578 protein-coding genes, 5 tRNA genes, 2 rRNA genes, 34 pseudogenes and 3 riboswitches (1 of these 622 cut by a window edge) are annotated in these 678,253 nt (G+C 58.4%); of the genes and pseudogenes, 331 read left to right on the top strand and 288 right to left on the bottom strand.

All coding sequences use genetic code 11. The annotated features are described in order from the left end of the window. Both PSPTO_RS17765 and rrf read left to right on the top strand, forming a co-directional pair. Positions 1–2,787, top strand: a 23S ribosomal RNA gene (locus PSPTO_RS17765); it begins 107 nt to the left of the window's first position. Positions 2,788–2,945: 158 nt separating this feature from the next. After that, positions 2,946–3,061: ribosomal RNA gene (gene rrf / locus PSPTO_RS17760) — 5S ribosomal RNA — on the top strand. A gap of 226 nt (positions 3,062–3,287) precedes the next feature. Here rrf and PSPTO_RS17755 read toward each other — a convergent pair. Beyond that, a pseudogene (locus tag PSPTO_RS17755) lies at positions 3,288–3,701 on the bottom strand (transposase); the annotation flags it as partial. An 87-nt stretch (positions 3,702–3,788) separates the two neighbouring features. Between PSPTO_RS17755 and istA (PSPTO_RS17750) the strand changes: the two are divergent. Both istA (PSPTO_RS17750) and istB (PSPTO_RS17745) read left to right on the top strand, forming a co-directional pair. Further along, positions 3,789–4,811 carry an IS21-like element ISPsy4 family transposase gene (gene istA / locus PSPTO_RS17750; protein WP_002551322.1) on the top strand — a complete coding sequence of 341 codons (1,023 nt, stop codon included), beginning with the start codon at positions 3,789–3,791 and terminating at the stop codon, positions 4,809–4,811. Then, positions 4,808–5,617, top strand: coding sequence for an IS21-like element ISPsy4 family helper ATPase IstB (gene istB / locus PSPTO_RS17745; RefSeq protein ID WP_005741073.1), 810 nt, complete (start codon positions 4,808–4,810; stop codon positions 5,615–5,617). Before istA (PSPTO_RS17750) ends, istB (PSPTO_RS17745) begins: the two co-directional genes overlap by 4 nt. Before the next feature lie 49 nt (positions 5,618–5,666). Here istB (PSPTO_RS17745) and PSPTO_RS17740 read toward each other — a convergent pair. From PSPTO_RS17740 to PSPTO_RS29925, 12 genes and pseudogenes are all read right to left on the bottom strand, one after another. Continuing rightward, positions 5,667–6,680, bottom strand: a pseudogene (locus tag PSPTO_RS17740) (IS1182-like element ISPsy6 family transposase); the annotation flags it as partial. A gap of 110 nt (positions 6,681–6,790) precedes the next feature. Further along, positions 6,791–7,147, bottom strand: coding sequence for a 6-carboxytetrahydropterin synthase QueD (queD, locus tag PSPTO_RS17735; protein ID WP_005760695.1), 357 nt, complete (start codon positions 7,145–7,147; stop codon positions 6,791–6,793). Positions 7,148–7,222: 75 nt separating this feature from the next. After that, positions 7,223–7,423 carry a helix-turn-helix transcriptional regulator gene (locus tag PSPTO_RS17730; protein ID WP_005760693.1) on the bottom strand — a complete coding sequence of 67 codons (201 nt, stop codon included), beginning with the start codon at positions 7,421–7,423 and terminating at the stop codon, positions 7,223–7,225. A 38-nt stretch (positions 7,424–7,461) separates the two neighbouring features. Further along, entirely contained in the window at positions 7,462–7,920 is a 459-nt protein-coding gene (locus PSPTO_RS17725) for a hypothetical protein (protein WP_011104552.1), read from the bottom strand. Then, the gene (locus PSPTO_RS17720) at positions 7,917–9,701 is read right to left on the bottom strand and encodes a DNA cytosine methyltransferase (RefSeq protein WP_011104551.1); all 1,785 of its coding nucleotides are present in this window, start codon (positions 9,699–9,701) and stop codon (positions 7,917–7,919) included. The genes PSPTO_RS17725 and PSPTO_RS17720 overlap by 4 nt, the downstream gene beginning before the upstream one ends. Further along, complete coding sequence (locus PSPTO_RS17715) at positions 9,698–10,399, bottom strand: hypothetical protein (RefSeq protein ID WP_057443162.1); 702 nt, start codon at positions 10,397–10,399, stop codon at positions 9,698–9,700. The genes PSPTO_RS17720 and PSPTO_RS17715 overlap by 4 nt, the downstream gene beginning before the upstream one ends. Continuing rightward, a complete protein-coding gene (locus PSPTO_RS17710) occupies positions 10,396–10,818 on the bottom strand; it encodes a hypothetical protein (RefSeq protein WP_011104550.1) in 423 nt (140 codons plus the stop codon). The genes PSPTO_RS17715 and PSPTO_RS17710 overlap by 4 nt, the downstream gene beginning before the upstream one ends. A 50-nt stretch (positions 10,819–10,868) precedes the next feature. Beyond that, entirely contained in the window at positions 10,869–11,192 is a 324-nt protein-coding gene (locus tag PSPTO_RS17705; protein ID WP_011104549.1) for a pyocin activator PrtN family protein, read from the bottom strand. Further along, positions 11,189–11,563 (bottom strand): hypothetical protein, encoded by a 375-nt coding sequence (locus PSPTO_RS17700; protein ID WP_011104548.1) that lies wholly within the window; start codon positions 11,561–11,563, stop codon positions 11,189–11,191. The genes PSPTO_RS17705 and PSPTO_RS17700 overlap by 4 nt, the downstream gene beginning before the upstream one ends. Positions 11,564–11,703: 140 nt before the next feature. Next, on the bottom strand, positions 11,704–11,988 hold the full coding sequence (locus PSPTO_RS17695; RefSeq protein WP_011104547.1) for a phage antirepressor KilAC domain-containing protein: 285 nt from the start codon (positions 11,986–11,988) through the stop codon (positions 11,704–11,706). A gap of 8 nt (positions 11,989–11,996) precedes the next feature. After that, complete coding sequence (locus tag PSPTO_RS17690) at positions 11,997–12,572, bottom strand: hypothetical protein (RefSeq protein WP_011104546.1); 576 nt, start codon at positions 12,570–12,572, stop codon at positions 11,997–11,999. Then, a complete protein-coding gene (locus PSPTO_RS29925) occupies positions 12,569–12,745 on the bottom strand; it encodes a hypothetical protein (RefSeq protein ID WP_162839069.1) in 177 nt (58 codons plus the stop codon). The genes PSPTO_RS17690 and PSPTO_RS29925 overlap by 4 nt, the downstream gene beginning before the upstream one ends. 202 nt (positions 12,746–12,947) lie before the next feature. On the opposite strand from PSPTO_RS29925, the gene PSPTO_RS17685 reads away from it, so the two are divergent. Together PSPTO_RS17685 and PSPTO_RS17680 are read left to right on the top strand one after the other, a co-directional pair. Further along, entirely contained in the window at positions 12,948–13,400 is a 453-nt protein-coding gene (locus tag PSPTO_RS17685; RefSeq protein ID WP_057443161.1) for a hypothetical protein, read from the top strand. Further along, entirely contained in the window at positions 13,397–13,765 is a 369-nt protein-coding gene (locus PSPTO_RS17680) for a hypothetical protein (protein WP_057443160.1), read from the top strand. The genes PSPTO_RS17685 and PSPTO_RS17680 overlap by 4 nt, the downstream gene beginning before the upstream one ends. Positions 13,766–13,779: 14 nt before the next feature. Here the strand turns inward: PSPTO_RS17680 and PSPTO_RS17675 are convergent, their stop codons facing one another. Beyond that, positions 13,780–14,688 (bottom strand): LexA family protein, encoded by a 909-nt coding sequence (locus PSPTO_RS17675; protein WP_226992640.1) that lies wholly within the window; start codon positions 14,686–14,688, stop codon positions 13,780–13,782. 473 nt (positions 14,689–15,161) lie between these two features. On the opposite strand from PSPTO_RS17675, the gene PSPTO_RS17670 reads away from it, so the two are divergent. From PSPTO_RS17670 to PSPTO_RS17500, 36 genes are all read left to right on the top strand, one after another. Further along, entirely contained in the window at positions 15,162–15,680 is a 519-nt protein-coding gene (locus PSPTO_RS17670; RefSeq protein ID WP_005767964.1) for a phage regulatory CII family protein, read from the top strand. Further along, positions 15,673–15,900, top strand: coding sequence for a TraR/DksA family transcriptional regulator (locus tag PSPTO_RS17665; protein WP_011104543.1), 228 nt, complete (start codon positions 15,673–15,675; stop codon positions 15,898–15,900). The genes PSPTO_RS17670 and PSPTO_RS17665 overlap by 8 nt, the downstream gene beginning before the upstream one ends. Further along, complete coding sequence (locus PSPTO_RS17660) at positions 15,890–18,109, top strand: VapE domain-containing protein (RefSeq protein WP_011104542.1); 2,220 nt, start codon at positions 15,890–15,892, stop codon at positions 18,107–18,109. The genes PSPTO_RS17665 and PSPTO_RS17660 overlap by 11 nt, the downstream gene beginning before the upstream one ends. Then, on the top strand, positions 18,102–18,461 hold the full coding sequence (locus PSPTO_RS17655; RefSeq protein ID WP_011104541.1) for a hypothetical protein: 360 nt from the start codon (positions 18,102–18,104) through the stop codon (positions 18,459–18,461). Before PSPTO_RS17660 ends, PSPTO_RS17655 begins: the two co-directional genes overlap by 8 nt. 527 nt (positions 18,462–18,988) lie before the next feature. Further along, on the top strand, positions 18,989–19,312 hold the full coding sequence (locus PSPTO_RS17650) for a phage holin, lambda family (RefSeq protein WP_003377395.1): 324 nt from the start codon (positions 18,989–18,991) through the stop codon (positions 19,310–19,312). Further along, positions 19,309–19,695 (top strand): hypothetical protein, encoded by a 387-nt coding sequence (locus PSPTO_RS17645; protein ID WP_011104540.1) that lies wholly within the window; start codon positions 19,309–19,311, stop codon positions 19,693–19,695. The genes PSPTO_RS17650 and PSPTO_RS17645 overlap by 4 nt, the downstream gene beginning before the upstream one ends. Further along, on the top strand, positions 19,655–19,843 hold the full coding sequence (locus tag PSPTO_RS30270) for a hypothetical protein (RefSeq protein ID WP_235023099.1): 189 nt from the start codon (positions 19,655–19,657) through the stop codon (positions 19,841–19,843). The genes PSPTO_RS17645 and PSPTO_RS30270 overlap by 41 nt, the downstream gene beginning before the upstream one ends. A 224-nt stretch (positions 19,844–20,067) precedes the next feature. Continuing rightward, entirely contained in the window at positions 20,068–20,637 is a 570-nt protein-coding gene (locus tag PSPTO_RS17640; protein WP_011104538.1) for a hypothetical protein, read from the top strand. A gap of 4 nt (positions 20,638–20,641) precedes the next feature. After that, positions 20,642–22,666 carry a phage terminase large subunit family protein gene (locus tag PSPTO_RS17635; RefSeq protein WP_011104537.1) on the top strand — a complete coding sequence of 675 codons (2,025 nt, stop codon included), beginning with the start codon at positions 20,642–20,644 and terminating at the stop codon, positions 22,664–22,666. Between the two features lies 1 nt (position 22,667). Then, positions 22,668–22,874 (top strand): phage head-tail joining protein, encoded by a 207-nt coding sequence (locus PSPTO_RS17630; RefSeq protein WP_003377401.1) that lies wholly within the window; start codon positions 22,668–22,670, stop codon positions 22,872–22,874. Continuing rightward, complete coding sequence (locus PSPTO_RS17625; protein WP_011104536.1) at positions 22,871–24,352, top strand: phage portal protein; 1,482 nt, start codon at positions 22,871–22,873, stop codon at positions 24,350–24,352. Before PSPTO_RS17630 ends, PSPTO_RS17625 begins: the two co-directional genes overlap by 4 nt. After that, on the top strand, positions 24,349–25,494 hold the full coding sequence (locus PSPTO_RS17620) for a head maturation protease, ClpP-related (protein WP_011104535.1): 1,146 nt from the start codon (positions 24,349–24,351) through the stop codon (positions 25,492–25,494). Before PSPTO_RS17625 ends, PSPTO_RS17620 begins: the two co-directional genes overlap by 4 nt. Beyond that, positions 25,491–25,835, top strand: coding sequence for a head decoration protein (locus PSPTO_RS17615; RefSeq protein ID WP_011104534.1), 345 nt, complete (start codon positions 25,491–25,493; stop codon positions 25,833–25,835). Before PSPTO_RS17620 ends, PSPTO_RS17615 begins: the two co-directional genes overlap by 4 nt. 85 nt (positions 25,836–25,920) lie before the next feature. Further along, on the top strand, positions 25,921–26,916 hold the full coding sequence (locus PSPTO_RS17610) for a major capsid protein (protein WP_011104533.1): 996 nt from the start codon (positions 25,921–25,923) through the stop codon (positions 26,914–26,916). 2 nt (positions 26,917–26,918) lie between these two features. Beyond that, positions 26,919–27,233, top strand: coding sequence for a head-tail joining protein (locus PSPTO_RS17605; RefSeq protein ID WP_007244790.1), 315 nt, complete (start codon positions 26,919–26,921; stop codon positions 27,231–27,233). Beyond that, positions 27,230–27,886, top strand: coding sequence for a hypothetical protein (locus tag PSPTO_RS17600; RefSeq protein ID WP_007244789.1), 657 nt, complete (start codon positions 27,230–27,232; stop codon positions 27,884–27,886). Before PSPTO_RS17605 ends, PSPTO_RS17600 begins: the two co-directional genes overlap by 4 nt. Next, positions 27,879–28,406, top strand: coding sequence for a hypothetical protein (locus PSPTO_RS17595; protein ID WP_011104532.1), 528 nt, complete (start codon positions 27,879–27,881; stop codon positions 28,404–28,406). Before PSPTO_RS17600 ends, PSPTO_RS17595 begins: the two co-directional genes overlap by 8 nt. Beyond that, entirely contained in the window at positions 28,406–28,969 is a 564-nt protein-coding gene (locus PSPTO_RS17590) for a phage baseplate assembly protein V (RefSeq protein ID WP_007244787.1), read from the top strand. Before PSPTO_RS17595 ends, PSPTO_RS17590 begins: the two co-directional genes overlap by 1 nt. Positions 28,970–29,011: 42 nt before the next feature. Next, positions 29,012–29,290: a hypothetical protein gene (locus PSPTO_RS17585; protein WP_007244786.1), complete on the top strand. Its 279-nt coding sequence runs from the start codon at positions 29,012–29,014 to the stop codon at positions 29,288–29,290. Between the two features lie 3 nt (positions 29,291–29,293). Beyond that, positions 29,294–29,620 (top strand): GPW/gp25 family protein, encoded by a 327-nt coding sequence (locus tag PSPTO_RS17580; protein ID WP_007244785.1) that lies wholly within the window; start codon positions 29,294–29,296, stop codon positions 29,618–29,620. Next, the gene (locus PSPTO_RS17575; RefSeq protein WP_011104531.1) at positions 29,617–30,498 is read left to right on the top strand and encodes a baseplate assembly protein; all 882 of its coding nucleotides are present in this window, start codon (positions 29,617–29,619) and stop codon (positions 30,496–30,498) included. Before PSPTO_RS17580 ends, PSPTO_RS17575 begins: the two co-directional genes overlap by 4 nt. Position 30,499: 1 nt before the next feature. After that, positions 30,500–31,105 carry a phage tail protein I gene (locus PSPTO_RS17570; RefSeq protein ID WP_011104530.1) on the top strand — a complete coding sequence of 202 codons (606 nt, stop codon included), beginning with the start codon at positions 30,500–30,502 and terminating at the stop codon, positions 31,103–31,105. Beyond that, positions 31,102–33,171 carry a phage tail protein gene (locus PSPTO_RS17565; RefSeq protein ID WP_011104529.1) on the top strand — a complete coding sequence of 690 codons (2,070 nt, stop codon included), beginning with the start codon at positions 31,102–31,104 and terminating at the stop codon, positions 33,169–33,171. The genes PSPTO_RS17570 and PSPTO_RS17565 overlap by 4 nt, the downstream gene beginning before the upstream one ends. Before the next feature lie 8 nt (positions 33,172–33,179). Beyond that, a complete protein-coding gene (locus PSPTO_RS17560; RefSeq protein WP_004407132.1) occupies positions 33,180–33,722 on the top strand; it encodes a tail fiber assembly protein in 543 nt (180 codons plus the stop codon). A gap of 93 nt (positions 33,723–33,815) precedes the next feature. Then, positions 33,816–34,979: a phage tail sheath C-terminal domain-containing protein gene (locus tag PSPTO_RS17555; RefSeq protein ID WP_011104528.1), complete on the top strand. Its 1,164-nt coding sequence runs from the start codon at positions 33,816–33,818 to the stop codon at positions 34,977–34,979. 12 nt (positions 34,980–34,991) lie between these two features. Then, complete coding sequence (locus PSPTO_RS17550; RefSeq protein ID WP_007247634.1) at positions 34,992–35,501, top strand: phage major tail tube protein; 510 nt, start codon at positions 34,992–34,994, stop codon at positions 35,499–35,501. Positions 35,502–35,516: 15 nt separating this feature from the next. Continuing rightward, positions 35,517–35,819, top strand: coding sequence for a phage tail assembly protein (locus PSPTO_RS17545; protein WP_011104527.1), 303 nt, complete (start codon positions 35,517–35,519; stop codon positions 35,817–35,819). A 138-nt stretch (positions 35,820–35,957) separates the two neighbouring features. Beyond that, the gene (locus PSPTO_RS17540; RefSeq protein WP_011104526.1) at positions 35,958–38,708 is read left to right on the top strand and encodes a phage tail tape measure protein; all 2,751 of its coding nucleotides are present in this window, start codon (positions 35,958–35,960) and stop codon (positions 38,706–38,708) included. Positions 38,709–38,717: 9 nt separating this feature from the next. Continuing rightward, positions 38,718–39,563: a phage tail protein gene (locus PSPTO_RS17535; protein WP_057443159.1), complete on the top strand. Its 846-nt coding sequence runs from the start codon at positions 38,718–38,720 to the stop codon at positions 39,561–39,563. Beyond that, the gene (locus PSPTO_RS17530) at positions 39,538–39,744 is read left to right on the top strand and encodes a tail protein X (RefSeq protein WP_011104524.1); all 207 of its coding nucleotides are present in this window, start codon (positions 39,538–39,540) and stop codon (positions 39,742–39,744) included. Before PSPTO_RS17535 ends, PSPTO_RS17530 begins: the two co-directional genes overlap by 26 nt. A 91-nt stretch (positions 39,745–39,835) precedes the next feature. Further along, on the top strand, positions 39,836–40,879 hold the full coding sequence (locus PSPTO_RS17525) for a phage late control D family protein (protein ID WP_011104523.1): 1,044 nt from the start codon (positions 39,836–39,838) through the stop codon (positions 40,877–40,879). Positions 40,880–40,917: 38 nt separating this feature from the next. Continuing rightward, positions 40,918–41,463 carry a glycoside hydrolase family 19 protein gene (locus tag PSPTO_RS17520; protein WP_011104522.1) on the top strand — a complete coding sequence of 182 codons (546 nt, stop codon included), beginning with the start codon at positions 40,918–40,920 and terminating at the stop codon, positions 41,461–41,463. A 201-nt stretch (positions 41,464–41,664) separates the two neighbouring features. Then, positions 41,665–42,459, top strand: a complete 795-nt coding sequence (locus PSPTO_RS17515; RefSeq protein ID WP_011104521.1) for a DNA adenine methylase — start codon at positions 41,665–41,667, stop codon at positions 42,457–42,459. 261 nt (positions 42,460–42,720) lie between these two features. Then, positions 42,721–43,050: a DUF1778 domain-containing protein gene (locus PSPTO_RS17510; RefSeq protein ID WP_005767458.1), complete on the top strand. Its 330-nt coding sequence runs from the start codon at positions 42,721–42,723 to the stop codon at positions 43,048–43,050. Next, positions 43,007–43,579, top strand: coding sequence for a GNAT family N-acetyltransferase (locus tag PSPTO_RS17505; RefSeq protein WP_057443158.1), 573 nt, complete (start codon positions 43,007–43,009; stop codon positions 43,577–43,579). The genes PSPTO_RS17510 and PSPTO_RS17505 overlap by 44 nt, the downstream gene beginning before the upstream one ends. Before the next feature lie 637 nt (positions 43,580–44,216). Continuing rightward, a complete protein-coding gene (locus PSPTO_RS17500; protein ID WP_057443156.1) occupies positions 44,217–46,397 on the top strand; it encodes a KAP family NTPase in 2,181 nt (726 codons plus the stop codon). Positions 46,398–46,458: 61 nt separating this feature from the next. Here PSPTO_RS17500 and PSPTO_RS17495 read toward each other — a convergent pair whose 3' ends face one another. Beyond that, a complete protein-coding gene (locus PSPTO_RS17495) occupies positions 46,459–47,634 on the bottom strand; it encodes a tyrosine-type recombinase/integrase (protein ID WP_011104519.1) in 1,176 nt (391 codons plus the stop codon). 160 nt (positions 47,635–47,794) lie between these two features. Between PSPTO_RS17495 and PSPTO_RS17490 the strand changes: the two genes are divergently transcribed. The 7 genes from PSPTO_RS17490 (at position 47,795) to PSPTO_RS17460 (ending at position 53,645) form a co-directional block, all read left to right on the top strand. Further along, positions 47,795–47,968: a hypothetical protein gene (locus PSPTO_RS17490; protein WP_226992638.1), complete on the top strand. Its 174-nt coding sequence runs from the start codon at positions 47,795–47,797 to the stop codon at positions 47,966–47,968. A gap of 63 nt (positions 47,969–48,031) precedes the next feature. Then, positions 48,032–48,340, top strand: a complete 309-nt coding sequence (locus PSPTO_RS17485; RefSeq protein ID WP_005767449.1) for a PepSY domain-containing protein — start codon at positions 48,032–48,034, stop codon at positions 48,338–48,340. Then, positions 48,340–48,645, top strand: coding sequence for a PepSY domain-containing protein (locus PSPTO_RS17480; RefSeq protein ID WP_005767446.1), 306 nt, complete (start codon positions 48,340–48,342; stop codon positions 48,643–48,645). Before PSPTO_RS17485 ends, PSPTO_RS17480 begins: the two co-directional genes overlap by 1 nt. Next, entirely contained in the window at positions 48,645–49,313 is a 669-nt protein-coding gene (locus PSPTO_RS17475; protein WP_007246025.1) for a response regulator transcription factor, read from the top strand. The genes PSPTO_RS17480 and PSPTO_RS17475 overlap by 1 nt, the downstream gene beginning before the upstream one ends. Continuing rightward, positions 49,310–50,629, top strand: coding sequence for an ATP-binding protein (locus PSPTO_RS17470; protein ID WP_011104518.1), 1,320 nt, complete (start codon positions 49,310–49,312; stop codon positions 50,627–50,629). Before PSPTO_RS17475 ends, PSPTO_RS17470 begins: the two co-directional genes overlap by 4 nt. A gap of 126 nt (positions 50,630–50,755) precedes the next feature. Further along, entirely contained in the window at positions 50,756–52,435 is a 1,680-nt protein-coding gene (locus tag PSPTO_RS17465) for a methyl-accepting chemotaxis protein (RefSeq protein WP_011104517.1), read from the top strand. Between the two features lie 145 nt (positions 52,436–52,580). Then, the gene (locus PSPTO_RS17460; RefSeq protein WP_011104516.1) at positions 52,581–53,645 is read left to right on the top strand and encodes an AI-2E family transporter; all 1,065 of its coding nucleotides are present in this window, start codon (positions 52,581–52,583) and stop codon (positions 53,643–53,645) included. Between the two features lie 56 nt (positions 53,646–53,701). Here the strand turns inward: PSPTO_RS17460 and nuoN are convergent, their stop codons facing one another. The 23 genes from nuoN to cspD form a co-directional block, all read right to left on the bottom strand. Further along, the gene (gene nuoN, locus PSPTO_RS17455; RefSeq protein ID WP_011104515.1) at positions 53,702–55,171 is read right to left on the bottom strand and encodes an NADH-quinone oxidoreductase subunit NuoN; all 1,470 of its coding nucleotides are present in this window, start codon (positions 55,169–55,171) and stop codon (positions 53,702–53,704) included. Positions 55,172–55,178: 7 nt separating this feature from the next. Beyond that, the gene (nuoM, locus tag PSPTO_RS17450; RefSeq protein WP_005619067.1) at positions 55,179–56,711 is read right to left on the bottom strand and encodes an NADH-quinone oxidoreductase subunit M; all 1,533 of its coding nucleotides are present in this window, start codon (positions 56,709–56,711) and stop codon (positions 55,179–55,181) included. Between the two features lie 39 nt (positions 56,712–56,750). Then, positions 56,751–58,604, bottom strand: a complete 1,854-nt coding sequence (gene nuoL / locus PSPTO_RS17445; protein WP_007246027.1) for an NADH-quinone oxidoreductase subunit L — start codon at positions 58,602–58,604, stop codon at positions 56,751–56,753. Then, positions 58,601–58,909 (bottom strand): NADH-quinone oxidoreductase subunit NuoK, encoded by a 309-nt coding sequence (gene nuoK / locus PSPTO_RS17440; protein ID WP_003380111.1) that lies wholly within the window; start codon positions 58,907–58,909, stop codon positions 58,601–58,603. Before nuoK ends, nuoL begins: the two co-directional genes overlap by 4 nt. Then, on the bottom strand, positions 58,906–59,415 hold the full coding sequence (gene nuoJ, locus PSPTO_RS17435; RefSeq protein ID WP_003380113.1) for an NADH-quinone oxidoreductase subunit J: 510 nt from the start codon (positions 59,413–59,415) through the stop codon (positions 58,906–58,908). Before nuoJ ends, nuoK begins: the two co-directional genes overlap by 4 nt. 10 nt (positions 59,416–59,425) lie before the next feature. Further along, a complete protein-coding gene (nuoI, locus tag PSPTO_RS17430) occupies positions 59,426–59,974 on the bottom strand; it encodes an NADH-quinone oxidoreductase subunit NuoI (RefSeq protein ID WP_003380115.1) in 549 nt (182 codons plus the stop codon). Positions 59,975–59,985: 11 nt separating this feature from the next. After that, complete coding sequence (nuoH, locus tag PSPTO_RS17425; protein WP_003411662.1) at positions 59,986–60,993, bottom strand: NADH-quinone oxidoreductase subunit NuoH; 1,008 nt, start codon at positions 60,991–60,993, stop codon at positions 59,986–59,988. Beyond that, positions 60,990–63,707 carry an NADH-quinone oxidoreductase subunit NuoG gene (gene nuoG, locus PSPTO_RS17420; RefSeq protein WP_007246028.1) on the bottom strand — a complete coding sequence of 906 codons (2,718 nt, stop codon included), beginning with the start codon at positions 63,705–63,707 and terminating at the stop codon, positions 60,990–60,992. Before nuoG ends, nuoH begins: the two co-directional genes overlap by 4 nt. 137 nt (positions 63,708–63,844) lie before the next feature. After that, entirely contained in the window at positions 63,845–65,203 is a 1,359-nt protein-coding gene (nuoF, locus tag PSPTO_RS17415; protein ID WP_011104514.1) for an NADH-quinone oxidoreductase subunit NuoF, read from the bottom strand. Next, positions 65,200–65,697 (bottom strand): NADH-quinone oxidoreductase subunit NuoE, encoded by a 498-nt coding sequence (gene nuoE, locus PSPTO_RS17410; RefSeq protein WP_003380120.1) that lies wholly within the window; start codon positions 65,695–65,697, stop codon positions 65,200–65,202. The genes nuoF and nuoE overlap by 4 nt, the downstream gene beginning before the upstream one ends. A 2-nt stretch (positions 65,698–65,699) precedes the next feature. Beyond that, the gene (gene nuoC, locus PSPTO_RS17405; protein ID WP_005619059.1) at positions 65,700–67,481 is read right to left on the bottom strand and encodes an NADH-quinone oxidoreductase subunit C/D; all 1,782 of its coding nucleotides are present in this window, start codon (positions 67,479–67,481) and stop codon (positions 65,700–65,702) included. A gap of 74 nt (positions 67,482–67,555) precedes the next feature. Further along, positions 67,556–68,230 carry a NuoB/complex I 20 kDa subunit family protein gene (locus PSPTO_RS17400; RefSeq protein ID WP_002554012.1) on the bottom strand — a complete coding sequence of 225 codons (675 nt, stop codon included), beginning with the start codon at positions 68,228–68,230 and terminating at the stop codon, positions 67,556–67,558. 10 nt (positions 68,231–68,240) lie between these two features. After that, a complete protein-coding gene (locus PSPTO_RS17395) occupies positions 68,241–68,654 on the bottom strand; it encodes an NADH-quinone oxidoreductase subunit A (protein WP_002554011.1) in 414 nt (137 codons plus the stop codon). 474 nt (positions 68,655–69,128) lie between these two features. Continuing rightward, positions 69,129–70,454 (bottom strand): isocitrate lyase, encoded by a 1,326-nt coding sequence (aceA, locus tag PSPTO_RS17390; protein WP_011104513.1) that lies wholly within the window; start codon positions 70,452–70,454, stop codon positions 69,129–69,131. A gap of 276 nt (positions 70,455–70,730) precedes the next feature. Further along, entirely contained in the window at positions 70,731–71,477 is a 747-nt protein-coding gene (locus tag PSPTO_RS17385; protein WP_011104512.1) for a secretin N-terminal domain-containing protein, read from the bottom strand. A 177-nt stretch (positions 71,478–71,654) separates the two neighbouring features. Then, entirely contained in the window at positions 71,655–72,086 is a 432-nt protein-coding gene (locus tag PSPTO_RS17380) for a GNAT family N-acetyltransferase (RefSeq protein WP_005767420.1), read from the bottom strand. Further along, complete coding sequence (locus tag PSPTO_RS17375) at positions 72,079–73,245, bottom strand: cupin domain-containing protein (protein ID WP_007246030.1); 1,167 nt, start codon at positions 73,243–73,245, stop codon at positions 72,079–72,081. Before PSPTO_RS17375 ends, PSPTO_RS17380 begins: the two co-directional genes overlap by 8 nt. Before the next feature lie 60 nt (positions 73,246–73,305). Beyond that, complete coding sequence (gene purB, locus PSPTO_RS17370; protein WP_003380132.1) at positions 73,306–74,676, bottom strand: adenylosuccinate lyase; 1,371 nt, start codon at positions 74,674–74,676, stop codon at positions 73,306–73,308. A gap of 131 nt (positions 74,677–74,807) precedes the next feature. Next, positions 74,808–75,428 (bottom strand): high frequency lysogenization protein HflD, encoded by a 621-nt coding sequence (gene hflD, locus PSPTO_RS17365; protein ID WP_005767416.1) that lies wholly within the window; start codon positions 75,426–75,428, stop codon positions 74,808–74,810. Beyond that, positions 75,428–76,558, bottom strand: coding sequence for a tRNA 2-thiouridine(34) synthase MnmA (gene mnmA / locus PSPTO_RS17360; RefSeq protein WP_011104511.1), 1,131 nt, complete (start codon positions 76,556–76,558; stop codon positions 75,428–75,430). Before mnmA ends, hflD begins: the two co-directional genes overlap by 1 nt. Positions 76,559–76,618: 60 nt before the next feature. Continuing rightward, positions 76,619–77,065: an NUDIX hydrolase gene (locus PSPTO_RS17355; RefSeq protein ID WP_003380135.1), complete on the bottom strand. Its 447-nt coding sequence runs from the start codon at positions 77,063–77,065 to the stop codon at positions 76,619–76,621. 125 nt (positions 77,066–77,190) lie between these two features. Beyond that, positions 77,191–79,422: an NADP-dependent isocitrate dehydrogenase gene (locus PSPTO_RS17350; RefSeq protein ID WP_011104510.1), complete on the bottom strand. Its 2,232-nt coding sequence runs from the start codon at positions 79,420–79,422 to the stop codon at positions 77,191–77,193. Between the two features lie 633 nt (positions 79,423–80,055). Beyond that, a complete protein-coding gene (gene cspD, locus PSPTO_RS17345; protein ID WP_044392708.1) occupies positions 80,056–80,331 on the bottom strand; it encodes a cold shock domain-containing protein CspD in 276 nt (91 codons plus the stop codon). 214 nt (positions 80,332–80,545) lie between these two features. On the opposite strand from cspD, the gene clpS reads away from it, so the two are divergent. Further along, the gene (clpS, locus tag PSPTO_RS17340; RefSeq protein WP_003380148.1) at positions 80,546–80,908 is read left to right on the top strand and encodes an ATP-dependent Clp protease adapter ClpS; all 363 of its coding nucleotides are present in this window, start codon (positions 80,546–80,548) and stop codon (positions 80,906–80,908) included. A 30-nt stretch (positions 80,909–80,938) separates the two neighbouring features. Further along, the gene (gene clpA, locus PSPTO_RS17335) at positions 80,939–83,212 is read left to right on the top strand and encodes an ATP-dependent Clp protease ATP-binding subunit ClpA (RefSeq protein ID WP_011104508.1); all 2,274 of its coding nucleotides are present in this window, start codon (positions 80,939–80,941) and stop codon (positions 83,210–83,212) included. Between the two features lie 116 nt (positions 83,213–83,328). Here the strand turns inward: clpA and infA are convergent, their stop codons facing one another. The 3 genes from infA to aat all read right to left on the bottom strand — a co-directional run bounded on the left by infA (position 83,329) and on the right by aat (position 85,106). Further along, positions 83,329–83,547: a translation initiation factor IF-1 gene (infA, locus tag PSPTO_RS17330; RefSeq protein ID WP_003405083.1), complete on the bottom strand. Its 219-nt coding sequence runs from the start codon at positions 83,545–83,547 to the stop codon at positions 83,329–83,331. 101 nt (positions 83,548–83,648) lie between these two features. Beyond that, positions 83,649–84,356 carry an arginyltransferase gene (locus tag PSPTO_RS17325; protein WP_005767401.1) on the bottom strand — a complete coding sequence of 236 codons (708 nt, stop codon included), beginning with the start codon at positions 84,354–84,356 and terminating at the stop codon, positions 83,649–83,651. Between the two features lie 60 nt (positions 84,357–84,416). Further along, positions 84,417–85,106 carry a leucyl/phenylalanyl-tRNA--protein transferase gene (gene aat, locus PSPTO_RS17320; protein WP_005767399.1) on the bottom strand — a complete coding sequence of 230 codons (690 nt, stop codon included), beginning with the start codon at positions 85,104–85,106 and terminating at the stop codon, positions 84,417–84,419. A 477-nt stretch (positions 85,107–85,583) separates the two neighbouring features. On the opposite strand from aat, the gene ftsK reads away from it, so the two are divergent. The 6 genes from ftsK (at position 85,584) to cysG (ending at position 93,095) form a co-directional block, all read left to right on the top strand. Further along, positions 85,584–87,989 (top strand): DNA translocase FtsK, encoded by a 2,406-nt coding sequence (ftsK, locus tag PSPTO_RS17315; protein ID WP_010200894.1) that lies wholly within the window; start codon positions 85,584–85,586, stop codon positions 87,987–87,989. Positions 87,990–88,065: 76 nt separating this feature from the next. Beyond that, on the top strand, positions 88,066–88,689 hold the full coding sequence (lolA, locus tag PSPTO_RS17310) for an outer membrane lipoprotein chaperone LolA (RefSeq protein WP_005767395.1): 624 nt from the start codon (positions 88,066–88,068) through the stop codon (positions 88,687–88,689). A gap of 17 nt (positions 88,690–88,706) precedes the next feature. Then, positions 88,707–90,029 (top strand): replication-associated recombination protein A, encoded by a 1,323-nt coding sequence (locus tag PSPTO_RS17305; RefSeq protein WP_011104507.1) that lies wholly within the window; start codon positions 88,707–88,709, stop codon positions 90,027–90,029. After that, positions 90,029–90,403, top strand: coding sequence for a fluoride efflux transporter CrcB (gene crcB, locus PSPTO_RS17300; RefSeq protein ID WP_011104506.1), 375 nt, complete (start codon positions 90,029–90,031; stop codon positions 90,401–90,403). The genes PSPTO_RS17305 and crcB overlap by 1 nt, the downstream gene beginning before the upstream one ends. Before the next feature lie 16 nt (positions 90,404–90,419). Continuing rightward, the gene (serS, locus tag PSPTO_RS17295; protein WP_011104505.1) at positions 90,420–91,700 is read left to right on the top strand and encodes a serine--tRNA ligase; all 1,281 of its coding nucleotides are present in this window, start codon (positions 90,420–90,422) and stop codon (positions 91,698–91,700) included. After that, positions 91,701–93,095, top strand: a complete 1,395-nt coding sequence (gene cysG / locus PSPTO_RS17290) for a siroheme synthase CysG (protein WP_005618952.1) — start codon at positions 91,701–91,703, stop codon at positions 93,093–93,095. It abuts the gene before it with no gap. Positions 93,096–93,146: 51 nt separating this feature from the next. Here cysG and PSPTO_RS17285 read toward each other — a convergent pair whose 3' ends face one another. From PSPTO_RS17285 to PSPTO_RS17255, 7 genes are all read right to left on the bottom strand, one after another. Next, the gene (locus PSPTO_RS17285; protein ID WP_005767387.1) at positions 93,147–94,145 is read right to left on the bottom strand and encodes a glutathione S-transferase family protein; all 999 of its coding nucleotides are present in this window, start codon (positions 94,143–94,145) and stop codon (positions 93,147–93,149) included. Positions 94,146–94,253: 108 nt separating this feature from the next. Then, positions 94,254–95,255 (bottom strand): glycosyl transferase family protein, encoded by a 1,002-nt coding sequence (locus PSPTO_RS17280; RefSeq protein WP_011104504.1) that lies wholly within the window; start codon positions 95,253–95,255, stop codon positions 94,254–94,256. After that, a complete protein-coding gene (locus PSPTO_RS17275) occupies positions 95,252–95,587 on the bottom strand; it encodes a TusE/DsrC/DsvC family sulfur relay protein (RefSeq protein ID WP_005767383.1) in 336 nt (111 codons plus the stop codon). The genes PSPTO_RS17280 and PSPTO_RS17275 overlap by 4 nt, the downstream gene beginning before the upstream one ends. Then, entirely contained in the window at positions 95,584–95,883 is a 300-nt protein-coding gene (tusB, locus tag PSPTO_RS17270; protein ID WP_011104503.1) for a sulfurtransferase complex subunit TusB, read from the bottom strand. Before tusB ends, PSPTO_RS17275 begins: the two co-directional genes overlap by 4 nt. After that, positions 95,883–96,245: a sulfurtransferase complex subunit TusC gene (gene tusC, locus PSPTO_RS17265; RefSeq protein WP_011104502.1), complete on the bottom strand. Its 363-nt coding sequence runs from the start codon at positions 96,243–96,245 to the stop codon at positions 95,883–95,885. The genes tusB and tusC overlap by 1 nt, the downstream gene beginning before the upstream one ends. Before the next feature lies 1 nt (position 96,246). Beyond that, positions 96,247–96,639 carry a sulfurtransferase complex subunit TusD gene (gene tusD / locus PSPTO_RS17260; protein ID WP_005767378.1) on the bottom strand — a complete coding sequence of 131 codons (393 nt, stop codon included), beginning with the start codon at positions 96,637–96,639 and terminating at the stop codon, positions 96,247–96,249. Between the two features lie 122 nt (positions 96,640–96,761). Beyond that, the gene (locus tag PSPTO_RS17255; protein WP_007246043.1) at positions 96,762–97,349 is read right to left on the bottom strand and encodes a hypothetical protein; all 588 of its coding nucleotides are present in this window, start codon (positions 97,347–97,349) and stop codon (positions 96,762–96,764) included. A gap of 283 nt (positions 97,350–97,632) precedes the next feature. On the opposite strand from PSPTO_RS17255, the gene PSPTO_RS17250 reads away from it, so the two are divergent. Further along, positions 97,633–98,934, top strand: coding sequence for an MFS transporter (locus PSPTO_RS17250; protein WP_005767375.1), 1,302 nt, complete (start codon positions 97,633–97,635; stop codon positions 98,932–98,934). A 15-nt stretch (positions 98,935–98,949) separates the two neighbouring features. Next, complete coding sequence (locus PSPTO_RS17245; RefSeq protein WP_011104501.1) at positions 98,950–99,729, top strand: substrate-binding domain-containing protein; 780 nt, start codon at positions 98,950–98,952, stop codon at positions 99,727–99,729. Here the strand turns inward: PSPTO_RS17245 and PSPTO_RS17240 are convergent. After that, positions 99,715–100,623 carry a LysR family transcriptional regulator gene (locus PSPTO_RS17240; protein ID WP_007246046.1) on the bottom strand — a complete coding sequence of 303 codons (909 nt, stop codon included), beginning with the start codon at positions 100,621–100,623 and terminating at the stop codon, positions 99,715–99,717. The two genes, PSPTO_RS17245 and PSPTO_RS17240, sit on opposite strands and share 15 nt — an antisense overlap. A 156-nt stretch (positions 100,624–100,779) precedes the next feature. Further along, a tRNA-Ser gene (locus tag PSPTO_RS17235) sits at positions 100,780–100,867 on the bottom strand. A gap of 121 nt (positions 100,868–100,988) precedes the next feature. On the opposite strand from PSPTO_RS17235, the gene PSPTO_RS17230 reads away from it, so the two are divergent. From PSPTO_RS17230 to PSPTO_RS17205, 6 genes are all read left to right on the top strand, one after another. Then, a complete protein-coding gene (locus PSPTO_RS17230) occupies positions 100,989–101,660 on the top strand; it encodes a Bax inhibitor-1/YccA family protein (protein WP_002553978.1) in 672 nt (223 codons plus the stop codon). A gap of 476 nt (positions 101,661–102,136) precedes the next feature. Beyond that, on the top strand, positions 102,137–103,564 hold the full coding sequence (locus PSPTO_RS17225) for a serralysin family metalloprotease (protein WP_011104500.1): 1,428 nt from the start codon (positions 102,137–102,139) through the stop codon (positions 103,562–103,564). 59 nt (positions 103,565–103,623) lie between these two features. Beyond that, positions 103,624–104,007, top strand: a complete 384-nt coding sequence (locus PSPTO_RS17220) for a protease inhibitor Inh/omp19 family protein (protein WP_005767369.1) — start codon at positions 103,624–103,626, stop codon at positions 104,005–104,007. A gap of 80 nt (positions 104,008–104,087) precedes the next feature. Further along, complete coding sequence (locus PSPTO_RS17215; RefSeq protein ID WP_007246047.1) at positions 104,088–105,887, top strand: type I secretion system permease/ATPase; 1,800 nt, start codon at positions 104,088–104,090, stop codon at positions 105,885–105,887. Further along, positions 105,884–107,221, top strand: a complete 1,338-nt coding sequence (locus PSPTO_RS17210; RefSeq protein ID WP_005767365.1) for an HlyD family type I secretion periplasmic adaptor subunit — start codon at positions 105,884–105,886, stop codon at positions 107,219–107,221. Before PSPTO_RS17215 ends, PSPTO_RS17210 begins: the two co-directional genes overlap by 4 nt. Position 107,222: 1 nt before the next feature. Then, positions 107,223–108,593: a TolC family outer membrane protein gene (locus PSPTO_RS17205; protein WP_005767364.1), complete on the top strand. Its 1,371-nt coding sequence runs from the start codon at positions 107,223–107,225 to the stop codon at positions 108,591–108,593. Here the strand turns inward: PSPTO_RS17205 and solA are convergent, their stop codons facing one another. Then, positions 108,594–109,769: an N-methyl-L-tryptophan oxidase gene (solA, locus tag PSPTO_RS17200; RefSeq protein ID WP_011104498.1), complete on the bottom strand. Its 1,176-nt coding sequence runs from the start codon at positions 109,767–109,769 to the stop codon at positions 108,594–108,596. Between the two features lie 623 nt (positions 109,770–110,392). Here solA and ltrA point away from each other — a divergent pair. After that, positions 110,393–111,760: a group II intron reverse transcriptase/maturase gene (gene ltrA, locus PSPTO_RS17195; RefSeq protein ID WP_011103883.1), complete on the top strand. Its 1,368-nt coding sequence runs from the start codon at positions 110,393–110,395 to the stop codon at positions 111,758–111,760. Between the two features lie 351 nt (positions 111,761–112,111). Here the strand turns inward: ltrA and PSPTO_RS17190 are convergent, their stop codons facing one another. The 3 genes from PSPTO_RS17190 to PSPTO_RS17180 form a co-directional block, all read right to left on the bottom strand. Beyond that, complete coding sequence (locus tag PSPTO_RS17190; RefSeq protein ID WP_011103120.1) at positions 112,112–113,134, bottom strand: IS110-like element ISPsy7 family transposase; 1,023 nt, start codon at positions 113,132–113,134, stop codon at positions 112,112–112,114. A gap of 605 nt (positions 113,135–113,739) precedes the next feature. Next, on the bottom strand, positions 113,740–115,323 hold the full coding sequence (locus PSPTO_RS17185; protein ID WP_005767359.1) for an aldehyde dehydrogenase (NADP(+)): 1,584 nt from the start codon (positions 115,321–115,323) through the stop codon (positions 113,740–113,742). Positions 115,324–115,601: 278 nt separating this feature from the next. Then, on the bottom strand, positions 115,602–116,492 hold the full coding sequence (locus PSPTO_RS17180) for a LysR family transcriptional regulator (RefSeq protein ID WP_011104496.1): 891 nt from the start codon (positions 116,490–116,492) through the stop codon (positions 115,602–115,604). Positions 116,493–116,597: 105 nt separating this feature from the next. Between PSPTO_RS17180 and PSPTO_RS17175 the strand changes: the two genes are divergently transcribed. From PSPTO_RS17175 to PSPTO_RS17165, 3 genes and pseudogenes are all read left to right on the top strand, one after another. Continuing rightward, complete coding sequence (locus tag PSPTO_RS17175; protein WP_011104495.1) at positions 116,598–117,137, top strand: GNAT family N-acetyltransferase; 540 nt, start codon at positions 116,598–116,600, stop codon at positions 117,135–117,137. 37 nt (positions 117,138–117,174) lie between these two features. Further along, positions 117,175–117,633 (top strand): annotated as a pseudogene (locus PSPTO_RS17170) (hypothetical protein); the annotation flags it as partial. 58 nt (positions 117,634–117,691) lie between these two features. Next, positions 117,692–118,336, top strand: a complete 645-nt coding sequence (locus PSPTO_RS17165) for a TetR/AcrR family transcriptional regulator (protein ID WP_005767352.1) — start codon at positions 117,692–117,694, stop codon at positions 118,334–118,336. A gap of 39 nt (positions 118,337–118,375) precedes the next feature. Here the strand turns inward: PSPTO_RS17165 and PSPTO_RS17160 are convergent, their stop codons facing one another. After that, the gene (locus PSPTO_RS17160; RefSeq protein WP_005767351.1) at positions 118,376–121,117 is read right to left on the bottom strand and encodes a beta-glucosidase; all 2,742 of its coding nucleotides are present in this window, start codon (positions 121,115–121,117) and stop codon (positions 118,376–118,378) included. A 495-nt stretch (positions 121,118–121,612) separates the two neighbouring features. Between PSPTO_RS17160 and PSPTO_RS17155 the strand changes: the two genes are divergently transcribed. The 13 genes from PSPTO_RS17155 (at position 121,613) to PSPTO_RS17095 (ending at position 132,804) form a co-directional block, all read left to right on the top strand. Next, entirely contained in the window at positions 121,613–121,840 is a 228-nt protein-coding gene (locus PSPTO_RS17155; protein WP_005767349.1) for a hypothetical protein, read from the top strand. Positions 121,841–121,923: 83 nt separating this feature from the next. Further along, the gene (gene gspE, locus PSPTO_RS17150; RefSeq protein WP_024666356.1) at positions 121,924–123,648 is read left to right on the top strand and encodes a type II secretion system ATPase GspE; all 1,725 of its coding nucleotides are present in this window, start codon (positions 121,924–121,926) and stop codon (positions 123,646–123,648) included. Then, complete coding sequence (gspF, locus tag PSPTO_RS17145; protein WP_005767347.1) at positions 123,645–124,847, top strand: type II secretion system inner membrane protein GspF; 1,203 nt, start codon at positions 123,645–123,647, stop codon at positions 124,845–124,847. The genes gspE and gspF overlap by 4 nt, the downstream gene beginning before the upstream one ends. Before the next feature lie 25 nt (positions 124,848–124,872). Beyond that, positions 124,873–125,304: a type II secretion system major pseudopilin GspG gene (gspG, locus tag PSPTO_RS17140; RefSeq protein WP_005618920.1), complete on the top strand. Its 432-nt coding sequence runs from the start codon at positions 124,873–124,875 to the stop codon at positions 125,302–125,304. Positions 125,305–125,312: 8 nt separating this feature from the next. Further along, positions 125,313–125,747, top strand: a complete 435-nt coding sequence (locus PSPTO_RS17135) for a prepilin-type N-terminal cleavage/methylation domain-containing protein (RefSeq protein WP_007246056.1) — start codon at positions 125,313–125,315, stop codon at positions 125,745–125,747. Then, a complete protein-coding gene (locus tag PSPTO_RS17130) occupies positions 125,747–126,130 on the top strand; it encodes a type II secretion system protein (RefSeq protein ID WP_011104494.1) in 384 nt (127 codons plus the stop codon). Before PSPTO_RS17135 ends, PSPTO_RS17130 begins: the two co-directional genes overlap by 1 nt. Further along, the gene (locus PSPTO_RS17125) at positions 126,127–126,759 is read left to right on the top strand and encodes a prepilin-type N-terminal cleavage/methylation domain-containing protein (protein ID WP_011104493.1); all 633 of its coding nucleotides are present in this window, start codon (positions 126,127–126,129) and stop codon (positions 126,757–126,759) included. The genes PSPTO_RS17130 and PSPTO_RS17125 overlap by 4 nt, the downstream gene beginning before the upstream one ends. Further along, positions 126,756–127,490 (top strand): general secretion pathway protein GspK, encoded by a 735-nt coding sequence (locus PSPTO_RS17120; protein WP_007246058.1) that lies wholly within the window; start codon positions 126,756–126,758, stop codon positions 127,488–127,490. Before PSPTO_RS17125 ends, PSPTO_RS17120 begins: the two co-directional genes overlap by 4 nt. Next, complete coding sequence (locus PSPTO_RS17115) at positions 127,487–128,551, top strand: type II secretion system protein GspL (RefSeq protein ID WP_011104492.1); 1,065 nt, start codon at positions 127,487–127,489, stop codon at positions 128,549–128,551. The genes PSPTO_RS17120 and PSPTO_RS17115 overlap by 4 nt, the downstream gene beginning before the upstream one ends. Next, positions 128,532–129,143 carry a type II secretion system protein GspM gene (gene gspM / locus PSPTO_RS17110; RefSeq protein WP_003381177.1) on the top strand — a complete coding sequence of 204 codons (612 nt, stop codon included), beginning with the start codon at positions 128,532–128,534 and terminating at the stop codon, positions 129,141–129,143. The genes PSPTO_RS17115 and gspM overlap by 20 nt, the downstream gene beginning before the upstream one ends. Next, the gene (locus tag PSPTO_RS17105) at positions 129,140–129,667 is read left to right on the top strand and encodes a general secretion pathway protein GspN (RefSeq protein WP_007246060.1); all 528 of its coding nucleotides are present in this window, start codon (positions 129,140–129,142) and stop codon (positions 129,665–129,667) included. Before gspM ends, PSPTO_RS17105 begins: the two co-directional genes overlap by 4 nt. After that, a complete protein-coding gene (gspD, locus tag PSPTO_RS17100) occupies positions 129,667–132,006 on the top strand; it encodes a type II secretion system secretin GspD (protein ID WP_046463321.1) in 2,340 nt (779 codons plus the stop codon). Before PSPTO_RS17105 ends, gspD begins: the two co-directional genes overlap by 1 nt. Before the next feature lie 75 nt (positions 132,007–132,081). Beyond that, positions 132,082–132,804: an alpha/beta hydrolase gene (locus tag PSPTO_RS17095; protein WP_011104490.1), complete on the top strand. Its 723-nt coding sequence runs from the start codon at positions 132,082–132,084 to the stop codon at positions 132,802–132,804. A 50-nt stretch (positions 132,805–132,854) separates the two neighbouring features. Here PSPTO_RS17095 and PSPTO_RS17090 read toward each other — a convergent pair whose 3' ends face one another. From PSPTO_RS17090 to pncA, 10 genes and pseudogenes are all read right to left on the bottom strand, one after another. After that, on the bottom strand, positions 132,855–133,601 hold the full coding sequence (locus PSPTO_RS17090) for a hypothetical protein (protein ID WP_024666348.1): 747 nt from the start codon (positions 133,599–133,601) through the stop codon (positions 132,855–132,857). 224 nt (positions 133,602–133,825) lie between these two features. Beyond that, a complete protein-coding gene (locus PSPTO_RS17085) occupies positions 133,826–135,022 on the bottom strand; it encodes an MFS transporter (protein ID WP_011104489.1) in 1,197 nt (398 codons plus the stop codon). A gap of 346 nt (positions 135,023–135,368) precedes the next feature. Then, the gene (locus tag PSPTO_RS17080) at positions 135,369–138,404 is read right to left on the bottom strand and encodes an efflux RND transporter permease subunit (protein ID WP_011104487.1); all 3,036 of its coding nucleotides are present in this window, start codon (positions 138,402–138,404) and stop codon (positions 135,369–135,371) included. Then, on the bottom strand, positions 138,401–139,501 hold the full coding sequence (locus PSPTO_RS17075) for an efflux RND transporter periplasmic adaptor subunit (RefSeq protein ID WP_011104486.1): 1,101 nt from the start codon (positions 139,499–139,501) through the stop codon (positions 138,401–138,403). The genes PSPTO_RS17080 and PSPTO_RS17075 overlap by 4 nt, the downstream gene beginning before the upstream one ends. Beyond that, the gene (locus PSPTO_RS17070; protein ID WP_011104485.1) at positions 139,498–140,685 is read right to left on the bottom strand and encodes an efflux RND transporter periplasmic adaptor subunit; all 1,188 of its coding nucleotides are present in this window, start codon (positions 140,683–140,685) and stop codon (positions 139,498–139,500) included. The genes PSPTO_RS17075 and PSPTO_RS17070 overlap by 4 nt, the downstream gene beginning before the upstream one ends. 98 nt (positions 140,686–140,783) lie before the next feature. Then, a pseudogene (locus PSPTO_RS17065) lies at positions 140,784–141,710 on the bottom strand (alpha/beta fold hydrolase). 420 nt (positions 141,711–142,130) lie between these two features. Continuing rightward, a complete protein-coding gene (locus PSPTO_RS17060; RefSeq protein ID WP_007246072.1) occupies positions 142,131–143,528 on the bottom strand; it encodes a sensor histidine kinase in 1,398 nt (465 codons plus the stop codon). Then, positions 143,506–144,189 carry a response regulator transcription factor gene (locus tag PSPTO_RS17055; RefSeq protein ID WP_003381155.1) on the bottom strand — a complete coding sequence of 228 codons (684 nt, stop codon included), beginning with the start codon at positions 144,187–144,189 and terminating at the stop codon, positions 143,506–143,508. The genes PSPTO_RS17060 and PSPTO_RS17055 overlap by 23 nt, the downstream gene beginning before the upstream one ends. Positions 144,190–144,275: 86 nt before the next feature. Beyond that, positions 144,276–145,211: a formate/nitrite transporter family protein gene (locus PSPTO_RS17050; RefSeq protein ID WP_005767320.1), complete on the bottom strand. Its 936-nt coding sequence runs from the start codon at positions 145,209–145,211 to the stop codon at positions 144,276–144,278. A 134-nt stretch (positions 145,212–145,345) separates the two neighbouring features. Beyond that, positions 145,346–145,996: a bifunctional nicotinamidase/pyrazinamidase gene (gene pncA / locus PSPTO_RS17045; protein WP_011104483.1), complete on the bottom strand. Its 651-nt coding sequence runs from the start codon at positions 145,994–145,996 to the stop codon at positions 145,346–145,348. 196 nt (positions 145,997–146,192) lie between these two features. On the opposite strand from pncA, the gene PSPTO_RS17040 reads away from it, so the two are divergent. Next, entirely contained in the window at positions 146,193–148,328 is a 2,136-nt protein-coding gene (locus tag PSPTO_RS17040) for a TonB-dependent siderophore receptor (protein WP_011104482.1), read from the top strand. 104 nt (positions 148,329–148,432) lie between these two features. On the opposite strand, the gene PSPTO_RS17035 is transcribed toward PSPTO_RS17040, so the two are convergent. Together PSPTO_RS17035 and PSPTO_RS17030 are read right to left on the bottom strand one after the other, a co-directional pair. After that, a complete protein-coding gene (locus PSPTO_RS17035; protein WP_011104481.1) occupies positions 148,433–149,683 on the bottom strand; it encodes a cellulase family glycosylhydrolase in 1,251 nt (416 codons plus the stop codon). Between the two features lie 450 nt (positions 149,684–150,133). Further along, on the bottom strand, positions 150,134–151,348 hold the full coding sequence (locus tag PSPTO_RS17030; protein WP_011104480.1) for a cellulase family glycosylhydrolase: 1,215 nt from the start codon (positions 151,346–151,348) through the stop codon (positions 150,134–150,136). 600 nt (positions 151,349–151,948) lie between these two features. Between PSPTO_RS17030 and PSPTO_RS17025 the strand changes: the two genes are divergently transcribed. Further along, complete coding sequence (locus PSPTO_RS17025; RefSeq protein WP_011104479.1) at positions 151,949–153,577, top strand: methyl-accepting chemotaxis protein; 1,629 nt, start codon at positions 151,949–151,951, stop codon at positions 153,575–153,577. A gap of 294 nt (positions 153,578–153,871) precedes the next feature. On the opposite strand, the gene PSPTO_RS17020 is transcribed toward PSPTO_RS17025, so the two are convergent. Together PSPTO_RS17020 and PSPTO_RS17015 are read right to left on the bottom strand one after the other, a co-directional pair. After that, on the bottom strand, positions 153,872–155,197 hold the full coding sequence (locus PSPTO_RS17020; RefSeq protein ID WP_011104478.1) for an OprD family porin: 1,326 nt from the start codon (positions 155,195–155,197) through the stop codon (positions 153,872–153,874). 330 nt (positions 155,198–155,527) lie between these two features. Next, complete coding sequence (locus PSPTO_RS17015) at positions 155,528–155,752, bottom strand: hypothetical protein (RefSeq protein WP_046463324.1); 225 nt, start codon at positions 155,750–155,752, stop codon at positions 155,528–155,530. Between the two features lie 239 nt (positions 155,753–155,991). Between PSPTO_RS17015 and PSPTO_RS17010 the strand changes: the two genes are divergently transcribed. Next, a complete protein-coding gene (locus PSPTO_RS17010; protein WP_005767301.1) occupies positions 155,992–156,321 on the top strand; it encodes a DUF2790 domain-containing protein in 330 nt (109 codons plus the stop codon). 194 nt (positions 156,322–156,515) lie between these two features. On the opposite strand, the gene PSPTO_RS17005 is transcribed toward PSPTO_RS17010, so the two are convergent. The 4 genes from PSPTO_RS17005 to PSPTO_RS16990 form a co-directional block, all read right to left on the bottom strand. Further along, the gene (locus PSPTO_RS17005) at positions 156,516–157,472 is read right to left on the bottom strand and encodes a D-2-hydroxyacid dehydrogenase family protein (protein ID WP_011104476.1); all 957 of its coding nucleotides are present in this window, start codon (positions 157,470–157,472) and stop codon (positions 156,516–156,518) included. Positions 157,473–157,508: 36 nt separating this feature from the next. Beyond that, positions 157,509–158,162, bottom strand: a complete 654-nt coding sequence (locus PSPTO_RS17000; RefSeq protein ID WP_007246082.1) for a DUF1345 domain-containing protein — start codon at positions 158,160–158,162, stop codon at positions 157,509–157,511. A gap of 144 nt (positions 158,163–158,306) precedes the next feature. After that, positions 158,307–159,659 carry a glucarate dehydratase gene (gudD, locus tag PSPTO_RS16995; RefSeq protein ID WP_005767295.1) on the bottom strand — a complete coding sequence of 451 codons (1,353 nt, stop codon included), beginning with the start codon at positions 159,657–159,659 and terminating at the stop codon, positions 158,307–158,309. Between the two features lie 51 nt (positions 159,660–159,710). After that, positions 159,711–161,036 carry an MFS transporter gene (locus tag PSPTO_RS16990; RefSeq protein ID WP_007246084.1) on the bottom strand — a complete coding sequence of 442 codons (1,326 nt, stop codon included), beginning with the start codon at positions 161,034–161,036 and terminating at the stop codon, positions 159,711–159,713. Positions 161,037–161,505: 469 nt separating this feature from the next. Here PSPTO_RS16990 and PSPTO_RS16985 point away from each other — a divergent pair, with 469 nt between their 5' ends. Then, entirely contained in the window at positions 161,506–162,219 is a 714-nt protein-coding gene (locus tag PSPTO_RS16985; RefSeq protein WP_005767289.1) for a FadR/GntR family transcriptional regulator, read from the top strand. 11 nt (positions 162,220–162,230) lie between these two features. Here the strand turns inward: PSPTO_RS16985 and PSPTO_RS16980 are convergent, their stop codons facing one another. Next, entirely contained in the window at positions 162,231–163,322 is a 1,092-nt protein-coding gene (locus PSPTO_RS16980) for an alpha/beta hydrolase (RefSeq protein WP_046463327.1), read from the bottom strand. Positions 163,323–163,550: 228 nt separating this feature from the next. On the opposite strand from PSPTO_RS16980, the gene PSPTO_RS16975 reads away from it, so the two are divergent. The 4 genes from PSPTO_RS16975 (at position 163,551) to PSPTO_RS16960 (ending at position 169,066) form a co-directional block, all read left to right on the top strand. Next, a complete protein-coding gene (locus PSPTO_RS16975; protein WP_011104474.1) occupies positions 163,551–164,642 on the top strand; it encodes a sugar diacid recognition domain-containing protein in 1,092 nt (363 codons plus the stop codon). A gap of 110 nt (positions 164,643–164,752) precedes the next feature. Then, entirely contained in the window at positions 164,753–165,892 is a 1,140-nt protein-coding gene (locus PSPTO_RS16970) for a glycerate kinase (protein ID WP_011104473.1), read from the top strand. 180 nt (positions 165,893–166,072) lie between these two features. Beyond that, positions 166,073–167,698 (top strand): methyl-accepting chemotaxis protein, encoded by a 1,626-nt coding sequence (locus PSPTO_RS16965; protein WP_005767285.1) that lies wholly within the window; start codon positions 166,073–166,075, stop codon positions 167,696–167,698. A gap of 123 nt (positions 167,699–167,821) precedes the next feature. Further along, the gene (locus tag PSPTO_RS16960; RefSeq protein ID WP_011104472.1) at positions 167,822–169,066 is read left to right on the top strand and encodes an AGE family epimerase/isomerase; all 1,245 of its coding nucleotides are present in this window, start codon (positions 167,822–167,824) and stop codon (positions 169,064–169,066) included. Positions 169,067–169,093: 27 nt separating this feature from the next. Here the strand turns inward: PSPTO_RS16960 and PSPTO_RS16955 are convergent, their stop codons facing one another. Further along, the gene (locus PSPTO_RS16955; protein WP_046463326.1) at positions 169,094–170,179 is read right to left on the bottom strand and encodes an AbrB family transcriptional regulator; all 1,086 of its coding nucleotides are present in this window, start codon (positions 170,177–170,179) and stop codon (positions 169,094–169,096) included. Between the two features lie 106 nt (positions 170,180–170,285). On the opposite strand from PSPTO_RS16955, the gene PSPTO_RS16950 reads away from it, so the two are divergent. Together PSPTO_RS16950 and PSPTO_RS16945 are read left to right on the top strand one after the other, a co-directional pair. After that, positions 170,286–171,188 (top strand): LysR family transcriptional regulator, encoded by a 903-nt coding sequence (locus tag PSPTO_RS16950; protein ID WP_005767282.1) that lies wholly within the window; start codon positions 170,286–170,288, stop codon positions 171,186–171,188. A gap of 430 nt (positions 171,189–171,618) precedes the next feature. Further along, positions 171,619–172,641 carry an IS110-like element ISPsy7 family transposase gene (locus PSPTO_RS16945; protein WP_011104469.1) on the top strand — a complete coding sequence of 341 codons (1,023 nt, stop codon included), beginning with the start codon at positions 171,619–171,621 and terminating at the stop codon, positions 172,639–172,641. A 780-nt stretch (positions 172,642–173,421) separates the two neighbouring features. On the opposite strand, the gene PSPTO_RS16940 is transcribed toward PSPTO_RS16945, so the two are convergent. Beyond that, positions 173,422–173,922: a nucleoside 2-deoxyribosyltransferase gene (locus PSPTO_RS16940; RefSeq protein WP_011104468.1), complete on the bottom strand. Its 501-nt coding sequence runs from the start codon at positions 173,920–173,922 to the stop codon at positions 173,422–173,424. A 131-nt stretch (positions 173,923–174,053) separates the two neighbouring features. Between PSPTO_RS16940 and PSPTO_RS16935 the strand changes: the two genes are divergently transcribed. Then, the gene (locus PSPTO_RS16935) at positions 174,054–175,784 is read left to right on the top strand and encodes a VRR-NUC domain-containing protein (RefSeq protein WP_011104467.1); all 1,731 of its coding nucleotides are present in this window, start codon (positions 174,054–174,056) and stop codon (positions 175,782–175,784) included. On the opposite strand, the gene PSPTO_RS16930 is transcribed toward PSPTO_RS16935, so the two are convergent. Together PSPTO_RS16930 and PSPTO_RS16925 are read right to left on the bottom strand one after the other, a co-directional pair. After that, on the bottom strand, positions 175,760–176,056 hold the full coding sequence (locus tag PSPTO_RS16930) for a hypothetical protein (RefSeq protein ID WP_046463906.1): 297 nt from the start codon (positions 176,054–176,056) through the stop codon (positions 175,760–175,762). The genes PSPTO_RS16935 and PSPTO_RS16930 overlap by 25 nt on opposite strands. 121 nt (positions 176,057–176,177) lie before the next feature. Further along, positions 176,178–176,462 (bottom strand): hypothetical protein, encoded by a 285-nt coding sequence (locus tag PSPTO_RS16925; RefSeq protein WP_005770811.1) that lies wholly within the window; start codon positions 176,460–176,462, stop codon positions 176,178–176,180. A gap of 496 nt (positions 176,463–176,958) precedes the next feature. Here PSPTO_RS16925 and pstS point away from each other — a divergent pair, with 496 nt between their 5' ends. From pstS to pstB, 4 genes are all read left to right on the top strand, one after another. Then, positions 176,959–177,984 (top strand): phosphate ABC transporter substrate-binding protein PstS, encoded by a 1,026-nt coding sequence (gene pstS / locus PSPTO_RS16920; protein WP_005770813.1) that lies wholly within the window; start codon positions 176,959–176,961, stop codon positions 177,982–177,984. A gap of 81 nt (positions 177,985–178,065) precedes the next feature. Next, positions 178,066–179,061: a phosphate ABC transporter permease subunit PstC gene (gene pstC, locus PSPTO_RS16915; protein ID WP_005770815.1), complete on the top strand. Its 996-nt coding sequence runs from the start codon at positions 178,066–178,068 to the stop codon at positions 179,059–179,061. Then, positions 179,058–179,942, top strand: a complete 885-nt coding sequence (pstA, locus tag PSPTO_RS16910; RefSeq protein WP_005618859.1) for a phosphate ABC transporter permease PstA — start codon at positions 179,058–179,060, stop codon at positions 179,940–179,942. Before pstC ends, pstA begins: the two co-directional genes overlap by 4 nt. Next, positions 179,942–180,721 carry a phosphate ABC transporter ATP-binding protein PstB gene (gene pstB / locus PSPTO_RS16905; protein ID WP_002553918.1) on the top strand — a complete coding sequence of 260 codons (780 nt, stop codon included), beginning with the start codon at positions 179,942–179,944 and terminating at the stop codon, positions 180,719–180,721. Before pstA ends, pstB begins: the two co-directional genes overlap by 1 nt. Here the strand turns inward: pstB and PSPTO_RS16900 are convergent, their stop codons facing one another. Continuing rightward, positions 180,722–181,651 carry a LysR family transcriptional regulator gene (locus PSPTO_RS16900; RefSeq protein ID WP_005738213.1) on the bottom strand — a complete coding sequence of 310 codons (930 nt, stop codon included), beginning with the start codon at positions 181,649–181,651 and terminating at the stop codon, positions 180,722–180,724. It lies immediately after the preceding gene. 387 nt (positions 181,652–182,038) lie between these two features. On the opposite strand from PSPTO_RS16900, the gene PSPTO_RS16895 reads away from it, so the two are divergent. Beyond that, positions 182,039–183,037 (top strand): alpha/beta fold hydrolase, encoded by a 999-nt coding sequence (locus PSPTO_RS16895; protein ID WP_007245931.1) that lies wholly within the window; start codon positions 182,039–182,041, stop codon positions 183,035–183,037. Positions 183,038–183,094: 57 nt separating this feature from the next. On the opposite strand, the gene nirD is transcribed toward PSPTO_RS16895, so the two are convergent. After that, positions 183,095–183,481, bottom strand: a complete 387-nt coding sequence (nirD, locus tag PSPTO_RS16890) for a nitrite reductase small subunit NirD (protein ID WP_011104465.1) — start codon at positions 183,479–183,481, stop codon at positions 183,095–183,097. Next, positions 183,481–186,042: a nitrite reductase large subunit NirB gene (gene nirB, locus PSPTO_RS16885; protein ID WP_011104464.1), complete on the bottom strand. Its 2,562-nt coding sequence runs from the start codon at positions 186,040–186,042 to the stop codon at positions 183,481–183,483. The genes nirD and nirB overlap by 1 nt, the downstream gene beginning before the upstream one ends. Positions 186,043–186,773: 731 nt before the next feature. On the opposite strand from nirB, the gene PSPTO_RS16875 reads away from it, so the two are divergent. Then, positions 186,774–187,268, top strand: coding sequence for a GNAT family N-acetyltransferase (locus PSPTO_RS16875; protein ID WP_005770825.1), 495 nt, complete (start codon positions 186,774–186,776; stop codon positions 187,266–187,268). Positions 187,269–187,314: 46 nt separating this feature from the next. On the opposite strand, the gene PSPTO_RS16870 is transcribed toward PSPTO_RS16875, so the two are convergent. The 5 genes and pseudogenes from PSPTO_RS16870 to PSPTO_RS16850 form a co-directional block, all read right to left on the bottom strand. After that, on the bottom strand, positions 187,315–189,321 hold the full coding sequence (locus PSPTO_RS16870) for a peptidase U32 family protein (RefSeq protein ID WP_011104461.1): 2,007 nt from the start codon (positions 189,319–189,321) through the stop codon (positions 187,315–187,317). A 106-nt stretch (positions 189,322–189,427) separates the two neighbouring features. Beyond that, entirely contained in the window at positions 189,428–190,219 is a 792-nt protein-coding gene (locus PSPTO_RS16865) for an ABC transporter ATP-binding protein (RefSeq protein WP_005770829.1), read from the bottom strand. Next, on the bottom strand, positions 190,216–191,238 hold the full coding sequence (locus tag PSPTO_RS16860) for a FecCD family ABC transporter permease (RefSeq protein WP_032710978.1): 1,023 nt from the start codon (positions 191,236–191,238) through the stop codon (positions 190,216–190,218). The genes PSPTO_RS16865 and PSPTO_RS16860 overlap by 4 nt, the downstream gene beginning before the upstream one ends. After that, a complete protein-coding gene (locus PSPTO_RS16855; protein WP_010207498.1) occupies positions 191,235–192,248 on the bottom strand; it encodes an ABC transporter substrate-binding protein in 1,014 nt (337 codons plus the stop codon). The genes PSPTO_RS16860 and PSPTO_RS16855 overlap by 4 nt, the downstream gene beginning before the upstream one ends. A gap of 129 nt (positions 192,249–192,377) precedes the next feature. Beyond that, positions 192,378–192,576, bottom strand: a riboswitch (cobalamin riboswitch). A gap of 19 nt (positions 192,577–192,595) precedes the next feature. Further along, a pseudogene (locus PSPTO_RS16850) lies at positions 192,596–193,311 on the bottom strand (FadR/GntR family transcriptional regulator). A 108-nt stretch (positions 193,312–193,419) separates the two neighbouring features. On the opposite strand from PSPTO_RS16850, the gene PSPTO_RS16845 reads away from it, so the two are divergent. Next, positions 193,420–194,154, top strand: a complete 735-nt coding sequence (locus PSPTO_RS16845) for a FadR/GntR family transcriptional regulator (protein WP_005770837.1) — start codon at positions 193,420–193,422, stop codon at positions 194,152–194,154. A 361-nt stretch (positions 194,155–194,515) separates the two neighbouring features. Here the strand turns inward: PSPTO_RS16845 and PSPTO_RS16835 are convergent, their stop codons facing one another. From PSPTO_RS16835 to PSPTO_RS16805, 7 genes are all read right to left on the bottom strand, one after another. Beyond that, positions 194,516–195,238 (bottom strand): oligogalacturonate-specific porin KdgM family protein, encoded by a 723-nt coding sequence (locus tag PSPTO_RS16835; protein ID WP_005770839.1) that lies wholly within the window; start codon positions 195,236–195,238, stop codon positions 194,516–194,518. Positions 195,239–195,373: 135 nt separating this feature from the next. Then, on the bottom strand, positions 195,374–196,138 hold the full coding sequence (locus PSPTO_RS16830) for an ABC transporter ATP-binding protein (protein WP_011104460.1): 765 nt from the start codon (positions 196,136–196,138) through the stop codon (positions 195,374–195,376). Positions 196,139–196,148: 10 nt separating this feature from the next. Further along, positions 196,149–196,988, bottom strand: a complete 840-nt coding sequence (locus PSPTO_RS16825) for an ABC transporter ATP-binding protein (RefSeq protein ID WP_011104459.1) — start codon at positions 196,986–196,988, stop codon at positions 196,149–196,151. Positions 196,989–197,050: 62 nt separating this feature from the next. After that, the gene (locus PSPTO_RS16820) at positions 197,051–197,956 is read right to left on the bottom strand and encodes an ABC transporter permease (RefSeq protein ID WP_007245922.1); all 906 of its coding nucleotides are present in this window, start codon (positions 197,954–197,956) and stop codon (positions 197,051–197,053) included. Then, positions 197,956–198,993: an ABC transporter permease gene (locus tag PSPTO_RS16815; RefSeq protein WP_010220797.1), complete on the bottom strand. Its 1,038-nt coding sequence runs from the start codon at positions 198,991–198,993 to the stop codon at positions 197,956–197,958. The genes PSPTO_RS16820 and PSPTO_RS16815 overlap by 1 nt, the downstream gene beginning before the upstream one ends. A 40-nt stretch (positions 198,994–199,033) precedes the next feature. Beyond that, positions 199,034–200,656, bottom strand: coding sequence for an ABC transporter substrate-binding protein (locus PSPTO_RS16810; RefSeq protein WP_011104458.1), 1,623 nt, complete (start codon positions 200,654–200,656; stop codon positions 199,034–199,036). An 85-nt stretch (positions 200,657–200,741) separates the two neighbouring features. Further along, on the bottom strand, positions 200,742–201,896 hold the full coding sequence (locus tag PSPTO_RS16805) for a mandelate racemase family protein (protein WP_010210634.1): 1,155 nt from the start codon (positions 201,894–201,896) through the stop codon (positions 200,742–200,744). Between PSPTO_RS16805 and PSPTO_RS30680 the strand changes: the two are divergent. The 3 genes and pseudogenes from PSPTO_RS30680 (at position 201,895) to PSPTO_RS16795 (ending at position 203,949) form a co-directional block, all read left to right on the top strand. After that, a pseudogene (locus PSPTO_RS30680) lies at positions 201,895–202,094 on the top strand (hypothetical protein). The gene PSPTO_RS16805 and the pseudogene PSPTO_RS30680 overlap by 2 nt on opposite strands. Before the next feature lie 370 nt (positions 202,095–202,464). Continuing rightward, complete coding sequence (locus PSPTO_RS16800) at positions 202,465–203,163, top strand: histidine phosphatase family protein (protein ID WP_011104457.1); 699 nt, start codon at positions 202,465–202,467, stop codon at positions 203,161–203,163. A 111-nt stretch (positions 203,164–203,274) separates the two neighbouring features. Further along, positions 203,275–203,949 carry a response regulator transcription factor gene (locus tag PSPTO_RS16795; RefSeq protein WP_005770857.1) on the top strand — a complete coding sequence of 225 codons (675 nt, stop codon included), beginning with the start codon at positions 203,275–203,277 and terminating at the stop codon, positions 203,947–203,949. A gap of 7 nt (positions 203,950–203,956) precedes the next feature. Here PSPTO_RS16795 and PSPTO_RS16790 read toward each other — a convergent pair whose 3' ends face one another. Both PSPTO_RS16790 and PSPTO_RS16785 read right to left on the bottom strand, forming a co-directional pair. Beyond that, positions 203,957–204,994, bottom strand: a complete 1,038-nt coding sequence (locus PSPTO_RS16790) for an AraC family transcriptional regulator (RefSeq protein WP_011104456.1) — start codon at positions 204,992–204,994, stop codon at positions 203,957–203,959. A gap of 9 nt (positions 204,995–205,003) precedes the next feature. Further along, positions 205,004–205,918, bottom strand: coding sequence for a GGDEF domain-containing protein (locus PSPTO_RS16785; RefSeq protein WP_011104455.1), 915 nt, complete (start codon positions 205,916–205,918; stop codon positions 205,004–205,006). A gap of 479 nt (positions 205,919–206,397) precedes the next feature. Between PSPTO_RS16785 and PSPTO_RS16780 the strand changes: the two genes are divergently transcribed. From PSPTO_RS16780 to PSPTO_RS16760, 5 genes are read left to right on the top strand one after another with little or no spacing between them, the layout of a single operon-like run. Next, complete coding sequence (locus PSPTO_RS16780) at positions 206,398–208,914, top strand: TonB-dependent receptor (protein ID WP_011104454.1); 2,517 nt, start codon at positions 206,398–206,400, stop codon at positions 208,912–208,914. A 36-nt stretch (positions 208,915–208,950) separates the two neighbouring features. Next, entirely contained in the window at positions 208,951–210,873 is a 1,923-nt protein-coding gene (locus tag PSPTO_RS16775; RefSeq protein WP_011104453.1) for a phytase, read from the top strand. 54 nt (positions 210,874–210,927) lie between these two features. Continuing rightward, the gene (tolQ, locus tag PSPTO_RS16770; RefSeq protein WP_007245914.1) at positions 210,928–211,638 is read left to right on the top strand and encodes a protein TolQ; all 711 of its coding nucleotides are present in this window, start codon (positions 210,928–210,930) and stop codon (positions 211,636–211,638) included. Between the two features lie 9 nt (positions 211,639–211,647). Further along, a complete protein-coding gene (gene tolR, locus PSPTO_RS16765; RefSeq protein ID WP_005770871.1) occupies positions 211,648–212,094 on the top strand; it encodes a protein TolR in 447 nt (148 codons plus the stop codon). Then, positions 212,091–212,924: an energy transducer TonB gene (locus PSPTO_RS16760; protein WP_046463904.1), complete on the top strand. Its 834-nt coding sequence runs from the start codon at positions 212,091–212,093 to the stop codon at positions 212,922–212,924. Before tolR ends, PSPTO_RS16760 begins: the two co-directional genes overlap by 4 nt. Before the next feature lie 55 nt (positions 212,925–212,979). On the opposite strand, the gene PSPTO_RS16755 is transcribed toward PSPTO_RS16760, so the two are convergent. Then, on the bottom strand, positions 212,980–214,977 hold the full coding sequence (locus tag PSPTO_RS16755; protein WP_046463903.1) for a methyl-accepting chemotaxis protein: 1,998 nt from the start codon (positions 214,975–214,977) through the stop codon (positions 212,980–212,982). 386 nt (positions 214,978–215,363) lie between these two features. Between PSPTO_RS16755 and PSPTO_RS16750 the strand changes: the two genes are divergently transcribed. Continuing rightward, positions 215,364–215,439: transfer RNA gene (locus PSPTO_RS16750), tRNA-Asn, on the top strand. Between the two features lie 401 nt (positions 215,440–215,840). Here the strand turns inward: PSPTO_RS16750 and mapR are convergent. Continuing rightward, positions 215,841–217,249, bottom strand: a pseudogene (gene mapR, locus PSPTO_RS16745) (GntR family transcriptional regulator MpaR). A 422-nt stretch (positions 217,250–217,671) separates the two neighbouring features. Here mapR and PSPTO_RS16740 point away from each other — a divergent pair. The 3 genes from PSPTO_RS16740 to PSPTO_RS16730 all read left to right on the top strand — a co-directional run bounded on the left by PSPTO_RS16740 (position 217,672) and on the right by PSPTO_RS16730 (position 221,116). Next, on the top strand, positions 217,672–219,159 hold the full coding sequence (locus PSPTO_RS16740; protein ID WP_011104449.1) for a SulP family inorganic anion transporter: 1,488 nt from the start codon (positions 217,672–217,674) through the stop codon (positions 219,157–219,159). 84 nt (positions 219,160–219,243) lie between these two features. Continuing rightward, positions 219,244–220,485 carry a M20/M25/M40 family metallo-hydrolase gene (locus PSPTO_RS16735; protein WP_011104448.1) on the top strand — a complete coding sequence of 414 codons (1,242 nt, stop codon included), beginning with the start codon at positions 219,244–219,246 and terminating at the stop codon, positions 220,483–220,485. A gap of 205 nt (positions 220,486–220,690) precedes the next feature. Further along, positions 220,691–221,116 carry a VOC family protein gene (locus tag PSPTO_RS16730; RefSeq protein WP_005770885.1) on the top strand — a complete coding sequence of 142 codons (426 nt, stop codon included), beginning with the start codon at positions 220,691–220,693 and terminating at the stop codon, positions 221,114–221,116. A 37-nt stretch (positions 221,117–221,153) separates the two neighbouring features. Here the strand turns inward: PSPTO_RS16730 and PSPTO_RS16725 are convergent, their stop codons facing one another. Beyond that, positions 221,154–222,029: a LysR family transcriptional regulator gene (locus PSPTO_RS16725; protein ID WP_005770888.1), complete on the bottom strand. Its 876-nt coding sequence runs from the start codon at positions 222,027–222,029 to the stop codon at positions 221,154–221,156. Between the two features lie 221 nt (positions 222,030–222,250). Here PSPTO_RS16725 and PSPTO_RS16720 point away from each other — a divergent pair, with 221 nt between their 5' ends. From PSPTO_RS16720 to PSPTO_RS16695, 6 genes are all read left to right on the top strand, one after another. After that, positions 222,251–223,960, top strand: a complete 1,710-nt coding sequence (locus tag PSPTO_RS16720; RefSeq protein WP_011104447.1) for a ShlB/FhaC/HecB family hemolysin secretion/activation protein — start codon at positions 222,251–222,253, stop codon at positions 223,958–223,960. 39 nt (positions 223,961–223,999) lie between these two features. Beyond that, positions 224,000–242,824 carry a filamentous hemagglutinin N-terminal domain-containing protein gene (locus tag PSPTO_RS16715; RefSeq protein ID WP_011104446.1) on the top strand — a complete coding sequence of 6,275 codons (18,825 nt, stop codon included), beginning with the start codon at positions 224,000–224,002 and terminating at the stop codon, positions 242,822–242,824. A gap of 2 nt (positions 242,825–242,826) precedes the next feature. After that, complete coding sequence (locus PSPTO_RS16710) at positions 242,827–243,225, top strand: SMI1/KNR4 family protein (protein ID WP_005771801.1); 399 nt, start codon at positions 242,827–242,829, stop codon at positions 243,223–243,225. 845 nt (positions 243,226–244,070) lie between these two features. After that, entirely contained in the window at positions 244,071–244,199 is a 129-nt protein-coding gene (locus PSPTO_RS30505) for a hypothetical protein (protein ID WP_011104444.1), read from the top strand. Next, complete coding sequence (locus tag PSPTO_RS30675; protein ID WP_369403328.1) at positions 244,138–244,332, top strand: HNH/ENDO VII family nuclease; 195 nt, start codon at positions 244,138–244,140, stop codon at positions 244,330–244,332. Before PSPTO_RS30505 ends, PSPTO_RS30675 begins: the two co-directional genes overlap by 62 nt. A gap of 34 nt (positions 244,333–244,366) precedes the next feature. Beyond that, positions 244,367–244,786 (top strand): SMI1/KNR4 family protein, encoded by a 420-nt coding sequence (locus PSPTO_RS16695; protein WP_005760706.1) that lies wholly within the window; start codon positions 244,367–244,369, stop codon positions 244,784–244,786. A gap of 494 nt (positions 244,787–245,280) precedes the next feature. Here PSPTO_RS16695 and istB (PSPTO_RS16690) read toward each other — a convergent pair whose 3' ends face one another. The 3 genes from istB (PSPTO_RS16690) to PSPTO_RS16680 all read right to left on the bottom strand — a co-directional run bounded on the left by istB (PSPTO_RS16690) (position 245,281) and on the right by PSPTO_RS16680 (position 248,185). Beyond that, entirely contained in the window at positions 245,281–246,090 is an 810-nt protein-coding gene (istB, locus tag PSPTO_RS16690; RefSeq protein ID WP_005741073.1) for an IS21-like element ISPsy4 family helper ATPase IstB, read from the bottom strand. Then, positions 246,087–247,109, bottom strand: a complete 1,023-nt coding sequence (gene istA, locus PSPTO_RS16685; protein ID WP_002551322.1) for an IS21-like element ISPsy4 family transposase — start codon at positions 247,107–247,109, stop codon at positions 246,087–246,089. The genes istB (PSPTO_RS16690) and istA (PSPTO_RS16685) overlap by 4 nt, the downstream gene beginning before the upstream one ends. A 98-nt stretch (positions 247,110–247,207) precedes the next feature. Continuing rightward, the gene (locus PSPTO_RS16680) at positions 247,208–248,185 is read right to left on the bottom strand and encodes an IS5 family transposase (protein ID WP_010213957.1); all 978 of its coding nucleotides are present in this window, start codon (positions 248,183–248,185) and stop codon (positions 247,208–247,210) included. A 148-nt stretch (positions 248,186–248,333) separates the two neighbouring features. Between PSPTO_RS16680 and PSPTO_RS16675 the strand changes: the two are divergent. The 8 genes and pseudogenes from PSPTO_RS16675 to PSPTO_RS16640 form a co-directional block, all read left to right on the top strand. After that, a pseudogene (locus PSPTO_RS16675) lies at positions 248,334–248,524 on the top strand (transposase); the annotation flags it as partial. Between the two features lie 94 nt (positions 248,525–248,618). Further along, positions 248,619–248,978: an IS66 family insertion sequence element accessory protein TnpB gene (tnpB, locus tag PSPTO_RS16670; protein WP_004883347.1), complete on the top strand. Its 360-nt coding sequence runs from the start codon at positions 248,619–248,621 to the stop codon at positions 248,976–248,978. An 18-nt stretch (positions 248,979–248,996) separates the two neighbouring features. Continuing rightward, a complete protein-coding gene (locus PSPTO_RS16665; RefSeq protein ID WP_011104442.1) occupies positions 248,997–250,508 on the top strand; it encodes an IS66 family transposase in 1,512 nt (503 codons plus the stop codon). A 52-nt stretch (positions 250,509–250,560) separates the two neighbouring features. Beyond that, positions 250,561–250,838: pseudogene (locus PSPTO_RS16660) on the top strand (IS5/IS1182 family transposase); the annotation flags it as partial. Next, positions 250,837–252,033: a hypothetical protein gene (locus PSPTO_RS30265; protein ID WP_011104440.1), complete on the top strand. Its 1,197-nt coding sequence runs from the start codon at positions 250,837–250,839 to the stop codon at positions 252,031–252,033. The pseudogene PSPTO_RS16660 and the gene PSPTO_RS30265, both read left to right, overlap by 2 nt. Before the next feature lie 119 nt (positions 252,034–252,152). After that, a complete protein-coding gene (locus PSPTO_RS16650; protein WP_046463979.1) occupies positions 252,153–252,602 on the top strand; it encodes an SMI1/KNR4 family protein in 450 nt (149 codons plus the stop codon). 113 nt (positions 252,603–252,715) lie between these two features. Next, on the top strand, positions 252,716–253,162 hold the full coding sequence (locus tag PSPTO_RS16645) for a hypothetical protein (protein ID WP_226992637.1): 447 nt from the start codon (positions 252,716–252,718) through the stop codon (positions 253,160–253,162). Continuing rightward, positions 253,135–253,767, top strand: a pseudogene (locus PSPTO_RS16640) (hypothetical protein). The gene PSPTO_RS16645 and the pseudogene PSPTO_RS16640 overlap by 28 nt, the downstream one beginning before the upstream one ends. A gap of 390 nt (positions 253,768–254,157) precedes the next feature. Here PSPTO_RS16640 and PSPTO_RS16635 read toward each other — a convergent pair. Both PSPTO_RS16635 and tnpB (PSPTO_RS16630) read right to left on the bottom strand, forming a co-directional pair. Next, positions 254,158–255,711, bottom strand: coding sequence for an IS66-like element ISPsy5 family transposase (locus PSPTO_RS16635; protein ID WP_003409202.1), 1,554 nt, complete (start codon positions 255,709–255,711; stop codon positions 254,158–254,160). Positions 255,712–255,728: 17 nt separating this feature from the next. Next, positions 255,729–256,088 carry an IS66 family insertion sequence element accessory protein TnpB gene (gene tnpB, locus PSPTO_RS16630; protein WP_003409203.1) on the bottom strand — a complete coding sequence of 120 codons (360 nt, stop codon included), beginning with the start codon at positions 256,086–256,088 and terminating at the stop codon, positions 255,729–255,731. A gap of 84 nt (positions 256,089–256,172) precedes the next feature. Here tnpB (PSPTO_RS16630) and PSPTO_RS30070 point away from each other — a divergent pair. The 3 genes and pseudogenes from PSPTO_RS30070 to PSPTO_RS16620 all read left to right on the top strand — a co-directional run. Continuing rightward, positions 256,173–259,658: pseudogene (locus PSPTO_RS30070) on the top strand (hemagglutinin repeat-containing protein); the annotation flags it as partial. A 75-nt stretch (positions 259,659–259,733) separates the two neighbouring features. Continuing rightward, entirely contained in the window at positions 259,734–260,852 is a 1,119-nt protein-coding gene (locus PSPTO_RS30670; RefSeq protein ID WP_327191717.1) for a hypothetical protein, read from the top strand. A 13-nt stretch (positions 260,853–260,865) separates the two neighbouring features. Then, a complete protein-coding gene (locus tag PSPTO_RS16620) occupies positions 260,866–261,123 on the top strand; it encodes a hypothetical protein (RefSeq protein ID WP_226992636.1) in 258 nt (85 codons plus the stop codon). A gap of 375 nt (positions 261,124–261,498) precedes the next feature. On the opposite strand, the gene PSPTO_RS16615 is transcribed toward PSPTO_RS16620, so the two are convergent. Together PSPTO_RS16615 and tnpB (PSPTO_RS16610) are read right to left on the bottom strand one after the other, a co-directional pair. After that, positions 261,499–263,052: an IS66-like element ISPsy5 family transposase gene (locus tag PSPTO_RS16615; protein WP_003409202.1), complete on the bottom strand. Its 1,554-nt coding sequence runs from the start codon at positions 263,050–263,052 to the stop codon at positions 261,499–261,501. A gap of 17 nt (positions 263,053–263,069) precedes the next feature. Continuing rightward, on the bottom strand, positions 263,070–263,429 hold the full coding sequence (gene tnpB / locus PSPTO_RS16610) for an IS66 family insertion sequence element accessory protein TnpB (RefSeq protein ID WP_003409203.1): 360 nt from the start codon (positions 263,427–263,429) through the stop codon (positions 263,070–263,072). 84 nt (positions 263,430–263,513) lie between these two features. On the opposite strand from tnpB (PSPTO_RS16610), the gene PSPTO_RS16605 reads away from it, so the two are divergent. From PSPTO_RS16605 to PSPTO_RS16580, 6 genes and pseudogenes are all read left to right on the top strand, one after another. Next, positions 263,514–263,807: a hypothetical protein gene (locus PSPTO_RS16605; protein WP_044393845.1), complete on the top strand. Its 294-nt coding sequence runs from the start codon at positions 263,514–263,516 to the stop codon at positions 263,805–263,807. A 3-nt stretch (positions 263,808–263,810) separates the two neighbouring features. Beyond that, positions 263,811–264,365: a DUF2247 family protein gene (locus PSPTO_RS16600; protein ID WP_052507224.1), complete on the top strand. Its 555-nt coding sequence runs from the start codon at positions 263,811–263,813 to the stop codon at positions 264,363–264,365. A gap of 400 nt (positions 264,366–264,765) precedes the next feature. After that, positions 264,766–265,194, top strand: coding sequence for a hypothetical protein (locus PSPTO_RS16595; protein ID WP_044393844.1), 429 nt, complete (start codon positions 264,766–264,768; stop codon positions 265,192–265,194). Positions 265,195–265,491: 297 nt separating this feature from the next. Beyond that, a pseudogene (locus PSPTO_RS16590) lies at positions 265,492–268,491 on the top strand (DUF637 domain-containing protein); the annotation flags it as partial. A gap of 1 nt (position 268,492) precedes the next feature. After that, on the top strand, positions 268,493–268,846 hold the full coding sequence (locus tag PSPTO_RS16585) for a hypothetical protein (protein ID WP_052746242.1): 354 nt from the start codon (positions 268,493–268,495) through the stop codon (positions 268,844–268,846). A gap of 15 nt (positions 268,847–268,861) precedes the next feature. Next, complete coding sequence (locus PSPTO_RS16580) at positions 268,862–269,110, top strand: hypothetical protein (RefSeq protein ID WP_080269316.1); 249 nt, start codon at positions 268,862–268,864, stop codon at positions 269,108–269,110. 123 nt (positions 269,111–269,233) lie between these two features. Here the strand turns inward: PSPTO_RS16580 and PSPTO_RS16575 are convergent. Continuing rightward, a pseudogene (locus tag PSPTO_RS16575) lies at positions 269,234–269,434 on the bottom strand (transposase); the annotation flags it as partial. Positions 269,435–269,690: 256 nt separating this feature from the next. Further along, positions 269,691–270,668, bottom strand: a complete 978-nt coding sequence (locus PSPTO_RS16570; protein ID WP_007247571.1) for an IS5-like element ISPssy family transposase — start codon at positions 270,666–270,668, stop codon at positions 269,691–269,693. Positions 270,669–270,963: 295 nt separating this feature from the next. Here PSPTO_RS16570 and PSPTO_RS16565 point away from each other — a divergent pair, with 295 nt between their 5' ends. The 8 genes and pseudogenes from PSPTO_RS16565 (at position 270,964) to PSPTO_RS16530 (ending at position 278,205) form a co-directional block, all read left to right on the top strand. Further along, positions 270,964–271,788: a LysR family transcriptional regulator gene (locus PSPTO_RS16565; protein WP_046463420.1), complete on the top strand. Its 825-nt coding sequence runs from the start codon at positions 270,964–270,966 to the stop codon at positions 271,786–271,788. A gap of 274 nt (positions 271,789–272,062) precedes the next feature. Beyond that, positions 272,063–273,092: pseudogene (locus tag PSPTO_RS16560) on the top strand (aldolase catalytic domain-containing protein). Then, the gene (locus tag PSPTO_RS16555) at positions 273,089–274,279 is read left to right on the top strand and encodes an isocitrate/isopropylmalate dehydrogenase family protein (RefSeq protein ID WP_011104435.1); all 1,191 of its coding nucleotides are present in this window, start codon (positions 273,089–273,091) and stop codon (positions 274,277–274,279) included. The pseudogene PSPTO_RS16560 and the gene PSPTO_RS16555 overlap by 4 nt, the downstream one beginning before the upstream one ends. Then, on the top strand, positions 274,263–274,976 hold the full coding sequence (locus PSPTO_RS16550) for an RraA family protein (protein WP_011104434.1): 714 nt from the start codon (positions 274,263–274,265) through the stop codon (positions 274,974–274,976). The genes PSPTO_RS16555 and PSPTO_RS16550 overlap by 17 nt, the downstream gene beginning before the upstream one ends. A 73-nt stretch (positions 274,977–275,049) precedes the next feature. Next, positions 275,050–275,418 carry an antibiotic biosynthesis monooxygenase gene (locus tag PSPTO_RS16545; RefSeq protein ID WP_010204289.1) on the top strand — a complete coding sequence of 123 codons (369 nt, stop codon included), beginning with the start codon at positions 275,050–275,052 and terminating at the stop codon, positions 275,416–275,418. 80 nt (positions 275,419–275,498) lie between these two features. After that, positions 275,499–276,470: an NAD(P)H-dependent flavin oxidoreductase gene (locus PSPTO_RS16540; RefSeq protein WP_011104433.1), complete on the top strand. Its 972-nt coding sequence runs from the start codon at positions 275,499–275,501 to the stop codon at positions 276,468–276,470. Between the two features lie 86 nt (positions 276,471–276,556). After that, on the top strand, positions 276,557–277,336 hold the full coding sequence (locus PSPTO_RS16535) for a hypothetical protein (protein ID WP_011104432.1): 780 nt from the start codon (positions 276,557–276,559) through the stop codon (positions 277,334–277,336). Beyond that, positions 277,333–278,205: a DUF6282 family protein gene (locus tag PSPTO_RS16530; RefSeq protein WP_011104431.1), complete on the top strand. Its 873-nt coding sequence runs from the start codon at positions 277,333–277,335 to the stop codon at positions 278,203–278,205. Before PSPTO_RS16535 ends, PSPTO_RS16530 begins: the two co-directional genes overlap by 4 nt. 49 nt (positions 278,206–278,254) lie before the next feature. On the opposite strand, the gene PSPTO_RS16525 is transcribed toward PSPTO_RS16530, so the two are convergent. The 3 genes from PSPTO_RS16525 to PSPTO_RS16515 all read right to left on the bottom strand — a co-directional run bounded on the left by PSPTO_RS16525 (position 278,255) and on the right by PSPTO_RS16515 (position 282,081). Further along, the gene (locus tag PSPTO_RS16525; RefSeq protein WP_046463419.1) at positions 278,255–279,466 is read right to left on the bottom strand and encodes an LLM class flavin-dependent oxidoreductase; all 1,212 of its coding nucleotides are present in this window, start codon (positions 279,464–279,466) and stop codon (positions 278,255–278,257) included. 75 nt (positions 279,467–279,541) lie between these two features. Then, on the bottom strand, positions 279,542–280,528 hold the full coding sequence (locus PSPTO_RS16520) for an LLM class oxidoreductase (protein ID WP_005766375.1): 987 nt from the start codon (positions 280,526–280,528) through the stop codon (positions 279,542–279,544). Continuing rightward, complete coding sequence (locus PSPTO_RS16515) at positions 280,525–282,081, bottom strand: MFS transporter (RefSeq protein ID WP_011104429.1); 1,557 nt, start codon at positions 282,079–282,081, stop codon at positions 280,525–280,527. Before PSPTO_RS16515 ends, PSPTO_RS16520 begins: the two co-directional genes overlap by 4 nt. 160 nt (positions 282,082–282,241) lie before the next feature. Here PSPTO_RS16515 and PSPTO_RS16510 point away from each other — a divergent pair, with 160 nt between their 5' ends. Further along, entirely contained in the window at positions 282,242–283,156 is a 915-nt protein-coding gene (locus PSPTO_RS16510; protein WP_011104428.1) for a LysR family transcriptional regulator, read from the top strand. A gap of 196 nt (positions 283,157–283,352) precedes the next feature. Here PSPTO_RS16510 and PSPTO_RS16505 read toward each other — a convergent pair whose 3' ends face one another. Continuing rightward, complete coding sequence (locus PSPTO_RS16505) at positions 283,353–284,669, bottom strand: sensor histidine kinase (RefSeq protein ID WP_011104427.1); 1,317 nt, start codon at positions 284,667–284,669, stop codon at positions 283,353–283,355. Between the two features lie 485 nt (positions 284,670–285,154). Next, a complete protein-coding gene (locus PSPTO_RS16500; protein ID WP_007247571.1) occupies positions 285,155–286,132 on the bottom strand; it encodes an IS5-like element ISPssy family transposase in 978 nt (325 codons plus the stop codon). Between the two features lie 227 nt (positions 286,133–286,359). Between PSPTO_RS16500 and PSPTO_RS16495 the strand changes: the two genes are divergently transcribed. From PSPTO_RS16495 to PSPTO_RS16460, 8 genes are all read left to right on the top strand, one after another. Then, on the top strand, positions 286,360–287,967 hold the full coding sequence (locus PSPTO_RS16495; RefSeq protein ID WP_011104426.1) for a M10 family metallopeptidase: 1,608 nt from the start codon (positions 286,360–286,362) through the stop codon (positions 287,965–287,967). A gap of 318 nt (positions 287,968–288,285) precedes the next feature. Then, on the top strand, positions 288,286–289,689 hold the full coding sequence (locus PSPTO_RS16490; protein ID WP_046463318.1) for an amidase: 1,404 nt from the start codon (positions 288,286–288,288) through the stop codon (positions 289,687–289,689). Between the two features lie 68 nt (positions 289,690–289,757). Continuing rightward, positions 289,758–290,516 (top strand): DeoR/GlpR family DNA-binding transcription regulator, encoded by a 759-nt coding sequence (locus PSPTO_RS16485; RefSeq protein ID WP_011104424.1) that lies wholly within the window; start codon positions 289,758–289,760, stop codon positions 290,514–290,516. After that, the gene (locus PSPTO_RS16480) at positions 290,494–291,774 is read left to right on the top strand and encodes a M20 family metallo-hydrolase (RefSeq protein WP_011104423.1); all 1,281 of its coding nucleotides are present in this window, start codon (positions 290,494–290,496) and stop codon (positions 291,772–291,774) included. Before PSPTO_RS16485 ends, PSPTO_RS16480 begins: the two co-directional genes overlap by 23 nt. 9 nt (positions 291,775–291,783) lie before the next feature. Further along, positions 291,784–292,737 (top strand): aminoglycoside phosphotransferase family protein, encoded by a 954-nt coding sequence (locus PSPTO_RS16475; RefSeq protein ID WP_011104422.1) that lies wholly within the window; start codon positions 291,784–291,786, stop codon positions 292,735–292,737. Further along, positions 292,734–293,669: a choline kinase family protein gene (locus PSPTO_RS16470; protein WP_011104421.1), complete on the top strand. Its 936-nt coding sequence runs from the start codon at positions 292,734–292,736 to the stop codon at positions 293,667–293,669. The genes PSPTO_RS16475 and PSPTO_RS16470 overlap by 4 nt, the downstream gene beginning before the upstream one ends. Before the next feature lie 123 nt (positions 293,670–293,792). Then, on the top strand, positions 293,793–294,053 hold the full coding sequence (locus tag PSPTO_RS16465; RefSeq protein WP_005766345.1) for a hypothetical protein: 261 nt from the start codon (positions 293,793–293,795) through the stop codon (positions 294,051–294,053). Beyond that, entirely contained in the window at positions 294,050–295,579 is a 1,530-nt protein-coding gene (locus PSPTO_RS16460; RefSeq protein WP_011104420.1) for a sodium:solute symporter family protein, read from the top strand. Before PSPTO_RS16465 ends, PSPTO_RS16460 begins: the two co-directional genes overlap by 4 nt. Positions 295,580–295,602: 23 nt before the next feature. Here the strand turns inward: PSPTO_RS16460 and PSPTO_RS16455 are convergent. Next, positions 295,603–296,515: pseudogene (locus PSPTO_RS16455) on the bottom strand (LysR family transcriptional regulator). A 139-nt stretch (positions 296,516–296,654) separates the two neighbouring features. Between PSPTO_RS16455 and PSPTO_RS16450 the strand changes: the two are divergent. Further along, the gene (locus PSPTO_RS16450) at positions 296,655–297,518 is read left to right on the top strand and encodes an aldo/keto reductase family oxidoreductase (protein WP_007245876.1); all 864 of its coding nucleotides are present in this window, start codon (positions 296,655–296,657) and stop codon (positions 297,516–297,518) included. Between the two features lie 12 nt (positions 297,519–297,530). Here PSPTO_RS16450 and PSPTO_RS16445 read toward each other — a convergent pair whose 3' ends face one another. Further along, a complete protein-coding gene (locus PSPTO_RS16445) occupies positions 297,531–298,367 on the bottom strand; it encodes a pirin family protein (RefSeq protein ID WP_011104419.1) in 837 nt (278 codons plus the stop codon). Between the two features lie 111 nt (positions 298,368–298,478). Here PSPTO_RS16445 and PSPTO_RS16440 point away from each other — a divergent pair, with 111 nt between their 5' ends. After that, positions 298,479–299,390: a LysR family transcriptional regulator gene (locus tag PSPTO_RS16440; RefSeq protein WP_011104418.1), complete on the top strand. Its 912-nt coding sequence runs from the start codon at positions 298,479–298,481 to the stop codon at positions 299,388–299,390. 27 nt (positions 299,391–299,417) lie between these two features. Here PSPTO_RS16440 and PSPTO_RS16435 read toward each other — a convergent pair whose 3' ends face one another. The 7 genes from PSPTO_RS16435 to PSPTO_RS16405 all read right to left on the bottom strand — a co-directional run bounded on the left by PSPTO_RS16435 (position 299,418) and on the right by PSPTO_RS16405 (position 305,342). Next, positions 299,418–299,867: a helix-turn-helix domain-containing protein gene (locus tag PSPTO_RS16435; RefSeq protein WP_011104417.1), complete on the bottom strand. Its 450-nt coding sequence runs from the start codon at positions 299,865–299,867 to the stop codon at positions 299,418–299,420. A 278-nt stretch (positions 299,868–300,145) separates the two neighbouring features. Next, positions 300,146–300,769, bottom strand: coding sequence for a PqiC family protein (locus PSPTO_RS16430; RefSeq protein WP_005766332.1), 624 nt, complete (start codon positions 300,767–300,769; stop codon positions 300,146–300,148). Then, positions 300,766–302,445 (bottom strand): intermembrane transport protein PqiB, encoded by a 1,680-nt coding sequence (locus PSPTO_RS16425; protein WP_005766330.1) that lies wholly within the window; start codon positions 302,443–302,445, stop codon positions 300,766–300,768. The genes PSPTO_RS16430 and PSPTO_RS16425 overlap by 4 nt, the downstream gene beginning before the upstream one ends. After that, positions 302,438–303,052 (bottom strand): paraquat-inducible protein A, encoded by a 615-nt coding sequence (locus tag PSPTO_RS16420; RefSeq protein WP_005766329.1) that lies wholly within the window; start codon positions 303,050–303,052, stop codon positions 302,438–302,440. Before PSPTO_RS16420 ends, PSPTO_RS16425 begins: the two co-directional genes overlap by 8 nt. After that, on the bottom strand, positions 303,049–303,678 hold the full coding sequence (locus PSPTO_RS16415) for a paraquat-inducible protein A (RefSeq protein ID WP_005766327.1): 630 nt from the start codon (positions 303,676–303,678) through the stop codon (positions 303,049–303,051). The genes PSPTO_RS16420 and PSPTO_RS16415 overlap by 4 nt, the downstream gene beginning before the upstream one ends. 262 nt (positions 303,679–303,940) lie before the next feature. Next, positions 303,941–304,240 carry a protealysin inhibitor emfourin gene (locus PSPTO_RS16410; protein ID WP_007245872.1) on the bottom strand — a complete coding sequence of 100 codons (300 nt, stop codon included), beginning with the start codon at positions 304,238–304,240 and terminating at the stop codon, positions 303,941–303,943. Between the two features lie 31 nt (positions 304,241–304,271). Beyond that, on the bottom strand, positions 304,272–305,342 hold the full coding sequence (locus PSPTO_RS16405; protein ID WP_005766322.1) for a M4 family metallopeptidase: 1,071 nt from the start codon (positions 305,340–305,342) through the stop codon (positions 304,272–304,274). A gap of 269 nt (positions 305,343–305,611) precedes the next feature. On the opposite strand from PSPTO_RS16405, the gene PSPTO_RS16400 reads away from it, so the two are divergent. Further along, complete coding sequence (locus tag PSPTO_RS16400; RefSeq protein WP_005766320.1) at positions 305,612–305,962, top strand: hypothetical protein; 351 nt, start codon at positions 305,612–305,614, stop codon at positions 305,960–305,962. A 112-nt stretch (positions 305,963–306,074) separates the two neighbouring features. Here the strand turns inward: PSPTO_RS16400 and PSPTO_RS16395 are convergent, their stop codons facing one another. Continuing rightward, a complete protein-coding gene (locus PSPTO_RS16395) occupies positions 306,075–306,392 on the bottom strand; it encodes a DUF883 family protein (RefSeq protein WP_007245870.1) in 318 nt (105 codons plus the stop codon). Between the two features lie 153 nt (positions 306,393–306,545). On the opposite strand from PSPTO_RS16395, the gene PSPTO_RS16390 reads away from it, so the two are divergent. The 3 genes from PSPTO_RS16390 (at position 306,546) to PSPTO_RS16380 (ending at position 308,938) form a co-directional block, all read left to right on the top strand. After that, complete coding sequence (locus tag PSPTO_RS16390; protein ID WP_003380539.1) at positions 306,546–306,800, top strand: hypothetical protein; 255 nt, start codon at positions 306,546–306,548, stop codon at positions 306,798–306,800. Positions 306,801–306,903: 103 nt separating this feature from the next. Next, positions 306,904–308,265, top strand: a complete 1,362-nt coding sequence (locus tag PSPTO_RS16385) for an MATE family efflux transporter (RefSeq protein ID WP_005766318.1) — start codon at positions 306,904–306,906, stop codon at positions 308,263–308,265. A gap of 22 nt (positions 308,266–308,287) precedes the next feature. After that, complete coding sequence (locus PSPTO_RS16380; RefSeq protein WP_007245868.1) at positions 308,288–308,938, top strand: TetR/AcrR family transcriptional regulator; 651 nt, start codon at positions 308,288–308,290, stop codon at positions 308,936–308,938. A gap of 15 nt (positions 308,939–308,953) precedes the next feature. On the opposite strand, the gene PSPTO_RS16375 is transcribed toward PSPTO_RS16380, so the two are convergent. Together PSPTO_RS16375 and PSPTO_RS16370 are read right to left on the bottom strand one after the other, a co-directional pair. Then, entirely contained in the window at positions 308,954–311,695 is a 2,742-nt protein-coding gene (locus PSPTO_RS16375; RefSeq protein ID WP_046463317.1) for a beta-glucosidase, read from the bottom strand. Next, complete coding sequence (locus PSPTO_RS16370; RefSeq protein WP_010204398.1) at positions 311,692–311,934, bottom strand: hypothetical protein; 243 nt, start codon at positions 311,932–311,934, stop codon at positions 311,692–311,694. The genes PSPTO_RS16375 and PSPTO_RS16370 overlap by 4 nt, the downstream gene beginning before the upstream one ends. Positions 311,935–312,451: 517 nt before the next feature. Between PSPTO_RS16370 and PSPTO_RS16365 the strand changes: the two genes are divergently transcribed. Beyond that, entirely contained in the window at positions 312,452–312,808 is a 357-nt protein-coding gene (locus PSPTO_RS16365) for a hypothetical protein (RefSeq protein WP_005766308.1), read from the top strand. Between the two features lie 25 nt (positions 312,809–312,833). On the opposite strand, the gene PSPTO_RS16360 is transcribed toward PSPTO_RS16365, so the two are convergent. Both PSPTO_RS16360 and PSPTO_RS16355 read right to left on the bottom strand, forming a co-directional pair. Then, complete coding sequence (locus PSPTO_RS16360) at positions 312,834–313,733, bottom strand: glycoside hydrolase family protein (protein WP_046463316.1); 900 nt, start codon at positions 313,731–313,733, stop codon at positions 312,834–312,836. A gap of 148 nt (positions 313,734–313,881) precedes the next feature. After that, positions 313,882–314,361 (bottom strand): LEA type 2 family protein, encoded by a 480-nt coding sequence (locus PSPTO_RS16355; RefSeq protein ID WP_005766304.1) that lies wholly within the window; start codon positions 314,359–314,361, stop codon positions 313,882–313,884. Between the two features lie 175 nt (positions 314,362–314,536). Between PSPTO_RS16355 and PSPTO_RS16350 the strand changes: the two genes are divergently transcribed. The 3 genes from PSPTO_RS16350 to PSPTO_RS16340 all read left to right on the top strand — a co-directional run bounded on the left by PSPTO_RS16350 (position 314,537) and on the right by PSPTO_RS16340 (position 317,507). Continuing rightward, positions 314,537–315,745 (top strand): acetyl-CoA C-acyltransferase, encoded by a 1,209-nt coding sequence (locus tag PSPTO_RS16350; protein ID WP_011104413.1) that lies wholly within the window; start codon positions 314,537–314,539, stop codon positions 315,743–315,745. An 82-nt stretch (positions 315,746–315,827) separates the two neighbouring features. Next, positions 315,828–316,601, top strand: a complete 774-nt coding sequence (locus PSPTO_RS16345) for an enoyl-CoA hydratase (RefSeq protein WP_011104412.1) — start codon at positions 315,828–315,830, stop codon at positions 316,599–316,601. 201 nt (positions 316,602–316,802) lie between these two features. Next, positions 316,803–317,507 (top strand): YebC/PmpR family DNA-binding transcriptional regulator, encoded by a 705-nt coding sequence (locus tag PSPTO_RS16340; RefSeq protein WP_005766298.1) that lies wholly within the window; start codon positions 316,803–316,805, stop codon positions 317,505–317,507. 18 nt (positions 317,508–317,525) lie between these two features. Here PSPTO_RS16340 and PSPTO_RS16335 read toward each other — a convergent pair whose 3' ends face one another. Together PSPTO_RS16335 and PSPTO_RS16330 are read right to left on the bottom strand one after the other, a co-directional pair. Beyond that, positions 317,526–318,830 carry a leucine-rich repeat-containing protein kinase family protein gene (locus PSPTO_RS16335; RefSeq protein ID WP_275014309.1) on the bottom strand — a complete coding sequence of 435 codons (1,305 nt, stop codon included), beginning with the start codon at positions 318,828–318,830 and terminating at the stop codon, positions 317,526–317,528. A 76-nt stretch (positions 318,831–318,906) separates the two neighbouring features. After that, positions 318,907–319,452: a TetR/AcrR family transcriptional regulator gene (locus tag PSPTO_RS16330; RefSeq protein ID WP_005766294.1), complete on the bottom strand. Its 546-nt coding sequence runs from the start codon at positions 319,450–319,452 to the stop codon at positions 318,907–318,909. Between the two features lie 106 nt (positions 319,453–319,558). Here PSPTO_RS16330 and PSPTO_RS16325 point away from each other — a divergent pair, with 106 nt between their 5' ends. Continuing rightward, on the top strand, positions 319,559–320,803 hold the full coding sequence (locus PSPTO_RS16325) for an MFS transporter (protein WP_011104410.1): 1,245 nt from the start codon (positions 319,559–319,561) through the stop codon (positions 320,801–320,803). A 33-nt stretch (positions 320,804–320,836) separates the two neighbouring features. Here the strand turns inward: PSPTO_RS16325 and PSPTO_RS16320 are convergent, their stop codons facing one another. The 3 genes from PSPTO_RS16320 to PSPTO_RS16310 form a co-directional block, all read right to left on the bottom strand. Then, positions 320,837–321,973 (bottom strand): M14 family metallopeptidase, encoded by a 1,137-nt coding sequence (locus PSPTO_RS16320; RefSeq protein WP_046463314.1) that lies wholly within the window; start codon positions 321,971–321,973, stop codon positions 320,837–320,839. Positions 321,974–322,094: 121 nt separating this feature from the next. Next, on the bottom strand, positions 322,095–322,628 hold the full coding sequence (locus PSPTO_RS16315) for a sigma factor-like helix-turn-helix DNA-binding protein (protein ID WP_024666650.1): 534 nt from the start codon (positions 322,626–322,628) through the stop codon (positions 322,095–322,097). Positions 322,629–323,139: 511 nt separating this feature from the next. After that, a complete protein-coding gene (locus PSPTO_RS16310; RefSeq protein WP_003380560.1) occupies positions 323,140–323,607 on the bottom strand; it encodes an Lrp/AsnC family transcriptional regulator in 468 nt (155 codons plus the stop codon). Positions 323,608–323,792: 185 nt separating this feature from the next. Here PSPTO_RS16310 and PSPTO_RS16305 point away from each other — a divergent pair, with 185 nt between their 5' ends. After that, a complete protein-coding gene (locus PSPTO_RS16305; protein ID WP_011104408.1) occupies positions 323,793–327,275 on the top strand; it encodes an indolepyruvate ferredoxin oxidoreductase family protein in 3,483 nt (1,160 codons plus the stop codon). 169 nt (positions 327,276–327,444) lie between these two features. Here PSPTO_RS16305 and cobM read toward each other — a convergent pair whose 3' ends face one another. The 4 genes from cobM to PSPTO_RS16285 are packed head-to-tail and all read right to left on the bottom strand — an operon-like array spanning position 327,445 to position 329,597. After that, complete coding sequence (cobM, locus tag PSPTO_RS16300) at positions 327,445–328,194, bottom strand: precorrin-4 C(11)-methyltransferase (protein ID WP_011104407.1); 750 nt, start codon at positions 328,192–328,194, stop codon at positions 327,445–327,447. Between the two features lie 32 nt (positions 328,195–328,226). Then, complete coding sequence (locus PSPTO_RS16295) at positions 328,227–328,676, bottom strand: cobalamin biosynthesis protein (protein WP_046463313.1); 450 nt, start codon at positions 328,674–328,676, stop codon at positions 328,227–328,229. Then, entirely contained in the window at positions 328,669–329,391 is a 723-nt protein-coding gene (locus tag PSPTO_RS16290) for a CbtA family protein (RefSeq protein ID WP_011104406.1), read from the bottom strand. The genes PSPTO_RS16295 and PSPTO_RS16290 overlap by 8 nt, the downstream gene beginning before the upstream one ends. A 20-nt stretch (positions 329,392–329,411) precedes the next feature. Then, positions 329,412–329,597, bottom strand: coding sequence for a CbtB domain-containing protein (locus tag PSPTO_RS16285; RefSeq protein WP_005766274.1), 186 nt, complete (start codon positions 329,595–329,597; stop codon positions 329,412–329,414). A 95-nt stretch (positions 329,598–329,692) separates the two neighbouring features. After that, a riboswitch (cobalamin riboswitch) is annotated at positions 329,693–329,907 on the bottom strand. A gap of 58 nt (positions 329,908–329,965) precedes the next feature. Continuing rightward, a riboswitch (cobalamin riboswitch) is annotated at positions 329,966–330,190 on the top strand. A 113-nt stretch (positions 330,191–330,303) separates the two neighbouring features. On the opposite strand from PSPTO_RS16285, the gene cobW reads away from it, so the two are divergent. The 5 genes from cobW to PSPTO_RS16260 all read left to right on the top strand — a co-directional run bounded on the left by cobW (position 330,304) and on the right by PSPTO_RS16260 (position 338,268). Then, positions 330,304–331,368 (top strand): cobalamin biosynthesis protein CobW, encoded by a 1,065-nt coding sequence (cobW, locus tag PSPTO_RS16280; RefSeq protein WP_005766271.1) that lies wholly within the window; start codon positions 330,304–330,306, stop codon positions 331,366–331,368. 3 nt (positions 331,369–331,371) lie between these two features. Continuing rightward, complete coding sequence (gene cobN, locus PSPTO_RS16275; protein ID WP_011104405.1) at positions 331,372–335,136, top strand: cobaltochelatase subunit CobN; 3,765 nt, start codon at positions 331,372–331,374, stop codon at positions 335,134–335,136. After that, the gene (locus PSPTO_RS16270; RefSeq protein WP_011104404.1) at positions 335,136–336,164 is read left to right on the top strand and encodes an ATP-binding protein; all 1,029 of its coding nucleotides are present in this window, start codon (positions 335,136–335,138) and stop codon (positions 336,162–336,164) included. The genes cobN and PSPTO_RS16270 overlap by 1 nt, the downstream gene beginning before the upstream one ends. A 53-nt stretch (positions 336,165–336,217) precedes the next feature. Then, the gene (locus tag PSPTO_RS16265; RefSeq protein WP_007245851.1) at positions 336,218–336,829 is read left to right on the top strand and encodes a vWA domain-containing protein; all 612 of its coding nucleotides are present in this window, start codon (positions 336,218–336,220) and stop codon (positions 336,827–336,829) included. 416 nt (positions 336,830–337,245) lie between these two features. Beyond that, on the top strand, positions 337,246–338,268 hold the full coding sequence (locus PSPTO_RS16260; protein WP_011103120.1) for an IS110-like element ISPsy7 family transposase: 1,023 nt from the start codon (positions 337,246–337,248) through the stop codon (positions 338,266–338,268). Between the two features lie 661 nt (positions 338,269–338,929). Here the strand turns inward: PSPTO_RS16260 and PSPTO_RS16255 are convergent. Then, on the bottom strand, positions 338,930–339,196 hold the full coding sequence (locus PSPTO_RS16255) for a hypothetical protein (RefSeq protein WP_005766263.1): 267 nt from the start codon (positions 339,194–339,196) through the stop codon (positions 338,930–338,932). A gap of 328 nt (positions 339,197–339,524) precedes the next feature. On the opposite strand from PSPTO_RS16255, the gene PSPTO_RS16250 reads away from it, so the two are divergent. Then, entirely contained in the window at positions 339,525–340,829 is a 1,305-nt protein-coding gene (locus PSPTO_RS16250) for a sigma-54-dependent transcriptional regulator (RefSeq protein WP_011104402.1), read from the top strand. A gap of 49 nt (positions 340,830–340,878) precedes the next feature. Here PSPTO_RS16250 and PSPTO_RS16245 read toward each other — a convergent pair whose 3' ends face one another. Both PSPTO_RS16245 and pnuC read right to left on the bottom strand, forming a co-directional pair. Then, a complete protein-coding gene (locus PSPTO_RS16245) occupies positions 340,879–341,415 on the bottom strand; it encodes an AAA family ATPase (protein ID WP_007246313.1) in 537 nt (178 codons plus the stop codon). Next, the gene (gene pnuC, locus PSPTO_RS16240; RefSeq protein WP_005766257.1) at positions 341,412–341,975 is read right to left on the bottom strand and encodes a nicotinamide riboside transporter PnuC; all 564 of its coding nucleotides are present in this window, start codon (positions 341,973–341,975) and stop codon (positions 341,412–341,414) included. The genes PSPTO_RS16245 and pnuC overlap by 4 nt, the downstream gene beginning before the upstream one ends. Before the next feature lie 279 nt (positions 341,976–342,254). Between pnuC and PSPTO_RS16235 the strand changes: the two genes are divergently transcribed. Both PSPTO_RS16235 and PSPTO_RS16230 read left to right on the top strand, forming a co-directional pair. After that, positions 342,255–343,085: an undecaprenyl-diphosphate phosphatase gene (locus PSPTO_RS16235; RefSeq protein WP_005766254.1), complete on the top strand. Its 831-nt coding sequence runs from the start codon at positions 342,255–342,257 to the stop codon at positions 343,083–343,085. Next, positions 343,082–343,552 carry a DUF1294 domain-containing protein gene (locus PSPTO_RS16230; RefSeq protein WP_007246312.1) on the top strand — a complete coding sequence of 157 codons (471 nt, stop codon included), beginning with the start codon at positions 343,082–343,084 and terminating at the stop codon, positions 343,550–343,552. The genes PSPTO_RS16235 and PSPTO_RS16230 overlap by 4 nt, the downstream gene beginning before the upstream one ends. Here the strand turns inward: PSPTO_RS16230 and PSPTO_RS16225 are convergent. Further along, positions 343,547–343,891 (bottom strand): MmcQ/YjbR family DNA-binding protein, encoded by a 345-nt coding sequence (locus tag PSPTO_RS16225; RefSeq protein WP_007246311.1) that lies wholly within the window; start codon positions 343,889–343,891, stop codon positions 343,547–343,549. The two genes, PSPTO_RS16230 and PSPTO_RS16225, sit on opposite strands and share 6 nt — an antisense overlap. Positions 343,892–344,018: 127 nt before the next feature. Between PSPTO_RS16225 and pcaD the strand changes: the two genes are divergently transcribed. From pcaD to PSPTO_RS16205, 4 genes are all read left to right on the top strand, one after another. Beyond that, the gene (gene pcaD / locus PSPTO_RS16220) at positions 344,019–344,810 is read left to right on the top strand and encodes a 3-oxoadipate enol-lactonase (protein WP_011104401.1); all 792 of its coding nucleotides are present in this window, start codon (positions 344,019–344,021) and stop codon (positions 344,808–344,810) included. Positions 344,811–344,889: 79 nt separating this feature from the next. Next, positions 344,890–345,849: a LysR family transcriptional regulator gene (locus tag PSPTO_RS16215; RefSeq protein WP_005766247.1), complete on the top strand. Its 960-nt coding sequence runs from the start codon at positions 344,890–344,892 to the stop codon at positions 345,847–345,849. A gap of 74 nt (positions 345,850–345,923) precedes the next feature. After that, positions 345,924–346,532: an FMN-dependent NADH-azoreductase gene (locus PSPTO_RS16210; protein WP_007246309.1), complete on the top strand. Its 609-nt coding sequence runs from the start codon at positions 345,924–345,926 to the stop codon at positions 346,530–346,532. A gap of 347 nt (positions 346,533–346,879) precedes the next feature. Next, positions 346,880–347,920, top strand: coding sequence for an alpha/beta hydrolase family protein (locus PSPTO_RS16205; protein ID WP_046463775.1), 1,041 nt, complete (start codon positions 346,880–346,882; stop codon positions 347,918–347,920). 34 nt (positions 347,921–347,954) lie between these two features. On the opposite strand, the gene PSPTO_RS16200 is transcribed toward PSPTO_RS16205, so the two are convergent. From PSPTO_RS16200 to glgA, 10 genes are all read right to left on the bottom strand, one after another. After that, positions 347,955–348,608 (bottom strand): glycosyltransferase, encoded by a 654-nt coding sequence (locus tag PSPTO_RS16200; RefSeq protein ID WP_011104399.1) that lies wholly within the window; start codon positions 348,606–348,608, stop codon positions 347,955–347,957. Then, positions 348,577–349,203: an SAM-dependent methyltransferase gene (locus PSPTO_RS16195; RefSeq protein WP_007246306.1), complete on the bottom strand. Its 627-nt coding sequence runs from the start codon at positions 349,201–349,203 to the stop codon at positions 348,577–348,579. The genes PSPTO_RS16200 and PSPTO_RS16195 overlap by 32 nt, the downstream gene beginning before the upstream one ends. Beyond that, complete coding sequence (locus PSPTO_RS16190) at positions 349,200–349,973, bottom strand: PIG-L deacetylase family protein (RefSeq protein WP_005766237.1); 774 nt, start codon at positions 349,971–349,973, stop codon at positions 349,200–349,202. The genes PSPTO_RS16195 and PSPTO_RS16190 overlap by 4 nt, the downstream gene beginning before the upstream one ends. A gap of 26 nt (positions 349,974–349,999) precedes the next feature. Further along, the gene (locus PSPTO_RS16185) at positions 350,000–351,013 is read right to left on the bottom strand and encodes an acyl-CoA dehydrogenase family protein (protein WP_005766234.1); all 1,014 of its coding nucleotides are present in this window, start codon (positions 351,011–351,013) and stop codon (positions 350,000–350,002) included. After that, positions 351,010–353,193 (bottom strand): glycogen debranching protein GlgX, encoded by a 2,184-nt coding sequence (gene glgX / locus PSPTO_RS16180; protein WP_005766232.1) that lies wholly within the window; start codon positions 353,191–353,193, stop codon positions 351,010–351,012. Before glgX ends, PSPTO_RS16185 begins: the two co-directional genes overlap by 4 nt. A 159-nt stretch (positions 353,194–353,352) precedes the next feature. Further along, a complete protein-coding gene (locus tag PSPTO_RS16175; RefSeq protein ID WP_011104398.1) occupies positions 353,353–353,766 on the bottom strand; it encodes a DUF2934 domain-containing protein in 414 nt (137 codons plus the stop codon). A 17-nt stretch (positions 353,767–353,783) separates the two neighbouring features. Then, the gene (locus tag PSPTO_RS16170) at positions 353,784–356,567 is read right to left on the bottom strand and encodes a malto-oligosyltrehalose synthase (RefSeq protein WP_011104397.1); all 2,784 of its coding nucleotides are present in this window, start codon (positions 356,565–356,567) and stop codon (positions 353,784–353,786) included. Next, the gene (malQ, locus tag PSPTO_RS16165) at positions 356,564–358,642 is read right to left on the bottom strand and encodes a 4-alpha-glucanotransferase (protein WP_011104396.1); all 2,079 of its coding nucleotides are present in this window, start codon (positions 358,640–358,642) and stop codon (positions 356,564–356,566) included. Before malQ ends, PSPTO_RS16170 begins: the two co-directional genes overlap by 4 nt. Then, on the bottom strand, positions 358,632–360,446 hold the full coding sequence (treZ, locus tag PSPTO_RS16160; RefSeq protein ID WP_005766224.1) for a malto-oligosyltrehalose trehalohydrolase: 1,815 nt from the start codon (positions 360,444–360,446) through the stop codon (positions 358,632–358,634). Before treZ ends, malQ begins: the two co-directional genes overlap by 11 nt. A 19-nt stretch (positions 360,447–360,465) precedes the next feature. Next, positions 360,466–362,055: a glycogen synthase GlgA gene (gene glgA / locus PSPTO_RS16155; protein WP_005766223.1), complete on the bottom strand. Its 1,590-nt coding sequence runs from the start codon at positions 362,053–362,055 to the stop codon at positions 360,466–360,468. A 617-nt stretch (positions 362,056–362,672) separates the two neighbouring features. On the opposite strand from glgA, the gene PSPTO_RS16150 reads away from it, so the two are divergent. Next, positions 362,673–363,164 carry a GNAT family N-acetyltransferase gene (locus PSPTO_RS16150; RefSeq protein ID WP_005766220.1) on the top strand — a complete coding sequence of 164 codons (492 nt, stop codon included), beginning with the start codon at positions 362,673–362,675 and terminating at the stop codon, positions 363,162–363,164. Positions 363,165–363,300: 136 nt separating this feature from the next. Here PSPTO_RS16150 and PSPTO_RS29915 read toward each other — a convergent pair whose 3' ends face one another. After that, a complete protein-coding gene (locus PSPTO_RS29915) occupies positions 363,301–363,474 on the bottom strand; it encodes a DUF6026 family protein (protein ID WP_005766218.1) in 174 nt (57 codons plus the stop codon). A gap of 313 nt (positions 363,475–363,787) precedes the next feature. Between PSPTO_RS29915 and gnd the strand changes: the two genes are divergently transcribed. Genes gnd through PSPTO_RS16130 form a run of 4 tightly spaced genes read left to right on the top strand, consistent with a single transcriptional unit; the run spans position 363,788 to position 368,975 of the window. After that, a complete protein-coding gene (gene gnd, locus PSPTO_RS16145; RefSeq protein WP_005766216.1) occupies positions 363,788–364,762 on the top strand; it encodes a phosphogluconate dehydrogenase (NAD(+)-dependent, decarboxylating) in 975 nt (324 codons plus the stop codon). After that, positions 364,762–366,294: a glucose-6-phosphate dehydrogenase gene (gene zwf, locus PSPTO_RS16140; protein WP_011104394.1), complete on the top strand. Its 1,533-nt coding sequence runs from the start codon at positions 364,762–364,764 to the stop codon at positions 366,292–366,294. The genes gnd and zwf overlap by 1 nt, the downstream gene beginning before the upstream one ends. Next, positions 366,287–367,105, top strand: coding sequence for a Cof-type HAD-IIB family hydrolase (locus PSPTO_RS16135; protein WP_005766212.1), 819 nt, complete (start codon positions 366,287–366,289; stop codon positions 367,103–367,105). The genes zwf and PSPTO_RS16135 overlap by 8 nt, the downstream gene beginning before the upstream one ends. Positions 367,106–367,157: 52 nt before the next feature. Next, positions 367,158–368,975, top strand: a complete 1,818-nt coding sequence (locus tag PSPTO_RS16130) for a glycoside hydrolase family 15 protein (protein ID WP_005766210.1) — start codon at positions 367,158–367,160, stop codon at positions 368,973–368,975. A gap of 8 nt (positions 368,976–368,983) precedes the next feature. Here PSPTO_RS16130 and alkB read toward each other — a convergent pair whose 3' ends face one another. The 3 genes from alkB to PSPTO_RS16115 are packed head-to-tail and all read right to left on the bottom strand — an operon-like array spanning position 368,984 to position 370,230. Continuing rightward, positions 368,984–369,670: a DNA oxidative demethylase AlkB gene (gene alkB / locus PSPTO_RS16125; RefSeq protein WP_011104393.1), complete on the bottom strand. Its 687-nt coding sequence runs from the start codon at positions 369,668–369,670 to the stop codon at positions 368,984–368,986. Positions 369,671–369,727: 57 nt separating this feature from the next. Beyond that, positions 369,728–369,910, bottom strand: a complete 183-nt coding sequence (locus PSPTO_RS16120) for a hypothetical protein (protein WP_003380430.1) — start codon at positions 369,908–369,910, stop codon at positions 369,728–369,730. A gap of 14 nt (positions 369,911–369,924) precedes the next feature. After that, complete coding sequence (locus PSPTO_RS16115; RefSeq protein ID WP_003380432.1) at positions 369,925–370,230, bottom strand: DUF1883 domain-containing protein; 306 nt, start codon at positions 370,228–370,230, stop codon at positions 369,925–369,927. Between the two features lie 167 nt (positions 370,231–370,397). Between PSPTO_RS16115 and PSPTO_RS16110 the strand changes: the two genes are divergently transcribed. Further along, the gene (locus PSPTO_RS16110) at positions 370,398–370,751 is read left to right on the top strand and encodes a hypothetical protein (protein WP_005737860.1); all 354 of its coding nucleotides are present in this window, start codon (positions 370,398–370,400) and stop codon (positions 370,749–370,751) included. 72 nt (positions 370,752–370,823) lie between these two features. On the opposite strand, the gene PSPTO_RS16105 is transcribed toward PSPTO_RS16110, so the two are convergent. Then, the gene (locus tag PSPTO_RS16105; RefSeq protein ID WP_005766205.1) at positions 370,824–371,105 is read right to left on the bottom strand and encodes a lipoprotein; all 282 of its coding nucleotides are present in this window, start codon (positions 371,103–371,105) and stop codon (positions 370,824–370,826) included. Positions 371,106–371,435: 330 nt separating this feature from the next. Between PSPTO_RS16105 and galU the strand changes: the two genes are divergently transcribed. The 3 genes from galU (at position 371,436) to PSPTO_RS16090 (ending at position 375,099) form a co-directional block, all read left to right on the top strand. After that, positions 371,436–372,275 (top strand): UTP--glucose-1-phosphate uridylyltransferase GalU, encoded by an 840-nt coding sequence (gene galU / locus PSPTO_RS16100; RefSeq protein ID WP_003315315.1) that lies wholly within the window; start codon positions 371,436–371,438, stop codon positions 372,273–372,275. Positions 372,276–372,378: 103 nt separating this feature from the next. Next, the gene (gene gorA / locus PSPTO_RS16095) at positions 372,379–373,737 is read left to right on the top strand and encodes a glutathione-disulfide reductase (protein ID WP_005766202.1); all 1,359 of its coding nucleotides are present in this window, start codon (positions 372,379–372,381) and stop codon (positions 373,735–373,737) included. 63 nt (positions 373,738–373,800) lie between these two features. Then, a complete protein-coding gene (locus PSPTO_RS16090; RefSeq protein WP_032710559.1) occupies positions 373,801–375,099 on the top strand; it encodes a hybrid sensor histidine kinase/response regulator in 1,299 nt (432 codons plus the stop codon). A gap of 10 nt (positions 375,100–375,109) precedes the next feature. Here PSPTO_RS16090 and PSPTO_RS16085 read toward each other — a convergent pair whose 3' ends face one another. Further along, complete coding sequence (locus PSPTO_RS16085; protein WP_005766198.1) at positions 375,110–376,120, bottom strand: DNA-binding protein; 1,011 nt, start codon at positions 376,118–376,120, stop codon at positions 375,110–375,112. Positions 376,121–376,305: 185 nt separating this feature from the next. Between PSPTO_RS16085 and PSPTO_RS16080 the strand changes: the two genes are divergently transcribed. The 3 genes from PSPTO_RS16080 to ahpF all read left to right on the top strand — a co-directional run bounded on the left by PSPTO_RS16080 (position 376,306) and on the right by ahpF (position 379,626). Continuing rightward, positions 376,306–377,265, top strand: a complete 960-nt coding sequence (locus PSPTO_RS16080; protein WP_011104391.1) for a site-specific integrase — start codon at positions 376,306–376,308, stop codon at positions 377,263–377,265. Positions 377,266–377,375: 110 nt separating this feature from the next. Next, positions 377,376–377,939, top strand: coding sequence for an alkyl hydroperoxide reductase subunit C (ahpC, locus tag PSPTO_RS16075; protein ID WP_003380444.1), 564 nt, complete (start codon positions 377,376–377,378; stop codon positions 377,937–377,939). A 124-nt stretch (positions 377,940–378,063) separates the two neighbouring features. Beyond that, positions 378,064–379,626: an alkyl hydroperoxide reductase subunit F gene (gene ahpF / locus PSPTO_RS16070; protein ID WP_007246288.1), complete on the top strand. Its 1,563-nt coding sequence runs from the start codon at positions 378,064–378,066 to the stop codon at positions 379,624–379,626. Between the two features lie 88 nt (positions 379,627–379,714). Here the strand turns inward: ahpF and gloA are convergent, their stop codons facing one another. Continuing rightward, on the bottom strand, positions 379,715–380,236 hold the full coding sequence (gene gloA / locus PSPTO_RS16065; protein ID WP_005766190.1) for a lactoylglutathione lyase: 522 nt from the start codon (positions 380,234–380,236) through the stop codon (positions 379,715–379,717). A gap of 102 nt (positions 380,237–380,338) precedes the next feature. Here gloA and PSPTO_RS16060 point away from each other — a divergent pair, with 102 nt between their 5' ends. Continuing rightward, positions 380,339–380,941 carry a DUF4946 domain-containing protein gene (locus PSPTO_RS16060; RefSeq protein WP_046463773.1) on the top strand — a complete coding sequence of 201 codons (603 nt, stop codon included), beginning with the start codon at positions 380,339–380,341 and terminating at the stop codon, positions 380,939–380,941. Between the two features lie 476 nt (positions 380,942–381,417). On the opposite strand, the gene PSPTO_RS16055 is transcribed toward PSPTO_RS16060, so the two are convergent. From PSPTO_RS16055 to mexE, 5 genes are all read right to left on the bottom strand, one after another. Then, the gene (locus tag PSPTO_RS16055; RefSeq protein WP_003380449.1) at positions 381,418–381,780 is read right to left on the bottom strand and encodes a histone-like nucleoid-structuring protein, MvaT/MvaU family; all 363 of its coding nucleotides are present in this window, start codon (positions 381,778–381,780) and stop codon (positions 381,418–381,420) included. Between the two features lie 487 nt (positions 381,781–382,267). Further along, positions 382,268–383,362 (bottom strand): tetratricopeptide repeat protein, encoded by a 1,095-nt coding sequence (locus PSPTO_RS16050; protein ID WP_010201125.1) that lies wholly within the window; start codon positions 383,360–383,362, stop codon positions 382,268–382,270. Positions 383,363–383,519: 157 nt separating this feature from the next. Continuing rightward, on the bottom strand, positions 383,520–384,917 hold the full coding sequence (locus PSPTO_RS16045) for an efflux transporter outer membrane subunit (protein WP_010201131.1): 1,398 nt from the start codon (positions 384,915–384,917) through the stop codon (positions 383,520–383,522). Continuing rightward, the gene (locus PSPTO_RS16040) at positions 384,917–388,108 is read right to left on the bottom strand and encodes an efflux RND transporter permease subunit (protein ID WP_003380455.1); all 3,192 of its coding nucleotides are present in this window, start codon (positions 388,106–388,108) and stop codon (positions 384,917–384,919) included. The genes PSPTO_RS16045 and PSPTO_RS16040 overlap by 1 nt, the downstream gene beginning before the upstream one ends. Before the next feature lie 12 nt (positions 388,109–388,120). Continuing rightward, positions 388,121–389,365, bottom strand: coding sequence for a multidrug efflux RND transporter periplasmic adaptor subunit MexE (gene mexE / locus PSPTO_RS16035; protein ID WP_007246281.1), 1,245 nt, complete (start codon positions 389,363–389,365; stop codon positions 388,121–388,123). Between the two features lie 301 nt (positions 389,366–389,666). On the opposite strand from mexE, the gene PSPTO_RS16030 reads away from it, so the two are divergent. Beyond that, the gene (locus PSPTO_RS16030) at positions 389,667–391,595 is read left to right on the top strand and encodes a methyl-accepting chemotaxis protein (protein ID WP_011104387.1); all 1,929 of its coding nucleotides are present in this window, start codon (positions 389,667–389,669) and stop codon (positions 391,593–391,595) included. Positions 391,596–391,646: 51 nt separating this feature from the next. Here PSPTO_RS16030 and PSPTO_RS16025 read toward each other — a convergent pair. Then, positions 391,647–391,769 (bottom strand): annotated as a pseudogene (locus tag PSPTO_RS16025) (amino acid ABC transporter ATP-binding protein); the annotation flags it as partial. A gap of 28 nt (positions 391,770–391,797) precedes the next feature. Further along, positions 391,798–392,343, bottom strand: coding sequence for a BRO-N domain-containing protein (locus tag PSPTO_RS16020; protein WP_024668283.1), 546 nt, complete (start codon positions 392,341–392,343; stop codon positions 391,798–391,800). A gap of 532 nt (positions 392,344–392,875) precedes the next feature. Between PSPTO_RS16020 and PSPTO_RS16015 the strand changes: the two are divergent. The 3 genes and pseudogenes from PSPTO_RS16015 to PSPTO_RS16005 all read left to right on the top strand — a co-directional run bounded on the left by PSPTO_RS16015 (position 392,876) and on the right by PSPTO_RS16005 (position 394,389). Next, positions 392,876–393,369: pseudogene (locus PSPTO_RS16015) on the top strand (Hcp family type VI secretion system effector). Between the two features lie 67 nt (positions 393,370–393,436). After that, positions 393,437–394,081: a hypothetical protein gene (locus PSPTO_RS16010; RefSeq protein ID WP_046463771.1), complete on the top strand. Its 645-nt coding sequence runs from the start codon at positions 393,437–393,439 to the stop codon at positions 394,079–394,081. 38 nt (positions 394,082–394,119) lie between these two features. Beyond that, on the top strand, positions 394,120–394,389 hold the full coding sequence (locus tag PSPTO_RS16005) for a hypothetical protein (protein ID WP_226992635.1): 270 nt from the start codon (positions 394,120–394,122) through the stop codon (positions 394,387–394,389). 99 nt (positions 394,390–394,488) lie between these two features. Here PSPTO_RS16005 and PSPTO_RS16000 read toward each other — a convergent pair whose 3' ends face one another. The 7 genes from PSPTO_RS16000 to PSPTO_RS15970 all read right to left on the bottom strand — a co-directional run bounded on the left by PSPTO_RS16000 (position 394,489) and on the right by PSPTO_RS15970 (position 402,016). Further along, complete coding sequence (locus PSPTO_RS16000; RefSeq protein ID WP_011104385.1) at positions 394,489–394,950, bottom strand: DUF3574 domain-containing protein; 462 nt, start codon at positions 394,948–394,950, stop codon at positions 394,489–394,491. Positions 394,951–395,350: 400 nt separating this feature from the next. Beyond that, a complete protein-coding gene (locus tag PSPTO_RS30065; RefSeq protein ID WP_046463770.1) occupies positions 395,351–395,872 on the bottom strand; it encodes a hypothetical protein in 522 nt (173 codons plus the stop codon). A 128-nt stretch (positions 395,873–396,000) separates the two neighbouring features. Next, positions 396,001–396,837 carry a class I SAM-dependent methyltransferase gene (locus PSPTO_RS15990; RefSeq protein ID WP_007246274.1) on the bottom strand — a complete coding sequence of 279 codons (837 nt, stop codon included), beginning with the start codon at positions 396,835–396,837 and terminating at the stop codon, positions 396,001–396,003. Between the two features lie 38 nt (positions 396,838–396,875). Further along, the gene (locus PSPTO_RS15985; RefSeq protein WP_011104382.1) at positions 396,876–398,522 is read right to left on the bottom strand and encodes a dipeptide ABC transporter ATP-binding protein; all 1,647 of its coding nucleotides are present in this window, start codon (positions 398,520–398,522) and stop codon (positions 396,876–396,878) included. Continuing rightward, entirely contained in the window at positions 398,519–399,436 is a 918-nt protein-coding gene (locus PSPTO_RS15980) for an ABC transporter permease (RefSeq protein WP_011104381.1), read from the bottom strand. Before PSPTO_RS15980 ends, PSPTO_RS15985 begins: the two co-directional genes overlap by 4 nt. A gap of 4 nt (positions 399,437–399,440) precedes the next feature. Next, complete coding sequence (locus PSPTO_RS15975) at positions 399,441–400,391, bottom strand: ABC transporter permease (protein WP_011104380.1); 951 nt, start codon at positions 400,389–400,391, stop codon at positions 399,441–399,443. Beyond that, positions 400,388–402,016 (bottom strand): ABC transporter substrate-binding protein, encoded by a 1,629-nt coding sequence (locus tag PSPTO_RS15970; RefSeq protein ID WP_011104379.1) that lies wholly within the window; start codon positions 402,014–402,016, stop codon positions 400,388–400,390. The genes PSPTO_RS15975 and PSPTO_RS15970 overlap by 4 nt, the downstream gene beginning before the upstream one ends. Positions 402,017–402,369: 353 nt before the next feature. Between PSPTO_RS15970 and hopAB2 the strand changes: the two genes are divergently transcribed. Further along, positions 402,370–404,031, top strand: a complete 1,662-nt coding sequence (hopAB2, locus tag PSPTO_RS15965) for a type III secretion system effector E3 ubiquitin-protein ligase HopAB2 (protein WP_011104378.1) — start codon at positions 402,370–402,372, stop codon at positions 404,029–404,031. Positions 404,032–404,141: 110 nt separating this feature from the next. Here the strand turns inward: hopAB2 and PSPTO_RS15960 are convergent, their stop codons facing one another. Both PSPTO_RS15960 and PSPTO_RS29905 read right to left on the bottom strand, forming a co-directional pair. Continuing rightward, positions 404,142–404,780: a helix-turn-helix domain-containing protein gene (locus PSPTO_RS15960; protein WP_005766154.1), complete on the bottom strand. Its 639-nt coding sequence runs from the start codon at positions 404,778–404,780 to the stop codon at positions 404,142–404,144. 4 nt (positions 404,781–404,784) lie between these two features. Beyond that, positions 404,785–404,946, bottom strand: a complete 162-nt coding sequence (locus tag PSPTO_RS29905; protein WP_005766152.1) for a hypothetical protein — start codon at positions 404,944–404,946, stop codon at positions 404,785–404,787. A gap of 297 nt (positions 404,947–405,243) precedes the next feature. Here PSPTO_RS29905 and PSPTO_RS15955 point away from each other — a divergent pair, with 297 nt between their 5' ends. Genes PSPTO_RS15955 through PSPTO_RS15940 form a run of 4 tightly spaced genes read left to right on the top strand, consistent with a single transcriptional unit; the run spans position 405,244 to position 408,176 of the window. Then, complete coding sequence (locus PSPTO_RS15955; RefSeq protein WP_005766150.1) at positions 405,244–405,909, top strand: amino acid ABC transporter permease; 666 nt, start codon at positions 405,244–405,246, stop codon at positions 405,907–405,909. Further along, positions 405,890–406,549 carry an amino acid ABC transporter permease gene (locus PSPTO_RS15950; RefSeq protein ID WP_011104377.1) on the top strand — a complete coding sequence of 220 codons (660 nt, stop codon included), beginning with the start codon at positions 405,890–405,892 and terminating at the stop codon, positions 406,547–406,549. Before PSPTO_RS15955 ends, PSPTO_RS15950 begins: the two co-directional genes overlap by 20 nt. Continuing rightward, positions 406,546–407,307, top strand: a complete 762-nt coding sequence (locus tag PSPTO_RS15945) for an amino acid ABC transporter ATP-binding protein (protein ID WP_011104376.1) — start codon at positions 406,546–406,548, stop codon at positions 407,305–407,307. The genes PSPTO_RS15950 and PSPTO_RS15945 overlap by 4 nt, the downstream gene beginning before the upstream one ends. Then, positions 407,304–408,176, top strand: coding sequence for a transporter substrate-binding domain-containing protein (locus tag PSPTO_RS15940; protein ID WP_005766145.1), 873 nt, complete (start codon positions 407,304–407,306; stop codon positions 408,174–408,176). Before PSPTO_RS15945 ends, PSPTO_RS15940 begins: the two co-directional genes overlap by 4 nt. Positions 408,177–408,217: 41 nt before the next feature. On the opposite strand, the gene PSPTO_RS15935 is transcribed toward PSPTO_RS15940, so the two are convergent. Next, positions 408,218–409,141 (bottom strand): LysR family transcriptional regulator, encoded by a 924-nt coding sequence (locus PSPTO_RS15935; protein ID WP_011104375.1) that lies wholly within the window; start codon positions 409,139–409,141, stop codon positions 408,218–408,220. A 138-nt stretch (positions 409,142–409,279) separates the two neighbouring features. On the opposite strand from PSPTO_RS15935, the gene PSPTO_RS15930 reads away from it, so the two are divergent. After that, positions 409,280–410,377, top strand: coding sequence for an NADH:flavin oxidoreductase (locus PSPTO_RS15930; protein ID WP_011104374.1), 1,098 nt, complete (start codon positions 409,280–409,282; stop codon positions 410,375–410,377). A gap of 16 nt (positions 410,378–410,393) precedes the next feature. Here PSPTO_RS15930 and PSPTO_RS15925 read toward each other — a convergent pair whose 3' ends face one another. The 5 genes from PSPTO_RS15925 to PSPTO_RS15905 all read right to left on the bottom strand — a co-directional run bounded on the left by PSPTO_RS15925 (position 410,394) and on the right by PSPTO_RS15905 (position 414,612). Continuing rightward, positions 410,394–411,050, bottom strand: coding sequence for an NAD(P)H-binding protein (locus PSPTO_RS15925; protein ID WP_005766140.1), 657 nt, complete (start codon positions 411,048–411,050; stop codon positions 410,394–410,396). Positions 411,051–411,109: 59 nt separating this feature from the next. Beyond that, entirely contained in the window at positions 411,110–411,496 is a 387-nt protein-coding gene (locus PSPTO_RS15920) for a nuclear transport factor 2 family protein (RefSeq protein WP_011104373.1), read from the bottom strand. Positions 411,497–411,550: 54 nt separating this feature from the next. Next, positions 411,551–412,654 (bottom strand): alkene reductase, encoded by a 1,104-nt coding sequence (locus tag PSPTO_RS15915; RefSeq protein WP_011104372.1) that lies wholly within the window; start codon positions 412,652–412,654, stop codon positions 411,551–411,553. Between the two features lie 58 nt (positions 412,655–412,712). Next, complete coding sequence (locus tag PSPTO_RS15910; RefSeq protein WP_011104371.1) at positions 412,713–413,294, bottom strand: TetR/AcrR family transcriptional regulator; 582 nt, start codon at positions 413,292–413,294, stop codon at positions 412,713–412,715. 133 nt (positions 413,295–413,427) lie between these two features. After that, positions 413,428–414,612: an aldo/keto reductase gene (locus PSPTO_RS15905; protein WP_046463768.1), complete on the bottom strand. Its 1,185-nt coding sequence runs from the start codon at positions 414,610–414,612 to the stop codon at positions 413,428–413,430. Between the two features lie 190 nt (positions 414,613–414,802). Between PSPTO_RS15905 and PSPTO_RS15900 the strand changes: the two genes are divergently transcribed. Further along, positions 414,803–415,783: an AraC family transcriptional regulator gene (locus PSPTO_RS15900; RefSeq protein WP_005766129.1), complete on the top strand. Its 981-nt coding sequence runs from the start codon at positions 414,803–414,805 to the stop codon at positions 415,781–415,783. A 23-nt stretch (positions 415,784–415,806) separates the two neighbouring features. Here PSPTO_RS15900 and PSPTO_RS15895 read toward each other — a convergent pair whose 3' ends face one another. Further along, positions 415,807–416,565, bottom strand: a complete 759-nt coding sequence (locus tag PSPTO_RS15895) for an SDR family NAD(P)-dependent oxidoreductase (RefSeq protein WP_011104368.1) — start codon at positions 416,563–416,565, stop codon at positions 415,807–415,809. A gap of 159 nt (positions 416,566–416,724) precedes the next feature. Between PSPTO_RS15895 and PSPTO_RS15890 the strand changes: the two genes are divergently transcribed. Then, positions 416,725–417,624, top strand: a complete 900-nt coding sequence (locus PSPTO_RS15890) for an AraC family transcriptional regulator (protein ID WP_011104367.1) — start codon at positions 416,725–416,727, stop codon at positions 417,622–417,624. 14 nt (positions 417,625–417,638) lie between these two features. Here the strand turns inward: PSPTO_RS15890 and PSPTO_RS15885 are convergent, their stop codons facing one another. From PSPTO_RS15885 to PSPTO_RS15875, 3 genes are all read right to left on the bottom strand, one after another. After that, positions 417,639–419,498, bottom strand: coding sequence for an ABC transporter ATP-binding protein (locus PSPTO_RS15885; protein WP_011104366.1), 1,860 nt, complete (start codon positions 419,496–419,498; stop codon positions 417,639–417,641). A 74-nt stretch (positions 419,499–419,572) separates the two neighbouring features. Further along, positions 419,573–420,028, bottom strand: a complete 456-nt coding sequence (locus PSPTO_RS15880) for a GNAT family N-acetyltransferase (RefSeq protein ID WP_011104365.1) — start codon at positions 420,026–420,028, stop codon at positions 419,573–419,575. Between the two features lie 68 nt (positions 420,029–420,096). Continuing rightward, a complete protein-coding gene (locus PSPTO_RS15875) occupies positions 420,097–420,723 on the bottom strand; it encodes a TetR/AcrR family transcriptional regulator (protein WP_011104364.1) in 627 nt (208 codons plus the stop codon). A 125-nt stretch (positions 420,724–420,848) separates the two neighbouring features. On the opposite strand from PSPTO_RS15875, the gene PSPTO_RS15870 reads away from it, so the two are divergent. Continuing rightward, the gene (locus PSPTO_RS15870) at positions 420,849–422,036 is read left to right on the top strand and encodes an MFS transporter (protein WP_005766116.1); all 1,188 of its coding nucleotides are present in this window, start codon (positions 420,849–420,851) and stop codon (positions 422,034–422,036) included. Positions 422,037–422,132: 96 nt separating this feature from the next. Here PSPTO_RS15870 and PSPTO_RS15865 read toward each other — a convergent pair whose 3' ends face one another. From PSPTO_RS15865 to PSPTO_RS15835, 7 genes are all read right to left on the bottom strand, one after another. Continuing rightward, positions 422,133–422,825, bottom strand: coding sequence for a hypothetical protein (locus PSPTO_RS15865; RefSeq protein ID WP_005766113.1), 693 nt, complete (start codon positions 422,823–422,825; stop codon positions 422,133–422,135). Between the two features lie 218 nt (positions 422,826–423,043). Then, complete coding sequence (locus PSPTO_RS15860) at positions 423,044–423,604, bottom strand: DMT family transporter (protein WP_226992634.1); 561 nt, start codon at positions 423,602–423,604, stop codon at positions 423,044–423,046. A gap of 4 nt (positions 423,605–423,608) precedes the next feature. Further along, on the bottom strand, positions 423,609–424,955 hold the full coding sequence (locus PSPTO_RS15855) for an NAD(P)/FAD-dependent oxidoreductase (RefSeq protein WP_005766109.1): 1,347 nt from the start codon (positions 424,953–424,955) through the stop codon (positions 423,609–423,611). Then, entirely contained in the window at positions 424,952–426,469 is a 1,518-nt protein-coding gene (locus PSPTO_RS15850; RefSeq protein WP_011104361.1) for an aldehyde dehydrogenase, read from the bottom strand. The genes PSPTO_RS15855 and PSPTO_RS15850 overlap by 4 nt, the downstream gene beginning before the upstream one ends. After that, positions 426,462–427,373, bottom strand: coding sequence for a dihydrodipicolinate synthase family protein (locus PSPTO_RS15845; protein WP_007246249.1), 912 nt, complete (start codon positions 427,371–427,373; stop codon positions 426,462–426,464). The genes PSPTO_RS15850 and PSPTO_RS15845 overlap by 8 nt, the downstream gene beginning before the upstream one ends. A gap of 218 nt (positions 427,374–427,591) precedes the next feature. Beyond that, positions 427,592–428,842 (bottom strand): aromatic ring-hydroxylating oxygenase subunit alpha, encoded by a 1,251-nt coding sequence (locus tag PSPTO_RS15840; protein WP_011104360.1) that lies wholly within the window; start codon positions 428,840–428,842, stop codon positions 427,592–427,594. 402 nt (positions 428,843–429,244) lie between these two features. Then, positions 429,245–430,198 (bottom strand): LysR family transcriptional regulator, encoded by a 954-nt coding sequence (locus PSPTO_RS15835; RefSeq protein ID WP_005766100.1) that lies wholly within the window; start codon positions 430,196–430,198, stop codon positions 429,245–429,247. 424 nt (positions 430,199–430,622) lie between these two features. Between PSPTO_RS15835 and PSPTO_RS15830 the strand changes: the two genes are divergently transcribed. The 5 genes from PSPTO_RS15830 (at position 430,623) to PSPTO_RS15810 (ending at position 436,255) form a co-directional block, all read left to right on the top strand. Next, entirely contained in the window at positions 430,623–431,660 is a 1,038-nt protein-coding gene (locus PSPTO_RS15830) for a quaternary amine ABC transporter ATP-binding protein (RefSeq protein ID WP_011104358.1), read from the top strand. After that, complete coding sequence (gene proW, locus PSPTO_RS15825; protein ID WP_259638520.1) at positions 431,656–432,675, top strand: glycine betaine/L-proline ABC transporter permease ProW; 1,020 nt, start codon at positions 431,656–431,658, stop codon at positions 432,673–432,675. The genes PSPTO_RS15830 and proW overlap by 5 nt, the downstream gene beginning before the upstream one ends. A 109-nt stretch (positions 432,676–432,784) precedes the next feature. Continuing rightward, positions 432,785–433,762: a glycine betaine/L-proline ABC transporter substrate-binding protein ProX gene (gene proX / locus PSPTO_RS15820; protein WP_011104357.1), complete on the top strand. Its 978-nt coding sequence runs from the start codon at positions 432,785–432,787 to the stop codon at positions 433,760–433,762. Between the two features lie 76 nt (positions 433,763–433,838). After that, positions 433,839–435,191, top strand: a complete 1,353-nt coding sequence (locus PSPTO_RS15815) for an MmgE/PrpD family protein (protein WP_011104356.1) — start codon at positions 433,839–433,841, stop codon at positions 435,189–435,191. Positions 435,192–435,220: 29 nt separating this feature from the next. Further along, entirely contained in the window at positions 435,221–436,255 is a 1,035-nt protein-coding gene (locus tag PSPTO_RS15810; RefSeq protein WP_005764509.1) for a GlxA family transcriptional regulator, read from the top strand. Positions 436,256–436,506: 251 nt separating this feature from the next. Here the strand turns inward: PSPTO_RS15810 and PSPTO_RS15805 are convergent, their stop codons facing one another. The 4 genes and pseudogenes from PSPTO_RS15805 to PSPTO_RS15790 all read right to left on the bottom strand — a co-directional run bounded on the left by PSPTO_RS15805 (position 436,507) and on the right by PSPTO_RS15790 (position 439,888). Then, positions 436,507–437,238, bottom strand: a complete 732-nt coding sequence (locus PSPTO_RS15805; RefSeq protein ID WP_011104354.1) for an SDR family NAD(P)-dependent oxidoreductase — start codon at positions 437,236–437,238, stop codon at positions 436,507–436,509. 31 nt (positions 437,239–437,269) lie between these two features. Continuing rightward, positions 437,270–437,992, bottom strand: a pseudogene (locus PSPTO_RS15800) (carbohydrate porin); the annotation flags it as partial. 97 nt (positions 437,993–438,089) lie between these two features. Continuing rightward, positions 438,090–439,331 carry an MFS transporter gene (locus PSPTO_RS15795; RefSeq protein WP_011104352.1) on the bottom strand — a complete coding sequence of 414 codons (1,242 nt, stop codon included), beginning with the start codon at positions 439,329–439,331 and terminating at the stop codon, positions 438,090–438,092. Between the two features lie 23 nt (positions 439,332–439,354). After that, positions 439,355–439,888 (bottom strand): 2,4'-dihydroxyacetophenone dioxygenase family protein, encoded by a 534-nt coding sequence (locus tag PSPTO_RS15790; protein ID WP_005764499.1) that lies wholly within the window; start codon positions 439,886–439,888, stop codon positions 439,355–439,357. A gap of 241 nt (positions 439,889–440,129) precedes the next feature. On the opposite strand from PSPTO_RS15790, the gene PSPTO_RS15785 reads away from it, so the two are divergent. Then, complete coding sequence (locus tag PSPTO_RS15785) at positions 440,130–441,101, top strand: helix-turn-helix domain-containing protein (RefSeq protein ID WP_011104351.1); 972 nt, start codon at positions 440,130–440,132, stop codon at positions 441,099–441,101. A 492-nt stretch (positions 441,102–441,593) separates the two neighbouring features. Here PSPTO_RS15785 and PSPTO_RS15780 read toward each other — a convergent pair whose 3' ends face one another. The 3 genes from PSPTO_RS15780 to PSPTO_RS15770 form a co-directional block, all read right to left on the bottom strand. Then, the gene (locus tag PSPTO_RS15780; RefSeq protein WP_005764495.1) at positions 441,594–442,520 is read right to left on the bottom strand and encodes a sugar ABC transporter substrate-binding protein; all 927 of its coding nucleotides are present in this window, start codon (positions 442,518–442,520) and stop codon (positions 441,594–441,596) included. Positions 442,521–442,618: 98 nt separating this feature from the next. Beyond that, positions 442,619–443,407 carry a TIM barrel protein gene (locus PSPTO_RS15775; protein ID WP_005764492.1) on the bottom strand — a complete coding sequence of 263 codons (789 nt, stop codon included), beginning with the start codon at positions 443,405–443,407 and terminating at the stop codon, positions 442,619–442,621. Next, a complete protein-coding gene (locus PSPTO_RS15770) occupies positions 443,404–444,426 on the bottom strand; it encodes a Gfo/Idh/MocA family oxidoreductase (RefSeq protein WP_011104350.1) in 1,023 nt (340 codons plus the stop codon). The genes PSPTO_RS15775 and PSPTO_RS15770 overlap by 4 nt, the downstream gene beginning before the upstream one ends. Before the next feature lie 185 nt (positions 444,427–444,611). Between PSPTO_RS15770 and PSPTO_RS15765 the strand changes: the two genes are divergently transcribed. The 5 genes and pseudogenes from PSPTO_RS15765 (at position 444,612) to PSPTO_RS15745 (ending at position 450,560) form a co-directional block, all read left to right on the top strand. Then, on the top strand, positions 444,612–446,615 hold the full coding sequence (locus PSPTO_RS15765) for a sigma-54 interaction domain-containing protein (RefSeq protein ID WP_011104349.1): 2,004 nt from the start codon (positions 444,612–444,614) through the stop codon (positions 446,613–446,615). A gap of 158 nt (positions 446,616–446,773) precedes the next feature. Then, positions 446,774–447,840, top strand: a pseudogene (locus PSPTO_RS15760) (IS3 family transposase); the annotation flags it as partial. 9 nt (positions 447,841–447,849) lie between these two features. Beyond that, positions 447,850–448,809: a 5'-nucleotidase gene (locus PSPTO_RS15755; RefSeq protein ID WP_046463764.1), complete on the top strand. Its 960-nt coding sequence runs from the start codon at positions 447,850–447,852 to the stop codon at positions 448,807–448,809. Positions 448,810–448,917: 108 nt separating this feature from the next. Then, positions 448,918–449,217: pseudogene (locus tag PSPTO_RS15750) on the top strand (IS66 family transposase zinc-finger binding domain-containing protein); the annotation flags it as partial. Positions 449,218–449,606: 389 nt separating this feature from the next. Further along, on the top strand, positions 449,607–450,560 hold the full coding sequence (locus PSPTO_RS15745; protein ID WP_011104345.1) for a hypothetical protein: 954 nt from the start codon (positions 449,607–449,609) through the stop codon (positions 450,558–450,560). Between the two features lie 3 nt (positions 450,561–450,563). Here the strand turns inward: PSPTO_RS15745 and PSPTO_RS15740 are convergent, their stop codons facing one another. Further along, the gene (locus tag PSPTO_RS15740; RefSeq protein ID WP_156422789.1) at positions 450,564–450,722 is read right to left on the bottom strand and encodes a hypothetical protein; all 159 of its coding nucleotides are present in this window, start codon (positions 450,720–450,722) and stop codon (positions 450,564–450,566) included. Between the two features lie 285 nt (positions 450,723–451,007). Continuing rightward, entirely contained in the window at positions 451,008–451,922 is a 915-nt protein-coding gene (locus tag PSPTO_RS15735) for a LysR substrate-binding domain-containing protein (protein WP_005764458.1), read from the bottom strand. A gap of 310 nt (positions 451,923–452,232) precedes the next feature. Here PSPTO_RS15735 and PSPTO_RS15730 point away from each other — a divergent pair, with 310 nt between their 5' ends. The 5 genes from PSPTO_RS15730 to pgm all read left to right on the top strand — a co-directional run bounded on the left by PSPTO_RS15730 (position 452,233) and on the right by pgm (position 460,924). Continuing rightward, positions 452,233–453,255 carry a zinc-dependent alcohol dehydrogenase family protein gene (locus PSPTO_RS15730; RefSeq protein WP_011104344.1) on the top strand — a complete coding sequence of 341 codons (1,023 nt, stop codon included), beginning with the start codon at positions 452,233–452,235 and terminating at the stop codon, positions 453,253–453,255. A gap of 577 nt (positions 453,256–453,832) precedes the next feature. Beyond that, the gene (locus tag PSPTO_RS15725) at positions 453,833–455,335 is read left to right on the top strand and encodes a hypothetical protein (RefSeq protein ID WP_005764454.1); all 1,503 of its coding nucleotides are present in this window, start codon (positions 453,833–453,835) and stop codon (positions 455,333–455,335) included. Positions 455,336–455,337: 2 nt separating this feature from the next. Further along, positions 455,338–456,744, top strand: a complete 1,407-nt coding sequence (locus PSPTO_RS15720; RefSeq protein ID WP_011104343.1) for a PLP-dependent aminotransferase family protein — start codon at positions 455,338–455,340, stop codon at positions 456,742–456,744. Between the two features lie 105 nt (positions 456,745–456,849). Beyond that, positions 456,850–459,177 (top strand): ATP-dependent DNA helicase, encoded by a 2,328-nt coding sequence (locus PSPTO_RS15715; RefSeq protein WP_193383848.1) that lies wholly within the window; start codon positions 456,850–456,852, stop codon positions 459,175–459,177. 100 nt (positions 459,178–459,277) lie between these two features. Continuing rightward, positions 459,278–460,924: a phosphoglucomutase (alpha-D-glucose-1,6-bisphosphate-dependent) gene (gene pgm, locus PSPTO_RS15710; RefSeq protein ID WP_011104341.1), complete on the top strand. Its 1,647-nt coding sequence runs from the start codon at positions 459,278–459,280 to the stop codon at positions 460,922–460,924. A 75-nt stretch (positions 460,925–460,999) separates the two neighbouring features. On the opposite strand, the gene PSPTO_RS15705 is transcribed toward pgm, so the two are convergent. Further along, positions 461,000–461,275 (bottom strand): peptidylprolyl isomerase, encoded by a 276-nt coding sequence (locus PSPTO_RS15705; RefSeq protein ID WP_003373489.1) that lies wholly within the window; start codon positions 461,273–461,275, stop codon positions 461,000–461,002. A gap of 154 nt (positions 461,276–461,429) precedes the next feature. Between PSPTO_RS15705 and PSPTO_RS15700 the strand changes: the two genes are divergently transcribed. Then, entirely contained in the window at positions 461,430–462,599 is a 1,170-nt protein-coding gene (locus tag PSPTO_RS15700; RefSeq protein WP_044389985.1) for a PilT/PilU family type 4a pilus ATPase, read from the top strand. Positions 462,600–462,777: 178 nt separating this feature from the next. Here the strand turns inward: PSPTO_RS15700 and PSPTO_RS15695 are convergent, their stop codons facing one another. The 7 genes from PSPTO_RS15695 to PSPTO_RS15665 all read right to left on the bottom strand — a co-directional run bounded on the left by PSPTO_RS15695 (position 462,778) and on the right by PSPTO_RS15665 (position 470,931). Then, positions 462,778–464,355, bottom strand: a complete 1,578-nt coding sequence (locus tag PSPTO_RS15695) for an ABC transporter ATP-binding protein (protein ID WP_011104339.1) — start codon at positions 464,353–464,355, stop codon at positions 462,778–462,780. Position 464,356: 1 nt separating this feature from the next. Continuing rightward, entirely contained in the window at positions 464,357–465,379 is a 1,023-nt protein-coding gene (locus PSPTO_RS15690) for an ABC transporter permease (protein ID WP_005764441.1), read from the bottom strand. Beyond that, on the bottom strand, positions 465,379–466,443 hold the full coding sequence (locus PSPTO_RS15685; protein WP_011104338.1) for a microcin C ABC transporter permease YejB: 1,065 nt from the start codon (positions 466,441–466,443) through the stop codon (positions 465,379–465,381). The genes PSPTO_RS15690 and PSPTO_RS15685 overlap by 1 nt, the downstream gene beginning before the upstream one ends. Beyond that, positions 466,444–468,312 carry an extracellular solute-binding protein gene (locus tag PSPTO_RS15680; RefSeq protein ID WP_011104337.1) on the bottom strand — a complete coding sequence of 623 codons (1,869 nt, stop codon included), beginning with the start codon at positions 468,310–468,312 and terminating at the stop codon, positions 466,444–466,446. 227 nt (positions 468,313–468,539) lie between these two features. Next, positions 468,540–468,830, bottom strand: a complete 291-nt coding sequence (locus tag PSPTO_RS15675) for a peptidylprolyl isomerase (protein ID WP_264370961.1) — start codon at positions 468,828–468,830, stop codon at positions 468,540–468,542. Between the two features lie 71 nt (positions 468,831–468,901). Beyond that, entirely contained in the window at positions 468,902–469,984 is a 1,083-nt protein-coding gene (locus tag PSPTO_RS15670; protein WP_011104335.1) for a 3-deoxy-7-phosphoheptulonate synthase, read from the bottom strand. 701 nt (positions 469,985–470,685) lie between these two features. After that, positions 470,686–470,931: a DNA-binding protein gene (locus tag PSPTO_RS15665; protein ID WP_005764430.1), complete on the bottom strand. Its 246-nt coding sequence runs from the start codon at positions 470,929–470,931 to the stop codon at positions 470,686–470,688. A gap of 81 nt (positions 470,932–471,012) precedes the next feature. Here PSPTO_RS15665 and PSPTO_RS15660 point away from each other — a divergent pair, with 81 nt between their 5' ends. The 5 genes from PSPTO_RS15660 (at position 471,013) to PSPTO_RS15640 (ending at position 474,748) form a co-directional block, all read left to right on the top strand. After that, on the top strand, positions 471,013–471,375 hold the full coding sequence (locus PSPTO_RS15660; RefSeq protein WP_007246451.1) for a helix-turn-helix domain-containing protein: 363 nt from the start codon (positions 471,013–471,015) through the stop codon (positions 471,373–471,375). A gap of 167 nt (positions 471,376–471,542) precedes the next feature. Next, on the top strand, positions 471,543–472,187 hold the full coding sequence (gene uvrY / locus PSPTO_RS15655) for a response regulator transcription factor GacA (RefSeq protein WP_005737926.1): 645 nt from the start codon (positions 471,543–471,545) through the stop codon (positions 472,185–472,187). 2 nt (positions 472,188–472,189) lie between these two features. Next, positions 472,190–474,013: an excinuclease ABC subunit UvrC gene (gene uvrC, locus PSPTO_RS15650; protein WP_005764425.1), complete on the top strand. Its 1,824-nt coding sequence runs from the start codon at positions 472,190–472,192 to the stop codon at positions 474,011–474,013. Positions 474,014–474,045: 32 nt separating this feature from the next. Next, positions 474,046–474,606 (top strand): CDP-diacylglycerol--glycerol-3-phosphate 3-phosphatidyltransferase, encoded by a 561-nt coding sequence (pgsA, locus tag PSPTO_RS15645; RefSeq protein WP_005737927.1) that lies wholly within the window; start codon positions 474,046–474,048, stop codon positions 474,604–474,606. A 66-nt stretch (positions 474,607–474,672) separates the two neighbouring features. Continuing rightward, positions 474,673–474,748, top strand: a tRNA-Gly gene (locus PSPTO_RS15640). A 185-nt stretch (positions 474,749–474,933) separates the two neighbouring features. Here the strand turns inward: PSPTO_RS15640 and PSPTO_RS15635 are convergent. Continuing rightward, entirely contained in the window at positions 474,934–475,809 is an 876-nt protein-coding gene (locus PSPTO_RS15635) for a LysR family transcriptional regulator (protein WP_005764422.1), read from the bottom strand. Positions 475,810–476,093: 284 nt separating this feature from the next. Between PSPTO_RS15635 and PSPTO_RS15630 the strand changes: the two genes are divergently transcribed. Further along, a complete protein-coding gene (locus tag PSPTO_RS15630; RefSeq protein ID WP_005764420.1) occupies positions 476,094–476,963 on the top strand; it encodes an NmrA/HSCARG family protein in 870 nt (289 codons plus the stop codon). Positions 476,964–477,342: 379 nt separating this feature from the next. Here PSPTO_RS15630 and PSPTO_RS15625 read toward each other — a convergent pair whose 3' ends face one another. Together PSPTO_RS15625 and PSPTO_RS15620 are read right to left on the bottom strand one after the other, a co-directional pair. Then, positions 477,343–478,512 (bottom strand): Gfo/Idh/MocA family protein, encoded by a 1,170-nt coding sequence (locus tag PSPTO_RS15625; RefSeq protein ID WP_005764418.1) that lies wholly within the window; start codon positions 478,510–478,512, stop codon positions 477,343–477,345. Between the two features lie 19 nt (positions 478,513–478,531). Continuing rightward, the gene (locus PSPTO_RS15620; protein ID WP_005764417.1) at positions 478,532–479,455 is read right to left on the bottom strand and encodes a TIM barrel protein; all 924 of its coding nucleotides are present in this window, start codon (positions 479,453–479,455) and stop codon (positions 478,532–478,534) included. Between the two features lie 138 nt (positions 479,456–479,593). On the opposite strand from PSPTO_RS15620, the gene PSPTO_RS15615 reads away from it, so the two are divergent. Then, entirely contained in the window at positions 479,594–480,646 is a 1,053-nt protein-coding gene (locus PSPTO_RS15615; protein ID WP_011104333.1) for a LacI family DNA-binding transcriptional regulator, read from the top strand. Between the two features lie 76 nt (positions 480,647–480,722). On the opposite strand, the gene PSPTO_RS15610 is transcribed toward PSPTO_RS15615, so the two are convergent. After that, positions 480,723–481,076 carry an MmcQ/YjbR family DNA-binding protein gene (locus PSPTO_RS15610; RefSeq protein WP_011104332.1) on the bottom strand — a complete coding sequence of 118 codons (354 nt, stop codon included), beginning with the start codon at positions 481,074–481,076 and terminating at the stop codon, positions 480,723–480,725. 387 nt (positions 481,077–481,463) lie between these two features. On the opposite strand from PSPTO_RS15610, the pseudogene PSPTO_RS30260 reads away from it, so the two are divergent. After that, positions 481,464–481,589 (top strand): annotated as a pseudogene (locus PSPTO_RS30260) (DUF3313 domain-containing protein); the annotation flags it as partial. A 48-nt stretch (positions 481,590–481,637) separates the two neighbouring features. Here PSPTO_RS30260 and istB (PSPTO_RS15600) read toward each other — a convergent pair. After that, the gene (gene istB / locus PSPTO_RS15600; protein ID WP_005741073.1) at positions 481,638–482,447 is read right to left on the bottom strand and encodes an IS21-like element ISPsy4 family helper ATPase IstB; all 810 of its coding nucleotides are present in this window, start codon (positions 482,445–482,447) and stop codon (positions 481,638–481,640) included. Further along, positions 482,444–483,466, bottom strand: a complete 1,023-nt coding sequence (istA, locus tag PSPTO_RS15595) for an IS21-like element ISPsy4 family transposase (protein WP_002551322.1) — start codon at positions 483,464–483,466, stop codon at positions 482,444–482,446. The genes istB (PSPTO_RS15600) and istA (PSPTO_RS15595) overlap by 4 nt, the downstream gene beginning before the upstream one ends. A gap of 64 nt (positions 483,467–483,530) precedes the next feature. Here istA (PSPTO_RS15595) and PSPTO_RS15590 point away from each other — a divergent pair, with 64 nt between their 5' ends. The 7 genes from PSPTO_RS15590 to PSPTO_RS15560 all read left to right on the top strand — a co-directional run bounded on the left by PSPTO_RS15590 (position 483,531) and on the right by PSPTO_RS15560 (position 491,920). Then, the gene (locus tag PSPTO_RS15590; RefSeq protein ID WP_226992702.1) at positions 483,531–484,100 is read left to right on the top strand and encodes a DUF3313 domain-containing protein; all 570 of its coding nucleotides are present in this window, start codon (positions 483,531–483,533) and stop codon (positions 484,098–484,100) included. A gap of 533 nt (positions 484,101–484,633) precedes the next feature. Beyond that, positions 484,634–487,084, top strand: coding sequence for a TonB-dependent receptor plug domain-containing protein (locus PSPTO_RS15585; RefSeq protein WP_005764409.1), 2,451 nt, complete (start codon positions 484,634–484,636; stop codon positions 487,082–487,084). A gap of 43 nt (positions 487,085–487,127) precedes the next feature. After that, entirely contained in the window at positions 487,128–488,102 is a 975-nt protein-coding gene (locus PSPTO_RS15580; protein ID WP_011104330.1) for an amino acid ABC transporter permease, read from the top strand. Further along, positions 488,095–488,880 (top strand): amino acid ABC transporter ATP-binding protein, encoded by a 786-nt coding sequence (locus PSPTO_RS15575; RefSeq protein ID WP_011104329.1) that lies wholly within the window; start codon positions 488,095–488,097, stop codon positions 488,878–488,880. Before PSPTO_RS15580 ends, PSPTO_RS15575 begins: the two co-directional genes overlap by 8 nt. A gap of 28 nt (positions 488,881–488,908) precedes the next feature. Continuing rightward, positions 488,909–489,838, top strand: a complete 930-nt coding sequence (locus PSPTO_RS15570) for an ABC transporter substrate-binding protein (RefSeq protein WP_005764405.1) — start codon at positions 488,909–488,911, stop codon at positions 489,836–489,838. A 22-nt stretch (positions 489,839–489,860) separates the two neighbouring features. Then, positions 489,861–491,444, top strand: coding sequence for a flavin monoamine oxidase family protein (locus PSPTO_RS15565; protein WP_005764404.1), 1,584 nt, complete (start codon positions 489,861–489,863; stop codon positions 491,442–491,444). A gap of 41 nt (positions 491,445–491,485) precedes the next feature. Then, positions 491,486–491,920: a RidA family protein gene (locus tag PSPTO_RS15560; RefSeq protein ID WP_005764401.1), complete on the top strand. Its 435-nt coding sequence runs from the start codon at positions 491,486–491,488 to the stop codon at positions 491,918–491,920. Positions 491,921–491,942: 22 nt separating this feature from the next. Here PSPTO_RS15560 and PSPTO_RS15555 read toward each other — a convergent pair whose 3' ends face one another. The 4 genes from PSPTO_RS15555 to xylA form a co-directional block, all read right to left on the bottom strand. Further along, a complete protein-coding gene (locus tag PSPTO_RS15555) occupies positions 491,943–493,079 on the bottom strand; it encodes a sugar ABC transporter permease (RefSeq protein WP_005764399.1) in 1,137 nt (378 codons plus the stop codon). Further along, positions 493,080–494,690 carry a D-xylose ABC transporter ATP-binding protein gene (gene xylG / locus PSPTO_RS15550; RefSeq protein WP_161797778.1) on the bottom strand — a complete coding sequence of 537 codons (1,611 nt, stop codon included), beginning with the start codon at positions 494,688–494,690 and terminating at the stop codon, positions 493,080–493,082. Between the two features lie 84 nt (positions 494,691–494,774). Beyond that, positions 494,775–495,776, bottom strand: coding sequence for a D-xylose ABC transporter substrate-binding protein (xylF, locus tag PSPTO_RS15545; protein ID WP_005764395.1), 1,002 nt, complete (start codon positions 495,774–495,776; stop codon positions 494,775–494,777). A 140-nt stretch (positions 495,777–495,916) separates the two neighbouring features. Beyond that, positions 495,917–497,233, bottom strand: coding sequence for a xylose isomerase (xylA, locus tag PSPTO_RS15540; protein ID WP_005764393.1), 1,317 nt, complete (start codon positions 497,231–497,233; stop codon positions 495,917–495,919). A 178-nt stretch (positions 497,234–497,411) separates the two neighbouring features. Here xylA and PSPTO_RS15535 point away from each other — a divergent pair, with 178 nt between their 5' ends. Next, entirely contained in the window at positions 497,412–498,599 is a 1,188-nt protein-coding gene (locus PSPTO_RS15535; RefSeq protein ID WP_005764391.1) for a XylR family transcriptional regulator, read from the top strand. 17 nt (positions 498,600–498,616) lie between these two features. Here the strand turns inward: PSPTO_RS15535 and PSPTO_RS15530 are convergent, their stop codons facing one another. Beyond that, a complete protein-coding gene (locus PSPTO_RS15530) occupies positions 498,617–499,384 on the bottom strand; it encodes a C1 family peptidase (protein ID WP_011104327.1) in 768 nt (255 codons plus the stop codon). A 402-nt stretch (positions 499,385–499,786) separates the two neighbouring features. Between PSPTO_RS15530 and PSPTO_RS15525 the strand changes: the two genes are divergently transcribed. Continuing rightward, entirely contained in the window at positions 499,787–500,239 is a 453-nt protein-coding gene (locus PSPTO_RS15525; RefSeq protein ID WP_010205279.1) for a DUF3237 family protein, read from the top strand. 185 nt (positions 500,240–500,424) lie between these two features. Here PSPTO_RS15525 and PSPTO_RS15520 read toward each other — a convergent pair whose 3' ends face one another. Further along, a complete protein-coding gene (locus tag PSPTO_RS15520) occupies positions 500,425–500,853 on the bottom strand; it encodes a VirK family protein (protein ID WP_005764626.1) in 429 nt (142 codons plus the stop codon). Between the two features lie 206 nt (positions 500,854–501,059). Between PSPTO_RS15520 and PSPTO_RS15515 the strand changes: the two genes are divergently transcribed. Continuing rightward, positions 501,060–502,688, top strand: a complete 1,629-nt coding sequence (locus tag PSPTO_RS15515; RefSeq protein ID WP_005764624.1) for a methyl-accepting chemotaxis protein — start codon at positions 501,060–501,062, stop codon at positions 502,686–502,688. Here PSPTO_RS15515 and PSPTO_RS15510 read toward each other — a convergent pair. Next, positions 502,681–502,878 carry a hypothetical protein gene (locus tag PSPTO_RS15510; protein ID WP_080546396.1) on the bottom strand — a complete coding sequence of 66 codons (198 nt, stop codon included), beginning with the start codon at positions 502,876–502,878 and terminating at the stop codon, positions 502,681–502,683. The two genes, PSPTO_RS15515 and PSPTO_RS15510, sit on opposite strands and share 8 nt — an antisense overlap. Positions 502,879–502,912: 34 nt before the next feature. On the opposite strand from PSPTO_RS15510, the gene PSPTO_RS15505 reads away from it, so the two are divergent. Genes PSPTO_RS15505 through PSPTO_RS15490 form a run of 4 tightly spaced genes read left to right on the top strand, consistent with a single transcriptional unit; the run spans position 502,913 to position 507,476 of the window. Continuing rightward, the gene (locus PSPTO_RS15505) at positions 502,913–503,917 is read left to right on the top strand and encodes a sugar ABC transporter substrate-binding protein (protein ID WP_011104325.1); all 1,005 of its coding nucleotides are present in this window, start codon (positions 502,913–502,915) and stop codon (positions 503,915–503,917) included. A gap of 16 nt (positions 503,918–503,933) precedes the next feature. Next, positions 503,934–505,502, top strand: coding sequence for a sugar ABC transporter ATP-binding protein (locus PSPTO_RS15500; protein WP_005764620.1), 1,569 nt, complete (start codon positions 503,934–503,936; stop codon positions 505,500–505,502). After that, positions 505,489–506,493: an ABC transporter permease gene (locus PSPTO_RS15495; RefSeq protein WP_011104324.1), complete on the top strand. Its 1,005-nt coding sequence runs from the start codon at positions 505,489–505,491 to the stop codon at positions 506,491–506,493. The genes PSPTO_RS15500 and PSPTO_RS15495 overlap by 14 nt, the downstream gene beginning before the upstream one ends. After that, positions 506,490–507,476, top strand: coding sequence for an ABC transporter permease (locus PSPTO_RS15490; RefSeq protein WP_011104323.1), 987 nt, complete (start codon positions 506,490–506,492; stop codon positions 507,474–507,476). The genes PSPTO_RS15495 and PSPTO_RS15490 overlap by 4 nt, the downstream gene beginning before the upstream one ends. Before the next feature lie 12 nt (positions 507,477–507,488). On the opposite strand, the gene PSPTO_RS15485 is transcribed toward PSPTO_RS15490, so the two are convergent. Further along, entirely contained in the window at positions 507,489–508,727 is a 1,239-nt protein-coding gene (locus PSPTO_RS15485) for an acyl-CoA dehydrogenase family protein (protein ID WP_011104322.1), read from the bottom strand. Positions 508,728–509,007: 280 nt separating this feature from the next. On the opposite strand from PSPTO_RS15485, the gene PSPTO_RS15480 reads away from it, so the two are divergent. The 9 genes from PSPTO_RS15480 to PSPTO_RS15440 all read left to right on the top strand — a co-directional run bounded on the left by PSPTO_RS15480 (position 509,008) and on the right by PSPTO_RS15440 (position 518,290). Next, on the top strand, positions 509,008–510,099 hold the full coding sequence (locus PSPTO_RS15480; RefSeq protein ID WP_046463411.1) for an AMP-binding protein: 1,092 nt from the start codon (positions 509,008–509,010) through the stop codon (positions 510,097–510,099). Continuing rightward, the gene (locus PSPTO_RS15475) at positions 510,096–510,890 is read left to right on the top strand and encodes an ABC transporter ATP-binding protein (RefSeq protein WP_011104320.1); all 795 of its coding nucleotides are present in this window, start codon (positions 510,096–510,098) and stop codon (positions 510,888–510,890) included. Before PSPTO_RS15480 ends, PSPTO_RS15475 begins: the two co-directional genes overlap by 4 nt. Positions 510,891–510,893: 3 nt before the next feature. After that, on the top strand, positions 510,894–511,775 hold the full coding sequence (locus PSPTO_RS15470) for a branched-chain amino acid ABC transporter permease (protein WP_011104319.1): 882 nt from the start codon (positions 510,894–510,896) through the stop codon (positions 511,773–511,775). A 23-nt stretch (positions 511,776–511,798) separates the two neighbouring features. Beyond that, positions 511,799–512,866: a branched-chain amino acid ABC transporter permease gene (locus PSPTO_RS15465; RefSeq protein ID WP_007246481.1), complete on the top strand. Its 1,068-nt coding sequence runs from the start codon at positions 511,799–511,801 to the stop codon at positions 512,864–512,866. 50 nt (positions 512,867–512,916) lie between these two features. Continuing rightward, positions 512,917–514,248, top strand: coding sequence for an ABC transporter substrate-binding protein (locus tag PSPTO_RS15460; RefSeq protein ID WP_011104318.1), 1,332 nt, complete (start codon positions 512,917–512,919; stop codon positions 514,246–514,248). Positions 514,249–514,252: 4 nt separating this feature from the next. After that, positions 514,253–515,029 (top strand): ABC transporter ATP-binding protein, encoded by a 777-nt coding sequence (locus tag PSPTO_RS15455; RefSeq protein ID WP_011104317.1) that lies wholly within the window; start codon positions 514,253–514,255, stop codon positions 515,027–515,029. Between the two features lie 185 nt (positions 515,030–515,214). Then, complete coding sequence (locus PSPTO_RS15450; RefSeq protein ID WP_005764602.1) at positions 515,215–516,429, top strand: SfnB family sulfur acquisition oxidoreductase; 1,215 nt, start codon at positions 515,215–515,217, stop codon at positions 516,427–516,429. Positions 516,430–516,444: 15 nt separating this feature from the next. Next, positions 516,445–516,885 carry an acyl-CoA dehydrogenase family protein gene (locus PSPTO_RS15445; RefSeq protein ID WP_007246483.1) on the top strand — a complete coding sequence of 147 codons (441 nt, stop codon included), beginning with the start codon at positions 516,445–516,447 and terminating at the stop codon, positions 516,883–516,885. Positions 516,886–516,889: 4 nt separating this feature from the next. Next, on the top strand, positions 516,890–518,290 hold the full coding sequence (locus PSPTO_RS15440; protein WP_011104315.1) for an LLM class flavin-dependent oxidoreductase: 1,401 nt from the start codon (positions 516,890–516,892) through the stop codon (positions 518,288–518,290). Between the two features lie 7 nt (positions 518,291–518,297). Here the strand turns inward: PSPTO_RS15440 and PSPTO_RS15435 are convergent. Together PSPTO_RS15435 and PSPTO_RS15430 are read right to left on the bottom strand one after the other, a co-directional pair. Continuing rightward, positions 518,298–518,369 (bottom strand): annotated as a pseudogene (locus PSPTO_RS15435) (two-component system response regulator BaeR); the annotation flags it as partial. Positions 518,370–518,393: 24 nt separating this feature from the next. Then, positions 518,394–518,525, bottom strand: a pseudogene (locus tag PSPTO_RS15430) (histidine kinase dimerization/phospho-acceptor domain-containing protein); the annotation flags it as partial. Here PSPTO_RS15430 and PSPTO_RS15425 point away from each other — a divergent pair. The 9 genes and pseudogenes from PSPTO_RS15425 to PSPTO_RS15385 all read left to right on the top strand — a co-directional run. Further along, a pseudogene (locus tag PSPTO_RS15425) lies at positions 518,524–518,793 on the top strand (hypothetical protein); the annotation flags it as partial. The pseudogenes PSPTO_RS15430 and PSPTO_RS15425 overlap by 2 nt on opposite strands. 156 nt (positions 518,794–518,949) lie before the next feature. After that, positions 518,950–520,680 (top strand): tannase/feruloyl esterase family alpha/beta hydrolase, encoded by a 1,731-nt coding sequence (locus tag PSPTO_RS15420; protein WP_011104314.1) that lies wholly within the window; start codon positions 518,950–518,952, stop codon positions 520,678–520,680. 202 nt (positions 520,681–520,882) lie between these two features. Continuing rightward, positions 520,883–520,956: transfer RNA gene (locus PSPTO_RS15415), tRNA-Cys, on the top strand. 200 nt (positions 520,957–521,156) lie between these two features. Continuing rightward, positions 521,157–521,795, top strand: coding sequence for an isochorismatase family cysteine hydrolase (locus tag PSPTO_RS15410; RefSeq protein ID WP_005764591.1), 639 nt, complete (start codon positions 521,157–521,159; stop codon positions 521,793–521,795). Positions 521,796–522,020: 225 nt separating this feature from the next. Further along, positions 522,021–523,034 (top strand): isopenicillin N synthase family dioxygenase, encoded by a 1,014-nt coding sequence (locus tag PSPTO_RS15405; RefSeq protein ID WP_011104312.1) that lies wholly within the window; start codon positions 522,021–522,023, stop codon positions 523,032–523,034. A gap of 1 nt (position 523,035) precedes the next feature. Then, entirely contained in the window at positions 523,036–523,422 is a 387-nt protein-coding gene (locus PSPTO_RS15400; protein ID WP_011104311.1) for a VOC family protein, read from the top strand. Between the two features lie 142 nt (positions 523,423–523,564). Then, positions 523,565–524,338 carry a lytic polysaccharide monooxygenase auxiliary activity family 9 protein gene (locus PSPTO_RS15395; RefSeq protein WP_046463410.1) on the top strand — a complete coding sequence of 258 codons (774 nt, stop codon included), beginning with the start codon at positions 523,565–523,567 and terminating at the stop codon, positions 524,336–524,338. Positions 524,339–524,700: 362 nt separating this feature from the next. Then, positions 524,701–524,889: a hypothetical protein gene (locus PSPTO_RS15390; protein WP_005764582.1), complete on the top strand. Its 189-nt coding sequence runs from the start codon at positions 524,701–524,703 to the stop codon at positions 524,887–524,889. Between the two features lie 396 nt (positions 524,890–525,285). Next, entirely contained in the window at positions 525,286–525,921 is a 636-nt protein-coding gene (locus PSPTO_RS15385) for a DUF2625 domain-containing protein (protein ID WP_011104309.1), read from the top strand. 303 nt (positions 525,922–526,224) lie between these two features. Here the strand turns inward: PSPTO_RS15385 and PSPTO_RS15380 are convergent. The 6 genes from PSPTO_RS15380 to PSPTO_RS15355 all read right to left on the bottom strand — a co-directional run bounded on the left by PSPTO_RS15380 (position 526,225) and on the right by PSPTO_RS15355 (position 531,343). Beyond that, positions 526,225–526,310: transfer RNA gene (locus tag PSPTO_RS15380), tRNA-Leu, on the bottom strand. A 167-nt stretch (positions 526,311–526,477) separates the two neighbouring features. Then, a complete protein-coding gene (locus PSPTO_RS15375) occupies positions 526,478–527,533 on the bottom strand; it encodes a DNA topoisomerase IB (RefSeq protein WP_007247147.1) in 1,056 nt (351 codons plus the stop codon). A gap of 88 nt (positions 527,534–527,621) precedes the next feature. Next, positions 527,622–528,710 carry a molybdenum ABC transporter ATP-binding protein gene (gene modC, locus PSPTO_RS15370; RefSeq protein ID WP_011104308.1) on the bottom strand — a complete coding sequence of 363 codons (1,089 nt, stop codon included), beginning with the start codon at positions 528,708–528,710 and terminating at the stop codon, positions 527,622–527,624. Positions 528,711–528,713: 3 nt separating this feature from the next. Continuing rightward, complete coding sequence (modB, locus tag PSPTO_RS15365) at positions 528,714–529,394, bottom strand: molybdate ABC transporter permease subunit (protein WP_005739341.1); 681 nt, start codon at positions 529,392–529,394, stop codon at positions 528,714–528,716. Further along, a complete protein-coding gene (modA, locus tag PSPTO_RS15360) occupies positions 529,395–530,162 on the bottom strand; it encodes a molybdate ABC transporter substrate-binding protein (RefSeq protein ID WP_046463409.1) in 768 nt (255 codons plus the stop codon). It lies immediately after the preceding gene. A gap of 101 nt (positions 530,163–530,263) precedes the next feature. Then, complete coding sequence (locus tag PSPTO_RS15355; RefSeq protein WP_011104306.1) at positions 530,264–531,343, bottom strand: NAD(P)H-dependent flavin oxidoreductase; 1,080 nt, start codon at positions 531,341–531,343, stop codon at positions 530,264–530,266. 137 nt (positions 531,344–531,480) lie between these two features. On the opposite strand from PSPTO_RS15355, the pseudogene PSPTO_RS15350 reads away from it, so the two are divergent. Further along, a pseudogene (locus PSPTO_RS15350) lies at positions 531,481–531,663 on the top strand (TetR/AcrR family transcriptional regulator); the annotation flags it as partial. Between the two features lie 46 nt (positions 531,664–531,709). On the opposite strand, the gene PSPTO_RS15345 reads toward PSPTO_RS15350, so the two are convergent. Then, the gene (locus tag PSPTO_RS15345) at positions 531,710–533,263 is read right to left on the bottom strand and encodes an IS66-like element ISPsy5 family transposase (protein WP_003409202.1); all 1,554 of its coding nucleotides are present in this window, start codon (positions 533,261–533,263) and stop codon (positions 531,710–531,712) included. 17 nt (positions 533,264–533,280) lie between these two features. Beyond that, positions 533,281–533,640, bottom strand: a complete 360-nt coding sequence (gene tnpB / locus PSPTO_RS15340; protein WP_003409203.1) for an IS66 family insertion sequence element accessory protein TnpB — start codon at positions 533,638–533,640, stop codon at positions 533,281–533,283. A 54-nt stretch (positions 533,641–533,694) separates the two neighbouring features. Between tnpB (PSPTO_RS15340) and PSPTO_RS15335 the strand changes: the two genes are divergently transcribed. Further along, positions 533,695–534,183 (top strand): TetR family transcriptional regulator C-terminal domain-containing protein, encoded by a 489-nt coding sequence (locus PSPTO_RS15335; RefSeq protein ID WP_011104305.1) that lies wholly within the window; start codon positions 533,695–533,697, stop codon positions 534,181–534,183. Between the two features lie 62 nt (positions 534,184–534,245). After that, positions 534,246–535,229 (top strand): MDR family oxidoreductase, encoded by a 984-nt coding sequence (locus tag PSPTO_RS15330; RefSeq protein ID WP_011104304.1) that lies wholly within the window; start codon positions 534,246–534,248, stop codon positions 535,227–535,229. A gap of 25 nt (positions 535,230–535,254) precedes the next feature. On the opposite strand, the gene PSPTO_RS15325 is transcribed toward PSPTO_RS15330, so the two are convergent. After that, positions 535,255–535,698, bottom strand: a complete 444-nt coding sequence (locus PSPTO_RS15325; RefSeq protein ID WP_011104303.1) for an antitoxin Xre/MbcA/ParS toxin-binding domain-containing protein — start codon at positions 535,696–535,698, stop codon at positions 535,255–535,257. Between the two features lie 228 nt (positions 535,699–535,926). Between PSPTO_RS15325 and xerC the strand changes: the two genes are divergently transcribed. The 11 genes and pseudogenes from xerC to PSPTO_RS15270 all read left to right on the top strand — a co-directional run bounded on the left by xerC (position 535,927) and on the right by PSPTO_RS15270 (position 549,564). Beyond that, positions 535,927–536,892, top strand: coding sequence for a site-specific integrase (gene xerC, locus PSPTO_RS15320; RefSeq protein WP_003376717.1), 966 nt, complete (start codon positions 535,927–535,929; stop codon positions 536,890–536,892). 349 nt (positions 536,893–537,241) lie between these two features. After that, positions 537,242–537,634 carry a cupin domain-containing protein gene (locus PSPTO_RS15315; protein WP_005764558.1) on the top strand — a complete coding sequence of 131 codons (393 nt, stop codon included), beginning with the start codon at positions 537,242–537,244 and terminating at the stop codon, positions 537,632–537,634. Next, the gene (locus PSPTO_RS15310) at positions 537,627–539,126 is read left to right on the top strand and encodes a methionine--tRNA ligase (RefSeq protein ID WP_046463516.1); all 1,500 of its coding nucleotides are present in this window, start codon (positions 537,627–537,629) and stop codon (positions 539,124–539,126) included. The genes PSPTO_RS15315 and PSPTO_RS15310 overlap by 8 nt, the downstream gene beginning before the upstream one ends. Before the next feature lie 14 nt (positions 539,127–539,140). After that, positions 539,141–540,304: an NAD(P)/FAD-dependent oxidoreductase gene (locus tag PSPTO_RS15305; protein ID WP_046463517.1), complete on the top strand. Its 1,164-nt coding sequence runs from the start codon at positions 539,141–539,143 to the stop codon at positions 540,302–540,304. A gap of 17 nt (positions 540,305–540,321) precedes the next feature. After that, the gene (locus tag PSPTO_RS15300; protein ID WP_011104300.1) at positions 540,322–541,275 is read left to right on the top strand and encodes an ABC transporter substrate-binding protein; all 954 of its coding nucleotides are present in this window, start codon (positions 540,322–540,324) and stop codon (positions 541,273–541,275) included. Positions 541,276–541,329: 54 nt separating this feature from the next. Beyond that, positions 541,330–542,652, top strand: coding sequence for a lysine N(6)-hydroxylase/L-ornithine N(5)-oxygenase family protein (locus tag PSPTO_RS15295; protein ID WP_011104299.1), 1,323 nt, complete (start codon positions 541,330–541,332; stop codon positions 542,650–542,652). Between the two features lie 5 nt (positions 542,653–542,657). Further along, the gene (gene sbnA, locus PSPTO_RS15290) at positions 542,658–544,772 is read left to right on the top strand and encodes a 2,3-diaminopropionate biosynthesis protein SbnA (protein WP_161797781.1); all 2,115 of its coding nucleotides are present in this window, start codon (positions 542,658–542,660) and stop codon (positions 544,770–544,772) included. Beyond that, a pseudogene (locus PSPTO_RS15285) lies at positions 544,772–546,519 on the top strand (FAD/NAD(P)-binding protein). Before sbnA ends, PSPTO_RS15285 begins: the two are co-directional and overlap by 1 nt. Positions 546,520–546,546: 27 nt before the next feature. Further along, positions 546,547–547,191, top strand: coding sequence for a LysE family transporter (locus tag PSPTO_RS15280; RefSeq protein ID WP_005764543.1), 645 nt, complete (start codon positions 546,547–546,549; stop codon positions 547,189–547,191). A gap of 36 nt (positions 547,192–547,227) precedes the next feature. Next, a complete protein-coding gene (locus PSPTO_RS15275; protein WP_011104296.1) occupies positions 547,228–548,382 on the top strand; it encodes an iron-containing alcohol dehydrogenase in 1,155 nt (384 codons plus the stop codon). A gap of 3 nt (positions 548,383–548,385) precedes the next feature. After that, positions 548,386–549,564, top strand: coding sequence for a serine hydrolase domain-containing protein (locus PSPTO_RS15270; protein ID WP_046463519.1), 1,179 nt, complete (start codon positions 548,386–548,388; stop codon positions 549,562–549,564). On the opposite strand, the gene ftrA is transcribed toward PSPTO_RS15270, so the two are convergent. Further along, the gene (gene ftrA / locus PSPTO_RS15265; RefSeq protein ID WP_005764536.1) at positions 549,524–550,477 is read right to left on the bottom strand and encodes a transcriptional regulator FtrA; all 954 of its coding nucleotides are present in this window, start codon (positions 550,475–550,477) and stop codon (positions 549,524–549,526) included. The genes PSPTO_RS15270 and ftrA overlap by 41 nt on opposite strands. 121 nt (positions 550,478–550,598) lie before the next feature. Between ftrA and PSPTO_RS15260 the strand changes: the two genes are divergently transcribed. The 4 genes from PSPTO_RS15260 (at position 550,599) to treS (ending at position 554,522) form a co-directional block, all read left to right on the top strand. Next, a complete protein-coding gene (locus PSPTO_RS15260; RefSeq protein ID WP_005764534.1) occupies positions 550,599–551,204 on the top strand; it encodes a DJ-1/PfpI family protein in 606 nt (201 codons plus the stop codon). Positions 551,205–551,447: 243 nt separating this feature from the next. Continuing rightward, positions 551,448–551,708 carry a helix-turn-helix domain-containing protein gene (locus tag PSPTO_RS15255; RefSeq protein WP_003376691.1) on the top strand — a complete coding sequence of 87 codons (261 nt, stop codon included), beginning with the start codon at positions 551,448–551,450 and terminating at the stop codon, positions 551,706–551,708. Between the two features lie 35 nt (positions 551,709–551,743). Next, positions 551,744–552,313 carry a LysR substrate-binding domain-containing protein gene (locus tag PSPTO_RS15250; protein ID WP_230692275.1) on the top strand — a complete coding sequence of 190 codons (570 nt, stop codon included), beginning with the start codon at positions 551,744–551,746 and terminating at the stop codon, positions 552,311–552,313. Positions 552,314–552,458: 145 nt separating this feature from the next. Continuing rightward, on the top strand, positions 552,459–554,522 hold the full coding sequence (treS, locus tag PSPTO_RS15245) for a maltose alpha-D-glucosyltransferase (protein WP_011104294.1): 2,064 nt from the start codon (positions 552,459–552,461) through the stop codon (positions 554,520–554,522). Between the two features lie 49 nt (positions 554,523–554,571). Here treS and PSPTO_RS15240 read toward each other — a convergent pair whose 3' ends face one another. After that, positions 554,572–556,344 (bottom strand): sigma-54-dependent Fis family transcriptional regulator, encoded by a 1,773-nt coding sequence (locus tag PSPTO_RS15240; RefSeq protein ID WP_024666240.1) that lies wholly within the window; start codon positions 556,342–556,344, stop codon positions 554,572–554,574. A gap of 277 nt (positions 556,345–556,621) precedes the next feature. Between PSPTO_RS15240 and PSPTO_RS15235 the strand changes: the two genes are divergently transcribed. The 3 genes and pseudogenes from PSPTO_RS15235 (at position 556,622) to PSPTO_RS15225 (ending at position 559,990) form a co-directional block, all read left to right on the top strand. Further along, a complete protein-coding gene (locus PSPTO_RS15235) occupies positions 556,622–558,103 on the top strand; it encodes a benzaldehyde dehydrogenase (RefSeq protein ID WP_005764523.1) in 1,482 nt (493 codons plus the stop codon). A gap of 85 nt (positions 558,104–558,188) precedes the next feature. Then, a complete protein-coding gene (locus PSPTO_RS15230) occupies positions 558,189–558,956 on the top strand; it encodes a coniferyl-alcohol dehydrogenase (RefSeq protein WP_007247126.1) in 768 nt (255 codons plus the stop codon). Positions 558,957–559,043: 87 nt separating this feature from the next. Beyond that, positions 559,044–559,990: pseudogene (locus tag PSPTO_RS15225) on the top strand (transporter). A 474-nt stretch (positions 559,991–560,464) separates the two neighbouring features. On the opposite strand, the gene mhpT reads toward PSPTO_RS15225, so the two are convergent. Then, positions 560,465–561,679 (bottom strand): 3-(3-hydroxy-phenyl)propionate transporter MhpT, encoded by a 1,215-nt coding sequence (gene mhpT, locus PSPTO_RS15220; protein ID WP_011104292.1) that lies wholly within the window; start codon positions 561,677–561,679, stop codon positions 560,465–560,467. Between the two features lie 326 nt (positions 561,680–562,005). On the opposite strand from mhpT, the gene PSPTO_RS15215 reads away from it, so the two are divergent. Continuing rightward, complete coding sequence (locus PSPTO_RS15215) at positions 562,006–563,355, top strand: OprD family porin (RefSeq protein WP_046463479.1); 1,350 nt, start codon at positions 562,006–562,008, stop codon at positions 563,353–563,355. Positions 563,356–563,397: 42 nt separating this feature from the next. Here PSPTO_RS15215 and PSPTO_RS15210 read toward each other — a convergent pair whose 3' ends face one another. Continuing rightward, positions 563,398–563,886 (bottom strand): MarR family winged helix-turn-helix transcriptional regulator, encoded by a 489-nt coding sequence (locus tag PSPTO_RS15210; RefSeq protein ID WP_005764246.1) that lies wholly within the window; start codon positions 563,884–563,886, stop codon positions 563,398–563,400. Between the two features lie 211 nt (positions 563,887–564,097). On the opposite strand from PSPTO_RS15210, the gene PSPTO_RS15205 reads away from it, so the two are divergent. The 6 genes and pseudogenes from PSPTO_RS15205 to PSPTO_RS15180 form a co-directional block, all read left to right on the top strand. Next, entirely contained in the window at positions 564,098–564,928 is an 831-nt protein-coding gene (locus PSPTO_RS15205) for a p-hydroxycinnamoyl CoA hydratase/lyase (RefSeq protein WP_005739372.1), read from the top strand. A gap of 105 nt (positions 564,929–565,033) precedes the next feature. Next, a complete protein-coding gene (locus tag PSPTO_RS15200) occupies positions 565,034–566,482 on the top strand; it encodes an aldehyde dehydrogenase (protein WP_011104290.1) in 1,449 nt (482 codons plus the stop codon). 155 nt (positions 566,483–566,637) lie between these two features. Further along, positions 566,638–568,524, top strand: a pseudogene (locus tag PSPTO_RS15195) (feruloyl-CoA synthase). Beyond that, a complete protein-coding gene (locus tag PSPTO_RS15190; RefSeq protein ID WP_011104287.1) occupies positions 568,521–569,762 on the top strand; it encodes a thiolase family protein in 1,242 nt (413 codons plus the stop codon). Before PSPTO_RS15195 ends, PSPTO_RS15190 begins: the two are co-directional and overlap by 4 nt. Positions 569,763–569,926: 164 nt before the next feature. After that, complete coding sequence (locus PSPTO_RS15185; protein ID WP_005764255.1) at positions 569,927–570,271, top strand: hypothetical protein; 345 nt, start codon at positions 569,927–569,929, stop codon at positions 570,269–570,271. Between the two features lie 9 nt (positions 570,272–570,280). Further along, positions 570,281–570,604, top strand: a pseudogene (locus PSPTO_RS15180) (LysR substrate-binding domain-containing protein); the annotation flags it as partial. Positions 570,605–570,614: 10 nt separating this feature from the next. On the opposite strand, the gene PSPTO_RS15175 reads toward PSPTO_RS15180, so the two are convergent. Next, on the bottom strand, positions 570,615–571,532 hold the full coding sequence (locus PSPTO_RS15175; protein WP_011104284.1) for a LysR family transcriptional regulator: 918 nt from the start codon (positions 571,530–571,532) through the stop codon (positions 570,615–570,617). A 126-nt stretch (positions 571,533–571,658) separates the two neighbouring features. On the opposite strand from PSPTO_RS15175, the gene PSPTO_RS15170 reads away from it, so the two are divergent. The 3 genes from PSPTO_RS15170 (at position 571,659) to PSPTO_RS15160 (ending at position 574,346) form a co-directional block, all read left to right on the top strand. After that, on the top strand, positions 571,659–572,414 hold the full coding sequence (locus PSPTO_RS15170; RefSeq protein ID WP_011104283.1) for a 5-oxoprolinase subunit PxpA: 756 nt from the start codon (positions 571,659–571,661) through the stop codon (positions 572,412–572,414). A gap of 88 nt (positions 572,415–572,502) precedes the next feature. Beyond that, positions 572,503–573,375 (top strand): 5-oxoprolinase subunit B family protein, encoded by an 873-nt coding sequence (locus tag PSPTO_RS15165; RefSeq protein ID WP_005764266.1) that lies wholly within the window; start codon positions 572,503–572,505, stop codon positions 573,373–573,375. Continuing rightward, complete coding sequence (locus PSPTO_RS15160) at positions 573,372–574,346, top strand: biotin-dependent carboxyltransferase family protein (RefSeq protein WP_005764268.1); 975 nt, start codon at positions 573,372–573,374, stop codon at positions 574,344–574,346. The genes PSPTO_RS15165 and PSPTO_RS15160 overlap by 4 nt, the downstream gene beginning before the upstream one ends. Positions 574,347–574,351: 5 nt before the next feature. Here PSPTO_RS15160 and PSPTO_RS15155 read toward each other — a convergent pair whose 3' ends face one another. Beyond that, on the bottom strand, positions 574,352–574,933 hold the full coding sequence (locus PSPTO_RS15155; RefSeq protein WP_011104282.1) for a TetR/AcrR family transcriptional regulator: 582 nt from the start codon (positions 574,931–574,933) through the stop codon (positions 574,352–574,354). 175 nt (positions 574,934–575,108) lie between these two features. On the opposite strand from PSPTO_RS15155, the gene PSPTO_RS15150 reads away from it, so the two are divergent. The 3 genes from PSPTO_RS15150 (at position 575,109) to PSPTO_RS15140 (ending at position 577,876) form a co-directional block, all read left to right on the top strand. Further along, positions 575,109–576,116: an aldo/keto reductase gene (locus PSPTO_RS15150; RefSeq protein ID WP_011104281.1), complete on the top strand. Its 1,008-nt coding sequence runs from the start codon at positions 575,109–575,111 to the stop codon at positions 576,114–576,116. A 240-nt stretch (positions 576,117–576,356) separates the two neighbouring features. Beyond that, a complete protein-coding gene (locus PSPTO_RS15145) occupies positions 576,357–577,541 on the top strand; it encodes an L-dopachrome tautomerase-related protein (RefSeq protein WP_011104280.1) in 1,185 nt (394 codons plus the stop codon). A gap of 26 nt (positions 577,542–577,567) precedes the next feature. After that, the gene (locus tag PSPTO_RS15140) at positions 577,568–577,876 is read left to right on the top strand and encodes a putative quinol monooxygenase (protein WP_005764277.1); all 309 of its coding nucleotides are present in this window, start codon (positions 577,568–577,570) and stop codon (positions 577,874–577,876) included. Between the two features lie 161 nt (positions 577,877–578,037). Here the strand turns inward: PSPTO_RS15140 and PSPTO_RS15135 are convergent, their stop codons facing one another. From PSPTO_RS15135 to PSPTO_RS15115, 5 genes are all read right to left on the bottom strand, one after another. Next, positions 578,038–579,000: a YiiG family protein gene (locus PSPTO_RS15135; RefSeq protein WP_011104279.1), complete on the bottom strand. Its 963-nt coding sequence runs from the start codon at positions 578,998–579,000 to the stop codon at positions 578,038–578,040. Further along, a complete protein-coding gene (locus tag PSPTO_RS15130) occupies positions 578,990–580,663 on the bottom strand; it encodes a J domain-containing protein (protein WP_011104278.1) in 1,674 nt (557 codons plus the stop codon). Before PSPTO_RS15130 ends, PSPTO_RS15135 begins: the two co-directional genes overlap by 11 nt. Before the next feature lie 168 nt (positions 580,664–580,831). Further along, a complete protein-coding gene (locus PSPTO_RS15125; protein WP_011104277.1) occupies positions 580,832–582,163 on the bottom strand; it encodes an OprD family porin in 1,332 nt (443 codons plus the stop codon). A gap of 72 nt (positions 582,164–582,235) precedes the next feature. Continuing rightward, on the bottom strand, positions 582,236–583,834 hold the full coding sequence (locus PSPTO_RS15120) for an MFS transporter (RefSeq protein WP_046463481.1): 1,599 nt from the start codon (positions 583,832–583,834) through the stop codon (positions 582,236–582,238). Continuing rightward, positions 583,806–585,014, bottom strand: coding sequence for an aspartate transaminase (locus PSPTO_RS15115; protein ID WP_011104275.1), 1,209 nt, complete (start codon positions 585,012–585,014; stop codon positions 583,806–583,808). The genes PSPTO_RS15120 and PSPTO_RS15115 overlap by 29 nt, the downstream gene beginning before the upstream one ends. A gap of 287 nt (positions 585,015–585,301) precedes the next feature. Between PSPTO_RS15115 and nac the strand changes: the two genes are divergently transcribed. From nac to PSPTO_RS15055, 12 genes are all read left to right on the top strand, one after another. Then, the gene (gene nac, locus PSPTO_RS15110) at positions 585,302–586,210 is read left to right on the top strand and encodes a nitrogen assimilation transcriptional regulator NAC (RefSeq protein ID WP_005764287.1); all 909 of its coding nucleotides are present in this window, start codon (positions 585,302–585,304) and stop codon (positions 586,208–586,210) included. Positions 586,211–586,329: 119 nt separating this feature from the next. After that, positions 586,330–586,767 (top strand): acetyl-CoA carboxylase biotin carboxyl carrier protein, encoded by a 438-nt coding sequence (locus PSPTO_RS15105; RefSeq protein WP_005764289.1) that lies wholly within the window; start codon positions 586,330–586,332, stop codon positions 586,765–586,767. Between the two features lie 40 nt (positions 586,768–586,807). Beyond that, entirely contained in the window at positions 586,808–588,160 is a 1,353-nt protein-coding gene (accC, locus tag PSPTO_RS15100; RefSeq protein ID WP_011104273.1) for an acetyl-CoA carboxylase biotin carboxylase subunit, read from the top strand. Continuing rightward, positions 588,157–588,828 (top strand): 5-oxoprolinase subunit PxpB, encoded by a 672-nt coding sequence (pxpB, locus tag PSPTO_RS15095; protein ID WP_005764295.1) that lies wholly within the window; start codon positions 588,157–588,159, stop codon positions 588,826–588,828. The genes accC and pxpB overlap by 4 nt, the downstream gene beginning before the upstream one ends. Beyond that, positions 588,825–589,796 (top strand): biotin-dependent carboxyltransferase family protein, encoded by a 972-nt coding sequence (locus PSPTO_RS15090; RefSeq protein ID WP_005764297.1) that lies wholly within the window; start codon positions 588,825–588,827, stop codon positions 589,794–589,796. Before pxpB ends, PSPTO_RS15090 begins: the two co-directional genes overlap by 4 nt. Next, complete coding sequence (locus PSPTO_RS15085) at positions 589,796–590,203, top strand: acetyl-CoA carboxylase biotin carboxyl carrier protein (RefSeq protein ID WP_005764299.1); 408 nt, start codon at positions 589,796–589,798, stop codon at positions 590,201–590,203. The genes PSPTO_RS15090 and PSPTO_RS15085 overlap by 1 nt, the downstream gene beginning before the upstream one ends. Before the next feature lie 4 nt (positions 590,204–590,207). After that, a complete protein-coding gene (locus PSPTO_RS15080; protein WP_011104272.1) occupies positions 590,208–590,978 on the top strand; it encodes a LamB/YcsF family protein in 771 nt (256 codons plus the stop codon). A gap of 130 nt (positions 590,979–591,108) precedes the next feature. Then, complete coding sequence (locus PSPTO_RS15075; RefSeq protein WP_011104271.1) at positions 591,109–591,861, top strand: SDR family oxidoreductase; 753 nt, start codon at positions 591,109–591,111, stop codon at positions 591,859–591,861. 121 nt (positions 591,862–591,982) lie between these two features. Then, complete coding sequence (locus tag PSPTO_RS15070) at positions 591,983–592,684, top strand: amino acid ABC transporter permease (protein WP_011104270.1); 702 nt, start codon at positions 591,983–591,985, stop codon at positions 592,682–592,684. Positions 592,685–592,690: 6 nt separating this feature from the next. Next, positions 592,691–593,431, top strand: a complete 741-nt coding sequence (locus PSPTO_RS15065) for an amino acid ABC transporter permease (RefSeq protein WP_011104269.1) — start codon at positions 592,691–592,693, stop codon at positions 593,429–593,431. 19 nt (positions 593,432–593,450) lie between these two features. After that, complete coding sequence (locus PSPTO_RS15060) at positions 593,451–594,179, top strand: amino acid ABC transporter ATP-binding protein (protein ID WP_003379556.1); 729 nt, start codon at positions 593,451–593,453, stop codon at positions 594,177–594,179. A 63-nt stretch (positions 594,180–594,242) separates the two neighbouring features. Continuing rightward, a complete protein-coding gene (locus PSPTO_RS15055) occupies positions 594,243–595,076 on the top strand; it encodes an ABC transporter substrate-binding protein (RefSeq protein WP_003379555.1) in 834 nt (277 codons plus the stop codon). A 54-nt stretch (positions 595,077–595,130) separates the two neighbouring features. Here the strand turns inward: PSPTO_RS15055 and PSPTO_RS15050 are convergent, their stop codons facing one another. After that, a complete protein-coding gene (locus PSPTO_RS15050) occupies positions 595,131–596,405 on the bottom strand; it encodes a glucarate dehydratase family protein (protein WP_011104268.1) in 1,275 nt (424 codons plus the stop codon). Between the two features lie 19 nt (positions 596,406–596,424). Continuing rightward, complete coding sequence (locus tag PSPTO_RS15045) at positions 596,425–597,768, bottom strand: MFS transporter (protein WP_011104267.1); 1,344 nt, start codon at positions 597,766–597,768, stop codon at positions 596,425–596,427. Positions 597,769–597,912: 144 nt separating this feature from the next. Between PSPTO_RS15045 and PSPTO_RS15040 the strand changes: the two genes are divergently transcribed. The 4 genes from PSPTO_RS15040 (at position 597,913) to PSPTO_RS15025 (ending at position 602,704) form a co-directional block, all read left to right on the top strand. Next, positions 597,913–598,812: a LysR substrate-binding domain-containing protein gene (locus tag PSPTO_RS15040; RefSeq protein WP_005764318.1), complete on the top strand. Its 900-nt coding sequence runs from the start codon at positions 597,913–597,915 to the stop codon at positions 598,810–598,812. A 139-nt stretch (positions 598,813–598,951) separates the two neighbouring features. Further along, positions 598,952–599,644: a hypothetical protein gene (locus PSPTO_RS15035; protein ID WP_005764319.1), complete on the top strand. Its 693-nt coding sequence runs from the start codon at positions 598,952–598,954 to the stop codon at positions 599,642–599,644. A 303-nt stretch (positions 599,645–599,947) separates the two neighbouring features. Further along, complete coding sequence (locus tag PSPTO_RS15030; protein WP_011104266.1) at positions 599,948–601,918, top strand: putative bifunctional diguanylate cyclase/phosphodiesterase; 1,971 nt, start codon at positions 599,948–599,950, stop codon at positions 601,916–601,918. Between the two features lie 75 nt (positions 601,919–601,993). Then, on the top strand, positions 601,994–602,704 hold the full coding sequence (locus PSPTO_RS15025) for a GntR family transcriptional regulator (RefSeq protein ID WP_003379548.1): 711 nt from the start codon (positions 601,994–601,996) through the stop codon (positions 602,702–602,704). On the opposite strand, the gene PSPTO_RS15020 is transcribed toward PSPTO_RS15025, so the two are convergent. The 3 genes from PSPTO_RS15020 to PSPTO_RS15010 all read right to left on the bottom strand — a co-directional run bounded on the left by PSPTO_RS15020 (position 602,705) and on the right by PSPTO_RS15010 (position 605,839). Beyond that, positions 602,705–603,655 carry a PDR/VanB family oxidoreductase gene (locus PSPTO_RS15020; protein WP_007243875.1) on the bottom strand — a complete coding sequence of 317 codons (951 nt, stop codon included), beginning with the start codon at positions 603,653–603,655 and terminating at the stop codon, positions 602,705–602,707. Positions 603,656–603,724: 69 nt separating this feature from the next. Continuing rightward, a complete protein-coding gene (locus tag PSPTO_RS15015) occupies positions 603,725–604,789 on the bottom strand; it encodes an aromatic ring-hydroxylating oxygenase subunit alpha (RefSeq protein WP_005764325.1) in 1,065 nt (354 codons plus the stop codon). A 147-nt stretch (positions 604,790–604,936) separates the two neighbouring features. After that, a complete protein-coding gene (locus PSPTO_RS15010) occupies positions 604,937–605,839 on the bottom strand; it encodes a LysR family transcriptional regulator (protein WP_011104265.1) in 903 nt (300 codons plus the stop codon). Positions 605,840–605,966: 127 nt separating this feature from the next. Between PSPTO_RS15010 and PSPTO_RS15005 the strand changes: the two genes are divergently transcribed. Then, on the top strand, positions 605,967–606,731 hold the full coding sequence (locus tag PSPTO_RS15005; RefSeq protein ID WP_011104264.1) for a gamma-glutamyl-gamma-aminobutyrate hydrolase family protein: 765 nt from the start codon (positions 605,967–605,969) through the stop codon (positions 606,729–606,731). A 112-nt stretch (positions 606,732–606,843) separates the two neighbouring features. Continuing rightward, the gene (locus PSPTO_RS15000; RefSeq protein ID WP_005764330.1) at positions 606,844–607,392 is read left to right on the top strand and encodes a cupin domain-containing protein; all 549 of its coding nucleotides are present in this window, start codon (positions 606,844–606,846) and stop codon (positions 607,390–607,392) included. 20 nt (positions 607,393–607,412) lie between these two features. On the opposite strand, the gene galE is transcribed toward PSPTO_RS15000, so the two are convergent. Then, a complete protein-coding gene (gene galE / locus PSPTO_RS14995) occupies positions 607,413–608,441 on the bottom strand; it encodes a UDP-glucose 4-epimerase GalE (RefSeq protein WP_011104263.1) in 1,029 nt (342 codons plus the stop codon). Between the two features lie 399 nt (positions 608,442–608,840). Here galE and PSPTO_RS14990 point away from each other — a divergent pair, with 399 nt between their 5' ends. From PSPTO_RS14990 to PSPTO_RS14970, 5 genes are all read left to right on the top strand, one after another. Continuing rightward, entirely contained in the window at positions 608,841–610,025 is a 1,185-nt protein-coding gene (locus PSPTO_RS14990) for a glycosyltransferase family 1 protein (RefSeq protein ID WP_011104262.1), read from the top strand. Further along, positions 610,013–611,194 (top strand): UDP-galactopyranose mutase, encoded by a 1,182-nt coding sequence (gene glf, locus PSPTO_RS14985; RefSeq protein ID WP_007243881.1) that lies wholly within the window; start codon positions 610,013–610,015, stop codon positions 611,192–611,194. The genes PSPTO_RS14990 and glf overlap by 13 nt, the downstream gene beginning before the upstream one ends. Before the next feature lie 2 nt (positions 611,195–611,196). Next, a complete protein-coding gene (locus PSPTO_RS14980) occupies positions 611,197–612,339 on the top strand; it encodes a family 1 glycosylhydrolase (RefSeq protein WP_011104261.1) in 1,143 nt (380 codons plus the stop codon). A gap of 141 nt (positions 612,340–612,480) precedes the next feature. Further along, positions 612,481–614,085 carry a blue light-activated sensor histidine kinase gene (locus PSPTO_RS14975; protein WP_007243883.1) on the top strand — a complete coding sequence of 535 codons (1,605 nt, stop codon included), beginning with the start codon at positions 612,481–612,483 and terminating at the stop codon, positions 614,083–614,085. A 320-nt stretch (positions 614,086–614,405) separates the two neighbouring features. Beyond that, positions 614,406–615,425, top strand: a complete 1,020-nt coding sequence (locus PSPTO_RS14970) for a hypothetical protein (protein WP_005764344.1) — start codon at positions 614,406–614,408, stop codon at positions 615,423–615,425. Between the two features lie 225 nt (positions 615,426–615,650). Here the strand turns inward: PSPTO_RS14970 and PSPTO_RS14965 are convergent, their stop codons facing one another. The 7 genes and pseudogenes from PSPTO_RS14965 to PSPTO_RS14940 form a co-directional block, all read right to left on the bottom strand. After that, positions 615,651–618,056: a ricin-type beta-trefoil lectin domain protein gene (locus PSPTO_RS14965; protein ID WP_011104260.1), complete on the bottom strand. Its 2,406-nt coding sequence runs from the start codon at positions 618,054–618,056 to the stop codon at positions 615,651–615,653. Between the two features lie 250 nt (positions 618,057–618,306). Then, positions 618,307–619,137, bottom strand: a complete 831-nt coding sequence (locus PSPTO_RS14960) for a phosphatase PAP2 family protein (RefSeq protein WP_011104259.1) — start codon at positions 619,135–619,137, stop codon at positions 618,307–618,309. Between the two features lie 308 nt (positions 619,138–619,445). Then, a complete protein-coding gene (locus tag PSPTO_RS14955) occupies positions 619,446–620,840 on the bottom strand; it encodes a UDP-glucose dehydrogenase family protein (RefSeq protein ID WP_011104257.1) in 1,395 nt (464 codons plus the stop codon). After that, complete coding sequence (locus tag PSPTO_RS14950; RefSeq protein ID WP_024667101.1) at positions 620,818–621,033, bottom strand: hypothetical protein; 216 nt, start codon at positions 621,031–621,033, stop codon at positions 620,818–620,820. Before PSPTO_RS14950 ends, PSPTO_RS14955 begins: the two co-directional genes overlap by 23 nt. Positions 621,034–621,059: 26 nt before the next feature. Continuing rightward, a pseudogene (locus PSPTO_RS30255) lies at positions 621,060–621,161 on the bottom strand (4-amino-4-deoxy-L-arabinose-phospho-UDP flippase); the annotation flags it as partial. A gap of 270 nt (positions 621,162–621,431) precedes the next feature. Further along, a complete protein-coding gene (locus PSPTO_RS14945) occupies positions 621,432–621,578 on the bottom strand; it encodes a winged helix-turn-helix transcriptional regulator (RefSeq protein ID WP_011104254.1) in 147 nt (48 codons plus the stop codon). Between the two features lie 106 nt (positions 621,579–621,684). Next, complete coding sequence (locus PSPTO_RS14940; protein ID WP_007247571.1) at positions 621,685–622,662, bottom strand: IS5-like element ISPssy family transposase; 978 nt, start codon at positions 622,660–622,662, stop codon at positions 621,685–621,687. Positions 622,663–622,694: 32 nt separating this feature from the next. Here PSPTO_RS14940 and PSPTO_RS14935 point away from each other — a divergent pair, with 32 nt between their 5' ends. The 6 genes and pseudogenes from PSPTO_RS14935 to PSPTO_RS14910 all read left to right on the top strand — a co-directional run bounded on the left by PSPTO_RS14935 (position 622,695) and on the right by PSPTO_RS14910 (position 628,057). Next, positions 622,695–623,264 carry an SDR family oxidoreductase gene (locus PSPTO_RS14935; protein ID WP_226992633.1) on the top strand — a complete coding sequence of 190 codons (570 nt, stop codon included), beginning with the start codon at positions 622,695–622,697 and terminating at the stop codon, positions 623,262–623,264. A 248-nt stretch (positions 623,265–623,512) separates the two neighbouring features. Continuing rightward, positions 623,513–624,091 carry a hypothetical protein gene (locus tag PSPTO_RS14930; RefSeq protein WP_226992632.1) on the top strand — a complete coding sequence of 193 codons (579 nt, stop codon included), beginning with the start codon at positions 623,513–623,515 and terminating at the stop codon, positions 624,089–624,091. Positions 624,092–624,126: 35 nt separating this feature from the next. Continuing rightward, positions 624,127–624,486 carry an IS66 family insertion sequence element accessory protein TnpB gene (tnpB, locus tag PSPTO_RS14925; RefSeq protein WP_011104253.1) on the top strand — a complete coding sequence of 120 codons (360 nt, stop codon included), beginning with the start codon at positions 624,127–624,129 and terminating at the stop codon, positions 624,484–624,486. Between the two features lie 17 nt (positions 624,487–624,503). Next, positions 624,504–624,743 (top strand): annotated as a pseudogene (locus PSPTO_RS14920) (IS66 family transposase); the annotation flags it as partial. 201 nt (positions 624,744–624,944) lie between these two features. Then, positions 624,945–626,306, top strand: coding sequence for a methyl-accepting chemotaxis protein (locus PSPTO_RS14915; RefSeq protein ID WP_011104252.1), 1,362 nt, complete (start codon positions 624,945–624,947; stop codon positions 626,304–626,306). A 430-nt stretch (positions 626,307–626,736) separates the two neighbouring features. After that, positions 626,737–628,057 (top strand): annotated as a pseudogene (locus PSPTO_RS14910) (putative bifunctional diguanylate cyclase/phosphodiesterase). A gap of 250 nt (positions 628,058–628,307) precedes the next feature. On the opposite strand, the gene PSPTO_RS14905 reads toward PSPTO_RS14910, so the two are convergent. The 11 genes from PSPTO_RS14905 to PSPTO_RS14855 are packed head-to-tail and all read right to left on the bottom strand — an operon-like array spanning position 628,308 to position 644,595. Further along, positions 628,308–629,579 (bottom strand): VWA domain-containing protein, encoded by a 1,272-nt coding sequence (locus PSPTO_RS14905; RefSeq protein ID WP_007243908.1) that lies wholly within the window; start codon positions 629,577–629,579, stop codon positions 628,308–628,310. Positions 629,580–629,634: 55 nt separating this feature from the next. Continuing rightward, positions 629,635–630,135, bottom strand: coding sequence for a lipoprotein (locus tag PSPTO_RS14900; RefSeq protein WP_005771468.1), 501 nt, complete (start codon positions 630,133–630,135; stop codon positions 629,635–629,637). Positions 630,136–630,142: 7 nt separating this feature from the next. Continuing rightward, on the bottom strand, positions 630,143–630,883 hold the full coding sequence (locus PSPTO_RS14895) for a lipoprotein (RefSeq protein ID WP_005771467.1): 741 nt from the start codon (positions 630,881–630,883) through the stop codon (positions 630,143–630,145). 32 nt (positions 630,884–630,915) lie between these two features. Further along, positions 630,916–632,463 (bottom strand): SUMF1/EgtB/PvdO family nonheme iron enzyme, encoded by a 1,548-nt coding sequence (locus tag PSPTO_RS14890; protein WP_032711012.1) that lies wholly within the window; start codon positions 632,461–632,463, stop codon positions 630,916–630,918. Continuing rightward, entirely contained in the window at positions 632,453–633,676 is a 1,224-nt protein-coding gene (locus PSPTO_RS14885; RefSeq protein WP_005771463.1) for an FtsX-like permease family protein, read from the bottom strand. The genes PSPTO_RS14890 and PSPTO_RS14885 overlap by 11 nt, the downstream gene beginning before the upstream one ends. Further along, on the bottom strand, positions 633,660–634,352 hold the full coding sequence (locus PSPTO_RS14880) for an ABC transporter ATP-binding protein (protein ID WP_005771461.1): 693 nt from the start codon (positions 634,350–634,352) through the stop codon (positions 633,660–633,662). The genes PSPTO_RS14885 and PSPTO_RS14880 overlap by 17 nt, the downstream gene beginning before the upstream one ends. Position 634,353: 1 nt before the next feature. Continuing rightward, a complete protein-coding gene (locus PSPTO_RS14875; RefSeq protein ID WP_011104250.1) occupies positions 634,354–636,315 on the bottom strand; it encodes a vWA domain-containing protein in 1,962 nt (653 codons plus the stop codon). 26 nt (positions 636,316–636,341) lie between these two features. Then, positions 636,342–637,379 carry a hypothetical protein gene (locus tag PSPTO_RS14870; RefSeq protein ID WP_011104249.1) on the bottom strand — a complete coding sequence of 346 codons (1,038 nt, stop codon included), beginning with the start codon at positions 637,377–637,379 and terminating at the stop codon, positions 636,342–636,344. A 3-nt stretch (positions 637,380–637,382) separates the two neighbouring features. Beyond that, positions 637,383–640,082 carry a putative virulence factor gene (locus PSPTO_RS14865; protein WP_005771455.1) on the bottom strand — a complete coding sequence of 900 codons (2,700 nt, stop codon included), beginning with the start codon at positions 640,080–640,082 and terminating at the stop codon, positions 637,383–637,385. Next, positions 640,079–643,213 (bottom strand): virulence factor SrfB, encoded by a 3,135-nt coding sequence (locus PSPTO_RS14860; protein WP_011104248.1) that lies wholly within the window; start codon positions 643,211–643,213, stop codon positions 640,079–640,081. The genes PSPTO_RS14865 and PSPTO_RS14860 overlap by 4 nt, the downstream gene beginning before the upstream one ends. Before the next feature lie 11 nt (positions 643,214–643,224). Then, entirely contained in the window at positions 643,225–644,595 is a 1,371-nt protein-coding gene (locus PSPTO_RS14855) for an SrfA family protein (protein WP_005771451.1), read from the bottom strand. A 334-nt stretch (positions 644,596–644,929) separates the two neighbouring features. Between PSPTO_RS14855 and PSPTO_RS14850 the strand changes: the two genes are divergently transcribed. Then, the gene (locus tag PSPTO_RS14850) at positions 644,930–646,108 is read left to right on the top strand and encodes a DUF2252 domain-containing protein (protein ID WP_011104245.1); all 1,179 of its coding nucleotides are present in this window, start codon (positions 644,930–644,932) and stop codon (positions 646,106–646,108) included. A 17-nt stretch (positions 646,109–646,125) separates the two neighbouring features. Here the strand turns inward: PSPTO_RS14850 and PSPTO_RS14845 are convergent, their stop codons facing one another. Next, positions 646,126–646,566 carry a tryptophan-rich sensory protein TspO gene (locus tag PSPTO_RS14845; RefSeq protein ID WP_005740210.1) on the bottom strand — a complete coding sequence of 147 codons (441 nt, stop codon included), beginning with the start codon at positions 646,564–646,566 and terminating at the stop codon, positions 646,126–646,128. 35 nt (positions 646,567–646,601) lie between these two features. Here PSPTO_RS14845 and PSPTO_RS14840 point away from each other — a divergent pair, with 35 nt between their 5' ends. The 3 genes from PSPTO_RS14840 (at position 646,602) to PSPTO_RS14830 (ending at position 648,355) form a co-directional block, all read left to right on the top strand. Continuing rightward, positions 646,602–646,958, top strand: a complete 357-nt coding sequence (locus tag PSPTO_RS14840) for a hypothetical protein (protein WP_046463359.1) — start codon at positions 646,602–646,604, stop codon at positions 646,956–646,958. 120 nt (positions 646,959–647,078) lie between these two features. Next, positions 647,079–647,570: a (R)-mandelonitrile lyase gene (locus PSPTO_RS14835; protein ID WP_024667893.1), complete on the top strand. Its 492-nt coding sequence runs from the start codon at positions 647,079–647,081 to the stop codon at positions 647,568–647,570. Then, positions 647,567–648,355, top strand: a complete 789-nt coding sequence (locus PSPTO_RS14830) for a carboxymuconolactone decarboxylase family protein (protein WP_011104243.1) — start codon at positions 647,567–647,569, stop codon at positions 648,353–648,355. Before PSPTO_RS14835 ends, PSPTO_RS14830 begins: the two co-directional genes overlap by 4 nt. Before the next feature lie 5 nt (positions 648,356–648,360). Here PSPTO_RS14830 and PSPTO_RS14825 read toward each other — a convergent pair whose 3' ends face one another. From PSPTO_RS14825 to PSPTO_RS14785, 9 genes and pseudogenes are all read right to left on the bottom strand, one after another. After that, entirely contained in the window at positions 648,361–649,275 is a 915-nt protein-coding gene (locus PSPTO_RS14825) for a LysR family transcriptional regulator (RefSeq protein ID WP_011104242.1), read from the bottom strand. Positions 649,276–649,314: 39 nt separating this feature from the next. Further along, positions 649,315–651,525, bottom strand: coding sequence for an aldehyde oxidoreductase molybdenum-binding subunit PaoC (gene paoC, locus PSPTO_RS14820; RefSeq protein ID WP_011104241.1), 2,211 nt, complete (start codon positions 651,523–651,525; stop codon positions 649,315–649,317). Between the two features lie 5 nt (positions 651,526–651,530). Further along, positions 651,531–652,526 carry an FAD binding domain-containing protein gene (locus tag PSPTO_RS14815; protein ID WP_010218671.1) on the bottom strand — a complete coding sequence of 332 codons (996 nt, stop codon included), beginning with the start codon at positions 652,524–652,526 and terminating at the stop codon, positions 651,531–651,533. Next, positions 652,523–652,888 (bottom strand): annotated as a pseudogene (locus PSPTO_RS14810) (2Fe-2S iron-sulfur cluster-binding protein); the annotation flags it as partial. The pseudogene PSPTO_RS14810 and the gene PSPTO_RS14815, both read right to left, overlap by 4 nt. Then, a complete protein-coding gene (locus PSPTO_RS14805; RefSeq protein ID WP_057443257.1) occupies positions 652,882–654,204 on the bottom strand; it encodes a helicase C-terminal domain-containing protein in 1,323 nt (440 codons plus the stop codon). The pseudogene PSPTO_RS14810 and the gene PSPTO_RS14805, both read right to left, overlap by 7 nt. Then, positions 654,185–656,785, bottom strand: coding sequence for a TerB N-terminal domain-containing protein (locus PSPTO_RS14800; RefSeq protein ID WP_011104238.1), 2,601 nt, complete (start codon positions 656,783–656,785; stop codon positions 654,185–654,187). The genes PSPTO_RS14805 and PSPTO_RS14800 overlap by 20 nt, the downstream gene beginning before the upstream one ends. A gap of 246 nt (positions 656,786–657,031) precedes the next feature. Then, entirely contained in the window at positions 657,032–657,388 is a 357-nt protein-coding gene (locus PSPTO_RS14795; RefSeq protein ID WP_011104237.1) for a hypothetical protein, read from the bottom strand. 481 nt (positions 657,389–657,869) lie between these two features. Next, positions 657,870–659,204, bottom strand: a complete 1,335-nt coding sequence (locus PSPTO_RS14790) for a tyrosine-type recombinase/integrase (protein ID WP_011104236.1) — start codon at positions 659,202–659,204, stop codon at positions 657,870–657,872. A gap of 304 nt (positions 659,205–659,508) precedes the next feature. Beyond that, on the bottom strand, positions 659,509–659,823 hold the full coding sequence (locus tag PSPTO_RS14785; protein WP_149032215.1) for a hypothetical protein: 315 nt from the start codon (positions 659,821–659,823) through the stop codon (positions 659,509–659,511). Between the two features lie 2,128 nt (positions 659,824–661,951). On the opposite strand from PSPTO_RS14785, the gene PSPTO_RS14780 reads away from it, so the two are divergent. Further along, positions 661,952–663,256: a tyrosine-type recombinase/integrase gene (locus PSPTO_RS14780; RefSeq protein WP_011104235.1), complete on the top strand. Its 1,305-nt coding sequence runs from the start codon at positions 661,952–661,954 to the stop codon at positions 663,254–663,256. A gap of 609 nt (positions 663,257–663,865) precedes the next feature. Here the strand turns inward: PSPTO_RS14780 and PSPTO_RS14775 are convergent. From PSPTO_RS14775 to PSPTO_RS14745, 7 genes are all read right to left on the bottom strand, one after another. After that, the gene (locus PSPTO_RS14775) at positions 663,866–664,189 is read right to left on the bottom strand and encodes a helix-turn-helix domain-containing protein (RefSeq protein ID WP_011104234.1); all 324 of its coding nucleotides are present in this window, start codon (positions 664,187–664,189) and stop codon (positions 663,866–663,868) included. Between the two features lie 276 nt (positions 664,190–664,465). Then, positions 664,466–664,744, bottom strand: a complete 279-nt coding sequence (locus tag PSPTO_RS14770) for a hypothetical protein (RefSeq protein ID WP_162491843.1) — start codon at positions 664,742–664,744, stop codon at positions 664,466–664,468. After that, complete coding sequence (locus PSPTO_RS14765; protein WP_226992631.1) at positions 664,741–665,499, bottom strand: Plug domain-containing protein; 759 nt, start codon at positions 665,497–665,499, stop codon at positions 664,741–664,743. The genes PSPTO_RS14770 and PSPTO_RS14765 overlap by 4 nt, the downstream gene beginning before the upstream one ends. After that, positions 665,499–667,658, bottom strand: a complete 2,160-nt coding sequence (locus PSPTO_RS14760) for a TonB-dependent receptor (protein WP_046463781.1) — start codon at positions 667,656–667,658, stop codon at positions 665,499–665,501. Before PSPTO_RS14760 ends, PSPTO_RS14765 begins: the two co-directional genes overlap by 1 nt. A 71-nt stretch (positions 667,659–667,729) precedes the next feature. After that, a complete protein-coding gene (locus tag PSPTO_RS14755; RefSeq protein ID WP_007249562.1) occupies positions 667,730–668,119 on the bottom strand; it encodes a DUF2946 domain-containing protein in 390 nt (129 codons plus the stop codon). Between the two features lie 479 nt (positions 668,120–668,598). Continuing rightward, positions 668,599–669,180 carry a putative natural product biosynthesis protein gene (locus PSPTO_RS14750; protein ID WP_007249561.1) on the bottom strand — a complete coding sequence of 194 codons (582 nt, stop codon included), beginning with the start codon at positions 669,178–669,180 and terminating at the stop codon, positions 668,599–668,601. 231 nt (positions 669,181–669,411) lie between these two features. Next, complete coding sequence (locus PSPTO_RS14745; protein WP_080394021.1) at positions 669,412–669,795, bottom strand: DUF2946 domain-containing protein; 384 nt, start codon at positions 669,793–669,795, stop codon at positions 669,412–669,414. 707 nt (positions 669,796–670,502) lie between these two features. Between PSPTO_RS14745 and PSPTO_RS14740 the strand changes: the two genes are divergently transcribed. The 4 genes and pseudogenes from PSPTO_RS14740 (at position 670,503) to PSPTO_RS14725 (ending at position 673,082) form a co-directional block, all read left to right on the top strand. Continuing rightward, the gene (locus tag PSPTO_RS14740; RefSeq protein ID WP_007249559.1) at positions 670,503–671,108 is read left to right on the top strand and encodes an SCO family protein; all 606 of its coding nucleotides are present in this window, start codon (positions 670,503–670,505) and stop codon (positions 671,106–671,108) included. Further along, a complete protein-coding gene (locus tag PSPTO_RS14735; protein WP_007249558.1) occupies positions 671,108–671,596 on the top strand; it encodes a copper chaperone PCu(A)C in 489 nt (162 codons plus the stop codon). Before PSPTO_RS14740 ends, PSPTO_RS14735 begins: the two co-directional genes overlap by 1 nt. A 228-nt stretch (positions 671,597–671,824) precedes the next feature. Continuing rightward, on the top strand, positions 671,825–672,112 hold the full coding sequence (locus PSPTO_RS14730; protein WP_011104231.1) for a c-type cytochrome: 288 nt from the start codon (positions 671,825–671,827) through the stop codon (positions 672,110–672,112). A 370-nt stretch (positions 672,113–672,482) separates the two neighbouring features. Continuing rightward, positions 672,483–673,082: pseudogene (locus PSPTO_RS14725) on the top strand (FMN-dependent NADH-azoreductase). Positions 673,083–673,220: 138 nt separating this feature from the next. Here PSPTO_RS14725 and PSPTO_RS14720 read toward each other — a convergent pair. The 5 genes from PSPTO_RS14720 to PSPTO_RS14700 form a co-directional block, all read right to left on the bottom strand. Beyond that, a complete protein-coding gene (locus tag PSPTO_RS14720; protein ID WP_011104230.1) occupies positions 673,221–674,051 on the bottom strand; it encodes a DJ-1/PfpI family protein in 831 nt (276 codons plus the stop codon). Between the two features lie 10 nt (positions 674,052–674,061). Further along, positions 674,062–676,248, bottom strand: coding sequence for a TonB-dependent siderophore receptor (locus PSPTO_RS14715; RefSeq protein WP_011104229.1), 2,187 nt, complete (start codon positions 676,246–676,248; stop codon positions 674,062–674,064). Between the two features lie 120 nt (positions 676,249–676,368). After that, a complete protein-coding gene (locus PSPTO_RS14710; protein ID WP_230692291.1) occupies positions 676,369–676,707 on the bottom strand; it encodes a DUF2946 domain-containing protein in 339 nt (112 codons plus the stop codon). 62 nt (positions 676,708–676,769) lie between these two features. Further along, a complete protein-coding gene (locus PSPTO_RS14705) occupies positions 676,770–677,396 on the bottom strand; it encodes a putative natural product biosynthesis protein (protein WP_046463778.1) in 627 nt (208 codons plus the stop codon). A 230-nt stretch (positions 677,397–677,626) separates the two neighbouring features. Continuing rightward, a complete protein-coding gene (locus PSPTO_RS14700) occupies positions 677,627–678,010 on the bottom strand; it encodes a DUF2946 domain-containing protein (protein WP_011104226.1) in 384 nt (127 codons plus the stop codon). Positions 678,011–678,253 lie beyond the last annotated feature (243 nt).

Genomic DNA, 678,253 nt, shown 5'->3' with positions numbered 1-678,253 from the left:
GAGATGTCTGAATGGGGGAACCCAGCCATCATAAGATGGTTATCTTACACTGAATACATAGGTGTAAGAGGCGAACCAGGGGAACTGAAACATCTAAGTACCCTGAGGAAAAGAAATCAACCGAGATTCCCTTAGTAGTGGCGAGCGAACGTGGACCAGCCCTTAAGTTGTATTGAGATTAGCGGAACGCTCTGGAAAGGGCGGCCATAGTGGGTGATAGCCCTGTACGCGAAAATCCCTTTGCAATGAAATCGAGTAGGACGGGGCACGAGAAACCTTGTCTGAATATGGGGGGACCATCCTCCAAGGCTAAATACTACTGACTGACCGATAGTGAACCAGTACCGTGAGGGAAAGGCGAAAAGAACCGCGGAGAGCGGAGTGAAATAGATCCTGAAACCGTATGCGTACAAGCAGTGGGAGCCCACTTTGTTGGGTGACTGCGTACCTTTTGTATAATGGGTCAGCGACTTATTTTCAGTGGCGAGCTTAACCGAATAGGGGAGGCGTAGCGAAAGCGAGTCTTAATAGGGCGTCTAGTCGCTGGGAATAGACCCGAAACCGGGCGATCTATCCATGGGCAGGTTGAAGGTTGGGTAACACTAACTGGAGGACCGAACCGACTACCGTTGAAAAGTTAGCGGATGACCTGTGGATCGGAGTGAAAGGCTAATCAAGCTCGGAGATAGCTGGTTCTCCTCGAAAGCTATTTAGGTAGCGCCTCATGTATCACTGTAGGGGGTAGAGCACTGTTTCGGCTAGGGGGTCATCCCGACTTACCAAACCGATGCAAACTCCGAATACCTACAAGTGCCGAGCATGGGAGACACACGGCGGGTGCTAACGTCCGTCGTGAAAAGGGAAACAACCCAGACCGTCAGCTAAGGTCCCAAAGTCATGGTTAAGTGGGAAACGATGTGGGAAGGCTTAGACAGCTAGGAGGTTGGCTTAGAAGCAGCCACCCTTTAAAGAAAGCGTAATAGCTCACTAGTCGAGTCGGCCTGCGCGGAAGATGTAACGGGGCTCAAACCATGCACCGAAGCTACGGGTATCATCTTTTGATGATGCGGTAGAGGAGCGTTCTGTAAGCCTGTGAAGGTGAGTTGAGAAGCTTGCTGGAGGTATCAGAAGTGCGAATGCTGACATGAGTAACGACAATGGGTGTGAAAAACACCCACGCCGAAAGACCAAGGTTTCCTGCGCAACGTTAATCGACGCAGGGTTAGTCGGTCCCTAAGGCGAGGCTGAAAAGCGTAGTCGATGGAAAACAGGTTAATATTCCTGTACTTCTGGTTATTGCGATGGAGGGACGGAGAAGGCTAGGCCAGCCTGGCGTTGGTAGTCCAGGTTTAAGGTGGTAGGCTGAGATCTTAGGTAAATCCGGGATCTTAAGGCCGAGAGCTGATGACGAGTGTTCTTTTAGAACATGAAGTGGTTGATGCCATGCTTCCAAGAAAAGCTTCTAAGCTTCAGGTAACCAGGAACCGTACCCCAAACCGACACAGGTGGTTGGGTAGAGAATACCAAGGCGCTTGAGAGAACTCGGGTGAAGGAACTAGGCAAAATGGCACCGTAACTTCGGGAGAAGGTGCGCCGGTGAGGGTGAAGCATTTACTGCGTAAGCCCACGCCGGTCGAAGATACCAGGCCGCTGCGACTGTTTATTAAAAACACAGCACTCTGCAAACACGAAAGTGGACGTATAGGGTGTGACGCCTGCCCGGTGCCGGAAGGTTAATTGATGGGGTTAGCGCAAGCGAAGCTCTTGATCGAAGCCCCGGTAAACGGCGGCCGTAACTATAACGGTCCTAAGGTAGCGAAATTCCTTGTCGGGTAAGTTCCGACCTGCACGAATGGCGTAACGATGGCGGCGCTGTCTCCACCCGAGACTCAGTGAAATTGAAATCGCTGTGAAGATGCAGTGTATCCGCGGCTAGACGGAAAGACCCCGTGAACCTTTACTATAGCTTTGCACTGGACTTTGAATTTGCTTGTGTAGGATAGGTGGGAGGCTTTGAAGCGTGGACGCCAGTCTGCGTGGAGCCAACCTTGAAATACCACCCTGGCAACTTTGAGGTTCTAACTCAGGTCCGTTATCCGGATCGAGGACAGTGTATGGTGGGTAGTTTGACTGGGGCGGTCTCCTCCTAAAGAGTAACGGAGGAGTACGAAGGTGCGCTCAGACCGGTCGGAAATCGGTCGTAGAGTATAAAGGCAAAAGCGCGCTTGACTGCGAGACAGACACGTCGAGCAGGTACGAAAGTAGGTCTTAGTGATCCGGTGGTTCTGTATGGAAGGGCCATCGCTCAACGGATAAAAGGTACTCCGGGGATAACAGGCTGATACCGCCCAAGAGTTCATATCGACGGCGGTGTTTGGCACCTCGATGTCGGCTCATCACATCCTGGGGCTGAAGCCGGTCCCAAGGGTATGGCTGTTCGCCATTTAAAGTGGTACGCGAGCTGGGTTTAGAACGTCGTGAGACAGTTCGGTCCCTATCTGCCGTGGACGTTTGAGATTTGAGAGGGGCTGCTCCTAGTACGAGAGGACCGGAGTGGACGAACCTCTGGTGTTCCGGTTGTCACGCCAGTGGCATTGCCGGGTAGCTATGTTCGGAAAAGATAACCGCTGAAAGCATCTAAGCGGGAAACTTGCCTCAAGATGAGATCTCACTGGAACCTTGAGTTCCCTGAAGGGCCGTCGAAGACTACGACGTTGATAGGTTGGGTGTGTAAGCGCTGTGAGGCGTTGAGCTAACCAATACTAATTGCCCGTGAGGCTTGACCATATAACACCCAAGCAATTTGAGTCGAATGACCAGATTGCGGTGACTGTGGAGATGACACGAACCGAAGGTTTGCGTCACGAACGACACCTGCAACAGCTTGCTATCACATACCCGATTTGCTGAAGCGCGCCGTACGGCACGACTCGGTACCCGAATTTCTTGACGACCATAGAACATTGGAACCACCTGATCCCATCCCGAACTCAGCAGTGAAACGATGTATCGCCGATGGTAGTGTGGGGTTTCCCCATGTGAGAGTAGGTCATCGTCAAGATTAAATTCCAAAAACCCTCATCGCTTACGCGTCGAGGGTTTTTGTTTTTATGGTGTTTAAGAATCCGCTTCGCGACATTGGAAGACCGCAGGTCCTCCAGAATGCACGCATAAAAAAACCACCTTCGACAGACTGTGTGAAAACACACTGATGAAGGCCCAAGCAAACGCCCCGACTTGTTCGGGGCGTTTTGTTTTGTATTGGCAGCAGACGAAAAAATGACCGCTCAGCCCATCAAAGCCATCAGATGGCGCACACCGAGCACTTTAATCGCTCGTTTCAGGTTATAAGCATTCACCGCCAAGGCCATTTCAGCTTTTGTCCCCTCCAGTTGTCGCAGCAAGAAACGGCCATTACCAAATAGCCATTGCTTGAGGTTGCCGAAGGGGTGCTCAACGATGGATCTTCGGTTGGCCATCATCTCAGGATGCGCCTGCATTCTTTGCTCCATCCGCTCGAAAGCCTCTTCATGGGCATGTCGTGAGACATAACGGCGCTGGGCTCGAGTGCATTGCGTTTTCAGCGCGCAGTTGGCGCAGTCATCGACCTCAGCTTGATAGATCCGATCACCTTTGTTGTGCTGTTTTAGCGTTAACCATTTGCCTGCCGGACACTGGAAACGATCGTGTCCGGCCTCATAGATGTCACCGCCACTGTAAAAATGACCCCCTAACGCCAACCTAGAATTGACCCCCCTGGGTAAAACTGGCGGCTTTGAGCTGCCAATATGTTGACCCAGGAGCAGTCTGTGGAAATTAAAGTGTTGGCCCGTCAGGGCCATGGCATCAAATTCATCGCCCGTGAGCTGGGTATTTCGCGTAACACCGTGCGCAAGTACCTGCGAAAGGCCCGGTCGCTACCCAGTGACAAGGTGAGACCCGCACGTCCGTGCAAAATCGACCCCTTCAAGGACTACCTGCACGAGCGTATTGAGGCGGCGCGCCCACACTGGATTCCGGCGACCGTCCTGCTGCGTGAGATCACGGCATTGGGGTACAGCGGCGGCGTCAGTCGTCTGAAGGCTTATATTCGCCCCTTCAAACGTAAGGCAGAAGAGCCGGTGGTACGTTTCGAGACACTGCCCGGCAAGCAGATACAGGTGGACTTCACCACCATTCGACGAGGCCGTCAGCCGCTTAAGGCGTTCGTGGCGACACTTGGTTTTAGTCGAGCAAGCTTTGTCCGTTTCTCCGAGCGAGAGGACAGCGAAGCCTGGCTGACAGGGCTTCGGGAGGCGTTCGCTTACTTTGGCGGCGTGCCCGAGCAGGCATTGTTTGATAACGCCGGAACCATCATCACCGAGCGAGATGCTTTTGGGGAGGGCCAGCACCGTTGGCATCCCCGATTGGCTGCGCTGGCCGATGAGTTTGGTTTTATTCCCAAGGTCTGCCGCCCTTACCGTGCCCAGACCAAGGGCAAGGTTGAGCGCTTCAACGGGTATCTGAAGGGCAGTTTCATTACCCCGTTGGCCGCTACGCTCAAGAGTGCGGGTCTGACGCTGGATGTGGTGACGGCCAACGCACATATCGGCCAATGGCTCGACGAAGTCGCTCATCAGCGGATTCACGGCACGACGGGTGTTCAACCGGCGGTACGTCTGGCCCAAGAGCAGCAGGTACTATTACCACTGCCAACACAGAGCCTGCGCCCACAACCCGCCCAAGGCCTACGCCTGGGACGGGTCCTGCCGTACGAGAGCTTGCAGCATCCGCTGTCGGTTTATGAGCAACTGCTGGAGGTGAGAGCATGAACCTTCAACATGCTCGCCTGACAGAACTATGCAAGGGGCTAAAGCTTGAGCGCGTCGGGGTGGACTGGCCGCACCTGGCCCAACAAGCAGCAAGCGGCGAAGACAGCTTTGCCGACTTCCTCGAAAAGCTGCTGGCTGCCGAGACCGATGCCCGAAGTGAACGCTCTCGACAGGCCCTGCTGAAAACTGCCGCGCTGCCCGCTGTGAAAACGCTGGAGCAATACGACTTCGCGTTTGCCACCGGCGTCCCCCGGGCACAGCTCCAGGAGCTGGCAGCACTGAGTTTTGTTGGACGTGCCGAGAACATCGTGTTCCTGGGGCCTAGTGGTGTAGGCAAGAGCCACCTGGCTATCGCCCTGGCCTACCGGGCAGTGATGGCCGGTATCAAAACCCGCTTCGTCACGGCGGCTGACTTGATGCTGCAACTGACCGCTGCGCACCGCCAGGAACGGCTCAAGGAATACTTCAGTCGTGTGGTGATGGCCCCTGGGTTGTTGGTCATCGATGAAATCGGCTACCTGCCGTTTGGTCGTGATGAAGCCAACCTGTTCTTCAATGTTGTCGCCAAGCGCTACGAGCAAGGCAGCCTGATCCTCACGAGTAACTTGCCGTTTACCCAGTGGGCCGGAACCTTTGCGGATGATCAAACACTGACAGCGGCCATGCTGGACAGGCTGTTACATCATGCCCATATCGTGCAGATGACAGGTGAAAGCTATCGACTCAAGGACAAGCGCAAAGCAGGAACCAAATCTTCTCGGGCCGAACCGGCTCGAAAATATGAACCCGAGGGGGGTCAAAACTAAGTTGGCGATTTAGCACGGAAGGGGGTCACTTTTTAGTTGGCGTTGACACATAGATAAAGTCTTTTCGCTCAAAGAGCTGCTCTTCATGACTGCCAGGGTTTTTCGAACGATTGGGCGGTACATAGGCCGTAATCGAAGCATCCTCGCAGGCCTGAAACTGCTTGCCATTGGAGTAGCCGGCATCGGCAGTGACCGTCAGCTCATCTTGCTGTAACTCTGCTTTGGCGGCCTTGGCCATCGGCTCCAGTTGCTTTCGGTCATCGCCATCCTGGGTGACCTCATGATGCAAAATCAGGCAATGCTCGGCGTCCACGACGGTTTGCACGTTGTAGGCCACACGTGGCCCTTTGGCCGTGCGCATCATTCGGGCATCGCTTTCATGAGTGTTGAACTGCTCGATGCCCATCGAACGCATCAGTGCCTGGCAACTCTGATTATCCTGTTGTCGAGCCTCAAGCTGTGCCAGTGCTGCTTTGATTGCGCTGCGATCAATTGAATCTGTGGTTTCAGCCTTGTCGGCCTCATCCAGCTCGGCCAGATACTGAGCGATGCGCTTATCCAGTTTTTCTTCCTGGCGCTTGAGCTGCTTCAAATTCACATGACGCCGTGAGGAGGCGACCGCCTGAAACTTGCTGCCGTCGATGGCCACCAATTCACCGGCGATCAAGCCTGCTGTGCGACAAAATCGAACGAAAGCACGGCAGGTCGCGATGAAGGCGGGTTTATTGTTCTTGCGAAAGTCGGCGATGGTCTTGAAGTCGGGCTTGAGCCGGTTGATCAGCCACATCACTTCGATGTTGCGCTGACACTCGGCTTCAAGACGTCGCGATGAGCGAATCCGCTGAAAATAGCCGTAGAGGTAGAGTCTTAGCTGATCGGCGGGATCATAAGCAGGGCGCCCCGTGCTTTTTGGAATCGCTTTATCGAAGCCCAGTTGCACCAGATCGAGCTTGGCAACGTACAGGTCAATGACACGAACGAGGTGATCCTCGGGGATCAACTCTTCCAGCGAGACCGGGAATAGGCTGGTCTGGCTGCGGGACTCACCTTGGATGTAGGCCATAACGAAAAATGCTCTGTATCTTTCGATACGGAGCATTTTCTTTGAGCGCTGCGCAGATTGCTAGGTTTTCACACAGTCTGTTCGAGGTGGTTTTTTATTTACCGAGATCGTCAGTCCCCGCGGTATTCACATCCACTGGTGCAGGTTTCGTGAATCCGGATAGCCGATAGCTCAGGCAGCAATGGCTTCAACTCATTCCAGATCCATTTCGCCAGGTTTTCGCTGGTTGGATTCTCAAGACCTGGGATGTCATTCAGGTAGTTATGATCAAGACGCTCGTACAGCGGTTTGAAAATAGCTTTGATTTCCGAGAAGTCCCGGATCCAGCCTGTATGAGGATCGACCTTGCCAGCCAGATGAATGCCGACACGAAACGAATGCCCGTGCAGACGTCCACACTTATGCCCCGCCGGAACGTGGGGGAGAAGATGTGCTGACTCGAATGTAAATTCTTTGAAGATTTCCAATTTATGACCTGCAATGCTTGAATTACGCGGCCTATAGGCTAGGCCGCGTTTTAGATGTACTAATCAATGTACTGGTTAGTCGTTGCTGGGTGATAGATCTGTGATCCATCGAGCGATTTCTGACTGCCGCCAGGCAACTGAGTTAGGGCCTATTCTAACCTGTTTCGGAAAGGTGCCTTCCCTGATTCTGCGATAGACGGTATTCCGACCGAGGCCCGTAGTGTGAAGTACCTCGTCAAGGCGCAGAAGGCGATCTATGTTCTGGGCTGCTGCCATGATTTGTTTCCTCTGGCGTTGCTGGGATGCGTTGGGAGTCATTGATCTGAGCCCTGCCGAATTGCGGCGTAGGCCACAGTCAGCTCATGGGGATCGGCACCTCGTTGATGCAGCATCATTGCGAAGTTGGCTATGTCTTCAAAATTGCCAGAGTTACCCTTTGGCAAGTGCTTAACCAGATGTTCTGCGAGCTGCTGGTCTTTCACCCACGGCATGTCCCAGCTATCCCGGCCTTTGGCGCGACCCTCGGCAAGCTTCGTTTTCATCGCAGTAGCAAACCGGTCTACGGCCAGGTTGTCAGGGTGCTGGTTGGGATGTGTGGGCAACGGACAACTGCAAAATGATTCGATCATTGCCAAGCACTCAGCAGCATCTGTAGACCGCGACCGCTTGAGCACCACCCGCGATTTGCTCAGTAGTGAGACTGCCTGAGTCAATAAAGCCAGTGTCTCGGTAAGCTGTCTGCGCGCTTTGTCACGCGCTCCGGTGCGGCTCATGCTGCCTCCTTGCAGAGTTCGATCTGTCGCCACGGGTCGTTGGCTTTGGCAAGTGCGGCCATCGGAGGAGGGCTGACGCTGTTGCCGCACATATGCACCTGCTGGGTCTTGGTAAAGGGCTTACCGTCGGCGCCGTGGGTGATGACGTAGTCGGCCGGGAAGCCCTGAGCCTTGTACAGCTCGGACGGTTTGAGCATTCGAAGGCAGATATCGACGATCACGTAGGGCGTGCCCTTGACCATGACGGTGACCAGTGCTAAGCGATCCTTGGTTGTGATCGTGGGTGCTGGCTCGCCTGCGCCGCTGACGTTCTCAGTTCCGTAATAGCTGATCAGGAACGCTGCTACACGAAGAGCGCCTTTCTCATGCTCAGGGGACAGTCTGAGTGATACGACCGAGCTTTTGCCTCCACCGCCCGCCGTTACCGTGGGGGCTGGCTCGTCCAAGGGCTGGCCGACGCTGGCTCCGAACTGCCGCTCCATAAACGCCGTGACCAGTCCGTGGTGCTGGCCTCCTGCGCTGACTGTGTGCAGCGGATCGTTCACGTCTCGTGCATCACAGTTGCCGCGCAGATGCACCAGATTTGCGGCCATAAGGGCGTGGTGCTGACCCGTCGTCATTGTCGACACTGGATTGGCCAGGTCCGTCGGTCCGTGGCCCGTTGTGTTGTTGATCAGCGTCAGCTCACCACGGTTGGCGCAGGTGATCGTAGGCAATGGTTCCAACGGATCGTTGATGCGTTCCCTAACTTGATGGGTTGCTGGTGCGATGACCGGACTGACGACCGAGAATGCGCCGCCCTTTGGATATGACGTAACGGTACGCAGCGGCTCGTTTATAGATTGCACTGCCTCGCTCGACCAGTTCGCAATCGGGACAATGAACGGAGCCGGGTTGTCGATGACGAACTTCTTCATACCTTTCGCGACTCGGCGCAGAGTTGCTTGGGCCAAGTCCTTCTTGCGTTCGAAGATGCTTTTGCCGAGGTCGGAAAAGTCGATGCACTCGGCGGCGCTCTTCAAAGGTTGTTGGCCTTTGGAGGGGCGCTTGGCGTGTGTCGGCTCTGGCCATACGATTGACTGGCCGTCGCAACGGGCAATCATGAACAAACGTTCCCGGCTGGTAGGCGCGCCGAAGTCGCACGCTCGGACCACACGCCACTCGACGGCATAGCCCAAGCGCTCCAGCTCGGCCACGAACACCGCCCATGTCTGGCCACGCCGGGCAGGGTCTGGCACCAGAAACTGCTGATCGACCGGCACAACCTCACCAGGTGCTGCAATGCCGCCGCCAAGCTTCACGACCCGCCCGGTCGACTTGCAGCGCTTGGCCACCAGCGGCCCCCATTGCAGGATCTGCTTTACGTTCTCTAGGCTGACGACGCGGGGTTTCTTCTTGCCTGCCCACTTCAAGCCGATCCAAGACAGATTGCGGATCTCGCGCTTGCGTGGCTGCCCGCCAGCAGCCTGGCTGTGGTGGGTGCAATCCGGGCTCATGTGGAACCAGCCCACCGCCTTGCCACCGCATTCGGTATCCGGATCGCCGTCGAATACATCGGTTGTGAAGTGCTTCGCGCCGGGGTGGTTGGCTGTGTGCATGCTGATCGCTGCAGCGCTATGGTTCTTGGCCACGCTGACTTTTCGGCCGAGACCCATTTCCAGACCGGTACCCGCGCCGCCACCTCCGCAGAAGAAGTCGACAACAATCTCATCGTCTTGCGCGTTGAAGCCCAGGCTGTATTGGGTTTTGAAATCGAAGGGTGGGCGATTGAGTGAGGTCATGCTGTCACCTCATTCGCGACCGTCGCGCTAGCCTGCAGGCCACACTTCGTACATCTCAGTCCAACATGCGAGAGGCTGGGTTCATGATCGCTGGGGAAACGGTACAGCTCTTTCACGGGGCACTCTGGTTGGAATGGTTTATCACAGATCTGCGACAGTGCCTTACCCCCCACCACAGGCTGCGCGGGCGGGCGATTTTGAGCGATTAGCGTTGCATCATGAGTGGCTGCCTCGCGCAGCTTTTCGTGGGGTACAGGCGCTTCGGTGGTGCAGCTGGGAAGAGCAGTAATGCCTGCTGCTGTGCAGCAGAGACTATTTGTTTTTTGTGTGGTGCTCCAACTGCTGTTGCGGAGCAAAGCGGCTTGCGGCTGGTGGTTAGTCTGTGAGCGATCACTGCCGCTTTCCTCCGATGCTTGGTTGCAAGTTGATTCATCGGACGCTTCTGGTTTTGTGCCGACGACGTAAAGCACATGCGCCTGGTCATTCTCCTCGACCAGATCGGCCAGTAGCAGTGCGTTCTCGACGTCCTTTCGCAAGGTACGCAAAGCGTCAGGGCCAATCATCGACCTAAGTCGATTGTTCAGCTCTTTGTTGAAGCGGGTCGTAGCACGGAGTTCGGCAATGGCTTTGGTGTGCTGCCGGTGCAGGTCGCCAGCAGCTTGCGGGCTGAGCCGCAGCAGGGGGATAGATCGGTTCATGCTGCGTTCACCTGCTGGTCTGATACGCCGAGCGCTTCAGCCATTTGCAACGCCTGCTGCCGTAGCACCAAACAATCGCGTTCTAGTTTTTTGCCGGTACGAAACGCGCTGAAAGTCTCTGCAGCGATTCTCAGTTTCTCGGCTATATCGTTCAGCGCGACTCGTTCTTGCGCACCAAACGCCATACCTCGCTGGAGTCTTTCGCAGTGTCGCGCCAATTGCTCATTGTCTGTGCGGATCAGCCTCAATGATGCTTCAAGCTCATGGATCGCCAGAACGTCTTGTTCGCGCGGTACTTGTTCGCCGTTCGTGATGCCAACTTCGATGCCGTCGCTACGGCCCATCATGTAGCCAAAACATAAAAGCAGGCCGGCGGAAATGATGAGTCCGATCAACACGCAGATTTGAATCGTAGTCATGTGGTGTGCTCCTGGTGGGGTGGCTCGGCTGGTGGTGGCAGCCGTTTGGGTTATATCGGTGATTCTGATTCAGTTTGAGAATTGCCCATCTCTTCATCGGCCTTGTATGCACGGATGTCGATCAGAGCTGCGACGTGCCGAATGTGCGCGAACTTCGGTGCTTTGCGGCTTGTGTCCAAGGTGGTGATCGGGAGCGGGATTCGTCCGTTCTCAATCTCGGCAACAAACGACCGCTCGTTGAGGTTTCGGAAGTACTGCTCGCGCAGCTTGTCTAGGGGGATGAGTACATCTCCGAAGGTCCGATACAGCAGTTCGACGGTAGCCGCGTCCGGTGCTGGCATCAGACGTAGCGGATTCTGGCTGTGCTCCTTCATGCCGCAGCTTCTTTGGGTGGGGGAATGTAGTCGTACATGTCCATGAGCGCTTCTTGTGCTGTACGTCCGCGCCCAAATACGTAACCTCCGCAAGGTCGACGCATCGTGAGGGTGAGAGGGATCCATTGGGGTTGAGTGATGCTAAGGTCGAGCGTGACGTGGGCATCGACCATTTGAAGTTCGCATGCCAAAAACTCAGTGATGGCCAGCAACTTGAATTGCTCCTGCTGCAATGGCGTTGCCGCGACAGCTTCAAGTCGCGCGGCTGAGTTAATGCCAGCAATGACAGCAGCAACGTCGTTCTGAGTGCGCTGTTCTGGCGGAATGCGCAGCAAGTCAATCAGCAAACGGTCAATCGCTTCTTGGTTCATTCGGTTTTCTCCGCTTGGGGTGGTTCCAGCTGTTCAGGCAGTGTCGTTTGGTCAGCTCGCGCAGGTGTTCCGGAACTTCCAGAAGCGCTGCATTGCGTTCTTCCCGCGTATGCAGCGCGACGATCTGGCGAGCATATTCCCTAGGCCACGTCACGTTTGTCGGCCGGTATTTCAGGCGCAGCCAGCCCCAATTGTTCAGCGAGCCAGCGTATGCCGGGCTGCTTTACCCTGGTTGACTGGCTGTACTGCATGCCCAACTGGTGATGGAACCAGCTACTGTCCTTGACGCGCATGTACTCGCGATCCCGCGTGGGGTAGGCGGGAAGGTTTCGTTCATTGAGTAGTGCCTTTTCCCTCATCAGAGAGATGAGCTTGGGTCTGCTGATGCCAAGTTGTTTTGCGGTCTGAGCCAAGGTGCGTTCCATGCTTCCTCCTAAGCCGCTTGCATTGCTGGAGTCGCAATGCTGGCCAGGTGATTGATGGACTCGACAACCTTTTCATGGATTTCGGCATCTGGACCGGACAGCGTGAAGCACTTGGTCCGAGGCTGCCTGACTCCGATAGTCATAAGGGTCGTTGCTGCTGTACGGGTTTTGTTGCGATGAATCGAGACATGGATGGGCTGTTCAAGCCCAACGTCCAGGCTTAGCATGCCGCCCCTGCGTACCAGATCGAAGACTTGCAGACTCAGTTGCTCGTCGAGGAGGTTGTATTTTCCATCGATGCGCTTTGCTGCGGATGTGCCTAGATCGAGCGGACCGTTAGCTATCTCTTCGATAAAAGCTGCCAGCAGGAGGTGCATCTTTGGGGTGTTTGGCAGCGTCAGGGAGTGGCGTTGATTACCCACCTCGACCCTGAACTGGGTTTCCGCGGAGGCGTGTTCGACCTTGAGGCGAAAGGGCAGGGCACCACTTTTTGTGGAGCGAACGGTGTGGTTGAACGTTTCAGTGAGCTTGGCCTGCGCTTTGAGCAAGGCCAGTGTTTTGGCATCGAGTTTGTATCTGCTCATGCCGCGTGCCCTCCGTCGTTCGGATCGAAGGGCGCAGGATGACTACGGCTAGGCTTCTTGGGCTTGCTGGCGACGAAGGTACAGCCAGCCACGTTGGCTAGGTGACGCACCTCGAAGACGCGTAGCGGATCAGTGACCCTGGGATGGACGTGCAGGGTTGCTGTGGTGTGCATGGTGTTGCCTCGCTCTGTGGTGGAAGAGTGAGGCAAATATCAACCAGAAGGTGGGTCAAGTCAACCGCAGGTTGATATATTGCACTTGATCCATGTATGCGTATACCTTCAACGCCTGTGGAGATTGCCCACGGGTCAATGCTCGTGAATCCCAATTGATTGGTCGAAAAACGGCTGATAGCCAAAGCTTAGGAGGCAGTGAATGACATGGAAAGATTGGGTTGATTTAGTAAGTTTCGTTGCAGATGTTACCTCCTCAATAGCATCTGGCATTGCGATAGGGATTTTCGTATTTAAACGCAAGGAGATAGCTTCTGCATTTTCTTTGCTGTTTGGATATTCTCATCAGCTCACCCTTTCAGAAATAAAAGAAAAGTTAGAGCTTTTGAATAACTTCAATGCTGCAGAGTCTGGTAATGCACAAACTATATCGAATATTTTTCACGATCTTTTAGGCCAGATCAGAGGGAATGATAAGCTGCTCATTTTGATGGATGTTCAGATTAAGAAGTTAGAGCTTGTGTTCGATCCTCCCGTCGGAAAAGCTAAGCCGCTTACAGAGGAGAAGAAGCGCGCACTTATCAGCGAGCTTCGAGAGAAAGTTAGATCTCTCAATGTGCAGAACATAGATGATATATCAGGGAGTAGACCATGAGTAAAATTGTAGTCGCCGCGAACGCAATGATTGCCAATCAAAGCAAGATATCGGATGTATGGCCAGGGCATAACGATGGTGAAGTTTTTTTTATATTTGATAAAAAGTATAAGTGGTCTTCGGTTAAGAGAGGAGATGACCACTTTGCTTTATTTTACTACCCAGGCAGGCAAAGCATAGAATCCCTAGCTGGAATGCGGGACGAGGATTGGGTAGAGTTTAATCACATGGTGTCATACAATAGCAAAGACATGGGAACCAAGGAAAGTTATGATACTTTTCGTGACTTGTATATGTTGGTAAACGGTATGAAGTACGGAATGGATAAGGTACTTGATGATATCATTGAGTCTTTAGATTTCTAATACTAAAGCTAAGGTCATTCGGGGATAAATGAACCAATGACCTTGCCGCAAATATGCGTTTCTTCAGTTATCTTTATTATCGGGTACTGAGGATTTATAGGCTTTAAAAATTGCTGTCCTGCATCTTCTACAAAAACCTTGAATGTCGCTTCGTTAGTTCTATCCAATCTCGCTATAACTCTATCGCCTGTATGAACTTCTACTTCAGGATCGACGAAAATTATGCAGCCTGCGGGATAGCTTCTGCCAAGACCTGGATTGGTCATTGAGTCCCCTCGCACCTTGAGTGCATACCCGCTACTGCTTATTGGGACTGGGCATGATAGCCATGACTCTGCACTTTCAGACTCTACATTCGAATACGTCTCACACCAAGCTCCTGCTTGTACCCAAGAAATAAGCGGTACCTTGCCTGATGTGTTGGGGAGCGGAACGATGTTGCTCCCGGAGATGTTTTTAGGATCCGAGGAGTACACATGAATGTCATTAGTCTTCGGGCCTACCCCATATTCCAGCCATTCACGGCGTATTCCTAGCCAAGAGCAGAGCGCCTCCATGCTGTCAGCCTCAGCGATCGCCTCTGCGTTTAGCCATTTGCTTATGGCTTGAGTCGTTTTGAAAACGCCCATCACTTTGAGCTGTTTATGGACGTCCACGCCTCTGCCTCGCGTGCGAACCCCAGCATCGTTCAATGCTTCTCGCAGGCGTGAGCTAAATGCAACGCGCAATTCATTTTTATCAACCATAGGTTGATGGTTGCACGGGGCTTGCGCAAAAGTCAGTTGGCATTTAATATCAACCAGCAGTTGATTATCGAGGTCGTTATGTTGGATCCAGCGGAATATCCGAGCGCAATTGCTCTTGCTTTTGAGGCCGTAGGGGGAATCGGCGCAGCCGCTAAAATTTGTGATCGCAGCAGTCAAGCCCTTAACAAATGGCGACGTTCGGGTTGTCTACCTCGAACTGAGTACACGGGAGAAACCAGCTATTCGGTAAAACTTGCGATAGCTGCATCACAGAGAGGCCAACCCTTCGACGCGTCATGGTTACTCAACGCATCAGCACCACACAAAAACAATAAGTGAGAGAAAGGGCGACACTTTGATCGCCCTGATTCCCCCAGCACGCGCCACCACAGCGGAGCCGGGCCGCGATTAAGGTTGACGGGCACACCACATGCAATCCGTTGGTCTTCATCGCGTTTTCAAGGCACGGATGCCTTGAGTTGCTGCCTCTTCCACCACAGAGCGGGCAGCTGTTGCGCCAGGGGTAAACGACGGATCGTTTGCCTCGGCACGGTGCCGGTAAGACCGGCGTGTGGACCCTTTCAAGCCACGCGGCAAATGTATCACCACTACATGCTGCGCGGCACTGGCAACTTACAAGGATTAATGCCATGAGCCGAATTGCTCTGAGTTGTGTTGAACGGGCGCAGCGGGAGATCCTGCCGCTCGATCTGGCGCTTTACCATGCTGCAAGGGACTACCCTGGCGGCGCTGCTGCAATTGCTGTCACCACGGGCAGAAACCCCACCACCCTGCAACACAAGCTTTCACCGACTCACCCGAGCCACACAGTCAACATTCAAGAGTTCGGTGAGATCCTGGAGCTTACCAAGGACCGCCGTATTCTGGACGCAGTGCATGCCTTGGTCGGTGATACGACTTGGCAGGAGTTGGCAGAGGCTTATACCAACGACATGCCAGAGACGTTGACCACCGGCATTGCAGAATACTTCCATCAGGTCGCCAATCTTGCCGAGACGTGGGCGAAGAGTATCGGCGATGGTGTCGTGAGCGATCAGGAACTGGCTGAGATACGTCTGCAGGTGTTCCGAGGCATTCAAGGCTTGCTCGGGTTGTTCAACCGCGCCTCCTACGTCAATCAGACGACGCGGGGTACTGACCATGGCTGACATTGCCGATTTTGCTAATGACCTGGTGCAAGAGCGTATAGATCAAGCCCTAGCGGCTCGGCGTGCGGCCAAACCTTTACTCACGATTCACTCGTTTCTTTTTTGCGAAACCTGTGAAGAGGCTATTCCCGATGCACGACGGATGGCCTTGCCCGGTTGTACGCAATGCCTGACCTGCCAATCCCTGTTGGAGTTGCGTGAGGCCCGTCATGCTCGATGAGGTGCTGGGGCAATTCGCTGACTACGGCCTTGAGCCTGCTCAACCGTTGGTGTTCGGCAAGTTAACCCGTTGCAAGACATCCCAGGACAAGGGAAAGGAAAAGAATGGTTGGTACGTCATTCACGAGCATCGGACTGAAAAGAACGAGTCGCTGATCTTCGGTAGTTTTGGTGACTGGCGTTCGGGTGAGTCGCAGAAGATCAAGGTGAAAACTGGTCGAATGTCGCCTGAAGAGCGCGAGGTCATGCGCGTTCGCCAAGAGGACGCGAAGCGGCGCGCAGCCGAGATCGCCGCTAATGCTTCCCGTCGTGCGGCCAGTCGGGCGACGGGTATGTTCAAACGCATGCCTGATAAAGGCAAAAGCGCCTATTTGGATCGCAAGCAGATCGTGGGGTTTCGTGTTCGTTACGCGCCGCGTTCAGGTGCTGTGCTGGTCCCGATGAGCAATGCCCGCGATCAGATAGTCGGCCTGCAAGTGATCTACCCGGAAAAGCAACAGGATACCGGGCGTGACAAATCCTACTGGCCCTACGGCATGTCAAAGGAAGGTGCGTTTCATTTGATCGGCCCTGAGCCTGAGCCGGGTGAGCCGTTACTGATCTGTGAGGGATACGCCACTGGCGCTAGCCTGCACATGGCGACTTCATACGGAGTCGCCATTGCTTTTGATGCGGGCAACCTGCTCGCCGTCGCCAAGCTGATGCGTGACCGTCTTCCCGGTCGACCGATAATCATCTGCCGCGACGATGACTGGAAGACCAAACGCCCGAATGGGCAGCTTTGGAACCCGGGCGAGGAAAAGGCTACCAACGCCGCCCTGATCGTTGGTGGTCAGGTGGTTGCGCCTATCTTCTCGGTTGAGCGTCATGACAAATGGACTGACTTCAATGATCTACATGTCGCCGAGGGTTTAGAGGCCGTCCGCCGTCAGGTGTTAGCGGTCGTCAGGCCCCCTGCAGCAGGTGGTTGGAAAGACCAGTTGGCACGCAGTGAGAACGGCGCGCTCATTGCCCATATGCAGAATATCGAGCTGATACTCGGCAACGACGAACGCTGGGCTGGTGTCATCAGCTTCAGTGCCTTCAGTTCCAAGATCGTCAAGTTGCGGGCCGCGCCTTACGGCGGTGGTACTGGCGACTGGGCTGATATCGATGATATGCGGGTCATGAAGTGGCTTGCTCAGGTCTACAACCTTCGGGTCAAAGCTTCCAGCGTCATCGAGGCGGTGAGCATTGTTGCTCACGACCACGCCTTTCACCCAGTGCGTGAGTACCTGCAGAAGCTTGAGTGGGATCAAGTGCCGCGATTGGAACAATGGCTCATCGATGTCATGGGGGTAGAACCCTCTGAGTACGTCAAGAAGGTCGGTAAACGGTGGATGATCTCGGCGGTCGCGAGGGTGATGCGGCCTGGCTGTAAGGCTGACTCGGTCCTGATCCTTGAAGGCGCACAGGGCGCTGGTAAGTCAACCGCGATGAGCATCCTCGGGGGCGACTGGTTCATGGACACCCCCTTTGCGCTCGGCGACAAGGATGGCTTTCAGGCTATTCGTGGCAAGTGGATTGTCGAACTGGGCGAGCTGGACAGCTTCAACAAGGCCGAGAGTACCAAGGCCAAGCAGTTCTTCTCTGCTTCGACAGACACCTACCGAGAAAGCTATGGCCGGAGAACAAACGACGTGCCACGCCAGTGTGTTTTCGTGGGTACGACCAACCAAGAAGAATACCTTAAGGACGCGACCGGCAACCGACGCTACTGGCCTGTTGCTTGTACGAAGGTCGAACTTGAGCAACTACGTGAAATACGTGATCAGTTGTGGGCTGAGGCGATGTTTTGCTTCCAGGCAGGCGAGATCTGGTGGGTCAATCGTGACGAGTCGTCCATGTTTGCCGAGGCACAGGACGAGCGCTTCGTGGTCGACGAGTGGGAAGGGCTGATTCTGAATTGGCTGGAAGAGTCACAGATCGGCGAAACCACCAGCGGTAATGAGCTGTTGGGCACAGCGCTGAAGCTTGATGCTGGGCACTGGGGCAAGCCAGAGCAGATGCGCGTCGGCGCAATCATGCACCGCCTGGGGTGGAAGCGGGCGCGATCATCGGTGCTGTCGAAGAGTGGCTTACGACAGTGGGTATACAAAAAGCCCGCGAACTGGGGCCGGACGTCAGATCTGGTTGTCGAGAAGTTTGATGAGCCGTGCTTCGATGATTAAACGAATTGATGCGATGTTGAAACTTTGGGCTGAAGACCTGCATTCCCCTGCGTCGGGTGGAACCGCTGCAGGCGGGAATATGATCGCCATGCTGATGGAGTGCAAAGGGGAGCTGATACGCGGTACGCGGGGCAGCCGTGTTCTGCTGGATGAGTCTGCCGACATAGAGCTGATCGTCAACAAGCACCTGGCACCCGAGCTGGCGTTGGTCGTGCGTGAGCATTACTGCAACAGCGACAGTTTCCTGCATCAAAAAATCACCCACTGCGGCTGCAGTCGGCAGACCTACTATGACCGGCTGCATCAAGCACACCTGAGCATTCAAGGGCTGCTGTGGGGTAAGGCTGCTTGAGGGGGCTCGCTATTTCCCGCTTGTCCTACCTCGTCCCACTGCCTATCTACGCGGTGGGACGGGTTTTAGCCCCGTCTGCGTTGCTCCGTCCCACTGTCCCACCTTTAACCAGCATTCCCACATGTAGCGTAGCGGGCACCATCACGCGCTATGCGCGCGTCAGCGTGCGTTTAAATACTCTCTCTTTACACGGAGAAATAACAATAAAGGTAGGACAGTGGGACAACGCTTTGTTTTCGGGGGCTTCAAGCGTCCCACCTGTCTCTAGCCTAGTGGGACAGTGGGACAGGGGCAAAAAAAGCGAATGGCCGATTGAGGGTATTCGTCTACATTGCCGGGGCGTTGGTGCTGTGTTGCCTACATATTCGTCGGTGGCATTAATACTGGCTTGCTGCCACCGGAATCCACCTGTAAAAAGTAGTCATCTTCGATAGGTGCGACCGCATAGCGGCTAACGCACTAACAATCAAACCCGGCCAATGCGCCGGGTTTTTTGTTTTTCAGCTCACCCCTAAGGGGGTAACCGGATGCGCACCATGCCCGACAAACCAGATACGTGGGCCAGGATCGTGGCGGCCATTTCAAATCCACTGTGGCAGGGCATGATCATGGCCATCGTCGTTTCTCTACTGCGCATCCTCTACGACGCCAAAGAAACCAGTAAGCGCCGGATCTTGTTCGAAGCGCTGATCTGCGGTTCGTTGAGTCTGGTCGCGTCCAGCCTGATTGAGTGGATGACCTGGCCGCCCAGCTTATCGGTAGCGGCAGGTGGAACGATTGGCTTTCTTGGCGTTACGGCCATTCGCGAATTGGTGGCCCGTTTCATTGGCCGGAAGGTGGATTCCCTATGAAGGCTATCGCTGCTGCAATCATCATCGCGCTGGTGGGCGTACTGCTCGTCGGTATTCAGCAGTACCGGGTCGTCGCATTGCGCGGCGAAGTGGAAGTGGAAGCCACGGCCAAGAAGAAAGCGCTCGACGCCAACCTCGAAAGCGAGGCCACCATCACCACGTTGCGTGCCGAGGCCCAGCGTAATGCGGCCTACCTGAAGGACTTGAATCAACGGATCAAGGCCAGCGAAAACAAAGCCAAACAGGCGAGGAAAGAATTTGAAGACCTCAAGCGCAACAGCAAGCCCGTTCGTGATTGGGCTTCTCAGCCTTTGCCTGACGGCCTGCGCGGCAAAGCCGGTGGTGGTAACAAAAACATCAGCAGTCCGAATCGAACCCCCTGAATTGGTTCCTTGCGAACGCATCAACGCCGATGAGGCTGACCTTCGTTCGAACGGCGACGTCTGGGAGCTGAAGGATCAGGCCATCAAGCTGCTCGACACCTGCGCCGATCAGGTCGACGCGCAGATCCTGCGCAGCCAGAGCAAGTAGGTCGTGGATCTACACACGTCCACCCGCGCCTGGCTCGTCATCTCGGCGTTTCGGGCCGAATGACCTGTTTTGGTGCGCCCCGAGAGAGGGGGGACCCTAGGGGTATTCGGGGTACACGGGGCTGCGGACTCGCGGGATTTGGTTAGCGGACGGTTCACCAGCTTAGTGAACTACGGTGAACAGGTGAACACCCCATATTCATTGGGTGAACAGGACATTTCAGCATGACAGTGATCAGCAAGTCGGACTTCGCAGCACGGCGCGGCTGGGCCAAATCCTACGTTTCCAAACTGGCAAAGCAGGAACGCCTGGTTCTCACTCCGGACGGCAAGATCGATCTGGAAGCCACCGAAGCGCTGCTGGCCGAATCCGCTGATCCGAGCAAGGCCGCTGTCGCGGCTCGCCATGAAGAGGGGCGTGTTGATCGCGACGTTTACAGCCAAGTTCTGCCGAGCGCCGAAACACCTGCGGTGCAGCCCCCAAACAAAGGCCCGGACTTTCAGAAGTCCCGAGCGCACCGCGAGTTCTACCTCGGGCAGTTGGCCGAGGCTGAGTTCCACAAGGTTCAAGGCAATCTGGTTGTGCGGGAAGCGGTTTCAAAAGCCGCCTTCACCGCTGGCCGCACCGTGCGCGACCTGATGTTCGGCCTTTCTCCGCAACTGGCCCCGGAGCTGGCTGCAATGACTGACCCCTGGCAAATCGAAAAACACCTGACCGGCGCATTTCGCCGCATCTTTGAGGATGCCGCCCGCATGACCACCGCCGACCTTGAACACGCCATGACCGAGAAATAGACCTATGCCCACTGGATACGCAGACGGTGCCGAGGTGTACCGCGAGGCGTATTGCCGTGGGCTTGAGCCCGACCCGGAGCTTTGGGTCGATGAATGGGCCGATGAGTACATGCGCATCCCGCGTGACACTGGAGCCGCAGAGCCCGGCCAATATCGAACGGCCCGGACACCCTATGCCCGCGAGCCCATGCGGTGCCTGTCACCGGCTCACCCCTGCAAACGGGTCGTCACAATGGTGGCGTCGCAGTTGATGAAAACCCAGATCGCTTTGAACTGGATCGGCGCGCTGATTCACATGTCGCCTTCAAACATCCTGACATTGCTGCCCAGCCTGAGCCTGGCGAAGCGAGTGTCAGCGCGGATCAGCAAGACCATCAATGCCACTCCGGTCTTGCGCGAACGTGTGGCCTCACCGCGCTCGCGTGACGCACGCAACACGATGGACACCAAAGAGTTTGAAGGCGGGGCGTTGTTCGCCACCACAGCCGGTTCTGCGGCGAACCTTGCTGAGCTGTCTGCTCGGTTCGTCTACGGCGACGAGGTGGATCGCTGGGATGTGGACGTTGATGATGAGGGTGATCCGATAGAACTGGCCGAGACGCGGGGCAGTACCTTCGGCCGCAACGCCAAGTTTTACTTCTCCAGCTCGCCGACCATCAAGGGCGCATCGCGGATTGATGATCTGTTCTCCACCAGCGACCAGCGCTACTACTACGTGCCATGCCCATCGTGTGGGCACATGCAAACCCTGGAGTGGGAACGCCTGCTGTACTCGCCTGATTTCAGCACCGTACATTACCAGTGCGCCGGGCCTGACTGCGACGTACTGATCGAGGAGTTTCACAAGGGTGACATGCTCGCCCGTGGCGAATGGCGTTCACATGCCGACGGGGACGGTGAGACGGTGGGTTTCCACCTCAATGCGTTGTATGCCCCGCTGGGCTGGCAGAGTTGGTCATCACTGGCCAAGCAATATGAGAAGGCCAAAAAGGCTCAGGATCGCGGCGACCTTGAGCCCATGCAGGTGTTTTACAACACCCGCCTTGCCAAGGTATGGGACAGCGCACAAGAGCAAACAAAAGCCGCGGTGCTGCAAGCCAGAGCCCTGCTGGAAGACTACGTGTTGGGCACCATGCCCACTGGTGTTCTGTCGCTGGTGTCTGCAGTCGACGTGCAGGCTAACCGTCTTGAAATGATGGTCGTAGGTTGTGGCGAGGGCATGGAGCGCTGGATCGTCGACTTTCAGGTGATCATGGGCGACCCCGCCGATGATCGCACCTGGCTGGCACTGGACGAAAAACTCAAAGAGCGTTACCGCCATCCTTGTGGCGTCAGCTTGGCGATCCTGGCAACTGCTGTCGACTCCGGTGGACACCACACCCACGAGGTCTATCAGTTCTGTCGCGTTCGGCGTTGGCGCAATGTCTTCGCCATCAAAGGCGCAAGCAAACCCGGCAAGCCGGTTATCGCTCAACGTCCCTCACTGGTGGACGTGACGTGGAAAGGCCAGACCGAGCGCAACGGTGCGGAGCTTTGGATGGTGGGTACCGACACCGCAAAGGACTGGATCTACAACCGCTACCACTTGGAAAGCGGGCCGGGCGCGTTGCATTTCCCCAAGGATTTGCCCGATGACTTCTTTGCCCAATGCGTCGCCGAACGCAAGGTTACTCGCTACGTCAAAGGCTTCAAACGCATCGAGTGGGTGAAGGGCAAGGCAGAGCGCAACGAAGCGCTGGACTTGCTGGTGTACAGCCTGGCGATGGCGCATTACCTGGGGCTGCATCGATACGGCGAGCATGACTGGGGCAGGCTCAAAAATGCCTTGGCTCAAGCCGGTCTGTTCGACGACACCGGTCACGCAAAAGCCCCTGTGGCCGAGCGCCTGAGTGTCGAGCCTAGACCTGAACCGAAGCCGGAACCTCGACCCCAGCCTGTGGCTGCTGCTGCCGTTCAAGCACCGGCGCGTCCGGCCCCGCAACCCCCGCAACGCCGTGCTTCCACCAGCGGCTATCTGAAGAGACGTTGATATGGCTTACACCCAGAAGCACCTTGATGCCGTCGAGGCAGCGATAGGGCGTGGCGAGAAGATCGTGCGTTACGCAGATCGGACGGTCGAGTACCGCTCGGTTGATGAGCTGATCCAGGCTCGCGATCTGATCCGCACCAGCCTGACCAACGCTGCCGGTCCGCGCTCCCGCGTTGTCCGTCTTTACCATGGGGGCAAGGGCCTGTGAGTACTCGTTACCCCACCCTGACACGTTCCGGCTTCGTCCTGCCCGAGCGCATGAAGGCCAGTTACGAAGGCGCTGCCGACGGTCGCCGATCGGCCACATGGGACGCACCTGATACCGGCGTCAACAGCCTGATCATGCCCGCGCTGCGCAACTTGCGCTCCCGCTCCAGAGCCGCAGTGCGCAATGACCCTTACGCGGCCAACGCGATTGATCGCAGGGTCAGCAACCTGATCGGCACCGGCATCACCCCGCAGCCGAGGATCGCGGACAAGGAATTGCGCCGTATCTTTCAGGAGACGTGGGAAGACTGGGTAGACGAGTCTGATGCCGATCAGTTGACCGACTTCTACGGCCAGCAAGCCTTGATCGCGCGGACGGTCGAGCAGTCGGGCGAATGCTTCGTCCGGTTACGGCCCAGGCGGATGGATGACGGCTTAGCGGTGCCCTTGCAGTTGCAATGCCTGGCACCTGAGTTTGTTCCGCATGACAAGTTTGAGGTGACCAGCACCGGCAACATCATCCGCGCCGGGATCGAATTCAACGGATTCGGCAAGCGGGTGGCCTACTGGTGTTATCGCTCACATCCCAGTGACATGACCTCTATCAACGCCGGTTACAACATGCTGGTGCGTATCCCGGCCAGCCAGATGCTGCACATCTTTGAGCCGGTGGAGCCCGGTCAGCTTCGCGGTGTTCCTCGGCTTGCACCAGTGCTCAAGAGACTGCGCAGCCTGGACAACTTCGACGATGCTGTCCTGTTCCGTCAGGAGGTAGCCAACCTGTTCGCGGGCTTCATCCGCAAGCCTTCTGCTGACGGTCCGCCCATGCTCGACCCGTTGACGGGCGCGCCGATCAAGATCGGAGGCGACGGCTTCACGCCGATGGTCGCGCTGGAGCCAGGCACGATGCAGGAGCTGCTGCCGGGGGAGGAGGTCGAATTCTCGACACCGCCTGATGGCGGCAATAACTATCCCGACTTCATGCGGCAGCAGCTTATGGCGGCAGCCGCCGGTGCGGGGCTGCCCTATGAGTTGATGACCGGCGACATGCGCGGCGTCAACGACCGCACCATCCGGGTGGTGCTCAACGAGTTTCGTCGGCGTCTGGAGCAGCTGCAGTTCAGCGTGTATGTCCACCAACTGTGCCGTCCCGTCCGGGCGGCGTGGATGGACATGGCGGTGTTGTCGGGTGCTTTGCAACTGGACGACTACGCAGCACGCCGCCGTGAATACCTGCGCACGCGCTGGGTACCGCAAGGCTGGTCCTACATCCACCCGGTGCAGGACGTGCAATCAAGGACGATGGAAATCAACGCTGGCCTGGCCTCGCGCAGTGAGATGTGCCTGCGCACCGGCACCGATGCCGAGATCGTGGATGAAGAAAACGCCGCCGATGCGGCCCGAGCCCGTGGACTGGGCCTCAACTACAGCACCTTGTCGGCGTTCGATGAGGACCCCGACGAGAAGGAGAACCCATGAAACCGCTGTTACCGTTTCGCATTTTCAACAAGGCCCCAGTTGCCTTGGCGGTCGAGGACCAGAACTGGTACCGCATCAAGGCTGAAACCCAGGCCGAGCAGACCACCATCGAGATCTACATCTACGGTGAGATCGGCGGCTGGGGCATTACGGCCAATCAGTTCATTCAGGACCTGAAAGCCATTGATGACGGCGTGTCGCCCATCGTGGCTGCGTTCAACACCATCGGTGGCGACCTGTTCGACGGGCTGGCAATTCACAATGCGCTGAACCGGCTGGGTGAGCGCTGCACGGCGCGGATTGACGCGCTGGCGGCCAGTGCCGGGAGTGTTGCCGCGTGTGGCGCACACCGCATGGTCATGGCGTCCAACGCCATGTTGATGATCCACAACCCGTGGACCTACACAGCCGGTGATGCCGAGGACCTGCGCAAGGTCGCCGATGTGCTGGACCAGACGCTGGAAGCCATCATTGCGGCGTACAAGGCCAAGTCGCCGGACATCGACGAGGTCGAGCTGCGGCGCATGGTCAACGCTGAAACCTGGCTCACCGCGCCGGAAGCACTGGCGCTTGGCCTGGCCGACGAGATCGGGGCGGGAGTAGAGGTCAAAGCCTGCCTGGGGCAGGGGGCTGCCATACAGCGGTTCCGCCAGACGCCAAAGGCCTTGCTGGATCAGCTCAACGCCGTTGAGCCTGAGCCAGAGAAAACTGATCCACCAACTGATCCTGAACCGGCTGATGCATCCGCCTTGGCGCTGATGATTACGAAAGCTTGCGGCGCGGCGGGCATCAACAACCTGATCGAGCCTTTGATTGCGTCCACCAAGCTTGCCGATCAAGCAACGGTGCAGGCGGCTATCACCCAGGCCAAGGGCGTGCGCGACCTTTGTGTGGCGGCTCGCTTGCCGGAGCTGACCGCCGAATTCGTCAGCGCAGGTCTGGACAAGCAGGCCGTTCAGGCGCGTCTGTTTGAGACGCTGGTCAGCAGCGGCAAGGGCTTTGAAATCGATAACAGCCTGCCGCTGCAGGACGATCCACCGGCCAAGGTTCAGGCCAGACAACCCGATCACCACGACATCTACGCGGCCCGCAGGGCGGCGCAGGGTGGCAAGAAACCGACCTCTACAGGAGCACGTCCATGACCATCAAAATGGAGCCTATCCATGCCGGTGAATTCCTTCTCTCCGAAGGTGCCGGAAACATCTCGCGAGAGTCGATCAACGTGGCAGCCAGTGAGGCCCTGAATGCGGGCCAGCTGTTGGGCTTGGTGACCGCTTCGGGTGAGTTCGCCCCTTACGACCCAACCGCCGAAGACGGCAGCGAGATCGCCGCAGCGATTCTTTTCGCACCGCTTCCTGAGTCCGACATTGTTCGGCGTGGCCGAGCCGTCGTACGTCTGGCAGAGGTTGCTGAAACGCTGCTGACCGGTCTGGATCTGGACGCTGAGAAGGCGCTTGCCAAGCAGTTCATCATCCTTCGCTGATCGATCTATCGGCCACAAACCTGATTCATTTTCGTTTATCCGACCCCGCCATTTGCGGGGTTTCGTTTTTCTGGAGAATACCCTCATGGCCGATATCGCCATTTTCGACGACGAAGCATTCAGCGTCTCCACACTCACCGCTGCCATCAACGAACAACCGTACCTGCCCGGTCGCATCAGTGGCCTCGGTCTGTTTCAGGAAGAGGGCATCGCGACCCTGACGGTGCAGATCGAAAAGGACGGCGACACCCTGGCGCTGGTCCCGGCTGGTGAGCGTGGTAGCTCCGGTCTTGTGGTCACCGGTACCAAGCGTCAGATGATCCCGTTCAACACCGTCCACCTGCCGGAGCGCTTCACGATCCGGGCGGATGAGATTCAAGGCATTCGCGCATTCGGTTCCCGTACTGAACTGCAGGCTGTTCAGGACGTGATCAACACCCGGCTGGCCCGTGCACGCCGCCAGCTCGACGCCACGCACGAGTTCCAGCGCATGGGCGCACTCAATGGCAAAGTGCTGGATGCGGACGGCAAAACCGTGCTGCTGGACATCTACGCGGCCTTTGGTGTCCAGCGTCAGAGCCTGTCCATGGGCCTGAACGACGCAGGTACCGAGTTGCGCGTCAAAGCGGGCGAAGCGCTGGACATGCAAGAGGACGCACTCGGCAGCGTGACCAGCACCGGCTCGCGAGCGTTCTGCGGCAAGAACTTCTGGAACAAGCTGATCGTTCACAAGTCGGTCAAAGAAACCTACCTCAACTCGGCGCAGGCGTCGGAGCTGCGGGGTGATGCCCGAGAAAGTTTCGAGTTCGGTGGCATCGTCTGGGAGCGCTACCGTGGCAAGGTCGCCGGTATCGCTTTCGTGAATGACGACGAGGCGCTGCTCGTGCCTGAGGGCGTACCGGACTTGTACATCTCGGCCTTCGCTCCAGCGGACTACATGGAAACGGTCAACACTCAGGGCATCCCGTACTACAGCAAGCTGGAGACGCTGCCGTTCGGCAAGGGCGTGGCGGGCGAAGCTCAGTCCAACCCGCTGCACCTTTGCACCCGACCTCGGGCGCAGATCCGCCTGACGCTGTAGTCATGGCGTTCCGTGACTTGATCGGGACTCTCGATGACGCCGTGTTCGATGTACTGAGCGACACGGCGTTCATTGAGGGGCGCGAGGTGGCGGGCATGTTCTCGGCACCGTGGCTGCAACCCAAGCTGGGCCGGATCAATACCGGGCTGCGCGAGCCGCACCTGGTGATTCGGGTAGCCGACGCGCAGGGCGTTGTCGAGCGGCAGCAGGTGCGCATCGATCTGCCCGTGCAGGACGGTGGTGGCACGTACACGCTGATCCGCCAAGAGCCTGGTGGGGATGCGCTGGTGACGTTGATTTTGAGGATTAACCCATGAGCGTAGGCAGCTTCTACAAGCAATCGGCCAAGGACGGCATGATCACCTTGCAGCCATCCTCGGCGGATCTGGACGCGTTCAAGGACTTTGCAGCGGCGGTTCCCAAGGCGGCGATAGCGGCTCAGCGTCGTGCCATCAACAAGACGCTTCGTTGGTTGCGAACGCACATTGCCAGGACTGTCGGTCGGCAAGAGCGCATCGCGGTCGCAGCCGTTCGGCAACGCCTTCGGGCCTACCCGGTCAGCGGTGGCACGATGCGCGGTAAGCTTTGGTTCGGTCTGGATGCCATTTCTGCCAGTCGTATCGGCCGTGCGCGGCAGAGCCGTACCGGCGTATCCGTGGCCGGTCGCCGTTATCAGGGCGCGTTCTTTAAGACGGTTTACGGCGGCAGTCCTGATATCTGGATCCGTACCGCGAGCAAGCATTTCGACTCAGGTGCCTACGCCGAAACAAGACAAGGCAAACGTCGCTCCGGCTTCATAGAAGAAAACGGCAGCCGCTTTCCGTTGGCCAAAGCCAAAGTGTCTCTGGAAGAGGCCAGGCCCCACTTCGATAGCTGGGTGAAACAGGCCGACGAACGCCTGTTGGAGATCCTCAAGCAGGAATTCAACTACGAGCTGATGAAGTACCTGAAAGGAACTGCCCGTGCCTGATGAAGTTTTCAATCTTGACTCACTGTACGAAGCCATTGAACAACACATCAGGGCCTCGATTGCCGGGCTTGAATATGTCGGCACCATGCCGGATATGCTTCAGCAAGTCGCCGTCCCGGCTGTGTTGATCGAACTGGTGGAGTTTGAGCCAGGCATTGATCAGGGCACAGGAGAAACGGCCTTGATTGCCCGGTTTGAAGCACGGGTGATCGTGGGGTCCGAGCGCGAGCATTGCCAGCAGCAGGCAGCCTTTGCGGCCTCGCAACTGGCTGTTCTGCTGAGGTTGCAGACCTGGGGGCTTGAGGTCGAGCCCGCCGAGTTCGTCAGAGCCGCACAGGACTGGTCGAGGCCGGAACTGGACGGTTATGCGGTCTGGGTGGTCGAGTGGACCCAAGGCATCTACCTCGGCGAAGAGGAATGGCCTTGGCCAAATGAGCCGCCCGGCACTCTGGTGTTCGCGTTCAGTCCCGACACCGGGCGTGACAACGAAGGCCAGTATCAGTCGCCCGAGGACATGTGATGAGTTACGCCTCAGCTGAACATGACCGCATGCTGGCCGGTGTTGTGAAGGATTGCTATGTCGTTGCACTGGACCTGGCCGCGTCACCTCCGGTATGCCGCGTTTCGGATGGTGATTGGGTCAGCGCCTGGGTTCGCTGGCACAGCGTTGCGGCCGGCAAGGCAAGGCACTGGCGGGCACCGACCCTTGGTGAGCAGGGCACGTTGCTCAGTGCCAGCGGTGACGTGTCGCAAGGCACATTCATTCCTGGGCTGTATGGCAATGCCGGTGCCCAGCCTGATAACCGCGACCATGTCGAAGTCTGGCGCTTTGACGACGGCGGCTCCCTGATCTACGACTGGCAGGCCAAGACGTACACGATTGATCTGCCTGGCGGAACGGTGACGATCAAGGTCGGGGCCAGCTCGGCCGTCGTTACCGACAGTGCGATCACCGCAAAAGCCGCCACGATCACCTTGGATGGCAATGTCACGATCAGCGGAACGCTCGCCGTCGCCGGTGATATTCGCGGCGGGGGCCAGATCATCGATACCGGTGGCAACACTGCCAACCACAAGCACTGACCCGGCCCGCACTGCGGGCTTTTTAATGTCTGGAGATAACCCATGGCGACCGTAAAAATCGATAAGACTTCTGTTGATCAACCGGCAGCACCAACCGGCCAGGTCACACCTACGGCTGAATCAGTCCCGGACGCCGTGCCTCCTTCAGCGCTCGCTGTAGCGGGGCGGATGTATCGAGACACGCTGTTCACCTCGCGCACGCTGATTCTGCCGGATGCCCGCACCCTGGCTGTCGCCAAGGGCATTGCCACGGCGCAGGCAGATGACACCGTCGCGCTGGAGTACCTGCGTGCACACCCGGACCTTGAACCGCTGGAGTAATTCATGATCGGAATGGATCGCCGTACCGGTCAGCCTGTCTCCGGCCTGGCGCACCTGCGGCAGTCCATCGAAGACATTCTTGGCACTCCCGTCGGCAGCCGCCGAATGCGCCCGGAGTACGGCAGCAAGATCCGGCGCTTTGTCGACCTGCCTGTGAACGATGGCTGGAAAAGTGCGGTGCAGGCCGAGGTGGCCAGATCGCTCGGGCGCTGGGAACCTCGCCTGAGGCTTGAGCGTGTCAGGGTGATTGCGGTCCTGAACGGCCAGGTCACCTTGGAAGTGCAGGGGACGTATCTGGGTGACAATGCAGTGTTGGAGGTGACGGCGTGAGCTTGATTGAACTGTCGGCGCTGCCAGCGCCGCAAGTCCTTGAGGACCTGGACTTTGAAGAAGAGTATCAGGGCGAGCTATCCGCCTTTCGCGAATACATGGGTGACAACTGGAGCGCCTTGCTGGAAAGCGACCCGGTCACCAAATTGCTCGAGCTGGGGGCTTACAGGCGACTTCAGAACCGGGCGCGTGTCAACGATGCGGCAAAGTCTTTGATGCTGGCATACGCCCAGAAAGCCGACCTTGATCAGTTGGCAGCCAACGTCAATCTCAAACGTCTGGAGATACAGGCAGCGGACCCTGTTGCAGTGCCGCCTACTGCAGCTGTCATGGAAGAGGACGATGCGCTTCGGGAGCGGGTGCAGCTTGCTTACGAGGGGCTGACCACTGCTGGCCCGCGTAACAGTTACATCCTTCACGCGCGCAACGCCTCTGGTCAGGTGGCCGACGCTACAGCGGAAAGCCCAACCCCGGCAGTCGTGGTGGTTACGGTGCTCGCGTTGGAAGGCAGTGGTGTGGCGTCAGCGGATCTGCTGGAGACGGTTCGGCTCAACCTCAGTGACGAGGATGTGCGCCCCTTGGGGGATCGCCTGATTGTTCAGAGCGCTGAGATCCTGCCTTTCCGCATCAACGCTGTCATCCACATGGTGGGAAGCGGGCCTGAGACCGAGGCCACCCTGGCTGAATGCAAGAACCGGCTGGGAGCCTGGATCAACCCCAGGAGACGCCTGGGCCTTGAGGTGGCTCGATCTGGCATTGACGCGCAGCTGCACATCAGCGGTGTCAGTCGGGTGGATCTGCAGGGCTGGGCGGACATCCGCCCGACCAAGGCGCAGGCCGCCTGGTGCGAAGCGTTCACCGTGACGCGGGGTAGTTGAGATGACCAGCTTGCTCCCCCTCAACAGTTCCCCGCTTGAGCGTGCCATTGAGGTTGCCACGGATGAAGTCACAAAGATCCCTTTGCGCACGCTTTACAACCCACAGACCTGTCCCGCGCACTTGCTCTATCACCTTGCGTGGGCCTGGTCGGTAGACCGCTGGGATGAAGCCTGGTCTGAGCCGGTAAAGCGGGCAGCCATCGCCGCGTCGTTCTTCATCCATGAACGCAAAGGGACAATCGGTGCAATACGCCGAGTGGTTGAGCCGCTGGGCTACCTCATTGATGTCCTGGAGTGGTGGCAGACCGTACCTGAGGGAATCCCCGGTACTTTTGCGCTCAAGGTGGGGGTGCTGGACACCGGCATCACCGAGGAGATGTATCAGGAACTGACGGCCCTGATCGATGACGCCAAGCCTGTCAGCCGTCACATGCTGGAACTGGCCATCAGCCTTGAAACGACCGGCCGTTTCTACCTCGCCGCTTCGGTCTCTGAAGGCGACGAAATCGATGTTTACCCACCTGTGCCGCGTGACATTGAAGTCTCGGGGCATATGGGGCTGGGTGGGCGTGAAACCACTATCGATACTCTGGATGTCTTCGCATGATCGATCAGACTTCGCAATTCTTTGCCACCCTGACTAATGTCGGTGCGGCCAAGCAGGCCAACGCCGATGCCCTCGGCGTGCCTTGGAAAATAGCTCAAATGGGTGTGGGGGATGCCAATGGCACCGACCCTGTGCCCGATGCTTCACAGAAAAAACTGATCAACGAACGCCGCCGTGCACCGCTCAATCAGCTCAAGGTTGATCCAGCCAACAACGCGATCATCATCGCCGAGCAGGTTATCCCGGCAGAGGTGGGCGGCTTCTGGATTCGTGAAATTGGCCTGTACGACACGGACGGGGATCTGGTGGCGGTTGCGAACTGCGCGCCGTCCTTCAAACCTTTGCTGGCACAGGGATCTGGGCGCACGCAGATCGTGCGCATCAACCTGCTGGTCAGCAACACCAGCAACGTCGAGCTGCGTATTGACCCAACGGTTGTGCTGGCCACACGTTCCTTTGTGGACCTGCGGATTCAGGAAGAGCTTTCCAGGCTCGACAATAAACAATCGGTTCGTGCTGCCACGACCGGCCCGGTGGTCCTTGCTGGCATCCAGTCGGTCGACGGCGTTGCGCTTGTCGCAGGCGACCGGGTACTGGTGAAAAATCAGGCCAGCGGCAAAGATAATGGTTTGTACTCGGTCGTTGCGGGTGGTGCCTGGTTACGCGTTGTTGACGCGGATGTGAGCGTGGAGGTGACACCTAACCTGATGGTTAGCGTCGAGCAGGGTGACGCGTTGTTCGACACGCTCTGGCAGTTGACCACAAACGCGCCAATTACCTTGGGTACGACTGCGCTGGCGTTCGAGCAAGTGGCAGGTCCGACTGGCGTTTTACCCGGTACTTACAACAGGGTCACGGTAGACCGACGCGGCCTGGTGATGGCCGGTTTCAACCCGACCACCCTGGGCGGTTACGGTATCGCTGATGCTTACAGCAAGACGGAAATTGATGCGCGGGTGGCGGCGTTACAGCCCAAGCTCGGGTTTGTTCCTGTGCAGCAGGGCACTGGCGCGGGCCAACTGAACAATCAGGTCAGGCTCGGCTGGTCGGGTAGCGGGCTTAAGGCGGCGGTCGATAATACTGATTTAGGCAACCTCTGGTATTCGGGCAACTTTGATCCTGCCACCAAGGCCAACGTGGGCAGCACGTTGTTTGCTTACGGCATCACCGATGCCTACACCAAGGCGGAGGTTGACCAGCGAGTGTCCGAGCGGGCTTTAAGGACAGAGGTCTATGCCAAAGCCGATGTCTACACCAAGGCTGAAACCGATGCGCGGGATTCGCAACGACCGTTGGCGGACAGCATCACGAACATTGGGCTTGCGGCCAACGACCCTGCGTCGCCCTATATGCGCCGCGCCAGTGACAACACGACGTATTTTCTTCAGACAAAGCTTGGCTTTGTTCCTGTCCAGCAAGGCACGGGTGCAGGCCAGTTAAACAACCTGATCAAGATCGGATATACGTCCGCAGGTCAGGTTAAGTTGGCGGTCGATAACACCGACTTCGGGAATCTCTGGTATTCCGGCAACTTTGATCCGTCCAAAAAAGCCAACGTCGGCAGCACGTTGTTTGCTTACGGCATTACCGATGCCTACACCAAGAATGAAACAGATGCTCGTGATATGGAGCGGCCTCTAAAAACTGAGGTTTATGCCAAGGCCGATGTTTACACAAAGGCCGAAACTGACACGCGCGTTGCGACACGGCCTGTCGCTGACTCAATCACGCATGTGGGCTTTGCAGGAGATAATACAGCTGCGCCCTACATGCGGCGCGCTGCCGACAGTGCGGTTTACTATCTGGTCAGCGACCTGAATCTCGGGGCCAAAGTGGCGGCGCAGGGGCTTACCGGCATTGGGCAATACGCATTTGCGCGAGTCATTACCGCCTACGGAAATTCAATTAACCAGGGCACTTCAGTCCCCGGCTCTAACCTTATTTTCAGTTCCACTGCTGTGGGTGACGGCACAAGCAGCAACTCCGGCGCTATCGCAATAGGTGTTTGGCGCGCCCATGGTGCTTTCAACAATACAGAGCGCACGCTCTTTCAACGAATTCAGTAGGTCTAACTATGTCCAATGTATTAAATGCCCGCAATCCGTACTGGTCTTCTCAGGCCCGCGCTACCATCGAATTGATGGTGGTTTTCGAGGGGCTGGAGGAAACACATGGGGAGTTACCGTTCACGGCGTCTCCCCACGATCCTGAGCCCCACGGTGTAGAACTTTACGAACGAGCCCTGGCGGGTGAGTTTGGCCCGGTTCAAGACACGCCGATTGAGCTGGTGCGTGTGCAGGTCATGTGCGCTCGTGGCGACCGTTCGGCTGCGGCCACTGCCCGTATTGACGAGCTGGTCAATCAGTACGAGGAGTTGCAGGACGCCGTGTCACTGGATATGGCGACCGACGACCAGCGCAAAGCGCTGCCCGCTGTCAGGGCTGAGATTGATGCGTATCGTCTGTATCGCGTGCAGCTCGGCCAGCTCGATACGAAGCCTGGCTACCCGCTGGACTTTGAATGGCCTACGCCGCCTGCGAATCCGTTCGTATACGAGCCGCCCGAGCCGGAAGCCCCCGCGCAGGACGTCAGCGACGACGATCAGCAAAGCACCTAACGCCCCGCACTGACGGGGCGTTTTCTTACCCGCTACTCGCATTCCACCACCAACCCCGCTAATCGGGGTTTTTTAGTTTCTGGAGATCGTCTTATGAGTTTCTTCCACGGCGTGACGATGACGGCCGTCGACACGGGCGCACGTACCATTTCATTGCCCACGTCCTCGATCATCGGTCTGGTCGATACGTTTACCGAGGCTCCGTCCAACAGCGCCAAGGTCAACGACCTGGTGCTGATCACGTCCGAGCGCGAAGCCATTGCAGCGTTTGGTCCTGACTCGGCGATCACCAAAGCCTGTCAGGCGGTCTACGTGCGGGCCAAGGCGGTGATCGTTGCGTGCGGCGTTGCCAAACTGGACGATGCAGCCTTGCAGACCTCCGCCATCATCGGCGGTGTCAAAGCCGATGGCACACGTACCGGGCTCCAGGCACTGCTCGACGGCAAGAGCCGCTTCAATGCCCAGCCGCGACTGCTGATTGCGCCCAAGCACAGCTCGATCCTGGCGGTCGGCACCGCCATGGCTGCACTGGCAGATAAACTGCGGGCGCTGCCGATATTCGATGGCCCCAACACCACAGACGAAGCGGTCATGGCGTATGCCAAGAACTTCGGCGGCAAGCGCTCTTTCATGGTCGACCCCGGTGTCCAGTACTGGGATACAGCGGCCAGCAAGACAATAGATGCGCCGGGCTCCGCCTGGGTGGCAGGCTTGTTCGCCTGGACCGACGCGGAGTACGGCTTCTGGGCCTCGCCGTCCAACAAAGAGTTCGTGGGCATCACGGGCACCAAGCGGCCCATCGAGTTTCTGGACGGTGATGAAACTTGCCGGGCGAATCTGCTCAACAACGCGAACATCGCCACCATCATTCGCGACGACGGCTATCGCCTCTGGGGCAACCGCACGCTCAGCAGCGATCCCAAGTGGGCGTTCGTCACCCGCGTGCGCACCATGGACATCGTTATGGACGCGATTCTCTATGGGCACAAGTGGGCAGTAGACCGCTCGATCACCGCGACCTACATCAAGGATGTTACTGAGGGCCTGCAGGCGTTCATGCGTGACCTGAAAAATCAGGGTGCGATCATCAACTTTGAAGTGTTCGCGGACACCGAGCTGAACACGGCCAGCCAACTGGAGCAGGGCAAGGTGTTCTGGAACATTCGATTCACCGATGTGCCACCTGCCGAAAACCCCAACTTCCGCGTTGAAGTCACCAATCAATGGCTGACCGAAGTACTCGACTCTGCCGCTTAAGGAGCTGCAACGATGGCAATGATTCCCGAAACACTGAGCAACCTGAACCTGTTCGTGGACGGTGTCAGCTTCCAAGGCGACGTTTCCAGCCTGACCCTGCCCAAGCTGACGCTCAAGACTGAAGAACACCGTGCCGGTGGCATGGACTTGCCGGTCGAGCTGGACATGGGCATGGAAAAGCAGGAGGCCAACTTCACCACCACGGGCGTGCGCCGTGAGTCCTTGAAGTTTTTCGGCCTGGCAGATGGCACTGCGTTCAACGGCGTATTCCGTGGTGCGTTCAAGGGCCTGAAAGGCAAGGTCACCCCGGTCGTGGTCACACTGCGTGGTCGGCTCAAAGAGGTCGACATGGGGGACTGGAAGCCCGGTGACAAGTCCGAGATCAAACACGCGGTCGCGCTCACTTACTACAAGTTGGAAGTGGACGGCCGTCTGATCTACGAGATTGATGCACTGGGCATGAAACGGGTTATCGACGGTGTCGACCAGCTCGCTGCAGAACGTTCGGCCCTCGGCCTCTGATAGAAGGAAACTCCTGTGTCTCAAGCAAATACCAAACCGAGCTGGATGACTCTGACGGCCGACAGCGTTTCGGTGAAGCTGTCCAGGCCTGCCGAGGTCAACAGCGTTCAGGTGGACACCCTGACCCTGCGAGCCCCGACCGTGCGAGATGTGCGTGCTGCGCAAGCGGCGTCAAACGGTGATGCCGAACAGCGGGAGATCAACCTCTTCGCTTCGCTCGCCGAAGTGGGCGGCGGGGATCTGGAGCGGCTGCCGCTCAAGGACTACAACCGCCTGCAGGCGGGCTATTTTCGTCTGGTGCAAGACGACGAGCTTTGAGCCTGCACTTCAGAAGCTGGCGGCCAAGCGGCTTGCAAAAGAGCTGGGCTTCTCGTCGGCGGAAATCATGTCCATGTCTTTCTCGGACATGATCTGGTGGCTCACGGACTGAGCCCATCCCAACATCTGAGGTGAGTGATGGCGAACAATCTGGCATTAGGGCTGGTGATTGGCGGCTCTGTCAGTTCCACCCTGGGTTCCGCCTTCAGTACCGTCGAAGGCCGTATCAAGAAGCTGGAGCAACAGGGTAGTCAGGCCAAGGTGTTGAGAAACACCATCGGCGAAACCATGCGGCTGCGTGATGAGTGGAAGAAAGCGCATGACAGCGGTGCAGCGTCGGCATCCGGCTTACTGCGCAAGCTTGAAACCAACCTCGACGTCTTACGCAAGCAGGGCGTTCAGGTTGGCAAACTCAGGCAGGAATATCAGTCTCTGGACCGTGTTGCCAAGGGCATTGACCTTAAAGTCAAGGGACACCAACAGATCGAGCAGGGCAAGGCCGGGCTCAAGTCGGGCATCGGCACCGCCGTCGCGGGTGTCGGCGCATTGGCCGTACCGACCAAGATCAGTGCCGACTATCAGGCGATCATCCGGGACATCGCGATCAAGGCCGGTGTGGCCAACAAGCCGCAGGAAGCGGAGCTGACCACCTCGGTGATCAAGACTTCGCAAGACACGGGCATGGCGCGCAATGACGTGGCTGACCTGGTCAACAAGCTGGTCGGTGCAGGCATGAGCCTGGACAAGGCGCTGTCCTACGCGCCGGTGGCTGCGAAGTTTGCGGTCGGGCAGGGGGCTAGCGGCACCGATACGGCCAACATGATTCAGGCGCTGCAGCAGAACGCCAAAATCACCGACCCGAAAATGATGGAAAAAGCCCTTGAGGCCGTCGCCATGCAGGGCCAGGCGGGTAGTTTTGAAGCCAGCGACATGGCGAAGTGGTTTCCGCAACTGCTTGCAGGTATGGGCAAGCTCGGTGTTACGGGCATGGACTCGGTGAGCCAGCTCGGCGCGATGCTGCAGGTGCAGATGAAAACAGCCGGCGGCTCGGATGAAGCGGCCAACAACCTGAAAAACTGGATGGAGAAGATCGGCTCCACCGACGTGGTGAAGTCGTACAAGGACGTCGGTATCGATTATCAGGGCTCGCTGAACACGGGCATCCAAAAGGGCATGTCGACGCTTGAGTCCAGCTTTGCACTGGCTCAGCACTACATCGAAAAGACTGACCCTGAAAAAGCCAAAAAAATGAAGGAGGCCACGGCCAAGATCAGCAAGGAAGCTGATCCGAAAAAAGCGAAGGAAATGCTGGATTCGCTGGAGCAAGCACTGCGTACCGGCGATCTGTTCGCCGACATGCAGGTGAAGGCCGCGCTGACGGCTTACTCGCAGAACCGTGGCATGTACGAGCAACTGAAAAAGGACGCTCAGAATGCTTCAGGGATTCTCGACAAGAACCTGGCCGAGCGTCGTGGCACATCGTCGCAGATCTGGGCCGAGACGTTCCAGTCGGTCAACGACTCGATGCGCAGCATTGGTGACGCGATCCGACCTGTCACCGACGCCGTTGCGAAAGGGATCACAGCAACGGCCAAGGAATTTACAGCGCTCTCAGATACTTCCAAACCGGTAGTGCTGGCCATCGCCTCTATCGGTGGCGGGTTGTTGGCACTGAAGTCTGCTGCCGGGGTGTTCAAAATCGGCAAAGGGCTGCTCAACATTGGGCGTGGTTCGCTGGGCGGCAACCCGAACAAAGTCCAGAAAGTCTTTGTGACCAACTCTGGGGACACGGATGACAAACCAGAGGGCAAAGTCGGTGCGGTCAAAGGGCTGCTGGAGACGGGCCTCAAGGCCTTCAAGGGCAAGGATAAAGCCAAGGGCCAGGACAAAAGCAAGACTCAGGACGGCGACAAGGAAAAGCCAGACGGTGACGACGATGAGTCGGACGAGGGTGGCAAGACCGGGTTTGATCCTGTCGACACCGGCCTGAAGATCCTGGATCTGTTCGGCGAAGGCAGTAACGACGGCGATGGTGCAAAAGGTGGCGGCAGCAGCTCGGAGCCGCAGAAAGTCTTTGTCGTCAATGCCAATGCTTTTGGCGGTGGTTCAGATGCACCGGGTGATCAGCGTCGGTCTCGACGCGGCCGCCGCCGTGGCGGAGCGGGTGGCGCTGGTGGCCGTCGCGGTGGACCACCTATGCCACCAAGGCCACCTGTTCCTCCTCCGCCTCCCGTGCCCGCTGGTCGACTGGCGCGTATGGCTGGAGCTGCCGGGAAGTTGGGCGGTCTTGCCAAGGTGGTTCCGGGTGCCAAGTTTCTGGACGCGGGCATGCTGGCTCTGGACACGTACCAGAATGCCGAAACTCAGGACGAGAAGGCCGAGGGCTACGGCGGCGCGGCCGGAGGACTGGCCGGCGCGCTGGCGGGCGGTGCGGCGGGTGCGGCCATTGGCTCCATTGTGCCCGTTGTTGGCACCGCCATCGGCGGGTTGGTGGGCGCATTTCTCGGAGGCATGGGTGGTCAGGACGTCGGCGGCTTTCTGGGCAAAGCGCTGTTTGGCTCAGACGACAAAGCTGAGGCTGTTGCTGACAAGTCGGGTGATACCAAGCCGTCTGCTGCGCCTGGCGATGTGGTCAAGGCGATGGCGGCGGTTGGGCCACCCCAGGCGTTGCCTGCTGTCATCAAGGCCGCCGAGCAAAGCAAGGCCGAGCCCGCGAAGATAGATCAGCAATTCACCTTCTCGCCGAACATGCCCGTCAGCGTACAGGGTGATGTGAAGGATCCGGCGCAACTGGCACGAGAACTCGCGCCGTTTCTGCAGCGTCAATTTGAAGAGTTCAGTCGGCAGGCGTCAGCCCGTCAATTGTTTGATGACCCACACGTGGGGTGAGGAAAGGTCATGGCCTATGCAGAACAACTGCAGTCGTCGTTGAAGTACTTGGTTACCGCGGGGGAGGTAGGACGCCGGAGTCTGGATGACATGGTTGGCCCCTTGAATGGGGCCATCGGCGATATCACCGGGGCGGCTTCAGAGCTGGAGAACATCCCTTTCATCGGTCCGGCCATAGGCGCGAAGTTGCAGCGCACCATGCGTGGCATCAATGTCGCGCAGGCAAAGGTCGGTCAGGTGGTGGCGATGTACGGGCGTGCGACCAGCGCGGTTTCCCAGGTGCAAGAGCGTATTGGCACACTGAAAGAGCAAGCGTCCAAGGCAAGTGCGGCAATCAATCGGGTTGCCGGGAAGATCAGCCCGTCTCTGGGCAACATCGTGCCCACCGGCAGTTTTGCCTCGCAGGCCACACCGGCCCCGGAAGCGGTAAAGCCGTTTCCGCACCTGTTGATTATTCAGCCGCTCAAGCCCGAGGCGCAGCCTTACTACTTCAACCTGGACACGGCGGCATTTGACGAACTGCGCAGACAGACTGCGTTCCGCTGGGCCGGGCAAGAACGTCTGACACGCAGCATTGCGCAACAGGCGGTTGGGCTCGGCGACGACAAGCTGAGTTTGAAAGGGTCCATCTTTCCGGGCTTCAAAGGTGGGCTCAAGCAACTGAACACCCTGCGCAGCATGGGTCGCAATCTGCAACCGCTCAGCCTTACAACGGGCTATGGCGAGGTGCTGGGCAACTGGTGCCTGCTGAGTGTGGATGAAGAACAGAGCAACCTGCTGGCTGGGGGCATCCCTCGCAAGCAGGGCTTTTCATTGGAGTTTGTAAGCTATGGCGACGATCTGCAGAACGTCTGACGGGGATCTGCTCGACACTCTCTGTCAGCAGTATTACGGGCACCTTAGCGGCAGCGTCGAGGCGGTGCTGGACGCCAATCAAGGCTTGGCAGATGAGCCTCAACCTTACCGGGCTGGCGTGCAGATCCTGCTGCCGGATCTGCTCACCCAGACCAAGGAAGTCATTCAGCTCTGGGGCTAGCGACACCCGGTTCACATCCAACTTTTATCAACACTCGGCGGCGGATTCTAGTGAATCTGCCATGCCTTGCTATGGCTATTAAGAAGGTCTCATGAAGCCTGCATTCCGAATCGTTGCAGACCGCACCGACATCACGGCACTGATCAATGACCGTTTGTTGCTGCTTCGGACAAGTGACAAGCCAGGCATGGAGTCTGATGAGTTTGAGCTGCGCATCGACGACCGTGACGGCGCGGTCTCCCTGCCTTCACGCGGTGCAGACATCGAGATTTACCTGGGCTACGAAGGGCAGCCACTGACGCGGCTGGGGCTTTACACCGTGGATGACATTGAGTTGTCCGGGCCTCCCGATACTTTGGTCATTCGCGGCAAGGCCAGCGATATGCGTGGCAGCGGCAGGACCACTCGTTCTGGTAGTTGGGAAGACGTCTCGCTGCAGCAGATCGTGAATGACGTTGCGACACGAAATAGCTGGAAGCCTGTCTGTAACGTCGCAACGAAGGTGCCCCGCGCTGATCAGCTTGACGAGTCTGACTACAACTTCATTACCCGGCTGGCCAAGAAGCACGACTGCACCGCGAAAGTCGCAGACGGCAAGCTGTTGGTGCTGCCACGCCAAGGCGGTGAGAGCGCAAGTGGTAAGGCATTGGGCGTTGTGACGATTCAAAGGCATGACGTGGCGCGCTGGCAGTTTCGCCTGAGTGACAAGACCACGCAAAAAGCCGTACAGACCAAGCATCAGGACAAGAAAACGGGAAAGCTGAAGGTCGTTGAGCTGACCAACGATCAGTCACCTGACGGCCTTCCTCCCGTTCACACCGACCGCCACATCTACCCGAACAAATCTGCTGCAGAGCAGGCAGCGAAGGCGCGCCTTGCCGCATTCAATCGCAGCACCGCAGGCGTCCGGTTGGAAATGGCCGGGCGTATCGACCTGTTCGCCGAGCGGATGGTCGACGCTCAGGGCTTCAAGGTCGGTCTGGATGGTGAATACCTGGTCGACTCGGTTGAACAAGTATTTACCCAGTCCGGCTGGACCACCACGGTGGAGTGCAACGGCGGCAAGTCCGGGAAAGCCAAAGCGAAGGGCAAGAAAAAGAAAGAGAAGAAACCGGTCAAGGTTGTACAGCTTTAACCGGCCAGATCAGCACCTACTTATCAGGAGAACCACGCATGTCGATTACCACGCAGCAGATGCTGCAGATCCTTCCCAACGCCAGCTCCCGAGCTGGCGTTTTTGTTCCTGTCCTCAACACGGCCATGAGCAAGTACCAGATTGTCACGAGGTTGCGCATTGCCGCATTCATCGCCCAGATCGGCCATGAGTCTGGCCAGTTGCGCTACGTTCGCGAACTGGGCAGCGATGACTACCTCGACAAGTACGACACGGGGCGACTGGCCGAACGCTTGGGCAACTCGCCAGAGGACGATGATGATGGTCAGTTGTATCGGGGCAGGGGGCTTATTCAGGTCACCGGGCGAGATAACTACGCCGCATGCGCAGAGGCATTAGGGCTGGATCTGCTCAAACACCCCGAACTCCTGGAGCGACCAGAGCATGCAGCCATGTCGGCAGGTTGGTTCTGGCACCGAGCTGGACTCAATACCTTGGCGGATAAAGGCGAGTTCCTGGCGATCACCAGACGCATCAACGGCGGCATCAATGGCCAGGCAGATCGGCGAATACTCTACGAGCGTGCCTTGAAGGTTTTGGTCTGATCGAGCTATTGGCCATTCAGCCCTGAGCGGAAAGAGTCACTACAACAAATTGAAAAGAGCGACCAGTCGAGATGCGTCAACATCGCGTCTGGTCACTGTTCCCGCAGATTGCCCCTGCAAGTCCAGCCAAGGCTCTCGCTTCGTGCACAAAGCGCAGAGAGCCTAGCACCTGTTCATATATACAGTAAAGGTCTTGCTTTTATGTCCACACCCATCATCCCTTGGATGGGCGGCAAACGCCGCCTGGCCGACCGCCTCATCCCGCTGTTCCCACCCCACGAATGCTACGTCGAAGTGTTCGCTGGCGGTGCGGCCCTCTACTTCATGCGTCCCCAAGCAGCTCCCGTCGAGGTCTTGAACGACATCAACGGTGATTTGGTGACGCTATATCGCGTAGTCCAAAACCACCTTGAAGAATTCGTCCGCCAATTCAAATGGGCACTCAGCTCGCGCCAGGTATTTGAGTGGCAGAAGATGACCCGCCCTGAAACGCTCACCGACATCCAGCGCGCCGCCCGGTTCTTCTACCTGCAGCACCATGCCTTCGCCGGCAAGGTGAGTGGCCAGACGTTTGGTACTGCCACGACGGGGCCGGCGATCAATCTGCTGCGGATCGAGGAGAACCTGTCAGCGGCTTGGCAGCGTTTGTCAGGTACGTATGTGGAGAACCTGCCTTGGCTGGAGTGTGCCGAGCGCTATGACCGGCCTCACACATTTCACTACATGGATCCGCCTTACTGGCAGACGGCAGGGTATGGTGTGGATTTTCCGTTTGAGAATTACGAGGGGATGGCTGAGTTCATGCGCCGGTGCAAAGGCAAGGTGATGGTGAGCATCAATGATCACCTTGATATCCGGCGGGTGTTTGAGGGTTTTCATTTTGAGACGCTGGGTGTTCGGTACACCACTGGCAACCAACGACAGGGATCTGCAGATGTGACTGGAGAGCTTGTGGTCCTTAACTGGAAACCATCGGAGCTTGGCCTGCTTTTTTGAGACTTTTACCCTAGAGGGGGGGGTGGTAGCAGGCGTACGGCTAATGCCCGTACGCGCTTGACTTTCTTCCCCTGTACGGGTATCATCCGTACAGAAGTGAAAAAACTGAAGCAAAAAAATGGTAACCCAACCCTAAAATATGATGGAAGACAATGTCAGCTATGACGAACCCGTGCCGATGTGATGCGCTAAAGCGCTGTTGGAACAAGTCTTAAACAACCTGAGGGAAAAATCGTAGCACACGTTCAAAAAGGTGAAAATATGACCACTTTAGACGAAAAGTTGAAGCCCAGTAAAACTGCACGTTTGGAAATTAAAACTACTGACTTCGCTAAAGAGTTTATTCGTAAAGCAGCAACCGTTTCAGGTCTAGATATGACAGCTTTCATAATGGCTTCAGCGTTCGAAAAAGCTGAAGTCGTGATGGAAAACCACCGAAGAATTGAGCTTTCTGAGAAGGCTTTTTCTAGGTTACATGAAATCCTCAACGAGGAAGATACCGATGCAACCCCAACCCCAGAGCTACTAAAACTAATGAGAGGGCAACATGGACAACGAGAACACCGAAGTAAATCTAGAGTACAAGATTGACAGCGCGCTACTAGTCAATCTTGATAAGTATCGCTTCCGTAAGTCTTTCGACTGCGGGCTTCCCGTTATCAGCAAGTATTACCATGATAACTTGAAGCGTGCGCTCGTCTCTGAAAACGTAAGCTGCATTGGTGCGTGTTCAGAGTCTGCGGAGCTGATAGGTTTCTGCACGCTGACTTTTTCCGAGCTTGACAAAGCTCGTGTGAAAACCTTCCTCCCCGAAGGTAACATAATGCCGGTGGTGAAGGTCATCAAGCTGGCTATGTTGGGAGTCGACGTAGAATATCAGGGTCTTGGCATAGGTCGAGCCCTCTTGATGACGGCGTTCCAGCGCGTGTTTAAGGTGCATGGAGAGATTCCTGTGAAGGGGATTTTTCTCGACGCTGCTCCTAACGCAGTAGGTTTCTATAACGCATTGGGTTTTCAAGAGCTTGATGAACCTGATGAACACGGAAGCACGCCAATGTTCCTCCACATAAAGTATGTGAAGGCGGCGGTTCAAGCAGCAGCCATGGGCAGCTCTAAATAGCTGTCTAGCTACCTATGTCGCTATCAATGAGTTTTTGTACTAGAAACCCATTGATAGCGAAGCAAGGAAAATTAGATACGTCCCCAGTTTTATAGAACACAGCTAAGAGCTTTTGTATGTGCTGTGTTCATTCTCTCGAATTATAAATTGAATGCCAGTGAAGTGGGGCTGCGTTAGTTGCTGAAAGGCTTAATTAGATCTACTCCTTGGTTCTTTACGCTCCCTACAGCTTTTCCCACCGGATACCATTCAAAGTCATTTGCCGGCCGGCATGCTTTCCTGGCTATGTCCTCTGCTTTCTGAGCTGTTAGCCCAGGCTCGATCCGCTCCCGAGCATCATCCGGCGAAAACACCATCTCTATAACTCTGACGGTAATAAGTTTTTCCTGCAGGAAAGAAGTTTTCCCTTTAGAATTGCCGGTCTGAAGCACACGCCATCAGACATTGGCACGATTCGTGGAGCATGCCTGCTCCGTTGAAGCAGCTCAGCTGGTCTGTGGGGTGTCGGGAGATCGGGCGAAATTGCGCCATCAGCTTTATCGATGCCCTAGTCAATAGTTTGCTAGCTTTCCGGATTGCAAAAAGGCACACAAAGCTCGCGTCTGAATGCACTTGGTCCCAAGGAAGAATTGATTTTATGTCGGAAAATTTAAACCACACCGAGCGTCAAGACCGCGCTATTACAGCGCCTGAATTCGATGCGTTGGGGCGAGCCCCGTTCATATCCAGCCTAGTCAAGACGCTTGTTCACACCGACTACGACACGAGCACAGGTGAGGTGCGCTCGCGACGGGCGACTGGATTCGTGGTAGGTCTTACGGGAGAGTGGGGGTTAGGTAAGTCCAGTGTTTTAAATCTGCTTGAACATGACCTCAAGCAGATGGAGCACGTGGCTGTAGCGACTCTGAACCCTTGGCTCTTCAAAGGCCGAGATGAGGTTGTGGAAGCATATTTCAATGCTTTGCGTGAGGCCCTTGGCTTCAGTTCCAGTGAAAAAGCTCGAAAGCTATTAGTGCATTTGGCGCGGTACAAAGCCTCAATCGAATTTGTGGGCGCTACAACCGCGGTTGTCATTGACTTTGTAGTTGGAACAGGCTCTGCGACAGCGATCTGGAAAAAATGGGTTCTAAAGGTTGTTCGTTTCCTTAGCAAGTCAAGGGGGCTGTCGGCGAACGAAGAGCGGAAGAATCTCGAGGCAAAGCTGGCAGAAGCCAAGATAGCTATTGTGATGCTGATAGACGAACTAGATCGTGTCGAGGATGAGGAAGTCCGAGTAGTTGCCCAGCTTGTAAAAGCGGTAGGGGATATCAAGGGCATTTCTTACCTTGTAGCTTACGATCCCAGTCGTGTGGCTCAGGCATTGGGCAAAGGCAGTACGCCTGAAGAGAAGCAAAAAGCTGGTGAAAGCTATCTTGAGAAAATTATCCAGTTCCCCATCCCACTTCGCCCTTTGTTTATGGACGAGGCCCGCGACCTGCTGCTTCAAGCTATGCGTAATAACGATGTGACAATGCCCGCAGAAAGCCAGTCCTACCAAACTGAAATTCTCAATCAGCTGCTTAGGGTTATTCGTACACCTCGGGAGATCAAACGACTGATTGGAGCGTTTGCCGTGCTGGAGGAAATTGTACGTGGCGAGATCTGTCCGTTTGACGTGCTGGCGTATAGTTGGTTGGTTACCAAGGCTCCAAGTCTCCGAGAGCGTATTGCTGATAACATCGGCCAACTCGTGGATGATCCGAGCGGTGAAGAAATGCTCGCTCGTCAGCGCCAGCGAGCCCTGGCGACCGACAAGGAGCGCACTCTGACTGATATTCTCGGGAGTTCTGCAGTAAGCCATCTTGATATCTTGCAGTTGCTATTTACCCGGTTCAATGCACGGCGCGAGGGATCTGCGGAGTTTTTCAATGGCTATAGGCTTGCCTTGCGTCGAAATCTTATCCGGCTACTTTATCTCGGGAACCCTCCTGGGGATTTCTCAAGAAGGGATATCGAAGTGCTTTGGTCGCTCACCAACGTAGATGAGTTGGAAGCAGAACTAAGGCGTGTTAAAGAAACCGATCGACTTGGTCCTCTGTTAGATCGAGTCGGAGATTTTTCGGCAAGCTTTCCGGAAGCGGGTGATGGCATTTTCTGGTTAGCGCTTGGCCGTGCTCTTGTCAGAGAAAATGATTGGATTAGACGAGAAGAGGTCGAGCGGAGCTTGGTAGACGATGCATGCGCCACTCTCTGGCGAATTGCTCGAGACGGTTCTGAAGGATCCAGACGTTTAAGGCATATAGTGCATGTATTGATTGAAGGGGGAGATCTTTTGATCGTCCCTTGGCTGTTAAGGAAACATCTCTTCGCTCATGGGCTGACTAACCATGGTGATCGAGGTAGAGGGGATTGCATTTTTGAAAAAGACGAAACCATAGCGCTGCGTGATAAGGAACTGCCCAGGTACCACGATGCCGTGGCGGATGGTACTGCGCTGAAGAAACTCCCCGACACAGAACTGATTTTTTGTGTATTGAACAGTAACTACTGGGATTCGAAGCTTAAGGAAGACTTTACATTGCAGCTGGATAGCATAGAAGCGATTGTCTCGTTTGCAGCGTTGATAATGCCGCCTGGCATTATTTGTGATAAGAGCACTCTCGATCTAATGCTTGAGACAGACACCGTCTTGAAAAAGGCCAATGCGCTTCTGCGCCAGAGTGGTATGCCTGAATCTGACTGGTTGGCCTCCGCTGTCCGTCGGCTTCGCACAGTCCTTGCAGGTCGTGATATACATTCAGCAGATACGCTGCGAGATGACTTTGACCAAGAAGAGTGAGCATCCACTGCTGAAGGCGTTGATTGAGAACCTGAGTTGTTCTTTCCAAGTGCTGGAATAATCAGACCACTACGGTGACTAAGTCTGCCCAGTCCTGCATCATCTCGCGCCGCTGCTCTATATAGGTGGCATGGTTGTAGGTGTCTCGGATGATACTCGTATCGGAATGCGCTAGCTGCCGCTCAATCCAGTCGCGGTTGTAACCACGCCCATTCATCTCTGTAGAGAATAAATGCCTGAACCCGTGCGGAGACTGGATTCCGGTCAGGCCAGAAAGCTCTATTACGTTGTTGGCGTAGTTGGTGCTGACCGGCTTTGTCGGATCGCTGCGATGCACAAAAATGTACTCAAGGTGCCCGGTCAGCGGCAGCATGGTCTTCAGCAGTTCAATCGCTTGGTTGGGCAGTGGCACCACGTGGTCTCGGCGCATCTTCATTTTTCCGGCAGGAATCGTCCAGATGGCATTGTCGAAATCGATCTCCTTCCACATGGCGTGACGCACTTCTCCTGGGCGGGATGCGCAGTAGATCATCATCATGAAGGCGGATTTGTACTGCTGGCCAGCGGAGCAACCCAGAATAGTGGAGATCGTCTTCGGCAACTCGCTAAACGGCAAGAACGGAAAGTGGCGCTGGAGGGTGATGCGCTCTGTGACGGTATGCATTTCCAGCGTCGGATTGGTATCCACGATGCCCGTGGCGATTGCGTATCGGAATATCTGGCTCAGTCGCTGCCGAGTCTTTACGGCCGTTGTCACGGATCCTCGTTTTTCAATTCGGCGAATCACGCTGACAATTTCAGAGCGAGTGATAGAGTTCATCTGGCGATTACCGAAGGATGGAAGCCAGTCGAGCTCCATTGAATTACTGATAATCCGCAGTGACCCTGGTTTCAGGCTTCCTCTCCGGAATGCCAGCCATTCCTCGTAAACGCGGCGAAGGGTATGTCCCTGAGCATTTATAAGCAGTGCCTTCTTTTCTTTCCTTGATTCGCGGGGATCTATTCCACGCGCTACCTCTTCGCGCGCTTCATCACGCCTAATCCTCGCTTCTTTCAAGCCGATTTCTGGGTATGTGCCCAACGAAATACGAACCTGTTTACCTAGCCAGGTGAAACGGAAATGCCAGCTCTTAATGGCGGTAGGTGCCACGTATAGGCTCAGCCCAAGGGAGTCGGGCAACGTGTACGCTTTGTCTTTTGGCTTAGCTTGTCGTAATGCTGTGTCTGTCAGTGCCACCAGTACATCCTCGGACTGATCCTATGAAATGTACTGAATGATGTACTAATTCGCTTAGGCAGGGAAGGTTGGCAGTGGTACAAGATGGTACACGAAAGCCTTCAAAAGCAGGGGGTTCGGCTTTTTATTGGGATGGGGCGGTCGGGCGCGGGATCTGGCTGTGGAAATTTTGAAGATTTCCACTGTGTATTGCCCCGAAAAAATGGCGATCGCTGACGCGATAAATGCAGGCGTCGAGTCTAACAGCAAAGACCTGAAACGCCATGCAGGGCCTGGACCTAATGACCTTTTTGGCATGTTTTTGATGGCACTCGGCCAGACCGATTCAGCTTGAGTTAAGTTGCACCCGTTAAGGTAAACACCATAGAAGCATCGACCGCTATGGACCCTCCTAACAATGAAAACGCTGACAACCCTGCTTGCGGCCCTGACCATGGTCATGGCTACCTGTGTGACCCAGGCGCGTGGCATCGATCCGCAGGAGGTGTTGCGTCTCAGTGATGCAGGCACGCTGCAGACTAGTGAAAGGCTTGATGCCAAAGCACTGAGCAAGCACCCCGGCGCGAGCATCATCGGTACACAACTCAAGAACATATACGGCAGGTACGTTTACAATGTCGAGCTGCGTGATGCGCAGGATATTGAGTGGGTTCTCGAATTAGACGCCGCCACAGGCCAGGTCTACAGGAATCATCAGGATAACTAATGAAGGTCGACAAGCGTCTCTGTGCCATCCTTGGTCTGAGTCTGGGCTGCTCTTTTGCGTACGCCAGAGACTTGAATCAGGATGAAGCGCTCAGTTTGCGGCAGCGCGGTGTCATTCTTCCGCTCGAGCAGTTCATCGAGCGCGCGTTGAGGCTTCATCCGGGTGCCCGCTTGCTGGAAGCCGAGCTTGAAGAGAAAAACAACATGTACGTTTACGAGTTTGAATTGTTGACCCCGCAAGGCGTGGTCCGCGAGCTTAAATTCGATGCGAGCAGCAGCAAACTGCTGAAAGACGAGGATGATTGATGCGCCTGTTACTGGTTGAAGACCATGTTCCCCTGGCGGATGAGCTGCTGGCTGCGCTGGGACGACAAGGCTATGCGGTCGACTGGCTGGCTGATGGGCGTGATGCTGTCTATCAGGGCGCAAGCGAACCCTACGACCTTATTGTGCTCGACCTGGGCCTGCCAGGCATGCCGGGGCTCGAAGTTCTGCAGCAGTGGCGCGGTAAGGGTCTGGCGACACCGGTGCTGATTTTGACGGCGAGGGGCTCTTGGGCGGAGCGTATCGAAGGCCTGAAAGCCGGTGCCGATGACTACCTGACCAAACCTTTCCACCCTGAAGAGCTGCAATTGCGCATTCAGGCGCTGCTGCGCCGTTCGCATGGCATGGCCAACCAGCCTACGCTGGAGTCTGCCGGACTCAATCTGGACGAAGGGCGCCAGTGCGTCAGTCGCGATGGTACCGACATCCAGCTCACGTCTGCCGAGTTTCGTCTGCTGCGCTACTTCATGCTCCACCCTGGGCAGATCCTCTCCAAAAGCCATCTGTCCGAGCATTTGTACGACGGTGAAAACGAGCGTGACTCCAACGTCATCGAGGTTCACGTCAATCACCTGAGGCGCAAGCTGGGGCGTGCGGTGATCGAGACGCGCCGTGGCCAAGGTTATCTTTACGGTGGAGCCGGGGGTTGAAGTCCATACAAAGGCGGTTGAGCCTGGGCCTGATCGCGGTCATGGTGGTTGTCGGTCTGGTCATGGCGCAGACCAGTCTGTGGCTATTCGAGATGGGTTTGCAGCGCTACCTTGAGTCAGGTTTGCGCAATGAAAGCGAAAACCTGCTGGTCGCCCTGGTGCGGGGCCCTGCCGGACTGCAGCTGGATGACCATCGCTTGTCGGGTGCTTATCAACGCCCGCTGTCCGGCCACTATTTTCGGATGGACTTGCCACAGGGCCACTGGCGCTCCCGTTCGCTGTGGGATTTTGAGCTGCCTCAGCCCGGTGTGGGGTTGCATGCCAACCTTGAGCTCGGCAAGACCGTGCAGTCGCTGTTGATGCTGACCAGCGAGTACCGCAAGTTCGGCAAGCAGATTTCAATCACCGTCGCGCAGGATTACACGCCGGTCCGGGCAAGCTTTCGCCTTATGCAACAGATTGGCCTGGGGCTCGGGCTTGCCGCGTTGATTCTGGTGCTGGTCCTGCAGCGCATCACGGTGCGCAGGGCGCTTCGCCCTCTGGAAACCGTTCGCGAGCAGATTTTCCAGCTCCAGCAGGGCCAGCGTTCGCAACTGGATAATCAGGTACCGCTCGAGCTTGAGCCGCTGGTTGCCCAGATCAACCACTTGCTTGCGCACACCGAAGACAGCCTCAAGCGGTCACGTAATGCACTGGGTAATCTCGGGCACGCCCTGAAGACGCCACTTGCTGTCTTGCTCAGTCTCGCTCTCAGCGGGCAACTGGACGCCAACCCCGCGTTGCGCAAAACCTTGCAGGACCAGCTGGAAAACATTCGTCTGCGTCTGGAGAGAGAGCTCGATCGTGCTCGTCTTTCCGGCGATGCGTTACCCGGCGCCCGTTTTGACTGTGATACCGAACTGCCAGGGCTCTTCTCGACGCTGGGCATGATTCACGGTGCCCATCTCCAGTTGATCAATGATGTCGAGCCCGGTATGTACTTGCCCTGGGACCGTGAAGACATTCTTGAGCTGCTGGGCAACCTGCTGGACAACGCTTGCAAGTGGGCCGATAGCGAGGTGCGTTTGAACATCCTGCGCCAGGAGCAGGGGTTCTGCCTGTTGATTGACGACGACGGCCCCGGTATTCCTGAATCACAACGAGCAGAGGTCTTCAGCCGTGGCGCTCGTCTTGACGAGCAGATCACTGGCCACGGACTCGGTCTGGGGATCGTGCGCGACATCGTTGAGGCCTGGGGTGGTCAACTGCAATTGCTGGAAAGTCCCGTCAGTGGGCTTCGTGTGCGTATTGACCTGCCGGAACGTACCGCTCCTTAAGGTATTCTTTCTGTAATTCTCGGAGCTTTCATACAAAAAAGCAGGAAAGGTCTTAATGTCAGGCTGACGGTGCCGATAGCTTGACAGGCACCGCTGACTTATAAAAATAACCACAAGGCCAATCCTATGCGTCTGAGTCTGAAAGCCAAGGTTTTGTCACTGGCAGTCCTGCCGGTTCTGGTGTTTGCGCTGGTGATCAGCGCCACGACGGTATTCATGTTGCACAAGCAGGCCGAGCGTGAGGTCAGCGATACACGAGAGCGGCTGCTGTCCGAGGCCAAGGCAACTCTGCAGAACTACGTCGCAATTGCCATGACCGCTATCAAGCCACTCTACGATGCAGCAGCGCCCGGCGATGAAGCGGCGCGTGCCAACGCCATCAAGCTGCTCTCTGCTGTCAGTTACGGCAAGGACGGTTACCTCTTCGGCTACGACTCACAGGTCGTGCGCATCTTTCGAAGCACCAGTCCTGATGGCCTGGGTAAAAGCTTCGTCGATGCTCGGGATGCGAACGGGGTTTATATCAACCGTGAGTTGGTCGCAGTCGGTAAGGCCGGCACTCACTACGTGATGTATTCCTCGGCTTTGCCGGGCAAGACCGAACCTGTGCCCAAGATCGGTTACACCGATTACCTGCCTAAATGGGACCTGGTTATCGGTTCTGCCGTCAATCTCGACGGCATTGATGCTCAGGTTGCCGCAGTCAGGCAGAACGTTGAAGCACGCCTGCAAGAGATGCTCTACAGCATTCTGGGGATCACCGCGCTGGTGCTGGTCGTCATTGGCATCATAGGGATGTTGCTGACCGGTACTTTGCTACGGCCGCTCGGTTTGATGAAAAACAATCTGGATGACATCGCCGCAGGTGAGGGTGACCTCACCCGACGTCTGGCCATTAGCAGTAACGACGAGTTGGGCGATCTGGCCGGTTCGTTCAACCGCTTCGTCGACAAGATTCATGGCATGGTGCGCCAGATAACCGAGATGACCGGGCAACTAAACGGTCTGGTGGGTGAGGTCTCGGCGCAGGCGCAACGCTCGGAAACCGCCATGGACCGCCAGCGCCACGAAACCGATCAGGTGGCGACCGCGATCAACGAGATGTCGGCTGCTGCCCAGGAAGTTGCCAAGAGCGCTCAAGGCGCTTCGGTAGCCGCTCAACAGACCGATGAGCAGGGACGTGCCGCCAAGCGCGTGGTCGATGGCAGCATCAAGCAGATCCATGCGCTGGTGGACGATATTCGCAAAAGCGGCTCGTCACTTGATGTGCTGCAAAAGGACGTTTCTTCTATCGTCAGCGTACTGGGCGTCATTCGCTCGATTGCCGAACAGACCAATCTGCTTGCACTCAACGCGGCCATTGAGGCCGCCAGGGCGGGCGAAGCCGGTCGCGGGTTTGCCGTGGTTGCCGATGAGGTGAGGGCGCTGGCCAGCCGGACCCAGCAGAGCACCCAGGAAATCCAGGGCATGATCGATCGCTTGCAACAGGGCACTCAGGAAGCGGTCAGCGCAATGCGCCGTTCCAGCGAAGCGGGTGACGGCACCTCCGCGCAAGCCAACGAGGCGGGCACTTCGCTGGGGACCATTGGCGAGTTGATCGCGACGATCAATGCCATGAACGCCCAGATTGCCAGCGCAGCCGAAGAGCAGACTGCGGTAGCCGAAGAAATCAATCGCAGCGTTCATCAGATCGCCGGCGCAGTCGAAAGTGTGGCCGATGAAACCCGGCAGAGCGCGCAGACCTCGCGCAGTCTTGCCGAACTGGGCTCGCGCCTTGACCGGCTGGTCGGACAGTTCCGCGTTTGACGCGGTTTTGACTGGGGCGCAAAGCATTTCTGCCCCTTTTTTGCAGATGCCGTCACATTGCCTTCATCGGATGGCACTCGCACGTTGATGTGCTGACTAAGCTCTAGACCGGGCGCGATGCGCGGTCTACTGACATGGACAGGACATGAACGAAACCACGTTGCAATACAAAACCCTCATTCTGCTTTTAGTGCTGGTGAGCATCGCCTTCATATGGATTCTGTTGCCGTTTTACGGCGCAGTGTTCTGGGCAGTCATCCTTGGAATCATCTTTGCGCCGGTGCAGCGCAGGTTGCAGATCAAGTTCAACTGGCCACGCAATCTCACCTCGCTGTGCACCCTGACGATCTGTCTGGTCATCGCGATTCTGCCGGTGATCGTCATCAGTGCGTTACTGGTCCAGGAAGGCACCACGCTGTACAAGAACGTCGAAACCGGGCAACTGGACATCGCTGGTTATCTGGCCGAGTTCAAGAACCTGTTGCCACACTCCATTCAGGCGTTGCTTGACCGCTTGGGCATGGGTGACCTTGAAGGTCTGCGCGACAAGATCACCAAAGGGGCCATGCAGGGCAGCCAGTACCTGGCAACTCAAGCGTTCAGCTTCGGGCAGGGTACGTTCGATTTCGTGGTGAGCGTGTTCATCATGCTGTACCTGCTGTACTTCTTCCTGCGCGATGGGCAGGAGCTGGTGCGCAAGATCCGTACTGCTTTCCCGTTGGGCGAGCAGCAGAAGCGTCGTCTTCAGCTCAAGTTCACCCGAGTGGTGCGGGCCACCGTCAAAGGCAACGTAGTGGTTGCCGTGACGCAAGGTGCGCTGGGCGGCTTCATCTTCTGGGCGCTGGATATTCCAAGTGCTTTGCTCTGGGCGGTGATCATGGCTTTCCTGTCCCTGTTGCCGGCAGTCGGTGCAGGGATTGTCTGGGCGCCGGTGGCTCTTTACTTCCTGCTCAGCGGCATGATCTGGCAGGGCGTGGTACTGGGATTGTTCGGGGTGTTCGTGATCGGCCTGGTGGATAACGTGCTGCGTCCGATTCTGGTCGGCAAGGACACCAAGATGCCGGACTATCTGATCCTCATTTCCACCTTGGGCGGCATGTCGGTCTTTGGCCTGAACGGCTTTCTGATCGGCCCTCTGATCGCTGCACTGTTCATTTCCAGTTGGGGATTGTTCAGCGGCGCCAAGAAACCGGTGAAGCTGCCGGGCTAGTTTTCCAGAGGCAAAAAAAACCCTGCTCAATGGCAGGGTTTTTTGTTTCTGGATGATCAGCCTGCTGCGTGCAGACCGGCATTGACCACCAGATCGAGCAGCGGTTGTGGATACACACCCAGTACGAAGGTGAGGATCGCGACCGCCAGCAGCATGACGCCGCCAGTGCGCTGTGCCCAGTTGATCGCTGCGTCGTGACGCGGCAACTTGTTGTCGACCAGGTACATGGTGACCATGACGCGCAGGTAGTAGAAGACGCCAATGGCGCTGCCGATCACCAGGGCTCCGATCAGCCACCACAGTTGTGATTCAACGCCGGTGGCAATGATGTAGAACTTGCCGATGAAGCCTGCAGTGAGCGGAATACCGGCCAGCGACAGCATCATCAGGGTCATGACTGCGGTCAGGTACGGACGACGCCAGAACAGCCCGCGGTATTCGAACATCGCATCGGCATCACGTCCGCTGTAAGGCGAAGACATCATGGTAATCACGCCGAAGCTGCCCAGCGAGGTCAGCACGTAGGTCGCCAGATAGACGCCAATCGCCTCGACTGCCATGCCTTTGCTGGCCACCAGCGCAATCATCAGGTAACCGAAGTGTGCAATGGACGAATAACCCAGCAGACGCTTGAGGTTGGTCTGGGTCAGCGCCAGCAGGTTGCCGACCAGAATCGATGCCACGGCAATCACCGCCATCACGTCGTGCAATACACCACTGCTGGCCGCCGGAGAAATCTGGAACAGACGCACCAGTACCGCAAACACGGCCACCTTGCTCGCAGTGGCCAGGAACGCTGCGACCGGAGCAGGGGCGCCTTCGTAGACGTCTGGTGTCCACAGGTGGAACGGCACCAGCGACAATTTGAAGGCGAGGCCGACAACCATCATGCCCAGACCGACCGTGGCAATCGGGCTTGGCATGCCGGTAGCAGCGATGGCCTTGCCGATACCCTCAAAGCTCAGAGAACCTGCTTCTGCGTACAACAACGCCATGCCGAACAGCAGAAATGCCGAGCCAGCGGCCGACAGCACCATGTATTTGATGCCGCCTTCCAGAGAGCGCTTGTTGAAGAAAGCATAAGCCACCAGCCCGTAGACCGGCACCGACAGCAACTCCAGGCCAATGAACAGGCCAGCCAGATGCTGAGCGCTGACCAGCACCAGACCGCCGGCGGCGGCCAGCAGGATCAGCAGATAAAGCTCTTCGCGGTTGCCCGGATAGCCAACCTTGCCATCACCCAGGTAGGCGTGCGCCATGGTCACGCAGGCCAGCGTCGAGGCCAGAATGATCGCCATGTACAGGCAGGCGAAGTTGTCGATGTGCAGCAGCGGTGTCACCACCAGCGGTGCAACTTTGAGGGCCGGGTAAATCGACAGAAGAGCCAGGTTGAGGCCTGCTACTGAAAGCAGGAACGTTTGCGAGTGATTGCGGCGCCATGCAATCGCCAGCATCACCACAACAACGGTGAGGCTGGTAATCAGCAGTGGCGCAAGCGCAATAAAGTGTTGAATCGTCAGGTCCATAGCGCTCTTACCGGGCCGAAGCGAGTTGAGTGAAGGCAGTGCCTAGCCATTGCTGCACGCCGTGCATGGTCGCTGCCGAAGTGTCGAGGAACGGCTGCGGGAAAACCCCCAACACGACCAGCAACACGGCAAGGCCCAGCACCATGATCATTTCCCGTCCGTCCATGCCTTTCAGAACTTCGTCGGACTTTGCCGGGCCGAAGTAGGCGCGGTGGATCATGATCAGCGAGTAGACAGAACCGAACACCAGACCGGAGGTGGCAATCGCCGTGATCCAGGGCGCGCTGGCGAAGCTGCCCAGCAGAATCAGGAACTCGCCGACGAAGTTGCCGGTGCCCGGCAGACCCAGAGAGGCGGCTGCAAAGAACAGGCTGATGGCCGGGATGTAGGCAATGCGTGACCACAGGCCGCCCATTTCGCGCATGTCACGGGTATGCAGGCGCTCGTAGAGCTGGCCGCTGAGGATGAACAGTGCGGCGGCCGACAGACCGTGAGCAATCATCTGGATCAGCACGCCTTGCAGCGCTTGCTGGCTGCCGGAGTAGATACCGATCAGTACAAAGCCCATGTGCGACACGCTGGAGAACGCAATCAGACGCTTTATATCGGTCTGCGCGAAAGCCAGGAATGCACCATAGAAGATACCGACCAGACCCAGTGCCATCGCAATTGGCGCAAACTCGGCCGACGCGTTCGGGAACAACGGCAACGCGAAACGCAGCAGGCCGTAGGCAGCGGTCTTCAGCAGAATACCCGCAAGGTCAACGGAGCCGGCAGTAGGTGCCTGAGCATGCGCATCCGGCAGCCAGGAGTGCAGCGGTACGACCGGCAGCTTGACCGCGAAGGCAATGAAGAAGCCCAGCATCAGGATGTATTCAGTACCAGGCGCCAGTTTGGTCTTCAGCAGGTCGGCGTAGGCAAAGGTGATCACGCCGGTCTGGTTAAAGTGCACCAGTACCAGACCCAGAATCGCCACCAGCATGATCAGGCCGCTGGCCTGAGTGAAGATGAAGAACTTGGTCGCTGCGTAGATACGTGTCTTTTTGCCGTCCGAGGAGCTATGACCCCAGAGCGCGATGAGGAAATACATCGGCACCAGCATCATTTCCCAGAAGAAGAAGAACATGAACAGGTCGATGGCCAGGAACACGCCAACGACGCCACCCAGAATCCACATCAGGTTAAGGTGGAAAAAACCCACCTTGCGCTGGATTTCCTTCCACGAGCATAGCACCGACAACACGCCGAGCAGGCCGGTCAGCAGGATCATCAACAGCGACAGGCCATCGAGTGCCAGATGCACGTCGATACCGAAGCGGGTGATCCATGGGTGGTGAAATTCCAGCGCCCAGGTCGGATCGGCACCGGGCACCGGCGCGTAACCGAAATTACCGGTAGCCCACAGCCACAGGCCGAGGGCCAGTTCAAGGGTCATTGTCAGCAGCGCGATCCAGCGTGGCAGGGTAGAGCCGAAGCGCTCACCCAGCCAGCACAGCAGGCCGCCGATAAAGGGGATCAGGATTAGCCAAGGCAGAATCATGACGGGCTCAATTCCTTTCGCAAATTCGCAAGGTTCATGTCAGACCGCAACCAGAACGACGGCACCGAGTACCAGAACGGCACCCACGGTGATCGAGGCAGCATACCAACGCAGCTGGCCGGTCTCGGTACGGCTCATGGTGTCATGACCGCCTTTGACCAGACGTGGGATCAAGCCGATGGTGCGGTCGAACGGATCGCTACGCAGCACATGACTGATCGCCAGATAGGGTTTGACGAAAAGCTTGTCGTAGATCCAGTCGAAGCCCCAGGCCGCGAACCACCAGGCCGAGAGGAAACGGCCCGGACCGCTGTTGGCGATAGCCGTTGCCAGACGACGCTTGCCGAGAAACAGCAACGCGGCCAGCAGGATACCGGCCAGGGCAATGGCACCCGAGGCGATTTCCAGGCTGTGCTTGGCTTCGCCACCGGCGTGCCCGACGCTTTGTGGCAGAACACCGGCCAGTGGCGGGGTAATCAGCGCACCGATGAACGTCGACAGCACAATCAGCACCGACAGCGGCAACCAGTGGGCAATACCGTGACCGGCGTGCGCTTCGGTTTTGGCTTCACCGTGGAACGCAATGAAGATCAGGCGGAAGGTGTACAGCGAGGTCATGAATGCACCCGCCAGACCGGCATACAGCAAGCCGTTGTTACCGCTGGCAAACGCTTCCCAAAGGATCTCGTCCTTGGAGTAGAAACCTGCAGTCAGCAACGGCAGGGCGGACAGGGCAGCACCACCGACAATGAAGCTGGCGTAGGCCAGAGGCAGTTTCTTCCACAGGCCGCCCATCTTGAAGATGTTCTGCTCGTGGTGGCAGGCAACGATGACCGCACCGGATGCAAGGAACAACAGAGCCTTGAAGAAAGCGTGAGTCATCAGGTGGAAGATCGCGCCTTCCCAGGCACCGACGCCCAACGCCAGGAACATGTAACCGATCTGGCTCATGGTCGAGTAGGCGAGGATACGCTTGATATCGGTCTGTACCAGCGCTGCGAAACCTGCCAGCACCAGCGTGACGCCGCCCACGATGCCGACCAGGTGCAGAATGTCCGGTGCCAGCGCGAACAGGCCATGAGTCCGCGCGATCAGGTAGACGCCCGCGGTAACCATGGTTGCTGCGTGGATCAGTGCCGAAACCGGGGTCGGACCGGCCATTGCGTCTGCCAGCCAGGTTTGTAGCGGCAACTGTGCAGACTTGCCGACAGCACCACCAAGCAGCATCAGCGTTGCCAGTACGATCCAGAAATCGCCGACCTTGAAGTGTTCCGGTGCCTTGACCAGCAGTTCCTGCACGTTGAGTGTGCCCAACTGCTGGAACAGGATGAACAGGCCTATGGCCATGAACACGTCGCCGATTCGCGTCACGATAAATGCCTTGAGTGCTGCGTTACCGTTGTTGCGGTTGCTGTAATAGAAACCGATCAACAGGTAGCTGCACAGGCCCACGCCTTCCCAACCGAAGTACAGGAACAGCAGGTTGTCGCCCAGAATCAGGAACAGCATGCTGGCAATGAACAGGTTGGTGTAAGCGAAGAAGCGCGAGTAACCGGCCTCGCCGCGCATGTACCAGGACGCAAACAGGTGGATCAGAAAGCCCACGCCCACCACCACGCCCAGCATCGTGACGGACAAACCGTCCAGATACAGCGCAAAGTTGGGCTGGAAGCCATCAACGTCCATCCAGCGCCACAGCACTTGGGTGTAGTGACCACCTTCTGGCGGCGCGACATTGAATTGCCAGATGACCCAGGCCGTGACGATGGCTGACAGGCCGATAGAGCCGACGCCAATCAGCGCCGCAAGGTTTTCCGAAATGCGTCCGCGAGAGAACGACAGCAACAGAAAGCCGATGAGGGGGAATACGAAAGTCAGAAAGAGAAGATTCATCCGCGCATCTCGCTGGCAGCATCGATATCGAGAGTGTGGAAGCGGCGATACAGTTGCATCAGGATCGCCAGGCCGATACTGGCCTCGGCTGCCGCAAGGCTGATCACCAGGATGAACATGACCTGTCCATCCGGTTGCGCCCAGCGACTGCCGGCAACTACAAACGCCAGAGCAGCGGCGTTCATCATGATTTCCAGGCTCATCAACACAAAGAGAATGTTGCGGCGCACCATCAGGCCGACCAGACCCAGGCAGAACAGGACCCCGGCAACCGCCAGACCGTGTTCAAGAGGGATAGCATTCATTGGCTTGGCTCCTTGGCCTCGTTGCGGCCCAGATGGAATGCCGTGATGGCTGCAGCGAGCAGCAGCATCGAGGCGAGTTCCACCACCAGCAGATAAGGCCCGAACAGGCTGATGCCGACCGCCTTGGCGTCGACCGTGGTGTGACCGATGGCAGCGCCGGTCGGATTGGCGAACAGGACGTACAGCAGCTCGGCCAGCAACAGCGTGCCGAGAATCACCGGGCCAATCCATATGCCGGGTTTGAGCCAGGCGCGCTCCTGCTGAACCGAGGCCGGGCCCAGGTTCAGCATCATGACCACGAAGACGAACAGGACCATGATCGCGCCCGCATAGGCGATGACTTCCAGTACCCCGGCAAATGGCGCGCCGAGGCTGAAAAAGGTCATGGCTACAGCGATCAGCGAAATGATCAGGTAGAGCAGGGCATGCACCGGATTGGTGTTGGTGATCACCCGCAGGGTGGACACAACAGCGATTCCGGATGCGAAGTAGAAAGCGAATTCCATCTTTACTTCCTTAAGGCAGCAAGCTCTTGACGTTGATCGGCTCGGCTTCATTCTGTGCGGCGCCTTTGGGCTTGCCGCCGATGGCCATACCGGCCACGCGATAGAAGTTGTAGTCAGGGTTCTTGCCGGGACCGGAGATCAGCAGATCTTCCTTCTCGTAGACCAGATCCTGACGCTTGAAGTCGGCCATCTCGAAGTCCGGCGTAAGCTGGATTGCGGTAGTCGGGCAGGCTTCTTCGCACAGGCCACAGAAAATGCAGCGCGAGAAGTTGATACGGAAAAAGTCCGGATACCAGCGCCCGTCCTCTGTCTCGGCCTTTTGCAGTGAAATACAACCCACCGGGCAGGCCACGGCGCACAGGTTGCAGGCCACGCAGCGTTCTTCTCCGTCAGGGTCGCGAGTCAGAACGATACGGCCACGGTAACGCGGTGGCAGGTATACCTGTTCTTCGGGGTATTGCAGGGTGTCGCGTTTGCGGAAGCCGTGACCGAACACCATCACCATGCTGCGCAACTGGGTACCAGTACCCTTAACGATGTCGCCAATATATTTGAACATGGGTCAAATCCTCACTGAACCGAGCCTGCCGGTGTGTTCAACAACACAATCGCAGCAGTCACCAGCAAATTGATCAGGGTCAGCGGCAGACAGAACTTCCAGCTGAAATCCATGACCTGGTCATAGCGCGGGCGCGGAATGGAAGCGCGCAGCAAAATGAACAGCATGATGAAGAACGCGGTTTTCAAGGCGAACCAGAAGAACGCAAGCGATGGCAGAATATCGAACGGACCATGCCAGCCACCGAAGAACAGCGTGACCAGCAGCGCCGAGATCAGGATGATCCCGATGTACTCGCCCACGAAGAACATGCCCCATTTCATGCCGGCATATTCAATGTGGTAGCCATCAGCCAGTTCCTGCTCGGCTTCCGGTTGGTCGAACGGGTGACGGTGAGTCACCGCGACGCCTGCGATGAAGAAGGTACAGAAGCCGAAGAACTGCGGAATGATGAACCACAGGTTCTGCGCCTGATACTCAACGATGTCGCGCATGTTGAACGAGCCGACCTGAACCACAATGCCCATCAGCGCCAGGCCCATGAACACTTCGTAGGATACGGTTTGCGCCGAGGCGCGCAAGCTGCCCAGCAGGGCAAACTTGTTGTTGCTCGACCAGCCCGCGAACAGTACGGCATACACCGACAGACCGGCCATGGCGAAGAAGAACAGCAGGCCGATGTTCAGGTCCGCCACGCCCCAGGTCGGGGTGATCGGGATGACCGCAAAGGCGATCAACAAGGCGCTCATGGCAACCACCGGCGCCAGGGTGAAGATCACCTTGTCGGCGAACGGTGGGGTCCAGTCTTCCTTGAAGAACATCTTCAGCATGTCGGCTGCGATCTGGAACATGCCGAACGGACCGACGCGGTTCGGACCATAACGGTCCTGCCACCAGCCCAGCAGACGACGTTCCACAAAGCTCAACAGCGCACCGCAGACCACGACGGCCAGCAACACCACGATGGCCTTGACCACTGCAATGATTGCGTCGATCACATCAGGGGTAAACCAGGTCATTGCGCTGCCTCCTGCAGACCGTCAACGGATTTGCCGAACAGTGCTGGCGGAATGCCAGGCAGTCCTGCCGGCAATGCTACAAGGCCCGCGCCCAGTTCTTCACTGATGCGCAACGGCAAGGTCAGCGTTTCGCCGCCGATGCTCAAGGAGAGCAGGGCTCCGTCGTTGACGCCGAGACGATCGGCTTCGGATTTGGCCACTGCGACATAGGCCTGCGGAATGCGTTCCTGAACCGGCGCGGCCAAGGACGAGGTTTCGTCGCTGCCGAACAGGTGGAAGAACGGCACGACCTGCCAGGTACCGCGCTCTGGAGAGAAGGCGCGTGGCACGCTGGAGAACCACGAGAGGCCATCGCCTTGGCTTTCGATCAGGCGAGTACCCGGGTCGCCGGCACGCAGATGACCACCGACTTCGTCCTGAAACTTGTTCCAGGCCTGCGGCGAGTTCCAGCCCGGCGACCAGGCGAATGGCACTTGCTGACGAGGCTCGGCCGAGCCCGAGTAGCCTTCCATGGAGAACGAGAAAGCTGTGTCGATGTCTTGCGAGGTGCGCGGCTCATGCACGCTGATGTTGGCTCGCATCGCGGTACGGCCGCTATAACGCAGCGGTTCACGAGCCAGCTTCAGGCCCTTGATACGGAACGAGGCAGACGGCGCAGCGTTGACGATACCGGCCAGTTGCGCAGTGCTGCCGGCGCAGGCTTCGGTGACGTGATCGAGTTGCGTCCAGTCAACAGGCTTGTTCAGCAAGGTCGCGCGCAGGGCATGCAGCCAGCGCCAGCCTTCGTGAACCAGAATGCTGGCATCGAGGTAGGTCGGATCGAACACCTGGAAGAAGCGTTGGGCGCGGCCTTCCTGGCTGACCAGCGTGCCATCGCCTTCGGCGAAGCTGGCAGCCGGCAGAACCAGATGCGCACGATCACTGGTTGGGGTTTTCTGATGGTCGGCGACAATCACGACTTTCGCAGCGCTAAGCGCAGCGTCGACGATTTTGGCGTCTACACGGCGATACAGATCGTTTTCCAGCACCACGATGGCGTCGGCTTTGCCGGAAATCACTGCCTGCAGTGCGGCATCGACGGAATCGCCACCAAACATCGCCAGACCCATGCTGTTGGCTTCCGGCACGATCAGGCTGATAGAGCCTTGCTTGTCACGCAGCTTCAAGGCCTTGGCAATGTTTGCCGCCGCTTCGATCAGCGCTGTCGACCCCAGCGAACTGCCGGAAATGATCAGCGGACGTTTGGCAGCAAGCAGGGCATCGGCAATACGTTGCGCCAGTTCCAGCGCCTCGCTGTCCAGGCCTTCGACGGCCGGTGCGCTGGCATCCAGTGCGTGGGCAACCGCGAAGCCGATGCGCGCGAGGTCATCGGGCGCGGCGTGTACGCATTCTTCTGCGATGTCGTCGAGTCGGGTTTCAGCCAGGCTGGCGATGAACAGCGGGTTCAGTTCATGCTGACCGATGTTCTTCACAGCAGCATCGAGCCACGGCTGGACTTTCATCGCCGCCGCCATGTCTTCTGCCTTGCCCTTGACGGCCTGGCGCAAGCCCAGCGCCATGCGCGCGGCGGTCTGGGTCAGGTCTTCGCCGAGCACGAAAATGGCGTCGTGATCTTCGATGTCACGCAGGGTCGGAATCGGCAGCGGGCTGTCGTTGAGCACCTTGAGGATCAGGCGCACACGTTCCAGCTCACCGGCCTCGATGCCACTGTAAAAGTGTTCGGCCCCGACCAGTTCACGCAGTGCGTAGTTGCTTTCCAGGCTGGCGCGAGGCGAGCCGATGCCGACAATGTTACGACCGCGCAACAGGTCTGCGGCCTTGTCCAGGGCTTCATCCAGGCTCAGTTTGACCTGACCGTCGACCAGCAACGGCTGACGTGGACGGTCGGTGCGGTTGACATAGCCATAGCCAAAACGGCCACGGTCGCACAGGAAGTACTGGTTGACCGAACCGTTGTAGCGGTTTTCGATGCGGCGCAGTTCACCGTAACGTTCGCCCGGGCTGATGTTGCAACCGCTGGAGCAGCCGTGGCAGATGCTTGGCGAAAACTGCATGTCCCATTTGCGGTTGTAGCGCTCGGAGTGAGTCTTGTCGGTAAACACACCGGTCGGACAGACCTCGGTGAGGTTGCCGGAAAACTCGCTTTCCAGCGTGCCGTCCTCGACGCGGCCGAAGTACACGTTGTCGTGCGCGCCGTAAACGCCCAGATCGGTGCCGCCCGCGTAGTCTTTATAGAAGCGCACGCAGCGATAGCAGGCGATGCAGCGGTTCATCTCGTGCGCGATGAACGGCCCCAGTTCCTGATTCTGGTGGGTACGCTTGGTGAAACGATAACGGCGCTCGTTGTGGCCGGTCATCACGGTCATGTCTTGCAGATGGCAGTGACCGCCTTCCTCACAGACCGGGCAGTCGTGGGGGTGGTTGGTCATCAGCCATTCGACGACACTGGCACGGAAGGCCTTGGATTCATCATCTTCGATGGAGATCCAGGTGTTGTCGGTGGCTGGCGTCATGCAGGACATGACGATACGACCACGGGTGTCGTTCTCGTCGGTGTACTGCTTGACCGCGCATTGGCGACAGGCGCCAACGCTGCCAAGGGCGGGGTGCCAGCAGAAATAAGGGATGTCGAGGCCCAGCGACAGACATGCCTGTAACAGGTTGTCTGCGCCATCGACTTCGAGCGCTTTGCCGTCTACGTGGATAGTAGCCATGGTTCAAAGGTCTTCGTTGGCCCGTTGTCAGCGGGCGTGGCTAATGGAATCTCGGTAGTACCCGTATCGTTCAGCCCGCGAGGGCGTCAGCAGGTACGAGGACGGCGGCCCGAACAGCCGCCGACCGGTGTGTCTTGTTATGCGCCGACCACGGTCGGACTTTTACCCGGAACAAGCATGGCTGCGCTGGCGGGCGCAATACCGGCTTCGAACTCCGAACGGAAATACTTGATCGCACTGCCCAACGGTTCAACGGCACCTGGTGCATGAGCACAGAACGTCTTGCCAGGGCCGAGGAAGTTGACTAGGCCGAGCAGGGTTTCGATATCACCCGGCTGGCCGTGACCGTTCTCGATGGCACGCAGTATTTTCACGCTCCATGGCAGGCCATCGCGACATGGGGTGCAGAAGCCACAGGACTCCTGAGCGAAGAACTCTTCCATGTTGCGCAGCAGCGATACCATGTTGACCGAGTCGTCGACGGCCATTGCCAGGCCTGTGCCCATCCGGGTGCCAACCTTGGCGATACCGCCTGCGTACATCTGCGCGTCCAGGTGCTCCGGCAACAGGAAACCAGTCCCTGCACCACCGGGCTGCCAGCACTTGAGTGTGAAGCCGTCGCGCATGCCACCGGCGTAGTCTTCGAACAGTTCGCGGGCCTGAACACCAAACGGCAGCTCCCACAGGCCAGGGTTTTTCACCTTGCCGGAGAAGCCCATCAGCTTGGTGCCGTGATCTTCACTGCCTTCGCGAGCCAGCGACTTGTACCAGTCGTTGCCGTTGTTGACGATGGCCGGCACGTTGCACAGGGTTTCGACGTTGTTGACACAGGTCGGCTTGCCCCACACGCCTACCGCAGCAGGGAAGGGCGGCTTGGAGCGGGGGTTGGCGCGGCGACCTTCCAGCGAGTTGATCAGTGCGGTTTCTTCACCGCAGATGTAACGACCGGCGCCGGTGTGCACGAACAGCTCGAAATCGAAGCCGGTGCCAAGAATGTTCTTGCCCAGCAAACCGGCGGCCTTGGCTTCAGCCACGGCACGGTTCAAGTGCTTCGCTGCCGTCACGTATTCGCCACGCAGGAAGATATAGCCGCGATAGGCTTTCAGGGCGCGGGCACTGATCAGCATGCCCTCAATCAGCAGATGGGGCAGTTGCTCCATCAACATGCGGTCTTTCCAGGTGTTGGGCTCCATCTCGTCCGCGTTGCATAGCAGGTAGCGGATGTTCATGGATTCGTCTTTGGGCATCAGGCCCCACTTCACGCCGGTGGGGAAGCCCGCACCGCCGCGACCCTTGAGGCCGGAGTCCTTGACCGACTGGACGATATCGTCAGGGGCCTGCTGGGTCAGCGCCTTGCGCGCCGCCGCATAGCCGTCTTTGGTCTGATACTCGTCGAGCCAGACCGGCTCGCCGTCATCGCGCAAACGCCAGGTCAGCGGATGGGTTTCTGCCGTGCGCGCAATGCGGTTGGCAGGGCCGAAGGACGTGATGGTCATAGGTAACCCTCCAGCATTTTGGCAACGGTAGCAGGCTGTACATCGCCGAAAGTGTCGTCATCGACCATGACGGCCGGGGCTTTGTCGCAGTTGCCCAGGCAGCAGACCGGCAGCAACGTGAAACGACCGTCAGCGGTGGTTTGCCCCAGGCCGATGCCCAGTGAGGTCTTGATCTCGTCCACCACGTTTTCGTGGCCGCCGATGAAGCACACCATACTGTTGCAGACGCGAATGATGTGACGTCCCACTGGCTGGCGGAAAATCTGACTGTAGAACGTAGCAACGCCTTCGACGTCACTGGCAGGTATGCCCAGCAGATCGCCTATGGCGTAGATGGCACCGTCGGGCACCCAGCCACGTTCTTTCTGAACGATTTTCAGGGCTTCGATGGACGCCGCACGCGGGTCTTCGTAGTGGTGCAGCTCGTGCTCGATGGCCGAGCGCTCGGTTTCGCTCAAGACGAAACGGTCAGTCTGAATCAGCGGGCTATTCATGCTTAGCGGTCCACGTCGGCCATAACGAAATCGATACTACCCAGATACGCGATCAAGTCCGCGACCATGCTGCCCTGGATCACCGAAGGGATCTGCTGCAGGTGCGGGAAACTTGGGGTGCGGATCCGGGTACGGTAGCTCATGGTGCCGCCGTCGCTCGTCAGGTAATAGCTGTTGATACCCTTGGTCGCTTCGATCATCTGGAAGGATTCGTTAGCCGGCATGACCGGACCCCACGAAACCTGCAGGAAGTGCGTGATCAGGGTTTCGATGTGTTGCAGCGTGCGCTCTTTCGGCGGCGGGGTCGTCAGCGGGTGATCCGCCTTGTACGGGCCTTCCGGCATGTTGCGCATGCACTGGTCTATGATCTTGATGCTCTGGCGCATCTCCTCGACGCGGACCATGCAGCGGTCATAGGCATCGCCGTTCGCGGCCAGCGGGACTTCGAACTCGAAATTCTCGTAGCCCGAGTAAGGACGGGCCTTGCGCAGGTCGAAGTCGCAGCCGGTGGAACGCAGGCCAGCACCGGTGACGCCCCATTCCAGGGCCTCTTTGGTGTTGTAGGCAGCGACGCCGACGGTACGGCCTTTGAGAATGCTGTTCTGCAGGGCGGCCTTGGTGTATTCGTCGAGGCGCTTTGGCAGCCAGTCGACGAAGTCCTTGACCAGTTTTTCCCAGCCGCGTGGCAGGTCGTGAGCAACCCCGCCGATGCGATACCAGGCCGGATGCAGGCGGAAGCCGGTGATGGCCTCGATCACGGTGTAGGCTTTCTGGCGGTCGGTGAACGTGAAGAACACCGGCGTCATGGCGCCCACGTCCTGAATGTAGGTGCCCAGGAACAGCAGGTGGCTGGTGATACGGAAGAACTCGGCCATCATGATGCGGATGACGTCGACTTTCTCTGGCACCTTGATGCCCGCCAGCTTCTCGACCGAGAGCACGTACGGCAGGTTGTTCATCACGCCGCCGAGGTAATCGATACGGTCGGTGTACGGGATGAAGCTGTGCCAGGACTGACGCTCGGCCATTTTCTCGGCACCACGGTGGTGGTAACCAATGTCCGGAACGCAGTCGACGATTTCTTCGCCGTCCAGTTGCAGGATGATGCGGAATGCACCGTGAGCAGAAGGGTGGTTCGGCCCCAGGTTGAGGAACATATAGTCCTCGTTCTGGCCGGAGCGCTTCATGCCCCAGTCTTCCGGGCGAAAGCGCGCGGCTTCTTCTTCCAGTTGCTGTTTGGCGAGGGTCAGGCTGTAAGGGTCGAACTCGGTTGCGCGGGCAGGGAAGTCCTTGCGCAGCGGGTGACCTTCCCAGGTCGGCGGCATCATGATGCGGCTCAGGTGCGGGTGGCCCGGGAAGTCGATACCGAACATGTCCCAGACTTCGCGCTCGTACCAGTTGGCATTCGGCCAGATGCTGGTGATGGTCGGCACGCTCAGGTCGCTTTCGGACAGCGCCACCTTGATCATCACGTCGCTGTTTCGCTCGATCGACAGCAGGTGATAGAAAACGGTGAAGTCGGCACCCGGCAGGCCCCGGCGATTAGTGCGCAAACGCTCGTCAACGCCATGCAGGTCGTAGAGCATGGAGTAAGGCTTTGGCACGTTACGCAGGAACGTCAGGATTTCGAACAGTCGGGCGCGCTCGACCCACAGCACAGGCATGCCGGTGCGCGTCGGCTGGGCAGTGAAGGCCTCGGCGCCAAAACGGTTATTCAGTTCAACGACGACATCTTGGTCGTCAGCCTTGTAAGGCGGGATGTACAGAGCGTTGTCTGCAGTCATAGGTCTCAATCACTTCGGTCAACGTACAGAATCAACCCCGGTTCCTGTCTTTTTTATAAGAAGAACGGGCTGTATCAGACTTCGTCGGGGCTGCGCAGGTTGGTCACCTGAATACGCTGTTCGCGGCGCTGTTCCTTTTGCGATGGCATCTCGGCGCGGTATACGCCTTGATCGCCGACGACCCAGGAAAGAGGGCGACGCTCCTTGCCGATGGATTCCTGCAGCAGCATCAGGCCTTGCAGAAAAGCTTCGGGGCGGGGCGGGCAGCCGGGCACGTAGACATCCACGGGAAGGAATTTGTCCACCCCCTGGACCACTGAGTAGATGTCGTACATGCCACCGGAGTTGGCACACGAACCCATGGAAATGACCCACTTGGGTTCGAGCATTTGCTCGTAGAGACGCTGGATGATCGGCGCCATCTTGATGAAGCAGGTACCGGCAATAACCATAAAGTCCGCCTGCCGTGGCGATGCCCGGATGACTTCGGCACCAAAGCGTGCGATGTCATGGGGCGCCGTGAAGGCGGTGGTCATTTCCACATAGCAGCACGACAGACCGAAGTTGTAGGGCCACAGAGAGTTTTTACGCCCCCAGTTGACCGCACCGTTCAGCACGTCTTCCAGCTTGCCCATGTAGATGTTTTTGTGGACTTGGTCTTCTAACGGATCGGAAACGGTTTCCCGCTTGCCGATGGGGTACTGCTCGTTAGGAGCGTCCGGGTCGATCCTGGTGAGATTATATTGCATCGCCAAAGCCTCATTGTTTCAGCTTCGCTTGCCGATTACGGCGACCTTCAGGAGCCCAGTCAAGAGCGCCAACCCGCCATAGGTAGACAAGACCTGCCAACAGAATTGCTATGAAAACGAGAGCTTCGACGAATCCGGTCCAGCCGCTTTCGCGGACGGACACAGACCAGGCAAAGAGAAAAAGGGCTTCGATGTCAAAGATCACGAAAAGCATCGCGACCAGATAGAATTTTGCGGAGAGCCGCAGACGCGCACTGCCGGTAGGCAGCATGCCGGATTCGAAAGGTTCGTTCTTGCTGCGGCCCCAGGCCTTGCTGCCGAGCAGGCTGGACAGGCCAAGCATGAAGGCGCAGAGGCCGACAACACCCAAAAGGAAAATGGCGAAGCCCCAATTATGGGCAATCAGACCTGTCGATTCGGGCATGCTGGCAGTCCTTATTAGAGAGCAAAGGTCTCTGTGCTTGATAAAGAGTCGAGGCAGTGACGAAATGTCGCAGTGCGGTCAACGTATTGATTTTATGTGCAAACAGTTGGCAAGTAAATTTTCTACATCAAATTTATTCAAGGAATTAATCGCAGGTGGGCCCTTCAAGCCTCTGCAGAGCCTGTGGGGCGGGCATTAGCAGGGTTTTCGTTAATTATGTTTCTGGAGCACGAAAAGGGCCTAAAGGTAATTTGAATGATAATTGATATCATTTGAGCGCCTTTAATAGTTCGTCACGGGAGGGTGGGGTCCTAGTTACAGGCTGCGTTACAAGTGACGACCGTTTAATCATGTGTCATTTGTAGCATCCGGACGCGAACTCCGGGTTGTCCGAAATCAATACAGGCAATATCCGACACAAAAAACAGACCGTCCTTACGGACGGTCTGTTTTTTCAACGCATTGCGCGGTGTGTCAGTGGAATTGCTCTTCTTCTGTGGAGCCAGTCAGCGCGGTGACCGATGACACGCCGCCCTGGATCACGGTGGTCATGTCATCGAAATAGCCGGTGCCCACTTCCTGCTGGTGGGCCACAAAGGTGTAGCCTTTGGCCGCGTCGGCGAACTCCTGTTCCTGTAGCTTCACGTACGCCGTCATGTCGTTGCGGGCGTAGTCATGCGCCAGGTTGAACATGCTGTACCACATGTTGTGGATGCCTGCCAGGGTGATGAACTGGTGCTTGTAACCCATGGCCGAAAGCTCGCGCTGAAACTTGGCGATGGTCGCGTCATCGAGGTTTTTCTTCCAGTTGAAAGAGGGCGAGCAGTTGTAGGAGAGCAACTGATCCGGGTACTCCTTCTTGATCGCTTCAGCGAAGCGACGCGCCTCGTCCAGATCCGGTTTGGCGGTTTCACACCAGATCAGGTCGGCATAAGGTGCATAGGCCAGGCCGCGAGAAATCGCCTGATCCAGGCCCGCGCGGACCTTGTAGAAGCCCTCGTGAGTGCGCTCGCCGGTCACGAACGCCTTGTCGTAAGGGTCGCAGTCCGAGGTCAGCAGGTCGGCGGCGTTGGCGTCGGTGCGCGCCAGAATAATCGTGGGCACACCGGCGACGTCGGCCGCCAGGCGCGCAGCCACCAGTTTCTGGATCGCCTCCTGAGTCGGAACCAGCACCTTGCCACCCATGTGCCCGCATTTCTTAACCGATGCCAACTGATCTTCGAAGTGCACACCCGCTGCACCGGCCTCGATCATGTTTTTCATCAGCTCGTACGCATTCAGCACGCCACCAAAGCCTGCCTCGGCATCCGCCACGATGGGTGCGAAGTAGTCGATGTAGCCTTCGTCGCCCGGCGTTTTACCGGCTTTCCATTGAATCTGGTCAGCACGTCGGAATGAGTTGTTGATGCGCTTGACCACCGTCGGCACCGAGTCGACCGGGTACAGCGACTGATCCGGGTACATGGATTCGGCAGAGTTGTTGTCGGCAGCCACTTGCCAGCCGGAAAGGTAAATCGCCTGAATGCCGGCCTTGACCTGCTGCACGGCCTGACCGCCGGTCAGAGCGCCCATGCAGTTGACGAAGTCCTTGTCCGGTCGAAAAGAGGGCCTGGCACCTTGGGTCACCAGATTCCACAGTTTGTCCGCGCCCAGTCTTGCGAAGGTGTGCTCGGGTTGAACCGAGCCACGCAAGCGGACTACATCGGCTGCAGAGTAGGTACGGGTGACGTTTTTCCAGCGCGGATTTTCGGCCCAGTCTTTTTCGAGAGCCGCTATTTGTTGTTCGCGTGTCAGTGCCATTTGGATACCCCAAGAAGTAGGTCTTGATCAGAAGTCCTGCTCCGCCAAAAAGCCTCGTTTACCGAAGGCACTGTAGATGGCTGCTCGCTGCTCGGAGAGCGACGATCGAAGGGTTTTTGCGAAGCCTTCGATCAGCGGGAGCGAGGCAATCATGCCTCGGGGGGTAGGGGGCGTCAAACGTTTTGTAGTGCTTTTTTAGTTTCACTACATAATTGTAGGGCAAGACTGATGAGTCACTAAAAGTCCCGAAGGTACTGGCTTTCGTGCCAGTTCAGGCTATTCGAGACTTTCGACCTTCACGCGCAAAATCATGTCGCTGCGACCCTGAGTGGAATAGCGTTGGGCAAAGCCTCTCTGATCGGCAGCGGATTGATCGCTATTGCTCGCCAGTGTGATCCACTCGCCGAGACGGCCGCTCACCTGGCTGTCGGTACTTTGCACCTTGATGGCGTCAGGGCGTTCCTGGCTCATGCGGTCATGGTTGGTGCTGATGGTCAGGTGAACGTTGTCGCCGGTCACGCTGGCCGTGACATAGAACCCTTGGGTGACATTGCGGTATTCAGTGTTGCTCTGTGAGTAACCGTAGGAGTCTGTGGACGAAGACGTCAGCGGGACGCTCTGTCCGACCTGAATCAATGCCGGCGTACCTTCGCTGGTCTGAACCTGCTGCACGCCGCCGCCGTCGCGGCTCGCGGTGCCGTAATCGATAACGCGTGAGCCATTGCTGCTGCTCGTGGCGTTTTCGCTGGTGTCGACGCTGATCAACAAGCGCTTTGGCGCGGTATCCAGTTGCGATATCAGGCTGCGAAGTTCTTCGATCTTGCGCGAATCTGCATTGACGATCAGCTGATTGCCATAGGCGCTGACTGAACCATCGGCACCCAGAAAAGATTTGGCCACCGGTAGCAGATCAGCGCTGGTGCGGTAGCTGAGTGGGACCACTTCGGTCGCAGCGAGGGTCTGAGCGCTGAATGCGATCAGTACTGAGGTGAGCACTATGTTAAGCAGGTTACGGATTGACATGTTCATTCTCCGCGGTAAGCGCGTAAAGCATGAGTTTGCCACTGTATCGGCCATAAGGGATCAGGCTGAATGGCCCGCCACAAAAAAGCCCTGCCGTTTTTCATTTCGACCTTGGCGGTGTCGAGCGGAAGAGGGCAGGGCGATCATTATGTAGTGCCGTGAAAAGCGCCTACATACTCAGTTTTCAGGTGTTTCGCGGCGCATCTCGACGTGCGGTAAACCGGCTTCGAGAAACTCGTCACTGACCACGGTAAAGCCGAAGCGCTGGTAAAACTCGACAGCCTGCACCTGAGCGCTGAGCTTCAACGGCTTGAGCCCGCGTTGCTCGGCTTCGTGAATCACCGCGCTGAGCAATGCCTCGCCGACCTTCAGGCCACGCCAGTCCTTGAGCACAGACAGGCGACCAATTTCACCATCGGGCAGCAGGCGGGCGGTGCCTACTGCGTATTCCCCTTCATATGCGAGAAAGTGCACAGCCCCGGCGTCCTCGGCATCCCATTCCAGTTCGGGTGGCACGGACTGCTCGGCAATAAATACCGAATCGCGTATGCGCCGGATATCGGCGTTGTTCTTCTGCCATTGGGCGACAGCTACAGTGACTTTATTCATCGGCGAATCCCAGGCTTCCTTGTTTTACGAGTTCGCAAAGCAGATTGCGTCCATCGTCATCGGCCAACCATTGGCCGAGGTTTTCACTGTGCAATGCGTCGGCGGCACAGATAAGTTTCAGCAGCTCACGCAGGCTGCCCGGCAACAAACGGCTCTGACCACTGGCAAACAGTAGCAGATCGTCGTCGACTTCAGACCAGGCCAGCCTTGCACTCGGGTTGCGAATCAGTACAGCGCCCTGTTCGAGGCTGTCGAGCAGGTCGGCCTCTTCCAGCTCCGGGCCGGTGACCAGTTCCGGGTAGCGTGGCTCGGTCATGAACTGGCCAAACCAGGTGAGCAGCAGGCGTTCGTCGCTCATGTGCTCGGCCAGCAGCGCCTTGAGGCGGTCGAGTGCGTCGTGCTGGATCTGATGCGGATCGCTGACCGGCTGCGCATCAGCGTCGGTGTAGCGCTCTTCGTCCGGAATGAACTGGCTGAGGAAGTCGGTGAAGTGGGTCAGCACTTCCGCAGCGCCAGGGGCGCGGAAGCCAACCGAATAGGTCAGGCAATCGTCAACAGCGACGCCGCAATGGGCCAGGCGTGGCGGCAGATAAAGCATGTCACCGGGTTCCAGCGTCCACTCTTCGGTTTTTTCGAATTCGGCAAGGATGCGCAGGTCGGCGTGCTGCAGCAACGGGCTTTCGGCATCGCACATCTGGCCGATCTGCCAATGGCGCTTGCCGTGGCCTTGCAGCAGGAACACGTCGTAATTATCAAAATGCGGGCCGACGCCGCCGCCAGGTGCGGCATAGCTGATCATCACATCGTCAATACGCCAGCTTGGCAGAAAACGGAAGTTTTCCAGCAGTTCACTGACTTCCGGAACGAACTGGTCCACGGCCTGCACCAGCAGGGTCCAGTCGCGCTCGGGCAACTTGCTGAACTCGTCTTCGGCGAACGGGCCGCGACGCAGCTCCCAGGGGCGTTCGCCGTTTTCGATGACCAGGCGTGACTCGACTTCTTCTTCCAGAGCCAGGCCGGCCAGTTCGTCTGCATCGATCGGGCTTTGAAAGTCCGGCAAGGCCTGACGGATCAGAAGCGGTTTTTTCTGCCAGTAGTCACGCAGGAAAACGCGTGCACTGATGCCGCCCAGAAATTGAAGAGGAATATCAGGATTCATGTGTAAGCCCTTGAAATGAAAACGCCCGGCACAGCCGGGCGTGTGCAATTTTTTTGCGTGTCAGATGCGCTTGGCCTGGGCTGCCGCATTGCCGATGTAATTGGCTGGCGTGAGCTTCTTCAGCTCTGCCTTTGCTTGGGCAGGCATATCCAGACCGTCAATGAAAGTTTGCAGTGCTTCAGGGCCGATGCCCTTGCCGCGTGTCAGTTCTTTCAATTTTTCATACGGGTTTTCGATGTTGTAACGACGCATTACGGTCTGGATCGGTTCGGCCAGGACTTCCCAGCAGGCGTCCAGATCGGCAGCAATGCGTTGCTCGTTCAATTCCAGCTTGCTGATGCCTTTGAGGCTGGCTTCGTAGGCAATCACGCTGTGTGCAAAACCAACGCCCAGATTACGCAACACGGTGGAGTCGGTCAGGTCGCGCTGCCAGCGGGAGACAGGCAGCTTGCTCGCCAGGTGCTGGAACAGCGCATTGGCGATACCCAGGTTGCCTTCGGAGTTTTCGAAGTCGATCGGGTTGACCTTGTGCGGCATGGTCGACGAACCGATTTCGCCAGCGATGGTGCGCTGCTTGAAATAGCCCAGGGAGATGTAACCCCAGATATCGCGGTCGAAGTCGATCAGGATGGTATTGAAGCGCGCAACGGCGTCGAACAGCTCGGCAATGTAGTCGTGCGGCTCAATCTGCGTGGTGTAGGGGTTGAAGCCCAGGCCCAGTTCGTCTTCGATGAAGGCGCGTGCATTGGCTTCCCAGTCGATATCGGCATAGGCAGAAAGGTGGGCGTTGTAGTTGCCGACCGCGCCGTTGATCTTGCCCAGCAAAGGCACTGCGGCGATCTGGGTGATCTGGCGTTCCAGGCGGTAAACCACGTTGGCCAGTTCCTTGCCCAGCGTGGTTGGGGAGGCTGGCTGGCCGTGGGTGCGCGAAAGCATCGGCACGTCGGCGAAGCGGATTGCCAGTTCGCGGATAGCGTCGGCAATCTGGCGCATCAGCGGCAGCATCACGGTGTCGCGGCCTTCGCGTAGCATCAGAGCATGGGACAGGTTGTTGATGTCCTCGCTGGTGCAGGCAAAGTGAATGAACTCGCTGACGTTCTCCAGTTCCGGCAGCTTGGCAGCCTGTTCCTTGAGCAGGTATTCCACGGCCTTGACGTCGTGGTTGGTGGTGCGCTCGATTTCCTTGACGCGCTCGGCGTGCTCCACCGAAAAGTCTTCAGCCAGAGTATTGAGAATGGCATTGGCTTGCGCGGAGAAGGCCGGAACTTCGGTGATCTGTGGGTGAGCCGCCAGGCGCTGGAGCCAGCGGACTTCAACCATCACGCGGAAACGGATCAGGCCGTATTCGCTGAAAATAGGGCGCAAGGCTTGGGTTTTGCCGGCGTAGCGGCCGTCAACAGGGGAAACCGCAGTGAGCGAAGAAAGCTGCATGGGATGCTCTCGGACAGTCTGGCAACGAAAAGGGCGCACATCATACATGAAAAGTCAGCAGGACCGGAGTCCGCTGACTCGCGTAGAGCGCGTCGTGCCTGAGGTGGTGAGGGTTACTGGTGCACGGCGGATCAGCCGTGCAGCAACGGATAGAGTTCTTTCAATAGCTTGCGACGGCTGAACACCAGCTGCCAGCGATGACCGCCAACTTGCCGCCACAGGCGCGCAGAGCGAATACCTGCCAGCAGAATGGCACGGATCTTCGACGCGTTGTTCGGTTGCTGCAGGTTGCGCATGTCGCCCTGCACCTGAATACGCTGGCGCAGGGTGCTCAGGGTGTCTTCGTAAAGTGCGCCGGTCGCGGCGATCACGTTTTCGTGAGCGATGCCGAAATGTTCGACCTGCGATTGAATCACCGGGATGCGTTTGCCAATGATTTCGAGCAGGTCGTCGCGCTTGGCCAGTTGTCGCTCCAGGCCGAGCATCGACAGGGCATAGCGCAGCGGCTCGCGCTGCAGTGTCGCCGGGTCGCGCTCCAGAGCGCTGGCCATGGCGCGATAGCCCTCATGCAGATTGAGGTCATCACCGCCGTAGACGTCCAGCGTGTCTTTCGGGTCGACCACCAGCAGGCTGCCGAGCATGCAGCTCAGTGCCGCTTCGCTGACCTGGCCGGTCTTGGCGATCCGATCAACCAGCACGGCGGCCTGAAATACGCCACCCAGAGCGATCAGTTGTTCCTGAATCGGGGTCATCAACGCTTGTCCTTGCTGGTCCAGGGTTCGGCAATTTCGATCACGCCGCCGCCCAGACAGATTTCGCCATCGTAGAACACCACGGACTGGCCGGGCGTTACAGCGCGTTGCGGGTCATCGAATGTGGCCCGGTAGCCGCCAGCGGTTTTTTCCAGCGTGCACGGCTGGTCGCTCTGACGATAACGGACTTTTGCGGTGAGTTTGCGCGGGCTGCTCAGGTCGATCGGGTTGACCCAGTAGATTTCCGAAGACACCAGCGCCCGCGAAAACAGCCACGGATGATCATTGCCCTGGCCAACGATCAGTTCGTTGTTGTCCAGGTCCTTGACCAGCACGTACCACGGGTCGTCGCTGGCGTCCTTGAGGCCGCCAATGCCCAGGCCCTGGCGCTGACCGATGGTGTGGTACATCAGGCCACTGTGGCGACCGATGACTTCGCCTTCGGTGGTCTTGATGTCGCCGGGTTGGGCGGGCAGGTATTGGCGCAGAAAATCGGTGAAGCGGCGCTCGCCAATGAAGCAGATGCCGGTGGAATCCTTCTTCTTGGCCGTCGCCAGGCCGTGTTTCTCGGCAATGGCGCGCACTTGCGGTTTTTCCAGCTCGCCTACCGGGAACAGCGTCCGGGCGATTTGTTCGCCACCGACGGCATGCAGGAAGTAGCTCTGGTCCTTGTTCGGATCCAGGCCCTTGAGCAGCTCGGTACGCCCGTCGATATCGCGACGGCGCACATAGTGGCCGGTTGCAATCAGATCGGCGCCCAGCATCAAGGCATAGTCCAGAAAGGCTTTGAACTTGATTTCCCGGTTGCAGAGGATGTCCGGGTTTGGCGTGCGTCCGGCCTTGTACTCTTCGAGGAAGTGCTCGAAGACGTTGTCCCAGTACTCGGCGGCGAAGTTGGCCGTGTGCAGCTTGATACCGATCCTGTCGCACACAGCCTGGGCGTCTGCCAGGTCTTCGCGGGCGGTGCAATATTCCGTTCCGTCGTCTTCTTCCCAGTTCTTCATGAACAAGCCTTCCACCTGATAACCCTGCTCCATGAGCAGTACGGCGGAAACGGAAGAGTCCACGCCGCCGGACATGCCGACTATGACGCGCTTCATTTCTGAGTTCGAGGGGGCTGGATCACGCATGGGGGTTCAACGGCTGACCTGTAAAAGGACGCGATTCTATCAGGCTGAGGGCGTCGAGTCTCACGCCTTGTCGCGCAGCAGGTCGAGACTGAAATGTTCGGCGTCGAGGTAATCGTCGAGGCAGCGCATGACCAGTTCGCTGCGCCAGCGCTCCTGCTGAGCCAGCAACTCGTCGCGAGTCAGCCAGATCGCGCCGAGTATGCCGTGGTCCAGCTGATACTCACAATTGTGGCGCAGGGCTTTGGCGGCGAAGCAGATTCGCTGATAGGTCACGCCATTGCTTGGCGCGGTGTACAGGTAAATACCCACCACGCTGGTCAGTTCGACGTCCCAGCCGGTTTCTTCCAGGGTTTCCCGCACTGCCGCACGTTGCAGGCTCTCATTCGGGTCGAGATGCCCGGCAGGTTGATTGAGTACGGCGCGGCCGCCTTTCATTTCCTCGACGAACAGGAAACGGCCCTGATCCTCGACGATGGTGGCGACGGTAACATGGGCTTGCCAGGTCATGGGTTGATCCTCTGCTTGCAGTCTATGGGGTGCCGGTGTTTCAAGCGCTTGAATGCAAAAGCCCCGACACGCAGGCCGGGGCTTTTGGTTGGGCAACGAGGTAAAGCGTTGCGCCGGTTTGCCGTTTACGCTTTCAACGCATCAATAGCTGCGTTGAGCGTTGCGCTAGGGCGCATGGCTTTGCTGGTTACTTCCGGATTGGCGAAATAGTAACCGCCAATGTCCACTGGCTTGCCTTGAACGGCATTCAGCTCGGCAACGATTTTTTCTTCGTTGTCGGTCAGGGTTTTGGCCAGAGGCGTGAACTGCGCCTTGAGGTCTGCGTCGTCATCCTGAGCAGCCAGTGCCTGCGCCCAGAACAGGGTCAGGTAGAAATGGCTGCCGCGGTTGTCGATACCGCCGACCTTGCGCGAAGGCGACTTGTTGCGATCCAGGAACTCGCCAGTGGCCTGGTCGAGGGTTTTGGACAGAACCAGCGCTTTCGGGTTGTTGTACGCGTTACCCAGGTGCTCCAGCGAGGCCGCCAGGGCCAGGAACTCGCCCAGCGAATCCCAGCGCAGGAAGTTTTCTTCAACGAACTGCTGAACATGCTTGGGAGCCGAACCGCCGGCGCCGGTTTCGAACAGGCCGCCACCGTTCATCAGCGGAACGATCGACAGCATCTTCGCGCTGGTGCCCAGTTCCATGATCGGGAACAGGTCGGTGAGGTAGTCGCGCAGCACGTTACCGGTCACCGAAATGGTGTCCTTACCGGCGCGAGTGCGCTCCAGGGTCAGCTTCATGGCGTCGACTGGCGAAAGAATCTGGATGTCCAGGCCCGACGTATCGTGGTCGCCCAGGTACTTGCGGACTTTCTCGATCATCACGCTGTCGTGGGCGCGGGAAGCGTCCAGCCAGAAGATGGCCGGCGTGTTGCTGGCGCGAGCGCGGTTGACCGCCAGTTTGACCCAGTCCTGGATCGGCGCGTCCTTGGCCTGGCACATGCGCCAGATATCGCCCGCTTCGACGTTCTGTTCCATCAGCAGGTTGCCTTGGCCGTCGGTCACACGAACCACACCATTGGTCTGGATGTGGAAAGTCTTGTCGTGGGAGCCGTATTCTTCGGCCTTCTGCGCCATCAGGCCAACGTTCGGTACGCTGCCCATGGTGGTAGGGTCGAAAGCGCCATTTTTCTTGCAGTCTTCGATGACGGCTTGATAGATGGTGGCGTAGCAACGATCCGGGATCACTGCTTTGGCATCGTGCAGTTGGCCGTCTGTGCCCCACATCTTGCCCGAGTCACGGATCATGGCCGGCATCGATGCGTCGACGATCACGTCGCTCGGTACGTGCAGGTTGGTGATGCCCTTGTCGGAGTTGACCATCGCCAGCTGTGGACGAACCGCGTAGACCGCTTCGATGTCAGCCTTGATTTCCGCCTGTTTCTCGGCAGGCAGGGCGCTGATGCGCTCGTAAAGGTCACCGATGCCGTTGTTCAGACTGAAGCCGATCTGTTTCAGCGTGTCAGCGTGCTTGGTCAGCGCATCCTTGTAGAACTCGGCGACGATCTGACCGAACATGATCGGGTCGGAGATCTTCATCATGGTGGCTTTCAAATGCACCGAGAACAGAACGCCTTGCTTGCGGGCGTCCTCGATCTCGGCGGCAATGAAGCTGCGCAGTGCTTTGGCGCTCATGACCGAGCAGTCGACGATCTCGCCGGCCTTCAGGGCCGTTTTTTCTTTCAGGACGGTGGTGGTGCCGTCCTGAGCGACCAGTTCGATCTTTACAGTGCTGTCAGCTTCGATCTGCGCGGCTTTTTCGCTGCCGTAGAAGTCGCCGTTGCTCATGTGCGCAACGTGGGCCTTGGAGTCGGAAGCCCAGGCGCCCATTTTGTGCGGGTGCTTGCGCGCGTAGTTCTTGACCGACAGTGGGGCACGACGATCGGAGTTGCCTTCGCGCAGAACCGGGTTTACAGCGCTGCCCTTGGTCTTGTCGTAACGCGCGCGGATTTCTTTTTCCGCGTCAGTGGCAGGGTTTTCCGGGTAGTCGGGGATGTTGAAGCCCTGCTCCTGAAGCTCCTTGATGGTCGCTTTCAGTTGTGGGACCGAAGCGCTGATGTTAGGCAGCTTGATGATGTTGGCTTCTGGCGTGGTGGCCAGTTTGCCCAGCTCGGCGAGATGATCCGGCACTTGTTGATCGGCGCCAAGCGACTCCGGGAAGCTGGAAAGAACACGGCCCGCCAGAGAGATGTCGCGCGTTTCCACGTCGATATCGGAGGAGGCTGTGAAAGCTTCGATGATAGGCAGCAGCGAGTAGGTGGCGAGGGCCGGAGCTTCGTCGGTGAAGGTGTAGATGATCTTCGAGCGGTTGGACATTCGTATTAACTCTCTGTTTTGCTGAGCATGCACAAAATCTCGATACGCGCAGGGTATGCACTCTTGCCCACGGTTCGGCCATGAGCCCAGGTCGAGGTTTATTCGCGGTGATGTTGGGTGCATCAGTCGAGCGTCAAGCTGTCAGGCCAGGTAGCGACCCGACGCATAAGAAGGTTGAGGGTCTGGTTTCAGACGGGTCAGCCTTTATGACTCTGCGGTCACGGCGCGAGTATATCAAACCATTGGCACCAAGCATTAATGCTATGCGTGCTATCGAATAATGAATATCCGCCGTTGGTCGAAGGTGCCGATGGGCAGGCATGCATTCAGGGGTGCGACATGCGTCAGGCAGGCCCGCTGGATGGCAGATTATTCGAGGGGAGGGGAGAAACAGTGACATTCTGTTACGGGTTCCGCACTTCGAGCGGTGGCGGCGCGCTTTTGGTCGGGGCATCCGCGGTGCAATAACCGCTAATTCGATACCCTGGGGAGTCACGACGGTTTGAGGAGAGCAAAACTGCAGCGTCTTCAAGGTCCGGCACAATCTCATTGCGCACTGTAGGCAATCCTGCCAGCTGAACCGACGATCGGGGATCAGCTGTCACATGTCATACTATTTCTGAATGACAGGCTTCAAGCGTGTGCGTGTTCAGGTGTATGCGCATGCGCGCTCTTTACCGGTTCGCCTATTTTGGCCAGAGATGACTGGATATTCACCGCATGCAAACCTTTTGGCCCTTGAATGATCTCAAATCTGACCGGCTGGCCGGCTTTGAGGGTTTTGTAGCCGTCCATCTGGATGGCCGAATAATGAGCGAACAAGTCTTCATCAGGCTTACCGTCTTCGAGTATGAATCCATAACCTTTTGCATTGTTGAACCACTTGACTTTTCCGTTAAGCATCGCCATATCCCTCTGCAAAGGACTCCCTCAGGAGTATCGTCCACTTCAATCCGCCTCACCGAAAAATTTTGGTTGACTGCGCGGACCCTTTTTACCCAATGTGGGCTCTATTGTTTGTAACACCGTTTAGCTGATAGTCAAGGTCATGCGGCAGTCCATTTAAAAACCGGTCAGACTGCGACTAGTTGCTCAATCCGCCCTCAAACGAACATTTCTTTCCATGCATGCATTCAGCAAGATTCGACTAACATTCAATCAGGATGGTCCGCAGTCACACGAGGACGACTCGGCAGGCATCGCGGTGCAGGACGCCAAACCGACCCTGCAGGCGCCACCGATGTACAAGGTGGTTTTGTTCAATGATGACTACACCCCGATGGATTTCGTCGTCGAAGTGCTCGAGGTGTTTTTTAACCTGAATCGTGAGCTGGCCACCAAAGTCATGCTGGCCGTCCATACAGAGGGACGGGCAGTCTGCGGATTGTTTACCCGCGACATCGCCGAGACCAAGGCAGCGCAGGTCAATCAATACGCCAGGGAGAGCCAGCATCCGCTACTCTGTGAGATCGAGAAGGACGGTTAAACGCCGACCACTTGGGTATGAGGTGAAGCTATGTTAAACCGTGAGCTCGAAGTCACCCTCAATCTTGCCTTCAAGGAGGCACGTTCGAAGCGTCATGAGTTCATGACGGTCGAGCATCTCCTGCTGGCTCTATTGGATAATGAGGCTGCAGCCACTGTCCTGCGTGCCTGCGGCGCAAACCTCGATAAACTCAAGCATGATCTGCAGGAGTTCATCGACTCCACCACGCCGCTGATCCCCGTCCACGACGAGGACCGCGAGACTCAACCGACGCTGGGTTTTCAGCGCGTTCTGCAACGCGCTGTCTTCCACGTGCAAAGCTCTGGCAAGCGCGAAGTGACTGGCGCCAACGTGCTGGTCGCAATTTTCAGTGAGCAGGAAAGCCAGGCCGTATTTCTGCTCAAGCAGCAGAGTGTGGCCCGGATTGATGTCGTCAACTACATTGCCCACGGTATCTCCAAGGTTCCAGGGCATGGCGAACACTCTTCTGAAGGTGAGCAAGATATGCAGGACGACGAGGGCGGTGAAGCATCTTCCTCAGGCAATCCTCTGGATGCCTATGCCAGCAATCTGAACGAATTGGCGCGTCAGGGGCGCATCGATCCACTGGTCGGCCGCGAAAGCGAAGTCGAGCGTGTGGCGCAGATTCTCGCTCGTCGGCGCAAGAACAACCCGCTGCTGGTCGGAGAGGCCGGGGTGGGTAAAACCGCCATTGCCGAGGGTCTTGCCAAGCGTATCGTCGACAATCAGGTGCCTGACCTGCTTGCCAACAGCGTTGTCTATTCGCTTGACCTGGGTGCCTTGCTGGCGGGGACCAAATACCGTGGTGATTTCGAGAAGCGCTTCAAGGCGCTGCTCAATGAGCTGCGTAAGCGTCCGCAGGCGATCCTGTTCATCGACGAGATCCACACGATCATTGGTGCCGGTGCGGCGTCCGGCGGGGTGATGGATGCCTCGAACCTGCTCAAGCCGATGCTGTCTTCCGGCGAGATTCGCTGCATCGGTTCAACGACGTTCCAGGAGTTTCGCGGGATTTTCGAGAAGGACCGTGCCTTGGCACGTCGCTTCCAGAAAGTCGACGTGTCCGAGCCTTCGGTCGAAGACACTATCGGAATCCTGCGCGGCCTGAAAAGCCGTTTCGAGCAGCATCACAGCATCGAATACAGCGATGAAGCCTTGCGCGCCGCCGCTGAGCTCGCCTCGCGCTACATCAATGACCGTCATATGCCCGACAAGGCCATCGACGTGATTGACGAAGCGGGTGCCTATCAGCGTCTGCAGCCGGTCGAAAAACGCGTCAAGCGCATCGATGTTCCGCAGGTTGAAGACATTGTCGCCAAGATCGCCCGTATTCCGCCGAAACACGTCAACAGTTCCGACAAGGAGCTGCTGCGTAACCTGGAGCGCGATCTCAAGCTGACGGTGTTTGGTCAGGATGCGGCGATCGATTCGCTGTCTACGGCCATCAAGCTGTCGCGCGCAGGGCTCAAGTCGCCGGACAAGCCGGTCGGTTCCTTCCTGTTCGCCGGGCCTACCGGTGTCGGCAAGACCGAAGCTGCTCGTCAGCTGGCAAAAGCCTTGGGTGTCGAGCTGATTCGTTTTGACATGTCCGAGTACATGGAGCGTCACACCGTTTCTCGCTTGATCGGTGCGCCTCCAGGCTACGTCGGTTTCGATCAGGGCGGTCTGCTGACGGAAGCCATTACCCGGCAGCCGCATTGCGTGCTGCTGCTCGATGAAATCGAGAAAGCGCATCCGGAAGTCTTCAACCTGCTGTTGCAGGTGATGGACCACGGTACGCTCACCGATAACACCGGGCGCAAGGCGGACTTCCGCAACGTGATCGTGATCATGACCACTAACGCCGGTGCTGAATCCGCGGCGCGGGCTTCTATCGGTTTCACGCATCAGGACCACTCGTCTGATGCCATGGAAGTGATCAAGAAGAGCTTCACGCCGGAGTTCCGCAACCGTCTGGACACGATCATTCAGTTTGGTCGTCTCAGTCACGAAGTCATCAAGAGCGTGGTGGACAAGTTCCTTACCGAGCTTCAGGCTCAACTGGAAGACAAGCGCGTACTGCTCGAAGTCTCCGAGGCGGCAAGAAGCTGGCTGGCGCAGGGCGGTTACGATGCAGCGATGGGCGCACGCCCGATGGCTCGCCTGATTCAGGACAAGATCAAACGGCCGTTGGCTGAAGAGATCCTGTTTGGCGAGTTGTCAGAGCATGGCGGCGTCGTGCACATCGACATTCGTGATGGCGAGATCACGTTCGATTTCGAAACCACGGCAGAAATGGCCTGACGCCGTAAACCTTGCCCCGTATTGTTGATTGATGCGGGGTGGGTCGGCAGCCACAACTGATAAAACACGCAAACAAAAACGCCCGGCTTATGCCGGGCGTTTTCGTTGATGCCTGTTTAACGAGCGCGGTAGGTGATGCGCCCTTTGCTCAGGTCATAGGGCGTGAGTTCTACACGCACCTTGTCGCCGGTCAGAATACGGATGTAATTCTTGCGCATCTTGCCGGATATATGCGCGGTTACGACGTGCCCGTTTTCCAACTCCACACGAAACATGGTGTTGGGCAGGGTGTCGGCGACAGTGCCTTCCATTTCGAAGCTGTCTTCTTTCGACATGCAGTAAAGCCCTCGGTATACAAATGAGTGGCCCGGTGCAAGTGGCGCCAGGCAAAAGCGGCGTGCATTGTGCCCGAAAAAACCAGTTTAAGCCAAGGGGTTCAATACAGAGTGACCCATCTTTGATTGGTCAGTAGCTCGATGGGGCGATATTGGGTCTTGTAATTCATCTTTTTGCAGTTCTTTATCCAGTAGCCCAGGTACACCGCTTGCAGTTGCAGCCGGGTGGCTTCGCCGATCTGCCACAAAATCGCGTAGCGGCCCAGGCTGCGGCGCTCTTCGTCAGGTTCGTAGAAGGTGTAGACCGCAGAAAGGCCGTTGGGAAGCAGGTCGGTAACGGCGACTGCCAGCAGGCGTTGGTCAACACGAAATTCGTAAAAGCGCGAAAACGGCAGATCGCGAACCAGAAACGTCGAAAACTGCTCACGACTAGGGGGGAACATGTCGCCATCGGCGTGGCGCTGCTCGATGTAGCGCTGGTAAAGATCGAAATACTCCTGAGTGAACACCGGTTTGGCGCTGCTTACCTGAATGTCGGCATTACGCTTGAGGATGCGCTTTTGCTGTCTGTCAGGTACGAACAGGTTCACAGGGATGCGCGCGGGCACGCAAGCGCTGCAGTTCTGGCAGTGAGGGCGGTAAAGATGATCGCCGCTACGGCGAAAGCCCATGTCCGACAGGTCCGCATAGACCTGTACATCCATCGGCTGGCTGGGGTCCAGGAACAGGGTCGTCGCCTGCTCCTCGGGCAGGTAACTGCAGGTGTGGGGTTGAGTGGCATAAAACTTCAGCCTTGCCAGCTCTGTCATGATCGCCGCCTAATCGCCGCTTAAAAGGTAAATCCATACCGATGAGTGTATGCCAGCCTGTCAAACTCGCCTAGATAACCAGTCGGCGTCGGTCGGCTGGTCCAGATGGCGGGCCAGGTAATCGGCAAAAGTCTGGCGAGGAATCGAGCGTGCGCCAAAGCTGTGCAGGTGTTGAGTAGGCATCTGGCAGTCGATCAGTACAAAACCCCAGTCGGTCAAGTGCTCTACCAACGTGGCAAAGCCGACTTTGGAGGCGTTGTCTGCGCGACTGAACATCGACTCTCCGAAAAACAGCTGACCCATCGCCAGGCCGTAAAGCCCGCCGACCAACTCATCCTGATCCCAGACTTCGACGCTGTGCGCATGGCCGCGGCGGTGCAGCTCCAGGTAGGCGTCCTGCATCGAGCCGGTGATCCAGGTTTCATTGGCGTAACTGCGAGGCGCCGCGCAGGCCTTGATCACGCGGGCAAAGTCCGTGTCGAAGGTCACGCGATAACGAGACTGGCGCAGTACCTTGCCGAGGCTGCGCGAGATGTGCAGCTCTTCGGGCAACAGCACGGTGCGCGGATCAGGTGACCACCACAGGATGGGCTGGCCCTCCTGGAACCACGGAAAGCAGCCATGCCGATAGGCCTTGATCAGGCGGTCGGCCGACAAGTCTCCACCGGCTGCCAGCAGCCCGTCGGGTTCACGAAGGGCTTTCTCCAATGGGGGGAAATCCAGGTTGTTGCGGTTTAACCAGGTCAGCATGGCATCACGACTTTGCGGAAGGGGAGGGCGCACAGGCCTGAAGATGCAACTCTGTACGGCGGGCGTGGTCACAAGCGGTTGTCATTATGGCGCGTACCTTGTACTTGCGGTAATGCGCCCGCATGGCGGCGATGGCCCGGCCTGAAAAGTTGCGAGTAGTTGCCAGAAACACGTCATAAGCCTTTGTCACAAAACGGAATGCATGCTCAAATTGGACGTTATCAGCGAATACGCAGGCATGTCTGGTCTTTCCGGTGTTGCAGAGGTGTCTGAGCACGGTCTGGCGCGTTTTCGTACAGACCCCGCTGTGTGTAAAGCCGTACAATGCCTGCTTTGGGTATTATCATTCAAGCGTCTGTCCAACGGGTTTCCCGGTGTCTGCCATCCCTGTCCACACGGGAGCAGTCAGTGCCGTCCGACAGCCGTTACTGGTCAATCAACGAGATGTTCGCGCTCCAGCGCAGGAATTAAAGCGTTTTGAAGAAATCCACCCCAGCACCCAGCGCTGTTCCGCTATGGCGGCAGCAATTGCACTACCGGCTCAAGGAAGGGGCCCTGATCGCCTTTGGCGCACTGTGCCTGTACCTGATGATGGCCTTGCTGACCTACGACCAGAGCGACCCTGGCTGGAGCCATACCAGCAGCAATGCCGGGCAGGTTCAGAACGCCGCAGGGTGGGCCGGTGCGTTCTGTGCCGACATCCTGTTCATGATTCTGGGCTATTTCGCCTACATATTTCCGTTGCTGCTGGCGATCAAGACCTGGCAGGTGTTTCGTCATCGTCATGAACCCTGGCAGTGGAGCGGCTGGCTGTTCTCGTGGCGCCTGATCGGGCTGGTCTTCCTGATACTGGCGGGTGCTGCGCTGGCACACATTCATTTCCACTTCTCGGCGGGTTTTCCGGGCTCGGCGGGCGGTGTGCTGGGCGAAGTGTTGGGCGATCTGGCCAAGAGGGCGCTGAACATCCAGGGCAGTACCTTGCTGTTCATTGCCCTGTTCCTGTTCGGCCTGACAGTGTTTACCGATCTGTCGTGGTTCAAGGTGATGGACGTCACCGGCAAGATCACCCTGGACCTGTTCGAGTTGTTTCAGGGCGCGGCGAACCGTTGGTGGACTGCCCGTGCCGAGCGCAAGCAGATGGTTGCGCAGTTGCGCGAGGTCGATATGCGCGTGAACGATGTCGTGGCGCCTGTCGCCCCGGACCGTCGCGAGCAGGCCAAGGCCCGAGAGCGCATCATCGAGCGCGAAGTGTCGCTGAGCAAGCACATGACCGAGCGCGAAAAACACGTGCCTGCGGTCATCGCCCCAGCACCTTCGAAGCCGGCAGAGCCAAGCAAGCGCGTCCTGAAGGAAAAACAGGCCCCGTTGTTCGTTGACAGCGCCGTCGAAGGCACCTTGCCGCCGATCTCGATCCTTGATCCGGCGGAAAAGAAGCAGCTCAACTATTCGCCGGAGTCTCTGGCGGCGGTCGGTCATCTGCTGGAAATCAAGCTCAAGGAGTTCGGTGTCGAGGTCTCGGTGGATTCGATTCATCCAGGCCCGGTCATCACCCGCTACGAGATTCAGCCGGCCGCTGGCGTAAAGGTCAGCCGTATCTCCAACCTGGCCAAGGACCTCGCACGTTCGCTCGCCGTGACCAGCGTGCGTGTGGTCGAGGTGATTCCGGGCAAGACCACCGTGGGTATCGAAATTCCCAACGAAGACCGCCAGATCGTGCGGTTCTCCGAGGTACTGTCGACCCCCGAATACGATAACGCCAAGTCGCCTGTGACCCTCGCGCTGGGCCACGACATCGGCGGCAAGCCGGTGATTACCGATCTGGCAAAAATGCCTCACCTGTTGGTGGCCGGTACGACCGGTTCCGGTAAGTCGGTGGGTGTGAACGCGATGATCCTGTCGATCCTGTTCAAGTCCGGCCCGGAAGATGCCAAGCTGATCATGATCGACCCGAAAATGCTCGAGCTGTCCATCTACGAAGGCATTCCACATTTGTTATGTCCGGTGGTGACCGACATGAAGGACGCTGCCAACGCCCTGCGCTGGAGCGTTGCCGAGATGGAGCGCCGCTACAAGCTGATGGCGAAGATGGGCGTGCGTAACCTGTCGGGCTTCAACCAGAAGGTCAAGGAAGCGCAGGATGCCGGAGAGCCGCTGGCCGACCCGCTGTACAAGCGCGAAAGCATCCACGACGAAGCGCCGCTGCTGACCAAGCTGCCGACCATCGTGGTGGTGGTAGACGAATTTGCCGACATGATGATGATCGTCGGCAAGAAGGTCGAAGAGCTTATTGCGCGTATTGCGCAGAAGGCTCGTGCGGCCGGTATCCACCTGATTCTGGCTACCCAGCGTCCTTCGGTTGACGTGATTACCGGTCTGATCAAAGCCAACATCCCGACGCGCATGGCGTTTCAGGTGTCGAGCAAGATCGACTCACGCACCATCATCGATCAGGGTGGCGCCGAGCAATTGCTGGGTCACGGTGACATGCTCTACATGCCACCGGGCACCAGTCTGCCAATTCGCGTCCACGGTGCATTCGTTTCCGACGAAGAAGTGCACCGTGTGGTGGAAGCGTGGAAGCTGCGTGGCTCTCCTGACTATAACGACGATATTCTCGCTGGTGTGGAAGAGCCCGGCAGCGGCTTTGATGGCGGCAGCAGTGAGGGCGGTGAAGACAGCGAAAGCGATGCCCTTTACGATGAAGCCGTGAAATTCGTCCTCGAAAGCCGTCGTGCATCAATTTCTGCCGTGCAGCGCAAACTCAAGATTGGTTACAACCGTGCCGCACGCATGATCGAAGCGATGGAAATGGCAGGCGTTGTGACCTCCATGAACACCAACGGCTCGCGTGAAGTCCTGGCCCCCGGGCCGGTACGCGACTGAGTTTTACCACCCCGGTTTGCATCGACAGCGTGCACGGCGCGCTGTCGCATCATCATCGACTTCAAAGAGGAATCCCATGCGTCTTATCCGCATGCTGTTGGCCACCGCACTGACCTTCTCCGTCATCCCGGCCCATGCCGATGGCAAGGACGTGGCACGTCTGACCCAATTGCTGGAAAAATCCCAGACGCTGACCGCACGCTTCTCGCAGTTGACGCTGGACGGCGGCGGTACGCAGCTGCAGGAAACCACAGGCGAAATGGCCTTGCAGCGCCCAGGCCTGTTCAACTGGCACACCGACGCGCCTCAGGAACAACTGATGGTTTCCGACGGCAAGAAGGTCTCGCTGTGGGACCCTGATCTGGAGCAGGTCACGATCAAGAAGCTTGATCAGCGCCTGACACAGACCCCGGCATTGCTGCTGTCCGGTGACGTGTCGAAGATCAGCGAAAGTTTTGATATCACCGCGAAAGAAGCTGGTGGTGTGATCGATTTCATGCTCAAGCCCAAGACCAAGGACACGCTGTTCGACAGCCTGCGCCTGTCGTTTCGCAACGGCATCATCAATGATATGCAGTTGATCGACAGCGTCGGGCAGCGCACCAACATTCTGTTCACCGGCGTCAAAGCCAACGAGTCGATTGCTGCCAGCAAGTTTCAGTTCCAGATCCCCAAGGGCGCTGATGTCATTCAAGAGTAAAAGGGCCTATTCCTGACATGGACCTGTTCAGTCGCGAACCGATAGCTCAGCCTCTGGCTGCACGTTTGCGTGCTACCAATCTGGATGAGTATGTCGGTCAGGAGCACGTACTGGCCCACGGCAAGCCTCTGCGCGAGGCGCTGGAACAGGGCGCGCTGCACTCGATGATCTTCTGGGGCCCGCCCGGCGTCGGCAAGACGACGCTGGCCAGGTTGTTGGCCAAGGTTTCGGATGCACATTTCGAGACTGTTTCGGCGGTGCTGGCCGGGGTCAAGGAAATTCGCCAGGCCGTGGAAGTCGCCAAGCAACAGGCCGGGCAATACGGCAAGCGCACGATTCTGTTTGTCGACGAAGTGCATCGCTTCAACAAGTCGCAACAGGATGCGTTTCTGCCTTACGTTGAGGACGGCACGCTGATTTTCATCGGCGCAACCACTGAAAACCCTTCGTTCGAACTCAATAACGCCTTGTTGTCACGAGCTCGCGTCTACGTGCTCAAAAGCCTCGACGAGGCGGCGTTGCGCAAACTGGTCAATCGCGCCCTGACCGAAGACCGCGGGCTCGGCCAGCGCAAGCTGACCTTGAGTGACGAAGGATTCGCGATGCTTATGGCCGCTGCTGATGGTGACGGCCGGCGCATGCTCAACCTGCTGGAAAACGCCTCCGATCTGGCCGAGGATGGCAGCGAGATTGATATCGAGTTGTTGCAGAGTCTGCTAGGCGACAGCCGACGCCGCTTCGACAAGGGCGGCGAGGCGTTTTATGACCAGATATCGGCCCTGCACAAATCCATTCGCGGCTCCAACCCGGATGCCGCCCTGTACTGGTTTGCGCGCATGATCGACGGCGGGTGCGACCCGCTTTACCTGGCGCGGCGCGTGGTGCGTATGGCCAGTGAAGACATCGGCAATGCCGATCCGCGCGCGCTGCCATTGTGCATGTCGGCGTGGGATGTGCAGGAACGACTCGGCAGCCCCGAGGGTGAGCTGGCGGTTGCGCAGGCCATTGTCTACCTGGCCTGTGCGCCGAAAAGCAACGCGGTCTACATGGCATTCAAGGCTGCGATGCGCGAAGCGGGCGAACACGGATCGCTGGAGGTTCCGTTGCACTTGCGCAACGCGCCGACCAAGCTGATGAAACAACTCGGTTACGGTGAAGAATATCGTTACGCCCACGACGAGCCGGAAGCTTACGCTGCAGGCGAAGACTACTTTCCGGACGAACTGGAGCCACGCCAGTATTATCAACCCGTGCTGCGCGGCCTTGAGCTCAAGATCGGTGAGAAGCTCAGGCATCTGAACGCGCTGGACACCGCCAGCGCTCGCCAGCGGAGAAAGTGATGATTCAAACCATTCTTGCGGTGTCGATCGCCGGGATCGCTGGTACATTATTGCGCTTTGCAGCAGGTACCTGGGTAAGCGCCAACTGGCCACGTTATTTTTATGCGGCGACGCTGGCAGTCAACATTGTCGGCTGCCTGATTATCGGTGTGCTGTATGGCCTGTTTTTGTCACGGCCTGAAGTGCCCGTCGAAATTCGTGCCGGCTTGATTGTCGGCTTTGTAGGCGGTCTGACGACCTTTTCATCCTTTTCACTGGATACGCTGCGCCTGCTGGAAAGCGGGCAAGTACCGCTGGCTCTGGGCTATGCCGGTATCAGTGTATTCGGCGGGCTGCTCGCAACCTGGGCTGGCCTGTCCCTGACCAGACTTTGATAGACGAGAGAACGATATGCTCGATTCCAAACTGTTACGTACTCAACTTCAGGACGTAGCGGATCGCTTGGCTTCCCGTGGCTTTACACTGGATGTGGCGCGCATTGAATCGCTGGAAGCCCAGCGCAAGGTGGTGCAGACCCGCACCGAACAGCTTCAGGCCGAGCGCAATGCACGTTCCAAGTCCATCGGTCAGGCCAAGCAGCGCGGTGAGGACATTGCGCCGTTGATGGCGGATGTCGAGCGTATGGGCAACGAACTGAGCGAAGGCAAGGTCGAGCTGGACGCCATCCAGGCCGAACTGGACGCGCTGGTGCTGAACATCCCGAACCTGCCTCACGAATCCGTGCCGGTGGGTGCCGACGAAGAAGGCAACGTCGAAGTCCGTCGCTGGGGCACGCCGACGGCGTTCGGCTTCGAGGTCAAGGATCACGTTGCGCTGGGCGAGAAATTCGGCTGGCTGGACTTTGAGACCGCAGCCAAACTGTCCGGCGCACGTTTTGCGTTGTTGCGTGGCCCGATCGCACGTCTGCACCGCGCATTGGCGCAGTTCATGATCAACCTGCACATCAACGAGCATGGCTACGAAGAGACCTACACGCCTTATCTGGTGCAGGCACCTGCACTGCAAGGCACGGGTCAGTTGCCGAAGTTCGAGGAAGACCTGTTCAAGATCTCGCGTGAAGGCGAAGCTGATCTGTACCTGATCCCGACGGCTGAAGTGTCGCTGACCAACATTGTGTCGGGCGAGATTCTCGATGCAAAACAGCTGCCGCTCAAGTTCGTTGCGCACACGCCGTGCTTCCGCAGCGAAGCGGGCGCGTCGGGCCGTGACACCCGAGGGATGATCCGTCAGCACCAGTTCGACAAGGTCGAGATGGTCCAGATCGTTGCACCGGACGATTCCATGGCGGCCCTTGAATCGCTGACCGGTAACGCCGAACGCGTTCTGCAACTGCTGGAGCTGCCGTATCGCACGCTCGCGCTGTGCACCGGCGACATGGGTTTCAGCGCCGTGAAGACGTACGACCTGGAAGTGTGGATCCCCAGCCAGGACAAGTACCGCGAAATCTCTTCGTGCTCCAACTGCGGTGATTTTCAGGCGCGCCGCATGCAGGCTCGCTGGCGCAACCCGGAAACCGGCAAGCCGGAACTGGTTCACACCCTCAACGGTTCGGGGTTGGCGGTAGGTCGTACCCTGGTGGCCGTGCTGGAAAACTATCAGCAGGCGGACGGTTCGATCCGCGTGCCGGAAGTGCTCAAACCGTACATGGGCGGCCTTGAGGTTATCGGTTAAATGGAGTTTCTGCCGCTGTTCCATAACCTGCGTGGCAGCCGCGTGCTGGTGGTCGGCGGCGGTGAAATTGCCTTGCGCAAATCACGTCTGATCGCTGATGCCGGGGCTGTACTGCGCGTGGTTGCGCCGGAAATAGAAACCCAGTTGCGCGAGCTGGTTGCACACAGCGGCGGCGAATTGATTCTGCGTGGCTACAGCGAAAGCGATCTTGACGGCTGCGTGCTGATCATCGCCGCCACGGACGACGAGCCGCTAAACGCTCAGGTTTCTCGCGATGCCCGGCTACGCTGCGTGCCGGTTAACGTGGTGGATGCTCCGGCGCTGTGTACCGTCATCTTCCCGGCTATTGTCGACCGTTCACCGTTGGTGATTGCCGTGTCCAGCGGCGGCGATGCGCCGGTGCTGGCACGTCTGATCCGGGCCAAGCTGGAAACCTGGATTCCCTCCAGCTACGGGCAGCTCGCCGGGCTTGCCGCGCGTTTTCGCAATCAGGTCAAAGGCCTGCTCCCTAACGTGCAGCAACGCCGGGCGTTCTGGGAAGAGGTTTTTCAGGGGGCCATTGCCGATCGTCAACTGGCCGGGCAGGGTGCCGAGGCCGAGCGCCTGCTGATCGCCAAGATCGCTGGCGAGCCACCGGCGCAAACCGGTGAGGTGTATCTGGTCGGCGCAGGTCCTGGCGATCCGGATTTGCTGACCTTTCGCGCTTTGCGTCTGATGCAGCAAGCGGACGTGGTGTTGTATGACCGCCTTGTCGCACCGACGATCCTTGATCTGTGCCGTCGCGATGCCGAACGTGTCTACGTCGGCAAGCGTCGTGCAGAGCATGCTGTGCCTCAGGAGCAGATCAATCAGCAACTGGTTGCACTGGCCAAACAAGGCAAACGTGTCGTGCGCCTGAAAGGGGGCGATCCGTTTATCTTCGGCCGTGGTGGCGAGGAAATCGAAGAGCTGGCGGCGCACGGTATTCCGTTTCAGGTGGTTCCGGGTATTACCGCTGCCAGCGGTTGCGCGGCGTACGCAGGCATACCGCTGACGCACCGCGATCATGCGCAGTCGGTACGGTTCATCACCGGGCACTTGAAAAACGGTACGACGGACCTGCCCTGGTCTGATCTGGTGGCGCCCGCTCAGACGCTGGTGTTTTACATGGGCCTGATTGGCTTGCCGGTCATTTGCGCAGAGCTGATCAAGCATGGCCGCTCTGCCGACACACCTGCCGCGCTGGTTCAGCAGGGCACCACGGTCAATCAACGGGTGTTCACCGGCACCCTGGCCAATCTGCCGCAGCTGGTTGCCGAGCATGAGGTTCATGCGCCGACGCTGGTGATTATCGGCGAAGTGGTCAAGTTGCGTGAGAAGCTGGCCTGGTTCGAAGGCGCTCAGGCCACGCTCTGAGGCTGTAAGGGGATAGCCCGTTGGGGCTATCCCTCTCGTTTTGCTGATGTGTTACTTGCTCCAGGCACCTTCACCTGACAATCGCTCGCGGTCGTGACCTGCTTGCAGATCAAGTGCCGGCCCCTTGGGAATGATTCCGGTCGGGTTGATGGTGCGATGGCTAGCGTAGTAGTGGCCTTTGATGTGCTCAAAGTCTACCGTTTCTGCAATGCCTGGCCATTGGTAAAGCTCGCGCAGCCAGTTGCTGAGGTTGGGGTAGTCCGCGATGCGCCGCAGGTTGCACTTGAAGTGGCTGTAATAGACCGCATCGAAGCGCACGATGGTTGTGAACAGACGTATGTCGGCTTCGGTGAGGTGTTTTCCCGTCAGATAGCGCTTTTCGCCCAGCAGGTTTTCCAGCACATCCAGTTCAGCGAACACGTCATCGAAGGCTTCCTCGTACGCACCCTGCGACGTTGCGAACCCGGCTCGATAGACCCCATTGTTGACCTTCGGGTAAATTTGCTCATTGAGTTCGTCAATGCTCGACTGCAACGCGGACGGGTAGAAATCAAGGGTATTGCCGGTCAGTTCGTCGAACGCAGCATTGAACATGCGGATGATTTCCGCAGACTCATTGCTGACGATGCGCTGCTGTTGTTTGTCCCACAGCACCGGAACGGTCACGCGACCGGTGTATCGAGGGTCATCGGCCGTATAGCGCTGGTGAAAGAACTGAAAGTCATCCAGCGCGTCGCCGCTTGAGCCTTTCTGCTGATCAAAGGTCCAGCCATTTTCCAGCATCAGCCAACTGACCACTGATACATCGATCAGCTTTTCCAGGCCCTTGAGTTTGCGCAGGATCAGCGTGCGATGCGCCCATGGGCACGCCAGAGACACGTAGAGGTGATAACGGCCCGCTTCGGCAGCAAAACCACCTTCACCGGATGGCCCAGCTTGGCCGTCACGCGTGACCCAGTTGCGTCGCTGAGCATTTTCGCGCTGAAACGCGCCATCTTTGCTGCTTTCGTACCACTGGTCTTGCCAGCGCCCATCGACCAAAAGGCCCATGTCTGACTCCCGTTGCTGAATGATGAAACTTGGAGGTCAGTACAGGCGCGTCAGTTCGATCTGAAAAGCGCAAGATTATGGGCGCTGGTCATCGTGACAGCCGATAGATCACAGGGTCTTGTCGCGGCGATCCCAGAACGTTTGCGCTTGCTGGAAAGCGTCTTCGCGCGCGACGCCCAGGCCCCGCAGGGCGAGTGCCATGGTCGAGATCAGCGCCAGCTGCGGGTAACTGTCTTCGCTTTCGCCGCGCCACAGGGCCAGCAATTGTTGCGGATCAAGTGTTGCCGGTTTCACATGACGACGCGGCGAAAGCGCCGGCCACTCTTCGTCCCAAGGCTGCCCACCGGTGGTGCCGTACAGGTGGCTGATGGTGTCGGGGTTGATCTCGATTTCGCCGCCGTCACCCTTGACCACAATGGCATTATCGCCCAGCAGGCTGCTGGCATCGCGATGCACGCCCTGATAGCCCGGATGAAAGATGCTTTGCAGGCCGCAACGCGCCTGTAACGGGTTGAGAATGCGTGCCAGCGAATGAATGGGGGAGCGCAGGCCCAGCGTGTTGCGCAGGTCGATCATGCGCTGCAACTGCGGTGCCCAGTCTGCGAGCGGTATGAACGCCAGATTGCCTTGTGCCAGTGCGCTTTCCACCGCTGGCCAGTGACGGCACAGAGGAATGTTCAGCAAGCCCAGCAATTGCTCGGTGTACAGGCGGCCAGCGGTGTGTGCGCCGCCGCCGTGCAGGAGGATCTTCACGCCGTTCTGCGCCAGACACTTGGCCGCCAGCAAGTACCACGGCAAGTGACGTTTCTTGCCTGCGTACGTTGGCCAGTCGATATCGACCTGCATGGCCGGGGCATTCAGGCGTTCACGCACCGCTTCGGTAAAGCCCGCCAGTTCCTCGGGGCTTTCTTCCTTGTGGCGCAGCAGCATCAGAAAGGCGCCAAGCTGGGTGTCCTCGACTTTTTCATCGAGCAGCATGCCCATCGCCTCTCGCGCTTCTTCGCGCGTCAGGTTGCGTGCGCCACGTTTGCCTTTGCCCAGAATGCGGACGAAAGGGGCGAAGGGGTGTTCTTCAGGTGTTTCGGTAACCAGCGGGGCGTAGTCGTTCATATGCAATTGGTCGGCTTTGGCAGGCCCGCCAGCTTGGCGGCAAGTTTGGCTGGGGTGCCGTTGAACAAGCGGTTGAGGTGCAGGCTGTTGCCTTTTTCCGTGCCCAGTTTGAGTGCGGTGTATTTGATCAGCGGCCGGGTGGCGGGCGAAAGCTGAAACTCGGCGTAGAAATCTCGAAGTAACAAGAGGATTTCGGTGTGTTCGGCACTCAGCGCGATACCTTCTTCAGTAGCGAGCGCATGAGCAATGTCCATCGACCAGTCGTCGAGGTGCTTGAGAAAGCCGTCCTTGTCCAGTTCAATGCTGCGCCCGTCAATCATCAACTGTTTCATAGCCAGGTGTTGACCTTGTCGAAGCGCAACGAAAGGTCGACGAAAGCCGGGTAGTCGATGCTGTTCACTCCCGCAGGCAGTTGCAGGTCTCGTGCCTTGAGGTCTTCATCAAGGACGAACAGTTTCACCGAGTCGATCAGGGGCTGCAGGTTCTGTGTTTGAGCGCTGGCTGGCATCAACGCATACGCGGCATCGCCGCACAGTAACAGGCCGTCATGTGTGCCCAGCAGGCGCAGGCAGCTGTCCAGACGGGTGTCGGCAAAGGGCGAATGAGAAACAATGTGCAAGGTAGCCATCAGATCGTAATCACCTCGTCGTAACGGTCAAAAAGTGCCGACAAATCGGGCCGTGCGGCTAACTGACGGATCTCCTCACTCAGCGCGCTGGCAGGAATGCTGCGTTCTGTCAGGCTTTGCCCGCAGGCGTACAGATCGTCGACACCAAACATCGACAGTGCCTTCAGGTTCGCGGTCAGGTCTTTCTGCTGCAGGGCAGCAGGCACTTGTTGCGGCAGTAATTGAAACACGCCGTCATCCAGAAACAGCAGGCCGACCGGCAGGTCGAACGCACCGCCGGCCAGCGCGATGTCCAGTGCTTCCCGAGCGCCCGGACCTGACCAGGGTGACTGACGGCTGACAATCAATAGTGATCTCGGCATCTCATGGCCCCCCAAAACAGATCAGACGGTCAGCGGATTGCACTGCATCGTGCAATTGACCCAGCCCGGACAATTCCCACGGCGCCAGCAGATTTGCCGCTGGCCGCTGATAACGCTCGGCTTCTTGAGTATCAAGCACGCCGCGACGCAGTGCAGCCGCGATGCACACCACGCCATCAAGGCTGTGCTCGGCGATGAAATCGCGCCACTGCAGCGCCAGATCTTCCTCATCCTGGGGCGTCACGACATTGGCCGACGCGCTGTACACGCCGTCCTGATAAAAAAACAGCCGGACAATCTCATGCCCGCCTGCCAGCACCGCCCTGGCAAACAGCAAGGCCCGTCGCGAGGAGGGCGCATGCGCGGCGGAAAAAAGCGAAATGGCGAATTTCATGATCGGCTCTGCCAATAAAACATGCGCAATGATAAAGAATTCATGTGCGGGCGTGTGGGTTTGGCGAGATGAAGAAGGCGTTCATGCAATGAACGCCCGTTTTTCATGTGCGTGCAAGTCGGTCAGGCTATCTGTTCTACACGACATTTCTGACACAGCGGATAGGTATTCAGGAAAGCGCTGATCTTTTCCTTCATCACCTCGAAGGATGGCCCGTAGAGATAAAGCGCTGTATCGGACGGCCCTTGCCAATAGCTGTAGATCTCGCCATTGCCTTCGATCAAACGGGTGATTTCGTTATGAACGAAAGTGGGTTCGCATTGCTCGTAGACTTCATCCGCCAGATCGGTGCCATTGAGATAAAGGCCCAAGCCCTCCAGGTTGCCGAACCTTGTGACCCCTTCATCCCTATTCCGCCTCAGGGCAGAACCTTTTGGTGTGCCCATCGAATTGAATACCCCGATCAGCAGCTCGATATTTTCAGGGGTCGGATTGGACAGCAGCACTTCGATGTCGCAGTAGGCGACCTCACCTTCTTCGGTTGTGCCCGTTCCGCCTCCGCACACCTCCCCTAAACCATGATTGCGTAGCACTTCGTCCAGGGGGTCTTCAAAAAGCTCACCTCTGTGCACGGGCTGCAAGCGGGCATTGAGTGTCACAACAAGCACTTCTGGTTCTAGCGGTTCTGGTTTGAGCACGTCAGTCTGCATCTTATTTCCTCGGGCGTAATCGTCAGTGCCTTGGCCCGGCACGTATGAATTAAAAGCATGAGTTCTTGGGGGAATGTCGCGAGTCAGATTACACGTTTCAAAAACAATCGGCGTTGCATGAACGGCCCGATCAATGCGCAGATGTGCAGATGTCTTGACGGTATTGATAACAAATAAACATCAATCGATGAAAACATAGCACTTATCGTTTCAAAGTGTGTCCGGCAGACTCCTCGATCACAAGCGCTGACAAGCACTCTAACAAGATCGCTGGAGAACACCCATGAATGGCTCATCCCCTCATAAAGCTGCGTCCGCCCGGTCTCGGGCCGGAGCAGTGTTTCGCGTCACGTCAGGCAATTTCCTCGAACAATTCGATTTCTTCCTGTTCGGCTTCTACGCCACTCAAATCGCCTCGGCCTTCTTTCCCGCGACCAGCGAGTTCGCCTCGTTGATGATGACCTTTGCGGTCTTTGGCGCGGGTTTCCTGATGCGTCCCTTGGGGGCGGTGATTCTTGGCGCTTATATAGACGACGTCGGCCGCCGCAAAGGCTTGATCGTGACCCTGTCGATCATGGCCAGTGGCACGCTGCTCATTGTGCTGGTGCCCGGCTACGCGACTATCGGGCTCTGGGCACCTGCACTGGTCTTGCTGGGGCGCCTGCTGCAGGGGTTCTCTGCCGGAGCCGAGCTGGGCGGGGTGTCGGTGTATCTGGCCGAAATGGCCACGCCGGGTCGCAAAGGCTTCTATACCAGTTGGCAATCCGGCAGTCAGCAGGTGGCGATCATTGTCGCGGCTGCGCTGGGTTACGCCCTCAACCAGTGGATGGCCCCTGCGGCGGTGGCTGACTGGGGCTGGAGAATTCCATTCGCCATCGGTTGCCTGATCATCCCGTTCATTTTCCTGCTGCGTCGCAGCCTTCAGGAAACCGAAGAGTTCGCCACCCGCTTACACCGCCCGAGCATGCGGGAGGTCTTCGCGACCCTGTTGCAGAACTGGCGTGTGGTCATCGCCGGGATGCTGATGGTTGCGATGACGACTACCACGTTTTACCTGATCACCATCTATGCGCCGACCTTTGGCAAAACCGTGCTGAACCTGAGTACCGCCGATGCTCTGCTGGTGACCTTGCTGGTCGGCGTGTCCAATTTTATCTGGCTGCCCATCGGCGGCATGCTGAGCGACCGTTTCGGGCGCAAGCCGCTGCTGGTGGCAATGACCTTGCTGACCATTCTCAGTGCTTATCCGGCGCTGTCGTTTCTCGCTCAGGCGCCCAGCTTCAGCCACATGCTTGAAGTGTTGCTGTGGTTCTCGTGCCTCTACGGCTTGTACAACGGCGCGATGATCCCTGCGCTGACTGAAATCATGCCGGTGGAGGTTCGCGTTGCCGGTTTTTCCCTGGCCTACAGCCTGGCGACCGCAATTTTCGGTGGCTTCACTCCGGCCATATCCACATGGCTGATCCACCTGACCGGCGACAAGGCTGCGCCTGCTTACTGGATGACTTTTGCTGCGGTGTGCGCCCTGGGCGCGACACTGGTGCTGTATCGGCACATTTCAGCTCGCCCGCAATTGGCCGTGTAATCAAGGAACATGAACATGAACTCATCGCGTAAACATCAACTGGCTGTGCTTTTTCTAGGCTGCGTCGCCGTGAGCGCTGCGGCTCAGGCCGAACAACTCAAGGTCATGACGTCCGGCGGGTTTACCGCTGCGTACAAGTTGCTCGGGCCGCAATATGCGGCGTCTTCCGGGGATTCACTGGACACCATTCTCGGCCCGTCGATGGGCAAAGCGCCTGAGGCCATTCCCAATCGCCTGGCCCGTGGTGAGCATGCCGACGTGGTGATCATGGTCGGCTATGCGCTGGACGACCTGATCAAACAGGGCAAGGTAGACCCCGCATCGCGTGTCGAACTGGCCGATTCGCGTATCGGAATGGTCGTGAAACAGGGCGCTGCCAAGCCTGCTATCGGCACCGACAGCGAGCTGAAAGATACGCTGCTCAGGGCCAGGTCGGTCGCGTATTCGGACAGCGCCAGTGGCGTGTACGTCGAAAAAGAACTCTTTAAAAAGCTGGGCATTCAGCAAGAACTCGCGCCCAAGAGCAAGATGATCGAGCGCATTCCGGTGGCCTCGGTGGTTGCCAAAGGCGATTACGAAGTGGGCTTTCAGCAGGTTGCCGAGTTGCTGCCGGTTCCCGGCGTGACCTTCGTGGCGAAGATTCCCGAAGACGTTCAATCGCTCACTCGTTACGCCGCAGGCATACCGGTCAACGCCGAGCACCCGAAACAGGCGAAGGCTTTGCTCGATTACCTGGCATCCCCAAAGGCGCAGGCCACCGTGCAGGAAACCGGGCTGGACTCAGTTCCCCGCTGACCGGAACGGCATTTTCCTGACCAGTTGCTCCAGCTCCAGGGCCGCAGGTGTGAGCGTACGGCCGCGACGCTTGATCAACCCGACGTTGCGGATCACCTCAGGTTCAACCAACGGCACGCTCACCAGAAACGGGTGAGCGGTCATCGGCATGGCAATCGAGGGTACTGCCGCCACGCCAAGCCCTGCTTCCACAAGACCGATCATCGTGGTGACGTGCCGTGTTTCGCAGATACTTTCCTTGTGCGGTCGTGATCGTGCCAGCGCCTGATCCAGCACCAGCCGGTTGCCCGAGGTGATGTCCAGCGCGATGTAATCGTGGCTGTACATCTCTTCCCAACTGACACTTTCGCGAATCGCCAGCGAATGATCCCGGCGGCACGCCATCACGTAGCGCTCCTGCAAAAGCAGTTCAAAATCCACTTCCGGCGCCAGGTTGCCGCTGAAACTCACCCCGAAATCGGCTTCGCCAAGGGCAACGGCACTGTTGACCTCGTTGGCGCTGGCGTCCAGCACCTTGACCCTGATCTTCGGGTAATCCTCGCGAAAGGCGCTGATCACCTGCGGCATGAAGTAGTACGCCGCCGAGGGCACGCAAGCAATCGTGACGCTGCCCATCCGCGTGGAGCCGACTTCGCCGATCGTCATCAGAGCAATGTCCAGGTCATCCAGTATTCGTTCGACCTGCGGCAGAAATGCGCGGCCTACAGTGGTCAGGCTGACCTTGCGAGTGGTGCGCTCGAACAGCTTCACATTCAGCGCCGATTCAAGTTTTTCTATGCGGCGGCTGAGCGCTGGCTGGGTGATCCGCACTGATTCCGCAGCCTTGCGAAAACTGCCGTTTTCGACAACGGCACGAAAGGCTTGCAGATCGTTGAGATCAAAGTTGATGGACATTGCGTGGCCAGTGGATTGATACGGTGTGGGTATCAATGTATCAGATCGGGCCGGGCGGCTCGTCAGGGACGCACGGGGAGGGGGGCTTGCAAAACTCAGGGCCAAACCCCAGAAACGACAAAGCCCTGAATAATCAGGGCTTTGCGCTACCAAATATGGCGGAGGCATAGAGATTCGAACTCTAGGACCTGTTACAGTCGGCAGTTTTCAAGACTGCTGCCTTAAACCACTCGGCCATACCTCCACTACGTTGCGGGCGCCATAATACCGGAATGAAACAAGCTGTCAAACTCTGTGACTAGCCAGTTGCGGCGGCTCTGTTATGATCTTTGCAACTCAACATTTCAACAGGAAGGAGTTTCGCCATGCGCGAACAGGATTACAGCCTTAAAACCGGCATGCAGGCCGACCAGCTCGAGGTTAGTCGTGTCCTGCGCAATACTTATGGTCTTCTTGCTCTGACGCTGGCTTTCAGCGGTGTCATGGCGTTTGTCGCGCAGCAGATGCGCGTCGGCTACCCGAACATTTTCGTGGTGCTGATCGGCTTCTACGGTCTGTTTTTCCTGACCAACAAGCTGCGTGATTCGGTCTGGGGCCTGGTTTCTACCTTTGCCCTGACAGGTTTCATGGGTTTCCTGCTGGGCCCGATCCTCAACCGTTATCTGGGCATGGCCGGTGGCGCTGAAGTCGTCAGTTCCGCATTTGCGATGACCGCACTGGTTTTCGGCGGTCTGTCGGCCTACGTGTTGATCACCCGCAAGGACATGAGCTTCCTGGGTGGCTTCATCACCGCAGGCTTCTTCGTGTTGCTTGGCGCGGTAGTGGCCAGCATGTTCTTCCAGATCAGCGGCCTGCAACTGGCGATCAGCGCAGGTTTCGTACTGTTCTCGTCGGTCTGCATTCTGTTCCAGACCAGCGCGATCATTCAGGGTGGCGAGCGTAACTACATCATGGCAACCGTCAGCCTGTATGTGTCGATCTACAACCTGTTCATCAGCCTGTTGCAGATATTCGGCATCATGAGCCGCGACGACTGATCCACGCGATCAAGGTGGCCTGAACGTTCAGGCCACCTCGCTGCACGCAAAAGCCCCGAATTTTCGGGGCTTTTGCTTTTCTGCGTTTTGAACAACGTCAGGTTTTTCGGTGCTGGCGTTATGCCGGTCTTTGAGCGTGTTTGCGAAGGCGACAGGGTTAACCTGACGATGCCTGTTTCGTCCTGCCTGAGGCACCGAATTTTTTGACCGATCAGTCATTTTTATCAAGATTGTTACAGTTTTATCAGTCGCTTATCGTTTTTCCATTATCACTGAAAAAAATATCAGGCTATTCCCCAATGCCTGTAGGCACTTTCCTACTTTAGGCCAATTGACATCATCCAGGAGGGGTGGACACATTTTTTCAAGATGTGTCAGTTTTGTTACGCAACACATGGCGAGTGGCAGGATTTTCTCGCTGTAGGTGGAGTCCTGTCACACCTAAATTCGTTCTATCAGCAATACAAGGAAGTGTCATGACGAAAGTCAAAGAAAATGCTGCAATTCAACTCTCCGCCGCTACCAGCACCTCATTCGATCAGATCAATACGTTTGCGCACGAGTATGACCGTGGCGGTAACCTCACGATCAACGGCAAACCTTCGTACTCGGTCGATCAGGCTGCTAATTTCATTCTTCGCGATGACGCCGCTTGGGCGGATCGCGACGGTAACGGCACCATCAACCTCACGTATACGTTCCTGACCGCAAAACCTGCCGGGTTCAACAACGCCCTTGGGACTTTCAGTGCGTTCAATGCGCAACAGAAAGCCCAAGCGGTATTGTCGATGCAATCCTGGGCAGACGTTGCCAAGGTCAGCTTTACCCAAGCGGCTTCCGGCGGCGACGGGCATATGACCTTTGGTAACTACAGTGATGGCAGCAATGGCGGGTCGGCGTTTGCCTACCTGCCGAGCGGCGGCCGTACAGATGGTCAGTCCTGGTACCTGATCAGCGATTCTTACCGGCAAAACGTCTCCCCGGACAACGGTAACTATGGTCGTCAGACCCTGACCCACGAAATCGGCCACACCCTGGGCCTGTCTCACCCTGGCGACTACAACGCTGTTGACGGCAACCCGACATACAAGGACGCAACCTACGCAGAAGACACGCGCGGCTACAGCGTCATGAGCTACTGGAGTGAGTCCAATACCGACCAGAACTTCGTCAAGGGCGGCGCTTCGTCGTATTCCTCGGCACCGTTGCTGGACGATATTGCGGCTGTTCAGCAACTCTACGGCGCGAACCTGAGCACGCGGGCCACTGATACGGTCTACGGCTTCAACTCCACTGCCGGGCGCGATTTCTACAGCGCCACATCCGCCTCTTCCAAGGTGGTGTTTTCGGTGTGGGATGGCGGGGGCAAGGATACCCTCGACTTCTCCGGCTTCACCCAGAACCAGAAAATCAACCTGAACGCGGCCTCGTTCTCTGACGTCGGCGGCATGGTGGGTAACGTCTCCATTGCCAAGGGCGTTGTGGTGGAAAACGCAATTGGGGGTTCGGGCAACGATCTGTTGATCGGCAATGCTGCCGCCAACGACCTCAAAGGCGGTGCCGGCAACGACATCATCTACGGGGGTGGCGGCGCAGACAGCCTCACCGGCGGCGCAGGCGCAGACATTTTCGTGTTTGGCGCCAGTTCCGATTCCAACCGTGCCGCTCAGGACACGATTCGCGATTTTGTCAGCGGTCAGGACAAGATCGACGTATCGGCTATCTCCACGCTGAGCGCGTTGCAGTTCGTCAACGCCTTCAGCGGTCATGCTGGCGAAGCGATCCTGAACTACAACCAGAGCAGCAACCTGGGTAGCCTGGCGATCGACTTCACCGGTCAGGGCGCTGGGGACTTTCTGGTGGGAACTGTTGGTCAAGCGTTTGCCACTGATATCGTGGTTTAATCTGTAACAATCATGGGCGACTCTCAGCAGCCGCCCATGATCTGGAATGTACCCCCATCATGAATATCAATTACTTTGTTCGAATCGTGCCAGTTGCCGTTGTGCTGCTGGTGGGGATTTCCGGAGCAAGCATGGCCATGAGTTTAAAACTGCCCAACCCTGCCGAACTCAGCGGTCAATGGCGACTTTCTCTTCAGGGGAAGGCGGACGATGCCTGTGAGCTGCAACTGAATACCGAAGCGCCACAACTGACCGGTGATGTGGCCTGCGCTGCAAAATGGTTGCATGAACCACCTGCCGGCTGGTTTCCGACGCCGGATGGTCTGGCGCTCACTGACAACCAGGGCAATCGGCTGATTCACCTCAACAGGATGGACGAGCAGACCTATGAGGCACGCCTGCCCGGCGGAGAATTACTGATCCTTGGACGGTTCGCCGATTAAGCGTTTCATGGACCTGAGCGCGTTATTTGATAAACACCATGGATTTCATCCGTCGCAAGCAAGACCATCAAGGAACAACCATGAGTGCGTTGCCCCATAGCGCCCAGCCACCGCTCTACAAAGCGCTGGCAGACTACAAGAGCGCGTTGATCGGTGTGGGTTGTTTTACCGCGCTGATCAACGTGTTGATGCTCGCTCCATCGATTTACATGTTGCAGGTCTATGACCGCGTATTGACCTCACAGAACCAGACCACACTGGCCATGCTGACCCTGATGGTGGTCGGGTTCTTCGCCTTTATCGGCGTGCTGGAGATGATTCGCAGCTTTGTGGTGATCCGCATCGGCAGCGAGCTGGAGCGACGTTTCAATTTGCGCGTTTATCAAGCCGCGTTCGAGAGCAACCTGCATGCCGGGCAGCGCCAGGCCGGACAGGCGCTGGGCGACCTGTCCTTCATCCGGCAGTTTCTCACCGGCCCTGCGTTGTTCGCGTTCTTCGACGCCCCCTGGTTTCCCGTCTACCTGGCGGTCATTTTTCTTTTCGACCCCTGGCTTGGCGTGCTGGCCAGTGTTGGTACGGTGTTGCTGGTAGGGCTGGCCTGTCTGAATGAGTGGCTGACCCGCAAACCGCTGGCCGAGGCCAGTGGCTATTCGCAGCAGTCGTCGCAACTGGCGACCCGTCATCTGCAGCAGGCCGAGGCCATTCAGGCGATGGGCATGCTCGAAGCGTTGCGTCGTCGCTGGTTCAATGTGCACGGGCGCTTTCTGGCCCTGCAGAACCGCGCCAGCGACACCGGAGCGGTGATCAGTTCGATCAGCAAGGCGCTGCGCCTGTGCCTGCAATCACTGGTGTTGGGGCTGGGAGCGTTGCTGGTGATTCGTGGCGACATGACCGCAGGCATGATGATCGCCGGCTCGATCCTGATGGGGCGGGTACTCAGCCCTATCGATCAACTGATTGCAGTCTGGAAACAATGGAGTTCTGCACGTCTGGCTTATGGGCGTCTGGACCATTTGCTCAAGACCTACGCCGAGCCCGCGCCGCGCATGGCGCTGCCCACGCCGCGTGGTCAGATCAGTGCGGAGCAGGTCAGCGCTGCGCCTCCGGGCCGAAACTCGCCTACGGTTCAGCAGGTGAGCTTCCAGTTGCAGGCAGGGGAGGTGCTCGGCGTGCTGGGCGCATCGGGTTCCGGCAAATCGACCCTGGCCCGGGTGCTGGTCGGGGTATGGCCCGCACTGGGCGGAACGGTGCGGCTGGACGGTGCCGACATGCACCGGCTGGACCGGGAGGCGCTGGGCCCCCATATTGGCTATTTGCCGCAAGACATCGAATTGTTTGGCGGCAGCGTGGCAGAAAACATCGCGCGCTTTCGCGAGGGCGACGCGAGCGCGGTGGTGGCGGCTGCGCAACTGGCGGGTGTGCATGAACTGATCCTGCGCCTGCCGCAAGGTTATGACACGCGACTGGGCGATGATGGCGGCGGTTTGTCCGGCGGTCAGAAACAGCGCGTTGCGTTGGCCCGCGCCTTGTACGGCGACCCCAAACTGGTGGTGCTCGATGAGCCCAACTCCAATCTGGACGCCGCCGGCGAAGCGGCCCTGACCCAGGCAATGGGTGAACTCAAGGCGCGTGGATGCACCGTTGTGCTCGTCACTCACCGCACCCAGTCCTTGAGTCAGACCGATTGCCTGCTGGTGCTGAGCGAAGGTCGCATGCAGGCATTCGGCCCTACGGCTCAGGTGCTGCAAGCCTTGTCCGGCCAGGCATCTTCCGGGCAAGCGTCCACCACGCAAGCAGCACAACCGCAACCCCGCTCGGTACCTGCCGGGCTCTCCATGAGCCGTCAGTACGGCAACCAGAACAGGCAGTCCGACGTATGAACAGCCCTCTCGACACTCATTACGCCGTGCCAGGCAAGGAGCGCGGGGTGCAGTTTTTCGTGCGCGCCGGCTGGATCCTCATGCTCGCGGGGGCGGGCAGTTTCTTTCTCTGGGCCAGCCTGGCGCCACTTGATCAGGGCATTGCCGTGCAGGGCACGGTGGTGGTTTCGGGCAAGCGCAAGGCCGTGCAGTCGCTCGACGGTGGCGTGGTGAGCAAGATTCTCGTCAGCGAAGGCCAGTTGGTCAAAGAAGGCGAGCCGCTGTTTCGTCTTGATCAGACGCAGGTCCAGGCGGATGTGCAATCGCTGGGCGCTCAATACCGCATGGCCTGGGCCAGCCTGGCCCGCTGGCAAAGCGAGCGCGACAATCTGGATGAGGTGCGCTTCCCCGCAGAACTGATCGCCGCCGGGCAGGGCCAGAATCCTGACCCGCGTCTGGCCCTGGTGCTTGAGGGGCAGCGCCAGTTGTTCAGCAGCCGTCGTCAGGCACTGGCGCGCGAGCAATCCGGTTTGCAGGCGAGCATTGAAGGTGCCGGGCTGCAACTCGCCGGCATGCGTCGCGCGCGTTCGGACCTATTGGCCCAGGCCGAATCATTGCGTCAGCAGCTGCGTAACCTGGAACCTCTGGCGCAAAACGGCTTCATTCCGGGCAACCGCCTGCTGGAGTTCCAGCGCCAGTTGTCTCAAGTGCAGCAGAGCCTGGCGCAGAACGCAGGCGAAACCGGGCGCATAGAGCAGGGCATCGTCGAATCGCGGCTGCGCCTTCAGCAGCAGCGCGAGGAATACCAGAAAGAGGTGCGCAGCCAATGGGCCGATGCCCAGGTCAAGGCGCTTACCCTTGAGCAGCAACTGGCGTCGGCAGGTTTCAGTCTGCAGCACAGCGCCATTCTTGCGCCTGCCGATGGCATCGCTGTGAACATGGGCGTGCACACCGAAGGCGCTGTGGTGCGGGCCGGTGAAACCTTGCTGGAGATCGTTCCGCAAGGCACCCGACTGGAAGTCGAAGGGCGTTTGCCGGTGCAGTTGATCGACAAGGTCGCCAGCCATTTGCCGGTCGACATCCTCTTTACCGCGTTCAATCAGAGCCGCACACCTCGGGTGGCCGGCGAAGTGAGCCTGATTTCCGCCGACCAGATGCAGGATGAAAAAACCGGTCAGCCGTATTACGTACTGCGTACCTCGGTGGGTGATGCCGCACTGGAAAAACTCAACGGTCTGGTGATCAAGCCGGGCATGCCCGCTGAAATGTTCGTGCGCACGGGTGAACGCTCGCTGCTCAACTACCTGTTCAAACCTTTGCTGGACCGTGCCGGCTCCGCGTTGACGGAGGAATAGGATGATGCGTTATCCTCTGAAAGCCGCTTTGCTGACGGCCATCCTGCTGGGTACTGCGCCGTTGAGTCATGCGATGGGACCGTTTCAGGTCTATGAGCTGGCGCTACGCAATGACCCGACCTACCTCGGCGCACTCAAGGAACGCGATGCGGGCCTTGAGAACCGGATCATTGGTCGCGCCGGCCTGTTGCCTCGCGTGTCGTACAACTACAACAAAGGGCGCAACGATTCAAAAGCCACCCTTAAAGGTGGCCGCGAAGACACCACGGATCATCGCCACTACAACAGCTTTGGTTCAAGCCTGACGATCCAGCAGCCGTTGATTGATTACGAGGCCTACGCCAATTACCGCAAGGGCCTGGCTCAGGCACTGTTTGCCGACGAGACCTTTCGCAGCAAGAGTCAGGAATTGCTGGTGCGGGTGCTGACCCTTTACACCCAGGCACTGTTTGCTCAGGACCAGATCAGCATCGCGCGCGCCAAACAGCAGGCGTTCGAGCGCCAGTTTGCGCAGAACCGGCAGATGTTTCAGCAAGGCGAGGGCACCCGTACCGACATTCTGGAAGCTGAATCGCGCAACGAGCTGGCGATTGCCGAGCAGATCGAAGCCAGCGACGAACAGGACGCTGCCTTGCGTGAACTGGCAGCGTTGCTGGGCGAGCCGGGTATCGATGTTTCGCAACTGGACCCTTTGAAGGACAGTTTTCAGGCGTTGGTACTCGCACCTTCAAGTTTCACCGAGTGGCATGCGCTGGCCGCGGCCAATAGCCCGATACTTGCGTCGCAGCGTCAGGCAGTGGAAGTGGCGCGCTATGACGTGGAGCGCAATCGCGCCGGTCATCTGCCGACGGTGAATGCCTTCGCGAGCATTCGTCAGAACGAGTCGGACAGCGGCAACACCTACAATCAGCGTTACGACACTAACACCGTGGGCATCGAGGTCAGTCTGCCGTTGTACGCCGGTGGCGGCACCAGTGCTTCGGTGCGTCAGGCCAACAGCAAGCGTGAACAGGCTGAATACGAGCTGGAAGGCAAGACCCGTGAAACCCTGATCGAGCTGCGTCGCCAGTTCAACGCCTGCGCGTCCGGGGTGAGCAAGCTGCGCGCTTATCAGAAAGCGTTGGTGTCGGCGCAGGCGCTGGTCGAATCGACACGCCAGAGCATTCTGGGTGGCGAGCGCATCAGCCTGGATGCGCTCAACGCCGAGCAGCAGCTCTACAGCACCCGGCGCGATCTGGCGAAAGCCCGTTACGATTATTTGATGGCGTGGATCAAACTGCATTACTACGCCGGTACGTTGCGCGACACCGATCTGGCGCGCATCGACGAGGCCTTCGTGCTGGCGCGCGATGGCCGTGATCGGCAGCGGTAATTAAACAGCGGCGCTGAACCGTGCGAGCGAGAAGGCTGAAAGATCTACATCGCTCTTGCCGTGAATACAGCGTTGCGCGAGGGCCAGCCCCAGCCCGGCTGAATGCTTGAAGCCGTGACCGGAGCACGCCGATACAACGGTCACGTTTTTCAGGTACGGGTGTTCATCGATGATGAAGTGGTAGTCGGGCGTGACGGTGTAGGCGCACACCGAGGATTTGACGACGTGCGGGCTCAGGCCTGCAATTTTGCCCTTTATCTGGGTGTCGAACCTGTCCTGCTCCTCGCTCGCGGTAACGGTGCGGTCCAGCGTGTTCGGCGCTGAGTCCTCAATGTATTGCTCGGTGGCGACCTTCATGCTGTTTTCGCCGGGCAGAGGCGGGAAGCCGTAACTCACGTCAGCATCACCGGGCCCGTGAATCATGATGAAGCTGGGCGAGCGCGGAGCAAATACCGCGTCTTGCTGTCGTTCGAACCAGAACAGCTTTTGCCGGCACACCCTCAACAGGTCACTGAAAGGTGCACCCAGCAGCTCCGTCGACCACATGCCGGCACTGACCACGACCTTGTCGGCGATGATCGAGCCTTTTTCGGTGGTAATGCGCACCTGTTCGCCGTACGGCTGTAAATGCGTGACGGTCTCGTGGGTCAGCAGCCGTGCGCCGTGTTGCGCTGCCAGCCTGAGCTGAACGCCGATGCAGCGTTCTGGCCGAACAAAACCGCCCTCGGGTTCAAAGTAGCCAATGGCCGTGTCCAGCACCGGTGCGAACTGCGGAAAACGCTCGCGAATGGCGGTAGCCATCAGCACCTGATGCTCCACGCCATAGGCGCGTGCCAGCGCGATGGTCTTGTGGGTGAAGTCGTCAGCGTCCGCTGCGTCATAGCTCGGGCTGGAGGTCATCACCAGCACGCCGCACTGTTCGAACAGCGACTCGCCGCTCAGTGCCTCGAGTTCGCGCCAGATGCGGTGCGAGCTGCGCACCAGCGGCAGGTACTGCGGGCCTTCGCCTACCGACAGGCGCGTGATGCGGGTATCGCCGTGGCTGGAGCCTTGGGTGTGCGGAGGGGCGTAGCGATCGACGCCAATCACATCGACTCCGGCCTTCGCCAGTTGATAGACAGTGGCTGCACCCATGGCACCCAGACCGAGCACGGCCACTTCGCAATGTTGTTCCATGTGTGCTACGCCTCGAAAAATCGTCTATTTCACGCTCGACAGCCAGCCGAATCAATGACCAATGCTGCATAAGGTTATACCGAGTCTTGATATGACTATCGTGCCGATGCTCTGCGTCGGTGCGCTGTTGCTGTTCTGGACGCTCTGCGTCCTCTATGTGGCGCTTCGCGCCACACTAGGGTTCTACGATGTCAGCTAGATTGATGTAAGACTCAAGTCACCTTTTCGCCCCTCGGCGACTGACTTGTGCGCCCAGCATGGGCGCCATCCTAGAGGTGAAAGTCCTCTCTTAAGCTGGCCACAGTGAATGAAGCGAAGCGCAACTGCAGAAGGGCGACCGACTGTGGGGAGGAAGCGTGGAGCGTAAACCGCGAGCCGAGGTACACAAATCGCATTCGAGGCGGATCCGGACAGGGCGAGCAGCCAAGTGACTGCAAAGCTCTTGTGGCCTAAGTGCCGGGTACGTAAATGCGGCGGTTGTGCGGTGAAGGATGGCGTTCTTACCTGGGGAGATCTCGCCTCATGCCTGAAAGGGCGACGGTGTGAGCCGGAGCGAGAAGTCAGCAGCGGTCATAGTAGCTGCGCTGCAGCGAAGGACCAAACGAGAAGAAGTGAGGTTTGACATGACGATACAGCAGGCCATGCATCAGATGCCCGGCAAACCGGGGCGGGACGCAATTGCAGAGGGTGAAACCCCGCGTAAAGCATCCAGCGATGAAGCCGGCTGTCCGCGCAATGACTCAACCCCCACAGGGTCAGGGTTGCTGCAAGCTGCCCTGACAAGAGACAACCTGCAACTGGCGTTTAAACAGGTCCGCGCCAATAAGGGTGCTGCCGGTGTCGACGGTCTTGGGATCGTCGAAACAGCGGAGCACCTGAAGACGGCATGGCCCGGGATACGCGCACAGTTGTTGGCAGGGACGTACCGGCCTGATCCGGTTCGGCGAGTCTTGATCCCCAAACCCGGTGGCGGCGAGCGCAAGCTGGGCATTCCTACGGTGACGGACAGACTTATTCAGCAAGCATTACTGCAAGTATTGCAGCCCTTGCTGGACCCTGACTTCAGCAACCACAGCTATGGTTTTCGTCCGGAGCGCAGTGCACACCAAGCGGTTTTGGCGGCACAGCAATACATCCACTCAGGGCGGCAAATTGTGGTCGATGTCGATCTGGAGCAGTTTTTCGACTGCGTCGAGCACGATGTGCTGATCGCCCGGCTGGGCAGAAAAGTGAAGGATCGCGACGTTTTACGTTTGATTCGAGCTTATCTGAACAGTGGGGCATTGATCGAAGGCATGGTCATGACCAGCACGAGGGGCACACCGCAAGGTGGACCACTTTCACCGCTGCTGGCCAATGTGGTGCTGGACGAGGTAGACAAAGAGCTGGAGCGACGAGGCCATTGCTTCGTCAGGTACGCGGACGATGCGAACGTTTACGTACGTAGCCCCAAAGCCGGACAGCGGGTGATGGCATTGCTCCGTCGCCTTTACGGCCGTCTTGGGTTGCGCGTGAACGAGAGCAAGAGCGCCGTTGCCAGTGCGTTTGGCCGCAAGTTTCTGGGATTCAGCTTCTGGCAGTCTCCCAAAGGCGAGGTCAAACGGCGGGTAGCACTCAAGGCGCTACAGGTATTCAAACATCGCATCCGGGGGCTGACACCGCGTAGTGGCGGTCGCAGCCTGCCGCAAGTGGTGGAAAACCTGAGGCCCTACCTCCTCGGCTGGAAAGCGTACTTTGGATTGTCTCAGGCTCCCGGTTTATGGAAGAGTCTGGACGGCTGGATACGTCGAAGGCTCAGGGCAATTCAGCTCAAACAATGGAAGACTGGCAAAACCACCTACCGAGAGCTTCGCAAGCTGGGTGCAAATTCTGACTTGGCGGCAGCAATAGCCAGCGATAGCCATAGGACCTGGCACAACAGTGCCGGGCTGATCCATGGTGTGCTGACGGTAGCGTGGTTTGATCGGTTGGGTCTGCCTCGACTCTACTGACCTCAACCTCTCGAACCGCCCGGTGCGGACCCGCATGCCGGGTGGTGTGGCAGGGGTGCAGCCAGATGGCTGCCCCCTATGCCGATTGAAGGATCAAAGTAAGCAAATGTATGGTCAGCCCACCTCCTGCAATCGCAGTTCGATGAGCGGTAAAGCATGCTTGCGCTAATGTATCCGGGCTCATTCTGGGCAATTTCGCTGCCCGGCCCTTGATGAGTATTCGCCGCCTTACTGTCCTCAAAAATCCCTAAAGCCTCGAAGGCTGCATTGCTTATCAGGTTTTCAGTCTGGCCATGAGCTGTTTATCGTCATCATCACTGCGTCGCAAAAGCCGGTACGCCTATGTCCTACTCAGATCATTGATGCGTTGTAAGTGCTACCTCGTCTGAGCACCGCCCATACGATTCTTGCCAGCTTGTTCGCTAAAGCACATGCCACCTTGTTCGGATGCTTGCGTGCCAACAAGTCTCTTACCCACTGCCCAAGGGCATCATCGCGGCGTTCTATTCGAATCATGAGCGCTCGAGAACCTTGCACCAACAGGGTTCGCAGGTGCCTGTCACCTCGCTTGCTGATACCCAGCAATACGGGTCTCCCGCCTGTAGAGAACTGTCTGGGAACCAGCCCCAGAAAAGCGGAAAGGTCTCGTGAGGCTCGAAAATTGGAAGCGTCACCCAGATCCGCTACAAATGCGCTGGCGGTAATAGGACCAATGCCAGGAATCGTCATCAAGCGTGTACCAGCATCGTCTTGCGCCAGTTGCTGCTTGATTTGCGCATCACAGGCCTTTATTTCGGTATCAAGGCGATGAATATCCTCCAGCAAATGCTCCATGACCCTTTTGAACTGCAGCGGCAGGTCGCTACGTGAATCGTCAATCAGCTCAGGCACTTTGGCGATCGCTGCCTTGGTGGCTGGCAAGGCAATTCCGAACTCAAGCAAAAAACCATGCACCCTGTTGATGGCTTCAGTACGGTGGCAAACCAGTGACTCGCGAAGACGATGTTGTACAGAAAGTACCTGCTGCTCCACAGTCTTGACGGCAACGTAATGAGTACGTGGTCTGGAGGCCGCCTCGCATATAGCTTCGGCATCGATGAAGTCATTCTTGTTGCCCGTCACGTAGGGCTTCACATGTTGCGGAGCAATCAACTTCACCCGGTGCCCCAGCGAGGCGAGTTTCCTGGCAAGCCAGTGAGAGCCACCGCACGACTCCATTGCAATGGTGCAGGGTTCAATCTGAGCCGCAAACTGCAGAAGGCGATTGCGATTGAAGCACTTGCGTAATACTTGGTGGCCGCCTGCATCATGGCCTATGAGGTGAAAACTGTTTTTACCAATGTCGATGCCTAAGAGCTTGAGGCCGTTTTTCATGAGTGATCTCCTCGACGTTAGAGAGAAACCCGGAAAGTGTAGACACTCCGGGTTTCTCGGATCGGGCTGACCATCTCATTATCCCGGCTCCGTTTCCGGCCCGACTTCGTCAGTTCCTTCGCCCTGACACTTACGTCGCACTCTGCGTCGTCAGTGCCATCGTGATAAAAAAGCGCTTTCGTTTATGTGCAGTGACTACGAGCAAGGCATGCCGTACCACACGGAGCATAAAAGCGGACTTATGTATAACGGTGAGGGCCGAAGCCTTAGCCACTACGAGTGCCACCCCGTTCGGTTTTTTGCAGAACCGCCAAAAATTTGCGCTTGCGCTGCTCAGGGTTTTTAAGGTCCGAAATCGATGAAAAGTTGTCCACGGAAATCGTGGGTATGTCTGTGGGTAACTTTTTGAAACCCTTGTTCTACGTGGCCTGTAGCGTTGTGGTTATTTTATGAACAGCTCATGTTTTGCACTTTCATGGTGCTGTAATCCGAGCAGAAAACCGCCTCGCCATAAGCGACTTCAGGCACAAAAGAGAAATATTTTTCAAAAAAAACGCGACCCTTATGGGGTCGCGCTGCTGTGTTGCCGGTTCAGCTGTTCATCATCACGCGACAGGCTGATCGCTCCACTCGCCATTGACCAGGCGACGCAAGCCCAGCGGGTTGGCGTTCTGCAGGGCAGGTGGCAATTGGCTGTCGGCCAGGTTCTGGTAGCAGACCGGGCGCAGGAAGCGATCGATGGCCAGGGTGCCGACCGACGTGCCGCGTGCATCCGACGTTGCCGGGTACGGGCCGCCGTGGACCATGGCTTCACAGACTTCAACACCGGTCGGGTAGCCGTTGAACAGGATACGGCCGACTTTTTCTTCCAGGATCGGTTGCAGCCAGCTGTATTGGCTGAGGTCTGCAGGTTCGCCGATCACGGTAGCAGTCAACTGCCCGCGCAAGGCTTGCAGGGCGTCTTTCAATTGCGCATCGTCGGCGACTTCGATCACCAGAGTGGTCGGGCCGAAAACTTCCTCCTGCAACAACTGATCGCCATTCAACAACAGGCTGACATCGGCCTTGAACAGTTGGGCCTGAGCCTGTTTGCCTTCCTGCGGTTTACCCGCCAAGTGGGTGACGCCAGGATGCGCCAGCAGGTGCTCGACGCCTTTGCTGTAGCTGCGCAGGCCACCCGCGTTGAGCATGGTTTGCGGTGCCTGAGCGCCCATCTGTTCGGTCAGTTGCTCCAGAAACGCCGAGAACGCTGGCGAGCGCAGGCCGATGACCACGCCCGGGTTGGTGCAGAACTGGCCGGCACCCATCACCACCGAGCCGGCCAATTCCTTGGCCACGGTTTCGCCGCGCGCCTGCAAAGCGCCCGGCAGCAGCACGACCGGGTTGATGCTCGACATCTCGGCAAAGACCGGAATCGGTTGCGGGCGTTCGGCAGCCATTTTGCACAGCGCATTGCCGCCGTTCAGCGAGCCGGTGAAGCCAACGGCCTGAATGGCCGGGTGCTTGACCAGACCTTCGCCAACGCCGTTGCCGAAAATCATGTTGAACACGCCTTTGGGCATGTGCGTGCGCTCGGCGGCGCGGATGATTGCGCTGGCCACCAGATCGGCAGTCGCCATGTGACCGCTGTGCGCCTTGAAGACTACCGGGCAACCGGCTGCCAGTGCAGCGGCGGTGTCGCCACCTGCGGTGGAAAAGGCCAACGGGAAGTTGCTTGCACCGAACACGGCAACCGGGCCGACGCCAATGCGGTACTGACGCAGATCAACCCGTGGCAGCGGCTTGCGGTCCGGCAGGGCGAGGTCGATGCGCGCACCGACGAAGTCACCGCGACGCAGGACTTTGGAAAACAGACGCATCTGCCCGCTGGTACGCCCGCGCTCACCCTGGATGCGCGCCTGTGGCAGGGCGGTTTCCTGGCAGACGATGGCGACGAAGTCGTCGCCCAACTGGTCAAGTTCATCGGCGATGGCGTCGAGGAAGTCCGCGCGGCGGGCCGGGCTCAGTTGGCGGAATTCAGGAAAGGCGGCTTTGGCGGCCAGCGCGGCGGCGTCGATTTCGCCGTCGGTGGCCTGGTGAAAGCTGTAAGGCAATTCTTCACCCGTGGTGGCATCCAGGCTCTTCTGCAGGCTTTGGCCCAGGGCACTGCGGCCGCCTGCGATGAAGTTCTGGCCGAGAATGTTAGGCATCGGTATCTCCTGTTGTTTGATGTTGGAGGCGGGCGCCGAAGGGATCCGGACCGTGCGCTCCTTATGGGTTGCCGAGTTGCTTTGCGGGGTGGCACTGGTGCGGCGTTTAAAAGCAGGCCGGCAATCATGACGCGTGAATCGGTGGGCAGTCATCGTACAACTTGATTCGCTGCTGACGCAACTGCCAGACAGCGTTTAGCCTTTATGTCGCCACTGCTGTTTATAGCGCATCGGTGATTGTGTGTGGAAACGATCGGCCCCTCAATCTAAGCGTGTCTTCATGACCCTTTGAGGTGCTGCAGCGCATCCAGCACCTGGCGCAGCGCGTTGTTGACCGGCTTGTCCTGCCGTAACGCAATGCCCAGCGTACGGCTCAGCCCCGGTGCCAGAGCCTGAACATACAAGCCGCGCCGATGGTGCGGCGCGGCAACGGCCATGCGCGGCACGATGCTGTAGCCCAGCCCCGCAGCGACCATTTCCTTGATTGCCTCGATGCTGCCCAGTTCCATCACCGGCTTGATGCGAATCCCGGCCTGCGAGAACCACTCATTGATTAGCAGGCGCGTGCTGCTCCCGGCCTCGAACACCACCAGCGGCAGTTCGCTGAGGTGCTCGGGCGTCATGTCCACGGGCATCGGTTGCTGGCTGTTGGCGAAAATCGCCACGAAGGCGTCTTCAAGCAATGGCTTGATGTGCAAGCTGCGGCCGCCGGCGGGCAGGGTGACCAGCGCAAGGTCAAGGCGGTTTTCTTCTACGGCCTTGATAATGCTGTCGGTGTTGCCGGTGCTGACCCGCACCTCCAGCTCGGGAAAGCGCCGACGCAGCGCTTGCAACATGGGCGGCAGCAGATGAATGCAGGCCGTCGCGCCGGTGCCGATGGCCACTTGCCCGGCAACACCGCTGGCGTGACTGGACAGCTCCAGCAGGGCGTCCTCGACCACGGCGTCAATGCGCGCGATATGTTCCAGCAGTGTGTTGCCCGCCGAGGTGGGCTTGAGGCGTTTACCCACGCGCTCGATCAGTTTCAGGTTCAAGCGGGTTTCCAGCTGGCGCACCTGCAGACTGACCGCTGGTTGGGTCAGGTGCAGGTGCTCTGCGGCTGCGGAAAAGCTGCCATGCGCGACGACCAGCGAGAACGTGTGCAGGTGATTGAGGTTGAGTCGTTGCATGGCAAAGTATTTCTTATGCTGTGGATGATAAATCATAGCTTTTTTAATGTTATTGCGAGCGGCATGATTGCAGTCATCTACTGACGTCTGCACAAGAGCCCCGCCATGACCCCGACCCTAACCCTGCGAGATGCTCGCGACGATGATATGCCTGCCGTCCAGGCGATTTATGCAGACCACGTTCTGCACGGCATTTCCAGTTTCGAGCTGGAACCGCCCACGCTCGCCGAACTGCTTGAGCGTCGTTCACAGGTACTTGCCAAAGGTCTGCCGTATCTGGTCGCCGAGCGCGCAAAGGAAGTGGTCGGCTATGGCTACGTCACTCCGTATCGGCCTCGTGCGGCCTATCGCTTTACCGTGGAAGATTCGGTGTATGTACGCGACGGCATGGGCGGGCTGGGCATCGGTCAGGCACTGCTGAGCGAGCTGATAAAACGTTGCGAGACAGGCGGCTGGCGGCAGATGATCGCGGTGATCGGCAACAGTGAAAACATCGCCTCGTTGCGTTTGCACGAACGCTTGGGGTTTGGTCGGGTCGGCGTCTTTGAATCTGTAGGGTTCAAGCACGGCCGCTGGGTAGACACGGTGCTCATGCAGCGAGCGCTGGGCGACGGCTCGGCCAGCGCGCCAGCCGACCTGGCCTGACGGCTGTGGGCCGCGCGGGCTTGTCAAGGTTTATGCCTGGGTGGCGCTGTGGGGCATCGGGCAGACCTGCGCACGGCTGGTGCAGGCGTTGCTGGCCCGGTCGGTGTGTGCGCTGCGCCTGAATGTCTGGGTCGCAATGGGGCTGGTGCTGTGTTTTGCCCTGGCGTTCCTTGCCAATGGGCAACCCTTGCTGGCCTGCCTGTTTGTCTTTGGTTATGGCGCCATGAACGGGCTGGCCACGCTGCTGCGGGCCAGTCTGCCGTTTGCGCTGTTTGGCCCTCGACACTATGCACGCCTGCAGGGCCGGCTGCTGGCGCCCGGCTTTCTGCTGTCTGCCGCCGCGCCATGGTTTTTCGCCTGGGTACGGGAACGTTACGCTGATCGCGGGCTGTTGGGGCTGTCGTTGAGCCTCAGTGTGGTGCTGGTGATAGTTGCACTGTTGCTCCAGCGCTATTGTGAAAAATCCAGAAATTGTCCGACAATCAAGGTTCAATAGCGTTGCCAGCGGCGGCCCGAATGGTTAGGGTACGCGGCTGTTCAAGAAGGAGCCTGATATGACCCGGTACGAACCCACGGAAACGGGTACGCCAGTCACCCGACAGCGACGCGCGCCCAAGGGCGAGAAGCGTCGCGAAGAATTGCTCGATGCCGCGTTGCAGGTGTTTTCCCTTGAGGGTTATACCGGCGCATCGGTGGCCAAAGTGGCGGCGATCGTCGGTATTTCGGTGGCGGGGCTGCTGCATCACTTTCCCAGCAAGATCTCGCTGTTGATGGGTGTGCTGGAGCGGCGTGATGAGGTCAATGGCCGGATTGCCGCCCAAGTGCGTACCGACAACACCTTGACCGGTCTGCTCGGTGGCCTGCGCGCGATCAATCGCTCCAATGCCACGGCGCCTGGTGTGGTGCGTGCCTTTTCGATTCTCAACGCCGAAAGCCTGGTCGACAGCCAGCCCGCGTATGAATGGTTTCAGACGCGCTATGAGCGCATTCATGCGCACTTGCTCGGGCAGTTTTCAGGTTTGGTGGAGCGGGGAGAAGTGCGGGCGGATGTGGATCTGGACAAGGTGGTCCAGCAGCTTCTGGCCATGATGGATGGCTTGCAGATTCAGTGGTTACGCTTTCCCGATCAGGTCGATCTGATCGAATGTTTCGATGCCTACATTGCGCAGGTCGATGCAACGGTAAGGGCTCGTCCCTGAGCCTTTGTCTTTCCGTGTTTCAATCATTCAGCGCGAGGCTTACTCGACAGTCTGCTGGAACACACCACCGGTCTTGACCGGTGGCTTCTCGACCAGCACCGAGTTCAGCGCCGAACGTGGCAGCGGGTTGCTGGTAGTGGTCGACAGTTCCTGGCGGAACGAGTTGACCAGCTTGGCGTTCAGGCGAATGTCCTGCGACGAGCCACCCAGCGACAGGTTGAAGGTGTCGGCGTCAACCACCCACTGGTTGGTTTTCACGTCGAAGTAGGCCAGCGAGCGGTCATTGAGCTCGATGGTCACGCGCTTGCTTTCACCCGGCTTGAGGAACACCTTCTTGTAGCCTTTGAGTTCCTTGATCGGACGCTCGACTTTCGGGTTCTGCTGGCCAACGTACAGCTGTGCAACTTCCGAACCGCCGACCTTGCCGGTGTTGGTCAGGTCGAAGGACACCTTGATCGGCGTATTGCCCACCGCGACGCCTGGCGTGACTTTGATGTTGCTGTAGCCGAACGTGGTGTACGACAGGCCGTAACCGAACGGGTAAAGCGGCTTGATGCCTTTCTTCTCGTAACCGCGATAACCCAGCATCAGGTCATCCTTGTAATCCATTTCAGCCAGCGTGTTCTGGTTGTCGAATTTCGGGAAGGAGGCGTAGGCCGGGTTGTCTTCGATGTTGCGTTCGATACTGATCGGCAGCTTGCCCGACGGGTTGATCTTGCCGAACAGAATTTCGGCCAGGGCCTGACCACCGTTCTGACCCGGGTAGAAGGCGTGCAGCGCTACCGGAACCTGTTCGATCCAGTCGCTCATCTTCAGGCCGGTACCGCCATACATGGTCACCACGGTGTTCGGGTTGACCTTGGCGATGTTCTGGATCAGTTCGTTCTGGAACTCGGGCAGATCGAAGCTGTGGTCGAAACCTTCACCTTCGTATTCGTTGCTGTTACCCACTGCAACCACAACCGCGTCATAACCGGACAGGTCCTGAGGCGCGTTCAGCGAAGCGGAGCTCAACTGCACACCGACCAGACCACCCATGGTCGACAGGTACCCGGCGCGACGCGAGTACTCAAGCTTCACGTCGTAGGACTGGCCTGCTTCCAGATTGATCTTGGCGAACTCTGGAATGGTCGGCGGGATGCTGTTGCCCGGCAATGGCTTGCCGTCACCGTTGTCGATGATTTTCTTGCCGTTGACCCACAGGCGCACAGCGCCGTCGGCACGCACCTTGAACACCTGTTCGCCGCTCTGGGTCGGGGTGATCTTGCCGGTGTAGCGGATCGAGGTCGAAGACGTGTCACCGTTCAGCTCACCAGCGGTCGAGCCTTTGGTGGTGTACGGATCGGACGTTGAGGTGTTGCTCTCGAACGGCAGGTTCTTGTCGTTGGCCCAGTCCAGGTCAACGTGCTGCTCGGTACGGGTGACCGCTGCATCGCCAGACCAGTTGGTGTTGCTGAAGTATTCGACCTTCATGCCCTGAACACTGTTGCCAGCGGCGTCAGTGGTGTTCCAGGCAGAGGTGCTTGGGTCCAGCGACAGGCCATCGATGAACTCGACCTTGGCGTTGGGTGCCATTTGCTGCAGGCCGCTCAACTCGCTGACGTAATGGCTGGCCATGACATTGGCGCTACCGAAACCGGTCGGTGGTGCATATTTGGCCAGGGTGCCGACGACGGCGATTTTCTTGACCTTCTGCTTGTCCAGTGGCAACAGATCGCCCTGGTTTTTCAGCAGCACGATGCCTTCACGCGCAGCATTCAGAGCGACCTTGTTGCTGGTCGAGCTGTTCATGTTGTGGGTGGTCAGCGGTGCCTTGCTGTCGAACTTGTACAGGTAGATCTGCTTGAGGATGCGGCGCACCTTGTCATCGATGGTCGCAGCGCTCAGGTCACCGGCGTCCAGGTGCGGCTTGAGCACGGAGCTGTTCATCTGGTAGCCCATCATGTCCAGATCGGTACCGGCGCGGGCAGCTTCAAAGCCGTGCACCACAGCGTTGTAGTCGCTCTGCACGAAGCCTTTGTAGCCCCATTCCTTCTTCAGGATCTGGGCGATCAGGTGCTCGCTTTCGCAGGCGAAATCACCGTTCACTTTCTGGAAGGCGCACATCATCATCGCAACATTGCCGTTTTTCGACGACGACTCGAACGCAGGCAGCGACATTTCACGCAGTACGCGCTCGGGCATCTTCTGGTCAAGATTGAAACGGTTGCTTTCCTGGTCGTTGGCCGCGTAGTGCTTGGCGTTGGCCCACACACCACGGGACTGGATACCGTTGATGACACCCGGTGCCAGGCTGGCGCCCAGGAACGGATCTTCACCGGAAAGGTATTCGAATGCACGGCCGCCGTAAGGCATGCGGTACAGGTTTACACCTGGACCTGTGATGAACTGGTAGCCGCCGGTCGCAGTGTCATAACCCAGAGCACGGCCCAGGTCGATGGCGCGACGCGGGTTGAAGGTGGCTGCCAGGTTAGGGCCGGACGGATAGACCACGCCCTGATCGTTGCCTTCGCTGGTGTAACGCACGCCCACGCCGCCGTCAGCGCCGTGAATCTGCGGAACGCCGTAGTTGGTCAGCGGCTTCACATCCCAGCCGCCGGTGCCGCCGATGTAGGCCAGCTTTTCTTCCATGGTCATTTTCGCCAGGGTCTTTTGCGCGGCTTTTTCAGCGCGGTCTTCACGTCCCTGCTGCACAGTCGGATCAGCGGCGTGCACCTGAGAAACGGCCAGTGCCAGCAAGGCCAGCGCCGAGTGCGCGCCTATCATCTTTCGCTTGTTCATATTGCTCTCCAACATCATTTTAATTAACTGTTTGCCCACGCACTTGCACGGGCCTAACGCGTCGTTATTTACGCTGTAGTACTTAATATTTTCTTCAGGAAACAGTTGTCCGGCTTCGCCTGTTCCCGCCATTTTGCGGTCGCGAATGAAGACTGTTTAGTTACTATTTTCTGCGTTGTTTATTATGTTTTTCTGTTGCCAGAGTGCCACTATTTGGCTATTAAGTAGTGGCACTTTGAGTTCGTAAACCGATACAATTAAGTCGAAAACAGGGCATAAATGTCAAATAAAAGCGTATTTTTCTTTCATTTCGTGTTTTTTCTTTACAGTTGAGGAACTCTCGTTAAACCTACTGGTCGATGGGTTTAAGATTTTTCAGGACGAAGAAAGACAGCTCGCAAGTTGCAAGGCGTGCTGTGCGTTAATTCTTGCCCGGTCTTTATCCGAGTTCTGCGTGTTGCCGAATTCACCCTCTTTTCTTGTGGAGTTATTGTGATGAAATTTTCTGTAATCAGTGCAGGTGTCGTTCTGGGTCTTGCCCTTAGTGGTGCAGTAGTTGCTGCTGAATCGACCGATGACGATGCAACTTCCGGCGCGAGCGATTCGACCGTCATGACTCAGACCCAAGACACAAAAGCCGCGCAAGCTGCGCAAAAACAAAAGACCGAAACCACAAAAGGCGGTCGTCCACAGAACGCAACCCCTCAAAAGCAGTCAAATTGATCGTTTGAAGCCTTTGAGCACAGCGCTCTCCATGCGGAGAGTGCTGTAACATGTCCCTCCGAAGTAGCAAAATGCCCTCATTCATGCCGTCAGTTCCCGTCGATGTTTCCCGTCTCCTCATTCCGGATGCCGAACAGGTGTGCGCCTGGCTGATCGAAAATGCCGGTCTGAAGACGGCCGATCTGGAGCGCGCGCAACGGTTGCAGCAGGAGTCCGAAGGCACTGAGCTGCTCGGGCTGCTGACCCGGCTCGGCCTGGTGTCTGAATTTGAGCTGGCCCGCGCCTGGGCTGCGTTGTTGCAGGCACCGTTGTTGCTGGCTGACGCCGTGCCACCGCTGCTCGATCCATTGCCGCCGCTGACCGAACGCTTCATGCGCCACTATCAAGTGGTACCCGTGGGCTGGAGCGATCAGGGGCTTCAGGTGCTAAGCGCCAACCCCGGCACGCTGTACCCGTTTCAGGCCATCGCTTATGCCTGCGAAGTGCCGGTGCGCTTGTCCATCGGGCCGCGCAACGAGGTCGAAACCCTGATCGAGCGTTATTACGGGCAGGGCCGCTCAGCGATGGGCACCCTGATCGAGAACCTGGACGACGAGGGTGGTTCGCTGGAAGACATTGAACACCTCAAGGACCTGGCCTCCGAAGCGCCGGTCATTCGTCTGGTCAACCTGATTCTGCAACGCGCGGTCGAGCAGCGCGCTTCCGACATTCACATCGAGCCGTTTGAAAGCCAGTTGAAGGTGCGCTACCGAATCGACGGCGTACTGCATGAAGCCGAAGCGCCACCGTCCAGTTCGTCGGCGGCGGTCATTTCCCGTGTAAAGATCATGGCCCGGCTCGACATCGCCGAGCGCCGATTGCCGCAGGACGGCCGGATCATGCTGCGCATTCAGGGCAAGGAGCTGGACCTGCGGGTGTCCACCGTGCCCACCAGCTTTGGCGAATCGGTTGTGATGCGTCTGCTGGACCGGCAGACCATCAACTTCGATTTCCCGAGCCTGGGTTTCGATGGTGAACGGCTGGATGAATTTCTCGATGTGCTGGAGCGTCCGCACGGCATCCTGCTGGTCACCGGGCCGACGGGTTCAGGCAAGACCACCACTCTTTATACGGCGCTGTCACGGCTCAATACCGCCGAGCGCAAGATCATCACCGTTGAAGACCCGGTGGAGTATCAACTCGAAGGCATCAACCAGATTCAGGTCAAGCCCTCCATTGGCCTGGACTTCGCCGGGGCGCTGCGCTCCATCGTGCGTCAAGACCCGGACGTGATCATGATCGGTGAGATGCGCGACCTGGAAACCTGCCGCATCGCCATTCAGTCTTCGCTGACCGGTCACCTGGTGCTGTCGACCCTGCACACCAACAGCGCGGCGGCGAGTATTACCCGTCTGCTGGACATGGGCGTCGAAAGCTACCTGATCGCCTCGACCGTCAATGGCATTCTGGCTCAGCGACTGGTGCGACGACTGGACCCTGCCACCCGTGAAGCCTTCGATGCGCCGCCGGAGCTGATCGCCGAGCACGGGCTGGAGCGTTTTACCGACGAGCGCCCGATTCGCCTGTACCGACCGCGCGCCGATGCACCGGGCGGCGGTTATCGTGGGCGCAGCGCTATCACCGAGTTGTTGGTGATGAACGAAGAACTGCGCAGCCTGCTGATGCGTCACGCTGACGCGTCCACTCTGGAAGAAGCGGCTCGCCGAGGCGGTTTGCGCACCCTGCATGAAGAGGGCCTGCGCCAGGCAGTGGCCGGGGTGACATCACTGGAGGAAGTGCTGCGCGTGACCCGTGGTGATGGCACATGAGTTTATTCAAGTATCGCGCGCTGGACGCCCAGGGCGCAGCGCAGAACGGCACACTGGAGGCCCGGGATCAGGACGCTGCCATTGCCGCGCTGCAAAAGCGTGGCCTGATGGTCTTGCAGGTCGATGTCGCAGGGCTTGGCGGGCTGCGTCGCGTATTGGGCAGCGGCTTGCTGAACGGCGCGGCGCTGGTCAGCTTCACTCAACAACTCGCGACCCTGCTAGGTGCAGGGCAACCGTTGGAACGATCTCTTGGAATCTTGCTCAAACAGCCTGGACAACCGCAGACCAGGGCGCTGATCGAACGTATCCGCGAACAGGTCAAGGCCGGTAAACCGTTGTCCGTGGCGCTGGAAGAAGAGGGCAGTCAGTTTTCGCCTCTTTATATAAGCATGGTGCGTGCAGGCGAAGCCGGCGGCGCGCTGGAAAGCACCTTGCGTCAGTTGAGCGATTATCTGGAGCGCAGCCAGTTGCTGCGTGGTGAAGTGATCAACGCGCTGATCTACCCGGCCTTTCTGGTGGTCGGCGTACTCGGCTCGCTGGCCCTGCTGCTGGCCTACGTCGTGCCGCAGTTCGTGCCTATTTTCAAGGATCTTGGGGTGCCGATCCCGTTGATCACTGAGGTCATTCTCGACCTCGGACAGTTTCTCGGTGACTACGGCCTGGCGGTATTTGCCAGCCTGATCGCGCTGATCTGGGGCATGGCGATCCGCATGCGCGACCCGCAGCGGCGTGAGCGTCGCGACCGCCGCCTGTTGGGCATCCGGGTGATCGGCCCTTTGCTGCAGCGCATCGAAGCAGCGCGCTTGACCCGGACACTGGGCACCCTGCTGACCAATGGCGTGGCGCTACTGCAGGCATTGGTGATCGCTCGCCAGGTCTGTACCAACCGCGCCTTGCAGGCCCAGGTCGGGCAGGCGGCCGAGTCGGTCAAGGGCGGCGGCACGCTGGCCAGTGCGTTCGGCGCACAGCCTTTGCTGCCTGATCTGGCCCTGCAAATGATCGAAGTCGGCGAACAGGCCGGCGAACTGGACACCATGTTGCTCAAGGTCGCGGACGTATTCGACGTCGAGGCCAAGCGCGGTATCGACCGCATGCTGGCTGCGCTGGTGCCCGCGTTGACGGTGGTCATGGCAGGCATGGTCGCGGTGATCATGCTGGCCATCATGCTGCCGTTGATGAGCCTGACCAGCAATATCTGAATTCACGAACGAGGAAACCATCCCGATGACTTTTAGCCGTACACGCTTCAAACCCGCACGCCGACAGGGCGGTTTCACGCTGTTGGAAATGCTCGCGGTTATCGTATTGCTGGGCATTGTCGCGACCATCGTTGTGCGCCAGGTGGGCGGTAACGTTGACAAGGGCAAATACGGTGCAGGCAAGGCGCAACTCGCCAGCCTGGGCATGAAGGTCGAAAGCTACGCGCTGGATGTCGGTTCGCCACCCAAGACGCTGCAGCAGTTGACCGAAAAGCCAGGTAATGCGTCGAACTGGAATGGCCCTTATGCCAAGCCTTCGGACCTCAAAGACCCGTTCGGCCATGCGTTCGGTTATCGCTTTCCGGGCCAGCATGGCAGCTTCGACCTGATTTTCTACGGCCAGGACGGTCAGCCGGGTGGCGAAGGTTACAGCGCCGACCTGGGCAACTGGGAGTAAACAGCGGTATGAGAACGTCTGTCGCAAGCCGGGGTTTTACTCTCATGGAAATGCTGGTGGTGCTGGTGTTGATGAGCATCGCCGTCGGTCTGGTGGGTTTCGGTCTGCAACAGGGTTTGAGTACCGCCAGCGAACGGCGGGCGGTCGGTGACATGGTCGAAGCGCTGCGGGCCACCCGAGTGCGGGCGATTGTCACCGGTCAACCGGCGCGCACCGAATTCGACCTGCACAAGGCGACCTTCAAGGCGCCCGGCAAGCGTGAGATGCACTGGCCGCAGAGCTTGCGCGTGACGATGCAGACCTCGTCGGACCTCGGCTCTTCGGTGGAGTTTTACCCGGACGGCGGTTCCAGTGGTGGCAACGTGGTTGTCGCTGATGGCGATCGGCGCTGGCGCATTGATATTGGCTGGCTGACCGGTAGCGTCCAGATACGGTCGCTTTAATGAAAACATCGCAGTCGGGGTTCACCCTGCTGGAGATGCTGGCTGCATTGACCGTCATGGCGGTGTGCAGCGGTGTTCTGCTGGTTGCCTTCGGGCAGAGCGCGCGCTCCTTGCAACAGGTCTCGCGCAGTGACCGGCTCAGTCATGCGGCACGCACGATAATGGACCAGGAAAGCACAGGGCCGCTGGAAAACGGTACGCGTCAGGGCACGCTCGCCGGCATCGACTGGACGCTGGATATCCGTCAGCTGCCAGGTGCCAATGGCCAGACGAGGATGTTTCGCCTCGACCTGATGGTCAGTGAACATCAGCGCAAGGCGCAGTTCAGCACCCTTAAACTACGCGGCGCCGTCAGTGGCGCTGCGGGTGGGGCGGGGTCATGAGGCGCACCCAGCGTGGCTTCACGCTGCTGGAAGTGTTGTTGGTGATCAGCCTGCTGGGCGTGTTGCTGGTACTGGTTGCCGGCGCGCTGCTGGGGGCCAACCGCGCGGTGCTCAAGGCTGAGCGTTACACCGTGAACCTGGACAAGACCCGCGCCGCGCAGGCATTCCTGCGCAGCTCGATCAGCCAGGCGCTGCCGCTGGACACGTCCGCCGAAGATGACGTCAACAGCGGTTTTTTTGAAGGCTCGGCTCAGCAGTTGCGTTTTGTCGCCACGCTGCCGGGTGAGTTGGGCGGCGGCATTCAAGTGCACAGCCTTGAACTCAAAGGGCCGCAAGGTCATCGGGCGCTGCAGGTGTCCTTTGCTCAGGTTCAGTCCGGGGCAAATGGCGTGGCGCTCAAGCCGTGGGGCGAGCCTCAGGTATTGCTGCAAAACGTCGAGTCACTGACGTTCAGTTACCGGGGCCTTAACCCCAAGGGCAAGCCGACAGGCTGGGTGCCCGAATGGCCCTGGCCGAATCGTTTGCCGGGCGCTGTACGCATCGACATGCAGACCAGAGGGACGGTCAAGTGGGTTCCCGAAGTGGTGGCACTGCGTCTGGACCTGTCCGGTGGGGCGGGCGGCGAATGACGGCGTCGAATAAAAAGCAGCAGGGCGTTGCGTTGCTGGTGGTGCTTTGGGTGCTGGCGCTATTGAGCCTGTTGCTCGGCGGGCTGGCCGGTTGGGTGCAACTGGAAAGCCGACAGGCCCTCTGGTTGCGGCAAAACACTCAGGCGCTGCTGGCCGCCGAGGCTGGCATGAATATGGCTGTGCAGGGTTTGCTTGATCCTGCACAGCGCAAACGCTGGATTGCCGATGGGCGTCTGGTGTCGTTGCGCATGGATGACGCGCAGTTGGTGGTCAGCATCAGAAGTGAACGAGGCAAGCTGGACCTCAACAGCGCACCGGTCGCCGATATATCCCGCCTGTTGCAGGCCTGTGGCGCGACCAGAAATCAGGCCAGCGGTATCGCTCAGGTGCTGGAGGCTCAGCGCAATGGCGGTCAGTCGCCCTTGCGGGTGGTCGAGGAAGTACGCCAGTTGCCAGGCATGAATCAGGCGCTGTATGCCCGGTTATTGCCGGAAATTACATTATGGAGCGGGCTGGACCGGCCTGACCCTGCCTTCGCTTCGGCGTTGTTGCGCCGGGCCTTGAACCTGCCGAACCAGAGCGCGGTGGGGGCCGATCCCGGTGAGGTACTGGCCATCGATAGCCGCGCAGAACAACCGGGCGGTGTGATTGCCCTGTTACAAACTACTGTTTTATTGAGCCCATCGGAGGGAAGCGCACAGCCCTATAGGGTGTTGCGTTGGCAAGAATGAATTCATCAGTTTCTGCACGTCTGGCACCGGTGTACGCGTTACGCGAGCAGGTTGCCCGGCAGTGGCGTGGCAGTCCGGCGCAGCACGGTTGGCAATGGTGGGTCACGGAGCTTCGCGCCTGCTTGCCGCCACGCCTGAGTCGCTGGCTGGGCCGCGAAACCCTCGAACACGTCAGTGCCTGGCCGCTGGTCGAGCCGCTGCCCGCTGCATCGGGCGAAATGCGGCGCGTCTTGTTGTTGCCGGCTTCGGCTGTACTGGTGCAAACCCTGCAATTGCCAGCGGCCGCTGCGCGCAATCTGTCCACTGTGGTCGGCTATGAGCTGGACCGCTTTACCCCGTTCGACGCAGGCCAGTTGTATTTCGTTGCGCGTCAGGACAGCCGCAGCGCGAGCTTTGTGCAGGTCACGCTGGTGGCAATATTGCGCGAGCGGCTGGACGCGATACTCAGCGAATGTGCGGAGCGAGGTCTGCGTCCCGATGCGGTCGATGTCGGCAGCGAAGGGCAGCGCATGGGCATCGACCTGCTGCCGATGCCGCTGCGCCCGCAACAATCGCGGTCCGGTCATCGTTTGCAACGCTGGCTGGGCTGGCTTTGCGCCGCTCTGTTATTGACTGCCATGTTGCTGTGGCTCAATGACCGACAGAGCCTGCTCGATGACATGCAGGCCAGCGTGAAAGCGCAAAAGGCTCAGGTTGGCGAGATTCAGCAATTGCGCCAGCAATTGACCAACACGTTAGGCGCGGCCAATTACCTGCTGCGCCGCAAGGCCACGCAACCGCCGCTCTCGGCGCTGCTCAGCGAACTGACCGCCTGCCTGCCTTCGGACACCTGGATCGAGCATCTGGAAATCAGCGACAGCGCCGAGGTGGCTTTTTCAGGGCAGAGTGCCAAGGCCAGTGCGCTGATCGGCCGGGTCAAAGACTGCCGCAGTCTGGACAATGCGCAATTTCAGGGGGTGATCCAGCCCGACACCAAGACGGGCAAGGACCAGTACTCCCTGCGTGCGCACTTGCACCAGAACCTGCATCAGGAGAACGCCGATGCGCCGTCCACTGACTAGCCGTGAGCGGCGGGGCGCAGCCCTGATGATTCTGGCCCTGGTGCTGTGCCTGGCCTACTGGCTGTTTATCGACAGCTGGTTCGCCGGACCATTGCGTGACATCAGCGAACAGACCGAACAATTGCGCGAGCAACAGCAGCGCTATGCTGGCCTGTTGCAGCAGGGTGACTCATTGCGCGAGCAACTGGAGCAAGCACGCCGTGACCCGGCCAGCAGCACCAGCCTGTTGCCCGGCGAAGACCCGAGTGCCGTGGCGGCCGATCTGATGCAGCGTATTGCCGACCTGATCAGCAGCCAGGCCAGTACCGGTGGCGGCTGCGAGCTGACCCAGCGCATGCCGATCACCCCCGAGCAGGACAGCGCCGAGCCGTATCGTCAGGTCAAGGTCAGCCTGACCCTGAACTGCGCCATCGAACCGCTGACGGCCATCCTGCATGCGCTGGAGTACCAGCGCCCGTTTCTGTTCGTTGACGAGATGAGTATGCGTCGTGATGCCAATGCTCCCGCCACTGGCGCTGCCGGCAAACTGGTGGTGCACCTGTTGGTGCGTGGCTACCTGCAACCGGCCAGCGCCGGGGAGGGCGAGCAATGACCGGCTCTTTACGCCCGCTGGAGTGGTCGCTGCTGGCGCTGGCCGCGCTGCTGACGGGGCTCATCGCCCTGATTTTCAGCGGCGCTGCGCACTCGCCCGACTGGCTGCCCGAGCAGGCGCCGCGCAATCCGCTCGATCAGAAAGCCCAGGTGCACAGCGCGCCTTCGGCAACCCTGGACAGCCTGGCCAACACCTGGAAAACCCCCCTGTTCAGCCCTGATCGCAGCCCGGACGCGGCGGTGCGCAAGGCCGAGCAGGCCACCAGTCTGGCCGGCCTGACCCTCACCGGGGTGATCATGGACGGCTCGCTGCGTGTCGCATTGATCAAACAGGCCAGTGGTCCGGCGCTGAAAATTCGTCAGGGCGACCGTTTGCCCAATGGCTGGACGCTGGACCGCCTGGAGCCCACTCAGGCCACTTTCAAACTTGATGAGCGCACGCAAATCCTGCGTCTGCCTGCGCTGCGCCTGCCGCCGCCGTCGAGTACACCGCCGATTACCTTAACCAACGATTCCACCCTGTGATGGGTACCTTTTCTGGAGTTTCTGCCATCGCTACCTTGCGCACACCCTTGCTTTGCCTGGCCACCGCCGTCGCCCTTGGCGGCTGCGCGTCACAGCCAGACACACTCGACCCCGACAATGGCATGCTGCAGGAAGCGCTCCAGGGAACCGGTTCACAACGCCCGCCGGTAGACCCGCGCAGCGAACGACCGCCCGTCGAGCCTCCTTCACAGCAGACGGCGGCCTCGCCGCAGCGCCAGATCATCAAGGGCAATCAGCCTTTCATCCGCCAGCCCGCAGCGGCTCCGGCAGCGCGCCCGGCGGAGGCTGGCGACATTGTCTTCAACTTCACCAATCAGCCGATTCAGGCGGTGATCAACAGCATCATGGGCGACCTGCTGCACGAGAACTACAGCATTGCCCAAGGCGTGAAAGGCGATGTGAGCTTCTCAACCTCCAAGCCGGTCAACAAGCAGCAGGCGCTGTCGATTCTCGAGACGCTGTTGTCGTGGACCGACAACGCGATGATCAAGCAGGGCAATCGCTACGTGATCCTGCCCTCGAATCAGGCTGTGGCCGGCAAGCTGGTACCGGAAATGCCGGTGGCGCAACCGGCGGCGGGCATGTCGGCGCGGCTGTTTCCGCTGCGTTACATCTCGGCCACTGAAATGCAGAAGCTGCTCAAGCCGTTCGCGCGGGAAAACGCGTTCCTGCTGGTCGATCCGGCGCGTAACGTACTGAGCCTGGCGGGCACGCCCGAAGAACTGGCCAACTATCAGGACACTATCGACACGTTTGATGTGGACTGGCTCAAAGGCATGTCGGTCGGCGTATTTGGTCTGCAACGTGCCTCGGTTGGCGAACTGATGCCTGAGCTGCAGAAAATCTTCGGCCCGCAAAGCGGCATGCCGCTGGCGGGCATGGTGCGTTTTCTGCCGATCGAGCGGACCAATTCGGTGGTGGCGATTTCCTCGCAGCCCGAGTACCTGCGTGAAGTCGGCGAATGGATTCACACCATCGACGAAGGCGGCGGCAACGAGCCGCAGATGTACGTGTACGACGTACGCAACATGAAGGCCACCGACCTCGCCAAATACCTGCGACAGATCTATGGCACAGGTGCTATCAAGGATGATTCGCCCGCCAAGGTTGCGCCGGGCCTGCGCACCACCACGCTGTCGTCACTCAATTCCAGCGGCGGCAGTGGCTCTGGCGGCATGAGCAGCTCCAGTGGCCTGGGCGGCAATAGCAGCGGCATGAGCAACGGCATGAGCAACGGCGGTGGCTTTGGCAACAGCCAGGGCATGAACAACAGCCAGAACAGCGCCGACAGCGAATCCGAAGGCGACGATCAGAGCGGCAGCGAAGCGGATTCTTCCAGTCAGGACGACAGCGGGTCGAACGCCGGCAGCAAGTCGCTGGATGCCAGCACCCGCATCACCGCACAGAAGAGCAGCAACCAGTTGCTGGTGCGCACGCGTCCGGCGCAGTGGAAAGAGATCGAATCAGCGATCAAGCGCCTCGACAATCCGCCGCTGCAAGTGCAGATAGAGACGCGAATTCTGGAGGTCAAACTCACCGGCGAACTGGACATGGGGGTGCAATGGTACTTGGGCCGTCTGGCCGGTAACTCGGGCACCACCGGCAATGTCACCAACACCCCTGGCAGCCAGGGTTCGCTTGGCACTGGCGGCGCAGCGCTGGCCGCCACCGACTCGTTTTTCTATTCGTTTGTCAGCAATAATCTGCAGGTCGCTCTGCGTGCACTGGAAACCAACGGTCGTACTCAGGTGCTGTCGGCACCGTCGCTGGTGGTCATGAACAACCAGCAGGCGCAGATTCAGGTGGGTGACAACATCCCTATCAGCCAGACCTCAATCAACACCAACACGGCTACCAACACCACGTTGAGCAGCGTCGAATACGTGCAGACCGGTGTCATTCTCGACGTCGTGCCGCGCATCAATCCGGGCGGCCTGGTGTACATGGATATTCAGCAACAGGTGAGCGATGCTGACACCGGCACTGCCTCCACTGACCTGAACGGCAATCCGCGTATTTCGACCCGTTCAGTGTCGACGCAAGTCGCCGCGCAGAGTGGTCAGACGGTGCTGTTGGGCGGGTTGATCAAGCAGGATAATTCCGAGACGGTCAGCGCGGTGCCTTATCTGGGGCGTATTCCAGGCTTGAAATGGTTGTTCGGCAACTCCAGCAAATCCAAGGACCGCACCGAGCTGATCGTGCTGATCACGCCGCGAGTCATCACCAGCAGCAGTCAGGCGCGTCAGGTGACCGATGATTACCGTCAACAGATGCAGTTGCTCAAACCCGAGGTTTCACGGACCAGCATGCAGAACTGAAGCGGTGTCAGTTTCTGCCGCGACGTCCACTCACGACGCTGTCCACAGGCAGCGTCCAACAGAGGTCATGAACCGATGCTGAAGTTTTTCGCTGCCTTGTTGTTTGCCGTCGCCACAATGGCGCAGGCGCAGGACAACACCTTGCATACCGACCTGCCGCTGGACTACCTGGCGCAGGCCAATGTCGAAACGCCAGACCGGCCGCTGGTGATTTTCATTCATGGCTATGGCAGTAATGCGGCTGATCTGTTCGGGCTCAAGGAACATTTGCCTGCGGGCTTCAACTACCTGTCGGTGCAGGCTCCGGTGGAGTTGCAGGCAGACAGCTACAAGTGGTTTACCCAGAAGAAAGGCGGTACCGATTACGATGGCGTGACCGAAGACCTGAAAAGCAGCGGTAAGCGACTGACCGATTTCATCACCCAGGCCACCGAGAAATTCCGCACGCAGCCAGGCAAGGTGTTTCTGGTCGGGTTCAGCCAGGGCGCCATGATGAGCTACGAAGTCGCTTTGCGTCAGCCGACGCTGGTCGGTGGCTTTGCGGCGTTGAGCGGGCGGTTGTTGCCGGTGGTTAAATCCGAAGTTAACGCGTCTGATGACCTCAAGGCGCTGAAGGTTTTCATCGGTCACGGCGTGCAGGATCGCCAGGTGGCCTACGCCAGCGGCCCGCAAGCCGAAGCAACCCTCAAGTCGCTCGGCCTGACGCCGCAGTTTCATGGGTATGAAGGCCTGGGGCACAGCATCAACGAGGCTGAAGTGGTGGACCTGGCGAACTGGCTGCAGCAGTCAAGTCGGTAGCGGATACGCGCGTCGTCACACCCGCGAGGCGACGCACGATCCACGGTTAACTAGTTGACCTTGACCTCGTTGAACTTGAGTACGTTGTCTTTATTCTCGCGATCACGGAAGGACAGCTTCAAGGCAGGTGACTGCTTGACCTTGCCCTTGGCCGCTTCAAACGTCAGTGTCACGCGGGTAGGGACGTTGCGGATCAGCTGGAAATTGTCCCAGCGGTCGGACTTGGCATCGCCGACACGCATTTGCGAAAGGCCCAGCGCGCCACCGGTTTCCTCGAACAGGCTGATCGGGTTCACAAAGCGGAAATCCCGGTCTGCACTCCTGTTGGTCAGCTCCAGCGTACAGGTCGGCGATTGGCCGTTCTGGTCACAGCCCAGCAACTCGATGTCCAGGTTGTCCACGTTTTCGGAACGTTTTCCGAATATGTTGGCGTTGTCATTCTCGGTGAACAGCGTCTGGCTACGGGCGAAATCGATCGAGGGTTTGGCGTATTCGCCGCCCAGTTTAAAGAACACCGCGCAGAGAAACAGTGCAAGTGCCAGCCAGACGCCAAGCTTGAGTGCCGAGGGAAGCTTTCTGGCGAGGAACGCGATGTAAAGGCCGCAGAGCATCATGGCAGTGCTAACGATAATGATCAGGGTTTTCCAATTGATGAAATCAACCCTGAGGCCAAGAACAGCAGGGTCTGGAAAAAAGTACGTGAAAATACTCCACATGGCCCCGATCATGCCGGTAACGCTTATCGATATTTTGGCTAGAATTGCGTAAAACTTGCTTGTTCGTGGTGCTGCGTCCATTGCTGTTTGCCTTGTTCGGGTTACGGAAATGCGTACCGATGCGCTTGAACAGCAGTATCGGCGGGTTGGGGGCCTTGGGATGAGGCGTCTGTACAATCCGTGTTCAATCGCGCAGATCCAGAGGTGCCGGATACGCGAGCCTTGAGGTGCGAGAGAGCCAGAAGGGCGATGGGCTATGCCATCGCCGCGGCATTATCCTGCAATTGGATCACAAAGTGCAGCGTTTACGCATTCTGCCTGGATCGATCCCTGAGCAACGCCAGCAATGCAGTCAGCGGCAGCAGCGTGCCTGCGATCAACACCCAGGTCCAGCCGCCATGATCAAACAGCGGGCTGGCCACCGCCGAGCCAATCGCGCCGCCGATGAAAATGCTGGTCATGTACAACGCGTTGAGTCGGCTGCGGCTCGCGGCATCCAGTGCATAAACGGTGCGCTGGCCCAACACCATGCTGGTCTGCACGCAGAAATCCAGCACCACGCCGGTTATCGACAGGCCGATCACGCTGTATACCGGATGAATAAGGCCCGGAAGAAAGCTCAGTGCCCCGAACAACAGTGCGCCCAATGACGTTATCCGCGTATAGCCTGCGTCTGCCAAACGGCCGCTGATGGGGGCCGCGATGGCACCAATGGCACCGATCAAGGCAAAAAGGGCGATCTGGGTTTGCGATAGCCCGTGATTGCGCGACAGTTCCAGCGGTACGGCGGTCCAGAACAGGCTGAACGTCGCAAACATGCAGGCCTGATAAAAAGCACGCTGGCGCAGCACAGGCTGGGTCCGCAACAGGGTCCAGAGCGAGAACAGCAACTGGCCATAGGACGCACGGTGTTCAGGCAGGCGTTTGGGCATGGTGGTCGCCAGCACCACGCTGATACCGATCATCACCACGGCCGCCGAACCGAACACCGCACGCCATCCGAAATGGTCAGCCACCAGACTGGCGATGGGCCGCGCGAGCAGAATCCCCAACAGCAACCCGCCCATGATGCTGCCAACTACCCGGCCGCGCGATTCTTCCGGCGCCAGATGCGCCGCCAGCGGGATCAGCATCTGTACCGACACCGAGCTGAAACCGACCAGCAACGAGACCAGCAGAAACAGATTCGGCTGCTCGGCAAATGCAGCGCCCAGCAGGCTGAGCACCGCAACCACCGTGGTGACCAGCATCAACCTGCGGTTCTCCAGCAAATCGCCCAGCGGCACCAGAAAGAACAGGCCCAGTGCATAACCGATCTGCGTCAACGAAACAATCAGACTGGCCGCCGTACTCGACAGCCCGATGTCTGGGGCAATCAGCTCGATGATCGGTTGCGCGTAATAGATATTGGCGACAATCGCGCCACAGCAGAACGCGAACAGCATCACCAGACCGGGCGTCATGGTGACGGTGTTATGCGCAGATTGGGCCGAGTGGGGCATGAAAAGTCTCGCTTGAGCTAAACCTGGCAAGCACGCGACGTGCGTCTGTCAGATGGGTTATTGACCGATGGCAAGCAGGCTAACGGTTTTGTCGGGGGATAAGTAGGTACGGCGAGTTGATACAGGATATTTCTTGGAATGATGATTTGATTTGAGTCGTTTTATGGCGAGGTCTTCACGGGGCGCTCAGGAGTGCCATAATGCCGACCGTCATTGTGTTCTGGATCAATCCCCTCAGGGACTTTCATGGAAATCAAAAGCTTCAGGCTCATCAATGTGGGGCGTTTCAGTGATCTGGAGGTCGCACTGGCGCCTACCCAAAGGCATGCGTCGAAGCCTACGTCGCTCAAGTGGGCCGCCTGATCCCATAACTCACCACATACAGCGCTGGCAGAAAAAACAACGTCAGCAGGGTAGCGATGGCGATGCCGCCGATCATGGCGATGGCCATCGGCCCCCAGAACACCTCGCGGGCAATCGGGATCATGCCCAGGCTGGCGGCCGCTGCCGTCAGCAGGATCGGTCGGCAGCGATGTTCGGTGGCTTTGACCACGGCTGACCAGGCGCTTTCGCCGGCGGCGATGAACTCGTCGATCTGCGTCACCAAGATCACCGAGTTGCGAATGATGATACCGATCAGCGCCAACACGCCGAGAATTGCCACGAAGCCCAGCGGGTAGCCGGACATCAACAGCGCGGCGACCACGCCGATCAGCCCCAGCGGCACCACGCTGACGACCAGCAGGAGCTTTTTCACGCTATGCAGCTGAATCATCAGGAAGCTCACCACCAACAGCAACATCAGCGGCACGACCTTTAATATAGGCCCTTGCGAACGAGCGCTGGCCTCGACTGCGCCGCCGGTGGCGACCGAATAGCGCAAAGGTAAACCGGCGCTGAAGGCCTCGACCGCCGGCTTCAGTTGCTTGACCAGTGCGGCCGGTTGCAAGGTGCCCAGTACGTTGGCTTTAAGGGTGATGGTCGGCAGCCGGTCGCGGCGCCAGACCAGCGGCTGTTCCTGTTCGTAACTGAGTGTGGCGAATGCCAGCAGCGGTACCGTCGAGCCATTGGGCGTCGGGATTTGCAGGTTGCTCAGGGTCTGTATCGAGCTGCGTTCGTCGCTTTCGGCGCGGCCTACCAGATCGACCAGATAAGTACTGTCGCGCACCTGCGTGATGGTCGTGCCGGTGACCAGGCTGTTGAGGATCTGCGCCACGTCTTCAGACGACAGGCCAAACTGGCGCACCTTGTCCTGGGCGATGTCGATTTTCAACACCTTGCCCGGTTCGTTCCAGTCGTAGATGACCTGACCGATATTGGCGTTGGCGTCGAGAATGGCGGCCAGCGCCATGGCCTGACTGCGCACCTGTTCGATGTCCGGGCCGCTGACCCGGTACTGCACCGGCCAGCCGACGGGCGGGCCCATGTTCAGCGGCTGAACGTAGCCGCCCACCCCAACGTAGTCATCACGAAAGCGCTGGCGCAGGCGTTCGATCAGGCGATCCCGCGCTGCGCCGCCCTGGCTGACGATCACCAGTTGCCCATAAAAAGGGTTGCTCAGTTGCTGGTCCAGCGGCAGGTAGAAACGCACCGCGCCTTTGCCGACATACGAACTCCAGCGCAGCACGTCGGGATCGTCCTTGAGCGTTGCTTCAAAGCGGTCCATGGTCTGGCGTGTGCCTTCGATGGAGCCGTTTTGCGGCATGTAGATATCCACCAGGATTTCCGGGCGGTCGGAGTCCGGGAAGAACTGATTCTGCAGCAGCTTGCCCGCGAACAGCGAGCCGACGAACATCAGTAACGTGATGCCGATCACCCACCAGCGCTGCTCCAGCGTCTTGATCAACAGGCGGCTGAAACCGCGCATCCAGCGCCCCGGCGCAGCATGCTGTGCCGACGCCTTGAGAATGTGCACGCCGATCAGTGGCGCAAACAGCACCGCCACCAGCCAGGACAGCAGCAGCGCCACGGCGATGACCGCGAACATGGTGAACACGTATTCGCCCGCTGAGCTGGAATTCAGGCCGATGGGCACGAAACCGGCAACCGTCACCAGCGTGCCGGTCAGCATCGGGAAGGCTGTCGAGGTATAGGCAAAGGTCGCGGCTTGCTGCAAGGAGTCGCCGCTTTCAAGGCGCGTGACCATCATTTCGACGGTGATCATGGCGTCATCCACTAACAGCCCGAGGGCGATGATCAGCGCACCGAGCGAAATGCGTTGCATGGTGATGCCGCTGTACTCCATGAACACGAAGACCAGCGCGAGTACCAGCGGAATCGAGCAGGCAACGACCAGGCCTGCGCGAACCCCGAGGCTGATGAAACTCACCACCAGAACGATCAGGATCGCCTCGAACAGGGCGTGGGTGAAACCGCCGATGGCTTTTTCGACCACTTCGGCCTGGCTCGACACCAGGTGCACGTCGATGCCCAGCGGCAGCTCGGTGGTCAGGTCGTCGATGCGCTGCTGTAGTTGCGTGCCGAACGCCTGAATGTTGCCGCCCTGTTTCATGGCCACGGCAAGGCCGATGGCGGGCTGGCCGTTGAAGCGGAACAGCGAGGAGGGCGGGTCGGCATAACGGCGTTCGATGGTTGCCAGATCGCTGAGGCGAAAGAATCGGTCGCCGAAGCGCAGGTTGATGGCTTCAAGGTCTTCTTCACTGCTGAACTGACCGCTGGCCCGCACGGCGATACGCTCAGGACCGGCTTCCATGACGCCTGCGGGCGTCACCGAATTTTGCGCTTGCAGGCTTTGCAACACCTGACGCTGATCGATGCCCAGCGCCGCGAGCTTGCGAATGGAGAAATTCAGATAAATGACTTCGCGCTGCGCGCCGAGCAGTTCGATCTTGCCCAGGTTGGGCACGCTGCGAATGTCGGCGCGCACTTGCTCGACGTAGTCGCGCAGCTGACGAAACGACAGGCCGTCGGCGGTGAACGCATAGATGCTGCCGAACACGTCACCAAACTCGTCGTTGAACGCCGGGCCCTGAATACCGCTGGGCAGTTCGCTGCGCACATCGCTGATTTTTTTGCGCACCTGATACCACGCCGCGGGGATATCAGCGCTGCGGGTTTCGCTTTTGAGGAACACGAAAATCGTCGATTCACTGGCCAGCGTGTAACTTTTCACGTAGTCCAGCGCGTCGATTTCCTCAAGCTTCTTTTCCAGTCGGTCTGTGACCTGTTGCAGGGTGTCGGGCAGTGTCGCGCCCGGCCAGCGGGCCTGGATGACCATGGTCTTGATGGCGAACGAGGGGTCTTCCTCGCGGCCCAGGTTCAGAAACGACCAACTGCCCATCAGCAGTGAAACGAACATCATGTACCAGACCAGCGTGCGGTGTTTAAGCCCCCAGGCCGACAGATTGAAGCGCTCCCTCACAAACTGACCTCGCGTTGCATGCGTATTTTCTGTCCGGACTGCATGCCGTTGACGCCGGCAGTCACCACTTTCTCGCCTTCGTGCAGTTCGCCGCTGACCTGTACTTTGCCGCCCTTACGCGCCAGCACCTGCACCGCGCGCGGGCTCAGTGTCGAGGTTGAAGGGTCGATCACCCACACCTGATCCTTGCCATCCCGCGCCAGCACGGCGCTGGCCGGCAGCTCATGAAAGGCCGGGGCGTTGCCGCTTATTTCAACGGTCACTGTGGAGCCCAGACGCAAGCTGTCCGGTATGTGCTGCAAGGCCAGGCGGACGCGCTGGGTGCGCGTGCCCGCATCGATCTGCGGGGCCAACTGGCGAACACTGGCAATCACCGACACCTGCTTATCAAGCTGGGAAATCACTCTGATCTGCCGACTGTCATCCAGCGAGGCCAGCAGCCCGACCGGCAGGTCGACCACCGCTTCGCGGCTTTCCGGGCGGGCAAGGCTGACCACCGCTTGCCCGGTGGCCATGACCTGGCCCACTTCGGTTTGCCACTGGGTGACCAGGCCGTCGAATTCGGCGGTAAGCCGGGTGTAGGCAAGGTGGTCACCGGCTTGTTGCACCGCTGCGCTGGCCTGATCGAGGAGTGCGTTCTGGCTGCGCAGGTCGCTGTTCAACTGATCCAGACGCGCCCGCGAGCCGACGCCTCGGGTATATAGCTGCTGGTAGCGCGTTTGCTCGTCGCTCAACTGCTGCCAGGCAGACCGGGCTCTGCTCAGTTCTGCCTGACGGGCACGTAGGCGGTTTTGCTGGTCGCTGGGGTCGAGGGTCGCCAGCAGGTCGCCTTTGCGCACCCGATCACCCATCTCGGCATGCCGGGTGGCCAGGCGTCCGGCGATGCGAAAGCCCAGTGCAACCTCATGCTGCGGCTGGATACTTCCGGCAAAACGACCATAGGACGCATTTTGTGGATCGGCTATTTCGGTGAACAGCACCGGGCGATCAATCACTTCGCGCAGCGGTTTGTCGCGACAGCCCGGTAGCGCCACGATCAGCGCGCAGAGTAGCCAGTGAAAATGTGACGATCGTGGTCCTGTGGCGGTGCCGTTCATTGCGCAGGCTCCGATGTTGCCAGCGAGACGGCGGGCTTGACTGACGCTTGCTCGGCCACCTCGACCTGTTGTCCGGGATAGAGAAACTGCAGCCCTCGGGAAACCACCCGATCGCCTTCGTTCAGCCCTTCGGAAACGATCACCTGGCCCTGTTCGTAACGCAGCACTTTCACGCGCGTCAGGCGGACTTTCGACTGGTCGTCCAGCCGCCAGACTGCCGGCTGACCCTGGGTGCGGCTCAACGCCGACCAGGGCAGGGCGAATGCCCGCTGCGATCGGGTCTGCAAGCGTGCGCTGACCACCGAGCCCAGCGCCGGTGCGATGGCGGCGTCCGGCAAGGCAACGCGTACCCGTAGTGTGCCGCTTGCGGCGGAAACAATCGATGTGATCTCGCGGATGGAGCCGCTCAATTGAATGCTCGGTTGCCCCAGTGGGCTGATCGTTACCGTGCCTTCGGTCTGGTCGGCACCCAGCAGCGATTCATACGCCGAAAATACCGCCTCGCGCTGGCCGTCATGGGCAAGGTTGAAAACCGGCGTGGCGGCTTGTACCACCTGACCTTCCTCTGCATGGCGCGCAGTGATGACGCCATCGGCTACCGCGAACAGCTCGGTGTAGCCCACCTGGTCGCGCGCGTTGGCCTGCTGCGCTCGCAACGCCGCCAGATCCCCGCGCGCACTGTCCAGGCCGGAACGTGCCTTCTGGTATTCACTGAGGTTGGTGTAGCCCTTGGGCAGCAGTAATTGCTGACGCTGATAATTCTGCTCGGCAAGGTGCAAGCGTGACTCCCGCACGGCCACTTCTGCATTGGCCGACGCCAGATCGGTCTTCTGTTCTCGCGGGTCGAGTCTGGCAAGTACTTGCCCTGCCCGCACCCGGTCGCCGACATCCACATAACGTTTGACCAGCTTGCCGGACACACGGAAGGACTGTTCGGTGACTTTTCGCGCCTGAATATCGCCCGTCAGCATTACGCTGCTGGCCACGTCTAGCGATGCAACCGGTTGCACCGCGACCCGCACCAGCGCCTTTTCTGCGGGTTTCCCTGCGGAGCAAGCGCCGAGCGAGAGCAGCGAGATGAAACCCAGCACCAGACCGGGCTGGAAGGAATTGAAGCGCTGTGACCGAATATTTCCGGGCACACGGCAGCACGAACGCAAAAGCGTCGCCAAGCAAAGAGTCATCAACGAATAGCACTGCCCAGTCAGATAAGCCGACACCCACGAACCACAACGTCACGCCGGAAAAGCTGTGCGGCTTTCCGGACGCAGGCGAGGGTGCTTCAGGCCATTGCAGTGACGCTTGGCCATACCTGTTGGCTGGCTTCTGTCCCCAGGAAGGACAGTGCAGTCTTTTGCGAGTGGTGCCAGGCAGCTTTGCTTTCCAGATCAAGAAAGTGTCCGGTGTCCGGAACTACGTTGAAGCTGCTTTTGGCAATGTAGTTGGAAAACATACGCGCATCTTCAACCGTGGTGTATTCATCTTTTTCACCGTTGATGAACAGCACCGGGATCTTGATCGAGGAAAAACGCTCGACGTAGTTGCTGGCGCTTAGTGTGCGGATCTGGCTGATGTGAAAGTCGATCTGGCCATATTCGTGCTCGGCAAGGCCGATCAGATGCTTGTAGTTATAGAGTTTGAAAAGGCGCGGCAGGTGCTTGCCGACGGTGTCGTTGAGCAGCGAGCCGATCTTGCGTTTCTCGCGTGCTGCCAGGTAGACCTGAGCCTTGTCGATGTAGTCGAGCATCGGTTCGTTGAGCACTGGAGAGAACGAGCTGATGATGGCTTTTTCCACCGAAGCCGGGCATTGCGCCAAGGCCAGCAGGGCCGATACACCGCCCCAGGAGACCGAAAGCAGGTAGTTGACCTGATACAGGTCGATGAGCTGAAGGAGGATCTGTACTTCATCTTCCTTGCTGACGATCATCTCGTCGGGGTTGTGCGCCCGGGATTGCCCCGAGAACGGCAGGTCGAACAACACGAGGTTGTAGTGCGGTTGCAGGTACTTGACCGTCTGCCCGAACGAGCCTGTAGTTGAGAGCGCACCGTTGACCAGCAAGATGGTCTTCGCGTCACTGCTTTTCCAGTAAGTCTCGGTGTAAACCTTCTACTCACCCACGCTTAAAATCTTTGATTGTGCGCCCATAACAGCCTCCCAGCCGATGTTGATCCAGTAATGTAGTGCCGCGTTCTCTGCCTTGGCAGCCATGCCAAAGCCTCGCCTGGTTAATGGCGAAATCCGGTGAGTTATTATTTGGGGTGACGCAGGTACAGGAGTTGCCCGTTATAAATAACGCAGTGCTGACGGACCGACAAGTCACTGACGTCATAAAAATGTCTAGCCGTTCACATTTTGTACGAGGGGCGATGCTGTGAAGTGAATGCACGGAATGGATTTGTTCGGGGAAAAGCGCAATATCGAGGCGTAAAAACGCATCTTTTGAGTGGAACTTGCCAGCGCTGAAACGGTCAAGCTGTATGCTTTTTTGTAACATCTAGTTACAATTTAACGCTTGGCAGATCGCGCCAGATTAATATCTAAACCTCTGGAACCATCGTGCCAGACGCCTTAATCTCGTCAAAAAGCAGGCACGACGCATATGTAACCATCACATTGTGCGCGTGAACTTCAGGTAAGCGTGTTGGCGACGCGACATTCCAGCAGCAGGCTTGCGCCGCCATATTCGCTGGTGCCGATCTGCAACGAAAAGCCATGCAAATTGACGATCGCCGCCACCACCGACAGGCCGAGACCAAAGCCGCTCTGCTCGTTGCCGGTTTCGCTGCGATAGAAGCGCTGGAACACCGCTGCGCGTTCGGCAACAGGGATGCCGGGGCCGGAATCCTGTACGTCGATGCAGGGCGTTGCAGTGTCCTTGCCCGGATAGGCGCTGATTTTCACGATGCCGCCAGGCGGGGTGAATTTGATAGCGTTACCGAGCAAATTGGTCAGCGCTTCAAACAGCAGAGCGCGGTCGCCCACCAGCGTAGGCAACGGGTCCTGCAAATCCAGCAGCAGGGTAATCTGGTCTTCTTCGGCCAGAGGCAAATAGAAATCATGCAGCTCCTGCAGCAGTGGTCGCAACTGCAGCTCGACGAATGCCGAACGTCGCTGACGGTCCTCCAGCTCCGAAATCCGCAGCAGCCCACGGAAGCGCGCCATCAGCGTGTCGGCTTCACTGATAACCTGCGCGATCTGTACGGCATGGGTCGAGTCGTGTGCTGATTGTTGCTGGATGCGATAAAGCTGGGCGCGCAGCCGGGTCAAGGGCGTGCGCAGGTCGTGGGCGATGTTGTCGCAGACGCCCTTGACCTCATTCATGAGTTTTTCGATGCGGTCGAGCATGGCGTTGACGATCACCGCCAGCATGTCCAGTTCGTCACGCCGGTTCGACACCGGCAGGCGGCCAGCCATGTCGCCGGCAATGATCGATTCAGCGCTGGCCTGAATGGCGCGGATACGGCGCAACGGGCGCCGACGCAACCAGTGCCAGCCGGCCACGCCAGGAATAATGGTCAGCGAAATCCCCCACAACAAGGCGTGCAGGATCAGCGTGCTGACCGCCAGCAGTGAGCCATTCTCGCGCACCAGCACCAGCCAGCGGCCGTCGGAGGTACGATTGACGATCGCATCGCAACTGCCTTGCGGCATGCCCGGATCTTCCGACTCGATACAGTCGTTCAGCACATGGATCAGGCCATCGATGGGCAGGTTTTCCGGCACGCTGGTGATGGGGCCGGCGACCGGGCGGAAGTTCTGGTCGAACAGGCCGTAAGCATCTACCGCGCGGGTATCGAAAGTCATGCTGGTGGCCAGGGCATCGACCAGTGCCTGACCTTCGAAGCGCGAGAACAATTGCTGGCGGTGGGTGAGTGACTCGCGGGCGAGGGTGTCCAGATAGGAGTTGACCTCCCAATAGAGAACGCCCAGAAGAATCACGCTCCAGGCGACAAACAGAGAACTGTACAGCGCCAACAGGCGGCTTGTTGAAGATCGCCAGCCCTTAGACGGGTTCGGCAATGACATAACCTGACCCTCGCACGGTCTGGATCAGCTGTGCGGTGCCAGGTTGATCGATCTTCTTGCGCAGACGGCCGATGTGCACATCGATCAGGTTGGTGCCCGGGTCGAAGTGATAGCCCCATACTTCCTGGAAGATCATCATGCGCGTGATGATTTGCCCGCTGTTGCGCATCAGAAATTCCAGCAGCTTGAACTCGGTGGGCAGCAGGATCAACGGCTCACCCCCCCGACAGGCTTCGCGGCTGATCAGGTTCAGCTCCAGGTCGGCAACCTGCAACACGGTCTTGGCCGCGCTGACCGGGTTGCTGCGGCGCAGAAGGACCTCGACGCGTGCTGCCATTTCGTCCGACGCGAACGGTTTGGGCAGATAATCATCGCCTCCGGCCCTTAGCCCGCGTACGCGTTCGTCCACATCGGACAGCGCGCTGATCATCAGGATCGGCGTGGAAATGCCCTGGGCACGCAGGTGGGTGACGATGGTCAGGCCATCCATCTCCGGCAGCATGCGGTCCAGGGTAATGAGGTCGTAGTCGCCGCTCACTGCACGCGCCAGGCCGTCACGGCCGTTGTCCACCCAGTCCACTTCCAGCCCGTGGCTGCTGAGTTCGGTGACAATTTCCTTTGCGGTGATGGCATCATCTTCGATTGCCAGAATTCGGGTCATGGTCCCTGCCTGAATAGGTGCGTTCAAAGGCTTATTCTGCCTTTAAAACCCGTCACGTTTCCTGAAAGAAAGTTTAATGACGGGGATCATATCTCTTTCTGTGCCCCTGTATCAGCGTCCTTGAGCGCGCGTTCCTTCTCCAGCCGACGTTTTTCGGCCTTGGCCTTGCGGTCGCGTTCCAGTTTGGCGGTGGTGTCTTTTTCGCTGCGGATCTGCGCATGGCTGATCAGGGCGAAGATAAAGCTACCGCCGATGATATTGCCTGCCAGTGTCGGCCCGGCAAAGGCAAACCAGAAGTCTTTCCAGGCTATCTCACCCGCAAAAACCAGATAGGACACTTCGGCCGAACCCACCACAATGTGAGTGAAGTCGCCCAGTGCCATCAGGTAAGTGATCAGCACGATGATAGCGATCTTGGCGTTTTCCATGGAGGCAATCATCCAGACCATGGTCGCGATCATCCAGCCGGACACAATGCCCTTGGAAAACATCTGACCGAGGTCGTTTTCCATGACCTTGCGGCCGATCTCCAGAAACGCCTTGTCGGTGCTGGTATCGAAAATCGGCAGATTGAGCATGACGTACGCCACCAGCAGCGTGCCGGCCAGGTTGCCGGTCAGGACCACAGCCCACAGGCGCAGCAGCCGACCGATATTGGCCAGGTTCAGCTTGCTCATGACCGGCAGCACAGCCGTGATGGTGTTTTCGGTGAACAACTGCTGACGTGCCAGAATCACCGCGAGAAACCCGGCCGAATAACCCAGGCTGCTGATGACATGGCTGCCCGGAATGCCTTCAAGGCGCGATTTCAGCAAGCCCATCGCCATGAGCGACAGGCCCATCGTCAGGCCGGCCGCCAGTGCCGACCACCACAGGGCGGCGACGCTGCGCTCCAGTTCGTGGTCGCCCTGAATACGGATAGTCTCGTGCAGCACCGCCGCGCGCGGCGGCTGGTTCTCATCAATATCGCGCTCTTCCTCAGCCGACAGGCCGGGGGTCTTGCCTTCTACTTCGTGGTCCATACAACGTCCTCAGCGCCAGTGATGAAATGGACCTGCGCGGGCAGGGCCGGTCCGATGGTTCAGACAGGCGCCGCACGCCGTCGTTCGCGATCGGTGTTACGCATCGAGAATTGTGAGCGCGAGTTGGCACATTCTCAGGCCTGACCCAGCAGATCGGCGCTTTGCACGCGCTCGACGCCCATCTCCAGCAGTGTCTTCCAGGCGTGCTCCAGCGAGCCGTTCATGTCGATGGCGCGACAGGCGTCTTCAATGACATACGTATTGAAACCGGCACTGCGCGCATCCTGAGCAGACCACGCGACACAGAAGTCCAGTGCCAGGCCGACCACGAACAGCGTGTCGATACCGCGCTCCTTCAAATACCCGGCCAGCCCGGTGGTGGTTGACCGGTCTGCCTCCAGAAACGCCGAGTAGCTGTCTATGTGCGCATTGCAGCCCTTGCGCAGGATCAACTGCGCGTGAGGCAGATCGAGGTCGGCATGCAATTGCGCACCGTGGCTGCCTTGCACGCAGTGATCCGGCCACAGGGTCTGCGGACCGTAGGGCAGGGTGATGCTCTCGAACGGCACGCGCTGCGCATGGCTTGAGGCAAACGAGATGTGCCTGGCCGGGTGCCAGTCCTGAGTGACGATCACCCGTGCAAAGCGCGCACCCAGACGATTGATCAATGGCAGCAACGCATCACCGTCAGCCACCGCCAGCTGCCCGCCGGGCATGAAGTCGTACTGCATGTCGATCACCAGCAGGGCGCAGCGAGGATCGGCAGGCTGGTTGGAAAGCGGCATCGGCGGTTCTCTCATCAAAAGGGCTGTGGTGTATCGCAGTTTGCCTGTTTGTCCCCGTGTTTGCTAAGTGCGATCGACAGCAGTGGGAAAGGTATTTTTGCGATTTTGTATCAAGTGGTAATACGAATCTGTACTATTCGCGAAAAATCCTGCCGGGTCCCAAGAGGCCTGGTTTCTTGCCAAGGGCTGCACGTCGATGCGTCGTACTCTCGTTTCACTTTGTGTCATTCAAGCTATCTCCCAGGCCGCCTGGGCTGACCAGGTTACTGCCGGGCAACCTTCGAGCGATTCGATAGAGTTGCAGAACATCGACATTCAAGGCGCCGCCAGTGCCGAAAACGCACAAGGGCCGGTTGACGGCTATCGGGCCACACGCTCCGCCAGCGCCACACGTACCGACACCTCTTTGCATGAAACCCCGCAGTCCGTCAGCGTCGTGACCCGCGAGGCAGTGGAAGACATCGGTGCTACGCGCCTGCAGGATGCTCTCGATTACGCAGGCGGGGTCGGGCGGGCCAACAACTTCGGCGGCCAGGGCCTGACCACGTTTACCGTGCGCGGCTTCACCACGGGAGAGTTCTATCGCAACGGCTTCCCGATCAATCGCGGTTATCCGAACATGCCGGACGCCAACACCATTGAGCGCCTTGAAGTGCTGCGCGGTCCTGCCACCACGCTGTACGGCCGTGGCGATCCGGGAGGCACTTTTAATGTGGTCTCCAAACAACCGCTGGCCGAGCGCAAGGTCACATTGGGCAGCCAGCTTAATGATCAGGGCATGAAGCGCGGTACGCTGGATGCGTCCGGCCCGCTCGATGATGAAGGGCGTTTTGCCTATCGACTCAATGTCGTGGGCGAGGGTGGCGATACCTTTCGTGATCACGTCGAAACCGAGCGTTATGGCGTGGCGCCGGTCTTGAGCTGGCAGGTCAACGACGCCACGCGCATCACCTTCGAGGGTGATTTCATGCGCAACAACGCACCGCTGGATCGGGGCCTGACGCGCTATCCCGCCCAGACACGCACCGCTTCGCGCGACACCTTCTTCGGCGAAAAGAGCGTGGGCAAGCTGCACAATGACAACAACATGGCGCAACTGCGCTTTGATCACGACCTGAACGCTGACTGGAAGCTGGGCGGTGGCGTGCAGATGCTCGACGGCTCGCTGCAAGGCGATGCCATTGAGGCCAACGGCCTGGCCGCCGACGGTAGCACCCTGGGCCGTAACTTCAACTACCGCAAGCTGGAGTGGACTGACCGCGATGTGCAACTGAACCTGACCGGGCATTTCTCGGCGGGCGGTTTCGAGCACACGCTGCTGACCGGCGTGGAGTACGAAGACTACGACTACAAATCGATCATCCAGCGCTCCAGCGGCGCAGTCAGTGCCTACCCCATCGACATCTTCAATCCGGTCTATGGCCAGGCTCGACCCGCACTGACCCGAACCACCACCCACGACAAGGAAAATCTGAAAACCTGGGCTGCCTTCGTCCAAGACCAGGTAACGCTGACCGAGCGCCTGAAACTGGTGGGCGGCGTGCGTCTGGAGCGCTTCGAGCACGACTACGATTCTTTCCTCCCCGGCACCAGCAGCTGGACCGCCAGCGATAACGCCGTCACACCGCGTGTTGGTCTGAGCTGCGACCTGACCGACACCGTCGCGGTCTACGCCAACACCGCGCGTTCATTCAAACCCAACAGCGGTGCCAGCCGGCTGGGTGGCGGCTTCAAACCGGAAGAGGGCAAGTCATACGAGATTGGTACCAAGTGGGAAACGCTGGAAGGGCAGTTGAGTGTCGACGCGGCGATCTACCAGATCGAGAAACGCAACGTGCTGACCACCGACCCGGTTGACTCCACATTCAGCGTGGCGGCAGGCGAAGTACGGAGCCGTGGCCTGGACCTCAACGTGGTCGGCAACCTGACGCCCGAGTGGCGGATGATGGGCAGCTACGCGTACGTCGACGCCGAGGTGACCAAAGACAACACGCTGCGCTCCGGCACACGTCTGATGAACATCCCCGAACAGACGTTCAGCCTGCTCAATGTCTACGAATTTCAGGACGGTGCGTTGCGTGGCCTGGGGTTGGGCGCCGGCGGCCGCTACGTCGATCAGCGCGCCGGCCGTACCGCCAACGTCGCCTTCTCGATGGACAGCTACACCGTGTTCGACCTGCTGGCCTTTTACAAGGTCAACCCGAACGTCAAGCTCAACCTCGACCTGAAGAATGTTTTTAACACCGAGTATGAAGAAGGCGCGTTTGGCAACGTCTACGCGTATCCGGGGGCTCCGCGGACGGTGCAGGTGGGGATCGCCTATACGCTGTGATGCTGCACGTATCTGCTTTTGGCATAGAAAGCCTGACCCTTTTCAGGGTCGGGTTCAGCGGCGGGTATCAATGACATCGAGCCCCGATCACTCGGGGCATCGAATCATGAGTACTGATCTGACTTTGAAAATCCGACACGGCGGCGAAGTTTGCCGTCCTGGAACTGGTCCTTGCCGGGCAAAATATCCGCTCCCGCTGCTTTAAGAGCGGCCATGTTATCCGTCATGGCTTTGGTGGCATCGTCCTTTTGCCGGAAGGTGCTCCCTATCAGCAAGCTGGCATTGCCCACTTCGCCAATCTGCAATTTATAGCCAGCCTCTTGAAGCGCCTTGATCTGTTTTCCGAGCCGGGAAGACGCTTCGCTTTCTCTGGCATACACATGAAAACCGCCAATCAGGGCAGGGTTGCCTTCGCCATTGGCGGCCTTCAATTGATCGGCAAACTTGACCAGGCCGCTCTGCGGGCCAGCGGTCAGGCCACCCCCCCAGTTACTGTCCTCGACAACAATGCTTCCTTTAAAGCCGGCATTGCGCGCGGACTTGATCAAGGTGGTCTGCATGTCGGACCACTCCTGACTGGCGCTGTTACCGCCCTGATGGAAAGTGTCGAGCACGAAGCCTGGACGACTGCCGAACTTTTTGACCACACTGCTGATGTCGGCCGCAGCCTGCTTCAACTTGTCTCCCGTCAGCACGTTGCCGCTGCCCTGGTTCGCATTGTCACGAAACGTGAACTGAACCTTTACATCCTGTTTGCCACCTTCATTGAGCAGTGCCCGTAGCTTGTCCATCTGCTTGACGTCCCGGATCTGATCATGCGTCATCTGGATGCGTAAGGTTCCGCCTCCAATCGCTTTCAGGTCCTGAATCATCTTGGTGGCCGCAGCCGGTGTGGCGATGTCATCAGGATTGACGTTGGCGCCCCCGCGCGCGACGGTCTGGGCAGTTTTTGCTGCCTCTGTAGAGGCGGCCTTTTCTGCTTCCTTGGCTTTTTTTTCTGCGTCCGAAAGGGCCGTGCTGTCCTTCACCGCGGCCACTTCGCTGCCAACAGCCTTTGTATCGTTCTGGCTGACAAGCGCTTTTTGACTGGCAAGCAAAGCCGTGTCTGACGAGGAATCTTCGCTCTCCAGTGACCGGGTATTTCGGCTGAGCATCATCCTTGTGTAAACAGGGGACCCTTCCGCTGTCTCGGCGGAGCGGCTGTCGGAGGCCGTATAGGTGTCGAGTTTCGCCTGCTTTTCAGGGGTCGGCTCAGTAGCGCCAGCGTCCACGGCCCGCGTGGTTCTGTCTGCCGTTGCAGGCTTTTCACTGGTGGCCATGAGGGGGTCATAGGACCTGGCGGTGTGGATGTTCATCGAATGTCTCTGTGGGCTCTGTGCGAAAAGTGGCTGCGCTCGGTGAAACAGAAAAATGAGTCGCCAAGGAAGCGATAACTTATTAAATGACAGTGTTCAGCTAGATCATAGGGGACTTTGCGATGACGCTTTTATTAACGTTTCGCTTTTTCTGTTCTTTTTAGATGGTTTTTTGGCGAAGTCGTGTTTTTAGCGTTATCTGTCTGCGGGCAGGTTCGCATACATGCAGCGTGTAGGGCAACAAAAATTCCAATGGCTGATGTTTTAGCTTTTCCTTAGGGGGCGGCGGTCATCGACGCTCAACAAGGGTTTGCTATCAGGATAGTTGGATTTTCAATGTTGGCACCGGGTCGCCTCATGAGGTGCTGGCTCCTGATAAGAATCGGGAGCACAGCATCACGTTTCAATGGCGGGTCTGGAACATGAAGTTCATTAGGTACTTATGAAGGGTCAGTATTGATCTGACTTTGAAAATCCGACATGGTGGCGAAGTTTGCCATCCTGGAACTGATCCTTCCAGGGCAATATATCCGCACCCGCCGCTTTCAGTGCGGCAAGATTATCCCGCACGGCTTTAGTGGCGCCGTCTCTTTCTTCAAACTTGTCGCCTCCCAGCCAGTTGGCATTACCCACTTCGCCAATCTGAGGTTTATAGCCTGCATTTTGCAGTGCTTTTATCTCGTTGCCCAAGCGGGCAGAAGCGTCTGCACCACTGGCATATTCATGAATGCTGCCAATCAAGCCGGGGTTGCCTTTGCCGTTGGCCGCTTTTAATTGATCGGCGTATTTCACCAGGCCGCTCTCGGGGCCTGCAGTCAAACCACCTCCCCAGTTGCTGTCCTCCACAACGATGCTTCCCTTGTAGCCGGCGTTGCGTGCCGATTTGATCAGCGTACTTTCCATGTCAGCCCAGCCTTGGGTGGCTGATGTGCCACCTTCATTGAAAGTGTCCAATACGAAGCTGGAGTGACCGCCGAATTTTTTGACCACATTGCTGATGTCGGTCGAGGCCTGATTCAACTTGTCACCCGTCAGTACGCTTCCGCCACCACCGTTCGCGTTGTCACGAAATGTAAACTGGACTTTTACGCCTTGTTTATCCCCTTCATTAACCAATGCAGTGAGTTTATCCATCTCCTTGGTGTCCTGGATTTGATCGTGTGTCATCTGGATACGTAACGTCCCGCCGCCAATCCCTTTCAGGTCCTGAATCATTTTAGTGGCGGCTGCAGGTGTAGCGATGTCACCCGGATCCACATTGGCACCGCCATGCGAGCCAGTATCCGCATTGCTGGCATTTGGGGTCGGCCCCGAAACTTTCTCTTCGACAGTTACCGCGTTGCTCTGAAGTGCGTTTTTAGTCACTGCCGTTGCAACCTGCTGTTGACCGGCCGGAGCCGTGTCCGAGGGGGCGGCTGATTTCTGCAGTTGGGCGTTGCGGTTAAGCAATGCTTTTGTGTAAACCGGAGCAGTTTCCGGCGCCTCTGCGGGGCGTCCTGATGAATCGTATTTATGGCTGGCGGTATAGGTGTCAAGTTTTGACTGTCTGGTCGTAGGGGCATCATTGTTGCCAGCGTTCACGGGCAATGTGGCTTTGTTCGTTACAGCAGATTTTTCTGGCGCGGCCATCGAAAGGTCATAGGACCGGATTGAATTGATATTCATCGAGCGTCTCTTTCTGAGCGGGGGTTAAGTTCGGTGGCGATGCTAGAGATGGCAAAGGGCTATTTCAAGTGGTTAAAAATGCAACATGCAAGTTACGAGTGTGGTCGGCATGGTGAATGTCGGTAATCATTTAAAGAACTCGGGCGGGGATTAAATCATTGATTTTATTAGCGCTTGTGCGTGTTTTTCTTTTGATTTTTCAACGCTTGATAGCGTGCGCTTGGGCGTGATGTTATTTACGGGGTGAATGGATACTCATAAATAAAGTGCCCGTGGCGAATGAAAAGTCTTACTTTTTAGTGTGTTGAATTTTTGTTTTATTGATCAAAAGCCTGTGGCTTAATTGTCAGGGTTCTGGGTTGATTGTCGAAAATATTGCGCTGCGCTATTTGCCAGGATGCAGGGGGGTGGTCGCACGGATTGCTGAATCGCTAGTGTAAGCAAAAAAGTATCGATCACTTTGTTAAAAAGTACCGGCACGTTGCGTGTGAGGTTAAGTGCATCGTCGATGATTGAACCGTTGAGTAAATTTTTCTGGCATCACGGTGTGGTTGTTATCCCCGTGTGTGTCTTGTGCAGGCTGCATCAAGAGGAAGTTCTATGTATTTACGACGTTTTAAAATAGCCACGCGAACGTTGGCATGCTTTGCTGTCATGGTTTTGCTGGTCTTGGGTTTGGGTATTTTCAGCCTGGCACAGTTGTCCAGTATTCGTGCCAAAGGCCTTGAGATCGAAAACGACTCATTGCCCGGAATTGCCTTGGGCGACGCCATTGCTCTGGCGTTTTCAAACACGCGCTACGACGTAATGAAAATGTTATCCGCTCGCAGTGCCGATCAACTGGTTCAGGCGCGCGACGAGTTAATGCAGCGCGAATCAGTGTTCGCAAAAGCCATAGAGGCGTACCAGCCTTTCATCGATTCGCCGGGCGAGCGGGAGTTGATTGAGGGCGTGGACACTACGTTTAAAGACTACGCGCGACATGCCGAACAGGTTCACGCACTGATCACGGCAGGCCAGGAGGACGCAGGCCGTCTGCTGGCCTGGAATGAGATGGCAGGTATCGCAAAGTCCCTGATGGCGCAACTGGAAGGTCTGAAACAGCTCAACGATGCGTCGCAATCAGAAGCCAGCACCGGCGCCAGCCATACCTATGCCACTGCCAATCGGGTCACGTTGTTTACGATGGGGTCGGCGCTGCTGGTCACCCTGATCCTGGCCTGGCGGCTTACTGTCAGCCTGTCGGGACCGATTAGACAGGCGTTGGCGGCATCCGAAATGATTGCGGCGGGCGACCTTCGCATCGCGCACATTGAAAGCCTTGGCAGCGATGAGGCGGCCCTGTTACTGCAGTCGATAGTGCGGATGCGTGAAAACCTCAGAAACACGCTGAGCCATGTCGGGCAGGCGGCCGGACAAGTGTTCACGGCGACCGAAGAACTGAACATATTGATGCGCGATAACAACGCTGACCTGCGTGTTCAGAATAGCGAAATAGAGATGTCTGCTGCTGCGGTGACCGAGATGAGCCAAGCGGTACAGGAAGTCACGCGCAATGCTGTTTCCACTTCAGAAGAGTCAAAGGCGTCGGCTCGTGCTGCGCAAGAAGGGCAGGGGGAACTCGGTCTTACAGTCGGCTCAATCAAACAACTGACCGAGGATGTGCAGCAGGCTACCGATCAGGCACAACTGCTGGCCGTCAGAACACTGGAAATTTCAAAAGTTCTGGAGGTTATAAGGTCTGTTTCCGAGCAGACCAATCTGCTTGCCCTGAACGCAGCGATTGAAGCTGCCCGTGCGGGTGATGCCGGTCGAGGCTTTGCCGTTGTTGCAGATGAGGTGCGCGCGTTGGCTCACCGTACCAGTGATTCGACGCGGGAAATCGAGAGCATGATCGAGCACGTACAGCAAGGCACCCAAAACACCGTAGCGGCATTGTCGCTAAGCCGCGAGCAGGCGCATCGCACCAAAGCGCAGGCAGAATTGGCCAACGCAGCGTTGGCCTCTATCGCCAACTCGGTGATGATCATTGATGATCGCAACCTGGTAATCGCCAGCGCCTGCGAAGAGCAAACGCAAGTCGCCCGTGAGGTCGATAGCAACCTGGTGCGCATTCGAGACCTGGCGGCCCAGTCGGCAACTCGCGCGGACAAGACCGCCCACGCCAGTCAGCTACTCGCAGAACTTGCCAACGGCCTGAACGAAAGGTTGAGGCATTTTCAGTTGTAGCAAAACATAGTCTCGGCGCAGGCGCATTTCGGGGTTATGTTCCAGCAGGCGGCTGTTGGCTTCGTATTCGTAACTGACTTCACCGCGCAGTTGTCGAGGGTGCGGCCCAGTTCACAGGCAGGTCGTATTCGTGGCGGCGGTGGATTAAGTTGTAGGCGTGCTTGACGGCTCGCCTGGCAACCAGAGGGCATCCTTTCAGCCAGAGCGACTTTTTCAGAAAAGCCCTGGCGAGAAAAGTACCCTCAAAGACGCTTTCCTGCCTATACATGAACCGACAGCGTCGCCTGCAAGATGTCACAACACACTCAACGGGTACTCCACGATAACGCGCACTTCATCCAGGTTCTGCTCGAACTCGGTCGCTCGGGTCGTGGCCTGGCGGACGCGTACTGACAAGTCCTTCAGGGTTCCGGTCTGAAAGGTGTACCTGGCTTCGATGTTGCGCTCCCAGCGTTTCTGGTCGGTCAGCGGGTTGCCTTGTGCGTCACGGCGCATGTAGGTGTTGTTGGCGTTGGTATAGTCAGCGTCGGTACCTTTGCCGTAGCGGGTCATGAACGTAAGACCGGGCACGCCGTAGGGGGTCATGTCCAGGTTATAGGTGAGCATCCACGAGCGTTCTTTCGGCGAGTTGAAGTCGCTGTACTGGAGGGAGTTGGTCAGATAAATCGAGTCGGACAATCTCAGGTAGTCGAAGTCGTCATCGCCCTGGTTGCGCTGATGGGAAAGCGCCAGGCTGTGTGCGCCGTATTTCAGGTCGACACTGGCGCTCCATATGTCGTTGTCGAACTCGCCGAGCAGCCGTTTGCCTTCGTCGGTTGCGTTGTAGTAATTCAGGCTGCTGGTCAGCGACAGGTCGTCGTTGATCGGCAGCACGTAGGACACAGCCCCGTATTTCTGGTCCCACGCATCTTTCAGTCGGCTGGTGTATAGAGACAGATTCAGCCGGTTAGTGGCTTTGTAGTCACCGCCGAAATAGGCGAGCCAGGGTGAGTCGACCGGACCGGCATAGAACGTGGAAAAGCCTTCTTTCATGTCGCTTGAAGCAGGCTGACTCATCCCGTTTAGGCGACCGCCTTGCAAGGTCAGGCCCTTGAAACTGTCGTTGATAGCGGTCACGCCGCGAAAGCTTTCCGGCAGCAGACGGCTATCGCCGAAAGCGACAACGGGGGTTGTCGGGAAGACATCGCCTGCTCTGACGACAGTGTCGAACGCTCTGGCTTTCAGCGCGCCGCCGACTTTGGTGTATTCATTGCGGGCGTTGCCATCCGAATTGACGGGCATCACCGAGAAGGGTGTTTGAAGGCCGTTTCGGCCGTCGCCCGTATCCAGCTTGATACCGACCATCGCGAACGCATCCAGACCTACGCCGAGGGTGCCTTGGGTGAAGCCCGATTCAAAGCGCCCCATGATGCCGTGCGCCCAGGCTTCAGAGTAGCCGCTGCCGGTCGGGCTTGACTCACCATGACGATGGTCACGGTTCATGTAGAAGTTTCGATTGAGAATGTTGAGCGAGCTGCCTTCGACGAACCCTTCTTTCTGCTCTTCTGCGAAGGCGGCAAAAGGTGTGATTCCGGCGAGGGTCGACCATAAGGCGAGGGAAAGTCTTTTGCGTTGAGTCATGTGCACTCCTTTCATTGGGCAGATCATATAAACGTCTCGGTCTGGCATGTTTTTATAACTCGATGGCTGCCAGTGACGCCCAATCTTGAAGAGGCGAAGATAACGCTAAGATGACGACTGCATTACAAATATGAAAGAAGTACGGGGCACGCCAGTCGCGGGATTTAGATCGGAAAACGAAACTCAGATCAATATGCCAGTTGGCATATTGTATTTTGAGGATCTATAAAAAAAGCGCCCCGAAGGACGCTTTAATGTTCGCCTCAACCCAAGATTCCGGAACACTATCAAAGGCGAAAAGGGTAGCTGCTTGTTGCAGGCCAAAAGGCGTTAGCCTTCGGATTTAGCGGAAGTCTCAGACTTGGAGTTTTCGTCCGAGTTTACATACTGCTCGTTCTGTCGGGCGCTCTGGTCCTCCCGGAAACGCTGCTCCTGAGCCATGCGCATCTTGTCGGCAGCCGTGCTGGCGAATTCGTTGCCGTCGTCGGCAAAGGCACTTGTAAAGGACAGGGCGGCTACTGCAAAGACCATCGATTTAATCACTTTCATCGTCATTTTCTCTTCTCTGGTTAATGTTTGGATCCTGTTTGCCTCGTGCGTTTTTCAGGAATGAACCAAGCTTAAAGCCGGGCAACTAACAGGAAGGTGAGCAAAAAATGACAAATTCGTCATAAATAAAAAAGTGTATAAAAAACAGGTAATCTCCAAGCTCGCAAGCCGTTAAAGCCCAGCGATGTTCGCGTTAAGCGTGGAACGTTAATTCAGACAATATTCAAACAGCGGAGTCATCCAACATGCGTACTGCCCAATCCTTACTGCTCGCTCTGGCCATTCTTTCTCCCCTGAGCGCTTTCGCTTACACCACAGACGAAGTCAAGGCAGAAACCTTGATCAAGAATCACCAGGCCGCCGTACAGAAGTACGCCACCACCCATAAAAAGGCGATGCCTGCGATCGAAGAATACAAGTACGGTATGAAGCTGGACGTTGCCAAAGTGATCCGCAAGTCGCCGGACCTGAAGACCTGCAGCGTCATGCCTAAGCTGATGACTTACCAGAACTCCAAGGGCGATCTGAAGACTGTTCAGTACCAGGTGCTCAGTGGTTGCCTTAACAGCCAGTGATTCCAGACCTGCCAGGAGGCACCCCCTCGCTTCACCCCAGCCTTCAGCCCGGACAGTCGTCCGGGCTGATTTTTTGTGCGTGAGAATCGTGAGCGCCATCCCTTTTTCAAGGCTTTTGCAACGCGCGGACGTTGAGAGATTTACCTGCTTCACTTCGCTGCTGACGTCCTCGAATGGGGCAGCAACAGCAACCCTCAGCCAAACACCCGAATCGGCGACCCCGCATGCCAGGCCTGAATAGCTTCAATCATCTGCCCGTAAAAAGTCCGATAGTTGTTCTCGGTGACATAGCCGATATGTGGCGTTGCCAAAACGTTGTCCAACGTGCGGAACGGGTGATCAGCGGGCAGCGGTTCGATGTCGAACACGTCCAGCGCGGCGCCAGCGATGTGGCGCTGTTGCAGGACCTTGATGAGCGCAGCCTGATCGATGATCGGGCCGCGGGACGAGTTGATCAGGTAGGCGCTTGGTTTCATCCAGCCCAGCGCTTGTGCATCGACCAGCCCTCGGCTGCGGTCGCTGAGCACCAGGTGGACCGACAGCACATCGGCTTGCTCGAACAGTTGCTGTTTGCTGACGTAGGTGACGCCCGATTCGGCGGCAGCTTCGGCAGTCAGGTTCTGGCTCCAGGCGATGACGTTCATGCCGAACGCCTGCCCGTAACGGGCGATCCATTTGCCGATGCTGCCCAGGCCGAGAATGCCCAGGGTCTTGCCATGCAGGTCGCTGCCCAGCCCGACCTGCCAGTTGCCTGCGCGCAGTGAGTTGGCCTCGGCCACCAGGTTGCGGGTGATGCCCATGATCAGCGCCCAGGTCAGTTCCGGCGCTGCGTTTTTGTAGCTTTCAGTGCCACATACAACAATGCCCTGACGCTCGGCAGCCGCTGTATCGATGGCCGCGTTGCGCATGCCGCCTGTCACCAGCAAACGCAGGTTTGGCAACTGGCTGAGCAGCGCGTCATCGAACAATGTTCGCTCGCGCATCACGCAGAGGACGTCGAAGCCTTGCAGGCGCTGGACCATGGTCGCGGTGTCGGCCGGGTAGTCGTGCAGAAAGCTGATTTCACCTACCGAGTCGAGGGCAGACCAGTCGACCACGCCACTGGCGACGTTCTGCCAGTCATCGAGCACTGCGATTTTCAATAGGGTCATGGTCTGCGGTCCTCTTGATGGGGCGGGCTGAAAACGTTAGTTGAACAGGCTGGCGGCAATGTTGATCGAAAAACCCAGAATGGCGGTGTTGAAGACAAAGCAGATCAACGACTGGCCCAGCACGACCTTACGCATTTCACGGGTTGCTACGCCCACGTCGGAGGTCTGTACTGCCACGCTGAGGGTGAACGAGAAGTACAGAAAGTCCCAGTAGTCCGGATGCTTTTCGCCGCCGACGAAGGCCAGTGCCGGCTCCTTGCCGTTCCAGGTGTAGAACATGCGTGCGTAATGCAGGCTGAAGATCACCCCGATCATCAACCATGAGCCGATGACGGTCAGGCCGGTGAAGGCGTGATGGAGCATTTTGGCGTCGCTGGAAAGGCCCTTGCTGCCAGCGACCTCGAAAATGATGGCGGCCAGGCTGGCCAGGGCTGCAACGCACACCGTGACAAGAATGACGCCGGCGTTTTCGTCTTCCATCAGTGCAACTCGCCGGACATCGTCAGCATTGCTATGCAGTGTGCGGACGAAGATCAGAATCAGATAAAGCCACACGCCTGTGTCCCAGCCCGTCAGCAGGCTTTGCGTGAGTGTTGCGTGGGGGATGAGCCAGGCCCAGGCGATGCCTGCGGTCAAGCCAACCAGGGCTGCGAGAGTCAGGCGAGGGCGGGTGCGGGCAAGATGGCGCATGCGGTCTAGTCGTTACTGGATGTTGCGAGACAGTAGCATGCCAGTTCCGCCTGCCAAGCCGGATTTGAAAAAAAACGGCGCGCAAGGGGGTTGCGCGCCGTGTGCCAGCATTGTGGCCAGTCAATTAATGAGTGAACGTCAGGCTCAGCGCACCAGGCAAGGCTGCTTGTTGTTGAATTTCCAGTCCGGGATCAGAAACTGCATCGCTGCGGCGTCGTTACGCGCGCCCAGCCCCATGCCTTTATAGAGTTCATGAGCCTTGGCCAACTGGTCGGTGTCCAGTTCGACCCCCAACCCCGGCTTCTTCGGTACGGCGACCTTGCCACCGATGATTTGCAGCGGGGCCTTGGTCAGGCGCTGACCGTCCTGCCAGATCCAGTGGGTATCGATCGCCGTAATGTTGCCCGGCGCTGCGGCGGCAACCTGGGTGAACATCGCCAGCGAAATATCGAAGTGGTTGTTGGAATGCGAGCCCCAGGTCAGGCCCCATTCATTGCACATCTGCGCCACACGCACCGAACCCTGCATGGTCCAGAAGTGCGGATCGGCCAGCGGAATGTCCACCGATTGCAACTGAATGGCATGGCCCATTTCACGCCAGTCGGTGGCGATCATGTTGGTGGCGGTTTTCAGGCCGGTGGCGCGGCGGAATTCAGCCATGACTTCGCGACCGGAAAAGCCGTTTTCCGCACCGCACGGGTCTTCGGCATACGCCAGCACGTGATGCTGATCGCGGCACAGACGGATGGCTTCCTTGAGCGACCAGGCGCCGTTGGGGTCCAGCGTGATGCGTGCCTCGGGAAAGCGCTCGGCCAGTGCGGTGACGGCTTCGATCTCCTCATCGCCGCTCAACACGCCGCCCTTGAGTTTGAAGTCCTGAAAGCCGTAACGCTGTTGCGCGGCTTCGGCCAGACGCACCACTGCTTCTGGGGTCAGCGCTTCTTCATGGCGGAGGCGGAACCAGTCGTTGTCAGCCTCGGGTTCGCTGCGATAGGCCAGGTCGGTCTTGCGCTGATCGCCGACATAAAACAGGTAGCCGAGCATCTCGACCTGATCGCGTTGCTGACCTTCACCGAGCAGGGCGGCAACCGGTACGTCCAGATGCTGACCGAGCAGATCAAGCAGCGCGGCCTCCAGTGCGGTGACTGCGTGAATGGCGATGCGCAGGTCGAAGGTTTGCAGGCCTCGGCCGCCTGAATCGCGATCGGCGAAGGCTTTGCGTGCCTCATTGAGGATCTTCTGGTAGGTGCCGATGCTGCTGCCGACCACCAGTGAGCGCGCGTCTTCGAGGGTCTGACGAATCAGTTCGCCGCCAGGCACTTCGCCGACGCCCACATGCCCGGCGTTGTCTTTGAGGATGACGATGTTACGCGTGAAATAAGGGCCGTGCGCGCCGCTGAGATTGAGCAGCATGTCGTCATGGCCGGCCACCGGTACAACCTGCATGTCGGTGATGACAGGGGCCTTGCCGGTGATGTTGGAGTGCTGAATATTCATGACTGATCCTGTAAAAAGTGTGGCCTGTAAAGGAATGGCTGCACAGGTGAATCAATGGGTGGCCGGGGTCTGGATAGCGGCCACCGGAGTGGCGCCCGCCTTGGGGGTGTTGCGCGCGGCGAAGACGATGATTGCCGCGATGATCGATGTTGCAGTCAGGCCATACAGCCCGCCCTGAATCGAGCCGGTGTGCTCTTCCAGCAAGCCGAAGGTGGTCGGCGCGACAAAGCCGCCGAGGTTGCCCACTGAGTTGATCAGCGCAATGACCGCAGCGGCGATACGTGCATCCAGATACGCCTGCGGAATAGGCCAGAACAGCGACGACGCGGACTTGAAACCCAGCGCCGCAAAGCAGATGGCAACGAAGGCGAAGATCGGGCTGCCGGTGGTGGACATGAACATCCCGGCAGCGGCAATCAGCAGGGCGATGGCGACCCAGGCCTGCTGACGCTTCCATTTGGCGGACAGTGTGGCGAAAGCGTACATGCCGATGATCGACAGCAGCCACGGAATCGAGTTGAACATGCCGACTTCAAAGTCAGTCATGTTGCCCATCTTCCTGATGATGCTCGGCAGCCAGAAGGTCGCTGCGTAGATGGTCAACTGAATGAAGAAGTAGATCAGGCAGAACAGGATGATCTGACTGTCCTTGAGCAGTTTACCGAGGGTTGCCTTGACCGGTGTTGCGGCTTCGCGAGCAGCCTGTTCGGCATCGATTGCGTTGACCAGCGCGTCCTGTTCTTCGCGGGTCAGCCACTTGGCGTCGTGCGGCTTGGAATCCAGCCAGAACCAGACGAAGAAGCACAGCCCGACCGAGAACATGCCTTCGATGAAGTACATCCACTGCCAGCCTTTCAGGCCAAAACCGGTGATTTGCAGCAGCAGACCGGACAGCGGGCCGGAGATCAGCGAAGCGATGGCCGAGCCGCTGAGAAAAATGGCAATCGCCTTGCCGCGCTCGACGCCGGGCAGCCAGCGGGTGAAGTAGTAGATTACGCCCGGAAAGAAACCCGCTTCGGCCACGCCGAGCAGAAAGCGCAGGATGTAGAAGTGTGTTTCGTTCTGGATGAAGGCCATGCAGGCGGCAACGATGCCCCAGGTGAGCATGATTCGCGTCAGCCAGATACGCGCCCCGACTTTCTGCAGCAGGATGTTGGAGGGGACTTCAAACAGCGCGTAACCGATGAAGAACAGTCCGGCACCCAGCCCGTAGGCGGCAGCGCCGATACCGAGGTCGTGCTCCATGTGCGAGCGCACGAAGCCGATGTTCACCCGGTCGATGTAGTTGACGATAAACATGATCACGAAAAGCGGCAGGACGTGACGTTTGACCTTCGAGACGGCTGAGCTCAGAACCGAATCTGTGCCGTCGGCCATCCTGGAATTGGATGTGCTCACAGTTGAATCTCCCACTCGTTGTTTTTATGCGGGTATGTGCGAAGTGTGTCCCTCGCATTGTCGGTCATCATACAAGTAAAAGGCGTTTGCGCAATCCCCCGTTACGCCTCGTTTTGAACATTTTTGGAAGCGGGCCGGCCAATAAAAACGCTTCGAACAAGGTCGGCAAGCTAGCGCTGATGGACGGCTAAAGCCTTTGAATTGGGGGGTTTTTGGGTTTTTAGATCAGCCAAAGGGAAGTTTGACGGCCACTATTCGATCCAGGTCGGCGGTTGTTGAAGCCTTGGGTCAAGAAATAATTTTTTTGACAGTACTGAACAGCTTGTAATACAAGTCAGACAACTGCGCAGGCCTGTGAAAATCGGCCTTTGCGTGCATCCACCGGCAGGCGTCCGCCAGTAAGGGCGTGATAAAGCTGCACAACCAGACAAGTCAGGACTCACTCGCCATGCAGGAATCCGCCAGCGCAGCCCCCAAACGCCGTCAGCACAGCCTGGCCACAGATCTGGTGACCGAACTGAGCCAGCGCATTCTGCTCGGCAAGATCGCGCCGGGGCAGAAATTGCCGTCCGAGAACCAGATTGTGCGTGAACACGGCGTCAGTCGTACCGTGGTGCGTGAGGCGATTTCCAAGTTGCAGGCATCCGGGCTGGTGGTGACCCATCACGGTATCGGCACATTTGTGCTGGAACGCGGCGACCAGACAGGCCTGCGCCTCAAGGTTGAAACCGTGTCACGGGTGCGCGACATCATAGAGCTGCGCATCGGCCTTGAAACTCAGGCCGTGGCCTTGGCTGCGGTGCGTCGCACCGATGAACAACTGGCGGCCATGCGTCAGGCGCTGGATGATTACCAGGACTTGCTGGCCAATGACGACAGCTGTGTCGAGGCCGACAAGCGCTTCCACATGCTGATCGCCGAGGCCACCGGCAATCCGTATTTCATGGAAATCATGCAGCATCTGGGCAGCGCGATCATCCCGCGCAGTCGCATTGCGTCCAGCGAGCGTGCTGGCAACAACCTCGCGCATCAGGGCTACCTGGCCAATCTGGAACACGAAGCATTGCTCAGCGCCATTCGCCGCAAGGACCCTGACGCCGCGCGTGCGGCGATGTGGACGCACCTGAGCAACAGCCGTGAGCGACTGGTGCCGCTGGAGTGAACCGTGCCGCTTTATCGGGCTTCGCTTAATACGCCGAGCATCACATGGGTCTGCCACTCGAAGTAGGGGTTGAAGGTCAGGCGTGCATGGACTTTGCCGGGCTCGTTGTAGCCCCAGTCCGAGTACCACACCGGCCCTTCAGCCATGCATTTCGCGGTGTCCGATGTGCTCTGGCCGTTCCAGCAGATTCGTTGACTGCCCGCCACGCCGTAAAGCGGGTTGTCCGGCGCGAACAGGATGCCCATGTGCGAAAAGCGGCTGATTCGGTATTCCGGCAAAGAGTCCGTGCGCACCTCGACGCGGGGCATGTCAGTGGTCTTGCCGGAGAGGTCGCCGTACCAGATCAGCCGACTGGCCGGGTGGCTGAAGCGCTGGTTGAAGTTGTCCAGTACGTACTCGGTATCCAGCACCGAATCGTGTTCGGCGATGACAATGAACACCGGTTTTTCGTAGCGGCGCTGATGCAACCGGTCCTGCGCCAGCGCGCTGCTGCGGTAGAACTGGGCAAAGCCGTTGGTGGGCATGTTCATGTAGCGCAGCGGCGTCTGCATCGGGCGCAACCCGTCGTTGGGTGCGGCGAGCCAAGGCTTGGCCCAGCCGATCCACGGTGTCAGCCAGGCGTAGCCGCTGTTGGAACGAAACGCCGGCGAGAACAGCACCAGCCCGGCGATCTCGTCATGCTCATAGGCATAGTCCAGGACCAGATTGGCGCCGGTCGAGAAGCCACCCAGGTAGACTTTCGGCACCTCGCGGCTGAGCAGTTGCGCTTGTTCGCGCACCACCTGCTGCCACTGTTCCAGGCGCACGTCGAGCATGTCTTCGGGTTTGGTGCCATGCCCCGGCAGCAGCACGGTACGCACCAGGTAACCCTGAACGGCGAGTTTTTGCGCAACATCATGAAAAGACCACGGTGAATCGCCGAGCCCATGCACCAGCAGCACGCCGCCTTTCGGTGTGCCGGTCGGGGTCCACTGGCGCGGTGCGTTCCAGCCCAGTTCGGTCGCGTGGTCGTCAGTCTGGAAGGTGCGTTGGTTGCGGATCAGCTCGACCGTCCGTTGCCGGTAGTCTTCAAAGCTTGTGTTGGGTGTCTGGTTTTCGGCCATCGACGTGCAGGCTTGCAAGGTCAACAGCGACAGCACACTGGCGAGTCGGAATCTGATCAAGTTCAGGGGGCCTCTTGCAGATGGCGGTTCAAACGTTCAAAGCAGGCACTCTGCCACACACATCGCGCGCTTTACCACTTTCAGGCACACTCGGACGCTCTATAACTTCAACAAAATGTATCCACATGCCCAACCATTACAAGCCTTGCCCCGCGTCGGGAGCCTTTCATGTTCGCCCTTGATCGAGCGCTGGCTCAGGACATCGTCGACCGGGCGATGGCCATTCTGCCGTACAACGTCAATGTCATGGACTACTTGGGCATCATTATCGGCAGCGGCGATCCAGAGCGTTTGTGCATCCGCCACGAGGGGGCACAACGGGTGTTGGCCAATGGTCAGGTGGTCGAGATCGATTCGCTGGCGGCGATGCGCCTGGGCGGTGTAAAACCGGGCGTCAATCTGCCCTTGATGCTCGACCATCAATTGGTGGGCGTGCTTGGCATCACCGGCGAGCCGGACGAGGTCCGGGTCTATGGCGAATTGGTGAAGATGACGGCTGAAATGCTCATGGAGCAACGTCGCCAGCAAGCCGACCTGCAATGGCGCGCGCAACGCAGTGAAGACCTGCTGGCTCGGCTGCTGTTGGCTGATTGCCCAGAAAGTCTGGTGGACGAAGCGCGGCAATTGGGCCTGCAACCGCATTTGCCGCGTCAGGCGGTGCTCATCCAGCTGGACGCACCAGGGGCGTTCGCCAGTCAGATTGCAACCTGGCTTGGCTCGCGTTACGCCGACAGTTGGTGCGTGCTGCGTGAGCCCACGTTGCTGTATTGGTGCCGCGCGGTGGGCAAGGAACGTGACGACGGCGTGCTGCTCAAGCAATTGGATGAGCACGGCTGGCCAGTCCTGCGCATGGCCACAGTGGGTCAATCTCCGGATTTGCCCACATTGCGCAATGCCTGCGCGGCGGCGCGCGATCTGCTGGACTACGCCACTCAGGCCAGACCGGGGCAACGCATTCTGCGTCTGGAGGCGCACCGTCTGCCGGTGCTGTTCTGGCGCTACCGCCATGACTGGCTGGCCGAAGAAGTGGCCGAGCCGATTGGCCGTTTGCACAATCATGTGCAACTGCTCGACACCCTGTGCAAATGGTTCGAGTACAGCGGCGAAAGCCAGGCCTGCGCCGAGGCCCTGGGCATTCATCGCAACAGCCTGCGCTACCGACTGGAGAAAATAGCCGAACTGACGGGCTGCGATCCCTACAAGACCGATGACCTGCTGCGCCTGTATCTGGGCGCGCAGATGATGGCTCGTCATGAATAAAAAGGTTTTTTGGTCAAATGCCCGATTGCCGATGCTGATCATTGTGCGCAGGGCAGGCGGCGAAACCGGGCCGGGATGAGAACATTCGGTATCGGATATGGAGAACAACAATGAAAATAGTCATCGCCCCCGACTCGTTCAAAGACAGCCTCAGCGCCCAAGCGGTGGCCGACGCCATCGCCAGCGGCCTTGCCGAAGTCTGGCCGCACGCAGAATTGATCAAATGCCCAATGGCTGACGGCGGGGAGGGCACCATCGAGGCATTGCTGGCGGCTTGCAACGGCGAACTGATGAGTGCCAGGGTCAATGGCCCGCTGGGGCAGCCGGTCGAAGCACAGTGGGGATGGCTGGCAGAAAGCCGGACCGCAATCATTGAAATGGCCATGGCCAGCGGCTTGCAATTACTCACCCTTGAGCAGCGCGATGCCTGTGTCACCAGCACCGCAGGCACCGGGCAGTTGATTCTTGTGGCGCTGGACGCCGGAGCCCGGCGCATCATTCTGGCAATCGGTGGCAGCGCAACCAATGACGGCGGCAGCGGCATGCTCGCGGCATTGGGCGCACGCTTTCTCGATGCCGACCACCAGCCGTTGCCGCCCGGCGGCCTGGCGCTTGCGAATCTCGCCCGCATCGACCTGAGCGGTTTCGATCCACGTCTGTCCGGGATGCGCGTCGAAATTGCCGCCGATGTCGACAATCCGCTGTGCGGGCCGAACGGCGCTTCGCACATCTTCGGCCCGCAGAAAGGGGCATCGCCCGAGCAGGTTATCGCGCTGGACGCAGCGCTTGGCTGTTTCGCCGATCATTCGGCGCATATCCTCGGCCTGGACCAGCGCAACAGCCCCGGCAGCGGTGCGGCAGGTGGAATGGGGTTTGCCGCTAAAGCGTATCTGAATGCCTCGTTTCGTCCCGGCGTCGAAGTGGTTGCCGACCTGACCGGGCTGGAGCAGGCGTTGATCGGTGCCGATCTGGTGATTACCGGCGAAGGTCGTTTCGACGCGCAAACCCTGCGTGGCAAGACGCCTCTGGGTGTGGCGCGGGTTGCGCAGCGCCAGCGCGTGCCGGTGCTTGTGCTGGCCGGTACGCTGGGCGAGGGTTACGAGCAGCTTTACCAGCACGGCATCAGCGCAGCCTTTGCGCTCACCAGCGGGCCGATGAGCCTTGAGCAGGCGTGCCGCGATACCCGTCGTTTGCTGCATGACCGCGCACGTGATGTGGCGCGGGTCTGGCAACTGGCGGCTCGTCACTGAGTGCGTCCCTGGAGGCACCGTCTGAACAGGACAATTCGGCAAGCGCGCGTGGTTTGTCGAGTAAAAACCCTAAATGATTGCTGACCGCTCTCAAGAGTTGTAGGACATGGGCGATACGCTGGCGGTTGTCTGACAACTTCCCGTCAAACACTGCCCTCCAAATAAAAAAGAGCCCTGGCCATGAACTTACGCAAACTCACTATCGCTCGTCGTGCCGGTCTGGGTTTTACCCTCATTTCCCTGTTGGTCGCATTGCTCGGCTGGTTTGCGTTGGCGCAGATGTCGACCATTCGCCAGAGCGAAGTGGCCGTCGAAACCAATTGGCTGCCAAGCATGCGAGTGGTCAATGATATCCGTGAAATCATGCTGCGCATCCGGACCATCTCCCTGCGCATGGCACTGGACACCGACCCTGCGAGCATTCCGACCTATCGCGGGCAACTGGACGTGCGTCTGGGCGACCTGAACAAGAAGCTGGACACCCTCAAGACCTTCGTCGACACCCCTGAAGAAAAGACCCTGAATGATCAGTTTCTGGTGACCATGGGCCAATACCGCACGGCGCTGGATCGCTCTTTCGTGCTGGCAGGCCAGGGCGACAGTGCCGGGCTGAACAAGCTGCTGCTGATCGACATGAAGCAGATTGTCGACGGCTCCGGCAAGCAGCTCAATGACCTGGCCGATTTCTATGTCACCAAGGTCGATGCCGAAGGCAAGTCGGCCGAGGCCCAGTACGACAAATCGCGCGATATCGTGATTATCTTCGTGGCCCTCGCTGCGCTGTGCACCATTGGCCTGGCGCTGTGGCTGACGCGTAGTATCGTCAGCCCGTTGCAGCGCGCAGTGACCGCTGCCGAGCAGGTTGCCGCAGGTGATCTGACGCACAGCATCGAGGTCGACGGCGAAGATGAAGTCACTCGCCTGTTGCGCGCCCTGGCATTGATGCAGGGCAACTTGCGTGACGCCATGCGTCATATCGGCAGTTCGGCCACGCAACTGGCCTCGGCCGCCACCGAACTCAACTCGGTCACCGAGGACAGCTATCGCGGGCTCAACCAGCAGAACGCCGAGATCGATCAGGCAGCCACTGCCATCAATGAAATGACTTCGGCAGTGGAAGAGGTGGCACGCAACGCAGTGTCCACCTCGGATGCTTCCAGCCAGTCCAGCAACTCGGCGCAGGCGGGCCAGACGCGGGTGATCGAGACCGTGCAGTCGATCGAGATACTGACCGATAACGTGCAGGCCACTTCAACGCTGGTGCAAAACCTGGCCAATCAGTCGCAGGACATTGGCAAGGTGCTGGATGTGATTCGTTCGATTGCCGAGCAGACCAATCTGCTGGCACTCAACGCAGCGATCGAAGCGGCGCGCGCCGGTGAGTCGGGGCGGGGCTTTGCGGTGGTGGCCGATGAAGTGCGGGCACTGGCGCATCGCACCCAGCAGTCAACGCTGGAAATCGACTCGATGGTCAATGCCATGCGCAGCGGTTCTGCCCAGGCGCTGGAATCGATGAACACCAGCCGCGAGCGCGCCAGCTCGACATTGTCGCTGGCCAAGGGCGCAGGCGAATCGCTGAGTGAAATTACTTCATCGATCAATCAGATTTCCGAGCGCAATCTGGTGATTGCCAGCGCGGCTGAAGAGCAGGCGCAAGTGTCGCGTGAAGTTGACCGCAACATCGTCAATATTCGTGATCTGTCCATGCAATCGACCCAGGGTGCCAACCAGATCAGCGCATCAAGCCATGAACTGTCGCGTCTGGCAGCGGACCTGAACCAGGTGGTCTTACGCTTCAAGGTGTAAAACCCTACATTGATACAGGTTGTGTCCGCTTGCCGACGAACGACCGGACGCGCATTATGCCCTCGGTCAAAACGACCTCCGGTACAGTCGGCACAACCTTATCGAAGGGGGCGGCATCGCGTCATGGACAATAATAATCACACTTTCAGCAGTTGGCTGCGCTCGCCAGCCCATCATCAATGGCTGGCACTGGAAGGCAACCGCCTGTTGGCCTTCGCCAAGGCATCCAGGCTGGAAAACGGCTTTGGCAGTCTTGACGACTACGGACGTCTGATGGTTGGTGCCACGGCCGAAACCATGAACACTGCACGCATGACTCACTGTTTTGCCATGGCCCATGCGCAAGGCATACCCGGCTGCGCCGCGCTGGTCGATCACGGGGTCGCCGCACTCAGCGGTCCGCTGCGCGATGCCGAGCACGACGGCTGGTTCAGCGCCGCACCCGAAGACGGCGGCAAGACCGACAAGCAGGCCTATCTGCACGCGTTCGTCGCGCTGGCCGCCAGCTCTGCGGTGGTGGCGGGGCGCCCTGGCGCTCAGGCGCTGCTGTCCGACGCCATTCAGGTCATCCAGACGCATTTCTGGAGCGAGCAGGAAGGCGCCATGCGCGAGTCGTTCGCGCAGGACTGGAGCCATGAAGAAGCCTATCGCGGCGCCAACAGCAACATGCACAGCACCGAAGCCTTTCTAGCGCTGGCCGACGTGACCGGCGATGCACAATGGCTCGATCGGGCGTTGAGCATTGTCGAGCGAGTAATCCATCAGCAGGCCGGGGCGAACAACTTTCAGGTCATCGAGCACTTCACCCAGGGCTGGCAACCGTTGCCCGACTACAACCATGACAACCCGGCCGACGGTTTCCGGCCTTTCGGCACCACGCCGGGGCATGCGTTCGAGTGGGCAAGGCTGGTGTTGCATCTTGAGACGGCGCGTCGTCACGCCGGGCGTTCCAGCCCCGACTGGCTGCTCGAAGATGCCCGTCAGCTGTTCGCCAATGCCTGCCGCTACGGCTGGGACGTGGACGGCGCACCAGGCATCGTTTATACCCTCGACTGGGGCAACAAACCGGTGGTTCGCCATCGTCTGCACTGGGTTCACTGCGAAGCCGCTGCGGCTGCCGCTGCGTTGTTGCAACGTACCGGCGAGCAACAGTATGAAGACTGGTATCGCTGTTTCTGGGAGTTCAACGAAACCCTGTTCATTGATCAGGAACATGGCAGTTGGCGTCATGAACTGAACGAGCTTAATCAGCCCAGTGCGGACATCTGGCCGGGCAAACCTGACCTGTACCACGCTTATCAGGCAACGTTGTTGCCGGTCCTGCCGCTTGCACCCAGCCTGGCCAGTGCTTTGGCGGGGCTAGAGTGATCATCAGGTAGCCTGGGCGTTCGAGTCTTACAGCGCAGGGATGCGCTTGTCAGTCAAGCGAATGATCTGCCGGGCCAGAAAGCTGCCGGTCAGGATCACACCGAACAAGCGCAAGGTCTGCATGGCCAGCACGAAGCCGACGTCGGCATGGGTATCAATGGCGATGATTGCCATCGTGTCCAGACCACCCGGACTGGTTGCCAGGTACACCGACAGATAATCCTTGTCCATCATCACCGCAATCAGCCAGGCCGAGAGCGCGCACAGCACGATCAGCAGCAGTGACGCGAGAATCATCATCGGCAGGCGTCTCCAGACGTATTGCACGGTCGGCCGGTCGAAGCGCAGCCCGACGTAGCAACCGATAGCGCCGTAACCGATGGGCAGCAGCCAGTCAGGAATGGTGATCTGCATCAGTCCGCTCAATTGCAGTGCGCCGCCCAGCATCAACGGCACCAGCAAGGCACCCGCCGGCAGGCGCGAACCCAGCACCACCCCGGTCACAATGACGGCAAGGCTCAGGCCCAGATCAGCCATGTTGAGGTCCTGCAGAACCGACGCGCTGCTGTGCAAATCTGCAGCAGGCGATGCGCCGATCAGATGACTCACCAGTGCGCCGATGGTCACGACACAGACCACCCGCACGTACTGCATGGTGGCGACGATCCGCGAGTCGGCCCCGTAATCCTCGGACATGGCGACCATTGCCGAGGCCGCACCTGGCGACGTGCCCCAGGCTGCCGTGTTGCTGGGTATACCGGCAAAACGCACCAGCACCAGCCCGACCACTGAGCTGAGCACCACCGTCAGAACGGTGGCCAGTAGCATGACGTGCCAGGAGTGCAGGGCGGTGAGCAGCACACTGACCGACATGGCATGGGCGATCAGTACGCCGACCGTGCCCTGGCCCAGTTGAAAGACGCTCTTGTGCATACGGATGGTGGCACCCGATACCCCAAAGCCGATGGCAACCAGCATCGGGCCAAGGAACATCGCAGCGGGCATATTGAACAGTTTGAGCAGTTGACCGGCAGTTCCGGCCATCAGGATCAGCGCTACCCATTGGGCCAGCGGGGAGAGTGTGGATATCGAAAAGCGTGAAGCCTGGGACAAGGACGTTCTCCTTGGTCGGTGTGAATTGCAGGTGGCCATTATCGACACCGTAATCAATCAAGTCTATTTTCTAATAGTCATGAATTGATAACTTTGGTTGATAGATATGGACCTGCGTGATCTCACCTATTTCGAAACCATCGCCGAGCTGGGTCACCTCGGACGAGCAGCCGAAAAGCTCAATCGCAGTCAGCCTGCGCTGACCAAAAGCATCCAGCGCCTGGAAGAATCGTTCGGCACGCGGCTGTTTCAGCGTGACGGTCGCCGAATCAAACTGACGCCGGTGGGCGAGTTGTTGCAGGCGCGAGGCAAGGAGTTGCAGCAAAGCATTGCGCAGACGCAGCGCGAAGTGAGGGATTTTGCCAGCGGCATGGTGGGCAACATCCGTGTCGGCTGCGCTGCGACGATGGCGGAATACCTGATGCCGAAACTGACCTCGGCCTTGTTGCAGCGCACCCCGGACGTCACCTTCAAGCTGGTCATAGGTCAGGATGACCTGCTGCGTGAGTCCCTGCGTTCAGGGCAACTGGACATGATCATCTGCGCCCTGGCCCCCGACAGCGACGACGTCACCAGCTTTGCCGTGCTCAAGGATGAAGCGGTAGTGATTGCCAGCAAGCACCACCCGATCTTCAAGACACCCTTGCAGATGAGCGACCTGTGCGCGTACCGCTGGGTATTGCCGCCAGTCAGCGTGTCGTCACGCAAATGGCTGGATACAACCTTCGCCGCGCACGGCCTGCCGCTGCCGACCGTACAGATCGAGGCCAACTCCATCTCGCTGCTGCCAGGGCTGATAGCGCAGAGCAACCTGCTCAGCTTCGTCGCCCGCGAGTCGCTGGAATTCGGTAAAACCATGCAACACCTGCGCGAAGTGCCCTTGGAACAAACCACCCTGAAACGCACCATCGGCGTCACCCTGCGCAAGGGCGGCTACCTGTCGCCCGCCGCAGAAGGCATGTTGCAAATGCTGCGCGACAACGGCGGGGACTTTCTGGGCTGGGGGTGAGCATGCCTTGCCAGCATCCGTCTGGCGATGCCTGTGACTCTCATATCAATGCTTGCGTTGCATCCAGTTCGTGACGCTCCGCGTCAACGCGTCAGATTCTTGCTACAGCGCAACGTCATGCCTTATCCGGAATCACTGCACATAAACAAAAGCGCTTTTTTATCGCAATGGCACTGACGACGCAGAGTGCGACGTAAGTGACGGCTGAGCCCTGGCGCTGATCCGGGGGATGCGAGGCAGGACGCCGAGCAAGCTGCACCGGGCCAAGGATGGCCCGTTGCAGCGACCCCCGGATCAGTGTCAGGGCGAAGGAACCCGACGAAGTCGGGCCGGAAACGGAGCTGCGGGCTAATGAGATGGTCAGCCCGATCCGAGAAACCCGGAGTGTCTACACTTTCCGGGTTTCTCTCTAACGTCGAGGAGATCACTCATGAAAAACGGCCTCAAGCTCTTAGGCATCGACATTGGTAAAAACAGTTTTCACCTCATAGGCCATGATGCAGGCGGCCACCAAGTATTACGCAAGTGCTTCAATCGCAATCGCCTTCTGCAGTTTGCGGCTCAGATTGAACCCTGCACCATTGCAATGGAGTCGTGCGGTGGCTCTCACTGGCTTGCCAGGAAACTCGCCTCGCTGGGGCACCGGGTGAAGTTGATTGCTCCGCAACATGTGAAGCCCTACGTGACGGGCAACAAGAATGACTTCATCGATGCCGAAGCTATATGCGAGGCGGCCTCCAGACCACGTACTCATTACGTTGCCGTCAAGACTGTGGAGCAGCAGGTACTTTCTGTACAACATCGTCTTCGCGAGTCACTGGTTTGCCACCGTACTGAAGCCATCAACAGGGTGCATGGTTTTTTGCTTGAGTTCGGAATTGCCTTGCCAGCCACCAAGGCAGCGATCGCCAAAGTGCCTGAGCTGATTGACGATTCACGTAGCGACCTGCCGCTGCAGTTCAAAAGGGTCATGGAGCATTTGCTGGAGGATATTCATCGCCTTGATACCGAAATAAAGGCCTGTGATGCGCAAATCAAGCAGCAACTGGCGCAAGACGATGCTGGTACACGCTTGATGACGATTCCTGGCATTGGTCCTATTACCGCCAGCGCATTTGTAGCGGATCTGGGTGACGCTTCCAATTTTCGAGCCTCACGAGACCTTTCCGCTTTTCTGGGGCTGGTTCCCAGACAGTTCTCTACAGGCGGGAGACCCGTATTGCTGGGTATCAGCAAGCGAGGTGACAGGCACCTGCGAACCTTGTTGGTGCAAGGTTCTCGAGCGCTCATGATTCGAATAGAACGCCGCGATAATGCCCTTGGGCAGTGGGTAAGAGACTTGTTGGCACGCAAGCATCCGAACAAGGTGGCATGTGCTTTAGCGAACAAGCTGGCAAGAATCGTATGGGCGGTGCTCAGACGAGGTAGCACTTACAACGCATCAATGATCTGAGTAGGACATAGGCGTACCGGCTTTTGCGACGCAGTGATGATGACGATAAACAGCTCATGGCCAGACTGAAAACCTGATAGGCAAAGCAGCCTTCGAGGCTTTAGGGATTTTTGAGGACAGTAAGGCGGCGAATACTCATCAAGGGCCGGGCAGCGAAATTGCCCAGAATGAGCCCGGATACATTAGCGCAAGCATGCTTTACCGCTCATCGAACTGCGATTGCAGGAGGTGGGCTGACCATACATTTGCCTACTTTGGCCCCATCAAAGTAGGTCGCCGAGGGGCGAAAAGGTGTCTTGAGTCGAGCCCGAATCTCACTGACTCGCAGAACCAACATGTGGCGCGAAGCGCCACAAAGAGGACGCAGAGCGTCCAGAACAGCATGCGACGCGGAGCGTCGCACGATAGTTGAAAAAACGCTTTTTTATCGCAATGGCACTGACGACGCAGAGTGCGACGTAAGTGACGGCTGAGCCCTGGCGCTGATCCGGGGGATGCGAGGCAGGACGCCGAGCAAGCTGCACCGGGCCAAGGATGGCCCGTTGCAGCGACCCCCGGATCAGTGTCAGGGCGAAGGAACCCGACGAAGTCGGGCCGGAAACGGAGCGGGGATTTTGCTGACTTTGATCCTTCACAGTCAGTCGCCGAGGGGCGAAAAGGTGACTTGAGTCGTAAACAAATATCACTGACATCGCAGAACCGCTGTGCGACGCACCACGTCATAGACCTGCGCCGCACGATAGTTGAGATAACGATGAGAGGTCTAAATACCGACAATAATCAAACACGCTCACTCAAGTACTTCGCCAGCGCCTCAGCCCCAAGCTCCACCGTCGAACTGGTTCCCGCCCAACTGCAGGCGAGCATCAGATTACGCGGCAGTTCAAAGTCCTCAACCGTAAAACCGTTCCGGTCCAGACCGTTGTCGTCATGAACGACCAGTTCGCGCAGCGAAGCCACCGGCTCAAAGTACACCCACACCGGCTTGTTCAACGCCACAGCCATACCCACTTCAAACGCAGTGCCCGAGTCCGGCTCCAGGCCGCGAAACACATTCAGATTGGCCAGCACCGCAGAACAGCGCTGAATCATCGCGACATTCATCGCATAAATCTGCCGCGCGGTTTCATGCAGCGTTTGCCCCGGCGTCACCTCGCTGTCGAACGGATACAGCCCTTCAAGCCCATGCGCCGCGCACAACGCCTTGAGGTAGCGACCGTACTCGATCGCATCGGGTCGAAACACGTCGAACCCAGCCAGATAAACCAATGGCGCTTGCATACCCGACTCTCTGCTGCCAACAATATCCCGCCAATACTACGACTGATGGCCTGGCAACGATACGCGCCATTGATCGGCCGACAGGCAAGCAAAGGGTTTTGCGCTGGAATCTGTACGGATAACCAGTATCCTTGGCAGGTCTGTCTATATGCTGTGTGGCACTGGCCTTGAATACTTCACCTCTCGACAACCCGTTTTATTACCTGGAAAACTTCCGCCAGGTGCTCGGCTGGATCGCGCAGCGTTACGACGATCTGCTCGATGCGTCCGAGCGTCGCTTTATCACCGAGTTCGCTGGTCTGCCAATGCCTGCCCAAGGCCTGCTGGTACGCATGGTGATGCGCAAAGGCGTGATGTTTCGGGCCAGTAAACTGAGTTATGCCGAGATCGGTGACCCCCACCAGGCCGTGTTGCCGCTGTTGCAACAGGATTGGGTCGACACCAGCCCGCCATTGGGCCTGAGCGAGCTGTTCCAGTTGCTGCGCCGGGACGAGCTGAGCCAGTGCTTCAAGGCCCACGCCGTCAAAGGTCCGGAGCGCAAGCATGAATGGCTGGAGCGCCTGCAGCCGTTGTATGAAACAGCGCAGCCGCTTGAACAATGGCATCCGCTGCTACCCGATGCAGTGTTCGGCCTGAAGATAATGCCGCTCTGTGATCGCCTGCGATTGCTGTATTTCGGCAACCTGTATCAGGAATGGTCGGAATTCGTTCTGGCCGATCTGGGTATCTATCGGTACGAAAAAGTCGAGTTTTCGGCCGACTCGCGCGGTATCAACCAGCGCGACGACATCAACGTCTGCCTGCAACTGCACGCCTGCCGGGAAGCACTGGAAACCTGCGTCGAGTTGCATGCGCTGGCCGAGCGCGCCATCGCCATCGAATGCAGTAACCCGTGGCTGAACATGCGCCGCGCCAAACTGTTGTACCGCATCGGGCAACACGCCGAGCGCTTGCAGGACTGGCCGCTGGCCTTGTCGGTGTACCGTCAGTCCAACTATCCGGGGGCGCGCTCGCGGCAAATTCGCGTGCTGGAACGCAACGCCGAATACACCGAGGCGATGGCGCTGGTGGAGCAGGCCGGGCTTGCACCGGAGAGCGACGCTGAGGTTCAGCATCTGTCACGGGGCACGCCACGCCTGCAACGCAAGCTCGGCCTGACCGCAGCGCGTCGACCGGCTGCGCGGGTTGTTTCGCGGCTGGACGTGCAGGTCACGCCATCACCCGGAACCAGCGTCGAGCGTCTGATACGTCTGCACCTCGAAGAACAGCAGGGCGGGGAAGTGCACTACGTCGAGAACACGCTGATCAATTCGCTGTTTGGCCTGTTGTGCTGGCGGGCGATTTTTGCGCCCTTGCCGGGTGCGTTCTTTCATCCGTTTCACAGCGCCCCCAGCGACCTTTACAGTCCGGATTTTTACCAGCGTCGGGCAGCGCTGTTCGATGAGTGTCTGCTGCAACTGGAATCGAATGATTATCGGGTAACCATCCGCGAGCATTTCCAAAGCAAGTCCGGCCTGCAATCACCCTTCGTATTCTGGGGGGCACTGACACCGCAGTTGTTGGAGCAGGCGCTGCATTGCCTGCCGGCAGATCATCTGCGTTTGTGGTTTCGGCGTCTGCTGCAGGACATAAAGGCTAATCGCACAGGAATGCCCGACCTGATCCAGTTTTTCCCGGAGCAGCGCGGTTACCGAATGATTGAGGTAAAGGGGCCAGGTGATCGCCTCCAGGACAACCAACTGCGCTGGCTGGACTTCTGTGCCGAGCATGGCATGCCGGTGGAGGTGTGTTACGTGCAATGGGCTATGGAAAGCCCCGAAGTCGAAGTGTCGATCAATCAAGGCGCCTTGTCGTCGTCATGACCCATGTCAGTCGCCTTTTTTGAATCATGTGGCTGGCCATTCATGCCGTCTTTGCGAGCCGGTTCCGGGTCCATGCCTTTGGTGCCGGGGCTGGTACCCGGTGCGCCAGGGCTGGTACCGTCGACGTTCTTTTCAATACCGGTACCGGTTCCCGGCAGCGGCTGCATGCCGCTGTCTGGATGAGTCGGGCCGGTCGCGCCCGCCATGGCACCGGCGCTGGCACACGCCAGCAGTGTTGAGAGACTCAATGCTGCCAGTCGTTTATCCATCATGATGAAAACCTCTACGAGTGTGGTTGCTACAGCCATCGAGCGTCAGCACGGAAATGGGTGCTACACAGGAGGGTCACCGAGCAGCGGGCAGGGCATGTCCCTGTCCGCTCGCGCTGCCGCGTTACTGAGTCTTGGTTTTCTCGGTAACGTTGCTTTTGTCGTGCTTACCATGAGTCTTGTCGTGCTTCATCGAGCGTTCAGCAGCCGCTTCCTTGCTTTCAGTCTGTGCGCCCGGAGTTTCGGACGAGGTGCGGTCCATTGGCTGGGTGTTGGTGCCCGGCAGTTTGGTCGCGTTCTTGTTGATCGGCGTTTCAGGTGTAGTAGTTGTCGACTCGGCGAAGGCGACACCTGAAACAGCAGCCATCAGGCCAGCCAGGGTGAGGGCAGTCAGTTTGGTCTTGATCATGATGTTTACTCCGTTATTTTAAAGTACCCACATTGGTCATTGGCCAGTGGCCATAGGTGCCCTTGAACCCGACGAACGGTATTTTCTCCGCGATTCTTTGGCCGTGCAACGCAGCTAGCGCAGTCGCTGATTTATTGCGCCTGATCAGGCGACTTGAACCGGGTTTTTAGCTTATTTGGCTATAACGTGACCGACAGGTCGCTCAGGTCGATTATTAAAATGCACACTTTCTTACACTTTTATAACGTAGGTGGCGTTCTGCCATTTCCTTAGGGGTGGCATAACGCTATTCAGCATGCGGTGTGGTGACTGCCCCGTAAACACTAGGCGATAGCAGATTCATAGCTGCCGTCAACGCATAAAAACAGCATCAAAAAAGTTCCCGGTCCTACACGATTCGTTTGATTGTCATTAAACAGCAACATTTCAGGTTTTAAATCCGCCTCGGGCCTCCTTAACTGGGCCACCACACAATCTCCTGGACTGAGGTATTACCGTGATACTGCTGACTAAAAAACGCTTGTCGCTTCTGATCGCTTCGCTGTGCCTCAGCGGTGTGGCCCACGCGACTGACGTAACCGGCGCTGGTTCGAGTTTCGTTTTCCCGGTTATTTCGGCGTGGTCCCAGGACTACAGCAAAAGCAACGATTCCAAAAATCGCATCAACTACCAGTCCATCGGTTCGGGCGGTGGTATCGCTCAGATCAAGGCGGCTACCGTTGACTTCGGCGCATCCGATGCCCCGATGTCCGCTGAGGACCTGCAAGCCGGTGGCCTGGGTCAGTTCCCGAGCGTGATCGGCGGTATCGTGCCGATCGTCAACGTCGAAGGCGTTGAAAGCGGTGAGTTGAAACTGGACGGCGCATTGCTTGCCAAGATCTTCATGGGCGAAGTCAAGAAGTGGAACGACCCTGCAATCGTCGCTCTGAACCCAGGCGTCAAGCTGCCTGAGACCGCGATCACTGTTGTTCACCGTTCGGACGGCTCGGGCACTACCTACAACTTCACCAACTACCTGAGCAAAGTCAGCCCGGAGTGGAACGAGAAGCTGAAGTTTGGTTCGACCGTGCAATGGCCTGCCGGTGTGGGCGGTAAAGGTAACGAAGGTGTTTCTGCCTACGTGAAGCAGATCAAGGGTTCGATCGGCTACGTCGAGTACTCGTACGCGGTCACCAACAAGCTGTCCTACACCCAGTTGAAGAACGCTGCCGGCAAATTCATCAAGCCAGACGCCAAGGCTTTTGCTGCTGCTGCCGACTCGGCCAAGTGGGAAGATGCCAAGGACTTCAACCTGATCATGACCAACGCTCCGGGTGACACCGCGTGGCCAATCACCGCTACCACCTGGATCATCATGTACAAGAAAGCCAAGAACGAAGAGAAAAGCGCTGCTGCTTTCGACTTCTTCAAATGGTCCCTGGAAAACGGCCAGCAACAGGCCGAGAAACTGGACTATGTCGCTTTGCCGAAATCGCTGGTTGATCGCGTAGAGAACTACTGGAAAACGGAATTCACCAAGTAAGTGATTCAACCCGTACCACCCCTGTCATCAGCCGCGATATCGGCTCGGTGACAGGGGCTTTTCCTTGCGAGTGGCCTCAACATGACTGAAAACACCCAATACCTGTCCGCGAATGTCTCCGCTGGTGAGTCCGAGGGCGAGAAACGCGCCAAACGGGATCATCGTCATGACCTGTGGTTCAAGCGTTCATTGCAGGCCGCAGCGATGCTGGTGCTTGCTTTGCTGGGTTGTATCGCCCTGTCGACCCTGTGGGGCGGCAGTCTGGCATTTCAGACCTTCGGGTTTGAGTTTCTGACCAGCACCGAGTGGGACGTGAACGCCGGCAAGTTTGGCGCGCTGGTTCCGATCTACGGTACCCTGGTGACCTCTTTTCTGGCTTTGCTGATCGCCGTTCCGGTGAGTTTCGGCATTGCGATCTTTCTGACCGAAGTGGCTCCGCCTTGGCTGCGGATGCCGATTGCCTCTGCAATCGAATTGCTGGCAGGGATACCTTCGATCATCTACGGCATGTGGGGGCTGTTCGTGTTCGGCCCGTTCATGGCTGAGCACTTGTCACCCTGGATCACCGAAAACCTCGGCGCACTGCCGCTGATCGGCCCGATGTTCCAAGGCCCGCCATTGGGCATCGGCATGCTGACCGCCGGTATCGTACTGGCGATCATGATTACCCCGTTCATTACCTCGGTCATGCAGGAAGTTTTCCGCACCGTGCCCGTTGCGCTCAAGGAGTCTGCTTACGCACTGGGTGGCACCACCTGGGAAGTTGTCTGGGACATCGTGCTGCCTTACACCCGTTCGGCAGTGGTCGGTGGCATTTTCCTCGGTTTGGGACGCGCGCTGGGCGAAACCATGGCAGTGACCTTCGTACTGGGTAACGCCCACCAGTTCTCTGCATCGCTGATGATGCCGAGCAGTTCCATTGCCTCGGTGATCGCCAACGAGTTCAACGAGGCCTACACCGACTTGCACCGTTCGGCATTGATTGCACTGGGCTTCCTGCTGTTTATCGTCACCTTCATCGTGCTGGCCCTTGCACGTCTGATGCTGTCGCGCCTTTCGCGTAAGGAGGGGTTATGAGTAAGGACATGACGGGCAGCGAGCGTATTTACCGGGCTCGCAATTTCAAGAACAAGATTGCGATGGTGCTCAGTTGTGGCGCCACTGCGTTTGGCCTGTTGTGGCTGGTCTGGATCCTGCTGACCACTATCATCAAAGGCATCGATGCGCTCAACCTGCAGTTGTTTACCGGCATGACGCCACCACCTGGCACTGAGGGTGGTCTGGCCAACGCGTTCTACGGCAGCGTTCTGATGTCCGGCATCGGCCTGCTGATCGGCACACCGATCGGCCTGATGGCCGGCATCTGGCTGGCCGAGTTTGCCCGCTACACCAAGTTGGGCAACACTGTGCGCTTCATCAACGACATCCTGCTGTCGGCACCGTCCATTGTGCTCGGCCTGTTCGTTTACACCGTTGTGGTGTTGCCGCTCAACGCGGTCACAGGCCATCAGGTGGGCTTTTCGGCACTGGCCGGTGCCTTGGCGCTGGCGCTGCTGGTCATCCCGGTTGTGGTGCGCACCACCGACGAAATGATGCAACTGCAACCCTCGACCATGCGTGAAGCTGCGCTGGCACTGGGTGTGCCGCAATGGAAGCTGACCCTGCAAATCGTTCTGCGCGCCGCCAAGGCGGGCGTGGTCACAGGTGTCCTGCTGGCGCTGGCACGTATCACCGGCGAAACCGCGCCGCTGTTGTTTACCGCTTTCGGCAACCAGTTCTGGAGCAGCGATCTGCTCAAACCAATCGCCAGTGTTCCGGTGGTGGTTTTCCAGTACGCAATGAGCCCGTTTGAAGACTGGCACTCCCTCGCATGGGCCGGTGCACTGGTCATGACGCTGTTCGTACTGATACTGAGTCTGCTGTCTCGCTTAATTCTTCTGCGCAATAGGGCGTCCTGATGAACAACCTTTCCCTGGCCAACGAAAAAACCAAGATCCAAGTGCGCGGTCTGGAGTTTTTCTACAACAACCAGAAGTCGTTGAAGTCCATCGACATGACCATTCCCGAGAAGCGCATCACTGCGATCATCGGCCCGTCGGGTTGCGGTAAATCGACCCTGCTGCGCGTATTCAACCGTATCTACGCGATGTACCCGAAACAGGAAGCGCGCGGCGAAGTGCTGCTCAATGGCGAGAACATCCTGGCGCCGGGCTATTCGATGAACCGCCTGCGCAGTCATGTGGGCATGGTGTTCCAGAAGCCTGTGCCGTTCCCGATGTCGATCTACGACAACATTTCCTACGCCATCAAGCACCACGAAAAACTGTCGCGCCGCGAAATGGAAGATCGCGTCGAACAAGCTCTGCGTGGTGCCGCATTGTGGGATGAGGTCAAGGACAAGCTTAAACAGAGCGCGACCGGTCTGTCCGGCGGTCAGCAGCAGCGTCTGTGTATCGCCCGTACCATCGCGCTGCGCCCGCAGGTGTTGCTGCTGGATGAGCCGACTTCCGCGCTCGATCCGATTTCGACCGGTCGTATCGAACAACTGATCACCGAGCTCAAAGAGCAGTTCACCGTGATCATCGTGACCCACAACATGCAACAGGCGGCGCGCTGCTCGGACTACACGGCGTTCATGTTCATGGGCGAACTGATCGAGCATGGCGACACTGACACCATCTTCACCAAACCCTCCAAGACCCAGACCGAAGATTACATCACCGGTCGTTTCGGCTGATCAACCGGCCAGGGCGGGCGCCTCCCGGCGCTCGCTCATGAATGCCTCGATCCTGCTGCGCAACCAGCGCTCGGCAGGGTCGCTGTCCATCACACTCAGCCATGTCATCGACAGGTCCAGCCCCGGCGTAGGGAAGGGCAGTGGCTCGTCATACAGCAGCCCCAGCGCACTCATGGCGCTTGCCGCGTAGTCGGACAACCCCGAAATCAGGTCAGTGCCGGCCATCAGCGCGGGCAGGGTGGCGAACTGTGGTACCGACAACACTACCTGGCGCTTGCGACCCAGCGCAGTCAGCCATTCATCCGCAAAGCTGCTGACACTCGCCACATGCGACACCACAACGTGCGGGCGCGAGCAGTATTCGTCCATGCTCATGGGGCCTGAAGGCTTGTCGGCCCGCACCAGGCGCGGCTGCACATTGCGCAGCGTCTTGCGCTTGGCATTGGCCGGCAGCTCGCGGGTCAGGCAGACACCTACGGTGATGTCGCCGGACATCAGCACCTCGGAAATATTCAGGTAATCGACGTGCTTGACCACAATCACCACCCCCGGCGCTTCCTCGCGGATGGCCTTGAGCATGGCTGGCAGCAAGCCGAATTCGACGTCATCGCTCAAGCCGATGCGGAAGGTCATCTTGCTGACCGAAGGCTCGAAATCGGTGGTCAGGCTCAGCGCCGTGGACATGGCGTCCAGCGCGGGCGTGAGGTGCTTGAGAATTTCGTGGGCGCGGGCGGTGGGCTCCATGCGATGGCCAACCCGGATGAACAGCGGGTCATTGAGCAGGTTGCGCAGGCGGTTCAGGGCGGCGCTTATCGTGGGTTGGCCAAGGAACAGCTTTTCCGCTGCGCGAGTCACGTTTCGTTCCTGCATCAAGGTCTCGAAGACGACCATCAGATTGATGTCGGCTTTGCGCAGCTCGTTTCGATTCATTGCTATTCCTTGGCATCATGCCCTGCTGGCCACGACGGCCCCTAGGCTCTGTACGAAAAGTGGCTGCGCTCGGTGATGCTGCGTTAAAAACAGGCTCGGAATGCTCATTTACAACCCGTAGACTCCGCTTCCTCGCCTGTTTTTGCCTTGCCTGACCTTCGCTCGCCGACTTTTCGTACAGAGCCTAACAGACGGCTCAGTCTAGGCAAGCGCTGCCGCAAGCGTCCAGCCTTTTGCCCTCTACGGACGTGCCTGACGAAACGTCTGCTTACGGTTCGTCAGTAGGAAAAGGGCGAATCTGTTGTGGGAAACAGGGTCTACTTGCAGGTCTGCCGCCAGCGGTCCGGCGGTTCAAGCATTTGATTCCATTTACAGGAGGTGCCCCTTATGCGGGCTGCAAAGATTGCCGGTGTGTTGATGTCTCTGACGCTATCAGCCACGGCGCTGGCTGAAACGCCAAGCTACGGTCAGCAACTGGAAGGCTTCGATTATCCTCATCCGCTCCTGAAATTCCCGTTCGAGTCGCAGGGCCAGTCTCTGGAAATGGGCTACATGGATGTCAAACCCACCGGCAAGGCCAATGGTCGCACTGCGGTGCTGATGCATGGCAAGAACTTCTGCGCCGCCACCTGGGAAGACACCATCAAGGGGTTGAGTGCTGCGGGCTACAGGGTTGTCGCGCCGGACCAGATCGGCTTCTGCACCTCGACCAAACCCGAGCACTATCAGTACAGCTTCCAGCAACTGTCGATGAACACCCACGCGCTGCTTGAGAAGCTGGGTGTCGACAAGGCCTCGGTTGTCGGCCATTCCACTGGCGGCATGTTGGCCACACGCTACGCACTGATGTACCCGAAACAGACCGAAAAACTGGTGATGGTCAACCCGATCGGGCTGGAGGACTGGAAGGCGCTCGGCGTGCCCTATCGCAGTATCGATCAATGGTACGAACGCGAGCTGAAAACCACCGCCGAGGGCATTCGCGCCTACGAGCAGAAGACCTATTACGACGGCCGCTGGAAGCCCGAGTATGACAAATGGGTGGATATGCTGGCCGGTCTGAACAAGGGGCCGGGGCACAAGATCGTTGCCTGGAACTCGGCGCTGATCTACGACATGATTTTCACCCAGCCGGTGTTCTACGAGTTTGCAAAGTTGCAGGTGCCGACCGTGTTGATGATCGGCGATGCGGATACAACGGCCATCGGCAGCGACATCGCGCCGCCGGAGGTCAAGGCCAGAATCGGTCAGTACAAGGTGCTGGGCAAGCAGGTCGCGCAGATGATTCCGGGCGCCAGGCTCGTCGAGTTCAAGGGCATGGGTCATGCTCCACAGATGGAAGACCCGGCGGGCTTCAACACATCGCTGGTGTCTGAACTCAAGTAAGCCGCTGGCAGCCCCGCGACAACCTGATCTGTCAGTGATCAGGTTGTCGCTCAGACCCTAGACCGCAATTTCCACCCGTTCGCCGTTCAGGCGCACCGGCCAGACTTCCAGGCGCTGTTCCGGGTACTCGATGCAACTGCCGTCGTGCAGGCGAAAATGCTGCTTGTACAGCGGCGAGGCAATAACCAGCTCACCCGCAATCTGGCCAGTCAGCCCACGTCCGATCACATTCGCACCGGATTTCGGGTCGCGGTTGTCGATGGCAAACAATTGCTCTCCTTGCGCTGTGTCAGGTAGATAGAACAGCGCTAACTGTTTCCCGTCCAGCCAGGCCACCACGCCGGAATTGGCGACCAGGTCCTTGCGCTCACACAGGGCATACCAGTGCAGATGCAGCGCGCAAGAGCTGTTTTCTTCAGTCCACGTTGTTTCAGGCGAATTCATTACACCACCTCCTTGAACAACGGAATAAGCGCCAGTTCTTCAGGTTTTGCCGGGCGACGCTGAGCGCGTTCCTTGACGAAGTGCACGTCGGGGTCGCTGCGCCCGTCGTTGACGAAGGTGCGGAAGCGCTTGAGTTTTTCCGGGTCCTTGAGGGCATTGGCCCACTCGCACTCGTAGCGATCCACCACCAGTTGCATCTGCGATTCAAGCTCGGCTGCCAGGCCCAGGCTGTCATCGAGAATCACCGCTTTGAGGTAGTCCAGGCCACCTTCCAGTGTTTTTCGCCACACCGAGGTGCGCTGCAGCTTGTCGGCGGTGCGGATGTAGAGCATCAGGAAGCGGTCGATGTAACGGATCAGGGTCTCGTCATCCAGATCAGTGGCGAACAGCTCGGCGTGGCGCGGGCGCATGCCGCCGTTGCCGCACAGGTACAGGTTCCAGCCATTCTCGGTGGCGATCACACCAACGTCCTTGCTCTGTGCTTCGGCGCATTCGCGGGTGCAGCCGGACACTGCGAACTTGAGTTTGTGTGGCGAACGCAGGCCCTTGTAACGATCTTCGATGCGTAACGCCATGGCGACGCTGTCCTGCACGCCATAGCGGCACCAGGTGCTGCCGACGCAGGACTTCACCGTGCGGGTCGATTTACCGTAGGCATGCCCGGTCTCGAAACCGGCGGCGATCAACTCGCTCCAGATGTCTGGCAACTCGTGCAATTGCGCGCCAAACAGATCGATACGCTGGCCGCCGGTGATCTTGGTGTACAGGTCGTATTTCTTGGCCACCGCGCCAATCGCGATCAACCCGTCGGGGGTGATTTCGCCACCTGGAATGCGCGGCACGACCGAGTAAGTGCCGTTTTTCTGCATGTTGGCCATGAACGTGTCGTTGGTGTCCTGCAATGGCACCAGCGAAGGCTCGGTGATCGGACGGTTCCAGCATGAGGCGAGAATCGAGCCGACCGCAGGCTTGCAGATGTCGCAGCCATGCGCGCCCTTGCCGTGCCGATCCAGCAGTTCATCGAAGCTTTCGATGCCTTCGACGCGCACGATCGAGTACAACTCCTGGCGGGTGTAGGCGAAGTGTTCGCAGAGGCTCTTGTCCACCGCCACGCCACGGGCAATCAGTTCATGTTCGAACACCTGCTTGAGCAGCGCCGTACAGCCGCCGCAACCGGTGGCGGCCTTGGTGCAGGCCTTGATCCCGGCCAGGTCGGTGCAGCCATTGTCGATGGCTGAACAGATCGAGCCTTTGCTGACGTTATGACAGGAACAGATGGTCGCTGTGGCGGGCAGGGCATCGGCGCCCAGCGTCGGCGCACCTTCGCCACGCGGCAGGATCAGGCTGGACGGGTCGGCTGGCAGGGTGATGCCGTTCTGCGCGTACTGCAGCAGTGTGTCGTAATAACTGTTGTCGCCGACCAGCACAGCGCCGAGCACCTGCTTGCCGTCGGCCGACACCACCAGGCGCCTGTAACTGCCGCTGGCCTCGTCGATAAAGCGATAGCTTACGGCCCCGGCCAGCGCACCGTGCGCATCACCGATAGAGCCCACGTCTACGCCCAGCAGTTTGAGCTTGGTGGACATGTCGGCGCCGAAGAACGCGTCGGTTTCTTTTCCGCACAACTGCGCTGCCACGCCACGGGCCATCTGATAGCCGGGGGCAACCAGACCGAACACACTGCCGTTCCAGGCCGCGCATTCGCCAATTGCATAGATATCGGCGTCGCTGGTGCGGCAGTGTTCGTCGATGGCAACACCGCCGCGCGGGCCGAGTTCCAGCGCGCACTGCCGGGCCAGCGAATCCTGCGGACGAATACCGGCGGAAAACACGATCAGATCGGTTTCCAGAAATTCGTCGTTGGCAAAATTCATCCGATAGCGATATTGCTTGCCGTCGCTGATCGATTGCGTGGCGCGGGACAGATGCACACCGACCCCCAACGCTTCGATGCGCGCTTTCAGCGCGGCACCGCCGTGCTCGTCCAGCTGCACCGGCATCAGGCGCGGGGCAAATTCGACGACATGGGCTTCAAGGCCGAGTGACTTCAACGCATTGGCCGCCTCCAGCCCCAGCAAGCCACCACCAACCACCACGCCGCGTTTTGCTTTAGAGGCGGCGTAACGAATGGTGTCCAGGTCTTCGAGGGTGCGGTAGACCAGCCGGGAATTACCCTGCGCGCCTTCGATAGGCGGCACGAACGGATAGGAACCGGTGGCCAGGATCAGTTTGTCGTAACAGAAACAGCCTTCTGCGGTAATGATCTCGTGACGGCCACGGTCGATCTCCAGCACCGGTACGCCCAGGTGCAAGGTGAGGCCGGCTTGCTCGTACAAGGCCATTTCACTCATGGCCAGCGATTCGGCATCGCGCCCGGTGAAATACTCGGACAGGTGCACACGATCATAGGCACGCTGAGACTCCTCGCCGAAAACGTGAATACGATAATGCTCAAGCGCGCCGCCTTCGATCAACTGCTCGACGCAATGATGACCGACCATGCCATTACCGACGACGATCAGGGTTTTTACATCAGTGCGGGGGAAGACTGTGGTGTTCATAGCGAGTCCCGGCCAAGGCCAATCAGGTTTTTTGAAGCAAAAAAAAGGCGCCCGGAACCTTTCGGTCCCAGGCGCCTTTGCCTGTTCTCTTAGTGGAGTTTCTGAGCGCCATCGAGCGACGTTGCCGGATGCACCTCAATAGCCCTCTGGCCTCTACGAGACTGGCGATCGACATCGATCAACCGGAGCAAGCCCGACCACATTCAGGGTAGGGTTATGTCGAGTCATGCAGAGGTTGTGCCAGTTTGTGGCTGGGGCCGCCTCGCTGCGTTGTCGGGGTGTTTGCGGGGTAATATGCCTGCACAGTCCGCTCCGGTATTGCCCTGGATTGGTGCGTATGACCTGTTCGCTGTCTCAAATGCGGTCGAGATAATGCTTCGCGTGGTGATTCAGGTTGTGACGCTCAGCGTCAGGGCGAAGGAACCCGACGAAGTCGGGCCGGAAACGGAGCCGGGATTTTGCTTGCTTTGATCCTTCAAAGTCAGTCGCCGAGGGGCGAAAAGGTGACTTGAGTCGGAACACATACAACTGACATAGCAGAACCGTTACAGGTTGCGCCGCACACTCAAGATCGGACGCAGAGCGTCCAGAACGGCATGCGACGCGGAGCGTCGCACGATAGTCGAGATTATTGTTCCTCACGCTCCAGCACCGGCACGCGAATCGGCCGGCCCACTCATGCCTGGCGCAACATTTGTATTACTCTGCGCCCCCCAGCCAAGTCAGTTGCCATGAACATCACCATCACCGAAGTGCACCCCGCCGATATCCCGCAAACCGTCGACTTCGTCATGCGTGCCCGTGCCGAGATATTTCCGTTGCTCGACGCCATCACCGTACCCCCTGATCTGGCCGGTTTCGAACAGGTTTACCTGAGTGGCAAGGACGGAAAATTTCTGATTGCCCGCTGTGACGAGCGGATCATCGCAGCAGTCGGCTACCTGCCTTACGACCACCGCTTTGCGCAACTCGACTACACAGGGCGCCGGACCGTCGAGATCGTGCGCCTTTATGTCACGCCAGAGTTTCGCGGCGACGGCCTGGCCAGTCAGCTATGTCAGGCGCTTTGGGCGCATGCCGCTGCGGGCGCAATAGAAGTGCTGTACCTGCACACCCACCCGTTTCTACCCGGTGCTATTCGCTTCTGGGAAAAACAGGGCTTTGCCGTCACCGATGTGGAAAGCGATCCGCTGTGGAACACGACGCATATGGAACGCGTGCTGTAGAAAGGGTATGGGGGGCGCGTAGTGAACCAGCCCCCTTGTTGCAAGATCAGCGCGGATGACGCTGGCGGGCAGTCTTGAGCAGGTCTTCCGGGGTGATGTGGCCGACCACCGATTTGGCCGCAGCGCTGCCGGGCAATGGCAGGTCGAGGATGTGGCCCTTCATCTTGCCGATCACGTGCATTTCACACGGCTTGCAGTCGAACTTCAGGGTCAGCACTTCGTCACCCTGCACCAACTGCATGGGCGCGACCTTGGTGCGCACGCCGGTCACGCCTTTTGCCTGTTTCGGGCACAGGTTGAACGAGAAGCGCAGACAATGCTTGGTGATCATCACCGGCACCTCGCCGGTTTCCTCATGCGCTTCGTAAGCCGCATCGATCAACTGCACGCCGTGGCGGTGGTAGAAATCGCGAGCTTTCTGGTTGTAAACGTTGGCCAGAAACGACAGGTGCGAATCAGGGTAAACCGGTGGCGGGGTGGTTTCTGCCTTGCGTCCACCGCGCGGGTGAGCCTGTATGCGCGCCTCGGTCAGCGCCTCGATGGCATCGCGGCGCAGTGCCTTGAGTTGCGAATTGGGCACGAAAAACGCTTGAGGCGCATCCAGTTCCACGTCCTGAGCATGGTAGATCGTGGTGCCTAGCTGGATGAGCAGATCACGCAACTGATCCAGCGCCTGCTCGGGCTTGTTGGCTGCACCGAACGGGCCGTCCAGGCCGACCATCACGCTCACGCCTTCTTCACTGGTCGCGTTAAGGCTCAAGTGATCTTCACGCAACGCAACCTGCCACTGAATGCCGATGCGGCGCTCGGCGGAAGTCTTGAGCAACGCCTGCTGCCAGTTGTGATCCAGGTTACGGTTCAGCGGATGGTTGGGGCGCAGGCGGGAGAGGGCCGCCGGCATCTCGTTGGGCTCTACTCGGTAGCGCCAGCGCTTCTCGCCTTCTTCTTCAAACTCGCCTTTGAGCTCGCAGATATTGGCCCGGAAGCCCACCACTTCACGCTTGATCTGCACATTGAGGCCGTCGCCATTGGACAGCGGCTCATGGGTGACAGCGATCAGGTCACGCTTGCCAAGTTTCTCGACGGTGCCGACTGCCAAGCCGGTAAACGTCGGCGTATCGAATGCGCCGATGTCGATCTTGCGGTCGCTGACAAAGTAATCGGTGCTGCCACGGTGAAAGGTCTTCTCCGGGTCGGGCACGAAAAAATGCGCGGTGCGGCCGCTGGAGGCGCGCGCCAGGTCCGGGCGGTCTTCAAGAATCTCGTCCAGACGCTGACGGTAATAGGCGGTAATGTTTTTGACGTAGCCTGCGTCTTTATAGCGACCTTCGATCTTGAACGAGCGCACGCCAGCGTCCACCAGATCGCCCAGGTTGGCGCTCTGGTTGTTGTCTTTCATCGACAGCAGGTGTTTTTCGAAAGCGACGACGCGGCCCTGATCATCCTTGAGCGTGTACGGCAGGCGGCAGGCTTGCGAGCAGTCGCCACGGTTGGCGCTGCGGCCATTTTGCGCATGGGAAATGTTGCACTGCCCGGAGAACGCCACACACAGTGCGCCGTGGATGAAGAACTCGATGGCCGCGTCGGTTTCACGGGCGATGTCACGAATTTCCTGCAGGTTCAGCTCGCGGGCCAGCACCAGTTGCGAGAAACCGGCCTGATCAAGAAACTTCGCCCGGCCCAGGGTGCGAATATCGGTCTGCGTGCTGGCGTGCAACTCGATGGGCGGAATGTCCAGCTCCATGACCCCGAGGTCTTGGACGATCAGCGCATCGACACCTGCATCGTAGAGCTGATGGATCAGCTTGCGCGCCGGTTCCAGCTCGTCGTCATGCAGGATGGTGTTGATCGTGGTGAAGATTCGCGCGTGGTAGCGATGGGCAAATTTCACCAGTTCGGCGATATCGCTGACCTCGTTGCAGGCGTTGTGTCGCGCACCAAAGCTCGGCCCGCCGATGTATACCGCGTCGGCGCCATGCAGGATGGCTTCGCGGGCGATGGTCACATCCCGGGCAGGGCTGAGCAATTCCAGGTGGTGCTTGGGTAACGACATGGCAACGGGATCCGGCAGCGGGCAAAGCGCGCATTGTAGTGCCACCGGCCGCGCGGCGCACCTGTTGCCGGTTTGCGCAGGTCATGGACTGACCACCGGCGCTGCCTCAGCGCGAGCGCAAGCGCAGGATTTTCGCGCCATCGAAGGGGTCGGTCAGCCAGTGCGCCACGACGCCGAAGGTGCTCAGTAGGCGCTTGGGCGTCAGTACCTCGACCGGCGTGCCCAGCGCCACCAGTCGGCCTTTTTCCATAACGGCGACACGGTCGCAGTCCAGTGCCTGATTCAGGTCATGCAGGGCAATCACCGTGGTCACCGGCAAAGCCCTGACCAGGCCGAGAATAGTGAGCTGATGCTGGATGTCCAGATGATTGGTCGGCTCATCCAGCAGCAGAATTTGCGGCCGTTGTGCCAGCGCTCGGGCGATGTGCACACGTTGCCGCTCGCCCCCGGACAGGGTGTGCCAGGCCCGTTTTTGCATGTGCAGCATGTCCACATCCTGCAAGGCCTGACGCACGATGGCGTCGTCATTCGCGCTCCACGGCTCCAGTGCCGACAGCCAGGGCGTGCGGCCCAGTTCGACGGCGTCGAGCACGGTCACCGCGTCGCTGGTTTCGGCCTGCTGCTCGACCACCGCCAACAGGCGTGCCACGTCTCTGCGGCTCATCGCGGCGAGTGCCTGCTCACCCAGCCTGACCGCGCCGCTGCCCGGCTTCTGAATGCCAGCCAGCAGCTTGAGCAGGGTGGATTTGCCCGAACCATTAGGGCCGACCACCGCGAGTGTCTCGCCTGTGGCAATGCTCAGATCGACATCGCTCAGCAGGGGCGTGCCACGCACCGAATAGCCGAGCCCGGAGCAACCGAGCACGCAAGAGCGGGGCGACTGCGCAAACTCGTTCATCGCGTGCTGTTGCCCCGGACAAGAATCAAGGCGAAGACCGGCGCGCCGATCAGCGCAGTAATCACCCCGATCGGCAGCGCCTGGCCTTTGATCATCGTGCGCGAAAGGATATCCGCAGCGATCAGAAATAGCGCGCCGCTCAGTGCGCTCAGCGGCACCAGCCGCGCGTGACGCACGCCGACCAGCATGCGCACCGCATGCGGAATCACCAGCCCGACAAAACCGATGGAGCCGACAATCGACACCATCACCGCCGTCACCAGCGCTGCCGTGGCGATCAGGATGATCTGCACACGTCGCACCGCAATGCCGAGCGACGCGGCCGAGTCGCTGCCGAACGTGAAGGCATCCAGCGCGCGCCTGTACCAGAGGCACACCAGCAAACCGGCCAGCACCGTCGGCACCGCCAGCCACACCGAGTGCCATCGCACCCCGCTGAGGTTGCCCAGCAACCAGAACATGATGCCGCGAGCCTGTTCGGAACTGGCGGATTTGGTGATCATGAACGAGGTCAGCGCGTTGAACAGTTGTGAACCGGCGATACCCGCCAGAATGATCTGCACCGACGCTGTGGTGCCCCGTGAGGAATGCGCGAGCAGGGCGACCAATGAAAACGCCGCTACGGCCCCGGCGAACGCGCCGACCGACATGGAAATCGCCCCCGCGCCAAAGCCCAGAATGGCCACCAGCACCGCGCCGGTCGAGGCCCCGGCGGAAATCCCCAGCAAATAAGGGTCGGCCAGCGGGTTGCGCAGCAATGATTGCAGCACCACGCCGCAAATCGCCAGGCCGGCTCCGCAGGCTGCCGCGACGATGGCCCGGGTCAGCCGGTAATTCCAGACGATGCCTTCGTCGATAGGGTCCAGCACATAACCGGCCGCCCAGAGTTTGTTGGCCAGCACCTGAAAAACCACGTCGAGGCTGATCGAGGTTTCACCAATCGCCGCGCCGACCATGATTGCCAGCACCAGGATGGCTGCAACCCAGAGCAGATGGCCCAGCGCCACAGGCAGTCTCATCGTGCGGCGTTGAAACGGTTGGCGGCGTCGGCCAGTTCTTCGAACCCGGTGAACAGGCGCAGACCTGCCTGCATGCCCTCGGCGTCGATGATCACGATCCGGTCATGCTTGACCGCGTCCATGTTGCGCGTCACCGGGTCGCTCTTGAGGAAGGCGATCTTCTTCAGGTAGTCGTCGGCCGGAAAGCGGCGACGGTCCATGCGTGCAATCACCAGAATGCTCGGGTTGGCCTTGGCAATGGTTTCCCAGCCCACGGTTGGCCATTCTTCGTCGGACTGGACGATGTTGCGCATGCCCAGGCTGTTGAGCATGAAGTCCGGGATGCCTTTGCGGCCTGCTACAAAAGGATCGCTGGCTATCTCGGAGCTGGAAAACCAGAACAGCGCAGACACATCGTTAGCCTTGTTCTGCCTGACGTTGGCAATCGCTGCGCTCAGGCGCGTTTTCAGCTGCGCGACCAATGCGTCGCCGCGATCCTGCACATCGAAAACCTGCGCCAGTTGTTCGATGCTCTTGTAGATGGTCTCGATGCGAAAAGGCTCCAGGCGGGTACCATCGGCGCCGACCAGGTTGTCTTTGCCTTCGCAATCGGACGGCAGAATGTACGTGGGGATTTTCAGATCATGAAACTGCTCGCGGGTACCGACTGCGCCCTGTTTGCCGACCATCCATTCCAGCTGCACGACCACCAGTTCGGGACGTTTGCCGATCACCGCCTCAAAACCCGGTTCGTTATCGGCCAGGCGCTCCACCTTGTCGTTCTGTGCCTTGAAGCGCGGCAGCACGTTGTTGAACCACAGCGAGGTGCCGACCAGCTTGTCGCCCAACCCCAGTTCATAGAGCATTTCAGTGCCCGCCTGGCCAATGGTCACGGCTTTGGTCGGTGCATGCGCGAACGTCAGGGTCGAACCGCAGTTTTCCACGGTCAGCGGATACTGCGTGGGGGCGGCGAACGTCAGGGTAGACAACGTCAGGCAGGCGGCGATTGCGGCGAGGCGGGGCAGCGACATGAAATGCGGTCTCCATTGGAGCAGGTGCCAAGGCGCAATGCACATCAGGAAACACATCCCCGGCAGATGACCGGGCACGGCAAAAGGTGCCGACGCGTGCGGATGTCCTTCCCGGACACCCCGCCGGTTAGTTGGTTGAATCGGGTCGGCAGGTCTCCTGACTGGCATGTCATCACCATGCTCCGGCCTTCCCGGATCTGAATCCAGTGGCAGTCTTGGAGCAGGCTCGATGCCTACAGTTGCGGGGGCAGTTTCGTTTTGGCCTTTGAAACAAAGCTGGCGAATTCCCTGTTAGTTCCTCTCGGAAACCGACGGCCGGCATGGTAAACGATAAGGGTTCTTGATAGCTAATGCTTTGCGCGCACGCGCAGCAGGCTGTTGATCAAATGCAGGCGCATCGCGGCGCGCGCGGCATCGCGGTCCTGATGAGCGATGGCTTCATAGATGCTTTCCTGCTCGCGGCGCTGAATGTCCGGGTCATCTATGGCATGCGCCAAGGCGATGTTGCCGAAGCCGCTGCGCGCGCGCGGCAGAATGCTGCTGCCCAACTGGCTCATTACGTCGGTAAAAAAGCTGTTGGCGGTGCACAGCGAGATCTGCCGGTGGAATTCGAAGTCGGCTTGCAGGGTGTCTTTGCCTTGGCGCGTGCAACGGTGCAGTTCATCGAGCGCCTGGCGGATCGCGTCGAGTTGCTCGGGCGTGCGCCGTTGGGCGGCGAGGGCGGCTGATTCCGGCTCCAGGCTCAGGCGCAGCTCGATGATCGACACCGCATCGCCAGGTGTGCCGATGGAGGATTGGTCCTGACTGGAGTGGCCGGGCTGCGAGGCATCGACCACAAAGGTGCCATGCCGTGGCGGGTTTCCACCAGCCCCTCGGCCTGCAAGCGCGACATCGCTTCCCGAACCACGGTGCGGCTGACTCCGCTTTCGCGAATGATTACCTGCTCGGTGGGCAGCTTTTCGCCGCTCTGGATCTCGCCATCGCGAATCCTGCGCGCGAATTCGGCGACCAGTTGCTGGGTCAGGCTGGAACGGCGGCCTTTGGGGGAAGAGGAGTGTTCCATGGCAGGGTGATCGGTCCGTTTGGGGGGGCTGAGTATAACCGTACTCGGAACGTGTTTTGTGCGGGTATCGCAGCCTATACTCGCGTATCGGACAGAACTGAGGCTGCAATGTCGGACAACGCGCTTTCCCCGCAAAAAAACCATCGACGCCTGGCAGAAACCCTGGTTGACCGCTTTGCCCAGCGCATGCGTGACGGTGTGCTGGTGCGCGGAGAAAAGCTGCCGTCGGAGATCCACATCATGGAAGCCGAAGGTGTGAGCCGCACGGTGGTGCGTGATGCCTTGTCGCGGATGCAGGCGGCGGGGCTGGTGGAAACCCGCCACGGTGTGGGTACATTCGTCCTTGACATGCCGCCGCCCGAAGGTTTTTCCGTCGGCCCGGCGACCATCGCCAGCGTTGCCGATGTGCTGAACCTGCTGGAGTTTCGCCTGAGCCTTGAGGTCGAGGCGGCCGGTCTTGCCGCCCAGCGCCGCAGCCCGGAGGCGCTGCTGGAACTGAAGCGTGCTTTTGATGCTTTGCTCGAAGGGCCGCAGAAGTCCGGGACGACCATCAACGCCGACTTTCAGTTTCACCTCAAGATCGCCAAGGCGTCAGGCAATGCCTACCTGATCGACATCATGAAACACCTGGGCACCAAGCTGATCCCGCGCACCCGCATGAATTCGGCCTACACCGGGCAAAGCGACCGCAGCGCCTACCTTGCCGGGATCAACGCCGAACACCGGCAAATCTACAACGCCATCGCCGAAGGCAACGTCGATGCCGCGCGCGCTGCAATGTACCTGCACCTCAACGGCAGCCGCATGCGCCTGCGCCGTACTCAGGCGTTGTACAGCGACTGAGCTGATTCAGGATGAGCGTCGTACGATAGTTGAGATTATCGTTCCGCACGCTCCGGTGGGAATGCCTTGCGTGACGCTCCGCGTCACAGATCTGCGCCGCACCGCGCATTCAAGAGCGGACGCGGAGCGTCCAGAAACGCATGCGACGCGGAGCGTCGCACGATAATCATACTCAGGCGTTATCGTTCCGCACGCTCCGCGTGGGAATGCCTTGCGTGACGCTCCGCGTCACAGATCTGCGCCGCACCGCGCATTCAAGAGCGGACGCGGAGCGTCCAGAAACGCATGCGACGCGGAGCGTCGCACGATAGTCAGATCGTTCGCGAAATGCGTGCCGTGACACTCCGCGTCGCAATCTGCGCTATAAGAAGTTGTACTGCACCCCCACCCTTAATCTCAGCTGGCGCTTGTCGTCTTCCGAGTCCACCTTGATGTCGCCCACCTCAAAGAACGGCACCCAGTGCTTGTCCCACCTGTATTTGAAGGCCGCGTTCTGTTCGTAGTCGGTCCTGCCATTGTCGTAACGGATGTAATCGGCGTCGAAGTAGGTGAACTGATACTCATAAGCCCAGGGGCCTTTGCTGGCGTAATTGACCCAGACGTCGTAACGATTGATCGACTGATCGTCCATCTGGTTGTCAGGCATGTCGTGGTTGACCTTGTCGCGGTCAAGTTTGATCGAGTCGTAGCGATAGCGGCCCGAGACGCTCAACTGGTCATTCACTTTGTAACCCAGCTTGAGGCCCATTTTATAGGCCGTGGACTTCTCGATGCTTTCCAGTGCCAGTGACGGGGTGAGCATCCATTTGTCATTGAGCCGATATTGATAGCTGGTCGTCAGTTCGTGGCCGTTACCGACGGTGTTGTCGAATGCAACGTCCTGTCGGTCGCCTGCGGTCTTGTATTTAAGCTCGCCTTCAAAGCCCCAGCCGCTGTCCAGGCGGCTGCCGAATTTGACCCGGTCGGCATGCATGCGCGTGCTTTCCGCGTATTGGTGGCGGTAGTTGATGTAGGCGCTGTCGGCATGGGTCCATGCACTGGGCAGCAGGGTGGCAAAAGCGAGCAGAGCGAGTGATTTTTTCATTTTTTTTATTCTTGTGGGTTGACGTTTTGGGTGTGTTTGAACAAATCGCAGGCAGCCGGATCCTGTGGCCGTTTCGGCCAGGGCTCACGGCGTCAGCAAGTGTCAGGTTTCAGCGGTCACCCGCCGGAAGACGGGTCATCCCGTCGGGCGCAGGTCCATGTCGCGACTGGCCTGGATCAGCATGCGCGAATATTCGTGTCGAGCCTGATTGTTGACCAGTTGGCTGCTGTCGAGCGTCTCCAGCACCTGGCCCTGCTGCATGACCGCCACCCGGTCACACAGGTGCGCCACCACACCCAGGTCGTGGGTCACCATCAGGTAGGTCAGGCCTTGCTGACGGCGCAAGTCGGCCAACAGGTTGAGAATTTCGGCCTGCACCGAAACATCCAGCGCCGAGGTCGGCTCGTCGAGCAGCAGCACGCGGGGTTCGAGAATCAGCGCCCGTGCGATCGCCACACGCTGACGTTGACCGCCAGACAACTGATGCGGGTAGCGAAAACGAAAACTCTCGTTGAGACCGACCTTGTCGAGCACCTCGCAGACGCGCCGATCACGATCGCCGATCGTGTGGATGCTCAGCGGCTCCTTGAGCGCAGCGTCGATGGTGTGGCGCGGATGCAGTGAGGCGTAGGGGTCCTGAAAGACCATCTGCACGGTGCGGTAATGGCTGGCGTCGAGCTTGCGCTGCACCGCCTGGCCGGCCACGCTCAAGGCACCGGTCCAGTGCTGATATTGCCCGGCCAGGCAGCGCAGCACGGTGGTCTTGCCCGAGCCGGACTCGCCCACCAGCCCGAACGACTGGCCTTGTTCGACCCGCAGGTTGACGTCACGCAGCACGTGATTAAGCGCGCTGCCAGTGCCGAAACTCAGGTTCAGTGAATCGACTGTGATCATTGCCATGGGAGCGTTCTCAGTGAGTGAGCCAGAGGGGATCGCGCTGCAACACCGGCAGGCTGGCGCGCGGGCGGTCGAGGCTGGGCAGGGCGGCAAGCAGGCCGCAGGTATACGGATGGCGCGCCTGATCCAGTTCGTTGGCGTTCAGCGATTCCACCACCCGCCCGGCATACATCACCAGCACCCGGTCGCAGAAGTGGCGCACCATGTTCAGGTCGTGACTGATGAAGATCAGTCCCAGATCGCGCTCGCTGACCAGTTCTTCCAGGACGTTGAGCACCTGGCGCCGCACCGACACATCCAGTGCCGACGTCGGCTCGTCGGCGATGATCACCTGCGGGTCGGTGATGACCATCATTGCGATCATGATCCGTTGGCCCATGCCGCCGGAAACTTCGTGGGGGTACAGCTCGTAAACCCGCGCCGGTTCGCGAATGTGCACCTTGGCGAGCATCTCCAATGTGCGTTCGCGCGCTTCTCTTTTCGAGATCTTGTGATGCGCCAGATAAGCCTCGGCAATCTGTTCGCCCACCTTGATCACCGGGTTCAACGAGTATTTCGGGTCCTGCATGATCATCGACATGCGCCGGCCGCGAATGCCCTGCATCTGTTTTTCGCTGCAGTCGAGCAGGTTGATATCGCCAAAACGCAGGGTCTTGGCGGTGACCTTCGCCGTTGCCGGGTGCAGGCGCAACAGGCTGCGGCCAACGGTGGACTTGCCCGAGCCGGACTCGCCGACAATCGCCAGTTTCTCGCGGCCCAGCGCGAACGACACATCGCGGACGGCCGCTGTGACCTTGCCCGCATGACTGAACTCGACCCGTAAATCTTCCACCGCAAGCTTTATCTGTGACATGGTTTGAGCCTCCGTTATTTTTATTCTTTGCGTGTCATTCGCTGCTTGTTATTCGATACAGGTCATTCGCTGCGCGGGTCGAGCACATCGCGCAGGCCGTCGCCCAGCAGATTGAACGCCAGGCTGACCAGCATGATGGTGGCGCCGGGTGCCGCCACCAGCCACCAGCTTTCGAGCATGTAGCGCCGGCCGCTGGAGATCATCGCGCCCCATTCCGGCAGCGGTGCCTGAGCGCCGAGGCCGAGAAAGCCCAGTGCCGCGGCAGTGAGGATGATGCTGGCCATGTTCATGGTCAGGCGGATGATCACCGAGGACAGGCACATCGGAATGATGTGGCGACCGATCACCCGCACTGCCGAGGCGCCTTGCAGCTTCACCGCCACAACGAAATCGGCGTTGCGCAGCGACAGGGTTTCGGCCCGCGCCAGGCGTGCGATTGGCGGCCAGGCGGTGAGGGCGATGGCGATGACCGCGTGCTCCAGTCCCGGACCAAGGGCGGCGATGAACGCCAGCGCCAGCACCAGGCTGGGGAACGAGATGAAGATATCGGTGATGCGCATGAACAGGCTGTCCACCCAGCCACCGAAATAGCCGGAAACAGTGCCGATCAACAGGCCGATCGGGCCGACGATCACGGTCACCAGCATCACGATGTACAGCGTGATGCGCGAGCCGTACACCAGCCGGCTGAACACATCGCGGCCGTATTCATCGGTGCCGAACCAGTGCTGTGCGCCGGGCATGCGCAAGGCTGCAGACAGGTCCTGGGCGAGCGGGTCATGGGTGGCGATCCACGGCGCGAATAGGGCAACAATCAGCAACGTCACGATGACAATCAGGCCCGCCAGGGTCATCGGGTTGCGCAACAGAAAACGCATCAGGCGAACGCCGCTGGCAGCGAAGGCTGCAAGGCTTGACGTCGGGGCGTGGATGAGCGGTTTGGCGCTGCTTGCAAGGGAAGTCGTCATCAGCGGGTTCTCGGGTCGAAGACTTTATAAAGCGCGTCACTGATCTGGTTGAGGATCACGAAGATCAGACCGATCAGCAGTACACAGGCCATCACCGCATTCATGTCACCGAGCAGCAGGCTGCTGGTCAGGTACTGGCCGAAGCCGGGCCAGGCAAAGACGGTTTCGATCAATACCGCGCCTTCCAGCAGACCGCCGTAGGCGAGGGCGACGATGGTCAGCAACTGCACGCGAATATTGCGGAACGCATGGCCCCAGACGATGCGTCGCTGCGAGAGGCCTTTGACCCGTGCCGTGATGATGTACTCCTGCGACAGCTGCTCGAGCATGAAACTGCGCGTCATGCGGCTGATGTAGGCCACCGAATTGAAACTGAGGATCACCGCGGGTAACAGGATGTGGCGCAGTGCACTGCGAAAGGCGTCCCAGTCACCGGACAGTGCGGTGTCGATCAGCAGCAGGCCGGTGCGGGTTTCGATCAGGCCGTCATATGCCAGGCCGATGCGTCCCACCCCGCCAGCCCAACCCAGCCAGGCGTAGAACACCAGAAAAGCCATCATGCCCAGCCAGAAAATGGGTGTGGAGTAGCCGAACAGGGTGATCACCCGGGCGATGTGGTCGCCGCTGCGGCCTTGATGCGTGGCGGCGTAAACGCCCAGCGGCAGGCCGATGAGCACGCCGAACAGAATCGCCAGCGTGGCCAGTTCCAGGGTCGCCGGGAACACCCGCACGATGTCGTCGATCACCGGGTGCCCGGTGAGCAGGGCTTTGCCCAGGTCGCCGTGCAGCAGGTCGCTGAGGTACATCACGAACTGGGTGGTCAATGGTTTGTCCAGGCCCAGTTCCTGATACGCCTGAGCGTAGGCGGCTGCATCGGCGTCCGGGCCGACGATGGCCAGCACCGGGTCCAGCGGCATGACCCGGCCAATGAAGAAAGTGAGCAACAGCAGGCCGAACAGGGTCGCCGCCACTGATCCGCTGCGCCGGGTGCCGTGGGCGACCCGACTGCTCCAAAATGAAATCGATGCACTCGACATGGTTATTCCTGCCTTGGCTTGAGCGATTGAATGCGTGGGCTCAGCGTTGCTTGTAGACGTCACGCAGTCGGGTGGTGGCGGCGCTGTGCCCTAGGTAATTCTGGACATCGGCGTGGATCACCACTTCGTCGGTCATCTGTGAAAGCGGCATGATCGGCCCGGCTTTCTGGTCGTAGAGCGTCTGAATGCGCTGATAGTCGGCCAATTGTTGCCCGGCATCGCGCTCACGTTCGGCCTGCTCGATCAGTTGGTTGATTTCGGCGTTGTAGAACGAGGTGCGCCAGCCCTGAAAGTTGCTCAGCCTGGCCTCTTCGCGGTTGTCCGGGTTGTAGATCAGGGCGCGCAGGCTGGAGTGCGGATGGCGCTCGGCGCCGCCACCACCACGCCCGACCAGAATGTCGAAACGCCGGTCGCGCATTGCGCCATAGATCTGGTTGCCGGTGCCGGTGATGATCGTCGCCTGAATGCCGGCCTGGGCCAGGGTCGATTGCAGGCTGGTGGCGATGTTGATGAACGGTGAATCGGTCAGCGAACGAATGGTGATCTTGAAACCGTTCGGGTGCCCGGCTTCGGCCAGCAGGCGACTGGCCTCGGCGACATTCAGCGCGTAGCCCGGATCATCAAGCCTGGCCGCCAGCCCCAGTTGCAACGGGCGCTGATTGATCACGCCGTAATGCGGCATCACTACGTTGTTGATGCCCTGATAGTCGATCAGTGCACGGATCGCCTGACGCACCCGGATGTCCTGAAACAGGGGTTGCTCCATGCTCAGCGCGACGTAGTACAGCGTGCCGCGCGGTATGGCCTGCACGCTGACGTCTTGCGAGCGGGTCAGGGCCTTGATGTCGCTGGCTGCCATGCCGCGCGCCACGTCCAGATCGCCGCGCTCGACCATCAGGCGCAGCGCCTGGGACTCAGTCATGTTGCGCATGATCACCCGGCGCATTTTCGCCGGTCCGCGCCAGTACGAGTCGAAGCGGCTCATCAGGATCACGTCGTTGGCGCGCCAGATGTCCAGCTTGAACGCCCCGGAGCCCGCCGTGTTGGTGGTCAGCCAGCCGGCGCCCAGATCATCGCCCCTGGCGTGTTGCAGCGCGGTCAGGCGGTCGATGACGAATGCGCTGGGCGAGGTCGCCAGGGTGTTGAGCACCAGCATCGGGTCGGTGGCTTTGGGCAGGTCGAGCACAAAGGTCGAAGGCCCTTCGGCGCGCATCAATTCGCTGACGTTTTTCGCGGTGTAACCGTAGGCTTTCCAGGTCGAGGCCAAGGCCTTGTTGAGTGTGACCACGCGTTGCAGCGACCAGGCAACGTCCTGAGCCGTAAGCGGGTTGCCGGAGTGAAACGTCACACCCGCACGCAAGTGGAAGGTCAGGCGCATGCGGTCAGGGCTGATTTCCCAGCGCTCGGCCAGCGCCGCAATCAACTGATCGGGGCGCGCGGCATCCTGCTCCAGCAGCATGTCGTAGACATTGGCGTTGACCTCGGACACCTCGAGGCCGGTGGCACCTGCCGGGTCCAGCGACAACAGGTTGATCATGCTCATGCCGATGACCAGTTGATCGACCGGTGTTTCGCCACGCGCCAGGGCGGGCGGGGTGTGCATGAATGTCGCCGTCATGGCGAGGCATAGCAGCCAGGGCAGGCGCTGGGGCCAGAATTTCATGGGGCAGTCCTTTTTTATATTTATTTGACGCGGTGCACAGATGCCTTGCGAGGGGCGCGCTTGCGGCCCTTCGCGGTGTTGCCAGTCAGTAGCGTTGTTCGGTGTGGGTCTCGATATAGCTGAAGTTGATGTCTTCGCCCAGCCCCGGCTTTTCGCAGAGGTGCACAAAACCGTCGCTGTCCATCGGGTCGACGAGGGTGTTGAGGTAAGCGGGCACGTCGTCGTAATCAAGAAACGGGTGCAGCAGGCCGCGCTCGTACCAGCGGCAGTTGCTGATTGCGCCTACTACGGCCAGGTTGGCAGCGCCGTTGCCGTGGACTTCACAGTCCATGCCGAACGACTCGGCCAGATGCGCGACCTTTAAACATGGCCCGATGCCGCCGACGCCCGCCACGCCGGCACGCAGAATGTCGCAGGCCTTGTTGGTTACCCAACTGGCGCGGCTGTGATACTTGCCGGCAATGCTCTCCGGGCCGAGCACAGGAATATCCAGATTGGCCGCCAGCCAGGCATAGGATTCGGCGGAGTCTTCCATCATCGGTTCTTCGAACCAGGCGAAGTCGAGCTTTTGCAATTGGCGACCGATAAACAGCGCGTCGGTGCGGCTGTACCAGTGGTAGCCGTCGAGCATCAGGGCGATGTCCGGCCCAACTGCTTCGCGCACAGCGGCGCAGGCCTGGACATCCATGCGCGGGTTTGGCGCAAACGAAATCGGTGGCATCCAGGTGTGCAGCTTGATGCCCTTGTAGCCGCGCTGAACCAGCTTTTCGGCAAATTGCCCATACTCATCCGGCGTGGAAAGCCCGCCGGGCAGGTCGTCGCCGCACATGGTCGAGCCGTAGGCCAGCACCTTGTCGCGATAGCCGCCCAGCAGTTTGTGCACGGGCAGTTTCAAGGCGCGTCCGGCCAGATCCCACAATGCCTGCTCCACCAGTGCCAACGCACGGTCGGTGAACTGACTGGCGCTGCCACGTTGCCAGTGGGCCAGTTCCTGCCAGATTTTCTCGCGGTTAATCGGGTTCTGGCCGATCAGCACTTTCTTGACGAACGACTCGATGATGTGCGGGCGAATCAATTCCGGCGGACCGAAGGAAAACCCCTCGCTGCCATCGTCACAAGCGATGCGCAGCATGGCCATTCTGACCGGTTTTTCTTCGCCGGGATGAGCGTGGCCCGCGCTGTCTACAGCGCGGCGCGAAGGGAAGGAAAAGACGTCGACACTGACCGAGGTAATGTTCATGGTGACCTTCATGGATATTGTTGTTATCAGGTTTTATTGGTATGTCGTCATACAACATTGAGGCGATTATTTACGTCGTTGTAGGACAATGTCAATAGTCGTATGACGACTATTTCCAGTATTCACAGGGATTATTGATAGTTATGTTTGAGTTGACGTGTTCTGGCTGAGGATGAGTGGTGTGCCGATAGCAGTTAAGTCGTTATACCTTTTTGGGTTCGATGACCCAGGTGCCAGTGCGTTGGTATGCAGGCCACAAGTCTGTGCTGGGCATCGGACGCAGAGCGTCCAGAACGGCATACGACGCGGAGCGTCGTACGACAGTTGATCCGTACGCTCCAGCGCAGAAAAACGCTTAAATTATCTCCATGTTCAAACCCGAAAAAGCCGCAAAGCCCCAATCTATGGCCTTCCCTGAAAACATGGCTCTCGGCCATAACACATTTTTCACATCTTCTTCACTGCGTCAGCACCATGCTGAACCTACTCTGCCTTCATGAGGGCGGTAACGATTCCGAGGGTCTCTCGAGTCAACGCCACACAATAAGCTCAGTGTAGGAGTAGCCACTTGGCTGACACGCTAATCGACAACAAGAATGTCCTGCCCGATTCAGGTATCCGCCAGCGCTACAAATTGCAGCGGCACATCGTATCGATCTCGGTCACAGTCGTATTGATGGCCATCTGCGCGTGGTTTTACATGGCTTTTTCCAGCGTGCATGTGATGGACCTTGGAATGGGCAGCAACCTGAAAGTATCCGGCCTGCGCGAGCAATGGCTGCGCGGCGACGTAGTGGTCATGATTCGTCACGCCGAACGCTGCGACCGCTCGACAAATCCCTGCATGGCCGACGCTGACGGCATCACCTCCAACGGCCGGGAGGCGGCGCTGGCGGTGGGCGCAGGCCTGCAGAAGATGGGCATGCAGCACGTTCAAATGATCGCCAGCCCGAAAACCCGCACGCAACAGACGGCGCAATTGCTGGCAGGGCATGCGGTAACCGGGCAGGAATGGATCAACGACTGCGATGGCGACTTCATGAAGGTCGTCCAGGCGCACAAGGTCAGCGGTGAAAACCTGGTGCTGGTGACGCACAGCGGTTGCATCGACCAGTTCGAACGCAAGCTCGGCGTACCGGGTGGCGAGCGCTCCAGTGAATATGCCCAGGCATTTTTCGTGCAGATGGACGGCAGTCATCGGCCGAAGGTTCTAGGCTCCCTGAACGCCGGACAATGGGTCAACCTCAGCCGCGAGCAATTCAATTGATCCCACCGGTCATTGGCTTCAAGCCAGCGCGATACGCTCGTCACTCAACCTGCCGGCTTTGCGGCTACAGTGTCCCGGTTCGCCGGGTAGAAAAAACAAGAAGGCGCTGCAATGAACATTCTGGTTATTGAAGACCACCGTGATATCCACGATAACCTGCTGGAATTCTTCGAGCTCAGAGGCCATGCGGTAGAAGGTGCGCTGGACGGCCTTAGCGGGCTGCATCTGGCTGCATCAAAACGTTACGACGCGATCATTCTCGACATCATGCTGCCAGGCATTGATGGCAACCAGATCTGCCGCAGCCTGCGTCAATATTCAAAATCGGAAGTCGCCATCGTCATGCTCAGCGCCCGTGATGAGCTGGATGACCGTCTTATCGGCTTCAAGGTGGGCGCCGACGATTACATCACCAAGCCCTTTGCGATGTCCGAGGTGCTCGCCCGCGTCGAAGCAGTGGTCGGCCGACGCCAGCGCAAGGACAACCGGGTGATGGTGGTCGCCGATCTGCAGTTCGATCTGGACACCCTCGAGATAAGCCGCAACGGTGCGCCATTGAAACTCAACCCGACCAACATGAAACTGCTTGAATTGTTGATGCGCAAGAGCCCGCACATCGTCAAACGCTCCGAGCTGGAAGAAGTGCTCTGGGGGCGCGATGCCCCGAACAGCAGCAGCCTGCGCAGCAATATTCATATCCTCCGGCGAGTGCTGGACGGCGGTCATGAAACCCCGCTGCTGCATACTGCACACGGTCTTGGCTACAAACTGTGCGTACAAAGCTGAGGCTTGCTCAGTCGAAATTGAACAGCCGCTGGATCAGCGTAGGTGTGCTGCCGGTCCAGCGTTTGAACGAGCGGCGAAAGTTGGCCGGGTCGTTGAAATTCAGGTAGTCGGCGACGGCCTCGTTGCTCATCCCCTTGATCTGGTAAAGGGACAGCGCAACATGTTTGCGTGCCAGGTCGTGCTGGGCCTGAAAACTCGTGCCGTGCTTGTGCAGCTTGCGCTTCAGGGTGGCCGGGCTCATGGCAAAAGCCTGGGCGACCTGTTCCAGGCTTGCAGCCTCGCGCACGTTGTCACGCAGGTGCTGGTGCAGCCGGTCGAGCAGGCTGGCCTGCATGCCCAGAGCCGCCAGTTGCCCGGCAGCCTCCTTCTGGGCGACCTGCACCGCAATGGGCGACGCCCCCGGCCACGCCTGAGTGAGGCAGTGCCTGGGCAGGCGCATCATGTCCAGCGGGCGACCGAACACGGTGTTTTCGCCCAGATGAACCCAATATTGTTCGACGTAACGCGGCTCTTCGTGACAGAAACTGCATTCCCACGGCAGCCGCGTATTGCCCAGTAACTGACTCATCGCGACCAGCGCGGTCATGCTGGCCTCCAGCAGAAACCGCTGTTGTTCACCTGCGCCGCAACTGTCCAGCCAGTAAAGGTAGGCAAAGTGTTCGTCCAGCTCCAGGCGCGGGGTGAGCAGCGGGCTGAGCAGCGCTTGCTGACGCAGCAGAATCTCCAGCGCCTGATGCAGATTTTGCGCATGGCGCAGCGCGTGACTGGCCGCGCCGTAGTGGCCGGGAAACAGCCGTTGGCCGAATAGAAAACTGGTGTCGTCTGCGTCCATCTGCCGTTGCGCGTTAGCGATCAGTGAGAAGCACTGCTGGGGGCTGAGCCGCGTCTTGCCTGCCACGATGTCTTCGTAGAACAGGCCGGTGCCTTTGAGCAGTCGATGGCTGTCGATCCCGCGCGACAACGCCAGGTCAATCAGCTTGGCGGGCTGATAATGGCCGGGGATGAAGCGGCTGTCGGCCTCGTACCAATCACTTTTAAGGGTCATGGCGGCTGCTCAGGCGGTGCGCGTAAGGGGGCGTCGGGCACGGGCCAGCGACAGGTTGAGGCGGCGCAGCAGATTATCCGGCGTTTCATTGAGCGCCATCACCACCGCCACGCTGGCGGACAGATGAAGGCGCTCGCCCTGTTGCCGGGTCTTGTGCGCCAGGCTGGCGACCGCTTGCTGCAACTCCAGCGCCAGCAGCTTCGCCTGGCTCTCGCCCGTGTTGGGCATCAGCACCACAAAACGGTCGCCGGCCAGCCGGCAGAGCAGGTCCTGACGGCGCAGGTTGAGCACCAGCAAATGGCTGATCGCGGACAGGACTTCATCGCCCTCGGCATGACCAAACGCATTGTTGATGGTGCTGAAACCGTCGAGATCCAGCGCCAGCAGCGACAGCGGTTGCTGCTGACAGAGGCTTTGCTCCAGGCTCACGATCAATTGCCGTTTCAGATAGTCGGCGCTGCCCAGCGGGGTGAGTTTGTCGTACAGCCGGTGCTCACGAAAGCCACGTTCGCGTTTTTCCATCTGCGCGCTGATCGCCAACTGTTCGCGATGCCAGTGGTAGATGCCGAGGGTCAGCAGGATCAGGCCGACCGGCATGGGGCCGGATTCCAGCCAGTGGTCCCATTCGATCTCGGCGGGCAGGCGAATGAACTCGTCCAGCGCGTCGATCCACCATGAGAAAAACACGCAACTCAGCCCCACCGACAGGTAGTTGGTTACCCGTCCGGCCGGTCGGCTCTTGAACACCAGAAACAGCCAGACCAGCGACAGCAGTGCCGAGCCACCTTCGCCGACGATGTCGAGCCATTGCCATTCGCTGACGTGCTTGATAGTGCCAAACGCCAGAAACGCCAGCAGCCCCAGATTGGCGGCAATCATCAGCACGGCGAGTTTCCAGCGATGGGGTTGAATGATCCTGAACATGAACAGCCGGCTCCCGATGTGCTGATTATCGGCCAGCAGAACAGATGCACATGACACTAGGGTGACGAGTAACGTGAAGGGCAAGAGGTCGAATCAGCTCACACATGTTGCAGGTTTTTTGTGGAGTGGACCGGGTCACGCTTCGCTTGTCCGCGATTGCCGGAATGTAGGAGCGGACTTGTCCGCGAACTGCCGGGAACCGGCAGCAAAACCGGCTGCTCCGGTGCATCAGATTCAGCCGAGGTGGCCTTTTCAGGGCCGCTTTGCCGCCCATCGCAGCCGTCGTAACCTCCTGAAGCTCTAGAGACACCGCATGCCCTCAAAGTCAAATCAGCTCATTTGCCCGTCCATTTCCCCTCAAACCCTCCATTTCCGACCTGCGCAGCCCTGACTTGTCACAGAACCGTCATTGCACCTCTCTAGCTTGCGCCTCCAGTTGCCGGGCCATTTGCCTGGCCGTCGGGATTGGGGGGACTCACATGTACAGGCGTCGCAGCAGGGCTCAACTGGTTGGCTTCACACTCGGTTCACTGGCGCTTGGTATTGCCAGCGGGCGTTTACAGGCCGCCGAAGCCGGCCCTACCGAGCACGTGCAAGTGGTGGGGCAGGCGGCGAGCATCGACAACGCGCTCAAGGAACAGCGCAGCGCCGACAGCATCAAAAGCGTGGTGCATGCCGACGGCGTGGCGCAGTTGCCTGACCAGAACGTGGCCGAAGCGGTGCAGCGTCTGCCGGGCGTGAGTGTCGAGCGCGATCAGGGGGAAGGGCGCTTTGTAACGGTGCGTGGCCTGGCCCCTGACCTGAACAGCGTGACTATCAACGGCACGCTGGTGCCCGCCCCGGAAAGTGGCCGACGCGCCGTGGCGCTGGACGTTCTGCCGGCCGAACTGGTGCAGTCGCTGTCAGTGATCAAGACCCTGACCCCGGACATGGATGCCAACTCGCTGGGTGGCACCATCGACGTCGAGAGTTTGTCTGCCTTCGACCACAAGGGTTTGTTCTACACCGGCAGCAGCGAGGCCAGCTACGACAAGAACACCCGCCAGACCAGCCCCAAGTTTTCTGGCGCGGCGAGCAACCGTTTCAGCCTTGGCGACGGCATCGACAACGTTGGCGTGGCTGCAGCGTTGAGCTGGCAGAAGCGCGACTTCGGCTCCGACAATGTCGAGACCGGCGGTGACTGGGACGGCACGCGCCTGCAGTCATTCGAACAGCGCGACTATGACATCAGCCGCGAGCGTGCTGGCGGTGGCCTGAACTTCGATTACAAACCCGATGACGTCAGCAAATATTACCTGCGCACCCTGTACAGCCGCTTCAAGGACGACGAAGTACGCACCACCAACGCATTCGAGTTTGCCGATGCGCAGCGTGCAGGCGAGACCGGCGATGCCGAGGGCACCCGCAAGCTCAAGGCGCGCACCGAAACCCAGGAAATCCAGTCCTACGTGTTTGGCGGCGAGCGCATGATGGGCCTGTGGACCCTCAGCGGCCAGGCCGGTTACAGCGAATCCAGCGAAGACAGCCCCGGTCACATCGCCGGCGCCACGTTCGTGGGCAACGACGATTTTGCCGGTACCGGTTTCTACGACCGCGACAAACCCAGGCCGATTGTCGGCTCCTCGTTCTACGACACTTCGAACTTCACCCTGGACAAGGTCGATTGGGAAAAGCAGTACACCAAGGACACCGAAAAAAACGTACGTCTGGACCTGGCCCGCGACTACGATTTCAAAGGCTACGCCTCGCAGTTCAAGTTTGGCGGCAAGGTCAGCCGACGTGACAAGAGCAACGATCTGGAAGTCTGGAAATACGAGGATTTCGACGACCAGGGTTTCAGCGATCAGCAACTGAACCTCAGCCAGTTCCAGAAGGGCAGCATCGACTATCGACTGGGCAACTTTGGCAGTGGCATCAGCCCCGGCGCCGTCAAAGGGCTGATAGGCGGCCTTGATGCAGCCAGCGCCTACGACCCCGCCGAGTCCCGCGCGAATGACTTCAAGATCAACGAAGACATCAACGCCGGTTACTTCATGAACACCCTGGATGTCGACAAATGGCGCTTCATCGCCGGCCTGCGCTACGAAGGCACGGAAATGGACGCCAAGGGCACGGGGGTGCGTGACGGTGCTTTCGAGCCCAACGACACCAAGCGCCGTTATCACCACTGGTTACCGGGGCTGCATGCGCGGTATCAGATCGACAAAAGCACCCAGTTGCGTGCCGCCTGGACCAAAACTGTAGTGCGCCCGACCTTCGGCCAGCTGGCACCGGGCTTTGTAATCGACGATGACGAAGCCACGTTTGGCAATCCGAACCTCAAGCCGCTGGAGTCCAGTAACCTGGACCTGGGCATCGAACACTTCATGGGCCGCGCGGGCACGGTGTCTGCGTTCGTGTTCTACAAGGACATCCAGAACTTCGTCTACAACACCGACCTGGCGGGCACTGGACAATGGGCGAACTTCTCCGAAGCCAACACCTTCGCCAACGGCGACAAGGCCAAGCTGTATGGGCTTGAGCTGGCCTACTCACAGAAGCTCGACTGGCTGCCATCACCATGGGACGGCCTCCTGCTGGGAGCCAACGCCACGTTGAGCCGCTCCGACGCGAGCATCAACGGCTTCGACCAGAGCACTGGGACCAATCGCAAGCGCGACATCGACCTGCCCAGCCAGTCGAAAACCGTCGGTAACGTCATGCTCGGTTGGGAGAACGACACCCTCAGCCTGCGTCTGTCGGCCAACTATAAGTCAGCCTATCTGTATGAACTGGCGGCGATTGGCGACAAGGACCACGACCAGTACGTGGATGCGCAGACCTTCGTCGATTTCAGCGCGCGTTACTCACTGACCAAGAACCTCAAGGTCAGTTTCGAGGCGCAGAACCTCACCGATCAGCCGTATTTCGTCTACAGCGGCCATCGCGCCTACAACGGCCAGTACGAAGAGTACGGCCCGACCTACAAAGTCGGCCTGACGTTTACCCACTTCTGACCGACCGATGCGCTCATTCAAAGGATTCAACCCTTCATGATGATTTCGTTATCACCCAAACCGGCTTGCCTGACGCTGCTGCTGGGTCTGCTCGCCGGTGCCGCACACGCCTCGCCGCCCACTGACTTGAGCCTGACGCGCTGGGCTGAAAAAACAGCGTTCAAGGCTCAATCTGCAGCTTTCCTGCCAGGCAGCGACGGGGCCCGCCGCCTGGCCGCCAGCGTCAAGGCTGGCTTGTTGTTGCTGGACGATCAGGGTCATGAACTGGCGAACATGCCGGGCTCTTTCCAAGGGCTGGACAGTCGCCTGACAGGTGCCAGCGTGCTGATCGCGACGCTGGACAACACCCGCCAGCAGGCCATGCTGACTCAGCTTGATTCAGCAAAGGCGCAGTGGTCCCAACCGGTTTATCTGCCCGCCCGCGATTATCCGGTGGCAGGCCTGTGCCTGTACCGCGACGACGCCAGCAACCTGTTTGTGTTTCTGGTGGGCGAGGAGGGCAAGGGTGAGCAATGGCTGGTCGGCGCAGGCGATCACGTCAATGCCACGCCGCGCCTGGTGCGCAATCTGCCGTTGCCGCCGAATGCGGAGTTCTGTCAGGTCGACGACGCCGCGCACCGGCTGTTCGTCAACGAGGAAAACATTGGCTGGTGGGCCTACCCGGCGCACCCCGAAGCCGATGTCGCCCGTCAGCCGGTGGCCTTGCGCGAGCCGTTTGGCGAAGTGAAGCAGGCTGCGGGGGCTATGGCCGTCGTGCCCGGTGGCTTGCTGGCGCTGGACCCGAAAGGCAAGTCTTTACATCTTTATCAGAACAAGGGCGAGAGCTGGACGCCGGTCGCCGAGCTGTCACTAATGAACCTGAAAAAGCCCGAAGGCTTGTCTGCGCGTCAGGACAAGAACGGTTTGCAGGTTCTGGTCAACGATAACGACGGCGAGCGGCTGTATCAGGGTGAAGTAGGCTGGACGCCACAACCGGTGGCGGTTGCTGAGCCGCTGCCCGTTGTCATGCCCGCCAGCCAGAGCCAACCCGTCGGTCGTCAGGGCGACGCTGCCGATGATCCGGCCATCTGGGTCAATCCACAGAATCCGGCGCTGAGCCGGGTGCTGGGCACCAACAAGAAACAGGGCCTGCTGTCCTACGACCTGAGTGGCAGGCAACTGCAGGAACTGCCGGTCGGGCGCTTGAACAACGTCGATATCCGGCCCGGTTTCATGCTCGGCAAAAAGAACGTCGATCTGGCGGTGGCCAGCAACCGTGACCGCAACAGCCTGAGCCTGTTCAGCATCGACCGCGCCAGTGGCACCATCAGCGAAGCGGGCGAGATCCCCACGCCCTTGGCGGAAATCTACGGCGTCTGCCTGTTCAAGCCTGCCAGCGGCGAGTTGTATGCGTTCGCCAATGGCAAGGACGGCAGCTTTCTTCAGTACCGGCTCAGCGCGCCGGATGGCAAGGCGCAAGGCGAGCTGGTGCGCAGTTTCAAGGTTGAAACCCAGCCGGAAGGCTGCGTCGCGGATGACCAGCGTCAACGCCTGTTTCTCGGTGAAGAAGACGTTGGCGTCTGGGAAGTCGATGCGCGTGCCGATCAGCCCGCGACGCTGTCCAGCGTGATCAAGGTGGGCGACGTGGTGCACACCGATGTCGAGGGGTTGGCGCTGTATCAGAGCGATGGTCACGACTATCTGGTGATTTCGAGCCAGGGCAACGACAGCTACGTGGTGGTCGATGTCGAGCCGCCTTACACGCTGCGCGGTGCGTTTCGGGTCGGCCTCAATGCAAGCGCCGGGATTGACGGTACCTCCGAAACCGACGGCATCGAAGTGACCTCCATGAACCTCGGCGGCCCGTGGAGCAAGGGCATGCTGGTGGTTCAGGACGGGCGCAAACGCATGCCGGAGCAGGCGCAGAACTTCAAGTTCGTGCCTTGGGCCGAGGTGACGAAAACCCTCAAGCTGCCGTAAATCGTTTGTCATCAAGCGGTGCTAATCATTCGTTTCATTACAGAGGACTACCCGATGCACGCCACACTCGAACACATGACCGTCTGGGGCCTGATCAGCGACGCCAGCCTGCTGGTCAAGGCCGTTATGCTGATTCTGCTGCTCGCGTCATTGGTCAGCTGGTTCCTGATCGTTCAGCGCAGCCTGGCCCTGCGTCATTACGAGCGTTCGCTGGATGCCTTCCAGCAGCGTTTTCGCAGCGAAGCCGAGCTGGCGCCGCTGTACGCGCAGGCGTCTTCAGCCCAAAGCGATTCTGGCGGCATCGGCTCGATCTTTCAGGCCGGCTACGCCGAGTACATGCAGCTCAAACATCGCCCCGGTATCGATCCCGATGTTGTGCTGTCAGGCGTCGAACGCTCGTTGCAGGTGGCGATCAGCGAGCAGGAATTGCAGCTGGAAAAGGGCCTGCAGTTTCTCGCCACTGTGGGCTCCGTCAGCCCGTACATCGGCCTGTTCGGCACGGTGTGGGGGATCATGAATTCGTTCATCGGCCTGTCGCAGGTGCAACAGGCGACGCTGTCCACGGTCGCACCGGGTATCGCCGAAGCGTTGATTGCAACCGCCATCGGCCTGTTCGCCGCCATTCCGGCGGTCATTGCCTATAACCGTTTTGCCGCACGCGGCCAGACCCTGACGGCGCGTTACTACACCTTTGGCAACGAACTGCAGGTGCGCCTCAACCGCACGCTGCAAGGTCTGCCACGCAACATGGCCGCTGCGGCCTGAGGACTTGCCATGCTGGTCAAACCGCAACGCAAACATGGCCCGAAAGCCGAAATGAATGTCGTGCCGTACATCGACGTGATGCTGGTGCTGCTGGTGATCTTCATGGTCACCGCGCCGATGCTCACTCAAGGTGTGAAGCTCGATTTGCCGAAAATCGCCAGCGAGGCGCTTGCCAGCGATACCCGGCAGCGCATCGTGACCTTGTCCGTCAAGGCGCAGGGCGGCTACTACTGGAACCTCGGTGAAACGCTTGACACCCAGGCGCAGACCGATCAGGCCGCCAGCCTGGAAGACATGCAGGGGCGCATTGCCCAACTGGTTGCCGAGCGCAAGGACACCCAGGTGTTTATCCGTGCCGACGACAAAGCCGATTATGGCCGGGTGGTCGCTGCCATGGCTGCGCTGCAACGCAGTGGCGTGACCCGGTTGGGGCTGGTGACCGAGGCACCGCAATGACCACCATGACCCTGACGCTCGAGGATAGCCGGCCACAGCGCGAGTGGCTGAACGGGCCGTGGCTGCGCAGCAATGGTCTGGCGGCGGCGATTGCGCTGGCCTTGCACGGTGCGCTGCTGGGTGGCCTGATGCTCGGCTGGAACGCGCAGGAAAAACGCCCTGAGCCGCCGAGAACACTGACCACCCAACTGGTGATGCTGCCAGCACCTGCACCTGTGGCGGCAGCGCCAGTCGCCGTTGCCGAAGCTGTTCAAACGCCGCCACCGGCCCCCTTGGTTGCACCGCCGCCCGTGGTAAAACCACTAGAAGCCCCCAAACCGCAGGCAGAACCGCAGCGCCAGCTTGAGCAGGCGGCGCTGGCACGCAAACGCGTCGATGAGCAGAAGCGCGAGCGTGAAACCGAGCAACGCCAGCGTGCGCAAAACGCTCGGGAAGCCGAGCAGCAGCGCCAACAGGCTCAGGCTGAGCAGCAACGCCAGGCCGAGCAGGCGCGTCAGTCCGCCGAGCGTGCTCGTCAATCGCAGGTGCAGCAACAGACACAGCAGCAAGCCGCTGCCGACAGCAGTCAATACCAGCCGCTGAGCAAGGAAGCCCCTGACTACCCCGAGCGGGCGCTGGACAAAGGCATAGAGGGGGATTGCACGGTGGTCTACGACGTCTCGCCGCAAGGCAAAGTCGTCAACCCGCAAGTGCAGGGCAGCTGCCACCCGCTGTTCATGCGCCCGTCGCTGGCTGCAGCAGAGACTTTTCGCTATCAGCCAAGGATCGTCGAGGGCAGGGCGGTGATGGTGTCCGGCGTGAAAAATACCTTTCACTACCGGATCAAGTAGCGCCGAAGCAAGCAGAAAGCGGGCCTGACGCAAGGCGCGTCAGGCCCGCACAGGCTTAACTGACCTTGAAGCGTCGTACCAGCGCAATCAGGCGGGTGTTGGACTCGGACAGTGCCGCGGTGCTTCTCTCGTTGCTGGAGCCACCTTCGACCAGTTCTTCGACGATGTGGCGCACAGCAATGATGTTGCGGCTGATTTCCTCGGACACCGCGCTTTGCTCTTCGGCCGCTGTGGCGATTTGCGTGCTCAGGTCGTTGATCTGCAGCACCGAACGGGTCATGTCGTCCAGCCCGGTGGTCACGGCGGTGGTCTTGCCCGCAGTGGCCTGGCAGCTTTGACGGGTTTTTTCCATCGCCGCGACGGCAGCGCTGACGCCCTGTTGCAGGCTGCCGAGCATTTCGTTGATTTCTGACGTACTGGCCTGGGTACGCGCGGCGAGCGCGCGGACCTCATCAGCCACCACCGCAAAACCGCGACCCTGTTCACCGGCACGCGCCGCTTCAATGGCCGCATTGAGCGCCAACAGGTTGGTCTGCCCGGCAATTTCGCCGATCACCGCCAGTACTGCATTGATGCGCTTGGCGTCCTGCTCCATCGACTGCACTTTGCTGGTGGCCGAATCGACCTCGCTGATCAGTGCATTCACGCTGTCAGAAGCGTCCGCAACCACGGTTTTCGACACCTGCGCGTTCTCGTTGGCCGACTGCGTAAAGCTTGCGGTCTGCGCTGCGCTGCGAGCCACTTCGTCGGCGGTTGAGGACATCTCGGTGATCGCCGTCACGGCCTGATCAGTCTCGTTGGCATGACGGATCAGAATCGCATTGGTCACGCCTGCCTGGCTGCGCAGTTGTTCGATGCCGCTGGCAATCTCGCTGGTAGAACTGCTGACGTCGAGCATCATGCGTTGCAGATAGGCAATGAAGTTGTTGACCGACTCGCCCACCTGATCGACTTCATCATGCCCTTTGACGGTAATGCGCCGAGTCAGGTCGGCATCGCCAGCCGACAGCGTGTCGATGTTGACTTTCAGCACGCTCAAGCGATTCATCAGCGTGCGCAGCGCGACGATCATCAGGATCAGCAGGACCAGAACCATCGGGATCTGTAGCCAGGCCAGGGTCTTGAGAACCGTCTCGCTCTGACTTTTCAACAAATCGGTATTTTGCGAGACCGCCAACAGCCACGGCGTGCCCGCGACCGGCATCAGAAACAGCGTCGATTCCTCGCCATCACTGTTCTGGTAGGTCAGGCGCGACGTGCCAGTACCTTTGGCGGCCAGCGCCGACTTGATGCCATTGATGAACGGCGACTGCGCGGCCAGTTCGGAGACATTGCGCAACACGATCTTGTCGCTGCTGCCTGGCACGTTGGACAAGATCTTGCCATCGGCTTCGATGATCATGATCCGGCCGTGGACTTCCTGCTCTTTGGCTTCAACCAGCTTGTTGAAAAAGCCCAGCGTCACGTCGATGGTCGACACGCCCCACGGCTGTCCGTCTTTGGTGATGGCCATGGCGCAGTTGGTACGCGGTTCCGGGCTGGCGGCGTCCTGATAGGCGGGTGCCCAGGCGCACTGGCCGGCAGGGGAGTTCAAACCGCCTTTATGCCAGCCCTGTTCGAAATAGTTGAGCGACTCAGGCGAGTTCCAGTGAGTGTTGACGATCAACTTGCCCGACGCATCGCGATGGTAAAAGGTGCTGTGCTTGGCACGACCGGGCGTGCGCACGTTCGGCAAAGGCCAGATCCCGCCGCCGAATACCTTGGCCTCACCGTACTGGTTGACCATGAAAGGCAGCAGACGATCGATATCGTCGCTGGAAAGCTGCGGCACCAGTTCAGTAATCACCCGCGCCTGCGCCTGCACGCGGGCCAGCTCGGTCTTGATCTCGTTGCTGATATCTGCCGCCTTGGCGGTCAGAATGTTTTCATCGTTGGCGGTGAGCCTGGGGGAGACGAACTGACCGATGCCGTAAACCGTCAGAACGATCACCAAGGCCATGAACCCCACGAAGGTTGCGGTGTAGCGAGCTTGCACTGTCTTGAGCGAGGCCATTTTTTTGTTATACCTGAGCCGTGGGAAAGGGACCACCTGACCAAGGTGTCGGCGGGTACAGATATTTCTTGATGTGACATAAACGCCAATTTCAGTACGATCAGATTGACCTGGCGACGCTTGGCTTGCCCGCGATCTGCCGGGAGCCGGCAGCAAAAACGGTGCATGCGGTATATCTGCTACAACCGAGGTGGCCTCTTTGGGGTCCGCTCGAAGCCCATCGTAGCCGTCGTAACCTCCTGAAACTCCTACGGCCTGCGGGCAGAAGCCCGTTCTATGGCCACCTTGAGACGTGTTTGTAACACTGGGCGCGCGCAAGCCGCGCCGCCGAAATTTTTTTAGCCCTTGCTTGACTTCCTTTTCCTAATCAGTAACATAGCGCTCATTCCGCGATAGCTCAGTTGGTAGAGCAAGTGACTGTTAATCACTGGGTCCCTGGTTCGAGTCCAGGTCGTGGAGCCAGACTATATTTCAGTAGCAATATCCAGCGCTTCTGAAACTGAAAACCCGCCTTTTTGGCGGGTTTTTTCGTTCTGGCTGACCCTCGGCATGTTCTGGCTGAAGTGCGAGTCGACAGTCGCCGTTGATCAGCCAACCAACTGTGCCCCTCAATACGGCGAAATAGTCCCCAGCAAACCCACCGCAATCGCCAACAACAAAAAACCTATCAATGAAAGTCCGAGCTTGCCCATGAGCGTCTCCTGCTGACTGATCTGTCTGTAACGAGCCGCAGGCTCCGGTTTCTGGCGGTTGTCCTGCGCGTTTGAATGCGTTGCCATTATCCTGCGCAGGCAGATTCTGGTACAGATTCAGAAACAGCTTAAAAATACGGATCAGTTGTACGTGAGCCGAACGCAAACACCTCAAAACGACGCAATGATGCGCCCCAGCATGGCCATCGCTTGCTCGCTGCGTTCATCCCACGGCGTGCCGTAGTTCAGGCGTGCGCAGTGCTTGAAGCGTTGCGAGGCCGAGAAGATCGGGCCGGGTGCCAGGCTGATGCCCTGGGCCAGCGCTAGCTGGAACAGTTGCAGCGAATCCACCTGCTCGGGGAATTCGAACCATAAAAAATAACCGCCCACCGGTTTGGTCACGCGCGTTCCGGTCGGGAAATAACGTGCGGCAGCCGCCAGCATTGCACCTTGTTGAAGTTCGAGGGTGTCGCGCAGTTTGCGCAAGTGTCGGTCATAGCCGCCGTGTTTGAGGTAGTCGGCAATCGCTGCCTGGGCGGGGACAGAGGGTGAAATCGTGGTCATGAGTTTCAGGCGATCGATCTGCTCGGTAAAGCGTCCACCGGCCACCCAGCCAACGCGATAGCCGGGTGCCAGGGTTTTGGAGAACGAGCTGCAATGCATCACCAGCCCGCTGCGATCCAGGCTTTTGATCGGCTGGGGTGCTTTGGCGCCGTAGTACAGTTCGGCGTACACATCGTCTTCGATCAGCGGGATCTGTTGCTGTTCCAGCACGTCGTAAAGCCTGGCTTTGTTCTCTTCCGTCATGCTCGCGCCGAGCGGGTTCTGAAAGCTGCTCATGAACCAGCAGGCTTTGATCGGCAGGCGTTGCAGGCTGTCCTGCAAGGAGTCCAGGTCTACGCCGTCACGCGGGTGCACGGGGATTTCGACCGCTTTGAGCTTGAGTCGCTCCAGCACTTGAAGGCAGGCGTAGAACGCAGGGCTTCGATGGCGACCAGATCGCCAGGCTCGGTGACGCATTGCAGGCACAGGTTGAGTGCTTCCATCGCACCGTTGGTGATCACCAGTTCGTGGGCGGGCAAGCGTGTGCCGCCGATCATGTAACGCAGGGCTATTTGCCGACGCAGCTCGGAATTGCCGGTGGTCATGTCACTGACAATGTCTGCGGGCGTCATCGTCCTTACCGCTGAGGCCATTGATTTGGCCAGGCTCGGCAGTGGGTACAGATGCGGGCTGGGAAATGCCGAGCCAAACGGAACGGTGTCGGGGTTCTTGAGTGAACCGAGGACCGAAAAGATCAGGTCGCTGACCCCAAGTTCCGTGCCCTCGCTGCTGTGCCGGACCAGCTCAGGCTCGGTCAGCGCATTGGCGGCATGCTCGCGCACGTAGTAGCCAGAGCGCGCACGGGCCTGGATCAGCCCTTTGTCTTCCAAGAGGTAATACGCCTTGAAGACGGTGGCGGGGCTGACCGAATAAGTGCGACTGGCGACCCTGACAGACGGGACTTTTTCACCGGCGGGCAATACGCCGCTACGAATCATTTCCGAGATGTCAGCGGCGAATTTTTCGTAGCGTTTCATTAGCGGCTTCGAGCAAAAGATACGTGCATCATGAGCGAAAACGAGATTGGCAAACAGAAGAAGATATGCCAAAAAAACCGTATCAGATGTTTTTTGTTTGCCTTGTCGGGTGCTAAAACCCCAGGCTTCTCGCAACCCCCAGCGGTCAGAACCGGCTTGAACCCCTCAAACGGATAGTTCTATCATGCCCGCGTCCTTCGACCCTCTAAGGAAACGCTCTTGTCTCGTTGCAACTGGCTGCCTACGCCGCCTTAGCGCTACGCCCCCTCGCCACACCCTGACTGCCTTTGCTGCAGTCGCTTGTTGCCGTGCCCGTTTTAACGGCTGCTGCCACGCCATTACCCCCTCATTTGAAAACTGAAGCACACGCACGTCCGGCACCCGCTGCTGCGCGCCTTGTTGTGTTCGCCATAGGTATTTCCATGCTCGAAAAAATCAAAACTACGTGGTTTTCCAACATCCGTGCCGATGTGCTGGCCGGGCTGGTCGTTGCTCTGGCGCTGATCCCGGAAGCGATCGCGTTCTCCATCATCACGGGCGTGGACCCGAAAGTCGGGCTTTATGCGTCGTTCTGTATCTGTGTGGTCATTGCGTTTGTGGGCGGCCGCCCGGCGATGATTTCTGCCGCCACAGGGGCGATGGCGTTGCTGATGGTCAACCTGGTGAAAGATCATGGCCTTCAGTATTTGCTGGCGGCCACGTTGCTGTGCGGCGTGTTGCAGATTATCGCCGGGTACTTGCGCCTCGGGGAGTTGATGCGCTTCGTTTCGCGCTCGGTGGTCACCGGTTTTGTGAATGCATTGGCGATCCTGATTTTCATGGCGCAACTGCCAGAGCTCACCCATGTCACTTGGCCGGTCTACGCGATGACCGCCGCCGGGCTGGCGATCATCTACCTGTTTCCACGCATTCCCGTGGCAGGCAGGCTGCTGCCGTCGCCGCTGGTGTGCATTCTGGTGCTGACAGCCATTGCCATCTACATGGGCCTCGACGTGCGGACAGTGGGCGACATGGGCGCAATGCCTGACAGCCTGCCGACCTTCATGTGGCCGGACGTTGCGCCGAATTTCGACACGTTGCTGATCATTCTTCCGTACTCCGCTGCGCTGGCCGTAGTAGGCCTGCTTGAGTCGATGATGACCGCAACCATTGTCGATGACCTGACCGACACCAGCAGTGAGCGCAACCGTGAATGCAAAGGGCAGGGCATTGCCAATATCGCCAGCGGGTTGATTGGCGGCATGGCCGGCTGTGCCATGATCGGTCAGTCGATGATCAACGTGAAATCAGGCGGCAGAACGCGCCTCTCGACCCTCAGTGCGGGCATTCTGTTGCTGATCATGATGCTGTTTCTGGGCGACTGGCTGGTGCGTATTCCGATGGCGGCGCTGGTGGCGGTGATGATCATGGTGTCGATCAGTACGTTCAGTTGGGGCTCGATCCGCAACCTCCGGCAGTACCCGCTCTCGACCAATATCGTGATGGTGGTGACAGTTGCCGTGGTGGTTGCGACCCACAACCTGGCCTACGGCGTATTGGTCGGATCCCTGCTGGCCGCGATGTTCTTTGCCAGCAAGATCGCGCGTTATCTCGACGTCACATCGCGCCGCGACCCCGAGCACAGCCACCGCACGTACTACGTCACTGGCCAGGTTTTTTTCGCCTCCGCCGACCGCTTTACAGCGTCATTCGACTTGCGTGAGAAGGTTGAAACGCTGGCCATCGATCTGCGCGAGGCGCATTTCTGGGACATCACCGCCGTGGCGGCGCTGGACAAGGTAGTGCTGAAGCTGAGGAGGGCGGGCATTAGCGTCGACGTCGTTGGCATGAACCGCGCGACGGCCACGCTGGTGGACCGGTTTGGCGTGCATGACAAGCCGGACGGTATCGATTCGTTGATGGGGCATTGAGCGGCGCGTACTCATGACAGTCAGCACTTTTGTGCGGTATGTTCCTGAAAATCGACGTTAATCCGACACAAGGAAGGAACAACCATGCGCTCATTTTCCCGCACGCCGCTTGCTGCTCATCTGGGCCTCGCTTTTGTGCTGACGGCGTTGACGCCGATGGTCATGGCCGATCCGCACAAGGTGATTCAGGCCGATGCCGAGCAATACCAGGGCGAGGCCTTGAAACTGCTGGAGCGTCTGGTCAACATCGATTCGGGTTCCGGTTACGTGCCGGGCCTGACCCAGGTCAGCGACATTGCGATTGAAGAGCTTAAAAAACTCGGTGCCACCATCGAGCTTGTGCCGAACACACCGGAGGCCAGCAATCATGTCCTTGCCACCCTGAAAGGCACCGGCAAGGCGAAGATTCTGTTGATGGCGCACATGGACACCGTGTTCAAGGAAGGCTCGGCGGCCGAGCGGCCGTTTCACATCAAGGACGGTCGTGCCTACGGCCCCGGCGTGATGGACGACAAGGGCGGTATTGTTGCCGCTATCTATGCACTGAAGGTCCTGCACAACCTGAAATTCACCGACTACGCGCAGATCACCGTATTGCTCGACGCCAGCGAGGAAACCGGCTCTGTGGTCGCCACTGAACTGATCAAGAAAACCGCCAGGGAACACGATGTCACGCTGAACCTGGAACCGGGTCGCCCGGCCGATGGGCTGGTGGTGTGGCGCAAGGGTTCTGCCACTGCGCTGGTTGAAGTCAAGGGCAAGGCTTCGCATGCAGGCGTTGCGCCGGAACTGGGTCGCAATGCCGCCACCGAAGTGGCGCATCAGATTCTCCAGCTCGGCAAGCTGGGCGATGAGGAAAAGAAAACCACCATCAACTTCACTGTGCTCAAGGCGGGTGATCGCACCAACGTGATCCCGGATCAAGCCAGCGCCAAGGCGGATGTGCGCGCGGCAGTACCGGAGGAGTTCGACCGGATCGAAAAAGACCTCGCCAAGGTCTCGGCCAACAAGCTGGTGCCCGACACCGAGGTCAAGACCAGTCTGGTCCGTGGCCTGCCGCCGATGCCGCAAACTGCGCAGTCCGATGCGCTGGTCGCCATGGCTCAGGGCATTTACGGCGAACTGGGGCGCACGCTGACCATCGAAGGCAGCGGCGGGGCGGCTGATTCAAGCCTGTCTGCCAGCGTGGGCACGCCGACGCTGGATGGCTTCGGGATTGTCGGCGGCAACATTCATACGCCCGAGGAATATGCCGAGGTCGGCAGTGTGGCGCCGCGTATCTACCTGCTGTCGCGAATGATCATGAAGTTGTCCGGGCAGCAGTGATTCGCACGGTATCTGATTGTTGAGCGACTGCAGGTCGAGCACTGGGAAGCACAAATTTTATTTGTGCTTCCCAACAAAACATGTTGATTTTATTTTTTGTGAGCCGGTTCTAGGATGATGCCAGCGTTCAGCAGACCGTTGCATCGCCGCAGGCGCTGTCGATGTTTGCCTGTCTGGAAATCTAAAAAAAGTACCTGGAGTTCTGATGAGCCTTTCTCCTTTTCACCTCGCAATCCCTGTATATGACCTGGCCGCCACCCGGACTTTCTACGGTGAAGTCTTCGGGCTTGCCGAGGGGCGTTCCAGTGCGCAATGGGTGGACTTCGATTTTTATGGCCATCAACTGGTCATTCATGAACACCCGAAAACAGCGTCACAGGAAAGCGTGCACAGCAACCCTGTGGATGGTCATGACGTGCCGGTTCCGCATTTCGGCATCATTCTGCAATGGGCGCAGTGGGAAGCACTGGCCGAGCGGTTGAGGTCATTCGACACCAAATTTGTGATCGAACCCTACATCCGCTTCAAAGGGCAGGTCGGCGAGCAGGCCACCATGTTCCTGTTTGATCCGTGCGGTAATGCGCTGGAATTCAAGGCGTTCAAAGACATGAGCCAGTTGTTCGCCAAGTAATGTTTTCCTGTAACAGTGATCGGGCCACGTTAGCCGGTCACTGTGTGTCCTGAACCTGCGCAGTCAGTAACTGAGCCAGCACATTGACCGGCTCGGTAAGGCTGCGACGCGCGCGATGCACCAGCCCTATATCGCGATGAAACGTGTGCGGCCCAAGGTTCACCGCACGTACCCCGGCAGGCCACGCCTGAATGGTCGCGGTTTCCGGCACCAGCGCCACGCCAACCCCATTGGCGACCAGCTTGACAATGGCGTCCAGCTCGTCGAGCTCACACACCTCGCGCAGCGAAACGTGCGTCTGACGCAGAAAACGGTCAACTTGCCGCCCGCCAAAAGAAGACCTGTCGTAGCGAATGAAAGGCTGGCTTGAAATCAGCTCTGCCCAGTCCTCACCCTGAAGATCGGCCGGAACGATAAGGCGATAGGGTTCGCGCATGAGGGTGGTCCAGCGCAGATCGCTGTGCAGCGAAAAGGGCGGACGAATGATTGCCGCCAGGTCCACTTCGCCCGCGTCCACCTGATTGACCAGGTCCATCGACAGGCCCGGTATGACCCGGGTCCGGCATTGCGGAAATTGCCGGTGAAACAGCGCCAGCGCGTCCGGCAGGAACGAGCGCTGCACAGACGCGATAGCGCCAATCGTCACCAGCACGTTGGGCGCAGAGCCAGTGGCCGAATTGCCCAGGCTGCCATAAAGGCGCACCAGTTCCTGACCTTGCAGCAGCACCTGCTGGCCCATCCGGTTCAACTGCGCCGAACGTCCCTTGCGGTCGAACAACTCGACACCCAGTTGCGCTTCAAGGCGCTGCATTTGCGCACTAACGGCCGCTTGAGTGAGCCCGATACGGTCTCCCGCTGCGGCGAACGTGCCTTCTCTGGCGACGGCGATGAGGGTTTTCAATTCTTTGATCATTGGCAAATATTAGTTGTGTTTGTGGCGTGCGGATATTTGTTTTTTTGATTGAAAGAGAATGTTGTTGACTCTCTGGAGCACCCTTGTGATGCCGGGACCGTTTTTTGAAATAAAGTTCAATAAATCGGATACAAGGTCGATACAAATATTTGACGCCATGATGATGGCGATCTAGTATTGCCAACCTTTTTGATGTCAATCTGCTACTGAAAGGACGCACTGTGTATCTCCATGCTCTCAAAACGGCGCTGCTGCTCTCGCTCGCCCTCGTGGCCGCCCCTGCATTTGCGGCTACCGCTCCGGCTGATACACCCGGGGTGCAAGACCTTATCCGTGACCGTCAGGACCGTCTGCTGGAAGAGCAGCGTCGCCGCCTTGACGAACTCAAGGAGTTGCCCGGCAAGCAGGCCACGCCCGTGGCGCCCGCGACGCCTGAGGACACACGCTGTTTCACTATCAGTCGTATCGAGCTCAAAGGTGCCGACTCCTTGTCGCCTGCCGAACGCGACGCGTTGATCAAGCCTTTTCAGAACAAATGCCTTGGCGTGGCGCAACTCAACGACCTTCTCAAAACCATCACCGATCACTACCTCGACAAGGGCCTGATAACCACTCGCGCCTACCTGCCGCAGCAGGACCTGTCGACGGGCGATCTGCAAGTGCTGGTCATCGAAGGCAAGCTGGAAAAACTGCACGGCGCGGCTGACAGTGGCCTGTCGGATCGCCAACTGGCCATGACCTTTCCCGGTCAGGAAGGCCAGATCGTCAACCTGCGCGAAATCGAGCAGATGGTCGATCAGCTCAATCGTCTGCCGTCCAGTCAGGCACAGATGGAACTGACGCCCGGCAAAGAAGTGGGCGGCAGCGATGTGGTGGTCAAAAGCACGCCGCAAAAGCCGTGGCGGGCCAATCTGTCGCGTACCAACGAGGGGCAGCGCAGTACCGGTGAGCAGCAATGGAATGCCGGGCTTGAGTGGGACAATCCGCTGGGTCTGGCGGATCAGTTCAGCCTGCGTGGCGGTCACGATGCGATCAGCGATCGCCAGAAAGCCTCTCGCAATGCCTCGCTTTCCTACAGCCTGCCGTGGGGCTGGTGGACGTTCAGCTACCTGTACAGCACCAGCGAATACCGTTCGGTGGCGCAGTCATCCAACATCAACTTCAAGCAGGACGGCGACAGCCAGAACCATCAGTTCAAGGCCGAGCGCGTCGTGTACCGAGATGCCCTGAGCAAGACCTCGCTCAATGCCGGGCTGGCGTACTTGCGCACCAACAATTATGTCGAAGATAGCAAACTGGCGGTCAGCAGCAACCGTATCACCGAAGCTCAGTTCGGCATCAACCATGGTCGGCGGGTGGGCTCGGCGTTCGTCAACATCGACTTGGGCATGCAGCAGGGCATCGGTGCTCTGGATGCGCAGGGCAACCACAACCCCGGGCCAGGCCAGCCCGATGCACGCTATCGCAAATACACCGGCACTATCAGCTACCTGCATCCGTTTCAGCTGTGGGGTGAAAACCTGAGTTTCACCAGCCTGGCCACTGGGCAGCGTAGCGAGGATGTGTTGTTCAGCCCGCAGCGCCAGAGCCTGGGCGGATCTTCATCAGTGCGTGGCTACAAGGATGAGTTTCTGTCCGGCGACAGCGGCGGCTATTGGCGCAACGAAATACGCCTGACCCGCCCGGTGACGTTCGACTGGCTGCGCCCGTTGTTTGCCGAATATGGCGCGGCGGCTGGTTACGACCAGGGCGTGATCCGCAATGACCGTTACAACGGCGACCAGCATGGTCGCTTGTCCAGCAACTCGTTCGAGCTGTTTACCCGTGGCCAGCACGTTGCCGCCTCGGTGACCTTCGCTCGCTCCCTGGAACGTCCCGATGTGATCGAGCGCGAAGCGCCGGTCTATTTCCGTGTGGACTTCTTCCTTTAATAACGCCGTTTCCAATCCCACTGTTTCGAGGTCATTTACATGGACGTTCACCAACTGGCCCTGCTTGCTCGTCAGCCTTCTGCTGTGCTGACCGAACGCAGGTCTTTCTGGGGAATGCCCAAGCGCGGCCTCGCGCTGATTCTCGCCAATGCGATGTTCTGGCAGCCGTTGCTGGTCCAGGCCGAAGGCATTGTGGTCAGTGGGCCAAATACCAGCCTGAGTCAGGCGGGCAATGGCGTGCCGATCGTCAACATTGCCACGCCCAATGCCAGCGGCCTGTCGCATAACCAGTACCAGCAGTTCAACGTCGAAAGCCAGGGCGTCATCCTCAACAACTCCACCAACCAGACCCAGAGTACCCAACTGGGCGGGATCATCGTTGGCAACTCCAACCTGCGTGGCACGGCGGCGACCACCATTCTCAACGAAGTGGTCGGGGCCAACGCCAGCCAGCTCAAGGGGTATACGGAGGTTGCAGGGCAGGCGGCGCGAGTCATTGTTGCCAACCCCTACGGCATCAGTTGCAACGGTTGCGGCTTCATCAACACCCCGCAGGTCACGCTGACCACCGGCAAGCCGGTGCTGGACGCCAATGGCCAGTTGCAGCGTTTCAACGTTCAGGGCGGAAGTATTTCCATCGACGGCGTGGGGCTTAATGCCGACAACGTTGACCAGTTCGACATCATCACCCGCAGCGCGAAGATCAACGCCGAACTGCACGCCAGACGCCTCAACATCATTGCCGGTCGTAACGATGTCGACGCGCAGACCCTGAACGCCACAGCCTTGGCTGACGACGGCGGCGCCAAACCGGAACTGGCCATCGACAGCTCGGCACTGGGCGGGATGTACGCCGGGACGATCCGTCTGGTGGGCACCGAAGCAGGTGTCGGCGTCAGGCTGGCCGGTAATCTGGCGGCCAGTGGCGGTGATATTCAGATCGATGCCAACGGTCATTTGAACGTAATGCAGACCGCTGCAAGTGCTGCCGTTACGGTCAAGGCCAACAGTGCCGAAGTCAACGGGCCGGTCTATGCGGGCGCGTCGCTGGCCGTGACCACGGCGGGTGATCTCGTGACCCGTCAGAACGTCGCCGCACGCGATGCGCTGACACTGTCCGCAGGCGGTCAGCTCAACAACTCGGCGGTGATCGAAGCAGGCGTCAACGCCGATAACAGCCGCAACGGTTCGGGCGATGTCACGTTGTCGGCCAACGGGCTGAGCAACAGCGGCAGCATTACCGCCAGCCGTGCCTTGCAGGCCACTGTTACCCAGGTCCTGAATAACCAGGGTGCAACCCTGAACGGGCAGGCCAGCACACGCATTGCGGCCGCCGCGATCGATAACCGCCAGTCGGGCAGAATACTGAGCCAGAGTGGCAGCGTGGACATCAACGCCTCTCAGGTGCTGAACAGCCAGAGCGGCTTGATCAGCAGCAGCGGTAGCCTGACGATCACCGCCGGGTCGCTGGACAACAGCCAGCAAGGCAAGCTGTCCAGCAGCAGCGCCTTGTCCGCGCGTATTTCCGGTCAGTTCCTCAATCAATTGGGCCTTGTCAGTGCCAACGGTTATCTGCTGCTCAACGCCGCCACACTGGACAACCGCAGCGCAGAAATCTCCAGCCTCGGCAACCTGACCTCGACCGTGGGGCAGTTCAACAACAGCGAAAAAGGCCGCCTGCTGGCCAATGGTTCATTGCAGCTGACATCCGACACTCTGAATAACCAGAACGGCTCGCTGGCCGGTCAGCAGAACGTGCAACTGACGCTGGGGCAACTGACCAATACCGGCAACGGCAGTGTTTACGGTAAGAACAATCTGAACCTGACCCTCAACGGCGCGCTGAACAACGATCAAGGTGCACTGCGCAGTGACGGCACGCTGGATGTGCGCGCGGCGTCACTGAGCAACAACAGCGGCAGCACAACCAGCGCCGGGGCGGCGTCGGTCACCACCAGCGGTGCAGTCGTCAGCCGGGGCGGGCAGATCCTGAGTGATGCGGGCCTGACGCTCATCAGTGGCAGCCTTGATAACAGCCAGAGCGGTCGTATTGCCGGTAACGGCGTGGTGCTGAGCACTGGTGCTTTCGACAACCAGCGTAGCGGCAATCTGTCGAGCACCGGCACGCTTCAGTTGACCGCAGCGCAAGTCAATAACAGCGACGCAGGTCGCATCGCCAGCGCGATGGCATTGACTGCCGTGGTGACGGGCCTGAATCAGACCAACGACGGCCGCGTGTACAGCAACACTGATGTCAGCCTGGACCTGAGCAATGGCTTGCTGACCAACCAGGGTGGTTTGATCAATGCACCGGGCCAACTGGTGCTGAAAAACCTCAACGTGGTCAACAACCAGAGCGGCAAGATCTCCAGCGCCAACGGTTTCACGCTGGCGGCCACGTCGCTGGACAACACCGACGGCTCGCTACTCAGCGACAAGGCACTCGTCGTGCGCGTCAACCAGTTGCTGACCAACCTTCGCGGTCTGGTTTCTGCAACCGGTCTTGATCTGACAGCGGGCTCTCTGAACAACCGCAATGGCGAAATTTCCAGCCTTGGTGGCCTGACGGCCAACATCGGCCAGTTCGACAACCGTGAAAAAGGCCGCCTGTTGGCCAATGGTGCGCTGCTGTTGACGGCCGACGGTTTGAATAACCTGAACGGAATTGTTTCCGGGCAGCAGGGCGTGCAGTTGAATCTGGGGCAACTGGACAATACCGGCAGTGGCAGTCTTTATGCCAAAAGCAGTCTCGGCCTGAACGTCAGCGGAACGTTGAACAATGATCAGGGCGTGGTGCGCAGCGATGGCACCATGGACCTGAAAGCAGCCGGTCTGGCCAACACCAATGGCAGCGTGACCAGTGCCGGAACAGGTGTGCTCAACTTCAACGGCGCAGCTGTCAATCAGGGCGGGCAGATCGTCAGCGATGCTCAACTGACACTCACCAGTGGCAGCCTGGACAACAGCCAGCGCGGGCGTATTGCCGGTAACGGCGTGTTGCTAAGCACCGGCACTTTCAACAACCAGCAGGGCGGCAGCCTGTCCAGTACTGGCGCCCTGCGCCTGACGGCGGGGCAAGTCGACAACAGCGCTGCCGGTCGCATCGCCAGCGCGATGGCATTGACTGCCGTGGTGACGGGCCTCAATCAAACCAACGATGGCCGTCTGTACAGTAATAGCGATGTCAGCCTGGACCTGAGCAATGGCTTGCTGACTAACCAGGGTGGTTTGATCAATGCACCGGGCCAACTGGTGCTGAAAAACCTGAGCGTGGTCAACAACCAGAGCGGCAAGATTTCCAGCGCCAACGGTTTCACGCTGGCGGCCACGTCGCTGGACAACACCGACGGTTCGATACTCAGCGACAAGGCACTCGTTGTGCGCGTCAACCAGTTGTTGACCAACCTGCGCGGTCTGGTTTCGGCGACCGGTCTTGATCTGACAGCCGGCTCCCTGAACAACCGCAATGGCGAAATTTCCAGCCTTGGCAACCTGACGGCCAATATCGGCCAGTTCGACAACCGTGAAAAAGGTCGCTTGCTGGCCAACGGCGCGCTGCTGTTGACGGCCGACGGTTTGAACAACCTGAACGGGGTTGTTTCCGGGCAGCAGGCCGTGCAGTTGAATCTGGGGCAACTAAACAATACCGGTGCTGGCAGTCTTTACGCTAAAAACGCCCTGAATCTGACGCTGGGCGGTGTATTGGCAAACGATCAGGGCGTGGTGCGCAGTGATGGCACGATGGACCTGAAAGCAGCCGGTCTGGCCAACACCAATGGCAGCGTGACCAGTGCCGGAACAGGTGTGCTCAACTTCAACGGCGCAGCTGTCAATCAGGGCGGACAGATCGTCAGCGATGCTCAACTGACACTCACCAGTGGCAGCCTGGACAACAGCCAGCGCGGGCGTATTGCCGGTAACGGCGTGTTGCTGAGCACCGGCACGTTCAACAACCAGCAGGGCGGCAGCCTGTCCAGTACTGGTGCCCTGCGCCTGACGGCGGGGCAAGTCGACAACAGCGCTGCAGGTCGCATCGCCAGCGCGATGGCGTTGACTGCCGTGGTCATAGGCTTGAATCAGACCAACGACGGCCGTCTGTACAGCAACACTGACGTCAGCCTGGACATGAGCAATGGCTTGCTGAACAACCAGAGCGGGCAGATCTCCGCTCCCGGCCAGTTGCTGCTGAAAAACCTCAACGTGGTCAACAACCAGAGCGGCAAAATCTCCAGCGCCAACGGTTTCACTCTGGCAGCCACGTCGCTGGACAACACCGACGGCTCGCTGATCAGCGACAAAGCGCTGATCGTGCGCATCAATCAGTTGCTGAACAACGTGCGCGGGCAGATTTCCGCCAGCGGCGTCACCCTGAGCGCTGCAACGCTGGACAACCGCAACGCCGAACTGTCTAGCCTTGGCAACCTGACGGCCAACATCGGCCAGTTCGATAACCGCGAAAAAGGCCGCCTGCTGGCCAACGGTGCGCTGCTGTTGACGGCCGACGGTTTGAATAACCTGAACGGAATTGTTTCCGGGCAGCAAGGTGTGCAACTGAACCTGGGGCAACTGACCAACACCACTGGCGGCAGCATCTATGCCAAAAGCAGTCTCGGCCTGACCGTCATCGGGGCGGTGAACAATGACCAAGGCGTGCTGCGTAGCGACGGTTCGCTGACGCTGCGTGCCGCGTCGCTGACCAACAACGCGGGCAGTATCAGCAGTGCCGGGGTTGCATCGATCAATGTCGATGGCGACGTTGTCAATCGGGGCGGGCAGGTCCTCAGCGATGCGACACTGACACTCACCAGCGCCAGCCTCGATAACAGCCAGAGTGGCCGTATTGCGAGTAAAGGCCTGGTGCTCACCACCGGCGTCTTCGACAACCATCAGGACGGTCGCCTGACCAGTACCGGCGAGCTTCAACTGAATGCCGGGCTGGTCAACAACAGCGACGCAGGTCGTATCGCCAGCGCCATGGCCCTGACGGCCGTGGTCACTGGCTTGAATCAAACCCGCGACGGCAGGCTTTACAGCAACAGCGATGTCAGCCTGGACCTGAGCAATGGCGTACTGACCAACCAGGGCGGCCTGATCAATGCGCCGGGCCAGTTGCTGCTTAAAAACCTCACGTCGGTCAGCAACCGAAAGGGTGAAATATCCAGTGCGAATGGTTTCACGCTGGCGGCCACCTCGCTGGACAACACCGAGGGTTCGCTGCTCAGCGACAAAGCCCTCGTTGTGCGCATCAACCAGTGGCTGACCAACCTGCGCGGCAAGATTTCCGCCAACGGGGTCAACCTGAGTGCCGCAACGCTCGACAACCGTAATGCCGAGCTGTCCAGCCTGAGCACCCTGACCGCCACCCTCGGCGGGTTCGACAACACCGACAAAGGTCGCCTGCTGGCTAACGGCGCACTGCTGCTGACAGCCGACACCCTGAACAACCAGAACGGTATCGTTTCCGGGCAACAGGACATGCAACTGAATCTGGGCCAACTGAGCAATACGGGCGCAGGCAGTGTTTATGCAAAAAACAGACTGGGCCTGACGCTGACCGGCGCTTTGAACAACGATCAGGGCGTGCTGCGCAGTGATGGCGCGCTTGACCTGAAAGCGGGTTCTCTGGCCAACACCGGCGGTAGCGTGACCAGTGCTGGCGTTTCAGGCCTGGCAACCGATGCTGCCGTGGTCAATCAGGGCGGGCAAATCCTCAGTGATGCAACCCTGACGCTCACCAGCGCCAGCCTCGATAACAGCCAGAGCGGGCGTATCGCCAGTAAAGGCCTGGTGCTCACCACCGGTGCCTTCGACAACCATCAGGACGGGCGTCTGATCAGCACCGGCACGCTGCAACTGAATGCCGGGCAGGTCAACAACAGTGAGGCGGGCCGTATCGCCAGCGCGATGGCGCTGACGGCTGTGGTGACAGGTCTGGACCAGACCAGCGATGGCCGGTTGTACGGTAACGGTGATGTCAGCCTGGACCTGAGCAACGGCGTACTGACCAACCAGGGCGGTCAGCTATCCGCGCCTGGCCAGTTGCTGCTGAAAAATCTCTCATCGGTCAACAACCGCAGCGGCAAAATCTCCAGCGCCAACGGCTTCACACTGGCCGCGACCACGCTGGACAACACCGCAGGTTCGGTGATCAGCGATAAAGCGCTGATCGTGCGCATTGACCAGTTGCTGACCAACCTTCGCGGGCTGATTTCCGCCACCGGCGTTGAACTGAATGCCGCGACGCTGGACAATCGCAATGCAGAGCTCTCCAGCCTGGGCAAACTGACCGCCACTGTGGGTCAGTTCGATAACAGCGGCAAGGGCCGTTTACTGGCTAACGGCGCGTTGCTGTTGACGGCCGACAACCTGAACAATCAAGGCGCTGGTGCGGTTTCCGGTCAGCAGGAAGTGCAACTCACCCTTGGGCAACTGACCAACATCGGCAGCGGCAGTGTCTACGCCAAAAACACCTTGGGCCTGACGGTCAGCGGTGCACTGAACAACAATCAGGGCGTGGTGCGCAGCGATGGCACGCTTGATGTGAGCGGCGCTTCTCTGGCCAACACGGCGGGTAGCATCACCAGTACCGGTGTTTCGGTCCTGAAAGTCGATGGCGCTGTGGTGAACCGTGGCGGGCAGATACTCAGTGATTCAACCCTGTCGCTCAGCAGTGCCAGCGTGGACAACAGCCAGAACGGCCGTATCGCCGGCAAGGGTGTGACGCTTGCCACCGGCGCGTTCGACAATCAGCAAGGCGGTCGCCTGACCAGTACCGGCACCCTGAAGATCGATGCAGGGCAGGTCAACAACAGTGACGCCGGGCGAATTGCCAGCGCCATGGCCCTGACCGCCGTGGTCACAGGCCTTGATCAGAGTAACGATGGCCGACTGTATGGCAACGGTGACGTCAGCCTCGACCTGAGCAAGGGCGTGCTGAACAACCAGGGCGGTCTGATTACGGCGCCCGGTCAATTGCTGCTGAAAAACCTCACGTCGGTCAACAACCAGAACGGGGAAATTTCCAGCGCCAAGGGTTTCACACTGGCCGCGACGTCGCTGGACAACACTGCGGGTTCGGTGCTGAGCGACAGCGCACTGATCGTGCGTGTCGACCAGTTGCTGACCAACCTGCGTGGCTTGGTGTCTGGCAACGGTATCGATCTGACAGCCAATGAGCTGAATAACCAAAGCGGCAGCGTGAGCAGCGATGCTGATCTGCTGCTGACCATCGCCGGCACACTTTCCAACCAGAAGGGCGAGCTGACCAGCGCCGGTAACACCACCCTCAACGCGCTGAGCCTGGCCAATGCCAACGGCCAGGTCATGGCTGACCGGTTTCTGAAACTGGTTATTACTGACGCCATCGACAATCAGGCCGGCACCCTGGGCGCAGGCAAGGGGGCCGACATTCGAGCGGTGAGTCTGGACAACCGGCAAGCCGGTGCACTGGTCACTGATGGTCAACTGGACCTCACGCTGACCGACGCCCTGGACAATCGCGCCAGTGGCAGCCTGCAAGCCAAGGGCCTGATGAACCTGACCAGCCAGACGCTGGATAACCGTGGCGGGCGTATCACTGCGCAGAACATGCTGATGGTGCGCAGTGCCAGCGTGGACAACCGTGGCGGTGCGATTCGCGCCGAGAAAGGCCTGCAGCTGTTCGTCGATGCACTCGACAACAGCCAGAGCGGCCTGAGCACCGCTCAAAAGGGTCTGATCAACAGTAACGCGGGTCTTGAGCTGGTAGGCACGCGTCTGGATAACCAGAACGGTCTGCTCAACGCCGCCGGCCTGATGCAATTGCAGGCCGACAGCGTGCTCAACGGCAGCGGCCGTATCGCCAGCCAGGCTGACCTGGTCGCCCACATTGGCGGTCTGACCCAGCAAGGTGGCGAACTGGTTGCGCAGGGCAACCTGACCCTGACCGGCAACATCCTCGACAACCAGTCGGGTGGCCTGGTGGGCTCCACAAAAGCGCTGAAAATCGATGTGGCCGACATCGACAACAAGGCCGGTGAACTGTCCAGCCAGATCGGCGTGGAGATCATCGCCCAGACGCTCGACACCAGTAATGGCGGCAAAGTGCTGGCGGGCACCGCGCTGGGGCTTACCGTGGCGCGCTTGATCAACCTGAACAAGGGGTTGTTGTTCGGTAACACCTTGCGCCTTGAAGGGACTCGCCTGGATAACGCAGGCGGTACGCTGGCCAGCCAACAGGACCTGAACATCGGCCTGTCGGGTGCGCTGGACAACACGGGCGGCCTGCTCAGCAGCGAATCGGCCATGACCGTCAGCGCGGCGTCCCTGCAAAACGCTGCGGGCAGCCTGTCCAGTGCCGATGCCTTGAGCGTCACCACCACCGGTGCTTTGAGCAATCAGGCAGGTTCGATCACCACCGATGCGGCGCTCACGCTGACCAGCGCAAGTCTGGACAACAGCAAAGCGGGCAAACTGTCCGGCAAGGGCGCTACGCAGGTCACCACCGGCACGTTTGACAACAGTCAGAACGGTCGCCTGACCAGCAGCGACACCCTGCGATTGACGGCAGGCAAGGTCATCAACCAGAGCGCCGGGCGCATTGCCAGTGCGCTGGCCTTGACCGCCAGTGTGACCAGCCTCGATCAGCAGGCTGGCGAATTGTTCAGCAACACGTCGCTGAGCCTGGACCTGAACAACGGCCAGTTGAACAATCAGGGCGGTTTGATCAACGCCTCTGGCGTACTGTTGCTAAAGAATCTCAACGGCATTGCCAACCAGAACGGCGAAATCTCCAGCGCACAGGCGTTCAGCCTGAACGCCAGCAGCTTCGACAACAGCGGCGGCAAGCTGCTCAGCAGTCAGGCCCTGACGCTGGTGGTGAACAAGGCCCTGAGCAACCTCAAAGGTAATATTTCCGGCGCGTCGCTGAACATCAACAGCGACAGTCTGGACAACACCCAAGGCATGATCAGCAGCCGCGCAGGCCTGGACGTGACGGTAAACACCGCCTTGACCAACGCCCAAGGCACGCTGATTGGCGACGGCAATGTGAATCTGAGCGCCGCAACGGCAGACAACCGCCAGGGGCAAATGGCGAGCAAGCAAAACCTCGACGCGCAGATCGGCAACCTTCAGCAACAGAACGGCCAGATGCTTGCCCAAGGCACATTGACCTTGCGCGGCGACACGCTGGACAACCGTCAGAACGGTTTCATCGGCGCCACCCAAGCCCTCGCCATCAATGTCACCAACATCGACAACCGCGGCGGTGAACTGTCCAGCCAGGACACGATGACCCTGACCGGCCAGCAACTGAACAACAGCGACAAAGGCCAGGTGCTGGCGCAAAAAGCCCTGACTCTGAACATTGCGCAGACCACTAACCGTGCTAACGGCTTGCTCTCAAGCCAGGCGGGCCTGACCCTGATCGGCAGCACGCTGGACAACACCGGCGGCGCACTGAGCGCCCTCAAGGCCTTGGGTATCGACCTGTCTGCAGCGCTCGATAACAGTCAGGGCCTGATCAGCGGTGAGGACATCCTGACGCTGAACGCCGGCAGCCTGACCAACACCGCAGGCAGCGTTTCCAGTGCCGCAAACCTCAAGCTCGACAGCGCTGGCGCCATCAGCAACCAGGGCGGCAAGCTGGTGACCGACGGTGCGCTGAACCTGACCAGCACCCGCCTGGACAACAGCCAGCGCGGCACCATCAGCGGCAAAGGCCTGCTGACCCTCAAGACCGGGAATTTCGACAACAGCCAGAACGGTCGCGTGAGCAGCAACGATCGACTGGAACTGACCAGCGCGCAACTGACCAACAGCAGCGGCGGCAGCATTGGCAGCAGCCAGGCGCTGACCGCCAGCGTCAGCCGCCTGAGCCAGCAGGGCGGCAAGCTGTTCAGCAATACGTCCCTGAGCCTTGACCTGAACAACGGCCAGCTCGACAACCAGAACGGACTGATCAACGCGCCAGGCGCACTGGTGCTGAAAAACGTCAACGAGGTTCTGAACCAGAACGGCGAAATCTCCAGCGCCCAGGCGTTCACCGTCAACGCGCAACAACTCAACAACACCGGCGGCAAACTGCTCAGCAACCAATTGTTGACCCTGCGCATTGCGCGCGCGCTGAACAACGTAAAAGGCATGATCGCCGCTGCGGGCGTCGACGCTGTCGTCAATACCCTCGATAACACCGGCGGCACACTGACCAGCCGCAACGACCTGGGCCTGACCGTCGCCGGCCTGCTCACCAACCGTGACAACGGCCTGATCAATGCAACCCAGGCGCTCAAGGTGGGCGCGGCCAGCCTCGACAACCAGAACGGTCAGGTGCTGGGCGGCACTAGCCTGATCCTCAACGCAACATCGATCAACAACACAGCAAAAGGCCTGATCAACAGCACCGGCACCCTGAACCTGACGGCTGGCAGTCTGGATGCCGGCAACGGCGGCGAAGTGTCGGCAGCACGCGACATGACCCTGGTTCTCAACGCCCTGTCGCTCAATGGCGGCCGGGTGATGGGCGACGCCGGGCTGTCCATCGACATGGTCGGCAACGACCTCAACAACCTGGGTGGCTTGATTACTGCCGATGGCCAGTTGACCTTCAGCCGCCTGCGCGACCTGAATAACCAGTCCGGTGAGGTATCCAGCGCACAAAGCTTCACGCTCAGCGGCCGCACCCTCGACAACAGCAGCGGCAAGCTGATCAGCAGTAATGTGCTGACGGTTGGCGCGACCAACCTGCTCAACCAGAACGGCCTTATTTCCGGCTGGCAGGGCCTGAACGTCTCCGGCAACCGCCTCGACAACCGCAACAGCGGCACGCTGTCCAGCCGCAGTGGCAACCTGGTGACCACCCTGACCGGCGAGCTGCTCAATGGTGGCAACGGCGCACTGGTCAGCCAAAACACCCTGAGCGTCACCGCTGACAGCCTCGACAACAGCGGCGGCATCCTGTCCAGCGGCACGGGCCAGACCCTGACCGTCTCGGGCTTGCTGAACAACAGCCAGAACGGCTTGATCGACAGTGGTGCCGGGCTGGTCATCAACGCCAATGCCTTGAACAACGCAGCCGGTAACATGACGGCCCAGCAGGATGTCAGTTTTGGCGGCAGCAGCCTCGACAACAGCGCCGGCAACCTGAGCAGCAAGGGCGCGATGACCCTTGACCTGCTGGGCAGCCTGACCAACACCCGTGGCAAGCTGGCCAGTGGCGGCACCTTGCTGTTGCGGCGCAGCACCGCGATCAACAACCAGGCCGGGCAACTGATCAGCCAGAGCCTGATGACCCTCAACACCTCCGGGCAACTGGACAACAGTAACCGTGGCACCGTCGCTGCCAACAACACCCTGACCGTGGTCGCGAGCGGCAACGTCCTCAACGATGCCGATGGCCTGATCTACAGCCAGAGCGCCAATGCGCATGTACAGGCCGCGAGCCTTTCCAACGTACGCGGCACGGTACAGAGCGTCGGCGCGCTACGCGTTGACGTCGTTGGCGATGTCAATAACCAGAACGGCCGGATCATCGCGCAAGGCGGTGACCTGAACGTGAGCGCCGCCAACCTCTACAGCCAGGGCGGCGTGCTGTCCAGCCTGCAAGGTCTGTTCACTGCAAGCGTGACCGGCGTGCTGAAAAACGGCTACGACGCCAATCGCCAGGGCGGCGTGATCCAGGCGCAGCGCCTGAACCTGACGGCGCTGAGCAGCTTCGACAACTACGGCGGGCGAGTCTCTGCCCGCACCGGCGAAGCGCTGATCAACACCGCAAGCTTCGACAACCGCAACGGCGGCCTTTACGCCAAAGGCCTGGTGCGCGTCACCGGTGGCAATTTCGACAACAGCGGCGACAACGACGGCCAGATCGCAGGCGGCCAGGTCGAGCTGAACCTGAGCGGCGCACTGAACAACCGTTTTGGCATCATCGAAAGTGACAGCACGCTGGCGGTAACCGCTCAAAGCCTGGATAACCAGACCGGCCAACTGCGCGCGCTGGGCGGCGGCGGAGCGACGAACTTTCAGATCGGCAACCTGTTCGACAACCGCAACGGCACCCTGGAAAGCGCCAACAGCGACCTGATCCTCAACGCAGGCAGTTTCCTCAACGGCGGCGGCTCTCTGCTGCATACCGGTAACGGGACGTTTGATATCTCCACGGCCAACCTGACCAACGCGGGTGGCAGCATCGTTACCCGTGGTGGTTTGACGCTGACGGCTGACAGCTGGACCAACAGCAGCGTGATTCAGGCCGGGCGGTTGACGGTCAATGTCGGAACGTTGAACCAGACGGCGGGCGGGCAGTTGCTGGCGTCGAGCCTGTTTAGCGGGTCGGGGAGTAACTGGACGAATGATGGGCTGATTGCGAGTGATGGCTCGCTAAGCCTCAACCTTGGTGGCACCTATGGGGGCAATGGTCGTCTTAGCAGCGTCGGGACGCTCGGGCTGAGCGCTGCACAGGTGAATCTCAACGCCGCTTCGACCATTGCTGGCGGTGGAGACACTTCGGTTTCGGTGGGTGGGCAATTAAGCAATGTCGGTCGCCTGACCTCGGCGACCAATCTGACCGTCAATGCCGGGAGTATCAACAACCAGGGCACGCTGGGCAGCGGTCAGGCGTTGACCGTGACCACCGGCTCGCTGGTCAATGACCGTGGGCTGATCTTCAGTGGCAGCAACATGAGCCTGCGGGTCAGCTCGCTGAACAACAGCTACGCCAACATCTACAGCCTGGGCAACCTCACGATTGACCGTAACGGGCAAGGTGCCCTTGCCGACAGCATCGTCAACAGTTCGGCGTCGATTCAGAGCGACGGCAGCATGAGTCTGGCGGCGAGCACGATACAAAATATCCGTGCGATTTTGACTACCAGTAATGGTGGTATTTATAGCGCCATGATCAAGGAGGGGGCGTGCAACCGCGAGTTCTACAACAATGATTGCAAAACCAGCACGCAAACTCATACCTGGGACGTCACTCAGCGTGAAAAACTGGAAGTGACCGCGGCCAGTGCGGCGTCAGGCATCGCCGCGGGTGGCAGTCTTAGCATGAACGGTGGCGATTTGCTCAACCAGAGCAGCACCATTGCTACCGGCGGAAACTTCACCGCTACGCTGAACAATTTGACTAACACCGGCGTAGAGGCAAGCGATACCGAAACGGTGACGGTGTACCGCAGCATGCGCACCAGCAACGCCAGCATGTGGACCAAAGCAGCTCAGGACTTCACTGATAAGTACTGGCTTGGCAGCAGCGGTTATGACGCCAGCCTTACAGGTCTTCAGGCAGCATTGGCCGACTTCGTTCGCATCACCGAAACCGACATGCCCGAGTTTTACAAGGTCACACGGCTAAGTAACGGCGATCAGAGCTATGCCGCCGTTATCCAGGCTGCCGGTGCGGTCAACGTCAATGCTCAGAACGACATCAATAACAGCGTCGTACGGGCGGGTTACACCTACGTGAGCGGCGGTTCGCGCACCGACACCAACGCTCCTGGCACTCAGTTCTCCACGCGCATTACCGTTAATCAGCAACTACCGCCAGACCTCGCCCAACAACAAGTCAACCCGTTAAGCCTACCAGGCTTCAGCCTGCCCACCGGCCAGAACGGCCTGTTCCGCCTCAGCGGCCAGAGTGGCACCGCAGTCGCCGTCGCCCAACCCGTCGGCCTGCCACAAAGCTGGACTATGGGCAGCGCAGCGGTCTCCGTCGCTCAACGCGAGCAAACCGTCTCTGATGCGCAGGCAAGCACCATCCAGATCGGCTCGGTTAGTCAGATATCCAATGCCGCCCGCCAGCTTGCTTCGGTCACACGGCAAAGCGCAGGCGTGAGCGCCAATGCCTCTGCGTTCGACACCAGCGCGCCAGGTGCCGCACCTATCGGCGGGCTTGTACTGCCGGGGCATACCTCTGATTCCGCAGGTGTCACCAGCGTCGACAGCGTGACCGGCATTGCGACGGGCAATCAGGGCAGCGGTGTGTTGCTGCCTGTCCAGAACACAGGCTCGACATCGGGTCTTCCGACTATCACTGCGATTTCTTCCGGTAACTCTGCCGCTCAAAACGCCGGAAGGGTGCAGGGCACTCAAGTCAGCCAGGCCGGTCAGGTTGTAAATGGCACGCAAGGTAGCTTGGTCAGCGCTATCAATCAGGCCACGACAGGTGTCCAGTCCGGTACTACTGCCACCGTTACTCAAGTGGTCGTCAATGCCCAAGGCGGGCAGGTCATTGCCCCTGTTCGTAACCCTGTGGCGACTCAGGGCGGACCGCTCGTTACCTCTGTCGGCAACCCTGCGGTTTCTCAGGGTGTTTCGGTAGCGGCCCCGGTTCGTAACACGGTGGCTGCTCAGGGCGGTCCTGTCACTGCTGCTGTTCTGAACCCGGTGGTTACTCAGACCAACCCTGTAAGCGCTACACAAAATACGAGTAATCAGCCCGCCACAGTGGCGCAAGCCAGTGCCATTACCCCGGTTGTTTCGGCAGCAGCGCAAACCGTTACCCGCGTAGAGGGCCTACCCAGCAGCTCATTCGTTTCCAGACCGCAGAAATACCTGATCGAGACCAACCCGGTCCTCACCGAACTCAAGCAATTCCTGAGCTCGGATTACCTGCTCGCAGGTCTGGGCTACGACCCGGAAGTCAGCGCCAAGCGCCTGGGCGATGGTTTGTATGAGCAACGCCTTGTCCAGCAGGCCGTCGTGGCCCGAACCGGGCAAGCGTTCATCGACGGGCAGACCTCTAACGAGGCCCAGTTCAAGTACCTGATGAACAACGCCATCGCCAGCAAACAGCAGCTGAACCTGGCGGTCGGCGTATCGCTCAGTTCACAACAAGTTGCTGCACTGACCCACGACATCGTCTGGCTAGAAGAGCACGAAGTGAATGGCGAAATGGTGCTGGTGCCTGTGCTCTATCTGGCCCAAGCCGACAATCGCCTTGGCCCGACCGGGGCATTGATTGCCGGTAACGACGTCTCGCTGATCGCGGGGCAAAACCTCGATAACGTCGGCACCTTGCGTGCGGCCAACAACCTGTCGGCTGCCGCTGGAAATGACCTGGTCAACAGCGGCCTGATAGAAGCTGGCAACCGGCTCGATCTACTGGCCGGTAACGACCTGATCAACAAAGCCGGGGGCATCATCGCCGGGCGTGATGTGACGCTGACCGCCATCCGCGGAGACGTCATCAACGAACGCACGGTGACCAGCCATCAGAGCGCTGCGGATGACGCAACCTGGCGCAAAGACTTCGCCGACAGCGCGGCCCGCATCGAAGCGGCCAACGACATGAGCCTGCAAGCCGGTCGTGATGTGAAAAACACCGGCGGTGTGTTGCAGGCCGGTCGTGACTTGAGCATCGCGGCAGGCCGTGACGTCGCCATCGACTCGGCCCAGACCGAGAACGGCCAGACACGGGGTGCGAACTCCAGCAACTCCAGCATCACGCAACTGGGCTCCACGGTCAGCGCCGGACGTGACCTGACGGCCCAGGCGGGTCGCGACATCAACGTGATCGCTAGCAGCATCGACGCCAAGCGCGACATCGCCATGGCCGCGACCGAAAACCTGACCCTGTCCTCGGCGGCTGATGAGCAGCACTCGTACGGCAAAAGCAAGAAAGTGACCGAGCAGGAAGATCACGTCAGCCAGGTGTCTGCGGATTTGAAAGCGGGTGGCAGTGTGGCTTTGCAGGCGGGGCAGAATCTTGCGGTGATCTCCAGCCGCATTACGGCCGGTAAAGAGGCGTATCTGGTAGCCGGTGAGAACCTGGACATCCTCGCTGCGCAAGACAGTGATTATTCGCTGTACGACATGAAGAAAAAAGGCAGCTTCGGCGCGAAGAAAACCCAGCGTGATGAAATCACTGATGTGAAAAACATCGGCAGTGAGATCACCACCGGTGGTGACTTGTTGCTGTCGAGCGGCGGTGATCAGAAGTATCAGGTTGCGAAGCTTGAGAGCGGTAAGGACCTGACGATTGAAAGTGGCGGTGCGGTTACGTTTGAGGGCGTGAAGGACCTGCATCAGGAGAGTCACGAGAAGAGCAAAAGTGACCTTGCGTGGAACTCCAGTAAAGGCAAGGGCAACACCGACGAAACCCTGCGTCAGAGCGAACTGGTGGCCAAGGGTGAAGTGGCGATCCGCGCTGTTCAAGGCTTGAAAATCGATATCAAACAGATTGACCAGCAAAGCGTAAGCCAGACGATTGATGCAATGGTCAAAGCAGACCCGCAACTGGCGTGGCTTAAGGAGGCAGAGCTGCGCGGTGACGTGGATTGGCGGCAGGTCAAAGAAGTACATGATTCGTTCAAGTACGACAACTCAAGCCTGGGCCAAGGGGCAATGCTGGCGATCATTATTGTCGTTACAGTGTTGACGGCGGGTGCTGGCACATTTGCGGCGGCGGGTACCGCAGCAGGCTCTGCCGCCACCGGAGCAGCAACGGCAGCTGGTGTTTCTGCGACAACGGCAGCAACTATTGGCACTGCTGCAAACGCAGCAGCGGTTGCCAGCCTTACGTCGATAACTGCTCAGGGTGTCGTCAGCACTATCAACAACAAAGGCAATCTGGGCGCGGCACTAAAAGATACGTTTAGTAGCGATAGCTTAAAAAGTGCTGCCATCTCAGGTCTTACCGCAGGCTTCACCGCTGGCGTCATTGATCCGCAGTTGGGGGGGACTACCAAACCATTCAATAGTCTGACAAAGGGGTTTGATCTCTCCACATTGGGAGGCGCGGGTGGCTTTGCCCTTCATGCCGGTGCGCAAGGTCTGGCTTCGGGAGCTATTAACACTGCCGTTAACGGCGGTAGTCTGGGTGACAATCTGGTCAACGGGTTGGTCAGTCAGGCAGGCACTGTGGCAGCGGCCATAGGCTTTAATCAGGTCGGAAGTTTTGCAGATCAAAAGTTCACTGAAGCAACCCTCGCCGGAGACGTCTCGGGTAAAGCAATGTGGGCTGAAGGTGGCATAGGCCGAACAACTCTGCATGCTCTGATGGGCGGCGCAGTTTCTTCTGCAACGGGCGGTGATTTCACGACGGGTGCAGTGGCCGCTGGCGCCAGTCAAGCAATGGCAGGTACTTTGAATGAGGTGTTCAAGAACAACCCTGAATATCGTCAGGCGGCTGCACAGATAGTCGGCCTGACTGCGGCAGGATTGGCGGGTGGAGATGTCGAGAAAGCTGCCTGGGTTTCCGCCATGGCAGACCAGTACAACCGACAGTTGCACCCGAACGAAATACCGCTGTTGGAGAAACAGTCCTCAAGCCTGGCGCAGGAAGCCAATATCAGCCCCGCCGAGGCCGAGAAACGCCTGGCTCAGGCGCTGGCGTATTACACCGACAAGGATTGGAATAACGCGCTCGCAGCGAAAGGCGTCGTCCCTGATGCCTTGACCTTGAAGCATCTGGGTATCGCGCTTTCGCCTTTGGCGGATAGCTATGCGGTGGTAGGTGATGTTCCTGTGGTTGCCGGGAGTAAATCCTATACGCCAGCAGAAACAGTGGCGCTCATTACCGAGTATCGCAATACGCATACTGCGGAGTATGCAGATCCGTCGATCAACAACTTGAATATGCAAGGCGCCTATGCAGGTGATCCCAAATACCAATACGCTGATTTCTACCGTAAAAACCTTGCGGTCAAAACCGATTTCCTGAGCGCTGTTTCCGGCAATCTGGCCGGGATTGCTCAAGGTAGCGGCGGTGCGTTGTCGGATTCTCTCGGCTCGGCGTGGGCCTTGATGAGTGATCCTGTCGGGGTGAGCGAACAGGCCGCCAATGGGTTGATGGGTTTGAGCAAGAGCCCGTGGGGTTCGTTCAAAAATAGCGTGGAGGCCAGCCAGACCAAAGAGGCTATGGCGACCATCTACGATATGCAGGGCAACACGGCGGCGAGCGCTGCGATCAGGGCGAAAAGCGATCTTGAGTTTGCGCTGAACTTCTTGCCTGCCAATCGGGCGAAGACGCTGGCGGAACTTGGGGCAGGGCGCAAGTTTGCAATGGATGGTCCTTGCTGCTTTGCGGCCGGAACGATGGTCTCCACACCGGATGGCGAGCGCGCCATCGATACGCTCAAGGTGGGTGACATCGTCTGGAGCAAACCTGAGGGCGGTGGCAAGCCGTTTGCGGCTGCGATTCTGGCAACACATATCCGCACCGATCAGCCGATTTACCGACTCAAGCTCAAAGGTAAACAGGAAAACGGCCAAGCCGAAGACGAAAGCCTGTTGGTCACCCCGGGCCACCCGTTCTACGTTCCTGCCCAACATGGTTTCGTTCCGGTCATCGACCTGAAACCAGGCGACCGCTTGCAGTCTTTGGCCGACGGGGCCAGCGAGAACACGTCTTCCGAGGTCGAGTCGCTGGAGCTTTACTTGCCAGTGGGTAAAACGTATAACCTGACGGTCGATGTAGGGCATACGTTCTATGTTGGGAAGCTCAAGACATGGGTGCATAATACCGGGCCTTGTGAGCTGCCAGAGGGGTATTTTGGGGCTGCTGGTGGGAATGGTCCAAAAGCTACCGCTACCAGTGCTGCCGAAGGTGCTACGCCTCGAGTTTCTATCGATCCCCCGGACGGAAGTTTTTCGATTTCAGATTGGACAGGCTATCCAGCGGGCGTCCCCGTACCGCAAGGGCCATTCAGGTTACTGGAGGGGACGGAGTACAATGCCGCCAGAAATGTTGCCAACAAAGCCAATAGCGCTCTACGCCGAGAACAAGGACTTGTAGGTCAGCCTGTGGACGTGCATGAAATCAATCCAGTGAAATTTGGTGGAAGTCCAACCGATTCCGCCAATAAAGTTATCCTGCCTCGCGATGTTCATCGGCAGCAGGTAACTCCTTGGTGGAACCAATTGCAGAAAGACTTAGGGAAATAGCTATGGAATATCATCTAACAGAGGGGCAGCTTAATGGTCCGGCTGAAATTCCGGCTGTTGATGGTCTGTCAACACACTTGGGAGTCGCACTTCCTGAGAGTTACATTAAATTCCTTAAGACTCACGACGGTGGCGAAGGATTCATTGGCGATAGCTACATTATCTTTTGGAAGGCAGAAGAGCTAGTTGAATTCAATCGTGAATATGAGGTCGAGACATATGCGCCAGGTATATTTTTGTTCGCGTCTAACGGCGGAGGGGAGGGGTATGGGTTTGACACATTGGATGCAGCAATGCCGGTAGTTCGAATTCCGTTTATAGGTATGAATCGTCAGTATGCCATATCGGTAGCGAGCGACCTTCCCGATCTATTTGCTCGATTGGCAGACCAAAATGAGTGAACTTAATAAGCACTCGCGCCCTAAAGGCATGGAGCTATTCGAGATTAAACCCGCTATCGTTGGTGGTGATCCGACCAGCCCTGAGAACAAAACTTGGTTGACGAGACAGCAGCACTTTGAGGCTGTACGCTACTGGAATCGGATTATCAGCAGTCTGCGTAATGACCGGAAGTAACTAGAGGTCCAAAAGCGACTGATGGTGCAAAAGCTACTGGTGCAGCTGAAGTGCAGGCTACTTCTGCAACTGCGCGTGTTGGGCTTAGAGACGATCTGGCCGCTGAAGCAGGGATTCCTCGAAATATTGCTGAATCGACGTCGAGCGTGTGGCGCAAATCGATTGAGGACATCTATCGGGTGACTGCCTATTTCATGCTCTTTCGTACCAAGGGGACATAGATAGTTGGCGGGAGGGTTGAAGCAGGAGCAAAGGCTCGTGGCTTGCTTCTTGCTCGAATCGAAGGCGCGCAGTTTGTGGTTTCGGATGGCCGTTCGATCCCTCTGTCAGACTGCAAAATAGAGTTCTCATGAACTTACACCACTGACCCCGGCGCTTGCGCCGGTGTTTTTGCAACCTATCTGCATCCATTCTGTAGCCTTCTGGTACTCAAGCTTGATCTTTTTAGTAGTCCTTTTGCCTACTTTCTGTATACCGGCCTGACGACCTACAATCTACCTGCTCAATACGCCCTTTTTCAGCATGATTTTTCGCTTCCTAACAGCATCAAAGCCTCAATACACAACACGCACCTCTTGCGAGGTGAGCATTTTCTATATGCATTTGCAGCAGCGAAAACGGTTACCCGAGTAGAAGGCCTGCCCCTGTCCTCACCGAACTCAAGCAGTTCATGAGCTCGGATTACCTGCTGGCAGGTCTGGGCTATGACCCGGAAGTCAGCGCCAAGCGTTTGGGCGATGGTTTGTATGAACAACGCCTTGTGCGGCAAGCCGTCGTGGCCCGAACCGGCCATTGCTGAGGTTACGCAAAGCTTTCACCAACAAAATAGTGGTGCTATTCATATAAATTCGGGTTCTGATATTCCTTCTGGAGTCAACAGATCACAGTTTGAAAAGTGGAAAAAAAGACTATTGGAGAAGTCGAGTAAATAATTTTTAATTATGAATTTTAGTGTTGGAGGTTATTATGGATATTGATATAAGAGATGTTGTCGCAGAGCTGAAAAGCGTTCGTATGTCTCTTCCAAATGCACAGCGACTTCCTGATGATGCCTTAATTATTGCTTATGAGCGTGAACTCGGTATCTCATTTTTGGATGAGTATAAGTTTTTTGCCAAGGAGGCAAGTGATAGTATTTTTAATGGCAAGGATGCGCTTCGATTAACCGTGGACAGAAATAGTCCTAGAGAGCTTCTGAACGTTGTTGCGGAGGCTCGAGAGCAAGGTGTTCCAAAGTCGTGGCTTCCCATTTGCGAGGATAATGGGAACTACTATTGTCTTCTTGAGGATGGCTCTGTCATTTACTGGGTGCATGATGGGCGCTCCAATGAAACTTGGCCCAGTCTCGCCAGTTGGATAAAACACGCATGGATAGATGGTGAGTAGCCTTTATAGGAATATTACTAATACCGGCCTTGCGCCGGTGTTTTTTGCACTCTATCTGCACCCCTTTTGCCGCCTTCCTGCACCCATTCTGTAGCCTTCTTGTACTCAAGCGGTATCCTTTTTGCAGTTCTTTTGTCTCCTTTTCGTCTACCAACCTGACGACCTACGGTCTACCTGCTTAATACGCCCTTTTTCAGCATGAACTTTCGCTCCTTAACAGGAGCAACATCTCAATACACAATACGCACCTCTTGCGAGATGGGTATTTTCCACATGTATCAATCAGTTATCTGGTTTGTGCCTTCTAGGGAGACGCTGAAAAATTAACCCGTTCGCACCGTCTTCATTTCCAAGCCGGTTTTTTTCAACCTGCCGGCCTTGCTTTGCGTTTCTCGGGCAGATTTCTGCCCTCCTTTTGCTGATTGGCGGGCCAGTCCCGCCTTTCATGTCAACGCCAACTAAAAAGTGACCCCCTTCCGTGCTAAATCGCCAACTTAGTTTTGACCCCCCTCGGGTTCATATTTTCGAGCCGGTTCGGCCCGAGAAGATTTGGTTCCTGCTTTGCGCTTGTCCTTGAGTCGATAGCTTTCACCTGTCATCTGCACGATATGGGCATGATGTAACAGCCTGTCCAGCATGGCCGCTGTCAGTGTTTGATCATCCGCAAAGGTTCCGGCCCACTGGGTAAACGGCAAGTTACTCGTGAGGATCAGGCTGCCTTGCTCGTAGCGCTTGGCGACAACATTGAAGAACAGGTTGGCTTCATCACGACCAAACGGCAGGTAGCCGATTTCATCGATGACCAACAACCCAGGGGCCATCACCACACGACTGAAGTATTCCTTGAGCCGTTCCTGGCGGTGCGCAGCGGTCAGTTGCAGCATCAAGTCAGCCGCCGTGACGAAGCGGGTTTTGATACCGGCCATCACTGCCCGGTAGGCCAGGGCGATAGCCAGGTGGCTCTTGCCTACACCACTAGGCCCCAGGAACACGATGTTCTCGGCACGTCCAACAAAACTCAGTGCTGCCAGCTCCTGGAGCTGTGCCCGGGGGACGCCGGTGGCAAACGCGAAGTCGTATTGCTCCAGCGTTTTCACAGCGGGCAGCGCGGCAGTTTTCAGCAGGGCCTGTCGAGAGCGTTCACTTCGGGCATCGGTCTCGGCAGCCAGCAGCTTTTCGAGGAAGTCGGCAAAGCTGTCTTCGCCGCTTGCTGCTTGTTGGGCCAGGTGCGGCCAGTCCACCCCGACGCGCTCAAGCTTTAGCCCCTTGCATAGTTCTGTCAGGCGAGCATGTTGAAGGTTCATGCTCTCACCTCCAGCAGTTGCTCATAAACCGACAGCGGATGCTGCAAGCTCTCGTACGGCAGGACCCGTCCCAGGCGTAGGCCTTGGGCGGGTTGTGGGCGCAGGCTCTGTGTTGGCAGTGGTAATAGTACCTGCTGCTCTTGGGCCAGACGTACCGCCGGTTGAACACCCGTCGTGCCGTGAATCCGCTGATGAGCGACTTCGTCGAGCCATTGGCCGATATGTGCGTTGGCCGTCACCACATCCAGCGTCAGACCCGCACTCTTGAGCGTAGCGGCCAACGGGGTAATGAAACTGCCCTTCAGATACCCGTTGAAGCGCTCAACCTTGCCCTTGGTCTGGGCACGGTAAGGGCGGCAGACCTTGGGAATAAAACCAAACTCATCGGCCAGCGCAGCCAATCGGGGATGCCAACGGTGCTGGCCCTCCCCAAAAGCATCTCGCTCGGTGATGATGGTTCCGGCGTTATCAAACAATGCCTGCTCGGGCACGCCGCCAAAGTAAGCGAACGCCTCCCGAAGCCCTGTCAGCCAGGCTTCGCTGTCCTCTCGCTCGGAGAAACGGACAAAGCTTGCTCGACTAAAACCAAGTGTCGCCACGAACGCCTTAAGCGGCTGACGGCCTCGTCGAATGGTGGTGAAGTCCACCTGTATCTGCTTGCCGGGCAGTGTCTCGAAACGTACCACCGGCTCTTCTGCCTTACGTTTGAAGGGGCGAATATAAGCCTTCAGACGACTGACGCCGCCGCTGTACCCCAATGCCGTGATCTCACGCAGCAGGACGGTCGCCGGAATCCAGTGTGGGCGCGCCGCCTCAATACGCTCGTGCAGGTAGTCCTTGAAGGGGTCGATTTTGCACGGACGTGCGGGTCTCACCTTGTCACTGGGTAGCGACCGGGCCTTTCGCAGGTACTTGCGCACGGTGTTACGCGAAATACCCAGCTCACGGGCGATGAATTTGATGCCATGGCCCTGACGGGCCAACACTTTAATTTCCACAGACTGCTCCTGGGTCAACATATTGGCAGCTCAAAGCCGCCAGTTTTACCCAGGGGGGTCAATTCTAGGTTGGCGTTAGGGGGTCATTTTTACAGTGGCGGTGACACTTTCAGACGGATTTATCCTGCCGCCTGTTGCAAATACCGCTTGGCCAGCATCAGATTGGCCAACCCAAACAAACTGAACAACTGCGCTGTATTCTTTTCCAGCCCACGGTAGCGAACCTTGCGATGATTGAAGCGCACCTTGATTACCTGGAAGGGGTGCTCGACCTTGGCGCGCAGTTGCGCCTTGGCATATTCAATTTTACGCTTGACCCGATACAGCACGCTGCCTTCGCCGTGCTGCTTGTAACTGCTTGGCCGTGCTGCAATCGACCAGATAACGTCCCGTTCAGCATGCTCCGGTCGCTTGGCCGCACCGGTGTATCCAGCGTCACCCGAAACATAGGTTTCGTCACCGTGCAGCAACTGGCCAACCTGGGTGACATCCGCCACGTTAGCGGCCGTCCCTACTACGCTGTGCACCAGCCCCGACGTGGCGTCTACACCAATGTGGGCCTTCATCCCGAAGTGCCATTGATTGCCTTTCCTGGCCTGATGCATCTCAGGATCACGCTTGCCTTCTCGGTTCTTGACCGAGGGCGGCGCGGCGATCAGGGTAGCGTCGACGATAGTGCCTTCCTTGAGCAGCAGCCCCCGGCTGGCCAGATGCTGGTTAATCGTTTCAAACAGCAGCCGCGTTAGCTGATGGGTTTCCAGCAAGCGGCGAAAACGCAGCAAGGTGGTGGCATCCGGTGCCGACTCGCGACCCAGGTCGATACCCATAAAACCGCGGATGGCCTGGCTGTCGTAGACGGCATCTTCGCAACCTTCATCGGAGAAACCGAAACACTGCTGCACGACGTACATGCGCAACATGCGCGACACCCCTATCGCAGGGCGTCCGCGCTTGCCTGCGGTGTTGCTATAAAACGGCGCCACTTGCGCCTCCAGCTGGGCCCAGGGCACCAACTGTTCAAGGTCAGCCAGGAAGCGATCTCGGCGAGTCTGCTTTTTCTTGCCGGTATATTCGAGTTCGGAGAAGGTTTTCTGCACGCGCGTAACGCTCACGGAGAGGGAGGCTGGTTGAAGGAACTTAGTGTGCCAAGGGTGGGGACAGTTGGCTATTTTTGCAGCGCCTCCCTAGGTTTTGTACGAAAAGTCGGTGGGGTAGAATTGCCGCCATGATTGGCTGGAGGCCCGCATGGCAAAGCGTTACGAACTCTCCGACGCATCGCGGGAATTGATCAAGGATCTTGTTTTCCCGAGCAGAAAATGGGTCGCCCACGTAGTGATGATCGTCTGGTACTCCACGGAATCCTTTGGATTTTGTGCTCAGGTGCTGCCTGGCGTGATCTGCCGGAACGCTTTGGGCCTTGGTCGACGGTGTATCAGCATTTTTGTGGTAACCGCTCCATGAACCCCACATTCAAAGCACTGAGCTAATGCCAGATGCTGGGCTCCCGATTTTCTCAGGAGCCCATCGACCATGATGCGACCCGACGCCAAAGTCGAAAAAGTGTACCTCTACCCCAAACCTGTGGACTTTCGAAAATCCATCGACGGACTGGCTGCGCTGGTCGAACTGGATATCAAGGTTGCCGTGTTCGACCCGGTACTTTTCGTTTTCCTCAACAAGCCGCGCAACCGAGTGAAAATCTTGTACTGGGAGCGCAACGGCTTCTGCCTTTGGCTCAAACGCCTGGAATCGGAGCGATTCAAAACATCGCCCGATGCCACCGACGAGGCGATTGTCCTGACCGTTCAGGAACTGAACTGGCTGCTCGACGGTTTTGACCTCTGGCGTAACCGTCCCCATCAGGTTTTGACGCCGCGATTCGTGGCCTGATTCGGTATAATCCAGGGCATGAAATCCATGCCCGACAACCTTCCCGACGATCTCCAGCTGCTCAAACAAATGCTTGCGAAGATGCAGTCGCGGGTCGGTTTTCTAGAAGAAGAGAACGCATTGCTGCGCCAGCGCTTGTTCGGACGCAAGTCCGAGCAAACAGCCGATCCGGCCACACCGCAGTTGGCGCTCTTCAACGAAGCCGAAAGCGTCGTCGAAGCTATCGACGAGAACGCTGAAGAAGAGGTTGTCACCCCCGCTAAGCGCCGTGGCAAACGCAAGCCACTGCCTGCCGACCTGCCGCGCATCGAAGTCATCCACGAACTTCCCGAGCATGAACTGACTTGCGTCTGCGGCTGCCGCAAACACGCCATCGGCGAGGAAGTCAGCGAGCAGCTTGAAATCGTGCCGATGCAGATCCGGGTCATCAAGCATGTTCGTAAAGTCTATGGCCGCCGCGACTGCGAAACGGCACCCGTCACAGCAGACAAGCCAGCTCAACTGATTGAAAAGAGCATGGCCAGCCCCAGCGTTCTGGCGATGTTGCTGACTACCAAATACGTTGACGGTTTACCGCTTCATCGATTTGAAAAAGTGTTGGGTCGCCACGGTATCGATATCCCACGCCAGACCCTGGCGCGCTGGGTGATCCAGTGCGGCAAACACTTCCAACCGCTGCTGAATTTGATGCGCGACCGGCTACTGGAAAGCCGCTTCATCCACTGCGACGAAACGCGCGTGCAAGTGCTGAAAGAACCAGATCGAGAACCGAGCAGCCAATCCTGGATGTGGGTGCAAACCGGCGGCCCACCGGATAGGCCGGTAATCCTTTTTGACTACTCCACCAGCCGGGCGCAGGAGGTGCCAATGCGCCTGCTCGATGGTTATCGCGGTTACGTAATGACCGATGATTACGCCGGTTACAACGCCTTGGGCGCCCAAACCGGAGTCGAGCGTCTAGGCTGCTGGGCGCATGCTCGACGCAAGTTTGTTGAAGCACAGAAAGTGCAGCCCAAAGGTAAAACGGGGCGTGCCGATATCGCGCTGAACCTGATCAACAAACTGTATGGGATCGAACGCGACTTGAAGGCCAGTAGCGACGCTGATCGTAAAATCGGCCGTCACGAACATAGCCTGCCGATACTGGCTCAGTTGAAAAGCTGGATCGAAAAGACGCAGCCACAGGTCACCGCTCAGAATGCCCTGGGCAAAGCCATCAGTTACCTCGCAAGTAACTGGAGCAAGCTGGAGCGATACGTTGAGGAAGGCTACCTGCCGCTCGATAACAACACAGCTGAACGCGCGATCCGCCCCTTCGTGATCGGAAGAAAGAACTGGCTGTTTAGCGACACGCCCAAGGGCGCGACGGCCAGTGCTCAACTGTACAGCCTGGTCGAGACTGCCAAAGCCAACGGCCAGGAGCCCTATGCGTGGCTGCGCCACGCACTTGAACGCCTGCCAACGGCAACATCGGTTGAGGATTACGAAGCCTTGCTGCCGTGGAACTGCGAACCTCGACTTCACAGCTAAGCGCTTTACCTATCTTTAGCCAAGTGAGGTTTATGGAGCGCTTACTTTTTGTGAATGGCGCGATGACGGTACGTTCGACCGGATACTGGAGCGCTTGCACATTCGACTCAATCAGGAAGGACTGATCGATCTGGACACCTGGATGATCGACTCCACGGCGGTACGTGCAACCCGAGCCTCTTCAGGCGCCGGGAAAAAGGGGAGCCTGAAGAACCGCTAGACCATGCTCTAGGGCGCAGTCGAGGCGGCCTGACAACCAAGATTCATATGGTTTGCGACGCTAATGGCTTGCCATTGCGCTTAATGCTTTCACCGGGACAAGCCAGCGATGGAGAAACAGTCCTCAAGCCTGGCGCAGGAAGCCAATATCAGCCCCGCCGAGGCCGAGAAACGCCTGGCTCAGGCGCTGGCGTATTACACCGACAAGGATTGGAATAACGCGCTCGCAGCGAAAGGCGTCGTCCCTGATGCCTTGACCTTGAAGCATCTGGGTATCGCGCTTTCGCCTTTGGCGGATAGCTATGCGGCGGTAGGTGATGTTCCTGTGGTTGCCGGGAGTAAATCCTATACGCCAGCGGAAACAGTGGCGCTCATTACTGACTATCGCAATACGCATACTGCGGAGTATGCAGATCCGTCGATCAACAACCTGAATATGCAAGGCGCCTATGCAGGTGATCCCAAATACAAATACGCTGATTTCTACCGTAAAAACCTTGCGGTCAACACCGATTTCCTGAGCGCTGTTTCCGGCAATCTGGCCGGGATTGCTCAAGGTAGCGGCGGTGCGTTGTCGGATTCTCTCGGCTCGGCGTGGGCCTTGATGAGTGATCCTGTCGGGGTGAGCGAACAGGCCGCCAATGGGTTGATGGGTTTGAGCAAGAGCCCGTGGGGTTCGTTCAAAAATAGCGTGGAGGCCAGCCAGACCAAAGAGGCTATGGCGACCATCTACGATATGCAGGGCAACACGGCGGCGAGTGCTGCGATCAGGGCGAAAAGCGATCTTGAGTTTGCGCTGAACTTCTTGCCTGCCAATCGGGCGAAGACGCTGGCAGAGCTGGGGAGTGGTGCAAAAGCAACTGCGTCGAAAAATCTGAACCCGACGGGTGCGCTAACTGATTCAGAAGCGGGTACACTTGTTGAACGGGAGGTTTTGGGGAACGGTGCAAAAGCTACTGCAAGTACTGTAGGAAGCACTGTTCAAAATGGCGAAGCCGCGACAGGGCTTCTGAGTACTCAGTTGGCCAAGGATGTAAAATCGTATCTTACGGATATCCAGAGTTTGACCGGTAGGCAGTTCACCCCTCAACAATTGGAGCTTTTGAAAGCTGACCTGCGAGAGAATACTTATTCACGCTTATCTAAAGAGGAGGTTAAGTTGAACAGGGCAGAGTTTGATAGTAAGTTGCCAAGTCTGCGAGCAGAGTGGGAAAAAAACACAGGGGCGAGCTGGCCGAAAGAAACGTACATTGATAAATATGGAAATCAGGCTACTAGAAATTACGATGCCCATCATGTTATATAAAATAAATTTGGCGGTAAGGCAGAGTGGTGGAATATTACACCTGCCATGAGAGGCGTGGAGCACCAAGGTGGTATTCACAGGGCCCAAGGGCCAGCGGAAAAAATATTTGGTAAATGATTATGAAAAATAAAGAAGAGTTAAAATCGTTGGTTGATACTGTGACGTCCTCAGAGGACTATGAGGGTAATTACGGCTACCGCATAACAGACACGAGTGCGACATTATGCAATGTTGATGATTCACATCGTCAGCAGGTTCCAGCTGACTATCTGGAATTTCTCACCGAGTTTGGTTTCGGGGAGTTAGACGCGGCATTTCATCTTGATGATGGTCCGGAGAAATATTCGACTATATGCGGCCGGGAAATTGAGGGCTATGAGGGTATTTACGTATTCGGTGGAAACTCTAGTGATATGCTATATGCGTTCGACGCAAAAAATAATTGGCAAGTTGTAGAGGTTAGTTCCGAATTGGATGGGGTTGATGTGTTGGCGTCAAGCTTTTCTGATTTTATCTTGGAACAGCTGAAGTACATCAAGTCCTTAGTTGAGCGGCGTGCGGCGTGCTGATTGTTAGCGTTGCGCTTTAAGAGGTGCAAAAGGGCCAGGCCAGATCGTTGTGCGCAGCGATAACGATTTCAGCGCAACGGTCAACGGAAACGGCAAACCCAAAACGTATATCAATGAAAACGGCGATTTGGTTCCACCCAACATCAACGGGACTGGCAGCGTCCAAACGCACGTGCGTGGTGGCAATTCTGAGAATTCGCCATATATCTGTTACTGATCCAATTGCAGCGTCGAACCCGAAAAACTATGGTGCTGATGAAATTGAGATCGACGTTAAGCGCTTACAGCGGGACATTGATTCCGGCGCACTGCCAGATACCAAATTTTTGACGAATCAACAGGTGACAGCGGAATTGCAATCGAAACTGGATGCAGCACGTGCAAGGTATACAAGAAACCCATCTGAGAATAATAGCGATTCGTTGATTAACGCGGAGAGAGATCTGGGGAATGCTAAGCGCGCTGGTGAATGTTTGATTATGGGCTGTGTGCCGACCGACTATATTAAAAGAGTAAAAAAAAGGTATTTTTTATGGAGCCGAAAACATACGAACTGTTAAATAGCATTCCAGAGCATGCAGATTATGCCGTGACGGCAGGAGATTTGGATCCAGAGGATATTCCATAGGAAAGAATTGACGCTGTGCTGGATTTGCTCCGTCATGCGAGTAACAATGAGAAGCAATTCTTGGCTGCGAAACTACTGACCAGTTGGGGCGTCTATGAAGGCTTGATCGCTTTGGAAGGGAGTATGGAAAAAACCGAAGGCATCGAAGGAACCTATTCCCATCGACTACATGGGTACGACGACACTTATCGTCAAATACTCTTGTCTGTTACTCGGTATTTTGCCACTGTGGCTGATCGTGGGGAAGTCGAGGCGGCTAGAGTCCAGATCTATTCTCCGCTATCGAAGATTATTACTTTGGCGAGTAGTAAACCGTTCGAAATAGCAAGGATTTTTGATTTGGTGAAGAGGAAGAACTACTCAGAGTATGTACCTCTTGTTGAAGAGCACCTTGCCGCCATAATTGATCATCCCGAAGTGCATCGCTGGAAAATTTATGATGCTATTGATTTTTTGATGAGTTTTAATCCCGATTTCATTGCGTCTTTATTGAAAGAGAAAAACAAGTCAATTGATGATTTTAGGCCTGTGAGATAAGGGCGATAACCTCGGTGCAAAATCTACTGCAAGTACTGTAGGAAGCACTGCTCAAAATGGCGAGGCCGCGACAGGGCTTCTGGGTACTCAGTTGGCCAAGGATGCAAAGTTGTATCTTACGGATATCCAGAGTTTGACCGGCAGGCAGTTCACCCCTCAACAATTGGAGCTTTTGAAAGCTGATCTGCGAGAGAACACTTATTCACGCTTCTAAAGAAGATGTTAAGTTGAACAGGACAGAGTTTGACAGTAAGTTGCCAAGTCTGCGAGTAGAGTGAAAAAAAAAGGCGCGAGCTGGCCGAAAGAAACGTACATTGATAAATGTGGAAGTCAGACTACTAGAAAGTAAGCGATCCACCAACCACACCTACCATCAGATGCGGCTTCCGTTTATCTTGGCATTTCCGGTGAGCAGTTCCACGGCAGCAACGCCTCATAGTCGGCCACCGACTGCGCAAGTGGCAACCTCTCCAGTACGTGGCGCAGCCACGTATAGGGCTCCTGGCCGTTGACCTTGGCGGTCTCGACCAAGCTATAGATCTGTGCACTGGCGGTGGCGCCTTTAGGCGTGTCGCTGAACAGCCAGGCTTTGCGCCCAATAACAAACGGCTTTATTGCGCGCTCTGCCGGGTTGTTGTCGATCGGTAAAAAGCCGGCTTCCACGTAACGCTTCAGCCGACTCCAGTTATTCGCCAGATAACCAACTGCCTTGCCCAGCACGCTTTGCGGCGTCACGTGGGACTGAGTTTTATCCAGCCAGCTTTTCAACTGAGCCAAGATTGGCAGGCTTTTCTCCTGCCGACCGGTAAAGCGCTGTTCGTCGCTGCCGTCTTTCAATTCGCGCTCGATACCGTACAGCTTATTGATCATCGTCAGCGCGATATCGGCACGCCCGGTCTTGCCCTTAGGTTGCACTTTTTGTGCTTCGACAAATTTGCGCCGCGCATGGGCCATACACGCCAAGCGCTCCACGCCCGGTTGTAACGCCAGCGCGTTATAGCCCGCGTAATCATCAGTCATCACATAGCCGCGATAACTTTCCAGCAGCCGTAACGGTACGTCCTGCGCGCGGCTGGAAGTGTAGTCGAACAATACGACTTTATGATCTGGAGGCCCGCTGGCCTGTACCCACATCCAGGATTGGCTGGTCGGGTCTCGATCTGGTTCTTTCAGTACCTGAACGCGGGTTTCGTCACAGTGGATGACCGGGCTTTCCAGCAATCGATCACGCATCAGATTTAACAGCGGCTGCAAATGTTCGCCGCACTGGATAATCCAGCGGGCCAACGTTTGACGCGGGATTTCTATGCCATGTCGGCTTAGCACCGTTTCAAAACGATGCAGCGGCAAGCCGTCGACATACTTGGTGGTCAGCAGCATGGCCAACACGCTGGGGCTGGCCATGCTCTTTTCAATCAACTGCGCAGGCTTGCCGGCTGTGACCGGTGCCGACTCACAGCCACGACAGCCGTAGACTTTGCGGATGTGTTTGATCACCCGAATCTGCATCGGCACGATATCCAGTTGCTCGCTGGTTTCCTCGCTGACGACATGCTTGCGGCAACCGCAGGCACAGGTCAGTTCGTGTTCGGGCAGCTCGTGGATGACTTCAATGCGCGGCAGATCAGCCGACAGTGGCTTGCGCTTGCCACGGCGTGGCGCAGGAGCAACTACTTCCTCATCAGCATCGCCGACCGGGAGCATAGGCTCGCTTTCAGGTTCATTGAACAAGGCAAGTTGAGGGGTATTAGGCTCGACGGTTTGTTCGGACTTTCGACCAAAAATACGGTCACGCAGCAGCTTGATCTGCTCTTTGAGATCAACGATGTGAGTGGCGTAGGCGTCTTTAACTTCCTGTTCGCGCGAGCGTGCTTCGTAGCTCTCAAGCAGCATCTGTTTGAGCAATACGGGATCGTCAGGAAGGTTGTCGGGCAATGGTCGCATGCCCTGGATTATACCCGTCAGGCAACAAACCTTGGAGTCAAAATCTTATGAGGACGGTTGCGCCACAGATCAAATCCATCCAGCAGCCAATTCAATTCCTGAACCGTCAGCACAATGGCTTCGTCGACATCATCTGGCGAGATTTTGAAACGCTCGGACTCGAGACGCTTGAGCCAAAGGCAGAAGCCGTTACGCTCCCAATACAAAATCTTCACTCGATTCCGGGATTTGTTGAGAAAGACAAAGAGCACCGGATCAAAGACCGCCACTTTAATATCCAACTCGACCAAAGCAGCTAAGCCATCGATGGATTTTCTGAAATCCACGGGTTTGGGATAGAGGTAGACTTTCTCGACTTTGGCGTCGGGTCGCATCATGGTGCTGGCTCCTGAAAGAAAACGGGAGCACAGCATCAGGCGTCAGCCAGTGGCTTGAAATGTGGGGTTCGTGGATCGGATACCGAAGAGCACGAAGTGAATGGCGAAATGGTGCTGGTGCCTGTTCTCTATCTGGCTCAGGCCGACAATCGCCTTGGCCCGACCGGTGCGTTGATTGCCGGTAACGACGTCTCGCTGATTGCAGGGCAAAACCTCGATAACGTCGGCACCTTGCGTGCGGCCAATAATCTGTCGGCTGCCGCTGGAAATGACCTGGTCAATAGCGGCCTGATAGAAGCTGGCAACCGTTTGGACCTGTTGGCGGGTAATGACCTGATCAACAAAGCCGGGGGCATCATCGCCGGGCGTGATGTGACGCTGACCGCCATCCGCGGAGACGTCATCAACGAACGCACGGTGACCAGCCACCAGAGCGCTGCGGATGACGCAACCTGGCGCAAGGACTTCGCCGACAGCGCGGCCCGCATCGAAGCGGCCAACGACATGAGCCTGCAAGCCGGTCGTGATGTGAAAAACACCGGCGGTGTGTTGCAGGCCGGTCGTGACTTGAGCATCGCGGCAGGCCGTGACGTCGCCATCGACTCGGCCCAGACCGAGAACGGCCAGACACGGGGTGCGAACTCCAGCAACTCCAGCATCACGCAACTGGGCTCCACGGTCAGCGCCGGACGTGACCTGACGGCCCAGGCGGGTCGCGACATCAACGTGATCGCCAGCAGCATCGACGCCAAGCGCGATATCGCGATGGCCGCGACCGAAAACCTGACCCTGTCCTCGGCGGCCGACGAGCAGCATTCCTACGGCAAAAGCAAGAAAGTGACCGAGCAGGAAGATCACGTCAGCCAGGTGTCTGCGGATTTGAAAGCGGGTGGCAGTGTGGCTTTGCAGGCGGGGCAGAATCTCGACATCATCGCCAGTCGCATCAATGCGGGCAGCAACGTTGCTCTTGATGCTGCGCAAGATGTGACCATCGCATCCGCTCAGGACGAAAGCTCGTACTTCTATGCCAAAAAGAGCAAAGGCTCGTTCGGACGCAGTAGCAGTAAGCAGCAGGAAGGCTATGACAGCACTAACGTCGCGTCTGTCATCAACGCAGGACAAGACCTCACCATCAACACCAGCAAGGCTGCTGACGGCAGTGTGAGCATTAATGGTGGGCATGACGTCAGCGTTATTGGCAGCCGGCTTTCGGCAGGCAATGACCTGATTCTCGGCGCCACCAATGACGTTGCAGTACTTTCGGGCGTCGATGAGCAGGGTGCTTACAGCAAGACGAGCAAATCCGGCTCGTTTGGTTTGTCCAAAAGCGGAAAAAGCGAGCTGACGACCAGTTCTACCCAAGTCGCCAGCGAACTGAGCGCGGGCAACGATGTGGTAGTGGCTTCAGGCAAGGACATCACGCTGCGCGCCAGTAACATCAGCGCGGGCAATGATGTGGATCTCAGAGCCGGGCTGGTGGACAAAACCGGCGACATCAATCTGCTCTCGGCCAACGACGAAGCTTCCAGCCACAGCGACGAGTACAAGAAGAAAACCGGTCTTTCAGCGTCTGGTGGATTCCTGTCCATCTCTTCGGCTAGAGAAGCGGGCGGCCAAGCGCAGAGCAGCACCAGCGTAGGCAGCCAGATCAACGCTGTGGGCAACGTAAGTCTGCAGACCGAACGCGACATCAATGTTGTCGGCAGCAGCGTCAACGCAGGTGGAAACGTCAGTCTGAACGCAGGTCAGGACGTCAACATTCTGGCCGCCTAGAACACCAACTCCAATCAGGACTGGGAGAAGAACAGGCAGTCGGGCATTGGCGTTTCTTCCAACGCCAATGGCGTCACGTTCTTCGCAGGTGTTGATCGCGCCAAGGAAAACAGCCGCCTTGAGCAACAGACTGCTGCGGCCAGCCAGATCCGCGCAGGTGAAGATCTTACGGTCAACGCCAAGCGCGACATTAACCAGGTTGGCTCAGATCTTCAGGCGCTCAATGACATCAATCTGACTGCCGGGCGCAACATCAAGATTGATGCTGCGCGTGAATCCCAGGCAGTTGAACAACAGCGCGAAAACTCACGCAACGGCCTTAGCGCGAGCATCGATCACAACTATGGCAGCACCAAGGATGCTCTCAGCGGCGCAGGCAAGGGTGACGACGCCACGAGCAAAGGTTCAAGCACGCTCAAAGCGGTAGACAGCACGTCGCAGTTTCTGTCGGGCCCGACGGGCGATGGGAAATTTGGCAACAGCAAGCAAGGCACCAGCCAGCAAGTGGTCGAGACGACCAACCGGGCCTCGACGCTTGATGCTGGCAATGACCTGAACATCTCCGCGAGCAACGACGTTCAGATCAGCGGCGGCCAATTGCAGGCTGGCCGCGACATCAACATCAAAGGTCGGGACGTCACGCTTGATGCCGCCAAAGGCAGCTACAGCCAGGAAACCAGCGAGCAGAAAAGCTGGAGTGGTATCCACGGCAGCAGCAGTGGCGGATTCAAACTTGGCGTGGGTGGCAGCAGCGGTATCGCCAAGGGTGATCAGAGCCAGGAGTCCTCGACCGTTACAGGATTACAGGCAGGCCGTGACGTCAACCTCAAGGCCAGCAACGACCTTAACCTGATCGGCACGCAGGCCCAGGCAGAACGGGACATCAATCTGAATGCCGGCAACACCCTCAACATCAAGGCAGCCCAGAACGATAGTTCTACCGAAAACACCCGTAAAAATGCCGGCGGGGAAGCCGGGATCGCTATCGGTCCGGGAGGTATCGGTGTTTACGCCAGCGTCAACATCGGCAAGGGCGACCTTGAGCGCGAAGGCAAACAGCAGCAGGAAGCGTACCTGTATGCCGGTAATCACCTTGGGTTCACCAGCGGTCAGGACACCAACATTGCCGGTGCCACGCTGCGTGGCAACGACGTGGTCGGACGCGTAGGTCGCGACCTCAACGTGACGTCCCTGCCGGATACCGGGAAAGTCGAAGGCAAGGAATTCGACCTCAGCGCAACCGTCGTGGTCGGCTTTGGCGGCAGCGTCAGTGGCTCGGTCGGCTACGGCCAGACCAACGGCTCCAAAAACTGGATCGAGGAACAGACCCGCATCACCGCCAAAGACAAGGTCGACATTCGCACCGAGAACCACACTCAACTCGACGGCGCATTGATCGCCTCCGACAGCGGCAACCTCAAGCTGGACACCAACACGCTGGGCTACAGCGATATCGCAGGCAAGGATAAAGAGCACGGTTATTACCTGAACGTCGGTGGCTCGTACGGTACTGGCAGCAGTACCACGCAGGACTCGACTCAGGTAGGCAAAGGCGATAACAACAAAAACGGCTGGAGCGTCGAGGGCTGGAACTACAACAAGGACCGTGAGCAGATCGTTCGAGGCACCGTCGGCGCAGGCGATGTGGTGGTGCGCAGCGATACGGCTGGCAAGGACTCGACGGCAGGTTTGAATCGTGATGTCGACAAGGCATATGAGATCACGCGTGATGATGAACACCGGACTGATTTGTATGTGACGAAGAGTTCAGTGGAGGCGGTTGCCAGCCCGAAAGAGACACTTGATCAATGGCAAAAGAACGCTGCGCTTTATGGAGAAAACAGTCGTAACACAATAGACAAACTGGTCGACATGCTTGTGGTCACCGCGTTACTGCCGTTAGGGGCTGTTACAGGTAACGGGACAGAACTAGCACAACACCAAGTCGCTCGTACCGAACTGATGCAACAACTCAACAGCCTGGATGAAGACAAAAGGTCGGCGGGCATCAGGACAGTTCTAAAACGGGTTGCTGACAAAGATCTGGGCTCCAATGCGGAAGCGCTCGTCGCACGTATTGCCGAACTGGGTGAGGAGCACCCGGATCAAGCGATGCAGGCGATGGTTTTGTTGACCACGCTGAATAAACCAAATGGTGGTGCATCGAGTTTTGTTCCAGTAGTGGCGCTGGGTGCTGGCGCAATTGTGGCCCTGAGTGCTGCGTTGTCTACCACAGCAGCGACGCCGGAAGGTCAGGATAGACTGAGAGCGGCAGCCAATGCCGTCGCACTCTCTGTTGCCCAATCAGGTCAGTCAGCCGAACAGCAGGTCAGCACCTCCATAGAAATATGGAAATTCCTGTTCAGTACGACGTTCCCGGTGCATCTGCTGGACGGCGAAAACTCCAGGCTTGTGAACCCTATTGTTCAGGCACAGGGTGCGAATCCTTCCAGCGGCGGGTATGCTGCTGGAGCAACGCCTGCTGGGATAGGTTCGACGGGTGGTATTCAGATTGCTGATCAGACGCCTGTTGATTATTCGAGGCCTGTTGTTGAGCTTCCCGCGCCGGGGGTGATGAATCAGGGGGTGAAGGAAACGGTCGCAGGTAAGATAAAAATCGAAGATGGTGCTATACCTGATGCAAACGAAGCCCGCGCTGGACAAGGATTATCTAGTCTCGGTTACGATGTCACTCACCAAGCTACCGCATCGTCAAGAGGCGTTCAGGGGGAGAGGACTGCTGATTTGAATGTTGACGGGTTAGGGTCGATAGACGTTTATACACCGCAAAACTTGTCTCCTTCGAACATAGTTAAGAATATTGAAAAGAAAGCAGATCAAGCAGGCGGCGTACTTGTACAGGCTGATATAACGAGTTCAGATATGTCCTCGATAGCTGCTAGAATGTGGGGGAAGCCGAATGCTCAGAGCATAAAAACGATATTTTTCCAGAAGCCTGACGGCTCCGTCATTCGCTATGATCGTCCTTAGGAGGGCAAGGCCTGTGCCAAAATTTTCCTGTGTGTGTGGCTATATAATTAATTTGTCTAATGGGACTTCTGAGGCTGAGTTAAGTTTGGTTTCGGAAAGAAAAATTGATGATATAGGTGTGTTGTTATCTGTTGGAAATTTATCTGAAGATGAGTTCTATGATGCGATAAGTTTGGGTGCAAGCACGGTTTACCGCTGTCCAAAATGCAGTCGACTTCATATAGAGGTGGGTGAGGGGGTATTTCAATCTTACATTAAAGAGGTTGTTTGATAAGGGTGGTAGGTATATCGTATGCTCAGGTGGTTATTTATAATTTTGGCCTGTTGCATCAGTTTCTCGCTGGGTGTTATGAATCTTTGAGTAGGTAGTGTTTCAAGATTTTCCAGTCGGAAATTTTCAATAAATGGAAGTTTGAGACTTGACGGAGTACTCTGCATGAGGTTGAGTGCTGTAACGAATGCCGCAGTAATAGCGGCGGGTATGCTGCTGGAGCGACGCCTGCTGGGATAAGTTCGACGGGTGGTAGTCAGATTGCTGATCAGACGCCTATTGATTATTCGAGGCCTGTTGTTGAGCTTCCCGCGCCGGGAGTGATGAATCGTAAGCGATCCACCAACCACACCTACCATCAGATGCGGCTTCCGTTTATCTTGGCATTTCCGGTGAGCAGTTCCACGGCAGCAACGCCTCATAGTCGGCCACCGACTGCGCAAGTGGCAACCTCTCCAGTACGTGGCGCAGCCACGTATAGGGCTCCTGGCCGTTGACCTTGGCGGTCTCGACCAAGCTATAGATCTGTGCACTGGCGGTGGCGCCTTTAGGCGTGTCGCTGAACAGCCAGGCTTTGCGCCCAATAACAAACGGCTTTATTGCGCGCTCTGCCGGGTTGTTGTCGATCGGTAAAAAGCCGGCTTCCACGTAACGCTTCAGCCGACTCCAGTTATTCGCCAGATAACCAACTGCCTTGCCCAGCACGCTTTGCGGCGTCACGTGGGACTGAGTTTTATCCAGCCAGCTTTTCAACTGAGCCAAGATTGGCAGGCTTTTCTCCTGCCGACCGGTAAAGCGCTGTTCGTCGCTGCCGTCTTTCAATTCGCGCTCGATACCGTACAGCTTATTGATCATCGTCAGCGCGATATCGGCACGCCCGGTCTTGCCCTTAGGTTGCACTTTTTGTGCTTCGACAAATTTGCGCCGCGCATGGGCCATACACGCCAAGCGCTCCACGCCCGGTTGTAACGCCAGCGCGTTATAGCCCGCGTAATCATCAGTCATCACATAGCCGCGATAACTTTCCAGCAGCCGTAACGGTACGTCCTGCGCGCGGCTGGAAGTGTAGTCGAACAATACGACTTTATGATCTGGAGGCCCGCTGGCCTGTACCCACATCCAGGATTGGCTGGTCGGGTCTCGATCTGGTTCTTTCAGTACCTGAACGCGGGTTTCGTCACAGTGGATGACCGGGCTTTCCAGCAATCGATCACGCATCAGATTTAACAGCGGCTGCAAATGTTCGCCGCACTGGATAATCCAGCGGGCCAACGTTTGACGCGGGATTTCTATGCCATGTCGGCTTAGCACCGTTTCAAAACGATGCAGCGGCAAGCCGTCGACATACTTGGTGGTCAGCAGCATGGCCAACACGCTGGGGCTGGCCATGCTCTTTTCAATCAACTGCGCAGGCTTGCCGGCTGTGACCGGTGCCGACTCACAGCCACGACAGCCGTAGACTTTGCGGATGTGTTTGATCACCCGAATCTGCATCGGCACGATATCCAGTTGCTCGCTGGTTTCCTCGCTGACGACATGCTTGCGGCAACCGCAGGCACAGGTCAGTTCGTGTTCGGGCAGCTCGTGGATGACTTCAATGCGCGGCAGATCAGCCGACAGTGGCTTGCGCTTGCCACGGCGTGGCGCAGGAGCAACTACTTCCTCATCAGCATCGCCGACCGGGAGCATAGGCTCGCTTTCAGGTTCATTGAACAAGGCAAGTTGAGGGGTATTAGGCTCGACGGTTTGTTCGGACTTTCGACCAAAAATACGGTCACGCAGCAGCTTGATCTGCTCTTTGAGATCAACGATGTGAGTGGCGTAGGCGTCTTTAACTTCCTGTTCGCGCGAGCGTGCTTCGTAGCTCTCAAGCAGCATCTGTTTGAGCAATACGGGATCGTCAGGAAGGTTGTCGGGCAATGGTCGCATGCCCTGGATTATACCCGTCAGGCAACAAACCTTGGAGTCAAAATCTTATGAGGACGGTTGCGCCACAGATCAAATCCATCCAGCAGCCAATTCAATTCCTGAACCGTCAGCACAATGGCTTCGTCGACATCATCTGGCGAGATTTTGAAACGCTCGGACTCGAGACGCTTGAGCCAAAGGCAGAAGCCGTTACGCTCCCAATACAAAATCTTCACTCGATTCCGGGATTTGTTGAGAAAGACAAAGAGCACCGGATCAAAGACCGCCACTTTAATATCCAACTCGACCAAAGCAGCTAAGCCATCGATGGATTTTCTGAAATCCACGGGTTTGGGATAGAGGTAGACTTTCTCGACTTTGGCGTCGGGTCGCATCATGGTGCTGGCTCCTGAAAGAAAACGGGAGCACAGCATCAGGCGTCAGCCAGTGGCTTGAAATGTGGGGTTCGTGGATCGGATACGATGAATCAGGGTGTCGAGGATAGTGCAAAAGATATAAATAGCGTTGCCGATAGAATAGTGTCCGCTAATCGTATAGGCAGCGGCCTAAAGGATGACATGTCACACATTGCGGCTAGCTATCTTACAAAGGAGCAGCTTGCTGCAGGTAAAGCTTTCACACTGACAGGTAATGACGGGGTTGACAGGACTTTGTTGCAAACCTTGGGTGGCCTCAATGGGAAGTTAGGCATATATGAGTATATTCTTGACCCGGCAGGTCGTGTGACTCATCAGAGATTTATCAGAATGGATTGATAAATGGTATTCCAAATCAACGTCCACCCAAGGTGGGGTGATATGCATTTTCCTATGGTTCCAGACTTGTTTATCTATGATTGTGTTTTTTTATGCTGGCGAGATACGCTTTGGGGTTATGAGAGAGGGCTGGTAGGGTGGGATTTTGTTGTGGGGTTAGCAAACTTTAGTGTGTCTAAGGGGGCAAGCCATCCATGGGAGCTAGAGCTGATTTTTTTGGGTGAATTTGAGGTTCAGGAGGTTGAAAAAAAACTGCGCTCTCTCGCTGAGCAGGAAGATGAGCGGCTTGGCTTAGATTCGCAAAAAAAATGGTTATTTATTGCTCTTAAATGGCTATTTGAAAATAAGAATAACATCGACGATCCTCTTGGGGTGGTAGAGTTGATTTATGAAGACTTTGGTTTTCCTTTTGAAATAGAAGGTTTTGTGCGTTATATGCCGTCACAGGATGGATACAAGCCTGAAGAGAATACTAGTCAGCAAAATATTGAAAGGATTTTTTGTAATTGGCAAAGTTATTTGAAGCGCATGGCCGGCGTGTTTGAAGTAAAAACATAGCACGCTGAAAATTTTCTCGGTGAGTGCATAAGAGAGAAAGCTAAGGAATGGCTTGTTGACGCAAGCTGAACAACCCTTGACGACGCGGTAGCAACGAAAACTGCCCATACCTGCCAAAGGGAACGGCTTTTTGAAGCGAGGCTGGGTATGGCTGGACGCTATTTCTTATCAAACTATATTCGACCCCGTAGCGCTATGGTTTTAAATTTAATATTGAAATAGTAGAGGTGATGGGCGGGCACAATGCTGGGCGGCCTTTAACTCAGTGATTGTGTTGCACTCGGCCCCTGCGACCGCCATGATATTATAAGTTTGGTAAAAGATACGATGCTGCTATAGCTAAAATGAAGTGTTGTGCAGAATCTTTGGTCTTTGATCAATTTATATCAAGGTGGCTTATATGCGGTTTGAGTATAGTGAATTCGATGGTCTGACTATTTTTAAAAATGCTCGTCTTAGAAGTACTGTGAGAAAAAAACTGGGAGGAGACTATAAAACATTTCCTAAGACCCAGGTTTCAGAAAATTCTACAGATGTGTTTGGTGGAGCAGCTGTTAAAGTATGGTATGAAGCTGATGATGAGGTAAAAGGTGTTCAGCTTTACCATCCAGAAGCTGAGTTTTATTATTTTGGAAAGCAATTGCTCGGTAATAATGTTGAAGAGTTAGAGCTATTTTTTGTCGCCATAGGCCAGCCTTTGATCGCCGATGACGATGGAACAGGATTTAGCACTATAAATGAGACGATAAGGTTTTACGTTCCAGATTTTGATGAGTTTCAAAAAAAGGCATGTGTTGAATGTGTATATGTCGACATTCCCAAGACTTAAGCTTGAATTAGTGTAAGTTGAGTTGGCTGGGTCTGGCCGGCCATTGATGAGCGCCTGAGTACTTGACGTGGACGCGGAGAGCCCTTACTCAGTTAGCCGACTAACAATGTGATCAACGGGCAGTATTACCGAAGACAGCACGTCGCAGTTCCTGTCGGACCCGACGGGCGATGGGAAATTTGGCAACAGCAAGCAAGGTACTATCCAGCATGTGGTCGAGACAACCAACCGGGCCTCGACGCTTGATGCTGGCAATGATCTGAACATACTCAGACCAACCCTGTCAGCACTACACAAAATACGAGCACTCAGCCCGTCACCGTGGCGCAAGCCAGTGCCATTACCTCGGCCGTTTCTGCCGCAGCGCAAACTGTTACCCGAGTAGAAGGCCTGCCCAGCAGCAACTTTGTTTCCAAACCGCAAAAATACCTGATCGAAACCAACCCGGTCCTCACCGAACTCAAGCAGTTCCTGAGCTCGGATTACCTGCTGGCAGGTCTGGGCTACGACCCGGAAGTCAGCGCCAAGCGTCTGGGCGATGGTTTGTATGAACAGCGCCTCGTCCAGCAGGCAGTCGTAGCCCGAACCGGGCAGGCGTTCATCGACGGCCAAACCTCAAACGAGGCCCAGTTCAAGTACCTGATGAACAACGCCATCGCCAGCAAACAGCAGTTGAACCTGGCGGTCGGCGTATCGCTGAGTTCACAACAAGTCGCTGCACTGACCCACGACATCGTCTGGCTCGAAGAGCATGAAGTGAATGGCGAAATGGTACTGGTGCCTGTTCTCTATCTGGCTCAGGCCGACGGTCGCCTTGGTCCGACCGGTGCGTTGATTGCCGGTAACGACGTCTCGCTGATTGCCGGGCAAAACCTCGACAACGTCGGCACCTTGCGTGCAGCCAATAATCTGTCGGCAGTGGCGGGCAACAACCTGGTCAACACAGGGCTGATAGAGGCTGGCAACCGTCTGGACCTGCTGGCGGGTAATGACCTGATCAACACCGCTGGCGGCATCATCAAAGGCCGTGATGTCTCACTGACCGCCATCAATGGCGATGTGATCAATGAGCGCAGCATTACTTCGATGGACAACAGTGCGCGCGGTCAGCGCCACAACGAGTTCGCCGACAGTGCCGCGCGCATCGAAGCCGCCAATGACATGAGCATTTCGGCGGGTCGCGACGTCATCAACAAAGGCAGCGTGCTGGAAAGCGGCCGCGACATGAGCATCCAGGCCGGACGCGACGTCACCATCGCCCCGACCGAAGTCACCAACAGCCTGTTCTCGGACAGCAAACACAACAGCAGCGACATCACCCAACTGGGCTCCACCGCCAGTGCCGGTCGCGACCTGACTGTTCAGGCCGGTCGCGACATCTCCGTCATCGCCAGCCAGATCGACGCCAAACGCGACATCGCCATGGCCGCGACCGAAAACCTCACCATCAGCTCGGCGGCGGACGAAGAACACTCCCTGTCGAAAAGCAAAAAACTGACCCGCCAGGAAGACCACGTCAGCCAGATCGCTGCTGATCTTGATGCAGGCGGCAGCGTTGCCTTGCAGGCTGGGCAGAACCTTGCGGTGATCTCCAGCCGTATTACGGCCGGGAAAGAGGCGTATCTGGTAGCCGGCGATCAGCTGGATATTTTGGCTGCGCAGGACAGTGATTATTCGCTGTACGACAAAAAGAAGAAGGGGAGTTTTGGGGCAAAGAAAACCAAGCGTGACGAAATCACTGATGTGAAAAACATCGGCAGTGAGATCACCACGGGTGGTGACTTGTTGCTGGCGAGCGGCGGAGATCAGAAGTATCAAGTTGCGAAGCTTGAGAGCGGCAAGGACCTGACGATTGATAGTGGCGGTGCGGTTACGTTTGAGGGCGTGAAGGACCTGCATCAGGAGAGTCACGAGAAGAGCAAAAGTGACCTCGCCTGGAACTCGAGTAAAGGCAAGGGTAACACCGACGAAACCCTGCGCCAGAGCGAATTGGTGGCCAAGGGCGAGTTGGCAATCCGGGCCGTGGAAGGTCTGAAAATCGACATCAAGCAGGTTGACCAGCAAAGCGTTAGTCAGACTATTGATGCAATGGTCAAAGCGGATCCGCAACTGGCGTGGCTCAAGGAGGCAGAGCTGCGCGGTGACGTGGATTGGCGGCAGGTCAAAGAAGTACATGATTCGTTGATAGGTACTGCTGTAAACGCTGCAGTTGTAGCAGGGTTAACGTCCGCCACCTCTCAGGCAGTGATAAGCACAGTTAATAATAAAGGTAACCTTGGCGCAGCGCTGAAAGATGTGACATCTGCTGAAAGCATGAAAGGCTACTTGGTAAGTGGGCTGGCGGCTGGGTTTGCCGCGGGAATTCTTGACCCTGCATATGGTGTTTCTCCAGAAAACACAGCGAAAGCAACTCATGGCTTTGATCTGGGAAGTGTCGATGGTTTTACAAACTATGCAGGTTATACGCTTGCGCAAGGAGGGTTCAGCGCTGCAGCAAATACTGCAATAAATGGGGGAAGCCTGACGGATAATCTTGCCCAAGCTGCAATCAGTTCTGCCGCAGATGCTATGTCAGCAGGTATCTACAACAAGCTGGGAACAAAATTGGAGTTTTCAGGGCTTCCCTCAAAGCTGGCTGCGCACGCTCTTGTTGGCGGATTGATCGCTGAGCTTGCTGGCGGTGATTTCCGTTCTGGAGCCTTGGCTGCTGGAGCGAATGAAGCATTTGTAAATTTGGTGGGCGACAAGATTTTTGTAGGGGAATCCCACGATAAACTATTGGCAATGACCTCACAGCTAGTTGGCTTAACAGTTGCGGCCGCCGCGGGTGGGACTGATAAAGACCAAGCCGTCGCCGGTTGGGTTGCTCAGCAGGCCACGACCTTCAATTACCTTGAGCACAGTGAGAAAGAAGCGTTTATAAAAGAAATGCTTGGCTGCGATACTGACAAGTGTGCGAGAGAAAAATGGGAGCAGGGCAAGTTTGATGAGGACAGCCAAGCAAACGTTCAATACGCCAACGACATAGCTGGATCCCAGCGTGCAAGAGAGACTAGAGATCGAGTTCTGGATTCGCTGGGTTCAATCCTGGACATGAATTGCCCTACGAGTGCTTGCGAAGGTTACAAACAGCTCTTGATGGAGCGCTCACTGGGCACGCTGAAAAACCTGAACCAGGTTATCAAGGACTGGGCTTCCGTCGATCAGCGACTCGGGTTGATGGCAGGCGCGGCAGTGGGGGGGCAAGCCAACTACAAATGCGGTTCTACAGCCAGCAGAAGCGCTGGCGTTGACTAGAGTGCAAAAGGCTGTAGATTATCTGCAAGGTGCAAAAGGAACAGGCGAAGCCTCAGGATCAGCAAACAACTTCTCAATTGCCGATCGTGTCTTTGGTCAGCTCAACGAGCCTCGAATGGGGCAACTTGCAGGAAAGCTTGATGCCGATGCCTTACAGAAGCTTGCTAATAATCCTGGCGCTACTCGGTTCATGGACGCAAGGACAGGGCATATCAATGTGATTCAAGAAGTTGAAGGAAAGCTGATTCGAATTACGGTGCCAAGAGATGAGATGAAGATTATTTCTGTTGGCCCAATTAGACCTAATCAAGTTAAAAATTTGTTAGGTAAAGGCGATTTCGTCCCGTTACCTTAAGCTATCGGAGGGGTTGTGGCTTCAATTCATATTGAGGAAATTCAAAAAATTCTGTCTGCGCAAGGCAATAAAGATGCCTTGCCAAAGCAATATAATGGGCAGGGCTACTATCTGGAGATTAGATTTGACAGCTCTACTCGCAAGGCATCTGGGGTTGCTGATGAAGAGTATAAGAATAAAGTAATAACTTTGGATTGTCCTTACGGCACAGTCGTTATTTTGTGTGATGAGGAAGGGCAGTTGAAATCAATTGAGTTAAGTTGACTTTACTAAAGTGACACTCCCGGCACCGGCGCAGCGCCGGTGTTTTTGCAAGCTATAAAGACTGGTTTTTTGGTGCAAAAAACATTTTTCCGGTTTTCACTACCGATATGCCGAATGGTAGTGTTAGGTTTCGTACGAAAAGTATTGCCGCATACAACGTAGGCCGCAGGCCAGCGCGACCATGGCTGCGTAGCTCTTGGTCAGTTTGTCGTAGCGAGTGCCGATTCGGCGGTTCTCTTCTAGCCAGCCAAACATCCGCTCAATGATGTTGCGCTGCCGATACTTTGGACGATCAAAAAGTCGGGGTAAGCCAGGCCGGGGTTTGTGTGGGATGGCGCCGTAGCTGGATCACACCAAAAAAACAGCGATAAACAAACCCGGACATTTCTGTCCTGAAACATCCAAACGCATATCCTCAATCAACAACACCCTTAAGGAAGGTCTGAAGTAGGCATCGATTTTTGACGCTCTCATGGCCTGAGGTTCAAAAAAAGCTCGCCCGATCAGATAATTAGACGTTTTCCGCTCTTAACTCATCGATTTTCCTTCAAACAGCACCTTTCCAAGGCGTTTTTCCGCATTACAGGCGCACCTCTCCCATCGCCAGCAGCCGTTTTCGCACCATCCAAAGGTTCGACAAGGCAAACAGAGTAGCCTGTTGCGCGGTGTTTTTAGCCAGCCCGCGAAACCGGACTTTCGTATAACCAAACTGGCGCTTGATCACGCGAAACGGATGTTCAACCTTCGCCCGTAACTGGGCTTTCGTGAACTCGATTTTGCGATAGACCCGTGCGATCAAACTTTTCTCGCCATGCTTTTTATAACGGCTTGGGCGGGCCGCAATTGACCAGATCATCTGACGATCCTGATGCTCCGCACGCTTGTCCACGCCGGTGTAGCCCGCATCACCGCTGACATAGGTTTCCTCACCATGTAGCAATTGATCAACCTGAGTCACGTCCGCCACATTCGCCGCAGTACCCACCAGGCTATGGACTAAACCCGACTCGGCATCGACGCCGATATGCGCTTTCATGCCGAAGAAATACTGGTTTCCTTTCTTCGTCTGATGCATTTCGGGATCGCGTTTGCCGTCCTTGTTCTTGGTCGAGCTCGGCGCATGAATGATCGTCGCATCGACCACCGTACCTTGGCGCAGCATCAAACCTCGATCACCCAGATAGCCATTGATGACCTGCAAAATCCCGCCTGCCAACTCATGCTTTTCCAACAGACGCCGGAAGTTGAGAATCGTGGTTTCATCGGCGATTCGATCCAGACTCAACCCTGCGAACTGGCGCAGGATCGTTGTCTCGTAAAGTGCTTCCTCCATCGCCGGATCGCTGTAACCAAACCAGTTCTGCATCAGGTGAATACGCAGCATCGCCATCAGCGGATAAGCCGGACGGCCACCTTCGCCCTTTGGATAATGTGGTTCGATAAGGGCAATCAAGCCTTTCCAGGGCACAACCTGATCCATCTCGATGAGAAAGCGCTCGCGGCGGGTATGCTTACGTTTACCCGCGTACTCGGCATCGGCGAAGGTCATCTGTTTCATCAGGGAAGCTCGGTGAAAGGTGTTGGGGTATTTTGCCAAATCAGGAAACCTTTTTCAGAGTTTCCTTAACGCCTAAGCTAATAAAATGATCCAGATCAACACTCCCTAAAACCCCATAAAAATTATCAGCACTCAACAACAGCAAGCCAAACACCACTCGGATTCACAACGGAAGTCCCCAGCAACACCTATCACACAAGGACAATACTGAATGGCGTTGATTTCGTTAGATAGGCCTGCTTCATGTGGATTTAACGATAGACATAGCCCTAAAACTTCTTTCGACTGGGAGGACTTGCGTTATTTTCTGACGTTCGCCGCGGTTAAATCGCTGAGCGGCGCGGCGAAAAAGTCAGGGGTCGAACACGCCACTGTCTCGCGCCGCATCGCTTCTCTGGAAAAATCCCTGAACGTCAAACTCGTCGACCGCCGCAAGCGCCTCTACGAATTGACCGATGATGGCCGGAAACTGGCCGTCATTGGCCGACGCATTGAAGAGCAGGCCGAAGCCATTGGCAGGCTCGCCGTGGCGGCTCAGGACGCGCCTGCGACCGAGGTCACGATCAGCGCGCCCTCATCGGTTGCTATCGAAAAGCTGGTGCCGCAGTTGGGGGCGTTTCGGGCGATGCACCCTGGCATTGTGTTGCGGCTGTTGGGTGATCATCAGTATTCGTCGTTATCCAGTTGCCAGTCAGACCTGTGCATTCGTTTTTCCAGACCTGTCGAAAACGGCATTGTTGCGCGGCGTATCGGGACGGCGTCTTTTTCATTTTACTGTTCGAATTTTTATCTTGAGCAACGGCTCGCTGAGCATTATGAGTTCATTGGCTACGACAGTGAGGTGATGACTGCCAGCCAGAATGTGCTGCTCAGGACTATTGTCGGCGCGCGTCCGTTTGTGCTGGAAGCCAAGACAGTGGAGTTGCAGATCCGTGCCGCAGAGGCCGGTGTGGGCATTGCGTTGCTGCCCGATTTTGCTGTCGAACAAAACCCGCGCCTTTGCCGGCTTGAACTGTCCAGGCCGCTGGAGGTTGATGTGTGGCTGGGTGTTCATGAAGACCTGCGTTCAGTCGCGTCTATTCAGGCGGCGATGAATTACGTGGAAAGCTGCTACCGCTGAAGCCATGGCGACGAGGTAATAAGGCAAGCCTGAAAGGCCCGTGATGTGAAAAAATTCACACCCACCGCTTATTGATCGCCAATTTACACGGTTGAACGTTTTGACGAGTATCAATACCGAGTTGCGAAAAACACAGTTCGCAACTCCGAGGCGTTCAGGAGTCGGCTCGATAACGTTTGATCGGTATTGGTGCTGTTGAATAACTATAAAAAATGCAGTGGCAATGGTCAGTTCAAGCGCATTGGTTACTCCACAAGGGCAGCTGGAGATTCTCATGGCGAACGTAAAAGTTCTCGACGTCACCTTGCGTGATGGCGGATATCGAAATAACTTTGACTTCACTGACGATCAGGCGCGGGTTATTACAACGGGGCTCGCAGATGCGGGAGTTGATCTGTGTGAAATAGGCTACTGCAAGGGGCTCGTTTTCCCCTCAGGCCGGGCATGGTCTTACCAGCGATGTGGCCGCGCGTTACATCCAGACGATCAGGGAGGCGTCACGCGGTCGAATAGAGCTGGCAGTCATGGTCCACCCCAGAAATGTATCGCCAGACGACTTTGCCATGCTTAGAGAGCAGGGCGTTTCGATGATTCGGGTCTGTCTGCGCCGCGAGCAACTGGACGACGGCCTGACTACCGTGTCGCTGGCGCGTGATCATGGGTTCAGTGTCAGCGCCAATGTAACCCATGTGACATCGCAAACCCCGGGCGCAGTCATTGATACGGCGGTTCGCGCAGAAGGCGCGGGGGCGGACATCATCTGTTGCGCCGATTCCAACGGCCATATGCTGCCCACAGATGTGCATCGTCTGTTCAGCCGTCTTTCAAGCAGGCTTGTCGTGCCACTGGGGTTTCATGCGCACAACAACCTGTCGCTGGCACTGGCCAATGCAGCAGCGGCGGTCGAGGCGGGTGCTGAATATATCGACACTTCCGTCTGCGGCATGGGCAAAGGTGCTGGCAATCTGCATTTGAGCATGCTCGTTGCTTACCTGGAGCGGGTGGGCGTGAGCCATGGTTATGACCTGGTGAAGGTTATCGAGTTGTCCGAGACCATCGCCAGCCTGGTACCGCAGAGCAATATGCCCAGCCCGTTCATGGATATCGTCCTGGGTACTTACAACTTCCCTTTCGATGTTCGGCAGCGGATACAGGAAACCCTCGAGCGCTTTCAGTTGACGTCCGAGTACCGTGCGCTCGAAGTCATGCATCAGCAGGATCAGATTGCGCGTCTGGCACCACGGGCGACGTTGCCACCGGTGTTCAACAAACCGTCCAGATCGGTACTGGAGGTGTCGAGATGAGTGCGCAAGTACTTCGCAAACGCATTTGCGTGCTGCCCGGCGACGGTATTGGTGTTGAAGTCATGGAGGCTGCCTTGCCGGTGATCGCTGCGCTGGGCCTGCCTTTTGACCTGCTGCACGCCGACATCGGCTGGGAATGCTGGAGGCGCGAAGGCGAAACCGTTCCGGACGACACCTGGAAGGTTATGGCCAGCTGTGATGCGACGCTGCTGGGCGCGATCACCAGCAAGCCTCTGGCGGAAGCCGAGGCCGAACTGCCGCTGCCACTTCAGGGCCACAGCCGCCGGTATGTCAGCCCGGTCATTCAGCTCAGGCAGAATCTTGACCTGTACGCCAATGTTCGCCCGGTGACCGACATGACCGGCGAAAACAGATTTCGCTTTGTGGTGATCAGAGAAAACACCGAAGGCCTTTATGCTGGGCTGGACTTTGGGCGTATTCCGGACGCGCTCGTGCCCTTGCTTGAAGCGCGCGAAGCACTGGGCGCTGCCTGGCAAAGAGCCGGGCAGGAGGATGCGACCGTTACCCTGCGCTTGCAGACGCGCAGCGGCTTGACGCGTATTTTCGAATACGCTTTTGACTATGCACGGAATAACAATTTCTCTCGCGTAACGTTTGTCGACAAGCCGATGGTGCTTCGCCACAGCAGCGCTTTTGCCCGGGTGATTTTCGAAGAAACAGCGCAGCGCTACCCGGATATAACCGGCGCTATCGAGAATGTCGATGCCGTTGCCCTGTGGATGGTTCAACGACCCGAGCGCTTTGGCGTGATTGTTGCCGAGAACATGTTCGGTGACATCCTCTCGGATCTGGGGGCCGGTGTGATGGGAGGGCTCGGGTTTGCGCCCAGCGGCAACTTTGGCAACTCCGGTGCTTACTTCGAGCCGGTACATGGCAGCGCACCCGCCCATGCGGGGCTGACTAAAGCCAACCCGAGCGCGATGTTTCTGGCCATTGCCATGATGCTGGAACACTTGGGTTATCCGGCCCAATCGGATTGCATTACCCGTGCGGTCAGTCTGGTCGCTCGCTCGGCGGTGCGCACTTATGACCTGGGCGGTTCTCATACCACTTGCCAGGTGGGCGAGGCCATTGTTCAACAGTGTGTGGAGTTGCAGGGGCTGTTGGTTGACCGCCGTGAGCGTTCCCGGTCTGCTCAAGGAGAACGCCATGTCAGTGCCCTTTGAATACACGCCTATCGCGCAGAGCGTGCTCGATGAATGCGAGCATCTGGACACGGCATCGTTGTCTGACGCACTGGACAGCCTTGGCATCGACGGCGGACTGCCGGGCATTGCTTCGCAAGTACCGGGCACACGCTGCGTCGGTATCGCCTTCACGGTGCAGTACCAACCGGTTGATGCGTCAGAAGGGTTCAGAGGGGCTGCCAATTATATTGATCAAGTGCCGAGCGGTTCTGTGATTGTCTCTTCGAATTCGGGACGTCATGACTGCACGGTGTGGGGTGACATCATGACCCACTTTGCCTTGGCCAACGGCATCAAAGGCACGGTTATAGATGGCGTTGCACGTGATATCGATACCGTTATCAACTGCAACTACCCGTTGTTCAGTCGCGGACGTTTCATGCAGTCGGCGAAGAACCGTACACAACTCAAGGCCGTCCAGGTGCCGCTCGTTATAGATGGCATCACCATTCAGCCGGGAGACCTGATGGTGTGTGACGGCAGCGGCTGTGTTGTGGTCCCGCAGCAACTGGCGGCCGAAGTGGTGCTGCGTGCCAGGGCCGTAGAGCAGACCGAGCGCCGTATCATCGAAGCCATATCCTCCGGTTCGACACTTGAGCAGGCGCGAATGACATACCGCTACGACCAGCCCTGGTTGAGCGAGGCTGAACACGGTGGTACGCAAGTGCCGTCGTAGCTCAAAACGCGAAAACGCCGCCTTACCGGTGCCACCCACGGCATCAACTTTTATCCGAATAAATGAATGGAAGATGATCATGAAAATGGAATTGTTCGACGCTCAATCCGTGACTGACGATAACGCTGTCTATCTGGTCAATGTCGTCCACGTCAACGAGAACTTTCAGGGCGCCGCCATTGAAATTCTTGAAGAGACCGTCAATTACGTCGCGCGTACGTACAGCGCTTTCAAGTGGAGCCGGCTGATGAAAAGTACCGACGGCAAGACGGTTATTAACCAGGCGCAATGGAGCGACCGCAGCCAGTTTGAATCGCTGTTCACCGATAACGAGTTCTTGTCACGGTATTCGCGCCTGAAAGAAATCGGCACTTGGGAGTACCACCTCTACAGCGTGGCCGAATACATCACCCCGGCAACGGCCTTGCAAAAAGTAGCCTGATCCGCCTGCTGTTCGGGAGTATGGAGGTTCTCGCCATGCTCTTGGCACAGCCACTCGCGTTTATAAAAAAGGATGACGTTATGAGCGTACTCAATACGGCAATGACTGCGTTGCTGGGGATCGACTGTCCCCTGGCGCTGGCGCCCATGGGCGGTGCGTCGGGCGGGCGTCTGGCAGCTGCGGTTTCCAGAGCCGGCGGGCTTGGTCTGGTGGGCGCCAGCTATGGTGATCCTCAGTGGATGGCGCGTGAACTGGAGTTGATGCGCGACGTCAAGCAGCCTTGGGGCGTGGGTCTGGTGATGTTTACTGTGGCCCGGCGTTTTGAACTGCTTGATCTGGCGCTGCAATACGGTCCCGATGTGATCGCGTTATCGTTTGGCGATGTACGTCCTTTCATCAAGCCCATTCAGCGGGCCAATGCCAGGGTTATCGTCCAGGTGCACGATGTCGATCAGGCGCATTACGCGCTGGACGCCGGCGCGGACGCCTTGATCGTGCAGGGGGCCGAAGCCGGTGGGCACGGTTTGCATCGCTCTTCATTACCGCTGTTCCCGGCGGTCCGCGATGCCGTGGGCGATGCCGTAGTGCTCATCGGTGCTGGCGGGATTGCCGACGGTCGTGGCATGGCGGCCGCATTGGCGCTGGGCATGGATGGCGTGATGATGGGGACGCGGTTTCTGGCCTCCGAGGAGGCGTTGCCGTCGGCGCGGGTAAAGCAGCGTGTGGTGCAGGCGGTGGCAAGCGATACGGTCAGAACCCGTTTGTTTGATCAGGTGCGCGGCATCGAGTGGCCCGAAGGTTACAAGGGCAGGGCGATCGCCAATGACTTCTCGGCGGCCTGGGTCGGTGAAGAGCAGGCATTTGCAGCGTCTGTTGATCGGCTGCACGTCGAGTACGAGACGGCGATGGCTGACGATGACGTCAGTGTCAAAGCCATCTGGGCCGGCGAAGTTGCAGACCTGATCAAGGACATACAGCCCGCGCAGCTGATTATGGAATCGACCTTGCGCGGTTATGCCGACAGCATCGAGCGTCTTCGCGCATTTCGTTAAAGGGTGATCATTCTTCAAGTGATAAGGATCGTCGATCAGACCCGCTTGCCTGAGTGGGTCTTTTATTTATTGCAGGAGCAAGCACCATGAGTTGCCACATCACGCACCAGACCTTCGGTCACGGGCAAGCCCGGGCATTTGTGCTGTCACCGGTCATGCCGGTGTGGGATCAAGGCGCGTTCGCCGGGCCGCTGATCGAGCATTTTATCCGTTCTGGTCATCAGGTGACGGTGTTCGATTCCCTGTCACTGCCTGCCGTGCCAGACGAGTGTTTCAGCGGTTTTGCCGAGCGTTGGGCTGATGCACTCGAACCCTGGGGCGTACCGGATGTGCTGGTCGGTGTCGCCTTGGGCGGTGCGCTGGCGCAGGCGTTGGCCGGTATTTCGTTTTTGTCTGTGACCCCTGCCTTACTGTTGCTTTCTTCCCCGTCAAAAGCCGACGCACTGCTGGATGCAAGGCTTGGGCGCATGGCGGACCTCGCCGAACAGGGTCACGTCAGGCAGGCGAAACGCTTGCTTGACGAGCTGGTTTTGCCCGAAGGCCAGGCACACGCTGAACAAGACCGGTTCGACACTGAAACTGACGCGCTGCTGGCACCCCAGGGGCGGCGTCTGGTGCGTGGTTTTCGACTGCTCGACGGCGTGAATGTCAGTGAGCGTCTTTGCGACTATGAGGGCCGTGTGCTGAGCGTATTTGGTGGCAAATCACAACTGGTTGGCGCCGACCATGTGCTGCGCACCAAAGGCAGTAATCAGCACTCGTTGTGCGTAATTGATGGCGGCATGCGCCCACTGACCGATGATTTGAGGCGCGTGCTGGAAGGCATCGACAGGTTCCTGATCCGCGCGCCGGAGCTGGCGAAATGACCACGCCCGTTGATGAACCAGGCCCGAGCACGCGCTTTATCGACGTGCATTATCACGCCAACCCGGATGCCTTCATTCGCCGTCACGGCGCAATGGAAGCCGGCCGGTGCTACGCAAAGGCGCAGGGCAGGGTGGTGCTGAAGAATCATCTGGGCTGCACGGCTGCTCAGGCGTGGGAGGCCCGTCAGGCGGGGTTTCCGGTCAGTGGGTCGCTGGTGCTCAACGAGATAGCCGGAGGCGTTGACCACCGTGTTGTGGAGCGCAGCCTGTGCATGCGCGGCGACGAATCAGAGCGGTTCATCGTCCATTTTCCGACGGTCACCGGCAGGAAACATACCAGCACGCTGGTCCGCAGCCCGAGCCATCCGATCTTGCAGAGCAAGCCGATCAAGCCCGCGCGGGTGACGTCGCAAAACGGGCGACTCACTCCTCAGGCACTGGATATTCTGAAAATGGCCTGTGACTACCCGTTGGTCATTTCGACAGGGCATGCCGACGCGCATGAAGTCAGGCTGTTGGTGGACGAAGCGATTCGCATGGGAGTGCCAAGGTTGATGCTCAATCAGCCGGCCAATCCGCTCACCGGCTTGAAGGCTGAGGACTTTGTGGCGTGGGGGCGCGAGCCGAATATCTTCATCGAGCAGACGGCGCTCACCTACTTGCTGGGCTATCAGGATAAGCAAGACTTCAGCGCGGTGCTGAGCGAGGTTGCCAATGTGGTGTACAGCTCTGATCTTGGGCAGACCAGTCAGGTTGATGTGTCGCAGTGGCTTTCATTGAGCGAAGGTTGGTTCGAGGCATTTGGCCTCAGCCAGGCGCGCCGGCGCGAAGTGACACTTTCAAACCCCCGGCGCATGTTGGCTGTTTGACTGGCTACGCATCAAGACTCCCCGGATCCGGCCCCGGGGAGTTTTTCTATCAGGCTGTTTCTTCTGCTGCTGAGATGACCGCAACAGGGGAGGCCAATGTTTCTACAGCACGTTGTTCGCGCAGGCCAGCCACCTCCATCAACGGCAATGTCTGCGCGACGAAGTCCTTGATGCCCTGATGATAATCAAGCCAGGTCAGTGCAATCCCGTCGATACCCCAGTCGGCGTATTTCTGCAGCAGTTCCACGATCTGTTGCGGCGTGCCCACCAGCGGTACACCGGCAAAACCTGCCTTGAAGTGAAAGCGGAAACGTTCAGCGTCTTCTGGCGTGAATATGCCCGTCTGGATACCCAGTTCGCGGGTAATGATGTCGCACCCTTCATCATCGCCCAGTTGAGTGGCGTAATAATCGAGGTAGGCATCGGCTTGTGTCTGGGTGTCTTTTTGCACCACGTAGCCGTAACACCAGATTTTTATATCCCGCCCGAACTCAAGCTTGGCGACGTCCTTGTAAGACGCGATCTGCTGACGCACCGCGTCTTCGCCGTCCAGATGTTTGATGATCAGAAAAGCCGCGTCGCAGTGTTCTGCACAGAATCGTTTGCCGCGCGGTGAGCCACCTGCGTTGATCAAATAAGGCTTGTTGAGCGGTCGGGGTTGCGAAATGGCGTCGCAAATATTGAAATAATCGCCTTTGAAATCGAATGGTGTTTGCTGTTCCCAGGCACTTTTTGCGATGTGCAGCCATTCTTCTGCGTAGTCATAACGTTGATCGTGTTCCAGCATGTGGCCATTGAACATGCGCATCTCGGCGCCATACCAGCCGCAGAGGATATTGAGCCCGAAACGACCGCTGCTGATATGGTCGATCGTCACCGCCTGCTTGGCGGCAAAGAGCGGATGTACCGTAGGCAGGTGCGAAGTGGTAAACACTGCGATCTGATCGGTCAAGGCTGCAATGCCGGCGGCCCAGGTGTAGGTTTCAAAGCAGATGCCGCCGGTATTGTTCTCGCCGCCAAAACCTTTCCAGCGGCCTACCGGTATGAATGCTTCAAAGCCTGCACTGTCTGCCATTCTGGCTATTTCCAGATTGCCCGTCCAATCGTCTCCACGCAGGCGTTCCGGCGCATTGGTGACTGTGCAGCCTCCTTCCGTGTTGGTGGAAAAAACACCGAGCTGCATCTTGTTGCGGCTGCTACGCATGGGATTGGTTTTTATCGGGTAATTTTTTTCAGCACGCATGGTGACCTCCCAGGTCATTTTTTATGAAGTTCTTCCCTGTTTCTGCCACGAAGCACAGCGCGATAGTCAACGTGGAGTCAGACAGTACTGCGTTCAGACCGGATTACCCCGGCGTGTAGGAAAATACGGCAATACGTACTCTTCCAGCTCCTGTAACACCTCCTTGGCGGGGCGCTTCAGAGGTTTCAGGTTCAACGCCACATGCGAGACGCCTTCTTCTCGTTGGCGCTCCCACAACCTGATGAGCGCGTTTCGCCCTGTACTGATGCCGCGCCCAACGGTCATGGGGGCATCCTTGTTGTCGTCTAGATCAAAAAATGTCGCATAACCGTAGGGTTTGAAGCGTTTCTGCACGTTGGATTCACGCCAGTGGTCGATGACCTCAGGCAATGTATTGAAGCCGCTCTGGTGCCATATCCAGCCGTCCATGTGGTTTGCCAGCCACTTTATATCCTGGCCACAGCGACCGACTGCCAGCATCGGCAGTCGTCCGCTCCAGGGTTTGGGCAGAAGATCCAGCTCACCGTTCAATTGCCCGTAGTGCTGCGTGGTCAACAGGGGAAAAGAGTGTTCTGTCACTGCGCGTAGAATCTCGACGCATTCTCTGAAACGTGCGGCTCGTGTATCGAAATCCTGCCCGAACGCCGGATACTCACTGGGTCTGTCACCGGTAGACAGCCCCAGCAAAAAGCGCCCCTTGAGCAGCACGTCCAGACTGCAGGCCTGTTTGGCCACGGTCAGCGGGTGACGCAGTGTCATGACGATGCCCGCGGTTCCGATACATATTCGTTGGGTGACACCCGCCAGCAGCCCGGCGTACACGAACGGGTCAAAGATCTGCCCGGCGTCGCCGAACGCCGGATCGAGCATGGGCACATCGCGTAGCCACAGGGCGGCAAAACCCGCCTTGTCTGCCTGTACCGCAAGTGCGATATGGTCGTCCATGGTCGGCACTGCCGAGTTCGGATAACCCTCCAGCGGCGCAATCAGTCCAAAGGTAAGATGGCCGGGTGCGAAAACCTTCGAAAACGCCGAGTGCGCCCCCGATTTGTGCAGGTTGAGTGGCTTGTCCTGGATCATTTGGTTTGCCCCGCCAGACCGGAAGAGTCCTGCGGCAGCTCTTCGTGGGCATGCACACGGCCCAGCAGCGTGAAAACCGCTGCGGCGGTCAGCAAGCTGGCGACACTGAGGATGAACAGCAGGTTGCGAAAGGCCGTGGCGTAATGCTGATGCAGCAGGTCCGACTGGCCGGGGAGGGCATCAACCGCACTTTGCAGATCGCCCAGCGCCGCGCGATTGGCCGCTTCGGTCAGAACCTCAGGCGCGACGCCATTCAGCGCGCCGAACAAACTCCATTGAATGAACGTCGCGAGCAGCGCACCGGCCAGCGCGATGGCGATGCCATCAGCTGAAACACGCACCGCATTGAAAATGCCGGTCGCCATGCCAGCCCGTTCCTTTTCCACGACACTGACCGCCATGCCATCCATCAAACCCCAGGGCAGGCCGATACCGATACCAATCAACGCCATCGGCAGCAGGGCCATGCGGGTCGCACCGCTGTCCAGCACCAGCGCTAGCCAGGCCAGGCCCGCTGCCACCAGCACTAACCCCACGCCCGACAGCACGCCGGAGGTGAAGCGCCGCGCCAGCTGCGCCGCAAGCATCGGCACAATCAGCAACGGTGCGGCGAGCGCGGTCATCATCTGTCCCGCTTCAAGAGCGCTTAGGCCATCGATGCCGATGAACCTGGCCGGCAGCATGATGATCAGGATCACGAAGAAAAATGCCGGGCTGGCGGCGAGAATCTGCACGCCGACAAAACGCGGGCTCTTGAACAGCGACAGGTCCAGCATCGGTCGGGCGGTGCGACGTTCGACCACGATAAAGATCCACAACAGCACGATTGAGCCGATGATGCCGCCCCAGACCTGCGGATGGGCCCAGCCGTCTTCCGGGGCAAGCAGGATGGCGTAGGTGAAGAGGGTCAGTGCCGCGGTGAAGCTGATCGCGCCCGGCCAATCCATGCCTCGGGCCTCCGGGTCTCGGGATTCGGTCGCGCTGAACAGCACCAGTACAAAGCCGAGTGCACCAATCAGTGCGGTGGCCAGAAATGACCATTCCCAGCCTGCCGAATCCACCAGCGCGCCGGCCGCCAGGGGGCCGAATGCCAGGCCGATGCCAAACGTGGTGCCCAGCAGGCTGAACACCCGGGTGCGATCAGCGCCATGAAAGCTCTGCGCCAGCGACGACATGGCCCCGGCAAACGCTGCGGCGCCACCCAGCCCTTGAATCAGGCGCAGTACATCGATCTGCACAACAGATGACGCTGCTGGAATGGCACTGGTGGACACGACGAATATCACCAGGCCAATCAGCCATATCCGCTTTCTGCCATAAATGTCGGTCAGGCTCCCGGCGGCCATCATGGCGCTGCCGTACGTGAGGATGTAAGCGTTGATGACCCAGGTCAGCTCGACCGCCGACCCGCCCAGCGCCTGGTTGATCGACGGCAAGACCACGGCGGGGCCGGTAAAACACAAGGGGATGAGGATCCCGGTCAGGCAGGCGGCAAACAACTGTCCCCACCGCCTGGCTTTGGACGACGCCTGAACGTTGTTTGCTGAAGTCATGTGCAATTTCCCTGTGAGATGTGCGCGATTTTTCGGCGCTGCACGCAGTTATCCAAGGGCACTTGCCCTGCGAGGAGATTAGGGGTTGCGCCTGCAAACAAAAACAGTGCTTATGTTCCGAACGTTCAGGACATGGCTGTCCTTAATAAGGGAGTAGGCAATGGAATCGCTCGGTAGCATTGCGCTGTTTGTGCTGGTCACAGAAACACGAAGTTTTACCCTGGCGGGCAAGCGCCTGGGTATTTCTTCATCGGGTGTGGGCAAGAGTGTCGGTCGTCTGGAGGAAAGCCTGGGCGTGCGGCTTTTTCATCGCAGCACCCGCAGCATTGCCTTGACGCTTGAGGGGTCGATATTTCTCGATCGCTGCAGACGCATTCTGTCGGAGCTGGACGCCGCGCAGTTGGAGCTGAGCAATGCCCGGGATTTGCCAAAAGGCCGGCTGCGTATCAGCGTGCCATTGGTTTTCGGGCTGGTAATGCCGGTCGTTATCCAGTTCATGCGCACCTATCCCGAGATTGAGCTGGACATCGACTTCTCAGACCGTATGGTCGATATCATCGACGAGGGATTTGACGTTGTCCTGCGCACCGGAGAACCGAGCGATTCCAGGCTCATGTCGAAAAGAATGGGCAGTTTTCAGTTGTGCATTGTCGGCTCACCGGATTATTTTGCCCGGCATGGACTGCCTGAACAGCCTGCCGACCTGATACATCACGCCTGTTTGCAGCACAAGTTTCCCTCCACCGGAAAGTTTGAACACTGGCCGCTGCGTCGTGAGCCCGGATCCGAGGATTTCGAGTTGCCGCAGACCATGGTGTGCAATACCACCGAAGTGCTTGTCGAAGTTGCGCGAGCAGGCCTGGGCATTACCTGCCTGCCGGATTTCATGCTGGCCTCTGCCATCCGCAAAGGTGAATTGATACCGATATTGTCTGATTACACTCTGCACACCGGGAGCTTCAGATTGTTCTGGGCATCGAGCAAGCATCTTTCCGTGCGTTTGCGGGTGTTTATCGACTTCATGCACGCGAATTTGTTTGCGCCTGCGAGGGTTGGTCAGGAAGGCCGATCTTAAAGAAGGCCGTGGGAAAGGGCCGACGCACCGGATGGCGTCGACTGGGAGTGCATTTCGTGGCGCTGCGCGTCACAGATTTGTGCCGCGCATTCAGGATAGGACGCAGAGCGTCCAGAAAGGCATGCCGACGCAGAGCGTCGCACGATAGTTGAGATTATCCCGCGCAGGAATGCCGTGGGTGGCGCATCATCGCGAGCTATCCCTGGGCCGCGTTCGGCACATTGATCTGCCCGAGTACGCGCAAATAGAGATGCAGCGTTGTACCGCCCCCCGGGAGTGTTTCCACGCGTACGCCGCCGCCTGCGCCTACCGCAAACTCTTGTACCTGAGCCAGCCCCGTACCTGTTACCTGACCGGACTTTTTGCTGGTGAGGAAAGGGTCGAATATCTGCTCTTGAATGTCAGCAGTCATGCCCGGGCCGTCGTCAGCCACGCTGAGCACCAGATAATCACCATCCTGAAGACGCGGATCCTCTTCCACCGACTCCAGGCGGGTGGCGATGTGGGCCTTGCCCGGCCCCGACATGCCATCACGGGCACTGGTCAGAAGGCTCAACACTGCGGTGTGCAACTGGGCCTCGGCACACAAGACGCCCCAGCCCCTTGCGCGCAGGTCAAACGACAGTTCCAGTTGATCGGCTGCCGAGCGCTGCAGCAGGTCTCGGGCGGCATCCAGCTTTTCACTGACATCGATGCAGATCAGTTCCGGACCGTCCTGGCTGACGCTGCTCAGCAAGCGGGTGACCAGCTTGCGACCATGCTCCACCGCCTGCAGGCCGGTATCACTGAACGTCTCGATATCCGTCGGGCGCCGTGAGCGCATGCGGATAAGTTGCAGGCTGGCGCTGAGTGCCTGAAGCAGGTTGTTGAAGTCATGGGCAATGCTGGCTGTGAGCATGCCCAGCGACGACATTCGTTGCGAGTCGCGCAGGTTCTGTTCAGTGCTCTGGCTTTGACGCTGCGCATTGTCGAGTTCCAGCGCCAGTTGCGCAGCCTGTTGATCACGTTGTTCTGTGAGCAGGCGATATTGCATCAAGGCTGCGGTCTGTCGCGCGAGTGCCAGCAGCGCAAGGCGCTGCTGCTCGGTCAGGACTCGCGGCCAGATATCGATCACACACACAGTGCCCAGCGCATGGCCGGCATCGGTGCGAATCGGCGCGCCTGCATAGAACCGGATGTAAGGAGGGCCGAGCACCAGCGGGCTCTCCTTGAAGCGAGGGTCAGTGGTGGCATCTTCCACCACCAGCACATCGGAAGGCTCCAGGATGGCGTGCGCACAGAATGCCAGATCGCGATGTGTTTCTCTGACGTCAAGGCCGATGCAGGCCTTGAACCACTGGCGCTCCCGGTCAACCAGCGAAACCAGGGCGATAGGCGCATCGCACAGCGTGGTGGCGAGCAGCACGATATCGTCGAAGTCTTGCTCGGGAGCGCTGTCCAGTATCTTCAGGTGCTCAAGCGACAGGACTCGATCTTCCTCGCTGGCAGGAAGTGGCGCAGGGTGGTGGGTCATGGGGGCGCACCGCAATCAGGTAAAAATAAGGTCTTATGATGCCTATGATTCATAGAGGGCGGCAAGGTACATAACGCATAAATAAACACGCGCAAGCGGGGCTTTGACCCTGCGCGCCTTGCGGACCCTGAACCCTCTAAAAGGTCGACAGTCGACGCAGCAGCACCGCGCACATCAATGGCGACATCAGAACTGGACGTTTCTGCGGCGCAAGTTCCGCAGGCCGCCCGGATGATCATCCCGAGCTTACGTATTCGGTCCTTGACTACTGCTTTAACGGCGTGCGTTTAAAATGATGGGCGCAATAAGAATTGCAGTACGCCTGTAATAAGAAGTCTAAGGAAGGTCTGAAGTAGGCATCGATTTTTGACGCTCTCATGGCCTGAGGTTCAAAAAAAGCTCGCCCGATCAGATAATTAGACGTTTTCCGCTCTTAACTCATCGATTTTCCTTCAAACAGCACCTTTCCAAGGCGTTTTTCCGCATTACAGGCGCACCTCTCCCATCGCCAGCAGCCGTTTTCGCACCATCCAAAGGTTCGACAAGGCAAACAGAGTAGCCTGTTGCGCGGTGTTTTTAGCCAGCCCGCGAAACCGGACTTTCGTATAACCAAACTGGCGCTTGATCACGCGAAACGGATGTTCAACCTTCGCCCGTAACTGGGCTTTCGTGAACTCGATTTTGCGATAGACCCGTGCGATCAAACTTTTCTCGCCATGCTTTTTATAACGGCTTGGGCGGGCCGCAATTGACCAGATCATCTGACGATCCTGATGCTCCGCACGCTTGTCCACGCCGGTGTAGCCCGCATCACCGCTGACATAGGTTTCCTCACCATGTAGCAATTGATCAACCTGAGTCACGTCCGCCACATTCGCCGCAGTACCCACCAGGCTATGGACTAAACCCGACTCGGCATCGACGCCGATATGCGCTTTCATGCCGAAGAAATACTGGTTTCCTTTCTTCGTCTGATGCATTTCGGGATCGCGTTTGCCGTCCTTGTTCTTGGTCGAGCTCGGCGCATGAATGATCGTCGCATCGACCACCGTACCTTGGCGCAGCATCAAACCTCGATCACCCAGATAGCCATTGATGACCTGCAAAATCCCGCCTGCCAACTCATGCTTTTCCAACAGACGCCGGAAGTTGAGAATCGTGGTTTCATCGGCGATTCGATCCAGACTCAACCCTGCGAACTGGCGCAGGATCGTTGTCTCGTAAAGTGCTTCCTCCATCGCCGGATCGCTGTAACCAAACCAGTTCTGCATCAGGTGAATACGCAGCATCGCCATCAGCGGATAAGCCGGACGGCCACCTTCGCCCTTTGGATAATGTGGTTCGATAAGGGCAATCAAGCCTTTCCAGGGCACAACCTGATCCATCTCGATGAGAAAGCGCTCGCGGCGGGTATGCTTACGTTTACCCGCGTACTCGGCATCGGCGAAGGTCATCTGTTTCATCAGGGAAGCTCGGTGAAAGGTGTTGGGGTATTTTGCCAAATCAGGAAACCTTTTTCAGAGTTTCCCTAAGGGCGTTTATTTTGTGCAGCGTCGCACAGGAATAACTTAGTTGTAACCTATTGTGTCCAAATTGTGCCCGTTGTGTAATAAACTGCCCGCCGATCTTTACTGCGCTGTAAGGGTCTTTGGCCAATTACTAACGTCCGTACTCTTCTGGAGCAATGCCGATGCCCGGCCCTAATGATTCAAGCCCTGCCGAACTGTTGCCCGAGGGATCTGCCGACGACCGAGTCACCAGCCTGTTGTGGGGGCCATTCTGGTTAGGCGATGCGACCGGCACTCATCTGACCTACAGCTTTCATACTGCAGACTCCGTCTACGCCACCATCTACAGTGGGACCCAGGAGCCCGACGATGCTTACTCGTTGACCGATGCCCAGGCGGCGGCGGCGAAAAGTGCGCTGGATGCATGGAGTGCAGTGGCGGACATCACGTTCACCGAGGTCAAGGACACCCCGGAGAACGTTGGCGACATCCGTTTTGGCGGTTCCAACAACCTGCAAAGCACCGAGTTCGGTCAGGCCTATACGGCGGGTACGGAAGGTAGATCCGGTGACGTCTGGATCGGGCCGAAGGTCAACGCAGCGGATCCCGCGAAAGGCACGGATGATTACCTGACGTTCATGCACGAGACGGGTCATGCGCTCGGCTTGAAGCATCCGTTTGAAGGCACGCAGTACAACGATGTACTGCTTGACGCCAAATTCGAAGACGCCCGCTACACCATCATGAGCTACACCAACAACTACAGCTTCAAGCCCACCACGCCGATGTTGCTCGATGTCGCGGCCATGCAGTTCATCTACGGTGCCAATAACAGCTATCACACCGGCAATGACGTTTATAAGTGGGCACCCGATCAATCGGTGTTCGAGACCATTTGGGACGCAGGCGGCAAAGACACGATCGATGCCAGCAATCAGGCGTCGTTCGTCAAGATCAACCTCAATGAGGGCGAGTTCAGCACCATCGGCAAGGCTTTTCTGGATTACAACCAGAACCCTGATGCCCCGACGCTGATGAACTCCGGGCTGGCGATTGCTTATGGCGCGCACATTGAAAACGCCATTGGTTCCGCCTTCAACGACACGCTGATCGGCAACGATCTGGCGAACGTACTGGATGGTCGTGGCGGTCTGGATATCATGATCGGTGGCCTGGGTAACGATACCTACGTTATCGATCAGGCAGACGAACTGGCACTGGTTCAGGAAAAGGCCAACGAAGGCGTCGACACGCTCAAGATCACCTACGACAACACGTCGGCAACTGCTGCGGTGATCGATCTGAATGCAGGCCCGCTGGCCAACTTTGAAAACGTCCACCTCAAAGGCGAGGGCGAGTTCACGCTGTTGGGCAATGATCGCAACAACACCCTGACCGGTAACGACGCGAACAACGTGATCTTTGGCGGCGCCGGCAATGACAAGCTGGTCGGCGGCCTGGGCGCAGATATCATGACCGGCGGCACCGGTGCTGACCGTTTTGTGTTCAACGACCTGGCAGAGACCGGCAAAGGTGCGGCCAGCGATGTGATCACAGACTTCAACAGCCAGCAGGGCGACAAGCTCAGCTTCCTGAAGATGGATGCCAACGTGGACACCAAAGCCCTTGATGCTTTCAGCTTCATTGGCAGCGGCGAGTTCACCGGGGCCGGCCAGCTGCGCTTTGCCGACCATGTGCTGTCCGGCAACGTCAATGGCGATCTGCATGCTGATTTTCAGGTTCAGCTGGTAGGCGTCACAGCGTTCCATGTTACCGACCTGGCGGTCTGATCGCTGGTTTGAGGTACTGACCTGCACCACAGAGACAGCGCCAGATAGTGGCGCTGTTTTGGTTTACAGACCATCGAGCATCTCTCCTTTTGCTGCTTTTACTGCGCACCGCAATTGGGCATCGTATGGTTTTGACCGTTTTTCAGCACTGCGACGGTGCTGTTACAAAATTTAAAACCACAAATTCAAAATATCCAACAAAACCCACTTGACTCGTCAGAGGCAGCTGACTGTAATGCCCTGGCAGTCGTTCACTCCGGGCTTTTCGCCTGAGCTTTTGTAGAGGTATCAACATTGATTGAGCCAACGCCGTCATCCATGCCGACTGTGATTGAAGCTGGCGCACTGGTCCGCAGGGGCTGCATGACGCCGATACGTCTGACCGAACTGTGTCTGTCAGTCATCAAAACCCACAATCCCACACTCAATGCGTTTGGTGATGTCTACGCCGAAGCCGCGCTCGAACAGGCCTGGACCATGACTGCAGAGCTGCAGCGCGGCAAGCCTCGTGGGCCTTTGCATGGCATTCCTTTTGGTATCAAGGACCTGTTTTCGACAGCCGGGTTGCGCACTACACGCGGGTCGTTGACCGCGCTGGACGCCGTGCCCGCGCAGGACGCGCCGATCATCCGGCGCCTCAAGGGCGCTGGCGCTATTATTCTGGGCAAGACCGCAACCACGGAATTTGGCTGGACCGGCGCCAGCACCTCTCGGGTCTTTGGCAACGGCCGTAACCCTTGGGACCCGACACTGACCAGCGGCGGCTCCAGCTCCGGTTCGGCGATCGCCGTGGCAGCGCGCATGGTCCCTGCGACATTGGGGTCCGACGGTGGCGGCTCGGTGCGCATACCGGGATCGTTCTGTGGCGCGTTTGCCCTCAAAGGTACGTTGGGACGTATCCCGACCTGGCCCTGGTCGGCCACCGAGATGCTCAGCCATGCCGGTCCGATCACCCGAACCGTGCGCGACAGTGCATTGCTGTTCGATGTTCTTTCGGGGCCTGATCCGCTGGATCACCAGGCGCTGCCTGCGCCCGACGAGTCCTTTCTGGCTCGTTGCGACCAGCCGCTGAAGCCGCTGCGTATCGGCTATTGTCCGACCCTGTTCGACACCCCGGTCGACCCGCAAATCGCGGCAGCAGTCGAAGCAGCGGTGGCTAATATCGCCAGGTCGCTGCCCGTCACGGTGAGCACCCTGACACTCGACTGGCAGGACCCGCTGGCGACGTTCGAGACCTTGTGGGTCGCAGGCCGTGGCATCGCCTACGGCAAAGCGCTTGAGCAACAGCTGGATCAACTCGATCCGGGTTTTGCCGAACTGATCCGGCGCTCGGCATGCTATGGCCTGGGTGATTATCTGCAGGCAATGCAGCAGCGCGCGGCCTTTGCCAATCAGGTGCACGCGCTGTTTGAAGATTACGACCTGCTGATCATGCCCACGCTGCCCATTCTGCCGTTTGCCGCCGATGACGTAGCGCCTGCAGGCTACGCCGGGCAGGACAGCGCGCTGCCGTGGGCACGCTGGACGCCGTTTACCTACCCTTTCAACATTTCCGGCAACCCGGCCGCCAACCTGCCGTGCGGCTGGAGCACTGAAGGGTTGCCCATCGGCCTGCAAGTTGTGGGGCCACGTTTTGCCGATGCTCACGTGCTGCAATTCTGTGCCGCTGTGGAAGCCATAGCGCCGTGGGATCAGCGTCTGCCGCCGATCTTGGGGCAGTAAACATGACGCTCGCCGATGCTGCGCGACAGCCGACCGGAGGCTTTACTTTGCAACGGAATGCCACCCCTATGCTCAATCAGCCACGGCTGGACGAAATCATGCGTTTGCTCGCTCAGCAGCAGCGGGTCAAGGCATCGGACCTGGCGCAACTGTTGTTCGTGTCCGAAGAAACCATCCGCCGTGACTTCAAGCATCTGGAGGAAGAGGGTAGGCTGCGGCGGATTCATGGTGGAGCGATTCTGCCCCGTTCCAGCGAAGAACTGCCCTTGCAGGAGCGCAGCCGGCTCAAGCCACGGGCCAAGGCGGGTATTGCTACGTGCGCCGCGCAACTGGTCACCGAGGGCATGGCGATCTTCCTCGACACGGGCACTTCGACGCTGGCGCTGGCCCAGCAACTGACCCGTTTCAGCCAGTTGAAGATCATTACCAATTCGCTGGACATCGCCCAGTTGATATCGCACCAGAGCGACAATCAGGTGCTGGTCGCACCCGGCGATGTGCGGCGTACCGACAATGCCTTGATCGGGCCGCACACCCTGGAGTTCGCCCGGCAGTTTCATTACGACATCGCGTTCATGGGCATCGGCGGTATAGACCTGGACCTCGGCCTGATGGATTACCAAGAGCCCGAAGCCATGCTGCGCAGGACGCTGGTCAGACACTGCGCGCGCAGTGTCGTGCTGGCCGACGACGGCAAGTTCGGCCACCGCACGTTCATCAATACCCTGCCGTTTGCGGCGATTACCACGCTGGTCACCAATCGCCCGTTATCCGACGAATTCGCCACACGTTTGGAGAAAGATCATGTCGATACCCTCTATCCCTGAGCTGATCGAGCCGAGCGCCGTTGATCTGGCGGCGTTTGAAGCATTGTTTCGACAAAGCTCGGCCATTGGCGCAACATCAGCTGGCGGTCTGCATCGGCTGTCTGCCTCGGCTGAAGATGGTCAGGTACGCGACCTGTTTCGTGGCTGGCTTGAACAGCACGGCTTTGAAGTGCGCGTCGATGCGATCGGCAATCTGTTCGGCCTGATGACCTTTGACCCTGACGCGCCGTACCTGCTGTGCGGTTCACACCTGGACAGCCAGCCGAGCGCGGGGCGCTTTGACGGCGTCTACGGTGTGCTTGCAGGTGCTGTCGCGGTCTCCAGCCTGGCGCGGCAGATGCGTGAGCGCGGTGAAAACCCGGCCTGCAACCTGGCCGTGGTCAACTGGACCAACGAGGAGGGCGCACGTTTTCAGCCAAGTCTGATCGGCAGCGGTGTATTTACCGGTGCGCTGGCGCTGGAGGCCGCCTGGGACAGTTGCGATGGCGACGGTATCCGCCTCAAGGACGCCCTGCAGGCCATCGGCTATCTGGGCAGTGATCAATTCGATCTCGCCATTGCCGGGTACGTCGAAATTCACGTCGAGCAGGGCTCTGGCCTGGAAAACAGCCAGACGGCCGTCGGCGTGGTGCGCGAAACCTGGGCGGCACTCAAGCGCCGGGTACGCTTCGATGGCGAGCAGAATCATACCGGCCCAACGCCGATGGCCGCCCGCCGTGATGCGTTGCTGGCGGCCGCGCACACGATCACTGCGGTGCGCGAAGAAGCCGGGCTGCACGGCCTGCAGATGCACACCTCGGTCGGGCGTATCGAGGTTTACCCCAATTCGCCCAATGTGGTGCCCTCCAGGGTGTCGCTGCTGATCGAATACCGCTCCCGCGACGTCGAGCTGCTAAGGGTGGCGGCAGAGCGCCTGGATGCGAGCCTGCATGCCATCGCCGACAAGACAATGACCGGTTTTCAAGTGGAAAGCAGCGTACTGCGAGCACCTGCCAGGCTCAATGACCGGTTTGCGGGGCTGGCGCACGCCGTAGGCGCCGAGCTGGGCTTGTCGACCACCGACAGCATGACCGTCGCCGGCCACGATGCGATCAGCCTGAACCGTCATTATCCGGTGTGCCTGCTGTTCATCCCCAGCAGCAATGGCGTTTCTCACAATGAGGCCGAATACACCAGCGATCAGGACATGCGCAACGGTTTGCGCATGCTGACCGGGCTGCTGTATCGCGCGTGTGCCTCATCTGTTGCGTTTCGCTGAGGGCTGACCATGTCATATGCACAAAGCCTGAACACACGCCTGCTTGGCGCGTTGGCGAGTTACGGGTTCGACTCAGAGCCGCACGTCGAACCCGTCACGCAGGGCGTGGCATCGCCGTCGCGGCTGTCCACCGAGTGGGCAGGCTTTCGAGTGTCGTTCGGGGAAAGCCGCTGTTACGCAAAAGTGCTGTACGCCGACATGACGCCTGTTATCGATTTCGTATCTGCAGCGCAGGCCAGTCAGTGCGCAGGCCTCAGCGGTGCAGCGCCACGTTTGCTGAGTGGCGACGAGCAGAGTGGCGTGCTGATTTTCGAGGACCTGGGGCCTCAATGGCGCGCCGCGCGGCTTGATGACCTGCTCGTACCGGGTCGGCTGGACGCGCTGTGGGCACTCAAACGCCAGGTGCACGCCGGGCCAGTGCCGGATTTCATCCGCTCGCCGATGGCGGATATCGAGCGCCTTCGCGCACTGTGCAAGCGCGACGGCGTTGCGCTGCCCGCCGAACAGCAATGGATCGACCGCTGCGTGGACATGGTCTGGCAGGCCTTGCAAAAACGTCAGGTTCGGTCCGTCCCGGTGCACGGTGATGGCGTGGCCAGCAACGTGATGGTGTCCGGTGATGGCCAGTTACGACTGGTGGATTTTGACTATGGCGGCTGCATGGACCCGTGGTACGACGTGGCGATTACCCTCAATGAGCTTTATTCGTTCGAGAGCGAGTGGCGCGCCGGCATCAGCGCTTGGGCGGGCCAGTGCCTTGAGGTCGACTACGCCGTCTGCCGGCTGTATGCGCTGATCAATGACTGGTACTGGACATTGTGGGGATTCTGGAGCGGTAGCACTTCTGCCAGGCAACTGGAGTTCTCCAAAGTCGGGCAGTGGACGTTACTGCGCTGTCGGCAATGTGTTCAGGACCCACGGCTGGAAGGCTGGATGCGTCAGGTTCAGGAGGGTAAGGCATGAAAATATTAGGGCAATCCACCAGTACCCAGGAGCGCCAGCTGGAAGCCGCCGTGCGCAGTATCGACAGCTGGCAGGGCAGACGTGTCGGGTATGCACCGGTCAGCGGCGGGATCTCCAACACCAACTGGCGGGTCGAGGTCGAAGGGGCGGACACGGCCTATTTCTTCAAGGTGCCGGGCGCGGGCACAGAAATGTTCATCGACCGCCACACGGCTCACGAAGCCAGCGTGAAAGCGGCGCAAACCGGCTACGGCGCGCCAGTGTTCGCATTTCTCGAAGCATTCGGTGTCGAGGTGTTCGAGTTCATGGAAGGCTGGCGAGCGTCGTCCAACCATGACTTTCTGCAACGCGACATACGTCATGGCGCGTTGCATGGGCTCAAGGCCTTCAATGATCAACCCCTGCTGAAACAGACCAAGACGGTCTTCGACATGATCGCCGAACACCAGGGCCAGGTGGCGGATCTCAAGGGCCTCAAGCCCCAGGACGACAGCTGGCTGTGCTTGCAGTATCAGCGTGCCCAAGCGGCCCTTGAAGCGTCCGGAATCGACCTGGCGCCGTGCATGAACGACACGCTGGCGGGCAACTTCATGCTCAACGCCGAGCGGCAGATTCGCTTGGTGGATTTCGAGTACGCCTCCAACAACGATCGTCATTACGAGCTGGCGTTGTGGTTTGGCGAAATGTTTTTCAGCGACGACATGGAGCTGGCGCTGATCGAGGACTACTTCGGCCAGGTGAGTGCGCAAACCGTGGCGCGTATCAAACTGAACAAGGCGCTGGCCGACCTCAAGTGGTCGACATGGGCGATGGTTCAGCATGCAGTCTCGCAACTGGACTTCGATTTCTACAAGTACGGCACCTGGAAACACATGCGTGCGCGCAGCATCATCAATGATTCGCAATGGGAAACCTGGCTGCGACAGGCGTAACCCGGCAAGCCCACGCTGCAACCCACAATAAGAAAATAGCGGATTACCGCATGCTCCTTTCACTGCTTGAGTTTTATCCGGTCACTTATCAATAGCCAGATCCTGAAATTCAAGGAGCACTCCATGAGTAACGTTCCGCTCTCAAGCAATCCCGGCCGCCTGAAAAGCCTGGTGTTTGGCCTTTATTTTTTCGCCTTGCTGATGATGGCGCTGTTTCCGCCGTTCTACCTCAACGTCAGTGGCAGCAGCGTGCTGGTACTGGGCATTCCGTTACCGATCTTCTACTGGATTCTGATTGCCGTGCTGATGGGTCTGGGTCTGTGGGTGCTGTACGTGGTCGAGTCCCTGTTAGGCGAAATTCCTGAAGAAGGGGATGCACAATGATCAGCACAACAACGGTTTCGGATCTGTACATCACGTTTGGTCTGATCGGCGTGTTTCTGGCCGGTATGATTGCCGTGCTTTATGCAACCAACCGCAAGAGCGACAGCTTTTCCGATTACGCCGTTGGCGGGCGTTCCTACGGTCCGTGGTTCATCGCCATGTGTTACACCAACTCCTGGTGGCCGGGCGCGACCTTTACTGCATTCTTTGCGTTGTCCGTGGGTGGCGCGCTGGGCTTTTACGGCATGGTCTACGCCACGCTCGGGGTGACGGCGATGTACCTGATGGCCAATCGCGCCTGGACCTGGGGCAAACGCTTCAACCTGACTACTCAGCCTGATTTACTGGGCATGCGCTTCAACAGCCCGGTGGTCAAACGTATCGCTTCGATCATCGGCATCATCTCGGTATTCCCGTGGGTGGTGATGGGCATTCAGGCCCTTGCGACCTTGTTCCAGTTCGCCAGTTTCGGTCGTTGGGGGGTGACCACCTGCCTGCTGGTCGGGGTTGCCGTGATCCTGATTCGTCAATACTGGACGGTCAGCATGGGCATGCGCGGCCTGATCATGACCGACATGTACCAAGGGCTTATTGCCTATGTGTTGTGTGCCGCGCTGTGTATCTTCTTGATGTTCGGTGCTCAGGCGTCGTTCTCGAACCTGTCGCAGCTGCCCGCCAGCATGCTGGTGATTCCTGGCGGTACAGGCAGCACCTACGGGCCGATGTACATGTTCAGCCTGATCTTTACCGGCGTGATCGGCTCGATGTGCTGGCCCATGAGCTTCCAGCGTATCTACACCGCCAGCGGTGTGCGCTCGGTCAAGAAGGGCACACTGCTGACCATCCTGCTGGTGGGTGGTTTCTACGGCATTCTGATGCTGTTCGCTGCGGCCATCAGTCAGGACCCGAACGTAGCGGCCCATCCGCAGCATGGCTGGTTCCTGTCGCTGTTCGACATCGGCGGGCCGTGGTTGCTGGCCGTGGCAATCATGATCGTTCTGGCCGCCAGCATCGGTCATGTCGACGGTTGCGTGCAGGTGTGCGGTACACAGTTCGCCAACGATCTGGCGACCTGGAACACACCGCGCAGTGATCGCGAAAAAACCATACTCGCCAAAGCCGGCATGGTCGTGTTCATTGCCGCGGCGTCGCTGCTGGCGTACCTGACCTTCGACTACGCACGCCTGCAATTGCTGGCGCAGATTTCCTATCAGGGCATCATTCAGCTGGCTGTGCCGCTGTTCTTCGGGGTTTTCAGCCGTCGCGGCAACAAGCAGGGCGCGATTGTCGGCATGCTGGTGGGTATAGTGATCGCCATCGTACTGACCACGATCTACCCGGATGACATTCCCGGGCTGGGTTCGTTGACCAGCGGCATTGTCGGGCTGATCTTCAATGCGGGCATTTTTGTCGCCTGCGCCGTGGCCATCAAGCCGAGCGCCGAGGAAGTGCGACGAGTCGATGAGCTGTTCGCCATGGCTGCGCCGCAGCGTCACCCTGCAGGCGTGGCGCCGGTCATGAGCTGACCGGCCACGTGCGGTCGATTCGCTCAGCTGGCGTCTCGACCGGCATTGATAAAGTCTATGAATGCCCTTAACGGCGAGGGCAGGTAACGACGGCCGTGATAATACAGATACGGCCCGGTAAAGCGTTGCCACCAGGGCTCGAGTATCGGTTCCAGCGTTCCGCTGTCCAGGTGCGGACGCAGCCAGTCTTCGAACAGGTGGACAACGCCCAGGCCGTCGATTGCCGCCTGCACGGTCAGGTCGAAAGCACCGCCTATTCTCACAATCAATGGGCCACTCGGGTCGACCCTGATGGTCTCGCCCTTTTGCTCGTATTCCCAGGGCGGCAGGCTGCCACTGGGAAACTTGCCTCGCAGGCACGCGTGGTCCAGCAAATCACGCGGGTGCTCGGGGCGTCCTCTGGCGGCCAGATAAGCGGGCGAGGCTGCGGTGGCGAAGCGCTGGAAGCGCGGCCCGATGGGCACGGCAATCATGTCCTGTTCCAACCGGTCATCGTAACGGATGCCTGCATCACAGCCTGCTGCGAGCATGTCGACAAAGCTTTCTTCGGTCACCACCTCCAGGCGAATGTCGGGGTAGGTCTGCAGAAACGGCGTGATGATCGACGGCAGCACCAGCCGCAGAGTGCCGGATGGCCGGCACATTCAGCCGCAGAGTGCCGGATGGCCGGTCACGGAAGTCGTTGACCACATCCAGCGCAGACTCCACTGCCGCAAGCGCTGGCACACTCCGCTCCATGAGTTTGGCGCCTGCCTCGGTGGGGGTCACGCTGCGGGTGGTGCGGTTGAGCAGGCGCACACCCAGGCGCGCTTCCATGCGCCGGATGGCGTCGCTGAGGCTGGAGGCAGACTTGCCGCTGATGCGGGCGGCTTCGCGAAAGCCGCCCGCGTTGACCACTGCAACAAATGCCAGCAAGTCCTGAATATCTGTATTCATGTGTTCGCTCAAGGCGTTGCGACGAAGGTTTGCCGGTCAGTGTTCTATGAACCGTACAGGCTGTGCCGATTGCACCCGATTATCGCCGAAGTGGTCAATGCCTATAGTGAGGTACACACATCGCATCGAGGCGCATGAAATGAGCAATGCAAACACAGCGGGTACGTTTCTGTTGGGCGACCACCACGTCAATCGCATGGGGTACGGCGCGATGCAACTGGCCGGCCCTGGCGTGTTCGGCCCTCCCAAAGACCCCGAAGCGGCGGTCGCGGTGCTGCGCGAGGCCGTGGCGCTGGGCGTCAATCATATTGATACCGCAGATTTCTACGGCCCGCACGTCACCAACAAACTGATCCGCGAAGCCCTGCATCCCTATGCAGATGATCTGCTGATCGTGACCAAGGTCGGCGCAGTGCGCGGGGCTGATGCCTCATGGAACCCTGCTTGCAGTCCGGCAGAATTGACCCAGGCCGTTCATGACAACCTGAAAAATCTCGGAGTGGATGCGCTGGACGTGGTCAACTTTCGCGCATGGGGCGATCATCAGGCACCCGCAGAGGGTTCTATTGAAGAATCCTTCAGCGCGCTGGTCCGGCTGCAAGAGCAAGGTCTGATCCGCCACCTTGGGCTGAGCAACGTTACCGCGAATCAGGTCCGGCAGGCGCAGCAGATGGCTGAAATCGTCTGCGTGCAGAACCACTACAACCTGTCCCATCGCGCTGACGAGTTGTTGATTGCCCAATTGGGCGAGCAGGGCATTGCCTACGTGCCGTTCTTCCCAATGGGTGGTTTTTCACCTTTGCAGTCGGTAACCCTGACTCGCGTAGCCGCGCAGCTTGATGCCTCACCGCTGTGCGTCGCCTTGGCGTGGTTGTTACAGCGCGCTCCTAACATCCTGTTGATCCCCGGCACATCCTCCGTCGCGCATTTGCGCGAGAACCTGACCGCGAGCGAGTTGATCATCGCGCCTGATCTTCTCGCCGAGCTCGACAGCGCGGTGTGAAGAGCGGCACGTTTACAGCCTGCCTTGCGCGCGCAACAGGGCACCAATGCGTTCGATTTCCTGTTCGCCCTGTATCAGCGCGGCCTGGCTGGTGTGGACCGAGTAGTAACCGGTCACCAGATCGTGCGGATGCCTGATCGCCGACCCCAGCACGAAACAGGTCGGGCCTGTCGCCACCAAGTCGATAGGGCGATCCGATTCTTCGAAGACCGCCATTTCACCCGCCGTGATCGGGCCGTCTGCGTCGAGCTGCCCGGCGTTGACGGCCAGCCAGCCAACGGTATGGCCTGCTGGCGGTGTGTAACGCCAGTGCTCGCCATCCTGCAAATGCACGGCCAGATAATTCATGTCTGCCGGTGCGGGTATGCTGCTTTGTGCGGTGCCGTAACGCCCTAGCAGCACCTGTGCTGGACCTTCCCGGGTAACCTGAGAGGCCGCCAGATAAACACTGTGTGCAGGGCCGTTTTCCTGTGCGGCGGGCAGGGCTACCCACAACTGAAAGCCGGTAATCGGTGCATCGTTCACCGGCTTGGCGTCATGCCACACCCCGTTACCGGCACTCATCCATTCCACGCCGCCGCTCGGCAGTAGCCCGGATTTGCCGGTGGTGTCCTCGTAAGCCAGTTCGCCCTCGATCATGTAAGTCAGCGTCGCGATGCCTGAGTGCGGGTGCATGCCGAAGCCCTTGTTACCCGGCTCGGGTTTGAAGCCGAACTGATCGAGGAAGATAAAAGGCTTGAGCAGCTGACCCAGATCGCCCGGGCTCATCAAGCGGGTGACAGGCCCGCGTGTTCTGCCGCTGGTGCGATGGGTGATGGCGCGAGGCTTTATGGCGACAATGCTGTTCATGGGCTCTTCCTCTGGACGTTATGTCTGAGCGCACAGCATAAGCGTCTGTGGATTGGCTTATTAGCCGGTATAGTTGGCTTGCACTCATCCATAAATAGAAGGAATAAGCGCTTGATTACGGATCTCAATGATGTCGCGCTGTTTGTGCAGGTGGTGCGCAGCGGCAGTTTCGCCCAGGCCGCGAGGCAGCTGGGCATGCCGTCGAATACTGTCAGTCGGCGGATTCAGCACCTGGAGGTGCAGCTTGGCACGCGCTTGTTGCAGCGCTCCACGCGCAAGCTGGTGTTGACCCAGACAGGTGAGCACTTTTATGAGCGTTGCACGGCGGCAGTCGATGGCCTGATGAGTGCCGCCGAGCAGCTTGTCTCAGGGCGAGAAGAGCCCAGCGGCCGAGTGCGCATCGCGGCCATGGCGGATTTTTTTGATTTTTTCTCGATGGACTGGGTCGCCGATTTTCTCGCCCGCTACCCACGCGTACAGCTTGAATTCGTGCTCAGCGACGAGCGCGCCGATCTGATCGCCGACCGGCTGGACATCGCGTTCCGGGGCGGCCCTTTGCAGGATTCAGGTTATGTGGGGCGTCAACTGATCGAAGAGGCGCGCGACGGCATGGTTGCCAGCCCTGCCTATCTCGCAACTCACGGCATGCCCGATTCGCTGGAGAGTCTGCAGGCGCATGACTGCGTCAGCGCAGCGTATCCAGGTGGTTCCACCACCTGGCGAATGCTCGGGCCGGACGCGAAAATACACGATGTGCAGCTCTCCAGTCGCTTCAACGCCAACACCGCTCAGGCATTGCGCAAAGCGACGCTCGCCGGTCTGGGTATCGCGTTGCTGCCAGCGACCCTGATTCGTGCCGATCTGCGTAACGGGTTGCTGGTGCCGGTACTGGCGCAGTATCAGCGCACCAGTCATGGCCTGCATGTGCTTTACCCCAGTCGGCAACAGTTGCCTCTGGCGGTATCGGCGTTTATCGGGTTGGTGATGGAGAAACTCAGGGTCAACGCGTTTCCCGCGCAGTGAGCCAGTGTGGCTGCACGGGAATCGAGGTCACTTCAGTTTAGAGGTCATGTAAATCAGGCGAACGGTCGCGACGGTGATGGCTTCTGCGTCATTTTTGATGTTTTCCATCTGCCCTTTGTCCAGATTTCCGTCGTCAGCATCTGATTCCATCAGTCGGGTAACGTGGTAGATGTTCTGCGTCACGTTGTGCAGATTGCTGTGCAGGCGCGCAACCACGCGCTTTAGCGGGTCACTTTCCCGAGTGGTCGTGGCCTGCGCGGTGGGGGTAGGTGCAGCGTCACTGAAACCGGTAACGACGTAGGTAACGTTGACGCCCGCATCCGCAATGCGCGACAGGTAGTCTGCGCGTGGGGAGCGCACACCGTTCTCGTAGTTGCCCTGGGCGTTGGTTTCCACACCGCCTATGGCCCCGAGTGCACTCTGAGAAATCTTTAGCCGCAAGCGTTCTTTCTTGAGTCGTGGACCTATCCCTGTCATACGTTTGTCCTCGATAGGCTGTCTGCCAGATGCTCTGGGCTTACTGCAACAGTCTGGGTTAACAAGCGTTTCTGGCAACAACGGGCAAGGCGCTCGAACACATGCGGAAAACCGCCTGTTCGGTCCAATCAGGTACTAACGTGCCAGACGGTGAAGAGAGTCTACGTAGGAATTAAACGCGGTGATACATTTTTATACTGACTTGAATGCTTTTGAGTGGGGATTCTAAACGCGTTTCAAGTTACATCGGGAGGCCGTATACCGGCCTCCCTAAAGCTTCAAAGGCAGCGCGAGGAGGGTTGTGCCGCCCAGCTTGCCGCCGTGGCTGCGATCTTTTCAGCCAAGGTTGCAACCGCTTTCTGGTGGGCAAGAATCAGGTTTTCCATGCCTTCTGCAGCCTGCTCGCGGATCACGCTGCTGCAGGTCAGGCTTTGCCTTTTGCTGCCTGCGGTAGCGCCTGCATCGCGTAGCCCCAGTGTCCACACCACATCGATGAGGGCGTAATGGCCGGGCATCGACTCGAAGCGGCGTACGTCCGTGCGAACCGAAAGCACAGGCTGGTCGCCGTTTTTCGGCAGGCCGGCCATGTCGCGGCTACCGAATCGACGCTCCAGTTGCGGGGTCAGCGCGTCGTGAAATTCGTCGCCCAGTGGCGATCCCCAGCGTTCGGTGTCCAGAATCGCCAGGCTACCGTTGCCCTGACGGACCACCAGGGGCGGCTGGTCGACCTGCACCGGCATGATCACCGGGAGCATTTCAAACTGGAACGGCGCGGGTCTGGCTGCTGCGCTGCCGGTCGCGCCCATCGGTGCGATCAGCGTGTAATAGTGGGTCTGCGTCGAGGTGCAGGCGCCCATGCCCAGTGCAGCGGCGAGTACCATCAGTTTCAGGCGCAAGGTCATTGTTTTGGCTCCGGATCAATGGCTCGGGACGAGGACGGGGCGTTGAATGAACGTGGCGCGGCGTCGCCGGTGCGGCCGCGAATCAGCGACTCGGGGTGGCGGCTGAGGAAGTCGGTGAGTACCCGGACCGAACGGGCGGTGCGTTGCACCTCATCCAGCGCCTGGCCCAACTGCTGACGCGCCGGCGAGTCTTCAGCGAATGAGTCGTTGGCGGTGCCCAGGGTTTTCTCGGCTTGCTGCAAGGTGCCACGCATTTGCGGCAGCACGCTGCCGTTGACCTGCTTGAGCGTCTTCTGCAGCTCGCTCAGGGTACCGTTGAGATTGCCCGCCAGTTGGTCGATTGGCAGTTTACTGAGCTTCTCGACGAACGCCTGCAGTTGCTCTTGCAGTTTGTCGAAGCTGCCCGGCACCGTCGGAATTTCCAGCGGGCGGGCCTTGGCGTTGAACGACACTTTCGGCGCCTTCGGATCGAACTCCATGGCGATGTACAGCTGGCCGGTCAACAGGTTGCCATTGCGTACCTGGGCACGAAGGCCGTTGGCGACGAACGCCCCCAACACTCTGGCGGACTGTTCTTCTTCATCCCCTGCGCCACCCAGTTCCTTCAACTTGGACTCGGCAGCACCCAGACGCTTGGGGTAGATCACTGCACCGACAATGCCGGGGAAGGTCTTGGTGGCCGGGTCGTAATCCAGGTCGACCGACACCACCTTGCCGATGGTAACGCCCAGGAAATCCACCGACGCGTTCACCGCCAGCCCGCGAAGCGACTGGTTGAAACGCATGCGGATGTAACGCGGCTCGCCATCGGGTGGTGCCAGCGCTGTGGTCTGGTCTTCAAAAATCTTGAATTCGGCATTCTCGTCAGCCGGCTTGCTGTCGGGGCTCCAGTTGGGCTCGCGGAAGGCGATGCCGCCGGAGAGGATCGAGGTCAGGGACTGAGTATTGACCTTCACCCCCGAGGCGCCAACCGTGATGTCTACGCCACTGGCATTCCAGAAACGCGTGTCGGTGGTGATGTACTGATCGTTCGGCGCATTGATGAAGATCTGGATGTCGACGCCACGGCCGTCCTTGGACAGGTCATAGGCAACCACCTGGCCAACCTGGATACGGCGATAGTAGATGGGTGAGCCGATGTCCAGCGAGCCGAGGTCGTCGGTGTGCAGGGTGAAACGCTTGCCTTTTTCTCCGAAGGTCACTGGTGGCGGGGTTTCCAGGCCAGTGAAGCTGGTCTTGGTTTCGTCCGAGCTACCTGCGTCTGCGCCAATGAAAGCGCCTGACAGCAGGGTATCGACCCCCGATACGCCGTGGGCACCAATGCGCGGACGTACAACCCAGAACTGGCTGTCGATCCGCGTGAAAGGCGATGCGCTGGTATTGAGTTCGATGTTGGCCAGCACATGGGTGCGGTCGTCGCTGAGGCTGATCTCGGTAACCATGCCGATGACCACGTTCTTGTATTTGACCTGCGTCTTGTTGGCTTCCAGGCCTTCGGCGGTCAAAAAGCTCACGGTGATCTTCGGCCCGATGTTCATCCAGTCGTGAAACGCCATGGATGCACCAATGATCGCTGCAATGATCGGCACCAGCCAGATCAGCGAGACGCTCAGGCGACGACGTTTGACTTCAGGCCGTGGCACTGAAGCAGACGGGGGGAGGGTATTGTCAGACATCTTCAACCTCTGCGTCCCAGATAAGCCGGGGATCGAAACTCATGGCGGCGAACATCGTCATCACCACTACCAAGCCAAAAAACAGAATACCAATGCGTGGCTCGATGGTGCTGAGCTCACGAAACTGCACCAGAGACGCCACGAGGGCCACAACCAGCACATCGAGCATTGACCAGTAGCCGATCAGCTCGATGAAGCGATAAAGACGTGCACGTTCACGCATCGCCCAGGTGCTGCGGCGCTGGCAAGTGATCAGCAGCATGCCCAGCACCAGAAACTTGATGCAGGGCACCACGACACTGGCAACGAAAATCAGGATGGCGATGTCCCACGAGCCGCTCTCGAAGAACTCCAGCACGCCGCTCATGATGGTGCTTTGACTGCGGTTGCCCAGCAAATTGGTGTACATCACCGGCAACACGTTGGCCGGAATATAGAAAATCAGTGCGGCGATCAGGTAGGCCCAGGTGCGGCTGATACTGTCGGGCTTGCGCCGGTGCACCGGCGAATCACAGCGCGGGCAGCGCGCAGCGTCCTCCTCGCAGGCATAGCCGCAGGTGTGACACAGGCAGAGCTTGTGCTCGTGGGCGAAAGGGATGCCGTTCATTCAGGCTTCACTCCCAGCTCATCCCACAGCCTGCGTATGCCTTTGTTGGCAATCAGCAGAATGAGCACCATCAGCATCGCCATCGCCCACAGGCCGACGCCTGGGTGCACATCGAGCATGCCGGACAGTTTGATGATCGCCACCAGAATGCCAAGCATGCATACCTCCAGCATGCTCCATGGGCGCAAGTGCTCCAGCGCGCGCATGCAGGCCTTGAAGCCTGGGGCCATCACCCCCTTGTGAGCATGCAGCAGCACCCAGAACAGCAGGACGATCTGCAGCAGCGGGGCAAAGATGATCGACAGGCCGGCCACCAGCGCAATGAGGGTGATACGGCCCTGAGCCAGGGCCTCGACCGACTGCCAGAGCGTGACCTCGTTGGTCAGGCCTTTCATGCTGATGCTGATTACGGGGAACAGATTGGCGAACACGAAGAGCATCGCGGCGGCGATGGTCAGGGCCAGCAGTTGCTCGATGGACATTCGATGGCCGCGGCCGAGCACTGCCTGGCAACGCAGGCAAAATGCGGCTTCACCGGGTTGCAGCGGTTGGGCTTGGTACAGCGAATCGCAATGTTCGCAGATGATCAGGCCAGATGAATGTTCAGTAGGGTGCACAGTGCTCATCGACGCCATGGATGCAGAAGTAAGAGGTAAGAACGCGAGGCACGAAAAGATACCTCTTTATGGCATTACGTAGCGTCTTTTTTTGTACGGCGGATAACAACCTGCGGATACAAATCATTGACCGCAGCGGTGGAGGGTGGTTCCGATGTCACGGCGCCATTATTTCACGGGCGCGAGAGGATGGTGAATTCGCATCGGCCTGTGCTCTTCGCGTACTGTCCGAAGGGCAAAGGCCTTGCAGGTCTTGTCAGGCCGATGTAGCTCAGAGCTTGCCGGGCTTGGCGCGTTGCTTGAGAAAGCCAAGCAATTGCCGGGCGGAGGTCGGCACATTGTGCTCGTCGAACGTCAGGCAGATCGCTTTGGCTTCGTCCTCGATGGTGATCTCGTACTGATTCAGGTCCCGCGCCTGGTCGTTGAATGCGGTACTCGATTTATTCAGACCGCTGTCAGTCACCAGTCGCTGCAACTGCTCGGCATCCGGCTGGTCAAGCGTATCGGTGTCCACTTCACAACGTTTGATCGCGCCCGCAAAACCGCCGGATTGCACTAGACAGACCTTCATTTCGAGCACCTTTTTAGTTATAGCTGACGGCTTACACCTTGACGCCGACCTCTTTCCAGGCCGCTTGCACGGCTTTTTTGGCTTTTGCACCAAAACGCGAGTCGCCGGCGATTTTTATGCTGGTTTTGGCGCAATCGACGAACTGGCTGTCCGATTCCAACGCCAACATCGTTTCATACCAGATTCTGCCTGCCACTTCCCAGGCATTTCCGCCGAGTGCCTTGGCCACCAGCACGAAGGCCCGATTGGGAATGCCCGAGTTGATGTGCACGCCGCCCCGGTCCTTGGCCCCCTTATACAGATCCGCCATTGTTGCCGGTTGCGGATCGTCGCCAAGGTCCGGGTCGTTGGCATAGGCGGTGCCGGGTCTTTCCATGTCACGAATGCCTCGCCGGGTCGGTGCAGGCACCAGCAACTCCTTGCCGACCACCCAGTCCGATTCGGCGGCGCTGGTGCCTTGCTTCCACTGACGTACCAGCATGCCGAACACATCGGCAAAGTGTTCATTCAACGCACCGGACTGGCCTTTGTAGTCCAGGTTGGAGGTAAAACTCTGCACGCCGTGGGTCAGCTCGTGGCCGATCACTTCAAGGCTGCCGGTGAATCGCTTGAAGACCAGGTCATCGCCATCGCCGTACGCCATCTGGCTGCCATTCCAATAGGCATTGCTCAGGGGCACGTGGTCGCCATTGAAGTCGACTTCGGCGACATGCACAGTCGACACCAGTGACATGCCATTGTCATCCAGTGAATTGCGCTCGAAGAGCTGCGCATAGAAGTCATAGACATCACCGGAGCCATCGTAGGCTTCGTCTGCAGCCTTGTCGCCGGTCGGTGCCTGGCCCTCTTTGCGGACGATAACGCCGGGAAGATCGTCAGTACCTTTGGCGTCGTGAATCGCGCGGTGTTTTTTGCCATCCGGCGACTTGATAGCGTGCATGGATGGCATGGCTCGCGCAGAAAGGCGAGAGGCAAGGAACGCCGAGCTGCTGGTCAGGTTGGCAATGGCTCTGGCGCTGATCAGGTTCTTGGGGGACTGCGCCATACGCTCCAGCATGTAAGGCGGAATGAAACAATGCAGGGGGTTTCGGTCGTCGCACATGATGAACTCCTGTACTAATGCACCGATGGCGGCAAGCCATCGATCAACATGGTCGCAACACTTTTGACACTGTGTGTAACGTTAACGTGCAACGAAATATCTGATTACATGATCGCCGGTCATCGTAAAACCTGGCCATCTGTTCGGCAGGCCCGTATTGCCTGAGCTGTGGCAGTATTTTGCCGTGCGTGCGACACCTCGACACAGTCGCTCAACAGGGCGCGCGGGAGTGCTAGACTCGCGCCACTTCAGACGAGGAGCAGACTTACGTGCGCAAGACGGTAATGATGATGGCGATACTGGCCCTGGCCGGGTGTGATGCAGGCAATTCTCGTGCGCCCGCCAGAGAAAAAGCCCAGGACGCGGCGAGCACTGCTCCGGTCTCTACGCCACAGTGGTTCATCCAGATGAACTCGCGCGAAGCGGTCAGCGACACCAGTGCCTGGTTGCTCGAGCGCAGCTATGCGCCGGTCATCGTGGACATCGACGGCAAGCAGCAATTGTTGATCGGGCCTTATGAAAGCCAAGCCCAGGCCGAGGAGCAGCGGGTGGCGCTGCAGGCCAAAGTGACCAAGTCCCACCGCTTTGCACAACCGTCAGTGGTGCAACACACTCGCTGACCTGTTGCAGGTCATGGTGTTGCTGGCCTGGCCTGGTCATCTGATCGAGCATCTGAAATAAAAAAGCGGGCCTGCAATGAGGCCCGCTTTGTCGTTCAAGGCTGCAGTTCGATCAACGACGACCCAGCAACAGGCCTACTACCAGACCGAAGCCTGCAGAAATAGCCACGGTCTGCCAAGGATGGCCACCGATGTAAGTCTCGGTCGCTTCTACAACCGGCTTGGTGCGGTCACGTACGCTGGCCATCGAGTCCAGTGCCTGCTTGAGCTTGACACTCAACTGCGCGCGCAGCGTTTCAGCTTCTTCGCCGACCAGTGCGGCACTTTCCTTGAGCAATTTGTCTGATTCTTCGATCAGCGCCTGCAGGTCGCTGAATGCCTGATCCTTGATCTGATCGGCAGCATTTTGAGCAGAGGTCTTACGAGCCATGGCATTTTTCCTTTCAAGTGATGGCAATAGTGATCAATGGAGTCTCGCGCATCCTGAAAAGTTGCACTTGCTTGAATGACCCGACGCAAGACTCTGCAGGCAAAGCCCCTTACCGGTGTAAGATGCAGCCGTTTTTAGCCGTAGGTGACTGTCATGAGCTTCAATCTGGCCAATCGGCCGCTCCCTGAACGTACTGCTCTCGAAGACGAAAAATCCCGTTTGTTCGACCTCTGGCAGAGCAATCTGGGCAAAGCCAAGGGCGAGGCCGCGCGCCTTATGGGTGAGCGCGCCAAGCGCAAGGGCAAATGGTCCGAATGGGTACGCTCCGAACTCGACACGATGAGCCCGCCGGAGTACGCCAACATGGTGCGCAGCGAAGTGAATCGTCTGATGGCGGCTACCCGATAGCCCTGTAAACGATGGCCGCTGAAAATATAGCCACGCGACAGACGATCATTATCATGGTTTGAGCCCTGTATTCGGGGCTCGTCAGGCCTTTTGAGAAACATTGATGGCCCACGCCGGCGCAAGATTTACCCAAGGCAGCGTAGCGCAGCATATCGTTGTGACCGCCAGTACCAGCGCCTTGAGCCTGTTTGCGATATTTCTCGTCGACATTCTGACGCTGGTCTATGTCTCGATGCTGCACGATCCGGTGCTTCTGGCTGCGGTGGGCATCGCCAAGGTGCTGCTTTTTTTCAACTCGGCACTGACCACCGGCCTGATCATCGCAGCAGCAGCGGTGCTGTCGGAGCGCATAGGCCACCGGGCCGCCAGGTCTGTGCCGCGACTCACCGCCAGCCTTATGCTGATGGTCGTCATGGTCTCGGGTCTGGGCGCTGCGCTGCAGTTGGCGCTGGTGGTGCCGATCACTCACTGGCTGGGGGCCGAGGCCGCCACTTATGACGCGGCGCGCAGCTTCATCTGGCTGACCCTGCCGTTTACCGTGTTACAGGCGGTTATGCAGATGTCGGCGCAGATGCTCAGAACCACCGGTGATAACCGTCGGGCGCTGGCCGTGGTGCTGTCAGCCGCTGCCACGCTGGCGGTCGCCGACCCGTTGTTCATTTTTGTTCTGGATCTGGGCCTGAAGGGCGCAGGCATTGCATTTGCGGTGTCGGCCGGCGTTTCCGCCTCAATCGGCGTGTATTGGGTTCGCCGTCGCATAGGGCTGGTGTTCACGCGCAACCTCAAGCTGTTGCGCCTGCATGCCGGGCGTACTTTCCGGCTCGCTCTTCCGGCAATGGCCGCAAACCTGGCGACGCCTGTCGGTCTGGCTTATCTTGTTGCATCGCTGTCTACGTTCGGCACTTCAGCGCTGGCCGCCATGACCGTGCTGGACCGGGTCCTGCAATTTTCCTACTGCGCTTTTTTTGCACTGCCCGGTGCACTGGCTCCGGTGCTTGGGCAGAATATCGGTGCCAATCGGGATGATCGGGTCCGTTCGGCCATCGTCTTCAGCCGGCGCATGGTGGTCTTTTACGGATTGGCCGTCTGGCTTGTGTTGATACTGTGCGGCGGCATGATTGCCGATCTGTACCAACTCGGCGTCGAAGCCCGAGCGGTATTCATTGCCTTCTGCTGGTGGGGCGGCGGCCTCTGGGTGGTGATAGGGCTGGATTTTGTCGCCATTGCCGTGTTCATCACCATGAAAAAGTCATGGTGGGTGGCGGTGTTCGCCTGGCTCAGAGCGACAGCAGGTACAGTGCCGTTCGTGCTGGCCGGCACGCACTGGTTCGGCAGCAGTGGCGCGTTGCCTGGCATGTTCGCCGGCAATGCGGTCATTGCACTGATCTCGATCGCTACCGCATCGCTGACAGCAAAACGGTTTTATACCGGCAGGGCCAGGGGCATGAACGCCCAGGCACATTGAATCAAGGCGTAATCAGGTTTTTATGGTCATCGAAGAATCAGGGAATGAATCCGAAGCATCGGTAGCGCCCAAGCGACGCCGGGCGCCCAAGGGCGACATGCGCAGAAAGGCCTTGCTGGACGCTGCCACGGTGGTGTTCGCCAGAGACGGCTACTCGAGTGCATCCATGCGCGAGGTTGCGCTGCTGGCCGGCATCACGACGGTTGGCTTGTTGCATCACTTTCCCAACAAGGAAGCGCTGCTCAGCGCGTTGCTGGAGCGAAGGGATCAGCGGGTCACGTCCAGGTTTCAGGACATGGTCACCGAACTGACGCTTGACGGGTTTCTGAAGTTTCTCAAGCTGAGCATGAGCTTCAGCGTCGAAAATGCCGATGAGTGCCAGGCTGCGCTGTTGATGAACACCGAAAGCCTCTCACCTTCACACCCGGCCTGTTCATGGCACCGTGAGCGATTTCAGATGACCCACGAGCATGCCCGCGGTCATCTGAACGCGTTGATAGAAGCAGGGGAGGTTCGTGCGGACATCAACGTGAAAGCCCTGGCCCAGGAAATCTTCTCGGTCATGGACGGTTTGCAGATTCAGTGGCTGAGAAGCCCGGACGACGTGGATGTCATGGCGGTGTTCGAGGTTTACGTGCAGCGTCTGGGAAGGGATATCAAGGCTCATCCCTGAGCCTTGAAGGGTGGATCAGTACGTCTGTGCCGCGCTGACCTGTACTGCCTTGCGCAGTGGCAACGGCAGCGGGTTGCTGTCGCGGGTGGTCAGCTTTTCCGGGTACAGGGTAATCAGGGTCCGGTCGAGGGTCAGGTTCTCCGAATCTGCACCCACCAGAATCTTGAACTTGCCGGCGTCAACGTCCCAGCTTGCGGTCTTGTCGACGTAGTAGGCCAGCGAACGCGAGTCGATCGGCACGCTGACCGTCTTGCTCTCACCGGGCTGCAAATAGACTTTGGTAAAGCCCTTGAGCTCTTTCTCCGGACGGTCTACAGCCGGTTTTACCGGTTGCACGTAAAGCTGTGCCACTTCAAAGCCTGCCTTGTCGCCGGTGTTGGTCACGGTGAACTTGACGTCAATCGTCGCGCCCGGGGTCAGCACGTTGGTCGACAGCTTGAGGTCGCTGTAGCTGAACGTGGTGTAGGACAGCCCGTAACCGAACGGGTACAGCGGCTTGGCGTGCTTCTTGTCATAACCGCGATAACCCATGTACAGGCCTTCGCTGTAGGTCATTTCGGTCAGAGCATTGTCGCCACGATAGGCCGCCGGGTCCGGGTAGGACGCGTAGCTTGGGTTATCCTCGATTTTCTTGTCGATGGTGATCGGCAGTTTGCCCGACGGGTTGACCTTGCCATACAGAATCTCGGCCAGAGCCTGCCCGCCTTGCTGACCCGGGAACCAGGCTTGCAGCGTCGCGCCGACCTTGTTCGCCCACGGTTGCATGTTGGCCACACCACCGCCATGCATGACCACGATGGTATTGGGGTTGGCCTTGGTGACGTAGCTGATCAGCTCTGCTTGCTGGTCAGGCAGATCGAAACCGTGGTCAGAACCTTCGCCTTCGTTTTCAGACGTAGTGCCGGTGGCAACCACGACCGCATCGTAGCTCGACAGATCCTTCGGCGGACGCAACGATGCCCAGCTCATCTGCACACCGGTCAGGCCGCCCAGCACAGGAATGAAATTGCCCTGAATGCGCTGGTATTCAAGTTTTACGGTGTAGGTCTTGCCAGCACTCAATTCAGCAGTTTTCCCCGACGTTGTCAGCGCGTTCACGACGTCGCCTGAGTAAGGCACGCCATCGCTCTGCAGTACCAGCTCATCGTTGACCCACAGCTTGTAAGGGCCATCGGCGCGAACCTTGAACACCTGTGCGCCCGAGACAGTCGGCTTGATGGTCGCCGTGAAGCGGGCCGAGAAGGCACCGGCTGAAGGGCTAAAGCCCGACACGGCCGTGCTGCCCGCATTGGTGACGTTGGTGCCGGTGGCCCAGTTCAGGTTTACGCCTGGCTCGACGCGCGTCAGTGCCGGATCGCCGGAAAAGCTGGTGTTGGAGAAATACTCGGCTTTAACCCCGGAATTGCTGATGCTGTTGTTACCCGTGGCTGGCTGATACCAGGTCGAATTCGCCGGGTTCAGGCTCATTTCCGGGAGGTAGGTGACGTCGGTGCTGTTGGACGCCAGTTGCTGCAGGCCGCTCAGTTCGGTGACGTAGCTGTTGGGCGGCGAGTTGGCCGTGCCGAATGGTGACGCAGGTGTTTCATGTGCCCAGTTGCCGATCACGGCGATCTTCGCCGAGCGCGCCAGTGGCAGCAGCGGTTTGCCCGCCGCAGTGTTTTCGTTACGCAGCAGAACGATGGACTCACGCGCGGTATTCAGCGCTGCGCGCATGCCGTACTCGGGGTGGTCCAGGGTCTTGGCGGTATTAAGGTTTTCCTGGAAATCGTAGCTGACGATGGCCCGCAGGTTGCGCTTGACCTTGTCGTCGATCACGTTCTGGGTCAGTTGCCCGCTCCACAGGTAAGGCAGCAGCTTGGCTTCGGTGAATTGCAGGCCCGACGGCATATCGATGTCGGTGCCGGCCCAAGCGCCCTTGAACGCGTCGTGAATGGCGTTGAAGTCACTGATTACCGTGCCTTGATAGCCCCATTCACCCTTGAGCACCTCGGTGATCAGGTGATGGTTTTCGCACGCGTAGTCGCCATTGACCTTGTTGAAACCGCACATGATCGACGCCACGTTGGCGTTCTTGACCATCGACTCGAAGCCCGGCAAATACAGTTCGCGCAGGGTGCGCTCATCGACCTTGACGTCGACGGCCTGGCGATTGGCTTCCTGCTCGTTGGCCAGGTAATGCTTGCCGCTGGCCTGAATGCCTTGCGCCTGAATGGCGTTGACGATGGCCGGTGCCATGACCGCGCCGAGGAACGGGTCCTCGCCACTGACGTACTCTGCCGAGCGGCCGTTGTACGGGGTGCGGTACAGGTTTGCGCCAGGCGAGAGCATCTGCTGGCCACCGGAAATACGCGTCTCGTAGGCAATGGCCAGACCGAATTCCTTGGCCCGGTTGATGCTCCAGGTGGCAGCCAGCGCGGACTGCGACGGGTACTGCGCGCCAAAGGTGGCGTTGTTGACGTGCACGCCCATCGACGAGTCATACGCCACGGTGCCCTTGATGCCCCACTTGAGTAGAGAAGGGATCATGTGCCCGTCATTCACGCGGGTAAAGTTGATCTTCTCGGACTGATTCATGTTGTCGAGAATCGAGCTGACGCGGGCTTCGACTGCGTTGCCGGTGGCCGGTGTCACTGCGGCGAGCGCGAGGTGGGCCTGCATGACGCTGAACGTCAGCAGGCTCAGGCCCAGGGTCTGTTTGAACGCTGACACGGCAAGTGTCCTTCTGGTCGATGCGAAAGGTTGATTAGAACTGTTCATGGGCGTTGTGCCTGCGCAGGTGCATCGTCGGTGTCCACCGGCGTATCGAGCAGGGTGGAGGAGCTTTTCTGCGCCGTCGGGCTGATCTTGTCAGCGCCGGACAACTGGTCGCGCTTCGCTTCCACCTGCACCCGGATCTGTTGACTGGCGGCAGCGGCACCGGCCGTGGAAGTCGAGTCCGCTGCCAGCGCGGAGACACTTTGCGCGCACACAAGTACTGCGCTGAAAACAGACAGCATGGATCTATTCATCGATTGCATCTCGATTGAGGGTGACAGAATAAAACTGAGGGTTATTGCAATGGCACAGCGGCGTGGCCGAGTGTTAAGTCCAGCGCAACACTAAGAAGTTCACTGAGCGATAAAGTATTCGCATCGCTCGGTTTAATAAATGATATCAGTTGGCCATGCTGCTGTTTTTTGATGATTGTAGCCGGAATATTTTTTTGATTTTGATCTGTGATTGGCTTTTTTTACCAATATTTTTTGATTTTTTGGATTTTTATAGCTCGATAGTGACTTTTTATTTTTATTTCTTGCTTTTTTATAAACCTAACTGTTGTTAGGTTTAGTGGTCTGGTAAGCTTTGCATCCTGACTGAAATGGCAATTTTTGATTGTCTTTCAATAATAATAAACGCTCGATTATTGAAGTGCGGATAGCGGCTGTGTCCAGTTTTTATATAGGTAAAGTGCGGCATGGAAATCAATGGGTTTACTATTGATTTTTCAAAGAGAGGGCGGTTTGCTGTTTTATAGTGAGCATCAGTTTTATTGACGGTCAGTTACGCTATTTCAAGGCGGGTGTGGTGAGCAACGAATATAACCGGATCGAACGTGTGGTCCTGGGTGCCGTCAAGCGACTGTGCGGTGGTCAGCGTCGAAAGCTGACGTTCGGTCAGATCTACAGGGAGCTGGTGCGGTCGCAACCCAGCGTCCCTGCCATCGGTGTTTGCGTAACAACGGTCGACACGCTGGTCAGGGAGGGGTTGCTGACCTCTGTCAAAACCCTCGAACCCGATCGATCATTCCCCTACACCCAGCATCTGATCAGCGGCCTGACCGAGATCGGCGCAGCGTCCTTGATGGACGCAGGTGCCGGCGTCACTCGCTGACCGGCGTCATCTTCAGGCGCGAACTTCACTGGCTGTACGGCAACGAAAGGTAGTACTGACCCAGCTCGGTGAGTGTGCCCTCGTTGCTCAACAGGCTGGAGAAATGAGGGTCCTGAGTCATGCGCCCGGTGAACCAGGCATACCTGAACACGTCCGCGCGCCCTTCGAGTGTGGCAACCATATTGGCCATTTGCTGCTTTTGCTTTTCTACCGAATCAATCTGCATGCCGTCGTCCAGGCCATGCCAATTGGCGAATTCTGTGACCCAAACGGGTTTTCCGTAGCGTGACAGCCTGTCGAGCATCCCCGCCAGACCATAGTCGTACCAATGAAAAGCCAGGTAGTCGATGCGCGGGTCGCGATTCTGATTCATCGATCGATACGCGGCATAAAAGGCGTCAAGCCACACCACCGGGTCGCCGTAACCCGACATGGTTCCCCAGTTCATGGCCGGGCCTACCAGCTTCACCCCGGTCTGCGCCGCGATCTGTTCCAGCCTTGGCCAGAAGCGCGCAGCGGCCTCGGGCGTCATGTTGGCCTGGTCCAGCAGGTTGGGTTCGTTGATGACCAGCAGGTAGCGAATGGCTGGGTGTGCCTGCAGATAGAGTTTCAACTGGCCGTCATCGACGTTGTCGTTCCAGATCATCGGAATGAAGTCCACGCCATACATCGAGGCGTAATCGTAGGACGCCAGGCGGTCATGCGGTTTCGGGCTCCAGTTGTACCACCAGCTCACACCTGCCGATAACGCGCTCAAGTCGGCAGGCTGGGCGATGTCATAAGCGATGCCGCGCTTGGCGCTTTTATCGGCGCCCCATGCGGGTGAAATCGCCACGCTAAGCAGCAGCGCGAGCAGCGTTATGAGAGACAGGAGAGGGGAAAGAGGCAGGGCGCGGCGATTTGCTGACAGCTTGCACAGCATCATTGGCAGGTCTTCCTTGAGCATGAGGGGCGAAAACACAGGTTGCCGGAACCAAGCAGCAAGCATGCCAGCGTTCTCGGACCTGTTAATGACGGTACTTGTTTATGACCCTGCTCGTCCTGCGGTTCTGCTATTCACCGCTTGCCGGCAGTCAGAACGGGTCACCCTCTGCCTGGCGCAGGTCCAGTGTGCCGCTGTCGCTGAAACGCAGTGTGCCGAACAGGCCTGCGGCCAGCTTGCCGCGCAGCGTGTAGGGCAGGTTATCGAGGCGCTGGCTTTGCGTCAGCCCCAGTGCCTGGCGCAAGGCGGCAAATGCCGACACGCTGACCGGCACCACCAGCACTGCCTCGGAGAAGCGTCCTACGGTGCCCTTCTGGTTACTCACGCCCGAGGCAAGCAATTTGCCATTGACGTCCAGGTCCAGCGCTACGCCGTTGTAGTTGATCTCGGTTTCGTTCGGGTTCTGTACCCGCAGCGTGACCGCCATGCGCAGTTCCAGCCCTTGTCCGGGAATAGGTTCGATACCGACGACATTGATGGTCAGTGGATCTCGATGAGGGATCAGCGCGCAGGCGCTCAGGCTCAGAACGAGAAGGCCGGCGAGCAAGGCGCGAAAAGGGCGTAGCGACATTCGTGGGCTCCAGCGTCAAGGTGCAATAACAGTCAGACCTCGCTGCCGGTGAGAGATTCGTAACGTTGCGCGCGATGTGCAGATACCCGCTAATCTGCTTGCTGCAACCATTGCGTCCTTGCCGCCGCAGGTTGATGATTCAAACGATCAAATAAAAACAAGACTGGAGATAGCCATGTCCATCGAGAGGACAATCCCTCATCACGACCCTGTGGTCATTGTCAGCGCAGCGCGCACGCCCATGGGTGGTTTTCAGGGCGACTTGCAGAGCCTTGGCGCGACCCGGCTGGGGTCGATTGCCATCCGTGCCGCCGTCGAACGCGCCGCCATTGCCCCGGGTGACGTAGAGCACGTGCTGTTTGGTTGCGTGCTGCCGGCGGGTTGTGGCCAGGCGCCTGCCCGGCAAGCGGCCTTGGGTGCAGGGTTGAGCACCGGCACGTTGTGCAGCACGGTCAACAAGATGTGCGGCTCGGGGATGCAGACCGCCATTATGGCCCATGATTTGCTGATGGCCGACGCTGCCACCGTGGTGGTGGCCGGGGGCATGGAGAGCATGTCCAATGCGCCTTATCTGCTCGACCGCGCGCGCAGCGGTTATCGCATGGGGCACGGCAAGGTGCTGGACCACATGTTTCTCGACGGCCTTGAAGATGCCTATGAGCCAGGCCGACTGATGGGCACCTTCGCCGAAGACTGTGCTCAGCGCCATGCTTTGAGCCGCGAAGCGCAGGACGCGTTCGCTCTGGCATCACTGGCCCGCGCGCAGCAGGCCATCACCGACGGGCACTTCGATGCCGAGATTGTTCCGGTGCAGGTCACGGTGGGCAAAGAATCCAGGCACATCACCCATGACGAGCAGCCGCCCAAGGCGCGTCCAGACAAGATCCCGACACTCAAACCGGCGTTTCGCGACGGCGGTACGGTCACGGCAGCCAACTCCAGTTCCATCTCCGATGGCGCAGCGGCGCTATTGTTGATGCGTCAGTCACAAGCGCAGCGCCGAGGCTTGCAGCCGCTGGCCATATTCCACGCCCATGCAGGCTTCGCCGACGAACCGGGGCTGTTTCCGACAGCGCCCATCGGGGCCATTCAGCGCCTGCTGGGCAAGACAGGCTGGGCACTGGATGACGTCGATCTGTTCGAGATCAACGAGGCATTCGCAGTTGTGCCGATGGTGGCCATGAGCGAGCTGGGTATCCCGCACGAGAAGGTCAACGTCAATGGCGGCGCCTGTGCACTGGGTCACCCGATAGGGGCTTCGGGCGCGCGGATCATTGTCACGTTGCTGGCAGCCTTGCGGCGCAGGCAGCTCAAGCGTGGGTTGGCAGCAATCTGCATTGGTGGTGGTGAAGCGACCGCTGTTGCTATTGAATTGGTTTATTAATCAATAGGTTATAGATAATAATTAAATCGAATTATATTTAATCTGCGTTTATCGCACGCTTTCATTAAATGGATATTTATCAATGGATTACGAGACAATCCTCAGTGAGGTTGTAGGCAGCGTCGGGCTGGTCACTTTGAACCGTCCCAAGGCCCTGAACGCACTGAATGCTCGTCTGATCGACGAGTTGAACCACGCGCTTGACCAGTTCGAGGCGGACAGCGCCATTGGCTGTATCGTGCTGACCGGCACGCAAAAAGCCTTCGCTGCGGGGGCTGACATCAAGGAAATGGTCGAGCTCTCCTACCCGCAGATCTACCTCGATGACCTGTTTCGTGAAAGTGACCGCGTGGCCGCGCGGCGTAAACCGATGGTCGCGGCCGTGGCCGGTTTCGCGCTGGGCGGTGGCTGTGAATTGGCACTGATGTGTGACTTCATTCTGGCTGCCGAAAACGCCAGGTTTGGTCAACCGGAGATCAACCTCGGCGTGTTACCGGGCATGGGCGGGACGCAACGTCTGACCCGTGCGGTTGGCAAGGCCAAGGCAATGGAAATGTGCCTGACAGGCCGCCTGATCGACGCCCATGAAGCCGAGCGCGCGGGTCTGGTGTCCCGCGTCTTGCCGCTTGACCAGCTACTGCCCGAAGCACTTGCAGTGGCCGCCACCATCGCCGCGAAATCGCTGCCGGTGGCGATGATGGTCAAGGAGAGCGTCAACCGCGCTTTTGAGGTGAGCCTGGCTGAAGGTATCCGTTTCGAGCGCCGGGTGTTCCATGCGGCCTTCGCCAGTCACGACCAGAAAGAAGGCATGCAAGCGTTTATCGACAAGCGCCAGCCGGATTTCAAGGACTGTTAGGTCAGCGCTATAAGGTCATCCTGACGGGTTGGTTTGCGCAATGTGCCCGTCGGGGGTTTCATCTGCCGTGATCGCGTATAAAATGCGCCGCGCCGGACAGGGTATTTGCCGGCAACCCTTTTTCAGCGCCTTGCCAGCGCCGCGCTCTGCCAGTCTTGCAGGCGCAGGCGGCTAGGTGCCTATCGAATCAAGAGAGCAGACATGGGCGCACAGTGGAAGGTCAAGCATAAAGAAGCGGCAGCGAATGCCAAGGGACGTACGTTTGGCAAGCTGTCCAAGGAGATCATGATCGCGGCCCGCGCAGGTGCAGACCCGGACATGAACTCGCGTCTGCGCCTGGTGGTGGAGCAGGCGAAAAAGGCTTCGATGCCACGCGAAACCCTGGAACGTGCCATCAAGAAAGGCGCCGGTTTGCTGGGCGAGAGCGTCAACTTCGAGCGCCTGACCTACGAAGGTTTTGCACCGCACCGCGTGCCGGTGATCGTCGAGTGCCTGACTGACAACATCAACCGCACAGTCTCGGAAATTCGCGTGTTGTTTCGCAAAGGCCAGTTGGGCGCTGCGGGTTCGGTTTCCTGGGATTTTCTGTATCAGGGCATGATCGAAGCGGTGCCCACGGCGCCGGACGCTGATGCCGATGAAGCCGCTATCGAGGCCGGTGCTCAGGACTGCGAGCCGGGTGAAGAGGGCGCGACGCTGTTCCTGACCGAGCCTACCGACATGGACGCCGTCTGCAAGGCGCTCCCGCAATTCGGCTTTGCCGTCCAGTCCGCGCAATTGGGCTATCGCCCGAAAAGCACCGTGGATGGCCTGAGCGATGAGCAAATGGCCGAAGTCGAAGCGTTTCTTGAAGCCATCGACAACCATGACGACGTACAGAACGTGTACGTCGGTCTGGCGGGCTGACTCACGCTATGGAGCGCGTCATGCGCTCCATGCCTGCAGGTGCAGATGCACCTCTGCCAGTGACGGCCGTTGCTGGCTGTCCGGCTGCACGCAAAGTGTCTGCAGCGCTTGCAGGCCGTCGATGACGTCCTGATCTTGCGGCGCTGCATCGCAACGTTCCAGCAACTCCCCGAGCAAAAGACCGAAAGCCCGTGCTTCGATGCGCTCCAGCGCCTGGCCTGCGTCTGCCGACGGGTGAAATGACGCCGCACCGAAGTCACCCAGCAGGCAGTCGCCATCGGCTTGCCAGAGAATGTTGTGGCCATACAAATCGCCGTGGGTGATGCCATTGGCGTGCAGGTGCGCGGTAACCGCAGCAATACCGGTGGCCAGGCGCAATAACACCGGCAGCGAAAAGCGCGTATCGCTGGCATAGACGTCGCGGCTGCAGGACTCCAGGCTGGGCGCGCCGGCAAGGTTGGTGAAGTCGGGTGCGATCAGCTCCATGACCAGACCGTTTTGCCGATCGGGATGCCCGCTGATCTGCCCGAGCACCTCGATCAGGTGCTGGTGATGCCCTGCCGCGATGCAAGCGGCCATTTCATTGAGCGGTGAGCCATCGCTGGTGATACTGCCTTTGTACAGCTTGACCGCTACAGCTCGTTCTTCACCCTCGTTTCGCCAGACCGCCTGTTGAATAATCCCGGACGCGCCTTCGCCCAGTCGCTGCCCGATGCGCAATTGTTGCCACGCAATCGGGCGGATCGGCTCGGCCAGGTGCTCGGCGCACAGCGGGTTATCGGCATACGCGAGCCAGGCCAGGGCGGGCAGGCTCAGCAGCCATGCTGGCAGTTCGGTCAAGCGGTTGGCAGCGATGCGCAGCAGCTCGAGCCTGTGGCAATCAGCGAGGGTGGAGGGCAGGCTGCGCAACCGGTTGCCGGCCAGCATCAGCTTTTGCAGGTCAGGACGGCGGCCCAGTTCATCGGGCAGGTACTCGATTCGGTTGTCGGTGAGGATCAGCCAGCGCAGGCGCGGCGGCAACGCTGCGGCGCTGACCTGTTCGATGCGATTGGCCTTGAAGCCGACAATGCGCAACTGCTGACACCGGCCGATGCTTTCGGGCAAATGGGTGAACGGGTTGTCCGACGCAAACAACACGCGCAGATGCGTCAGGCGACACAAGTCGTCGGGCAGGGACGTCAGTGAATTGCCGCTGAGGTTCAGCACCTCCAGGGTGTCCGCCAGCTCGAATATCTCGGCCGGGAATTCGCTCAGACCACACGAGAGGTCGAGCCGTTTGATGCCTGCCAGCTTGCCGGCGCGTAGGTCTGCGAGGGTATGCATGAATGGATTCGGTCGTTGATCGGACAAGGCGCGCATCATAACGGGAGTTTCAGGCATTGGCTGCTGCCATGTGGCTTCAGCCCAGGCAGCGGTTTACCCATTGGTGTACACGTTCCAGTGTTGGAGCGGCTTCGGAATACAGAATCCGGTAGATCATCGGTGCAACGATGGCGTCGATCAGATCGTCCGCAGTCGGTGAGGCTTCGCCACGCTCTGTGGCGCGGTCAATCATGATCTGCAATTGCTCACGGACCATTGCCGCGCACTTGCCCACACAGCCCGAGGTGCTGGCGGCCACATCGCGCATCAGCGCCCTACCTGGTGCCGAGGACATTTCGTCCAGGTACATCTCGCTCCAGCTCAACAGGTCCTGACGCAGGCTGCCTTGATCAATCGGCGTATCGGGACGCAGGCGCTCGATGGCGGCGTCGGCCAGCAACGTGGTCAAATCGCCCCAGCGGCGGTAGATGGTTGACGGCGTGACGCCGGCCTGAGCCGCAATCATGGGCACGCTGAGCGCCGCGCGATCATGCGCTTCGAGTAAGTCCCGAACGGCGCGGTGAATGGATTCCTGCACCCGGGCGCTGCGGCCTCCGGTGCGTACTGCTTCTTTGATAGCCATGCGGCGGACCTTAACACAAAGTATTTGCTTTAAGCTGGGTGCAGTCGCACACTCCGCAAAAGCTAATTTATGGCTTTAGCAGGTTGCATCAACGGAGAGTGCCTTCATGTCCCGTTCGTTATCCCATCAGGCTTCATGCGGCCCTGAACCTGAAACAGTGACGGCGCGAAGCCATCTCGGGTTTCTGGCTTTCACCACGCTGTGCTTTTTTGCTGCGTCCAGTACGCCCACACCGCTTTATCACCTGTACCAGGAGGCGTGGGGGTTTTCTGCCAGCGTGCTCACCCTGATTTTTGCAGTGTATGCGTTCAGTTTGCTGGCTGCCTTGCTGATGGGCGGCTCGCTGTCTGATTACCTGGGGCGACGCCCGGTGATTTTCGGCGCACTGCTGCTGCAAATCGTCTCGATGCTGCTGTTCATTTTCGCCCGCGACGTGACCTGGCTGGTGGCGGGGCGCCTGCTACAGGGGTTTGCGACGGGGCTTGCGGCCAGTGCTTTGGGGGCTGCGTTGCTGGACAGTGATCAAGCCAAAGGCCCGTTGATCAACAGTATTTCGCCCATGCTCGGCATGGCGGTCGGCGCACTCGGGACTGCTTTACTGGTGCAATGGGCGCCGCTGCCCTTGATGCTCGCTTACTGTTTTCTGCTGGCCGCTTTCGTCGTTCAGGCGATTTATCTCGGGTGGGTCGCAGAAACCGTCAGCCGCCAGCCGGGCGTCTGGCAATCCCTCAAGCCGTCGCTGCACGTGCCGCAACAGGCGCGGCGCATGTTGTGGCTGGTGCTGCCGGTGGACATTGCGGCATGGGCGCTCGGCGGCTTCTTTCTGTCCTTGAGTCCATCGCTGCTGGCGGCGGCAACCGGCTCGACCTCGCCGCTCAATGGGGGGCTGGCTGTTGCGGCGCTGACACTCAGCGGCGCGCTGGCGATTCTCACCCTGCGTCAACGTGAGCCGGTGCTGGGGCTGTGGGTGGGCGCGAGCTTTCTGCCGCTTGGTGTGGCGGTGATTCTGCTGGCGGTCAATCTGGGGGCGCTGTGGCTGTTTTTCGTCGGTGCCGTGGTGGCGGGGATCGGCTTTGGCTCAAGCTTTCTCGGTGCATTGCGCATGCTCATGCCGCTGGCACATGCCCATGAGCGGGCAGGGCTGATGTCGGCGTTTCTGGTGCTCAGTTACCTGGCGTTTTGCATACCCGCACTGATCGCCGGGTACTTTGCTCATTCGGTGGGGCTGGTGATGACCAGTAATGTCTACGGCGCGGTGGTGATCACCCTGGCGTTGATCGCGCTGGCGGGGTTGATAGTGCGTCGTGCAGCGGGCGCAAAGAAAAATGCCCACCTTCCCCCAGCCAGGTAAGTGGGCACTTCGGGCGGCTTGAGTCACTGTGGATCAGCGCAGTTCTTCGACCATCTGCGCCAGCACGCTCAGCACATCCTTGGCCAGTTGCGCAGAGCGCTTGCCTGACCAGCCGGTGAGCGGGTCCGGTGCGTTGTCGTGATCCTTGAACGGCATCTCCAGGGTCAGCGCCAGGCATTTGTAGCGTTCGCCGATGGCGTTGGCCGCCAGGTTCATGTTGGCCTGGCCAGGCGCGCTGCGCGGGTATCCGTAAACCGTCTGGAAATCGACAGTGACGTCGCTCAGACGGCTGCGAAAGCGCTCTTCGAGTTGCCGCTGATGTATGGTGTAGCCCGGATTGCCTTCACAGGCGGCGGTGAATACGTGAGGTATTTCTTCATCGCCGTGGACGTCGAGAAACATGTCAACGCCATATTTTTCCATCTGCTGCCTGACGAACAGGACTTCCGGGCTCTGCGCTTCGGTGCTGTCCTGCCAGGCGCGGTTGAGGTCCTTGCCGGCTGCGTTGGTGCGCAAATGACCGTGGAATGCGCCGTCCGGGTTCATGTTGGGCACCAGATAGAGGTCGGCACTGTCCAGCAATTGCTGCAGCACAGTGTCGTCTTTTTGCTGCAGACGCTCAATCACGCCCTCCATGAACCACTCGGCCATGTGTTCGCCGGGATGTTGCTGGGCGATGAACCAGATCTTGCGCTTGCCTTCGCTGCCATCGCCTTTGCGCAGCAACTGAATGTCACGGCCTTCAATACTTTTGCCGGTCGCCAGCACCTGCATGCCGGCGTTTGTCTGCGCCTGCTCGATCAGCCCGTCATGACGCTCACGGCTGTAGGGTTCGAAATAGGCAAACCAGACCTGCGCTTGCTCGGCCGCAAGGCTGAAATTCAGCGCCTTGCCGTCGAAACCCGACGGCACGCGAAACCAGTGTTTGTGATCATAAGAGGCCACGGCGTTGTAGCCGGTCCAGGCACTGTTGAAGGTCGACTCGCTGGCGTTGCTCAGGCTCAAGCCATAGGTTTGACCCACGTTGAGGCCGTCGACCTTGAAATGAAACCATTGAAAGTGCGCGCTTTGCGTGTCGGGCCTGATTGCCAGCTTGATATGGGCCGGGTCGCTGCTGTCCAGCACCTGAATATTGCCGCTGTCGAAGTCCGAGCTGATCGTGAGAGTCAAGAGGGTGCCTGCGTCTGTAAATGCCTGGTCAGGCCGCTACTGTACACCGATCGACATCAGGCTCTGCGACGTAAAATTCATGTGCCGCGACGTCAACGTCATTGCGACGCTCGTCCGCTTTTCAGGAGATCGCTTCGGCCGTGACCATCAGGCTGCAGATGAATGCCGTGAGCAGGCACCAGGCCAGATAAACCCTGCGCTTGCGCCGATGCCAGCCGCTGGCGCCAAGCAGTGCGGCAGGTGCCTGCAAAAGACGCCAGACGCGCTCGCTGTTCTGAAACGCCGAGAGGTGTGCTGCATCGGCATCGAGCCAGTGACGAAACTCGATCCGCTCGCTGGCCGTGGCAGTGGGGCTTTGCAGGTGCACGTACCAGCGGTTGGCCTGATCCTGAATGGCACGGGCGTCGTCGGTGGTTTGGCGATGGGTTTTGCCCAATGCCCTGAGCATGGCGCGTTCTACCCGAGTGACGTCTACGTCCATGAAGCGCGCGATATCGGCGTACGGCAGGCCGTCGAGTCGGCTCAGCAGGAATATCTGCCGGGTCCGGCGCGACAGTTTGCCCAGTTGCTGGCCAAGTTCGATCGACTCAGGCGTCGGCTGCGCATCAGGCAGTCGGGCGGGCAGGTGCAGTAAGGACGAGAGCTGATTACTCATGGCGTATCGCTCGCTGATCTTCCATGGGGGATTCTTCCTTGAGCTGACAGAGGTCATCCGTGATGAGAATAGACTATTAAATACGAGAATCATTCTCAAGTGAAAAATTGCAGCATTTACGTTTTATGTGCTGATTCCAGCCGGTTTCAGCCGGAAAACATGACCTTGATCAAGGTTGTTTTGCTATGATCCGCGCCATCGCTGAACACACGTATGTGCAGCACCCACACTTCATTAGCCTGAAGTAGCGGAAACCAAAAGAACGAACCAAAAAAAAGACCCGGAAAAAATCCGGGTCAAAAACCGTGATTAGCCTGATGAGGAGATAATCCGGAAGCCGACCTAAGACTTCCAGGTTATCCAGCGGTTCTCGCGAACCGCTGACGCAATAATAATCATTATCATTTGAAAATCAAATGTTTTTATTGCCCTCATCGAAATAAATAATCCGCCAGCGCTCGTCTGGCGGATTGTTACCCCTCCCGGCAACATTCCCCGTTTCTGACGCAGCCTAATCCAGCGGCAGCTCTGTGGTGCGTTTCACCGTGCTCATGGCGATATTCGAATGCGCCTCGTGCACGTGGGGCAATTGCAGCAGGTGGTCGCGCAGAAAGCGCTCATAGCTGGCGATGTCCTGAGCCACCACCTTGAGCATGAAGTCCATCCCGCCCGCCATTGTGTAGCACTCCAGCACCTCGGGGTGGCCGATGATCGCCTCTTCGAATTCGGCCAGATAACGCCGGCCATGCCCCGACAGCTTGACCTCGACGAAGACGGTCATGCTCAGGCCGAGTTTTTGCGTGCTGAGCAGGGCGACCGTGCGCTCGATCACGCCGTCCTCCTGCAGCCGATGAATACGCCTCCAGCAGGGTGATTGCGACAGCTCTACACGTTCCGCGATTTCTGCCGCCGAGAGGCTGGCGTCATGTTGCAGCAGGCGAAGAATCCTGCGATCGATGGGGCTCAATTTAAGCTGCATGAATTGACCTTGTTTTTTGTTATGGCCGAAAAAATCATGCTCAATATCAGCAGATTTGCACGCATTTAGAAAGAAAAAGCCGCGTTGCTACAGGCAGTCTAGTGCCAAGGCTGCCGGGCTGGACCGTCCCGGCGCAAAGGCCTGACGCCTGATAAGAACAAGACAAGAACGAGAGAGGTGCGCGCATGTCCCTGGCTGATATTCGTCTGGATGATAAATACCGGCTTGCCACCGGCAATCTGTACCTGACCGGCACCCAGGCGCTGACCCGTCTGCCGATGCTGCAAAAGCAGCGCGATGAAGCGCAGGGCCTGAACACGGCGGGCTTCATTTCCGGCTATCGCGGCTCGCCGCTGGGCAATCTGGATAAAAGCCTCTGGGATGCCAAGGACTACTTGCAACAGAACGCCATCCATTTCCAGCCGGGTATCAACGAAGAATTGGCGGCCACGGCCGTCTGGGGCAGCCAGCAGGTCAATCTCTTTCCCCACGGCAAGTACGACGGCGTGTTTGCGCTGTGGTATGGCAAAGGTCCGGGGGTGGATCGCTGCGGTGATGTGTTCAAACACGGCAACTCGGCCGGGGTCGCGCCCAAAGGCGGCGTGTTGATTCTTGCGGGCGATGATCATGGCTGCAAATCCTCGACCATCGCCCACCAGAGCGAACACGCGTTCATCGCGTCGATGATCCCTGTGCTCAACCCGAGCAACGTTCAGGAAATTCTCGACTACGGCATTATCGGCTGGGAGCTGTCGCGCTACAGCGGGTGCTGGGTGGCGATGAAAACCATTGCCGAAAACGTCGATTCGTCTGCTGTCGTCGAAGTCGATCCGCTGCGCATCAAGACGCACATCCCGGAAGACTTCGTGCTGCCAGAAGGCGGCCTGCACATCCGCTGGCCTGACCCACCGCTGGCCCAGGAAGCGCGGCTCAATACCTACAAGATTTATGCCGCAAGAGCTTTCGCCCGCGCCAATCAGCTCAATAAGGTGGTCATCGATTCTGCGCAACCGCGGCTGGGCATCATCACCACCGGCAAATCTTATCTCGACGTGCGTCAGGCGCTGGAAGAGCTGGGTATCGATCAGGAGCTGTGCGACAAGGTGGGCATTCGTGTGCTCAAGGTCGGCATGAGCTGGCCACTTGAACCCGTGTCGGTGCATGACTTTGCCGAGGGGCTGGACGAGATTCTGGTGGTCGAGGAAAAACGCAGCGTCATCGAAGACCAACTTACCGGCCAGCTTTATAACTGGCCGGTGGATCGTCGTCCGGTGGTGGTCGGCGAGTTCGATGAGCAAGGCCGTTCGCTGTTGCCGAACCTCAGCGAGCTGACGCCGGCAATGATCGCCAGGGTCATCGCCAAACGTCTGGCGCCGTTCTACAGCAGCCCGCAGATCGAAGCACGCCTGCAATTTCTCAGCGACAAGGAAAGGGCGCTTCAGGCGCCGCTGTTCAATACCTTGCGCACCCCGCATTTTTGCTCCGGCTGCCCGCACAACACCTCGACCCGAGTGCCGGAGGGCAGTCGTGCCCTGGCCGGGATCGGCTGCCACTACATGACCATCTGGATGGACCGCGAAACCGAGACCTTCACGCAGATGGGCGGCGAGGGCGTGACCTGGATCGGCCAGGCGCCCTTCACTGAAACCCCCCACGTGTTCCAGAACCTCGGCGACGGCACCTATTTTCACTCCGGGCACCTGGCGTTGCGTGCGGCGGTGGCCTCCAAGGTCAACATTACTTACAAGATTCTCTACAACGATGCGGTGGCCATGACGGGCGGTCAGCCTATAGACGGCGTGCTGCGCGTCGATCAGTTGAGCCGCCAGGTGTTCAACGAGGGCGTACAGCGCATTGCACTGGTCTCCGACGAGCCGGACAAATACCCGAGCCGGAAAGATTTCGCTTCAATTACCACCTTTCATCACCGACGCGACCTGGACAGCGTGCAACGCGAACTGCGTGAGTTCAAAGGGGTTTCGGTGATCATCTACGACCAGACCTGCGCGACTGAAAAGCGTCGCCGGCGCAAACGCGGCACCCTGCCCGATCTGGAAAAACGCGCGTTGATCAACCCGGCCGTGTGCGAAGGCTGTGGTGATTGCGGGGTCAAATCCGGTTGTTTGTCGGTGCTGCCCAAGGAAACCGCTCAGGGCCGCAAGCGGGAAATTGACCAGAGTGCCTGCAACAAGGATTTCAGCTGCATCGAGGGTTTCTGCCCGAGTTTCGTCACCGTGCATGGCGGCAAATTGCGTAAGCCTGTGGTGCCCAAACAGGTCGAGGCATTCGCGCGTCTGCCGGAACCTGTGCTGCCATCGCTGGAGCGGCCGTTCAATATTCTGCTGCCCGGCGTCGGCGGGACTGGCGTGACCACGGTCGGGGCGATGCTCGGTTATGCCGCTAACCTGGAAGGCAAGGGTTGCAGCGTGCTGGACCAGGCCGGGCTGGCGCAAAAGTTCGGTCCGGTGGTCAGCCATATCCGCATTGCTGCGCGTCAGGAAGACCTGTTCGCGGTACGCATTGCCGCCGGTGAGGCGCACCTGTTGCTGGGTTGCGATCTGCTGGTTGCCGCAGGCCCCGATGCAATCGCCAAGCTCGACAGCAAAATTTCCCATGCGGTGATCAACAGTCAGCAAACGCCAACCGCTGAATTCACACGCAACCCGGATGCCGTGTTCCCGGCCGAGGCGATGAAGCAGACTATTATTGATGCCGTCGGTGCCGATAAGACTCATTTTGTCGAAGCCACTTCGTTGGCAACCCGTTTGATGGGCGACAGCATTGCCAGCAACCTGTTCATGCTCGGTTATGCGTTTCAACTGGGCCTGATTCCCCTGACTTCGGCGGCCATCGAAAAGGCGATCGAGCTCAATGGCGTGGCAGTCAACCTCAATCAGCAGGCGTTTCTCTGGGGGCGTCGCACGGCGCATGACCCTGCCGCCGTCGAGGCGTTCGTCAACCCGCAACCGCAGGTCAGCGAGCCGCAGCAGATGGATCTCGATCAACGTATTCAAAGCAACGTTGCCGCCTTGACGCAGTACCAGAACAGCGCGTACGCCGAGCGTTATCTGGGGCTGGTACAACGGGTACAGGAGGCTGAATCACGGGTGTTTCCCGGTCAGCAGCCGACGCTGACCGAAGCTGTGGCCTTCAACTACTTCAAGCTACTGGCTTACAAGGACGAATACGAGGTGGCGCGGCTGTACAGCAACGGCGACTTCACCCGCCAGCTGGAGGCGCAGTTCGAGGGTGATTATCGACTGGAGTTTCACCTGGCACCGTCCTGGCTGGCCAAGCGTGACCCGCACAACGGTCAACCGCGCAAACGCAGTTTCGGGCCGTGGATGCTGCGCGCGTTCGATGTGCTGGCGACATTCAAATTCCTCCGTGGCACAGCGTTCGACCCGTTCGGTCGCAGCCTGGAGCGCAAGCAGGAGAGGGCGCTTATTGATCGTTATGTTGGCGATGTCGAACTGATCCTGCAGCATCTCCAGACGCAGAACCGCCATACGGCGCTGAGCCTGGCACGCCTGCCGGAAAAGATTCGCGGTTATGGTCACATCAAGGAAGCCGCCATGAAGGCTGCTGCATTGCAGGCCGAGATCCTGCGCAAAAGCCTGGAGAGCGGCGAGGTGCTAGCGCCGAAGTTGTATGAGGTGGCTGCTTGATCAGGTAAGCGATGTGAGTGCCTGAGCGCGAGCCGGGCGACGCTTCGCTTGCTCGCGAAGGCTGACGATCGGTGATCAGTAGATCTCGGAGGCTGCACCGGCCCCTTCGTGAGTAACGCGGATCGGCCGCCCCTGCCACTCACACAAACGGCGAGCCTGCGAACGAGCGTTACTTGGGCCTGAACAGGTGCGCATGCCCGGCCCGGTACAGCGAGGATTCGCCAAATGTGTCGGCGGCCAGTACGCGGCCGACGAGGATCAGTGCGGTGCGGCGAAAGCCTTTGGCTCGCACTTTTTCCTCTATGTCTGCCAGCGTACCTATTGCCCATTCCTGATCCGGCCAACTGGCGCGGTGTACCACGGCAATCGGGCAGTCGGTGCCGTAATGCGGGGTCAGCTCTTCGACGATTCTGTGCAGGTTATTTACGCCCAGATGAATCGCCATGGTCGCCCTGTGGCTTGCCAGGCTGGCGAGTTCTTCGCCGCTCGGCATTGAGGTCTTGTCGGCGTAGCGGGTCAGAATCACGCTTTGCGAAATATCCGGCAGCGTCAGCTCCACGCCCAGTAACGCAGCGCAGGCGGCCGTCGCAGTTACTCCCGGAATGATTTCAAAGGGGATATTCAGTTCACGCAAATGGCGGATCTGCTCGCCAATGGCACCGTACAGGCTAGGGTCGCCGGAATGTACACGAGCAACATCCTGGCCTTGCGCATGAGCGGTCTTGATCCGATCAATGATTTGCTCCAGATGCAGTTCCGCGCTGTTGGTCACCTGCACCGCCTGGTGGCCTTCCAGCACGGCGAGCGGCACCAGCGAACCTGCATAGATAATGACCGGACAGGTGCGGATCAGGCGTTGCCCCTTGACGGTGATCAACTCGGGATCGCCAGGGCCTGCGCCGATGAAATAGACAGTCAATGGAAACTCCGGGGTCAATGAGCGCGGCGCGATTATCCGCCCACAGCCGGGCTGGACGCCAAGGCAAATGTCATTTGAGTGGTTTTTTGCCGCTCTATCAGCAGCCGCGCCGTACCGTCGCCCAGCTGCGCGGCGAGGGCCAGTGCCGATCCTTCGGCTACACCGTGACAGCCTGTGGTCTGAAAGACTTGCGCGGAGCGGTGGGTCAGGTGCAGCTCCCAGGCCACCAGTTGCGCGGCGTTGAAAAATACCAGCGGCACAGCCAGTTGCGCCGCCAGTGCAAGCAGGCCCGGTTCCTTGTCTTTCAGATCGATTGAGGCCAGCGCGGTGATGCTTCCCAGGTTCAGCTCCAGCGCTCGAAGCCTGTTCTCGATCAGCTCGCGCAACGCGGTCGCCGAACAACCGCGTCGACAGCCCAGCCCGACTACCAGAGGCGTGCCGGGGCGGACGGTCGAGTGCTCAGGCCTGATGCGGTCAGGCATGGTTTGAGTGGGCATTATCTGTGTGAACATTGCTTCTGCGAAACAGCCAGGCGCTGATCAGGCCCAGTGCAACCCAGAACAGCGCGTTGGTCAGCAGCGAAGCGACCCTGAACTGCGATTCCAGTGCTTCAGGCGCAAGGCTTTCATGAACCAGCGGTTGCGGTGCGCCGATCACATGCGGCACCACCAGAATCGCCGCGCCCAGCACTTTGAGCAGCCAGTTCTGACCAAACACCAGCAAGGCCAGCCCGGCAGCGGTGGACGCTGCGGTACCGATCCACCAAAGCTGACGCTGGCTCAGTTCTGCGGCAGCGGTGCCCGGCAGCTCAGGCGGCAGCCCCAGGGTCGGCGCCAGCACGAACACGGCAAAACCGGCCAGCCCCCACCACGCGCCCTGTGCCGTGCGGCCCGGTGCGCGCAGGGTGTAAAGCCCGGCCAGCATCAGGGCAAAACCGACGGCGACCACCAGATTGCCACCGGTGGTGGACAGCACGCGCTGCCAGCCGTTTTCCGGCTCCCACGCTGCTTCGTCATGCGCATGGCTGTGTTCAGCCACGGCACCGTCGGCATGCTCGTGAACGTGTTCGGCAGGTGCTTTCTCGTAGGTTTCTGCCTGCTGGATCAGCGGGACGACCCAGAAGCTTTGCAGCAAGGTCAGCAGCAGGGCGGCCAACAGCCCGGTAAACCCTGCGGTCTGTGCGATTCGCTTGAACATTGTGTTGTCCTCAATGACGCTCAATGGCAAGGAAAGGCAGCGCTGTGACGGGTGTCGTGTGCCGCATTGTGCACAGCGGCAATGTGCGAGAACCCGGCGAAGTACACAAGGCACGCGCCCAGCAGTGCAGCGCTGATGGCGGCGGTCAGGCGCTGGGTCTGGGTTGAGCTGGTAGCGGCCGTCTGGCTGCTGCTGATGGTGGACATGGCGTTCCCTCTTGAGTGTTGGCAAATGGGCCATGCGCGCGCGAACCCGCTGACGAACGCCAGAGGTTTCAACTGCGCCCGCCCACCGCGGGTGTGTCATTGGAAAAATGTCGGGCCGGTCTCCGGGCTCGCGAGGGGCTTGAACACGTGTGCGTTCAGACCTTCAAGGTCACCTTCCCATGCCAGAGCACAGTGGATCAGACCTTCTCTCGCTTACCGTTGCGGGGGCAGCACCGGACTTGCTCAACAGGTTGAGCGCACCGGTTTCCCGTTTCACCCCGTGAGGGGCACCCGAAACAAGGTGCACAGGAGAGCATGGGCAGCGGGGCATCGTCAATCTGAACGATTGACCTGCCTGCGGTCACTGCGTAGCCTTGCCGGTTCGAGGTTCTTCATGTGTAAAGCGTTACGACATGAAGCTAAGACGGGAATGCGGTACATGCCGCAGCTGCCCCCGCAACTGTAAACGGTCATGTTCATTGCACAGCCACTGCTGCGGCGGGAAGGCGCGATGAATGTGTGTCGGCAAGGTGTTCAACGCCCGCCACACGCTGCCGTGAGCCAGGAGACCTGCCTCGAACCGGGCTGACAAAAAGCCTGCGAATTCTCACTACAACCGGGCGGGGTGATCCGGTGGCGATCCGATCCGTGTGCAGTGCACGTGGTTCTCGTCCTGTTTGCCCGCCGCATTGCCAAAGGGCACCTGATGAAAACACTGGCCAAGCTTCCCGTCACCATCGTTACCGGCTTCCTCGGCTCGGGCAAGACCACGCTGTTGCGGCACATGCTCGACAACGCCGAAGGGCGACGCATCGCGGTGATCGTCAACGAGTTTGGCGAGCTGGGCATCGACGGTGAAATCCTCAAGCAATGCACCATCGGCTGCACGGAAGAAGAAGCCAACGGCCGCGTCTACGAGTTGGCCAATGGCTGCCTGTGCTGCACGGTGCAGGAAGAGTTCTTCCCGGTCATGCGCGAACTGGTGGCCCGGCGTGGTGATCTGGACCACATCCTGATCGAAACCTCGGGGCTTGCCCTGCCCAAGCCGCTGGTGCAAGCCTTCCAGTGGCCGGAAATCCGCAACGCCTGCACGGTTGACGCCGTGATCACCGTGGTCGACAGCCCGGCCGTGTTGGCGGGTACGTTTGCAGCCTTTCCGGATCAGGTCGATGCACAGCGCAAACTGGACCCCAACCTGGACCACGAATCGCCGCTGCACGAGCTGTTCGCCGACCAACTGGCCAGCGCCGATCTGGTTATCCTCAACAAGGCCGACATGATCGACGCCGAAGGGCTGGCCGCCGTGCGCGCTGAAGTCGCCGAAGAGCTGCCGCCTGCGGTCAAGGTGGTTGAAGCCAGCAGTGGTCGCCTGCCGATCAGTGTTCTGCTGGGCGTGGGTGCCGAGTCCGAACTGCACATCGACGCGCGCAAGACCCACCACGATCATCACGACGATGACGATCATGATGACCACGATCACGACGCGTTCGATTCAATTTCCCTGACATTGCCCCAGGCTGACGAGAAAGTGCTGCTCGATGCGCTGAATCAACTGGTCGTGCAACACGGCATTCTGCGTGTAAAAGGTTTTGCGGCAATTCCGGGCAAACCGATGCGCCTGCTGATCCAGGGTGTCGGCACGCGTTTCGACAAGCACTTCGACCGTGCCTGGCGTGCCGACGAAGAGCGCGCCACGCATCTGGTGCTGATTGGCCAGGAACTGGACGCGGTTGCGCTGCACGCTCAGCTCAACGCTGCGATTGCCGGCTGACCCATGCATTTACTGAGAACCCAGCCCGGCGGTTTCGTCCCGGATGACAGCATCGCCGACATGGGGCAAACCCCGGCCGAGCTGGTGATTCTCTGCAGCGGCGACTCCAGCCTGGCGCTGCTGGCCGAAGCCGCCCGGCAATTGCCCGAAGACTACCCCAGCCTGCGTCTGGCCAACCCGATGCAAGTGCAGAATCACGCCTCGGTCGACCTGTACGTCGATGAGGTGCTGCGCCACGCCAAAGTCATTCTGATTTCCCTGCACGGCGGCATCGGCTACTGGCGTTACGGCGTCGAGCGGCTTATGGAGCTGGCAGCGCGTGGCGTGCAGGTCATTCTGGTGCCGGGTGATGACCGTCCCGATCCCGAGCTGAGCGACCTGAGCACTGTGCCTGCTGCGCAGCGCGACCAGCTCTGGCAGTTCTTGCGTCAGGGCGGCATGCAGAATGCACTGGATTTGTTTCACTGCATGGCCAGCCAATGGCTGGGCCGCGATTACCCGTGGACTGAACCGCAACCGCTGCCGCGTACGGCTGTTTATCACCCGCGCCTTGCCAGTGCCCAGCTTGTCGATTGGCAGGCCGAATGGACGGCCGGGCAGCCGGTGGTGGCACTTTTGTTCTATCGCTCGCACCTGCAGGCGGCCAATACCGGCTTCATCGATGAATTCTGCGAGCACCTGCAGGCGCAGGGCATCAATCCGTTGCCTATCGCCGTGGCCAGCCTCAAAGAGCCGGGCTGCTTCGTTCAGGTCGAAAACTGGCTGGATGAAGCTGACGTCGAGCTGATTCTCAACACCACCGGCTTTGCCCAATCGAGCCCGGAAGCGCCTCACCTGCGCCCGTTCCGGCGCAACGTGCCGGTGATTCAGGCGATCTGCGCGCAGGACAACCAGCCAGCCTGGCAGGCCAGCGAGCAGGGCCTGGGTGCCCGAGACCTGGCCATGCACATTGCCTTGCCTGAGCTGGACGGGCGGATCATCAGTCGGCCGATCAGCTTCAAGGACTTGGCCTGGCGCAGTGAACGCAGCCAGTCGGACGTGGTTTGCCATCGCGCGCACCCCGAGCGCATGGATTTTGTCGCGCAACTGGCGCGCCGCTGGATCGAACTGGCGCGCCTGCCTAATGCCGACAAACGTGTAGCACTTATCCTCGCCAACTACCCGACCCGCGACGGGCGAATCGGCAACGGCGTGGGCCTGGACACACCGGCTGCGACGCTGAACATTCTGCGTGCCATGCAGGCCGAGGGCTATCCCCTGGCGCAGTTACCGGACACCGGCACCGAACTGATCCAGCAACTGTTGGGTGGCGTTACCAACGACCTGGACAGCATTGACCTGCGACCTTGCCAGCAAAGCATGGCGCTGGATGAATACCTGTCGGCGTTCAACGAGCTGCCGGCCGAAAATCGCGACGCGGTGACTGCCCGTTGGGGCGCGCCGGATGCCGATCCCATGTTCCGCAGCGGCCGAATGATGATCGCCGGCCTGCGCCTTGGTCTGAACTTCGTCGGCATTCAACCGGCGCGTGGCTATCAGGTGGACCCCAGTGCGGTCTATCACGACCCGGACCTGGTGCCGCCGCACGGCTATCTGGCGTTCTACTTCTGGCTGCGCAAGGCCTATGGCGCGCATGCGGTAGTGCATGTCGGCAAGCACGGCAATCTGGAATGGCTGCCAGGCAAAGGCGTCGGGCTGTCGCAAACCTGCTGGCCGGATGCCGTGCTGGGCGCCATGCCCAATATCTATCCGTTCATCGTCAATGACCCGGGCGAGGGCGCTCAGGCCAAACGCCGCACGCAGGCGGTGATCATCGATCACCTGATGCCGCCGCTGACCCGTGCCGAAACCTACGGCCCGCTGCGCAATCTGGAGCTGCTCGCCGACGAGTTCTATGAGGCGCAACTGCTCGATCCGCGCCGGGCCCGCGAGCTGCAACGGGACATTCTCGAACTGGTCCGTGAAACCCGTATCGATCGTGAACTGGCGCTGGACGACGCCACCGACAGCGACGCCGACGCGGCGGTCTGGCTGCCGCGTCTGGACACTTATCTGTGTGACTTGAAGGAATCGCAGATTCGCGACGGCCTGCACATTTTCGGCCAGTCACCGGAAGGTCGCCTGCGCACCGACACACTGCTGGCCCTGCTGCGCATCCCGCGTGGAGACGGGCGCGGGGCGCAATCGAGCCTGTTGCGGGCGCTGAGCAAGGCCTTTGCACTGGGCTTTGATCCGCTCGACTGCGAGCTGGCCGAGCCTTGGGCCGGCGAACGTCCTGCCACGCTGCTCGCGGTCAGCACAGACCCTTGGCGCACTGCCGGGGATGCCCGCGAACGGCTTGAGCTTTATGCTGCGGCGCTGATCGAGCGTGTGATGGCGGGTGAAGAGCTGTACGACGTACCCGTACACGATGACCTGGCGCTGATTCTTGACAACCTGCGCGAGGTGGTCGCGCCACGGCTGGACGCCTGCGGCCCCGGCGAAATGCAGGGCATGCTTGATGCGCTGAGCGGCCGCTTCGTGCCGGCAGGCCCCAGCGGCGCACCCAGCCGCGGGCGACTGGACGTGCTGCCGACCGGGCGTAATTTCTTCAGCGTGGATGTACGCAATCTGCCGACTACCACGGCGTGGCGCATTGGTTTTCAGTCGGCAAACCTGTTGCTGGAGCGCCACCTCCAGGATCACGGCGATCACCTGCGCCAGCTGGGTTTATCAGTCTGGGGCACGGCAACGATGCGTACTGGCGGTGACGACATTGCCCAAGCGATGGCACTGATGGGCGTCCGTCCGGTCTGGGCGACCGGCAGTCAGCGTGTCGATGACTTCGAGATCCTGCCGATCAGCCTGCTGGACCGCCCTCGGGTGGACGTTACCTTGCGGGTTTCCGGTTTCTTCCGTGACGCCTTTGCCAACCTCATCAAGCTGTTCGATGCCGCCGTGCAGGCCGTCGCGGCGCTGGATGAACCGGACGACATGAACCCGCTGGCGGCCAGAGTGCGCGAAGAGCGCCAGGGCTTTGTAGCCGAAGGGTTGAGCGAAGACGAAGCGGTACGGCAGGCGGGCTGGAGGATTTTCGGCGCCAAACCCGGTGCCTATGGCGCGGGCGTTCAAGGCGCAATTGACGGTCGCCTGTGGCAAAGCCGCGAGGACCTTGCCGAGGTCTATCTGAACTGGGGCGGTTATGCCTACGGCGCTGCTGATGAAGGCACCCCGGCCCGGCAGCGTTTCGCCCAGCGCCTGTCCCAGGTGCAGGCGGTGTTGCAGAATCAGGACAATCGCGAACACGACCTGCTCGATTCAAACGATTATTACCAGTTTCAGGGTGGCATGCTCGCAGCGTCCGAAAGCCTTAGTGGGCAGAAGACCGCCAGCTACCATGGCGATCACAGCCAGCCGGACCTGCCGAAAATCCGCACCCTCAAAGAGGAGCTGAACCGGGTGATACGCTCGCGTGCGGCAAATCCGAAATGGATCGAGGGGGTCAAGCGTCATGGCTACAAAGGCGCGTTCGAGATGGCCGCGACCGTGGACTTTCTGTTCGCCTTCGACGCCACCACCGAGCTGATCGACGATCATCAATATGCATTGCTCGCCGATGCCTATCTACTCGACCCGGCTACCCGCGATTTCATCGCACAACACAACCCCGATGCCCTGCGCGACATGACCGAGCGCATGCTCGAAGCCCAGCAGCGCGGCCTCTGGCAGGAGCCCGGCGAGTATCAGCAAGCGCTGGAAGACCTGCTGTTGGACATAGAAGAGAGTTGATGACCTTGCCTGATTCAAGCCTGAGCGACACTGCGCATTTCCCCTTGGCCGCCGTGGTCGGGGCCGACGACCTGAAACTGGCGCTGTGCCTGACCGCCATCGACCCGCGTATTGGCGGAGTATTGATCGAAGGCCCGCGTGGCATGGCCAAGTCGACCCTGGCGCGCGGTCTGGCTGATCTGCTGGCCAGCGGTCAGTTCGTCACCTTGCCGTTGGGCGCGACCGAAGAGCGTCTGGTCGGCACCCTGGACCTTGATGCCGCTCTGGCCGAGGGCCGCGCACGTTTCTCTCCGGGTGTGCTGGCCAAAGCTGACGGCGGGGTGCTGTACGTCGATGAAGTCAACCTGCTCGCCGATCATCTGGTTGACCTGCTGCTGGACGTTGCCGCCAGTGGCGTCAATCTGGTCGAGCGCGACGGTATTTCCCATCGACACGCGGCGCGTTTCGTGCTGATTGGCACCATGAACCCGGAAGAGGGCGAGTTGCGCCCTCAATTGCTGGACCGTTTTGGCCTGAACGTGGCACTGAGCGGCCAGACACTGCCCGTCGAACGCAGCCAGATCATCCGCCGACGTCTGGATTTTGATGCTGATCCCCTGAGTTTTTGTCAGCACTGGCAGGCGCAGCAGGACGCCTTGAAGCAGCGTTGCGAGCAGGCGCGTCTGCTACTGCCGAGCATTGAGCTGGATGATCATTCGTTGGCGGTGATTACCGAGCGCTGCTTTGCAGCCGGGGTTGATGGCATGCGTGCAGACCTGGTCTGGCTAAGGGCTGCACGCGCTCATGCCGCCTGGCGCAGTGTTGGCCAGATCGACGAGCAGGACATCGAAGCCGTTGCTGAATTTGCCCTACGCCACAGGCGCCGCGACCCGGCTCCGCCGCCGCAGAATCAGCAAGCTGAGCCGCCTGAAACGTCTCCCAAGCCAGACAAGCCCGAGAGCGGGCAGGGCAATTGGGGCGAGTTACCCGCACAGGCGGTGGTTACCGGATCGCGCCGCGAAGTGCCGAGCTGGCCAAAAAAGCCCTAGGCATCCGCCCTCGCGCCAAACAGGGGGCGGATGCCATTCCCCGTCCCGGTCGATTGGCCAGCGGCAGGCAGGGTGCCGTCCGTGCGGGCGTTGATGGACCGGTGCAATGGCTGCCGACACTGCTGCGCGGTCGTCCGAAGAGCCGCAAGGATCTGGTTCACCAACCGCGCAGCAGTCGTCCGAGTGAATTGTTGCTGGTGGTGGTCGATGCCTCGGCCTCGACGCGTCGCCATCAGGCCTTGAGTCAGGCCAAAGGCCTGTTGTCACAGGTATTCGATGACGCCTATCGACGCCGCGCCCGTCTGGCATTGCTCACTGCCAGCGGCAGCACACCACGCTGGCAACATCAGGGCCTCAAGGCCTCGTCGGCCTTGAACCCATGGCTGGACGCATTGGGTGCGGGCGGCGGCACGCCATTGTCGGCGGCCCTGCAACAAGCCATGACCTGGCTGGAACAACGCCAAAAACGCCATCCCGCCGAACAGCAGCGAGTGCTGGTCATGACCGACGGCAGAATCAAACAACTGCCAACGCTGCCTGCCTTCAACTGCGCAAGCCTGCTGATCGACATCGAAAAAGGCCCGATCCGCTTGGGAAGGGCTCGGGAGCTGGCTGCAAGCCTGGGTGCTGATTACCGGCATATTGATGAGCTGAAGCTGGTTTGAAGGGGGTTTTTCACTGTCGTGGCCATGTGTTGGCATTCACCCGTGACACTATGCGCGCACGGCGCACGATAGTTGTATCTTTGCCGCAGCGCAGCACAACGTCATGCCTGGCCCGCAGTCACTGCCTATAAACAAAAGCGCTTTTTTACCGCGATGGCACTGACGACGCAGAGTGCGACTTAAGTGACGGCTGAGTCCTGGCGCTGATCCGGGGGATGCGAGGCAGGACGCCGAGCAAGCCGCACCGGGCCAAGGATGGCCCGTTGCGGCGACCCCCGGATCAGCGTCAGGGCGAAGGAACCCGACGAAGTCGGGCCGGAAACGGAGCTGCGGGCTAATGAGATGGTCAGCCCGATCCGAGAAACCCGGAGTGTCTACACTTTCCGGGTTTCTCTCTAACGTCGAGGAGATCACTCATGAAAAACGGCCTCAAGCTCTTAGGCATCGACATTGGTAAAAACAGTTTTCACCTCATAGGCCATGATGCAGGCGGCCACCAAGTATTACGCAAGTGCTTCAATCGCAATCGCCTTCTGCAGTTTGCGGCTCAGATTGAACCCTGCACCATTGCAATGGAGTCGTGCGGTGGCTCTCACTGGCTTGCCAGGAAACTCGCCTCGCTGGGGCACCGGGTGAAGTTGATTGCTCCGCAACATGTGAAGCCCTACGTGACGGGCAACAAGAATGACTTCATCGATGCCGAAGCTATATGCGAGGCGGCCTCCAGACCACGTACTCATTACGTTGCCGTCAAGACTGTGGAGCAGCAGGTACTTTCTGTACAACATCGTCTTCGCGAGTCACTGGTTTGCCACCGTACTGAAGCCATCAACAGGGTGCATGGTTTTTTGCTTGAGTTCGGAATTGCCTTGCCAGCCACCAAGGCAGCGATCGCCAAAGTGCCTGAGCTGATTGACGATTCACGTAGCGACCTGCCGCTGCAGTTCAAAAGGGTCATGGAGCATTTGCTGGAGGATATTCATCGCCTTGATACCGAAATAAAGGCCTGTGATGCGCAAATCAAGCAGCAACTGGCGCAAGACGATGCTGGTACACGCTTGATGACGATTCCTGGCATTGGTCCTATTACCGCCAGCGCATTTGTAGCGGATCTGGGTGACGCTTCCAATTTTCGAGCCTCACGAGACCTTTCCGCTTTTCTGGGGCTGGTTCCCAGACAGTTCTCTACAGGCGGGAGACCCGTATTGCTGGGTATCAGCAAGCGAGGTGACAGGCACCTGCGAACCCTGTTGGTGCAAGGTTCTCGAGCGCTCATGATTCGAATAGAACGCCGCGATGATGCCCTTGGGCAGTGGGTAAGAGACTTGTTGGCACGCAAGCATCCGAACAAGGTGGCATGTGCTTTAGCGAACAAGCTGGCAAGAATCGTATGGGCGGTGCTCAGACGAGGTAGCACTTACAACGCATCAATGATCTGAGTAGGACATAGGCGTACCGGCTTTTGCGACGCAGTGATGATGACGATAAACAGCTCATGGCCAGACTGAAAACCTGATAGGCAAAGCAGCCTTCGAGGCTTTAGGGATTTTTGAGGACAGTAAGGCGGCGAATACTCATCAAGGGCCGGGCAGCGAAATTGCCCAGAATGAGCCCGGATACATTAGCGCAAGCATGCTTTACCGCTCATCGAACTGCGATTGCAGGAGGTGGGCTGACCATACATTTGCTTACTTTGATCCTTCAAAGTCAATCGCCGAGAGGCGAAAAGGTAACTTGAGTCGTAAACAAACATCACTGATATCACAGAACCGCAGTGTGATGCTCCGCGCCACAGACCTGCGCGGCATACTCAGGATAGGACGCAGAGCGTCCAGAACGGCGTGCGACGCAGAGCGTCGCACGATAATTGAAGCGGCATCACGACGGAGCGCCGCACGATGGTTGAAAATGCAGCGCCTGGGCCATCGTCTTCTTGAGCAAGCTCACCCAACAGGTGCATATCCAGCCTGATACTGCAATTCACCCACACCCTTCCAGGGCTCTTCAAGATGTGTGTATAGCCGAGCGCGAAGCGACTTTGGCTCCGCCCCGTTTTCAGGGGCTTGAGGGTCTACGCAATCTCGACAAACACAGCGCACATCAAGCAGGCATGGTCCACGGCATAAGGTCGTAGCCTTCATTGCGGATTTCTGCGCGGGCCTGTTCCAGAACACTCGCCAGCTGCCGCTTGTCCGAGTACGTGCTGCTCGAAATCTGCTTGCGACCGATACGGTTGCTGGTGCGGTCAATCACCGTCAGGCTCAATTCGCCGTTACCGTCCTGTGGTGCCCAGGCAACACACTGGAAGGGTTCAAAAGCGTGTCCAGCGATCAAAAGTGCATCGTTGAAGCGCAGTGGGGCGTTCATGGTCAAATCCTCAGGTGCCCATATCAGTTCAGTCACGTCGGCGGGCTAACCGTCCGGCTGGTTACTTGTGTTGATGAACGACAGGGGGGCATGAGTCACACCCTTCACAAAAAAGCATACGGAATTTTTTTTGATGAACGCACGAATGATTTTCCAGGCGAACGGTATCCGCCGCATAGACCGTTAATGACGTCTGGTTATGAATATTAGATTCAAACGGTACAAGGTCGCGTCAAATATTTGCTAGGGTGATAGTTGGGCTCGCCAACATGCTGTTTATAAAAAGTTTTTAAAAAATCAACTCGACGCCGGGCGCCAAGGAAACTTCATGCACGGACTGGCCCCAACGCAACGCCTGCTAATGATTGACGGCGCAGATGACTGTCATCCTTTGGTCACTGTTTTAAAGGATGCCGGATGGACGGTACACGACAAAACGCTGGATTCTGAGTCCGCCACGGACTACGACGTAGGCCTGATTTACCTCAAGGCTGATCATTTCGAACACCTGCGCGAACTCGAAGAACGTTTTACCCGCAGCAACATGCGCTGGGTCGCCGTGTTGTCAGCCAATGACCTGCGCCGCGAGAAAATCGGCGATTTTGTCTGCCGTTGGTTTTTCGATTTTCACACCCTGCCGTTCGATGTAAATCGCCTCCAGGCCTCGCTCGAAAAAGCGCTGATTAAGGTGGACCCCGCGCCACCGGCGTCCAGTGCCGGGCCCGAGCTGCTAGGCGAAAGCCGACCGATCCGTGAACTGCGCAAGCTGTTGAGCAAGCTGGCACCCATTGACTCGCCGGTGTTGATCCGTGGCGAGCGCGGTGCCGGCAAAGAGTTGATTGCACGCAGCCTGCATGCCCAGTCCCAGCGCCGCGACAAACCCTTTGTGGTTGTCGATTGCGCCGCGCTCGCCGAACATTCGATCCACGCGGAGCTGTTCGGCGATGACACTGGCTCCGCGCACGAGCGCAGCATCGGGCTGATCGAAGCCGCGCACGGAGGTACGCTGTTGCTCGATGAAGTCGGCGATCTGCCGCTGGACACTCAGGCTGACCTGCTGCGCTTTCTGGAGGAGCGCAAAATCGAACGGCCGGGCGACAAAGAGCCGATAGCGGTTGACGTTCGGGTAGTGGCCGCGACCCGTGAGGACCTTGAAACAGCAGTGCGCAAAAAGCGTTTCCGCGAGGATTTGTATTACCAACTGAGCGTCCTGCAGGTGGGTATTGCGCCACTGCGTGAACGTCATGGTGATCTGGTTTTGCTGGCCAACCATTTCGCCCATGTGTTCAGCCAGGAAACCGGCAGGCGAGCGCGCAGTTTCAGTCAGGACGCGCTGGTTGCGCTGGGCAAGCACGACTGGCCGGGCAATGTGCGCGAGCTGGCCAGCCGGGTGCGGCGCGGGTTGGTGCTGGCCGAAGGCAAGCAGATAGAAGCAGCTAACCTGGGTTTGCTGGGCGAAGAGGATGTTGCCGGGAGCATGGGCACGCTGGAAGAGTACAAGTCCCGTGCCGAGCGGCAGGCGTTGTGCGATGTGCTGACGCGCCACAGTGACAACCTCAGTGTGGCGGCCAAAGTACTGGGCATCTCGCGGCCAACGTTCTATCGGCTGTTACACAAGCACCAGATCCGCTGAGGGTTTTTGCTGCCCCGCTGAGGGCCTTTTGCAGGTCCGCTGAGGCTCTTTATAGCTCCGCTGAAGGCTCCAGTAACAGCGAGACAGCCGCCATCGCCTGTTCACGGCGTTGTTGCCAGTCGCCGCCGATCACTTGAAAGGTCTGATGATGGCGGGCCAGCCACTCCCGGCCGGCGTCGAAAAAGGCCTGACGCTCGCGCAGGTGGGGCTGGCAGCGCTGCCCGTCGCTGATCCATTCCACGCCTTCGGGGGACAGCAGCAGGTGCAGGTCGTAGGTTCTGCTCAGCAACTGCTGTTCGATCCACGCCGGGCAATCGCCGAACAGGGCGCGGCTCCAGAGCAGGTTGCTCAGCAAGTGCGTATCAAGAATCAGCAAGCGGGGCAGCGCAGTACGTGCGGCGTCTTCCCAGGCCAACTGACCCTGAGCAATAGCCGGAATATCAACGTAGGTCGTATCGCGGTCTTGTTGATCAATGAAGTGACGCACGTATTCGCCGACCAGAACCCCGCCGAACCGACGCTGTATTTCGGCCGAGAGCCAGCTCTTGCCGCTCGATTCCGGGCCGGTCAGCACCAACACTCTCATCGCGCCAGCACCAGATCGTTGCGCCATTCGCGCCAGCCCTGTACGGCCAGCAGGGTGAACAGCGCATACAATGCAGCGGTCAGGTACAGCTCTTTATAGACAAACAGACCGACAAAAATCACATCGAGCAGGATCCACAGCGGCCAGCACTGAACGCGCTTTTGCGCCATCCATACCTGCGCCACCAGGCTGAAACCGGTCAGGGCTGCGTCCAGCCAGGGCTGTACGGCGTCGGTGAAGTGCGCCATGCCTGCGCCCAACGCGACACTGATGACCGCGCCGACCGCCAGCCCGTTAACAACCGAACGGCCAGGCAGTACCGTGACCCTTTTGATCGGCAAGCCGTTGCCGTGGCGCGTCCACTGCAGCCAGCCATAGACCTGTAAACCGGCGTAAATCACCTGCAACAGCATGTCCGAATACAGCTTCACATCGAAAAAAATCCAGATGTAGATCACCACCATCACCAGCCCGATCGGCCAGCACCAGGGATTCTGCTTCACTGTCAGCCAGACTGCGATAACGCCGATGGCGGCAGCGAAGAGTTCAAGCCCGGACATGGCGGCTCCTTGGTTAGGTGTATGAGGGTTGTGAGCGTCAGGGCGGCGATTGTATGCGCTTCTTTGCGCGGCGGGGAGCTTGAGTTGTGTCAGGTGCAACGCCAGCAGGCGCGCTGCGTGCGGGTCTGCTAGCATTCCGCGCCTGGCACTCGCTCGACGCGCAGTTTCAAGCTCGCTGCAGGTTCAAGCTACGTTCAGGCGTGCGGCGGCATAGTGGCAACCATTTTTTACACAACAACATCAAACAGCGAGCCTGCGGCATCGCTTCATGGGGGAATGATGGATCTTTGGACCGCTGCTCAGGCGTTGATATTGGGTATTGTGGAAGGGTTGACGGAGTTTTTGCCGATCTCCAGCACCGGGCATCAGATCATCGTCGCCGACCTGATCGATTTTGGCGGCGAGCGTGCCATGGCCTTCAATATCATCATCCAACTGGGTGCGATTCTGGCCGTGGTCTGGGAATTTCGGCGCAAGATTCTCGACGTTGTTGTGGGCCTGCCCAAGCAGCAAGAGGCACAGCGTTTCACCCTCAACCTGCTGATCGCGTTCATGCCTGCGGTCGTATTGGGGGTGATCTTCGCCGACACGATTCACCACTACCTGTTCAACGCCATCACTGTGGCGACTGCGCTGGTGGTTGGCGGTGTAATCATGCTCTGGGCCGAGCGTCGGGTGCACACGGTGCGCACCGAGACCGTCGATGACATGACGTGGCGCGACGCGCTGAAAATCGGACTGGTGCAGTGTCTGGCGATGATTCCCGGAACATCGCGTTCAGGCTCGACCATCATTGGCGGCCTGCTGTTCGGTCTGTCACGCAAGGCGGCGACCGAATTCTCGTTCTTCCTGGCCATGCCGACCATGGTCGGTGCGGCGGTGTATTCGGGCTACAAGTACCGTGACATGTTTCGCCCGGACGACTTCGCGGTCTTCGCCATCGGCTTCATCACCTCGTTCGTCTTCGCGATGATCGCTGTTCGCGCGTTGCTCAAGTTCATCGCCACCCACAGCTACGCGGTGTTTGCCTGGTATCGGATTGCCTTCGGCCTGCTGATTCTGGCGACCTGGCAGTTTGGCTGGATCGACTGGGCGTCGGCCAAGGCATGACGACCACACGCCGCACTGGCGCGCCTGCCAGCCGGGGCAGGGCGCCCGTTCAGCAACTGCGCCTCAAGCTGGTGGTGTTTGCGCTGTTGTGCGCGCTGCCGGTCTACGGATCGGCGTTGCTGTGGGTCAGGCAGGGCATGATGGTCCCGGCAATTGCCCTGACGGTCATGAGCCTGTTTGCGTTTATGCTTTATCGCCACGACAAGCGCCAGGCCGGAAACGGCGGCCAGCGCACGCCGGAAAACGTTTTGCACACGGTCGAGTTGCTGGGCGGCTGGCCGGGCGCATTACTGGCGCAACAGGTGTTTCGCCACAAGACCCGCAAGGTGTCTTTTCAGGTCGTGTTCTGGCTGATCGTGCTGGTGCATCAGGCGCTGTGGATCGACTGGCTGTTTCTGGGCAAGCGGTTGTGGCAGGCGTTACCCTTTTTGCAGGCAGTGCCTTTTTTGCAGGCAGCGCCTCTATAACTTCAGGCCGATCTGCTTCACTTTCGACAGTTTGCCCACCACCAGTTGGTGCGAGCGGGTCAGCAGGTCGCGGACTTCTTCGTCACTCAGCGTATGCAGGTCTGCCACGCTGACCCAGTGTGCCCGCGCCAGATACGGCGCAGGACGTATGCCGGGCCGATCGACATAGCCCAGAAACAATTCCGGGTGGACCTTGAATGAGAGGTCCTGACCGGTCAGGTCCATGAGCGCGAACATCTTCTTTTCGACGATGGAAAACACCCGCACGCCGCCCCACTTGTAGTCCTCGCGCGCGCCGGGCAGGCTCAGGCAGAATCTGGCGATGTCTTCTTTGTACATGGAGTGGCCTCCTTGATCTGGCGTCGAACGCCAAGCTGTTCGATAGCCGCACGGATATTCGATCAGCGGATTGTATGCTGCCGCCACACTGATTAGTGTGCGGGTTTGCCTTTCTCTGGAGCCTCGTATGCCTGCTGTGCAACTCGCCGATGGTGAACTCAATTACCTGCTGGAAGGCCCGGCCGGTGCGCCGGTACTGGTGTTGTCCAATTCGTTGGGCACCGATCTGCACATGTGGGACAACCAGATTGCGGCGTTTACCGGTCATTTTCAGGTGTTGCGCTACGACACGCGCGGGCACGGTAAATCGGTGGTCAGTGAGGGCACTTACAGCATCGAGCAGAACGGTCGCGATGTTCTGGCGCTGCTTGATGCACTGGGCATTGGCAAGGCGTTTTTTTGCGGCCTGTCCATGGGCGGCCTGATCGGTCAGTGGCTGGCGATCAATGCAAGCGAGCGCTTGCAGCGGGTCGTGCTGTGCAACACGGCGGCAAAGATCGGCAACCCTGATATCTGGAACCCTCGTATCGACACCGTGCTGCGTGACGGGCAGGCGGCGATGGTTGCGTTGCGTGACGCCTCGGTCGCGCGCTGGTTCACTCCTGCGTTCGCACTCGCCGAGCCGGACCGGGTCGACACGGTTGTCGGCATGCTGGCTCGCACCTCGCCGCACGGTTACGCCGCCAACTGTGCAGCGGTGCGCGACGCCGATTTCCGTGAGCAGATTGCTTCGATCACGCTGCCGGTGCTGGTGGTCTGCGGCACTGAAGATGCTGTCACAACGCCTGCCGACGGGCGCTTCATGGTCGAGCGCATTCAGGGGGCGCAGATGATCGAACTGCACGCCGCGCACCTGTCCAGCGTCGAGGCCGGGGAGGCGTTTTCGGCGGCAGTGCTGGCGTTTTTGACTGCTGAGTAATCTGCAAGGCCCGAAAACCCGGTCTTGAGGCGCTTGCCACGGCGCTGCATACTCGCGGCTCTGAAAGCGAGGTGGCCGGGTGTTTGATCTCAACGATCTGTTTTATTTCGTCCAGGTGGTCGAATGCCGAGGCTTTGCGCCTGCCAGCCGCAAGCTCGGAATCCCCAAGTCCAAGCTCAGTCGACGCATTGCCGGACTGGAAGAGCGCCTGGGCGTTAGCCTGATTCATCGTTCGACCCGCAAGTTTGCCGTGACTGAAAGCGGTCGTGATTATTACGGCCATTGCGTGGCGATGCTGGTGGAGGCCGACGCTGCCGAAGAAGCCATTCAGCGTTCCAAATCCGAACCTCAGGGCAAGGTGGTTATCAGTTGCCCGCCTGCGATGGCAGCCATGGGCATCAATGAGGCCATTGCCGGTTTCATGGCGGCGCACCCCAAAGTGCAGGTGCACATCGAAAGCACCAACCGGCGTGTCGATCCGCTGATCGAGAACATCGATATTGCATTGCGGGTACGTTTTCCGCCGCTGGAAGACGACGGTCTGGTGGTCAAAACGCTGGGCCACAGCGCGCAACGGCTGGTTGCACACCCTGATCTGGCTGCGCTGCTCCCGGCTAACGCATCATTTGAAGCGTTAGCCAGGCTGCCGAGTCTTGATGTGACGTCTTCCACGCCGGAACATCGCTGGCTGCTGGAAAACGGACCGGGCCATTACGTCGAAGTGCGGCACGCGCCGCGGCTGGTCAGCTCGGACCTGGACGCTATCCTGCAAGCAGCTCTACAAGGTGTCGGTGTGGCGCAACTGCCGGAAATTCTGGTCAGGGAAGCCTTGCAGCAGGGCCGTATGGTGGAGCTGTTCGATGCGCATCGACCCAAGTGCGGCATTCTGCACGCAGTGTTCGTCTCGCGCCGGGGTCTGCTGCCCGCCGTCAGGGGCTTGCTGGATGCCTTCGAGAGCTCGTTCACGGAACTGACGCACAATCCAGAGTCGCTTTATTGTTCCTTACATAGAACGAACAGTCGCATTCAGGGCGACTAATCAAACATTACGATCACAGATAGGATACTCCTCACTTGGTCGCCCACCGGCGATACTCACTTGGGAAGCCCGTTATGAACATTCTGCACCTTGATTCCAGCATCCTCGGCGATCATTCCGCTTCGCGTCAGCTGTCCCGTGATGTTGTCGAGGCTTATAAAAGCACCCACGCCGATAGCCACGTGACCTATCGCGATCTGGCCAGCGAAGCCCTGGGGCATTTCTCTGCGGCCAGCCTTGCCGCAGCGGGCACTCCGGTAGAAGCACGTGATGCCGCTCAGCAGCAGGAAGTCGACAATAACGAAGCCACGTTGCAGCAGTTTCTCGACGCCGACGTGCTGGTGATCGGTGCGCCGATGTACAACTTCAGCATTCCGTCGCAGTTGAAAGCGTGGATTGATCGCATTGCTGTTGCGGGTCGCACTTTCCGTTATTCCGAAGCCGGGCCTGAAGGCCTGTGCGGCGGCAAGAAAGTCATTATCGTTTCCACTTCCGGTGGCCTGCATCAAGGGTTGCCAACCGGTGCAGGCCACGAAGAGCTGCTCAAGGCACTGTTTGCCTTCATCGGTATCACCGACCTGCAGTTCGTTCGCGCACACGGCCTGGCGTATGGCGAAGAGCCTCGCGCCAACGCCATGGCCGCCGCGAAGCAGCAGATCGAGAGCGAGCTGTTGGCCGCCTGATCGGTAGTCGCTTGAATAAAAAGCTCCACACTCGGCGCACGGTTTTGCTTCGGGTTGTGGAGTTTTTTTGTACGGGGCACGCTGGCTGCAACCTTGACAGCTTCCTTACAGGTAAACGGGCCATGACGGTATTAAACTGACGGCATTGCAGGGCGTTTTTTCAGCTTTTGCGAAACGGTTCAACACTGCGAAAAACAGCAGGGTGATTGTGGCCCGGCTTGTGCACTAATTCTGTTTTCAACACTCTCATCTGGGTGAGAACGGCGCGCTGGAGCAAGATGCTCGACACAAGCGCTTAACGGACTGTCCGGACCAGGTTTCCGGAATTGCAAAGGTTGGGCCTTGCCATGGTACGTCTTTGTGCAGTGATGCTGGTTTGCCTGCTCGATAGCCTGATTTCGGTGCACGCTCAGGCGGATGAAGCCTGGAGCGCGGGCTACCGCGCACTGAGTTTCCCCGACCCGCTGGATTCACAGCCCGTGCAGGCCATTGCGTTCTACCCCTCAACCGGCAGCGAACATCTGAGCATCATTCACGGCTACCGCGTCGAAGCCAGTGAAGATGCGCCGATTGCGATGGGCCGCTTCCCGTTGTTGCTGCTGTCCCACGGCAACACCGGCACGCCGCTGGCGCTGCACGATCTGGCAACGTCGCTCGCCCGCCAAGGCTTTGTGGTGGTGGCGGTGGTGCACCCCGGCGACAACGACCGTGATCACAGTCGCCTGGGCAGTTTGAGCAATTTGTATGGCCGCCCATTGCAGATCTCCGAAGCCATCAGCACCGCCTTGCTCGACCCCGTACTCGCGCCTTATCTCAATGCCCGTCAGGTGGGCGTGATCGGCTACTCCGCAGGCGGCGAGACCGCGCTGATACTGGCAGGCGCGCAACCTGACCTGCAGCGCCTGCGCCAATACTGCCTGGAACGCCCGACAGACCGTGACGCCTGCAAGACTCAGGGCGAGCTGGTTGCCGACCGGGATGACTTGCACGCCCAGGCTGACCCTCGGGTCGGTGCGCTGATGTTGATGGCACCGTTGAGCCTGATGTTTGGCCGTCACACACTGGGTGATGTCCATGTGCCGGTGCTGATGTACGCCGGCGATGACGATCAACTGTTGGCGCTCGACAGAAATGCCGAAGCGCTGGCGCGCAAGCTGCCACAGGCACCGGACTACAAGCTGTTGGCGGGGGCAGGGCACTTTGTCTTCATGGCACCGTGCAGTGACGAGCAACGCGAGGCCGCCCCGTTACTGTGCAACGACCCGGACGGTGTGGACCGCGAAGACATTCACCGCAACCTGAGTGCCGAAGCCGTGCGGTTTTTCAGCGCAGCACTCAATTCCGCCGATGCTGATCATTCAGGCATGCAAACTGCCCATCATCAGTGATGTGCAGCCTGTAGTCGGCATCAGCGACAGCCGCTCAGGCGTTCAGCGAGCTCAGGTAGTCGCCGAATCCGCCTCTGGCCTTGGAGTTCAGGCGCGTGCTAGTCGTCACTCTTGGGCGGCAGCTCCAGGCGATTCGCGCGCCGATCAGTTCCAGCTGGCGTACCAGATGGACATCTTCGTGGCAGGTCAGTGACGGAAACCCGCCCGCGCTGATGTAGGCAATCGAACTCACGCCCAGATTGGCCCCGTGAATGTGTCGATGACCATCACGTTGCTGGTAATGCTTAAGGTAAGCCGCCCGGGCGGGGGCCGAGATGTCATTGTTCCAGTCTCCGAGTGTGACGGTTCCGCATACGGCGTCGGCATCCAGTGCCAATTGCTCAGCCAGCCAGTCACTGGCCACGCTGCTGTCGCCATCGGTGCATGCGAGCCAGCGTGCGCCTCTGTCGAGCAGGAATGCAGCACCTTCAGCGCGTGCCTGCCCGACATTGCGTGCCGTCACTTCGAGAATCATCACGCCGTGCGCGCGTGCGATCTCAGCCGAGCGATCAGTGCAACTGTCGAGAACCACCAGCACTTCCACCTGCTCGCCCTTGAGGGCCGGGTGCGCGGCAGCCTGTTTTATCGTTTCGAGACACAAGTCGAGTAGCTGCTCTTCATTGTGCACCGGGATCAATATGCCGATCATCGGAGAATTCCTGTTCTGCCACGGAGGTTCCATCACGACTCCACAGGTCCAGCAGAAAATCCTGTTCGTGATGACTGAAAAGTCGGTGCATGGATAGCCGTTCGGCCAGGATCGCGTGGACCGCCTGCGCGTTCAGCGGGCAGCCCTCGATGTCCGGGCGCCAGTGACAGGCGAGCAGTTGGCCATCCGGCGACAGCGCCGCCAATGCGCAGTCGATCAGGCGATGCAGGTCAGCGGCGTCCAGGTAATAACCCAGTTCACTGAAGACGATCAGATCAAACTGCCCCGCCGGCCATTGGTGCGGCAAGCGGGCTTGCACAACTCTGGCATGGGGCACATCTGCCAGACGCTGGCGCGCCAGTTCGACTGCCTGGGTCGATGTGTCACAACACACCAGCATGTCGCAGCGTTCGGCAAGGTCGGCGCTGAGTTCGCCATTGGCGCAACCGGGCTCGAATATCGCCCTGTAGCGCTCGCGGGGCAGGGCGGCGAGCGTCAGGGCGCGCTTGCGTCGCTCGTACCAGCGCTGTTTGAACGCCCACGGGTCGTCGTTGTTGCGGAATAACTCATCGAAATAGCTGTCGGCGACGCTCATGTAAACACCACCTCAAAGGGTTGCAGCAGGCGCTCCAGAACAGCCTCGGGCAGTACCGGCGCCAAGCCGATGGCGGGGTCGCCCTGCAACTGACTGGTAAAAGCCTGAGCCGCACTGCGTTTGTGCGCGAGTGTCGTGGGGTCCAGCAACAGTTTGCGAGCACGATCCCAGGGCAAACGCTCGTCCTCGGGGTCAGCCCAGTGCCAGGCCCAGATCGGTACTTCGTGAAGCTGCGCGCCGGTTATGGCGCAGGCTCTGGCACTGGCGCGGCCGACGGCTTCATGATCGGGGTGGCCGTCGCCTGCCCAAGTGGCAAACACCACATCGGTGGGCCCCAACTGCTGGGCAAGAAACTCCACCAGCCGGTCTTCATGTTCGCCAAGCGTGCCATCTGCAAAGCCGCCTCTTGTCCAGGCGAGCTGTTCAAGGGGGATTTGGAGACGGTTCAGGGCTTGTGCGCTTTCCTGAGGACGGCAGTCTGCAAGGCGCTCGACAGGCCAGAGCGCCGAGCCCGGATGGCTGGCGGTGCCGTCGGTCACCGAAATCAGCAGCAGGTTGCGTTGCAGTTGCGCCAATTGGCTCATCAGGCCGCCGCAGCCAAGTATTTCATCATCCGGGTGCGGGGCGATGATCACCGCCCTGCAGTTGGGCGGCACCAGCAGGTCGGCGGTGATCGCCGGCAATGCGCCCAGTCTGGCCGAGGCATTCCAGGCGGCCAGCGGTGTGCCTTGGTCCGATGCGTTGTCGCTCACTACAAAGGCTTCACTCATGACCGTACACTTTCATACATGCACTCTCATAATGACCAGGGCCGGACAGCCTGCGACTGCTTGCCAGCCAACTGGCCCAGCGCCGCCAGATCCTGCTCGGCGTGGCTTTGTCGTAAAAAGACCGGCAGATCGGTAATCAATCGGGCGAAGTGCGGGTCCTTGCAGTAAGGGCCAGCGCCGACTGCGCGGCCTACATGTTGAATGACCAGCTCTGCGGACTGCTCGACATAGGCTCGGCAGCGCCGGGCCAGAATTTCAGCGGGTTCCGTCGGTGCCTGATCCAGGTGCACGGCAGCGGCACGCAGGACGTCAATTGCAGCGTGCAACGCCACGTCTACCGCGCCCAGATGGGCGAGGGCGTGCGGCTCTTCACGTTTGCCGATGTGCGCAAGCAGGCGCTGCGCAATGGAGCGGGACGCGCCATACCAGCAGGCTGCGATGCCGATGCCGCCGTGCCAGAAACCGGGTCTTTGCAGGTAGCCGCCGGGTGCGCCGACAAGCTGTCCGTCGGCATTCTCGAACACCACCTCGACGCTGCCCGTGGCACCCATGCCCACTGCACGCCAGCCATCTTTGGTGATGTGCACACCGGGTTGATCGAGGCGCACCGCAACCAGTTGCTGGCGATGCGCTTCGTCCCATACGGTGATCAATGCGTGGCTCAGGGCATTCGCGCCTGAGCACCAGGCCTTGCGGCCGTTCAGGCGAAGCGAATCGCCTTTGCCACTTAATGTCACCCGCGCCTGCGGCGGCTCTGCCGCCCACATGCCCCAGGTGCTGAATTGTTCGGGGGGCGGGGCACCCAGTTCGGCCATGATCGCCAATGCATCTGTGTGCCCCTCGTACAACTTGCACAACCCCAGGTCGTGGCCTGCCACGCAGGCCAGCGCCTGCCAGCGCTCAAGAGTCTGACCGCAGGCAGGCAGGGGGAGTTGGTCCAGACCTTCATTGACCAGTGCCTGCAAGCACTCGCCCAGCGCACGCGTATCGGCATAGCCATGCTTGCGCCAGTCGAGAAACTCACTCAAGGCATCAGTCATTGCTGATCTTCACGCTTGACTTCAAACAGCAGCAGCGAACGTGGGGTGACGGTGTAATGCGAACCGAACGCAAACTGCTCCTTGCTGCGTGCATCGTCCTGATTAGTGTCGATCAGGCACTCGTAATGGGTGCCTTCCGGTACTTGCGGCAAGGTGAAGTTGACGCCGTCATGGTGCGAGTTGACCACCAACAGCAGCGTGGCGTCGGCACCCGGACGACGAATGCCGGTTTCCTGCGCGCGGCCATCCATCAGCATGCCCAGGCAGCGGCCGTTGGCATCGTGCCACTGCTCGACACTCATTTCTTCGCCACTTGGCGCAAGCCAGGTTACGTCCTTGACGCCGATTTCTTCGTTGTAGTCGCCGACCAAAAAGCGGCTACGACGCAGGATAGGGTAGCTCTGACGCAACTTGATCACACGGGTGACGAACTTGAGCAGCGCTTCGCCGTCTTCGTCCAGGTCCCAGTTGATCCAGCCAATTTCACTGTCCTGGCAATAGGCATTGTTGTTGCCGTGCTGAGTGCGCGCGAATTCATCACCGGCAACGATCATCGGCGTGCCTTGAGCCAGCAGCAATGTGGCGAAGAAGTTACGCATCTGGCGCAGACGCAGGGTGTTGATTTCCGGGTCTTCGGTCGGACCTTCGACGCCGTGGTTCCAGGACACGTTGTTATTGCTGCCGTCCTGGTTGTTTTCGTCGTTGGCCTCGTTGTGCTTGTCGTTGTACGACACCAGGTCGTGCAGCGTGAAGCCATCGTGCGCAGTGATGAAGTTCACCGACGCCTGAGGGCGGCGACCGCGCTGGTTGAACATGTTGCCCGAAGCGGTCATGCGTGCAGCGAAGTCGGCCAGTTGGCCTTCGTCGCCTTTCCAGAAGGCCCGCACGGTGTCACGGAACTTGTCGTTCCATTCCATCCAGCCCGGCGGGAAGCCGCCCACTTGATAGCCACCCGGGCCGCAATCCCAAGGCTCGGCGACCAGTTTGACCTGACGCAGGACCGGGTCCTGACGGCACGCAACCAGGAAGCTGTGACGCTCATCGAAACCATCGTGGTAACGACCGAGAATGGTTGCCAGGTCGAAACGGAAGCCGTCGACGTGCATTTCCGACGCCCAATAACGCAGCGAGTCGGTGACCATCTGCAATACGCAAGGGTGGCTCAGGTCGAGGGTGTTGCCGGTACCGGAATCGTTGATGTAATAGCGTTTGTCGTCCGGCATCAGCCGGTAATATGAGGCGTTGTCGATACCGCGCATCGACAGGGTCGGACCCAGCTCGTTGCCTTCGGCGGTGTGGTTGTAGACCACGTCGAGAATGACCTCCAGGCCTGCATGGTGCAGGTGTGCGACCATTTCCTTGAACTCGGCGATCTTGCCGCTGGCCAGGTAGCGCGGGTCCGGGGCGAAGAACGCGATGCTGTTATAGCCCCAGTAGTTGGTCATGCCTTTTTGCAACAAATGCTGATCGTTGACGAACGCATGGATCGGCAGCAGCTCGACAGACGTCACGCCCAGCTTGCGGATGTGATCGACGACGGGCGCTGATCCCAGGCCTGCAAACGTACCGCGTAACTCTTCCGCGACCTCAGGGTGGCGCATGGTGATGCCGCGCACGTGGGTCTCATAGAAAATGGTCTTGTCCCACGGCGTACCGACGCGCTGATCGCGGCCCCAAGTGTAGGCCTCGTCAATCACCTTGCTTTTTGGCACGAACGGCGCGCTGTCGCGCTCGTCGAAGCTCAGGTCGCCGTCAGCATGGCCGATGGTGTAGCCGAACAACGCTTCCGACCATTTGAGCTCACCGACCAACTGCTTGGCGTACGGGTCGATCAGCAATTTGTTGTGGTTGAAGCGATGGCCGTTCTTCGGATCGTAAGGACCATAAACACGGTAGCCGTAAATCAGCCCAGGGTGAGCGTCGGGCAGATAGCCGTGGTAGATCTCGTCGGTGTATTCCGGAAGCTCGATACGCTCCAGCTCTACTTCACCGGTCGAATCGAACAGGCAGAGTTCGACTTTGGTGGCGTTGGCCGAGAACAGGGCGAAGTTTACACCCAGACCATCCCAGCTGGCACCGAGAGGGAAGGGAAGCCCTTCACGAATGCGCGTCGGGGTGCTGGCAGAACTGTCGTGCGAAGCGGAGCTTTCATCTGCCGCTGGAGTTGACTTCGTATTCATGGTGCCTTCCTGACGTCTAATGATTTTCTGAGCGGCCAAGACCGCTATCGAAGCCGCAGGGGCTCCAACATCGAAGATAAAGTATGGGGTTGCAGCAGGTCCCGTCTCTGGATCAGAGCGGGACCTGTAACAATGGACTGGCACCGAGCCAGAAGAGTTTCAAGAATTTGACGGCTTGCGCGGCTTCTTGGCAGCAGCAGGTTTGGCAGGTGCATCTTTTTTGGCCGGCGCATTGGACGCCGCCGCAGTTGCCGGTTTTGCAGCCGGCTTGGCCGCAGGCTTCGGAGCTGCTTTAGGCGCTGCCTTGGGTTTGCTGTCGGCCGCAGGCTTTGGCGCAGGAGCCGACTTGGCCACCGGCTTGGCCGCGCCTTTGGCAGGCGCCTTGGCGCTGTCTACCTCAGGCAGTTTCGGTTTGGTGGATTTGCGCACGGTGGACTTGTTGGGTGCCAGTGCCTCGGCCTCTGCCAGCTTGCGCGCCATTTCCCAGTGACGCTCATCATGACCGGAGGGTTTACCTTCCGATTCCCAGATCTGATAGGCAAAATCGCGAATTCTTTTTTCGTCTGCACTCATCTTGAGACTCCCAGCTATTACGTAGTTTGAATAAGCAAATTGACGGAAAATCTTTCAAGCGCTGCACTGAGCGGTATTTCCCGATCAGTCATTACCACAACGTCAGAAAAGAGCCCCTTCCAGTCAGAATCGGAATCGGCAAACGGCAACATTATCCGCGTGTCGCCCCAATTGGCAGCATTAATCAATGGAGTTTGTGCGGTACCCAATAGTTCACTGCTTATGCGTGGGACTACGATGACAGCGCGCACTCCTTGCGTCTCCCGGGCAAACGCCATCACCTGATCGGCGTGGCTCCCCTTTATCTCAAGGGGCTGGTAGCTCCCCTCACTGAACAGCGCCGGGTACTGGGCCCGCAGGTTCAGCACCTTCGAGATCAGCGCCTGTTTGATCCGGCCATCCTGCCAGTTGCTCAACAGGTCGGCAGCGCTAGCGTCCTGCGCCAGCGCCTTCTGCCGGGCTGCATAATCCACCGGCCGGCGGTTGTCCGGATCCACCAGACTAAAATCCCAGAACTCGGCGCCCTGATACAAATCGGGCACGCCGGGCACGCTCAAGCGTAGCAAGGTTTGCGCCAGACTGTTGAGCGCACCAGCGGTGGCAATACGGTTGGCCGTCGCACTCAGGGACTGACGCAGCGCAAGCGCTTCTGGCGCGAGCAGCAGGCGATCCAGAAACTCGCGGCAGGCCGTTTCGTAAGGCTGGTTAGGCGCGCTCCAGCTGCTTTGCAGCTTGGCTTCGCGCAGGGCTTTTTCCTGCCACTGGACCATACGCTTGGCGTAATCCTGATGGGCTTGTTCGCCTTCCAGGCTTAGCGGCCAGCTGCCCAGCAGTGCCTGATAGAGCATCAACTCATCGCCCGCACTGATAGCGGGCTCGTCACCTTTCAGCGGCACGGCCAGCTGTCGCCAGCGCTCAACCTGTTCGGCGTACCACGGCGCACATTCACTCAGTACCGCAAGGCGTGTACGGGTGTCTTCGCCGCGCTTGTGGTCATGGGTGGCGGTGGTCAGCAAATTGTCAGGGAATTTTTCCAGACGCTCCAGGCAGACTGCGTGGAAGTCCTCCACCGGGGCGCTGAAATGCTGCGGATGAAAGCCCACATCGTTGCGCGACAGCAGCACCGCAGAGCGGTAGAAAGAGGTGTCCTCGACCGACTTGGCGGCGACAGGGGAGGTCAACTGCTGGAAGCGCACGCAGGCATTCTTGTACAGCTTGCGCAGGTGCCCGCGCGGCAGTTGTCGCCATGACTCGCCGCCCAGCCAGCGTGCCAGATAATCGAGCACCGGCCAGTCGCCTTCGTTCAGCGTGGTACGAGCGCCTTCCATGGCCTGCTGGAAGTAACGATCATCTTGTTCAGAGCGACCGCACACCGAAATGTAGGTGCGGTAGATCGGGAAATTCACCACCAGCGCCAGCAAGGCCCGGCGAATCGCCCCCAGTGTCAGGTCGCGGCTCATCAGGTCGCTGCGTGCCACTTGCAGCAATGACTGCGCGACGTTCTCGAAATCGCCCGCCAGCGTGCCGTGCAGCACCAGATCGCGGGCCACCAGCACTTCCTGATCAAAGTCAGCGGTACGCTCTGCCAGTCGGCTCCACAGCTCGCCCAGCGGCTCTTCGCCCTTGGGATCGTGTTGCAGCAGCGACACCTGATTCATGAATTCGTAACCGGTCGTGCCGTCTACGCTCCAGTCCTCGCGCAGCGGCTCATCCGGGCCGAGGATTTTCTCGACGAAGATCGGCAAATGTTCAATTTGCGCCTCGGCAGGGCGCTGCTTCAACAGACTTTTGACCCGGCGATGCAATTTGCGGCCATAGCCGCGCGGGTTGGCCAGGCCGTCAATGTGATCGATACGCAGCCCGTCAACCAGGCCGTCCGCGATCAACTGAAAGATTTTGCCGTGAGTGGCCTCGAAGACCTGCGGCCGCTCGACGCGCAAGCCGCCCAGCTCGTTGATGTCGAAAAAGCGCCGCCAGTTGATGTCATCACCAGCGGTACGCCAGCTGGCCAAACGATAATGCTGACGTTCAAGCAACTGATGCAGACGCTGGAAACCCTCCGGTTTGCTGGAGTCGAAGTGCGCAAGAATCTGCTCGATAGCCTGCGAAACCTGCGCATCCTTGGCCAGTTCAGCCAACTCGGCCCTCGCCTGACGTGCGCGTTCATACGCCTGCGGGTATTGGGCCAGCGCGGTGAAGCGCTGCGCCACTTCCTTCAGTTGCGGGTGTTCCACTGTCTGCAATAACAAGTCATACGTCAGCGGGCAGATCGGGAAGTGATGCTGGTAGTGCTCGATGTAAAACGCGCCGCGCTCGGCGTCGAAGCGCAAGGGGATTTCTCCGGCCTGCAGCACGGTGCCGTAATCAGTGCTCAAAAACGGCAGCAACAATTGGCCTTCCAGCAGCGGGTCCGGGGAGTTCCACTGGATGTCGAAGAAATCTGCGTAAGGGCTGCGACGCCCCCACTCCAGCAGGTCCAGCCACCATGGGTTATCGGCGCCGCCGACGGCCATGTGGTTGGACACGATATCAAGTATCAGGCCCATGCCGTGTTCGCGCAGGGTCGATACCAGGCGCAACAGGGCAGGTTCGCCGCCCAGCTCCGGGTTGATGACGGTCGGGTCGACTACATCGTAGCCATGCATGGAGCCCGCGCGGGCCTTGAGCAATGGCGACGCATAGATATGACTGATGCCAAGGCTGGCGAAGTAGGGCACCAGTGGCACGGCGTCATCAAGGGTGAAGTCTTTATGAAATTGCAGGCGCTGGGTGGCGCGCAAAGGCTGTAGTGGACGGTTCATCGGTCACGCTCCGCAGCTTGCAGCCGGGATTGGGACAGCAATTCCAGTCGTCGAGCAGCATGTGGATGATCAAGCAGGGAGGCAGCAGTGCCGGGCAGGCGCCTGCGCCAGTTCGGGTGGCTATCGATGGTGCCGGGCAGATTGGCCTGCTCCTCGACACCCAGTGCATCCTCCATTGGCAGCAGCACCAGTGGCGCACGCGTGTGGCCCAGATAACGCACACTCGCGTCGATAATCTGCTCCGGGTCCTCGCTGTCGGCGGGCATCTCTTCGATGTTCTGGCTCAAGGCGCGACGCAAGCTGTGGTATTCGCGCACACGTTCATCACGCCATTGGGCTTCGTGCTGTTCATCGATGTGACCCAGGCGGGCGTTCCATTCGATGTCCAGCTCGCTGAGCCAGCCTGCCAGCGTCGGCAGGTCATGCGTGCTGGTGGTGGCCAGTGCCTGATCGGACCAATCGAGGATCGGTTTGAACTGGCCGTTGTTCTGTTCGAACAACAGTACGCGCATGCCCAGAATCGCCCGTGCGCTGAGTTTCTCGCTAAGGCCTTCAGGAACGGTGCCGAGGTCTTCGCCCAGCACGATTGCCTTGTGCCGCCAGGATTCAAGGCTCAGCAGGCGCAGCATGTCGTCGAGCGGAAAATTGAGGTAGGCACCTTCGCTGGGCGGCGAACCCTGCGGGATAACCCACAAACGCTGCAGCCCCATGACGTGGTCGATGCGCAACCCGCCAGCATGGGCGAAGTTGGCACGCAGCATTTCAATGAAGGCACGAAACCCGTTGCGCTTTAGGCCATCCGGTGAAAAAGCCGAGATGCCCCAGCTTTGTCCGGCGCGGTTGAGGATATCGGGCGGCGCGCCGACGGTCAGGGCCGAGAGCAACTCATCCTGACGGCTCCAGGCCTGGCTACCGGCACCATCGGCACCCACGGCCAGGTCGGCAATCAGGCCGATGCGCATGCCGCTGCTGCGCGCGGCAACCTGCGCACGCTCAAGGCCACGGGCAATCAGCCATTGGGCAAAGGCATGGAAGCTGATCTGCTCGCCATGTGTTTCGGCAAATTGCGCGACAGCCTGACTGCGCGGATCCTTGAATGTGTCCGGCCATTCGTGCCAGTTTTCGCTGATACCCAGCGTGGCCGATTCGGCGCGCAGGGCTTCAAAGCGACAATGATTTTCCAGCGCTTCACCACCGCTGTGGCGGAAACTGTTGAAGTCTTCGTGCAGTGGATGCGCGCCGGTGCTGAACACGTCGTAAAGGGCGTGAAACGCTTTCCATTTGGCGTTTGCTGCGCTTGGCCAGTCGATCAAGGACAGTGTTTCCAGGCGTGCCATTTCTTCACTTACGCCTGCATCTTCGATTGCCTGGAGCCAGGCACGCTCGCCGAGAACTGCGCCCGGCGCGGCATACAGGCTGTTAAGGAACAGCCGGCTGGACGGCGAGTACGGGCTGTAACGGCGTGGGTCGTTGGCGAACATGGCGTGAATGGGGCTGATGCCCAGCGCATCGGCTCCGCGCTCACCGGCCGAACGCACCAGCATTTCCAGTGCCTCCGTGTCGCCGAAGCCGCCATCACCTTCGCGGCGCAGGCTGTAAAGCTGCGCCGTCAGGCCCCAGCCGCGTGGCACTGGCGCATCGACAGCCATTGCCATACTGAAGCAGGTTTTCGGGGCAACAGCGAGGGTCAGGTGCTGGCCGGCAATTTCCAGCTGTTGATAGCCGACGGGCGCAAGTGCTGGCAATTCGCCGCTTGCGGTCAGCGTGGCGTCAATCGAAGAGCCGTCTTCAAGGTGCAGCGTGAACGGTGTTTGCGCCGCAAACCATTCCGACAGGTCCAGATTGCTGTCCTGATCGACCGTCAGCAGGGGTGGGGCGCTTGCGCCATGACGGGCGAGCTGCAGTTTTTGCAGGCTGGCATCAATGGCCTCACCGCTTTCAGCAGGATAGCCCAGCGCTTCCAGAACCTTGCGCAGCACATCAGGGCTGACGACCTGTGGCCTGGCGTTGGCATCGACCCAGTGCACCGACAGTCCTGCCTCGGTCGCAAGCCTCTCCAATTGCTCATTGTTCATCCTGTTCCTCCAGAACATCACTTGCTGTCAGGCTGACAATGGCCGTGTAAGGATTGAGGATTGCGTCAGGGGAAAGTTCGGACGATTTCGCAGCGCTGGAGAAAATCTCCCGGGCATGTGGCGCAGGCGTGGTTGCAACAGGCTGTTCGCTGAGGTTCAGGTCGATACGCAGCACACTGCCGTCGCCCAGCGTCCAGCGTGCACTGACCGCCTTGTCGCCAAGGATCTCGGTGTTGAGGAAGCTCGCACCCTGAAGGCGCGGGACGATTTCCTGATGACGCAAGGCCAGCAATTGCGCGTAGTAATCGACCCATTGACGGTGTTCCAGACCTTTCTCGGTCTGCAGTTCTGTCGCTGAGAACGCCGGGCGGGAGGCCTCGAAGGTCTTGATGTCGTTGGGATCAGGAATGTGCTCGCGCTTTTCTGGATCGGCAAACGCTGCGAAGTCGGCGAACTCCTTGCGACGCCCTTCACGCACGGCATCGGCCAGCTCGCCGTGATGGCTGGTGAAAAACAGGAAGGGTTCGCTCGCGGCCCATTCATCGCCCATGAACATCAGCGGAATCATCGGCGAGAGCAACAACAGCGCAGTCGCAGCCCTGAGCGCATCAGGGGAACAGAGCTGTGGCAGACGCTCGCCGAGCGCACGGTTGCCGATCTGGTCGTGGTTCTGCAGGAACAGCACAAAGGCGCTGGGTGCAAGGTGGCCGCTGGGCTCGCCTCGGGTGTGCCCGTGACGCGTCTGTTCACCCTGGTAGACAAAACCTTCGCCGAGCAGGCGCGCAAGCTTGTGGGTCGGCTCTTTGGCGAAATCCGAGTAATAGGCATCGGTTTCGCCGGTCAACAGCACGTGCAGCGTGTTGTGCCCGTCATCGTCCCATTGCGCGTCGAAACCCTTGTCGAGCAGGCTGGCCTGATTGAACTCGTTTTCAAGGTTCAGCCACACATGCCTGGACGGTTCGATCCGCTCGCGCACGCGGGTGGCGAACTCGGGCAGGAAGGTCTCGTCGCGAATGGCGTGGACGGCGTCCATGCGCAGCCCGTCGATGCGGTATTCGAGCAGCCACATGAGGGCATTGTCGACGAAGAAATCCCGCACTTGCGGGCGCCTGAAATCAATTGCGTCGCCCCAGGGGGTGTGCAGGTCGCTGCGGAAAAACTCCTTGGCGTAACTGCCCAGGTAATTGCCGTCCGGACCGAAGTGGTTGTACACCACGTCCAGAATCACCATCAGGCCAACGCCATGTGCGGTGTCGATCAAGTGTTTGAGCTGTTCGGGAGTGCCGTATGAAGACTGCGGGGCATAATGCAGAACGCCGTCATAGCCCCAGTTGCGATCACCGGGGAACTGCGCCAGCGGCATCAGCTCAATGGCGGTGATGCCCAGCGCGGCGAGGCGCGCAAGATGCTTCTCGACCGCTGCATAGCCGCCCATTGCGCCGACGTGCAGCTCATAGATGACAGCCTCATGCCACGGACGACCATTCCATGCGGTGTTTTGCCACGAATAGGCCTGGGGATCGACCACGATGCTTTGCGAATGAACGTCATCGACCTGCGCACGCGATGCCGGGTCTGGCACTTCGAGCGTATGGTCGACTTTGAAGCGGTATCGAGTACCCGCCTTGCAGCGGGCCTCAAGCACGAACCAGCCTTCTGGCTGGGGCAGCATGGCCAGAGACTGGCCATCCTGCAGTTCGACACTTACGTAGGAGGCATCCGGTGCCCAGAGGGCAAACCGGGTGTGTTCAGGGTCCAACAAAACGGCGCCGTGGCGCCAGTTATCGTCTGTACGCAGGGGCATCCATTAATCCTTAACCTGGTTAGTTGCTGGTCATGCTCACGTTTTTCTTCAACAGGTCGCGATAAAGCTCTGCGTAGGGCTCCACTGCCTGATGCCAGTTGAAGGGGGCAGCCATTGCGCGGCAGCGCATGGCATTGAGCAGTTCCGGGTGAGCGAAGACCTGAAACGTGCGGTTCAGGGCTTCGGTGTAGCTTTCGACGGTTGATTCATTGAACAGAAAGCCGGTAACGCCATCCTCGATGGTGTCCGCCAGGCCGCCGGTGTTGCGGGCGACAGGCAGCGAGCCGAAACGCTGGGCGTACATCTGGCTCAAGCCGCAGGGTTCATAGCGCGACGGCATCAGCAGAAAATCACTGCCGGCAAACATGCGTCGTGCATCGGTTTCGTTGAAACCGATACGCACACCGATACGGCCAGGAAAGCGTGCCGCCAGTTCGCGCATGGCATCTTCTTCTTCGGGCTCCCCGCGGCCGATGATTGCAATCTGCCCACCGTTGTTGACGATGTGCTCGGCCACGCCGATGGTCAGGTCCAGGCCTTTCTGGTAAACGAGGCGCGAAACCACCGCGTAAAGCGGCCCGCTGGAGGCGTCCAGCTCAAACAGCTCGCGGACGTAATCGGCGTTGATTTCCTTGCGCGTCCACTCATTGGGCGCGAAGTGACAGATCAGGTGTTCGTCAGTGGCGGCGTCCCAGCTTTCATCGATACCGTTGGGAATGCCGCTGAGCTGACCTTTGTCGGCCTTGCTCTGCAAAAAGCCCTCAAGGCCGCAGCCGAATTCAGGTGTGGTGATTTCCCGGGCGTAAGTGGCGCTGACCGTGGTGATGTGGTTCGCGAACGCCATGCCGGCCTTGATGAACGACAGCTTGCCGTAAAATTCCATGCCTTCCGGGGTGATCGCCTCATCCGGGATGCCCAGTTCACGGCTCGACGCAGTACTCACGGTGCCTTGATAGGCCAGGTTGTGAACCGTGAAAATACTCGGCGTGGACTGTCCGCGCCAGCGCATGTAAGCCGGCGCCAGACCGGCAGGCCAGTCGTGGGCGTGAACCAGCTCGGGGCACCACTGGCTTTTCACTTCGCCAGCAGCAAACTCGGCAGCGGCCAGGCCCAGACGGGCAAAACGGATGTGGTTGTCGGACCAGTCGCGGCCGTTAGTGTCAGCGTAAGGCGTGCCTTCGCGCTCGTACAGTTCCGGGCAGATCAGCACGTAGATGACCAAGCCATCTTTCATATCCATACGCCCAACCTTGCAGGGCGGCAGTGCAGCATGCCCACCCAGCTGGCTGATGATATGGATCGGGTTGCCGCTGTTGATCACTTGCGGATAACCAGGAATCAGAACACGAACGTCGTGCAGGTGGCGCATGGCGCGTGGCAGTGCGGCAGACACATCGCCCAGCCCGCCGGTTTTCACCAGGTCGGCCAGTTCGGAGGTCACGAACAGCACTTTGCGCCTGTTGACCTGAGACATGGTCGGTTGAACGGTCGAGGTCGGCAATTGCAGCGAAGTAACGCTCTTGGCAGCAAAGATCGGCAGATGAGTCAGCTCGCCAACTGGCTGGTTAAAACTCTCTCCCTTCTGGGTTTTGACAGCAGCGCTAATCATCGATTTTTCCCCTTAAACAGTCTTGGTGCATCACTTTGATTTTTATTGGCCATTTCCTATGGCCGGGTACACATACGTGCACTACGCAAGATCAATACCCGTTTCGATTATGCGCAGTGACCAAGCGGCGTGATGTCGCCATAACCGGATGTCAGCCAATAGCATAGATGCTCTATTCACCTGACCCGGCGGTTTTTGAGAAGTTTCGACTTTTTTATTTACGAATGTCTGGCATGGGCTTCGACGCCGCAGCGATGGGCATGCTGCAAGAGCCGGCCCGGCAGTCGATGCGTTTTTTTCGGGCTCGATTTCGAGGCTGCGCTGCACATGACCGGTCGTCGGATCGTTCGACAATACCTGCCAAGTGCTTCGTTTTTATAACAGAAGGGTAGTCAAGCGAGGGGGTGACGAGCCTCATCGGTGCAGCGCGCCTTTTCCGGGTGCGCCTGATGTTCAATCTCCGGGCATGGGGAGAAATTTCCTACATTTGTGCTGGAACATTTTGGAGCGGGGCAGGATAGAATCGGACCAGCCGTCCCAGCCTTGGCGCTGGTCCTGATAAACGCCCCTTTGACTGATTTCACTGAATCACTCTGATTGAATTGACGAGGATGGAAATGGAAGCCCCCGAGGTACTGGTACTGCAAGCGAGTTATACAAATCCTGTGCACGCTGACGCAATCGGATTTGTCTTGAACGAATATTCGATGGATGTCATGGGGGCGGGCAAGTCGCTGTCCAGTGATACCCGGCAGCAACTGGCCATAGAGCTGGCCAAGCGTCCACATGCCTTCAGCGTGCTGGCCTTTATTTCCGGCGAGCCGGTCGGGCTGGTCAACTGCTTCGAAGGTTTTTCAACCTTTGCTTGCCGCCCTCTGGTCAACATTCATGACGTGGCGGTGGTCTCGCAATATCGTGGTCTGGGTATCAGCCACAAAATGTTGCTCAAAGTGGAAGAAATTGCCCGTCAACGCGGTTGCTGCAAGCTGACCCTTGAAGTGCTCGAGGGCAACGACGTGGCGCAAGGCGCTTATAAAAAGCTAGGCTTCGATAATTATCAGCTGAACCCTGAAATGGGGCGTGCGATGTTCTGGCAGAAGTCGCTCTAGCCAATGTGGCGGGCGCCTGCAGCAGGTCGGGCGGGGGAGGGAGAAGCGGAGAAGATTGTGCGAAGCATCAGATCAAGCGGGCAAGCCAGCATATCGGGCTTGCCACGGGGCGGTCTGAAGGGTAGTGCAACTGCGGTCAGGCTTGAAGCATCTTACCGGGTGCAGGCAGCTGGCTTTGCTGCAGCATCATGGTCAAGTGAGCCACTTTTCGCTGCAACTGCTCGCGTTCTTCTTTCAATGCACGCAATTCGTCGCGACGGATCGTGACATAAAGGGTCTGTGGTGCAAGTGCTGGTAGTACAGTGCCCATTGCTCACCTCGCAAATGGCGGATTCAACCTCAGAAAGGTCCGTGGCAATGACTTTCAATCCATGAGCGCCGCTGCTTACCTCTCTATCGGCACCGATTCTGATTTCTTTTGCATGATTTTGGAACTTTTTTATTTTTAATTGTCGCGAATGTTTATTAATCGCGACAAAATGCACCATCGGAGGGCGATCCTGTCTTCACCTTCTTGCAAGGGAACCGACGTTCTGCCTCGCTTGACTAAACAGCATGCTCGCTATCCGTCGATGCGCTGGACGGCAAGTGGGGCACCTTTTTACGATTTAAGGAGCACCTTCATGCAACTTGGGATTATTGGACTGGGCCGCATGGGCGGCAACATTGCACGGCGACTGATGCTGGATGGTCACACTACAGTGGTGTATGACCGCGATGAGGCATCACGCGGCGCCTTGGCCAATGAGGGCTCTACTGCCGTCGCTGATCTGGCGGAACTGGTGAGTGCACTGGAAAAGCCCCGTGCAGTCTGGGTCATGCTCCCGGCAGGCGCTCCGACCGAAGACACCATTCAGACCCTCAGTCAGTTGCTTGAAGCCGACGACGTGATCATCGATGGCGGTAACACCTTCTACAAGGACGACATTCGTCGTGCGCAGGAACTGAGCGAAAAAGGCCTGCACTATGTCGATGTCGGCACGTCCGGTGGCGTCTGGGGCCTTGAACGCGGCTACTGCATGATGATCGGTGGCGACGTGGCGGCAGTCGAGCGTCTTGATCCGCTGTTCGCGTCCCTCGCACCCGGCCTTGGTTCGATCGAGCGCACTCGCGGTCGTACCTCGACCGACGACCGCGCAGAGCGTGGCTACATCCACTCAGGCCCTGCAGGTTCGGGGCATTTCGTGAAGATGATCCACAACGGCATCGAGTACGGAATGATGCAGGCCTTCGCCGAAGGCTTCGACCTGCTCAAGCAGAAAAACTCCGAGCATCTGCCGGCCGAGCAGCGTTTCGACCTCAACACTGCAGACATTGCCGAGGTCTGGCGTCGTGGCAGTGTGGTTTCATCCTGGCTGCTCGACCTGACCGCCGATGCCCTGGCGACTGACCCGCAACTCGACGCTTTTTCCGGCTCGGTCGCCGACAGTGGTGAAGGACGCTGGACCATCGAGGCGGCGATCGAGCAGGCCGTACCGGTTCCGGTGCTCTCCAGCGCCTTGTTCGCGCGCTTCCGCTCCCGTCAGACAAGCTCGTATGCAGACAAGATGCTGTCTGCCATGCGCTTTGGATTTGGTGGCCACAAGGAACCCAAGTAATGGGTCTGTCGCGCGGCAGTGCCGAGCAAAAAGCCGAAGTTGCGCCCCCAACCACCCTGTTTCTGTTCGGTGCACATGGTGACCTGGTCAAGCGTCTGCTGATGCCGGCGCTTTACAACCTGTCGCGCGACGGTCTGGTGGATGAAGGGCTGCACATCGTCGGCGTCGATCACAACGCGATCAGCGATGCGGACTTCGCCAAAAAACTCGAAAATTTCATTCGCGACGAGGCCGCCGGCAAAATTGCCGGCGGTGGCAAGGACCCTCTCGATCCTGCGTTGTGGGGCACGCTGGCCGAGCGTATCAGCTATGTGCAGGGTGACTTTCTGGATGATTCGACCTATCAGGACATCGCCAGCAAGATTGAGAGCACCGGTGCGAAAAACGCGGTGTTTTATCTGGCCACCGCGCCGCGGTTCTTCAGCGAAGTGGCCCAGCGCCTGGGGTCGTCCGGTTTGCTGCAGGAAACCGATGACGGGTTCCGCCGGGTAATCATCGAAAAGCCGTTCGGCTCCGATCTGGCCAGTGCAGTGGCGCTCAATGGCTGCCTGCTCAAGGTCATGAGCGAAAAACAGATCTACCGGATCGACCATTACCTGGGCAAGGAGACGGTGCAGAACATTCTGGTCAGCCGTTTCTCCAATGGCCTGTTCGAGTCGTTCTGGAACAACCACTACATCGACCACGTGCAGATCACCGCCGCGGAAACCGTGGGTGTCGAGACCCGTGGCAGTTTTTACGAGCACACCGGTGCACTGCGCGACATGGTGCCCAATCACCTGTTCCAGTTGCTGGCGATGGTCGCGATGGAGCCCCCCGCGGCCTTCGGTGCCGACGCGGTCCGTGGCGAAAAAGCCAAGGTGGTGGGCGCGATCAGGCCGTGGAACAAAGAGGAAGCACTGGCCAATTCGGTACGCGGTCAGTATGCGCAGGGCACGATGGGCGACAAGGAGGTTGTCGGTTATCGCCAGGAAGATCGGGTCGAGCCTGACAGTACGACGGAAACCTATGTGGCGCTCAAGGTCATGGTCGACAACTGGCGCTGGGTGGGCGTGCCTTTTTATCTGCGCACAGGCAAGCGCATGAGTGCCCGCAGCACTGAAATCGCCATCTGCTTCAAACCTGCGCCCTATGCGCAATTTCGTGACACCGAAGTCGATCGTTTGAAGCCCAACTACCTGCGCATCCAGATTCAGCCCAACGAAGGCATGTGGTTCGATCTGTTCGCCAAACGGCCCGGCCCGACGCTGGACATGGAGGACATCGCGCTGGGTTTTGCCTATAAGGACTTCTTCGAGATGCAGCCTTCGACCGGCTACGAAACCCTTATATACGACTGTCTGACCGGCGACCAGACCCTGTTTCAGCGTGCCGACAACATCGAAAACGGCTGGCGTGCTCTGCAGCCGTTTCTTGATGCCTGGGCCAGCCAGCCTGAAGTTCAGCCGTATGAGGCTGGCAAGAACGGACCTGATGCGGGTGACGAGTTGCTGAGCCGTGATGGTCGCGAGTGGAGAGATCTGAATGTCTGAGCCGTCTTCATCCTCTGTACAGTTTCTGTTGTCCGATATCGATGGCACGTTGTTGCGCCGCGATCACAGCTTGAGTCAGGTCAACATCGAAGCGATCGGGCGCCTGCGTCAGGCAGGCATCCACTTCACCCTGGCCAGTAGCCGACCGCCAAGGGCCATGCGCCAGGTCATCGAAGCGTTGGGTGTCGATCTGCCAACGGTGGCCTTCAACGGCGGCACCATCACTCATCCCGATGGCAGCCTGCTCGCGGCTCATCGTATTGATCCGGCTGCGGTCAGGACCTGCCTTGAGTTGTTCGCAGGGCACAACGTCGCTATCTGGGTGTTTGCCGATGATCAGTGGCTGCTGCTCGACCCTGGCGCGGACTACGTCGATCATGAGCGCGACGCGCTGGGCTACGATTATGTTCAGGTCGAGAGTTTCGAGTCGTACCTTGATCGCGTCGACAAGATCGTCGCAGCCAGTGCCGATTTCGAGCTGCTGAAGACCCTGGAGTCACAGCTCAACCCGCAGATCGAAGGCCTGGCGCTGGCCGCCCGCTCGCAAAAATACTACCTGGACGTGACCGCGCTGGACGCCAACAAGGGCTCGGCACTGGTCGCGCTGGCGAAATACCTGGGTGTCGAGTTGTCCCGTACCGCAGCCATCGGTGATGGCGGTAACGACGTGGCGATGTTTCACGCGGCCGGGTTGTCCATCGCGATGGGGCAGGGTGAGCAGACAGTCAAGGGACAGGCGGACCATGTTACAGATAGCAATGAGCAGGACGGTGTTGCCAAAGCCATCGAGCGTTACATCCTGCCAGCCTGAACCGGCCTGTTGTTCATGTCGACGAACCCTCTCTCAAGACGGGCATTTCTGAATGGCTGCACTGATCGAAGACTACGCATTGCTGGGCAACTGTCAGACAGCTGCCCTGGTCGCCCGGGATGGCTCACTGGACTGGTTGTGTTTTCCGCGCTTTGACTCGACGGCCTGTTTTGCGGCATTGCTGGGCAGCGAAGAACACGGGCGCTGGAAGATCGCGCCACGCGCCGAGGTTATCGCGGTTGAGCGCCGTTATCGTGAAGGGACGCTGATTCTCGAGACCGTCTTCGAAACCCGTGACGGTCGCGCGATGTTGATCGATTTCATGCCCATGAACACCAGCGGCCATGTAGTGCGTATGGTGGTCGGGCTGAGCGGGCAGGTGGAGTTCGGCGTAGACCTTGCAATTCGCTTCGATTACGGCAGCAGCGTGCCGTGGGTCGAGCGCAAGGACGCGCATACGTTGACAGCGGTGGCCGGTCCCGAAATGCTGGTTTTGCACAGCCCGGTGGCCTTGCATCCGCAGGATCACCATACCGCCAGTCAATTTCAGGTCGGGGAAGGTGAGCGCAAGGTGTTCGTTCTGGCGTACCAGCCTTCCTTCGAACCTTTGCGCGTACAGATCGATCCCGATCATGCGCTCGAGACCACTGCAGCCTACTGGCGCGAGTTTTCTGATCGGTGCCCTGATGTCGGGCCGTGGACGGGGCAGGTGAAACGCTCGCTGATCACCCTCAAGGCCATGACTTATGCGCCCACCGGCGGCATTGTTGCCGCCGTGACGACCTCGTTGCCTGAGCAATTGGGCGGCGAGCGTAACTGGGACTACCGCTATTGCTGGTTGCGCGACGCGACGATGACCCTGCTGGCTTTCATGAATCTGGGTTATTTCGAGGAAGCCACCGCCTGGCGCGATTGGCTATTGCGGTCGATTGCCGGCAACCCGGAACAGATACAGATCATGTACGGCGTGGGCGGTGAGCGGCGTTTGCAGGAATATGAACTGCCGTGGTTGAGCGGCTACGAGCACTCGCTGCCAGTGCGAGTGGGTAACGGCGCGGCCAATCAGGTTCAGCTGGATGTCTACGGCGAAGTCGCAGATGCGATGATTCAGGCCCTTAAAGGCGGCATGCCGCAGCACCCGCGCAGCGTGGCTATTTCCAAGGTGGTGATGCCTTATCTGGCGAAGATCTGGCACCTGCCGGACGCCGGAATCTGGGAGATTCGCTCCGAACCACGTCACTTCACCCATTCCAAAGTCATGGCCTGGGTGGCCTTCGACCGCAACGCCACGCAGATCGCTCAGGCTGCCGAAGGCGAAGAAGATCGTGCTCTGGCGGAACACTACCGGCGAGTGGCGGACGAAATCCATGCGGATGTCTGTCGCCACGGCTTTGATGCCGAACTGGGCAGTTTCGTGCAGACCTACGGTTCGACAGAGGTCGATGCCAGTTTGCTGCAGATTGTCCTGACCGGTTTTTTGCCACCCGAAGACCCTCGTGTCATCGGCACTGTCGCGCAGATCGAGCGCACGCTGATGCAGGATGGCCTGTTACTGCGCTACGACAATGAGCGCAGCGTCGATGGGGTGGCAGGACGCGAAGGGACCTTTCTGGTCTGTTCGTTCTGGCTGGCCGATGCCTACGTGCTGCTGGGCCGGGCCGATGACGCCGCAGCGCTGTTCGAGCGGTTGTGCGGTTTGTGCAATGACGTCGGGCTACTCGCGGAGCAATATGATCCGAAGGATGGTCGGATGCTGGGCAATTTCCCGCAGGCGTTCAGTCACATTGGCATTATCAATACCGCGCTGAACCTGCATCGAGCGGTCTGTCCTGCGTTGACACGGACTTCAGGGGCGCTTGAGGGGGCTTAGAAGGCCTGTCAGCTATCGCGACCGGCCTTTCGGAACGTCAGGTTGATCCGTTGCTCGCCCAGCAATGGGTGTTCAGCCTGCTTTATCGGCAAGATGCCGTGGAAGCGCAGCCGGTCTTCGCCGCCCCATACCACCACGTCACCATGAAACAGTGAAATGCGCCGGGTCTTGTCGCTGCGTTGCATGCCGCCGAACTGGAAGATCGCCGGGATACCCAATGACACCGAGACCACGGGCCAGCGATGGTCGTGCTCGTCCTTGTCCTGATGCAGCGACATCTTTGCGCCGGGTATATAGCGATTGATCAGGCAGGCGTCAGGCACAAAACCGCGATAGCCGGCGGCGAGTGCGGCGCTCTGCGCCAGTTGCATGAAAGCGTCCGGCATCGCAGGCCAGGGCTGACCGGTTTGCGGGTCCACGTCGCTGTAGCGATAGCCGTGACGATCAGTGATCCAGCCCAGCGGTCCGCAACTGCTCAATGCAGCGGACATGCTTAGCCCGCCGGGTGTGAGCATGTGACGGAACGGGGAGTGGCCCAGCGTCTGCTCAAGGGCGAGCAGCAGCGTTGGCATGGCAGGCAGCGCAAAACCGCTGAATAACCATGACCCCGGCCCGATCTGCTCGTCGCGTCGAGGCTGGGGTGTCTGGTCGGCAAACAGGTCCAGAGTGGCGGGAGTGTCACCTTTGCGTTGCATGATCGGGTCGAACACCTGGCAGTACCGTGTGCGTTGCTGAATCAGCGCTCCATTTAATCAGAGCGCCTTGCTGACCTTGACGTCGGTAATCTGATCGTCGCCCGGGCCATGCATTTTCTTCAGGGCTGCCTCGGCTTCTTCTACAGAAGCCGACTGCAACTGGGCGAACTCGAAGCGGCGTTCGCCGTTGAGTTTGTAGCTGACAGCGAATTTGGTGGTACGCGGTGCTGGATTGTTCACGGTCACTCCTTGCATCATCCCAGGCGAGAGGTCGAGCGCCGGACGATTTTGATTTTGTGGGTAAAAGGCGGTTTGCGTCCGGCGTTGGTATCGACCTTGCGGCCTGCGGTATCGATGGTGATGTTCCAGAAGCCAGTGCTGGGTGCAGCGATCTTGGCCGGGAACGTGTCAAACGCACCGCCGTGATACGTGTGCCGACCACCGTTTTTGAAGCTGCGGAAATTCGCATCGTTCATCAGGCGAATATTGCAGGTCTGGGAGCACTCGATAACGACCAGGTCGTCCTCGTTGAGATGCTCACGCTGGTGTACGAATTTCATGACGGGCTCCGAAGCGGGGGTTTTTCTGAAAAATCAAAACGATAGCATGCGACGTTCGCAATTTGACGTTCATGGCAGCTAATTTGCCGTGTTTCTCGCAAAAAACACCTGTGTCGGGATTTAATTGCGCCCGGGCTTGTCGTAGGACCTTTATTCGGAGGCTTTGTATGAAACTGGCTGCTGTAGTAGTCCTGGCTCTGGCGATGACCGGCTGTGCCACTGTGGATGACATCGAGCATACGCTCCCTACCATGAGCGTGATGTCGGGCAAGAAGCCTCAGGAATATGCGGACTGTTTCATTGGCAAGATCAGTAGCAGCCGCAAACCCCCTTTGGTAGAGCCTCGTCATGACGGTTTGCGAGTCATCGTGGCGCAGAAGCTCAGCAAGTCGCCAGCGGCCGTCGTCGATATCGAGACACGCTCGGGCGGCAGCACGATCAAGGTCTACGAGCGACTTTCCAATGTGCCTATCCGCTTCAGGGACGTTCAGAACGCCGCCGACGCGTGTATTTCCGGCTAATTGCACCCTGTTCGGATGCGCCCTTGTGGATCGCGCCGCCCTGCGGTGTTTGCACGGGGCGGCAGGCCTGACTTATTTGCACACCACCAGCACGCTGCGGCTCTTGTAGTTACCGACGTCCACGCCCAGGGTCTTGTCGCGTTCGGCAGGCTGTGGCGTGCCGTCTGTGCCGACGATTTCATAGCCTGTGCCCGCGCAGGACGCATCGGCCTTTTCATAGCAGCTGGCCCACGACATGGCTTCGCCGGAGCAGTCGATGCTCAGCCCCTGTTTACCGTTTTTCAGGTAGGTGTTTGAGGCGGTCGCGCAGCCGGCAAGGCCCAGCACAGCAATAATGGACAGGAGTCTGATCATGTTTTTCGCTTCGATATAAGTTCAGAGAAAGGGCAACAGCCAGCTGTTGGACTTTGATCGGGTGCCATCGTTCCGCCATGTTTTACGTTATTGCACCGCCATTGCGTCGGCTGATGCAGACGTTATCTTTAGTCTGATTGTCAGTAGAGTGAGGCAGTTTTATGCCCATGCAGCGCCATTCGATGCTCGCAATATACGAGATTGTGCGGAACTATCTGGCTGTGGATTCCTCTATCATGGCATTGGACGGCCCGTGGCGGGTCATTGTAAGGTGGCCGCCGCCTGATTAGACTGGCCCGTTAACACCATCAGCCCTTACCAAGGACTTTTATGATCAAGAAATGCTTGTTCCCAGCAGCCGGTTACGGCACTCGCTTCCTCCCAGCGACCAAGGCCATGCCCAAGGAAATGCTGCCGGTGGTCAACAAGCCACTGATCCAGTACGGTGTTGAAGAAGCGCTCGCGGCAGGTCTGACCGAAATTTCCATCGTGACTGGCCGTGGCAAGCGCTCTCTTGAAGATCACTTTGACATTAGCTACGAGCTTGAGCATCAGATCAAAGGCACTGACAAAGAGAAGTATCTGGTCGGTATTCGCAAATTGATCGACGAGTGCAGCTTCTCCTACACGCGTCAGACCGAAATGAAGGGCCTGGGCCACGCTATCCTCAGCGGTCGTCCGCTGATCGGCAACGAAGCGTTTGCCGTAGTGCTGGCCGATGACTTGTGCGTCAACCTTGAAGGCGACGGCGTGCTGGCGCAGATGGTCAAGCTGCACAAGCACTATGGCTGCTCGATCATTGCCATTCAGGAAGTCGATCCGTCGGAAACCAACAAGTACGGCGTCATCGCTGGCGAAGAGATCAAGCCAGGCTTGTTCCGCGTGACCGACATGGTCGAAAAGCCGAAGCCTGAAGATGCACCGTCCAACCTGGCGATCATCGGCCGTTACATTCTGACGCCGGACATCTTCGAAAAAATCGAACAGACCGAGCCAGGCAAGGGTGGTGAGATCCAGATCACTGACGCCCTGATGAAGCAGGCAGCGGAAGGTAACGTGCTGGCCTACAAGTTCAAGGGCACGCGCTTTGACTGTGGCGGCGCTGAAGGCTACATCGAAGCGACCAACTTCTGCTTCGAACATTTCTACAAAGCTGGCAAAGCGCATTGATTTTTGATTGATGACGTTTTTGCACAAGGCCACCTTCGGGTGGCTTTGTCGTTTCTGCCAGACCGCCAAGCGGTTATGCTGTGCCCCTGCCTAGGAGATATCAATGGCCTTTGATTTTGATCTGTTTGTAATTGGTGCCGGTTCGGGTGGCGTCAGGGCGGCGCGTTTTGCGGCCGGTTTCGGTGCGCGAGTGGCAGTGGCTGAAAGCCGTTATCTGGGTGGTACCTGCGTGAATGTGGGGTGTGTGCCCAAGAAATTGCTGGTGTATGGCGCGCATTTTTCCGAAGACTTCGATCACGCCAAAGGGTTCGGCTGGTCATTGGGTGAAGCCAGCTTTGACTGGTCCACGCTGATCGCCAACAAGGACCGCGAGATCAATCGCCTCAATGACATCTACCGCAAGTTATTGGTTGATAGCGGCGTCACGCTGCTGGAAGGTCATGCAAAAATCGTCGGCCCTCAACAGGTCGAGATCAACGGCCAGACCCACAGCGCCGAGCGCATCCTGATTGCGACCGGCGGCTGGCCGCAGGTGCCTGACGTGCCTGGGCGCGAGCATGCCATCACGTCCAACGAGGCCTTCTACCTCAAGGCCCTGCCAAAACGCGTGGTGGTGGTAGGCGGCGGGTATATCGCCGTGGAATTTGCCTCGATCTTCAATGGTCTGGGCGCCGACACCACGCTGGTCTACCGTGGCGAACTGTTCCTGCGCGGCTTTGACGGCAGCGTGCGTAGCCATCTTCATGAAGAGTTGCTCAAGCGCCACATGACGATTCGCTTCAACAGTGATATCGAGCGCATCGACAAGCAGTCCGATGGCAGTCTGCTATTGTCCATGAAGGGCGGTGGCACACTTGAGACCGATTGCGTGTTCTATGCGACGGGTCGTCGGCCGATGCTGGATAACCTTGGTCTGGACAGTGTCGACGTCAAGCTCGACGAGCATGGCTACATCAAGGTCGACGAGCATTACCAGACCAGTGAGCCATCCATTCTCGCGCTCGGCGACGTTATAGGCGGTGTGCAACTGACGCCGGTGGCGCTGGCTGAGGGTATGGCCGTGGCCCGTCGCCTGTTCAAGCCCGAGCAATATCGTCCGGTAGACTACAATCACATTCCAACAGCGGTTTTCAGTCTGCCAAACATCGGCACTGTCGGTTTGACTGAAGAAGATGCGATCAAGGCGGGTCATGATGTGCAGGTCTTCGAGAGTCGGTTCAGGTCCATGAAGCTGACGCTGACCGACGATCAGGAGCGCACCTTGATGAAGCTGGTGGTGGACGCGAAGACCGACCGGGTGCTGGGCTGCCACATGGTAGGGCCGGATGCTGGCGAAATAGTGCAGAGCCTGGCGATTGCCATCAAGGCGGGTGCAACCAAGCAGGTGTTCGACGATACCATCGGCGTGCATCCTACGGCTGCAGAAGAGTTCGTTACCATGCGCACGCCCGCCAAGCGTTAAACCGCGCAGCACCCGGAGTTCAGGAAGGTCTCCGGGTTAAAGCTTGAAAGGACGGATCCCTGAGTGAATAGAGAAAAACCCTCGGCCTGGATGCCTCTGCATCCGACCAGCCAGGACTGTGTGGTCGAGCAGTCTGTCGATGCGCTGCGTGAGCGCGAGCGTCGGTTCAGGATGCTGGCTGACAACATGAGTCAGCTGGCCTGGACTGCCAGCCCGCGTGGTCAGGTCCAGTGGTACAACGAGCGCTGGTACGCTTACACCGGTGCTACGCTGGAGGCCATGGTGGCGCTGGGCTGGCGCTCGGTCGTGCACCCCGAGCATCGCGAGCGGGTGATGGCACGCTTGCAATACTGCTTTGCCACCGGCTCTGTCTGGGAGGACACCTTTGCCCTGCGCGGCAAGGACGGTGCCTTCAACTGGTTTCTGTCACGCGCACTGCCCATGCGCGATGCACAAGGGCACATCACCCACTGGCTGGGTACTCACACCGACATCACCGCTCAGGTCAATGCCGAAGAAGCGTTGCGCGAACTCAACGAAAGTCTGGAGTTGCGCGTGGCTGAGCGTACCCGCGAACTGGCAAAGGCCAATGAGTTGTTGCAGGTCGAGATCGCGGAGCGGGCTCAGGCTGAAGAGGTGTTGCGCCATGCACAGAAAATGGACGCCATCGGTCAATTGACCGGCGGCATCGCCCATGACTTCAACAACATGCTGTCCGGGGTGCTCGGCGCGCTGGATATGATCAGGCTGCGTATAGGGGCGCAGCGCTTCGGTGAGGTGGATCGCTACGTTGACGCTGCGGTCAGTTCAGCTAATCGTGCTGCTGCGCTGACCCAGCGACTGCTGACCTTTGCCCGCCGTCAGTCACTCAGCGTCGGTACGGTGGATATCAATTGCATGGTGCGCTCGATGGAAGAGTTGCTGCGCGGCACGGTCGGTAATCATGCGCAATTGCACATTGAGCTGGAGGAGGGGCTGAGCGCCATTCAGACTGACGAGCATCAGCTGGAAAACGCGCTATTGAACCTGGTGATCAACGCGCGTGATGCCGTGCCTGTCGCCGGTCTGATCAGTGTTCGCAGTCAGGCTTTGCGGCTTGTTGCGCAGGAAGGGGCGTTGGCCGCAGGTGACTATGTGCGGCTCAGTGTCGAAGACAATGGCTGTGGAATTGCCCAAGATGTCATTGATCGAGTGTTTGACCCGTTTTTCACGACCAAGCCTGTTGGCCAGGGAACAGGCCTGGGCCTGTCAATGGTTTACGGTTTCATCAAGCAGACTGGCGGGCATGTGCAGATAAAAAGCGAGCAGGGTCAAGGCACGCGGATTTGTCTGTACCTGCCGTGTGGCGCAGCGACTGCCTGAAATCCGTCCCTTACGCTTTATTGGGTGGCTTCTTTTTGCCCGTCGCAGGTTTTTCAGGCGGGTTGGCCTGTAGTTGCAGGTTTTCCAATGCGACTTCCTTTTTGATCAACAGCAGTTCCAGCATCCGGTTTTGCTGTTGGCCATCGGTCACGCTCTGTTTGAGCGCCGCACGCTCTTCCTGCAGGCTGCGTAGCCTTTCTTCCAGCAGTGCGCACTGTGTATGGGTGCGTTGCTGGTGTTCAGCCAACGCAGCGGCCTGGGCAGTGGCCCGGCTCAGCTGATCTTTCTGGTCGTGCGCGACACGCAGAGTGCTGCGGTTTTCAGCCAGCAACCGTTCGTTGTCGCGATTGAGCTGCGTGATCTCTTCTTGGCGCATGGCGAGGCTTTGCTGTGCCTGTCGCAATTCCATCTGCAATTGCTGAACCTGGCCTTCATGGCGCTGCTGCTCCTGCTCGCGCTGCTCCCTGATCGAGTTGCGGTAGTGCTCCAGTGCTTCGCGGGCATGCTGGTGTTTTTCCTCAAGGGAGTGAATCTGACCCTCCTTGTCTTGCAGGCGAGATTCCAGATCAAGATTGGCTTGCAGCAGCCTGGCGTGCTCGGTCTGGGCGTCTTGCAGCGTTTGCCGGGTCTGGAGCAGGGCGGTGGCCTGATGTTCGACGGTCTCGTTGCGTTGCAGCAGGTGTTCCTGCAATTCACTGATCTGTTGCCGGGCCGTCGTCAGTTGCTGCTGCAGGTCATTGCAGCTGGCCTGGTACTTGTCGTGCGCCTCGTCTATGCGCTCCTGCGCCTGCTCGTCAAGGCGTTGGGCGAGGTGGGCCACCAGATCGCTCAGTTCCTCATTGAGGTCCGGCGCTGGCGCGTGCGTAGCATCCAGTTCTTTGAGGTAGCGATGAATCGTGGTTTTCGAGCCGGTATTACCCATCTCGATGCGTACCGCATCAATGCTCGGATTCTCGCCTCTGGCTAACAGAGAAGCCCTTGCCTTGAGCACCAATGCCTTGTTTACGCCGCCCCGAGCCATGCTTTCTCCTACGATTTCGTACTGTGGTATGTACCCTGTAATTACATACTATATTATTTAAAATAAATTCGTATTATTTGAATTAATTAACATGGGATATTGGCGTATTATCCCGTGTCAGGCACGGCAGCTGCCTTTTGAAGGCTGTTCCCGGTATACCCGCAGGCTTTGAGCAATGAATGGCCATGAATGACGTTGATCGCTACATAGATGCCGCGACCCGTGACAACACGCGCCGGAGCTACCGGGCGGCCATCGAACATTTCGAGGTGACATGGGGCGGGTTTCTGCCGGCAACCAGCGAAAGCGTCGCGCGCTACCTGGCCTGCCATGCCGGAACATTGTCGGTCAATACCTTGAAGCTGCGTCTGTCGGCGCTGGCCCAGTGGCATATCAGCCAGGGTTTTGTCGACCCCACCAAGGCACCGATGGTGCGCAAGGTCATAAAGGGCATTCGTGCGCTGCACCCGGCACAGGAAAAACAGGCCGAGCCTCTGCAGTTGCAGGACCTTGAAAAGGTCATCGCCTGGCTGAAGCTCGAAATACAGGAAGCGGCCGCGCAGCACGATCAACCGCGCCTGCTGCGCTGTCGTCGTGATTCGGCACTGATTCTGCTGGGCTTCTGGCGGGGCTTTCGCAGTGATGAGCTATGCCGTCTGCAAGTGCAGGACATCAAGGCCATCGCGCACTCGGGTATAACCCTGTATCTGCCGCGCAGCAAAGGGGATCGTGACAACCTGGGCAGGACTTATCAGACACCCGCCTTGCAGCGGCTGTGCCCGGTGCAGGCCTACATCGAGTGGGTCAACTGTGCGGCGCTGGTGCGCGGTCCGGTGTTTAGAGCCGTTGACCGGTGGGGCAATCTGCAGGAGGAGGGGCTGCATGCCAACAGCGTCATCCCGTTGCTGCGTCAAGCGTTCGAACGCGCAGGCATTGCCGGCGAGCATTACACCAGCCACTCGCTGCGTCGTGGTTTTGCCAGTTGGGCGCATGCCGCTGGCTGGGACCTCAAGTCGCTGATGGCTTATGTCGGTTGGAGGGACATCAAGTCGGCGATGCGTTACATTGACGCCGCGCCGTTTCCAGGCAACCCGGAGAGCGGAATCGGCCTGAAGGTTTCTTCTATTGATAAGCTGCCTTCATAGTGAAAAGCAATCAGTGACATCAGGTTTGCCAATGAGCGATTGTCACGGATGATGCGTAAGCTTCACTCCATCGAATTCACAACCCATCCAAACCATCAGGAGATATACCGATGCCTATCATCAACAGCCAGGTAAAACCGTTCAAGGCTACCGCTTTCAAGAACGGCTCTTTCGTTGACGTTTCGGACGCCGACTTCAAAGGCAAGTGGTCTGTCGTATTCTTCTACCCGGCCGACTTCACCTTCGTATGCCCGACCGAACTGGAAGATCTGGCTGACAACTACGACACCTTCCAGAAGCTGGGCGTAGAAATCTACAGCGTTTCGACTGACACCCACTTCGCTCACGCTGCATGGCACAACACTTCGCCAGCAATCGGCAAGATTCAGTACACCATGATCGGTGACCCGACCCTGGCTATCTCGCGCAACTTCGACGTGCTGATCGAAGAAGCCGGTCTGGCGGATCGCGGTACGTTCGTGATCAACCCGGAAGGTCAGATCAAAATCGTTGAACTGAACGACGGCGGCGTTGGCCGTGACGCTTCCGAGCTGCTGCGCAAGATCAAGGCCGCTCAGTACGTTGCTGCTCACCCGGGCGAAGTCTGCCCTGCCAAGTGGAAAGAAGGCGAGGCCACTCTGGCGCCGTCTCTGGACCTGGTCGGCAAGATCTGATTCACATGAATCGGCTGGGGGCGTTGAGCTCTTGAGCAAGTAAACCGCATCGCCCCATAAAACGCCCGGGCGGTAATCGCCTGGGCGTTGTTATTTCTACCCTTTGTAAACAGGAAGTCGCCACATGTTGGACGCCAATCTTAAAGCCCAGTTGAAATCCTACCTGGAGCGGGTCACTCGCCCCATCGAGATCGTCGCGTCCCTTGATGACGGCGCGAAGTCTCAGGAAATGCTCGCACTGCTCAACGACGTGATCAGTGTTTCCAAAGACGTCACCCTGAATGACAGCGGTACCGACGCACGTACGCCGTCGTTCTCGCTGAGCAGCCCTGGCCACGATATCAGCCTGCGTTTCGCCGGTATCCCCATGGGCCACGAATTCACCTCACTGGTATTGGCGCTGCTGCAAGTTGGCGGCTACCCACCCAAGGTCAGTGCGGAAACCATCGAGCAGGTTCGCGCTCTGCAAGGCGAATTCCATTTCGAAACCTATTTCTCGCAGTCCTGCCAGAACTGCCCGGACGTCGTCCAGGCGTTGAACCTGATGGCAGTATTGAACCCTGGCATCAAGCACGTCGCCATCGACGGCGCGCTGTTCCAGGACGAAGTCACCGAACGCAAGATCATGTCGGTGCCGAGCATCTACCTGAACGGAGAGCTGTTCGGTCAGGGCCGTATGGGCCTGGAAGAAATTCTCGCCAAGATCGACACCGGTGCCGGTGCGCGTCAGGCCGAGAAGCTCAACGCCAAGCAGTCCTTTGATGTGCTGGTGGTGGGTGGCGGTCCTGCCGGTTCGGCGGCTGCGGTCTATGCCGCCCGCAAAGGCATCCGCACCGGCGTTGCAGCCGAGCGTTTCGGTGGTCAGGTGCTCGACACCATGGCTATCGAAAACTTCATCTCGGTACAACACACTGAAGGGCCGAAGCTGGCTGTTGCGCTCGAAGAGCACGTCAAGCAGTACGAAGTCGACATCATGAACCTGCAACGCGCCGACAAGCTGATTCCGGGCGCGGCCGGTGAGTTGCACGAAGTGAAGTTCGCCAGCGGCGCGAGCCTCAAGGCCAAGACGGTGATCCTTGCCACCGGCGCGCGCTGGAGGGAGATGAACGTTCCCGGTGAGCAGCAATACCGCAACAAGGGTGTGGCCTACTGCCCGCACTGCGACGGTCCGCTGTTCAAAGGCAAACGCGTTGCCGTGATTGGTGGCGGTAACTCGGGCGTCGAAGCGGCCATCGACCTGGCGGGTATCGTGTCTCACGTAACGCTGCTGGAATTCGACGTGCAACTGCGCGCCGATGCAGTGTTGCAACGCAAGCTGCACAGCCTGCCGAACGTCACCGTGCTTACCAGTGCGCAAACCACTGAAGTGACTGGCGACGAGCAGAAGGTCAATGGCCTGCGTTACAAGAACCGCACGACTGGCGAAGAAATCACCATTCCTCTGGAAGGTATTTTTGTGCAGATCGGCCTGTTGCCCAACAGCGAATGGCTCAAAGGCGCCCTTGAGTTGTCGCCGCGTGGCGAGATCGTGGTGGATGCGCGGGGTGAAACGTCAGTGTCGGGCATCTTCGCTGCCGGTGACGTGACCGTGACGCCGTACAAGCAGATCATCATCGCCCTGGGCGAGGGTGCCAAGGCCTCGCTGAGCGCTTTTGATCACCTGATCCGTACCTCCGCGCCAGCCTGATGGTTTAGTGGACAATAAAAAACCCCGTGAGCGATCACGGGGTTTTTTTTCGCTTATCGTTCAGTATCGGAACGATTCACGCAGGGCCTCAGAGTGGTGTCGGCTGGATGATCTCTACCCAGTAGCCGTCCGGGTCCTTGATGAACGCCAGGCTGTTCATGCGGCCATCGGACAGGCGTTTCTGAAAGTCCACACCCAACGCTTCGAAGCGCTCGCAGGCGACCTTTACGTCGGGTACGGACACGCAGATGTGACCAAAGCCGCGCGGGTCGCTGTTGCCGTTGTGATACGAGGCGTTCGCATCGCTTTCTGTCCCGTGGTTGTGGGTCAGCTCCAGAATGCCCGGGATCGATTTCATCCACTCGTTGCGTGCAGCGTCGTCGTCCGGGATTTGTGCCTTGTCCACCAGGGCAAGGAAATACAGGCTGAACTCAGCTTCCGGGAAGTCACGTTTTTCAACCAGGCTGAAGCCCAGCACGCGGGTGTAGAAGTCCAGCGATTGGGTGATGTCCTTGACGCGCAGCATGGTGTGATTGAACACAAACTGCCGGGTAGGCGCTTCAGGGTTGGCTGTCACGCCCGGTAGTGTGTTGAGTTCGTGCAAGCTCATGAATATGTCTCCAACAGAATGTACAAATTAGTACCAAATGATACGGGGCAGGGCGGTCAGTGCCAAACCCTGGCCCGGATAACATCGTTATGTCCTTGCTCGATGCCGGCAACAGGCTCAGAATTTCAGGTCCACCGTTCTGGCGACCTGACCATGATTGCTCTGCAATACCGACGTTTCTTGCCAGGCCTGTGCCTGCTGCTGTGCGCTGGACAGGCCCATGCCACCGATGCGATGATCATCTGGCCTGCGGGCTGGGAGGTCGAGTCGTTACCGACCGAGTCAGATACGCCCGTTCAACCCTCCGTGCAGGTCAGACAGCGCGCGGTTAAAAACGATCAACGTGGAAACCCGCTGATGGTCATGGAATTGACCCAGACGCGCCTGAGTCCCGGCCATGAGGTCAATGTTCAGGGGGTGCTGCTGGAGATGCGCAAATCCGTGCAGGTCAATTTCGCCCGCAGCGGTCTGCAAAGTGTCTGCACGCATGTTCGTGAGAGCCAGTTGAGCGTCGTGCCGGCGCTGGAAACCACCTGCACCATCACTCAGAACGGTGTGCATGTGCTGACCCAGACGCTGGTGGCGGCTGCCAATAAAGAGATGGCCTGGTCGCTGTCGTACGCAGGGTCGGCTGAAGGTTATGCAGCCAACAAGGACGAGGCGTTACGCATTCGCGAGAGTCTGCGTCTGGAGGCCGAGCAGTAAGGCGGGACTTTTCTGCAGGCAAAAAGAAGCCCGCCGAGGCGGGCATGGGGCGCTATTCCTTTAGCGGTCTTCATCATCCGAGATTCCATGTGAAAAAAGTGTGAAGCTCTACTGCCTCGCCCACACGGCGCTTCTCGACGCGTCCGGTTACAAAATCTTTTATATGTCATTATTGTAGATAAACTGAATAATTACTCTACCCAGTTCAGGCATTGTTCAGCTTTGTAACTGTGCAGTGAATCGCATCAGCCGCACTTTATTGGCGTCATTATTCTCGCGGTATTAATATCGTCTGTCACGGAAGTTTGATGTACCGGCCAGTTCACTTAATGATCTGTATGAATGTCAGGTTGTGTCAAGGTGCTGCGCAGTTGTCACGCAGGCTCGCGCGGCGGCAATGCGCTGACGATTGACGGGCGCACAGGCCGGTAAAAAAAAGCCCTGCAAGTGCAGGGCTTCAAATGACGTAGTTGTAATCAGGCGCGAAGCCACGAATCAACAGTGTCCACACCGTACTGTTCTTTCCAGGCTTTGAGACCGCGGTGGTTGCCACCCTTGGTTTCAATCAGCTCGCCGGTGTGCGGGTTTTGATAAACCTTGACCACGCGTGCACGACGGCGCTTGGGCCCGGCGGGCGCTACCAGCGACGTAGAGCTTGAAGGGTCAAGGATAGCGATGATGTCACGCAGGCTTTTGCCGTAGGTGCCCATCAGGGTCTGGAGCTTTTGCTCGAATTCGATCTCCTTCTTCAATCCGGCGTCATTCTTCAAGGATTCCAGCTGTGCAAGCTGCTCTTGAAGGGCTTTCTCTGCTGCTCGAAACTCGGCAAGTCTGGACAAGTAATACACTCCAACAATGTAATGGCTGTTGTCAGCCCTATAAAGCGATGAGACAAAACTCTTTGGCCGATTCGCTCAATCAATTCTGCCCGCTCTCCGCGGTTTCTATGGAGAAACTTGGCCTTTTCGGCTTGTCATTGCGCAGACAGAGGGTGTTTATAACTCAGTAGCACGCAAATGATGCACCTTTTTTTTCAGTTAGAAAATAGTCTTCTTCAAATTCCTTAAATGAAGCCGCTCGACACGGTTGGATATAGGTGACGATTCCTGGGTACTGGGGCGCGGTGCGTTGTAAGTTATTTCCGATAATAGTCACTGATGAGAAACGCGCCATGTGATAAGGGCTCGCGTAAAAAAAGAAACATCTGACAGGCATGAAGGCTGTCAGATGCGCGAGAGGCAGGAATGTCTGTAGACAGCGAGTTGAAAGGCGTGCAGCTGTGTCAAAGGATGGCCTTTGGCCTGTCTTTTTGTCGTTTTTTTGACTCTACAACCCCTGTTGCAGCACCGGGTCGTCAGGATTCTGCTGCTCAAGCTCCGCCAACAATATCTGGACATTCTGCAGCTGGCCGGTTTCTTTCCAGTACTGAATCAGCAGCACCCTGGCCTTGCGGTTTGCGGGCTGGTTTTGAACGATCTGCGTCAGCTGCTTTTGCGCCGCCTCAAGCTCGTTCAAGGAATGCAGGGCAACCGCCAGATCGTAGCGATAGTCGTTGTTGTCGGGTGCCAGCTCGGTGGCCTTGGCCAGGCTGAGCAAGGCAAATTCGGCCTGCCCGTGGTTCAACAGCCACATACCCAGTGCATGCTGGAGGATTGACGAGCCGGGGTTGCGCTCCAGCAGCCCGGCAAACAGACTGCGCGCCTGTTCGGCTTGGCCCTTGCGGTCCAGTAGCTCGATGTGGGCGAGTGCCGCTTCGATATTACCGGGGTCCAGTGAGGTGGCCCGTTGCAGCGCCGCGACCGCAGGTTCGAGATCGCCGGTCTGCAGATACAGTCTGGCCAGTTGCAGCTGGTTCTGAGCATCCTGCGGCTGGCTTTTGAGCGACTCCTGAAACGCCTCGGCACTTTGTTGCAGGACGGCAAAGTACAGGCCCAGCTCGTCGGGTGACAGGCCGAGCAGCGCACGTGTAGCGTGAAACCTGACGGATTGCTCGGGGTCGTCCAGCAGTGGGCCCAGTAACAGGCTGCGCTGGCTGTTGGAGACCAGCTTCACGCTGGCGTCGATGGCCGCTTTGCGCACCTGGCCGGAAGCGTCGCCAAGGCCTGCGTCCAGCAGCTTGAGCGCTTGAGGGCTGGGGTAGTCGCTCAATTCGGCGAGCAGCGTGATGCGTTGCTCGTCAGACAGATCGGTGCGTGCCAGTTGCTGATACAGCACGCGCGCCGCGCCGGGCTTGCCGTCATGTGCCTGCTCCAGTGCCTGGGCATAGGTATGGCTCAACTTGACTGGCGTTGTCTGTACTGGCGTGCGCCACCACCAGAACGCCAGTGCAAGCGTCAGCAGCGCCGCGGCCGCTGCGCCTGTCTGCCAGCGACGTCGAGTAGTGGGTTGAGGCGATAACCCCTTGAAAGGCAGTCTGGGCATATCGGTTTCCAATGCTTGACAGGTTGCAGCTTCGGGGAGTCGGTGGCAGCTGTCAAACGTCAATCTTACGGGCATTGAACAACTGGCAGAAAAAAGCCCCGCGCCTTTGAGGGGCGCGGGGCGTTTTACACGGCGTTACATTTATCAGACTTGCGTATCAGGCTTGCGGCTGCCAGCCACCGCCCAGTGCCTTGTAGATTGCCACGATGCCGCGATACAGCTCGATTTCTGCCTGAGCCTGAGAGTCCTCGGCTGCCAGACGCTCGCGCTCTGCATCCAGCAACACCAGAAAATCGGCGGTGCCTTCACGGTATTGCACCGAGGCGAGTCGTGCTGCCGAGCGACTCGCGTCACTCTGGCGCATCAGTGCCACCAGTCGCTGCTGGCGTTTGTCGTAATCGCTGAACGCGTTTTCCGATTCCTCAAGCGCCAGCAGCACTTGTTGCTCGTAGTTGGCCAACGCGCCTTCGGCATCGGCATCTGCGCTGCGAATCTGCGCCCGCACACTGCCCAGATCGAAGGCTGCCCAGGTGATGCTCGGCCCCAGCGACCAGGCTCTGGCCGCAGAAGAACCTATCTGCGAGCCACGTCCGGCGGTGTAGCCCAGAAAGCCGCTCAGGCTGACGCGCGGAAACAGGTCGGCCGTCGCCACGCCGATACGCGCAGTCGAGGCAGCCAGTTGGCGCTCGGCAGCACGTATGTCAGGGCGATTGCGTAACACCTGCGTTGCATCGCCGATAGGCAAGGCCTTGGCAATCGCGGGCAATTTGCTCGGGCTCAGGTCCACGCTGAGGGTGTCTGGTCGCTCGCCCAGCAATGTTGCAATGCGATTGCGCTGGCGCGCCTGCTCTGCCTGCAATTGCGGAACAGTTGCTTCAACCGCTGCAAGGCGTGCGTCGGCGCGTACGACGTCCAGCTCGTTGCCGACACCGGCATCGCGCAGTTGAGTGGTGATGCCCTGAGACTTCTGCTGGTTGGTCAGGTTGTCCCGGGCGATGGCTTCACGCAATTGAGCGCCGCGCAGTTGCCCGTAGGCATCGACCACTTCGGCGATCAGCGTGACCTGAAGCTGATACAGATTGGCTTCGGCAGCCTCCTGGTCGGCATCGCTGGCTTCCAGTTGTCGCTGAATGCGTCCGAACAGGTCCAGCTCCCAGGCCATGTCCAGGCCCAGATCGTAACGCTCGCTGTTGACGCGGCGCTCGGTGATACCGGGCTGCTGGCCTTTGCCGATGTCACTGCTGGCCCGGCTGGTCACCACCGGCATGACGTCGTTGGCGACGTCATCGCGAATCGCCCGTGCAGCCTTGAGGCGGGCAAATGCGACGCGCAGATCACGGTTGCCGTCCAGTGACTGGGCCACCAGCTTGTTAAGGGTCGGGTCCTCGAACTGCTGCCACCACAGGGTGTTGACCTTGCTACGGTCATAGTTGCCCTTGGCCGCCGAGGCCAGGGTCGCAGGCGCGGTGACCGGTGCCTTGTAGTCCGGGCCGACGGCGCAGGCCGCCAGCGCCAGAACCAGCAGGCTCGGGACAAAGACTTTAAACGCGCTCATCAATGCATCTCCGCAGGCAGGTTTTGCAGTTTTTGCGCCTTGGCGGCCTTGCGGGCCTCTTGACGTCCAACGTAGTTACGGATCAGCACGTAGAACACCGGCGTCAGCAGCAAGCCGAAGAAGGTGACGCCGAGCATCCCGGAGAACACCGCGACCCCCATCGCGTGACGCATCTCGGCACCGGCACCGCTGGAAAGTACCAGTGGCACCACACCCATGATGAAGGCAAACGAGGTCATCAGGATCGGACGCAGACGCAGGCGGCAGGCTTCCAGCACTGCATCCAGCGGGCTCATGCCCTCGGCCTGTTTGTCCTTGGCGAACTCGACGATCAGAATCGCGTTCTTGCACGCAAGCCCCACCAGTACGATCAGGCCGATCTGGGTGAAGATGTTGTTGTCGCTACCGGCAATGATCACCCCGGCAATGGCCGAGAGCAGGGTCATCGGTACGATCAGGATCACCGCCAGCGGCAGGCTCCAGCTTTCGTACTGAGCGGCCAGCACCAGGAACGCCAGCAACACGCAGAGCGGGAAGACGAACAGCGCGGTGTTGCCCGAGAGAATCTGCTGATAGGTCAGGTCGGTCCATTCGTAGACCATGCCGTTGGGCAGTTCTTCACGCAGCAGCTTTTCCACCGCGGTCTGCGCCTGGCCAGAGCTGAAGCCCGGTGCGGCTGCGCCGTTGATCTCGGCGGTAATGAAACCGTTGTAGTGCATCACGCGGTCGGGACCTGCGGTGTCACTGACCTTGACGAAGGTTGCCAGCGGTATCATTTCTCCCAGATTGTTGCGCACCTTGAGCTGACCGATCTGATCGGCATCCTGACGGAACTGCTGCTCAGCCTGGACGTTGACCTGATAAGTGCGGCCGAAACGGTTGAAGTCGTTGGCATACAGCGAGCCCAGGTACACCTGCAGGGTGTCGAAGATATCGCTGACGGCCACGCCATGCGTCTTGGCCTTCTCTCGGTCAATCGCGGCATCGACCTGCGGCACGTTCACTGTGTAGCTGGTGAACAACCCGGCCAGTTCCGGCACGCTGCGGCTTTTGGTGATGATGTTCTGGGTTTCCTTGTACAGCTCGTCGTAACCCAGGTTGCCACGGTCTTCGATCTGCAAGCGGAAGCCGCCAATGGTGCCCAGCCCTTGTACCGGCGGTGGCGGGAAGATCGCCATGTAGGCTTCCTGAATCGACGCAAACTGGCCGTTCAGGGCACCGGCGATGGCGTTGGCCGACAGGCTTGGGTCCTTGCGTTCATCGAAAGGCTTGAGGGCGACGAATACCACGCCGTTGTTCGGGCTGTTGGTGAAGCCGTTGATCGACAGACCCGGGAAGGCAATCGCGTTTTCCACACCGGGCTGCTTGAGTGCCAGCTCCGACATGCGCTTGATCACGTCCTCGGTGCGGTCCAGGCTCGCGGCGTCCGGCAACTGGGCAAATGCCACCAGATATTGCTTGTCCTGGCTTGGCACAAAACCGGTTGGCGTGCTGGCGAAGCCCAGCCAGGTCAGAACCATCAGCCCCGCATAGACCAGCAACGCGATGCCGCTGCTGCGAATGACCCGTGCGACGGTGCCCACATAGCCGTGGCTGGCTTTTTCAAAGAAGCGGTTGAACGGGCGGAACAGCCAGCCTCCGAGTATTTTATCGAGGAAACGCGAGAAGCGATCCTTGGGTGCATCGTGAGCTTTAAGCAATACCGCGGCCAGCGCCGGCGACAGGGTCAGCGAGTTGAACGCCGAGATGACCGTCGAGATGGCAATGGTCAGTGCGAACTGTTTATAAAACTGCCCGGTAAGGCCAGAAATAAACGCTGCCGGTACAAACACCGCGCACAACACCAGCGCCGTGGCAATGATCGGCCCCGTCACTTCAGCCATGGCCTTGTGCGTCGCCTCGACCGGTTCAAGCCCCAGCTCGATGTTACGTTCGACGTTCTCGACCACCACAATCGCGTCGTCTACCACGATGCCGATGGCCAGTACCAGGCCGAACAAAGACAGCGCGTTCAGCGAGAAGCCGAACATGTGCATCACAGCGAAGGTGCCGATCAGTGACACCGGTACAGCCACCAGCGGGATGATCGAGGCGCGCCAGGTCTGCAGGAACAGCACCACCACCAGCACCACCAGAATCAGTGCTTCGAACAGTGTATGGATCACCGCCTCGATGGAGCCGCGCACAAAGATGGTCGGGTCATAGACGATGCTGTAGTCCATGCCTTCGGGGAAGCCTTTTTTCAGCTCGGCCATCCGTGCCCGCACATCGTTGGAAATGTCGATGGCGTTGGAGCCTGGGCGCTGAAAGATCGGCATTGCCACGGCAGGCTGGTTATTGAGCAGCGAGCGCAGGGCGTACTGACTGGAACCCAGCTCGATACGTGCGACGTCCTTCAGGCGGGTAATTTCTCCGTCTGGCCCGGCGCGGACCACGACGTTTTCAAACTCTTCCTCACTGACCAGACGGCCCTGGGTGTTGATCGACATCTGAAAACTGGTGGCATTCGGCGAAGGCGGCGAGCCCAACTGGCCGGCGGCGACCTGACGGTTTTGTTCGCGAATTGCGTTGACCACGTCGGTGGCGGTCAGGTTGCGTGAGGCGGTCTTGTTCGGATCGAGCCAGACACGCAGCGAGTAGTCGCCCATGCCGAACAACTGCACATCACCGACACCGCCCAGTCGCGCCAGCTCATCCTTGATGTTGAGCACGGCGTAGTTGGACAGGTACAGCATGTCGTAGCGCTGGTCCGGCGAGGTCAAGTGAACAACCATGGTCAGGTCGGGAGAGGCCTTGTCCACGGTAATGCCGATACGCGTGACTTCCTCGGGCAGCTTGGGCTCGGTCCGTGTCACGCGGTTCTGCACCTGCACTTGAGCGTTGTCCAGCTCGGTGCCCAGCGCAAAGGTGATGGTCAGGGTCAGTTTGCCGTCGGCGGTGGCCTGGGACGACATGTAGAGCATGCCCTCGACACCGGTGATGGCCTGTTCCAGCGGCGAAGCGACGGTTTCGCCGATCACCTTGGGGTTGGCGCCGGGGAAGCTGGCGCGTACCACTACGGTCGGCGGCACGACTTCCGGGTATTCACTGATCGGCAACTGGAACAGCGAGATTGCACCGGCGATCAGGATCAGCAGCGACAGCACTGCGGCGAAGATCGGCCGTGAAATAAAGAATTTGGAGAAGTTCATCGGACGAGTCCCTTAGTCGCGCGGCGCGGAGGCGCTGGCGATTTTGACGGCGGCTTTGGACGTCACCTGTGGCTGGGTGCTGGCGTCGAGGGCCTGGCGTTGTTTTTGCAGTGCGGCGAGGGTGTCGGCGCTGGCCATCGGGGTGATTTCAGGGTCTACAGGCTGGCCGGGGCGCACACGCTGCAAGCCTTTGACGACGATGGTGTCGTCCTTTGCCAGTCCGTTGCGCACAATACGCAGGCCTTCGATTTTCGGGCCCAGTTCAACAGCCCTGTAAGCAGGCTTGTTGTCCTTGTCCATCACCAGCACAAACTTCTTGCCCAGATCGGTGCCGACCGCTTCGTCGTTGATCAGCACTGCCGAGTAGGTGCCGCTGCCAACCAGTTTCAGCCGTGCATACAGCCCCGGTGTGAAGCTGCCGTCAGTGTTGTCGAACACCGCTCGACCACGAATGGTGCCGGTCCTCGGGTTGACCTGATTGTCGACGAAGTTCATCTGGCCCAGGTGCGGGTTGCCGGTTTCATTGGACAGCCCCAGGTAGACCGGCGTGGTCTGGCCGCGCTGGCCTTTGCGGGCGAGTTCGGTGTACTTGAGGAAGACACGCTCGTCGGCGTCGAAGTAGGCGTAGACCTTGTCGGTGGAGACCACGCTGGTCAGTGCAGTGACATCTGCAGTGACAATGTTACCCGCAGTAATCTCGGCACGGCTCACGCGGCCTGCAATCGGAGCGGTCACGCGGGTGAAACTGAGGTTAAGTCGGGCCAGGTCCAGTTGCGCCTGAATGGCTGCAACGCCGGCTTTGGCTTCCTGTGCCGAGGTACTGCGCGAATCGGCCAGCTCGGCGGAAATAGCGTTGTTGCTGCGCAGACGCTCACCGCGCTGGGCTTCGCTGTCGCTACGTGATGCGACCGCACGGGCTTGTTGCAACTGGGCTTCAAGACGGCGGACTTCGGACTGGAACGGGCGAGGGTCGATCTGGAACAGCAGGTCACCTTTTTTGACCACCGAGCCATCGGTGAACGCGACCTGATCGATCTGGCCAGATACGCGAGGGCGAACTTCAACAGTTTCCGGTGCTTCAAGGCGCCCCGTGAACTCATCCCATTCGTTGACCGGTTGCTCCAGCACCTTGGCCACGGTGACCTTGGCTGCGCCGGGTGCGGTGGCGGCCTGTTGCGCGCCGCCGCCGCACGCACTGATCACGATCAACGCGAGGGCGGTGAGAGGGTAGCGCAGATGGCTGAGTGTCTGGGTCATGAGAAGTTCCGCCGATAATAAACGATGGGCGGATTCTGTTGCGCGAGGGGTGTTATTAACGAATCGAATAAACCAAAGGTTACTATCAGCCAGAATGATGCATGCCTACAGGGCGCCTGGGCGGCGTGCCGAGGCTTGGCTACAGGCGGTACGGGCGATGCCGCTCACTTACCCTAAAACCGTGAATACGCTCATGTTATATCGCTATGTGTCCGATCAATCTTTGCAATCGCAATGACTATCAAGTTGTCGAGCGCCACGTCGATCCTTGGGTATCCCGAAATATACCAAGGCGCAATTGATGAAATCGACATGGCTGGACAATCTGAACGTCAGCAAGAAACTGAGTATCGGCTTCGGGATGATTCTTTTGGGTGTACTGACAGTAACCGCTATTGGTTACCTCAGCACAAACCTGCTGATCGAGCGCCTGGGCAAGGCGTCCAGGGTCGCGGAGGTGAAAGCCGACGTGCTGAGTATCAGAATCGCTGCCCAGATTTACGCGGCCAAGCCTGACGCCGGCAACGCGCAAAGTTACGGCACTGCGCTTGATAGCCTGGGCAAGACGATCGAAGAAGGTCTCAGGATTCTGACCGTCCCGGCCAACGCCGATATCCTCAGAAGTATCCGTGACCAGGCGGGCGGGTTGCGACTGACGTTCAATCAACTGGTCGACAACAATCAGAAAATCGATCAGGCCATGCAGCCGCTCATTGCTATCTCCGAGCAGGTCAGTGCAAGCTTTGAAACGCTGCTGCAAAAGACATTCGAAGATGCTTCTCGCTCGCTTGATCAGAACAGTATTGATCAAGTGAAGATCGCCGGCGATTTGCGCAACGGCATGACCAACTTTCGCCTGGTGTTCCGTCGCTATATCAGCATTCCTACGGCCGACAACAAGCAGATTACCTTCGATGCTGCAGACGGCCTGATTGCGCAGGTCACGAGCGCTCGTACCCTGTTGCCGAACCAGGCCATGCCTGCTGTCGACACCGCGCTTGCGGCGTTGCAACAGTACAAGTCGCTGATGGTGTCCATTTCGCAGATGATGCAACAGAACGACCAGATCCGCGACACGCTGCGTCAACAGTCGCTGGACATCCTCAAGAGTGCCGATGGCCTGATGGCCGGTCAGGTGGTAAGTGCCAACAAGGAAAAAGACAGTGCGGTCACTCAGTTGCTCACGGTGGCGTTGATCGCACTGTTGCTGGGTGTGTTGGCGGCCATCCTGATCACCCGTCAGATTACCCGTCCGCTCAACGCCACTGTGATCGCAGCACGGCGCATTGCCGACGGTGATCTGACAAACGACATCAGCACCACTCGCCAGGATGAACTGGGCCTGCTGCAAAACACCATGCAACACATGACCGTATCGCTGCGCACGCTGATTGGCGGTATCAGCAATGGCGTGACGCAAATCGCCACGGCAGCCGAAGAGCTTTCAGCGGTCAGTGAGCAGACCAGCGCTGGCGTGACTCAACAGAAAATGGAAGTCGATCAGGTGGCCACCGCCATGAACCAGATGGCCTCTACCGTGCAGGAAGTTGCGCAGAACACTGAGGACGCCGCGCAGGCTGCCAGACAGGCGAGCGATCGTGCCGCCCACGGCAGCAGCGTGGTGCAACACGCCACTCGCGAAATCAGCCAGTTGGCCGGTGAAGTCGGGCAGTTGGGGCAGGCCATGCAGCGTCTGATTCAGGACAGTGACAAGATCGGCGGGGTGATCGATGTGATCAAGGCGGTCGCCGAGCAGACCAACCTGCTGGCGCTCAACGCGGCTATCGAGGCTGCACGTGCCGGTGAGCAAGGTCGTGGCTTTGCCGTGGTCGCCGATGAGGTGCGTTCGCTGGCGCAGCGTACGCAAAAATCCACCACTGAAATTGAAGCATTGATTCAGGCGTTGCAACACGGCACTGGAGCCGCGTCGGAGCTGATGGACGCCAGCCGCCAGCGTACTGAAGGCACCGTGGAACTGGCCCGCCAGGCTGAGCAATCGCTGGTGGAGATCACTCGCTCGATCGTCACCATCGAACAAATGAGCCAGCAGATTTCCGCCGCCGCCGAGGAACAAAGCGCCGTCACCGATGAAATCAATCGCAGTGTCATCAGTGTGCGTGACATCGCCGATCAGTCCGCCACCGCGACCGAGCAAAGCGCAGCGTCCACGGTAGAACTGGCGCGCCTGGGCAGTAACCTGCAAGGCATGGTTGCGCGCTTTCGGATCTGACCCGCGCAGCGTGTAGTGCTCATAACGTGTAGCAAAAAGCAGCGCTGAACGTCAGAGCTGTTCAACCAACTGCAGAAAGCGTCGGGTGCGTTCATTTTCCGGGTTGAGCAGAATCTCGCCCGGGCTGCCGTTGGCCACGATGCGGCCGCCCTCCATGAATAACACGCGATCAGCGTTACGGTTTTTGACGGTATAGGGTTCATCAATCAACGGTGCGTTTGCATTCCATCCGCTTCAACACCCTGCGCCATAACGCCGGCTGCGGCCGGGGCGCTGCCTCGGTCACCACATTCGGCATATCGCGCAACCGAATCCAGGTTTCGCTGCGCCAGTGCAGCACGCTCAACGAAGTGCCCGGCCATTGCAGTTGGGTCATTCTGGGGTTGTCCAGGATCACGTTTTGTTGATCGTGTAAAACCGTCAGCACCTCATGCGTCAGCCACTGCCGCAGCGCGCGGTTCTCCGGCACGTAGTGATGAACCAGCAGCGCCAGCGTGCCGGACTCGCTGATCATCAATTGCCGCTGGCACTCGCCATTGGCCTGCAACCAGACCTCGCGACGCTGATCCGCATCAAGCTTGAGCGTGGCGCGCTGGTCCAGCGCCTTGCCCATCAGCCGGGCAAGGTCGGCCAGACAGAACCACGCCTGGGCGTCAGTAAAAATGGCGCGCAGCATGCGACTGTGGCGCAGAAACAGAGTGGCGTCGAAATAGGCGGTGTGGGTGTTTCTGAGAGCAATATTTTGCATGTATGACACTCTTTTTTGTTTATCAAGAGCCGCCACGAATCGTCGCCAAACGAATGGGTGGCAGCTGTGCGAGGGTTGGCGAACCGGGCAAAAAGACAAACCCCGGCAGACCCGAAGGTCTCCCGCACACAGCCGCCATAGCGCGAAAGTCAGACCGATAGAATCTGCTGCTTTGCGATGGTGCGTATTTTTGTCTTTTCTTTGGGTCGCCAAACCCAGCCGCTGGTTTTGCAGCGAACGGCGGGGAGGTTAGCGTGGTGGGGGTGGGGTGGCAAGGGGGGATAGTAGCTCGTCGAGCAGAACGAAAGTCTGGAGGGTTTGCCGGGTTGTTGGGGGGGCTGCGGCGCAATGGAAAATTCTTACACGTTGAGTGAGATAATTACTACATTGCTGGCGTGAACTTCCTACTTGCATGAGCATAAAAGTCTGACGGTGCATTCTGAAAGTTAAGGTCTCGAATGATGAGCCCTTTTAACAGGTGAAAAGTTCGGTGTACGTTGGGCTCTCTTAAATCTCAGATCAGGAAATCATCATGTCATTTGATACGTTTATGAAAGTGGAAGGTATTGAAGGTGAGTCTGTGGATGTCGAACATAAGGGGGGGGCGAGTTATTATCCTACCATTATGATGCGGTGCAATCGATCAGTCATTCTGCTAGTTCAAGCGGTGGTGCGTCCGCTGGCGGTGTGACGCTTGTAGATTTTCAGGTCAGTAAATATGTAGACCGCGCAACGCCGAAGCTGTTTGAACTATGCTGTAAAGGCTCGCGCATCAAAACCGTAACGCTTCGAGTGCATCGCGCTGGCAGTGAGAAATTTTAATACCTAGATATTGTTATGGAGGAGGTTTTAATCTCTACCGTCAGTGGGCGGGGTGCAGAGCATGCGGGCTTGCCGGTAGAGTCCATCACACTGAACTATGGCCGAATAAAATTTGAATACTCTCAACAGCGTCGTACAGACGGTGCTAGCGCGGGTATGGTTTCCGGTGGGTGGGACAGGGTCGCAAACAAGCCGTTTGCGTAAAGCGCTTATCTTCGCGAATTCCAATGCAGATATTTTGTGCGGGTGAGTCAGGTATCAAGGATTTGATATGAATGATTTTTGCAGTACGAATTCCAACCATAGTCCAGTGTGGGGTGCACTGGATGTCATTTTTTGGAAGCTGGTGCCTGAGCGCTTTGCTGGTGGGCGTGGCTACATACAGCGTTTTAAAGATGCGTGGTTAGTCCACAATAAACAATACATTAGAGCATCGGCGGATGAGTATTCACTTCCTGTAGAACTGTTGGCTGGGGTGTGCTGGATTGAAACAGGAGGCGATCCGAATTTTATAGATAGAGTCGCATTCGAGGTAAGAAGCTTTGACCATTTGGGTACTCCGTCGAGAGTCGTGACAGTGCCGCCGGCAAAAACAAGCTTCGGGTGGGTTAGCATACAGCTTCGTACTGCAGCTCGTACTCTAGGGCTTAACCCTGACGATATGAATACCGATCAGCTAAGGGGGCTGGCTAACTGCCTTGAGCGCGATGTGTACAATATCAATGTAGTCGCAAAGCATCTGCGCATGCTTGCCGACCATGATCTGTTCGATTCTATTGGAATGGATGAAGTTAGGATTATAGGCGCTCGCTATAATCGTGGTATGGATTTGTCGCTTGAGGAAATAAAAAGAGATACTCGTTATGGCAATTTCATTGTCAATTCTCGGCAACGCTTCAGTCGGCTCATGATATGAATTTTATAAAAGTAAGAAAGTGCCTAACCAGATTCCTCGTGTACACCGTCTACCTTACATGCCTGCTTGCCTATGCGTTTTTCCAGGGCTCGCAGTATGACTGGTTTGAACCTGACTCCCTTGCACCGCTGCAACACTATTCATTAGCCGAGCCCATGGAACCTGGCGATAGCAATCGATCGGTTTTTCGAGGTATGGCGGTAGCGATGGCTGTCGTTTTCCAAGTGGTCATTGGCGTGTTTTATTCTAGAAAAGAGGCCGTATTAACGATCATGCTTTTTGGCGTGGTTCTGGCCATATACGGTTAGCGGCCGACGTCGCTCACGTGGGCAATCAAACGCCGAACCTGTGAGGCGTTGGCCCCTCAGGTGCAGGCGATGTTCATTGGCGAACCAGCCATTCAACACTTAAAAAGAAATCTCCGCCGGCTGCGACAGCCGCAACACCGACAGGTCGCCCGTCACCCGTTTCCAGGCCAGGCGGATGGCTTCGATGTCTGCGCGATGTGTGGCGGTGTTCTCGTGCAGGATGACAATGACTTTGGTACTCAACCGCTCTGGCTGGGCAGCGTCTTTGTCGCGCCACTGGCCGTAGGCATCGAATGCGGTGAAGCCGTCCGGAAAGCGCGGGGTGACTTCCTTGTCGAGGAACTCGCGCCAGCGCGCCGCATTCACTTGATGCTGCGGATCGTCCAGCGACCCGGTCGAGAAGTACAACTCGGTGCGCAGCCACTGCGCTTGTGCTGGGCGGCGGCTGTCGCCCTGCAGGGTTGCGCTGGACGGGGTGGTTGTATGCACCGGCAAAACGGGGGTGGCAGTGCACCCGGCCAGCAGTAATAGCAGGCCAGGTAACAGAAGACGTGCGGGCATCAGGCATTCCTTGGGGCACATAACAGCGTTCAGAGTGAAGGCTCACTATAAGAAGCCAGGTGCAGGGACTGAAATAATAAAAAACCGCTTCTTGCGACTAAAAAGAATAAGCAGGGCCAACTTGCAGCGTTTCTACTTCATCAAAGTGGCAGCTGTTTAGACCGTTTATTTCTTTTGGTTTTATCGATAGATCACAAAGGCATATCCATTGTCATCAGATCGACGCTGCAGCGTCATGGGCAGCTGCTATAGCTGTTGATGCCGCTGTGATGCACGAGTCGGATGCTGCTTTTATGGGGGATCAAGCGCCTTGAGCGTTGAATCCGACCGTTTGACCAGCGTCTTGCGGCGTGTCTGCGTATCTCTAGAATCCGCCCATGAATTTCAACATCCCTTTCGATTACGGAGTTTCGAACATGATGAATGCAATGCAGATGCCTATGAACAACGCCATGCCAATGATGCCGATGATGGGCATGCCCATGATGATGGCGACCATGCAGTGCGAGATGATGGCCGACGGCATGATGTGCACCATGAAGCCTGCTGCGGGCATGGACATGACTATGTTCAAGAACAGCGCCGACATGATGTCGATGATGATGACCTGCGGCATGCCGATGATGATGCAGTGCGGCAACATGTCGATGATGTGCATGTCGGAAGACGGTATGGCAATGATGAACATGATGTCTGGCATGAACATGCCGATGATGATGCCGATGGGCATGCCTATGCCGATGATGAAGTGCATGATGACCTGCACCGTCGAGGCTGATTGCATGAAGTGCATGTTGATGCCGATGCCTGGCATGAGCATGGAAATGATGAGCAACTGCTGCGCATTGATGATGAAAATGATGAACGACTGCACCATGCCGATGATGATGAGCTGCAACGGCATGCCGATGATGTGCTGCACCTGCTGATCGGTTCGGTCACGCAGCGCTGAGGCGCTGCGACCGGCCCGGCAATGAAAAGCCCTGACGTTTGCGCGTCAGGGCTTTTGTGTTTTCAGCGGTTGGCCAGGCGCTTGTAGCGCAGTGCCGCCTACCGGCTTGCCGTCTTGATCGGTTTTACAAAGCGCAGTGTAAAGCGGTCCGACTCGCCAATGGCCAGGTACCTGGCGCGCTCCTTGTCACCCAGCTTCAAGGCCGGCGGCAGTGTCCAGACGCCTGCCTCGTAGTCCTTGGTGTCTTTGCGGTTGGCGTTGATTTCGCTTTGCGCTTGCAGTTCAAAGCCTGCTTCGGTGGCCAGTTTCACGACGTAGGCGGTGGGCAGGTAGCCACTTTGCTTGATGCTCTGCAGGTCTGCGCCTTCGTTGCCTCGATGGTCTACAACACCCAGCACGCCGCCCGGTTTGAGTACGTCGAAGAACCCGGTAAACATTTGCCGGGCATCGTCGGCCTCGATCCAGTTGTGCACGTTGCGAAAGGTCAGCACTTGATCGGCCGAGTCGGGTGCGCCAAACACCGGTTTTTGCGGGTCGAACTCGACGAATCCGGCGTTGGCATAACGTGCGGGGTCGGCCTGGAATTTCTTTTTAAGGCGGTCTGCGGCCTGCTTGCTTGATTCATCGGAAGAGGGCGCCTGTAGCGCCGCAATGTAGTGGCCGCGGTCTTTGAGCAATGGCGCAAGAATTTCGCTGTACCAGCCGCCACCGGGGGTGATTTCGATGACCGTCTGGTCGGCCCGCACACCGAAAAACTGCAGGGTCTGTTGTGGATGGCGATAGGTGTCGCGCGCGCTGTTTTCCTTGGCTCGCCAAGGGCCCTTGAGCACTGTGGCGTATTGCTCGTCGCTGATGTGCGCGTCGGGCGAGGCAGCCTGGCTGATACCGGGCAGCAGGAGGGTGGCGAGGCTTAACGCGATGAGGGCTTTGTTCATGATCTTCCTGAAAGTAGACGGCTGAAACGGGCCGGATTTTAGTGCTGTGCCGCTGCCTGTAGCTCCAGGCGGCGGCCGGGTATCGCAGCAATCAATTCTTGAGTGTAGGCGGCTTCCGGCCGCTCGAAAACGTCGCTGGCCGGGCCGTGTTCGATGGTCTTGCCATGCTTGAGCACCAGCACCTGATGGGCGACGCTGGCGACCACCGCGAGGTCGTGAGAGACCAGCACGTAGGCAATGCCGGATTCGGCTTGCAGCTCTACCAGCAAGTCGAGAATTTGCGCCTGCACTGACACATCGAGCGCCGACACCGGCTCATCAAGCAGCAGCAAATCCGGTTTCAGCGCCAGCGCTCGGGCAATCGCCACCCGCTGGCGCTGCCCGCCCGACAGCTCGCGGGGCAGGCGGTCCAGGTAAGCCACTGGCAGGTGCACTCGCTCGATCAACCGGCGGGCTGCCTGTTCTAGTTCCCGGCCTTTCAGCAGGCCGAATGAGACCAGTGGCTCGACGATGCTCTCGAATAACGTAAAGTGCGGGTCCAGCGCGGCAAACGGATTTTGCTGCACCAACTGGATACGCCGTCGCAAGGGCCTGAACTCGCGCCAGCCGAGGTCGGTGACATCACGTCCTTCAAGCAACACTCGCCCGCAGGTCGGTTTCTCCAGGCCCAGGGCAATGCGCAGCGCAGTGCTTTTGCCTGAACCAGACTCGCCGACAATCGCCAGGGTTTGGCCCGGATATACCTTGAAATTGACGTCGTGCAACGCCTGAAAATCGGCATCCTCGCCTTTGACGTAAGGCAAGCGATAGGTCTTGCCGATGTTGCTCAGGGTCAACAGCGGCGTGTCATTGCTCGACACCACGCGGGGTGCTGCCGGGCTTTTGCGCTGGCCGAAAGCCGGTGCTGCGGCAATCAGTGCGCGAGTGTAGGCATGAGCCGGGTTGATGAGAATGTGTTGCGGCGCGCCTTGTTCGACCAGCTCGCCACTTTTCATCACCAGTACGCGATCAGCCCGATCGGCTGCCACGCCGAGGTCATGGGTGATGATCAGCAGGGAAATGCCCCGTTCGGCGACCAGTCGTTGCAGGTGATCGAGGATCTTGCGCTGCACCGTCACATCCAGCGCGCTGGTGGGCTCGTCAGCGATGATCAGGCGCGGGTTGCCGGCCAGCGCAATGGCAATCAACACACGTTGGCGCATGCCGCCGGACAGCTCGTGCGGGTACTGTCGGGCGCGCAGCACGGGCTTGTCCAGGCCGACCTGCTGGAGCAATTCCAGCACATCGGCATCGACTGCCGGATAGCGGCGGCCATTGGCCAGAATCAGCGCTTCGGCAATCTGCCGACCGATGCGCAATGTCGGGTTGAGGCTGACCATCGGGTCTTGTGGCACCAGACCGATCACACTGCCGCGAACCCGACGTCTCTCGCGCTCGGAGGCGTGGCTCAGGTCGTGACCATCGATATGCAGTTCGCCGCCGTTGATGCGCGCGTTGTCCGGTAGCAGGCCGAGGATCGCGTTGGCCAGGGTTGACTTGCCGGAGCCGGATTCGCCGACAATCGCCACGGTTTCGCCGCTGGCCACCTGGAATGACACGTTGCGCACGGCCTGGTTGGTCTGGCCGTCGAAGCGGTAAGCGACACTCAGATGACGGATGTCGATCAGGGGCGGGCTGTCAGTCATCGTTGAACCTCTTCCAGAGTGCGGGCGATGTGGTTGAAGCTGAATACCACGCCAACCAGAAACAGACCGGGCAGCAGCGACACCCAAGGCGCCGTCATCAGGAAGTGACGGCCATTGGCAATCAGCGTGCCCCATTCGGCGGCTGGCGGTTCAGCGCCGAAGCCGAGAAAGCTCAGCCCGGCGGTGGCCAGAATCGCCGCGCCGAAATCCAGCGTGGCGAGCACCGCCACCGGGCCCCAGGCGTTGGGCAGAATGTGCCGCAGCAAGGTGCGGGTCCAGCTGGCGCCGCCCAGCCGCGCCGCTTCCACGTACGGCAGTGTCTTGACCCGCAGCACCTCGGCGCGGGTGGTGCGGGCGAAACCGGGAATGATCCCCACGCCCAACGCGATAGCCACCGGAAGGGTGCCGAAACCGATGGCGGTGACAATCGCCAGCGCGAGCAGCAGGCCGGGCAGCGCCAGCAATACGTCGATGAAACGCATGATCACGGCATCGATGCGGCCCCCCGCAAAACCGGAAATCACCCCAAGGCTCAGGCCGCCGGCCATGGCAATGCCCACCGCCAGCAGGGCGGCCTGCACCGACAGGCTGGAGCCATGCACAACGCGGGTATAAAGATCACGGCCCAGTTCGTCGGTGCCAAACCAGTGCACGGCGTTCGGCGGGATGAGTTTGTCGGTGGGCGAGGTGGCGTAAGGCGCGTAGCTGGTCAACAGGTTGGGTGCCAGCGCCGCCAGTAGCGCAAAGGCCACCAACGCTACGGCGAGCACAAACCCCGGCCGACGCAGCAGCGGCCTGACCGCCTCGATCACTCGGCTCAGGTTGCTGCGTCGTCGCCATTGCGCCGCCGATGGGGTTTTAGAGGTCAGAACAGCCTGGGTCAGGCGTGCAAGGCGGTCGTCGAAAATGGTCATGGCGTCAGGAGACCTTTGGCATATGGGCGATGCGCGGATCCAGCGCGGGGTACAGCAGGTCAACAATCAGATTGACCACAACGAAGGCTGCGGCCGAAACCGCAACGATGGCCAGTACCACTGGAATGTCCTGGCGCAGCACGGCTTCCTGAGCCAGACGGCCGACCCCGGCGCGGGCGAAGATGGTTTCCACCAGCACGGCCCCGGAAACCGTGTTGCCCACTTGCAGACCGATCAGCGTCAACAGCGGCAGGGCGGCGTTCTTGAACGCATGGCGGGCCTGAACCTGCGCGCGGGTCAGGCCTTTGGCGTAGGCGGTAATGATGTAGGGTTCTTTCCACACGCCCTGAAAGCCGCGTTGCAGGACCTGCGCGTACACCGCAGCGCTGGGGATCGCCAGCGTGACGGCGGGCAGGATCAGGCTGGCGAAGCCCTGATTGCCGGTCGCCGGGAACCAGCCAAGGCTGAACGCGAACAACTGGATGAACAGCAGGCCCATCCAGAACACCGGCACCGAGAAGCCCAGCGACGGCAAGCGTGACAGCGCCACTTTCAGCGGCTGCCAGCGCACGTAGGCGGTGAGGTACGCCAGACCGATCCCGCCGATCAGCGACAGCACGATAGCCAGGCCCGCCAGGCTCAGGGTTTGCGGCAGACGCTCGACGAGCAGTTCCGAGACCGGGCGGTTGAGGGTCAGCGAATTGCCAAAATCGCCGTGAATCGCGCCCCACAACAGGTCGAAGTACTGCTCGAAAACCCCGCGATCCAGCCCGTAATACAACTTGGCCTTGGCAAGGTCCTGCGCGGACAGCGAGTCGATTTCAACACCGGAAGCGCTGAGCATGATCGACAGCGTGTCACCGGGCAGCAGGTATAGAATGAAATAGGTGATGCTGTAGGCACCCCAGAGCACCAGCAACGCCTGCGCGATTCGGCCGAGGATATAACGGCTCATGGCGCTGCGATCTCGATGTCGTTGAACAGCGCGAACCCTTCGGCGGTCCAGTGGAAGTTACGCACGTTTTTTGCAGTGGCGGCTTGCCAGACCCGCTCATAGACCGGGAATGCCGAACCTTCGTCGATCAGCAAATCCTGCAAGTCGCCATAGGCTTTTGCGCGCTGCTCGCTGCGCGTGGCGGTCAGCCCGGCATCGAACAGTTCCAGGGCCTTTGGCAGCGTTTGCGGTGCGTAAAGGTTGGTGGCCAGCGTCGAGCTGTTGGCGCTGCGCGGGTCGATGATTGTCTGCAGGATGATCGGGTCGGCGCGGGTCATGTAGTTGTAGGTCAGGTCGTAGTTGCCTGCGGCATTGTTCGCGGCCCACTCGGCGGTGGTGACCACGTTGAGCTTGAGCTCGATACCGACCTTGCGCAGTTGATCCTGGATCAGCACGTCACCAGCGGTTTCGGCGGGCGACAGGTTGTAAGCCAGTTTCAGGCGCTTGCCGTCCTTGTAGCGATAGCCGTCGGCGTTTTTCGCCCAACCAGCCTCGTCGAGCAGGCGTTCGGCCCCTTTAGGGTCGTAGGCCAGTTTGTCAGCCTGGTTTTTGTAAAACGGTGTGGTGACATCGTAGATGCCCGAAACCACCGGGAACTGCGGGTTGTAAACCGTGGCTGCATAGGTTTTGCGGTCAATGGCCTTTTGCAGGGCCAGACGCACGTTGCGGTCGGCGAGGATGCGATTGCCACGGGTGTTGGGGTACATGTTCAGGGCCGGCCCTGGCAGCGAACGGCTCTGGATGGTCGCGCCCCTGGATTTGAACAGGTTCAGATCGACCTCGGAAAACGGGGTGCGCGGCCAGAGAATATCCACCTGGCCCTGAACGAACTGGCCGTTGCGCACACTTTCTTCCGGCACATAGCTGACGTCGACTGCATCCAGATGCGCCTCGCCCTTGTTTTGTGCGTTGGCTGATGGCCAGGCATAGCCCTTGCGCTTGGTCAGACGCAGGCCGCTCTCCGGGGTGTAGCGCTCCAGCACGAACGGCCCGGTGCCGATGATCGCGCCCAATGAACGCTCCTTGACGCTGAGTGCGTAGGACTGCGGAGCGAGTATGGCGAGGTTGGTGGTGGAGGTGGCTTGCAGGAACCCGGCATTGGGTTTGGCCAGCACCAGCTTGACGGTGAAGTCATCCAGCACTTGAGCGTGGTCGTAGCCCTTCAGGTAGGTCGCGCCAAAGGTGGCCGGCAACTGGTCGGCGAACGCCTTGTTGGTGTCATAGGCGGTCTTTACGGCCTGGGCATCGAAGCGCGTGCCATTGCTGAACGTCACGTCCTTGCGCAAGTGAAAGGTGTACTCCAGCGCGTTGTCACTGACGTCCCAGCGTTCTGCCAGCCAGGGAATGATGTTGCCGGTCTGCGGGTCCTGATCGGTCAGCGACTCGGCGACGTTACGCAGCACCACCCGGTGCTCCAGCCAGTACACCTGGAACGGGTCAAGGCTGACCAGCGTGGTGTTGTCTCTGAAAAAAGTGACCTTGAGTGTCTTGCCAGCCTGGCTGTCCTGGCTCGGAGGCGAACAGCCGAGCAGGGTGACAGTAATAGCGGCGAACAGCAGGCGCGTGAGGAGAGGGCGCCCGCTCATCGTGCTGCCCTCCGATACACGAATCCGTTTGGGAATGTCGAAGGTTGAGTGCGGGGCATGGAAAAATCCTCTTCAAGTCGAGCGCAGCGCTCCAGCTGGTTTTAAGACCGTATTCTTATGGAAGGGCACTGTAAAAGTCTTTTTTCTTCTAAGCTAATATAGGTTTTTGTGATTTATTTGATAACTAATTATGCTTTATTGGTATTTTTAGAGGGTGGGTCTGGTTGTGTGGTGTACGTTCCCCAGGGTGTATAGGGAAAGGTGTGATGGAACTCTTTCCTGCTCTTTTGCCACACAGCGCTGATCTTGCGGGTGATTCGGTCCGCAGGCAGAAGATCGGAGAGGATCAGCATATGGCGGGTATCAATAGAGCGGGACCATCGGGCGCTTATTTTGTTGGCCACACAGACCCCGAGCCAGTATCGGGGCAAGCACACGGATCCGGCAGCGGCGCCAGCTCCTCGAACAGTCCGCAGGTTCAGCCGCGACCCTCGAATACTCCCCCGTCGAACGCGCCCGCACCGCCGCCAACCGGACGTGAGAGGCTTTCACGATCCACGGCGCTGTCGCGCCAAACCAGGGAGTGGCTGGAGCAGGGTATGCCTACAGCGGAGGATGCCAGCGTGCGTCGTAGGCCACAGGTGACTGCCGATGCCGCAACGCCGCGTGCAGAGGCAAGACGCACGCCGGAGGCAACTGCCGATGCCAGCGCACCGCGTAGAGGGGCGGTTGCACACGCCAACAGTATCGTTCAGCAATTGGTCAGTGAGGGCGCTGATATTTCGCATACTCGTAACATGCTCCGCAATGCAATGAATGGCGACGCAGTCGCTTTTTCTCGAGTAGAACAGAACATATTTCGCCAGCATTTCCCGAACATGCCCATGCATGGAATCAGCCGAGATTCGGAACTCGCTATCGAGCTCCGTGGGGCGCTTCGTCGAGCGGTTCACCAACAGGCGGCGTCAGCGCCAGTGAGGTCGCCCACGCCAACACCGGCCAGCCCTGCGGCATCATCATCGGGCAGCAGTCAGCGTTCTTTATTTGGACGGTTTGCCCGTTTGATGGCGCCAAACCAGGGACGGTCGTCGAACACTGCCGCCTCTCAGACGCCGGTCGACAGGAGCCCGCCACGCGTCAACCAAAGACCCATACGCGTCGACAGGGCTGCGATGCGTAATCGTGGCAATGACGAGGCGGACGCCGCGCTGCGGGGGTTAGTACAACAGGGGGTCAATTTAGAGCACCTGCGCACGGCCCTTGAAAGACATGTAATGCAGCGCCTCCCTATCCCCCTCGATATAGGCAGCGCGTTGCAGAATGTGGGAATTAACCCAAGTATCGACTTGGGGGAAAGCCTTGTGCAACATCCCCTGCTGAATTTGAATGTAGCGTTGAATCGCATGCTGGGGCTGCGTCCCAGCGCTGAAAGAGCGCCTCGTCCAGCCGTCCCCGTGGCTCCCGCGACCGCCTCCAGGCGACCGGATGGTACGCGTGCAACACGATTGCGGGTGATGCCGGAGCGGGAGGATTACGAAAATAATGTGGCTTATGGAGTGCGCTTGCTTAACCTGAACCCGGGGGTGGGGGTAAGGCAGGCTGTTGCGGCCTTTGTAACCGACCGGGCTGAGCGGCCAGCAGTGGTGGCTAATATCCGGGCAGCCCTGGACCCTATCGCGTCACAATTCAGTCAGCTGCGCACAATTTCGAAGGCCGATGCTGAATCTGAAGAGCTGGGTTTTAAGGATGCGGCAGATCATCACACGGATGACGTGACGCACTGTCTTTTTGGCGGAGAATTGTCGCTGAGTAATCCGGATCAGCAGGTGATCGGTTTGGCGGGTAATCCGACGGACACGTCGCAGCCTTACAGCCAAGAGGGAAATAAGGACCTGGCGTTCATGGATATGAAAAAACTTGCCCAATTCCTCGCAGGCAAGCCTGAGCATCCGATGACCAGAGAAACGCTTAACGCCGAAAATATCGCCAAGTATGCTTTTAGAATAGTCCCCTGACCGCGCTGACAGCTAAAAGCCCATCAAGCTAGCGCCGACAGCGCTCACTGCCACTTCGAAGGTCGGCGTGGAAAGCTCCCGAGTCACGGACTTCGCACCTGCGTCAGGGCTCAGTCCATGCGCTCGGGGTAGGTCATCACCAGAAACGCCAACGCTTCACTGTCGGCGGGGTTTCGGTAGCGGTGCGGCTGGTCGGCGTAGAACAGAATCGAGTCGCCGGTGGACAACAAGTAGCGCTCTTCATTGACGCTGACTTCGAGCACGCCCTGGGCGACTACGAGGTTTTCCTGCACCCCTGGGCCATGCCCGTTGGAGATTTCTTCCCCTAATGCACCAAGACGGATCTCGTAAAATTCAGATTGGCGTGCCATGTCGAAGGGGAACAACGCCCGACTGACAAACACACCACTGGCACTGACCAGTCGCTTGCTGTGTTGCGCAGGCAAAAGTTCCACGCCTTCAAAGGCGCGGTCCTCGAGAAATGCAGCGATCGAGACCTTCAAGCCTTTGGCAATCTTGCACAGCACCTTGATCGACGGCACGCTGCGGCCTGACTCGATTTGCGCAAGCATTGCTCTGCTGACGCCGGTCAGGCGGGCGAGTGCGTCCATGGATAAATAGCGTTTGCTGCGCAACCGTTGCAGGTTGCGCGCGACCCGGGGGCCTATCAGGTCCTCATCGCTCTGGATGCTGTCACCGGATCCCTGTGCTGTTTGTTCCTGACCCTCAACGGTGTGTAGAAAATTCATTGATTCAGGCCTGGCGCGTCTCGCTGGAGGTGCTTGCAACGGCAACGGTGAAACTGGAAACGCTGGCCCTGGCGACGTACATGGCCCACATCAGTTCAGCCGCAGCCCGTGCCTGGCGTCGTTTGCGGTAAAGATTGAAATCGATGACGTTTGCAGAATCAGACATGAGGCGGCTCTCACAGGTTTTGCATGGGGTTGGCCTGGGCGGGCGGCCAAGTGATGCTCACACTACTGCGAATCCGTATAGATCCATAAATACTGAGTTGGTATGTATTAATTCCATTTGGTGCTTAGCAAGGCGCAGGTGCGCAGCCTTGAGTCATACACCGTTCCCGCTCTATGCTTATGCGAAACAGGTATTAAATTTATACAAAACAGACGGTTAAGCTATATATCAATCAGCCAGTTCAAGGCCCCGCCTGATGTCTCTCCCGTTCGCTTACCTCCACGTAGAAGGCCCGCGATGACCTTCGATTACGCGTTCGCCCTTTCCACGTTGCCTGCGTTTCTCAAAGCCGTTGGTGTCACCCTTCAAGTAGGGCTGATTGCGATTCTGACCTCGCTGAGCGTGGCGATCATCAATGCAGCGATTGCCATGTTTCGGGTGCCGGTGTTGCACCGTTTGGTGCCGGTGTACGTCGAACTTGCCCGTAACACGCCGTTGCTGATCCAGCTGTTTTTCATCTACTTCGCTTTGCCGACGATGGGCATTCGCGTGTCGGGCTTTGCCTCGGCGGTGATCGCCATGACGTTCCTCGGCGGTGCTTACCTGACCGAGATCCTGCGGGCGGGGATTGAAGCGGTGCCCAAGGCGCAGATCGAGTCCGGCCTGTCCATCGGGTTGTCTCGCTGGCAGTTGCTGCGGCACGTCATTCTGCCGCAGGCGGGCATCCTCAGCCTGCCGGCACTGTTCGCCAACTTTGTCTTCCTGCTCAAGGAAACCACCGTGGTGTCGGCGGTTGCGGTACCGGAAATTCTGTACACCACCAAAAGCTATATCGCGCTGTATTACAAGACCTACGAGATGCTTGCGGTGATGACCGGCCTGTGTGTGCTGTTGTTCCTGCCGTTGTCGCTGCTGCTTGGCCTTTTGGAAAGGAGGCTCCAGCATGGCCAGTTCGGGTCTTGAATTGTTGTGGGTGTCGGCGCCGCAATTGATCACCGGGGCAGGCCGAACGCTGGGAATTTCGCTGCTTGCGATCGTCTTCAGCAGTGTGGGTGGCCTGTGTTACGGCGTGTTGCGCAGCCTCGGCAAGCGTTGGCTCGAGATACCGCTGCGCATTTATCTGGAGCTGTTCCGGGCGATCCCCGTGCTGGTCTGGTTGTACCTGTTCTTCTTTGGCTTGCCGATCTTCTTTGGCCTGAGCATTCCGGCGTTCTGGTGCGCGGTTCTGGTGTTGTCGCTGTGGGGGGCCAGCGAGGTCGGCGAAGTGGTGCGCGGCGGGCTGCGTTCCATCCCGCGCGGGCAACGTGAAGCGGGCTTGGCGATCGGCCTCGGTCTGGGCCAGCTGTATGGTCGAGTGCTTTTGCCGCAAGCGCTCAAGCGCCTGACGCCGCCGGTGATCAATGTCTACACGCGCCTGATCAAGACCAGTTCGCTGGCAGTGTTGATCGGCGTCATCGACATCACCAAGGTCGGCCAGCAGATTATCGAGCGCACTTATGAGTCGGTGCTGATCTACGGCTTTCTGTTTTTGTTCTTTTTTATCGTCTGCTATCCGCTGTCAGCCGCCTCGCGCGTGCTTGAAGGGCGCTGGAATCACGCATGAGCACATTGATCGAACTGTCCGGTTTCAGTAAAAACTTCGGTGCTACGCCGGTATTGCGAGACATCGACCTGAAGGTGCAGGAGGGCGAGGTCGTGGTGATTCTCGGCCCCAGCGGTTGCGGCAAGAGCACCTTGCTGCGTTGCCTCAATGGTCTGGAGCTGGGCCACGCGGGCACTCTGCATTTTGCCGGCAAGGCGCTGCCGGCCAACGCCGACTGGCGGCTGGTGAGGCAGCAGATCGGCATGGTGTTTCAGAGCTATCACCTGTTTCCACACATGACTGTGCTCGATAACATCCTGCTCGGCCCGTTGCGCGTGCAAAAGCGTGCGGCGGTCGAGGCCCGTCAGCAGGCTGAAGCGCTGCTGGAACGGGTGGGCCTGGCCGACAAACGCGACGCCTATCCACGCGAGCTGTCCGGCGGCCAGCAGCAGCGTATCGCCATCGTACGTGCGCTGTGCATGAACCCCAAAGTCATGCTGTTCGATGAAGTCACTGCAGCTCTTGATCCAGAGATGGTCAAGGAAGTGCTGGAAGTGATCCTCGATCTGGCACAGGGCGGCATGACCATGCTCATCGTCACCCATGAAATGGCCTTCGCGCGAGCGGTGGCCGACCGAATCCTGTTCATGGACCGTGGAATCATCGCGGAACAGAACGACCCTGAAACTTTCTTCAGCGCCCCGCAGACCGCACGCGCGCAGCAGTTCCTGGAGAGGTTCTCCTACGTGGAAAACATGCCAAAAAGGAAAGCATCGTGAGCTTCAAGACTGCCCTCGTTTTACCGTTGATTGCCTTTACTCTGCTGGCCGGCTGCGACAAGCCCGCCGAACAGAAGCCGGTCGCCAAGGCTGCACCTTCACCATCCACCAGCTACCTCGAAACCATCAAGGCCCGTGACAAACTGATTGTCGGCGTGTTCAGCGACAAACCGCCTTTTGGCTTCGTCAACGAACAAGGTCAGTACGTCGGTTTCGACACCGACCTGGGCAAGCGTTTTGCCAAGGACCTGCTGGGTGACGAGAAGAAAGTCGAGTTCGTGGTGGTCGAGCCTGCCAGCCGCATCCCGTTTTTGCAGAGCGACAAGGTCGATCTGATTCTGGCTAACATGACCGTCACCCCGGAACGCGCCGAGGCCGTGGACTTCACCCACCCCAACCTGCGCGTTGCGGTGCAGGCGCTGGTGCCTGAAGCCAGCCCGGTGAAGACGCTGGACGATCTGGCAAGCAAGACCACCATCGTTACCACCGGCACCACCGCGGATATATGGCTGACGAAAAACCACCCGGACTGGAAAGTGCTGAAGTTCGAGAAAAACTCCGAGTCCCTGCAAGCGCTGGCCAATGGCCGTGGCGACGCTTATGCGCAGGACAACCTGGTGCTGTTCAGCTGGGCGAAGAAAAACCCCGGCTACCGCGTGCTGGAGCAAAAGCTGGGTGACGAAGCGCCCATCGCTCCAGCCGTCAAGAAAGGCAACATTGAACTGCGTGACTGGGTCAACACCGAGCTGACCAGACTGGGCGAAGAGAAATACCTGCTCAAACTCTACGACCAGTATGTGCGCCCTGAGCTGGCCGAAGGCACTGACCCTAATGCGGTCATCGTCGAGGGTGGCAACTGGAAGCCTTGAGGGTCGGCGTTTGAGTGCAGCGCAGAGAGTGCGAACCGGCGTTATGCCGGTTCGTTCGTTGACGAGGCTGTACCCGTTGAGCCTGCGTTGTGTTTCTGAAGCTCTGCTTCCAGGCGGTCAACGAACAGGCGCACCCGGTGAGGAACACGTTGGCGTGTTGGCAGCACCGCCGTGATCGACAGTTGTTCGGGGAGGGCATCTTCAAAGTCTATCTGCCGAAGACTGCCTTCCCTGATTTCCTGCTGAATATCCCAATAGGTCAGCATGGCCAGCCCCAGGCCTTGTTTGCTGGCCGTACGGACGGCTTCGACACTGTTGGCAGAAAAAGACCCCTGCGCCCGAATGGTCACGGGCTCGCCGCCCCGGGTAAAAGACCAGTAAGGCATGCCATGCAAGGCAATACACGGGTGGTGCCTGAGATCGTCCAGTACCGTCGGCGTGCCGCGCCGCACAAGGTAGTCGGGGCTTGCACACACGACCCGAGGGTTGGGTGCCAACGACCGGGCCACCAAGGCCGAGTCGCGTATCGTGGCAATCCGGATGGCGACATCGATCCCCAGCCCGGCAATGTCGACGATGCTGTCCGAAAGCGTCAGGTCGATGCTCAATGCCGGATTTTCCAGCATCAATTCGGGCAGCAGCGGCATGATGACTGTCTGGCCAAACACGCTGGGTGCTGTCACTCGCAAAATGCCGCTGGCAGTGCCTGCGTCTGCTTTCAGCGTGGCACGGGCGGCCTCGCTTGCTTGCAGCATCGTCTTGGCGTGAGGCAGAAAAACTTCGCCTTCCGGGGTCAGTGATACCGAGCGGGTTGTTCGGTGAACCAGCCTCACGCCCAAGTCGTTTTCCAGCGCAGCCAGGCGTCTGGAAACCGCCATCGGAGATAACCCGAGTCGCCGTGCTGCTTCGGACAGGCTCCTGCTGGAGGCGATGGCCGCGAACACCTCAATGTCAGAAATTTGCACAGATTCTATCCATTTCCGTTAAAGCGCCTTATCTGAATGGCTGGGTTCCGCTGAGCTGCCTCAAGACTTACCGTCGTGCAGGTTCTGTCAATGACTGCGGGCCAATCGCAGGCTACCTGCACGGTGAGGTTTTGAAGTATGAGCGAGATAAACAAAGACGTTCCAGCGCTGTTCAATATGGGAAGTCTGAAACTGAAGAACAGGTTCGCACTCGCGCCCATGACCCGAGTCAGCGCGACCGAGCAGGGCTGCGCAACACAGGCCATGGCTCGGTACTACGAGCGATTCGCCAAAGGCGGTTTCGGTCTGATTATCACCGAGGGCAACTACACCGATCGCAGTTTTTCCCAAGGATACCCGTTCCAGCCTGGCCTCACCGATGACGAGCAAGCCCTGGCATGGCGCGCCACGACCGATGCGGTTCATCGTCATGGCAGTGCGGTAATTGCGCAGATCATGCACGCGGGGGCGCTCAGTCAGGCCAATCGCTTCGTCAACGAAGCCGCTGGCCCCTCTGCCATTCGCCCAAAAGGTGAACAGATGGCGTTCTATTATGGCGAGGGCCGCTATCGGGTGCCGCGGGCGATGAGCGACAAGGACATCGCCGATACCCTCGACGGGTTCGCCCGCGCCACGCGACGGGCTGTTGGTGCAGCAGGGTTTGACGGGGTCGAGATTCATGGCGCAAACGGCTATTTGCTGGATCAGTTTCTGACCGATTACACCAATCAGCGAACAGACCAATGGGGCGGTAACGTCTACCAGCGTCTGCGCCTTACGCTCGATGTCATCGCCGAGGTGAAAAAGGCCGCCGGGCAGGCTCCTGTTGGCGTGCGTATTTCGCAAGGCAAGGTCAACGATTTTCAGCACAAATGGGCGGGAGGCGAACGCGACGCAGAGGTCATTTTTGGCGCACTGGCCGATGCCGGTGTCGATTACATTCACATCACGGAGCACCAGGCCTGGCAGCCAGCCTTCGCGCAGGGTGAGGCCAGCCTGGTCAGACTGGCTCGTCGCTACGCGCCCGATGTTGCGCTGATCGCCAATGGCGGGTTGCACGACCCGGAAAAAGCCGCGCAGGTCTTTCGCGATGGCGCAGACATCATCGCCGTGGGCAAGGGCGCGCTGGCCAACCCGGACCTTCCACGGTTGCTGCTCGAGGGCGGGGCAATCCGGGAGTTTGATCCGGCCATTCTCGGGCCGATTGCCAATATCAAAGACAGTGAGCTTGGCTAGCCATTTCTGATCCGTATCAGCGCGTGCCGAGGGCTTTTATAGCCAGCTCGACAGGCGTGGTGCCTTCGGTAAGTTCGATGATCTGTCGGGATATTTCAGGCTGGTCGACCAGTGCTGCCAGAAAAGCCGCTACGTCATCGCGCGGGATGTCGCCATACGGAATGGCCAGACCTGCGCGGACCTGGCCCGAACCTGCGCTATCGACCAAGGTGCCTGGCCTGAGAATGACCCAGTCCAGTTCGGACGATGCCAGGCATACATCGGCGTGTTTCTTGACCCGCATGTAATTCTCGAAGCCCGCTGACGTGTCTGTACCGCGGGCGGCTTCGGGAAATGCCGACACCAGCAGGAAACGCCGCACGCCGGCGAGTTCAGCGGCTGCAACCGAAGTTTTCAGCCCTTCACCGTCAATGGCGTTGGTCAGCTCAATGCCTGCACCGCCAGCCCCGGCGGTGAAAACCACCACGTCACTGCCCGCCATTGCGCTGGACAGCGCAGCTGCATCCATCTCGACGAGGTTTGCGAGCAAGGGCAGGGCGCCGGCTGCCTTGATCAGCACCGATTGCTCCTCCTTGCGGTGCAAGGCGATCACTTCATGACCGCCGTCGCCAAGTTTTTTTATAAGGCGCTGGCCAACCTTGCCTGCAGCCCCGATGACAAAAACTCTGGACATCAGATATTCCTCTGTTGGTGAAGTGCCAGCACTTGTCTGGTGCCGGCACTCCTGTCGAATCAACCTTCAAACTGGTGGTAAACCTTGGCAATCACTTTCCAGGTGCCATCGATTCTTATCAGCGTCAGGTAGTCATTGTAGTCAGCACCGATCGCATCCTTTTCCATGTCAATGCGTACCACTGCGGTGGTTGGAGTGATGGCAAGTATGTCCAGGCGCGTTGTGATATCGGGCGCAGTGCCGTTGGTTTCGACAAACGTGTACAGGTTGCTGATCGGGCCGCCCAATAGTTGACCGTTGGTGAAGCCATACATCACCGCATCCTTGTGGAACGCTTCTTCGATAGTGGCGACGCTACCGCTACGCAAGCCCTCTACGTATTTGCTGGCGGTTGCGATGACGGCGTTGTAATCGCTGGTGGGTACGGCTTTGATGTTCTTGCTCATGGGTAGTACTCCTGGGGAGGGAACAGCAGAAATGGGGCAGGGCTCGAGTCGCCTTCAATACTGACCGAGCGGCCAGTCGGTGTAGCCTTTGGCACCCCCGCCGTAGTACGACTCACGTGGGGCAATGGTCAGTTCGGCCCCATGAAACAGGCGGGCAACCAGGTCGGGGTTGGAGATGAACAGGCGGCCGAATGCGACCGCGTCGATCTTGCCTTGCGCCCGGCGCTCGACCGCCATCTCAAGGTCGTAGTTGTTGTTGCCAATGAACGGGCCGTGGAACTGAGCGCTCAGGGCGTCCATATCGACCCCTTCCGGCACTTCGCGGGACGTGGCGGTTGCGCCCTCGACGAAGTGCAGATACGCAAGATTGAGCGTGTTCAACTGCTGGATCAGATAACCGTGCAGGCCCATTACGTTGCTGTCCGGCGCGGTGTTGCCCGCATCGGGCGTCACCGGTGACAAGCGAATGCCGACCCGGTCATTGCCCCAGATGTCCACGATGGCCTGGGTCACTTCCAGTGTCAGGCGGGCGCGGTTTTCTATCGAACCGCCGTAGTGATCGGTGCGTTGATTGGTGGAGTCGCGCAGAAACTGGTCGAGCAGATAGCTGTTGGCCGAGTGCACTTCAACGCCATCAAAACCGGCTCGCTTGGCGTTCTCGGCTGCGTGCCTGTACTGCGCGATGATGCCGGAGATTTCATCGGTTTCCAGCGCGCGCGGCATGGACACAGGCACAAAACCGTCGACGGTATAGGTGTTGCCTTCAGCCTGGAGGGCGGAGGGCGCTACCGGGGCTTCCCCGCCGGGTTGCAGATCAACACCGGAGAACCGGCCAACGTGCCAGAGCTGGCTGACGATCTTGCCACCGGCGGCATGCACCGCGTCGGTCACTTTCCGCCAGCCCGCCACTTGCTTCTCGTTCCAGATCCCGGGCGTTGCGGCGTAGCCCCGGCCTTGAGCGGAAATGTTGGTTGCTTCGGCCACGATCATTCCTGCCGTCGCACGTTGCGCATAGTAGGTGGCGTGCAGGTCTTTTGGCACACCGTCCTCGGCGTAGCGGCTGCGTGTCACAGGCGCCATCACAATCCGGTTCGCCAGATCGATCGAGCCCATCTGCACGGGAGAGAAAAGGTCGGTGGCCTTACTCAAGTCATTCATAGAAAACACCCAAAAGTAGACCGGTCGTCTACTAAAAATGGTTAAAAAAAAGCACCCGCTACTTGAGCAGGCGCTTGGTCATGTTCAACGCTTTATCGAAAGACTCGGTGGACTTGTTGACCTTCACCAGCAGGGAAGCGCCAAGCCAGAGTTGATAAAGCGATTCTGCGAAACCCTGATGATCGCCTTCGGGGTGAATGCTGCCGTCGGATACACCCATTTCGACACAGGCGCTGATGCGCTGGATGATTTTTGCAGTGCCGACTTCCAGCACGCAACGCATGTCCTCGGACAGATCGCACACTTCAGCGCCGAGTTTGACCACCAGGCATTTGCCTTCGGGCAGGTCGGTGCCTTGGGTTTCTGACCAGTACATAAAATAGGCCAGCAACCGTTCAGCGCCTGTGCCGGGGCGTGCCATAAGGGCGTCGACCCGGCCCAGGTACTCGGAAAAATACTCTTCCAGCAGCGCCTGACCGAATTCTTCCTTCGATTTGAAATAGTAGTAAAACGAGCCTTTGGGTACGCCCGCCGTGATCAATACTTCTGCGAGACCGACAGCGGTATAGCCTTTGTTCGTCATCAGTGACCTGGCAACATCGATGATGTGCTGGCGCATGTCGTGGACTGGTTTCTTCATAATGGCGAGCATCCTACTCATAAACCGACCGGTCGTCTAGCTGATTTTCGCTGGGTAGAATCTCGCCGTGGTTTTTGTCATGGAATCAGAAGGCCGGTTTCTTTTCAGGATCGAACCGTCAGGAAGCGACTGGTCAAGAAGGAACAGGCGCTTGAGCATCCATCAAGCTCTGGCTTTTCAGTTCCGCCCAAAACGCTGCGGGAATACCCACCTTCATTGCCTGTACATTGGACATTACCTGCCCCGGCGAGCGCGCCCCCGGAATGATCGCTGACACTTGCGGGTGTGCCGCTGCGAATTGCAGGGCGGCAGTATGAATGTCGATGCCATGCCGGGCAGCAACCGCCATGATTCGCTTGCGCTTTTCTACCGCCCCGGCAGGTAGCTCCAGGCTGAAGTTGTATCGGTTGCGCCCTCCCAGAAACCCGTCATTGAGAGGGGTTCCCACCACAACGCTGGTGCCTTTCCTGTGCAGCGCCGGAAAGGTATTGCGTAACGCTTCACTGTGGTCGATGAGGGAATACTGGCAGGCAAGCAGCACGATGTCGGGCGTCGGGTCATCGCTGCCCATTGCCTGAACCACCGCATTCGGCGTATTGACTCCAAAACCCCATGCCTTGATGAGGCCCTCGTCCCGCATCTTTTCAAGCTCGACCATCGCGCCGGTACGCGCAATTCGATACGCCGCTTCCCATCCGCCTTCCAGTTCGGTGTTATCTGGCGAGAGGTCATGGATGAAGACGATATCGATACGTGGCAGCCCCAGCCGCTGCAGGCTGTCTTCCACGGAGCGACGCGCGCCTGCTGCGGTGTAGTCATACCGGTAATTGAAGGGCGCCGGTGATTTCCAGATAGCATGATCCTGTCGCGCGCCACCGGCGGCCGTCAATACGCGACCGACTTTGGTGGAGATCACGTAGTCGGCTGGATCTTTGCCCCGCAGGAAGCGGCCCAAGCGATATTCGCTCAGGCCAAACCCGTAGAACGGCGAGGTGTCATAAAGCCTTACGCCTGCATTCCAGGCAGCCTGGAGAACCAGATCCGCCTGTTCGTCGCTGATCGGCGCAAAGATATTGCCGATCTGCGTCCCGCCCATACCAAAGCGTTGCGGCGTCATGTACCTCATTGTCGGCGAGGGCAGATTGAGGGGCAGGTTTGCGCGCACCAGCCGTCCTTCCGTGCGCATCACGCTTGCGCGCTCAGTCAGCGAGGAGGGCACCGGGGCTGCGGCCGCCGTACTTGCGATACTGGATGCGGGCAGCAAAGCGGCGGCAACAGCACCCGCCGCTGAATAGGTAAGAAAATCTCGTCTGTCCATCCGGCGTTCCTTTCACGGTTGAGGTTTCAAAAGGCTCATAAAAGCCAGTATGGGTAAATGGAAATTAGAACAATGCAGATCAGGCGAGTGACCCTAATACGCCTTGTCTTTTGCACAATCCTGCCGATGCACTTGTGCTGAGCACGCACTCTCAGCAGACTCGAACATTCGGTTAAAAGGGGCGCATGTGATGACGAGCAGTTCCATCTCGCAGTTCGGTTTGAACCCTGTGCATTCCCTGACTTCGCGTGCACCCGCCGAGCCCGATGAACGCCTCCAGGCACTCAAGCGGCTTATCGGAAAGGTCACCCCGCAGATTGGCTTGAACGACGTCTGCAAAACGTCCATTCCAGACCTCACCTTCTACCGAATGGACAAACTGGCCACGCCCACCTACTGCATTTACGAGCCCTGTGTGGCCATCATTCTGCAGGGCGCCAAGGAGATCACCTTCGGCGAGCAAGCCTGTGAGTTTGCGCAAGGGTCTTTCTTCGTCACATCGGTCGATATTCCGACGCTTGCTCGCGTTACTGCCGCCAGCGAGCAGACACCCTATTTATCCATTGTGTTGAAGCTCGATCTTTCCATGCTCAACGACGTTATCCAGACCCAGGCACCGCTGAAGCAAGAGGCGACACCTGAGGCCCGAGGCTTTGCGTCTGGCATGGCATCAAGTGAAATGCTCGACGCCTTCGCTCGACTCTCCGCGTTGACCGGGCAGCCGCTGGAAGCAGGCTTGATGTCGGACCTTATCAAGCGGGAGATATGTGTTCGGTTGTTGCTGAGTTGCGCTGGCCAGTGGTTACGCAGCGTGACGCGCGATGGTTACAGAGACAAAGGCATCGTGAGGGCCATTGAGTGGTTGAAACTTCACTACGACGAGCCGCTGCATGTAGCTCAACTGGCTCAGCTATCGGGAATGGCCAGTTCGACGCTGCATCACAACTTTCGCAAGCTGACCGGCACCAGCCCTGTTCAGTATCAAAAGTCGTTACGGTTGCAAGCCGCGCGCAGCCTGATGCTGACCGAGAGGGTTGACGTGAACACCGCCGCGCTGCGAGTGGGCTATGAAAGCGTCGCGCAGTTCAGTCGCGAATACGCCCGGCGCTTCGGAGCGCCACCCTCCAGAGACATCAAGTACGCCCGGGAAGCTGGCGGGCGGCGCGACTAGCCGCTTCGCAACGAGAACAGCTTTTAAAGCAACTGCCCACCGGAAACATCAAACGTCGTGCCGTTGGCCCAGGCCATGTCATCGGACAGAATCGCGGCGACCGCTGCGCCTATGTCAGCTGGCAGGCCGACACGTCCCAGAGCGATGCCTTGTGCTACATAGGCGTTCACGTCTTTGTTGTCGCGCACTGCGCCGCCGCCAAAATCGGTTGCGATGGCACCAGGGGCAATGGCATTCACCCGAATTTGACGCGAGCCTAGCTCTACGGCCATGTACCGGGTCAGCACTTCCAGCGCCGCTTTTACCGCGGCATAAAGGCTGTAGCCGGGCAGGGTGAAACGCACGAAGCCTGAGGAAACGTTAAGGACACGGCCACCGTCTTCCATCAGCGGCAACAGCTTCTGGGTGAGGAAAACCGGGCCGCGAAGGTGCGTGGCGACCAGTGAGGCAAACTGCTCTTCGGTTGCGTCGACAAAGTTCGCGAACAGGCCATTGCCGGCATTATTGACGAGAAAGTCGAAGCGCTCGCGGGCGAACTCGGTCTTCAGCGTGTCAGTCACGGCGCTTGAAAAGGCCGGATAGCTGGCGGTTTCGGTGATGTACAGGGGCAGCAGCGCAATCTTTCCGCCTTGCGCCTCGATTTCCTGCTTCAACGAGTGGGCTTGTGCCACGCCGCTGCGGTAAGTGCCGATGATGTGCACGCCGCGCTTGGCAAGGTGAAGGGCCATGTTGCGGCCAAGGCCACGGCTGGCGCCGGTGATGAGTGCGATTTGCTGGGTCATGGGTTTATCTCTGTTGGGTTTAGGCGCGCCTTTCGGCGCTTTCCTGACCCGCTCAAGATAGGCAATCAGAGGCTTGCAACCCACTCCCAATACGCTCAATTGATTGCCTGATTGTCTCAATCAGCTTGAGTAGCGGCCGGGCGCATGCTTAATCACGGCATGAACAATGACCTCGCACCGCATCTCGACATCGCCCTGCGCCATTCGCCACCGGGCTTGGCCGCGACGCCGATCCCACGGGTGGATATCTGCGTCGGCCAGGGCTTTACCGAAAAGGCGCCGTGCCTGTATCGCTCAATGATCTGCTTCATCCTGCAAGGGTCGAAGCGCGTTGCGATCAACGACAATCTTCTGAGCTACGACAGCGAGCACTACCTGATCAGCGCCCTGGACCTGCCTTTGATCGGGCAGATTCTTGATGCCGAAGACGGGCAACCTTATGTTGCGGTATCGCTCGTGCTGGACCCGGCCTTATTGGCGGTACTGGCGGCGAGCATGCCTGCGGTTCGCGAGCGGGAGCAGAAAGGCATTGGCATCACGATCAACCCGATGAGCGCGCCGCTGCGAGACACCTTGCTGCGCTTGTTGTCATTGCTCGACACGCCTGACGATATCCCGATTCTGGCGCCCATGGTCGAACGGGAGTTGCTCTATCGTCTTCTTCAAGGGCCTCAAGGGCGGCTGTTGCGGCAGATTGCGCAACCCGATGGCGCGCTGGGCAGCATTCGGCGAGCCGTTGCATGGATTAGGAATAACTACAATGCCCGGCTTCGTATTGAGGCGTTGTGTGACGCAAGCGGCATGAGCCGCGCTAGTCTGCATCGCCATTTTCTGTCGATGACGGGCCTTAGCCCCGTGCAGTATCAGAAACAACTCAGATTGCAGGAAGCTCGCCAGCTGTTGCTGGCTGGCGAGCATCGCGCATCCGACGTGGCGTTTGCGGTCGGCTATGAAAGCGCTTCGCAGTTCAGCCGCGAATACCTGCGGCAATTCTGTGCATCGCCTGCCCGCGATGTGCGCGAGATAAGGCAGGCGATCGGCACGCCAACAAGGGCGTAAATGGTCGCTCACGCTCACGCCTGGTCCACGGGCTCGGCCACGCCCTGATCCTCCCCCAGAAATCCGCCACTCTGGTGATGCCACAACCGCGCATACACACCATTTTTCGCGAGCAGTTCGGTGTGAGTGCCTTGCTCGATGATGCGCCCGTCATCCATGACAATGAGCCGGTCCATGGCCGCAATGGTGGACAGCCGATGGGCGATGGCGATTACGGTCTTGCCCTGCATCATTTCATCGAGGCTTTCCTGAATGGCCACTTCGACTTCTGAGTCGAGGGCACTGGTAGCCTCGTCAAGCAGCAGGATCGGAGCGTTTTTCAGCATCACTCTGGCAATCGCGACACGTTGACGCTGGCCGCCCGAAAGCTTGATACCGCGCTCGCCCACCAGGGTGTCGTAGCCGCTGTGACCCTGCTTGTCGCTCAACTGGCTGATGAACCCGTCGGCCTGGGCATTCGCTGCGGCACTGCGAACCTGTTCGTCGGTTGCATCCGGGCGGCCATAGGCGATGTTGTCGCGAATGGACCGGTGCAGCAGGGACGTGTCCTGAGTGACCATGCCGATGGCGCTGCGCAGACTGTCCTGGGTGACGTGCGCGATGTTCTGCCCATCGATGCGAATCTCGCCCTTGTCCACGTCGTAGAAGCGCAACAGCAGGTTAATGAGCGTGGATTTACCGGCGCCGGAGCGACCCACCAGCCCGATTTTCTCGCCTGCACGAATGCTCAGGTTCAGGCCATCGAGTACCTGACGTTCGCCGTTGTAGTTGAAGCCCACATTGTCGAAGCTCACCGCGCCGCCGGTGGTCTTCAGAACTGCCGCGTCAGGTGCATCCTGCACCTTGGGGCCGCGGGTCAGGGTTGCCATACCGTCTTGTACGGTGCCGATGTTCTCGAACAGCGAGGTCATCTGCCACATGATCCAGTGCGACATGCCATTAATGCGTAATGCCATGGCGGTAATCGCCGCCACCGCGCCGGTGCCGACCTGACCCTGATGCCACAGCCACAGGGCATAACCGCCCGCAGCCATGATCAACGCGACCACGAGTGCCTGATTGACGATCTCGAACTGGCTGACCAGGCGCATCTGGCGCAAGCCGGTCTGCTTGAAATCCTCCATCGCCGCGCGTGCGAAATGCGCTTCGCGTTTGGAGTGGGAGAACAGTTTCACCGTGGTGATATTGGTGTAGGCATCCGAGATACGCCCGGTCATTGATGACCGCGCATTGGCCTGTTCTTGCCCGACCTTGCCCAGGCGCGGCACGAAGTGCAGCATGGCCAGCCCGAACAACACGATCCAGGCAATGAAAGGCAGCATCAGTTTCAGGTCAAAGCCGCCGGCCAGTGCGATGATCGCGATGAAGTACACGCCGATCCCCGGTGCGATCTCGATGATAGTGAACAGCACATCGCGCACAGACAGCGCCGTCTGCATCACCTTGGTCGTGACCCGGCCAGAGAACTCATCGGAGAAGAACGAAAGGCTTTGCCGCAGCATCAGGCGGTGGAAATCCCAGCGCAGCCGCAGCGGCAGGTTGATTGCCAACACCTGATGCTGAACCATGGTGCGCAATGCCACCAGCGCAATGCTGGTCAGCAATATGACGCCGATGCTCCACAGCACGCGGCTTTCCTGCAAGGCCGCATCGCCGCCGGCCTGCCAGGTCGAGAGCAGGTCCACGACCTGCCCGAGGAACGAAAACAGCCAGGCTTCGTAAATCGACACGCCAGCACTGAGCAGCGCGAGCGCAAGCACATAGCCGCGTGCGCCCCGAGTGCAGGCCCACAGAAACCGCGTCAGACCGTCAGGCGGCGGCGGCACTTCGTCGGGCGGGAAGGGGTCGAGCCATTTTTCAAATGCGCGAAGCATGGTGATCTCCAAAACGAACCAGTGAAGATTCTGGCATTTAAAGCGTGCTTTGAGGGTTTTTAAGGCGCAGTTGACTAACCGCGCAGGGCTTTTTCCATGATGATTGTGCGCTCGGCACCGTAAAACTCGTCCGTGACTTTCTGAAAGCCCAGAGAAAGGTAAAACCCTTCTGCCGTGATCGATGACGGCACACGCAACAGCTCCACTCCATTGCGCGCGGCTACCGTTTCGAGCGTCGCCATCAGTTGACGCCCCATGCCTCTTCCCTGATGGGCTGGGTCGACGAAGACGCTGCGGACGGTGTCTTGATCGAGACTTGCAGTAGCAACGATATGATCGTCAATGCTTGCGACATACACCTGACGGCACGTCAAAAAGTGCAGGACTGCTGAAGGTGAGAAGCTCTGCTGCACTTGCCTGATGATGTCCGGCGAATAATCCTGAGCATTGGATTCGCGCAGCGTGGTCATTACGAGCGCGCTTATTGCTGTTGCATCCGTGCTGACGGCGTTTCGAATCACACAGTCCATTGGCTACTCTTGCTCGCGTGGATTTAATTGCTCCGGGGCGGAGCGTTTAGCCGTTTTGAACCGACGTGTCACTGATCGTCGGCAACGACACGCAGGCTGTCCCACAGCCCCATCACCTGAGTCACTGCGCTATCCAGCGTGGCATGCGCGACACCGTCGCGTGCCAGTGTCGACAAACCGAGCATAAAGCTGTCGAACACGGCGGCGAACGTCTCCGGTATCACCGTAGCAGGCAATTCGCCTGAGGCAATGGCGCGGTCGATGCACGCTATCAGACCTGCACGGTTCAGATTCCTCGCCTGTGCCAGAGGCGCGGAGATGGCCTTGCTTTCCTCCGAGCAAGCGCTCATCAGGCCTAACGATACCAGACATCCCTTGGGGTGATCGGGCTCACATTGCATTTTCGCGGACCGGCGAAGGGTAAGTTCAATCGCCTCTCTAGGCGGCAGGGTCGTATCAAACAGGCTGTCGGTGACTCGGCCGTGGGTAGTGAGGTAGCGCTCCATGACCTCAGTGAACAGCGCCTGTTTTGAACCGAAAGCGGCGTAAAAGCTGGGCGCGGTGATGCCCCCGCCAATGTTGGCCTTGAGCTGGCTAAGGGATGTCGCATCGTATCCATGCTCCCAGAACAGGTGCATTGCCTGAGTAATTGCCACGTCACGGTCAAACGTGCGCGGACGTCCCATTTGTGCCATGTCGATCTCCTCCAGGAGCTTGAATACGGGTAAGCACTTAAATACTAATCGATACATAAGTCATTGACTACCGGGTTGCGCCTCCCTATATTTATACCGATCAGTATATTAGTGAGTGAAATCGAATGGCTATGGGTAAAGAGCAGGGCGAAAAACTCCCGCTCGGGGCATTGCTGGCACTGGCGATGACCGGGTTTATTTGCATCGTGACCGAGACGCTGCCTGCGGGTTTGCTGCCCGAGATCGGCACGGGCCTTGGGGTATCGGCGTCGTTTGCCGGGCAGATGGTGACCGTTTACGCGCTAGGGTCACTGCTGGCCGCCATCCCGCTGACCATCGCCACGCAAAGCTGGCGCCGCAGGACGGTGTTGCTGCTGACGATCATCGGCTTTCTGGTGTTCAATTCCGTCACGGCGCTGTCGTCCGATTACTGGCTGACGCTGGTCGCGAGGTTTTTCGCCGGCGTTTCTGCGGGCCTCGCCTGGAGCCTTATCGCGGGTTATGCACGGCGCATGGTGGTGCCGCAATTGCAGGGCCGCGCCCTGGCGATAGCCATGGTGGGAACGCCCATCGCGTTGTCGCTGGGCGTGCCTCTGGGCACCTGGCTGGGCGGGTTTATGGGCTGGCGCATGGCATTCGGATTGATGTCGGCGATGACCTTGCTGTTGATCGTCTGGGTGCTGGTCAAGGTGCCGGACTACCCTGGCCAGTCCTCGTCACAGCGCATGGCATTGCGTCAGGTGTTCTTCACTCCTGGCGTACGCTCGGTACTGGGCGTGGTCTTCACCTGGATGCTGGCTCACAACATTCTTTATACCTACGTCGCGCCCTTTGTTTCCGGGGCCGGACTGGCGAGTGACGTTGATTGGGTGTTGCTGACATTTGGTATCGCCGCGCTGGCGGGTATCTGGGTAACGGGACGGCTGGTTGATCGCCATCTGCGCAAGACCGTGTTGGCAAGCCTCGCAACCTTCGCAGCGGTTTCGGTTTTTCTGGGCGTGTTCTCAGGCTCTGCACCGGCTGTCTACTTGGGGGTGTTTATCTGGGGGCTGACGTTTGGCGGCGCTGCCACGCTTCTGCAAACCGCGCTGGCCGATTCGGCAGGCGAAGGCGCTGACGTGGCGCTTTCGATGAACGTGGTTGTCTGGAACAGCGCAATTGCCGGTGGTGGTTTGTTGGGGGGTGTTTTGCTTGGGCATTGGGGCGTGGGTGTATTCCCCTGGGTCTTGCTTGTGTTGTCAGTGCTGAGCCTGGTGATTGCGTTGCGTGCTCGGGTTCATGGCTTTGCGGGAGGTAATCGGCTTACAAAGTAAACCGATGGAAACGCTTCTTGGCCTGCGCTTTGCGCAACACACGGCCGTCGGCGAGGCGACCGCGATGGCGTGATCGCGTCGCCGGCCGATCAGTCATCAGGCAATGCTGTAAGCGTTGAACGCCTTGCCCTGTTGCAGGGCGGTGACGATGTTTTTACGGGTCACCGGCAGTTCGCTGCCTTGATTGTCGACGAAGCTGGTTTCCTGCAGTTCGGCTGCATCGCCTTCACCGACAAAGGTGAAACCGAGGAATTCAAGGGCTTCGCGGTCGACATTCAGGTTGGAGCGCGGGGTGCGTAGCGGCAGGCTGACGCTCTGGCCGTCCTTGCTGATGGTGTAGACCTCGGCTTCCTTCTTGGCGCGCGTCGTCTTGCTCTTGGCGGTATACGGGTTGCTGATCGCTTGATGCGTCTGGTTCAGCACTTTGAGCGCCAGGCTGTAGACCAGCTCCTGAAACGCCGGGTCGTCCTTGTAGCTGGACAGAATCCGGCTGATCGGGAACTGCGCGCCAAGATCGGCCAGTGCCGCGCTGTCTGCCGCTTCGGCATCCTTGAGGCGCTTCAGTTGGCCCATCAATTCGTAGGCTTTGTCGTCATCGTGCTCATCCTGCGCCAGGCGAATGGCGGCACGCAGCTCGCGGATTTCTTCGCTTTCCTTGGCGGTCTGGAACGCATCAAGCACCATCTCACTGATGGTCTTGGCCTGCGGCACGTGCTGCGAAAGACCAATGGCGCTTTCGTATTCCAGCTTGGAGGAGGTCAGGGCTTCGTTGATCTGGGAATCAGGCATTGAATTTCACTATTTCAGAATTTGAGGCGCGAAAGGCTCTGGGCGTTTCGGGGGGCGTAATTTAGTGGAGCCGCGCGAGGATGTCACGGACCATTAGCTGAGGGGGCTGACTTGAGCCGTTCAAGCACGTTAAGTGAGGGGCCAGGTGGGTACCACCAGATGGATGTGATGGACAAAACCCTGAACGTTTCCGCGATAGTGTTTGCCACCTTGCGTAATCAGCTTGCATGCCATCTGTGTCTTGAAGCGGCAGTCTGGATCAGGCTTTTATGGCGTATAAACCACCGATAATAACCAGTGAAGCGCCGACTAATGTCCATGCGAAGTATGACAAAGGTCCCGGCGAACCCTACCGCTGCAGCTATCCAACGACGCAGGCCAATGAATTCGCCCAGAATCATCCCTGCAAGGCCCAGCGTCATCAATGGAAACACTGCGTAAAGCGCGTGCATTTGCGCAAGGCCCAGAAATCGCAATCCAAAGGCGAAAAGGACTACGTCGGTCACTCCCAGGAGTGCCCGGGTAATTTGAAGTCCGGGTTTTGCGCTCCGTACAGAAGCCCTGAGACTGCCGTGACAGGTGGCATACCCCACCGCAAAAATCACGAATACCCAATAGCGCACCATGATCATCTGCGCGACAGGAAGGTCTTTGACCAGCACCTTGGTGATCCCGTCCTGCGTTGCAAAGGTGAGCATTGAAAGCAGGCAGAGAACTATTCCGAGTTGTGGGCGGGCACTGCCAGAAGTCCGTTCGGTACTGACCGATGGTTCACCCACAGGCTTAACCTTCGCGACCGGCACGCAACGCCTGCCAACTGATAACAGAGCTCACCCCAAGCCGTGTCAGGATTTTTGGAGGTAGTTTGCTGGGGCCGGGCGTGTCGCAGAAGTCGTCCAGAAATTTCGATTTGGTAGCGGTCGCCAGTTCAGCCGCCATCACCCCGGCCAGGGTGCTTTTGACGGTGCCAAGGCCGTTCTCGCAGCAGGCGGAATACAGGTTTTCTTCAATTTCTCCAAAAGCGGGTGCGCTGTTCATGCTCAAGCAAAGACGTCCTGCCCAACTGAACTCCAGTGCAGTTGACTTTAATTCAGGAAATCGGGCATCCAGAGAGTGCCGTTGCTCCTTTGCGACTTCCGCGACCCGCCCTGAGGTCACCTGGATGCTCGGGTCATAGGTGAATTTGGTGCGGATGACTATCCGCGACAGCCCGTTCATCGTTATTTTCCGTACCGTTGCCCCCATGGGGTCTGCAGGCAGTAAAGCCCATCTTTCCCGGCCTGTCGCCCCTCGTTTGAATTCATCATCACGGTAACCTGCGGTCATGGAAGCGTAAGTAAAGACGTGGAGCAGCCGGTCCTTGAAGTGACCGAAGTCTTCAATGTGACCGTTGACTGCCAGTATCACCTTGGGCGCCGTCACTGCGCCGTGATGAGATCGCGCGGTCCAGTCAGCGCCGGAGCGTGATAACTCGACAATCGGCGAGCGCTCGTAGAGGCTGATGTGCGCATCCAGTCCGGCGGCGAGATCTCTGATGTATTGTGCGGGCTGGATCATCACCGCACCTGGCGTATAGAGCCCGCTGTGGTAATAAGTCGAACCCGTTATTTCGCGCATCTGCGCGGCATCAAACAGCTCGAAACCCTCGCCGATCCCTTTGAGCGATCGCGCGTAGTTGCTGTTCAGCCGTTCGCCGCGCTCTGTAGCCGCAGCGTTGATCTTGCCTGAAGGGTCGAAGGTTTCAGCGGACATGCCGTAGTCGCGTGCAGCTTGGGCCGCAAAGCCAATCGCGAAGCGGTTTTGCGCGATTTCCCGGGTCGTCGCTGAATCTCCGGCCACCGAATATTCCCCCGACGAAAGACTGTGGGGCACGTCGATCATGAAACCCGAGTTGCGGCCTGCGGGCCCCTTGGCGACCTCGTGAGAGTCCACCAGCACAATCCGATCCTGAGGTCGCAACTGGGCCAGCCTGCGCGCGGCGGAGAGGCCGGCGAAACCGGCCCCAATAATCAGCCAGTCCGCCGTCACGCTTCCATCAAGCCTACGCACAGGAGTAGAGCGTGTGGAAATCGCCTCCCAACCCGAAACACCGGTGTCGACCGGCAGGCGCTTGATGGAGTGAGTGTTCATTTTACGGTCTCGTCAACCGACCGATCAGACACATCGATCCAGATAGTTTTGATTTCGGTGTATTGATCGTGAGCAAAAACCGACTTGTCGCGCCCACCGAATCCCGATTCCTTGAAGCCGCCGAACGGGGTAGAAGCATCGCCCTCACCGAAACAGTTCACGGTGACGATACCTGCACGAATTTCCCGTGACAGCTTGATCGCCTTACGCAGGCTGCCGGTGTAAACCGATGCGGCCAGGCCGTACACCGTGTCGTTGGCCAGGGCGATTGCCTCAGAGATCGAGTTGAAGGTGGTCACGGACAGGATCGGGCCGAAGATCTCTTCCTGGAACAGTCGGCTGTCACGCTCGACGCCATCAACCACCGTCAGCTGGACGAAAGCCCCCTCTTGGGTGTCGCCGCCGTAGACGATGTCCAGTTTGTCGGCGTTGGCGTAGTCGAGATACGACTTCACCTTGGCGAAGTGATCGCTGCTGACCAACGCGCCGACGCGGGTTTGCGGGTCCAGCGGATCGCCCATTTTCCATTCGCGAATATAGGCGCCCATGCGCTCAAGCAGTTCGTCCTTGACCGACGCATGCACCAATAGCCGGGACGTTGCCGAGCAGTTTTCGCCCATGTTCCAGAACGCGCCGTTGACGACTTGTTCAGCTACCAGGTCCAGGTCTTCGGCATCTTCCATCACCACGGCCGGGTTCTTGCCGCCGCATTCAAGCACCACACGCTTGAGGTTTGAATCGGCGGAGTAATGCAGGAAGCGTCGACCGGTCACGGTAGAACCGGTGAAGCTCACCATGTCGATATCTTTGTGCAGGCCAATGGGTTCGCCTACGTCTTTGCCGGTCCCGGTGATAATGTTCAACACTCCGGCGGGCACACCGGCTTCAAACGCCAGCTCAGCGACGCGCAGTGTGGTCAGGCTGGTTTGTTCGGCAGGTTTGACGATCACCGAACAGCCGGCGGCCAGGGCCGGACCGATCTTCCAGGCCAGCATCAGCAGCGGAAAATTCCACGGCAATACGCAACCGACCACGCCGATAGGCTCGCGCACCACCAGGGTCAACGCGTCGTTTCCAACGGGCGCCGTGTGGTCATACAGCTTGTCGATCAACTCGGCATGCCAGCGCAGGGTATGAATGGTGTCCGGCACGTCTACCAGTTGGCATTCCCGTACCGGCTTGCCGCTGTCGAGGCTCTCCAGCACGGCGAGTTCGTGACGGTTGTCTTCCAGCAATCTGGCGAATTTCAATAAAACGCTTTTTCGCTCGCCTGGTGCGAGCAGCCGCCAGCGTCCGTCATCAAAAGCCTTTTTTGCCTTGCTGACAGCGTCATCCACGTCTTCGGCGCGGCAGGCCGCCAGATCACTCAGGAACTCACCGGTCGCCGGGTTGATGGTTGAAAAGGTGGCGCCAGAGATCGCGGGTTTATAGGCGCCATTGATGAACGCATTGGAGGGAAACGAAATCGATTGGGCGATGGCGGCATATTCATCTGCGGTAAGAAGATCATGCATGGCTGGCTCCGGAGATAATGTGGGCGACGGTGCGCTTAACGTTGGCAATAACGGTTTGAAGACTTCTTTTGTCTTCAGCGTTCAACGGGCGCAAGGGCGCGCGCACATCCCCGACTTTCAGACCGTTCAACTCACAACCAAACTTGATGCACTGTACGAACTTGCCACCGTCGAGTGCGTGCATCAGCGGCATCATGGCCGACATGATTTGCCGACCCTTGTCGAAGTTCTTTTCAATCACACAGGCTTCATACAGTGCAACGTGTTCTCTGGGCAGGAAATTGGAACCGGCACATACCCAACTTCTGGCACCCCAGGCGAAGAACTCCAGCGCCTGATCATCCCAGCCACAGGACAGGGCGATATGCGGGAACTCACGGGCGAGCAAATGCACACGGCCCATTTCCCCGGAGCTTTCCTTGATGGCAATGACGTTTTTGGACTTGCCCACGCGAGCGAGGTAGTCCTCGTTCATTTGCACGCCCATCCGCCCCGGGTAGTTGTACAACATGATCGGCATGTTGGCCGCGCGATCGATGGTCAGCGCATGTATGGCGTTTTCCTGATCCGTTGGCAATGCGTAGGGCGGGGTGGTGACCAATATGGCATCGGCCTTGAGGGCCTTGGCATCCTTGGCAAACAGCACGGCATCTTCGGTGCGGATCGCGCCGGTGCCGATGATCAATTGCACCCGGTTACCCATCACATCCTTGGCGTGAGCGGCGAGTTTCAAACGCTCTTCGGCAGTCTGTGCGTAATATTCGCCGGTCGAACCGCCGATAATAATGCCATGCACGTTTGCCTCTATAAGAGACTCCAGCACTTCAGAGAATACCGCCCAGTCAATGTCGCCATCAGGCGTGTGCGGCGTCACCGCGGGTGTATAGATGCCTTCGAATCTCAAGAGGATTACTCCGAATAGTCATGACCTGAAATCAATAAGCGTGCGCGTCTCGCCGTCTCGCACACGTTAAAGTGTCAGGTTGGTTGTCGTGGCGCAGGTATCCCGTAATGGATCAAGCATGTCCTTTTTACAAGTCCATCTTTCTGTCAGCGTTTTAGTGTTTTCAAACGTTGTAAGTTGTTCTGGCGGCGATTGATGAAAACGCCGCCCGTGCAGGTTTATCCCACCGACTTCAATTTGATACTGGCTTGAGCACGGTCGTCTCCCAGCCGGTCGAGCATGATCTCGCAATACCAGTCATCAAACTGGCAAACACCATTTTCAGCCTTGGAAGAGAAAGGACCCGGCTCATAAGCAGGAGAGTTGACCCCCACTTGTGCGCCTTCGACCAGGGTGCGGTCTTGATCATTGGTTGCGAGCCAGACTTTGGTAAGCCGGTCGAGGTCGTAGTCCAAGCCTTCCACGGCCGTTTTCTTGACGATCCACTTGGTGGTCACCAGCGTCTCGTTAGGCCCCAATGGCAGTACCCGGAAACTCAGGGCATGATCACCCAGGAAATGGTTCCAGGTAGACGGGTAGTTGAAATACAGAAGGGCGCCAATGTCGGCCTCGCCGCTGGCATCCAGCCTGACAGCGACTGCGGGCTTGCCATCCATTGTGTAGCTGACGGCCCCGGAGGACAGCGGGATGCGAGTGATGCGGAAGCGCCCGTCGTTGTCCATGACCAACCGGCTAGGCAGGCCCGCCGCTTCGCAGCGATCCCAGTGCGCAGTCAATTGGGGGTCATCGCTGCCACCGACGCCTGCCACCGACAGGTTCTCGACGAATGAGTTCATCAGTTCAGGGTGGGTGCCGTCGCAGTGATAGCACTCGCGGTTGTTCTCGAAGACCAGCTTCCAGTTGCCTTTTTCGATCAGGTTGGATTCGAAGGCAACCTTGCAGTCTTCCAGATTGTGCGGCATCAGGAAGGGGGTAACGGCTTCGCGGAACGCGGAAAAGTCCGGAGCGGCCTCTGCCACACAGACATAGATGTAGGTATTGACGATCTCGCAGTGCACCGGTTTCAGGTTGTACTGGGATTTATCGAAGTCATCACCCATGTTGCCAGCAAACAGCAGGCGACCATCGAGCTCGAACGTCCACTTGTGATAAGGGCATACCAGCTTGGCGACCTTGCCTTTGGCCTCGGGGCAGACCTTCGAGCCTCGATGCCGGCAGGAGTTATGAAACGCACGAACCTGACCGTCTGCGCCGCGAACGACAGCGACCGGGTAATCGCCAATTTGCAGGGACAGATACTGACCTGACTTTTCCAGTTCAAAGGTATGGCCAGCGAAAATCCAGTCCTTGTGCCAGAGCTGCTGCAGATCCTGCTGATAGACAGCCAGGTTGCTGTACAACGCTCTTGGTAACGCATGACGGGGTTTACGTTGTGCAATAAGCTTCGAAACGTCTGATCTTGTATTCACGTCCCACCACTCCGTTAGCGTTTGGTGCTGCTCACAAAGCGTAAGCAACAGCCGATAATTAGGGTGTCGAACCAGCCCCTGCGCACTGAGGAGTCAATCCCGAGCGGCCTGTTAGTTCTTCCGGCCTTTGTGAAGGTTACGTGTAGAAATCGATCACCAACAAGAAACATTTATGCACGGCAATGCATAAACAAATGTTATCAATGCTGATATTCAGTCAGGCACAGCAGAGCAGAGCAGGGGAGCGTTTATGACTTCAGTACCCGGACGCCAAGCCCCCCAACCTGGAGCTCTACGCATTTGTGCAGTACCTGTCCATTCCTGCGGCAACGGATAAATACGCAAAAAGAGCGTTGCGCTGCCGTGGCGTGGCCGGGTCAAAATTGAGGCCGATAGAACCGGTCACGCAAAATGAGAAAGCAGCCAATCGCGCAATCGGCAACAGCCGCGATCACTTTCCCGATCTACCTTGAAGGCAAGATAGTGTTGTGAGTCCTTGTGGACGACCTCTTTCTGGATAGGCCGCACTAGCGCGCCTTTTTCGAGGGACTCGGCCACCAGATGGCTCCAGCCCAATGCGACACCCTGATTGGCCAGGGTCATGTTAATGACGACGTTGTAGTCGTTGGCGCTGAATACGTGAGGGCGGTTGTGGGTTCGTTTTTCGATATCGGTGTCGTGGAACGCCAGCCATACACCCCAGTCGATGTGCTCCGCCACTTGGGCACGGCCGTAAGGGCTCAGATTAAGTAACGCGCTGTCGCGTAACCCTTCCAGGGTCGCGAGTTCCGGGTGCTCGTCGCGATAACGGGGGGTGCAGACCGGGAAAATCACGTCATGGAACAGCGGGTAGCTGCGATAACCACTGTGCACGCTGGAAAACTTGGTGATGAAGATGTCGGGAGTCACCCCTGGCTCCATGGAGAGAAAGTTCTGTGTGCTGATGAGATTGAGGTCGATGTCCTGATTGTCGTTGAAGAACCCCGGCAGCTTGGGCGACAGCCAAAGCGCTGCGAACGCTGCCGAGCAGCACAGCGTGACCTCGGACTTGCCGGCCTTGTAAGCCCCGACTCGCTTGGCCGCCTGGGAAATATTGACGAACGACAACTGTGCTGCGTCGAAAAATGCCGAACCGGCCTCGGTTAGCTCGACCGCCCGGCCAACACGCTTGAACAGTTCAACTCCCATGTAGGCTTCGAGTTCGCGAATCTGCCTGCTGATTGCTGCTTGAGTTACGCACAGTGCCTCTGCAGCCCGGGTGAAGCTCTGGTACTTCGCGGCAGCAACGAAAGACTTGACGGCCTTGAGAGATGGCATTTTCAGCAATGTATTGTCAGGTTCTATGTGCTTAACCATAACGCAGGGTATCCATTCGTTCTGACATCTGGCGCACAGGGTTGATGCGCGATCTTTTATCTGAACGGCCCTTGGGCATATAAACGCCCAGGGGCCAAAGCTGCTCAGCGTTATGGCAGGCCGAGACCAGGTTTGTCCATACAGGGGCGACAGGTATGTCGTTTTCAGATACGTCATGATCAATAACCTGACGTTATTGATTGCTTGGAGGAAATGTTGTTAGACGTTGGGGGGCTAAGGTAATAACTTTGTCATCACAGCTCAGGTCTCAAAAGAAGCCGTTGATTAATAAATAATAATAAGAGGATTTAACGATGTTTCCTGTTTCTCTTCGAGCATTTCCTCTGCCGCTATAAGTTAATTCCCATCGGTATGGGCGTGCCTGTATTCGATTCTTTTTAAGCATTCGCAGAAGGAAGGGATTATGAGTCATGGCGACGAAATACTCTCAGTCAACAACATTTTCAAGGTCTTTGGTGCTCAGCCAAAGGTCGCAATGGATATGCTCAAACGCGGTGCCGGCAAAGACGAGATATTCAGCAAGACGGGCCGGGTGGTCGGTGTGTTTGACGCTACATTTTCGGTAAAACGCGGAGAAATCTTCGTGATCATGGGCTTGTCGGGTTCTGGCAAGTCCACCATGGTGCGTCTGTTCAACCGTCTCATTGAACCCACGTCTGGAACCATTCATCTCAATGGCAAGGAAATTACCGGCCTTTCGGATGAGGCGTTACTGGATGTACGCCGTAAGGAAATGAGCATGGTGTTTCAGTCATTTGCGCTCATGCCGCACTTGACGGTCATTGATAACGCCGCTTTCGGGCTCGAAGTTTCAGGTGTCGCCGAGCAGGAGCGACACGCGCGTGCTCGCGAAGCGCTCGAACAGGTCGGTCTGGCTGGGCATGAACACAGTTACCCGCATCAGTTGTCTGGCGGTATGCAGCAACGAGTCGGCCTGGCTCGCGCATTGGCCAACGACCCGGCCATCCTGCTGATGGATGAAGCCTTCTCTGCACTGGACCCGCTCATTCGCCACGAGATGCAGGGCGAACTGATACGCCTTCAGGCCGAGCAGCATCGCACCATCATTTTCATCTCCCATGACATCGAAGAAGCTATTCGTATTGGCCATCGCATCGCGATCATGGAAGGCGGACGCATCGTGCAGATCGGTTCCCCTCAGGAGCTGCTGTGCAACCCGGTCAACGATTACGTCAAAGCATTTTTTCAAGGCTTTGACCGCTCGAAAATTCTTCGGGCGGGCGACGTGGCGACGGTCTGTGCAGAGCATCCTTACGACGCGCATGCATCCAGACCGACACTGCAATCCGATACCCCTCTGCAAGACATCTTTCACATTGTTGCCGATGCCGTGCATCCGGTCGCTGTTGTGGATCGACACGGTGTGTTCAAAGGCACTATTTCCAAGAGTCTGTTGCTGCAGACAATGAGTCGTCATTGACAAGCATCAACCGAGCGATTCATCAGGCTCAGCTACTCAGGTATCCAGCATGTCCGATTTCAGCTTTCTTGATCCGTTCCAATCCCTGACTATCCCCCTCGGCCAATGGGTCGAGGTAGTGCTCAATTATATGGTCCATAACTTTCGCGAGGTCTTCCGCTCCATACGCTGGCCGGTTGATCAGATCCTGAATGGTATCCAGGGTGGCCTGTTGTCGGTGCCGCCGACGATATTCATTATTTTTGCCACGCTCTTGGGCTGGCAGGTGGGCGGGAAAAAAGTCGGCGTTATGTGTTTTGTCACCCTCACGCTGCTGGGGCTGATCGGCGTCTGGGCCGATGCAATGACAACCCTGTCGCTGGTGCTCACTTCACTGGTGTTCTGCGTGGTGATCGGGGTGCCATTGGGTGTGCTCTGTGCACGCAGTGACCGACTGGAAAGAGTGCTCCGGCCAGGACTGGATGCCATGCAGACCTTGCCAGCGTTTGTTTATCTGGTGCCGGTGGTGATGTTGTTTGGTATCGGCAACGTTCCCGGTGTGCTGGTCACCATTATCTTTTCAGTCGCGCCGTTGGTACGCCTGACCAATCTGGGCATCCGGCAAGTGCCGGAAGACAAGGTCGAAGCTGCCCGAGCATTCGGCTGTACCCGTCGGCAAATGCTGTTCAAGGTGCAACTTCCGCTGGCGGCACCCACGATCATGGCGGGCCTGAACCAGGCGCTGATGTTGTCACTGTCCATGGTGGTGATCGCCTCGATGATTTCCGTGGGCGGTCTGGGGCTGATGGTCCTTCGCGGTATCGGTCGACTGGATATGGGCCTGGCAACGGTCGGCGGTGTGGGGCTGGTCTTGCTGGCTATCTTTCTTGACCGGTTAACCCAGGCCATGGGCGAACGCAGTAATAAAGCGGTTAATGGAGAACATTGGTACCAGACAGGGCCAGTCGGAATAGTGTTCAAACTTAAAAAGAAGACGGCTTCAACACCTGCCGGCGCACCGCTCAACGACAATTGATAAGCGTCGGAAGTTGATGTGATCGCTGCACACCTGCCCTTACCCTTATGCAAGGTAGATGACGATGAATGCTGAAAATTACAGAGTAAAAACGACGGTTATTCGTTGTATGACCGTCTTGGCGCTTGCCCTGTCTCCGCTTATGGCTTCGGCTGCCCAGGAACCCGGCAAGGGCGTCTCTATCACACCGATCTTTCCAAGCATTGCGGAGGAGCGTTTTCGCGGTGAAATCGCCATGGCAGGGCTTAAAGAACTTGGTTACAAGGTGGAGCAGCCTAAGGAAACCGATTACCCGGCAATGATGCTTGCGCTGTCTTACGGTGACGCTGATTTCACCGTACATGCCTGGGAACAGTTGCACGCCTCTTTTTATGCCAAGGCGGGCGGCGACGATACGATGGTTAAAGTCGGCGCTATTATGCCCGGTGTTCTTCAAGGCTACATGATCGACAAGAAAACGGCTGATCAGTACAAGATCACTTCCGTCGAAGACCTGAAAAAGCCGGAAATCGCCAAGCTGTTCGACAGCAATGACGACGGTAAAGCCGATATGACCGGCTGCAACCCTGGCTGGGGCTGCGAGGTTCTCGTCGAGCACCATATGAAAGCGTACGGCCTTGAAAAAACCGTTACTGACAACCGCGGCTCCTACTTCGCTCTCATGGCTGACACCATCGCTCGCTACCAGCAGGGCAAGCCGATTCTTTACTTCACCTGGGTTCCGCAATGGATTTCCAGCGTGCTGATCGAGGGGCGGGATGTGGTCTGGCTGACCGTTCCCAAGACCGATCTGCCGGGCGGGAAAAACGACGTCGATACGACGTATAAAGGCAAAAACCTGGGCTTCGCGGTCGATACTGTCCGGGCCGTTCTGAACAAAGAGTTCGCCGAAAAGAACCCCGTGGCGGTGAAGTTTCTCTCCGAGATGCAAATCACCACCGATGACGAAAGTGCTCAGAACCTGAAAATGCACAACGGCGAAAACTCGGCTGCGGACATCAAGCGCCATGCGGCTGAATGGATTGCCGCTCACCGTGCCGCCTACGATGGATGGCTGGCCGATGCACGCGCCGCTGCGAGGAAATAGATAGCCACCAGCTTTGCCAGAGGCTGCCCGTTTTCGGGCGGCCTTTTTTATACCTTACGTGAAGAAGGAAGAATGCATGTCTCTTTATTCATTCATTCAGCAATTAAAGTTTGGCGATGCGCCGTCTGCGACTCGTAAACGAATTGAAACCTGCTTGCTCGACATCATTGGTGTCGCGGCCGCCGCCCGTGAAAATGGTACCAGCCGTATTCTCAAAGAGTTTGCGGTGGCCAATTATGCAACGGGCGCACCCTGCAGTCGGTTGTGGTTTGACGGCAGGTCTGTACACCCACTGGGCGCTGGCTACGCCGGAGGTTTCAGCGTGGATAGCCTGGATGCCCATGAAGGCCACTTCACCTCCAAAGGTCATGCGGGGGCCACTGTTGTACCCGCGATCATCGCGTTGATCGACGCCTATTGCGCCCAAGGCAAAAGTATCAGCGGCCAGGAGATGCTCTGCGTTTTGATGATTGGTTATGAGACTGCATTAAGAGCCGGTCGAGCGCTGATGGCCACGGCGCCGGAATATCACGCCTCGGGGGCTTTTTCCGGAATCGGCGTGGTGTGCGCAGGGGCGCGGCTGCTCAAGCTGGATGAAGCCGCCTTTCACCATGCGTTGGGAATTGCAGAGTATTTCGGTCCGCGCTGCCCGATGATGCGCTTGGTGGATTTCCCTTCCATGCTGCGCGACGCCCATGGAGCCGGTGCCCATGCCGGGATTAATGCGTTGCTGATGGCACAGGCCGGGGTCACCGGCGCTCCTGCCGCAACGGTGGAAAGCGCCGAAGTCGCCCGGTTCTGGCAGAGCATGGGCGACACCTGGGAAATTGACGAGCAATACTTCAAACCATGGCCAGTCTGTCGCTGGGCACAGCCAGCATTGACCGCCATGACCGGCCTGCTGAATCAGCATCCACAGATCACAGCGGAGCAGATCGAGTCCATCCACATCCAGACTTTCCATGAATCGGTGCGGTTGCAAGGGCATACCCCGAAAAACGCCGATGAGGCGCAGTATGCGCTGGCGTTTCCGGTCGCTGCGCTGGTGGCACGTGGGCGTATCGGCCCTGAGGAGGTCACCGGTGCAGCCATACATGCAGCGGATATTCTGAAGGTCAGCGCAAAGGTCCGCATCTCCGAGGCTGCCGATCTGTCAGCGCGGTTTCCCGAGGAGATCCTGTCGCGCATTAACGTTCAGCTCAAGGACGGCTCCTCTCTGAGCAGCCCGACGACCTGTGCCAAGGGCGACCCTGGCCATCCGCTGTCTGACGTGGAGTTCATCGAAAAATATCGATTTTTTTCAGAGCCGAGCCTGGGTGTGTCTCACAGTCGTTTGCTGGAACAGGCAGTTGCCAACCTGGCGCAAGAGCCTGATTGTCAGCGGCTGCTGAGTCTTCTGTTGTCGCCGGTTCAAACCATCAACGCATAAACCGGCAATGGTATTGGAGGTTAAAACCCATGACCTATGTTTTCGAAAGCGTCCTTCAGGACCAGAACATGCGGTATTCGTCTTCCGGCAAGAAGGCAGTCAACCCACGAGCCGTCATTCGGGTAGCGTTTATCCTGATGGACAACTTTTCGTTGATGTCCTTTACCGCCGCGATGGACGCACTGGTCACGGCAAACCTGATGGGCGATGCTCCGATTTTCGATATCGTGAAGATCGGCCTCAAGGGCAGGGTGGCGATGAGCGATCTCGGTATCGCGATCCCCACGGACCTGGATCTTTCGGAGCTGCGTGCGCGGCATGACTTGCTGCTGGTGGTCGGCGGCCTGCGTGTCGATCTGAAAAGCACGCCCTGCCTGCGGCGCAAGTTGTTTGCGGCGGCTTCTGCGGGCACCAGCCTGGGCGGGCTGTGGAATGGCGCTTACTTCCTGGCCGATGCGCGGGTAATGGGGGGGCACACGTGCGCCGTTCACCCTGATGGACGGGCCATGATGGCCGATGCTTTTCCTGACTTGAGAATCTCTGACCGCAGCCACGTCGTTGATCTGGAGCGGGTGACTTGTGCGGGTGCCAGTAGCTCGTTGCGCATGATGCTGGAATACATCCGCGTCACCAAAGGCAGTTCACTGGCCCGCGCGGTAGAGGAAATCCTCGGCTGTGACGAGCATGAACAGGTCTGTGGTGTGTCGACTGTCGCCGTCGACTCGGACCCGACCTTGCCGCAGGCGCTGAAGGTGGCATTGGAGCTGATGCAGAAAAACATCGAAGAGCCCCTGAGCCTGGACGACCTGGCGGCCTGTGCAGGGATCTCGAAAAGACAGCTGGAGCGGCGTTTCTTCCGCTTCATCGGGGCCGCCCCGGCTCGCTACTACCTTGAATTGAGGCTGACCCGGGCCAGACAACTTGTGCTGCAGACCAACCGATCCATAACGGATATCGCCATGGCGACCGGGTTTATCAGCATGCCGCATTTCCACCGGCGGTTTCGCGACTTCTTCGATGCTGCGCCGGGAAGTTATCGGGCAACGTATGAAGTTCGCAAGTGAGCCTCGCCTGGCGTGCTTGATCGCCGAACTTGATTTTGCCAACGGCGGGATTCTCCCTTACGTATTGTCGAGCCTGCTTGAAGCTTCTACCGATGCCCAGGATCGTGAGAATTGCTCATCAGCGCCTGAGTAATGGCGCGGATGATTCACCGCTTGCCGATGAAATACTCGAGGTTTGCCATGCCCGGGTGTCAGCTTCCTTGCCGTTATCGCCAGGCAGCGAGCTTGCCGGTGAAGGCGCGTCTTGGGTGTCAGATAGCGCTCGTCAGGTAGCCACCGTCGACCGGCAACACCACGCCGGTCACAAATGACGCCGCATCCGAAGCCAGAAAGGCAATCACCTTGGCGACCTCTTCAGCACTGCCGAAGCGCCTCATCGGCGTGCGGGACAGCAAGCGGTCGATCCTCGGTTGATCATCGATTTTCGCCAGCAGGGGGGGGGTGATCCACCCCGGCGCCACGGCATTGACGCGAATATTGTCAGGAGCGTAGGCCTCCGCCAGGGACTTAGTGATCTGGACAATCGCCCCTTTGGCTGCCGAGTAAGCCACGAGTTTTCCCCCGCCAAAGTAGGAGAATACCGACGCGATGTTAATGATCGACCCACCTTGCCTGGCCAGCAGCGGATGCGCCAGGTTGATGAGACGGTAAACGGCATTGAGTTGAACCGACAACACCTGGTTGAAGGCCTCCCACTCCATCTCCTTTTCGCCCAGGGTGCCACCTGCAGCCGGTACCAGAATATCCAGGCGGTCCAGGCTTTGGATCACGCCTTTGAGCGCATCATCGTTGGTGACGTTAACCTCGCGAAGATCGAGCTCAACCCCCTCGGCGATGATTGTCGCGTCGGCGCCCAAGCCGATAGCCACCACCCTGGCGCCATGCCGGGCCAGGTACTCGGCGGTCGCTTGGCCAATCCCGGACGTCCCGCCGCTGACGAGCGCGACCTTGCCTTCAAACAGCGTGCTGCTGAACATAGTCATCGTTACCTCATTGAGTCAGTTAAACGCTTTACGCATTCAGTTCGTACTGGGTGGTGTTATCGCCAGGCTTGCTGCCAATGCCTACCAGGAAGCTGGTGCCACTCGCGTCGTCGGTGCTGAAATCCAGACCTTTGCGCTTTTTCAGGTAGTCCACCGGGTTGGATTCAAACGCACCCGCGTGCACATAAAAACGCGGGTTCACTTGATACTTCAGGTACCCGCCCCAAGCACCGAAGGGTGGCGGCAACATGCCGCTTGAAGCATCCAGGATCGGGTCGTTGCAGGTGACCCCCGTTTCGCAGTTATAGATGTAGAAGTACCGCCGGCCATTGGTCCGTCCGACGTGCAGGTCGAGCTGACCATCGAGCCATTTTTGCTTGTAGGTCAACAGGCTCAACTGATTGCTGGCGATGTCATTGTGCAAGGGCGCACCGCCAAAATAGCTGCCGACGGCGCCTTGCCATTCGCCCCCGGTCGGCTGGCCGGTCCCGTTATCGAGGATAAAGATGGTCTGCTCGAAATGCAGGGCCGCGCCGTCCAGGCCACTGAGGGTGGCGAGGTCAACATCTGCGCCGATGTACAGGTCACCGCTGTTACCGAAGCTGTAGGGGCGCGGGCCGGTGTCGAGGTTTTTCATCGACAGGCTGGTGAATTGCACATGGGGCTGAATGCCGTAGCTGGCTAATTGCTCGCCCAGGCCGGCCTGTGGACCTTCACGGTCCTGTGCCCAAGCTTGAGGGTAGGTAAAGACCATGAACAAAAACGCGCACAAAAGAAGAGTAGGGTGCATGGTCTGGGACTCATTTTATTGTTGTTGTGATGAGTAAATAGAGCAGCGTGTTGATCCCGGATCACGCACGCTGTGTGCAGGCTTGCACTGATCGGCGTTGCAGCACGGTGGGCGCGGTTTCCTTTAGCAACAGCGACAGCCCCGCAGCCAGCACGGCGCCGCAGCAGGAGATCCACATCACAATCGACAACCCGAACTGATCGGCGGCAACCCCGGCAATGGTCGGCGCCACGAAGCCTCCCACCAGTTCGCCAATGCCCATGATCATGCCCAGAGCCGTGGCCATGACTTCACGCGGGACGGTTTCGGCTGGAATGGTGGACATGAACAGCGTGAAGCAGCCAAGCCCGGTGAAGGTGAGCACCATCAGCACGCCGAGTATCATCGGCGAAGGCGCGAATAGCAGGGCTATCGGGCAGCAGGCCGCAATCAGCGAGAACAGCACCAGCGTCGGACGGCGGCCGATGCGGTCGGAAATGCTGGGCACCGCAAACCCCCATACAACCCAGGCGGCACCCAGGCAACTCATGATCGTGCCCATGCTCGGCGCGCTGTAACCGCGGACGCTGACCAGAAACGTCGGGGTAAAGGAGATCAGGATCACGAACCAGGTCAGAAATACGCAACTGATCAATGTGCACAGCACGATATTGCGACTTTTAAGCAGTGCCAGGCGATGCCCGGTGAGCTTGACGTTACTCACCGGAGCCTGACGAGGTTCATCGTGGCGCACGTAACGCCAGATAAGCCAGGCGATGAGCAGTCCTGGTAGCAGCGAGACAATGAACGCATGCCGCCAGCCATAGGCCTGCGCCAGGGCAATCAACACCGGAGGGCCGATGACCGCGCCCAACAGACCCGCCGCCGAGCCTTGAAGCAAGCCCATGTTCAAGCCCCGGCGATGCGGCGATGACGCCTCCACCATCATCGATTGGGACAACGGCAGGATGGGCCCCTCGGCCAACCCCATGATGGCGCGAAACAGCAACAGGCTGAGGAACCCCGCGACCAGCCCCGAGAGGGCTGAGCACAGCGAAAACAGGATGACCGCGGCAATCAGCAGCGGCTTGCGTACCCCTCGGCGATCCGACCACGCGCCTACTAGCGTCCCGGAAATCGCCCAGGCCAATGCCAGCACCGAAGACAACATGCCAAGGTGGCTGTTGCTCAGTTGCAGCTCTCGCGCCATGAACGGAAACAGAAAGGACAGCGCCAGACGGTCGAAAAACACAAAACCGAACGTCAGGAACAACACGCAGAGCAGGACATTTTCATAACTGGCTTTATTATTGTTGTGAGCCATGGTGGTTCTCCGTAGCACGGGGTTTAACGGAACAAGCGGTCCACAGCGTCAGCGCCCAGGCCGACCTTTTCGTAGTGTTCACGGCACAGGGCAATATAGGAGTGCACGTCGAAGTAGCCGGTGGATTCGCCTTGCTCGTCGAGCCAGATCAGCGGCCCCTTGACGATGAAGAACACGCGCATGGGTTCTTCGTGCTCATAGGCCACCAGGGTGTGACCCTCGCCGGGCGTCTCATAAACGAAGTCGCCGGCGGTCGCGGTCCACTCGTGTTCCAGGTAGCCCCACTTGCCCGACAGGGTGTAGGCGAATACTTCGTGCGGGTGGTAGTGGCGATTGACCAGGCCAGCCTTGCTCGACATCAAGATGTCGCACCAGCGGTTTTCGCTGGGGGAGATCCACAGGGGGCGGGAAGAGACGGTTTCGGTGAAGGGCACGTAGAGCCGCAGATCATCACTGGCGGCATCAGGCAGGTAAACCTCAGGCTTGGCGTCGGGCTTGAAGCAGTTCGCTATGGGCTGCAGGTCTTTCCAGAATTCGTTGCGGGCTAATTCGGGCATGTCGGGCCTCTGATTGTTGGAATACAGAGGCCACTCTAAGGAGAACGGGGCACTACGGTTTGATCGAAACTGACGTCATTGTTGTCTGAATCGGACGGATATTTTCAGTTCATCGGTTGCCGTGGTTTTGTACCGGCTACCGATTGACAGCGTGCCTGGGTCGGCGGTTAATGGGGCGCTGCAGGCCCGGTAATTCGCCTTGTGCGGGGCCGAGTAGTTAATAAAAACGAGAATAATAAAAATGACCCGAACCGCCTTGCTTGATACCCAGCGTGCCAGTACCGATGACCTTCCCGTGGATCAGCGCGTAGCCTTTTGGGAGCAGTACAACGCATCGACACTGGTCGGTCTGAAGTGCTCTTCCTTCAGCGAAACCGGCTTCAGCGCTCGGGAGGACAATCTGCGTCTGGACCGGCTGCGGGTCGCCCATATTGCCGGTACCCAACACGTCATCGAGCGTGATGGTTCAATGATTCGCAGCGCGCCCAAAGAGTCGGTGTTCGTCTCGCTGGTCATGGGCAGTGCGTCGTTTTTCTTTCAGAACGGCAACTGCCATCTGCTGGAACCGGGCGAAATGATGGTTTATCGAACCGACAAGCCCTACCTGTTCGGCTTCTCCGCTTCGATGCACAAGTTTATCTTCGATATCCCTCCGGACGTGTTCGCCTCCCGCTGTCTGCGCCGCTTTGATAATGCAGTGAAGATCAGCGCACATACCGGCACACAGCGTTTACTGTTAAGAACATTGAGTGAGCGCACCGATGGTTTTTTCGAGCAGCCGCTCAGCCAAGGGGCAGACAGCTATCAAGAGGATGCCCTTGAACTGTTGGGGACTATCATTGCCGGGCAGATGGGCAATCGCCGGATCAACGCACTCAGTGCGTCATACTTGCTGGCCGCCAAGCAATGCATCCTCGAGCAACTTTCCGACCCTGCATTGAGTTGTGAGCGGGTGGCTCATCAAACCGGCGTCTCCACACGACACCTGACCCGGCTATTTGCGTTGGAAGACACACAACCCCATCGCTTCATTTTGGAAAAGCGCTTACAGGGAGCATTCCGTCTGTTGAGCCAGGCGGACAGTCGCGTTCTGGACATTGCCGAAGTTGCCTATCGTCAAGGGTTCACCAGCCAGGCGCATTTCGCCAGGGCTTTCAAGGCGTACTATGGGCGCACGCCCAGCGACGTGCGCTCATCGTCGGTCGGCGTATAGCGTCCGGGCTGCGGCCGACGCATTGTTATAAAACGGTTTTATGGAACCCAGTGGAATTCCATTACAGACTATGGGGATCGCCAAAAAACATTCTGACTGGCTCTAGTGCGGTATTTTCAGCCTGAAAAAACTAATTAGGCCCCCACTTTTCCTCCCATTTACATGGAGGTGCGAGCGATCGCGAATAGCGATTTCTGATACAGACCTGAGTGGACTGCAAGGGAATTCGCAGCGGGCGAAAAGGCTGACAAACGAAGAACAATTGAGCAAATGTTGACCTGCGTGCTTTTTTGAAAAGTGGCAACGACCCGATAGCTGCAAACGATCCGGATATTTCGGCGCATCCCGGGTGTCGTGGAACAATTTTGGTATGGATGGAATGGATCCCGCTGATGAGTGAAAATGCGTCAGTGTTCCAGCATGCCTGTCTCAACGAAAGACACCGCTGATCTCAGGCCAGGAGAACGCGGCGCCGTTGGTTAGCGTTTGCGACTACTTATAATGCTGCTCAAACACGGCCACTTGTTCGGGCGTAATCAACTGAAAGGGCACCCAGACATCCGTTTCGACTGGCTCACCTTTGATCATTTTAATGGACGCCTGTACTGCGGCGGTGGCTTGGGCTTTGGGGTCCTGAAAGACTGAGGCGACCAGCATTCCGCGTTTAATCGCGGCCAGGCCGTCGGGCAGACCATCAATGCCGACAATTGCAATTTCGCCCTTGGTTTTGCCAGCCTGCTGCAGGGCCATGGCGGCACCGATAGCCATCTCGTCGTTGTTGGCGACGATGGCGTCAAACTTGGTGCCTGCCAGCAGCCAGTTGCTGGTCAGGTCCATGCCTTTGTTGCGTTGCCATTCGGCGCTTTGTTGTTCGACTATCTTGATGCCGGGATAGTCTTTGAGCACCTGCTTGACGCCTTCGGTGCGGTCATGCGTAGCGTTTTGCGCAAGGTCACCCATGATGATGGCGAGGGTACCTTTGCCCCCTAGTTTTTCCGCCAGGTAGCGCATTTGCAGCTGCCCGGCCTCAATGTCATTGGACGCCACGGTAACCACGCCTTTAGGCAGGACGCGCTCGTCCGGATGGCGGTTGACGTAGACCAGCGGCGTCTTCGCCTCAACGGCAGCGCGGGTCAGGTTGGCGGTGGCGGCGGTGTCCACGGGCAGGACGATAATTGCGTCGACTTTTTGATTGATAAATCCCTGAACCTGATTGAGCTGGCGCACCACGTCGCCTTGCGCGTCCTCGAACTGGACCTGTACGTTTTCTTTTTTTGCCGCGTCCTCCACGCCGCTGCGCACGTAAGTCATGAAGTTATCGTCGACCCTTGCGATGCTCACGCCGATGCGATAGCTGGCGGTGGCCCATGGGCTTAAGACAAGTAGCAGAGAGGCAAAAAGCAATGTGCAGCGACGCATGATAGTTTTCCTTTTATTGTTATGAGACGAAACTCATCAAGATCAAACTTGAGGACGGCTGGCGCGTTTGGATCAAGTCCCGGGCGTGCCGTTGGCCCTCAATCCAGCGTGAAGGCTTGCCGAAAGCGTTCGAGTGCTGCTTCGCTATCTCCGCTGGCCCAGCCTTCGAGCCCGACGACACCGCTGTATCCCAAGCCAAACAGCGCTTTGGCAATGGCCGGGTAATGGATTTCACCGGTGCCCGGTTCCATGCGCCCGGGAACGTCAGCGACCTGGATTTCGCCGATGGAACTGCCCGCACGCTGGATCAGTTCGATCAGGTTTCCTTCGCCAATCTGCGCATGGTAAAGGTCCAGATTCATCTTCAGATAAGGGCTGTCGACGGCCTCGATCAGCGCCAGGGTATCGTCGGCGCGAGCGAATGGCGTTCCAGGATGGTCCACTTCAGTATTGAGGTTTTCCAGCAGAAACACACGACCGGCGTCTTCGCCCAGGCGAGCGATTTTTTCCAGGGTCTTGCAGGCACTCAACCACATGCGCCCGTTAGCGTGGGCCACGGGTTTGACCGGCAAGCCCTGATCGTCCAGGCCAGTGCCATGCAGGTTGAGGCTTGGGCAATTGAGTTGTGCGGCGATGGCCAGTGATTCCCGCGCACTGTCGAGTAGTTGCCGGCTGTCTTCGGGGTCGGTCAAGTTGCCCCGGATGTAGCCGGTCATTGAGGTGAAGTCCGCGCCGGTTGCAGCGAGTGCGGCAATGTCCTTGCTCGTCCAGCCCCAGATCTCGGCGCTGAAACCCAGCGCATGGATGCGTTTGACGCGCTCAGTGAATGGCAGATCGAGAAAGACCATTTCGGCACTGACGGCCAGTTTGAACGGCGTGAAGCTCATGAGCGGGCTCCCTCGACGCGCACCGCTTTACCTAGTTGGAACGACTCGATGCACGCGCGGGCGATTGCCAGTGCTGCCCGGGCATCTTCGCCGCTGGCGAGTGGTTTTGCGCCGGTACGCAGGCAGTCTGCAAAGTGGTTGAGTTCGGCCACATACGCATCACGCAGCAGGTCAGTGTCCAGGCGCTGGGTGTCGCTCTGGATGCCGTTGGCCAGATAGCGAACCAGGTCAGAGTCATTGACGCTGCCCATGGTCAGCATGCCCGCGCTGCCGAAGACTTCGCCTCGGACATCGTAGCCATAGACCGCCTGGAAATTCGCTTCGGCCGTGGCGATAGCGCCGTTGTCGAAACGGATCGTGACCACCGCGGTGTCGAGAAACCCCTTACTCTTGTAGTCCGGTGCAATGAGGGCATCGGCCATCACGAACACTTCGACGGCTTCGGCACCGGGGTTGAGGTAGCGCAGGCTATCGAAGTCATGGATCAAGGTCTCGAGGAAAATCACCCACTGCGGCGAGGCGGCGGGATTGTTCAAGGCCGGATCGCGCGTCAGAGAGCGCAGCAGTTGCGGCGTGCCGATCCGCCCGGCAACCACGTCCAGGTGGGCAGTGCGGAAGCTTTTCGCAAAGCGACGGTTGAAGCCGACTTGCAGCGTCACTTGCGCATCGGCTGCGGCCGCGATAGCGCGGTCGGCTTCGTCCAGTGTGATAGCCATGGGTTTCTCACAAAACACACCTTTGCCTGCCCGGGCCGCGCTGATCACTAACTCGGCATGGCTGCGGGCCGGGGCGGCGATCAGTACGCCGTCGATATCCGGGTCGTCGAGCAATTGCTGCGGGTCAGTGTAAAACCGCTCTACGCCAAGTTCGGTAGCGAGGCGAGCGGCCTGGCCAGGTGTCGGGTCTGCGATGGCCGCCAGGCAGGCACCAGGGATACGCAGGGCGGCAGTCTGGCCGTGAAAACTGCCCATACGGCCAGCGCAGATGAGGCCAAGGCGAAGGGTCTCGGATGCACTCATGAAATGACTCCTTTTTATTGTTGTTCAGTAGAAGCGTTACTAATGCTGCAAGGGAAAGAGCAAAGCCTGTGCCAATATTCAAACCATTGATAATTAAGGGAATAATAAAATAAGTCTGAAATAAGTGTTCATTCTGATGACATGCCTATAATGACATGTCAAAAGTATGAACATATGGGTGGCACATGACCCCGCAGCCAATGGCTTTCAGCGTACAAGACCTTGATTACCTCACTGCGCTAGACCCGACCTCGCTGAGCGAAGGGCCGATTGCGGCGCTGGAGAACGCCTGGCTGGCTTGCCTGAGCGGATGCACCGAACAACCTGTTGGGGTGCGACAGGTGATTTGGGACTCCTGGCACCGCAGCGTCAGTGCAGGGCTGGACCCTAAAGACGGGGAATACCGCTTTGTTACTCCCGCTGATCTGGAGGCAACCCTGGCAGCCAATCGAGTGTTGATTGCTGCAGCGGCAGAGGTCATGCGTGGCTTACTGGCGTACAACCCCAGGGGCCATATCAATCTGACCGATGCCGCAGGCACAACGTTGTATTTTTGTGGGCTCGACCTCACGCCTGTTGGCAGTCGCTTGCTGGAGTCCGTCCAAGGCACCAACTGCACCGGCCTGGCGTTGGCCGAAGACAGATTGTTGTATGTGCTAGCCGAGGAAAACTTCGGCAACGACCTGCGTCGGCGGCGCATGCATTGCGCTGCAGCACCGATCCGCGATGCCCAAGGCCGGACGCTGGCCATGTTGACCCTGACCGCCGAACCCGGCTGGTTTCATTTCCATACGTTGGGCACTGTGCAGGCTGCTGCCGAAGCGGTTTCGCGGCATATGGCGTTGCAGGCGTTGCTGGAAGAGCAGCAAACCGTGCTTGAAGTGCTCAACGAAGGGCTGGTGGTGCTGGATGAGCGCGGCTGTATCAAGGCTCTCAATCGTTATGCCCGACAATTGTTTCGCGTGGGCCGCGACTTGTTGGGCAGCCCGTTCCAGCGTCTGGGCCGGAGCGAACTGACCGATGAGATTCTGCTGCGCGGCGGGGACGGCCTGCGGGACCTGGATTGCACGTTTGAGCTGCATGACCGCAGTCACCTGGCATGCCTGGTCTCGGTGTGTTCACTGGGGCAGGGCGGGCGCATTGTTTCGCTGCGCGAGAACCGCCGTATACGGGAAATTACCCGGCGGATCGTCGGCTCCCAGGCCAGCTACACCTTTGACACCATTCAGGGCAGCTCCCGCGCTATTCAGGATGCGTTGCACCTGGGGCGCATAGCCAGTCGCAGTGATTCAACCACATTGATTCTGGGCGAAAGCGGCACCGGCAAGGAGTTATTCGCCCAAGCCATCCATAACGCCAGTGAACGTTGCAACGGGCCATTCGTAGCCGTCAACTGCGGGGCCATTCCGCGAGATCTGGTGCAGAGTGAATTGTTTGGTCATGTCGAAGGCGCGTTCACCGGATCGGCGCGTGGCGGCTCGGCCGGCAAGTTTGAATTGGCCGATGGCGGTACGATCTTTCTCGACGAAATCGGTGACATGTCTTTTGATGCCCAGGTCAGCCTTTTGCGCGTCTTGCAAGAAGGCGAAGTGACACGAGTGGGGGCAAAGCAATCCCGGCAAGTGAATGTCCGCATCATCGCGGCGACCCACCGTAACCTAAGCCAGGCGGTGGTGGATGGCGCGTTTCGTGAGGACCTTTACTACCGGCTCAATGTACTGAATTTGACGGTTCCACCGCTGAGAATGCGCCGCGAAGATGTGCCGCTACTGGCACAGCATTTTCTCGATCGTTGCGCACGTTCGCTGCGTAAGTCGGTGCAGGGTATATCGCCGGAGGCGCTGGATATTCTGTGTGCCTACCACTGGCCCGGCAATGTTCGAGAACTGGAAAATATCATCGAGCGGGCGACCAACCTGGCCCTGACCGAGCGGCTCCAGACCACAGATCTGCCGCTCGAAATCAAGCAAAGGCTGCGGCCTTTGGTGCCAGGGCGCATGCCTGAACTCCAGGCTGCACCAGACCTCGGAACGCATGAAATGAACGCAATCATCACCGCACTCAAGGCGACCCACGGTAATATCCGGCTGGCCGCCAAACAGCTGAACGTGTCCCGGGGCGGGCTGTATAACAAGATGAATCGGTTTGGGTTAAGTGCTGATGAGTTTCGCTCGGGACCAGAGTGTTGAGGGGATAAGCCTCGCTTTTCAGCATCAATTGCACTTCTAGGCCTGCTGCCACGTGTTTGAGTTCAGTGGCAAAGGAACGATTTCGTTTAGTCATCAGGCACCTCTATCTGGCGATATTCTCGCCTAAATAGGGGGCCGGAATTATTAGACCACTACACTCGCTTGGTGTCGGCGAGTCGGCTTTGCGTCGATGGGTCGACCAGGTGCAGCAAGAACGCACGGGCGTCACCCCGCAGAGCAAAGCGCTGACCCCGGAGCAGCAGAAAATCCAAGAGCTGGAAGCCCGAATTGCCCGCCTTGAGCGGGAAAAATCGATCTTAAAAAAGGCTACCGCGCTCTTGATGTCGGAAGATCTCGAGCGTTCGCGCTGATTGACCAGTTGAGCATCCACGAGCCGGTTGATTGGCTGTGCAAGGTGTTTGAAGTGACCCGCTCATGCTACTACGCTCGGCGTCTGAGGCGCCGCACACCGGATGTAGAACGCCTTCGATTGCGCAGTCGGGTGAACGAGTTGTTCACCCAAGGCCGCAGTGCTCCCGGTAGCCGTAGCATCATGGCCATGATGCAGGACGACGGCGAGCAGATCGGGCGATTCAAAGTGCGCAGCCTGATGCGCGAGCTGGAGTTGGTCAGCAAACAACCGGGATCGCATGCTTACAAAAAGGCGACGGTCGAGCGGCCCGACATTCCTAATATCTTGAACCGGGAGTTTGATGTGCCCGCTCCTGACCACGTCTGGTGTGGCGATATCACTTACATCTGGGCTCAAGGGAAATGGCAGTATCTGGCAGTTGTGCTAGATCTTTTTGCCCGCCGTGTTGTGGGCTGGGCGTTGTCGGGAAAGCCGGATGCGGACTTGGTCATCAAGGCCTTGGACATGGCTTACGAGCAGCGAGGGAAGCCTCAAGGTCTGCTGTTCCACTCCGACCAGGGCTCGCAATATGGAAGCCGGAGTTTTCGCCAGCGCCTTTGGCGATATCGCATGCGTCAGAGCATGAGCCGGCGAGGAATTTGTTGGGATAACGCGCCGATGGAGCGGGTGTTCAGGAGCCTGAAAACCGAGTGGATACCGATCATGGGCTACACGACGGTTCAACAAGCTCAGCGGGATATCAGTCATTTTTTGATGCACCGGTACAACTGGATTCGACCGCACCAATTTAATGGTGGGCTGCCACCGGCTCAGGCTGAGAAAAAACTTAACGTCGTGTCCGGGATCAGTTGACCACTACACCTGGTGATCGGCGTCGCTTCCAGCGCTGTGTTTGATTTGTTGGCATCGGACGCAGTGTTTCAGAGTCAGGGGGAGGAGGAATACCGCAAGTTTCAGCAAAAAAATCTTCACGTCCCGCTTCCTAAGGGGATAGCGTTCCCCTTCATCAAGCGCTTACTCTCAGTGAATGACCTTAGCGTCGATCCTACGGATCCGCTCGTCGAGGTAATACTTCTTCCGCGCAATGATCCCGACACTGGGCTGCGTGTACTGAAGACTATCGAGCACTACGAGCTTGGGATGACAAGGGCGATTTTCATGCAGGGAAAATCTCCTTATGAATACATACCAGCACTGAATATCGCTTTATTTTTGTCGGGTGACAAAAAAGACGTGGAAGCGGCTATCAGGGCCGGGTACCCGGCTGGCCAGGTGCTCGATTCAAAATTTGAAGACGACGAGACTGATAAAACCCTACGCATCGCATTCGACTTTGACGGCGTACTCGCCGGCGATGAGTCCGAAACAATCATGCAGGCCTCTGGATTGTCTGAGTTCCATTCGCACGAAGTGAAGAACGTCATGCAGCCCCATAACCCCGGGCCGCTGAAGGAATTCATGGTGCGGATATCCAAAATCCAGTCGGTCGAGGAGAAGCACAAAAAGCTCAATCCTAAATACGAAAACCGCATACGCGTCTCGATCGTCACAGCCCGCAATGCTCCGTCTCATGAGCGTGCGATGAATACACTCAAGAGTTGGGGGGTCATGGCCAATGACGCATTCTTCTTAGGTGGTATCGAGAAAGGAAAAATTTTAAGTGTATTGAAACCACACATCTTCTTCGATGACCAATCAGGGCACCTTAAATCGACTAGCGCAGTTGCTCCATCCGTGCACATTCCTTTCGGCATCACCAACCATGTCTCTACTGTGGATGCGATAGAGCCTGAAGCGGATCAGGTCCAGCAGGTGGTGTAAAACGGTGGCTTGAGCGCGTAGTACCACAGGAATTCGTATCGGTCCTGTGCTGCGAAAAACCGATAACACGGCCTATACTTGGCACCGAAGCCCTTGCAATCGTCAGTCCGTCAGCAACCCAAACGTATCGCCTTGCCTGCCGAATTTCCGCGCACGCTGATTCATCACGAACCTGAAAACACTCAATGCCAATGCGGCTGCGCCCTCAAGCGCATCGGCGAGGATGTCAGCGAGAAACTCGACTACACGCCTGGCGTGTTCAGCGTTGAACGGCACGTTCGGGGTAAGTGGGTTTGCGATGAGTGCGAAACACTGACCCAAGCACCGGTGCCAGCCCAGGTCATCGACAAAGGTATCCCAACGGCAGGCTTGTTGGCCCAGGGGATAGTCGCGAAATACGCCGATCACTACATCGCGGCCTCATGTGAAGTTGAACGCGAAGTCTGTGATTTAGAACCGGACGTCCGACGACGAATACGTCAGGAAAAAGCAGCGCCGCTGATGGATGCGTTTCATACCTGGATGACCGCCCAGCGCGAGCAATCGAAAATACGGTTTCTGACATAGTACCAAGGGGCTACAGGGTGGCTTCAGTACTGGTGTATCACACTGCCTGATAGAGGAGAGCAGTGCCTCGACGATTATGTTGTTCTCCACTCCAGCGCTTGGAGCCTCCTCCGGGAACGCTTGGTACCTGTCCTACTTGTGATAAAGATGGATAGTAGTGCGTAAAGCGGTTGAGCATATGCGAAGCGTCAATGGGTTGATATAAAGTTAATTAATAGTCGGGAGGAATGATGTTTGAGTTCGGGAAGTTGAAGGTTAAGTTAAAAGCCATGAGTTGGTCGGGGCGTTTTTATAGTTTTTCTGTCGCTGTTACAGTGCTTGGGATGTTCTTGTCAGCGCTAATGGGTATTGCAATATTAAATAGTGCTATCTTGATTGCTTCTCTAGGGTTTGTTGTTGGCTTCATGTTTGTATGTTTACGCATCTATCGCTGGTTTATCTCTGTATGGGACAAGCCGTTTGGTAAAACCCCTATTATCCTGCTGCACTTGTTGGTGTTGCTGATATCGACAGCCATTTCAAGATGGGTTGTGGCTGAAGCCTTGGGGCTGCCACCGCAATCATTTGACATTACGGTTGGATTTCTAGTACTTGTCTTTTATATTCCTGCATGGCTGCTCTTGGGAGCCTTCGTGTTTACCCTGCTGGGGTTCCTACTTTTAATCGGCGTCGGGCTAGGAGCATTACTTTTAATCCCTCTGTCTGTTATCGCAAACCTGTTGAATATTTTCAATCTGCTGCCGTACCTGCGCAAAGCATGGAGCAAAGTTGCGCCAGCCAGGCTCAGCTTTATCGATGCACAGGGGCATTTGGTAGGCGCACTGTTGAGCGGAGTCATTCTGATTAATTTATATGGAGCGCTCGTTTCTGATGCTCGGCCGTGGATTTACTCCTCGGTCAGATTGATAGCTGTCCTCAGTGATTTTCAGCCTGCCGTTAACTATCCCGGCGTGCAAGCGGGTGAACGTGCCCATCCGTTAGATAACGGTTTTGTTGCCATAGCCAAGGAATTGGCTGATAAGAGTATTGAAATCGAAGTGAAAAAACAGATTGAAGACTTTGAGCATCCGCAAAGTCACCCTGTCATCACTCCCATCCCTTCGATGAAACAGCTGACCGATCCACTTATCCAACGCATGGATGACTATTTAACTACGTTGCCCAGGCACGGACGGCCCGGCTGACTGTTAGACGGCATTAAAGCCGGTGCGGATCTTGTCTGCCGGCACTATCGACGGGCCGGCGTAACACGTCGCGACGGCGTCGATCGGCTGCGGGGTAGACAAGCTGATATTCAAAATATGGCTCTGGTAATTGCAAATGCCGAGTGGGGTTGAAATATCCACGACTTTTGGCCTGCCAGGATGCTGTGCATTGAGTTTGGAAAAGATTCTGCTGGAAACCTTGGAAGATCTTGAGACGGTTGGAGCGTGGACGGAGGCCACTCTTTGGCTTGGGCTGGAGTGATTTCATGAGCGGATTCTTGGGTATAGGGCTGGGGCATCCTTTTCAAACCATCCAAAGCATGCCCTCAGATGTGCCCCCAATGTAGCAATCCACCGGAAGTAAATGGAGCTCCATGGTTTGTGAAAAGCCAGAAATGATCAACTAAACAGCCTATCCGACGAAACCTAAAGACTCTCAGGGTCGCCAAAAAACATCTGAATCCGCGACCTCAACCACCGCTCCCCCGGATCATTATCCTGCGCCCCCCTCCAGGCCATGTGCAATTCAAACGTGCGCGTCTCGATCGGCAGGTCTTCAGACCGAACGCCGCCCGCCGCCGTCAGCACTTGCGCAGCGTAATCAGGCACGGTGGCGATGATGTCGGTGCCGGTCAGCAGCGTGGCCAAGCCGTTGAACTGCGGTACGGCGAGGACGACGTGGCGTTTGCGCTCGAGTTTTTCCAGGTGCTCGTCAATAAACCCGCTCAGGTCGCCGGCAAATGACACCAGGGCGTGGGGGCGGGCGCAGAAGTCGTCTAGGCTGAGGGGGCCGGGTATCGAGTCGGCACGCAACAATTGTGGCTTGCTTCTGCGCAATACCTTGCGCTTGGCGTTGGCGGGCAGGTCCTGGGTGTAGCTGACGCCGACCGAAATCTCTCCCGAGGCCAGCAGTGGTGGCATCAGGATGTAGTTGACCCGCCTGACGACCAGCACGATCCCCGGTGCTTCGGAGCGCAGGCGCTTGAGCAGGGTGGGCAGCAGGGCGAACTCGACGTCGTCCGACAAACCGATGCGGAATACCGAGGTGCTGGTGGCCGGGTCGAACTCTGAGGCCCGGCTGACGGCAGTCGAAATGGAGTCCAGCGCCGGGGAGAGCAGGGCGAAGATTTCTGTGGCGCGGGCGGTTGGCTCCATGCTGCGGCCGGTACGCACGAACAAAGGATCGTCGAACAGCCCACGCAGGCGAGAAAGCGCGGCGCTGATGGCTGGCTGGCCAAGAAACAGCTTTTCCGCCGCACGCGTGACGCTGCGCTCATGCATCAGGGTTTCGAAAACGATGAGCAGATTGAGGTCGACGCGACGCAGGTCGTTACGATTCATGCGGAATATCTCGGGCCATTTGTCGGTTGAGGACGTGAGCAGGGTGCGATAGTACGAGCAAATGCGGGTCCGGCGCAGGGGAAATTAATAGCGTGAGCGCGGAATGTCCACATGGCTTGCAATGTCTGGTCGACATGCGAACAATGGCGGCCATTATGCATAGTGGCGTCCAGACGCTGTCTGGCCGCGACATGTAGCTCACAGGACACAATCGATGACAGGCATGTCGACTATCAATAGCCACCGATAGTGTTCCCGGCAATGCCCGGATAAAGTTTGTGGCATCAAGGTTTACCAGGCGAGGTTCTAAATGTCCCGCACGATCCGTTTTCACCAGTTCGGCCCGGCCGAGGTGCTCAAGCTTGAAGAGCAGCCCGTCGCGTCGCCTGCACCCGGCGAGGTGCAGGTTCGCGTCCAGGCTATCGGTGTCAGCTGGTACGACGTTCTATGGCGGCAAAACCTCGCCTCTACCCAGGCGCGGCTGCCTGCCGGGCTGGGTTACGAGATGGCTGGCGTGGTCACTGCGCTGGGCGACGGGGTCGATGATCTGCAGGTGGGTGACAAGGTCGCCAGCTTCCCTGCGGCCGATGCCAATCAGCATCCGGTTTATGGCGAATGCATCGTCATGCCGCGCCTGGCGCTGACCCGCTACCCGGATGTGCTGACGCCTGTCGAAGCCAGTGTGCATTACACGCCGTATCTGGTGGCGTACTTTGCCTACGTCGATCTGGCGCGCATCAAGGCTGGCCAGACGGTGTTGGTCACCGACGCCAGCCATTGTTCCGGTCCTGCGTTCGTGCAGTTGGGCAAGGCGCTGGGTGTTCGTGTCATCGCCGCGACCAAGACCGAAGATGCGCGTGAGTACCTGCTTTTGCTGGGTGCCGACAAGGTGGTAGTCACCGAAGAGCAGGACTTGCTGATGGCAATCAACAAGTACACCGACAATCGCGGCGTCGATGCGGTTTTCGATGGCCTCGGTGGCCCGCAGATGTCGATTATGGGTGATGTGCTCGCGCCACGCGGCAGTCTGGTGCTGTATGGCCTGCAAGGCGGCAATCAGACGCCGTTCCCGGCTTGCGCAGCCTTCCAGAAGAACATCCAGTTTTACGTGCACTGCCTGGGCAACTTCACCGGCAAGCCGGAATTGGGCATCACTCAGGATCAGCAGGCGTTGCAGCGTGCGTTGCGGGATATCAACCAGATGACCGCCGACAATATCCTGAAGCCGTTGCAGACGCGCAGCTTCCCGTTCGATCAAGTGGTGCAGGCGCACCGTTACATGGATGTCTGTCCGATCGGCGGGCGTGCGGTGCTGGAAATCGAGCCCGTCTGATTCAGCGCTTTCTCACACCTGCGGTTGCTGTCTCGAAAGCCTTCCCTACGGAAGGCTTTTTGCGTTTCGCTGCCAAAAACTGCTGTTGATCGATTATTTCAAAACGACTGAAAATAACGGGCCGACATTTCAGAAGTGCGCACCGTTGTATGGGTTTTTCATGTGCGACTTACGGTTTATTTAAGTTTATCGGCTCTGTCAGTAATACAAGTGCAAAGTTGGCGTTTCCTACGGGTTATGACGAAAACGCGATGGGGTGCGAATAAGGTGGGGCGCTGGAGAACCTTTATTGGCCTGTCTGCAAGTCTGGAAGTGAATGCGTCGAGAAACGCTACTGCCTTGATAGGGATAAAGGCATGATTAAACGGTACGTTTAAATTAAGTTTAGTTTTCTGGCGGAATACGCAGTTTTCAAAAGCAAACTGTCTATTGTAATTGTTTTGCAGATACTGATAATGCGTCGGTAATTACTACTCAGGGAATGAGTCATGCTCGACTACACATTTGATTGTCAGGCTGATGTTCGATGCTGTGCCCGTACGTTGCCGTGTCTTGTTCAACAGGCAGGTGACCTACAATGAGTTCTATTCACGAACAGGCAATGAATTACGTCTACCAACAAGTGCTGCAGCGTTTGTTGGGGTATTTCAGCCGTGCAGAGCGCACGGCATTGCAGTTGCTGATTCAGCGGTTGATTGTCGCCGCTGGCGGGATCGAGCGAATATCCGGCTTCAAAGTGCTGGTGGCGTTTGGCGGCGGCAAGGACAGTGCCTATACGCTGGCGTTTTTGAGGGCTGCGCAGTTGAGCATTGCCTGTCGATCGCCCGGCACGTTCAATTTGCGGGTCGCCAATCGGCGTCACGCGGGTATGACGCCGGCGGTGATGGGCAACATCAACCGCACCTATTCAGCGTTGTTTCTGTATGACGACCCTCGCGTCGAAATGCTGGTCATCGACAACCAGTACACCCAGGCTTTCGAGCCGGACCTGCCTTTTTCCAGCGCAGGCCGTGAGCAGAACCGCCTGGATGTGCTGCTCGGTGGCCATCTGTCCGCTGGAGACGCACGCACGACATTTTGCAATACCTGCTACCTCGGGCTGGCGGAGTTTCTCGGCCGGGCCCTGAGTTGGGGTAACGGTGTCGATGCAGTGGTCAGCGGCGACTCGAGAAAGGAGCAGAGACAGTACATCACCTGGATCATGCGTCTGGCCCAGCGTACCGGGCAGCACTCGGGTCGCTGGGGCAACCAGACCCTGAACGGGGTGCTCAAGGTGATCGACACGATCGGCCAGGCCTACTACAACGAACTGTATGGGGAGGGCGATGACGTCCCACGTGTCATGCGACCCATTACTTGCCCTGACAAAGCCACCGCGCCCGCTTTTATCAGCATTGCCGACCTCATTAGTTGCACGGCGGACGAGCACTGGAACCTGCTCACCGAGTTTCTGGATTTTCGCTTCGACGATCTGGCGTTCAGCTTCAGCGAGTCCGATTGCGCCAACCCGGTGCTGATGGCCCATATGCGCGGCCTGACCGCGGAGTATCTGCAAGGGCGCAGTTATGCTGACGGAATAGCCGAGTACCTGGAACTGGCCACGTCACTGATGCGCAGAAAGCAGATGCCGCCGCGGCTGATTGACCAGGCACTCGGCGCCTATGCCGGTCGGGCGCGTATCGATACGCGTCGCGAACTGGCCGCAAGCTTCGCTCAGGACGGTTTTGGCCTGAATGAAACACAGTTGGTCTGCCTGCTGTTCTCACCTTTCGTGAACCAGGGCGACGGCCTGGAAGATTTTCTGCGCCGCTGTCATTCCGGCATGCTGGTAGCGCTGCCGGATCTGCACAAGGTGCTGTCAGGCTCGACGGCGCCTGATCAGGTCGTGCAGTGGCTGGTGGAAATCAGTGGCTTGAGCCTCAGGGAACTGCAGAACCTCTACCGCAAGCAACGTGTGGATTTCGACGACGAGCACTCAATCATCGCCAGAATTCGCGCCGCGGACCCTGACAAACGCCGGGTCATGAGCGTAGATCCGATGACCGGTCAGGCGGTGGCGCACGTGCTCTCCGGGCGCTGAACATGAAAAACAACGCCGATTTCGCCTATCAGGCGGTCTATCGCTACCTTGTGCAGTTGGTTGATCAGGGGCAGGGCGAGTCGGCGCTCAAGATGCCGTCGCTGCGTCATCTCGCCCAGCGCCTGCGTGTATCGATATCCACGGTACAAAGTGCCTATTCGCTGCTGGAAAAAGAGGGGCGCATTTATTCCGTTGCCAAGTCGGGTTATTACTCGGCACCGCGCAGCGCAGCTATTGAAGTGCGGGCACGCTTTGACAGCGACGGCGATCTTTTACAGATGCACCATTACTACGCTCGACGTTCTGGCATGTCGTTGTTGAGCAGCGATGCGCCGACGCTGTTGCAGGCGCAGGAAAGTCCGCTGCTGGCGATGGAACACGAACTGGTTCGGAATTATCCGCGCCCTCGGCAAGCTGATTTCCAGCCTTTCGGCGAACTGCAATTGCGCATCGCGCTGGCAGCCCGTTACACCCGCGGTGCCGAGCATTGTTGGCACGCCGACAATGTTCATGTCGCCCCTGACGTACATGGCGCATTCAAGGCCGTTATCGAAACCCTGGGGTTGCGCGGCGGTGCGGTACTGGTCGAGTCGCCTTGCGCCTGGGGCTTGCTGAGGTTGCTGCGGTCATTCGATATCCGGGTCATCGAATTACCACTGGACGAGACCGGCAGCCTTGATCCAATACAACTTGAACGGCTGTTGCTGGAAAATAACGTCGGCCTTGTTGTATTGCCTTCAATGTTCAACTCAGTGCGAGGCAGTGTGCGACCGTTGTGCAATAGCCGGGCAGTGGCCAAAGTGCTTGACCGACATCAGGTCTGGGTGCTGGAAAACGACAGCCACGGGGCCTTGCAGTTTGCCGCCGATCAAACCTGCCTGCGTCACTTGATTGACCCGCAGCGTCTGATCATCATCGGTACGTTCGAAAAATGCCTTGGGCCTGAAGCCCCTTACGGTTATCTGCTGTGCAAGAACCTCGACGCGCGGTGGCAGGCGTATTTCCTGCTGCGCGCCTTTGAACTGCCGCCCACTCGTCAGCGAGCCATCGCCCGCTTGTGCAGCAGCGGCCGTTTGGACAAGCACTTGGCTCAGTTACGAGAGGCGCTGGCTGGACACCTGCAATTGATGATGCAGCACCTCAATGAACACACGGACGGATTGCTGCGTTACGAGGTGCCCGAGGGTGGCTGCGGGATCTGGGCCCGAAGCGTGTATCCGGTGGACATGCGGCAGGTCTTCAACAGGCTGCTGGCCAAACGCATTGTCATCACGCCCGGTGAGCTGTTCAGCCTGGAGAGCCTCTATGGGCAACATCTATGGATCAGCTACGCGATTGACTGGAGTCGCGATCCGGGCGAACTGTTTAGCGCACTGGCGCAGGCATTACACCTGGCACGTCAGCCTTGAGCGCTGGCAGGGTGGGCCGTCGATCCATTTGTGTTTGCCAGACGTGATCCAAGGCTGTTAACTGTACGCCCGTCCAGTATCCACAACCAACGGCCCTCCAGCGCAGTGACCCCAATTGCCCCCGTCCATCCCGATCCAGCGCCAGCAATGCTCAGCGATCCGCCTGCACGTTATGCAGTGGCAGTGCGCGCTTTGTGCGAGTTCACGGCCAAGGTGGGTGATCTCGATCTGCGTTTCACGCCATCGCCAACGGCGCAGGAAGGGATTGCCGGGCATCGCACAGTCGCGTCGCGTCGTGGTGCCGATTATCAGGCCGAGCTGGCGCTGAGCGGCGATTACCATGAGCTGACGGTGAGGGGCAGGGCAGACGGCTACGACGCAGGCCGCAACCAGTTGGAAGAAGTGAAAACCTATCGCGGCGAGCTGGACGCCATGCCCGCCAACCACCGTCAGTTGCATTGGGCGCAGGTGAAGGTGTACGGCTGGCTGCTCTGCCAGCGTCTGCAACTTGAAGAAGTGACGCTGGCGCTGGTGTATTTCAACATTGTCAGCGAGCAGGAAACCCTGATTCGTGAGCCGTTCAGCGCTGCGACCCTGCGACGGTTTTTCGAGCAGCAGTGCACGATATTCCTCAGCTGGGCGCGGCAGGAGCTGGCGCACACTCAGGTGTTGCACCAGACGCTGGGCAGCCTGAAATTCCCCCATGCCTCGTTTCGTACCGGCCAGCGAGCGCTTGCCGAGTCGGTGTACAAGGCGGTGAGCACGGGCTGTTGCCTGATGGCCCAGGCACCGACCGGCATCGGCAAGACCGTGGGCACGCTGTTTCCGTTGCTCAAGGCGGCGCCTGTCCAGAAGCTCGACAAGATTTTCTTCCTGACCGCCAAGACGCCGGGGCGGCGGCTGGCGCTGGATGCGCTGGAAGTCATCAGGCACAGTGCGCCTGAACTCAGGCTGCGGGTGCTGGAGTTGGTGGCGCGGGACAAGGCCTGCGAGCATCCGGACAAAGCCTGCAACGCAGATTCCTGCCCGCTGGCCCGTGGCTTTTACGACCGTCTGCCTGCCGCACGCTCGGCGGCACTGGAGTCGCCCTGGCTGAATCAGGCTGGCGTGCGCGAGGCCGCCTTGCTGCATCAAGTCTGTCCGTATTACCTGAGCCAGGAGCTGGCGCGCTGGGCCGATGTGGTCATCGCCGACTACAACTATTACTTCGACTTGAGCGCGCTGTTGTTTGGCCTTGGCCAGCTCAATCAATGGCGGGTGGCGGTACTGGTCGATGAAGCGCACAACATGGTCGAGCGGGCGCGGCAGATGTACAGCGCAAGCCTCGATCAGAGTCAACTGAAAGCGTTGATTCAGAACGCGCCCGACCCGGTGAAAAAAGCCCTGCAGCGCGTGGATCGGCAATGGAATGCACTGCACAAGGTGCAGGCCGGCGCCTATCATGCTTACCCAGCGGGACCGGACAAATTCCTCAACAGTCTCAACCTGTGCATCTCGACCATCGGTGACCATTTCAACGAGCACCCGCAGGCGGTAGATGGCACGTTGCAGGGGTTTTATCTGGAAGCCATCGGCTTTGCGCGCATTGCCGAGCTGTTCGACGAACACTTCATTTTCGATATCACTCGGCGCGATGCCGGTGGCAAGCGCGTCCTGTCGCGCCTGAGCCTGCGCAACGTGGTGCCGGCACGCTTCATTCGCCCGCGCCTGAGCGCTGCACGCAGCACCGTGCTGTTTTCCGCGACACTCAACCCACGGCATTACTACACGGACTGGCTCGGGCTACCGGCCAATACGGCCTGGATCGACGTCGAGTCGCCGTTCCATCACGATCAACTGGACGTGCGCATCGTCAGCCGCATTTCTACCCGTTTTACTCATCGGCAGGCGTCTCTGGCGCCGATTGTCGAACTGATGGCTACGCAGTTCGCAGCCCGGCCGGGCAACTATCTGGCGTTCTTCAGCAGCTTTGATTACCTGTTACAGGTGGCCGAACTGATGGCACGCACGCATCCGCATATTACCCTCTGGCAGCAGGCGCGAGGCATGGCCGAAGGTGAGCGCCATGCGTTTCTCGAACGTTTCACCCTGAGCAGCCAGGGCATCGGCTTTGCGGTGCTGGGCGGTGCTTTTGGCGAAGGCATCGACTTGCCGGGGGCTCGTCTGATCGGCGCATTCATTGCCACCCTGGGGCTGCCGCAGCTCAACCCGGTCAATGAGCAGTTCAAGCAACGCATGGCTGCGCTGTTCGGCGCGGGCTACGATTACACCTACCTTTACCCCGGTGTGCAGAAGGTCGTGCAGGCGGCGGGGCGGGTGATTCGCAGCCAGAGTGACAGCGGCGTGGTGATGCTGATCGATGACCGTTTTGCCGAACGCAAGGTGGCGCAACTGTTCCCCGCGTGGTGGCGGCCTGAAACCGTTGACGGCTGAGGGATCGATACCCGAGCAACGCTGTCGAACTGCCAGTAAACTGCCGCGCTGATCATGGTTTTAGCCGTGGCAGCCTTTTTTCAGTATTCATGGAGGTTGTATGAGTCTCAGTCCTTTCGCCGGCAAGCTGGCACCTGCGCAGTTACTGGTAGATATTCCGAGACTGGTCACCGCTTATTACACCGGCCAGCCTGATGCATCAGTGCCGACCCAGCGCGTTGCCTTCGGCACTTCCGGGCATCGCGGCACCTCGTTCGAGCTGGGCTTCAACGAATGGCACGTGCTGGCTATCAGCCAGGCCATCTGTCTGTACCGCAAGGCCAACGGCATCGACGGCCCGTTGTTTCTGGGTGCTGACACCCATGCGCTGTCCACGCCAGCCGCTGCCACCGCGCTTGAAGTGCTGGCTGCCAATGGCGTGCAGGTGATGATCTCCGAAGGTGACGAGTACACGCCAACGCCTGCGGTGTCTCACGCGATCATCTGTTACAACCGTGGCCGCACGTCCGGGCTGGCTGACGGCATCGTCATTACCCCGTCGCACAACCCGCCGCAAAGCGGTGGCTTCAAGTACAACCCGCCCAACGGCGGCCCGGCCGACAGCGATATCACCAAGTGGATCGAGAACAAGGCCAACGAACTGCTGGCCGATAAGGTCGTCGGCGTTTCGCGCATCAGCCATGAAAAAGCCTTGCGTGCCGACACCACGCACCGCCATGACTACGTCAATAGCTACGTCGCTGACCTGAAGAACGTCATCGATCTGGACGCCATCCGCGATTCAGGTTTGCGTCTGGGTGTCGATCCGCTGGGCGGGGCAGGGGTCAATTACTGGTCGGCGATCGGCGAGCATTACGGCCTGAATCTGGATGTGGTCAACAAATTTGTCGACCCCACGTTCCGTTTCATGACCGTTGACTGGGACGGCCAGATCCGTATGGATCCTTCCTCCAGCCACGCGATGCAGAGCCTGATCGGCCTCAAGGATCGTTATCAGGTGGCGTTTGCCTGTGACCCGGACCACGACCGTCACGGTATCGTCACCCCGACCGGCGGTTTGATGACGCCCAACAGCTACCTCGCCGTGTCCATCGACTATCTGTTTCAGAACCGCCCTGACTGGCGCGCTGATGCCGCGGTCGGCAAGACCGTGGTCAGCAGCGGCATGATTGACCGTGTGGCCGCACGTCTGGGCCGACGCCTGTACGAAGTACCGGTCGGCTTCAAGTACTTCGCTCAGGGGCTGTTCGAGGGTTCGCTGGGCTTCGGCGGTGAAGAAAGTGCCGGTGCTTCGTTCCTGCGTCGCGATGGTTCGGTGTGGACCACCGACAAGGACGGCCTGATTCCGGCATTGCTGGCGGCAGAAATGACCGCACGCACCGGTCGCGACCCGAGCCAGATCTACAAGACCATGATCGATGAGCTTGGCGAGCCGTTCTCGACCCGCGTCGATGCCAAGGCCAACCCGCAGCAGAAGGCGCTGCTGAGCAAGCTGTCGCCAGAGCAGGTCACGTCCACCGAATTGGCCGGCGAGCCGATCCAGCAGGTGCTCAGCAATGCGCCGGGCAATGACCAGGCGTTCGGCGGCGTGAAAGTCATGACCGAAAACGGCTGGTTTGCAGCGCGCCCGTCGGGCACTGAGGACATCTACAAGATCTACGCCGAAAGCTTTGTCAGCGAAGATCACCTCAAGCGCCTGGTGGCAGAGGCTCAGGTATTGGTGGACGGGGCGATTTCGCCGAAGTAAATGACTGTTTCATTCAATGCCCGAAAAACCTCGAACCGCAAACGGTTCGGGGTTTTTCAGCTTCTGACGTGGGGGTCAGTCGCGGTAGAAGACCTGCACCAGGTGGTAGCCGAATTTGCTTTTGATCGGGCCGTGCACCACGCGTAGCGGCTTTTTGAAGATCACCTGATCGATAGCGCCGACCATCTGGCCGGGCCGCACTTCGCCCAGATCACCGCCACGTTTGCCCGACGGGCAGCTAGAATGTTTTTTAGCCAGCACGTCGAATGCCTCACCCTTGGCGATGCGCTGCTTGAGCTGTTCGGCCTCTTCGGCGGTCTTCACCAGAATATGGCGGGCTTGGGCTTTCATGTCGCAATATCACCTGTCGCAAAAGGCTGCCATTATGCCTGTCCTTGTCTGCCGACGCCCGCACAGGTCACAAACGGCTGACAGCGTTGTCCTGCTGCACGCGTGCCTCCACTAAGGCCCATCGTTTTTCACTTCATTTTGTACGGTATTGATTATGGATTTTCCGGCGTTGTTGAAGATTCTGGCCAGTCAGGACGGATCTGACCTTTATCTTTCTACCGGAGCACCGCCGTGTGCCAAGTTCAACGGCGTGCTCAAGCCGCTGAGCAGCGAAACCCTCAAACCTGGCGAAGTGGCGGTGGTTGCCCAGGGGCTGATGGACGAGGAGCAGAAGCTCGAGTTTGTCCGGGAACTGGAGATGAACCTCGCGGTGTCATTGGCGGGCATCGGCCGGTTCCGGATCAATATCTTCATGCAGCGCAACGAAGTGTCTATTGTCGCGCGTAACATCAAGCTGGACATTCCGCGCTTTGAGGACCTTTTCCTGCCGCCGGTGTTGCTTGACGTGATCATGGAAAAACACGGTCTGGTGCTGTTTGTCGGCGCCACCGGCTCGGGTAAATCGACCTCGCTGGCGGCGCTGATTGATTACCGTAACCGCAATGCCAGCGGGCACATCATCACCATTGAGGACCCGGTCGAATTTATCCATCGGCACAAGAAATCCATCGTCAATCAGCGTGAGGTCGGCGTCGACACCCGCAGCTTTCGCGCGGCACTGAAAAACACTCTGCGTCAGGCCCCGGATGTGATTCTGATCGGCGAGATCCGCGATCGCGAAACGATGGAGCACGCGCTGGCATTTGCCGACACCGGCCACTTGGCGATTTCGACCCTGCACGCCAATAACGCCAACCAGGCGCTGGACCGAATCATCAACTTTTTCCCGGAAGAGCGGCGTGCGCAGCTGTTGCACGACCTGGGCAACAACCTCAAGGCGTTCGTGTCTCAGCGGCTGGTAAAGACGCCTGATGGAAAACGGCGCGCGGCGGTGGAAGTGATGATGGGCACGCCGACCATCCGCGACCTGATCCAGCGTAATGAGCTGACTGAACTCAAGGGCATCATGGAAAAGTCCGGCAGCCTCGGGATGCAGACGTTCGATACCGCGCTGTTCAACCTGGCCGTCGATGGCGCGATCAGCGAGGAAGAAGCGTTGAAAAATGCCGATTCGCAAAACAACGTTCGTCTGCGCCTCAAGCTGCACAGCGAGAACGGAGTGGCTAACCTGACCACGCCGCCCCCGGCACCGACCGGCAGCAGCACAGCCAGCACCGCCGAGTGGGGCCTGGTCGACGATGACGAGCCGGGGCCGCAGGCGTAAATCGGGTAACGCTGCGCTCGTCCGCGAACTGCCGGGAACCGGCAGCAAAACCAGCTGCCTCGGTGCACCAGATACAACCAGGGTGGCCGGTTTCAGGACCGCTTCGCAGCCCATCGCGGACAAGCGAAGCGTCGCCCGGTCCCAAGCCCTCAGGGCATAAGCCTCGCTGTGGGACTGATCATTCGGGGTGCGCAGCCGCCAGCAATTCCTGTGTGTACGGGTGCTGCGGCGATTCGAAAACGTCGTGGCTGGCGCCGCGTTCGACCACTTTGCCGTCCTTGACCACGATGACGTCGTGGGCCAGGGCCTGGACGACTGCCAGGTCGTGGCTGATGAACAGGTACGTCAGCCCGTGCTTCTGCTGGAGGTCGCGCAGCAGGGCAACCACCTGTTTCTGCACCGTGCGGTCCAGCGCAGACGTGGGCTCGTCGAGCAGAATAAGCGCCGGTTTCAACACCAGCGCCCGGGCAATGGCGATGCGCTGGCGTTGGCCGCCGGAGAACTCGTGCGGGTAGCGATGGCGGCACTGCGGGTCGATGCCGACCTCTTCCAGCGCCCGAATCACCTCGGCATCGCATTGTGTGGGGTTGAACTGGCTGTGTACCTCCAGCCCTTCACTAATGATCTGTGCCACTGACATGCGCGGGCTCAAACTGCCGTAAGGGTCCTGAAAGACCACTTGCATCTCTTTGCGCCACGGCCGCATCTGCTTCTGGCTGAGGCCGTCCAGTGCCTGGCCCCGAAAGCGGATGCTGCCTTGCGACTCCAGCAGACGCAGGATTGCCTGACCCAGTGTCGACTTGCCGGAACCCGACTCGCCGACGATGCCCAGCGTCTTGCCGCGCTGAATGCTCAGGCTGATGTCATCGACCGCCTTCAGGTATTCCTTGTGCCGCCGCAGAACGCCACCGGTCAGGGAGAACCAGACTTTCAGGTTATCGACCTGCAGCACCGTTTCCCGCGTATCGCGTGGCAGCGGTTCGCCCGCAGGTTCAGCATCCAGCAGCAGGCGGCTGTAGGGATGTTGGGGTGACTTGAACAGCGACTTGCAGTCGGCCTGCTCGACAATCTCGCCTGCGCGCATCACGCACACCCGCTGTGCCACGCTGTGCACCAGATTCAGGTCGTGACTGATCAGCAGCAGCGACATGTTCAGGCGCTGCTGCAGCTCTTTGAGCAGCAGGAGAATCTTGCGCTGCACGGTGACGTCCAGCGCGGTGGTCGGCTCGTCGGCTATCAACAGTTCCGGCTCACAGGCCAGAGCCATGGCAATCATCACCCGCTGACGTTGTCCGCCGGACAGCTCATGCGGATAGGCTTTGAGGCGTTTCTCCGGTTGTTGAATCCCGACCAGTTCCAGCAGCTCGATGATGCGCTTCTGCGCCTCACGGCCACTGATGCCGCGATGCAGCAGCAATGTCTCGCCGATCTGTCGGGACACGCTGTGCAACGGGTTCAGCGACGTCATCGGTTCCTGAAAGATCATCGCGATGCGGTTGCCCCGCAGCTCGCGCAAGGTGCGCTCGTCAGCGCCCACCAGCTGTTGACCACGGTAAGTGATGCTGCCGGTAGTCGCAGTGCCACTGCGGGGCAGCAGTTGCAGGATCGAGTGCGCCGTGACGGACTTGCCGGAGCCGGATTCGCCAACCAGCGCCAGACACTCGCCACGCCGAACATCCAGGCTCAGGTGGCTGACCACTTGCTGCCCGTTGAAAGCGACGCTCAGGTCGCGAATTTCGATCAGGTTTTCCGCCATGTCAGGACCTCGGGTCGAAGGCATCGCGCAGCGCCTCGCCAATGAATACCAGCAGCGTGAGGATCAGCGCGAGGGCAAAGAACGCCGTCAGGCCCAGCCAGGGCGCTTGCAGGTTTTGTTTGCCCTGAGCGATCAGCTCGCCCAGCGAGGCGCTGCCGGCAGGCATGCCAAAGCCCAGGAAATCCAGCGCGGTCAGAGTGGAAATGGCACCGGTGAGAATGAACGGCAGGTAGCTCAGCGTCGCATTCATGGCATTGGGCAGGATGTGGCGCATGATCACTTTCCTGTCTCCCAGACCAAGTGCGCGGGCTGCCTTGACGTACTCCAGGTTACGGCCGCGCAAGAACTCGGCGCGCACCACATCGACCAGGGTAAGCCAGGAAAACAGCGCCATGATGCCCAGCAACCACCAGAAATCAGGTTCTACAAAGCCCGATAGAATGATCAGCAGGTAAAGCACCGGCAAACCTGACCAGACCTCAAGCAGCCGTTGGCCGAACAGGTCCACCCAGCCCCCGTAATAGCCCTGCAGCGCGCCGGCACTGATGCCGATCAATGCGCTGACGAAGGTCAGCACCAGCGCAAACAGAATTGAGATGCGCGCACCGAAGATCACCCGCGCCAGTACATCGCGCGCCTGATCATCGGTGCCCAGCCAGTTGCTCGCCGAGGGCGGGCTGGGCGCCGGGGACGTCAGTTCGTAGTTGGGCGTAACGTCACTGAACGGGACCGGTGGAAACAGCATCCAGCCGTCGCCCTTGGTGATCAGTTGGCGCACGTAGTCGCTGCGATAATCCGGCTGGAAGGGCAGTTCGCCGCCAAATTGCTGCTCGGTGTAGCGTTTGAACATCGGAAAGTAGAGCGAGTGCTGATAACTGACCATCAGCGGTTTGTCATTGGCGATCAGTTCGCCACCCAAGGTCAGGGCGAACAGCCCGCAGAACAGCCACAACGACCACCAACCCCTGCGATTGCTGCGAAAACGTTCCAGGCGGCGACGCGCCAACGGAGAAAGGTTGCGCATCAGGCATTCCTCGCGCTGAAGTCGATTCGCGGATCAACCAGCGTGTAACAGACATCACCGATCAGTTTTATCAGCAGGCCAAACACGGTGAAGATAAACAACGAACCAAATACCACCGGGTAATCCCGCGAGACGGCCGCTTCGTAACTCATGCGCCCCAGCCCATCCAGCGAGAAAATCACCTCGATCAGCAATGAACCGGCAAAAAATACGCTGATGAACGCCTGCGGAATGCCTGAGACCACCAGCAGCATGGCGTTGCGAAACACATGCCCGTACAGCACACGTCGCTCGCTCATGCCCTTGGCGCGGGCCGTGGTCACGTACTGGCGGGTGATTTCATTGAGGAAAGAATGCTTGGTCAGCAGCGTCAGTGTGGCAAAGCCGCCGATCACCAGCGCTGAAACCGGTAGCACCAAGTGCCAGAAATAGTCGGCGACCTTGCCCAGCGTGCTCAGTTGCTCGAAGTTGTCCGACACCAGCCCGCGTACCGGAAACCAGTTCAGCGACGTGCCACCGCAGAACACCACCACTAGCAGCATGGCGAACAGAAACGCCGGCGTGGCGTAGCCGATGATGATCGCGGTGCTGCTCCAGATATCGAACTGGCTGCCATGTTTGACCGCCTTGCGAATGCCCAGCGGAATCGATACCAGGTAGGTCAACAGCGTCGCCCACAACCCCAGCGAGATGGAAACCGGCAGCTTTTGCAGAATAAGATCGGTGACCGTCGCGCCGCGAAAGAAGCTGCTGCCGAAATCCAGTCGTGCATAGCTTTTCAGCATCAGCCATAGGCGTTCATGCAGCGGTTTATCGAAGCCGTATTGACGTTCGATTTGCTTTATCAGCACCGGGTCCAGCCCTCGGGAGGCGCGAGAGTGTCCAGCGCCGGCCGATTCCGTGGCCCCCGCGCCGACGGTTGCACCGCCGATACCCTGCAGGCGCGCAATAGCTTGTTCAACAGGACCGCCCGGCGCGGCCTGGACGATGAAAAAGTTGACCAGCAGGATGCACAGCAGGGTAGGGATGATCAGCAGCAGGCGTCGCAGGATATAACCGAGCATTCAGCGCATCTCCGAAACAATGGCCGAGGCGCCGCGCTGTTCGGCGAACTGCTCGTTGGTCAGCGGCGTCGGGCTTATTTCCCACCACGTTTCAACCGCCTCGTTATTGCTGGCCTGGATTTTCGGGATGCCGAAACGGTTCCACCAGACTGTCGAAGAACCGGGCGGGTAATAGTTGGGAATCCAGTAGTAATTCCATTGCAGCACCCGGTCCAGGCAGTGTGCGTAGTCGGTCATGGTCTGCTTGTTGTCGGCCTTGACCAGCCCGGCAATCAGCGTGTCGACGGCGGGGTCCTGAAGCGCCATGTAATTGCTGGAGCCAGGGTCCATGGCCACTTTCGAGCCAAAGCTGTTGTACAACTCGGCCCCGGGCGAGGTGGACACCGGGTAGCCCGTGACAATCATGTCGTAATCGCGGGCCATGACACGGTTCAGGTATTGCGCAGAGTCGATGCGGCGAATATCGAAATGAATACCGATCTGTGCCAGCGTACGTTTGTAAGGCAGCAGCATCCGCTCGAAACCGCTCTGTGCATTGAGAAACGTGAAACTGAATGGCTCGCCCTGCGCGTTCACCAATTCATCACCTTTCGGCGTCCAGCCCGCTTCTTTCATCAGCGCCAGGGCTTGCAGTTGCTTGTCGCGGATCAAGCCGGTGCCGTCGGTCTTCGGCGTTTTGAACACCGTGTCGAACACCTCTTTGGGAACTGTGCCACGCAGTGGCTCAAGAATCTTCAGCTCGGCGGGAGTGGGCAGCTGGCTGGCGGCCAGCTCTGAGTTCGAAAAGTAGCTGTCCTGGCGAATGTACATGTTGCGCATCATCTGCCGGTTGGTCCACTCGAAATCCCAGAGCAGCGACAGCGCCTGGCGTACGCGGCGGTCCTGAAACATCGGCCGGCTCAGGTTGAATATGAAGCCTTGCGAGCTTTGCACCGCACCGGTAGCCAGTTGTGCTTTTTGCAGGCGACCGTCGCTGAGCGCGGGGCCGTCGTAGCGGATCGAATAACCGGTCGCTGAAAATTCGCGGTTGTAGTCGTAGGCGCCGCCCTTGAGAACCGTACGTGCCACGTCGATGTCGCCGAAATATTCAATGCTGAATTTATCGAAGTTATACAGGCCTTTGCTGACCGGAAGGTCTTTGCCCCACCAGTTTGGGTCGCGCTCGAAGGTGATGGTGCGGCCCGGGTCGACATGGCTGATGGTGTAAGGGCCGCTGCCCGGCGGTATTTCAAACCCCGCGCCGCTGGCAAAGTCGCGGGTTTTCCACCAGTGTTCTGGGAATACTGGCAGCGATGCGAGATCAAGGGGCAGGGTGCGGCTGTCGCTGTGTTTGAAATCGAAGCGGATCTGCGTCGGCGATTCGACTTCCAGGCCTTTGACCGCTTCAAACTGGGTGCGGTATTGCAGGTTGCCCTGGGTCATCAGCAGTTCGTAGGTGTATTTCACGTCATTGGCAGTGATGGGTGTGCCGTCCGCGAAACGTGCCTTCGGGTTCAGGTAAAAGCGCAGTGAAAGGCCGTCCGCGCCACGCTCCATCTTCTCGGCGATCAGCCCGTAAACCGTATAGGGCTCATCCATCGAGCGTGTGGCCAGCGGCGCATAGAGCATGCCGTTGATTTGTGAAACACCCATGCCCTTGTCGATAAACGGCATCAGGTGATCAAACTGGCCGATTTCAATGGCCGAACGACGCAGGCTGCCACCCTTGGGGGCGTCGGGGTTCACGTAGTCGAAATGCCTGAAATCGGCGGGATAGCGCGGGGCCTCGCCATAAACGGTCAATGCGTGTTGCGGTGCCGCAGACAGGGTTTGAACAGTGCCGACCAGGGTCAGCGTCAAGGCGAGCAATGATGAACAGACAAAACGCATGACTCGAATCCTGACTGACGTCCGCAAGCGAATGTCAGGGTTAAAGGCGACTGGCGATAATAAAGGTATGACGAAATTCCCGGCAGAAATCATGTATCTGCGTCGCGGTATCTTCTACAGACAAATGACCGCTTCGCCAAGCCGCTGCGAGCACGCAGGTGCATCAATGGCCGCACACAAAAACGGCCCATCCGAAGATGAGCCGTCTGGTGATCAGCGCAGCAGGATCAATCCTGGCGGCTGGTCACTTCCAGCAGGTGATAGCCGAACTGAGTCTTTACCGGACCCTGAACGGTGTTGACTGGCGCGCTGAACACGACAGTGTCGAATTCCTTAACCATCTGGCCTGGACCGAACGAACCCAGATCACCGCCCTGACGGCTGGACGGGCAGCTGGAATTGGCCTTGGCGACTTCAGCGAAATCAGCGCCGCCTTCGATCTGAGTCTTGAGTTCGTCGCATTTCTCTTCGCTCGAAACAAGGATGTGGCGGGCAGTTGCTTTAGGCATGGGAAACAATCTCCGGTGAAAAAAAGAAATAGCGTACCGGATTCAGTACGGTATTTCCCGACAAAGTTCCTTCGCCTTGTTTATCTGTAACGCAAGCGGTCGACCGCTTCACGCAACAACTGCTCGGTCGCGGTCCAGCCCAGGCAGCCGTCGGTAACCGACACCCCGTACTGCAGCGTTTCGCCCAGCGCCTGGCAGCCATCGTGTAGATGGCTCTCGATCATCATGCCAATCAGTGACGGGTTGCCGGACAAGCGCTGTTCAAGCACATCGTTGAACACGTGAGGCTGACGCGCCGGGTCCTTGCCGCTGTTGGCGTGGCTGCAATCGACCATGATTCGCGACGCTATGGCGTTATTGCTCAGGCCGGCCTGCACCTGAGCAACGCTCTGGCGATCGTAGTTGGGGCCGCTGTGTCCGCCGCGAAGCACGATGTGCGTGTCCGGATTGCCCTGCGTCTCGATGATCGCCGGGTGACCGTGAGCGTCCATGCCGAAATGACGATGCGGGTGCGCCGCTGAGCGCATTGCGTCGCTGGCCACCGCTACGCCGCCATCCGTGCCGTTCTTGAAGCCAACCGCCATGGGCAGCCCGCTGGCCATTTCCCGGTGGATCTGCGATTCGGTGGTGCGAGCGCCAATGGCGACCCAGCTGAGCAGGTCGTCGAAGTAGCCGGCAGCCATGGGCTGCAGTATTTCGGTGGCGATCGGCAGGCCCATGCCCAGCATGTCACGCATCAACTGCCGCGACAGCGTCAAGCCGCCGGCCATGTCGTCACTGCCATCCAGGTCGGGGTCGTACGCCAGGCCTTTCCAGCCTACGGTGGTGCGCGGTTTTTCGACGTAGGCACGCATCACCAGCAGCATCTGATCGCTGACTTCTGCGGCCAGGCTGGCGAGTCGCTCGGCATATTCCAGCGCGGATTGCGGATCATGGATCGAGCAGGGGCCCACGATGACCAGCAGTCGTGAGTCTTCGCCATTGAGAATGGCGCGCACGGCGCGGCGATGGGCTGCAACCTGTTCGGTCAGCGTGGCATTGAGTGGCAGGCGCATTTTAAGCTCAAGCGTGCTGGGCAGGCGTTTCGAGGCGGGGTTGTTGTCCGCCAATGTGACGGCATGGCTGGACAGGTCGGACGATTTTACGGCAACGGGCGAATTCATGTTCTGGCTTCCTGGGCTGGCGGAGATAGTCCGCGCAGACCCTACTGGGGTGTTCGACAAGGGGCCGTATGGGCCGGACATTCAGAGTTGCCACCTGGCAGTGACCGAACGGAGGCGGCAGGCTGTCCCGAACGGAGGTGGCTAAATCGCCAGGTCAAGTGAGTGTCGTTGCGGTAATAAGTGGCGTGGTTCATGTCGTAATCCTCGGTGTGCAGCGTGATTTTTATGAAGCGTCGAAAAAATACAGGGCCCTGAAAAAACAAAACCCCCGGTCGGGTAGCCGACCGGGGGTAGAGAATTCTCTGGTTGGCGTCCCCTTGAAGTGGGCGCCGGATGGGTATCAGGCGCGCCAGTGGCTAAACCAATACCCATAATAAGTGTTGAGCTGCGGACGTGTGCTCACCGATGCGATCCGCACAGCCGCAGCGCGCTCCAGGCGAGGAACGCCGGCAAGAGCTTGAAGCACTGGGTGGATGGATTGCAGCATGGCGTGTCTCCGTAGAATGGCTGGCAGCTTACTTCAGGAAAGGACGTGCGTTCAATTGGAAAATTCAATCACAGGGATTATCAAACGTTGCGATTGAGCGGGGCTCATTGAGTGGCCAGACGTGTAACCGCCCAACGGCTGATGACAGTCGGTGCCGAAGCAGGCTACCTTGCAAGTTGAACAACCGCTGCATGCGGGTGCATCAGTCTTCACCTCACGCAGTCTGGTCTTCACTCTCCACTTCCTCTTGCAGGGTTTCCGTCGTCGGGATCGTCCCGATCTTCATGCCCAGCAGCACAGCTACCTTATGTGCTTCGCCACGTCTTCCTTTCTTGCGCCCTGCCAGCACTTGGTAGGTTGTAGCCGGATCAATGCTGTTTTCACGAGCAAATTCCTGAACGGATTTTCCCTGTTGATCCAGCCAGGCCTTGGCTTGTGCAGCAGTGCGTATTCCGGGCATAGTTCAAAACCGTTCAAGTAGATTCAATTTTGCGGGATTCTAGCATTCGTTAGGACAGTTTCAACAAGGTTATACATTCAAATGAATGGAATTGGTTGCCGGCTACGAGAAGAACGAGAACGTCTGGGCATGTCCCAGCGAACTTTCGGTGAAATAGGAGGCGTCGAAGCTAACGCTCAGGGAAAGTATGAAAATGGTGACCGTGCCCCCAAGGCCGATTATCTGGCTGCTGTCGCGGCCAAGGGTGTGGATGTGCTGTACGTGCTGACCGGCAAACGCACACCGGTGCCGATCGACAATCTCAGCGTCATCGAGGAAACGATTCTGGGCAACTACCGGGTATTGGAGAAGGAAGATCAGGACGCTATCAGGCGCTTGACCACTACTATCGCCGAACTTTCTGCACCCTTTGTCGGTGTGGAAAAGCTTCCTTCGGGTCACTGACTCCGGGAGCAGGTAGAGGCTGTCTTTCGCTGTAGCGAGGTTTTTCCGGCTGTTTTGAAACGCGCTCTGTCATGTTGTCGGGCGTCTGACTTCGCAGTGCTAGGTCTCACTCACCGTTTTTGTTATGGTGACTGGCATTCGTTATGACCGTTGCGCGAGGTGTCTGCTTGATTAAGGTGCTAGTTGTCGATGACCATGACCTTGTTCGGACAGGCATCACACGCATGCTGGCCGACATTGAAGGTCTACAGGTTGTCGGGCAGGCCGATTCCGGTGAGGAATCGCTGAAGAAAGCGCGGGAGCTCAAGCCCGATGTGGTGCTCATGGATGTCAAGATGCCCGGCATTGGCGGTCTGGAGGCAACCCGCAAGATGTTGCGTAGCCATCCTGATATCAAGGTCGTGGCAGTCACTGCCTGTGAAGAAGACCCGTTCCCGACCCGCTTGTTGCAAGCCGGTGCCGCGGGTTACATGACCAAGGGCGCTGGGCTTGCCGAGATGGTTCAGGCCATTCGCCTGGTGTTCGCCGGTCAGCGCTACATCAGCCCGCAGATTGCCCAGCAACTTGCGTTGAAATCGTTTCAGCCGCAGGTCAACAACTCGCCGTTCGATCTGCTGTCCGAACGTGAAATCCAGATTGCCCTGATGATTGTCGGCTGCCAGAAAGTCCAGACCATCTCGGACAAGCTGTGCCTGTCACCGAAAACCGTCAATACCTACCGCTACCGTATCTTTGAAAAGCTTTCGATCAGCAGTGATGTTGAACTGGCTTTGCTCGCTGTACGTCACGGCATGGTTGATGCCAGCGCCTGAACATGACCCAGACATTCGATCCAAGTGCATTTCTCGCGACCTGTAGCGGTCGCCCTGGCGTTTATCGCATGTTCGATGCCGACGCCACGCTGCTGTACGTCGGCAAGGCCAAGAACCTCAAGAAACGTCTTGCCAGCTACTTTCGCAAGACCGGGCACGCACCCAAGACCGGCGCACTGGTTGCGCGCATCGCCCAGATTGAAACGACGATCACCAACAACGAAACCGAAGCGCTGTTGCTGGAACAGACCCTCATCAAAGAGTGGCGGCCTCCGTACAACATCCTGTTGCGTGATGATAAGTCCTACCCGTATGTATTCCTGTCCGACGGTACCTACCCACGGCTGAGCATTCATCGAGGTGCAAAGAAGGCCAAGGGTCGATATTTCGGGCCGTATCCCAGCGCCGGTGCCATTCGTGAAAGCCTGAGCCTGCTGCAAAAGACCTTTCAGGTGCGCCAGTGCGAAGACAGCTTTTTCAAGAACCGCAACCGGCCTTGTCTGCAATATCAGATCAAACGCTGCAAGGGGCCGTGCGTCGGTCTTGTGGAGCCTGAGGTGTACGCCGAAGACGTGCGTCACTCGGTGATGTTTCTCGAAGGGCGCAGTAATGCATTGAGCGATGAGCTGAACGCCTCGATGGAAAAAGCCGCGATGGCGCTGGATTTCGAGCGCGCGGCCGAGTTGCGTGATCAGGTGGCGCTGCTGCGGCGCGTTCAGGACCAGCAAAGCATGGACGGCGGCACAGGCGATGTGGACGTGGTTGCCGCGTTCGTCAATCCGGGCGGCGCTTGTGTGCACCTGATCAGCGTGCGGGGCGGCCGGGTGCTGGGCAGCAAGAACTTCTTCCCGCAGGTCGGTATAGAAGAGGAGGTCGGTGAAGTGATGTCGGCCTTCCTGGCGCAGTATTTTTTGGGCGGTGTTGACCGCGAGTTGCCCAGTGAAGTCATCGTCAACGTCGTCAACGAAGACTTCCCGGCACTGATCGATGCCATCGAAGAATCGCGTGGCCGGGAAATGACCATCAGCCACCGGGTGCGCGGCACTCGGGCGCGCTGGCAGCAACTGGCGGTCACCAATGCCGAGCAGGCGCTGGCAGCGCGGCTGGCCAACCGTCAGCACGTCGCGTCGCGATTTGAAGCGTTGGCAGTTGTCCTCAATCTCGACGAGCCGCCGATGCGTCTCGAATGCTATGACATCAGTCACTCCAGTGGTGAGGCGACCGTGGCGTCGTGTGTCGTGTTCGGGCCTGAGGGTCCGATCAAGTCCGATTATCGCCGCTTCAACATCGAAGGCGTGACCGCCGGTGACGACTACGCCGCCATGCACCAGGCCCTGACCCGGCGCTACAGTCGCATCAAGGCCGGGGAGGGCAAGCTGCCCGATGTGCTGCTGGTGGACGGCGGCAAGGGGCAAATGTCCATGGCTCGCGATGTGCTCAACGAATTGCAGGTGCCGGACCTGATCCTGCTCGGCGTTGCCAAGGGCACCACGCGCAAGGCCGGTTTCGAGACGCTGTACCTCAATGACGCCGCTCATGAGTTCACGCTGCCTGGTGACTCACCGGCGCTGCACCTTATTCAGCAGATACGCGATGAGGCGCACCGCTTCGCAATTACCGGCCACCGCGCGCGCCGTGGCAAGACCCGACGCACATCGACGCTCGAAGGTATTGCAGGCGTCGGGCCGACCCGGCGGCGTGATCTGCTCAAACATTTCGGTGGATTACAGGAGTTGTCCCGTGCCAGCATCGATGAAATAGCAAAAGCACCCGGAATCAGTAAAAAGCTGGCAGAGTCGATTTATGCAAACCTGCACAGCGAGTAGAATGCTCACTCACCTCGTAGCCAGTTGTGCCGATGAATATCCCTAATCTGATCACCGTACTACGCGTTTTACTGATTCCGATCTTCATTTTGCTGTTCTATATGCCTTATCACTGGAGCTACATGGCAGCCAGTGCAGTCTTTGCGTTCGCTGCGGCGACCGACTGGCTCGACGGGTATTTGGCTCGCCGTCTTGAGCAAAGCACGCCATTCGGTGCGTTTCTTGATCCGGTAGCAGACAAACTGATGGTGGCCGTGGCCCTGGTGCTGCTGGTTCAGGCGCACGCCAACCTGTGGCTGACCCTGCCGGCAGCGGTGATCATCGGCCGTGAAATCGTGATTTCCGCGCTCCGCGAATGGATGGCGGAAATAGGCGCGCGTGCACAAGTCGCCGTTTCCAACATGGGCAAATGGAAAACCGCCGCGCAAATGCTGGCGCTGGTCATTCTGCTCGGCAACCCGCCGGCAGTCACCTTCTGGGTGATTTTCGGTTACGCATTGCTGCTCGTCGCAGCGGGGCTGACCCTGTGGTCGATGGTGCAATACCTCAGAGCCGCATGGCCGCATCTCAAGACCACAGCAGAAAAAAAATAAGTTTTTGAATCAAGGGCTTGACGCAGCTTTCTGAAACGCTAGAATAGTGCCCATCATCAAGACAATGCGGGAATAGCTCAGTTGGTAGAGCACGACCTTGCCAAGGTCGGGGTCGCGAGTTCGAGTCTCGTTTCCCGCTCCAGATATTTTCAACGCGCTTCAATTGAAGTGTGTGGAAACCAGAAAAAGAGGCTTATGCCTCTTTTTTTTCGTCCTGATAAAAGCTGCTCATGACCATGAGTAACCGCGAGCTTCAGTGCGTTATTCGATGTCTGTTAAATCAGTGTCTCGATGTACTTGCCTCTCTCCAGGCCTGTGAACGGCTCTCTATCCCTTCAGCACCAGAGACATGTCAGGGTTACTGGCGCAGATGAAATCGACGAAGGCGCGAACCTTGGGTGAGACAAGGCGCCTGGACGTATGCAGCACCCAGAGTTCGGGTTCTGCACCCGATACCGTGCCCCATTGGACCAGCTGTCCGCTGGCGAGCTGGCTCCATGCGATGGACTGTGGAATGAGCGCAGCACCGCCTCCGGCGACAGCCGCATCGCGGACCATCATCAGCGACGAGAACCACAGTTTCGGAATCGGTTTCAGAACCAGATGTCCGTTATCGAGTTTCCAGTGGGTGGGCTGGAAGCTCGACGTCACAATGGCAGGCGTCTGTCTGATGGCGCCTGGCATTGGCCTGGGCAGTTCCGGTGCCGCCACGACTACCAGTCGGTCCCTGGCGAAGCATCGGCCCACCAGACGGCTGTCCGGGTCAGGATTGATGCGGATAGCGACGTCGAACTGCTCCTCGACGAGGTCGACCAGGCGGTCCTCCGCCGTGACTTCAATGATCACCTCCGGGTAGGCGGCATAAAACCCGGCGCCGATGCGACCCATCGCAAGTTGAGAGAACAGAACGGGGGAGGCGACACGCAAGCGCCCGCGCGGCGTCGCAACGCCATCACGGGTCGCCGTCATGGCTTCTGCCACCTCACCCAGCGGCCCCTCTGTTCGTGCCATCAACATTTCACCGGCTTCGGTGAGTTTCAGGCCGCGAGCGCTGCGCTCGATCAGCCTGACGCCCAGTTGTTCCTCAAGGTCCGCGATTCGGCGCGATAGGGTTGCCTTGGATATGCCGCTCGCACGGCTCGCTTTTCCGAGCCCTTCGTTGTTGGCCACAAGCATGAAATCGATTAGCGCATTGAGGTTCATGGTGTTCCATTTTTGAAACGAAGTGTCTGCACTTTGGCGTCTCTGCTTAATTTGCGCAACAGGTTATCTTCTCGTCATCGGATCTCAGCATGAGGCATTGCGATGAACACTCTGCAAAACACGCGGTGCTCGTCCATGCCTGAGTTCCGGATAGGCGAGGTCGCTGGCTTCTCAGGCATCCCAAGGCGATTGAACGTAATCGCACCGTTTCGGGAGCCGGCAAAGTCGTTGCGGACTTCTCACGCTGATTGACACCACCCCCCATTACTGCAGGAGATTAAAAAATGAGCATTCTCGTTACTGGCGCCACGGGCACCATCGGTTCACTCGTTACGCAGGGCCTCGCCAGCGCAGGTGCCGATGTCAAAGCCATGGTGCGCCAACCCGGCAAGCGTGATTTTCCGGCTGGCGTCACCGAGGTAGTCGCAGACCTCACTGATGTGTCCTCCATGCGTGTCGCGCTGTCTTCGGTGCGCACGCTGTTTCTGCTCAATGCAGTGACGCCCGATGAAGTTACGCAAGCGCTGATCGCGCTGAACCTCGCTCAGGAGGCCGGTATCGAGCGCATCGTTTACCTGTCCGTGATTCATGCCGACACGTTCACCAACGTTCCGCACTTCACCGGCAAGTACACGGTCGAGCGCATGATCGAAAGCCTCGACATCCCCGCGACTATTCTGCGTCCCGCGTACTTTATGCAAAACGACCTCATGGTCCAGCAGACGATCCAGAGCTACTCGGTGTACCCAATGCCTATTGGCTCGGCGGGCGTTTCAATGATTGACGCGCGCGATATTGCCGATGTCGCCGTGGCAGAACTGTTGCGACGCGACGAGGCATCTTCTGCTCTTGATCTTGTAACGCTGGAGTTGGTGGGTCCACAAGCGCTGACTGGTGCATCCGTGGCACAAACCTGGAGTTCCGCTCTGGATCGCGAGATCGCCTACGGTGGCGATGATGTAGCAGCCTTCGAAGGGCAATTGGCTTCTTACGGTCCTGGCTGGCTGGCTTACGACATGCGCTTGATGATGGCGGGCATCCAGAAGTTCGGCATGCAAGCGGCTGAAGGAGCCGTGGAACGGTTGGAAGCCATCATTGGGCACCCGCTGCGCTCTTATGAAGGCTTCGTCCGCGAAGCCACTGCCGGCGTCTAAAAAACGAGCAGGGGGCATTTTGGCCAATGTATTGCCCTCTGCTAAATCGTCGCTGCTGTCGCCTTGTTCATACCGGTCACCATCGGGTTGGGAGGGCTGCTGGCGGTCACTATGTGCGTTGCGATTTTCACTTACCTCTTCGTTATCGGGGGTAGCCCTGTACCGGCAATCTTGTTGCCATTGGTCACAGCTGGGCAAGAAGTTGCAGGCTGCGGGAGACCGCCGTACGGAGTCAGGAACAACTCCAGTCTTTCGCTGATAGCCTGCAATCCTTTGCAAATGGAAATTGAACAGCCTGAGCAAACCGGCAGGGTGATTCATTCTTCTGTCCGGCTATTGTTCTGTTCGGTTTTAACTGATGGAGGTCCGAGGCAGGACCTCAATAGGCGACCCAGATGGAGTCGTTGTCGGCGGACAGTACGCAGCGCTCGACCCATCGCACGCCTTCGACGCCAGCGTCTATTCCTGGATAGCGCACCGCGCTGAGGGCTTGGGTATCGGATCGGTCAGTCGCATCCATGGCCAGGGCAAAGCGGTAATAAAGATTGGCCCATGCTTCGAACAGGCCTTCCGGGTGACCACCGCCAATACGGTCGTCTATCAGCGCATTGGGGTGCAGATACCCCATACCGCGCTCAAGTATTTGCGCGGGCTGCCCCTGAACTTCAAAGCTCAACTGGTTAGGTCGCTCATCCCACCACTCGAGGCTGGCGCGAGAGCCGATGACGCGGATCTTCTGGCCATGCATGGAGCCTGCATTGACCGCGCTCGACCACACCATGCCCATCGCGCCACCTTCGTATTCCATCAAGGTGTACGCGTTGTCTTCCAAGGGCGCGCGGCTGGCGACGAAGCTTTGCCGACTGCACATCAGGCGTTTGATTTTCAGGTCAGGCAGCATCACTTCCGACAAGTACAACGGGTGCGTTCCGACATCGCCAAGCACGTAGCTCGGCCCCGCCTGACGCGGATCGACACGCCATTGCGTCGCCTGGCTTTGCGCCTCCACCGGCGCGCTATGGAAACCGTGGGCGAACTGCATGTGCACCATGCGCACGTCGCCCAGTTCACCGGCGGCGATCATTTCCCGGGCCTGTTCGATCAGTTGATGGCCGGCATACCCGTAGGTCACACCGACAATGCGGTTATGTTTATGCGAAAGTTCGCGCAGGTTTTCGGCCTGCTCGACAGTGAAACACAGGGGTTTTTCACACACCACGTGCAGCCCGGCCTCGAGCGCTGCCTTGGTGATGGAGTAATGCGTGCCATTAGGCGTGGCGATCGAGACCGCTTGAATGCCGTCTGCACGCCGGGCCTCCTGTTCGAACATACTCAGGTAATCGGCGTAACAGCGTTCGCTATCGACACCCAGTTGCTCGCCAAAGGCGCTGCCTCTTATCGGATCGATGTCGAATGCGCCCGCGACCAACACAAAGGTATTGTCACGCAGTGCTGCGCAGCGGTGGATGTAGCCGATCTGGCTCTGACTTCCGCCGCCCACCATAGCCCAGCGGATCGGTTGGGGAATACGTCTGCTGCCGTTGATCATGGAATATGCCTCGTGCGGGTCAGAATCCGACGTTTGCCAGGTAGGTGCGACTGGATCGGACATCTTCCAGGCTCCCGTTGGCGTTTCGAGGGTCGCGTTCCTGCTCGACCGTGATGTATCCCTCGTAGCCCAGCGTCTGAATAAGCCGGTAAAGGCTCGGGTAATCGATCACGCCGCGCCCGATGGGGCACATGACGCCCCTGGCGCAGGCGTCGAAGAATTTGATGCGCTGCTTCATGACGTCGTCAAAAACGCTTTGGTCAATGTCTTTGAAATGGATGTAGTCCAGACGGTCGGCGTAAGTGCGCAGTGACGCCGCAGGATCCATGCCCGCGTAGTAGAGATGCCCGGTATCCAGGCAGAGCCCGGCAACGTCGTCTGGAATGTCATCGACCAGCCGCGCCAGCTCGTCGGCGAATTCGATATAACCGCCGGCGTGCGGGTGAATAACAGGGCGAATGCCGTACTCGTGCCAGGCGATCTGACAGATAGCCCGAATGTGCTCCATCATTGTTTGCCAAGCCCCATCGTCAAGGCGTTGAGCCAACTCTGAGTGGCCCGCAGCATAGTCGCGTTCCTCATGTCCCCAATCAATGATGACCAGGTAAGGGCCGGCAAAGCGCTGCCCGGGCTCCTTATCGATGGGCGGGAGTTGCTTGAGCAATGCGCAAATATCGTGGGTCTGGCGGAGCAGAGATGGCAAGTTGGTTAGGGTTACCAAATCATCGAAAACAGTGCCGGCCACCACATGCAGGCGGTTTTCGCCAAGGGCCGCTGAAACCACTGCCGGGTCAAGCGGCAGGTAACCATACGGGCCTAACTCAACTCCGCGATAGCCCGCTTCGCTGGCTTCGCCGAGTACGTCGCGCCACGCTGGCAGATAGGGGTTTTTTACATCGTCGACGCCCCAGCAGCAGGGTGCTGTGGAGATATGAATGGTCATGAATGCACTCCGGTTTTGTTGTTGTTGATGAGTGTTTGGCGTTGAGTCGATCCTATTTCAGTCGTGTTGGTCAGGGCTACGGGAGGGTGGATAAAGCTGTCAAAACCCGTCATGATCGAGAAAAAGAGATGTCAAGACATGTCAAAAAAGCCTCGTCAAAAACTGCGTCCCACCATGGCGGATGTCGCGCGCGAGGCGGGCGTCAGCCTCTCCACCGTCGACCGTGTGCTGAATCTGCGTGCGGACGTGCGTACCGACACAGCACAGCGTATTGCCGCCGCGGCGGCACTCTTGGGCTTCCATGCCAAAGGGGTGATTGAGCAGCGGATACTCAACGATAAACCGACTGTGCGGCTGGGTTTTCTGCTGCAGAAAAGCGGCGTGGCTTTCTATAAAGGTCTCGCACAAGCGCTGTCGAACGCGGCAGCGACTTTCACGCGGGCGCGTGTCCAGGTCGTCATCGGTTACCTGGATGACCTTGATCCGGCGACGGTGGCCCAGCGTCTGTTGGCGCTGGGGGATCAGGTCGATGGTGTCGGTATGGTTGCGGTCGATCATCCGCGTGTGCGTGATGCCGTCGCCAGCCTGCAAGTTGCTGGCGTTCCTGTGGTCGCCTTGATTTCTGAGCTGGCAGGCCTTGGCTCTGCCTCTTACGTCGGTGTCGACAATCGGCTGATGGGACGCACGGCGGGGTGGTTTGTCACGCGCCTGGCAGGGTCCCCAGGCTCGGCCGCGGTGATGGTCAGCAGCCAGCGCTTCCAGTGTCAGGAGCTGTGTGAGATGAGCTTTCGCAGTTACCTGTCGAGCCACTCAACGGATTGGGAGTTACTGGCATCACGCCTGACGCTTGAAGACGACGATTTCGCCTATGGTAATGCGCTGGACTTACTGAGCGGTGAGCCAGAGCTTTCGGCGTTGTACGTGGCGGGAGGCGGAGTCGCCGGGGTATTACGTGCACTGCGCGAGCTCCAACAGCAGCAGATCAGGCTACCTGTGGTGGTGTGTCATGATTTGACGCCTCTGACCCGCGAAGCATTGAAAGCTGACCTGGTACAGGTCGTGCTTTCTCACCCGATTGTGCAGGTGGCGGAGCAGACGGTGAGGGCGCTGGTCGCAGCGTCTTCGGATTTGACCCGGGTCGCCAGAGTGACAGTGCCCATACAGGTCGACGTCAGTGAAAGCATCGCTTGATAATGAGCTGGCGTGGCCACCGGTTACGCCTGTCACAGCTGCACGCGATGCCTGGAGCCGCTCGACGCTATCACCGTCAGCGGGTGAGCTGAAAACTGTCTTCAATCAGTGAATGGATTTCTTTTGCGCCGAGCGGCCCGTTCAGCAGCACGGTGATCCAGTGTTCCTTGTTCATGTGATAAGCCGGATAAATGCCAGGCTTTTTCCTCAAGGAGCCCACCAGTTCTGGTTGAACTTTCAAGTCAATGACATCAACCCGCTTATCCCCATTGATGCCTATTTTTTCGGCAGGAATGTCCATGAGGAGGGCATACCATTTGTCATTGTCCGAATGCCTGAAGACCGCGTAATCAGGAAACTTTTCCCACGGATGATCCGGCTTCGTGTCGTATTTTTTCTGTGCGTAGTCGATAAATTGCTGGCGGTTCATGGGCTGCTCCCTGGCCTTGGATCAACAGGAGGTTGAGTGTTCGTCGCTTTGCGTCGGCTCGAACGAAATGCTTTCAACCTCAAGAATCATGGAACTGGTCGTTCTGACCTGCGCAGGGCCGGATAATTCATGGCCTGGGCTATTCCGTCCATCTCCGACCATCACAGTCCGCGGCCTTCGCCACCGTCGTGGGCATACCTAAATTCAATCTCAAAACTATACCCATGTGTACATTTTAGGTTGACGTGCAATGGCCGACCGACTAAAACTATACACGTCGGTACAGTTTTGGCGGGCGAGGCTTTCTGGCTGGCCAATCATGAATCCAGACCTGTTCGGCAACTCTCTTCCGAATTTTTCTAACCTGATTGAGCTGGAGCATTGCGCATGCACTACGTTAACCACATGAAGCTGGTCGGGCTTTTGCTGTTGGGGTTTCTCGCCACAGGTTGTGCCAGCCATGAGCCGTCGCCTTATTCAGGAATCGAGTCCTCGCTTGAAATGCGCCCCAACTGTCAACGCCAACTAAAAAGTGACCCCCTTCCGTGCTAAATCGCCAACTTAGTTTTGACCCCCCTCGGGTTCATATTTTCGAGCCGGTTCGGCCCGAGAAGATTTGGTTCCTGCTTTGCGCTTGTCCTTGAGTCGATAGCTTTCACCTGTCATCTGCACGATATGGGCATGATGTAACAGCCTGTCCAGCATGGCCGCTGTCAGTGTTTGATCATCCGCAAAGGTTCCGGCCCACTGGGTAAACGGCAAGTTACTCGTGAGGATCAGGCTGCCTTGCTCGTAGCGCTTGGCGACAACATTGAAGAACAGGTTGGCTTCATCACGACCAAACGGCAGGTAGCCGATTTCATCGATGACCAACAACCCAGGGGCCATCACCACACGACTGAAGTATTCCTTGAGCCGTTCCTGGCGGTGCGCAGCGGTCAGTTGCAGCATCAAGTCAGCCGCCGTGACGAAGCGGGTTTTGATACCGGCCATCACTGCCCGGTAGGCCAGGGCGATAGCCAGGTGGCTCTTGCCTACACCACTAGGCCCCAGGAACACGATGTTCTCGGCACGTCCAACAAAACTCAGTGCTGCCAGCTCCTGGAGCTGTGCCCGGGGGACGCCGGTGGCAAACGCGAAGTCGTATTGCTCCAGCGTTTTCACAGCGGGCAGCGCGGCAGTTTTCAGCAGGGCCTGTCGAGAGCGTTCACTTCGGGCATCGGTCTCGGCAGCCAGCAGCTTTTCGAGGAAGTCGGCAAAGCTGTCTTCGCCGCTTGCTGCTTGTTGGGCCAGGTGCGGCCAGTCCACCCCGACGCGCTCAAGCTTTAGCCCCTTGCATAGTTCTGTCAGGCGAGCATGTTGAAGGTTCATGCTCTCACCTCCAGCAGTTGCTCATAAACCGACAGCGGATGCTGCAAGCTCTCGTACGGCAGGACCCGTCCCAGGCGTAGGCCTTGGGCGGGTTGTGGGCGCAGGCTCTGTGTTGGCAGTGGTAATAGTACCTGCTGCTCTTGGGCCAGACGTACCGCCGGTTGAACACCCGTCGTGCCGTGAATCCGCTGATGAGCGACTTCGTCGAGCCATTGGCCGATATGTGCGTTGGCCGTCACCACATCCAGCGTCAGACCCGCACTCTTGAGCGTAGCGGCCAACGGGGTAATGAAACTGCCCTTCAGATACCCGTTGAAGCGCTCAACCTTGCCCTTGGTCTGGGCACGGTAAGGGCGGCAGACCTTGGGAATAAAACCAAACTCATCGGCCAGCGCAGCCAATCGGGGATGCCAACGGTGCTGGCCCTCCCCAAAAGCATCTCGCTCGGTGATGATGGTTCCGGCGTTATCAAACAATGCCTGCTCGGGCACGCCGCCAAAGTAAGCGAACGCCTCCCGAAGCCCTGTCAGCCAGGCTTCGCTGTCCTCTCGCTCGGAGAAACGGACAAAGCTTGCTCGACTAAAACCAAGTGTCGCCACGAACGCCTTAAGCGGCTGACGGCCTCGTCGAATGGTGGTGAAGTCCACCTGTATCTGCTTGCCGGGCAGTGTCTCGAAACGTACCACCGGCTCTTCTGCCTTACGTTTGAAGGGGCGAATATAAGCCTTCAGACGACTGACGCCGCCGCTGTACCCCAATGCCGTGATCTCACGCAGCAGGACGGTCGCCGGAATCCAGTGTGGGCGCGCCGCCTCAATACGCTCGTGCAGGTAGTCCTTGAAGGGGTCGATTTTGCACGGACGTGCGGGTCTCACCTTGTCACTGGGTAGCGACCGGGCCTTTCGCAGGTACTTGCGCACGGTGTTACGCGAAATACCCAGCTCACGGGCGATGAATTTGATGCCATGGCCCTGACGGGCCAACACTTTAATTTCCACAGACTGCTCCTGGGTCAACATATTGGCAGCTCAAAGCCGCCAGTTTTACCCAGGGGGGTCAATTCTAGGTTGGCGTTAGGGGGTCATTTTTACAGTGGCGGTGACACCCAACAAACAGGACAACTCGGGTCGTATTCCCTTCAAGTACTCGACGTCGGTCAACTGGAATCAATACGATAAAATCATGCTCGAGCCGGTGGTGATCTACTCGGGAGCGGATGCGCAGTTTTCAGATCTGGAACGCAAGGACAAGACCGCGCTGGCCAACGACATGACGGTCAAGTTCTCGGAAGCCCTGGGCAGGCATTTTCGATTCGCCGACACACCTGCACGCGGGACATTGAGGATTCGCCTCACGCTGACAGGTGCCGAGACGACGGTGGCGGGTTTATCGACGTTCTCCCGGTTCGATATCGGCATGGGGTCCTATAACCTCGTTCAGGCCTCCAGAGATCGTGAAGGCACATTTACCGGGTCGGTCAGCTACGCGGTCGAGATCTACGATGCGTCCACTTCGCAGCTTCTGGAGTCCTATGTAACCCGGCAATATCCTAAGGTCTATGACATAAGCTCGACCTTCGGGCGCTTGTCGGCAGCGCAAGCCGGTATTTCCCGCGGGGCGGAGGAGTTGGTCGAGGTGTTGCTCTCAAAGTAGAGCTGCCTTGGGAAGCCCGGCCTGATAACCGGGCCTCTTTGGCAGTCAAACACCTGAGAACAGAAAATGCTATTTATGAATAATAAAATAAATATAAATCAAAAATAATAATATTATCTTATGACCAAATAGAATTATATTTTCACTATTGATTCCGTTATGTTTGGTTCCAACAGCCTACCCCTTACCTCGGATGGTACCAATCGTTATCAGGATTCTGTGCTGCATGCCGCCGTCGAGTGCGCCATGACCGAGGGACAAACCATTCCCCTCAAGCAGAATCGTTGGAAGGGAGTTCAACGTATGTTGCCTGTTCAATCCTGCCACTGGCTTTATTCCTCTCGCCCTGTTGTTGACGGGCGCTGCGCGACACTTCTGCCGCCAACCGGCTTGTCACCTCACCCCTAGCTCATCGCGCAGGTTTTACCTGCATAGCCTGAAACGTGCGTACTGCGCTGTCTGGACGACAGCGGGAGTGCCCGACTTTGCGATTTGCATGCATGGCTTCAATGATCGCCATGTCTGGAGTGGATATGAAGCAAGTCTTACACCGTGCCCGAGCATCGTCTGCTGCGCCGGGTTTCTGCCCGCTGGCGTTGGCGATAGGGGGCGTGTTGCTGTCAGGGACGATTCAGGCTCAGGAAAAAACCTTCGAGGACGAACGTCGTACCTTGTCCACCGTGGTGGTCACCGGTAATCGCGGCGCCGAGCAGCGCACCGTGACCAGCAGCCCGGTGCCGATCGATGTGGTCAGCGCCAAACAGTTACAAAGCACCGGCAAGCCTGGCCTGATGGAAGCCTTGAGCGCAGTGATTCCATCGCTGACGCTGCCGGAAAAAACCGGTTGGGACGCCAGCGGCATTGCCCGGGCGCCCAACTTGCGTGGCCTGAGCGCCGCCGAGGTGCTGGTGCTGGTCAATGGCAAACGCCGCCATACCAGCGCGACGCTGAGCATCAACGGCATCAACACCGGTGCTGCGCCGGCAGACCTCGATCTGATTCCCATCAGCGCCATTGATCATGTCGAAGTGTTACGCGATGGCGCGGCGGCTCAATACGGCTCCGATGCCATTGCAGGGGTGATTAACGTCATCCTCAAGGCCGACACCAGCGGCACGTCGGTGACCAATGCCGGGCTCGGTTATGACGGCAAGAAGCAGACCGTGCAGCAAAGCCTTAACAAAGGCTTCGAGATTGGCGACGGCGGTATCGTGCAACTGGCGCTGGATGCGCGCAGCCAGAATGACGACAACAAGGCCAGCGCCAATGGCTACAGCTACGAGCAAGCCTACGACCTGGCAGGCAAGTCCACGTACGGCGGTTACGGCACGCCGAAAACCAATCTGCTCACACTGGGCTACAACGCCGAGTTACCGATTGACGACAGTTTCAGCCTGTATTCCTTCACCACCTATTCGCGGCGCAAAGGCGAGCAAGGTCAGAACTTTCGCCTGCCGACCATCACCAACACCATTCCCACCGGGCCTAACGGTTACCCAGCGGGATACACGCCGACCTGGTACATCGATGAAGACGATTTTCAGGCCGCATTCGGTGGCAAAGGCACGCTCGGCGAGTGGGACTGGGATTTGTCCACTACCTACGGGCGTAATGAAGCGGAGCAGGGCACCACGCATAACCAGAACCCGTCTCTGGGGCAGGCCACGCCGAACAGCTTCACCTCCGGCACATGGATTTCCACCGAGCTGACCACCAATCTGGACTTCAAGCGCGGCTTTGACGTCGGCCTGCAAAAGCCCCTCGACGTGTCCTACGGCTTTGAACATCGGCGCGACACCTATGAGGTGCAGGCGGGCGATTACGAGTCCTATGCCAACGGCGGCTACTGCGTTGCACCCGGCAACTGTGCATCATCTGGAGCGCAGGTCACCAATGGCATTTCACCGGACGAAGAAAGCAGCGCCTCACGCAACAGTGTCGCCAGTTATGTCGACGTGGGCTTCAACCCTGTGCCCGACTGGTATGTCGGCAGCGCATTACGCTACGAGCATTACAATCAAGGGGTGGGCGCGACCCGCAGCGGCAAGCTGACCACGCGTTATGACTTCACCCCGCAGTTCGCCGTACGTGCCACTGTCAGCAATGGTTTTCGGGCGCCGTCTCTGGCCAACAGCCTGTTCAGTGCGCGCTCGACTACCTACGGTGTAGTGGACGGCGTGTATCAGTCGATCAACTACGGCGTATTACCAACCGGTTCAGGGGCCGCCAGAGCGCTGGGTGCCGAGGACCTCAAGCCGGAACGCTCCACCAACTTCAGCCTTGGCTTCACCCTGACGCCCAACGATCAGTTGAGCCTGACCGCCGATGCCTACGTGATCAATCTGCGCGACCGCATCACCCTGACCGGCACTTTGCTGGGCAACGAAGTTACTCAGGTGCTGCTCAACAACGGCGTCGATTCGACGTCGGGCGGCCAGTATTTCATCAACGGTGCCGACACCCGCACCAAAGGCCTCGACCTGGTCAGCAACTACCGCCAGGACCTGGGCCAGTACGGTTCGTTGACGTGGACCGCAGCGTTCAACTGGAACCAGACCAAAATCCTTGGCTACAAGGAATCCACTTCAATCCTGGGTACGTCCTATGAATTGATGGACCGCGAGGCTCGCAATCTGATTACCGGCGTGCAGCCGCACACCAAGCTGATTCTAGGCGGCGACTGGAGCATCGGGCGCTTCAATCTGAACCTGGCGCTGACCCGCTACGGCGCTTACAAAGAGGTCAATTCATCGGCCAATCGCGACCTGGACCGGGTGTACAGCGCCAAGTGGATCACCGACCTGGACCTTGATTACAACCTCAGCAAAAACCTCAACGTCGCCATCGGCGCAAAGAACCTGTTCGACATCTACCCGAAAAAACAGGGGGTCCCCAGCAGCACGATGGTCAGCAGCTACGGCACCTATTCGCCCTACGGTTTTACCGGCGGTTACTACTACACCCGGCTGACTTACGCTTTTTAAGGCCAGCACCTGAAAACACTGTATCGAGTGCGAGGAATCAAACATGCCCATTGTCGCCAAACCCTATGCCTTCATCGATCAGCCCAGCCGTTATCCGCTGCGCCAGAGCCGAGTATCACCGGCACCGATCAAGGCGTTGCAGGTCGTGCCGGCCCGCCACCCCGGTCGCTGGGCCGGGTCGATATTCGCAGCACTAGTGCTGGTGGCCATCGTGCACTCGCTGGCCACCAATCCGCGCTGGGAATGGGACGTCTTCGGTCAGTGGTTCTTCTCGCCATCGGTACTGCGCGGCCTGTCCCAGACACTGCTGCTGACGCTGCTGAGCACGGTGTTCAGCATTGTTCTCGGCACGGCGCTGGCCTTGGCTCGCCTGTCGCGCTCACCGCTGCTGGCGGCTCTGGCCTGGGGCTACATCTGGTTTTTCCGCTCGATGCCAGCGTTGCTGGTGCTGATCATTCTTTACAACTTCGCCTATCTTTACGACCACATTGTGCTGGCAGTGCCGTTCACCGATCTGGTCTTTGCCCAGTGGTCGACGGTGGATGTGCTCAGTCAATTCACTGTGGCGGTGCTGGGTTTGAGCCTGATGCAGGCGGCGTATACGGCGGAAATCATTCGCGGCGGCCTGATCGGTGTCGACGCCGGCCAGCATGAGGCCGCCGCAGCGCTGGGGCTGCCTGCTTCGCGTCGGGTTTTTCGCATCATCCTGCCCCAGGCGTTGCGCTCGATTCTGCCGTCCGGGTTCAACGAAATCATTGGCCTGGTCAAGGGCACTTCCATTGTTTACGTGCTGGCCTTGCCAGAGCTGTTCTACACCGTGCAGGTCATCTACAACCGCACCCAGGCGGTGATCCCGCTGCTGATTGTCGCCACGGTCTGGTACCTGATCATTACCACGGTGCTGACCAGCGCCCAGTATTACGTCGAGCGGCACTTTGCCCGTGGCACGGCGCGGGTTCTGCCGCCCACGCCCTTGCAGCGGCTGCGCGGCTGGTTCAAGGAGAAGCATCATGAGTGAGCTCGCACACCCGGCACGCGCCGGACGCATCCAGATTCAGGGCGTCGGCAAGCGCTTCGGCAGCCAGCAGGTGCTCAAGGACATCGACCTGACCATCGAGCCGGGCAAGGTGACGGTGATTCTGGGGCCGTCCGGCTCGGGCAAGTCCACGCTGTTGCGCACCATCAACCATCTGGAAAAGATCGACAGCGGGTACATCACCATCGACGGCGACTACGTCGGCTATCGGCGCAAGGGTGATTTGCTCTACGAACTCAAAGAGCGCGAGATCCTCAAGCGGCGCATTGAAGTCGGCTTTGTGTTTCAGAATTTCAACCTGTTCCCGCACCTCACCGCCTGGGAAAACATCGCCGAAGCGCCGCTGGCACACAAGCGCTGGAGCAAAGCCCAAGCACAGGGCAAGGCCGGTGAACTGCTGGCTCGGGTTGGCCTGGCAGACAAGGTAGACGCTTACCCGCGCCAGCTGTCCGGTGGCCAGCAGCAACGGGTCGCCATTGCCCGCGCGCTGGCGCTGGACCCCAAGGTTCTGCTGTTTGATGAACCCACCTCAGCCCTCGACCCCGAGCTGGTCGGCGAAGTGCTCGACGTCATCAAGGGGCTCACGCAACTGGGCGTCACGCTGGTGGTGGTCACCCACGAGATCGGCTTCGCCCGCGAAGTGGCGGACCACGTGGTGTTTCTCTGTGATGGCCAGTTGATTGAGCAGGGACCGCCGGAACAGGTTTTTCACCAGCCCCGACACCCTCGCACCGCTGCCTTTCTCGGCAAGGTGCTGTGAATTTCCCGTTTTCAAGGAGCGACTGCTGATGTCAGTGAACACTGCCCGTATCACCCTGCTGACGATTGCCGTCAGTCTGGCGCAAGGTGCCTTTGCGTCCACCGCGCAACCGGTCGACCTGAGCCCTGATCGACAGCGCATTCATGTGCCACGCAACGAAGCGGCCATCGCGCAGATCCCGGCGGGCTTCAAGTTCGCCCAGCCGGGCAAATTCACCGTGGCTGTTTCCGGCGTTGCCGGGCCGCCTTTGGCGCTGCTGGCCAATGACGACAAGACCACCATCGGCAGCGAGGCAGACACCGCGCAACTGGTGGCGGATAGCCTGGGTTTGCAATTGAACGTGGTGCAGACCAGTTGGGAGGACTGGCCGCTGGGCGTCAGCTCGGGCAAATACGACGCGGTGATCAGCAATGTCACGGTGACAGAAGCGCGCAAAAAACGCTTTGATTTCGCCACCTACCGGCAGGATGTGCTGGGTTTTTACGTCAAGACTGGCAGCAAAATCAGCGAGATCAAACAGGCGTCGGACATCGCCGGGCTGAAAATCATCGTCGGCTCCGGCACCAATCAGGAAAAGGTCCTGTTGGCGTGGAACGAAGCCAACGAAAAGGCCGGCATCAAACCCGCACTGCTGCAGTACTTCGATGATCAGGCAGCGGCCCAGCTCGCCATTCGCTCGGGCCGCAGCGACGCGCTGTTCGGGCCTAACTCGGTGTATGCCTATTCAGCGGCCATTACGGGAGGCATCAAACGTGTGGGCACGGTCAATGGCGGCTGGCCACTGCAAGCCGATATCGCCGTGACCACACGCAAGGACAACGGTCTGGTCAAACCCATTCATACCGCACTGGAGGGTGCGATTGCCGGCGGCCAGTACGAACAGGTGTTGCAGCGTTGGGGGTTGGATGTGGAGCGCGTCGACACGTCGCTGATCAACCCACCCGGCCTGCCGGACTGAAGCCTTCAAGGGAGTAATGACCATGGGACTGACACGACGCGAAGCGCTGTCCAGCATTGCAGCGGTGGGGGGCGAGAAAGCTCTCAAGGATGCGCTTGCGGTACTGGGCCTTGGGCCTTCGTCGCATCGACGACCGCAGCCGCTGAAACTCAAGAATGGGCTGGGGCAGGGCACCCGTGTGCTGGTGCTCGGCGCCGGGATTGCCGGGCTGGTCACGGCGCTGGAACTGACCCGGGCCGGTTTTACCGTGCAGGTGCTGGAAGCCCGTGATCGGGTGGGCGGCCGTAACTGGACCCTGCGCAACGGTGATCGGGTGGACTACAAGGACGGCCGCACACAGACCGTGGCCTTTGATCCGGGCCTGTATTTCAACGCAGGGCCCGCGCGTATTCCCAGCCAGCATCGCACGTTGCTCGACTATTGCAGCGAACTGGGCGTGCCGCTGGAAGTGCTGGTCAACAGCAGTCACGGCGCTCAGGTACGCCCGGACCTGCAACAGCCGGCTTTCACCGTCGGCCAGGCCATCAACGATGCGCGTGGTCATCTTTCAGGGTTACTGGCCACGGCGGTGCAACGCGATGCCCTGGACGATGTGTTGAGCGGTGAAGAGCGTCAGCGCCTGTTGGCGTTTTTGCAAGTGTATGGCGACCTGTCGCAGGAATTGGCCTATGAGGGCAGCCTGCGTTCCGGTCATCAGGAGTCGCTCTCGCACCCAGGAGCATTGCCGACCAGCGCGCAGCCGATCGCGCTCGACCGGCTGTTGCACCCCGAGCTGTGGGGGGCCTTGCTGCACACTGAATTCCCGGAGTTTTCGGCCACCATGTTTCAGCCGGTAGGCGGCATGGACCGCATCACCGACGCCTTCTACCAGCGTCTCACCGAGCAGGTGCAACTGGGCGCGCAGGTGCGCCGGATTCGTCAGTTTGAAGACGGCGTAGCCGTGACCTATCACGACAGCCACAGCGGTCGCGAACAGGTGGTGCGCGCCGATTATCTGGTCTCGACGTTGCCGTTGCCGCTGTTGGCGAGGCTCGACACCGATTTCAGCGACCCGATCAAAGCCGCCTTGCTCAGCACCCGCAACGATCAGGCGACCAAAGTGGCGTGGCAATCTCCGCGCTTCTGGGAAACTGATTACCGCACCTATGGCGGGTTGTCCTGGATCGACCATCCGGCGCGCCTGCTGTGGTACCCGAGCAACGACCTCAATACCCGCGATGGCCTGCTCGTCGCCGGTTACGTGACCGGGGAGGGCGCCGATGTGTTCGGCGCCAAACCGTTCGACGCGCAGTACGCAACGTCCAGAGAAGCCGTGGAACTGCTGCATCCCGGTTACTCGCATCATTTGCGCAACCCGCTGGCAGTGTCCTGGGAGCAGATCCCGTACAGCGAAGGCCCGTGGCTGCAACGCGAGCATTTTCCGGCTGACGCCAGCGCCTTGCTGGAAGCGCCCCATGGCCGGGTCTATTTCGCCGGCGACGGGCTGGTGCAGAGCGGCGTGGGTATCTGGCAGGAATCGGCCGCCAACTCGGCGCGCTATGTGGTCGGGCAACTGGCCGAGCGCGTCATCCAGCAAAGACAGACTGCGGCCCTCGCTGCGTCTTGAAGCCGTATTGAAGCAAGAGCATCCATTCAAGGAGAAACACCATGAGCGACAGCATTCAACGCACCAGCGTCGGCGATTTTCCGATCTCGCAAACCGTGACCGTGCCTGCCTCGGCCAGCCTGATATTCATCAGCGGCACCCTGCCGGACCTCGCTGACCCACACGCCCCGGCGGGCACGCCCGCAGCCTATGGCAACACGCAGGTGCAGACCGTTTCGGTGTTCAACAAGCTGCGCCGGATTCTGCAGCAACAGGACCTGGACCTGGGCGATATCGTGCAGCTTCGGGTGTTTCTGGTCGGGGCCGAAGAGACCGGTGGCAAACTGGATTTTGCCGGGTTGCAGGCCGGTTACACGCAGTTTTTCGGCACGCCCGAGCAACCCCTGAAACCTGCGCGCACGGCGCTGCAGGTGGTGGCGTTGCCATTGCCGGGGGCGCTGATCGAGGTAGAAGCCGTGGCGGCCAGATCCGCGTGATTCAGCGTTGTCGGCGGCTTGATCACCGGCGCCCGGCCCGTGTACTGACGTCCACCCACACCGCCAGCACGAGGATGCCGCCCTTGACGATCATCTGCCAGTAACTGTCGACGTCGAGCATCGACATGCCGTTGTCCAGGCTGGTAATCACCAGTGCGCCAAGCAGGGCGCCATACACGGTGCCGGAGCCGCCGCGCATGGACGTGCCGCCGATGAAACAGGCGGCAATGGCGTCCAGTTCGCCCATGTTGCCGGCCGAGGGCGAGCCTGCGGCCAGGCGCGCGGTGTTGACCAGCCCGGCGAAGGCGCACATCACGCCCATGATGCCGAAGATCCAAAGCTTCACCGCCTGTACGTTGATGCCGGATAACCGCGTGGCTTCCATGTTGCTGCCCACGGCATAGACGCGCCGTCCGAATACTGTCTGGCTGGTGACGTAACTGAACACACCGAGCAAAACCAGCAGCAGCAACACCGGAACCGGAATCCCGTCGTAGCTGTTGAGGATGTAGACAAACCCGCCCAGCACCGCGCCGATCAATACCACGCGTAACACATCGCGAACCATCGAATGGGCCGTTAGCCCGTGGAGGGCTCTGTTGCGCCGTTGTTTCCAGGTCAGAAACAGCGTCAGCGCCAGCAGCAGTACGCCAAGCCCTGTACCGACAGAATGCGGCAAATACCCTTGGCCGACGTAGACCAGCGAAGGCGACACCGGAGCGATGGTCGTGCCACCGGTAATCCCCAGCAGAATGCCGCGAAAGGCCAGCATGCCGCCCAGCCCGACAATGAAGGACGGAATGCGCAGGTAGGCAGTCATGTAACCATTGGCCAGGCCGATCATCAGCCCGCACAGCGCAACCAGGCTCAGGTTTGCCAGCAGCGGTACGTGGTAAACGACATCGAGAATTGCCGCCAGGCCGCCGAGCAGGCCGAGCATCGAGCCCACCGACAGGTCGATCTCGCCACTGATGATGACCAGCACCATGCCACACGCCAGAATGCCGGTGATGGACATCTGTCGCAGCAGGTTGGAGAGGTTGCGCGGGGTCAGAAATCCGCCCTCCGTCTGCCAGCTGAAAAACAGCCAGATAACGGCAATGGCAATCACCAGCGCGAGCATTTTGTAGCGGGTGAAGAACTGTTTGACCTGATTCATCTACGTGGTCTTCCGGTCGTTGTCGTTATGATTATTGTTGGCAGGGTCATTACTGTCAGGGTCGCCGGGGTGGCTGAGTGCGGCGGCAAGCACCTGCTCCTGAGTGAGTTCATGGTTGATAAAATCGCCGCACAAGCGGCCCTCACCAATGACCAGCACGCGGTCGGAAACCCCCAGCACTTCGGCCAGCTCCGAGGACACCATGATGATCGCCACGCCCTCGGCCGCCAACGCACCCATCAGCTTGTAGATCTCGTACTTGGCACCCACATCGACCCCGCGCGTCGGCTCATCGAGAATCAGCACGCGGGGCCTGGTCAAGAGCATCTTGGCCAGCACGGCTTTCTGCTGGTTGCCGCCGGAAAGACTGGTGATCGGCAGAAACGGGCTGGCCGTCTTGAGGTGCATGCGCGAAATTTCCCGGTCAATGCTGCCCAATTCGGCTTCTGCGTCGATGCGGGTCATTTTCGAGTAGTTGTCGAGGACGGCGAGGGTGATGTTCTGGCCGACGCCCATGTCGGGGATGATGCCCTGGCGCTTGCGGTCTTCCGGGACCATACACAGGCCGGCGCGGATTGATTTGAGCGGTGTGCGGGTATCGACCGGCTGGCCGTCCAGCCAGACCTCACCGCTGTAGCGACCTGGATAAGCACCAAACAGCGCCGAGACCAGCTCTGTGCGACCAGCGCCCACCAGCCCGGCGATGCCGAGGATTTCCCCGCGCTTGAGGACAAACGAAATGTCGTCCACCCGTTTGCGTTTGGGGTTGTCGACGTCGTAGCAGGTGATGTTGCGCGCCTCGAAAATCACCTCGCCGATGTCATGCGCGTCGGTAGGGTAGAGGTTGCTCATTTCACGCCCGACCATCTGGGTGATGATCTTCGGGATGTCCATTTCAGCCATAGCGGTAGTAGCAATGTGCTTGCCATCGCGGATCACCGAAATGGTGTCGCACACGGCCGCCACTTCATCGAGTTTGTGCGAGATGTATACGCAGGCCACGCCTTTGGCCTTGAGGTCGTGAATGATGCCCAGCAGGACCTCAATCTCCGAGCGGGTCAGGGCCGAGGAGGGCTCATCGAGGATCAACAGTCGTGCCTGTTTGTTCAGCGCCTTGGCGATTTCCACCAATTGCTGATGGCCACCGCCGTACTGCGAAACCGGCAGCGCCACGTTCATGTCAGGCACTTTGAGCTCACGCATCAGGGTTTCGGCACGGTGGATCATCGCCGGGTAGTTCATGCGCCCGCCGCGCAGGGTCAGTTCGTGGCCCATGAAGATGTTTTCGGCCACTGACAGGTCGGGGACCAGAGTCAGTTCCTGATGAATGATGACGATTCCGGCGGCTTCGGTTTCGCTGATGGACTGCGCCTTGAGAGGGTTGCCGTCCCAGAGAATCTCGCCTTCCCAGGTGCCGTAGGGATAGACCGCCGAGAGCACTTTCATCAAGGTGGATTTGCCCGCGCCGTTTTCGCCGCAAAGGCCGACGCATTCACCGGGGCGTACCTTGATATCGATGCCGTTGAGCGCTTTGACACCGTCAAAGGTTTTGACGATGCCGTTCATTTGCAGCAGGTAGTCGGACATGGCTGAGGGCTCATACACAGGCATCAGGGCTGGCTTGAGAGGGACGCTGCGCAACCGGGTTGCGCAGCGTCGTGCTCATGCTCTATCGACAGGTTGACGCTCGACAGCTCACTGGCCGCCCATCTGCGCCTTGGTGTAGAACCCGTCTTTCTCCAGCAGGTCGATGTTGTCTTTGGTCAACGGTGTCGGGGTCAGCAAGATAGTGTCGACTTTCTTGCTGCCATTGTCGTACTGCGAGGTAAAGGCAGGTTTCTCGTTACGTACCAGTTGCACCGACAGTCTGGCGGCTTCGGTGGCGATCAGTTTCAGCGGCTTGTAAACGGTCATGGTCTGGGTGCCATCGATGACCCGCTTGACCGCCGCCAGGTCGGCGTCCTGACCCGAAATCGGCACCTTGCCGGCCAGTTTCTGCGCGGCCAGCGCCTGAATGGCGCCCCCGGCCGTCGCGTCGTTGGAGGCGACGATGCCATCGATCTTGTTGTCATTGCGGGTCAGGGCGTTCTCCACAATGCTCAGTGCTTCGGTGGGGTTCCACTCCTTGACCCACTGTTGCCCGACAATCTTGATATCGCCCTTGTCGATGGCCGGTTGCAGCACTTTCATCTGGCCTTCGCGCAGAATTTTGGCGTTATTGTCGGTGGGCGCGCCGCCGAGCAAAAAGTAATTGCCCTTGGGTGCCGCTTGCAGCACGCCGCTGGCCTGCATCTCGCCGACCTTTTCGTTATCGAAGGAAATGTAAGCGTCGATGTCGGCATTGAGGATCAGACGGTCATACGAAACGACCTTGATCCCGGCCTTCTTGGCTTCGGCGATGGCGTTGGTCAGCACGGTGGCGTTGAACGGCACGATGACAATCACGTCGACGCCGCGAGAGATGAGGTTTTCAATCTGCGAAATCTGCTTCTGCTCGTTGGCATCGGCGGACTGTACGAAGACCTTGGCATCCAGTTTTTCTGCCGCCGCCACGAAGTAATCACGGTCTCGTGACCAGCGCTCCAGGCGCAGGTCGTCGATGGAAAAGCCGATTTTCGGGTGGGCGGCGTCGGCCATGACCGGCAGGGACAGCAGTGCCAAGGCACTGGCAAGCAGCGTGCGTTTCAGGGTGTTCATAGGGTGCGTCCTTTTATTGTTGTTCGAAAGACACTTCATGATGTGCAGCGTGATGGCGGTGGAACTGTAGAACGTTGTCGGACGCCGTGGGCACAGATTTTTCGTAAGAATGTCACTGCGGCGTCCGTGTCTGCTGGTTGTCAGGTGTAGATAAAGCGGTTGACCACACCTTCGAGCAACTCCTGCCGACCGCTGACGGCCTGCGGGTTCAGTTCGTTGGCGAACGCATGTTCGGCCAGCGACGCGAGGCTGAAACCTCCGCTCAGCACCGATTGGCCGAACGGCTGCTGCCAGCCTGCGTAACGCTGGTCCTTGAATTGTTGAAGTTTATCGTTCTGCACCATCGCCGCAGCGCGCTCCAGCGAGAGGGCAAGGACGTCCATGGCGGCAACGTGGCCATGGAACAGATCGACATCGTCCAGGCTCTGACGGCGGACCTTTGAGTCGAAATTGTAGCCGCCATGGGTAAAACCACCGGCCTTGAGAATTTCATAGGTGGCGAGGGTCATTTCCTCGACGCTATTGGGGAACTGGTCGGTGTCCCAGCCGTTCTGCGGGTCGCCGCGATTGGCGTCGATGCTGCCGAAGATCCCCAGCGAGACCGCCGTGGCGATTTCGTGATGGAAGCTGTGCCCGGCCAGCGTGGCATGGTTGGCTTCGATGTTAACCTTGATCTCGTCCTGCAGGCCGTACTGGTGAAGAAAACCGAATACCGTGGCGCTGTCGTAATCGTACTGATGCTTGGTCGGCTCCTGTGGTTTGGGTTCAATCAGCAGATCACCTTTGAAACCTATCTTGTGCTTGTGCTCGACCACCATGCGCATGAAGCGACCGAGTTGCTCGCGTTCGCGCTTGAGGTCGGTATTGAGCAGGGTTTCGTAACCTTCACGACCGCCCCACAGCACGTAGTTGGAGCCTTTGAGGCGCTGGGTGGCGTTCATCGCACTGAACACCTGGGCGCCAGCGTAGGCAAATACTTCAGGGTCCGGGTTGCTGGCAGCACCTGCGGCAAAACGCGGGTTGCTGAAACAGTTGGCCGTGCCCCACAGCAGCTTGATGCCGCTCTGCTCCTGATGCCGCTCGAGGCGGTCGACCATCTGTGCAAAGTTATTGCGGTATTCCTTTATCGAGCTGCCTTCCGGCGCTACATCGGTGTCGTGGAAACTGTAGTAATCAATGCCCAGCTTGGAGAAGAATTCGAACGCTGCCTCGGCCTTGCCGATAGCCAGCTCCATCGGGTCACCGGCGCGTTGCCATGGGCGTTTGAAGGTGCCAACGCCAAACATGTCAGCCCCCGGCCAGACGAAGGTGTGCCAGTAACAGGCAGCCATGCGCAGGTGTTCGCGCATGGGTTTGCCGAGCACCCGTTTGTCGGCGTCGTAGTGGCGAAAGGCAAGCGGCGAGTCGCTGTCGGGGCCTTCGTAGATAACCTTGTCGACAGTGGGGAAGTACGACATGTGCGTTTCCTTATTGTTATTGGCATTGTGAGTGGCGATGTCTCGATACTAGCAACGGCCTCAGGGCTGCTGATTATGAAAATCATCAACCGACAGTGCGATTTTGAGTATTGAGATTCGCCTGCCACGCGCCTAGTCTGTCGAAAAGCCTCGCGCTTTCCGGATCGGCATAAAAACAATGAAAACCGTACCCCCCGTTCACCGCATTGCGCTGTTGTTCAATGGCAGCAAGATCTACGACCGCGGCATCATCAGCGGCATCGGTAATTACCTGAGCAGCACGCGCGTATCCTGGGACTTGTTCCTCGAGGAAGATTTTCTCTGTCGCTTGAAAGGCATTGAGCGCTGGCAGGGCGACGGGATCATTGCCGACTTCGACGACCCGCTGATCGGCGAAGCGCTGGCCGGGATCCGATTGCCGGTTGTGGCGGTCGGCGGCTCCTATCAGGACGAACGCGCCTACCCGAAGGGCATTCCGTACGTGGCCACCGACAACCATGCCCTGATAAAGGCTGCCTACGAGCACTTGATAGAGGCAGGCCTGACACGATTCGCCTGCTTCAGCCTGCCCGAGGCCCAGGCCAACCGCTGGGCGCAGGAGCGGGAGAAAGCCTTTCGCCACCTGCTGCAACGCGACGGCCTGCACGCCGAGGTCTATCGCGGTCTGGGCACCAGCGCACCGCTCTGGGACAGCGCTGTGGAGCAGCAGATTACCTGGCTGCAAAGCCTGCCCAAGCCCATCGGTATCATCGCCGTGACCGATGCTCGCGCTCGTCAGTTGTTGCAGGCCTGCCTGACCGCCGGCATTGCCGTGCCGGAGCAAGTGGCGCTGATCGGCATCGATAACGATCCGCTGACTCGCACCCTGACCCGTGTGCCGCTCAGCTCGGTGATACAAGGCACCGAAACTATGGGCCGAACCGCTGCGCGCCTGCTTCATCAGTTGTTGCACGGCATGCCGTCGTCCGGCACACACATTCTGATCCCGCCGGATGCGGTCAATGTGCAGGCTTCGAGCCTGCACCAACCGTTGGGCGATCCTTACGTCATGCAGGCGCTTCTGTTTATCCGGCAGTACGCGTGCCAAGGCATCAAGACCGCTCAGGTCGCCGCCTACGTAGGCGTCTCGCGCTCAGCGCTGGAATCACACTTTCGTCGGGTGCGCGGCTGCAGCGTGCATGACGAGATCCTGCGCTTCAAACTGGCCGCTGCCGCGCACGGCCTGGAAAACACTGATTCTGCAATCGCCGACATTGCCCGCGATTGTGGTTTCCGGTCAGCGCAATACCTGCATACGGTGTTTCGCCGGGAGTTTGGGTGTACGCCGCGAGAGTACCTGCAGGGTGCCAACGCGGCGCTGCAATGATCGAAGGCCTGACTGGGTCAGGCAGCCACCACCCTTATCGTCCAGAAGTCTGTGGACAGATTCTCGTCCAGCAAATAGCTGTAGGGCAGGGTGAAGTAGCCCTCCATGCCCCAACCAACGCCCCATGAGTTGCGCAAGATGAAATGCTGGTGGGCATCGTTGTAACCCACAGCCAGCACACAGTGCCCTCCCAGCATCTTTTCGTGGGGGCCGGGCATGGGGGCATGCCCGGTCTGGGCAACTTTCTTGCTTTCAAAGCTTTCGTAGACGGAAAAGCCAATGACAAACGGATACCCCGCCGCCAGGCAGCCTTTCATCTGGTTGAGGTTTTGCGCAACTTTCTGGTAGGACACTGCCTTGTATTTTCGTGCGTCCTTGTAGCAGGCGGGCGACGGTTTGACAGCGAACTTTTCAATATCGTAAGGCCACTCCTTTTCAGGGCAATCACCTTGCTTCGCTACACTTTTGATGCCGTGGCGGATCATCGCGCCACTGTCCGACTCGACGGTGTGTTCAATCACACGTTCGTTGTAATAAATAAACAATCGCGAGGGCACGAACGCCGGCGTGAGCTTCTGCTTCATGCGATCAAACTGAATAGCGCCTGCAATACCGTTCGCCGTACAACTGCCCAGTTGGCCCTGATCGTATACGGGCGGGCAATGAGGACGCAGATCAATTGCGTGTGGGAGCGCCGCCAGTGCGGCTGTCGGGGCAGCATACAGATGATCGCGATGATCAGGCAGATCGCGAATCCATCCATACTGTTTCACGGTATAGGTCATTTCGTATCCCCTTTTAGTTGACCGTCAGGAAAGTTTACGACGTTCATGTAAACAGCTTTTTTAAAAGCGTGGGTTAAACTTTGTTTAATGATTAGTGTGCTACGAGTTGCCTGGGCGGGTTCAGTTGGCAAGTGAATTAGTTAAGCGCAATACCCTGCCAATCAGTCTGTTGAATGGCCGTGTGGAATAGCCATTTGCGGGTTTTGACATTCGGCAGAAATTAAGTCTGCTTGTTGGAAGTGGCAAAACGATACTGTTTCTGCACAGGCCATCTTCCCTCGCTATAAGCGTACCGATGGGTGCATTTAAATTGACAGCGTACGCGGCTCACGCTAAAACGTACGCCTTGGTACAGTTATGGGTGAGGCGCATTTCGCCGCAGGCCAGTGAAGAGGTAGAGGGATGGAGACGCTGCAATTGCACAAAATGTTGACTGTTCATCTGCACATTGACGAGCCTCAATCGCTTTGCAGGCCTCACCAGGGAAAACGCCGCAGTGGCGAAATACGGGGGGGAGAGTTTCACGGAGAGCGATTGCAGGGGCGGGTTCTTGCGGGAGGAAGCCTTTTTCTCGTGCCCCAGGATGACAACATTGCACGATTCAGCGTGTATTACACATTGATGACTGATGACGGCATAAAGATAGATGTCGTAGGAGAGGGCCTGGTTGCAGTGGATGGAACGGACCAGGCGCCGCTCACCGAAGCGTACTGTCGGTGCACATGCAGCACGCAGTTCAGTGTTCCTTCCGGCGATCATGATTACCTGCAGCGAAACCTTTACATCGGCGGGGTAAATATAAAGGCGGGGGATACCAGCATGCGTTTCAGTATTTTTCAGGTTAACCAGATTTAGTGCGGCTGAAGAAACCGACGCCCTTTCCAGGCTGCCCTTAGCGATTACATCGCGAAAACTACGCTGACTGAAATGCTTGCGTTGCATCCCGCCAGGCCGTTCGAGCGCCAGTTTCCAGGGCGTGAGGACGGTCTTTCCCCACGCCGGAGATCTGGCTATTTCACCGGGCCTTGCCTTGACCGGTGCTAGTTGGCAAAAAAACTCAAGCCCTTGCCAATCGCACATTCGTAACTGACCGCATTGCCCACCTGCTGATAGCCCGGAACACTCAACGTCGTCATGCTGAAACCCGCCGTACCGTCGGCGCGTATCTGGTAGCGAATGAACTGCTCGATGGGCTTGTTTTCGCGGTCGAGGGTGAAGTGCGTGTCCGAAAACGCGAGGGTGCCATCAGGCGTGATGCGGTAGGCATCAATGCGTTTGCCGCCTTTGGTTTTGGACGGTTCGGCACCTGCGACCGAGGATTTGCACTGCCCCAGATCAATCACCACTGCCACCGACGCTCCGGTGTTCAGGGCTTGTGTAATGGCCGGCAGGCTGGCGAGGCTGTCGCCTGCCTGGGCCAGACCCGGCAGTGACAGGGCGAGTAGTGCAGCAGCGTAGTAATGTTTCATTAGAGCTCCAGTAAGGCAGTCTGAAGATTGAATAAACCAGTCATCTGACGATATCAAGCGTTGCGAAACCTACCATAAGCTTCTCTGCAGGTGGGCTCTAATAGCAGTGGCACCTCTCTGTTACACGGTTCTTCATCCTTTTTCCGGCTCTGCCGATAGATATGACGATATTAATTTATTCGTCAACTAGCGAAAGGGAATGGAACATGTTGAGACAGCTGAAAATTGCCGCGCGGACCGCTGTCTGCTTTGCATTGATGGTGGTTCTGGTCATAGGGCTCGGCATCTTCAGCCTTCAACAGCTACATGGCATTCGCGAGCAGTCGCTTGAAATCGAGAACGACTCGCTTCCCGGCATTGCGCTGGGTGACGATATCGCTCTTGCATTCGAGAAAACCCGCACCACCGTGGCGAAAATGCTGACCACTCAGGATGTGGCGCAGGTTGCCCTGGTTCACACGGACTTCCTCGAAAAGAAAGCCGGCTTTCAAAAGGCCATTCAGGCCTACACCCCGGTTATCACCGAAGATGACGAGCGGGCGCTTATCAACGGTATGACGAGTACTTACCAGCGCTATACCGAACGGGCCGAGCAGGTTTATACGCTCATCAATCAGAATCAGGCCGAGGCAGCACGGCAGCTTGTGTGGGGCGAAATGAAGACTATTGCCGAGGGCCTGGAAGCTTCTCTGGGCAAGCTGGAAAAGATCAACGACGAGTCTGAGGCTGATTCCAGTGCTGCGGCATCGGAGGTCTATGACAATGCCGTTGTAGTGACCCAGTTGGTTATGCTGATCACCATATTGCTGACTGTGCTGCTTGCCTGGCGTTTGACCAAAAGTCTGGCGGTACCCATCAGTCAGGCGTTGCTGGCTTCTGAAACCATCGCTGCCGGGGATCTGCGTCCGACACACCTTGACCGTGAGGGCACCGACGAAGCGGCGCTGTTGCTGCAATCGATGGAGCGTATGCGTGGCAATCTGAGCACGACACTGACCCATGTGGGCGATGCCGCGCATCAATTGGCCTCTGCCACGGAAGAAATGAGCGCGTTGATGGCCAACAGCAACGCTGATCTGATCGTGCAGAACAGCGAGATCGAAATGGCGGCCACTGCCGTGACCGAGATGAGTCAGGCGGTCGATGAGGTGGCGCGCAACGCAGTGAGCACTTCCGAGGAGTCAAAAGCGTCTTCGGTTTCGGCGCGTCAAGGGCAGGAAGAACTCAAGCAGACCGTCAAATCGATTCTTGAACTGACCCAGAACGTCAGCACAGCCTCTGTCGAGGCGCAGGCCCTGGCGACGCGCACGCTGGACATCAGTAAAGTGCTGGACGTGATCCGCGCAGTCTCTGAGCAAACCAACCTGCTGGCCCTCAATGCTGCCATTGAGGCGGCAAGGGCAGGCGATGCAGGGCGCGGCTTCGCCGTGGTTGCTGATGAAGTTCGCGCACTGGCGCACCGCACCAGCGAATCGACCCGAGAAATCGAAACCATGATCGGGCACATCCAGCAGGGCACCAAAAGTACGTTGGTGGCGCTTGAGGTCAGCACCGAGCAGGCCCAGCGCACCCGCCATCAGGCCGAATCGGCTAATGCCGTGCTGGCCAGCATCGCCAGCTCGGTCATGGTCATCGATGAGCGCAATACGGTCATCGCCAGCGCTTCCGAGGAGCAGGCACTGGTTGCCCGTGAAGTGGACCGCAACCTGGTGCGAATCCGTGACCTGTCGGCGCAATCGGCGGTACGCACCGGCCAGACCGGCAGCGCCAGCCAGTCACTGGCTGAACTGGCCAGTGACCTGACGACAACACTGCGGCAGTTCAAACTCAGGTAACTGCGAGCACGTCGTCGCTGTTGTCCGGGCAACAGCGAATCGACAGTGTGTTCGGTAGTTGCGCTCGCAGTGCACGGGTTTTCAACGTCGCGGCCACTTGGGGTAGAGGCTTGCAAACGCCAGCCGCTACGCTTCGCGCCGTTGCCTGGCGCAGTTCCAAGGCTTTGGGCATGACCTGTGCACTGCTCATCGGGATTATGTCCTGAGCCAGCGGAGCTACCCGAATGCCTGATGCCGTTTCTACTGCCAAACCAACCCGCCTGCACGCAGTCTGGCGCACACTCGCGCTCACCCTGTTTGCTGGCAGTCTAGCCGCAAGCGCTCAGGCCGATGACAGCGACGTCCCTTCACTGGCGGGCAAACGCATCGCTATCAGCATGACCGGTACCAGTCACTACTTCGATATCAAGGCATTCCAGGCCCAGGTCGATGAGGTCAAGCGTCTGGGCGGCACGCCGATTACGCTCGACGCTGGGCGCAACGACAAGAATCTGGTCAACCAATTGCAGACCGTCGTCACGCAAAAACCGGATGCGGTGATCCAGACCCTGGGCACGCTCAGCGTTATCGACCCGTGGCTCAAGCGCATCAGCAAGGCCAACATTCCGCTGTTCACGATTGATGCGCCGTCGCAGTACAGCCTCAACAACACCACCTCTGACAATGTCGCGACCGGCAAGGCGCTGGCCGGGCAGTTGATCAAGGATGCCGGCGGCAAGGGCAATATTCTGGTGTTCAACGGTTTTTATGGCGTGCCGGTCTGCGCCATTCGTTATGACCAGCTCAAGCTGGCGCTCAAGGATCACCCGGAGCTGAAAATCATCGAGCCCGAGCTGCGAGACGTGATTCCCAATACTGTTCAGGACGCCTATTCGCAGGTGTCTGCGTTGCTCAACAAGTACCCTAAAGGCAGTGTTTCAGCGATCTGGTCGGCCTGGGATATTCCTCAACTGGGTGCCAGCAAGGCGCTGATCGACGCTGGTCGTACCGAAATCAAGACCTATGGCGTGGACGGCACGCCGGAAGTGCTGGAACTGATGCGCCGTGACACCTCACCGGTCGGTGCCGTGGTGGCGCAACAGCCCGCGCTGATCGGCAAGACCGCCGTGCAGAACGTTGCCCGCTATCTGGCCGGACAACGCGATCTGCCCAAGGAAACCCAGGTGCCGACGCTGCTCACCACGGCGGCCAATCTGGCCGACGTGCAAAAGCTCAGGGGCGATAACTGAGGCGGGGGGCGGGATCATGGTTTCAGCGACTTTGCAGGTTCAATCAGTACCTGCCTTGCACCTGAGCGGCATCAGCAAACGTTTCGGCGCAACCCAGGCGCTTGACGGGGTCAACCTGCAGGTGGCGTCGGGAACGATTCATGGGCTGGTCGGCGAAAACGGCGCGGGCAAATCGACGCTGATCAAGGTGTTGGCCGGCATTCACCGCGCCGACGCTGGCAGCCTGAGCATCAATGGCCAGCGTTTCGAGGGCCACACGCCGCGCCAGGTCGAAGCGGCCGGAGTGCATTTCATTCATCAGGAACGGCTGCTGCCGGGCAGTTTCACGGTCGGCGAAGCGCTGTTTTTCGGTCAGGAAATCAAACGTGGCCTGTTTGTCGACCGGCGCGCTCAGGATCGTGAGGCGGCTCGGTTGCTGGAGGATTACTTTGCCATGCGTTTGCCACAAGGCGCGCTGGTACGTGATCTGGACAGCGCGCAGCGGCAGATACTACAGATCACCCGCGCGCTGCTGGCCAAACCCGGAGTGCTGGTATTCGACGAGCCGAGTGTGTCGCTGGTCAAGCAAGAGGTGGACCGGTTGCTGGCCATCGTGCGGCGTTTGCGCGATGAAGGGCTGACCATTGTGTACATCTCGCATTATTTGCAGGAAATAGAATCGCTCTGCGATCAGGTCACCGTGCTGCGCAACGGGCGCGATGTGGCGGTGGTTGATCCCGCGCTCACCAGCACCGCGCAGATCGCCCGGCTGATGGTCAATCGTGACGTTGGCGAGCAGTATTTCCGGGCTCAAAGTGTGCCCGGTGCACCTGTGTTGCAGTTGAATGCGCTGGGGGCAGGGCGCGTGTATGACGGCATCGACCTGAGTGTGCGACGTGGCGAAGTGGTCGGCCTGACCGGGCTGGTGGGTTCGGGCGCCAAAGAGCTGCTGAAAAGCCTGTTCGGGCTGCTCAAGCCGGAGCGCGGTGAGTTGCTGTTGAACGGCCAGCCCTTGCAGCTGAAATCGCCCCGCGATGCAGTGCGTAACGGCATTGCGCTGGTCCCCGAAGAGCGCCGCACCCACGGTGTGGCGCCAGTGCTTTCAGTGCTGGAAAACATCACCATGGCCAGCCTCGGGCGCTTCAGCCACTGGGGGTTGCTTGATGCCTCTGCTCAGGCTCGGGAAAGCGAGCGGTTGATCACCGAACTGGCGATCAAGACCCCTGGCCCCGACGCAGCAGTGCAACTGCTCAGTGGTGGCAATCAGCAAAAGGTGGCTTTGGCCAAGTGGCTGAGTCGGCATTCGTCGCTGTACCTGCTGGACGAGCCCAGCGTGGGCGTCGACATCGGTGCCAAGGTGGAAATCTACCGGTTGATTGCCCGGCTTGCCGAGGGTGGCGCAGCCGTAGTGGTGCTGTCCTCGGATTTGCCGGAACTGATCGGCATCACCCATCGCATCGTGGTCTTGCACCGAGGCCGCATTGCCGGCGAATTCGCTTCCCGGACCACCGACAGCGACCAGTTGCTGGCCTGCGCCACCGGTGCCAGTGAAAGCGATGAACAGGTCGAACCGATTATTGAGGAGGCCAGGCATGTCCGCGCTTGAAGTGTTTGCCAGCCCGACAGTCGAACCGCCCCGGCGCCTACTTGTGCGTGTCGCGCAGCGCGGCTCGTTGCTGGTATTTCTGGCGATTCTGCTGGGCTTCGCCATCAGTGCGCCGAATTTCCTCAGCGTCGGCAACATCAGTAACGTCTTCGCCCAGTCGGCCATGCTTGGCATTCTGGCGCTGGGCCTGACCTGTGTGGTCATCGGTGGCGGCTCCAACGTGGTCAGCGGCGGGCTTGACCTGTCACTGGCGGCCAATCTGGGGCTGTGTGCGGCTGTTTACAGCAGCTTGAACAACGCCGGGTTCGAAGCCTGGCAGGCGATTGCGCTGACGCTCGGCTGCGGGCTGGTGGTGGGTGCGTTCAACGGTTTGGCGGTGGTGCTTTTACGTCTGCCACCGTTATTGGCGACCCTTGCAAGCATGAACCTGATTGCCGGGCTGGAACTGGTGCTGACCCAAAACACCGTATTGGCCACCGATTCCGCGCTGCTGGACAGCCTTGCTTCCGGCGTCTGGCTGGGCGTTCCGGCGCTGGCGTGGGTGCTGTTGAGTGTAGCGGCAGGCTTGTGGCTGCTGATTCAGCACAGCGCGTTCGGCCTGCGCCTGTACGCCATCGGCGAATACCCGCAGGCCGCGAAGGCTGCCGGGTTGAGTGTGCAACGCTATGTGTTCGCCAGCTACCTGATTGCCGGTGGCTGCGCCGCGATTGCTGCGTTCTGTTCGGCGGCGTTTTTCAGCGGCAGCACCACCGGTTCCGGTGACATGTTGCTGTCGGTGGTGGCCATTGCCTTCCTCGGTGTGGTGTTCTCGCGACGCCTGACCGCGAACATCCCCGGCACGTTGTTGGCGAACCTGTTGCTGGGTTTTTTGATCAATGGCTTTCAGTTGCTGAACATTTCCAACTTCTGGGTCAACGGCGTGCAAGGTGTGTTGATTCTGCTGGTGGTGGCGTTTTCAGGGGCGCTTGGCCGTCAGGAAGGTGAACAATGAGTACCGTGACGCTGAATACCTCGTCGACGCTGATAAAAGTCCTGCCGCGCCTGTTACCTGCGGTCCTGCCGTTGCTGGTGCTGATCATTCTGCTGTTCTTCGCCATTAATGCGCCAGGTTTTCTGAGCTGGGGCAACCTGTCGAGCCTGGTGCTGAACAATTTCGTGCTGCTGGCCATCGTCGCCGTCGGCATGACCTGGGCCGTCGCCGCTGGCGGCATTGATCTGTCGGTGGGCACGGCGCTGGATTTCGCCAGCCTGGGCTTTGTGGTGGCACTCAATGGTGGCTACGGTCTGACGGCGGCCATCGCCATTGCCTTGCTGGCAGGCGTTGCGGCGGGTGCGTTCAACGCGATGCTGATTGCCGGGCTGCGTATTTCGCCGTTTCTGGCCACGCTGGGTACGTTGTTCATCGGCACCAGCGTGCAACAGCTGTTATCCGATGGCGGGCAGCCCGTCTACATCGCGCAAAACGCGCTGCCCGGCATCAGCAGCATGCTGATACTGGGTGTGCCATTGCCGCTTGTGGCGGTGGCTGTTCTGGCAGGTGTTTACGGGCTGGTGCTGGCGCGTGGACGTCTGGGGCGGGAGATTCTTGCAGTGGGTACGCAGCCGCAACTGGCGTATTACTCGGGGCTTTCTACCCGGCGTGTGGCCGTATGGGTGTTTCTCGGCAGCGCGCTGGCCTGCGCGGTTGCCGGTATCCTGCTCAGTTCCACCGTCAACGCCTACGTGCCGATGTCCGGCAACGCCTACCTGATCAACGCGATTGGCGCGGTGTTCATCGGCACGACGCTCAGCCGCCAGGGGCGTCCCAACATCGTCGGGACGCTGCTGGGTGTGTTGTTCATTAACGTCATCGCCAATGGCTTGCTGTTGATCGGCTGGAACTTCTACTGGCAGCAGGTCGCGACCGGGGTGCTGATCTTTGCCGTGCTGGCGTTCAGTTTCGCCAGCCGCCACCTGCTTGGTCATGCAGCCTGAGGGCACAGCGCCTCAGGCTTTACCGGTGCCGCTGCCGATCTGCCAGACGATAGGCGGCTCGGTGCCATTGATACGCCAGTCGCCAACAATCCGCGCCTTGTAGATCAGCGGATTGTGCGATGCCGCTGTGCGTGCATTGCGCCAGTGGCGATCCAGCGCCTTGTTGACGCTCACGCCCGACGCGCCCAACGCATTGAACAGCTCGGTGGCCGAACGCAGCACCAGTTCCGAGACGATCACCTGCGCCTTGGCGGTTTCGATTTCTGCCGCGATATTGGCGTCTTTCTCCTGCTGCGGGTTATTGCCGAAGCGCGCTACGTAAGCGCGCTGCAACGGCTCGGCGGAACGCAGGGTGGCTGCCTCGGCGGCGTACACTTGCGCGGCGATCTGCCCGACCACCTGCTGCACCTGCGAATCCTGGCTAACGCTGCCCGCGTTGCCGTGGCTGAAAATACGTTTGCGGTCACGCACTTCTTGCGCGATATCACGCTCGACGGCTCGGCCGATGCCGGCCAGCACCGCCAGCAGCACCAGTTGATAAAACGCCGTCTGATACTTGAAGCGCTCTTCAAAGGGAATCACATGGTTCGCCGGCAATGGCACGTTGTCGTACACCGACGTGCCGCTGCCGGTGGTGCGCTGCCCGAAACCGTCCCAGTCGTCGCTGTGACGCACGCCAGCGTGCCGGGCATTGACCACGGCAATCACGTCGGCGCCATTGTCTGCACGCTGGGCGTAGACGTCGATCCAGTCGGCGAAGATGCTGCCGGTGCTGTAGAACTTGGTGCCGTTGAGCACAAAACCGTCGCCCTGAGCACTGACCTTGGTGATCACATCACCGATTTTCACCGTGCCGACTTCGGTCCAGCCATTGCCGACCAGATCCCCGGCGACAAAGCGTGCAAACCATGTGTCACGGTCCACGCCCGGTGGCGCATTCAGGCGGTCTTCGACAAAAGCAAAATGCGCCCGCAAAGCCTGCGGGATGTTCGAGTCGGCCTCGGCCAATTCTATCAACAGCTGAAAAAGCTGGCCGATCGAGGCACCGGCACCGCCATATTCGCTCGGTACCCGCACAGCGCCGAAACCGGCTTTCTTCAGCCATTCAATAGGCTCGTAGGGCAGGGCACGAGCTTTTTCACGTTCGACGTTGCCCGCGCTGATCTCACGGAAGATCGGCCGGAAGCGGTTGGCCAGGGTTTCGTAATCGGTGCCCAGCGAGAGTGGGTTAGAGCCGGTTGGTTGAGTCATGCAGTGCTCCTGAGTGCGAAGAGGTCGGCACGCGTGCCGGGGTAGTCACTCAAGTCTCAGTGCATGCTTTGTGCCCGAATATAAGTCATTGAATGGATTGATTATTTTTTTATCTGCCGATTTTACCTGTTGTAAGGCCAACAGCGGCGCAACAGCTTGTCAGCAAAGCGCACAGTTACAAAACTCATCCAGCCGTTGCAACTCATTGATCTTGATGGAGTTTCTGTGCTGGCACGGTCGCTGCTATGGCTCCATTGATCTTTTTTCGGTGGAACTGCCCATGTTCGACTCATTGCCCCAAGCGCTGTTGCAACAGGCCCAGACGCGTGGCGACTGGACGGCGCTGCGTTACAAGCAATTCGGCATCTGGCAACGCCGCAGCTGGAGCGAGCTTGCCCTTGAGGTCAGCCAGCTGGCGGCGGCCTTGAAGGGCAGGGGTTTTGACTCAACACACAGCCTGGTCATGCTCAGCGAGGCCAGGGTCGAAGCGCTGTTGCTCGCGCTGGCTGCGCACTGGTTGGGCGGCACTGTCAGTCTGCTTGATCCAGCTGCGGATAACCGAGCATGGCTGGCGAAGCGGTCGTTGGCATTTGCAGTCGCCGACGGGCTGGAAGCGCTCCTTCAGTTACGCAACGCCTCGCCGGAGGTTGTCGTGCTGCTGGACAAGCGCGGCCTCGGCGAAACCCAAGACATCAACGTGATCGACTACGCCCGGTTGTTGAGCGATTACGCTGCCGATGCGGTTGATCCTGTACAGAGCCCGGCGGCGGCTTTTCTGTTTCCCTCTGTTGACCAGCCGTTGGGTGTGCAATTGAGCCACGCAGACTTGCTTGCAGGCGCACGGCAACTGGTGAACAGGCACGGGTTGTCGGCGCGGGATCAAGCGCTGGCCGCCAGAGTCTTCGCGGCCAGCGGGCAGGCGCGTTATCTGCTCACGCCTTGGCTGGTGGCCGGGTTTTGCCTGAATTTCCCGGAGGCGCTGACTACGCGCGACAATGATCGCCGTGAACTGGGGCCGACACTGGTGCTGGGCACGCGCGAGTCCTATGCCCGTCTTGAACTTTGGGTCAGGGAGCGCTTGCCGTTGCCGGGCAGTATCAGCCACCGGCTTTACCAATGGGCGATCGCCCCTGCGCCCGGTGCCCTGCGCCGTTGGTTGGGCTACTGGTTGATCCGCCGCCCGTTGCTGGATGTGTTGGGCATGAGCCGCTTGAGCACACCGTTGCTGGTGGGCGATGCGCTGACAGCCTCCAGCCAGACGTTTTTTGCGGCGTTGGGTATTCGGCCCGTTGCGCCGGATCAGGACAGCCCGGCGCAGCAATCGCCAGCCTTTACCCCGCCAGTGGCAGCGCTGATGAGTGTGCCGTCATGAGTCCTCCGGCGCTGCTTACGCTTGACGATATTTCGCTGTCATTCAAAGGCGTCAACGCCGTTACCTCTATCAGTTTCTCGGTGGCCAGCGGGGAAATCTGCGCGCTGATCGGACCCAATGGCGCGGGCAAGAGTTCGCTGCTCAACGTCATCAATGGCGTGTATCAGGCGCAAAGCGGTTCGATCAGCTATGCCGGTCAGACCCGCCGTCGCATGCGCCCGCATCAGGCTGCCGAAGGCGGCATTGCCCGCACCTTTCAGAACATCGCGTTGTTCAAGGGCATGAGCGTGCTGGACAACGTGCTGACCGGTCGCAACCTCAAGCGCCGCAGCACTTGGCTTGAGCAAATGCTGCGGGTTGGTCGTGCTACGGCGGAGGACGACGAGCAACGCTGGCACGCCGAGCGGGTGATCGAGTTCCTGCGCATTCACCCGTGGCGCCACACGCTGGTGGGCAAGCTTTCCTATGGCCTGCAAAAGCGTGTCGAACTGGCCCGTGCCCTCGCGGCGGAACCGCGCCTGCTGTTGCTGGACGAGCCGATGGCCGGGATGAATGCCGAAGAGAAATGCGAAATGAGTCAGTTCATCCGCGACATCAATCGCGAACTGGGCACCACCGTAGTGCTGATCGAGCATGACATGAGTGTGGTGATGGGCCTCAGCGATCATGTGGTGGTACTGGATTACGGTCGCAAGATCGGTGACGGAACACCCGAGCAGGTCCGCGCCAATCCACAGGTGATTGCCGCCTACCTGGGCACCCGTCGTTCGTCCCCGATCAGGAAACCGTAAGCCATGGAATTCTTCTTTGAAGTGCTGATCGGCGGGTTGCTGGCCGGTGTCATGTACTCGCTGGTGGCGATTGGCTTTGTGCTGATCTACAAGGCCTCGGGCGTGTTCAATTTCGCTCAAGGCGCGATGGTGCTGTTCGCGGCACTGACGTTTGTCAGCCTGCTGGAGCGTGGCGTGCCGTTCTTCTGGGCGTTTCTGGCGACGTTGGCGAGCATGGCCGTGCTGGCACTGCTGATCGAAAGACTGGTCCTGCGCCCGCTGGTCAACCGGCCGCCGATCATCTTGTTCATGGCCACCCTTGGCCTTTCGTACATGATCGAAGGCTTGGCGCAAGCGTTGTGGGGCGCGCAGGTGCACGGCCTGGAACTGGGCATTCCCGACGAGCCACTGGAAATTCGCGGCATGCTGCTCTCGCAGTTCGACCTGTTCGCAGCGGGCACGGCTGCGGCGCTGGTGATTGCCCTGTCGGTGCTGTTCAACCGCACGCGGATCGGCCTGTCATTGCGGGCGGTGGCGGATGACCCGCTGGCGTCGTTGGCGGTGGGTATCCGGCTGCCACGCATCTGGGCGGTGGTCTGGGCCGTGGCCGGGTTTGTCGGGCTGGTGGCCGGGCTGCTTTGGGGCGCGCGGCTGGGGGTGCAGTTTTCCCTGTCGCTGGTGGTGCTCAAGGCACTGCCGGTGCTGATCATCGGTGGGTTTTCCTCGATTGGCGGCGCCATTGTCGGCGGCCTGATCATCGGCGCGTCCGAGAAGCTGGCCGAGATTTACCTGGGGCCGATCATCGGCAGCGGTATCGAAAACTGGGTGCCGTATGTGCTGGCGCTGTTGTTTCTGCTGGTTCGTCCTGCTGGCCTGTTCGGCGAGCGGGCGATAGAGCGCGTCTGACTTTTTTTCCAAGGATCATTGCCATGCTGTTTCAAGAAGCCGGACAACTGGCGAGTACGTATGCAGGCGAGCGGCGCATCTTTCGCCTGCGTCAGGACCGTGTCGCCCTTTGGGGGCTGTTGGTTTTTGCGTTCGTTGGCGTGCCGTTGCTGGGCAACGATTACTGGTTCAGCGCGATTCTGATTCCGTTTCTAGTGCTCTCGCTGGCGGGGCTCGGACTGAACCTGCTGACCGGATACGCCGGGCAATTGTCGCTGGGCTCGGCGGCGTTCATGGCGGTGGGCGCGTTTGCTGCCTATAACCTGCAACTGCGCGTGCCGGGTATGCCGCTGTTGCTTGGGTTTGCACTCGGCGGTCTGGTGTCGGCGGCGGTGGCGTTGCTGTTCGGACTGCCCAGTCTGCGCATCAAGGGCTTTTACCTGCTGGTCTCGACATTGGCGGCGCAGTTTGTCGTCGAGTGGGTGTTGACCCGTTTCAGCTGGTTTACCAACGACAACGCATCGGGGGTGATCACCTCGCCACCGTTGATCATCGCCGGGATGAATTTCAGTTCGCCGCAAGGCCGTTATCTGTTGACGCTGGCGCTGGTGGTGCTGCTGTTCTGGCTGGCCAGAAACCTGCTGCGCGGCGAACTGGGTCGCAACTGGATGGCCGTGCGCGACATGGACACCGCTGCTGCGGTCATTGGCATCCGCCTGTTCAAGGCCAAGCTGCTGGCATTCGCCATCAGCGGCTTCTACCTGGGTATCGCCGGCTCGTTGTGGGCGTTTGCCTATCTGGGCACGGTCGAGCCGCATGGCTTTGATCTGAACCGGTCATTCCAGATCCTGTTCATCATCATTATCGGCGGGCTGGGCAGTGTGCAAGGCAACTTCTTCGGTGCGGCCTTCATCGTGCTGTTCCCGATTTTGCTGGGCAACCTCAGCGCCCAGCTGCCGGTCGGCCTGATCGATTCCGGGCAACTGGAAAACATTCAGAAGATGCTTTTCGGCGCGTTGATCATTGCCTTTCTGATCAAGGAGCCCGAAGGGCTGGCGCGCCTCTGGCAGCGCTTTCGCCAGCGTGCGCGGGTCTGGCCGCTGCGTTATTGATGGACCGTTTTACCTACAAAAAACCTTCGTGTACCTCAAGGAATACGCCCATGAAACACCGAAAATCCCTGTTGCGTCTGGCCCTTGGTCTGGCATTGCTGGGTTCAGGTCTGATCGCAACGGCGCAAGCCGCCAATGAGCAATACTTCCCGCTGCAGAGCTACCGGGTCGGCCCGTATGCAGCGGGCGGCACCGGGTTTTTTGGTGGTTTTATCGACTACCTGCAATACGTCAACGCCAACGGCGGAGTCAACGGCGTCACATTGACCTGGTCGGAGTGCGAAACCGAATACGTGGTGGAGAAGGGCGTCGAATGCTACGAGCGGCTCAAGGGCGGGCTCAATGGTGCACCGGCTGCCGCCACCAATCCGCTTTCTGTGGGGATCGCCTACGCCACACTGGAGCGCTCCACCGCCGACAAGTTGCCGCTGATCACCATTAACCACGGGCGCACGGATTCCACCGACGGCAGCGTGTTTGCGTATGTGTTCCCGTTACAGCTGAACCCGTATTCGGAAGTGTCGGCCATCGTCAATTACATCGGTCAGCGTGAAGGCGGGCTGGCGTCGCTCAAGGGCAAGAAAATCGCCGTGCTTTACCACGGCTCGCCTTATGGCAAGGAAACCAATGGTGTGCTGGAAACCCTGGCAAAGAATTACGGCTTTGAATTGACCACACTGGAAGTGCCGCACCCTGGCAACGAACAACAATCGCAGTGGTTGAACATTCGTCGTCTCAAGCCCGATTGGGTGATCCTGCGCGGTTGGGGGGTGATGAACCCGGTGGCGTTGAAATCGGCGCAGAAGGTCGGTTTTCCGGTTGACCATATCATTGGCAACATCTGGAGCAACTCCGAAGAAGACGTGATCCCTGCCGGTGCGGCCGCCAAGGGCTTCATCTCGATCACTACGCATCCGTCCGGCACCGACTTCCCGGTGCTGCAAGGCATCAAGACGGCCGTGCTCGACAAGGGCCAGGGCAACCTTTCCGACCCCAGGCGCTTCGGCACGGTGTATTACAACCTTGGCGTGGTGAACGGCATCCTCAACGTTGAGGCGCTGCGCATCGCTCAAGCCCGATTTGGTAACAAGCCGCTGACCGGTGAGCAGGTCCGCTGGGGCTTCGAGCACCTGAATCTGGACGACGCGCGTTTGCAGGCGCTGGGTGCCAAAGGGCTGGTGCAGCCACTGAAACTGTCCTGTGCGGACCACGAGGGCGGCGGTGCGGTGCGCTTTCAGCAATGGGACGGCCAGCGCTGGATCCTGATCAGTGACTGGATTCAGGCAGATCGCGCCTTGCTGCGGCCTATCATCGAAGCGTCGGCTGCGCAGTACGCCAAGGAAAAAGGCATCACTGCTCGCGATTGCAGCAAGGAGCAATGAGTCGATGACGTCGATCCTGCCGGTCAGCCCGCTCAGCGCAACAATCCTCTCGGTGGAGCAGGTGGAGGTGTTCTACGAACAGTCCATCCTGGCTTTGCGCGGTGTCAGCCTGCAGGTTCGGCAAGGTCAGATCGTGGCCTTGCTGGGGGCCAACGGCGCGGGCAAAAGCACCACGCTCAAAGCCATTTCAAGCCTGGTGCGTGCGGAACGGGGCGAGGTGGTCAGCGGCCGGATTCACTATCTGGGCGAGCCGATTACCCGCTCCGATCCGTCCGCGCTGGTCAGCAACGGCCTGGCGCAGGTGCTGGAAGGCCGTCACTGCTTCACGCACCTGAGCGTTGAGCAAAACCTGCTGATCGGGGCCTTTGTGTCCCGGCCATCGCGGGCTGAAATCAAGGCCCGGCTGGAGAAGGTCTACGGCTATTTCCCCAGGCTGCGTCTGCTGCGCAAGCGTTTGACCGGTTACACCTCGGGCGGTGAACAGCAGATGGTTGCCATCGGCCGGGCATTGATGTCTGAGCCACGATTGCTGTTGCTCGACGAGCCATCCATGGGCCTGGCACCGCAAGTGGTCGAGGAAATATTCGATACGCTGGCCCGGCTCAATCGCGACGAAGGGTTGAGCCTGCTGGTGGCCGAGCAGAATATCAACCTGACCCTAGACTATGCGCACTTCGGCTATGTGCTGGAAAACGGCCGGGTAGTGGGCTCGGGTACTGCGCAGAAACTGGCCGGGCGCGAGGACATCCAGAACTTTTATCTGGGGGCTGCGGTTTCTTGAACCGACCGCTGTTCTTCCAGCAACAGTGTTCGGACATTTTGTCTCGTGGGATACCGCGGGTTATCGGGATGTCTATGTAACCGTATGTTTTTAAATGGAAATATTTTTCGGCACGTACTGTGCACTGCTCAAGGCCACGCGTGTTGAATGCCTTCAACCTGTCGCCAACGATCAGGAGCCAGCCCATGAGCAATCCAGTCGCAACTCCACCCGCCACACCGCCCATAGCGCACGTCATCGCCTCTGACGCCGAAGCCATCGACGTCGCCAGAGCACTGGCCAGCCGCTTTGCCGAAGAAGCTTCGCTGCGTGATCGCGAACGCCGTCTGCCGGTCGCTGAACTGGATGAATTCTCTGCCAGCGGGCTGTGGGCCATCACCGTGCCAAAAGCCTACGGGGGTGCCGGGGTGTCCTACGTCACCGTCGCGGAAGTGATCAAACTCATCTCTGCCGCCGACTCGTCCCTTGGGCAAATCCCGCAGAACCATCTGGGTGTGCTCGATATCCTGTTGCAGACCGGCACCGAAGAGCAAAAGCGCCATTACTTCGGCAAGGCGCTGGCGGGTTATCGCTTTGGCAATGCGTTCTCGGAGTCGAAAAGCAAAAACGCTGGAGCCTTCCAGACGCGCATTCGCTTTGAGGGCGAGCACGCGGTGCTGGACGGCGAAAAGTTCTACTGCACCGGTGCTTTGTTTGCGCATATCGTGCCGGTAGCGGGCGTCAACGAGCAGAATCAGGCCTTTATCGCCTTCGTTGAGCGTAACAATCCGGGCCTGACCATCATCGACAACTGGGACGGTTTCGGTCAGCGCACCACGGCCAGCGGCGGCGCGGTTTTGAAGGATGTGCGGGTGCCGTCCAGCGCGGTGATCCCGGCTCATCGGGCCTTCGATGAACCGACCGCTGACGGGCCTATTTCACAGATCATCCAGGCGGCGGTGGACACCGGCATCGCCCACGGCGCCTTCGAGGAAACCCTCAAGCACGCCCGCTTGGCGCGGCCGTGGATCGACAGTCAGCAGGATTTCGGCTGGCAGGACCCGTTCAGCATTGCCACCATCGGTGACCTGCAATGGCGGCTGCACGGCACCGACGCGATTCTCGCCAAAGCCGGGCAGGCCATCGACCATGCACTGGCCGAGCCAAGCGAAGCCAGCGTTGCGCAGGCGTCGGTGGTGGTTGCGCAGGCCAAGGTGCTGTCGGCGCAGATCGCTTTGCTCACCAGCAGCAAACTCTTCGAGCTGGCCGGCACCCGTTCGGTACTCGGCAAGCTCAACCTCGATCGCCATTGGCGCAATGCGCGCACCCATACGCTGCACGACCCGGCACGCTGGAAGTACCACCTGATCGGCAATCAGTTACTCAACGGTATCGCACCGCCGCGTCACGCCTGGAACTGATCAAGGAGCCTCTTCATGTCTCATCCCGCTGTCACCGTGCAACTGGCGGTCGCCGCCCAAGACCTTGGCGACGCCCGTCAAGGTTTGCAACAAACCCTCGATTACCTGCGCGAGCAGGGCCAGCCGTGGTCATTCAGTCACGTGCAGCGCATTGTCGATGACCCGTATGTGATCAGCAAAATCGGCGACCTGCAGATTCGCGTGCAGGTCGCCGCTGCTTTGCTGGAACGCGCCCAGGGCCTGGAAGGCTCAGCCGAGCAACGCTTGATTGCCAGCAGTGAAGCGGTGATTGCCAGTGCCGATGCGCTGCAGGCGGTTGGCAACACTCAGCACGAACTGACCGGCCAGCGCCCGTCACTGCCAGCCCGCACCGGTCGTGAGCCGCTGCGTTGGCATTACCAGATCATCGGCAACCAGCGTCTTAACGGCGTGGTTCCGCCGCAGCTTCAGGAGTAAGCGAATGCCCCGTCAAATACGCCTCAATGCGTTCGACATGAATTGCGTCGGCCACCAGTCGCCTGGTCTGTGGGCACATCCCCGCGACCGCTCGTGGCAGTATAAAGACCTGGAATACTGGACCGATCTGGCAAAAATTCTGGAGCGCGGCAAGTTCGATGGTCTGTTCATTGCCGACGTGCTGGGCATCTACGACGTTTATCGTGGCAATGGCGAGGCGGCAATTCGCCAAGCCACGCAGGTGCCCGTCAATGACCCGTTGCAGTTGATTCCGCCCATGGCGCTGGTGACCGAGCACCTGGGTTTTGGCCTGACGGCGTCGTTGTCGTTCGAGCACCCTTATCCATTTGCCCGACGTCTATCGACGCTGGATCACCTGACCAAGGGCCGCGCCGGCTGGAACATCGTCACGTCGTACCTGGAAAGTGGCGCGAAGAATCTGGGGCAGAAAACCCTGACCGAACACGATGCACGCTATGACTATGCCGAGGAGTATCTGGAGGTTTGTTACAAACTCTGGGAAGGCAGTTGGGAGGATGGCGCGATTCTGCGTGACCGGGAACGCCGCGTGTTCAGCGACCCAAGCAAGATCCACGAGATCGGTCACGTCGGCAAGCATTTTCAGGTGCCCGGCATTCACCTGTGCGAGCCTTCACCGCAACGCACGCCGGTGCTCTATCAGGCGGGCGCTTCAAGCCGGGGCAAGCAGTTTGCTGCCGAGCATGCCGAATGCGTTTTCGTGGCTGCACCTTCCAAAGTCCTGCTGAAAAAGACCGTTGCCGATATCCGTCGTCGCACCGCCGAGGCGGGTCGCGACCCGTCCAAAGTGCTGATTCTCAATTTGCAGACGGTGATCCTTGGCGAGACTGACGCCAAGGCGAAGGCCAAGTTTGAAGAATACAAAAGCTGGGTCAGTTATGAGGGAGCCATGGCGTTGATTTCCGGCTGGACTGGCATCGACTTCAGTCAGTTCAAACCGGACGAGCCGCTGCGGCATGTGCATACCAATGCCATTCAATCGGCGGTCGAGACCTTTTCCACGGCAGACCCCAACACTGTATGGACGCCGCAGGCACTGGCTGACTGGGTCGGCATCGGCGGTTTTGGGCCATTGTTTGTCGGCAGCCCGGAAACAGTGGCCGATCTGCTTCAAGAGTGGGTCGAGGACACTGACGTTGATGGTTTCAACCTGGCCTACGCGCTGACTCATGAAACCTTCATTGATGCGGTCGATTTGTTGGTGCCAGAGCTGCAGAAGCGCGGCGTTTACAAGACCGAATACGCCCAAGGCACCTTGCGCGAAAAGTTGTTTGGCGACGGGCCGCGGCTGGAAACCGGGCATCCGGGGGCTGCTTTCCGCGATTTGGCGGCACTGAACCGCAATCGCCAGACGGAGAGTGCCTGACGGCGCACAGCTTCAGTTTGTACCCTACGCCATAAAGCGACTGAATCGGGTCTTGCCCAGGGCAGGCCTGTTCCAGTTTGCTGAGCATGCCGACTTCGCTTTACAGCGATTTCATCGACGCCCGATCCAGCGTGCGCACGCCATCTTCGATGGCTTGCAGTTCGCCACGCAACACCGACAGCGGCGTGCGCAGTTCATGGGACACGTCGGCCATGAACTCGCGGCGCATCTTCTCGCACACCCGCACGTCTGCCGCGACCTCCACGACCGGGCGCTCATCGATCAACCACGAATACCGCGCGCAGTTGGGTTTGAACAGCCATGCGCTGGGCGGCTCGTCCGGCCTGCAAGTGGCTCAGGCACAGACCACGGTGGAATCGGCGCGGGGTGATGTGGCGCAGTATCAAAGCCGGGTGCTTCAGGACCGTAATGCCCCGCGCCTGCTGGTGGGCAGTGACATTCCTGACGCGCGGTTACCGGCTGCCGATGCGCAATCCGTTGCAGGTTCACGCTCTATAAGGTCATGGGCGGCGGCTGGAACCCTTGGCGGTTTTTCTACTAGTCTCTCAAGAAATCAACCACTTGAACGTTTTACCTTTATCGGCAGTGCAGTGATGAGTGGGAGCACTGCCATTGATCCTTCATGAACAGGAGTTCTCATGAAACCAACCCTACCGAGGTACGCGCGCGTCCTGACCCTGCTGGCCGGTTCTGTTTTTTTCCAAATGCCAGTGCAGGCCAAAGCGCTGGCAGCGGATTCCACTGACGCGCTCGCCAGGCTTGCAGTGGTCAAACCCGTCATGGGCTGCGCTGCATTGGCAAGCGTTAACCTCAACGACATTGGCGGGCAGGGCAGTCGGGTGCTGTCGGCCAGCGAAGCCACGCGTGAGGGCATAGCGGTGTGTATGGTTGAAGGTCGGCTGGCACCGCAGATCGGTTTTCGGCTGGAATTGCCAACCGGCACCTGGGCGCAACGTTACCTGCAAGTCGGTTGCGGTGGGCTGTGTGGCAACATCAACACGACGGTGCGCGTTGCAGAGGGCTGCAAGCCGCTGAACACCGGCGCGTTCGCCGTGGCATCCACCGACATGGGCCATCAGGCGTCGGACGTGACGTTCGGCGATGACCCGCAGAAGCGCGCCGACTTCGCCCACCGCAGCGTGCACCTCACCGCCGTCGCGTCGAAAAAACTGATCGCCGCGTTTTATGGCAAGCACGCCGAATACGCCTACTTCTCGGGCTGTTCCGATGGCGGACGCGAAGCCCTGGTCGCGGCCCAGCGCTACCCGGACGATTTCAACGGCATCATCGCGGGCGCTCCGGCGCTCAACTTTCAGGTGCAGAAAACCCTGTATCACGGCTGGATGGCCCGATCCAATATCGGCCCGGACGGCAAACCGATTCTGCTGGCTTCAAGGCTGCCGCTGCTGCACAAGGCGGTGCTGGCCAAGTGCGACGTGCTGGACGGGCAGATAGACGGCCTGATCGCTGACCCGCGCCTCTGCAACTTCGACCCGGCAAGTGTGCAGTGCACATCGTCCGTCGATACCACCAACTGCCTCACCCAGCAGGAAGTGGCCGTGGTCAAACGTTTCTACGAAGGGCCGAAAGACCCCGACAGCGGCGAGCGCCTGACCGTCGGTGGTCCGCAGCCAGGCTCGGAACTGGGGTGGGCAGGTGTGTTCGTGCCGATAACTGCCGAGCAGACCGTCTACAGCGAAAAGGCGGCATCAGAGGCCATTCGCAACATGGTGTTCGAGAACAACCCCGTAGCCGGGTTCGACCTGAGCACGCTGCGCTTCGACAAAAGCACGTTCGATAAACTGCGCCCGCTACATCCGCTGTATGACGCCACCAACCCTGACCTTGCGCCCTTTGCCAGCCGTGGCGGCAAACTGATCCTCTGGCATGGCTGGGCCGATCCCAATGTGTCGCCGCTCAATACCCTGGCATATCACGAGGCCGTGGAGGCGAAGTTGGGCAAGGCACGCACCGAGGCGTTTGAAAGCTTGTACATGCTGCCCGGCGTTTATCACTGCGGCGCCGGGGAAGGGCCCAGCGTGATCGATTTGCTCACCCCGATGATGGCCTGGGTTGAGAGCAACCACGCACCGGACGCAATCGTCGCCCGACAGGCAAGACCGGGCAAAACCACAAAAGGCCGGCCACGGACACAACAATCGCTGCCAGACTTTCTGGTCACCGACAACGTCGCCAACCGTGGCCGCACGCGCAAGGTCTTTCCTTACCCCTACATGGCCGAGTACGACCACAAAGGCTATTCGAAAAGCGCCAGCAGCTATCAGCGCGCCGAACCCCTGACCACGGAAAAGACTCCCCAATGGATGGGCTCTGGTTTCTTCCAGCCTTACGCAGCCCGTGAGCGCTAGGCTCAAGCGTCTGCGGCCGGCCCGGTGAATTATTTTCACCCTGTTCTTGACATGGCCTGCGAACCAGTAGAGAATTGCGTCCATTCCTGAACGCGGAATTGAAAAAAACCCTTAAGATTCAATGGGTTAGAAGCCAAGGAAATACTGGTTTCGCATGCAGTTCACCCACGTTTGATGTTGCGGTAAGGCATCCGACGTATGAGGCCGAGTAGCAAAATGGTTATGCAGCGGATTGCAAATCCGCCTACGCCGGTTCGATTCCGACCTCGGCCTCCACTATTCAAAGCCCCGCAGATTAACGTCTGCGGGGTTTTTTATTGGTCGCGGGAAAGTGAGGGATTCCGAAACCTGGCTAACCGGATAGCAACAGCAGTGCGTCGTATTCTTGAAGCACGGGTAATCACACTGTTCACCAACAGCACGATTATTGCTTGGCAAGCCCAACCAGCCTGTCAGGCATAACCGAGGTAAACCCGATGAGCAAGCCCCTTGTGCAATGGCCAATCAACCCGCGCAGAACCGCAGTCATCGTCGTCGACATGCAAAAAGTCTTCTGCGAGCCGCATGGCGCGTTGTACGTCAAAAGCACGGCTGACATCGTCAGGCCTGTCCAGACGCTGCTTTGCGCCGCACGTGCCGCTCAGGTGATGGTGGTCTATCTGCGCCATACAGTACGTGGCGATGGTTCGGATACCGGACGTATGCGCGACCTTTATCCGAATGTGGACCAGATCCTTGCGCGCCACGACCCAGATGTCGAAATCATTGATGCGCTTGCGCCCGAGTCGGGCGATGTGATCATCGACAAGCTGTTTTACAGCGGCTTTCACAATACTGACCTGGACACGGTATTGCGCGCCAGAGACGTCGATACAATCATTATTTGCGGGACGGTAACCAATGTGTGTTGTGAAACCACCATCAGGGATGGCGTGCACCGTGAATACAAGGTTATCGCGCTGAGTGACGCAAACGCGGCGATGGATTACCCGGATGTAGGGTTTGGCGCTGTTTCGGCCGAAGAGGTTCAGCGTATCTCGTTGACAACGATTGCCTACGAGTTTGGCGAGGTCACTACCACGGCGGACGTTATCCGACGTATCGAAGGCGCATAGCGGTAGCGGTGCGAATGTGCGCAGTTATGGCTCGTTTCCGGTGCTTACGCATTTAAACCATGCGCTCTGTTTCAGACCGCTTGATCTGATCACAGCGCATGGTTTGGCTAACTCTCTGTATATCTGGCAGATTTACCCGGTGGCACAGTTTCTGCTCTTGCCTCGCTGACCTTCACCTTGCCGGTGAAACTTTTGCGCGTCGTGTCAGTTAGAGGAATCAGCCGTATGACTCTGCAATATGTGCCCATCATTAACCTGGCCCCTTATTTTTCAGGAGAACCGGACGGCAAGGCAGCCGTGGCGCAGGCAGTCAACCAGGCGTGCAAGGACATCGGGTTTCTGGTGATCACCGAACACCAGATTCCCACAGAATTGATTGAGCGAGTCTCGCGCCTGACCCGACAGTTCTTCGATCTGCCGCTCGCGGAAAAGCGCAAGGTCGACCGGCCCAGTCCGGAAATGGTGCGTGGTTACAGTGCAGTGGCCGAGGAAAGCCTGTCGTATTCTCTCGAAGAAAGTGCGCCGGGCGATCTCAAGGAGTCCTTCTCCATCGGGCCGAGCGATGTACCGAATGAAGACTATTACCATAACGCCGAGGCAGGCCCGCACTTTGCGCCTAACGTCTGGCCGGCCGATGAGCGTGTGCCCGGATTTCAGGAGGCTTATCGAGCGTATTTCGACGCGATGAGCCAGTTGGCCCAGTCATTGATGCGCTTATTCGCATTGGCACTGGAGCTGGACGAGTACTTTTTCGACGACAGGATCGATCGCCATATCAGCATGTTCCGCAGCCTCAGCTATCCGGACATCAAGACCGAAGTCGAGGCAGGGCAATTGCGCGCCAGTGCGCACACTGATTACGGCAGCCTGACCATCGTGCGCCCCGACAATGCGCTGGGTGGTTTGCAGGTGCGCAATCAGCAGGGCGAGTGGGTCGATGTGCCCTATGTCGAGAACGGTTTCGTGGTCAACATCGGCGATCTGATGATGCAATGGACCAACGACCAGTGGATTTCTACTTTGCACCGCGTGGTCAACCCGCCCATGGCCAGCGAGCAGGACAACCGTCGGCAATCGCTGGTGTTCTTCCACCAGCCCAACTACGACACCTTGATCGAGTGTCTGCCCGGTTGCCTGTTGCCTGACGCAACGCCTCGCCATGCGCCAGTCACCTCGGGCGATCACTTGTTGGCCAAGTTCGTCAAACAGACGACGTTCGGCGGCAGCAAGGTGGCCTGACATGAGCACACTTTCATACGTCAACGTGTTCGCCCAGGACATCGTCGCCTTGAGTGGTTTCTACTCGAAATTGTTCGGCTTCAGCGAAATAGAAGCGATCAGATCGCCGATTTTTCGTGGGCTGGACACAGGCAAATCCTGCATCGGCTTCAATGCCCTCGATGCCTACGAATTGCTGGGCCTGGATGAGTTCACTGACAGTACCGGATGCCGGTTTCTGCTAAATATCGACGTGGAGGAGCAATCCGACGTAGACAGGCTGGTGCCGCAGGCGGTGGCGCTAGGGGCGAGATTGGTCAAGGAGCCGTATCTGACGTATTACCACTGGTATCAGGCGGTTTTGCTGGATCCTGAGGGCAATATATTCCGGATTAACTTTATGCTTTAAGTGCAGCCTCTGCAGATTAGCTGCGGGGGAAGGGCAGCTGGCAAGCGCCCCCCGTTTCAGGTTTTCACCGGAAAATCTACTGGCTGAACTGCTAGCTATCTCGTTCCTGAAAGCAGGTCTTCAATTGTGCAACAGGCAAGGCATGCCTGATTCAACAATTGAGGATATGGACATGAGTGAATCTGCTAGCGTGCAACCCAGGCACGGTTTGGTGATCGACCCTACATCACGTGGTTCCTACGCCATGAAGAAAAGGCTGTTAATGGAATGGGAAGTGGTCGCCATGGAAGGGGGCAAAAACTTTCCCGACCTGAAAGCGGGTCTTGCACACGACTTTCCTGGCGTTGATGAACCTAAAACGCTCACGCCAGTACCGCCGCAGCTGCCGCCTATTGATCCCCCAGCGGACGGGCTTATATTGAGCGGAGGACAAAAAGACCGGTGGGCATGTGTAAACCTTACTGATGACGGAATTATTGAAGAAATAAAAAACAAGGGTGAGGGTGAGGCTAAGAAGTGGCCTCGCGTGAGTGTAACGCGTGGAGCGGAATTTACAGTTGAATGGCAGTACCATGCCGTGCATGTTACGCGCGGCTACCGTTGGTTTATTACGAAAGACGGCTGGAATGAAACGACACCCATCACCCGAGCGGACTTCGAGGGGAAGAACTATGTCGGTGATAATCACTTCACACTTGGCGCCCACGATGGGCTGATGTGGAGCGATATATTTGACTTGAGTCCTTTCGATAAACATCGGGATGCACTCCACCCGAAAAAAATCACATCAGCAACACTGCCTGACGACAAGCATGGGCATCACGTTATTCTTCTTGCCTGGATCGTTGCCGAAACCGATAAAGCATTTTATCAGGCGTTTGATGTTGATTTTGATATGCCCGAGTCTGAAGAGTGAGGCGACGGGCGTGATGGGTAGGGCGCAAGTGTCCAGCGAGACGTTGCCGATGCTTATTCAGCTAGGCCTGCGCAGATAAGGAGTGGGTGATCAGAAGGCCCGGCCTCAGTGCCGGGCTATTTGGTAGTGGCATCTGCTGATCAAAAAACACTTTTACTGAGTGCTTCAGTATCTGCATGCCTCCCGTTGACAGGCTATCCCGGGTAGACTTTGCTGAAACGTCTTCATGGATTTGGTTTTACGATCCATTTCAATTGAAAGGGTGGCCTTGCATATTTCCGAGAGCGAGAAGGCAGCGTCTTGGGCTCCTGCAGCATGAAAAGGCTTAAACTTACTCACGCTTTTTACGTGGAGTTTCAAGTGTGAATAGGCTTTTAGAACGATTCCTTGCCCTTGTTTTTTTTATGCCTCTGATGTTTGCAGGTGCGTGGCTGGGATTCGAGATACCTGGAGTAGATCACGGCACGCGGACAGCATTTTTCGTCAGCTGGATGATCGCGATGGCATTTGTTGTCGATCAAATCTGCAAAAGAATATTCAGGGAGAAGTAAGCAGTCGATCCGGTCCTGCACACTCGCGCATGACATGTGGGTAGGGAAGTGGAAATGACGCTTTCAAACCTGAACGTTTTCACGCTTGCTGGTGCCCTCGCATTTGTAACGCCGCCATCGCTCCAGGTGGTTGGCGGCCCGAGTTGTACGGCTGCGATCACGCTGGCGAACAGATATTGACCTGTACCTGTTTGGACCAGGCCGGGCGAGGTGTATTGTGATGTGGTTGCTCTTTGCGTAGCGGGTGGGGCGGGACTTGGAGCGACGCTGGTTACGCAGTCTATTTGGAAGTCGGCGCCTTGGATGTGCATCGGATTGCCTCGCACGCCTCGCTTCACTGTGAGGGCTGACCTCAGTCACTCTTGACACTACGTTTACTATTTTCATGGATCGGCAATGAAAGAATTGAAAGATCTTGTAGATCATCGGGAACCTGCATTACCTCTGGTTGAGGAAATGCTGGCAGACGCCTCTGTGAATCATCAATTACTGCCTTCGTCCGCCGAAAGCTCGAGAGTTCTCACTCGTCTTCAAGTGATAACCAGATCAACGCTGGGCACCATTGCTTACCACACGGGCGGGCTATTGATTGATCACGGCTGGCTTCGTGTCTTGGGTTCCGGGCATCCACTATTGCCTCGAAATCTCGCTGACTGGAACGAAGGTCGCGCAGACGGTTGCTTGCTTGTCGCCGACGATGTCGTCGGCGGGTTTTTTGCTATCAATGGCGGTGGCTTGGGTGATGATGTTGGAGAAATGTACTACTGGGCGCCAGATACTTTGAAGTGGGAACAGCTGGAAATTGGCTATACGGACTTTCTAAGCTGGGCCTTGAGTGACCGAATCGCTCTTTTCTACGACGGATTGCGATGGGAGGGCTGGCGTAGCGACTTGGAGGCGCTCGGCTCAGACCAATGCTTCTCATTCTTTCCGTATCTTTGGACACAGGAAGGCTCAATCGAGAGAAGCAGCCGGGCAATGATTGATGTCATCGAGCAGTTTGAAATGAACGTCGATCTGTCTCGTCAGTAAACTGTCGTATTCAACTAGACAAATAATATTCTGCGCTGCGGTCATCAAGCTTATTGCGTGGTTGACCCTTCTACACCACTGGCGTCTGTTCGAGATCAAGGTCGATGGCGTATTTGACGTGCGCAGAGTGACCCCAGCTGATATGAGGGCATTCAGTGGTCGAGTGCTTCAAATCTGGAGGTGTCGCCGGTGGGCTTAAGGTGGCAGGAGGATTGAAACAAGAGTTGCGGACCACGAACGTTTTTGCGGACCCAAAAAAAGGGCCTAGCGGGCAATATGCCCCGTAAGCCCTTGATCTATAAGTGGTGCCCCGAGCCGGGGTCGAACCGGCACGTCCAAAGGACGAGGGATTTTAAGTCCCTTGCGTCTACCAATTTCGCCATCGGGGCGGTAGCGCCAAGAGCAGGGAATATATACACCCGGCCCCCATGAAGCAAGCGTGAAAACGACTCAAATGGCACAAGGTGCCGCTTTCCTGCCTGTCAGAAATGCTTGGCAAATCATGAGGCTACGAAATGTTGCCGCAGCTCACGCTGGCTCGGCGGGTTCAGACGGCTCACGCTTTGCTTTCTTTCACCACGGCTTCGACCTTGTCGGCAAGAATTCGCAGGTAACTGGCCAGCGCGACTTCTTCCAGGCGCAAGCCTTTGCGCTGCCTTGAGCGGGGAAGTTTGGCCAGGTTGCCGAGCAGGAAGCCTTCCAGCACCGCTGGATGGATGTAGCATTTGCGGCAGATGGCCGGGGTATTGCCCAGTTGTTTGGAAACGGCCTTTACCATGTCGACGATGTGCCGCTTGGCGTCGGCTTCCGGCTCCCAATGCAGCTTTTGCAGGGTGGCGAGTGCGAGTGCGCTGGCGGCCCAGGTTCGGTAGTCCTTGGCGGTGAAGTCCGAGCCGGTGAGGCTTTGCAGGTAGGCGTTGATGTCGGAGGAGGTCACGGCATGGCGCACGCCGTCGTCGTCCAGATACTGGAACAGGTTCTGCCCCGGCAGTTCCATGCAGCGCTTGATGACACCGGCCAGGCGCCGGTCTTTGACGCTGACCTTGTGTTCGACGCCGCTTTTACCGCGGAACTCGAAGAGAATCTGACCGCCTTTGACCTCCACATGCTTGTTGCGCAGGGTGGTCAGGCCGTAAGAGCGGTTTTCCTTGGCGTACTGGCTGTTACCGATGCGGATCAGTGTCGCGTCGAGCAGTGAAATAACCGTCGCCATGACCTTTTCCCGACCCATGCCCGGCTGCGCGAGCTGCGCTTCGATCTGCTTGCGCACCTTGGGCAGCGCGTGGCCGAACTCGATCAGGCGCGAATATTTGTCCTGATCACGAATCTCGCGCCAGCGCGGGTGGTAGCGATACTGTTTGCGACCACGAGCGTCGCGCCCGGTGGCCTGCAGATGACCCATCGGGTCGGCGCAGATCCACACATCGGTGTAGGCGGGTGGAACTGCCAGTGCGTTGATGCGCTTGATCTCCGACTCGTCCTTGATGCGCTTGCCCTGGGTGTCGAAGTAGGCAAATTTTTCGCGCAGTATCTTGCGGGTCAGGCCCGGTTGAGTGTCGTCTACGTAATGCAGGTCACTGGCGGGCGGGCTGATGGCAGTCGAGTCAGGCATGGCTGATTTCCAGAGGCAGTTAAAAACACTGACCTCGGCATTTTCCTGAGGTGCCGTTTATTTGTTGCCTGACTGGTTTTTTGGAGTGTTATGCCAGCACCGCGACCGCCTTGATCTGCGCCCACAGTGTCTGGCCTCTGTGCAGGTTCAACTGGTCGCTGGAGTAGCGGGTGATACGCGCCAGCAAAGGCGTGCCGCCCGCATTGAGCTTAACCAGCACATGGGCGAGGTTGTCGGCAAGCGCTTCTTCCAGCACCGTGACCGGCAGCCGGTTTAGGATGCTGCTGTGGTCGTCGGACTGCAGGTTCAGGCTGACGTCCCGGGCCTGAACCTTGACGCGGAGCAGGGTGCCGATCTGCAGTTCGGCGTGTGCGACGCGCATGCACAGGTTGCTGCCCGGCAGGGTGACGGTCAGCAGTTGATAATGGCGGTCGTAGGCGCTGACCGTGCCTTCGATTACCACGCCTGCATCGTCGCCCATGGCCAGCGGCAGGTCCAGGCGCGCCAGTGTTTCGCGGATCGGGCCGCTGGCCAGCACCTTGCCGGCCTCAAGCAACACCAGATGGTCGGCCAGCCGCGCCACCTCGTCCTGAGCGTGGCTGACATACAGCATGGGGATGTCCAGCTCGCGGTGCAGGCGCTCCAGATAGGGCAGGATTTCACCCTTTCGTTTAGTGTCCAGCGCCGCCAGCGGCTCATCGAGCAGCATCAGGCGTGGGCTGGTCAGCAAGGCCCGTGCGATGCCGACGCGTTGGCGCTCACCTCCGGACAGCTTGTCAGGGCGACGTTCCAGCAAGTGATCGATGCCGAGTAACTCGGTCGCCTGCTGCAACTCGATGCGGCGTTGCGGGCGCGGAATGCGTTTCAGGCCGAATTCCAGGTTGGCGCGCACCGACAAGTGGTCAAACAGGCTGGCTTCCTGAAAGACATAGCCGATTGCGCGCTTGTGCGGGGCCAGAAAGACTCCGTTTTCGCTGTCCTGCCAGACTTCGTCATGAACACGAATAAAACCCTGTTCGGCTTTTTCCAGCCCGGCGATGCAACGCAGGCAGGTGGTCTTGCCCGAACCGGACGGGCCGAACAGTGCCGTGATGCCCGCGCCGGGCAGCGCCAGGTCGGTACTCACCGTAAACTCCGGGTAGGTCATCTGCAGGCGGACTTCTATCGGCGATACCATGAATCAGCCCCAACCCGTTTTGGATTTGCCGCTGGAATAAAGCGCCAACAGCACCAGAAAGGAAAACACCAGCATCGCGCCGGCCAGCCAGTGCGCTTGCAGGTACTCCATGGACTCGACGTGATCGAAGATCTGCACCGACACCACGCGGGTCTTTTCAGGAATGTTGCCGCCGATCATCAGCACCACGCCGAACTCGCCGACCGTGTGAGCAAAGCCCAGAATTGCCCCGGTGATAAAGCCGGGCTTTGCCAGCGGCAGAATCACATGAAAGAACGTATCCCAAGGCCCTGCCCGCAAGGTGGCGGCGACTTCCAGCGGGCGACTACCGATGGCTGCAAAGGCATTCTGCAACGGCTGCACCACGAACGGCATAGAGTACAGCACCGAGCCAATGACCAGCCCGGTAAAGCTGAACGTCAGCGTGCCCAGCCCCAGGCTTTGGGTCAGTTGCCCCACCGCGCCGTTAGGCCCGAGCAGTAGCAGCAGATAAAAACCGATGACGGTCGGTGGCAGCACCAGGGGCAGGGCGACGACCGCGCCAATCGGCCCCTTGAGCCACGAATCGGTGCGCGCCAGCCACAGCGCGATGGGCGTGCCGATGATCAGCAGGATGACGGTGGTCAGCGACGCCAGCTTCAGCGTCAGCCAGATCGCCGCAATATCGGCACTCCCCAGCGGCATTTACAGCTGGTACCCGAAAGACTTGATGATCGCTGCGGCCTTTGGGCCTTTAAGGTATTCGACCAGCGCCTTGGCAGCGACGTTATCCTTGCCTTTGGTGAGGATCACGGCGTCCTGCTTGATCGGGTCATGCAACGAGTCGGGTACGATCCACGCCGAGCCGCTGGTCAGCTTGCCGTCCTTGTAAATCTGCGACAGGGCGACAAAGCCCAGTTGCGCATTGCCGGTGGAAACAAATTGATAAGCCTGGGTGATGCTCTGGCCTTCGACGATCTTTGCCTTGGTCGTGTCAGTCAGGCCCAGCTTGCTCAGCACCTGGGTCGCCGCCAAGCCGTAAGGTGCAGCTTTTGGGTTGGCGATCGACAGGTGCTGATACTGATTGGCCTTGAGCACCTCGCCCTTGCTGTCGACGTAACCTTCTTTGGCCGACCACAGCGCCAGTGTGCCGATGGCGTAGGTGAAGCGCGAGCCCTTCACGGTGTCGCCTTCCTGCTCAAGCTTCGCCGGGGTGGTGTCGTCGGCCGACAGGAACACCTCGAACGGCGCGCCATTCTTGATCTGGGTGTAGAACTGGCCGGTAGCACCAAACGCTGCGACCAGCTTGTGCCCGGTGTCTTTCTCGAAATCGGTGGCAATCGCCTGGATCGGCGCGGTGAAGTTGGCCGCAACCGCGACCTGCACCTCATCAGCGCTGGCGTAGGCGGCGCCGGACATGGCCAGCGCCAGTGTAGAAAACTTGAGGGCGGCGCGCAGCGTGATCGTTCGCATGAAACAGCTCCTGAGTGATGAAGACGCACGCCGTCGGAATAAAGGCGTTTCGCTATATATTTAAATATATAGCGATAGCCAGCTTTTCTGAAAGCGTTGTTTCACAGTGGCGAAAGAATTTTCAGCGCATTTTCAGCCAGTTGCCGCGTCAGCCCAGTGGCATCCAGTTGATGCTTGATGCCGACCGCCTGGCCTGCCCACAGACTTGTGAAGTCGCTGCTGTGTTGTTTTTCCGCGATAGCGCGCAATGGCATCAGTGCGCCGCCTGCCAGTGGAAAGGCCGGGGCGAGGGCGCTGATCGGGCCTGCTTCACGCATGATCCGGTTAACGATGCCGCGCGCCGGACGACCGGTGAACAGGTTGGTCAGCGCCGTCTGGCTGTCTGTGGCATCGAGCAAGGCCTGACGATGCAGTGCGCTGACGCTGGCTTGCGGGCAGAACAGATAGGCCGTGCCGACCTGAACCGCCGAGGCGCCCAGCACAAACGCGGCTGCAACCCCGCGCCCATCAGCGATGCCGCCCGCCGCAATGACCGGGATCTTCACGGCATCGGCGATCTGCGGCACCAGCGCAAAGGTGCCGACCTGGGTGTGCAGTTGATCACTGAGAAACAGCCCCCGATGGCCGCCCGCTTCATAGCCCATCGCAATCACCGCATCGCAACCCTGCTGCTCCAGCCAGACGGCTTCTTCAACCGTGGTTGCGGAAGAGATGATTTTCGCGCCGGTGGCCCTGACACGTTCCAGTAATGCTTGCTCTGGCAGGCCGAAGTGAAAACTCACCACCTCAGGCTTCAGGCGCTCGACCAGTGCGCAGGTGGCGCTGTCGAAAGGTGCTCGGTTGGAGACCGGCGTCGGCGCATCGAAGTCAGCCCCCAGCTCTTCGTAATAAGGCTTGAGCGCCTGCTTCCAGCGTTCAGCGCGATCAGCATTGTATTCTGGGGGTGTGTGGCAGAAAAAATTCAGATTGAGCGGGGCGCTTCCGGCGTGCTGTCGAAAAACCGTGACTTGCTCGTTGATTTGATCGAGCGTCAGCAGGGCGCAGGGCAGTGACGCCAGGCCTCCTGCTTTTGCTACAGCGATGGCCATCGGCGAACTGCTGGCGCCAGCCATGGGCGCCTGCAGAACAGGCAGTTCGATGTCGAACAGTTCAAGAATACGAGTATCAGGCCATTGGCTCATGTGTTCTCCGTTTCCCAGGTAATCAGGTAGTGGTCATTGAGCGTGAGACGCCCGTGAATGGCAACCGGCATTGCCGACAAAAGGTCAGGCTCGCGTAGCTTGGTTGACATAAGAAACGATCGGTCTAATATCCCCGCATGACTCAATTACCCATTAAAGCCAGACGCCCCGGCCGGCCACCGAAAGTGGACCGCGACAACCTCGAAACCCGCGAGGTACTGCTACGTCGCGGTCTGGAGGTGCTGACCGAGCAAAGCTTTTCGGCCACCGGGCTGGATTACATTCTCAAGGAAGTCGGCATTCCCAAAGGGTCGTTCTATCGTAAGCGATCCACCAACCACACCTACCATCAGATGCGGCTTCCGTTTATCTTGGCATTTCCGGTGAGCAGTTCCACGGCAGCAACGCCTCATAGTCGGCCACCGACTGCGCAAGTGGCAACCTCTCCAGTACGTGGCGCAGCCACGTATAGGGCTCCTGGCCGTTGACCTTGGCGGTCTCGACCAAGCTATAGATCTGTGCACTGGCGGTGGCGCCTTTAGGCGTGTCGCTGAACAGCCAGGCTTTGCGCCCAATAACAAACGGCTTTATTGCGCGCTCTGCCGGGTTGTTGTCGATCGGTAAAAAGCCGGCTTCCACGTAACGCTTCAGCCGACTCCAGTTATTCGCCAGATAACCAACTGCCTTGCCCAGCACGCTTTGCGGCGTCACGTGGGACTGAGTTTTATCCAGCCAGCTTTTCAACTGAGCCAAGATTGGCAGGCTTTTCTCCTGCCGACCGGTAAAGCGCTGTTCGTCGCTGCCGTCTTTCAATTCGCGCTCGATACCGTACAGCTTATTGATCATCGTCAGCGCGATATCGGCACGCCCGGTCTTGCCCTTAGGTTGCACTTTTTGTGCTTCGACAAATTTGCGCCGCGCATGGGCCATACACGCCAAGCGCTCCACGCCCGGTTGTAACGCCAGCGCGTTATAGCCCGCGTAATCATCAGTCATCACATAGCCGCGATAACTTTCCAGCAGCCGTAACGGTACGTCCTGCGCGCGGCTGGAAGTGTAGTCGAACAATACGACTTTATGATCTGGAGGCCCGCTGGCCTGTACCCACATCCAGGATTGGCTGGTCGGGTCTCGATCTGGTTCTTTCAGTACCTGAACGCGGGTTTCGTCACAGTGGATGACCGGGCTTTCCAGCAATCGATCACGCATCAGATTTAACAGCGGCTGCAAATGTTCGCCGCACTGGATAATCCAGCGGGCCAACGTTTGACGCGGGATTTCTATGCCATGTCGGCTTAGCACCGTTTCAAAACGATGCAGCGGCAAGCCGTCGACATACTTGGTGGTCAGCAGCATGGCCAACACGCTGGGGCTGGCCATGCTCTTTTCAATCAACTGCGCAGGCTTGCCGGCTGTGACCGGTGCCGACTCACAGCCACGACAGCCGTAGACTTTGCGGATGTGTTTGATCACCCGAATCTGCATCGGCACGATATCCAGTTGCTCGCTGGTTTCCTCGCTGACGACATGCTTGCGGCAACCGCAGGCACAGGTCAGTTCGTGTTCGGGCAGCTCGTGGATGACTTCAATGCGCGGCAGATCAGCCGACAGTGGCTTGCGCTTGCCACGGCGTGGCGCAGGAGCAACTACTTCCTCATCAGCATCGCCGACCGGGAGCATAGGCTCGCTTTCAGGTTCATTGAACAAGGCAAGTTGAGGGGTATTAGGCTCGACGGTTTGTTCGGACTTTCGACCAAAAATACGGTCACGCAGCAGCTTGATCTGCTCTTTGAGATCAACGATGTGAGTGGCGTAGGCGTCTTTAACTTCCTGTTCGCGCGAGCGTGCTTCGTAGCTCTCAAGCAGCATCTGTTTGAGCAATACGGGATCGTCAGGAAGGTTGTCGGGCAATGGTCGCATGCCCTGGATTATACCCGTCAGGCAACAAACCTTGGAGTCAAAATCTTATGAGGACGGTTGCGCCACAGATCAAATCCATCCAGCAGCCAATTCAATTCCTGAACCGTCAGCACAATGGCTTCGTCGACATCATCTGGCGAGATTTTGAAACGCTCGGACTCGAGACGCTTGAGCCAAAGGCAGAAGCCGTTACGCTCCCAATACAAAATCTTCACTCGATTCCGGGATTTGTTGAGAAAGACAAAGAGCACCGGATCAAAGACCGCCACTTTAATATCCAACTCGACCAAAGCAGCTAAGCCATCGATGGATTTTCTGAAATCCACGGGTTTGGGATAGAGGTAGACTTTCTCGACTTTGGCGTCGGGTCGCATCATGGTGCTGGCTCCTGAAAGAAAACGGGAGCACAGCATCAGGCGTCAGCCAGTGGCTTGAAATGTGGGGTTCGTGGATCGGATACGTTCTATCACTACTTCCCCAGCAAAGAGGCCTTTGGCCGGGCAGTGCTGGAAGAATATTCGCGTTATTTCGCCCAACGCCTGGACCGCTGGCTGCTGGACGAAGCGCTGTCGCCACTGGAACGGCTGGTCGGTTTCGTTCAGAGCGCCAAGCACGGCATGGCCCGACACGACTATCGGCGCGGGTGCATGGTCGGCAATCTGGGTCAGGAAGTCGGCCTGTTGCCGGAAGGGTTTCGCGGCACGCTGGAACAGATTTTCCTCGATTGGCAGTCGAAACTGGCCGCTTGCCTGAGCGCTGCACAAGCCTGTGGCGAATTGTCCAGGCGCGCTGACTGCAACGAATTGGCGGCTTTTTTCTGGATCGGCTGGGAAGGAGCGGTGCTTCGCGCGCGGCTGGTCAAAAGTGACAATCCATTGAACACCTTTATTGCCGGCTATCTTCGTGGCTTGCCGCAATGATTTCTCAGGCCCGCTTCTTCTCAGGGGCATTTAAAGACGATCAGTCTAAATTGGAGGCGCACATGTTCAAGGGCATTTTGATCGACAAGAATGAAGCCGGTTACAACGTCAAGCTGACCGATATCGACGAAGCGCAATTGCCGCCAGGTGACGTGACGGTAAACGTGTCGCACAGCACGCTCAACTATAAGGACGCGCTGGCGATCACCGGTCAAAGCCCGATTGTTCGCAGCTTTCCAATGGTGCCGGGCATTGACCTAGCGGGTACGGTCCAAGCCAGCGATACGCCTGAATTCAAGGCGGGCGACACGGTGCTGCTCAATGGCTGGGGCGTGGGCGAAGGCCATTGGGGCGGCCTGGCGCAAAAAGCTCGTTTGAAAAGCGAATGGCTGATCCCCTTGCCGCAAGCCTTTACGCCTGCGCAGGCAATGGCCATAGGCACGGCAGGCTATACGGCCATGCTCAGCGTGATTGCTCTGGAAAAACACGGCGTGACGCCGGAACACGGCGACGTGCTGGTGACCGGCGCCAATGGCGGCGTCGGCAGCTTTGCCATTGCAATTCTCTCCAGGCTGGGTTACCAGGTGATCGCCTCAACCGGGCGCGTGGCGCAAAGCGAGTACCTGCACACGCTTGGCGCGGCGCAGATTATCGATCGTCAAACCTTGTCGCAACCGGGGCGGCCGTTGGCCAGGGAGCAATGGGCGGCGGCGATTGACTCGGTGGGCAGCCACACCCTGGCCAATGTGTGCGCCGGGATTCGTTATCGCGGCGTGGTGGCGGCCTGTGGCCTGGCGCAGGGCATGGAGTTTCCGGGCTCGGTGGCGCCCTTCATTTTGCGTGGCGTCACGCTGGCCGGCATCGACAGCGTGACACGCCCTCGTGCTGACCGGCTTGAAGCCTGGTCCAGGCTTGCGAATGATCTGGACCTGTCGCTGCTGCCGCTGATCAGCCGGGAGGTCGGCCTGAGTGAGGTGATCGACATCGCCCCGCAACTGATCGCAGGTCAGGTTCGCGGTCGGGTGGTGGTGGACACCGCACGCTGAGTCAGCTTGTCACTATTGTTACCGTTCAGGCTCGCTCGCAGGCTTCAAGCGCCTGCTGCACCTGAGCGCTGCCAATTCCGGTGTCGCATAAGTGCAACGGCGTGTGACCACCCAGTGCCGTATTGCGGGTGATCAGCCATTTGCCAGCGCGCTCGGGTGTTTCAAACACGCGCATGGCGTGACTGGCAATCATCGCGACGCGATCCAGACGCTCCGAGGCCACCAGACTCAACGGCTGCTGCTGACGCTGGCGGCGTTCCAGCGTTGACATCGACGCGTTAAACAACGCTTCCATTTGCTGCGGGCAAAGGCTGAGCGCGTCGCGTACGGCGCGTATCCAGCCGGGCGCAAAACCAGCCCGGATGTTCGCCAGTCTCTCGGCTTCGCTGCGCTGGCTGACCTGATGGGCCAACAGCCAGAAACCGGCAGCCGCTTTACGACGTGCAATGGATTGGGTCGCCAGGGTCAAGGTACGTGCTCACTGTCGGTGTGGGAAAGACGCCCAACGCTATCTCAGGCTGGGCTTCGTTCAAGCGGCAAGGTGTTACCGAGGATTGCCCGTTGCGCTGAGCGCGTGCCGAGTGGAGAGTGCCGGGCCAAAGCCCCCGTGCTAAAGTCAGCCGCCTGACACGAATCACGAACAAAGAGCGCAGGGGCTATTCTCCACGCACTTGCACCCGAAAAGGCGTCGCTGCACATGCCGCAAGACCCGCACACCGACCAGACTGCACGCGTCATCAGCCAGCCTTCGTTGCCGGACGTCAACAAGCCGTTGCGGCTATACCTCGACCGTCTTGCCCCTTCAAGCCGCCTGACCATGACCTACGTGCTACAGGATGCGGCTGACCGGCTGGGCATGGCTGACGTGGATATTCATGACATCCCCTGGCACACATTGCAGCCCGGCCATGTCACTGCGCTGGTGGCCACGCTGCGCGAAGATGATTACGCACCCAACACCACTTCGTTGTACGTGAATGCCATTCGCGGCGTGATGAACGAAGCCTGGCGGCACGACCTGATCAGCCACGATCAATTGTTGAAGATCCGCTCGATCAAACCGGTCAGCGGCACGCGACTGGCCAAGGGCCGCAACATCCGCCGCACGCTGATTCGTGAACTGATGGAAGCCTGTGCAGCAGACCCCAGGCCGCAAGGGCGGCGTGATGCCGCAATCATCGCCATCCTGTACGGGTCGGGAATGCGCAAATCCGAGTCGGTCAATCTGGACCTGGCCCAGATTGATTTTGCCGAACGCAGCCTGCGGGTCATGGGCAAGGGCAACAAGCAGTTGATCAAATACGCACCCGAATGGGCGTTCAAGGCGTTGAACGACTGGCTGGAACTGCGCCGTTCGTGCCTCCAGCCGGGGCAGGGCGATGACCTGTTTCTGTTCAACCGTATTCGACGCGGCAGCCACATCACCCGCGACAGAATTACCAAACACGCCATTTACTTCATCGCCAAGCAGCGCGGGCGGCAGGTTGGCGTGGACATCATGCCGCACGATTTCCGCCGTTCGTTTATCACCCGGGTAATCGAAGAGTTCGATTTGTCGATTGCCCAGAAACTGGCCCATCACACGCATATCTCGACCACCGCCAGCTACGACATGCGCAGTGAGAACGAGCGCCGTAATGTGGTGGACGGCTTCGATCTTTAAAGGGTTATGAAAACGCAAAAAAAAGCCACCGCACGCAATGTGAGATGGCTTAAAGATCTAACCAAAGGAGTGATGAAGCAGAGCAGTCATTCACTGACCTCGTGACGCGGATTCGCGAGGCCGGGAGATATGTTCGATTCATCGCCGACGAAGGTAACACCGCAGCCCTCGATTCAATTATCAGCGTTATCGATACCAGTCATTGGCAAAAAAGATAGGTCGGCGAACCGCCTGGCGCCACAGCCATCCAGAAATTCGATGACTCACCCCCGAGCTATCCGGCAATCGGATAGCCAACATCCGGCAACAATTTCATGCTTTACCGCACTTGAAACGTACGGGACTGATCATGGAAAAGTTCGATATACACCGTAAAACCCCATTTGACGCCCTTGTACATGAGTACGGGCTCGACGGCAGCCGTCTGCTGCCGTGGGAAGGTTATCCGATGCCGTTCGCCGGTGGCTGGTGCGTGGTCCGCCCCGGCACAAGCAGCACGGCGCACACCCAGATCGACCAAGAGATTTTCATTGCCATCAAGGGCAATGCGCGGCTGGTGGTGGGTGACAGACAGATGGATTTTGCGGTGGGCGACATTGCCGCCATTCCGAAACACACCGATCACTACGTCATCAATGATTCCACCGAGGACTTCCACTTCTACGTGGTGTGGTGGGACATGAACCACGTCAACGCCTTCGTCGCGCAGCACAGCGAAACCACGGGGTGCCTCGATGAGTAAGTTCATCGTGACCATCACGCCGCCGACCCCCAACGGTGACCTGCACATCGGCCATATTGCCGGCCCGTTTCTGGCCGCCGATGTGTTCACCCGTGTGCAGCGCCAACGCGGTCACGACTGCGTGCTGGTCTCCTATTCCGACGATTACCAGTCCTACATGTTGCGCAAGGGGCTGGAGCAGGGCGTCGATCCGGTGGTGCTGGCCCATCGCAACTCGGATCGCATCGAAGCCTCGCTGGCGGCGATCAATATCAAGCCCGACAACTGGATGCGTCCGCACAATAACCCTTGGTTCGCCGAAGCGGTGGGCGAAGTGTTCACGGCGTTGCGCGACGCCGGGGCGATCGAGTTTCGCGACTCCAGCGAGCCTTATTGCCCTGATTGTGCTGTCTGGGGTTACGAGGCGTTTGCCCGTGGCCAGTGCAACTATTGTGGCGCGGAGTCGGATGCCAGCCAGTGCGAGAACTGCGCCCAGGCCCCCGACGCAGAACTAATGAGCGGCTTGCACTGCAAGCTCTGCCAGCAGCCGTCGCAGTGGAAAACCGCGCATCGGGCGTTTCTCAAACTGGCTGATTTCAAGCCGCAACTGGGTAATCGCCTGCTCGGTCAGGCGTGGCGCAAGCCCCTCGACAGCTGGTTGCGCGACACGCTGGAGCACCTGCACGACTGGGGCGTGACGCGCCCGGGTGACGGCGGGCTCGACTTGCAAGCCGACGGCGCGTGTCGGGTGCATACCTGGTTCATGGGGCTGGCCGGCTACATGGCTGCGTTTCGTGAGTACGCCGACAGCATCGGCCGCCCCGAGCTGTTTGGTCAGTACTGGCAGTCGGGGCAGGGCACGCTGGTGCACTTTCTCGGTTTTGACTGCGTGTTCAGCCACGCCATCGTCTACCCGGCGCAATTGTCGGTGCTGCAGGGCATCAAGGTCCGCCAGCGCTTCGTGCCCAATCAGTTCCTCAAACTTGATGGCCTGAATCTGTCGACCAGCCGCAACCATGCGATTTGGGTTGGCGATCTGGCCCGTCAGGCCTGCGCCGACAGCGCGCGCCTGTACCTGGCGAGCATTGCGCCTGAGGACAGCGAGGGCGATTTTCGAATGACGCATTTCTTTGAATGGCGGGAAGAGCTGTTCAATGGCTTTTTCCCCGCCTTGCTGGAGGCCGCAAAAAGTCGCGACGACAGTGGATGGAGCGGTGTCTGCGGGACGGATGCCGGTTTGCTGGAAGCCTTGCGCCTGCAATGGACCCGCGCCGCAGAGCCTGCGCAGTTCTCCATGAAAGGCTTGGCTCGTGTTCTGCTGGATGCGATTGCCATCACCCGCGCTCGTTTGGCCGAGGGCCGCCCTGTCAGTCACCTGGCGGCGTTCATCGCGGTGGCCGGCAAAGCGCTGATTCCGGATAGGTCAGCGCAGCTCATCACCGCATTCGGGCTGCCCGAAGCCCGGGTCAACGCCACGCTCATGAACGGCTCGGCCGCTGAATACTCCATCTGAACGGATGCACCACAATGTTCATCGATTATGAGATAGCGGTGGTTGGCGCAGGGATCACCGGCGCCAGTATCGCGGCGAAGCTGTGCAGCGCAGGTGTGTCTGTCGTCTTGATCGACAAAGGCGCGGCCGGCAGCCTGGGGGCGAGCGGGTACTCCGGCGGGCTGGTGCGTCTTTACGACACCGATCCGCTGCTGATGGAACTGGCGGCGTATTCCATCGGGTTGATCAACGACGGCATTTTCGCGGGCACGTATGCCCGCGCTTTAACGCGCACCGGGGTGATCTATCGGGCCGCTGCCGACCAGTTGGGCACGGTGTGCCGCGCCATCGAACAGTACGGCAACGCGCGTTACCCGATGCGTCTGCTGGCAGGCCATGAACTCGACGGCGAGCGCTATCGGCAGTGTGCGGCAGCCGAGCGGATCAACCTGTTCGAGGCCCACGCCTGCGTCGGCAACGTGCGCCAGGCCGTTGCTGCGCTGTGTCAGGTGGTCCGCCGGCAAGGCTTGCTGTTGGAACATCGTGAGATCAAGGCCATCGAGTGCCGGGCGCCTGACCTTGTCCACATCGAAATGGGCGATGCGACGCTGCGTTGCCGGGCAGTGGTGGTGGCCGCAGGTGGCTGGAGTCAGCATCTGTTGCCGCTACCGTTGCGGCACTCTTTGTTGCAGGCAGGGCTGGAAGCGCGTTCGATTCCTCTCGCTCGGGTAGTGACTGAAAGCGACTGGGGCCTGCCGGTGATCGATGCCGTCACCCAGAGCTACGCCATCCCGCTGACCCGCACGATCGTGCAGACCGGCTGTGGCCTGCGCGACAGCGGTCTGTGGCTTGAGGAGTTGGCCAGGCCTGATGCGCGGCATGCCGAGGATGCCTGCACGCGTATCAATCAACTGTGCGGCTTGGCAGGCAATGCTCGTGTACTGGACGTGCTGCCGGGTTTCGACAGCTACAGCGCCGATGGTCGCCCGCTGTTGGGTTTCTGCGCCGAGCAGAGTCCGGTTTATCTGGCCGCAGGCATGTCGGGGCTGGGTTTCAAGTTTGCTCCCGGCATCGCTCAGATTGCGGTCGAGCAACTGCGCGCGCACCTGGCGCAAACAGATCGGTCATGCCCGGGCTGGTCTGCCTTTTCGCCGCGCCGATCAATGCCGAACGTCGTTCTGGCGGGGGGGCAGCCATGATGCCGGGCGCGTCGTGTATGCCTGCGTTGCGGGTAGGCGTCAGCGCGCTGTTCAATCCCGCTGACACACCGCATGCACGGACGTTCATGCGGGCGCTGGCAGTGGCGCGCAATTGCATTCCGGCCCTTGCGCGGGTGCAGTGGCACTTTCTCGATGACGGAGCCAATGCGGCTCGCGGCGCTGAGGCGGCGCAACAAATGATCGACTGGCAAGCCGATGTGGTTGTTGGCCATTTTTCTTCGGACGCCGCGATCAGTGCCGCGCCGCTGTATCAGCAGGCCGGTATCGCACTGCTGACGCCTGCGGCAACGATTGACCGGCTGACGCTGGAGCACCCCAACGTGTTTCGGTTCTGCCCCTCGGACCGGCAACTGGCGGGCGATCTGGTCAGTTGGCTGGCGTCTCGTCAGTGGCCGCGCGTACACGTGCAGGCCGATAACAGCGCACATGGGCAGTCGCTGGCTGTTGCCATCGGCGCAGTACTGGCCCGCGCCGGTCTGCAGCGGGTCAACGAACGCGAGTGCGCCGACGTGGAGGTGTTTGCCGGGCGTCTCAAGACCAGTCGCGAGCATTGGCAGGCGCGTCGGCTGGCGGGCAGCACTCGACCGCTGGTGCTGACGGACGACGCAGCGTCGCCGTATCTGGGCGTCGCTTCGAAACATGAGCGCACTACCTTCGTTATCGGTTTCGGCGGACCCGACAGCACGGCACAGATGTGTCAGGCCAGCGCGCTGCACCGGGCGCTGTTCGCTGCCGAGCCACACATCTATTTCCGCGAAAGCCTGCTGATGCTTTACGTGCTGGCCGAACTGGGCAATGGCAACGGGTACGCCGAGCCACTGCCGGACCAATTGCGTCGCACCATTTTCAACACGCCACTGGGTGTCGTCAGCTTCGATCAGGGCGAATGCCGAAGCGCGTTGACGCGCCTCTGGAACCTCGGCCCTGCCGGGTTATGTCCCGCGATCTGATGACCGCACACACCAAGAACAGTGCTTTACGCCAACTCTAAGGACAGGAACTTCATGGGTAACTCGACACCACATTCTTTGCATTCTGACGCCATATGTATCGGTTTCGGCCCGGCCGGCATTGCGCTGGCCTGCGCCTTTGAAGATGCACGGGAGGCCAGTCAGCCTCTGGGCGATCTTTCAATCGGTTATCTGGAAGCTGCGCCGGACACCCAATGGCATCGCGAGCTGCTGCTGGCCGGGACCGACATCAATCATCATGTGTTTCGCGACCTGGTGACGCCGCGCAACCCGCGCAGCCGCTTCTCTTTCGCCATGTACCTCAAGGATCAGGGGCGGATGTTTGATTTCGGCTTGCTGGGCCGTCCGGCCAGTCGCCACGAATGGTCGGATTACCTGGGCTGGGTCTCCCGGCAAGTCGATGGTCACACCCGCTTCGATACGCCGGTCACCGAGATCGATCCGGTGATCCGCAATGGCCGACTGCAGGAAGTACGCGTGCGCACGCCGCAAGGCAGCTTCGCTACGCGCAATCTGGTGCTGTCCAGTGGCAGCGCGCCACGCATCCCGCAAGCGTTTGAGGCGCTGCTCGGCCCGACGCTGTTTCACACGTCCCGGTTTCTGACCCGTCTGCAAGCCTTTGGCAAGCAACTGCCCAAGCGCTGGCTGGTGCTGGGCTCGGGGCAGAGCGCCAGCGAATCGGTGCTGGAACTGGTCAGCCGCGACCCGGCCATCGAGGTGCACTCAGTGCACCGTTGCGCCGGTTTCAAACTCACCCAACTGGGCCAGTTTCCCAACCGGGTATTTGCCCCCGATCACGTCGATTACTTCCACAGCCTGAACCCCGCAGCGCGCCAGCGTTTTCTCGACTGGAGCCGCTCGACCAATTACGCCGGCATTGACCCGGATGAAAGGCAGAAGCTGTTTTCACTGATCTACGAGGACTCCATCGCCGGTCGCACGCGCTTGCACACCTATGCCTACAGCGTGATCAGCGCCATCGAACACACTGCCGACGGTTACCGCGTCGAGCTCACCGACACCTTCAGCCAACGCACTCGGGTGCTGGAAGTCGATGCCGTGGTGCTTGGCACCGGCTACCAGCAGTACCTGATCCCGCCGCTGCTGAGCGGGTTGCAGCCCTGGCTGGCAGCCGACGTGGATGGCGGGCTGCTGATCGACCGCGATTACCGGGTTGCAACTCAAGGCGCGTGCGACGTGAATATCTGGGTCAACGGTCTTTCCGAGCGCAGCCACGGTATCAGCGACAGCCAGTCGTTTTCGCTGATGGCGCTGCGTGCCGGGCGGATTGCCAGTGCTCTTGAGCGGGCTGTTGAGCCTGCGACCGACGCACCGTTGCTGGCACAGTGGACGTGAACCTTATGCACAAAGCTCTTGGGTATCAAAGCCTTGGCGACATTGTTCACGACCAGACCTTCCTCGAGGTCACGGGTGTGGGTCCCGATTTTTTCCTGAAAATGGAGTCACTCAACCCCGCGGGCTCGATCAAGCTCAAGACCGCCGTCGGCCTGGTCAATGACGTGCAGGCCCGGGGCCTGCTTGGGCCACAGACGACGCTGATCGAGTCTTCATCCGGCAACCTGGGTGTGGCGCTGGCGATGATCTGCGCCGAGCGCGGGATTCCCTTTACCTGCGTGGTCGATCCGAACAGTTCCAGCCACAACATCCGCATGATGCGCAGTTATGGCGCGCAGGTCATCCAGGTCGAGATTCCGGATGCCAACGGCGGGTTTCTCGGCACACGCATCGCGCTGATTCGCGAGAAAGTGGCCAGCGATCCGCGTTACGTCTGGCTCAATCAATACGAGAACGCGGCCAACCCGAGAGCCCATGCGCGGACCACGGCGCACTCGATCAGTCGGCATTTCGGCCATGTCGATTATCTCTTCGTAGGGGCCGGAACCACTGGCACGCTGATGGGCTGCCTGCAGCATTTTCAGCGACACCATCCGACCACCAAAATCATCGCCGTCGACAGCGTGGGCTCGGTGACCTTTGGCACCCCGGCCAGCCGTCGTTTCATACCGGGTCTGGGCACCAGTCAGCGGCCGCCGATCTTCAATGGCGATGGTATTCACGCACTGGAAATGGTCCCGGAAGCAAACGCTGTTGCCATGTGCCGCATTCTGGCGCGCAGCAAAGGCATGCTGGTCGGCGGCTCGACGGCAACGGTGATCGCAGCTGTGCACGCCTGGCGCGAGCGGATAGAGCCGGGCTCGGTGGTGGTTGCGCTGTCGCCTGACTGGGGCGAGCGCTACCTAGACACGCTGTACGACGACCAATGGGTCGAGCAGCGCTTCGGCCGTGAAGTGCTGAGCATGACCCTGACAGACCTCTCGAACAGTAAAAATACACCTCTTTGTGGGCGCGAGATTGCTCGCGAAAGCGGTGGTTCATTGGTGACGCCTTCGCGAGCAAGCTCGCGCCCACAGGGTGTGTGTTCAACTTGTGAGGTGGCGGCCGGGCGCCTAGCGCAGGCGGCTTTTCATGTGGTTGACGGGGAAGTGACGGCGCGGCTGCTGGCGGCTGATCCGCTGGCTTGTATCGACGACGTGCAGGCCGCGTATCTGGCCCATGAGGCCGGGCGCACGGTCAACCCCGACAGCTATTTTCTGCGCTTTCCCGAGGTGCCGGCCAATCGCATCATTGCCTTGCCCGCCAGCCTGTCGGGTGATCAGCCTGTCAGCGGCATCAAGTGGATCTCCAGCTTTCCGGGCAATGTCGACACCGGCCTGCAACGTGCATCGGCGGTGCTGATCCTCAATGACCCTGTGACCGGCTATGCGTTTGCCTGCCTGGAAGCCTCGCGGATCAGCGCCATGCGCACCGCAGCCTCGGCGGTACTTGGTGCACGCTGGATGAATCGTCAGCAGCGCTACGTCAGGCGAATGGCGTTTATCGGTGCCGGTTTCATCGCCAGAACCATTCTCGACATGTTTGTCAGCGATGGCTGGGCGATGGACTCGGTAAGCGTCTTCGATCAGCACGAGGATTCAGCGCTGGCCTTGATCAGCCACGCTGCCGGTCGGCATCGGTTGAACGGCGAGCAAACGGACCTGCACGCCTGCCTGCAGGCCGATGTGGTGGTATTCGCCACCACCGCGCCGCGCCCTTACGTTCTGGAACCGGTGTTTCGCCCAGGGCAAGTGGTGCTGAATATCTCACTGCGTGATCTGGGGCCGGAGGTTATCGCTCAGGCCGACAACATCCTTGATGACGTCGAGCATTGCCTCAAGGCTCAGACGTCGCCTGACCTTGCGGTGCGCCACTATCAGCACCGTTCGTTCATTACCGGCACGCTGGCGCAACTGATGACCGGCCAGGTGGAATTGAGCCCGGATCGCGCATCGATCTTCTCGCCATTCGGCCTTGGCGTGCTCGACCTTGCCGTGGGCCAGCGTGTGTATCGCCAGGCGCTTGCAGAGGGCAGCGCGCTGCCGGTGCCGCGATTCTTCTTTGAGTCGAACCGCTGGTGATGGCCGTGCAGACGCAAACCGTCGCCATTATCGGCATGGGCTCACGCGGGCTGAGCATTCTGGAGCAACTGATTGGCATGAGTCGGCATGCCGATCAGCAACCGTTGCAGATCGAGGTATTTGACCCACAGCCTCCAGGCAGCGGGCTGCATTCTGCGCAGCAGCCGGATTACCTGATGCTCAATACAATGGCCGGCCAATTATCCGCGTTTTCTTCGGCGTTCCCGGCGTGCGAGCCGGCGGGCTGGACCTTTTTGCAGTGGTGCGGGGCTCAGGATGTGCGCCTTGACGAGCGCGGTCATGTCAGCACAAACGGGCTGGGCAGGCCGGTAGCGTTCGGTGACTTCGTGCCGCGTGCCTTGCTCGGGCGCTATTTGCAGCACAGTTACCGATTCCTGCTGCAGCAGTGTCCGGCGCATGTGCAGGTGCGCCATTACGCCGAAAGGGTAATCAAGTGCCGTTCAAGGTCTGATGCGCCGGGTTTCAGGCTGCGCAGTCTGACTCGGGAGATGAACGTCGATGCGCTATTCCTTACCGTCGGGCACGCTTCTTCAGCCACCGAGCTGCAGGACGTCGGAGCAACAGTGGCCATCGAAGGGCTGGGGCTGACGGCGATGGACACGCTGGCCAGCCTGACTCAAGGGCGCGGCGGGCGCTATGTGCGCGACGCAGGCTTTGCCGGCTGGCGTTATCTGCCGTCAGGGCGCGAGCCCAGGGTGTTTATGTATTCGCGCAGCGGGCTGCCGTTTCATGCCAGACCGCACTGGTACCCAACCCGCCATGCAGCATTGCCCCGGCTGTTTTTTACCGCCGTCGCCATTGGAGACCTGCGCAAGCAAAACGGCGGCGGGCAGCTCGACTTTCAGGCCGATGTGCTGCCGCTGATCAAGGATGAAATGCGCGCAGTGTTTTACCAGACGAAGGTCAGGCTCGATGCGCCGCGGCAACTTGAGGCCGTCCAGCGGACGCTGCGCGAGGCTGTTGCCAGGCCCGCGCTGTTTGCCCGGCTGGCAGAGCAGTGGGGCGAATTCGACCCCGAACAATGGCTGACTACCCAGCGCTGGACAGGCGAAGCGGGCACGTATGGCCAATGGTTCGTCGAGTGGATCAAGCGTGACTTGGCGCTGAGTCGGCTGGGCACGGCACACAGCCCGATCCGCCAGGCGCTTGAGGTGTGGCGCGACTGTCGCGATCTGTTGCGGCTGGTCGCGGACCGCAACGGCCTGACTGAATCGTCGACGTTGGCGTTCTATGACACATGGGCCGGGCTGGGAAACCGTCTGGTTGGCGGCCCGCAAAAGGAGCGTCACGAAGACCTGCTGGCGCTGATCGACGCCGGGGTGGTGACGGTTCTGGCGCCTATGAGCGACGCGCAGCAGGCAGATAGCCGCTTCGACAGCGTCATGGCTGCACGCGTCGCCCCCAGTGGGCTGTCGGGCAATCGCAGTGCGCTGCTCGACGATTTGCGCGAGCAAGGCCTGATTCGCGCCGCGCACGCCTGGCCGGCCGACGGCATCGACACCGATGAGTCTGGCCGCGCCATCGGCAGCGACGGTTGGGTGCAGCAACGGCTCTGGGTTCTAGGGCCTGCCGTGAGGGCTGCACCTTCTACAACCATTACGTCCCAACGCCGGACCCGAGCTGCCGAGCCCTGATCGAGGCGCGCAGGGCGGTCGAATCCTGCCTGGAAACGCTGGCTGATCACACGTCAAGTTGCATCACTTTTCAGTTGAAGAAAATGCTTTAACCCCATCATTAAAAAGGAATTACTGATATGTACGAAATCACTTTGCTGATTGCACTGGCGGGCGCGTTCATCGTGCTGATCATCAGCCCCGGCCCCAACTTTCTGGTCATCACCCAGTTATCGTTCAGCCAGTCGCGGCAGCAGGGCATCTGCGCCGGTCTGGGCGTTGCCTCGGGCAGCATTCTCTGGGCGCTGCTGGCAGCCACCGGATTAGGCCTGGTGTTTGAGCAATTGCCTTGGTTGCAACCGGCCTTGCAACTGCTTGGCGGTGCTTATCTGACCTGGCTAGGCACCAAAAGCCTGCGCAGCGCGGGCAGCCAGCCCAAACCCCGGGACGTCGGCGCGTTGGGCATCGGCAGTCTGAGCCGCGCCTATCGCTTCGGCTTGCTGACCAACCTGACCAATCCCAAGGCGTTGGCGTTTTACACCAGCGTGTTCACTACCGTCACCACGCCGGGCATGCCGATGTGGGTGCGCACTGCGGGGGTGTCGATTATCGCCGTGCTGGCGATCTCCTGGTTCGTGCTGCTGGCCACGCTGTTTTCGATCCCTGCCGTGCAAGCCCGCTATCAGCGAATGAAAAAGGCCATCGATATTGTCACCGGGCTTTTCATGATCGCGTTCGGCCTGCGTTTGCTGATCGGTTTGTTGCCCACGGGCGTTTTTCACTGAAGCCCCCGTTTAATCGACTTTTAAAGGAATAAACCGATGCACAGCAACGACTGGCACTACCCGACTTCAATTCGTGCAGGCGCAGGCCGCGTTAAAGAACTGGCCGACGCCTGTCGAGTGACCGGCATAAAACGGCCGCTGTTGATCACCGACAGTTTTCTCGGCAGTACCGACATGATCGGCAGCGCGGTGGAGGACTGTCGCAGGCAATTGGGCCACTGCGGGCTGTTTGACCGGGTCAAGGGCAACCCCACCGGCCGCAATGTCGCCGAGGGGCTGGAGGCCTACAGAAGCGGTGACTACGATGGGGTGATTGCCTTTGGCGGCGGCTCGGCGCTGGACGCCGCCAAGGCGGTGGCGTTGATGTCCGGTCAGCACCGCCCGCTGTGGGATTTCGAAGACATCGGCCAGAACCATTTGCGCGCCGATCCGCACGGCATCGCACCGGTGATTGCGCTGCCGACCACTGCCGGAACCGGTTCCGAGGTGGGGCGTGCCTCGGTCATTACCGATGAGCAGGCGCGAGTCAAACGTACCATTCTGCATATCCGCATGATGCCGCGCATCGCGATTCTGGACGCCACGCTGACCCTTGACCTGCCCAGGCACCTGACCGCTGCTACCGGGGCGGATGCCTTGACCCACTGCATGGAAGCCTGGTGTTCGCCGGTCTGGCACCCGATGGCCGAAGCGGTTTCGGTCAAGGGCATGCAGATGATCAACATGTTTTTGCCTCGCGTGGTCGCTGACGGCCAGGACCTGGAGGCGCGTCAGCAGATGCTGGTGGCCTCAAGCCTGGGCGCGGCGGCGTTTCAGCGCGGTCTGGGTGGCGTCCATGCGATCGCGCAAAGCCTGGGTGCGCTTTATGACCTGCACCACGGGTTACTGAACGCGATTGTGCTGCCCTACGTGCTGGAGGCCAATCGTGCTGCGCTGCTCACGCAAATGGATGACCTGGCGGTTTACCTGCGTTTGCCCGAGCTAGGCTTCGACGGGGTAATGAACTGGCTGTTGAGCCTGCGCGAACAGATCGGCATCCCACACACGCTGGCAGAGATCGGTATCGATGACCGTGAGGCGCAAAAGGTCGGAATGATGGCGTTTGCCGACGGCTGCTCGCACACCAACCCGGTTCGACACTCGGCCCACGTGTATGCGCAGATTTTCAGCCGCGCTGTTAAAGGCTTTTGAGCCGTGATCCTGCTGGATGAGCCGGCGGTGCGGCGCATTGACGGAGTCTGGCGGCGTTTTGTCGATCAGGGCCGGATTGTCGGCGGGGTCTTGCTGCTTGCCCAGCACGGTCAGTTGCGTTACGCCAGCGCGCGGGGCTGGGCTGATCGCGAGCAACAGATGCCGGTCAGTCGTGACACACGCTTTCGCCTGGCGTCGCTGACCAAGCTGCTGACCTCGGTGAGCGTGCTGCGGCTTTGTGAAGTGGGCGTATTGAACCTGAATGCAGCGGTGACAGACTGGCTGCCAGCATTTCGGCCGCGTCTGGCGGGTGGCCGCGAGCCCTTGATCACCTTGCAGCAATTGCTGTCGCACACGGCCGGTTTGAGCTACGGCTTTGAGCGAATGCCCGATAACGCTTATGAACGAGGCGGGGTGTCGGATGGGCTGGATTGCGTGGCGTTCGGTTTGCAGGAAAACCTGCGTCGCTTGGCAGGTCTGCCGTTGCTGTTCGAGCCGGGCAGCGCCTGGGGATACTCGCTGGCCACCGATGTTCTGGGCGCGGTGATCGAGCAGGCCACCGGGCTGGCGTTGTCAGAGGCTATTGCGCGCATGGTCACCGGGCCATTGCGAATGAGCGCGACTTCTTTCAGGCCCATGCAGGGTTTGCCTTTAGCCAGTGCCTACAAAGACACTGATGGTAGCCCTGAGCGAATCGGCGATCACGGTGTGTTGATGCTCGATAGCGGCCGGGCTCGGCTGTCGCCGGCTCGCGCTTATGACGCAAGCGCTTACCCGTCGGGCGGGGCGGGCCTGCTGGGCACGGCGGATGACTATCTCAGCTTGCTGGAATGCCTGCGTCTGGGCGGTGCGCCTGTGTTAAGCCCGGCCAGCACCCGGCGCTTGCTGAGCAACGCCATCGGTCAGACGCTTGTCGCCGCGCGGGGGCCGGGCTGGAAGTTCGGCCTCGGGCCTATGATTCTCACCGACCCGTCGGCCGCCGGGCAGCGGCAGGGCGCAGGCAGTTGGTCGTGGTGCGGGCTGTACGGCAATCATTATTGGGTTGATCCGGTGTCTGCCATCAGCCTGGTAGCGATGACCAACACCGCCACGACTGGCGCCTGGGGCGAGTTTGCCAAATCGATGGTCGACGCGATCTACATCAGGTCCGGGCGAACTGCTTGCGGTAACTGCTCGGGCTGATACCCACCAGGTTGCGAAAGTGTCGGCGAAACGACTCTTCCGAGCCAAAGCCGGCCCTGTCCACCACTTCGTTGAGGCGCAGCTTGGAGGACTCCAGCAGTTCCTTGGCGTACGCCACGCGCTCGCCGAGCAGCCAGTCATAAGGCGTCAGCCCGGTGCTTTCCATGAAGCTGCGGTGCAGGGTGCGCGTGCTGACCGACGCTCGCGAGGCCATTTCCTTGATGGTGTGCGGGCGTTGCAGATCACCGCGAATCCAGTCCATGAGATTGGAAATCGGGCCGTCACTGGCCGCCACCAGTTGCCTTGAGGCGTATTGCGATTGCCCGCCTTCGCGGTGCGGCGGGATGACCATGCGCTGCGCCACCATGTTGGCGACTCGCGAGCCATGATCGTTGCGTACCAGATGCAGCATCATGTCCAGCCCGGCCGCCGAGCCCGCAGCGGTGACAATAGTGCCCTGATCCACATACAACTCGTTGGGCTGAATACTCAGCCCCGGGTACATGGTTGCCAGCAAATCGGTGTAGCGCCAGTGAGTCGTGACCTTATGCCCGTCAAGCAGGCCCGCCGCCGCCAGCACGAACGCCCCGGTGCAGATCGAGCAGATGCGTGCGCCACGGGCATGGGCGGCCTGAAGCTGTTCGATCAGGCGTTGCGGAACTTGGGACTCCACCCCGCGCCAGCCCGGCACGATGATGGTGTCGGCGTTTTCCAGCAGTACCTCACCCGGGGTCGGCACGATGGTGATGCCGCCAGCCGCGGTGATCGGGCCGTCGTCAACCGGGAAGGTTGCAAACTCGTACCAGCTGACCCCCAGTTCAGGTCTTTTGAGGGCAAATACCTCAACCGTGCAGCCAAATTCGAAGGTACACAGCTGGTTATAGATGAGGGCGACGACGAGATGATTTTTCATGGCGTGATGTTACCGCATATTGGCATTTCAGCCAGTAGTTTGGCTCGATGCTACTGCGTAATCTCCGCGGTTGAAACATTAACATGCAAGTGGTCTGGCAAGCAGACCCAGGAGCCCATTCGTGCCACTCAATATCGGTATTTACGTTTATGACGATGTCGAGGTTCTCGACTTCGCTGGCCCCTATGAAGTGTTCACCACGGCGACACGCATGCATGCCCGCAAAAGCCGTGACGACCGCCAACTGTTCAACGTGTTTACCATTGGCCGCAGCATGGCCCCGGTACGTGCGCGTGCCGGGCTCAAGGTCGATCCGGACTTCTCTATCACCGACCATCCGCCTGTGGATTGCCTGATCATTCCAGGCGGCGTAGTGACGGCCGAACTGGAAAAAGCCGACGTGATTGGCTGGATCAGCGATCAGTCACAGCCTGGTCGCGTTGTAGCCGCCGTGTGCACCGGGGCGTTCATGCTGGTCAAGACCGGCAAGCTGGCAGGCAAGCAGGTCACCACGCACTGGGAAGACATCAACGATCTCAAGGAGATGTTCCCCTCGGTGGACGTGCTCAGCACCCTGCGCTGGGTCGATGAAGGCTCGTTCGTGACCTCGGCGGGCATTTCTGCCGGCATCGACATGAGCCTTCATCTGGTCGAGCGCCTGCACAGCCGTGAACTGGCCGAACGTACTGCTTTGCAACTGGATTTCGACTGGACCGAGAACGACTGAGACCTCCAGCTCTGCCGCCTGTTTCGCTGATGAAGCCATGTGCCCGAAACGTGCATGGCGAACCTTTTACCGGGTCAGTCAGCAAGTGCCTTACCCCCGTCTGACGCAACGTTTGAATGGCCGATAACCCGGACATGTCGGTGTGTCAGCGGGTTTTTCCGTTTCCCGACCCTTTCCGGCTCAGCGGCTTCCAGTTCCGCCGCCGACACGCGTCAACCCTCGCAAAACCAGAGTGCAGGTCACATGAAAACCCACTTCTTCAAAGTCGTGCAAACCGTTGCGCAGCACGGTTCGTTCTCGGAGGCCGCCGCCATTTTGGGGTGCAGCCAGTCGAACATCAGCTACGCGATCAAAGAGGTCGAGGACTTCTTTGAAAAACGCCTGTTCATCCGCAGCCGCACCGGCTGCACCCTCACACCCGAAGGCAAAATCATCAACCAGACCCTTGGAAATGTTCTGGCCACGCTCGAACAACTAAAAAAAATGGGGTCAGTGGCAGCGTAACCATTCATTACAACACGCACATCGAAGAAACCAGCCTGAGCGCCTCGCTGGACTTTCTTGCCCATCATTACCCCGATATTCACCTCAACGTGCTGCACCGGGGCGAGCAGAGCCCGTCGCTGGACTCGTTGATCAGGGATGCGGCCGATATCCTGATTGTGCCCGGTACGGTGCTCAACGAACATTATCTGGAGCACCATCACTGGTCGGATCATTACGTGCTTGCCGTCGCGCGTGGCAAGCCGTCGGCGTCGCAGAGTTTCGCCGATTTCTCGCAAGTGTCTCGTTATGTTGCCTGGCGACATCCTGGTGTGGAGCGCCTGCACCAGCAACTGGCAGCGGCGCAGGTGCGCCTCAGCCAGCGTGGCGAACTGACCTGCCTGGACACGCTGCTGGATCTGGTCGCGAAGCGGCATTGCATCACTATTGTGCCCAGCGTCTTGCTGGGCGGCCGGCTCGGAGAGCTGGAGCCCATTGCGCTGCCACTGGCCGTAACGCGCCAGATCAGCGTGGTCGCGCGGCCGGCCTCGTTGCTGTCCAGCGCGGCCAATGCGGTGATACAGGCGTTGAAAAAACCATCCGCCGCTGCGGCACCGAATTACTAGGTCCAAAACCCTGTCGAAGGCCATCGGGTCTGAACATCAATGCAACGAATCGGGCCCGCCGGGCTCATATCCGTAGGTAACACATTCAGGGCGCTCCGCCTGCGGAGCGTCCAAAGTCGCCGATTCGAGAGGAAGACTGGACGCTATGACGATACCGGACAAGCAGTACGTGGACTGGCTGGTCGAGCAATCGATGCTTAATGCCGCAAGACAGCGCGCCAAGACCTATTCGGGGCAGGGCAGGCTCTGGCAGCGTCCATTCGCGCTGGCACGTCCCAGAGACGCCTCTGCCATCGCCTCGGTCTGGTTCACGGCCTACCCGGCGTCAATCGTCACTCGCGAAGGCGGCTCGGTGCTTGAAGCGCTGGGCGACGAAACCTTGTGGCACGCGCTGTCCGAGATCGGCATTCAGGGGATTCACAACGGGCCGCTGAAACTGTCCGGCGGGCTGAAGGGCCGCGAGCGGACGCCAAGTATCGATGGCAACTTCGACCGCATCAGCTTCGGCATCGACCCGGACCTGGGCACCGAGGCGCAACTGCTGAGCCTGTCGCGCATCGCTGCGGCGCACAACGCAGTGATCATTGACGACATCATCCCGTCGCACACCGGCAAAGGTGCAGATTTCCGTCTCGCCGAGATGGCGTACGAGGATTACCCCGGCCTGTTCCACATGGTCGAGATTCGTGAAGAAGACTGGCCGTTGTTGCCCGAGGTCGCGGCTGGCCGCGACGCCGTCAACCTGATGCCCGAGGTGGTCGACCAACTGCGCGACAAGCATTACATCGTCGGCCAGTTGCAGCGCGTTATTTTCTTCGAGCCCGGCGTCAAGGAAACCGACTGGAGTGCCACTGATGTGGTGCAAGGCGTCGATGGCAAGGCCCGGCGCTGGGTTTATCTGCACTACTTCAAGGACGGCCAGCCCTCACTGAACTGGCTGGACCCAAGCTTTGCCGCGCAGCAGATGATCATTGGTGATGCGCTGCATGCTATTGATGTCATGGGCGCACGGGTATTGCGCCTGGACGCCAACGGCTTTCTGGGTGTCGAACGTCGCGCCGAAGGCACTGCCTGGTCGGAAAGTCATCCGCTGTCGATCACTGGCAACCAATTGCTGGCCGGGGCAATCCGCAAGGCGGGCGGCTTCAGCTTTCAGGAACTGAACCTGACCATTGATGACATCGCGTCCATGGGCCAGGGCGGTGCTGATCTGTCTTACGACTTCATTACACGCCCGGCTTATCAGCATGCGCTGCTGACCGGCACCACCGAATTCCTGCGCTTGATGCTACGTCAGGTTCATGCGTATGGCATTGATCCCGCTTCGCTGATCCACGCCTTGCAGAACCACGACGAACTGACCCTGGAACTGGTGCATTTCTGGACGCTGCACGCCCACGACACGTTCCACTATCAGGGTCAGACGTTCCCCGGCAACATTCTGCGTGAGCACATCCGCGAAGAAATGTACGAGAAGCTTTCCGGCGAACACGCGCCTTACAACCTCAAGTTCGTCACCAACGGCGTGTCCTGCACGACGGCAAGCATCATCACGGCGGCACTGGGCATTCGGGACCTGAGCACGATTACTGATGCCGACACTCAGCAGATCCAGCACATTCACCTGTTGCTGGTGATGTACAACGCCATGCAGCCGGGTGTGTTCGCGCTGTCTGGCTGGGACCTGGTCGGCGCGCTGACGCTTCCGGCCGAGCAGGTCGAGCACCTCATGCAGGACGGTGATACGCGGTGGGTGCACCGTGGCGCCTATGATCTGGTCGATCTGGACCCGGAAGCCGAGTTTTCTGCTGGCGACATGCCGCGTCCGAAGACGCTGTATGGCAGCCTGGTCAGTCAGCTCCAGCGGCCTGACTCGTTTGCCTCGCAGCTCAAGAAGATTCTTGCCGTGCGTCGCGCCTACGACATCGCCGCGAGCCGCCAGATTCTGATCCCGGATGTCGAGCATCCGGGGCTGTTGGTCATGGTTCACGAGTTACCGGCGGGCAAGGGCACGCAGATTACCGCGCTCAATTTCAGCGCCGAGACCCTCGTTGAAACGCTGCACTTGCCGGGCATCGCGCCAGGCCCTGTAGTCGACATCATCAACGAGCGGGTTGAAGGCGATCTGACCGAGCAGGGTGAGTTCACCATCACCCTGGACGCCTACGAAGGCCTCGCCCTGCGCGTGGTCAGCACCTTGCCGATCTGATCGATAAGTGCCGCGCAGCCAGGTCGGCTGCGCATCTTGCGCTCGCCCGTCATACCGCGTCGGGCTGCTGCTTCTTCAAACGATAGGCAAACTGGGCACGGCTCAACCCCAGCAAACGCGAAGCCGCCGCCAGGTTGCCTGCACTTTTTTCCAGTGCCTCGCGAATCAACTGCTGCTCAAGCTCTTCAATCGAAAAAGCCTGTTTTTCCTGACTCAGCGTATCCAGCAAGGCGGCGCCCTGTGCCGTGTGTGCAATGGGTGGAGCGGCCTTCGACAGTGCGCCGTCGTGGTTCAGCGAGTACGAATCCACCGGCAGTGATTCGTTACGAAAGATATGCACCAGATCAATGGCCTGGCCTTCATCGCTGGCAATCAGGCCGCGCTCGATGAGGTTCTGCAGTTCGCGCACATTGCCGGCGAAGTCGTAGCGCAGCAGTGTTTTCAAGGCGCGCATGGTCAAGCCTGCTGGCGTGCGGCCGTATTCGTGGCAGAAGCGCTGGAGAAAGGCATTGATCAGCAGCGGAATGTCATCGCGACGCTCGCGCAGCGGGGGCAGGGCGATGGGGTAGACGTTCAGGCGATAAAACAGGTCTTCGCGAAAATCACCCTCGGCCACGGCCTTGCGCAGATCAACGTTGGTCGCCGCCACCACGCGCACGTTGACTTTGATGCCGTGGCCGCCACCGACGCGCTCTATTTCCCGTTCCTGCAGGGCGCGCAGCAGTTTGCTTTGGCCGGCCAGGCTCAGCGAGGTGATTTCATCCAGAAACAGCGTGCCGCCATTGGCGCGCTCGAAACGTCCGGGTCTTGAGTGCGTGGCTCCCGTGTAAGCCCCGCGCTCTACGCCAAACAGCTCTGCCTCGATCAGATTGTCGGGAATGGCTGCGCAGTTGAGGGCCACGAACGGGCCTTCCCGGTTGCGGCTGAGCTGATGCAGTTGGCGGGCGAACATCTCTTTGCCGACGCCGGACTCGCCGCTGATCAGCACGGTTGCCGGGGTCATCGCCACGCGCTGCAAGGCCTGAGTGGCCGCGTTGAACGCTGCGCTGGCGCCAATCAGTGGCTGGTCGGTGCCCGTCGGCGGGCCGGCGTCATAGTGGGCGTTGGCCAATGCAGGCGTATGAGCCGGCGCGACGGTCTTGGCCACGCTCAGGTAACTGAGGTCACGCTCGACGTCACCCCATTGCTCGGCGGTCTTGCCGATGACCCGGCAGCTTGCGTGCCCCATGCCACGGCATTCCACCTCGCGAAAAATCACCATTTGCCCGAACAGGCCGCTGACAAAGCCGATTGCATAGCCGATTTCGGTCCAGCACACCGGGTCCTGCCCGGTGCCACACGCTGCAAGATGCTCGTCAGCTTCGCAGGAGTTGTGCCAGAGGAACTCGCCTTCATAAAAGCCGGACTCTGCGTCGAACTTGAAATGCAGCGATTCGACCTTGGCCATGCCTTCCAGCGTGTGCAGGTGGGTGCCGGCGCGAAACGCCGACGTGGCGTCGGCGAGTGGCCAGCGCTCACGGATCAGCCGGGCGTCACGTGCGCCGGAAAGGTAGCCTGCGCGAGTAAACATCCCACGCGCCGGCTCCTGCCCCAGCCGCTCGATGATTTCCCGGCGCAGGGTGCCGAACGATGAGCTATGCAGCAGCAACATGCGCTGGTCATTGAGCCAGATGCGGCCATCGTCGGGCGAGAAGAACAAACAACCGGTCAACTCCTCGGCAGTCGGTGACCCCACGGCGTCATGCAGACTGCTGTCGCCACGAGGCGAGAAATGTTCAGTGGCCACGCGGTGGTCAGGAAGCTGGGAGTGAGGGCGGGTCATTGTTGTACCTCGACCGGGCAGTGCTCGAAATGATCAATAGATAATTCGATTAATAAACATAACTTGATCAAATGAACAAGCCCGATCAGCTCGACCGCTGGCTGGCAAAGTGTGCTACACGCCTGCGTACCTTGGATAAGCTTTGTCCAGAGCGGTCGAGGCTTCATATGACAAGCAGGTTGCAATCCCGGCACAGGCTTTGCTCAGGTGTGTATACGGCGCGTGCTACCCAATCAATGGTGCAGGCGATTACAACCATAAAAGCCGGAGTTCAACTATGTCAGCTTCTGATGGCACCCCTTTTTTGCAACGCGCAATCGATGCCGAATGCATATTCAATGGCAACTGGATTCCTTCCTCATCTGCACTGCTGCCGGTCATCGAGCCTGCAACCAGCGAGTTGCTGATGAATACGGCAATGGCGGGCGCGGCTGACATCGCCATTGCCTGCCGGGAAGCCGCACTGGCTCAGCCTGCCTGGGCGGCGATGGGTCCTCGGGAAAAAGCCGAAATTTTTCTGATGGCCGCCGATCACGCGGTCTGCGCGTTCGATGAGCTGGCGCTGTATGTCGCCCGGGAGACCGGTGGCAGCCTGCACAAAGGCCAGCACGAGGTGAACGAAACCATCGTGTTGCTGCGTCAGGCCGCTGGCATGCTTTCGCAAGCGCACGGTCATGGCGTGATCCTGCCCAGCGCTGCCGGGCGTCTGTCCTACGCACGGCGTGTTGCACACGGCGTGGTGGGGGTTATTTCACCGTTCAACTTCCCGTTGGTGCTGTCCCTGCGCTCGGTCGCCCCGGCACTGGCAGCCGGCAATGCCGTGGTGCTCAAGCCTGACCCGCAGACGCCGATCAGCGGCGGCTTTCTGATCGCCCGGCTGTTCGAGGAAGCCGGGCTGCCTAAAGGCCTGTTGCATGTATTGCCAGGTGCGGCAGATGCTGGCGAAGCGCTGTGCCGCGACACCAATGTGCAGATGATCACCTTTACCGGTTCGACCGGTGCCGGCCGCAAGGTGGCCGAAGCGGCCGGGCGCAACCTCAAGAAAGTTTCTCTGGAGCTGGGCGGCAAGAATCCGCTGGTGATTCTTGAAGACGCCGACCTTGATCTCGCCGCCAGCAACGCGGCATTCGGCGCCTGGCTGCATCAGGGGCAAATCTGCATGGCCACCGGCCTGATTCTGGTTCATGAGTCCATTGTTGCTGCTTTCACCCGCAAGCTGGCAGACAAGGCCCGGGCGCTGACGGTCGGCAATGCGGCGCGCGGACAAGCTGCGCTGGGCCCGTTGATCAACCAGCGGCAGTTGCAGCATGTTCATCAGGTGGTCAGCGACAGTTTGCAGGCCGGTGCGCAACTGGAAACCGGCGGCGAATATGAAGGCCTGTTCTATCGGCCCACGGTGCTCAGCGGCGTGAAGCCTGGCATGCGTGCGTTCGAGGAAGAGATTTTCGGCCCGGTGGCGGTTGTGGTCAGCTTCTCCAGCGATGAACAGGCCATCGAACTGGCCAACCGTTCGGAATACGGGCTGGCGGCTGCGGTCATCTCCCCGGATGTAGGCCGCGCCACGGCGCTTGGCGACAGGCTGCGGTGTGGCATGCTGCACATTAACGATCAGACGGTCGCGGACGAATGCATCAACTCCTTCGGCGGGCGCGGCGCATCCGGTAACGGCAGCAGTGCAGGCAGCCCTTCTGACTGGGATGAATACAGCCAGTGGCAGTGGGTCACCGTGAAAAACCAGGCGCCGGTTTATCCTTTCTGAGTGTCTGGCTGCAAGCAGCGATGTGATTCAAGCAAGAAGTGACTCACCCATAAACGTGATCCAACAACAATAAGAGCGCGTGACCATGAACCTGACTAACAAAACACTGATCGTGACGGGCGTGTCCTCCGGCATCGGCGCTGAGCTGGCGCGTCTGGCGCGTTTTCAGGGCGCCAGGGTGATCGGCATTGATCGCCATGAGCCGCAGCTGACCGTGGACGGATTTTTCCAGGCGGACCTGGGCGACCCTGAGAGCATCGATGCGCTGGTCGAGCGCCTGCCGATGCACATCGATGCGCTGTGCAACATTGCCGGTGTACCCGGCACGGCGCCGGTGCAGGCGGTGGCTCAGGTCAATTATCTCGGCCTGCGTCATTTGACCCAGCGTCTACTGCCACGCATTGCGCCGGGCGGCAGCATTGTCAATATGTCATCGATACTCGGTTCGCAGTGGCCTGAACGGCTGGAACTGCACAAGGCACTGGCCGCCACCGAAAGCTACAGCGAAGGGCAGCAGTGGTTAGCGTCCAACCCGGTCGCACCGGGCACCTGCTATCAGTACTTCAAGGAGGCGCTGATTGTGTGGAGCTATCAGCAGTCGCAAGCGTGGTTTCGAGACCAGTCCGTGCGCGTCAACTGTGTGGCGCCGGGGCCGGTGTTTACCCCGATTCTGGGCGATTTTGTGAGTATGGTCGGCGAAGAGCGGGTCGCCCGCGACAGTCTGCACATGAAACGACCCGCGCTGGCCGATGAAGTGGCGGCGGTGATTGCGTTTCTCTGCTCCGATGCGTCGCGCTGGGTCAACGGTGTGAACCTGCCGGTAGATGGAGGGCTTGCTGCTTCTTACGTCTGACGGTGTAACGCGCTGCACCCCCCGGCGACGCGGTCGTGAAGCCGGGGTTATAAAAAAAATAACAACAATAAGTACAGGAATCCCAAGATGCCGAAGTCTATCTTGCGTACCGTCACGTCTGCGTCACTCGTCGTTCTGTCATCCACTGCGTTTGCTTATGACTTGCCTGGACTCAATCTGGGCAACACCAGTTTCTACGATGGCTCACCCGCACCGGCGGGGCCGGGCTGGTATCTGGAGGAGTACTTGAACTTCGCCAGGGCCGATCGTTTCAACGACGTCAATGGCGACAAACTGCAACTTCCCAAACAAGACCTTGATGTACTGGCCGTGACCACGCAAATCATCTATGTCGGGCAGCCGCTGGCCAATGGCGCAATGCCGGGTATCACCGCGATCAACACTTCGCTGGCGCATGTTGACGTGGACGATGGTCTGGACAACACGGCGCTGAGTTCACGCGCAAGTTTTGGCGATGTGATCATCGGCCCGTTCTGCAATTGCCGACCCTCACTCGCGCCGATGGCAGCCCGCTGTTGACGCAGCGGGTCGAGGCGGACATTGCGATTCCTGTCGGTGCCTACAATCGCAATCGCTCGATCAACCCCGGCAGCAACTTCTGGTCGTTCAACCCTTACTATGCCGCCACCTACTGGTTTTCGCCAAAGTGGTCGGCCAGCGGGCGTTTCATGTACCTGTGGAACGGCAAGAATGACGACCCGCAGGCCGGTTTCGGCAACGCCTCCGACACCCAGGCGGGCCAGGCACTGCACGCCAACCTGACCCTGCAATATGCGCTGACCGAACAACTCTCGCTGGGCCTTAACGGTTACTGGCTCAAACAGTTCACCGACACCCAGGTGGATGGCCATGACGTCAGCGGCCGCAAGGAAAAAGTCTGGGCCATTGGCCCGGGCTTTCTCTACAGCTTCAACAAAGAGAACGTGCTGACCGTCAACAGCTACTTCGAACAAGGCGCGGAGAACCGTACCGAAGGCAACAAACTGGTGCTGAATTTTCTGCACAAGTTGTAGGACGCGCTGACGGTGCGTGAGGCACGATAATCTCAACTATCGTGCGACGCTCCGCGTCGCATGCCGTTCTGGACGCTCTGCGTCCTCTGTGGCGCTGCGCGTCACACAAGGGGTCTGCGATGTCAGGGGTATTGATGTAAGACTCAACGCACCTTTTCGCCCCTCGGCGACATACTTTGAAGGATCAAAGTATGCAAAATCCCGGCTCCGTTTCCGGCCCGACTTCGTCGGGTTCCTTCGCCCTGTCACTGATCCGGGGGCCGCCGCAACGGGCCATCCTTGGCCCGGTGCGGCTTGCTCGGCGTCCTGCCTCGCATCCCCCGGATCAGCGCCAGGGCTCAGCCGTCACTTACGTCGCACTCTGCGTCGTCCGTGCAATCGCGGTAAAAAAGCGTTTTTTCAACTATCGTGCGACGCTCCGCGTCGCATGCCGTTCTGGACGCTCTGCGTCCGATTCTGGTGCTTCCAAGCTGTTTAACGGGCAACCTTGAGCTGACGCTTCTCGGTTGCCGTCGAGCGTGACAGCACACTGATTGCTGCCAGCGCGGCGATCACCAGGCCTGGCGAGGTTGCCAGCAGCACGCCGGCTGTTCCCGCGCCGGCACCCAGCAACTGCCCGGCGGCCAAGGGGCCTGCCACAGAACCCAGGCGGCCGATGGCTACGGCAGCGCCGACGCCGGTCGCGCGTACCGAGGTCGGGTAGGAGGGTGGGGCCAACGCGTAGAGCACCAGTTGCGCGGCCATGACAAACACCCCGGCGCAAAAGCCGGCCGCCGCCATCGGCACGATACCCACCGAAAAACCTACGCCTGTCAGTGCCAGCAGCAAACCGGCATAGACGAACATCACGACCTTGATGCCGTTGCAGCGATCCAGCAACAGCCCGCCGAGCAAAGAACCCGATGCGCCGCCAATGTTGAACAGCATCTGTACCATGCCCGCCTGCGGTTTACTGAAGCCCTGGCCGATCAGCAGCGACGGCAACCAGTTGAGCAGCATGTACATGACCGTCAGGGTAAAGAAATAGCCGGCCCACAATGCCAGTGTCGTGCGCGCCCGGCCTTCGCCAAACAGTGCGGTGGCCGTCGAGTGGCGAACGCTGCGTGCGCTTGTCTGCTGGCTAAAGGCGCTGGATTCGGGCAGCAACAGCATCATTAGCGGGACCACCAGCAACGGCACCAGGCCACCGATGATGAAGGTGGTCTGCCAATGCTCGCTGGTAAACATCGCCACCACCGCAGCCAGCGCGCCACCCAGCGGAACGCCTGCGTACATGACGCTGATGGCGAGCCCGCGGTGGCGCTCGCTGACGGCTTCGGCGCACAAGGCGATAAGATTGGGCAGCGCGGCCCCCAGCCCCAGACCGGTCATGAAACGCACCAGCAGCAGGCCGGAAAAGGTCTGCACGTAGGCCGTACTCAGCGAAAAGACCCCGAACAGCAGCACCGCGGCCACGAGGATTTTCTTGCGGCCGATACGGTCAGCGATCCAGCCACCGAAAAAAGCGCCCGGCAGCAACCCGATGATCCCGGCGCTGAACACCCAGCCCATCATTTTCGGGTCAAGGGCGAAGGTCTGGCGCAGTCCCGCAGCCGCTGTTCCGGCAGCCTGCAGGTCGAACCCTTCGATCAGCGCAACGATGAAACACAAAACGATGGTCAGCGTCGAGCGACGCAGTGGACTGGTCATGGCAAGCCTCATTGTTGTTTTTGTTATGTGCAGTGCCTGTTCCCGAGCGCCGGTTGATGCGTCATGACAGGCGCCAATCAAGGTAACAAAAATAACTAAAAAATGAAGCCGTGCAGAAAATTTGCGAAAAACCGTCTTTATCCCTTTTGAAACATGGCCTTAGGTTTAAAAGTCAATAGCGGTGTCTAGGTAGTTAATAATATTAATGTTCGATTATCGGTCAGTGTGGATTGACGCCAACGCCGAATCTTTCAATTCTGCGTCCACGGACCGCCATCAAGCGACGGGCCGAATCCCAAAACAACAACAATAAGTGGACACCGAGCATGCCAATACTCACTCGTGATGCAGCCATGGCTGTGTCAGCTTCCTTCGCCCGTAAAAAAGTTCTTACAAATAATGCGCTTGGAAAAAACTACAGCCTCGCCCTTGGTCTGCTGGGCATCAGCGTGCTGCCGGACGCTGCGCAGGCTCAGGGTTTTGTGGATGACAGTCACGGCACCCTGACGCTGCGCAATTACTACATGGATCGTGATTACAAGGACGACGGCGCCAGGACTGCGATTCGGGAGTGGGCGCAGGGCTTCATCATGAACGCGGAGTCGGGTTTTACCGAAGGGCCGGTGGGCTTGGGCATTGATGCACGGGCACTGGTCGGCATGAAGCTGGATTCCTCGCCGGATCGCAGCGGCACCGAGCTGTTGCCTGTTTCAGCCGGCGACGGGCGCGCTGCCGACGAATATTCACGGCTGGCATTGACCGGCAAACTGAAATTTCGTGAAACAACGGTCAAGACCGGCGATGTGTCGATCTTTCTGCCATTTGCCTTCGCCAGCCCCTCGCGTCTGCTGCCGCAGACCTTTCGGGGTACCACGCTGACCTCGAAAGAGATCGACGGATTGACCCTCAATGCCGGCTACATCGACCGGGTCAACAAGCGTGACTCAACCAATTATCAGGCGATCAGCATCGCGTCGCCGAACCGGCGTTTCAACGCAGCGGCCACCTCATCGCACATGACCTACGCCGGGGGCGACTATCAGGTCAGTAAAGCCCTGAGCGTGCGCGTCTATCACGCTGAAGTGGCTGACCTCTACACCCAGAACACCCTGGCGCTGCTGCATAAGCTGGACGTGGGCGACGGTGTAATGACCACTGATCTGCGCAGTTTCTTCAGCCGTGACACCGGCAGCGCAAAAGCCGGTGAGGTGGACAATCAGAACCTGTCGGCGTTGCTGGGCTACAAATGGGGAGGGCACAGCGTGAGCCTTGGTTACATGCATGCCAGCGGCGCTACGGCGACACCTTATGTGTCGGGCACCGAGTTGATGGGCTTGAGCGAGATGACCATGAGCTCCGACTTTCTCAATGCCAGGGAGCGTACCTGGCAAGCCATCTACGACTACGATTTTACGGCGGTTGGCGTTGTCGGCTTGCGCAGCCGCCTGCGATACATACGCGGCGACAATATCGAACTGTCGGCCTTCAACGCAGATGATCGCAAGGAGCGGGAGTTTCAGATGGAGTTGGGCTATGTGGTGCAGAGCGGTCCATTGAAAAATGTCGGCCTGTTGGCGCGCAAGTCGATTTACCGAAATGACTTCCCGACAGGTGCAGCGTTTCGCGATGAAAACCAGACGCGCTTCATTGTGCAGTACAGCGTGCCCATCTGGTAATCAGAGCCTTATCGACGGCAAAACCACCGTCGATAAGGGTGTTTACGATTGGTAAACCTTTTTCAGCAACCTGAGCAGGTCATTGCGTTCCTGGTTATCCAGCGCCGAGGTGGAATCCAGGTCGCTGTCGACTGCAATCTGCTTCAGTTCGCGCAGCAGCGTCTCACCGGTCTTGCTGAGAAAGATGCCGTATGAGCGCTTGTCCGGCTTGCAGCGCACACGTACGGCCAGCGCGCGCTCTTCGAGTTTGTTCAGCAGCGGCACGACCTGAGGCGGCTCTATCGCCAGCGCTTTGGCCAGGTCTGCCTGCATCAGGCCGGGGGTCTGCTCGATGATCGCCAGTGCCGAAAACTGCGCAGGGCGCAGGTCGTGGGCGGAAAGACGTCCGATCAGGTTCTGGAACAGCTTGAGCTGTGCCCGGCGCATGGCATAACCGATCAGGTCATCGAGTGCAGAATCCTTCGGCAACGGTGCCTGGGCAGTCTGTACAGGAGCCTGGCAAATGTCGGCGCTGTCGGATGGCTTGGCCATTGAAGATGCAATCCTTTTGGTGTGGTGAGCGAATCAGCCGATCAGTTTGCCGGGGTTGGCGAATAATGGCTATGGGGCATACGTGACTGTGACCAGCACAAGAGAGCGGAGTGCCGAGTTTTTGATTAATCAAGCTAATGGTTAATTGACATAACTATATTTGCCGTTTAGCGTGGAGTCATCTTCAGATCAAGAACAAGAGAGCATCGCCATGAGCAAGTACGAAGGTCGCTGGACAACCGTCAAGGTCGAGATCGAGCAAGGCATCGCGTGGGTCATCCTCAACCGACCGGAAAAACGCAACGCAATGAGCCCCACGCTCAATCGCGAAATGATCGATGTGCTGGAAACACTGGAACAGGACCCCGAGGCCGGTGTGCTGGTGCTGACCGGTGCCGGTGAAGCCTGGACCGCTGGCATGGACCTTAAGGAATACTTTCGCGAAGTGGACGCCGGCCCGGAAATTCTTCAGGAGAAGATTCGTCGCGAAGCATCCCAATGGCAATGGAAGCTGCTGCGCATGTACGCCAAACCCACCATCGCCATGGTCAATGGCTGGTGTTTCGGCGGTGGCTTCAGCCCGCTGGTGGCGTGCGATCTGGCGATCTGTGCCGACGAGGCGACGTTCGGGCTGTCGGAAATCAACTGGGGCATTCCGCCTGGCAACCTGGTGAGCAAGGCGATGGCCGACACCGTGGGCCATCGCCAGTCGTTGTACTACATCATGACCGGCAAGACCTTCGACGGTAAAAAAGCCGCCGAAATGGGGCTGGTCAATGAAAGTGTGCCGCTGGCACAACTGCGCCAGGTGACCATCGACCTGGCCCTCAATCTGCTGGAAAAGAACCCGGTTGTCCTGCGTGCCGCCAAGCATGGCTTCAAGCGTTGCCGCGAACTGACCTGGGAACAGAACGAAGATTACCTGTACGCCAAACTCGACCAGTCGCGCCTGCTGGACAAGGAAGGCGGCCGCGAGCAGGGCATGAAGCAGTTCCTCGACGACAAGAGCATCAAGCCAGGGCTGGAAGCGTATAAGCGGTAGATGGTTAGGCGCTAGCTACAAGCTACAAGCATGAGGCTTTTAACTTGAAGCGTGCAGCTTGAAACTTAAAGCTGCTCTTAAATAACAATAAAGAGAGGAATCACCATGCTGGAAGTGCCCCTGCTGATCGGCGGTCAGTCGTGCCCTGCCCGTGATGGACGTACTTTTGAACGCTGTAACCCGGTGACTGGCGAAGTGGTTTCGCGGGTGGCCGCGGCGACCCTAGAAGACGCCGATGCGGCGGTCGCTGCCGCTCAGGCGGCATTTCCCGGCTGGGCGGCGCTGGCGCCCGGCGAGCGGCGGGCGCGTTTGCTCAAGGCTGCCGAGCAATTGCAGGCGCGCAGTGGTGAATTTATTGCGGCGGCGGGAGAAACCGGGGCGATGGCCAACTGGTACGGTTTCAATGTACAACTGGCCGCCAACATGCTGCGCGAAGCCGCATCGATGACCACGCAGATCACCGGCGATGTCATTCCTTCCAATGTTCCCGGCAGTTTTGCCATGGCGCTGCGCCAACCCTGCGGTGTGGTGCTGGGCATTGCGCCGTGGAATGCGCCGGTGATTCTCGCCACCCGCGCCATCGCCATGCCGCTGGCCTGCGGCAATACGGTGGTGCTCAAGGCCTCGGAACTCAGCCCGGCGGTGCATCGATTGATTGGTCAGGTGCTGCAGGATGCAGGGCTGGGTGACGGCGTCGTCAATGTGATCAGCAATGCGCCGGCCGATGCTGCGGCCATTGTCGAACGGCTGATCGCCAACCCGGCGGTGCGTCGGGTCAATTTCACCGGCTCGACCCATGTGGGGCGCATCGTCGGCGAGCTCTCGGCCCGGCATCTCAAGCCCGCGCTGCTGGAATTGGGCGGCAAGGCACCGTTTCTGGTGCTGGACGACGCTGATCTGGACGCTGCGGTCGAAGCGGCGGCATTTGGCGCGTATTTCAATCAGGGCCAGATCTGTATGTCCACCGAGCGGCTGATCGTCGATCAGAAGGTGGCCGATGTGTTTGTGGCAAAACTGACCGCCAAGATCGAAACCCTGCGTGCCGGCCACCCGGATGACAGTCAGTCAGTGCTGGGTTCGCTGGTGGACGTCAGCGCAGGCTCGCGAATCAAGGCACTGATCGACGATGCCGTGAATCTGGGCGCGACGCTGGTGATTGGCGGGCAGTTGCAGGGCAGCATTCTGCAACCGGCGTTGCTCGACGGCGTGACTGACCGGATGCGCCTGTACCGCGAAGAGTCTTTCGGTCCGGTTGCCGTGGTGATTCGCGGCGAAGGCGACGAAGCACTGCTGGCGCTGGCCAACGATTCGGAATTGGGCCTGTCGGCGGCGATTTTCAGCCGCGACACCGGCCGGGCTCTGGCATTGGCGCAACGTGTCGAGTCCGGCATCTGCCACATCAACGGGCCAACCGTGCACGATGAGGCGCAAATGCCGTTCGGCGGGGTCAAGTCCAGCGGCTACGGCAGTTTCGGTGGCAAGGCCTCGATCGAACACTTCACCCAGTTGCGTTGGGTGACGTTGCAAAACGGGCCACGGCATTACCCGATCTGAATCCTCTTGTGCTGATGGCAACGGTTTGTTGCAAAAGACCGAGCCGTCAGTGAGTCAGGTATAACAATAACAAGGCTGCAGCCCGGTGCTGCTACGCGAGGCCCGAACGGCTTCACGCCGTCTGGTGCGAGCGTCCCTTGATGGAGAGAACGCACGTGAGTTCCGATATCAGATCATCAAAGCAGCAGAGTGAAGCCGGTTCGCCGCGCTACCGTCAGGTCTCCATCGGCCATCCGCCCATCTAGGTTCGTGAGGAGCACGGCATTTTGCACATGCGAGCCCTGGAACCGTTGGCGCCGTTGCCCGATCGGTTGCTCGACCGGCTGGTGCACTGGGCCAGCCTGCGTGCGCAACAAACCTTTATTGCCGCCCGTGACAGCCGTGGTGGCTGGCGCAAGGTCAGTTACGCCGACATGCTCACCGACGTTCGCGCCATTGCCCAGAGCCTGCTGGCTTACGGGCTTTCGGCAGAGCGGCCACTGGCGCTGCTGTCGGGTAACGACATCGAGCATTTGCAGATCGCTTTGGGCGCTATGTACGCCGGTATTCCTTATTGCCCGGTGTCACCGGCTTACTCGGTTCTGTCGCAGGACTTCGCCAAATTGCGGCATGTCTGTGAGGTGTTACAGCCAGGCCTGGTGTTTGTCAGCGATGCCGCGCCGTTCCAGCGCGCCATCGATGCTGTCATACCGGCTGACACACCGGTCATTACGGTACGCGGACAGTTGAATGGCCGGCGTCATTCGAGCTTTGCCAGCCTGCTTGAACAACCGGGCGGCAGCGAAGCCGACGCTGCGTTCATGGCCAGCGGGCCGGACAGCATTGCCAAGTTTCTTTTCACCTCGGGCTCGACCAAACTGCCCAAAGCAGTGGTTACCACTCAGCGCATGCTGTGTGCCAATCAACAGATGCTGCTGCAAACCTTCCCGGTGTTCGGCGAACAGCCGCCGGTGCTGGTGGACTGGCTGCCGTGGAATCATACCTTCGGCGGCAGTCATAACCTCGGTATCGTGCTCTACAACGGCGGCACGTTCTATCTCGACAATGGCAAACCGACTGTTCAGGGCTTTGCCGAAACCTTGCGCAACCTCAAGGAAATCTCGCCGACAGCCTACCTGACCGTGCCCAAAGGCTGGGAAGAGCTGGTCAACGCGCTGGAGCAGGACGCCGAGTTGCGTGAGCGATTCTTCTCGCGCATGAAGCTGTTCTTCTTCGCCGCAGCCGGTTTGTCGCAAAGTATCTGGGACCGCCTCGACCGGGTGGCCGAGCAGCACTGTGGCGAGCGCATTCGCATGATGGCCGGGCTGGGCATGACCGAGGCCGCACCGTCCTGCACCTTTACCACCGGGCCGCTGTCGATGGCCGGTTACATCGGCTTGCCCGCGCCGGGGTGCGAGGTGTGTCTGGTGCCGGTTGATGGCAAGCTGGAAGGGCGCTTTCGCGGCCCGCACATCATGCCTGGCTACTGGCGCTCGCCGCAGCAAACCGCTGAGGTGTTCGACGAGAACGGCTTTTACTGTTCCGGTGACGCGATCAAGCTGGCAGACCCTTCGGCGCCGCAGCTGGGCCTGATGTTCGATGGGCGTCTGGCCGAGGATTTCAAACTGTCGTCCGGTGTGTTCGTCAGCGTCGGGCCAATGCGCAATCGTGCGGTGCTGGAAGGCTCGCCGTATGTTCAGGATGTGGTCATCACCGCACCGGATCGCGAGTGCCTGGGGGCGCTGGTGTTTCCTCGCCTGCACGAGTGCCGACAACTGGCTGGGCTGGGTGCGCAGGCGAGCGATGTCGAGGTATTGGCCAGCACGCCGGTACGCCAGTGGTTTGCCGACTGGCTGGCACGTTTGAATGAAGGGGCCAATGGCAACGCCAGTCGCTTGGAGTGGATCGCGCTGCTGGATGAACCAGCCTCAATCGATCGCGGCGAAATCACTGACAAGGGCTCTATCAACCAGCGTGCGGTGTTGCAGTGGCGCGCCACGAAAGTCGAAGCGCTGTATCGCGATCAGGATGCCTCACGGCTCAGTGCCGGGTCGCCAGCGTGAGCGGGCAGTATTCGGCGTTCAGCGACGTGGCCATTGTCGATGCGGTGCGTACGCCGTGGGTCGACCTGGGCGGCGCGCTGGCGCAGATTTCGCCCATCGATCTGGGCATAAAGGTCGGTCGTGAGGTGCTGGCCCGTGCGGCCATTGACCCGCAGCAGATTGACAGTGTGCTGGCCGGCTCGATGGCGCAGGCCAGTTTCGACGCCTACCTGCTGCCCCGGCATATCGGTCTGTACAGCGGCGTGGCGCAAAGCGTGCCGGCGTTGGGTGTGCAGCGGATTTGCGCCACAGGCTTCGAACTGTTGCGTCAGGCCGCGCTGCAGGTGGGCGATGGCGGGCAGATGGCGCTGTGTGTCGCGGCGGAGTCCATGTCACGCAATCCGATTGCCGCTTACACCCATCGCGACGGATTTCCGCTGGGCGGCACCGTGCAGTTCAAGGACTTTCTCTGGGAGGCCCTTTATGACCCGGCACCCGCAGTGGACATGATCGCCACGGCGGACAACCTGGCGAAACGTTACGGGTTGAGCCGCGAAGCCGTGGATGGCTATGCGTTGCTTAGCCATCAGCGCGCGCTGGAGTCGCAAGTCTTGGGCAGGTGGTCTGCAGAAATCGTTGCCGTCGGCAACGAGCGCTTCGAGCTGGCAGGCTATCAGCCGCGTGGCATCGAGCTGCCGCGACGGGTCGAGACGGTCACACAGGACAGCCACCCGCGCACGACCACTCTGGCTGCGTTGTCGCGGCTGCGCGCCATCCATACCGATGGCGTGCAAACGGCAGGCAACAGTTGTGCAGTGGTTGACGGTGCCGCGGCGGCACTGGTGGGGCGTGCTTCACAGTCAAAAAAGCCAGTATTGGCGCACCTGCTGGCCAGTGCAGTGATCGGCGTCGCTCCGGAATTCATGGGCATTGGCCCGACGCCCGCCATCCAGTTGTTATTGCAGCGCAGCGGGCTGGCGCTGAGTGACATTGGCCGGCTGGAAATCAACGAAGCGCAGGCCGCGCAGGTGCTCGCCGTCGCGCAGACACTGGAACTGGACTGCGACCGGCTCAACTGCCAGGGCGGCTCGCTGGGCATCGGTCACCCGCTGGCTGCCACCGGGCTGCGTCTGGTCATGACCCTGGCCCGGCAACTGCGCGAAGAAAACCTGCGTTACGGGATTGCCGCCGCCTGCGTGGGCGGCGGGCAGGGCATGGCGCTGTTGATCGAGAATCCGGCTTTTATCGGCTCAAATTGATGGTTCAATCACTCTGCAATAAACAATCGGTAGCAGAATTTGTTATCCGGGAGCGATATTTACGGGTTTTAAACGCTGCACATGACGTAGGTCGTCCGTTAACGCTTGACCGAACCGTGCCGAACAGTGAATCTCGCGTCTCTGAACACTATGGAACCCCGTCTATGCGTGCCCTCGCTGAGCTTTCTTTCGATTTCGTCTGGCATTTGATGTTCACGGATGACGAGCAGCTCGACCAGGACCTGGCGGTGCGCTCGCTGGAAAATCTGTCCGAACACTTTTCGGCCATGACCGATGAAGAGAAGAGGGCGTTCATCGCGGTGGCGCATGAACGCAAGGCCCGGCTGTTTGCCGTGCCCGATACCGATGGTTACTCCCCGATTCGCTTGGTGACTGAAGACCAGGCGCAGTTTCTCGATCATGTCGTGTCCGGGCAGTTCTTCCAGCAATTCGAAGAGCCGCTGGCGTTCGACACAAACGACTGCGTCGTACCGATCCGCAGTCGCTGAACGCCTGCCTATGCCATGCACCGTAATGGTGAACAGGTTCGCGTTCAGGGCCGCTACACGCTGGCGGTCGATGATGGCAATGCCTACATCGCCGCAGGCCTCGCCGGACTGGGCACTCTCTGGCTGTCCGATTACATGGCCCAGCCGCATCTGGCGCGGGGTAAGCTCGTCCCGCTGTTCCAGGACAGGCAACTCGATAGCATGCCGATTTACGTAGCCTTCCCCCCGAACCGGCATGTCAGCGTCAAGGTGCGCGTGTTTATCGATTTGGTGATTGAACTGATGGCCGAGCATGCGCCGGTCGGCGAGCGTGGCAGGCTTGATCGGGCGTAGTGCCGTGCCCTCAGCGCCGCGCCGAGAGCTGTTGCGGCGCCAGAAACGCGTCGTGAAAGTAGTTACGAAATGCTTGCATCGCCGGGGTTGGTTCGCGCTCGCGGTGCCAGGCCAGGCCGACGCTCATCGGCGTGACCTTGTCGGTGACGGTGAGGGTTTCAATACGCTTGCCCTCCAGCGACCACGGTCGATGCACCAGGTCCGAGAGGATCGCCACGCCGCTGCCGTTGGCAACCATGCTGCGCACCGCCTCCACCGAGCTGGTGCGCACGCGAACGTTGGGGTGTTGACCGGCCAGTTCCCAGTAGCGCATCGCACTTTGCTCGGCTTCATCGACGGTCAGCAGAATGTAGGGCTCCTGTGCCACGTCGGCGAGGCTGACGGAGGCGCGCTGGCAAAGCGGATGGTGGCTGGACAGCCATAAACGGCGTTCGGAGTTGAACAGTGTTTCCGAGACGATATCCGGGTGAGTGATGTTGGCGGTCAGCACCACCGCCATGTCGAAGCGACCTTCCAGCAGGCCCTGCTCGATGGATTGCCGCTCCTGCTCGTGCACCTCAATGGCCACGTCCGGGTGCCAGTGCTCCAGCCTTTGCAGGTGGTGCGGCAGAAAGTAGCCGATGACGGTGTAGCTGGCCGCCAGGCGCAGCACGCCGCTGGCACGAATGTCCGGCAAGGGGCTGTTCATTGCATCATCGACACTGCGCAGGATTACATAGGCACGATTGAGAAAGTGCCTGCCGGCCTCGGTCAGGTTCATGCCCTGCGCCGAGCGCTGAAACAATAGCGTGCCGAGCATGCTCTCCAGTTCCTTGATCGCCGTGGTAACTGCCGACTGGGAAATATTGAGGTGGATCGCGGCCTGCGAGATCTGCCCGATCTCGGCGGTTGCTACGAAATAGCGGACCTGGCGCAAGGTCAGGGACATAGGTACTCCACTCAGCAAGGTATCTGTTTTTCAGAAGACAGCGTATCTGTTAATAGATCTACCCAAGGGGTCAAAGGGAATTTAACGTGGCTTGCACACACTCAGATAGCCCTTGGAGTAAAAGCCATGCAGATAGATTTCAACTCGGACATGGGTGAAAGCTTCGGCGCATGGACCATTGGCGACGGCGTTGATACCGAACTGATGGCCTTCATCAGTTCTGCCAATATCGCCACCGGCTTTCACGCAGGCGACCCAAGCACCATGCGTCGCACCATTGAACAGGCCAAACGCCTGGGCGTGGCCATTGGCGCGCATCCGGGGTTCCGTGATCTGGTGGGCTTTGGTCGCCGGCATATCAACGCGCCCGCTCAGGAGCTGGTCGACGACATGCTTTACCAACTGGGTGCATTGCGCGAGCTGGCCCGTGTTCAGGGCGTGCCCTTGCAGCACTTCAAACCCCACGGAGCCTTGTATATGCACCTGGCCCGTGACGAAGAGGCTGCCCGGTTGCTGGTGGAAAACCTTCAGCGTCTGGAGCCTGATTTGCTGCTTTACTGCATGCCCGGCTCGGTGATCTGCAACGTGGCTCAGGAACTGGGGCAACCGGTGGTGCGCGAGTTTTACGCCGATCGCGCTTACGACCTCAGCGGTTCTATCGTCTTTACCCGCAACGTACGCGCCCATGACCCGGCTGAGGTGGCCGCGCGTGTGATTCGCGCCTGCCAGCAGGGGCTGGTGCGCACGGTCGAAGGTGACGATCTGGCCATCCAGTTCGATTCCATCTGCCTGCACAGCGACACACCGGGCGCGCTGGCCCTTGCACAGGCGACCCGTCAGGCGCTGGATGGTGCCGGAATAGAAGTGCGCACGCCACGTTAGCCAGCCTGCGGCATCGGGGGCGAAGACACCCTGAGCCGCCGTAACGATCTTTGCCTGCCTTTCTACAACGTTTTCAAAAGGAACAGACATGGCCGATCCGATTCGCTACAGCTTTGGCGCTGATGAGCACCTGTTCGCCGAGGTCAGTGACAGCATGTCGCTGGAAGCTTTTTTCAAGGGGCTGGCGGTGACCCGTGCGGTCGAGCGCTTGGCGCTGGACGGCGTACTCGACGTGTGCCTGGCCAACGCCTCGTTCCAGATTCGTTTTGACCCGGACCGTATCGCGCCTCATGCACTGCTCGAAGCCGTTCGCGGGGCCGAGGCCGGAGCGGTCGCCGAGCGCACGCTGCAGACCCGCATCATCGAGATCCCGGTGCTCTACAACGATCCCTGGACCCATGAAACCCTGATGCGCTTTCGCGACCGGCACCAGGACCCTGGTTCGACGGATCTGGAATACGCTGCGCGCATCAACAATCTGGCCGATGTCGATGCGTTCATTGCTGCGCACAGTGGTGCGCCTTGGTTTGTGTCAATGGTCGGCTTTGTTGCCGGGCTACCGTTCATGTTCCAGATGGTCGAGCGCGAGCGGCAGTTGCAAGTGCCCAAATACCTGCGCCCGCGCACCGATACGCCAAAGCTTACGCTGGGTCATGGCGGGTGCTTTGGTTGCATCTACTCGGTGCGCGGGGCGGGTGGTTACCAGATGTTCGGCGTCACCCCGGCGCCGATCTACGACCCGCAGCAGGGGTTGGCGTACCTGAAGGAGCATATGGTTTTTTTCAGGCCGGGAGACATTGTGCAGTTCAGACCGGTGGATCGTGAAACCTACGATCTGGCCGTGACCGAGGTAGAAGCGGGGCGCTTTGATTTGCTGATTCGCCCGGTCGAGTTTTCCCTCGACGCCTTTCTGGCCGACCCCGTCGGCTATCCCAGGTCGCTGCAGGAGGCGCTGGCATGATCAAGGTACTCAAACCCGGTCTGGCCACCTCGGTACAGGACCTCGGCCGTGAAGGCTATTACCACCTGGGCATCCCGCCTTCGGGTGCGCTGGACCAGTACGCACTCAGCGCCGCCAATCAACTGGTCGGCAATCCGCCCGGCGCTGCCGGCCTGGAATGCACGTTGCTGGGGCCTGAGCTGGAATTTCAATCCGACACCTTGGTGGCCGTCTGCGGTGCGCACATGACGGCGCGCCTGGACGGCGTGGACATGCACCATGACACCGCGTTTGCGGTAAAAGCCGGGCAGGTGTTGCGCTTTGATTTCCCCAAAGATGGCGCACGCACTTATCTGGCCGTCGCGGGCGGCATTGATGTGCCGCTGGTATTGGGCAGCCGCTCGACCTACACGCTGGGCGCACTCGGTGGTTTTCAGGGGCGCAGGCTGGCGGTTGATGACCTGTTGCCGATAGGCGTGCCCAGCGGCAAGGGGCGTGCAGGGGCCAGCCTGCCGATGGCGTTGCGCCAGTCGCTGGGCGGCGAAATCTACCTGCGCGTCGTTCCCGGCCTGTATTACGAGCGCCTGACCGAGTTTGCGGCCACCAGCTTCTTTTCCGAGTCATGGACGGTTGGCTCGGAAGCCGACCGCATTGGTTATCGCTTCAAGGGCGGCAGGGCGCTGACTTTTCAGCCACGGGAACAGCCATTCGGGGCAGGTTCCGATCCATCGAATATCGTCGACAGTTGCTACCCGATCGGCTCGATTCAGGTTCCGGCAGGACTGGAGCCCATTGTGTTACACCGCGACGCGGTGTCTGGTGGAGGCTATGCCATGATCGGCACCGTGATCAGCGCCGACCTTGATCTGATCGGCCAGATGCAGCCCAACCAGAAAGCCCGGTTTGTGGCGGTCACGCTGGAAGATGCACTCGCAGCGCGCACGTCCTACAAGAAGAAGTTGGCGTGTTTGAGCAGGTTGTTCGCATCTTGAAATAATCAGGAGGCCTGCGCGTACGCTAACTGCGCCTGCATTTTCGCACGGCACACTTCGAGTATTTCATCTGCCAATGGTGAGTCGTCCGGGCAACTGCGCGACAGCAACACTGCACCTAACGCATGGGCAAACAGGTCGATGGTCTTTGCCCGTGCCTGTTGCTGCGTTTTGTCATCGGCGTGTGCTCCTGCGGCCACGGAAGCGGCCAATATGCTTTCGATGCCGTTGGCAAAAGTGGCTTTGACAGCCTCTGACTGGCGGGCCGCATCGGCACTGAGTGCGGCCATCGTGCAGCCGGTGCCGGGATTGTCGCGGTGCTCTCGGGACAAGTAGTACTCGATGAACTGCGCAGGATCAATGCCCTTCGATTGCTCCACCGTCTTCGAGATAGAGCAGGCCGCCGACTCGGCCATCAGGTCAGACTTTGACCCGAAGTGCTTGTAGAACCCGCCATGGGTAAAACCTGCAGCGGCCATCAAGTCTGCCACTCCGACACCGTCGTAGCCGTGTTCACGAAACTGGATGGATGCCGTCTCGACGATGTGTGCCCGGTTCGCCTGCGCCTGCGCCTTGGTGACTCTCATGTGAATTGCCTCTTTTGTCTGCTCCATTCGACAGAGCGCAAATATACCATTGATGTTAACCATCATTAAAGGAGTTGACAGTTAAGATGCTGATCATAATCATATGGCTGCTTCTGAACGCCGGTCCGGGTCATGAGCGGGCATCAATCCGATCACTCCACCGTGAGATAAAACCATGAAATACAAAACGTTCGGAAAGACCGGGCTCAGCGTCTCGCAAATCGCGCTGGGCACGGGGAACTTCGGCACTGGCTGGGGTTATGGGGCGGACCCGGTAGTCAGCGAGGCAATGTTCAACACGTATGCCGAGGCGGGGGGCAATTTTATCGATACTGCGGACATCTATCAGTTTGGCCAGTCCGAAGAGTTGCTCGGCACATTGTTGCAAGGCCGGCGCGACGATTTTGTGCTCGCGACCAAGTTTACCAACGGTGCCTCGGCCAACCCTGGCCGATTAACCACCGGCAACAGCCGCAAAGCCATGGTGAGTTCGGTGGAAGCAAGCCTCAAGCGTTTGAAGACGGACCGTATTGACCTCTACTGGGCGCATCATCCTGATGCTGTCAAGCCCATTGAAGAAATTCTCAGAGGTTTGGAAGACCTGGCGCGTGCCGGGAAAATCCTTTACGCGGGTCTGTCCAATTTCCCTGCATGGCGGCTCGCTCGCGCTGTGACACTGGCCGATATCAGCCGCACCTTGCCGATTGCAGCCGCACAGTTCGAGCACAGCCTGGTGCACCGCCAGCCCGAGACTGATCTGTTTCAAGCCTCTCACGCGCTTGGTCTCGGTGTCGTTACCTGGTCGCCTCTGGGCGGCGGCATGCTGACCGGCAAATACCGGCAGGGCGAGAAAGGCCGTGCCGAAGGGTTTGGCGGCAAGGTTTTCCAGCCGGAAAACTCCGCGCAACGCACCCTGATCCTCGACAGCGTGCTGGACATCGCCGCCGAGCTTGGTGTCAGTGCAAGTCAGGTGGCGATTGCCTGGGCCGGTACACATGGGGCCATCCCGATTATCGGGCCTCGCTCGCAGGAGCAGATTGGCGACAACCTGGGGGCCTTGGCACTGACGCTGGCCGACGAGCAGATCCAACGGCTTGACGCGGTCAGTAGTCTGGACCCGACCGCTGCGCCAAGGTCGGCTGTTGACTGGTCGGATGGGACTCGCACGAGGGTGGTTGCATAAGCTGCCGTTCCGGGGGCGAGATGCCTGTCCGTACACCGTTCGGATCTTCGCCCCTGCGTTGAAAGTGTTAGCGTATTCCCCGCGTTTTTCTTTGTCATGAGAAAGACCAAAATGCTCGCAGTCTTGTCTATCCATCGTCCTTGAGCCTCGCATGGTGATGAACATCATCACCTGCCGTGCACACAGCCTGTACCACTGAATGCCGATGAGCAGCCCCGTCCGACTCATCAGGAGAGCACCATGCATCGAAAACCAATTTGCGCAGCACTTGCCATCATTTCCGCCGCTACTCTTACGACCTCCCTTGCGTATGGTATGACCGCCGTCGAGTTGCCAGCAGGCGCCCCAGCCGACAAACCCGTCGGCAAGCTTGAACAGGTTCAGGCTTTTTATGACGCGATGCCTACCGGCGTGACAGTGACTGAAACCGGGCGCATCTTCGTCAATTTCCCTCGTTGGGGTGACAAGGTGCCGTTTACGGTTGGCGAGGTTCGCGATGGCAAGGTGGTTGCCTACCCGGACCTGGCGGTTAATCATGAAAACCCGAAAGACCCCGGCGATGGCCTGATCAGCGTGCAGAGTGTGGTTGCCGACGGCAAAGGACGCGTCTGGCTTCTGGACACTGCGGCACCTGAATTTGCCGCGCCACGTCCTCAAGGTGCCAAGCTGGTGGCGGTGGACCTGGCCACCAATAAGATCGTCAAGCGGCTGGTATTTCCGGACAACGTCATCTTGCCGAGCACTTACGTCAACGACATGCGCTTCGACTTTCGCCAAGGGTCGCAGGGGACTGTCTACGTTACTGACTCATCGGTGAGCGGGCCGGGTGCAATCATTGTCATGGACATTGCCAGCGGCCACGCCGTGCGGCGCCTGAGCGGGGCTAAGGCAACCTCTGCTGATCCCGCTTTCGTGCCTGTTGTCGAAGGCGTGCCCGTGCTGGGTGATGGCCCGGACGGAACGCGCAAACCGGTCCATGTAGCTGCAGACGGCATTGCGTTGTCGGCAGATGGCAAGACGTTGTATTTCTCGCCACTGTCCAGCCGCCACCTGTATTCCGTCGCCACCGAGCTGTTGAACGACAGCGCTGTGAATGAGCAGCAACTGGCAGCCGCCGTTCAGGACCTGGGTGAAAAGGGCGCTTCCGATGGTCTTGAGGCTGATGCAGACGGCGCTGTGTATGCGGGCGACTACGAGCACAATGCCATACGCAAGCGCTTGCCGAACGGCGTCTGGCAGACAGTCGCTCACGATCCGCGCATGTTGTGGCCTGATACCTTGTCGATCGGTCCGGACGGCTACCTGTATTTCATCGTCAACCAGTTGCACCGTCAGGCCGGTTTCAATTCGGGCCACGACCAACGTAAAAAACCGTACAGCTTGTTGCGTGTGAAAGTCGCAACGGCACCAGCCCCCACGCATTGATCGAACTTGATACCGGAGCATTGATAATGAATACACCTGCAAAGCCATTGGCGTTGATCGCAGTGCTGAAAGCCAGTCCAGGCAACGAGTCGGCATTGAAAGAAGCTTTGTTGGCACTGGTGGAACCCACCCGTTCGGAGCCGGGCAACATCGAATACACGCTGTTCGAGGTGCGCGATGAGCACGGTACGTTCTACATGCGCGAATGCTTCAAGGACCAGGCAGCACTGGACGCGCATGTTGCCACGCCACACTACCAGCAGTTTGCGGCTGCAAGCGGCGAGTGGTTTGCAGAAGCGCCACGGCTGATTTTTCTGGACCAGGTTTCAAACTGATTCTTGAGGAAGGCTCGGCATGCCCGAGCCTTCCTCAGCCTGTCGGGCCCGGTCCTTATACGTCAAGAATACGCTGATCAGGATTCGTGAGCCCAAGCAGCAGACGCTGACAAAACGGCCGAGCTTCCCCCCTACGAAAAAGCCCCCCGATGCCTGAGGATCTAATACTGTCCGCTTACCGATGCGTTATACCGCATCAGGAGTTGGTCGTAACCCTGCTCGACCGCCCGTAGCTGTTTGTTCAACTGATCAACGTCAGCGTGAGCCGCCCAGCGCTGTTGCAACGTATCGAGTGTGGCGAGCCAGGTATGCGCAGGCGCTTTGATCACGGTCCATACCGGACGCTTCCGGTTAGCGGATTTGAGGTTAGGCATCGTGTTGAAATAACGCTCAGCGTCCAGCCATGCGTCAACCAGTTCAGCGTATAAGGCCTTGAGATCATCCGGGCTCAGCCGGGCGTTGGCTTCACTCCGATTAAGGTAGTTGATTGTTTGTCTGGCGAGGAGCATGAAGTTGAGCGTATGCCAGTGCTGATCGTGACCAAGGCGATAGTCGATGGCCGCGAGTTGCTCGCTGCGTGCCAGAAATTGAGGTTCCTCAAAGTGTTTTCGAACGGCAAGACTGCGTTGCTGAAGTTGATGCATATCTTGGGCAAGGTCTGCATCCAGCTGCCGGGCACGCTCGATATCGGGGCGTGGTTGATTGTAGAGTGCCTCAGCATCAAAAGTTCTGTCGCGCAGTGTGTCAAGCGTCTCGCTGTACTTGATCACGGCGATGACAAGCGGATCGGACTTGGGGTAGAGCAGTTGTGGATAGCTGATACTGCAGGCCAAACTCTCATTCATTGCGACGGAACGACTGTTGCCACCCAATGCAAAGCTTTGTATAAACGGCAGCATACCCTGACTGCCATCAACCAGCGCTTGGTAGTGCTTGCGATAATCTGCGTAGCGTTCAAGCAGAAGAGTATCGTCAAACACCAGGCAGGCTGCTGCGTCCTTCATCATTGAGGTGTCTGCAATCGAGTCTGTCGAAACGCGGTGTGTATTGGCCAATTTGTGCTGCGCCCAGGCGATGGCTGCGAAAACACAAATAGCGGTGATAAACGCTCGATTACTGATCATGGCCCGCCTCCAGAGAAGACGAGGGTGTATACCACTGCTCCCGCGAGGGCGGGCGACAGGGCTGGTTTGCATCGAGAAGGGCTGCGCATAGTCGTTTCGGCCACGCTTGCAGACCTTGGCCTGCTTGCACTGGGCGGTAGTTGATGATGGTGCCTGAGATGAACAGCAACGAGACGATCAGACCCAGCAGGATGCCAATGATCAGTTCTCTGGTCGGCGAGCCTGGAACGATTGAAAATGTCCGCTTGAGCCATTCCGGCCAGGCCACGCGAGTCGCTGCGGCGGCCACCGCGAGTATTGCGGTGTAAATCAGCAACGCCTTCCATCCTCCGACCAGGAAGGTCGGCACTGCGGGCAGCCAGCTTACGGTGCTTTCTCGCAGCAACAGCGGTACTGGACGGCGTAGCGTAAGCCAGCGGCCAACGTGCTTGGTGAGTTGCTCATCAAGGCGCCAGGTAAATACGCCGAGCGTCTGACAGGCGACGTAAAGCAAACCCGCCAGCAGACCAAGTGCGCCAATAATCAGTAATAGAGCGATCATTGTTTCGTCCGGATCACTTCCCAGCCGGTAATAGCTGTCCAATGCGGTTATGGACGCTGCGCCAACGATTGCAAACGGCAGTGCCCAGAACGATGTACAACGGCGCAGCGGTCGCCAGAAATACAGATCTTCGCCATGCACATGTCTCGCCAAATCGGGGTAATGACGCGCCACTGTATTGGCCAGCGACTCACAGGTTTGCCAGTCATCAGATGTGAAACGGAGGGTCATCGACACGCGAGCATTATCGCTCATGGGTATGAACAGCAGGCGGGCTGCGCGTGAGCCCGTGCTGTCGATTTTTTGCGTGGCAAGACGCTGCTGGTCTTCGAGAAACAAGGCTTGGCGACTGCGCGCCAGCAACCGGCTCCAGAAAGGCTCCGGACAAGATGTGCGGCCATCGGGTTTCTTCCAGCCTTGCCATTCGCACACCGCATCGAAAACAGGGCTGTGCCAGACTTCAGCGTGGGCCAGCAGTCCTGCGAGATAGTTGTTAAGCCAGATACGTCGGTCCAGCGTCTGCATCCAGGCGACCTTGTCGAGGTGTAGGTAAACATTGGAGAAGGACTCGGCATTGCCGCTGTTTAGCGCGTTGGCCAACATCTGTTCGGTATTACGTAACAGATTGTTCAGAACAGTGTGGGTTGAATGCAAGGGCAGGTCGATGCGTTGCCAGGCGCTCAGCCACTGAAAGCGCTCGACTGCTCGCTCCGCCAGTTCACATGCATCGGGAGCATTCGACTGGCAATACTCCAGCAAACCGTCTTCAAACGCCCGATCGCACTGTGTGGTTCGGGCGTTTTCCAATCGCTGATCCAGGTTCTCTGCACTTATACCTTCGAGCAGCAGGTCAGCCCTTTGGCGTTTCAGGTCGGGTGCGCTGAAAGTCTGAACCGGCGACGGCAGTACAACGATCGGCGCATGCGACAGGCCGTCCTGATCTATTGGCGGTTCCTGAACGTCGGCGGTCCAGCTCAGCGCTTGCTCGTAGGCGTCACGCAGGCGCTGAAAGCCTGCCGGATCTTCGTCCGGGCGGTGCTGCTTGAGCAACGCAGCATAACGGCGCTTGATACTGCGCACGTCAGAATGGGGATCAAGCCCCAGAATAGACCAGCAACTCACAGCGTTGCGCTCAGGTCTGTGCCTATAACCATGGGGCTACGAACTCCTTGTACACAAAGGCAGCATGCAAAAACGCCTGGGCAAGATGCCCAGGCGTGCAAATAACGGCGCGCAGTTTATCAGGTGCTCAGGGTGCACACGCTAGTACCGCCTGCAGTTTTTGCCTTATCAAAAAATATTGATCGGATAGCTGACAATGATCCGGTGCTCATCGGCATCACGCTGGCTGGCGAACTCGGTGCGAAGTTGTGCGTGACGCAGTGCGATGCTGAGGTTTTTCGCCGGGCCCGATTGCAAAACGTAGCTCAGGGTCACGTTGCGTTCCCATTCCTTCTTGTCGCCGTCGGAGGTCTGGATGTTCGAGCCGCTTTCGTACATGGCCAAGAAGTTCAGGCCGGGTACGCCGAGTCTGGCGAAGTCATAGCCATAACGGACTTGCCAGGTGCGTTCCCCGGCGCGCTGGAATTTGCCGATCATAGATTCGGTCATGAAGTAAGCGGTTGATCCATCGCCCTGATTCAGCCAGACCGCGTCGCTGTCGCCGGTGACTGCCTGATAACCCGCAGCAAAGGTATGGCCGTCGATGAGGTAAGTGAACTGAGCGCTGGACAGACGGCTGTCGACTTCACCCTTGGTGACGCCGTTGCCGTAATAACCCACCGTGTAAAACGAAGGATCGTGGCCATTCGCGCCGTCCGAGCGGTTGTCGAAGTGGCGCAGGTCGGTGCGCAAAGTACCAGGGCCAAGTTGCAGGTCGTATTTCAGACCGAGAAAGTTCTGTTTGTAGAAGTTTTCCAGGTTGCCGTAGTAATACTGCAGGGTTAGGTCCTTGACGGGTTTGTAATCGACGCCTGCGTAGTAGAACTTGTTGACGAATTCGCCGGTCAACGGGTTGTTGGCGCCGGGGATCGACATGCCCATCTGGTTGGTCGAACCCCGGCCCATGACGTGTTCCAGCTGGCCTGCGATGAAGGTGAAGTCTTTCAGGTCTTTGGACTGAACCTGACCGCCACGAAAGGTCTGCTGCAGCATACGGTCGGTGGACATTACCACCGGCAGCATCGGCACCAGCGTGCCGTACTTCAACTCGGTCTGCGAGACGCGCGCCTTGAGCGTCGCGCCCAGGCTGCTGAACTCATCAACCGCGCGGCCGTCGCTGTCCGTCGGGAAGATGTTGCCGTTGAACGCGGTACTTTGCGGGTTGTAGTGGCGTCCTTTACCCGAGTCCAGACGAACGCCCAACTGGCCCAGTGCATCAACGCCCAAGCCTACCGAGCCGGGCGTGTAGCCGGACTGGTAATTGAGCATGAAGCCCTGGCCCCACTCCTGCGTGTAGTTAGGGGCAGCAGCACCGCTACGGTTGTCGGCGTTGCTGAAGAAGTTGCGCGCCAGAATGCTGGCCTTGCTGTCTTCCAGAAAACCTTCGCCGTAGCTCTGCTGCGCGATCAGCAGGCCACAAAAGCCCGCAACGAAAGGGGTGGCGCGATTGATACGCTCCATCGGGTTCATCCTCATGCTGTCATTAAGTATTGTGAGAGGCAGGGTCGGGCGGCAGTCAGGTTTCTTGTTGTTTTAAGAAGCGTGTTTTTCAGCTGAATCCTTTGCAGGTATCGCAGTGTGAGGCGCTTGATACAGCGTGACGCGAGGTAAACGGTAAAGAACCACCAGTGCGAGTACGCCCAGCGCTGCGCAGATCATCAGCCCGGTGCCGACGGCCTGGGCGAGGGCAGTGCGAGCCAGCAGTAACGTGGCGTCAACATCTGCAGACGAGTGCTGCAGCAGGACCTGCGGATCCGCCAGGTGCGGCATTGTCTTTATCTGGCCAGCCGCGGTCAGTGCACGTTGCAGGTTGGCGATGTACAGCAACTTGACCAGCACGCCCATGGCCGCGGTGCCCAACAAGCCGCCCACCAGCCGCAACGATTGGGTGAGTGCAGTGGCGATACCGAGAAACTGCCGCTCGGCGAGGGTCTGGGTGAACACCGTGAGGTTGAGCAAAATGAACCCAAGGCCCAGACCCGCCAGCAGAATCAGCCCCAGCAAGGTTGCGAAGCCAGCCTGCAGCCCGACCAGCGCCAGGGCAATGCAGGCAACCGACAAGGCGATGAACCCGCCAATGGGCAGCCAGTTGGGGTTTGCCAGACACGTGACGATGCGGCTGTTGACGATGGCGCCCAGAGTGATACTCAGGGCCAGCGGGGTGAGCAGCAGCCCGGCGTCCTGCGGCGAGTAGCCATAACTGCCCTGCAACAGCAGCGGCAGGTAGAACAGCAGCGTGAACATGATTGCGCCAGCCAGCAGCGACATGATGAACAGCAGGCGGATACTGCGATTGGCAAACAGCCCGGCGGGCAGCAAGGCAAATGTGCAGCGGCGTTCCCAGAACCACAGGCCGGTCATGGCGACAACGGTGATCACGCCGCACAGCAGGCTGATCGCCAGAGCGCGTTGGCCGAGCCATTCAACGAACAGTTGCAGGCTGCCCAGGCTCAGGACGATCAACATCGCGCCGATCCAGTCGAGCCTGATCGCACCGGCGGTTTGCGGGCGATACCAGGGTAGAAAACGCCAGGCGAAAAACAGCGCGATCACGCCCAGCGGCAGGTTCAGCCAGAACACCGAGCGCCAGCCGAACTCGCCAGCCAGATAACCGCCCAGGCCCGGGCCGATGGCATTGACCACGCTGAACATGGCACTCAGCAACACCTGCCAGCGCAGCCGCTGGCGAGTGTCGGGAAACAATTCCGGCACACAGGCAAACGCCGTTCCGATCAGCATTCCGCCGCCGACCCCCTGCAACGCCCGGCCGATGACCAGCGCCAACATGCTGTCGGCCAGCGCGCAGAGCAGCGAGGCGAGGGTGAAAATCACCGTGGCGGCCAGCACGAACGGTTTTCGCCCGTAAAAATCGCCCAGCCGACCAAAGATCGGAATGGTCACGATGGAGGCCAGCAGGTAGCCGGTGGCGACCCAGGCATATAGCTCGAAGCCGTTGAGCTCCGAGACAATGCTGGGCAGGGCGTTACCGATCACCGTCTGGTCGAGCGCCGAAAGCATCAACACCAGCGAAATGCCGAGCATGGCCAACAAGGCTTGTCTGAAGGTCAGCGCGGGCTGGCTCGGCGTTGTCATGTCGAGGTGCTCAGCGCAACGCAGCGACAGCAGTCGCAATGCGCGCGCAGCCGCTTTCCAGGGTTTCGATGGCGGTTGCCGTGGACATCCGGAAAAACGGTGCCAGCCCATACGCAGTGCCCGCCACGACGGCCACGCCCTGACTCTCCAGCAGGTACAGAACCACGTCGGTGTCGGCGTGCAGCACCGCCCCTGACGGGGTGGTTTTGCCGATCAGAGCGCCGCAATTGACGTACAGGTAAAACGCACCTTCAGGCTTTATGCAACTCAGCCCGTCAATGGCGTTGATCAGCTCCAGACAGCGGTCGCGGCGCTGCTTGTAGACCTTGACGCTCTCGCCGACAAACGACTGGTCGCCATTGAGCGCAGCCACGGCTGCGGCCTGGCTGACCGAGCAGGCGTTGCTGGTGGATTGCGATTGCAGGGTCGCCATCGCACTGATGATGTCGCTGGGGCCTGCGGCGTAACCGATGCGCCAGCCGGTCATGGCGTAGGTTTTTGACACGCCGTTGATGATCAGCACGCGTTCGCGCAAAGTCGGTTCGACGGTCAGCAGGTGGCTGAGCGGGGTGTCGTCATAGCGAATGTGCTCGTAGATGTCATCGGTCATGATCAGCACGTCCGGGTAGTCGAGCAGCACGTCGGCCAGCGCCCGCCACTCGGCGGCACTGTAGGTCGCGCCGGTCGGGTTGCTCGGCGAGTTAAGCAGCAGCCAGCGTGTGCGCGGGGTGATCGCTTCGCGCAGCTGTTCGGCGGTGAGCTTGAACTGGTTTTCTTCAGGGCATGCCAGAGTGACCGGGCGACCGTCGCAGGCCAGCACCATGTCCGGGTACGACACCCAGTACGGCGCAGGAATCAGCACTTCGTCGTCAACGCCCAGGGTTGCGGCGAAGGCATTGAAGATCGCCGCCTTGGCACCGCTGGTGACCACGATCTGGCCGGGCGCATAGGTCAGGCCGTTTTCACGCTGAAGCTTGGCGGCAATCGCCTCGCGCAGCGTTGCAGTCCCGGCATTGAGCGTGTAGCGGGTTTCACCGTTTTCGATGGCCGCACAGGCTGCCTGGCGAATGTGTGCAGGGGTGTCGAAGTCGGGCTCGCCGACCACCAGGTTGATGATCGACTTGCCGGCGCGCCGCAGTTCATTGGCCCGATCGGCAGCAGCGCTGCTTGGCGATGGTTTGATGCGGAGCACGCGTGCAGCGATGCGAGATGCGGTCACGTTGGCATTCCTCGTTGATGGCCTTGACGAGGACTACGTTACGAGCCTGCGCAGGGCAGGTCATAAGACGAGTTTGTTCTGGATTGATAGGCAGCGCTTATGACCGCAGATGAACCGCGCCCGCACCAAAACGAGGCGATCAACGCCTGCGGGGGCATTCGGGTAAAGCGAATGCAGGGAGGCTGAACTGACATAGGCAATGCTTATGATGAGGCTGACAGCCCTTTTTTAGCGAGCTGGCCTGCGTCTTGCTCTGGCATCGCAGTCTTGACCCGGGAGTGCAGCACTTGAACCTTCGCCGCTTGAAATACTTTGTGAAAATAGTCGATATCGGCAGCCTGACTCAGGCCGCCGATGTTCTGCACATCGCGCAGCCTGCGTTGAGCCAGCAGTTGGTGACGCTGGAGGCCGAGTTGCAACAACAGTTATTGATCCGCACCAAGCGCGGCGTTACCCCGACCGAAGCGGGCAAAGTGCTGTACGGGCATGCTCAGGTCATCCTGCGTCAGTGCGAGCAGGCGCAGAGCGACGTCAACGCCAGTGGCCTCGCACTGTCGGGGCCGGTTTCGGTGGGGCTGGCGCCTGGCACGGCTGCTTCGACGCTGTCGTTGCCATTGCTCAAACGGGTGCGCGAGCGTCATCCGGGCATTTTGCTGTACCTCAATGAAAATTTCGGAACCACCCTCAGCGAACTGATCATGAACGGGCGCATGGACATGGCGGTGCTTTATGGCGGACGTGAGGTGCACGGCCTGAGTTTTGTACCCTTGATGCGCGAACAGTTGTACCTGGTCAGCGCTGACGACGCCCGCCAGGGTCGCGAGGAAATACCGCTGGCGGAGCTTGCCGACATCGATTTGCTGTTGCCGCGCACCTACAACACCATCCGCCGCCTGGTGGACGAGGCGTTCTTGCGCATCGAGCGCAGCGCCCGGGTGGTGGCAGAAATCGAGTCATCGACGACCCTGGCCGCCGCCGTGGCCGATCGTTTCGGCTCGACGATCCTCCCCGAATCCGCTGCGCGGGTGCTCGCCGACACGCATGCGGTCAACCTCAGCCGGATCGTCGAACCCGAGATCGAAGCGCCTCTGGCCCTGTGCCTCTCAGGCCACTTGCCGTTGTCGGTCCCGGCTCAGGCGGTCAAGGCGATCCTGCTGGAGCTGGTCGCAGAAATGCGCGGCAACCGCCGTACGTAACGACGTGAAAGGTCATAAGGGGCGCTTATCACCCCACAGTCAAACCGTCTTGGCGGTCAAAAAGCACGGTCGTTACATTGCCCTCAGCCACATTTCTTTTGTCAGGCAAGGGCCGTTGCATGAAGCCAGAACGTATCAAAGCACTTATCGACCTGATGGCTGAATCGGACCTGAGCGAGCTCAGCTTGTGTGAAGGGGATGCGCAGTTGCGCTTGCTGCGTGAGCACGTTCAGGTCTCAAGCCCCGTCACACCGGTCGTTTCGAAGCAGGTAAAACGTGCGGCAACTGATGCCACCGCCACGTCTGTTGCACAGACCGGCACTTCGACGCAGGCCTGTGCGTCGCTGTACGGGGTCTTGCACCTGACCCCAGCACCGGATCAGTCACCGTTCGTTGAAGTCGGCACCCGTGTCGAACCCGGCCAGACCCTGGCGGTGGTCGAGGCGATGAAAATGTTTCACCCGGTCAAGGCTGAAATCGCGGGTGTCGTGACGGACATTCTGGTTACCAACGGCGAAGAAGTTCAGGCCGGTCAGGCGCTGTTCACCCTTGGCTGAAAGGCGATTGTTGCCAGCCGGGGTTCTAGAGGGTTTTTTGATGTTCGATAAAGTATTGATCGCCAATCGCGGTGAAATCGCCCTGCGCATATTGCGCGCCTGCAAAGGCCTTGGCCTGCAGACCGTTGCGGTTTATTCCGAAGCGGATCGGGACGCCAGCTATGTGCAACAGGCCGACGAAGCGCTGTGCATCGGGCCTGCTGCGCCGGGGCAGAGTTACCTGAATCAGGCCGCTGTGCTTTACGCGGCCCAACTGACCGGCGCTCAGGCGATCCACCCAGGCTACGGGTTTCTCTCCGAGAACGCCGCCTTCGCCGAACGTATCGAGCAGGCTGGCCTGACCTTCATCGGCCCCAGCGCCGCCTGTATTCGCGTGATGGGCGACAAGGTTGCGGCCAAACGCGCAATGCGTGAAGCCGGTGTGCCTTGCGTGCCCGGCCCGGACACCAGCATGCCTGCCGATCCGCACAGCATTCTGGCGATTGCCCGCGACATCGGCTACCCGGTCATCGTCAAGGCTGCTGGCGGCGGCGGTGGGCGGGGTATGCGCGTGGTTCACGAAGAACAGCAGTTGCTCGATGCCATTGCGCTGACCGGTGAAGAAGCGCGTCGGGCATTCGGCAATCCCGAGCTGTATATCGAGAAGTTTCTCGTCCAGCCGCGCCACGTCGAAATTCAGGTGCTGTGTGATGCCTATGGCAATGCCGTCTGGCTCGGTTCGCGGGATTGCTCAATGCAGCGCCGCCACCAGAAGGTGCTTGAAGAGGCCCCGGCACCTGGGGTTGATGCGGCGCTGATGACCCGGGTTGGCGAGCGCTGCGCACAAGCCTGTCGCCAGATCGGCTATCAGGGCGTGGGCACGTTTGAATTCCTGTTTGAAAACGACGAGTTCTATTTCATCGAGATGAACACCCGCCTGCAGGTCGAGCATCCGGTCACGGAAATGACCTCTGGCATCGACATCGTCCAGCAGCAGATTCGCATGGCGATGGGCGAGCGCCTGAGTTTCAGTCAGGCCGACGTCAGCGTCTCGGGCCATTCGCTGGAATGCCGGATCAACGCCGAAGACCCGCGCAGCTTCATGCCGACGCCGGGGCAGGTCACTCGCTGGCAGGTCCCCGGTGGCTTTGGCGTGCGCGTCGATTCGCATGTCAGCCACGGTTACCGGGTCCCGCCTTATTACGATTCGATGGTGGCCAAAGTCATCACCCACGGTGCCAGCCGCGACGAGGCACTGGCGCGCATGCGTCTGGCGCTGAGCGAAATGCACGTCGAAGGGATTTCCACCAACATCGCGCTGCACCGCGACATTCTGCAGGACCCGGTGTTCTGCAAGGGCGGTATGGACATTCACCATCTGGAGCGTTGGTTGCAGACAAGGAGCCAGCCATGACCGTCTTGCAGTTGCCGAACATCCCGCGGATTACCCTGCTGGGGACCACTGCCTTGCTGTTTGAAGCCCCCGGCGAGCTGGATCTGGCCCCGCAGCAACGCATCTGGGCCTTGGCGGACCTGAGCAAGAACTGGCCGCAGGTGCGCGAAGCGGTGCCGGGCATGAACAACCTGATGCTGACCTTCGAGACGCCGCCACGGGACCTGAGCGGCCTGAAAACCCGCCTGATGGAAGCCTGGGAGCACTGCCAGCCTTTACCGTTGCAGGGCCGGATCATCGAGTTGCCGGTGGTGTACGGCGGCGACGGCGGCCCGCACATGGCCGATGTCATCGCGCACACCGGGCTGGACATCGAAACCATTGCCAACCTGCACTGCGAGCCGCTGTACCCGGTGTATGCCTTGGGCAGCCATCCCGGTTATTGCTACCTGGGCGGCATGGACCTGCGTCTGGCGACGCCGAGGCGCAAAGTGCCGGTGCTCGACATCGGTGCCGGATCGGTGTCTATCGGTGGCGTGCAGACCGGTATCTCTGCCTCAGCAGGCCCCAGTGGCTGGAACACGATAGGGCGCACGGAAATGGTGTTTTTTGATGCTGATCAGCATCCCCCGGCGCTGTTGCAACCCGGCGATCAATTGCGCTTGCGCATCGAGAGGATCATTCGATGATCGAAGTCATCAGCGCCACCGCGCTGGCCACCGTTCAGGATCTGGGCCGCCACGGCAGCCTGGGCTACGGCGTCGGCACCTCGGGGGCGATGGACACGCTGTCGCTGCGTCTGGGCAACCTGTTACTGGGTAATGCCGAAGACGCAGCGGGCATTGAAATACCGCTGTTCCCGTTTGAAGTGCGCTTTGTCGAAGACTGCACCTTTGCAATCACCGGCGCTGCCTGTTCTGCAAAACTGGATGGCGGGCGGCTGCCGGGCAACTGGGCTGCCCAGGCCCGCAAGGGTCAAGTGCTGAAGCTCAGTTACCCGACCACAGGCAGTCGCGCCTACCTGTGCCTGGCCGGTGGTGTGGACGTGCCGCCGGTGCTGGGTTCGCGCAGCACGCAATTGCGCGGTGCATTTGGCGGCTGGCAGGGCCGTGCCTTGCAGCAGGGTGACGTGATCCCTGCAGGCGCCGCGAATCAACAGCGCGCCGGTGATTTCGGGCTGGAATCTGCCGTGGCGGGCTTGCCGTTGATGCTGGATGGGCTACCCGCCATACGGGTATTGCCCGCGGCCGAATTCGACTGTTTCAGCGTCGAGGCTCAGGACACCTTCTTTGCCGGCGAATGGAAGATCACCACGCAAAGCAACCGTTACGGCTACCGCATGGAAGGCACGCCTCTGCTGGCGCGGGAAGCGCTGGAAATACGCTCTCACGGCATCGTGCCCGGCGTGATTCAGGTGCCCCACGGCGGCCAGCCGATTGTGCAAATGCGCGATGCGCAGCCCAGCGGCGGTTACCCCAAGTTTGCCACGGTCATCGAAGCCGACCTTTGGCGTCTCGGTCAGGCTCCCATCGGCAGCAAGGTGCGTTTCGTGCAATGCAGCTACGAGCAGGCCATCGAGGCGCTGGACACCAATCATGCCTTCATCGAAGACGCCCGGCGCTTGCTTGCGCTGCGTGGCCTGCAAGGACATCGCTGATGAACATCAATGAGATTCGCCAGTTGGCAGGCTGGATTCGTGACGCAGGGCTCACGGTTCTGGAACTGAAACGGCCGGGGTTCGAGCTGTTGATCCGGCGCGGTGTGCGTGCGGACACTCAGGCGTCGCCAACCGATGTGCAGACCGCAGCGGAACAGCCGCAAGCCGCTGCCTGTGTAATAGCTGCCGACAACCCCGGCGTATTCGTATCGAGCCACCCCGATGAAAAAAACAGTTACGTGAAGCCTGGCGATCGCGTTGCCGCCGGGCAATTGCTGGGCCTGCTGCGCATTGGCCGGCTTTATCTGCCGGTGCGCAGCAGCCAGGCGGGACGCGTTGTACGTTTTCTGGCTGCCGAGCACGAACGGGTCGGTTATGGCCAGCCGCTGATTGAACTGGAGGAATGACCGCATGCGTATCGATCTGAATGCCGATCTGGGCGAGGGCTTCGGCGCATGGACCATGGGCGAGGACGAAGCACTGATGCAGTTGATCTCCTCGGCCAATGTGGCCTGTGGCTTTCATGCGGGTGATCCGTTGATCATGGACAGCACCGTACGCCGCGCCAAAGCGCTGGGCATCGATCTTGGTGCGCATGTCGGCTTTCCTGATCTGCAGGGTTTCGGGCGGCGCAGAATGAACATCGAACTCAAGGAGTTATGCGCCATTGTGGTGTATCAACTGGGCGCGCTGGCAGGCATTGCGACCGCTGCCGGTTATCGCGTGACACACATGAGCTTTCACGGTGCGCTGGGCAATATGGCCGCCGCTGACGCTGAACTGGCCGGGCCGCTGGTTAAGGCAGTCGCCCGTTTTGACCCGCAGATGATCATCAGTTCTTCCAGCAGCGAGGCCATCGAGCAGGCGGCGCAAGCGTGCAACCTGCGAGTGGCGACGACTTTTCTCGCCGACCGCGCCTATGACGAAAACTGCCTGCTGGTGCCGCGTGGCATTGCCGGGGCGGTGGTCAAGGACCCGGAACAGGTCCGCGCCAGGGTCGCGCAGCTGTTGCAGGACGGCACCGTCACCACGTTGAGCGGCAAGCGTGTCGCGGTCAACGCCCAGTCGATTCTGTTGCATGGCGACACGCCCGGCGCGGTGGAGCTTGCGCGCAGCATCCGGCACAGCATCGAAGAGCAGGGCGGCGTCATCACCCCTGTTTCGCAGTTGCTTGGGTCATAAGCGCACCTTATCGCCACACAACCATTGCGTCTTGGTCGCTGCCCGTGACGCTCGTTAAAGTCCAGTACAAGGCGATCCGCATCCGCTGATAGCGACGCGACTGATCGAAGATTCTAAAGGAAACCCCGACATGCCTTTTTCCGATTACAAAACCGCGCTGGTCACCGGCGCTTCCTCCGGCATTGGCGAAGCTGTGGTCGAACGGCTGTGTGCCGAAGGCCTGCAGGTTCATGCGCTGGCACGCAGTGCCGACAAACTGGCGACGCTGGCGCAGCGTACCGGTTGCATCGCGCACGCTATTGATGTGACTGATCTGGCTGGCCTGACGGTCTTGTTCGAGGCTCAGCGGTTTGATGTGGTGGTCAATAATGCCGGGGTTGACCGGCCCGGCTCGCTGCTCAAGGCGGATGCCGAGGGTATTGATCTGCTGATCGATGTGAACCTGCGCGCCGTGTTGCAGATCGCCCGGTTGTCGCTGCCCGGCATGGTCGAGCGTGACTGTGGGCACATCATCAACATCAGCTCGATTGCCGCCGCCTACAACTTCGGCGGCAATTCGACCTACCACGCCACCAAGGCGGCAGTGAGCATGCTCTCTCGCCAGTTGCGTATCGATGCCTTCGGCAAGCGGGTGCGGGTGACTGAAATCTGCCCGGGCCGTGTTGCGACAGACATTTTTGCCCATGTGCATGGCGACTCCGAAGAAGTGCGCAAGCGTTTTATCGAGGGTTATGAGCTGCCTGTGGCCAAGGACATTGCCGACGCCATCGCCTACGTGATTGCCGCGCCCATCGCGGTGAATATCGGGCACATGGAAATCACTCCGACTTTGCAGGTGCCCGGTGGGCTGTCCACTGCACGCCCGCAGGACTATGAAGGCTGAAACAGCGGCCAACCGCAAGAGCAGCATCTATCACGAGAGCGGCACCAGCCGCCAGGCAACACCTGCGCCGGCGCAACCGGTGCCTTGCTTCTGCCCTGACTGCATGTCGATGGGAACAACCATGACGAATGACTTCGATCTTTCGGCGATCCTGCAGGGCGAGTACGCCGAGCTGATCGTCAAGGGCATAGAAACCACCGTGCAACTGGCTTTTGTCGCCTGGTGCATGGCCATGGCGGTGGCCCTGTTGCTGGTGTCGATTCGCCTGACTGGCAACATGTACGCCGAGCGTCTGGTCGCGGGTTATGTGTCCTACCACCGCAACGTGCCGACGCTGGTGCAACTGATGCTCTGGTATTTCGGTATCCCGACATTGCTGTCCGAGAGCACGCAGATCTGGCTGTCCGGTTACAGCACTGAGTACCTGTTTTCGGTGATCGCTCTGGGGCTTTGCCAAGCCGCCTACTTCAGTGAAGACATCCGCAGCGGGCTGCGCGCCATTCCGGCCGGGCAGGTCGAAGCGTCCCGGGCGCTGGGCCTGGGCTATGTACGTTCGATGCGCTACGTGATCTTGCCGCAGGGCGTGCGCAACTGCCTGCCGTCGTTGATCAACCACACCGTTCTGCTGTTCAAGAACACCAGCCTGGTCATGGCCATCGGTGTGGTCGAGCTGACCTATGCCACCCGTGAGGTCGAGAACTACACCTTCCGTACCTTCGAGGCGTATCTGGTCGCAACCGTGGTCTATCTGGCCATTTCTCTGATGTTGATGGGCCTGGGTGCGTTGCTGGCCCGGCACTTCAGCAAAGCCATGGCGAGGTAGTCGGCGATGTTAGATGTGTTCACGATTGTCCGCGATAACTGGACCCTGCTGCTGGTCGGTCAGTACCCTCATGGGCCGATGGGCGGGCTGGTTTCAACGCTGATTCTGGCTGCGCTGGCGTTGTTGCTGGCGTTCCCTCTGGGCTTGCTGCTGTCTCTGGCGCGGGTTTCGCCGTGGCGCTGGCTGCGTTACCCGGCGACGGTCTGGGTTTACGTGATGCGCGGCATTCCGCTGTTGATGGTGATTTTCTGGACCTACTTTCTGGTCCCGTTGCTGATCGGCCATAACATTACCGGCTTTACCACCATGCTCTGCACGCTGGTGGTTTATCAGAGCGCGTACCTGTGCGAAATCATTAGCGGGGCCATTCAGGCGCTGCCGGCCGGTCAATACGAAGCATCCCGCGCGCTGGGCATGGGCTATCTGCGCACCACAGTCTGGGTGATTTTGCCGCAGGCGCTTTATAACGCGTTGCCCAGCCTGATCAGCCAGTTCATTTCGATCATCAAGGAAACCTCGCTGGGTTATGTGATCAACGTTCAGGAAGTGACCTTCGCCGCCAATCAGATCAACAACCAACTGCTGACCAAGCCGTTTCAGGTGTTCTTCATTCTGGCGATCACCTACTACGTGCTGTGCTACGGCCTGACCCGGCTCGCCGCCGTCGTGGAACAGCGAATTGCCCGCAAGCGCGAGGGCACTGTGTCGCCTGTAGCCGTTGCGCGGCCTTTGACTACCGATAAGTGAGGGTTGCCCCATGCATCCAATGATCATGTTTTCCAGGATCAACAAATGGTATGGCGAATACCAGGCCCTGACCGATATCACCGCCGAGGTGCAGCGTGGCGAAGTGGTGGTGCTGTGCGGGCCATCCGGCTCGGGTAAATCGACACTGATCCGTACGGTCAACCGTCTTGAAGACGTGCAACAGGGCCAGATTCTGTTCGACGGCCACGACGTGAATGGCACCGATGCAAACGTCAACCGTTTGCGCAGTCGCGTCGGTTTTGTGTTCCAGAGCTTCAATCTGTTTCCGCATTTGTCGGTGCTCGACAACATCATCCTGACCCCGACCAAAGTGCGCGGCCTCAAAAGCAGTGAGGCGCGCGCCAGAGCCATGGAACTGCTCGACCGGGTCGGGCTGGCCCACAAGGCCGGTGCCTATCCGGCGCAGTTGTCCGGCGGCCAGCAGCAGCGCGTGGCGATTGCCCGTGCGCTGGCGATGGAGCCGCCGGTGATGCTGTTTGACGAACCCACCAGCGCCCTTGACCCGGAAATGGTCGGCGAAGTGCTCAGCGTTATGAAAGGCCTGGCCAAGGAGGGCATGACCATGATGTGCGTTACCCACGAGATGAATTTCGCCCGTGAAGTGGCCGACACCATCTGGTTCATGGATGCGGGGCAGATTCTCGAAAAATCCAGCCCGGAGGCATTCTTTCAGCAGCCTGAACACCCGCGTGCACAACGTTTCATTTCCGACCTGCGCAGCCATTGAGCGCAGGCCCTTTTTTAACGAATGTTTCAGTGAATCCCTCAATTCATTTCCAGGAGTCTCCCCATGCGTATGAAGTCTTTGCTGGCTGCACTGGCGTTGTCGCCACTGGCTGTTGCGGTTGCCCATGCGGACCAGCTCAGCGATGTGATGAGCAAGAAAAGCCTGAGCTGTGGCGTTTATGCCGATGTGCCGCCGTTCTCGGCGCCAGACCCGAAAACCCGGGAACTGGTGGGCATGGACGTGGACCTGTGCAAGGCGCTGGCCAAGCACATGGGCGTCGAGTTGGAGCTCAAGCCGCTGTCGGTCGAAGCGCGGATTCCAGAAGTCAAAATGGGTCGGGTGGACGTGATCTTCGCCAACCTGGCCTACACCAGGAGCCGCGCCGATCAGATCCAGTTCAGCGACCCGTACTACATCGCCAAGGAAACACTGGTGGTGCGCGCCGCGAACGCCGATCAGCCCAAATCGTTTTTCAAGGACAAACGCATCAGTTCGACCAAGGGCTCTACCTCCGAGCAGTCGATTCGCCTGGCTGACGCAACCCCGGTGACTTTCCAGGACACCGGCTCTGCGTACATGGCGCTGCAACAGAACAAGGTGGTGGGCCTGGTGACCAACACCATGACCGCCATCAAGCTGGTGGGGCAGGCTAAAGCCAGCGGCGTGGAATTGGCAATTGCCAAGGAGCCAATGGCACTGGAGCCTATCGGCGCTGGCATGCGTCAGGGTGAGCCGGCGTTTCTGGCGAAGGTCAACGAGTCGCTTTACGCAATGGAAGCCGCAGGCGAAATCGACGCGATCTGGGCGCACTGGATCGGCCCGAATACCGAATACAAAATGACCCGTGAAGACAAGGTGCAAAGCCTGAGCGCGTTGAAGTTCGATCCACTGCCTTGATCACAGGGCGGGTTCCCCGACGCCGGACAGGCTCTGTGCCTGTCCGGCCCCTCGCTAATACTGCGGTTTGACGGCCTTCCAGTCCGGTGTGTACTTCTGCATCTGCCTCACATCATCGCGCTGACGAATGCCGCAGCTGTGGTACTGGTCGTTGAGCTTGCCGAGCTGGTCGTAATCCAGTTCGAGGCCCAGGCCAGGCGCGCGGGTGATGCTGACGCAGCCGTCGACAATCGGCAGTTTGCCGCCCTTGATGACTTCTTCGTCCGCTTCCTGCCACGGGTAATGTGTGTCGCAGGCGTAATCCAGATTGGGTACCGAGGCGGCCACATGCGCCATGGCCATGAGGCTGATGCCCAAGTGGGAATTGGAATGCATCGACACGCCAAGGCCAAAGGTGTCGCACATCTTCGCCAGCGCCTGGGTGTCGCGCAGGCCGCCCCAGTAATGGTGGTCGGCGAGCACGATCTGCACGCTGTTCAGGGCCACGCTGCGGCGAAATTCGTCGAAGTCGGTGACCACCATGTTGGTCGCCAGCGGTAGCCCGGTGCGTTTGTGCAGTTCGGACATGCCGTCCAGGCCCGGCGTAGGGTCTTCGTAGTACTGCAAGTCATCGCCGAGCAGCTGCGCCATGCGAATCGAGGTTTCCAGCGACCAGTTGCCGTTGGGGTCGATGCGTAGCGGGTAGCCGGGGAATGCCTTTTTCAAGGCCTTGATGCACGACACTTCGTGTTCAGGGTCCAGCGCGCCGGCCTTGAGCTTGATGCTTTTGAAGCCATAGGCCTCGATCATGCGTCGGGCCTGGGCGACGATCTGTTCTTCGTTCAGCGCCTCGCCCCAGTTGTCTGGTGGGTAGGGCGTGTCGATGTGCTGCGCGTACTTGAAGAACAGGTAGGCGCTGAACGGAATACGCTCGCGAATCGCACCACCCAGCAGGTCCACCAGTGGCAGGTTCATGGAGCGTGCCTGCAGGTCCAGAAACGCCACCTCGAATGCCGAATAGGCATTGCTCACCGCCTTGCTGGCATGCGAGCCCGGCGCGAGTTCGGCACCGGCCAGGCTGGCGGGCTTGTGTGCCGCAACGGTGGCCTGAACGATGCTGCGCAATTGATTGAGGTTGAACGGGTCGATGCCGATCAACTGGTTCTGTACCTGCTGCTGAATCGCCAGTGCTGGCGCGTCGCCGTAACTTTCGCCGAGGCCGATATAACCGTTGTCGCTCTCTATCTCGATGATCGAGCGCAAGGCAAAGGGTTCATGGATACCGCTGGCGTTGAGCAGCGGCGGGTCGCGAAAGGCGATGGGGGTCACGGTCACACGGATGATTTTCAAAAGGCGGTCTCCCAAGAGGTCAGGGTTTGAGGCTGGAAGGGCTGCCGAGCGGGGCGGCGGTGTGCCGTGCAACCGGCTCAGCCTTGGCCGGGCGGCGCTGGTCACCGCGCGGCGTGGTACGGGCGAAGAAAATCACGATGGCCGCCAGCAGCGAGGTTGCGGCGAGCCCGTACAGGCCGTCCTGAATCGAGCCGGTGGTCTGTTCCAGAAAACCGAAGGTGGTGGGCGCGACGAAGCCGCCGAGGTTGCCAATGGAGTTGATCAGCGCAATGACCGCTGCGGCGATGCGTGCATCCAGATAACCCTGCGGGATTGGCCAGAACAGTGCCGAAGCGGCCTTGAAGCCAATCGCGGCGAAACAGATGGCTACAAAAGCGAAGACCGGCCCGCCGTTGGTTGACATGAACATGCCGACCGAGGCGATCACCAGCGTGACGGCAACCCAGGCTTGCTGGTGCTTGAAGCGCGCCGCGAGGGCAGCAAAACCGTACATGGCGACAATGGAGATGATCCACGGCACCGAGTTGAACAGCCCGACCTCGAAGTCGCTGAAGCTGCCCATCTTGCGGATCATGCTCGGCAACCAGAAGGTTGCGCCATAAATGGTCAGCGCTATCGAAAAATAGATGAAGCAGAACAGCATGATCTGCCGGTCCGCCAGCAACCTGAACAGCGTAGGCCGGACAGTTTGCGTGGCTTCGCGCTGGCGTTGCTCTTCGGCAATGACGGTGGTCAGCGCAGTTTTTTCTTCATTGCTGAGCCAGGTCGCTTCGTGCGGGTGTGACTGCAGCCAGAACCAGACAACGCCGCACAGCACGATCGAAGCGAAGCCCTCGATCAGGAACATCCACTGCCAGCCGTGCAGATTCAGCCCTTCGACACCCAGCAGTGCGCCCGACACCGGGCCGGAGATCACCGAAGCAATCGCCGAGCCGCTGAGAAACAGCGCCATGGCCTTGCCGCGATCACTCGACGGCAGCCACTGGGTAAAGTAATAAATAATGCCTGGAAAGAAGCCGGCCTCCGCTGCGCCGAGGATAAAACGCAGCACGTAGAAACTGGTTTCACCCTTCACGAACGCCATGGCCATCGCCGCTGCGCCCCAGGTAAACATGATGCGCGTCAGCCAGGCACGGGCGCCGTAGCGTTGCAGCAGCATGTTGGAAGGCACTTCAAACAGCGCATAGCCGACGAAAAACAGACCCGCGCCCAGCCCGTAGGCCGCCGCGCCAATGCCCAGATCGGTTTCCAGATGGCTGCGCACAAAGCCGATATTAACCCGGTCGATATAGTTGACGATGAACATCACCACGAACAGTGGCATCACGTGGCGTTTCACCTTGGTGGCCGCACGGGCAAGCACCGTGGGGTCCGAAGCACTAGGGACGGTATTCAAGAGGTGACTCCCATTCATTTCATTGTTTTTTTGGGGATGAGTCGATCATGAGTGGGTGTATTATTCCCGTCCAATCCAGTTAGTGACTTGATTGATACCGGGAGTGAATCAATGTTCGAGCTTTCGCAACTGCGTTGCTTTACTACGGTGGCCACCGAGCTGAATTTTCGTCGCGCTGCTGAACGGCTCAACATGACTCAGCCACCGCTGAGCCGACAGATTCAGTTGCTGGAGCACAGCCTCGGCGTTGCACTGTTCACGCGCAGTACGCGCAGCGTGGCGTTGACCGCCGCCGGGCGAGCCTTTTTCATCGAAGCGCAGACGTTGCTGGAGCGCGCACAGCAGGCCGCACTTTCCGCCCGGCGCTTTGCGCAGGGTGATATTGGCTCGGTGACTATCAGTTTTGTCGGCAGCGCGGTGTACGAGTTTCTGCCCAGGGTGATCGCCGAGGCGCGGCTCAAGCAGCCGCAGGTGAAGATCTCCCTGACTGAAATGAACACTTACCAACAGCATGAGGCGCTCAGGGCGCGGCGCATCGATCTGGGCATCGCACGAGCGCCGCTGTTTCAGCCCGGTTACGAGAGTGCATGCCTGGTGCGCGAGCCCTTTGTGCTGGCGGTGCCAGGCAATCATCCTCTGGCAGTTGCTGATACGGTCGGCGTGGCAGACCTGGATGGCGTGCCGTTTCTGATGTATTCGCATTCGGCCTATCCGCCGTTCAACGAACTGCTGACCGGCATGTTTCGTTCGGCACGCGTTGCGCCGGAGTATGTTCAATGGCTTGGGTCATCGCTGACCATCCTGGCTCTGGTCAATGCCGGCATGGGGCTGGCGCTGGTGCCGCGTTGCGCGACCAATGTGGTGTTCAGGGATGTCGTGTTTCGTGACATTGATCTGGGGGAGGGCGTGCAGAGCGAACTGCATCTGGTCTGGCGCGCAGACAACGACAACCCGGCCTGCAGGATGCTGCTGGAGGCGATCCGCGCCGCCGTCAGGTCTGATGAAAAATAAGTCTGAAACGCCTTGCAGGTGGCTGGCATCAACTATCATCTGTTCAGTCGATAGTCATCATCAAGCAAGGCAGGTTCTGTTTTTCCGGCAAAGGAGGAGGATGGCGTCATAGCCACTTGCTCCAAAGGGAGACGACGCGATGAGAATGTTCAATCTGTTGACGCTTGCTGCCGTATTAAGCACCAGCATGGTCTTCACCACACCAGCCAGCGCTGTCGTCTCGTCTGTCTCTGCGGCCTCTGAACAGGTCTGCCATTTCGCACCCGTCGCCGATAGCGCAGCCAGTCTTCAGCACACTCAATCAGTGGGTGTGATGTACAGCGAAAACACCGTTAGCAACCTGCAGTACCTGAACAACTACCACTCGGTAGCGCTAAGGAGCGGCCAGAACGGCGCTCTGGATTCGCGGATTCGCAATGCATTCATCAGCAGTTCAGACCCGAAACTGGCGACCGACTGGCTGATCGGTTCATTGAAGAAAGAATTCGCGTCGGTAACGGTTTACGACAATCTGGATGCACTGATGCGGGCGCGACCTGACGTGGTTGTGATGCTCGACACCTACAACCGTCTGGTGAGCAAACGTAACAGTCAGGTCGAAGCGCGTTTCATGGCGCGATTCTATGACACTGACCTGCAATACATCGGCAAGGCCGAGGGCGAAGTGGTCAGGGAAATGACTTCGGTCTGGGTGCAGGGCAAGGCCGCCCCGGAGATCGCCGCGCAGATCGATCAGCAACGTGACCTGCAAGTGAACGCCCTGAAACAGTTCGATGCGTCGCTCAAGGCACTGGTGATGCAGGCTGACCGGGCCCAGGTGGCGGCGAACTGAACGGTTACTGCTGAAAGACACACCCTCATCAGTGATTCCTGGCTACAGGTGGATTGAAGACGTGTGATTGAACGAAAACGGTGTAAGAGCCGCTGATATACCCCAGCCCCGAGGGCAGGTCGAGCGTACGCTCGAACAGCATACTGCCGATTTATTTCAGTTAAACCGATGCACGTCTCGGTTTTACCGTAAAGAATTAATCACATCCGCCGAGAGCCTGACAAGCGAGCTGATTAATATCGGGCTTGCAGAATGAGCAGTAAGCCACGTGTGCTTTGACTGTGGTAACAGAGAAGCCTTGCGATGCTGAAAAAACTAGCGGGTGCCTTGCGCACCCTGATGTCTGTGCCTGCTGATAACCCCAGGCTGCTTGAGGCCCAATACGTCGCGTTGTCCCGACAACTGCCTTTGATGTACTTCGTGTTGCTGGTCAACACCTGGGCGCTGGCCTTCACCCACCGCGAAACTGCGCCTGTGTGGCTGACGCTGCTGGTGCCGGTGTTGCTCACGGTCATTTGCGGCATTCGTGCCCGCAAGTGGCTGCTCACGGTTAACCGTCCGCCGCCCGCTGCGGCAACCATTCTGGCGACCTTGCGCGGCACCAACAGCCTGGCCGGCGTCATAGCCGCCGGTTTTGCTGCGTGGTCACTGTCGCTTTACCCCTATGGCGGCCCCTATGCTCAGGCGCATGTGGCGTTTTTCATGGGTATTACGGTGATCGTCTGCATCTTCTGCATGATGCACCTGCGGCCTGCGGCGTTGACCACGGCGGTGGTGGTCAACACGGCGTTCGTTATTTTCTTCGCCTCGACGCACAACCTCATCTTTATCGCCACGGCGGTGAACATCGTTCTGGTGTCGATCGGCATGCTGATCATTCTCCATCACCAGTACCGCGACTTCACCAGCCTGGTGGACGTTCAGGTGCGCACCGAGCAACTGAGCAATGAAAATCTGTTGCTGGCCAATAAGGACAGCCTGACCGGCCTGCCAAACCGTCGGCAGTTCTTTCAGACCCTGGACGCCGCCATGAGCGAGGCGCTGGCACTGCGTAGCAAGCTGGCAGTGGGGGTGCTGGATCTGGACGGGTTCAAACCGGTCAATGACCTTTATGGCCACCGTACTGGCGACCGTCTGCTGATGCTGGTCGCCGAACGCCTGAACAGTGTGGCGAGCAACACGGTGCATGTGTCCCGACTGGGCGGCGACGAGTTCGCGCTGGTCATCAAGGGTGACATCAGCAACGAGGCGTTGCTTGCACTCGGCAAGCACCTGTGCGACCTGATGCACGAAAGTTTCGAACTGTCCGACATGCCGATCCAGATCGGCGCGACGCTGGGCATGGCAACGTTTCCGGCCAGCGCCGATAACGCGACTCAGCTGTTTGAATTTGCCGATTACGCGCTGTATCAAGGCAAGAATCATAACCCGGGAACTACCTGCCTGTTCTCTGCCAGCCACCGTGAGCAGTTGCACACCGATGGTGTGACCGAGCAGGCATTGCGCCGAGCCAATCTTGAGACCGAGTTTCATGTGATGTTTCAGCCGATCATTGAAAGCTGTACATGCGAAACGGTGGCTTTCGAGGCGCTGGCGCGTTGGAACAGCCCGGAACTGGGGGCGGTGTCTCCGGCGCATTTCATTCCGATTGCCGAGCGAATCGGCATGATCAACAAACTGACGGCGCCCTTGCTGACTCACGCGCTGCAGATGGCCTTATCGTGGCCGGCGCCCATCAGGCTGTCGTTCAACCTGTCGGCCCACGACTGCGCGACGTGGGAGAGCGTCAGCACGATTGTCGAAATCATCGAAAACAGTGGGTTCGATGCCTCGCGGCTTGATCTGGAAATCACCGAAACGGCCGTGATGCAGGATATCGCCCAGGTACAGCAGGCCATTGCGCAGTTCCGGCAACTGGGGTGTGGCATCTCGCTGGACGACTTTGGCACCGGTTTTTCAAGCCTGAGCCAGTTGCATGCGCTGGCGCTGACCAAGCTCAAGATTGACCGCAGCTTTGTAACCGGCGTGCATGACAACCCGGCCAGTTACAAGATCGTCAAATCGCTGGTTGCCTTGAGCCTGGATATGTCACTTGGCTGTGTGATCGAAGGCGTCGAGACCCAGGATGAGCTCAACGCACTGACCAGCCTCGGTTGCACGATGGTGCAGGGCTACTTCTACAGCCCGCCGATCAGTTTTGCCGAGACGCTGGCCTGGCTTGAAACGCCGGATCACGAGCGTGCGTTCGGTTATGCAGCCGCGTGCCGTATCTGACGGGGCGCGCACAGGCCATTCACCAGCGTGTACGTGGGGTAAGATGCATCATCTGATCCCCACGGAATCCTGTTCATGAGCAAACCCGGTCAAACCATTCTCGTTGCGCTGCGCAAGATGATCGCATCAGGCGAGCTGGCGGCTGGCGAGCGCTTGATGGAAGTGCCGACCGCCGAGTTGTTCGGTGTGTCACGCATGCCGGTGCGCATGGCGTTTCGCACGCTGGAACAGGAAGGCCTGCTGGTGCCGTTCGGCGGGCGCGGTTTTCAGGTGCGCTCGATCAGCCCGCAGGAGATCGCCGGGGCGGTCGACGTGCGTGGCGTTCTGGAAGGGCTTGCGGCGCGGCAGATGGCCGAGCGCGGGTTGACGCAGGACGCGCGCGACGCGCTTGAGGCTTGCCTGGTGCAGGGCGATGCTCTGTTCGACAAGGGCTATGTCACCGAAGATGACCTTGAGGTCTATCACGACATGAACATGCGTCTGCATCAGGTGATCGTGGCGGGCAGCGGTAATCGGGCAATTGCCGATGCACTGGCGCGCAACGACCACCTGCCGTTTGCGTCAGTCACGGCGCTGGCGGTGGATCGCCACAATCTGATTCGAGAGTATCGACGCTTCAACTTCGCGCACATGCAGCACCATGCGGTGGTGGATGCGTTGATCAACGGGCAGGGTGCCCGCGCCGAGGCACTCATGCGCGAGCACGCCAATGCGACCCTGCGTTACGCCGACATTTTCGGCGCTGGCGTGCACGAGCGCATGAAAGTCATTCAGCGCCCGGACTGATCAGAGATCGAGCACCAGCAAAGGGGTTTTAGAGCGCGAGCAGCAAGGTGTGAACTGATCGTTGAGCGCTTGCTCTTCTTCGGTCAGAAACAGGTCCCGATGGTCAGGCACGCCCTTCAAGACGCGGGTCAGGCATGTCCCGCATACCCCTTGCTCGCACGACAGGGGAATATCGATACCGTGGCTTTCCAGCACCTGAGCGACAGTCTTGTTGGCCGCAATGGCGATCACCTGGCCGGTACTGGCGATTTCTATCGAAAAACTGCCGTCGTTGCTGGTGTCCACCGGCTCGGCCGAAAAATACTCACGATGCAGATTGTCCTCGACCCAGCCGGCAGCCCGCGCGCTGTCGAGGATGTGTTGCATGAAACCACCTGGGCCGCACACATACAGGTGCGTCTGGGCGTCTGGATTGGCGAGCACTCTGGGAGCGTCCAGTGCGGTGTCAGGCTGCTCATCCAGGTGCAGGGTGACCCGCTCTGCAAAAGGTGATTGCCTGAGCCGCTTGATGAAGGCACCGCGCTCGGCGGAACGAATGCAGTAATGCAGCTCGAAATCCGCACCTTCCAGCGTGAGCTGCTCGGCCATGCACAGGATCGGCGTAATGCCGATGCCGCCGCCAAACAACAGTGTGCGACGACTGTTTTCCGCCAGTGGAAACAGATTGCGCGGTTCGCTGATGCGCAATTGTGCGCCGGGCTTTATCTGCTCATGCAACCCGCGCGATCCGCCACGTGATGCGGGGTCATTGAGTACGCCGATCAGGTAGCGATGGTGCTCGTTCGGCGCGTTGCACAGCGAGTATTGCCGAATCAGCCCGTCAGGCAGGTGCACGTCGATGTGTGCGCCAGCGGTGAAGGGCGGCAGTGGCTGCCCGTCCGGGCGCGCCAACTCAAAACTGCAGATACCCAGTGCTTCGTCGTTACGCGATAAGACGGTCACGTCGATCATGATGTTTCCTCGGGCGACCTCGACAAGGGCCACTTCTGATTGTTTTCAAACGTTTCAGCGAGGCGAGGTTTATTTAACCGCCGCCACAGGGATCTGGTCAGCCGTGTCGGCTTGTTCAGCGGCTATCAAGCGCTCGAGAATCTTTCGTGACTGCACGCCGCCTGCGTCGATATTGAGTTTGAGCAGGTTGCGATGCGGGTGCTGAAGCAGGTTCAGCTGTTGGCGCTCGAGCATTTCCAGGTCTTCGCTGAAGATCTTGTGCTGGCCTTCGCGAATGGTGGCCGTCAGTTGTTCATCAGCCGGTTTGAAATTGCGCGCCATGCCCCAGAAGTACCAGATGGATGTGTCGGTTTCCGGGGTGATGAAATCGACCACGATGCTCGATGCCTTGAATTCATGAGGGGCGTGATAGCCGCCTTTGCCGGCGTGGGCCACACCCACTTCGATCAATACATGGCTGGGCGGGGTAAAGCGGCAGATCTGCCAGCGATCCACCGGCACATCATCGGCCAGGTTGTTGCCGCGCAGGGCCATCTTCCAGAACGGCGGCGGCATGATGTTTTCCATGTGGCGCGCAGTAATGACTTCCTCGCCTTCGACGGTGGTGACTGGCGGCGCTTCGTCGATTTCCTTCTGGCCGATGCTCGACGCGTGCACGTAGGTTTCGTGCGTGAGGTCCATCAGGTTGTCGATCATCAGGCGGTAGTCGCACTGGATGTGAAACAGGCCACCGCCGTAGGCCCATTCGTCGCTGACCGCCCACTCCAGGTGATGGATCAGCGCCGGGTCTGCTTTTTCCCGTTCGCCCGGCCAGACCCAGATAAAACCATAACGCTCGATCGCTGCGAAGGTCTTGTTGCAGGGGAAACCGCGAACACGCTGACCCGGCATGGAGGCCGTCTTGCCATCGCCGCCCATTACCAGCCCGTGGTAGCCGCACACCAGTTGGCCGTTTTCGACGTAACCCAACGAGAGCGGGGCACCGCGGTGCGGGCAGAAGTCCTCGACGGCGACGACCTGTTGGTTCTGGTCGCGATAGAACACCATCTTCTCGTTACAGATCTGCCGGCCAAGCGGCTTGTCGGCGACTTCATCCGCTGTACAGGCGACGTACCATGCGTTTTTCGGGTGCATGAGGGTTCTCCAAGGTTCGGTTATTGGTCTTATGGATCCACAGGCTTGTGCATTTTGCTTTCCTCGTGATTATTAATGCCATAGGAGCGCGATTTAGCCAATGATTAATTTAATTAACTAATATTTAATGGATCCATGGCGAGTTTTTCAGCGAGCTTGCTCGGCTGCCAGCGCTGCCCGCAACAGGGGCGCGAGCGCCTCGATCAGGGTCTGAACGGAGCGCAGTGCGCGACAGTCAGGGCGGGTCAGCAGCCACAGGTCGGTGCTGCAGCCTTGCAACGGCTCGCTCAGGTGCTCGACGCCGACGAGACCTCTGGCGGTGAAGTCGGTCAGTGCCGCCACGCCCAGTCCAGCCGCGACCAGCTGCGCCACGGCCGACATGTTGCTGCAGCGATAACGCGGGATCACGGCGGGGAAAACCTGCTTGCGCCAGATCACCGAGGGGTGATCCGGCATCGAGTCGTCCGGGCTGATCCAGGGAACCGAAGCGGGATTGTGCTCCAGCGCCTCGCGGAACTCGGGGCGACCGCAGATCACGTATTCGGCACGCCCCAGGCACCGCCCGATCAGGTGTTCTGGCGGCGTATTGGTGAGGCGCAGCGCAATATCGGCATCCCGACGGCTGAGGTTGGCAAAGGCATTGGAGGTGGCCAGCTCCAGGGTGAGGGCAGGGTACTGGGGCATGAATTCGGCGAGCGCCGGCAACAGCAGGCTGTGCAGCACGGCATCGGTACACGTCAGGCGAACCGTGCCGCTGATCACATGCTCACCTTGTTGCAGGGCAACCCGTGCTGCTGCGAGGGCCAGTTCGGCGTGTTCTGCCTGTTCGGCCATTGCCTGGGCGGTGTCGGTGGGGATGTAGCCACGCCGGTTCTTTTCGAACAGTGCTGCGCCAAGTGAAGCTTCAAGGCGGCGGATGGAGCGAAATACGGTGGAAATATCGACCTGCAGCAGTTCGGCAGCACGCGCCAGGGTTCTGCCGCGAACCAGTGCCAGCACCAGAGCAAGGTCGGCATGGTTGATCTCGTATTGCGTGGCTATATATTGCATCGCTGCATAGTTCCTTTGCCATAATGCCCATGTTTGTTGCGCCAATGACTATCCTAAACTGGATTTATCTGTGCCGGATAGCCAGGTCTGCGCTGCCCGGTTGTTCGATTTCACACAGGACTTCTCTATGCCGCGCCTCCCTTTGATCGGTGTCACTGCATGCCGCCAACAACTGGACAAGTACTCGTCCCACACGGCGGGCGATAAATATGTCGAAGCCGCCGGGTTTGCCGGCATCCCCGTGATCCTGCCAGCGCTTGAAATGCCCACAGAGCCTGCGCATCTGCTGGCCTCGCTGGACGGTTTGTTGTTCACAGGGTCGCCATCCAATGTCGAGCCGCACCATTACCAAGGCGCTCCAAGCCTGGAAGGTACCGCCCATGATGTGTTTCGCGATCGAATGACGCTGCCGCTGCTCAGGGCCGCGATTGCTCAGGGCGTGCCGGTGTTGTGCATCTGCCGTGGTTTTCAGGAGTTGAATGTGGCATTGGGCGGCAGCCTGCATCAGCGGGTGCAGGATCTGCCGGGTTATCTGGACCACCGCGAGCCGCAAAGTGAGGTGTTGTCGGTGCAGTACGCGCCGCAGCATGCGGTAAGGGTGCAGGCTGGCGGGTTACTGGATTCGCTCGGTCTGGCGCCGGGGTTTGAGGTCAACAGCCTGCATAGTCAGGGGATCGACCGGCTGGCATTGGCTCTGCGCGCCGAAGCACTGGCGCCTGACGGTCTGGTCGAGGCGGTTTCGCTGCCCGGTGCGCCGGGGTTTGTGCTGGGTGTGCAGTGGCATCCGGAATGGGCGTTCAGGGACAATCCCGTGTCATTGAGCCTGTTCAGCGCGTTTCGCCAGGCCTGCCAGACCTATGCGCGCAGGCGCGGTGATGCGATCAGCGGCTGAGTGTTGCCGGCAAACGTGATTTAATATCCGGCTTTGCGGCCTTGGGTAATGGACAATTCATTGCGCCGGGACGCTGTCTTATTCACCGGATATTTCTTCGCATAAGGCCACTATGGATACGGGAGCACGACTCAAGCTGGTGCGTGAAAGCTACAAGCTGTCGCAACGCGAGCTCGCCAGACGCAGTGGTGTGACCAATGCCACGATTTCCCTGATTGAACAGAACCGTGTCAGCCCCTCGATCAGCTCGCTCAAGAAGTTGCTGGAAGGCATCCCCATGACGCTTGCAGATTTCTTCACCTTCGATCAGCCACCCGGGCAGGATCAATACGTGTTCCGTGCCGGTGACCAGCCTGATCTGGGGCGCAACGGCGTACGCCTGCTGCTGGTCGGTGCAACCCTGCCAAGCCGGCAGATGCGTTTTCTGCGCGAGCAGTACGCGCCAGGGGCGGACTCCGGCGAAGAGCCTATCGTCCACAGTGAAGGCGAGGAGTGCGGGCTGGTGACACGCGGCACTGTCGAGCTGACCATCAATGGCCAGGTCAATATTCTCGGCCCCGGCGACGGCTACTATTTCCCGACCACCTTGCCGCACAGGTTCCGCAACATCGGGCAGGATGAGGCAGAGATTATCAGTTCCAATACGCCAGCGAACTTCTGACTGACACACCTGAACGTCACTCAACTGACCAGCGCTGTCGGCGCATAGCCCTGTGGGTTCATGCATTGCCAGCGCCAGGCGTCGGCGAGCATCGAATCAAGGTCGAGCCTGGCGCTCCACTGCAACTCACGCAACGCCTTTGCCGGATCCGACCAGCACGCCGCGACGTCTCCGGGCCGGCGCGGTTCATAGATCAACGGCACGGCTTTGCCTGAGATGCGCTCAAAAGCACGAACCACTTCAAGCACCGAATAACCCTGCCCGGTCCCCAGGTTCCATACGGATGCGCCACGCTCGCTGTGTATTCTGTCCAGTGCTTTCAAGTGACCGTCAGCCAGGTCCATGACGTGAAGGTAATCACGCACACCCGTACCGTCCGGCGTCGGGTAATCATTGCCAAAAATGTGCAGGGCAGGGCGCAACCGGTTGGCAACCTGCAGCAGCAACGGCAGCAGATTGTTTGGCGTGTTGCAGGGTACCTCACCCAGTAAACCTGAAGGGTGTGCGCCGATGGGGTTGAAGTAGCGCAGCAACCCGATGGACCAGCGCGGATCCGAGTGGGCGACGCTTTTCATCACATGCTCGGCCATCAATTTGGAATGTCCGTAAGGATTGGTCGGGAGACCCAGAGGGCAATTTTCATCCAGCGGCATCCGCTCGCAATCGCCGTAGACGGTCGCTGACGAGCTGAACAACAGGTCGAACACGCCTGCCTCGGCCATCGCCTGACACAGGTTCACACTGCCGCTCACGTTAGTGTCGAAATAGCGCAGCGGCTCGCGAACGCTTTCGCCCACGGCTTTGAGGCCGGCGCAATGCACCACAGCCTCCACAGGGTATCGGGTGAATAACCGGTGCAACGTCGCTTTGCTGCGGACATCGCCGTGGATGAAATTCAAACGCCGCCCGCCGAGCCTTTCCACTCGGCCCAGCGCGTCTCGCGAACTGTTGCACAAGTTGTCGAGCACGACTACATCCCGGCCACTTTCAAGCAGCTGCAGCGTTATGTGAGCGCCAATGTATCCCGCACCACCGGTCACCAGAATCATGATGTTCTCCCTGAATTTTCGCCGTCTCGGCAAGAGACAAGCTGATGGCTCGGCGTCGCGGCCTTTATCAACCGGACGACAGAGGAGCCTTGCTTGCGAAAATCAGAACCAGATCACCGTGTGTGGAACATGCACTGCAGGTGCCAAAAAACATTCGCTCAAGACTAGGGGCGTAATCCGTCAGGCGAGTTCAACGTTTGACTCCCGACGGTGCATACCCTTTATCGGAATCACTGAACGAGATGTTTGGATTGACGCTCGAAAATCATGACCGTGCCAAGCGCTGCTCCCTGTAACCGGGAGCAGCCAGCGCTCATCCTCATCATGAATGCCGTCGAAGTTCAGCCCTCTAAAGAGCCCTTCAGTTTCATCCAGGACTTTTAACAGAAGGGAAACTTCATGAACGGTGTTCAGGCAATTAATTCCGAGACGTCACCCCAGGCCAGAGTCGAGCCTGCAATCAGGCCTCTGCTACTGTGCCTGTCTCACCTGCGGTGGGGCTTTGTATATCAGCGCCCACAGCACATCATGTCGCGCATGGCGCAGGATTATCAGGTGGTGTTTCTTGAGGAGCCCGTTCGGTCGGACGCCTTCGGCATCTCGCTTGAACAGCGGCCCCAAGCGTGTGGCGTTACCGTACTGGTGCCACACCTGCCCTGGCAGATGCCGCCCGATGAGGTGACAGCGGCGCAGCGCAGGCTACTGAATGGTTTCATTGAGGCGCAGCAATTCGGTGAGTTGCTGCTGTGGTATTTCACCCCGATGAGCCTGGCGTTCACCGACCACCTCAATGCGCAGGTGACGATCTTTGATTGCATGGACGAACTGTCTGCGTTCAAAGGGGCGCCGCCAGAGCTTGTCGAGCAGGAACGCGCGCTGATGAAACGTGCAGATGTTGTCTTCACCGGTGGTTTCAGCCTTTGGGAGGCCAAGCGACTGCAGCATGCCAACGCGCACGCCATGCCCAGCAGTGTCGATATCGGGCATTTTGCCGCCGCTCGCAGCGTGCAGCCTGATCCGGCTGATCAACAGTACATTCCTTATCCGCGGCTCGGCTTTTTTGGCGTCATTGACGAGCGTTTTGATATCGACCTGATCCGGGAGCTGGCTGAGGCGCAGCCCGACTGGCAAATCGTGTTGATCGGCCCAGTGGTGAAGATTGACCCGGCATGCCTGCCGCACCTGCCCAATGTGCATTATCTGGGCAGCAAGTCCTATGACGACTTGCCGGCTTATCTGTCTGGCTGGGACGTTGCGCTGATGCCGTTTGCCCTGAATGAATCGACACGCTTCATCAGCCCGACCAAGACGCCGGAATACCTGGCCGGCGGCTGCCCAGTGGTGTCCACCCGGATTACCGATGTTGTCAGAACCTATGCCGAGTCCGGTGTCGTCGCGATTGCCGATGATGCAGAGGCGTTTGCACGGGCGATTGGCGAGGCACTGAAGCACAAAGGCGCTGTGGACTTTTTACGCAAGGCCGATGCTGTGCTCGCCGACGAATCCTGGGACAACACCTGCGCGGCCATGAAAGCGCAAATCAGCCTGTTGGCCATCGGGGAGCAAATCGAATGCCTCGGATAACCCTTGAATCAGCCACGCTTGAACGTGCGCACTATGACTATCTGATTGTCGGCGCGGGTTTTGCGGGCAGTGTGCTGGCGGAAAGACTGGCGGCCGGATCGGACAAGCGCGTTCTGTTGATCGACCGACGCCCCCATATTGCAGGTAACGCTTACGATCATCTGGACGGCGCCGGTGTGCTGGTTCATCAGTATGGGCCGCATATCTTCCACACCAATGCCGCGCGTATTGTGGAATACCTGTCGCGATTTACCGAATGGCGCGACTACGAACACCGTGTGCTTGCCAGCGTAGACGGTCAATTGCTGCCTATCCCGATCAACCTCGATACGCTCAACAGCCTGTATGGGCTGCAGATGAACGAGCGGGAAGCCGAAGCGTTTCTTGCCAGCCGAGCCGAGCCCGTGGAAACGATACAAACTTCTGAAGACGTTGTGATCAATCAAGTCGGCCGCGAGCTGTACGAAAAGTTCTTTCGAGGCTATACCCGCAAACAGTGGGGCCTGGACCCGTCGCAACTGGACAGGGCGGTCACCGCGCGGGTGCCGACCCGCACTAACTCGGACAGTCGTTATTTCACCGATACTTTTCAGAAAATGCCGCTGCATGGCTACACGCGTATGTTTGAACGGATGCTGGATCACCCGCTTATCGACATCGCGCTGGGGGTCGGTTTTGCCGATGTGCGTGAGGTGGCGCAGTATCGGCATCTGATCTATTGCGGGCCGATCGATGAATACTTCGATTATTGCTACGGGCGTCTTCCGTATCGGTCACTGCGGTTCGAGCACACGACTGTTGATCAGGCCCGGTTTCAATCCGTGGCAGTGGTCAACTACCCGGATGAGACCGTTCCTCATACGCGCATCACTGAGTACAAGCACCTCACGGGTCAACAGCATGCCCGCACCAGTCTCAGTCATGAATTTCCCAGTGCCGAGGGCGACCCTTATTACCCGATCCCCCGACCGGAAAACGCGGAGTTGTACAAGCGCTACAAGGCATTGGCTGATCAATCGGATGAGGTCACATTCGTTGGCCGCCTGGGCACTTACAAGTACTACAACATGGATCAGGTCGTCGGTCAGGCATTGGCGCTTTACCAGCGCCTGCGCCAAGGGTTGCCGGAGCGGATTCCCGAGGCAGTTGAACGGCCTGCGCGAGGTTGAGCATGAGAGGCCTGTTCGACAGTTTTTTCCTGGGCGGATTCGAGTGTGCCAGCCATCGTCGACAGGACGGTGTAAGGCTCGATCTGCTTCATTCAACCGGACATGACCGCTGGCCACAGGAAGACTTTGCCGCAATGGCTGCGTGCGGAATACGTACGGTGCGTGACGGCTTGCGCTGGCATTTGATTGAAACGCGCCCGAACCGTTACGACTGGAGCAGTTTTCTGCCCATGCTGCGAGCTGCGCAGCATCAGGGCACACAGGTGATCTGGGACTTGTGCCATTACGGATACCCCGATGACCTGGATATCTGGACGCCACAGTTCGTGGAGCGCTTTGCGCGCTTTGCCGCTGCGGCAGCCCAGGTCGTCAAGGACGAGGGGCAGAGCGTACCTTTCTATGCACCGATCAATGAGATTTCGTTCTGGAGCTGGGCTGGCGGAGAGGTCGCCTATTTCAATCCCGGCAGCCAGCAGCGTGGCATGGAGCTCAAGCAACAACTGGTCCGGGCCAGTATTGCGGCAATAGACGCGATACGTGCAATAGAGCCCAACGCGCGCTTTATTCAGGCCGAGCCGTTGATTCATGTGGTGTCGGCCACGAAGCGCAGCGCAGAAACAGCAGCTGCAGAACGTTATCGGCAGGCGCAGTTCGAAGCCTGGGATCTGTTGTCCGGACGGCAATGGCCAGGGCTGGGGGGGCGTCCCGAGTATCTGGATGTGCTGGGCGTCAACTTTTATCCGCACAACCAATGGCAGCTCAACGGCCGAAAGCTCACGCAGAACGACCCGCAATACAGGCCCTTTCAAGGCATGTTGAGTGAGCTGCATGCGCGATATGCCAGACCGCTGTTGATTTCCGAGACGGGTGCCGAAAATGATCAGCGTCTGCCCTGGTTCGATTACATCTGTGCCCAGGTCAGCAAGGCAGTCATGGCGGGCGTACCCGTACAAGGCATCTGCTGGTACCCCATCCTTGATTATCCCGGCTGGGATGACGCCCGTTATTGCCCGGCGGGCTTGCTGGGTTACGCGGATGGCCAGGGCCAGCGCGCTGCCTTTCACCCTTTGCACAAGGCGCTGTGTGACCGCGCGAGTGAATTCGATACCCTCATTCGACAGAGCGACGGAAATGTGCGCATCTAAATGACGGATTCCGGGATGCTTTAACCTTCAAATGAATATAATCCGCTTTTTGTCAGATACCCGAGAACCCTTGACAGGGTTGATCGGTCCTAGCCCTTAGAGCGTGCGGCTTTCGCAACTATTATTTGTGGAGTTTCTGAAGTGTCGGAAAACAAGACCCGTGTCGACAACGCGGCGACGGGAGATATCCAGCATCAGGGCAAGGATATCTTTTTCGCGGCGGTAGAAACGACACGGATGCCCATGATCGTCACCGACCCCAATCGTCCGGACAATCCGATCATTTTTTCCAACCGGGCTTTTCTGGAAATGACGGGGTATACGGCCGAAGAAATCCTTGGCACCAATTGCCGGTTTCTTCAGGGGCCGGACACTGATCCCGCTGTTGTGCAGTCCATTCGCGACGCTATTGCGCAACGTAACGATATTTCCGCCGAAATCATCAACTACCGCAAGGATGGCTCTTCGTTCTGGAATGCGTTGTTTATTTCTCCGGTCTATAACGACGCGGGTGATTTGATCTATTTTTTCGCTTCTCAGCTGGACATCAGTCGCCGCAAAGACGCTGAAGAAGCATTGCGTCAGGCGCAGAAGATGGAAGCGCTGGGGCAGCTCACCGGTGGCATTGCTCACGATTTCAACAACCTGTTGCAGGTGATGGGTGGTTACATTGATCTGATCGGCAGTGCCGCCGAAAAACCGGTCATTGACGTGCAGCGCGTCCAGCGCAGCGTTTACCATGCCAAGTCTGCCGTCGAGCGCGCCAGCACGTTGACCAAGCAACTGCTGGCGTTTGCCCGCAAGCAAAAACTTCAGGGGCGCGTGCTCAACCTCAACGGTCTGGTTTCCATCGTTGAGCCTTTAATCGAGCGTACGTTTGGGCCGGAAGTGGCCATTGAAACCGACCTGGAACCGGCACTGAAGAACTGCCGTATCGACCCGACTCAGGCAGAAGTTGCCCTACTGAACATCTTTATCAATGCCAGGGATGCGTTGATTGGCAGAGAAAACCCCAAGGTATTCATCGAGACACGCAACCTGCTCGTTGATGAACTGGCCAACATGTCTTACGACGGCTTGTTACCCGGCCGCTACGTGAGCATCGCTGTGACCGACAATGGCATCGGCATGCCGGCGAGTATTCGCGACCGGGTGATGGACCCGTTTTTTACTACCAAGGAGGAGGGCAAGGGTTCCGGGCTTGGCCTGTCGATGGTCTACGGTTTTGCCAAGCAGTCGGGCGGCGCGGCGCGTATCTATACCGAAGAAGGCGTAGGCACCACATTGCGCCTGTATTTTCCTGTGGATGAAGCGGGGCTGACCAATACAGAGTCACCTCAGGCATCGGATAGACGCCTGGGCAGCAGCGAGCGGATTCTGATCGTCGAAGACCGGCCGGATGTGGCGGAGCTTGCAAAAATGGTCCTTGATGACTACGGCTATGTCTCGGAGATCGTGTTGAATGCTCGCGAAGCCCTGAAGAAGTTCGAATCCGGCAATATGTATGACTTGCTGTTCACCGATCTGATCATGCCGGGCGGCATGAACGGTGTGATGCTCGCGCGCGAAGTCAGGCGCAGGTATCCCAAGGTCAAGGTGCTGTTGACCACCGGCTATGCGGAAAGCTCGATCGAGCGGACGGATATCGGCGGTTCAGAGTTTGATGTGGTATCCAAGCCCTGCATGCCCCATGACCTGGCCAGAAAAGTTCGCCAGGTGCTGGATGGTCCCAACGGCATTGCCTGACGGTGGGCACACTCCATTCAATACGTTTGCAGTTCAGGAGTTGTCGCTGTCTGTTATTGCCTTAAGCATTAACAGACATCAGACAACTTTGATTGCACATTAAAAAGTCTTGAGATCGGGCGGGAGTTGTAACGCGCCTGGAGCGCGGACGTAACGCTCCGTTCCGTTGGTGTGCCGTTGTTTGAATACCTTTTGTCCGCCTTTTTTGATGCCTGAAAAAAAGTGGATAAAAGTTTTAAACTTCTTGAGTGTCGCTTGGGTCATTGATTTGTACGCCAAACAATTTAGCGTCAACTGCCAATGATCAAAGGACTATTATTATGATTAGAGACGACCGTATCGCCCCCGGTGCTCCCGTGTATCACGAAACTCATGCGACGGCACCGCTGCTTAAACGAATCTCCTGGAGTGCGATTCTGGCCGGTGTTGTACTGGCCATGGTTGTTTCGCTTTTGCTTAACCTTTTAGGCACTGCCATTGGCAGCGCCAGCATTGATCCGATGCAAGAAGCCAATCCGTTGTCCGGTATTGGTACAGGCGCTGGTATCTGGGTGGTTGTCAGCTCGGTCATTTCGCTGTTCGTTGGCGGTTGGGCTGCAGGTCGTCTGGCTCAACGTGAAGGTGCATTCCATGGCCTGCTGGTCTGGGCGACGGTATCGCTTATCACTGTGTACCTGGTCTCCAGCGCAGTCACCGGTGTAGTGCGCGGCGGTCTTAATCTGGCAGGCAGCGGCATGTCGGCGCTGGGTAGCGGCATCGCTCAGGTTGCTCCGGCAGTGGGCAGCAAGATCCAGGACCAACTGCGTGCACAGGGCATCGACTTCAACCTGGACGATATTCAGGGTGAAATCGAAACCGCCATGCGTCAGACCGGTAAAGCCGAGTTGAACCCGGACAACGTCAAGCAGGAAGCCCAGGCTACCCAGCAGGACGCACAAAACACGGCTAAACAAAGCGCACAGAACCCTCAGCAAGCCGACGAGCAGTTGGGCGGCCTGATGGATCGCATCAAAGCCAAAGGCGACCAGGCTTGGGACGCTGCTGACCGTCAGGCGCTGGTTAACCTGATCAAGGCACGCGGCAACAAGACTGATGCTGAAGCCAATCAGATCGTTGATCAGGCTCAAGCCAGCTATCGTCAGGCTTATGCCAAGTATCAGGAACTGAAAGCTCAGGCTGAACAAAAAGCACGAGAAGCGGCTGAAGTCACTGCCAAGCGTGTTTCGCAAGGTGCGTGGATTCTGCTGATTACCCTGGTGATTTCGGGTCTGGTAGCGGCCGGTGCAGGTGTACTGGGTCGTCGTACTCAGCCGCCAGCCAAGGTTGTTGCTGCGATCTGATGCTCTGATGCAATGCAGTCAGACTTGAGCTGATATAAAAACGGGGAGTGTCTATCGCTCCCCGTTTTTATTTCACGATGTACAGGGCTGATGCAGCAAGCGTTGAGTGGCAATAAAGTGTCAAGCGCGCCATACGATCTCATCGTGCAGTAGAGGAGGTCTATGGCGCACATTGAATGCCGATGCAGTGGACAGTTCTAATTAAAGTTTCAATCCTGCAGACCCTTAATCTTCCACCACCTGCTCGTCCTGCTGTACCGGCCGCTCAACAGGGGAGCGTTCAAAAAGCAAGCTACTTGGAATATCGCTGATCTCGACGGTAGCCCCTGAGTCATCGATATGGCTAACGGTGATTCGCTTCCCTGATAACACGTCATCTGCCGACGCACCTGGCTGCAAGGGGGCGTCTTTCATGCCATGTATGCCTGTTGGCGTTGTGTCCACGAGCGTGTTGGAAACGGAGTTAACGCTAAATCGTGCGATTCTCACAATCACGCCATTGACGAATGGATCATCAGTTGGCCAGTTTTCAAAGCCCGGTGAAGGCTTGCGCAATTCCAGCGTAAGGTAACTGCCATCGCTACGAAACAGGCGTAAACCTCTGACAACTGTGGCATTGGCTTTTCTAAACAAGGGTGCAATTTCATAGGTGCCATTTTTTATCACTTCAGGGAATTGCTCATCAGTGAGCCAGCCTGCGTAGTACAGATAAGGAATGGGGTAAAGGCGTGAGCCTCCGCCATTAAGGGTATCCGATGGATCGCCCGCGGCGGTGACTGCGCACCCACTGCCACCGATTTGCACCACTTCTCGATTGTCATACGGGCAGCGTTCCAGCGATTTTGCGTGCGGGCCGCCGAGACTATGGCCAAATTCGTGTTGCCACATCCACGGCTTGTGTCCCGCATTATTTCCCATGGCCCACCAGCCCGGTACCGCAGCAAGGCCAACCCAGGAGCACGAAGTAGAGGGAATCTCGAAGGCGACATAATCGTAGTTATTACTGTCGAATCCTTTAGCCCGTGCGAGGTCTATCGCTTTGTTCCTCAGTTCAGTTGACGGGCAATCCGAAGGTCTTGGACCCAGGTCAAGACCGGTCACTGCATCGCCTGTAAAATGCAGGTTGTTATCAGAGGCGCGGTGAACCGCGTTGATGAATGAATAGTTATCATTTGGACTTCCAAAAAAACCTCTCTGAACCTCGACGAAGTCGGTTTCGGGTCTGTCACTGTATTGGGTATGCAGCAGGAGAACTTTTCTGTCGCCTACGACGGGGCGTATGGGGATTTTAGGTATCGCCAGTTCAAAGTTCCACGTCACCGCATTCGACCGTGATTCCGGCACCATCTGAACAGTATTGCCTGAAAAGCCCAGAACCTTATCATCAACGCCAAGGTCGTTGCGATACTTATTGGCCAGGGTAAAACCTTCTGCGGGCGGAACAGAGTTTCTGCTGTAGCTCCAGGAGCGTTGCGAAGTGTACCCAGAGCCTTTACAATTTATTATTTTACTGTCTGACCCTAAGCACTTATCTGTATCCCTATCAAGCAGCGCGCGATTGGTCAATTTTTTATATCCCTCTAATCCCTCGAAAATCATGGACATTCGCCAATCTTGTCCGGCCACACTCTTGCAGGGAGAAAACTCGACATTGACTTCATCAGCAGACAAAGTGAGGCATTTTTCCTGCCCTTTTTCAACGTTCCTGATGTACCCATAGCGCTTGGCGATACCCCAGCTCGCCGAGCGTTGCTCTTTGCTGCCAAATATCAACTGCTCGCTGGCATTGATTTGCAGGTAGTTAGCCTTTCCCAGATCACTGATATATTTGTTCGACAGCAAGCTGGGTGCGTTACCGTCCCTGTTCCATTGTCGTTTAGTCTGATAGTCGCTGTCGTTAACGCTTTTACACGTTGCCATTTTCACACTGTTTGAGTTCGCAGCAAACAAACACATTTCTGGCATTGAGGTGGCCAGCAATTTGTTTTTTACATACAGCCTTGTCCCCTCTGGCGTAAACGTCCATTGCTGGCTGTCCCTGCCCAGGCACTTTTGCAGTACCACGCTGGTCATGTCACCCGTCACCGTTAAACAGGTGTCGAGGCCATTCACTATGCTGATGATCTCTTCGTAAAGAGGTTGAGTGATTGTCCATTTCGACAAAGCCGTCTCTGCCTTGCCAAACACCAACTGCTCGCTTCCGTTGCTGAGCAGGTAGTTATCAAACCCTAAATCCTTGATGTATTGATTTGATAACAAGCTGGGATTGTCACCGTCCCTGCTCCAGAGTCGCAAGGTTTCATAGTCGTTGCTGTTGGCGCTGGCGCAGGTTTTCATGCTGACGCTACTTGGGTTCGACGCCGACAAACACATTGGTTGTGCCGATCCTCCTAGCGCCTTGTTTTTTATATACGACATGGATCCTTTTGACACAAAGATCCATTGTTGATGATCAGTGTTAACGCATTTCAGCAGTGACACAGCATTTGACTCACTGTCCAGCGTTAAACAGACCTGCTCACCTTGCACGGTACTGATGATCTTCTCATAGGGGTTCATCTCTGCAGAGAAGGCGTTTGAATGAAAGAAACCGAGGAAAAACACGTACGTGAAAGCCGGCATTGTTTTCATAACTCTCCCTGTTGCGTGGTGTTGGCGCATCCCTTGCGCTGTCTGTAGTTTGTGTGCTCTAAAACTATTCCTGAAAAAAGTTCGCGGTTAACACAGGATTGGCCAACCGGTCAGGTCATGCTTGGGCATGACCTGACCGGTTGGCTTATCTGTGAGATTAGTAGACCTGCGAAGCGATTTAATTTTGCCCGATTACTGGTCGCATCCGAAATGTCGGACGCGTCTTTGGCCGCTGTGGATCTGCGCCAGGTCAGGTGCTCACGGGTGACTTTTTTGCGAAGCTTTTTTCATATGCAGTCGCCATATCCAGCGGTTGCGCCAATTGCCGCCAGCCATAAAAAGCCAGCGCAACAAGCAGGGCGCTCAGCCAGACAATCACGCCGGCCCAGAACGTATGCGACATGAAGTGCCAGCCCTGAACCACTCGTGTCGTTCCGTAGACAGCCCCTAATACCGTTGATGCATAAAGAACCGCTTTTGCATGTCGCCAACGATAACGACGCGCAACAAAGTACAGCGCCACCATGGTAAACCCACCTGAAGCATGACCTCCGGGCCAGCATCGACCTGCGCCTGCCTCATGGAACAGGCTGAAGTTTTCGAACCACTCCTTTTTCTCCATTGTGCCGCCATACAGTGTGGTTTCCACCGGGCAGTAGATGCTCGTATGGCTTTTGAAAAAGTGGATCATGCCGGTGATCACAGCGAAGGACACCACGATAAACAAAAGGTCGCGGCGATGGCCGGCGGTGAAGCGCAGCAGGGGAGCTACCCGAACCGTTTCCAGCAGACCGATCATTCGGTCGTTGCGCCCGGGTTTCAGTAATGGCCAGATGAAGGACAACACCAGTCCGATCACTGCGGCTTCTCCGGTCCAGTCCGGAATGATTCGCGGCCAGCGGTGCGTCAGGTTTTCAAACAGGCGATCGTGCTCAAACGGAAATACCTGGAGCGGGTAATACAGCCAGTTGCTGATGGCTACGTCGAGCGAGGTAAGGTCGAAAACGACAAAGGTCAACAGCGCTATTGCAATCGGCAAGCCAAAGTTCCACGCATAAAATCTTGATTTTTCGCTGTGCACTCTTTTTATTCCATCGTCGTTTGCGTTGTGAGTTCAGTTCGCGGTGTTAAAGCCGTTTGCGAGACTGAATATACGTAGCAGCTTGTTCGATTTCTAGCGGGACAATCATGAAAACCATTTCATTCAGGTTGGGCATTTTTTTCACGTCTTGTTGACCAGACAACAACGTTCCGCTGATCAACCTTGTCGCCGACAAAAGACAGCGCCGCCACAGCCACCGCTGCGCATCGTGGACAGCGTCAAGGTCGGCGAGCGGATCTACTATTGCGTCAATCAGGCTCCCGTGGCCACGAGCAACTGATAACTCGCTATACGACCTGGCTGCTAACCTGCGGCTTGTAAGGCATCCATTGTTTCTGCGGGATCGGCAGGTCGCAGGACTCACCACGCCCGATCGGGAAGTAGTGGAAGCCGTGTTTTGCCAGCCGTTCGGTGTCATACAGATTACGCCCATCGAAAATCACCGGCGCGCCCAGCCGCTGCTGGATCAGCTCGAAGTCTGGCGCCTTGAATTGCTGCCATTCGGTGCAGATGATCAGTGCATCGGCGTCGTTGAGCGTCGATTCTGGTGTGCCCATCAGAACCAGGTCCTTGCGATGACCGTAGATGCGCTGGGTTTCCTGCATGGCTTCGGGGTCAAATGCCCGAATGGTCGCGCCAGCGTCCCAGAGTGCTTCCATGAGCACCCGGCTTGGCGCATCGCGCATATCGTCGGTGTTGGGTTTGAACGCCAGCCCCCACAACGCAAAAGTCTTGCCCCGCAGGTCGCCTTGGTAGAACGCGTTGACCCTTTCAAACAGTTTGTTCTTTTGCCGCTCGTTGATAGCCTCGACCACCGACAGCAGATCATTCGAGCAGTTGGCCTCTTTGGCGCTGTGGATCAACGCGCGGATGTCCTTGCCAAAGCACGAACCGCCATAACCGCAACCGGGATAAATGAAGTCGTAACCGATGCGTGAGTCGGCCCCGATGCCCAAACGCACAGACTCGACGTCCGCGCCGAGGTGCTCGGCCAGTTCGGCGATCTGGTTGATGAAGCTGATCTTGGTTGCCAGCATGCAGTTTGCAGCGTACTTGGTCAGTTCGGCGCTGCGCAGGTCCATGAACATGATCCGGTCATGGTTGCGGTTGAAGGGGGCATACAGCTCGCGCATGACTTTGCGCACCGCTTCATTGTCACAGCCGATGACGATGCGGTCCGGGCGTCGGCAATCGTTGACGGCCGACCCTTCCTTGAGAAACTCCGGGTTGGACACCACATCGAACTGCAACAGCCGGCCAGCCTGACGCAGCGCCTTGTCGATATGCCCCCGCAAGGCGTCACCACTGCCGACCGGCACGGTGGACTTCTCGACGATGATCAGCGGCTCACAGCGATGTCGAGCGATGGATTCACCCACCGCAAAAAAGCCGCTCAGATCAGCCGATCCGTCCTCTCTGGAGGGTGTCCCTACGGCAATGAACAGCACATCGGCATGCTCTACCGCCAGTTGCTCGTCAGTGGTGAAGAGCAAGCGTTTGTGATCGAGGTTTTCACGCACCAGGTTGGCCAGCCCCGGTTCGTAAATATGCACCTGACCCAGGCGCAGCTGGTCGATTTTGGCTCGATCAATGTCCATGCAGACAACGTCGTGGCCGACTTCGGCAAGTACGGTTGCTTGTACCAGGCCTACGTATCCGCTACCGAAAACGCTGATTTTCATGGGAAAAATCCTGAAGTGGTGGGTTGTGGATGCGTCGCAGGTTGATGGTCAAGACACCTGCCACGATCAGCGTGACACCCACAGTTTTCGATACCGTGAACGTCTCATGGAAAAGTTGCGCGGGTGAGGGCAGGCGGGTCATGTTCCAGCGCATGCCCCGTTGCGCCGAGCTGACCAGCCCAACGCTGGCCATGGCGCATATCGTCGCGCAGCGGCGGGTCATGCCTGCTGTCCCAACAAGAGCAAACCAACAAGAATAAGCGTGACGCCCAGCCAGTGGTGGGTGTCGACCGGCTCTTTGAAAACATCGTGACCCAGCAACCAGGCTGACATGGCGTGTGTTACGTCGAGGGTTATGTGTCAGGCTGCAGCGGTGGGTGCGTAGGTGAGGGGATTAAAATATCGGGCTTTCAGGGCGTTTGAATATAACTCAACTAAATGTCTCTTTAGTTGAGTTATAGCAGGGTAGCTATATATAGAGGGCAGGGGATATGCTTCTGTCAATCCTAATGTTACTGATTAACCAAGGGAGCGGTCATCATGCGATTTTCGCTGACACGCTCGAGTGTGTGCAAGTGTTTGGCACCCCATTCACAGAGTGTTCTTATGCTGAATCAAGACGTTATCGCTCATGCCGCGAATAGCGCGTTTGAGTTCACCGTAGCGATGAACATCTTTTGCCAAGTGATAAAGGATTAGGGAAGGTCTGAAGTAGGCATCGATTTTTGACGCTCTCATGGCCTGAGGTTCAAAAAAAGCTCGCCCGATCAGATAATTAGACGTTTTCCGCTCTTAACTCATCGATTTTCCTTCAAACAGCACCTTTCCAAGGCGTTTTTCCGCATTACAGGCGCACCTCTCCCATCGCCAGCAGCCGTTTTCGCACCATCCAAAGGTTCGACAAGGCAAACAGAGTAGCCTGTTGCGCGGTGTTTTTAGCCAGCCCGCGAAACCGGACTTTCGTATAACCAAACTGGCGCTTGATCACGCGAAACGGATGTTCAACCTTCGCCCGTAACTGGGCTTTCGTGAACTCGATTTTGCGATAGACCCGTGCGATCAAACTTTTCTCGCCATGCTTTTTATAACGGCTTGGGCGGGCCGCAATTGACCAGATCATCTGACGATCCTGATGCTCCGCACGCTTGTCCACGCCGGTGTAGCCCGCATCACCGCTGACATAGGTTTCCTCACCATGTAGCAATTGATCAACCTGAGTCACGTCCGCCACATTCGCCGCAGTACCCACCAGGCTATGGACTAAACCCGACTCGGCATCGACGCCGATATGCGCTTTCATGCCGAAGAAATACTGGTTTCCTTTCTTCGTCTGATGCATTTCGGGATCGCGTTTGCCGTCCTTGTTCTTGGTCGAGCTCGGCGCATGAATGATCGTCGCATCGACCACCGTACCTTGGCGCAGCATCAAACCTCGATCACCCAGATAGCCATTGATGACCTGCAAAATCCCGCCTGCCAACTCATGCTTTTCCAACAGACGCCGGAAGTTGAGAATCGTGGTTTCATCGGCGATTCGATCCAGACTCAACCCTGCGAACTGGCGCAGGATCGTTGTCTCGTAAAGTGCTTCCTCCATCGCCGGATCGCTGTAACCAAACCAGTTCTGCATCAGGTGAATACGCAGCATCGCCATCAGCGGATAAGCCGGACGGCCACCTTCGCCCTTTGGATAATGTGGTTCGATAAGGGCAATCAAGCCTTTCCAGGGCACAACCTGATCCATCTCGATGAGAAAGCGCTCGCGGCGGGTATGCTTACGTTTACCCGCGTACTCGGCATCGGCGAAGGTCATCTGTTTCATCAGGGAAGCTCGGTGAAAGGTGTTGGGGTATTTTGCCAAATCAGGAAACCTTTTTCAGAGTTTCCTTAGAGGTTTCCACTTTCATCAAATCTGCAAATGGCCGGATCGATATTCTGTTCGCCAACGCCGGCCTCGTGATTTCCAGCCGCTCGGATCAATTACCGAGGAATCCTTTATCGTACCTTTGGTGTCAACGTGAAAGGTACTCTGTTTACTGTACCAAAGGCGCTGCCGCTGATGCGCAGTGGTGGCTCTGTGGCTCGACAACCGCGGCAATGGGTACTCATGCATCCAGCATCTACAGCGTCACGAAGGCAGCGCTGCGTAACTTCGCCAGAAGCTGGGCCCTTGACCTGAAAGGCACCGGCATTCGCGTCAACGTACGTTCACCCGAACCCGTCTCGACGCCAGGCCTGGACCTTGCGTTTGCAGGTACAGGCCAGCGTGATGCAGTCATCAATGCGATGGTCGGGCAACTGCCGTCAGGACGCATGGGGCGTTCAGAGAAAGTCGCCGCAGCAGTATTATTTCTGACGTTAGATGAGAGCAGTTTCATGACAGGCAGTGAAATGTTCGTGGATGGTGGTTTCGCTCAGGTGTAAGTCAAGAACGGTGTCGTAGGTGATGTGATGTGCCATGTGAGGATTTTTCAGAAATTATAAAACACTAAGTCTTTGATATGTATAGCTATTATTGTTGAGATTTTTTAAAAGGTAATATTCCCTCCGCTTATTCTGCGTTTTTCTACTTTTTGACTACTCTTAAGTCAAATTACATACGGCAGAGTCGCAGGTGGGCTATGAAGCGTACAGAGATCCATGCAGGGTTAACGGTTCTGTATGAGGGGCAAGTGGCTACCATAACCAAATGCCTCGAAAACTCCCACGTTGAGCTTTTAAGACGATCTGATGGGCTTTCGTTACGCGTGCCTCTCCATGATATAAATTTGCTTCCAAGCACTGACGCATCGGGCGAGCCACTATTTGATGCTAAAACGTTGTTAAGCTTAGATGAAGCTACTGCTCTAGAGATACAGTTCGCAGCCGAGCGTTATGAGCTTATAGCGCAGTTTATTGCTGGCAAGCTCACTAAGGCTGAAATATGTGCGCGCCTAGAGATAAGCATGCCAAGATTTTACCAGCTTTTGAAATCATATGACCCGGAAATTGGCTTGGCTTGCATGCTTAGACGTAAGCGTGGTCGTAAAGCTGGTGTCCTTTATATCTCTGAGCAGATTGAAAAAATAATAAGCACCGTGTTTAAAAGACGGAGAGTTGGCAGAAAGATCACGCCAGCTAAAGCCTATCAAGAAGTATGTATCGAGTGCGATAGAATAGGAATACCTCCGCCAAGTAAAAGCTTGGTATCAGCTCGAATTAAAGTATCCGATCCACGAACCCCACATTTCAAGCCACTGGCTGACGCCTGATGCTGTGCTCCCGTTTTCTTTCAGGAGCCAGCACCATGATGCGACCCGACGCCAAAGTCGAGAAAGTCTACCTCTATCCCAAACCCGTGGATTTCAGAAAATCCATCGATGGCTTAGCTGCTTTGGTCGAGTTGGATATTAAAGTGGCGGTCTTTGATCCGGTGCTCTTTGTCTTTCTCAACAAATCCCGGAATCGAGTGAAGATTTTGTATTGGGAGCGTAACGGCTTCTGCCTTTGGCTCAAGCGTCTCGAGTCCGAGCGTTTCAAAATCTCGCCAGATGATGTCGACGAAGCCATTGTGCTGACGGTTCAGGAATTGAATTGGCTGCTGGATGGATTTGATCTGTGGCGCAACCGTCCTCATAAGATTTTGACTCCAGGGTTTGTTGCCTGACGGGTATAATCCAGGGCATGCGACCATTGCCCGACAACCTTCCTGACGATCCCGTATTGCTCAAACAGATGCTGCTTGAGAGCTACGAAGCACGCTCGCGCAAACAGGAAGTTAAAGACGCCTACGCCACTCACATCGTTGATCTCAAAGAGCAGATCAAGCTGCTGCGTGACCGTATTTTTGGTCGAAAGTCCGAACAAACCGTCGAGCCTAATACCCCTCAACTTGCCTTGTTCAATGAACCTGAAAGCGAGCCTAGCAGCGGGTCTTTTATTCAGCTAGATCTGAATGACAGCAAATCCAAAACTTAATTCATCTCAAATTTACAACTGCCTAACATGCAGTAAAACTCGTACATACGAATAAATTTGCAGTTTGGATCCTAAATAAAATTTCATAATGTATACCCGTCTTTTTTTGACGTTTAGTTTGGCAAGTGCGCTAAAGGTTTCGAGTTAATGACCGATGAAGAGTGCAAGCCCAAACTGTCCCGGATAGCCGCAATGTTCAACTCTCATTTGAAAAAAACCAACCAGGCATTGGAGCGCCGTCTCGCCATGCTCGAGCAAGCAGGGCACATTCTGAATCTGGAGACCGTTGCCGTCGTTCTGGACAGGCAGGGCAAGGTGCAGACCGTCAACGGCCTGTTCGAGACGGAGCTGAGCTACTCACAAAGCGAGATTGCCGGGCGTAGCCTTTCTGAAATGAGCCCGCCCGAGTTGAGCGGCGACACTCACCAGAAGCGCGCTTTGGCTGCGATTCGGGACGGCAAGCATTTCAGCGGCACGTTGCGGCTGGTCAGCAAGACAGGTGCAAGGGTCTGGTTGAGGACTGTGGTGGTGCCGTTCAAGAATGAGACTGGCGGCATCGAGCAGATCACGTTGTACTCAAGCGTTTTGACCCGAACTATTGAGGCCTCGCGTGAGAATGAGGCGCTGGTCAATGCGTTACAGCGGTCCACCGCCGTCATCGAATTCACCCTTGACGGAATGGTCATTACCGCCAATGACAACTTCCTGAAAGCGATGGGTTATGAGCTGAATCAGATAAAGGGCAAGCATCACAAGATGTTCTGCGTGCCTGAAGAATCCAACGCTGACGCGTATAGCCACTTCTGGGAAAGATTGCGTCGAGGCGAGTTTATCGTCGATCGTTTTCGCCGGGTCGACAAGGCTGGCCGCGACGTGTGGCTGGAGGCGTCCTATAACCCTATTACCGACGCAAACGGCAAGCTCTATAAAATTGCAAAGTTCGCGACGGTTATTACTGAGCAGGTTGAGCGTGAAAAGGCCGTTGCCGAAGCGTCGGACATGGCCTATCAAACGTCTATCGATACCGATGCCAGTGCACAGCAAGGACGAAAGGTCATCAAGGACACGCTGCAGATGCTGGGTCAGTTGACGATTTCCATGGAAGACGCCACGCGAGGCATCGAGGCACTGGACTCTCAGAGCCAGGTGATTGGCACGATCATAAAAACCATCAGCGGGATCGCCGAGCAAACCAATCTGCTCGCGTTGAACGCCGCCATCGAAGCTGCCCGGGCCGGTGAACAGGGCAGGGGGTTCGCGGTAGTGGCCGACGAGGTCCGCCAGTTGGCGTCGCGCACGACAAAAGCGGCAGAAGAAGTGGTCAACGTCGTCAAGAAGAACCAGAGCCTGGCGTCCGAGGCAGTCAATGTAATCGTGCGCAGTACCGAACAGGCTTCCGGCGCACTGGAGCTGGCTAACGATGCAGATCGTGTCATCCAGGAAATCCAGCAAGGCGCGAACACGGTAGTGCGCGCCGTCAGCCGTTTTGTTAATCAGCGTTCGAGTTAGTGTCGAGCCGTTAAGGCGTGATACATGAACCTTGAAGAGCCCGTAACGGGCTGCGGTGTGGGAGTGGCCGGGGCGGCGGTCCGCATTGCTCACGAAGGCGATGGCTCAAACGCTCATTTCAAGGGCTCACCAAGGATTTAACGTTATATAACTTTCAATGAGACGATTAATAGACGTTCATGAAACAGCGACACACGGGTGTAACGGACAACGCCTGGTAATACGGGGCCAGCCGTCTTCAAGGCTGGCGCCGCATTACCGATAACCTGCCCATCGCCGTAGCACCCGTCGTCATTCGAGCGTAACCCTTATGCCAGTTATCCGCAGCCCGCGAACGGTCCGTAAATACCTTTACACCGTATTACGGTTTTACTTGTTTTCAATTTTTCTGTTGGCGGTGGTGTGGGAATTCAAGCTTGAATCCCTCGCCATGTACGCCATGGACTTGCCGTATGACCCGGACTTCGAAGATGCTGAACGGTGGCGTTTTGTATTGACGTCAACTGCGTTTGCGCTGCTGTAGATGGTGGTGCCTTTTATTCTTCTAAAGCGCCTGATGCAACGGTTGCAAAGCAGCTACAACGACTTGCTGGTGGCGCAAGCGCTCAGCGATTCGCTGGCCCGGCATGATCCGTTGTCCGGCCTGCTTAATCGTCGGGTGTTTCACGAGCAGCTGGTTGCGCGCCTGCAGCAAGAATCTACCCGGACTGCAGTTTTCCTGATCGACCTGGATAAATTCAAACTGATCAACGACACCCACGGTCATGCGGTGGGAGACGCGGCTATTTGCGCCGTTGCAGAAAGCCTGCGAGACGCGACAACAGGGTGGCAAGCGTCAGTGGCGCGACTGGGGGGCGACGAGTTCGGTCTGGCGGTCAGTGGTGATTTCAATCAGTTTGAGTTGGCAACGCTGGCTGAAAATGTATTGGCTAAAATCGCACTGTCCAGCGCCGTTTTGCCACGTGTGATCCTCAGTGCAACGTTGGGCGTTGCCATTTCACCACTGGACGGTTCGGATGCCGAAGTCCTGCTGCAACGTGCTGACAGCGCCATGTACCGCGGTAAACACAGCGGGCGTGCCACGTTTCATTTCTATGAGGTGAGCTTTGAGCGCGAACAGCGCCTGCAGGAAGTGTTCGCGCAGGAACTCAGGCACGCTATCGAAGAGAAACATATCCAGCCGTTCTATCAGCCGATTGTCAGCCTTCCTGAGCAACGCCTTGCGGGGTTTGAACTGCTGGCGCGATGGCTGCACCCAGAGCGGGGGATCATCCTGCCGATGGACTTCATACCCGTGGCGGAACAGTTGGGTCTGATCAAACAACTGACTGAAAGTCTGTTGCTGCAGGCCTTTGATCATGCACGTGACTGGCCGAGCGACTTTACGCTTTCCATCAACGTCACTTCATTGATGATCGAAAGCCTCGACTTCCCCGAATGGCTGGAGCAACTGGCACGCGAAGGCAGATTCCCATTGAATCGACTGGAAGTGGAAGTGACGGAGAATACCCTGGTGGCCAATGTCGACAGTGCACGTTTGAACCTGGAGTGCCTGCGCGCCATGGGGGTGAGTGTTGCTCTGGACGATTTACTGGCTGGCCGCTCATGAGTGTGATTTTGCTCAAGGTTACCTGTTTGGACGGCCATTACCCTTGGCTCAGGTGACAGCGCTGCTGGCAATGAGTGAACTGGCCGGGCCGGTCAGGGCGCAGCCAATGTCGTGTAGTTCTTCGGTGACCGAAGGCGTATAGCGAAAGGCTTACGCGAGGAGGAGTGGATCCACTCTGTACGCCGCCCTGGGAAAGTCGCAATCTACCCCCATCAACTGCAGCGCAGGAAGCGTTGCAGAGGTCACGGATGATCACCATTGCCGGGATGGCTACTGACAGGACGTCGGGATGGTATTGATAGAAAAACGACCCGCTTCGGCGGGTTTTTTTATGGCCGTGTAGTTGAGTGCACGGCCGGCGCTGAGGCCGGCGTGACCGAGAACCGCCGCTTTTATTGGCCAGTTGCCTGTGCCCCCGCACACGCAGGCGTTGCTGCCACTTCTTCCATGGCCTCGCGCAGCATTTTTTGTACCTCGCCGACTTCGCGGGCAGCATATACACGCCCCCCGGTATTGTCCGCGATGCAGTTGGAAAGCTTGCTCTCGCTGATGTTGACGACGTTAACACGCAACCTTGGCTGCTCACGGGCGATGCGGGCGGACACCTCGCACGCGTTTTGCCCGCAGCCGTCCTCGCCATCGACAAACATCACCACCAGGGCATCCTTTAGACGCCCATCCACAAGGCTGGCTGCTTTGGCAAGGCTGGCTGCAAGGGGTGTGCCACGGTCAGCACTGAGTTGTCCAACCCCGGCCAGCAGTTGTTGCCGAGCGTCACGGCGGAACACGCCTTGATCAACCGTGCCCTCGCAGCCCTGGAATGTGATCAAGCGTGTATCGATGTCGGGATGCAGTTGGCCGATCATCGCTGCAAAGGCTTGCTTGGCGACCGTCAGGCGGGTGGGTTCAGTCAGCACACGAGCTTTTCTCGGGTTGTCATCAGGCAGCGCGCCGCCGACCTGAGCCATCCAGGCTTCGTCTTCGGAAGAGGTGTTGATGTTCAGGTTCATCGAGCCTGAGGTGTCCAGCACCACAGCAAAATCAGGTACCGGCGCCCCCGCTGTGCAGGAGTAGTTACCCATCGGGGCCGGTTTGAACACGATCCACACGCCGCCGCGCCATGCCCAGAGCAGCCACAGCAGGATCAACAGCAACGGCAGTAACAGCAGCAAAAACGGAATGCGCAGCCACCAGCGCCTTGATGGCGGGCTGGCGCGTGTTGCCGCAGGTGGCGTCGCCGTTGCAGCGACCGGAGTTACGGGGGGCGCTGGTGGCGCCAGGCCCCAGCGGATGACCACAGGTTCTTGATTGAGGCTGTAAAGATTGTCCAGTGCCGGGGCACCGACCAGTGTACGAAGGCTGTTGGCCTCGTCAGCTTTATTGCGCGCCTGCAACTCATCCGCCAACTGCACGATGGCCTGCTGGCGTTGTGTGTAGCGTGCGAGCAACGCCTGTTGTGCGACAGGGTCGAGGCTGTTATAGGGCAGGGGCTGACCGCCAAGTTCAGACCACCATTGCAGTGCGCCATCAGCACCCGCACGCGGGATGGCAAACAGGCTGGATACACTGGGCGGAAAGTGGCGACGCAGCAAGGCTACCTTGCTCTCCAGCGTGTTCAGCAGCTCGGCAGGATGGGACGTGGTGTCGATAGTGATGCGTTGCATGGGAACGGTCCGCAATCAGAAAAGGCCCCTTGGGGCCTTTGGAGAAATTTACGCTTTACTCGTAGCCCAGACTGAGCTGCAGCCTGGAAACCTTTTGTTGCAGGGCTTTGAGTTCCTGCTTGCGCGCCTCGATTACTGCCGGGTCGGTACTGGCGGTGACCTGCTTCTTGGCAGCCATCTGTTTTTCCAGATCCGCGATCTGCTGCTGCGCCTGCGCCTTGTTGGCATGCCTGGCCTTGAGCTGGCTCAACAGCTTGCTCATGGAGCCGTCCAGCGCTGCCTGCTGCTTTTGTTGCTCGGCAAGGCTCTTGCTGGTCGACTGTTGCTGGGCTTGCAAGGCGTCGTATACGTCGCGAAAAGACGCGTTTTCGGCGCGTGCAGCGGTGAGTGCCTGTTCGCGTTGGCGGACCTGATCACTGTAACCACCGGAGTGATCGCAGTTCATCTTGGTGATCAGGCTCGCCTCGACGTTGTTTGAATCACAGCTGCCGGGCTGAGTGGCGCAGCCGGCCATCAGCAACAGGGCCGAGCTGGCAATCAGTGCTCGAATATTCATGTTCATCTCAACCTAAGGTGATGGCTTGGCGCTGGCTGTAGAGGCCATCCACTTCTTTTTGCAAGGACGCGACCTTGCTGTTCATTTTGCTGATCTCGCCGTCGATCGCAGTGACCTGCGTGCCGCCGTCGCTGGCGCGCTCAAGATCAGCGGTCTTCTTGTACTCAGCCACTTTGGAGCGCATGCCGGTCAGGTCCTTGTTCATCTGCGCCAGGTTGCTGTCGACACTGGCGATCTCTTGCTGTGCCTTGGCTTTGTCCAGCGTCTTGGTTTTGATCGACTTCTGGATACCGGCGATGCGCTCTTTGTCGTCGTTGATCACCTGTTGCAGCGTGTAGGTGCGCTGGGCCACTTTTTCGGTGTCGGCTTTTACGTCGTCATTCATCAACTGCAGGCGCTGTGCGGTATTGGAGTACTTGCTGCGACGGTAGTCGTAGTAATAGTTCGCCCCCATGGCCACGCCGCACGCTGCAATACCGGCCACGACCATGCATTTGACCTTGTCGCTGGGGCTCGCCACCGCACAGGCCAGAATGCCAACCCCGGCAGCGGCCGCGCAGGCGGTGAGGCCCGAAGTGGAGAAAAATGACGAATCGGTACTTTTGGTCAGGCGCGGATCGGGGTCGGTGCCGGAACCACCGAGCATGCTGCTGCCGGTGCCGTTGTTGGCACAGCCGGCCAGCACCAGGCTGACAGAGATCATCAGGCCCAGCAGGACCCTCGGCAGATGGCTACGTACGTGTTTCATGCTGTTGCTCCTTGAGTAAGCTTGACGTCGAGTCACTGGACTGCCTTGCAGCGGTTTAGCCACGCGTCGGTGTCGATCTTCTGGGTTTTCAGAAATGCCTGCTGATTGACCCAGTGGGTCTGCAAGTACGGCTTGAGTTCTTTGAGTTGTTCGTTGCGGCTGATGATTTCGCCCATGACCGGTATTTGCCGGGCCAGCAGCGGCTCGCCGTAGAGCGTGGCGGAGTCCACCAGGCTGCTTGCGTAATAACGGCTGAGCTTGTGCAGTCGGTCTTTCTGTTCGTCGAGCTTGCCTTTGCGCATCGGGCAACTGGCGTCCTGCTCTGCGGCCGAGCAATTGAGCGCGTAGTTCTTCTGCAGGAAGTCCAGGTATTTGCCATCGTCAAGCATTTTTGTGCAGAGAAAGGCCCCAAGGTTGAGGCTGGCGCGGATCGCCTGGTCGCGGGTTTCTTCCTGTTGCTGGTTGCTGGCGCGCAGTTGGTTTTCCAGGGCCTTGAGTTTCTCTTTCAAGGCTTCGTCGGCGACGCCGGAGGCCAGTGTACCCAGCGCCTGCACGGCACTCTTGTCTTCGCCCTGGCTGGTGTCACCGCTGCCGGTGCCGAGCTTTTTCCAACTGGTTTCGATGCTGCTGACGCGCTCGCGAGAGGTCAGCGTGCTGGACGCCAACGCCAGACGCACGCCGGTGGTTTTACTGGTGGCTGCGGCCTTGGCGTCGTAGTAGTTGCGCTCTTTGCGCAGCGAGCTTCGCAGCTCGCCCTGTGCTGTACGGAAATCACCGCCGCGCACGACATAGCCGCCAGCCTGGCCATGCTGGCGGTCGAGCTTGTTCAGTCGGAACGGCTCGAACATCATCTCGTCGACGTTGCCCAGCATGTCGTGCAGACCGAGCGGGTTGGGCTTGAGCAAGCCGGACAGTTGTAACTGGCCATTGGCCGATTGCGTTCCGGCAAACCATTCGTAGGCGTTTACGCCTTCCGGCATCGGATAACGCAGGTCTCGAAACTCCGCCGTGCTGACGTTCAGCCCTCCGCGCGCGGCAAACTCCCATTCCACCTCGGTAGGCAGGCGTAAGAACCCTGCCACGCCATCTTCTTTCGGCAGTTTGTCGGCGGCGTTTTCACGCAGCCAGATGTTGTATTTATCGGCGGCCTCCATCGCCTGCATCCAGCTCAGCGACACCACGGGCAGGCGCTGCTTGTTCGACGGCGCGGGGCATTCAGCCTGAGTCAGTGCGCTGTATTGCAGTACCGTCATTTCGTACTTCGCCAAGAGGTAGTAACGCGATTTGGCATTTTTTTCGGTGGTAAAGCTTCCTGCGATAAACGCCGGATGAGTTTGCTCTACGTAACCGTATTCAGCGTTGTCGCCGCCGATATTGACGGGGTAGTCATCCAGAGGGCCAGCCAGCGGGATGTACACCTTGCGAAAGACCATCGCGCCGTCACAGGGCATCGGCAGCACGACGTCTTCAGCGTCAGGCATCGGGTTGTAGAGTTTCTCTTCCCAGGCAGCGGCAAACGTCTGAAGGCTGATCAGGGTCAAGGGTACAAAGAGCAAATGGCCCCAGTGTCTAGAGTTCACGCAGACTCTCCGCAGGTTGAATTCGGATGGCTCGGGTGGCACCTGCCAGCGCAACCAGCGCTGATACCACCAGCGCAAGCGCCAGTGCGGCAAGGCCGTGCAACGGGGTGATCTGGCAAATGAAACCGCCGGTGATGCGCTGGCCGCCCAGCAGGTGATTGAACGCCTCGCTGCCGGCAAAGTAGAACCCCAGGCCGCCGACATAGCCGACTACGGCCAGCAGCAATGCCTGCAGGACCAGATAGCCCGCCACTGCGGGCGCGGTGAAGCCCATGAGCCGCAACAAGGCGAGGCTGCGGCGTTTGCGATCGATGTTCGCGAGGAAGGCGCCTATCAGCGAAGCGATGCAGCCCAGCAAAGCGGCCCCGGCGATCACGCCGAAGATCACGCTCAGCACGTGATTGATGGCTTTGACATTGTCGATATCGGCCAGCCGGCTGCCTGTTTCGATATGTTGCTCGTTCAACCAGCGCTCCAGTGGCGCGACGCTGTCGATGTCACGGGCGTACAGACGAGCGCGGGCGTAGCGGGGCGCAAGCTGGTCTTCTGCCTGACCGCGGGTGGCACCGAGGGCAGAAATCGCAAAACCGTCTCGAAAATGCTCCAGTTGCAGCAACAGATCGGGATGGGCAAATGCGGCGGGCCTGGAAAAGCGGGCTGCCGGCAACACAGCGACCAGCGTCAGCGTGGTTTCGCCTCGTTCGGGCGCGCCGTCCAGACGACGCTGCACGGCCAGACGCAGCGTATCGCCGGGGACCAGCGCCAAACGCTCGGCAGCGGCGTTGCTGAGAATCACCTGGCCCGGCAGGATGGCCATGGCCTGTGCAGCCAGTAAAGGGTCACCCGGCCCGGTGGGCAGGATTTCGGCGTTGTCGACAAAGCGACCGCGACTGCCGATCAGGTCGGCCTGGGTGTTGAGCGAGCGGGTCATGCCAAGGGCAAAGCCGGTTTCGGGCCGCTGTTGCAGCCTGTTCAGCCACTGCTCGTCGTAGTTGCCACTGCTGAGCAACTTGATTTCAAGGTTGCGTGGGTCGCGCAGCAGTTCTGCCTGCAGTTGGCCGACCACGCCATGTTTGAGGCCGAACAGCAGCAGCAACGGCGCGATCACGGCGACCAGCGAAGCGGCAATGCACAGCGACACTTTACGGTCGTGCCACAGGTCTGCAATGGCCAGGCGTGCCAGCAGGCCAAGACGCTTAAAAGGCCGGTTCAAAACGCGTCTCCCCAGCCACACTGACGGCGTTCAAGCGGGGCAGGCCAAAGCTATCCACCAGTTGCCAGTCGTGCGAGACAATCAGCGCACTCAGGCCTAGTTCGTCGACCAGGCTCAACAGCAGTTCAAACAACTGCCGGGCGTTATGCGGGTCCAGCGCTGCGGTAGGCTCGTCGGCCAGAATAAGGCGAGGCAGATGGGCAATGGCGCGCACGCAGGCGACGCGTTGACGTTCGCCGATCGACAGCGCCTGCGGCAACTGGTCCAGCAAAGGCTCAAGACGCAGCGCAGTAATGGCCCGGTCGACATGATCGCTTTTGCTGTCCAGCCCCGATAACCGGCGGGGCAGATTGATGTTGTCGCGGATGTTCAGAAACGGCAGCAGCCCGCCACTTTGCAGGACGAAACCCAGCGCGCGCGCCCGCACATCCGCCAGTGCCGGTTGATCATCGGCTGCCAGCAGGGCAGCGATGTCCACGCCATCAAGGTTGTATTGCGCGATGCTCTGAGGGGCCAGCAGCAAACCAAGGGCTTCAAGCAGGGTGCTTTTGCCGCAGCCGCTTTCGCCGGTAATCGCCACCACCTGCCCACGCGCCAGGTTCAGCTCGGGCAGGTGCACCCGGTGTGCCTGTGTGCCGCTCCCTCGCTGCACGTTCAGTCCTTTGATTTGGAGCATGTCAGGGCATCATTTCCAGGGGCACCGGATACACGTTGTCACGCGCATCACTGCCTTCGGCCAATGGAACCCAGCGATCCACATCGGCGTTGTAGACCTGGTAGTGACGCAGCTTGGTCGACAACGTACGGATGAATTTCTCTTGCGCAAGACCGTCCCAGCTTTTCCAGGTGTCCTCATCCAGGTTGAGCACTTCGCTGTGGTAGGGCAAATCGTCCAGATAATCGCCCAACACACCCAGTTCCGACAGCTTGGCGGTGCCGTTCTGCTTGAGCTGGTTGGGGTCCGTGCCCATTGTCGCGGCGACCGAGCGTAGCCGCTCGAACATTTCGCTTGGGGAGATCATGCCTTCGTTGGCGGCATCAAGGATTTTCTTGAGCACATCACTCAGGTCGCTGAGTTGTGACTTGGTCAGCAATACCCGCACATCGGTGGTCGGGACGTTCTGCTTGATCGGGTCGCGGTCGGCGATCCACGCCTGAAACACCGGTGGTGCCTGGCTGCCGGTCTTTTCGCCAAGGTAGGCCAGGCGCATGGCATGGCCGATAAGCGCGGCGTCATCGAGCATCTTCTGTTCGGCGGGCGCAGGCTTGGAGTTCATGGCGCTGCCAATCGCGTCGTCACCCATATAAGCGGCTTTGACCTGACCGGTGATAGCGCTGGCCAGCGCATCGACCTTGCTGCCAAAGGCATTCAGATCACCCGCGTCAACCGGGTAGTAAAGCGAAGTGTTGGTGCCCGTGTAAGTGGACAGCGCCTGATACTGCGCCTCTGCCTTGGCGTGGTCCTTGGCACCTGCAGCTGTTTTCAGGTGCAGGGTGTAAATGGCCACACCCGGGTTGCTGGCTTCGATCCGGACCTGCTCGGCGTTCAGCCCGGTCCCGGACAGCTTGTCATCGCCATCCAGCGCGCCCGCATCGGTAATCAAGACCACATAACGCGCGCCGAACGGGCTCCAGTCCACCTTGTCGATGGCTTGCATCACACCTGCGTAGGAGTCTTCATTGAAACTCTTGCTCGACACCTTGGCCTGCTTCAGGCCTGCGGCTTTGGCCAGGAAGTCTGCACCGTCTTTTACGGTATTGGGGTCGGCATACATTTTGGTCACGTACTCAAGCCCCGGCACCGCCTGGGTACTGGAGCGAAACGCGACCAGGCCGAACTTCACCTGACGCCCGAGGTTTTCCTTGGCAATCTGCGCGTAGACCTTGGCGATTGCCTCCCGAGTGCGCTCGATGTACGGGTCCATGGAAATGGTCGAGTCGATCACGAACACCACGGCGGCACTAAACTCTTTGAGCTGGCTGGTGGCGTTTGCCGCTGTCTGGGCCGGGTTCTGGCCCTGACTCGCCCCGGACTGGGCCTGCTGAGCGGCTGCGACTGCGTCGGCCTTGCTCACCGACGCCACATTGAGAATGCGAGTGCGAAACCCCGCTTCGGTCATGACTTCTTCGCCGCTCAGTACAGGCAGCAGATAAAACTGCTTTTGCATGTCGATGAAGTATTCCGGCTCCTGGGCCAGCACGCCAGGTGCCACCGTGCTCTGCTTGAGCTTGGCACGTAGCGGGGCGACGAGGCTTACCGGGTCGGGTGCGTCCAGAATGCTTTCAAGCGTTTTGCGCTCCTTGAAAAACATCAGCCTGTCGCGGTTGGCCGGGTTAGTGAATGCCAGGGTGAGCTGCATTTTCCAGTCAACGGTGCACGATGCTGGCAGCCACCCGGAGGTATTACCGAAGCTGTCCGGCCCCACTTTGATCCATTCGGCATTGCCTGCATTGGCATGCTCGTAAACGTAGAAACGGCTGAACGGAGGCTGCTCGGCGCCGGCAGGGCCGCCGGCGGCAGGGCTCAGGTGGCAACCCGGCGTGGTCAGCACGCGCTGAAACAGGGTCTTTTTGCCTTCCTGCAGCAACGGTTTGTCGGCCGCCGAGACCAGGCCGGCACCTACGCACAAAAAGGCCATGAGGGTCAGTGAAAAAGGGCGCACGGTCACGGCTTGAGCTCCTTCAGGCGTTGCACGGCTTCTGCGTTGTCTGCCTGATAGCCCAGAATGGTTTCATACCAGTAAGCGGCAGTGGCATTGTCCGGCGCAGTGAAACAGGCGCTGGGTTGCAGGTATTTGGGGTCGTACTCACGCGCGTAGGCCTGAGCCACTTCGACGTTGCCGGCCTGGGCGCGATTGGCGTAGAGCCGCTGGGCGACACCGCATTGCTTGTTGCTTTTGGCCAGGCCGATGACGTTCAACAGTGTTGCGCTGTCAGGGGCCTGCTTGATGCAGCCTTGTACGAAGCTCAACTCGTTTTCGGTGTTCAACGCTTCAACGCTGCAAGGCGCGGCGGGCGCTGCCGGAGGAGACGCGACATCGGCAGGAGTCGTTGCAGCGGCAGCAGCAGTTGGCTCGGGGGCAGGCGGCTTCTTGAGCCAGAACCACAGCCCTGCGGCGATGATGGCGAGCAATGCCAGACCGATAATCAGCAGCAGCACCGTACGGTTTTTGGCTTGGGGCACCGGTGCCGGAGGTACAGGCTCGACAATCGGCTCCGGCAATGGTTGCTCGATGGTTTCAGGCTGCGGAGCCGGGGCAGGTTCTGGCACTGGCTGCACGGTCGGTTGTGCCGGGGCGATACTGACAGTGGTTTGCGCGGCACCAGGACCGGTGGCGCTGCCCGCGCCGGAGAGGGCCAGGCCCTCCATCAATTTCATTGGGTTATCGTCTTCGCCACTGCCGTCCGGGTTGCGCAGGCGAAAATTGAATACCCCGGTGACCGAGTTCTGCAGAAGCGGGTCGACGATGTCAGGGCCTACTTCATGGCTGATCGAATCGCCATGGGCGTCTTCCACAAAATGCTGGGCGAACCAGCAGGGCGCATTGGCCCATTGCTGGTTGTGTTGCAGGTAGTAATCGTCCTGGTTGCGCTGAATGGCAAATTCCAGATTACCTGCGTCATGCTCCCAGCCACGTACCTGGAGAAAGCCACTGCCGGGAACCGGGCTCGCCAGCGGTGAGAGTTTGATGGTGATGGACATGAATTATCTCGCTTTGAACGCCTGGATGACGCGGCCCATGGCCTCGTTCTGCTCAGGAGTGATTTCTTTGCCCTTGCGGTGGCCGACGTTTTTCTGGGTATGAATGGCAATGCCAGAAATCCAGTCATCGGCGAAAATCACGCTCTGGTCGTCGGCTTGCGCTGCGAGGTGCGGGAAGCGCCCTGGCATTTCCTTTTGATAAAAAGCAAACAGCGGTTGTTTGGCACCCAGCAGGCCCGTTGGCCGCTGACCCGCCGGCTGGGCGGTGTGCCCGAACCAGGCGGCGAAGTCGTTGAGCAGCAGTTGCGCGGTCAGCACTTGGCGCTGCACCAGGTTTTCTTTGCGCACACCGCTCTGGGCGCGCTTGAGCAGCGCGTTGCTGAGCTGCAATGGCAAGTCCAGGCGCTCGGCGCAGACCACCAGTTCCTTGACCAGCAGGGCGATGGCCTCGGCAGGCAGCTCCAACAGGTCCAGCAGGTGCTGGCGACGGCTGAGGTTGCGCAGGTGCGTTGCCCACAGGTCGAAGGCCGCTCGGGCGAAACGGTGTTCGTGGCTCTGGTATTGCGGCGCTACGGCCGGTGCCGCGGGTATTTCCACCGTGGCAGTGGCTGCGATGGCCTCGCCGAATATGTCGTATTCCACTTCAGGCTTGCCGACGGCCTGCACCGGTGCAGTGGCGTCGCTGGCAGGGCTGGCGAAATCACCGTTCAGGTAAAGGTCGCGCAACTGCTGTTCCGGCAACGACATGTAACCGAGCAGTTCGCCAAGCACGTGTTTGCCGTGCGGCGTGGTCGCGAACGGGCGGGCAATCAGGTTGGCGATAACCTTCTTCCTGGCCCGTTCGTCTTCGCCACCGGCTTCGTAGTACTGCTCCAGGCGCGGCAGTAATTGCACCATCAACTCGTCCAGTTGCTCGGCAATACGCTGTAACTTGAAGTCGATGTTGGCAATCGGGCTGAACGCCGAGCTGAAACGAGTCATGCCGCCGTCGTTCAGTGTCAGCATTGCCTGCCAGGCGTCCTGCGGTTCTGCCACATGGCGCTTGACCAGTTCACTGTTGCTGAACGCTTGTTGCAATGCCTGTAACGCAGAGTGCGATGAGTCGTTGTAAGCGCGTTCTTCACCGTCCGCCGCCAACTCGATGAAGCTGGTCTTGAAGCGCGGCTTGCGCACCAGATAGGTGTTTTTGAAAGGCGTGCTGCCCCATTGTTTCATCCAGTCTTCGTTGCCGAATCGCTCGATCATGGTCAGTTTGAGCATGTTGTCGCAACCTTCGGGAAACTGCACAACCTCGCCGTTGAGCGCGCCGCCGATAAAGCCGTCACACATGGTCAACGCCCAGATCAGACCGCTGGCCCGACCATCGCGCTGCTGGGGGCTGGTGCCTTGGGTCTTGTCGATCCAGCTCTTGAGTACCGGACCGACGCTCACCACTTCGCTCTGCTTGAAGGTGCTGGTGCACATCACCAGCGCGTTCATTTCCTGCTCGTTGGTGTAACGCTCAAACAAGTAAGCGACCTTGCCGCGCAGCAACAGCCTGGCGACCGGATTGTTGGCGGTGCCATTGCTGTCGACTTCGCTGGCCTCGTTGATGCTCATCAGCTTCTGCCGGCTGCGGTAGCCCGGGAAGTCGAGCAGATCGACGCTATTGACGATGGCGTTGGCCGGTTCGTTATCCAGGCGAAAAATCAACTCGTTGGTGAGCGCCGCCAGTTCGGCCCGATTCACCGACACGGCAGGGCGCAAAGTGCCTTCACTGGCCGGACGTACCTCGATGGCCGAGTCCGCGCTGCCGCCAAGACGGCTGAGAATGTCGACGTTGATGATGCTTTTGCTTTGTACCAGTTGCCCATCGCGCTCGGTGACCAGCGCGCTGATGGGCGCAAAAACTGTCTCTGCCAGCCCCAGGCGGTGCAGGGCCGAGGCCAGTTGCTCATAGGTTTCGGTCATTTTGCCGATGCCGCCCCACAGCGGCTCGAACAATTGAGCGCGCTCGCGTGCCGACAAGCGCGGCGCCAGTTTGACCACGCAAGGCCAATAACGGGCGTTCAGCGGGCGCATGGCGTTAGCGTAATGGTGCTCCAGGTAATCCCATAGCAGCACCACGTCGTCACTGCTGACGCCAGGTGTCGGAGCGGCTGCCAATTGCCCCTCGAAACGCTGCAAAAGGGCATCGATCTGCGCATCGGTGACTTGGCTGTTCAAGCGCTGATGATCGAAATCCTCAAACCAGGCGTTGGCCAAAATGATGGCGATCTCGACCTCGCGAAACAGACGCAGCTCCACCGGAAAGTGCGGGTCCAGACTTGGCGCGGCGGTGCGGGTGAACCGCGTGACCAGACCGGTGGCCTCCTTACCGCCGCCCACCGGGTTCACGTGCTTGATGAAGTCCAGTTGCTGAGTACCCAGCCGGGTCAGCAACTGGCCTTTCTCGTCCGCCGCCAGAGCGGAAATCAGGTAGCTCTTGCCTGCCTGAGACAAGCCGAAGAAACCGATACCCATGGGTGTCGTCGAGACCCGCCCAAGGCTGCGGGACAGGTTGCGCGCGCGGTGCAAGTCACGGCTGAGGGCGTCGGCCTTGGTGGCGATTTCCTCGACCTTTTCGGCCACATCGGCGACCCAGTCCAGGGCCAGGCCAGCGCCTGTATGAACGGATGTCCAAGCGTGGGCGAGTTGTATCTGTCTGGTGGTCAGAGTAGTCATTTCGGACTCACGCTCCCGCTGTCGAGCCAATAGTTGGAGGCACCACCTTCGGCGCTCAACATGGTGTAGAGCTGTAGTTTCACGTCCTTGCGATCGAAGGACTCACCGGTGTTGCTCTCGATGTTGTCGTCGATCACCAGGGTTTCAGCGATGATCTCCGCATCGCCACGGTCGGCATCTGCGCCATCGACACGAAAACGCAGCAGCAGGCAGGCTTCCTTGCCGTCCTTGGTCGGTTTGCCGACCAGTTTTCGCGTGCCGCGCTCGGTGAGTTCGATCAGATACAAAGGCGCCGCAACCCAGCGCTCGGCGTTGAGCTGTCGATAACCCAGGCGTGTTTTACCCAGCACCCGCAGCTGCGGACCATCGAGCTGCGGCTCGTGCAACTGAAGGAATTCGTTGCCTTGTGCGTCACTTTTGATCACATCGCGATACAGCATGTCGTGGTCGATGACCAGGTTGTTTTCGTCCAGCTTGCCGATATGACGCATGGTCGAATACGGCTTGAGCCGGCCAACGCTGAAATAGAAGTTCGACACCTTGCGCTGCTCGCTGAGCAGGCACAGCATCGCGCCAACCGCTGCGGTGCTCTTGGGGTCGTCAATCTGCCCATTGCGGTGGAAGGGGTACCACCCGCCAGTGCGATAACCGTTCATGGAAACGATGCGCCCCGGTGGCAGGGGCACTTTGCGGCGTATGTAAGCCTGCACGCCTGGCAAGCGCGAAGGGCGACCGGTCAGCAGCAATGCGTCGCACGGATACTGGAAGACCACTTCACACAGCGCGTCGAGGATCTTGCTCAGGTTGATCTGGCCTTTGAGGAAGGCCTGATGAATGGCTGGCAGATCGATACGCAGTACCACCTGACCCAGCTCGAAACCATCGCGACCGCCATCAATGCGTCGCACGCCACCGGCCACGTATTCGCGAATGCGGTCACTGATCGCCTCTTTTTCCAACAGATCAGCAAAACGGTAGTCATGAACAGGGCTTGGCAATTCAGGGTCGTAGGTTTCGTAGTCCTTGAGCAGGCGCAGGCCCAGCGGCACAAACACTTGCAGGTTCAGCTGTTGGCGCAGGATGGCTTCCTGGGCACTGGTGCTTTCGTCGCCGCACAGTCGCGACAGCAGCGAGCGCGGCGAAACCACACCAAAGTCACTGAGCGCTTGCTCCAGAGCGGGTAGTACAAAACGCTGGATAATGTCCAGCAGGATGTCATCGCCGGCCACCTTGAAGCTGTCCCGGAAGCGCTGTTCGGGGATGATCGAAACGTTGCTGCCGCTCGCCTGTTCAGCGCCGCGTTCCAGCGAGTAATCAGTGATGACCAGGTCGGTAGTGCCGCCGCCGATATCGATGCTTGCCAGAGTGATATGTTCGCGATTGGCCTTGTCCGGGCGTGCCAGCGTGTCGAAGAATTCTTGTGCGTGGCCGGCAAAGTTCTCGCGAATTTCGGTGTACAGGTAGACAAGCTGACCGCACGTGGCTTCATCCCACTCCACTTTTATGCGCGGCAACGGCACACGAGGCGCAGGCACGGGCGAATTCAGCCCCTTGGCCTTGCTCGGGTCGAGGTCGCCTTCGTGCCAGCCCATGCATTTCCAGACCAGCGCCAGCGCCTGAAGCAGCCGGTCGTTAAGCAAGCTGCGCTCTACCTGCGGCATCCCCGGCGGTACGGTCAGGATGATGCTGGACAACTGGCGAGGCCGCTGAGTGTGTCCCATGCGAGTGCGTTGCGCCGGGCTGTTGATTTGCAACAGCGCTTGCGTCAGCACCTCGGCGAGCATGAATGTCATCAGCGAGCTGCGCGAGTATTGCGGCGAGAACGCAGGCAGGCGGTCGTCTTCATTCTTGAGCTTGTAGAACGCCTGACCGAGCTTGGTGATCTTGTGCGAGAACGGCGCGGCGGTCGCTTTGGGCTCGCTGTCGGTCTGCACGTAGGAATTGTTGAAGCGCCAGCCGTGGGTGTAGGCGTTTTCGTCCCACAGGTAGCGTTTGGGGCTCGACAGGCCTGTAGAGCCCTCAGTCCCACGCCGACGGCCAGACAAACGCCCGGCTTCGACACCGACCCGGGCAATGGTTGGCCACTGAAACGCATCATGCCGGCCACTCTGGACCGAGAAGTTTTCCTTGCCGAACGAGGCCTGGGCGAACTCCACACGGCTCTCGAACGGCTGGCTGTAGACCCGCTCAGGGTTGACCAGATCGCGAATCTGCAGGATGTAGTTGTGCTTCATCCCGTCGCCTGACTGCCCGTGGTTCTCGATCAGAATGCCGCAGGTGCGCGAGTTGCCCACATCCAGCACCAGGTCCACCTGAATAGGCGGGTCTATCGAGTCTGCGCCATTGGCGGCAAGCTTTATTTCCGGGACGACAACGCGTGCAGGTTCGCTGCTGCGCTGCTCGGGAATAGGCTTGGCCATGAGGCTCAGCAGGTTGAGGTAGTGACCAATGTGGCGCTGCTCGACTAGCTCTTCTTCAACGTCTTCGCTGGGACGATGCCGGTTGCCTTCACGGTAGATTTCCGCCAGCCAGTCCTGCACCCATTTCTGGTCCAGAAACCAGCGGCTCTGGCGCGCGTGGCACGCCAGGCGAAAGGACGAACCGGCATTGATGTCGTCCCGGGTCGGTGCCAGGTATTGCATGCCGGTTGCCGACGCCATCGAGCGCGTGTCGAATGCCAGTGTCAGACGGTGAGTGTTGCCATCAACATCAGGCTGTTCAAGCTCGATCAGACGAACCCGTGCCCAGTTGGTCGGGCCTTCGTCGTAACGCTGTGGCGGCAGAAAACGAAACACCGGCGCGGGCAGCCACAAGCCATCCAGCAGCTTGAAACTGGACTGCATACCCAGCGTGAGGTCTTCGTCGTCGACTTCGCTGACCAGACGCTCCTGAGCCTGCGATTGCGCCAGACGCTCACCGGACTGGTTGGCTGTGCCCACCGGCCCGAAGTGGAAATACTGCTTGGTTTCCTGGTTCTGCAGCAGACGCGAAATGAGCGTATTGCCCATTTTCGCAAAACGTCCTGCAGGCTCGTTACGCAGATCCAGTTTGACGGCGAAGTCCAGGAACTGGATTCCGCTGTCATTGATCAGGTGAACGGTGTCTTCAAATTGCGTCAGTTCTGGCAGCATGGGTACAGCCTTTATTCGCGCCGCATGGACATGGGGAATTGGGTATTGCCATAGTTACCGTTGCAGTCGGCGATGCTCTGGGCACCCGGCTTGCAGGACACCTGAGGCATGTCGTAGCCACTACCGTCAGTGCAGTCGGCCTGTGCCTGACTGTTCAACGCCAGGTTGCCGCCGTTCATGGCCGCGTTGATCGCGCCGGAACAAGACACGCCATCCGGGCGTCGGATGGTGACTTTGCCCTGGCCTTTTTCGAACGCGTACTCAAGCCGTAACGGCCTGGAAGTCTTGGCATCCATGATCCCGGCACCGGCGCGGTAATTACCGTTCAGAAACTCGGCAGGCCCTTCGGCAGCGCCAGGCGGAATGCTCAATGGCGCGCCTGGGGCGCTGGCCTGGGCGGGTTCGGCGCTGGGCGCTGGTGGCTGTGGCGGCACTTGCTTCTCAGGCTGCTCGGCAGGAGCAGGTTCGCTGACTTGCGGCTCAGGCTCGGGCATCGGCGCTGCCGCAGGGGCTTCGACGGGCGCTCCGGAAGAAGGCTCGCCGGTGGATACGTTCGCGGTAGAAGGCAATGGCGCAGCGCTGACCACACTGCTTTCTATCGCCGGGTCTTTCAGCTGAATGTTCTCTGTGGTGACCGGCACAGTGGGTAACGTCACATCCACAACAGGCAAGGTGGCTGTTGGCAAACAGCCTCTCAGCAGACCAAACAGCAGCAGCGCCAGGATCAGCAGCAACGGCAAAAGCCACCAGAAACGCCGCCACCAGGGCCGAGCCGGCTCGGCAACAAACGGCAGCACGGCCGGAGCTTCCGGCACGGGCGTGGTTGGCAGGGGGGAGGGTGCGGGGGTTGCTGCTCGGGGCGTCAGAAAATAAAGCGGATCACGGTGTCGATCACCTTCATTCTGTACAAAGCCCCAAAACGTCAGAATCGGCTGGCTGTAACGCTCGACTGCGCCTTCTGCGTTGGTGCGTGTGGCTTCGACCAGATAAACGTAACTGTCAGCGGGAGCATGCGGAACCAGCCCCAACAGCTTGCCGAAAATAATTTGATCGCTCTGGCCGCCTTTGCTGCCGGCCTGCACCAGCGACGCGCTCATCTCGGCGATAGCCGTCTTGAAATGGTTCAGCTGGGTTCTGGCGACGTCACGCTCGGCCTCAGTCGCCGAACTCCAGGGCACTACATCACCTTGAATCGGGCTGTACCAGTCGATGACGCTGCCTTGCTCGTTGCTTTTCGGCACGGCAAGGAAATTCACCAGGGACGGCGATTTGCGGGTGAGGGCGGCAATCAGTTGCAACGCGGCCTTGTAGACAGGTTGCCCGGTTTCGCCTACAGCGATGAATTCATCGCTTTTGCCAGTACGAAGGAGCGCACCGTGCATACTAAACATTCCCTTGCAATTCAATCCGTTGGCTGACGGTGATACGTCGGCAGGCCGCCACATTAGTGGCAAATTGCCGTTTGTGTCAATTTTTATATGGTGGGTGGGTTGACGGTTTTGGAAGTATCGCTGGGGTGGATCTATAGTTGAATTGCTCATATCAGCCTGGTTACCAGTGCATTTGAACGGCTGCCAAATGCACTGGTTTTGAAATGAAGTTGCCAGTCGAGAGCGTCTTAAGCAATGAAAACGAGGTGCCCATCAAATTTGAAATATCTTGAAACATTCACGCGATACCACGAGTCAATGGAGTAACTCTCTTCAAGGTTTTCCAATGAAAACGCCTCGACCCAACGCACGCCTCAAGACCCTGACTAACCTTCGCAATCTGAAGATGGCGCGCTCAGCGCATGCGTTCGTTCGCGGCAATACCGCGCAGTTCTACGAGTGGCTTCACAGTCAGTCAGGCAGGCGTCTGCCCAGCGGCCCGCCGGTCTGGATTTGCGGGGACTGTCATGCCGGCAATCTGGGGCCAACAGGCGATTCAAAAGGGCGCATAGACATGCACATACGCGACCTTGATCAAGCCGTGATAGGCAATCCTGCTCACGACCTGGTGAGGCTGGGGTTGTCGCTGGCAACGGCTGCTCGCGGCTCGGACCTGCCCGGTGTCACAACGGCACGCATGCTGGAAGAGATGATGCAAGGCTACGAGGAGGCTTTCATGGGCGATGGCGATGAAGAGCCTGAGCGCCCGCTACAAGTAAAAATCGGGATGCGTAGCGCTGTACAACGCACATGGAAGCATCTCGCCAAGGAGCGCTTCGAGGACACTCAACCCAGCATTCCACTGGGCAAGCATTTCTGGGCACTCTCGCGTGCGGAGCGCGAAGCCATCAAAGCGCTCTGCACGACGCCGGAGATTCATGCACTGGTGACATCGATCAAAGGCAGGTCCCATGATGACCATGTGCAGTTACTCGACTCTGCGTATTGGGTAAAGGGATGCAGCTCGCTGGGGCTGCTTCGCTACGCAGTGCTAATGGGCGTCGGTGATGAAGATGATCAAGAGTTCTGCCTGCTGGACATCAAGGAAGCGGTGGCCGCTGCGGCGCCGCGTACTGCCAGAGCGCGTATGCCCAGAGACAATGGCAAACGAGTAATGGAGGGCGCACGGCATCTTTCACCAGGGCTGGGAAGCCGGATGGTGGCCGTACGCATGCTGGATCACTCGTTCTTCATACGCGAGTTGCTCCCTCAGGATATGAAGCTGGAACTTGATGAACTCACCCAGCAGGAGGCCATGCAAGCGGCCGCATACCTCGCGAAAGTCGTCGGTATTGCCCACGCCAGGCAGATGGACCTGGCAACACGCGCGGCGTGGATCCGGGATCTGCAAACGAATCGATCCCAGACCCTGGACGCTCCATCCTGGTTATGGTCGAGCGTCGTTCAACTGGTGGGCAGCCACGAGCAAGGCTATCTGGAACATTGCCGGCGCTATGCGCTGTAGTGCACTCGAGCAGGCGATTATCGGTTGTGGCGCAGAATAGAAAAGTTCAGCGCCGCAGCCACCGAGAGCCACACCAGATAGGGAAACAAAATCAGACCTGTAATGATGTCCAGCTGCAATGCCATCACGATCATTGTGGCGACAACGATCCACAGCAGGGCAAGAATCACCATCGCGGCGGCGATGCGGTTTGCGCCAAAGAATACCGGGGTCCATAAGGTGTTCAGTGCAATTTGAGCGGCCCATAGCGCCAGCACGGTCTGGCTGCCGGGGAGGAGGGTGAGACGATATCCTGCCCAGGCCAAGAGCAGATAGATCGTGGTCCACGCCACCGGAAATGCCCAGTTTGGTGGGGTGAAGGCAGGTTTTTGAAGGGATTCGTACCATGCGCCCGGTTTGAAGATGATGCCGGTTGCGGCGGCGGCGGAGCAGGCTAGAAGGAAGATGAAGAAGGTCATGGGGTTTCCTGGGTTGAAACGCTACAGGGCGTTGGATGAGTGGCGATCTCAAGATTGGACGTCTACGCGCTGGAAAGATCCGATTTTTTGACTGGCGAGCGAGGCCATCGCAGTTGGCTGAAACCGTTGCCCCCCTGCCAAACGGTCAGGCGCTTGTCTGGCGGCTTCCTGAAGCAAATGGTGCATGGGTCGAGGGTCCCGTGTCTCCCTTCGTGCATTTGGATGATCTCGAAATGGTCGCCGATGCGGCCGTGGATTGCGTGTCGAAAGAGTGCAGGCCGGATGGTGGCCCGGTCTACACCATTCAAAACCCGGGAGACGGGAGACGGGAGACGGGAGACGCCATGTTCGGGATTATGAATAAGCTCCAGGCTACGGCCCGGCATGGCTGAACGCGCACGTGCGCATTACTGAGTGCTGCTCATCGGTGCATGAATCAATAAGCCGGTAGTTGAATGCAGAGGCATGAATTAGGTTGGTTGCAACTCTATTCACTCAGCAAGGAGCTACCGATGCGTCAAAGATCAGCCATGCCTGCAATAGGCCTATTGGCCACCATCGTATTCAACGCCCACGCTGACGATGCCCCCTCTGCGCAATCCATGACGATCGTTAGAAATGGCGAGCAGGCATCCATAATCGGGGCACCCACTCATTTCGTGGGCAACGCACGAATAGACCCTCTGTTTGCCGCACAAGCACCATCGAAGGTCTCGGCAGGCTATGTCACCTTCCAGCCAGGGGCGCGATCCAATTGGCATACCCACCCGCTGGGACAAACGTTGGTGGTCACGACGGGTACCGGATGGGTTCAACAACAGGGCGCCGACAAACAGGTCATCAAGCCTGGGGATGTGATATGGACGCCCCCCGGCATCAAGCATTGGCATGGAGCAACGAGCACCACTGGCGTGACCCATATGGCTATTCAAGAGGTGCTTGAGGGCAAAAGTGTCGAGTGGCTTGAGCCTGTCACCGAAGCCCAGTACGGCGCTTCATTATGATTATTCGCACATTTTCAGCAGCAAGCTTAGCGATATGTTTGTCTGCATTCGCCACAGCCAGCGTGGCGATGACCAAGGAAAATTCTCACATGCCAAACTCCGCCGATGTGCGCGCCATTTCACCAGTAATGGCTCACAACACCGACACACTACTCTTTGATGAAGTATGGAAACGCTCAGAGTTGTCTCCCCGCGATCGAAGCTTGGCTACCGTGGCTGTGCTGGTTGCTCGAGGTCAATCAGCAGAGCTGGCCGCTCATGCAGATCTGGCGCTAAAGAATGGTGTGACGCCTTTAGAGTTGTCGGAATTAATCAACCACCTCGCGTTTTACTCGGGTTGGGGGAATGCCACTCAGGCAGCTCCGATCGTCAAGGAAGTCTTTAGCAGGAACGGTATATCACCTGATCAACTGGCTCCGGTATCGCCCGTCCTTCTGCCTGTTGATCAGGCTGCCGAAGATGCCCGCGTAGCGAGTGTCGACAAATCGGTTGGCCCGGTTTCACCTGGGTTAGTGCAGTACACCACCAGCGCGCTGTTCAATGATTTATGGCTGCGACCTGGTCTTGCACCCAGAGACCGTAGCTTGATCACCGTCACGACGTTAGTAGCCAATGGTCAGGTTGCCCAGATCGGCTACCACCTCAATCGTGCGATGGACAATGGTCTGACGCAGACCGAGGCCTCCGAACTGCTGTCACACCTCGCGTTCTACGCTGGCTGGCCTAACGCATTTTCGGCAGTGCCGGTCTTTAGCGATGTTTTCACCAAGCGGCAGGCGAGCTGAATGCGTTATGGAAGTGGCCCTAGAGGTTCAAGTTCGCGGATGAGGTCAATGAGCAGGCGCAGGCCTACAGGAACCTGTCTGAAGCTTGAATAATAGATGTGAAACCCCGGGTCGTAGTGAGTCCAGTCTTCAAGCACTCGCTGCAGTGAGCCTTCCGTAATCTGTCGCTCAACTACAGAGGCGAGAACGTACATCAATCCAGCGCCGCGCATCGCCATCGCGACACCAACGCGTGCTTCATCGATCGTGATGGCTCCGGGAGCGTCAATCTCCATCCGTTGACCGTCTTTCGAGAATTGCCAATGGTAGATGTGCGCATTACCCAGGCGCACGCGTAAACAACGATGTTGGTGCAGATCTTCTGGATGTTTAGGCGTGCCGAATCGCTCAAGGTAAGCCGGCGCGCCAACGACTGCCCAGGCTACATCGGGAGAAAGTCGTTGAGCTATCATGTCTTCGGGAACCGTCCCACCAAAGCGAATGCCTGCATCATGACCGTCGCCGATAATATCGACCATTTTATTGGTCACGGTGAGGTCAACCTCGATGTCCGGATAGCGATCAATAAAAACAGGGAGAACGGGGCCCAGCAGTAGTTTTGCGCCGTCGCTCAAGACGTTCAGGCGGATACGCCCGGCGGGCTCATCGCGTAGCCGGTTGAGGGTCTCCAGCGCTTGGCCTATGTCATTGACCGGAGCGCTGATGAGGCCCTGCAACTCCTCGTCAGCGGCTGTCAGAGTAACGCTTCGGGTGGTGCGATTGAGCAGCCGAACGCCAAGCCGCGTCTCAAGTCCTTTCATGGCATGACTGAGCGCTGAGGCACTGATTCCCACCTCCAGACCTGCCTTTCTGAAGCTTTGATGCCGAGCGATGGCTAGGAAATAAACAATGTCTGCCAAATTCGTGCGGCTTAGCTGCATTTGTTACTCCGAAGCGAAAACAGTTAGTCATGGGGAAAGTCAGCCCAGAGCGGGCAAATGATCAATGAGTTTATCGAGTGTGATCGGGTAATCGCGCACCCTTATGCCGGTGGCGTTATAGACAGCGTTGGCGATTGCTGCGGCTGCTCCGGAAATACCGAGCTCGCCTACGCCTTTAGCTTTAAGAGGCGTCGCATAGGGGTCTACTTCATCCAGAAAAATGACCTCCTGATGAGGAATGTCGGCATGCACCGGCACTTCGTAACTGGCCAGATCGTGATTAACAAAAAAACCTAACCGATGATCCACAATCATTTCTTCCATAAGCGCTGCACCCGCGCCCATCGTCATTCCCCCAATGATCTGACTACGAGCTGTTTTGGGGTTGAGTATTCTGCCTGCTGCGCAGACCGCCAACTGACGGCGAATGCGAATTTCCCCTGTGGCGGCGTTTACGCCAACCTCCACAAAGTGAGCGCCAAAGGTTTGCTGGGCGTACTGCTTTGCCAGGTCGCCGAACTCCATGACGTCCTCGGCCAATAGGTCGCCATCCTTTGTCGCCTCTTCCAATGGCAGGTTTTTCAAACCTTCACGAACGTGCCCACCGATAAATTCCGCTTTTGTTGGATCCAGGCCCAACTTGTCAGCGATGACTTCCCTGAGTTTTACGCAAGCGGCATAAACGCCCGCCGTTGATGAGGCAGCTCCCCATTGGCCACCAGACCCTGAAGACTCCGGAAATCTTGAATCGCCCAAATAGACGTTCACCCTGTCCATTTCAACGCCCAACATTTCAGCAGCAGTCTGGGCAATGATCGTGTAAGAGCCGGTTCCGATGTCTGTCATATCTGTTTCGACGGTGATCAAGCCTTTGCGGTCAAGCCGAACGCGAGCAGCGGATTTCGTTGTAGGTGCGCCTCGAATCGCGGAAGCCATTCCGACTCCGATCCACCAGCCGTCATGCAGTTTCTTGCCGGGAAGGGGATTGCGTTGAGCCCAGCCGAAACGATCAGCTCCCGTGTTCAGACATTCGACCAACTGGCGCTTGGAAAAGGTGCGATCAGGCTGCTCCGGGTCTACCTGGGTGTCGTTGATGACGCGAAACTTCACAGGATCCATACCCAGTTTTTCAGCCATTTCGTCCATGGCAATTTCCAGCGCCATCATGCCTGGCGCTTCACCAGGCGCACGCATTGCGCTGCCTTCGGCAAGATCGAGTTCGGCAAGGTACAAACGGGTCATACGGTTAGCGCCCGCATACAACGTTCGGGTCGAGGCTGTTGCGGCCTCAGTACGACCACCGCGCAGATTGCCTGACCAACTCTCGTGGCCGATGGCTGTTAGTGTGCCGTCCGGATTGGCGCCGAGTCGTATTCTTTGAATCGTCGCAGGCCTGTGCGTCAGGTTGTTAAACATGAGCGGGCGGGGAAGTGCAACTTTGACGGGCCGCCCGGCTGCTCTAGCTGCAAGCGAGGCCAACACGGCGTCACACAGAATCGTGCCTTTGCCGCCAAAGCCGCCACCAATGTAAGGCGAGATCAGATGAATGTTGTCTTTGGGGATGCCCAGTGTCTTGGCAAGATCCCTGACGCCCCAGTTCATTTGCTGAATAGACGTCCATAACGTTAGTTTCTCTCCCTGCCACTGAGCGATGGTCGCGTGGGGCTCCATCATCGCGTGCGCATGATCCGGGGTGGTGTAGTGGCCTTCGAGCGAGAACGCTGCCTTCTTGAACGCGCCGTCGAAATCTCCGATGGCAGTGTGCGGAGGAGGGCCAAATGCCCCCGGCGGCGGGGTTATGGCAGACGCTCGCTGTGCTGCCAGGTCATAAGCGCCAGGCTCTCTGACGTAATAGATGCGAAGCAAAGCCGAGGCGGCTCTGGCTTGTTCGAACGTCTGCGCGACGACGATTGCTACTGCCTGGTGGTAGTGGTCCACCTGAGGGCCGGCAAGTGCGCGATCAACGTAAAATTCACCCCTGTCCAGTTGACCTGCATTCTCATGGGTGACGATTGCGATGACGCCGCTGGCGTGGCGCGCTTCGCTAGAATCGATTGAAGTGATGCGTCCCTTGCTGATTGAAGAACCTACTACATAGCCGTAAGCAGGGGGGCTAACAGTGGCCTGTTGTTCGTAAGCATAGGTTGCAGCGCCGGTTGTTTTCAGTTTGCCTTCAACGCGGTCTTTCGGCTGCCCAATGACCTTCATTTGATCGATGGGATTTGTACTCGCAGGCGAATCAAACTTCATGAAGCTTACTCCTGGTCAGTTGACCGCAGCCGTGCACTACCGGTAATTTCTTGAGAAGACGCGCTGGAAAGAACAAGACCAATCGTCCGTTCTGCAAGTTTGATTTTGAAAGCGTTCTGCGCGGTAGGATTGGCGCCAGCCAGCAAACGTGTCGTTACGGCCGTCGCGCCGTCAGGGAAGTACACTTCGGCATCTTCGCTTCGCCAAGGCTTGTAGGCCACGCCCCCCAAGGCCAACTGCCCCGTTTGGTCGGGCAGCACGATCGCCGCGACAGACAACAGCGCAAATGCGTAGGACGCACGGTCACGAACCTTGTAGTAGATATGCTTGCCGCCTATGGGTTTAGGCAGGGTCACAGCAGTAATCAGTTCCGCGTGACCCAAGGTATTTTCTATGTTTGGAGTGTCGCCGGGAGCCAGGTATAGATCGGCGATTGCAATCGTCCTGACTTGACCGTCTGAGTTGAGTGTTTCTACCTTCGCGTCCAATGCCCGCATTGCCACGGCCATATCGCTCGGATGGCTGGCAATGCAGGCATTGCTGATCCCGATAATCGCTTGTTGCCGGCTGGCGCCACCCATCGCAGAGCAGCCGGCACCTGGGCGCCGCTTGTTGCACGGCTGATGGGTATCGTAAAAGTAGGCGCAGCGTGTGCGTTGCAATAGGTTGCCTGCCGTTGTGGCTTTATTGCGCAGTTGCCCTGACGCTCCGGCAAGCAGTGCTTTGGACAGTACGGCGTAGTCTCGACGAACCTGGGGCGCAGCGGCCAGGTCGGTGTTGCGCACCAGGGCGCCGATTCTTAATCCGCCGTCCTCGGTCGGGGTAATTTTGTCGAGCGCCAGTCCGTTTACATCAATCAGGTGCTGAGGGGTCTCTATTTCCAGCTTCATCAGATCGAGCAAATTGGTACCGCCGGCGATGAATCGGAATCCCGGATTATTGGCGGCAGCGTTCACCGCTTGCAGTACAGATGTCGCCCGTTCGTAAGTGAAGGGTTTCATGCCTCACCTCCGGCCACTTCATGAATGGCATCGACGATATTGGAGTACGCGCCGCATCGGCAGATATTGCCACTCATGCGTTCCCGGATTTCAGCGGCGGTGACGGGGCTCTTGGCGAGCAAGTCGCTACTTATGTGGCTGGGTATGCCGGCCTTTATTTCTTCAAGCATCGCGACTGCCGAGCAAATCTGCCCAGGTGTGCAGTAACCGCATTGATAGCCGTCATGTTTGATGAACGCCGATTGCAGCGGATGCAGATTGTCCGGCGTACCGAGCCCTTCAATGGTGGTGATGCTGTCGCCTTCGTGCATGACTGCAAGCGTAAGGCATGAGTTGATTCGTCTACCTTCTAAGATCACCGTAGCCAAGGGCGCTGGACGGGGATATAGGTAGGCTTACTGATATCTGTGTGCGGATCCTTACCGTAGAAGTCCACCGCGAACCCTGAAGGCACCAGATAGCGCAGAACATCTTCCTGCTCGTCCAAGGGACTTCCACACTGCCCGCAGTCGCCCGGTTGTTGCGCAAAGGTACTCCCGCTTGCGCCGCAATGGGAGCAACGCCACGCATACTTGAAAAGCTGCGCTTCACGCAGGATTTCTTCGGACGCGGGAAGCCTCCAATTGAGTGAGATACCCCGCGACTCATAAACCCAACCGTCCATGACAACTTCGGCGCCAGGTGCATATTCTCTCAGCCCGGTTACACGGTCTCGTGTCGCGAGATCTAGGTAGCGCCCGCGGTTATCTTCGCGCGAGTATTCTCGCGCTTTGTCCGGGGGCTGTCTGATGATGTTGTTAAAGCTGACGATGTCTGTGGGAAAACCGTAACCTGGCAGGAACCGGCGAGTTGCCAGCTCACTCAACAGGTACTCACCGGTGATCCGCTCCAGCTGAGCATTCAGCGCACGCAATGCCGCGCTCTTCTTTTCTGAGCAGCCTTTGAAGTAGCCGAGCTCCTGACTGGCGTTGTTGTAATCCTCCCTCCAGCTCTGCGCGACATCTCGCATTGCGGCTGCGGTGTGGCGAGTTAGCGTTTCAGAGTTCATGTCCACGAGCGGGCTGCGGTGAACCAGCTTCTCAATCCCTTTGATGACAGCCGGCAAAATGCCCGCGGTATTCGTGCACCAAGCTTCGAATCGACCCGCCAGGGAATCGCCACCTTCCTCGATGCAGAAGGGGCCTATAGTCATGCTTTTGAGCTCCTCTCGCCCCAATACTGTCTTGAGCCAGTAAGACAAAAGGTAGGAGTTGACGTGGCGCGCGACCAGATCTGGGCTTCGCAGTGAGACGGCCGGAATGATCATGTTTGTATCGAACGGCCACCGGGGCTTGGCGAACACGTGCTGGTCGTGGGGTGTCTTGCGGCAAATGGTTAACGCAACCGCGCGTCCTTCCCCGCGTCGTCCCGCCCGGCCTGCCCGCTGCAAGTAGTTTGCCGTCTGGGGCGGTACGTTGTTCATCGCGACGGCCGTGATACCGCTGATGTCGATACCCATCTCCATGGTGGTCGAGCAGCTCAACAGATTGATGTGACCTGAACGGAACTGAGTCTCGTAGGACTTGAGCTTGGCTTTGGGTTGTTGGGCAGAGTGCTCCGCAGTACGGAAGTAAGACGCCCCTTCGATAATCCGGTCATGCAAGTCCGACCAAAGACCCTCATCGCGCAGTCCGATCACTTTTGGTTCTGAGTTTAGCCAGGCGCGGGCGTTGAGGATTTTCTCTGAAGCATCCACATCCCCGCCAAACGCCTGAGGGTAGGGTTAGCTCTTCCAAAATGTCTGCATTGATTTCTACAGGGTCGTCACCTTCGGTGACTGGCATATTGAAGCGATCAAACCCCATATCGTTAATTTGCTCCAGCGCGCCATCGAGCATCAGTTCCATGTCGCTGGCGGCTTCCTCCAACTCGGAACGACTCCACTCCGTCCGCGACACCAACAAGCGCAAGAAAGCAGAGTGTTCCAAGTCAAGACCAGGGATGTCAGAGCTGGTTACTTGCTCATCGACACGTCCTGCCTCGATACAAGCAGCACTCTCGGAGGTATTTGCGGGGGCTGAGCTGATAGGCGAATCGCTAAAGTGGTCGTCAGTCTGATCTTCGGTAAACACCTGCGCGAGGAGGGCAGATACGGCTGCTGTCTCCCGTTGCAACTGAGCGATGCGCTCATGATCAAGGGTGAAGCCGCCGTTCGCCGGCTGAGTAGCTCCTTTGACCGCGTTAGCCGGTTGCTGGGCTTCTGGGCCAGCTGCTTTGTTGGATGCCATCGATGAACCGGCCGCAGCACCGTGCAGATCGCTGTATAGCAGTTGGCTGTCTAATTGAAGCGTCTTGTAAACACGCTCAAGTAGCTTCACTTCCGATGGGCTCACCGTCCCATCGGCTTGCGCGAGGTGGGCTAGAAAACTTGCGATGGTGCGCTTGGCGTCGATCGGCAATGGATCGAGTCGCTTCTTCAAACTGGCCAGTGTCGGTGGCTGCTGTAGCTGGATTTGAAGGTGAGCCTTCAGGCGCTTTCGGTGTGCAACGCTCAGATGGCTCCATGAGTCGATGTGGCCAGACAGTAAAGCCACCTCTTCATGCGAAGTGTCGCCATCTGCAGCCGCAACCGCACTCGCCAGATCCAGGGTAACGGATGCGGCGTTGTACGCAGGGGTTGCTCGCAGTGCACCATCCTCTGGTTGCGTGACGAACAGCGCGATCCTGTCCTCGGCTTTTGGGGTGCGGCTACCGGCCAGCACATCAGGCTCCATGCCGATCTGCTTCGACTCAAGAGCACGAGCCAACGCAAGGACTTTGTCCCTCGACAAGGGCCCAGCGCTTTTGAAACGTCCTGCCAACTCGCCAAAGCTCATGATGATCATGTCATCGCCGATCTTGGCTTCCAGGTCATCCAGCTCTGTTCGCGCCGACTGCGGCCACAGCATGACTGGCAGCTGGAGCAGACCTTCCAGGGTATTTGCTGCTTCTGGATTGCGCCCGAGGTATCGGCTGTAGGGCTCCAACTCCGTGGTACAAACCTCGACTAGGAGTTGGATAATCTTGCGAGTTGCCGATGTCGCCATGACATCCGGTAGATCATCAATCGCAGTTGCAGGTACGCGCAGTACCGCGGAAGCTGGACGATAGCTCGCTTTGAGTTTGGTTTTGTTATGGGGAAGTATCAATCCTTTGGGGTGGAAGCTGTCATAGCGCAGTTTGAACAAGCTCGCGAACACGTCACCGCATCGCGTGACTGGCGTGCGCTTACTGATGTTGGGATCTCCCAATGCCCACGCATGCCCCCAGTCAGCGTCCATAGGATGTTTATTGACTGCGTGCTGCCCCAAGGCGATCCGCAGCGGCAATGGCATTTCATAGCCAATTGGAGCTGCTTCAGGCGGCCGACCGAGGTAGAGATTTGGATCAGATGCCGAGCTCCCGATATGACTGAGAAAGCCGTTTGCATACCCTCTGAACGATCGGTTGTCCCCATAAATGGCGAGCAGGCGGTGAACCTCGGTGATAATCGTGGGGATTTCTGCGCTTGCCGTTGAATCGCCCTGGCCGTCAAGCAGCGCCCGGCGTTCTAGCCCATAGAAGAACAAGAAGACGTAGCCAGTATCTGCCTCTGGGTCATTCCGTCCGCCAGCAAGCCACTGCAAGTAGCCACGTCTAGCCTCTGGGGAGATGGAGTGATAGCTGGGCCAGTAGGGCATCAACCTCTCTTGTACGTCGACGTGCGATTTTGCAATCCGCAGCTTCGGGTTGATCAGGGAAGGCTCTTGCGCGTCGTAGCTACCGAGAACGTCGCCCACATATAGTAATCCGCCGGGGATGCTGAACTCGGCAACGGTCACCGTTTCTCCAGCGGGTATCCATTTTGCGTTGGGGCGTCGAGAAACTGGTTCCGGGATTCGGAACTCAGGAAGAGAGGCCACCTCTACCTGCACGCTATAAAATTCGGGCTCTACTTGCGTTGTTTTGTGGGGAGCGGCGACTTCTGAAAGCGAAAACGACAGCGCATTCTCTCTGCGATCTGTTTGCGAAACCTTCTTGGTAATTTTCTGCTTCGGAGCTTGGTAGGCCTGTTGCGATGCTTGGCGTGCTTTTCTTTTAGCAGCTAGCCAGCCGATTCCACCGACGATCGCTACGACCCCGGCAACAATGCCGATTGCTATCCAGGCGCTCTTAGGAACGGAGGCGATTGCACCTCCAACCAACACGAGACCGAACAGAATACCGTTGCCGGCGGCGTTACCCGACTTCTTCCTTGCCATTTACTATCTACCCTGAAGTTTTACATGCTGGCTGAATGTCAGTATCCGATAATTTTCCCTGTAAAACCACGACAGGCCCGTGCATTCAGTCGGAAGCTCTCAGAGATCGGGACGTATAACATTTGACGTGGCTGATGCACGCGATCGGGCACCAGACGAAATCAGGGTTAGGTGGGGAGGGCGGTGAAGGCTTGCACCGATTCGCGCGACTCGTTGAGGATCAAGCCCTTATTGCAGAGTGCCGGCTCAGCAGATGAAGTCAACTGTCATCACGGCCGTGTCGAAAATGAACGCCGTCCCTTCACCATCACGGCCAGATGGTCGTCGTAAACCAAAGGCACCTTCGTAGACGAAATTGTCGCAGCCTGCCACGCAGGGACTCTGATTTTTCGCTTCACCAAAGCCGTGAACGTTAAGGCCTTGTTCGCGAAACCGTGAAATCAGTCGAGAAAAAAACACTGATTGTAAGTCTAAGCAAGCGGGTTGACCGTTTTCAACTGAACGGCAACTGAGCGACTTGGTTAGCTGGGGTAGCAAGTCGCGGAAGCCAAGCCAGCGCAGCGTGCCTGAATCGTCACGATGGAATTCGTCGTAAAGACTCATAACAGAGTTGGTGCCATAGCGGTGTTAACGAGCTGGTGCATTGGGTCGCAAAGTTCACCTATGGAACCACAAGCTCCGGACGGTCAGCCAGTGCTTCACAAGAAGCCTAAGTGGAAATAGCTGGTGGCTTTGTACAAGATGTAGAATCTGACTTTCAAACTTGATAAATCAGTAATCAGAGCATCAAAAACCTCCTAAGCCAGGAGGTAGGTTACAGAACTCATTGAGTTGGTTGGGCTCGGGTCATTGGAAGAAAACCACGGTTGTTACCTGCTGCTGACAGTGCCCGGTTCTTATTGTAGGTTTTGACGTGATAAAAATAACTTGAAGCTATATGTTAATAAAGAAGTATGTACGCTGATGCCTAACACCTTACGCCATGTCATGCCTTAGCACTTCCCTGACTTGGTTACTGAGCTATAGAAAAATAGACCAGAACCAAACGCCGGTATCTGGTTTCAATGCAAATAAGCGGTTACCTCTAACCTCTGTCGCGCATGCCTACGCCACGCACTGAACGGCTTCGCTCTTGGTCATGCGAGTGGTAGTAGACATTCTGAGTTGTGCTGAGACTGCTATGGCGCAAGTCCATCTGCAAGTCCTTTGGACTTCTCAGCGGGGCGTCAAACGTCGCAGAGGTATGTCTGAGCCAGTGCGCGGAAGCCGCCCGCAGGCTGTTCATCTCATGCTCTTCGCGCTCCTCATGGCGCATTCGCGCTAGGGCATTATCGAACACTGATTGGAGGAGGGCACGTACCTGTCGCCCCGACAACCCTGAACGACCTCGGATAGTCATAAGCAGGGGAGTCTGATCATTCCAACCGGGCAGTGCAGGCAACCCAATAAACCTACGGTACCTCGTCAGGTACTTAGAAATGTACTCGTCCCTGACCGCAACCTTCCCGGCTTTGTTGCCTTTGCCGACCACGTGGTACCACCAGTTGCCATCCGGATCTAGCCGGAAGTTCCCCATCACTGGGCGCCAATTCGGCCTGCCGACGATGTCAGATACCCGCAGGTACATCGCGAACAGGGTCGCCACAATGAAAAGGGTGCGCTCATGCCGTTCGGGTTCCTCAAGCGCCATTCGCTCCGCAGTCTCAAGCACGTAGTCCCACTGCAAAGGAGTCAGAGCGCGATTTGTCCCTTCCTCTTGAGGGGTGCCACGGCTGAGGCTTTTCTTCTTGATCATCCTGAACGGGTTGGCTGCGACCGTACCGTCCTCGACCATGTATTCAAAGAAACGGCTGCAGATTGTGTAAATCTGATTGAGGGTGCTTGGCGAGGCCTTGTATTGCATCGCGGCATCCTGATCCACGCTAAGCTCAAGATCCCGGGGGTGATTGTTTAAAGGCGCTTTCAGCTCGCCCGAAAAAACCTTCGCACGTTTTAGGCTGAATGGTCTCCATTTTGGGTTCGGAATGACCGGTTCACCCCGCGTCGACTCGGTATGGTCGCTGGTGACGAAACGACCACGCACAATGGTGCCGATCCACTCAGCAGGCGGGTTACGGCAAAATTCAAGGTAGTCTTCAGCATCCTGGCGCTTGAGCTGTGAGAACGGCTTTTTCTTTATGATTAGTGCCCATAAAAGCAAGCGCTCGACATGCGTCCTATATGAAGTAAATGTCAGGTTATTGTCTGAAAACGCTCGAAGAAAATCTCGCGCCGTGAGGTAGCCCTTATGTGCCTTAACTGAGCGCGGAAAATTACCAATATAGTCACGAACACAAACCATACTGGATTCGCGCAAACTAAAGTCCGTATCAATGAAGATCTCGTAGGTCTCAAAAATAGGCATTGGTTGCGTAGACATTTTGGTGCGTTACCGTGTGACTTGGCGGTGATTAGAAACTTCCAGTAATGGAAGTAACTGGAAGTTAGGGCAGGGTAGCTGCTCGCTTGCTTGCATTTTGGTTTTTTGCATTGTGATTCTCTGCATTTTGATCGTGTGCATTTCGTGCATCCCCCCGGCGATGCCCGATGGTAGCCTCCAGCTGGCGCTGTTGCAACTACCTCTACTCGGTATTAAAAGTTTAGCGACAAGCTTGACAAAGGCTTGCGGCATAAACCAATAGAAGCGCGCTATGGTTTTCCACCTATTTCGTCGATTCGCATTTTTATGAGAGGTGCGTAGGTGTTAGTTGCTTTAATCGTATATTGCCAAGGTGTTCTTCTGGGATTTCTTCGTGTGGTCGGCTGGTGGCTTTATCACCCTTAATAAGGATATTGCCAATTAATGCCAATGCTTGGGTTTTAGTATTTTGGGTTTCTGGGTTTCTGGGTTTCTGAGTTTCTGGTTTTGGCTTGTTGGTTTCAGGGATCTGGATTGGAGTTTGTTGAAAGGCTTTGTGGTTGATGGCTATTGGATCTCTGATAAGCCGAATTGCAATTGTTTGGTAATTCGCGATTTGGGGCGTGGCGTTCTGGGACACATGGGCTGCTCAGGGGAAAAGCTCCCCAACGCCTCAACGGCAACGGGGAATGTGAGATTTTTTGTGTCGGGCCGGTAACGGTGCGCTGGCACAAAACCTTGATTTGAAGCAGGCAGTCATCGCGTCGACCGGGCGAGCACCCTGACGCTCAGCAAGCAACCCGCGCCATTACCTTGGAGAGAATTGAAAGCGCACGCAGAGTGAGCTGAGTGACACTGCGGTTTTTCCATTTAAATCTTTGGATGGAAAAACCCTCTGGAATGTCCACTCGTTTCTTTGAAAATCCTATGGTGCCGGGTTTTGTACCGTGTTGGGGCAGTATGGTAGAACCGAATTAGAGACTGTTAGCCTGGCCAGGGCTAGGGATTACGGGGGCTTCAAGGTGTTGGCGGTTCTCAGCAGCCTCGGTTTACGGGTTTCTATCGATATTGGTTTGGGCGTCATACCACCCGCAGCAAGGCTGTGTTTTCGTGGATTTTCCACTGGTTTCGTCTTGGGAAACGATGGTGCGGAATGTCCACTCAATTCCTCAAAAAGCCCTGGAGCCCTTGTTCTGTAAGAGGTTCGAGGTGGTCGACAATGTATCCCCTGAAATATGACTCCACTGATTTCTCCTTAGGCGTGGAGCTGTTCCGTTTAGACGTAGATTTTTAAAATCTATACAGATCAATGACTTATGGATTTATGAATCGGAGAGGTTTCCACTCATATCGTCAAAAAGCTGCGTCGAACTGGGATGCCTAGTGAACTAGAGCCCAATAGAATCAAGGGGTTGGGAAGATAAAGAAGGGCTTTCCACTCAAATCCCGATTGGCGCACTGATTTCTTGATCATCGAAGACGATGATCACGTTCTCCCGCAGTTACGAACGGATACAATTTAACATAATATACATTATGCGTAACAAGGTATTACCAATTCAGAGCGTACCCCAGACGAATTGTGAGGATTTTTAAAAAATTAGGATATTGAGCGATAAAATTATAATCCTTTAGAATCAGTCAGTTATCCGCGCTTCCGTGCGCCGGGCTGGAGCAATCACCATCCAACGCGCCAATATGCCAACCAAAAATCCCCTTATTTATCAATATCGTAGGTTCAAAAACATTTAAAAATTAGACAACGCTCATTTTAAGAGAAAAACTTTAAAAAATTAGACAGTTCCTATTGCATTTAATGCAGCGTGCTCGACAAGGCCAAACGCAAGAGCGGGTACTGCTGTCACCAGTCATTCAAGCAGCAAGCCTTTGATTCATATGGATAAATACAGCTTGCGGAAAAAAGCATATTCCCGATTTGATCGTTAATCGCCGGAATCCTGTGCTCGAGTGTCGTTGAATTCCCTGCTGCAGAGCTTTTCCGCCGATTAACAATCACAAGCCCTCGTGAACTCCAGCGTTTAATGATCATGGCGTTTCACCATTTCAGCTACAACCCGTTGATTCGTTTGCCTTACATTCCATGCCTGCATCTGTGACAGCTCGTTTCTGAATCAGCCCGTTCGGGCTCGGGTTAGCGCCATGACCGTTAATCACCCAAAAATGTGCCAAATTTGAGGAGTATTCCGTTGAAAAATGGGCATGGCGCTCTCCCAAGTCTACTGAAGAATGACCATAGCTGCCAGGCGATACCAAAGGCAAGCGAGTGTCGTTGCGGCTTAAATCCGCCGCGGTTTACTACGGCGTGCCACGGTGGCGCCTATAGGAATTTCAACCGCGCCGTCGCTATATGCATACTCCCCCAGATGTTCAGTAATCTCGAGGTTGCGATGCTGGCAGTTCAAATTTGCCGATGGAGCCACTACCGTGTGGTATACATACATAGCTAAACCGATAGCTCAACCAGAACGCAGTCTAAGTGGGAGAATATCGGCATCTCCTGGATGCTCATACGCCGCCGCCGCGGGGTATCCCCTGCTGGGAAAATACGTGATGCAAAGTGGGGGCTGGTCAGTTGGATGATGCGTCGGTGTGCTTGGCCGATGAAGTAGGGCCGATCAATGTTCAGGATCTCTAGGAGGGCGAATTGACCGCTGTAATATCCGATAACTGTCAGACCCGGATATTGCATAAACTCGGTCTCTATCGTATTCTCACTGATCATTCCTGCAAATCCACTAAGATACGCTATGCCTGCGCCGACGACTCTGCATCCGCTTTTTGAAACCTACGCCCGCTTCGGTGACCTAAATTTCAGCTCACTTAAGCATGAGTTACCGTGCATTAATGAGTACCTTTCGGCGTTCCCGCCCGAGATCCAAGCCGTTGAGGGTTATCGAGCCGTTCGGAGCTTTTTAAAATCCTATGCGGGAAATGAGTCCACCTTCAATTCCTACCGGACGCATGTTGAGCGATTGCTTCTATGGACACTTATCAAGTCAAAGGTTCCTCTGCTAGAGATGCGTCGTACTAATGCGGAAGAGTTTTTAGAGTTCTGTCTAGCGCCCGATCCCGGCTGGGTTAAGCCGGTCGTGAAATCTAGATTCATCCGAGTAGGTACCCGCAGAAAGCTAGCAACTGACACGTATACGCTTAATCCAGACTGGAGCCCTTTCAGTCAATCTGTTTCTAAAGAAGAACGAAAGCGCGCGAAAGAAGAGAGCCGCCCTATTCTTCAAGAAAACTACAAACCCGCGCAAGGCTCAATCGCGCAAATTTTTGCTGTCTGCGGTAGTTTTTTTCAACATGCCATTGATGAAGGTTTCTGTGAGCACAACCCGTTCAGGGCGGTGAAACAAAAGAGCAAGTACAAGCAGCGTACAACAGGAGAGCATGAGAGCCGCATCCTGACTTCGTTGCAGTGGGATTTCGTTTTGGAAACGGCCGAGCAATTGGCTACTCAGAACCCCAAGTATGAAAGAACCTTGTTCATTGTTGCGACGATTTTTGCTATGTACCTGCGTGTCTCCGACTTGGTGGGGAGGGAGAACTGGACGCCAAGTATGGGGGATTTGCGCAAGGATGGAGCTGGCAACTGGTGGTATCACGTCGTAGGTAAGGGTAACAAAGCAGGCAAGATAAGTGTACGAGATGACTACGTAGAGAATTACCTAAAGCGTTGGCGCGTGCATCAGGGCCTATCTCCCCTCCCCGGTTTCAGGGAAACCACTCCTTTAATTGCCACCCAACGCGGACGAGCCGGACTGTCAGATCGGCATGTCAGATTACTGCTGCAAGAGGTATTCGACCGAGCATTGGAACGTATGCAGGCGGAAAATTGGGCTGACGAGGACGTCAGTAGACTGCGTGCAGCTTCACTTCACTGGCTCCGTCATACATCAGCAACTTTCGATGCCCCGTATCGAGACATGAAGGACCTTCAGGTTGATCTTCGACATAATAGCTTAAGCACCACACAGAATGTGTACTATAACTCAGAGGATGAGAAAAGAGCTTACTCTATCAAGCGTTTACCTATGAAAGAACGCACTTGATAAATATCCAGTTGATTTATTAGGTATCTCGTATAAAGCCCTCGAAACATAAAAGATTGAAGCGGCTAAGTTTGAAGAGCATTTCGAGTGAGTCGAGCATGGCTCTTGATGAAAAAGGGTTTCAGTTCAGCGCTAGCACACCTGAAGTTGCTCAATACATTTTTAGATATCGTAAAACAAAATTTTGCCATTGGCCATGATTTCGATCGGTGATCGTCGCTCAAAAAAGGAACCATGGTTTTTAAAACCCCGAAAGCCCTAAAAATTTGCCGGATTGTCTAAAACTGTAAGCTAACATGCATGCAGACCGAGCACCATCCCCATGCGCTGCTGCTGATCAAAATCGAAACTGCGGCCCGCATCCGCGTCTTGCTAAACTCGATGGAAAGTCGAGGCGGCGACACGGAGAATGCTGCATGCCTGGGCAGATGTCGCTTTCCAAGTGTGAATGATCCGTAGCCCGTTCGGCCTGCGCTGAAGAAAAACTTCAGTTCACTCGTGTATGTACGGTACATCAGATGGCGGGCCGCTAGGTCCGATGGGTGTGTCCGACCAGCAGCCGCCACTCATACGTTTTGGTAGTCAGAGGTAAAAATATGGTCTTCGCAATTATTGAGGGGCGTTTCGCGTATCAATAAAGGCAGAGGCATCCACAGCTGCCTCGAGCTCCTCTGTCTCAGCCAGCAGCTGACGTATCAGTGTCTCGACTGAAACACCCTCTTTGACGGAATAACAAAGAGCCAGCATCGTGATGGGGTGAACGCTGAGCACCGAGCATAGATCTTCAAGCTTTTCCAAAGTGGGTATCGTCTTAGCTCGTTCAAGCAGGCTGATGTTCGTCCGGCTGCTTGAAATGGAAAAATCTTCTTGAGTCAGACGACGTAACGTCCTTACGCGACGAAGGACGTTAGCGAATGCCGATTTCAGTTCCATTTGTAGTCTCACAAAAGGAACGATAAGGCGGCATTGAACAATATATGACTACAACATATATTGTTCGCTGATGCTCAGGAGTGAAAAAAAATGCACCACAGCAGACTGTGTGAAAACCTAGCAATCTGCGCAGCGCTCAAAGAAAATGCTCCGTATCGAAAGATACAGAGCATTTTTCGTTATGGCCTACATCCAAGGTGAGTCCCGCAGCCAGACCAGCCTATTGCCATGCCAGTTCCCTGGCCATGGCTTGGTGCTTGAAAGGCTTGCTCATGTTTATCTGCATTCAGCTTTTACCCTTGATGTCTGGATCGGATTGTTCACCGCTGCATCCCCTCTGGCGGTCACATAACAAAGGCTCAGGGAGCGATAGGCATCCAGGATCAATTTCCCCGCCTGCTGACGAGCAACTACATGGGCCGGTGGCGCGCCATTCCTCCATTTTCGCGTAGCATTTTGCATATACAGCGCGCGCGAAGGCGCATACATAATCTCGTTTTGGCTCACCGTCGGCGCAACGTGCCCCATTTGCCGAATAAGCTTTGAGGTTTTCACGACGCCAAAACCGCTTTTCCCTCCCTTCGCTTCACCCACCACGAGCAATGCTTGCGATGCCCCAGGTAACCGTCCTGATGGCTGTCAGTGATGCTCAGAAAACCGTCGAATACATCACCGGCTCCAGCAACAGCCAATTGATTGCGGCGTTGATCATAAGTGCCAATCTGGGTACGCAGTAGCAGAGGCCCACTATCTCTCCCGGTTGGTGAGACAAAGTTTACCGCGCCTCCAAGTGCATTGGAGCCGTACTCCAGACCGCTGGAGCCTCGCCACACCTCTATGTACTTCGCTGCCAGAGGCTCTATTGACTGGAAGTCACCACTGCCGTCGGCGTGATTCAGCGGGATGCCATCCTGGTAAAGCTCAATGCCGCGCATCAAAAAGCCACGTTGAATGCCCGAGCCCCGAATGGAAAAACGAGCCTCATCGCCGTGACGGCTCTGCGCCAAGACACCTGGCGCAAAGCCCAAGGCGTCAACTGCCGTGGTAGCTCGCCCGCTACGGTAACTTTGAGCATCGATAACTGCGGTGCTGGCAGCTCGGCTCTCAAGCTTCGCGCGCGCGCTCGTCAGGTCTGGCTGCACATTGATCCTGTTGCCAACAATATCCAGCGGATCAAGCTCGATTTTCGCAGGCAAACCGTGTACTGCATCAGCAGCTCTCAAGTGGCTCAGAGGCATGAGCAAGAAAAAGCAAGACAGCAGTGCGCATGAGTGAACTGGTAAATCAGTTCGTCGTTGTAAGAGCATCATCAGTATCTCCACTGCACAGCCACTTCGAGGCTGCGCGGCTCACCCAGGTAATACTGAGTGTTGGTCTGATGAATGAAGCGTGCATAGGTCTCGTCCGTGAGGTTACGCAAACGCGCACTCAGCTCTGTATGCGCATCGAGGTCATGCTTGAGGAGCAATCCGTAGACCGTGTAGGACGGCACCCACATAGTGTTGGCGGTATTGGCGTAGACCGAAGAGACGTAGCGCGCATCAGCGCCGACCTGCCACTGCGGTGCCAAATCGTACGTCAGCCAGAGGTTGGCCGTGCGATCCGGAATGTTCACCGGGTTCTTACCCTTGCGTGAAAGCACCGCGCCGGCGACGGTCTCATTGAATTCGTCGTATTCGGCCCTCACCCAGGCGAAATTACCGGCAGCCAACAACTGGGGAGTTATCTTGAACGATGCCGCCAACTCGATACCCGTAGAGGTCTGCTGGCCTGCCTGCTCGGTGGTGTTCTGCAGTGTGGAAGAGGGTACAGAAATGTTCTTGCGCACGATTCGATAGGCTGCTGCTGTGGCAGATCCGCGGCCATCAAGGAAGTCGAATTTGCTGCCCACCTCAATCTGGCGTCCGGTGCTCAAATCGAAGTCGCCGACCTGGCCGATGCTTGCGCTGGTCAGGGTTCCGCCTGGCGGCTCGGCCGAGGTGCTGTACTGGGTGTAGAGGCTGGCGCTATCGGTCACGTCATAGACCAGACCTGCCCGGCCGGTAAAGGCGTCCCAGCGGCGATCAAGTGAACTGCGCGCCGTGTGGTCGACAATCTCGAAATCAATGTGGTCATAGCGAAGTGCTGTAACCAATGCCAGTCGATCCGTCAGGCGCGTGCGATTTTCCATAAAAGTCGACGTGGTATCCGTCCAGGTGCTGCGGCCCTTGGTACGTGCGGCATCCATGCCGGGGATGTCGAGAAACGCACCTGGAGCGAAACTGCCCGGGTCTACCGCAACGCCGAAAGACCCATTGATGGACAGCGGATAGTTGACCTGTTTGTTGCGGCTGTATTCCATGCCAAAGGCCCAGTCACTGGCCATCCCAAACAACTCCCCCGCGTGCGTCAGCTCCAGACGATTGCCGTTCACCTCCTGATCATGACGCTGGCGATAGCCTGCAGAGCGAGCCACGGCGTTGTTACCCGCGTTGAAGCGATAGACCTCAAGATTGCGGTAATCGCGCTGACCGTCATAGTGATAGAAGGTATTGCGAACCCCGGTAGCATCATCGAAACGGTAGTCGGTGATCGACCGCAGCCAACGAGTTCTCTGCTCGTAGCGCCCATCATCGACGTTATAGTTTTTGAAACGGTTGTGCTTATCAATATGAAGTTTGCCGCTCAGTGGCTGTAACACTGGCGAGCCCCAGTACGGGCTGTCTTCCTGCTCCTCCAGATACTCGATGGCGAGTGTGTGGGAAAGCTGGTCGTTGATATCGCTCAGCAGGGAGAACGCCAGATTGCCAGCTCCATTCTCCTGACGATCGATATAACCATTGGTGTGCGTGCGACTGTAGTCCAGACGCGCATAATGGCGAGCTCCTTCCCCCTCGTTGAGCGCCTGGTTGACGCCGATGGCGGTCTCCCAAGTGTCGTAGCGCGAGTAACTCACCCTTCCCTCAAGACTGTCCTTGTCACGGCTGGCCAACTTGGTGATGAAATTCAGGCTACCGCCCACCGCACCACTGCCATTGAGAAAGGAAGATGGCCCGCCCAGTAGCTCAACTTGATCGTAAATCCATGATCCGACAGGACGCGCAGCGGCTCCGTATTGCAAATTAATGCCGTTGAACAACTGACCAATCTGCGCACCATTGAATCCACGATAGGCCACATAACCTCCCCAACCAGGTGGTGCGGATGCATTCACGCCAGGCAGCGCATTAGCAGCATCCTGAAAGTTGCGCGCTCCGATACGTTCCATGGTCTGGCGGTCTGCCACGCTGACCGATGCGGGGTTCTCGCGCGCACTGAGCGTTAGACGCGAGCCGCTCTCGATGGTCTCGTCCAGGTTGAGAGCGGTCGCCTCAACGGGTTCGGCAGCAGAAGTGGATATCTTAATGTCGGGCAGTTTCAAGGAATCATCTTGAGCCCAAGCAAGGGGGCTGCTGCCAACGAGCAGCGCCAGAGTCGTCATGCGAAACATAGAGAGCTTCCAGTTTTTCATTCGATAAGTGCTCAGGCTGTCTGCAAAGCAGCCAGCCTGGACAATAAATTTCAGAGCAACGGAAGCCCCAAGGGGGATGCACGAGGGTTTGCTGGAGGCCACCGGTAACGATTTAAGCGCGAGAGATACAACCTGGCGTAAGGTCGCGACTTGTCGATTGTGAGCAGGCCCCATAAACCGAAGAATGCGGCGAGAACAAGGGCACTGAAAAGACTAACCAGTGCGCAACTGGAGCCCGGGGTTGAGGCTGTCGTGGCTAGGCCAGAGTCGTCGAGATCAGCCCCAAAATTGCCATCAAGGGAACAATATTCCCCCCCAACGCTGGCGAGCTGTAACCCAGCCATTTGACCGTGGCCGATCGCGCAGGAAAAAGAACTGAATAGGATGGATACATAGAGAACCCATGCCACGAGCGAGCGTTCATTGCGTGCGATTTTCATGAAGCGAGACGTCACCAAGGTAAGGTTTCATGCACAGATCAACTACATCGTTCTGCGCGGTTAACCCGGTATTAAAGGGCTGAAAAATTGAGCACATGTCAGTACAAACCAGAATGATGACAGCCGCGCAAAATCTCTCACCTGCGACGTTCTGTCGCACTATTTTTCAGTTTCAGCCAGGAATGGGCCGACGACGTGAAGACTCGCCACATTCGGTAAATTCCCAGGCCAAGACGTGACAGGTTGTCGCATGCCTGATACCCATTTAGTACGAGTTGAGAATGCTTATGGTTTGATCATAAAGGCCTTCGAAACTCCAGAACCCTTCTCAAGGTAATCCGCTGTTAATGAAGATTTCGGAGTGGAATGGAGAGCCCATCCACTGCTTAGGCTCAGCCATGCTCCGATCATGCGAAGCCTAAACACTGGCAGGACATCTCCTTAACACAGAGTCATCGACGACCTGCCATTCGACTGTGTCAGGGGATGGGCAACCAGCGGCGAAATCCAGCGCCCCCCTTCCCTGTCAAAGGACACCAGGCGAAGTCCCAAGGCGTAGGTGGAAACTCCTCTTGTTCAGGGTCAAAGCCTACGCCTGAACGTGGAGCTATTTTCCAGTCAAACACCCTCATCGGAGAACCTTCCCAAGCCAACACCAGTCCCCTAGCCTGGCTACCATCTGTGCTTATCCAGCGGGCGGCCGCTGCAGTCATGAAGGCATCGATGTGCTCCTCACTTATTTGCTTCTGGTAGGTTGAGGTCAGTAACCAGCGACAAACACTGAGGTAGTAAGTCCAGTTCAGCGGTGGATGGTTACGGTAAGCCCACGTCATAAAGCTGCGAAATATATTCAAGCCATCGGGAGGATCCAGCTTCAGCAACCTAGGACAAACATCAAACAGCGTGTGCCAGTAAGGCAGTAAACGAGCGTCCAAGTGAACAAAACAGCGTGCGTTGCTGGGATAGTCAGGAAATGGCAACAGGAAATCGCCACCACTGCCCATCCGCGAGGCCTTGCTGACCAGCCGCGAGGCCCCGGAAGGGGTAATTAAATCGCGCATGCCAGCCTCCATTTGATAGCCGCAGGCGGGTTATCAGAAGCTGGAAAACTAAAAGTTCTTCCTTCGAAAGTGCTGAATCTGCAATGCGGATAATCGAAAACTCGAGCCATAAGCCTTCTTTCCCGAGACGATTGGACGACGCCCGGCAGCGTTCGCAACAGTAAAAATCTGGCGATAAGCGGGCGACGAAAAATAAGCGACAGCCGATGATCAATCGGCCACATGCAAACGTCAGATCAGAGGGGAAGCGCGAGGGTTGGCCGACGGCCAGGAATATCGTGGGGGTGCCTTACAGCGCAGCTCACGACCAAGGCGTGGCTTTTGGACGATTCGCAGGAGCCAGATCAGGCCAAGGAGAAAGACGATGCTTAACGTAACCGCAGAACAGATTGGACAGACAAGACTACCGGCCCAACCGCTGGGTGATTGGTCAGAGAAATCCGGACTCTCGGTAGGAATTCTGTTGCCCAACGTGGAGCAGAACTCGCCACCTATGCCATTGAGGGTGAGCCCACTCATCTGCCCATGTCCCAAACCGCAGGCAAAAACGTTGAATAAGACGCAAAAGTACAGCGTCCAAGCAACGAGCGAGCGGTTTAGTAGGGAGGATTTCATGGCGGCGATGCTGATACCAAATTATGGAGGGCTTGAAGATCGGGAGATGCTGATCAAGCCCACCACCCAACGATACCCACGATTACAGCCATGAGTCTATCACGGGAATTTGGGTGGTTTCACACAGGATTAACTCTCACCTAAAAGGCTATCGGCGTGCCGTCTGCGAAGATGGCGAGACATCACGCAACACTGGGGCACCTCTCTGGCCCACAATTCGACGCGCTCCCGCATCTCGCCAGCCGTTACACGAATAGCCTGGACGACAGGGCCAAAACCTTCAGATGCGTGTGGGCTACTCAAGAGTCACCGACGGGCACACCTGCTTTTTATAGACTCAGTGCAAGGTGGGAACCCATTCGCTAACGATTTTAGATTTTGCTCATCTGCGTACGGCAGAGCCTTTCTGGGCTAGTCACCTGCGACAGGATGTCGCGGGAAGTTTGGCAAGCTCATTCAAACGAAGCTCAACGCACAGCATGCGTCACAATGTCGCAGGTTATGAAAGGGTGCTGGCATTGTTAGACTTTTCGCCCGACCTCCAGTAGGTCAGAAAAATATCCCAAATGATGATCAATGGTTCACGTCTGACCTAGCGTTAAGTCGAGACCTATCGATAAAAACGATTTCGGTAGCAAACAATATTTTTTAAGTGACGCGTCCCTACAGTTGACTGAATTGATGGGCGATCCAAGAGGCATTATTCCATGAGCGTTTTCATGACTCGCCGCAAGGTGGTTGCAGGGATGGGGTTACTCAGCTTGAGCATCTTGACTGGGTGCGATACCCGCGAGGAATTGACGTACAAACACGGCAAAAATCTGAGTAATCAGATCCTTGGGCGCTCATTTAAATTAAAAGACACTAACGGCGACCTCAGAATGCTCTCGAGTTATCGAGGGATGATCCCCTTGGTATTCTTCGGATTTACACAGTGCCCCGCGATTTGCCCGACGGCTCTGGCTCGCGCAGTACAAATCAAAAAACTGATGGGCAAGGATGGCGACAGACTTCAGATCATCTTTATCACGCTGGATCCTGAACGCGATACACCAGCCGTGCTCAACGCTTACGTGAAAACGTTTGATCCGTCATTTGTCGCACTTTACGGGACACTCGAAGAAACTGCGGCCACAGCCAAAGAGTTTGGCGTGTTCTACGAAAAAATCCCCAGCGGATCAACCTACACGTTATCCCATTCGGCGACGAGCTATGTATACGACATCAGGGGAACCCTACGTCTTGGATTGTCTCACTCGCTTTCAGCACAAGAGTGTGCAGAAGATTTGCTTACCGTCATGAAGGTGTCCTAATGAACTCAACTCTCAATCAAGCCAGCATTACTCAACGCGTCAGACAGTTCATACTTGGGTTTTCACTGCTGGGACTGGCTTGCCAAGTTTCAGCCCAGACGCAAGTAGAAGATGTGTGGGCTCGCGCTACAGTCGCAGGGCAGCAGGCGACCGGCGCGTTCATGACTATTACATCAAGCAGCGACAGCAAGCTGCTCAGCGCCCAGTCTCCGGTCGCCAAAATTGTGCAGCTTCACCTGTCAACCATGAAGAACGACGTGATGAGCATGCAACCGGTAGAGTTTATCGACTTGCCTGCTGGCAAGCCGGTCACCTTGGATCCCCACAAATATCACGTCATGCTGATTGACCTGGTTAAGCAAGTCAAAGAAGGTGACAAGGTACCGCTGACGCTAACGGTAGAGAATGCCAGAGGTGAGAAGGAGTCGATAACGGTTGAGGCAACAGCGCGGGCTCTGAACATGCCGGATCACAGCAAGATGCATTGATGAGCTTAAAGATGTACATAAGTGACGCGTAACTAAATAAACGTCACTGATTCCAGCTCACTTTGATAGATGCATAGAGTTTTCCTAAAAGATCGCCGTCAATACGGACTTGTGACAGTGGCTAGAAGCACCAAGCACTTTATCTACTACAGTCGCGAGCCCTCTAATAACAAATGATGAGCGAAGGCTTGGCTTAGCTGAACATTTTAAGAAAGAACGGAGTGCAGTATGAAATATTTAGCTATTTTGGCCATCGGCCTGCTTCCCATCTCAGTAGGGGCCGCTCAGGATCCTGAAACTGTTTTCAATCAGTCATGCGGCATATGCCATAACGGTCAATTACACACTGCGCCTAAAAAGGGAGATAAAAGTGCTTGGGCGCCTCGCCTCGACCAAGGAATGGATCTCCTCGTCGAGCGAGTCACTACTGGATACAGCGTGATGCCCCCTAAAGGTCTCTGCATGCAATGTACACCAGACGATTACAAAGCAGTTATCGAGTGGATGGCTAAATAAGCAGCCTCCTCCGTGATCCTCTTAAGTTACTTGACTTCGATGGACTCAACCTCCCCTCGCCTAAGTTTAAGCATCCACCAATTTACCTTCACGATTTCACTTTAGCAATAATGAAGACCGATCTCTAAGTTCTTGTCCCATTCGCGACTTACCTTACCCATATATTCACAGATGTGGGCTTCTGACGTCTGTCAACACGCACAAGTCAACAGGTGATCCATCGTCCCGAACATTGTTTACGTAACGATCCAGGTGAAATGTGTATAAAACAAACTTATCGATAATTAACAGCAGTTTTTTCTACCTTTTTACGATGTGGATACGACTAACCTAGGCTTCATCGACTCAAGCCGATAGAGAATAAGAAATCATGCCCAGCGTTCTGATTATTGAAAGCAGCGCTCGCCAACAGGAGTCAGTTTCTCGCCAACTGACCCAGCAATTCATCAGCCAGTGGCGGTTTGCGCATCCGACTGATCGGATCATTATCCGTGACGTGGCCCTCACCCCCATACCTCATATTGACTCAAACTTGCTAGGTGGCTGGATGAAGCCTGCTAGAGAGCGCAGCAACCAAGAGCAGCTTTGCTTGGAGCGTTCCGACAAGTTGACTAATGAGCTACTTGCAGCTGACATGCTGGTCATCGCCGCGCCAATGTACAATTTCGACATTCCAAGCACTCTCAAGGCTTGGCTTGACCATGTGATTCGAGCTGGGGTGACGTTCAAATACACGCCCACTCTTACCCAAGGCTTGTTGATTGGCAAGCGCGCAGTCGTTTTAACCGCCAGAGGCTGAATTCATGCCGATGACAGTTCGGATCATCAAGAGCCATACCTACGTCAGGTACTGTCTTTCATAGGCATTCACGACATCACGTTTGTTCACGCAGAGGGGATTAACCTCAGCAGTAACTTTCGTGAGAAAGGTATCAAATGCGCCACATCATTGCTGGCACGCATCATTTGAGCTATTTCATGCGGAATTTGATTCCAGCTGATCTTCGCATTGAACCTTGTGCAGTTAACGTCTCGCCTCATTCTAACAGCCGTTAGCGAACGCTCACGGCGCGCTCTTGCAATGGAGTGCGCCGTGAAGCTTAGAGCCTCAGCCTTTCGGGAAGCCAGCGAGCGCGTCTGCTTTCTTCGTAAATTCCGCCACCAGTTCGATCATCGCAGTCCTCACATGCGCCGGAGCGGTCTTCATAGAGCCCGCGTTGAACGGAGGATCGGGGTCGTACTCGCTCATCAGTTGGGCGCACTCGGCGTAGGTCTGGTCGCGTAGTTCCGCAACCATACTCAAGCCGAAATCCAGTCCTGCCGTTACACCAGCGCCGGTAATCCGGTTGCGGTCGCGCACAACACGCGCTTCGGTAGGAATCGCACCGAACCCGGCTAGCGCATCCCGGCACGACCAGTGCGACGTCGCCTTGTAACCTTTCAACAACCCCGCCGCACCTAGGATCAACGAGCCCGAGCAGACACTTGTGATGTATTTCGCGCGTGCGCCACGATCAGCCATAAAAGCCAGGGTCTCGGCATCAGAGGCTGCTGCCAGAGTGCCGTCCGTGCCTCCCGGCGCAAACAGCACTGTCAGGTCGCGAGGACAGGTGCCAAAGGTGGCGGTAGGTACAATCGCTAATCCCGCATCGCTCGTCACTGGGTCCAGCGACTTGGCAACAATATAAATCTTGGCGCCCATGAGCGAACCAAACATGCAGTGCGGCCCCACGAGATCCATTACGGTCATGCCTGGATACACCAGCATTGCGATTTGCTCGTCGCCCATCCAGGGTACTTTGTTCATGTCGGGGCCCATATCCGGCATCGCATGTGGGTGCATGGGCTTGTCAGCAGCCGAGGCTTTGAGGGTGATGCTGGCCGCCAACGGTGCGAGCAACGCACCAATTACTAGGTTGCGACGTTGGTTGTCGATCATGATGGGGTCCTTAAAAGCTGGCTGTCAGCGTCAAAAAAGCTGAGCGTGGTTGGGTCGGTAATACCACTGGCGAACCCAGATATTGGTAAGTCTCGAAGACCTTGCGACCGGTCAGATTGACCGCTGATACGGAGACCGTGTAATGGTCAAACTCGTAGGAAGTCTGTGCATCGAGCAGTGCATATCCCGGCACAGAGACGGTATTGGGCAGGGTCAGCTCGCGTGCGCTGAGCGCAGTAATACCTGCACCAAAACCCAGTCCCTTGGCAGCACCATCGAGTATTCGATAGCGGGCTGCGAGACGACCGCTGTACCGAGGTACGCGTGGCAATCCGGCACCAATCGGAATCGAATTGTCGTCTGTCACTTCTGCCTGGGTGTAGGCATAGCTGGTCAGCAACGAAAAGGCCGGAATCGGCTCCCAAACCAAATCTGCCTCTACCCCCCGAGCGCGTTGCTCGCCGCTTTGCACAGAGTAGCCGAGAATCGCGTTTGCAGGATCGGGATCAGGAGTCGACACGTTGCGACGAGTCTGTTCGAACACCGCGAGGGTGCCGGAAAGCCCCAAATCGTTAAACGCCATCTTGATGCCCGCCTCATAGTTGCGAGACAACTCAGGCTTCGGTGTCTCGCGACCGTTGTAGTTGTACGCACCTCTAAAGCCGGTAGAGTAAGCCGCATAAAGCGCGAGACTGTCGGTCAGGTCATAGGTGATGCCAAGGCGTGGCGTCACACGATGATATGAAGTATCAATACCTTGCTCTTGTTGCTTGAGGTCGAGTTGGGTCAGGCGCAACGATCCCAACAGATGTAAGCGGCCGTAGGTCGCTTGATCCTGAATGTAGAGAGCTTTTGTCTCGTAGCGGTTGGTCTGGGAAACTATTGTTTCGGGCGTCGCTCCGTAGGAAACCCCGTAGCTCGGATTGGCCAGATCAAGCTCGCCGATCAGCTCGGCGTTGGATACTCCCGATGCGAAGTCTGTACGGTCATAACTGGCGCCCACTAAAAGTTCGTGGCTGCCGCCCAGAGCCTCGACCCGGGTGCCCAAGTTAGTATCCAGCGTGCTTTCACGAACGTCTCCTGGCAGGTAGAGCTTGAAAATCGGATACACCGTTGGCGTCGCAGGGCCAGCCCCTAGAAGCTCTGGATAAACAAAGCTTCCATAGTCACGAAACTTGCCTTCGTAATACTGAGCGGTGACGGCAAGTCGTGTGTCCTCATTAAACTCATGAGTGAGTTCGGCGGTAGTTGTACGATTCTCGATGGTGGTGTGCGGCTGCCCACTGGTAGCGCCCGGGAAAGCCTTGCGGTCAATATGCCCACTCAACGCCTGGGCGGATGGCAGGCCAGAAAATTCCAGCTGACTGCGATCCTCGTACCTGCCGCGCAGCAGCAACTCGGTATCTGGCGAGAGCTGAAACGCGATGCTTGGCTGTATTGACCATTGGTGGCCGTTGACGTGATCAATCCAGCTGTCATTTTCCTGGTAGTCAGCGGAAAACCGTGCGGCGACTTTGTCCCCAATGGGTGTGTTGAGATCAACCGACGGATTCACCGTACCGAAGCTACCGGTGCGCATCGAAACAAACGCACTCGGCTCGGCCTCGGGACGTTTCGAAATCACGTTGATCAAGCCGCCCAGCGGCGCGCCGATCCCGCCTCCGTAAAGGGTCGATGTTGGGCCTTTGAGCACCTCGATACGCTCGGTGCCGATCAGACTGGTCGGATCGATGCTCGCCGCTGTGCCACCGAAGGCCGGCAGCCCGTTCATATAAATTTCTGCAGGAAAACCGCGCACGATGGGTTGCGCGAACAGTGCCTCCTGAGGCTTGGTCGCTCTCACACCCGAGACATTAACCAATGCGTCGGAAAGCGAGTGGCTACCCTGCTCTCTAATCATCGATTGGGTGACAACTTGTACCGACTGCGGGACTTCGATCAAGGGCGTATTGGTGCGCGTGGCCGAAGTAGAAGTGGGTGCGGAATAGCCTTCGCGCGCCCCTGTAACGGTGATAGGTTCCAACGTCCAAGTCTGTAGCCTTTTGGGGGTTGGTGATGAACCGACGGTGCCGTCCTCCGGCTGCGAGGCATGGGCAATGACGGGTAATGCCAGCCCCAGAAACATACAAAACGCATGGCGCCAACGCAGACACGATGGGTCAATGTGAAACAGCGGCTTGTTCTTGGTGGAGTACATGGGTTCATCCGATGAATGTCAGGTGTTGGCCAAGCGCGCATGAACAGTCAGCATCACTACGTACGAGGGCCCGTTGATGCAGAGTCGGTAATGCGTGTTCAGCAAAAAATGGGGTGACGTTCAAAGGTTGATAGGTGGGGCTCGGCTTCGCGCACCAGGGAACACCGGTGGTGCTGTTTGACGAGTGATAAAGCGGGCAGGTAGATACTGTAACGGTGGGACAGTTAGCCGAAAGCCAGCCAGATTTGACTCGATGAGCGCTGGGTTTTGGAACAGCAGCGAACAATAGCCGCACTTTTCCCAAACGATCAGATCATGGTGCCTGTCAGCAGAGCCATGGTGCGACATCTGGCTCATGCCAGGCATGTCGTGGCACTCCATGCCCGCCATGCTCATTGACTGGCTTTTACCATGGACAAGGCTGATCCCCTGACTGATCAGCGGGCCGACAAATATCATCAGCATGGCGAAAAGACTCAGCCACGCTCCGATAACTGGACGCTCACGGACTGGCAGGCGCTCTACTCTTCGCGCACAGCGTTCGATAACGGCGGTTGCCCGTCGTATCCAGGGATGGGCATCCACTGTCGCAGTCCAGCGGAGCCCTCGCCTGCTAATGGGCACCAGGCAAAATCCCAGGGCGTTGGTGGAAACACCTGCTGCTGAGGGTCTACTTCATCGCCACGACGAGCCTCGACTTTCCAGTCAAACACCCGCAGCGGCGAGCCTTTCCACGCCAACACTAGCCCGCGAGCCGGGCCGTCGTCAGCCTCTACCCAACTGGCTGCTGCAGCAGTCATGAGGGCCTCGATATGTTCCTCGCGTATATGCTTCTTAAAAGATGAAGTGAGCAACCAACGACATACACTCAGGTGGTAAGTCCAGTTCAGGGCCGGGGAATTGCGGCATGCCCACTTCATGAAACTGCGAAACATGTTCAAGCCTTCCGGAGGATCCAGCTTGAGCAACGCAGGACATACATCGAACAACGCGTGCCAGTGCGGCAGTAGCCGGACATCCAGGCGAGTAAAACAACATGCATTGCTAGGGTAGTCAGGACACAACTGCAGCAGATCGGCACGACTGCTAGTGCGTAATTTTTTGCTGACCAGTCGCGAAGCCCCTGAAGGGATAGCTAGAGAGCGCATACCACCCTCCAGACCAACACTTGCGACTTATACGAGACAAAAAAACTTAACGTTATTCCTTCGAGAACTCTAAATATGCAATCTGGAAAATCGAAAACGCAAGCCATAAAGCCCTCCTTCCCAAGACGATTGAGCGACGCCCAGCACCGGTCGCATCAGCGACAATCTGGAGAAAAACGGACGTCGAAAATTAAGCGGTAGCCGATGATCAAATCGGCCACATGCAAACATCAGATCAGGGGAGAAGCGCGAGGGTTGGCCGACGGCCAAGAGTATCGAGGGGGTGCCTTGCAGCGAAGCTCACGACCAAGGCGTGGCTTCTGGACGATTCGCAACAGCCAGATCAGGCGCAGCAGAAAAACGATGCTTAATGTCACAGCAGAACAGATAGGGCAGACAAGACTACCGGCCCAACCGCTGGGCGACTGGTCAGAGAAATCCGCACTGGCGATCGGGGCCTTGCCACCTGATACAGAGCAAAACTCACCGCCGATACCATTGAGTGCGAACCCGCTCATCTGGCCATGACCCAAACCACAAGCGAACACATTTAACAGCACGCAAAAGTAAAGTGCCCATGCAACGAGCGAACGATTGGGTAGGGACAATTTCATTGCCACAAGATTAACATCGAAGCGTGCGGGCTTGAAGACCACGAACCCAGGATCTACCCAAATATGAAAAATCAGCCGACCCTATTACCGGTCAACCTGGACGCAGGAGGGCTACCTGCTTTTGCAGTTCCGTTCATGGTGTGCGGATTCCACGCCATCTGGACACTCAGCCCACCAACATCCGGACACCCGTTCCACGATCATCCGGACAGGCAGTCGGAGCGCAGCGACGCAGGTTCGCAT

Origin of the sequence: Pseudomonas syringae pv. tomato str. DC3000, assembly GCF_000007805.1 — a bacterium.
Taxonomy (GTDB): domain Bacteria; phylum Pseudomonadota; class Gammaproteobacteria; order Pseudomonadales; family Pseudomonadaceae; genus Aquipseudomonas; species Aquipseudomonas avellanae.
Note: the sequence above shows the minus strand (reverse complement) of the source record. Positions and strands in the feature narration are given on the sequence as shown.

Bases quoted from the DNA above. Each gene is read 5' to 3' on its own strand.
- PSPTO_RS16715 (WP_011104446.1), top strand. From the start codon at position 224,000: ATGGACGTTCACCAACTGGCCCTGCTTGCTCGTCAGCCTTCTGCTGTG.
- PSPTO_RS17220 (WP_005767369.1), top strand. From the start codon at position 103,624: ATGAATATCAATTACTTTGTTCGAATCGTGCCAGTTGCCGTTGTGCTG.
- PSPTO_RS16895 (WP_007245931.1), top strand. From the start codon at position 182,039: ATGCGGGCTGCAAAGATTGCCGGTGTGTTGATGTCTCTGACGCTATCA.
- PSPTO_RS16645 (WP_226992637.1), top strand. From the start codon at position 252,716: ATGAAAACGGCGATTTGGTTCCACCCAACATCAACGGGACTGGCAGCG.
- tusD (WP_005767378.1), bottom strand. From the start codon at position 96,639: ATGAAATTCGCCATTTCGCTTTTTTCCGCCGCGCATGCGCCCTCCTCG.
- gspD (WP_046463321.1), top strand. From the start codon at position 129,667: ATGGGTACCTTTTCTGGAGTTTCTGCCATCGCTACCTTGCGCACACCC.
- tnpB (WP_003409203.1), bottom strand. From the start codon at position 263,429: ATGATGCGACCCGACGCCAAAGTCGAGAAAGTCTACCTCTATCCCAAA.
- nuoJ (WP_003380113.1), bottom strand. From the start codon at position 59,415: ATGGAATTCGCTTTCTACTTCGCATCCGGAATCGCTGTTGTGTCCACC.
- PSPTO_RS16150 (WP_005766220.1), top strand. From the start codon at position 362,673: ATGGAAGCCCCCGAGGTACTGGTACTGCAAGCGAGTTATACAAATCCT.
- pgm (WP_011104341.1), top strand. From the start codon at position 459,278: ATGAGTCTCAGTCCTTTCGCCGGCAAGCTGGCACCTGCGCAGTTACTG.
- PSPTO_RS16900 (WP_005738213.1), bottom strand. From the start codon at position 181,651: ATGAATCGAAACGAGCTGCGCAAAGCCGACATCAATCTGATGGTCGTC.
- PSPTO_RS16390 (WP_003380539.1), top strand. From the start codon at position 306,546: ATGAGCTTCAATCTGGCCAATCGGCCGCTCCCTGAACGTACTGCTCTC.
- PSPTO_RS16605 (WP_044393845.1), top strand. From the start codon at position 263,514: ATGAATCAGGGTGTCGAGGATAGTGCAAAAGATATAAATAGCGTTGCC.
- PSPTO_RS15240 (WP_024666240.1), bottom strand. From the start codon at position 556,344: ATGACCCGCCCTCACTCCCAGCTTCCTGACCACCGCGTGGCCACTGAA.
- PSPTO_RS16185 (WP_005766234.1), bottom strand. From the start codon at position 351,013: ATGACTGATGCCTTGAGTGAGTTTCTCGACTGGCGCAAGCATGGCTAT.
- PSPTO_RS15580 (WP_011104330.1), top strand. From the start codon at position 487,128: ATGCCCATTGTCGCCAAACCCTATGCCTTCATCGATCAGCCCAGCCGT.
- PSPTO_RS14865 (WP_005771455.1), bottom strand. From the start codon at position 640,082: ATGACTACTCTGACCACCAGACAGATACAACTCGCCCACGCTTGGACA.
- PSPTO_RS17075 (WP_011104486.1), bottom strand. From the start codon at position 139,501: ATGAACGGCACCGCCACAGGACCACGATCGTCACATTTTCACTGGCTA.
- mhpT (WP_011104292.1), bottom strand. From the start codon at position 561,679: ATGACCAGTCCACTGCGTCGCTCGACGCTGACCATCGTTTTGTGTTTC.
- PSPTO_RS15685 (WP_011104338.1), bottom strand. From the start codon at position 466,443: ATGCTCGGTTATATCCTGCGACGCCTGCTGCTGATCATCCCTACCCTG.
- PSPTO_RS16170 (WP_011104397.1), bottom strand. From the start codon at position 356,567: ATGAACCGTCCACTACAGCCTTTGCGCGCCACCCAGCGCCTGCAATTT.
- tusB (WP_011104503.1), bottom strand. From the start codon at position 95,883: ATGGCTACCTTGCACATTGTTTCTCATTCGCCCTTTGCCGACACCCGT.
- cobW (WP_005766271.1), top strand. From the start codon at position 330,304: ATGAAAACACTGGCCAAGCTTCCCGTCACCATCGTTACCGGCTTCCTC.
- PSPTO_RS16490 (WP_046463318.1), top strand. From the start codon at position 288,286: ATGCCGACTGTGATTGAAGCTGGCGCACTGGTCCGCAGGGGCTGCATG.
- PSPTO_RS14760 (WP_046463781.1), bottom strand. From the start codon at position 667,658: ATGTTTCGCATGACGACTCTGGCGCTGCTCGTTGGCAGCAGCCCCCTT.
- PSPTO_RS15065 (WP_011104269.1), top strand. From the start codon at position 592,691: ATGTTAGATGTGTTCACGATTGTCCGCGATAACTGGACCCTGCTGCTG.
- gnd (WP_005766216.1), top strand. From the start codon at position 363,788: ATGCAACTTGGGATTATTGGACTGGGCCGCATGGGCGGCAACATTGCA.
- PSPTO_RS17695 (WP_011104547.1), bottom strand. From the start codon at position 11,988: ATGGAACGCACCTTGGCTCAGACCGCAAAACAACTTGGCATCAGCAGA.
- PSPTO_RS15930 (WP_011104374.1), top strand. From the start codon at position 409,280: ATGAGCGAGATAAACAAAGACGTTCCAGCGCTGTTCAATATGGGAAGT.
- PSPTO_RS16010 (WP_046463771.1), top strand. From the start codon at position 393,437: ATGAATGATTTTTGCAGTACGAATTCCAACCATAGTCCAGTGTGGGGT.
- PSPTO_RS17505 (WP_057443158.1), top strand. From the start codon at position 43,007: ATGGACAACGAGAACACCGAAGTAAATCTAGAGTACAAGATTGACAGC.
- PSPTO_RS17645 (WP_011104540.1), top strand. From the start codon at position 19,309: ATGAAGGCTATCGCTGCTGCAATCATCATCGCGCTGGTGGGCGTACTG.
- PSPTO_RS15945 (WP_011104376.1), top strand. From the start codon at position 406,546: ATGAGCACATTGATCGAACTGTCCGGTTTCAGTAAAAACTTCGGTGCT.
- PSPTO_RS15790 (WP_005764499.1), bottom strand. From the start codon at position 439,888: ATGCCCGAATTAGCCCGCAACGAATTCTGGAAAGACCTGCAGCCCATA.
- PSPTO_RS16340 (WP_005766298.1), top strand. From the start codon at position 316,803: ATGGGCGCACAGTGGAAGGTCAAGCATAAAGAAGCGGCAGCGAATGCC.
- PSPTO_RS15420 (WP_011104314.1), top strand. From the start codon at position 518,950: ATGAAACCAACCCTACCGAGGTACGCGCGCGTCCTGACCCTGCTGGCC.
- nuoC (WP_005619059.1), bottom strand. From the start codon at position 67,481: ATGACTGCAGACAACGCTCTGTACATCCCGCCTTACAAGGCTGACGAC.
- PSPTO_RS15040 (WP_005764318.1), top strand. From the start codon at position 597,913: ATGTTCGAGCTTTCGCAACTGCGTTGCTTTACTACGGTGGCCACCGAG.
- PSPTO_RS16820 (WP_007245922.1), bottom strand. From the start codon at position 197,956: ATGACGACTTCCCTTGCAAGCAGCGCCAAACCGCTCATCCACGCCCCG.
- PSPTO_RS16535 (WP_011104432.1), top strand. From the start codon at position 276,557: ATGAGTTGCCACATCACGCACCAGACCTTCGGTCACGGGCAAGCCCGG.
- PSPTO_RS16330 (WP_005766294.1), bottom strand. From the start codon at position 319,452: ATGGCTATCAAAGAAGCAGTACGCACCGGAGGCCGCAGCGCCCGGGTG.
- PSPTO_RS17250 (WP_005767375.1), top strand. From the start codon at position 97,633: ATGAATGGCTCATCCCCTCATAAAGCTGCGTCCGCCCGGTCTCGGGCC.
- zwf (WP_011104394.1), top strand. From the start codon at position 364,762: ATGGGTCTGTCGCGCGGCAGTGCCGAGCAAAAAGCCGAAGTTGCGCCC.
- PSPTO_RS16395 (WP_007245870.1), bottom strand. From the start codon at position 306,392: ATGGCTCGTAAGACCTCTGCTCAAAATGCTGCCGATCAGATCAAGGAT.
- istB (WP_005741073.1), bottom strand. From the start codon at position 482,447: ATGAACCTTCAACATGCTCGCCTGACAGAACTATGCAAGGGGCTAAAG.
- PSPTO_RS17285 (WP_005767387.1), bottom strand. From the start codon at position 94,145: ATGGGCCTTTTGGTCGATGGGCGCTGGCAAGACCAGTGGTACGAAAGC.
- PSPTO_RS16710 (WP_005771801.1), top strand. From the start codon at position 242,827: ATGGAATATCATCTAACAGAGGGGCAGCTTAATGGTCCGGCTGAAATT.
- PSPTO_RS14905 (WP_007243908.1), bottom strand. From the start codon at position 629,579: ATGCAACGCATCACTATCGACACCACGTCCCATCCTGCCGAGCTGCTG.
- PSPTO_RS15895 (WP_011104368.1), bottom strand. From the start codon at position 416,565: ATGACCCAGCAAATCGCACTCATCACCGGCGCCAGCCGTGGCCTTGGC.
- PSPTO_RS17580 (WP_007244785.1), top strand. From the start codon at position 29,294: ATGATCGGAATGGATCGCCGTACCGGTCAGCCTGTCTCCGGCCTGGCG.
- PSPTO_RS16375 (WP_046463317.1), bottom strand. From the start codon at position 311,695: ATGAACAGTTCTAATCAACCTTTCGCATCGACCAGAAGGACACTTGCC.
- pnuC (WP_005766257.1), bottom strand. From the start codon at position 341,975: ATGTCCGGGCTTGAACTCTTCGCTGCCGCCATCGGCGTTATCGCAGTC.
- serS (WP_011104505.1), top strand. From the start codon at position 90,420: ATGCTCGATTCCAAACTGTTACGTACTCAACTTCAGGACGTAGCGGAT.
- lolA (WP_005767395.1), top strand. From the start codon at position 88,066: ATGCGTCTTATCCGCATGCTGTTGGCCACCGCACTGACCTTCTCCGTC.
- PSPTO_RS17620 (WP_011104535.1), top strand. From the start codon at position 24,349: ATGAAACCGCTGTTACCGTTTCGCATTTTCAACAAGGCCCCAGTTGCC.
- PSPTO_RS16060 (WP_046463773.1), top strand. From the start codon at position 380,339: ATGCCGGCAACAGGCTCAGAATTTCAGGTCCACCGTTCTGGCGACCTG.
- PSPTO_RS17020 (WP_011104478.1), bottom strand. From the start codon at position 155,197: ATGACTCAACGCAAAAGACTTTCCCTCGCCTTATGGTCGACCCTCGCC.
- PSPTO_RS16980 (WP_046463327.1), bottom strand. From the start codon at position 163,322: ATGGCCGAAAACCAGACACCCAACACAAGCTTTGAAGACTACCGGCAA.
- PSPTO_RS16810 (WP_011104458.1), bottom strand. From the start codon at position 200,656: ATGAAATTCTGGCCCCAGCGCCTGCCCTGGCTGCTATGCCTCGCCATG.
- PSPTO_RS16175 (WP_011104398.1), bottom strand. From the start codon at position 353,766: ATGAGTGCAGACGAAAAAAGAATTCGCGATTTTGCCTATCAGATCTGG.
- PSPTO_RS17280 (WP_011104504.1), bottom strand. From the start codon at position 95,255: ATGAACGACTACGCCCCGCTGGTTACCGAAACACCTGAAGAACACCCC.
- PSPTO_RS15275 (WP_011104296.1), top strand. From the start codon at position 547,228: ATGCACAGCAACGACTGGCACTACCCGACTTCAATTCGTGCAGGCGCA.
- PSPTO_RS16045 (WP_010201131.1), bottom strand. From the start codon at position 384,917: ATGAGCGCGTTTAAAGTCTTTGTCCCGAGCCTGCTGGTTCTGGCGCTG.
- PSPTO_RS16085 (WP_005766198.1), bottom strand. From the start codon at position 376,120: ATGGCTCGGGGCGGCGTAAACAAGGCATTGGTGCTCAAGGCAAGGGCT.
- PSPTO_RS30265 (WP_011104440.1), top strand. From the start codon at position 250,837: ATGGAGAAACAGTCCTCAAGCCTGGCGCAGGAAGCCAATATCAGCCCC.
- tolR (WP_005770871.1), top strand. From the start codon at position 211,648: ATGCTGGTCAAACCGCAACGCAAACATGGCCCGAAAGCCGAAATGAAT.
- uvrC (WP_005764425.1), top strand. From the start codon at position 472,190: ATGACCCAGACATTCGATCCAAGTGCATTTCTCGCGACCTGTAGCGGT.
- PSPTO_RS16725 (WP_005770888.1), bottom strand. From the start codon at position 222,029: ATGATCAAAGAATTGAAAACCCTCATCGCCGTCGCCAGAGAAGGCACG.
- PSPTO_RS15135 (WP_011104279.1), bottom strand. From the start codon at position 579,000: ATGATCAGTAATCGAGCGTTTATCACCGCTATTTGTGTTTTCGCAGCC.
- PSPTO_RS16260 (WP_011103120.1), top strand. From the start codon at position 337,246: ATGAAAAACGGCCTCAAGCTCTTAGGCATCGACATTGGTAAAAACAGT.
- PSPTO_RS16730 (WP_005770885.1), top strand. From the start codon at position 220,691: ATGAGCCTTTCTCCTTTTCACCTCGCAATCCCTGTATATGACCTGGCC.
- PSPTO_RS16965 (WP_005767285.1), top strand. From the start codon at position 166,073: ATGAACTTACGCAAACTCACTATCGCTCGTCGTGCCGGTCTGGGTTTT.
- PSPTO_RS15870 (WP_005766116.1), top strand. From the start codon at position 420,849: ATGGCTATGGGTAAAGAGCAGGGCGAAAAACTCCCGCTCGGGGCATTG.
- PSPTO_RS29905 (WP_005766152.1), bottom strand. From the start codon at position 404,946: ATGTCTGATTCTGCAAACGTCATCGATTTCAATCTTTACCGCAAACGA.
- PSPTO_RS17720 (WP_011104551.1), bottom strand. From the start codon at position 9,701: ATGACCTCACTCAATCGCCCACCCTTCGATTTCAAAACCCAATACAGC.
- PSPTO_RS16430 (WP_005766332.1), bottom strand. From the start codon at position 300,769: ATGACCTTGCGCCTGAAACTGATGGTACTCGCCGCTGCACTGGGCATG.
- PSPTO_RS14735 (WP_007249558.1), top strand. From the start codon at position 671,108: ATGAACTCAACTCTCAATCAAGCCAGCATTACTCAACGCGTCAGACAG.
- xylF (WP_005764395.1), bottom strand. From the start codon at position 495,776: ATGAACACCCTGAAACGCACGCTGCTTGCCAGTGCCTTGGCACTGCTG.
- PSPTO_RS16830 (WP_011104460.1), bottom strand. From the start codon at position 196,138: ATGGCAATGATCACAGTCGATTCACTGAACCTGAGTTTCGGCACTGGC.
- PSPTO_RS15280 (WP_005764543.1), top strand. From the start codon at position 546,547: ATGTACGAAATCACTTTGCTGATTGCACTGGCGGGCGCGTTCATCGTG.
- mnmA (WP_011104511.1), bottom strand. From the start codon at position 76,558: ATGCGTGATCCAGCCCCCTCGAACTCAGAAATGAAGCGCGTCATAGTC.
- PSPTO_RS17650 (WP_003377395.1), top strand. From the start codon at position 18,989: ATGCGCACCATGCCCGACAAACCAGATACGTGGGCCAGGATCGTGGCG.
- PSPTO_RS16940 (WP_011104468.1), bottom strand. From the start codon at position 173,922: ATGCAAGCGCCATTGGTTTATCTGGCTGGGTTCGACGTGTTTCGACCC.
- tnpB (WP_003409203.1), bottom strand. From the start codon at position 256,088: ATGATGCGACCCGACGCCAAAGTCGAGAAAGTCTACCTCTATCCCAAA.
- PSPTO_RS16495 (WP_011104426.1), top strand. From the start codon at position 286,360: ATGCCCGGCCCTAATGATTCAAGCCCTGCCGAACTGTTGCCCGAGGGA.
- PSPTO_RS16405 (WP_005766322.1), bottom strand. From the start codon at position 305,342: ATGTGCGACGACCGAAACCCCCTGCATTGTTTCATTCCGCCTTACATG.
- PSPTO_RS17700 (WP_011104548.1), bottom strand. From the start codon at position 11,563: ATGAACCAAGAAGCGATTGACCGTTTGCTGATTGACTTGCTGCGCATT.
- PSPTO_RS14895 (WP_005771467.1), bottom strand. From the start codon at position 630,883: ATGAAACACGTACGTAGCCATCTGCCGAGGGTCCTGCTGGGCCTGATG.
- PSPTO_RS16855 (WP_010207498.1), bottom strand. From the start codon at position 192,248: ATGTCGCTGCCCCGCCTCGCCGCAATCGCCGCCTGCCTGACGTTGTCT.
- PSPTO_RS17585 (WP_007244786.1), top strand. From the start codon at position 29,012: ATGGCGACCGTAAAAATCGATAAGACTTCTGTTGATCAACCGGCAGCA.
- PSPTO_RS17660 (WP_011104542.1), top strand. From the start codon at position 15,890: ATGCTCGATGAGGTGCTGGGGCAATTCGCTGACTACGGCCTTGAGCCT.
- PSPTO_RS15015 (WP_005764325.1), bottom strand. From the start codon at position 604,789: ATGCACCCGAAAAACGCATGGTACGTCGCCTGTACAGCGGATGAAGTC.
- aceA (WP_011104513.1), bottom strand. From the start codon at position 70,454: ATGGCACTGACACGCGAACAACAAATAGCGGCTCTCGAAAAAGACTGG.
- PSPTO_RS15000 (WP_005764330.1), top strand. From the start codon at position 606,844: ATGGATACGGGAGCACGACTCAAGCTGGTGCGTGAAAGCTACAAGCTG.
- PSPTO_RS16845 (WP_005770837.1), top strand. From the start codon at position 193,420: ATGTCGGACAACGCGCTTTCCCCGCAAAAAAACCATCGACGCCTGGCA.
- PSPTO_RS15970 (WP_011104379.1), bottom strand. From the start codon at position 402,016: ATGAGCGGGCGCCCTCTCCTCACGCGCCTGCTGTTCGCCGCTATTACT.
- PSPTO_RS16450 (WP_007245876.1), top strand. From the start codon at position 296,655: ATGAGCAATGCAAACACAGCGGGTACGTTTCTGTTGGGCGACCACCAC.
- PSPTO_RS15230 (WP_007247126.1), top strand. From the start codon at position 558,189: ATGAACCTGACTAACAAAACACTGATCGTGACGGGCGTGTCCTCCGGC.
- PSPTO_RS14835 (WP_024667893.1), top strand. From the start codon at position 647,079: ATGCGTCAAAGATCAGCCATGCCTGCAATAGGCCTATTGGCCACCATC.
- PSPTO_RS16350 (WP_011104413.1), top strand. From the start codon at position 314,537: ATGTCCATCGAGAGGACAATCCCTCATCACGACCCTGTGGTCATTGTC.
- PSPTO_RS16870 (WP_011104461.1), bottom strand. From the start codon at position 189,321: ATGTCGTTACCCAAGCACCACCTGGAATTGCTCAGCCCTGCCCGGGAT.
- PSPTO_RS16485 (WP_011104424.1), top strand. From the start codon at position 289,758: ATGCTCAATCAGCCACGGCTGGACGAAATCATGCGTTTGCTCGCTCAG.
- PSPTO_RS17380 (WP_005767420.1), bottom strand. From the start codon at position 72,086: ATGAATAAAGTCACTGTAGCTGTCGCCCAATGGCAGAAGAACAACGCC.
- PSPTO_RS15475 (WP_011104320.1), top strand. From the start codon at position 510,096: ATGAGTCCTCCGGCGCTGCTTACGCTTGACGATATTTCGCTGTCATTC.
- gspG (WP_005618920.1), top strand. From the start codon at position 124,873: ATGACTTTTAGCCGTACACGCTTCAAACCCGCACGCCGACAGGGCGGT.
- nuoF (WP_011104514.1), bottom strand. From the start codon at position 65,203: ATGACCATCACGTCCTTCGGCCCTGCCAACCGCATTGCGCGCACGGCA.
- PSPTO_RS17665 (WP_011104543.1), top strand. From the start codon at position 15,673: ATGGCTGACATTGCCGATTTTGCTAATGACCTGGTGCAAGAGCGTATA.
- PSPTO_RS16225 (WP_007246311.1), bottom strand. From the start codon at position 343,891: ATGTACAAAGAAGACATCGCCAGATTCTGCCTGAGCCTGCCCGGCGCG.
- tnpB (WP_003409203.1), bottom strand. From the start codon at position 533,640: ATGATGCGACCCGACGCCAAAGTCGAGAAAGTCTACCTCTATCCCAAA.
- PSPTO_RS17090 (WP_024666348.1), bottom strand. From the start codon at position 133,601: ATGGACGCAGCACCACGAACAAGCAAGTTTTACGCAATTCTAGCCAAA.
- PSPTO_RS16755 (WP_046463903.1), bottom strand. From the start codon at position 214,977: ATGGCCTCGCTCAAGACAGTGCAAGCTCGCTACACCGCAACCTTCGTG.
- PSPTO_RS15665 (WP_005764430.1), bottom strand. From the start codon at position 470,931: ATGCCCGGAATACGCACTGCTGCACAAGCCAAGGCCTGGCTGGATCAA.
- PSPTO_RS14720 (WP_011104230.1), bottom strand. From the start codon at position 674,051: ATGATCGACAACCAACGTCGCAACCTAGTAATTGGTGCGTTGCTCGCA.
- PSPTO_RS17025 (WP_011104479.1), top strand. From the start codon at position 151,949: ATGTATTTACGACGTTTTAAAATAGCCACGCGAACGTTGGCATGCTTT.
- PSPTO_RS30675 (WP_369403328.1), top strand. From the start codon at position 244,138: ATGGTTTGTATGAACAACGCCTTGTGCGGCAAGCCGTCGTGGCCCGAA.
- PSPTO_RS16115 (WP_003380432.1), bottom strand. From the start codon at position 370,230: ATGAAATTCGTACACCAGCGTGAGCATCTCAACGAGGACGACCTGGTC.
- PSPTO_RS15020 (WP_007243875.1), bottom strand. From the start codon at position 603,655: ATGATCGACGTGACCGTCTTATCGCGTAACGACGAAGCACTGGGTATC.
- modC (WP_011104308.1), bottom strand. From the start codon at position 528,710: ATGGTATCGCCGATAGAAGTCCGCCTGCAGATGACCTACCCGGAGTTT.
- PSPTO_RS16860 (WP_032710978.1), bottom strand. From the start codon at position 191,238: ATGAGACTGCCTGTGGCGCTGGGCCATCTGCTCTGGGTTGCAGCCATC.
- PSPTO_RS16335 (WP_275014309.1), bottom strand. From the start codon at position 318,830: ATGCATACCCTCGCAGACCTACGCGCCGGCAAGCTGGCAGGCATCAAA.
- PSPTO_RS15410 (WP_005764591.1), top strand. From the start codon at position 521,157: ATGAGCAAGCCCCTTGTGCAATGGCCAATCAACCCGCGCAGAACCGCA.
- PSPTO_RS16500 (WP_007247571.1), bottom strand. From the start codon at position 286,132: ATGAAACAGATGACCTTCGCCGATGCCGAGTACGCGGGTAAACGTAAG.
- PSPTO_RS16825 (WP_011104459.1), bottom strand. From the start codon at position 196,988: ATGTCACAGATAAAGCTTGCGGTGGAAGATTTACGGGTCGAGTTCAGT.
- PSPTO_RS17680 (WP_057443160.1), top strand. From the start codon at position 13,397: ATGAGTAAAATTGTAGTCGCCGCGAACGCAATGATTGCCAATCAAAGC.
- PSPTO_RS15815 (WP_011104356.1), top strand. From the start codon at position 433,839: ATGTCTCTTTATTCATTCATTCAGCAATTAAAGTTTGGCGATGCGCCG.
- istA (WP_002551322.1), bottom strand. From the start codon at position 247,109: ATGTTGACCCAGGAGCAGTCTGTGGAAATTAAAGTGTTGGCCCGTCAG.
- PSPTO_RS15185 (WP_005764255.1), top strand. From the start codon at position 569,927: ATGCGTGCCCTCGCTGAGCTTTCTTTCGATTTCGTCTGGCATTTGATG.
- PSPTO_RS17500 (WP_057443156.1), top strand. From the start codon at position 44,217: ATGTCGGAAAATTTAAACCACACCGAGCGTCAAGACCGCGCTATTACA.
- PSPTO_RS17245 (WP_011104501.1), top strand. From the start codon at position 98,950: ATGAACTCATCGCGTAAACATCAACTGGCTGTGCTTTTTCTAGGCTGC.
- infA (WP_003405083.1), bottom strand. From the start codon at position 83,547: ATGTCGAAAGAAGACAGCTTCGAAATGGAAGGCACTGTCGCCGACACC.
- PSPTO_RS15735 (WP_005764458.1), bottom strand. From the start codon at position 451,922: ATGAATCGTAACGACCTGCGTCGCGTCGACCTCAATCTGCTCATCGTT.
- PSPTO_RS16000 (WP_011104385.1), bottom strand. From the start codon at position 394,950: ATGCCCGCACGTCTTCTGTTACCTGGCCTGCTATTACTGCTGGCCGGG.
- PSPTO_RS16305 (WP_011104408.1), top strand. From the start codon at position 323,793: ATGTCCCTGGCTGATATTCGTCTGGATGATAAATACCGGCTTGCCACC.
- PSPTO_RS14800 (WP_011104238.1), bottom strand. From the start codon at position 656,785: ATGGCAAGGAAGAAGTCGGGTAACGCCGCCGGCAACGGTATTCTGTTC.
- PSPTO_RS17120 (WP_007246058.1), top strand. From the start codon at position 126,756: ATGACGGCGTCGAATAAAAAGCAGCAGGGCGTTGCGTTGCTGGTGGTG.
- PSPTO_RS15025 (WP_003379548.1), top strand. From the start codon at position 601,994: ATGAGCAAACCCGGTCAAACCATTCTCGTTGCGCTGCGCAAGATGATC.
- PSPTO_RS15625 (WP_005764418.1), bottom strand. From the start codon at position 478,512: ATGATCAACGGCAGCAGACGTATTCCCCAACCGATCCGCTGGGCTATG.
- PSPTO_RS17130 (WP_011104494.1), top strand. From the start codon at position 125,747: ATGAAAACATCGCAGTCGGGGTTCACCCTGCTGGAGATGCTGGCTGCA.
- PSPTO_RS15555 (WP_005764399.1), bottom strand. From the start codon at position 493,079: ATGAATCAGGTCAAACAGTTCTTCACCCGCTACAAAATGCTCGCGCTG.
- PSPTO_RS15300 (WP_011104300.1), top strand. From the start codon at position 540,322: ATGCCTGCGTTGCGGGTAGGCGTCAGCGCGCTGTTCAATCCCGCTGAC.
- PSPTO_RS17475 (WP_007246025.1), top strand. From the start codon at position 48,645: ATGCGCCTGTTACTGGTTGAAGACCATGTTCCCCTGGCGGATGAGCTG.
- PSPTO_RS29915 (WP_005766218.1), bottom strand. From the start codon at position 363,474: ATGGGCACTGTACTACCAGCACTTGCACCACAGACCCTTTATGTCACG.
- treZ (WP_005766224.1), bottom strand. From the start codon at position 360,446: ATGCCCCTGCGTACAGACGATAACTGGCGCCACGGCGCCGTTTTGTTG.
- galU (WP_003315315.1), top strand. From the start codon at position 371,436: ATGATCAAGAAATGCTTGTTCCCAGCAGCCGGTTACGGCACTCGCTTC.
- PSPTO_RS17705 (WP_011104549.1), bottom strand. From the start codon at position 11,192: ATGAAGGAGCACAGCCAGAATCCGCTACGTCTGATGCCAGCACCGGAC.
- PSPTO_RS14715 (WP_011104229.1), bottom strand. From the start codon at position 676,248: ATGTACTCCACCAAGAACAAGCCGCTGTTTCACATTGACCCATCGTGT.
- PSPTO_RS17560 (WP_004407132.1), top strand. From the start codon at position 33,180: ATGTCCAATGTATTAAATGCCCGCAATCCGTACTGGTCTTCTCAGGCC.
- malQ (WP_011104396.1), bottom strand. From the start codon at position 358,642: ATGAACAATGAGCAATTGGAGAGGCTTGCGACCGAGGCAGGACTGTCG.
- PSPTO_RS15515 (WP_005764624.1), top strand. From the start codon at position 501,060: ATGTTGAGACAGCTGAAAATTGCCGCGCGGACCGCTGTCTGCTTTGCA.
- PSPTO_RS16205 (WP_046463775.1), top strand. From the start codon at position 346,880: ATGGTACGTCTTTGTGCAGTGATGCTGGTTTGCCTGCTCGATAGCCTG.
- PSPTO_RS15690 (WP_005764441.1), bottom strand. From the start codon at position 465,379: ATGCGCAACCTTTCTCCGTTGGCGCGTCGCCGCCTGGAACGTTTTCGC.
- PSPTO_RS14980 (WP_011104261.1), top strand. From the start codon at position 611,197: ATGAGAGGCCTGTTCGACAGTTTTTTCCTGGGCGGATTCGAGTGTGCC.
- PSPTO_RS15400 (WP_011104311.1), top strand. From the start codon at position 523,036: ATGAGCACACTTTCATACGTCAACGTGTTCGCCCAGGACATCGTCGCC.
- PSPTO_RS17215 (WP_007246047.1), top strand. From the start codon at position 104,088: ATGAGTGCGTTGCCCCATAGCGCCCAGCCACCGCTCTACAAAGCGCTG.
- PSPTO_RS17725 (WP_011104552.1), bottom strand. From the start codon at position 7,920: ATGAGCCGCACCGGAGCGCGTGACAAAGCGCGCAGACAGCTTACCGAG.
- PSPTO_RS15900 (WP_005766129.1), top strand. From the start codon at position 414,803: ATGACGAGCAGTTCCATCTCGCAGTTCGGTTTGAACCCTGTGCATTCC.
- PSPTO_RS17640 (WP_011104538.1), top strand. From the start codon at position 20,068: ATGACAGTGATCAGCAAGTCGGACTTCGCAGCACGGCGCGGCTGGGCC.
- PSPTO_RS17550 (WP_007247634.1), top strand. From the start codon at position 34,992: ATGGCAATGATTCCCGAAACACTGAGCAACCTGAACCTGTTCGTGGAC.
- PSPTO_RS14825 (WP_011104242.1), bottom strand. From the start codon at position 649,275: ATGCAGCTAAGCCGCACGAATTTGGCAGACATTGTTTATTTCCTAGCC.
- PSPTO_RS14855 (WP_005771451.1), bottom strand. From the start codon at position 644,595: ATGCACGGTGCGCTCCTTCGTACTGGCAAAAGCGATGAATTCATCGCT.
- PSPTO_RS15500 (WP_005764620.1), top strand. From the start codon at position 503,934: ATGGTTTCAGCGACTTTGCAGGTTCAATCAGTACCTGCCTTGCACCTG.
- PSPTO_RS16930 (WP_046463906.1), bottom strand. From the start codon at position 176,056: ATGATGGATAAACGACTGGCAGCATTGAGTCTCTCAACACTGCTGGCG.
- PSPTO_RS17355 (WP_003380135.1), bottom strand. From the start codon at position 77,065: ATGACCTGGCAAGCCCATGTTACCGTCGCCACCATCGTCGAGGATCAG.
- PSPTO_RS15460 (WP_011104318.1), top strand. From the start codon at position 512,917: ATGAAACACCGAAAATCCCTGTTGCGTCTGGCCCTTGGTCTGGCATTG.
- PSPTO_RS15405 (WP_011104312.1), top strand. From the start codon at position 522,021: ATGACTCTGCAATATGTGCCCATCATTAACCTGGCCCCTTATTTTTCA.
- PSPTO_RS17190 (WP_011103120.1), bottom strand. From the start codon at position 113,134: ATGAAAAACGGCCTCAAGCTCTTAGGCATCGACATTGGTAAAAACAGT.
- PSPTO_RS17070 (WP_011104485.1), bottom strand. From the start codon at position 140,685: ATGACTCTTTGCTTGGCGACGCTTTTGCGTTCGTGCTGCCGTGTGCCC.
- PSPTO_RS14860 (WP_011104248.1), bottom strand. From the start codon at position 643,213: ATGCTGCCAGAACTGACGCAATTTGAAGACACCGTTCACCTGATCAAT.
- PSPTO_RS14795 (WP_011104237.1), bottom strand. From the start codon at position 657,388: ATGAGTCTTTACGACGAATTCCATCGTGACGATTCAGGCACGCTGCGC.
- PSPTO_RS17205 (WP_005767364.1), top strand. From the start codon at position 107,223: ATGATGCGTTATCCTCTGAAAGCCGCTTTGCTGACGGCCATCCTGCTG.
- pstB (WP_002553918.1), top strand. From the start codon at position 179,942: ATGAACAACCTTTCCCTGGCCAACGAAAAAACCAAGATCCAAGTGCGC.
- PSPTO_RS16665 (WP_011104442.1), top strand. From the start codon at position 248,997: ATGAAATCCATGCCCGACAACCTTCCCGACGATCTCCAGCTGCTCAAA.
- PSPTO_RS17385 (WP_011104512.1), bottom strand. From the start codon at position 71,477: ATGTCAATCCGTAACCTGCTTAACATAGTGCTCACCTCAGTACTGATC.
- PSPTO_RS16740 (WP_011104449.1), top strand. From the start codon at position 217,672: ATGCTCGAAAAAATCAAAACTACGTGGTTTTCCAACATCCGTGCCGAT.
- PSPTO_RS16315 (WP_024666650.1), bottom strand. From the start codon at position 322,628: ATGAGTAATCAGCTCTCGTCCTTACTGCACCTGCCCGCCCGACTGCCT.
- PSPTO_RS15975 (WP_011104380.1), bottom strand. From the start codon at position 400,391: ATGAGCCGTTATATCCTCGGCCGAATCGCGCAGGCGTTGCTGGTGCTC.
- PSPTO_RS17135 (WP_007246056.1), top strand. From the start codon at position 125,313: ATGAGAACGTCTGTCGCAAGCCGGGGTTTTACTCTCATGGAAATGCTG.
- PSPTO_RS15310 (WP_046463516.1), top strand. From the start codon at position 537,627: ATGAGTAAGTTCATCGTGACCATCACGCCGCCGACCCCCAACGGTGAC.
- PSPTO_RS16815 (WP_010220797.1), bottom strand. From the start codon at position 198,993: ATGTCGAGTGCATCGATTTCATTTTGGAGCAGTCGGGTCGCCCACGGC.
- PSPTO_RS15785 (WP_011104351.1), top strand. From the start codon at position 440,130: ATGACCCGAACCGCCTTGCTTGATACCCAGCGTGCCAGTACCGATGAC.
- gspF (WP_005767347.1), top strand. From the start codon at position 123,645: ATGAGTTTATTCAAGTATCGCGCGCTGGACGCCCAGGGCGCAGCGCAG.
- PSPTO_RS17325 (WP_005767401.1), bottom strand. From the start codon at position 84,356: ATGACAGAGCTGGCAAGGCTGAAGTTTTATGCCACTCAACCCCACACC.
- PSPTO_RS15140 (WP_005764277.1), top strand. From the start codon at position 577,568: ATGAATACACCTGCAAAGCCATTGGCGTTGATCGCAGTGCTGAAAGCC.
- PSPTO_RS17520 (WP_011104522.1), top strand. From the start codon at position 40,918: ATGTCGATTACCACGCAGCAGATGCTGCAGATCCTTCCCAACGCCAGC.
- PSPTO_RS15985 (WP_011104382.1), bottom strand. From the start codon at position 398,522: ATGACTGACAGCCCGCCCCTGATCGACATCCGTCATCTGAGTGTCGCT.
- PSPTO_RS16760 (WP_046463904.1), top strand. From the start codon at position 212,091: ATGACCACCATGACCCTGACGCTCGAGGATAGCCGGCCACAGCGCGAG.
- PSPTO_RS17615 (WP_011104534.1), top strand. From the start codon at position 25,491: ATGACCATCAAAATGGAGCCTATCCATGCCGGTGAATTCCTTCTCTCC.
- PSPTO_RS15070 (WP_011104270.1), top strand. From the start codon at position 591,983: ATGACGAATGACTTCGATCTTTCGGCGATCCTGCAGGGCGAGTACGCC.
- PSPTO_RS15495 (WP_011104324.1), top strand. From the start codon at position 505,489: ATGTCCGCGCTTGAAGTGTTTGCCAGCCCGACAGTCGAACCGCCCCGG.
- PSPTO_RS17515 (WP_011104521.1), top strand. From the start codon at position 41,665: ATGTCCACACCCATCATCCCTTGGATGGGCGGCAAACGCCGCCTGGCC.
- ahpF (WP_007246288.1), top strand. From the start codon at position 378,064: ATGTTGGACGCCAATCTTAAAGCCCAGTTGAAATCCTACCTGGAGCGG.
- PSPTO_RS14945 (WP_011104254.1), bottom strand. From the start codon at position 621,578: ATGAGAGCGTCAAAAATCGATGCCTACTTCAGACCTTCCCTAATCCTT.
- PSPTO_RS14970 (WP_005764344.1), top strand. From the start codon at position 614,406: ATGATTAGAGACGACCGTATCGCCCCCGGTGCTCCCGTGTATCACGAA.
- PSPTO_RS16540 (WP_011104433.1), top strand. From the start codon at position 275,499: ATGAGCGTACTCAATACGGCAATGACTGCGTTGCTGGGGATCGACTGT.
- gloA (WP_005766190.1), bottom strand. From the start codon at position 380,236: ATGAGCTTGCACGAACTCAACACACTACCGGGCGTGACAGCCAACCCT.
- PSPTO_RS16465 (WP_005766345.1), top strand. From the start codon at position 293,793: ATGAGTAACGTTCCGCTCTCAAGCAATCCCGGCCGCCTGAAAAGCCTG.
- PSPTO_RS14940 (WP_007247571.1), bottom strand. From the start codon at position 622,662: ATGAAACAGATGACCTTCGCCGATGCCGAGTACGCGGGTAAACGTAAG.
- nuoH (WP_003411662.1), bottom strand. From the start codon at position 60,993: ATGACCTGGTTTACCCCTGATGTGATCGACGCAATCATTGCAGTGGTC.
- PSPTO_RS17050 (WP_005767320.1), bottom strand. From the start codon at position 145,211: ATGGACCACGAAGTAGAAGGCAAGACCCCCGGCCTGTCGGCTGAGGAA.
- PSPTO_RS17000 (WP_007246082.1), bottom strand. From the start codon at position 158,162: ATGCGCCATCTTGCCCGCACCCGCCCTCGCCTGACTCTCGCAGCCCTG.
- PSPTO_RS17305 (WP_011104507.1), top strand. From the start codon at position 88,707: ATGGACCTGTTCAGTCGCGAACCGATAGCTCAGCCTCTGGCTGCACGT.
- PSPTO_RS16805 (WP_010210634.1), bottom strand. From the start codon at position 201,896: ATGAACATTACCTCGGTCAGTGTCGACGTCTTTTCCTTCCCTTCGCGC.
- PSPTO_RS16310 (WP_003380560.1), bottom strand. From the start codon at position 323,607: ATGCAGCTTAAATTGAGCCCCATCGATCGCAGGATTCTTCGCCTGCTG.
- PSPTO_RS16520 (WP_005766375.1), bottom strand. From the start codon at position 280,528: ATGATCCAGGACAAGCCACTCAACCTGCACAAATCGGGGGCGCACTCG.
- PSPTO_RS17240 (WP_007246046.1), bottom strand. From the start codon at position 100,623: ATGTCCATCAACTTTGATCTCAACGATCTGCAAGCCTTTCGTGCCGTT.
- PSPTO_RS15960 (WP_005766154.1), bottom strand. From the start codon at position 404,780: ATGAATTTTCTACACACCGTTGAGGGTCAGGAACAAACAGCACAGGGA.
- PSPTO_RS15510 (WP_080546396.1), bottom strand. From the start codon at position 502,878: ATGAGCAGTGCACAGGTCATGCCCAAAGCCTTGGAACTGCGCCAGGCA.
- PSPTO_RS15575 (WP_011104329.1), top strand. From the start codon at position 488,095: ATGAGTGAGCTCGCACACCCGGCACGCGCCGGACGCATCCAGATTCAG.
- PSPTO_RS15465 (WP_007246481.1), top strand. From the start codon at position 511,799: ATGCTGTTTCAAGAAGCCGGACAACTGGCGAGTACGTATGCAGGCGAG.
- PSPTO_RS16255 (WP_005766263.1), bottom strand. From the start codon at position 339,196: ATGAACGCCCCACTGCGCTTCAACGATGCACTTTTGATCGCTGGACAC.
- PSPTO_RS15010 (WP_011104265.1), bottom strand. From the start codon at position 605,839: ATGCAATATATAGCCACGCAATACGAGATCAACCATGCCGACCTTGCT.
- PSPTO_RS15355 (WP_011104306.1), bottom strand. From the start codon at position 531,343: ATGAGCCAATGGCCTGATACTCGTATTCTTGAACTGTTCGACATCGAA.
- PSPTO_RS15850 (WP_011104361.1), bottom strand. From the start codon at position 426,469: ATGCATGATCTTCTTACCGCAGATGAATATGCCGCCATCGCCCAATCG.
- PSPTO_RS15035 (WP_005764319.1), top strand. From the start codon at position 598,952: ATGAGAATGTTCAATCTGTTGACGCTTGCTGCCGTATTAAGCACCAGC.
- PSPTO_RS17155 (WP_005767349.1), top strand. From the start codon at position 121,613: ATGAAATTTTCTGTAATCAGTGCAGGTGTCGTTCTGGGTCTTGCCCTT.
- PSPTO_RS16530 (WP_011104431.1), top strand. From the start codon at position 277,333: ATGACCACGCCCGTTGATGAACCAGGCCCGAGCACGCGCTTTATCGAC.
- PSPTO_RS16960 (WP_011104472.1), top strand. From the start codon at position 167,822: ATGGACAATAATAATCACACTTTCAGCAGTTGGCTGCGCTCGCCAGCC.
- cobN (WP_011104405.1), top strand. From the start codon at position 331,372: ATGCATTTACTGAGAACCCAGCCCGGCGGTTTCGTCCCGGATGACAGC.
- accC (WP_011104273.1), top strand. From the start codon at position 586,808: ATGTTCGATAAAGTATTGATCGCCAATCGCGGTGAAATCGCCCTGCGC.
- PSPTO_RS15470 (WP_011104319.1), top strand. From the start codon at position 510,894: ATGGAATTCTTCTTTGAAGTGCTGATCGGCGGGTTGCTGGCCGGTGTC.
- PSPTO_RS16105 (WP_005766205.1), bottom strand. From the start codon at position 371,105: ATGATCAGACTCCTGTCCATTATTGCTGTGCTGGGCCTTGCCGGCTGC.
- PSPTO_RS16480 (WP_011104423.1), top strand. From the start codon at position 290,494: ATGTCGATACCCTCTATCCCTGAGCTGATCGAGCCGAGCGCCGTTGAT.
- PSPTO_RS15155 (WP_011104282.1), bottom strand. From the start codon at position 574,933: ATGAGAGTCACCAAGGCGCAGGCGCAGGCGAACCGGGCACACATCGTC.
- PSPTO_RS17590 (WP_007244787.1), top strand. From the start codon at position 28,406: ATGAGTTACGCCTCAGCTGAACATGACCGCATGCTGGCCGGTGTTGTG.
- hflD (WP_005767416.1), bottom strand. From the start codon at position 75,428: ATGACCCCGATTCAGGAACAACTGATCGCTCTGGGTGGCGTATTTCAG.
- PSPTO_RS17105 (WP_007246060.1), top strand. From the start codon at position 129,140: ATGACCGGCTCTTTACGCCCGCTGGAGTGGTCGCTGCTGGCGCTGGCC.
- PSPTO_RS15585 (WP_005764409.1), top strand. From the start codon at position 484,634: ATGAAGCAAGTCTTACACCGTGCCCGAGCATCGTCTGCTGCGCCGGGT.
- PSPTO_RS15005 (WP_011104264.1), top strand. From the start codon at position 605,967: ATGCCGCGCCTCCCTTTGATCGGTGTCACTGCATGCCGCCAACAACTG.
- PSPTO_RS15565 (WP_005764404.1), top strand. From the start codon at position 489,861: ATGGGACTGACACGACGCGAAGCGCTGTCCAGCATTGCAGCGGTGGGG.
- PSPTO_RS16925 (WP_005770811.1), bottom strand. From the start codon at position 176,462: ATGATCAAGACCAAACTGACTGCCCTCACCCTGGCTGGCCTGATGGCT.
- tnpB (WP_011104253.1), top strand. From the start codon at position 624,127: ATGATGCGACCCGACGCCAAAGTCGAGAAAGTCTACCTCTATCCCAAA.
- PSPTO_RS15680 (WP_011104337.1), bottom strand. From the start codon at position 468,312: ATGCGTTTTGTCTGTTCATCATTGCTCGCCTTGACGCTGACCCTGGTC.
- PSPTO_RS17085 (WP_011104489.1), bottom strand. From the start codon at position 135,022: ATGCCCCACTCGGCCCAATCTGCGCATAACACCGTCACCATGACGCCC.
- PSPTO_RS17005 (WP_011104476.1), bottom strand. From the start codon at position 157,472: ATGACCCTATTGAAAATCGCAGTGCTCGATGACTGGCAGAACGTCGCC.
- glf (WP_007243881.1), top strand. From the start codon at position 610,013: ATGCCTCGGATAACCCTTGAATCAGCCACGCTTGAACGTGCGCACTAT.
- istB (WP_005741073.1), top strand. From the start codon at position 4,808: ATGAACCTTCAACATGCTCGCCTGACAGAACTATGCAAGGGGCTAAAG.
- clpA (WP_011104508.1), top strand. From the start codon at position 80,939: ATGTTAAACCGTGAGCTCGAAGTCACCCTCAATCTTGCCTTCAAGGAG.
- PSPTO_RS15520 (WP_005764626.1), bottom strand. From the start codon at position 500,853: ATGAAACATTACTACGCTGCTGCACTACTCGCCCTGTCACTGCCGGGT.
- PSPTO_RS14730 (WP_011104231.1), top strand. From the start codon at position 671,825: ATGAAATATTTAGCTATTTTGGCCATCGGCCTGCTTCCCATCTCAGTA.
- PSPTO_RS15620 (WP_005764417.1), bottom strand. From the start codon at position 479,455: ATGACCATTCATATCTCCACAGCACCCTGCTGCTGGGGCGTCGACGAT.
- nuoL (WP_007246027.1), bottom strand. From the start codon at position 58,604: ATGAATCTTCTCTTTCTGACTTTCGTATTCCCCCTCATCGGCTTTCTG.
- PSPTO_RS16835 (WP_005770839.1), bottom strand. From the start codon at position 195,238: ATGAAAAAATCACTCGCTCTGCTCGCTTTTGCCACCCTGCTGCCCAGT.
- PSPTO_RS17060 (WP_007246072.1), bottom strand. From the start codon at position 143,528: ATGTCATTGCCGAACCCGTCTAAGGGCTGGCGATCTTCAACAAGCCGC.
- PSPTO_RS16355 (WP_005766304.1), bottom strand. From the start codon at position 314,361: ATGTCGCTACGCCCTTTTCGCGCCTTGCTCGCCGGCCTTCTCGTTCTG.
- PSPTO_RS14955 (WP_011104257.1), bottom strand. From the start codon at position 620,840: ATGAAAATCAGCGTTTTCGGTAGCGGATACGTAGGCCTGGTACAAGCA.
- PSPTO_RS17610 (WP_011104533.1), top strand. From the start codon at position 25,921: ATGGCCGATATCGCCATTTTCGACGACGAAGCATTCAGCGTCTCCACA.
- PSPTO_RS15720 (WP_011104343.1), top strand. From the start codon at position 455,338: ATGAAAAACAACGCCGATTTCGCCTATCAGGCGGTCTATCGCTACCTT.
- PSPTO_RS15125 (WP_011104277.1), bottom strand. From the start codon at position 582,163: ATGGAGCGTATCAATCGCGCCACCCCTTTCGTTGCGGGCTTTTGTGGC.
- PSPTO_RS14790 (WP_011104236.1), bottom strand. From the start codon at position 659,204: ATGTCTACGCAACCAATGCCTATTTTTGAGACCTACGAGATCTTCATT.
- PSPTO_RS16460 (WP_011104420.1), top strand. From the start codon at position 294,050: ATGATCAGCACAACAACGGTTTCGGATCTGTACATCACGTTTGGTCTG.
- PSPTO_RS17175 (WP_011104495.1), top strand. From the start codon at position 116,598: ATGACCCCGACCCTAACCCTGCGAGATGCTCGCGACGATGATATGCCT.
- galE (WP_011104263.1), bottom strand. From the start codon at position 608,441: ATGATTCTGGTGACCGGTGGTGCGGGATACATTGGCGCTCACATAACG.
- PSPTO_RS17040 (WP_011104482.1), top strand. From the start codon at position 146,193: ATGCGTCGTACTCTCGTTTCACTTTGTGTCATTCAAGCTATCTCCCAG.
- PSPTO_RS17230 (WP_002553978.1), top strand. From the start codon at position 100,989: ATGCGCGAACAGGATTACAGCCTTAAAACCGGCATGCAGGCCGACCAG.
- nirB (WP_011104464.1), bottom strand. From the start codon at position 186,042: ATGAACACCACAGTCTTCCCCCGCACTGATGTAAAAACCCTGATCGTC.
- PSPTO_RS16600 (WP_052507224.1), top strand. From the start codon at position 263,811: ATGGTATTCCAAATCAACGTCCACCCAAGGTGGGGTGATATGCATTTT.
- xerC (WP_003376717.1), top strand. From the start codon at position 535,927: ATGCCGCAAGACCCGCACACCGACCAGACTGCACGCGTCATCAGCCAG.
- PSPTO_RS15165 (WP_005764266.1), top strand. From the start codon at position 572,503: ATGGCCGATCCGATTCGCTACAGCTTTGGCGCTGATGAGCACCTGTTC.
- PSPTO_RS15255 (WP_003376691.1), top strand. From the start codon at position 551,448: ATGAAAACCCACTTCTTCAAAGTCGTGCAAACCGTTGCGCAGCACGGT.
- PSPTO_RS17185 (WP_005767359.1), bottom strand. From the start codon at position 115,323: ATGCCTAACATTCTCGGCCAGAACTTCATCGCAGGCGGCCGCAGTGCC.
- PSPTO_RS16295 (WP_046463313.1), bottom strand. From the start codon at position 328,676: ATGCCTGACCGCATCAGGCCTGAGCACTCGACCGTCCGCCCCGGCACG.
- PSPTO_RS17555 (WP_011104528.1), top strand. From the start codon at position 33,816: ATGAGTTTCTTCCACGGCGTGACGATGACGGCCGTCGACACGGGCGCA.
- PSPTO_RS15490 (WP_011104323.1), top strand. From the start codon at position 506,490: ATGAGTACCGTGACGCTGAATACCTCGTCGACGCTGATAAAAGTCCTG.
- PSPTO_RS16780 (WP_011104454.1), top strand. From the start codon at position 206,398: ATGTACAGGCGTCGCAGCAGGGCTCAACTGGTTGGCTTCACACTCGGT.
- PSPTO_RS14765 (WP_226992631.1), bottom strand. From the start codon at position 665,499: ATGATGCTCTTACAACGACGAACTGATTTACCAGTTCACTCATGCGCA.
- PSPTO_RS14755 (WP_007249562.1), bottom strand. From the start codon at position 668,119: ATGAAAATCGCACGCAATGAACGCTCGCTCGTGGCATGGGTTCTCTAT.
- PSPTO_RS15990 (WP_007246274.1), bottom strand. From the start codon at position 396,837: ATGAACAAAGCCCTCATCGCGTTAAGCCTCGCCACCCTCCTGCTGCCC.
- PSPTO_RS14830 (WP_011104243.1), top strand. From the start codon at position 647,567: ATGATTATTCGCACATTTTCAGCAGCAAGCTTAGCGATATGTTTGTCT.
- PSPTO_RS17670 (WP_005767964.1), top strand. From the start codon at position 15,162: ATGAGCCGAATTGCTCTGAGTTGTGTTGAACGGGCGCAGCGGGAGATC.
- glgA (WP_005766223.1), bottom strand. From the start codon at position 362,055: ATGATTAGCGCTGCTGTCAAAACCCAGAAGGGAGAGAGTTTTAACCAG.
- PSPTO_RS16245 (WP_007246313.1), bottom strand. From the start codon at position 341,415: ATGAGAGTGTTGGTGCTGACCGGCCCGGAATCGAGCGGCAAGAGCTGG.
- PSPTO_RS15345 (WP_003409202.1), bottom strand. From the start codon at position 533,263: ATGCGACCATTGCCCGACAACCTTCCTGACGATCCCGTATTGCTCAAA.
- PSPTO_RS16650 (WP_046463979.1), top strand. From the start codon at position 252,153: ATGAAAAATAAAGAAGAGTTAAAATCGTTGGTTGATACTGTGACGTCC.
- PSPTO_RS17655 (WP_011104541.1), top strand. From the start codon at position 18,102: ATGATTAAACGAATTGATGCGATGTTGAAACTTTGGGCTGAAGACCTG.
- clpS (WP_003380148.1), top strand. From the start codon at position 80,546: ATGCATGCATTCAGCAAGATTCGACTAACATTCAATCAGGATGGTCCG.
- PSPTO_RS15830 (WP_011104358.1), top strand. From the start codon at position 430,623: ATGAGTCATGGCGACGAAATACTCTCAGTCAACAACATTTTCAAGGTC.
- PSPTO_RS15530 (WP_011104327.1), bottom strand. From the start codon at position 499,384: ATGACCTATACCGTGAAACAGTATGGATGGATTCGCGATCTGCCTGAT.
- PSPTO_RS14900 (WP_005771468.1), bottom strand. From the start codon at position 630,135: ATGAATATTCGAGCACTGATTGCCAGCTCGGCCCTGTTGCTGATGGCC.
- PSPTO_RS16285 (WP_005766274.1), bottom strand. From the start codon at position 329,597: ATGTCCACCATCAGCAGCAGCCAGACGGCCGCTACCAGCTCAACCCAG.
- PSPTO_RS16210 (WP_007246309.1), top strand. From the start codon at position 345,924: ATGAACATTCTGCACCTTGATTCCAGCATCCTCGGCGATCATTCCGCT.
- PSPTO_RS15890 (WP_011104367.1), top strand. From the start codon at position 416,725: ATGAACAATGACCTCGCACCGCATCTCGACATCGCCCTGCGCCATTCG.
- PSPTO_RS30670 (WP_327191717.1), top strand. From the start codon at position 259,734: ATGCTTGTGGTCACCGCGTTACTGCCGTTAGGGGCTGTTACAGGTAAC.
- PSPTO_RS15105 (WP_005764289.1), top strand. From the start codon at position 586,330: ATGAAGCCAGAACGTATCAAAGCACTTATCGACCTGATGGCTGAATCG.
- PSPTO_RS14880 (WP_005771461.1), bottom strand. From the start codon at position 634,352: ATGCTCCAAATCAAAGGACTGAACGTGCAGCGAGGGAGCGGCACACAG.
- PSPTO_RS14965 (WP_011104260.1), bottom strand. From the start codon at position 618,056: ATGAAAACAATGCCGGCTTTCACGTACGTGTTTTTCCTCGGTTTCTTT.
- tnpB (WP_004883347.1), top strand. From the start codon at position 248,619: ATGATGCGACCCGACGCCAAAGTCGAAAAAGTGTACCTCTACCCCAAA.
- PSPTO_RS17395 (WP_002554011.1), bottom strand. From the start codon at position 68,654: ATGCCCGAATCGACAGGTCTGATTGCCCATAATTGGGGCTTCGCCATT.
- PSPTO_RS17095 (WP_011104490.1), top strand. From the start codon at position 132,082: ATGCTGAAGTTTTTCGCTGCCTTGTTGTTTGCCGTCGCCACAATGGCG.
- PSPTO_RS17465 (WP_011104517.1), top strand. From the start codon at position 50,756: ATGCGTCTGAGTCTGAAAGCCAAGGTTTTGTCACTGGCAGTCCTGCCG.
- PSPTO_RS30505 (WP_011104444.1), top strand. From the start codon at position 244,071: ATGAGCTCGGATTACCTGCTGGCAGGTCTGGGCTATGACCCGGAAGTC.
- paoC (WP_011104241.1), bottom strand. From the start codon at position 651,525: ATGAAGTTTGATTCGCCTGCGAGTACAAATCCCATCGATCAAATGAAG.
- pstC (WP_005770815.1), top strand. From the start codon at position 178,066: ATGACTGAAAACACCCAATACCTGTCCGCGAATGTCTCCGCTGGTGAG.
- PSPTO_RS15560 (WP_005764401.1), top strand. From the start codon at position 491,486: ATGAGCGACAGCATTCAACGCACCAGCGTCGGCGATTTTCCGATCTCG.
- PSPTO_RS17165 (WP_005767352.1), top strand. From the start codon at position 117,692: ATGACCCGGTACGAACCCACGGAAACGGGTACGCCAGTCACCCGACAG.
- PSPTO_RS17275 (WP_005767383.1), bottom strand. From the start codon at position 95,587: ATGAAACAGTTGATGATTGACGGGCGCAGCATTGAACTGGACAAGGAC.
- PSPTO_RS17570 (WP_011104530.1), top strand. From the start codon at position 30,500: ATGACCAGCTTGCTCCCCCTCAACAGTTCCCCGCTTGAGCGTGCCATT.
- nuoM (WP_005619067.1), bottom strand. From the start codon at position 56,711: ATGATTCTGCCTTGGCTAATCCTGATCCCCTTTATCGGCGGCCTGCTG.
- PSPTO_RS14710 (WP_230692291.1), bottom strand. From the start codon at position 676,707: ATGATATTTGTCGGCCCGCTGATCAGTCAGGGGATCAGCCTTGTCCAT.
- PSPTO_RS15480 (WP_046463411.1), top strand. From the start codon at position 509,008: ATGTTCGACTCATTGCCCCAAGCGCTGTTGCAACAGGCCCAGACGCGT.
- proX (WP_011104357.1), top strand. From the start codon at position 432,785: ATGACCGTCTTGGCGCTTGCCCTGTCTCCGCTTATGGCTTCGGCTGCC.
- PSPTO_RS15695 (WP_011104339.1), bottom strand. From the start codon at position 464,355: ATGGCGGAAAACCTGATCGAAATTCGCGACCTGAGCGTCGCTTTCAAC.
- PSPTO_RS16200 (WP_011104399.1), bottom strand. From the start codon at position 348,608: ATGATCGGCATATTGATCCCGGTGCACAATGAAGAGCAGCTACTCGAC.
- PSPTO_RS17485 (WP_005767449.1), top strand. From the start codon at position 48,032: ATGAAAACGCTGACAACCCTGCTTGCGGCCCTGACCATGGTCATGGCT.
- pxpB (WP_005764295.1), top strand. From the start codon at position 588,157: ATGACCGTCTTGCAGTTGCCGAACATCCCGCGGATTACCCTGCTGGGG.
- treS (WP_011104294.1), top strand. From the start codon at position 552,459: ATGACGATACCGGACAAGCAGTACGTGGACTGGCTGGTCGAGCAATCG.
- PSPTO_RS15955 (WP_005766150.1), top strand. From the start codon at position 405,244: ATGACCTTCGATTACGCGTTCGCCCTTTCCACGTTGCCTGCGTTTCTC.
- PSPTO_RS14700 (WP_011104226.1), bottom strand. From the start codon at position 678,010: ATGAAATTGTCCCTACCCAATCGTTCGCTCGTTGCATGGGCACTTTAC.
- PSPTO_RS15615 (WP_011104333.1), top strand. From the start codon at position 479,594: ATGTCAAAAAAGCCTCGTCAAAAACTGCGTCCCACCATGGCGGATGTC.
- ahpC (WP_003380444.1), top strand. From the start codon at position 377,376: ATGCCTATCATCAACAGCCAGGTAAAACCGTTCAAGGCTACCGCTTTC.
- PSPTO_RS15205 (WP_005739372.1), top strand. From the start codon at position 564,098: ATGAGCAAGTACGAAGGTCGCTGGACAACCGTCAAGGTCGAGATCGAG.
- PSPTO_RS15235 (WP_005764523.1), top strand. From the start codon at position 556,622: ATGTCAGCTTCTGATGGCACCCCTTTTTTGCAACGCGCAATCGATGCC.
- PSPTO_RS16345 (WP_011104412.1), top strand. From the start codon at position 315,828: ATGGATTACGAGACAATCCTCAGTGAGGTTGTAGGCAGCGTCGGGCTG.
- PSPTO_RS16270 (WP_011104404.1), top strand. From the start codon at position 335,136: ATGACCTTGCCTGATTCAAGCCTGAGCGACACTGCGCATTTCCCCTTG.
- PSPTO_RS16250 (WP_011104402.1), top strand. From the start codon at position 339,525: ATGCACGGACTGGCCCCAACGCAACGCCTGCTAATGATTGACGGCGCA.
- PSPTO_RS15905 (WP_046463768.1), bottom strand. From the start codon at position 414,612: ATGGACAGACGAGATTTTCTTACCTATTCAGCGGCGGGTGCTGTTGCC.
- PSPTO_RS17630 (WP_003377401.1), top strand. From the start codon at position 22,668: ATGGCTTACACCCAGAAGCACCTTGATGCCGTCGAGGCAGCGATAGGG.
- PSPTO_RS15805 (WP_011104354.1), bottom strand. From the start codon at position 437,238: ATGACTATGTTCAGCAGCACGCTGTTTGAAGGCAAGGTCGCGCTCGTC.
- PSPTO_RS17565 (WP_011104529.1), top strand. From the start codon at position 31,102: ATGATCGATCAGACTTCGCAATTCTTTGCCACCCTGACTAATGTCGGT.
- PSPTO_RS15030 (WP_011104266.1), top strand. From the start codon at position 599,948: ATGCTGAAAAAACTAGCGGGTGCCTTGCGCACCCTGATGTCTGTGCCT.
- PSPTO_RS17730 (WP_005760693.1), bottom strand. From the start codon at position 7,423: ATGGCAGCAGCCCAGAACATAGATCGCCTTCTGCGCCTTGACGAGGTA.
- PSPTO_RS15880 (WP_011104365.1), bottom strand. From the start codon at position 420,028: ATGGACTGTGTGATTCGAAACGCCGTCAGCACGGATGCAACAGCAATA.
- PSPTO_RS17600 (WP_007244789.1), top strand. From the start codon at position 27,230: ATGAGCGTAGGCAGCTTCTACAAGCAATCGGCCAAGGACGGCATGATC.
- PSPTO_RS15535 (WP_005764391.1), top strand. From the start codon at position 497,412: ATGAAAACCGTACCCCCCGTTCACCGCATTGCGCTGTTGTTCAATGGC.
- PSPTO_RS15525 (WP_010205279.1), top strand. From the start codon at position 499,787: ATGGAGACGCTGCAATTGCACAAAATGTTGACTGTTCATCTGCACATT.
- PSPTO_RS14845 (WP_005740210.1), bottom strand. From the start codon at position 646,566: ATGACCTTCTTCATCTTCCTTCTAGCCTGCTCCGCCGCCGCCGCAACC.
- PSPTO_RS16380 (WP_007245868.1), top strand. From the start codon at position 308,288: ATGGTCATCGAAGAATCAGGGAATGAATCCGAAGCATCGGTAGCGCCC.
- istB (WP_005741073.1), bottom strand. From the start codon at position 246,090: ATGAACCTTCAACATGCTCGCCTGACAGAACTATGCAAGGGGCTAAAG.
- PSPTO_RS17540 (WP_011104526.1), top strand. From the start codon at position 35,958: ATGGCGAACAATCTGGCATTAGGGCTGGTGATTGGCGGCTCTGTCAGT.
- PSPTO_RS16360 (WP_046463316.1), bottom strand. From the start codon at position 313,733: ATGATGCTGTGCAAGCTGTCAGCAAATCGCCGCGCCCTGCCTCTTTCC.
- PSPTO_RS15795 (WP_011104352.1), bottom strand. From the start codon at position 439,331: ATGGCTCACAACAATAATAAAGCCAGTTATGAAAATGTCCTGCTCTGC.
- PSPTO_RS15920 (WP_011104373.1), bottom strand. From the start codon at position 411,496: ATGAGCAAGAACATCAAAGCCGTACCCACCAGCGATTACAACGCCGTC.
- PSPTO_RS16945 (WP_011104469.1), top strand. From the start codon at position 171,619: ATGAAAAACGGCCTCAAGCTCTTAGGCATCGACATTGGTAAAAACAGT.
- sbnA (WP_161797781.1), top strand. From the start codon at position 542,658: ATGCACAAAGCTCTTGGGTATCAAAGCCTTGGCGACATTGTTCACGAC.
- PSPTO_RS16595 (WP_044393844.1), top strand. From the start codon at position 264,766: ATGCGGTTTGAGTATAGTGAATTCGATGGTCTGACTATTTTTAAAAAT.
- PSPTO_RS16505 (WP_011104427.1), bottom strand. From the start codon at position 284,669: ATGACCCACCACCCTGCGCCACTTCCTGCCAGCGAGGAAGATCGAGTC.
- PSPTO_RS15765 (WP_011104349.1), top strand. From the start codon at position 444,612: ATGACCCCGCAGCCAATGGCTTTCAGCGTACAAGACCTTGATTACCTC.
- nuoG (WP_007246028.1), bottom strand. From the start codon at position 63,707: ATGGCTACTATCCACGTAGACGGCAAAGCGCTCGAAGTCGATGGCGCA.
- PSPTO_RS16775 (WP_011104453.1), top strand. From the start codon at position 208,951: ATGATGATTTCGTTATCACCCAAACCGGCTTGCCTGACGCTGCTGCTG.
- PSPTO_RS15215 (WP_046463479.1), top strand. From the start codon at position 562,006: ATGCCAATACTCACTCGTGATGCAGCCATGGCTGTGTCAGCTTCCTTC.
- PSPTO_RS16865 (WP_005770829.1), bottom strand. From the start codon at position 190,219: ATGAACGAGTTTGCGCAGTCGCCCCGCTCTTGCGTGCTCGGTTGCTCC.
- PSPTO_RS14875 (WP_011104250.1), bottom strand. From the start codon at position 636,315: ATGGCCTTTTTGTGCGTAGGTGCCGGCCTGGTCTCGGCGGCCGACAAA.
- PSPTO_RS15810 (WP_005764509.1), top strand. From the start codon at position 435,221: ATGACCTATGTTTTCGAAAGCGTCCTTCAGGACCAGAACATGCGGTAT.
- PSPTO_RS16130 (WP_005766210.1), top strand. From the start codon at position 367,158: ATGGCTGCACTGATCGAAGACTACGCATTGCTGGGCAACTGTCAGACA.
- purB (WP_003380132.1), bottom strand. From the start codon at position 74,676: ATGCAGCTTTCTTCGCTCACTGCGGTTTCCCCTGTTGACGGCCGCTAC.
- PSPTO_RS16190 (WP_005766237.1), bottom strand. From the start codon at position 349,973: ATGAGTGAAGCCTTTGTAGTGAGCGACAACGCATCGGACCAAGGCACA.
- solA (WP_011104498.1), bottom strand. From the start codon at position 109,769: ATGGAACAACATTGCGAAGTGGCCGTGCTCGGTCTGGGTGCCATGGGT.
- PSPTO_RS15060 (WP_003379556.1), top strand. From the start codon at position 593,451: ATGATCATGTTTTCCAGGATCAACAAATGGTATGGCGAATACCAGGCC.
- PSPTO_RS17510 (WP_005767458.1), top strand. From the start codon at position 42,721: ATGACCACTTTAGACGAAAAGTTGAAGCCCAGTAAAACTGCACGTTTG.
- PSPTO_RS16435 (WP_011104417.1), bottom strand. From the start codon at position 299,867: ATGACAGGGATAGGTCCACGACTCAAGAAAGAACGCTTGCGGCTAAAG.
- PSPTO_RS16325 (WP_011104410.1), top strand. From the start codon at position 319,559: ATGTCCCGTTCGTTATCCCATCAGGCTTCATGCGGCCCTGAACCTGAA.
- PSPTO_RS15090 (WP_005764297.1), top strand. From the start codon at position 588,825: ATGATCGAAGTCATCAGCGCCACCGCGCTGGCCACCGTTCAGGATCTG.
- PSPTO_RS16970 (WP_011104473.1), top strand. From the start codon at position 164,753: ATGAAAATAGTCATCGCCCCCGACTCGTTCAAAGACAGCCTCAGCGCC.
- PSPTO_RS16290 (WP_011104406.1), bottom strand. From the start codon at position 329,391: ATGTTCAAGCGAATCGCACAGACCGCAGGGTTTACCGGGCTGTTGGCC.
- PSPTO_RS16515 (WP_011104429.1), bottom strand. From the start codon at position 282,081: ATGACTTCAGCAAACAACGTTCAGGCGTCGTCCAAAGCCAGGCGGTGG.
- PSPTO_RS16110 (WP_005737860.1), top strand. From the start codon at position 370,398: ATGAAACTGGCTGCTGTAGTAGTCCTGGCTCTGGCGATGACCGGCTGT.
- PSPTO_RS16615 (WP_003409202.1), bottom strand. From the start codon at position 263,052: ATGCGACCATTGCCCGACAACCTTCCTGACGATCCCGTATTGCTCAAA.
- PSPTO_RS15660 (WP_007246451.1), top strand. From the start codon at position 471,013: ATGAATGGAATTGGTTGCCGGCTACGAGAAGAACGAGAACGTCTGGGC.
- nuoK (WP_003380111.1), bottom strand. From the start codon at position 58,909: ATGAATGCTATCCCTCTTGAACACGGTCTGGCGGTTGCCGGGGTCCTG.
- PSPTO_RS15865 (WP_005766113.1), bottom strand. From the start codon at position 422,825: ATGCCTGATTCCCAGATCAACGAAGCCCTGACCTCCTCCAAGCTGGAA.
- PSPTO_RS14750 (WP_007249561.1), bottom strand. From the start codon at position 669,180: ATGCGCGATTTAATTACCCCTTCCGGGGCCTCGCGGCTGGTCAGCAAG.
- nuoN (WP_011104515.1), bottom strand. From the start codon at position 55,171: ATGGACCTGACGATTCAACACTTTATTGCGCTTGCGCCACTGCTGATT.
- PSPTO_RS16415 (WP_005766327.1), bottom strand. From the start codon at position 303,678: ATGAGCACTGTGCACCCTACTGAACATTCATCTGGCCTGATCATCTGC.
- xylA (WP_005764393.1), bottom strand. From the start codon at position 497,233: ATGTCGTACTTCCCCACTGTCGACAAGGTTATCTACGAAGGCCCCGAC.
- PSPTO_RS16135 (WP_005766212.1), top strand. From the start codon at position 366,287: ATGTCTGAGCCGTCTTCATCCTCTGTACAGTTTCTGTTGTCCGATATC.
- PSPTO_RS15705 (WP_003373489.1), bottom strand. From the start codon at position 461,275: ATGAAAGCCCAAGCCCGCCATATTCTGGTGAAGACCGCCGAAGAGGCC.
- PSPTO_RS15295 (WP_011104299.1), top strand. From the start codon at position 541,330: ATGGGTAACTCGACACCACATTCTTTGCATTCTGACGCCATATGTATC.
- gudD (WP_005767295.1), bottom strand. From the start codon at position 159,659: ATGAATATTCAGCACTCCAACATCACCGGCAAGGCCCCTGTCATCACC.
- PSPTO_RS15485 (WP_011104322.1), bottom strand. From the start codon at position 508,727: ATGACTCAACCAACCGGCTCTAACCCACTCTCGCTGGGCACCGATTAC.
- PSPTO_RS17635 (WP_011104537.1), top strand. From the start codon at position 20,642: ATGCCCACTGGATACGCAGACGGTGCCGAGGTGTACCGCGAGGCGTAT.
- PSPTO_RS17180 (WP_011104496.1), bottom strand. From the start codon at position 116,492: ATGCAACGACTCAACCTCAATCACCTGCACACGTTCTCGCTGGTCGTC.
- PSPTO_RS17125 (WP_011104493.1), top strand. From the start codon at position 126,127: ATGAGGCGCACCCAGCGTGGCTTCACGCTGCTGGAAGTGTTGTTGGTG.
- PSPTO_RS15925 (WP_005766140.1), bottom strand. From the start codon at position 411,050: ATGTCCAGAGTTTTTGTCATCGGGGCTGCAGGCAAGGTTGGCCAGCGC.
- modB (WP_005739341.1), bottom strand. From the start codon at position 529,394: ATGCCGCTGGGGAGTGCCGATATTGCGGCGATCTGGCTGACGCTGAAG.
- PSPTO_RS16735 (WP_011104448.1), top strand. From the start codon at position 219,244: ATGCGCTCATTTTCCCGCACGCCGCTTGCTGCTCATCTGGGCCTCGCT.
- PSPTO_RS17710 (WP_011104550.1), bottom strand. From the start codon at position 10,818: ATGACTACGATTCAAATCTGCGTGTTGATCGGACTCATCATTTCCGCC.
- PSPTO_RS15775 (WP_005764492.1), bottom strand. From the start codon at position 443,407: ATGAGCTTCACGCCGTTCAAACTGGCCGTCAGTGCCGAAATGGTCTTT.
- PSPTO_RS16385 (WP_005766318.1), top strand. From the start codon at position 306,904: ATGGCCCACGCCGGCGCAAGATTTACCCAAGGCAGCGTAGCGCAGCAT.
- gspE (WP_024666356.1), top strand. From the start codon at position 121,924: ATGCCGTCAGTTCCCGTCGATGTTTCCCGTCTCCTCATTCCGGATGCC.
- PSPTO_RS17115 (WP_011104492.1), top strand. From the start codon at position 127,487: ATGAATTCATCAGTTTCTGCACGTCTGGCACCGGTGTACGCGTTACGC.
- PSPTO_RS17210 (WP_005767365.1), top strand. From the start codon at position 105,884: ATGAACAGCCCTCTCGACACTCATTACGCCGTGCCAGGCAAGGAGCGC.
- PSPTO_RS16985 (WP_005767289.1), top strand. From the start codon at position 161,506: ATGCAGGAATCCGCCAGCGCAGCCCCCAAACGCCGTCAGCACAGCCTG.
- PSPTO_RS15080 (WP_011104272.1), top strand. From the start codon at position 590,208: ATGCGTATCGATCTGAATGCCGATCTGGGCGAGGGCTTCGGCGCATGG.
- PSPTO_RS17715 (WP_057443162.1), bottom strand. From the start codon at position 10,399: ATGAACCGATCTATCCCCCTGCTGCGGCTCAGCCCGCAAGCTGCTGGC.
- PSPTO_RS17375 (WP_007246030.1), bottom strand. From the start codon at position 73,245: ATGAATCCTGATATTCCTCTTCAATTTCTGGGCGGCATCAGTGCACGC.
- PSPTO_RS16370 (WP_010204398.1), bottom strand. From the start codon at position 311,934: ATGCTGTCTGTTTTCAGCGCAGTACTTGTGTGCGCGCAAAGTGTCTCC.
- PSPTO_RS14705 (WP_046463778.1), bottom strand. From the start codon at position 677,396: ATGCGCTCTCTAGCTATCCCTTCAGGGGCTTCGCGACTGGTCAGCAAA.
- PSPTO_RS16235 (WP_005766254.1), top strand. From the start codon at position 342,255: ATGGATCTTTGGACCGCTGCTCAGGCGTTGATATTGGGTATTGTGGAA.
- PSPTO_RS14915 (WP_011104252.1), top strand. From the start codon at position 624,945: ATGACCGATGAAGAGTGCAAGCCCAAACTGTCCCGGATAGCCGCAATG.
- PSPTO_RS17055 (WP_003381155.1), bottom strand. From the start codon at position 144,189: ATGACCCGAATTCTGGCAATCGAAGATGATGCCATCACCGCAAAGGAA.
- PSPTO_RS15610 (WP_011104332.1), bottom strand. From the start codon at position 481,076: ATGAACCGCCAGCAATTTATCGACTACGCACAGAAAAAATACGACACG.
- PSPTO_RS15450 (WP_005764602.1), top strand. From the start codon at position 515,215: ATGAGCAATCCAGTCGCAACTCCACCCGCCACACCGCCCATAGCGCAC.
- modA (WP_046463409.1), bottom strand. From the start codon at position 530,162: ATGCGAACGATCACGCTGCGCGCCGCCCTCAAGTTTTCTACACTGGCG.
- istA (WP_002551322.1), bottom strand. From the start codon at position 483,466: ATGTTGACCCAGGAGCAGTCTGTGGAAATTAAAGTGTTGGCCCGTCAG.
- PSPTO_RS15980 (WP_011104381.1), bottom strand. From the start codon at position 399,436: ATGACCATTTTCGACGACCGCCTTGCACGCCTGACCCAGGCTGTTCTG.
- PSPTO_RS16990 (WP_007246084.1), bottom strand. From the start codon at position 161,036: ATGGCCGACGGCACAGATTCGGTTCTGAGCTCAGCCGTCTCGAAGGTC.
- PSPTO_RS15635 (WP_005764422.1), bottom strand. From the start codon at position 475,809: ATGAACCTCAATGCGCTAATCGATTTCATGCTTGTGGCCAACAACGAA.
- PSPTO_RS15835 (WP_005766100.1), bottom strand. From the start codon at position 430,198: ATGGTTAAGCACATAGAACCTGACAATACATTGCTGAAAATGCCATCT.
- cysG (WP_005618952.1), top strand. From the start codon at position 91,701: ATGGAGTTTCTGCCGCTGTTCCATAACCTGCGTGGCAGCCGCGTGCTG.
- PSPTO_RS15315 (WP_005764558.1), top strand. From the start codon at position 537,242: ATGGAAAAGTTCGATATACACCGTAAAACCCCATTTGACGCCCTTGTA.
- PSPTO_RS15915 (WP_011104372.1), bottom strand. From the start codon at position 412,654: ATGAATGACTTGAGTAAGGCCACCGACCTTTTCTCTCCCGTGCAGATG.
- PSPTO_RS15385 (WP_011104309.1), top strand. From the start codon at position 525,286: ATGAAAGAATTGAAAGATCTTGTAGATCATCGGGAACCTGCATTACCT.
- PSPTO_RS14950 (WP_024667101.1), bottom strand. From the start codon at position 621,033: ATGGCCAGCGTTGGGCTGGTCAGCTCGGCGCAACGGGGCATGCGCTGG.
- PSPTO_RS14740 (WP_007249559.1), top strand. From the start codon at position 670,503: ATGAGCGTTTTCATGACTCGCCGCAAGGTGGTTGCAGGGATGGGGTTA.
- tolQ (WP_007245914.1), top strand. From the start codon at position 210,928: ATGCACGCCACACTCGAACACATGACCGTCTGGGGCCTGATCAGCGAC.
- PSPTO_RS17015 (WP_046463324.1), bottom strand. From the start codon at position 155,752: ATGACGATGAAAGTGATTAAATCGATGGTCTTTGCAGTAGCCGCCCTG.
- PSPTO_RS17010 (WP_005767301.1), top strand. From the start codon at position 155,992: ATGCGTACTGCCCAATCCTTACTGCTCGCTCTGGCCATTCTTTCTCCC.
- PSPTO_RS15745 (WP_011104345.1), top strand. From the start codon at position 449,607: ATGTTTGAGTTCGGGAAGTTGAAGGTTAAGTTAAAAGCCATGAGTTGG.
- PSPTO_RS17225 (WP_011104500.1), top strand. From the start codon at position 102,137: ATGACGAAAGTCAAAGAAAATGCTGCAATTCAACTCTCCGCCGCTACC.
- PSPTO_RS16195 (WP_007246306.1), bottom strand. From the start codon at position 349,203: ATGAGCGTCGCCGACAGCTATTTCGATGAGTTATTCCGCAACAACGAC.
- PSPTO_RS14745 (WP_080394021.1), bottom strand. From the start codon at position 669,795: ATGAAATCCTCCCTACTAAACCGCTCGCTCGTTGCTTGGACGCTGTAC.
- PSPTO_RS15505 (WP_011104325.1), top strand. From the start codon at position 502,913: ATGCCTGATGCCGTTTCTACTGCCAAACCAACCCGCCTGCACGCAGTC.
- nuoI (WP_003380115.1), bottom strand. From the start codon at position 59,974: ATGTTCAAATATATTGGCGACATCGTTAAGGGTACTGGTACCCAGTTG.
- nuoE (WP_003380120.1), bottom strand. From the start codon at position 65,697: ATGAATAGCCCGCTGATTCAGACTGACCGTTTCGTCTTGAGCGAAACC.
- PSPTO_RS17350 (WP_011104510.1), bottom strand. From the start codon at position 79,422: ATGTCCAACCGCTCGAAGATCATCTACACCTTCACCGACGAAGCTCCG.
- PSPTO_RS16790 (WP_011104456.1), bottom strand. From the start codon at position 204,994: ATGACCCTTAAAAGTGATTGGTACGAGGCCGACAGCCGCTTCATCCCC.
- PSPTO_RS15055 (WP_003379555.1), top strand. From the start codon at position 594,243: ATGCGTATGAAGTCTTTGCTGGCTGCACTGGCGTTGTCGCCACTGGCT.
- PSPTO_RS17685 (WP_057443161.1), top strand. From the start codon at position 12,948: ATGACATGGAAAGATTGGGTTGATTTAGTAAGTTTCGTTGCAGATGTT.
- PSPTO_RS14840 (WP_046463359.1), top strand. From the start codon at position 646,602: ATGAGTGGCGATCTCAAGATTGGACGTCTACGCGCTGGAAAGATCCGA.
- PSPTO_RS16420 (WP_005766329.1), bottom strand. From the start codon at position 303,052: ATGAACGGCATCCCTTTCGCCCACGAGCACAAGCTCTGCCTGTGTCAC.
- PSPTO_RS15375 (WP_007247147.1), bottom strand. From the start codon at position 527,533: ATGCCTGACTCGACTGCCATCAGCCCGCCCGCCAGTGACCTGCATTAC.
- pstA (WP_005618859.1), top strand. From the start codon at position 179,058: ATGAGTAAGGACATGACGGGCAGCGAGCGTATTTACCGGGCTCGCAAT.
- PSPTO_RS16555 (WP_011104435.1), top strand. From the start codon at position 273,089: ATGAGTGCGCAAGTACTTCGCAAACGCATTTGCGTGCTGCCCGGCGAC.
- PSPTO_RS15875 (WP_011104364.1), bottom strand. From the start codon at position 420,723: ATGGCACAAATGGGACGTCCGCGCACGTTTGACCGTGACGTGGCAATT.
- PSPTO_RS15075 (WP_011104271.1), top strand. From the start codon at position 591,109: ATGCCTTTTTCCGATTACAAAACCGCGCTGGTCACCGGCGCTTCCTCC.
- PSPTO_RS14850 (WP_011104245.1), top strand. From the start codon at position 644,930: ATGAAAACGCCTCGACCCAACGCACGCCTCAAGACCCTGACTAACCTT.
- PSPTO_RS15630 (WP_005764420.1), top strand. From the start codon at position 476,094: ATGAGCATTCTCGTTACTGGCGCCACGGGCACCATCGGTTCACTCGTT.
- PSPTO_RS17035 (WP_011104481.1), bottom strand. From the start codon at position 149,683: ATGAACATCCACACCGCCAGGTCCTATGACCCCCTCATGGCCACCAGT.
- PSPTO_RS15910 (WP_011104371.1), bottom strand. From the start codon at position 413,294: ATGAAGAAACCAGTCCACGACATGCGCCAGCACATCATCGATGTTGCC.
- PSPTO_RS14870 (WP_011104249.1), bottom strand. From the start codon at position 637,379: ATGTCCATCACCATCAAACTCTCACCGCTGGCGAGCCCGGTTCCCGGC.
- PSPTO_RS16785 (WP_011104455.1), bottom strand. From the start codon at position 205,918: ATGTTCAGGATCATTCAACCCCATCGCTGGAAACTCGCCGTGCTGATG.
- PSPTO_RS16950 (WP_005767282.1), top strand. From the start codon at position 170,286: ATGGACCTGCGTGATCTCACCTATTTCGAAACCATCGCCGAGCTGGGT.
- PSPTO_RS17030 (WP_011104480.1), bottom strand. From the start codon at position 151,348: ATGAATATCAATTCAATCCGGTCCTATGACCTTTCGATGGCCGCGCCA.
- PSPTO_RS15445 (WP_007246483.1), top strand. From the start codon at position 516,445: ATGTCTCATCCCGCTGTCACCGTGCAACTGGCGGTCGCCGCCCAAGAC.
- PSPTO_RS15730 (WP_011104344.1), top strand. From the start codon at position 452,233: ATGTCCCGCACGATCCGTTTTCACCAGTTCGGCCCGGCCGAGGTGCTC.
- PSPTO_RS16445 (WP_011104419.1), bottom strand. From the start codon at position 298,367: ATGAACAGCATTGTCGCCATAAAGCCTCGCGCCATCACCCATCGCACC.
- PSPTO_RS16550 (WP_011104434.1), top strand. From the start codon at position 274,263: ATGTCAGTGCCCTTTGAATACACGCCTATCGCGCAGAGCGTGCTCGAT.
- PSPTO_RS16470 (WP_011104421.1), top strand. From the start codon at position 292,734: ATGAAAATATTAGGGCAATCCACCAGTACCCAGGAGCGCCAGCTGGAA.
- PSPTO_RS15160 (WP_005764268.1), top strand. From the start codon at position 573,372: ATGATCAAGGTACTCAAACCCGGTCTGGCCACCTCGGTACAGGACCTC.
- gorA (WP_005766202.1), top strand. From the start codon at position 372,379: ATGGCCTTTGATTTTGATCTGTTTGTAATTGGTGCCGGTTCGGGTGGC.
- ftrA (WP_005764536.1), bottom strand. From the start codon at position 550,477: ATGAAAAATCATCTCGTCGTCGCCCTCATCTATAACCAGCTGTGTACC.
- PSPTO_RS15330 (WP_011104304.1), top strand. From the start codon at position 534,246: ATGTTCAAGGGCATTTTGATCGACAAGAATGAAGCCGGTTACAACGTC.
- PSPTO_RS17535 (WP_057443159.1), top strand. From the start codon at position 38,718: ATGGCCTATGCAGAACAACTGCAGTCGTCGTTGAAGTACTTGGTTACC.
- PSPTO_RS15700 (WP_044389985.1), top strand. From the start codon at position 461,430: ATGGATTTTCCGGCGTTGTTGAAGATTCTGGCCAGTCAGGACGGATCT.
- PSPTO_RS15200 (WP_011104290.1), top strand. From the start codon at position 565,034: ATGCTGGAAGTGCCCCTGCTGATCGGCGGTCAGTCGTGCCCTGCCCGT.
- PSPTO_RS15780 (WP_005764495.1), bottom strand. From the start codon at position 442,520: ATGCGTCGCTGCACATTGCTTTTTGCCTCTCTGCTACTTGTCTTAAGC.
- PSPTO_RS15725 (WP_005764454.1), top strand. From the start codon at position 453,833: ATGAGTTCTATTCACGAACAGGCAATGAATTACGTCTACCAACAAGTG.
- PSPTO_RS15145 (WP_011104280.1), top strand. From the start codon at position 576,357: ATGCATCGAAAACCAATTTGCGCAGCACTTGCCATCATTTCCGCCGCT.
- PSPTO_RS15150 (WP_011104281.1), top strand. From the start codon at position 575,109: ATGAAATACAAAACGTTCGGAAAGACCGGGCTCAGCGTCTCGCAAATC.
- crcB (WP_011104506.1), top strand. From the start codon at position 90,029: ATGATTCAAACCATTCTTGCGGTGTCGATCGCCGGGATCGCTGGTACA.
- PSPTO_RS16475 (WP_011104422.1), top strand. From the start codon at position 291,784: ATGTCATATGCACAAAGCCTGAACACACGCCTGCTTGGCGCGTTGGCG.
- PSPTO_RS16020 (WP_024668283.1), bottom strand. From the start codon at position 392,343: ATGCAAAATATTGCTCTCAGAAACACCCACACCGCCTATTTCGACGCC.
- PSPTO_RS17690 (WP_011104546.1), bottom strand. From the start codon at position 12,572: ATGAGCAGATACAAACTCGATGCCAAAACACTGGCCTTGCTCAAAGCG.
- PSPTO_RS16425 (WP_005766330.1), bottom strand. From the start codon at position 302,445: ATGTCTGACAATACCCTCCCCCCGTCTGCTTCAGTGCCACGGCCTGAA.
- mexE (WP_007246281.1), bottom strand. From the start codon at position 389,365: ATGACCCAGACACTCAGCCATCTGCGCTACCCTCTCACCGCCCTCGCG.
- PSPTO_RS17480 (WP_005767446.1), top strand. From the start codon at position 48,340: ATGAAGGTCGACAAGCGTCTCTGTGCCATCCTTGGTCTGAGTCTGGGC.
- aat (WP_005767399.1), bottom strand. From the start codon at position 85,106: ATGCTGACCTGGTTAAACCGCAACAACCTGGATTTCCCCCCATTGGAG.
- istA (WP_002551322.1), top strand. From the start codon at position 3,789: ATGTTGACCCAGGAGCAGTCTGTGGAAATTAAAGTGTTGGCCCGTCAG.
- gspM (WP_003381177.1), top strand. From the start codon at position 128,532: ATGCGCCGTCCACTGACTAGCCGTGAGCGGCGGGGCGCAGCCCTGATG.
- PSPTO_RS17525 (WP_011104523.1), top strand. From the start codon at position 39,836: ATGAAGCCTGCATTCCGAATCGTTGCAGACCGCACCGACATCACGGCA.
- PSPTO_RS15305 (WP_046463517.1), top strand. From the start codon at position 539,141: ATGTTCATCGATTATGAGATAGCGGTGGTTGGCGCAGGGATCACCGGC.
- PSPTO_RS16795 (WP_005770857.1), top strand. From the start codon at position 203,275: ATGAACATTCTGGTTATTGAAGACCACCGTGATATCCACGATAACCTG.
- PSPTO_RS17255 (WP_007246043.1), bottom strand. From the start codon at position 97,349: ATGCAGACTGACGTGCTCAAACCAGAACCGCTAGAACCAGAAGTGCTT.
- xylG (WP_161797778.1), bottom strand. From the start codon at position 494,690: ATGCCTGTGTATGAGCCCTCAGCCATGTCCGACTACCTGCTGCAAATG.
- PSPTO_RS17605 (WP_007244790.1), top strand. From the start codon at position 26,919: ATGGCGTTCCGTGACTTGATCGGGACTCTCGATGACGCCGTGTTCGAT.
- cspD (WP_044392708.1), bottom strand. From the start codon at position 80,331: ATGGCGATGCTTAACGGAAAAGTCAAGTGGTTCAACAATGCAAAAGGT.
- PSPTO_RS15670 (WP_011104335.1), bottom strand. From the start codon at position 469,984: ATGAATTCGCCCGTTGCCGTAAAATCGTCCGACCTGTCCAGCCATGCC.
- PSPTO_RS29925 (WP_162839069.1), bottom strand. From the start codon at position 12,745: ATGCACACCACAGCAACCCTGCACGTCCATCCCAGGGTCACTGATCCG.
- ltrA (WP_011103883.1), top strand. From the start codon at position 110,393: ATGACGATACAGCAGGCCATGCATCAGATGCCCGGCAAACCGGGGCGG.
- glgX (WP_005766232.1), bottom strand. From the start codon at position 353,193: ATGAATACGAAGTCAACTCCAGCGGCAGATGAAAGCTCCGCTTCGCAC.
- PSPTO_RS15085 (WP_005764299.1), top strand. From the start codon at position 589,796: ATGAACATCAATGAGATTCGCCAGTTGGCAGGCTGGATTCGTGACGCA.
- PSPTO_RS15210 (WP_005764246.1), bottom strand. From the start codon at position 563,886: ATGGCCAAGCCATCCGACAGCGCCGACATTTGCCAGGCTCCTGTACAG.
- PSPTO_RS16695 (WP_005760706.1), top strand. From the start codon at position 244,367: ATGGATATTGATATAAGAGATGTTGTCGCAGAGCTGAAAAGCGTTCGT.
- PSPTO_RS16080 (WP_011104391.1), top strand. From the start codon at position 376,306: ATGAATGACGTTGATCGCTACATAGATGCCGCGACCCGTGACAACACG.
- pncA (WP_011104483.1), bottom strand. From the start codon at position 145,996: ATGCCGCTTTCCAACCAGCCTGCCGATCCTCGCTGCGCCCTGCTGGTG.
- PSPTO_RS14990 (WP_011104262.1), top strand. From the start codon at position 608,841: ATGAACGGTGTTCAGGCAATTAATTCCGAGACGTCACCCCAGGCCAGA.
- PSPTO_RS14815 (WP_010218671.1), bottom strand. From the start codon at position 652,526: ATGAAACCCTTCACTTACGAACGGGCGACATCTGTACTGCAAGCGGTG.
- PSPTO_RS15770 (WP_011104350.1), bottom strand. From the start codon at position 444,426: ATGAGTGCATCCGAGACCCTTCGCCTTGGCCTCATCTGCGCTGGCCGT.
- pcaD (WP_011104401.1), top strand. From the start codon at position 344,019: ATGCCTGCTGTGCAACTCGCCGATGGTGAACTCAATTACCTGCTGGAA.
- alkB (WP_011104393.1), bottom strand. From the start codon at position 369,670: ATGCAACGCAAAGGTGACACTCCCGCCACTCTGGACCTGTTTGCCGAC.
- PSPTO_RS14775 (WP_011104234.1), bottom strand. From the start codon at position 664,189: ATGGAACTGAAATCGGCATTCGCTAACGTCCTTCGTCGCGTAAGGACG.
- PSPTO_RS16875 (WP_005770825.1), top strand. From the start codon at position 186,774: ATGAACATCACCATCACCGAAGTGCACCCCGCCGATATCCCGCAAACC.
- PSPTO_RS16545 (WP_010204289.1), top strand. From the start codon at position 275,050: ATGATCATGAAAATGGAATTGTTCGACGCTCAATCCGTGACTGACGAT.
- nirD (WP_011104465.1), bottom strand. From the start codon at position 183,481: ATGAATTCGCCTGAAACAACGTGGACTGAAGAAAACAGCTCTTGCGCG.
- PSPTO_RS15175 (WP_011104284.1), bottom strand. From the start codon at position 571,532: ATGTCCCTGACCTTGCGCCAGGTCCGCTATTTCGTAGCAACCGCCGAG.
- PSPTO_RS17530 (WP_011104524.1), top strand. From the start codon at position 39,538: ATGGCGACGATCTGCAGAACGTCTGACGGGGATCTGCTCGACACTCTC.
- PSPTO_RS15950 (WP_011104377.1), top strand. From the start codon at position 405,890: ATGGCCAGTTCGGGTCTTGAATTGTTGTGGGTGTCGGCGCCGCAATTG.
- PSPTO_RS16410 (WP_007245872.1), bottom strand. From the start codon at position 304,240: ATGAAGGTCTGTCTAGTGCAATCCGGCGGTTTTGCGGGCGCGATCAAA.
- PSPTO_RS15455 (WP_011104317.1), top strand. From the start codon at position 514,253: ATGACGTCGATCCTGCCGGTCAGCCCGCTCAGCGCAACAATCCTCTCG.
- PSPTO_RS16635 (WP_003409202.1), bottom strand. From the start codon at position 255,711: ATGCGACCATTGCCCGACAACCTTCCTGACGATCCCGTATTGCTCAAA.
- PSPTO_RS15395 (WP_046463410.1), top strand. From the start codon at position 523,565: ATGCCTGATTCAACAATTGAGGATATGGACATGAGTGAATCTGCTAGC.
- PSPTO_RS15170 (WP_011104283.1), top strand. From the start codon at position 571,659: ATGCAGATAGATTTCAACTCGGACATGGGTGAAAGCTTCGGCGCATGG.
- PSPTO_RS16570 (WP_007247571.1), bottom strand. From the start codon at position 270,668: ATGAAACAGATGACCTTCGCCGATGCCGAGTACGCGGGTAAACGTAAG.
- tusC (WP_011104502.1), bottom strand. From the start codon at position 96,245: ATGCCGAGATCACTATTGATTGTCAGCCGTCAGTCACCCTGGTCAGGT.
- PSPTO_RS17460 (WP_011104516.1), top strand. From the start codon at position 52,581: ATGAACGAAACCACGTTGCAATACAAAACCCTCATTCTGCTTTTAGTG.
- PSPTO_RS16510 (WP_011104428.1), top strand. From the start codon at position 282,242: ATGGAATCGCTCGGTAGCATTGCGCTGTTTGTGCTGGTCACAGAAACA.
- PSPTO_RS16040 (WP_003380455.1), bottom strand. From the start codon at position 388,108: ATGAACTTCTCCAAATTCTTTATTTCACGGCCGATCTTCGCCGCAGTG.
- PSPTO_RS15440 (WP_011104315.1), top strand. From the start codon at position 516,890: ATGCCCCGTCAAATACGCCTCAATGCGTTCGACATGAATTGCGTCGGC.
- PSPTO_RS16030 (WP_011104387.1), top strand. From the start codon at position 389,667: ATGAAATCGACATGGCTGGACAATCTGAACGTCAGCAAGAAACTGAGT.
- PSPTO_RS15885 (WP_011104366.1), bottom strand. From the start codon at position 419,498: ATGCTTCGCGCATTTGAAAAATGGCTCGACCCCTTCCCGCCCGACGAA.
- PSPTO_RS16525 (WP_046463419.1), bottom strand. From the start codon at position 279,466: ATGACCTGGGAGGTCACCATGCGTGCTGAAAAAAATTACCCGATAAAA.
- PSPTO_RS14780 (WP_011104235.1), top strand. From the start codon at position 661,952: ATGCCTGCGCCGACGACTCTGCATCCGCTTTTTGAAACCTACGCCCGC.
- PSPTO_RS15855 (WP_005766109.1), bottom strand. From the start codon at position 424,955: ATGAACACTCACTCCATCAAGCGCCTGCCGGTCGACACCGGTGTTTCG.
- pgsA (WP_005737927.1), top strand. From the start codon at position 474,046: ATGAATATCCCTAATCTGATCACCGTACTACGCGTTTTACTGATTCCG.
- hopAB2 (WP_011104378.1), top strand. From the start codon at position 402,370: ATGGCGGGTATCAATAGAGCGGGACCATCGGGCGCTTATTTTGTTGGC.
- PSPTO_RS15570 (WP_005764405.1), top strand. From the start codon at position 488,909: ATGTCAGTGAACACTGCCCGTATCACCCTGCTGACGATTGCCGTCAGT.
- PSPTO_RS17160 (WP_005767351.1), bottom strand. From the start codon at position 121,117: ATGAACAAGCGAAAGATGATAGGCGCGCACTCGGCGCTGGCCTTGCTG.
- PSPTO_RS16230 (WP_007246312.1), top strand. From the start codon at position 343,082: ATGACGACCACACGCCGCACTGGCGCGCCTGCCAGCCGGGGCAGGGCG.
- PSPTO_RS16050 (WP_010201125.1), bottom strand. From the start codon at position 383,362: ATGCCCAGACTGCCTTTCAAGGGGTTATCGCCTCAACCCACTACTCGA.
- PSPTO_RS17400 (WP_002554012.1), bottom strand. From the start codon at position 68,230: ATGCAATATAATCTCACCAGGATCGACCCGGACGCTCCTAACGAGCAG.
- PSPTO_RS16975 (WP_011104474.1), top strand. From the start codon at position 163,551: ATGTTCGCCCTTGATCGAGCGCTGGCTCAGGACATCGTCGACCGGGCG.